This is a genomic window from Flavobacterium endophyticum (assembly GCF_003634455.1).
Classification (GTDB): Bacteria; Bacteroidota; Bacteroidia; order Flavobacteriales; family Flavobacteriaceae; genus Flavobacterium; species Flavobacterium endophyticum.
Map to the genome: position 1 here is coordinate 346,029 of NZ_RBLC01000001.1, position 834,166 is coordinate 1,180,194.

At 38.8% G+C, this 834,166-nt stretch carries 748 protein-coding genes, 16 tRNA genes and 1 pseudogene (1 of these 765 running past the window's edge); 370 read left to right on the forward strand and 395 right to left on the reverse strand.

What is annotated here, in order from left to right:
* A protein-coding gene (locus tag CLV94_RS01670) for a hypothetical protein (protein ID WP_211331172.1) crosses the window boundary here: on the forward strand, nucleotides 1-337 show its 3' end. It extends 1,463 nt beyond the left edge of the window; the window shows 337 of its 1,800 coding nt (coding positions 1,464-1,800); its start codon lies beyond the left edge, outside the window; the stop codon is at nucleotides 335-337.
* Nucleotides 338-379: 42 nt separating this feature from the next.
* Here CLV94_RS01670 and CLV94_RS01675 read toward each other — a convergent pair whose 3' ends face one another.
* Nucleotides 380-982 carry a hypothetical protein gene (locus CLV94_RS01675; RefSeq protein ID WP_121374729.1) on the reverse strand — a complete coding sequence of 201 codons (603 nt, stop codon included), beginning with the start codon at nucleotides 980-982 and terminating at the stop codon, nucleotides 380-382.
* Nucleotides 983-1,140: 158 nt separating this feature from the next.
* Nucleotides 1,141-2,037: a carboxypeptidase-like regulatory domain-containing protein gene (locus CLV94_RS01680; RefSeq protein WP_121374730.1), complete on the reverse strand. Its 897-nt coding sequence runs from the start codon at nucleotides 2,035-2,037 to the stop codon at nucleotides 1,141-1,143.
* 545 nt (nucleotides 2,038-2,582) lie between these two features.
* Between CLV94_RS01680 and CLV94_RS01685 the strand changes: the two genes are divergently transcribed.
* A complete protein-coding gene (locus tag CLV94_RS01685; RefSeq protein ID WP_147406553.1) occupies nucleotides 2,583-2,933 on the forward strand; it encodes a hypothetical protein in 351 nt (116 codons plus the stop codon).
* A gap of 1 nt (nucleotide 2,934) precedes the next feature.
* Here the strand turns inward: CLV94_RS01685 and CLV94_RS01690 are convergent, their stop codons facing one another.
* The 9 genes from CLV94_RS01690 to CLV94_RS01730 all read right to left on the reverse strand — a co-directional run bounded on the left by CLV94_RS01690 (nucleotide 2,935) and on the right by CLV94_RS01730 (nucleotide 13,362).
* Complete coding sequence (locus CLV94_RS01690; RefSeq protein ID WP_121374732.1) at nucleotides 2,935-3,384, reverse strand: response regulator; 450 nt, start codon at nucleotides 3,382-3,384, stop codon at nucleotides 2,935-2,937.
* Between the two features lie 583 nt (nucleotides 3,385-3,967).
* Nucleotides 3,968-4,390 (reverse strand): arsenate reductase ArsC, encoded by a 423-nt coding sequence (locus CLV94_RS01700; protein WP_121374734.1) that lies wholly within the window; start codon nucleotides 4,388-4,390, stop codon nucleotides 3,968-3,970.
* A gap of 6 nt (nucleotides 4,391-4,396) precedes the next feature.
* On the reverse strand, nucleotides 4,397-4,552 hold the full coding sequence (locus CLV94_RS16980; protein WP_170148727.1) for a hypothetical protein: 156 nt from the start codon (nucleotides 4,550-4,552) through the stop codon (nucleotides 4,397-4,399).
* The gene (locus tag CLV94_RS01705) at nucleotides 4,525-5,001 is read right to left on the reverse strand and encodes a DUF6428 family protein (protein WP_121374735.1); all 477 of its coding nucleotides are present in this window, start codon (nucleotides 4,999-5,001) and stop codon (nucleotides 4,525-4,527) included. The genes CLV94_RS16980 and CLV94_RS01705 overlap by 28 nt, the downstream gene beginning before the upstream one ends.
* Nucleotides 5,002-5,061: 60 nt before the next feature.
* Nucleotides 5,062-5,391 (reverse strand): ArsR/SmtB family transcription factor, encoded by a 330-nt coding sequence (locus tag CLV94_RS01710; RefSeq protein WP_121374736.1) that lies wholly within the window; start codon nucleotides 5,389-5,391, stop codon nucleotides 5,062-5,064.
* A gap of 76 nt (nucleotides 5,392-5,467) precedes the next feature.
* Nucleotides 5,468-7,303: an ABC transporter ATP-binding protein gene (locus CLV94_RS01715; protein WP_121374737.1), complete on the reverse strand. Its 1,836-nt coding sequence runs from the start codon at nucleotides 7,301-7,303 to the stop codon at nucleotides 5,468-5,470.
* Nucleotides 7,304-7,497: 194 nt separating this feature from the next.
* Entirely contained in the window at nucleotides 7,498-8,022 is a 525-nt protein-coding gene (locus CLV94_RS01720; RefSeq protein ID WP_147406554.1) for a hypothetical protein, read from the reverse strand.
* A gap of 170 nt (nucleotides 8,023-8,192) precedes the next feature.
* Nucleotides 8,193-11,633: a methylmalonyl-CoA mutase family protein gene (locus CLV94_RS01725; RefSeq protein WP_121374739.1), complete on the reverse strand. Its 3,441-nt coding sequence runs from the start codon at nucleotides 11,631-11,633 to the stop codon at nucleotides 8,193-8,195.
* A gap of 247 nt (nucleotides 11,634-11,880) precedes the next feature.
* Nucleotides 11,881-13,362, reverse strand: a complete 1,482-nt coding sequence (locus tag CLV94_RS01730; protein ID WP_121374740.1) for a catalase — start codon at nucleotides 13,360-13,362, stop codon at nucleotides 11,881-11,883.
* 166 nt (nucleotides 13,363-13,528) lie between these two features.
* On the opposite strand from CLV94_RS01730, the gene CLV94_RS01735 reads away from it, so the two are divergent.
* Both CLV94_RS01735 and CLV94_RS01740 read left to right on the forward strand, forming a co-directional pair.
* Nucleotides 13,529-14,287, forward strand: coding sequence for a DUF4197 domain-containing protein (locus tag CLV94_RS01735; protein WP_121374741.1), 759 nt, complete (start codon nucleotides 13,529-13,531; stop codon nucleotides 14,285-14,287).
* 28 nt (nucleotides 14,288-14,315) lie between these two features.
* On the forward strand, nucleotides 14,316-15,029 hold the full coding sequence (locus tag CLV94_RS01740; protein WP_121374742.1) for a DUF4197 domain-containing protein: 714 nt from the start codon (nucleotides 14,316-14,318) through the stop codon (nucleotides 15,027-15,029).
* A 182-nt stretch (nucleotides 15,030-15,211) separates the two neighbouring features.
* On the opposite strand, the gene CLV94_RS01745 is transcribed toward CLV94_RS01740, so the two are convergent.
* The 3 genes from CLV94_RS01745 to CLV94_RS01755 form a co-directional block, all read right to left on the reverse strand.
* Nucleotides 15,212-16,591, reverse strand: a complete 1,380-nt coding sequence (locus CLV94_RS01745) for a di-heme oxidoreductase family protein (protein ID WP_121374743.1) — start codon at nucleotides 16,589-16,591, stop codon at nucleotides 15,212-15,214.
* A gap of 86 nt (nucleotides 16,592-16,677) precedes the next feature.
* On the reverse strand, nucleotides 16,678-17,742 hold the full coding sequence (locus tag CLV94_RS01750; protein ID WP_121374744.1) for an imelysin family protein: 1,065 nt from the start codon (nucleotides 17,740-17,742) through the stop codon (nucleotides 16,678-16,680).
* A 35-nt stretch (nucleotides 17,743-17,777) separates the two neighbouring features.
* Entirely contained in the window at nucleotides 17,778-19,133 is a 1,356-nt protein-coding gene (locus CLV94_RS01755) for an autotransporter outer membrane beta-barrel domain-containing protein (RefSeq protein WP_121374745.1), read from the reverse strand.
* Nucleotides 19,134-19,339: 206 nt separating this feature from the next.
* Here CLV94_RS01755 and CLV94_RS01760 point away from each other — a divergent pair, with 206 nt between their 5' ends.
* From CLV94_RS01760 to CLV94_RS01795, 8 genes are read left to right on the forward strand one after another with little or no spacing between them, the layout of a single operon-like run.
* On the forward strand, nucleotides 19,340-20,665 hold the full coding sequence (locus CLV94_RS01760) for an HTTM domain-containing protein (RefSeq protein WP_121374746.1): 1,326 nt from the start codon (nucleotides 19,340-19,342) through the stop codon (nucleotides 20,663-20,665).
* A gap of 25 nt (nucleotides 20,666-20,690) precedes the next feature.
* Nucleotides 20,691-21,104 (forward strand): DoxX family membrane protein, encoded by a 414-nt coding sequence (locus CLV94_RS01765; protein ID WP_121374747.1) that lies wholly within the window; start codon nucleotides 20,691-20,693, stop codon nucleotides 21,102-21,104.
* A 19-nt stretch (nucleotides 21,105-21,123) separates the two neighbouring features.
* Complete coding sequence (locus CLV94_RS01770; protein WP_170148728.1) at nucleotides 21,124-21,984, forward strand: T9SS sorting signal type C domain-containing protein; 861 nt, start codon at nucleotides 21,124-21,126, stop codon at nucleotides 21,982-21,984.
* A 1-nt stretch (nucleotide 21,985) separates the two neighbouring features.
* Nucleotides 21,986-22,423, forward strand: a complete 438-nt coding sequence (locus CLV94_RS01775) for a thioredoxin family protein (protein WP_121374749.1) — start codon at nucleotides 21,986-21,988, stop codon at nucleotides 22,421-22,423.
* Entirely contained in the window at nucleotides 22,423-23,409 is a 987-nt protein-coding gene (locus CLV94_RS01780) for an FAD:protein FMN transferase (protein ID WP_121374750.1), read from the forward strand. Before CLV94_RS01775 ends, CLV94_RS01780 begins: the two co-directional genes overlap by 1 nt.
* On the forward strand, nucleotides 23,406-23,621 hold the full coding sequence (locus CLV94_RS01785; RefSeq protein WP_121374751.1) for a DUF4266 domain-containing protein: 216 nt from the start codon (nucleotides 23,406-23,408) through the stop codon (nucleotides 23,619-23,621). The genes CLV94_RS01780 and CLV94_RS01785 overlap by 4 nt, the downstream gene beginning before the upstream one ends.
* Nucleotides 23,621-25,120: a DUF3570 domain-containing protein gene (locus CLV94_RS01790; RefSeq protein WP_121374752.1), complete on the forward strand. Its 1,500-nt coding sequence runs from the start codon at nucleotides 23,621-23,623 to the stop codon at nucleotides 25,118-25,120. Before CLV94_RS01785 ends, CLV94_RS01790 begins: the two co-directional genes overlap by 1 nt.
* 33 nt (nucleotides 25,121-25,153) lie before the next feature.
* On the forward strand, nucleotides 25,154-25,759 hold the full coding sequence (locus CLV94_RS01795) for a hypothetical protein (RefSeq protein ID WP_121374753.1): 606 nt from the start codon (nucleotides 25,154-25,156) through the stop codon (nucleotides 25,757-25,759).
* A gap of 44 nt (nucleotides 25,760-25,803) precedes the next feature.
* On the opposite strand, the gene CLV94_RS01800 is transcribed toward CLV94_RS01795, so the two are convergent.
* Genes CLV94_RS01800 through prfA form a run of 4 tightly spaced genes read right to left on the reverse strand, consistent with a single transcriptional unit; the run spans nucleotide 25,804 to nucleotide 28,952 of the window.
* Nucleotides 25,804-26,610 carry an ABC transporter substrate-binding protein gene (locus tag CLV94_RS01800; RefSeq protein ID WP_121374754.1) on the reverse strand — a complete coding sequence of 269 codons (807 nt, stop codon included), beginning with the start codon at nucleotides 26,608-26,610 and terminating at the stop codon, nucleotides 25,804-25,806.
* 4 nt (nucleotides 26,611-26,614) lie between these two features.
* A complete protein-coding gene (locus tag CLV94_RS01805; RefSeq protein WP_121374755.1) occupies nucleotides 26,615-27,001 on the reverse strand; it encodes a DoxX family protein in 387 nt (128 codons plus the stop codon).
* 6 nt (nucleotides 27,002-27,007) lie between these two features.
* Nucleotides 27,008-27,820, reverse strand: a complete 813-nt coding sequence (gene pyrF, locus CLV94_RS01810) for an orotidine-5'-phosphate decarboxylase (RefSeq protein WP_121374756.1) — start codon at nucleotides 27,818-27,820, stop codon at nucleotides 27,008-27,010.
* A gap of 55 nt (nucleotides 27,821-27,875) precedes the next feature.
* Nucleotides 27,876-28,952 carry a peptide chain release factor 1 gene (gene prfA / locus CLV94_RS01815; RefSeq protein WP_121374757.1) on the reverse strand — a complete coding sequence of 359 codons (1,077 nt, stop codon included), beginning with the start codon at nucleotides 28,950-28,952 and terminating at the stop codon, nucleotides 27,876-27,878.
* 107 nt (nucleotides 28,953-29,059) lie between these two features.
* Between prfA and CLV94_RS01820 the strand changes: the two genes are divergently transcribed.
* From CLV94_RS01820 to CLV94_RS01840, 5 genes are all read left to right on the forward strand, one after another.
* Nucleotides 29,060-29,554: an SRPBCC family protein gene (locus CLV94_RS01820; RefSeq protein WP_121374758.1), complete on the forward strand. Its 495-nt coding sequence runs from the start codon at nucleotides 29,060-29,062 to the stop codon at nucleotides 29,552-29,554.
* Between the two features lie 2 nt (nucleotides 29,555-29,556).
* The gene (locus CLV94_RS01825; protein ID WP_121374759.1) at nucleotides 29,557-30,366 is read left to right on the forward strand and encodes a helix-turn-helix transcriptional regulator; all 810 of its coding nucleotides are present in this window, start codon (nucleotides 29,557-29,559) and stop codon (nucleotides 30,364-30,366) included.
* 74 nt (nucleotides 30,367-30,440) lie between these two features.
* Nucleotides 30,441-30,956: a DUF6265 family protein gene (locus CLV94_RS01830; RefSeq protein WP_121374760.1), complete on the forward strand. Its 516-nt coding sequence runs from the start codon at nucleotides 30,441-30,443 to the stop codon at nucleotides 30,954-30,956.
* A gap of 35 nt (nucleotides 30,957-30,991) precedes the next feature.
* Nucleotides 30,992-31,423, forward strand: a complete 432-nt coding sequence (locus CLV94_RS01835) for a VOC family protein (RefSeq protein ID WP_121374761.1) — start codon at nucleotides 30,992-30,994, stop codon at nucleotides 31,421-31,423.
* A gap of 92 nt (nucleotides 31,424-31,515) precedes the next feature.
* Nucleotides 31,516-32,064, forward strand: a complete 549-nt coding sequence (locus tag CLV94_RS01840) for a PepSY-associated TM helix domain-containing protein (RefSeq protein ID WP_121374762.1) — start codon at nucleotides 31,516-31,518, stop codon at nucleotides 32,062-32,064.
* Nucleotides 32,065-32,119: 55 nt separating this feature from the next.
* Here CLV94_RS01840 and CLV94_RS01845 read toward each other — a convergent pair whose 3' ends face one another.
* Both CLV94_RS01845 and def read right to left on the reverse strand, forming a co-directional pair.
* Complete coding sequence (locus CLV94_RS01845; protein WP_121374763.1) at nucleotides 32,120-32,557, reverse strand: DUF5606 family protein; 438 nt, start codon at nucleotides 32,555-32,557, stop codon at nucleotides 32,120-32,122.
* A 41-nt stretch (nucleotides 32,558-32,598) separates the two neighbouring features.
* Complete coding sequence (gene def / locus CLV94_RS01850) at nucleotides 32,599-33,186, reverse strand: peptide deformylase (RefSeq protein WP_121374764.1); 588 nt, start codon at nucleotides 33,184-33,186, stop codon at nucleotides 32,599-32,601.
* Nucleotides 33,187-33,362: 176 nt separating this feature from the next.
* Here def and CLV94_RS01855 point away from each other — a divergent pair, with 176 nt between their 5' ends.
* Nucleotides 33,363-35,585, forward strand: coding sequence for an FUSC family protein (locus CLV94_RS01855; RefSeq protein ID WP_121374765.1), 2,223 nt, complete (start codon nucleotides 33,363-33,365; stop codon nucleotides 35,583-35,585).
* A 53-nt stretch (nucleotides 35,586-35,638) separates the two neighbouring features.
* On the opposite strand, the gene CLV94_RS01860 is transcribed toward CLV94_RS01855, so the two are convergent.
* The 3 genes from CLV94_RS01860 to CLV94_RS01870 all read right to left on the reverse strand — a co-directional run bounded on the left by CLV94_RS01860 (nucleotide 35,639) and on the right by CLV94_RS01870 (nucleotide 38,252).
* Entirely contained in the window at nucleotides 35,639-37,138 is a 1,500-nt protein-coding gene (locus tag CLV94_RS01860; protein ID WP_121374766.1) for a malate:quinone oxidoreductase, read from the reverse strand.
* A 105-nt stretch (nucleotides 37,139-37,243) separates the two neighbouring features.
* Nucleotides 37,244-37,660 carry a Holliday junction resolvase RuvX gene (ruvX, locus tag CLV94_RS01865; RefSeq protein ID WP_121374767.1) on the reverse strand — a complete coding sequence of 139 codons (417 nt, stop codon included), beginning with the start codon at nucleotides 37,658-37,660 and terminating at the stop codon, nucleotides 37,244-37,246.
* A gap of 1 nt (nucleotide 37,661) precedes the next feature.
* Entirely contained in the window at nucleotides 37,662-38,252 is a 591-nt protein-coding gene (locus tag CLV94_RS01870; protein WP_121374768.1) for a hypothetical protein, read from the reverse strand.
* A gap of 205 nt (nucleotides 38,253-38,457) precedes the next feature.
* Between CLV94_RS01870 and CLV94_RS01875 the strand changes: the two genes are divergently transcribed.
* Both CLV94_RS01875 and CLV94_RS01880 read left to right on the forward strand, forming a co-directional pair.
* The gene (locus CLV94_RS01875; RefSeq protein ID WP_121374769.1) at nucleotides 38,458-39,273 is read left to right on the forward strand and encodes a 2,3,4,5-tetrahydropyridine-2,6-dicarboxylate N-succinyltransferase; all 816 of its coding nucleotides are present in this window, start codon (nucleotides 38,458-38,460) and stop codon (nucleotides 39,271-39,273) included.
* 87 nt (nucleotides 39,274-39,360) lie between these two features.
* Complete coding sequence (locus CLV94_RS01880; RefSeq protein WP_245982419.1) at nucleotides 39,361-40,422, forward strand: glycosyltransferase family 9 protein; 1,062 nt, start codon at nucleotides 39,361-39,363, stop codon at nucleotides 40,420-40,422.
* Here CLV94_RS01880 and CLV94_RS01885 read toward each other — a convergent pair.
* Nucleotides 40,419-41,231 (reverse strand): glycosyltransferase family 2 protein, encoded by an 813-nt coding sequence (locus CLV94_RS01885; RefSeq protein WP_121374770.1) that lies wholly within the window; start codon nucleotides 41,229-41,231, stop codon nucleotides 40,419-40,421. The genes CLV94_RS01880 and CLV94_RS01885 overlap by 4 nt on opposite strands.
* 21 nt (nucleotides 41,232-41,252) lie before the next feature.
* The gene (locus CLV94_RS01890; RefSeq protein WP_121374771.1) at nucleotides 41,253-42,011 is read right to left on the reverse strand and encodes a lipopolysaccharide kinase InaA family protein; all 759 of its coding nucleotides are present in this window, start codon (nucleotides 42,009-42,011) and stop codon (nucleotides 41,253-41,255) included.
* 110 nt (nucleotides 42,012-42,121) lie between these two features.
* Here CLV94_RS01890 and CLV94_RS01895 point away from each other — a divergent pair, with 110 nt between their 5' ends.
* Complete coding sequence (locus CLV94_RS01895; RefSeq protein WP_121374772.1) at nucleotides 42,122-42,973, forward strand: glycosyltransferase; 852 nt, start codon at nucleotides 42,122-42,124, stop codon at nucleotides 42,971-42,973.
* A 5-nt stretch (nucleotides 42,974-42,978) separates the two neighbouring features.
* The gene (locus CLV94_RS01900) at nucleotides 42,979-44,079 is read left to right on the forward strand and encodes a glycosyltransferase family 4 protein (RefSeq protein ID WP_121374773.1); all 1,101 of its coding nucleotides are present in this window, start codon (nucleotides 42,979-42,981) and stop codon (nucleotides 44,077-44,079) included.
* Here CLV94_RS01900 and CLV94_RS01905 read toward each other — a convergent pair.
* Entirely contained in the window at nucleotides 44,074-44,982 is a 909-nt protein-coding gene (locus CLV94_RS01905) for a hypothetical protein (RefSeq protein ID WP_121374774.1), read from the reverse strand. The genes CLV94_RS01900 and CLV94_RS01905 overlap by 6 nt on opposite strands.
* 100 nt (nucleotides 44,983-45,082) lie before the next feature.
* Here CLV94_RS01905 and CLV94_RS01910 point away from each other — a divergent pair, with 100 nt between their 5' ends.
* The 6 genes from CLV94_RS01910 (at nucleotide 45,083) to CLV94_RS01935 (ending at nucleotide 50,960) form a co-directional block, all read left to right on the forward strand.
* The gene (locus CLV94_RS01910; RefSeq protein ID WP_121374775.1) at nucleotides 45,083-45,874 is read left to right on the forward strand and encodes a glycosyltransferase family 2 protein; all 792 of its coding nucleotides are present in this window, start codon (nucleotides 45,083-45,085) and stop codon (nucleotides 45,872-45,874) included.
* 3 nt (nucleotides 45,875-45,877) lie between these two features.
* On the forward strand, nucleotides 45,878-46,438 hold the full coding sequence (locus CLV94_RS01915) for an L-threonylcarbamoyladenylate synthase (RefSeq protein WP_121374776.1): 561 nt from the start codon (nucleotides 45,878-45,880) through the stop codon (nucleotides 46,436-46,438).
* Nucleotides 46,439-46,495: 57 nt separating this feature from the next.
* On the forward strand, nucleotides 46,496-47,929 hold the full coding sequence (locus CLV94_RS01920; RefSeq protein WP_121374777.1) for a CCA tRNA nucleotidyltransferase: 1,434 nt from the start codon (nucleotides 46,496-46,498) through the stop codon (nucleotides 47,927-47,929).
* A 35-nt stretch (nucleotides 47,930-47,964) separates the two neighbouring features.
* Entirely contained in the window at nucleotides 47,965-48,987 is a 1,023-nt protein-coding gene (locus CLV94_RS01925) for a COX15/CtaA family protein (protein ID WP_121374778.1), read from the forward strand.
* 2 nt (nucleotides 48,988-48,989) lie between these two features.
* The gene (locus CLV94_RS01930; RefSeq protein WP_121374779.1) at nucleotides 48,990-50,690 is read left to right on the forward strand and encodes a S41 family peptidase; all 1,701 of its coding nucleotides are present in this window, start codon (nucleotides 48,990-48,992) and stop codon (nucleotides 50,688-50,690) included.
* A gap of 87 nt (nucleotides 50,691-50,777) precedes the next feature.
* Nucleotides 50,778-50,960, forward strand: coding sequence for a CsbD family protein (locus CLV94_RS01935; RefSeq protein WP_121374780.1), 183 nt, complete (start codon nucleotides 50,778-50,780; stop codon nucleotides 50,958-50,960).
* A 162-nt stretch (nucleotides 50,961-51,122) separates the two neighbouring features.
* Here CLV94_RS01935 and CLV94_RS01940 read toward each other — a convergent pair whose 3' ends face one another.
* From CLV94_RS01940 to CLV94_RS01965, 6 genes are all read right to left on the reverse strand, one after another.
* Entirely contained in the window at nucleotides 51,123-51,878 is a 756-nt protein-coding gene (locus tag CLV94_RS01940; protein WP_121374781.1) for a LytR/AlgR family response regulator transcription factor, read from the reverse strand.
* A gap of 79 nt (nucleotides 51,879-51,957) precedes the next feature.
* On the reverse strand, nucleotides 51,958-52,275 hold the full coding sequence (locus tag CLV94_RS01945; protein WP_121374782.1) for a 2TM domain-containing protein: 318 nt from the start codon (nucleotides 52,273-52,275) through the stop codon (nucleotides 51,958-51,960).
* 1 nt (nucleotide 52,276) lies between these two features.
* On the reverse strand, nucleotides 52,277-52,594 hold the full coding sequence (locus tag CLV94_RS01950) for a 2TM domain-containing protein (protein ID WP_121374783.1): 318 nt from the start codon (nucleotides 52,592-52,594) through the stop codon (nucleotides 52,277-52,279).
* A 15-nt stretch (nucleotides 52,595-52,609) separates the two neighbouring features.
* A complete protein-coding gene (locus CLV94_RS01955; RefSeq protein ID WP_245982421.1) occupies nucleotides 52,610-53,965 on the reverse strand; it encodes a 2TM domain-containing protein in 1,356 nt (451 codons plus the stop codon).
* Nucleotides 53,966-53,996: 31 nt separating this feature from the next.
* Nucleotides 53,997-54,623 (reverse strand): tetratricopeptide repeat protein, encoded by a 627-nt coding sequence (locus CLV94_RS01960; RefSeq protein WP_121374784.1) that lies wholly within the window; start codon nucleotides 54,621-54,623, stop codon nucleotides 53,997-53,999.
* Between the two features lie 223 nt (nucleotides 54,624-54,846).
* Nucleotides 54,847-57,000 carry a TonB-dependent receptor gene (locus CLV94_RS01965; RefSeq protein ID WP_121374785.1) on the reverse strand — a complete coding sequence of 718 codons (2,154 nt, stop codon included), beginning with the start codon at nucleotides 56,998-57,000 and terminating at the stop codon, nucleotides 54,847-54,849.
* Between the two features lie 164 nt (nucleotides 57,001-57,164).
* Here CLV94_RS01965 and CLV94_RS01970 point away from each other — a divergent pair, with 164 nt between their 5' ends.
* From CLV94_RS01970 to CLV94_RS02025, 12 genes are all read left to right on the forward strand, one after another.
* On the forward strand, nucleotides 57,165-57,542 hold the full coding sequence (locus CLV94_RS01970) for a VOC family protein (protein WP_121374786.1): 378 nt from the start codon (nucleotides 57,165-57,167) through the stop codon (nucleotides 57,540-57,542).
* Between the two features lie 5 nt (nucleotides 57,543-57,547).
* Nucleotides 57,548-57,937, forward strand: coding sequence for an SMU1112c/YaeR family gloxylase I-like metalloprotein (gloA2, locus tag CLV94_RS01975; RefSeq protein ID WP_121376200.1), 390 nt, complete (start codon nucleotides 57,548-57,550; stop codon nucleotides 57,935-57,937).
* A 105-nt stretch (nucleotides 57,938-58,042) separates the two neighbouring features.
* Nucleotides 58,043-58,579 (forward strand): IS1096 element passenger TnpR family protein, encoded by a 537-nt coding sequence (locus CLV94_RS01980; RefSeq protein WP_121374787.1) that lies wholly within the window; start codon nucleotides 58,043-58,045, stop codon nucleotides 58,577-58,579.
* Nucleotides 58,580-58,669: 90 nt separating this feature from the next.
* Nucleotides 58,670-59,029 (forward strand): four helix bundle protein, encoded by a 360-nt coding sequence (locus CLV94_RS01985; protein WP_121374788.1) that lies wholly within the window; start codon nucleotides 58,670-58,672, stop codon nucleotides 59,027-59,029.
* Between the two features lie 45 nt (nucleotides 59,030-59,074).
* Nucleotides 59,075-60,133, forward strand: coding sequence for a nucleoid-associated protein (locus CLV94_RS01990; protein ID WP_121374789.1), 1,059 nt, complete (start codon nucleotides 59,075-59,077; stop codon nucleotides 60,131-60,133).
* A gap of 136 nt (nucleotides 60,134-60,269) precedes the next feature.
* On the forward strand, nucleotides 60,270-60,710 hold the full coding sequence (locus tag CLV94_RS01995) for a hypothetical protein (protein WP_121374790.1): 441 nt from the start codon (nucleotides 60,270-60,272) through the stop codon (nucleotides 60,708-60,710).
* A 111-nt stretch (nucleotides 60,711-60,821) separates the two neighbouring features.
* Entirely contained in the window at nucleotides 60,822-61,061 is a 240-nt protein-coding gene (locus CLV94_RS02000; RefSeq protein ID WP_121374791.1) for a hypothetical protein, read from the forward strand.
* Nucleotides 61,062-61,157: 96 nt separating this feature from the next.
* Nucleotides 61,158-62,054: an ABC transporter ATP-binding protein gene (locus CLV94_RS02005; protein ID WP_121374792.1), complete on the forward strand. Its 897-nt coding sequence runs from the start codon at nucleotides 61,158-61,160 to the stop codon at nucleotides 62,052-62,054.
* 61 nt (nucleotides 62,055-62,115) lie between these two features.
* Nucleotides 62,116-62,955 carry an ABC transporter permease gene (locus CLV94_RS02010; RefSeq protein ID WP_121374793.1) on the forward strand — a complete coding sequence of 280 codons (840 nt, stop codon included), beginning with the start codon at nucleotides 62,116-62,118 and terminating at the stop codon, nucleotides 62,953-62,955.
* Between the two features lie 22 nt (nucleotides 62,956-62,977).
* Nucleotides 62,978-65,278: a T9SS type B sorting domain-containing protein gene (locus CLV94_RS02015; RefSeq protein ID WP_170148729.1), complete on the forward strand. Its 2,301-nt coding sequence runs from the start codon at nucleotides 62,978-62,980 to the stop codon at nucleotides 65,276-65,278.
* 31 nt (nucleotides 65,279-65,309) lie between these two features.
* Entirely contained in the window at nucleotides 65,310-68,081 is a 2,772-nt protein-coding gene (locus CLV94_RS02020; RefSeq protein WP_121374795.1) for a T9SS type B sorting domain-containing protein, read from the forward strand.
* Between the two features lie 198 nt (nucleotides 68,082-68,279).
* Nucleotides 68,280-70,682: a T9SS type B sorting domain-containing protein gene (locus tag CLV94_RS02025; protein WP_121374796.1), complete on the forward strand. Its 2,403-nt coding sequence runs from the start codon at nucleotides 68,280-68,282 to the stop codon at nucleotides 70,680-70,682.
* Between the two features lie 50 nt (nucleotides 70,683-70,732).
* Here CLV94_RS02025 and CLV94_RS02030 read toward each other — a convergent pair whose 3' ends face one another.
* Complete coding sequence (locus tag CLV94_RS02030; protein WP_121374797.1) at nucleotides 70,733-71,803, reverse strand: type I restriction endonuclease; 1,071 nt, start codon at nucleotides 71,801-71,803, stop codon at nucleotides 70,733-70,735.
* Nucleotides 71,804-71,952: 149 nt separating this feature from the next.
* Between CLV94_RS02030 and CLV94_RS02035 the strand changes: the two genes are divergently transcribed.
* From CLV94_RS02035 to CLV94_RS02095, 13 genes are all read left to right on the forward strand, one after another.
* Complete coding sequence (locus CLV94_RS02035) at nucleotides 71,953-72,405, forward strand: helix-turn-helix transcriptional regulator (protein WP_121374798.1); 453 nt, start codon at nucleotides 71,953-71,955, stop codon at nucleotides 72,403-72,405.
* Nucleotides 72,406-72,452: 47 nt separating this feature from the next.
* The gene (locus tag CLV94_RS02040; protein WP_121374799.1) at nucleotides 72,453-72,887 is read left to right on the forward strand and encodes a VOC family protein; all 435 of its coding nucleotides are present in this window, start codon (nucleotides 72,453-72,455) and stop codon (nucleotides 72,885-72,887) included.
* Nucleotides 72,871-73,323: a DUF1569 domain-containing protein gene (locus tag CLV94_RS02045; protein WP_121374800.1), complete on the forward strand. Its 453-nt coding sequence runs from the start codon at nucleotides 72,871-72,873 to the stop codon at nucleotides 73,321-73,323. The genes CLV94_RS02040 and CLV94_RS02045 overlap by 17 nt, the downstream gene beginning before the upstream one ends.
* Nucleotides 73,324-73,431: 108 nt before the next feature.
* On the forward strand, nucleotides 73,432-74,313 hold the full coding sequence (locus CLV94_RS02050; RefSeq protein ID WP_121374801.1) for a tetratricopeptide repeat protein: 882 nt from the start codon (nucleotides 73,432-73,434) through the stop codon (nucleotides 74,311-74,313).
* 65 nt (nucleotides 74,314-74,378) lie between these two features.
* Nucleotides 74,379-74,843: a hypothetical protein gene (locus CLV94_RS02055; RefSeq protein ID WP_121374802.1), complete on the forward strand. Its 465-nt coding sequence runs from the start codon at nucleotides 74,379-74,381 to the stop codon at nucleotides 74,841-74,843.
* A 107-nt stretch (nucleotides 74,844-74,950) separates the two neighbouring features.
* Complete coding sequence (locus CLV94_RS02060; RefSeq protein WP_121374803.1) at nucleotides 74,951-75,202, forward strand: hypothetical protein; 252 nt, start codon at nucleotides 74,951-74,953, stop codon at nucleotides 75,200-75,202.
* Between the two features lie 75 nt (nucleotides 75,203-75,277).
* Nucleotides 75,278-75,868: a TetR/AcrR family transcriptional regulator gene (locus tag CLV94_RS02065; protein ID WP_121374804.1), complete on the forward strand. Its 591-nt coding sequence runs from the start codon at nucleotides 75,278-75,280 to the stop codon at nucleotides 75,866-75,868.
* Nucleotides 75,869-75,949: 81 nt separating this feature from the next.
* Nucleotides 75,950-76,408, forward strand: a complete 459-nt coding sequence (locus tag CLV94_RS02070) for a hypothetical protein (protein ID WP_121374805.1) — start codon at nucleotides 75,950-75,952, stop codon at nucleotides 76,406-76,408.
* Nucleotide 76,409: 1 nt separating this feature from the next.
* The gene (locus CLV94_RS02075; protein ID WP_121374806.1) at nucleotides 76,410-76,712 is read left to right on the forward strand and encodes a DUF3817 domain-containing protein; all 303 of its coding nucleotides are present in this window, start codon (nucleotides 76,410-76,412) and stop codon (nucleotides 76,710-76,712) included.
* Nucleotides 76,709-77,068, forward strand: coding sequence for a rhodanese-like domain-containing protein (locus CLV94_RS02080; protein ID WP_121374807.1), 360 nt, complete (start codon nucleotides 76,709-76,711; stop codon nucleotides 77,066-77,068). The genes CLV94_RS02075 and CLV94_RS02080 overlap by 4 nt, the downstream gene beginning before the upstream one ends.
* 237 nt (nucleotides 77,069-77,305) lie before the next feature.
* Entirely contained in the window at nucleotides 77,306-77,692 is a 387-nt protein-coding gene (locus CLV94_RS02085) for a helix-turn-helix domain-containing protein (RefSeq protein ID WP_121374808.1), read from the forward strand.
* A gap of 81 nt (nucleotides 77,693-77,773) precedes the next feature.
* Nucleotides 77,774-78,529, forward strand: coding sequence for an SDR family oxidoreductase (locus tag CLV94_RS02090; protein WP_121376201.1), 756 nt, complete (start codon nucleotides 77,774-77,776; stop codon nucleotides 78,527-78,529).
* 168 nt (nucleotides 78,530-78,697) lie between these two features.
* Nucleotides 78,698-79,015, forward strand: a complete 318-nt coding sequence (locus CLV94_RS02095; RefSeq protein ID WP_121374809.1) for a hypothetical protein — start codon at nucleotides 78,698-78,700, stop codon at nucleotides 79,013-79,015.
* A 77-nt stretch (nucleotides 79,016-79,092) separates the two neighbouring features.
* Here CLV94_RS02095 and CLV94_RS02100 read toward each other — a convergent pair whose 3' ends face one another.
* Complete coding sequence (locus CLV94_RS02100; protein ID WP_121374810.1) at nucleotides 79,093-79,314, reverse strand: SymE family type I addiction module toxin; 222 nt, start codon at nucleotides 79,312-79,314, stop codon at nucleotides 79,093-79,095.
* Nucleotides 79,315-79,453: 139 nt separating this feature from the next.
* On the opposite strand from CLV94_RS02100, the gene CLV94_RS02105 reads away from it, so the two are divergent.
* The 8 genes from CLV94_RS02105 to CLV94_RS02140 all read left to right on the forward strand — a co-directional run bounded on the left by CLV94_RS02105 (nucleotide 79,454) and on the right by CLV94_RS02140 (nucleotide 88,249).
* Entirely contained in the window at nucleotides 79,454-79,864 is a 411-nt protein-coding gene (locus tag CLV94_RS02105; RefSeq protein ID WP_121376202.1) for a helix-turn-helix domain-containing protein, read from the forward strand.
* A 23-nt stretch (nucleotides 79,865-79,887) separates the two neighbouring features.
* The gene (locus CLV94_RS02110; RefSeq protein ID WP_121374811.1) at nucleotides 79,888-81,141 is read left to right on the forward strand and encodes a hypothetical protein; all 1,254 of its coding nucleotides are present in this window, start codon (nucleotides 79,888-79,890) and stop codon (nucleotides 81,139-81,141) included.
* Nucleotides 81,141-82,379, forward strand: a complete 1,239-nt coding sequence (locus CLV94_RS02115) for a hypothetical protein (protein ID WP_121374812.1) — start codon at nucleotides 81,141-81,143, stop codon at nucleotides 82,377-82,379. The genes CLV94_RS02110 and CLV94_RS02115 overlap by 1 nt, the downstream gene beginning before the upstream one ends.
* Nucleotides 82,380-82,390: 11 nt before the next feature.
* Entirely contained in the window at nucleotides 82,391-83,278 is an 888-nt protein-coding gene (locus CLV94_RS02120) for a hypothetical protein (protein ID WP_245982422.1), read from the forward strand.
* A gap of 8 nt (nucleotides 83,279-83,286) precedes the next feature.
* Nucleotides 83,287-84,483, forward strand: a complete 1,197-nt coding sequence (locus CLV94_RS02125) for an AAA family ATPase (RefSeq protein ID WP_121374813.1) — start codon at nucleotides 83,287-83,289, stop codon at nucleotides 84,481-84,483.
* Nucleotides 84,484-84,543: 60 nt separating this feature from the next.
* Entirely contained in the window at nucleotides 84,544-85,245 is a 702-nt protein-coding gene (locus tag CLV94_RS02130) for a hypothetical protein (RefSeq protein WP_147406557.1), read from the forward strand.
* 990 nt (nucleotides 85,246-86,235) lie between these two features.
* On the forward strand, nucleotides 86,236-86,940 hold the full coding sequence (locus tag CLV94_RS02135) for a hypothetical protein (protein ID WP_121374815.1): 705 nt from the start codon (nucleotides 86,236-86,238) through the stop codon (nucleotides 86,938-86,940).
* Nucleotides 86,941-87,175: 235 nt separating this feature from the next.
* Nucleotides 87,176-88,249 (forward strand): T9SS type A sorting domain-containing protein, encoded by a 1,074-nt coding sequence (locus tag CLV94_RS02140; RefSeq protein WP_121374816.1) that lies wholly within the window; start codon nucleotides 87,176-87,178, stop codon nucleotides 88,247-88,249.
* A 391-nt stretch (nucleotides 88,250-88,640) separates the two neighbouring features.
* Here the strand turns inward: CLV94_RS02140 and CLV94_RS02150 are convergent, their stop codons facing one another.
* The 3 genes from CLV94_RS02150 to CLV94_RS02160 all read right to left on the reverse strand — a co-directional run bounded on the left by CLV94_RS02150 (nucleotide 88,641) and on the right by CLV94_RS02160 (nucleotide 90,843).
* Complete coding sequence (locus CLV94_RS02150; protein WP_121374818.1) at nucleotides 88,641-89,195, reverse strand: cupin domain-containing protein; 555 nt, start codon at nucleotides 89,193-89,195, stop codon at nucleotides 88,641-88,643.
* An 18-nt stretch (nucleotides 89,196-89,213) separates the two neighbouring features.
* Nucleotides 89,214-89,903 carry a hypothetical protein gene (locus CLV94_RS02155; protein ID WP_121374819.1) on the reverse strand — a complete coding sequence of 230 codons (690 nt, stop codon included), beginning with the start codon at nucleotides 89,901-89,903 and terminating at the stop codon, nucleotides 89,214-89,216.
* Nucleotides 89,904-90,108: 205 nt separating this feature from the next.
* Nucleotides 90,109-90,843, reverse strand: a complete 735-nt coding sequence (locus tag CLV94_RS02160; RefSeq protein ID WP_121374820.1) for a hypothetical protein — start codon at nucleotides 90,841-90,843, stop codon at nucleotides 90,109-90,111.
* 325 nt (nucleotides 90,844-91,168) lie between these two features.
* Here CLV94_RS02160 and CLV94_RS02165 point away from each other — a divergent pair, with 325 nt between their 5' ends.
* The 4 genes from CLV94_RS02165 (at nucleotide 91,169) to CLV94_RS02180 (ending at nucleotide 94,528) form a co-directional block, all read left to right on the forward strand.
* Entirely contained in the window at nucleotides 91,169-91,354 is a 186-nt protein-coding gene (locus CLV94_RS02165; protein ID WP_121374821.1) for a hypothetical protein, read from the forward strand.
* A gap of 306 nt (nucleotides 91,355-91,660) precedes the next feature.
* Nucleotides 91,661-92,335, forward strand: a complete 675-nt coding sequence (locus tag CLV94_RS02170) for a hypothetical protein (RefSeq protein WP_121374822.1) — start codon at nucleotides 91,661-91,663, stop codon at nucleotides 92,333-92,335.
* A gap of 306 nt (nucleotides 92,336-92,641) precedes the next feature.
* A complete protein-coding gene (locus tag CLV94_RS02175) occupies nucleotides 92,642-93,187 on the forward strand; it encodes a dihydrofolate reductase family protein (protein ID WP_121374823.1) in 546 nt (181 codons plus the stop codon).
* A gap of 45 nt (nucleotides 93,188-93,232) precedes the next feature.
* Complete coding sequence (locus CLV94_RS02180; protein ID WP_121374824.1) at nucleotides 93,233-94,528, forward strand: Ig-like domain-containing protein; 1,296 nt, start codon at nucleotides 93,233-93,235, stop codon at nucleotides 94,526-94,528.
* A gap of 35 nt (nucleotides 94,529-94,563) precedes the next feature.
* Here the strand turns inward: CLV94_RS02180 and CLV94_RS02185 are convergent, their stop codons facing one another.
* Together CLV94_RS02185 and typA are read right to left on the reverse strand one after the other, a co-directional pair.
* On the reverse strand, nucleotides 94,564-95,016 hold the full coding sequence (locus CLV94_RS02185) for a hypothetical protein (protein ID WP_121374825.1): 453 nt from the start codon (nucleotides 95,014-95,016) through the stop codon (nucleotides 94,564-94,566).
* Nucleotides 95,017-95,221: 205 nt separating this feature from the next.
* Nucleotides 95,222-97,018 carry a translational GTPase TypA gene (gene typA / locus CLV94_RS02190; protein WP_121374826.1) on the reverse strand — a complete coding sequence of 599 codons (1,797 nt, stop codon included), beginning with the start codon at nucleotides 97,016-97,018 and terminating at the stop codon, nucleotides 95,222-95,224.
* A 187-nt stretch (nucleotides 97,019-97,205) separates the two neighbouring features.
* Between typA and CLV94_RS02195 the strand changes: the two genes are divergently transcribed.
* From CLV94_RS02195 to CLV94_RS02210, 4 genes are read left to right on the forward strand one after another with little or no spacing between them, the layout of a single operon-like run.
* On the forward strand, nucleotides 97,206-98,549 hold the full coding sequence (locus CLV94_RS02195) for a sensor histidine kinase (protein WP_121374827.1): 1,344 nt from the start codon (nucleotides 97,206-97,208) through the stop codon (nucleotides 98,547-98,549).
* Between the two features lie 36 nt (nucleotides 98,550-98,585).
* Nucleotides 98,586-99,017: a response regulator gene (locus tag CLV94_RS02200; RefSeq protein WP_121374828.1), complete on the forward strand. Its 432-nt coding sequence runs from the start codon at nucleotides 98,586-98,588 to the stop codon at nucleotides 99,015-99,017.
* 2 nt (nucleotides 99,018-99,019) lie between these two features.
* On the forward strand, nucleotides 99,020-102,517 hold the full coding sequence (locus CLV94_RS02205) for a PAS domain S-box protein (RefSeq protein ID WP_121374829.1): 3,498 nt from the start codon (nucleotides 99,020-99,022) through the stop codon (nucleotides 102,515-102,517).
* Between the two features lies 1 nt (nucleotide 102,518).
* Entirely contained in the window at nucleotides 102,519-102,917 is a 399-nt protein-coding gene (locus CLV94_RS02210) for a response regulator (RefSeq protein WP_121374830.1), read from the forward strand.
* Between the two features lie 47 nt (nucleotides 102,918-102,964).
* Here the strand turns inward: CLV94_RS02210 and CLV94_RS02215 are convergent, their stop codons facing one another.
* The 5 genes from CLV94_RS02215 to proS form a co-directional block, all read right to left on the reverse strand.
* Nucleotides 102,965-104,989, reverse strand: coding sequence for a zinc metalloprotease (locus CLV94_RS02215; RefSeq protein WP_211331173.1), 2,025 nt, complete (start codon nucleotides 104,987-104,989; stop codon nucleotides 102,965-102,967).
* A 321-nt stretch (nucleotides 104,990-105,310) separates the two neighbouring features.
* A complete protein-coding gene (rpsT, locus tag CLV94_RS02220) occupies nucleotides 105,311-105,562 on the reverse strand; it encodes a 30S ribosomal protein S20 (RefSeq protein ID WP_121374831.1) in 252 nt (83 codons plus the stop codon).
* Between the two features lie 32 nt (nucleotides 105,563-105,594).
* Nucleotides 105,595-105,666: transfer RNA gene (locus CLV94_RS02225), tRNA-Glu, on the reverse strand.
* 44 nt (nucleotides 105,667-105,710) lie between these two features.
* Nucleotides 105,711-105,782: transfer RNA gene (locus CLV94_RS02230), tRNA-Glu, on the reverse strand.
* A 78-nt stretch (nucleotides 105,783-105,860) separates the two neighbouring features.
* On the reverse strand, nucleotides 105,861-107,339 hold the full coding sequence (proS, locus tag CLV94_RS02235) for a proline--tRNA ligase (protein ID WP_121374832.1): 1,479 nt from the start codon (nucleotides 107,337-107,339) through the stop codon (nucleotides 105,861-105,863).
* Between the two features lie 100 nt (nucleotides 107,340-107,439).
* Between proS and CLV94_RS02240 the strand changes: the two genes are divergently transcribed.
* Together CLV94_RS02240 and CLV94_RS02245 are read left to right on the forward strand one after the other, a co-directional pair.
* A complete protein-coding gene (locus CLV94_RS02240; protein WP_121374833.1) occupies nucleotides 107,440-108,420 on the forward strand; it encodes a hypothetical protein in 981 nt (326 codons plus the stop codon).
* A 91-nt stretch (nucleotides 108,421-108,511) separates the two neighbouring features.
* Nucleotides 108,512-110,011 carry an OmpP1/FadL family transporter gene (locus CLV94_RS02245; protein ID WP_121374834.1) on the forward strand — a complete coding sequence of 500 codons (1,500 nt, stop codon included), beginning with the start codon at nucleotides 108,512-108,514 and terminating at the stop codon, nucleotides 110,009-110,011.
* A gap of 53 nt (nucleotides 110,012-110,064) precedes the next feature.
* On the opposite strand, the gene CLV94_RS02250 is transcribed toward CLV94_RS02245, so the two are convergent.
* On the reverse strand, nucleotides 110,065-110,973 hold the full coding sequence (locus tag CLV94_RS02250) for a M23 family metallopeptidase (RefSeq protein WP_121374835.1): 909 nt from the start codon (nucleotides 110,971-110,973) through the stop codon (nucleotides 110,065-110,067).
* 67 nt (nucleotides 110,974-111,040) lie between these two features.
* On the opposite strand from CLV94_RS02250, the gene rimO reads away from it, so the two are divergent.
* A complete protein-coding gene (gene rimO / locus CLV94_RS02255; RefSeq protein WP_121374836.1) occupies nucleotides 111,041-112,357 on the forward strand; it encodes a 30S ribosomal protein S12 methylthiotransferase RimO in 1,317 nt (438 codons plus the stop codon).
* A gap of 55 nt (nucleotides 112,358-112,412) precedes the next feature.
* Here the strand turns inward: rimO and CLV94_RS02260 are convergent, their stop codons facing one another.
* The 3 genes from CLV94_RS02260 to CLV94_RS02270 form a co-directional block, all read right to left on the reverse strand.
* On the reverse strand, nucleotides 112,413-113,189 hold the full coding sequence (locus CLV94_RS02260; RefSeq protein ID WP_121374837.1) for a tetratricopeptide repeat protein: 777 nt from the start codon (nucleotides 113,187-113,189) through the stop codon (nucleotides 112,413-112,415).
* A gap of 111 nt (nucleotides 113,190-113,300) precedes the next feature.
* A complete protein-coding gene (locus tag CLV94_RS02265; RefSeq protein WP_121374838.1) occupies nucleotides 113,301-113,510 on the reverse strand; it encodes a helix-turn-helix domain-containing protein in 210 nt (69 codons plus the stop codon).
* A 3-nt stretch (nucleotides 113,511-113,513) separates the two neighbouring features.
* Nucleotides 113,514-114,065, reverse strand: a complete 552-nt coding sequence (locus CLV94_RS02270) for a DUF2975 domain-containing protein (RefSeq protein ID WP_121374839.1) — start codon at nucleotides 114,063-114,065, stop codon at nucleotides 113,514-113,516.
* A gap of 206 nt (nucleotides 114,066-114,271) precedes the next feature.
* On the opposite strand from CLV94_RS02270, the gene CLV94_RS16985 reads away from it, so the two are divergent.
* Nucleotides 114,272-114,439, forward strand: coding sequence for a hypothetical protein (locus tag CLV94_RS16985; protein WP_170148730.1), 168 nt, complete (start codon nucleotides 114,272-114,274; stop codon nucleotides 114,437-114,439).
* Nucleotides 114,440-114,523: 84 nt separating this feature from the next.
* On the forward strand, nucleotides 114,524-114,958 hold the full coding sequence (locus CLV94_RS02275) for a hypothetical protein (RefSeq protein ID WP_121374840.1): 435 nt from the start codon (nucleotides 114,524-114,526) through the stop codon (nucleotides 114,956-114,958).
* A gap of 5 nt (nucleotides 114,959-114,963) precedes the next feature.
* Here the strand turns inward: CLV94_RS02275 and CLV94_RS02280 are convergent, their stop codons facing one another.
* The 5 genes from CLV94_RS02280 to CLV94_RS02300 all read right to left on the reverse strand — a co-directional run bounded on the left by CLV94_RS02280 (nucleotide 114,964) and on the right by CLV94_RS02300 (nucleotide 120,621).
* Entirely contained in the window at nucleotides 114,964-117,156 is a 2,193-nt protein-coding gene (locus CLV94_RS02280; RefSeq protein ID WP_121376205.1) for a B12-binding domain-containing radical SAM protein, read from the reverse strand.
* Nucleotides 117,157-117,250: 94 nt separating this feature from the next.
* Nucleotides 117,251-117,934 (reverse strand): hypothetical protein, encoded by a 684-nt coding sequence (locus tag CLV94_RS02285; protein WP_121374841.1) that lies wholly within the window; start codon nucleotides 117,932-117,934, stop codon nucleotides 117,251-117,253.
* 83 nt (nucleotides 117,935-118,017) lie between these two features.
* A complete protein-coding gene (locus CLV94_RS02290) occupies nucleotides 118,018-118,542 on the reverse strand; it encodes a tetratricopeptide repeat protein (protein ID WP_121374842.1) in 525 nt (174 codons plus the stop codon).
* On the reverse strand, nucleotides 118,529-119,218 hold the full coding sequence (gene prfH / locus CLV94_RS02295) for a peptide chain release factor H (RefSeq protein WP_121374843.1): 690 nt from the start codon (nucleotides 119,216-119,218) through the stop codon (nucleotides 118,529-118,531). Before prfH ends, CLV94_RS02290 begins: the two co-directional genes overlap by 14 nt.
* A gap of 11 nt (nucleotides 119,219-119,229) precedes the next feature.
* Nucleotides 119,230-120,621, reverse strand: coding sequence for an RtcB family protein (locus CLV94_RS02300; RefSeq protein ID WP_121376206.1), 1,392 nt, complete (start codon nucleotides 120,619-120,621; stop codon nucleotides 119,230-119,232).
* A 533-nt stretch (nucleotides 120,622-121,154) separates the two neighbouring features.
* Between CLV94_RS02300 and bshC the strand changes: the two genes are divergently transcribed.
* Nucleotides 121,155-122,753 carry a bacillithiol biosynthesis cysteine-adding enzyme BshC gene (gene bshC / locus CLV94_RS02305; RefSeq protein WP_121374844.1) on the forward strand — a complete coding sequence of 533 codons (1,599 nt, stop codon included), beginning with the start codon at nucleotides 121,155-121,157 and terminating at the stop codon, nucleotides 122,751-122,753.
* Nucleotides 122,754-122,860: 107 nt separating this feature from the next.
* Nucleotides 122,861-123,280: a nucleoside-diphosphate kinase gene (locus CLV94_RS02310; protein ID WP_121374845.1), complete on the forward strand. Its 420-nt coding sequence runs from the start codon at nucleotides 122,861-122,863 to the stop codon at nucleotides 123,278-123,280.
* Between the two features lie 76 nt (nucleotides 123,281-123,356).
* Here the strand turns inward: CLV94_RS02310 and CLV94_RS02315 are convergent, their stop codons facing one another.
* A complete protein-coding gene (locus tag CLV94_RS02315; RefSeq protein WP_121374846.1) occupies nucleotides 123,357-123,653 on the reverse strand; it encodes a DUF721 domain-containing protein in 297 nt (98 codons plus the stop codon).
* Nucleotides 123,634-124,074 carry a lipoprotein gene (locus CLV94_RS02320; RefSeq protein ID WP_121376207.1) on the reverse strand — a complete coding sequence of 147 codons (441 nt, stop codon included), beginning with the start codon at nucleotides 124,072-124,074 and terminating at the stop codon, nucleotides 123,634-123,636. The genes CLV94_RS02315 and CLV94_RS02320 overlap by 20 nt, the downstream gene beginning before the upstream one ends.
* A gap of 104 nt (nucleotides 124,075-124,178) precedes the next feature.
* Between CLV94_RS02320 and CLV94_RS02325 the strand changes: the two genes are divergently transcribed.
* On the forward strand, nucleotides 124,179-125,246 hold the full coding sequence (locus CLV94_RS02325; RefSeq protein ID WP_121374847.1) for a serine hydrolase domain-containing protein: 1,068 nt from the start codon (nucleotides 124,179-124,181) through the stop codon (nucleotides 125,244-125,246).
* Between the two features lie 10 nt (nucleotides 125,247-125,256).
* Here CLV94_RS02325 and CLV94_RS02330 read toward each other — a convergent pair whose 3' ends face one another.
* The 9 genes from CLV94_RS02330 to CLV94_RS02370 form a co-directional block, all read right to left on the reverse strand.
* Complete coding sequence (locus CLV94_RS02330; RefSeq protein ID WP_121374848.1) at nucleotides 125,257-125,466, reverse strand: hypothetical protein; 210 nt, start codon at nucleotides 125,464-125,466, stop codon at nucleotides 125,257-125,259.
* An 8-nt stretch (nucleotides 125,467-125,474) separates the two neighbouring features.
* Nucleotides 125,475-126,428 (reverse strand): signal recognition particle-docking protein FtsY, encoded by a 954-nt coding sequence (ftsY, locus tag CLV94_RS02335; RefSeq protein ID WP_121374849.1) that lies wholly within the window; start codon nucleotides 126,426-126,428, stop codon nucleotides 125,475-125,477.
* Nucleotides 126,429-126,593: 165 nt separating this feature from the next.
* Nucleotides 126,594-126,746, reverse strand: a complete 153-nt coding sequence (locus CLV94_RS02340) for a DUF4295 domain-containing protein (protein WP_113988621.1) — start codon at nucleotides 126,744-126,746, stop codon at nucleotides 126,594-126,596.
* Nucleotides 126,747-126,755: 9 nt separating this feature from the next.
* Nucleotides 126,756-126,938: a 50S ribosomal protein L33 gene (rpmG, locus tag CLV94_RS02345; protein WP_056069900.1), complete on the reverse strand. Its 183-nt coding sequence runs from the start codon at nucleotides 126,936-126,938 to the stop codon at nucleotides 126,756-126,758.
* Between the two features lie 25 nt (nucleotides 126,939-126,963).
* Nucleotides 126,964-127,200 carry a 50S ribosomal protein L28 gene (gene rpmB / locus CLV94_RS02350; protein ID WP_056069897.1) on the reverse strand — a complete coding sequence of 79 codons (237 nt, stop codon included), beginning with the start codon at nucleotides 127,198-127,200 and terminating at the stop codon, nucleotides 126,964-126,966.
* Nucleotides 127,201-127,271: 71 nt separating this feature from the next.
* Nucleotides 127,272-128,537, reverse strand: a complete 1,266-nt coding sequence (locus tag CLV94_RS02355; protein ID WP_121374850.1) for a competence/damage-inducible protein A — start codon at nucleotides 128,535-128,537, stop codon at nucleotides 127,272-127,274.
* A 45-nt stretch (nucleotides 128,538-128,582) separates the two neighbouring features.
* Nucleotides 128,583-128,927 carry an Hpt domain-containing protein gene (locus CLV94_RS02360; protein ID WP_121374851.1) on the reverse strand — a complete coding sequence of 115 codons (345 nt, stop codon included), beginning with the start codon at nucleotides 128,925-128,927 and terminating at the stop codon, nucleotides 128,583-128,585.
* Nucleotides 128,927-129,538 (reverse strand): fumarylacetoacetate hydrolase family protein, encoded by a 612-nt coding sequence (locus CLV94_RS02365; protein WP_121374852.1) that lies wholly within the window; start codon nucleotides 129,536-129,538, stop codon nucleotides 128,927-128,929. The genes CLV94_RS02360 and CLV94_RS02365 overlap by 1 nt, the downstream gene beginning before the upstream one ends.
* A 52-nt stretch (nucleotides 129,539-129,590) precedes the next feature.
* Nucleotides 129,591-130,367, reverse strand: a complete 777-nt coding sequence (locus tag CLV94_RS02370) for a 3'-5' exonuclease (protein WP_121374853.1) — start codon at nucleotides 130,365-130,367, stop codon at nucleotides 129,591-129,593.
* 209 nt (nucleotides 130,368-130,576) lie between these two features.
* Between CLV94_RS02370 and CLV94_RS02375 the strand changes: the two genes are divergently transcribed.
* Nucleotides 130,577-131,527 carry an erythromycin esterase family protein gene (locus CLV94_RS02375; protein ID WP_121374854.1) on the forward strand — a complete coding sequence of 317 codons (951 nt, stop codon included), beginning with the start codon at nucleotides 130,577-130,579 and terminating at the stop codon, nucleotides 131,525-131,527.
* Between the two features lie 63 nt (nucleotides 131,528-131,590).
* Here CLV94_RS02375 and CLV94_RS02380 read toward each other — a convergent pair whose 3' ends face one another.
* The 4 genes from CLV94_RS02380 to CLV94_RS02395 form a co-directional block, all read right to left on the reverse strand.
* Entirely contained in the window at nucleotides 131,591-132,898 is a 1,308-nt protein-coding gene (locus tag CLV94_RS02380; protein WP_121374855.1) for a dihydrolipoamide acetyltransferase family protein, read from the reverse strand.
* Nucleotides 132,899-133,057: 159 nt separating this feature from the next.
* Nucleotides 133,058-134,218 (reverse strand): glycosyltransferase family 2 protein, encoded by a 1,161-nt coding sequence (locus CLV94_RS02385; protein ID WP_121374856.1) that lies wholly within the window; start codon nucleotides 134,216-134,218, stop codon nucleotides 133,058-133,060.
* Nucleotides 134,219-134,273: 55 nt separating this feature from the next.
* Nucleotides 134,274-134,789, reverse strand: coding sequence for a DUF4833 domain-containing protein (locus CLV94_RS02390; protein ID WP_170148731.1), 516 nt, complete (start codon nucleotides 134,787-134,789; stop codon nucleotides 134,274-134,276).
* Between the two features lie 98 nt (nucleotides 134,790-134,887).
* Entirely contained in the window at nucleotides 134,888-135,262 is a 375-nt protein-coding gene (locus tag CLV94_RS02395; RefSeq protein WP_317125106.1) for a DUF1801 domain-containing protein, read from the reverse strand.
* Between the two features lie 144 nt (nucleotides 135,263-135,406).
* On the opposite strand from CLV94_RS02395, the gene CLV94_RS02400 reads away from it, so the two are divergent.
* Both CLV94_RS02400 and CLV94_RS02405 read left to right on the forward strand, forming a co-directional pair.
* On the forward strand, nucleotides 135,407-137,269 hold the full coding sequence (locus CLV94_RS02400) for an ABC-F family ATP-binding cassette domain-containing protein (RefSeq protein ID WP_121376209.1): 1,863 nt from the start codon (nucleotides 135,407-135,409) through the stop codon (nucleotides 137,267-137,269).
* A gap of 8 nt (nucleotides 137,270-137,277) precedes the next feature.
* Entirely contained in the window at nucleotides 137,278-138,111 is an 834-nt protein-coding gene (locus tag CLV94_RS02405; RefSeq protein ID WP_121374858.1) for an O-methyltransferase, read from the forward strand.
* 120 nt (nucleotides 138,112-138,231) lie between these two features.
* Here CLV94_RS02405 and CLV94_RS02410 read toward each other — a convergent pair whose 3' ends face one another.
* Nucleotides 138,232-138,921, reverse strand: coding sequence for a hypothetical protein (locus CLV94_RS02410; protein WP_121374859.1), 690 nt, complete (start codon nucleotides 138,919-138,921; stop codon nucleotides 138,232-138,234).
* Between the two features lie 184 nt (nucleotides 138,922-139,105).
* Here CLV94_RS02410 and CLV94_RS02415 point away from each other — a divergent pair, with 184 nt between their 5' ends.
* The 20 genes from CLV94_RS02415 (at nucleotide 139,106) to CLV94_RS02505 (ending at nucleotide 153,126) form a co-directional block, all read left to right on the forward strand.
* Entirely contained in the window at nucleotides 139,106-139,789 is a 684-nt protein-coding gene (locus CLV94_RS02415) for an ABC transporter ATP-binding protein (RefSeq protein WP_121374860.1), read from the forward strand.
* An 85-nt stretch (nucleotides 139,790-139,874) separates the two neighbouring features.
* Nucleotides 139,875-140,447, forward strand: coding sequence for a cob(I)yrinic acid a,c-diamide adenosyltransferase (locus CLV94_RS02420; RefSeq protein ID WP_121374861.1), 573 nt, complete (start codon nucleotides 139,875-139,877; stop codon nucleotides 140,445-140,447).
* A gap of 184 nt (nucleotides 140,448-140,631) precedes the next feature.
* Nucleotides 140,632-140,853, forward strand: a complete 222-nt coding sequence (locus CLV94_RS02425; RefSeq protein WP_022828503.1) for a DUF2795 domain-containing protein — start codon at nucleotides 140,632-140,634, stop codon at nucleotides 140,851-140,853.
* Nucleotides 140,854-140,941: 88 nt separating this feature from the next.
* Nucleotides 140,942-144,298 carry a preprotein translocase subunit SecA gene (secA, locus tag CLV94_RS02430; protein WP_121374862.1) on the forward strand — a complete coding sequence of 1,119 codons (3,357 nt, stop codon included), beginning with the start codon at nucleotides 140,942-140,944 and terminating at the stop codon, nucleotides 144,296-144,298.
* A 112-nt stretch (nucleotides 144,299-144,410) separates the two neighbouring features.
* Nucleotides 144,411-144,824 carry a nuclear transport factor 2 family protein gene (locus CLV94_RS02435; RefSeq protein WP_121374863.1) on the forward strand — a complete coding sequence of 138 codons (414 nt, stop codon included), beginning with the start codon at nucleotides 144,411-144,413 and terminating at the stop codon, nucleotides 144,822-144,824.
* 9 nt (nucleotides 144,825-144,833) lie between these two features.
* Nucleotides 144,834-145,190: a DUF4180 domain-containing protein gene (locus CLV94_RS02440; protein WP_121374864.1), complete on the forward strand. Its 357-nt coding sequence runs from the start codon at nucleotides 144,834-144,836 to the stop codon at nucleotides 145,188-145,190.
* 231 nt (nucleotides 145,191-145,421) lie between these two features.
* The gene (locus CLV94_RS02445) at nucleotides 145,422-145,682 is read left to right on the forward strand and encodes a VOC family protein (RefSeq protein WP_317125107.1); all 261 of its coding nucleotides are present in this window, start codon (nucleotides 145,422-145,424) and stop codon (nucleotides 145,680-145,682) included.
* Between the two features lie 133 nt (nucleotides 145,683-145,815).
* Nucleotides 145,816-146,136 carry an ArsR/SmtB family transcription factor gene (locus CLV94_RS02450; protein ID WP_121374866.1) on the forward strand — a complete coding sequence of 107 codons (321 nt, stop codon included), beginning with the start codon at nucleotides 145,816-145,818 and terminating at the stop codon, nucleotides 146,134-146,136.
* Nucleotides 146,133-146,636, forward strand: a complete 504-nt coding sequence (locus CLV94_RS02455) for an SRPBCC family protein (protein ID WP_121374867.1) — start codon at nucleotides 146,133-146,135, stop codon at nucleotides 146,634-146,636. Before CLV94_RS02450 ends, CLV94_RS02455 begins: the two co-directional genes overlap by 4 nt.
* A 6-nt stretch (nucleotides 146,637-146,642) precedes the next feature.
* Nucleotides 146,643-146,771 (forward strand): DUF1801 domain-containing protein, encoded by a 129-nt coding sequence (locus CLV94_RS17135; protein ID WP_245982424.1) that lies wholly within the window; start codon nucleotides 146,643-146,645, stop codon nucleotides 146,769-146,771.
* A 42-nt stretch (nucleotides 146,772-146,813) separates the two neighbouring features.
* Nucleotides 146,814-147,254 (forward strand): YdeI/OmpD-associated family protein, encoded by a 441-nt coding sequence (locus CLV94_RS02460; RefSeq protein WP_211331174.1) that lies wholly within the window; start codon nucleotides 146,814-146,816, stop codon nucleotides 147,252-147,254.
* Nucleotides 147,255-147,442: 188 nt separating this feature from the next.
* Nucleotides 147,443-148,021: a Crp/Fnr family transcriptional regulator gene (locus CLV94_RS02465; protein WP_121374868.1), complete on the forward strand. Its 579-nt coding sequence runs from the start codon at nucleotides 147,443-147,445 to the stop codon at nucleotides 148,019-148,021.
* A gap of 93 nt (nucleotides 148,022-148,114) precedes the next feature.
* Nucleotides 148,115-148,648: a YceI family protein gene (locus CLV94_RS02470; RefSeq protein ID WP_121374869.1), complete on the forward strand. Its 534-nt coding sequence runs from the start codon at nucleotides 148,115-148,117 to the stop codon at nucleotides 148,646-148,648.
* A gap of 24 nt (nucleotides 148,649-148,672) precedes the next feature.
* The gene (locus CLV94_RS02475) at nucleotides 148,673-148,891 is read left to right on the forward strand and encodes a tautomerase family protein (RefSeq protein WP_121374870.1); all 219 of its coding nucleotides are present in this window, start codon (nucleotides 148,673-148,675) and stop codon (nucleotides 148,889-148,891) included.
* A gap of 18 nt (nucleotides 148,892-148,909) precedes the next feature.
* On the forward strand, nucleotides 148,910-149,650 hold the full coding sequence (locus CLV94_RS02480; RefSeq protein WP_121374871.1) for an SDR family NAD(P)-dependent oxidoreductase: 741 nt from the start codon (nucleotides 148,910-148,912) through the stop codon (nucleotides 149,648-149,650).
* 26 nt (nucleotides 149,651-149,676) lie between these two features.
* Nucleotides 149,677-150,054 (forward strand): nuclear transport factor 2 family protein, encoded by a 378-nt coding sequence (locus CLV94_RS02485; RefSeq protein ID WP_121374872.1) that lies wholly within the window; start codon nucleotides 149,677-149,679, stop codon nucleotides 150,052-150,054.
* Between the two features lie 3 nt (nucleotides 150,055-150,057).
* Nucleotides 150,058-151,131: an NAD(P)H-dependent flavin oxidoreductase gene (locus CLV94_RS02490; protein WP_121374873.1), complete on the forward strand. Its 1,074-nt coding sequence runs from the start codon at nucleotides 150,058-150,060 to the stop codon at nucleotides 151,129-151,131.
* Nucleotides 151,132-151,252: 121 nt separating this feature from the next.
* Nucleotides 151,253-152,002 (forward strand): hypothetical protein, encoded by a 750-nt coding sequence (locus CLV94_RS02495; RefSeq protein ID WP_121374874.1) that lies wholly within the window; start codon nucleotides 151,253-151,255, stop codon nucleotides 152,000-152,002.
* A gap of 55 nt (nucleotides 152,003-152,057) precedes the next feature.
* Entirely contained in the window at nucleotides 152,058-152,306 is a 249-nt protein-coding gene (locus tag CLV94_RS02500; protein ID WP_121374875.1) for a hypothetical protein, read from the forward strand.
* A 25-nt stretch (nucleotides 152,307-152,331) separates the two neighbouring features.
* On the forward strand, nucleotides 152,332-153,126 hold the full coding sequence (locus tag CLV94_RS02505) for a DUF3667 domain-containing protein (protein WP_121374876.1): 795 nt from the start codon (nucleotides 152,332-152,334) through the stop codon (nucleotides 153,124-153,126).
* Between the two features lie 99 nt (nucleotides 153,127-153,225).
* Here the strand turns inward: CLV94_RS02505 and CLV94_RS02510 are convergent, their stop codons facing one another.
* The gene (locus tag CLV94_RS02510) at nucleotides 153,226-154,158 is read right to left on the reverse strand and encodes a fibronectin type III domain-containing protein (RefSeq protein ID WP_121374877.1); all 933 of its coding nucleotides are present in this window, start codon (nucleotides 154,156-154,158) and stop codon (nucleotides 153,226-153,228) included.
* A gap of 283 nt (nucleotides 154,159-154,441) precedes the next feature.
* On the opposite strand from CLV94_RS02510, the gene CLV94_RS02515 reads away from it, so the two are divergent.
* The 12 genes from CLV94_RS02515 (at nucleotide 154,442) to CLV94_RS02575 (ending at nucleotide 162,699) form a co-directional block, all read left to right on the forward strand.
* Entirely contained in the window at nucleotides 154,442-154,975 is a 534-nt protein-coding gene (locus tag CLV94_RS02515) for a hypothetical protein (RefSeq protein ID WP_147406558.1), read from the forward strand.
* Between the two features lie 17 nt (nucleotides 154,976-154,992).
* Nucleotides 154,993-155,451: a hypothetical protein gene (locus CLV94_RS02520; protein WP_121374879.1), complete on the forward strand. Its 459-nt coding sequence runs from the start codon at nucleotides 154,993-154,995 to the stop codon at nucleotides 155,449-155,451.
* Nucleotides 155,452-155,454: 3 nt separating this feature from the next.
* Complete coding sequence (locus tag CLV94_RS02525) at nucleotides 155,455-155,682, forward strand: hypothetical protein (protein ID WP_121374880.1); 228 nt, start codon at nucleotides 155,455-155,457, stop codon at nucleotides 155,680-155,682.
* Nucleotides 155,683-155,881: 199 nt separating this feature from the next.
* The gene (locus CLV94_RS02530; RefSeq protein WP_121374881.1) at nucleotides 155,882-156,094 is read left to right on the forward strand and encodes a hypothetical protein; all 213 of its coding nucleotides are present in this window, start codon (nucleotides 155,882-155,884) and stop codon (nucleotides 156,092-156,094) included.
* Nucleotides 156,095-156,223: 129 nt separating this feature from the next.
* A complete protein-coding gene (locus CLV94_RS02535) occupies nucleotides 156,224-156,766 on the forward strand; it encodes a hypothetical protein (RefSeq protein WP_121374882.1) in 543 nt (180 codons plus the stop codon).
* A gap of 500 nt (nucleotides 156,767-157,266) precedes the next feature.
* The gene (locus tag CLV94_RS02540; protein WP_121374883.1) at nucleotides 157,267-157,962 is read left to right on the forward strand and encodes a hypothetical protein; all 696 of its coding nucleotides are present in this window, start codon (nucleotides 157,267-157,269) and stop codon (nucleotides 157,960-157,962) included.
* Between the two features lie 430 nt (nucleotides 157,963-158,392).
* On the forward strand, nucleotides 158,393-158,884 hold the full coding sequence (locus tag CLV94_RS02545; RefSeq protein WP_121374884.1) for a hypothetical protein: 492 nt from the start codon (nucleotides 158,393-158,395) through the stop codon (nucleotides 158,882-158,884).
* Between the two features lie 28 nt (nucleotides 158,885-158,912).
* Entirely contained in the window at nucleotides 158,913-159,368 is a 456-nt protein-coding gene (locus tag CLV94_RS02550) for a GNAT family N-acetyltransferase (RefSeq protein WP_121374885.1), read from the forward strand.
* Nucleotides 159,365-159,817, forward strand: coding sequence for a GNAT family N-acetyltransferase (locus tag CLV94_RS02555; RefSeq protein WP_121374886.1), 453 nt, complete (start codon nucleotides 159,365-159,367; stop codon nucleotides 159,815-159,817). Before CLV94_RS02550 ends, CLV94_RS02555 begins: the two co-directional genes overlap by 4 nt.
* 79 nt (nucleotides 159,818-159,896) lie before the next feature.
* Entirely contained in the window at nucleotides 159,897-160,496 is a 600-nt protein-coding gene (locus CLV94_RS02560; protein WP_211331175.1) for an N-acetylmuramoyl-L-alanine amidase family protein, read from the forward strand.
* Between the two features lie 82 nt (nucleotides 160,497-160,578).
* Nucleotides 160,579-161,187 (forward strand): hypothetical protein, encoded by a 609-nt coding sequence (locus CLV94_RS02565; RefSeq protein WP_121374888.1) that lies wholly within the window; start codon nucleotides 160,579-160,581, stop codon nucleotides 161,185-161,187.
* A gap of 255 nt (nucleotides 161,188-161,442) precedes the next feature.
* Nucleotides 161,443-162,699 carry a cation:proton antiporter gene (locus CLV94_RS02575; RefSeq protein WP_121374890.1) on the forward strand — a complete coding sequence of 419 codons (1,257 nt, stop codon included), beginning with the start codon at nucleotides 161,443-161,445 and terminating at the stop codon, nucleotides 162,697-162,699.
* A 32-nt stretch (nucleotides 162,700-162,731) separates the two neighbouring features.
* On the opposite strand, the gene CLV94_RS02580 is transcribed toward CLV94_RS02575, so the two are convergent.
* The 4 genes from CLV94_RS02580 to CLV94_RS02595 form a co-directional block, all read right to left on the reverse strand.
* On the reverse strand, nucleotides 162,732-164,144 hold the full coding sequence (locus tag CLV94_RS02580) for an FAD-binding oxidoreductase (RefSeq protein ID WP_121374891.1): 1,413 nt from the start codon (nucleotides 164,142-164,144) through the stop codon (nucleotides 162,732-162,734).
* 91 nt (nucleotides 164,145-164,235) lie between these two features.
* Nucleotides 164,236-164,667, reverse strand: a complete 432-nt coding sequence (locus CLV94_RS02585) for a DoxX family protein (RefSeq protein WP_121374892.1) — start codon at nucleotides 164,665-164,667, stop codon at nucleotides 164,236-164,238.
* 72 nt (nucleotides 164,668-164,739) lie between these two features.
* Entirely contained in the window at nucleotides 164,740-165,957 is a 1,218-nt protein-coding gene (locus CLV94_RS02590) for an MFS transporter (protein ID WP_121374893.1), read from the reverse strand.
* A 44-nt stretch (nucleotides 165,958-166,001) separates the two neighbouring features.
* The gene (locus CLV94_RS02595) at nucleotides 166,002-167,207 is read right to left on the reverse strand and encodes a multidrug effflux MFS transporter (protein ID WP_121374894.1); all 1,206 of its coding nucleotides are present in this window, start codon (nucleotides 167,205-167,207) and stop codon (nucleotides 166,002-166,004) included.
* A 138-nt stretch (nucleotides 167,208-167,345) separates the two neighbouring features.
* On the opposite strand from CLV94_RS02595, the gene CLV94_RS02600 reads away from it, so the two are divergent.
* The 3 genes from CLV94_RS02600 to meaB all read left to right on the forward strand — a co-directional run bounded on the left by CLV94_RS02600 (nucleotide 167,346) and on the right by meaB (nucleotide 169,670).
* Nucleotides 167,346-167,753, forward strand: a complete 408-nt coding sequence (locus CLV94_RS02600; RefSeq protein WP_121374895.1) for an Rrf2 family transcriptional regulator — start codon at nucleotides 167,346-167,348, stop codon at nucleotides 167,751-167,753.
* 55 nt (nucleotides 167,754-167,808) lie between these two features.
* A complete protein-coding gene (locus CLV94_RS02605; protein WP_121374896.1) occupies nucleotides 167,809-168,456 on the forward strand; it encodes an NAD(P)-dependent oxidoreductase in 648 nt (215 codons plus the stop codon).
* A gap of 113 nt (nucleotides 168,457-168,569) precedes the next feature.
* Nucleotides 168,570-169,670, forward strand: coding sequence for a methylmalonyl Co-A mutase-associated GTPase MeaB (meaB, locus tag CLV94_RS02610; protein ID WP_121374897.1), 1,101 nt, complete (start codon nucleotides 168,570-168,572; stop codon nucleotides 169,668-169,670).
* 55 nt (nucleotides 169,671-169,725) lie between these two features.
* Here the strand turns inward: meaB and CLV94_RS02615 are convergent, their stop codons facing one another.
* The 3 genes from CLV94_RS02615 to CLV94_RS02625 all read right to left on the reverse strand — a co-directional run bounded on the left by CLV94_RS02615 (nucleotide 169,726) and on the right by CLV94_RS02625 (nucleotide 172,111).
* Nucleotides 169,726-170,280 (reverse strand): hypothetical protein, encoded by a 555-nt coding sequence (locus CLV94_RS02615; protein WP_245982426.1) that lies wholly within the window; start codon nucleotides 170,278-170,280, stop codon nucleotides 169,726-169,728.
* 188 nt (nucleotides 170,281-170,468) lie between these two features.
* Entirely contained in the window at nucleotides 170,469-170,699 is a 231-nt protein-coding gene (locus CLV94_RS02620) for a hypothetical protein (RefSeq protein ID WP_121374898.1), read from the reverse strand.
* 20 nt (nucleotides 170,700-170,719) lie between these two features.
* Entirely contained in the window at nucleotides 170,720-172,111 is a 1,392-nt protein-coding gene (locus CLV94_RS02625; RefSeq protein ID WP_121374899.1) for an MATE family efflux transporter, read from the reverse strand.
* 223 nt (nucleotides 172,112-172,334) lie between these two features.
* On the opposite strand from CLV94_RS02625, the gene CLV94_RS02630 reads away from it, so the two are divergent.
* The gene (locus CLV94_RS02630; protein ID WP_121374900.1) at nucleotides 172,335-172,880 is read left to right on the forward strand and encodes a hypothetical protein; all 546 of its coding nucleotides are present in this window, start codon (nucleotides 172,335-172,337) and stop codon (nucleotides 172,878-172,880) included.
* Nucleotides 172,881-172,926: 46 nt separating this feature from the next.
* Here the strand turns inward: CLV94_RS02630 and CLV94_RS02635 are convergent, their stop codons facing one another.
* Nucleotides 172,927-173,808, reverse strand: coding sequence for a PPK2 family polyphosphate kinase (locus tag CLV94_RS02635; protein ID WP_121374901.1), 882 nt, complete (start codon nucleotides 173,806-173,808; stop codon nucleotides 172,927-172,929).
* A gap of 129 nt (nucleotides 173,809-173,937) precedes the next feature.
* On the opposite strand from CLV94_RS02635, the gene CLV94_RS02640 reads away from it, so the two are divergent.
* The 4 genes from CLV94_RS02640 to CLV94_RS02655 all read left to right on the forward strand — a co-directional run bounded on the left by CLV94_RS02640 (nucleotide 173,938) and on the right by CLV94_RS02655 (nucleotide 178,563).
* Nucleotides 173,938-174,783, forward strand: coding sequence for a DUF6929 family protein (locus tag CLV94_RS02640; protein WP_121374902.1), 846 nt, complete (start codon nucleotides 173,938-173,940; stop codon nucleotides 174,781-174,783).
* Between the two features lie 158 nt (nucleotides 174,784-174,941).
* The gene (locus CLV94_RS02645) at nucleotides 174,942-175,442 is read left to right on the forward strand and encodes an RNA polymerase sigma factor (protein WP_121376211.1); all 501 of its coding nucleotides are present in this window, start codon (nucleotides 174,942-174,944) and stop codon (nucleotides 175,440-175,442) included.
* 2 nt (nucleotides 175,443-175,444) lie between these two features.
* On the forward strand, nucleotides 175,445-178,204 hold the full coding sequence (locus CLV94_RS02650) for a VWA domain-containing protein (RefSeq protein WP_245982427.1): 2,760 nt from the start codon (nucleotides 175,445-175,447) through the stop codon (nucleotides 178,202-178,204).
* Nucleotides 178,205-178,209: 5 nt separating this feature from the next.
* Complete coding sequence (locus CLV94_RS02655; RefSeq protein ID WP_121374903.1) at nucleotides 178,210-178,563, forward strand: FEKKY domain-containing protein; 354 nt, start codon at nucleotides 178,210-178,212, stop codon at nucleotides 178,561-178,563.
* 54 nt (nucleotides 178,564-178,617) lie between these two features.
* On the opposite strand, the gene CLV94_RS02660 is transcribed toward CLV94_RS02655, so the two are convergent.
* Nucleotides 178,618-179,700, reverse strand: a complete 1,083-nt coding sequence (locus tag CLV94_RS02660; RefSeq protein WP_121374904.1) for a PAS domain-containing sensor histidine kinase — start codon at nucleotides 179,698-179,700, stop codon at nucleotides 178,618-178,620.
* A 51-nt stretch (nucleotides 179,701-179,751) separates the two neighbouring features.
* A complete protein-coding gene (locus CLV94_RS02665) occupies nucleotides 179,752-181,386 on the reverse strand; it encodes an ABC-F family ATP-binding cassette domain-containing protein (protein ID WP_121374905.1) in 1,635 nt (544 codons plus the stop codon).
* A 163-nt stretch (nucleotides 181,387-181,549) separates the two neighbouring features.
* Here CLV94_RS02665 and CLV94_RS02670 point away from each other — a divergent pair, with 163 nt between their 5' ends.
* Nucleotides 181,550-182,662, forward strand: a complete 1,113-nt coding sequence (locus tag CLV94_RS02670) for an AI-2E family transporter (protein ID WP_121374906.1) — start codon at nucleotides 181,550-181,552, stop codon at nucleotides 182,660-182,662.
* Between the two features lie 4 nt (nucleotides 182,663-182,666).
* Here CLV94_RS02670 and CLV94_RS02675 read toward each other — a convergent pair whose 3' ends face one another.
* From CLV94_RS02675 to CLV94_RS02710, 8 genes are all read right to left on the reverse strand, one after another.
* Nucleotides 182,667-183,188 (reverse strand): GNAT family N-acetyltransferase, encoded by a 522-nt coding sequence (locus tag CLV94_RS02675; RefSeq protein WP_121374907.1) that lies wholly within the window; start codon nucleotides 183,186-183,188, stop codon nucleotides 182,667-182,669.
* A gap of 12 nt (nucleotides 183,189-183,200) precedes the next feature.
* Nucleotides 183,201-183,416 (reverse strand): putative signal transducing protein, encoded by a 216-nt coding sequence (locus CLV94_RS02680; RefSeq protein WP_121374908.1) that lies wholly within the window; start codon nucleotides 183,414-183,416, stop codon nucleotides 183,201-183,203.
* Nucleotides 183,417-183,439: 23 nt separating this feature from the next.
* On the reverse strand, nucleotides 183,440-184,078 hold the full coding sequence (locus tag CLV94_RS02685) for a DEAD/DEAH box helicase (RefSeq protein ID WP_121374909.1): 639 nt from the start codon (nucleotides 184,076-184,078) through the stop codon (nucleotides 183,440-183,442).
* 20 nt (nucleotides 184,079-184,098) lie between these two features.
* On the reverse strand, nucleotides 184,099-185,262 hold the full coding sequence (locus tag CLV94_RS02690; RefSeq protein WP_121374910.1) for a sigma-54-dependent transcriptional regulator: 1,164 nt from the start codon (nucleotides 185,260-185,262) through the stop codon (nucleotides 184,099-184,101).
* 20 nt (nucleotides 185,263-185,282) lie between these two features.
* Nucleotides 185,283-186,587: an ABC transporter permease gene (locus tag CLV94_RS02695; protein WP_121374911.1), complete on the reverse strand. Its 1,305-nt coding sequence runs from the start codon at nucleotides 186,585-186,587 to the stop codon at nucleotides 185,283-185,285.
* A 61-nt stretch (nucleotides 186,588-186,648) separates the two neighbouring features.
* Complete coding sequence (locus tag CLV94_RS02700) at nucleotides 186,649-187,572, reverse strand: ABC transporter ATP-binding protein (protein ID WP_121374912.1); 924 nt, start codon at nucleotides 187,570-187,572, stop codon at nucleotides 186,649-186,651.
* A gap of 193 nt (nucleotides 187,573-187,765) precedes the next feature.
* Entirely contained in the window at nucleotides 187,766-188,884 is a 1,119-nt protein-coding gene (dnaJ, locus tag CLV94_RS02705) for a molecular chaperone DnaJ (RefSeq protein ID WP_121374913.1), read from the reverse strand.
* A 66-nt stretch (nucleotides 188,885-188,950) separates the two neighbouring features.
* Nucleotides 188,951-189,529 (reverse strand): nucleotide exchange factor GrpE, encoded by a 579-nt coding sequence (locus CLV94_RS02710; protein WP_121374914.1) that lies wholly within the window; start codon nucleotides 189,527-189,529, stop codon nucleotides 188,951-188,953.
* A gap of 177 nt (nucleotides 189,530-189,706) precedes the next feature.
* On the opposite strand from CLV94_RS02710, the gene CLV94_RS02715 reads away from it, so the two are divergent.
* A complete protein-coding gene (locus tag CLV94_RS02715) occupies nucleotides 189,707-190,381 on the forward strand; it encodes a YceI family protein (protein ID WP_121374915.1) in 675 nt (224 codons plus the stop codon).
* A 55-nt stretch (nucleotides 190,382-190,436) separates the two neighbouring features.
* Here the strand turns inward: CLV94_RS02715 and CLV94_RS02720 are convergent, their stop codons facing one another.
* Together CLV94_RS02720 and CLV94_RS02725 are read right to left on the reverse strand one after the other, a co-directional pair.
* A complete protein-coding gene (locus tag CLV94_RS02720; protein WP_121374916.1) occupies nucleotides 190,437-191,348 on the reverse strand; it encodes a TIGR01777 family oxidoreductase in 912 nt (303 codons plus the stop codon).
* 94 nt (nucleotides 191,349-191,442) lie between these two features.
* Nucleotides 191,443-191,895, reverse strand: coding sequence for a DUF4442 domain-containing protein (locus tag CLV94_RS02725; protein WP_121374917.1), 453 nt, complete (start codon nucleotides 191,893-191,895; stop codon nucleotides 191,443-191,445).
* A gap of 242 nt (nucleotides 191,896-192,137) precedes the next feature.
* On the opposite strand from CLV94_RS02725, the gene CLV94_RS02730 reads away from it, so the two are divergent.
* From CLV94_RS02730 to CLV94_RS02755, 6 genes are all read left to right on the forward strand, one after another.
* Nucleotides 192,138-192,680 (forward strand): DUF4870 domain-containing protein, encoded by a 543-nt coding sequence (locus tag CLV94_RS02730; protein ID WP_121374918.1) that lies wholly within the window; start codon nucleotides 192,138-192,140, stop codon nucleotides 192,678-192,680.
* Between the two features lie 83 nt (nucleotides 192,681-192,763).
* Nucleotides 192,764-193,540 (forward strand): GIN domain-containing protein, encoded by a 777-nt coding sequence (locus CLV94_RS02735; protein WP_121374919.1) that lies wholly within the window; start codon nucleotides 192,764-192,766, stop codon nucleotides 193,538-193,540.
* 54 nt (nucleotides 193,541-193,594) lie between these two features.
* Nucleotides 193,595-193,924, forward strand: coding sequence for a PadR family transcriptional regulator (locus CLV94_RS02740; RefSeq protein ID WP_056069700.1), 330 nt, complete (start codon nucleotides 193,595-193,597; stop codon nucleotides 193,922-193,924).
* Nucleotides 193,925-193,929: 5 nt separating this feature from the next.
* Nucleotides 193,930-195,690 (forward strand): PspC domain-containing protein, encoded by a 1,761-nt coding sequence (locus CLV94_RS02745; protein ID WP_121374920.1) that lies wholly within the window; start codon nucleotides 193,930-193,932, stop codon nucleotides 195,688-195,690.
* 2 nt (nucleotides 195,691-195,692) lie between these two features.
* Nucleotides 195,693-196,430: a head GIN domain-containing protein gene (locus CLV94_RS02750; protein ID WP_121374921.1), complete on the forward strand. Its 738-nt coding sequence runs from the start codon at nucleotides 195,693-195,695 to the stop codon at nucleotides 196,428-196,430.
* Between the two features lie 87 nt (nucleotides 196,431-196,517).
* Nucleotides 196,518-197,351 carry a GIN domain-containing protein gene (locus CLV94_RS02755; RefSeq protein ID WP_121374922.1) on the forward strand — a complete coding sequence of 278 codons (834 nt, stop codon included), beginning with the start codon at nucleotides 196,518-196,520 and terminating at the stop codon, nucleotides 197,349-197,351.
* Nucleotides 197,352-197,418: 67 nt separating this feature from the next.
* Here CLV94_RS02755 and trxB read toward each other — a convergent pair whose 3' ends face one another.
* On the reverse strand, nucleotides 197,419-198,366 hold the full coding sequence (gene trxB, locus CLV94_RS02760; RefSeq protein ID WP_121376213.1) for a thioredoxin-disulfide reductase: 948 nt from the start codon (nucleotides 198,364-198,366) through the stop codon (nucleotides 197,419-197,421).
* 162 nt (nucleotides 198,367-198,528) lie between these two features.
* Between trxB and CLV94_RS02765 the strand changes: the two genes are divergently transcribed.
* Nucleotides 198,529-198,603: transfer RNA gene (locus CLV94_RS02765), tRNA-Pro, on the forward strand.
* Nucleotides 198,604-198,690: 87 nt separating this feature from the next.
* Here CLV94_RS02765 and CLV94_RS02770 read toward each other — a convergent pair.
* On the reverse strand, nucleotides 198,691-199,329 hold the full coding sequence (locus CLV94_RS02770) for a DUF6624 domain-containing protein (protein WP_121374923.1): 639 nt from the start codon (nucleotides 199,327-199,329) through the stop codon (nucleotides 198,691-198,693).
* 588 nt (nucleotides 199,330-199,917) lie between these two features.
* Between CLV94_RS02770 and CLV94_RS02775 the strand changes: the two genes are divergently transcribed.
* Complete coding sequence (locus CLV94_RS02775) at nucleotides 199,918-201,504, forward strand: ABC-F family ATP-binding cassette domain-containing protein (RefSeq protein WP_121374924.1); 1,587 nt, start codon at nucleotides 199,918-199,920, stop codon at nucleotides 201,502-201,504.
* 303 nt (nucleotides 201,505-201,807) lie between these two features.
* Here CLV94_RS02775 and CLV94_RS02780 read toward each other — a convergent pair whose 3' ends face one another.
* Nucleotides 201,808-202,353 carry a GNAT family N-acetyltransferase gene (locus tag CLV94_RS02780; RefSeq protein ID WP_121376214.1) on the reverse strand — a complete coding sequence of 182 codons (546 nt, stop codon included), beginning with the start codon at nucleotides 202,351-202,353 and terminating at the stop codon, nucleotides 201,808-201,810.
* 170 nt (nucleotides 202,354-202,523) lie between these two features.
* On the opposite strand from CLV94_RS02780, the gene udk reads away from it, so the two are divergent.
* From udk to CLV94_RS02850, 14 genes are all read left to right on the forward strand, one after another.
* The gene (gene udk, locus CLV94_RS02785) at nucleotides 202,524-203,132 is read left to right on the forward strand and encodes a uridine kinase (protein ID WP_121374925.1); all 609 of its coding nucleotides are present in this window, start codon (nucleotides 202,524-202,526) and stop codon (nucleotides 203,130-203,132) included.
* Between the two features lie 35 nt (nucleotides 203,133-203,167).
* The gene (locus CLV94_RS02790) at nucleotides 203,168-203,518 is read left to right on the forward strand and encodes an FtsB family cell division protein (protein ID WP_121374926.1); all 351 of its coding nucleotides are present in this window, start codon (nucleotides 203,168-203,170) and stop codon (nucleotides 203,516-203,518) included.
* A gap of 64 nt (nucleotides 203,519-203,582) precedes the next feature.
* On the forward strand, nucleotides 203,583-204,953 hold the full coding sequence (locus CLV94_RS02795; RefSeq protein WP_121374927.1) for a methylmalonyl-CoA mutase subunit beta: 1,371 nt from the start codon (nucleotides 203,583-203,585) through the stop codon (nucleotides 204,951-204,953).
* A 3-nt stretch (nucleotides 204,954-204,956) separates the two neighbouring features.
* The gene (gene scpA, locus CLV94_RS02800) at nucleotides 204,957-207,086 is read left to right on the forward strand and encodes a methylmalonyl-CoA mutase (RefSeq protein ID WP_121374928.1); all 2,130 of its coding nucleotides are present in this window, start codon (nucleotides 204,957-204,959) and stop codon (nucleotides 207,084-207,086) included.
* Between the two features lie 88 nt (nucleotides 207,087-207,174).
* Entirely contained in the window at nucleotides 207,175-207,630 is a 456-nt protein-coding gene (locus tag CLV94_RS02805) for a YciI family protein (RefSeq protein ID WP_121376215.1), read from the forward strand.
* Nucleotides 207,631-207,773: 143 nt separating this feature from the next.
* Nucleotides 207,774-208,427: a VOC family protein gene (locus CLV94_RS02810; protein ID WP_121374929.1), complete on the forward strand. Its 654-nt coding sequence runs from the start codon at nucleotides 207,774-207,776 to the stop codon at nucleotides 208,425-208,427.
* Between the two features lie 114 nt (nucleotides 208,428-208,541).
* Nucleotides 208,542-209,423, forward strand: a complete 882-nt coding sequence (locus CLV94_RS02815) for an SDR family oxidoreductase (protein WP_170148733.1) — start codon at nucleotides 208,542-208,544, stop codon at nucleotides 209,421-209,423.
* 125 nt (nucleotides 209,424-209,548) lie between these two features.
* Nucleotides 209,549-210,337 (forward strand): T9SS type A sorting domain-containing protein, encoded by a 789-nt coding sequence (locus tag CLV94_RS02820; protein WP_121374930.1) that lies wholly within the window; start codon nucleotides 209,549-209,551, stop codon nucleotides 210,335-210,337.
* A 154-nt stretch (nucleotides 210,338-210,491) separates the two neighbouring features.
* Nucleotides 210,492-211,259, forward strand: coding sequence for a ParA family protein (locus CLV94_RS02825; RefSeq protein ID WP_121374931.1), 768 nt, complete (start codon nucleotides 210,492-210,494; stop codon nucleotides 211,257-211,259).
* 4 nt (nucleotides 211,260-211,263) lie between these two features.
* Nucleotides 211,264-212,163 (forward strand): ParB/RepB/Spo0J family partition protein, encoded by a 900-nt coding sequence (locus CLV94_RS02830; RefSeq protein WP_121374932.1) that lies wholly within the window; start codon nucleotides 211,264-211,266, stop codon nucleotides 212,161-212,163.
* The gene (locus CLV94_RS02835; protein WP_121374933.1) at nucleotides 212,163-212,723 is read left to right on the forward strand and encodes a DUF5683 domain-containing protein; all 561 of its coding nucleotides are present in this window, start codon (nucleotides 212,163-212,165) and stop codon (nucleotides 212,721-212,723) included. Before CLV94_RS02830 ends, CLV94_RS02835 begins: the two co-directional genes overlap by 1 nt.
* 9 nt (nucleotides 212,724-212,732) lie before the next feature.
* Nucleotides 212,733-213,434, forward strand: a complete 702-nt coding sequence (gene dapB / locus CLV94_RS02840; protein ID WP_121374934.1) for a 4-hydroxy-tetrahydrodipicolinate reductase — start codon at nucleotides 212,733-212,735, stop codon at nucleotides 213,432-213,434.
* Between the two features lie 44 nt (nucleotides 213,435-213,478).
* Nucleotides 213,479-215,182 (forward strand): signal peptidase I, encoded by a 1,704-nt coding sequence (gene lepB / locus CLV94_RS02845; RefSeq protein ID WP_121374935.1) that lies wholly within the window; start codon nucleotides 213,479-213,481, stop codon nucleotides 215,180-215,182.
* A 1-nt stretch (nucleotide 215,183) separates the two neighbouring features.
* On the forward strand, nucleotides 215,184-215,798 hold the full coding sequence (locus CLV94_RS02850) for a WbqC family protein (protein ID WP_121374936.1): 615 nt from the start codon (nucleotides 215,184-215,186) through the stop codon (nucleotides 215,796-215,798).
* A gap of 6 nt (nucleotides 215,799-215,804) precedes the next feature.
* Here the strand turns inward: CLV94_RS02850 and CLV94_RS02855 are convergent, their stop codons facing one another.
* The 6 genes from CLV94_RS02855 to CLV94_RS02880 all read right to left on the reverse strand — a co-directional run bounded on the left by CLV94_RS02855 (nucleotide 215,805) and on the right by CLV94_RS02880 (nucleotide 221,909).
* Nucleotides 215,805-216,854: an endonuclease/exonuclease/phosphatase family protein gene (locus CLV94_RS02855; RefSeq protein ID WP_121374937.1), complete on the reverse strand. Its 1,050-nt coding sequence runs from the start codon at nucleotides 216,852-216,854 to the stop codon at nucleotides 215,805-215,807.
* 48 nt (nucleotides 216,855-216,902) lie between these two features.
* Nucleotides 216,903-217,766: a rhomboid family intramembrane serine protease gene (locus CLV94_RS02860; protein ID WP_121374938.1), complete on the reverse strand. Its 864-nt coding sequence runs from the start codon at nucleotides 217,764-217,766 to the stop codon at nucleotides 216,903-216,905.
* 10 nt (nucleotides 217,767-217,776) lie between these two features.
* Entirely contained in the window at nucleotides 217,777-218,529 is a 753-nt protein-coding gene (locus CLV94_RS02865) for a rhomboid family intramembrane serine protease (RefSeq protein ID WP_121374939.1), read from the reverse strand.
* Nucleotides 218,526-220,418: a DNA mismatch repair endonuclease MutL gene (mutL, locus tag CLV94_RS02870; RefSeq protein WP_121374940.1), complete on the reverse strand. Its 1,893-nt coding sequence runs from the start codon at nucleotides 220,416-220,418 to the stop codon at nucleotides 218,526-218,528. Before mutL ends, CLV94_RS02865 begins: the two co-directional genes overlap by 4 nt.
* Nucleotides 220,419-220,560: 142 nt before the next feature.
* Nucleotides 220,561-221,055: a 6,7-dimethyl-8-ribityllumazine synthase gene (gene ribH / locus CLV94_RS02875; protein WP_121374941.1), complete on the reverse strand. Its 495-nt coding sequence runs from the start codon at nucleotides 221,053-221,055 to the stop codon at nucleotides 220,561-220,563.
* A gap of 65 nt (nucleotides 221,056-221,120) precedes the next feature.
* The gene (locus CLV94_RS02880) at nucleotides 221,121-221,909 is read right to left on the reverse strand and encodes a tetratricopeptide repeat protein (protein ID WP_121374942.1); all 789 of its coding nucleotides are present in this window, start codon (nucleotides 221,907-221,909) and stop codon (nucleotides 221,121-221,123) included.
* A 145-nt stretch (nucleotides 221,910-222,054) separates the two neighbouring features.
* Here CLV94_RS02880 and recF point away from each other — a divergent pair, with 145 nt between their 5' ends.
* The 11 genes from recF (at nucleotide 222,055) to CLV94_RS02935 (ending at nucleotide 236,040) form a co-directional block, all read left to right on the forward strand.
* Nucleotides 222,055-223,134, forward strand: coding sequence for a DNA replication/repair protein RecF (recF, locus tag CLV94_RS02885; protein ID WP_121374943.1), 1,080 nt, complete (start codon nucleotides 222,055-222,057; stop codon nucleotides 223,132-223,134).
* A 177-nt stretch (nucleotides 223,135-223,311) separates the two neighbouring features.
* Nucleotides 223,312-225,423 (forward strand): ATP-binding response regulator, encoded by a 2,112-nt coding sequence (locus CLV94_RS02890; RefSeq protein ID WP_121374944.1) that lies wholly within the window; start codon nucleotides 223,312-223,314, stop codon nucleotides 225,421-225,423.
* Nucleotides 225,424-225,520: 97 nt separating this feature from the next.
* Nucleotides 225,521-226,192, forward strand: coding sequence for a DUF2461 domain-containing protein (locus tag CLV94_RS02895; protein WP_121374945.1), 672 nt, complete (start codon nucleotides 225,521-225,523; stop codon nucleotides 226,190-226,192).
* Nucleotides 226,193-226,253: 61 nt separating this feature from the next.
* The gene (murB, locus tag CLV94_RS02900; RefSeq protein ID WP_121374946.1) at nucleotides 226,254-227,267 is read left to right on the forward strand and encodes a UDP-N-acetylmuramate dehydrogenase; all 1,014 of its coding nucleotides are present in this window, start codon (nucleotides 226,254-226,256) and stop codon (nucleotides 227,265-227,267) included.
* A gap of 140 nt (nucleotides 227,268-227,407) precedes the next feature.
* Nucleotides 227,408-228,514: a glycosyltransferase gene (locus CLV94_RS02905; RefSeq protein ID WP_121374947.1), complete on the forward strand. Its 1,107-nt coding sequence runs from the start codon at nucleotides 227,408-227,410 to the stop codon at nucleotides 228,512-228,514.
* Nucleotides 228,505-229,056 carry an RNA polymerase sigma factor gene (locus CLV94_RS02910; protein ID WP_121374948.1) on the forward strand — a complete coding sequence of 184 codons (552 nt, stop codon included), beginning with the start codon at nucleotides 228,505-228,507 and terminating at the stop codon, nucleotides 229,054-229,056. Before CLV94_RS02905 ends, CLV94_RS02910 begins: the two co-directional genes overlap by 10 nt.
* Nucleotides 229,057-229,141: 85 nt before the next feature.
* The gene (locus tag CLV94_RS02915; protein ID WP_121374949.1) at nucleotides 229,142-230,620 is read left to right on the forward strand and encodes a T9SS type A sorting domain-containing protein; all 1,479 of its coding nucleotides are present in this window, start codon (nucleotides 229,142-229,144) and stop codon (nucleotides 230,618-230,620) included.
* 210 nt (nucleotides 230,621-230,830) lie between these two features.
* A complete protein-coding gene (locus CLV94_RS02920) occupies nucleotides 230,831-231,682 on the forward strand; it encodes an energy transducer TonB (protein ID WP_121374950.1) in 852 nt (283 codons plus the stop codon).
* 174 nt (nucleotides 231,683-231,856) lie between these two features.
* A complete protein-coding gene (lipA, locus tag CLV94_RS02925; RefSeq protein ID WP_121374951.1) occupies nucleotides 231,857-232,729 on the forward strand; it encodes a lipoyl synthase in 873 nt (290 codons plus the stop codon).
* Between the two features lie 89 nt (nucleotides 232,730-232,818).
* Nucleotides 232,819-233,823, forward strand: coding sequence for a type I glyceraldehyde-3-phosphate dehydrogenase (gap, locus tag CLV94_RS02930; RefSeq protein ID WP_121374952.1), 1,005 nt, complete (start codon nucleotides 232,819-232,821; stop codon nucleotides 233,821-233,823).
* A 30-nt stretch (nucleotides 233,824-233,853) separates the two neighbouring features.
* Complete coding sequence (locus CLV94_RS02935; protein WP_121374953.1) at nucleotides 233,854-236,040, forward strand: ATP-binding protein; 2,187 nt, start codon at nucleotides 233,854-233,856, stop codon at nucleotides 236,038-236,040.
* On the opposite strand, the gene CLV94_RS02940 is transcribed toward CLV94_RS02935, so the two are convergent.
* Entirely contained in the window at nucleotides 236,037-236,849 is an 813-nt protein-coding gene (locus CLV94_RS02940) for a purine-nucleoside phosphorylase (protein WP_121374954.1), read from the reverse strand. The genes CLV94_RS02935 and CLV94_RS02940 overlap by 4 nt on opposite strands.
* Nucleotides 236,821-237,843, reverse strand: a complete 1,023-nt coding sequence (gene lpxK, locus CLV94_RS02945; protein ID WP_121374955.1) for a tetraacyldisaccharide 4'-kinase — start codon at nucleotides 237,841-237,843, stop codon at nucleotides 236,821-236,823. The genes CLV94_RS02940 and lpxK overlap by 29 nt, the downstream gene beginning before the upstream one ends.
* 116 nt (nucleotides 237,844-237,959) lie before the next feature.
* On the opposite strand from lpxK, the gene CLV94_RS02950 reads away from it, so the two are divergent.
* From CLV94_RS02950 to CLV94_RS02960, 3 genes are read left to right on the forward strand one after another with little or no spacing between them, the layout of a single operon-like run.
* Nucleotides 237,960-239,054 (forward strand): Nif3-like dinuclear metal center hexameric protein, encoded by a 1,095-nt coding sequence (locus tag CLV94_RS02950; protein WP_121376217.1) that lies wholly within the window; start codon nucleotides 237,960-237,962, stop codon nucleotides 239,052-239,054.
* 3 nt (nucleotides 239,055-239,057) lie between these two features.
* Nucleotides 239,058-239,837, forward strand: a complete 780-nt coding sequence (locus tag CLV94_RS02955; RefSeq protein WP_121374956.1) for a zinc ribbon domain-containing protein — start codon at nucleotides 239,058-239,060, stop codon at nucleotides 239,835-239,837.
* A gap of 37 nt (nucleotides 239,838-239,874) precedes the next feature.
* Nucleotides 239,875-240,747 (forward strand): alpha/beta hydrolase, encoded by an 873-nt coding sequence (locus tag CLV94_RS02960; RefSeq protein ID WP_121374957.1) that lies wholly within the window; start codon nucleotides 239,875-239,877, stop codon nucleotides 240,745-240,747.
* 16 nt (nucleotides 240,748-240,763) lie between these two features.
* Here the strand turns inward: CLV94_RS02960 and CLV94_RS02965 are convergent, their stop codons facing one another.
* Complete coding sequence (locus CLV94_RS02965) at nucleotides 240,764-242,425, reverse strand: S8 family peptidase (protein WP_121374958.1); 1,662 nt, start codon at nucleotides 242,423-242,425, stop codon at nucleotides 240,764-240,766.
* 159 nt (nucleotides 242,426-242,584) lie between these two features.
* On the opposite strand from CLV94_RS02965, the gene rluF reads away from it, so the two are divergent.
* Nucleotides 242,585-243,412, forward strand: coding sequence for a 23S rRNA pseudouridine(2604) synthase RluF (gene rluF, locus CLV94_RS02970; protein ID WP_121374959.1), 828 nt, complete (start codon nucleotides 242,585-242,587; stop codon nucleotides 243,410-243,412).
* A gap of 40 nt (nucleotides 243,413-243,452) precedes the next feature.
* Here rluF and CLV94_RS02975 read toward each other — a convergent pair whose 3' ends face one another.
* The 3 genes from CLV94_RS02975 to CLV94_RS02985 all read right to left on the reverse strand — a co-directional run bounded on the left by CLV94_RS02975 (nucleotide 243,453) and on the right by CLV94_RS02985 (nucleotide 247,280).
* The gene (locus CLV94_RS02975; protein WP_121374960.1) at nucleotides 243,453-244,334 is read right to left on the reverse strand and encodes a bifunctional 5,10-methylenetetrahydrofolate dehydrogenase/5,10-methenyltetrahydrofolate cyclohydrolase; all 882 of its coding nucleotides are present in this window, start codon (nucleotides 244,332-244,334) and stop codon (nucleotides 243,453-243,455) included.
* Nucleotides 244,335-244,415: 81 nt separating this feature from the next.
* On the reverse strand, nucleotides 244,416-245,753 hold the full coding sequence (gene ffh / locus CLV94_RS02980) for a signal recognition particle protein (RefSeq protein ID WP_121374961.1): 1,338 nt from the start codon (nucleotides 245,751-245,753) through the stop codon (nucleotides 244,416-244,418).
* 147 nt (nucleotides 245,754-245,900) lie between these two features.
* Complete coding sequence (locus tag CLV94_RS02985; protein WP_121374962.1) at nucleotides 245,901-247,280, reverse strand: LamG domain-containing protein; 1,380 nt, start codon at nucleotides 247,278-247,280, stop codon at nucleotides 245,901-245,903.
* Between the two features lie 175 nt (nucleotides 247,281-247,455).
* On the opposite strand from CLV94_RS02985, the gene CLV94_RS02990 reads away from it, so the two are divergent.
* From CLV94_RS02990 to CLV94_RS03000, 3 genes are read left to right on the forward strand one after another with little or no spacing between them, the layout of a single operon-like run.
* Entirely contained in the window at nucleotides 247,456-247,980 is a 525-nt protein-coding gene (locus tag CLV94_RS02990) for an RNA polymerase sigma factor (protein WP_121374963.1), read from the forward strand.
* Between the two features lie 38 nt (nucleotides 247,981-248,018).
* Nucleotides 248,019-248,918: a FecR family protein gene (locus CLV94_RS02995; RefSeq protein ID WP_121374964.1), complete on the forward strand. Its 900-nt coding sequence runs from the start codon at nucleotides 248,019-248,021 to the stop codon at nucleotides 248,916-248,918.
* Nucleotides 248,915-251,269, forward strand: coding sequence for a TonB-dependent receptor plug domain-containing protein (locus CLV94_RS03000; protein ID WP_121374965.1), 2,355 nt, complete (start codon nucleotides 248,915-248,917; stop codon nucleotides 251,267-251,269). Before CLV94_RS02995 ends, CLV94_RS03000 begins: the two co-directional genes overlap by 4 nt.
* 40 nt (nucleotides 251,270-251,309) lie before the next feature.
* Here the strand turns inward: CLV94_RS03000 and CLV94_RS03005 are convergent, their stop codons facing one another.
* From CLV94_RS03005 to argS, 5 genes are all read right to left on the reverse strand, one after another.
* On the reverse strand, nucleotides 251,310-251,768 hold the full coding sequence (locus CLV94_RS03005) for a hypothetical protein (RefSeq protein ID WP_121374966.1): 459 nt from the start codon (nucleotides 251,766-251,768) through the stop codon (nucleotides 251,310-251,312).
* A gap of 85 nt (nucleotides 251,769-251,853) precedes the next feature.
* The gene (locus CLV94_RS03010) at nucleotides 251,854-253,542 is read right to left on the reverse strand and encodes an MBOAT family O-acyltransferase (RefSeq protein ID WP_121374967.1); all 1,689 of its coding nucleotides are present in this window, start codon (nucleotides 253,540-253,542) and stop codon (nucleotides 251,854-251,856) included.
* Nucleotides 253,542-254,972, reverse strand: a complete 1,431-nt coding sequence (locus CLV94_RS03015; RefSeq protein WP_121374968.1) for a LysM peptidoglycan-binding domain-containing protein — start codon at nucleotides 254,970-254,972, stop codon at nucleotides 253,542-253,544. The genes CLV94_RS03010 and CLV94_RS03015 overlap by 1 nt, the downstream gene beginning before the upstream one ends.
* The gene (locus CLV94_RS03020; protein WP_121374969.1) at nucleotides 254,965-256,413 is read right to left on the reverse strand and encodes an SGNH/GDSL hydrolase family protein; all 1,449 of its coding nucleotides are present in this window, start codon (nucleotides 256,411-256,413) and stop codon (nucleotides 254,965-254,967) included. The genes CLV94_RS03015 and CLV94_RS03020 overlap by 8 nt, the downstream gene beginning before the upstream one ends.
* Before the next feature lie 22 nt (nucleotides 256,414-256,435).
* Entirely contained in the window at nucleotides 256,436-258,214 is a 1,779-nt protein-coding gene (gene argS / locus CLV94_RS03025; protein WP_121374970.1) for an arginine--tRNA ligase, read from the reverse strand.
* 589 nt (nucleotides 258,215-258,803) lie between these two features.
* On the opposite strand from argS, the gene CLV94_RS03035 reads away from it, so the two are divergent.
* Both CLV94_RS03035 and CLV94_RS03040 read left to right on the forward strand, forming a co-directional pair.
* Nucleotides 258,804-262,973, forward strand: a complete 4,170-nt coding sequence (locus CLV94_RS03035; RefSeq protein ID WP_121374972.1) for a T9SS type B sorting domain-containing protein — start codon at nucleotides 258,804-258,806, stop codon at nucleotides 262,971-262,973.
* 246 nt (nucleotides 262,974-263,219) lie between these two features.
* Nucleotides 263,220-265,640 carry a TonB-dependent receptor gene (locus CLV94_RS03040; protein WP_121374973.1) on the forward strand — a complete coding sequence of 807 codons (2,421 nt, stop codon included), beginning with the start codon at nucleotides 263,220-263,222 and terminating at the stop codon, nucleotides 265,638-265,640.
* A gap of 89 nt (nucleotides 265,641-265,729) precedes the next feature.
* Here CLV94_RS03040 and CLV94_RS03045 read toward each other — a convergent pair whose 3' ends face one another.
* Together CLV94_RS03045 and CLV94_RS03050 are read right to left on the reverse strand one after the other, a co-directional pair.
* Nucleotides 265,730-266,227, reverse strand: coding sequence for a L,D-transpeptidase family protein (locus tag CLV94_RS03045; RefSeq protein ID WP_121374974.1), 498 nt, complete (start codon nucleotides 266,225-266,227; stop codon nucleotides 265,730-265,732).
* A 102-nt stretch (nucleotides 266,228-266,329) separates the two neighbouring features.
* A complete protein-coding gene (locus CLV94_RS03050) occupies nucleotides 266,330-267,340 on the reverse strand; it encodes a 3-oxoacyl-ACP synthase III family protein (RefSeq protein WP_121374975.1) in 1,011 nt (336 codons plus the stop codon).
* Nucleotides 267,341-267,553: 213 nt separating this feature from the next.
* Between CLV94_RS03050 and CLV94_RS03055 the strand changes: the two genes are divergently transcribed.
* Complete coding sequence (locus tag CLV94_RS03055) at nucleotides 267,554-269,962, forward strand: S9 family peptidase (RefSeq protein WP_121374976.1); 2,409 nt, start codon at nucleotides 267,554-267,556, stop codon at nucleotides 269,960-269,962.
* Between the two features lie 57 nt (nucleotides 269,963-270,019).
* Here CLV94_RS03055 and CLV94_RS03060 read toward each other — a convergent pair whose 3' ends face one another.
* The 3 genes from CLV94_RS03060 to CLV94_RS03070 all read right to left on the reverse strand — a co-directional run bounded on the left by CLV94_RS03060 (nucleotide 270,020) and on the right by CLV94_RS03070 (nucleotide 272,455).
* Nucleotides 270,020-270,967 (reverse strand): ABC transporter ATP-binding protein, encoded by a 948-nt coding sequence (locus tag CLV94_RS03060; protein ID WP_121374977.1) that lies wholly within the window; start codon nucleotides 270,965-270,967, stop codon nucleotides 270,020-270,022.
* Nucleotides 270,968-271,095: 128 nt separating this feature from the next.
* Entirely contained in the window at nucleotides 271,096-271,698 is a 603-nt protein-coding gene (locus CLV94_RS03065) for an OmpW family outer membrane protein (RefSeq protein ID WP_121374978.1), read from the reverse strand.
* Nucleotides 271,699-271,921: 223 nt separating this feature from the next.
* A complete protein-coding gene (locus tag CLV94_RS03070) occupies nucleotides 271,922-272,455 on the reverse strand; it encodes a hypothetical protein (RefSeq protein WP_121374979.1) in 534 nt (177 codons plus the stop codon).
* 199 nt (nucleotides 272,456-272,654) lie between these two features.
* Between CLV94_RS03070 and CLV94_RS03075 the strand changes: the two genes are divergently transcribed.
* The 3 genes from CLV94_RS03075 to CLV94_RS03085 all read left to right on the forward strand — a co-directional run bounded on the left by CLV94_RS03075 (nucleotide 272,655) and on the right by CLV94_RS03085 (nucleotide 276,275).
* Nucleotides 272,655-273,191, forward strand: a complete 537-nt coding sequence (locus CLV94_RS03075) for a porin family protein (protein WP_121374980.1) — start codon at nucleotides 272,655-272,657, stop codon at nucleotides 273,189-273,191.
* Between the two features lie 108 nt (nucleotides 273,192-273,299).
* On the forward strand, nucleotides 273,300-273,713 hold the full coding sequence (aroQ, locus tag CLV94_RS03080; protein ID WP_121374981.1) for a type II 3-dehydroquinate dehydratase: 414 nt from the start codon (nucleotides 273,300-273,302) through the stop codon (nucleotides 273,711-273,713).
* Nucleotides 273,714-273,806: 93 nt separating this feature from the next.
* Nucleotides 273,807-276,275, forward strand: a complete 2,469-nt coding sequence (locus CLV94_RS03085) for a DUF5686 and carboxypeptidase regulatory-like domain-containing protein (RefSeq protein WP_121374982.1) — start codon at nucleotides 273,807-273,809, stop codon at nucleotides 276,273-276,275.
* Between the two features lie 56 nt (nucleotides 276,276-276,331).
* Here the strand turns inward: CLV94_RS03085 and murA are convergent, their stop codons facing one another.
* The 3 genes from murA to CLV94_RS03100 all read right to left on the reverse strand — a co-directional run bounded on the left by murA (nucleotide 276,332) and on the right by CLV94_RS03100 (nucleotide 278,713).
* Nucleotides 276,332-277,639, reverse strand: coding sequence for a UDP-N-acetylglucosamine 1-carboxyvinyltransferase (murA, locus tag CLV94_RS03090; protein WP_121374983.1), 1,308 nt, complete (start codon nucleotides 277,637-277,639; stop codon nucleotides 276,332-276,334).
* 67 nt (nucleotides 277,640-277,706) lie between these two features.
* On the reverse strand, nucleotides 277,707-278,411 hold the full coding sequence (locus CLV94_RS03095; protein WP_121374984.1) for a DUF4290 domain-containing protein: 705 nt from the start codon (nucleotides 278,409-278,411) through the stop codon (nucleotides 277,707-277,709).
* A gap of 17 nt (nucleotides 278,412-278,428) precedes the next feature.
* Nucleotides 278,429-278,713 carry a DUF493 family protein gene (locus CLV94_RS03100; RefSeq protein WP_121374985.1) on the reverse strand — a complete coding sequence of 95 codons (285 nt, stop codon included), beginning with the start codon at nucleotides 278,711-278,713 and terminating at the stop codon, nucleotides 278,429-278,431.
* 195 nt (nucleotides 278,714-278,908) lie between these two features.
* On the opposite strand from CLV94_RS03100, the gene CLV94_RS03105 reads away from it, so the two are divergent.
* The 5 genes from CLV94_RS03105 to CLV94_RS03125 all read left to right on the forward strand — a co-directional run bounded on the left by CLV94_RS03105 (nucleotide 278,909) and on the right by CLV94_RS03125 (nucleotide 283,429).
* Nucleotides 278,909-279,448, forward strand: coding sequence for an AAA family ATPase (locus tag CLV94_RS03105; RefSeq protein ID WP_121374986.1), 540 nt, complete (start codon nucleotides 278,909-278,911; stop codon nucleotides 279,446-279,448).
* Nucleotides 279,449-279,452: 4 nt separating this feature from the next.
* Entirely contained in the window at nucleotides 279,453-281,345 is a 1,893-nt protein-coding gene (locus CLV94_RS03110; protein WP_121374987.1) for a RecQ family ATP-dependent DNA helicase, read from the forward strand.
* A gap of 1 nt (nucleotide 281,346) precedes the next feature.
* Entirely contained in the window at nucleotides 281,347-282,294 is a 948-nt protein-coding gene (fmt, locus tag CLV94_RS03115; RefSeq protein WP_121374988.1) for a methionyl-tRNA formyltransferase, read from the forward strand.
* Nucleotides 282,295-282,472: 178 nt separating this feature from the next.
* Nucleotides 282,473-282,751, forward strand: coding sequence for an HU family DNA-binding protein (locus CLV94_RS03120; RefSeq protein ID WP_056069491.1), 279 nt, complete (start codon nucleotides 282,473-282,475; stop codon nucleotides 282,749-282,751).
* A gap of 117 nt (nucleotides 282,752-282,868) precedes the next feature.
* The gene (locus CLV94_RS03125; protein ID WP_121376218.1) at nucleotides 282,869-283,429 is read left to right on the forward strand and encodes a YqgE/AlgH family protein; all 561 of its coding nucleotides are present in this window, start codon (nucleotides 282,869-282,871) and stop codon (nucleotides 283,427-283,429) included.
* On the opposite strand, the gene CLV94_RS03130 is transcribed toward CLV94_RS03125, so the two are convergent.
* Nucleotides 283,426-284,262, reverse strand: a complete 837-nt coding sequence (locus tag CLV94_RS03130; protein ID WP_121374989.1) for an aminotransferase class IV — start codon at nucleotides 284,260-284,262, stop codon at nucleotides 283,426-283,428. The two genes, CLV94_RS03125 and CLV94_RS03130, sit on opposite strands and share 4 nt — an antisense overlap.
* A gap of 56 nt (nucleotides 284,263-284,318) precedes the next feature.
* Entirely contained in the window at nucleotides 284,319-284,711 is a 393-nt protein-coding gene (locus CLV94_RS03135) for an START-like domain-containing protein (protein WP_121374990.1), read from the reverse strand.
* Between the two features lie 149 nt (nucleotides 284,712-284,860).
* Here CLV94_RS03135 and CLV94_RS03140 point away from each other — a divergent pair.
* From CLV94_RS03140 to CLV94_RS17250, 3 genes and pseudogenes are all read left to right on the forward strand, one after another.
* Nucleotides 284,861-284,934 (forward strand) — tRNA-Met (locus CLV94_RS03140).
* 882 nt (nucleotides 284,935-285,816) lie between these two features.
* A complete protein-coding gene (locus CLV94_RS03150; protein WP_121374992.1) occupies nucleotides 285,817-288,015 on the forward strand; it encodes a hypothetical protein in 2,199 nt (732 codons plus the stop codon).
* Between the two features lie 510 nt (nucleotides 288,016-288,525).
* A pseudogene (locus CLV94_RS17250) lies at nucleotides 288,526-288,576 on the forward strand (hypothetical protein); the annotation flags it as partial.
* A gap of 50 nt (nucleotides 288,577-288,626) precedes the next feature.
* Here CLV94_RS17250 and CLV94_RS03160 read toward each other — a convergent pair.
* The 4 genes from CLV94_RS03160 to CLV94_RS03170 form a co-directional block, all read right to left on the reverse strand.
* Entirely contained in the window at nucleotides 288,627-289,757 is a 1,131-nt protein-coding gene (locus CLV94_RS03160) for a Gfo/Idh/MocA family protein (RefSeq protein ID WP_121374994.1), read from the reverse strand.
* Between the two features lie 455 nt (nucleotides 289,758-290,212).
* Entirely contained in the window at nucleotides 290,213-290,968 is a 756-nt protein-coding gene (locus tag CLV94_RS03165; protein ID WP_121374995.1) for an SDR family oxidoreductase, read from the reverse strand.
* A gap of 50 nt (nucleotides 290,969-291,018) precedes the next feature.
* Nucleotides 291,019-291,237 (reverse strand): hypothetical protein, encoded by a 219-nt coding sequence (locus CLV94_RS16905; RefSeq protein WP_147406559.1) that lies wholly within the window; start codon nucleotides 291,235-291,237, stop codon nucleotides 291,019-291,021.
* 3 nt (nucleotides 291,238-291,240) lie between these two features.
* Nucleotides 291,241-291,834, reverse strand: coding sequence for a DUF4142 domain-containing protein (locus CLV94_RS03170; protein ID WP_121374996.1), 594 nt, complete (start codon nucleotides 291,832-291,834; stop codon nucleotides 291,241-291,243).
* 243 nt (nucleotides 291,835-292,077) lie between these two features.
* On the opposite strand from CLV94_RS03170, the gene CLV94_RS03180 reads away from it, so the two are divergent.
* On the forward strand, nucleotides 292,078-292,641 hold the full coding sequence (locus CLV94_RS03180; RefSeq protein ID WP_121374998.1) for a YciE/YciF ferroxidase family protein: 564 nt from the start codon (nucleotides 292,078-292,080) through the stop codon (nucleotides 292,639-292,641).
* A gap of 736 nt (nucleotides 292,642-293,377) precedes the next feature.
* Complete coding sequence (locus tag CLV94_RS03185; RefSeq protein WP_121374999.1) at nucleotides 293,378-293,815, forward strand: response regulator; 438 nt, start codon at nucleotides 293,378-293,380, stop codon at nucleotides 293,813-293,815.
* Nucleotides 293,816-293,882: 67 nt separating this feature from the next.
* On the opposite strand, the gene CLV94_RS03190 is transcribed toward CLV94_RS03185, so the two are convergent.
* From CLV94_RS03190 to CLV94_RS03205, 4 genes are all read right to left on the reverse strand, one after another.
* Nucleotides 293,883-294,125 (reverse strand): ATP-binding protein, encoded by a 243-nt coding sequence (locus tag CLV94_RS03190; protein ID WP_121375000.1) that lies wholly within the window; start codon nucleotides 294,123-294,125, stop codon nucleotides 293,883-293,885.
* Between the two features lie 117 nt (nucleotides 294,126-294,242).
* Nucleotides 294,243-294,497: a hypothetical protein gene (locus tag CLV94_RS03195; RefSeq protein WP_121375001.1), complete on the reverse strand. Its 255-nt coding sequence runs from the start codon at nucleotides 294,495-294,497 to the stop codon at nucleotides 294,243-294,245.
* 149 nt (nucleotides 294,498-294,646) lie between these two features.
* A complete protein-coding gene (locus CLV94_RS03200) occupies nucleotides 294,647-294,874 on the reverse strand; it encodes a hypothetical protein (protein ID WP_121375002.1) in 228 nt (75 codons plus the stop codon).
* A gap of 24 nt (nucleotides 294,875-294,898) precedes the next feature.
* Nucleotides 294,899-296,479, reverse strand: a complete 1,581-nt coding sequence (locus tag CLV94_RS03205; RefSeq protein ID WP_121375003.1) for an FAD-dependent oxidoreductase — start codon at nucleotides 296,477-296,479, stop codon at nucleotides 294,899-294,901.
* Nucleotides 296,480-296,839: 360 nt separating this feature from the next.
* Between CLV94_RS03205 and CLV94_RS03210 the strand changes: the two genes are divergently transcribed.
* A complete protein-coding gene (locus CLV94_RS03210) occupies nucleotides 296,840-297,082 on the forward strand; it encodes a hypothetical protein (RefSeq protein WP_147406561.1) in 243 nt (80 codons plus the stop codon).
* Nucleotides 297,083-297,100: 18 nt separating this feature from the next.
* Nucleotides 297,101-297,361, forward strand: coding sequence for a hypothetical protein (locus CLV94_RS03215; protein WP_121375005.1), 261 nt, complete (start codon nucleotides 297,101-297,103; stop codon nucleotides 297,359-297,361).
* 186 nt (nucleotides 297,362-297,547) lie between these two features.
* Here the strand turns inward: CLV94_RS03215 and CLV94_RS03220 are convergent, their stop codons facing one another.
* Entirely contained in the window at nucleotides 297,548-298,705 is a 1,158-nt protein-coding gene (locus tag CLV94_RS03220) for a zinc-dependent alcohol dehydrogenase (protein WP_121375006.1), read from the reverse strand.
* A gap of 346 nt (nucleotides 298,706-299,051) precedes the next feature.
* Here CLV94_RS03220 and CLV94_RS03225 point away from each other — a divergent pair, with 346 nt between their 5' ends.
* The 3 genes from CLV94_RS03225 to CLV94_RS03240 all read left to right on the forward strand — a co-directional run bounded on the left by CLV94_RS03225 (nucleotide 299,052) and on the right by CLV94_RS03240 (nucleotide 301,278).
* Nucleotides 299,052-299,501, forward strand: a complete 450-nt coding sequence (locus CLV94_RS03225) for an Hsp20/alpha crystallin family protein (RefSeq protein ID WP_121375007.1) — start codon at nucleotides 299,052-299,054, stop codon at nucleotides 299,499-299,501.
* 550 nt (nucleotides 299,502-300,051) lie between these two features.
* Nucleotides 300,052-300,804: a S1/P1 nuclease gene (locus CLV94_RS03235; RefSeq protein ID WP_121375009.1), complete on the forward strand. Its 753-nt coding sequence runs from the start codon at nucleotides 300,052-300,054 to the stop codon at nucleotides 300,802-300,804.
* A gap of 258 nt (nucleotides 300,805-301,062) precedes the next feature.
* Nucleotides 301,063-301,278 carry a hypothetical protein gene (locus CLV94_RS03240; RefSeq protein ID WP_121375010.1) on the forward strand — a complete coding sequence of 72 codons (216 nt, stop codon included), beginning with the start codon at nucleotides 301,063-301,065 and terminating at the stop codon, nucleotides 301,276-301,278.
* Between the two features lie 11 nt (nucleotides 301,279-301,289).
* Here the strand turns inward: CLV94_RS03240 and CLV94_RS03245 are convergent, their stop codons facing one another.
* A complete protein-coding gene (locus CLV94_RS03245) occupies nucleotides 301,290-301,676 on the reverse strand; it encodes a response regulator (RefSeq protein WP_121375011.1) in 387 nt (128 codons plus the stop codon).
* 252 nt (nucleotides 301,677-301,928) lie between these two features.
* Between CLV94_RS03245 and CLV94_RS03250 the strand changes: the two genes are divergently transcribed.
* Nucleotides 301,929-302,441: a low affinity iron permease family protein gene (locus tag CLV94_RS03250; protein WP_121375012.1), complete on the forward strand. Its 513-nt coding sequence runs from the start codon at nucleotides 301,929-301,931 to the stop codon at nucleotides 302,439-302,441.
* Nucleotides 302,442-302,451: 10 nt separating this feature from the next.
* A complete protein-coding gene (locus CLV94_RS03255; protein WP_121375013.1) occupies nucleotides 302,452-302,943 on the forward strand; it encodes a CinA family protein in 492 nt (163 codons plus the stop codon).
* 265 nt (nucleotides 302,944-303,208) lie between these two features.
* On the opposite strand, the gene CLV94_RS03260 is transcribed toward CLV94_RS03255, so the two are convergent.
* Nucleotides 303,209-304,768, reverse strand: a complete 1,560-nt coding sequence (locus CLV94_RS03260; protein ID WP_121375014.1) for a recombinase family protein — start codon at nucleotides 304,766-304,768, stop codon at nucleotides 303,209-303,211.
* Nucleotides 304,769-304,927: 159 nt separating this feature from the next.
* Complete coding sequence (locus tag CLV94_RS03265; RefSeq protein ID WP_121375015.1) at nucleotides 304,928-306,094, reverse strand: site-specific integrase; 1,167 nt, start codon at nucleotides 306,092-306,094, stop codon at nucleotides 304,928-304,930.
* An 82-nt stretch (nucleotides 306,095-306,176) separates the two neighbouring features.
* Between CLV94_RS03265 and CLV94_RS03270 the strand changes: the two genes are divergently transcribed.
* Nucleotides 306,177-307,277: a type IIL restriction-modification enzyme MmeI gene (locus tag CLV94_RS03270; protein ID WP_211331176.1), complete on the forward strand. Its 1,101-nt coding sequence runs from the start codon at nucleotides 306,177-306,179 to the stop codon at nucleotides 307,275-307,277.
* On the opposite strand, the gene CLV94_RS03275 is transcribed toward CLV94_RS03270, so the two are convergent.
* Genes CLV94_RS03275 through CLV94_RS03285 form a run of 3 tightly spaced genes read right to left on the reverse strand, consistent with a single transcriptional unit; the run spans nucleotide 307,274 to nucleotide 319,092 of the window.
* Nucleotides 307,274-310,972, reverse strand: coding sequence for an Eco57I restriction-modification methylase domain-containing protein (locus CLV94_RS03275; protein WP_170148734.1), 3,699 nt, complete (start codon nucleotides 310,970-310,972; stop codon nucleotides 307,274-307,276). The two genes, CLV94_RS03270 and CLV94_RS03275, sit on opposite strands and share 4 nt — an antisense overlap.
* Nucleotides 310,973-310,975: 3 nt before the next feature.
* On the reverse strand, nucleotides 310,976-313,813 hold the full coding sequence (locus tag CLV94_RS03280) for a helicase-related protein (protein WP_121375016.1): 2,838 nt from the start codon (nucleotides 313,811-313,813) through the stop codon (nucleotides 310,976-310,978).
* A 44-nt stretch (nucleotides 313,814-313,857) separates the two neighbouring features.
* Nucleotides 313,858-319,092 carry a DEAD/DEAH box helicase gene (locus CLV94_RS03285; RefSeq protein WP_121375017.1) on the reverse strand — a complete coding sequence of 1,745 codons (5,235 nt, stop codon included), beginning with the start codon at nucleotides 319,090-319,092 and terminating at the stop codon, nucleotides 313,858-313,860.
* Nucleotides 319,093-319,651: 559 nt separating this feature from the next.
* On the opposite strand from CLV94_RS03285, the gene CLV94_RS03290 reads away from it, so the two are divergent.
* From CLV94_RS03290 to CLV94_RS03305, 4 genes are all read left to right on the forward strand, one after another.
* The gene (locus tag CLV94_RS03290; protein WP_121375018.1) at nucleotides 319,652-320,200 is read left to right on the forward strand and encodes a hypothetical protein; all 549 of its coding nucleotides are present in this window, start codon (nucleotides 319,652-319,654) and stop codon (nucleotides 320,198-320,200) included.
* A gap of 384 nt (nucleotides 320,201-320,584) precedes the next feature.
* On the forward strand, nucleotides 320,585-324,631 hold the full coding sequence (locus CLV94_RS03295) for a M14 family zinc carboxypeptidase (RefSeq protein ID WP_121375019.1): 4,047 nt from the start codon (nucleotides 320,585-320,587) through the stop codon (nucleotides 324,629-324,631).
* Between the two features lie 17 nt (nucleotides 324,632-324,648).
* Nucleotides 324,649-324,855, forward strand: a complete 207-nt coding sequence (locus CLV94_RS03300) for a hypothetical protein (protein WP_121375020.1) — start codon at nucleotides 324,649-324,651, stop codon at nucleotides 324,853-324,855.
* Nucleotides 324,856-325,181: 326 nt separating this feature from the next.
* Entirely contained in the window at nucleotides 325,182-329,828 is a 4,647-nt protein-coding gene (locus tag CLV94_RS03305) for a LamG-like jellyroll fold domain-containing protein (RefSeq protein ID WP_121375021.1), read from the forward strand.
* A gap of 87 nt (nucleotides 329,829-329,915) precedes the next feature.
* Here the strand turns inward: CLV94_RS03305 and hisS are convergent, their stop codons facing one another.
* Complete coding sequence (gene hisS / locus CLV94_RS03310; RefSeq protein ID WP_121375022.1) at nucleotides 329,916-331,283, reverse strand: histidine--tRNA ligase; 1,368 nt, start codon at nucleotides 331,281-331,283, stop codon at nucleotides 329,916-329,918.
* 149 nt (nucleotides 331,284-331,432) lie between these two features.
* Here hisS and CLV94_RS03315 point away from each other — a divergent pair, with 149 nt between their 5' ends.
* Nucleotides 331,433-332,674: an ABC transporter permease gene (locus CLV94_RS03315; RefSeq protein WP_121375023.1), complete on the forward strand. Its 1,242-nt coding sequence runs from the start codon at nucleotides 331,433-331,435 to the stop codon at nucleotides 332,672-332,674.
* Between the two features lie 6 nt (nucleotides 332,675-332,680).
* Here CLV94_RS03315 and prmC read toward each other — a convergent pair whose 3' ends face one another.
* Genes prmC through CLV94_RS17100 form a run of 3 tightly spaced genes read right to left on the reverse strand, consistent with a single transcriptional unit; the run spans nucleotide 332,681 to nucleotide 334,522 of the window.
* Nucleotides 332,681-333,535, reverse strand: a complete 855-nt coding sequence (prmC, locus tag CLV94_RS03320) for a peptide chain release factor N(5)-glutamine methyltransferase (protein WP_121375024.1) — start codon at nucleotides 333,533-333,535, stop codon at nucleotides 332,681-332,683.
* A 24-nt stretch (nucleotides 333,536-333,559) separates the two neighbouring features.
* Nucleotides 333,560-334,372, reverse strand: a complete 813-nt coding sequence (locus CLV94_RS03325; protein WP_121375025.1) for a hypothetical protein — start codon at nucleotides 334,370-334,372, stop codon at nucleotides 333,560-333,562.
* Nucleotides 334,373-334,375: 3 nt separating this feature from the next.
* Nucleotides 334,376-334,522 carry a hypothetical protein gene (locus CLV94_RS17100; protein WP_211331177.1) on the reverse strand — a complete coding sequence of 49 codons (147 nt, stop codon included), beginning with the start codon at nucleotides 334,520-334,522 and terminating at the stop codon, nucleotides 334,376-334,378.
* A gap of 28 nt (nucleotides 334,523-334,550) precedes the next feature.
* Between CLV94_RS17100 and ribD the strand changes: the two genes are divergently transcribed.
* From ribD to CLV94_RS03345, 3 genes are read left to right on the forward strand one after another with little or no spacing between them, the layout of a single operon-like run.
* Nucleotides 334,551-335,594 carry a bifunctional diaminohydroxyphosphoribosylaminopyrimidine deaminase/5-amino-6-(5-phosphoribosylamino)uracil reductase RibD gene (gene ribD / locus CLV94_RS03335; RefSeq protein WP_121375026.1) on the forward strand — a complete coding sequence of 348 codons (1,044 nt, stop codon included), beginning with the start codon at nucleotides 334,551-334,553 and terminating at the stop codon, nucleotides 335,592-335,594.
* The gene (locus tag CLV94_RS03340) at nucleotides 335,587-336,195 is read left to right on the forward strand and encodes an HAD family hydrolase (protein WP_121375027.1); all 609 of its coding nucleotides are present in this window, start codon (nucleotides 335,587-335,589) and stop codon (nucleotides 336,193-336,195) included. Before ribD ends, CLV94_RS03340 begins: the two co-directional genes overlap by 8 nt.
* Nucleotides 336,196-336,197: 2 nt before the next feature.
* On the forward strand, nucleotides 336,198-336,809 hold the full coding sequence (locus CLV94_RS03345) for an IMPACT family protein (RefSeq protein WP_121375028.1): 612 nt from the start codon (nucleotides 336,198-336,200) through the stop codon (nucleotides 336,807-336,809).
* A gap of 23 nt (nucleotides 336,810-336,832) precedes the next feature.
* On the opposite strand, the gene CLV94_RS03350 is transcribed toward CLV94_RS03345, so the two are convergent.
* Complete coding sequence (locus tag CLV94_RS03350) at nucleotides 336,833-337,243, reverse strand: acyl-CoA thioesterase (RefSeq protein ID WP_121375029.1); 411 nt, start codon at nucleotides 337,241-337,243, stop codon at nucleotides 336,833-336,835.
* Nucleotides 337,244-337,443: 200 nt separating this feature from the next.
* Between CLV94_RS03350 and dnaA the strand changes: the two genes are divergently transcribed.
* The 3 genes from dnaA to CLV94_RS03365 are packed head-to-tail and all read left to right on the forward strand — an operon-like array spanning nucleotide 337,444 to nucleotide 340,103.
* The gene (gene dnaA, locus CLV94_RS03355; RefSeq protein ID WP_121375030.1) at nucleotides 337,444-338,871 is read left to right on the forward strand and encodes a chromosomal replication initiator protein DnaA; all 1,428 of its coding nucleotides are present in this window, start codon (nucleotides 337,444-337,446) and stop codon (nucleotides 338,869-338,871) included.
* 51 nt (nucleotides 338,872-338,922) lie between these two features.
* Entirely contained in the window at nucleotides 338,923-339,390 is a 468-nt protein-coding gene (locus tag CLV94_RS03360) for a low molecular weight protein-tyrosine-phosphatase (protein ID WP_121375031.1), read from the forward strand.
* The gene (locus tag CLV94_RS03365) at nucleotides 339,387-340,103 is read left to right on the forward strand and encodes an SAM-dependent methyltransferase (protein ID WP_121375032.1); all 717 of its coding nucleotides are present in this window, start codon (nucleotides 339,387-339,389) and stop codon (nucleotides 340,101-340,103) included. The genes CLV94_RS03360 and CLV94_RS03365 overlap by 4 nt, the downstream gene beginning before the upstream one ends.
* A 75-nt stretch (nucleotides 340,104-340,178) precedes the next feature.
* Here CLV94_RS03365 and CLV94_RS03370 read toward each other — a convergent pair whose 3' ends face one another.
* From CLV94_RS03370 to dapF, 5 genes are all read right to left on the reverse strand, one after another.
* Nucleotides 340,179-340,820, reverse strand: a complete 642-nt coding sequence (locus CLV94_RS03370; protein ID WP_121375033.1) for a peptidoglycan-binding protein LysM — start codon at nucleotides 340,818-340,820, stop codon at nucleotides 340,179-340,181.
* Nucleotides 340,821-340,917: 97 nt separating this feature from the next.
* Entirely contained in the window at nucleotides 340,918-341,778 is an 861-nt protein-coding gene (locus tag CLV94_RS03375; protein ID WP_245982434.1) for a DUF2279 domain-containing protein, read from the reverse strand.
* Nucleotides 341,779-341,834: 56 nt separating this feature from the next.
* Entirely contained in the window at nucleotides 341,835-342,875 is a 1,041-nt protein-coding gene (gene mltG / locus CLV94_RS03380) for an endolytic transglycosylase MltG (RefSeq protein WP_121375035.1), read from the reverse strand.
* 17 nt (nucleotides 342,876-342,892) lie between these two features.
* The gene (locus CLV94_RS03385; protein WP_121375036.1) at nucleotides 342,893-343,426 is read right to left on the reverse strand and encodes a GNAT family N-acetyltransferase; all 534 of its coding nucleotides are present in this window, start codon (nucleotides 343,424-343,426) and stop codon (nucleotides 342,893-342,895) included.
* 22 nt (nucleotides 343,427-343,448) lie between these two features.
* Nucleotides 343,449-344,231 (reverse strand): diaminopimelate epimerase, encoded by a 783-nt coding sequence (dapF, locus tag CLV94_RS03390; RefSeq protein ID WP_121375037.1) that lies wholly within the window; start codon nucleotides 344,229-344,231, stop codon nucleotides 343,449-343,451.
* A 181-nt stretch (nucleotides 344,232-344,412) separates the two neighbouring features.
* Between dapF and CLV94_RS03395 the strand changes: the two genes are divergently transcribed.
* From CLV94_RS03395 to CLV94_RS03420, 6 genes are all read left to right on the forward strand, one after another.
* Nucleotides 344,413-345,804: a S1C family serine protease gene (locus CLV94_RS03395; protein ID WP_121375038.1), complete on the forward strand. Its 1,392-nt coding sequence runs from the start codon at nucleotides 344,413-344,415 to the stop codon at nucleotides 345,802-345,804.
* 153 nt (nucleotides 345,805-345,957) lie between these two features.
* Entirely contained in the window at nucleotides 345,958-347,406 is a 1,449-nt protein-coding gene (locus CLV94_RS03400) for a glyceraldehyde-3-phosphate dehydrogenase (protein ID WP_121375039.1), read from the forward strand.
* Between the two features lie 165 nt (nucleotides 347,407-347,571).
* Nucleotides 347,572-348,249 carry a C1q-like domain-containing protein gene (locus tag CLV94_RS03405; protein ID WP_121375040.1) on the forward strand — a complete coding sequence of 226 codons (678 nt, stop codon included), beginning with the start codon at nucleotides 347,572-347,574 and terminating at the stop codon, nucleotides 348,247-348,249.
* A 77-nt stretch (nucleotides 348,250-348,326) separates the two neighbouring features.
* Entirely contained in the window at nucleotides 348,327-348,794 is a 468-nt protein-coding gene (locus CLV94_RS03410) for an OsmC family protein (protein ID WP_121375041.1), read from the forward strand.
* Nucleotides 348,795-348,807: 13 nt separating this feature from the next.
* Nucleotides 348,808-349,266, forward strand: a complete 459-nt coding sequence (locus CLV94_RS03415; protein ID WP_121375042.1) for a GNAT family N-acetyltransferase — start codon at nucleotides 348,808-348,810, stop codon at nucleotides 349,264-349,266.
* Entirely contained in the window at nucleotides 349,267-349,680 is a 414-nt protein-coding gene (locus CLV94_RS03420; protein WP_121375043.1) for a DUF1801 domain-containing protein, read from the forward strand.
* Nucleotides 349,681-349,730: 50 nt separating this feature from the next.
* Here CLV94_RS03420 and CLV94_RS03425 read toward each other — a convergent pair whose 3' ends face one another.
* The 6 genes from CLV94_RS03425 to CLV94_RS03450 all read right to left on the reverse strand — a co-directional run bounded on the left by CLV94_RS03425 (nucleotide 349,731) and on the right by CLV94_RS03450 (nucleotide 358,742).
* Nucleotides 349,731-351,998, reverse strand: coding sequence for an aconitate hydratase (locus CLV94_RS03425; protein WP_121375044.1), 2,268 nt, complete (start codon nucleotides 351,996-351,998; stop codon nucleotides 349,731-349,733).
* A 317-nt stretch (nucleotides 351,999-352,315) separates the two neighbouring features.
* Nucleotides 352,316-353,392 carry an acyltransferase family protein gene (locus tag CLV94_RS03430; RefSeq protein ID WP_121375045.1) on the reverse strand — a complete coding sequence of 359 codons (1,077 nt, stop codon included), beginning with the start codon at nucleotides 353,390-353,392 and terminating at the stop codon, nucleotides 352,316-352,318.
* A 131-nt stretch (nucleotides 353,393-353,523) separates the two neighbouring features.
* A complete protein-coding gene (locus CLV94_RS03435; protein ID WP_121375046.1) occupies nucleotides 353,524-354,477 on the reverse strand; it encodes an AAA family ATPase in 954 nt (317 codons plus the stop codon).
* Nucleotides 354,478-354,529: 52 nt separating this feature from the next.
* Nucleotides 354,530-355,960 (reverse strand): peptidylprolyl isomerase, encoded by a 1,431-nt coding sequence (locus CLV94_RS03440; RefSeq protein ID WP_121375047.1) that lies wholly within the window; start codon nucleotides 355,958-355,960, stop codon nucleotides 354,530-354,532.
* A complete protein-coding gene (locus CLV94_RS03445; RefSeq protein ID WP_121375048.1) occupies nucleotides 355,923-356,771 on the reverse strand; it encodes a hypothetical protein in 849 nt (282 codons plus the stop codon). The genes CLV94_RS03440 and CLV94_RS03445 overlap by 38 nt, the downstream gene beginning before the upstream one ends.
* A complete protein-coding gene (locus tag CLV94_RS03450) occupies nucleotides 356,772-358,742 on the reverse strand; it encodes a peptidylprolyl isomerase (protein ID WP_121375049.1) in 1,971 nt (656 codons plus the stop codon).
* Nucleotides 358,743-358,994: 252 nt separating this feature from the next.
* Between CLV94_RS03450 and CLV94_RS03455 the strand changes: the two genes are divergently transcribed.
* Nucleotides 358,995-360,584: a peptide chain release factor 3 gene (locus CLV94_RS03455; RefSeq protein WP_121375050.1), complete on the forward strand. Its 1,590-nt coding sequence runs from the start codon at nucleotides 358,995-358,997 to the stop codon at nucleotides 360,582-360,584.
* Between the two features lie 68 nt (nucleotides 360,585-360,652).
* On the opposite strand, the gene CLV94_RS03460 is transcribed toward CLV94_RS03455, so the two are convergent.
* The 24 genes from CLV94_RS03460 to CLV94_RS03575 form a co-directional block, all read right to left on the reverse strand.
* Complete coding sequence (locus CLV94_RS03460) at nucleotides 360,653-360,856, reverse strand: hypothetical protein (RefSeq protein WP_121375051.1); 204 nt, start codon at nucleotides 360,854-360,856, stop codon at nucleotides 360,653-360,655.
* Nucleotides 360,857-360,868: 12 nt separating this feature from the next.
* Entirely contained in the window at nucleotides 360,869-362,998 is a 2,130-nt protein-coding gene (locus CLV94_RS03465) for a T9SS sorting signal type C domain-containing protein (RefSeq protein ID WP_147406563.1), read from the reverse strand.
* Nucleotides 362,999-363,245: 247 nt separating this feature from the next.
* The gene (locus CLV94_RS03470) at nucleotides 363,246-370,190 is read right to left on the reverse strand and encodes an Ig-like domain-containing protein (RefSeq protein WP_170148735.1); all 6,945 of its coding nucleotides are present in this window, start codon (nucleotides 370,188-370,190) and stop codon (nucleotides 363,246-363,248) included.
* A 952-nt stretch (nucleotides 370,191-371,142) separates the two neighbouring features.
* On the reverse strand, nucleotides 371,143-371,454 hold the full coding sequence (locus CLV94_RS03475) for a DUF3467 domain-containing protein (RefSeq protein ID WP_121375054.1): 312 nt from the start codon (nucleotides 371,452-371,454) through the stop codon (nucleotides 371,143-371,145).
* Nucleotides 371,455-371,457: 3 nt separating this feature from the next.
* On the reverse strand, nucleotides 371,458-375,759 hold the full coding sequence (rpoC, locus tag CLV94_RS03480; RefSeq protein WP_121375055.1) for a DNA-directed RNA polymerase subunit beta': 4,302 nt from the start codon (nucleotides 375,757-375,759) through the stop codon (nucleotides 371,458-371,460).
* A gap of 96 nt (nucleotides 375,760-375,855) precedes the next feature.
* Complete coding sequence (gene rpoB, locus CLV94_RS03485; protein ID WP_121375056.1) at nucleotides 375,856-379,668, reverse strand: DNA-directed RNA polymerase subunit beta; 3,813 nt, start codon at nucleotides 379,666-379,668, stop codon at nucleotides 375,856-375,858.
* A 256-nt stretch (nucleotides 379,669-379,924) separates the two neighbouring features.
* Entirely contained in the window at nucleotides 379,925-380,296 is a 372-nt protein-coding gene (rplL, locus tag CLV94_RS03490) for a 50S ribosomal protein L7/L12 (RefSeq protein WP_121375057.1), read from the reverse strand.
* 53 nt (nucleotides 380,297-380,349) lie between these two features.
* The gene (gene rplJ, locus CLV94_RS03495; RefSeq protein ID WP_121375058.1) at nucleotides 380,350-380,853 is read right to left on the reverse strand and encodes a 50S ribosomal protein L10; all 504 of its coding nucleotides are present in this window, start codon (nucleotides 380,851-380,853) and stop codon (nucleotides 380,350-380,352) included.
* Between the two features lie 22 nt (nucleotides 380,854-380,875).
* Entirely contained in the window at nucleotides 380,876-381,565 is a 690-nt protein-coding gene (gene rplA, locus CLV94_RS03500; protein ID WP_121375059.1) for a 50S ribosomal protein L1, read from the reverse strand.
* Nucleotides 381,566-381,573: 8 nt separating this feature from the next.
* A complete protein-coding gene (rplK, locus tag CLV94_RS03505) occupies nucleotides 381,574-382,014 on the reverse strand; it encodes a 50S ribosomal protein L11 (RefSeq protein ID WP_056069304.1) in 441 nt (146 codons plus the stop codon).
* Between the two features lie 69 nt (nucleotides 382,015-382,083).
* Nucleotides 382,084-382,635: a transcription termination/antitermination protein NusG gene (gene nusG, locus CLV94_RS03510; RefSeq protein ID WP_121375060.1), complete on the reverse strand. Its 552-nt coding sequence runs from the start codon at nucleotides 382,633-382,635 to the stop codon at nucleotides 382,084-382,086.
* An 8-nt stretch (nucleotides 382,636-382,643) separates the two neighbouring features.
* Complete coding sequence (secE, locus tag CLV94_RS03515; RefSeq protein WP_056069298.1) at nucleotides 382,644-382,841, reverse strand: preprotein translocase subunit SecE; 198 nt, start codon at nucleotides 382,839-382,841, stop codon at nucleotides 382,644-382,646.
* Between the two features lie 15 nt (nucleotides 382,842-382,856).
* Nucleotides 382,857-382,927 (reverse strand) — tRNA-Trp (locus CLV94_RS03520).
* Nucleotides 382,928-382,986: 59 nt separating this feature from the next.
* Entirely contained in the window at nucleotides 382,987-384,180 is a 1,194-nt protein-coding gene (gene tuf / locus CLV94_RS03525) for an elongation factor Tu (protein WP_121375061.1), read from the reverse strand.
* A gap of 54 nt (nucleotides 384,181-384,234) precedes the next feature.
* A tRNA-Thr gene (locus CLV94_RS03530) sits at nucleotides 384,235-384,306 on the reverse strand.
* An 82-nt stretch (nucleotides 384,307-384,388) separates the two neighbouring features.
* A tRNA-Tyr gene (locus tag CLV94_RS03535) sits at nucleotides 384,389-384,469 on the reverse strand.
* A gap of 34 nt (nucleotides 384,470-384,503) precedes the next feature.
* Nucleotides 384,504-384,577 (reverse strand) — tRNA-Thr (locus CLV94_RS03540).
* A 91-nt stretch (nucleotides 384,578-384,668) separates the two neighbouring features.
* Nucleotides 384,669-384,971: a ribosome hibernation-promoting factor, HPF/YfiA family gene (hpf, locus tag CLV94_RS03545; protein ID WP_121375062.1), complete on the reverse strand. Its 303-nt coding sequence runs from the start codon at nucleotides 384,969-384,971 to the stop codon at nucleotides 384,669-384,671.
* Nucleotides 384,972-385,003: 32 nt separating this feature from the next.
* On the reverse strand, nucleotides 385,004-385,900 hold the full coding sequence (locus CLV94_RS03550; protein WP_121375063.1) for a tyrosine-type recombinase/integrase: 897 nt from the start codon (nucleotides 385,898-385,900) through the stop codon (nucleotides 385,004-385,006).
* A gap of 72 nt (nucleotides 385,901-385,972) precedes the next feature.
* Complete coding sequence (gene rpsU, locus CLV94_RS03555) at nucleotides 385,973-386,167, reverse strand: 30S ribosomal protein S21 (RefSeq protein ID WP_121375064.1); 195 nt, start codon at nucleotides 386,165-386,167, stop codon at nucleotides 385,973-385,975.
* 72 nt (nucleotides 386,168-386,239) lie between these two features.
* Nucleotides 386,240-387,409 (reverse strand): acyl-CoA dehydrogenase family protein, encoded by a 1,170-nt coding sequence (locus tag CLV94_RS03560; protein ID WP_121375065.1) that lies wholly within the window; start codon nucleotides 387,407-387,409, stop codon nucleotides 386,240-386,242.
* A 205-nt stretch (nucleotides 387,410-387,614) separates the two neighbouring features.
* The gene (locus CLV94_RS03565; protein ID WP_121375066.1) at nucleotides 387,615-388,484 is read right to left on the reverse strand and encodes a ComEA family DNA-binding protein; all 870 of its coding nucleotides are present in this window, start codon (nucleotides 388,482-388,484) and stop codon (nucleotides 387,615-387,617) included.
* 51 nt (nucleotides 388,485-388,535) lie between these two features.
* The gene (locus CLV94_RS03570; RefSeq protein ID WP_056071361.1) at nucleotides 388,536-388,763 is read right to left on the reverse strand and encodes a hypothetical protein; all 228 of its coding nucleotides are present in this window, start codon (nucleotides 388,761-388,763) and stop codon (nucleotides 388,536-388,538) included.
* 56 nt (nucleotides 388,764-388,819) lie between these two features.
* Nucleotides 388,820-390,088 carry a DUF2851 family protein gene (locus tag CLV94_RS03575; RefSeq protein ID WP_121375067.1) on the reverse strand — a complete coding sequence of 423 codons (1,269 nt, stop codon included), beginning with the start codon at nucleotides 390,086-390,088 and terminating at the stop codon, nucleotides 388,820-388,822.
* Between the two features lie 110 nt (nucleotides 390,089-390,198).
* On the opposite strand from CLV94_RS03575, the gene CLV94_RS03580 reads away from it, so the two are divergent.
* On the forward strand, nucleotides 390,199-391,872 hold the full coding sequence (locus tag CLV94_RS03580) for a PNGase F N-terminal domain-containing protein (protein ID WP_121375068.1): 1,674 nt from the start codon (nucleotides 390,199-390,201) through the stop codon (nucleotides 391,870-391,872).
* A gap of 62 nt (nucleotides 391,873-391,934) precedes the next feature.
* On the opposite strand, the gene CLV94_RS03585 is transcribed toward CLV94_RS03580, so the two are convergent.
* From CLV94_RS03585 to CLV94_RS03605, 5 genes are all read right to left on the reverse strand, one after another.
* Nucleotides 391,935-393,296 (reverse strand): pyridoxal-phosphate dependent enzyme, encoded by a 1,362-nt coding sequence (locus tag CLV94_RS03585; RefSeq protein WP_121375069.1) that lies wholly within the window; start codon nucleotides 393,294-393,296, stop codon nucleotides 391,935-391,937.
* Nucleotides 393,297-393,423: 127 nt separating this feature from the next.
* Nucleotides 393,424-395,394 (reverse strand): putative porin, encoded by a 1,971-nt coding sequence (locus tag CLV94_RS03590; protein WP_121375070.1) that lies wholly within the window; start codon nucleotides 395,392-395,394, stop codon nucleotides 393,424-393,426.
* 94 nt (nucleotides 395,395-395,488) lie between these two features.
* Nucleotides 395,489-397,345, reverse strand: coding sequence for a S8 family serine peptidase (locus tag CLV94_RS03595; protein WP_121375071.1), 1,857 nt, complete (start codon nucleotides 397,343-397,345; stop codon nucleotides 395,489-395,491).
* Between the two features lie 112 nt (nucleotides 397,346-397,457).
* The gene (locus CLV94_RS03600; protein ID WP_121375072.1) at nucleotides 397,458-398,987 is read right to left on the reverse strand and encodes a RagB/SusD family nutrient uptake outer membrane protein; all 1,530 of its coding nucleotides are present in this window, start codon (nucleotides 398,985-398,987) and stop codon (nucleotides 397,458-397,460) included.
* Nucleotides 398,988-399,001: 14 nt separating this feature from the next.
* Complete coding sequence (locus tag CLV94_RS03605) at nucleotides 399,002-402,142, reverse strand: SusC/RagA family TonB-linked outer membrane protein (protein WP_121375073.1); 3,141 nt, start codon at nucleotides 402,140-402,142, stop codon at nucleotides 399,002-399,004.
* A 194-nt stretch (nucleotides 402,143-402,336) separates the two neighbouring features.
* On the opposite strand from CLV94_RS03605, the gene CLV94_RS03610 reads away from it, so the two are divergent.
* On the forward strand, nucleotides 402,337-402,945 hold the full coding sequence (locus tag CLV94_RS03610) for a ribonuclease HII (RefSeq protein WP_121375074.1): 609 nt from the start codon (nucleotides 402,337-402,339) through the stop codon (nucleotides 402,943-402,945).
* Here the strand turns inward: CLV94_RS03610 and lipB are convergent.
* Nucleotides 402,942-403,661 carry a lipoyl(octanoyl) transferase LipB gene (gene lipB / locus CLV94_RS03615; protein ID WP_121375075.1) on the reverse strand — a complete coding sequence of 240 codons (720 nt, stop codon included), beginning with the start codon at nucleotides 403,659-403,661 and terminating at the stop codon, nucleotides 402,942-402,944. The genes CLV94_RS03610 and lipB overlap by 4 nt on opposite strands.
* A gap of 233 nt (nucleotides 403,662-403,894) precedes the next feature.
* On the opposite strand from lipB, the gene lysS reads away from it, so the two are divergent.
* From lysS to CLV94_RS03635, 4 genes are all read left to right on the forward strand, one after another.
* A complete protein-coding gene (gene lysS / locus CLV94_RS03620; RefSeq protein WP_121375076.1) occupies nucleotides 403,895-405,598 on the forward strand; it encodes a lysine--tRNA ligase in 1,704 nt (567 codons plus the stop codon).
* Nucleotides 405,599-405,907: 309 nt separating this feature from the next.
* Nucleotides 405,908-406,234, forward strand: coding sequence for a hypothetical protein (locus CLV94_RS03625; protein ID WP_121375077.1), 327 nt, complete (start codon nucleotides 405,908-405,910; stop codon nucleotides 406,232-406,234).
* Between the two features lie 153 nt (nucleotides 406,235-406,387).
* On the forward strand, nucleotides 406,388-406,810 hold the full coding sequence (locus CLV94_RS03630) for a hypothetical protein (protein ID WP_147406564.1): 423 nt from the start codon (nucleotides 406,388-406,390) through the stop codon (nucleotides 406,808-406,810).
* 79 nt (nucleotides 406,811-406,889) lie between these two features.
* A complete protein-coding gene (locus CLV94_RS03635) occupies nucleotides 406,890-407,207 on the forward strand; it encodes a hypothetical protein (protein WP_147406566.1) in 318 nt (105 codons plus the stop codon).
* Nucleotides 407,208-407,262: 55 nt separating this feature from the next.
* Here the strand turns inward: CLV94_RS03635 and hemL are convergent, their stop codons facing one another.
* The 4 genes from hemL to CLV94_RS03655 are packed head-to-tail and all read right to left on the reverse strand — an operon-like array spanning nucleotide 407,263 to nucleotide 410,729.
* Nucleotides 407,263-408,549 (reverse strand): glutamate-1-semialdehyde 2,1-aminomutase, encoded by a 1,287-nt coding sequence (gene hemL / locus CLV94_RS03640; RefSeq protein ID WP_121375080.1) that lies wholly within the window; start codon nucleotides 408,547-408,549, stop codon nucleotides 407,263-407,265.
* Between the two features lie 48 nt (nucleotides 408,550-408,597).
* Nucleotides 408,598-409,479, reverse strand: coding sequence for a glucosaminidase domain-containing protein (locus CLV94_RS03645; RefSeq protein WP_121375081.1), 882 nt, complete (start codon nucleotides 409,477-409,479; stop codon nucleotides 408,598-408,600).
* Entirely contained in the window at nucleotides 409,472-410,374 is a 903-nt protein-coding gene (locus CLV94_RS03650; RefSeq protein WP_245982436.1) for a 1-aminocyclopropane-1-carboxylate deaminase/D-cysteine desulfhydrase, read from the reverse strand. Before CLV94_RS03650 ends, CLV94_RS03645 begins: the two co-directional genes overlap by 8 nt.
* Before the next feature lie 13 nt (nucleotides 410,375-410,387).
* Nucleotides 410,388-410,729: a hypothetical protein gene (locus CLV94_RS03655; RefSeq protein ID WP_121375082.1), complete on the reverse strand. Its 342-nt coding sequence runs from the start codon at nucleotides 410,727-410,729 to the stop codon at nucleotides 410,388-410,390.
* Nucleotides 410,730-410,757: 28 nt separating this feature from the next.
* Between CLV94_RS03655 and CLV94_RS03660 the strand changes: the two genes are divergently transcribed.
* From CLV94_RS03660 to CLV94_RS03675, 5 genes are all read left to right on the forward strand, one after another.
* Nucleotides 410,758-410,937: a DUF5522 domain-containing protein gene (locus CLV94_RS03660; protein ID WP_121375083.1), complete on the forward strand. Its 180-nt coding sequence runs from the start codon at nucleotides 410,758-410,760 to the stop codon at nucleotides 410,935-410,937.
* Nucleotides 410,938-411,031: 94 nt separating this feature from the next.
* Nucleotides 411,032-413,014, forward strand: coding sequence for a urocanate hydratase (locus CLV94_RS03665; protein WP_121375084.1), 1,983 nt, complete (start codon nucleotides 411,032-411,034; stop codon nucleotides 413,012-413,014).
* A gap of 18 nt (nucleotides 413,015-413,032) precedes the next feature.
* Nucleotides 413,033-413,200, forward strand: a complete 168-nt coding sequence (locus tag CLV94_RS16995; RefSeq protein ID WP_170148736.1) for a hypothetical protein — start codon at nucleotides 413,033-413,035, stop codon at nucleotides 413,198-413,200.
* A 36-nt stretch (nucleotides 413,201-413,236) separates the two neighbouring features.
* Nucleotides 413,237-413,773, forward strand: a complete 537-nt coding sequence (locus CLV94_RS03670; RefSeq protein ID WP_121375085.1) for a DUF4136 domain-containing protein — start codon at nucleotides 413,237-413,239, stop codon at nucleotides 413,771-413,773.
* A gap of 150 nt (nucleotides 413,774-413,923) precedes the next feature.
* On the forward strand, nucleotides 413,924-415,681 hold the full coding sequence (locus CLV94_RS03675) for an aromatic amino acid hydroxylase (RefSeq protein ID WP_121375086.1): 1,758 nt from the start codon (nucleotides 413,924-413,926) through the stop codon (nucleotides 415,679-415,681).
* Nucleotides 415,682-415,713: 32 nt separating this feature from the next.
* On the opposite strand, the gene CLV94_RS03680 is transcribed toward CLV94_RS03675, so the two are convergent.
* The 5 genes from CLV94_RS03680 to CLV94_RS03700 all read right to left on the reverse strand — a co-directional run bounded on the left by CLV94_RS03680 (nucleotide 415,714) and on the right by CLV94_RS03700 (nucleotide 419,825).
* Nucleotides 415,714-416,325 (reverse strand): DUF4230 domain-containing protein, encoded by a 612-nt coding sequence (locus tag CLV94_RS03680; protein WP_121375087.1) that lies wholly within the window; start codon nucleotides 416,323-416,325, stop codon nucleotides 415,714-415,716.
* A 75-nt stretch (nucleotides 416,326-416,400) separates the two neighbouring features.
* Entirely contained in the window at nucleotides 416,401-417,351 is a 951-nt protein-coding gene (locus tag CLV94_RS03685; protein WP_121375088.1) for a GSCFA domain-containing protein, read from the reverse strand.
* Between the two features lie 105 nt (nucleotides 417,352-417,456).
* Entirely contained in the window at nucleotides 417,457-418,461 is a 1,005-nt protein-coding gene (locus tag CLV94_RS03690; protein ID WP_121375089.1) for an MvdC/MvdD family ATP grasp protein, read from the reverse strand.
* A 48-nt stretch (nucleotides 418,462-418,509) separates the two neighbouring features.
* A complete protein-coding gene (locus CLV94_RS03695) occupies nucleotides 418,510-419,484 on the reverse strand; it encodes an MvdC/MvdD family ATP grasp protein (RefSeq protein ID WP_121375090.1) in 975 nt (324 codons plus the stop codon).
* A gap of 113 nt (nucleotides 419,485-419,597) precedes the next feature.
* Nucleotides 419,598-419,825, reverse strand: a complete 228-nt coding sequence (locus CLV94_RS03700; RefSeq protein ID WP_121375091.1) for a microviridin/marinostatin family tricyclic proteinase inhibitor — start codon at nucleotides 419,823-419,825, stop codon at nucleotides 419,598-419,600.
* A gap of 266 nt (nucleotides 419,826-420,091) precedes the next feature.
* On the opposite strand from CLV94_RS03700, the gene CLV94_RS03705 reads away from it, so the two are divergent.
* The 3 genes from CLV94_RS03705 to CLV94_RS03715 all read left to right on the forward strand — a co-directional run bounded on the left by CLV94_RS03705 (nucleotide 420,092) and on the right by CLV94_RS03715 (nucleotide 421,432).
* A complete protein-coding gene (locus CLV94_RS03705) occupies nucleotides 420,092-420,451 on the forward strand; it encodes a hypothetical protein (protein ID WP_121375092.1) in 360 nt (119 codons plus the stop codon).
* 117 nt (nucleotides 420,452-420,568) lie between these two features.
* Entirely contained in the window at nucleotides 420,569-420,991 is a 423-nt protein-coding gene (locus tag CLV94_RS03710; RefSeq protein ID WP_121375093.1) for an SRPBCC family protein, read from the forward strand.
* Between the two features lie 24 nt (nucleotides 420,992-421,015).
* Entirely contained in the window at nucleotides 421,016-421,432 is a 417-nt protein-coding gene (locus CLV94_RS03715) for a VOC family protein (protein ID WP_121375094.1), read from the forward strand.
* Between the two features lie 64 nt (nucleotides 421,433-421,496).
* Here CLV94_RS03715 and alaS read toward each other — a convergent pair whose 3' ends face one another.
* Nucleotides 421,497-424,133 (reverse strand): alanine--tRNA ligase, encoded by a 2,637-nt coding sequence (gene alaS, locus CLV94_RS03720; RefSeq protein WP_121375095.1) that lies wholly within the window; start codon nucleotides 424,131-424,133, stop codon nucleotides 421,497-421,499.
* Between the two features lie 232 nt (nucleotides 424,134-424,365).
* Here alaS and CLV94_RS03725 point away from each other — a divergent pair, with 232 nt between their 5' ends.
* The 5 genes from CLV94_RS03725 (at nucleotide 424,366) to CLV94_RS03745 (ending at nucleotide 427,589) form a co-directional block, all read left to right on the forward strand.
* Entirely contained in the window at nucleotides 424,366-425,343 is a 978-nt protein-coding gene (locus CLV94_RS03725; RefSeq protein ID WP_121375096.1) for a M23 family metallopeptidase, read from the forward strand.
* The gene (locus CLV94_RS03730) at nucleotides 425,343-425,675 is read left to right on the forward strand and encodes a MerR family transcriptional regulator (protein WP_121375097.1); all 333 of its coding nucleotides are present in this window, start codon (nucleotides 425,343-425,345) and stop codon (nucleotides 425,673-425,675) included. The genes CLV94_RS03725 and CLV94_RS03730 overlap by 1 nt, the downstream gene beginning before the upstream one ends.
* A 62-nt stretch (nucleotides 425,676-425,737) precedes the next feature.
* On the forward strand, nucleotides 425,738-426,325 hold the full coding sequence (locus CLV94_RS03735; protein ID WP_121375098.1) for a LemA family protein: 588 nt from the start codon (nucleotides 425,738-425,740) through the stop codon (nucleotides 426,323-426,325).
* Nucleotides 426,326-426,338: 13 nt separating this feature from the next.
* Entirely contained in the window at nucleotides 426,339-426,776 is a 438-nt protein-coding gene (locus CLV94_RS03740; protein ID WP_121375099.1) for a TPM domain-containing protein, read from the forward strand.
* The gene (locus CLV94_RS03745) at nucleotides 426,777-427,589 is read left to right on the forward strand and encodes a TPM domain-containing protein (protein WP_121375100.1); all 813 of its coding nucleotides are present in this window, start codon (nucleotides 426,777-426,779) and stop codon (nucleotides 427,587-427,589) included.
* Between the two features lie 66 nt (nucleotides 427,590-427,655).
* On the opposite strand, the gene CLV94_RS03750 is transcribed toward CLV94_RS03745, so the two are convergent.
* From CLV94_RS03750 to der, 3 genes are all read right to left on the reverse strand, one after another.
* Nucleotides 427,656-429,110: a glycoside hydrolase family 30 protein gene (locus CLV94_RS03750; RefSeq protein WP_121375101.1), complete on the reverse strand. Its 1,455-nt coding sequence runs from the start codon at nucleotides 429,108-429,110 to the stop codon at nucleotides 427,656-427,658.
* Between the two features lie 65 nt (nucleotides 429,111-429,175).
* On the reverse strand, nucleotides 429,176-431,968 hold the full coding sequence (locus tag CLV94_RS03755) for an outer membrane beta-barrel protein (protein ID WP_121375102.1): 2,793 nt from the start codon (nucleotides 431,966-431,968) through the stop codon (nucleotides 429,176-429,178).
* Nucleotides 431,969-432,170: 202 nt separating this feature from the next.
* Nucleotides 432,171-433,481 carry a ribosome biogenesis GTPase Der gene (gene der / locus CLV94_RS03760; protein ID WP_121376221.1) on the reverse strand — a complete coding sequence of 437 codons (1,311 nt, stop codon included), beginning with the start codon at nucleotides 433,479-433,481 and terminating at the stop codon, nucleotides 432,171-432,173.
* A gap of 160 nt (nucleotides 433,482-433,641) precedes the next feature.
* Between der and CLV94_RS03765 the strand changes: the two genes are divergently transcribed.
* Nucleotides 433,642-434,136 carry a hypothetical protein gene (locus CLV94_RS03765; RefSeq protein ID WP_121375103.1) on the forward strand — a complete coding sequence of 165 codons (495 nt, stop codon included), beginning with the start codon at nucleotides 433,642-433,644 and terminating at the stop codon, nucleotides 434,134-434,136.
* Here the strand turns inward: CLV94_RS03765 and era are convergent, their stop codons facing one another.
* A complete protein-coding gene (era, locus tag CLV94_RS03770) occupies nucleotides 434,137-435,021 on the reverse strand; it encodes a GTPase Era (RefSeq protein ID WP_121375104.1) in 885 nt (294 codons plus the stop codon). It lies immediately after the preceding gene.
* Nucleotides 435,022-435,138: 117 nt separating this feature from the next.
* Between era and CLV94_RS03775 the strand changes: the two genes are divergently transcribed.
* Both CLV94_RS03775 and CLV94_RS03780 read left to right on the forward strand, forming a co-directional pair.
* Nucleotides 435,139-435,211: transfer RNA gene (locus CLV94_RS03775), tRNA-Met, on the forward strand.
* Between the two features lie 58 nt (nucleotides 435,212-435,269).
* A tRNA-Met gene (locus CLV94_RS03780) sits at nucleotides 435,270-435,342 on the forward strand.
* A 59-nt stretch (nucleotides 435,343-435,401) separates the two neighbouring features.
* On the opposite strand, the gene CLV94_RS03785 is transcribed toward CLV94_RS03780, so the two are convergent.
* Entirely contained in the window at nucleotides 435,402-436,343 is a 942-nt protein-coding gene (locus CLV94_RS03785) for an NADP-dependent oxidoreductase (protein ID WP_121375105.1), read from the reverse strand.
* Nucleotides 436,344-436,408: 65 nt separating this feature from the next.
* Between CLV94_RS03785 and CLV94_RS03790 the strand changes: the two genes are divergently transcribed.
* On the forward strand, nucleotides 436,409-437,266 hold the full coding sequence (locus CLV94_RS03790) for an AraC family transcriptional regulator (protein ID WP_245982438.1): 858 nt from the start codon (nucleotides 436,409-436,411) through the stop codon (nucleotides 437,264-437,266).
* A 350-nt stretch (nucleotides 437,267-437,616) separates the two neighbouring features.
* On the forward strand, nucleotides 437,617-440,733 hold the full coding sequence (locus tag CLV94_RS03795) for a choice-of-anchor D domain-containing protein (RefSeq protein WP_121375107.1): 3,117 nt from the start codon (nucleotides 437,617-437,619) through the stop codon (nucleotides 440,731-440,733).
* A gap of 69 nt (nucleotides 440,734-440,802) precedes the next feature.
* Here the strand turns inward: CLV94_RS03795 and CLV94_RS03800 are convergent, their stop codons facing one another.
* The 4 genes from CLV94_RS03800 to CLV94_RS03815 all read right to left on the reverse strand — a co-directional run bounded on the left by CLV94_RS03800 (nucleotide 440,803) and on the right by CLV94_RS03815 (nucleotide 448,760).
* On the reverse strand, nucleotides 440,803-442,704 hold the full coding sequence (locus CLV94_RS03800) for a heavy metal translocating P-type ATPase (protein ID WP_121375108.1): 1,902 nt from the start codon (nucleotides 442,702-442,704) through the stop codon (nucleotides 440,803-440,805).
* A gap of 15 nt (nucleotides 442,705-442,719) precedes the next feature.
* Complete coding sequence (locus CLV94_RS03805; RefSeq protein WP_121375109.1) at nucleotides 442,720-443,985, reverse strand: efflux RND transporter periplasmic adaptor subunit; 1,266 nt, start codon at nucleotides 443,983-443,985, stop codon at nucleotides 442,720-442,722.
* A 7-nt stretch (nucleotides 443,986-443,992) separates the two neighbouring features.
* Nucleotides 443,993-448,339, reverse strand: a complete 4,347-nt coding sequence (locus CLV94_RS03810; protein WP_121375110.1) for a CusA/CzcA family heavy metal efflux RND transporter — start codon at nucleotides 448,337-448,339, stop codon at nucleotides 443,993-443,995.
* A gap of 97 nt (nucleotides 448,340-448,436) precedes the next feature.
* Nucleotides 448,437-448,760, reverse strand: coding sequence for a DUF6660 family protein (locus CLV94_RS03815; RefSeq protein WP_121375111.1), 324 nt, complete (start codon nucleotides 448,758-448,760; stop codon nucleotides 448,437-448,439).
* Between the two features lie 341 nt (nucleotides 448,761-449,101).
* Here CLV94_RS03815 and CLV94_RS03820 point away from each other — a divergent pair, with 341 nt between their 5' ends.
* The 6 genes from CLV94_RS03820 to CLV94_RS03845 all read left to right on the forward strand — a co-directional run bounded on the left by CLV94_RS03820 (nucleotide 449,102) and on the right by CLV94_RS03845 (nucleotide 453,602).
* Nucleotides 449,102-450,079 (forward strand): hypothetical protein, encoded by a 978-nt coding sequence (locus CLV94_RS03820; RefSeq protein ID WP_121375112.1) that lies wholly within the window; start codon nucleotides 449,102-449,104, stop codon nucleotides 450,077-450,079.
* A gap of 6 nt (nucleotides 450,080-450,085) precedes the next feature.
* On the forward strand, nucleotides 450,086-450,637 hold the full coding sequence (locus tag CLV94_RS03825) for a T9SS type A sorting domain-containing protein (RefSeq protein ID WP_121375113.1): 552 nt from the start codon (nucleotides 450,086-450,088) through the stop codon (nucleotides 450,635-450,637).
* A 118-nt stretch (nucleotides 450,638-450,755) separates the two neighbouring features.
* Nucleotides 450,756-451,619 (forward strand): helix-turn-helix domain-containing protein, encoded by an 864-nt coding sequence (locus CLV94_RS03830; RefSeq protein ID WP_121375114.1) that lies wholly within the window; start codon nucleotides 450,756-450,758, stop codon nucleotides 451,617-451,619.
* Nucleotides 451,620-451,707: 88 nt separating this feature from the next.
* Complete coding sequence (locus tag CLV94_RS03835; protein ID WP_121375115.1) at nucleotides 451,708-451,941, forward strand: hypothetical protein; 234 nt, start codon at nucleotides 451,708-451,710, stop codon at nucleotides 451,939-451,941.
* Nucleotides 451,938-452,969 carry an NAD(P)/FAD-dependent oxidoreductase gene (locus CLV94_RS03840; RefSeq protein WP_170148737.1) on the forward strand — a complete coding sequence of 344 codons (1,032 nt, stop codon included), beginning with the start codon at nucleotides 451,938-451,940 and terminating at the stop codon, nucleotides 452,967-452,969. Before CLV94_RS03835 ends, CLV94_RS03840 begins: the two co-directional genes overlap by 4 nt.
* Before the next feature lie 36 nt (nucleotides 452,970-453,005).
* A complete protein-coding gene (locus CLV94_RS03845; RefSeq protein ID WP_121375116.1) occupies nucleotides 453,006-453,602 on the forward strand; it encodes a short chain dehydrogenase in 597 nt (198 codons plus the stop codon).
* 64 nt (nucleotides 453,603-453,666) lie between these two features.
* On the opposite strand, the gene CLV94_RS03850 is transcribed toward CLV94_RS03845, so the two are convergent.
* The 7 genes from CLV94_RS03850 to CLV94_RS03880 all read right to left on the reverse strand — a co-directional run bounded on the left by CLV94_RS03850 (nucleotide 453,667) and on the right by CLV94_RS03880 (nucleotide 459,869).
* Nucleotides 453,667-454,080: a DUF6157 family protein gene (locus tag CLV94_RS03850; protein WP_121375117.1), complete on the reverse strand. Its 414-nt coding sequence runs from the start codon at nucleotides 454,078-454,080 to the stop codon at nucleotides 453,667-453,669.
* An 81-nt stretch (nucleotides 454,081-454,161) separates the two neighbouring features.
* Nucleotides 454,162-455,124: a S41 family peptidase gene (locus tag CLV94_RS03855; protein ID WP_121375118.1), complete on the reverse strand. Its 963-nt coding sequence runs from the start codon at nucleotides 455,122-455,124 to the stop codon at nucleotides 454,162-454,164.
* A gap of 115 nt (nucleotides 455,125-455,239) precedes the next feature.
* Nucleotides 455,240-455,719: a DinB family protein gene (locus CLV94_RS03860; RefSeq protein WP_170148738.1), complete on the reverse strand. Its 480-nt coding sequence runs from the start codon at nucleotides 455,717-455,719 to the stop codon at nucleotides 455,240-455,242.
* A gap of 18 nt (nucleotides 455,720-455,737) precedes the next feature.
* The gene (locus tag CLV94_RS03865; protein ID WP_121375120.1) at nucleotides 455,738-457,045 is read right to left on the reverse strand and encodes an alpha/beta fold hydrolase; all 1,308 of its coding nucleotides are present in this window, start codon (nucleotides 457,043-457,045) and stop codon (nucleotides 455,738-455,740) included.
* A gap of 71 nt (nucleotides 457,046-457,116) precedes the next feature.
* The gene (locus tag CLV94_RS03870) at nucleotides 457,117-457,893 is read right to left on the reverse strand and encodes a hypothetical protein (RefSeq protein ID WP_147406567.1); all 777 of its coding nucleotides are present in this window, start codon (nucleotides 457,891-457,893) and stop codon (nucleotides 457,117-457,119) included.
* A 108-nt stretch (nucleotides 457,894-458,001) separates the two neighbouring features.
* Nucleotides 458,002-459,105 (reverse strand): tetratricopeptide repeat protein, encoded by a 1,104-nt coding sequence (locus CLV94_RS03875; protein WP_170148739.1) that lies wholly within the window; start codon nucleotides 459,103-459,105, stop codon nucleotides 458,002-458,004.
* Between the two features lie 413 nt (nucleotides 459,106-459,518).
* Complete coding sequence (locus CLV94_RS03880; protein WP_170148740.1) at nucleotides 459,519-459,869, reverse strand: DoxX family protein; 351 nt, start codon at nucleotides 459,867-459,869, stop codon at nucleotides 459,519-459,521.
* A gap of 119 nt (nucleotides 459,870-459,988) precedes the next feature.
* Between CLV94_RS03880 and CLV94_RS03885 the strand changes: the two genes are divergently transcribed.
* The gene (locus CLV94_RS03885) at nucleotides 459,989-460,342 is read left to right on the forward strand and encodes a winged helix-turn-helix transcriptional regulator (protein ID WP_121375124.1); all 354 of its coding nucleotides are present in this window, start codon (nucleotides 459,989-459,991) and stop codon (nucleotides 460,340-460,342) included.
* 46 nt (nucleotides 460,343-460,388) lie between these two features.
* Nucleotides 460,389-461,171, forward strand: a complete 783-nt coding sequence (locus CLV94_RS03890; RefSeq protein WP_121375125.1) for an alpha/beta fold hydrolase — start codon at nucleotides 460,389-460,391, stop codon at nucleotides 461,169-461,171.
* Nucleotides 461,172-461,245: 74 nt separating this feature from the next.
* On the opposite strand, the gene CLV94_RS03895 is transcribed toward CLV94_RS03890, so the two are convergent.
* From CLV94_RS03895 to CLV94_RS03920, 6 genes are all read right to left on the reverse strand, one after another.
* Entirely contained in the window at nucleotides 461,246-461,716 is a 471-nt protein-coding gene (locus CLV94_RS03895; RefSeq protein WP_121375126.1) for a hypothetical protein, read from the reverse strand.
* Between the two features lie 98 nt (nucleotides 461,717-461,814).
* On the reverse strand, nucleotides 461,815-462,657 hold the full coding sequence (locus CLV94_RS03900) for an FRG domain-containing protein (RefSeq protein ID WP_170148741.1): 843 nt from the start codon (nucleotides 462,655-462,657) through the stop codon (nucleotides 461,815-461,817).
* A gap of 177 nt (nucleotides 462,658-462,834) precedes the next feature.
* The gene (locus CLV94_RS03905; protein WP_121375128.1) at nucleotides 462,835-463,476 is read right to left on the reverse strand and encodes a DUF6266 family protein; all 642 of its coding nucleotides are present in this window, start codon (nucleotides 463,474-463,476) and stop codon (nucleotides 462,835-462,837) included.
* A gap of 62 nt (nucleotides 463,477-463,538) precedes the next feature.
* Nucleotides 463,539-463,976 (reverse strand): hypothetical protein, encoded by a 438-nt coding sequence (locus CLV94_RS03910; RefSeq protein WP_121375129.1) that lies wholly within the window; start codon nucleotides 463,974-463,976, stop codon nucleotides 463,539-463,541.
* 13 nt (nucleotides 463,977-463,989) lie between these two features.
* Nucleotides 463,990-464,289: a bZIP transcription factor gene (locus CLV94_RS03915; protein ID WP_121375130.1), complete on the reverse strand. Its 300-nt coding sequence runs from the start codon at nucleotides 464,287-464,289 to the stop codon at nucleotides 463,990-463,992.
* A 177-nt stretch (nucleotides 464,290-464,466) separates the two neighbouring features.
* Nucleotides 464,467-464,997: an HD domain-containing protein gene (locus tag CLV94_RS03920; RefSeq protein ID WP_121375131.1), complete on the reverse strand. Its 531-nt coding sequence runs from the start codon at nucleotides 464,995-464,997 to the stop codon at nucleotides 464,467-464,469.
* Between the two features lie 203 nt (nucleotides 464,998-465,200).
* Here CLV94_RS03920 and CLV94_RS03925 point away from each other — a divergent pair, with 203 nt between their 5' ends.
* Nucleotides 465,201-465,647, forward strand: a complete 447-nt coding sequence (locus tag CLV94_RS03925) for a KTSC domain-containing protein (RefSeq protein WP_121375132.1) — start codon at nucleotides 465,201-465,203, stop codon at nucleotides 465,645-465,647.
* A gap of 121 nt (nucleotides 465,648-465,768) precedes the next feature.
* Here CLV94_RS03925 and CLV94_RS03930 read toward each other — a convergent pair whose 3' ends face one another.
* Genes CLV94_RS03930 through CLV94_RS03945 form a run of 4 tightly spaced genes read right to left on the reverse strand, consistent with a single transcriptional unit; the run spans nucleotide 465,769 to nucleotide 470,747 of the window.
* Nucleotides 465,769-467,181, reverse strand: coding sequence for a sensor histidine kinase (locus CLV94_RS03930; protein ID WP_121375133.1), 1,413 nt, complete (start codon nucleotides 467,179-467,181; stop codon nucleotides 465,769-465,771).
* A gap of 6 nt (nucleotides 467,182-467,187) precedes the next feature.
* Nucleotides 467,188-467,856, reverse strand: a complete 669-nt coding sequence (locus CLV94_RS03935; protein WP_121375134.1) for a response regulator transcription factor — start codon at nucleotides 467,854-467,856, stop codon at nucleotides 467,188-467,190.
* 33 nt (nucleotides 467,857-467,889) lie between these two features.
* Nucleotides 467,890-468,771 carry a diacylglycerol/lipid kinase family protein gene (locus CLV94_RS03940; RefSeq protein ID WP_121375135.1) on the reverse strand — a complete coding sequence of 294 codons (882 nt, stop codon included), beginning with the start codon at nucleotides 468,769-468,771 and terminating at the stop codon, nucleotides 467,890-467,892.
* Nucleotides 468,768-470,747 carry an LTA synthase family protein gene (locus tag CLV94_RS03945; protein ID WP_121375136.1) on the reverse strand — a complete coding sequence of 660 codons (1,980 nt, stop codon included), beginning with the start codon at nucleotides 470,745-470,747 and terminating at the stop codon, nucleotides 468,768-468,770. Before CLV94_RS03945 ends, CLV94_RS03940 begins: the two co-directional genes overlap by 4 nt.
* A gap of 140 nt (nucleotides 470,748-470,887) precedes the next feature.
* Here CLV94_RS03945 and CLV94_RS03950 point away from each other — a divergent pair, with 140 nt between their 5' ends.
* Nucleotides 470,888-471,763, forward strand: coding sequence for an NHL repeat-containing protein (locus CLV94_RS03950; protein ID WP_121375137.1), 876 nt, complete (start codon nucleotides 470,888-470,890; stop codon nucleotides 471,761-471,763).
* Here the strand turns inward: CLV94_RS03950 and CLV94_RS03955 are convergent.
* Nucleotides 471,746-475,474, reverse strand: a complete 3,729-nt coding sequence (locus CLV94_RS03955) for a metallophosphoesterase (RefSeq protein WP_121375138.1) — start codon at nucleotides 475,472-475,474, stop codon at nucleotides 471,746-471,748. The two genes, CLV94_RS03950 and CLV94_RS03955, sit on opposite strands and share 18 nt — an antisense overlap.
* 36 nt (nucleotides 475,475-475,510) lie before the next feature.
* On the opposite strand from CLV94_RS03955, the gene CLV94_RS03960 reads away from it, so the two are divergent.
* On the forward strand, nucleotides 475,511-476,695 hold the full coding sequence (locus CLV94_RS03960; RefSeq protein WP_121375139.1) for a Pycsar system effector family protein: 1,185 nt from the start codon (nucleotides 475,511-475,513) through the stop codon (nucleotides 476,693-476,695).
* Here the strand turns inward: CLV94_RS03960 and CLV94_RS03965 are convergent.
* A complete protein-coding gene (locus CLV94_RS03965; protein ID WP_121375140.1) occupies nucleotides 476,692-479,067 on the reverse strand; it encodes a GAF domain-containing protein in 2,376 nt (791 codons plus the stop codon). The genes CLV94_RS03960 and CLV94_RS03965 overlap by 4 nt on opposite strands.
* 414 nt (nucleotides 479,068-479,481) lie before the next feature.
* Between CLV94_RS03965 and CLV94_RS03970 the strand changes: the two genes are divergently transcribed.
* The 5 genes from CLV94_RS03970 (at nucleotide 479,482) to CLV94_RS03990 (ending at nucleotide 486,732) form a co-directional block, all read left to right on the forward strand.
* On the forward strand, nucleotides 479,482-480,543 hold the full coding sequence (locus CLV94_RS03970) for an efflux RND transporter periplasmic adaptor subunit (protein ID WP_121375141.1): 1,062 nt from the start codon (nucleotides 479,482-479,484) through the stop codon (nucleotides 480,541-480,543).
* Between the two features lie 7 nt (nucleotides 480,544-480,550).
* Nucleotides 480,551-483,640 carry an efflux RND transporter permease subunit gene (locus CLV94_RS03975; RefSeq protein ID WP_121375142.1) on the forward strand — a complete coding sequence of 1,030 codons (3,090 nt, stop codon included), beginning with the start codon at nucleotides 480,551-480,553 and terminating at the stop codon, nucleotides 483,638-483,640.
* Nucleotides 483,641-483,644: 4 nt separating this feature from the next.
* Nucleotides 483,645-484,961, forward strand: a complete 1,317-nt coding sequence (locus tag CLV94_RS03980) for a TolC family protein (protein WP_121376223.1) — start codon at nucleotides 483,645-483,647, stop codon at nucleotides 484,959-484,961.
* Between the two features lie 80 nt (nucleotides 484,962-485,041).
* Entirely contained in the window at nucleotides 485,042-485,524 is a 483-nt protein-coding gene (locus CLV94_RS03985; RefSeq protein ID WP_121375143.1) for a DUF1761 domain-containing protein, read from the forward strand.
* Nucleotides 485,525-485,583: 59 nt separating this feature from the next.
* The gene (locus CLV94_RS03990) at nucleotides 485,584-486,732 is read left to right on the forward strand and encodes a peptidogalycan biosysnthesis protein (RefSeq protein WP_121375144.1); all 1,149 of its coding nucleotides are present in this window, start codon (nucleotides 485,584-485,586) and stop codon (nucleotides 486,730-486,732) included.
* A 5-nt stretch (nucleotides 486,733-486,737) separates the two neighbouring features.
* Here CLV94_RS03990 and CLV94_RS03995 read toward each other — a convergent pair whose 3' ends face one another.
* Complete coding sequence (locus CLV94_RS03995; RefSeq protein WP_121375145.1) at nucleotides 486,738-487,613, reverse strand: diacylglycerol/lipid kinase family protein; 876 nt, start codon at nucleotides 487,611-487,613, stop codon at nucleotides 486,738-486,740.
* A gap of 62 nt (nucleotides 487,614-487,675) precedes the next feature.
* On the opposite strand from CLV94_RS03995, the gene CLV94_RS04000 reads away from it, so the two are divergent.
* Complete coding sequence (locus CLV94_RS04000; RefSeq protein WP_121375146.1) at nucleotides 487,676-488,662, forward strand: App1 family protein; 987 nt, start codon at nucleotides 487,676-487,678, stop codon at nucleotides 488,660-488,662.
* 31 nt (nucleotides 488,663-488,693) lie between these two features.
* On the opposite strand, the gene CLV94_RS04005 is transcribed toward CLV94_RS04000, so the two are convergent.
* On the reverse strand, nucleotides 488,694-490,598 hold the full coding sequence (locus tag CLV94_RS04005) for an ABC-F family ATP-binding cassette domain-containing protein (RefSeq protein WP_121375147.1): 1,905 nt from the start codon (nucleotides 490,596-490,598) through the stop codon (nucleotides 488,694-488,696).
* Nucleotides 490,599-490,668: 70 nt separating this feature from the next.
* Here CLV94_RS04005 and CLV94_RS04010 point away from each other — a divergent pair, with 70 nt between their 5' ends.
* On the forward strand, nucleotides 490,669-491,052 hold the full coding sequence (locus CLV94_RS04010) for a DUF983 domain-containing protein (protein ID WP_121375148.1): 384 nt from the start codon (nucleotides 490,669-490,671) through the stop codon (nucleotides 491,050-491,052).
* Nucleotide 491,053: 1 nt separating this feature from the next.
* Here the strand turns inward: CLV94_RS04010 and CLV94_RS04015 are convergent, their stop codons facing one another.
* From CLV94_RS04015 to topA, 7 genes are all read right to left on the reverse strand, one after another.
* Nucleotides 491,054-492,103: an NAD(P)/FAD-dependent oxidoreductase gene (locus CLV94_RS04015; protein ID WP_121375149.1), complete on the reverse strand. Its 1,050-nt coding sequence runs from the start codon at nucleotides 492,101-492,103 to the stop codon at nucleotides 491,054-491,056.
* Between the two features lie 66 nt (nucleotides 492,104-492,169).
* Complete coding sequence (gene porN, locus CLV94_RS04020) at nucleotides 492,170-493,057, reverse strand: type IX secretion system ring subunit PorN/GldN (RefSeq protein ID WP_121375150.1); 888 nt, start codon at nucleotides 493,055-493,057, stop codon at nucleotides 492,170-492,172.
* Between the two features lie 49 nt (nucleotides 493,058-493,106).
* The gene (gene porM / locus CLV94_RS04025) at nucleotides 493,107-494,648 is read right to left on the reverse strand and encodes a type IX secretion system motor protein PorM/GldM (RefSeq protein WP_121375151.1); all 1,542 of its coding nucleotides are present in this window, start codon (nucleotides 494,646-494,648) and stop codon (nucleotides 493,107-493,109) included.
* Between the two features lie 54 nt (nucleotides 494,649-494,702).
* Nucleotides 494,703-495,350: a type IX secretion system motor protein PorL/GldL gene (gene porL / locus CLV94_RS04030; RefSeq protein WP_121375152.1), complete on the reverse strand. Its 648-nt coding sequence runs from the start codon at nucleotides 495,348-495,350 to the stop codon at nucleotides 494,703-494,705.
* A 67-nt stretch (nucleotides 495,351-495,417) separates the two neighbouring features.
* Nucleotides 495,418-496,788 carry a T9SS ring complex lipoprotein PorK/GldK gene (porK, locus tag CLV94_RS04035; RefSeq protein ID WP_121375153.1) on the reverse strand — a complete coding sequence of 457 codons (1,371 nt, stop codon included), beginning with the start codon at nucleotides 496,786-496,788 and terminating at the stop codon, nucleotides 495,418-495,420.
* Between the two features lie 146 nt (nucleotides 496,789-496,934).
* Nucleotides 496,935-498,086, reverse strand: a complete 1,152-nt coding sequence (locus CLV94_RS04040; RefSeq protein WP_121375154.1) for a formimidoylglutamase — start codon at nucleotides 498,084-498,086, stop codon at nucleotides 496,935-496,937.
* Between the two features lie 3 nt (nucleotides 498,087-498,089).
* The gene (gene topA / locus CLV94_RS04045; protein WP_121375155.1) at nucleotides 498,090-500,609 is read right to left on the reverse strand and encodes a type I DNA topoisomerase; all 2,520 of its coding nucleotides are present in this window, start codon (nucleotides 500,607-500,609) and stop codon (nucleotides 498,090-498,092) included.
* A gap of 396 nt (nucleotides 500,610-501,005) precedes the next feature.
* Here topA and CLV94_RS04050 point away from each other — a divergent pair, with 396 nt between their 5' ends.
* The 12 genes from CLV94_RS04050 (at nucleotide 501,006) to CLV94_RS04105 (ending at nucleotide 516,055) form a co-directional block, all read left to right on the forward strand.
* Nucleotides 501,006-502,556: a vitamin K epoxide reductase family protein gene (locus tag CLV94_RS04050; RefSeq protein WP_147406568.1), complete on the forward strand. Its 1,551-nt coding sequence runs from the start codon at nucleotides 501,006-501,008 to the stop codon at nucleotides 502,554-502,556.
* Nucleotides 502,557-502,802: 246 nt separating this feature from the next.
* Entirely contained in the window at nucleotides 502,803-503,024 is a 222-nt protein-coding gene (locus CLV94_RS04055) for a hypothetical protein (RefSeq protein ID WP_121375157.1), read from the forward strand.
* Between the two features lie 270 nt (nucleotides 503,025-503,294).
* A complete protein-coding gene (locus CLV94_RS04060; protein WP_121375158.1) occupies nucleotides 503,295-505,487 on the forward strand; it encodes a peptidase domain-containing ABC transporter in 2,193 nt (730 codons plus the stop codon).
* Between the two features lies 1 nt (nucleotide 505,488).
* The gene (locus CLV94_RS04065) at nucleotides 505,489-506,781 is read left to right on the forward strand and encodes an HlyD family secretion protein (protein ID WP_121375159.1); all 1,293 of its coding nucleotides are present in this window, start codon (nucleotides 505,489-505,491) and stop codon (nucleotides 506,779-506,781) included.
* Nucleotides 506,782-506,894: 113 nt separating this feature from the next.
* The gene (miaB, locus tag CLV94_RS04070) at nucleotides 506,895-508,343 is read left to right on the forward strand and encodes a tRNA (N6-isopentenyl adenosine(37)-C2)-methylthiotransferase MiaB (RefSeq protein ID WP_121375160.1); all 1,449 of its coding nucleotides are present in this window, start codon (nucleotides 506,895-506,897) and stop codon (nucleotides 508,341-508,343) included.
* 32 nt (nucleotides 508,344-508,375) lie between these two features.
* Nucleotides 508,376-509,632 (forward strand): sigma-54 interaction domain-containing protein, encoded by a 1,257-nt coding sequence (locus CLV94_RS04075; RefSeq protein ID WP_121375161.1) that lies wholly within the window; start codon nucleotides 508,376-508,378, stop codon nucleotides 509,630-509,632.
* A 27-nt stretch (nucleotides 509,633-509,659) separates the two neighbouring features.
* Entirely contained in the window at nucleotides 509,660-510,163 is a 504-nt protein-coding gene (locus CLV94_RS04080) for an LptE family protein (RefSeq protein WP_121375162.1), read from the forward strand.
* 29 nt (nucleotides 510,164-510,192) lie between these two features.
* Nucleotides 510,193-511,122 carry a tetratricopeptide repeat protein gene (locus tag CLV94_RS04085; RefSeq protein WP_121375163.1) on the forward strand — a complete coding sequence of 310 codons (930 nt, stop codon included), beginning with the start codon at nucleotides 510,193-510,195 and terminating at the stop codon, nucleotides 511,120-511,122.
* Between the two features lie 3 nt (nucleotides 511,123-511,125).
* Complete coding sequence (gene secG, locus CLV94_RS04090) at nucleotides 511,126-511,494, forward strand: preprotein translocase subunit SecG (RefSeq protein ID WP_121375164.1); 369 nt, start codon at nucleotides 511,126-511,128, stop codon at nucleotides 511,492-511,494.
* A gap of 139 nt (nucleotides 511,495-511,633) precedes the next feature.
* Entirely contained in the window at nucleotides 511,634-511,921 is a 288-nt protein-coding gene (locus tag CLV94_RS04095) for a co-chaperone GroES (protein WP_121375165.1), read from the forward strand.
* 9 nt (nucleotides 511,922-511,930) lie between these two features.
* A complete protein-coding gene (gene groL / locus CLV94_RS04100) occupies nucleotides 511,931-513,559 on the forward strand; it encodes a chaperonin GroEL (RefSeq protein ID WP_121375166.1) in 1,629 nt (542 codons plus the stop codon).
* A 120-nt stretch (nucleotides 513,560-513,679) separates the two neighbouring features.
* The gene (locus CLV94_RS04105) at nucleotides 513,680-516,055 is read left to right on the forward strand and encodes a P-loop NTPase family protein (RefSeq protein ID WP_121375167.1); all 2,376 of its coding nucleotides are present in this window, start codon (nucleotides 513,680-513,682) and stop codon (nucleotides 516,053-516,055) included.
* 57 nt (nucleotides 516,056-516,112) lie between these two features.
* On the opposite strand, the gene CLV94_RS04110 is transcribed toward CLV94_RS04105, so the two are convergent.
* The 6 genes from CLV94_RS04110 to xrtF all read right to left on the reverse strand — a co-directional run bounded on the left by CLV94_RS04110 (nucleotide 516,113) and on the right by xrtF (nucleotide 521,697).
* A complete protein-coding gene (locus CLV94_RS04110) occupies nucleotides 516,113-517,453 on the reverse strand; it encodes a hypothetical protein (RefSeq protein WP_121375168.1) in 1,341 nt (446 codons plus the stop codon).
* Between the two features lie 85 nt (nucleotides 517,454-517,538).
* Nucleotides 517,539-517,880, reverse strand: a complete 342-nt coding sequence (locus CLV94_RS04115) for a heavy-metal-associated domain-containing protein (RefSeq protein WP_121375169.1) — start codon at nucleotides 517,878-517,880, stop codon at nucleotides 517,539-517,541.
* Nucleotides 517,881-517,919: 39 nt separating this feature from the next.
* The gene (locus CLV94_RS04120) at nucleotides 517,920-520,166 is read right to left on the reverse strand and encodes a TonB-dependent receptor (RefSeq protein WP_121375170.1); all 2,247 of its coding nucleotides are present in this window, start codon (nucleotides 520,164-520,166) and stop codon (nucleotides 517,920-517,922) included.
* Nucleotides 520,167-520,230: 64 nt separating this feature from the next.
* Nucleotides 520,231-520,656: an HYC_CC_PP family protein gene (locus CLV94_RS04125; RefSeq protein ID WP_121375171.1), complete on the reverse strand. Its 426-nt coding sequence runs from the start codon at nucleotides 520,654-520,656 to the stop codon at nucleotides 520,231-520,233.
* Between the two features lie 53 nt (nucleotides 520,657-520,709).
* The gene (locus CLV94_RS04130; protein WP_121375172.1) at nucleotides 520,710-521,165 is read right to left on the reverse strand and encodes an exosortase F system-associated membrane protein; all 456 of its coding nucleotides are present in this window, start codon (nucleotides 521,163-521,165) and stop codon (nucleotides 520,710-520,712) included.
* On the reverse strand, nucleotides 521,149-521,697 hold the full coding sequence (xrtF, locus tag CLV94_RS04135) for an exosortase family protein XrtF (RefSeq protein ID WP_121376224.1): 549 nt from the start codon (nucleotides 521,695-521,697) through the stop codon (nucleotides 521,149-521,151). The genes CLV94_RS04130 and xrtF overlap by 17 nt, the downstream gene beginning before the upstream one ends.
* 74 nt (nucleotides 521,698-521,771) lie before the next feature.
* Here xrtF and CLV94_RS04140 point away from each other — a divergent pair, with 74 nt between their 5' ends.
* From CLV94_RS04140 to CLV94_RS04175, 8 genes are all read left to right on the forward strand, one after another.
* Nucleotides 521,772-522,227: a GAF domain-containing protein gene (locus tag CLV94_RS04140; RefSeq protein WP_121375173.1), complete on the forward strand. Its 456-nt coding sequence runs from the start codon at nucleotides 521,772-521,774 to the stop codon at nucleotides 522,225-522,227.
* 192 nt (nucleotides 522,228-522,419) lie between these two features.
* The gene (gene rpsO, locus CLV94_RS04145; protein ID WP_121375174.1) at nucleotides 522,420-522,689 is read left to right on the forward strand and encodes a 30S ribosomal protein S15; all 270 of its coding nucleotides are present in this window, start codon (nucleotides 522,420-522,422) and stop codon (nucleotides 522,687-522,689) included.
* 152 nt (nucleotides 522,690-522,841) lie between these two features.
* Entirely contained in the window at nucleotides 522,842-524,995 is a 2,154-nt protein-coding gene (locus CLV94_RS04150) for a polyribonucleotide nucleotidyltransferase (RefSeq protein WP_121375175.1), read from the forward strand.
* A 138-nt stretch (nucleotides 524,996-525,133) separates the two neighbouring features.
* Entirely contained in the window at nucleotides 525,134-525,976 is an 843-nt protein-coding gene (locus tag CLV94_RS04155; protein ID WP_121375176.1) for a hypothetical protein, read from the forward strand.
* Nucleotides 525,977-526,023: 47 nt separating this feature from the next.
* A complete protein-coding gene (locus tag CLV94_RS04160) occupies nucleotides 526,024-527,310 on the forward strand; it encodes a DUF1566 domain-containing protein (protein WP_121375177.1) in 1,287 nt (428 codons plus the stop codon).
* 30 nt (nucleotides 527,311-527,340) lie between these two features.
* Entirely contained in the window at nucleotides 527,341-527,892 is a 552-nt protein-coding gene (locus CLV94_RS04165; protein WP_121375178.1) for an RNA polymerase sigma factor, read from the forward strand.
* Nucleotides 527,882-529,297, forward strand: a complete 1,416-nt coding sequence (locus CLV94_RS04170) for a hypothetical protein (protein ID WP_121375179.1) — start codon at nucleotides 527,882-527,884, stop codon at nucleotides 529,295-529,297. Before CLV94_RS04165 ends, CLV94_RS04170 begins: the two co-directional genes overlap by 11 nt.
* Nucleotides 529,298-529,602: 305 nt before the next feature.
* Nucleotides 529,603-530,283 (forward strand): hypothetical protein, encoded by a 681-nt coding sequence (locus CLV94_RS04175; protein ID WP_147406570.1) that lies wholly within the window; start codon nucleotides 529,603-529,605, stop codon nucleotides 530,281-530,283.
* Nucleotides 530,284-530,381: 98 nt separating this feature from the next.
* On the opposite strand, the gene CLV94_RS04180 is transcribed toward CLV94_RS04175, so the two are convergent.
* Together CLV94_RS04180 and CLV94_RS04185 are read right to left on the reverse strand one after the other, a co-directional pair.
* Entirely contained in the window at nucleotides 530,382-530,996 is a 615-nt protein-coding gene (locus CLV94_RS04180; protein ID WP_121375181.1) for a hypothetical protein, read from the reverse strand.
* Nucleotides 530,989-531,567, reverse strand: coding sequence for a hypothetical protein (locus CLV94_RS04185; RefSeq protein ID WP_121375182.1), 579 nt, complete (start codon nucleotides 531,565-531,567; stop codon nucleotides 530,989-530,991). The genes CLV94_RS04180 and CLV94_RS04185 overlap by 8 nt, the downstream gene beginning before the upstream one ends.
* Before the next feature lie 101 nt (nucleotides 531,568-531,668).
* Between CLV94_RS04185 and CLV94_RS04190 the strand changes: the two genes are divergently transcribed.
* The 3 genes from CLV94_RS04190 (at nucleotide 531,669) to rpe (ending at nucleotide 534,616) form a co-directional block, all read left to right on the forward strand.
* Entirely contained in the window at nucleotides 531,669-532,625 is a 957-nt protein-coding gene (locus tag CLV94_RS04190) for a hypothetical protein (RefSeq protein WP_121375183.1), read from the forward strand.
* Between the two features lie 99 nt (nucleotides 532,626-532,724).
* The gene (locus tag CLV94_RS04195; RefSeq protein WP_026707723.1) at nucleotides 532,725-533,588 is read left to right on the forward strand and encodes a sigma-70 family RNA polymerase sigma factor; all 864 of its coding nucleotides are present in this window, start codon (nucleotides 532,725-532,727) and stop codon (nucleotides 533,586-533,588) included.
* A 365-nt stretch (nucleotides 533,589-533,953) separates the two neighbouring features.
* The gene (rpe, locus tag CLV94_RS04200; protein ID WP_121375184.1) at nucleotides 533,954-534,616 is read left to right on the forward strand and encodes a ribulose-phosphate 3-epimerase; all 663 of its coding nucleotides are present in this window, start codon (nucleotides 533,954-533,956) and stop codon (nucleotides 534,614-534,616) included.
* Between the two features lie 60 nt (nucleotides 534,617-534,676).
* Here the strand turns inward: rpe and CLV94_RS04205 are convergent, their stop codons facing one another.
* From CLV94_RS04205 to mraZ, 16 genes are all read right to left on the reverse strand, one after another.
* Nucleotides 534,677-535,471, reverse strand: coding sequence for a zinc-dependent peptidase (locus tag CLV94_RS04205; RefSeq protein ID WP_170148742.1), 795 nt, complete (start codon nucleotides 535,469-535,471; stop codon nucleotides 534,677-534,679).
* 92 nt (nucleotides 535,472-535,563) lie between these two features.
* A tRNA-Arg gene (locus CLV94_RS04210) sits at nucleotides 535,564-535,637 on the reverse strand.
* A gap of 31 nt (nucleotides 535,638-535,668) precedes the next feature.
* Entirely contained in the window at nucleotides 535,669-536,118 is a 450-nt protein-coding gene (locus CLV94_RS04215) for a GatB/YqeY domain-containing protein (RefSeq protein WP_121375186.1), read from the reverse strand.
* Between the two features lie 167 nt (nucleotides 536,119-536,285).
* Nucleotides 536,286-538,217 carry a cell division protein FtsZ gene (gene ftsZ / locus CLV94_RS04220; RefSeq protein WP_121375187.1) on the reverse strand — a complete coding sequence of 644 codons (1,932 nt, stop codon included), beginning with the start codon at nucleotides 538,215-538,217 and terminating at the stop codon, nucleotides 536,286-536,288.
* 60 nt (nucleotides 538,218-538,277) lie between these two features.
* Nucleotides 538,278-539,672, reverse strand: a complete 1,395-nt coding sequence (ftsA, locus tag CLV94_RS04225; protein WP_121375188.1) for a cell division protein FtsA — start codon at nucleotides 539,670-539,672, stop codon at nucleotides 538,278-538,280.
* A gap of 3 nt (nucleotides 539,673-539,675) precedes the next feature.
* Nucleotides 539,676-540,401 (reverse strand): cell division protein FtsQ/DivIB, encoded by a 726-nt coding sequence (locus tag CLV94_RS04230; protein WP_121375189.1) that lies wholly within the window; start codon nucleotides 540,399-540,401, stop codon nucleotides 539,676-539,678.
* Nucleotides 540,388-541,737, reverse strand: a complete 1,350-nt coding sequence (gene murC / locus CLV94_RS04235) for a UDP-N-acetylmuramate--L-alanine ligase (protein WP_121375190.1) — start codon at nucleotides 541,735-541,737, stop codon at nucleotides 540,388-540,390. The genes CLV94_RS04230 and murC overlap by 14 nt, the downstream gene beginning before the upstream one ends.
* A gap of 49 nt (nucleotides 541,738-541,786) precedes the next feature.
* Nucleotides 541,787-542,890 (reverse strand): undecaprenyldiphospho-muramoylpentapeptide beta-N-acetylglucosaminyltransferase, encoded by a 1,104-nt coding sequence (murG, locus tag CLV94_RS04240; RefSeq protein WP_121375191.1) that lies wholly within the window; start codon nucleotides 542,888-542,890, stop codon nucleotides 541,787-541,789.
* Nucleotides 542,891-542,960: 70 nt separating this feature from the next.
* A complete protein-coding gene (locus tag CLV94_RS04245; RefSeq protein ID WP_121375192.1) occupies nucleotides 542,961-544,274 on the reverse strand; it encodes an FtsW/RodA/SpoVE family cell cycle protein in 1,314 nt (437 codons plus the stop codon).
* Between the two features lie 50 nt (nucleotides 544,275-544,324).
* Nucleotides 544,325-545,662 carry a UDP-N-acetylmuramoyl-L-alanine--D-glutamate ligase gene (murD, locus tag CLV94_RS04250; protein ID WP_121375193.1) on the reverse strand — a complete coding sequence of 446 codons (1,338 nt, stop codon included), beginning with the start codon at nucleotides 545,660-545,662 and terminating at the stop codon, nucleotides 544,325-544,327.
* Nucleotides 545,663-546,886, reverse strand: a complete 1,224-nt coding sequence (mraY, locus tag CLV94_RS04255) for a phospho-N-acetylmuramoyl-pentapeptide-transferase (RefSeq protein WP_121375194.1) — start codon at nucleotides 546,884-546,886, stop codon at nucleotides 545,663-545,665. It lies immediately after the preceding gene.
* Between the two features lie 7 nt (nucleotides 546,887-546,893).
* The gene (locus CLV94_RS04260) at nucleotides 546,894-548,357 is read right to left on the reverse strand and encodes a UDP-N-acetylmuramoyl-L-alanyl-D-glutamate--2,6-diaminopimelate ligase (RefSeq protein WP_170148743.1); all 1,464 of its coding nucleotides are present in this window, start codon (nucleotides 548,355-548,357) and stop codon (nucleotides 546,894-546,896) included.
* A complete protein-coding gene (locus CLV94_RS04265) occupies nucleotides 548,354-550,351 on the reverse strand; it encodes a penicillin-binding protein (protein WP_121375195.1) in 1,998 nt (665 codons plus the stop codon). Before CLV94_RS04265 ends, CLV94_RS04260 begins: the two co-directional genes overlap by 4 nt.
* The gene (locus CLV94_RS04270; RefSeq protein WP_121375196.1) at nucleotides 550,342-550,689 is read right to left on the reverse strand and encodes an FtsL-like putative cell division protein; all 348 of its coding nucleotides are present in this window, start codon (nucleotides 550,687-550,689) and stop codon (nucleotides 550,342-550,344) included. Before CLV94_RS04270 ends, CLV94_RS04265 begins: the two co-directional genes overlap by 10 nt.
* Before the next feature lie 60 nt (nucleotides 550,690-550,749).
* The gene (gene rsmH, locus CLV94_RS04275) at nucleotides 550,750-551,658 is read right to left on the reverse strand and encodes a 16S rRNA (cytosine(1402)-N(4))-methyltransferase RsmH (protein ID WP_182492757.1); all 909 of its coding nucleotides are present in this window, start codon (nucleotides 551,656-551,658) and stop codon (nucleotides 550,750-550,752) included.
* Complete coding sequence (gene mraZ, locus CLV94_RS04280) at nucleotides 551,633-552,106, reverse strand: division/cell wall cluster transcriptional repressor MraZ (RefSeq protein WP_121375197.1); 474 nt, start codon at nucleotides 552,104-552,106, stop codon at nucleotides 551,633-551,635. The genes rsmH and mraZ overlap by 26 nt, the downstream gene beginning before the upstream one ends.
* Nucleotides 552,107-552,537: 431 nt before the next feature.
* Here mraZ and CLV94_RS04285 point away from each other — a divergent pair, with 431 nt between their 5' ends.
* Nucleotides 552,538-553,302, forward strand: a complete 765-nt coding sequence (locus CLV94_RS04285; protein ID WP_121375198.1) for an alpha/beta fold hydrolase — start codon at nucleotides 552,538-552,540, stop codon at nucleotides 553,300-553,302.
* A gap of 98 nt (nucleotides 553,303-553,400) precedes the next feature.
* Nucleotides 553,401-554,021 (forward strand): ribosome biogenesis GTP-binding protein YihA/YsxC, encoded by a 621-nt coding sequence (gene yihA, locus CLV94_RS04290; protein WP_121375199.1) that lies wholly within the window; start codon nucleotides 553,401-553,403, stop codon nucleotides 554,019-554,021.
* Nucleotides 554,022-554,077: 56 nt separating this feature from the next.
* Here yihA and gldC read toward each other — a convergent pair whose 3' ends face one another.
* Nucleotides 554,078-554,419 carry a gliding motility protein GldC gene (gene gldC / locus CLV94_RS04295; protein ID WP_170148744.1) on the reverse strand — a complete coding sequence of 114 codons (342 nt, stop codon included), beginning with the start codon at nucleotides 554,417-554,419 and terminating at the stop codon, nucleotides 554,078-554,080.
* Entirely contained in the window at nucleotides 554,419-555,378 is a 960-nt protein-coding gene (gene gldB, locus CLV94_RS04300; protein ID WP_121375200.1) for a gliding motility lipoprotein GldB, read from the reverse strand. The genes gldC and gldB overlap by 1 nt, the downstream gene beginning before the upstream one ends.
* A gap of 127 nt (nucleotides 555,379-555,505) precedes the next feature.
* Here gldB and nadE point away from each other — a divergent pair, with 127 nt between their 5' ends.
* A complete protein-coding gene (gene nadE / locus CLV94_RS04305; protein ID WP_121375201.1) occupies nucleotides 555,506-556,309 on the forward strand; it encodes an NAD(+) synthase in 804 nt (267 codons plus the stop codon).
* A gap of 83 nt (nucleotides 556,310-556,392) precedes the next feature.
* Entirely contained in the window at nucleotides 556,393-557,022 is a 630-nt protein-coding gene (locus CLV94_RS04310) for a response regulator transcription factor (protein WP_121375202.1), read from the forward strand.
* Nucleotides 557,023-557,024: 2 nt separating this feature from the next.
* Here CLV94_RS04310 and dnaG read toward each other — a convergent pair whose 3' ends face one another.
* The 7 genes from dnaG to rlmN form a co-directional block, all read right to left on the reverse strand.
* Complete coding sequence (gene dnaG, locus CLV94_RS04315; RefSeq protein ID WP_121375203.1) at nucleotides 557,025-559,001, reverse strand: DNA primase; 1,977 nt, start codon at nucleotides 558,999-559,001, stop codon at nucleotides 557,025-557,027.
* Nucleotides 559,002-559,130: 129 nt separating this feature from the next.
* The gene (locus CLV94_RS04320; protein ID WP_121375204.1) at nucleotides 559,131-560,189 is read right to left on the reverse strand and encodes a coiled-coil domain-containing protein; all 1,059 of its coding nucleotides are present in this window, start codon (nucleotides 560,187-560,189) and stop codon (nucleotides 559,131-559,133) included.
* Between the two features lie 34 nt (nucleotides 560,190-560,223).
* Entirely contained in the window at nucleotides 560,224-560,928 is a 705-nt protein-coding gene (locus tag CLV94_RS04325) for a hypothetical protein (protein WP_121375205.1), read from the reverse strand.
* Nucleotides 560,915-561,475, reverse strand: a complete 561-nt coding sequence (locus CLV94_RS04330) for an RNA polymerase sigma factor (protein ID WP_121375206.1) — start codon at nucleotides 561,473-561,475, stop codon at nucleotides 560,915-560,917. Before CLV94_RS04330 ends, CLV94_RS04325 begins: the two co-directional genes overlap by 14 nt.
* Nucleotides 561,476-561,623: 148 nt before the next feature.
* Nucleotides 561,624-562,814, reverse strand: coding sequence for an aspartyl protease family protein (locus CLV94_RS04335; protein ID WP_121375207.1), 1,191 nt, complete (start codon nucleotides 562,812-562,814; stop codon nucleotides 561,624-561,626).
* 109 nt (nucleotides 562,815-562,923) lie between these two features.
* Nucleotides 562,924-563,904: a polyprenyl synthetase family protein gene (locus tag CLV94_RS04340; protein WP_121375208.1), complete on the reverse strand. Its 981-nt coding sequence runs from the start codon at nucleotides 563,902-563,904 to the stop codon at nucleotides 562,924-562,926.
* Between the two features lie 131 nt (nucleotides 563,905-564,035).
* A complete protein-coding gene (gene rlmN / locus CLV94_RS04345) occupies nucleotides 564,036-565,079 on the reverse strand; it encodes a 23S rRNA (adenine(2503)-C(2))-methyltransferase RlmN (RefSeq protein ID WP_121375209.1) in 1,044 nt (347 codons plus the stop codon).
* 77 nt (nucleotides 565,080-565,156) lie between these two features.
* On the opposite strand from rlmN, the gene CLV94_RS04350 reads away from it, so the two are divergent.
* Nucleotides 565,157-565,798 (forward strand): O-methyltransferase, encoded by a 642-nt coding sequence (locus CLV94_RS04350; protein WP_121375210.1) that lies wholly within the window; start codon nucleotides 565,157-565,159, stop codon nucleotides 565,796-565,798.
* A gap of 1 nt (nucleotide 565,799) precedes the next feature.
* Here the strand turns inward: CLV94_RS04350 and CLV94_RS04355 are convergent, their stop codons facing one another.
* The 8 genes from CLV94_RS04355 to CLV94_RS04390 all read right to left on the reverse strand — a co-directional run bounded on the left by CLV94_RS04355 (nucleotide 565,800) and on the right by CLV94_RS04390 (nucleotide 572,646).
* On the reverse strand, nucleotides 565,800-566,405 hold the full coding sequence (locus CLV94_RS04355; RefSeq protein ID WP_121375211.1) for a phosphatase PAP2 family protein: 606 nt from the start codon (nucleotides 566,403-566,405) through the stop codon (nucleotides 565,800-565,802).
* Complete coding sequence (locus CLV94_RS04360) at nucleotides 566,406-566,780, reverse strand: Sec-independent protein translocase subunit TatA/TatB (RefSeq protein ID WP_121375212.1); 375 nt, start codon at nucleotides 566,778-566,780, stop codon at nucleotides 566,406-566,408.
* A gap of 91 nt (nucleotides 566,781-566,871) precedes the next feature.
* Nucleotides 566,872-569,130: a M1 family metallopeptidase gene (locus tag CLV94_RS04365; protein WP_121375213.1), complete on the reverse strand. Its 2,259-nt coding sequence runs from the start codon at nucleotides 569,128-569,130 to the stop codon at nucleotides 566,872-566,874.
* Nucleotides 569,131-569,195: 65 nt separating this feature from the next.
* On the reverse strand, nucleotides 569,196-569,696 hold the full coding sequence (locus CLV94_RS04370; protein ID WP_121375214.1) for a DUF6702 family protein: 501 nt from the start codon (nucleotides 569,694-569,696) through the stop codon (nucleotides 569,196-569,198).
* Nucleotides 569,697-569,709: 13 nt separating this feature from the next.
* The gene (locus CLV94_RS04375; protein ID WP_121375215.1) at nucleotides 569,710-570,429 is read right to left on the reverse strand and encodes a carboxypeptidase-like regulatory domain-containing protein; all 720 of its coding nucleotides are present in this window, start codon (nucleotides 570,427-570,429) and stop codon (nucleotides 569,710-569,712) included.
* Nucleotides 570,419-571,171 (reverse strand): carboxypeptidase-like regulatory domain-containing protein, encoded by a 753-nt coding sequence (locus CLV94_RS04380; RefSeq protein WP_121375216.1) that lies wholly within the window; start codon nucleotides 571,169-571,171, stop codon nucleotides 570,419-570,421. The genes CLV94_RS04375 and CLV94_RS04380 overlap by 11 nt, the downstream gene beginning before the upstream one ends.
* Entirely contained in the window at nucleotides 571,158-571,895 is a 738-nt protein-coding gene (locus CLV94_RS04385; protein ID WP_121375217.1) for a hypothetical protein, read from the reverse strand. Before CLV94_RS04385 ends, CLV94_RS04380 begins: the two co-directional genes overlap by 14 nt.
* On the reverse strand, nucleotides 571,885-572,646 hold the full coding sequence (locus CLV94_RS04390; protein WP_121375218.1) for a peptidase associated/transthyretin-like domain-containing protein: 762 nt from the start codon (nucleotides 572,644-572,646) through the stop codon (nucleotides 571,885-571,887). Before CLV94_RS04390 ends, CLV94_RS04385 begins: the two co-directional genes overlap by 11 nt.
* A gap of 152 nt (nucleotides 572,647-572,798) precedes the next feature.
* On the opposite strand from CLV94_RS04390, the gene pepE reads away from it, so the two are divergent.
* Nucleotides 572,799-573,506 (forward strand): dipeptidase PepE, encoded by a 708-nt coding sequence (gene pepE, locus CLV94_RS04395; protein WP_121375219.1) that lies wholly within the window; start codon nucleotides 572,799-572,801, stop codon nucleotides 573,504-573,506.
* Between the two features lie 57 nt (nucleotides 573,507-573,563).
* Here pepE and CLV94_RS04400 read toward each other — a convergent pair.
* A tRNA-Gly gene (locus tag CLV94_RS04400) sits at nucleotides 573,564-573,636 on the reverse strand.
* Between the two features lie 170 nt (nucleotides 573,637-573,806).
* On the opposite strand from CLV94_RS04400, the gene CLV94_RS04405 reads away from it, so the two are divergent.
* Both CLV94_RS04405 and CLV94_RS04410 read left to right on the forward strand, forming a co-directional pair.
* Nucleotides 573,807-574,253 (forward strand): GNAT family N-acetyltransferase, encoded by a 447-nt coding sequence (locus CLV94_RS04405; protein WP_121375220.1) that lies wholly within the window; start codon nucleotides 573,807-573,809, stop codon nucleotides 574,251-574,253.
* 77 nt (nucleotides 574,254-574,330) lie between these two features.
* On the forward strand, nucleotides 574,331-575,917 hold the full coding sequence (locus CLV94_RS04410; RefSeq protein ID WP_121375221.1) for a L,D-transpeptidase family protein: 1,587 nt from the start codon (nucleotides 574,331-574,333) through the stop codon (nucleotides 575,915-575,917).
* Here CLV94_RS04410 and CLV94_RS04415 read toward each other — a convergent pair.
* Entirely contained in the window at nucleotides 575,906-576,616 is a 711-nt protein-coding gene (locus CLV94_RS04415) for a murein L,D-transpeptidase catalytic domain family protein (protein ID WP_121375222.1), read from the reverse strand. The genes CLV94_RS04410 and CLV94_RS04415 overlap by 12 nt on opposite strands.
* Before the next feature lie 217 nt (nucleotides 576,617-576,833).
* Here CLV94_RS04415 and CLV94_RS04420 point away from each other — a divergent pair, with 217 nt between their 5' ends.
* The 5 genes from CLV94_RS04420 (at nucleotide 576,834) to CLV94_RS04440 (ending at nucleotide 586,209) form a co-directional block, all read left to right on the forward strand.
* Nucleotides 576,834-579,239, forward strand: coding sequence for a DUF5916 domain-containing protein (locus tag CLV94_RS04420; RefSeq protein ID WP_121375223.1), 2,406 nt, complete (start codon nucleotides 576,834-576,836; stop codon nucleotides 579,237-579,239).
* Nucleotides 579,240-580,757 carry a 2,3-bisphosphoglycerate-independent phosphoglycerate mutase gene (gpmI, locus tag CLV94_RS04425; protein WP_121375224.1) on the forward strand — a complete coding sequence of 506 codons (1,518 nt, stop codon included), beginning with the start codon at nucleotides 579,240-579,242 and terminating at the stop codon, nucleotides 580,755-580,757.
* Nucleotides 580,758-580,966: 209 nt separating this feature from the next.
* Nucleotides 580,967-584,530 carry a T9SS type B sorting domain-containing protein gene (locus CLV94_RS04430; protein ID WP_170148745.1) on the forward strand — a complete coding sequence of 1,188 codons (3,564 nt, stop codon included), beginning with the start codon at nucleotides 580,967-580,969 and terminating at the stop codon, nucleotides 584,528-584,530.
* Between the two features lie 93 nt (nucleotides 584,531-584,623).
* Entirely contained in the window at nucleotides 584,624-585,445 is an 822-nt protein-coding gene (gene map / locus CLV94_RS04435) for a type I methionyl aminopeptidase (RefSeq protein ID WP_121375226.1), read from the forward strand.
* A complete protein-coding gene (locus CLV94_RS04440) occupies nucleotides 585,445-586,209 on the forward strand; it encodes a class I SAM-dependent methyltransferase (protein WP_121375227.1) in 765 nt (254 codons plus the stop codon). Before map ends, CLV94_RS04440 begins: the two co-directional genes overlap by 1 nt.
* Nucleotides 586,210-586,274: 65 nt before the next feature.
* Here CLV94_RS04440 and CLV94_RS04445 read toward each other — a convergent pair whose 3' ends face one another.
* Entirely contained in the window at nucleotides 586,275-589,085 is a 2,811-nt protein-coding gene (locus tag CLV94_RS04445) for a M16 family metallopeptidase (RefSeq protein WP_121375228.1), read from the reverse strand.
* Between the two features lie 211 nt (nucleotides 589,086-589,296).
* On the opposite strand from CLV94_RS04445, the gene CLV94_RS04450 reads away from it, so the two are divergent.
* The 3 genes from CLV94_RS04450 to pruA all read left to right on the forward strand — a co-directional run bounded on the left by CLV94_RS04450 (nucleotide 589,297) and on the right by pruA (nucleotide 592,830).
* Nucleotides 589,297-590,547: a type IX secretion system plug protein gene (locus tag CLV94_RS04450; RefSeq protein WP_121376228.1), complete on the forward strand. Its 1,251-nt coding sequence runs from the start codon at nucleotides 589,297-589,299 to the stop codon at nucleotides 590,545-590,547.
* Between the two features lie 101 nt (nucleotides 590,548-590,648).
* Nucleotides 590,649-591,035, forward strand: a complete 387-nt coding sequence (gene apaG, locus CLV94_RS04455) for a Co2+/Mg2+ efflux protein ApaG (RefSeq protein ID WP_121375229.1) — start codon at nucleotides 590,649-590,651, stop codon at nucleotides 591,033-591,035.
* Nucleotides 591,036-591,201: 166 nt separating this feature from the next.
* Nucleotides 591,202-592,830 (forward strand): L-glutamate gamma-semialdehyde dehydrogenase, encoded by a 1,629-nt coding sequence (gene pruA / locus CLV94_RS04460; RefSeq protein ID WP_121375230.1) that lies wholly within the window; start codon nucleotides 591,202-591,204, stop codon nucleotides 592,828-592,830.
* Between the two features lie 107 nt (nucleotides 592,831-592,937).
* Here pruA and rsmG read toward each other — a convergent pair whose 3' ends face one another.
* Nucleotides 592,938-593,567, reverse strand: a complete 630-nt coding sequence (rsmG, locus tag CLV94_RS04465) for a 16S rRNA (guanine(527)-N(7))-methyltransferase RsmG (protein ID WP_121376229.1) — start codon at nucleotides 593,565-593,567, stop codon at nucleotides 592,938-592,940.
* 118 nt (nucleotides 593,568-593,685) lie between these two features.
* Between rsmG and CLV94_RS04470 the strand changes: the two genes are divergently transcribed.
* The 4 genes from CLV94_RS04470 to CLV94_RS04485 all read left to right on the forward strand — a co-directional run bounded on the left by CLV94_RS04470 (nucleotide 593,686) and on the right by CLV94_RS04485 (nucleotide 597,609).
* Nucleotides 593,686-594,780: a fatty acid desaturase family protein gene (locus CLV94_RS04470; protein ID WP_121375231.1), complete on the forward strand. Its 1,095-nt coding sequence runs from the start codon at nucleotides 593,686-593,688 to the stop codon at nucleotides 594,778-594,780.
* A gap of 34 nt (nucleotides 594,781-594,814) precedes the next feature.
* On the forward strand, nucleotides 594,815-595,999 hold the full coding sequence (locus CLV94_RS04475; protein ID WP_121375232.1) for a pyridoxal phosphate-dependent aminotransferase: 1,185 nt from the start codon (nucleotides 594,815-594,817) through the stop codon (nucleotides 595,997-595,999).
* A 97-nt stretch (nucleotides 596,000-596,096) separates the two neighbouring features.
* Nucleotides 596,097-597,257 (forward strand): formate-dependent phosphoribosylglycinamide formyltransferase, encoded by a 1,161-nt coding sequence (gene purT / locus CLV94_RS04480; protein WP_121375233.1) that lies wholly within the window; start codon nucleotides 596,097-596,099, stop codon nucleotides 597,255-597,257.
* Between the two features lie 7 nt (nucleotides 597,258-597,264).
* Complete coding sequence (locus CLV94_RS04485; protein WP_121375234.1) at nucleotides 597,265-597,609, forward strand: DUF6370 family protein; 345 nt, start codon at nucleotides 597,265-597,267, stop codon at nucleotides 597,607-597,609.
* Nucleotides 597,610-597,665: 56 nt separating this feature from the next.
* Here CLV94_RS04485 and CLV94_RS04490 read toward each other — a convergent pair whose 3' ends face one another.
* Entirely contained in the window at nucleotides 597,666-599,300 is a 1,635-nt protein-coding gene (locus CLV94_RS04490) for a hypothetical protein (RefSeq protein ID WP_121375235.1), read from the reverse strand.
* Between the two features lie 132 nt (nucleotides 599,301-599,432).
* Between CLV94_RS04490 and CLV94_RS04495 the strand changes: the two genes are divergently transcribed.
* The 8 genes from CLV94_RS04495 to fabD all read left to right on the forward strand — a co-directional run bounded on the left by CLV94_RS04495 (nucleotide 599,433) and on the right by fabD (nucleotide 605,900).
* The gene (locus tag CLV94_RS04495) at nucleotides 599,433-599,648 is read left to right on the forward strand and encodes a (4Fe-4S)-binding protein (protein WP_121375236.1); all 216 of its coding nucleotides are present in this window, start codon (nucleotides 599,433-599,435) and stop codon (nucleotides 599,646-599,648) included.
* A gap of 138 nt (nucleotides 599,649-599,786) precedes the next feature.
* Entirely contained in the window at nucleotides 599,787-600,461 is a 675-nt protein-coding gene (locus tag CLV94_RS04500; RefSeq protein WP_121375237.1) for a response regulator transcription factor, read from the forward strand.
* 6 nt (nucleotides 600,462-600,467) lie between these two features.
* Nucleotides 600,468-601,856 carry a HAMP domain-containing sensor histidine kinase gene (locus tag CLV94_RS04505; protein ID WP_121375238.1) on the forward strand — a complete coding sequence of 463 codons (1,389 nt, stop codon included), beginning with the start codon at nucleotides 600,468-600,470 and terminating at the stop codon, nucleotides 601,854-601,856.
* Between the two features lie 75 nt (nucleotides 601,857-601,931).
* Nucleotides 601,932-602,654: a hypothetical protein gene (locus CLV94_RS04510; RefSeq protein WP_121375239.1), complete on the forward strand. Its 723-nt coding sequence runs from the start codon at nucleotides 601,932-601,934 to the stop codon at nucleotides 602,652-602,654.
* A 37-nt stretch (nucleotides 602,655-602,691) separates the two neighbouring features.
* Nucleotides 602,692-603,642 carry a bestrophin family protein gene (locus CLV94_RS04515; protein ID WP_121375240.1) on the forward strand — a complete coding sequence of 317 codons (951 nt, stop codon included), beginning with the start codon at nucleotides 602,692-602,694 and terminating at the stop codon, nucleotides 603,640-603,642.
* Between the two features lie 132 nt (nucleotides 603,643-603,774).
* Nucleotides 603,775-604,290 carry an Rv0361 family membrane protein gene (locus CLV94_RS04520; RefSeq protein ID WP_121375241.1) on the forward strand — a complete coding sequence of 172 codons (516 nt, stop codon included), beginning with the start codon at nucleotides 603,775-603,777 and terminating at the stop codon, nucleotides 604,288-604,290.
* Nucleotides 604,291-604,324: 34 nt separating this feature from the next.
* Nucleotides 604,325-604,993 (forward strand): YiiX/YebB-like N1pC/P60 family cysteine hydrolase, encoded by a 669-nt coding sequence (locus tag CLV94_RS04525; protein WP_121375242.1) that lies wholly within the window; start codon nucleotides 604,325-604,327, stop codon nucleotides 604,991-604,993.
* 31 nt (nucleotides 604,994-605,024) lie between these two features.
* A complete protein-coding gene (fabD, locus tag CLV94_RS04530) occupies nucleotides 605,025-605,900 on the forward strand; it encodes an ACP S-malonyltransferase (RefSeq protein WP_121375243.1) in 876 nt (291 codons plus the stop codon).
* Nucleotides 605,901-605,963: 63 nt separating this feature from the next.
* On the opposite strand, the gene galE is transcribed toward fabD, so the two are convergent.
* Nucleotides 605,964-606,977 (reverse strand): UDP-glucose 4-epimerase GalE, encoded by a 1,014-nt coding sequence (gene galE / locus CLV94_RS04535; RefSeq protein ID WP_121375244.1) that lies wholly within the window; start codon nucleotides 606,975-606,977, stop codon nucleotides 605,964-605,966.
* 43 nt (nucleotides 606,978-607,020) lie between these two features.
* The gene (locus CLV94_RS04540; protein ID WP_121375245.1) at nucleotides 607,021-608,151 is read right to left on the reverse strand and encodes a DegT/DnrJ/EryC1/StrS family aminotransferase; all 1,131 of its coding nucleotides are present in this window, start codon (nucleotides 608,149-608,151) and stop codon (nucleotides 607,021-607,023) included.
* Nucleotides 608,152-608,250: 99 nt separating this feature from the next.
* Between CLV94_RS04540 and CLV94_RS04545 the strand changes: the two genes are divergently transcribed.
* The 4 genes from CLV94_RS04545 (at nucleotide 608,251) to CLV94_RS17000 (ending at nucleotide 612,658) form a co-directional block, all read left to right on the forward strand.
* On the forward strand, nucleotides 608,251-609,477 hold the full coding sequence (locus CLV94_RS04545) for a 3-deoxy-D-manno-octulosonic acid transferase (protein WP_121375246.1): 1,227 nt from the start codon (nucleotides 608,251-608,253) through the stop codon (nucleotides 609,475-609,477).
* 8 nt (nucleotides 609,478-609,485) lie between these two features.
* A complete protein-coding gene (locus tag CLV94_RS04550) occupies nucleotides 609,486-609,944 on the forward strand; it encodes a GNAT family N-acetyltransferase (protein WP_245982442.1) in 459 nt (152 codons plus the stop codon).
* 88 nt (nucleotides 609,945-610,032) lie between these two features.
* The gene (locus CLV94_RS04555; RefSeq protein WP_121375247.1) at nucleotides 610,033-612,171 is read left to right on the forward strand and encodes a S46 family peptidase; all 2,139 of its coding nucleotides are present in this window, start codon (nucleotides 610,033-610,035) and stop codon (nucleotides 612,169-612,171) included.
* 253 nt (nucleotides 612,172-612,424) lie between these two features.
* Nucleotides 612,425-612,658: a hypothetical protein gene (locus CLV94_RS17000; RefSeq protein ID WP_170148746.1), complete on the forward strand. Its 234-nt coding sequence runs from the start codon at nucleotides 612,425-612,427 to the stop codon at nucleotides 612,656-612,658.
* Between the two features lie 67 nt (nucleotides 612,659-612,725).
* On the opposite strand, the gene CLV94_RS04565 is transcribed toward CLV94_RS17000, so the two are convergent.
* From CLV94_RS04565 to mutS, 5 genes are all read right to left on the reverse strand, one after another.
* A complete protein-coding gene (locus CLV94_RS04565; RefSeq protein ID WP_121375248.1) occupies nucleotides 612,726-613,076 on the reverse strand; it encodes a DUF1508 domain-containing protein in 351 nt (116 codons plus the stop codon).
* A gap of 252 nt (nucleotides 613,077-613,328) precedes the next feature.
* Nucleotides 613,329-613,463 (reverse strand): hypothetical protein, encoded by a 135-nt coding sequence (locus CLV94_RS17225; protein WP_262671371.1) that lies wholly within the window; start codon nucleotides 613,461-613,463, stop codon nucleotides 613,329-613,331.
* A gap of 151 nt (nucleotides 613,464-613,614) precedes the next feature.
* Nucleotides 613,615-613,700 (reverse strand) — tRNA-Leu (locus CLV94_RS04570).
* Nucleotides 613,701-613,715: 15 nt separating this feature from the next.
* Nucleotides 613,716-613,788, reverse strand: a tRNA-Gly gene (locus CLV94_RS04575).
* Between the two features lie 141 nt (nucleotides 613,789-613,929).
* Nucleotides 613,930-616,536, reverse strand: a complete 2,607-nt coding sequence (gene mutS, locus CLV94_RS04580; RefSeq protein ID WP_121375249.1) for a DNA mismatch repair protein MutS — start codon at nucleotides 616,534-616,536, stop codon at nucleotides 613,930-613,932.
* Between the two features lie 65 nt (nucleotides 616,537-616,601).
* Between mutS and CLV94_RS04585 the strand changes: the two genes are divergently transcribed.
* Nucleotides 616,602-617,132, forward strand: a complete 531-nt coding sequence (locus tag CLV94_RS04585) for an RNA methyltransferase (protein WP_121375250.1) — start codon at nucleotides 616,602-616,604, stop codon at nucleotides 617,130-617,132.
* A gap of 4 nt (nucleotides 617,133-617,136) precedes the next feature.
* Here CLV94_RS04585 and folK read toward each other — a convergent pair whose 3' ends face one another.
* Nucleotides 617,137-618,282, reverse strand: coding sequence for a 2-amino-4-hydroxy-6-hydroxymethyldihydropteridine diphosphokinase (gene folK, locus CLV94_RS04590; RefSeq protein ID WP_121375251.1), 1,146 nt, complete (start codon nucleotides 618,280-618,282; stop codon nucleotides 617,137-617,139).
* Nucleotides 618,283-618,406: 124 nt separating this feature from the next.
* Between folK and sppA the strand changes: the two genes are divergently transcribed.
* On the forward strand, nucleotides 618,407-620,170 hold the full coding sequence (sppA, locus tag CLV94_RS04595) for a signal peptide peptidase SppA (protein ID WP_121375252.1): 1,764 nt from the start codon (nucleotides 618,407-618,409) through the stop codon (nucleotides 620,168-620,170).
* Nucleotides 620,171-620,346: 176 nt separating this feature from the next.
* Entirely contained in the window at nucleotides 620,347-622,929 is a 2,583-nt protein-coding gene (locus CLV94_RS04600; RefSeq protein ID WP_121375253.1) for an AsmA-like C-terminal region-containing protein, read from the forward strand.
* A 50-nt stretch (nucleotides 622,930-622,979) separates the two neighbouring features.
* On the opposite strand, the gene CLV94_RS04605 is transcribed toward CLV94_RS04600, so the two are convergent.
* Nucleotides 622,980-623,777 carry a DUF2797 domain-containing protein gene (locus CLV94_RS04605; protein WP_121375254.1) on the reverse strand — a complete coding sequence of 266 codons (798 nt, stop codon included), beginning with the start codon at nucleotides 623,775-623,777 and terminating at the stop codon, nucleotides 622,980-622,982.
* Between the two features lie 126 nt (nucleotides 623,778-623,903).
* Between CLV94_RS04605 and CLV94_RS04610 the strand changes: the two genes are divergently transcribed.
* Together CLV94_RS04610 and CLV94_RS04615 are read left to right on the forward strand one after the other, a co-directional pair.
* Entirely contained in the window at nucleotides 623,904-625,430 is a 1,527-nt protein-coding gene (locus CLV94_RS04610; RefSeq protein ID WP_121375255.1) for a GH3 auxin-responsive promoter family protein, read from the forward strand.
* Nucleotides 625,431-625,582: 152 nt separating this feature from the next.
* Nucleotides 625,583-628,042, forward strand: a complete 2,460-nt coding sequence (locus CLV94_RS04615; RefSeq protein ID WP_121375256.1) for an outer membrane beta-barrel family protein — start codon at nucleotides 625,583-625,585, stop codon at nucleotides 628,040-628,042.
* Nucleotides 628,043-628,109: 67 nt separating this feature from the next.
* Here the strand turns inward: CLV94_RS04615 and clpX are convergent, their stop codons facing one another.
* From clpX to CLV94_RS04635, 4 genes are all read right to left on the reverse strand, one after another.
* Nucleotides 628,110-629,345 carry an ATP-dependent Clp protease ATP-binding subunit ClpX gene (gene clpX, locus CLV94_RS04620; RefSeq protein WP_121375257.1) on the reverse strand — a complete coding sequence of 412 codons (1,236 nt, stop codon included), beginning with the start codon at nucleotides 629,343-629,345 and terminating at the stop codon, nucleotides 628,110-628,112.
* A gap of 75 nt (nucleotides 629,346-629,420) precedes the next feature.
* Entirely contained in the window at nucleotides 629,421-630,080 is a 660-nt protein-coding gene (clpP, locus tag CLV94_RS04625; protein ID WP_121375258.1) for an ATP-dependent Clp endopeptidase proteolytic subunit ClpP, read from the reverse strand.
* A 225-nt stretch (nucleotides 630,081-630,305) separates the two neighbouring features.
* Entirely contained in the window at nucleotides 630,306-631,631 is a 1,326-nt protein-coding gene (tig, locus tag CLV94_RS04630) for a trigger factor (protein WP_121375259.1), read from the reverse strand.
* A 123-nt stretch (nucleotides 631,632-631,754) separates the two neighbouring features.
* Nucleotides 631,755-632,123: a phage holin family protein gene (locus CLV94_RS04635; protein ID WP_121375260.1), complete on the reverse strand. Its 369-nt coding sequence runs from the start codon at nucleotides 632,121-632,123 to the stop codon at nucleotides 631,755-631,757.
* A 137-nt stretch (nucleotides 632,124-632,260) separates the two neighbouring features.
* Here CLV94_RS04635 and CLV94_RS04640 point away from each other — a divergent pair, with 137 nt between their 5' ends.
* Entirely contained in the window at nucleotides 632,261-633,607 is a 1,347-nt protein-coding gene (locus CLV94_RS04640) for a T9SS type A sorting domain-containing protein (protein ID WP_121375261.1), read from the forward strand.
* A 55-nt stretch (nucleotides 633,608-633,662) separates the two neighbouring features.
* Here CLV94_RS04640 and CLV94_RS04645 read toward each other — a convergent pair whose 3' ends face one another.
* Nucleotides 633,663-634,427 (reverse strand): alpha/beta fold hydrolase, encoded by a 765-nt coding sequence (locus CLV94_RS04645; RefSeq protein WP_121375262.1) that lies wholly within the window; start codon nucleotides 634,425-634,427, stop codon nucleotides 633,663-633,665.
* Between the two features lie 18 nt (nucleotides 634,428-634,445).
* Nucleotides 634,446-635,159, reverse strand: coding sequence for a pyridoxine 5'-phosphate synthase (locus CLV94_RS04650; RefSeq protein WP_121375263.1), 714 nt, complete (start codon nucleotides 635,157-635,159; stop codon nucleotides 634,446-634,448).
* 105 nt (nucleotides 635,160-635,264) lie between these two features.
* Between CLV94_RS04650 and CLV94_RS04655 the strand changes: the two genes are divergently transcribed.
* From CLV94_RS04655 to murI, 8 genes are all read left to right on the forward strand, one after another.
* The gene (locus CLV94_RS04655) at nucleotides 635,265-635,924 is read left to right on the forward strand and encodes a CBS domain-containing protein (protein WP_121375264.1); all 660 of its coding nucleotides are present in this window, start codon (nucleotides 635,265-635,267) and stop codon (nucleotides 635,922-635,924) included.
* A 22-nt stretch (nucleotides 635,925-635,946) separates the two neighbouring features.
* Nucleotides 635,947-636,831 carry an NAD kinase gene (locus CLV94_RS04660; RefSeq protein WP_121375265.1) on the forward strand — a complete coding sequence of 295 codons (885 nt, stop codon included), beginning with the start codon at nucleotides 635,947-635,949 and terminating at the stop codon, nucleotides 636,829-636,831.
* A 154-nt stretch (nucleotides 636,832-636,985) separates the two neighbouring features.
* Nucleotides 636,986-637,669, forward strand: coding sequence for a type IX secretion system protein PorG (porG, locus tag CLV94_RS04665; RefSeq protein WP_121375266.1), 684 nt, complete (start codon nucleotides 636,986-636,988; stop codon nucleotides 637,667-637,669).
* Between the two features lie 3 nt (nucleotides 637,670-637,672).
* The gene (locus CLV94_RS04670) at nucleotides 637,673-638,413 is read left to right on the forward strand and encodes an isoprenyl transferase (protein ID WP_121375267.1); all 741 of its coding nucleotides are present in this window, start codon (nucleotides 637,673-637,675) and stop codon (nucleotides 638,411-638,413) included.
* Nucleotides 638,346-640,973: an outer membrane protein assembly factor BamA gene (gene bamA / locus CLV94_RS04675; RefSeq protein ID WP_121375268.1), complete on the forward strand. Its 2,628-nt coding sequence runs from the start codon at nucleotides 638,346-638,348 to the stop codon at nucleotides 640,971-640,973. The genes CLV94_RS04670 and bamA overlap by 68 nt, the downstream gene beginning before the upstream one ends.
* 44 nt (nucleotides 640,974-641,017) lie before the next feature.
* On the forward strand, nucleotides 641,018-642,091 hold the full coding sequence (locus CLV94_RS04680; RefSeq protein ID WP_121375269.1) for an OmpH family outer membrane protein: 1,074 nt from the start codon (nucleotides 641,018-641,020) through the stop codon (nucleotides 642,089-642,091).
* Between the two features lie 30 nt (nucleotides 642,092-642,121).
* On the forward strand, nucleotides 642,122-642,622 hold the full coding sequence (locus tag CLV94_RS04685; RefSeq protein ID WP_170148775.1) for an OmpH family outer membrane protein: 501 nt from the start codon (nucleotides 642,122-642,124) through the stop codon (nucleotides 642,620-642,622).
* Between the two features lie 65 nt (nucleotides 642,623-642,687).
* Complete coding sequence (gene murI / locus CLV94_RS04690; RefSeq protein ID WP_121375271.1) at nucleotides 642,688-643,467, forward strand: glutamate racemase; 780 nt, start codon at nucleotides 642,688-642,690, stop codon at nucleotides 643,465-643,467.
* Between the two features lie 15 nt (nucleotides 643,468-643,482).
* Here murI and CLV94_RS04695 read toward each other — a convergent pair whose 3' ends face one another.
* Both CLV94_RS04695 and CLV94_RS04700 read right to left on the reverse strand, forming a co-directional pair.
* Nucleotides 643,483-644,001 carry a gamma carbonic anhydrase family protein gene (locus CLV94_RS04695; RefSeq protein ID WP_121375272.1) on the reverse strand — a complete coding sequence of 173 codons (519 nt, stop codon included), beginning with the start codon at nucleotides 643,999-644,001 and terminating at the stop codon, nucleotides 643,483-643,485.
* Nucleotides 644,002-644,073: 72 nt separating this feature from the next.
* Nucleotides 644,074-645,066, reverse strand: coding sequence for a PorP/SprF family type IX secretion system membrane protein (locus tag CLV94_RS04700; RefSeq protein ID WP_121375273.1), 993 nt, complete (start codon nucleotides 645,064-645,066; stop codon nucleotides 644,074-644,076).
* 342 nt (nucleotides 645,067-645,408) lie between these two features.
* On the opposite strand from CLV94_RS04700, the gene CLV94_RS04705 reads away from it, so the two are divergent.
* The 5 genes from CLV94_RS04705 to CLV94_RS04725 all read left to right on the forward strand — a co-directional run bounded on the left by CLV94_RS04705 (nucleotide 645,409) and on the right by CLV94_RS04725 (nucleotide 650,279).
* Entirely contained in the window at nucleotides 645,409-646,308 is a 900-nt protein-coding gene (locus tag CLV94_RS04705; RefSeq protein ID WP_121375274.1) for a NifU family protein, read from the forward strand.
* 57 nt (nucleotides 646,309-646,365) lie between these two features.
* Nucleotides 646,366-646,566 carry a dodecin family protein gene (locus CLV94_RS04710; protein WP_121375275.1) on the forward strand — a complete coding sequence of 67 codons (201 nt, stop codon included), beginning with the start codon at nucleotides 646,366-646,368 and terminating at the stop codon, nucleotides 646,564-646,566.
* 75 nt (nucleotides 646,567-646,641) lie between these two features.
* On the forward strand, nucleotides 646,642-648,660 hold the full coding sequence (locus CLV94_RS04715; protein ID WP_121375276.1) for a thioredoxin domain-containing protein: 2,019 nt from the start codon (nucleotides 646,642-646,644) through the stop codon (nucleotides 648,658-648,660).
* Nucleotides 648,661-648,768: 108 nt separating this feature from the next.
* Complete coding sequence (locus CLV94_RS04720) at nucleotides 648,769-649,578, forward strand: mechanosensitive ion channel family protein (protein WP_121375277.1); 810 nt, start codon at nucleotides 648,769-648,771, stop codon at nucleotides 649,576-649,578.
* A 26-nt stretch (nucleotides 649,579-649,604) separates the two neighbouring features.
* On the forward strand, nucleotides 649,605-650,279 hold the full coding sequence (locus CLV94_RS04725) for a hypothetical protein (RefSeq protein WP_121375278.1): 675 nt from the start codon (nucleotides 649,605-649,607) through the stop codon (nucleotides 650,277-650,279).
* Here the strand turns inward: CLV94_RS04725 and tsaB are convergent, their stop codons facing one another.
* Genes tsaB through CLV94_RS04740 form a run of 3 tightly spaced genes read right to left on the reverse strand, consistent with a single transcriptional unit; the run spans nucleotide 650,280 to nucleotide 653,704 of the window.
* The gene (tsaB, locus tag CLV94_RS04730) at nucleotides 650,280-650,936 is read right to left on the reverse strand and encodes a tRNA (adenosine(37)-N6)-threonylcarbamoyltransferase complex dimerization subunit type 1 TsaB (protein WP_121375279.1); all 657 of its coding nucleotides are present in this window, start codon (nucleotides 650,934-650,936) and stop codon (nucleotides 650,280-650,282) included.
* On the reverse strand, nucleotides 650,936-652,255 hold the full coding sequence (locus CLV94_RS04735; protein WP_121375280.1) for an efflux RND transporter periplasmic adaptor subunit: 1,320 nt from the start codon (nucleotides 652,253-652,255) through the stop codon (nucleotides 650,936-650,938). Before CLV94_RS04735 ends, tsaB begins: the two co-directional genes overlap by 1 nt.
* 3 nt (nucleotides 652,256-652,258) lie before the next feature.
* Nucleotides 652,259-653,704, reverse strand: a complete 1,446-nt coding sequence (locus CLV94_RS04740) for a TolC family protein (protein WP_121375281.1) — start codon at nucleotides 653,702-653,704, stop codon at nucleotides 652,259-652,261.
* A 166-nt stretch (nucleotides 653,705-653,870) separates the two neighbouring features.
* On the opposite strand from CLV94_RS04740, the gene CLV94_RS04745 reads away from it, so the two are divergent.
* The gene (locus tag CLV94_RS04745; RefSeq protein WP_121375282.1) at nucleotides 653,871-655,268 is read left to right on the forward strand and encodes a DUF4403 family protein; all 1,398 of its coding nucleotides are present in this window, start codon (nucleotides 653,871-653,873) and stop codon (nucleotides 655,266-655,268) included.
* 13 nt (nucleotides 655,269-655,281) lie between these two features.
* Here the strand turns inward: CLV94_RS04745 and CLV94_RS04750 are convergent, their stop codons facing one another.
* The 15 genes from CLV94_RS04750 to CLV94_RS04820 form a co-directional block, all read right to left on the reverse strand.
* Nucleotides 655,282-655,515 carry a thioredoxin domain-containing protein gene (locus CLV94_RS04750; RefSeq protein ID WP_211331179.1) on the reverse strand — a complete coding sequence of 78 codons (234 nt, stop codon included), beginning with the start codon at nucleotides 655,513-655,515 and terminating at the stop codon, nucleotides 655,282-655,284.
* On the reverse strand, nucleotides 655,505-656,053 hold the full coding sequence (locus CLV94_RS04755) for a DUF420 domain-containing protein (protein WP_121375283.1): 549 nt from the start codon (nucleotides 656,051-656,053) through the stop codon (nucleotides 655,505-655,507). The genes CLV94_RS04750 and CLV94_RS04755 overlap by 11 nt, the downstream gene beginning before the upstream one ends.
* A 2-nt stretch (nucleotides 656,054-656,055) precedes the next feature.
* Nucleotides 656,056-656,793 carry an SCO family protein gene (locus tag CLV94_RS04760; protein WP_121375284.1) on the reverse strand — a complete coding sequence of 246 codons (738 nt, stop codon included), beginning with the start codon at nucleotides 656,791-656,793 and terminating at the stop codon, nucleotides 656,056-656,058.
* Between the two features lie 8 nt (nucleotides 656,794-656,801).
* Entirely contained in the window at nucleotides 656,802-657,476 is a 675-nt protein-coding gene (locus CLV94_RS04765; RefSeq protein ID WP_121375285.1) for a hypothetical protein, read from the reverse strand.
* Nucleotides 657,477-657,554: 78 nt separating this feature from the next.
* Nucleotides 657,555-657,905, reverse strand: a complete 351-nt coding sequence (locus CLV94_RS04770) for a cytochrome C oxidase subunit IV family protein (RefSeq protein ID WP_121375286.1) — start codon at nucleotides 657,903-657,905, stop codon at nucleotides 657,555-657,557.
* Between the two features lie 19 nt (nucleotides 657,906-657,924).
* A complete protein-coding gene (locus CLV94_RS04775; protein ID WP_121375287.1) occupies nucleotides 657,925-658,959 on the reverse strand; it encodes a cytochrome c oxidase subunit 3 in 1,035 nt (344 codons plus the stop codon).
* A 42-nt stretch (nucleotides 658,960-659,001) separates the two neighbouring features.
* Nucleotides 659,002-659,598: a cytochrome c oxidase subunit 3 gene (locus tag CLV94_RS04780; protein WP_121375288.1), complete on the reverse strand. Its 597-nt coding sequence runs from the start codon at nucleotides 659,596-659,598 to the stop codon at nucleotides 659,002-659,004.
* On the reverse strand, nucleotides 659,598-660,527 hold the full coding sequence (cyoE, locus tag CLV94_RS04785; RefSeq protein ID WP_121375289.1) for a heme o synthase: 930 nt from the start codon (nucleotides 660,525-660,527) through the stop codon (nucleotides 659,598-659,600). Before cyoE ends, CLV94_RS04780 begins: the two co-directional genes overlap by 1 nt.
* A gap of 145 nt (nucleotides 660,528-660,672) precedes the next feature.
* A complete protein-coding gene (locus tag CLV94_RS04790; RefSeq protein ID WP_121375290.1) occupies nucleotides 660,673-662,781 on the reverse strand; it encodes an energy transducer TonB in 2,109 nt (702 codons plus the stop codon).
* A gap of 19 nt (nucleotides 662,782-662,800) precedes the next feature.
* Nucleotides 662,801-663,544, reverse strand: a complete 744-nt coding sequence (deoC, locus tag CLV94_RS04795) for a deoxyribose-phosphate aldolase (protein ID WP_121375291.1) — start codon at nucleotides 663,542-663,544, stop codon at nucleotides 662,801-662,803.
* A gap of 44 nt (nucleotides 663,545-663,588) precedes the next feature.
* Nucleotides 663,589-663,969, reverse strand: coding sequence for a VanZ family protein (locus CLV94_RS04800; RefSeq protein ID WP_170148747.1), 381 nt, complete (start codon nucleotides 663,967-663,969; stop codon nucleotides 663,589-663,591).
* The gene (gene gcvH, locus CLV94_RS04805) at nucleotides 663,959-664,339 is read right to left on the reverse strand and encodes a glycine cleavage system protein GcvH (RefSeq protein WP_121375292.1); all 381 of its coding nucleotides are present in this window, start codon (nucleotides 664,337-664,339) and stop codon (nucleotides 663,959-663,961) included. The genes CLV94_RS04800 and gcvH overlap by 11 nt, the downstream gene beginning before the upstream one ends.
* A gap of 59 nt (nucleotides 664,340-664,398) precedes the next feature.
* Entirely contained in the window at nucleotides 664,399-671,610 is a 7,212-nt protein-coding gene (gene sov / locus CLV94_RS04810) for a T9SS outer membrane translocon Sov/SprA (RefSeq protein WP_121375293.1), read from the reverse strand.
* 3 nt (nucleotides 671,611-671,613) lie between these two features.
* Entirely contained in the window at nucleotides 671,614-672,195 is a 582-nt protein-coding gene (gene ruvA, locus CLV94_RS04815) for a Holliday junction branch migration protein RuvA (protein ID WP_121375294.1), read from the reverse strand.
* A gap of 77 nt (nucleotides 672,196-672,272) precedes the next feature.
* Complete coding sequence (locus CLV94_RS04820; protein WP_121375295.1) at nucleotides 672,273-674,570, reverse strand: NADP-dependent malic enzyme; 2,298 nt, start codon at nucleotides 674,568-674,570, stop codon at nucleotides 672,273-672,275.
* Between the two features lie 144 nt (nucleotides 674,571-674,714).
* Here CLV94_RS04820 and CLV94_RS17005 point away from each other — a divergent pair, with 144 nt between their 5' ends.
* The 3 genes from CLV94_RS17005 (at nucleotide 674,715) to CLV94_RS04825 (ending at nucleotide 677,006) form a co-directional block, all read left to right on the forward strand.
* The gene (locus tag CLV94_RS17005) at nucleotides 674,715-674,879 is read left to right on the forward strand and encodes a hypothetical protein (RefSeq protein ID WP_170148748.1); all 165 of its coding nucleotides are present in this window, start codon (nucleotides 674,715-674,717) and stop codon (nucleotides 674,877-674,879) included.
* 116 nt (nucleotides 674,880-674,995) lie between these two features.
* Nucleotides 674,996-675,169 carry a hypothetical protein gene (locus CLV94_RS17010; RefSeq protein ID WP_170148749.1) on the forward strand — a complete coding sequence of 58 codons (174 nt, stop codon included), beginning with the start codon at nucleotides 674,996-674,998 and terminating at the stop codon, nucleotides 675,167-675,169.
* 61 nt (nucleotides 675,170-675,230) lie between these two features.
* Nucleotides 675,231-677,006, forward strand: a complete 1,776-nt coding sequence (locus tag CLV94_RS04825; RefSeq protein ID WP_121375296.1) for a DUF885 domain-containing protein — start codon at nucleotides 675,231-675,233, stop codon at nucleotides 677,004-677,006.
* Nucleotides 677,007-677,065: 59 nt separating this feature from the next.
* Here the strand turns inward: CLV94_RS04825 and CLV94_RS04830 are convergent, their stop codons facing one another.
* The 6 genes from CLV94_RS04830 to CLV94_RS04850 all read right to left on the reverse strand — a co-directional run bounded on the left by CLV94_RS04830 (nucleotide 677,066) and on the right by CLV94_RS04850 (nucleotide 680,315).
* Entirely contained in the window at nucleotides 677,066-677,521 is a 456-nt protein-coding gene (locus tag CLV94_RS04830) for a hypothetical protein (RefSeq protein WP_121375297.1), read from the reverse strand.
* Between the two features lie 38 nt (nucleotides 677,522-677,559).
* Nucleotides 677,560-678,483, reverse strand: a complete 924-nt coding sequence (queG, locus tag CLV94_RS04835) for a tRNA epoxyqueuosine(34) reductase QueG (RefSeq protein WP_121375298.1) — start codon at nucleotides 678,481-678,483, stop codon at nucleotides 677,560-677,562.
* Nucleotides 678,484-678,499: 16 nt separating this feature from the next.
* Complete coding sequence (locus CLV94_RS17140) at nucleotides 678,500-678,670, reverse strand: four helix bundle protein (RefSeq protein WP_245982445.1); 171 nt, start codon at nucleotides 678,668-678,670, stop codon at nucleotides 678,500-678,502.
* The gene (locus CLV94_RS17145; protein WP_245982448.1) at nucleotides 678,661-678,858 is read right to left on the reverse strand and encodes a hypothetical protein; all 198 of its coding nucleotides are present in this window, start codon (nucleotides 678,856-678,858) and stop codon (nucleotides 678,661-678,663) included. Before CLV94_RS17145 ends, CLV94_RS17140 begins: the two co-directional genes overlap by 10 nt.
* A gap of 81 nt (nucleotides 678,859-678,939) precedes the next feature.
* A complete protein-coding gene (ruvB, locus tag CLV94_RS04845) occupies nucleotides 678,940-679,962 on the reverse strand; it encodes a Holliday junction branch migration DNA helicase RuvB (protein WP_121375299.1) in 1,023 nt (340 codons plus the stop codon).
* 41 nt (nucleotides 679,963-680,003) lie between these two features.
* Nucleotides 680,004-680,315 (reverse strand): GNAT family N-acetyltransferase, encoded by a 312-nt coding sequence (locus CLV94_RS04850; RefSeq protein ID WP_121375300.1) that lies wholly within the window; start codon nucleotides 680,313-680,315, stop codon nucleotides 680,004-680,006.
* A 116-nt stretch (nucleotides 680,316-680,431) separates the two neighbouring features.
* On the opposite strand from CLV94_RS04850, the gene CLV94_RS04855 reads away from it, so the two are divergent.
* Complete coding sequence (locus CLV94_RS04855; RefSeq protein ID WP_121375301.1) at nucleotides 680,432-681,853, forward strand: APC family permease; 1,422 nt, start codon at nucleotides 680,432-680,434, stop codon at nucleotides 681,851-681,853.
* A gap of 6 nt (nucleotides 681,854-681,859) precedes the next feature.
* On the forward strand, nucleotides 681,860-682,582 hold the full coding sequence (locus CLV94_RS04860) for a YqjF family protein (protein WP_121375302.1): 723 nt from the start codon (nucleotides 681,860-681,862) through the stop codon (nucleotides 682,580-682,582).
* Between the two features lie 14 nt (nucleotides 682,583-682,596).
* On the opposite strand, the gene CLV94_RS04865 is transcribed toward CLV94_RS04860, so the two are convergent.
* From CLV94_RS04865 to CLV94_RS04915, 11 genes are all read right to left on the reverse strand, one after another.
* A complete protein-coding gene (locus CLV94_RS04865) occupies nucleotides 682,597-683,826 on the reverse strand; it encodes an RNA polymerase sigma factor (RefSeq protein ID WP_121375303.1) in 1,230 nt (409 codons plus the stop codon).
* A gap of 11 nt (nucleotides 683,827-683,837) precedes the next feature.
* Nucleotides 683,838-684,185 carry a YciI family protein gene (locus tag CLV94_RS04870; RefSeq protein ID WP_121375304.1) on the reverse strand — a complete coding sequence of 116 codons (348 nt, stop codon included), beginning with the start codon at nucleotides 684,183-684,185 and terminating at the stop codon, nucleotides 683,838-683,840.
* Between the two features lie 50 nt (nucleotides 684,186-684,235).
* Nucleotides 684,236-684,688, reverse strand: coding sequence for a carboxymuconolactone decarboxylase family protein (locus tag CLV94_RS04875; RefSeq protein ID WP_121375305.1), 453 nt, complete (start codon nucleotides 684,686-684,688; stop codon nucleotides 684,236-684,238).
* Nucleotides 684,689-684,863: 175 nt separating this feature from the next.
* On the reverse strand, nucleotides 684,864-686,669 hold the full coding sequence (locus tag CLV94_RS04880) for a cytochrome c oxidase subunit I (RefSeq protein WP_121375306.1): 1,806 nt from the start codon (nucleotides 686,667-686,669) through the stop codon (nucleotides 684,864-684,866).
* 40 nt (nucleotides 686,670-686,709) lie between these two features.
* Nucleotides 686,710-687,870 carry a cytochrome c oxidase subunit II gene (locus CLV94_RS04885; protein ID WP_121375307.1) on the reverse strand — a complete coding sequence of 387 codons (1,161 nt, stop codon included), beginning with the start codon at nucleotides 687,868-687,870 and terminating at the stop codon, nucleotides 686,710-686,712.
* Nucleotides 687,871-687,888: 18 nt separating this feature from the next.
* A complete protein-coding gene (locus CLV94_RS04890; RefSeq protein ID WP_121375308.1) occupies nucleotides 687,889-689,424 on the reverse strand; it encodes a quinol:cytochrome C oxidoreductase in 1,536 nt (511 codons plus the stop codon).
* A gap of 27 nt (nucleotides 689,425-689,451) precedes the next feature.
* Nucleotides 689,452-689,997 (reverse strand): c-type cytochrome, encoded by a 546-nt coding sequence (locus tag CLV94_RS04895; RefSeq protein ID WP_121375309.1) that lies wholly within the window; start codon nucleotides 689,995-689,997, stop codon nucleotides 689,452-689,454.
* Between the two features lie 8 nt (nucleotides 689,998-690,005).
* Nucleotides 690,006-690,530, reverse strand: a complete 525-nt coding sequence (locus tag CLV94_RS04900) for a DUF3341 domain-containing protein (protein WP_121375310.1) — start codon at nucleotides 690,528-690,530, stop codon at nucleotides 690,006-690,008.
* Nucleotides 690,523-691,926 carry an NrfD/PsrC family molybdoenzyme membrane anchor subunit gene (gene nrfD / locus CLV94_RS04905; protein ID WP_121375311.1) on the reverse strand — a complete coding sequence of 468 codons (1,404 nt, stop codon included), beginning with the start codon at nucleotides 691,924-691,926 and terminating at the stop codon, nucleotides 690,523-690,525. The genes CLV94_RS04900 and nrfD overlap by 8 nt, the downstream gene beginning before the upstream one ends.
* A 37-nt stretch (nucleotides 691,927-691,963) precedes the next feature.
* The gene (locus CLV94_RS04910) at nucleotides 691,964-695,023 is read right to left on the reverse strand and encodes a TAT-variant-translocated molybdopterin oxidoreductase (RefSeq protein ID WP_121375312.1); all 3,060 of its coding nucleotides are present in this window, start codon (nucleotides 695,021-695,023) and stop codon (nucleotides 691,964-691,966) included.
* Nucleotides 695,024-695,054: 31 nt separating this feature from the next.
* The gene (locus CLV94_RS04915) at nucleotides 695,055-696,380 is read right to left on the reverse strand and encodes a c-type cytochrome (RefSeq protein WP_121375313.1); all 1,326 of its coding nucleotides are present in this window, start codon (nucleotides 696,378-696,380) and stop codon (nucleotides 695,055-695,057) included.
* A gap of 218 nt (nucleotides 696,381-696,598) precedes the next feature.
* Here CLV94_RS04915 and CLV94_RS04920 point away from each other — a divergent pair, with 218 nt between their 5' ends.
* Nucleotides 696,599-696,988: an SPOR domain-containing protein gene (locus CLV94_RS04920; RefSeq protein ID WP_121375314.1), complete on the forward strand. Its 390-nt coding sequence runs from the start codon at nucleotides 696,599-696,601 to the stop codon at nucleotides 696,986-696,988.
* An 84-nt stretch (nucleotides 696,989-697,072) separates the two neighbouring features.
* Here CLV94_RS04920 and infB read toward each other — a convergent pair whose 3' ends face one another.
* The 3 genes from infB to rimP are packed head-to-tail and all read right to left on the reverse strand — an operon-like array spanning nucleotide 697,073 to nucleotide 701,722.
* The gene (gene infB / locus CLV94_RS04925) at nucleotides 697,073-699,955 is read right to left on the reverse strand and encodes a translation initiation factor IF-2 (protein WP_121375315.1); all 2,883 of its coding nucleotides are present in this window, start codon (nucleotides 699,953-699,955) and stop codon (nucleotides 697,073-697,075) included.
* A gap of 43 nt (nucleotides 699,956-699,998) precedes the next feature.
* Nucleotides 699,999-701,243: a transcription termination factor NusA gene (nusA, locus tag CLV94_RS04930; RefSeq protein ID WP_121375316.1), complete on the reverse strand. Its 1,245-nt coding sequence runs from the start codon at nucleotides 701,241-701,243 to the stop codon at nucleotides 699,999-700,001.
* A gap of 14 nt (nucleotides 701,244-701,257) precedes the next feature.
* Nucleotides 701,258-701,722: a ribosome assembly cofactor RimP gene (gene rimP, locus CLV94_RS04935; protein WP_170148750.1), complete on the reverse strand. Its 465-nt coding sequence runs from the start codon at nucleotides 701,720-701,722 to the stop codon at nucleotides 701,258-701,260.
* A gap of 184 nt (nucleotides 701,723-701,906) precedes the next feature.
* Here rimP and CLV94_RS04940 point away from each other — a divergent pair, with 184 nt between their 5' ends.
* Nucleotides 701,907-702,731, forward strand: a complete 825-nt coding sequence (locus CLV94_RS04940) for a universal stress protein (protein ID WP_121375318.1) — start codon at nucleotides 701,907-701,909, stop codon at nucleotides 702,729-702,731.
* A 52-nt stretch (nucleotides 702,732-702,783) separates the two neighbouring features.
* On the opposite strand, the gene CLV94_RS04945 is transcribed toward CLV94_RS04940, so the two are convergent.
* A tRNA-Gln gene (locus tag CLV94_RS04945) sits at nucleotides 702,784-702,854 on the reverse strand.
* Between the two features lie 143 nt (nucleotides 702,855-702,997).
* Here CLV94_RS04945 and CLV94_RS04950 point away from each other — a divergent pair.
* Together CLV94_RS04950 and CLV94_RS04955 are read left to right on the forward strand one after the other, a co-directional pair.
* The gene (locus CLV94_RS04950) at nucleotides 702,998-706,279 is read left to right on the forward strand and encodes a glycosyltransferase family 117 protein (RefSeq protein WP_121375319.1); all 3,282 of its coding nucleotides are present in this window, start codon (nucleotides 702,998-703,000) and stop codon (nucleotides 706,277-706,279) included.
* A 70-nt stretch (nucleotides 706,280-706,349) separates the two neighbouring features.
* Nucleotides 706,350-706,997: a polysaccharide deacetylase family protein gene (locus tag CLV94_RS04955; RefSeq protein ID WP_121376233.1), complete on the forward strand. Its 648-nt coding sequence runs from the start codon at nucleotides 706,350-706,352 to the stop codon at nucleotides 706,995-706,997.
* Here the strand turns inward: CLV94_RS04955 and CLV94_RS04960 are convergent.
* Together CLV94_RS04960 and CLV94_RS04965 are read right to left on the reverse strand one after the other, a co-directional pair.
* Entirely contained in the window at nucleotides 706,994-707,290 is a 297-nt protein-coding gene (locus CLV94_RS04960) for a thioredoxin family protein (RefSeq protein ID WP_121375320.1), read from the reverse strand. The genes CLV94_RS04955 and CLV94_RS04960 overlap by 4 nt on opposite strands.
* A gap of 72 nt (nucleotides 707,291-707,362) precedes the next feature.
* Entirely contained in the window at nucleotides 707,363-708,595 is a 1,233-nt protein-coding gene (locus CLV94_RS04965; protein ID WP_121375321.1) for a metallophosphoesterase, read from the reverse strand.
* Between the two features lie 268 nt (nucleotides 708,596-708,863).
* Here CLV94_RS04965 and CLV94_RS04970 point away from each other — a divergent pair, with 268 nt between their 5' ends.
* From CLV94_RS04970 to CLV94_RS04985, 4 genes are all read left to right on the forward strand, one after another.
* The gene (locus CLV94_RS04970) at nucleotides 708,864-711,431 is read left to right on the forward strand and encodes an FG-GAP-like repeat-containing protein (RefSeq protein ID WP_121375322.1); all 2,568 of its coding nucleotides are present in this window, start codon (nucleotides 708,864-708,866) and stop codon (nucleotides 711,429-711,431) included.
* A gap of 141 nt (nucleotides 711,432-711,572) precedes the next feature.
* Nucleotides 711,573-714,413, forward strand: coding sequence for a DNA polymerase I (polA, locus tag CLV94_RS04975; protein ID WP_121375323.1), 2,841 nt, complete (start codon nucleotides 711,573-711,575; stop codon nucleotides 714,411-714,413).
* A gap of 80 nt (nucleotides 714,414-714,493) precedes the next feature.
* A complete protein-coding gene (locus tag CLV94_RS04980) occupies nucleotides 714,494-715,372 on the forward strand; it encodes a retropepsin-like aspartic protease (RefSeq protein WP_121375324.1) in 879 nt (292 codons plus the stop codon).
* Nucleotides 715,373-715,401: 29 nt separating this feature from the next.
* A complete protein-coding gene (locus CLV94_RS04985) occupies nucleotides 715,402-716,709 on the forward strand; it encodes a serine hydrolase domain-containing protein (RefSeq protein WP_121375325.1) in 1,308 nt (435 codons plus the stop codon).
* Between the two features lie 32 nt (nucleotides 716,710-716,741).
* Here the strand turns inward: CLV94_RS04985 and CLV94_RS04990 are convergent, their stop codons facing one another.
* The gene (locus tag CLV94_RS04990) at nucleotides 716,742-717,764 is read right to left on the reverse strand and encodes a LacI family DNA-binding transcriptional regulator (RefSeq protein WP_121375326.1); all 1,023 of its coding nucleotides are present in this window, start codon (nucleotides 717,762-717,764) and stop codon (nucleotides 716,742-716,744) included.
* A gap of 365 nt (nucleotides 717,765-718,129) precedes the next feature.
* On the opposite strand from CLV94_RS04990, the gene CLV94_RS04995 reads away from it, so the two are divergent.
* From CLV94_RS04995 to CLV94_RS05025, 7 genes are all read left to right on the forward strand, one after another.
* On the forward strand, nucleotides 718,130-718,873 hold the full coding sequence (locus tag CLV94_RS04995) for a ferritin-like domain-containing protein (RefSeq protein ID WP_121375327.1): 744 nt from the start codon (nucleotides 718,130-718,132) through the stop codon (nucleotides 718,871-718,873).
* Between the two features lie 27 nt (nucleotides 718,874-718,900).
* Nucleotides 718,901-719,740 carry a ferritin-like domain-containing protein gene (locus CLV94_RS05000; protein WP_121375328.1) on the forward strand — a complete coding sequence of 280 codons (840 nt, stop codon included), beginning with the start codon at nucleotides 718,901-718,903 and terminating at the stop codon, nucleotides 719,738-719,740.
* Between the two features lie 254 nt (nucleotides 719,741-719,994).
* Complete coding sequence (rplM, locus tag CLV94_RS05005; protein ID WP_121375329.1) at nucleotides 719,995-720,450, forward strand: 50S ribosomal protein L13; 456 nt, start codon at nucleotides 719,995-719,997, stop codon at nucleotides 720,448-720,450.
* Nucleotides 720,450-720,836, forward strand: a complete 387-nt coding sequence (rpsI, locus tag CLV94_RS05010) for a 30S ribosomal protein S9 (protein ID WP_121375330.1) — start codon at nucleotides 720,450-720,452, stop codon at nucleotides 720,834-720,836. Before rplM ends, rpsI begins: the two co-directional genes overlap by 1 nt.
* A gap of 181 nt (nucleotides 720,837-721,017) precedes the next feature.
* On the forward strand, nucleotides 721,018-721,794 hold the full coding sequence (rpsB, locus tag CLV94_RS05015) for a 30S ribosomal protein S2 (protein ID WP_121375331.1): 777 nt from the start codon (nucleotides 721,018-721,020) through the stop codon (nucleotides 721,792-721,794).
* 131 nt (nucleotides 721,795-721,925) lie between these two features.
* The gene (gene tsf / locus CLV94_RS05020) at nucleotides 721,926-722,750 is read left to right on the forward strand and encodes a translation elongation factor Ts (protein ID WP_121375332.1); all 825 of its coding nucleotides are present in this window, start codon (nucleotides 721,926-721,928) and stop codon (nucleotides 722,748-722,750) included.
* Between the two features lie 82 nt (nucleotides 722,751-722,832).
* Nucleotides 722,833-723,393, forward strand: coding sequence for a DNA-3-methyladenine glycosylase I (locus tag CLV94_RS05025; RefSeq protein ID WP_121375333.1), 561 nt, complete (start codon nucleotides 722,833-722,835; stop codon nucleotides 723,391-723,393).
* A 4-nt stretch (nucleotides 723,394-723,397) separates the two neighbouring features.
* Here the strand turns inward: CLV94_RS05025 and aat are convergent, their stop codons facing one another.
* The 3 genes from aat to CLV94_RS05040 all read right to left on the reverse strand — a co-directional run bounded on the left by aat (nucleotide 723,398) and on the right by CLV94_RS05040 (nucleotide 725,411).
* Nucleotides 723,398-724,036, reverse strand: a complete 639-nt coding sequence (gene aat / locus CLV94_RS05030; protein WP_121375334.1) for a leucyl/phenylalanyl-tRNA--protein transferase — start codon at nucleotides 724,034-724,036, stop codon at nucleotides 723,398-723,400.
* 71 nt (nucleotides 724,037-724,107) lie between these two features.
* A complete protein-coding gene (locus CLV94_RS05035; protein WP_121375335.1) occupies nucleotides 724,108-724,482 on the reverse strand; it encodes a DUF3127 domain-containing protein in 375 nt (124 codons plus the stop codon).
* A gap of 50 nt (nucleotides 724,483-724,532) precedes the next feature.
* Nucleotides 724,533-725,411 (reverse strand): flavin reductase family protein, encoded by an 879-nt coding sequence (locus CLV94_RS05040; RefSeq protein WP_121375336.1) that lies wholly within the window; start codon nucleotides 725,409-725,411, stop codon nucleotides 724,533-724,535.
* 129 nt (nucleotides 725,412-725,540) lie between these two features.
* Here CLV94_RS05040 and CLV94_RS05045 point away from each other — a divergent pair, with 129 nt between their 5' ends.
* Nucleotides 725,541-726,692 (forward strand): sensor histidine kinase, encoded by a 1,152-nt coding sequence (locus CLV94_RS05045; protein WP_121375337.1) that lies wholly within the window; start codon nucleotides 725,541-725,543, stop codon nucleotides 726,690-726,692.
* A gap of 63 nt (nucleotides 726,693-726,755) precedes the next feature.
* Here the strand turns inward: CLV94_RS05045 and CLV94_RS05050 are convergent, their stop codons facing one another.
* Both CLV94_RS05050 and greA read right to left on the reverse strand, forming a co-directional pair.
* A complete protein-coding gene (locus tag CLV94_RS05050) occupies nucleotides 726,756-727,145 on the reverse strand; it encodes an HIT family protein (RefSeq protein WP_121375338.1) in 390 nt (129 codons plus the stop codon).
* Between the two features lie 23 nt (nucleotides 727,146-727,168).
* The gene (greA, locus tag CLV94_RS05055) at nucleotides 727,169-727,645 is read right to left on the reverse strand and encodes a transcription elongation factor GreA (RefSeq protein WP_121375339.1); all 477 of its coding nucleotides are present in this window, start codon (nucleotides 727,643-727,645) and stop codon (nucleotides 727,169-727,171) included.
* A 166-nt stretch (nucleotides 727,646-727,811) separates the two neighbouring features.
* Here greA and CLV94_RS05060 point away from each other — a divergent pair, with 166 nt between their 5' ends.
* Together CLV94_RS05060 and CLV94_RS05065 are read left to right on the forward strand one after the other, a co-directional pair.
* Nucleotides 727,812-728,240, forward strand: coding sequence for a Rieske (2Fe-2S) protein (locus CLV94_RS05060; protein WP_121375340.1), 429 nt, complete (start codon nucleotides 727,812-727,814; stop codon nucleotides 728,238-728,240).
* Nucleotides 728,241-728,723 (forward strand): SRPBCC family protein, encoded by a 483-nt coding sequence (locus tag CLV94_RS05065; protein WP_121375341.1) that lies wholly within the window; start codon nucleotides 728,241-728,243, stop codon nucleotides 728,721-728,723.
* Nucleotides 728,724-728,777: 54 nt separating this feature from the next.
* Here the strand turns inward: CLV94_RS05065 and CLV94_RS05070 are convergent, their stop codons facing one another.
* The 6 genes from CLV94_RS05070 to CLV94_RS05095 all read right to left on the reverse strand — a co-directional run bounded on the left by CLV94_RS05070 (nucleotide 728,778) and on the right by CLV94_RS05095 (nucleotide 735,826).
* Entirely contained in the window at nucleotides 728,778-731,033 is a 2,256-nt protein-coding gene (locus tag CLV94_RS05070) for a TonB-dependent receptor (RefSeq protein ID WP_121375342.1), read from the reverse strand.
* A 236-nt stretch (nucleotides 731,034-731,269) separates the two neighbouring features.
* Nucleotides 731,270-731,671: an alternative ribosome rescue aminoacyl-tRNA hydrolase ArfB gene (gene arfB / locus CLV94_RS05075; protein WP_121375343.1), complete on the reverse strand. Its 402-nt coding sequence runs from the start codon at nucleotides 731,669-731,671 to the stop codon at nucleotides 731,270-731,272.
* On the reverse strand, nucleotides 731,671-733,788 hold the full coding sequence (locus CLV94_RS05080) for a DUF4301 family protein (RefSeq protein WP_121375344.1): 2,118 nt from the start codon (nucleotides 733,786-733,788) through the stop codon (nucleotides 731,671-731,673). Before CLV94_RS05080 ends, arfB begins: the two co-directional genes overlap by 1 nt.
* Nucleotides 733,743-734,372: a nicotinamide riboside transporter PnuC gene (gene pnuC, locus CLV94_RS05085; protein ID WP_121375345.1), complete on the reverse strand. Its 630-nt coding sequence runs from the start codon at nucleotides 734,370-734,372 to the stop codon at nucleotides 733,743-733,745. Before pnuC ends, CLV94_RS05080 begins: the two co-directional genes overlap by 46 nt.
* Nucleotides 734,373-734,384: 12 nt before the next feature.
* A complete protein-coding gene (locus tag CLV94_RS05090) occupies nucleotides 734,385-735,104 on the reverse strand; it encodes a geranylgeranylglyceryl/heptaprenylglyceryl phosphate synthase (RefSeq protein WP_121375346.1) in 720 nt (239 codons plus the stop codon).
* 80 nt (nucleotides 735,105-735,184) lie between these two features.
* Nucleotides 735,185-735,826, reverse strand: coding sequence for a 4'-phosphopantetheinyl transferase family protein (locus tag CLV94_RS05095; RefSeq protein ID WP_121375347.1), 642 nt, complete (start codon nucleotides 735,824-735,826; stop codon nucleotides 735,185-735,187).
* 172 nt (nucleotides 735,827-735,998) lie between these two features.
* On the opposite strand from CLV94_RS05095, the gene ahcY reads away from it, so the two are divergent.
* A complete protein-coding gene (gene ahcY / locus CLV94_RS05100) occupies nucleotides 735,999-737,315 on the forward strand; it encodes an adenosylhomocysteinase (RefSeq protein ID WP_121375348.1) in 1,317 nt (438 codons plus the stop codon).
* Nucleotides 737,316-737,382: 67 nt separating this feature from the next.
* Here the strand turns inward: ahcY and CLV94_RS05105 are convergent, their stop codons facing one another.
* From CLV94_RS05105 to CLV94_RS05210, 22 genes are all read right to left on the reverse strand, one after another.
* Entirely contained in the window at nucleotides 737,383-738,039 is a 657-nt protein-coding gene (locus tag CLV94_RS05105; protein ID WP_121375349.1) for a hypothetical protein, read from the reverse strand.
* A gap of 1 nt (nucleotide 738,040) precedes the next feature.
* Nucleotides 738,041-739,567, reverse strand: coding sequence for a hypothetical protein (locus tag CLV94_RS05110; RefSeq protein ID WP_121375350.1), 1,527 nt, complete (start codon nucleotides 739,565-739,567; stop codon nucleotides 738,041-738,043).
* Nucleotides 739,551-740,444, reverse strand: a complete 894-nt coding sequence (locus CLV94_RS05115) for a hypothetical protein (protein WP_121375351.1) — start codon at nucleotides 740,442-740,444, stop codon at nucleotides 739,551-739,553. Before CLV94_RS05115 ends, CLV94_RS05110 begins: the two co-directional genes overlap by 17 nt.
* 43 nt (nucleotides 740,445-740,487) lie before the next feature.
* On the reverse strand, nucleotides 740,488-741,105 hold the full coding sequence (locus CLV94_RS05120) for a hypothetical protein (protein WP_147406572.1): 618 nt from the start codon (nucleotides 741,103-741,105) through the stop codon (nucleotides 740,488-740,490).
* Nucleotides 741,090-742,601, reverse strand: coding sequence for a hypothetical protein (locus CLV94_RS05125; RefSeq protein ID WP_121375353.1), 1,512 nt, complete (start codon nucleotides 742,599-742,601; stop codon nucleotides 741,090-741,092). Before CLV94_RS05125 ends, CLV94_RS05120 begins: the two co-directional genes overlap by 16 nt.
* Before the next feature lie 14 nt (nucleotides 742,602-742,615).
* Entirely contained in the window at nucleotides 742,616-743,056 is a 441-nt protein-coding gene (locus CLV94_RS05130) for a hypothetical protein (protein WP_147406574.1), read from the reverse strand.
* A gap of 100 nt (nucleotides 743,057-743,156) precedes the next feature.
* The gene (locus CLV94_RS05135) at nucleotides 743,157-744,743 is read right to left on the reverse strand and encodes a PAAR-like protein (RefSeq protein WP_121375355.1); all 1,587 of its coding nucleotides are present in this window, start codon (nucleotides 744,741-744,743) and stop codon (nucleotides 743,157-743,159) included.
* Between the two features lie 21 nt (nucleotides 744,744-744,764).
* Nucleotides 744,765-746,600, reverse strand: a complete 1,836-nt coding sequence (locus tag CLV94_RS05140; protein ID WP_121375356.1) for a type VI secretion system Vgr family protein — start codon at nucleotides 746,598-746,600, stop codon at nucleotides 744,765-744,767.
* 177 nt (nucleotides 746,601-746,777) lie between these two features.
* Nucleotides 746,778-747,479, reverse strand: a complete 702-nt coding sequence (locus CLV94_RS05145) for a hypothetical protein (RefSeq protein ID WP_147406575.1) — start codon at nucleotides 747,477-747,479, stop codon at nucleotides 746,778-746,780.
* Between the two features lie 3 nt (nucleotides 747,480-747,482).
* Nucleotides 747,483-749,108 carry a PAAR-like protein gene (locus CLV94_RS05150; RefSeq protein WP_121375358.1) on the reverse strand — a complete coding sequence of 542 codons (1,626 nt, stop codon included), beginning with the start codon at nucleotides 749,106-749,108 and terminating at the stop codon, nucleotides 747,483-747,485.
* 21 nt (nucleotides 749,109-749,129) lie between these two features.
* A complete protein-coding gene (locus tag CLV94_RS05155; RefSeq protein ID WP_121375359.1) occupies nucleotides 749,130-749,879 on the reverse strand; it encodes a hypothetical protein in 750 nt (249 codons plus the stop codon).
* A 14-nt stretch (nucleotides 749,880-749,893) separates the two neighbouring features.
* Nucleotides 749,894-751,804: a phospholipase effector Tle1 domain-containing protein gene (locus tag CLV94_RS05160; protein ID WP_170148752.1), complete on the reverse strand. Its 1,911-nt coding sequence runs from the start codon at nucleotides 751,802-751,804 to the stop codon at nucleotides 749,894-749,896.
* Nucleotides 751,805-751,842: 38 nt separating this feature from the next.
* Complete coding sequence (locus tag CLV94_RS05165) at nucleotides 751,843-752,955, reverse strand: DUF2931 family protein (RefSeq protein WP_121375361.1); 1,113 nt, start codon at nucleotides 752,953-752,955, stop codon at nucleotides 751,843-751,845.
* A gap of 11 nt (nucleotides 752,956-752,966) precedes the next feature.
* Nucleotides 752,967-754,775: a type VI secretion system Vgr family protein gene (locus CLV94_RS05170; RefSeq protein ID WP_121375362.1), complete on the reverse strand. Its 1,809-nt coding sequence runs from the start codon at nucleotides 754,773-754,775 to the stop codon at nucleotides 752,967-752,969.
* A gap of 23 nt (nucleotides 754,776-754,798) precedes the next feature.
* Entirely contained in the window at nucleotides 754,799-755,530 is a 732-nt protein-coding gene (locus CLV94_RS05175; RefSeq protein ID WP_121375363.1) for a tetratricopeptide repeat protein, read from the reverse strand.
* Nucleotides 755,531-755,543: 13 nt separating this feature from the next.
* Nucleotides 755,544-756,119, reverse strand: a complete 576-nt coding sequence (locus CLV94_RS05180; RefSeq protein ID WP_121375364.1) for a hypothetical protein — start codon at nucleotides 756,117-756,119, stop codon at nucleotides 755,544-755,546.
* Nucleotides 756,119-757,060, reverse strand: a complete 942-nt coding sequence (locus tag CLV94_RS05185; RefSeq protein WP_121375365.1) for a polymorphic toxin type 23 domain-containing protein — start codon at nucleotides 757,058-757,060, stop codon at nucleotides 756,119-756,121. The genes CLV94_RS05180 and CLV94_RS05185 overlap by 1 nt, the downstream gene beginning before the upstream one ends.
* Nucleotides 757,061-757,071: 11 nt before the next feature.
* A complete protein-coding gene (gene tssD / locus CLV94_RS05190) occupies nucleotides 757,072-757,467 on the reverse strand; it encodes a type VI secretion system tube protein TssD (protein WP_121375366.1) in 396 nt (131 codons plus the stop codon).
* 114 nt (nucleotides 757,468-757,581) lie between these two features.
* Entirely contained in the window at nucleotides 757,582-757,968 is a 387-nt protein-coding gene (gene tssD, locus CLV94_RS05195) for a type VI secretion system tube protein TssD (RefSeq protein ID WP_056067940.1), read from the reverse strand.
* Between the two features lie 202 nt (nucleotides 757,969-758,170).
* Complete coding sequence (locus CLV94_RS05200) at nucleotides 758,171-759,538, reverse strand: DUF5458 family protein (RefSeq protein WP_121375367.1); 1,368 nt, start codon at nucleotides 759,536-759,538, stop codon at nucleotides 758,171-758,173.
* Nucleotides 759,539-759,545: 7 nt separating this feature from the next.
* The gene (locus tag CLV94_RS05205) at nucleotides 759,546-760,010 is read right to left on the reverse strand and encodes a hypothetical protein (protein ID WP_121375368.1); all 465 of its coding nucleotides are present in this window, start codon (nucleotides 760,008-760,010) and stop codon (nucleotides 759,546-759,548) included.
* A gap of 43 nt (nucleotides 760,011-760,053) precedes the next feature.
* Nucleotides 760,054-761,046 (reverse strand): PKD domain-containing protein, encoded by a 993-nt coding sequence (locus CLV94_RS05210; RefSeq protein ID WP_121375369.1) that lies wholly within the window; start codon nucleotides 761,044-761,046, stop codon nucleotides 760,054-760,056.
* 406 nt (nucleotides 761,047-761,452) lie between these two features.
* On the opposite strand from CLV94_RS05210, the gene CLV94_RS05215 reads away from it, so the two are divergent.
* From CLV94_RS05215 to CLV94_RS05255, 9 genes are all read left to right on the forward strand, one after another.
* On the forward strand, nucleotides 761,453-762,046 hold the full coding sequence (locus tag CLV94_RS05215) for a C40 family peptidase (protein WP_121375370.1): 594 nt from the start codon (nucleotides 761,453-761,455) through the stop codon (nucleotides 762,044-762,046).
* Nucleotides 762,047-762,053: 7 nt separating this feature from the next.
* On the forward strand, nucleotides 762,054-762,980 hold the full coding sequence (locus CLV94_RS05220; protein ID WP_121375371.1) for a hypothetical protein: 927 nt from the start codon (nucleotides 762,054-762,056) through the stop codon (nucleotides 762,978-762,980).
* Nucleotides 762,977-763,840 carry a TssN family type VI secretion system protein gene (locus CLV94_RS05225; protein WP_121375372.1) on the forward strand — a complete coding sequence of 288 codons (864 nt, stop codon included), beginning with the start codon at nucleotides 762,977-762,979 and terminating at the stop codon, nucleotides 763,838-763,840. Before CLV94_RS05220 ends, CLV94_RS05225 begins: the two co-directional genes overlap by 4 nt.
* A 10-nt stretch (nucleotides 763,841-763,850) precedes the next feature.
* Nucleotides 763,851-765,035 carry a hypothetical protein gene (locus tag CLV94_RS05230; protein ID WP_121375373.1) on the forward strand — a complete coding sequence of 395 codons (1,185 nt, stop codon included), beginning with the start codon at nucleotides 763,851-763,853 and terminating at the stop codon, nucleotides 765,033-765,035.
* A 25-nt stretch (nucleotides 765,036-765,060) separates the two neighbouring features.
* Nucleotides 765,061-765,573: a type VI secretion system transmembrane protein TssO gene (locus tag CLV94_RS05235; protein ID WP_121375374.1), complete on the forward strand. Its 513-nt coding sequence runs from the start codon at nucleotides 765,061-765,063 to the stop codon at nucleotides 765,571-765,573.
* Between the two features lie 11 nt (nucleotides 765,574-765,584).
* On the forward strand, nucleotides 765,585-768,044 hold the full coding sequence (locus CLV94_RS05240; RefSeq protein WP_121375375.1) for an AAA family ATPase: 2,460 nt from the start codon (nucleotides 765,585-765,587) through the stop codon (nucleotides 768,042-768,044).
* Nucleotides 768,013-768,444, forward strand: a complete 432-nt coding sequence (locus CLV94_RS05245) for a GPW/gp25 family protein (protein WP_121375376.1) — start codon at nucleotides 768,013-768,015, stop codon at nucleotides 768,442-768,444. Before CLV94_RS05240 ends, CLV94_RS05245 begins: the two co-directional genes overlap by 32 nt.
* A gap of 9 nt (nucleotides 768,445-768,453) precedes the next feature.
* Nucleotides 768,454-770,304 (forward strand): type VI secretion system baseplate subunit TssF, encoded by a 1,851-nt coding sequence (locus CLV94_RS05250; RefSeq protein WP_121375377.1) that lies wholly within the window; start codon nucleotides 768,454-768,456, stop codon nucleotides 770,302-770,304.
* Nucleotides 770,305-770,381: 77 nt separating this feature from the next.
* A complete protein-coding gene (locus CLV94_RS05255; RefSeq protein WP_121375378.1) occupies nucleotides 770,382-770,771 on the forward strand; it encodes a hypothetical protein in 390 nt (129 codons plus the stop codon).
* A gap of 65 nt (nucleotides 770,772-770,836) precedes the next feature.
* On the opposite strand, the gene rpmA is transcribed toward CLV94_RS05255, so the two are convergent.
* Both rpmA and rplU read right to left on the reverse strand, forming a co-directional pair.
* Nucleotides 770,837-771,097, reverse strand: coding sequence for a 50S ribosomal protein L27 (rpmA, locus tag CLV94_RS05260; RefSeq protein WP_056067915.1), 261 nt, complete (start codon nucleotides 771,095-771,097; stop codon nucleotides 770,837-770,839).
* A gap of 23 nt (nucleotides 771,098-771,120) precedes the next feature.
* Nucleotides 771,121-771,543, reverse strand: a complete 423-nt coding sequence (gene rplU, locus CLV94_RS05265) for a 50S ribosomal protein L21 (protein ID WP_121375379.1) — start codon at nucleotides 771,541-771,543, stop codon at nucleotides 771,121-771,123.
* A gap of 272 nt (nucleotides 771,544-771,815) precedes the next feature.
* Between rplU and CLV94_RS05270 the strand changes: the two genes are divergently transcribed.
* Together CLV94_RS05270 and CLV94_RS05275 are read left to right on the forward strand one after the other, a co-directional pair.
* Nucleotides 771,816-773,144, forward strand: coding sequence for a M16 family metallopeptidase (locus tag CLV94_RS05270; RefSeq protein ID WP_121375380.1), 1,329 nt, complete (start codon nucleotides 771,816-771,818; stop codon nucleotides 773,142-773,144).
* A 10-nt stretch (nucleotides 773,145-773,154) separates the two neighbouring features.
* The gene (locus tag CLV94_RS05275) at nucleotides 773,155-775,197 is read left to right on the forward strand and encodes a M16 family metallopeptidase (protein WP_245982450.1); all 2,043 of its coding nucleotides are present in this window, start codon (nucleotides 773,155-773,157) and stop codon (nucleotides 775,195-775,197) included.
* Between the two features lie 57 nt (nucleotides 775,198-775,254).
* Here CLV94_RS05275 and CLV94_RS05280 read toward each other — a convergent pair whose 3' ends face one another.
* Complete coding sequence (locus tag CLV94_RS05280) at nucleotides 775,255-776,121, reverse strand: DMT family transporter (protein ID WP_121375382.1); 867 nt, start codon at nucleotides 776,119-776,121, stop codon at nucleotides 775,255-775,257.
* 121 nt (nucleotides 776,122-776,242) lie between these two features.
* Between CLV94_RS05280 and CLV94_RS05285 the strand changes: the two genes are divergently transcribed.
* The gene (locus tag CLV94_RS05285; protein WP_121375383.1) at nucleotides 776,243-776,791 is read left to right on the forward strand and encodes a heavy-metal-associated domain-containing protein; all 549 of its coding nucleotides are present in this window, start codon (nucleotides 776,243-776,245) and stop codon (nucleotides 776,789-776,791) included.
* A 49-nt stretch (nucleotides 776,792-776,840) separates the two neighbouring features.
* On the opposite strand, the gene gldD is transcribed toward CLV94_RS05285, so the two are convergent.
* The 3 genes from gldD to mutY are packed head-to-tail and all read right to left on the reverse strand — an operon-like array spanning nucleotide 776,841 to nucleotide 778,938.
* Nucleotides 776,841-777,407 (reverse strand): gliding motility lipoprotein GldD, encoded by a 567-nt coding sequence (gene gldD / locus CLV94_RS05290; protein ID WP_121375384.1) that lies wholly within the window; start codon nucleotides 777,405-777,407, stop codon nucleotides 776,841-776,843.
* A gap of 2 nt (nucleotides 777,408-777,409) precedes the next feature.
* Nucleotides 777,410-777,838: a single-stranded DNA-binding protein gene (locus tag CLV94_RS05295; protein WP_121375385.1), complete on the reverse strand. Its 429-nt coding sequence runs from the start codon at nucleotides 777,836-777,838 to the stop codon at nucleotides 777,410-777,412.
* 59 nt (nucleotides 777,839-777,897) lie between these two features.
* Entirely contained in the window at nucleotides 777,898-778,938 is a 1,041-nt protein-coding gene (gene mutY, locus CLV94_RS05300) for an A/G-specific adenine glycosylase (protein ID WP_121375386.1), read from the reverse strand.
* Between the two features lie 32 nt (nucleotides 778,939-778,970).
* On the opposite strand from mutY, the gene CLV94_RS05305 reads away from it, so the two are divergent.
* Together CLV94_RS05305 and CLV94_RS05310 are read left to right on the forward strand one after the other, a co-directional pair.
* Complete coding sequence (locus tag CLV94_RS05305) at nucleotides 778,971-779,369, forward strand: HU family DNA-binding protein (protein ID WP_262671438.1); 399 nt, start codon at nucleotides 778,971-778,973, stop codon at nucleotides 779,367-779,369.
* A gap of 396 nt (nucleotides 779,370-779,765) precedes the next feature.
* Entirely contained in the window at nucleotides 779,766-781,310 is a 1,545-nt protein-coding gene (locus CLV94_RS05310; protein WP_121375387.1) for an Rne/Rng family ribonuclease, read from the forward strand.
* 53 nt (nucleotides 781,311-781,363) lie between these two features.
* Here the strand turns inward: CLV94_RS05310 and pbpC are convergent, their stop codons facing one another.
* The 3 genes from pbpC to CLV94_RS05325 all read right to left on the reverse strand — a co-directional run bounded on the left by pbpC (nucleotide 781,364) and on the right by CLV94_RS05325 (nucleotide 789,888).
* Entirely contained in the window at nucleotides 781,364-783,739 is a 2,376-nt protein-coding gene (gene pbpC / locus CLV94_RS05315; RefSeq protein WP_121375388.1) for a penicillin-binding protein 1C, read from the reverse strand.
* A gap of 54 nt (nucleotides 783,740-783,793) precedes the next feature.
* Complete coding sequence (locus CLV94_RS05320; protein ID WP_121375389.1) at nucleotides 783,794-789,289, reverse strand: alpha-2-macroglobulin family protein; 5,496 nt, start codon at nucleotides 789,287-789,289, stop codon at nucleotides 783,794-783,796.
* A 155-nt stretch (nucleotides 789,290-789,444) separates the two neighbouring features.
* Entirely contained in the window at nucleotides 789,445-789,888 is a 444-nt protein-coding gene (locus CLV94_RS05325; RefSeq protein ID WP_121375390.1) for a nucleoside deaminase, read from the reverse strand.
* 48 nt (nucleotides 789,889-789,936) lie between these two features.
* On the opposite strand from CLV94_RS05325, the gene CLV94_RS05330 reads away from it, so the two are divergent.
* Together CLV94_RS05330 and CLV94_RS05335 are read left to right on the forward strand one after the other, a co-directional pair.
* On the forward strand, nucleotides 789,937-791,715 hold the full coding sequence (locus CLV94_RS05330) for a 1-deoxy-D-xylulose-5-phosphate synthase (RefSeq protein WP_121375391.1): 1,779 nt from the start codon (nucleotides 789,937-789,939) through the stop codon (nucleotides 791,713-791,715).
* 34 nt (nucleotides 791,716-791,749) lie between these two features.
* The gene (locus CLV94_RS05335; protein ID WP_121375392.1) at nucleotides 791,750-792,721 is read left to right on the forward strand and encodes a DUF3078 domain-containing protein; all 972 of its coding nucleotides are present in this window, start codon (nucleotides 791,750-791,752) and stop codon (nucleotides 792,719-792,721) included.
* 5 nt (nucleotides 792,722-792,726) lie between these two features.
* Here the strand turns inward: CLV94_RS05335 and CLV94_RS05340 are convergent, their stop codons facing one another.
* The 7 genes from CLV94_RS05340 to CLV94_RS05370 form a co-directional block, all read right to left on the reverse strand.
* Complete coding sequence (locus CLV94_RS05340; RefSeq protein WP_121376234.1) at nucleotides 792,727-794,073, reverse strand: deoxyguanosinetriphosphate triphosphohydrolase; 1,347 nt, start codon at nucleotides 794,071-794,073, stop codon at nucleotides 792,727-792,729.
* On the reverse strand, nucleotides 794,073-794,591 hold the full coding sequence (locus tag CLV94_RS05345) for an RDD family protein (protein WP_121375393.1): 519 nt from the start codon (nucleotides 794,589-794,591) through the stop codon (nucleotides 794,073-794,075). Before CLV94_RS05345 ends, CLV94_RS05340 begins: the two co-directional genes overlap by 1 nt.
* A 9-nt stretch (nucleotides 794,592-794,600) precedes the next feature.
* Nucleotides 794,601-794,825 carry a hypothetical protein gene (locus CLV94_RS05350; RefSeq protein ID WP_121375394.1) on the reverse strand — a complete coding sequence of 75 codons (225 nt, stop codon included), beginning with the start codon at nucleotides 794,823-794,825 and terminating at the stop codon, nucleotides 794,601-794,603.
* 34 nt (nucleotides 794,826-794,859) lie between these two features.
* Complete coding sequence (locus tag CLV94_RS05355; protein ID WP_121375395.1) at nucleotides 794,860-795,564, reverse strand: AAA family ATPase; 705 nt, start codon at nucleotides 795,562-795,564, stop codon at nucleotides 794,860-794,862.
* Between the two features lie 104 nt (nucleotides 795,565-795,668).
* Complete coding sequence (locus CLV94_RS05360; RefSeq protein ID WP_121375396.1) at nucleotides 795,669-798,062, reverse strand: ribonucleoside-diphosphate reductase subunit alpha; 2,394 nt, start codon at nucleotides 798,060-798,062, stop codon at nucleotides 795,669-795,671.
* Nucleotides 798,063-798,241: 179 nt separating this feature from the next.
* Nucleotides 798,242-799,231: a ribonucleotide-diphosphate reductase subunit beta gene (locus tag CLV94_RS05365; RefSeq protein WP_121375397.1), complete on the reverse strand. Its 990-nt coding sequence runs from the start codon at nucleotides 799,229-799,231 to the stop codon at nucleotides 798,242-798,244.
* Between the two features lie 262 nt (nucleotides 799,232-799,493).
* Nucleotides 799,494-800,063 carry a DUF3109 family protein gene (locus CLV94_RS05370; protein ID WP_121375398.1) on the reverse strand — a complete coding sequence of 190 codons (570 nt, stop codon included), beginning with the start codon at nucleotides 800,061-800,063 and terminating at the stop codon, nucleotides 799,494-799,496.
* Nucleotides 800,064-800,231: 168 nt separating this feature from the next.
* On the opposite strand from CLV94_RS05370, the gene CLV94_RS05375 reads away from it, so the two are divergent.
* From CLV94_RS05375 to CLV94_RS05385, 3 genes are read left to right on the forward strand one after another with little or no spacing between them, the layout of a single operon-like run.
* A complete protein-coding gene (locus CLV94_RS05375) occupies nucleotides 800,232-800,807 on the forward strand; it encodes a MarC family protein (RefSeq protein ID WP_121375399.1) in 576 nt (191 codons plus the stop codon).
* A gap of 50 nt (nucleotides 800,808-800,857) precedes the next feature.
* On the forward strand, nucleotides 800,858-801,058 hold the full coding sequence (locus CLV94_RS05380) for a hypothetical protein (RefSeq protein ID WP_056067874.1): 201 nt from the start codon (nucleotides 800,858-800,860) through the stop codon (nucleotides 801,056-801,058).
* Nucleotides 801,059-801,061: 3 nt separating this feature from the next.
* On the forward strand, nucleotides 801,062-801,670 hold the full coding sequence (locus CLV94_RS05385; protein WP_121375400.1) for an FAD-dependent oxidoreductase: 609 nt from the start codon (nucleotides 801,062-801,064) through the stop codon (nucleotides 801,668-801,670).
* A 65-nt stretch (nucleotides 801,671-801,735) separates the two neighbouring features.
* On the opposite strand, the gene CLV94_RS05390 is transcribed toward CLV94_RS05385, so the two are convergent.
* Genes CLV94_RS05390 through CLV94_RS05405 form a run of 4 tightly spaced genes read right to left on the reverse strand, consistent with a single transcriptional unit; the run spans nucleotide 801,736 to nucleotide 805,030 of the window.
* On the reverse strand, nucleotides 801,736-803,310 hold the full coding sequence (locus CLV94_RS05390; protein ID WP_121375401.1) for a S41 family peptidase: 1,575 nt from the start codon (nucleotides 803,308-803,310) through the stop codon (nucleotides 801,736-801,738).
* The gene (locus CLV94_RS05395; RefSeq protein WP_056067869.1) at nucleotides 803,297-803,740 is read right to left on the reverse strand and encodes a deoxycytidylate deaminase; all 444 of its coding nucleotides are present in this window, start codon (nucleotides 803,738-803,740) and stop codon (nucleotides 803,297-803,299) included. The genes CLV94_RS05390 and CLV94_RS05395 overlap by 14 nt, the downstream gene beginning before the upstream one ends.
* A 46-nt stretch (nucleotides 803,741-803,786) precedes the next feature.
* The gene (locus CLV94_RS05400) at nucleotides 803,787-804,236 is read right to left on the reverse strand and encodes a 6-pyruvoyl trahydropterin synthase family protein (RefSeq protein ID WP_121375402.1); all 450 of its coding nucleotides are present in this window, start codon (nucleotides 804,234-804,236) and stop codon (nucleotides 803,787-803,789) included.
* A 26-nt stretch (nucleotides 804,237-804,262) separates the two neighbouring features.
* On the reverse strand, nucleotides 804,263-805,030 hold the full coding sequence (locus CLV94_RS05405) for an enoyl-CoA hydratase/isomerase family protein (protein ID WP_121376235.1): 768 nt from the start codon (nucleotides 805,028-805,030) through the stop codon (nucleotides 804,263-804,265).
* Nucleotides 805,031-805,128: 98 nt separating this feature from the next.
* Here CLV94_RS05405 and CLV94_RS05410 point away from each other — a divergent pair.
* The 5 genes from CLV94_RS05410 to CLV94_RS05430 all read left to right on the forward strand — a co-directional run bounded on the left by CLV94_RS05410 (nucleotide 805,129) and on the right by CLV94_RS05430 (nucleotide 819,840).
* A tRNA-Ala gene (locus CLV94_RS05410) sits at nucleotides 805,129-805,205 on the forward strand.
* A 390-nt stretch (nucleotides 805,206-805,595) separates the two neighbouring features.
* Entirely contained in the window at nucleotides 805,596-809,774 is a 4,179-nt protein-coding gene (locus CLV94_RS05415; RefSeq protein WP_121375403.1) for a fibronectin type III domain-containing protein, read from the forward strand.
* 214 nt (nucleotides 809,775-809,988) lie between these two features.
* On the forward strand, nucleotides 809,989-813,027 hold the full coding sequence (locus CLV94_RS05420) for a sensor histidine kinase (RefSeq protein ID WP_121375404.1): 3,039 nt from the start codon (nucleotides 809,989-809,991) through the stop codon (nucleotides 813,025-813,027).
* Between the two features lie 83 nt (nucleotides 813,028-813,110).
* Nucleotides 813,111-813,875, forward strand: coding sequence for a LytR/AlgR family response regulator transcription factor (locus tag CLV94_RS05425; protein WP_121375405.1), 765 nt, complete (start codon nucleotides 813,111-813,113; stop codon nucleotides 813,873-813,875).
* Between the two features lie 871 nt (nucleotides 813,876-814,746).
* The gene (locus tag CLV94_RS05430) at nucleotides 814,747-819,840 is read left to right on the forward strand and encodes a GEVED domain-containing protein (protein ID WP_121375406.1); all 5,094 of its coding nucleotides are present in this window, start codon (nucleotides 814,747-814,749) and stop codon (nucleotides 819,838-819,840) included.
* 803 nt (nucleotides 819,841-820,643) lie between these two features.
* On the opposite strand, the gene CLV94_RS05435 is transcribed toward CLV94_RS05430, so the two are convergent.
* Nucleotides 820,644-821,618 (reverse strand): hypothetical protein, encoded by a 975-nt coding sequence (locus tag CLV94_RS05435; RefSeq protein ID WP_121375407.1) that lies wholly within the window; start codon nucleotides 821,616-821,618, stop codon nucleotides 820,644-820,646.
* 852 nt (nucleotides 821,619-822,470) lie between these two features.
* A complete protein-coding gene (locus CLV94_RS16910) occupies nucleotides 822,471-822,776 on the reverse strand; it encodes a hypothetical protein (RefSeq protein ID WP_147406576.1) in 306 nt (101 codons plus the stop codon).
* A 294-nt stretch (nucleotides 822,777-823,070) separates the two neighbouring features.
* Between CLV94_RS16910 and CLV94_RS05440 the strand changes: the two genes are divergently transcribed.
* Nucleotides 823,071-823,634, forward strand: a complete 564-nt coding sequence (locus CLV94_RS05440; RefSeq protein WP_147406578.1) for a hypothetical protein — start codon at nucleotides 823,071-823,073, stop codon at nucleotides 823,632-823,634.
* A gap of 287 nt (nucleotides 823,635-823,921) precedes the next feature.
* On the opposite strand, the gene CLV94_RS05445 is transcribed toward CLV94_RS05440, so the two are convergent.
* The 7 genes from CLV94_RS05445 to CLV94_RS05475 form a co-directional block, all read right to left on the reverse strand.
* Nucleotides 823,922-824,404 (reverse strand): lipocalin family protein, encoded by a 483-nt coding sequence (locus CLV94_RS05445; protein ID WP_121375409.1) that lies wholly within the window; start codon nucleotides 824,402-824,404, stop codon nucleotides 823,922-823,924.
* A 61-nt stretch (nucleotides 824,405-824,465) separates the two neighbouring features.
* Complete coding sequence (locus CLV94_RS05450) at nucleotides 824,466-824,843, reverse strand: hypothetical protein (protein ID WP_147406579.1); 378 nt, start codon at nucleotides 824,841-824,843, stop codon at nucleotides 824,466-824,468.
* A 112-nt stretch (nucleotides 824,844-824,955) separates the two neighbouring features.
* A complete protein-coding gene (locus CLV94_RS05455) occupies nucleotides 824,956-825,945 on the reverse strand; it encodes a hypothetical protein (protein ID WP_121375411.1) in 990 nt (329 codons plus the stop codon).
* 41 nt (nucleotides 825,946-825,986) lie between these two features.
* A complete protein-coding gene (locus CLV94_RS05460) occupies nucleotides 825,987-826,976 on the reverse strand; it encodes a hypothetical protein (protein WP_121375412.1) in 990 nt (329 codons plus the stop codon).
* Between the two features lie 95 nt (nucleotides 826,977-827,071).
* On the reverse strand, nucleotides 827,072-827,872 hold the full coding sequence (locus CLV94_RS05465) for a hypothetical protein (protein ID WP_121375413.1): 801 nt from the start codon (nucleotides 827,870-827,872) through the stop codon (nucleotides 827,072-827,074).
* Between the two features lie 80 nt (nucleotides 827,873-827,952).
* The gene (locus CLV94_RS05470) at nucleotides 827,953-828,738 is read right to left on the reverse strand and encodes a hypothetical protein (RefSeq protein ID WP_121375414.1); all 786 of its coding nucleotides are present in this window, start codon (nucleotides 828,736-828,738) and stop codon (nucleotides 827,953-827,955) included.
* A gap of 56 nt (nucleotides 828,739-828,794) precedes the next feature.
* Nucleotides 828,795-834,166, reverse strand: a 5,372-nt coding sequence (locus tag CLV94_RS05475) for a beta strand repeat-containing protein (RefSeq protein WP_121375415.1), incomplete at its 5' end; no start/stop codon positions are given.

Here is an 834,166-nt window from a genome sequence, read left to right on the forward strand (position 1 = left end):
TATGGCGTATTTTGACCGAGAGGTGTCGCTGTACGATATGGTGCGCCATATTTACGGCAACGGCTCGGTGATGGGTTTTCCGGATCGTCCGAATTTGTTTGTAAAAGAGGCGCGGCTGTATATCGATTACTTAAAAAAGGAGGTGCTGCAAAATGGCGCGGCAGCTACGGCAGGACAGCTAAAGAAATGGGCTACGTTTCAGAAGAACTTGCTTGGGGGGATTGCGTATTATAAGGAGTTGTTCGAGTCGGTTTCTGTAGTTTTGGGAATGGATGCTGATCCATGGAGCGTGTTACAGGAGGAGATTGAAAGAATAGAAATTGGAATACCCTGCTAACTAAAAACCGAAACAGTTATTGTTTCGGTTTTTTATGCGGTATTATCTTTCAAATCCGATTGATTTTTTATCGGGCTTATAAAGTGCCTGCAGTTCGGCATACTTTTCTTCTAGTTCTGCTTTGGTCACTACTTCAATATCATATAGCCATTTCAGATTATGGTAATTGTAGTCGTACTCAAGGTTTGAATCAATCTGAAAATAGGTTTCCTTTAAATAGGCATTTCTTTTTTCGTATAGCATATCCAAAAAAGTATTGGTCTCTAGTACGCTTGGCTTGTCTTTTTCGACGAGAAGAAAGGTGTTATTTGCTAGCTTGATCTTCCAGAAGCTTTTACGGTTCAGTAAATAAAAGCCTAGAAAACCGACAGCTACTGTTCCGAAAATAATAAACATTTCTAAACCTGACGACTCGCCTTCCGTCTCGGCAAATGAAAAACCGAGCAAAGCGATTACGAAAAATCCTATTGCGATAATAGCAAAAATAAGCTGCATGTCTTTATATGAGTTTTTTTCGCGTATATCTTCATATCGAATCTTGTATTCGTTCTCGTTACCGTATTTTAAGGTCTTATAATTAAGCTTTGCTTCTAGCAGCGTTATTTCGCGAGTAATAAAAAGTTTTCTTTGGCGTAGTGTTTCCATCGTTTCTTTGTGTATAATAGTGCAGCATTGCTTGTCATTCGTATCAATGCGACACGAATATATTAAAAAAGCTTGAGAGCTTATTGTTTTTTTTAGATAGTGTGTTTCTTATAAACAAGAGACCTTTCTGTTGAAAGGCCTCTTGTTCGCAAACCTACTTATTTGGAGAGTGTCATATCGAGGCTGTTGATCTGCCCTCTTTTGATTTGGAATGGCCTGGAGCTAAACGGCTGGTAGTCTCTGGCCTTGGCTGTCACAATGATCATTCCGTAAGGAATGCTTTTCATCTGGTAGTGTCCGTTGTCATCTGTAACAGCGGTAAAGGGCGTGCCGTTCAGGGCTACTACGGCATCGGGTATGGGTTTTCCTTGCGTATCGACAATCTTGCCCTTGAGCTGTGTGGAGGTTGAGGAAAGATTAATAATCACGCGGTTGGCTTTGTAGGCCAATACAAAATCGGGATAGTTCTTCTTAAAGCCTACAACGGTCTTGTCGAGGTGTTCTTTTAAAAGGAGGGCGTTCTTCGCAAATAGGTTTTTGATGTTCTCGCGTACTGCTTTTTTGATAGCCGCCGCATTCTTGGGATTCGGTACCTTCTGCTCATAGTCGTCAATCATGGCTTCTAAGGTATCGAGCGCAGACTGGTTGATTCCGTAGTGTGCCAGCCCCGACAGGTGTTCCTTTCCGATATCGCTAATGTTGCGGATACGCGAGCCTACCTGTCCATCCTTAGTGCGGAATAGGTCTGAAAATGAAAAACTAACTTTTTCCTTGAGTTCATTGTTGCCTGATTTGACGGCATAGGCAGAAATCGGCAGGGCGATGTCTATGGCCATCATGGCCAGTGCTTTTTTGGCTTCCACCTTGTCGGTCGTGATTCCTTTGGTGACCAGGTCTTCTTGCTGGAATGCTGCTACTATGGCTGCATTGTTGGCCTTGAGTAACAGAAACGATTCTTGAAAGGCGGGTACTGTGGCGATAATTACAGCGTTGCTGTCTCCATGGGCTTCTACGGCCCTGCTCATTCGCAGGCGTGCTTCTTGTGTCTTGTTCATCGTGAGCTGATTTTATGGTTTATACTTTTCCAAATTTAACGAAATTTGTTACATAATATTGTATTTTATAATAATTTATCTCAATTATCACAATTATTGATATAATTTATTGATTGTTATATTTAATTGAAAAGGTTGTAAAGTCGATTGTAAAGTGATTAAAGTGCGTTGTACACACTCTAAAGGCAATTGCTGAACTTGTAAAGGCGATTGCAAGCTCTAAAAGCGTATTGCACAGGATACAGAGTCGATTGCAGCACCTAATAAGCTACTTGTAGCGATAAAAAAGTGGATTTTTAAAGGTAAAAGATGGATTGCATGCTTTTATAAGTGAATTGCATGAAACAAAAAATAGGTTGTAATGATTTAAAAGTGGATTGTACCGCTATGAATTACCGTTGTTTGCTGCTTATTGGCTATAGCAGCCTGGTATTTTGGGATGGTACTCTTCCTAGCCTTATTTAATTTTGTGCCTGCCTTATTTTAACGTTCTTTTTGGGTACTGCCGAACTATTAATGACTAGCTTTACAATAAACACATCCAGATGCATGCTATATCCCACATTCTTACCCTGAGTTTTTCTAAGTGCAAGGTCTTGATTGAAGAAAAAGATATCAGGCAGTTTTTGACCGAGAGAATCGAGAGTGGCACGGGGCTGTCACGGTATTTTGGAAAAGAACTGGACGGAAGCATCGAATGCAACGAAGGGGAATTTCTTTCGGAACTCCAGAAGTCAGGCTATATGCATTTTTATTTTAACGGCGAAAAAACGGCCAGCATCAACTATAAGATCAGTGATGAAGACGTATTTGAATTAGTATTGTCTGCTCTTTCAGAAAACACGGTGCAGCAGATTGGGATTGATGATAAGGGTGTAAGCCTTTATATTGATTAGGTTATACCGAAAAAAGAAAGGTATCTTTATTAAAATCTGCACTGTCGAACTGAAATGAGATGTCTACGATGGACTTGATAATCTTCTTAAGTCCATCAAAGTCTTTTGGCTTTTTGACAAAGATATTTGCCCGGTTATTAAACGCCAGTTCTTGATTGCTTTCTGTAGTGGAATTGGAATAGATGGCAATTGTCAAGTCTTTAAGGGTATTGTGGGAACGGATTTCTTTAAGGCAGTCGATACCGCTCATGGTCGGGAAATGGATTTCTAAAAAAATAATACTCGGCAATTGTATATCGGTATCGTTCAGGTGCTCCATCACGTCTTCGCAGCTATGAAAACACAAGAGCTTTAGGTTGCGGTCGATTTCTTCGACCGCTTTGCGGAAATTACGGCATTCTTCTAAATCCTCATCCACCAAAACTATATTCGTAATAGCATACTCCTTCATTGACCTTCGATATTAATAATGTAATTTATACGTTTTTCGTAAAGGTAGTCAAAAAGCAGCCAAAAGATTTTTTTTGGCTTTTATTTAGGGTATTGTTGGCTTTGGCTTTAATTTATAAAGCTTTCTTTGGTGATTTCTACTTTGAGATCCTTCTTACTAAACAGCATCTCGTGACTTCCGTTTTCTTCTTATCACATAACGTAATGTTTTTTGCTTATTCGCTGGAGCGTTGCTAGAAAAAGCAGATTATTTTCCTTTTTTCAAAGAAAAACTATAAAACGATATAAATTCTGCGTGAAATCGTATAATTTTTAGCTACCTAAATGGAAGTATTTTAAATGCCTGAAAAAAGACCCTCCTTTTATGATTAAAAATGATCGCTTAGACGAAGTGCATGAAAACGCCGGATGCTTGTCCAGAAATATATTGCTTTTTATTACTGCCGTAGCACTTGTGGTTATTCTTGCAGCTTGCTGGATGTATCATATTCATTGCGTGAGGGAGAAAGCACTACGGGAAATTATTATAAAGGAATAAGAAAGCCGTATCTCTGAAGCAATGTTTCAGAAGTACGGCTTTTTCCTTATTGCAATTGCTCGGCTACAAATTTTCTGCTGTAGTCTTTTATGAGCTCTCTTGTGTGCCTAAACTGTTCCTTAATTTCATCCTCCGTGCCTATCGCTTTGGCAGGATCGGGGAAATTATGATGGAAACGCAATGCTTTGGTCGGGAAGAAAGGACAGTTTTCTTTGGCATTGTCGCATACCGTGATGACAAAGTCAAAATCAATATCGAGGTATTCGTCGAGATTGTTTGAGGTATGGTGCGCAATGTCGATACCATCTTCTTGCATGATAGCAATGGCCCTAGGGTTTACGCCATGGGTTTCAACTCCGGCGCTAACGATAACGGCTTTATCGCCCGCGAAGTGCCTAAGATAGCCTTCGGCCATCTGGCTTCTGCAGCTGTTGCCCGTGCAGAGCACTAAAATCTTTTTTGTTTTCATATATTCTTATACAAGCAGCCAGATCAGGTTGATGATGCAGAATTTAGGATCGAATCCGAAAATAAGCTGCAAGACGATAACCGATGTGGTGATAATTATTGGTTTTTTATATCGAATCCATTTTTCTTTCATGACTAGCAGCATCCTGAATTTGGCGCGCATCTGGAAGCGTCTGACGTTGCTTGTAGTCCTGATAGCGCTACTTTTTGTTTTTGGGACGGAATGCCGCACGCTTCTTGTGCCAGGCACGCGGTTGTCTTGTTTTTTAGTACAAATGTTTTTCCGTTAAAGTCTAGATCGTATTTGCCGATCGTGCCGCTCTGGTATTCTACTTCTATTTCTGAATCTTCTATGCCTAGTTTTTCTTCGGACAGCTGGATGATGTGCAGCAGCTTGTTTGGCTTTAGCCGGTGTTCAAAATCATCTGCATTCCAGAGCTGGAAGCTTACGGCTTTTTCATGGCGGACGGTACCGCCGCAGTCAATAAAGTGTTTTTGGATGATCCCTACTTCCGTAACGTGAAAGTGTTCGGGAACAAATGTCCCGTCTTCTAGCTGGAATTCGACATTTTCTAATGCCGGCAAAATTTGTTTTACGTCTGATAATTTCATGTGTTGTCTACTTTTAACGTGTTAATCGTAATATTGCGATACATAAATTCAAAAAAAAGCCTAGCAGCATTCTTCTGTTTTGATGGTATCTGAAAAAAAATGGTTCAATTCTATTTTTATCTGTTTCCAGGCTTTTTCGTCTATGCAATAGCAAACGCTGGTGCCTTCAATATTCCCTTTTATTATTCCTATGTTCTTGAGTTCTTTTAGATGCTGGGAGATGGTGGCTTGGGCCAGTCCGAGTTCCTGCACCAAGTCGTTGCAGATACAGGCATCTTGCTTGATGATGTATTGCAGTATGGCAATGCGGGCCGGATGCGCCAAAGCTTTTAAGACTGTTGCCAGCCTGTTCTGCTCTTCATTAAAGATATCTTTTTTTGTAGCGCCCATGTATTGTTTATTATATCGCAATATTACGATATATAGTTTATACAGCCAAATTATTCGTGAAATTAATTACAGCATCTTACTTATATCCCCTCGCTTGTAACAAAAATAACTCTGCATACCTTCCGTTTAGCGCGAGCAATTCTTCATGCGTCCCGATTTCGAGCAGCTGCCCTTTGTCTAACACCAGGATACGGTCGGCCAGGCGGGCTGTAGAAAAACGGTGCGAGATCAGCACGGCAGAACGTCCTTCGGTCATTTGGGCAAAACGCTGGAAGACTTCATATTCGGCACGGGCATCGAGCGCGGCCGTCGGTTCGTCGAGAATCAGCACGGGTGCTTCTTTCATATAGATACGGGCCAAGGCTACTTTCTGCCATTCGCCTCCCGAGAGTTCTACTCCATTATTAAAACGCTTGCCGAGTGCCTGTTCGTACTGATTGGGCAGCTTGTCGGCTATGGCATCTGCCATGCTGCCTTGGGCTGCTTTTTTGATTAGCGCTTGGTTGCCAAGCTGGGTAATGTCGCCTACGGCAATGTTGCTGGATAGGGTCATCTGGTAGCGAAGGTAGTCTTGAAAGATAACGCCGATATTGTGCTGCAGCTCTTTGGGGTCGTATTGCTTAAGGTCGATCCCGTCTAACAGGATGCGTCCTTCTGTCGGTTCGTAGAGGCGCGCCAGCAGCTTGACCAAGGTGGTCTTTCCGGCTCCGTTTTCGCCGACGAGCGCCAGCGTTTCGCCAGGATGTAGCGTGAAATTAAGATGGCGGTTGGCCCAGTTCTCGCTGTGGCGGTACTTGAAGCCGACGTTTTCAAAGGTGAATCCTTCGCGAATCGGATTCGGGAACGGTATCGGGTTCTTGGCAACGGCTATAGAGGGCTTGATCTGGAAAAAGTCAAGGAAGTCGTTAAGATAGATAGCGCCTTGCGAGATGACGGTGAAGCGCAGCAGTATGCCTTCGGTAAAGGTTCGCAATTGGCGGAAGGAACCTGCCAGAAAAGTCAGGTCGCCCACCGTAAGATGGCCTGTAATGGTGCGGGTAATGATATAAACGTAGGCGCCGTAGTATCCGGTACTGCCGAGCATGGAAAAGAGCGTGCCCCAGAACGACCTGCGTTTGGCGAGCTTGCTATTGTCGTAATAGAACTGGTCTGAAAGCTTCTTGAAGCGGGCGATGACAAAATCGGCCAGGTTGAATATCTTGATTTCTTTGGCCGTCTCGTCGCTGGCACCGAGGTAGCGGAGGTAATCGAGCTCGCGGCGCTCGGGGGTCTGGCTTCGGGTAAGGGAATAGTTCTGGCTGTTGAAATAGGATTCTCCGAGAAAGGACGGCAGTATGGTGATGATGAGCAGCAGTATGAGCAGCGGACTGAAAGTAACGAGCCCTGCGATAAGGAAGACCATAGAGATAATGTCTTGCAGCTGCGACATGACCTGCGAGAGCAGCATGGTACGGCCAAGGGTCTGCTGGCGGGCACGCTCGAGCTTGTCGTAGTATTCTGAGTCTTCGGTTTGTTCTAAATCTAGGTCGGCGGCATGCCGCATGATCTTGACTGATGTATGGTTGGAAAAGGTATCTCCGAGCAGGCTGTCGAGGAGCGCAATGGTACGGCTCAGGGCGTCTGAAGTAATGGCAAGGATAAACTCAAGGGCAACGAGTTCCCACAGGTAGGTGGTGTCGTGCGGCTGTGGGGTGGTGCTGAGCTGCACGACTTGATCTACGATGAGCTTGCCCACATAGAGCAGGGCTACGGGCATGGCGGAACGAAGGACGCGAAGGACGATGCTGAACAGTGTCTTTTTGGGACTGCTCTGCCAGACGAGCTTGAAAAAGGCAGGAAGGTTGCTCAGGGCGCTTATCTTTTCTTTGAAGGTAGGCTTTTTGGGAGCTATGGGCGGCTGTGGTTTTTTCATGCCTTAAATTTACAAATTTTTGCAAGGCCAATGGCAGGCGCCGGACTTGGTTTTCTGTACTCTGAAACGATAACCGCATTTGTTTGCAGTATAAAGGCTGTATTCTTATGGCTAGCCGCATAAAAAAAGACCTCCGTAACGAAGGTCTTTCTGCATTCACTTGAATTATAAAAACAGGCCGCACTTGTAATTGGTTATTCTGGAATACCAAACAGGGCACAGATTTCTTCGTAGCTCTTATTTCTATAATTTACTTGCCGTGCCGCAGGAGTGCCGCCTGGGATAATGATATAGCGGATGGTCACCAAGGAGCTTATAGGTACCGCTGGGGTTCCTCCATCGTGACGGAACCTGAAAACTTTGAGATTGCCTAGAGCGGGATAGGCTGCAATTGTATTTTCAGTGCCTCCTGCGCGCGAAGTATGAGGCAAGGGAACGGTTTCTGTGCTAAATCGAAGGTAGGCCAATACGGCACCTGTTTCTAAGATGCCTGTCGTAATCTCAGGCGCAGCAAAATTATAGAGGAGTCCAGAAGTACCGTCTATGGTTGCGGGTGCTCCCGTTGGAACGGCAAGCCATTCGCTATAGATTACGTTTGCTGTTCCTGGCTCGCCATTGAGTCCGTCTTCACCATCTTTTCCATCATCAGAACAAGAAATAGCCAAGGCGGCAAAAATCATCACTACTAGTAAGCGGGTTGGTTTTAGGGTTGGTTTCATAACAATTAGGTTTTCATTTATACCACGAAACTAAGCAACCCATGGCAAGCCCAAAAGCTAAAATATACGAACGGCGTTTTTAATCTATGAACAGCAGCTGTTTTGGATAGGAAACTAAAAAAGACCTTCTTTCGAAGGTCTTTTTGTTTTTATGAAGACGGCAAAGCCGATTACATATTTCTTCTGTACTGTCCGCCAACTTCAAATAGCGATGCGGTGATTTCGCCAAGAGAGCATACTTTCGTAGCTTCCATCAATTGTGCAAAGATATTTTGGTTGTTGATGGCCGCATCTTGAATGATGGCGAGCTGTTCTTTCATGTTTTCGCCATAGGCCTTGTGCAGGTTTTCTAGCGTGTGGATCTGGAACTGTTTTTCTTCTTCGCTGGCACGGATAACTTCAGCCGGAATGACCGTCGGCGATCCTTTAGAGCTCAAGAAGGTGTTGACCCCGATGATCGGGAATTCGCCTGTATGCTTCAGCATTTCGTAGTACATGCTTTCTTCTTGGATTTTAGAGCGTTGGTACATGGTTTCCATAGCACCTAATACGCCTCCTCTTTCGGTAATCCTGTCGAATTCTTGCAGTACGGCATCTTCTACCAAATCGGTCAGCTCTTCGATGATGAACGAGCCTTGTATAGGGTTCTCGTTTTTGGCAAGTCCCAGCTCTTTGTTGATAATCAGCTGGATGGCCATGGCACGGCGTACGGATTCTTCTGTAGGCGTCGTGATGGCTTCATCATAAGCATTGGTGTGCAGCGAGTTGCAGTTATCATAAATAGCATACAGTGCCTGCAGCGTGGTACGGATATCGTTGAAATCGATTTCCTGCGCGTGCAGCGAACGGCCTGATGTCTGGATATGGTATTTCAGCATTTGGGCTCTTTCGTTGGCGCCGTATTTGTTCTTTAAGGCTTTAGCCCAAATCTTTCTGGCAACGCGTCCGATTACGGCATATTCAGGGTCGATTCCGTTCGAGAAGAAGAACGAAAGGTTCGGACCGAAGTCGTTGATGTCCATGCCGCGGCTTAGGTAGTATTCTACATAAGTGAATCCGTTGGCAAGGGTGAACGCCAGCTGCGTGATCGGGTTGGCTCCTGCTTCTGCAATGTGGTATCCGGAGATTGAAACGGAATAGAAGTTGCGGACATTGTTCGTGATGAAGTACTCTTGTACGTCGCCCATCAATCGCAAGGCAAATTCGGTAGAGAAGATACAGGTGTTTTGTGCCTGGTCTTCTTTAAGGATATCGGCCTGAACAGTTCCGCGCACTTGCGATAGCGTTCTGACCTTGATTTGCTCGTAGACGTCTTTCGGCAGTACTTGGTCACCGGTTACTCCTAAGAGCATAAGACCCAGTCCGTCGTTTCCTTCTGGAAGCGCACCGTTGTAACGCGGCCTTTCTATTTTTTTCTTTTTGTAGATTTCGTTGATCGTTGCTTCTACTTCGTCTTCGAGATTGTTTTCTTTGATGTAGATTTCACACTGCTGGTCGATAGCGGCATTCATAAAGAAGCCCAACAGCATCGGCGCCGGACCGTTGATGGTCATACTCACCGACGTAAGCGGATGCGCCAGGTTAAAGCCTGAATATAATTTCTTGGCATCGTCTAAACAGCAGATAGATACTCCGGCATTACCGATCTTTCCGTAAATGTCTGGTCGAAGGTGCGGATCGTTTCCGTATAAGGTCACGCTGTCAAAAGCGGTAGACAGCCTTTTGGCAGGAAGTCCTGCGCTCACATAGTGGAAACGCTTGTTGGTTCTTTCTGGCCCTCCTTCTCCGGCAAACATTCTTGACGGGTCTTCGCCTTCGCGCTTGAACGGATACAGCCCAGAAGTGAACGGGAATTCTCCCGGCACGTTTTCTTGCAGGCACCATCTGAGGATATCGCCCCAAGCTTCGTACTTTGGCAGAGCTACTTTTGGTATCTGCGAGTGCGACAGCGATTCGGTGTGTGTGGCGATCTTGATTTCTTTGTCACGTACTTTAAACGTATAGACTGGATTTTTGTATTTGTTTACTTTTTCGTCCCACGTCAAGATGATTTCCCAGTTGTACGGGTCAAGGTCCATCTTTACTTTGTCGAACTGGTTGAGCAACAGGTTCAAGAAGATACGGGTCTCGTTTTGTTCTTCTAGAGCGCTTGGCAAAACAGAATCATCATTGATTCCGGCTTTGTTGATTTCTGGCGTCTTTCCGGAAACGGTCTCGATCGTCTTGAAAATTCCGTATAGTTTTTGGGCTACTTGCTGCTGTGTAAGCGCAGTAGCATCGTATTTGCGGTTATTTTCGGCAATTTCTGAAAGATAGCGCGTTCTGTGCGGCGGAATGACGAAGATTTTTTCGCTCATTTCGCGGGTAATTTCGAAAGTCGATTTTAGGTCGGCTTCGGTCTTTTCGTCAATCTTGTCCATGATGGCTTTGTAAAGCGTATTCATGCCCGGATCATTGAACTGCGAAGCGATGGTTCCGAAAACCGGAAGGTCATCTGGATTGGCATCCCAAAGGTTATGGTTTCTTTGGAATTGTTTTTTGACATCGCGAAGTGCATCAAGCGAACCTCTTTTGTCGAATTTGTTGATTGCGACAAGGTCGGCAAAATCAAGCATGTCGATTTTTTCAAGCTGGGTTGCCGCTCCAAATTCTGGAGTCATTACGTATAAGGACACATCGGAATGGTCCATGATTTCGGTATCCGATTGTCCGATACCTGAAGTTTCTAATATGATGATGTCGTATTTGGCGGCTTTCAAGACCTGAATGGCTTCGGCAACGTATTTAGACAATGCTAAATTGGACTGTCTTGTCGCCAACGAGCGCATATAGACACGCGGGTTGTTGATGGCGTTCATACGAATCCTGTCGCCCAAAAGTGCTCCGCCTGTTTTACGTTTTGACGGATCGACAGAGATAAGACCGATTGTTTTTTCTGGGAAATCAATCAGGAATCTTCGCACCAATTCGTCTACTAAAGAAGATTTTCCGGCACCGCCTGTTCCGGTAATACCCAATACAGGAATCTTGCTGGTTTCATTCTGCTTGTGGATCGTGTCTAAAGTTTCTTTTGCAATTTCCGGAAAGTTTTCTGCTGCGGAAATAACACGGGCAATTGCCGTAGGGTTCTTGTCTTCGAGGTGGCTGGCTTCTCCGTTCAGCTTGTCGCCGATAGGAAAGTCCGATTTCTGTACCAAGTCATTGATCATGCCTTGAAGGCCGAGCTCGCGCCCATCGTCTGGAGCATAAATTCTGGTGATACCGTAGTCTTGGAGTTCTTTTATCTCGTCTGGCAGGATTACGCCGCCTCCGCCTCCGAAGATTTTGATGTGCCCTGCTCCTTTTTGGTTGAGCAGGTCGTACATGTATTTGAAATATTCGTTGTGTCCTCCTTGGTAGGATGTCATGGCTATGGCATTGGCATCTTCTTGGATGGCAGTATTTACTACTTCTTCAACGCTTCTATCGTGTCCTAAATGGATTACCTCGACTCCCGTCGACTGGATGATACGTCGCATTATGTTGATTGCAGCATCGTGTCCGTCAAAAAGAGCTGCAGCGGTTACAATTCTTACTTTATTTTTAGGAATATAAGGTTTTGCTTGTTCCATTTTAAAATATATGTCAATTTTAGGTGTGCAATTTACGAAATTCCTAAAAATCTGGAAGGATTTATTTGGTATTTTAATTTAAGGTTAAGACCCTGTCAGGGTTTAAAACCCTGACAGGGTCTTAACGAATAACATCGTATAAAAAACCCTCCTAGCGCTTGGACGCTAGAAGGGTCGGGGATAAAAACTCTAAATATTGTTTATGGACACAACATTTACATAACTATTGGGTATTCTGTGGACTGCATTATTTCATCATCGCTGGGTCGATATCGACACCTAATCCTTGCGCTATTCCCATTCCTAGTCTAGGATCGGCCCTAAACCAGTGGCATAGCTGGCGATTGATGATTTCCATTCGCTTCGGCCCTTCAATACCAGACATGGCTCCAACGACATTGCTGATTAGGTTCTGCTGTTGCTCTGGCACTAAAAGCCTGAATAGGTTGCCCGGCTGGGTATAGTGGTCGTTTTCGCCTTCGGCATTGCGGTCGTACCATGCGGCCACATTGCTTTCTAATGCCCATGCTGGTTCTTTATAGGATTGGTCTACTACAATATCGTCAAAACTATTTGGGAAATAATTTGGTGCGCTGCCTCCGTTTCCGTCAACACGCATCTGCCCGTCTCTTTGGTAGTTGTTTGTGGCAAACGGACATCTATTCACAGGAATCTGCTCGTAGTTGGCTCCCAGCCTATAGCGGTGCGCATCAGGATAGGACAGTAATCTTCCTTGCAGCATTTTGTCTGGAGAATAGCCTATTCCATCTACGACATGTGCCGGAGCAAAAGCGGCCTGTTCTACATCTTGGAAATAGTTATCTGGATTTTTGTTGAGCTCGATGACGCCTACATCGATCAGCGGATAGTCACCGTGCGGCCAAACTTTGGTTAAGTCAAACGGATTGATGTGATACGTTCTTGATTCGGCTTCGGTCATTACTTGTATTTTCATGTCCCAACGCGGGAAGTTTCCTTTATCGATGTTTTCGATCAGGTCTCGCTGCGCAAAGTCCATGTCTTTTGATTTCATTTCGGCGGCTTCGGCATCGGTAAAGTTCTTGATGCCTTGTTTGGTCAGCATGTGGAATTTCACATAGAAGCGTTCGTTATCTTTATTGATAAAAGAAAAGGTGTGGCTTCCGAATCCGTGCATGTGGCGGTATCCGTAAGGCGTTCCTCTGTCTGACATGAGCGTCGTGACTTGATGAAGGCTTTCGGGATTCAGCGACCAGAAGTCCCACATCATCGTAGGCGATTTCATATTGGTATACGGATCGCGTTTTTGGGTGTGGATAAAGTCGCCGAACTTTTTCGGGTCTTTGATGAAGAACACAGGCGTGTTGTTTCCTACAAGGTCCCAGTTTCCGTCTTCGGTATAAAACTTCATTGCAAATCCTCTAGGATCTCTTTCGGTATCGGCTGATCCTCTTTCACCACCAACGGTAGAAAAACGCAGTAGCATTTTTGTTTCTTTACCAATGTGGGAGAAAATTTTTGCCTTGGTATACTTCGTAATGTCGTGCGTTACGGTAAAGGTTCCGAAGGCTGCGGAGCCTTTGGCGTGCACTACTCTTTCTGGAATACGCTCCCGGTTGAAGTGCGCCATCTTTTCGTGCAGGATAAAATCCTGTAGCAAAAGTGGTCCTCTTGGCCCTACGGATTGTGAGTCTTCATTTTCTACATAAGGTTTTCCGGAGGCCGTGGTGAGTTTGTTGTGTTCTTTCATAATTTAGTTGATTTATTGATAAATGCTTTATTTCTAGTTTGTTTTCTCAAATTTAGGAAATTGATTATTATAAACAAAATTGATTGTTTTTATCTTTTGATAGCTTTACATTATAGTAGCAAACGGTATGATGTTTGATTATCTTTGAAATCGAAAATTTAATCTTATGAAGAGACTATTCCTTTTAGCGTTATTTGTTGTGCCAATCGCCAGCTTTGGACAATTAGACGGATTCATTAAAAAGGCATCTGACAAGGTGCAATCTAAAACTGAAAAACTGCAATCTAAAACAGGTTCTAAAAGTTCTGGAGGTATTTTAGGCAGTACCGATATCAGTGCCGGCCTGAAAGAAGCGCTACAGAAAGGTATTACCGAACAGGTGACCAAACTGACAGCCGTAGACGGATTTTATAAAAACGAAGCGGTAAAAATTCTTTTTCCTGCTGAATTACAGAAAGTAGACAAGACTTTACGTTCTATGGGATTGTCGAGCCTAGCAGATGAGGGCATCAAAGTATTGAACCGCGCTGCTGAAGACGCTGTGAAGGAAGCTACTCCTATTTTTGTAAACGCTATTACGAGCATGAAGTTTTCGGATGCTAAAAACATCTTATTAGGGAATGAAAACGCGGCAACGACTTATCTTCAAGGTACTACTTCTACAGAATTATATTCTAAGTTCAGTCCGGTGGTAAAGACTTCGCTAAGCAATGTTGGAGCCGACAAGGTCTGGGAAGGCATTATCAAAAAGTACAATACGATTCCTTTGGTAACGAAAGTAAATCCGGACCTGAATGATTATGTAACCGACAAAGCGATGGAAGGCGTCTTTAAGATGATTTCTGTGGAAGAGAAAAAAATCCGTACGGATATAGGCGCACGCACTTCGCCGCTATTAAAAAAGGTGTTTGCAATGCAGGATTAATTCCGTACCTTTTAAAAAATTAAGAACTATGAAAAAGATTATTGTTTTTGCTTCCTTTATTTCTCTTTTCGGCTGTGCCGAACTGCAGCAGGTTGCCAGCCAATACCCGCAATTGGGAACGGCTCTCGGAAATCCGGATATTGCGGCGGGACTCAAGGAAGCCTTGAATAACGGAATCACGAAAGAGGTTTCTAAATTGACCGCAACGGATGGCTTTTTTAAAAACCAGATGGTAAAGATCTTGCTTCCGGCAGAATTGCAGAAGGTAGATAAAACGTTACGCAACATAGGCTTATCAAGCCTAGCCGACGAGGGTTTAAAGGTGTTGAACCGTGCCGCCGAGGATGCCGTAAAAGAAGCCACTCCTATTTTTGTGAATGCGGTCAAAAACATGACATTTACTGATGCCAAGAATATCTTGTTGGGAGCTGATAATGCAGCTACGACTTATCTGCAGAATTCTACTTCTCAAGCACTGTATTCTAAATTCAGCCCAGTTGTCCAAAATTCTTTAGGAAAAGTTGGAGCTGATAAAGTGTGGAGCACCATCATCACAAAATATAATGCTGTTCCGATGACTACCGATGTGAATCCTGACCTGACAGATTATGTTACCGACAAGGCTATGGAAGGCGTTTTTAAGATGATTGCCGTAGAGGAAAAAGACATACGCACGAACCTTTCTGCTAGAACGTCTGACTTGTTAAAAAGAGTGTTTGCAATGCAAGACAAGAAGAGTTAAAAAGGACTCGTAAAAAATTAGTAATCAATAACATATAAATAACATTGCCTTAACATATATGCTCCAAAAAAAATTGGACATTTGCAAAGAGATTAATGGTTTTCTCATTTGGTTAGGGTTAGTTAGAAAAAAAATGCCAGTGCTTTTAGGAGCTCTGGCTTTTTTATTTGATGCTGTTTTTTTTATAAGGAATTCAAGAAATCGAGCAACGCATTTCTTTTGGCTGCGGATAGTTGCTTGAATTTTTCTTTTGCTTTTTGGGCTTCTCCGCCATGCCAGAGAATGGCTTCTGTCAAGTTTTTGGCTCTTCCGTCATGTAAAAAAGTAGTGTGTCCGTTGACAAGTCCCGTAAGGCCAATTCCCCATAACGGACGTGTTTTCCATTCTCTTCCTGTGGCTAGGAAATCGGGCCTATCGTCTGCAAGGTCGTCGCCCATATCGTGCAAAAGCATATCGGAATAGGGATAAATAGTCTGATACGCTAAAGCCGAAATCGAGCTCGGCCCTGTCACTTGCTTCGGAATATGGCATTTGGAACATTCTAAGCTTTCAAACAGTCTTGCTCCTTCTTTCACGCTTTTGCTATTGATGTTTCTAGCTCCTGGAACGGCTAATGTCTTGCAGTATAAGACAACTTGATCTACGATAGCTTGCGGTATTTCGGGATCATCATCGCGTCCGTCCTGTCCATTAGACTGATTGTGTCCTGTTTCGTTCGGGAAGACATAATTGGTAATTCCCATATCTTCTACATACGCAGCAGTGCATTGTACTAATAATGTACCTGTATTGGCTTTCCATCCGAATCTTCCCAAAACAGTCTGTCTTAAATAAGGATCCCAGACATAGTTGGCTTTTCCTGAAATGCCGTCACCATTGGCATCATTGATGTCTTGGTTTGCTAAAATATCTTGCTCAGTAATGGCTTCTAGAAGTCCCAAACCGAAAACCGGTGTCGCAATTCGAGGCGACAACATGAGTCCGCCCGGAAGGTTGGTATAAGGATCGACCAGAGAAATGACCGGCTTCTGCAAAACAATTACAGTGCCGTCTGCCAATGTTTCTGTTTTTTCTATAAAAGCAGCCTGATAACGTGCTTCTGGAAGGAATCCAAAAACGGCTTGGTTCTGAATCTGCACGCCAAAACCAGGAATAGGATTCGGCCCGCCATGTTCGTCTTGCCCAAAAATACTGGCTCTCATTAGCAGTCCGCTCCTGCTGTTTAAGTTGGCTGGAAAATTAGGACGTCCGTCATTCGGATGGCACGAAATGCAGGAAGAATTGTTAAAGATTGATCCCAATCCAGAGTTTACAAGCGCGGGAGCTGTTACAAAAACAGCTTCGAATTGGGTATCTCCCATAAGATGCATCTGCAAGTCAGCTGCCGAAAGGTTGGGTGCCGGTGTCCTGAACGCAATGCTGGTGGCAGAGAATATGGTAGTCTCGCCTCCGGCATACATCCTTTCGGAAAGATCGATATCAATATAAGACTCGTCATCATTTTTATCGCAGGAAAGCAGCGTGAGTCCCAAACTTGCCAGTAAAAATCCTTTTCTGATCATTCTTTTTGTCTGATTTTTATAGAAATGCAAAAAGAATATCCATATCCTGAATATCCTTTTTGCTTTTGATTATGATTGAAATTTGCCTAGTTGTTAGCAATAAATGGTTTCAATTGTGACTGGATCAAAACTTGCAATTCTGCTACTTTGTCTCTTGCATTTTCTACTGCTGGGACATTGTTTGTAACGGCATCGGTGAAAGTTCCAGGAATGGCTTCGATTGCTGCAATAGCGCCGTCGATTTTCGCCTTGATGTTAGCATCCAAAGTGCTGTTTTTTGGAGCAACAATGTCAGTCAGTCCTGAGTTTGTACCTCCATTAAAATCACCTAAATAGATGTTTTTGATGCTTCTCATGTTGTCAGCAAAATCTTTTTTAGAGTTGTTGCTGAAACGTGATTCTTCTTGAGAAACGCCTTCGTCTAGCGGTGTTTGGATTTTCCCTGTAGAAACCTCATCAGCAATCGTGATCAATCCGTTGATGATTTCTTCTAAAGCTGCTTTTTGTGAAGCATATCCTTGGTTACCTGTATTTCCAGCATTGATAAAGTGTCTTGCAAAGTTACCTCCTGATTCTTTCCAGCCGTCATACAGAAGCTGTGTATTGTTTTGCAAATCGGCAGCAGCTGCTCTCAAATATTCCAATTCTCTAGCTGTCAAAGCGCTTGCTGCTTTGTTTCCGTTGATACCCCATACTAAATATTCGATCAAGTGGAAACCGCGCGCTTCTACGTTTGCTTCGATAGTCGCTGTCGTGATTGGGTTACCGCTGTTCAAGATGTCATTCATCGCGTTAACGTCAACTGGCCAAGTATCCATCGCAGGGTCGATTCCTCCTGTGTCTACTGGTCCGTATAAAAATCCTTCTGATTGTTCCCAAGGAGATCTTGTCGCTTTCCAAGCTTCTTTTACTGCTGTCAAAGCTGTTTCGTTTCCGATTGTCAGAGCATTTACAGCTGTTTTTAAAGCGATTGCTTTGTTATTCAAATCTTCGTACGTTTTGGTAATTACGTCTTTAGACAAATCTGTAAGTACTTCTGAATATAATCCTGCATTAGGGTCTGTTCCAGAAGAATCATCGTTATTACTGCAATTCACTAACATTACAGAAGACATTGCCAATAAGCTCAGGCTAAAAATTCTCTTTTTCATTATGTTCAAGTTTAAAATATTGGTTAGTAATTATTTTAGAATGAAAATCCGATTCCTGCTGAAAAGGTATTTTCTTGTTGTTTTTTCCCTGTGAAAGCCAGCGTATTTGGATCGAAGTTTTCTGAACCTAGCCTTCTGTTTTGGTAATGTGCTTTTAATACAATCTGTGGGTGAACGAACCAGTTGAAGCCTCCCATGATGGCACTTCTTTCCCATCTTGGCTTTTTAACTACGTTTCCTTCCACTTCATTCATCGTATCATAGTAGTCGTAGCGTACGAATGGATAGACTTTTTGTTTTGTCGTCTGGTTGAAGAAATGCAATACTTCGTAACCGCCTTCAAACGAGAATCCTAAAGCATTTTTTCCGACAGGCGTTCTCTTCACGCCCAAATTGTTAGAAAGCGAAGCATTTTTTGCCGTGACGATGTTTGAGTTTTCAAGATTTCCCCATAATACGATGGAATTGAATCGAAGGTAGTCTTCATCATACGTGATATGTCCTTCAAAAATCATCACATAAGCCGATTCTTTCATGTCATTCTTCGGACGGTTAGCCGCTGCATCGTTGATGTAAGCTGAAGCTCCGAAATAAGTGTATTTGTTTTTTCCGAATTTATAATCCAAACGCCCGGTGAAAGCCCAAGAATTTCCGTTTGACATTTCGAAACGAGTCTGGTAGCCTTCTTTAATCCAGCCTCTTGAACTGAATCCTGAAGCATCAAGACCGTTCGTGATTGAGAATTCATATTTTAGTCTTTTTAGGAAAGTTCCGTGAAATTGCACTCCGTTTTCGTACCAGCCCAACGGCAGGATTTCGTTTTCCATTTCCTGACGGTGCGTCGTGAAATAAGAAATAGGACGGTCTAAGTCTTGAGCCAATCCGAAGTGTATTTTCATCCTACCCGCCCTAATATTAAAATACGGACGGATGGCAAAATTGATATGGATCTGCTCGATTTTTACTTCTCCTCCTGCTTCGATTTCTTGTTCGTATTCACCGAATTCTTCTTGAGTATCCAGCTCTACTGTAGATCCGGTACCGCCATGCTCAAATTCGATTTCTGACTTGAAGCTGATCCAATCGTTAAAATTGTAGCCTAGATACAGGTTCAGACGTTCTGCATCGAACTTGTCTTTCATGTTGGGATCCGTATCGAATTTTGTGTAGTTATAGTAATTTACGACTCCATAGCCACTCAAGGTAAAGTTGCTCCAATTGAAAAGTGTTTTGTTTTCTTTGGCAAAATCTTTCTTGATTTCTGCTTTTAATTCTTCGCGAAGTTCTTGTTTTATTTCTGTTTTTATTTTTTCAATATCTAACGAATCCGTCTTTTGGGCAAACAAACAAACTGACGCAAATAAGAAGAAAAATAGTACTGCTTTTTTCATTGGAAAATAGAATTTGGCGCAAATCTATAAAATTATTTAAATACAGTCTAAATAAAAATAGAATATTTTTTAACTTAATTTTAAGAACTTGATTTTGAAATAATTAAAAAATATTTTCAAAAAAATCAATCTATTTTAAATCAGTCTAAATAAATATTAAATACATTTGTCCAAAATTTATTAAGAAATTACGCTCTCCAAACAAAATGGTACGCCAATTTATTTACAAGCAAATAGATAATAGCCAGCTAGTTGTATTTCGGATTTTATTCGGAGCTCTTCTTCTATGGCAAGTACTCGATTATACTTTATCTGGATGGGTGAAGAATAATTTTATAAAACCTTCTTTTACGTTTTCTCATATCGGCATGGAGTGGTTGCAACCGCTTCCTGGCAATGGCATGTATTATTATTTTGTTTTGATGGGAGTTTCGGCCTTATTGATTTTGATCGGGCTGCAATACCGTTTGAGCATTATAGTATTTACAATTTTATGGTCGGGTATCTATTTCATGCAAAAAACGACGTATAACAACCATCATTACCTTGTCATACTGATTTGTTTCTTGATGTGTTTGCTGCCTGCTAACGCCTATGCCTCTATCGATTCAAGAATAAATCCCAAAATTAAAAGGCTCATGATGCCTTCTTGGTGTTCGTGGACAATGGTACTGCAGATTGCCATTGTTTATTTTTATGCCTCAGTCGCCAAGCTGTATTCGGGCTGGCTGGACGGTTCTTTTACCAAAGGAATGCTGGCTAGGCATGCGCCTGATTTCCTAAAAGATTTTTATGCTCAAGAATGGTTTTATATTTTTATCGCTTATGCCGGGCTAGCCTTTGACTTCCTTGTCATTCCGCTACTTCTCTGGAAGAAAACACGCAATCTTGCTCTTGTGGCTTCTGTCCTCTTTCACATTTTCAACAAAGCACATTTGGGGATAGGAATTTTTCCTTTTTTAGCATTGAGCCTTATCGTGTTTTTTTATCCGCCAGAAACCATACGAAAATTATTTCTGTGGAGAAAGCATGAGGTAATAGTGAATGAAAATACTACGGAAGGAAAGAAAATCGTCCAATGGATACTCATCCCCTATTTCGTTCTCCAAATACTGCTGCCCATCAGGCATTACGCTATAAAAGGCGATGTCCTTTGGACCGAAGAAGGCCACAGATTAAGCTGGAGAATGATGCTTCGTTCCAGAAAAGGAACTACGAAATTCAAGGTCGTAAACAACCAGACTAAAGAAGTCAAATTCTATAAGCTCAAGAAAATCTTGACCAAAAAACAAATCAAGGGCATGCAGTCCAAACCTGATATGATCTGGCAGACAGCACAAAAGATTCGGGAAAAATATGCGCGAATTGGAAAAGACGTCAGCGTTTATGCAGATTCAAAAGTTTCGATAAATCACGGCGAAGCAAGAAGGCTGATCAATCCCAATGTGGATTTAGGCAGGGTCAAGTGGAATTATTTCTGGCATAACGACTGGATCTTATTGTACGACAAAAACGGAAATCTTATTCATTAATACAATCACTTTTAACACCAACCTTATGAAAAAAACAATACATTATTTAGTCGCCGGATTAGCAATCATCCTTGGAGCTTTCTTTGTCTACAAAGGCCTTGACAAGCATTTTCTTTCAGAATGCAAAGTATATGAACCGGACAGTCCGTTGCCATTAAACTATCGAAATCTGATAACAGCACTATGCACCTCTGGGTTCACCAAAGTAGTCGGAATTTTAGAAATCGCTTCGGGAATTCTCCTGATTATTTCAAGAACAAGATTGCTGGGCAGCATCATTTTACTTCCTGTAATCATTACTATTTTTCTCTTCCACTTGCTTATTGACAACCGTCCGCACGAGCTTGTAGAAACCGGAATTCCTCTTTTCGTAGCCATTGTGGTTTTTGCCTCTTATTATGACGTCTGGAAAGTCATTCTCACCGGAAGAAAAAATTAATCCAATCAAATCCCCCACAATGAAATCATTACTTTTTAGTGCTATCATGCTTGCCACAACGAGCATGATAGCACAAACAATCACTTTAGGAAACGGTACTTCATCAGGCACATCGGCTCCGGTCGCTTCTTGGTATAATTCTTCGGCAACTGAAAGTATCTATACGGGAACAGAAATTGGTACTACTGGAACTATCATTAAAATTTCCTATCAAAAAGCATCAGGTTCTTCCACCATAGAGCCGAATGTGAGAATCTATATGAAAACTACTGAATTGGCCGCAATCGGAACAGCGACATATTCTATTGGCGGTAGCAATTTTAGCAATTATACGCTGGTTTATGACGGAACAATTCCAAATGCTACACCTTCAGGTACTATGGAAATTAACTTGCAGTCTCCATTCTTTTTTTCTGATGGTTCAAAAAACCTATCCGTTTTAGTCGTTGGTTCAACATGCATTCCTTCCGGAAGACCACAATACAGATACACGACTACGCCTTCTAAAATGTCGGCAGGATTTACAGACGGAAGCATCGGTTGTGACGGCACCAATACTTGGAATTCTGCTTCGTCTATGTCGCCAGTTTGGGAATGTCCGAATTTGGTATTGACACTCCAATCTTCACTTTCTCTTGGAGAAACTATTTCAGCGAAAAACAATGTGCAGGTTCTTGCACAAAACGGACAATTACAAGTCTCTTCAGAAAAAACAATTATCTCAGAAATTACGGTGTTTGATCTTTCAGGCCGAAAACTTGCAGCAATCAAGAGCAATTCTGAAACTGCTACCATCGACCTAAACTTGACCAAACAGGTTCTGATTGTACAAATCAAGACTGCCGACAACCATATCATCAATAAAAAAATAATCTTCTAGAATGAAAAATATTTTGCTACTGTTTCTGCTTACTGTCAGCTTCCCTGCCCTTTCTCAAAAATGGAACACTTCAATTGCAGAAGCAAAATCAATCGCTTCTAAAGAAAGCAAACCAATCGTGCTCGTATTTTCTGGCTCTGATTGGTGTGCTCCCTGCATCAAGCTTGAAAAAAGTGTGTGGCAATCGGAAGAATTCAAAAAAGAAGCCAATGGCAATTGGGTCTTGGTGAAAGCCGATTTCCCTAAAAAGAAAAACAATACACAATCGGAAGAGCTGAAAGCACAAAACCGGGCCTTGGCCGAAAAGTACAACAAGGAAGGTTTTTTTCCACTGATAGTTGTACTTGACAAGACTGGAAAAGTCTTGGGCAAGACAGGCTTCAACAGCATCAAAGCCTCAGAATATATTTCTTTGATCAGATCTTTTCTTTCCAAATAATGAAAAAAGCGGTTTTACTGATTTTCCTCTTAAGCACAACAATTCTTCAAGCCCAAATCGTTCGAAAAAGGACAGTCAAGCTAATGGGAAGCCGTTTTGATATTACGATTTCCGCAAAATCAGCTCCTGATGCGGAAGCGTATATCGATACGGCGATTACAGAAATTGAGCGGATTGAAAACGTAATATCAGAATGGAGAGCAGAAACGTTAGTTTCAGAAATCAACCGAAACGCAGGAATCAAGCCCGTCAAGGTAACTCCAGAGCTTTTTGGCCTGACCGAAAGAGCTTTAGGTTTTTCAAAACTAACAGATGGCGCGTTTGACATCAGCTTTGCTTCTATGGACAAAATCTGGAAATACGATGGCTCGATGACCGAGTTGCCTTCAGAAGAATCGGTCAAGAAATCAGTGCAAAAAGTCGGCTACAAGAACATCATTCTCGACAAAAAAAACAGCACGATTTTCCTAAAATTGCCCGGAATGAAAATCGGTTTTGGTTCCATCGGAAAAGGCTATGCTGCCGACAAGACCAAAGAATTAATGGTTTCTAAAGGTGCAACAGCAGGGATAATCAATGCTTCCGGAGATATGAATACGTGGGGAAAACAGCCTGACGGAAAAGAATGGACTATCGGAATTACGAATCCGATGAACCAGAACAAAGTCTTTGCGACATTTCCTTTGTCTGGAAATGCTGTGGTCACTTCGGGTGATTATGAAAAATTCGTCATGCTGAATGGAAAAAAATACTCGCACATTATCGATCCTCGCACTGGTTATCCCGCACGTGGGATTTCAAGCGTAACGGTTTTTGCCTCTAGTGCTGAATTAGCCAACGGACTTTCGACTTCGATAATGGTCATGGGAAAAGATGAGGGTTTAAATTTAGTCAATCAGATTCCAGGCATGAGCTGCGTAATCGTTGACGAAAACGGCCAGATTTTTTACTCTGACGCGATTGACATAAAAAAATACCAAAGATGAAATATACGCTATTGATTTTCTTTTGCTTGTTGATCCTGCAATCTTGCAAGAGCACGCAAGTTAAAGAATATGAAAAACAACATATTAACGATCCCGAGATGAAGCTTTCTGCCAAAACAGCAGAACGGCACGAAACAAATTTTCAAGTCTATCGTGAAGGCGCTTCGGGTGCCAACGGAGGCAAGACAGGCGGAGGCTGTGGCTGTAACTAATGTATACTATACGAAAAATTATTCTTGTTTTTTTACTGAGTATCAGCGGACTTGCGCAAGAAAATGATTCTACAGAAGTGGTCTATAAAAGGCGTGTTCTTGAGGCATCCGAAATTGAATTTATTAGCAGTTATTACAAGCAAGACGGAAGCCATTCTGCTGTTTCGGGCGGCATCGGCACTGAAAAACTGACCGACGTAGCTTCAAACATTGTTCTTACGATACCTTTGAATGCAGATGATGTCTTGACAATCGACGCTGGGTTTTCTGCCTACACTTCGGCTTCTTCCAGCAATATAAATCCATTTTTTACGGACGGAAGTTACGTCGATAACGGCAACAATACTGGAGCATCCCGCGGTTATGTAAAAAACACAAAAGACCTGAATAGAGATAGCGACGATGATGACTACGGAACGACACAGCCCTTACCGTATGGCAGTCCTTGGATTGAATCGACTGGAGCTTCTAGAAAAGACGTTTTGACCACATTGTCTGCCAACTACAGCCACAGTTCGGATGGCAGGAACCTAATTTGGAACGGGAATCTGTCTGTTTCAAAAGAATACGATTACCAGTCCTTTGGTTTTGGCGGCGGAATTGCAAAATTGTTCAATGAAAAAAATTCTGAAATTTCAATAAAAGCCAGTGCTTATTTGGACAAATGGAAAGCTATCTATCCTACAGAACTTCATGAATATGCGAAGTATGGCTTCAATTTCCAAAACAACGGCTATTTTGAAAACGTAACGGTTTATGACCAGTACGGACTTGAAACTAGCAATTACCTTCCGTTCTATTTCTCTGAATTTGATAATGAAAAAAGAAATTCATACTCGCTATCGCTAGGGTTTTCACAAGTGCTTACGAAAGAACTGCAGGTTTCTATTTTCATGGATGTGCTGTATCAGGAAGGCTTGCTCTCGACTCCTTACCATAGGGTCTATTTTGCAGATAAAGCGAACTATTACATAGGCCAGAAACGCTATATTCCTCTTTATGATACGCCGCAAAACAAAGGTGTTTACAGGCTTGCCGATGATGTAGAACGGCTGCCTGATAATCGATTCAAATTGCCACTTGGAGCAAGGCTGAATTATTACATCAATGACTTGATGGTTTTGAGAACTTATTATCGTTTTTATTCGGATGACTGGGGGCTTGTGTCGCATACAGCCAGCATCGAGCTTCCAATAAAGATCTCAAATTCTTTTACGGCTTATCCGATGTATCGCTTTTATACCCAAAAGGCGTTGGATTATTTCGCACCATTTGAACAGCATTATTCCAGCGAAAAGTATTATACCTCAGATTATGATCTTTCTTCGTTTGACAGCCATCAATATGGTGCGGGATTCAGCTATTCGGCTGTATTCTCTCCGTTTAAAATTTTCAAGTTTGGACTGAAAAACGTCGATTTCAGATACAATCATTACAGTCGAAGCGACCAGCTAGAGGCAGATATTTTTACAATCGCCATCAAATTCGTAAACCAATAAACCAATTATATCACTCTTTTAAAAATCAAAACAATGAAAAAAATTACAGCTATTATTTTATTAATTCTTTCTGGACTCATCCTTTCCAATTGCAATAAGGATGACGACAATGCTCGTGATGGCGGAAATTCAATCATCGGGACATGGAAGCTTATTGAAGAATATACCGACGGAACTGCCGTGAGCCTAAACAGCTGCGTTTTGCAGGAAACTTATATTTTTGGAGCGGAGCAATTTACACATGAAATTTATTCGAATTCTTCCAGAAGGTCTGGAGCTTCTTCTGATGACGAGGGTGACGACGATGGCGGCGATGATAACAGCGACGATGAAGATGATGATTCTAGCGATGATCATGGGGATGATCATGGGGATGATGGAAGCGACGATACTTCAGATGATACCTCAGACGACGTGTCTGATGATAATGACGACAATCCGAGCGGAGAATGCTTGATGCAAGATCAAAAAATAGGTTTCTGGACGGCACAGAATAATAATTATGTCCTTACTGTAGATGGCGTTTCAGAAAACCTGACGATTCATTTTTCGGATGCCAATAACAGATTTTATTATGAAAAGACCATAACTGTTAGTGGAGTTCCAAAAGTAAAACGCTACGTCTTCCAAAGGCAATAAGACATTAACCAAACAAAAAAGCTGTTCTAAATGAACAGCTTTTTTTATAGATTTTCGTGTAATTTCTTAAAGTAGTCAAAGGCTTTAAACACACGGCTTCCATACCAAGAAAACATTTCGCCATCGACAAAAATCGTTTTGGCATGATGCGTATGTCTTCCCAATTCAAAAGCGTGCTCGTCTTTAAACGGGAAAGGTTCTGAAGAAAGCAAGACCAAATCGGGGTCGCCTTGGATTCGCATCTTCTGAACGACAACTTCAGGATACCTGCCTTCGTATTTTGGATTGTTATCGTAGATATTTTCAAACTTATTCAGTTTCAGCAATTCATTGATAAAAGTATCGCCGCCAGCAACCATATACGGATTTGCCCAGATGAAATAGGCTACTTTTTGGACTTCTTTATCTTTGATAAAATGCTGAAAATCGGCCAAAGCAAAATTGGTCTTGTCAATCCATTTTTGAGCTTCGGTACGTTTGTTGAATAACTGTCCGAAATCTGAAATCATCTGCAGATTGTCTTCAATAGTCACAATATTAGTCACCCAAACAGGGCAGATTTTCTGCAGTTCTTCAACAATTTCTAAGGTATTTTCTTCTTTATTCGCAATGATAATATCCGGCTGAAGAAGCCGTATTTTTTCATAATGGACTTTTTTTGTTCCTCCAATAATTTTCTTGGTCGACTTTAAATGATAAGGATGCACACAGAATTTGGTTATTCCGATAATACTTTCTTCTAAGCCTAAATCAAACAGCAATTCCGTTTGCGATGGCACTAATGAAATGATTCTTTTCGGCGCTGTCTCAAAGGCAAACTGATTTCCTAATTGGTCAGTATAGGTTTTCAATGGCTTATTCTTTTATCTTATTATTAATTCCGTTAGGAAACATAATCGCCAACAGTACAAAAATAAGCAGAAAGTTAAATTCCACTCCATTTCTTCCACCGCCGACAACGAACCAGCCTTCGCTAAAATGAACCATGACGATACCCATAACCAAAATAAAAATGGTAACAATCGATGCCAGCTTAACATATTTGTTCCAGAGCAACAGTACAGCCGCTGCCACATGCGACAATTTAATCAGCCATGCCAGAAAAACTCCATAAGGCGCAAAACCCACCATATTCAGATACAGATTACCAAAATCATTAATGCCATTGTTAAACATGCCCGGCACGCTGTGCATGATCAAAATTACGGCAACGGCAAAACGAAGAATAAAAGTTCTGTCCATAGAGATTTATTTGAGGATGTGTTCCATTTCTTGCTGTATTTTTAGAGCTTCTTCTCTAGCTTTTTCCGCAAAATCTTTTTCTTGCGAAGCATAAATAATTCCTCTTGAAGAATTGATCAGCAAGCCTACATTTTCAGACATTCCGTATTTGCATACTTCCGATAGGCTACCGCCTTGAGCACCGACACCTGGAACTAATAAGAAGCTATTTGGAATTATCTTTCGAATCTCAGTGAAAAATTCCGCTTTGGTCGCACCTACAACATACATTAGGTTTTCAGAATTTTTCCATGACTTAGACATTTCGATTACTTGTTTGTAAAGCTCTTTTCCGTCCACAGATTTGGTCTGAAAATCAAAAGCACCTTCATTAGAAGTCAGTGCCAAGAGTATCGTAAATTTATCTTCCACAGCTAAAAAAGGCTCAACCGAATCTTTTCCCATATAAGGCGCTACTGTTACCGAATCAAAAGCCATATCTTGTAGAAATGCTTTGGCATACATAGCCGAAGTATTTCCGATATCGCCACGTTTTGCATCCGCAATCGTAAAAATCTCCGGATGTTTCTGATTGATATAGGCAATAGTTTTTTCTAACGAAATCCAGCCTTTAATTCCATACGCTTCATAAAAAGCAGTATTCGGCTTATAAGCAACGGCAAGATCATGTGTAGCGTCGATTATGACTTTGTTGAATTCAAATATCGGGTCTTCTGTTGCTAGAAGATGTTGCGGAATTTTATTTAAATCCACATCAAGGCCGATGCAGAGAAATGATTTTTTTTGGCGAATTTGATTTGTTAGCTGTTGTGTTGTCATTGCTTGGAAAAGGTTAATTTTATAAAAAAAGCCCCAATAATGAGGCTTGTTTATTTTAGAATACTTCGCTGGCTTCTTTTAATTTTTCGGTATTGCTTACCAATTGAAGCTCGTCTACAATTTTATGGATATCTCCGTTCATGATATTTCCTAAATCGTATAACGTCAATCCGATTCTGTGATCCGTTACACGCCCTTGAGCGTAATTATAGGTACGGATTTTTGCAGAACGGTCACCCGAACTTACCTGCGAGCTACGTTTTTGAGCATCTTCTTCCTGTTTTTTAGCTAATTCTTGCTCATACAGACGAGAACGCAAAACGGTAAATGCTTTGTCTTTATTTTTGTGCTGTGATTTTTCATCTTGGCATTGCGCCACCAATCCTGTCGGAATGTGCGTCAAACGAACAGCAGATTTCGTCGTATTTACCGACTGTCCTCCAGGTCCTGATGAACAGAAAAAGTCAATACGGACATCATTCATATCAATCTGCACGTCAAATTCTTCCGCTTCTGGCAAAACCATTACCGTTGCTGCCGAAGTATGCACACGGCCTTGTGTTTCAGTCTGCGGAACACGTTGCACGCGGTGTACGCCAGCTTCGAATTTTAAAGTACCGTAAACATCATCGCCAGTTACTTCAAAAATAACCTCCTTGAAACCTCCAGAAGTTCCTTCGTTCATATCTACAACTGAAGTTCTCCAGCCTTTGCTTTCGCAATATTTAGTATACATACGGAACAAATCTCCGGCAAAGATACTCGCCTCATCACCACCCGTTCCGGCACGAATCTCAACCATTACGTTTTTAGCATCTTCCGGATCTTTTGGGATCAGCATGAATTTGATTTCTTCTTCTAGTTCTGGCAATCTTTGTTTGGCTTCATCCAACTGCATTTTTGCCATTTCAGTCATTTCTGGGTCGCTACCGTCAGCAATAATTTCGTTTGCTTCTTCGATGTTGCCCATTATATTCACGTACTCGTCACGCTTTTCAGCAAGCGCTTTCAAGTCTTTATATTCCTTGTTCAATTGAACATAACGCTTCTGGTCGGCAATCACATCCGGCTGGATGATCAGATCCGAAATCTCGTCAAAACGCTGTTTTACAATCTGCAATCTATCTAACATCTTTTTCTTTCCTTTGTTTGGAGTGCAAATTTACAAAAAAATTGTTTACGTTTTATGGAGCAAGGCCATGAGATTTTTTACTTACTTTTGAAATAAAAACGTTGATTATGGAAAATTTCGACTGGACAAAATTTACAAGAAAAATTGCAGTAAAATCAAGCATTTCAAAACTTTATGATGCCTGGACAAAAAGTTCTGAGATAGAAAAATGGTTTCTAAGCAACGCTTCTTTCTTTGATTTAGACGGAAAAAAGATTCATGCTGACAGCCCTGTAGCTAAAGGTTTTTCTTATGAATGGCGATGGTTTTTATATGAGGAGGTTGAAAAGGGAAAGATTACAGAAGCTAATGGTGCCGATTTCGTGCAATTTACGTTTGCCGGAAATTGTCTTGTCGACATAAAACTCTCTCAAGAAAATGATTATGTTATTGTGGAACTGACCCAGAAAAACATTCCGACCGATGAAGGCTCAAAAAAAGACATTCGCTTGGGCTGTCACACTGGCTGGAGCTTTTACCTAGTCAATCTAAAATCCGTTTATGAAGGCGGACTCGATTTAAGAAACAAAGATGAAAACACATTTCCTATGGTAAATAATTAGGGATGGACTATCAACTTTATTCGCCAAACGATAGGCTTTCGAAATACATTCGCTGTTATTGGAGTCTCGACAACTTGGAAGATTCTACGCCTCATTCTAGAGAACGGATTTTTCCTGATGGGTGTATCGAGCTGATTTTTAATCATGGCGACTTATTTGTTACCTATAATCCTAAAGGTGAGGCCGAAGTACAGCCGAAAAGCTTTATTCACGGACAGCTCAAAAAATTTATCGAAGTACAAGGAATAGGAAAAGTGGGGATTTTCAGCATCCGATTCCAGCCTGCTGGATTGCAGCCTTTTATTGATCTTCCTGTCAGCAACCTGACCGAAGTCTTCATGGAGGTTTCAAAAATCTGGAAAGAAGGAAGTCTTTTAGAAGAAGACATGAACCGTTGCCAAAGCAATGACGAGCGCATTACCGTAATCGAAAACTTTCTTGAAAGCAGACTCGAAAATGCTCCTAACAACGACGACATCGAACGCTGTGTTGAAGAAATCATCCAATCAGACGGAATGATTTCTATAGAAAAACTAACCGAAGACCTGAATACAGGAAAGCGACATCTGGAACGAAAATTCCTTTCTAACGTCGGGTTGAGTTTGAAATTATTTTCAAGAATCATCCGATTCAACAATGCCTTACAGCTGATTGAAAATAAAGATTTTAGAAATTTTACTAATGTCGCACACGACGGCGGTTTTTATGACCAGGCTCATTTCATCAAAGATTTCAAGTACTTTACGGGACTAAATCCGAAGCAATATTTCTCTGAAAATCTGGAAATGGCAAAATATTTCAACTTAGAATAAGTCCAAGTCGCTTTTTTACAATTTTTATCCGTGCCAATTTCCCCATATTTGCATACAAACAAAAACAGAACATTATGAAAAAAACTTTTTATGCAATAGCTGTCTTGGCAGCAATTTCTGCTGTTTCTTGTAAAGAAGCACACGATGCAAAACTACCTCCTGTTGAACCTACACCAAAAAGCTTTGCTGAAATCCAAAAGGCAGACTGGTTCTTGGGACGTTGGGAAAACAGTTCTAAAGAAGGCAATATGTCTGAAATCTGGACAAAAGAAAACGATTCTACTTTTCACGGAGAAAGCTACTTCGTCATCGGAAAAGACACTGTCTTTGCTGAAAGCGTACGATTGTGGCAGAAAGAAAACCAGCTGGTTTATGAAGTTTCGGTAAAAGGCCAAAACGATGAAAAGCCTGTCGATTTTGCCCTGACTTCTTCTTCAGACAAACAGCTAATTTTTGAAAACCCTAAACACGATTATCCAAATAAAATCACCTATAACAAGATTACAAATGACAGCCTTGTAGCAGAAATTTCTGGAATGAAAGACGGAAAAGCAAAAGCAGAGCAATTTGCTATGAAAAAAGTTCAATAGCTTTACAAACGAACAAAAACTATAAAACAATCAAAATGGCACAAGTAAATCCTTATCTTACTTTTAATGGAGACTGCGAAGCAGCGTTTCTATTTTACAAATCTGTATTTGGTGGCGAATTTTCATATATCGGAAAATTCAAAGACATGCCTTCAGAACAGACGCTTCCTGATGGCACAGGAGAATTAATCATGCACGTTTCACTGCCTATCAGCAAAGAAACTATATTGATGGGAAGCGACACAAGCGAAGCTTTCGGACAGCAAGCAGCTATTGCAGGAACCAATTTCTCAGTTTCTATCAATACAGAAAGCGAAGCAGAAGCTCAAAAACTTTTCGACGGACTTTCTAATGGCGGGAAAGTAACTATGCCGCTAGAAAAAACTTTCTGGGGTGCCTTTTTCGGCATGTTCATAGATAAATTTGGTATCCTTTGGATGGTGAATTATGATTATGAACAGAAATAAATAAGATACAGAGCCTCGTTTAAAACGGGGCTTTTTTTGCTTAGCACTTTAGAAAAGTAAAGTATATTTGCGGCATCTTTTTAAAAACTAACATGAAGCAACAAAAAATAAGAGGACTGCACCGCGACTTAGGCTATTTCTATATCGGATTGATTATTTCTTTTGCCTTTTCGGGCATCCTGATGAACCACCGAGAAAGCTGGCATCCTGAAAAATATACGATTGAAACAAAAGCGATTGAAGTAAAATTACCATCAGAAGAACTCATTAGTGAGAAATATGCGGAATCGTTAGGAAAAGAATTCGGAATCGACGACAAAATCAGGCGTCACTCCATAAAAAAAGGAACATTCAAGATTTCTTTCGAAAACCACGATGTAGAAATCGATATGGCTTCTGGAAAAGGAGAAATTGTCGCTTTCAAGAAAACGCCTATCATTAGCCAAGCCATGAAGCTGCATAAAAACACTTCGGAATGGTGGATCTACTATTCAGATATTTTTGGAATTTCATTAATCCTAATTGCAGTAACAGGAGCACTGATGATTCCGTATGGAAAATTTACGTTCAAGCAAAGAGGCTGGAAATTAGCCATTGCAGGCATCGTCTTTCCACTGCTCTTTTTGCTCCTACTGAGCTAAAAATAAAAAAACCTCGCTTATTACTAAACGAGGTTTTTTATGTTTTAGGAGAATATTACTTTGAATTTTCTTCTGCTGGAACTTCTTCTTTCGCTTTTGGAGCTGGGGCTTCTTTTGAAACCAAACCTTTAGCCTGAAGCATATTGTACCAGTTCAATACTTTTTTGATATCTGACGGATATACTCTGTCTTGATCATAATCTGGCAAAATTTCCAAGAAATAAGCGGCTAATTTTGCATTGTCTTCTTTGTGTGATATAGCAGGACCATTGTCTTCTTTTACCGCAATAGCTCTCATTACTTCAGCCAATGGTTTTTCTTGATCGTAGGTATACATAGAGATTTCTGAAAGAAGGCTCACATTACTTCTTAAACCGACAGTAATTTTCTTTCCGTCAAGCAAAGATTCTGCAACAAATCCCGTACGAGTTTGAAGCTTTAAAGCGTATAAACCTGGCTTGCCAGAAATGGCTAATATTTTTTCTAAATTCATTTTAAAGATATTTTTATAATTGAAATTAATTTATGTTCGTGTTATCTGCCTTTTTTGGCAACAAACTTCATTTTATAATCCGGACGCGTTTTTCCATCCATGATGTTTTGAAGTTTTTTCTTTATTAACTGTTTTTTTAGCGAAGATATTTTATCTGTGAATAAAATTCCTTCAATATGGTCGTACTCGTGTTGGATTACTCTGGCAATCAAACCATCGTATTCTTCTGTTCTTTTATTGAAATCATCATCAAAAAATTCAATTGTGATTTTTTCATTTCTGTACACGTCTTCACGTACTTCAGGAATACTTAGGCAGCCTTCGTTAAAGCCCCATTCTTCACCTTCTTCTTTCAACATTTTTGGATTGATGAAAGTCATCTTGAAGTTTTTTAGTTGTTCTTGTTCTTCAGCATCTAAATCCTCATCATCCGCAAACGGAGAAGTATCAATAACAAATAGACGTAAGCTAAGGCCTACCTGCGGCGCTGCAAGACCGACTCCATAAGCATTATACATCGTATCATACATATCAGCAACCACTTGCTTTAGGTTAGGATAATCGCTCGGCACTTCCTCTCCTACTTTCCTTAAAACCGGATCACCGTATCCTATAATTGGTAAAATCATTTCTTTTGTATTGAATTATAAAGAATTAGCAGGGTTTCTGCAAAATTCAGAGGGCAAAAATAGTGAAAAAAGATAATAGATGGTAATCTTTTAGTAACATCGAAAGCGTTAAATCTTTATTTTTTTAATTCCGAAAATGTTTATCAATTCCTATCTTTGCTAGTAACCGCTTCGCAATGATTCAGAAAGTCCGAAATTTTACCGACAGCACTAATTTTTCCAATGCCTTAAAAGTAACTTTGGCATCAGCTATTCCTGTACTTTTATTTTCTTATACCGGAAATTTCCAGATAGGATTCAATATTGCCCTCGGTGCTTTTTTGACCTATCCGAGCGATATTCCAAGTAACAGGAAACATCGAATAAACGGTATTTTGGTCGCTGCCTTAATCGTAGCCGGAAACAACCTGCTTGTCAATCTCCTGTATCCACTGCCGTGGATATTGTATCCTGCCATTGCGGTCATGATTTTCTTTTTCTCTATGATTTCGGTGTATGGCCAGCGTGCGACACAAGTTTCGTTTTCTGCGCTGCTGTCTATTTGTTTGGCTTTTGGGCACATACACGAAGGGTGGGAAATGCTACAATATTCAGGGTTGATGCTAGTAGGCGGCTTATTCTACCTTGCCATATCATTGACTTTTAATTACATCAGGCCACACCGTTATGCCGAATTGCAGATTGCGGAATGCATACGCCTCACTTCAAAATACATGAAGCTTCGCGGCGATTTATGGAAAGTAGATTCTCCACGCGAAAAGATTATCGAAAAACAATTGTATCTGCAGGTCGAATTGAATACCATTCATGAAAACTTGCGTGAGATTCTGATTCGTAACCGAAGTAATTCTAACGGTACGTCTGACCAAACGCGAAAGATGACCTTGGTTTTTATCTCTTTGATGGAGATTTTAGAGCTTGCTTTGTCAACCTCTTTCGACCACAATAAGCTGCATCAAAAATTTGCAGACCATCCGAAAGTATTGGCAACTTACCAGAATTTGGCCTATAATCTGGCCTCATCACTGAAAGCTATTTTCAAAAGCATAGAAAGCCATAAAAAATACATTCCGAAGCATTCGCTTCTCAAAGATCTGGAAGCACTCGAGAAAGTCATTTCTGATTATGAGCAGGAATTAGGAAAAGAAAAAGCTTCTGAAGGCGTGTGGATGCTTTCGAATATGCTCCATTATGCCGAAAAGCAGATCGAGAAAATCAAGATTGTTGAGCGTGCTTTTATGCCGAACTTCAACAGCAATGATTATAAAGGAAGGGACAAGAACCTTGACAAGCTCTTGACTCCGCAGTATTATCCGTGGAGTACACTTAGGGAGAACTTGAGTTTTTCGTCAACTATCTTCCGCCATTCGCTGCGACTGACATCCACAATCATGATTGCGTTCTTGATCGGAAGCTTGTTTCCGTTTCAAAATGTATACTGGATTTTGCTGACGATTGTCGTGATTATGCGTCCAGGCTACGGACTGACAAAAGAACGTTCTTTCCATAGAATTATTGGTACTGTAGCGGGCGGACTTATTGCTTTTGCCCTATTATTGTTTGTGCAGAATCACATTATCATTGGAGCCTTGGCCATCACAGCAATGATTTTAGGCTTTACGTTTACTTCTATCAATTATAAGATAGGCGCTACTTTCGTGACGATTTATGTGGTTTTTGTATACGGAATCATTACGCCGAACATCAACGATGTCATCCAATATCGAATTCTAGATACTGTTGTCGGAGCCGGACTGGCTTTCTTGGCGAATTATTTTTTCTGGCCTTCGTGGGAATTCATGAGCCAGCCGATTTACATCAAGAAGTCGATTGAAGCCAACCGCGATTACCTCAACGAAATTTCGCTTTTTTACAACAACAAAGGCGATGTGACGACATCTTACAGAATTGCCAGGAAAAATGCTTTTATCGAAATTGGAAACTTGATGGCTTCTTTCCAGCGTATGACGCAAGAGCCAAAATCGAAACAAAAACAAGTACAGCAGGTATATAAGCTTGCCGTGTTAAATCATACGTTACTTTCTTCTTTGGCTTCTTTGGGAACTTACATACAAACACACAAAACATCTAAAGCTTCCGAAGCATTTAATGTCGTGGTACAGACCGTAATAAAAAACCTGAATTATGCCATAACTTTTGCCGATTTGGAAATTACAGAAAAGATGGCAAACAGCGACACTAACGAGGACTTAGCCATGCGTTTCACGGAATTGAAGAATATGCGCGCCAAAGAATTAAAAGAAGCGCATCTTTCTGAAGATGACGAATTCCAGCTTAAAATGCAGGAAGCACAGCTGGTTATCGAGCAACTGGTATGGCTGACAAATCTTTCGGAAAGTATTGTAAAAGCGTCTAAGCAATTACATCAGACAAAATAGCAAAAGCCCGAAACTCGTAAGAATTTCGGGCTTTTTATATATTTTTTTACAATTTAAAGTGTATCCAGTTTTAAAACTTGCGCAGAATGCTCTCTTACCTGCTTAAGCAATGCCTCATTTTCATTGAGTGAAATTCCGTAAGAAGGAATCATTGCTTTTAGCTTGTCTTGCCATTCTGTTGTTTTTTCATGTTCTGTAAAACATCTCTGAATCAGGTCCAGCATAATTGAAACAGCAGTAGAAGCTCCCGGAGAAGCACCTAATAATACGGCTAAAGAACCATCGCCAGCCGTTACAACTTCTGTCCCGAATTCTAAAACACCACCGCCATTCTCTCCTTTTTTGATAACTTGGACTCGCTGTCCGGCAGTTTCCAAAACCCAGTCTTCCATCTTAGCATCCGGCAAGTATTCTTTTAAGGCTTGAAGCCTGTCTTCAGGAGATTGGCGTACTTGATCGATCAAATATTTGGTCAGTGGCAGATTATGAAATCCTGCAGAAAGCATTGGTATCAGATTATTTGTCTTGATCGAAAGCGGCAGATCTAGATAGGAACCGTTTTTTAAAAATTTAGTCGAAAATCCGGCATACGGACCAAACAATAATGCTTTTTTACCGTCAATCATTCTAGAATCGATGTGCGGTACCGACATTGGTGGCGCACCTACAGAAGCTTTGCCATATACTTTAGCGTTATGCTTCGCGATTATTTCTTCGTTTACGCACTTAAGCCATTGTCCGCTTACAGGGAAGCCGCCAAAACCATCTCCTTCCGGAATGCCTGCTTTTTCAAGCAATGGCAGTGATCCACCTCCGGCTCCGATAAAAACAAATCGGGTTTTTACTTTGGTCTTGTCGCTTTTTTCGAGATCTTTTATTTTCAATTCCCAACCTCCATTACTTCCTTTTTTCAAGCTTCTTACCTCATGATGGAAATGCATATTCACGCCATCGAGAGTTTTTAGATAATTAAAGATATTTCGGGTCAGCTCTCCAAAATTCACATCGGTTCCGATTTTCATCGAAGTTGCAGCGATTAAAGATTTTGGATTTCGACCTTCCATGACCAAAGGCATCCAAGACTGGATTACTTCTCGATCTTCAGAATACTCCATCCCTTTGAAAAGGCTGTATTGTTGCAAGGCATCGTATCGTTTCTTCAAGAAATCTACATTTTCTTCGCCCCATACAAAACTCATGTGCGGAATACTCTTGATAAAGTTTTCAGGATTTGAAATCAGATTTTTCTCTACCAGATAGGCCCAAAATTGTTTTGAAACTTCAAAAGATTCGGCAATTTTTACCGCTTTTTTAGTCTCGATCTCTCCATTAGGAAGTTGAGGCGTATAGTTTAACTCGCAAAAAGCAGAATGGCCCGTCCCGGCATTATTCCATGCGTCAGAGCTTTCGGCAGCAGCCATATCAAGCCTTTCGTAAATTTCAATTTTAATATTGGGATTCAGTTCTTTAAGCAGCAAGCCTAAAGTAGCGCTCATGATTCCGGCGCCGATTAAAACCACATCCGTTTCGGTTTGTAAAGTTGTAGTTGTCATCACAAAATTTTTGTCGTGCAAAGATACTTTGAAAGATGCAAAAATTCTGTTATTTATACTAAATTTAAATAGGAAATAGGATTTTTGACAAAATAAAAATAAAATCTAGATTTTTTTTCTAGATAAGTAATCTTGAAGCATTATTGTTGCCGAAATTTCATCAATTAGTGCTTTATTTTGCCGTTGCTTTTTTTTGAGCCCACTATCAATCATGGTCTGGAATGCCATTTTTGATGTAAACCGCTCATCGACCCTTTCGATTGGAAGGTCTGGAAAATTAGTTTTCAATTTTTCTACAAATGCTTCTATAATTTTTGTGCTTTCCGATGGCGTATAATCCATTTGTTTCGGCTCGCCAATTAGCACTCTTTCTACCTTTTCTTTTGCAAAATAATCTTTCAGAAAAGCGATGGCAGTTTCCGAAGGAACCGTCGTCAGTCCAGACGCGATAATCTGCATCTCGTCGGTCACAGCAATTCCTGTACGTTTTTGTCCGTAGTCTATAGCTAGAATTCTTGGCATTTTAGTTTTTCTTTTTATTTTTTAAAATTATTTTTTTAAGCCTACCCAATTCACCATTCATATTAAAACAATCTGTAACTGCCTCTTCATTTGAAAAACTAAACAATTGGCATTCGAAGCAAATTTTTGCCATTCCAGTTTCCATTTTATTTTTTTTAAAAATAAAAATATCTCTATAGAGAGGCGCACAAGCATAAGCCCAACTCTCCTTACATTTTTTTTCTGTAAAAATTTTATTTCTTAATTCATTATAATATTTGGGATTAATAACATTTTCCTGTTTATCTACAGATTTAATAGCTTTTTCAAATTTTACTTTCTCCTCTTGGGTTATAGGACAAGGATCTTCTAATAAACAGGAAAGTAGTTTACCTTCTTCTGAAACACTATCTACATGGACTAAATCTAAAAAGTCCTTCTCAGAAATCGAAATTTGATAATGCGTAACTTCATCAAAATCAAAAAAAGGCTTGTTCGGAGTTATTTTTTTATTTAATTCCAGCCTATAATTATTGTTTTCTTCATCAACAGATTGTTGTTTTTTACAAGAAATAACTGCAAAAGCAACTAGCAAAAGAATTGTATTCTTCATAAAATAAATTAATTGCTTCAAAATTACATTTTTATTTTCCCAATCTCAAAAGCATCGAAAAAACAATTGCTTTTTAGTAAGCTTACGCAAATCTTGACTAATCTTACCAAGCTTTTGTATTATTGCTGGACTTTAGAAAAATCTTACTTCTCAAATCGAAAATCATAAATCCAAAAAAACATATCTTTGTTGAAAATCAAATTTTATGAGCACTTTGCAGACTATTATAGAGCAGGCATGGGAAAACCGAGCGCTGCTGCAAGAAGAAAAAACAACAACAGCAATTCGTGAAGTTATCGAGCTTCTGGATAGCGGCAAGCTTCGTGTTGCCGAACCTATAGAAAACGGTTGGCAGGTTAACGAATGGGTAAAAAAAGCAGTAGTAATGTATTTTCCTATCCAAAAGATGGAAACTCTTGAGGCAGGAATTTTTGAATATCACGACAAGATGCCGTTAAAAAGAGGCTATGCTGAAAAAGGAATCCGTGTTGTTCCCAATGCAGTAGCCCGCCACGGAGCTTATATTTCCAGCGGCGTGATCTTGATGCCAAGCTATGTAAATATTGGTGCTTATGTTGATGAAGGAACTATGGTAGACACTTGGGCAACCGTTGGAAGTTGCGCACAAATAGGAAAGAATGTGCATTTGAGCGGCGGTGTTGGAATCGGCGGTGTTTTAGAACCTTTACAGGCCGCTCCTGTAATTATTGAAGATGGTGCTTTTATCGGTTCCAGATGCATCGTAGTAGAAGGCGTGCGTGTTGAAACGGAAGCAGTTCTTGGTGCCAACGTCTGTCTTACCGCCTCTACAAAAATTATCGATGTAACTGGTGACGAGCCTGTAGAAATGAAGGGTGTTGTTCCTGCCCGATCAGTTGTGATTCCGGGAAGCTATACTAAAAAATTTGCAGCAGGGGAATTTCAAGTTCCTTGTGCCTTGATTATCGGAAAAAGAAAGCCTTCGACCGACTTAAAAACTTCTCTAAACAATGCGTTAAGAGAATACGATGTTGCGGTATAATTATGAGTTTGGAATTACGAATTATGATTTACGAATTCGCATTGTGCTTTCGTAATTCTTAATTCGTAATTCATAATTTATGTAACGATGAAAAAGATACTTGTGATTCAGCAGAAAATGATCGGCGATGTTTTGGCCAGTTCAATCCTATGCAATAATTTGAAAACGGCCTATCCTGATGCGCAGATCGATTATCTGATTTATCCGTTTACAAAGCCCGTGGTAGAAAACAATCCGAATATCGACAATCTACTACTTTTCAAGGAGGAATTTCGCAAGAGCAAAAAGGCGTTGTTGCATTTTTTGGTTTCAATCAGAAAGACTAAGTATGATATTGTAATCGATGCTTACGGAAAGCTGGAAAGCAATCTGGTCGTAGGAATGTCTGGCGCCAAAAAGAAAATAGGCTTCCGGAAATCCTATACCAACTTTTTATATACAGATACTTTTAGAGCGCTTTCTAAGCCCAAAACTTCGGCAGGTCTGGCCATAGAAAACCGAATGTTATTGCTGGAACCTTTTTCTTCAAAAATTCCTTTCGATAACCATCCTAAAATCTTTTTGACAGAAGAAGAAATCAAAAATGGCAAAGAGATATTGACAAAAAATAATATCGATTTTTCAAAAAAAGTCTACATGATTGGAGCCTTGGGTAGCGGTAATAACAAAACGTATCCTTTCCCCTATATGGCAAAAATTCTAGATGCGATAGTGGCAAAAACTGATGCTACGCTCCTATTCAATTATATGCCATCACAATCTAAAGAGGCACAACAAATATTCGAGCTATGCCAACCGGAAACTCAAAAAAACATCAAGATTGATATTGTTCCGGGAAGCATCCGTGAGTTCTTATCGATTACCTATCATTGCAACGCTTTGATTGGCAACGAAGGCGGCGCTGTAAATATGGCAAAAGCACTTTACAAACCGACTTTTACGATTTTTTCTACGTGGATCAAAAAGGAAGCATGGAATGCTTTCGAAGATGGCTCAGATAATGTGTCCGTACATCTAAAAGATTTGAAACCAGAATTGTACGGAAAAAAATCGGCTAAAGAGATGAAAGACCAAGCTATGAAATTGTACGAGGCTTTTACTCCGGAACTGATTATTCCAGAGCTTGAGAGTTATTTAGAAAAAAATTAGTTGGAATCGATTCCGATTGGCGTTTTTACTACCTTGTTCTTTCTGGTATTTTCGCGGATTGCAAAATTTTTCTTCCAAGTAGCTTCATTTACGTAGCCACGCGCATGATCCAGATGAATGACAATAGCGCTATAGCGGATTTGTTTTGACTTCAACCCTTTATTAAAAAGCCGTTCGCCCAACTCGCGATCCTGTCCGCCATACTGCATTTCTTGGTTGAAGCCGTTAATGGCAACCAAATCATCTTTCCAGCCCGAAGCATTATGTCCGTTCCAAGTCGCTTTTGTAGGCGTAATAAAATTTAAGAATCGACCCCAGAAACCTGTAGCAGATAATTTTGTGTTCTTGAATGATTTTTTCAAGCCTCGCCCGACAAGCCATTTCACATCAAAACAGTTTTGGTGCAAGATATGATTCTTGGTGATGGCTTGCGAAATATTCATCGGGAGCATAAAGTAGCCTCCTGAAAGAAAATAGCCTCTTTCTCTGTAATGAAGATGGGTTTCTACAAAATCTTTACGCGGAATACAATCGCCATCGGTAAAAATAAGATAGTCAGAATTAGAAGCAACAATTGCTTTATTTAAGATTTGTGACTTTTGGAAACCGTTGTCTTCTTGCCATACATGGATAAGCGGCATCGAAATCTGCGGTCTCAAAGTATCAAGCAGTTCCTTAGTTTTTGGTTTGGATCCGTCATCGGCAATAATGATTTCAAAATCAAGTTCGGTCTGCACACTAAATCCCCATATGACTTTTTCAAGCCATTCTTCGGCATTATAGGTACTCATTATTACGGATGCTTTCATAGTCTCAATTGGTAAGAAATATTATTTCCAGAACAGCAGTCTTTTCTTGATGCGTTTTTTTCTGTAGAACCTGTTTCTGAAAGATTCTGTTTCCGAAATCATCATTTCCAGTATTTCTTCATAAGGCTTTCCATACAGCTTAGCGTATTCATCGCTCATCACTTCGACCAGTTCTCTTTTGGGCGTCAGTTTTGAAAGATTCACGATGCGCTGTTTCAAGGTCATCGATTTATGGAACTGCATTCTGTTTAGGTCTACCAAGAAGAAATCGTATTTTCCTTCGGTTCTTTTCTTAATCAATGTATTTCCTGGCGTATGATCTAAAAATTCGATTCCGTTTTCATGCAAGTTGAACGAAAACTGGGTGAATTGACGAAGAATCATTTCATGGTCAGGATAATTCAAATCAGTAGTCAGTTCTCTAAATGTCAGATCAGCTTCCAGTTGCTCGCTGATGTAATAGCTATCGTAAAGAACATTTTTAAAATTTTCAAAATAAGCGATTGGCTGCGGGGTACCAATTCCTTTTTCCAAAAGTATGTTTGCAAATTCAAAAGAACGGCGTGCTTTAGAACGTCTGAAGAATTTGTAAGCAACCTGATTGATGAAGTTAGGAATCTTGAAAGATTTCACATTCAGCGTGATACCCTCTATCTCAAAAAGCCTAATCTTATTGCGCTTTCCATCAACAAACAAAATACCTTTAGCCTCAAAATTAGCAATACAGTCTTTTATTGCTTCTTTCTGGTATAAGAATTTTGGATTGTAAACTTCGTGCATCTATGGTTTTCTTATTTTGTTCACAAAAGTAACCATTTTCGATTTTAGAGTTCAAATATTTAATTTAAATTTACAAAAAAATTGCTGAAAAGTAAATTAGAATCTGATAAATGTTTAAACACTATCTTATTACTAGGTTTAATCTGAAAAATCCAGAATGGGACGTTACTAAAAATAACGAAACCTTGCTGACGGATGAATGGATGGAAGACAGAATGTGGCTCTTTGAGAACTTTTGCTTTCCTTCTGTTGCGGCTCAAACCAACAAAAATTTTAATTGGCTTTTATTTTTTGATACTACTACGCCTGAAAAATACAAAAAGGCTATTGCTGACTTGATTTCGCATCATGCGAATATCAAGGCTTTTTATATTAACGGCATGCCTGAATTTTATCCGTCAATTCAACAATTTATTTCTGAAGATTCAAAAGGCATTCCTTTTCTGATTACTTCAAGAATTGACAACGACGACTGCATCCACAAAAATTTCATTAACGAAGTACAGCATAAATTCAAGTCGCAGGACTACGAAGCTGTCGATATTATAAAAGGCTATTCGCTTCAAGTAAAGCCTCGCTTTATATTAGGAAAAAAAGAACATATTTTCAATCCGTTCATCAGTCTGATTGAAAAAAATGAGGAACCAAAAACAGTTTGGTTCAACGACCACACTCTTTGGAAGAAAGAAACCAGAATTACCCAGATTACCAACAAACGCTTATGGATGTCAATCATTCACGAAAAAAATAAAGTGAATGAATTTGACGGCTATGACAATGTAAAGTGGACAAATATTAATAAAGATTTCATAGTCTCAGAAAAAATAAATACCTTAATCGAGAGAGAATTGATTCCGCATAAAAATTGGCTGTTTTTGAGCTTAAAAAACCGTCTATATGTAAAACTAGTTCTCTTAAGCAAAAAAATAAAGAAGGCATTGGGTATTTATAAAATAAAATAATCTGGATGAGGATATTAAATGTTACAACTATGGTTGGCATGAGAGGCGGTGACTTGCAGATGTACACCGTTTATAAGCTTCTGCAGGAAAAAAAAGACTTGAAACAATTTATTCTCTGTCCTCAAAATTCTGATTTGGCAAAAATGTGCGACATCGAAAAGATGGGATGCCGTACTTACAAAAAGAATAAATTCCGCTTTTTTAATACCATCAAGGCGATTATCAAAATCTGCAAACAGGAAAATATCGACGTTATTCACGTTCATGATTCTACTGCTCTGACCTATACATTGATTGCTATTAAATTTTTACCGAGCACAATCAAGATAGTCTTAAGCAGAAAGAGAAACAATCGTATCAAGGACAAATTCCTAAACCGATATAAATATTCCCATCCTCGAATCGTAAAAATAATTTCGGTTTCAAAAGCTGTAGAGGCAATTTTTGACCACATCATTCCAGATAAAGATCGTCTGGTCACCATTTATGATGCTATTGATGTTGCTTCCTTCGCAAATCGAAAAAGCCAAAATCTTCTTCATCAGAAATATGGAATGGACAATGCTACGAAAATTGTCGGAAATATTGCGGGATTATCGAACCAGAAAGACATTTTTACTTTTATCGATACAGCAAAAATCATTCTGGAAACCAAGCCCGAAAGCCTATCTATTAAATTTGTAATTATCGGAACTGGCGTTTTATGGAATGAACTTCATGAATATACTCGCTCAAAAGAATTGGAAGATTCGTTAATTTTTACTGGCTACCAGAATAACGTTCCGGATTTGCTTCCAGAGTTTGATGTCTTTCTTCTGACTTCTTTAACCGAAGGGCTTCCTTTGACGGTATATGAGGCATTTTCATGCAAAGTCCCAGTTGTCAGTACCGATGCAGGCGGCATCCGCGAAGTGGTTAAAAACAACGAAACGGGGTTTTTGACCGACATCAAAGATTCGAAAACTTTGGCAGAATACACTTTGAAAGTCTTGACAGATAGTGAAGTTGCAAAAAGAATTACCGAAAATGCATTCAGATTAGTGCAAGAAAATCACGATGTCCACGTCATCAAAGAGAACTATTATCAATTTTACAAAAGCCTATAAATTAGTATACAGCTTGTCGAAGTAGAACTCGAAATGTTCTTGAAAATAAAAATCATACGCTTTTTCTCCAATCGGATACACTACCGGAAATTCAGGATTGGCTTCGAGTAATCTTGGCACCTTTAGTCCGTCTGCCAACGCATAAGCAAAAGATTGGTTTCCTAAGAAAAACTTAGACGATTTGATAATCTGTGCCATTTCATAAAAATCTTTTACATCATAGAATTCGAGGTTAGGCACCATTTTTTTTAGCTCTTCATATTCTTCCTTGATTCCGATAAAAAGCAAGTTGTCATATTTAGAAAGAAAACTGTAATCTGCAAAATAGTTCTGGGCTCTTAAGCTTCTTACGATGACAACTTTATCTTTTATGGTGGCATGATCTGTAACTTCCAGATATTTTTGATTTAAGTCGGGTTGGACACCTGCGATATGAAAATACCATCGATGCGATAAGAAACTGAAATCAACCGGAAGATCTCTAAACAAGTCCAAATCAATATCTATTTCTTCGTCTTCCCAAAAAGCGACATGGCTCAAGTAGTTCTGTTGTTTTAGCAACGGCAAAAATTTAGAAATTATATTTTTTGAGAGCATCACGTTCCCAGACGGATGCTTATAATATTCAGAAGTCATTGGCTTGTCAGCTCTTATATATAAAGTACAGTTATGGGTTTTCGAAAGCTCTTTGATGACAGGCAAAGAATAGACAATATCGCCCAAATGTCCTGAATGCCTAAAACTTAAGTTTTTTTGATGTTGAATTTTATGAAGAATACCTTGAATAATAGAACTATAATCACGGTTATATCTTTTTATCCTTTTCTCCTGGTTCAGCTTATTTTTCAAGCTACGGTATTTCTTCTTGTTGGTGTATTTATACCAATATTTCGCTAAGCCCATGGATTTAAATAATTTTATAAGTTTATAATAAAAGAAAGACACAAATGTAAGGAATCGCTATATCATTTTTAATTGCTAATTTTGCCATAAAAAAGCCGCTATGAAAATTTGCTTAATTATCACAACTTACAATTGGCCTGAAGCATTGGAACTATCCTTGCAAAGCATTGTCAGGCAAAAGAAACAGCCGGATGAAGTAATTATTGCTGATGATGGTTCGAGACAAGAAACAAGAGATTTGATTAATTCGTACAAAAGCAAAATCAAAAATCTGAAACACGCTTGGCATGAAGATACTGGCTATCAAAGAGCCAAAATACTGAACAAATCCATCATGATGTCGGAGTCTGATTTTATTATAACAACAGACCAAGACTGCATTTTGGATAAAAATTTCATATTAGATTACAGCCTTCAAGCCGAAGAAGGTTTTTATATTTCGGGATACCGAATAAACCTGAGAGAAAGGCTTACAAAAAGATTGGTCAGAAGAAAAAGACTGCCTAATCTCCATGAAATTTTCGTAGAAACAAAATGGAATGTAAAGCACCAGATAAGAGCTCGATTCATGTGGAACAGAACGAACCGCTATATTTCAGGATCATCCAACGGAACATACGGTTGTAACATGGGATTCTTCAAAAAAGATGTCATGGCCATAAATGGATACAACGAAGATTTTGTCGGATGGGGACCTGAAGATTCCGAAATGACACAGCGATTGATGAACAATGGCATTGGCTGGAAAAGAGTCTATTATTCAGCAATTTTGTATCACATGTACCATCCTATCCTCTGTCGAAAAAATGCCGATTTCAACATAATGCTTTTAAGAAAGGCTTTTAAAGAAAAAATAATATTTGTACCGAATGGTATTCTAAAAACAGCTTAAAACATGAACGAAGAGGTTCACAAAGCCTACGAAGTTATCAAAGAAGGTGGTATCATTCTATATCCGACAGAAACTGTCTGGGGAATTGGATGTGATGCCACCAATCCTGAAGCCGTAGCAAAAATATATGCCCTAAAACAACGAGAAGAGACAAAATCGATGATCGTGCTGATGAATGGCGAGAAAATGATTTACAATGTTTTCAAGGATATCCCTGAAGTAGCTTGGCAGATTTTAGACTTGTCTGAAAAGCCTACTACGTTAATTTTAGACAATCCAAGAAACATCGCTCCTAATCTGATTGCTCCTGACAAAACACTAGGTATGCGAATCATAAAAGAGCCTTTCTGCTATAAGCTGCTGGAGCGCATGAAAAAACCTCTGGTATCGACTTCGGCTAATATTTCCGGAATGCCAACGCCTGTAAATTTCAAAGAAATCAGCCCTGAGATTATAAAGGGCGTCGACTATGTCGTAAATTTGCAACAGGAAAAGATGACCGGAAAACCTTCGGCTATTATCAAGCTGACAGCTGACAGCCAAGTAAAAGTAATCCGAAAATAATATTCCGTTCCCCGTTTATAGTTTCCAACTCTAAACCCTGAACTTTAAGCATAATTGATGAAAGACAAAACTTCATATAAAGAAGCAGTAGACAGTAAAATATTTCATGTAATCACGCAGGCTTCCAAAGAACTGAACATCGATAGTTATGTCATTGGCGGATTCGTTAGAGATCTGTTACTAAAAAGAAAATTCAAGAAAGATATTGATATTGTTGCCGTTGGAAGCGGTATCGAACTGGCATTGAAAGTTTCGGAAATGCTTCCAAAAAAACCAAAAGTCCAAGTTTTCAAGACCTATGGAACGGCAATGCTTCGTTTTGAAGATACCGAAATCGAGTTTGTCGGTGCCCGCAAAGAATCCTATAATTTCGACAGCAGAAATCCTATTGTTGAAAACGGAACGCTTGAAGATGATCAAAATCGCAGGGATTTCACGATCAATGCATTAGCTCTGTCACTCAATGAAGCTAATTTCGGAGAACTTATCGATCCGTTCGACGGCTTGTCTGACTTAGAAACCAAAACGATCAAGACACCGCTCAATCCAGATATTACTTTTTCTGATGATCCGCTTCGCATGATGCGCGCCATCCGCTTTGCAGCACAGCTCAATTTTGACATTGAAGAAGAATCGCTTAAGGCCATCGAAAGAAACAAGGAAAGAATAAAAATCATTTCAGGCGAAAGAATCGTTGATGAACTCAACAAGATTCTGATGACCGACAAACCTTCTCTTGGTTTTCTATTGCTGCACAAAACAAAACTGCTCGATATCATATTGCCAGAATTAACAGCCTTAGAAGGCGTTGACGAATCGGAAGGTCAAACCCATAAAGACAATTTTTACCATACGTTGGAAGTAGTAGACAACATTGCACCAAACACTGAAGATGTTTGGCTCCGCTGGTCTGCCCTGCTCCATGATATCGGAAAAGCACCTACGAAACGCCATCACAAAAAAAATGGCTGGTCGTTTCATGGACATGAATTTGTGGGCGGAAAAATGGTCAAGAAATTATTCGAAAGACTTCATATGCCGCTAAACCATAAGATGAAATACGTTTCAAAAATGGTCATGATGAGCTCGCGCCCTATCGTCTTGTCTCAAGATATTGTGACCGATTCGGCCGTACGCAGGCTTGTTTTCGATGCTGGCGAAGATATTGAAGACTTAATGACGTTGTGCGAAGCCGATATCACGACAAAAAACCCGAACAAGTTCAAGAAATACCATAATAATTTCAAGATTGTACGCCAAAAGATTGTAGAAGTTGAAGAACGCGACCATATCCGGCAATTCCAGCCTCCTATTTCTGGCGAAGAAATCATGGAAACATTTGGCCTGAAACCTGGGCGAGAAATAGGCATCCTCAAAGAAGCCATCAAAGAAGCTATTTTGGAAGGAGAAATTCCAAATGAATATCAGCCTGCCTATGAATTCATGCTGAAAAGAGCGGCAAAGCTAGGCTTACAAAAAACAACAAAATAGCGCTATCCTAAAATACGCAATCCAATAAACAAAAGATGAAAAAATATTTCCCCTCCATTACCAAAATCGCATTAGTCTTAGTCTATTTGGTAATTATTGCAGGCGCCTTGGTCCGAATGACCGGTTCCGGAATGGGCTGTCCCGATTGGCCAAAATGTTTCGGTTATTATATCCCTCCGACAGATATTTCAGAACTGACTTGGTCTCCGGGCCGTGAATTTGAAAAAGGACAAGTAATTATCAGAGGTGAAAAACTACTGGTTGCCCAAGACGATTTCAAATCGGGAAGCGAATTCGATGAAAATCATTGGCAAGTCTATACAAAACACGATTACGCACTGTTTAACCCGACACATACTTGGGTAGAATATATCAACCGTTTGGTCGGAGCCTTGGCAGGATTAGCCTGTTTTGTCATGGCTATTTTTTCTTTTAGCCTTTGGAAAAACAATAAAAAAATCACTCTGCTTTCATGGCTTGTGGTCTTCTTGATGGGCTTTCAAGGCTGGCTAGGTGCAACGGTAGTGTATTCTGTGCTCAATCCTGTAAAAATTACGATTCACATGGTGATGGCACTGCTCATTGTCTGTGTTATATTGTATATCTTAAATTTAGCCAAGCCAAAAGTTACCTCGTTGAAATTTGACAAAGTGTTTGACAGTGTCCTGATTATTTCACTAATCTTGACCTTAACTCAGATAATATTAGGAACACAAGTACGCCAATTCGTAGACGAGCAAGTAAAAATTTATGGCTATGATGCCATGCACAAAATTCTTGAAGATCCAATTATCGGGTTTTATTTCCACAGGACTTTTTCCTTTATAGTCCTGCTGATTAACGTAATTCTGATTACCCGAAATAACAAATTAAAGTTAGGCTTCAAAAAAATGAATTGGGTAATGTGGCTGCTGGCTATTGAGATTTTTTCAGGAATTTTGATGTATTGGTACGATTTCCCTTTCGGTTCGCAATCCGTTCATCTTGTCATCGCCTCGCTTTTGTTCGGAACGCAATTTTATCTAATTTTAGAAAGCAAAAACAGAGAAATAAAATAAACATGAAGCAATCCTTTTACGTTATTTGCAGTTGTCTTTTGGTGACGGCGCTGGCTTTCGGCCAAAAGAAAAGTTCTATTTCAGATAAAGATTTGGTTACAATCTGCAAAACTTGGGGTTTGCTGAAATATTACGATCCTATTGTTTCCAACGGAAAAATAGATGCTGATTCCTTATTGATAACGGCTTTAGATCAAAAACTGCCAGCCGAAAAAACGATAGCAGTTTGGATGGATCTTTTGAAAAGTAAAACTCCTGTAAAAACTTCTGAGTTGATTTCTTGCAAAGACCAAGATAACAGAAATGTTTCTACCGCATGGATCCAAAAAGATAAAAATCTTAATGCTGCACAAAAAAATTACCTTTCAGGCTTAGTCTCGTCCAATAAAATTCCTGGAGGCTACTATTGCCAGAAGGCAGATAATATCCGTTATAATGGCCAGAACGAAAAAGAATACAAAGAAAAAGCACTGGAAGAAAATTACCGCATCCTAAACCTATTCAGAGCTTGGAATGTCATTGAATATTTTTATCCTTATAAATATGGAATTTCCAAAGATTGGGACACCGTCTTGAAAGAATTTATTCCTTTGGTTAAAAATGCGACAGATAAGCTTTCTTATAAAAAGACAATGATGGCTTTTTCGGGTGCTATCGAAGATACGCATTCGAGAATCGAACCAAAAAAATACACCGAAATTTTCGGAAACTACGGTGCGCCTTTTACGTATCAGATTGCCGAAAATAAAATTGTAGTCACAAAACCCGTAAATATCGAAACCTGCCAAGCTTTAGGCATCGAATATGGCGATGTCATCGAAACGGTTAATGGTGAATCGATTGATAAAATTATCCAACGAAATTCAAAATATATTTCGGCTTCAAACAATTCCGTAAAACTTAGGGATTCTTACCATTATATGTTTTCTGGTGAAAAAGGAAGCAGTTTTACCATCAAAGGTTATGACAAAAACAAAAAAACGTTTGAGAAGAAGATAGAAAGAATCGACAGAAGCAATGGCGTTTGGTTTGAAGATGGCCTTCCAGATAACAACTTATTACGTTATGACGAAGTCGCACAGAAAGCAATCTACTCGGTCATAAACAAAGACAATGTAGGCTTTATAGACTTTTCTTTACTTGAAACTTCTGAGATTGACAGCATCATGAAAGCCATGAAAAACACCAAGGGAATTGTATTTGACCTAAGAGGATACAATCCAAACGGCGGCGTCATAAAAACTTTCAACTATCTTTTTCCCGAACCAAAATGGTTTGGTATTGTGACCAAGCCTGATTTCGGCAAGCCTGGAAGATTTTGCTGGCAAGACTATATCATTACAGAAGATTACAAATATATAGGCAAGACAAATCCTGATTATTATAAAGGAAAAATCGTCATTCTTGTAAATGAAAATACACAAAGTCTTTCTGAAATGTGGTCGATGATTTTCCAAATGGCTCCTAATATTACAATCGTAGGAAGCCAGACTTCTGGTGCTGATGGAAATGAGACTCCAATTCCATTGGTGAACGGCGAAAAGATGATTTTTTCTGGTGTCGGAATTTTTTATACAGATAAAAAAGAAACGCAACGAATCGGAATTGTTCCTGATGTTGTAGTCAAACCGACCATTTCTGATTTGCAGAATAAAATCGATCCGCTTATCAACAAAGGCTTTGAAGTGATTCTGAAAAAATAAAGATGTAACTCTTTCCAGAAATGATGTAATACCTTTTTGATGTGATACGAGTAACTTTACAATACTATTAATCGCAAAACAAAGTGTATGCCGAATTCAAGAGAAATAAAAGGAAACTGGAACGAGCTTAAAGGAAAACTTAAGCAAAAATTTGCCGAACTCACAGACGACGATTTGTTGTACGAAGAAGGAAAAGAAGACGAAATGTGGGGCAAGCTTCAAAAAAAGCTAGGCAAGACTGAAAAAGAAATCAAATCATTATTTGATTAATACGAATCCATTTTTTTTGACCCTTGCAGCCGAAAATGATTTCATCTAATTCATGTTCATGAATTCAAAATAATCAAATGCTGTTGCAAAATTTAGATTAAGATGCATTCAAGACTGTTTCATTAGCCCGATCAATTTGATTGGCTTTTGAAACAGTTTTTTTTATCCTATCCAGCTTTTAAAATCGTTGACACGCTCCCGGCTCACGATTACCTCATCTTCCTTATAGGTCGGCAGTATGAGTTTTAGCCTGGAATTACTGTACACTACAATATCTTTTATGGTTTTCATAGGAACAATGAATTTTCGACTTACTCGAAAGAAATCTTTCGGGTCCAATTCTGTTTCCAGCTGCTCTAAAGTTCCTTCCAAAAGATAGTCACGATTATCAATCGTATGCAGATAAGTGCCTTTATTTTCGCTATAAAAACATTCAACTTCTTCAATATTGATCATTTTCAGATGCTGTCCTGTTTTGATGGTAAAACGTTTCTTATAGCTTTTTACATCCGGACTAACCAGCATCTTCTTTATCATTTCCAAATCAAGCGACATGGGTTCTGACTTTGGCTGGCGTGCCTTAAATTTATTTATAGCAATCTCAAGATCTTCTTCATCTATCGGCTTTAAAAGATAATCGATGCTGTTCAACTTAAAAGCTCTCAAGGCATATTCATCATAGGCTGTCGTAAAAATAATAGCACTCTTGATGTCGATGACGTCAAAAATCTCAAAAGACAGGCCGTCAGAAAGCTGAATATCCAAAAATATCAAATCCGGATGCGGATTATTCTGAAACCAATTAATCGCTTCTTCCACAGAATGCAGCATGGTATCCGTTTCTATGGCTAATTTCTGTAGCTTTCGCTGTAACAATCTTGCAGAAGGCTTTTCATCTTCAATAATTATGGTGGTCATCTTTGGTTGATGGTTTAAAGTTTAAGGGAAAAATAATTCATAATTCATAATTCATAATTCATAATTCATAATTACAAAACTATTCCCATTTAGCCGTTTTTTCTTTTTCCATGATTTCATTGATTTTCTTTTCTTCCCAGTTTTGTCCCCAAAAGGCATTTCTACCAAAGACTCCTGCGGCATTAAAAGCCAATCCGATGCCCCAGAAAAAAGCTACTGAAAAATTAGAAAATTCAAAAAATTCTTCGCCTGGCTTGAGATTAAAATAGGCTCTCGAAATTAAAAACAGATTGACCAAGATGTACGCAATCAAATGTTTATAAAAACCCGAAATTGCTTTTACGCGTTTTTGCGCTCTTTCTAGCTTTTGTTGCTCTATGGCTGTCAGATTTTCCATTTTATTTATATTTTTGATTATAATAATGTTGTTTTTGCTTTTCTTCTTCCATAAACTGCTTCAGCTTTTTTTCTTCCCAGTTTCTTCCTAAAAACGGATTGTAACCGAAAGCTGCCATTCCGTGACATAAAAGTCCTGTTCCCCAACCTAGCATCGAAAACCAAAACCAGTGAAATTGAGGAACAAAAACCAAATTAATCACAATTAAAATCGGTATAACGACGCAGTAGCACGTAAGGTTAAAATAGAAGGATCTGATTTCCTTGGCCTTTTTTTTGGCTTTATCATACGCCATTTTTTCAGAATCAAAATTTTCCATGATTTCCAACTTAAATTACTGCCATTTATCCGACTTATCCTTTTCCATCAGTTCCCTGATTTTCTTTTCTTCCCAATCCCTTCCTAAGAACGGCATGTAGTTAAAAACCGACATTCCGTGAACGGCCACTCCGATTCCCCAGCCAATTGCTGGATAAAGAAACCACAGGTGGCTTGGAGAACTGATCAGGTTTAAGATGGCCAATCCGGTAATAACGACAATATAGGAGGTAAGGTTGCCGTAAAATCCTTTGATATCCTCTACTCTTTTTTGAGCCTTGAGATACATGCTTTCTTGTGTATTATAATTTGTTTCCATAATTGCTATTTGTTTGGTGAGCATCGGCAGTTCGACTTTAAAATGTTTTTCTGTCTGCTCAATTCTTACTTTTCTATTGGTTATGATGGAATAGCGGTCGACAATATTTTGCAATCCTACTCCTTTTCTGTCTTGTAATACTTCCTTTTTTTGGTAATCGTTTTCGATAATCAGATAATCATCTTTTTCATAAATCCGGATATGAAGCGGCTTCATTTCGCTTGCGATATTGTGCTTGACCGTATTTTCGAGAATCAGCTGTAATGACAAGGGAACTACTTTTGCATCAGGATTATTTAAAGTTTCTGGCAATTCATAAAAAACGCTATTTTCGAATCGCATTTTTAGAAGATTCATATAGGTTTTCGCAAATGAAAGTTCTTCTTCTACACTTACTAATTCTTTGTCTTTTTGTTCTAAAACATACCGGTAGATTTTAGAAAGCGATGTGGTGAATTTCTGCGCATTATCCGGATTTTCCTCAATGAGCGATGTCAGTACATTCAAGCTGTTAAAGAGAAAATGAGGGTCGATCTGGTTTTTAAGCGTCTCGAATTTTGCCGAAGCCGTTCCTGCGATAATCTTTTGCTCCTTAACTTTATTTTCCTGTGATTTTTTATAAAAATAAATCAGATGGAAAAACAAGGTCACAATCATCGTTATAATCAGACAGACAACATAAAACCTGAAATTTTCCTTTTCTAAAAATTCAGAATAAGTCCTATTGTTTATGACCAGCGCGATAATCATCCTTACGATAAAAATACCTACAAGTGTCAATACAATACTTCCAAGGATGCTTATAGCTATTCTGTACTTTTTATATTTTCCCCAAACAATTTCGTTGTTTAGGTAGTCAAAATACGTGGAGTTTATAAAGGTCAGTACAATTCCATAAAGCGAGTAATAGCCCATTTCTTTGAATAACGAAGCATTCACGATAAAATCCCTTCCAAACATAGCTTCGATCACGAACATGATTGCCATGATTGCCAAGCTGACAATAACGCCTGTTATAATTGTCTTAAAAATGTATCGGATTATTTCTCGCATGTGGAATAGTATTATTGCTTAGTATTGTAGCTTATTTTTTATTGCACTCTTTTTGTGCTTCAAGCGCTCTGTCCAATCCCCAATTTGGGTGAAAAGGTGTTTCCGGTTTAAATTTAGCAAAAAGTTCTATTGCTTTGTCAATCTGTGCACACATTGGCTTCGTGTCGTTTCCGAAATACCTAGCGCCTCCGATTTCAAATTCGGCTTTCGAAAACAACGCTCTTGGGTTTTCTGGCGCAATTTTAAGTGCCTTGTCATAAATTTCAATTGTTTTTGCCGAAAGCTTCATTCCATTGGTCATCGGGTCGGCAACAATCCAGGCCGTGTTGATCATCGCCTGCATTACTAACAATTCAGGATTTTCCGGATTTTTGTCCAATTCCGTATTTAATGCCTCTTGCGCTTTTCCCAATAATGCTGCAATCTGGTTTTTGTCTTTGGTCTGGAAAGCCGTCGTCGTATTAACCAAAGCCACATAATAATTAGGAAGCCAGTTGTTTTTTTCAGCTGAAGCGATTCTTTCAAACAAAGCCGAAGCTTCTGTAGTTTTTCCTTCGCCCCAAAGCGCAAATGCTTTTTGCATTCCTTGTTCATACTGTGTTTGGGCGCCAGCTAGCGTAGTGATAAAAAAAGCGATGGTAAGAATAAATTTTGTCATGATCGTGATGTTTTTAAGTTGATAATATTTTTGATGATTAAAACTCTTTGTTGTTTCTGGTACAAATTTGCTTCAGAATCTGCTCTTATAAAAAAGAGACTTTCTGAACTGTCGATTTTTGAGGATGAATTGTTTTTTGGAGGTGCTAAGGTTCTGAGAAGCTAAGTTTGAATTGTCTTCGCAAACCCTTAGTACCTCAAAACCTTAGCATCTTAGCACCTTTTTAAAGATTCTTCAACTGATTCTCCTTCTTATTCTCACTTATCGTCCAAAAGAAGCCTACAAAGAAGAAGCGGTCGGCTGGCTGTCTGATAGCCTGGCGTTGGAATTCGCCATTCATATTTGGATTGTCAGCATACTGATAGCCAAAGACATTGTCCGTACCAAGCACATTGGAAACTGAGAAATAAAGAATCTTTTGCTGTGAAACCAAGTAAGCCCAGCTAAAACTCAAATTGTTATACGCTTTTGTCTTGCCGTTCATGAAAGCCGATTCATTAGGATTGTTGTAAGGTCTTCCTGTATTAAAGCTGTTCGTAAAACCGACTTGAGACCTCAAATCGCTGATCCAATATTTGGTTACGATAGACAACGAATGGTCGGCCACAAAACTTGGAGTTACCTGTTTCGGATAATTTTTATAGTCTCTTTCTGTATCGATATACGAATACGAAATCCAATATTCCAAGTTCTTAAAAGAATTGTTGTCTCTCCAGAACAAATCAATTCCTTTTGCGAAACCTTTTCCGTTGTTATTGAACTGCGAATCGAATTGAGAAATCTCTGTATCATATTTTACCAAATCTCTATATTGCTTGAAATAGGCTTCAGCTCGGAATGTTTTTCCTGTCTTATTGTATTGGAAGTTCAAAATATAATGTGCTGTCTTTTCGCTTTCAAATTGGCTAGAATATTTCAAGTATTCTTGCCTTGGCGACTGCACAAAATCTCCATAAGCGAGAGAAAACTGTCCGTTTTTACTCACCTTATAAGCTAGTGAAAGTCTTGGCGAAAGATTTGATTCTTGTAATAAATCAGAATGAGAGAATCGGAAACCGGCTTTTGCGGCAAAGTTTTTTGAAAAAAAGATATCTGTTTCAGCATACGCCGCGGCAATGTTATTGTCGTATCCAGAAGAAAAAGCATTCCCTGCATTTTCTTTAAAATCCTCATCAAATTTTGTCGTGAAATAATCGGCTCCTGCAGTAACTCTTATTCGTTCAGAAAGATTTTTTCCGATTTTTATTTTCATGTGCGTTGCATGTTCTGCATTCTTTACATCGTCCAAACCAATACCAATCTTGTTATGCGAATAGCCATAGCTGATTCCTGTCGTAAGCTGATAATTGCTTCCAAAATAACCTTTATACGAAGAATTGAGATAGAGATTATTATTTCGTACATCCACTCGAATTTTCTCAGGCTGGTTAATGTTCTCTTGATTTAGGTCAAAATCTGCAGCATCAAAAGCTATATACGTTTTCAACAAACCGCTATTAAACTGATACCTGTAAACCATCTCACCAGAAATAGATTGATAAGCCCTGTTCCAATCCACAGCTTGAGGGATAGCTACCTGATAAGGCGCCAGATTCACGTAAGAAGTATTTACGCTCAAGGAACTTTTTTCCCACTTCTGCGTATTGCCTATTCCCAAACCGACAGACATTAAAGAAATATCCGTCTTTTCATTATCTGGCTCGTCAATCGTATTCAGCAACAGAACGCTTGAAAGTGCTTCTCCATATTCTGCACTATAGCCTCCCGTTGAAAATGCAATACCGCTGAAAAGAAAAGGCGAAAATCTTCCGCGAGTTGGCAGATTGTTTGTCGTTGCTCCATACGGTTGCGAAACACGAAGTCCGTCTACATACGTCTGTGCTTCATCAGCCTCTCCTCCTCTTACAAAAAGTCGCCCGTCTTCACCGACAGTCTGCGTTCCTGGCAACGTAAGAAGCGCTCCAATAATGTCACCAGAAGCTCCGGCAGTTGTTACGATATCCATCGGCTTCAATACTGATACTCTTGCTTTGTCGCCCGATTCAAAAGTTCCCGCCGTGATTACGACTGCATCGAGTGTATTGACCGATTCTTTTAATTTTACCGTCCTGCCTTTAAAATCTTCAACAGCAATTTCCTGATTCAAAGTTTCGTAAGTCAAAAAAGTAATGACAAGATTTTGTTTTCCTGCTGCTGTCGTTTGGAAACTGAAATTTCCTTGTTCATCAGAAGAATCTCCATCATACGTTCCTTCTATAAAAATATTGGCTCCTGCAATGGGATGCCCTTTTTCATCTGTAACTTTTCCAGAAATAGTCTGTTGCGCAAAAGCAGCAATCGAAAAAGCAAGAAATAAAAATGTAAAGATAGTTTTCATGGTCTGTTAGTTTTGATGAGGCAAAGTTGCATTCCCGAAATCGTGTTTCATAATAAAGATTGCCGAATTGTATTTTTTTAGGGATGAATTGCAATCCAAATCATAAAACCCTTCGCCATGTGGTTTTGTTTTTATAATTTTAATCTATCGTTAAAACCGCTATCATGAGAATCCCGCAACAATACCTTCCGGTCATGCCCTACCTTATCTTGAATAAGGCGAATGATTTTTTTGAATTTTCAAAAGCAGTCTTCGGAGCCAAAGAACAGCTGATTGTTCCCGGAGAAAACAATTCGATAATGCACGGAGAAATTAAAATCAAGGATGCTGTCATTATGTTTGCCCAAGCGACAGACAACTGGCATCAAAAAACAGCTGGTATGTTTCTCTATATAGAAAAGGTAGACGATGTTTTTAATCTTGCCATGCAAAAAGGCTCTAAAAGCCTAAAAAATCCTGGCCAGCAAGACTACGGATATACTGCAGGTTTTGAAGATCCCTTCGGAAACCAATGGTGGATTACAGAACCTTTAAGCGAATAATCTTTATGCTGAAACTAAAAAAAGTACATCACATTGCCATAATCTGTTCCGATTATGAAGTATCAAAACATTTTTACACCAAACTATTAGGCTTCGAAATCATGGCCGAAACCTACCGCAGGGAAAGAGATTCTTATAAATTGGATCTTGCCTTGAATGGAAATTATTCTATCGAACTCTTTTCGTTTCCCAATCCTCCAAGCCGTGTTTCACAGCCGGAAGCCTGCGGACTGCGCCATCTCGCATTTGAAGTCGACGATATCAAGCAGACGCTGCATTATCTTGTCGATAATAATTTAAACCCAGAACCCGTCAGGACAGACGAATTCACGAACAAAAGATTCACATTTATAGCAGACCCTGATAATCTGCCGATTGAATTCTATGAAGCTTAAGAATTGAGTCTTTTTTAGGGCCGTATATTAAAAATTCCAAGAACGCAAAATCTAAAAATCAGAATTTAAATTTTACCTTTGGCGTTTCAACAATACATTTATATTATGGTTTATAAATTCAGGGTAATTCTCGATGCGGAAGAAGATGTTTTCAGAGATATTGCCATTCTAGACGATGACAGCCTAGAGGATCTGCACAATGCTATTGTCAATGCTTTTGGCTTTGACGGAATGGAAGTTGCCTCATTCTACACAAGCGATGATCAATGGAATCAAGACGAAGAAATTCCGATGTTTGATACGGGTGACGTTCCTGGCGAGCAAAAAGTAATGTCGGATTTTATGCTTTCCGAAGTCCTAGACGAAGAAAGAACAAAAATCATTTATGTGTATGATTTCATCAATATGTGGACTTTCTTTGTTGAATTGGCAGCAGTCGAAGAACACGTTCCTGGACAAATTTATCCAGACGTATTGTTCTCTCATGGTGAAGTGCCACTTGAAGCTCCAGATAAGGATTTTAGCGATTCAGCCGTTAATGATTTTGACTACGACGAAGACGATTTTGACGAAGACGACCTAGACATGCTAGACGGAGGCGACAATTTTGAAGACTACGGCTTCGAGGAAAACTGGAATTAATTTTCCTGAGCCAAAAAGGCAAAAGCTACTAAGATTCAAAGGTTTTATTCTAGATTTAAATTATATTTGAGGAGATCTTAAATATACACCATGAACAATTTTAGAAACTTACTTATTTGGCAAAAGTCCATGGCTTTGGTAACCGGCATTTACAATTCCACAAAAGCATTTCCAAAAGAAGAAGCATTTGGCCTTACATCACAAATTAGAAAATGCGCCATTTCAATTCCAAGCAATATTGCTGAGGGATTTGGCAGAGACAGCAACAAAGAATATCTCCGTTTTCTAAATATTTCAGTGGGTTCTCTTTTTGAATTGCAAACACAATTAGAAATAGCCAAAAATATTAGCTACCTTACAACAGAACAATTTAATAAACAATATGAAGACAGCCGAGAGGTTGAGAGAATGCTTATCTCTTTTGTAAACAAAATAAAAGAACGCAAATAACCTCAGCGCCTTAGTCCCTATTACCTTAGCAACTTATTTTTAAACATGATCAACTTATTTAACACCCACATCGAGACTCTTTCCATTCATAGAGTCGGAAACAAAAGCCGTAACGAAGCCTTCTTTTTGTCTGAATCCCCATACGGGCTGAACGACGAGATCATGCCTTTGCTTAAAGAATTTTTCTTGAAATCATTTAGAGAAAAAGAAGAAAACTATTTCCAATTCGCACACGATGTAGATTTGGATTATAACGAAATGTACAATCTGGCCAGCGAGATTTTTACCAACCCGAGCAGCGTTCACGAAGTTTCAAAAAAGATAACCAAACATTTGTTTGAGCAGTCCAACCATCCGCACATCAAAAACGGAGAAGTGTATGTAGCGTATCTGACCAACTTGAGTATCGATAACAATGTAGTTGACGCCGTTGGTATTTTTAAAAGCGAACTGCAGTCCGATTTCCTTCAATTTGAAGAAAAAGAAAGCAATCTAGAGATGATCCTGCAGCAAGGAATCAACCTTAACAAGCTCGACAAAGGTTGCCTTATCTTCAACCACAAAAAAGAAGAAGGCTACAAAATATTGACTGTTGACAGCAACAGATATGACGCACGTTATTGGCTGGAGCATTTCCTTTCGGTAGATGCTTTCCAAGACGAGAACTTCATCACTAAAAAATATTTGAAATTCTGCCAAGACTTTGCAAAAGATGTGGTCTTGCCTGCCGAAGACAAAAAAGAAGAAGTCATGTTCATGAACCGTTCTGTGAACTATTTTGCGAAAAATGACGATTTCGAAGAGCAAAATTTCTTAAACGAAGTTCTTGACAATCCAGACCTGATGTCGGAATTCAAAAACTATAAAGTTGACAAAGGAGAAAAATACAGCATCGAAGATGTGACAAGCTTCCCGATTGCCAACGCTGCTGTTTCTGATGCCCGAAAAAAAATCAAGAACGTGATCAATTTGGATACCAACATCCAGATCAAGCTCGATTTCATCAATCCAGAAAGCGCAGAAAAATTTGTAGAAAAAGGCTGGGACGAAGAAAAACAGATGTACTATTATCTAGTTTATTTCAACAAAGAGCAAAAATCTTAATTTTCTAAAATAATCTAAGCGTCCCTAATTGGCAACAGTTGGGGATTTTTATTTGCTTATAATTATATAAAAAAAATCTTCTTTCATAGTTGTAATTTTAGGAACTAATCTATTACAAATCAAAACCCTACTAGCTATGAAAACAAAAAACAAAGACATAGAAACTTTTTTCAATCACTACGAAAAAAGAGTCAACGATGCGCTGATAGGCAAAAAAATAGATGCTGATGAAGCAACCGATTCCTTTGCCGACTGCTTTATAGAATCAAGTCCGCTGGGAGTGATTTGTGGAAAAAACGATGCCGAATTCAAAAAGCAGATGCTGAAAGGCTATGAATTCTATAAGAAAATAGGCATTACTTCAATGGACATACTTTCAAAAGAAATCACCGTTCTCGACGAATACCATGTCATGGCGAAAATTTACTGGAGATCGAATTACCAAAAAGACAAAGCAACAGGAAAAATAGACTTTGAAGTCACTTATTTCCTGAATTTCAAGGATGGCAACCACAAGATTTTTGCTTTTATAATAGGTGATGAAGAAAAGGCCTTAAAAGAACATGGTTTAGTATAAAATCCATAACGTTTTGTTTACAAATCAGTTACATTATGCATTTCATCGATTATTTTTGCCTTTAATCGGATAAAGTAGTATGTTTATAATCCCAAAACAAACATAACCTACATGAATCCACTAACCTCCCGCCACAATGTGCTTTTTGAAAAAGCATTTTGTCGATTTTTTGGACACAAGTTCAAGACTGTCAGAAAAGTAACCGACCACTTCAAGGAATTTGAATGCAAAGTATGCCACTGCCATGCAACAAACGATGTGAAAGGCAACAAGATTCATCTCTCTGATGAATTAAAAGACATCAACAAGACGTTAAATCAACTATATCAGAAAAGGCAGGTTGCCCTATAAATCTTTTCAAAATTCGGTTCCAAAAAAGAGTTTTTAATTCCTTGTAACAAATTGTTGCCTGAAACGTCCTATCTTTAAACCAAACCTCTATATATTTTGGAAACTATACTTAAAATTGAAAATCTTTATAAAAATTTCGGGCTGGTCAAAGCCGTCAAAAACGTTTCTTTAGAAATCAAAAAAGGAAATGTCTACGGTATTTTAGGACCAAACGGAAGCGGAAAATCCACTACCCTCGGAATAGTCCTCAACGTTGTCAATAAAACCTCAGGAAGCTACAGCTGGTTTGGAGGACAGATGGAAACTCATGAAGCTCTGAAAAAAGTAGGCGCAATCATCGAAAGACCTAACTTTTATCCCTACATGACTGCTGAGCAGAACCTACAGCTAGTCTGCAAGATTAAAGGAACCAACTATTCCAAGATTCAAGAAAAACTAGAAATTGTCGGGCTTCTCGATAGGAAAGACAGCAAGTTCAGGACCTTTTCGCTCGGAATGAAACAAAGACTTGCCATTGCTTCTGCACTTCTTAACGATCCTGAAATCCTGATTCTCGATGAGCCTACAAATGGCCTTGATCCGCAAGGAATCCGTCAGATCCGCGACATCATTAAGACCATCGCTTCTCACGGAACTACAATCCTTTTAGCATCACACCTTCTTGACGAAGTAGAAAAAGTGTGCAGCCATGTACTCGTTTTAAGAAAAGGAGAAATTTTATACTCTGGTACTGTCGACGGAATGAACTCCCAGGATGGCTTCTTCGAATTACAGGCAGAAAACCTGCAAGAATTAAAAAATGCTTTGGCACAACATCCTTCCATAGACAAGATTGAGGAAGAAGAAGGGCGTCTTATTGCCTATCCAAAAGGCAGCGTGAATGCTTCCGAGCTGAATAAGTTCCTCATCGAAAGAAACATCTTCTTAAGCCATTTGGTGAAACGCAAGCACAGCCTAGAGGAACAATTCCTGCAATTGACCAACAACAAATAACAAACCGAAACAATCCAAAACCCGATACCTTTCATAGTATATCAGGATAAAACTAGCAACCATGAAACGATTACTATCCATCGAACTTCAAAAAATATGGCAGAACAAGGCAAGCAGAGTACTTACCCTTACCTATTTCGTCCTGCTTTCCTTCATCGCCCTGATAGCCTCCATCAATTTTAGCTTTCTAGGCATCAACTTTAGGATTGCCGACCAAGGAATTTTCAATTTCCCTTACATCTGGCATTTCAATACCTATGTGGCCTCGATACTTAAATTCTTTTTGGCCGTAGTAATTGTTTCGATGATGGCAAACGAATACACCTATGGTACTCTCAAACAAAACCTTATCGACGGTCTTAGCAAAAACGAATTCATCAAGTCCAAGCTTATAACTGTAATTCTGTTCGCCCTAGGTTCTACCATTTTTGTTTTTATAATGTCAATGATATTAGGCCTGTGCTTCTCATCCTATGACGAGGCAGGCATTATCTTTTCAGACCTCGAATACCTTTTAGCCTATTTCGTAAAACTCGTGGCTTTCTTTTCTTTCTGCCTTTTCTTAGGAATATTAGTAAAACGTTCCGCATTTGCACTTGGATTCCTTCTCGTATGGTTTTTCTTCGAAGGAATTATTTTCGGCCTTTTGAGATGGCTTGTTTTTTCAAGCACAGAGCAAGTTCAGAAAGTAACGGCTTTTTTACCATTGGAATCCATGTCAAATCTGATAAAAGAACCTATAACCCGATTCCAAGCCTATAAAGCCATCGAAAACCAAGTCTCTGGCGGCGTGGCACCAAAAGACTACAGCGTCCACTGGTATGAAATTCTCATTGTGGTCGTTTGGACGGTTATTTTTATGTTAATGTCGTATAAAATTCTAAAAAAACGAGATTTATAGTATCTTTGCCGATACTATGAAAATGACAAAACCCCACATTTTTATTTTATTTGTTCTTTGCCTTCCGTTTCTGGCCAAAGCTCAATATATAACAGTCAACGACACCTATACAAAGGAACAGCTGGTCAGAGATGTACTCATCAACAATACCTGCGCCAGCGTTTCAAATATTTCGGTGCTTGGAGGAAATTTTGCTTCAGGACAGCAAAGCTACGGCTACTTTAATGCCGGGAGTAGTACCTTTCCTTTTGCAGACGGAATCGTATTAAGTACCGGAAGAGCCGTCGCAGCACAAGGCCCGAACAGCAGCTTGCTCGATGACGGCCAAGGAATGGACTGGCCGGGCGATACCGATCTCGAAGCTGCCTTGGAAATAAACAATTCTATTAACGCTACCATACTCGAATTCGACTTTATTCCGCTCGGAAACAAAATCAGTTTCGACTATATCCTCTCTTCAGAAGAATACCATGACAATGCTCCATGCCGCTATTCAGACGGATTTGCGTTCCTTCTAAAAGAAGTTGGTGGCACGGGAGGTTATAAAAATCTTGCCGTAGTACCAGGAACTACCATACCCGTAAAAGTAACATCCGTTCACCCAGAGATTGGAGGAAACGGCGGCTGTGAAGCCCAAAACGAAGAGTACTTCGGAGCTTTCAACGGCTTTGAGCATCCGACCAATTTTAACGGACAGACCGTAGCCCTGACTGCTCTTTCAGACGTAACACCAGGAGTACTTTACCACATAAAATTAGTCGTAGCAGACGAAGGCAACTACCGATACGACTCGGCCATCTTCTTAGGAGGCGGAAGCTTCAAGATAGAAACCGATCTTGGTGACGACAGGCTATTAGCCACAGGAAATCCGCTTTGCAAAGACGAAACCTTGACCCTAAATGCTACGAATGCCAATGCCATCCGATACGAATGGTACAAAGACACAGTGCTACAGCCCGAAATCACGCCTACCTACCCAGTTACTGTAGCAGGCACTTATGCAGTTCGCGTTGAGCTGACAGGCGGTTGTTTTTCTACAGGAGAAATCAAGGTAGAATATGCTGGAGCACCCACAGTTTCCAATGCTGTTCTAGTACAATGCGACGAAGACAATAACGGCCTTGCCCTGTTCAACCTCAACCAAGCAGATGCTCAAGTCATCGCGGCAGACCCGACTTTGAGCGATCCTGTGTATTTTAGGACAAACGGCGAAGCAGCTTCAAATACCAATCCAATTACCAACGTTACAAATTTCGAAAATACCCAGCCGGTTGTTTATGCCCGTGCAGAAAACCAATACGGATGTTACGCTATTTCAGAAGTAACGCTGAACGTTTCCAATAATAATATTGCCGATCCGCAAGACTTGAAAAAGTGTGATACCGATATCAATCCTACAGATGGCAAGTCGGTTTTTAACCTGCGTGACAGAGAGGCTGCTATACTCGCCAACCTGCCATCAGGAAACATTAACTATTATACTTCATACGAAGACGCCCTATCCGGATTAAATCCGATTCCGGCTCCTGATGTCTTCCCAAATACCATTCCTTTCCAACAGCGTATCTATGCCAAGCTAAGTTCGGGAATCGATTGCTACGGAATTGCTGAATTTAACGTCATAGTCAATTCTTTCGGCAGCAGCCTAAACGACGTACAGGCAATTGTCTGCAGAGGCGGCGATGTATTGCTTAATGCAGGAAGCGGCTTTTCAAGCTACAAATGGAATACTCCAAACAACGAAACGACGCAGACCATCCGAGTAACCGCAGCAGGAACCTATACCGTTACCGTCACCAATTCAGATGGTTGTGAAGGCACTAAAAAATTCATCGTCACGGCTTCCAGCATTGCCACGGTAGCATCCATGAGCATAAGAGATTTCCAAGGAGGCAATAACTCCGCGACGGTAGTCTTGACATCAGACAGCATCGGAACTTACCAATATTCTCTAGACGGCATCACTTTCCAAGACTCACCTACCTTTACAAATCTAGATCCAGGCCGATACACAGTCATCATAAAAGAAGCCAACTGCGGTATCATTACCCATGTATTTTACATCATGGATTACCCTAAATTCTTCACCCCAAATAACGACGGCACTAACGATATGTGGAGGATTCCGTACCTGCAGTTCCAGCACAATGCTACCGTTGCTATTTTTGACCGCTACGGCAAGTTACTCTACTTTTTTAAAGGAGGACAGCCTGGTTGGGACGGCAAGCTGAACGGCTACGACCTCCCTGCAAACGACTACTGGTTTAGGATTATACTTCAAGACAAAAGAGAAATAAGAGGGCACTTCTCACTCTTAAGATAATTCTATATCTTTGAGAGCTAATCGGCTCGTTATGAGAATAAAACTACTTGTCTTTTTTCTATGCTTGTCCCTACAATCCTTCTCGCAAGGAGAAGCCTCCAATTGGTTTTTTGGCAACAGGGCTGGCATTAAGTTCAATAGCGACAATACGATAACCACGCTTTCCAACTTCCCGAATCCTATTCGAATCGTTACCGACGAAGGATGCAGCTCTTTCTCAGATGCTAACGGCAATCTTCTCTTATATACCGACGGAAGAACCGTTTGGGACAGGAACCATATCATCATGCCCAACGGAAACTATAATGCGGGAACAGGACTGCTAGGCGACCCTTCCAGCACACAGTCTGGAATAATCGTACCGAACCCCGCCAATCCAAACCTCTATTATATTTTTACGGTTGATGAACCGCACCATCAAAACGCATCGGTCTATCCCAACCCATTTTTAGGAGACTATGACGGAGGCGGAGGGCGCGTTCCCGCAGCAGACGATGGCTTCAACAACGGACTCAATTATTCTGTAGTCGATATGTCTATTACAGGAGCCAACGGAAGCATCGGCAACATAACCGTTCGCAACACCCATCTCGTTACTTATAATCCCGACCCAGCAGGAGAAGAAATCAAATACAAATGCTCCGAAAAAATTACGGCCGTCAGAATTCGCAATGGCGGCGGCTATTGGGTCATAACCCATTTTATAGACAAATTCTACGCCTTCAAGATTGATCCGAGCGGCGTAAGTACCACGCCCGTAATTTCGCAGCTGAATCCTGTAGTTCCCGTTTCTGGTTATAGAAGAAATGCCATCGGACAGATCAAAGTTTCTCCAAACGGAAAAAAGATTGCCATCGCCCACGTTCAGAACGGACAGATCGCGGGCGGAACTTCTTCAGGAGGAGCTATGTATCTCTATGACTTTGACAACAGTACTGGAATTGTATCAAATGGCCAAGCCATAATAACAGACAGCGGCTGCTACGGAGTTGAATTTTCTGCCGAAACCAAAAAGCTCTACGTCTCTACAGAAAGTGGTGTCGTACAATTCAATCTCGAAGCACCGTCGATACCCAATTCAGGACAGCTCATTTCAAGCCGCAGCTATTCCTCATTGCAGCTCGGTCCCGACAAAAAAATCTACAAGGCCAACATCAATACCGGACTAGACGATGGCTTCCTCGATGCCATCAACAATCCCGAACTAGACGGCTCTGCCTGCGGTTATCAAAATGCCGCAGTCAATCTAGGAGCAGGTACATCCCGCTTTGGACTGCCTCCGTTCATCACCTCCGTCTTCAACACCAATATTATTGCAAAAAACCTATGCGCCGGACAGGCTACTACCTTTGAGATAAGCGCCAACGGATTTGTGCAAAGCGCCATTTGGAATTTTGGCGACGGCAGTGTCTTCAGCAATTCTCTATTGCCTTCCCATGTCTTTCCTGGCCCAGGCACCTATACCGTCACAGCAACCGTAGTCGTTGAAGGAACAACCATCAGAAGCACCAAAAATCTCCAGATTAATGCCCTGCCCGTAGCCACGCCTGCAACCCTCGTGCAATGCAGCCCTACAGCAGCCGACACCAATATTCCGTTTAAGCTGTCAGAAGCCACACAGTCCATCATAGGAAACGACCCCAATCTGAGTCTTACTTTCTTTCGCTCGTTGCCAGAAGCCATCAACGACACGAATGCTTTGCCAATAAACTATCCAAACGCAGCCAATCCGCAACAACTTTTCGTCAGAGTAACCGACAACACTACGGGCTGCTTTTCCACTACTACGCTCGACCTCTCTGTAAACGCAATGGCCAACACCCCATTGCAAATTAAAAAATGCGACGAGCTGAATAGCGAAGACGGAATATCCGACTTCACCCTAACCGATGCCCAGATATCAGGACTCCCTCCGACTGCAACTACGCTATATTATGCCAATATTGACGATGCGCTGTTAGAGCAGCATCCCATAGCCGAAAACTATACCAACACAGTTCCTCACCAGCAGACAATCTATGCAAGAGTTGAAGACAACAACCAATGCTGGGGCATCTATCCCATCAGCCTCATCGTCAATCCGCTGCCACAGCTCAAGACCGAGGACACCTATTATGTATGTACGAACCTGCCGAACCGCTACACGACACTTACACCTGGCTTATTGCAAGGAATTCCTTCCGACTATACGTATGAATGGTCTACCGGAGAGCACACTTCGACCATACAAGTCAATCAAGCTGGAACCTATACCGTCAAGGTAACCAATATCCATGGATGCTCAAAAATCCGCACCCTGACCGTATTGCCTTCTAATAATGCCACCATCCAAAAAATTGTCATCGTCGATCTTGTTGCTAACAATACGGTTACTGTGCTGTTGGCGCCGGAAAGTATCGGAAGCTACCAATACAGCCTCGACTTACCGGGCGGACCTTTTCAAGACTCGAACCATTTCGAAAATGTCTCGCCTGGATTTCATACAGTCTATATCTATGACATTCATGGCTGCGGCATCGTGAAAAAAGACATTTCTGTCTTGCAGATACCTAATTATTTCACCCCGAACGGCGACGGCTATAACGACACTTGGAACATCATCGGAATCAATTCCATATTCTATTCCGATGCAAAAATTTATGTTTTTGACCGTTTCGGAAAGCTTCTGTCCGATGTAGATCCTAGAGGCGCTGGATGGGACGGAATCTACAACAATCATCCCGCTATCGCGACAGATTATTGGTATCTTGTTATTTTGAACAACGAAAGAACCGTAAGAGGTCATTTTTCGCTAAAAAGATAATAGCCCATATCCTAGCTACTAGCAAGTCAAATCTATCGAATCCTCATTCACAATAGCCATTTGCTATTTAGATATTGCCTTACTGCTATTAAAAAACTAATTTTTAGCGGATTAAAACGATTGAAACTCTTAATTTTCAGAAGGAATTAAATTTCAAATACTAAAAATATAATAAATTTGAGCAAACATACGTAACGAATGACTTTAAAAAAATCCCTCATTGCCCTCCTCCTTTTTTTTACAATCACCAAGACTTTTTCGCAGAATGACTGCACCAATGCCATCATTGTATGCGGAAATACTGGATTTGAAGGATTGAGCGCAACAGGAATTGGCATTCAAGAACTCGGATTCAACAACTGCAGCAGCCAAGAAAACAACAGTATTTGGCTTATGCTCTCTATAGACACGGGCGGTACGCTCGGATTTACACTTACTCCTGAAAGCAGCGATATAGATGTCGATTTCGACTTTTTTATATTCGGACCCAATGCCGACTGTACTAACTTAGGGCAAGCTATCCGCTGTTCGACCACCAACCCAATAGCGGCAAATGCTTCAGACAATCTTACAGGCCTGAACCAAGACGAAACCGATACTTCCGAAGGCCCGGGGGCAGACGGAAACAGCTTCGTGCAATGGCTCACCGTCAACAATGGCGAAAGCTACTTTTTAGTCATCGACAGGCCGGTAGGCTCGAGCAATTTTTCGCTCACGTGGACGGGGACGGCTACCTTCAACCAGCCACCTACATTCCAGAATCCAACAGGCACGGCACTCAATATTACAAATTGCGACAACGACGGCTTTATCGACAACAGTACCACTTTTGACCTCGAGCAAAACACCAGCACCATTATCGGCAGCCAGACCTCGGTAGCCGTTACCTATCACCTCAACACCAATGATGTGCTGACGGGAGAAAATGCTATAACACCATCAGGCAGCTTCCCGAATACTATAAACCCACAGCCTATTTTTGCACGAATCACCAATACTATTACCGGATGCTTTTCGACTGCCGAATTTTCTATAGAAGTAATCAACTCAGTCGATATCCCAAACGACCAATTTGCAATCTGTGACGACAATATCGACGGCGACGACCAGAATGGCCAGGCCACCTTTAACATGAGCGATGTTACCATTGGTATTCTATCAGGCACCAACCAATCTGGAATTACCGTAGGCTACTACCCCACTTTTGGAGATGCTATGAATAATACTGCAGCTTACGGAGCCACACATTACAATATGACTCCGAATGAAGAAAACGCCTTTATCAAAGTCACTAATTCAGACGGATGTTTCAAGATAAAAGAAATCAAGCTCGTCGTTAATCCCTTACCAGCAAAAACGACAGCCACTTTGGTACAGTGCGATTCGGGGCTTACTCCAGACGGACTTACTTTATTCAACCTCAATGAATCCATTCCTTCCCTTACGGGCGGAGACCCCAACTTGGGCGTAGAGTTTTTTAAGAGCAACATTCTGTTACCGACAGCCTATACCAATACTTCAAACCCTGAAACCATCGATGTAAAGATTACCGACCTTACGACCGGATGTTCCAGTAGGAGCACCCTAGACCTTAACGTAAACGTAATCAACAGGACTGTGACCATCGCACCGCAATGCGACACCGCCGAAACCGGCATCATGCCGTTTGACCTAAGTACCACAGACCTTGTCCTAGCACCGACTGAAACAGCCCATTTTTACGCCAACCTAAACGATGCTTTGCTAGAGCAAAACGAAATTACAAATACCGCCAACTATCCGAATGCTACGCCTTATAACGCGACTATCTATGTACGTGTTGAAGAAGCCAATAGCTGTTCCGTAATAGCCCCAATCCAGCTAACAGTAAACCGCCTCCCACAGATTGAAGTACAAGACACCGGTTATGTCTGCACCAACTTGCCCAACCGTTATATTACCCTCGATGCAGGACTGCTGCAAGGCAATCCGACGAATTATACTTACGAATGGTCGACTACGCCCGTACAGACAACTCGCACCATCCGCGTAAACGAAGTAGGAACCTATATTGTAAAAGTCACGAACGCCAACGGATGCCTCCAGACCAGAACCATAACTGTCTCCCCGTCTAACAATGCCACGATAGCCGAAGTCGTAATTGTAGATTTGGCACAAAACAATACCGTAACCGTTCTCCTAGACCCTGCCAGCATTGGCAGCTACCAATACAGCCTTGACCTGCCGAACGGCCCGTTTCAAGATTCCAATCATTTTGAAAACGTAGCCGCAGGAGTCCATACCGTCTATGTCTATGATACCCATGGCTGCGGCATCGTATCCCAAAAAATATCCGTGCTAAAGATTCCTGCTTTTTTTACGCCTAACGCAGATGGCGCTAACGACACTTGGGATATTATCGGCATCAACCCGCTATTTTTCGCCAGCTCAAAAATCTATATCTTTGACCGCTTCGGAAAGCTACTTGCAGATATCGATCCTAAAGGCACAGGCTGGGACGGAAATTACAACGGACGCCCTTTGCCAGCCAATGATTATTGGTACTTAGTCAAACTAGAAAGCGGCAGGACCATTCGAGGGCATTTTAGTTTGTTGCGATAATAAAAAGAGCCATGAATTATCATGGCTCTTTTTATATATAATTATGTTGACTATTTCTCATACCAGTCAACAACCTTAAGTAAAGAATCTGCAAAGCCAAAAATATCATCAATTGAAACAATCTCATGACGAATTTCCTTTTTCTGTTCATCAAGTAGGACAAAATATTTCTTAGCTCCTGCCAAATATAGCCTACATATTGTTTTACGATTATTATCATCTAGGAGTATTGCAAAATAAGATTGGGCATCTCTATATGCAATTCTAGTTATAGGTATTTTTTGTCTCAAAATAGTTTTTACAATCATAAAAGCTTCAAGTTCTTCTTGAGTAGTTTCTACTTTGTTAGCCTCTTCTTTTGTTATCTCAGAATTTAATTCTGCTTCTTGCTCTTTTGTCACTTCATCTTCTTTAGTCAAGGCAGATTTTAAACGATCCGTAATCATATCGCTGATATACTGTTGCAATGACTTCTTAGTAAGATTGGTAAACTGTTCCAATACTTTGGCTGTAATAACACTTGGATAAACTTGTTTAGCAAAATGTTTTACAAATTCTGGGCTTGGATTGGTAAATTCTGAATTAATAAGTTTCTTTAATTCAAAAGTATATTTCAAATCACTGGCTGTGGTTACTATGTTTTCAAAATCATAATATGCCTTATGAAACTTTTTCAATTCTTCTATTTGATTATCCTTTATATCAGTAATATTGAAAGCAAAAAATGGTTTTTCATCCATCTTATTCGTCTCTACCAAATCAGTGTAGAACTTGTATTCAATACCATTAGTTAAAATAGAAAATTTTGCTTTCGTTGTATGAAAATAACGAAACAGTTGAGAAGCATTGTTCACGTTTAAAGGGGAAGCATGATGTTTGCATTCAATCAAAATAATAGGTTCTCCATCTTGCATGATTGCATAATCAATTTTCTCTCCCTGTTTGATGCCTATGTCGGCTACTAATTCTGGAGTCACTTCAAACGGATTAAAAACATCATACCCCAATTCTTTAATAAAAGGCATAATAAAAGCATTTTTGGTCGCTTCCTCAGTATTTACCTGACTCTTTAATTTTAAAACTCTTTCTCCAAGTATTCTAATTTGATCTTTAAAATCCATAATATCAATAAGTTTGTTTGTACCAAACATATAACTATTGATTACCACTTTTTTACGGTTTTCCTCATTTCTCGAATAAATGCTAAAAAGCGCTAAAAAAATTAAATAATAATTTAAATTTATAATTCAAAACTGTAGAAGACAACACGATGACAGCAGACCAATATCCAAAGATCTACCTCTACCGCAGGATTGTTCAGGCAAAAGTCTTCATTGATAAATGCTATGCTGAAAAAATCGACCTCAACAATATCTCAGACGAAGCTTATTTTTCTAAATTCCATTTCATACGGCTGTTCAAATCCATCTACGGAAAGACGCCCCACCAATACCTCACGAGCGTACGCATCGAAAAAGCCCAGCAATTTCTACAGCAGGGCAAGCCCGTAACCGAAGCCTGTTCCTTAGTAGGTTTTGAAAGTCCAAGTACCTTTAGCGGCCTCTTTACCAAACTCGTCGGCAAGACACCCTCCCAATACCTCGATAGTCATAAAGAAAGACAATCCCAGATACAGCAGACGCCTTTGGCCTTTGTACCCGGCTGCTATGCCTATATGCACGGCTGGAAAGAAAATAGCAATTTTGAAGAAGCCGAAAAATAAATCATTGCCCATCTTTGTAATGTGTTCAACATTAAAAAAGAAAAGCCATGATTACAAAAATGACCATTACCAACATCCATGTCCTAGACCAAGACAGCGCCTATGACTTCTACATCAACAAATTAGGCTTCAAGCTCGTAGACGATATTCCAATGGGACCCGAAACCCGATGGCTCACCGTTTCTCCACCAGAACAGCCCGATCTGCAATTAGTCCTCTTCCCCGTTACCGTAAGCAAGATGTTTCCTAAAGAAGTCGCAGAAACATTAATCGACCTGATCAAAAGAGGAATATTCGGCTGTGGAGTATTAACCTGCAACGACATCTTTGCCACCTATGAAGAACTAAAATCAAAAGGCGTAGAATTCATAAAGCCGCCCACAAAAGAATTTTATGGCACAGAAGCCTTGTTCAAAGACGATTCCGGCAACTATTTTTCATTACAGCCGCTTAACAATTTCGACAATGAAAACAATATTTGATCCAGCAGCACGAGAGGAATTGATCAACAGGATCAATTCCCTCGATGAAAAAAGCACAAGACAATGGGGAAAAATGAACGCCTATCAAATGGCCAAGCACTGCACGATATGGAACGAGTGGGTTTTAGGCAAGGAGAATCATGTCTATAAGCAAGAATTTCTAGGCAAGATATTTGGCAAGATGGCTCTTAAGAGCAATACCAAAGACGACCGTCCTTTAGGCAAAAAGATGCCCGCCGGAACAGCATTTACAGTAAAAGAAAAAGAAGGCGACCTAAAAGCTCAAAAAAACATCTGGGCAGAACAGATTGCAGGCTACGGACACTTCTCCAATCCTGACTTCGTCCATGACTTTTTCGGCAAAATGACAAAAGAAGAAATCGGCATATTCGCCTACAAACACAACGACCACCACCTACGGCAGTTTAGCGTTTAGGGCAACAGCTTGTTTCCATGTGTTAAAAAATACCCTTGTTCCAATTATACAAGTTTGTCATCCTTTAAGGAAATATTTTTATCTTTAAAAAAATCATCAATCAAACACATGAAAAAAAGAATCCCTTTTCAAATCCTCTTATTGCTGCTTTTCACATTGCAAGCATTTTCACAGACAGACAATCCCGAATTGCAGAAAATGGCCGACGACGACCAAAGTGCAAGAATGGCTTCAGACATCAACTGGATGATCCTCAACAAAGAAGACAGCCTTAGGCGCGTGAGGATTTTCGAACTGATAAAAGAAGACAAAGTCAAGACCGCCAAAGACCACTTCAATTCCGGAATCGTCTTCCAACACGGCAACGACACCATCGATTCGCGAATAGCAGTACAAAGCTTCAAAAAAGCCATAGAACTCGATGCAACCCTCAACAAATGGTGGTATGCCGCAGCAGTCGACAGAGACCTGATGCGAAGAGGACAGCCCCAGATTTACGGAACCCAGTTCGTAAAAAACCAAGCCACAAACAACAAATGGGCGCGATACAAAATCGATACCACAAAAGTAACCGACGAAGACCGCAGCTATTACAGCGTAGAATCCCTTGCCGAGCAAGTAAAAAAAGAAAGATTCATGAACCTAAAATCGGTTTCTTCCTACTATGAAAGCAACAATTCTATTGACAAGATCATCAAGTTTATCGAGCAAGAATTCAAAAAAGGAACCGAATCCGAATACAACAGTAGCGAAGAAGAAATCAATAATTTTGGCTATAGCCTGCTGAATGCCAATAAAAACGAAGACGCCCTAAAAATCTTCAAGCTAAACACAAAACTCTATCCAAACGGCTTCAATACTTTTGACAGTTACGGCGAATGCCTGATGAAGCTTGGCCAAAAGAAAGAAGCTCTAAAAGCCTATAAAAAATCATTAGCACTCAATCCTCAAAATGACAATGCTAGAAAAATAATAGAAGAGAATAAATAACCTTTATTAAATTGTATTTTTGAGGTGATGCTAACTTGTTCTGTAACAAAACCTAACCAAAAACCATGAGACTAACAGGAATTATTATTATTTTATTCTTAACAACCATAGGATGTAAAAACCCTGACGCTATTACCAAAACGGAGGAAATAAATCATTTATCACGTAAGATTTCTGAACTTCAAAGGCAAAATAAGATTTTAAGAGATTCATTATCTGAATATGAAGAAAATTTTTTATACTCGCAGACATTAGTTGGTGTTCCAGACAAACCTTTTTTAAAAGTCGGCAAAAACAATAATATAGTTATGCTATTTCAAACTTTTGATAAAAAATTACCCAAATACGATATCTATAAACTTGAAGGCGATAAACAAATAAAAATAGGCAGTAACACTAGTACTAGATTTGACTACAATTTTACTCCAAAATCCATTGACGATAAAGAATTAAAACTTTTAGTAAAAATACCATATAATAAAAAGACAATTGAAATTCCAGGTCTTATGATTTTCGATGTCAAGGAATAAAATATTGGCTGCCAAAACAATAAATGAGCACAATACAAAATCAATGTAAAGAAGCCATGAGACATATAAAAAGGTTTAGTATATTCCTTATTTTAACCCCCATCGCTTTGACACTATCCTGCAGCAACACGAACGACAAACTAAAAGAAGGATTCTGGAAACATGCCGGAGGATTTTACATAGGTGATATTATCGATTTCAAAAACAAGTCCATCCAAATAAAAAACGACACCATTTTCAAGAACGATACTGCAATAGCTAGAATCGAAAAGCTTGAAAGCCGATGGCTTGCAGGAGACAAAGTACTCCATATCAAAGCAATTCCGAGCGGAAAAAGCGCAAGATATGTAGAGAAATAATCCCTGCACTGCCAAGACATCGTTTGCAGGAATTACAAATTATCTCTTTCTTTGTTTAAAAGAAGACCAACCCACATGAAAAAAGCGGCAATCACTCGGCTGAATATCCTCCAGAAAGCCTTTGAACTGATTTACAGCAAAGGCTACCTGACTACCAGTATCGACGAGATTTTGGCCACTACTCATGTCACAAAAGGAGCCTTCTATTACCATTTCAAGAACAAAGACGAGATGGGCATTGCTATCATCAACGAACTATTAAAGCCTACGTTCGAGGCCACATTCCTCAAGCCCCTTGCGTCCGGCGGCGATCCTGTTCAGATTATCTACGACATGATGCAGGAGATACTCATGGACAACGAATTCCTCAAAGTAGAATACGGCTGTCCCGCGGCCAATTTCACACAAGAAATGGCTCCTTGGAATACCGATTTCACAAAAGCACTAAACGACCTTTCCGCAGCATGGAAAGACGCCATCATTGCCTGCATCGAAAACGGCAAAAAAGACAAAAACATTCGCCCAGACGTAAAAGCAGACCAAGTCGCCATCTTTATCATGTCAGGCTACTGGGGCATCCGAAACATAGGCAAATTAAGCAACAGCAAAACCGTCTACCTCGTGTTTTTAAAACAGCTAAAAGAATACCTCCAAACACTGCGATAATTTTTTTATCCAAAAACATACTAATTAGTATGTTTTTTATTTACTTTTGTTCCCGTAACAAACAAATAGTCGTTTTTCGATATGTATCAAGCCCTTACCTTCCTCCATTCCACACTGCGCTGGCTTGTTTTGGTCAGCCTGATTGTTTCACTATACAGAGCCTATAGTGGCTATTTCCGCAAAGCAGCATTCACAAAAACAGACAATGCCGTTAGGCATTGGACAGCCACCATAGCCCACACACAATTGATGGTCGGCATGACCCTATACTTCCACAGTCCCATCATCAAATACTTTCTCAACAATTTCAGCACCGCCAAAGAAAGCTTCGACCTGCTTTTTTTCGGAATCATCCACAGCCTGCTCATGCTAGTTGCCATAATCATCATTACCATCGGTTCCTCCTTGGCAAAAAGAAAAGCCACAAGTCCCGAAAAATTCAAGACGATGCTCATCTGGTATGCCTTGGCCCTGCTCATCATTTTCATTGCCATACCCTGGCCGTTCTCCCCTTTCGCAAACAGACCCTATTTCAGATAATATGCAGACACTTTTAAAAACACCCATCGGACGCCTCCGCCTCATCGGATACATCGAAGGACTTTCCCTCCTCGTCCTCCTCTTCTTTGCCGTACCCCTTAAATATGCAGCCGGCGATCCTTCACTCTCAAAAATTATGGGCCCGCTTCACGGAGCCCTATTCCTGCTCTTTATCTTCAACACCCTGAGCGTTGGAGTCGAACAGCAATGGAAGTTCAGGCAAACCACCTACAAGGTCATGCTGGCCTGTATCATTCCGTTCGGAACCTTTTATATCGACCGAAAAATTTTAAGCAAAATATGAAAAAAGCAATCCTCATCATCGGCATCCTTTTGCTTGCCTATATCGGATACCGTATCTACAAGATCTACACCCTAGACAAAGGACTAGGCCAGCTCATTTCAGAAGGAGCCATCATCCTCGACGTCCGTACAGAAAAAGAATTCGAGATGGGCCATATCCAAGGCGCCCTCAACATTTCTTTAGGCGAAATCCGCCACCGCTATACAGAACTCGATACCTCAAAAACCTACATCACCGTATGTTCCCACGGACTCCGCAGCGTCAAGGTCGAAAACATCCTAAAAGAAAAAGGATTTAAAAAAGTATACAACGGAGGCGCTTGGAACGATCTGCAGCAAAGCCTTAAAAAACACTAATTCTTTTTTACTCCCCGCTAATCCTCACTCATACAGCCTCTTTGCAGTTTTAGGGTATAGAATAGCAAAAATAATTGCCATCTTTGAATAATACTACATTATAAAGATAAGAGCGGAGTATAAAAGTTTAAGAGGCATTGTTGTTAATAGTACTCCGCCTATCTTTATTCCGAAAAGTTCACCACGCCCCTCTGCATCCAGATGCCGACTTTTGTGAGTTACTAAAGAATATGCGACATGGCCAATAAACAAAAAAGCGACCAAAAAAGAAGTGCCGAAATAACCAGGCGCTATTTCGATTTCATAGACAAGCATACAAACGATGTCAGCAGTGGCCGTGTTTCCGAATTCATGGAACTCAACCAAATAGCGCGCGAATTGGCTGTTTCACACAAGCACCTCACAGACAGTGTCCAAAAAGAAACACAGCACCACCCCTGTCATTTTTACGACACAAAAATTATCGAAAAAGCAAAACAGCTCATGGCAGACCCGCAGCTCTCTATTGCGCAAATAGCACTAGCGCTTACCTACGACCCTTCTAATTTTTCTAAATTCTTCAAAAAGTTTACAGGAGAGACACCCGGCGCATTCAGAAAAAAGCAAAAAACAAACAACACCTAAAGTTCCGAAAAGTTCACCACATTTCAGTCATCGATTTTCCGCTCCTTTACAGTAGTAATAATCGTAAAACAATCAATGACCATGACAAGAAATGATCTAAACGGAAAAGTAGTTTTAATTGCCGGAGGCGCTAAAAACTTAGGAGGCCTATTAAGCCGCGGTTTTGCCGAAAAAGGCGCAAAAGTAGCCATACACTACAATAGCAGCAGCACCCAAGCAGATGCCGAAAAAACACTGGCAGCCATTCAAAAAGCAGGAGGCGAAGCCTTTTTGTTTCAGGCCGATTTGACAAAAGTCGAAAACATCAAAAAACTTTTCGAAGCAACCAAAGCCAAGTTCGGCAGTATCGACATTGCCATAAACACCGTAGGCATGGTATTAAAAAAGCCTTTTTTAGACACTACCGAAAAAGAATACGACACCATGTTCGACATCAATTCAAAAGTAGCCTATTTCTTTATCCAAGAAGCAGGCAGAACGCTCAACGACAACGGCAAGATCTGCACCATTGTCACCTCGTTATTGGCAGCCTACACCGGACTGTACTCTACCTACGCCGGAGCCAAAGCTCCCGTAGAGCATTTTACCAGAATGGCATCAAAAGAATTCGGACAGAGAGGCATTTCCGTTACAGCCGTAGCCCCAGGCCCAATGGACACGCCTTTCTTTTACGGACAAGAAGCCCCAGACGCAGTAGCCTATCACAAATCAGCCTCAGCCCTAGGCGGCCTGACCGACATTAAAGACATAGCCCCATTAGTCGAATTTCTAGTAAGCGATGGCTGGTGGATCACAGGCCAGACCATTTTTGCAAACGGAGGATATACTACGAGATAGCAACAAAAAACCAGCAGTAGTACTGCTGGTTTTTTTATTAAATCATTAAACATCCCTTCACTTTCAACTTTCAACTTTCAACTTTCAACTTTCAACTTTCAACTTTCGACTATCAACTATCAACTTTTACAATAATTCCCTAGCTTTACTACAAATTAAATTACACAAATGAAAAACCTTTGGTGTTGGCGTTGCCAGATGGAAGTACCTATGCTCGATGAAGAAGAATATGCAATAGCAGCAAAGCTATATTCTCAAGGCTTCGAAAAAATAGAATCAGGCAAGTCAAGAGAAGAACGGTTTAAGCCGATGCTCGACTACTACAATAACCTTACGGGATTTGAAGAAACAGAACCAAATGCAATAATGCATCATCGCATCGAACAATATGGTCCACCCTGCGAAAACTGCAGCAAGCCCTACCGCACGCCTCTAGCTTCTTTTTGTGCGGCCTGCGGAAATAAAAGAGTACTCCAAACAAATTAAAATTACTCACCACAAACTATCAACTTCCAACTATCAATTATCAACTTTTCGACTTTCGACTTTACAACTTTCAACTCTTAACTCTTAACCTTCCTAATCACAATCTTTCCCCTGCCTACGCTCACCTTCACGCTGTCGCCTTCATAAAAGCCGCAGTCTTGGAGCCATTTCCCCTGAATCCTGATTTCCGGAAAAAAAGCGATGCGTCGATACGCCCTTGCAAAACCTTTACTAAAAACCGTAAGGTAACGTTCTTTCCCTTTTTTATTTTTGTTGCTGTTTGGTGTAGAATTTTCCATATCGTTATCATTTAATATGCCAAAGCAACAAAAGCCCAAAAGCATAATCAAGTGGGCAAAAGCATACATTATTCTAAAGCAAAGAATATTTCAGAAACAATATTTGTTTATATTTAACAAAATTTTTATACATACAATCATGACAGACAACAACATGCCAAACAAAAAAATACACCAAGGCCGAAACATCAAACGCTTTCGCGAAATGCTCGGCATCAAGCAGGATGCCCTAGCCTACGAATTGGGTGAAGACTGGAACCAAAAGAAAATCTCTCTCCTGGAACAAAAAGAATCCGTAGAAAAGGATATTTTAGAACAAGTGGCTAAAATTTTAAAATTGCCAGTGGAAGCCATTGAGAATTTTGACGAGGAACAGGCGGTAAATATTATCTCAAATACATTCAATACACACGACCAATCAAATGGTATGAACGTCCACCCTACTTTTAATTTTAATCCACTTGATAAAATGGTTGAGCTTTACGAGCGTATGATTCAACAGCAAAAGGAAATGATTGAGAAGTTGGAGAGGTTGATTGAGAGGAAATAAAATATAAAACAGAATCTATAAATATGAACTTTACCATTTTAAGACATAAAGATTTTTCTAACGGTAAATATTGGCTACTTACGGAATTAAATCTTTTTGAGTATGTTGAATCTCTTAGTGAAGAAAATTTTAATTTCGAAGTTCAGAGAAAAATAGTCAAAAATAAATATTTAGATGATTTATTAACTACAATAGATCTTGAGGAGCCACTACCTAACATTACACTTGCCTACAAAGACGGCATAAAACTTACAAATACAGGTAGTATCGTACTTGATGATAGCAAATTAGATATTCTTGATGGGCTTCAAAGGACTTATAGACTTTGGGCATTTTGGAAAATATATACTCTTATAAAAAAAGAAGAGTTTACCAATATAAAAGATTTGATTTTAAAAGTTAAAACTACACATCCCGAATTTTTTGAACAAGGTGTAGTTGATTCAAAGTTCTTTAAAGATAATTTTCCAGAAGGAAAAAGCAAAATCGATTTTGAAGATAAGTATAAAAGATTTCAACTTTATTTTACAATTTGGACTAACCTATCTGAATATGAAATGGTTAGAAAAATGTTGATTTTAAATGCCGGACATAAAACAGTATCTACTCAGCATCAATTTGAGATTTTATTCTTAAGTCTATGGAAATCAATAGATAAGAAAGTAAATAATGTAAAAATTATTCGTGAAAAAGAAACTGAGTTTAATATTGTCAAAAAAGGCGAAAGAAAACCAGGTGAATATATTTTTTCATCCATAATAACATCTTTGATGTCATTGGTTTTATCAAAACCACAGAGAATTAGTAGCGATTTAATTTACAAATATGACCTGCTTAATGAAAATGAAACCAATAGTCCATTACAATATGCTGAAAATATTTTTAAAGCTCAATTTATTACAGACCTATTACTAGAACTTTACAATATTGACATTGAGATTCAAAAACAAGTTGGTAAAGAAGGAACTATATGGTTTGGAAAAGACACTACTTTAAATGGAATTTTTGCTGGTATTGGACTATACTTAAAAATATCTGATAATTCTAAAATTGAGAATATTGAACAAGAAATATTAGATGCTTTTAATAAACTAAAAAGTGTTATTACTGTTGATTTAAATCTCAAAGGATTTAATACTCAATATGATAATGTAACGGGTAGGTCTGTTAATATTGGAACATTAATAAGGACTGTAATAATGAAATATGTATATCACAGACTTGAAAACGAGCCCTTAAGTTGGAATCAATTATTTAATCAAGAAATGAAAAAATAATGGATATAGAACGAGGAATTAAAGAGTTTCTAAAAAAACTTGCAATTTATTTAGGGCATTATGATGTTGATATGGAACTATCATACGATACAGACACTTTAGAAGCTTTTTTCAGTAATTTAAACGATTTAGTCCATAATAGTCATCCGGCGAAAGTAATCTTAGATGTAACAGAAAGATTTATCTTAGATAATTCAGTAACTTTCACTGACCTCATATCTTCATATTCGAATATTACAAAAATGGAAGTAGTTCATTTGTCAAGAAGAAATGATACTAAACATCGAGTACGAAATTTTGTTTGTAATACAACATCAGGAAGTATAATCCCTATTAAATATTTTAATAATAGCTCAATTTATCCAATTTCGGATAGTGATAAATTAATAATAGAAAGAAAAATTCGTGAATTATTTTTGTACTTAAGTGGTGTAAGTATAACTCAAGCAGATTTTAAAACATATTTAGATAAAATAAATAATAATGAAAAAAATACTGTCTTAGCTATATATTCTTCAAATATTTCATTTTCTAAGCTGTATACAAAATGTTATTTAAAATATCTCTTAACTGGAAATAAAACAATTTTCCCAAGTGAAGTAATGCATTCTTTTACCAATGACTCTACTACTTTAGGCTTATTGGAAGCTTCTACCAATGATTTTACTCAATTTTTTGAAATCTGCGATGTTATAGATGAGTATCATCATTCTAGTGATCTTTTGGTTAAATACTTAAAACTATATCAAATAATAGAATATTTTATTACTAGAGCTGTTTTGGTAAAAATCCAAGAAAATAATTCAAACCAAAATTTATTCTTACGAGAAATGACCGGGCTTTCAAAATTTGATGATTTTGATAAAAATAATTTCAATTTAGTATTTAAATCAAATGAAGTTGATTTAGGAAATTGGTTTATGAATTTTTTATCTGGAAATTCTAATTCTAAGCTAATGGTTGAAAAGCTTTTGTATAATAATACTAAAACAATTGACATCACACAAAGGAATAACTGTTACAATGCGCTATTAAATACTATCTATAAACTAAGAAATTCTATTGTTCATAATAAAGAGAGTGAAGTCCATTTTACTATTCATAATATTTTATTAAAGAAAGAAATAATAAAACTTGTCAAAGAAATAATGAAAAAATTTGAAAAAATACTTTTCGAAAAAATGATTGGCTTTGAGGCTGTAATATCATATAGACGTAAAACGTTGGAACTTTATTAAAGGCAAAATAAATGATTGAAAAGTTAATTAATGAACAAATGATATTTAATATTTACTACATAAATTTTGCTAAGGTCTATGAAATTAAAATGATGCTTAGTAATGTTATTACCTTAGGAGGAGAACTACAATCTGATAGTGCTAATGAAAAAGAGATAGATTATAGAGGCAAACTCGGTGTCAAATTTTTAAGCATATTTAATGTCGACACGGAAGCAGGTAGAAAAACTTCAAAATCTGATTCACAAAAAGTTCTAGAAACGTTTGAAATAAAAACGACCAAGTCAATAATTTTAAGTGAGATTATTGACAAAAGTCATCAAATTAAAGACTTTTCGAACGTTCAAGAAGGACAGCTTATAAAAATTGATAATGCATATCTTTCTTTAGAAAATGAAGCAGAATTAAGAACCGTAAAACTATTTAATAGTGGTTCATTCAAGGGTATGAATATTCCTGGTGCAAATGGTTTTGATATTAATAATCTTTTTAACTCAATGTTTAAAGATTATGCATACAAAATGAAAGGGAAAATAGAAGGTATTGAGGATGAAATTTTGGTCAAAATACCTCTAACTTTTGAAAGTGAATTTGAAAGTTCCTACAGTGTTGATGATCTTTTTATAGGTAAAGTTTCATTAGTTGGCTTATATAAAGGTAAGATTAAATTAGACTCTCTTCGAAACTCATTTGAATTTTTTCAAGAGTTGGGATCAGTTCAAAACATAAACGCTAATGTAATCAATAATACAGACTATCAAGAAATTCAAGATAGCCAATATTCAGAACAGGAACAAAATCAGAATTTTATTTTTGCAAGCTCCAGGAATGGAAACAATGAAGAATATCATTACATAGATTTATTGGCAATTATTCAGAACGTAAATATTCCTTCTTAAAGTTAATAATGAAAAAAGAAATACTTTTTTTTGACAAGAATCAATTTGCTCGTTACAAGAAAGCAAAAGCTGATGAAGGATATGACATAATAAGCCTCACAAAATATCTACAAAACTTTGAAGATATTTCAGAGGTTAATGAATACACTCAAATTGTAGATATCACTTCTTTAGGAAGTATTAATGATTTACAATATAATGCTGAACGTATTTTCCTTTTCTTTTCTGATGAAACCATATTTATAGCAGATAAAAAGCACATAGAGCTGTTTTCACATGAACTTAGATATTGTTTTGAAGAGTTCAATGAGATTGGATATTTAGAAGAAGAAACATCCTCTGATAGTCACTTAGTGACCACAGAAAATAATAATGAAAAACTCGTTCATCGAAAAATTACAGATTTAACCGAAGAGGAAATAATTGAGTTTACCAATGAATTTTCAAAGCAATTGTATGGACATGAAAAATTTAAAGATGATTTTACTGAGCTAGTACGAAACTTTAGGGTATTCAATAAAATAGGAGAACATAAAATTTTATCACTCTTCTTAATGGGAGATTCCGGCGTTGGAAAAACGGAAGTAGCTAGAGCACTTCATAAGTGTTTAGGAGGAAAAAGGAAACTTGCAAAAATAAATTTCGGAAATTATAGTAGTGATAATTCTTTAAACTCTTTAATTGGAAGCCCTAGAGGATATATTGGAAGTGAAGAAGGAGAAATTTTTATTAGAGTAAAAGATTCTGATACAGGGTTAATATTGATTGACGAATTTGAAAAATCCAATTCTACATTATTTAATTATTTTTTGGATGTTTTAGAAAACGGAAAAATGGTTTCTTCTTTAGCTGAAGAAATAGATTTAAATGGTTTTATTATCATTTTTACTTCAAATATAAGTAAAGAAGATTTCACACAAATAATATCTCCAGAGCTTAGATCAAGATTTGATTATAAAGGATATTTCACTTTACTATATTCAAGAGATAAACTAAAATTTGTTGAGTTTAGGATTAATAGTATAATTCATAAGTTCAACAAAAATTTCCCTACTCAATTAGCCAGTGAAATAAAGGAAGAATTAGTTCATCAGATAGATGTTGATAAATTTAGTAATATGCGAGATTTAAATAACGAAATTAAAAAGAAATTTGTTGATTATATAGTTGCAAAAGCTACATCAATAAAAACATTACCAGATTAAAAAAATAAGTTCTCAATTATTTATAAATTAAGTATACATAATCTTTAAAATAAAAATTTATTGAAATTAGAATTATTATCAAATAGTAGTGGAAACTGGGATATTTATAGAATGATTGAAGAAAAAACATCTGCTGCTTTTATCATTCGTTTTCCAAAAATGAACATTGGAGAAACAAAAATTAATTCCTATATTAATAACTATAAAATCATTCATGATTTAGGACTTCCCACATTGGTTATTGTCGAAAAAGTTACCTGCTGTTGTGGAAAATTAGGAATAAAAACAGAAGATCTAAACTATTCAAAAGATACCATATACGTAACTCATAACAGTGTATATAGCGATTCAAGAAAAAAAGTAGATGAGTTGAGTCAAAGTTTTAATAAAATAACCCTAGATAAGAAAATTTCAGAATATGAAGAATTTAGGTATAGAAACAAATTAAAGGAAATTACAAATTTCTATGAGTTTATAAAAAGTACAAAAGAAAAATTGAAAGTTGCTTCTGAACATAGTATTCATATTGACTATGATTCATATTTTTTTGGAACATCTAACAAATCCAAATCTTCTGAGATTGACTACAAAATTGTTGATCTAGACAACATTTTTGCAAATAAAGATCAATCCTTTAATGAAATTCATAACTATAATATTAATGAGTTTCATGATGCCATAAATGGTTTTATAAAGTACTTTGTAGAAAGTAAAAATCAATCATTGTACTATGAGAATGCTACTACTTTCTTAAAAAAATAATAGCTAATAGACGCTCCATTGCTAATTTTGCTACTCAAACCTATATGATGCTTTTCATTTGGTTATCTTCCTACTCTATTTTATACAAAATTTACGCAAGGGATAAAAGCGACAAGCCCGCAGCAAGGTACAAGCGAGGACTTGTAGCGGAGAGCTAAACCCGACGGTATGCCCTAAAGAAACCTTTTTTAAAGTTGGCAGTTTTTGTTGCTTCACGACTTATTATACTGCTTTCGGCTATGCTGTCTCTAGATTATTTTGTGAGGCATATTTTGGTCCTTATCAAAATCCAACATCATACTTCACACACACAATCAAAAAACTTGCGATTAATGGCACAAAAAGAGTCCATTTATAACTTCAAAATCGCATTTTACACCCCCTTTTACGGTTCCCGTTTTCCCACTTACACCAAAAAAACGACCACTTACGCCCAAAATCGACCACTTATTACTTCTTGCTAGGACTTCTCAAAAAAAAATAAAAAATTAGCATCACAAAACTTGGTTCTATAATTAATCCCATCTTCCAAGTTTTTAAGAAGGCGGCGGAGTATCATTTTTAGATTTTTGAAGGCATAAATTTTCTCAATAGCTCCGTCGTCGTCTTTTTGAAGACATAACAAGACAGCAATCTAGCACACAAGTGCCAAAAGTTTATAAATAGATCTAGCGAAGCAAGGGAGGCCATCCACTAGATACTAAGATGTCGGCGGAAGAAATAAGGTTCTGGGCAATGAATAGTATGTAATTCCGTCGCATCTTTTTTAAGATAACATAAATAAGATACACACCATGAAAACAAAAAAAATAATACTCTATATAGTCTTGATTTTACTCGCCATCTACTTAGCCTTTGCCATACCAAACGCAATAGAAAAATATGATTCGACCCGATTAACACCAGACGAATTTTTCAAAAAACACAAAGACTAGACAAAATCCAAACCCTCCAAAAAAGAAAAAGTAATTTTTTAAAAACTGAGATAGTATGGAAAAACTAACTAGAAACTACAGCGTAAAAGACGTAGACATGATCATCACGGCGTCTACAATCATCAAAAATGCCATCAGCCAAAAAAACTTCCTGCAGTCCAAACGTTCCAGCTGGAGCGGCACCTATTTTGAAGACCTCGAAAACAGGATAGATACAATAGCCGCAGACTACCTTGGGGCAGACAATGCCCGAGAGCTCCGCATCTCGACCGCTGCCATCTACGAAGCCCGCGACAAGGCCCACAAGCTCGCCTCCGAAATCAAGGTACAGATAGAAGAAGACTTCCCCGCAGAAAAAACCGAGATGCTCCGCACCCTGGGCTACACCAGCTATTTTGCAAAAGCACGCCAAAAAGACCAAGAAGCACTCATCAACCTGCTCTTTCAGTTCAAGGCCAACCTTACGCCCGCCCTCAAGGCACAAATGACAGCCAATGGCATCCTGCCGGCAGACCTCGATGCCTTGGCAGCTATGGGAGAAGAACTCAAGGCCCTCGACACCGTGCAGGAAACCAAAAAGGGCGCCCGTCCTATCAATACCGAAGAAGCCGTAAGAGCCTTTAACGACATCTACGAACAAGTCATGGCAGTCGCCCGTATCGCCTCCCGATTTTATAAAGACGACAGGCCCCGCCAAGACCTCTTCAGCTTCTCCAAGATCGCAAAAGCCATCAATACCCATAATAACACGCCTAAATAAAAACCATAAATCCCGCTTTTGGCGGGATTTTTTTTGTCCCAAACCCACGCCTGTCAGAAATTATTGGATAAGAATTACAACAGCTATAAGATTAAGCACCACAAACCAATTGCTTTATTCTAAAGCAAATAGAGCAAAAAAGAACCGCACCCCATGCAGAGTAATGAGTAAAATTTTGTAAGTTAGCACTACCAAACCAGCGCAGCTTAAAAGCAGCCCGACCAAAATACCCCCTATGAAAAAAACACTACTCCTATTTTCTTTTTTAGTGATTTCTGCCGCCGAGGCCCAAACCATGTCCACCGTACTTGCAGGTACAAATACAGGTATAGGTCAATCGCTACACCCTTCCGGAATAGCCATACACGACAATTTTTTATATGCGGGAACGGGTATGAATGCGAACATCATTTATAAAGTAGATCTTTCCCAGTCCAATACTTCCCCGTCAATATTTATATCCGGACTAGGAAAAATTACCGACATTTGTTTCAGAGGTAATTATTTGTATGCATCAGAATACAACCATCCCAATCCAAATCGAATCATAAGAATAGATGTCAGCCAGCCCAATCCTGTAGTTGAAAATGTAGTAGAAATGTATTTGCCAACAGGCCTCACAATCTATAACCAATACCTCTATGCAAGGTCAAAAAACAACATTTTCAGAATTAACCTCGACATGCCCGGCCAAGAACCCGAAGTAATTGCAAGCGACTTAATTGGCTCGGGAACAGTTGGATTGGCAGTCATTGGCAATTATCTTTTTGTTTCAGAACGCGAGCAAGGCAAGCTAGTCAAATACAGCTTAGTGACGCCAAATCCAACAAAAATTGTTGTTGCTACTGGTTTGAGTTCCATAAGCGGAATAGTTAAAGGAGAAACAAATAACATTATTTATGCAGCAATAGGAAGTTCTTCTGGCGAGATCTATAGAGTCAACACAACTAATGGAACCTATACCCTCTTTGTTACAACTCCATTAACAATGAACTGGGATATGCTTTATACAGACAACAAGCTGTATGTTTCAGACGTTGAAGGAAATGAAGTAATAAAAATAGGCGTAAATGCGCTCTCTGTCGATGATGTAGAGGCTAGCAAAATCAAAGCCTACCCAGTGCCTTCGTCAGACATCGTAAACTTTGAAAACTGTACCTTTTTAGGATTGACAGACGTTAGAGGCAAACAGATCGACATCAAAAGCAACAACGCTCAAATTGACATAGCGCCCTTGCCAAGCGGAATATACATTGCAAAAATAGAAGCCGAAGGCAAGACATCCTATAAAAAAATAGTAAAGAACTAATCAAAACCTGCGGTATTCTTTGTGATTCAGCAATCTGATAAACAAGCAGAACAGGCAAAACAATATTAAAAAAATCCCGCTTTTGGCGGGATTTTATTTTGCTAGAAATTCTTTTCAAGTCTCTAGCAACTATTTTACTGTCCTGATACTAAAACATTCCTTCCAAAATGAATCGGCTAGGCATTGTTCCTAATTTTACCATCCGTCAGGTACTATATCTTTTGGGATTTTTCCGTTTTCACTGATGAAATTAAAAAAGTCTTCAACCTTTTTGGGAGCAGGTTGAAATACCGTTATCAAAGTTCCCAGATTATTTTCAATACGATTAATCACGGTATGCAAAGTTCCTCTTGGGAGAAACGCCGTATCTCCCGATTTCACACTAAAATCCTCACTCTATTTTTATAGGTTCACCGACTACCGGAGAGTCTGGGTCTATTTCATAATCTGGTAGTTTTTCATAAGTACATAAATAGTTAAAAAACGCTTCATTTTTACCTGCCGGCTGATGTATTGAAATGAGGATGCCTGGATTGTTTTCGATCGGATTTGCATAGGTATGCGGAATACCTCGAGGAATAAAAACAGTATCACCTGTTTTTACAGTAACTATTTCTTTGTCTATCTGAACAATGAACTCGCCATTGGCAACAAAGAATATTTCATCCTGATTTTTATGAATATGCAGCGGCGGGCCTCCCTTAAAAGCAAAAGTTTTTTTACTCGGAGCAACAATCAGTAAATCTCCATCAGTATATGCCGAAGAAACAATACACCTGCCGAGTACATTCTCTACCGTTTTTTGTTTCCCGTCAAAGCGGCTTTCATTGGCACGGACTACAAAGCCCTTTTTGGGCCTTTTGCCAAATTTAAAATTTCCAATTTTTGCAAACGAAAGTGCCGGTATGGCCAGCAATAGTACGGATATAAATCTTTGCCTTTTCATATAATTAAGGTTTTTTAGTTAAAAAATGTTGGCCACAAAATCCCTCCAAAATTCTAGGTTCGGAATCGTCATTAATAACACGATCTCTAAGGTCCAGCAGCAAAGAAAAAGAAAATAAGGACTTTTTAAAACAGGAGCTTTGTATCTGATCTTTTCAACACATAGCACTGTTATTGAAACAATAAAAGGCAGGAGAACCGCAAGCAGCAACCCCAAGCCCGGTTGTATGTGATTTGCCAATCGTGACATTCCAGGATTCAGGACAACCAATGTGGCGGCAACTAAAAAAGCAACATGCCATCGTAAATTCCGCTTGTTGACCATGGCTATGAGGTAATAGACAGAAAACGAAACAGCATCCAACACCCCTATAAAAGCCGTTAAGGCAGCTTTGTTTTCGGAAGCACTTATTTCTCTTTGCGTTTGATTTTTGACCAAACTAAGTATGGTGATTACCAATACAGGCGCTATGAAGTAAGAAACCTTGCCGATTTTTCGGTGTAATTCGTATTTTTTTTGACGGATGAGAATGGGCTGTACGATAATAAGCGTAAACCATAAAATAAAGGCCGTAAAATGGACATGGATAATTACAGGAAACCGATCTGTATTGGGCAAAAACCGGATATACGAATTAAAAAATCCTGCAAGAGACAGGACTGCCACCGCAATAAAAAACAAAATAAAGATATTGGTTTTCCTTTCCATGCCTGTTCATTTAGAAACAATTGCTAGAACATCCCAAAGAAAGCCGTAATAAAAAATACGGCTTTCTGGTTGAGATGAATTTCTATCTTTTGATAGTGTGGGCTTTTTGTTTTTATAATCTGAATCTGATTGCCCGCTGTATTATAATTTAGATAAAACCTAAAATTCATCCGAGCAAGCAGTGATTTTAAAAGCCGATAATCATTTACTCTGGAAGTTTTGTCCCCGTAATTTCAAAAGGCATGCTTACCGTTTGTCCTCCATCTACCAAATTATCCCAAGTAGAATTAGCAACAACAAATTGTTTTGCATTATTCACTCGGCTCGGGTCGTGTGGAAACTGCGGATAAAAATGACCGCCGCTAGAAGTTTTAGATCCCCATTTTATCCAGTAAGTCCCTGAGCTAAGAGTAAGATCACTTGCCTGGATCTTCATCTTATAGATTTTTCTAGTAAGGTCATCACTCTGCCCTTGCATAATTCTGTACATTTTAGCATCTTCCGCAGATACATATCGATTGGTAGTAAGATCGCCATACACCTTTACGGCACCTGCAACAGACGGATCTGAAGAGTAAATCTCAAAATAAAACTCACTAACCGGAAATGTAGCACCCGAAAAACCAGTCTGGTAGGCATAAAAATAAAAATTCTCGATCGTCCATTTTTCACCCGAAGGAATCTGAAAATCGTCGGTAAGCATTCGGTCATTTATCGTTCCATTTAAACCCCAGCTGGTTTGAGGCGTTTTTACTTGGCTCCAAGTATAACCGGCAGGTGAAGTCGTTCCTGCTATAGAAACGGTTCCCGTACTCATCCCCGAAACAGCTCCATAACTAAAAGGTTCGGGTTGCGGGCTGTCGTCATCCTTGCTGCACGAAGCAAAAAACAAGACCATAACTGCTACTGACAATAATTTCATACTTAATTTAGTGTTCATAATATTCTGGTTTTAAAATTTCTATTTGCAAAAAATAACTGCTGTCATCACCGCTACAGAAATTGTACAAATGGAATACAATCCCTGCCTGATAGGGTTTTGATGGTGTGCATATAAAAACAAAGATGTACACATTGTTCTCCCGAAAAAAACACCAATAGACGAACAACATTTTAAATAGACCAATTGCAAATCCGTCTCCAAATTTTTATGGACAGCTTTAGTATGCAAAAAAGAGCTTACTCCTTTAGAAACTCTTTTCACCTTTTTAGAAATTCATTTCACGCCTTTAGAAACTTCTTTCACGCCATTAGAAATTGATTTCATGCTTTTAGAAACTCTTTTCACGGCTTTAGAAATTCATTTCATGTCTTTAGAAATTCATTTCATGCCTTTAGAAACTTCTTTCACGCCTTTAGAAATTCATTTCATGCCTTTAGAAATTCTTTTCACGCCTTTAGAAACTCCTTTCACGTCTTTAGAAACTCTTTTCATGCCTTTAGAAATATAATCCTTCGCTAAAAAAATAACGCCTCCTATTATCATAAATCACTATATAAATGTAAGTTAGACTCTCATTTCGCAAGCCCCAGAAAAAAGACATAAATACTTCACAACTACAGTGAGCTGCGTCCAATACGATACTATAATTGGTAAAAAAAATGTTAAAACTAGCCGGAAGTAAAAAAAATTATACTACAAAATAAATTTTAACGTTAGAATTCCCTCTAAAAAGTTAGAAAAAATAAAAAACAATCCATTTATTTGCAAAACAAATTATCCAAGACATCAATCAAATCAAAAATTAATTAAAAACATGAAAGTAAAATTTTTAGTAAGCACTTCTATTGTTGCTTTATTTTCAAATTTCGCGTTAGCACAATCAGCTGCCAATACCACATCAGTTAGCGAAATTAAGTTCCTCCCTAAAAAAGTTGTCCAAGACAACACGCCAGGTTCCCAATATTTTAATGAGACTTTCCAGCCTGCAAAAATTGGAAATTCAAATGAAATCGTTTTTATACGACACAATGCCTATACAGACGAAATAGAAATTAATATTGACAATGTAACCAAGATTGTCCCTTCTGAATACAGCCCTATCAACCTAACAAACGGTGCTGCATCTTATGAATACGTAGAATATACGACTGAAAAAGAAGCAAGAAAACAAGGCTATTTAAAAACCATAAGCAACAATCAAAAAATAAAAATTTACAAATCAGAAGCTATCTATCGTAAAGCTCCAGTAGAAGCCGATTTAGGATATGGCACCTCTAAGCCAGCTACTTATGCAAAATTAAAAGATGAGTACTTTATAAAAATAGGCGATTCAGAAATAAAACCATTGCCTCTAAAGAAAAAGAACATCATTGCTATCTTGCCAGAAAAAGAAAAAGAAATTGCAGCTTTCATTAAAGACAATGATCTTTCGATTTCAGAAGAAGCATCCCTTGTAATGTTAGGCCGTTACATTAATTCACTTATGTAAGACAAATAATGGTTTGCAAACCATAGAACATGTATAAATACTACTATAATCCCGTCTTTTGGCGGGATTATTTTTTGTAAAAAATCATCTTTCTGCCTTTTAGAAGTTCCACTAGTGCCAAAAGAATAAGACTGCTTTTTAACAAAGCAGGAGCCCTCTATAAAAATAATTTGTCCTAAATAACCTCAACCCCTTTAAATTGTTTTAGTAAGTTTGTTAAGCAACCCAAAGAAATAAAAGCAAGTACCCAAAAGCCTGTAAACAAGGGCTATAGTTTACAAACAACCACAAAAAATAGCATAAACATTGAAAAAAGTAATTTTAGACCTAGCCGTAACCCTAGACGGTTTTATCGAAGGCTCTAACGGAGAAATCGATTGGTGCATCCTAGACGACGATATGAATTTTGACGGCTTCTTAGCCAGCATTGATACCATTTTCTATGGCCGCGCAAGCTACGACGCTTGGGGCAACTATCAGCCCGAAGCCGAAGCCCGCCCTGCAGAACAGCAACTATGGCAAGCCGTACATTCAAAAAATAAATTCGTTTTTTCCAGCCAGGAAAGACAAGACGATAAAGCCACATTTATAAGTTCCGACATAGCCGACAAAGTAGCAGAAATTAAAAAGCAAGGAGGCAAAGACATATGGCTCTATGGCGGGGCAGGATTGATCAAGACATTCCTACAATTAGGCCTTATTGACATCTACAGAATATCTGTGCACCCAATAGCTTTAGGCAGCGGCAAGCCTTTATTTGAAGATCTCAAGCAACGCGTACCTCTACGACTGATAAAAACCAATACCTTCAAGTCAGGTGTCGTGCAATTGATTTACGAACAAGCCACATAACCTAAAAGCGCTACAAACACAAAAAATCATCATCAAAAATAGCAAATGAAACAAGCCATTACAATCATCGTAGCCTTTATTATCACGAACGCCTATTCTCAAAGCCCAAGCAAAATTTTTACCACAGACATCGATAACTTTTGGACAGCTTACGACAGTATCCAAAAGACAAACGACTTTTCTAAAAAGATACACTTTATAGACAAGCTTTATATCGACAAAGGTACCGAAGGACTCAAAGCCTTTATGAAAGCCCGAGACTTCAACGACACCCTTTGGGTAAATCTTATAAACGAATACCCAAAATTTTGGAATTCCATAAGACCTAGTACGCTGACGGCCAAAACCAAAATCCAAGAATTCGACAACGCCATCAGCTCCTTAAGAAAACTCTATCCCGAATTAAAAGACGCTGAAATGTATTTCACAATCGGCGGACTTCGCTCCGGAGGAACCGTAAAAGGAAATATGGTACTTGTGGGTGCCGAAATAGCAACCGGAAATCCTGCAACCGATGTTTCAGAGTTTCAAAACAACTGGCTCAAGAATGTTTTTGCAGAACAGTCGCTAGACAATATCGTTACCCTAAACATCCACGAATACATCCACACACAGCAAATAGGCGATAGGAACAGAGTACTGAGCCAATCCATAAAAGAAGGTGCCTGCGACTTTATTGCAGAATTAACCATGCAACAGCCCCTACAAAGAAAATATTTCACCTATGGAAGAGCCAACGCCGAAAAGATAAAAGAACATTTCAAAAAAGAAATGTTCTCCAGCAACTTTTCAAACTGGCTGTACAATGGTGGCAGAAAAGGAGAAAGCGCCGATTTAGGCTATTATGTAGGATATGAAATCTGCAAATCCTACTACAACCTTGCAAAAGACAAAAAACAAGCCATCAAAGACATCATTGAACTAAATTACGACAACGATAAAGCAGTCGAAGATTTCCTTTCAAAGTCTGAGTTCTTCAAAGAAAAGATCAACAAATCGAAACTCATAAAAGAATACAACAAGAACCTGCCTTACATAACAGAAATAAGCCCTTTTAAAAATAATTCCAAAGAAGTCGACCCAAGTTTGACAGCATTGCGAGTGACATTTTCCAAAGAAATGGAACCCGACAGCTATTCCATAAACTATTCTAAAAAAGGAAAAGACTTCTTCCCGATAAAAAAAGTAAAAGGTTTTGAAAACAACAACCATACGCTGGTGCTATTAGTTGAACTACAAGCCAACAAAGACTATGAATTCATACTGACCAACAGAAGCTTCAAATCAAAAGACGGATACCCGCTAAAAGAAGAATATCTAGTAAAATTCAAGACAAAATAAATACACAATCTCATTATATTGCCTCAACAAAAAAATTACCTTATAATCAACTTCATGACCTTCTCCTCATTATACTCAGTTTCATTATAATCTTTAATCGGGAATGACCTTGTCGTTTTATATTTCTTTCCGTCGATATTAATTACGGTAAAATCAACAATAAAATACTGGACATTTAAAGCTTTGAAAGTAGGATAAAAACCAAACTCAAACAAGTATTCTATTTCTTCAGCAATATTTTCATCATCTAACTTAGCCCTAAAAGCAGGATCCATATCAGCCCCATTATAATCAATAGTATGAACAACAATCTGTTTTATATTTGAATTGCCATCCTTTTTGGCTTTTACAGTTTGAAAATCTCTATCTCCAAACTCCTCTTGCAATTTGGCATTATAAGCTTTGGCCAGTTTATTAATATCGGTAGCTTTTAGCTGTGCAAAAGAACTTGCAGAAACCATAAACAATAAAAATAGTAGTTTTTTCATCTTTGATTTTTTTTGTAAACATACTAGAAATTTATAAATTATCAATGCCTATTCCTTTCAACATGACCGAAACTAATTTCGACATGATAGTTGCTACATTCTACTTGTTATATCACCAACCGAATCTGATGAAAAAGAAGGATTTACATTAAAACAAAAAAGCCATTCCTTTCAGAATGGCTTTTCAATTATATAGAAAAACGAATTAGAATTTAAAACGTTTTCTGTCTGTTTCAGATAAATAAATCTTTCTCAAACGTAAAGATTTAGGCGTAACCTCAACATACTCATCTTTTTGGATGTATTCTAAAGCTTCCTCAAGAGAGAATTTGATTGCAGGAATAATTCTTGCTTTATCATCAGCTCCAGAAGAACGAACGTTAGAAAGTTTTTTAGTTTTAGTTACGTTAACAGTCATATCATCGCTACGAGTGTTTTCACCAATTACTTGGCCTTCATAGATATCCTCATTTGGATCAACGAAGAATTTACCACGATCTTGCAATTTATCAATAGAATAAGGAATTGCTTTTCCGTTCTCCATAGAGATTAATGAACCGTTGTTTCTTCCAGGAATTTCTCCTTTGTATGGTTCATATCCAATGAAACGGTGCGCCATGATAGCTTCACCAGCAGTAGCAGTCAAAAGTTGGTTTCTCAATCCGATGATTCCACGAGATGGAATATTGAATTTCACAATCATTCTTTCTCCTTTACCTTCCATTGAAAGCATTTCACCTTTACGGATAGAAACGAATTCAACAGCTCTACCAGAAAGACTTTCTGGCAAATCGATTGTCAATTCTTCAATTGGCTCACATTTCACACCATCAATTTCTTTGATGATAACTTGCGGCTGCCCAATTTGAAGCTCATACCCCTCTCTTCTCATTGTTTCAATAAGAACAGATAAGTGAAGTACGCCACGACCAAAAACCATGAATTTATCAGCAGAATCAGTTTCACCAACTTTCATTGCCAAGTTTTTCTCTAATTCTTTAGTCAAACGCTCTCTAATATGTCTAGAGGTAACGAATTTACCTTCTTTACCAAAGAAAGGAGAATCGTTAATTGTAAACAACATGCTCATTGTTGGCTCATCAATTGCAATAGTCTGCAATGCTTCTGGGTTTTCAAAATCAGCAACAGTATCGCCAATTTCAAAACCTTCAATCCCAACAATCGCACAGATGTCACCAGCGATAACTTCTTCTACTTTCTTACGTCCAAGACCTTCGAAAGTATGCAATTCTTTGATTCTTGATTTTATGATTTTACCGTCTCTTTTTACTAATGAGATTGGCATTCCTTCTTTTAAAACACCTCTTTCCAAACGACCAATAGCGATACGACCTGTGAAAGAAGAGAAATCTAAAGAGGTAATCAGCATTTGTGGAGTTCCCTCAGAAACTTTAGGAGCTGGTACATTTTTGATTACCATATCTAATAATGGCTCAATGTTTTCAGTTTGGTTTTTCCAATCATCAGACATCCAGTTGTTTTTTGCAGAACCGTAAACCGTTGGGAAATCCAATTGCTCTTCAGTTGCACCCAATTCAAACATCAAGTCGAAAACTTTCTCATGAACTTCTTCTGGAGTACAGTTTTCTTTATCTACTTTATTGATAACAACACAAGGCTTCAATCCCAAATCAATCGCTTTTTGCAAAACGAAACGAGTTTGTGGCATTGGTCCCTCAAAAGCATCTACCAAAAGGCAAACACCATCCGCCATATTTAATACACGCTCTACTTCTCCACCGAAATCCGCGTGACCAGGAGTATCGATAATGTTGATTTTTGTTCCTTTATAAACAACAGAAACGTTTTTAGAAGTAATAGTAATACCTCTTTCACGCTCCAAGTCGTTATTGTCTAGAATCAGATCCCCCGTATTTTCATTTTCGCGGAAAAGCTGACAATGGTACATAATTTTATCAACCAAAGTAGTTTTACCGTGATCGACGTGGGCAATAATTGCAATGTTTCTGATAGATTCCATCTGATTTTTTTAGAAGGTGCAAATGTACGCATTATTTTGATATAAAAAATGTTTTTTTCACAGGGCTTAACTTATTCATAATAAGCAATTAACTTATCAATTCAGAATCGATTGAAACGTATTTTTTTTAACATAAATAATCTGAATAAATACTTTTCATTATATTTACATTGAAGACCATTTCCCCATGTACAAACCTTCAAGCAAAATAATCTCCATCTATCTTGCGGTTGGAATCCTTTGGATTTTAATCAGCGACCGGTCGTTCGCCTATTTTGGCTTTACTGGCGACTCGATTCTCTTTCAAACTTTGAAAGGCTCAGCTTTCATTGTCATATCCGGCTTTGTCTTCTGGATTATGCTAAGGCGCTATGAAAATAAGAACCAAAAATACCTCAACAAGCTGAAAAGCACAGCCGAAGAGCTCATGCTCTCCAACAAACGTTATACAGTAGTTACGAAAGCCACCAACAATATCATCTGGGACTGGGACTTTAAAAAAGACAAAGTCATCTGGGGCGAATCACTAAAAAGGATTCTTGGCTATCCCGATCTTGAGAACCATAGCAGTTGGTGGACGGATAAAATCCATCCGGAAGACAAAGCGAGAGTCGCCCAAAAGTTCGATAAATTTCTTGAAACAGCCAATAAGGAAAAGTGGTCTGATGAATATCGCATCATCACTGAAACTGGTACAATAAAGCATGTATACGACAGAGGATACCTGTTGTTCAATAAAAAAAGAAAAGCCATCCGCATGATCGGATCGCTGGAAGACATTACCGAAAGAAAAGTAAATGAACAGCGGTTAAAGGAACTCAACATACAAATCAACAAAAGAGTTGAAGAACTGGCACTTTCAAATGCAGAATTGGAACAATTTGCCTATATAGCATCGCATGATCTTCAAGAACCTTTACGAATGATTACCCGATTCTTGTCGGAAATCCAAAGAAAATATGACGATAAGCTGGACGACAAAGGCAAAGAATACATCCATTATGCAGTAGATGGCGCACATCGGATGCGGAACCTAATTCTTGACTTGCTTGAATATTCAAAAGTTGGAAAATTTGACCAAGAAATCGAGGAAATCGATCTCAATACGCTCATCGAAGAAGTCACTACTTATAACGAAGCTTTTATAAAAGAGAGCAAGGCAGTCATAAAATGGGACAATCTTCCAATAATTAATAACCGAAAAACTCCATTGCAGCTCGTTTTTCAGAATCTTATTGGCAACGCCTTAAAATATCATAAAACCGCTATTGCCCCAGAGATAATGATTACGCATGAAGACATGGGAAATCAATGGCTATTTTCAGTAAGCGATAACGGTATCGGAATCGATCCTATGTTCAACGAGAAAATTTTTGTGATTTTCCAAAGGCTCCATGCCAAAAACGAATACTCTGGAACCGGTATAGGTCTTGCCATGTGTAAGAAGATTATTGAAGGACAAGGAGGCAGAATCTGGCTGAAATCGGAGGAAGGACAAGGAAGCACATTTTATTTCACAGTAAGTAAATAGTTTTCTTATATTTGTTAAATTCTAATCTGTGCCCCCATGGAATCAATTGCTATTTTACTGATTGAAGACAACGAAGGCGATATCCTGCTTACAAAAGAGGCATTGGGCCACGGCAGGATAAAAAAAGAAGTTTCAGTCGCAAAAGACGGATGGGAAGCTGTACAGTTCTTGGAAAAGAAGGGAGCCTATGAAAATGCCACAATGCCAGATCTTATTCTTCTGGATGTGAATCTCCCAAAATTAAACGGCCATGAAGTTTTGGCCAGAATAAAATCGAATCCCCAAATTCAACATATTCCAGTAATTATGCTAACCACATCGTCATCAGAAAGCGACATCCTGAAAAGCTATCAAAACCACGTCAATTGCTTTATAACAAAACCTGTCGAAGCGAACAACTTTCTAGATACCATAGCTGCAATTGAAGATTTTTGGATATCAATAGTTCAATTGCCTAAAAAAGACTAACGATGACGTTTCAAAAAGAAGGTATTCATTTTTTAATAATCGAAGACAATCAGGGCGATTTGGTCCTGATCAAAGATTATATAAAAGAAGAATTCCCTGACCCTGTTTTTTATGAGGCGCGAAATCTCAAAGAAGCCAAAAACTTCCTGAATTCCGCAAAAAAAATAGATATTATTCTTTTGGACCTGGTTCTTCCCGATGCAGAAGGTGAAAAGCTTTTTGACGAAATAATTCCGATATCTAGAAATATCCCGATTATCATATTGACTGGTTTTTCAGATAAAGAATTCGGCATTAAGTCGCTTTCCTACGGAGTCTCAGACTATCTTCAAAAAGAATATCTCAATGCACCGTTGCTATTCAAGAGCGTGCTTTACAATATCGAACGCAAAAAAATTGCGCAAAAGCTCAGCGATTCTGAAAAGAAATACAAAGACATCTTCCAGCATAGTCCGCTTCCAAAAGCAGTCTACGACATCGAAACATTAGATTTTCTGGATGCCAACGATGCTGCCTTGAGAAAATACGGTTACACCAAAGAGGAATTCCTAAGTCTAAAAGCCTATGCCGTTGTCGCCAAGAAAGATTCTGAAAAAGCTTTCAATTTGGTTAAAGAAATAAGAGAAGGCAGCAAATTCATGGAAACCTCCTTCAAGCACATCAAGAAGGATGGAGAGATGATCGATGTCATCACTCAAAGTAATGAGATCAATTTCAACGGAAGAAGAGCCAGACTTGTGTTAGTTACAGATGTCACGGAAAAATTAAAGTCCGAAAAAGAGAATGAACTGACAGAACAGCGCTTTCGGGCATTAGTTCAAGACGGATCCGAACTTATCGCTATTCTCGATACGGACGGAGTTTTTACCTACATAAGCCCGAATGTCGAAACAAACTACGGACTGAATCCTAACGACTATATCGGCATTAATGCTTTCGAACGACTTCATCCGGATGAAATGGAATTTTTCCAGCAAGAGTTTTCCCGTCTGAAAACAGAAAAGCGCGTCGCAACACGGCCCTTCCGATATATAGAAATCGACGGTAAATGGCGGTGGCTCGAAGCTAATATCGTCGACATGACCGACAATGCCGCCGTCAACGGAATCGTTCTCAATGCCCGCGATGTTACCGAAAGAATCGAAAATGAGCTAAAAATAAAGGAGAGCAACCTTCGCTACGAAGCCATTGCCAAGGCTACTAGTGATGCTATTTATGAATTTGATACCGTTTCCAAAAAAATCTATATTACAGGATCGAATTACAAAAAGTTATTTGGATTTAATTTTGTAGACCAGCAGTATCTCGATCTGGATTTCTGGGTCTCGCGACTGCATCCCGACGAAAGAGAAGAAGTAAGAGCCAAAATAGCAGCTATCAAGGAAGACGCCTCAGGATCACATTATGAAATTGAGTACCGATTCAGAAAACAAGATGATACCTATGCTCATGTTCTTGATCGTTTTGACCTTATATGGGAAGACGGCAAGCAGATTAAAAAAATAGGAGCGCTTCAAGACATCACGACTCGAAAATTTCAAGAGACCATACTTGCTTTTGAAAAAGATACATATAAGCTCAATGCAGAGCCTAATAAGTCGCTGAAAGAAGTTTTGGAAAAAGTAATCCAAAATATCGAAATTCTCATACCAGGAGCCATATGTTCCATCATTGAGATTAAAAACCATAAGATAAAACACTTTGTAGGCAATTCGCTTCCAAAAGGATATATCGAGTCTGTAAGTGAATTCGATATGAAAAAAAGTATTTTCAAAAATGAGAATATTTTTATTTATGATATCGAAAAAGAGCCGCTCTGCAAAAATTTTGCTCCCGCTGCAACTGCCCATGGCTTAAAATCTTGCTGGTCAATTCCGATTAAGAAGACAGACGGTACCAATCTGGCCAATTTCGTAACGTATTACAAAACCAACAGAGAACCGAATCAAAACGAAATTTATCTTCTTGACAGGATAGCAAACCTAGTAGGCGTGCTGATAGAAAACAGAAGAGCTGGCGAAGAGCTAAAACAGGCGATAGACCGCTATGATATTGTTGCTAAAGCAACCAGCGATACTATTTGGGACTGGAAAATTCAAGAAGATGATTTCCAATGGAATAAAGGAATTCGCAGTGTTTTTGGGTATAGAAAAGACGAAGTCGGTGATACCTCAAAATGGTGGTTCGACCGAATCCATCCCGAAGACAGCCTCAGGGTATCCGTGAAACTTTATAATTTTCTAGAGAAAAAAGTTGAAAAATGGCAAGACGAATACCGTTTCAAATGCTCAGACGGCACTTATAAATACGTCTTCGATCGAGGATTCCTTATAAAAGACAACGATGGAAAACCGATTCGGATGATCGGTTCCATGCAGGATGTCACCAAACAGAAAGAAGAAGAACAGCGCCTAAAACTTCTTGAAACCGTAATCACCCAAGCCAAAGATGCCGTAATAATCACGGAAAACGATACTTCGGAAACTCCGATACCGAAAATCATCTTTGCAAACCAGGCATTCACAGAAATGTCAGGATACAAGGCATCTGAAGTTATTGGAAAATCGCCGTTGATATTTAGAGGGAAAAACTCTGATGAATCGGAGTTTAAAAAACTCATCAATGCAATCAAGAATGAAGAGGAAACTCAGGTAGAAACTATCAGTTACAGAAAAAATAATGAAGAATATTGGGTCAGTTTTTCAATGATCCCAATCGCAAATAAGGAAGGCCAGCTTTCGCACTGGATTTCAATACAAAGAGACATAACTTTACAGAAAAAGCAAGAAAAAGAGCGCGAGCAACTAATCCGCGAATTGACGCAAAACAACAAAGATTTAAAGCAGTTTTCTTATATCACGTCGCATAATCTTAGGGCGCCGCTGTCAAATCTGACTGGGCTTCTTAACCTGATAGAAGACATTCCGATTGAAAATGACGACTTAAAGCTCATACTGAATGGCTTTACAAAATCAACGCATCTTCTCAACGAGACCATAAACGATTTGGTTAAGGTTGTCATTATCAAGGACAATCCTTCCATCCAAAAAGAAGAAGTTTTGTTCAGCGAGGTCTTTGAAAGTGTTTTTGACCAGCTAAGCTATCTTATAAATCTGCATCAGCCGATCTTAAAAATCAATCTCGAAAAAGATTCGCTTTCCTTTATAAACAAAGCTTATCTGGAGAGCATTATGCTGAACTTGCTCACGAATGCCATAAAATATAGAAATCCAGCAAAAAAATTAAAAATAACTATAGCGACAAAGGAGAAACATGATAAGACAATTCTTACCTTTGAAGACAATGGAATAGGAATCGATATTGAGAGAAACAAAGACAAGATATTTGGCCTCTATCAAAGATTTCACAACTATCCGGACAGTAAAGGACTCGGATTGTATCTCGTCAAATCTCAGGTAGAAACAATGGGCGGAACAATAGAGGTCCAAAGCCAAGTGAATAAAGGAACTAAATTTACATTAACATTCAAAAAAGAATAAAATGCTACATAAAATCTTATGTGTGGATGATGATCCAATTACTTTAATGCTCTACAAGATGGTAATTGCCAAGGCATCTTTTACAGAAGAAATAATTACTGCAAAAAACGGACAAGAAGCCTTGGATTATTATAACAACTTAAGAGCGGAAGGCGAATCACAATCTCCAGAACTTATTTTCCTAGATTTGAACATGCCTGTCATGGGAGGATGGGAATTTCTGGACAATTTCACCAAATCCGAATATCAAGAATTCAATGCCAAGACAAAAGTAATCGTGCTTTCGTCTACTATCGATCCGACTGACATTGAAAAATCGAAGACGTATTCGATTGTGATTGATTTCTTGTCAAAGCCCATCACTAAAGAAATGCTGGAAGACCTAAAAGATAGATTATAAAAAAAGCTCTCAATCGAGAGCTTTTTTATTTGAATCAGTGAAATGGGCTAATTATTGATTTTTATTTTTATCAACTGTCCTCCTATCAGCTCGCCATTTTCTGAATATTGTTCCACTAAAAACTGGTTTACATTTCGCCTAAACAATGGTTGCTTATCATTTTTTCTTGGATTTCTTTTCTGCTCGGCAAGGTTAAATATGATTGATACTATTTCGCCTCTGTCCATCTTTACACCCTTTATTTCTACGCCATTTTCTGCAACTACATACTCTCTTTCTGTAGGCTCAAGACCTTTAGTGCCACGTATGTCTTCAACATTTTTCAAGAAGGTACTTCTTTTATCGATTCCCACTTTGGTATTTCCAAAAGTCTTGCCTTGATAAGGTTTTATTTTGATTGTATATTTCTGGGCCGTTCTTCCATAATTTGCTAGAAGTACAGAATTTTTATGACTGGCTCCATCAGCATCGGTAACCGACACATTCTTCCATACAATATTATTGTTATTTTTCACATTGTTTAAAAGATTAGAGGTTTCGGCAACAGCCATCCCAAAAGGAGCTGTTGTAGCAGTTTCTATTCTAGACAAAAGACAGAAGTGGTTTTGATCGGCTCCGAAAGCAGAGTATTCGCTTGGATCAGGTGCCGTCCATGGAAATTCTAAAATCACGAATCCATTTCCAGCTACCGCTCCGGTAGGCTTGCTCCCTATTGAATTACCCATTAATGCAGGCGATGTTACGCTGCCGTCCCAAGGAGAAGGCCATGCTAATCCTGAAGAGGCTTTTGCCCAATATAACTTCACATTTGCAGCAGTAGACGGCGAGCATCCTTTATTTCTCACTCGTACATATACATAGTTTATCTGCTCTCCTATTGGGTTTTGATGCTCTTGATTCGTAAGTCCGTCGTTAGTATTTCGTATCCAGATATCATCCGTCAGATAGAATACTGGAGATTCGTTATTCGCTTCATTACCTACGTCTTCATCGGTATCTTTGCTGAATAAATCTGCCGAGGCAGCAGCCGGAGGAGGCAAAGCGCCCAAAGAGGAAGCCAAAGACGCTCTTGTCGTCCAGAATGTCGCATCCATTCTTTCGGACTGTCCATTTGTAAATAGGTACATACAGGCATCATCGGTATAATCCATAAAATTCATAAACATATCACCATTAGGCCCGTTCGAACAAGAAACATGAGGAAAAGACGGACAGCCATAGTTTTCTATTGCTTGAACTGGAGTATCTGTAACAGCATCGTCTGCGGAGCATTCATCTGGATCACCTGTATCATCACCCCAAATATGCCTTAAATTTAGCCAATGTCCTATTTCGTGCGTAGCAGTTCTTCCTAAATTGTAAGGAGCAGCCACTGTCCCAGTCGATCCAAAACAAGTAAAATCCATCACAACACCATCTTCAAGAGGACGAGTAGCCATATCTGCCGGAAAACTAGCATATCCCAATAATGTACCGCTCAGATTGCATACCCAAATGTTCAGGTATCTGTCGCTCGGCCAAGCATCATCACCTCCGGAAGAATTAAATTTTACAGGATTTCTTACGGTTGCAACACTAGAATTTGTATGAGTGAAAGAGGCGGTTGTTGTGCTTTTTCTGATAATACCTGTTGTAGGATTACAATTCGGATCTCTTCTCGCCAAAGCAAACTGGAAATGCGTATCGGAGGCCATCCCTGTAAAGACCGCATGGCCACCTGGAATTTCAGTACTCAATCTTCTATAATCTCTATTCAGCACATCTATCTGGCTTTGGATCTGAGCATCCGAAACATTTTGCGCAGCATTATTATACACTACATGCACAACTACTGGAATGGTCACATTGGTACTTCTAAAATCAAATTTATTGCCTCTCATTTTTCGAGTATATTCTAAAATGAGGCTTTCAAGTTTTTTTTCTTCCCTAGCAAAAACATTGTCCTTGCTGAGTCTTTCTTTATAAAAATCTTCGGTACCACAATCTCTCTTGGTTGTGACAGGCTTTACTGGATCGCATGCCGACAGAATACAAAGCCCCATCAGCGTTGCCATTAAAAACATTTTTTTCATACTACACTATTTTATATTCCCTACTCTATAAGCTTTTCGGTTAACGCTTTTTACATAATTCCTTACCGGTAATGCTTTAAGAAACAGGAAATAATCCTATCTCAACTAGCTGTTACAAAGTTGAAGAATCGGGAAATAGTGAGAAGAAGGCAAAAAGCCCATATTTAAAAGTAAATACCCTGTTTTTTAATGGTGCCAAAACCTGCAGAAAGAAAGGGCGTAAAACAAAAAAATCCCGAATGAACACATCGGGAATGAAGGGTGTAAAATAAAAAAGCCCTCAAGAGAGGGCTTTCAATATAAAGTAGATTCAGTATCTAATTAAAGAGCTGAAACGTGTTTAGTCAATTTAGATTTTAAATTGGAAGCTTTATTATTGTGGATAATATTTTTCTTAGCCAATTTGTCAATCATAGAGATTACACCAGATAATTTTGCAGAAGCATCTGATTTATCTGTAGCTAGACGTAAAGCTTTAATAGCGTTACGAGTAGTTTTGTGTTGGTATCTGTTTAATACTCTTCTCTTTTCGTTGCTTCTGATTCTTTTTAGAGCTGACTTATGATTTGCCATTTTCTTTCCTTTTTTTCTTTAATGTTTTTTTGTAGTCCGTAGGGGAATCGAACCCCTGTTACCAGGATGAAAACCTGGCGTCCTAACCCCTAGACGAACGGACCTTGAATCCTTCTAAGTTAGTTTATTCCAATAAACTTTGAACTTGTAGCCCGTGGGGGAATCGAACCCCCCTTACCAGGATGAAAACCTGGCGTCCTAACCGATAGACGAACGGGCCTTGCTTCTCTAATGCGGATGCAAAAATACAACTATTTTTTATTCGCACAATAGCTACCGTAATTTTTTTTTATTTTTTTTAGTACGCCTTAGCAAAAAGTACTCTTCCGACAGAAGGTTTTCCAGTAAACACACAGCTTCCAGCCTCTTCTACTCTGTCTAAAGCAATACATCTGATGGTTGCTTTAGTCAAGTCTTTTATTTTTTCTTCTGTATCTGGAGTTCCGTCCCAATGTGCTGCTACAAAGCCTCCTTTGTTTTCTAAAACATCTTTGAACTCGTCGAAAGAATTTACTTCTGTGATATGTGTGTTTCTGTAATCCAATGCTTTATTGAATAAATCTTCTTGGATTTTTTCTAATAAATCGCTTACATAGTTTACGATACCGTCTTTCAAGACAACTTCTTTCGACAATGTATCTCGTCTTGCTACCTCAAATGTCCCGTTTTCTAAATCTTTCGGACCGATTGCAACACGAACAGGAACGCCTTTCAATTCCCACTCAGCAAATTTGAAACCTGGCTTTTGAGTAGTCCTGTCGTCAAACTTCACAGAAATTCTTAGCTTTCGGAATTGCGACACCAACGTATGAGCAGCTTCCGTTATCGCGGCAAATTCTTCCTCTGTCTTATATATAGGAACGATAACTACTTGAATCGGAGCTAAATTCGGAGGCAAAACCAATCCGTTATCATCAGAATGCGTCATAACCAAAGCACCCATCAGACGCGTTGAAACACCCCAAGATGTACCCCACACGTGCTCTTGCTTTCCTTCTGCATTTGCGAATTTAACGTCGAAAGCTTTAGCAAAGTTTTGTCCTAAAAAGTGAGAAGTTCCTGCCTGTAGCGCTTTCCCATCCTGCATCAAGGCTTCAATGCAATAGGTTTCTTCTGCTCCAGCAAAACGTTCCGTTTCCGTTTTCAATCCTTTTATAACCGGGATGGCCATAAAATTCTGCACAAAATCAGCATACACATTCATCATTTGTTCTGATTCTGCTATGGCTTCGCTTCGAGTAGCATGAGCGGTATGCCCTTCTTGCCACAAGAATTCAGCAGTTCTCAAAAACAAACGCGTTCTCATTTCCCAGCGGACAACATTGGCCCATTGGTTAATAAGCAATGGCAAGTCTCTATAGGACTGCACCCAGCCTTTATAGGTAGACCAAATGATTGCTTCACTGGTCGGACGAACAATCAGTTCTTCTTCCAGCTTGGCATTAGGATCTACCATCAATTTTCCAGGCTTGTCTGGGTCATTTTTTAATCTATAATGAGTGACGATCGCACATTCTTTAGCAAAACCTTCGGCATTTTTTTCTTCGGCCTCAAACATGCTCTTGGGCACAAACAATGGGAAATAGGCGTTCTGATGTCCAGTCTCTTTGAACATCCTGTCTAATTCTGCCTGCATCTTTTCCCAGATTGCATAACCGTATGGTTTGATGACCATACAGCCTCTAACCCCAGAATTTTCGGCTAAATCTGCTTTTACTACCAGCTCATTATACCACTTGGAATAATCTTCTGATCTTTTTGTAAGGTTCTTACTCATATTGAATAGTTTGGCACAAATATTGTTTAACTTTATTTAACTATATAATTCAGCAAAACTAACTATTTTTGTATTGTCCAACAATAAAATTGCTCTAGATATGAAAACTTATTATTTTTCTCAAAAATCAGCCTCCATTTATTCATTGATTGGACTGCTGACAATTCTGATGACTTCTTGCGGGTCTTATCAGAATTCATCTTATTATGATTCCGACGGAGTGTATAACAACAACGAAAGAAGATCAAACAACAATACTGCCAGCAACGAGCAAAGCAGCAATGGATATCAGGAATATTTCAGGTCTTTGCAAGACGATCCTCAAGTTTTCACAGAACCAGACAACTATCAATCTCCTTCTTATAACGGCCAAGTAAACGATTCTACTTATGTAGCCACAACAGGATATCCTGCTTGGGGCAGTAGCTCAGAAAACGTGACCGTAAATATCTATGATAACAGCTGGGGCTGGAACAACTGGTATGGACCAGGCTGGGGCTGGGGTCTTGGATGGGGCGGTTGGTATGGCGGCTGGGGATGGAATAGTTGGTATGGTCCAAGCTGGGGACTTGGCTGGGGCTGGGGAGGCTGGTACGGAGGTCCGTATTATGGAGGCTGGAACCACTGGCACAACCACGGATACTACAACAACTACGCGTATTCTAACGGCAGAAGAAGCAATTACGCTAACAGCAGCTTCGGAAGAAACAACTATTACAGAGGAAATGCAGCTAGAAGTAGTAGAAGCAACAGCGCTTACAATACTTCTTCAAGAAGAACTGATGCAAATTATTCGACTAGAAATTCTACAAGATACAACACGAATACGAGCACGCGTAACAGCAATGCAACCACAAGAGATTATAACACGACAAGAAACAGCTATAATACTACAAGAAATAGCGGCAGCAACAATTACAGCACTCCGACTCGAAGCAACAACTCTACGAGAAGTCAAAATGTAGCACCATCAAGATCGTACAGCAGCCCAAGCTCAAGTGGCGGCGGAAGATCGTCAGGAGGAGGTTCCTATGGCGGCGGCGGAAGATCTGGCGGCGGTGGCGGCGGACGAAGAGGATAACTACAAAATTTAATGATGCAAAATGCCTATGTCTAGACGTAAAAGTTATAGCATAGGTATTTTTTTGAACCCCTAAGAAAAAATTAATCCTATGAAAAAGTACTTTTTATTTATGATCACGGGACTTGCTTTAAGTTCTGCTCAGGCTCAAGAAGTTTCTGATGCCATGAGGTATGCTCAAGATAATCTGACAGGAACTGCTCGCTTTAGAGGAATGAGTGGCGCCTTTGGAGCTCTTGGTGGCGATTTTTCATCTATCGGTGTCAATCCTGCCGGAGGTGCCGTATTCACGACCAACCAAATTGCAATCACGCTCAGCAATTACAGCACAAGCAACAAATCGAACTATTTTGGAACCACTACAAAAGAAAACGATAATACTTTCGACCTGAATCAAATAGGCGCCATTTGGGTTTTTCAAAACGAAAATACATCAAGCAATTGGAAAAAATTTACTGTTGCAGCCAATTATGAAAACCAATCTAATTTCGATAACCAGTTCCATGCGGCAGGCTACAACCCGACAAATTCGGTATCGCAATATTTTTTAAGCCATGCTAATGGAATTCCGTTAGCTGATATTACAGGCCAGCCTTTTGGAGCAATGACCTACAGACAGCAACAAGCTTTCTTTGGTTATGATGGCTATCTAATCAATCCGGCCGCTAACACTGGAAACAACACGGCTTACACCTCGAATACTCCTGCAGGCGGCAATTATTTTCAAGAAAATTTCATTGAAACTACAGGCTATAACGGAAAGCTTTCCTTCAATGGGGGCGTGCAATATATGGACCGCTTTTATTTCGGACTTAGCTTGAATTCGCATTTTACAGATTATACACGCGTGAGCAATTTCTATGAAGATTATTTGGACACACCAGATAATAATCCAAATTCTGGACCTCAGGCGTTACGTTTCCGCAATGAATTGTACACCTATGGAAACGGCTTTTCTTTTCAAGTCGGAGCAATTGCAAAAGTCACATCGGAACTCCGAATCGGACTTGCTTATGAATCGCCAACATGGTTCCGTCTGAACGAAGAATTATATCAAAATTTAGTTGTGGATTGTCCAGACTGCGGAACAGGAAATCCCGTAATTGTTGACCCGAATCTTACGATTATCTATCCGTCATACAGATTACAGACTCCTGGGAAATATACAGGAAGTTTAGCTTATGTTTTCGGACAATACGGACTAATTAGCATTGATTATGCCATGAAAGATTACAGCAATACCCGATTCAAGCCAAGCAGCGACTTCCGTGGAACCAATGCACAGCTCGAATCATTATTAGATGTAACTTCAGAAGTGCGTGTTGGTGCTGAAGCCCGAGCCAAACAATGGAGTTTTAGAGGCGGATATCGCTTTGAACAAAGCCCTTATAAAAACGGAAAAACAGTTGGTGACCTTCAAGGGTTTTCTGCAGGGCTTGGTTATAATTTTGGAGGAACTAGATTAGATGCCGCTTATTCTTACTCTAAAAGAGATATGCAACAGACCTTTTTCTCGCAAGGGCTTATTGACCCTACAACAGTCAAATCGGTCAATAATAACGTAACGCTTACTTTGCTATTTGATCTATAAATCAATTTTACTTGATAAAAAAAGCATCCTTTGTGGGATGCTTTTTTTTTGGATTAAAACTCATAATCTTTCTTATAAAATTTCTTTTCTTGCAGAAATTCTAGCCTATTCCCTTCTGTCCTGAATTTGGTACGAATAGACCTTCTCCCTTTTTCGATATCAGACACAAAACTAAAAAAATGCAAGTGCGGCCCTGAAGACCATCCAACATTGCCACTGAGCGCAATTTTATCGCCCCGCTTGATAATATCGCCTTTCTTGACAAAAGAGCCATTGGTATCTATATGCGTATATTCGGCTAAAGTGCCATCTTCGTGATAGACGACGATATAATTATTAAACTCAGCACAGTCTTTTTTCATACAATTTTCCGTATTGCTATCTTGCACATCAACTACAATTGCGTCTCTAACGGCCGTGATTTCAGTACCAATCGGCATGATAAAGTCAAGCGCAAATTCGCCTTGGTGCGAAATCTTTCCGTTGTAGCCTTGCCCTATCATATATTCTTCACCCTGCTTGTACGGCAGACTATACGGAAAATCAATATCATATTTCTTAAGGTTGATATCGCCTAACAGAAAAGAGTTCTGGTATTTAAAATTGAATTCTTTTTTCAAATCAACCACAGATATTTCGGCAATTACGAATCTTTTAGTCCTTGCCGGAACCAGCACATAAGGCGCTTTAAGGCTACTTCTCATGTTTACTAATTCGGCACGCATCAAGACCGATACTGGACAAAATTCGTTATTGTCTGCAAATACGACTGTTTTTCCTTCTATAAATTCCCTATAAACCTTAACATCGCGCTGTTGCGAAAAAAGCATCAGAGGAGCGAGCAATAAAAAAAGGGCAATGATTTTCTTCATAACTACTATCATAAAACGTAAGGGTTGCAATATATCAAAAGTAATGTCGATATAAAAACGGCTTTCCTTCAAATCTATTTTACGCTTCATAAAATTTACCAAACGATGATGCTACTATTCATAAAAAGCTTAATTTTGCACTCCAATTTACAATTCTATGAGAACCAAGACGTTAAAGAAAAACAAGATTAATGTAATCACTTTAGGATGTTCTAAAAACGTGTATGACAGTGAAGTGCTAATGGGACAATTGCGTGCCAGCGGCAAAGATGTTGAGCATGAGGCACCAGCTGAAAGAGAAGGAAACATTATCGTGATCAACACTTGCGGTTTTATTGATAATGCGAAGGAAGAATCTGTAAATATGATCCTGAATTATGTCGATAAAAAAGAGCAAGGTTTAGTAGACAAAGTATTCGTAACCGGATGTTTATCTGAAAGATACAAGCCAGACTTAATCAAGGAAATTCCTAACGTAGATCAATATTTCGGAACAACAGAATTGCCTGGATTATTGAAAGCGCTTGGCGCCGATTACCGACATGAATTGCTTGGCGAGCGTTTGACAACCACTCCAAAAAATTATGCTTACCTTAAAATAGCCGAAGGATGTGACCGTCCTTGTAGTTTTTGTGCGATTCCATTAATGCGCGGCAAGCACGTTTCTCAGCCAATAGAAAAATTGGTAAACGAGGCAAAAGGATTGGCCAAGAACGGCGTAAAAGAACTTATATTAATCGCACAAGACCTGACGTATTACGGACTCGACTTATACAAAAAAAGAAATCTGGCCGAATTGCTAGAAAATCTAGCCGCAGTAGAAGGCATTGAATGGATCCGTCTGCATTATGCTTTCCCTACAGGATTTCCGATGGATGTGCTGGAACTGATGAAACGCGAACCTAAAATCTGCAACTATCTTGATATTCCGTTACAGCACATTTCTGACAAGATCTTAAAATCGATGCGTCGCGGAACAACACAAGCTAAGACAACAAAACTTATCAACGACTTCCGTGAAGCTGTTCCAGGAATGACTATCAGGACAACTTTGATTGTCGGTTATCCAGGTGAAACCGAAGAAGATTTCCAAATCCTAAAAAATTGGGTGGAAGAAATGCGTTTTGAAAGATTAGGCTGTTTTGCCTATTCACATGAAGAAAATACGCATGCTTACTTGCTTGAGGATGATGTTCCTGCTGAAGTGAAACAGCAGCGCGCTAACGAAATCATGGAAATACAGTCACAAATTTCATGGGAATTGAACCAAGAAAAAATCGGGCAGACTTTCCGTTGTATTATAGACCGAAAAGAAGGAGCTCACTTTATTGGCAGAACGGAATTTGACAGCCCTGATGTCGATAATGAAGTCTTAATCGACGCTTCAAAAGCATACTTAAAAACAGGCGAATTTGTAGATGTTAAGATTACAGATGCAGCCGAATTTGATTTATACGGCGAGGCTATTCTATAAAAAAAGCTGCCTCCCAAAATAAAAAAAGCCTTGACTCGGTCAAGGCTTTTTTATGTTACCACAATTTCAAAAAATAGGCTTGATAGGGATAGCGTTCGTAAATTGCGTTATCTTCATTGATAGTAAATCCATTCTTATAATCTGCAATAGCCTTGCGTAGCAATACATCGGCTTCCTTGCTCCTTCCTAGCTTGTGCAGGCACAAAAACTTGTAATATTCTGCATCTGAAAATTCTGGATAGGTTTGAAGCGCCTTATCAAATTCCGTCACTGCAGCCTCAAACTTCCCCAATTCATATTTCGCGATTCCTAAATAAAATACATCTAAAAAATGTGCTTCCACTCCACCTCTAGCCTGAAGCGCCTCTCGATCGATTTCCAATATCTTTTCTGCTTCACTGAATTTTCCCAACTGCAAACAACAAAGCGCAATGTAGAAATCATAGGTATGATCCATCACGTACGAATTGCCGCTAATTGCTTTGGCAGCCTCAAAATCTTTGATTGCTTCTGTATAATTCTTGGAAAAAATACATTTCATAAAAGCCCTATAATCCATATATTGCTTCGGATCTAAATGCACAGCTTTGTCGAGTATCGGCATTGCTATTTCATATTTGCCTTGTTTGAAAAGCGGCATTGCTTTTTGTTGCCAAGCATAAGCCGAACGTGGATGATCTTTCAATATGGCGTCGAGAGCTAATTGATAATCTTGCGAAAACAGGAATAATTTACTTGCTTCTGAAATGCGTTTTTCTACTATTTCTTTTTCAGTCTGTCCTTTAACATTAAAGCCGATTAGAAAGACAAGAATTGCAATTATTATTTTCATTGACAAAAATTTAATCATTGTCTTACAAATGTATCATTATTACGGAAAGACTTTGTTAATGGAAGCTACTTCTTGGTTAATGGCTTGTTAACTCCATACAAATGCCATCTTCTATATAGTATGCCTATATTCTAAGATATCGGCTGGTTGGCAATCCAATGCCTTGCAAATTGCCTCCAAGGTGCTAAACCGAACGGCTTTTGCTTTTCCTGTTTTTAAGATGGAAAGGTTAGACAATGTTATATCAACCTTTTCTGAAAGCTCATTTAACGACATCTTGCGCCTTGCCATCATTACGTCTAAGTTTACTATTATGGGCATGGGCTATATGGTTAAATCATTTTCGGACTGGATTTCTATACCTCTTTTGAAAATCTGCGCTATTATTAGAAGAATAATGCCCATGAATATCCATACATCTTCGCCACCTAAACGCAAATACAGTATATCAGGCATTTCTACACCTTGCTTGACCAACCATTCACTATAGTTAACTCCGCAATGCGAAAATAAACCTACTCCTAAAGCCAAGTAAGATAATCCTGAAATAAAGCGTTGCATCTCTTTATTAAAAGGTTGCGATATGCTTAGTTTTTTATTGTGTAAAATCCTTATAATCAGATAAAACATGATCGCTCGCATTACTGACACAATAATCATCACTGATATCATTATGACAAAATATCCAGGATCATATTTATAAAGACTTGACAGGTCAATTTCTTTCCAAAAAAATCCAGCTTCGGGTTTCAGTGCAAATGTAAAAATAGCATTGAAAATAAAACCACCTGCTTCAATACCGACACCAATAAATAATAGCCAGCAAATGATGTACAATACCTTAAGCATCTCTTTACTACCAATTTTAATTTCCATAATTGTTCGATTTTAAATTTCTAAGGGACAAATATATTTATTTTTATTGAAAAACAATAAATATATAATGAAAAATAAAAATTATTTCTTGATTACAGGTTAAATTATATTGATAAAAGGCATATTATATGAATAAAAACAAGTGTAATTTTATTCCGTATGTCCGATTTTCAAAGGGTATTGCTTAACTTTATAGAAAAAAGATAATGAAAACAGATTGGATTATTATCGGCATAGTAGTTCTGTTCGCAGGTGTTTTGATCATTCTCTTGGTTAAGCGAAATCTGAAAGACAAAAAAGAAATCGAAAAATATCTTAACGAAGATCATAAAGCAAACCCAAAAGAAGAATCTGAGATGAACGACAACCGCTAAACAGCACAACATGATGTTAAAAAACAGCACATTTTTATTATTAGCCCAAAAATGAGTAAGTTTGGGTCTTGAAATTTTCAACTTATGAAGACTAAATTATTTTTTATCGCGGCAATAGTATTCATGCTCCTACCTGACACAGCTTCTGCTCAATATTACGGTAGCAGTACCGGTGGTGTTGATAGGTCTATCGGCAGAGAAGTAAGAGGAAACGGTCCTAGAAACAAGAATAAAAAAGCAACTAACGATTTTGGAGAGGTTTGGGCTAAGTACTTAGGCCAAGAACTAAACTTGGACGGACTGCAATACGCGGGAGTAAAGTCTATCATGAATGAGAATAGAGAAAGTCTTGAACAAATTTCAAAAGACGAAACACTGCACCCGCAAGAAAAAAAGAACAAAATGCTCGAGATCATGAATAAAATTGATATTCAGATCTTAAAGTTTCTTTCTAAAGAACAGGGAGAAAAATATACCAAACTTAAAGAAGAGCGGGAAAGAAGAGCGATGACGCAATAAAAGCATCAAAGTACTAACAGGCCTTGCTCTCGCAAAGAATTCACTGGCCTGCTCTGCCAAAACAATTCAAAATCGTCTAATCCTGCATTTTCATAATCTGTCTTCATTTCTTGGTAAGTATAGATTTTTGAATTAGAAACAGCTATCTTAGCGAGCATATCAGCTAGCCAAATTCCTTGTTCCTTGCTTGCCGTAATACTGAAAGCTTCTTTTTTGGTATGAAAATCCAACGAAGCCATTTCCCAAGAATTTCCTTTTTTAGACTTGTTATAGGTTGAAATAGAAGGCTTGCTACCTATCCAGACTATTTTTGCCGAAGGTTTTACCAACGAATCTTCTTCTTCATGTATTGCATTATAAATGTAATCGCTTGGTATTTTGGTACGCGGTACTTTGAATTCAAACCAATTCTGAAGCGGAAAGTCAAAACAGATTCCATGCATATAGTTAAAAAGCGATTTTTTTAGTCCGAAACTGAACGCATCATGGTCGGTTCCAGTTTTGTCAATATGAATGATATCGTTATTTGCAAAAGCTCCAACGACTTCCGTTTCTTTCAAGACTCCAAATTTTTCAGGATACATCCCCACCGGACTATGTGCCGTCATGGCAAATTGATGCCAAAAACCGGACTGCAGAATTCCGATTTCGAATAACTGACGTACCATTTCTAACGAATCAATAGTCTCCTGAGCTGTTTGGGTCGGAAAACCGTACATCAAATAAGCATGCACCATAATTCCTGCTTCAGTAAAATTCCTCGTCACGCGAGCTACCTGTGCCACAGTCACGCCTTTTTGGATGAGTTCCAACAGCCTGTCAGATGCGACTTCCAATCCTCCAGAGATTGCAATACAGCCGGAGGCCTTAAGCAACAGGCATAAATCTCGGGTAAAACTTTTTTCAAAACGAATATTTGTCCACCAAGTAACCGTCAGTTTTCTTCGGAGAATCTCCAACGCCAAAGCCCTCATTAATGCAGGAGGTGCCGCTTCATCAACAAAATGGAAACCGTTTTGTCCCGTTTGTGCAATCAGTTCCTCCATTCTATCGCAGAGTAACTTGGCGGCAACCGGCTCGTATATTTTTATATAGTCTAATGAAATATCACAGAAGGTACATTTTCCCCAATAGCAGCCATGGGCCATAGTAAGTTTGTTCCATCTTCCGTCGCTCCACATTCTATGCATCGGATTGACGATTTCTATGACAGAAATATAGTGGTCCAGAAGCAGGTCGGAATAGTCCGGCGTTCCTACTTCGGACTGTTTATAGTCTTTTTTAGGAGAATTATTTTTATAGACAACCTTTCCGTTCTCTAAAAGAAAAGTTCGCTTATAGGAATCATATTCTGAATTCTGCATGCTCAAGATCAGCTCTTCAAGCGGCACTTCACCGTCATCCAATGTAATAAAATCAAAGAACTCCATCACTCTGACATCCGCCAGTGAACGCAGTTCCGTATTTGGAAAGCCGCCTCCCATCGCAATCTTTGTCTCGGAAAAATGCTTTTTAATAAATTGGGCACTTTTAAAAGCACTGTATAAATTACCTGGAAAAGGAACTGAAAAGCAAACCAATTGCGGTTGCAGCTTTTTCATTTTCTTATCTAGATTTTCAAGCAATAGCCTATCTATATAAGTCGGCTCTTTTTGCAACATTTCGTAAAGCGAATCAAAAGAATTGGCAGAACGTCCCATTCTTTCTGCATAGCGACTGAATCCGAAATTTTCATCGACACACTCGATAATCAGGTCTGAAATATCTTCAAGATATAAAGTCGCCAAATGCTTGGCTTTATCTTGCGTCCCCATTGTTCCAAATGCCCAATCCAATTCTTCCAATTGTGAAAACCGTGAGGCTTCCGGCAGAAAATCTTCTTGACAAATCAGATGAGAAAGCGTAGGATTTTTGCCTTGCAGAAACAGCATGACCGAATCAATCGTTTTGATATACTCTTCTTGAAGTGCAAGAATCCTCTTTGCATTTTCTGATTTTTCTTTCGCTTTTTCGGCTTCAATAAACAAATCAGTTAATCCTTGCTTTGAAAATAATTCCAATATGATTTCAATCCCAAGGTCAGCTTGAAAGGATGAAATGTTTTTCGTGTTCAAAAATCCTTTTATATAAGCCGTAGCCGGATAGGGAGTATTCAGCTGGGTAAAAGGTGGCGTGATTAGAAAAACGGTAGGATTCAAAACATACAAATTGAATTGCAAAAATATTGCTTATTTATGAAAATGCCTGTATAAAAAGAAAAAACTCCCGATTGGGAGTTTTTGAATTCTAAATTTAATCTTTAGTCAGGAATTCATCGAGTGCTTCTTCCCGAATTTCTTGCTCTTCTTTATAGAGATTTTTTAGGTATTTTTCCATCCCAAAAAACATGATTATAAGTAAGAACAGAATGGTTGCCATATAATAAGACGTTCCCATTCCAATAGAAATCATTCCACCTCCCATACCATCAGCCATTGATGAAACGGCGTTCAGTTCGCTCGAACTTTTGATGATGATACCGAAAATCAGCAACACCACAAATCCGATGGCTGAAAAAATGATATGCAGCAAACCTTTACGTTTGATTCTTATAAAACTGAATATGAGTCCGGCTATAGCCATCAGAAACGGAATCCCCATCATAATCATCATCGCGATTCTTGAATTTTTCTCATCAGCAGTTTCTGCTGGCAACGGAAGCCCTTCTGTTTTCTTCGGATTTCCATCTTCATCAACTGAAGAATCTTGAGTCGTATCAAACAAATCTTTTCCTAGTTTTTCCTGCATTTTTTTTGAAAATTCATTGCTTTTCATTTTTTCTTTCATGTCTGTTCCTACAACATAGTCAAAACCAGTTACAGAAACCAATTCTGTCGTACCACATTTGATGGTTATAAACGGAAAGAAAAAACAGATTAAGATTACCGTATAACTTGGAATCGGAAGTAAATCTGAAATAATTTTGAGTGCTCTCATAAAAGGTTTGTCTTTTTTATATTCATTTCAAACATAACACATATATCTTAAATTTCAGACAAAACCGATTCCATTTTATAAAATTATTTTTTTCCTGATTTCTTTTTAGGCTTTACTTTTTTCTTTTTAACCAACTCCATCTTATTCTTAATCCTCTTTTCAACTTCGCTGATTTCAGATTCTGAAGCATAGCAAATAGAATGCAACTTCGCATTCCTGATTTCTTTCTTTGCTTTCTTGAATTCATGCTGCGCCTCAAACAGAATGGCTTTCTTTATAAAAATCTCGGCTTTACTTATACCTTTAATAGTAAGTGCAAAATCGATTAGTTTCTGCGCTTCTTCATAATCTTCATTTAGGATAAGCGTTTGGATATAATGCGGATAGACTTCAAGCGCATGGATATTGATCGTAAAGGCTTCTTCAAAGTAATTTTTAGCAGCTTCATAATTCAATAGCTGTTCTGCTTGAATTCTTCCGTAAAGACAAAGCACCATGGTATTTTTAGCATCATAGGAAAAAGCGTAATCTAAAGACTCTATGGTTTCTTCAAGCGAATATGGATAGCTATCCAATGCTTGGAATACATATTTATCAATTGTTTTCATTTCTTAAATCTGTTTTTAATTTCTGGCGTATTCCTTTGTAGCTTTTCTCAATTTTATTCTTCTTGAAATCTGTGCCGGTAAATGTTCTTGTGGGATTACCACGCTGAATATTCAACTGGTTTTCCCATTGCTTACCGACATGATTCTTGAGTTCTTGCAAGGTTTCGCCTTCTAATTTTTTTAATAATCGTTCTGTTGCCAGTTTTTTGTTTTGGTGCTGCGAACGACTGTCCATTGCCACGACAGCAATTCCTGTCGGCAGATGTGTCGCTCTGACAGCAGAACTCACTTTGTTGACGTGCTGACCTCCTGCTCCTGAACTTCGCATTGCTTGGTACTGGATATCGTTTTCTGAAACTGTCCAATTCTTTTGTGGCTCTATTTCAAAAATTCCGATAAACCAATTCTTGCGTTTGTGCATCTTTCTGAATTGGCTTTGCCCGATCCATTGAATCGTTCCCAACCAAGAATTTGCAAAGGTTGTAGCATTTTTTCCTTTCAAGGAAACTGTAGCTGTTTCGACCGTTCCATTTTCAGAACCTGCTTGTCGCTGCAACACTATAGCTTCGAGTTGCTGTTCTTGTGCTTCTTCCAAAACTTTTTTAAGCACTTGGGCAACTACCCAAGTGCATTCTGCAGGTCCGCGACCCGCTGTTATCTGAATTATTTTTTCCATTTTTTTACTTTTTAACGGTCCATCCTGACAATTTTCGGAGTAAAAGTTCCAAGTACTTCTACCAATTCGCTCTGGTTCGCCATTACCTTCGTAATGTCTTTGTATGCCATGGGTGCTTCATCAATATTGCCTCCAATCAGAGTGACATCATTGGCCTGCAGCACTTTTTTAATTTCGCTTTGCGTAAAAGTACTTTTGCACTTTGCTCTTGAAAATAATCTTCCGGCACCATGAGAAGCCGAATTCAAGCTTTCTGTATTTCCTTTTCCTCTAACAATATAGCCTGGCGCAGTCATCGAACCTGGAATGATTCCCAATTGTCCTTCTGCCGCTGGAGTCGCTCCTTTTCTATGAACGATACATTCCTTGCCATTGACCATTTCCTTCCATGCAAAATTGTGATGGTTTTCGATGGTCACTACTACTCTTTTTCCAAGCGCTTTGGCTATTCTCCGATGGATATCGTCATGGCAAGCCTTGGCATAATCACCAGCCAGATTCATTGCCAGCCAATATTCCTTTCCGTCATGCGTGTTCAGATCGAGCCAAGCCAAATGCTGTACATTTTTTGGCAACGGACATTGTTTTGTTGCCAGATAGGTATAATGCTTCGCAATATTAGCTCCTAATCCTCGCGATCCGCTGTGCGAAAGAACAGCGAAATACTCCCCTGCTCCTATCTTCCACTCGTCAAGCGGATTATCGATTTTGACTATTCCAAACTCCACAAAATGATTTCCTCCTCCAGACGTACCTAACTGTTTATAAGCTTTGTCCAAAAGGCGTTTCAACAGCAGAATGTCTTGAAATTCTTGTCTGTAAAATACCTCATGATCCGCCTTTATTGCATGCGTTTCATTCATTCCAAACTTGGTATGGTCTTTCAAGATACCCTGCAGCTGATGATCTTTCCCTTTCAGGAAGGATGCCGGCAGATCAAAAATCGAAAGGCTCATGCGGCAACCAATATCGACACCAACTCCATACGGAATCACCGCATTGTCTGTTGCTAAAACACCCCCAATCGGCAGACCATATCCTGAGTGCGCATCGGGCATCAAAGCCCCTACTATCGAAATCGGCAGTTTCAATGAGTCATACAATTGAAACTTGGCCTGTTCATCGATTTCATTTTCTCCAAAAATCGTAAATGGAACTCGCGTCGTTTTCAATTGGTGCATTCTCACTTGCACAGGATTTATCAAACCTTCGGCAACTTTCCCCCAAGTTCCATGTCCGCTGAATTTATCCGGATAGAGCAAAACTTCTTTTGCTTCTGCTAGGATAGATTCTTTTTTTTCTCTTTTTCTATATCTATTTATCTGCCCTAAGGCGATATTTATTGAATTGTTTTTTGGAAAGCCTAATTTGATAAGGTCTTTTCCAGATAATTTATTTCCCATAAATTTTGTTGATTCATAATTTCTTTGCGCACAGCCTTGAATCAATTTCTAAATAATTTAAAAATGAGACATAAGCGTGCTAAACCTTTTATCCCTTCGGATAAATAATGGAACTGATTTTCGGGAAAATTTTGAAGTGTCTAGAATAAAAAAGCCCGAAACTAAATGGCTTCGGGCTTTTTCATATATCTAAAAATGTATTTCTAAGATTGAAATAAGCCACGAAGTCGCACCGCACCAAATCCTGTTGGTGAGTAGCTTTGAAATGATGATGTTGATACAAACATTTTTCTTCGTTTTAAAAGTGTTACTAATTTTTTCGTGTGCAAATATTTAGAATAGTTTTCGGATTATCCAAATTTAATTGTAAAAAAGTCGAAAGTTTTTAAAGTTGGAAGTCATAAAGTCCCCTGTTTATCGTATTTATCGTAATTAAAAAGCCATTTATCTTTCGACTTTTTGACTTTCGACTTTAAGACTTATTTAATTATTTATGCCTTAATTTTATTTATTTTTACAAAAATTTCTAAACTATGCCAACCGACTGTATCAGTTATCAAGAATCTGGTTATTTCACATCGCTCATCAACGATTATCTAAATCAAAAACCAGACGTACAGTCGCTTTACCATCGATTTCCTACTTTAGAAAATTTTGAAAAGCAATTGCTTGAAAAAGAAAAGAATTTCAATTCAAGTGATAATTTGAAGCGAAAAACGTTGGTTTCTGCTTTAGAAAAACAATATTCAAAACTCAATGTTTCTGACTTGACAAAATTGAACATTCAAGCATTGGGAAGTTCTAAAACATTTACGATTACGACCGGGCATCAGCTAAACTTGTTTACTGGACCATTGTATTTTTTATATAAAATCGTTTCGACGATCAATCTTACGAAGCAATTAAAATTAAAATATCCTGAGTATAATTTCGTGCCAGTATATTGGATGGCAACGGAAGATCATGATTTTGAAGAAATCAACTATTTCAATCTCCATGGAAAAAAAGTACGTTGGAATACAGAAAGCGGCGGACCAGTAGGAAGATTGTCTACTCAAGGATTAGAAGAGGTCTTTGAAATTTTTTCTTTGGAACTAGGCATCGGAAAAAATGCGGAATATCTTAAAAAACTGTTTCATGAATCCTATGTAAATCATACTAATTTGGCGGATGCGACTCGCTTTCTTGCGAACGAATTATTTGGAAAAACGGGCTTAGTGATTTTGGATGCTGATACTCCTGAACTAAAAAAGATATTTATTCCCCATGCAAAGGAAGAGCTTCTGAAACAGACCTCGTATCAAAAGGTAATGGAAACTTCCGAAAAGCTAAAAGATTATAATATCCAAGTAAATCCACGCGAAATCAACCTTTTTTATATCGAAGACGATTTCCGTGAGCGAATTATTCTGCAAAACGGATACTACTATATCAACAACAGAGAACTAAAATTTACGCAATCAGAAATAGTACAACTGCTAGAAAACCATCCTGAAAAGTTCAGCCCTAATGTTATCATGCGACCTCTATATCAAGAAGTCATCTTGCCGAATCTTTGCTATATCGGCGGCGGCGGCGAATTAGCCTATTGGTTGGAATTAAAATCATATTTTGAAGCTTCTGACGTTACTTTTCCTATTTTGCTTTTGCGAAATTCGGTTCTTTTAGCTACAGAAAAATTAGCAAAAAAAGCAGACAAATTAAATCTAACGTGGAAAGACCTATTTTCAAAACAACAAGATTTGATGAATGCTAAAGTGAAAACGTTTTCAGAATTCCCAATTGATTTTACAGAGCAGAAAGCATTTTTAAGAAAACAATTTGATGATCTAAACGAAATGGCAAATCAAACCGATAAGTCTTTTATCGGAGCTGTTAAAGCACAAGAAGTCAAACAGATCAAAGGTTTAGATAATCTGGAGAAACGGCTGCTAAAAGCTGAAAAGAAAAAGCATCAAGAAGAATTGGAACGCATAGCTGATCTTCAGAATGAGCTATTCCCGAACAAAAGCTTGCAGGAAAGGATTGTGAACTTTTCTGAGTTTTATCTCGGATATGGCGATGTGCTGCTCGATAAATTGTTTGAAGAATTGAATCCTTTGGAGCAAGAATTTAAAGTCGTAGTTCTTTAGTGACTGTCAGTTCAGACAATACTTAAATTTATACTCCTAATTCTTGCAATTGTTTTTCGTGTTCTGTTAAAAAACACTACTTTTGCGCCAAATCTAAAAAAAATACAATGGCAACGAATAGAACATTCACAATGATTAAGCCTGATGCAGTTGAAAACGGACACATCGGCGGAATTTTAAACATGATTACAGAAGGTGGTTTTAAAATTGTTTCTTTGAAACTGACACAGCTTACTGTAGCTGATGCTCAAAAATTTTATGCTGTTCACAGCGCAAGACCATTCTACGGAGAATTGGTTGAATTCATGTCTAGAGGTCCAATCGTAGCGGCAATCTTAGAAAAAGATAACGCTGTTGAAGATTTCAGAACTTTAATCGGGGCTACAAATCCTGCTGATGCTGCTGAAGGAACTATCCGTAAAAAATATGCAAAATCAATCGGAGAGAACGCTGTTCACGGTTCTGATAGCGATGAAAATGCAGCTATCGAAGGTGCTTTCCACTTCGCTGGAAGAGAGCAATTCTAATTCGAGGCAAACTAAATAAAAAAATCCGTTTCAAATGAAACGGATTTTTTTATGTTTAATATTTACTCTTTTGAATCTATCTAAAAATTATTTCCTTGACAATATCCCGACGAAATTCTTCGTTGATCATTCGTATAATTTTCTCTTTTCCGTAACTCAATTCTTGTCGTAATACCGCTGAAGTAAGTTCTACATATAGCGTATTTTTACGTAACGTGACTTCTTTGGTATAACTATTTACGCCATTGCCCATCAAGGAAATCCAAGCTTCTTTTACCGCAATTTGATCAATTCCAGGCTGGAGTTTATTGGCTTCGATGATATGCTTCAAAACATCTCCAACCGAACTGTCATTATTTAGTCTCTTCGCCATCTAGCAGGTTTATCGGGGTTGCTTTTTTATATTGGTATTCTATTTTTTGCTGGTTAACAATGGTCATCTTATCTTCAGAAATCGATTTTAATTCTTCTTCCCATTTCGCATATTCTGTTTTGTAATCCAGATATATCTTTCCATCTTTTTCTACAATTTCAACTGCTTCGGAAGAATCATCTGCAAGAAATTTTCCGTTCAACTGTGGACTTACTTTTTTACGAAAGCCTCTATAATTACTGCCAATTTCAAAGAAATCATATGTCGTATTGATTTTATAATCTTTTTCCGATCCATCGGCCAAAATTACTTTTTCGATTTCCCAATAGCCATTCAGTTTTTTAGCATCTTCTTTTGATACTTTCTGGCCGCAGGCCGTAAGCATCAGCGTTGTAAACAGTAACAGAACTCCTTTTTTCATCTTAAAATTTAAAAAAATAAAATTACCACTATTTGTCATGATAAAAAAGCTTCTAGGTTAAACTATTTGGTATTTTTAAAGTCTATATAAGAAACCCTACCACCATGAGAAAAATATACTACCCTTTGTTTCTTATCCTTGCTTTGGCCGGATGCAGTTCTGAAAGCAATGAATCCAGTCCGTCTGAATCCTTATACTTTCCACCTTTGGAAGAAAATGCATTATGGGAAACAAAATCATTGAGTTCATTAGGATGGAATGAAAATGCTACAACACCGCTCCTTTCTTATTTGGAAGAAAAACACACCAAAGGCTTTATCATTTTAGTTGATGGAAAGATTGTGATGGAAAACTATTTCAACGGGCATTCTGCTTCGTCCAACTGGTATTGGGCAAGTGCAGGAAAAACGTTGACAGCGACAATGGTTGGAATTGCTGAACAGGAAAACCATCTGAACATTAACGACAAGGTTTCAGATTATCTAGGCCATGGATGGACAAGCCTTCCCTTGGCAAAAGAAAACCTGATAACGAATAAGCATTTGCTTACCATGACTTCTGGGCTTGAAGATATTGATAATGGTGATTGTGTAGAGCCTGAATGCCTTACTTATAAAGCTGATGCAGGAACACGCTGGGCCTATCATAATGTCTATGTCAAGCTTCAAGATGTCGTGGCAGCTGCCGTCTCAACAACGTACAGCAGTTATTTCAATACAAAATTAAGAGACAAGATAGGAATGAATGGCGCTTGGATTCAGTCTGGAAACAACAGCGTTTATTGGAGTACCACCCGAAGCATGGCCCGTTTTGGCCTGCTCATGCTCAACAAAGGGAAGTGGAATAATGAAGCGATACTGAATGAAAATTACCTTAATGCCGCGACAAACACGTCTCAAAATATCAATCTAGGGTATGGGTATTTATGGTGGCTAAACGGAAAATCCAGTTATCATCTGCCTCAGACGCAGCTACAATTTTCTGGGAGCATAATTCCGGACGGCCCAAATGACATGTTTATGGCGTTAGGCAAAAATGACCAGAAAATCTACGTAATTCCTAGTCGGAAGATGGTCGTAATTCGAATGGGCGATGCGGCCGACAACGTCAATCTGGCCTTATCTGATTTTGATGAAGTCTTGTGGCAAAAAATAAATGCGCTAATTAATTAGCGCATTTATTTTATTTCTTTTTTGCATTGACGTGTTTCTTATTTCCAAAGCCTCCTTTGATAAGGTTCCGAGCTGCCATAAAAAATGCGGCCCATCCTAAAAACACAAATAAATAATAGAGCGCCTGTATCTTGCCTTCAAAAAATCTCGATATAAAAATCAAGAGCACGAACAAGATATAAAGGTGTAGCGGTTTTACATTTTTTATTGAAAAGGCCATAGTAGTCTTTATTTAAAAAACGAATCTACAAATTCTATTTTATTAAAAACTTGCAAATCTTCAATCCCTTCTCCTACGCCTATATACTTCACAGGTATTTGGAACTGGTCTGAAATTCCGATTACAACACCGCCTTTTGCAGTTCCATCTAATTTAGTTACAGCAAGAGCTGAAACTTCAGTGGCAGCCGTAAATTGTTTGGCTTGTTCAAAAGCATTTTGGCCAGTAGATCCGTCAAGAACTAATAAAACATCGTGGGGAGCATCGGCTACGACTTTCTGCATCACGCGTTTTACTTTTGTCAATTCGTTCATTAGGTTTACTTTGTTGTGCAAACGCCCGGCTGTATCAATGATTACGACATCAGCGTTTTGAGAAACTGCGGACTGAAGGGTATCGAAAGCTACAGAAGCGGGATCGCTTCCCATTTGCTGTTTTACGATAGGAACGCCAACTCTGTCTGCCCAAATCTGCAATTGATCGATAGCTGCAGCACGAAAAGTATCGGCAGCACCAAGAACAACTTTGTATCCAGCTTTATTGAATTGATGAGCCAGCTTTCCAATGGTAGTTGTTTTCCCAACTCCATTGACTCCGACAACCATCAAGACATAAGGTTTTTTATCTTTTGGTATTTCAAACTCTGTGGCTTCGCCAGAATTTGTTTCTGATAATAATCCTGCAATTTCTTCACGAAGGATTTGATTCAGCTCGTCAGTCCCGAGGTATTTATCATTGGCAACACGCTCTTCAATTCTAGTGATGATTTTCAGGGTCGTATTTACACCTACATCTGATGAAACTAAGATTTCTTCTAGATTATCAAGAACTTCATCATCAACTTTTGATTTCCCCGCTACGGCTTTGGTAAGCTTTGAAAAGAAAGAGGTTTTTGTTTTTTCTAGGCCTTTATCAAGGCTTTCTTTTTTTTCTGATGAAAATATTTTCTTAAAAAAACTCATTTTTTTGATTGGTTAGATTTTGCGGCTATCAGATTTTATAGATTCTAATATTCCTAAAATTTAAGGAAAACAACATGATTCGTCTTCTCTAAATTTCAAGACAAATATAAAAATAAAAAAGCTACTTCCGAATGAAAGTAGCTTTTCTATATAATGTCTGAATGATTATTTCTTTTTCAAGAACTCGTCAACTAATTCAGGAGCCATAACGCTTTCAACGAAAGTGTAAGCACCAGTCTTAGGAGATTTTACCATTTTGATAGCTTTTGTTAATCTCTTAGAAGCTGTCTGTAAGGTTGCTACGGTTTTCTTTGCCATGACTAATAATTATTTAATTTCTTTATGAACAGTTACTCTTTTCAAGATTGGATTAAATTTTTTAATCTCTAATCTGTCTGGAGTATTTTTTTTGTTCTTTGTTGTTATGTATCTTGATGTACCTGGTTGACCACTAGTTTTGTGCTCAGTACATTCTAAAATTACCTGGATTCTATTACCTTTCTTTGCCATCTTGCTATATATTATTTAGGAAGGATTATTTAATAAATCCGTTAGCTTTAGCTTCTTTCAAAACTGCAGCAATTCCGTTTTTGTTGATAGTTTTTATTGTAGATGCAGCTACTCTAAGAGTAATCCATCTGTCTTCTTCAGGAAGATAAAAACGTTTTTTAACTAAGTTTACAGAAAATTTTCTCTTAGTCTTGTTCATCGCGTGGGAAACATTGTTTCCAACCATCGCTCTTTTACCCGTAAGGTCACAAACTCTTGACATTATGCTTATCTTTTATCGTTATTCAAAATCAGGGTGCAAAGAAACAAAAAAGAAACCTTTATACAAAATAATTAAAGTAGATTTTTTAAAATTTCTTTCTGAAGCATTTCAAAAGCCGTATTTACCGCTCTATCAATGACTTTTTCGCGCGGTTGGCCAAAGTGGAATTCTTCGCATATTATATTATTTGGAGCCGGATTTGGCGTTGCCAAAGCAATAAAAACCGTTCCTACTTCCGCCGGCGAATCTCCTTTTTCTGGCCCTGCATTTCCTGTAGTAGCAATGACATAATCGGTTTGAAGCAATTTTTGAGCTCCAAGCGCCATCTCAATAGCTACTTCTCGGCTTACAACAGAATACTTTTCAATCAGCTCTTGCGGAACTTTTAAAATTTCGGTCTTTACTTCGGTTGCATAACTCACTACGCCTCCTTTAAAATAAACTGAAGAACCTGGAATCGAAGTAAGCAATTGGGCTATTTTGCCTCCTGTACAGCTTTCGGCCGTAGAAACTGTCATTTTATTTTTCGTTAGCAATCTGCCAAGAATCACTTCTAAGGTTTCGTTTTCATCGTAGCCTACGATAATATCGCCTATAATCTTTGAAAGCGAATCTACATTTTCTTCAATAGCATTTTGCAGAACTTGCTCGTCTGTTCCTCGCGCAGAAAGACGGAGCCTCACTCTTCCTGGGCTTGGTAAATAGGCCAGCTTTATAAACTCAGGAAGATTGTTCTCCCAGGCTTCAATTCTTTCGGCCACAAGACTTTCTCCTTGTCCGTAGGTAAGTACGGTTTTATGAATAATAAACGGACGTTTATATTCTCTTACCACTTTTGGCACAACTTCATTTTCGATGAGATATTTCATCTCGTAAGGAACGCCTGGAAGAGAAACAAATACTGTATTTTCTTTTTTGAGCCACATTCCTGGCGCCGTGCCAACTTTATTGTGCAACACAGTCGCTTTTGACGGAACAAGTGCTTGGTCTTTGTTTATTTGGGAAATTGGACGCTTGTAAAATCCTTCGATTAATTCTGTCACATGAGCAAGGACTTGTTCATTTACAACCAATTCATCTTCAAAATAATCGCAAAGCGTTTTTTTGGTGATATCATCTTTCGTCGGACCTAAACCGCCGGTAATAACAACCAGTTCTACTTGGTTTTGAAGGTATTTCAACGTTGCTAAAATATGATCTCGGCTGTCGCTGATAGAAATTACTTCGTGGATATCAATCCCTATTTTGTCTAGAGATTTTGCTATAAAAGCAGAATTGGTATCGATAATCTGCCCGATCAGGATTTCATCTCCTATGGTTACAATAGTTGCTTTCACAGATATTTTTGATTTTGGATTGCAGACCTGAGAATTTTAAACGAACTAAATATTAAAATCCTTACGGATTTCTTTGACCGCTTTCTCAACCCTATCTGCTATACTTTTGTAGGTTTCTTTGATTTCTTTCTTTTTTCCCTCGCGTTTTGTCCAATCTTCAATCAAAAGAATTTCTTCGAAAGCTACGGTCATGCCAAGCAAATCTAAAGTTGGCTTGATCTTATGGGCATGGCCATAAGCCAGCTTATAGTCTTTCTCTTTTATTCCTTTTTTGACATTTTTCAAGTCAGCCGGAACCTCAGTTACGAAAAGATTTATGATGTCTTGGACAAACTCGCTATCGTTATCCGAAATCTCATAGACTTTTGCTAGATTGTAATGTATAGCCATTATTTTACTTGTATTCTAAATAATTTATGTCCTTCTAAAAATCCTTCCAGAATATCATCTGGATTGACTCTTTCAACTCCTTCTGGCGTTCCAGTGAATATAATATCGCCGATTTTCAGCGTAAAATATTGCGAAACATAAGAAATAAGTTCGTCAATCTTCCAGAGCATGTGGCTTGTATTTCCAATCTGGACTGGTTTTCCGTTGTTGGTCAATTCAAATGTAAGATTTTCTAGAGAATTGAATTGCGATTTTGGCAAAAATTCTCCAATGACCGCCGAACCGTCAAATGCTTTGGCTTTTTCCCACGGAAGTCCTTTTTCTTTTAGGGTTGCTTGTACATCGCGTGCCGTAAAATCGATCCCTAAGCCGATCTCATCATAATATTTGTGAGCGAATTTAGGCTCTATATGTTTTCCTACCCTATTTATTTTGACCAAAATTTCGACCTCATGATGAATGTCGTTACTGAATTCTGGAATAAAAAAAGGAAAATTTTTAGGAAGTATTGCAGTATCCGGTTTTAAGAAAATTACAGGCTCCGAAGGCTTCTCGTTTTGCAACTCTTCGATATGCTTGGTATAATTTCTTCCGATGCAGATTATTTTCATAAACTCAATGTTATGTTTTCACATTCTAGTAAAAAATCACAGATGGATATTACTAGCTTAGTTTGTTATTCAGTTTTCTCAGCTTGATTGCCGTCAATACTTTTTTAGTATATAGCGGAAAGTCTGCATTTTGTATCCATCCAAAATAGCCCGGCTCGGCCTCAAGGACTTTTTCAACCTTGGCGCCTTTGTGTTTTCCGAAAGTAAAGATTTCTTCGTTGTCTTTATCTAAAGCGATAAAACCTGCAAAATCAACTGATTTTTTTCGTGTTGTATATTCCGAAAGCGATTTCATATCATGAGGAAGATCTTCATAACGAGTCAACTGCGCTTTTAATATTTCATAAGTCGCCATAGTGTCAGCTTCGGCAGAATGCGCATTTTCAAGGCTCTGTCCGCAATAGAATTTATAAGCAGCACTTAAGGTTCTTTCTTCTTTTTTATGGAAAATTGTCTGGATATCTACCGCAACTCGGTTTTTCATATCAAAATCAACTCCGGCACGCAATAGTTCCTCTGCTAATAGCGGAATATCGAATCGATCTGAATTGAATCCGGCCAAATCTGAATCTTTTACCATAGTGTGAATCGTAACGGCCAATTCTTTAAAAGTCGGCTCATTCGCTACTTTTTCGTTGGTAATTCCATGAACAGCAGTAGTCTGCGGTGGTATAGGCATTTCTGGATTTACAAGCCAGGTCCTGCTTTCTTTATTTCCGTTTGGGAAAACTTTAAATATTGATATTTCTACAATCCTGTCTTTACAGATATCGATTCCTGTGGTTTCGAGGTCGAAAAAACAGATTGGTTTTGTCAGTTTAAGTTCCATTTTCTTGTTTTTATGGACTGCAAAGATAACGGTTTTTGTATTGAATTTCTGTTCAAAAGTTTACTGTTTATGCTATAGACAAACATCAAAACCTTTTATTGTCAGCTTCTTATTTTCTAGAGTCTTCAAGAATTTATGAAGAAAAAAACTACTCCTTCTAAGTTTTTCATTAGATTTACTTTTTGCCTCGGGCAATTAACAACTCTGATATGAAAATAAAAACAATCGTCGCATTTACTCTTATCTTCTCTAGCCTTTCAGCCTATTCACAAGACAAAAACTTGCAATGGATTAATGAGAATGCAGTTTCTTTAGCTGAAAATCATTCCTCTGATACCACTTTTTCATTTTTGGATTCGGAATTAAAAGAAAATACTATTCTAGGATTAGGAGAGGCTTCGCATGGAACGCACGAATTTTATACCCAAAAAGCAGACATCATTCAATATTTAATCACGAATAGCAATTATAATCTAATTGGCCTTGAACTCACGCAAGCCTACCTCAAGCCTATTAATGACTATATCCAAAATGGAAACGGAGACCTGAAAGGACTTATGAAAGACCTCATGCTGTACAATACTCAGGAAATTTTCGAACTTTTTCAATGGATAAAAGAATACAACCAAAAACAGACGGCTTCTAAAAAAGTAGTTCTTTTTGGATTTGACAGCGAAGATTTTTGGCACGACCCTCTTACACGAGACAAAAACATGGCCGAAACAATTATTAAGACACAAAAAGTCGATAAGCTGAAAACAATTATCTGGAGCCATAACGTACACATAGCAAAAGACAAAACCATGGCAGAAGTTGAGGCAATGGGCGGTTATCTAAAGCAAGAATTCGGTTCTAAATACTATGCTTTGGGTTTTGACACTTATAAGGGAAGCGTAAATGTAATCGCGGAAGGAAAAATTGCAAAACATAGTTTTGATTCCGATCCGAATACATTTTCTGGATTGTTTTCTAAAGCAAAAGCAGGCAACTTTTTTCTTTCTTTTCACAAAAAATCAAATCCTTTTTTGCAGAATAAAAACAAAATCACCAACATCTATTCGGTATGGACAGAGAGCAGAGCCTTGCCGATACAGCCAGGTTTAGATTTTGATGCTATTGTATTCGTTCGCGAAACTACTGCATCTTTTATCCTTGAATAGAACACAGTTTAGGGCATAAAAAAACCTCTCGCTTGAGAGGTTTTTTATTTATAATGGATTCGATTAGAAATCTCTATTGACATCAAAAGCTTCAAGATAATCGGCAACGCGTTTCACAAAGCTTCCTCCTAATGCGCCGTCTACAACACGATGATCGTAGCTGTGAGAAAGGAACATTTTTTGACGGATTCCGATAAAATCGCCTTCAGGAGTTTCAATAACCGCTGGTACTTTTCGGATAGCTCCTAAAGCCAAGATTCCTACTTGCGGCTGGTTGATAATTGGCGTTCCGAAAACACTGCCGAAAGTTCCTACGTTTGTAACCGTGTAGGTTCCTCCTTGCGTATCGTCTGGTTTTAGTTTTCCTGCTTTTGCACGGTTTCCTAAATCATTCACCGCTTTTGCCATACCTACAAGATTTAGCTGGTCAGCATTTTTGATTACAGGAACAATCAGGTTTCCGTTTGGCAACGCTGCCGCCATTCCAAGATTGATATTTTTTCTTTTGATGATATAATCTCCATCAACAGAAATATTCATTCCAGGGAAATCTTTCAAAGCTTTCGCCACAGCTTCCATAAAGATTGGCGTAAAAGTTAGCTTCTCACCTTCTCTTTTTTCAAAAGCATTTTTCACTTTATCTCTCCATTTCACAATGTTAGTCACATCAACTTCGATAAACGACTGAACGTGAGCCGAAGTCTGAACTGAAGCGACCATATAGCCTGAAATCAGCTTGCGCATTCTGTCCATCTCCACAATTTCATCGCCTCCGTTTACTGAAACCGGAACCGCCGCTGTAGCTTTAGGTGCAGGACTGCTTGGTGCAGAAACTACCGGAGCTGGAGCCTCTTGGCTTGTTCCTTTAGTTTCTTTTCTTTTTGCTACATAGCCTAATATATCGTCTTTTGTTACTCTCCCGTCTTTCCCAGAACCATTGATTGATTCTAATTCAGCTACAGAAACTCCTTCTTCTTTTGCAATGTTTTTTACTAAAGGTGAAAAGAATTTTTCTGAATTGGAGAAATCTTGCGGTGTCGAAACAGCTTGCTGTGCCGCTTCTACCGTTTTTTCGATTACGGCTGCTGAAGCTGGCGCTTCTTCTTTTGGTGCTTCTACAACAACACCTCCTGATACTTCGATATAAGCGATTGTCTGACCGACTTTTACAACGTCGTCAACATTGAAAAGGATTTCAGATAAAACTCCTGATACTTCAGAAGGCACTTCAGAATCTACTTTGTCGGTAGCAATTTCAAGTACTGCTTCGTCGGCTTCAATTGGGTCGCCTACTTTTTTTAGCCAGTTGGTAATGGTTGCTTCTGCAACGCTCTCTCCCATTTTTGGAAGTTTCAATTCAAATTTTGCCATATTGTTAACCTAATGGTGAATTTTTATTTTCTGCTTGCAAAATTAGTGATAATTTTTAGGCTACGCCAAGAATTATATAATTTTACGATACTTTTTTTAAACACAAACTGCACAAATTTATTCTAAATTTGAAGCATTAAGAACTTAATTTTCATCATTTTAAAATCGAACGACTTCTCCTCTGTCGTTATTGCTATTGCTTCCAATAATGAAATCGGATTTTTTAGGCAGTATTTTAAAAGTCATATTTTTGTTTTTGTGTGCTTCCAAAACGGAGATGCACTCCTTGAACGTAAGGTGATTGTTATCAAGAATCACTTCTACAGGCTCCTTATCCGAAAACGTTTGCGAAAATACTGCTTTTTGGTTTTCAAATTTCTGGATTTGGATATTTTTTTTCAGCGCAACTTGCAATTTTTCTTTAAGAACTTGGTCATCTGACACAAAAATATAACTTTCTGGATTAATTTTAGGTTTCGATTTTCCTTGAAACATTTTTATGAAAGAGAAGAAAAGCATTCCAAATTTCATAAAAATCGAGAAGAAAATCGAGGACTTCATATTCTTCTCATAAAACAACTCCATTCCTCGCTGAAAACGCTTCATGTAAGTTCCGTCTTTTACGGTACTTTCTCCTTTATAGTGAATGATGCTGGTTTCGTGAAAATAATAATTTGACAACCCTTTCTTTAGTACCGAAAACGAAAAATCAATATCTTCTCCGTACATAAAATACCGTTCGTCAAAGCCTCCTACTTCTTTGTAAAGTTCTCGTTTCAGCACCATAAAAGCACCGACTAAAACGGCAACCTTTCCCGTCTGATTTTCTGTAAGATGTCCCGCGTAATAACGTCCGAATACATTTGACGAAGATGCCATTTTATAAAGTCCGGATATTTTTGTGAAGGCTACCCAAGGCGATGGAATTCCTCTTTTTGATTCTGGAAGAAAGTTTCCTGTCCCATCAATCAGCTTGCAGCCAATGATACCTAAATCGGTTTTGGTTCGGGCAAAGGCTAGGATTTTTTCAAATGTATCTTCGGCGACAATAGTATCTGGATTTAATATGCAGATGTATTCTCCTTTTGCTTTTTCAACTCCTATGTTATTGCCTTTGGGGAAGCCAACATTTTCCTTGTTTTCAATCAAGATTACGCCCGGAAAACGTTCTTTTATCATCTGACAGCTATCGTCTGGCGAATTGTTGTCGACAACGATAATCTCCGCCTCAAGTCCGCGAATAGCTTCTTGGACGCTCAGAATGCACTGCTCGAGAAAATAACGGACATTGTAGTTGAGAATGATAACGGATAACTGCATTGAGCAAATATAAATAGATTTTTAGATTGCTCCATTAGGAATAGCGAGATTCGTCTCACTTCATATAAAATCGCTCTTTTATCTCTTTCTTGGATTCGGGATCGATGCCATAAAAATCGATATATTCTACTTTAGGCTTTAGGCTTTTTGACTCTTCCATCGAAAGAAACATCTTGTTGAGAATCATTTTCTTGCCATTGACAGTGGTTTTCACGTGCGGCTTGTCTTTAGGGCCAAGTTCCATGTAGAGCTTTTTGCCCGGATAGGAAACTAGCGAAAACTCATAGTGGTTCTCTTTTATTTTTTGGATTTCTATACCATAAGCCAGCTTTCGCTGTAATTTAGTGAGTTCTTCCTTAACACCCCCTTTTGTATAGGCAATCCTATGAATTTTTATAGGCTCAACGTCATCGAATCTTTTATTTGTAAAATTAGCCTCATAAACAAAGGTGTTATGATTCTGGCTGTGCTGTATATAAAATAAGTGATTGTCAGCCATTGCAGGCGTTGGATAGCCTTTTTGCGCTTGCATACTGATTGAAATAAAAAGCAGTAGGTATATTTTTTTCATTGTATTGCAATTAGTTAGCATCACGAATATACTAAATAGTTAATAATGTAAGTTTTTTTCTATTGTTAAAACTTAATTAGCCTCTCTCAATTAAAACATCATTTCTGCTTTATTTCTCCAGAAGTATACAAATTGATTGCTTTTTTCAAAAGAACTTCAATAGTTTCTATCGGCAAGTCTTCATTTGGATCAAACAGCATGATTTTCATCCTTGAGCGTTTTTCGATAATCAATTTGGGATGATCCAAGCGTGTGCCTTCTACCATTCCCAAATAAGGCTGCTTGTATTTTTTATGGTTCCATAAATAGCAGAACATTTTTTGTTTGTAGCAGAAGAAAGGCATGCCATATTTCAGCACATTCGTAATTTCAGCATCCTGCGAAAGGATAATATCCTTCAAGGCAAGAAGGCAGCTCCTAAAGGGCTCCTCTTGTTTTAGGTAGAAATTATCTATGTCCTTTATTTCGTTCATATCCACGTTTTCAGCATAACCTGCAATCAAATATATCAATTTATAAATAACCTTTTAGAGTAGATTCTTTTAAGAGACGCCAGTTTTAAATCGACAATAACTTATTTTGGTTTTAAAAAGTTACTTTTGCAAAAAATTTCTACCGTGAATTACTTATCTGTTGAGAATATTTCGAAATCTTTTGGGGAGCGCACGCTTTTCAAGGACATTTCGTTTGGAATTAATAAGGACCAGAAAATTGCTTTTATCGCGAAAAACGGTTCGGGCAAGACATCGATCATGAAAATTATCAATGGTGATGACGAACCAGATACAGGCCAAGTGGTAATCCGCAAAGATATCAAGATGGCCTTCTTGTCGCAAGACCATAACCTCCAAGACGAATTGACGATTGAAGAAAGTATTTTTGCTTCCGACAATGAAACTCTTGACGTAATCCACCAATATGAAAAAGCATTGGAAAATCCAGAAGATGAAGAAGCCTACCAAAAAGCTTTTGACCGCATGGACCAATTCAACGCATGGGATTTTGAGACGCAGTTCAAACAGATCCTATTCAAGCTAAAGCTGGAAGATTTCAAGCTCAAAGTAAAAAATCTCTCCGGTGGACAAAAAAAGCGTTTGTCTCTGGCTATTATTTTGATCAACCGTCCCGACTTATTGATTCTCGATGAGCCTACCAACCATTTAGATTTAGAAATGATCGAATGGTTAGAAAGCTATTTTGCTAAAGAAAATATCACGTTGTTTATGGTAACCCACGACCGTTTCTTCCTAGAGCGCGTCTGCAATGAGATTATCGAACTTGACAATGGAAAACTATACCAATACAAAGGCAATTATTCCTATTATCTAGAAAAGAAAGAAGAGCGAATTGCTTCTGAAAATTCAAGTGTCGACAAGGCACAGAATCTTTTCAAAAAAGAATTAGAATGGATGCGCAGGCAGCCAAAAGCGAGAACTACCAAATCCAAATCGCGCCAAGATGACTTTTATGTAATCAAGCAAAAAGCAGAAAGCCGACGTAAGGAAAACAAGGTAGAGCTTGAAATCAACATGGAACGTATGGGAAGCAAAATTATTGAGCTTCACAAGATTTCAAAACGTTTCGGCGACAAGATCATCTTAGATAACTTCAGTTTCGATTTTCAGCGCGCAGAACGCATCGGTATTATCGGAAAAAACGGTACTGGAAAATCTTCTTTCCTAAATTTATTGACCGGGACCATTCCTCTTGACAGCGGAAAAGTGATTGTTGGAGATACGATAAAAGTCGGATATTATACCCAAAGTGGTATCAATCCAAAACCTGGCCAGCGTGTTATTGATGTCATAAAAGAATACGGAGAATATATTCCACTGACGAAAGGAAAGATTATTTCGGCTTCGCAGTTGCTGGAGCGTTTCCTTTTTGACAGCAAGAAACAATATGATTATGTAGAAAAATTAAGCGGAGGCGAATTAAAACGATTGTATTTATGTACCGTTTTGATTCAAAATCCAAACTTCCTGATTCTCGATGAGCCTACGAATGATTTGGATATCGTAACTCTAAATGTATTGGAAAGTTTCCTTTTGGATTATCCTGGATGTCTGCTTGTAGTTTCACATGACCGTTACTTCATGGACAAAATCGTAGACCATTTATTCGTATTTCGTGGTGAAGGCGTGATAGAAGATTTCCCTGGAAACTATTCTGACTTTAGGGCGTATGAAGACAGTGCCGACGTACAGCAAAAAGAAGACAACAAGACCGAGAAAAAAGCCTGGAAGCAAAACAATCCGACAGGAAACCTGACTTTTAACGAGCAGAAAGAATTCCAAAAAATCGAACGCGAAATCAAAGACCTGGAAATCGAGAAAGCCAAAATCGAACAGCTATTTTCTGATGGAAAAGTTGCTGATGCCGATATTGAGAAAAAAGCCAATGAGCTCCAATCCATAATTTCAAAAATCGAGAACAAAGAAGAACGATGGTTTGAGCTTTCCGCCAAAATGGAAGGCTGATTAAAAGCATGCATATCCTAACTTCATATTTAAAATTTCTATGGAATTCAAGCAATGCGCACGGAGTTCATTCTCCGTTTGTATTTGATTTGGTTCGGAAATGCTTTTATGACACAAAAAAATATGGTGAATACAAAACCTTAAAAAAATACCGCGATTCACTTTTAGAAAATAAAAAAACGATTGAAGTAACCGATTTTGGATCTGGCTCAAGAGTCTTCAAATCCAATATTCGGGCTATAAACCAGATTGCTAAAAATGCAGGAGTTTCTTCTAAAAATGCTCGGCTTTTATTTCGAATCGTACGCTATTTTCAGCCTGAAAACGTCTTAGAAATAGGAACTTCGCTCGGATTAGCCACTTCTGCGCTAACTTTAGGAAACTCCAAAGCAAAAATTACGACTTTAGAAGGGTGTCCCCATACGGCGAAAGTAGCTCAGCAGCAATTTCAAGACTTCAACTTTAGTGTGACTTCTGTCGTAACTAAATTTGAAGCGTATTTGGAATCTGAAAACATCCAATCCGCAACCTACGATCTTATCTATTTTGACGGAAACCATTCAAAAGAAGCCACATTACACTATTTTGAAGCCTTGCTTCCAACAATTGCGAATAATACCGTCTGGATTTTCGATGACATCCATTGGTCTTCTGGAATGCAGGAAGCCTGGGAAACTATAAAAAAGCATCCGAAAGTAACCGTTACGATTGACACGTTCCAATGGGGATTGGTCTTTTTCCGAAAAGAACAAGAAAAAGAACATTTCATATTGCGTACTTCAAACTATTTTGTAGTGAACAGCATTTTAGGTATCCGAAAGCTCTGGGGACTATTGCCTTGATTATTTCGCAACACCTTGATCAGTTCTTTGGTCATATTAGAATGCCGAACAGTCAAAGGCATTACAAATAAAAAAGACTGCCTTTTACAGCAGTCTTTTTCCAAACTCAAATAACTATTTTTATTCTTTTGCTTTCTGGTTTTCTTCAGCTTTCGCTCCCATTCTTTCCCATTTGAATTTTGGAGCAAATTTAAATTTCAGTTCCGCTATTTTCGCGTTGTCTTTAGAAGAAAGACCTTCTTTTTCAACTTTATTTTTATGCGCATCTAAAGCTTCATACATTGCCTTGATTTCGTCAAAATCTTCTCTTGAATAAGTATCTTTATTTTTATCAAACTCATTATAGAAATCATTATAGACTCTCAAGATGTTATCCTTGTTCACCCAAGAGAAATTCATGTCTTCTCCAATTTTTCCAGCGCCAAAATAAGCATCTCTCAATAATTGTTTTTTATTTGCTGGCTGGCTCGCTGCCGCCGCTTTCGCTGCTTCTGCATCTTTGGCCGCTTCAGCATCTAATTTTGCTTTTAGCTCTGCATATTTTGCTTTTGATTTTTCAAGCCTTGCTTCGGCAGCTGCTTTATCCTTTAGCTCGGCTAGGGCCGCTTCTGCTTCGGCAGTTCTTTCATTATAAGAAACTTCAATAGTTTGCCAATTTGCTTTTGCATCGGCTACCGCAACATTGGTGACAGAGTCTACATATTTTTCATATGACCCTACAGTCATTTCGGCTTGTTTTTCGCTTTCACTCTTGCAAGAAACAAAAGCAATCGCAATGATTGCTCCTAAAAATAAATTAATCTTTTTCATAAGTTAATGGTTTTAATTAAAATTGTTCTTATAAATTTAGCTATAAAAAAAATAAAGCTAGTATTTGAGTTAATTTTTTATGAATAATTTAATATAAAAATTTCTCATTACCTTCTTTTCTTTAACGATCTGACGACTAAACCATTTTATAAAAATTCATTACTTTTAGACTCAAATTAAAATTATGTCATTAATCAAAATCACCAATATAAAAAGAGACTTTGTCCTCGGAAACGAAATTATCAACGTCCTCAAAGGAATCGACCTTAATATCTCGAAAGGAGAATATGTTGCGTTGATGGGACCTTCGGGCTCTGGAAAGTCTACGTTGATGAATCTTCTCGGCTGTCTTGACACGCCAACATCAGGGCAATACATCTTAAATGGAAATGACGTAAGTCAGATGAGCGATGACAATCTGGCTGAAATACGCAATAAAGAAATCGGATTTGTCTTTCAGACCTTTAACTTATTGCCAAGAACGACTGCCTTGAACAATGTGGCACTGCCTATGATTTATGCCGGCTACTCAAAATCCGAACGTCTTGCAAGAGCAGAACAAGTATTAAAGCAGGTAGGTCTCGGTGACCGAATGGACCATGAGCCCAACCAGCTTTCTGGAGGACAGCGTCAGCGTGTTGCTGTTGCCAGAGCTTTAGTCAACAAGCCTTCAATCATTTTGGCAGATGAGCCGACTGGAAACCTTGACAGTAAAACTTCTGTTGAAATCATGAACCTTTTTAATGAAATCCATGCCAACGGAAACACTGTAATCTTGGTGACCCACGAAGAAGATATTGCGGCCTATGCCCATAGAATCATAAGACTTCGCGATGGATTAGTAGAAAGCGACAAGCCAAACAAATAAATGGCACTAGCAAAAACTCATTATTTAAGCTACATTTCCTTTTGGAAACAATAGTTTTTGTCTGACACCCAAAATCAAAAACACAATGAAAGTATATACAAAAACAGGAGACAAAGGAACTACCGCCTTGTTTGGAGGCGACAGGGTTCCTAAGCATCACATCCGAATTGAAAGCTATGGAACTGTCGATGAGCTTAATTCCCATATCGGGCTTATTCGCGACCAAGAAATAAATACACATTATAAGGACATTTTAATCCGAATTCAAGACCGGCTCTTTACTGTCGGTGCCATTTTGGCTACACCGCCCGAAAAAGAAATCTTGAAAAATGGAAAACCAAGATTAAATATTCCCAAAATAATCGAAGGCGACATACAATTACTTGAAAATGAAATTGATGATATGGAAAACACCTTGCCGCCCATGACACATTTTGTGCTTCCCGGCGGACATACCACTGTGTCATATTGTCACATTGCGCGCTGCGTATGCCGTCGTGCAGAACGCCTTTCGGTACATTTAAATGAGCTTGAGCCTACCGACGAGCTCGTAATTAAGTACTTAAACCGACTTTCTGACTACCTTTTTGTACTGGCACGAAAGTTGTCCTACGACCTTAAGGCAGATGAAGTGAAATGGATTCCTGAAAAACAGTAATCCTAGTGCAGACGGAGGTTCCGGACGACAGATTAAGATTAGCAGACAATATGAAATCTGAAATCGCATATCTAAAATCAGGCAACTCGAAAAAACGTTCTTGACTTTTTTAAAATAAATACAATTTTACTTGACTATTTCAGTAAAAAAATTATTTTTGCATAAATTATTAAATCGATATCAGATGTATTGGACATTAGAATTGGCATCCTATTTAAGTGATGCGCCGTGGCCTGCAACCAAAGACGAACTTATCGACTATGCTATTAGAGCTGGAGCACCATTGGAAGTAGTGGAAAATCTTCAGTCTATTGAAGACGAAGGTGAAATCTACGAATCAATGGAAGAGATTTGGCCAGATTATCCAACTGACGAAGATTATCTTTGGAATGAGGATGAATATTAAAAAATAATAAACACAACGAAAAAGTCTCACTTGAGGCTTTTTTTTTGCTTAAATTTGCAACATTTTATAAATAGAAATACAACAAACCATGAGTTTCATCAACAGCATATTAAAAGCTTTTGTGGGCGACAAATCGGAGAAGGATGTAAAATCCATCATGCCGATCATCAACAAGATAAAAGCATACGAAGAAACATTAGCTTCCCTTTCGCACGACGAACTGAGAGCCAAAACAATCTACTTCAAAGAAAGAATTAAAGAAGCAAGAGCAGATAAAGACGCTAAAATCGCTTCCTATAAATTAGAAGTAGAAAAGACGCAAGATATCGATGCCAGAGAAGACATCTACGCTTCTATCGATGCTCTTGAAAAAGAAGCTTACGATATTTCTGAAAAAACTTTGATGGAAATTCTTCCTGAAGCGTTTGCCGTTGTAAAAGAAACTGCCAAAAGGTTTAAAGACAATACTCAGATTACAGTAAAGGCAACTCCAAAAGATTTGGAACTTTCTGCTACAAAAACATACATTACTATTGAAGGCGACAATGCAATCTGGGCCAACACTTGGAATGCCGCTGGAAAACAGATTACTTGGGACATGATCCACTACGACGTGCAGTTGATTGGTGGTATGGTGTTGCACCAAGGTAAAATTGCCGAGATGCAGACGGGTGAAGGTAAAACGTTAGTCGCTACCCTTCCCTTATATTTAAATGCCTTGACAGGAAACGGAGTACACCTGGTAACCGTGAACGACTACTTGGCAAAACGTGATAGCACATGGAAAGCACCTCTATTCGAATTCCACGGCTTGACAGTTGAATGTATCGACAATTACCAGCCAAATACCGAAGGCAGAAGAAAAGCGTACAACGCCGATATTACTTACGGAACAAATAACGAATTCGGTTTCGATTACCTAAGAGATAACATGGCACACACGCCAGAAGAGTTGGTTCAAAGAAAACACAACTTCGCAATTGTCGATGAGGTCGATTCGGTTTTGGTTGATGATGCTAGAACGCCGTTGATCATATCTGGTCCAGTTCCACAAGGTGACCGTCATGAATTTAATGAATTGAAGCCAAAAGTTGACAATCTTGTAAACTTGCAAAGACAATTGGCAAACGGTTTCTTGGCCGAATCTAAAAAACAATTAAAAGAAGGCAATACTAAAGAAGCAGGATTCTTATTGTTGAGAGCTTACAGAAGCTTGCCTAAAAATAAAGCATTAATCAAATTTCTGAGTGAAGAAGGCGTTAAGCAATTGCTTCAAAAAACAGAAAACCAATACATGCAAGACAACAACCGCGACATGCACAAGATCGATGAGGCCTTGTATTTCGTGATTGAAGAAAAAAACAACCAAGTTGAGTTGACAGACAACGGAATCAAGTTCCTTTCTGGAGATACTGACAGTGATTTCTTTATCCTTCCAGATATCGGAACCGAAATTGCAAGAATCGAAAAATTGAATCTTGACAAAGATGCCGAAGCAGAAGAAAAAGAAAAACTATTCCAAGATTTCAGCATCAAAAGCGAGCGTATCCACACGTTGACGCAGCTATTAAAAGCGTACACTTTATTCGAAAAAGATACAGAATATGTTATCATGGACAACAAAGTATTGATTGTTGATGAGCAAACAGGACGTATCATGGACGGCCGTCGTTATTCTGACGGATTGCACCAAGCGATTGAAGCTAAAGAAAACGTAAAAATCGAAGCCGCTACGCAAACATTCGCGACAGTTACTTTACAAAATTACTTCAGAATGTACAGCAAATTAGCGGGTATGACTGGTACTGCTGTTACAGAAGCTGGCGAGCTATGGGAAATCTACAAATTAGACGTAGTTGAAATCCCTACCAACAAGCCAATCGCAAGAAAAGATAAAGAAGACTTGATCTACAGAAGTACGCGTGAAAAATTCAACGCAGTAATCGAAGACGTTACAGCCCTTGCTGAATCAGGAAGACCTGTATTGATCGGTACCACTTCTGTCGATATTTCAGAATTATTAAGCCGAATGCTTAAGATGAGAAATATTCCTCACAACGTATTGAACGCCAAAATGCACAAGCAAGAAGCACAGATCGTTGAAGAAGCAGGAAAAGCCGGAGTCGTGACTATCGCAACAAACATGGCAGGTCGTGGAACGGATATCAAGCTTTCTCCAGAAGTTAAAGCTGCCGGAGGTTTAGCTATCGTTGGTACAGAACGTCACGATTCACGTCGTGTTGACCGTCAGTTGAGAGGTCGTGCCGGACGTCAAGGAGACCCAGGAAGCTCACAGTTCTATGTATCTTTAGAAGACAACTTGATGCGTTTGTTCGGTTCAGAAAGAGTCGCAAAAGTAATGGACCGTTTAGGCTTGAAAGAAGGCGAAGTGATCCAGCACTCGATGATGACAAAATCAATCGAAAGAGCACAGAAAAAAGTAGAAGAAAATAACTTCGGAGTGCGTAAGCGTCTTTTGGAATATGATGACGTTATGAACGCACAACGTGAGGTAGTCTACAAACGTCGCCGTCATGCTTTGCACGGAGAACGTCTGAAAGTAGATATCGCCAACATGATGTACGACACTTGCGAAGTTATCGTTGAAGCGAACAAAGCATCTAACGATTTCAAAAATTTCGAATTCGAATTGATCCGTTACTTCTCTATCACTTCCCCAGTAAATGAAGCTGATTTTGCAAAAATCACGCCTATGGAATTGACCGGAAAAGTATACAAATCAGCTTTAGAATTCTATACTGAAAAAACAGCAAGAAGCGCAAGAGAAGCGTTCCCGATCATCAAAAATGTTTTTGAAAACGAAAACAACCAATTCGAAAGAATTGTAGTTCCGTTTACAGACGGCATCAAGACCTTAAACGTAGTAACCGACTTGAAAAAGGCTTACGAAACAGAAGGTACGCAGTTGATTGGCGATTTCGAGAAAAACATCACTCTGGCAATCGTTGACGAAGCTTGGAAAAAGCACTTGCGCAAGATGGACGAATTGAAACAATCTGTACAATTGGCTGTTCACGAACAAAAAGACCCGTTGCTTATCTATAAATTCGAAGCATTCAATCTGTTCAAAAACATGATCGACAATGTGAACAAAGAAGTAATTTCTTTCTTGTTCAAAGGCGATCTGCCACAACAGAATACTCCGAATATCCAAGAAGCAAGAGAAATAGCACGTCCGAAAGAAAACTACAAGACTTCAAAAGACGAAATTCCAAATTCAGATGAAGCTACAGCAGCAAATCGCGAAGCAGGACAAACTCAAAGACCACAGGTGACAGAAACTATCGTACGTGACATGCCAAAAATCAACCGTAACGACAACGTTACCGTGAAGCATGTCATGAGCGGCAAGACCGAAACCATGAAGTATAAAAAAGCCGAAAGCCTTTTAACTTCTGGCGAATGGGTTATAGTCAATGAATAAGATTTCAAGTTTGAGATTTTAGATTTCAGATTTAGAATAAATATAAATCCCCGATTGCAATTTGCGGTCGGGGATTTTTTATATTTGAAGTATATAAAATTGCTAGACCACTATGAATTCTGACACGACACAACAGACACTAAATACAATTCAAAACTATCTTGGAGCGCTCGCCCAAAGAGATTTAGAAAAGCTACTCACTTTCTTTCCTGAAAATGTAGATTGGTTCGTTCCCGGAAATGAAGATGCAGCCCCTTGGCTCGGAAAGAAAAGTACAAAAGAAGAAATAAAAACATTCTTTGAACTATTGTGGGCAAACACAGAGCCTTTGGGTGCAAAAATTGACTCTATTTTTGCAGAAGACAATCATGCCGCAGTAATAGGAGAATTTTCTTCCCGAATGACCAAAACTGGCAAAACGTATGAATCTTTATTTTCCATACATTTCACCTTAGAAAACAACTTAATTGTTCGGTATCGCCTGTTGGAAGACAGCTATGCACTTGTGAATTCTTTGAGTAATTAAACTTTAAACATGAAAATCGAAACTCATATAATAAACGAGACCAGAATTGCCGAAATAATTTCAGACACAACAGTAATCGAAACTGCCGAAGACGGATTGGATTTGTTGGGCAATCTTTATTATCAAGATTTTGGCACAATTATACTCCATGAAAAGAATATTACTCCGAGCTTTTTTGACTTAAAGACAGGCATCGCTGGCGAAATACTCCAAAAGTTTTCAAATTACCGTGTTCGTTTGGCAATTGTTGGTGATTTTAGCAACTACCAAAGTAAAAGTATCAAAGACTTTATTTTTGAAAGCAATAAGACAGGGCAGATTCATTTTGTATCTTCTACTTCGGAAGCTTTAGGGAAACTTTCATAAGATTGATAAATGAATCGACACCAGTATAAAAATATGACAATTGAAGTATCCGACTATCCTTCATACAAATACGATTCGGCAGATAACATTTTCAATTAAACGTACTGTAAAAAGAAAACTATAAAAACTAAAAACATCTCAATCCGCGCTTTTATTGGAGCCGAAAACTTTGAAGTATCGCGCAGTTTTAACCGAGACTTGGGATTTGAAGAAGTAGTCCTATTTCCTAATATGTCTTTCTTTAAGACCCAAGAAGGACTAGGATTCTATCTGCAGGATGCCTATGTCAAAGATTGGGTAGACAATACTATGCTTTTTTTAGAAGTTGAAAACGTAGCAACCTGCTGGAAAGATATTTTGGCTTTAGACCTGCCTGCTAAATATAAAAACGTAAGGCTCACTCCTATCCGTCACAACGATTGGGGTAGCGAATGCTTCTTACACGATCCTTCTGGCGTACTGTGGCATTTTGGAGAATTTTCAAAACCATAATTTCAATACAACTCCCCGATTATAACATTCGGGGAGTTTTTATTTTAAAAAAACACGAAAAAAAATTTGCGAAACCAAAAAGTTGCACATATATTTGCAACCAATTAGTTGCTTTAATTAAACAAACAAAACAATGAGGAGAGATGTTTTTCAAGCCATAGCAGACCCAACAAGACGAGCAATTATCGCTCTGATCGCATTGCAGCCCATGACACCCAATGCCCTTGCAGAGCATTTTGACACAACCCGCCAAGCCGTTTCAAAACACCTAAAGATATTAAACGAATGTGAACTGGTAAAGCAAGAACAGCAAGGCCGGGAAATCTATTACCAGCTCGAAATAGACAAAATGAAAGAGATAGACAAATGGCTCGAACAATTCAAGAAAATCTGGGAAAGCCGCTTCAGCCAACTTGACGACCTATTATTAACAATCAAAAAACAAGAAAAATGAAACCAAACCTGCAATTTGACTTCATCGTCGACAAACAAAACAATACCCTAACCGTAAAACGCGAATTTGCTGCAAACCGACAGTTGGTTTGGGACTGCTACACCAAAAGCGAATTATTAGACCAATGGTTTGCGCCAAAGCCATTATCAACTAAAACCAAGTCTATGGATTTTAGCAAAGGCGGCCACTGGCATTATGCCATGATGGAACCAAACTGTACAGAATACTGGGGACTGACGGAATATACCGAAATACACCCGATCGACTACTACAAAGCGCTTGATGCTTTTTCTGATCCTGATGGCAATATCAATACTGAACTGCCACGCGCCAAATGGAATGTTTCCTTTCAAGATTTTGGCGAAAATGCTATCGTCGAGACTATCGTGACGTATAAATCACTTTCCGATTTAGAAACCGTTATCAATATGGGAATGGAAGAAGGAATGCTTTCGACACTAGAAAGACTTGACGATCTATTAGCAACCTTAGCAAAATAGCATACAATGGCACAATTTGATTCCAAAGTACAAGACTATATCGCAAAATCTGCTGATTTTGCCCAGCCTATATTAAACCGCTGGCGACAGCTGGTTCATGCTACCTGTCCAGAGGTTGTAGAAGCCATCAAATAGGGCATTCCCCACTTCGATTACAAAGGCGACTTTATGGTGGTCATGGCTTCCTATAAAAACCATTGCTCCTTTACATTTATAAAAGCTGAATTATTGAGCGACCCTCGCCTAAAAGACAAGGCAAAACTAAAACCTGTCGAAAGATACTTAGGCAAAATTACCAGTCTGTCTGATCTGCCAGACGATGTCGAGTTTGTCGCTCTGCTTAGAGAAGCGATGGCACTCAATGAAAAAGGCATAAAAGTTTCAATGAAGAAAAATGACACGCCAAAAGTTGTCGAAACGCCCGATTATTTTATCAAAAAACTAGAATCCAACCCAAAAGCAAAAGAAGTCTTCGACAGCAAATCGCCAGCCTTTAGGAAAGAGTACAACATTTGGATAACCGATGCCAAAACCGATGCCACGCGCGAAAAAAGAATGGAAGAAGCCATAGAGTGGATTGCCGAAGGCAAAGGCCGGTTCTGGAAATACGCAAAATAAGCCCAACATAATTTTAGTTTTTACCTAATAGTCCCCGGTTGTACCCTACAGCTGGGGATTATTAATTTCTAAAATTCATAATTCATAATTCATAATTCATAATTCATAATTCATAATTCATAATTCATAATTCATAAATACACTTCTATCTCTTTTAATACTAATTTTGTTAAACTAAACTTTTAGAAATGGACGGCAAAGATCTATTACGACAGCACATAGCAAAAACAGCTTCATTAACAGACGATGAGTTTGACTATTTCTTTTCGCATTTCAAATCCGAAACTTTCAAAAAAGGACAAGTCATTATTAGCGAGGGTGACGTGGTCGAAAAAGAATATTTTGTCCTTTCAGGATGCCTAAAAGCTTTTTTTGTCAACGACAACATAAAGATGCACATCCTCCAATTCACAATGCCTACTTGGTGGACGTCTGATTATGCCGCTTTATACAACAACACCAAAGCCACCATCTGCATCGACTGTATTTCAGATGCCGAAGTCCTTTCAATTTCTAACGAAGACAGAGAGAAAATCTGCAACGAATTGCATCAAGTCGAGCATTTTTTCCGATGGCGTACCAACAAAGGCTATGTAGCGGCTCAAAAAAGATTGCTTTCTTTCATGAACAATGATGCCAAGACACGTTATGAAGAACTTCTGGCGCTCTATCCTGCCCTTTATAACATGGTCCCGAAACACCTGATTGCTGCCTATTTAGGGGTTTCAAGAGAAACACTAAGCCGATTATACACTTCTTCAAAATAGTCCTCTGCAGAATGTGACCTATGTCACCTAGCTCCCCTATATTTCCTTCCGTCCTTTGTACTATAAATTAATAACAATTTAAAGTACAGAAAAATGAAAACACAAAATTTTAAAATTGAAGCACAACAAAGCAGAGTCGAATGGATAGGAAAAAAAGTAACCGGAGCACATAACGGTACAATTGCTATCAAAGAGGGAAATTTTATTTTTAACGACGGCAAGCTTTCAGGCGGAAACGTTAGCATCGACACTACCTCAATTATCATTCTAGATGTTACCGATCCGGCAACCAACGCACAATTTGCAGGCCATTTAGCATCAGACGACTTTTTCTCTAGCGAAAGTTTCCCGACAGCTTCTCTAGAAATCACTTCAGTTAGGCAACATTCAGAAACTAGCTATCATGTAGAAGGCAACCTGACCATAAAAGGAATTACCCATTCTATTGGGTTTGACTTGAAAACAACTGTTACAGGAGAAACGCTCACAGCTTCCGGCAAGATCATCATCGACCGTACCAAATACGATATGAAATTCCGTTCTGGTAATTTCTTTACCAATCTGGGTGACACTTTAATCTACAATGAGTTTGAATTGAATGTAAATCTCGTGGCAAAAGCCATCTGATCTTAATCTTAACAATTAGAAATCATGCCTTACGTAAAAATTGAAGTAACCCGTGAAGGTGTTACAAGAGCACAAAAACAACAGCTGATTGCAGGCATCACAAACCTCATCACCGACGTATTAGACAAAGACCCTAGTCTTACCCAAGTGGTCATACAAGAAATAGAACTTGACGATTGGGGCTTTGCAGGAGAACAAGTTTCCGTCCTTCGTGAAAAAGGGATAACTGCACAGAAAAAATAATTCGTAAAACTTACAACAATGAAAACAGCAATAATAACAGGCGCATCTACCGGAATAGGAAAATCCATCGCAAAATTATTTTTAGACAAAGGATATAATGTAGTAATCAACTCGGCCAACGCGAGCAACCTCGAAAGCACCCAAAAAGAACTCGGTCATGCAGACCGTTTGGCTTCCGTAGCCGGAGATATAAGCCATGCTTCCGTAGGAAAACAATTGGTCGAAACTGCCGTTAGCCGTTTTGGCAAAGTAGATGTAGTAATCAACAACGCTGGCATATTTCAGCCTAAGCCCTTTCTAGAGGTAGAAGAAAAAGACCTTGACCGCTTTTTGGAAATCAACCTCAAAGGTACCTTTTTTAACAGTCAGGCTGCTGTAAGGCAGATGCTGCAACAAGGCGGCGGAGCCATCATCAATATCGGCACGGTACTGGTTGATCATGCCATAGACGGCTTTCCTGCTACTGCTCCAATTTCGAGCAAAGGGGGCGTTCATGCACTTACAAGACAACTTGCCGCTGAATTCGGAAGAAACAATATCCGTGTCAACGCTATCGCGCCAGGCATCATAAGAAGTCCGTTGCAAGCCAAAACTGGCGTAGCTGATGCCGACAGCTTGGCCGGATTGCATCTGCTCAACCGTATCGGCGAAACCCAAGACGTAGCCGAACTGGCTCTTTATCTTGCCGAAAGCAATTTTGTAACCGGAGAGATTATCAATCTGGATGGCGGACATGTAGCAGGCCACCGCATTTCGTGATAACCGTTTCACTAAAAAACAAGACGATGAAAAATACGAATGAAAACAGAAAGCGCATAACTTCTGTACTAGAAGATTATTTTAATGGTATTTTTGTAGGTGACGTCGATTTGCTAAAAAGCGTTTTTCACCCGCAGGCATTTTTATCGGGCGACATTAAAGGAGAGCCTTATTTCAAAACACTCGACCAATACCTAGAAGGCGTAAAAAACCGTACAAGTCCGAGCGAACTAGGAGCTGCATTTGGCATGGAAACCCTGTCGATAGAGATTATCAACACCATTGCTATTGCCAAAACACGCGTTCCTATCTTTGAATACAATTATTATGACCTGCTCAGCCTGTCACTAATTGACGGACAGTGGGTCATCACAAACAAGCTATTAACACACGTAAACGAGTAAGTGATGTGGAATAAAACCAAAATAACAGAACTGCTGGGCATTCAATATCCTATTCTGCAAGGACCTATGGGCGGTGGGTTTTCAACTGCCGAACTCTTGGCTGCCGTATCTAATAATGGCGGACTAGGAAGCTATGGAGCGTATACAATCACTCCCGAAGAAATACTGGAAGCAGCCAAAATCATAAAAACAAAGACGGACAAGCCCTACAACATTAACTTATGGGTATCAGACGTAGACAAAAGCTTAGCCAGTTATCCTCCAGAATCGTTAGAAAAAGTAAAAACTCTGTTCAAGCCTTATTTTGATGAGCTTGGAATTCCCTTGCCGGAACTGTCAACGGATATTCCTTCCAAATTTGAAAAACAGGTAGAAGCTTTATTCGAAATCCGCCCAGCTGTGTTCAGTTTTATATTTGGCATTCCCTCCAAAGAAATCCTTGCAGAAGCCCGAAGGCTCGGGATAAAAACGGTCGGTGCGGCAACAACCCTCGACGAAGCATTGGCATTAGAAGAAGCCAAAGTAGATGCTATCGTAGCTGCTGGATTTGAAGCTGGAGGCCACCGTCCTTCTTTCCTTAGGCCCGCCCAAGATTCACAAACCGGACTCTTCACTCTGATACAGCAGTTAAAAGCAAAAACAGCTACGCCTATTATTGCGGCTGGCGGCATTGCAGATGCCAAAGGCATAGCCGCCGCGCTGACGCTAGGTGCCGATGCCGTACAGCTAGGCACGGCTTTTCTTGCCACAGACGAATCGGGCGCTACGCCTTTACACAAAGACCTGCTGTTTTCAGACGGCTCAAAACATACGACCCTAACAAAATCTCTTACCGGACGAATGGGCCGAATGATTGCCAACAAAATATCTGACGAAATAAAATTTGAGACCGAAGTACTTCCTTTTCCGTTGCAGACTAGGCTGATAGCTCCCCTAAAAGTAGCAGCCCTAGAACAAGGAAGAACAGATATGGTCAGCTTTTGGTCCGGACAAAACACGGCTACCTTAAAACATCATAAAGCAGGAGAACTGATGCAGGCGTTGATTAAGGAAACAAGCCAACTGCTTGCTCTATAGACAATCTTTAATTGAGAAATAATAATCCTCGGTTGCAATTGCAGTCGGGGATTTATTATATTTGGCAAGTGTTTAATCCCGAAAATTATGTTATTGCTAATATTTAAATAGAAAATTCTATATGAAGAAATATATTTTAACAATCTTATTAATCTTTAATTTGACATACACTTTCGGTCAGGATTATGATGAAAAATACGGAGATCCTCAAATTGTACTTATTGAGACCGACCCATGGCTTATGGTCATTGGATCAGATGTTCCCACTTTTACCTTATATGAAAACGGACAAATCATTTACAAGAAAGTTGTCGACAAGAAACTGAAATATTTTGAAGTTCAGAATGACCCAGAAACGATACAAAAAATCATTAAATCGTTTGAGATAACTGATAATTTAATAAAGCAAGAAGATTACACTGAAGCTTCAACATCGACAGATCAACCAACTAATATTCTAATTTTAAATTTTTTTGGCGCCGTTAAAGAAATTAGTGTATATGGCAACTTAAGAGATCCAAAAAACGAAACACGCCAAAAAACACCAAAAGATTTTCTAACTGTTTACGATAACATTATTAAATACGAAAACAGTACGGCTAAAGAATGGCTACCTGATACATTTGAAGTAATGGCAACAAAATATAGCTATTCGCCAGAAACGCCTTTAAAATGGAACAAGGATTGGAATGATATAAACAGTAGTACAACCGTAAAAAGAAGCGATGACTTATATAGCATATATTTAGATAAAAAATATTTTCAAGAGTTTATCAAACTATTACGCAGTATGAAGGAAAAGCAAGCGGTTGAGATTAATGGTGAAAAATATTCTTTAACCTATCGACTCCCTTTCCCTAATTTAAAATAAAAGATACTTATCAAATCTGTATCTCAAAAAACTAAATCTTACTACCAACAGCATTATGAAAACAAATAAATTATCCGAATTAACTCTCGAAGAACTCCATAAAGAAAAAAACAAATTAAAAGGAGTCGTGATTGGGTTTGGCATTGTAATGCTCCTAGCCTGCGGCGGACTCTTATTTCTGATTATAAAGAACCAAAACTTTGCGCTTTTTGCGGTTATTCCGGGCTGTATGCTGACATTGCTGCCAAGCTTTATCCGATTGGGACAGCTGAATACCGAAATCAAATCGCGAAACTCTAACTAACAACCTCCTGCCAAACTTTTACAAAATGGAAAACACTTGCCTTAACTGCAACCATCTTATAACTGAAAATTTTTGCACCTACTGCGGACAGAAAAAATACAAAAGGATTGACCGAAAATACCTGACCGACGAGGTACAGTACATGGTCATCCATACCAACAAAGGCTTTTTTTATTCGTTAAAAAATATCATTAAGGCTCCGGGAAAGACCGCAAGAGATTTTATCGACGGCAACAGGGTCAACCATTACAAACCCCTTTTGATGGCCTTTGTATTGAGCGGTATTTCAGCCTTCATATCCTTTAAGATTATCGATATGAATTCTGTAATGGAGCGGTACTTTGCAGCGCATACAGAGCAAAAAATAGCTGTCTCATGGATGAATGACCTAACATCCGTAATGTCTAGCTACAGTTCTGCCCTAATGCTGTTATTGATTCCGATAGTTTCAATTGTCACGGTCTTAGTGTTCCGCAAATGGGGCCAGAATTATTACGAGCATATAATCATGAATACCTATATTCAGATTTTATATACTATTATCTCGATAGTCCTCTTGTCGCCCATAATGTATTTTTTAAAAGACAGTCCCGATACGTTCATGCTTGTAGTAATAGGCTCTACATTCATCATCTATCCGATTATCATGACATGGTTTTATAAGCAATTCTATTCCCAAAAAAGCATAAGCGACGTCATTATAAAGGTGCTCCTGCTTATGGCAGTAGGTATTATATTGTACATAGGGCTTATATTCGCTGTAGCTATTTATATGATTATAACCAATCCTGCAATGTTCCAACAGATGCAGCCTAAGTAATACAATTGTTTTAGATACACAATATCGCTATCGGCTATTTATAACAAACGCGGGCTTCCAATGGAAGCCCGCGCTATATTTAGAATTTCCTATACTTTCTTAAAAGTAATAAGGACCAGCCCATTCGCTTCTGTCAGAACCTGTACAGTTGGCTCTTACATAAAAAGCATTCCATAAGCAGTACATGTTCGAAATAGAAATAGAAGTGTTAGAAGTTTCAAAAGTATTTCCATTTGCTGGATTATCAGTAGCCTCTTGAACGATAGAAATCGTATAGCTCTGAGGATTGCCCCCCAGATAGCTCCATGAAAAAGCCCTTGTCTCTCCCATTCCTGCATTGCAAGCGCCAGAAATATTCCAGCTGTTTAAGTTAACCGGTTTTGGGCAAGAGCCCATCGTAGTATACGTATATTTGACAAAAGCAGTCGTTTCGCCCGAAGAACAATACGAACGCACATAAAAATCATAAGCCGTAGAAGCTTGGATACCCGAAATTGTTTTTGAAGAACTTCCAAAAGAAGTAGTCTCACGAGTTCCGGTTCCTAAAACAAATCCCGCAAGGCCATATTCTACCTCAAAGTGATCTGCAGACCCGCCCGTAAAAGCAAATTGAAGATCGACTGCATCTGGATAAAACTGTCCTATCTGCACCGTGGTGGTACCCACGCACTGGCTCACTTGGGTCGTCACGCTCGAAAGCTTATAAGGAGCGCTGTTTTCGGTAGCGCTGCAGATGCCCGTGATATAAAAATCATAAGTTGTAGAAGGCGTTAGGCCCGTAATTTCTTGTTGCGAGTTAGAAGTCACCACAACCGTTCCGGATCCTGGCGTAAAGCCGGTCGCGCCATACTCTATCCTAAAAGAGTTGGCATTGCTGCCTGGCATAAAGCTGAGTGTAGCGCTGACAGGTGAGGTATAAAAAGAAACCGATTCTACCTTGCCGCAGTTCGATCCGCCGTCATCGCCGCCAGAACATCCCATGAAGAGGACAAAAATAAAAAGAGAAGCGAGGGTCTTGATTTTTGTGTTCATTCTTTAATTTTATGAGTTAGTTTGCTAAAATATTTGGCGCGGCAAGATAGCAACATTTTAATTCTGGCAAAAATTTTTATAAAACTTTATTAAAACCACTGCCGCATTGCTTATATAGCAAGACTTTTACTATTTATATTGAAGAATTATTATCTTTGATAGCAGGCTGTGCCGGTTGGCTGTTAGTGTTGGTTGGCACCGTTTTTATAGTTATCAGTATAAGCTCTCTTAGGCTATATAAAAATACGTCCCTAATATTAACAACAGCAAACCAACCGAAACCATGCCTAAACCAGTTCCCCTATTTCTCCTCCTTGGCTGGCTCATGTTGGCTGGCTGTTCTGGCAGCACTACAGACCCGACAGCACTTTACAATAAAAAAGCCAATGAATTAATGGCCAAAGTTATCGAAGACTCAAATTGCTCGTGCTTGTTGCCAATCCCTAAAAAATCTTTAATCGCGATGGCTTATGCTGAAAGCCTTTCTCCAAAAATTGAAAATATCGTCATAGAAAAGCTAAAGCTGCGCAACAATGCAGAATTGGACAGTCTGGCCAATTGGTCTCGAGAATTTAAACTAGATCCGCAAACGCTCAAGAAAAACGGCGTCAAAATCATTAGCCTAGAAGACTTTAACTATAAAAATGATTCTATTATTAAGATTTGTCCAAACGGTATACTATCGCTCCAAAAGCCTATTTTTGACCGCCACTTTAAGAGAGCCGTCATAGATTATAAGTGGGCATTTTCTTGCATGAGTGGACCAATAAGCACTTTTGAATTTAAAAATAACAAATGGACTCCAATTGAAGATTAAAAAACAGCGCACAAACCATGAAATTAAAAAAGCCCACTATCATAATCATCATAGTAGCCAACACACTTTTTCTTCTAGTGCTATTTTATAACTTCTATTATAAAAAAGCATCATTCAATAGTTCTATAAAAGCAGAAGTACCCGCTACGAGAATCACTAAAGCCTATAGCGAAGCTGGCAGATGGTATTGGGGCAATAAAGAAATTGATTTTTACGATGAGCATGCTATCAACCTCAACAAAAAAGAGATTGCCGAATTTTGCACTATCATCAATGCTTCGCATGCAAAATATATTGACAACATACGCCCAGATTATTGGGTTGACATTAACTTAGAAACAATTGATAAAAAAGCTATTCTCATCACCCTAAATCAAAATAAGACCGATGGATTTTTTTTCGAGATAAACCATGATGGTACTTTTGAAGGCAAAGCTTTGGCAAATTTTATTGTAAAACACATATATAAGCAGTAATATATGGAAACAATCTACAACTTATTTCCTTCACTTGCCCTTATAGCATTTTGTATTCTGATGATTTGGCTAGCAACATATCTAAGAACTAAGAAAATTAAAAAACTTGAAGAAAAAGGGCTAGAAATAGATTTTGCAACAAAAATAAATCCGTGGAAAACGTATATTATTAGCAGTGTTGGCATAGCTATACTAGTTTTTGATATCATCAAAAGATTGTTTTTTAATTAAGCTACTCTTATTAAAGTAGAGAACCTCAATAGTAAAATAGAGATCTTATGCACGAGCAAGGTCAGACTGTCTCCAACCCTTTTGAGTTCTAAGTTTAACTATATTTTGACCACTTTTTTTACTAAAACACTCTGTGTCAACTTTCTATATGACAACATTCTCAAAATAATCTCTCACCTTTGTTTTCAAATATTTACACATGAAAACACAAGACCCAACCCACGCCACACTCTTCGAATTCACCACACCACACAGCCTGCAAAAAAGCCTGCACTATGTGCTGTTTAATTACCTCAACCAAAAAGATCTAGTACTGCCCGATAATTTCCAGACCATTATCGAAGACTTTTATTTTCTCTTGGCCTATCTGCAAGAAGCGCAAGAACAGCAGTTGTCTTCGGGCAATTGCTAAGATAAAATTTCACAAGAAGCAATCATTTTTAACATTACAAGGCTTGCATGTTACAAAATAAGTTCGTAAAATTGAATTGATTTTTACCCCTAAACGCCACAATAGAGTAGTAATTTAAAATGATTAATAATGAGAAAGTTTATTTCTACAATTCCGCCACAAGAAGTAACCCACAACTTCACTACGGCAATCAATGCTGCCTTGGTTCCATTGTCAGGCTTTAGAGTCTACATGACAGACAGCGAAAAAGCAGGCCGTTCTATGGCCGAAGACCGCGAAGGCTATGTACGCCTAATTTCAAGAATCGCCAACCAGTTTCCAGATGCCCTGAGCCGTTCTGATGCTCCCGATGATCTCGTAACGCACCTAGACTATTATGACAGGCTCGAAGCCAATCGCTTGGCGCTGCTGCAGGCACTAGAAGTCATACAAGAAATTAGCCTGGGCACTGCTACCGACATTATGACCTTTGCAGACCGCTACCATGCCAATCTCAAGATTGCCCGAAACCACGATGCTTCTATTGATCTGGCCATGAGAGAAGTTGACGACTGGAACGCCCGTTTTGGCAACAGGACTCCGCAAGAACCAGAAAATCCCGAACCCACAAAAGAAGAAAAGAAACCTACAAAAGATGGAGAGCCACCGCTAGATTCGCCTCCTATAGAATAATACCTTGTTATCTTTCCCATATTTAATTTTAAGGTTGCCTGTCGTAGCAAATGCTGCGGCAGGTTTTTTTTATGTCTGCCTAAGAAAAACGGAGAAGCATTTAGCCCATCCCCTAAGCAGACCTTACTATTGGGCTAGGTATAGCTTGGGGCTAGGTAGGCATGCCTTGCCCAGCATCTAAGTATACCTTGCCTGCCATCTAAGTCGGCCTAGCTCATAGGCAAGCTATGCCTAGGGGTATAGGTAAGAGCACCTAGCCCTACACCTAGGTTGGCCTAGCCTTTTATGTAGGTAGACCTTGAGGTTGGGCAAGGTAGGCCTGGGGTGGTGTGTAGGTGTGCTTTGCCGTTTAGATAGCTGGAGTTTTGACAACCCTAAAAAACACTTATCGGCTAAAACCGACCACTTACGCCGATATTCGACCACTTATTACTTCTCGCTATGAAATTAAGAGGATAAATGAAACATTTGCTGCACTATTAATTTAAACAAATAACATTATGCTAAGATTCAATCTTTTCCAAAAATTCATGCTTGTTTATTGTGTTTCAATTGCAATTGCATCCTGCTCTGCAGACGAAAGCCTTACAACAGAAGTATCACCCCAAAACCAAGTGTTAAGCCGTACAAGCGAAGAAGAAGACCTATTAAAAGAAACTAATGCAGTATTTGAAAAACACAAGCATTTAAAAGGCATAAATATCAAATCAACAATAACCCAGATCGACAATCAAAGGCCAGTTCATTTTCGATATTATCTGTCAAAAATGAACAAGAGAATCCAATCTGTAGAAGAAACCACGCGCGTATCATTTTCTGCCGAGAATGAATTAGAACAATTTGACGTTTTTGTTATAAAATATAAAGAAGCTGACCAGGCCCGATCGATGGTAATTATAGAAAATAAATACTTTGACAATACCCTAATTTATGATGGCGGACTTGTAGATTATGCCGTTACAAAGCCTGAAATTCAAATTCATGAAATAGAAAGTCCGATCTATGTAGCCAACAAAGTCCGCTTTTCTTCAGCCTGCTATAAAAGATGTATTGGCGCAATCCAAGACGACATTACTATTTGGCATTTTGGACTATTGGCTGTATGCACTCCATGCGCTGCAGCGGGGGCGGCCTATGTAGCCGCAGCCGTACTCGGATGTGCCGGAGGTTGTTTTGTAACCGTTTGGGAAAAATAAGATGAACCATTTTACCAGAATAGTACTATTTATATTTATGTGCTCTGTGGCATTTAGTCTCAATAAATCACCTAATGCGGGTCCATTCTATCTAGCAATAGGTATCGTGGGCACAGCTTATCTTATCTATAGAATCAAATCAGATAAAGAAAAATAAAAGCAGGCTTTATTAAATCTCAATTCAATAAAAACCACTTCTCTAGTGGTTTTTTTTATGACTTTACAGATTGCTTTATAAAAAGCAAGTACATTTAGACCAATTCAATGCAAGCCATGACATACTTTTTTGGGCTTGACCATTAGGCGGGCCTATCTAAAAAGAATACCGAATAGCAATCTGCAAGCGAGGATTCTTTATATTTGGTGAAGTATTAGAAATGCTTATTCAGAATTAATTTCTGGACAAACCCTCAAACATGATAACATACCAATGGAAAAAATAAAAGAACTCATCGGCCTGCTTTTGGCCGATTTTGAACTCGAAAACGAAGACGATATGTGGACGTCTCTGCAATTGGCAGTCGACAACCCAAAGCAGTATCTCGATGATAACGAGGCCGAGTGGCTGCTGGAAGCCGATCCCGAAGGCATTGTGCAGTATGCGGTTTCTAACGAAGTTGGCGAATTTATGATTATCGGCGACAAGATCGACGAGATTCATGAGCTGATTGTCGATGAGCTGGAAGGCGACCTTCCGTCCTATCCGTATGAAAAAAAGCTCAATGCGGCCGACTATATCCAGTGGGTCACGGCCGAGATCAAAAAAGAATATCCCGAGCTGGAACTTATCGAGATCGGCGACAGCTATGGCGACAACATCCAGATGATGCTTGTATATGCCGAAGACGTGCCCCGCATTAAAGAACTGTGCGAAGCGCTCAACATTCGATGCAACAGGGCCGACGAAATTCTGAAATTTTAGAAGTCCGGCTCAAAAAAGAACAAACAAAATGCCCCTAAGTTATACGCTACAAAACGTCACAGAGCAGGAATACGACAGGCTCGTACAAGTCTGGGAATCGGCCGTTAAGGCCACGCACCATTTTTTGAAAGAAGAAGATTTTGAATTTTATAAGAACCTGATGCCGCAGTTCTTGAACGCTGTGGCCCTAAAAAGCCTTAAGGATGAAAATGGACTGATACTCGGTTTTATAGGCACCGCAGACGGAAACCTCGAAATGCTTTTTGTGCATGCCGACACCCGCGGAAAAGGCATCGGCAAGACGCTGTTGCTGTATGCCCTGCAGGAACTCAAGATTACCAAAGTAGACGTAAACCAAGACAATGCGCAGGCCGTAGGCTTTTATGAACGCTTCGGTTTCCAGACCTATAAGATCTCAGAAACAGACGGATTCGGCAAGCCTTATCCTATCCTGCACATGAACTTGATAAAAAATACGATATGAAACAATTTAGAGAAGCAAAGCTAGAAGACATCCCACAAATACAAAAAGTCAGGAATTCGGTCAAAGAAAATACCTTGTCCGATCCTGCCCTCGTCACCGACCAAGACTGCGAAGAATTTCTCTTTTCGAGAGGAAAAGGTTGGGTGTGCGAAATCGACGGAGCTATCGTAGGCTTTGCCATTGCCGACCTGCAGGATAATAACATCTGGGCGCTGTTCCTGCATCCGGATTACGAACAGCAAGGCATCGGAAAAAAATTGCACGACGATATGCTCGACTGGTATTTCTCGCAGACAAGCCAAAAGGTCTGGCTCGGTACCTCCCCCAATACCCGCGCCGAAACTTTTTATAGAAAACGCGGCTGGAAAGAAATTGGCTTGCACGGAAAAGGCGAAATCAAATTTGAGATGACAGCCGCCGATTGGAGAAAACGCAAAGACACGGCATGACTTTTTCGACGATTATTTCCGTTTTGGCAAATATTTTCATACATTCATCGTTTTAGACTACAACCCTAAACTTAAAATGATGAAAAACACCTTTAGAATTTTAGGAATCGCCCTGCTCGCCTTTACAATGTCTTTTACGACTCCTGGCAGTAAAAAATTAATCGTGATTGATGCCGGACATGGCGGGCACGACATCGGCTCTACCTACGGTTTCCACTCCGAAAAAGAAATCGTCTCTAAAATTGCCAAAAAGATTGCCTCCCTAAACCGAAACAGCGAGATCGAAATCGTGCTGACCCGCGACAATGACGAGTTTAGCTCACTACAGGATAGGATTGACAAGATCAACCAGCTGCAGCCCGATCTGGTACTTTCGTTACATGTAAACCAAAGCAAAAACGAAACAGCCAGCGGCATTGAAGCTTTTGTATGCGACGCTAACGAAAAGTTTGAAGATTCTAAAGCCAAAGCAGAAGAATTGGTCGCACTATTGTCTACCGACAAGCTGAAAAGCAGGGGCGTAAAGAACGCACCGTTTGCCGTATTAAAAAAGGCCAAGACTGCCGCCATAACCTTAGAATTAGGCTTTTTGTCTAATGCAGAAGATCGAGGTTATCTTACCAGTGACAGCGGACAGAAAGAAATTGCAGAAAAGATTGTAGGCTATCTGAACCGATAAGCAAAAATTATAAATAAAACATAAAATCCTCTTGCCAGCCTGCCGCCAGAGGATTTTTAATTTATATTTGAAATAAAAAAACATGAAAAAGCTACTTTATATCGTCGCAGTGCTGTTCGTCTCCTTTCAAGGATTCTCTCAAGATGCAGCCTCGCTAAAGGCAAATGCGCAAAAGTATTACGATATTACCGTCAAGCTCGACTATACCATGATGATGGAGATGATCTATCCGAAACTATTTGACATCGTTCCTAAAGAAACCATGCTCACTACCTTGAAGAAGACATTTGAGGAAAATGAAGGTTTTAAAGTCAAGCTGATGCCCGTAGCTCCGAATTTTGTTTTTGGCGACATCAAGAAAATCGGCAACCAGTCGTTTTCTGTAATCAACCACGACACTGCATTTAAGATCATTTGGGACGAGCCTATTCCAGCAGAAGAAATACAATCCTACATCGATTCGTTCAAGGCTACCATGAATACGCAAGATGTTGTTTATGATGCGCCAAACAAAACGATGGACATTAAGGCAAGATCAAAACTAATTGCCGTTGCCGACGAAACAACAAACAAAGAATGGAAGTACCTGACGTATAGCGACCAAATCTTTCCGATGATCTTTAATGAAAAAATAAAAACCGAGCTGGGGCTTGGGCCTGCAACAGGAGAAGCTGTGATACAAAAAAATTAACCTCTAAAACTAAAAATTATGGCAAAGAGTCAAGACGCAAAGAAAAACGTAAAAAAAGAACCTCTAAAGACCGCTAAGGAAAAAAAAGAGGAAAAAAGAGAAAAGAAAAACAATCCAAAAAGAGATTAGTTAGCCATCCCCAATTCGTTGGGGATTTTTTTTGCCAAAATTTTCTAAAAAAGAACCAATCCCTGCCCGTTTTAACCCTCGTTTTTTATATTTGTAAGAATGCCAAAATCATCAATATAATCAACTATGGAATTATACTACTCGTTCTCGGTACTTATCGTACTGGCCTCTTTTTTTGCCTACCTCAACATTCGGTTTCTCAAGCTTCCGGCCACCATCGGAATCATGATTATTGCCATGATCAGCTCGATATTGCTGGTAGTGACCGGTACTATTTTTCCAAAAACATTCATGAATTTCTCCAAACTCATTGCCGAGTTTGATTTTACGGAAGTATTGATGGGCGCCATGCTAAACTTTCTGCTTTTTGCCGGCGCCATCCACGTTAACCTTAAAGACCTGCGCGAGCAGCGAGGCCCTATCATGGTCTTTTCTACCATCAGCGTACTGATCTCTACGTTTGCTATCGGGCTTATTCTTGACTTTGCTACCGACCTGCTCCATATCAACCTGCCATTTATCTATTGCTTGCTGTTTGGAGCCCTAATTTCGCCTACCGACCCGATTGCGGTACTGAGCATCCTAAAAGATGCCAAAGTACCGAAATCATTAGAAACAAAAATTGCCGGAGAATCGCTGTTTAATGACGGTGTAGCGGTCGTAATTTTTGCCGTAATCCTCAAGCTGGCACAAGACCCGGCGAGCGACTTTTCGCTGCCGCACGTTTCTTGGCTGCTCATACGCGAAGCCTTGGGCGGATTCTTGCTCGGAACTGTTCTGGGCGTACAGTCTAGCAAAGCCATGCGAAAAGTAGACGATTATAAAGTATCAGTATTGATTACGCTGTCTGTCGTAATGGGCGGTTATCTGATTGCCCAAGCCATGCACATTTCAGGTCCGCTGACGATGGTGGCTGCGGGAATCATTATCGGAAACTACGGAAAAAAGACAGCCATGTCGGCCACTACAAAAGATTATCTGAACAAGTTTTGGGAATTGATTGACGAGATTCTCAACGCCATCCTTTTCCTTTTTATCGGCTTTGAACTATTGCTTATCCCGAACATCTTGAGTTTTTGGTCTATCGGGCTTATCTGTATCTTTATCGTGCTGTTTTGCCGTTTCGTATCGCTTTGGATTCCGACCAAGATTATTCCTTTTAAAAAGAAATTTGAGTCGTCTACCATAAAAATATTAGTCTGGGGAGGATTGCGCGGCGGCGTTTCTATTGCCTTGGCCCTTTCGATTGAAGAAGGCCCGCACAAAAAGATTATTTTGGCGATTACCTATTTCGTAGTCGTATTTTCGATCATCGTACAAGGACTCACCATCGGCAAGCTGGCCAACAAGCTGCTGCCAAAAGCCAAGTCGGCCACACTATAAAAAAAAGGAGCTTCGTTGGAAGCTCCTTATTTTTATAATGAATCCGGCAATACTTTGCCCGGATTTAAGATGCCGTTAGGGTCAAAAATAGTCTTTATGCCTTTCATCAGCTGTAATTGTACAGGCGAAAAAGCAATGTCCATATAATTTTTCTGTACATAACCGATACCGTGTTCGCCAGACAAGGTGCCTTTTAGCGAAACCGTCAATTCAAAAATCTCTCGGATGCCTTTTGGTATTTCGGTCTTCCAGTCTTCGTCAGACATGGTGCCTTTGACGATATTTACGTGAAGGTTTCCGTCGCCCGCATGTCCGTAGCACACCGATTTAAAACCGTATTTGTTTCCTATACTCTTGATGCCTTCAAGCAGTTTCGGCAGTTCGTAGCGCGGCACGACCGTGTCTTCTTCTTTATAGATTGAATTCGACTTGACAGCTTCGCCTACCGCTCTTCTCAGCTTCCACAACGCATTTTTCTGGTCTTCAGAATCGGCAAAAAGAATTTCATCGATAGCAAACTGCTCCAACACTTCTGTGATTTTTTCAGCCTCAGAAAACAATACGTCGGGATAATTGCCGTCAACCTCAATTAGCAGGTGCGCCTGTACTTCGTCTTTTATATTCAGGCTGACACCATCCACAAAACGCAGTGTCCAGTCGATCGCATCGCGTTCCATAAATTCTAAGGCACTTGGTGTTATGCCTGCCTTAAAGATTTGGGCAACCGCTTCGCAAGCCTGTCCCGAATTAAAGAAAGGAACAAGCATCAGTATATTATGAGAATTCTTTGGTAGCAGCTTCATGACGATTTTGGTAATGATTCCCAAAGTGCCTTCGCTACCTACCATCAACTGCGTCAGATTATAACCTGTAGAATTTTTCAGCGTATTGGCTCCGGTCCAGATAATTTCGCCTGTCGGCAGAACGACTTCCAGATTCAGTACATAATCTTTGGTCACGCCATATTTTACGGCTCTTGCCCCTCCTGCATTTTCAGCCACATTGCCGCCAATAAAACAGCTGCCGCGACTGCTCGGGTCTGGCGGATAAAATAATCCTTTTTCAAGAACGGCTTCCTGCAGCGTCTGGGTTACCACACCAGGCTCAACAATAACCTGAAGATTCTGTTCGTCGATATGAAGGATTTTATTAAAACGTTCCATCGAAAGCCCTATACCTTGGTAGATGCTCAGGGCACCGCCGCTCAGGCCAGTCTTTCCTCCGATAGGCGTTACGGGAATAGCATGCTGATTGGCCAGCTTTAGTATCGCCGCAATTTCTTCGGCAGAAGCAGGCTTTAAGACTACGCTGGGCGGAAAAACATAATCTTCCGTTTCGTCGTGCCCATAATTATTTCGGGTTTCTTCATCTAGAAAAAGAAAGGACTCGCCTACAATTTCTTGCAGCTGGCTGATCATTTCTTTAGAAAGCAGTTCGGTCTTCATGATAGCAGTTTCAAAAATCAATAAATGATTTTCAAAAATACTATTTATTTGATTGCGGCATTACGCCAGAAAAGGTTTTGTTTTAAATAAATCAAGGTTTTGCGGGCCTTGTATTTTTATAGATGAAATGGTCGACAGAATATTTGCCGCTACCTGTGACCAACAAGAGCACATAAATCAAGAGGTAGAGTCCTCCTAATTCTTGGTTGTCAAATCCGTCAGCTCCATGAATCACGAAGACTGCAAAAAACATGGTGATGATGAGCGGAATGGTAACCAATCGTGTCGCGAATCCTACAAAAAGCAGACCCGAACATAAAACTTCTGCAAAAACGGCCAGCGATAAGGATGCCGTGGTTCCTACTCCCAAAGGATCGGGAAACTCAAAAGGCGCGCCGGCATAAAGCGTATCGAATTTTTCCACGCCATGAACCAGCATAAAACTGCTGACCGTAGCCCTCACAATAAAAAGCATGATGTTGGAAAGATTCTTGTTCTGTGCGGTACTAAAAATTTTCATCATAATAGCTGTAATTTATGGGTTCTACACCCTATAAATTTACAAAAATTAACAAGATAAAAATGGCAGCCGGAACTAAATTTTCTTCTTCTTGAGATTTGGAAGGAACAAGGCAATGATTCCGATCAATGGCAGATAGGCGCATATCTTGTATACTGCTTCGATGCCAATATGATCTGCCGTATAGCCTAGCAAAGCCGAGCCAAGGCCTCCCATACCGAAAGCAAAGCCGTAGAAAAGCCCAGAAACCATTCCGAGTTTTTTAGGCAACAGCTCTTGCGCATATACTAAGATGGCCGGGAAAGCCGAAGAAATGATAATACCGATAACTACAGACAAAATTCCAGTCCAGAACAAGTCGGCATACGGCAGGAACAAGGCAAAAGGCGCCGCTCCGAGAACCGAGAACCAGATGACGTATTTTCTTCCGAATTTATCGCCCAAAGGACCGCCCAGCAATGTTCCTAAAGCACAAGAAGCCAGAAACAAGAATAGGTGGAATTGTGCGTCTTGAACGGAAAGATTGAACTTTTCAATCAGATAGAACGTAAAATAGCTAGACATGCTTGCCATATAGAAAAACTTCGAGAAGATCAGCACCAATAAGATGATTACTGAAATGACAATCCTTTTTTGCGACAGGTCCGGCAAGACGACTTCTACTTTCTTTTTGGATCTTAGCGTAAGATGATTGTCATACCAGCGAGCGATGCTGCCCAAAACAAACAAAGCGATGACGGCAACGATTACAAAAGACAGGATGTATTTTTGCGAATTCGGCACTACAATCAAAGCGACCAATAAGGGTCCGATTGCCGTTCCTGCATTTCCTCCTAATTGAAATACCGATTGGGCCAATCCGCGCTTGCCGCCGGAGGCCAAGAAAGAAATCCTTGAGGCTTCGGGATGAAAGATAGACGAACCGATTCCGACCAAGATTACCGATAGAATGATGATATAAAAATTAGCGGCATACGATAGCAGGATAATGCCCGACAAGGTAAAAAGCATACCGTATATCTGCGAATACGGCTGTGGTTTCTTATCGGTATAAAAGCCGACAAAGGGCTGCAAGATAGAAGCCGCCATTTGGTAGGCAAAAGTAATCAGTCCGATTTGCGTAAACGTCAGGCTATAGCTGTCTTTTAAGATTGGGTAGACAGAGGGTATGACGGCCTGCAGCATGTCGTTTAACAAATGCGCAAAGGCTATTGAAAAAAGAATCGGATAGACTGTTTTTTGAGTAAGGTCTCTTTTTTCTTGAGCTTCAAAATCTAGTTTTGTTGTATTCATGATTTTTTAAAATAATTAAATCAACTAATCAGACCCGCTTCCCTTTAAGCAAGTTCTGTCCTCCATTTCTTGACTTTCACGTTCAGCACCATGATGATAAAAAAGCACATCGTGCCGCAGAAAAACATTCCGAAGGCCATCGGAAACCTAGTGCCATCATGCAAGACGCTCACCAAAGCAGAAACTCCCGCGCCTGTAATCATTTGAATAAATCCTATCAATGCTGAAGCGCTTCCTGCGTTGTATGTAAACGGTGCCAGAGCCAAAGCGGTGCAGTTTGGAACCAGCAGCCCGAGTGAAAACAAAAAGGTAAAAATCATCGCAATCAGTAGTGCCGGGGTCAAAAGGTCTAGGCCTAGTAGTATCATTAAAAGTATTGAAACCGTCAATAAAGTAAGACTTGAGATCGTGATAACTTGCAGGGAAGTAAACTTATTTAGTAACACCCTATTGAGCTGACTGCCGATGATGAATCCCATGGCATTTGTACCAAAAACCCAGCCGTACTGTGCTTCGGTAAAATCATGGAATTTCATGAACACAAAAGGCGATCCGCTGATATAAGCAAACATGCCCGCCATGGCAATACTGCTGCCAAAAGCGTAAAACAAAAAGGTTTTTTCTTGCAGTACGTCTCTATAATCCTTTAAGATATCGCCCGCTCTAAGCGATTTGGCGCGATCGGGATTTTTGCTTTCTGGCAGGTAAAAGATTACAGCTAAGATTAATATCAAGCTAAAAGCTGTCAAGAAATAGAAGATGGTTCTCCAGGTCGAAACAGTCAGTACCCAGCCGCCGATAGTCGGTGCCAAGATGGGTGCCACACCTACAATCAGCATCAGGATTGAAAATATTTTTGCGATTTCGGAAACTGGAAATAAGTCACGAACTACTGCCCTGCTTACGACCATTCCTACACACCCGCCTAATGCTAAAACAACACGCATGGCAATCAGCCAATTGATTGTTGGTGACAAAGCACAACCGATAGAAGCCAAAAGAAAAATCGTAAGACCAAAAACAAGCGGTTTCTTTCTGCCAAACTTATCGGTTATCGGACCGTAAAAAAGCTGTCCGATACTGATTCCGACGAAATAGCTTGTCAGCGAAAGCGCAACTTGAGAAATGTCAGTATCCAGTCCTTTTGCTATGGCAGGGAAAGCAGGCAGGTACATGTCGATGCTGAATGGTGCTAAAGCTGATAATCCTCCGAGTATAAAAAGTATGGAGTATTTTTGTCTTGTGGTCATTAAGTAGGAGGAATAATTGAAGTGCAAATTTACGGCATTACCTACAATTAATTGGCAACTGCATTATCATAAAAAAAAGCCAAAATATTTTTTTTGCAATCCATACCGCCATACATTTGTAATGTATTTTATTACAGTATGATTTCAGGCAAGTTTGCAATAACACTTCATATCTTGACACTCCTTTCTAAATTTCCGGATGAATTTTTATCGTCTGATTTTTTAGCAGGAAGCATGAACCTGCATCCGGTATTGATTCGCAAAGAGATCGCCAACCTGAAAAAGCATCATATTGTAGAAAGTAAAGAAGGAAAAAACGGTGGTACAAAATTGTTGAGACCGGCAGAAAACATCAGCTTAGATGATATTTTCAAGCTTACTTTTGAAAGAGTGACCTTGGGCTATTCTAAAAACGATCCAAATCCAGATTGTCCGGTCGGAAAAAACATCAATAAAAAGCTGGACGAATTATACATCGACATCAATGACAAAATCAGCAAAGAACTGAGAGGCATTTCCCTTACAGAATTCTCTAACAAGTTCTAGCTATTTTTTTACTTAAAACTGTAACATTTTTTATTACTTTTAAATTTATATATTTATGAAAATCGCAATTATCGGAGCTACAGGATTTGTTGGCTCAAATATTACAAACGAATTGGTAAATCGCGACCACGAGGTGACAGCAATTTCTAGAAATGCAAAAGATTCAGGGAAAGAAAACTTGAAATCTATTTCGGCTGACATTTTTAACACAAAAGAATTGGCTACGATTTTAAAAGGTCATGATGCTGTTGTCAACGCTTATAATCCTGGCTGGACCAATCCGAACATTTATGATGATTTTATTGCGGGTTCCAAAGCAATCCAAGAAGCGGTCAAGCTTTCAGGCGTTAAAAGATTTATCACTATTGGAGGAGCGGGAAGCCTATTTGTAGCGCCGGGACTTCAAGCAGTGGATACGCCCGATTTCCCAAAAGAATATCATGCCGGAGCTACAGCCGCAAGAGATTATCTCAACTTGATAAAAGAAGAAAAAGAATTGGATTGGGCTTTTTTTAGCCCTGCATTTGAAATGCACCAAGGCATCACGACCGGACGAACAGGTAACTATCGCCTTGGATTAGACAATCCCGTTTTTGACACTAACCAAAGAAGCATCCTTTCGGCAGAAGATCTTGCTGTTGTCATCGCTGATGAAGTTGAAAACCCAAAACACCACCAAGTTCGCTTCACAGCTGCTTATTAATTTGCTTAAGGCAAAAATTCATAATTCATAATTCCCAAAAAACAGTTTCTTTAAGCATCGCCTTTTTGAAACTGTTTTTGTTTTCCTTACTTTTACTTCTCAAAACCGCTACTGTGTCCAAATCAAGCCCACATAAATCAGCCTTACAGGAAAAAGAAGGAATCAACCAGCCCGAAAGTATCGGCAAGGCTTCTGTTGCCCAGATTATACAATCGCGAAAGCGACAGCCTTCAGCCCAAGAACTGATTTCAGGAATTTTGAAAGGTGATAAAACGGCTTTGAGTCGAGCTATTACTTTGGTGGAAAGTACGAATCCAAAACATCTGGAAAAAGCCAATGAGATTATCCAAGCCTGCCTTCCGTATGCGAATAATTCTGTAAGGATTGGCATTACCGGAGTTCCCGGTGTCGGAAAAAGTACTTTTATAGAAGCTTTTGGAAAATTCTTGACTTCATCAGGCAAACAAGTAGCCGTATTGGCCGTCGATCCGAGCAGTACCATCTCTCATGGCAGTATCTTGGGCGACAAGACCCGTATGGAAGAATTGGTCAAAGATGAAAAGGCTTATATCCGACCGTCGGCTTCGGGAGAAACGCTTGGAGGCGTTGCCAGAAAAACCCGCGAAACCATTATCTTGTGCGAAGCTTGTGGATTTGATACGATTATCATCGAAACGGTCGGAGTCGGACAAAGCGAGACTGCAGTTCATAGCATGGTTGATTTTTTCTTGCTTTTGAAAATATCAGGAGCTGGAGATGAATTGCAAGGTATCAAAAGAGGCATTATGGAAATGGCGGATGCTATCGTCATCAATAAAGCTGACGGCGATAATATCAAGAAAGCTAATATGGCTAAAACTGAATTTAATCGTGCCTTGCATTTATTTCCTGCAAAGAGTTCAGGCTGGCAGCCTAAAGTCACGACCTGTAGCGCTATTACGCATGACGGAATTTCCGACGTTTGGACTATGATTTCAGACTATCTTGAGCTTACGAAAGGCAACGATTATTTTTACGAAAGAAGAAAAAACCAGAACCAGCATTGGCTTCTGGAAACAATCAACGAACAGCTCAAGCTCAATTTCTTTGAGCATCCTCAAATAAAAAATCTATTAGAAGAAAATAAAAAAGCGGTACAAAATAGCGAAGTCTCTCCGTTTGCTGCTGCTCAAAATCTATTACAAATCTATCAAAACAGTAAAAATCTTAAGTAAAAAACCGCTTCAAAATAAATTGAAACGGCTTTCTTTGTTTGGGGTAAAAAATAATTTAGTTTTCGGCTACCGGTATTGCAATGGTATAGAATTCACCGCTTTCCTTAATCCTATATTTTCCTTCACGTAACCTATCTGATCTAAAACCTAAAGACCTCGCTACTTCCTGAGGGATGGTTTGTCCTTTAGGAATGTCATAGTATTCACCATTCCTTAACAGTATACTAGCATGTTCTTCAGTCAGAGCGCTTTTGTAAATCTTCATAACAAATAATCCGTTAACATTTTGTACTCCTACTGGAGTATCACCATTTGGTAATGGCATAGTAAAATTACGCCAAGTAATTCTCCAAATTTCATGGCAAAATCCGCCTGGCTGACTACAATCTACGTTATGAGCTCCCCAAGCTCGCACAACAATATATTCGTAGTAAATTCTGGCTGCTGTATCAGGCGTATTTTCAGTTTCCTGCTGATCATCCTTGCTACAGCTCACCATAAAAGCTGTTAATAATAGTGTTACCACTATCGTTTTTACCCCCATCAACAATACAAATCTGTTTGTTTTTTGTTCGGATTTTTTTAAATCCATGTTTTGAAAATTCTCCATAATTTGTAATTTAATTGTCCCTACTCTTGGATTGGCTTTTCGGGTTACGCCGACTTTTAGCGTATATCAATTAAATTATTTTTTTGTTACCCTTTAATTTTACATTTTCAAAAAAAAAGTTGCAAAACAGTATAATTAACCGTCTTGCAACCTTTGTGTATTTGGATTTAGTGCTTACGCCAGAATTCTTATTCTTTCTCGTAACGCTCCATTTCCCTATCGTAAAACTCATTGGCTTCAGCAATCAAGCTTTCCATAACTTGATTCAATTCGCCTTCATCAAGATCTTCTGCTTCTTCGAGAAACTCGACCTCGTCATCTTTTAGATTGATTATAAATCTTGGATAATCCATGTGAATGATAAAAATATCGTCTGGAAAATCGGTATTGTCACCTAGTAAAAATTTTGGTAGTTCCATTTTATTTTAGATTTATGATTTTAGATTGCAACTGCTGGAGCTGCCTCTTTTATTGATTTTTTTGTCAAATAATTAAAGCGAATATACAAAAATACTGCGGCAACTGTCAATCCAGCTAAAAGGCCGATCCAGATTCCGGTAGCTTTGAGCTCTGTATGTTTTCCTAAATAATACGAAACTGGAAAGCCGACCACCCAATAGGCGGCAAACGTAATGTACATGGGTATCTTTACATCTTGAAGGCCTCTTAAAGCTCCTAACACAACGACTTGTATTCCGTCCGAAATTTGAAAAACGGCAGCTACAAGCAGTAATTGTGCCGCTATCGCGATTACTTCTTCATTATCTATAACCAGTGCATTCTTCTCCATATTAAGGAACAGGTGCGGCAGATATTGGTGGAAAAGCACGAAGCAGATCGCAAAAATAATCTCAATAATAATGGCTAAAAGAAAAATAGATCGGGCAACCACCACAAGCTTCTTATAATCTTTAAGTCCTTTTTGGTTGCTTACGCGTATCATGGCGGTAACGCTCAAACCCATGGCAAACATAAAAGTAGCCGATGCTAAACTCAAGGCGATCTGGTTGGCCGCTTGGCTGTTTTTTCCCAAAGAACCAGAAAGCCAGATTGCCGATGTAAAAAGTGCAACTTCGAAAAACATCTGCAAAGCCGATGGCAGTCCCAAGCTTACAATCTTATTGAGCATCGTCTTTTTGATATCTTGGAAACTGAAATTCTGAAAATAAGCAGTCAGTTTTTTATTTCTGGATAAGATCAGGTGCATAAAAGCAAGCATCATGAACCTTGAAATTACCGTTCCTAAAGCAGCACCTATAATGCCCATTTTTGGGAAAATCCAAATTCCGTAGATCAGAAAATAATTTAAGATCACGTGCACTACATTGGCCATGATAATTGCATACATGGAATATTTTGTCATCGAAAGTCCATCGGCAAATTGCTTATATCCCTGATACACAACTAGCGGAATCAAAGAAAAAGCGACCCAATCAATATAAGGCTTGGCCAAGACGATTACCTCTTCGGGCTGTCCCATATAATACATCAGCGGTTTGGCCAATACGATAACACCAAACAAGGTGAGGCCCAATATCCCGCATAAAAAGAGTCCATGATGGAAAGCCCACCTGATTTTCTGAGTATCTTTTTCCGCATCGGCCTGAGCAATGATTGGAGTTATGGCTGTGGAGAAGCCAATCCCGAGCGAAATAGCGACATAGATAAAACTATTTCCTAATGAAACAGCTGCCAATTCGGTAGCACCCAGTTTGCCGACCATAATATTGTCGACAATTCCGATTAATGTATGCCCTAGCATTCCTAGTATGATAGGATACGCTAATTTTAAATTATAAGAAAACTCTTTGGTGTATTGATGTAAGCTCACGATATGTAGAAAAATGTGGGGCAAAGATAGCATCATATCCTACAATTCCACACTTTTAAAGATATTTAAATATTTTAAGCAAAAATTGAAACATAAAGCAAATCACTTGCTTTCAAAGCCTTATCATGCTACTAACCTTTTAACAATACTTTAAAAATTAACATTTGGAAGAGTGGCTTTATTATTGTTAATTTTATAGTACTAACTTTTAAAATCCTAATCTATGAAAAATTTGAAATCAATTACAGGCTTATTTGCAGTTTGCATGACGGTTTTAATGACATCGAGCATGTCAGCACAAGAAACCACCTCCGCTATTGGCGCAACCGAAAATTATGACCAAGGGTTTCGTTTAGGGTTTGGAATAAACGGAGGTTTTATATTTGACGATCCTTATGATTTTGCGCTAGGAGCCGATGCGCGTATCCAGTATGACTTAAACCAAAGGTATTCGATTACGTTCACTACTGGGTTCACTAATCTATTTGTGGGCGATGATATTCCTGATTTAGGATTCATTCCGGCAAAGGCTGGTTTTAAGGCTTTTGTATGGGAAGATCGTTTTTATGTGCTTGGCGAGCTTGGAGCTGCTATTCCTGTCACCAATGACTATAACGACACGAGTTTGTTATTAGCGCCAGGAATTGGATATGCCAATAAATATTTTGATGCCAGCATCCGCTACGAATATTACAACGATTTTCCGAGAGAAAATGGCGAAGGAGTCGGACAGCTTGCTTTACGTCTGGCTTACGGATTTAGACTCTAATCTGAAAAATATAAAAGAAAATGCCTTGAATTATCAAGGCATTTTTTTATTTCTCATTGCTCAGTTCCTTCTTGTAAAATGATATATTTTCCTGTACTTTCTCCTCCAACTCAGGAAATTTTATGTCTTTATATTGCGAAAGCACATCCAAAATTGCCTTTGCCAAAAGAAAACGGCAGGCATTTTTGTCATCGGCTGGAATCACATACCATGGCGCTTTTTCTTTAGACGTCGTGTTAATCGCTTCTTCATAATGGTGTTGGTACTCTTTCCAAAAGCTTCTTTCTTTTAGATCGCCAGGCGAGAATTTCCAGTTGTGTTTTTCTTTTTCAAGGCGTCTCAAAAGTCGCTGCCTTTGCTCTTCTTTACTTAGATGTAGAAAAAACTTCAAGACTATCACACCGTTTTCGACTATATGCTTTTCGAAATTAACAATCTGTTCCATGCGTTTCTTCCAGAAATCTTTGGGAATGTCCTTTACTTCCTCTATTCCTGGCAAGCTTTCGTTCAAGATATATTCTGGGTGTACTCTTGTGACTAATACATTTTCATAATGTGTCCTGTTGAAAACTGAAAATTTTCCTTTTTCGGGTAGTGCTAGATAATGCCTCCACAGATAATCATGCTCCAGTTCGGTTGAATTTGGCGTTTTAAAACTATGAACTACAACTCCCCTAGCATTAAACTCTTTGAAAACCTCACGTATAAGGCTGTCTTTCCCCGAAGTATCCATACCTTGCAGGCAAATCAGCACGCCATAGCGGTTATGAGCATACATCTTATCTTGCAAGTCGCTTAAAGCTTCACGGGTTTCATTTAGGGCTTCTTTTAATTCCTGTTTGGTAGCCTTCAAATCAACTAATGTCGGCAAATCTGAAAGCTTTTTAGGGCTCGTAATTTTAAAATCATCCGTATTTATCGTTTTCATAAGAATATTATTTTACATAAATGTATATATTTATCTCAGAAATTACGTTCTAAAAATTATATTTATTTTTTTCAGGAAAACGAATCCCTTTCGCCCGAATTATTCCATCAGGAACCTAAAACAGAAACTATGCAAAAATTTCAGCTCGAATTATTATTTCAGATTATCGGCATTGGCTCTGCCTCAGGATTGGTTTTTAAAGACAATTCTCTTTTTATAATTTCCGACAATAGTAGTGTCCTTTATGAATACAATATCGAAAGCAAAAATCTGGAATCGCATACGATTCTAGAAACAGCATCGGGGGCGCCAACAGAAAACATTCCAAAAGCAAAAAAGCCCGACTTTGAAGCTATTGCCAATTTCGGTGAAGACTGTTATATTTTTGGCTCCGGTTCTACCGAAAACCGAAATAAAATGGTTCATTTTGACACAAACCAAAAACAAAAAATAAAGGAAACGGATGTCACCGACCTTTATTTGGTGATGCAGAATTTCGGGAATACAAAACCTGAAGATTTCAATATCGAAGGCGCTGTTTATAATGGAGAAAATTGGTTTCTTTTCAACCGCGGCAATGGCAAGTCGGGCAAAAACGGAATTTTCACTATCGGTGGAAATAACTTGATTGATGATTTCTCTGTTTTGTATAACTCTTACAAACTTCCTAAAATAAAAGGAATCCAAAGTTCTTTTACAGACGCCGTGCGAGTGGATGGAAAGATTTATTTTCTGGCAACTGTTGAAGATACTAAATCTACTTATGACGACGGTACCGTTCTCGGAACCTTCATCGGAAGGCTGGATATCGAAAAGATGAAAATCGATTTTACCGAAAAGATTACAGCTACGCATAAATTCGAAGGACTTACGGTTTACAAAGAAAACAACAAGACCATTGAATTTCTTCTTTGCGAAGACAAAGACAACGACGACTTAAAGTCAGACATTTACAAGCTTACGCTTGATAAATAATTTATGATTTTGGATTTTAGATTTAGGATTTCTGCTTTGGCATAAATCTAAAATCATAAATTTTCACATCGCTTTCCAACCTTTTTATCCTTTTCTCTCTCTATATAGGAAAGACATTCATTGTGATAGACGAAAAACTAATTACAGCCTGCAGAAAGATGCAACGAGACGCACAGCGTCAGGTGTATGAGCTTTTGGCTCCAAAGCTGTATCGAACTTGCAAGCGATACCTAAAGAAAGAGGAAGAAATAGAAGAAGCGCTGGCCGATGCTTTCTATACTATTTTTACGAAAATCGAACAATTGAAAGAAGTCCGGGCTTTTGAAGCCTGGGCCAGAAAGATTGCGGTCAATCAATGCTTACTGTCACTCAAGAAAAACGTCAACTTCAACATGTATCTTGATGACGTGAAAATCATTTCACAGCCGATTACAAATCACGTGACCGATCTAGAGGAAGAAGATCTGCTGAACCTGCTGAATTTTATTCCCGAAGGATGCCGAACCATTTTCAACCTTTTTGCTATTGAGGGCTATTCTCACAAAGAAATTGCCAAGATGCTTGATATTTCAGAAGGAACATCTAAATCACAACTGAATATCTCAAAGACCAAACTGAAAGAATTGGTTAATAATTTGTATTATCAAAAAGCAAAGTAGCGATGGAAAATCAAGATAAAATATTCGAACAATTCAAAGATGCCTCGAAAAAGGCAGAAGCGAAAGACTTCCCAGCTATGGAAAAAGTCTGGGCTCGCGTAGAAGAAAAACTAGATAAAAAAGAAGACAAAAAAACAATTGCAATCTGGAAGAAAATCGGGATTGCGGCATCACTCTTATTGTTCTTTTCTTTAGGATATCAATTTCTGAAAACAGATGACAGCATAGAGACTCCTAAAAACCCGGTTGTAATTGAGGAAAATACGCCGACAATTTCTGAGTCTGAAAAAGAAGCTGTCGTTCAAAAAACGGAAACTGCTAAAGAACCCGAAGAATCTAAAAGTAAAAAAGCTACAATCATAAAAAGTAAGCCAGTAACGGTACAGGCAGAGAGTGCTGTTGCTGTTACCGATAAAACGAACGATGATTATGCTAAAGAAGAAGTAGAATTAATCCAAATTGAGGCTAAAGATTTGGCAATCAAAGATGCAAAAATCATTGCTGCAGAGGTAAAAATAAATCCAATCACCAAAGAAAGGACAGTTACCGGGACTGTTGTTGACAATCAAAATTTGCCTTTGCCTGGCGCGGTTGTGGCCGTAAAAGGAACATCTCGCGCAACTCAAACAGATTTCGACGGAAAATATACTATTGCTGTAGAAACTGGAGAAAAATTGGAATTTAGTTATATTGGCATGAAATCTTCAGTTGCTTCAGTTGACAATAATGCAAAACTGGATATCGCTTTACAAGATGACTCTAATACGCTTGAGGAAGTAGTGGTGACAGCGTACCAAACTACGAAGAACCAATCATCTATGGCTTCTGTAGCAATAATTGATAAGGAATCCATCCAATCCAAACGCAAATCTAAAAAAGAAAAGATATCAAATTCTATAGGCTATGTAGGTCAAGACATTAGAGCAAAGAAACAGAATTATAGAGATGGAGATATTAATAGCAATTCTGTTATTCAATCTTTGCAAGGAAAAGTTTCTGGACTAAACATTACTGAAGCAAAAAAAGAATACAGTGGTGACCAATCAATTGTTTTGAGAGGAACTGGATCAATTAAAGAACAAGCTAAACCTCTTTATATAGTAGATGGACTTCCTGTTGATGAAAAAACTTTTAAGACGATCAACCAAAATGAAATCGAGGAAATCAATGTTTTAAAAGATGCTACAGCAACTTCAATATATGGAAATAGAGGCTCAAACGGCGTGATTGTAGTTAAAACTAAAAAAGGGACAACTAAAAACCTTTCCAAAAGAGAAATTAGAAAAAAACTCAGAGAACTGAAAAGAAAGAAAAATACCGAAACTTACAGAATGGATGTCCAGCCGAAAGTGGAAACTTCCCAAGAAGACTACGATCCTTTTATCGAAAATCCTTTTGAAAGCCCAAAGAACGAACCGCTTTCTACTTTTTCGATTGATGTGGATAATGCTTCATATACGAATGTTCGCCGATTCATAAACAACGGTCAAACGGTTCCGAAAGATGCTGTTCGAGTAGAAGAAATGGTCAATTTCTTTAAATACAACTATCCACAGCCGAAAGGAGATCATCCGTTTTCTATCAATACAGAATACAGCGATGCGCCATGGAATCCAAAACACAAGCTAGTAAAAATTGGATTGCAGGGAAAAATAATTCCGACAGAAAAATTGCCTGCTTCTAATCTTGTCTTTTTGATCGATGTTTCTGGCTCGATGAGCGATTCCAATAAATTGCCCTTACTGAAACAATCCATGAAAATTTTAGTCAATGAGCTGAGAAAAGAAGATAAGGTTTCCATCGTCGTATACGCCGGAGCTGCAGGAATGGTCTTGCCGCCAACCTCTGGAGACAATAAAAAAACAATTATAGATGCTCTAGAAAAACTAGATGCTGGAGGCAGCACGGCCGGCGGAGCTGGAATTGAATTGGCGTACAAGACAGCGCAAGAAAACTTTATCAAAAAAGGAAACAATCGTGTGATATTGGCAACTGATGGTGATTTTAACGTAGGAAGCTCATCGAATACCGACATGGAAACGTTGATAGAAGAAAAAAGAAAATCGGGCGTTTTCTTGACTTGTCTTGGCTATGGCATGGGCAATTATAAAGACAGCAAAATGCAAATTCTTGCCGATAAAGGAAATGGAAATTATGTGTATATCGATAATATACAGGAAGCAAATCGCTTTTTAGGCAAAGAATTCAAAGGCTCTATGTTTGCGATTGCCAAAGACGTGAAAATCCAAATTGAATTCAATCCAAAACATGTCCAGTCATATCGATTGATCGGCTATGAAAACAGAAAATTGCGTCCGGAAGATTTTACAAATGATGCTATTGATGCTGGCGAATTAGGAAGTGGCCATACGGTTACGGCTTTGTATGAAATTATTCCGACAGGAGTCGAAAGTGAGTTTCTCAACAAAACACCTGATTTGAAATACACGAAAGTGCAAGAAAACGGAACTGTTTATAATGAAGAATTGGCAACCATAAAATTCCGATATAAAAAACCTGATGGCGACAAAAGCATTGAGATGACAAGTATAATCGAAAACCAGTCGGTTCCTTTAAACGCTGCGTCTGATGATTTCAAATTTTCTGCCGCAGTAGCGTGGTTCGGATTAAAACTGAGAGATTCAAAACTAATTCCGAACAAATCATCTGAAGACATCAAAAAACTAGCAAAAGAAGGATTGTCTAATGACGAGGATGGTTATAAAGCTGAATTTGTTCGATTGGTAGAAAGCGTAAAATAAAAAAGATGAAAAAGTATATTTTCTTTATGTTCTTGATCTCTTCTCTTTCTTTTGGTCAAACGGAAGATAGAATTGGATGCACTAAACATTTAGCAATTTCAGCCAAAATGAATTTTGAAGACGATTTAAAAAACAATCATATTACGATTTATCTCCGAGGCGGAATTGTTTCTGTAATCAAGGATGCAGATTTGCTATTTCAAAAGAAATACGACGTCAATTACCATGATTCTGGCTGTGTAGCGATGGGAGAGTTTGATTATTACAAAATGTATAATCATCTGGTGTTTGCTTATCTGTCTAAAAAATTTGGCGAAGATTGGAAGAAGGAACTAAACACCAATGCTTTTGGCATATAATAACTCAAGAATTACAAAACAAAAAACCGATAGTTTTTAAGCTATCGGTTTTGTTTATTTAAATGTCAGGCGTATTTCTGTCCCTTTCGATTCTTCACTGGCTATAGCTAGGCTACAATTTATTTTTTCGGCCAAATTCACGACCAATTGCAATCCTACGCCTGTTCCCTGCTCGTTGTTTGTTCCTCTTCTTGACGAATTAGTGTTCCGTAGGATATCTTCAATCATTTCTTGAGACATTCCAATTCCATTATCTTTGATGCTTAATTCGTTTCCAAAAGATTCAATAACAATCGCTCCATTTTGAGGTGTAAATTTGATCGCGTTAGAAATCAAGTTCCTGATAATTATGGTCACAATTTCAATATCAGAATTTATTTTGAAATTTTTAATCGCCACCTTGACACTGATGTTTTTACTTTCGCAAGGAGTTTTATAGATTTCAAGAATATTGGCTATAAGTACCCGGAAATCAATTTCAACGAGATTTAGCTTGATGGTATTAAAGTTCAGTTTTGCCCAATTGAGTGTATTGTCTAATAATTCCAATACTTGTTTGGACTGCTCATTGATCATTTTTATTAGGGAAGCAAACTCGTCCGGCGAAATTTCTGTATTGGCCGCCATTGACGATATCGACATTAGATTGGCAACAGGGCTTCGCAAATCATGTCCTAAAATCGACAGCATTCTGTCATTATTCTTATTGATGTTTTTCAGTTCTTCCTGAAAACGAATTTCTTTATCGAGATCAATAAAAGCGACAATATGAATTTTATTGATGACACAAGCTTTTACTTCGTACCATCGGATCGTACCGTTTTTACAAGTAACATGCGACTTGCTTTTAACGAAAACCTTGCCTTCTTGCTGGGATAAAGTTTCTTCATCATCCCAAGTAGTAATTACATTATTTCTATAGTCGTAATCGGGATAAGCCTTGCCGTACCAAGCTTCTATGGTTGGGATTTCATCAAGAGTGTAGCCAATTTCTTCGAGAAACTTTTCGTTTAGATAGGTATTAAGATGTTGCCCATCTATAACTTCTGCAATAATAAACGGATACGGCAGAAAGTCTGCAACGCCTTGCAATTCTATCCTCGAATTTCTTAAACTGCTAATTTCTTCAGGAATCATATAGTTCTGATTTTGAAGGCAATTTAATCATTAAATATGTCAAATCAGAAATTATTTCTCAATCTCACGAAGACTTTCCATCTTTTTATGAGCAAGGAAACCAGCTATATCTTCGAAGTGTTCTTTGACTCTTTTGTTGCCAAACTCAAAAACTTTTGTTGCCAAGCCATCTAAGAAATCACGGTCGTGGGAAACCAAAATCAAGGTTCCGTCAAAATCACGAAGTGCATCTTTGATGATGTCTTTTGTTTTCATGTCTAAGTGGTTGGAAGGCTCATCCAGAATCAGCAAGTTTACAGGCTCAAGCAACAGTTTGATCATTGCCAAACGTGTTTTCTCACCACCCGAAAGTACTTTTACTTTTTTTGTAGTATCATCTCCGTGAAACATAAATGCTCCCAAGATGTTTTTAATCTGAGTTCTGACTTCTCCAACTGCAATGTTATCAATAGTCTCAAAAATCGTAGCATTTTCATCTAATAAAGAGGCTTGATTTTGAGCAAAATAACCAATTTGTGCATTGTGACCTATTTCTACAGAACCGCTGTCGATTCCAATTTCTTTCATAATAGCCTTGATCATCGTAGATTTTCCTTCTCCATTCTTTCCAACGAAAGCTACTTTCTGTCCTCTTTCAATTACGATATTGGCATCTTTAAAAACTACGTGGTCACCATACGATTTCGATAAATCTTTTACAATTACAGGATAATTTCCAGAACGAGCTGCTGGTGGAAATTTCAGTTTTAATGCAGATGTATCTACCTCATCAACTTGTACAATAACTAGTTTTTCAAGCATTTTAACACGTGATTGTACGGCATCTGTTTTAGAAAAAGTCCCTCTAAAACGATCAATAAAAGCTTGGTTGTCAGCAATCATTTTTTGCTGTTCGTCATAGGCTTTTTGCTGGTGCACTCTTCGGTCTTTTCTCAATTCCAGATAATGCGAATATTTGGCCTTATAATCATAAATCCTGCCCATCGTTACTTCAATCGTACGGTTGGTGATGTTATCGACAAAAGCTCTATCGTGGGAAATAACGACAACGGCTTTCGCAGAATTAATCAAGAAATCTTCAAGCCATTGGATCGATTCGATGTCCATGTGGTTGGTTGGCTCATCCAGAAGAATCAAGTCTGGCTTCTGCAAAAGGATTTTGGCCAATTCAATACGCATTCTCCATCCTCCAGAAAACTCAGACGTTTGGCGCGTGAAATCTTCTCTTACAAAACCTAGTCCCATCAAAATTTTCTCGACTTCCGCTTCGTAATTTACTTCTTCAATCGCATAATACTTCTCGCTCAAATCAGAAACTCTTTCAATCAATTTCATATAATCGTCTGATTCATAATCTGTACGGACGGTCAATTGTTCGTTCAGTTCATCAATCTCAGCCTTCATCTTAAAAATTTCGCTAAATGCTTTTGAAGCTTCTTCCATTACCGTAGCTCCATCTTTCGTCAATAAATGCTGAGGCAGATACGCGATTACGGCTTCTTTTGGTGCTGAAATATTTCCTCCAGAGGGCTTGCTTTGCCCAGCAATTATCTTTAGGAGCGTTGATTTTCCGGCTCCATTCTTGCCCATGAGGGCAATCTTGTCATTTTCATTTATGGCAAAAGAAACTTCGCTGAAAAGCGTCGTGCCTCCAAACTGGACTGAAATATCGTTTACTGTAATCATCTAGATTATTCGATTAATTGGATTGTGATTCTTCGACTGCTCGAATTTTTGAAGGTGCAAAGATAGCGTAATTAAGGGATTAGGCAATCTGAAAAAATCTATATTAAACGCGATGGTGGAAAATAAAATTATTGACTTATATTTATAGTAAAGATTTTCAATAATGGTTAAAACTACGCCTTTTTATACCCGGCTTGCCCACGTGCTAATTTCCATCATTTGCTTGTTTTATCTCGCAATTATCGGAGAAACCTTGCTGGCACCGCTTATTTTTGCTTTCTTATTTTCGTTGCTTCTGCTTCCGTTTGCGAATTTCTTAGAAAGACGCTGGAAGTTTCCTCGTTCTTTGTCTTCCGCAACAGTACTCATGACATTAGTGCTTGGAATTACGGCTATTACCTACCTTCTTTTAAACCAATTGAGCGACCTTACGAACGACTTGCCGGCGTTTAAAGAACAGCTTTTGGCTACGTCTACAATTATTCAGGATTGGATTTCGGATACTTTTCATATTGACAATCATGAGCAGATAAGCTATATCAATTCGGCTACTAGCGAAGCTTTAAGCCAAGGGACATCTTTATTGGGACAGACGTTATTATCAGTTTCTTCTGTGATGCTTTTTTTGGTCTTTATCTTTTTATATACCTTTTTTATATTGCTGCATCGCCGCCTGTTGCTTTCTTTTTTAGTATCGCTATTTAGGGAAGAACATTCTGCCGTTGTGTACGATGTTGTTTTTAATATTCAATATATTGTCAAAAAATATATTGCAGGGCTTTTTCTCCAGATGCTAATCGTATCGGTATTAGCTTGCACTGCATTTGAAATTATCGGCATAAAATATGCTTTTCTTTTGGGGCTGATTACGGGAATTTTTAATGTAATTCCTTATATCGGAATTCTGACTTCATTAATACTTACCGTCTTGCTGACTTTTTCGACCATGGATTCTACAGCCGTGCTATTGGTCATTTTTACTGTTTTCGTAATCCATTTGATTGACAGTAATTATATCATGCCGAAAATTGTCGGTTCGAAAGTAAAAATCAATACTTTGACAGCGCTTTTAGGATTGGTCTTAGGAGAATTGGTTTGGGGCATCAAAGGAATGTTCTTGTCCATTCCGATTATTGCAATCTTTAAGGTAGTTTTTGACCGTGTCGATGGATTAAAACCATGGGGCTATGTTTTAGGAGAAGATGAAGAAATTTCAAAAACTGTTATTCCCGAAGTTGAGAAAGCAGAAATTGAACAAAAAGAAAAATCCGAATAATTAACTATTCGGATTTTTTTATTTCATACCAGGCTTCTTGAGTTCCTTCATCATCAAATGCATTCACAAAATGCATTCCTACTTTTTCCAGAACTCTTCTTGACGCAAGATTGTCAAAATCGGCATAGGCATTGATTTTTTCAAGTTTCATATCGTTAAAACCAAAATCAACAAAAGCTTTTGCAGTTTCATAAGCATAGCCTTTTCCCCAATGCTTTTGGATGAATCGATAACCTAAATCATAGAACGTTTCATATCCGTTGACATTTTTTTCTAATTTCAATCCGGACCAGCCGATGAATTCGTTGGTTTCTTTTAAGATTACTGCCCAACGACCAATTCCGTTTTCAAGATATTGCTGTCGGATATTAGCAATGGCTTCACGGACTTGTTCAATAGAAGTAACCGGTTTATTGCCTAGATAAATATGCACTTGCGGATTAGAGTCGAGCTCAAACATCCCGACATCATCAGTTGGCAGGAGTTCTCGCAATAGTAATCTTTCCGTTTCTAAAGAAGTTCTCATACACAAAATCTTTTAAAGGCTCATCTTAAAATCGGTAATGACCGGATCGGCTTTCCCGTATTTCGATTCATCGATAAAAAGCTCGACAGCAATGCTTCCATTCGATCCAAGAATAATATTGGACTGATTGTTATTCTTCATAAGCGTCTCGATGCCTGCTTCTTCTAGTTTAGCTTTCAAAGCTGTTGCTAAGATCTCACTTCCCGAAAATACTTTCATTAGTCCCATTTTATTATTTTTTTAGTTTTTAATTATTCTGTTTCTTCTTCCTCTTCGCTATCGTCCATTTCAAAAAACAGCGGTTCAATCATAATCCTATCGGCAAAATTGTCTATTCTTTCCGTAATGTTTTCAGAAAAGAAAATCCTTTGCGTCTTGCCCATCGCTTCCGAAATTCGTGCCAATTTGGTATCAAAACGCAATCTCAATAATTCATCGGTATTTTCGATAATAAACATTTTCAGTCGGTTCACGTCATATCCTGCCGATGCAAACATATCGCTCAATCGGTTTGGAGTTCCAATCAGCACATCAATTCCAAGGGAAATATGGTTTTTGTCGAAATCAATATCGCCTTTATCATGAACTCCGTACACTCTGAGATTCGTATAATTTCCTAGCTTTTCGAAAAGTTGTTTCATTTCAATCATTTTCTCCTTGCTTTCTACAACAATTAATGCCCTAGGAGATTCTTCAAATTCTTTTTCAAGTCTTTGGATTACGTTCATCACCAAAGTAGTCGTTTTGCCTGATTTGGCAGGAGCAATAATCACGCAATCCGCGCCACTTTTTATGGTCGAAAACGTTTCGCGTTGCAATTCATTGGCTTCTGTAAGTCCATTTTCGGCTAAAGCTCTTTGAAGATTTTCGTTTATTTTTTTTAGTTTCATTTTAAATGCTGTAAGCTTTATTATTTGCTGGCGAAAAGCTTGACGTCTGTTTCAGAAATTTCATTTCCGCCTAAGATAATCAAGCGTTCAATTACGTTTCTTAATTCGCGTATGTTTCCGGTCCAGTCATATTCTTTCAAAAGTGCAATGGCTTCTTTAGAAAATTGTTTTGGCACATTTCCGTGCTCGGATGCTATTTTTTCGGTAAAATGGTTGATCAATAACGGAATATCATCTCGCCTGTCATTTAACGCCGGTACTTTAATTAAAATAACCGCAAGCCTATGATACAAATCTTCTCTAAAACGGCCTTCTTCGATTTCCTTTTTTAAGTCTTTGTTTGTAGCGGCTACCACTCGAACATCGACTTTTATGTCTTTGTCGGCACCTACTCTTGTGATTATATTTTCCTGCAAGGCACGCAATACTTTGGCTTGGGCTGAAAGACTCATGTCGCCAATTTCATCTAGAAAAATAGTTCCTTTGTCGGCAGCTTCAAATTTTCCAGCTCTGTCTTTTACGGCAGAAGTAAACGCGCCTTTCACATGTCCGAACAGTTCGCTCTCAATCAATTCTGATGGAATCGCAGCACAATTTACTTCAATTAAAGATGCGCCCGAACGTTCGCTTCTTTCATGAAGTTGGTGTGCGACTAATTCTTTTCCAGTTCCGTTAGGTCCGGTGATTAAAACTCGTGCATCTGTCTGTGCTACTTTTTCGATAATCTGCTTGATATGGTTGATAGCTTCGCTTTCGCCAATCATTTCATAGTTTTTGCTGACTTTTTTCTTGAGTATCTTATTTTCAACAACAAGCTGTTTTTTATCTAAAGCATTTCGAACTGTATTCAGAAGCCTATTCAAATCGGGCGGCTTGGAGATATAATCGAAAGCACCAAGTCGCATGGTATTAATAGCTGTTTCTAAATCGCCATGGCCCGAAATCATGACCATTGGAATTTCCGGCTTGATTTTTTTAACGGCTTCAAGTACTTCGACACCGTCCATTTTTGGCATTTTGATATCGCAAAGAACCAAGTCGTAATCGTCGTTCTTGATTTTCTCGAGACCTTGTTGCCCATCTTCGGCTTCTTCTACTGTATACGAATCATTTTCTTCAGAAAGAATCTTTGTTAGGACTCTTCTGATTGCTGCTTCATCTTCTATGATTAATATTTTAGGCATATTTTATCTTTTTTGCGCTATTAGTATTTAAGCCATTTGTAAAGTTCTTTCCATGTCGGTTTTTTGCCATACATTAAGATTCCGATTCTGTATATTTTTGAAGCGAACCACACTACTAAAAAGAAAGTTCCGAACAATAAAACTAGCGAAAGTACAATCTGCCACCACGGCACTCCAAAAGGAATACGCATCAGCATCACGATTGGCGATGTTAGCGGAATCATTGAAAAAACAGTGGCTACCGTTCCGTGAGGGTCATTCAAAACGCTGAAGAAACCTACATAAACGCCAAGCATCAGCGGCAGAATAATCGGCAATAGGAATTGTTGAGAATCGGTTTCATTATCAACAGCTGCGCCAATTGCCGCATAAATCGAGCTGTATAAAAAGTAGCCTCCAATAAAATACACTATGAATGAAACCAATAAAGTCGCTATCGGAAGGTTTTTAAATTCATTGACATAAAGCTGGATATTTGCTGCAACTCCATGGTTTGCTGTTGCCATCATTTCAGATGAAACCCCTGAAGATGGACCAACATTAATTCCTAAAAAGGCAGAACCGATGAATAATAAAATACCTCCCAACAATGCCCAAATAACAAATTGAAGCACACCTGCTAAAGAGGTCCCTATGATTTTCCCCATCATCAACTGAAAAGGTTTTACGGAGGAAATAATGATTTCGATAATTCGGTTTGTTTTTTCTTCGATGACGCTTCTCATGACCATATTTCCGTAGATAATGATGAACATCATGATAAGGTATCCGAAAGCCGCTCCAATAAAAATCTTGATTTCGTTCAGGCCTTTTACGGTTTCTTCGCCGGAAGCTTTAGCCAAATTAATATCAACTTTTGCTTCTGCATTCTTAATAGCAAGCGTGTCAAGGTTGGCTTTTTCAAAATTTGATTTTGTAAGTTTTTGTCCAATTATAGTTTCCAAATCGTCTATATACGAAAGACTCGGGCTATCATTTGAAATGTACTGGATTTTCTTGGCCAGTTCTTTATTATCTTCAATTTTAGGGATATAAAGTATGGCTTCGTATTTTTCTGAAATAATACTGTCTTTCAACACCTTCAAATCTACATCAGACTTATTGAGGTAATGGTATTCGTCGGAATTCTTAAATTCTTTGACAAAAAGATTCGATTCGTCGTGAACTGCAATTTCCTTCACATCTGATTTCATTGTGCTCAGATAGCCCACAAAAGCGGCCAAGCCAACCATCAGCAACGGACTCAAGAAAGTCATGACTATAAATGATTTGTTGCGGACTTTTGCAACGAATTCTCTTTTTATGATTAATTTTAGTATGCTCATTTAGATTTTCAATTTATGATTTATGATTCTGGATTTTCCCTCCAGAACAGATAATCTATACTTATTTGTCGCTTACTGTCTTGATAAAAATATCATTAACACTTGGAATTTTTTCTACAAAATGGGTTACTTGTCCCATTTGAGTTAAAATACTCAAAAGTTCATTTGGAGAAGAATCGCCAATCTGCACTTCCAGTTTCAGGTCATCATTAAGCGTCTTGAAATTAGTCTGCCCGACAGTAAACTTCTGCGTCAGCTGATACATTAGCCCTTCGACATTAGATGTCATAATTCCGACTTCAAAGCTATTGGTTCTGTATTCTTTTTTGACGTCGTTGAGTTTTCCTTCTATCAGTTTATTGGATTTGTGAATCAAAGCAATATCGTCACAAAGTTCTTCAACGCTTTCCATCCTATGGGTAGAAAAGATGATTGTAGCGCCTTGTTTTTTTAATTCTAGAATCTCGTCTTTTATCAAATTTGCATTTACAGGATCAAAACCGCTGAAAGGTTCATCAAAAATCAAAAGCTTCGGCTTGTGCAATACAGTAACTACAAACTGTATCTTTTGGGCCATTCCTTTTGAAAGTTCTTGAATTTTTTTATTCCACCAGCCTTGGATTTCCAACCTATCGAACCAATAATCCAATTGTTTTTTTGCTTCGGCTTTTGAAAGTCCTTTCAACTGGGCAAGATAAAGTGCCTGCTCACCGACTTTCATGGTTTTATACAAGCCTCTTTCTTCCGGCATGTAGCCGATGTGCTGTACATGTTCCGGCTGCAGCTTTTCTCCATCAAGAAGGACAGTACCGCTATCGGGCATCGTTATTTGGTTGATAATTCTGATTAGCGAGGTTTTGCCTGCGCCATTTGGACCGAGAAGTCCGTAGATGCTCCCTTTTGGAACTTGTAGCGAAACATTATTCAAAGCAGTATAATCGCCATATTGTTTGACTACATTTTTAACTTCAAGTATGTTGTTCATTATGCTTTTTGATTTATTTCATCAGCTGGACTATCGTAGCCACGAGTCTGTAAAAGTAAGGAATTGAGAGGTGAAATTTGTCAGAATTTCAAAAAAAACCCACCCCTATTTGCACAAGGATGGGAAAAATTGCTATGAAAAAGAAAATTACTAGTTGCCTAGTAATCTTCAAATATATAAAAAATTTAAATTACTACGAAAACATATCCTTAACTTTTTCAAAAAAAGATTTTTCACTCTTTTCAGGGTTTGGGATAAAGTTCTCTTCCGTAATTGATTTTTCAAAAAATTGCTTTTGTTCTTTGTTTAGATTTTTTGGTGTCCAAACATTGACATGTACCAGCAAATCGCCATTTCCGTAGCCATTGATGCTTGGTATTCCTTTGCCTTTTAAGCGGAGAATTTTTCCAGATTGGATTCCTTCTTCTAGCTTGATTCTTACTTTTCCGTTTACTGCTTCGATATCTTTTGAGATTCCTAGAACCGCTTCTGGAAAACTTATATAAAGGTCTAAATGAAGATTTTCGCCTTCACGTTTTAAAAATTCGTGCTCGATTTCTTCAATCGCAACAATCAAATCTCCTGGGATACTGTTGTTTCCTGGCGCATCGTTTCCTTTGTTTGAAACTTTTAGCTGCATTCCGTCCACTACACCTGCAGGAATTTTGATAGAAACAGTTTCATCAACCATTACCATTCCATGAGCATCTGCATCTTTTGGCTTGCTTTCAAGTACTTGCCCTGAACCGCCGCAAGTATGACAAGTGGTTGCCGACTGCATTCTTCCCAAAATGGTATTGGTTATCTTCATTACTTGGCCTTGACCATTACAAGTAGGACAGGTTTTATAATGAACACCTTGGGCCTGGACTTTTCTTTTGACTTTTACTTTTTTCTCAACACCATTGGCAATCTCTTCTAAAGTTAGTTTGACTTTGATTCTAAGATTACTTCCTTTTACTCTACGCGGACCGGAATTTCCGCCACCGAATCCACCAAATCCGCCACCAAAAGCACCTCCGAAGATATCACCGAATTGGCTGAAAATATCATCCATATTCATGCTTCCGCCTCCAAATCCTCCAGCTCCGTCAAAAGCTTGATGACCGTATTGATCGTACTTTGCTTTCTTTTGAGGGTCGCTCAAAATCTCATAGGCTTCAGCAGCCTTCTTAAAGTTCTCTTCAGCTTCCTTATTACCCGGATTTTTGTCAGGATGAAATTCTATCGCTTTCTTTCGGTATGCTTTTTTAATCGCAGCTGCGTCAGCAGATTTTGAAATTCCTAATATTTCGTAAAAATCTTGTTTCATTTTTTCATTTTTAACATTGAAATGTTGCAAAGGCATCATTCATGCCACTACATTCTCATCGAATAATTACTGTCCGATTACCACTTTTGGGAAACGGATAATTTTGTCGCCCAATTTATATCCTTTTTCTAAAACATCAACAATCTTGCCTTTTAGCTTGTCAGAAGGCGCTGGAATTTGCGTAATAGCTTCGGCAAAATCGGCATCAAAAGCATCACCTGCTTTAGCGTCAACTTCTTCAAGTCCTTTTGACGCAAGAGTATTTTTTAGTTTTTCATGGATTAATTCCACGCCTTTTAAAAGGCTTTGGTCTTCTGATTTTGAAATTTCAATCTTAGCCCTGTCAAAATCATCCAAAACTGGCAATAATGCCAAAAGAACTTCTTGGTTTGCTGTCTTGAACAGATCAATTCGCTCTTTTGCCGTTCTTCTTTTATAGTTTTCGAATTCTGCGAAAAGACGAATAAATTTGTCTTTTTCGGCTGCCAAATCTTGGGTCAGTTGCTCTTCAACGCTTAACTCTTCTACGATTATTTGTTCTGCATTTGCATTTGCCTCTAAAGTTGCGTCATCGATTTCCTGCTCTTTGTCTTGGTTTTCAGCATTCATAGTATTTTTACTTTTAAATATATTCTTAAATTTCATTTTCTGCTTTTCGAAAGATTGCAAAAGTACTGCCAATTGTTTCAAAATGTCAAATTGTCACGCTTTTTTTCAGGTAATTTTCAATGTTAACAATCACAAACATTTTGATTTTAATATAATTTTAAGAGATTTTTAGCTTTGATTTGATATGTTTGCTAAGCTAAAAATTTAAGTCTTATGAAGAATCGTATTGCATCTCTACTAGTTTTGTCAGCTTTAACGCTGACAGTTTCATGTAAAAATGACAAAGCTGCTGAAGCTGAAACAACAGAAGCCGGAACTGTAAAAGAAGTTTCTGGCGAAGCAGCAACTTATACTATCGATAAAGAAAATTCTAAAATTGAATGGACTGGATCTAAGCCTACCGGAAAGCATACTGGAACCATCAATCTTGCTGAGGGGACTGTTTCTGTTAAAGACAACGCTTTGGATACAGGAAAATTTACGATTGATATGAATACGATTACCGTGACCGATCTTAAAGCTGGCGACGGCAAAGAAGATTTGGAAGGGCACTTAAAAGGTACTGGCGGTACAGAAGCGGATTTTGACCACTTTTTCAATGTGAAAAAATACCCTCAAGCCAATTTTGAAATTACGAAAGCAGTTACTGAAAACGGAAAAACCTCTGTAGAAGGAAACCTGACCATGAAAGGCATCACAAAAAATGTAAAATTCCCTGCAACTGTAACGGTTAACGGCAATACGGTAACAGTAGTTAGCGATCTGTTTACTATAAACAGAACGCTTTGGAACGTCAACTACGGATCAAAATCTGTATTTGACAACCTGGGAGACAAATTTATTAATGACGATATTGAACTGAAGGTTAGCGTTACAGCTAAAAAATAATTGTTAATTCACCTCCAAAAAGAGCTCCATTTGTAGAAATGGAGCTCTTTTTATTTTAACGACCACCTAAAAGGTCATCTAGTGCTTTATCTAAAGTCCTGAATTTAAAAACAAATCCGTTATCCTGTGCTTTCTGGGAACTAACATTCTGGCTAGCGACCAACAATATATGCATTTCTCCTAACATGAGCTTCAGCAAGAATTCAGGCACATTAGGCATAAAAGAAGGCTTTTCTATAGTCTTTGCTATTTTCTTTATCAACTCATGATTATCGACAGGATTGGGAGCTGTGGCATTATAGACACCTTCCCATTGATGTTGTATCGCGAAATAATATAGATGCACTAAATCATGTAAATGTACCCAAGACTGCCATTGTTTCCCTGAGCCAAAAGCAGAACCAGCGCCTAATTTTATTGGTTTGAGCAGTTCTTTAAGCATACCGCCTTTTTTTGACAGCACAAGCCCTGTTCGGATTTTGCAAACTTTAATATTCAGCCTTTTGAAATTATCAACGGCCTCTTCCCATTTTACAACGACTTGTCCTAAAAAGGAATTGTCAACTGATTTATTTTCTTCGGTATAGACGTCCGAAAGACTGTCCGGATAAATTCCTATAGCCGATGCAGACACAATCTGCTTGACTTGATTCGGCCGCGACTTCACTATTCTGTAAAGCAGGTTGGTAGATAAAGTTCTACTTTCTATAATTTCTTGTTTGTTTTTTGATGTCCAGCGCATTGAAATTGACGCACCAGCAAGATGAATAATCGCGTCAACTCCGAGAATGCAATTTTCGTCAATAATTCCCTGTTGTGGATTCCAGTAAAAGCCTTGATAGTTGGGTTCGCTTTTAATTTCTTTTTTTGAAGTCGTAAGATAATGTATTGAAACACCGTTTTGCAATAACAGGGAAACCAATTCTGTTCCTACCAGACCCGTCGCTCCTGTAATCAAAATTTTCATAGCATATAAATTTTCTGTATTTCAAATTTACGAGCGGATCAGTGTAATAAAATGTTAATTAAGTTAGGTTTAACGGCCTAGTTGGGTTCGGAATTTACTTTACTCTTATGCTCCATTCAAAATCCATCTCAGAAACCTGCTCTCCTTTTTCGTTTATTCCGATCGATTTCATCCAGAAAGTCTGCCCTTCGCCTGTTGCTATGGTTTGCTTGATGGCTTCTTCGATAAGATGTCCGTCTTGGCAAGTAAAAAGAATGCGTCCCGTGGCCTTTTTCGTAAAATTTCCTTTATTGTTGGCAACAAGCATAGAAATCTTCCTGTTGCTTTTCTTTATATGATACATTACCAATGCTCCTGTAGTCAATTCTGCCGCCATTGCCTGAACCGCAAAATACATCGAATTAAAAGGATTCTGGTTGATCCAGCGGTGCCTTACAGCAACCACGCATCGCATGCCATCAATTTCCTTGACTCTTACACCACACAAAAATGCTGAAGGCAATTTAAAAAAAAGAAACTTATTGAGTTTTCCGGCCGTAAATTCCATGATTATATTTTTCCGAAATATAGTAAATATAATGGAATGGGGTAAATAATTAAAAAAGCGACTCCAGTAAATCCTACACCAAAAAGCCTTAAAAACTATATTAACCACTAGAAAACAATACTTTAGTTTATTTTCTAATATTTTACGCTTGTTAATTTTTTGTTAAATATTAGTACTATGTAAAACAAGATACTGTTTTTTAGCCATATATTTGCATAGGATATTATTATATACTTTTAATCATGGAAACATCAAATCAAAAAACAACAGCCGCATTAGTGCATTTAAGTACGTTAACACAATACTTTATTCCCTTTGGAAATTACATATTTCCGATCATCATTTGGGGAGCAAGTAAAAAAGATTCCGACTATATAGATCATCATGGAAAGCAAGCCATCAACTTTCAGTTAAGCCTGCTTTTATATACCTTGATCCTAAGTCTAATCGCCATACCCATCTTCGTCTTTACCATTTTTAAAAACATTCCTATGAATGCTATCATCGATGGAGACGATTTTATTATCGAGAATTTCAGCCTTGAACATATTACAGGAATCGTAGTCGTTGCCATAACAGCAGTAGTTTTGTTCTTTACCTTAAAAGTGGCCGAATTCTTCTTAATCATTTATGCCACAGTAAAGGCGGCAAACGGAGAACGATACAAATATCCGCTGACAATCAACTTTATCAAAACCACAGACGAAAAACAAAACGTAAAAACAGAAGCTCCACAGGAACCAGAATCATCAATCAATCATCAATCAGAAAACGAAACAGTTTAATTATTGAAAAGCCATGAGAAAATTATAATACCAGGACTAATCACCCTAAACAATCATCAATCATCAATCAAAAAACGGACATTATGTTAAAAATCATCATCACAGCAGCCATGACCTTGGCAACGCTAGTAAGCAGTGCTCAGGTTTCAGAAAGCAGAAAAATCAATGATTTTTCTAAAATAGAAGTAGAATCGGGAATTGAAATGACCTATATGGAAAGCGACGAAAATTCAGTAAAAATTGAGACAGACAGTAAAATTGATCTCGCTAATGTTATTACTGAAACAAACGGAAAAACGTTAAGAGTTTATTATTCCAAAAAGAACAAAGCAAATGCAGAAGAAACCATTTTGAAAGTTTTTATCGCTGGAAAAAATGTAAATTCATTCAAGGCATCGTCAAAATCAAAAATTATTTTTGATAGACCAATCACCGCCGACGATATACACATTGACATTGCATCGGGTTCTTATTTTAGAGGAACTGTTTTAGCGAATTCAAAGACAACAGTATATGTTAGCTCTGGTTCTGTTTTTAGCGGTAAATTTGAAACGGATTATTTTAAGGGAAGCTTTAAGAGTGGCGCCACTGTAAGCCTTACAGGATCAGCCAAAAAAGCAACGATCAACACAAGTTCTGGAGCTTATTGTAATGCCAAAAATTTCTTTGTAGACAACATGGAAGCCACAGCAAGAACCAAGTCTTCAGCTTTGCTGAACGCAAAAAAAATAGACGCGAATGCAACGGATGCCTCCTCAATAACCTTTTTCGGAGAACCGGAAAATTTAAAAACAGGAAAAGATTCTTTTGCAATCGTTACTAAAAAACCTGCAAAACCTGTACAAATAGCAATGGAGTAGATCATGAATAGAAATCAAAAAAACACAGTTTATTAAAAATTTAAACGCACATATATGAACATTGAAAACACTAAAGCCCAGATGCGCAAAGGAGTGTTGGAGTTCTGTATCTTATCGGTCTTAAAAGAAAAAGATGCTTACACTTCTGAAATACTAGACACTTTAAAAAACGCTAAATTGCTTGTCGTAGAAGGAACTGTTTATCCGCTACTAACAAGACTGAAAAATGACGGATTGCTCAACTATCGTTGGGAAGAATCAACCTCGGGACCGCCAAGAAAATATTACGGCCTGACAGAATTAGGAAAACAATTTTTAAAAGAATTAAATGGCACATGGACAGAATTGTCTGATGCCGTAAACATAATAACCAGCCAAAAATAATCATCATGAACAAAACAGTAAATATTAACTTAGGAGGTATGTTCTTTCACATCGATGAAGATGCATATCAAAAATTAAATCGCTACTTCGATGCTGTAAAGCGATCCTTATCAAACTCTACTGGAAAAGACGAGATAATGAAGGATATCGAAATGCGAATTGCTGAATTGCTGACCGAAAAAAACCGTGGCGATAAACAAGTCGTGGGAATCAAGGATGTTGAAGAAGTAATTACGGTAATGGGACAACCTGAAGATTACAGAATCGATGATGATGGAGCTCCAGAACCTTCTTATAACTACAGCACATCTGCGAAAAAAAGCAGAAAACTATATCGCGACAAAGACAATGCGATGGTTGGAGGTGTTTTATCCGGATTTGGTCATTACCTGGGAATTGATGCTTTATGGCTAAGAATCATCATGGTTATTCTTCTATTAGGTTTTGGTACAGGTTTTTTAATCTATGTCATCCTATGGATCTTGATGCCAGCGGCAAACACTACAACTGAAAAATTAGAAATGACCGGCGAGCCTGTTACGATTTCCAATATCGAAAGAAAAGTTCGTGAAGAATTCGAAAATATTTCAGACAAGTTCAAGAATGTCGACTATGACAAAATGGGAAACCAAGTTAGAAGCACAGGCGAAAAAATCGGAAGCAGCCTGAGCGATGTCATCCTAAAGATATTTTCAATCTTAGGAAAAGTTATCGGTGCATTCCTTGTTGTTTTTGCATCCGCAACGCTTGGATCCTTAATCATAGGAGTAATCACGGCAGGATCCATCTCAATGGTAGACTTCCCTTGGCAAAGCTATATCGATAACTTTACAGATGTGCCACTTTGGATAGTAGGAATGTTGATTCTAGCTGCTATCGGTATCCCATTTTTCTTCCTTCTGATTTTAGGTCTGAAATTGCTGATTACAAACATGAAGTCTATCGGAAATCCTGCAAAATATACGTTGCTTGCACTTTGGATCATCTCAATAGGAGCTTTGACAGCATTAGGATTGCAGCAAGCCACAGAAGTAGCTTTTGATGCTAAAGTGGTCCAGAAACAAAAAATTGACCTTAATCCGAATGATACGTTAAAAATCAAATTCACCTACAATGATTATTATGCAAAAAGCATCTATGACACAGAAGATTTTGAGTTTGTGCAAGATTCAACAAACACATTATTGATCTATTCTAATAATGTAAGTCTTCGTATCATGAAAACGGATGAAAAAACACCATACCTCCAAATCGAGAAAAAAGCAGAAGGCAAATCATTCGCAGTAGCAAGACAAAGAGCAGAAAAGATAAAATATAATTTCAAGATTGAAGGAAATCAACTAATTTTAGACAATTATCTGCTGACAGACATCAAGAATAAATACCGCAATCAAGAAGTAGAAATCTTCTTATACCTTCCAGAAGGAACGTATTTTAAGCCAGACATGTCCGTTCAAAATTATGACCACACCGACGACGGTTTCTTTAACCTATGGTTTGATTCTGATATCTATGTCTACAAAATGGAAGCTTCGCAAGTAAAATGCTTGAATTGTCCTCCTGAGGCGGGTGAAGGAGCAGGTGAAGAGGTAGCGTATGGAGTAGGTGCTGAAGACATGAATATAGAAGCAAATGATTCTACTAGTACAACTGTAACAATTAACGAAAAAGGTGTACAAATAAAAGAAGGAGCAAACGCTCAACAAAATAAAAAAGTAAAAGGCTTAAAAATAGATAAAGACGGAGTAATCATTAAAACCAACTAATTATGATTCGAATTATAATTTATTTTATGAAATTAATCGTAGCTCTCTTAGTTTCGTTATTCTTTACATCGTGCCAATTCACGACTGGAAAATCGGTAACCGGAAGCGGCAATATCACTACTGAAACTCGAAACGTCGGCGAATTCAAAGGCATCAGCGTAAACAATGCTTTAGAAGTAGAACTAGAACAATCCGATTCTTTTGGAGTAACTGTAGAAGCAGATGACAACCTGCAGCAGTACATCACTACAAGAGTAGAAAATGGAATACTCATCATAGAAACAGATGTCAACAATTTTAAAAATGTAGAAGCAAAAAGAATAAAGGTAAAAATGCCTATCATTTCGAGCCTTGAAGCTTCAAGCGCTTCATCAATCAAAAGCGTCAATACTTTAAAGACCGAAAAGCTTTTGGCAGACGCGAGCAGTGCTGCAGAAATCAACATCGACGTAGAAGCTGATGACTTGATCTGCAACAGCAGCAGCGCCAGTTCTGTCAATGTTAAAGGGAAAGCCCTAAAATTCAAGACAGAATCATCAAGCGGAAGCGACATAGAAGCCCAAGGATTATTGGCGAATGACATTACTGCAGAGGCTTCAAGCGGCAGTACTATCAGCCTCCATCCGATCCTGACACTAAATGCAGATGCTTCGAGCGGTGGTTCGATTACCTACAATACAGTTCCTCGAGATAATCTGACTCAAAAGGCAGACTCTGGCGGTAGTATTAGCAAAAATTAATAATCAAAAATCCCGATAGTTTTATCGGGATTTTTTTTAATCCACATTGCAATCTTTATTTATATTTGTGAAACAATCCTGACACAAATGAAAAGAGTAATCCTACTTGCCGTTATCCTCACAACTGCTTTTTCTTTTGCACAGAGCAAGGAAAAAATAAAAGGCACCAAAACAGTAACTATCGCGCCACGAGAAATCCAAAATTTCGAAAATCTTGAAGTCGAAGACAACATTGAGATTTTTTTAGTCAAAGGCGACAACAATGCATTAGAAATTGAAGCCGATGAAAATCTCCACGAAGTAATCGAATCCAGCCTTAACGGTGGAACATTACGACTAACGACAACAAAAAACGTGACCAGCTTTAAGAAATTGAGCGTAAAAGTAACGTATACCGATGATTTCAAAATGGTTACTGCCAAAAATGAAGCGACAATTAATGCACTTTCTGATATCGAATTAGACAATATCACTTTCAAGACATTTGATTATACCAAACTTTTCCTGAATGTAAAATCAAGGCTGTTTACCATTTTTGCCAACGACAAGTCGAAAGTAGAATTGAATGTCAAATCAGAAACTGCTGCAGTTGAATTGAGCAAAAGCGCAAACATGAAAGCGTTGATTTCTTCCGAATCGTTGAAATTCGATATGTACCAAAAATCTACTGCCGCTATCGAAGGCGATATCTTTGACCTGAAATTAAGATTAGACAACAATGCTAGTTTTACAGGAAAAAACCTTAATGCTAAAAATGCTGAAATCACAACTGAAGCCTATGCAACCGGAAGTATCTTGGTCAGTGTAAAAGCACTTATAGATGCTGGAGGAAAATCAGAACTGCAACTGTATGGCGACCAAAAAATTGAGATCAAGAATTTTTCAGACAGTGCTGTCATCATGAAAAAGCCCACAAAGTAATTCCTTTTATAAACTAAAAATCCCAAGCTTTTACTTGGGATTTTTTATATCTATTATTTGCAGAAATTTATTCTAATGTTGCCAAATAACGTTCTGCGTCCAAAGCCGCCATACAACCGGTTCCAGCCGCTGTAATTGCTTGACGATACTCTTTATCTTGAACATCACCGGCAGCAAAAACACCTGGTAAATTGGTTTTAGTAGTTTTACCGGCAGTTATCAAATAGCCCGTATCATCCATATCCAACTGTCCTTTAAAAATATCTGTATTTGGCTTGTGCCCGATTGCTATAAACAATCCAGTAATGGCAATTTCAGATTTTTCGCCAGTAAAATTATTTACCATTCTCAAACCTTCAACGACTTGATCACCGATAACCTCATCAACTTCTGTATTAAAAAGCACTTTTAAGTTTGGCGTATTTTCAACACGATGCTGCATGGCTTTAGAAGCTCTCATAGCATCTTTTCTGACTAGCATGGTTACACTTTTGCAGATATTTGCTAAATACGTCGCTTCTTCTGCAGCTGTATCCCCTGCTCCAACAATAGCCACGTCTTGATTTTTATAGAAAAAACCATCGCAAACTGCACAAGCCGAAACACCGCCTCCACGCAATTTTTGCTCGCTTGGCAATCCAAGATATTTTGCAGTGGCACCTGTAGAAATAATGACAGTCTGTGCGTGAATTTCTTTATTCCCGTCAACAGTAACTTTATGCCATCCTCCTTTTTCCTTTGAAAACTCAACAGCCGTTGCCATTCCGATTCTTACTTCTGTACCGAAACGCTCCGCTTGTTGTTGCAATTGCACCATCATTGTCGGTCCATCAATACCTTCTGGATAGCCTGGGAAATTATCAACTTCTGTCGTGGTAGTTAACTGTCCTCCAGGTTCCATACCCGTATACATGACAGGTTTCATATCCGCACGAGCGGCATAAATTGCAGCAGTATATCCAGCAGGCCCAGAGCCTATGATCAAGCATTTTATTTTTTCAATTGTATCAGACATAATATATAGTGAGTTTGTTTTTTTTCCACCGCAAAAGTACATTTTTATTGAAAGATTAAATGCAAAAACAGATTAGTTTTAACTATTCAAAAATAATATTCTCCTATTTCATTTTTACTGTTGCAAAATAAAAATATAGTCTTATATTTGCACTCACATTTTCGGGGTGTAGCGTAGCCCGGTTATCGCGCCTGCTTTGGGAGCAGGAGGCCGCAGGTTCGAATCCTGCCACCCCGACTTAAGAGGACAAAGTGAATTTAGTTTCATTTTGTCCTTTTTTATTTTCTTGTAATTCGCAATAGCTGCAGGTGTGTCTATGTGAGTTTAGTTTTGTTTTGTTTTTGTCCTGGGCCTGCCCAGCATCTGCAGAATGGATTCATAATATTCTTCAATCGGTTCTAGTCCGACTTCCTTTCTTCTTTTGTCTACTTGTTCTGGATCGGCAAGATCAACTGGATAGATGATGTTGTTTTTGTCATCAAACAGGTTGCCTTGTTCGTTATAGGTAGGCTGGGTGCCATAAAGTTGCTTTCCTCCAGTGTTCCGCTGTACGCGGTCATACAGGTAGGCATAATCCTTTCTTGATATATCTCCTTTTTTGGAAAGTTTGTCCAATATCGGAAGCATGGCAAGCTGAAAAGACGTATCCATATCGGCGTGCTGTATGAGTACGAAAAAATGATGGGAAGCATCTTCGCCTACCATTTTTTTGGTCGGATAGCCGAATTTTCCATAGATATCCTTTGAGAATTGTGCGCCCCTGAGATAGATTGCCTTTTTTAGGGAATCCTGCTGCTTCAGGCTATCCTGAGGTGCATTCCTTTCATACATTGCCTTTAGCTTGAGCTGAACGGACTGATCTTGTTCATATAGGCTGTCAATGGTTTTGGCGAGCTTGTAATCCTCCTGTGCAGCTGCACGGATAGAAAACAAGCAGAAAATTAGCAAGCAGATTTCTTTCATGGTACAAACATAATCGTTCACCACCCTTTGATAATTGTATAAATGGAAACTACACAATCTTTTTTGGAATCTGATACCTTATTCGTTTATTTGCATATTGACAGAAATCACAGAAAACTCCTTAAACAATTAGTATGTCAGGAAACAGAAAACTCACGGAATTAACAATAGAAGACCTAAAGATAAAGCAAAAAAAGATTTAGAAGCTTTGTAAGCATCCTAAGTGTTGTGACGTTACTTGCGTTAATCACTTTCGTCTATTTCGCGATTAAAAGCAATAACTATAATTTTCTTGTGCTTTTAGGCTATTGCTCCATTGCCCTTTTGCTTTGTATAACAATCTTAAAGCAAGTCGAAACTGAAATAAAATCACGAAATTCAGACTAATATTTTTTGTTTTGTTCAATTGGACAAGGCTGAAAATTACTGTTTTGGCAACTAAAATCGTTGATTATTTAGCAGATGATTTGTATTTTTGCATTAATAATTAAAATTATTTCCTCAGTGTGAAAATTAATTTCTTCCGGATACGATAAACTGCAAGTTGCAATAGCGACTGCATAGTTATTAACTTCTAAGAAAGAAATTATGCTTATTTTACACAATATCTCCTACTTACATCCCAGTAAGAATTTGCTTTTTGCTGGCATTAACCTAAACATAAACAATCACGATAAAGTAGCCTTAATTGGCAATAATGGATCTGGAAAATCGACACTTCTTAAAATTATAGGAGGAGAATTAGAATTTTCTAGCGGACAATTGCATCTTAATTCCAAGATTTATCATATATCCCAGATTTATGGGCAATATGATGAACTTTCTGTAGCCCAAGCATTGAAAATAGAGGACAAACTAAATGCTTTAAAAAACATTCTCAATGGCAATGTTACAGAAGAAAATCTGACGCTACTCGATGACGACTGGACAATCGAGGAACGTTGTGCTGAAGCACTTCAATATTGGGATCTTAAATTAGAATTAACTCAAAAAATGAGCACTTTAAGTGGCGGCCAGAAAACAAAAGTCATGCTCGCTGGCATTTCAATCCACCAGCCTGACTTGGTATTGATGGATGAGCCCAGCAATCATCTTGATGCAGCAGGAAGAGAATTATTATACCATTTTATCCGCACTACATCTGCCAGCCTGCTTATCGTAAGCCACGACAGAAAACTTTTAAATCTTGTCAACACTATTTGCGAGTTACAAAAAGACGGAATTACAATATATGGAGGCAATTATGATTTCTATTCTGAACAAAAAATAATAGAAAACAATGTCCTAAATAACGATATTCGAGCTAAAGAAAAAGAACTGCGAAAGGCCCGTGAAAAAGAAAGAGAAGTAATGGAGCGCAAACAAAAACTAGATGCTCGAGGAAAAAAGAAGCAGGAAAAATCAGGTGTTGCTCGCATAGTGCTGAATACTTTAAAGAATAATGCTGAAAACAGCACGTCGAAAATCAAAGGAGTTCATAGTGAAAAAATTGGCGAAATAAGCCAAAACTTAAAAGAGCTGCGTTTCTCACTTCCTGCCATCGACAAAATAAAAATGGGATTTACTGATTCGCCTCTGCATAAAGGCAAAATATTATTTTCTGCCAAAAGCATTAATTTTAGTTATGATGATCATCTGATCTGGAAGGCAAATCTAAATTTTGAAATTCTAAGCGGTGAACGGATTGCAATAAAGGGATCAAATGGTTCAGGAAAGACTGCGCTTGTTAAAATAATTTTAGGCAAGCTGGAAGCGACTTTAGGAACTGTTTATCATGCCGACAAAAAATCAATTTATATTGATCAGGATTATTCGTTAATAGACAATTCTTTAAGTGTTTATTTACAGGCGCAGCAATTCAATACTTCAGGTCTACAGGAACATGATATCAAAACCAAGCTTAACAGCTTTCTGTTTACAAGAGAAGATTGGAACAAGCCTTGTAATGCCTTAAGTGGCGGCGAAAGAATGCGGTTGTTGCTTTGTTGTCTTACGATAGACAATCAGCCTCCTGATCTTATCGTACTTGACGAGCCTACCAATAACCTTGACATTCAGAATATCGAGATACTCATAAACGCAATTAATCAATACCAAGGAACATTACTGGTAATCTCACATGACAATTCTTTTTTAGAACAGATCAATGCTGGAACTATTCTTTCGTTAGATTAAATAGGCTGCTGCCTAAAAATTATAGAGCCGGAAATTCTCCGGCTCTTTAATACTTGAATGTTTTGACAAAATACTTAATTTTCTTTCTGACAGTGATTGGAAACAGATATCAAATTCTGGAAACTTCCACTCTATTTCTTTTCTTTCTTCCATCCTTCCGGAACCTTCAGAAATAAACTAATTCAACATTTTTTTGGGTCAACAATAGCTTCGAATACTTCATCTACCGGTTTCAGTACCTAAATTGAAGCCTTGCTTTCAAACTCGCTTGTTTTCATATTCTTTTGATTGCTATTTCACTTATTATTGGACATCCCAGTTTCTCTTTAAAGAAAAAATGACGTTATTCTCATTATCTTCATCTTTCCTGTCTTTTTCAAGAACAAAGAAATGTTTTTTTAAAAGTTTTTTGGAACGCTCATTTTCTTTATGCGTATACGCCTCGATTTTTTTAAGTCCGAGCGTCACAAAACCATATTCCAAAACAGATTTTACCGCCTCGCTCATCAATCCTTTTCCTTGAAAAATAGGATTCATTTCATAACCCAATTCTCCTATTATTTTATCTTGAGTTAAATTCCAAAGACAAATCGTGCCAATCAGATTGGAACTGTCTTTTAACGAAATGGCCCAAAATACCGAACTCCCGTTTTCAACATTCTGCTGTATCCTTTTTATAAATGCATTAGCATCTCTGTTATTCGCAGGCCTCTCTCTTTCAATATATTGATTTACGCTATCATTACTTCGGAGCAAGAAAATAGCCAGCTCATCCGTTTCTTCTAGCGGACGTAAGCGCAGTCGTTCTGTTGCTAATATGGGGAAAGTGGGCAAATTACTTTTTTTCATGTTTCCGTTTTTCTTCCTTGAAATATAAAGCTTATTTACAACAAAGAATGCTCTTATCAAAGAATTTCGATTTATGCTTTGAAATAGGCTCTTAAACATTTCCAGAAAAAACAAAAACCACTCTCAATATAATTTCTATTTTTGCCAAAAGAAAACATAACACAACCCATATGCTCATTATTGGAATTGCCGGTGGAACCGGAAGCGGAAAAACAACTGTAGTTCAACAAATTATGAACGAGTTGCCTCAGACTGAAGTTGGAATCATCTCTCAAGACTCATATTACAGAGAAAACCACAATCTTAGTTTTGACGAACGAGCCCTTATCAATTTTGACCATCCAAGAGCTATCGACTTCGAATTGTTAGTGGCACAGCTGAAAGACCTAAAAGCAGGAAAGAATGTTGAGCAACCTGTCTATTCTTTCGTAACGCACAACAGGACAGAAGATACGATCAACACGCATCCTAGAAAAGTAATGATTGTGGAAGGTATCTTAATCCTTGCTAATCCTGAACTTCGCGACATGTTTGACATCAAAATATACGTACATGCCGATTCAGACGAGCGCTTGATCCGACGACTCAAACGAGACATTGCCGAACGAGGCCGCGATATGGAAGAAGTCCTAAACCGTTACCAGACCACACTAAAGCCGATGCACGAACAATTCATAGAACCGACCAAAGCTTTTGCTGATATCATTATTCCAAATGACAAATACAATACCGTAGCAATTGATGTAGTCCGGGCTGTTATTAATCAGCGTATTTTATAATTTAATTGCCTAATTTTATAGAATAGAAATTGCAGATGAAAAACCCATTCAAAAATATTACCAACCGCTATCCTTTTCTGAGATTCCTCGGAAACAGATATGTATTGGTATTGGCGCTTTTTATCGCCTGGATGGTTTTTCTGGACAATTATTCTTTTCTTGACCACCGAATCCTTAACAAGGAAATAAAAGAACTCGAAGACAACAAAAAATACTATCAGGACGAAATAAAGCTGGATGAAGAAAAAATAAAGCTTCTTAAAAATCCGGATCAGATTGAAAAATATGCTCGCGAAAAATACTATATGAAACGCGACAGCGAAGACATCTATATTATTGAATTTGAAGAAGATTTGCCCGAAGACGAACAAAGCAAATCATTATAATATTTTTTGAAGCTGAAAATACTCCAACCGATTATTTTAGCCCAAAACAACATAACCTAAAAAAATGGCTGACCATCTATTTGACGACTTCAATCCCGTAACTTCCAAACAATGGAAACAGCAGATCCAGTACGAACTCAAAGGAGCAGATTATAACGAGACCTTAGTCTGGGAAAGTCCCGAAGGCATAAAAGTAAAGCCTTTTTACCACATTGACGAATTTGAAAACCTGATTACTGTTTCAGAAAAGACAGCGCCTTTTAAGATTACGCAGGATATCTTCGTACACGATTTAGAAAAATCTGTAAATCGTGCTTTAGAAACGCTAAACAGAGGTGCAGAAAGCATCCGTTTTACTATAGAAGACGAAAATCTTGATGTTGCCAAGCTATTGGAAAAACTGCCTCTCGAAATGACAACGGTTTATTTTCATTTATCGTTTCTTTCAATCGATTTCGTAAAAAACATTGACACCATTGCAAAAAATAGGAACGCACAGATTTTTGTCCAAATCGATCCGATCGGAAAATTAGCAAAAGAAGGCAATTGGCATTCCAATCTCGATTCAGATTTCGACACCTTAAATACGATTTCTATTTCCTGTCAAAACATTAATTTCCTAAGTATTGATGGAAGCCTTTATCAAAATGCTGGAGCCACTATCGTGCAACAGATTGCGTATTCTTTAGCTCATGCTAATGAATACTTTAACCGACTGGCAACCATTTCGAAACCAATCGTATTTCAAATCGCTGTTGGAACCAATTATTTTTTTGAAATCGCAAAACTACGTGCCTTGCGAGTACTTTTCAACCTACTGGCAAAAGAATACGACCATAATCTAGGTTGCCATATTCTTGCCATCCCGACAAAAAGGAATAAAACGCTTTACGATTATAACGTAAATATGCTTCGTACAACAACCGAGTGCATGAGCGCTATTTTAGGCGGAGCCGATACTGTTTCAAATTTGGCTTACGATGCACTCTACCATAAAGATAATGAATTTGGAGACCGAATTTCGAGAAACCAGCTGCTCGTCTTAAAACACGAAAGTTATTTTGACAAAGTAGGAAATCCAGCCGACGGAAGCTACTATATCGAAAACCTTACACAGCAATTAGCCGAAAAGGCCCTTGCTCTTTTTAAAGATATTGAAGCTAACGGAGGACTTATCACACAATTAATAGAAGGAACCATCCAAAGAAAAATTCAGGAAAGTGCCGCGAAAGAACAAGAATTGTTCGATTCTGGCAAAGAAATTCTTTTGGGAACTAATAAATATCCTAACAAAAACGACAGGATGAGCCACGATCTGGAATTATTTCCTTTTGTAAAATCAAAACCGAGAAAAACATTAGTGACGCCAATTATTGAAAAACGATTGGCCGAGAAAATGGAACAGGAACGTTTGGAAAGCGAGAAAGAAAAATAAGCCATGAAAAGAAAAGACATCCAACATATAAAAGTAAGCTCAGAATCCAACAACGAAAAAGCAATAGAAAGCACAGAAAACTTCCTGACTGCTGAAGGAATCGAGCTAAAGAAAATTTATTCTGAAAAAGACATTCAAGGATTGGAACATCTTGATTTTGGAGCAGGATTTGCACCAAATCTTCGTGGTCCTTATTCCACTATGTATGTCCGCCGTCCGTGGACTGTCCGCCAATATGCCGGATTTTCTACTGCCGAAGAAAGCAACGCTTTTTACAGAAGAAATCTTGCAGCAGGACAAAAGGGACTTTCGATTGCGTTCGATCTCCCAACCCACAGAGGCTATGACAGCGACCATGAAAGAGTTGTGGGCGATGTTGGAAAAGCCGGAGTAGCCATCGATTCTGTCGAAGACATGAAAGTGCTTTTCGACCAGATTCCGTTAGATGAAATGTCGGTTTCGATGACAATGAATGGTGCCGTGCTTCCAATCATGGCCTTTTATATCGTTGCCGCAGAAGAACAAGGCGTAAAACCAGAATTGCTTTCGGGTACTATCCAAAATGATATCCTAAAAGAATTCATGGTTAGGAATACCTATATCTATCCGCCTACTCCATCGATGAAAATTATTGCTGATATTTTTGATTTCACGAGCAAAAAGATGCCCAAATTCAATTCGATCTCAATTTCTGGCTATCACATGCAAGAAGCTGGAGCCACCGCCGACATTGAGCTGGCCTATACTTTAGCCGACGGACTCGAATACATCCGAACTGGTTTGGCTGCGGGAATGAAAATTGATGAATTTGCCCCTCGCCTTTCTTTCTTCTGGGCCATTGGGATGAATCATTTTATGGAGATTGCAAAAATGCGTGCCGGTAGAATGCTTTGGGCCAAATTGCTAAAACAATTCCATCCAAAAGATGAAAAATCCTTAGCCTTAAGAACACATTGCCAGACTTCTGGTTGGAGCTTGACCGAACAAGACCCTTTCAATAATGTAGCGCGAACTTGTATTGAGGCCGCAGCTGCCGCTTTTGGAGGAACACAGTCATTACATACCAACGCTTTGGACGAAGCGATAGCCTTACCAACCGATTTCTCAGCAAGAATTGCTAGAAATACGCAAATTTTCCTTCAAGAAGAAACAAAGATTACTAAAACAGTAGATCCTTGGGCCGGAAGTTATTATGTTGAAAAATTGACAGACGAAATTGCCCATAAAGCATGGCAACTCATTCAAGAAGTAGAAGAATTAGGCGGTATGACCAAAGCCATCGAAGCTGGAATTCCTAAATTAAGAATCGAAGAAGCCGCCGCAAGAAAACAAGCTCGAATTGATTCTAGCCAAGACATTATTGTAGGCGTAAACAAATACCGTTTAGAAAAAGAAGATCCGTTGCATATTTTAGATGTCGACAACCAAATGGTGCGCAGGCAGCAATTAGAGCAATTAGAAAGAATAAAAGCAACCCGAAATACAGAAAAAGTAAAAGAGACATTGCATAAGTTGACCGAAGCCGCTAAATCTGGCGAAGGCAATTTATTAGAACTGGCAGTCGATGCCGCAAGAAATAGAGCCACATTAGGCGAAATCAGCGATGCATTAGAAACTGTCTTTGGAAGATATAAAGCGCAAATCAAATCTTTTAGTGGCGTGTATAGCAAAGAAATAAAAAATGACGAAAGCTTTGAAAAAGCAAAGCAAAAAGCCGACGAGTTTGCAAAATCTGAAGGCCGTCGTCCAAGGATAATGATTGCAAAAATGGGACAAGACGGACATGATCGTGGCGCTAAAGTTGTCGCAACAGGTTATGCCGATGTTGGCTTTGACGTGGATATTGGTCCGTTATTCCAAACTCCTGCCGAAGCTGCAAAACAGGCCGTAGAAAACGACGTGCATATCTTAGGCGTTTCCTCTCTAGCTGCTGGACATAAGACTTTAGTTCCACAAGTTATTGAAGAATTAAAGAAATATGGTCGTGAAGACATTATGGTAATTGTTGGAGGCGTGATTCCGGCACAAGATTATCAGTATCTTTTTGATGCGGGAGCAGTTGCTGTTTTTGGCCCTGGAACTAAAATCAGTGAAGCGGCAATTACTATTTTAGATATCTTATTGCAAGAATAAAATTTCAAAAAGCGGAACATTGTGTTCTGCTTTTTTGCTTATCAGAATTATGTGTCCCAAAATAAGTTACACTCAAATAAAAAGCAATATGAAAAGAATCATACTCATACTATTCTTGGCATTCTTTTTCAAGACAAATGCGCAAACAGAAAACCCTAAATACGACAGCACATTGGCTGAATCTTTGGGCGGTGATGACTACGGAATGAAAATGTATATCTTGGCCATTCTTAAGACGGGAACCAATAAAACCGAAGACAAGGAGAAACTAAACGAACTTTTCAAAGGCCACATGGACAATATAAACCGTTTGGCTAAAGACGGAAAGCTCATTGTCGCAGGACCATTAAAGAAGAATGATAAAAATTATCGAGGGATTTTTATTTTAAACGTAAAAACAACAGAAGAAGCAAATGCTTTATTACTGACGGATCCTGCCGTAAAAGAAAAGCTTTTTGATGTCGAAATATTCGAATGGTATGGCTCAGCTGCATTGCCGGAATATTTAAAATCCCATGAGAAAATAGAAAAAAAGAAACATTAGTTCGCTCTTTTTCTACATAATTAAAAAAGGAAAAACTAGATTTTCCTATAGAAAATTAAAATAATAGCATCAATATTTTGACAAGTTCTTCACCTATTTTTATACACAAAGAGTTCTAACTTAGCTAAAAATTAAGTTTGATTATGAAAATTAAAGAACTGCATCTATTGTCCAACGACTTGATAGAAACCGAAAAATTTTACAATACAATTCTAGATATTCCGACCTATAAAAAAGCAGAGAATGAAATAGTTTTCGCTTTTGGAGAAACCTTGCTTTTTTTCAAAAAAACAGAAGCTAATTCCCAATATCACATCGCTTTTGACATTCCAAATAATCAACTTGAAGAAGCCTATACATGGCTAAAATCAAGAATAGAAATCTTACCAGTCTTAGAAAAAAGCCCATTTGCAGATTTTGAATCATGGAATGCCAAATCGTTTTATTTTTACGATAACAACTCTAACCTTTTAGAATTTATTGTTCGCTATGACCTAGACAATCGTTCTGAAAATACCTTTAATAGTTCTTCCATATTATACGCAAGTGAAATCGGTATCGTTACGGATGATGTTCCCTCATTAGCAAAAAAGCTTCAGGAAAACTATTCGCTTTCTGTTTATTATAAACAACCTCCACAAGAAAATTTCATCGCTTTAGGAGACGAGACAGGCTTATTAATTATAGTAAATCAAAACAGGAATTGGTTTCCTACGGATAAAAAAGCTATCCCTTTTCCATCAAGAATAATTTTTGACACTGAAAACAGGCAAAATTTGGAACTCACGATTGAGTAAATTCCCCTTTAAGCCGCGGTGAGTTTACAATCTTTATGATATTTTAAATCTGAAAAGATATTTTTGGGAACGAAATGCGTATTTTTAGTGCTGCGAAAAATAAAACAACACAAAATGGATTTTACAAAAAAAATGCTACGCGACGATGCACTCCAAGGGAAAGTAATCGTGGTTACAGGAGGTGGAAGCGGTCTTGGAAAGGCAATGACAAAATATTTTCTAGAACTAGGGGCCAAAGTAGCGATAACTTCACGTGATTTGGATAAACTTAAGGCTACAGCTTCTGAACTTGAAAAAGAAACTGGTGGCGAATGCCTGCCGCTGGCTTGCGATGTCCGTCATTACGACCAAGTTGAGGCCATGCTTGCAGAAGTCCTAAATAAATTTGGAAAAGCAGATGTACTGCTTAACAATGCCGCAGGAAATTTTATCTCTCCTACCGAAAGACTGTCGGCTAATGCTTTCGACACTATTATCGATATCGTCCTTAAAGGTTCGAAAAACTGCACGCTCGCCTTCGGAAAGCATTGGATTGACACGAAACAAGAAAATTCTACAATATTAAATATCGTGACCACGTATGCTTGGACGGGTTCTGCTTACGTAGTACCATCGGCAACAGCCAAAGCAGGTGTTTTAGCCATGACACGCAGCCTTGCCGTGGAATGGGCCAAATACGGAATCCGTTCCAATGCAATAGCACCGGGACCATTTCCAACCAAAGGAGCATGGGACAGACTATTGCCTGGAGACTTGAAAGACAAATTCGACTTGGCTAAAAAAGTACCTTTAAAAAGAGTTGGTGACCATCAAGAATTAGCCAACCTTGCCGCTTATCTTGTTTCTGATTTTTCCGCGTATGTCAATGGCGAAGTCGTAACAATTGATGGTGGCGAATGGCTGAAAGGTGCCGGACAATTTAATCTTTTGGAGGCTATTCCGGAAGAAATGTGGGACATGCTAGAAGCTATGATTAAAGCAAAGAAAGACAAATAAACATAACTAACTTCTATTTAAAGGGTTATAACAAAAAATATTTTTTTGTTATAACCCTTTAACTTTATTTAGACTTGATATAAATTGTATATATTTGCGCAAATTTTAAGTCCAAATAAAACACCATGAAAAAAACTCTACTTACTGGAGCAATATGCTTCCTATCATTAATCAGCAATGCTCAATGCGATCCTGTTATGGCATTCACCCAAAATTTTGAAACTTTTACAGACGGTGTGCTTCCACAAAATTGCTGGACCGGAAATACTGGAAATCCAAAATTGACAGTTGCGACAGTTTCAGGAAACAGGGTGCTTCAAGCATATAGCTTCTTTTCACCAACGGCACCTATTTATATCGTAAGTCCAGAATTGACAAGCATCGATGGCAACCAAGCAATTTCTTTTACAGCCCAGCCAGCAACAGGATCTGCACCAGGAAATATGACAATTCAGATTGGAACGATGACCACTGCTACCGATTTTGGTTCATTCCAAGAAGTCGGGACTCCAATTACAGTTTCTGCTTCTCAAACCAATTTTGCCCGTACCATACCAGCTTCAAATGCTCATAAATTTATTGCGCTTAAAATCGTAGCAGATACGCAACACATGGCGACTTTGATTGATAATATTAACTATCAGCCTGATTTGGGTATCGATACGCCGCAAGCAAACACTTTCAAGCTATATCCAAACCCTTCAGATAACAAAAGAGTCACTATCTCTTATGACAGCAATGAGGCCAGCTCAGTAGCGATTTACAGTGTAACGGGAGCAAAAGTTTTCGAAACACAAATTGATAGCAATTCAGAAGAAAAAACACTAGATCTTTCTGTTTTATCAGGCGGTGTTTATATCTTGAAATTACAATCAGGAGATTTCACTTCAACTAAAAAATTGGTATTGAAATAATAAACCGATTAATAAAAGTAAAAGCAGTTGCATAAAGCCGGAAGAATACTTCTGGCTTTTTTTATTACATATTCTATTTCACATTTGTTAACAAAATAGATTTTCAAAACCCATAAATAATTGTATTTTTACGGTTCAAAATTTTAGAAATTAAATGGGCAAAATCATTGCTATTGCAAATCAAAAAGGCGGTGTTGGAAAAACAACAACGTCTGTAAATTTAGCAGCTTCCTTGGGAGTTTTAGAAAAAAAAGTCTTACTGATCGACGCTGATCCTCAAGCCAATGCAAGTTCTGGACTGGGAATTGACGTAGAATCAGTAGAAATTGGAACCTACCAAATCTTAGAACACAGCAACACGCCAGAGGAAGCAACTATCCAATGTTCTTCACCAAACGTTTCTGTGATCCCTGCCCATATCGATTTGGTGGCCATTGAAATTGAATTGGTCGACAAAGAAAATCGAGAATATATGCTTAAAAAAGCGCTCGAAAGCGTGAAAGACAAGTACGATTATATTTTGATCGACTGTGCTCCTTCGCTCGGGTTGCTGACATTAAACGCGCTGACCGCTGCAGATTCTGTGGTAATTCCAATCCAATGCGAATATTTTGCGTTAGAAGGATTGGGGAAATTATTAAACACAATCAAAAGCGTCCAAAAAATACACAATCCTGATTTGGATATTGAAGGCTTGCTATTGACGATGTATGATTCCCGCCTTCGCCTATCCAATCAAGTCGTAGAAGAAGTCCAGAAACATTTCCACGATATGGTTTTCGAAACCATCATCCAAAGAAATGTAAAATTGAGCGAGGCACCTAGCTTTGGAGAAAGTATCATCAACTATGATGCAACAAGCAAAGGAGCAACCAATTACATCAATCTGGCAGAAGAAATCATTAAGAAAAATACGAAATAGTTTTATGACAAAAGCGATTAAGAAACAAGCATTAGGAAGAGGTTTATCAGCATTGCTAAAAGATCCTGAAAACGACATCAAGTCGGTTGAGGACAAAAATGCAGATAAAGTTGTAGGCAATATTATTGAGCTTGAAATTGATGCTATTGAAATAAATCCGTTTCAGCCGAGAACTAATTTCAATGAAGAATCGCTTCAGGAATTGGCTACTTCTATTAAAGAATTAGGCGTTATTCAGCCCATAACCGTACGTAAATTAGACTTTAATAAATTCCAGCTGATATCTGGAGAAAGAAGGCTCCGCGCTTCTAAATTAGCCGGACTGACTTCTGTTCCTGCTTATATCAGAATTGCCAACGACAATGAATCTTTGGTAATGGCATTGGTAGAAAATATCCAGCGCCACGACCTTGATCCGATTGAGATTGCGTTGTCTTACCAACGATTGATTGACGAAATTCAATTGACTCAAGAGCAGATGAGCGACCGTGTTGGAAAAAAACGTTCGACAATTGCAAACTACCTTAGACTATTAAAATTGGATCCGATTATCCAAACCGGAATTCGCGATGGCTTTATATCTATGGGTCATGGCCGTGCTATCATCAATATCGAAGATCAGGACATCCAGGCCGATATCTACCAAAAAATCGTAAGTCAAAATCTTTCTGTAAGGGAAACTGAGACGTTAGTTAAAAATTATCAGGAAAGCCTAAAACCGGCTGCACCTAAACCAGCTAAAGGAACAGCTTTCACAATCGATGAATCTGAAAAGAAAGTAATCGGAAACTATTTCGGCACAAAAGTAGATGTGAAAGTGGCCGGAAATGGCAAAGGAAAAATCACTATTCCGTTCCATTCAGAAGAAGATTTCAACCGAATTATCAAATTAATCAAAGGTTAGTGAACAAGTTAATTTCCATATTTTTTTTCTTTTTCCTAATCGGAAGTACTCCAGCAATAGCGCAGGAAGAATTGAATATTGTCGTACAAGACAGCATCAAGGGAGAAGAAATCAATCCCTTAGCACCTTCAAAGGCGGCTTTTTATTCCGCTATACTTCCAGGACTTGGACAGGCCTACAATAAAAAATATTGGAAAATCCCTATCGTATATGCGGCATTGGGAACCGGAATTGGAATCTACGCCTACAACAACAAGAACTATCATAAGTATAGAGACGAGTACAAAAGGCGTCTAAATGGCACAGAAGATCCAAACGGAAAATTATCCAATTTAACCGATTCGCAGCTGATTTCTGCGCAAAAGCAATTTCAAAAAAACAGAGATCTTTCGCTGATTGTTACCGTAGGCCTTTACATCTTGAATATTGTCGAAGCCAATGTTGATGCGCATCTTTTGCAATTCAACGTCAGCGAAAAGCTAACACTTAAGCCAGACATCTACCAAAACGATTTGAATTACAAAAAAAATGTCGGGCTGACATTAAACTACAATTTTTAATTTCACAGCATGAAAATAGCACTTTTGGGATACGGCAAAATGGGAAAAGTGATCGAAAGAATAGCTTTAGAAAGAGGCCATGAAATTGTCCTGAGAAAATCCGGAAAAGACACATTTGAAGGATTGGAACATGCCGATGTTGCCATAGATTTCAGTATTCCTGATGCAGCAGTAAGTAATATTTCAACTTGCCTTGACAACAATATACCCGTAATTTCCGGAACCACAGGCTGGCTTGAAAATTATGATAAAATGGTCGCTTTATGCCAAGAAAAAAATGGCGCTTTCATATATGGTTCTAATTTTAGCTTGGGCGTAAATATATTCTTCCAGCTAAACGATTATCTGGCCAAAATCATGTCAAACATCGGACAGTATAAAGTAGCCATGGAAGAGGTACACCATACTCAAAAACTAGATGCTCCAAGCGGTACCGCAATTACTTTGGCCAAAGGAATCATTGATAATTCGGACTATTCAAGCTGGGCTTTGGAAAATGCCAAAGACGATGAAATTTTGATTGATGCCAAAAGAATCGAAAATGTTCCTGGAACCCATAGCGTTTTTTACAACTCGGATGTCGACACTATAGAAATCAAGCATATTGCGCACAATCGCGAAGGTTTCGCTTTGGGCGCCGTGGTTGCCGCAGAATGGATTCAAGGAAAAAAAGGAGTTTTTACGATGAAAGATGTTCTTGATTTAAAGTAACAAATCTTCCTCACAACAGACATATACATTAAAAATATTCAAAGATGACACTAACACAATGGTTTATATTTTTCCTCATCCTGCAAGTCGTGCATTTCTTAGGAACATGGAAATTGTATCAAAAAGCAGGAAGACAAGCTTGGGAAGCTGCAATTCCGATTTATAACGCTATCATCTTGATGAAAATCATAAACCGCCCGAAATGGTGGGTTATCTTGCTTTTCGTTCCGATTGTAAACTTGATTATGTTTCCGGTAGTATGGGTTGAAACATTGAGAAGTTTCGGAAAAAACACAACTCTAGATACAGCTTTAGGAGTACTTACATTAGGACTTTACATTTATTACATCAACTATACACAAGATGTAAAATACATCGAAAACAGAAGCCTGCACCCGAAAAACAAGACTGCTGATACGGTCAGCTCTTTGTTATTTGCCGTTGTAGTGGCAACTCTAGTCCATACTTACGTAATGCAGCCTTTTACGATTCCGACAGGATCTTTAGAAAAAACACTTTTGGTTGGCGACTTCTTATTCGTAAGCAAAAATCACTATGGAGCGAGAACGCCAATGACAACAGTTGCCATGCCGATGGTTCATGATACGATTCCTGTTATTCATACAAAATCGTATTTGAACAAGCCACAGCTTCCGTATTTTAGATTTCCAGGATTTGAACCTATAGAAAAGAACGATATCGTGGTCTTTAACTGGCCGACCGATACTGTAGTGGATTTTAAAGGAACATATTCCTCAGGAATCAGAAAACCGATTGACAAAAAATCAAACTATGTGAAACGTTGTGTGGGTACGCCTGGCGATATATTTTCAATAAAAGATGGCTTTGTATATATTAATGGAAAAGAACTGAAACTTTCCGATAGAGCAAAACCACAATACATGCATACTGTATATTCATCCAAAGGAGTTTCAGCTGAGATTATAAAAACCACAGGTTCTACTGAATTTACACGATCGTTTAATATAAAGCCTAGTAGCCAGCAACAAATTGATGCAATGCAACCATATGTTCTAAACGCATCACAAAATCCTGATGGCTCATATGATGTAATAACAGGGTTTCTAGGCTTTCCTGACAGTGTACTTAGAACAGGTTTGTATGCTCAAGAAATCTATCAACCTGTACTGAATGTTAATTTAACTCTAGAAGCAGCATCTACATTAAGAAAAAATAAATCTATTGATTCAGTTGTTAGACGTATAGAAAGAAAACCTCAAGGAACAGATGTTTTTCCGCATGATACAAGATGGACAGCGGATAACTTTGGTCCATTAACCATTCCAAAAGCTGGAACAACAATAAAACTGTATAAAGAAAATCTCCCTTTATACAAAATGATTATAGATACGTATGAAGGAAATGATTTAAAGGTAACTGGTGATGAAATTAGAATCAACCATCAAGTTGTCGACTCATATACTTTCAAACAAAACTATTATTGGATGATGGGCGACAACCGTCATAATTCACTAGATAGTAGATTTTGGGGATTTGTTCCTGAAGATCATATAGTCGGAAAGCCAGTTTTTATTTGGATGAGTCTAGACCCAAATATTCCAATATCTAAACTTTTCGATAAAATCCGTTGGGAAAGAATGTTCACGACGGTTGGCGGAAGCGGCGAACCCGTTTCTTACTTTGGAATATTCATGATATTGCTTGTAGGCTATTTTGTTGCTGATTTTTTTATCAGAAGAAAAAAGAAAAGATCAGAAAAGTATTAAGATGAATGCCCTTTTGCTTCCCACTTATTTCCCGTCCATTAGCCAGTTTGCGGCAATGGTTCAGGCCGATACGATTACGTTTGAGATGGAAGACAACTTCCAGAAACAGACGAACAGGAACCGAATGTACATTTACAGTCCGAACGGTATTCAATTGCTTAATATTCCTGTAAAACATTCGAAAAGCGACAAGCATCAAAAGACAAAAGATGTGCGGATTGAAGATGCCTTCGATTGGCAAAAACAACATTTCAAATCGCTAGAAGCCGCTTACAGAACATCACCTTTTTTTGAATATTTTGAGGATGACTTATCGCCTATTTTTCAAAAAAAACATACTTTTTTGATGGATTTGAATTTTGAGGCAATGGAAATTGTTTCAGACTGTCTTGGCTTTGATTTTAACTATGGAAAAACCGAAGAATATTTCCATGAAGTTTCAGAATTTTCAGATTTCAGGCCTTTGGCAAATGGCAAAAAAGATACTTTAGAATTTGAACCATACACCCAAGTTTTTGAAGAAAAGCATGGCTATCTGAACAATTTGAGTATTTTGGACTTACTGTTCAATGAAGGAAGATATGCCTTAGAATATCTGAAAAAACAATCTCTTTAGCCTTTATTACGGGTTTTCGATTGCAAGCCTTGTCATGATCGGAAAGTGATCGGAATTGACAAAATCGGGATAGCTTTCAAAATTTTTGACCTGCATTTTTTTGTCCGCAAAAATATAATCGATTCTTGCTGGATAATATTTAAAGTTATATGATTTTCCGAAACCGCTTCCGGCTTCTTCAAAAGTATCGTTCAGCTTCCCGCGGATATTTCTGTACACAAATGAAAAAGCACTATTGTTCATATCCCCGCAGATGATTTCAGGAAGCTTACTGTTCTTCTTGTGGTTCATGATGATTTCGGCTTGCTCCTGTTGCTCCTTGAAAGCCTCGCTCATCCTTTTGATCATCTTTTTGGATTTCTGCTCGTTTATGCCATTTATGTCTTCATTGATTTCATGCACATCTGGCGTAATCTTGATAGACTGCAGGTGCATATTATAAACGCGAATCGTATCCTTCCCTCTTTTGATATCGGCATAAATTGCATTATTGCTGGAGTTCGGAAATACAATATCGCCTTTGCCAATTATCGGAAATTTAGAGAAAATAGCCTGTCCGGTTAACGTCTTTTCACCTTTCATCAAGATATATTTGTGCTTGTAGGCTCTCAAATTAATCTTCCCTTCAGAATATTCTTGAATACATAAAATATCCGGATTCTTATCGTTGATAAAATTGGCAATCAATTCAGGCACATCGTCTCTTTCAATCCATTTGTAAAGATTAAAAAGACGTACGTTATAACTCATTACCGTAAAATCATTATCAGAAGCCGGCAAGTCTGTAGTCGAAAATTTATAAAATTTATTGATAAATGTAATACCCATGAGTAGTACCAACGAAGAGAGCAGAATCTGCCTTTTCATCTGAATACCCCAATATATAAAAAAGAGCAGGTTTAATATCAGCATGAATGGCAGCATCAAGGTCAATACTGATAAAATAGGAAATAGTTTAGGAGCCAAAAAAGGTAAAATATAAGCAACAAACGTCAATACAGTCAGCACTATATTAAAGAAAAACATTGCTTTATTAAACCATGAAAGGTTCTTCATTTTTGGATAAACTATTTTGGGTTTCTAACAAAGATTAAAAAACTTTCTTTATTTTCCTGCCTTGAAAAGAAATTCTTTTTCTTCTTTCGTAAGGCTGTCATAACCAGACTGGCTTATCTTATCCAAAATTTCATCTATCTGCTGCTGGGTTTTATCCTTAACAACAATCTTGCTGGCTGTTTTCGGCTTAGGCTGGCTGACATTTCTGTGTACTTTTTTGAAAGGCGTTCCTTTTCTAGGCTTGAATAGATTGGCAAAAAAGTCGATGATTTTAGTCACGATAAGACTTAAGTCTGTTCCATTCTGCAATATCTTTATGTAAGCAAATCCAAATAAGGCTCCACCTAAATGTGCAATATGTCCGCCCATGTTATCTGTTGGAAGCTGAATCAAGTCTAAAATCAAAAAGACAAAAGCGATATGCCATAACTTGACAGTTCCAATCAGCAATAGTCTAATTTGATATAAAGGGGCATATGTTGCCGAACCGATAAGAACCGCCATAATAGCACCAGAAGCTCCAATAATAGGTGCTTTTACATTAAAAAGAAAAAAAGAACCGACAAAGACTAATCCTGCAAAAATAGCCCCAAGAATATAAACTCCTAAAAATTGCTTCTGGGTAAAAAAAGTCAAAAACAACCTGCCTGCAAAATTGAGCATGATCATGTTGAAAAGCAGGTGCAGTATACCGACATGAAGAAATCCATAGGTCAATATAGTCCAAGGCTTAACAATAAACTCTGAAGGATCGGATATTAACTGTAACCATGACATTATAGATAAATAAGTATCACTTGAAAAAGAATACAGCAAAAACAAAGGTATAGCAATGCCTATATTCCAGAAGATCAGCTGCTGTGTAATCCCTCCTGTTTTGTATTGCATTTTTAGATCATCAATAATTCCCATATACAAAAGATTAACTCCAGCGATTGTTATGAAATTGATTTTTCTTCCAATACCACATCATAAGAAAACCTACAACAGCTCCACCAACATGTGCAAAGTGAGCAATATTTCCTCCACCAAAGATGGACACTCCGGTTACACCAGAAAATAAATCTAAGGCAATAATAGCTGGAACAAAGTATTTGGCCTTTATCGGGATCGGAAGAAACAACATCATCAATTCAGCATTTGGAAACATAAATGCAAAAGCAACCAATAATCCATAAATTGCTCCTGAAGCACCGACCGCAGGAGTAAGATACGAACTTGCAAAATTATCCATGCCTGATTGTCCTAAAACCTGAACCCATTGTTGATTAAACATGCCTTTATTTAATAATTCTAAGATATCTTTTTCAGAAAACCCTGCATTCACAAGTTCTGTCAAGCCGCTATGAAAGAAATAATAATTAACGCCCGTATGAAGCAACGCAGCACCAAGACCGCAAGAAATATAGAAAAACAAGAATTTTTTTCCGCCCCAAAAGTGTTCTAAAGCGCTTCCAAAAGAATATAAAGCAAACATATTGAAGAAAATATGCATAATGCCCCCGTGCATAAACATATGCGTCAAAGGCTGCCAAGCATAAAATTGTGGATTTTCAAAAAAGTAAAGCGCCAAATAATGGTAAGCGATTTCGCTATTTCCAATTAACTGCGATCCAATAAAAAATATAATATTTATAATCAGTAGCTGCTTGACTATAGGCGTGATATTCATCATATTGCAAATTTTTTGTCTAAATCTTCAACACGCATCGTGATAAAGGTAGGTTTATGAAAAGGCGAAACATTCGGCTCTTTGCAGGCAAAAAGCCCGTTCACGAGATTTTCTTGTTCTTTCTCGGTCAAATACGTTCCTGTCTTGACAGCAAGGCTTTTCGCCATCGATTTTGCAATCGTGTCATTTTGGCTAAAGCTGCTTTCAGGAATGCCGTCTTGCAAGTCACTCAATAACTGTTCCAGCAGGATCGAGACTTCACTTTCTGTCACATTGACTGGCAAACCAGAAATAACAACGCTGTCCTCATTAACTTCTTCAAATACAAATCCGGTATTAACCAATGATTGCTCCAATTCAGAAATAAGGCTTATCTCCGAAGAAGAAAAATAAAGATTCAGCGGAAACAGCAATTGCTGGCTTGAAGCTTGATTGACAGTCATATTCGTCAAAAATTGTTCATACAGAACTCTTTGATGCGCTCGCTGCTGATCGATAATTACCATCCCCGATTTAATCGGACTGACGATATATTTCTTGTGAATCTGGTACGTCCTATAAACTGCTTCTTCTACTTCCTTTTCCTCAAAAAGAGAACCTGTCACTTCTTCCGACTCAAACTGAATATCTTGGATTTCGGTAATAGTTTCTGTGTCTTGTTTCAACCCTACATACAAACTTTCCCAGTTTGAAGGTTCCGGTTTTCTATAAGAACTTCCTCCTCCGCTATGACTGCTACTGTGGCTACCACTTCCGCTTGTATACGATTTTGTAGGCGCAGGATCTCCAAAAGGATTAAAATTAGCATCCACCTGAATTAACGGCATTGAAGCTTCTTTATTTTGGTAATCGTATGGCGTGTCAAGGTTTGAATCTCTGTCAAAATCCAAAACCGGTGCCACATTAAATTGCCCGAGACTATGTTTTATAGACGAACGCAAAATAGCATACAGCGCATGCTCATCGTCAAATTTTATTTCCGTTTTTGTTGGATGGATATTGATATCGATTGTATTCGGAGGCACATCTAAATAGATGAAATAACTCGGCTGGCAACCGTCTTTCAGCAACCCTTCATACGCTGCCATGATTGCATGATGCAAATAGCCGCTTTTAATGAAACGGTCGTTGACGAAGAAAAATTGCTCTCCCCTATTCTTCTTTGCAAATTCGGGTTTGCTGACAAAACCTTGTATGCCTACTATTTCAGTGCTTTCTTGTACCGGAACTAATTTTTCATTTGTCTTTCCTGAAAAAATATTTACGATACGCTGACGGAAATTCGACGCTGGAAGGTTAAAAAGCTCGCTCCCGTTATGATACATCGTAAAATGGATGTTAGGATGCGCTAAGGCAACTCTTTGGAATTCATCGACAATATGACGGTGTTCTACCGTATCCGATTTCAAGAAATTTCTCCTTGCCGGAATATTAAAGAAAAGATTTTTTACAGAAAAAGACGTCCCTTTTGGCAAAACGGCCACATCTTGGGAAACAAATTTGCTTCCTTCAATAATCAGGTGCGTTCCCAATTCATCTTGTTCTTGCCTGGTTTTCATTTCCACATGGGCAATTGCAGCAATAGAAGCCAAAGCTTCACCGCGGAAACCCTTCGTATGCAACGAGAACAGATCTTCTGCCACGCGGATTTTTGAAGTAGCGTGGCGCTCAAAGCACAAACGAGAATCGGTAACGCTCATTCCTAGTCCGTTATCGATGACCTGCACCAGTGATTTTCCGGCATCCTTAATAATCAGCTTGATATCTGTGGCTTTTGCATCGACCGCATTTTCAAGAAGCTCTTTTACTACGGATGCAGGTCTTTGGACGACCTCTCCAGCAGCAATCTGATTGGCGACATGATCGGGAAGCAATTGAATTATACTCGACATTCTGTAAATTTGTTGACTTCCAAAGTTACATAATTAATATAACAATTGAAAAATTAGAAAATAGGAAAACCCGAAAGTTTTTCACATAAAAAAGCCTATTTCTGATAACGGAAATAGGCTTCATCTATTGGGTTAATTCCTTTTATTTTGAAGACTGCTGTCTCAAATAAGCCATTTTTATAGCCGCAATTGCCGCTTCAGTTCCTTTGTTTCCATGAACACCGCCGCTTCTATCAATCGATTGTTGTTCGTTATTGTCTGTTAGTACACAGAAAATAACAGGAACATCCGTCTGAACATTCAGGTCTTTAATGCCTTGAGTAACACCTTCGCAGACAAAATCGAAATGTTTGGTCTCGCCTTGAATTACGCACCCGATAACAATAACCGTATCGACGTTTTGGGTGTCTATCATTCGTTTTGCGCCATAAACAAGCTCAAAGCTTCCCGGAACATTCCAACGAACAATATTTGCTGGTAAAGCATCACAATCTAAAAGCGCTTTCTCTGCACCCGAAAAAAGGCCTTCGGTTATTTTGTCGTTCCATTCCGAAACAACAATCCCAAACCGAAAATCTTTCGCGCTTGAGATCGTATTTTTATCGTATTCTGATAAGTTTTTATTAGCTGTAGCCATTGTAATTAGGTTGCGACTCGGTTTTTACAGATTCCCAAAAACGAAATCTGAAAACTGAAATCCAATTATTGTGCCAATCCAATCATTGCATCAATATTCATCGCTTCAGGAGCAGTTTCGTATTTCTCTTTGATTTCAGTGAAATATTTCAACGCTGCTTCTTTTTGCTTCAATACCAAAGCAGTCTGACCCGCTTTCAATAAGAAACGTGGCGTAGTCACATCATTTTGGTTCATTTCAGAAGCTTTGATGTAATACTCTAACGCTTCTTTTGGCTGATTCAATTGAGAAAAAGCATCACCGATAGCACCTTTTGCCACTACTGACAAAATCATATCGTCTGAGCTGAATTTTTCAAGATAGTCAATTGCTTCTTTATATTTTTTAGTATTCAAGTAAGCCATACCTGCATAATAGTTTGCCAAGTTTGCTGCATCTGTTCCTGAGTAATCTTCAGCGATTTGAATAAATCCTGGCTGTCCTTCAGAAACTTTAAGCGAAAGCGCATACAGAGAATCGCTCACCTTTGGGTCTTGAGAATCTGTTGCTTCTTGAAAATGTTTTTGAGCTTGGAACATTACGTTTGTAGCTTCCTCTTCTTTAGGCTCTACAATAAATTTCTTGTATAAAAGGTATCCAGCAGCCAAAAGCGCAACAGCACCAATAACGATGAAAATTCCTTTTTGATTTTTAGCAACCCATTCTTCGGTTCTAGAAGCACCTTCATCTAAAGAATTGAATACTCCTGCAGTCGTGCTATCTTTTTCTGATATTGCATCAATTGGGTCTGGTTCGAATTCGTTTTCTTCTTTTGGTTTAGGAGCCTTATATCCTCTTTTGTTATATGTTGCCATTAATTTTTAATTTAGTGAGGTGCAAAAATAAAATTTTTATTCAAATGTAAAAGATGTTTTTGTCGTTATTTTTCAATAATTTGCACGCTCTTAAAAAAATGATGGTAAAAATTACAAAGTTCTCACTATCAGCTGGCGTTTGCAGATGTATTTAAAAAAAATATCCTTATTCAATTATAAAAACTTTTCGGAAGCAAATTTCGAGTTTGACAGCAAGATAAACTGCTTTGTTGGCAAAAACGGCATCGGCAAGACGAATGTGCTCGATGCTATCTATCATTTGTCTTATGGCAAAAGCTATTTCAATCCGTTGGCGGTGCAAAACATAAAACATGATGAGGAATTTTTCGTAATCGACGGCGAGTTTGAAAAAGATGAAAGGAATGAACAAATTGTCTGCAGCCTAAAAAAAGGACAGAAAAAAATCCTGAAAAGAAACGGAAAACAATATGAAAAGTTTTCTGACCACATCGGATTTATTCCCTTGGTCATTATTTCTCCTGCCGATCGCGACTTGATTGTTGAAGGAAGCGAAACCCGAAGAAAGTTTATTGATTCTGTCATTTCGCAATTGGACGCTACTTACTTACAACAGCTGATTCAATACCAAAAGGTAATCATCCAGCGAAATGCTTTGTTGAAATATTTCGCCTTGAATCATGTTTTCGAAAGCACAACCTTGAGCATCTATAACGAACAGCTTCATGAGTTAGGACATTCTATTTTTGAAAAGAGAAAACAATTCTTAGAAGATTTTATACCAATTTTCAACAAGCACCATCAAGCTATAACTGGGAATGCTGAAACAGTACAGCTGGTTTACGAAAGTCAGTTGCATGAAAAAAAACTGCTGGCCTTATTTGAAGAAAGTCTGGCAAAAGATCGCGTCTTGCATTATACCACAGTAGGAATCCACAAAGATGATTTGTCTTTTGAAATCGACCACCATCCTATAAAAAAATTCGGTTCACAAGGTCAGCAGAAATCCTTTTTGATTGCCCTGAAATTGGCTCAGTTTGAATTTGTCAAAAAGCAAAGCAAGCAAAATCCAATATTGTTGTTTGACGATATCTTTGATAAACTAGATGAAACTCGCGTTGGAAAAATAATCGAAATGGTCAATAATGATGATTTTGGACAGTTATTTATATCGGATACACATCCTGAACGCACGGAAACTGTCATAAAATCAATGCACCAAAGCTATAAGATTTTTAATCTTTAATTCCGAAAAATCTGTTATCTCCTAGATTTTATGTTTAAAATTCTTAGAACTTATTCTGCCATTTAACATAAGTTTTCTTAATTTTATATACCTTTTTTAACCTACAAACTTCCCCGGTTTGTTTTTGAATGCGAAAAACGTTCTGACTATTGGCTTTCTTAACTTAAACCTGCACAAATGTTAGCTTCACTAAAACACAGAAAAGCAATCCACAGCGGACTTTTTATTTTTGTTATTTTATTGCAAGTGCTGATTTTTTCTTTATGGTACAATCAAAATACCAACGAAAACGAACTTGCGGATTCTTTCCAAAAAGCCAGCAAACAAAGCTTGGTGATGACTTATTCTGGCGAAGTGACAAAAAATTATTTCGATGCAGAAAATTCTTTCATGGAATACTTGTACAATTACGACCTGAACTCGCTGCATAAATACCGTAATTCGCTCGTAAAAATGACTTCTTATCTGGACAGCCTTAATCATGTCATGAATAAAGATGAGGAAGCGCTTCCCAACATCCAAAGCAAAAAAGAAAAAGAAAAAAAGATTATCGTGCTCCGAAAAGAATTGGACTCATTGATAAAATACAGAGTCGATCTTTTTTCTGAAGAAAAGCTGGAGCAATTTAATCTGAAGCCTTATAACCACAAGAAAGTCCTGAATTCGATTTCGTATGACACAATACGTTCCACAGATGGCGTGGAGAGAAAAGGCTTTTTCACGAGAATCGGCAACGCTATCGCTGGAAAATATGATGTAGAAAAAGAGGAACTTCATTATTATATGACCATGATGTACGGCTCGGTCGAAAAGACTGGAACGCCCGAAGAACAGATGGCTATGATTTTCAATACCACACAAAAGCATTACGAAAAAGAATTTGGGCGATTGAAAAATACCTATTCTAAATTAAGAGAAATTGACCGCGAGCTCATGATTGTTAATAAAAAAATCTTGAAAAACAGTCAAGACATTATCCTTTTATATGACAAATCGGTGCAAGAATCCAACAAGCTGCAATTCGAGAAAGCATTAGAAAATCTACGGAACAAACGAAGCCTAATTACCATCTTAATCATAGTAATGGCAATATGCACGGGACTGCTGCTGCTCTACTCTATTTTTGCCTACCATTTCGAAAAGAAATTAGCTGCTGCCAAAATAGAAGCCGAGAAAAATCTGGAATTCAAAAATCGTATCATCGGCATGTTGAGTCATGAAATGCGTTCTCCGCTGAGCATTATTTCGAATCTGACTCACAAACTGAAAGCTACAAAAATGAACAGCTCACAAAGCGAAATGGCCAAATCGTTGAATTTTACGTCAAATTCGCTACAGATTACCGTGAACCAGATTTTGGATTTCTTCAAAAATGAAAACGGAAAGCTGGTTTTATACAATTCCAAAATCATCCTTAAAGATGAAGTTTCAGCAATACTGGAATCGTTGCGATCGTTAGCAGATGCCAAAAAAATAGAACTGATCTCACACGTTGATGATTCCTTAGAAAATGAAGTCTGGGTTGACAGCGGAAAAATACATCAGCTGTTTTATAACATGATCGGAAACGCCATAAAATTTACCTCAAAAGGAAATATCACAGTGTATTGTCAATTTACTGATATAGGAGAAAAATTCAGGTTTGACGTAAAAATTCAAGATACCGGAGCAGGAATTCCAAAAGAGGATTTAGAAAAAATATTTGACAAATATTACCAAAGCAAGCACCATACCGAACAAGTCGGTTTTGGCGCTGGACTAGGCCTTAGCCTATGTAAAGAAATCGTGGAATTATACAACGGAGAAATTGCGGTAGAAAGCGAGCTCGGCAAAGGAACCGAGATCTCTTTCCATCTGTTTTTAGAAAAATCAGATGCTGCTCAGGAAACAAGCCAAACAAAATTGATTAACACTTATGGAAACGCCAAAATCAAAGTTGCAGTAGTAGACGATGACGCTATGGTGATGGCAGTATTAAAAAAAATATTGTCCGATATCAATTTCACCATGATAGGCTTCAGTTCTGAAAATACGATAAAAGAATACCTGCAAAAAGAAACCGTCGACATCATAATGACCGACCTTCAGATTGCCAATGCTTCTGGAATTGACCTTATAAAAGACATCAAAAACATGAGTAACAAAAATACCATGACACCTATTATAGCCATAACGGGCGACAGTTACATGAATTCGATTGAGCTGTCCAGCATACAAGCCGACGAGCTAATAATCAAACCCATAAATCGAGAAGAATTGTATTCAAAATTGCTGAAAGTACTACAATAAAAGCTTTTAAAATTACCCAATTTCACAAAAACTAATCCAATAAATTTTCTTAATATTGTTAGGCTGAAAACAGTCCATAATTTAAATTCTGATCAAAATGCTTTCACCAAAAACGCTTCAATTTTTAGAAGACCTCAAAGAAAACAACAACCGCGAATGGTTTTTGGCTAACAAATCATATTACGAAGAATACAAAAAAGAATACCATCAGCTGATTTCTGATTTTTTGGAAGAAATGGTTCCTTTTGACGATTCACTCCGAAATCTAGAACCTAAAAAATGTGCTTTCAGGATCAATCGCGACATTCGTTTTTCGAAAGACAAATCGCCATATAAAACCCACATGGGCATCTGGATGACAACCGACCAAAATCGCAGCAATTCTCCTGGTTATTATGTCCATATCGAAAAAGGAGGTAGTTTTATCGCCGTAGGATTGCATGTGCCAGAAGCAGCTGATTTAAAAAAGGTACGTAAAGAGATTGCCTATTTCTATGAAGATTTAGAAGAAATCGTAAACGACAAAGATTTTAAAAAGATATATCCAGAATTAGACAGAACCGAAGCCAATTCCTTAAAAACAGCTCCAAAAGATTATGAAAAAGACCATCCGGCAATTGAATTCTTAAAGCTCAAGAGCTTTACTGTATCTCAAAAACTGGACGACAAGTCGTTATTTGAAAAAGATTTTGTCAAAAAAACCGCAAAAAAATTGATTACCGCCAAGCCTTTGAACGATTTTTTAACTCGAGGTCTAAATACCGAGTAGTTCATTATGAATTACAAATCGTTTAAAGTACTTTTGCCGTTCATTTTTATTCCTCATCATAATGGAAATTCTCGCTAATTTTTCCCTTAAAAACTACAATACTTTTGGCATCGAGGCCAAAGCAAAGCAATTCGTTTCGGTGCATTCTGTTGAAGAACTCAAAACAGTTCTGCAGGAAAACCCAACACAAAAAAAATTCATTCTGGGCGGCGGCAGCAATATGCTGCTGACCCAAGACATAGACGCACTGACAATCCACGTTGACCTAAAAGGAAAGAAAATCATTGAGCAGACAGAAGATGCTGTCTGGGTTGAAGCCAAAGCCGGCGAAAACTGGCATGAATTTGTCTTGTGGACCATCGGCCAAGATTTTGGCGGATTAGAAAACATGTCGCTGATTCCCGGTAATGTAGGAACAACGCCTATACAGAATATTGGCGCGTACGGAACCGAGATCAAGGACACTTTTGTCTTCTGCGAGGCAATGAACATTGAAACCTTTGAAATTAAGAAATTCACGAAAGAAGAATGCAAATTCGGATACCGCGAAAGCATTTTCAAGAATGAAGCCAAAGGCCAATATATCATCGTTTCTGTTGTTTTCAAGCTTACAAAGCAAAAACACAAAATCAATATTTCGTATGGAGATATCGCAGCCGAGCTTACCAAAAAAGATATCGTGACACCAACGCTAAAAGACGTCAGCAATGCAATTATCACAATCCGCCAAAGCAAACTGCCTGACCCTAAAGAACTAGGCAACAGTGGAAGTTTTTTCAAAAACCCCATCATTCCGAAAAGTGATTTCGAAAGAATCCATCTTTTACATCCTGAAATGCCGAGCTATAGCGTTTCCGAAACCCAAGTAAAAGTTCCTGCCGGATGGCTCATCGAGAAAGCTGGATTTAAAGGAAAGCGTTTTGGCGATGCAGGTATACATAAAAACCAAGCTTTAGTCTTAGTCAATTACGGAAACGCTACCGGACAAGAGATCTTGAATGTTTCAAAGGATATCCAAAAAACGGTAAAAGAGCTTTTCGATATTGAAATTGAAGCGGAAGTGAACGTGATTTAATCAAAAATAAGCTTTCGAAATTCAGAGAAAAATATAAAAATCGTAATGGATAATTTTCTTAATTTTAATTAAGATTCAGAATTGAAATTCCGCATTTCAATTGTACCTTTGCACACATTTTTTAAAGACACCAAGCTTATATGTTGAACATTATTTTTTATGCATTTATCGGGGTTGTAGCTGTACAATTATTCTACTATATCATTGTTTTTGGAAAATTTTCTTTTGCAAAGCCTCAGAAAAGCACTCCGAAAAGAATTCCTATTTCAGTCATTGTCTGCGCTAAAAATGAAGAAGAAAATGTAAAAAAATTCATCCCGCTTCTGGCAGAGCAAAATTATCCCGACTACGAGATTATCTTGATTGACGATGCTTCAAGCGATTCGACTTTAGATATTTTCGAGGAATTTGAAAAACAATATCCTAACATACGCTTAGTAAAAGTGCAGAATAACGAAGCCTTCTGGGGCAATAAAAAATTCGCGCTTACCTTAGGAATAAAAGCGGCCAAAAACGAATATCTTTTGTTTACCGATGCCGATTGCTATCCGTCAACAAAAGAGTGGATCAAAGAAATGAGCTCGCAATTCACCATGAGCAAGACAATTGTCCTAGGTTATGGGGCTTATGAGAAAATTGCAGGTTCCTTCCTAAATAAAATCATACGTTTTGAAACGATGCTTACTGCCGTACAATATTTTTCATGGGCAAAAATGAAGCATCCGTATATGGGTGTTGGACGAAATCTGGCTTACAAAAAAGAAGAATTCTTTAATGTAAACGGATTTATCGACCATATGAAAATCCGATCTGGCGACGATGATTTATTCATCAATCAAGCTTCAAGCGGAAAAAATACGACTATCTGCTTTACGCCCGAAAGCTTCACTTTTTCTGAACCGAAAAAATCATTCAAGGAATGGTTTGATCAAAAAAGAAGGCACGTTTCAACCGCAACCTTCTACAAACCATTTGACAGGATGCAGCTTGCTATTTTCTTCTTGTCGCAGTTTCTTTTTCTCGTTATGGCAATACTCCTGCTTGCATTCCAATACAACTGGATGATTATAACACCTATCGTAGCCGGAAGATATATCTTTTCTTGGGTTTCTTTAGGCTATGGCGCAAATAAATTAAGAGAAAAAGACGTTATGTATTGGTATCCTGTTATAGAAATTGCGCTTATATTCACGCAATTGAATATCTTTATAACAAATATCTTTTCAAAGCCGGTACATTGGAAATAAAAAAACAAATAGAGAAAGCTAAAATCGGAGACCAAGTTGCCTTCACTTCTCTATTGGATTATTATTGGAACGAGGTGTACGGATTCATGCTCCAAAGAACCCAAAACGAAACGGACGCGGAAGACATTACAATCGAGACTTTCGCAAAAGCTTTTGACAAAATCTCCACCTATAACCCTGATTTTCAATTCAACACTTGGCTTATTTCTATCGCAAAAAATGTCCATATCGACATGCTCCGCAAGAAAAGATCCACGCTTTTCGTTGATATTACTGATGAAGAAGACAATCAGGCCTATAATATTGCCGATAGTTCTCCTTCCGCAGAAGATAAATTGATTACGGAGCAAAATTTGTCACGTCTTCTGCAATTCATCAAAGAACTCAAACCTCACTATCAAGAAGTCATCCAACTCCGCTATTTCCAAGAATTAAGCTATCAGGAAATCTCCGAAGAACTACAAGAACCCTTGAGCAATGTAAAGATAAAACTGCTCCGTGCCAAAAAACTCTTGGCTGAAATTATCAAAAACAAAAGATAATACTTCTTTTTAATCCTATCTTTTTTAACAGCCACTATTACAAAAAATCGTAATTTTATGTGGTTAACCAATTGATATACTTAAAATGAAACAAAAATTATTTTTTATGCTGTTCGTGATTTTTTCTGTCACGGCAGCAAAAGCACAATTTACGACTCCGAATACCGGAGTAAGCTGGAGCCTTGATGATTTGATGGCCAATGCTCCTTCGGCAGTAAGTCTCACGGGAGGAATTTACACCTTATCACAAAACCTTACGATTGCTCCTACTGACAGTATCATAATCGATACTGATGTAACATTACACATCAACGCAGATGTACAGATTACCGTGCAGGGAAATTTTACGTCTGATTCTGATGCTATCACGATTACAGCAACAAACACCGCCACACCCTACAATACCATTACTTTTGAATCAGGTTCCAGCGGTTATTTCAGGAATACGACGATCAATTACGGAAAAGGAATACGGGTGGCTACGCCTGACTTCGAAATGCAGTCCTGCGTAATGGCATATCATATGAACGGAACAACGACAAGCGGAGCCATTACCTTTTCGACTGGAGGAAATGCGCTGATCAACAATTCCAGGTTCTTATTCAATTTTTATCCAGCTTTCAATTCAGGAGCTAATCAATCAGTTGCTCCAAGACTGACCAACAATTATCTAGAAGGAAACAACCAATCCAATGGAAACCGTCCGCAAATCAATATGGGTCCAAGTGGTGCAGATACGCTACGAATCGTTGGAAACACCATAAAAGGCGATCGTACTAAAATCATGACTGGCGGTATTGGAGCGTCGAACCTATTGGGAGGAGGTCAGCTTAAAGTCATCATCGACAACAATATTATTACAGACAACCGTTACGGCATTACTGTTATTGGAGCTGCTTCATCAGGATACATCAGAGGAAATATTATTGAAAATAATAATACACAAAATATCCCTGCTCAAGGAGGAAGTGGTATTTCACTTAGCGCTTCAGGAGCGACCACCATGAATATTATTGCCAGCCGTAACCAAATCCGAAGAAATCTTTGGGGAATTACGGTTATCGGAACGGCAAGAATCAATCTTGGCGATACAAATACAGCTACTTTAAACGAAGGAGGCAATGTCTTTTCCGAGAACGCAAATGGCGGAGCAACATACGCATTATTCAACAATACGGCGCTGCCAATCATGGCCATGGACAATTGCTGGATTGAAGGGGCTGAACCAACTGCAGCCGATGTCGAAAATGTAATCAGCCATCAGGTTGATGACAACACTTTAGGACCGGTGACTTTTACTCCTTTTGGCTGTGATGCCTTATCAGTTCCAGGATTCGCTACTTCAAAACCTATTATTTATCCGAATCCGAGCAAGGGAAAAATCAATATCGAGATGGCTGAAAGCGGCACAATAAGCATATTCGCTATCAATGGCATGTTTATCCAAAATTTCGATTTAAATGAAGGAAGAAATACTATTGATGTAGATCTTCCAGCTGGGATTTATATTACAAAAACCGAAACACAAGGTAAAAATTTCAGTAATAAATTAGTTATTCAATAACAAAATCAGATTCAAAATCTCAAGGCAAGTCTAGCTAGGCTTGCCTTCTTTTTATGGATAACAAAGTATATTAACGCATTACAAATTATAAACATAAAAAACCTACAAAAACTTTAAAAAAAGTACAATAAAAAAGTTAACAATTTCGTTATACTACTAAACAATTCCAGCTTATGGCAAACATCTACGCTAACTTTAAATTATGCAATCATGTCAAACCTCAACATTTTTAAACAAAGCTGGAATGAAATTGTTTTTGAAGGCAGAAACAAGGAATATGGCGCGTACCAGCTACGCCAAGAGAATCCAAGAACTACTTTAAAAGCATTGTTCTTTGGAATACTCGCTTGTGCTTCTTTACTTAGCATACCTGTAATTTCTGGACTATTAAAAAAAGAAGTGCCCAACGTCACTGATGCTCCTTATGTCCTTCCAGATGCCATTCTTGTAAATACAGAAATTTTCAAAAAGACGAAACCTGAGGCACCTGCTAAAAAATCAGAACCTGAGAAATCTTCAGAAAAACAAATCAAAAATGTAACTCCTACTGTAACTGATGCGAAAGACACTCCCAACGAAGTACAAGAGATAGATCCTACCAAAAATATCAAAACAGGAGATTCTGATAATCCAGGAGACAATAAGGGCAACATTGCACTCGGAAACAGTTCATCTGATGGAAAAGGAAACGAAACAACGTATGACTCTGGTACAACAAAGGGCAACGATACTGGAAACGAAATACTTAATATTGGAGTGCTTCAAGCAAACCCAGAATTCCCAGGAGGCATTAAGAACTTTTTGGCTTTAGTAGGGAAAAAATTCAAGACTCCCGAAATCGACGAGCAAGGAATAATGAAAATCTTTGTCTATTTTGTTGTTGAAAAAGACGGAACGTTGAGCAACATCAAAGTGTTGAGAGATCCAGGATACGGATTAGGCGAAGAAGCCATACGTGTCTTGAAATCTATAAAAACAAAATGGAAACCTGGCATACAAAATGACAAACCTGTTAGAACGGCTTACAATCTGCCTATCAGTGTCGATATCAAAAATAATTAATTTGAGTAGTTAACTATTTTTATTTTCAAAAAACCCTGCGAACTGTGCCTGCAGGGTTTTTTATTTAAGAACGATTCACTTTTTCATGCCGGCTAAAAACCCGTATTTCGCTAACATCACATTAACGTATTAAATAAAAACATTCGTTATCTTTGTGCTTTCAAAATAGAGTTTATGGAAACCGTTTTAGATACTGCCGTTTTACCTACAGGAAAACCAAAATGGCTAAAGGTAAAACTACCTATTGGCCAAAAATATACAGAACTTAGAGGATTAGTAGACAAATACAAGCTGAATACGATCTGTACCTCAGGAAGTTGCCCGAATATGGGTGAATGCTGGGGCGAAGGAACTGCTACCTTTATGATTTTAGGGAATGTATGTACGCGTTCTTGCGGTTTTTGCGGTGTAAAAACAGGAAGACCAGAAACAGTTGATTGGGACGAACCTGAAAAAGTGGCACGCTCTATCAAGATTATGAACATCAAGCATGCAGTAGTAACAAGCGTTGACAGAGACGACTTGAAAGACGGAGGCTCGATTATCTGGATTGAAACTGTAAAAGCCATCCGAAGAATGAATCCCAACACTACGCTAGAAACACTAATTCCTGATTTCCAAGGAATTGAAAGAAATATCGACCGAATCGTAGAAGCTAATCCAGAAGTAGTTTCGCACAACATGGAAACCGTTAGAAGATTAACTCGCGAGGTTCGAATTCAAGCAAAATACGACAGGAGCTTGGCCGTTTTAAAATACCTAAAAGAAAAAGGAATCAATAGAACCAAATCAGGTATCATGCTAGGTCTTGGAGAGACTGAAGAAGAAGTAATCCAAACATTACATGACTTGCGCGATGCTAATGTTGATGTAGTAACCATAGGACAATATTTGCAGCCAAGCAAAAAACACTTGCCGGTAAAAGAATTTATCACGCCAGACCAATTCGCGAAATATGAAAAAATCGGTTTGGAGCTAGGTTTCCGCCATGTAGAAAGCGGTGCTTTGGTGAGATCTTCTTACAAAGCCCAAAAACACATTTTATAAGTCATAAATCCAAAGACGAAAGTCTTAAAGCCGTTTTTATAAATGCTTTTGTTTTTCTGACTTTAAAAACTTGTTGACTTTAAAACTTTATGACTTTAAAAACTAGAATTGCTATTAATGGATTCGGCAGAATCGGAAGAAACTTATTCCGCCTTTTGCTTAACCACCCGACTATCGAAGTCGTAGCCATCAATGATATTGCAGACAACAGAACAATGTCGCATTTAGTGAAATACGACAGTATTCATGGCGTTTTGCCCTTCGAATGTTCTTCTGATCAAGAGAATATTATCATCGATGGAAAACCCTATCCCTTCTTCCATGAAAAAAGCATCTCGAATCTCGATTGGAAATCGCTCGATATTGATGTCGTAATCGAATCGACAGGAAAATATAAGACCTTTGAAGAAATCAACCTTCATATCCTGGCGGGTGCAAAAAAAGTAATTCTTTCTGCCCCTTCAGAAACCGACAAGATTAAGACGGTTGTTCTGGGCGTAAACGAACATATCCTTGATGGTACGGAGAAAATCATTTCTAACGCCAGCTGTACGACAAACAACGCTGCACCGATGATCAAAGTCATCAATGATTTATGCGGTATCGAACAAGCTTATATTACCACTGTACATTCTTACACTACAGACCAGAGTCTTCACGATCAGCCTCATAAGGATCTTCGAAGAGCTAGAGGCGCGGCACAATCTATCGTTCCCACAACAACGGGCGCGGCAAAAGCACTTACAAAAATTTTCCCTGAATTGGATGGCAAAATTGGAGGAAGCGGTATTCGTGTTCCTGTACCCGATGGATCTTTGACAGACATCACTTGTTATGTAAAACGAGAAGTTTCTATCGAAGAAATCAACAAAGCTTTTCAACATGCCTGCAGCAACGAATTCAAAGGATTCATGGCCTATACAGAAGACCCTATCGTTTCGGTAGATATTTTAGGCAATAGAAATTCCTGTCTTTTTGACTCACAGCTAACCTCTGTAATTGACAAAATGGTAAAGGTTGTTGGCTGGTATGATAATGAAATCGGATATTCTTCGCGCATTATCGATTTAATTTCATTAACAAATAAGAAATAGCTACTTTTATCCCTTATCAAGGGCTTTAAAATGAAGTATTTACCACCACTACTCTTTATTCTCTTATTTAATTCCCTGCTGTATTCACAGCAAAAAAAAACCGCGTCTACAAAAGTCGACAGCGTTGATTACTACATTCAGCTGGCAAGTTTCAATCTAAAGATCAATAATTATCAAAATGCTTTAGAAAGTTCTCAAAATGCCATTGAGTTTTCACAAAAAAAAGGCGACAAGGCACAGGAAGCAAATGCTTATACTTTTTTAGGAAGTATTTATTTTGAACTTAAAAAATACGATGATGCTATTGAGACGTATGTACGCAGCATCTCGTTATATAATGACCTAGAACCTTCTACAGAGCAGGCTTACTGCTATTACAATCTCGGATTGTGTTACATGGAAAAGGGAAAATACGGTGTGGCAGAAATCTATTTTGACAAAGCCAATGCGATTTATGAAATCATTGAAATTCCTGATGCTAAAGAACTCCTGAACCTCCAGAAAGGAATTCTTTATAAGGCCAAAGGAAAAACACAGTTAGCATCGTCCATCTTCAATACGATTATTGCCAAACCCGACAACGATGACAGTTTTAAGACCAAGGCAGAAGCCTTGTACCAGATGGGCACAATTGAGTTCGAAGCTGGCCGGAGCCATCTTGCCTTAAATTATCTCAACCGGGCCTTAGAGTTAAACTCGAGAAGCGATAATTTCGAACAAAAATCCAAAATCCTGAAGCTAATCAGTGAGGTTTATGAAATGATGATGGACATCGATAATTCGTTTCTTTACTTGAAAAAACACTTGGTCTTAAAAGATTCCATCATACAGTTAAACAGCAAAAAAATTGGGGCAGAAGCTTTCGAAAAATTCAAAGAAAGCGAGCAAATGAAAACCATAAAACAAAAAGACAAAGAAAATCGCGAGCAGAAAAAATTGATCAAAGTTTCCAAGCTTACCAGCGTATTGAGCATTGCCTTGATTACGATTCTCTCACTACTAAGCTTGTCGTTATATAAAAACAACATCATCCGGAACAGAACGAACAAACAGCTACAGGAAAAAAATACGGAACTTGAAATCGCAAAAGACAAGGCAGAAAAAGCCTCTCAAGCAAGAGCCGAGTTCTTATCAACCGTAAGCCATGAGCTTCGAACGCCTCTAAATGCCATTAACGGAATCACACACCTTCTGATTGAAGAAAACCCGAAAAAATCCCAAATTGATTACCTTAAGTCACTGAAGTTCTCCGGAAATTACCTGCTGACTTTTATAAATGAAATCCTAGAAATCAACCGAATCGAGTCAAATAATATTGAAATTGAAAAAATCTGCTTCAACCTTAGGCAGCTTCTAATTGACATACAGAATTCGCTAAAAGAAATCGCAAGCCAAAATAACATCAATTTCGGATTAGAAATAGATCCTGAAATTTGCAAGACATTTTCTGGTGACCCGACAAAACTTTCCCAGATTTTCATGAATCTGATCAATAATGCCTTAAAATTTACGGAAAACGGAACTGTAATTGTCCGCGCAAAACTTCTGGACGAAACAGAAACCAAGCAGAACATTTATTTTGAAATCGTAGACACGGGCATTGGAATTCCAGAAGAAAAGCAAGAAATTATCTTTGAAAGCTTTTCGCAAGGCTCTGTTGAAATCAACAGAAAATACGGCGGAACTGGCTTAGGACTGGCTATTGTAAAACGATTGGTCACAATGCTAGGCGGCACCATCAAATTAGAAAGTACTATTAAAAAAGGATCTAACTTTAATTTCAGCCTAGAATTAGATAAAGGAATTGAAAACCATGAAATCTTAAAACTCTATACAAACGATAGTGATTTTATCGATAAAAAAGTGCTTCTTGTTGAGGACAACAAAATCAACCAGATGGTGACCAAAAAAATGCTAGAAAAGAAGCAGATTGAATGTGAAATTGTCGAAAATGGAGAAGACGCCATAGAAGCTGTCAGAAACAACAAATACGATTTGGTACTGATGGATGTGCATCTTCCAGGCATAAACGGAACCATTGCTACTCAAAGCATTCGAAAATTCGACAAGAAGACTCCGATTATTGCACTCACCGCCATTTCCTTAAACGAAAACAGAGAAATGTTGCTTTCCTTCGGAATGACAGATGTTATCACCAAGCCATTCAATCCAGAAGCCTTCTACAGGGTTATTGCAGAAACGATGAACAGCAATTAGTTTCTAGAAATCAGCTCTTTGATAAGCGTCCTAACTTTTGGCTCAGCCTTTTTAGCCGCTTCCAATACTTCCTGATGAGAAACCGTATCGATGTTGTGCTCGTCGCCCATATCCGTAATCACAGAAATACCAAAACACTGCATGTCCATATGGCGGGCAACAATAACTTCAGGAACCGTTGACATTCCAACGCAATCCGCACCAAGAATTTTCACCATTCTGTATTCCGAAAGTGTTTCAAATGTCGGCCCTTGTAGTCCGTAATAAATACCATCCTTCACTTCGATGTTCAGTTCAATAGCAATCGCTTTGGCTTTGTTGATCAATTCTCTAGAATAAGGCTCGCTCATGTTGACGAATCTCGGACCAAATCTTTCATCATTTTTTCCTCGAAGCGGATGTTCGGGCATCATGTTGATATGATCGTAAATGATGACGATATCTCCCACTTTATAAAAAGGATTCACGCCTCCAGAAGCATTAGAAACAACCAACTTCTGCACGCCAAGATATTTCATTACTCTTACCGGGAAAGTCACTTCTTTCATGTCATATCCTTCATAAAAATGGAAACGGCCTTGCATGGCCACCACCTTTTTAGTTCCGATAGTTCCAAACACTAAAGCGCCTTTATGGCCTTGCACCGTTGAAACCGGAAAATTAGGAATTTCGTTGTATGGCAACGTAAATTCAATCTGAATATCCTCGGTAAAACCTCCCAATCCAGAACCAAGGATTACTCCATATTCTGGCGAAAAATTAGTTTTTGATTGTATATAATTAACTGTTTCTTGAACTTTTTCCCACATAATTTAAAATAGTTTTGTCAAAATCATTACCGCCAGAAATAAAATGGCTTTTTATCGGAAGATAGAAAAGCTGGCTGTCTGGAAGCCTTCCTCTTAATCTGACGAAATCTTTTTCGGTCGTGATTATTTTTTTATCCTGCGCTTTATTTTTTATCTCTGCAATGTCTTTTTCCGTAAAATGATGATGGTCCGGAAATGTCAGGATTACATCGTTTTCGCTTTGCAAATATGCAAAAAACGGTTCGGGTTTGGCTATTCCTGCCAAAAGTAATTTATCAACAGGCTTGATTTCGGAAACAGAAAGCTGCTTTTCTTCCGAAAACACAAATTCATCATAGGCTATCGAGGTAAAACATAACTTTTGGTCAGAATCAATTTTTAGCTTTTTCTGAATTCTATCCTGCTCTTTGGCAGATAAATCAGGCGGGCATTTTGTGACTATGATAATTTTTGCACGTTCCGCCCCATTTCTGCTTTCGCGAAGGTTTCCTGCTGGCAAAATAAGATCATCTGAATACAAATCCCCGTAAGAAGTCAGCAAAACATAGAGCCCTGCTTTTACTTTTCTGTGCTGAAAAGCATCATCTAGCAAAATGATATCAGGCTGTGAAATCTTCAATAACTGCTCAATTCCGTTCCTCCGATCTGCATCCACAGCAACTTGGATGTTGGGAAACTTTTTATAAAACTGGAAAGGCTCATCTCCTAAAATTGATGCATCTGAATTTTCATCGGCTAAGACAAAACCTTCTGAATTTCGTTTGTAACCGCGACTCAATGTCGCTATCTTGTAATTAGGAGAAAGCAGACGGATCAAATATTCAATCTGCGGTGTTTTACCCGTTCCTCCAACGCTCAGGTTGCCGACAGCTATTATGGGAAGATCAAAAGAATACGATTTTAAAATTCCTTTGTCAAAAAGAAAATTCCTAATGCTGGCAATAAGACCGTATAAAATAGAAAAAGGGAAAAGTATTTTTCGCAATAACATCATAGTACGAAAGTATAATATTTTATCTTTGAAACATAAAGCTAGGGCATATTTGCGACTATTGAATTCTACTTTGCCTATTCATGCTTTTTGGCAATTTAAGCCTAATTTTTAAAATTATGAAGATAAAAGAAATTATTTCGGTCCTAGAAACTATGGCGCCTTTAGCTTATGCAGAGGATTTTGACAATGTTGGATTACTTGTCGGAAATCAAGACGATAAAGCCACGGGAGTTTTGGTTTGCCATGATGCTTTAGAAAACGTAATCGAAGAAGCTATTTCAAAAAAATGCAATTTCGTTGTCTGTTTTCATCCGATTTTATTTTCGGGGCTGAAAAAAATTACCGGAAAAAATTATGTAGAACGTGCCGTCTTGAAAGCCATCAAAAATGATATTGCAATTTATGCCGTACATACAGCTTTAGACAATCACCAAAATGGCGTGAATAAGATTTTTTGTGATGCTTTAGGACTGAAAAACACAAAGATATTAGTTCCTAAAGAAAATTTTATCCAAAAATTAATCACTTATACGATTCCAGAAAATCACCAGAAATTACGAAATGCCTTATTTGACGCAGGCGCTGGAAATATCGGCAATTATGAAAACTGCAGCTTTAATTCGCAGGGAATTGGCAGCTATCAAGGCAACGAGAATAGCAATCCCGAAATTGGTGAAAGAGGCGAATTTGTAGAAAATACAGAAATAAAAATAGAAGTCACTTTTGAAAAACACCTGCAAAGCAAGATTTTAAAAGCTTTATTTTCAAATCACGTTTATGAAGAAGTTGCCTACGAAATTTATGACTTGCAGAATTCCCATCAGAATATAGGCTTAGGAATGGTCGGCGAACTAGAAATCGAAATGCCTGAGAAAGAGTTTTTAGAATTTGTAAAAACCAAGATGAAAGCCGAAGGAATCCGTCATTCCGAATACCTTGGAAAACCGATAAAAAAAGTAGCCGTGCTTGGCGGTTCGGGAAGTTTTGCAATTAAAAAGGCAATTCAGGCCGGAGCAGATGCTTTTTTGACCGCAGATTTGAAATATCATCAGTTTTATGAGTCTGAAAATCAGCTACTTTTAGCAGATATAGGGCATTACGAAAGTGAACGCTATACAAAAAATTATATAGTTGATTATCTTACGAAAAAAATTCCTAATTTTGCAATCATTTTATCAGAAGAAAATACAAATCCAGTTAAGTACTTATAGAATATGGCGACTACAAAAGAATTGAGTGTTGAAGACAAGTTAAGAGCGATTTATGATCTACAGTTAATCGACTCAAGAATTGACGAAATCAGAAATGTTAGAGGTGAATTGCCTTTGGAGGTGGAAGATTTGGAAGATGAAGTGGCTGGCTTGAGCACACGTCTTGACAAATTGAAAAACGATTTGGAAGTTATCGAAGAGCAGATTAAAGTAAAAAAGAATGCTATCGACGAACATAAAGAAGCCATCAAAAAATATACAAAACAGCAAGAAACTGTTCGTAACAACAGAGAATTCAACTCTTTGACTAAAGAAGTTGAGTTCCAAGAGCTAGAAATTCAATTGGCTGAAAAGCAGATTAAAGAAATGAAAGCTTCTATCGAGCACAAAAAGCAAGTGATTTCAGATTCTAAAGAAAAATTAGAAGCAAAATCGTCTCACTTAAAGCATAAAAAATCTGAATTAGACGCTATCATGTCTGAAACAGAAAAAGAAGAAACTTTCCTTTCTGAAAAATCAGCAGAATATGAAGCGCTGATTGAGGTAAGATTATTGCAAGCTTACAAAAGAATCAGAAGCAGTGTTCGCAACGGACTAGCTGTCGTTTCAATTGAAAGAGGTGCATCAGCAGGTTCTTTCTTTACGATTCCGCCACAAACACAAATGGAAATCGCTTCTCGTAAAAAAGTAATTACCGACGAGCATTCCGGAAGAATCTTAGTCGACGCAGCATTAGCTGATGAAGAAAAAGAAAAAATGGAGAAATTATTTTCAAAATTCTAGATATATTTAGTCCCGATAATCATCGGGACTTTTTTTTATGAAAAAAATCAGCAACCTGCTTCTCGCTAAATCTATCGGATTATATATTAATCTCCTTAGCTATGTGTCGCCAAAAAAAGCGTCGCAATTGGCCTATAAGTTTTTTAGCGAACCGAGAACAGGAAAGCTTTTTTCAGACCAGATGCCCGAAGTCTTAAAAAATGCCAAGACTGAAATTCTGGAGATGAGAGAACATCAATTCCCTGTCTATATCTGGGAAGGCAATGACACATATGTCCTTTTAGTCCATGGCTGGGAAAGCAATGCTTCTCGTTGGGAAAATTTCCTTCCCTACCTAAAACAATCAGGATGTTCCATTATTGCGTTAGATGCTCCAGCTCACGGCTTATCTTCGGGAAGGGAGTTCAACGTTCCGAGATATGCTGAATTTGTAGATGTCGTTGTCGAAAAATACAAGCCGCAGTTTTTAATCGGCCATTCTATGGGAGGCGCCACTTCTTTATACTACCAGCATCTTTACCAAAATAAGGCAATTGAAAAGATGGTCCTCTTAGGCGCTCCGTCTGACTTACAGACTTTAGTCCTAAATTATGCAAAGCTATTAAGCTTGAATATGAAAACTATCAGCATGATCGAAAATCATTTTCTAGAGCATTTCAAAATCAAGGTAGAAGAATTTTCTGGAAAGATATTTGGTTCCAGAATAAAAGTAAAAGGCTTGATCGCCCATGATATCGATGATGATGTAGTTTCTTTTGAAGAAGCTAAAAAGATAGTAAGTTCATGGAAAGAAGCTACCTTTATTGAAACCCGCGGCTTAGGCCATAGCATGCACGACGATATCTTATACAAGAAGATTTGTTCCTTTTTATTCGAAGGAAATTATATGGATAACAAAAGAGCATCGTAATCGATGCTCTTTTTAGTTATTTCTTAATGATCTTTTTGGTTTCTGACCTATTTCCGTCTACGACCTTCACAAAGTACAATCCTTGAGAAAAAGAACTCAAATCGATTGCATTATCTTCAGAGATTGCAGCTCCATAAATGCGTTGCCCTACAGCATTACAAATCTCAACTCTTGCGTCTGCAGATAAGTCTTTTGTCTTGATCGTCAGCCTATCTGTTGCTGGATTCGGATATACAATAAACTCCAACCCGCTAACCTCATCCACACTTAAAAACTCACTCTGCACTTGAAGAATAGCTGCCTGCATGTTAGGAATTGGTCCGATATTACCACCTGTTCCTTGTGGTATTCCAGTAGATTGAAGAAGATTCCTCATTTGTATAGGCGTCATGTAGTTGCCCGTGAGGCTATGGTAATACGATTGCAACACGATTGCGCAAGAAGCGACTATTGGCGTTGCCGAACTCGTCCCAGAAAAATTAGTATAGTATTGGTTGAAATCGCCACCAATCTGTTGGGCGTCTCCATAACCAGATGCAAAAACGCCAGTTCCCCAAGCATGCACATCTACCCTAGCACCATAGGTACTAAAAGAAAGCTTGTTATGATTGATGGTATTATCACCAGCTCCGACCATAATGGCACCGCTGTTTCCTCTGTTTCTATAATTCAGGTAAGGTGCCGAATCTAAATTTTCCGCTCCGTTTCCTGCTGCTGCTACAATTATTATCCCTGCATCGGTTGCCGCTTTGGTTAGATCCCAAACTGCACCCACATATTCGGCTGGACCGTAGTTTCCTTGAGCTCCGGTTGCCTGCATTTCATAAATCAAAATATCCCCAGCGGCTGAATTAGCGATAGCCTGAGTAACTGCTGCAACGCGATTGTAGCCTGATGTCTGCCACTCAGGAGCCAACATCATTTGTGCTGCTCCATAAGCCATTCCAGAAATACCATAAGCACCTTTGTCGCCATAAACAATTCCAAAAACGGCGGTACCATGTTCTGAATAACTTGTCGTCACACTAGATGAAATGTTCATTCCTGGTGCTAATATTACATTTCTTTCGTTAAGATCTTCGTGCTCACTATTAAAACCGTATTCGACATCACGAATTCTGATACCAGCACCAGTCAGGTTTAATCCCCATGCATATGTCATGTTTACTCCCGGATTAGGCTGGATATAAGTCTGGTTTACTTCAAAATTAGGAGTTGTTGGCGGAATATCAGCAGGCGGCTGTATAGGCTCCAAGGAACTCAACGAGCAATATTCAACTTCCGGAAATTCTTCTAATTTTTTTGCTAGCGTAAGCAACCTATCGTTTGTAGGATTATTAATTTTTATCTTAAGTATGTTTCGCAGTTTTGCAACCGAATGCCCTTTGCCTGTCAATTCGATAGCTTTCTGTTCTAATTCATCAAGCTTTTCATCAGAAATTTCTATTCCTTTTTCTAGAACTAGGCCATATTCTTGCTGCAGCGCCTTAAAACCTGGGATTGATTGCGCTACCGAATTATATGATGCTTCATCAAAATGCAATGATGTATCAAACGAAACATACAGCTCGTGCGCATTACTGCCTTTTTCTAAGGCAAAATCTCCTTTCCTGTTTTGTCCGTAGGAAGCTACTATCGAAAGCAGGATCAAATGTATAATCAAGGTAATTTTTTTCAAAATAATAAGCTTAATTGATTAGTACTCTAAATTTGGTGCAAGATATATAATTTTAAGACACGCAGTTTTGGCTCGCGTTAATATTTAGTTGTTTTAAAGCAGCTTATATAAATTTTCTTGATGTTTTTCTAAAATACAAATTAACCCTACCTTTGCCCTATGGAAGAAAATCTCAAGCGACTCAATAAATTCATAGGCGAAACGGGCTATTGTTCCCGCCGTGAAGCCGACAAGCTTATCGACGAAGGCCGTGTTAGCATCAATGGAAATGTAGCAGAAATGGGAACAAAGGTTTCTACAGAAGATGAAATTCGTATTGATGGCAAGCTGATTGTCAAAAAAAGAGACAAGCCGGTATATCTTGCTTTTAACAAGCCTGTAGGTATAGAATGTACGACCAACTTGGAAGTCAAAAACAATATTGTCGACTATATCAATTATCCGAAAAGAATTTTCCCTATCGGACGTCTGGACAAAGCCAGCGAAGGCTTGATTTTCATGACAAATGATGGCGATATCGTCAATAAAATTCTGAGAGCCCGCAACAACCACGAGAAAGAATATACGGTAACCGTCAACAGACCCATCACCGACCGCTTTATCGAAAGAATGAGCAACGGTGTTCCTATCTTAGATACAGTGACTCGAAAATGCAAGGTCGAACAAGTCAGCAAATATATTTTCAAGATTATCCTAATGCAGGGACTGAACCGACAGATTCGAAGAATGTGCGAATATTTAGGTTATGAGGTTACCGCCCTGAAGCGTATCCGAATCATCAACATTTCTTTAGATGTTCCAGTAGGCCGATACCGAGATTTGACCGATAGCGAAATCAAAGAACTGAATCAGTTAATAGAACCTTCAAGCAAGACAGAGGAAGCCAGCCTTCCAAAACCGGAACCGAGGCGTCCGCAGCAGCAAAGGGTTATCCGAAAAATTCCGCCAAGAAATAACGATAATAGGAATTTTAGAAATGACAAATAAAACAAAACCCAAGACTTTCATCTTGGGTTTCTTTTTAAATTTAGTTTTTTAAACGTTTCTGTTCGCGTGCCAGAAGCGTATTTTTAAGCAACATGGCAATCGTCATCGGACCGACACCGCCTGGAACAGGCGTTATAAAAGAGGCTTTTTTGCTTACGAATTCAAAATCAACATCGCCTGTGATTCGGTATCCTTTTTCACTTTCGTCAGCAACTCGGGTAATTCCGACATCGATAACAACTGCATCATCTTTCACCATTTCTGCTTTCAGGTAATTCGGTACACCTAGCGCTGTGATGATGATATCTGCCTGAGTCGTAATCTGAGCAATATTTTTGGTATAGCTGTGCGTTAATGTAACTGTTGAATTTCCAGGAAAACCTTTACGTCCCATCAAAATACTCATCGGTCTGCCGACAATGTGGCTTCTTCCGATAACAACCGTATGTTTTCCTTTGGTTTCTACACCGTATCTTTCTAATAATTCTAGGATTCCGAAAGGCGTCGCAGGAATAAACGTTGTCATATCCAAGGCCATCTTTCCGAAATTCTCTGGATGGAATCCGTCTACATCTTTGCTAGGATCAATCGCCATCAATACTTTCTGCGTATCAATCTGTTCTGGCAAAGGCAATTGGACAATAAATCCGTCGATGTTATCGTCTTCATTCAATTGCTTGATTTTTTTAAGCAGTTCGGTTTCAGAAGTCGTGCTTGGCATCTTCACCAATGTCGACTCGAAGCCTACTCTTTCGCAAGCTTTTACTTTGCTTCCAACATACGTCAAGCTCGCACCATCGTTCCCCACGATAACCGCGGCCAGATGAGGCACTTTCTCGCCGTTGTCTTTCATCTTTTGGACTTCGGCAGTGATTTCGTTCTTGATGTCGTCAGAAATTTTTTTTCCGTCTAGTAGTTGCATTCTTTTGTAGTTAGTGTTGTTTATGAAAATTTTTAGGGCTTAAAATTTCAGCTTGAAACTTTAAGCCCTAACAGTATTTTATTATCTCATTCCTTTCATGCCGCCCATCATTCTCATGAGGTTCTTGCCGCCACCGCCTTGCATCATCTTCATCATCTTGCTCATCTGGTCAAACTGCTTCATAAGCTGGTTGACTTGCTGGATATCGGTTCCAGAGCCTTTTGCAATACGGTTTTTTCTTTTGAGATCGATAATCGCAGGCTTGCTTCTTTCTGTTGGAGTCATCGAGTGGATGATGGCTTCGATATGCTTAAAGGCATCGTCTTCGATCTCAACATCTTTTAATGCTTTTCCTGCACCGGGAATCATCCCGACCAAGTCTTTCATATTACCCATCTTTTTCACTTGCTGGATCTGCGTCAAGAAATCGTCGAAACCAAATTCGTTTTTGGCAATCTTCTTTTGCAGCTTTCTTGCTTCTTCTTCGTCGAATTGCTCTTGGGCTCTTTCTACCAAAGACACAACGTCTCCCATTCCCAAGATTCTTTCGGCCATACGATTTGGATAGAATACATCGATAGCATCCATCTTTTCGCCAGTACCGATAAACTTGATCGGCTTGTTTACGACCGATTTAATAGAAATTGCTGCTCCACCGCGCGTATCACCGTCTAATTTGGTAAGGATAACTCCGTCAAAATTCAATCTGTCGTTGAAGGCTTTTGCTGTGTTGACAGCATCCTGTCCCGTCATCGAATCGACAACGAACAGTGTTTCTTGTGGCTGAATCGCTTTATGGACATTGGCGATTTCGGCCATCATTTCTTCATCGACAGCCAAACGACCCGCTGTATCGACAATGACTACGTTAAATCCATTTGATTTTGCATGCTTAATGGCATTTTGCGCAATTTCGACCGGATTTTTATTTTCTGGCTCAGAATATACTTCTACGCCAATCTGTTCGCCGACAACGTGCAACTGATTAATCGCCGCAGGACGGTAGATATCACAGGCAACCAACAAAGGTTTTTTATTTTTCTTTGTCTTAAGATAATTTGCTAATTTTCCAGAGAAAGTCGTTTTTCCAGAACCTTGAAGACCAGACATCAAGATTACGGTCGGGTTTCCAGAAAGATTGACTCCAGCTGCATCGCCACCCATCAATTCGGTCAATTCATCCTTAACCAACTTTACCAAAAGCTGTCCCGGTTGTAACGTTGTCAAAACGTCCTGACCAATTGCTTTTTCTTTTACTTTGGTCGTAAATTCTTTAGCAATCTTAAAGTTGACATCGGCATCCAGCAAAGCGCGGCGTACTTCTTTTAAAGTATCGGCAACGTTAACTTCGGTGATTTTTCCGTGTCCTTTTAGTATATGAAAGGCTTTGTCTAATTTATCGCTTAAATTATCAAACATAATGATTTTCTTTATTGAGGTGCAAAGATAAGAGAAAGACGGTAAGTATCAAAGAGCCAAAGAGGCAAAGTTATAGCACAGCAACTTCTATAGCCAAAATAAGAAAACCAGGCATTGCTGCCTGGCCTTTCACTTAACTAAACTAAACTAATTTTCGAAGCATGTATTGGTATCGCCTTCAAGTTGAAAAAGCGTTGTGACTTGCTGCGGGGTCAGTACTTTTTTATAGACACGTAAGTCATCAAGATATCCTTCGAAATTCTTTCCTATTATATAATCAAGAGCCTGCGTATTTAAGAATATATTGGATACATCTTCTGAGTTTCTTAAGACGCCATCTCTGTACATTTTAACATGATCAATATTATTAGGAGTATCATGCTGTACGGTAACCACTAGATGGTGCCAATTTGTAGTATCATTCCACAAATTTTGATCTACGTTCCATGACATATCCCAAAGTCCGCCCTGAGGCCAAAAAACTAGAGGCGTATTTCCATCATAAACACCTACACCAAAAGTTGTTGGATATGGCATGCTTCCGTTTGATTTTTCAAACATGCGCTCAAAATCTCCTGCTTCTGTATTCTGCATTCGGAACCATAGGCTGACAGTTACAGAACTACCTACTTCTATATTACGAGCTGTAGTCGTATTGAGCGTTAAGAAGTTTGTACGAGTAAATGAAATCGCGCTATTTGCATTGCCGCTTCTATCTGTAACAAATGTTGGAGCCGCAGCAGGAACAGCCAAATCTCGACTAACCAAATCTCGAACTTCATTGGCAAAAGGCATGTAAATAATCAGATCGTTGGTCAAAATATTCGGGTTCGGACATATATTATCGACACAGTCCTGAATCGCTCCCAACATTTCTATATTGTTGCGGATCGTGACCTCAATGCCGTTTCTATTTGTTATTGTAATCGGATAATCGACTGCGTAAAATTCGTTGTTGCCCAAATTGAAAAGCAACAGAAAAAATTCCAAGTCATTATGAACTGTATAGGTATGCGCGAGCTGGAAGTTGCTGTTATACCCAAAAACGCGTATCGGATAATGGATTGAAACGCATGCAATGTTTCGCTCTCCTGGTTCTGGCTCCTGGCAGTCGTCTCTCAAGGCATTGAATTGTGTTTCATTTTGCACGACAACTTCTCTGTAGTCTGGATAAACAATCGTAATAGGAAATACAAAATCTACATAATCGTGATCAGCATCTGTTACCTCAAAAATGTCGTTTACCAAATGATAATCATTTTCTGTATTGATGGTTACTGCCTGGCTGTTTACAATCAGGCTGACTGGCAATTTCACGCTAAAGCAGCTTGTGCTGTCAATTATATTGTCGTCTGCCGTTGCATTCATCGCTACTCTTTCGAAAAGCCCTGTCAATGGTGCCGTCTTACTCAGAGTTTCCTCATTCTGCTTGGTTTCGTTTTCTTCATCCTGGCAGGACACTGTAAAAGCGGCAATACAAATACAGCCCAGTACTAAAAATGATTGTAGAATTTTCTTCCTATTCATGATTACTAAATTTATTGGTTTGGTACTAAAACAAGCATTATGGAAAATACCCTACCCGACAAAACTTCTTTTTTTAATTAAAAGCTATATTTGATACAACTAAAAAAAAACTGAATATAAAAGTAGGGTTTTTATCAACTTGGCTGTTATACAGAAGGACTGTCTTTTAAACTGTATGAAAGAAATAAAAAAAATTGCGGGCGTCTGCGAAGAAATCGTCTTTTCAGATTTCTTCCGTTCCAACGCAAAAACCTTGCGGAATTATTTATTTTATAAGTTCGGCAATGAGGAACAAGCGAATGATATTTCTCAAGAAGCTTTTGTAAAGCTGTGGGAAAATTGCGCCGATGTTCCGTTAGAGAAAGCAAAATCTTTTATTTTTAAAGTGGCGAATAATGCTACTCTGAATCAGATCGCACATCAAAAGGTAGTTTTGGGATATGCCAAAAAAGAAAATCCGGCGCAGCATACTAACGAAAGCCCCGAATTTATCCTAGAAGAAGAACAGTTCAAGAAAAAACTCGACCAAGCAATACAGAATCTGACGGAAGGACAGAGAACGGCTTTTCTTTTAAACAGAATTGATGGCAAAAAATATAGCGAGATTGCGGCAATACTAGACATCAGCGTCAAGGCCGTAGAAAAAAGAATCCACGGAGCGCTGGTTTCACTACGTCAAGAAATCGAAGCGATAAAGTAGGGTTTTTGAGCGCTGATATGTTTTAACAAAAAAAAGTGATGGAAAATAATTTTGACTTAGCAAAATGGCTGGCTGGAGAAATGACCGCAGATGAATTGGAAGCTTTCGAGAAGTCGCCCGAATTCAATACGTATAAAAAGATAAAAGAACTTTCAGGCCAAATGGAAGCGCCTGCTTTTGATGCCGAAAGTTCCTATCAAAACATAATGGGCCAAGCTAAAGAGAAACCTGTCGTTAGATTGCGCAACAATTGGTTTTTGAAAGCTGCGGCTATCCTAGTCATTGCTTTGGGCACGTTATTTATTTTGAAGTACCAGATTACGAGCACAGAATATGCCAATGCTGGAGAAAAAACCACTTTTCTTTTACCTGATGATTCCGAAATTGTGCTGAATTCTGATTCTGAAATCCGATACAAAAAATGGAACTGGAGCAGCAACCGAAGCTTGGATTTAAAAGGGGAAGCGTTTTTTAAGGTTGCCAAAGGCGAAAAATTCGATGTAAACACCAGCTTAGGAAAAGTAACGGTAGTCGGTACTCAATTTAATGTAAGAGTTAGGAATACTAATTTTGAAGTAGAATGTTATGAAGGCAAAGTAAAAGTAGCTTTCAACAATAAAATACTATTTTTAGAAAAAGGAAGCAGTGTTATTGTCCGAAGCGGAAAACAGCTACAGTCCTTGCCGCTAACTACCGATAGGCCAAGCTGGCTTTTAAACGAACTAAAGCTCAATGTTGCTTCTTTGAACGAAGCAATTAGTGAAATCAAACGCCACTATGCTGTTGAAATTGAACATTCTAAAATTAGTTCCGATCAGTATTTTACCGGAATATTGCCTTTAGACAATATCGATACTGCCCTTGAAATCTTATGCAAGACCTATCATTTGGATTATATAAAAACCTCTGATAAAAAGATTACCTTGATAAAAGAATGACGAGACTCATCCCCCGGCTGCTGTTATTTTTTTTCTTTTTCTTAGCTTTCCAATCAATCTGGGCGCAAGAAAAGAGCACGGCCGTACCTTTAAAAGAGATTCTTGTCAGCCTATCCAAACAGCACAAAGTACAGTTTAATTTTATTGAGGAAGAAGTAGCGCCTCTTTTTCTGATTCCGCCAGCATCTGAACTGAAATTGCCCGAAAAACTAAGCTATTTACACAATCAAACAGCTTTGGATTTTGAAATCATAAACGACCGCTACATTGTTGTCGCTTCAAGAAAAAAACAAAAAAGTGCTACTAATATTGCCTTAAAGCCAAGCGACAGCATTCCGATCGCTCTCGAAGAAACGATTATAGAGAAATACCTAACTAGTGGAATTTCTAAGACCGTAGAAGGGAGCCTTATCATAAGGCCAAAACGATTTGGGATTCTTCCGGGACTGACAGAGGCTGATGTCCTGCAAACCCTTCAGCAGGTTCCAGGAATTTATAGTGCCGACGAGACGATTTCTAATATCAATGTCAGGAGCGGCACACACGACCAAAATTTATTTTTATGGAACGGAATTCGGATGTTCCAGACTGGACATTTCTTCGGCTTGATTTCTGCTTTCAATCCGTCGCTTTCGCAAAAGATTTCCATTTCAAAAAATGGAACTTCTGCGTTTTATGGAGAAAGCGTCTCGAGCGTCATCGATATTTCTTCTATCCCTGGAACTATCGGAACTACCGCGTCAAGCCTAAGTTCTAACTTGATCAGCGCGCAATTTAATTCCAAGATAAGGCTTTCAGAAAATTCAAGCTTCCAGATTTCAGGAAGACGTTCTTTTACCGACTGGGCTACTTCCCCAACCTACAAGAACTATTACAATCGAATCTTCCAGAATACCATCGTTACGAATCTCGAATCCAACGAAGTGTCGAATTACCATACCGATGAAAAGTTTTATTTTTATGACTTTACGGCCCAATACCAGCAGAAAATAGGTACTGCTACTCAAATAACCGCCGCTTTTATCGGAATCAATAATTCTTTAAATCTTGACCAGAAAATAACTTTTGACGGTATTTTAAGATCCCGAAACAGCGATTTAGAACAGCAAAATTTTGGCGGTGCCCTTTCTTTGAAAACAGGTTGGAATGAAAAAAATTACAGTACAATTAGTGGCTACCTTTCCTATTATAATCTAAATTCAAGGAACGAGGCTGTCGAAAACACCCAGACGCTAGTACAGCAGAATACCGTTATCGATATGGGATTTCGATTGGAAAATAAACACATCCTTAATTCAAATCTGGCTTTGAATACGGGATATCAGTACAATGAAATTGGAGTCAGGAATTTTGAAAACATCGATAATCCAGGATTTTCGAGAATCATCAAGGAAGTCTTGAGAACCCATTCGTTGATTGCAGAAGCAGAAATACATTCCAATGACAAGCGTCTTTTCTTGAAACCAGGTTTACGCTTCAACTATATTGAGGAATTGGAAACGTATCTTTTTGAACCGAGACTGCAATTCAATTACAAATTTAATGAAGAACTAAGTATTGAGGTTTTAGGTGAGCAGAAAAGCCAGACGGCTTCACAGGTTATCGATCAGCAACAAGATTTTTTAGGTATTGAAAAAAGGCGCTGGATTTTGTCTGACGACGATCAGATTCCAATTCAAAAAAGCCATCAGATTTCCATCGGACTGACTTACAAGACTGGGCAATGGTTGGTTTCGTTAGATAATTTTTATAAAAAGGTTACTGGAATCTCAACGCCAAGCCAGGCTTTCCAGAATCAATTAGAATTTATAAAGATTAATGGCGATTATAAGGTGTTGGGATCCGAGCTTTTGGTACAGAAAAACTTTAACCGCTTTTATTCTTGGGTCAGCTATAGCTTGAGCAACAGTGACTATAAATTCGATTCGCTTATACCTTCGGAATTTGCCAATAATTTCCAGATTATCCATAGTATCAATTGGGCCGCCATCTATGACTGGCAAAATATTAAAGTGGCTTTAGGCGCAAAATGGAATTCTGGAAGGCCCGAAACAACTCCGGCGACAAATCTTTTGGATTTCAGCAATCCAGCAAAGCCCGAAATCAATTATAGTTTTCCAAACAATAAAGACCTGAGTGATTATTTTCAAGTGAATTTTTCGGCTTCTTATAGCTGGAAATGGAATTCAAAAAATCAATTAGAATTAGGCATTTCTGTCCTCAATATACTAAACAAAAAAAACACAATTAGTCGTTATTATAGAGTAAATGGCAGCAACAATACCATTGAAAGTGTCAATACATATTCTTTAGAAAGAACGCCTAATGCTTCGTTGAAATTCAATTTTTAGCAAAAAAAAAGCCAGTCTAACGACTGGCTTACTTAATTTATTATGGATTCTTCTCAAAGGTCAGATAATCCGTGCCTCCGTTTCCTCCGCTGTCATCAACAAGCCTGATTTTCGTCGAAGTCCTTTCCACAACATCCCAGTCATCACTCAACTCAACAAAAGCTGTTGGAGCAGAAAAAAGGATATTAAAGTCGATGTCGTCGCTAGGGCTGTCGTCATTGTCGTCAGTTACGGACCAGGTGCCTTCGTAAGTATTGGTACCATTGGTAGCGGTCAGTAAACTGGTGCTTCCAAAAGTAAAATTATAGCCCGTAAAATCCGCTGTTTCGTTATTCCCGCTATCAATATAGCTGGTAATTCTCCATGTTCCTGAAGTTACCGTATTGACAACTTCTTCTACTGTGGTGTTTGATGGCGAACTACTATCGTCATCTGAACTGCATGCCGTCGTAAAAAGGAACGCTCCGGCACATACTGCAAAAATTAATTTCTTTTTCATGGTTTGGTTTTTTATTGTCAAAAAACAATTGGTTAACAATAATATAACGGCACCAAACCTTTTTTTAGTATAAAAAACGTTTATTTTAGAATTGGAAGTAGATAAATGGCTGCGGTCCTGCGGTTGCGGTCGCGTAGACAATCCAGTAGACAAAACCTAGAATCAAGGCCTTTCCAATTAATGGTGTCTTGTCAAAAGCCAGCTTCATGTTCTTAGTAATTCCTTCTGGAAGGAAATGCCATACATAACCCAACAGCATCAAAAGGAATACATTCTTGTAGCCGGAAATAATGATCTGCCATTGCTTCGGATCGAAAGTCAGCTGTCCTATATTATTGATGATCTGCAATGCCGTATCAAAATCTTTCGCCCTGAAAAACAGCCAGCAGAATACGACAAAATGGAATGTCAGCAGGATGGAGAAAAACCTCCAGATGTAGTCAAAAACATTCTTTTTGGCGTCTTTTTTGGAAGGAAAAAATTCAAGGAAAATTTTGTGCACAGCCAAGGCAACGCCATGCAGGGCACCCCAAATGATAAAACGAAGGCTGGCACCGTGCCATAAGCCTCCCAAAAGCATCGTCGTTAAAAGATTCACATTCGTGAACATTGTTCTTTCTCTGTCTTTAGACAAGATGAAAGTCAAGCTGAAAAGGACTAAAGAAGAAACCGCAATAATCAGCGGAATATGGCTTATGGTAGAATAGCTGATTCCCCAAATAACCAACCCGAAAAAGAACAAGGCTGGAAATAAAAATCCTGCAAAAGAACCATGACGGTTTCCTCCAATCGAAATATAAAGGAAGTCTTTTAGCCAAGTTGATAGCGAAATGTGCCATCTTCTCCAGAATTCTGTTATCGAAGCTGATTTATAGGGCGTCCTAAAGTTGGTCGGCAATTTAAATCCGAGCAATAATGCTACTCCGATTGCCATATCCGAATATCCGGAAAAGTCGCAATAAATCTGTATCGCATAGCCATAAGAAGCCATTAGATTTTCAAAAGCTGTATAGCTTGTCGGCGCATCAAAAACACGGTCGACAAAGTTTATGGAAATATAATCTGAAATAACTGTTTTCTTGAGAAGACCTCCAATTATAAGGAACAAAGCATTGTTTACGTCTTCTTTGGTAAGATTTAATTTTTGGTAAATCTGCGGCAAGAAATCTTTTGCTCGTACAATCGGTCCTGCAACCAACTGCGGAAAAAAGGAAACGAAAAATAGGTATTCTATATAATTGTTCGTCGGTACGATTTCTTTCCTGTAGATTTCAATAATGTAGCTTATCGACTGAAATGTGTAGAAGGAGATTCCGACAGGCAATAGTATCTTATGCAGTTCGAAATGTCCTTGAAACATATCGTTATAGGTACCAATCAGGAAATTGGTGTATTTAAAATAACCTAAAAGTCCGAGATTCAAGATAACGCTGAGCCAGATGTAAAACTTACGCCAGCCTTCGCGGTTTTCCCGATAAATCACGCCACTCAGATTGTAATCGACGACAGATGACAGGATGAGTAACAGAAAATAGACGCCGCTCGACTTATAATAAAAGAAAAGCGAAAATAGGATGACATACACCAGTCTCAAGTAAAAAGTCTTGCGCATAAAGGCATATACCAGATAAAAAATCAGGAACATTCCTAAAAACAGTCCTGTATTGAACAGCAAAGGTTCTTTCGGATTGTATATAAACCAGCCTTTCACTTGTTCTAAAGTGAGTACTCCAAAGGTCTGCGTAAACCAGTCATTTATGCTGTTGATTGTCATTAATTCTCTATGCCCGATTTAAAATTACTGTATGCTTTTAGAAGTGCTTCTGATAATAAATTCCCTTGCTTTTCATATCCTGCTTTAGAATAATGAACTCTGTCACCCGACATTAATCCTTTGGCCGCATTTCTGCTGACGCCGTATAATCCTCCAAACTGAGAATACAAGTCCCAGACAGCAAAGCCTTTTGTTTCAGCTGATTTTAGGATATTTTCTGAATAATCGGCTGCAAATGTATTTGGAAATTTTCGTTTAAACAAGGATGGCGGCGGTGTCGATATAAGAACAGGAACATTTAGCTGCTGTGCTTTCAGATTTTCTAGAAACAGGTTAAGCTGCACCATATATTCCGAAGAGACCATCTTGTCAAAAGTTTCGTTTGTTCCTAAAGAAAGTACGATCATGTCAGGTTGTAATGCTTTTAACTGCTCAAAAAACAACGGATATTTGTTGTAATCAGAAAATTTTGCTCCATTTACACCGATACTGCTATAAATTACCCCTGGGTTATTATTTTCAAGCACTAATCCGTTTAAGGCAAATTCCGAAGTTTCGGGATTCGGAATAAGATAAATCTTGCTCAAGACAGTTTCGCTTTTATAATAATGCGAAAGTGCATCGGATTGTACTTCCAGCGGAATAAACTCTGACCGTGAAATGGATTTCTGCTGCATTTCATTCGTCGGAATCTTTAGTGTTTTTCCAGCTCGGATATTATTTGACTTTAAGTTGTTTGCTTTTTTCAACTGCGAAACCGAAATGCCATACTTTTCGGCAATAATCGATACCGCCTCTCCTCTTTTGATTTTGTGCGTGATCTTTTTCGGAACCGAAGACTCCATCACTATTGTTTTTGAAGCTGTAGCCACATCAAACAAATCTTTATTTTTTGGAGTGATAATCTTGATCGTGTTGAAGCCATACGAACTGTCTTTTACATTGATCTCGATAGCAAAATCTTTGTTCTTTGTCCACAAACCGATACCGCTCAAGCCAACAGGATTTCCGATTACCGGATAGATATTTCGGTAGCTTTCCCAGCTCCTGTTTGATGAAAATCGTTCATTATAGGAACCATTCGTTTTTGCCAAGCTGTACGGAAAAATAAATCCTCTGCCACCATTTCCGAATTCTCCTTGTAGTTTCTTTCGAATGACATTCGTCATCAGGTCGGCTTGGATATGAGAGTCTCCGATATGCACAATGTTGATCTTGCCTGATTTATTTTGCTGGCTAAAGCTTAATTTTTCAAAAAAAGGCTTCAGCGTTTTAGCATTGTGAATGTGATTGTCTGGAATTACGATGATTTCCGTCGTATCAATTGCCGCGACAGTATCGATTTCCACAAACAGAGAATCCGTTTGTGCATACGACTTGACAGCTGTTACGAGGCATATCAGATAAAAAAATAATTTTAGCTTATGCATCTACACTGTCTTTTTTAATTCCTGTTGAATCAGAAGGCTTCTTTTCAGCAGGCTTTCTTTTCTTTCTTAAAGCTTTATATTTTTCATAACCTTGGTTGAGCTGTTCATACAGCAAGCCGGCTATTTTTTTAGCACCGCGGTGGTTAAAATGCGTATAATCTTTATTGGCTTTTGCTGGTTCTTCTTCTACCCATTTTACCATAGAGCCATCGCCGCCCATCAAAGTATATAGGTTTACGAATCCAGATTGCGTTTTCAAAGCATATCTTTTTTGCGCTGTTGTCAATGGAACTACGGCAGAATCGGTTTTCATTTCCAAGTCGTATTTTGTAGACTTATCGGCTGTCGAAACAATCAAGATGGCAACTCCAGGAAAGCATTCTTTCAGGTGATTTACCGTTTTTGTCATGCTTCTGTCGTACCAAGTATAGTCTTTAGTTCCGTAATTCAAGACGTTTGTCCCGTAGTGCAACACGATTAAATCGTAGCCTAATTTACTGTTGAAAGCTTGCATTACAGCTGGATTAAAGGTTGAAATCGGCAATCCAGAGTTTCCTCTTTGTGAAAAATTATCCACGTGGACACCTTTTCCGTCATCAAAATTGAAACCGAAAATCGGAATAGAATCCGCTTTTATAAAATCAGCCTTAAAGCTTTTGACACTGTTTGAAGATATCTTTAATGTATTGACCAAACTGTTTGGTGTCAAGCTTTTTACGATAGTATCTTTTCCGATGATAACATCTACTTTTCCGTTAAGATTGGATGACCTTCCGTAGAAAAGCGTCGGATTGTCAAGCATGGTCGCAAACTTTGCGTTATTCGCCTTGAAGCGTATCCATTCTACATGAGCCGTATCATTTGCAAAAAAGACATGCCCGTTGACTCCAAACGGACTTCTAGGCCTTTTGACATTCAAATAGGATTGGGTTTTCCAGTTTCCTGAATATTGGTGCGTGATCGAACTTCTGGAAGCCGCAGATTCTGATGTTATGGAAACAAAACCAACGCCGTGACCTCCAAACTTTGTCTGGTAATCGGCTCTTAAATCTTGAACAATCATATCGCCATCGGTCATCGAATCTCCGAAATAGGCGATTCTTACACTTTCTGATTCTGGATTTGTTTCTAGCTGGTACAATTTCTCATAAAAAGAAATCAGGTACTGATAGCCTTTGTAGTCTTCAAATTTTTCGGCAGGGAAAGTAATCCCTAAAGTCGGATCAAAGACAATTTTTTCATTAATCAGCGTATCTTTTGCAGTAGCCTTGACATCTTTGGCAACAGCATCCAAAAGCATGCTGTCGATCAGGACGTTCTTTGAATTTGGAGCACCTTCGGAAAAAATTTTCTTTGGCAGAAACTGCTTGAATCCAATAAAAGCGCCAGCGGCCAAAAGCACGATTGCAAAAGATTGAAAGAAATAAGAATTCGTTTTCACTACGATAATTATGAGTTAGGAATTACATTCTTTCAGGAACATCAATTCCCAAAAGGCTAAATGCTGAAGCGATGATATCGGCTACTTTTTTTGACAGCTGGACACGGAAAACCTTTTCATCAAAGTTGTCAGAGCCTAGAATCGGAACGGCTTGATAAAACGAATTGTATTCTCTTACGAGTTCGTAAGTATAATTCGCAATCAATGCCGGGCTGAAATTCTGTGCCGCATTTTGAATAATCTCTGGGAAAGTTTCCATCTGCTTTAGCAGTTCTTTTTCTTTTTCGTGCAAAGAAATAGAAGTCATGGTGCTGAAATAGTCAAAATCTGCTTTTCGTATAATCGACTGGATTCTAGCGTAGGTATATTGAATAAACGGACCTGTATTTCCAGCAAAATCGACAGATTCTTCGGGATTGAACAGAATACGTTTTTTAGGATCTACTTTTAAGATATAATATTTCAAAGCACCTAATCCGATGGTTTTATAAAGCTTGGCTTTTTCTTCTTCGGAATAATGATCGAGCTTGCCCAGTTCTTCTGAAATTGATTTGGCCGTTTCTGTCATATCTTCCATCAAATCATCGGCATCCACAACGGTTCCTTCACGGCTTTTCATTTTTCCTGAAGGCAAGTCAACCATTCCATACGATAAATGGAAAAGATTTTGGGCCCAATCGTATCCGAGTTTTTTTAAGATCAGAAACAACACTTTAAAATGATAATCTTGCTCATTTCCAACAGTATACACCATACCTCCAACATCTGAAAGGTCTTTCACACGCTGGATTGCAGTTCCGATATCTTGCGTCATATAAACAGAAGTACCGTCAGAACGCAAAACTAATTTTTCGTCCAAACCATCTTCTGTCAGGTCAATCCAAACCGAACCGTCAGTTTTTTTGTAAAAAACGCCTTTTTCCAAACCTTGTTCCACGACATCTTTTCCTAATAAATAGGTATTGCTTTCGTAATAATACGAATCAAAATCAACGCCTAGGTTTTTATAGGTTTCGGCAAATCCGGCATACACCCATTGGTTCATCATTCTCCAAAGGTTCATGACTTGTTCATCACCGGCTTCCCACTTTTGCAGCATTTCCTGAGCTTCTACAATAATTGGCGCTTGCTTTTTGGCTTCATCTTCTGATTTGCCTTGCTGCATTAATTCATTGATCTGGCTTTTGTAGGCTTTATCAAATTCGACATAATATTTTCCGACCAACTTATCGCCTTTCATCTTAGAAGTTTCCGGCGTTTCATTGTTGCCAAATTTCTCCCAGGCCAACATCGACTTGCAGATATGGATTCCTCTGTCGTTGATGATTTGCGTTTTATATACTTTTTTGCCCGAAGCCTTGATAATTTCGGCTACCGAATAACCCAAAAGATTATTACGAACATGGCCTAAATGTAATGGTTTATTGGTATTTGGAGAAGAATATTCTACCAAAATCGCTTTTTCATTTTCTTTTGGAGACACAAAACCGAAGTTTTCTATGCCTCTGGTGTTGGCGAAGAAATCCAGATAATATTTATCAGAAATCACGATATTCAAAAATCCAGAAACAACATTGAATTTTTCGACTTCTGCAACATTTTCAACAAGATAGGTTCCGATTTTATTTCCAAGCTCCACAGGATTACTTTTGATAAGCTTCAGCAACGGGAAAATCACCATGGTGATATCACCTTCGAATTCTCTCCGTGTTGCCTGAAATTCTATTTTGTCAATAGTAACTCCAAACAAAGCGGAAACAGCTTTTTCAATCTGCGGTGTAAGAATTTGAGATAATGTCATTTTAAGTAATTTTTAAGCGTGCAAAGATACTAATTCTGTCTGAATTTAGGCAATAGGAAATTCCATTTATCAAAGATAGATTTTCTTTTTGCTTTGGCTGAAAAACCAGTTCTATTTTTAGCAGGCAAGTAACAAAACTTAAAACCGCTCGTCTCAAATAAACAGGCCTGTTGACGGCTAAAAAAGTCATGTTAACCAACAAATTTAGCTAGTTGGAAAGATGTTATAAGTGGAGTAAGCACAAAATTCAAATTTCCTGTATGGGCGTACTTAGTGCTTCCTATTTTTGCCATCTGTTTAAAAATAATGGGAGCGTTGCCTAGAGCACTATTTAACATTATAAGAAATTTATCTAGATCATAATTTGTTTTTGAAAAATCAAAACAATACAAATTCGATTGAATTTTCTTTCTTATAAATGTAAATCTGTAAGATTTATAATATAGAAAGCCCTAAAACATTACATTTCATCGTATTAATTTGCATTTCGTCGATGCTTATCTTTATCTTTGCTAAGAACTTTCAAATAAAAGCCCCAATTTTTATTAAGTAAGTATCAAAAAATTGATTTGCCCTGATTAATTTTGATATGAAAAAAAACCTATTGATTCTATTGGCTCTATTGCCAATACTCGGCTATTCGCAGGCAATAACTGTCGATACCTCAACTCGCACGGTGCCACAACTTGTAACAGACGTTCTAATCAATTCCCCTTGCACAGAAGTAACGAATATCTCTTGGCGAACCGGAACTAATTTTGGCTCCAGCAATGGAATCGGTTATTTCCAAAATACCAATCCAAATTTTCCAATCAGCAGCGGCGTTGTCTTGACAACAGGAGATGCCAATAATGCTCCTGGACCTAATACTTCGATTCTTAATGACGGAAATACTCCTGCGTGGGTAGGCGATACGGATTTAGAGAATGTGCTTGCTGCGGCAGGAATTACAATGAATTCTGTCAATGCTACTGTTCTTGAGTTTGATTTTGTTCCTATTTCGTCAAATTTTAGCGTAGATTTTCTTTTTGCGTCTGAAGAATATGGCAACTCACAATGTAGCTTTTCGGATGCGTTTGCTTTCCTGCTCACGAATCAAAATACGGGCGTGACCGAAAATCTCGCCGTGATTCCAAATACGACTACACCTATTTCGGTTTTGACCATACGTGATTTTTTATATAATTCGAGCTGTGCTTCCGCAAATGCTGAATATTTTGGAAAGTTCAATGGAGGTTCTGAAGCTTCTGGCGCTGCCATCAATTTTAACGGACAGACGGTTCTTTTCCAAGCCGCATCAGTCTTAATCCCAAATACACCTTATCACATAAAACTGGTTATTGCTGATCGATCCGACTATAAATCTGATTCTGCGATTTTTCTTTCTTCAGACAGTTTCAATATCGGACAAGACGTCTTAGGTCCAGACCTGACCATTGCAAACAATACCGCAATCTGTCAAGGCGGAACGCATATCCTAACAACAGGATTGAGCACAGACACCTATTCTTTTGCTTGGACACAAGACGGAGCGCCAGTTGGAGGAAATGTTGCCGAACTTAGCATCAGCGATCCAGGCACTTATACCGTTACGTATAATAATATATTGTTTCCGTGTGAAGCTCCTGTAACAGATTCGATTATCGTAGAATATTATCGACAATTAATTACTCCTGACCCTGTTCCGCTATACAAATGCAACACAGGACAGCCTACTTATAATTTCGACCTGTCTTATAACACTCCGATTATTTTATCTGGGATCGATCCGGGCGTGACGGTTTCGTATCATGCGAACCGAATAGACGCTGGTAGTGGAGAAAACATCCTGCCAGCTATCCGCCAGAGCGCTGGAAACGAAAGCATCTACGTAAGAATCACAGACACAAACGGATGTGTAACCCTAAAATCATTTGACCTGCTTTTGATTACGCCACCAACCGCTACAGAGCCAGATGATATTATAGAATGTGCCATTTCTTTAAATTCTACAGACGGAAATTTCACCTTTGCATCGCAAGATACAGCCGTGTTAGGTGCACTACCTTCTTCTGTTTATAATGTTTTGTATTACACTTCTTTAGAAAACGCACAAGCAGGCACAAATCCGCTACCTTCTGCAGATTATATTACAGGAGGGAATCAAACGATTTATGTGAGAATCGAAAACAAGACCGATACCGATTGTTACGACACTACAAGTTTTGAGATTTTTGTCAAAAATTTGCCTGTAGTTGATATTCTTCAAAACATAATCGTTTGTGACCAGCACGAATTGATTGCTTTGACAAATGGTAATTATTTTTCAGGGCCTGATGGCACAGGAACGCCATTGCTTCCGGGTGATATTATTACAGAAACACAAACCATTTATATCTATAACCAATCTGGCGGGATTCCAAATTGTTCTAACCAGAGCAGCTTTAGAATCACGATTATTGATCCAGAATCACTTACTCCTCCAGACGGAAGGCATTGTACAAGTTATGTTTTGCCAGGTTTGGAATTCGGAAACTATTTTACTCAACCCGGCGGAAACGGCACGCAGATACCTTTCGGGACTGAAATTACAAGCACGCAGACAGTTTATGTATATTACAGATTTCCAGAAGAACCATTCTGTATCGTCGACAGCAGTTTTGAAGTAGAAATAATTCCTTTCCAAAAACTTCCTGAGATCGTTTCGGTATTTGACTGCGATTCGTATATCTTACCTACTCTAGCCTTTGGAAATTATTATACTCAGCCGGGAGGAACCGGAACGATAATTCCAGGAGGAGCTACAATTACTACTACGCAGGCTATTTATGCGTATGTGCAAAATGATATCTGTGTAGATGAAAAGCCATTTACCGTATTCATTGGAATAGATACGCCTCCCAACGCTGAAAATTGTTCCAGCTATACGCTTCCACCATTGCCAATCGGAAATTATTACACCGGACCAGCGGGTTCAGGCACACAAATTCCAGCCGGAACAGTAATCACTACAACCCAGACCATTTATGTGTATGTGGCAACAACTGAAGTGCCAAATTGTACAGACAATATACATTTTGAAGTCACCATTACAGATCCATTCCCAGCAATACCAAACGATGTTACTATTTGTGGCAGTTATGTATTACCTGCAATTACCGTTGGAAATTATTACACAGCACCGGGAGGAACAGGAACAATGCTTTTAGCTGGACAGACCATAACTTCAACCCAAAGAATCTATATTTACAAGCCGATTACACCAGGACAGAACTGTACGAATGAGATAAGCTATATGGTGACCATCAATCCTATTCCTCAGATTAGTTCCAGATCCGACATCGGTCCAACTTGTACTCCTTATACTCTGACACCTTTGGCTGTAGGCAACTATTATACCGCACCTGGTGGAAACGGAACCATGCTTTCTGCTGGCGATGTGATTTCTGAAACCCAGACTATCTATATTTATGCCACGACAACCACAGAACCGCCATGTAGCGCCGAAAACAGCTTTACGATTACGATTGTAGGAATCGAAGCCGATTCTCCAGATCCTGTAATCAGCTGCGACAGTTATTTACTTCCAGCTTTGACTGTAGGTGACTATTTTACTGAAGCTAATGGCCAAGGAACCATGCTAAACGCTGGTGATGTAATCTCTACAACCACAACCTTACATATTTATGCAGAAATAGACAATCGCGGCGAAATTTGTTCTGATGACAATTTATTCGAAATTACGATTGCTACGACTCCTGTCGTGAATCCTATTCCAGAAGACTTAAAAATTGCTTGCGACAATGATGCCGTCAATGACGGTTTTACCTCGGTTGACTTGACTGTTTTTTCAGATTTTGCATTAGGAAGCCAGCTGCCGGAAGATTATATCGTCGAATATTTTGAATCCGAAAATAATGCGCTCACTAGGACAAATCCAGTTACAGCATCGGCAATAAAAAACATTTATGTGCGAATTTCAAGCAGGATTTCAGATCGCTGTTATGCCATAATGCCGATTCGCATAACCGTGCACCGTGTACCAGAGCCGCGTCCGCGAGGAGGAACAGTTTGTATAAACAGCGAAACCAATCAGCTTGTAAGCTCGCATACCATCCAAACCGGACTCAGCACATCGTTGCATACTTTCCAATGGTTTAATAATAATGTACTGATTGCTGGCGCTACAGGCAGTTCCTACACAGCGACAGCTCCTGGTTCGTATTCGGTAATTGCAATGAGCAATGCAACGGGATGTTCTTCCAATCTGATTACGGTTGAAGTCATACGCTCAGAAAAACCGACTGTAACCTATACCGTTAACAATAACTTTGGAGACAATCAGAGCATCACGGTCATAGCAACCGGAGTCGGCGGCAATTACGTCTACCAACTTGACGGAGGGCCTTTCCAAGAAAGCAATGTGTTTGAGGATGTTGCTTCGGGCGAACATACGATTACAGTAAATGACCTCAACGGATGTGAAAGCACTACCATCGTGGCTCTTGTCATAAACTATCCGAAATATTTCACTCCAAACGGCGACGGCTATAATGATTATTGGAATATCTGGGACTTATCGCACCAGCCAGAAGCCGTGATTTATATTTTTGACCGTTACGGCAAGCTCCTGAAACAGATAAAACCTTCTCAACCGGGAGGCTGGGATGGCTTCTACAACAATGCTCCAATGCCATCGACCGATTATTGGTTTAAGGTTATCTATTTAGAAAATGGTACTACAAAAGAATTCAGGGCACATTTTGCCATGAAGCGATAAATACCAGTAACAGCTAACATTCAGTTAATCAGAAGGCTTCTATTTTAGAAGCCTTTTTATTGTTTGGAATGATTTTAAATATCAAAAAAAGTGTAACATATTTTAAATTTAATAGTCTAGTAAGCAACAAAAAAATTGTCCAATTTATAAAAAGATGTTAATTTTTGTATAAAATAGTACTATGCATTACATATTACAAGAAAAAGAAATACATTTGCAACATCAAAATCAATCAAAAAAAGCTAAATGAAACTAAAATTATTCTTTCTGTGCCTTATTATGCCAATGCTTTCGTTGCATGCGCAAAATAATCTTACAATCTCAGGGAAAGTAACCGACAAGGCAGGACAGCCGATTTCTTATGCAACCGTAACGGTCAAAGAAGGCGAAACTGTCATCACCGGAAGCATCACGGATGACAATGGTGACTTTGAAGTAAAAGGACTTGCTCCTAAAAACTACAATGTAGAAATACAATTTATCGGCTACAAGCCGTATAACGGAAAAGCGGATCTTACCTCTGGGCAAAAAGGTTTCTCACTGAACAAAATTACTCTTGCCGATGAAGCAACACAGCTTGAAGGCGTAGAAGTGATTGCGGAACGTTCTACTATCGAGCAAAAAATCGACCGAAAAGTAATCAACGTTGGACGTGATTTGACAACAGCTGGAGCAACAGCTTCAGAAATTATGAACAATATTCCATCGGTGAATGTAGACCAAGACGGAAAAATTTCCTTGAGAGGAAATCAAAACGTTAGAGTCTTAGTTGACGGAAGACCGACCAACATGGATCCGGCTCAATTGCTAAAGCAGATTCCTTCAACTTCTATCAAAAAGATTGAGCTGATTACGAATCCAAGTGCGAAATACAATCCAGAAGGTATGTCTGGGATTATCAACATCGTATTGCATAAAAATTCAAATGACGGTTTTAACGGAAGCTTGAATGCCGGAATTACGTTTGCCAAAGAGCCAAAATTCAACAACTCTTTGGATATGAACTACAGAACTGGAAAAGTAAATTTCTTCGGAAACGTGGGTAGCAATTTCGGAAAATACTACAATGACGGTTTTATCCAAAGATTCGACAACAACTCACAGCAAATTCTGGATATTGTAAACGACAATGAATCGTACTTGTATAAAATTGGTATGGATTATTATATCGACGATAACAATACGCTTTCTTTCTACACCAACCAAAACGGAACTGACGGAACAGGACATGTAAATACCGACATCCGATACTTGAACGGTGATCAGCCAAATGTATTGCAATTAGGAGAATATCTTACAGACAACAATAGCGGTGCTTATAATTTAGCGTACAAACATAAATTCGCAAAAGAAGGCCATACTTTAGATTTTGAAGGAAACTACAATGATTACAAGCAGACACAGCATGCTAATTTTGACACGACTACTTTTGAAACTCCAATTGAGTCTCTAATTTATTCGGACAAAATTGTAGACAAGAGAGAAAACACGACTTTGAACTTGGATTATGTAAATCCATTAAATGAAAAATCGACTTTAGAGTTAGGTGCTGAGGCAAGAATAATCAGAACTACAAACGATTACAATACTCAAAATCCGATCTCTCCTTTTACGATTAGCCATTATGATTATGACGTAGATATTTATTCAGCCTATGCTACTTTTGGTCAGAAGTTCGAAAAATTCAGCTACCAAATCGGAGCTCGTTTTGAAAGCTATAAAGTAAAAGCAAATCTGGAAAGCAACAACGTAGATCCAGATCAAAGATTGAAAAAATTTGATGATGATTACATGACTGTATATCCGTCAGCTTATTTCACATACAATCTAGATGAGAAAAACATGTTCCAATTGAGCTACAGCCGTCGTGTTGACAGACCAAGTTTGGAACAAACAAAACCAATCAGGGAGTTTTCTACGCCATTGGTTACCGGTTTAGGAAATCAAGAACTAGAGCCTCAATTCACAAATTCTGTTGAATTGAACTATACAAAAATGTTTGGAAAAGGTTCTTTCACCGGAGGTGTTTACTACCGATTGATCAATGATGAAATCAGCAGAGTTTTGTATTCTGATGAGACTACAGACAATCCAAACGACTTGATCATGAGCTGGGCGAACTTCGATAACAATTCAGCGTATGGATTTGAATTGTCTGCGAACTATAAAATTACAAAATGGTGGGATGTTCAGCCTTCGATAGATTTCTCAAACATTTCGCAAAAAGGTTTGGTTTCTGTATTACGACCTGGAACAACCGATGTATTTGATTTCGTTAGAAGAGAAATTGATGCCTCTGCTTTCAACGCAAGAATGAATAGCAATTTCAAAGCAACAAAAAGCTTGAGCTTCCTTTTATTCGGTTTCTACAGAGGCGGCGTAAACGGAATCCAAAACGACAGCAGGGAAATGTACAAAATTGATATGGGTGCCCGTTATGCGATGCTAAACAACAAATTGTCTTTCAGCGCTCGTTTCAATGACGTTTTCAATATGATGGAATATGGTTTTGACAGCCGTAATCCGTATCCAAGCACAGGTGTTTTCAGATGGGAAAGCCAAAGTCTTTACTTCGGAATCAACTATATGTTTGGAGGTGGTAAAAACAGAGCTTTGCAAAGAAAGTATCGTGAAGACAACACGAAACAAGGCGGCGGAATGTTCTAAAAATGAATTTTTAGGTTTTTATATATTGGGTTAGAAATGAAAAACTCGGAAGTGATGCCTCCGAGTTTTTCTATTTTATAAAGTCTTGTTTATGGATAAACCTGTATCTCTGCTCCAATTTTTACGGCATCGTACAATTCATCAACTTCAGCATCTGTCACAGCTATACAGCCAGCCGTCCAGTCTCTCCATCGGTGGAATTTTGAAATATAGCCCCTTCCGTTTCTAAGTCCATGGATTTTTATATCGCCTCCAGCTGGTTTCCCTAGCCTTTTTGCCTTCTCTAAATCATTTTCATTGGGATAAGAAATGCCTAGGTTTTTATGAAAAGCGCTATTCGGATTCCTTCCGTCAATACTATAAATTCCTTCGGGCGTCTTGTAATCGCCTTCAAATTGTTTATGTCCGACAGGATTCTTTCCTAAAGATATTCTATACGTTTTCAAAAGCACGCCTTCGGAATAAACCTTCATTCTTCTTTTCGATTTGAAGACTTCAATCCGATCAATTTCTTTTCCTTTTGGCAGCTTGCTTTCGGGATAGAAATAATAGGCGGCGATAATAAGAAGGATTATTATGAAAATCATGGTGGAGGTGCTAAGGTTTTGAGGCTCTGAGAAGCTAAGAACTATGGCTTTAAAGCTTTTCAAACTTAGAACCTTAGCGCCTTAACTTCTCAGCACCTTATTCTACCATTTAATCACAGCGCTTCCCCATGTAAAGCCACTTCCGAAAGCGGCCAAAACAACAGTATCGCCAGATTTAATTTTTCCTTGCTCCCACGCTTCCGTAAGTGCAATCGGAATAGAAGCTGCAGTAGTATTTCCGTATTTCTGGATGTTATTATAAACTTGATCGTCAGTCAGCTTAAACTTTTGCTGAATGAATTGAGAAATTCGAAGATTTGCTTGATGCGGAATCAGCATATCGATATCAGAAACTTCTAGATTGCTTGCTTTTAGGCCTTCCATGATTACTTCGCTAAAACGAACTACAGCATTTTTGAATACAAATTGTCCGTTCATGTATGGAAAATAACTTTCGTCATTCGGATCATTATCTGCAATAATATCAGTAACCCAGCGACCGCCCATTCCTGGTGCCTTTACGATCAGTTCTTCGGCGTATTGGCCTTCAGAATGCAAATGCGTAGATAAAATTCCTTTGCTCAAATCTTCTTCTCTTGATAGGACCGCTGCTCCTGCCCCATCGCCAAAAATTACGGAAACACCTCGACCTCGGGTTGTCATGTCCAATCCTGTAGAATGTACTTCCGAACCGATAATTAGTATGTTTTTATACATTCCGGTCTTGATGTATTGGTCGGCAATCGACAATGCATATACAAATCCAGAACATTGATTTCTGACATCTAACGCGCCAACAGTATTCAGTCCTAAATCTCGCTGTACTAAAACGCCAGGCCCAGGAAAATAATAATCAGGACTTAGGGTCGCAAAAATTACAAAATCGATATCTTCTTTTGCTACTCCAGAACGCTCGATCGCAATCTTAGCGGCTTTTACGCCCATGGTCGTAGTCGTATTTCCGTCGCCTTTTGTGATGTGGCGTCTTTCTTGAATTCCAGTACGTTCTTGAATCCACTCATCATTCGTGTCAATTATTTTTGACAAATCATCATTAGTAACTCTATTTTCAGGAACATAATATCCTAAACCTGCAATTTTTGAATGATACATATTTTATTATTTCGTTAAAAATCAGACCGCAAATTTACGCATCTGCGAATTATCTATTGCACAAGTTAGTAAATATTTCGATATCAGCAATCCAACCATTTTTATTGAAAGGTATTTCAACAAGATTAACCGCATTATTAACGAAATATTTTAGCGTATGTAACAACCTTGACTTATTTTAGACAAATATTCATCAACTATAACACATAATCTATGAAATTAAAGTTATCCTTGCTTTTCTTGCTTGTCGGGCTGTCCGGATTTTCGCAGGAAGAGCTTACTTACCAAAAGCCTTCCAAAGAAATTTTGGAGCTGGCAGATTACGAAAGAGCTCCATCGGTTACTATGGATACCAAAAAAGAATATATGCTTCTTTCGTACCGAAACACCTATAAGACTCTGGACGAACTAAATCAGGAGGAATTACGATTGGGCGGCTTGAGAATCAATCCGATTACCAATATTTCAAGCACTGTTACTTACATCAATAATATCAAAGTCCGTAAAATTAAGGATAAGAATGAGATCCAAGTGACGGGCTTGCCGCAAAATCCAAAAATCAGTAATATCGCATGGTCGCCAGACGAAAAGAAAATTGCTTTTTCACATACGACAGCTACGGGCGTAGAATTATGGGTTTTGGATATTGCTTCAGCGAAAGCAACACGATTGACAGACGCGACTGTAAATGCGAACATGGGCGGACCATTCAGCTGGTACAGAGACAACCAAAGCTTATTGGTTAAAATGCTTCCGAAAAATCGTCCTGCCTTGATCGATTCAAAAAAAGACCTTCCAAAAGGGCCTACGGTTTCTACAAGCGACGGTTCGAAATCACAAAACAGAACCTACCAAGATTTATTAAAAAACAAGACCGACGAAACGAATTTCGAAACTTTGGTAACTTCAGAATTATACAAAGTCGATCTTAACGGAAAGGCATCGTTGTTCAAAAAAGCCGATTTGTACGCTGGAGAAGGCTTTTCTCCTGACGGAAATTACATCTTGATCACAACTATTCAAAAACCATTCTCTTATATCGTTCCTTTGAGCCGTTTCCCTATGAAATCCATAGTTTACGACCAAACCGGAAAAGAAATAAAAGTAGTCAACGAAGTGCCTCTTTCTGAAATTATGCCAAAAGGATTTATGGCTACGAGAAAAGGAAAAAGAAGCATGAGCTGGAGAAGTGATGCGCCTGCAACACTTTATTTCGTAGAAGCATTAGACGGCGGAGATCCTGCAAACAAAGTAGATTTTAGAGATGAAGTTTTCTTATGGGAAGCTCCTTTTACTTCAAATCCGACTTCTTTAGCAAAGACTGCACAACGTTATGGAGGAATTGTTTGGGGAAATAACACAACTGCTATTTTATATGACCAATGGTATGATACTAGAAACGAGAAGACCTATCTAATCAATCCGTCGAATCCAAATCAGGCACCAAAAGTAATTTTCGACAGAAATTCTCAAGATATTTATTCTGATCCGGGAAGTTTTGAAACTGTAAAGAATCAATACGGAAGACAAGTACTGGCGTTAGAAAACGACAATGCTTTCTTAATTGGAGAAGGTCATACAAAAGACGGACAGTTCCCTTTTATCGACGAATTCAACATCAAGACATTCAAACCGAAACGTTTGTATCAATCAAATTATAAAGATAAAGTCGAAAGCATTTTTTCTATTGAAGATTTCAAAAAAGGCGACGTTTTGGTTCAAATTCAGTCAAAAAGCGAATATCCGAACTATTACTTCAGAAATATCAAAAAGAAAAATCAACTGACACAGATTACGGATTTCAAAAATCCATTTGAAAGCATCAAGAATGTTCACAAAGAAGTCATCAAATACAAAAGAAAAGATGGCGTTGAACTTTCTGGAACCTTATACCTTCCTGTCGGATATGATATGAAGAAGAAAGAAAAGCTTCCTTTGTTGATCTGGGCATATCCAGAAGAATACAAAGACAAAAACAGTGCGGGACAAAGCGCTCAGAATTCAAACGAATTTACGTTCCCGAATTACGGTTCTTTTGTATACTGGGTAACAAAAGGCTATGTTGTCTTGGATGATGCTTCTTTCCCGATTGTAGGAGAAGGAACAACTGAACCAAACGATACGTTCATTACTCAATTGGTAGACAATGCCGCTGCAGCTATCGACGCCGTAGATAAATTGGGCTACATTAACCGCAAGAAAGTTGCTGTTGGAGGTCATTCATACGGTGCGTTTATGACCGCAAACTTATTGACGCATTCTGACTTATTTGCGTGCGGTATTGCACGTAGTGGTGCTTACAACAGAACACTTACGCCATTCGGATTCCAAAGCGAGCAACGTAACTATTGGGAAGTTCCTGAGGTTTACAATACGATGTCGCCTTTCATGAATGCTGAAAAGATGAAAACACCATTGATGTTAGTTCACGGAGATGCTGACAACAACCCTGGAACATTTACGTTGCAGACAGAACGCTATTTCCAAGCATTAAAAGGACTTGGAGCACCTGTTAGAATGGTATTATTGCCAAAAGAAAGCCACGGATATGCTGCCAAAGAAAATATCCTGCACCTACTTTGGGAGCAAGACCAATTCTTAGAGAAACACTTGAAAAACTAATACTGTTCTTAGGAACTACATTAAAAAATCCCGAAATCTGATTTCGGGATTTTTATTTTAAAGCACTTTATTGTTTACTTCTAAGAAAACCAATGTTTCGTTTTCTAAAGCAGTATTGTGTTCGAAAAAAATGACTTGTTTTTCAAGAACAGCCTTAATAAGATACCTATTTCCTTTAAAAAAAGATTGCTTTACTTGAACTTGAATAAAACCGGATTGGGCTACCTTCAACTGATGCGGATACAAAAGCAACGTAGTCGTCGTTCCCTCTTCATCATCGACAGCAATCTCGTTGACCTCTCCAAAAAGCGAGGCCACATATTTATTAATAGGATTAAAATATAATTCTTTTGAAGGTGCCTTTTCAAGCATTTTTCCTTTTTGCATCACGATAGTCTCATCGGCAAAAGAAAGCGCATCAGCGCTATCGTGTGTGGCAACAATACAGATTATGCCCTTTCTCTTCAAGTAGGCAAAAAGATTTCTTCTGAGCGCATTTTTTCTAAAATTATCAATATGGCTGAAAGGTTCGTCCAATAACAGAACTTCCGGCTCTAATGCTAAAACGCGTGCCAGCGCTACCCTCTGTTGCTGGCCTCCGCTTAAATATTTTGCTTTTACCTTAGCATAATCAGACATTTCAACCATGGCGAGCAGGTCTGCGACGCGCTGCGCCTTTTCTTCCTTATGGACGTTGGAGAGGTATTTGCCGACATTCTCTTCTACCGTTATATAAGGCATGAGATCGAAATCTTGTGCTAAGTATTTTATATAATCTTCTCCTGGAATCAGATTAAATTTTGGGCCTAAAATTTGGGTCTCATTATAAAAAATCTCGCCTTCATCTAAATCATAAAGACCGTAGATTAATTTCAAAAGCGTGCTCTTTCCGCAACCGCTTTCGCCGATTACTGCAATGTTTTGTCCTTTTGGGATTGTAAAACTGATATTCTGTATGACTTGTTTCTCGGAATAACCGAAAGAAATATTTTGAACTGATAACATGTATGGTCTTGATTGAAGAATGCAAAGTTACAAAGTTTGACTGCAACAGAAATGGAAACTTTTAAAGATATTGAGAAAAGAAAAAGCCTCCCAATGGGAGGCCTTTTTTATGTAATCTAATTTTTTAATTAGAATTTGTAAACCAATCCTAATCTGATGTCTCTTGTGTCAAGACCGAAATCAAAAGAATTCGTTTTTTCAGCACCGTCAGCATCTGGTTTAGTAGTTTCGAAACCTAAGATTCCGAAAGTAGCTTCTAATGACAAGTTTTTAGTGATGAAATAGTTAACACCTGGAGCTAGAGCAACGCCAAAACCGTCACCTTTGAATTCTCCAAGCTCTTCTGCTTCAAGATCAAACTCATTATCGTAGCTGTTGTAGTTTACACCCAACTGTCCGAAGAAAGAAAATTTAGAAGCTGGTGTAAAATAGTATCTACCAAAAGCACCTACAGAAAATGTGTTGTTTTTAGCATCATCTCCACCAAATTCAATTTTTGATGACTCATACCCTAATGCAACACCAATAGCGATGTTTTCAGTTACGAAATAACCAGCGCTTGGAGCGATGATGAAATCACTAGTTTTGAAATCTCCAGTTTTAGTTGAACCAAAACCTACAGCTCCTGAGATGAATACATCACCTTTTTTAAACCCTTCAGTAGTTTCTTCTTGAGCGTTAGCAAATCCGAAAGCGAATACTGCAGCTACTGTTAAAATAATTTTCTTCATGTTTGTTTAGTTTTAAATAACGGCGCAAATGTATAAAAAAAATAACACGAAACAACTTACGTGTTATTTTTTTCATTGGCATTAAATTCGCTCGCAACACCCTTATTTTACTTTATTTTCTGATAATCAACATCGTAACTAAAAAAGCACCAAGAATAAATAATTGTAAAACTAAAAAAGCTTCCCAATAGGAAGCCTTTTTTTTATGTAATCTAATTTATTCTTAGAAGTGCAAAGCAAAACCAATTCTTACTTGGAAAACATCATCAAAGAAATCTTCGTTTAAGCTTTTGTTGAATCTCAAACCTGGCTCGATAGATACGTTTTGACCTAAGAAGATTGCATAACCACCTTGGATTCCTAGGTAAGATGGATTTTCATCTGCATCTTTAACAGAAGCACCAGAGTAATCAAGTTGTACTGGGATTTGGCTAATGATATAGTATTTAGCGCCAATTTTGTAAGAGAATGCAGAAACATCGTCTCCTAAATCAACATAACCTAAACCAGCTTTGATAGCCAAATCATCCATGATGAAATAACCACCTTCAGCACCCAAAGACCATGTAGTCTCACCGTCCACAGAGTTTAAACCAAAAGAAGTATCAGCAGAATGAGCAGCACCAAATCCAGTGTTTGCTTCAATCAACCATTTTCCTTTTGCAGTTTGTCCAGCGTTAGCTGTACTTTTAGCGTCTTGAGCATTTGCGAATCCGAAAGCAAATACTGCCGCTACTGTTAAAATAATTTTTTTCATGTTTGTTTAGTTTTAAAATTATGAACAAATGTAAAAAAAAAATAATACGAATCAACTTACGTTCATTTTTTTAATTAACTTAATTTTAAGAAAAAAAATATTAATAATTTCCTAAATTTAAATTTATCTCAAAAAAACATGGCTAAATTTGTCCATAGAAGCAAGTAGAAAAACTTTAAACCACCTTAAAAAATTTATTATGAAAAAACTTATCGTAGCTGCAATTTTAATCATTGCAGGAGCAACAAATGCTGATGCACAACTTTTAAAATTTGGTATTAAAGGAGGCGTTAACTTTGCCAACTTTAACGGAGGCGTCGACGGTATCGACTACAGCGGCAGAACAAGCTTTCATGCTGGTGCAGCTGCAGAAATAAAACTTTTTCAAAATTTTTCACTGCAACCTGAGCTTTTATACACTTCTCAAGGTGCGGATGTAGATGGAGTTGGCGATTTCAATTTAGATTATGTGGCTGTTCCTGTTTTGGCAAAGTTTTACATTATTTCTGAAAAATTAAGCCTTGAAGTAGGTCCTCAGTTCTCTTTCTTGATTGACGAAGCAGAAGAAGCTTTTGACAACAAAAGTTTTGATTTCGCAGCAGCGGGAGGTTTAGGGCTTAACATTACAGACAACTTCTTTGCTCAGGCAAGATATACTATCGGGCTTTCGGAAGCTTCAAAAGATGCCGAAGTTAAAAATGCTGTATTCCAATTATCTCTTGGATACTTCTTTTAAAAAATAGTTCTCAATAAAAAGAAACCGTTTTGTTTAGGCAGAACGGTTTTTTTATTATTTATCATTTCACAAACACTGGAAATTCCTATTTTTACAAAAACATCTTCCATGAGAATCATTATCATCAATGGCCCTAACTTAAATCTGCTCGGAAAACGCGAACCCGAAGTCTATGGACATACTACCTTTGAGGAATACTTCGCATCGCTTCAAGCTGAATTTCCTTCGCTTGAGCTTCATTATTTCCAAAGCAATATTGAAGGAGAGATTATTGATAAGCTTCATCAGACAGGCTTCTCTTTTGATGGAATCATTCTCAACGCGGCTGCATACACGCATACCTCTGTAGGAATTGGAGATGCTGTAAAGGCGATTAGCACTCCTACAGTCGAAGTACATATTTCCAATACCTTTTCAAGAGAATCCTTCAGACACCAATCGTATATTTCGCCAAATGCAAAAGGCATCATTATCGGCTTCGGACTTGAAAGCTACAAACTGGCCATAAACTCTTTTCTCTAAAAAAATTTTGGCCATGCAACCATGTTGTAAATAAATTCGTCTATTTATTTACACGTATGATTGTATATTAACTTAAACTATTACATCCTCCGCATGAAAAAATTTTTTACGCTACTTCTACTTGCCTTTTCTATTTGTGGATTTTCGCAGATCAAGGGAAAAATTACTGACGAATCTGGAAAAGAACTTCCGGCCGTAAACGTATATATCGAAAACACTTATAACGGAACATCTTCTAACGAGCTCGGGTTTTATGAACTAAATATAAAATCACCAGGGAAATATATTGTCGTTTTCCAATACTTAGGTTACAAGACGCAAAAGACAACGGTTAATGCAGAAAAATTTCCTCATGTTTTGAACGTTACTCTTGCCGAAGAAAACATCTCGATTCCCGAAATTGTTATTGATTCAAAAGAAAACCCTGCCAATGCTATTATCCGAAGCGCGATAGCTTCTAAAAAGCAAAATTCGGAAATGACGGCAAAATTCAATGCTGATTTTTATTCTCGCGGTATTTTTAGAGTAAAGGATGCACCGAAAAAGATTTTAGGCCAGAAAGTAGACGAAGATGGCATCTTGGATTCTACAGGAACAGGAATTATTTATTTATCTGAAACTGTGTCCAGAATTACCTACCAAAAGCCAGACAAGCTAAAGGAAAACATCATCGCTTCTAAAATAAGCGGAAACGACAAAGGATTCAGCTACAATACGGCCAGAAATACCGATTATGATTTTTATGAAAACTATATCGATTTCAATATTAATATGGTCTCTCCGATTGCTAACAATGCTTTTAACTATTACAAGTTCAAAATGGAGGGTACTTTTATCGACGAAAACAACAATACCATCAACAAGATTAAGGTAACTCCTAGAAGAGACAGCGAGCCTGTTTTTGAAGGCTACATTTATATTGTTGAAGATTCATGGGCTATTTATGCCGTCGATCTTGATATCAAAGGCTATAGAATGCAGGAGCCTATTATAGATGTGATGAATCTTACGCAAAACTTCAGCTACAATTCCAATTCAAAAATATGGGCAAAAAGCTTGCAGACCTTAGAGTTTAATGCCGGGCTTTTCGGAATCACGTTCACAGGAAAGTTTACGCATGCTTTCAGCAACTATGAGTTCAAGCAAGAATTTGAAAAGAAAACTTTTACCAAAGAAATTGTTTCTATCGATAAAGAAGCGAATAAAAAAGATGATACCTTTTGGGATGCGATGCGTCCGGTTCCTTTAACAGACGAAGAAACAAAAGACTATGTCAAAAAAGACAGCATACAAACGATACGCAAATCGAAAACCTATCTTGATTCGATCGACAGAAAGGATAATAAATTTAAGATTCCCGACCTAATTACCGGTTATACTTACAAAAACTCCTATAAAAATTGGTCTTTGAAATACGACGGAATTCTAGAGTTCCCTACTTTTAATACAGTTCAAGGCTGGAATCTGAATTCTGGTTTTTCATTCATGAAAAGAAATCCAGACGAAAATACATATACGACATTTGGCGTAAAAATGAATTATGGGTTTGCTGAGGAAAAGCTAAGAGCTGTTGGTTATTTCTCAACCCGACTGAACAACCAGACCAATTCCTATCTCTACGCTGCTGCGGGTAATGAAGTTGCTCAATTCAATCCTACTGCAATTAGCGGTATCGTGAATACCGTAAGCACTTTATTCTTTAAGGACAACTACATGAAGTTATACGACAAGACTTTCGGGCGAATCGGATACCAGCAAGAAGTCGTAAATGGTCTTACGCTAACCGGAAACGCAGAATATTCTAGAAGAAAATCGCTTTTCAACAATACGGATTATGTAATGATAAAAAGAGATAAAGAATATACTTCAAACAATCCTCTTGCTCCCGATGCGCATACGCTGCCTATTTTCGAAACGCACAACTTGGCAAAAGCTTCTATCACGGCACGAATTAATTTCGGACAGGAATATATTTCTAGGCCTGACGGAAAATTAAACCTTAGAAACGACAAATATCCTGTGCTTTCGGCAACTTATGAAAAAGCTTTTGCAGGAAGCGAAAAAGAATACGAATACGATGCTGTCCATGCGCGCCTAGTATATGATGTTACTTTAGGAAATAAAGGAGAATTTTGCATTAACCTGAAAGCAGGGAAGTTCTTTAATGCTGAGAATATTTCTTTTGCAGATTACAAACACTTTAACGGAAACCAGACTCATATCGGGCAATCTGACAGATATTTGAATGTATTCAATCTTCTTCCTTATTATACGCATAGCACGAATGATTCCTATATTGAGTTGCATGCCGAGCACAACTTTAAAGGCTATATCATGAATAAGATTCCATTACTAAACAAGCTGAAATCAAATCTTGTGGTCGGATATCATGCTATTGCAATTCCAGACGTAAAACCTTATTCAGAGTTTACAGTTGGATTAGACAATCTTGGTTTTGGAAAATTCAGGATGCTTCGTGTGGATTATGTACGTTCTTACCAAAACGGATTCCAAGGCGACGGTGTCATCTTCGGACTGAAATTCTTGAACATTCTAGAATAACAACAAACAAAAAGGCGTTTCGATTGAAACGCCTTTTTTAATAGTATTTAGAGAAATTATTCGGTTACGATTTTGGCTCCTAGAGCTTTCAATCGTTCCTCTATATTTTCGTATCCTCTGTGGATTTGTTCGATGTTTTGGATTTTGCTTACTCCTTTTGCAGAAAGCGCAGCGATCAATAAAGAGATTCCGGCACGGATATCTGGAGATGACATAGTCGTCGCTTTTAATTGCGATTTGAAATCATGTCCGATAACAACAGCTCTATGTGGGTCGCAAAGAATGATTTTTGCTCCCATATCAATTAATTTATCTACGAAGAACAGACGGCTTTCAAACATTTTTTGGTGAATCAGAACACTTCCTCTCGCTTGTGTCGCCACAACCAAAACAATACTCAACAAGTCAGGAGTAAAACCTGGCCATGGAGCATCTGAAATTGTCAAGATAGAACCATCGATATAATTTTGTATTTCATAACCTTCTGTATGAGCCGGAATATAAATATCATCGCCTCTTTTTTCTAGCGTAATTCCAAGCTTTCTGAAAGTTCCAGGAATCACTCCAAGATTTTCCCAGCTTACATTCTTAATGGTGATTTCGCTACGCGTCATCGCTGCCAATCCAATCCAAGAACCAATTTCGATCATGTCTGGAAGAATTGTGTGCGTACAACCTTTTAACGATTCAACACCTTCAATTTCTAACAAGTTCGAGCCAACTCCGGTAATTTTAGCCCCCATAGAGTTCAGCATTTTGCAGAGCTGCTGTAAATAAGGCTCGCAAGCGGCATTGTAAATCGACGTTTTTCCTTCTGCCAAAACAGCTGCCATAACGATATTGGCAGTTCCTGTAACAGAAGCCTCGTCAAGAAGCATTGTAGTTCCTATTAATTTAGTCGCTTCAACGCCATAGAAATGGTCTTCTCTATTATAACGAAATGAGGCTCCAAGATTGATAAAGCCTTCGAAATGTGTATCTAGTCTTCTTCTTCCGATTTTGTCTCCTCCTGGTTTTGGAATGTATCCTTTTCCGAAACGAGCTAAAAGCGGACCGACAATCATAATGGAACCACGAAGCGAGCTTCCTTCTTTTTTGAAAGCTTCCGACTCTAAATAAGCCATGTTCACTTCATCAGAAAGGAAAGTATAAGATCCTTTTCCGATCTTTTCGATTTTGACTCCAAGATTTTTCAATAAAGTAATCAGTTTATTGACATCGATAATATCCGGAATATTGTTTATCGTTACTTTTTCCGGAGTCAGCAATACAGCGCATAAAATCTGTAATGCTTCGTTTTTCGCTCCTTGTGGCGTAATTTCTCCTTTTAAAGGAACGCCACCTTCAATCTTGAAAGTTTCCATTTTTTAAAATTATGAGTTTATCGATTATGAGTATAAGTGTATATTTTACAATTTATAACTCAAAACGTTAAGGTTTCCTATTGTTGTTTTTGTTCTGATTGTTTTGCTTGCCGTTGTTGTTCTTAGGCTTTGCTTTTTGCGGTAGCGGCTGGTTTTTATTCGACATTTTTTTGTTCGTGCGCATCAAATCTGTAGAATTGAGCAATTCTTCCGAACTTGCCTTCAAATTGATTCTGCCGTTTGACAGCTCGTATAAATGTTCAAAAATAACGTCATCTTTCACCGTATCCTTGTTCCAGCTCAGGTAAGACTTTTTCATGTGATTGGCAATAACCTTGATCAGCGCGCTTTTCAATTCGCCTTCTTCCCATTTGTTGGCGACATCAATCATGTATTTGATGTTGTTTCCGTAGAATCTATATTTCGGGAAATTTTGCGGATATTTCAAGCGATCCGGCTTCTGCTGCAGCATTTCTCTCGACGGTACCGGATACGGAGAATCGACATCTAATTTAAAATCAGACATGATAAAAATCTGGTCCCAAAGCTTGTGCTGGAAATCTGGAACATCCCGCAAATGCGGATTCAAGCTTCCCATCACGGCAATAATATATTTTGCGGCTTTGTTTCGCTCATTCTTGTCTTCGATTACAGTGGCCTGGTCGATCAGTTTCTGCAAATGGCGTCCGTATTCCGGAATAATCAAATGCGGTCTTTCGGCATTGTACTCCAAATGATGAACGATGTCGTGCGGGTTTTCTTTTATGTACATAAAATTGTCGTGAAGCTTTAAAGCGAGATAATCCCTTCTATAGTGGAAACCTCTAAATATTTATCAATGATGCTCTGTGAGCTTTTCATTCTTACATTTACAGAAATACTTGTAAATTTTCCTGTTTTCGACTGCGTGGTATTGATTACGGCACCCATAGCATTAAAAGCATTTTCTACCGCATCAACCTTTTCTTTATCTGTAGGCACTATGAATTTAAAAAGATATTCTGCCGGCCAGACATTTGCATCATCCAATTCTACTTTCAGCCTTTCATAAAATTCCTGGGTCTTCTTATCCATCTTCAAAATTAAAATAAAAGCAAATATACGGTATTGATTTTAGATTTAAGAATTATGAAATTAATTTAATATGAAATGAGAACATTCGCCATTCGCATAAAACATCAAGCCATCCAAACCAAGCGCTTTTAAAAAAACTAAATTCGCTTTAGTATCTAAAAATCTTTAAGTAAATTTGCGCCTTATTTTCAAAAAGTGCAAAAAGATATTGTTGTAATTATCGGCGGCCCGGGAACTGGCAAGACGACCATCATCGATGGTTTGCTGGAACGCGGACACTGCTGTTTTCCTGAAATTTCACGAGAAATAACGCTGGAAGCCAAAAAACAAGGAATTGAGCAATTGTTCCTCGAAAATCCATTGCTTTTCAGCGAATTGCTTTTGGAAGGAAGAAAAAAACAATACCACCAGGCCTTAAAAGAAAAAAGCCCTGTAGTTTTTATCGACCGCGGCATTCCAGATGTATTGGCCTACATGCACTATATCGGCGATGCCTATCCTGCTTTTTTCGACGAAGCCTGTCGTGAGCACAAATACACAAAAATCTTTATCCTGCCGCCATGGGAAGCCATTTATGAAAGCGACGATGCGCGGTATGAAAATTACGAACAAGCTACTTTGATCTACAAACACTTGAAGGAAACCTACGAAAGTTATGGCTATTCCTTGATTGAAGTTCCAAAAGACACGGTAGATAACAGAATTCTTTTTATCTTAGGGCATCTTTCGAACTAGAAATATGCAAGAAGCGCTATCGATTCTTCAAAAATATTGGAAACACGATTCGTTCAGAACGCCACAGGCTGAAATCATAGCTTCGGTCTTGAGCGGATGCGATACGTTTGCCCTAATGCCTACTGGCGGTGGAAAATCCATCTGCTTCCAGATTCCTGCCATGATGCGTAATGGAATCTGCCTCGTAATTTCACCGTTGATTGCCTTAATGAAAGACCAGACGGCCAATCTTCAAAAGATAGGCATCAAAGCAATTGCTTTGACTGGAGGCATTTCTACTGATGAAATCAGCGATCTTTTAGACAATTGCCTCTACGGAAATTATAAATTCTTATACCTGTCGCCAGAGCGATTGCAGGCGGATTGGATTATGGACCGCATCAAAAATCTGCCGATTAATCTTATCGCAATAGATGAGGCGCATTGCGTTTCGCAATGGGGACATGATTTTCGTCCAGCCTATCTTAAAATCGCTTCTCTAAAGACCCATTTTCCAAAGATTCCTTTCTTGGCCTTGACAGCAACGGCAACCGAGCGCGTAAAAGAAGATGTTATTATCCAGCTGGGATTAGAAAATCCTGCTATTTTCAAGAAGTCTTTTGCGAGAGAAAATTTGGCGTATATGGTTTTTAATGTGGAAGACAAGCTTTACCGACTAGAACAAATACTGAAAAAGAATCCGCAGCCTTCTATTATTTATGTCAGAAATAGAAAAGCCTGCCTTGATACGGCTTCGCAGCTAGAAGCTTTAGGAATCAAAGCTACGTTTTATCACGGCGGCCTCCATAGCAGGGAAAAAGAAAAAAACATGAGGCTCTGGATGGACGAAGATGTCCAAGCTATTGTTGCGACAAATGCTTTCGGCATGGGAATCGACAAGGCAAATGTAAAAACAGTAGTCCACATCCAATTGCCAGAAAATCTTGAAAATTATTATCAAGAAGCAGGACGCGGCGGCAGAAACGGAGAAAAGGCTTTTGCCGTTTTGCTGAACAGCCCTTCTGACGTGCAATATTCCGAAAACCAGATCTTGAATAATCTTCCCGACAAGAAATTCTTGAATGAGATGTATGTAAAATTGTGCAACTTTTTCCAAATTGCCTATGGCGAAGGAATTGACGAGCAATTTTCTTTCAACATCAACCAGTTCTGCGTCCAATACGGATTTCCAATCTTGAAAACCTTTAACGGCTTGCAATTTTTGGACAGGCAAGGAATTATTACGCTTTCACAGGAATTTTCAGAAAAAGTAACCGTACAATTTATCATAGAATCCAAAGAAGTAATCCGTTACACAAGCCTGAATCCGCAAGACGAAGAAATCATTCTGGCGATGTTGCGCACCTATCCTGGCATTTACGAAGTTGTTACTCCTATAAACATTTCCCTAATCGCAAAAAAATCAGGCAGCAAAGAAAACCAAGTCGCCGCTGTATTGCAGAAATTGCAAGAAAGACAAATCATCGAGTACCACGCCAAAAGCAATGATTCTACGATTACCTTCAATGAAGTTCGCGAAGACGATAGGACGATCAACCGCGTCTCAAAATACCTGGAAAATCAAAATAATTTGAAAAAAGCCCAGCTGGAGGCAGTTTTAGACTATGTAACTAATGACAAATCCTGCAAAAGCCGTCAGCTCTTGAGTTATTTCGGCGAAAAAGACAGCCAAAACTGCGGTATCTGTTCCTTCTGTATCAAACAAGACAAAACACCGAGTCCTCTTTCTTCTATTGCAGAAAAAATCTTGGGATTGTTGCAAACCAGTCCGATGAGTTCAAGAGAAATCCAAATGTATTCTAAATTTCCCGACGATGCCATTATCTTTGCACTGAAACAACTATTAGAAACGAACAAGATCGAACTCTTGCCAAACAATAAATACACCTTGAAATAGAATGGAAAAATTACGCATCATTTTTATGGGAACACCAGAATTTGCAGTTGGAATTCTGGACACAATACTTAAAAATAATTTTGAAGTCGTTGGAGTAATCACTGCTGCCGATAAGCCAGCGGGCCGCGGCCAGAAGCTAAAATATTCGGCTGTAAAAGAATATGCACTAGAAAAAAACTTAAAATTATTACAGCCGACAAATCTAAAAGACGAAACTTTCCTTGAAGAATTAAAAAACTTAAATGCGAATCTTCAGGTTGTGGTTGCCTTTCGAATGCTCCCGAAAGTGGTTTGGGAAATGCCTAAATTAGGAACATTCAACCTTCATGCTTCGCTCTTGCCTAATTATCGTGGTGCAGCTCCTATAAATTGGGCCATCATAAACGGAGAAACCAAAACTGGCGTAACTACATTCTTCATCGATGATAAAATTGATACCGGAGCAATGATTTTGAGCACGGAAATAGAAATTACTCCAGACGAAAATGCAGGAATTCTCCATGATAAGTTGATGGATTTGGGTAGCAAGACCGTAATTGATACTTTACATCTGATTGAAAATGACAAAGCAGCAACTACCATACAAAAAGATACAGATGATATCAAAACAGCTTACAAATTAAATAAAGACAATTGCAAAATTGACTGGACCAAATCTGGAAAAGAAATTCACAATCTAATTCGTGGCCTTTCTCCCTATCCTGCAGCATGGAGCTTTTTTAGCGACAAGGACCAAGAATGGAATGTAAAAATATACGAAGCACGTTTTTCACAACAAGATCACACAGAAACTATCGGAAAAATCATTACGACTAAAAAAGAAATGAAAGTTGCAGTTAGTGACGGTTATATTGAAATACTACAATTGCAATTTCCGGGAAAGAAAAATCTAAAAACAGCCGAACTATTAAACGGTATTAGTTTTGGAGGCGAGGCAAAAGCTTTCTAATCCCGCATAAACACTGATTTGACAGCGATTTCGAGAAAAACAAGTCGGTTTTATTAACAAAAGCCCCAAGTTATCAACAAATCGGTGAAAAACACTCGAAATGTCTTGCCCAGTAAGGAAATCCTATTAAATTTGTTATAATTAACATAATGTTTAACCAACAATTAAAACTATTATTATGAACAAATCAGAATTAATCGATGCTATCGCTGCTGACGCAGGAATTTCTAAAGCAGCTGCAAAACTAGCTTTAGAGTCTTTTTTAAATAACGTAGGTGGTACTTTGAAAAAAGGTGGCAGAGTATCTTTAGTAGGATTTGGATCTTGGTCAGTATCTTCTAGAGCTGCAAGAGAAGGAAGAAATCCTCAAACTGGAAAAACTATCAAAATTGCTGCAAAAAATGTAGTAAAATTCAAAGCTGGTGCTGAATTAGAAGGATCAGTTAACTCTAAATAGTTTTTTGTCCCGATATAAATCAAAGCCTTCCATTTGGAGGGCTTTTTTTATGCAATTCATCGAATTAATTTGGAACAAAAAAAATTTATTGTTAAATTTAGTAAAAATTGCAAGAAAATGATTTCAGAAAAACTCAAAAAAGGAATCTTACTGATTGCGGAACCATCCATAATCGGAGACCTATCATTCAATCGCTCAGTTATTTTGCTTGCCGATCATAATGAAGAAGGTTCTGTAGGATTTATCCTTAACAAGCCTTTAGAGTACAGCATCCAAGATTTGATTCCTGAAATTAATGCAAAATTTAAAATTTATAACGGAGGGCCTGTCGAACAAGACAATCTTTATTTTATCCATAATATTCCAGATTTGATTCCCAACAGCATTGAAATTTCAAATGGAATTTATTGGGGCGGTGATTTTGAATCTACGAAAGACCTCATCAATGAAGGAAAAATCAAGAAAAACAACATCCGTTTCTTCTTAGGATATACAGGCTGGGATGCACAGCAATTAGACAAAGAGATGCAGGCCAATTCGTGGATAATTACAAAAAACATCTACGAAAATAAAATTATCGGAAAATCAACTACTGACTTCTGGAAGCAAAAGATTTTAGAATTAGGAGGCGATTATGTAATCTGGTCTAATGCTCCGGAAAACCCTATCCTAAATTAGCTTAAACGAATCTGAGCATTTAATCGAAGTAATAAATCTTTAGCCGTTTTTGTCTCGTATTCTTTCTTGCGATATTTTGTTATTGGCTGAATTCCTCTAATTACATTCGTAATAAACAATTCATCCGCTTTTTGCAAGTCAAAAGGAGAAATTGGCGTTTCTTCCACCTCAATTGTTTCTATCTTTTTTGCGAGTGTCAAAATTTGTTTGCGCATCACGCCATTCAGGCAGCCTTCAGAAATTGGAGGCGTAATCAATTTATTACCCATGAGCATAAAAAGATTTCCGTTTAATGCTTCGATTACGTTTTTATCATCATTGATTAGAAGACAGTTGTCATAGCCATTTTCATCAGCAAAAATACTTCCCGTCACGTTTATCATCCTATTTGACGACTTTGTGGTTGAAAGCAAGTGTTTTGCCACAACAAAATCTTTATAAAGCTCTACTTCATACTCCTCTTTTTCAATACGATAAACGGAATTTTCGAGAGGCTGTACGGTAACCAAAAAGGAAACATTATTATCTTTTGGAAGATAAAATCCTCCTTCGTTTCTATATACAGAAATTCTAGCTCTTGAAGAAGCTGAAAGATTTTCAGCAGTTGCCAGCGAAAGAAGCTGTTCCTCAAAATATTCCATCGTAAAATTCATCGGAATTTCCATCCTAACGATACGCATGGCAGACATCAGCCTAAAATAATGATCTTCAAGGAAAAGAATTTTTCCATCTAAAATTTTTACCGTTTCAAAAACAGAGTCCCCATATAAGAATCCTCTGTTACCTATCAATAAATTTGCTTCTGACGTAATGTTTCCGTTGAAATTGATCATAAAAAAAGCCCTGAAATTAAATCAGGGCAAATATAAGTCTTAAAAACAGAATTACACTATACAGATCCTATTACGTGCTTCAAATCCGAAATTTGGTTTTCCCACAATTGTGTAGATTCTTCTACTTCGTCTTTTTCGGCAAAATCAACTACCATCAGAGAAACATCTTTAGTGATTTCATCAACAAGGATTCGCAATTCAAAAAAATACTCCCCATCTTGGCCATTTTCGTCAATCCAACGAAATTTCACTTTCTCTCCTGTTTTTTTTGAAGCCAATCTGGCTTTCTCTTCTGCATCATCCCATATGAACGTAAAAAACTCCCCTCGAGAATTAACATTATCAGCAAACCATTCTGACAATCCAGAAGGTGTTGATATATACTGATATAGCAATTGCGGTGAAGAATTTAGAGGAAATTCTAATTCATATCGTACTTTATTTTCCATAGGGCATCGTTATTTTTTTGGAAATATATAGAATAAAATCAAATTAACGATGATTTAAAAATTATTTTTTTTTGCTGATTTATATTTGCAACCTGTAAATTTAATTTTATATTTGCACCCGCATTCGACAAGGATGCATGACCTAAAATGGCGAGGTAGCTCAGTTGGTTAGAGCGCAGGATTCATAACCCTGAGGTCACGGGTTCAACTCCCGTCCTCGCTACTTAGTAAAAATGCTATATTTTTCAGCATTAAAAACATGTTCAAGCCCACTTAAAAAGTGGGCTTTTTTATTGATTAACAACAATTTACCGTGTTCAAAAAAAAATTAAGGTTCTCAATAGGCAAAAAAGTCATCTTTTTTTAAAAATATCATAAAGCACTGATTATCTGATAATTAAAAGTGTTCAAACTCTCATTCAGGCCTAAAAAACGCAAATAACTAAATATCAATAAGTTAAGGTGTTCAAAATCTCGTTCCCATATTAAAAATTACAAATCGAGCGTCTGAGAGTTGAACTTTTTTTAAAATCACATAAATTATTGATTATCAGAGCCAATACTAACTAAATGTTCGGCTATAAAACCACAGAAGCGCTTTTTCTTCGCTGATGAATCAATTTCTGAGTATATAGAAAATTTTTACAATGTCCGGAGAAGGCATTCCGTCCTTGGAAATCTGACAATAAAAGAATTTCAAAATCAGTGCAAACTCGCATGACGCGAAAAGGAGATATGGGCAACAAAACCGATTTGCAAAGCAAATATCAATACTATGAATACTGATTGAGATCGATAAAGTAATGCCAAAGTTGCATTTCCACTAAAGGTTTATTTCGGATAGTAACTGAAACTAATTTTTCTATTCATTAGTGAGCTTACAGAGACTAAATTTTCTTTTGCTCCCTTTTTTGCCTCAAAAAGGGAGAAACTGATTACCAAAACTACCCCATACTCATCCTGCATGGAATTGAAACTGCTAATCTTGTAAATATTGCGGATTATTTCGTAAAACATTAAAACTTTTGGCCTCTTAACTTGGTACAGTTTAGAAAGCAGGCCAATAGCAATGATTGGACGCATAATAACCTTTATAATAGAAACTATGACAATTCCTGTTACAGCATGGACTGCAACGGTCCAGGAAGATATAGAAGCCAGCGAATCCATTTTTGAGATGGTCCTGCAAGAATATAGTCTTAGGATATATAATACTGGCGATACCTTATGGCTGGTAGCGGCATGGCCAGAAGCAGGGAGCATTGCCTTCAGGCTTGCCTTCGGCATGAACAGCAATTTTGACAAGGCGACTGTAAGCGAGGCAGACGGCGCAGTGCTGATAACCGCCTCGACAAGATTGGGAGATTACAGGATAGTCCTCTCGCTGCCCGAAAGCCCTGACGCCATCTTTCGGTACACCACTACATTCCGTGCTAGACTGCAGCTTCTTATCCCTTTCTGGCCGCGGGATATTGTGCCGCTCACAAAGTACGGGCGTACGGAAAATACCGCCGGCATAATCCATGCCCACCAGGCAGGAACAAGATCGGGACAGATATTCTTTAGCATGACTTGGCCAAAGGCAGGCTCCGTCCTCTATTTCCAGAACCTGACCGCAATGTCGCCATACTGCGAAGCGACGGAGGTATCCCTGGCTGAAACCGTCGGCGGAAGCTGGCCAGAAATAGGCTTCCAGTTCCCGGTTAATCCTGAAAAGGCGCTTCCCGCGGATAAAGAATTTGTTATCTCCGATGCATTCGTGCTGCTTGGAAAAAACATTCCATCCAAGGACTGCGATATCGCCGCACAATTTCTAGACTATCTCGCAGCGATCTACCTATTGCTGCCGAAGCCCGATACCGAATATCACGACTGGCCCTCTATTGCGGAAAAAGTCTTGGATGACCTTCATATCAATAAGGGCTGCTGGACACAGACTAATGGCAGTCCATACCTGAATGCGTACGTCGGAGATTATGCCACGCCTTCTGAAATAATGGTACAGCTTGCCGTGCTGCTGCCGCTCCAGGAGTATCTGGCATGGTCAGGAACCCGTCACCAGGCTTTTGATGATCTCAACAGCGGGCTGAAAGATTTCTATAACGATAAGATCGGTACGATCGTAAGGTGGCATCCCGCCCTTGAAGATGATCTTGACAAATCAGAGGAACAGAAGCGTGAGATGGTGATGGACTCCTGGTACCTCCACCATCCGCTATTAAATCTTTCCAGAATGGCACTCCGAGGAAGCAAGACAGCAAAGGCTATATTCCTTGATTCGATAGATTATGCAATTAAGGTGGCCCGCCATTTCAATTATGAATGGCCTGTCTTCTATAAGATGACGACCCTGGAGGTCCTGAAAGCCGAAACATCGCCCGGAAATGGCGGTGAGAAGGACGTACCCGGATCCTATGCCCATATCATGCTGATGGCATATAAGCTGACCGGCGAAAAGCGGTTTCTCAGGGAGGCGGACAAAGCGCTCAAGAGCTTGGAAGGGCTCACGTTTGACATCTTTTATCAGGCAAACAATACGGCCTTTGCAGCAGGTGCGCTAGCAGAGCTGTATAAGGAAACCGGCAAGCCAAGATATCTTGAGCTGAGCTACTGCTGTCTTGCCGGCATATTCAAGAACTGCCAGATATGGGACTGTAATTATGGCCATGCAAAAAACTTTCCGAACTTTTTTTCCGTTTTTCCACTAAACGACGCGCCCTACACGGCTGCTTATGAAGAATTGGAGGTCTTCGCAGCACTCCACCATTATCTGGAGGTCATTGCGGGAATAGATATCCTGCCCTCGCTAAAAATACTGATCCCAGAATTTATCAAGTATGCTTCAGGCAGGCTCGCATTTTATTATCCGCCCCTGCTCCCCGAAGAAATGATTGCGGAAGAAATAAAGACCGGGGAGATCAAGAAGGACCTGTGGATTCCTTTGGAAGACATCCACGACGGCTGGGAAAAAAGCGGCGAGGTCGGCCAGGAGGTATATGGCGCGGGACTAGCATTCGGAATCATACCTAGGCACTACTTCAGGCTTGAAAGTGTCGATGCACTCATTTTTGTAGATTATCCGGTTACTGATTTCAGGTCGGGCAAAAAGTCGGCCACATTCCATATCGAAGGATCACCTCAGCTCAGGGCACACATGAAGCTTTTGGGCATCCCCAAATCAGTTCTGGCAAAAATAAAGGTTGAGCAAAAAGACAAGGGCATATACAGAAACGTGAAATTATCATCGGGCCAATTTGATTTGGCAGGAAGCGGAATGGTAAGGATAACTTGGGCCGCCTATTAGGGAAATTATATCGATACTGCAAAAGGTCTCTCTTTATCCAACGGTCATAGGGATAATTTGAACTAAATCATACTGCTGATTGTTCTCCTAAGTAGGTTGATCAATTAAATACGCGAATCTTAAATATTACAACATGAAAAGCCAAACCAATGAAAAAATGCCGAACGGGCATTTACACTAGCTTTTCGTAGACGAGCTGAAAGATATTTAGATGCAGAAAAGCAATTGCTTAAGGACTCAAAAAATGGCCGATAGTGCTATTAGCCCTACTTAAAAGACACTTCTTGATGCACCGAACTGAAACTAGGGAACAGATCGAGCGATTGAAACAATTGTTTGAAGGGCTGTGACTGACTGCTAGAAGCAAAAAATGCATGGCCATGGAAGGACTATTGTTGGAAGCTGAGGAAACCACCGAAGAATTTGAGGGCGACCTGCTCTCGATGCCACCCTGATTTTAGCAGCGCAGAAGGTAAGGTCGATTATTACGAGATTGCAAGTCATGGCTGCTTGACCACCTATCCGTCGCTTATGGAGTATACTAAAGCAAAAGAACTGCTAGGAATGACTCTTGAATATGAAAAGGAGACAGATCTGAAACTTACCGGTCATTATCCCTTATCAGCTAAGACAGCTACTTTCAGGCTTTCATATGCATCTCGGGCAGTTACAGTGAGCTTATGGTCAGGGTTTTCTATTTTTGAAATTAAATCTTTAAGAATTCCCTGCAAGCATTTGCCATACACTTCAGATTTTGTCTGCTTGATCTCGAAACTGCCTGTTACCATTTCATCGACATTGTATTCGATGCCTCCTATACTTGTTACTATTTTCTTTTCGGCAAAATAGGTGCCCCAGCCTTCCGGACGCGACACATCATTGAGATCGCTAATTGGAACCGCTTTTTCTATTACAAACCCTGGAAGTGTGCCTAGTGCATCTTTACTATTTTTATTAACTAGCGCCTCAATGCGTCCCTTCATCGGTATCCATCCCTCGATTTCCACCTTTGCGAGGTCATAGACAAGGCGCATGGTAGTTCTTTCAAAAAATCCAGGACCGGAAAACGAGTGATAGTGGCTGGCTATAAGCCCCCCATCATATAAGACCAGAGCAGAAACCTGATCTTCCTGCCCTCCATTTCTATTGTGCGAGCATCCGTAAACCTTGCTGAATTTCTGATCGGTCAGGGCGTTGATAATGTCGAAAAAATGGACGCCATGCTCAATAAAGATTCCGCCTGAAAGCTCTTTTTCCCAGAACCAGTGGTCTGCAGGCAAAGATTCGTCCTGCGCATAATTGCTTATTTCCGCATGCCTAAGCTTGCCGAGCGCCTTCTTGCCATTTAGCGCGACCAGAGCCCTAATTATCGGATTGTAGCGAAGCATGTGGTTAACCATGATTATCTTTCCAGTTTCCTCCTGTACCTGCAGCAGCTTCGCTGCGCTTTCGATATTTAACGCAATTGGTTTTTCAAGCAGCACATGCTTTCCTGCCCGCATGGACTCGCAAGCCATCTCAACATGAAATGCGGGCACAGTAGCAATGCTGACAATATCAATCTCACGATCTGCTATAAGGTCTTTCCAGTTTTCATAGTGGGTCACACCGTCTGATTCTTCGTCTGCAAAATTTCGATCGGAAATTGCCGATACTTCTATACGTTGCTGCATGCGCCACCAATGGTGCAGAAATTTACCAAAGCCCCCGTATCCAATAATCCCGATCTTATATGTCTTCATTTTTATAGCGCTATTTAGTTTAAAGCCATGTAATGGTGTTGCCTGCCCTTTTGCAAACCAGCAGAGCCGAGGCCGCGTCTGAATCGTTTTTCGCTTCTGGTTCCTGTCTGCAAGAAGATAAGAAGCCGCTGCCGATCGCTGCCGTCAGCTAGAAGATGTAGATCAAACGCCATAGTTGTTTTTTAGTATATAAAAATAGTCCTTTCCTTTTATGGCATATTACAAAATAACGCGCACAATTTACATGTCAGGCCTTTTTTCTCGCTAGAGATCCATCCATAATTTTTGCTAGATTCGATAAGCTTGCCATTGCTATTTAATTAAGGTTAGACGAGATAAAACATAACCCCTAACGAAAAGCATGGTCATGGTCATGAATTTTCACATAAGTAGATTTGCTCTTGGTAGCTTTATTTTCCTAAAGGAACTGAAAACTATGCTAAATGATGCTTTTGCTAGATAAACTGTTTAAGTGGACGTACTTGCATACTGACAACATCACATCCTTTTGATCTTGTCAAGCAGAAGAGAATGGACTCCGCAATATCTGAAGCATTTAGCATTTCCTTCGCGGCTACTTTGTCCTGCTTTTCTATACTGGTGCCGGGCTGCATATCGGTATTTACTGCACCTGGTTCGATTAGCGTGACTTTGATATCATGTGGGTTGACTTCTTTTCGCAGTGCGGCTGTAAATCCCTGTATTCCTGATTTAGTCGCTACATAGACACTGCTGCCCGTCTCGCGGATTTCTGCACTCATGGATCCTACATTGACTATATGCCCGTTTTTTTTTGCCTTCATTCTTTTGATGGCGGCATTAGTACAGGCAATGTAGGACAGAAGGTTGGTATTTACTATATAGCTCCATTTTTCATAATTTCCCTCTCCGGCACTTTCTGCCGCCAGGCCAGCATTATTTATCAATATATCTATGTCTCCGAATTCGGATTCTAGTGCCCGAAAGACTTCTTCTACGCCCTGCTCTGAAGAAAGGTCAGAAGTGATGCCCGAGAGCAATGCATCGGGATACTTGGTCTTTGCATCCCCTATCGTCTCGTCAAGCTGCTCTTGGTGGCGGCCTGTGATAAAAATTTTTGCTCCTAGCCCCGCAAGAAGATGGGCAGTAGACCTGCCTATTCCTGTAGTTCCACCGGTTATCAGGATAATCCTGCCTGCAATCGTTCCGTTAAAGTTATTTTTCTCGTCCATAAATTTATTTTATCTACAATCCACATGCTGAGGATCTACTATCCAGCCTTTTACTCTGACGCAGCAGAATCGGCCTGTTTCATAGTATTTGTATGTTGGTTCATGGTATCCTGCGTACCGCTGCTGAGAGTTCCCTCGCGGGTAGGAGTTTTTTCGGTAGCTGAGGCGTCCACTGCATCGCGATTGGTATTATTGTCCCTGCATGAAAATATCATGAACATGCAGGCAGCTAAAATCACTATGAAAATATAAGTGTCGATCTTTTTCATGTCCTATTTTTTAGCACCTATTATGGCTTTCAGGCTTTTTGCATGTTCCAGATGTCCTGTCAACGTAGGTATTTTGCCAGAAGCCCATGCCCTTATTTCTTCGTCGGATGCACCTTCCGCCGCTTTTTCCATCTTGTCGATCGCCTTTTGATGTCCATCAACCATCATTTCTGCAAATTTCCTGTCAAAATCTAAACCAGCTTTCTCATCGAGCTCCTCATACATTTTTTGTCCGTCTTCTGTCAGGGTACCGGGCAAAGAGATATTCTTTAGCTGGGCGAGCTTTTTTACTTCAGCTGAAGATTTCATATGGTCTTCTTCCAACATCTTGCCAAACGCCTTGACATCTGGATCGCTGCTTTTTTGCTGGGCAAGCTTTCCAATCTCAATTTCTTGAAGGTCTGTCGCTGCTGCCTCAACCAAGTACTGCGCATCGTCTTCCGCGTTTTTGATACCATCAGATTTACTTCCATTTTCTTCTTGGGCTACTTCTTCCATTTCTGCCGACTTGTTTTCATTTTTGCATGACATAGCTGCAAGAACGAGTAGCAGGATCAGGCTTCCAAATAGCTTTTTGATAACGATGTTATTTTTCATAACCTTTTTTTTAGTTAGTAATTATATCTGGTTAAAATTACAGATTAATAGAGCACAGGATTTTACAAGATATGGTCCTAATATTATAATATTGTTTAGGATGATGCTGCTAAAACAAGCTCGGATATGTAAAGATCTGCAAGCGATGTCACGACCGAAAAATGTAATAATTCCGTAAAATACTATAATAAGGGTGCCAGAATAAAAAACTAGCTTTGATTGCCTAACACAAAAAAATATACTATGGACACACCTAACAAAAAGGACACGCAGCGCGGCAACAAGACCGTCAGCGCAAAATCTTCCGCAGCAGCAGACCTTCGCGAACTTTTCATCGATGAGCTAAAAGACATCATATATGCAGAGCGCGCTCTTGTAAAAGCGCTTCCAAAGATGGCCAATAATGCTTCCGATCCGAACCTGAAGGCAGCAATAGGCGAACATGTAGCAGTTACGGAAGGGCAAGTCGACCGACTGGTACAGGTCTTCGAGCTTTTGGGTGAATCGGATCGCGGAAAAAAATGTGATGCGATGGAAGGGCTCATCATGGAAGGAGAAAATATTCTGGAAGAGACAAAGCCAGGTCCTGTAAGGGACGCGGCTATTATTTCGGCCTCCCAAAAAATAGAACACTACGAGATTGCCTCATACGGCACGCTTGTTGCATTTGCCTCACTGCTGGGAGAAGATGAGGTATCTGAGCTGTTAAAAATAACGCTTGATGAAGAAAAGTATGCCGATGTCAAGCTGACCGAAGCGGCGTATGGATCGATAAATCTCGAAGCTTTGGAAGAAGGAGAAGAATAATAAGTGGTTTGCTGAATTTGTTTGGAAAGCATAATCTAAAGATTATGCTTTTTCTTTGCTTAACCACAGGCCAAAGAAGATGCCAGATGTGTATTTATTTATGCCTCATGCATTTGCGACCTCCCTAAAGCACTCGCATTCGCTATTTATGCTAAGTTCCCTCATTACCTGTCCGTCCCCTCTTCCCATCTCATCAGGCTCTCCATTTTGCAATATTCTGCGCAAAAAACGTATAAAACCTTTTTTCTAATAGCATAGTAATTTTAAAATATGCACAGAAAAGCAGGCTGAAAGCATTGGAAGAAACTTGTCAAACAAGGTAACTGACCTTGAAACGTATAAACCACATTTTTCCGTCAGGCGTAATGGATAGTAATCGATCAATTGCTTTTATCTTGCGTATTGAAATATATAAATTAAGAAGGTTAATATATAAATTGTGCCGTTAAATAATTAATAGATTTGCCCTGTTCGGATGAGGGTCCGATATATTAAGCTTGTTTAGAACAGAATAGGATAGCGCTTGCTATCCTATTTTATTTTATACGATCCAGATATGAATTATTTTACTTTTATTGAATTTTATATCCCATTATGAGATATTTATTACTGTTAAATTTCTTAATTTCAAGGACTATTGTTAATTAATCACGTATATTAGCTCCTCACCTCTGATTTAGTTGAAGTACTTCAACCTTTCTCCCTCTATCCCATAAGCGACCCAAAACTACAGCCTATGAAAAATCTAAAGATTTGTCTAGTCGATGACGACAATGACGACAGGGAAATATTCGAAGAAGCATTTAAAGAACTGAATTCAGAAAACAGCTTGATTATTTTCAAGAACGGACTTGAAATAATCGACTATCTCGATAAAGTCGAAGAAATTCCACACATCATATTTCTTGACTTAAATATGCCGATTATGGGCGGTCTTGAAACATTAAAGGAAATAAGAAAAAATACACGCTACAAATTGTTATCTGTAGCAATATATTCCACTTCTTCATCAGAGAAGGATATAGAAGAGACGCTTGCAGCGGGAGCCAACATCTATATCACGAAGCCTGCGAATTTCGAAAGGCTTAAAGATACGCTCAGAAAGGTAATCAAGATCAACTGGCAGTATCATGCTGCAGAGTTGGACAAGGAGACGTTTGTGCTTGTTGTGTAAAATATCTGAAGTAGATTCTTCAGTAAATGTATTGCGCAAATTAATGCTGCCGATATTTTCATATGGCCTATTCAGCAGCAAGCAGTATTTTAAATGTCATACCCTCCCCAACCAGGCCGTTTACCGTCATGTAGCCGCCGTGATTCTCGACAATTCTTTTACACAGCGACAACCCAATTCCTGTTCCCGTCTTGGTTACCGTGAGCCGCTGGAACATCTTGAAAGCCTCTTCTGCATATTTCTGGTCAAATCCTGTACCGTTGTCTCTGAAAGAAAACCAAAAGAAGTTCCTGGTTTCCTTGCCTCCGATATATTGTCAGATATCTTTATAAGATGCGTTCTCACAGCTGATTTCGATCAGCAGGAGCTTGGTAGTAAATTGCGTATAAAACACTTAACAAACATTTCTCTCTTAATCGCCCATCCTTCAGACTCCAGCAGCGAGCTGTTCTGTCATCTCTTCGATACAGAGGAAAGCTTCTTCTCGCTGTGCCGGGGAGAAGCCGTACACGTTAAAAAATTCTCCTGCCAGTGACTGGGCTTTTTCTTCAAATTCTTGAAGGAAATTCTGGACATACAAAAAATGCTCTATCCTGTTGCTCACGTTAATCTTTTTTTCTGCTGAATATCTTGACTTGTAATCGGATAGCAGGATCAATGCGCTATTCTTGAATTCTTCCATGTACTAGCTTCTGTTATTGTTATCTGTAAGTCTTTTCGAAATAATTCCAGACATGTGTATCAGCGGTCCCGCACATAATTATCATGCTAAAATTCTGGATATCAATCGACCTGGATATTATATAGTTTTGGGAAAAGCTTATATTGATTCTAATCCAGCTTGTCGGCAAATCTGTCTTTGACGTTCTGGGATATATATGCTGACAGCCCTCTTCCCGCCACGGCCAGCCTTTTCATCTGTTCGACGGCATCTTTTCCAGTACTTTCATTGGTATACAGGTAGGTCTCCCCGTCAGCAAATCTAATCTTGATGCTGTCGTTGGAAAGCTCATAGGCTGCGATTCCCGATTTTTTGCTTTTGTTTTTATATGGAACCATAAAATAGGAGCGTTGGACGAAATCTTATTTATTCTCACTGCTTAAGCGGATCTTTCTCAGGTCTGTCTGCGATGGGCCGTTTACGACTACGCCGTCGCATGTGAACCTGGAGCCGTGGCAGGGACAGTCGAATGTCTTTTCATCATTATTCCATTGGACTATGCAGCCAAGATGCGGACAGACTGCGCTGAAAGCTTTGAGGCTGTTGTCATGATCCCTATATACGGCAATTTTCTGCATTCCGTGGGAAAGGACGCTGCCATGCCCAGGCTCAAGATCCGCCGTGTTCTGCAAGTCTGGAGGTGCCAGCCAGTCGGCATACTGGGCCGCCATGTTGCCTGCTTCCCTTAGGAAATCTTTCGCCGTGCTGAAGGTAATGCGGGAAGGGCTGTATAAGTCCTTCCATTTGTTTTCTGTACCCTTTATCAGATCCCTGATAATGATCGCTCCCAATGTCGCATGCGTCATTCCGTTTCCCGAGTCTCCTGTTATGATATAGATATTCTCATCGCCCGGATTCTTGCCCATGAAGCCGAGGGAATCGACCGGCTCCATGATCTGCCCGGACCATCGGTATGACAGGTCTTCCAGCATGGGAAAAAATTCGCGGGTCCAGGCCTCGAGCCTCCCGTAGCGCTCCTGCTCGGAAATGCCTTCATCATCTCCCTGCCCTGTCTTGTGGTCCTCGCCTCCTGCTATAAGCAGGTCGTATTCCGAATCATAGCTTTCGGTCCTTGCATAGTGGTAGGGCTGGGAAACCCATCGTGAATCGGCATCGCCGGTATCCCACCACAATGCATGCGGAAGCGCTCCCTTCTTGATCTTTCCCGCGATAACATAGCTTCTGTACGCATGCTGTTTCATATGCATCGTCAGCGTATCGTTTATAGGCGAATTTGTCGCGACGACGATGTGTTCGGCTGAAAAAGCAAGGCCGTTCACCAGCGCGCCTTCTTTTGTAATCTTCTCTGCCCGCGCCTCGGTAAATATGGTGCCCCCGTTCCTTACTATCGCTTGTGCCAGCCCATCGAGGTAGCGCATGATATGAAACTGTGCCTGGTTATGGAAAGCTATGCTTCTCTTGTTCGAGCCCCCGGCAACTGCAGGTATTTCATCCAGCATTGCAGTATCAAGGCCTGCCCTTTTTGTAGCATCAAATTCCTTATCGAGGTTCTCATCCCTGTCTGACGGATGCAGGAAGAGGTAGCCGTCGACTCTTCGGAAAGCGCATTCGATCTTCTCTTCCGCAATAATCCTCTCGATCTCATCAATAGCCGAAACGTGGCTCTCAGCAGCCAGGGCAGCGGCATCCTGCCCGAATACCGACTCGAGATAATAATAGCGGTCGTCTAAAGCGCAGCTCAGGTGCGCCGTAGTCCTGCCGCTTTCCCCGCTTCCTATAAATCCGTCTTCCGCCACGATAACCTTTCTGCCTGCTTTTAGCAGCAGATAGGCAGCCGTAAGCCCTGCGATGCCGCCGCCGATCACAAGAACATCCGTTGCGGCCGGCTGGCTCGGTTTCTCAAAAGAAAGAATCGGAGTGCTGTCAATCCAAAAAGACACATTTTTTCCCGAAGTAATCGATCCTGTTTTGAAATTATCCATGTTATATAGTTTATTACCCTCGTTTCCGAACCAGGGTGTTAGTATCAAATAATCATCCAATTAAAATTCTAAATAAAAATTCATCCCTTCGTTATACAATTCAGCACTAAACTTATATGACACGGCTACGCTCTAGCTGGATCATTTAATGTTTGGTTCTATACATCCTAACAGAAAAGTATAAGATACTGTTTACTAAAAAGTTAACCATGCGCCATCTTGCAACATTCTGCTAAAATCATATAAGGCCTTTTCTTTGCAAGTATGGTAAATTTGACCTGTTGCGTTCTATTTAAACCCATGCAGGAGCTACCATCTCAGCAAAACAAATGCCTGCTGATAATAAATAAACCATTAATTATGAAAAAATTATTCCGCTTGCTGCCGATAATGCTTTTTGCAATATCATGCCTTCTCCTGTCATGCAGGGACAATAAATCGACGAATCGTGACAAGGAATCCTATCCTGAGACAGGATCGGACGATACAGATGAAGGAATACCCAAAGGGGAAGAAAAAGCCCTGCCTGATTCTGATAGAGAAAGCCAGTCCGATTCCGTTACGGTAGGGCCGGCATCGCCAAAAAAATCAGTAGATTATTAAAGATATTCCAATAAAATCATGAAAGACAAGAACCAAACTCCAGTCCCAAAAGTCAGAAGCGGGGAAGCACCTGACAAAAAAAGCAAGAGCGGGCCGGCAATCGAGCATCTTGAATCAGGCATTGAAAGCGACATCAGCCCGGACAACAAGAAAGCATCCGATACGATAAAGACCACCACGCAGGCACAGGAAGAGCGCGAAAGAAAACTGGAAAACGGAAGCGGCAGCCTAGATATCAAATCTGGCAAAGAGGGACAGGCAGCCAAAAAAAAGAAATAGGGCTACGGGCTTACTGCAGTAGGCTACGGTAACAAGTGGAATGGTAAAAAAAAGCATAGTCTATCGACTATGCTTTTTTTGTGTGTCCCGGTGTGAATGGATAGTGCATTACTCCTGGCCGGGCCGAAGCTTGCTTTTCAGATTATATCTGATCCGCTTTTTGATCTTTATCCCGTCGATGGAAATTTATGGCTTCAGCACAACCTTTACGCAGTTGTCCTCCCGCTTGTTAAAGATGTCGTACATCTTGCTTGCTTCGGACAGAGGTACATTGTGGGTTATAATATCTTCGAGAACCACCTTTCCTCCGGCAACAAGATCGATCAGGTGGTCTATGTAGTTGTGTACCGGTGCCTGGCCTCCCCTGAGCTTGATTCCTTTGTCGAACCATTGGTGAAGAGGAAAATTGTCATAGGGCGATCCGTATACGCCCACTACGGTCACGGTACCGCCCCGCCTTACCGCATCAAGGCAGTAGCTGAGTACTTTCATTGTGCCTACCTCGCCCTGGATCAGGTTTTTGGCCTTGCTCAAAAATCCATGGTCGGCTTCCATCCCTACCGCATCGACGCATACATCCGCTCCATATCCTCCGGTCATGTCTCGGATCATCTCTACGGCATCAACTTCCTTTGCATTGATGGTTTCGACACCGGCTGCCCTGCCTGCCATGTCCAGGCGGTACTGTCTGGTATCGATACCGATCACTCTTCCTGCTCCGCGAAGCCATGCGGACTTCATTGCCATGATCCCTACAGGACCGCATCCAAAGACAGCCACGGTCTCGCCTCCTTTGAGTCCTGCCCAGTCGATGGCAGACCATCCCGTCGGAAAGATATCCGTAAGGAAAAGGACCTGCTCGTCGGTCAGGTTATCGGGCACCGCACGCGGGCCATGATCCGCATAGGGAACCCTGACATATTCCGCCTGCCCCCCGTTGTAGCCGCCATACAGGTCGGTATATCCGAACAGGGCGCCTCCCTTGCCTTTCACCAATCCGCCTTCGGGGCCGTAGTTTTCCGGGTTTGAATTCTCGCAGTGGGTCGGCAGATTGCTGCTGCAGAAGTGGCAGGTTCCGCAAGAGATGGGAAAGGGAACTACTACCCGATCGCCTTTTTTCAGGTTTCTTACGCCTGCGCCGACTTCCTCGACTATGCCCATAAATTCATGACCAAGGACCATGTTTCTTGGCTGGGGGAATACCCCGTTGTAGATATGCAGATCCGATCCGCAGATTGCCGTAGAAGTAACTTTCAGGATGACATCCCTGCTATCTTCGATAGCGGGATCAGGGACAGTATCTACGCTTACGTGTTTGGGCTTGTGGAATACTAGTGCTTTCATATCAGTTGGTTTTAAGGTTTATGCGAGTGAGAGACGGCGATTCGCCTATAGCTTTCATGGCACGCGCGATATCAGCGTAAAATAAAAGTACTGAATCCCATAAGGCCCTGCATTACAGAATTTAACGCATTGTTTGCATGCTGGCTCACATATTCACGGACAGTCTTCTGTCTGCAAAAATTTCAGTCGCTGACATTTTTTCTCTTAAAAAACGTTAAGGATTAGGTCTTTAAAGTGAAAAAATGTCATTTTCTAGGTCTGGCATTTATCTTGCAATTATCTCTGCAAATGCCGGCCGGCAATAATCTATAGCAATTTATTGTATAACTATTAAAAAGTAAGAATCATGACTAGTTTAAGAAGAAACGGGTTACAGTACCCGTCGTTTCCGGCACTATTTGACGACGCATTAAGCCGCGAGCTTTTTAACTGGGGAAACAATAACTATTCCTCTACCCGTACGACAGTGCCTTCGGTAAATATCAGCGAAAATGCGGAAAACTTCGAAGTCGAGGTAGCAGCACCCGGAATGGAGAAGACTGATTTCAATATCAGGCTGGACAACAACATCCTTACGATATCTTCGGCCAAAGAGCGCCAGGAGGAAACAAAGCAGGATAATTATACTCGCAGGGAATTCAGCTACCAGTCATTCCAGCGAAGCTTCGAGCTTCCAAAAAATGTAGTGGATGACGAAGGGATCAATGCGCGCTATGAAAACGGGCTGCTCCGCCTTACCATTCCGAAGAAGGAAGAAGCCAAGCAGAAAGCGCCTCGCATGATCGAGATTTCCTGATAGGTTTATGCTATTTTGCGGCTGCCCCTAGGGGGCAGCTTTTTTTTGCATCATCCCGACGGTCCCGATATTTTCATTTGCATCATGGCGAATACAGAATGGCGTAGTTTCTGATTTCTTTTAGGCTTTTTATTAAAAATATAAATCTGGGCTAAAATCTTGTAACCCATAAAACCCCAGACAATATTAACTTTAAACAAAAAGTGCCATTAGAAACTAATATAAACAGTATCATCCAGTTTTTTCTGTCTATAGAATCTGCTGCCCAGCGGCAGGCTATGGCAGGACAGATAATCGAATCGCTTAATGACATGAGGGTGCGTTTAGGCAACACCCGGCTGGATATCAAAGCATTAGAGATACTCACCAATAACATAAGACAGTACAGCGGAGACGTATCCGAGATGGAGAGGGAAATACTGAAATTTGAGATTTCTCTTTTAGCTGATATGATATCATGATATATTGCACCCGAAGCGTAAACATGAAGTTTTCTCCTGATCGGACCCAGTCAATTATTATTGCTAACTTTGTGTCAAATCCCTAACCTATGAAAAAAATAACTTCATTTGTCTTTCTTCTGATTACTGTCAACAGTTTTTCCTGGGGGAACAGGGGCCATGCCATGGTAGCGCAGGTAGCATTCAGCTATCTGGATGAAAATACCAAAAAATATGTCCTTTCCTATCTAGACGGAATGACGATCGAAGAGGCTGCAAACTGGATGGACGACATCAAAGGCGACAAAAATCTCGATCACATGAGGGCCTACCACTATGCAAATTTTCCCAAGGGAACTAAAGCCGCTGACAGGGAAGGCAGCAATATTGTCCATGTATTGAATAATACGATTATAGAACTGGGAGCAAAGGACCAGCTGACTAGGGAAGAGATCAAGACCAGGATACTCTTCCTGTTCCATCTTATCGGCGACCTGCACCAGCCGCTGCATGTGGGCTACAGTACCGACAAGGGAGGGAACACGGTACAGCTGAACTATAGGAATCAGGGAACTAATCTGCATTCCCTTTGGGATAGCGGTATTATCTCAAGCCTGAACATTACGCTTGCCGATTGCCTCAATTCACAGATATACACATCTGAAGAATTAAAGTCAATCCGGGCTGTCAATGTTGTCAGCTGGAGCCAAGAATCTCGAGAGCTTCTAGGCCAGGTTTATGATTATGGACATCCTAAGGTAAAGGATAAGTATGCTGAAGAAAGTGCAACAATAATTAAACGACAGCTCCAGAAAGCAGGGATACGGCTTGCTGCTGTATTACAGCTGTTTTTTAAGGAATAAAATCATCAATCTGCTACTTCTGAAGTATGGTCAAAAGAAAAAAGTATTGGTGTAGCATGGCAGATTCAATAATTTTAGAACTGAATATTGCTGGCGCAGGCTTAGAATTTAATAAACTAATAGAATGTTTTAGGAATGAACCCTATAATAATGAAATGGTTTATGATTAATTCTGCCAGATTTTAAAAAAGGATAAAAGATTTGGACTAATAAAAATATAAAATGATTATCTTGCAATGACTTTTATTTTAGCAGGTTATGTTTGCAGAGGATATATTAGCGCTAGATTTTGACAACAGTTCGGTAAGAAAAAAGCTGGAGGTTTATAATTACGGGCTCAATACAGCGAGGAAGGGAGAAGTAATAAACTTTAACCAATTAAAAAAAGTTTTGGACAAGATAGCCCACGACAAGGAGGAAAACGATGATCTACAGGTGGAGTTTATCAGGGGATTTTCAGACAGCTATGAATAAAGGCAGGAAATCTAGCTCATCTTGATAACTTTGGCAATCCCGCTTTTTAAAGCCTGGAAGCTCCTATGCTTGACCACATAGCTATTAGCTCCAGCAATCAGGCAGTCATGAATGTCCTTTCCTGCCGCAGATGTAGAATAAATCGCTACATGAATGTATTTGTACTCTGGTTTTTTCCTTAATTCCTTTAGCGTCTCAAGCCCTCCCATGATCGGCATATTTAAGTCAAGAAAGATAATATCTGGCATTTCTTCTATGCTATTCAGATAGTCAATCACCTCTAATCCATCCTTGAATACCATCAAGTCGGTCTCTGGATTTAACTCACTAAACGCGTCTTGGAATAACTCCCTGTCATCATTGTCGTCATCGACTAGACAAATCTTTAGATTTTTCATAGGCTGTGTTTTATTTTTCGCCTATGGGATAGTGGGAGGAGCTGGTTGAAAATTTTCAACTAAAGCAGAGGTGAGCAGCTAATGTACGACATTAAATCGACAAACGGTCATAAATACGCTATTAACAGCAATATCATATCGTCAGTTGCCGGAGTAGACTGACAACATATAAAGCTTTGTGAAAACTATATAACATCATTATGCCTGCTTTTCTGAACTTTATAACTAGAACAGAATCTTAATCTAAGACATATGAAGACAGAAAATACAAGGAAAAAAAGCTTTTTCGAGAACTTTGCATCAAGGGTCACTCAGATTACGGGTTCCACGCCTGCTATTCTCGTCGCTTTCGGTATAGTCGTGGGATGGGCGGTATGCGGTCCGATCTTTGGCTATTCTGAAACCTGGCAGCTTGTAATCAACACCGGGACGACCATTATTACTTTCCTCATGGTTTTCCTGATCCAAAAATCCCAGAACAAGGATTCGCTTGCCCTGCAGCTGAAGCTTAACGAATTATTGGCTTCCAGTAGGCTGGCAAGCAACAGGCTCGTGGATATTGAGGACCTGACCAAAGAAGAGATGCTGGTCATCAGCACGTATTACAGCAAGCTTAATGAACTCGCAAAGAAGGAAAAGGCCCTTCATGAGTCGCATTCGCTCGATGAGGCAAAAGAAGGCCATGAATACAAAGTACGTCTGGGCAAGCCCAAAAAGAATAAGTCTATTCCGAAAAAAAGTACACGCAAACCAAAAAATATATAATCTCGAAACCATGGCAGTACAAAGTATTCTTGAAAGCAGCAGGCTTATTGCGGAGAACAGACTAAAGATAGCTTTTGCTGAAAGCGCAACAGCCGGATGGCTCGCTTCGGAATTTTCTTTTGTTCCCGAATCGGGGAAATTTTTTTTAGGAGGCATCGTTTGTTATGATGTCTGCGTAAAAGAAGAACTTTTTGACATTCCTAAAGAAACTATCGATAGGTATACGGCTGAATCGGCAGAGGTAACGCAGCTGCTTGCCGAAAGGCTGCCGAAATTTTTCAAAAGCGATATTTCAGTAGCCGTTACCGGATTGACATCGCCAGGCGGCAGCGAAACACCAGAAAAGCCTGTAGGCACCATGTTTATTCATATCAAGATGCAGGACAAAAGATATGTTTCACATAGGGAGGTATTTGCAGGCAGCCCGAAAGAAATCATCAATCAGGCGGTGGATAAGGTTGGGGTCTTGCTTTTGGAGCTGCTGAAGTCGTATCATTTATAGAAACCGGCATTCCTTATCAAAATTAAGTAGGCTCTTTTATTGGCTATCAAATACTTGTATAGTTTTAAAAATTTCCATATCGAAATTTACCATAATATTTAGCTTTTTCACATTAAACATAACTTATTAATTTTTACACATTTAAGGTGATCTATTCTCATTCAGGCACAAAAAATCACAAATCATTTATTTCTAGATAATTATAGACAAAATCTAAAAGCAGGACATCTGAGAGTTGAACCTCATAAGAAACCTGCATATATTACTAATAATCAGATAAAAAATCAACTATTTGTTGAACCATAAAGTTCACAAAACGTTCTTCTTCAGGTATGGAAGCAGCTTGGGGCACTTCTATTTTCAGCAAATCGAATTCAGTAAACTTAATTGTATTATGAGACAACGCAGGGCAGATTTTATAGGTTACTAAACCACTATCTTGATAAAAAATACCATATCGGAAAACAAACTTTAAGATCATCAGCCTAACCAATGGTGAAGTATTTCGATCAATTATATCTTTAAAAGAATGAATTTTGCTCATAAATTTTTCCGTTACATCAATCCGCTCTTCAATATATTTTTCTGTAGAATTAATAAGTCCTAATATATTTCCATATTCGATTGCATGTCGCTCAGACCATTTCCTGAACGTAACCGCATCTATGGTTTTGTTAATCAGATGTTCCTCGAGCGATTCCATTTTTACATCCAGCTCCTTAAGCATTTTCTTGCGGCCTGTGAGCTGCTCCCTTTCGCTCACCAAAGATTTTTCAATTCCTTCTCTTACTTTTCCATTTAGAACAACCATTTGTTCTGCCGTCAGTTTTAGGTTTTCCAATACTTGGTTAAATTGCTCATGGATTTTCTTGCCTGGAATATTTACTGAGACGTGCTCGGTACATCTATAGTACAAATAATACTGCTTTTTCCCCTTGCTCCATCCGGCAGTCATGTATTTTCCGCAATTACATTTCAACAGGCCTTTTAGCAAATAGTCTTTGCGTGTCTTTATTTTTAAAGGCTTTTTGGAACTTTTCATTTCTTGAACGAGCCAAAAATCGGCTTCGGAAACAATAGCTTCATGCAGGGCCTTTATATATTTTACCGATCCGTTCTCACTATTCAACTTGACAAGTCCAGCATATACATAATTATCCAATATGCGACCTACTGCATTATGTCCCTTGAGCGGGAAACCATTCTCACAGACGTTGGCAGCTATATCTGCTATAGATATCCCCGACAGATAATAGTTGAAGATTTTTCTAATAATCTCAGCCTCTCCCATATTTTGAATAAGCATACTTTTTCCCAAAAAATCCCTGCTATTGATGTAGCCAAATGGAGCCTTATTGATAAACCTGCCTTCTAATCGCGCTCTTTGTATTCCCCTTTTTGTCCTAGCCCTTATATTCAAGAGTTCTGCATTTGCGGTAGCATATCGGAATGCTCGGTTAATAAATACCGCTGGATCTTCCGTATCGATATCCAGCGGTTCATCTACAGAAACAACCTTAATGCCGTATATGCTTTCGAATTTCTTGATTTTTGAAAGGGCTTCCGAAAGGTCCCTGCTGAAACGATCATGTTCCATAACGACCATATAGTTCACTAATCCTTTATGCTTCTTTACATACATCTCTAGAGCCTTAAAGTCTAACCTGTCGAAAGAGGAACTTTGCTGTCCATTATCTTTAAAAAGTGCAACGAGTTCGAGCCCATATTTAGCACAATAGTCATTGATGGCTGCTTCCTGGGCATCCAAAGAGTATTTCGACTGGTCCTTGAAACTTAAACGCATATATCCAACAGCATTATTCATAACCGTGCGCTTTTAGGACAGCAATTTAATGTTATAAAATTATCTGTAATTTAAGCTATTATCATCTTTGTAACCTCTGAGTAAAAAACAAACCTTATTATTAAGTTTGAATAGTATTTTATATAGGAAATATTTTTTTTTCATTAGACATTTTAAGTCTTATGTTTCTAAATCATCCCATTTTTGCATTTCTTTTATTTTAACTGTATCGACAATTTTTGCATAAACCTGAGTTGTCCGTATATTAGTATGCCCTAATAATTTACTTACCACTTCTATTGGAATTCCTAATGAAATTGAGGTAGTGGCAAATGTATGCCTAGCTACATGGCAAGTAAGTTTTTTATTGAATGAAAGCTCTATTCCTATCTTTTTTAATATTCTATTTGTTACTTTATTACAATATATTCTAAATACACAATTGTTATTAAAAGGTGTAACGGGAATAAACTTTTTTGCCTTCTTGCTAAGAGGAATATTTACTAAATATCCTGTTTTATGCATTTTGAGGTGTATAGAATTATCAATTATAGAGTCCGTTGAGAAGGTTTTTAGATCTGAATATCGAAGTCCAGTGTAACAAGCAAATAAAAAATACCCAAGAATATCTTTCTCTATTGATTTGTTGAAATTATCCTTTAAATAATAATCAATAAGTTTATTCAACTCTTCGATTGAGAGAAAATCTCTTTTACCGTCCACTTTTTTAATGGAAGTATATTGAAATGGGTTCGTTTTTATATGGCCGAAACGCATACAGATATTGACAAACGTTCGGAGGACTCGCAGACTTTTACTTGCTGTATTTTCATTATTGCTTAAAGTATTTAACATATACTGTCTGTAATCATTTATAAATCTTTCATTAATATCTGAAAAAAGTATTTCTTTCTTGAATTTAAGAATCTTAGAAATCTGAGATTTATATCCGAACCAGGTTTCTATCTTGAATTTTGTTTTATTTTCTTCTAAATAACCAAGAATATAATCTGTAAAACTTTGTTTTACTGAATAATGATTTAAGGCAAGTAAACGGTCTTTGAACTGTGCTAATGAAAGAGGATATTCTTCGTTTAAAAAATTATCTACCAACAGTTTGATGGATTTTTTATCTATTGCATCTAGTACCATATTGTATCTTTCATGGTGTTTATTTTGAAATTTCACCCGTTGATTTCTCAATGACCAGTCACGCAAAGGAATCGTTACTGGCGTAGCAGTTTCTATTTTTTTTCCTTTTAAAAATGCTCTTAAATAAATTGGATATAGCCCCTGTTTGTTCTTTTCTTTTTTTATTACAAAGCGATAGCTTATTTGTATGCTCATAGTTACTGAAGTATTTGTGAAGTGAATTTATTCATAATCTGCAAACTGACAGATTTAAAGCAGTAAAAACCAGCAACTATATTTGGAATTCGGAGAGATGGGAAAACCTATGCCTTTAGCCGCTAATAAGGGCAAGAGTTTTCAAGGCAGTATTGTATTAGGAAAAGGGTTTGTTTTATCAATTGAAGAAGCAGAAAAGTTAATTCGAAAAAATCCAAGAAATAAGGATGTATTATTTCCTTATCTGAATGGAGATGACCTTAATAACAGTTCTAACCAAGAGCCCTCCAGATGGGTGATTAACTTTTTCGACTGGAATGAAGAAAAAGCTAGAACATATCCTGACTGTTTTCAAATTATAGAACAATTTGTAAAACCTGAACGGCAAAGATGGAAATTAGATAGCCAGGGTAATGAGATTGTTGGAACGTATGCACTTAGAAAGCCACTACCTGAAAAATGGTGGATTTATGGAGAGAAAAGACCTTCACTTTATAATTCTATATCTGAGTTAGACCAGGTAATGGTATTAAACCGTCATGCCAAATATTTACTAATTTCTATTTGCAAAAATAATATAGTCTTTTCTGATGCAACCATTGTATTTGCTCTTAATACATTTTCAGAATTAGCAATATTAAACTCTTCTTTCCATGATGTCTGGGCTTGGAAAAATAGTTCAACAATGGGAGTTTCTACATTACGGTATTCTGGAACGAACGCTTTTGAGACATTCACCTTTCCGACAGTTATGTCGGAAGAGTTAAATGGTTTGGGAAACGAACTTCATCTAACTCGTTTGAGAATAATGAAGCATTATCAATTAGGTTTAACAGATTTACAAAATATATTCCATGATATTCAACTTAACAATAAAGCTGAAATATATGATGATATAATTCAACTGAGAGAGCTATACAAGCTTATTGATTTCGAAATCATTAAATTATATAAATGGAATGATATAGATTTAAAGCATAGTTTTTATGAATTAGATCATCTTCCTGAAAAAGATCGCATAAGATTTACAATACACCCCACTGTCACGAAAGAAATTCTAAAGCGGTTGTTATTATTAAATCTTGAACAATCTAAATCTGATACTTTGGATAAGAATATGGTTAAGAAAAGACCGAAAGTTATTTCAAAAATTTCAACAAACACTTTATTTCCCGAAGATTAAAATAACTTCGGGAAATTGTCTTCTTTCTTTTTATTATCTATTTTTTTATGTTTAGCCTTGATGTTTTTTAAATCTTCGGACACTTCCTTTTTGTAACTTTGATGATTGAGCATCAATAAACGTTTTAAAATCTCCTTACGCGCATCTGGATGAATAGAAAAACGGATTCTGTCATTCTCAGGAAGAAAATCAATCTCGTAAAATTCATGCTTAAGGAGTATGTCATTCCAACCATAAGAAGTTAATACTGCTTCATCTAATTCACAATGTAATTCACGCACTTGATTTAAATCGTTAACAATTGATCCTGAAATGGATACATTTCTTGTATTTATAAGATTATATAGCTCTGTAAGCCCTATTTGCTGACGCAATGTTATTGATTTTCGTAAATTATTCAATTTTGATGCGATAGCCTTTATATTATCGATATTACTTTTATCTGGAAAAGGAAACCCTTCAAATGCAATACCTGCAGAATATCTAAGAGTTGCAGACCCTTTTGTAGAACTATTTTTCCAAGCCCAGACATCATGTATTGAAGATGACAAAATGCCAAAGTCATAAAATGTTGAAAGTGAAAAGATAATTATAGAATCTGTAAATACTATATTTCGACTGTTTTGAAAATCAAAGACAAGATATTTAGTATTTCTATTGATCGCCATTACCTGGTCTAACTCAGATATGGTAGCGTACAGTTCTTTTCTAGATCTTAAAAACTGCCACCATTTTTCTTTGCCCCCTATATCTTTCTGGATAAGCCGCTCTGGTTTGACTAAACGTTCAACTATATCAAAGCAGTCTGGATAATTTCGAGCTTTCTCTTCCGGCCAATCGAAAAAGTTAATCACCCAACGAGAAGGCTCTTGGTTAGAACTGTTATTAAGATCATCTCCATTCAGGTAAGGAAACAATACTTCTTTGTTTCGAGGATCCTTATCAATCAAAGTTAAAGCCTCTTCCTGTGTTAATATAAACCCCTTCCCCAGTACAATACTCCCTTGAAAACTCTTTCCTTTATTTGATAATAAAGGCATAGGTTTTCCCATCACTTCGGAATCATCCAAATAAGATGTAATTCTTTCTACAGATTTATTATCTAAAATAAACTGATTTTTCCATTCGCCTTTATGTATAGTAATTAAAGAAACCTCAACGGCAGCTTGTCCCGGCCACTTCATCGAACGAATGGCATGATTAATAACTCCCTCATTTGAACATATAACATCTAAGCCTCCTTCACGGGCAGAACCTTGAGCAATAGTATTTGTGGATATTAAAGATTGAAATCCATTTATTTTAATTACATCAAAAATTCTTCTGAAAAAATAGGTTACTAAATCTACTGCTCCAATTGGTCTGTATATATATTTTAGATACTCAAGAAAATTCGTTCCATAATTTCCACTTAACTTTTGTCCTCCCAAGAATGGTGGATTACCTAATATACAATCAAACCCCCCTTGCTTGAAAACTTCCGGGAACTCCAGAAACCAATGGAAGAATTTTTTATTTTCTGCAATAGCCATACTTGCTCCATGATCAAAGATCTGAGTACCAGAATTCAGATAAGTCTTGTATTTACTATGCGTAGTTAGCTTTTCTTTGTTTTCTGTGGTTTTGGGGATAAAGAACTGTGCTACTTGTAAATCTGCCAGTTGTTTGAGTCTGAACCATTTTTTGCCATTGGTTAAATCGTAATAAACTTTAGCTTTCTTTTCGATCTGTTCAGAAGTTTTTTCCGGCATTTGGTTAAACTGAGTTATTGACTTTTGTACATCTACAAAATCTCCATCTACTGCATTCAAATCAAACAGTTCACTCATTTGCAATTTACGTTCCTCATCATTACGTTTCTTAAAGGCAGAAACTATTGCTTTTTCATCGCCAGACAAGAACTTAAAAGCCTCGCTAGCAATTCCATTTTGTAGTTCTTCATAATTTGCTAATCCTACAATGGCATTACCATTTTTAATATGGTGATCTAAAAAATTCAAGGGTTCACCAGGATCATGTGCTTCCAGCCACAAAGCTACTTTACACAGTTCTACAGCTAAAGGATTTAAGTCGACTCCGTAAATGCAGTTTTTAATTACATCACGAATTGCTATACGCAAAACAGATGGTGTAGGCTGATCTTCGCTACTTCTTATTCTTGCGAGTTCAAATCCAATTCTTCGAGCGGCGGAAAGTAAAATATGCCCACTTCCACAAGCCACATCACATACCGTAATACTCAAAAGTCCCTTTTCGGGATCTTCTTCTTTTAATTTGTCAACAATCACATGATCCAAAGAATGAATAATCAATGGCTTTACTAACTCTTCAGGAGTATAGTGTGAACCTGATGAGGATCGATCATCCCCTTGTTTAAATCTAAATTCGGCATTTTCTACTACTGGCTCAAATTCTAATAATCCTTCATACACCGAGCCAAACTCTTCTACATCTAAATCGGCATAGTTGACCCGAATGGTCTGTTTATTTTCATTTTCAAATGTGACTAAAGATTTAAATACATTCAATACATCTTTATTATTTAATGTAGTGGATTCGATACTTACAATAGCATTTCGATTAAAAATTCCAGAGCTTAGCGCATCAATTCCCAATTCTTTACCATAATGTCTATCTTCAAATAGTCTGAATGTTGTCATTAACGATTGCCAAAGATCTGTTTTCTTCGGATCGATATAAACGGCTTTATTCACCAGAAAAGTCAGACGTTGAATGCTGTAATACTGATAGTAGATATCTTTAAACTTCTTTTCATCGTCGGTTAAATTTTCTTTATAAATCAGATTACGTTCTTCGATTACCAATAAAAACAGTATCCGATATACAGATCTTAGGATATGTAAGTAGTAATCTTTTACCGAAAGCGTTTCTTCTTCAAAAGCAGTTCTTAATTCCGTATTTTCCTGTTGAGAAAGTAACCCATTTGCTAACGTTAGGATTGAATGCTCAACAGCCAAACTTAATCGCTCGCGAATACGTGATCCCGAAGCTAAAGCTTCGTTATGATAATATTCAAGAACGGCATCTTTCCCGTCTTCCTTTTTATCGTTGATACGGGAAACGTGTAGTAATCGGTAAAAAATAGCAAACTCGGCATAGTGACCTTCTTCCATCATTTGTTCTAGATTGAACTCTAGATAGCTTAGTCTTGAAAGTCGTGTAGCATCACGCAATACACGGAAATGATTACCATTGGTAACAAATCCATAAATGTATTCTGTAGAATTAATATATTCCTGCACCAATGAATGAGGAGACAGTCTGGGTCCGCTCTCTGCCTTTTTATCCATTGATTGTTCACTACCTACAATATGTATGGGAAAACCATCTTTATTGGAAGCTCTGTGAGAGATCGCATAAGATTTTCCGTTAACAATTTCAGCATTGGAAAGAGCAACCTGATAGCCTAAGAGATTGAGAAGCGGGACAATCCAATATTTACGGGTTTCAGAAATTCCTTTATCAATTTCTGAAAACGAGCTTCGCTTCTGTTTAAAGATTTGCCAATGTGTATTGAGCAGGCTCCAGGCGTTACTTATCTCATCGCGAACTTGTTCACTGGGCTTTAAGCCAAAGTCTTGCGGTTTTTGGAAACTAATATCATCCTGACGAATTTTTTCAAGAATTTCGCTGGTAAAAATGTTTCCCTGTATATTAATTGTTGTTAATTTCATGGTTTAAAAAAGGTCTTTAGGTTTTGGCAATAAGATATAAACCCCCATTACATCTGGCGGAAGCACCGGAGTTGACTTTTCATAACTCCGCCCCCCAATTAACGTTTTAAATCGTCCATGAGCCTCAACCAATTTATCAGCACGCTCTGTGGCAATTTCTATAAAAGCATCCTTTTTCTTTTCAAAAGAATTTAGTTCTATTGCTAAAAGCTGCTGTTGTTGTTCAATAGACATATTACTTAAAGGAATAGCCTCGTTCAATAATTCTTGAGCCTCTTCAAAATTAATAGGTTGTAAGCCATTCTCATTTTCCATATATCCCCACAGATACATTTCTTCTGCCACGGATTCATTTCGGGAGCGTACTTCTTTGACTACATTTCTAACCCTGAACATTACCAAAGTCGTCTTATTTTGAACGCTTTCTGTTTGTATCACACTGGTTCTTGCCAAACCATAAGAATTACCTTTTTCTTCAAACGCATTACTTACTATGTAGTGACAAAGTTGCTCTACAAAGCGGTGATTTCTTCCAATATATTGATAGCCTTTAGGTGTAGGTGAAATGAAAGCAATTTTAGTTTCTGCTTTTCCTTTCAGTTGTTCTGTTTTTGAAAGCAACGCGACTTGTAAATGTTTAGGAAGATTCGTTGTCTGGATTTTATACCCTTCAAAATCAGGTGTGAATGAGGATCCTAATAATTGTAAAGCAAATACAGTAAAACTTTCCACCACTTTTGGATCACCAATAGCTTCATCTACTTCTTGCAGATCTTTTTTAATTGTTTCCGCATCTACGGATTCCTGAGCAAAAATAGAGCGCAAGTTTTCTCCTTTTTTACGAGCCATTTCCAACTCGTTATCAATTCTTATTTTGTCTTCGGCAAAAAGGGTCAATTGTTCTGTCTCTGATGCAGTTTTCAAAATTTTCTGGGTAAGTTCTGCCATCAGCGATTTATTATTTTCACCGATAGGAATGGTAACTCCGATACTTTTTTGAATTTCACGTACCTTACGAATTAGTACCTCCAGAATAAACTTATCCATAGGATTATTTTCTCCATAAAGCATATATGTTTTAATATTCTTTGAAGCTTGCCCGAAACGGTCAACTCTACCTTCCCGTTGTTCTATCCTGTTCGGATTCCAAGGAAGATCGTAATGCAAAACCGCATTAAAGTGATCCTGTAAATTGATTCCTTCACTTAAACAATCTGTAGCTACAAGCACTCTTTTTTCCTGTTCCCCCATTCTTTCAATTTCTTCTTTACGCTGCTCATCTGCCAGTTCAGAAGTAATAGCCTGGACTAATACGTTTTTAGGAAGAGCTTCTTTTAGCTTCTCTTCCATATATTTTGCTGTAGCAATGTAGTGACAGAAAATGATCGGCTGAAAGCCTTCTTTTACCCATTTTCGAATCAGATCAATGGTATGTTTTATCTTAAGATCTGTTTCCTCACGTTCATTTAGAAACTCTGCTCGTTTTAATAATTTCGTAAGCCCCTCCAATTCTGCTGTTTTATAATCAACAGCATTCAACAGATCAGATCTCGAAAAATCCACACCAAATTCATTTTCTTCAAACAATGTATCTTCAACAGCGTCTGTACCAATTTCTGCCATTTCTTCTTCTACAGTCAATTTTGCATGGCGTTTTTCTAACATTTCTTTAGCCATAGCAGGACTTGACATGGCTCCTTTAATTAAAGCAATTGCAGCCCAGGAACGCAAAAGTCTTGTATTTTCATTATCTGTCTCAACATCAGAAATTCCTCGTGCAAATGCCACTAATTCATTATAAAAGGCTTTAGTCTCCTCTGACAATGTGAAACCTACTTCTTTAGAATCTCTCTTAGGAAACAATGTATCTTCATTTAACCACCTACGGATGTTCTCACGCTTACGCTGGATAAAATATTGTGCAATTTTTCGTCTGTCAGCCTGTTCCAATTTCTCAAAATTCAATCGTTCGAAAGCTGGATTTAATAAGCCTAAAAGAGAAAGAAACTCTTCATCTTTACCACTATGCGGTGTTGCGGTAAGCAATATCAAATGTCGATTTTTATTTAAAGCAATATCGTGAATTAGGTTATATCGTTGTTGTTGATTTTTTGAAGATGCTCCTTTAGGTAAAGTACAGGTATGTGCTTCATCCACCACAACTAGTTCAGGGCAATCATTCAGAAAGATACCTCTACGTTTATCTGTTTTTATATAATCAACCGAAATTACCTGATATGGGATATGATAAAAAACAGAGCGATCATCAGGTACCATACGATCCAAACGGGATGCTGTACTGGAACGGATAATCTCTGCATCAATATCTAATTTGTCTTTTAATTCCTGCTGCCATTGTTCGCACAAGTGAGGAGGACAAATCACCGCAAATCTTTTGATCTCACCTCTTTCAATCAGCTCTTTGATAATGAGTAAGGCCTCTATCGTTTTTCCAACACCAACATCATCAGCAATTAATATTTTGGTAACGTCCTGCTTTAGTGCCATTACTAATGGAACAACTTGGTACGATCTAGGTCTAAAGGACAGCTTCCCCATACTTCTAAATGGGCCTGCGGCATTTCTTAAAGAAAGACGGGAGGCATTATACAGAAGTTTTGCCGTTTCAAAGTTCCCGATCTGATTTGGTGTCGGTTCTTTGAAGGTGGCTTTTTCTACAGCTTCGACATCTTTTGCTAAAGGCATAAAAATACCAGTAATTTCCTCATCAGAACCACCAAGTGGTTTTACTAAAATAACCTGATCTTCATTAGATGGGAGTACCATCCAATCTCGATTTCTATATCGTACTAAGTTTCCTGGAGTATATTTATTGCTCATTATTTATCCCTACTTTTTTATTGACCTGTGAATTTACTGACAGGTTATCTTATTTTTCTAAAAATGTCTTTTCGTCTTTCTGTCAATTGCTCCAAAGACTCCATATAATGCCAACGTATTACATCATAAGCGCCTTCTTTTAATATCTGATCAATAATTTGATCACGTTTTTTAACTTCTTCCAAGTCATGTACGGAACCATCACAGAAGATTAATGTAAATCCAGAACTGTTTTTATAGACAAAATCTGCATTGATGTAATAGCTATCCAGATTTACTTGTGCCCGATCAGGAAGTGCATATCCATTTTCATACAGGTGCTTTATCAATCCCAATTCTGTACCACTGTTTTTATCGTATGCGTTTAGCAAATAATGATATTGTTCTTCCCGGTCATTTTCACCTCCTTGAACAATTTCAATATCACAATCCATCAAATATTCTAAAACTTCTTTGATTATGTGACGGTTCAGTTGCTGATGATGAATCTGGTTATAATAACTCAACAAATCCTGATAAGTAGCGTGAGGTAGTTCTCTACCTTGTTCCGTTTCTTCTCTGGTTTCTGAGTCAAAATGAAGGATTTCATAGCTCATTTTAAACCATTCCTTCATTTTTACAGGATCAGAAATTAATTGTGAGAGTATACCTAAAGAACCTTCTGATGCTTCGTGAATAAGAATATTAGGCTTTTCTTTATCTCCCATTACGCTTACCGCAATTTCACTTTCTTCTACAAGAAATAATTTTTCTATACCTCTTTTTAAAGCATAACTTAATGAGACAACCTGATCAGGGACGGTGCCGATATTGCCCAAAGGTTGAATATACAATACATCAGCTGTATCCTTGATATAAAGCATTATTTCTCTGCTATTCTGTTGCAATTCCGCGTTATCTTTCAGGCTTCTTTCCTGCACCCAAACACCATTTCTTTGGTCAATTTTGAAACCATCATTTTGTGATCTTCTTGCTTTTTTATTGACTTTTATCAGATTAGCCGTTTTGCTAAAATATAATTGGAGTAATTTTTCGCCACTTTTTTTTAAAACAACCGATTCTGCATTCTCAATTCCATGAGGAAAATTAAAATAAGATGAAACTTCATAACCGGATCGGCTTCTTTCCTCTTCAATACAAGAGATTTTTTGTAAAGGAATACCTTCGCATTCAGAAAATTCTACGACGTTCGAAAACATCTCAATAGTATCTCCTTTCAACTGACTTTTACTAATAGGATCAATGTTCGCTATCTTGATTTCATCATTAAAATAGGCATATCCTGTTTTGTTAGATACGAGAATTTTTTCTGTAGCATTTTCGAGATCCGGAACCATCATTCGGTTGATCCTGAATTTACTTCCTGAATGATAAACCGTATTGGCCGGTCCAAATTCAGATAAAGCTAAAGCGCGAGGTCGTGAAAGAACTTCTACATCATCGCGATAACTTTTACCCAATACAGCCCGAACGGGAAGACGTGTAAAATTATAGCCTGGTAAAAATCCTTCAGCTGCCAGATAACGGAATACATAAAACTCGGAATTGCTAGAACTCTGCTGCTCTTCGTTTTTCAACAAAGCTATTTGTTTTCTGGCAAATCGTTCTTGTTTAGCAGCCTCTTTTCTTTCCATACTATCTGCCTTGTAAGTATGATTATCCAAAATTGCCTGAGCTTTATTTCTAAGTGTACAAGCATTTTGAAACATCCTGATCCAACGTTTAAATGATGAAGCAAAATGGTTTGGAAATTTCTCAATTTTATCTAATACCCATAATTGAGTAAACCAACTGGTTTTATTAAGCTCTGGTAATAAGGAATAAGCTATCTTTTCAAATTCGATTAGCAAATCATTTTTTGAGATAGAAACTAGATGTTCTATTCTTTTTAATATATCATTTTTTATGAAGACATTTTTTTCATCAGATAAATCTAAAACATCCGCCACGGAAGTTTTTAATTCACTAATCTCTAATTTCATCAATAAAAAGGCATTCAGATGAGTGATAATAAGTTCTTCATTTATCAAATCAATTCTAGGTGGCTGTACAACCCCTGCAACCATTTCCGCGGAATTCTTAAAATAATTCACATCATGCGGAGACATTGTAGAGCAGTAGGTAAAAACTAAGGCCGTTTGCCCACCTCGTCCCGCACGTCCACTTCTTTGGGCATAATTCGCTGCATTTGGAGGTACATTTCGCATATGTACGATATTTAGATTCGCTATGTCAATACCTAATTCCATTGTAGGCGAACAGTAGAGAGTGGAGATATCTCCTTGTCTGAATTGATCCTCTCTTTCAATTCTTTGTGATGCGCTAATTTGCCCTGTGTGTTCTTTTGCTATCAGTTCTTTTTTGAATTTATTAAAATCTGTTTTATACAAATTTTGAAAATAATGATTGGGAGTTAGTTCAGGTAGCTCTGCTTGAAAATTAAAGCGTGTATGATCCAGTTTTAATGTTTTTCCGTCTCCTTTTTTCCATAATAATTGATCCGCTCTTAATTTATAATACCGTAGATCGGAATTTCTTTTATCTTGCTCGATTGTGAGAAGATTTGCTTTTTCAAGTAGGGTAAGTAGTTCTTGAATAAACTCAATATAGGCATCCTTATTCAATTTTACATCGCTGGCTTCAACTACGCAACGATTAATGTACTTTCCTAAATTAGACCGAAGCCCCATTGACACTACATATCTTCCTTTTGGTCTGGGAGAGGGAATGGTTATAATCATTTCAGCAGGTTTATCCAACTTTTCATTATAATCAAGAGACCATAAAGATTCAGGATGCAGTCTGTCTCTCATCAATTCTTCAATATTGGCTATATCTTTAAAAAATTTATGATCAAGTGCAAAGTTGGTTCTGAAATAGTCTAAAATATTACCTAAAAATTCCTTTCTAGCTTCTTTTGTAGCATGTTCTAAAAAGCCAAGATTTTTAAAGCGATCATCTAATTCCGAAAGTTTGTTCAGGTTTTTATAATCTATATCTAAAAGTGCTACTTGTTCTAAGTTAGGCAATGTATATCGCCAACCTCTTTTCAAATCTTGAAATATTCTATATTTCAAATAATCCTTAAGTGCCTCAATATTTCTTTCATCGGGAAAATCTTCATCTCGCGATGGATATAACGCATAATCTTTTTCTTTTAATCCCAGAATTTGAAATAGAGATTCTGCTATTTCGTGTATTTCGAGAGAGTTCTCACTTTCTTTTAAAGCTTTATAGAGTGCTGCTCTTAAGCGAACCGTTGTATAGAAGTCATTAAAGTGTCCCGATTGCAAAGAAGCGTCTTGTCTATTATCTGTAAAACTTAATAGTTTTTGATCCTGCAATTTTTCTCCCTGTTCTGCAAGGCTGTTAATCACGGCATAAGAAATTACAGAAGTTGCAGTACTTCTACCTTCTGAACCTAATCTAGAAAGCTTGGTAAAATCACTTGTTTTACTGTCTTCATAAATAATTTGTGCTGTTGGATCAATTCTTAATTTTGCAGGAATGAAATAACCTTTAATAGGGAACTTGGGTTCAAAAGAAAACTGTCCGTCACTATTAAAATATATTTCATGGGGCATCAACATTTGATAATACGGAAGCAGTGCATTTCCTTGCTTGTTAAACCATTCGGCAGGCACTAAATCACGAAAATCTGTATTCCAGAAATCTTCTCCTTCGTCTAATATTATATATCCAAACTTAAAATCATCTATGTCTGGATTTTTCTGGTTGACTTCTACTTTCTTGTTATTTACAAATTCTTTATTCGGGATCACCGGTAAAAGTTGGCTTTCGTGGGTATCTAATTCAACGCAAAGAAATTCATAACCAGAATATCGAGAAAAAAGCAACGGGTAAAGTTTCCTTTCTTTTCCTTCGATTTTGATGAAAGGTTCGTCAGATGAAGTTATATATCGTATATTTCTTGGTTCAAGCGTTACAGAAATCGATCCTGTCTGGGAGATGAATTGATGAAAACGAAAAGGAAGAAAGGATTTACGAGTTTCTTTTAATCTATTATTTTCATTGATGCGTTCTGCCCATTTTAAAAGATCAGAAAGTGTACTTCGTATTTCATCTTTCGATAAGGAAGTTTCAGTGCGTATTTTTTCTGCAATCTGGTCAATACTTAAAGGTTTTCCTCTTTCTAATATATTGTGGTTAGACTTTAACGCAATATTCATCTCCAACCAATTAGCTAGATCATTATTAATAAAATCTCCTTCAGTTCCTTCAGGATCAATACCATTTCGTATAGCATTCGCTAACTGAAAAGGATTAATCTGTTTAGCGATAGTGCAAGGTTCAAGATATTCATTAATAACATTGTCAACCGGAAATTCTTTACCGAATATCTGTGTTGCTACCTCTGCTACTTTTTTCTTTTTTTCGTCAGGAGATCCGTGAGAAGCCATAGTGGCTGAAGTACCTATAAAAATTAGATCATTTTCCGAAAGAGCTTGAATTCTTCGGTTTAATAAACTTACATCAGCACCTTGTCTCCCCCTGTAGGTGTGGAGTTCGTCATAAACTATATATTTGAGGTTTTTAGCCATAGAATACCTTAACCAATTCTCAGACTGTCTGGTCATTATTAATTCCAGCATCATATAATTGGTTAAAAGAATATCCGGTTCGTCATTTCTTATCTGATCTCTGTCGTTTCCAGATTCCTGCCCTGTATATTTAGCAAATGATATGGGAAATTTTTCTGTTGTAAGACTCTCCAACTGCTTAATAATCTCATCTAAGGTTTTATGAGATTTGTCAATCTCCGGAAGAGTAACATATTTCTCTAAATAATTAATTTTATATTTCTTAATTTCCTCTTCTTGAGAATTTATTAAGGCATTCATTGGATAAACTAATATAGCTTTTACGCCCTTTTCCTTATTAGCTCCCCTTTTAAAAAGGTCATTGAAAATAGTAGCCAAGAAAGTTAAAGACTTACCCGAACCTGTACCGGAAGTTACTACAAATCCTTTATCTCGAATACCTATTTGAATTGCTTCGACTTGATGTTTATATAGCCTATAAGAACCTAAAGCCTTCGATAAATTCGAATGTATTGTATTTTCCTGAATTAGTTCGTCTAAAGAATTTCCTCTTTCAAACGAAGGATTAAATTGTATAAGTGGTTCAGGTAGAATGTTTTTAATTAAAGTAGAATTATTAACAAAATCCAATATTCTTTCATCATTGATATTGATGAAAGATTGTAAATATGATTTGTAATCAGATATTACATTTTCGTGAGTTTTAAAGGCATCCATTCTTAATAGCGTTTGTAGTAAAAGTAATAAATTGTTACATGCTGAAAGGATTATTTTTCACCTGTTATTTCGTAGCACGATTTTAATTGGAGTTGCCACTTTATTTGCCATAAAGAGCTAACGCAATTTCATAAGCATGTTAATGCAGTTGCTACCATTTTTGTCATAAAAGATAAAGGTATTAGCTCCTCCCCGTAAAGGCAAAACCAGCAGAATTGCCTGATCGGCATTACCTAAGTTTTTATTTCAAAATCTGATTTAAAACTTGTAAAAATTGGATCAAGAGTTCAAAGTAATTCTCGTTCTCCCTACGGAAAGCAGTAATCTCATGATTGCTGCTTTTTTTTATAGCCCTTTTTTTTGATCCTCAATTAATACAGCGCAGTATATTACACTTAGTACGAGAATAGCTCTTCGTCCTCATATCCGCCTGAGACCGCATCAAACGTACTATTTACAATCATTTACAAAGTTTTACATTTTTATTTACAATCCAAATCGCTCAAATTGAAAAATACCAAAGTAAATTCGGTGAATCAATTTTGAAAGGATAAAAAATATGAAAAAAGTCACCTATGTGCTGATCTTACTGCTGGTTGTGGTAAGCGGACTAGTATTTGCTAATCGTGAAATTAAAAATGCAACTAAGCCATCCCCAAAGCCATCTTCTATTGCTGACAGAAAAGTCGTCCTGGATAACAGGAAAAAATGGGAGGCTTCTCCTGACGGCATAAAGTACAAAGAATGGGAGGTTTCTCCTGAAGGTAAAAAAGTGCATGCCAGTCATGATAAAATAAGGAAGTATATAAAAGATTTTACCGATATGGAGGCCGTGGTAACCTCAGTTACTTTTAAGCGCGCAAACGCGAAATCGCCAGGACCAAAATGGCTTATCGTCAGGATTGATGGCGAAGAATACATGATGCAATTTATTCCTAAGGATTTTCAGCAGTTAAATAGCCTGAAAGTTAACGACAAAATAATCGTAAGAAGTCGCAGCGCAGGGTATTCGCCTAATCATCCCTATTTGATTCTATCGGGCGACTATATTGAGCGAAATAATAAGATACTTTTTAAGCGTGACTTTAGCAAAAATAAGGGTTGCTGAGTATTACCAACTCTAATATCTCCATAAACGCTAGCAAAGTATTCAAAGAATCTCACTTTTGAACTATTTGTAAAACAAAGGGTTGACATTTCTGTCAGCCCTTTCTATTTTACTTAAACAATACAAATAGGAATATTTATTCTCCGCATCAGAACGGTTCAATTAACTAACTATTAGGGGTAAAAAATATGTATTAAATATTAAGCTTAAAATCCTAATAAGATTTATAGATAACTTAATATTTACTCCTCATTTTTCTTTTTTCATCTGTCTTATTTCATGCAATCTGAGTAACATTTTTGATCAAAATCAAATAATTTACAACAATTTAACATTATTTAAAACTTTTTTCCTACGTTTGTAGTCCCAAATCTAATATTAATTATGAACAAAACTACCTTCCTAGGAATGTTGTGCCTATTCGTTATGGGCATAACTCAAGGTCAAGTGATGTCTGACAGCAAGTCCCCACTTGAAAAAGCTCAGCACTATCTACAAGAAAAAGGCGAAGTTGTCTTCACTTTTCGAGCTCAAAACCAAAAACAATTTAAAGAACTGGCCGATTTCTTATCCATCAGCCATAAAAGAGTCGATCCGGTCGAATTGAAGGTCGAGGCGTATGCCAATCCGGAGCAATTCAAAAAATTCCAGACGTATGGAATTCCGTTTGAAGTAAGCGTTTCAGAAAATGAATTTGCTGTAGATGAATACACTACCTTCAGCACAGCCGCTTGGGATGATACTTGGAATGCGTATCCAAAGTATTCTGAGTATGTTGCAAAAATGCAATATTGGGCAACAACATACCCTAGCTTGTGTAAGCTCCAAAGCATTGGAACAACTCCAAACGGCAGGACATTATATGTTCTGAAAATTTCAGACAATGCGCAAGTTGATGAGGCTGAGCCTGAATTTCTGTATACCTCATCCATGCACGGAGACGAGATTACCGGATACCCTACGATGCTGCGCCTTATTGATTATCTCTTGACAGGATACGCTACAAATAGCGAAATCAGCAGTATCGTTAATAATACAGAAATTTTCATCTGTCCGTTAGCAAATCCTGATGGTTCTTATAAAAGAGCTGGAAACGACACCATGAATTCCACAGGAAATACAGCAACAAGAGCAAATGCGGCAGGAGTCGATCTAAACAGAAACTATCCTGACCCAATTGACGGTATCCATCCTGATGGCAATTCATTTCAAGCTGAAACTCTTGCTTTTATCGAATTTGAAAAAACAAGAAATTTTGTCTTGGCAGCCAACTATCACGGAGGTGCTGAAGTCGTAAACTTTCCTTGGGATACTTCGAATACGCCGAGTACTGCTAATTTTAGCTACCATCCACACGATAACTATTTCAAATTTGTCTCTAAAGAATATGCTCAATTGTGCCAGACTGCCGATGGAAATGCAAATTACATGGACGATGTTTACAATTCTGGACAATTTGCAGGCACAACAAATGGCGCGGCTTGGTATTCGGTTTACGGAGGAAGACAAGACTGGAACAACTTTTTTAACCATAATAAAGAAGTTACCATTGAGATTTCAGCCACAAAGTTTCCAGCTGCTTCCAACCTGCCTTTTTATTGGGAAAGAAACAGACAGGCACTTCTAAATTACATGAAACAAGCCAGTTATGGTCTGAAAGGAACCGTAAAAAATGCCGCTGGCGAAGCTGTTGAAGCAAAAGTATACATCAGCAATTATGACTTGATGGGTTCTTGGGTAAAGACAGGTCCATTAGGTGATTATTACAAAGTACTTATTGCAGGAACATATAATGTTACTTTTGAAGCACCAGGCTATGTAAGCCAGACGCAAAGCGTGACCGTTGCTAACAATGCAGCAACAAGCTTGAATATAACTATGGTGGCCAGCACAGCTATTCCTACTGCAGCCGACAAGACCATCTGCGAAGGCCAGACTGCTGCCTTGACAGCTACAGGAACCGGAACTATCAGATGGTATGCTAATAATACGACTCCAACGGTTTTGGCTACAGGAAGTTCTTACACGACTCCAGAGCTAAGCACAACTACATCTTATTTTGTAGAACGCGAAACGCCACAGACAGTTGGCCCGGCTACAATTACTGGAGGTGCTACTGTAGACAATGCAACTGCTAGAAACAGATATTCTATTTTCAGCTCTACTGCTCCTGCAAGGCTAAAAAGTGTCTTGATCAACACAAGCGCTACAGGAGAAGTAATGGTCGAACTGCAAAATAGCGCTGGAGCAATGCTAGAATCTAAAGTAATAAAATTGGCTGCTTCAGGGACGCAAGAGATTGATTTGAATTTCTTTGTTCCGGCAGAAAACAACTTGAGATTAGTCTTAAGAGAAATTTCTGGAGCGAGTATTTATAGAGCAGATTCGGGAATTACTTATCCCTACACGAATGGAATCATATCAATAACCGCTAATAGCGGAAGTGGAACATTCCTGACTTTCTTCAACTGGAAATTACAGACATTCAAAAGTACCAGAGACGAAGTTGTTGTGACCGTAAAACCAAACCCTGCGATAACTACAATTACTCCGACTACCAAAATTGCAGGTGATGCAGGCTTTACATTGACCGTAAACGGAACTAATTTTGTAAGCGGAGAATCTATAATCAGCTGGAACGGCGTAAACAAAACTACGACTTTTGTAAGCGCGACTCAATTAACAGCTCCAATCCTAGCCTCTGAAATTACGAGCAGCGGTACCATTGATGTAAAAATCAACAACACTTGCAATAATTTTTCGACAGCAGCAACTGCTTTCACGATTACAGCACCAACCTCAACTACATGGAACGGTACTTCTTGGTCGTACGGAGCACCAACAGCAAGTGTTGATGCGATCATAAACGGAAATTTCTCAACAAGCACTAATGGTTCTTTCACTACAAAAAGCCTAACCGTAAACTCTGGCTATACAATAATTGTAACTACAGGAACAAGCCTTACCGTTAGCAATGGCATTACAAACAATGCAAGCGCTGCAAACTTTATAGTAGAAAACAATGCCAATTTAATCCAGACGAATAACGCTACAAATACCGGACTAATTACTGTCAAAAGAAACAGTGCGCCATTGTATCGTTTTGATTATACCTTATGGTCATCGCCAGTTAGCGGACAAAACCTTCGCATTTTTTCGCCTTCAACTCTAACAAACAGGTTTTATATTTACAATCCTGTGCTTGGAAATAATGGCAGTTACGAAGCCATCTATCCTGCCCAAAACGAAGCAACGTATACTTTTGCACAAGCAAAAGGTTATCTGATACGAGTTCCTGACAATCATGCTTCTTATGTAAGCTCTTCAATTCCTGGAGTTTCTTATAACGGAGTTTTTGTCGGAATTCCATACAACGGAAGCTATAGCTTTGCACTTTCCAATACTAACAACGGATTTAATCTTGTAGGAAATCCATATCCATCAGCAATTTCGATTTCGGGATTATTTTCTTCCAATTCTAACGCAATTGACGGAACAATTTGGTTTTGGAGAAAAAGAAATGGTGTGGCTGGAAGCGGTTATGCAACAACTACAGGACTTGGAATGACAAGCGCTCAACCTGAAGTTGCTGCCATGAATCCGAATGGTATCATCAGCACCGGACAAGGATTTTTCGTGAAAGTAAAAAATGGCGCAACGCAATCAACGCTAAATTTCAACAACAGCATACGTTCTACTAATACAGGCATCTTTTTGAGAAACGGTAGCCTAGAAAACCATTCCGATTCTGATGAAGCTGAAAAACACCGTATTTGGTTGAATTTATCAAATGAAACTGATGTTGTAAGCCAGACTTTGCTTGGCTATATGGCCGGAGCTACCGAAGGAATAGATTATGGAATTGAAGGAAAATATTTCAACGATAGTCCAATTGCCTTGACCTCTTATATCGATAACTCGGAATATACCATACAAGGAAGAAGCTTGCCATTCTCTCCAGACGATATCGTTCCGTTAAGCTTTAAAACGAATACGCCAGGAAATTATAGTATTGCTATCGATCATGTCGACGGTCTTTTTGAAACCGACCAAGACATCTTGTTAAAAGACAATCTGACGACACAAATCCATAATCTGAAAACGTCAAGCTATAGCTTTTCAACAGAATCTGGAAGCTTTACCAATCGATTTGAAATCGTATACAGAAGCTTGCTAGGTGTAGAAATTCCTACCGTAAACACCAACAGCATCGTGATTTATAAAAAGAACGAAGCCCTTCACATCAATTCCGGAAACTATATCATGGACAAGATTGAGCTATATGACGTAAGCGGCAGGCTTATTTACACAAAGCTAGGTGTGGATGACAACGAAGCGACTATTTCAAATCTTTTAATTGCAAACCAAGTACTGCTTGTAAAAATTACTACTGCAGAGAATGGCGTTGCCATCAAAAAAGCAGTTTACTAATTAATAAAAAGGAAACCATGAGAAATATAGTAATAAAAACTTGCAGCTTGATTTTCTTCTTATTTACGACACTATCTGCGTTTGCAGATAATCCTGAAGAAGTTCCTGAAGATTTAGACGGCCCAACCGCTCCAATCAGCGATCATATTTGGCTATTAGCCTTAGTAGGATTTGGTTATATATTCTTAAAATACAGATCAAAAAGAGTTGCAGAAAACTTGTAAAATTCTAAGACTGATATTTTAACAATAAATTCCATGACAAAAATTATGCTTTTGTAGGTATAAAACCCTAATCAAAACCATAACTCTCTATTAACTAAAGGCTTGCAAAACCAGTATTTGTAAGCCTTTACGTTTTTTTACAATATATTTTTGACCTTTTTATGTTAAAATTCGAAAAAAGTTTTTATATTTGACTACCCAAATCTAATATTAATCTTTAAAACCTATAAAATAGCCGCTCAAGTTACTAAGCCCCTGTAACCCGGAGCAAAAAAATCCCAAATCTATTTTATCGTATTTATCATTAATCTAAACCCCATAAGATTATGAAAAAAACCTACCTACTAGGCTGTAAGCTAGCGCTTACACTATTTCTTGTATTGCTTACTTCCGTGAGCTATTCGCAAAATCAAACATTTACATCTTCTGGAACTTTCACTGTACCTGTAGGCGTCACCAGTATTACTGTTGAAGCATGGGGCGGCGGCGGAAAAGGCGGAACACGAACCAATAACAGCGGTGGCGCTGGTGGCGGTGGCGGTGGCGCTTATGTTCGAAGCGTACTAACTGTAGTACCCACAACTTCTTATACCGTAACTGTCGGAGGAGGAAGCACAAGCACTGCCGCGGGAGGCGACTCTTGGTTCGGATCAAACACATTATTACTTGCCAAAGGAGGAGAAAGCGTTGCCAATAACACAACCGGAGGAGGCAATGGAGGCGCTGCAGGTGCCAGTATAGGCGACTTCAAACGCTCTGGCGGAAATGGTGCCAACGGTTCAGCCCTTATAACACTTTATGGCGGCGGCGGTGGTTCATCCGCTGGAACAGCACTTGACGGAGTCAGTGGAAATACAGCTAATGGCGGTACAGCTCCTGCAGGCGGAGGAAATGGAGGTGCCGGAGTTGGATCAGGTACTCAAAATGCTGGCGGGACAGACGGCTCCAACCCTGGCGGTGGCGGTGGCGGTGCCAAGAAAACAAGCGGTTCCTCTAATAGAAATGGAGGTGATGGCGCAAACGGACAGGTAATCATTACTTACACGTTGCCAAACGGTCCGGGTGGCGTTACTTCTGCCTTACAATTATGGCTACGTGCTGACTTAGTAAACGGTACTTCAACAGTTACAGACAATACCAATGTAACCTCATGGCAGACACAAGCTATGGGAAGCAATGCAACAGTACATACAGCAGGACAGGAGCCTAAATACAAAAACAATCAAACTGATAACGTCAATTTTAACGCTGTTATTGATTTTGACAATATCTCGACAGAAGCATCGAGCAGCTATAATTATGCTTTAGCAGGCCAGCAATATCTTGGCGGCAGTACAGGATACTATACCCAAGACGTGTTTGTAGTTGTCATTCCGAATGTCACCGTAAACAGTTCTTTCGGAAGTATGGATATATTCTGTGCAGATTCTGATACTTCAACGCAAACAAATGACGCTACCGGCGTTGGCTTTGGAGCTTATTCACAACGATTCAACAACGAAGTCCTTTCTTATGCCTACAATACATCTTCAGGATTAGGAAATGGATATGGAGTTGCAGAAACAAGTACCTCAAAAACATATTCTAATGTCGGTATAATCAATACTAGAAATAATTCTGGTTCGACAGCGCAAGAACTTTTTTATAACGGATTGAATGTCGTAAATACAACCTCAACAGGAACTTTCATGAACTTATCCAATGGAAAATACTGGATTGGACGAAGCGAAGGCTGGAAAGCTACCCTTGACGGAAGAGTTGCAGAAATCATTACGTTCAGTTCTCGTAAAAATGATGCTTCCGAAAGAATCAAAATCGAAAGTTATCTGGCTATCAAATACGGTATCACCATGGGCGTTAATGGTACGTCGCAAAACTACGTAAATTCAGACGGAACAGTAATCTGGAACACGACTGCCAATACAGGATTCAACTGGAATATTGCCGGAATCGGAAGAGACGATCTTTCAAAATTAAATCAAAAACAATCCCGAAGTGTCAATTTAGCTACTGATGTAGCCATAGGATTAGGAGAAGTTGCGGCCACAAATACAGCAAATGCAACAACTTTTTCAACCAATAAAGATTATTTGGTATGGGGATGCAACAACGGCTCTTTTGCTTCTTCAGGAACAACAACCAACGTAAACTTAGGAGGTCTTACCACTTCTTTTATTTCTGGAAACAGAAAATGGAAAATCGTAGAGACTGGTACAGACGTCGGACAAACCGTCGTTTCTCTTCCTAAATCATCTTTAACTTCGAACTTTACCAAAACCGCAACACAAGAATATGTATTGATCGTTTCGTCAAGCAGTGCTTTCGGCAGCAATGACATTGTGGATATTATTCCGCTGACCGATACAGGCAGCAACTATGAGGCATGGTATGACTTTGACAGTACGAAATACTTTAGCTTTGGTGTTGCCAACCAATTCGACAGCAAATACAGATTAGACAACCAAGCTGGAGATTTTGTATTGGGAGAAAAAAACATCAATCTAAATTCAAGCTTTACCGTTTCTGGATGGATCAGACACACAAGCGGCGGCGGTGCAGTTCTTGCAAAAAATGGTGCCTATCAGTTCTACATCAACGCTTCTAATAAGTTAGTTGGAAACTGGAACGGTGCTGACAGGATTACGAGCACTACTTCTATTAATAATGGAAAATGGCATTATGTAGCAGTCTCTTTCGCTAGCGGAACCGCAAATCTTTATATCGACGGTGTTTTAGATGCAACAGCTTCTAGCCTTCCTACTCCTGTTTCAAACACAGCTAACTTTTCTATTGGTGCGGTTTGGCAAGGAAAATCAACTATTACAAGTACTTTCTCTGGCGATATTGATGAAATCAGAATCTGGAACAATGCGCTGACAAGCACTCAAATCCGCTTTGTGATGAATCAGGAAATAGAAAAAACCGGAACCGCCACTAACGGAAGAACCATTCCGAGCACAATTACAAAAAATGATATTTCCATAATTCCCTGGAACAATCTTCAAGCTTATTACGATTTGAATACTTTTTACGGAACATCTATAAAAGATAAATCCGACAACAATCGTTGGGCAAGAATCAAATACCTTACGGTTGACAAAAACATCGTAGGCACGCAAACAGCGCCGATGCCTTATGTATCTACGACAGACGGAGCCTGGGCTACAATCGCAACATGGACAAACGGTACATTGCAAGAGCTTCCGAACAATGTATCTATCGTAAACAGCAGCATTCCTGTAGATTGGAATATCGTGCAAACTTCGCATAATGTTACTTCGGTAGGAAACAAGACGGTCTTAGGATTAATCGTTAGCAACAATACGCTCAGTGCCCAAAACGATACCAAACTAGAGGTTTCTCATTACTTGAAAGTAAACGGAAAAATCGACTTGGTAGGAAAATCACAGCTGCTACAGACATTAAATAGCGATCTAGACCCGACAAGTTCAGGTTCTTTAGAAAGAGATCAACAAGGAACTAGTAACAAATACAATTACAACTATTGGTGCTCTCCTGTAGGTAATCCAAATAGCACTACCAACAACAATAATTATACTGTAAATAGCGTGCTCAGAGATGGAACAACGACAACACCGCAAACCATATTATGGACATCGGCCAATGATGCAATTGCTGGTTCGCCTATAACATTAAGCAACAAATGGATTTATAAATTCCAAAGCTCTTCTAATAATTATGCCAACTGGATTTATGTCGGACATACCGGAGCTTTGAAGGCCGCTCAAGGTTTTACGATGAAAGGAAGTGCCGCTGCAACGCCAAACCAAAATTATACTTTTGTCGGCAAGCCAAACAATGGAAAAATCCAATACAGTATCGGTCCGAACTTATTGAATCTGGCAGGAAATCCGTATGCTTCTGCTTTAGACGCAACTGCCTTTATCAATGACAACTTGACTTCGACAACAGGAACTTTATATTTCTGGGATCATTTTGGCGGCGAAACTCACGTATTGCTATCATATCTAGGGGGTTATGCGGCAAGAAATCTTGTCGGAGGAGTCGTTGCCATGTCACAGCCAGAGCTTGAAGACATTGGACCTGGATCAAAAGCTCCAAACCGATATGTGCCAGTAGGACAAGGATTCTTTGTGACATCAAGCAATATCGGAGGCGATATGATTTTCAATAACAACCAAAGACAGTTTGCAAAAGAGAATCACGCTGATTCAAATGCGATGTTCAGAAACGGAAACCGAACAATTCCTCATGCTAATCATTTCGAGAATAATTCGGAAAATTTGGGAGAAGATCCTGATAATTTCATCAAAATAAGGCTTGGATTTGATTCAAGAAATAATTACCACAGGCAAATATTATTGGGCTTCATGAACGAAAATGCAAGCAGAGAGATTGAGCCAGGCTATGATGCAATCCACATCGACAGCCAAGTCAACGACATGTATTTTATCCACAACGGAACCAAATTGGTAATCCAAGGCGATGGTTATTTCAACACAGACAATATCTATCCTTTGGCCGTAAAAGCGGACGCTGCCGGAAATGTAAAATTCATGCTTGACAAAGTAGAAAACCTAGATGAAGATCAAGAAGTCTACATTTTTGATAACATGACCGGAATCTACCACAGCATTAAAAACAACGTTTTTCAGGTAAATCTTGACGCTGGATTACACGACAGAAGATTCTCTTTGAGATTCTCTACAACTGAAAATCTAGGCACTGTCGACCATGGACTTGAAGAAGGCATTGACATCGCTTTTACAAGCAACAACAATACATTACACATCAAAAATAAATTGCTAGACACGACCATAACTTCAATTGAGGCATATACACTTTTAGGCCAAAATTTACGTTCGTGGAATGTTGAAAACGAAATACAACAAAATATCCAAATTCCGATTTCTAACTTAAGTACAGGAGCTTATATCGTTAAGGTAAAAACAACAAAAGGCGACTTGAGTACAAAAATCATTGTAAGATAATTATAATTTATGGGGATTATAATTTAGGTTTGTTTAATAAAAAAGTCCCGATTTCTCGGGACTTTTTACTTTTATAGTATTCAAAAATTATTGCAATAATGTTTTTAGACCGTTAAAATCTAGCGTATGTTTTTCGCCTGTAATCAGATCTTTTACACTAAAACTTTCCGTTGCAATTTCATTAGAGCCTGCCATGACCACAAAAGGAATCTGGCGCTTTTCTGCATGTTTGAACTGCTTGTCTAGTTTCGCTTTGTCTGGATATAATTCTACTTTTATTCCTTCATTTCTTAATCGGGTAATGGCCTGCATGGCATAAAAAGCTTCTTCATTTCCATAATTGAAAAAGATAGCTTTTGAAGAAACCGTTACCGTTTCCGGGAAAAGACCTAGTTCGTCCAAAACCAAGTAAATTCGGTCAAGTCCAAAAGAAATTCCTACCCCGCTCATGTTTTTCAGTCCAAAAATTCCTGTCAGGTCATCATACCTGCCTCCGCCTCCGATAGAACCCATGGCTACAGTTTTTGGGGCAGCCACTTCAAAAATAGCTCCCGTATAATAATTCAGTCCGCGAGCCAAAGTGACATCCAAATCAAAATTCGATTTTTTCAAGCCCAATTTAGCAATCGTATCGCAGATGAACTGCAACTCCTCTACTCCTTTTCTGCCTTCTTCAGATGATGACAAAAGTTCGGAAAGCTGGCTGATTTTTTCAGAAATCGTTCCTGTAAAATGAAACAGCGGCTGGACTTTTTCTATGGCTTCTGCTGAAATTCCTTTTTCTAGCATTTCTTTTTTTACGCCGTCCTCACCTATTTTATCTAGCTTGTCCAATGCTACTGTAAAATCAATCAGCTTGTCGCTTGCGCCGATAACTTCTGCAATTCCAGATAGTATTTTTCGGTTGTTGATTTTTATAGTAACGCCTTCCAGACCTAATTCTGCAAAAACCGAATCGTACAATTGCACTAATTCTACTTCTTGCCACAAAGATGTCGAACCTACAACATCGGCATCGCATTGATAAAACTCACGGAAGCGGCCCTTCTGCGGATTATCGGCTCTCCATACCGGCTGAATTTGGTACCTCTTGAAAGGAAATTCCAATTCTCCTTGGCGCTGCACGACATATCGGGCAAAAGGCACAGTCAGGTCATAACGCAATGCTTTTTCTGACAAAGAATTGGAAAATTTAGCCAGATTATTTGCTTCCAAAGCCGCCAAATCAGCTTTTTTGACTTTATCGCCAGAATTCAAGATTTTAAAAATCAAGCGGTCTCCTTCCTCTCCATACTTCCCCATGAGGGTTTCTGAATTTTCAAAAGACGGCGTTTCAATAGGCTGATAGCCAAATTTTTCAAAATTAGTTTTTATGATTTGGATGATATACTGTCGTTTCGAAACCTCGATCGGAGAAAAATCTCTGGTCCCTTTTGGAATTCCTGGTTTGGCCATTTTTTGACTTCTTAGATTGTACTTTAAACTTATGCAAATATCTTATTTTTATTTGGGATTTGGGAAAATAGAATCGGGTTTCAACTTTTGACTTTCGGCTTGCCACTTTTGTTCTAAAAATTCATACTTTAGAGCCATAAAACAGAAACATGTTCAAACTGCTGAAAGAAAATGTGCATATCGCAATGGGTTCCATTCGGACACAGTTATTGCGTACTATCCTTACGGTACTTATCATTGCAATCGGAATCACGGCATTGGTCGGAATCCTTACTTTGGTATCAGCTTTAGAAAATACCATCAGCGGCAACTTTTCGTCTATGGGCGCCAACACGTTTTCGATGGGCCAATATGACGCTTCAGCCCAAATCAACCGAAATAACAATGTCGAAAAGATAAATCCGATTATCAGTTATCCGCAGGCAAAGGCTTTCCAAGAGAAATACTCCTATCCTTTTACTTCGACTTCTTTATCATTTACAGCGACTTCAACAGCCGAAATTAAGTTTGAAAACAAAAAGACCGATCCAGATATTTCAGTTTTAGGAGTCGATGAAAACTTCCTCATCAATTCGGGTCTGGAAACTCAAATGGGACGAAATTTTACCGGATTTGATATCCAAAATAATAATTATGTCTGCGTAGTAGGTTCTGATTTTTTAAAAGGACTTTTAAAAGATATAAACCCGATTGACAAAGTGCTGTCTATACGAGGTGCCAAATTTAGGGTAATTGGCGTATTAAAAGAGAAAGGCTCCACTTTTGGAAACAGCCAAGATTTGCGAGTCCTCATCCCGACACAGATTGCACGTTCCTTATTTACTGCTCCCAACATCAATTATGACTTAAAAGTACTTGTTGGGAAAGAAGAATTATTGGATGCTGCTGTAGATGATGCCATTATCACGATGCGAAAAGTTCGAAAACTAAACCCTGTTGAAGAAAATAATTTCGGAATCACCAGAAGCGATGAGCTATTGGAAATGCTCCGATCTCAAACGGAATTTATGGGTTATGCCGCTTGGATAATTGGTATTATAACAGTCTTCGGGTCATCGATTGCTTTAATGAACATCATGATTGTTTCGGTGACGGAAAGAACACGCGAAATTGGAGTCCGAAAAGCACTTGGCGCTAAACGTTCGACCATTGCTTTCCAATTTTTTACAGAAAGTCTTGTTATTGGACAGCTGGGCGGTTTTGTGGGAATTATTCTCGGCGTATTGATTGGCTATGGAATTTCTACAGGACTGGATTTCGAATTTGTCGCTCCTTGGAAAGCTATTATTGCTGCTGTAATTATCAGTTTTATCGTAGCTTTATTTTCAGGGCTTTATCCCGCTATAAAAGCCGCTTACCTAGATCCTATCGAGGCTTTGAGATATGAATAAATCAATTTAACCGTCTGATTTTAAGCCAAAAATCATCCGGTCATTGTCGTAAATATCTTTTCTCAATTCTATATCCTTAAAGTTTTTTGCTTGCAACAAATCCATCATTTCTGTTCCTAGATACTGATTGATTTCAAAATAAAGCTGTCCGTTTTGGACAAGGTTTTTTTGTCCTAATTCAGCAATTTTTCGATAGAAAATTAGGGCATCGTCATCTTCAACAAACAATGCCAAATGCGGCTCGTAGTCCAAAACATTCTTTTTGATTTCTTCTTTTTCAAGATTTCTCACATACGGCGGATTGGAAACGATAATGTCAAAATTTTGTCCTAGATCTTCAGTTTCTAAAATATTTTTTAATAGAAAAGTCAAATCTACTTCATTTTTCACCGCATTTCTTTTTGCAGTTTCCAGCGCTTTTTCAGAAACATCAATAGCAAAAACTGTTGCATCTTGAAGATTTTTGGCCAGCGAAATAGCAATACAGCCGCTTCCTGTCCCGATATCAAGAATTTTTATTTTTCCTTTAAATTCATTTTTCTTGACAATCCATTCTACCAACTCTTCTGTTTCTTGACGCGGAATCAGCGTATTTTCATTGACTTCAAATTCCAATCCATAAAAATGGGCCTTACCTAAAATATATTGTATTGGAATTTCTTTTTGCAACTTTTCTGTAATCGAATTCCACTTTTCAAGTTCTTCATCAGAAAAAGAAAATCCTGGATTCAAAGCTAAGTCAATCCTTTTCATCTGGTGCAAATCTTCTAAAATGATATAAAAGAAACTTTCTGTTTCAAGTAAATCATATAGCGGAGTGAGTTTTTCGATAAAAAGAGTTTTGTAGTCTTTAGCAAGCATTCTTTCGTAATTTATGATTCAAGATTAGCAGTCAAAAGTCCTGACTATTTCAGACACTTTTTTGACTAAATTTTCTTTTGCTTTTGAAGAAAGGAACAAAATTACCCTTTCTTCTTCGTAATGTCTATTCGCGCTAAAGACAAAGTCTAGTTTTCCATCGCGGTCGATATCCCCGACAAAAATTAGTTCTACGAAAGTATCATTAAAAGAATCTTCTTTTAAAAGCAATTTTTCAGGAGTATCTTTTGTAGAAATAAAAAGCTTGTAGTTTTCCACTTTATGCCAAGGTACAGGATTTTCACTGCCATCTTCCATCGTCTCTCCTTTTTCGATGATATCTCCCTCGCCTCTCAAAAAGTATTCAACATTGTTGAAAGTAAACGCTATTTTCTCTTTTGGCCAGATTCGTTTTTGAGAAATTTTCAACGACTTCACTTCTCCTAATTTTAACTCCGGATAATCCATGAAAAGAACCGTTTTATTTCGAGATTCAATTGTCTTTGTAGAATCGCCGCTGCATTCTGAAAAACCACTTTCAAGGCCAAAATCGGCTTTCCCTAAATAATATTTTCCATTCTTTTCATATAATTCAATCCAATCTTTGGTAAGCAAATTTGCTGGATTATTACCTTCCCAATCTCTAAAAGTAGAAGCTAATAAAATAGCAAAATCATTTTTGAACTCTTCATCTGCGACTGTTTCAACGGATTTTGTCTCTATCGAAGAAACTTCTTTTTTAACAGACAAAGTATCGTTCGCTTCCTCAGTTTTTGTCTTGGCTTTTGTACAGGAAACTAAAATTGAGAACAAAAACACTAATGCAAATAGCTTCTTCATAGATTATAATATTTTTAGCATCCAAACCGGACAAGAGGTATGGCCTGTATTGCCCATCGGCGCATTATGTTCAATCAAAACCTCGCGAATCACTTTGGCAATCGCAACGTTGTCAGCCTTTTGGATTTCTCTTATTATAATCGTGCTCATTCTTGGCGGAAAAACTTATTTTTGTGACGTGAAGATACACGAAAAATACATAAAACGATGCATCGAGCTTGCCAAAAATGGACTGGGAACAACCTATCCGAATCCTTTGGTAGGAAGTGTTATCGTGCATGAAAATAAAATTATCGGCGAAGGTTGGCATAAAAAAGCGGGCGAGCCGCATGCCGAAGTCAATGCCGTCAATTCTGTAAAAAACAAATCTTTGCTTGCTGAATCGACAATTTATGTCAGTTTGGAACCTTGCAGTCATTTTGGAAAAACACCTCCTTGCTGCGACTTGATTATCCAGCAAAAAATCCCCAATATTGTTATCGGCACCATCGATCCCTTTGCTAAAGTTTCTGGAAACGGAATCAAAAAACTGATTGAAGCGGACAGAAATGTGACAGTCGGAATTTTAGAAAAAGAATGCAATGAACTAAACAAACGCTTTTTTACGTTTCACCAGAAAAAAAGACCTTATATAATCTTGAAATGGGCAGAAAGTGCTAACGGCTTTTTGAGTCCAGATACTAAAGAAGAACAAAAACCAGTTTGGATTACGAATACGTATTCACGTCAATTGGTTCACAAATGGAGGACTGAAGAACAAGCAATTTTAGTAGGAACACAAACGGTTTTAGATGATAATCCAAGACTGGATTCCCGCGACTGGAAAGGAAATAACCCGATACGAATCGTACTAGACAGGACTGGAAAAATCTCTAATGACTATTTTGTAAAAGACAATACAACCAAAACTATTATCATTACCGAGGAGGAAAAATTAACGAATTCTGAAAATATTATTTTTGAAAATGTTATCTTTGATAGTAGCCTTCCTGATTCCATTTTGGAAATTTTATATAAAAATGATATCCAATCGGTCATCATCGAAGGTGGCAAAAAAACGTTGCAGACTTTCATTGACGCAGGTCTTTGGGATGAAGCGAGGATTTTTAAAGGGATACATTTTTTTCAATCCGGAACAGCAGCCCCTAAGCTTAAAGGAGAATTAATCGAAAGGAAAAACATCTTGAATGACGAACTTTTAATTTTCAAAAGCCATGGTTAATACGATAATTTTTGATTTTGGAGATATTTTCATAAACCTGGATTTCAATGCTATGGAAAACGCCATGAAATCACTAGGGCTTAAAGAATGGAATGAAGATCTAGACAAGCTGAATTATAAATTTGAGAAAGGAAAGATCAAGGAAGAAGATTTTTTGAAAGGAATCCAAAATTATATTCCGAAAGCTTCTTTGGAGCAGATAAAAAATGCTTGGAGCAAAGTCCTACTAGATTTTCCTTTGTATCGATTAGAATTCTTGCAAAAGCTTTCACACAATTACCAGCTGTTTTTATTGAGCAATACTGACGCTATCCATGTAGAACAATTCGAAAATATGGTAGGCGAATCTTTCAGTCGTGATTTTTATCAATGTTTTGAAAAGGTTTATTTTTCTTTCGAAATAGGACAGCGAAAGCCAGAACCGGAAGCCTTTAACTATATTATCAACAAGCACGAATTATCACCTAAGCGCACTTTATTTGTAGACGACAGGAAAACCAATACGGATGTTGCGGAAAGCCTTGGCTTCCAAGTTTGGAATCTACAGGTCGGCGAAGAAGATGTGGTAGACTTGTTCGATAAAAAAATCATTTCTTTATAGGTTTGGAAATAAAAGACACTTATAGGACGCTTGACTTTCCTTCGGAAGAAGTTTTATACAAAGAAAAAAACAGCAAGTTTTTCGGCTATGCCTTCCCGATTTCTTCAGAAGAACAAGCAAAAGATTTTCTTGACGACTTACGCAAACAACACCATTCCGCAAGACATTGGTGTTATGCCTTCCAACTCGGAACAGAAAAAATTCATTTAAGGGCCAATGATGACGGCGAACCTAGTAATAGTGCCGGAATGCCTATTTACGGACAGATTCAATCTTTTGAAATCACGAATGTTTTAGTTGTAGTTGTACGCTATTTTGGAGGCGTAAAATTGGGAGTTGGAGGCTTGATTTCAGCCTATAGAACTGCCGCCCAAATGGCTTTGGAAGCTTCTGAAATCATAGAAAAAACTATCGACATCCACTATTTAGTTTCTTTTGACTACAAAAACATGAACAAGGTGATGCGGGTCATCAAAGAAAAAAACCTTGACATTGTTTCCCAAAAAATGGAAATGAGCTGTGAAATTGAACTAAAAACTCGAAAAAAAAATGCCGAAATGGTATTCGACATTTTTTCAAATTTATATGAAATCAGCATTAAATTGAAAGAATAAATTACAAAAATGCGAATTCAATATTATTCTTCAATAAACGCTAAAAGTTTCTCAACAACATAACTTGGAGGAAGGGTCGGACGCCCTGTTTTCATGTCCACAAATACTAACACAGAATTGCCGATTGTTAATAACTCATTTTCTTCGTTATAGATTTCGTAGTCAAATTCTATCTTGACAGAAGTCTGGCTTTTAAAGATTGTCTTTACCCGAATCAAATCGTCATAACGCGCCGGTTTTTTGTAATTCATGGAAAGTGAAACTACTGGAAGCATGATTCCGTTCTCTTCCATCCATTTATAAGAAAGGCCAAGGTTTCTGAGCCATTCCACGCGACCCATCTCAAAATATTGGGCATAATTGCCATGATAAACAACTCCCATTTGGTCCGTTTCGGCATAGCGAACCCGTACTTTAAATTCATATTCTCGCATGTCTTTTTTCAGTTTAAATTTAAGGTTAAGACAATGTTTTTATACTGTGTACTTACAACAATATTTTTACAAAATCAACATGTAATTAATTTTTTTTTACAGATTTTTGTCACATATTTGTTCTCCCGAAGAAGTTACGAAAGATGCACTTTTTCTTTTGTAGGATTTACTTTAAAAAACATAATAATTTATCTTAATATATGAACAAAACTGCGCAATCGGTATGGGAAAATTGTCTCTCATTTATAAAGGACAACATTCAAGATCAAGCCTACAAAACTTGGTTTGAACCAATTAAATCGGTTGAGCTAACAGACAATGCTTTATATATTCAAGTTCCTAGTAAATTTTTCTATGAATGGCTAGAAGAACACTACGTTAAATTATTAAAAGTTGCGTTGACAAAAGAACTTGGAAAAAACGCAAAGTTACTGTATAAAATCAAAATGGAAAACACTTATGGCAACAAACAGCCGTTTACGGAACAATTGCCAAGTGCTCATCGTTCTCCTGTAAAAGCTCAGGATGTCGACGTTCCATTGCAAAATAAAAATCCAGAGTTAAAAAATCCTTTTATCATTCCTGGAATCAGAAACGTAAAAATTGAATCACAACTAAATGCGAATTACAGTTTTGATAATTTTCTTGAAGGTGATTCGAACCGATTAGCGCGTTCTGCGGGTATGGCTGTTGCCAACAAGCCGGGCGGAACTTCCTTTAATCCGTTGTTGATTTTTGGAGGCGTTGGTTTAGGAAAAACGCATTTAGCGCACGCTATTGGTGTTGAGATCAAAGACAAATATCCTGAAAAGACCGTACTTTATATTTCTGCCGAAATTTTCACGCAGCAATATATCGACTCGGTAAAGAAAAATACACGTAACGACTTTATTCATTTTTATCAATTAATTGATGTCTTGATTATAGACGACGTGCAATTCTTATCTGGAAAGACAGGAACGCAAGACGTATTTTTCCACATTTTCAACTACCTGCACCAAAACGGAAAACAAGTCATCCTTACTTCCGACAAGGCTCCGGTAGACATGCAAGATATCGAGCAGCGATTGCTTTCGCGTTTCAAGTGGGGACTTTCAGCCGAATTGCACCAGCCTGATTACGAAACAAGGATTTCTATCTTAAAAAATATCCTGTACCGTGATGGCGTTGAAGTTCCGGAAGAAATCATTGAATATGTAGCTAGAAATATCAAATCGAATGTCCGTGAATTAGAAGGAGCTATTATTTCCTTGATTGCACAGTCTTCTTTCAACAAAAAAGAAGTGACTTTAGATTTGGCAAAACAGGTTGTAGAAAAATTCGTAAAAAACGTAAAGCGCGAAATTTCAATCGATTATATCCAAAAAGTAGTTTCAGATTATTTCCAATTGGATTTGGACATGCTTCAATCAAAAACAAGAAAGCGCCATGTGGTACAAGCCAGACAGCTAGCCATGTTTTTCGCTAAAAAATACACAAAAGCCTCTTTAGCCAATATCGGATCTCAAATTGGAGACCGCGATCACGCAACCGTATTACATGCCTGCAAGACCGTTGACAATCTAGTTTCGACAGACAAACAGTTTAAGAAATTTGTTGACGATATCAATAAGAAATTATCTTTATAAGAATTCAGAACCTTCTGAAATCTAAAATCTGATAACCTACATTTTACAATTATGCCTGTAAAAATCTTGATGGTCTGCCTCGGAAACATCTGCCGTTCGCCTTTGGCAGAAGGAATTTTACAATCAAAACTCCCTCGAGACAAATTCCTCGTAGATTCAGCCGGAACTGGCAATTGGCATGTGGGCAAGCAACCCGACTCTCGTTCTATAGCCATTGCAAAACTAAAAGGACTTGATATCTCAAGGCAGAAAGGGAGATTATTTACAACAAAAGATTTTGAAACCAACGATTATATTTTTGTAATGGACAATTCCAATTATAAAGATGTGATCCGATTGGCTCCAAACGCAGAAGCAAAATCAAAAGTCAGCTTGATTCTCAACGAACTTTTTCCTGACGAAAATGTAGACGTCCCTGATCCGTATTTTGGATTGGAAGACGGATTCGCAAATGTATATGGAATGCTGGACGAAGTCTGCGACATCATAGCTGAAAAACTTATAGCAAAACATCAATGAAAATCCTAGGAAAATTATACCTGATCCCAACCACTCTTGGCGAAAGCGATCCGATGGACGTATTGCCTCAGACCGTTAAAAGAGCCATAGACTTCATTGATTATTATATTGTAGAAAACGAAAAAACAGCCAGAAAATCTATCAAAGCTGTCCATCCTGAAAAGAAACAGCCCGATTTAAAAATCAGCTTGCTAAACAAACATACGGAAGTCAAAGAACACGCCCAAATGATTGCTCCTTGCCTTCAAGGAATCAATGTCGGGCTAATGTCAGAAGCCGGATGTCCGGGTGTTGCCGATCCAGGTGCTGCCATCGTCAAAATTGCGCATGAAAAAGGAATTCAGGTTGTTCCGCTTGTAGGCCCTTCTTCTATCTTATTAGCTCTTATGGGTTCAGGGATGAACGGACAGAGCTTTGCCTTTAACGGTTATCTTCCGATTGATAAATCGGAGAAGAAATCCGCCTTAAAAAATTTAGAAAAACTATCGCACGACAAAAACCAGTCGCAGCTTTTTATAGAAACACCTTATAGAAACAACAAACTTTTAGAAGACATTCTTCAGACTTTACAGCCGAACACACATTTGTGCATCGCATGTGATATTACCCTACCGACTGAGTACATCAAGACTTTAAGAGTAGCGGATTGGAAAAAAACAAAAGTCGATTTGCACAACCGACCTTGTATTTTTATCATTCATAAAATGTATTAGGCTAAAATAGATCTAAATAAAAAAGGAAGACTGACAAAATCAATCTTCCTTTTTTATTTTAAGCAAATCTGACGATTAGTTCAGCTTCACCTTTGCGTTCATATTGGCAATGATATGCGAAGTATCATACCCTCCAAATAGTTTAAAATAACTTTTCATTGAAGTACCAAAACCATCTTTGAATTTGCGTCTTCCGTTGCTATTCAGATAGCTTTTTACAGAACCTGCGCCGCCCAAATGTGCTGCAGCCAAGATTCCAGATTCAGTAATTTTTACGCCGTTGATAATCTTTCCTTCAAATTTTTCAATTTCTGCCGCAAGCTGTGCTTTGTTGATAGAAAGCAATGCTTTGAAAGCTTTTTCTTGAAGTCTTGGACTATTCAGGAATTCTACTTTGCTTTTAATTCCTATAGAACGCAAGGCAGACATACCAAATTGGTATTTTCCCATGTATCCGAAAGAATTAACTAACTTGTATTGGCCTTGAGATTCTCTGATGGCGATTGCCTGTTTAAAGCCGGTGTACGATTTCCCTGTGTAAGGAAGTTCTAGATTAACATATTGGCTTTCATCTTGTGTGGGAACGGTGCAAATGATTTCTTCATCTTCTCCTACATAAAACCAAGAGTTTTTTTCTGATTCTTTAGATGTAAAACCTAAAGTAATGAATGCGACTGAGACTATCAGACCCGCAAAAAAGTAACATTTTTTTATCATAAATTTGATTTCTCAAGCCCTGTCACCATCTTGAAATTTCTACGGAGCAAATATACGACAAATAATATGAATCTGAAAATCAGGCTGTTAATGTTTTCTAAAAATAGACGAAGTGCCATTTTATACCGCCTAACTCCCTGAATTCTAAAGTCGGGGCAGGAACTTTCACAGAATTAAAAATGGAGAAAAGTGTCTTTAAAAAGTGAGAATTGGTGTTAATTTTAGTCAAGTCAACATCCAAACTCAGGTAAAATTGTCTTGTTCTTTCCTTTTCAGGAAGAAAAATAGTGTTTACTAGCTCATCGTTTGCGGTAATCATTCCTTCACCTCCATAACCAACGGCAACATTCAGCCATTTCGGAATTTTTGACTCTTTAAAAAAGGAATGGATATTTGCCGAAAGCCAATACGTCTGTCCATTATAATCTTTCAAGATTTCTTCAGAAAAAGAAGCACCCAAAACATCAGGCCTTGCTTTAGCATACGGAGTCTGATGAAACGAGAATTTGGGAACAATGCGCTGCTCTTTCCATAGCAATTCTTGAGAAACGTATAATGCGGTTCCAGAAGCATTTGCTGCAACATCACCCCAAGAAAATCCCCATTCAGAAGAATAACCATCTAGGATTTCAACAGCTGTCAGAAACACGAAACCTGTCGTGGCGCCATAAATGAGCTGGTCTTTTTTAGAAACGCCGCTCCAATCCAAAAGCTCGGCTCCAAAACGGCCAATATGATAAGACGAATAGACATGCCCGGCTTTGTCCATCTGCAGCCAATGGGCATTGTCATTTTTAAAATGGAAGCTTGATTTTTCGTAATCGCTATACCAAAGCTGATTCAATCCGACTAAAGCCCCGCCAATTGCTATGCTTTCTGAGATTACGACGGCATTTCTTCGGGGAATATTTAAACTATCAGATGGCTTGAGAAAATCCTGAAATTGATTTTGCGCCAAGCCATCTGAGACTATTAGAAAAAATAAAAAATATACTACTTTAGAGAATCTCAAAACTATCTCTTGATTCCTTGTTTGTTAACCCAAGCCACATATTTCTGGCGATTTACTTCATGCTGTGCAGGAGTTACCGCAAACTCATGGTATCCAAAATTAGTAACACTGGCACAGAAATAAATATAATTGTGTTTTTCTGGGTTCAAGACCGCATCGATTGCCGTCACGTCGGGCATTGCAATCGGCCCAGGAGGCAATCCAGTGTTTCGATAGGTATTATAAGGAGAAACTGTCTCCAAGTCTTTGTACAAAACTCTTTTGATAACTCGGTCGAAATCATTGGCTTCTTTTTTAACAGCATAGATAACCGTCGGATCCGCTTCCAGCTTCATTCCGGACTGCAGTCTGTTTAAATAGACACCTGCAACTCTAGGTCTTTCATCTGTTTTTACTGTTTCTTTATGCACGATTGAAGCCAAAGCTGAAACTTCAAGCGGCGTAAGATGTAATGCTTCAGCTTTTGCCTTTCTGTCAGCATTCCAAAAATTTCGGTATTCTTTTGCCATTCTATCGCGGAATTTTTCAGCAGATGTATTCCAGAAAAATTCATAGGAATTGGGAATAAACATGCTCAATACATTTTCTTCCGTAAATCCGTTTTCTTCTAAAAATGTCTTGTCTGTAAACGCTTTCATCAAAGACGTGCTGTCGGCTTCAATCTGAGAACCAATTCTTCCCGCAAAATCTTCTAATCTTTCTTGATTATTGAAAGCAATTTTTGTTTCTAAAGGTTGACGTAAAGAGTTGATAATATCGTTATTATTCATTCCTTTTTTCAAAAGAAATTTTCCTGCTTTTACATTGGTTACATACGATTTTTTCTCGGCAACCATTTTAAAGTTGTCCATGTTATCAATGTATGGCGCCACGATTTTCTCTACAGAGGCATAATCAGAATCGGTAGGAATATATACGAAAACTTCTTTTTCATCAAATTTTGTATTGGCAGAAAAAATCTTTCTGTAAAGCATATAGCCGTAAATAGACAAGGCAAGCACTAAAAGCACTGAAAATATGACAAGGATTTTTTTGATTTTCACTTTGTAAATGTTTTTTTTTAAGATTGCTGATTGATTAACTGAAACATCGCTTCGTCTTTATAAACGCCGTCGATGAGATTCCATTGTTTTTTTATTCCGATTTTTTGAAAGCCAAAATTAGTAAAAAGCGTGATACTTGCTTCATTCTCGGGATTGATATTTGCAAACAACTGTTTTACGTTTAATTGCTTGAAAGAATAATCTATTAGGAGTTCAAGTGCTTGTGAACCGATACCTTGATTTCTATTTCCTTCATCTTTGATAATAATTCCGATACCCGCACGATTATTTCTCGGATCGTATTCGAATAAATCAATCAACCCTACCGCTTGAAAAGTATCATTTTTACAAATTGCCAAACGCAATTGTTTTGCCTCATAAATGTCTTGATGTGCATTTTCGAGATATTGCCGGATGAGAAAACGACTGTATGGCGTCTGCGTATTGCTGAATTCCCATATCGATTCATCATTTTCAATCGCAAAGATAAACTCAAGATCTTCAGGTTCTAGAGCACGCAGGTAGATGTTTTTTCCTTGCAGGGTTATCATTCAGATTAAATTAGACGTTAGATTAGACTGAAATATTTCCTTCAAAGACAAAGGTAGCTGGGCCTTTCAAGAAAACATCAACGTATTTCCCTTCAGTTGGAGTAAAAGAAACTTCGAGTTTTCCGCCTTCTACATTCAGGTTGACTTTATTAGATTCCGTCTTTCCCAAAGCTTTCATGGCTATGGCTACAGCTGTAGCGCCAGTTCCGCAAGAAAGCGTCTCATCTTCAACACCTCTTTCATAGGTTCTTAGTGAAAAAGTGTCAGCTGATTTTTGACTTACAAAATTAACGTTGCTTCCTGCCTTGCCATATAATTCGCCATATCGGATTGCCGCGCCTTTTTCTTTTACTTTGAAATGCTCAAGATCTTCTACCAATTGCACATGATGCGGCGAACCTGTATCTAAAAATACGTAATCATCTTCGATTCTGACTTCATCAACATCTTTCATCTGCAAGGAAACAATTCCATCATCAGAAATAGTAGCATGATGCAGTCCGTCTGTGGCTATAAAAGTTGCTTTATTTTCGATAATCCCTAAGCTTTTTGCAAAAGCAACCAAGCATCGTCCTCCGTTACCGCACATGGAACTTTGATTACCATCAGAATTGTAATAGACCATTTTGAAGTCTGTCGAATTGTCATTTTCTAAAAGAATCAATCCGTCAGCGCCTATTCCGAAACGTCTGTCGCAGAGGCTTTCTACCAGTTTGGTATTATTTTTGGAAAATACATCTTGACGATTATCAATCATTATAAAGTCGTTCCCGGTTCCTTGATATTTATAGAAATTGATTTGCATTTCGAAATTTTATTTTATTCAACCCTGTCAGAGTTAAGAACTCTGACAGGGTTGAATTAATTACAACAAAAGTACGAATATTAATGAAAAGTTAATCATTGTTAATCGTGAGTTAAACTCAAAATCACGATACAATTTTCAATCTATATTTACGATTAAATAACTTAATTATTAACATACTATGAAAAGATTTTCCGGTTTATTCTTAGTGTCCCTATTAAGTGGCGCGACCACTTTGGGCGCTTACAAGCTGTTTATCGAAAATGACGGCTTATTATCTAACAACAAAAAATCAATCGTAACCTCGGCCCCCGCCAATTATACCAAAAATGTCGGACTGGGTGCTGAAGCAGTTGATTTCACTGCCGCCGCAGACAATGCGGTCCATACGGTAGTGCATGTCAAGAATCTTTCTTACAGGACTGTGACCAATCCGATGCTTGAATATTTTTACGGTTATAAAGGAGGCCAGCAGCAAGCGCAAGTCGGGACTGGATCTGGAGTCATTATTTCTGAGGATGGCTACATTGTGACCAATAATCACGTAATCCAAGATGCTTCAGAACTTGAAGTAACCCTAAACAATAGCGACACCTACAAAGCAAAGCTGATTGGAACTGATTCTAAAATGGACATCGCCTTACTCAAAATTGATACAGGCAAAAAAATGCCTTATGCTGTTTTTGGAGATTCTGACAACGTAAAAGTTGGAGAATGGGTGCTTGCTGTAGGAAATCCTTATAATCTGACTTCAACAGTTACGGCTGGAATCGTTTCTGCTAAAGCTAGAAATCTGGACCAAAGAGGAATTCAATCTTTTATCCAAACTGACGCGGCTGTAAACCCAGGAAATAGCGGAGGTGCTTTGGTAAATACAAGAGGAGAGCTTATCGGAATCAATACCATGATTTCTTCGATGACAGGTTCCTATGTAGGGTATTCTTTTGCCGTTCCGTCAAACATTACTCGAAAAATTATCGAGGACATTATGGAATATGGAAATGTCCAAAGGGGAATTTTAGGTGTTCAAGGAGGCGAATTGAACAGTGCCGCTTCTAAAGAATTAGGAGTTTCTGAAACCAAGGGTTTTTATGTAAATGATGTTACCGAAGATTCGGGAGCCCAAAAAGCGGGTCTTAAAAAAGGTGATATCATCATTAAACTTGACAACCAGAATATTGCTACGTATGCAGAGCTTTCAGCATTTGTAAATACAAAAAGGCCGGATGATATTGTCAAAGTTACGTATTTGAGAAATGGAAAAGCTTTTGAAGTTCCTGTAAAACTTTCTAAAAACGAGTTTTTCAGCTATGATTACAACGGATTACAGTTAGAAAATATCAGCTCTGATGACAAGAAAAGGATGAACTTGTCGTATGGAGTCAAAATCAAGGATGTTGCTAGCGAATATTACAGAGGCTTAGAAGGAAGTATTATCCTAAAAATTGATGATATAAAAATTGAGGATGTTAAAAAAGCATCGAGCGTGTTGTCCAGAAAACAGCAAAATGAGCCGACAAAAATCGAAATGCTGAACAGAAATGGGCAAATCGAGCGCTATATTTTCAGATAAAAAAACAAAAATTTCTTTTGCAAAAAGCCAGTTGACAAAGCTGGCTTTTTTTATGCAAAATTTTTAGCAAAATACTTTACGAAAACGTTTGAAATCTATACTTTTGCGCCATCGAAATATATTACAACACAACTAAACTACATTTTTTACATTATGACAAAGAACGCGTTATACGAAAAAGAGCTTTCTTTTCAGGCAGACCGAAGAAGAGCTGGCGTAGAATTCATCAAAATCATCAGCGATTTATGGTATGATAAATCTATCGAATTGGTTCTTTTCAAAAACCAGCTGATCAACACAAACGTGAGCGATATTATCAATCTTCACGAATATGCTGGAGAATTTGTCGGGAAGCCGATTAATGTTTTTGATTCTGTCGAAATTGCTCGTGCTATCTTATCACTAGACTTGCCGCCTGCAAAATTGGACATCGGAAAGCTGACGTATGAATATCACTTGGAAGACAACAAGTACAACGACGCAAAGGCTTTTGTAATCGACAAATTAAGAAATGCAAAAGATTTCAAAAACAACAAGCCGAAAGATGTCGTATTGTATGGTTTTGGACGTATCGGAAGATTATTGGCTCGCGAGCTGATGTCTAAAACCGGAAAAGGAACACAGTTACGATTGAGAGCTATCGTAGTTCGTGAAAAAAATGATGCTACAAGCTTAGAAAAAAGAGCCTCTCTTTTGAGATACGATTCTATCCATGGAGATTTCCAAGGTTCTGTTGCTGCCGATCCAGAGAACAATGCTTTGATTATCAATGGAACAACCGTTCATATCATCACAGCAGGAAGCCCTGAAGAAATTGATTACACGACTTACGGAATTTCTGATGCTTTAGTAATTGACAACACAGGTGCTTTCACGACTCAGGAAGCTTTGGCAAGACACTTGAAATCTCAAGGCGTGGACAAAGTTTTGCTAACTGCTCCAGGAAAAGGCGTTCCAAATATCGTACATGGCGTGAACCACACAGAATACAATCCGGATGAAGTTAATATCTTCTCTGCGGCATCTTGTACTACCAATGCCATTACTCCTATTCTAAAAGCTGTAGAAGATACTTTGGGCGTGGTAAAAGGACATTTAGAAACGATTCATGCCTATACTAACGACCAAAACTTGGTCGATAACATGCACAAGAAATACCGTCGTGGAAGAGCTGCTGCTTTGAATATGGTTATTACAGAAACAGGTGCTGGAAGTGCCGTTGCAAAAGCATTGCCAAGCCTTGCTGGAAAACTAACTTCAAATGCTATCCGTGTTCCTGTTCCAAACGGATCATTGGTCGTGCTAAATCTTGAAGTAAGCAAAGAAACTTCTGTTTCAGAAATCAACGAAATCATGAAACGTTATGCTCTTGAAGGCGAATTGGTGGAACAAATCAAATATTCGCTTAACAACGAGCTTGTTTCTTCAGACATTGTAGGAACTTCTGCTCCATCGATTTATGACAGCAATGCAACGATTGTTTCTGGCGACGGAAAAAATATTGTACTATACATTTGGTATGACAACGAATATGGTTACAGCCACCAGGTAATTCGCCTTGCGAAATACATTTCTAAAGTAAGAAGGTATTCTTACTACTAGTGGTTTTTTGAATTTTAATTTTGGTAAAAATCCGTCGTAGCAATATGGCGGATTTTTTTATCTTCAAAACATTCTCAAAATGAAACTTTAAAAACATTTATGTTCTCATTTTGAGATTTTATAGATTTATTTCGTAACTTTGATTTGCCACCAAATCTAAAATTTATGAAATCACTAGTGCTCAGCCTTATGATCCTACTTCCTATTCTTGGCTTTTCCCAAATAGGAATCGGCACGACAACTCCAACAGCAACTTTGGATGTAAATGGAGATTTTAGGATACGCACCACTACCAGCAATACCCGTGAAACTGCCGCGAAAGATTCTATAATGGTGGTAGATGCCTTGGGAAATGTGCAACGAATTTCTGCTAAGAAAGTCATCGAAAGCCATCTTAAGACTTTTATCAAAGGAGGATTTGTTTCTGGAAGTCCGGCCACAATTAGCTTGAGCATTCTAGCCAATTCCTACACCACTATACCTTTCAATACTATAGAATTTGACACCAATAGCGAATACAACACAACAACCAATACTTTTACCGCAAAACAGCCCGGAATCTATTCTGTCTATGTTGCGATTAAGGCAAATCCAGGCCTTGTTGCAGCAAGTGATTTTGGTGTAGCGGTATTCAAAAACGGCGTTATTAATGCTAAAGAAAGTTATATCAATGTCCAGCTTTTAGGAATTAATATTAATCCGCCCAATCGGTCTATCCAAACTTTGATGCAACTGAATACGGGCGATACTATAAGCTTTAAAGGCTATAGCGGCGGAGTTATTACCGTAGGCATATTAACTAGTGGAGACGAATCTTATTTTACCATTCATCAGGTACGGTAAATTTTCTCTCATAAAAAGGCAATGAGACTTTACCGAAATTAGCTAAATTTGTGAAGCAACCAATTCATCTTCACAACATGCATCCAGAACACAATTACCAACTTACAGTCCGATGGACAGGAAACAACGGAACAGGCACTTCAAGCTATAGGGCTTATGAAAGGAGCCATACAATCCAAATTGACAATAAAGTTGACATCAAAGGTTCGTCAGATCCTGTATTCCATGGAGACAAAACCGTCCATAACCCAGAAGATCTTCTGCTCGCTTCGCTTTCGGCTTGCCACATGATGTCGTATCTTCATGTATGTGTCAAAGCCGGGATAGTCGTAACCGATTACATTGACAATGCTACAGGAAAGATGGCCGTCAGCGATGACGGATCGGGTCATTTTACAGAAGTCATCTTAAACCCTATCGTAACAGTAAGCGATTCTTCCATGCTTGAAAAGGCGAATGAACTGCATAAAACGGCCAATCAATTATGTTTTATCGCCAACTCTGTAAATTTTCCGGTAAAACATATTCCGAAAAGCAAAGTTTAATCACCTTATTTCTATGTCAATTAAAAGAACAAATTCTGAAGACAGCGACTTTCAAAAGCTTGTTATTCTTCTCGACCAAGACCTTAAGATCAAAGACGGCGATGAACATTCCTTCTTCTCACAATACAACAAGCTCGACCATATAAAAAACGTTGTCCTCTATTATCACGAAGGTATTCCCACAGGATGTGGAGCTTTTAAACATTATGCTGATACTACTGTAGAAATCAAAAGGATGTTTGTGCTTCCTGAAACCAGAGGAAAAGGAATCGCTTACAAAGTCTTAGAGGAATTGGAAACGTGGGCAAAAGAACTAGGCTATTCCGCCTATATACTTGAAACTGGACAAAAGATGGTCGAAGCTATCAAGCTGTATGAAAAAGCAGGATACCATCGAATTCCTAACTATGGACAGTATGAAAATATTGAAAGCAGCGTATGTATGGCGAAAAGTCAAGTAAAAACAATATAGATGGCAAAATCAAAAGGTACTAACGAAGAGCAGGTAACAGAATATATCCAACAACTTAATCCGACACTTGCGAAAACAATAACATTTCTAAGACAGACTGTCTTAGCTGTAGATAAAGAAATTGGCGAGCACATCAAATGGAATTCTCCAAGTTTTTATTACTCTGGAGAAATGAAGCCTTTTGACCCAAAGGAATATAAAAGGGACATCTTGGTACTTAACATTCATCGCAAGGGAACCATTTTGCTTGTCTTTCCGACAGGGGCAAAAATCAACGACTCATCCGGATTTCTTGAAGGGAATTATACTGACGGAAGAAAAATTGCTCAAATAAAGGATTTAGAAGATGCAAAAAGCAGGCAAAAAGATTTAGAAAATGTACTAAAGGATTGGCTGAGCCAAGTTGAAAAATAAAAAAACTCCCGATTTCTCGGGAGTTTTTTTATTTATAAAAGAAATATCAATTAAGCATTTCCTGCAGCCGCGATCAAGTTCAATGCAGAACCTGCAACGAACCAGCCGATCTGACCTTCATTATAGGTATGGTTTGCCAAGATAGTTTCTGTTGTTCCATTATCGTGGAAAAGCTCGATTGTAAGAGGCTTTCCTGGAGCAAACTCTTTCAAATCTACAAAATTGAAAGTATCATTTTCTTGGATTTTATCATAATCTGCTTCATTAGCAAAAGTAAGTGCTAACATTCCTTGTTTTTTCAAGTTTGTCTCGTGAATACGCGCGAATGATTTCACCAATACCGCTTTTACGCCAAGGAAACGTGGCTCCATTGCCGCATGCTCTCTAGACGAACCTTCACCATAGTTATGGTCACCCACAACAATTGTCGGAACTCCAGCTGCTTTGTATTCTCTTTGAACCGCAGGAACCGAATCGTATTTTCCGTTCAATTGGTTTTTCACAGAATTTGCTTTTTGGTTGAAAGCATTGATTGCTCCGATAAGCATATTGTTAGAAATATTATCTAAATGTCCACGGAAACGCAACCAAGGTCCAGCCATAGAAATATGGTCAGTTGTACATTTTCCGAAAGCTTTGATAAGCAATTTAGCTCCGATAATGTTTTCACCGTTCCAAGGCTCGAAAGGTGCTAATAGTTGCAATCTTTCAGAAGTCGGGCTCACAACAACCTGAACACCAGAACCATCTTCAGACGGCGCTTGGAAACCAGGATCTTCAGCATCAAATCCTTTTGGAGGCAATTCATTACCGGTCGGCTCATCAAGCATTACTTCTTGTCCATCTTCGTTGATCAATTTATCAGTAAGCGGGTTGAATCCTAAATCACCTGCAATCGCCAAAGCTGTAACTAATTCCGGAGAACCTACGAATGCCAAAGTATTCGGGTTACCATCGGCACGTTTTGAGAAGTTACGGTTGAACGAGTGAACGATTGTATTTCGTTCTTCTTTTTCAGCTCCTTCTCTATCCCACATTCCGATACATGGTCCGCAAGCATTTGCGAAAACGGTAGCACCAATCTTATCAAATGTGTCGATAAATCCGTCTCTTTCGATAGTATAACGAACAACTTCAGAACCTGGAGTGATTGTGAATTGTGCTTTTGTTTTTAAATTTTTGTCAGCTACTTGCTTAGCCAATGAAGCGGCACGAGAAATATCTTCGTATGAAGAGTTTGTACAAGAACCGATCAAACCTACTTGGATTTGCAATGGCCAGTTATTTTTTTCAGCTTCTTCTCTCATTTTAGAAATTGGCGTAGCCAAATCCGGCGTGAAAGGACCGTTCAAATGCGGCTCTAATTCAGAAAGATTGATTTCGATAACTTGGTCAAAATATTGTTCAGGATTTGCATAAACTTCAGCATCTCCAGTCAAGTAAGGAGCAACTGCATCAGCAGCTTCCGCTACATCAGCTCTTCCTGTAGATTTTAAGTAACGACGCATTGAATCGTCATAACCGAAAGTAGAAGTAGTAGCACCAATTTCTGCCCCCATGTTACAGATAGTACCTTTTCCAGTACAAGACATTGCTGTTGCACCTTCGCCAAAATATTCTACTATGGCACCCGTTCCACCTTTAACGGTAAGAATTCCTGCTACTTTCAAGATAACATCTTTTGGAGCTGTCCATCCAGACAGTTTTCCTGTCAATTTGATTCCGATTAATTTAGGGAATTTTAATTCCCACGCCATACCCGACATTACGTCAACAGCATCAGCACCACCAACACCGATAGCTAGCATTCCCAATCCACCAGCATTTACTGTATGTGAATCGGTACCAATCATCATTCCTCCAGGGAAAGCATAATTTTCAAGAACTACTTGGTGGATGATTCCTGCACCTGGTTTCCAGAAACCGATTCCGTATTTATCTGAAACTGATGAAAGGAAATCAAAAACTTCATTACTTTGTGTTTTTGCTCTCGCCAAATCGGTTGCAGCATCAACTTTTGCTTGGATCAAGTGATCGCAATGAACTGTAGTAGGCACAGCAACTTTATTTTTTCCGGCGTGCATAAATTGCAATAGCGCCATCTGTGCCGTTGCATCTTGGCACGCTACTCTATCTGGAGCAAAATCAACATAATCTTTTCCTCTTGTAAAAGCTTGGGTTGGGTTTCCTTCCCAAAGATGTGAGTACAAAATCTTTTCTGAAAGCGTTAACGGGCGACCCACCAACTGACGTGCTTTATCAACACGTTCTGCCATTGTCCCGTATGCTTTTTTAATCATTTCAATATCAAAAGCCATAATGTGTAATTAGTCTATTTTGTTTATATTTTAGTTTGTTTCTTTGCACTGCAAATTTACTGAATTCCACTCACATTTGAACTATTTTTAATAAAAGCGGGGTTTCAAAAGATTATTATTCCTAAAATCTAATTTTTAGTGATTATTATTAAATTATAATTAAAATTGAATTAATTTTTTCCGTTTTTGTTAATTTAAAAAGTTTTTTTTGTCAAATTCGAAATTGAAATGGACTGAAATAGGAGCTTTAAAATTAAGAATGTTTCTAAATTACAGGCACTAGGCAGAAAACTGTAAAAAAAGCGCAATTTGGGGCATTATTTTTTTGATTTCTCTCTCAAATCCATAATAGGTTTTTCATAAAAGACATAGAGTCCAAAACTGAAAATTATTGTCAATAGAAGATATATAATTGTAAAAATATGCAATTGAATTTCCGAAAAATCATTAACAGGAAAAAAGTTTTTCATCAGCTGAAGTATTACGCTATAATGCAGTAAATAAATCGAATAGGAAATCAGACTGATAAAAATGATTGGTTTCTTTACTATTGAGTTTTCAGATTTCCATCTTGACAAAAAAGGAAGAAATAGCGCTATACATGCAGAAACTGCCGGAAGATATATTGTATACAAAATCATGTTCTGGCTTTCGTCAGTCACGGCCATTTTTCCAAACCCGAAAAATATAAACAAGAGCCCAATGATTCCAATCAGCAAGAAGACTGCTTTATTTTTCTTCCAGAAATCATAGTATTGACAATATATCCAGCTTGATAGTACACCATAAAGGATAGCATCTAGTCGATAGACAACTACAGCTTTTAATGAAACATTCCAATCGTTTAGGTTTACAACCGCAGTATTTGCATACAAATATATCTTTGCTATTAAAGACAGGATCAGCAACAAACATAAAAGGATTATAAAAAAGAGTGATTTGTTTTTTGGCTTTGCGATATAGGCCGCAGAGAGCAGCAACAATGGCAATAGCATATAAGCCCATTCTTCGACGGATAAGCTCCAAGATTCAGGAAAAAAGGCCGGCATAGGACCTGAGAAATTTTGGAGGAAAAAGAAATATTTCCACAACGACTCAATCTTATAGCCTATGATTCCTGCTATTATTATATTGGCAAGTAGAATAAGAAAATAATTAGGAAGTGTTCTAAACCATCTTCTCTTTAGAAATTTCATTATATGGGAAAACGAAAAATCGTGTTTCAGAAAAGATTGTAACAGTATCTTACCAATAAGAAACCCGCTTAAGACAAAGAAAATTTCTACTCCTAAAAAACCGAATAACTTCAGCAATTGCGCAAAAAAACTATTGCTTTCAGGATAGATCCAAAGGCAATGCGAACTCAAAACCATTAAGATGGCTACGGCTCTCATAAGATCCAAACCGAAAATGCGACGGGAATCGTTTAGTTGTTTTTTCAGCAATTGTATTTGTATTTCTACTCAAATATAAATACAAATTGTGAATTAATCTGATGCTATAGAATTTGTTATTACAAACAAACTTACATTAGCTTTTGGATAATCATTTCTTCTGTAATTCCTTCGGCATCTGCCTTGTAATTCTTGATGATTCTATGACGAAGAATTCCAGTTGCGACTGCTTTCACGTCTTCGATATCTGGAGAAAATTTCCCATTGAATGCGGCATGAGCTTTTGCGGCCAATATTAAGTTTTGCGAAGCTCTTGGCCCTGCACCCCAATCTAGGTAATTTTTGATATATTCATTAGACAGCGGATTGTCTGGACGTGTTTTGCTTACTAAAGTCACGGCATACTCAATCACATTATCTGCTACAGGAATACGGCGTATGAGTTGCTGAAAGTCGATAATTTCTTGTGCAGAAAAAAGCGGGTTTATTTTTTCGGTAAAATCTGTCGTCGTGCTTTTTACTACTTGGACTTCTTCAGAGAATGATGGATAATCTAATTTAATCGCAAACATAAAACGGTCAAGTTGGGCTTCCGGAAGCGGATAAGTTCCTTCCTGCTCGATTGGGTTCTGTGTCGCTAAAACAAAATAGGGTAATGATAATTTATAGTGCTGACCAGCAATGGTAACTGCTCTTTCTTGCATTGCTTCTAAAAGCGCTGCTTGCGTTTTAGGAGGCGTTCTGTTAATTTCGTCCGCTAAGATTATGTTGGAAAAAATCGGTCCCTTTATAAATTTAAACTGTCTGTTTTCATCAAGGATTTCGCTTCCGAGAATATCAGAAGGCATTAAGTCTGGCGTAAACTGTATACGTTTGAAATCTAGTCCTAGTGCTTGAGAAATAGTATTGACCATCAAGGTTTTCGCTAATCCGGGAACCCCTACCAAAAGGGCGTGTCCTCCAGAAAAAATACTTAACAAGATTTGGTCAACAACGACTTCTTGTCCTACAATTATTTTTGAGATTTCTTTCTTTAGCTCTATTCTTTTCTGAACTAGATTCTGTATTGCAGCGACGTCTGACATCCTATGAATTGTGTTAGTTAAAATTTCGGTTTTACTATTGCAGTACGCTAAATTATTTTTTAACCCAGTTGTTTACAAAAGCACAGTCTCTGTATTCACCGTTGATTTTGATATAGGTTTCCTTGATTTTTTCTTCAGTCCAATCACCAATTGCCTTAATCTGTTTTTCTTTTAAAGCCAAGTCTTTTATTTTCAAATAATCCAAGGCATAATCGGCAGTATGTGCATCATAGCGCTTTGTAACTGTAATTAGCTTATAGGTTTTACGACCCAATCTATCTTCATCAACAATAGGCTGTGACACCTGTCCTTCTTGCAGATCAGAAACTTGAACATACAGAGATGGATCCATTTTTGTCAAATCAAAACGCGGATCTAATGTCTGAGGATTTGTAAGAACCCCGCCATTTGCTCTAGTTTCTTTTTCATCAGATGAGCTTCTCGCTGCGTCGGCAAATGTAATGTCTCCATTCACTATTTTATTCCTGATTCCTACGATTTCGTCTTTAGCCTCTTGCATTGCTTCTTCAGAGATTTTCGGGATTAATAAGATGTGTCTCAAATCGACATCCTGACCACGAATTTTTTCGACCATGATGATGTGCCAGCCATATTCTGTTTCAAAAGGTTCAGAAATCTGGCCTTCTTCAAGACTGAACGCTCTTTCTTTAAATTCTTTAACCAAATTATTTTTCCTGTTGACCCTCATGAAACCACCGTTGGATTTCGTCCCTTCATCTTTACTGTACAATACAGCCTTACTAAAAAAGCTACCATTTCCTGAAAGCACATCGGTCCTGAATTCATTGAGCTTGTCAATGACTTTTTGCTTTTCTGCTTTTGTAACTTCAGGGTTTATGACTATTTGAGAAACCTCAATCTCAGCTCCAATTTGCGGCAAGTCTTCTTTTGGAAACTTTTTGAAAAAAGTTCTTACTTCTTCTGGAGTGATTTCTACAGCTTCAATAATCTTATTTCTCATTTCGGAGGTAAGCTTGCCCATTTTTAAGATATCGAAGAAATAGGTTCTAAAATCTTCTTCAGTAGGTCTTTTGTAAATCTTAAGCAATTTTTCCATTGATCCTGCTCGTTCTACGAAAGCATCAATCCTTTCTTCCATCATATTATTGATTTCGGCATCGGTCACAACGATACTGTCTTGGATTGCTTGGTGAGCATATAATTTATCTTCCAGCAATTTGCCAAGAATCTGGCAACGAGTAATATCTTTTGTCGGATTTCCTTGACTTGTAATTTCTATATAGGCAATATCAATATCAGAATCTAAAATCACATAATCACCTACCACGCCAATAACGCCATCGATTTTCTGTTTTTGGCTCACAGGCTTCGGAGCAACAGTTTTTACTGTATCGCTCTGAATAATTTCCTGTGCACTTGCGGCATTGAAAAACGCAGCAACACCAAAAACCAGGCAGGCATTTTTAATTATAGATTTCATACTTCTCATTTTTAATGGCATCATCGGTAATATCTTTTTCAAATTTTTTTATTAATTCTAATTTTCTTTTGTTTAAAATCACTTGCTCCAATGTGGGCTTTATATATTCGTACGGGCTTACTTGATTTTTATCTAAAACATTCGTGACTTTTACAAGATAGACGTCTAGAGAATCTTGCTTTTCAATAGATTTCCCGCTTGAAATATATTGTGCTCTGTTGTCTGGAGTGATAAAAGGCAATTTTCTATAGACCTGATTCATTTCTACCCAAACGGAGTCATTTAATACAAAGCTTTTGAACTGCATCCCATACGTATCCCAAAATTTCTTGTCTGATTTTCTATAATCAAAGAATTTGCTTTTTATGGTCTGGAATTTCGGATGATCTTTCGGCAAATGAATATAACGTAGTTTGACCAAAGTTCCGTCTGTCTTGAAATTCTCTTTATTTTCTTTATAATATTCTTTTAATTCTGCTTCCGAAATTATCGTATCAACTGTTGTTTTTACGATTTCTTCTAGATAGCCTTTTGTATATAAATCGATTTTATACTGCCTGATCAGCTCATTGTATTCTGCTTGTTTTTCAGAACTCAAGTTAATCTCTGCCGCGTTCATCATCAGTTTTTGTGATGCCCAGCGGTCGATAAAACTTCTTACGATAACAATACTGTCTTCCTTGGAAGTTCCAGGCGGCACCAGATCCTTGATTTCATCTTTGAACAAGTAGGAGTCATTTACTCTTGCAATTGCCTGTGGCTTTGCTTCTGGCTTAAAATAGCTGCATGAAACAAAAAGCAATAGCAAAACTATGACTGCGTACCTTATCATTTATGATTTGATCTGCTTTTTCACTTTTTCAAAAGCAGGCTGGTTTACGTTTACCTTAAATTCCTGTTTTAAATCTCCTACCCATTTCTCTTCGAGATACTGCTGATAATCGTTGATTACCTTTCCTCTTGCTTCGTCCAGCGTTTTTGGTCCGGCTTCCAGATGCTTGTTTATTTTCACGATAAAATAGTATTCCCCATCTTTTATGATGTCAGAAACTCCGTCTTTTTTCACCAATCCTTTTGGCAATGCGTCGCTATTTTCTTCGAAAATTCCAGCATTTGACATTACATCTACTTTGCCATTCAGGTTCAATTTTTCTTTTATAAAGTCAGCTGTTTTTCCTTGTTTTAATAATTTCTGTGCTTTTTTGGCAACATCCATTTTTGTAGAAGTCAGCACTACAGCATCTAACCTATTTCCCCAACGGTAATTGTTTATACGAGATTCATAAAAATTCTGCAATCCGATAGTATCTGTTTTTGCTTTTTCCCAAATCTCTTTTTCCATCAGGTCAAAAAGCAACAGACCATCACGATATTCTTCCATTACGGCAGCAAAATCAGGAAACTCGTTCTCTAAATTATTATTATACAATTCATTGACTTTTACATCAACAAATTCTTGGTATTTTTTATCCACCAATTTACCAATTGGTTTAATCGTATTTTCGCCTCGCTGTTGGGTTGCCAAAAACTTAAGAAACTCTTCTCCTGTAATTGCTTTTTTGTCGATTGTAACTAAATCTCCGGCAAAAGGTTTTGTGTTTTCAGGAAGTTTCCACTCTCCCATGTAGAATTTATCAGTTACTGTTTTTGAAAGCGCAGCGTAAAGCTTGTCGTTTCTTTTTACAGCATATTTCTTTTTCAGCTTTTCTGTCAAAGAATTGGTAATCAACCTTGAACGCTCGTCTTTTCTGATCTTGTTATCTAACTCTGCTTGCATTTCCTCCAACGTCTTAACTGGATGCCTTTCAATCAACTTTATGATATGCCAGCCAAAGTTACTTTCTATTGGAGCCGAATAATCATTGGGATTTTTCAAGGCAAACGCAGCGTCTTCAAACTCTTCAGAACTTAGCTGTCCAGAGCCAAAACGGTTTAATAAACCACCTTTAGAAGCAGAAGATTTGTCTTGAGAGAATTGTTTTGCAAGGCTTTCGAAGTTCTCGCCTTGCTGTAATTTAGTATAAATTTCTTGTATTGTGTTTTTTGCTTTTTCAGATTCTTCAGGATTCTGATTCTGCGGCTTCAAGATCATGATGTGTGCAACCGTAAGTTCGCCACGGTTGTCTCTCACGTCTTCCACTTTAATTATATGATATCCGAAACGCGTTCTTGTGATTTTAGAAACTTGTCCTTTTGGAGTTTTATATGCTGCAGACTCAAAAGGATAAACCATTCTGAAAGCAGAAAAATAACCTAGTTCGCCTTTGTTTTCTTTAGCAGATGGATCTTCAGAATATTTAACCGCTAGCTCTCCAAAATCTTCTCCTTTTAAAGCTTTCTCTCTTACCTCAACTGCTTTTTTATAGCCTTTCAAAGTATCTTCTGGAGAAGCATTTTCATCGACCATAAACAAAATATGAGCGGCCTTGATTTCTTTTAAGGATCTTTTGTAGCTTTCTTCAATAAGTTCTTGAGTCACTTTTGAATCGGTCAGATAATTTTTAGAAAGCTGATTTCTGTAAGATTTCAATTCAGCTTGGTAAGCCTGTCCATTTTGAAGACCAAGTTTGTTTGCTTTGTTAATCTTCAGTTTGTAACCAACGAATAAATCGAGATATTGATTCAAATCTTTTTGAGATTCATCTTTTACCAAATCAATATTCTTGTTATAAACCCTTGCAAACTCGTCAGTATAATAAGGCTTATCATCAATTGTAAATAAAACTTCCTTATTGGCATTTTGAGCAAAACTCGTAAAATTCGCAGAAAGCAGTACTCCGAAGAACAATTGTTTTAAATTCATTATGTAAATTCTATAAGTTGGAAAAAAATTAATTTAACGCCTAGATAGCAATCAACAAAAGTAACAATTCAATTGCATTAAACAAGTACGGCCCTTACTATTAACAAAAATTTATTAACAAATTATTAGAGATATTTTCATCAATTAAGAAGCTGTATTTGCAAAAAAGCATAACTCCGATTTTCTCTTATTATTATACACTGATTATTTGTTTAATAAATAGTATTTTTGCAATCCATTTTTATACAGGATATGAGTTTTCAAAAAGAAATAGAAAGAAGAAGAACTTTTGGGATTATTTCGCATCCCGATGCCGGAAAAACGACACTGACAGAAAAATTGCTTTTGTTTGGAGGCGCGATACAGGAAGCTGGTGCCGTAAAAAACAACAAGATCAAAAAAGGGGCTACTTCCGACTTTATGGAAATCGAGCGCCAGAGAGGAATTTCGGTTTCTACGTCTGTTTTGGCATTCAATTACAAGGATAAAAAAATCAATATTCTCGATACTCCCGGCCACAAGGATTTTGCTGAGGATACTTATAGAACACTTACAGCAGTCGATAGCGTTATCGTTGTAATCGACGTTGCAAAAGGGGTTGAGGAACAGACGGAAAAATTAGTCGCTGTCTGCCGTATGAGAAATATTCCGATGATTGTTTTCATCAACAAATTAGACCGCGAAGGAAAAGATGCTTTTGACTTGATGGACGAAGTGGAACAAAAATTAGGCTTGACTGTAACGCCATTGAGCTTTCCGATCGGAATGGGATATGATTTCCAAGGAATTTACAATCTTTGGGAGAAAAATATCAACCTTTTCAGCGGAGACAGCCGTAAGAACATCGAAGAAACGATTGCTTTTTCTGATGTTCAAAGCCCTGAATTGGAAAAAATCATCGGTCAAAAACCAGCTGATAAACTTCGTGAAGAATTAGAACTAATCGATGAAGTCTATCCTAAATTTGACAGAGGAGCTTACCTGGAAGGAAAATTACAGCCTGTGTTTTTTGGTTCTGCGTTAAACAATTTCGGGGTACGAGAACTTTTGGACTGTTTCGTAGAAATAGCGCCATCGCCAAGACCAAAAGAATCAGAAACAAGATTGGTCGATCCTTATGAAAATAAGATGTCAGGATTCGTATTTAAGATCCACGCCAACATGGATCCAAAACACCGCGACAGATTAGCCTTCGTAAAAATCGTATCTGGAACTTTTGAAAGAAACAAGCCGTACTTGCACGTACGTCAAAATAAAAACCTGAAGTTTTCAAGCCCGAATGCTTTCTTCGCAGAAAAAAAGGAGATTGTCGACATTTCATATCCAGGCGATATCGTTGGATTGCACGATACAGGAAATTTCAAAATCGGTGATACGCTGACAGAAGGTGAATTGATGAGCTTTAAGGGAATACCAAGCTTTTCACCAGAGCATTTCCGTTATATCAACAATGCAGACCCGATGAAATCCAAGCAGCTTGACAAGGGAATCGACCAATTGATGGATGAAGGCGTTGCGCAGCTTTTCACGTTAGAAATGAATAACAGAAAAATAATCGGTACCGTTGGGGCTTTACAATATGAAGTTATCCAATACCGACTAGAACACGAATATGGCGCTAAATGTTCTTATGAGAATTTCCCTGTACACAAAGCTTGTTGGGTAAAACCTGATGATGCCAAAAATGAAGAATTCAAAGAGTTTAAGCGTATAAAGCAAAAGTTTTTAGCTCATGATAAATACGGACAGTTGGTATTTTTAGCGGATTCTGATTTTACCATCCAAATGACACAGAGTAAATATCCTACAGTGAAATTATTCTTTACTTCGGAATTTGAATAAAGATAAGATTACAAATAAAAAAGGCTGTACGATTTGTACAGCCTTTTTTGTGAACCTTAATATAAAGCTTATGCTTTTTTGGTTTTTCCTTTGATGAAAGAATAGCCCAAGATTACGCCTGCTAAAAGCATAGGAACGACATAATCATTAATTGGCGCTTGCGGTCCATCTTCGTCATCTGGTGCTTCAGAAGGATTTTGTGCAAAAGCGGCAGTACTTAAGAATAATAGAAATAATAAGCTTGCTATTTTTATTGTAATTGAGTTTTTCATATTCCCTATATATTAGTAAACGATTTTTTTGTTAGCCGTTCCATTTTCGGCAGTAGTAATTTTTACAACCAATACTTGGTTTGCGATAGCAAGATTTGAAATCACGGCAGAAGCAGCATCAACATTATTTCTTGAATAAACTAGACGGCCGCTGATATCATAAAGCTCAATTTTGTTCATGATATAAGCTCCTGAATTGATAACAAGGTTTCCATTTTGCTTGTAAACAACGATATTATTTGCAGCAATAGTTGGAACATCAACACCAAGCAAAGATCTGTATGCAATTTCGAAACGGTTATTGAAAACGCCTGCTTCAGTTGCAAAAGAATATCCTGATGCTTTAATATTATGGATTTGTCCTGTGAAATTATCTTTCAAGAATATATCTTGGCTTCCCGCAAAAAGACCGTCAACATGATCAAGCGTTATAGAATAATTTCCTGCTACGTCTGTCTTAAAGCTCATTGGAACAACATCTTCAGTCGTAAACGGAAGGCTTCTTCCTTGGATGGCAAATTCTTGATTTTCTAGGTATGAAGTAAATGCAATTGGACTATCGTTAAAATATTTTCCTTCAATTCCATAATCAACTCCAGCAGTCGCACCAGTCATATATCCTAATAAAGTCTGCCCGATAACTTCTGAACCATTTGAAAGGTTTAGCCAGATTCTGTGTCTTTCCACTTCATCTGAAGAGGCATTAGAATTTCTAAAGAAAGAACCTCCTGTTACACTAGAACGAAGTGTATTGTCAAAATTCAAGGTAGTTTGAGTAGGTGCAGATTTTACTTTTACGAAAAATCCTTGGCCAGCACCGATTACTCCATTTGGATTGAGTGCAGCAGCTTCTGGCTGAGCACTTGTCACTCCCATTCCTGTTGAAGTAGCATAACCGCTTCCTGACGCTCCATTTCTTTTTCTCCAGAACCAGATTGTTCCGTCAATAGCGTTAGAGTTTAGAGTAAACAATTGTGAGATAGAGATTGCTGATGGATATGGATTACCAACAAGATTAAATCCAGTGTTTACAGCTGAAAGTGCTACGTTAACGTTTTGGTTGTATGGCGTTCCTGTAAATTCTGCATTAATTGCTGTTCCAAGATTTCCTTCAACATAGGCCGGATGCGAATCTGGAGTTCTGATTAGGTATCCTTTTCCTGCTTCAAAACTATAAGTTCCTTCGCTTTGTGTTGGGAAAACAGCCACATAATCGCCATTAGCTCCTGTTGCAGTATTGTAAGTATAAAACCTGTTTGAAAGCGTTGCTGAAGAGAAAGCCTTAAGGTTTTGCCCAACTACAGGAGAAGACCATAATGTATAATCAAAACGGTACAGTGGATTGCTAGTCCTTTTTACTTTAATTGCTCCAGTATTTGTCGCAGCAGTATTTTGAATCAAGTTAGCATTGTTCTCAACAATAAAATTGTTTGAGTCTGCATTATTGACAATCGCATTTTCAACAGTAACGGATGTTGCTGATGCTACTGTAAAAATTCCTGAATTTACTGTTAGAGATTTTGCAGTAAACGGCCCTTGTGGAGACGCTGTTCCAGTTGAATAATTTCCTGCTATGATTGCATCAAGAGAAACCGTTGGCGTTCCGTTTGACCAGGCCGTTCCATTCCATGTTGTGGAAGTAACGATACCTTTAGTTATAATAAAATCATCAATCGTACCATTTGAACTACCTTTTGTAAAAGAAATTTTAACAAATCTGGTAGAATTAGCTAATTGATAAGGTCCTTTTGTTGAGCAGGCTGTACCAATCTGTGAATTTCCTGTAAGACTTACGATAGTTGTATATGAATTTGCTACGCCAGTCGCTGATTCTTGAACCAAGACTACCGAAGTCGAATTCGTATTATTAGATTTGAATTCGAAAGACAATTTATCTGGGGCACTATCCAAATTAACAACGTAAGTATCACCTGTAGTATCGAATCTTCCCCCATTGTTTCCACTGCAAGCAAAATTTGTTAGATAAGACCCTCCTGCATTATCTGTCCAACCAGCAGGAGTCGAATTCCATATAGTTCTATTAATAGGTAAAATAGCTTGCCCCCAAGCACCATTAAAAAACAAACCAAGCACCATTATAATCAATGCTTTAAAAAATCGTAATCGTAAAGTTGTTTTCATTCGTTATAGATAAAAGTTGAATCGCAAAGTTAACAATTCATTAATAAAAAATTAAACATTTATATTACCTTTCTGTTAAGAAATAACATTTTACGCTTTTTATCGAACTATTTAAACTTTAATCGATTATAACGCTTTTTTTTAACAATAAAATTCTTCCCTTAACTCTGATATTTTTACTTTTCATAACCTTTTCTAAATAAAAAAGCCTCCCGAAGGAGGCTTTTAATACTATCTATAAAGCTAATTATTGATTTTTTATCAATTTAACCATTTTAGATTTACTACCTACAGATACTTCTAATAGGTAAGATCCAGCTGGCAAATGAGACATATCAATTTGAGTTTCATTTGAATTTACAGATTTTGTGATAAGCTGCTGTCCAACCATGTTATACAATTTAAGACCTGTGATAGCCTCAGTATAAGACACAGTCAAAATATTGTTGACAGGGTTTGGATAATACTTAAAGTTAGCATTATCAAATCCATCAACTTTAAGCATCGTACCTGCTTGTACAGGCAATCTTAGCACACTCTCGCAACCACCAACAGTTTGAGAAGCATAGTATGTAGTTCCGGCAACGATTGGAGTCGAAGCTGGCAACACTGTACCTAATGAACTTGCAGTATACCAAATGATTCCAGTACCATTAACTGTAAAGCTAGCCAACGTTGCTCCTGCAGGGAAATCTTGAGGAGAAGTACCGGTCGGAGCTGGAGTTGTTGTTACGGTTACATTTAATGTTTGAGTTGTTGCACATTGACCTGTAGTTGGTGTAAACACATACGTACCATTTGCAGTATTGCTTACTACAGCTGGCGCCCAAGTTCCTGTAACTCCATTTGGAGAAGTTGTCGCAAGGGTTGGAGCTGTAGATCCTTGGCAAATAGATCCTATTTCAGCGAAATTAGGAACTGTAGCAGGAGTAACGACAACATTCAATGTTTGAGTTGTTGCACATTGACCTGTTGCAGGCGTAAATACGTATGTACCATTTGCACTATTGCTTACTACAGCTGGTGCCCAAGTTCCTGTAACTCCATTTGGAGAAGTCGTTGCTAGAGTTGGAGCTGTAGATCCTTGGCAAATTGTTCCAATTTCAGCAAAGTTAGGAGTCGTGCTAGGCGTAACAGTAATCAAAGTACTGTCTGTTGACGAGCAAGTTCCAATTGCAACAGTAGCCGAATAAGTCGTGTTACCTACTGGCTTAGCATAAACTTTCGCCGCACCATTTCCTGAAACATAAGGAATTGTACCCGCTGCATCTGAAAATAAATCTCCTGAACCTGTTGAACTCCAAGTTACTTTAGGCAATACGTCAAAGGTAACGTCAGTTCTAGCACTATAAGTATAGCTTGCAGCACCAACATAAGCATCAACAGTTGCTGCAGTTTGGGTATCTACTCTGTAATAAATTGTACTTACGAAAGTTGTAGGACTATGCTTAGCTGTGTTATAACCTACCGTACTACCACCATTATTATTACTATAATTCATCTCAATGATTAAATTATCAGTACCATTCCATGCAAAAGGAGTATCTAACACAAAGTTATTTACACCAACAGATGGAGTATGAGAAGCTGCTGCTTTAACAATTACCATACCTGACTCCCATGAAGTTGTTGTAGCAAAACTTGCTGTAGGTGAGTTTTTCATTTTCACAACAACATTATTAAGTACATTGGCTGGATTTGCAGTAACTAAGTTTAGTTTTATAGCACTAATTTGTGCGTTTGCTTCAAAGCCTAAAGCCGTCAGCTCAGCAGCAGTATAAATCCACTGTTGTTTTGTACCTCCGTAATAAGCTTGTAATGGATTTGGCCCTAGAGTTGCTCCAGTAGCATTAGTACCTGATGTATCTGTTCCTGCTCCCGACACAATAGGTCGTGTAACAGTATTTCCTGACACAGTCAACTCTTGAATACTTCCTTGACAGATTGTTGGCAAATCTGGCACAACTGTAATTGCTGGCGGAGTTGTATTAATTGTAACAGCAACAGTCGCAGTTGCAGCACAGCCAGACACAGTATTAGTTGCAGCAAGAGTATAAGTAGTCGTTGTCGCTGGATTAAATGTCCAACCTGTAACAGCATTTCCAGAAATACCTGTAGATGGTGTCCATACATAAGTATCATAATCTGCAGCACCCGCAGTAATAGTTACCGCTGCAGTTGAAGCTCCTCCACAAACAGAAGCTGGATTTCCACTCAATGTAAAGGCCGGTGCTGTAGTTACAGTAGCAACTACAGGAACTCTTGGAGAAGAACAGATAGATTGTCCGTTGATTGTAAATCTCGGTCTGAAACTGTCAGTAGTATTTACACTAGTTTCAGCTAACATAGCTGCTGGAGTAGCACTATCTCTTTGTCTGTAAGCCGAAGCCACGAATCCTACATTGTCAACCTTCATAGAAGTACTTGTAGCCGTCGTAGCACTTGGAACACTGCTCCAAGAGATAGAAACAACAACATTTGAAGTACCATCCCAGTTGAATACTGACGATGAGCCTGCGCCTGTTCCAAAAGCTAACGTATTAACAGTATTAGCCACAGGCGTAATACCACCATTAGTTCCAGTTCCTGCATACACTTGAGTCAGTCCATCACTAATAAAAGTAGTTGTAGGAGCTGTTGTAGCTGTCGTATGCGCAAGATGTACTGTAAAACCTTGATATGATTGACCCGAATTTGTAGGCTCAAATCCTAAGCTACTCAAATTAGTTGTACCATTAAATCCTGCAGCAGTAAGCTCAGATGCTCTGATAATATATTGAGTCTTAGTTCCACCCCAGCTTCCTGGGAAGAATGTTTGGGCTACAGTCGATGAAGTTGTTGCTCCTGCACCTAAAGCAGATGTTACTGGAGGAGTAGAAACTTCAGCAGCAGCATAATAAGTAGTCGTTGCAGAAATCGAAGGAGTTGTAAAAGTATTTCCTGTTCCAACTGGAAGACCTCCAGTTGCTGCAGCATACCAATTGATAGTAGCACCTGCACTTGGCGTAGCCGCTAACTGAACCGTTCCAACACCACAACGTGTGTTTGGTGTGTTTGTAGCAACTTCATTAGCAAAAACAATATGTACTGGAGCTGAAGTTCCTGTAGCTGGTCCAGCTGAACAAGTAACCACACATTGGTAGTAGGTAGAAACAGTTGGCACTACAGTTAGCGTAGGTCCAGTAGCTCCTGAAATATCATTATACGTTGTTCCGTTTGTAGAACTTTTCCATTGGTAAGAAACACCAGAACCAGAAACTGCATTTTGCAAGCTTAATGCTACTGAAGCGCCTGCACAAATTGAAGTACTAGAAGCTATTGTGTTTCCTGGGTTTGGAGTACCGCTACAAGAATTCGAATCAGCAAAAGATACATATCCTGTGAAATTTGCTGCCGATATTGGTGTATTAGACTGCGTCGTATTAGGAGTTCCTGCAACATAAGTAGCCACACTTCCAAAAGCATTTGAATAAACACCAGCAGGAGTAAGTCCTTGAACCGGAATACTAGTGCTTACAATTGAAGCATCTCCTACTCTTACATTCATATCAGTAATTGTACCTGACATTAAAGGAATTTCCCATCTTCTTGTCGCAGACAAGTTAATCAAGCTTACATCTGCAGTACCTGAATTTGAGTCAAAAGCCTCTGCTTTAAAATTTGAAACCGCTGTAGTAGTAGGAGCTAACCAAACTGGTGCATAAGCTGCTTTTCCTACAGGGAAATATTGGTACGTCGTATTAGAATTTCCGCTTATGATTGTTCTTGCAAGTGGTCCGTTTACATAAGCTGTAGCACTTCCTCCAGAAATAGTTCCAGAAGCCGTAGCTGTACCCATTGTCAATAAATTAACATTGGTCGTATTAACTTTTCCACTTGTAAGAGTTAATGTTCCGCTAAGTGATAAAGGAACATCTAAAGTTAATCCAGTTGCATTAGTGTTGTTAACCGTTAACGATGTCAAATTAGCTGTTGGGCTAGTCGCAAGATTTCTAAAAACACCAGCACCAGAAATAGTCTGAGGGTTTGTAGATGCAACTGCAGCACCATTATAGTCATTAATGTTTAATGTACTTCCAGCAGTTAATATTCCATTATTAGTAAGGTTACCTCCTAAATGCGTTGTACTACCCAATTGGTATTCTCCTGATATAATGTTCAAGTTATTTTTGATTGGCACAGTAGAAGTTGTTCTTACAAATCTATTAGTACCAATAGTTCCTGCATCCACAACAACATTTCCTAAACCATAAAGGAAGCTTCCTGGGAAAAGATAAACGTAAAATCCGTTACTTCCCGTTGTACTGCTATCGTTAGATACCCCATCTCCAAATTTAATTGTATGGTTAACACCTGCCGAGTTGAATGCTCCACCTTGAGAAACTCTCAAAGCATAAGTTGAAGTACTTGAACTTTGAGGAGGATCGACAATAGTAATTGTACCGCCTGTCAAGCTCAAGTTAGACACTGCTGTTGCAGTAATATTCATTAAGTGTGTTCCTGAAGCAACAGAGCTTGCCGCATTACCAGCGTCATTTCCATCTATATTGATGTTACCACCACTTTGATTAAAAGTAGAACCGCCATTATGAGCCATATTACCAAAAACATTCACTGTTCCAGACGTAACCGTCATGATTCCGTTGTTTGCGAAAGTACGGTTGTTTGCTCCCGCAGTAGATAAGTTGATTACACCACCGCCAACAGTAATTGTACCAGCTGCTGCGTTTGTAATACCTGTAGTACTTGCACCTGTAACATTTAAGCTACCACCAGTAACATTTAATATGCTATTATTTGTAACTGTACCAGAAGCACTCAAGTTAGCACCAGAGATGTTTACTGTACCACTGTTTGTAAGTGAAGTAAAATTAAGAGCTCCAGTTGCAGCTGTCAAAGTACCTCCTGTTGCTACAGTTAAGCTTGTGATAGTATTAGTACCATCTAAAGTTACGTTAGTAGCATTAGCGATAGTAACCGTATCTGTTGCACCAGGCACTGCATTTTTATTCCATGTGGCCGGAGTAGTCCAGTTTCCGTTACCAACAGAAATAAATGGAATATCAGAAGATGAAACTCCTACATATAAAGGGCCTGAAAGCAAATCTGTTTGGGATACCGTTATTCTTTGCGCACCAGGAGTTGTCGTACCATTTTGGTGTGCTCCTCCGATTGCAGCATTAGCAAACATAACTCTTGCATTTCCATTCGATAATCCTGAGAATGCGTTTTGTGCCAATAGAACAACTGTATATGAACTTGAAGCGATAGGAGTTCCTTCATTTGAAACTACCCAATTTCCATCATATCTTTCATTTACTGTATAAGCACCATCAGCCACAGACAATCCAGAAGTAACTCCAGCAGCATCGTTATACACAACCGCTAACTCACCAGCGACACCGCCTGTAGCATTGGTTCTTGTAATATACATTGCTCTGTTTGCGCCAGCAGCATTAATAAACGGATATCTGCTCGTTGCATTTGTTGGATCTGTTCCAGCTGTAACTGACGTTCCTGTTGCAGCTGCCGTCCACCATCTAGAGAATTTACCTCCTGACAAGAAACCAGTACCTACAGGAGCCGTAAGAGTACCACCTGCAGCACCAGCACCAAAAGTCATTTTATTTGTTCCTAAATTGACTCTTGCTCCAGTAAGGTTTAAGTTATTAGCTATTTTAACATCATTAATAAGCCAATTAATATTTGGAGTAGCCGTATTCGTATTGCTGAAGGTTAAGTTTCGGATTACACCTGTATTAAACGTTCCCGAACCACTTACTGTTTGTACAGCTGTTCCAGTCAATGTCAGTGTTGCTGCAGTTGTAGTACCTACAGAAAAATCAAGTATACCATTGTTTTGGATATTTCCTGCAACCGTAAGCGTTTTACCTGTTGTTCCATTAAAGGCATTAATGATTCCACCATTCGCTACAGTCAAGTTATTGTTAACCGTGAAATTTGTAGGTGTGGTCGCATAGGCTAAAGTTCCTTGAACAGAAAGATTATTTATAGACAAACCAGTCGCATCGATTGTAACTGTATTCCCTGCAGATATTACTGCATTATCAAAAGAATTTGGAACACTTCCTGCATCCCAAGTTGTTGGAGAATTCCAGTTTCCTGTTGCGACTGAAGTATAAGTCCCAGGAGGATTTGTTGCCTGAACACCATCTAAATTAGTACTTAAACCTCCTTCACTAATAGCATATACACGCCATGAATAAGAAGTACTTGGCGTTAAACCTGTAGCATTATATGTAGTAGTTCCTACATTTACACTACCTGCTAGCGTATAAGTAGCGCCACCGTCTGAAGATCTCAAAATAATGTATTTTAACACATCTATGTTTGGAGAAGATTCTGCCCAATTTAATGTCATACTACCTCCTGCAACACTTGAAAACGATAGAAATGTTGGCGGAGGGATAACCGTAGCCAATGCATTACCTGGGTTTCCAGGAGGTATCAATTGGTATACTCTTCTGCTTCCATCGGCAGAAGAACTTAAATTAGCAATAGCTCCCAAAGCAGCAACAGCTGGATTGGCAGCATAAGGTGTATTTACTGAAACTGTATTACCTGCATATAGAATTGAAGCAAAAGCTCCTGAAGCCGATCCTGTATAGAAACCAACAGAAGGAGATCTATTTGCTGCGCCATTTCCAATGTCAACAGCAGAAACAGTTCCATAAGCATATTCTATGTTTCCTTTTTCATAAAGACGCATTTGCCAAGTAGAAGTTCCTGCCATTGCCGCACTCGTATAGAAAAGCTGCATATTAAAAAATTCTACAACCAACACACGGTTTGGCGCAGTTCCTACGACTTTGTAGTGGATTTTTCCTGTAGTCGAACCTGTTCTGAAATCAGCATTCAAAGCTGATAGCCTTGGAGATGTAGCTGAACCTCCACTTATTGTATAAGTATTAGTTGGAGCTGCTGTAGCGCCTAACTGCAAGATACCATCTTCCTGTACAGAAAATTGCGTAAATCTTGTACCCATAAAGTGGAAATCGAATCCGATGTTAGTGACAGCAGATGCAGCTGCATCAAGGCCAGGGCCTACTAATTGTGTAGTACCTGTACTCATATCAATGGCCGTACCATTCATATCAAGGGCTAGTGATCCAGTCGTATTCGTGGCAAAAGTATAATTTGCCGAAGACTGGGCCCAAACTGAATGATTCATAGCCATTAGCATGACTATAAAAAACAAGCTAATCCACGAGGGCCTAGCTAAGCGAGAAATAGAATCAGGCCGAGGGGCAGCCGAATTCGCAATCTCTTTTTTGAGCCTAGACGGTTGTCTAAGACCCGAAGGATTGTAATAATTCATCATAGTTTAAGTAAATTGATTAAAAATAAGGTAAGAACGTTTTGTTAACTAAAGGCATTAATTTACAATAATAAGTGTCGAAACAAATCAAATGATTCATTCAGACATCCTTTAATATTTATATAAAAAAATGCGATTCAATCAACACGGAAAATTAATATAAAATTTAACACAAAATTATAGTTTTGATAAAAAACTTATGAACAAAGGAAAAATCACCTGCAATTAGCCACGAAACATCCTTTTTTAAACACTTTTAGTAACAATAATTTATTCTAAATTGCATAAACAAATCCATAACTTTTAAACAGATTCTAGTGATTTTACTGATTCCCGTATTCAATGGGAAAATCTAGGCACAAAAAAACTCTCCATCTCTAATTTGGCACAAATAGGAAGAAGAGTGTTTTTTTACTTAACTAAAAACCTTTATAATTATTTAAGCAGTTATCCGAAAAGACCAGCACTACTCAATATAAACAAGACCATAAAGACAAAAAACCTAATAATAGTATTGTTTGATATTGCCGAACCATTTTCTCGGTTTGCAACTTGCGATTCTCTATACAAAATTTTCATTACAAATAATTAAATACATTAACGCTAGTCTTAGGAATAACACATTGACATGTGGCAGTATCAACAGTATTTGTTATGAAATTTTAATTCTTAGATAAACTTAGGCAAAACCCTGTCTATAAAAAAATAAATCCGATGAAGTTCAATAAAAAACGTTTAAGGTAGTTAATGGAACATAATGGAATGGAAATAAAAAAGCCTCCTAAAATTAGGAGGCTTTTTTTATCTATGCTTGCCCAGCCGGACCAAAATTCAAAGGAATCGGAGGCTGTTCGGTGTCTTTTATTTCGCCATGGGCGCTTTCAAAACGGTGAATGTTTTCTCCTATCGCCTTTAGTAGTCTTTTGGCGTGCTGCGGCGTCAAAACGATTCTAGATTTCACTTTTGCCTTTGGAATTCCTGGCATTATGCTTACGAAATCTAATACAAATTCTGATGCTGAATGGTTGATGATTGCCAAATTAGAATAAATTCCTTCGGCTGTTTTTTCATCCAATTCAATATTAATCTGACCTTGTGGTTGTTTTGAATCGCTCATATCTTAATAATTATATTCTTCTTTTGCGGCCATTAGCTCATTGTATTCTTCTTTAGAACCTACAATCACGTTATCATAGTCTCTCATACCTGTACCAGCAGGAATTCTGTGACCAACGATAACATTTTCTTTCAATCCTTCAAGTAAGTCTACTTTTCCAGCAACAGCAGCTTCGTTCAATACTTTAGTTGTTTCCTGGAACGATGCCGCAGAGATGAATGATTTAGTCTGCAACGAAGCTCTAGTGATACCTTGTAATACCGGAGTTGCAGTAGCCGTGATAACGTCTCTTGCTACAACTTGATTTTTATCCGTACGCTTCAATAGTGAGTTTTCATCACGCAATTGGCGAGGAGAAATAATCTGACCTGGTTTCAAGTTTTCAGAATCACCAGCATCTTCAACTACTTTCATTCCGTAAAGCTTATCATTTTCAACGATAAAGTCTTTGGTATGGATCAATTGATCTTCTAAGAATAGCGTATCTCCTGGATCTTCAACTTTAACTTTACGCATCATCTGGCGGATTACAACTTCGAAGTGCTTGTCGTTGATTTTTACCCCTTGCAGACGGTAAACTTCTTGAATTTCATTAACCAAATATTGCTGAACAGCTGATGGTCCTTGGATTCTCAAGATATCATCTGGAGTGATAGCACCGTCAGACAATGGAACACCTGCTCTTACGAAGTCATTTTCTTGTACAAGAATCTGGCTTGAAAGTTTCACAAGATATTTCTTGATTTCACCAAATTTAGATTCGATAACAATCTCACGGTTACCTCTTTTGATCTTACCAAAAGAAACAACACCATCAATTTCAGAAACAACAGCTGGGTTCGAAGGATTACGAGCTTCTAACAACTCTGTAATTCTTGGAAGACCTCCCGTGATATCTCCTGCTTTTGAAGAACGACGTGGTATTTTTACCAAAACTTTACCTGCTTTAATCTTCTCACCATTTTCAACCATCAAGTGGGCACCCACTGGCAAGTTGTAAGAACGGATCAATTCGCCATCTTTACCATAAATCAATAAAGTCGGGATTAATTTTTTGTTTCTTCCCTCAGAAATTACTTTTTCTTGGAAACCAGTCTGCTCATCGATTTCAACTTGGAACGATTGTCCTTGTTCTAAATCTTCGTAAGCTACCTTACCCGTAAATTCAGAGATAATTACACCGTTATATGGATCCCATTTACAGATAGTCGTTCCTTTTTCAACTACATCTCCGTCTTTAACGAAGATACTAGAACCGTAAGGAATGTTATGTGTATTAAGGATAATTCCTGTTTTAACGTCAACTAATTTCAATTCTGTAGAACGAGAAATTACGATATCTGTGGTGTTTCCTTCAAGATCTTCACCTTTTACAGTTTTAAGATCTTCGATTTCAAGACGACCACTGAATTTCGTAGTGATGCTTGATTCTTCAGAAAGTCCTCCCGCAACCCCACCGACGTGGAATGTACGAAGTGTCAACTGTGTTCCTGGCTCACCGATTGACTGTGCAGCAATTACACCGACAGCTTCTCCTTTTTGAGTCATTTTTCCAGTTGCTAGGTTTCTTCCGTAACATTTAGCACAGATACCTTTAGTAGCCTCGCAAGTCAATGGTGAACGAACTTCCACTTTTTCGATTGGAGATTCGTCGATCAATTTAACGATAGCTTCTGTAATCTGCTCTCCAGCTGAAATTAAAACTTCGCTAGTAAGTGGGTTGATTACGTCTTGTAATGCCACACGTCCTAAGATTCTTTCACCTAGAGTTTCTACGATTTCTTCGTTCTTTTTCAATGCTCCTACTTCAACACCTCTCAATGTACCGCAATCAACTGTGTTTACGATAACGTCTTGAGAAACGTCGTGCAATCTTCTTGTCAAGTAACCCGCATCGGCCGTTTTCAAAGCCGTATCCGCAAGACCTTTACGAGCACCGTGAGTAGAGATAAAATACTCAAGGATCGAAAGACCTTCTTTAAAGTTCGACAAGATCGGGTTCTCGATAATTTCACCACCGCCGGCAGTTGATTTTTTAGGCTTAGCCATCAAACCACGCATACCTGTCAGCTGACGAATCTGTTCTTTAGAACCCCTTGCTCCAGAGTCAAGCATCATATACACAGAGTTGAAACCTTGCTGGTCTTCTCTAATGTTTTTCATCGCTAATTCTGTAAGCAAAGCATTGGTTGAAGTCCACACGTCAATAACTTGGTTGTAACGCTCGTTATTGGTGATAAGACCCATGTTATAGTTCATTGAGATACCATCTACTTGTTCGTTGGCATCATCAATCAATGATTGTTTTTGTTCTGGAATCTTGATATCTCCTAAACTGAATGACAGACCACCACGGAAGGCGAATCGGTAACCCATATCTTTCATATTATCAAGGAAGGCAGCTGTTGTAGGAACATCAGTCACGCTCAAAATTCCACCGATAATATCTCTTAACGATTTTTTAGTCAATACCTGGTTGATAAATCCAGCTGCTTCTGGCACTACTTCGTTGAAAAGTACACGTCCTGCAGTTGTTTGGATGATTTTATAAACCAATTCTCCATTTTCATTGAAATCTTTAGCTCTGATTCTTACTCTTGCGTTCAATTCCAATCTTCCTTCGTTCAAGGCGATATTTACCTCTTCAGCAGAATAAAAAGTCAAACCTTCTCCTAAAATTTTGTGCTCAGGAGTTGACAAGCGCTCTTTGGTCATGTAGTACAGACCCAAAACCATGTCTTGAGAAGGTACCGTGATTGGAGCACCGTTTGCAGGATTCAAGATATTGTGAGAAGCCAACATTAATAATTGAGCTTCCAAAATAGCTTCTGGTCCTAATGGCAAGTGAACCGCCATCTGGTCACCATCGAAATCCGCGTTGAACGCCGTACAAACCAATGGGTGAAGCTGAATCGCTTTTCCTTCGATCAATTTTGGCTGGAACGCTTGGATACCCAATCTGTGCAACGTAGGAGCACGGTTAAGCAATACTGGATGTCCTTTGATTACGTTTTCAAGGATATCCCAAACTACAGGCTCTTTTTTGTCAATGATTTTTTTAGCAGACTTCACTGTCTTTACAATTCCTCTTTCGATCAATTTACGGATCACGAAAGGTTTGTAAAGTTCAGCCGCCATATCTTTTGGCAAACCACATTCGAACAATTTCAATTCAGGTCCAACGACGATTACCGAACGAGCAGAATAATCCACACGTTTACCCAAAAGGTTTTGACGGAAACGTCCTTGCTTACCTTTTAACGAATCAGAAAGCGATTTTAATGGTCTGTTTGATTCTGTTTTTACTGCAGATGCTTTTCTTGTATTATCGAATAACGAGTCAACAGATTCCTGCAACATACGTTTTTCGTTTCTCAAGATTACTTCTGGAGCTTTGATTTCCATCAATCTTTTCAAACGATTGTTACGGATGATTACTCTTCTGTACAAATCATTCAAATCGGATGTAGCGAAACGACCACCATCAAGCGGCACCAATGGACGCAATTCTGGCGGGATAACTGGAACCACTTTCATAATCATCCATTCTGGACGATTTTCGCGGTTTTCGTTAGACTCACGGAATGACTCCACAACTTGAAGTCTTTTTAGGGCTTCAGTCTTACGTTGTTTAGACGTTTCGTTGTTTGCAGAGTGACGCAATTCGTATGACAATTCATCCAAATCGATTCTTGCCAACAAGTCCATGATACATTCAGCACCCATTTTGGCGATGAATTTATTTGGATCGCTATCATCAAGATATTGATTTTCCATTGGAAGCGTATCTAAAATATTTAGGTACTCTTCTTCTGTCAAAAAGTCTAGCCTTTGCAATGATTCTCCGTCAGGATTTTTAGCAATACCTGCCTGGATTACTACGTATCTTTCGTAGTAGATGATCATATCTAATTTTTTAGACGGAAGCCCAAGGATATAACCAATTTTGTTTGGAAGTGAACGGAAGTACCAGATATGAGCGATTGGCACAACAAGGTTGATGTGACCTACTCTGTCTCTACGTACTTTCTTTTCTGTAACTTCCACACCACAACGGTCACAAACGATACCTTTGTAGCGAATTCTTTTATATTTACCACAAGCACATTCGAAATCTTTAACCGGACCGAAAATTCGCTCGCAGAAAAGACCATCACGCTCTGGTTTGTGTGTTCTATAGTTGATAGTTTCTGGCTTCAAAACCTCACCTCTTGACTCGGCCAAGATAGATTCTGGAGAAGCTAATCCTATCGAAATTTTGTCAAACCTTTTCACTTGGTTTTTATCTTTATTTCTGTTCATCATAGTCTTTACTATTGATATTGTGATAATTGAAAACCTTTTATTTGTTTAAAGCCTAAAGTTTAAGGCTATACAACCTTAAACTTTAGGACTAAAAAACTATTCCTCTAATCTGATGTCTAATCCAAGACCTTTCAATTCGTGCATCAATACGTTGAACGATTCTGGTAATCCTGGTTCTGGCATAGTTTCACCCTTAACGATTGCTTCGTAAGTTTTCGCTCTACCGATAACGTCATCTGATTTAACAGTCAAAATTTCTCTAAGCGTGCTTGATGCACCATAAGCTTCAAGAGCCCAAACCTCCATCTCTCCGAAACGCTGACCTCCAAATTGAGCTTTACCTCCAAGTGGCTGTTGCGTAATCAATGAGTATGGTCCGATAGAACGTGCGTGCATCTTATCGTCAACCATATGTCCTAGTTTTAACATATAGATAACTCCAACGGTTGCAGGCTGGTGGAAACGCTCTCCAGTTCCTCCATCATAAAGATAAGTATGTCCGAATCTTGGAATTCCAGCTTCGTCAGTCAATTCATTAATTTGGTCAAGCGAAGCACCGTCAAAGATTGGCGTAGCGAATTTTCTACCCAAGTTTTGTCCAGCCCATCCAAGAACCGTTTCATAAATCTGACCGATGTTCATACGTGAAGGTACCCCAAGCGGATTCAACACGATATCAACAGGTGTTCCGTCTTCTAAGAAAGGCATATCTTCGTGACGAACGATTCTAGCAACAATACCTTTGTTACCGTGACGTCCTGCCATCTTATCTCCTACTTTCAACTTACGTTTCTTAGCGATATATACTTTCGCTAGTTTCAAGATTCCAGCTGGAAGTTCATCTCCAACAGTAATCGTGAATTTTTCTCTACGCAAAGCACCTTGTAAATCGTTCAGCTTAATTTTGTAGTTGTGGATTAGATCGTTCACCATTTTATTGGTTTCATCATCTGCAACCCACTGACCTTTGCTTAAGTGAGCGAAGTCTTCAACAGCATTTAGCATTTTTTGAGTGTATTTTTTACCTTTTGGCAACACTTCTTCACCCAAATCATTCATAACTCCTTGCGAAGTTTTTCCGTTTACGATGTTGAAAAGCTTGTCAACCAATTTGTCTTTTAATTCTACAAATTTGGTTTCGAACTCCATTTCAAGCGCAGCCAAATCATCTTTGTCTTTGCCTCTCTTGCGTTTATCTTTTACCGCTCTCGCGAATAATTTTTTATCTAAAACCACACCATGCAATGAAGGAGAAGCTTTCAATGAAGCATCTTTCACGTCACCTGCTTTATCACCGAAGATTGCTCTTAACAATTTTTCTTCAGGAGTAGGATCTGATTCTCCTTTTGGAGTGATTTTCCCGATCAAGATGTCGCCAGGTTTTACTTCGGCTCCAATTCTGATCATACCATTTTCATCTAAATCTTTGGTAGCTTCTTCAGAAACGTTCGGAATATCATTCGTTAATTCTTCGTTACCTAATTTAGTATCTCTAACCTCTAATGAATAGTCATCAACGTGGATAGACGTAAAAATGTCATCACGAACCACTTTTTCAGAGATTACGATTGCATCCTCGAAGTTGTACCCTTTCCAAGGCATGAACGCTACTTTAAGGTTTCTACCTAAAGCAAGCTCTCCGTTTTGAGTTGCATAACCTTCTGAAAGTACTTGTCCTTTTACCACTCTGTCACCTTTTCTAACGATAGGCTTCAGGTTGATAGACGTACTCTGGTTAGTTTTTCTGAATTTGATCAAATTATAAGTCTTATCATCAGAGTCAAAACTTACCATTCTTTCTTCTTCAGATCTGTCATATTTAATAGTAATGATATTAGCATCAACATATTCAACAACTCCAGGACCTTCAGCATTGATCAATACTCTAGAATCAGACGCTACTTGTCTTTCAAGACCTGTTCCAACGATTGGAGCTTCAGGTCTTAACAAAGGTACCGCCTGACGCATCATGTTCGATCCCATCAACGCACGGTTCGCATCATCATGTTCCAAGAAAGGAATCAAAGATGCCGAAATCGAAGCGATCTGGTTTGGAGCAACGTCAGTATAATGAACAACAGTTGGGTCAACAACTGGGAAGTCACCTTCTTCACGGGCAATTACTTTATCAGCAGTAATTTGTCCGTTATTGTCCATTTCGATATTTGCTTGGGCAATCATCTTGCCTTCTTCTTCTTCAGCACTTAAGTAAACTGGCGTGGATTCTAAATCCACTTTTCCGTTAGTTACTTTACGGTAAGGTGTCTCGATGAATCCCATTCCGTTTACTTTAGCATACACTCCAAGAGATGAAATCAAACCAATGTTTGGTCCCTCTGGTGTTTCAATCGGACATAAACGTCCGTAGTGCGTATAGTGAACGTCACGTACCTCGAAACCAGCTCTTTCTCTCGAAAGACCTCCAGGTCCAAGGGCAGACAATCTTCTTTTGTGCGTGATCTCAGCTAATGGATTCGTTTGGTCCATGAATTGAGATAACTGGTTCGTTCCAAAGAAAGAGTTGATAACTGACGATAATGTTTTAGCATTAATCAAGTCAATTGGTGTAAACACCTCGTTATCTCTAACGTTCATTCTCTCGCGAATGGTTCTTGCCATACGAGCCAAACCAACACCGAATTGAGCAGAAAGTTGTTCACCAACTGTTCTAACACGACGGTTTGACAAGTGATCGATATCATCAATCTCTGCTTTAGAGTTGATCAATTCGATTAAGTATTTAACGATAGTAATGATATCTTCTTTGGTCAAGACTTGCTTTTCCATTGGGATATCCAAACCAAGTTTTTTGTTCATTCTGTAACGACCTACTTCACCTAAGTTGTAACGTTGGTCAGAGAAGAACAATTTATCGATAATACCACGAGCGGTTTCTTCATCAGGCGGTTCTGCATTACGCAACTGACGGTAGATATGCTCAACGGCTTCTTTTTCAGAGTTCGTCGGGTCTTTTTGAAGCGTATTGTGAATGATAGCATAATCACCTTGATTTGCATCTTCTTTATGCAACAAAATAGTTTTTACGTTCGCATCAATGATTTCTTCTACGTTATCTTTATCGATAATTGTATCACGGTCAAGGATGATCTCGTTACGCTCGATAGAAACTACCTCACCAGTATCCTCGTCCACGAAATCTTCGTGCCACGTATTCAAAACACGCGCAGCCAATCTTCTGCCTACGTATTTTTTAAGACCTGTTTTTGAAACTTTGATTTCTTCTGCAAGGTCAAAAATTTCAAGAATATCTTTATCTCTTTCAAAACCAATTGCTCTAAATAGAGTTGTAACTGGTAATTTTTTCTTTCTATCGATATACGCATACATTACGCTGTTGATATCGGTAGCAAATTCTATCCAAGAACCTTTGAAAGGAATTACTCTGGCAGAATATAATTTGGTTCCATTTGCGTGGAATGATTGTCCAAAGAAAACACCTGGTGATCTGTGCAATTGCGAAACAACAACACGTTCAGCACCATTGATAACAAATGTACCACTTGGCGTCATATAAGGAATTGTACCAAGATAAACATCTTGAACAATCGTTTCAAAATCTTCGTGCTCTGGATCTGTACAGTATAATTTTAGCCTAGCTTTTAAGGGAACACTATATGTAAGTCCTCTTTCTATACATTCTTGAATTGTATAACGTGGTGGATCAACAAAGTAATCTAGGAATTCCAACACAAATTGATTTCTTGTATCTGTGATTGGAAAATTTTCCATGAAGGTGTTATAAAGTCCTTCGTTGCCTCTTTCGTCAGATTTGGTTTCCAATTGGAAAAAATCCTTAAAAGATTTAACCTGAATGTCCAAGAAATCTGGGTAGTCAGGAATATTTTTTGTTGAGGCAAAATTCAATCTTTCAGTCTGATTTGTTATCATCAATGGACAAAATTTTGATTAAAAAAAAGTGATTTTTTGTGTGTAAACACTAAGTAATCCTTACTTTCTTTTATAATCTGTACATCTTTAAAAATAAACCAAGTTGGAGTTTATTTCTTTCTTCGTACGGATTAAAAGCTTTTCGTATTCAACTCAATGACTAATAAAACCGGATATAATTTTATTATACGAAAAATGGTTTAGGCCATTGAGCATCAACTCAAGACCTAAACCTAGTTCTTAAAACCGAGTAAACTTATTTAAGTTCAACTACAGCTCCAGCTTCTTCTAAAGATTTTTTAAGACCTTCTGCTTCGTCTTTAGAAACACCTTCTTTAACGTTTGCAGGAGCTCCGTCAACTAAGTCTTTTGCTTCTTTAAGACCTAAACCTGTAAGTTCTTTTACAGCTTTAACTACAGCTAATTTAGAAGCACCAGCATCTTTCAATACTACAGTGAATTCTGTTTGCTCTTCAGCAGCTGCACCAGCATCACCACCACCAGAAACTACAACAGCAGCTGCAGCTGGTTCGATACCATACTCGTCTTTTAATATTGTTGCTAAATCGTTAACTTCTTTTACAGTTAAGTTAACTAATTGTTCTGCGAATTGTTTCAAATCTGCCATTTTTTCTATCGTTTAAATGATTTTGTAAAATATAATTTATTTGTGCGTACTGATTAAGATTCAGCTCCTTCTTCTTCGTTTGCGAATTGGTTCTTAAGAGCAGAAATAACTCTTTGAGCCGGAGACTGAAGTAATCCGATGATTTCTCCGATAACTTCTTCCTTAGATTTAAGTGAAGCAAGAGAATCTAAAAGGTTATCACCAATGTAGATTTCACTGTTGATATAAGCCCCTTTAAAAACTGGTTTATCAGATTTTTTACGGAATTCTTTGATAATTTTTGCAGGAGCGTTCGCCACGTCTGCAATGAATATAGAAGTGTTTCCTTTCAAAACTTCTGGTAGTTCACCGTAGTTGTTTTCAGAAGCTTCCATTGCTTTTGTAAGCAACGTGTTCTTAACAACTTCTAATTTGATACCAGCTTTGAAGCAAGCTCTTCTTAAGCTTGAAGTAGTTTCTGCATTTAGTCCAGAAATATCTGCTACATAAACAATATTTGTACCAGCTAACTGTGCAGTTAAATCTTCAATCGCGATTGATTTTTCTTCTCTAGTCATACTAAAAATTTTTAACTACCAATTATACAGCTTTAGGATCTAAAGCTATAGCAGGGCTCATTGTTGATGAGATGTGGATACTTTTAATATAAGTACCTTTCGCTGCAGTTGGTTTCATTTTGATTAATGTTTGAATAATTTCATGCGCATTTTCGGTAATCATATCAGCTCCAAATGAAACTCTTCCGATTCCTGCATGAACGATACCAGTCTTATCAACTTTAAAGTCGATTTTACCAGCTTTTACTTCTTGAACTGCTTTCGCAACATCCATAGTAACTGTTCCTGTTTTAGGGTTTGGCATAAGACCTCTTGGCCCTAAGATTCTTCCTAATGGACCTAATTTACCCATAACAGCTGGCATAGTGATGATAACATCAACATCTGTCCAACCATCTTTGATTTTTTGTAAATAGTCATCCAATCCAACGTGGTCAGCACCAGCTGCTTTAGCTTCAGCTTCCTTATCTGGAGTAACCAATGCTAAAACTCTAACGTCTTTACCAGTTCCGTGAGGCAATGTTACTACACCTCTTACCATTTGATTTGCTTTTCTTGGATCTACACCCAATTTAACAGCGATATCAACAGACTCATCAAATTTTGCAGAAGCAACAGTCTTGATTAATGCAGAAGCATCTTTCAAAGAATATAGCTTGTTTTTTTCAATTTTAGATGCAGCCTCTTTTTGTTTTTTTGTCAATTTTGCCATGTCTTTTCTTAATTAGAAGGAGCGTCTCCAGTTACAGTTATACCCATAGATCTAGCTGTTCCAGCAATCATGCTCATAGCAGACTCAATTGTGAATGCATTCAAATCAGCCATCTTGTCTTCAGCGATAGCTCTAATCTGATCCATAGTAACTTTAGCTACTTTTTTACGATTAGGCTCTCCAGAACCAGATTTCAATTTTGCAGCTTCTAATAGTTGAATAGCAGCAGGTGGTGTTTTTACAACGAAGTCGAAAGACTTATCTTTGTATACAGTAATTTGTACTGGTAACACTTTGCCAGGTTTATCTTGTGTTCTAGCATTGAACTGCTTACAGAACTCCATGATATTAACACCAGCAGCACCCAGAGCAGGTCCAACCGGTGGCGACGGGTTCGCAGCACCTCCCTTAACTTGTAGTTTAACTACTTTACTAATCTCTTTAGCCATTGTTTAAAAAATTTAACGCATCTTCATTGGAAGCGATAGATGCGGTTCTATTATGTGTGTAACAAAAAATTATACTTTTTCAACTTGCATAAAGCTTAACTCTAATGGTGTTTTTCTTCCGAAAATTTTCACCATTACTTCAAGCTTACGCTTTTCTTCATTGATTTTCTCAACAGTTCCATTGAAACCATTGAAAGGCCCATCAACCACCTTAATTGTCTCGCCAATAGTGAAAGGAATAGAATGATTGTCTGTTTTCACAGCAAGCTCATCTACTTTTCCTAACATTCTATTTACTTCCGACTGTCTTAAAGGCACAGGATCTCCTCCTTTTACTTCACCTAGAAAACCGATAACGCTAGTTATAGACTTAATAATATGAGGTATTTCGCCAACAAGATTAGCCTCAATCATTACATAACCAGGAAAATAGACTTTGTCTTTGCTGATTTTTTTCCCATCTCTTACTTGCACTACTTTTTCAGTAGGCACAAGTACTTGAGAAATATAATCCGCCATTCCCAATCTGTTGATCTCAGTTTCGATATAAGCTTTGACTTTATTTTCTTGTCCGCTTACCGCTCTGACCACATACCATTTTTTCACATTATTATCCGCCATCTCAAAAATTAACCTTTTATCAAATTAAAGAAACCAGCTAATGCTTTTGCGAAAACAACGTCTACTCCCCATGTTGCCAAGGCGAATATTACAGAGAAAACAGCAACTACAATTGTCAAGCGCTGTACTTCTGCCCATTCTGGCCAAGTAACATTATTTTTTAATTCACCGAAAGCTTCGGTTATGTAATTAACAACTTTTGTCATTGTAATTTATTTTTGCACGGGCGGAGGGATTCGAACCCCCATCAACGGTTTTGGAGACCGCTATTCTACCCTTGAACTACGCCCGTTTATTAAAAACCAGCAGCATCCGATAGGCGCTGCTGGTTCTTTAAATATAGTATTCTAATTATTCTACGATTTCAGTCACCTGACCAGCTCCAACCGTTCTACCACCTTCACGGATAGCGAAACGAAGACCTACGTTCATAGCGATTGGGCTTAACAAAGCCACATCGATAGTTAAGTTATCACCTGGCATTACCATCTCTACACCTGCTGGCAAAGAGATAACTCCTGTTACGTCAGTTGTACGTACGTAGAACTGTGGACGGTAGTTATTGTGGAATGGCGTGTGACGACCACCTTCTTCTTTTTTCAAGATATAAACCTCTGCTTTGAATTTAGCGTGTGGTTTTACCGAACCTGGCTTAATAATAACCATACCTCTTTTGATATCAGCTTTATCAATACCTCTTAACAACAAACCTACGTTATCTCCAGCTTCACCTCTGTCAAGGATTTTACGGAACATTTCAACTCCTGTAATTGTAGAAGTCAATTTGTCAGCTCCCATACCGATGATTTCAACAGCATCTCCTGTATTAGCAACTCCAGTTTCGATACGACCTGTAGCAACAGTTCCACGACCTGTAATTGTAAATACGTCCTCAACTGGCATCAAGAATGGTTTAGCAACGTCACGAACTGGCTCTTCGATCCAGTTGTCAACAGCTTCCATCAATTCCATAATTTTAGGAACCCATGTAGCATCTCCGTTCAATCCACCCAAAGCAGAACCTTGGATAACTGGACCGTTATCTCCATCATATTCATAGAAAGACAACAAGTCTCTGATTTCCATTTCAACAAGCTCTAACAACTCAGCATCATCAACCATATCCACTTTGTTCATGAATACAACGATTCTAGGAATACCTACCTGGCGACCTAAAAGGATGTGCTCACGAGTTTGTGGCATTGGTCCGTCTGTAGCAGCTACAACCAAGATAGCACCGTCCATTTGAGCAGCACCAGTAACCATGTTTTTCACGTAATCCGCGTGACCTGGACAGTCAACGTGAGCATAGTGACGGTTAGCTGTTTCGTACTCAACGTGAGATGTATTAATTGTAATACCTCTTTCTTTTTCTTCTGGAGCATTATCAATCTGATCGAAAGATTTTGCAGCTGTTTTAGAAAAACCTGCTTCTGCCATTACTTTAGTAATTGCAGCAGTCAATGTAGTTTTTCCGTGATCCACGTGTCCAATTGTACCTATATTTAAGTGCGGTTTGGAACGGTTAAAATTCTCCTTTGCCATTTTACTTAATTTTAATCTTAGTTATATATTAGTGTTCAAATTCTTTCTTACTTGAGCCAATGACGGGATTTGAACCCGTGACCTCTTCCTTACCAAGGAAGCACTCTACCCCTGAGCTACACCGGCAGGGAATCCTGATTAAAGGATTTATGATTTCAGATTTAAGACTTAGATAAATCAAAAATCTTAATTCACAAATCTTTTTTTGTGGGGAGAGCAGGATTCGAACCTGCGAAGTTTTCACAGCAGATTTACAGTCTGCCCTCGTTGGCCGCTTGAGTATCTCCCCTTAACCATTTTATTGTCAATCTAATAAAGAACTGAGCCGATAGAGGGACTCGAACCCACGACCTGCTGATTACAAATCAGCTGCTCTAGCCAACTGAGCTACACCGGCAAACTCAATAAAAAAAGTCCGCTATTTCTAACGGACTGCAAATGTATATCTTTTTGTTTCTTAATCAAAATATTTTTGAAAAAAAATTATATTATATATGTGTTCTTATCTTTTCTTTTCGTTTCAGCAACACTCTCTCTAAGGCTTCTGACGAAAGCTCAACACCTTCCTCAAATGTTTTACACTGCTTTTTAACAATAAACTCATCTCCAGGAACATGAATTTTCACCTCTACTATCTTATTTTCCTTATCGCTCGTCTTTTCTACCTTCAAAAAAACGTCTGACGAAACCACTCTGTCATAGTACTTTTCCAACTTATCCATTCTGTCTTGAATGAATCCTACAAGTTTTCCGTCAACATTAAAGTTAACTGCATGAACGTTTACCTTCATAATAAAATTTTTATACGGTTGAACATTTTGAATTATTTCCGGTTCCTCGGATGCGCATCTCCGTAAACTTTTTTCAGCTCAGCTAAACTGCTATGCGTATAAATCTGCGTAGATGCCAAACTAGAATGCCCTAATAATTCTTTTACTGAATTTAAATCCGCTCCATTGTTTAGCATATGAGTCGCAAAGGTATGTCTTAAGATATGCGGACTCTTTTTTACTTTCTCGGAGACATTACTAAAGTACATATTTATTAGTCGATACACAAGGGAATCATTTAATTTAACGCCTTTTAACGTAAGAAAGAAAAACGACTCATCCTTAACCTCCTTCAAGCTAGCTCTTTCCGAAAAACAAAGCCTAAACTGATCTTGTATTATTGGTAACAACGGAAGGATTCTTTCCTTATTTCTCTTCCCGAGCACTTTCAACACTCCTTTTGAAAGGTCTATATTTGATACTTTTAGATTAATAAGCTCCGCTCTTCGAATTCCTGTCGTGTAAAATAAATCGATAATAAGCTTGTCACGGACACCTTCGTAGCCTTTTGGATACGTTATAGTATTCAGTACATTGTCTAATTCCTTTTCAGAAAAAGGAATCTGTAGTTTTTTTGGTGTTTTTAAAGCTTTATGCTTCAGCAACGGACTCGCATCTACTTGCTTTATTTTTAGAAGAAATTTATAGAATGACTTTAGCGAAGAAATTTTTCGGTTTACAGAAGTATTTGAAATTCCAGCATCGACCAGCGAAACAATCCAGCTTCTGATCTGGCTGTAATTTACTTCGTTCAGTTCATCTTGGTCAAAATTCTGTTTTAGGAAAAACTCAAAATCAGACAAATCGTTACAATAAGCCGTAACGGTATGAAGCGAATAGTTTTTCTCTTTCTGAAGATAATCTTTGAATGATTCTTTGGTAGTAAGCATAAAAAAACCGTTAGCATCAAAGGTATTAAACTTTCATGACTAACGGTTTTGTATCCTGAAGAAAATTAATTCTTAATTTTCTAATTGATCTCTTAGGTTTTGGATATAACCAGCTTTTTGAATTTGAGCTCTCTTAATTACAGATGGCTTAATAAAAGCTTGACGTGCTCTTAATTGACGAACTGTTCCAGTTTTATCAAATTTTCTCTTATAGCGCTTTAATGCTCTATCGATATTTTCTCCGTCTTTAATTGGTATAATTAACATAATATGACACCTCCTCTCGTTAAGGGTGCAAACTTATAAAATTATTACGAATTATGAATCACGAATTACAAATTATTTTACAGCAGGTTTATAATTCTGCTTGTCAATTATCATTTTCGATAAAATTTCTTTCAAAATTTCTGAAGTTCCGCCACCGATTGGCCCTAAACGGCTGTCTCTAAACAAACGTGCCAAAGGATATTCTTCCATGTAACCATACCCTCCTAGCATTTGCAGACAACTGTAAATTGTTTCGTCGGCCACTTTTGTAGATTTCAATTTTGCCATTGTGGCTTCTTTAACTACATATTCTTTCTGATTTAGTCGTGCAACTGCTGCATAATTAAACAGCTTGCAGTGCTCCACATCGGTTGCATGCTCTACAATAGTGTGTCGTAAAGCCTGAAATTTATCTATTGTTTTTCCGAACGCTTCACGTTCTGACATATATCCGATAGTGTATTCAATTGCATACTCTGCTCTAGCGTGGGCATTTATTGCCATGATTAGTCGTTCTAGCGCAAAATGCTGCATAATATAAGGGAAGCCTTTTCCTTCTTCGCCCATTAAATTTTCTTCAGGAATTTCAACATTGTCGAATGCAATTTCGGCAGTATCAGAAGCTCTCCATCCTAATTTATCTAATTTTGTAGCCGCTATTCCTTTCAGGTTTGCATCCACCAAAAACATACTGATCCCTTTATTACCGGATTCTGGATTTGTTTTGGCTGCAACTACATAATAATCGGCATAAACTCCGTTTGTGATAAAAGTTTTCGAACCATTAATAATGTATTTATTGCCTTGTTTGATCGCTGTCGTACGCATTCCTGCAACATCACTGCCGCCGAAAGGCTCTGTAATACACAACGCCCCTATTTTGTCTCCTAAAATACTTAGCGCTAAATACTCTTGTTTGATTCTCTCGCTGCCTTCTGCATTTAAATGGGTCATTGCTAAGTAAGCATGTGCCCACATTGCTGCGGCAAAGCCAGAAGATTTAATTTTTTGAAGTTCTTCTAAAAAGACTACCGTATAGAATAAATCCAAGTTCATCCCTCCATAGGCTTCAGGATAATTGATTCCGAAAAAACCCATTTCGCCAAATTTTTTCCAAATAAAACGCTCGATTGTTCCTGTTTTTTCCCATTTTTCAATGTGCGGGACTACTTCTTTTTGCAAAAAATCCTGTAAGCTCTTCCTAAATAATTCGTGCTCTTCAGTAAAATATATTGAATTCATATTTATAACAAGGGTATTTTTATATCTTATTTTTTTTAGAAATCCAAATATAAGGCAATTGTTTTTTTCTTTTCAACAGAAAAGCTATTATTTTTTATCAAATCCGCAATTTAACAAATCATTTAGTACTTATTTAAACAAAATTCACAATTAGAGTTTCTTTTACTGCTTGCATTTCAAGTGAGGTATTACATTATTCCAATAATTAATACTCTAGATATTTTTCGATTATTTTCACTTTCTCTACAGGAAAGCCTTTTATCTTTATTAGATCTTCACTACCAGAAATCCCTCCATTCATACTTCTATAGATGACAATCTCTTTACTGATTGGATATCTGAAATAAGGAAATTGGGAAAGTTCTTTTACGGAAGCATCGTTGATTTTTATTTTCTTGACGTTTGGAATAACTCCTATCTTAAATTGGGCGTTTAGTTTTTCTATAACTTCAGGTGAAAGCCCCCAGATATCATTCATTTGTTCCATGCTTACAAAACCTCCCAAAATTTCTTTCTGCTTCAAAATTCTTTCTGACAAGCCATGTCCGATGCCATATATCTTTATCAAATCTTCTTGTGCCGCTTTATTAATATCGATCAGGATAATCTTTTCATTTTTTACAAATGATTGTTTTTCATAGGAAGCAAAACTGCTTTTTTTATTTTTAACCCAATCGGGAAATTTAAAATAAGGCGCAATTGCATTTAGCAACGAATCTGAAACTTTTGTCACTGCTTGGAATTCCTCGGCCGAATTGACATATTTATTGCCTTCTCGGAATTTTAAAAGCCTATCTATTTCAACTGTAGACATCCCTAATTTGTAGCCTTTAAAATCGGTTATGAAATTCGGATTGAAAGGATAAATTTTGGGCTTGAAATCAATCTTGGCTTTTTTCATCTTGTCAATTTCGGGCTGTAGCGAAAGCCATTCTTGCTTTTCGACAGAATTATCTTCTTCGATTTCTACATCGATACAATAATAGGCTAACTGTATTCCTGCGATAATAAGGATCAGTATAAAAATGCCGGTACGTTGTTGGGAATCAAACTTAAAGAATGAATTGGTTGGCATGGAATAAAAATTTTAAGTGGCGGAGAGATAACATAAGGAAAATATATAAAATTACAAATCAAAGACGGAACTTCGCTTCGTATAGACTAGATCTTTTAATCTGACGAGAAAGGCAAGCGTCAGGTACACACCAAACCAGAGACCGACAGTAAAAAAAGAAATATAGATGAAAAACAAACGTACGCTCGATGCTCTCATCCCCAAGCGGTCAGCCAAACGGGACGAAACTTCAAAGCCGTGCTTTTCAAAAAAGTGCCTGATGTTGGTTATAAATGACATACTAAAAAAGTCAAAATTCAAATTTAAGAATTTCTGATTTCAACAGCTAATAAATTTTAGCTTTTCATCAGCTCTAGTCCAATAGCGCATTCGAGGCAACGTTTCTTATTGCAATATTCGTTCTTGAGTTGCAATAAGGACTGTGTTTCATAAGCGTTTTTAGCCGTTATTCTAAAGCTATGAAATTTATCAATGATGCTATTCTTCTCGGCAGGAATACCTGCAAGCAATCGTATCATGTGTTCCGAAACGTCATTTCCCTGAGAACTGGCATAAGCAAACTTCAACGGGACAACCGTATTGATAAGCAATAGATCGATAAAAGAATTCGTGAGTTTCTTTTTCTTTTTAGGGCTTCGTTTGTCAAACTGATAATGATCATCCCAATAGTCAGAAGCGGCAATATTGAATATTTCATAGAACTCCAAGAGCGTTTCCGCTTCCATCATATCTGAAAATAAATTTTGTCTCGAATGATACAGATTTGCCAACTGAGAAAGTCTTATTGTCGGAAAATTATCAGGACGGTGCTTAAAAAACTGCATCGGCTCGACATAGACTTTTTTCAAGTCGTGCTTTTGCAAAAGATATTCCCAGCGTTCTTTCAGTTCTGTAAAGTAAAAATCTTCGCATTCTTTCATAAACAGGCCTGCCCTGCCATAGAACATAGCTTCGAGATTCTGGACATCGAAACTTTCTTTTCTGATTTTCTGAAACGGAATAGAATTGGCAATTTTAAAAAAAGTCTCTCCGTTTGTATTCAATCCAAAATTTTTAGCCAGCAGGCAAAACAGTACAGCCTCCCAATCCTTTATAGTTGCTGAAAATAGTTTCTCAATAGGTTGATATTTCTTTTCAAGTCTTTCAAAAAACAGACGCTCCAGCCAATTTTTAAAGACAAAATCATCAATAGAGTCAATCTCATTCTCACAAAAAATCCATGTCTTTGATGCAATAAGAGATTGATAATTTTCAAGCACTTTCTTAGAAACGTATTCCTTGAGTTCCAAAACCGCAATCTCCGTATTGTCTTTTCTGAAAACCTCGGTATCATGTTCCCAGACTACATGCAGAATGACATTTTCATAATTGGGATCGGTTTCATGGTGATGGACATACCAATCGGAAGACTTGAGATGTATTTCTATGTTTCCGGCCCATTTCTGAGTGCCAATTACAATCTGAGCATTAAAGAAATCAGGCCCGGCTTTTTGAAGGTACTGCCCGGAATTAATAATCAGGAGTTTTTCACCTTGTGTAGTATGCAGTTTTGTAAAATCAAAGTTTTTAAACTGCCAGATATAATGCAGAAAGTCTTCTTTCATTTTGTATGGATTTTAAAAAATTCTAGGCGTTTATCATTCAAAAGATTAACTAATGTAGCAAAATTTATTTAACAAACATATATTTGCTATTCTAACTATCATAATCACCCATGAGATACTACATTTTATTGCTCTTTGCTTTTTTTACAATTGCTTCTACAGCCCAAAAGAATAACAAGGCTTATAAAATAAGCTACTCCAGATCCTCAAACGGAAAAACAATCGAAAGCCAAGATCCGATTTTGGTTTTTTCTGATTCGAAGGAAACGATTATCACTTCAGAAAATAATATTACGGGCAAAGCAGATTTTCCATTTGAAGAAACTTTTATTGCTCAAGATTCAAATGCTATAGTCCAGTCCGCACAACTTTCAGCTTCGAAAAAAATAGTTACGATTGACAGCTTATCTTTAGGAAAACAGACATTTGAAATCAGCAATGAAACAAAGACCATTTTAGGCTACAAATGCAAGAAGGCAAAAACAATCGTAAATTCAAACACCATCGAACTATGGTATACCAATGACCTAAACGTAAAAGGCGCCCCATCAGTTTTAGGCCAAAAATTAGGTTTGGTATTAGAGATGATTCGCAACAACAATTATGTGATTACGGCTACCGAAATCGAAAAGATCAAAGCGATCCCTGCCAATTTATCGCCTTTAAAAACAAAATTTACGGCTATTGACTTGCTAACGTTTAGAGACTTGTTATGGAAAAGCCGATTTACGACTATTCCTGTTTTTGAAAACGAGGTTATCAATTTTTCGCAAGAGTCAAAATCAAACGACAGTATTTTTCGATTTGCGAATGGAACCATCATCCTAAAGAAAATAAAATTCCCCGAAATCACACCTGGAAGCCAAGTATTTGTTGACCTGAAAGAACAATCTAATGGCGATGCATATGACAGGACAGGTTCGGTTTTTGTAATTCCAGCAAAAGAGAAATTCTCTTTCCTGAACGGATTGCAAGAAGGAGCCAAAACGCTTCCTATTTATGAAAATGGAAACGGAAAGCAATATCAAGGTGTCGTAAAAACAGATAATTATCTTCCGCTCTTGGAATTGATGCGTTTTTTCACGCCTTTCGGTATAAAACAATACGGACACATTCAATTGAAAGACAAAACTTGGCATGAAAGCGTTCCGTATCGTCAAGATATTTCCGAGCTGCAATCAGCGTTGAGCAATCAAGAAATATATGTTGGTGCTTTTATCGGCAACTACGACAAAGGCGGGCATAAAATAAGCTTGAATATTACAATCCATAGCGAAGAAAAGCAGAATCCGAAAAACACTTTCTTACTGCCGCTTTTCAACACGACAAATATCATGGAAATGGCAGGCCAAGAATATGCTACGATGTTCAATAACGAGAAAGGAATCGAAGTCAGCTTTACTTTGGAGAAAGACATAAAAAACGCAAAGCTTCGCTACATTGCGACCGGACATGGCGGCTGGGAAAACGGTGATGAATTTGTCCCAAAGAAAAACACGATTCTTTTAGATGGCAATGAAGCTTTTAGTTTTGTGCCTTGGCGAATGGATTGTGGTTCTTACCGTCTTTTTAATCCTGCTTCTGGTAATTTTGGCAACGGATTGTCATCATCAGACTACAGCCGTTCGAATTGGTGCCCAGGAACGGTAACCAATCCTAACTTAATCGACTTAGGGGATTTGAAAGCAGGAAAGCATACGATTCAGGTGAAAATACCGCAAGGAGAAAATGAAGGCGGAAGCTTTAGTTCTTGGAATGTTTCTGGCGTTTTGATTGGAGAATAATTTAGTTGATATAACTAAAAAAGCCTAGCAATGTGCTAGGCTTTTTTTATATGATAGGATTGTTATTTTATAGAACCAATAATATCGTATTTGGTAATGATATGATGTTTGCCATTTCCTAAATCAACCAACACCGCTTGATTGTCTTTGCTGAACAATTTGGAAACTTCTTCGATCGAAGTTCCAGTTTTTACAATCGGGTAAGGTTTTCCCATGACTTCTTTGATTGGCTTTTCAGCCACATTTTTATCCGAAACATAACTTTGGAACAAATCGGTCTCATCGACAGAACCTACAAAACCATTAATATCGATTACTGGAATCTGAGAAATTTTATACTTGCGCATTCTTTCAATTGCGTGAGAAACCAATTCTTCGGTACGAACAACTACAAGCGGCTTATCGATATGGTCTTTGATCACATCTTCTGCTTTTGTAATCTCTTCGTCTAAGAATCCCCTTTCGCGCATCCAGTCGTCGTTGAACATCTTGCCTACATAACGGCTTCCTGAATCGTGAAAAAGAACAACGACTACGTCTTCTGGTTTGAAATGCTCTTTTAATTGCAACAGTCCTTTTATAGCCGACCCTGCAGAGTTTCCGACAAATATTCCTTCTTCCAAAGCAATCTTTCTGGTATAAACGGCCGCATCTTTATCGGTTACTTTCGTAAAACCATCAATTAGCGAAAAATCAACATTTTTTGGAAGGATATCTTCACCGATTCCCTCAGTGATATACGAATAGATTTCGTTTTCATCAAAGATTCCTGTCTCATGATATTTTTTGAATACTGAACCGTAGGTATCTACTCCCCAAATCTTGATGTTTGGATTTTTTTCTTTTAAGAATTTTGCAACTCCAGAAATTGTTCCTCCAGTTCCAACACCTACTACAAAATGCGTGATCTTGCCTTCGGTTTGTTCCCAAATTTCAGGTCCAGTCTGCTCATAATGTGCTAATGAATTTGACGGGTTGTCGTATTGGTTTACATACCAAGAGTTTGGAGTTTCTTCTGCCAGCCTTTTCGAAACTGAATAGTAAGAACGTGGATCTGTAGGCTCAACGTCAGTCGGACAAACCACGACTCTTGCGCCAACGGCACGAAGAATATCCATCTTTTCTTTTGACTGCTTGTCTGAAATTACGCAAATCAGCTTATATCCTTTTACTATTGCACCTAAAGCCAATCCCATTCCGGTATTTCCTGAAGTCCCTTCAATGATGGTTCCTCCTGGTTTTAGACGTCCGTCTGCTTCAGCATCTTCTATCATTTTCACGGCCATCCTATCTTTTACAGAATTGCCAGGATTGAAGGTTTCTACTTTTGCCAAGACCAAAGCATCGACCTCTTTAGTTACCTTGTTTAATTTTACTAGAGGCGTATTTCCAATAGTTTCTAATATATTATTTGCGTATTTCATTTATAATTCGTGATTATTTAAGTCGCAAAGATAGGAACTACAAAATTAATTACGAATTATGAAGCATAAATTATACATTCCGTAATTTCATTAAATTACAGTTTCGCAATAAATGGCTTGAAAAAAATTATGAGAAGAAGTTCCATACCAATCCAAAACGTACGATAAAGTCACGGTAAGGATAATTAGGTGCCGAATAGAAATCATTGCCCGTAAAACTAGAGTTGAAATGTTCCGCTTTTAGATAGACTCTTGTCTGGCGGATTTTAGCATTGATAAAAAAATCAAATGTTGGAAAGCCACCGATTTCTCTTTGATTTTGTATATAAAAATCGCCAATAACCGGATTATAATCATTTGCATAGAATTTCGAAAAATAGCTAAATGTAATTCCGGTCTGCAAAAACAAAGCTTTTTTGAAAAGATGGTCTGAATAGTAAAGCGTATTTCTCGTAACCAACTGTGGAACGTTCAAGATATCATCTTCTTGATCTGCTTTTTGGTAAAGAACAGTATTATCAAGTGCCCATTTCCTGAATTTAAACTCTTTAGAAACTTTTAAAGAGACATAGTTAATCGTTTTAGAATATTGGCCTGGTTTTACGGTAAGCGTGTCTGCAACGGTACTTTCATTAAAGAAATACAAATGGTTCTTTAAGCTTGAAACCTGCAATGAAGCGCTTGCCCATTGTGTATTCGCGTTAACTGTCAGGCTGTTTATCTTTTCGTTTTTGAAATTATTAGACCAGTTATAATCTACGTAGCTGCTTTGAAAAAGATTAAACAAATGGTCTGGCACTTTGCTTAAATTTTGGTATTGGAAATGCACATTGTTTCTGTCATCAAATTTATACGACAGATTGGCGTCAAGAGTAGACATTTTTTGGTCGGAAATGGAACTTGAAAACAAGAATCTTCCATTCCAATTGTTCTTCTGATAAGTATATTGGCCGCCGACTACATTAAATTCATCCGAGAGAAGGTTTTGTACCGTATTTGTAGGATTCACAATGATGCGATTGTAAAAATAATTATACCTGAAATCTTCTATAAAAAACTGGAACTGTCCGAGCGTGCTGTTCTCATACGTTGCTCCGACTTTATTGTACATACGGTTGTATCTGGTCTTATCGTTTATATTACTAGATCTATAGGATGTTCCAAATCTTGATAACCTAATAGTCCCTTGTGCAGGAGTAGTTATCGTAGTAATAATTGTCGGCTGAGTATATTCGAAAAATTTATTTTCGTAATTAAACTGATGATTTATGTAAAGATTGTTTCCTCCTTTTTCTTTATTAATCCTAAAATAATGATCTAAAAAATAGCGGTTCCCTTTTAGGATCGAAGTAGCATCAAGCGAATATACATCCAATCTGGCTCTATCGTCAAACTCACTATCGCCTCCTTCAAAATCTTCCAAACTTACGATTCCGCCATTTTCGCCATTAGTCAAATCCTGACCCGTAAAATGGGCTTTCAAGAAATACCGTTCGTTTGAAGTATTATAGCTTGTCATGAATTTAAAATTCCCATTACTCGAAAGCTGATTTACGTACTTTCCGAGCGAACGAAGTCCACGATAGCCTATTGAAAAATTTAATCTTTCGGAAGTATTCAGCGTAATAAAAGCATCAATCATCTGGCCTTGTTCCATAACCGTCTTGAAATATAATTCAGTCATCGGAGTGGCAACGTTATAGTATTTTATGTCATCGACTTCCAAGTAATTGAAATGTTTTCCAGCAAAACCAAAACTTGGATAGGCAGTACTTTTATTAAGTCCGTATTGAAGCGTATTGAATGTCTGTCCTTCATTTGAAAAAGGAAGCAACCCAAAATTATCTTTTCTCAGATAATTAAACTTATATTCTTTTTGAATGGTCAGCGATGTATCTACATACGTAGTATCATGTTGCAAGGTGATTATCTTATACAGATCAATCGTAGCAATCGAGTCATTTTTAGACGGTTCGGCTAATTTAGATTTTTTGGTCTTATTTGCAACAGCGACATTTTCTTTTGTCGGCAAATCTTTCTCTTGTGCAAGCGCAAACAGAGGTAATAAAAATATCGCTACATAAAAAAACTTTGCCATCTAAAAAACAATTTGAGCAAAGATACTTTTTTTAAGTAAAATAAAAACATAAAAAAACCCGCTTTAAAAGCGGGCTTTAGAACATCATATAGAATTATTGTTTGATGAATTTTCTTGTAACAGTTTTATCTTGGCTAGAGAACTTAGCAAAATAAACTCCTGATTGAAGATTAGAAACATTAACAGAATTCGATGAAAAGTCTTTACTTGAAATAACTAATTTTCCTGTAATATCAAAAATAGAGATATCCGACAACACAATATCATTAGCTATTGAGAAATTAAGATTGTTTGCAACAGGATTCGGATATACAACGATAGAATTATCAGCAATAAAATTATCTCTGTTTAAAGTCAACCCATTATCACTATTTGCAATCAATGCAAATTCTTGCGAACCATTTACTAAAGTTCCTTTGTGAGTAACTTGAATCGTATAAGTTCCAGGTTGCGCTACATCGATTTCAACTTTTTCCACATTGTCAACTTCGTTATCTGAGTTGCGAGTAGCACCAGAGAATTGATCATCTGGATTCATTTTCCATGGATAGTAAGTAGTACCGTCTTTTAATATTTTCAAATCTAGATTATTTCTAAGTCTTGGAACTCTATTATTTAAGGTACCTGCAGTATTTAATGCTCCAACAGGATCTGTCCAACAAATTGTAACTTGTAATTTTTGCGGACCGCTTATGCTAATATTCTTAGTAAAAGTCTGTGCATTTGCCAAAGTATTTTCTTCTAAGATTGTTGTCGTACCTTTACCAGAAATAATTCTAGCTGCTGCTTCAGCATTCGCTAATCCCCATCCAAATTCATAATCAGGACCTGGATTTGCACCTGCCTCACTCGCAGAATGGCAAATTAAACCCCTAACAGTTGCCGCTTTCATGTAAGCTGCATTAATGTTGTTATAGTGTTTTTGTAAAAGCACAACCATCCCTGTAATTGCAGGAGCTGCCATAGAAGTCCCGTTTAAATCCCCATAAGCCGTATCAGAGCTACTCACTGATGACGATACAGCAACACCTTTAGCAGCAATATCTGGCTTAATACGGCCATCATCTGTAGGGCCATAATTACTGAAATCACTCATCACAACACTTCCAGCCCCTGTATAATTTAATACTTCATTTACAGCCGCAACAGTAATTCCGTTTTTTGAAGTTCCAGTTCCAGATAATAAATCATATCCTCCATTCTGAACAACGTGAGCAAAAGACTGATCTCTATCATTACCGGCAGCAATAACAATCTGATAGTAAGGATAAGCATTAGCTAACATATCAATTTCTCTTGAAGAAGTATCATATTGTCCAAAAAGCCAAACGGGTAATGAGGCAGAAGCATATCCATAGGAATGATTAGAAACCAAGAAACCTTGGCTACCAAAACTAACCATTTCATCATAATCATTATCCCAATCATGAGTAAGTGCTTGAGCTTGATAGGCAATACCTCTACGTGCTCCTAATCCCGCTCCTCTTGCTATAATTGTTCCAGTAACGTGAGTCGCATGCAAGCTTAATGCAGTTGCAGCATCGTTTAATAGTACTCGGCCTGTTTGAAATTCGGTATGTGTATTTCTAACTTTACCGCCATCCCAAACACCAGCAGTCATACCAGAACCAGTAACATTAAGACCCAATGATCCTCCTGGATATAGTGTATTCGTTTTTATGGTCTGAGAAGAACCTGCATTGGAAGTAGTAAAGAATATTGGAATGCCATTAAAAATTCGTTGCAAAGAATGTGTTTCACTTTCGACAAATAGATTTTTTGCCTTATAGTCATCAATCAGTTTCTTTTGCTCTAAGCTACGTGCTTTTGAATATTCTTTCAGTTGTTCCACTTCTTTCTTGTCGTAAGAAGTTATAATCTTCTGCCTTTCTTCTGCATTTTGAGAAAAAACATAGACAGGCATTAATAAAAATAGTAGTAATCCCTTCATTTTTAATAGTATTGAATATTTTTAGATTTAACAAATGTAAAATAATAACGAAAGCAATAAAAAAAAAAGCTGTTAAAAAATAACAGCTTTTTAAAATTTTAATTACTAAAAACTAGTAATCTGTATTTTGTTGGATATTTCTATTACCTAACATCTCATCAAGAGGAATAGGCAATGTAAATCTGTGATCAGTAAGAGGCAAACTACAAACAGGAACGTTGTTTTCTTCGCAATCTCTAAAGTATCTGTCGATTGTTACGTTAGCCAAACCACCTAACCTTTTCAAGTCAATGTAACGGTGACCTTCAAAACAAAGTTCGATACGTCTTTCTTTTAGGATATCAGCCCAAGCCTCAGTAGCAGAAGCATAATTTGGAAGAGGCTGAACAAGACCTAGATAGTTTCTTCTATCTCTTATTTGTTTCAAGATAGCAGCTACTGAATTTGTAGCTCCATTTATATTACCAGTTGAAGCTAAAGCCTCAGCTTTGATGAAGTACATTTCAGACAATCTGAAAACTTTCAAATCATTTGTTAAATCACCTCCGGCTTTACCAGGATATTTATCAATCAATAAAACGTCTGCTCCTTTATAATTTGCAACAGTTGCAGGATCAGCAGCAATAACAGAAGTTGGATCAATATAAGCTCTTCTTCTGATATCTCCTTGCTCAAATGTTCCTAACAAGTTGAAAAGATTTCTTCCCATATCGTGGAAAGGACCTCCAGACAAGTTCGTTCTATTGAAATAGAATGTACCAGCAATACCACCTTGAGCAGCAGGTCTAGCCAAGCTTAAGATAATCTCACCTTGATTAACGTCTGCAAACATTTGACGGTATGGGTTAGTAGTAGTCGCAGTGTAGAAGTTACCTGCTACATAAGGAGTAGCAGCAGTCAAATTCAATCCTGAAGTATTGATTACGATATCAGCATATTGTGCAGCAAGAGTATAGTTACCTCTGTAAGCATACATTCTAGCTCTGAAAGCGTTCAAGAAATTTTTAGACACAAACTTAAAGCTATTAGCTCCAGCTTGGTCAACTAAGTTAGCATCAGCATAAGTCAAATCAGATTCGATTAATGCGAAAACTTCACCGTTTGTATTTCTAGGTAACTCTTCAGTTAATGCAGGAACTCTATCCATCAAGATTACACCCAATGCATTGTCATCTTTGATATTCTCAGAGAAGAAAGAAAGCAATTGGAAGTGACCGAAAGCTCTTAAAGCTCTTGCTTGAGCAACCATAGAATTATACGCAGCTACTTCATCAGCTTCTGGAGTAATTCTAGCAGCACCTCTTAAAAATCTATTTGTATAGTTAATCAAAGTGTAATGTGATAACCACATAGCAGCAGGCTCAGCTGTTGCACTATTCAATGTATATTTATACAAATCAAGATTTTGACCCGCATTTTGAGAACCTATACCTAATTCATCTGTAAATACAGCACTGAATGCAATCTCATTAGTAATTGTTGCTCTATTGTAAACTTGGTTAAGATACAACTGCATGTCATCTAGAGACTGAAAAGTAACGTTTTCACCGAATTCACCGTCTTGTTCAATACGATAAGCATCCTCGCAAGAAAAAAGCGACAAGCCTATGGCAAACAAAAGTATTAATCTTATTTTTTTCATAATTATCTTTTTTTTTAAAATTGTAAGTCTACACCGAAAGAAATAACTTTAGGAGATGGATATCCTCCTTGGTTGCTAGAGTTTAATCCTTCAACATCAAATCCTCTCCATTTAGACCAAGTCAAATAGTTTTCTAACTGAGTATAGAATTTTACTCCTGAGAATAATGTCTTATCAAGCAATTTAGCAGGGAACTCATATCCAAAAGATAAGTTTCTCATTCTGATATAATCAGCATCAACTAAGTATCTGTCAGAGAAAGTCTCAGCAGCATTAATATTTGTAGCTGTTAATGAAGGAACATTAGAACCAGTGTTTGTTGGCGTCCAAGCATTTAAAAGCTCAGAAACTACAGGACCTGTTCCGATTCCACTAGCTGGATTAGACAAGTTCAAAAGGTCAAAATCAAATCTGTAAATATCAGCTACGAAAGAGAAGTTTGCGTTAACAAAGAATCCTTTGTAAGATGTATTGAAACCAAATCCACCTTGGTATTTTGGGATCATTGATTTTCCAGAATTTCTTCTATCTTCGTTTGTTGGAGTTTCTGTAAGATTATTGTTTCTATCTAAGAACAATAAGTTACCATTATCAGGATTAACTCCTACGTAAGGAACAACAAAATAAGTATTGATTTGGCTACCATTTTGTTGAACAAAATTGTCAGCTACTTGGATAAAATCATTTGCTGGGTTTGGATATACTAAATCAGCCCATTCGTTTTTGTTATAAGAACCGTTTACGAATAAATCTAATTTAAAGTCACCTTCTTTGAAAACATCATATCTCAATAACAACTCCACACCACTGTTAATAATACTAGATTGAGTATTAGCAGCGATAGTATAAAGCTGGTTAACAGCTGATACGTAGTTGTCATCAAATAAGTCTATAGTCTTTTTTCTATACACATCTAACGAACCAGATAAACGTTTCCACATTGTGAAATCAATACCCACGTTAGCTTGTTTAGTAGTTTCCCATTGAAGGTCAACGTTTGCAATAGTTGCTACACCAAGTGAAGCTGCGTTGTTATAACCTGCTTGAGAAGAGTTCAAATCTCTTACGTTGTTGTTAGCCAAGTATAGAGGGTTAGCTCCATAAGCCGCTGCCAATACGTTTTGGTTACCTGTAGTACCGTAAGATGCTCTTAATTTTAAAACATCAAAGATTGAGTTTTCCATGAAAGCTTCTTGATCGATGTTCCATCTTGCAGAAACAGACCAGAAAGTACCCCAAGTATTGTCTTGGATAAATTTGTAAGAAGCATCTCTACGAACAGTTGCCTCAACACCATATTTAGAATCATAATCATAACTTGCAGTAGCAAAGTAAGAGAACAATCCAGCATCTCTTTTCAAACCACCAATAATTCTATTATATAATGTAGGTGTTGCTGGGTTGAAAGGAACAAAACCAGTACCTGCTCCTAAAGACCAAGTTCTTGGATCAAGACCTTGTTGTGTCCAGTTTTCAGCTCTTCTGTGAGCTTTAATATACTCATTAAACACAGATACTTCAACAGTATGTTTATCGTTGAAAGTTTTGTTATAGCTCAACTTGTTAACAAGATTGAAAGAGAAATCTCTATCTGTTTGTTGTTGCTCAATACCACCAAACTGTGCACCTGCTGGTGTTGCAACGATTGCCAAATAAGATTGTGGCGCTCTTGCAAAAAGTCTTTGGTTTAGTACATAATCAATACCCATTGTAGTAGTGAAGCTTAACGCATCAGTAAAATTATATGTAGCTGTAGCATTAGCTAAAATTTTAGTCTCTTCGAATGAGCTTGGGATATTTTCAGGATTTAAATAATCCATCAACATGAAAGGATTGATTTCGAAACTTGGCGCTCCAAATTCATCAAACAATTGTTGACCATTTACATACTGCGCTGGGTTTAAATATGGCTGAGAAGCTAAAAGACCTTGTAATGGATTCTGAAGTGTATTCGCATTAATGTCAGTTCTTGTTTCTTGCTCTAACTGAACCCTTTTAGAGTAAGCAGCAGTTAAATTAGTACCATATGTAAATTTACCATCTGCAGACTTACCTGTAAAGTTAGTTCTGAAAGTAAATCTTTTGAAACCTGTATTTGGAACAATACCATCTTGATCGAAATAGCTCAATGACGTAAAGTTTGTCATGTTCTCACTACCTTGAGTAAAGCTAAGGTTATGATTTTTTGAGATTCCAGTTCTAAAGAAAACCTTTTGCCAATCTGTATTTGTACCCCAATATTTAATTTGGTTTTCAGTCAATCCTACTGACAATTCAGGAGTTAATGGAGAATTCCAGCCCGCAACTTGCTCTGGAGTTAACGTTGCACCCATACCAGCACCCACTATGTTCTCCAATGTAAGAAGCTGTTGAGCGTTTGTAAGCTTATAATCGTGATCTTGCAAATTTGTAAAACCTGTTGTAGCAGTGTATCTTACTTTCAATTTTGAATTATAAGAACCTCTCTTAGTTTTTACAACAATAACCCCGTTTGCTCCTCTATTACCATAAATAGAAGTTGCACCGGCATCTTTAAGAACGTCAATACGCTCGATATCCTCAGAGTTGAAACTTCTGAATACGTTTTGGTTAGCAGCAACTCCGTCAATAATGAACAAAGGCTCTGTGTTACCATTTACAGAAGAAAGTCCTCTCAAGATTACGTCGATTTTTGCAGAACCTGGCGAACCAGATGATGTTGCAATGTTCAAACCTGCAACCTGAGACTGAAGTGTTTGCAAAAATGAAACGTTAGGTCTTCCTTCCATAGTCTCTGAAGTAATTGTAGCAACAGCATTCGCTGATCTTTTCTTACTTGTAGTTCTATAGCTATCCACAACCACAGTTTCCAAAGAAGTCGCTTCTTCTTGCAAAGCCACATTTACTGAGCTAGAAGCTCCAACAGTTACTGTAGAAGTTTTATGACCTACATACGTAAACACCAAAACCTCTCCCTGACTTGCAGCGATGGAATACTTACCATCAAAATCAGTTTGTGTTCCACGAGTTGTCCCTTTAACTACAACTGCAACGCCAGGCAATGGTAGGCCTTGGCTATCGGTAATTGTACCAGAAATAGTTTTCTCCTGTGCGAACGAAAACTGCATTGAAAACGCTAGTAAAAGCGCAAAAATCCATTTGAACTTCGATCTCATATTTAAATTTATTTGAGTTAGTTATCCTGCAAACTTCTTAATAATTTCTTAAATAAACAAATATTACTCCGGAATAATATTTTTACGAATGTTAAAAAAGACCATTACTTCAGATTTTTGCACATAATCTACCTATTAGATACACAAAAATCAAAAGGTTGCGTTATTTTTTATAGTTTTGCTAAAACGCAGATATGTTACTTACTAGTTATTCCAATTCAACATTTGAATGTGGCACCGACGAAGCCGGCCGAGGATGCCTTGCAGGCCCTGTGACTGCCGCTGCCCTAATACTTCCGGAAAACTTTATCAATGAATTACTGAATGATTCCAAACAGCTTTCAGAAAAAAATAGAGACCTTTTAAGACCTATAATAGAAGAAAACGCGCTTTGCTTCTCGGTAACGCATATTGAGCCTACAATTATTGACGAAATTAACATCTTGAACGCTTCGATACATGCCATGCAATGCTGCATAAAAAAATTAAGCCCTACACCTAATTATATAATAGTAGACGGAAATCGCTTCAAACCTATAGAAAACATCCCACACAGCTGTATCATCAAAGGTGACAGCAAGTACTTAAGCATTGCCGCCGCTTCTGTTTTAGCAAAAACATATAGGGACGAATACATGAATCAAATTCATGAAGAATTTCCAATGTATAATTGGAAACAAAACAAAGGCTACCCGACAAAAGAACATCGCGAAGCCATACGGAACTATGGCACCACAAAATACCATAGGATGTCGTTCCGACTGTTGCCAGAACAATTAGAAATCGATTTTCAAGAATTTTAGACCGTTTCTTTTTGGAAAGCCACAAACTGTGATTCGAAAAGCTCGGTAAAATGCTTCTTGATCTTTTCTTTCACTTCGGCCACATCTACTTCTTCAATACCAAGTTCGACATTTAAAGAAGTTACCGCCTTTCCTCTTATTCCGCACGGAATAATATTATCAAAATAGCCAAGATCAGAATTTACATTCAAGGCAAACCCATGCATCGTAACCCAGCGGGAAGCACGAACGCCCAAAGCACATATTTTTCTAGCAAATGGTGTCCCGACACCCAACCAGACTCCTGTCTCGCCTTCACTCCTAGTTCCTGTCAAGCCATAATCGGCAAGAACACGAATAAACACTTCTTCTAAAAAGCGCAGGTATTTATGGATGTCTGTGAAAAAATTTTCTAAATCCAATATAGGATAGCCCACGATCTGCCCAGGCCCATGATAGGTAATATCGCCACCCCGGTTGATTTTATAAAAAGTAGCTCCTTTGTCTTCCAGCTGCTTTTCGCTCAACAGCAGATTGCTCAAATCGCCACTCTTTCCTAATGTATACACATGCGGATGTTCTACAAAAAGAAAATAATTTGGAGTTTCCAGTTCCAACTCTTCTCTTCTGTTCCTGATTTTTAGATCCAGTATGTCCTTGAACAAATCTTCTTGATATTCCCAAGTTTCTTTATAATCTTTCTGACCTAAGTCTAGAAGTTGAATTTTTTTGTTCATTTCAATTTAACCTTTTAAGGATACAAAGTTACAAACTAAAATGCCATGATTTATAAAAGCTAGTTTTCTCTTTAAAATGCATATCAAAAAAATAGCAAACTAACCCTTGCTCAATCCAAAATCATAAAGGCTGTCGCTTAAACGTGACGGCCTTTTTATTTTATCTTTTCAACTTTTTGATTTTCTGACTTTCCAACTTTTAACTATCTTTGCACGCTTAAAATTAATACGATATGCAACTTTCAGAACAAGAAATCATCAGAAGAGAAAAATTGGGCAAGTTGAGAGAACTCGGCATCAACCCATATCCGGCTAATTTGTTTCCAGTGGACCACACTTCGAAACAGGTCAAGGACGCTTTTGAAGAAGGAAAGAAAGTGATTGTTGCAGGCCGCGTGATGAGTACCCGTATTCAAGGAAAAGCTTCTTTTGCTTCCTTGCAAGACAGCGAAGGACGCGTACAGATTTACATCAATCGTGATGAGCTTTGCCCTGGTGAAGACAAGACCTTATACAACGAGGTATTCAAAAAATTGGTAGACTTAGGCGATTTCATTGGAGTTGAAGGTGAATTGTTCACTACGCAGGTAGGCGAAAAATCAATCCGCGCTACGAATTTCACCCTATTGAGCAAAACCCTTCGTCCGTTGCCTTTACCAAAAACAGATGCTGAAGGCAACCTGCACGATGGTTTTACGGATCCAGAATTGCGTTACCGCCAGCGTTATGTAGACCTAGTCGTGAATCCGCAGGTAAAAGAAGTTTTCGTAAAAAGAACAAAATTGTTCAATGCGATGCGCAACTTCTTCAATACGGCCGGATACATGGAAGTCGAAACTCCTGTATTGCAATCTATCCCTGGAGGTGCTGCCGCTAGGCCGTTTATCACACACCATAACTCTTTGGATATTCCTTTATACATGAGAATTGCCAACGAATTGTATCTGAAAAGATTGATCGTAGGTGGTTTTGACGGCGTATACGAATTCTCCAAAAACTTCAGAAATGAAGGAATGGACAGGACGCATAATCCTGAATTCACCGCTATGGAAATCTATGTAGCCTATAAAGACTACAACTGGATGATGGAGTTTACTGAAAATCTTTTGGAACATTGCGCTATTGCCGTAAACGGAACTGCCGATGCTACCTTTGGAGAGCACCACGTAAGCTTCAAGGCGCCTTACGCAAGAGTTACAATGACCGACGCCATCATAAAATATACTGGTTTTGATATTTCCGGAAAATCCGAAAAAGAAATATTCGAAGCTGCAAAATCTATGGGAATTGCTGTAGATGAAACTATGGGTAAAGGAAAGCTGATCGACGAAATTTTCGGAGAAAAATGCGAAGGAAACTTTATCCAGCCGACTTTCATTACCGATTATCCAAAAGAAATGAGTCCGCTTTGCAAAGAACACCGCGACAACCCAGATCTTACAGAGCGTTTTGAATTGATGGTCTGCGGAAAAGAAGTAGCAAATGCGTATTCCGAGCTAAACGACCCGATCGACCAAAGAGAACGTTTTGAAGCACAGTTGAAATTGTCGGAAAGAGGCGATGACGAAGCGACCCAATTCATCGACAATGATTTCCTTCGAGCTTTAGAATACGGAATGCCTCCTACATCAGGCTTGGGAATCGGCATGGATCGCTTAATTATGTTCTTGACCAATAACGCTTCGATTCAAGAAGTCTTATTCTTCCCTCAAATGCGTCCTGAGAAAAAAGCAGTAGAGGTAGAATTATCTGCTGAAGAAAAAGGAATCATTGAAATCTTGAAAGCCAATGAAAATGTCATGCCTTTGAACTTATTAAAAGTCAAAGCAGACTTAAGCGGTAAAAAATGGGACGCTGCCATGAAATCTTTGTCCAAACATGCCTTGGTAAAAGTAGCCGTAAACGGCGAGGACAAAATAGTAGAACATATAGGATAATTTTCCTGACGCTAACCAAAAGGACCGTTTTAATGAACGGTCTTTTTTAGTATAATCAATTGCCAAACAGCAAAATCTTTAATGCACACTAAAACCCTTAACCAAATCAAGAAAGTCTTCAATCCAAATAAAAAGCTTCAACCCACACCATATAATGCTATTTTAGCATAAACTTTCGAAACTCATCCTACTCAAAGAGAGCAATCCTGTTAAAAAAATTTACAAGTCATAATTTTACCATTATATTTCTTTGATTTTATTTTTAAATGATTTAGATTTGGTTTCTTAAACCTATTCAAATCAACAATTATGAAAAAAATATTCGCTATTCTTGCTCTTTTCTTAGCATTCTCAATCAGCGCAGTAGCTCAGGAAGGACAAAAAAATCCTGATACGGCAGCAGCGGCAGATCTTGCAGCCTTAAACAAGGTAGTTCCAATATCAAAAGCATCAGAAAGAGAAATCAAAGAAGCGTTTTATGCGAAACATAAATTCTTAACGCAGACAGATCTTACTGCAGAGCAAAAAGCACAAATTTCTACAGAAACAGAGGCAAAACTAGCAGAACTATTGTCGCCAGAGCAGCTTAAAAAACTAAAAGCAAACAGAGAACTTTACAAAAAATTAGTTCAATAATATATAAAACCAAAAGCCCGCTTATAAGCGGGCTTTTTTTAGCTCCTTTTTTTCTGAAAATCTTAAATAAATCAGAAAAAACACCTTCTCATTAAACCTTTTATTTTTATCAAGGTCTTACCATCAAACTAAAAATTAATAAAAGGAAAAATTATGAAAAAAATGTTTGCACTTGCAGTATTGATGATCGGAATGACGTCGTTTGCACAAGAAAAGCCAGCAGAAGGCAAAAGAGCAGAAAAAGCTAGAATGGAAAAATTGACTCCAGAACAGCGTAATGAAAAACACTTAAAAAAGCTGACTACCGATTTAAACCTAAGCGAATCACAACAAAAGCAGATGGCAGCAGTACTTTCTGAACAATCTGCAAAAAGAGAAGCTAAAAGAGCCGAAAGAGAAAAAGTAATGGAAGCGAAACGTTCTGAAAGAAAGGCGGAAATGGAAGCCACAGACGCAAAAATCAAAGCCATTTTAACTCCAGAACAGACTAAAAAATGGGAAGCCATGAAGACGGAAAGACGCGAAAAAGCCAAAGAAAAACTGCAAGACAGAAAAAAAAGAGCTGAAAAAAAGTAAGCAAAAGTTGACTCTTTTTTGAAATTATCTTAAATTGGCTTCAAATTTGATATACTATATCAAAACAAATTCATTTATTATGAAAAAATTTATTGCTATTCTATCTGTATTTTTTGCCTTCACGATTGCTTCTTTTGCACAAGCAAATCCAGCCGAACAAGCAAAAAAAGATGTTGCTTCCTTATCCGAGGCGGTAACGCTGAGCGAGCAGAATAAAGCCACATTCTTGGAGCTTTTCAAAAAGAAGCATGAAGCGCTGTCAAAACCAGGGCTTTCAGATGACAAGAAAAAAGTCATTTACAAATCGATCGATGCTAAATTGAGAGGTACTTTAAATGCCGACCAGATGGCTAAAATCGACAGTAATCCTGCATTATTAAAACAATTGACTCAATAATAACAATTGAGCATGTAATAGAAAAAAGGCTTTCCGATCGGAAAGCCTTTTTATTTTAGAACTGTTTTGTTACTTTATCTACAGCCTTTATAGTAAAATCTAAGTCTTCGTAAGTCAAAGCATCGGTTATGAACCACGTTTCATAAGCAGAAGGAGCAATATAAATACCTTCTTGCAGCAATCCGTGGAAGAATTTCTTGAAATATTCATTATCGCCTTTTGAAGCCGATTGCAAATCGGTTACTGGGCTTTCGTCAAAATGAACCGAAATCATCGAGCCTACCCTATTGATGGTAAACTTGATGTTATTTGCCGTCAATTTTTCTCGTATTCCTTTTTCAAGATAAGCCGTCTTTTCTTCCAAACGCTGGAAAACTCCAGCATCTGTGTGTAAAGCTTTCAACATTTCCAGACCTGCCGCCATCGCCAGAGGATTCCCAGATAATGTTCCTGCTTGATACACAGGCCCAAGCGGCGCCAGATAATTCATGATTTCGTTTCTTGCCGCAAAAGCTCCAACCGGGAGTCCGCCGCCAATTACCTTTCCAAAAGTTACGATATCTGCTTTAACACCAAACAATTCTTGCGCTCCTCCTTTTGCCAAGCGAAATCCGGTCATTACTTCATCAAAGATAAGCAATGTGCCGTTTTTATCGCAAAGTTCTCGTAAAGCCTGCAAAAACCCTTTTTGAGGAGGAATACAGCCCATGTTTCCAGCTACTGGCTCTATGATGATAGCCGCAATTTCATTTGGATTAGCCGCAAACAATTCGGCTACATTCTCAAGATCATTGTATTTCGCTAACAACGTATCTTTTGCCGTGCCTTGGGTCACGCCTGGACTGTTCGGCGCTCCGAAAGTAATTGCTCCGCTTCCAGCTTGTATCAAAAACGAATCCGAATGTCCGTGATAGCAGCCTGCAAATTTGATAATCTTATCTCTTTTGGTATAGCCTCTTGCCAAGCGGATCGCACTCATGCAAGCTTCTGTCCCTGAATTTACAAAACGAATCTTGTCGATATTAGGCACCATCGAAACGGCCAATTCTGCAATTTCTGTTTCTAAAGCTGTCGGCATCCCGAAAGAAGTCCCGAGCTTGGCCCTTTCGATTACGGCATTCACAACCGGATCAAAAGCATGGCCCAAAATCATCGGTCCCCAAGAGTTGATGTAATCGATGAGCTTGTTTCCGTCTTCGTCGAACAGATACGCCCCTTTAGCAGATTTGACAAAAATCGGCGTACCGCCAACGGCTTTAAACGCACGGACTGGAGAATTGACTCCGCCAGGAATTACTTTTTCAGCTTCAGCAAAAAGCTGGCTGCTTCTTTGGTATAGCATATTTTTCTATGAAAGAACTCGGAAAGGATTTAAAAACTCCGAGTTGAATTATTTTACTTTTATGAATTGTCCGATCGAAATAGCATTATCCGAAAGATTGTTCAATCTTTTCAGATCATCGACCGTAGTGTTGAATTTTTTAGAAATCGAATACAAAGTATCTCCCTTGGTTACTTCATAAAAACCTTCTGAATTATTCGGAATTGTTGTGTTTGAAGCTATCGGCTGGCTTTTTTGGATCGGCGTAAACGTGGTACCCAAAACTTCAGAATCGTATTGGTGCAGGTTATAGCGCTCGATATAGCTGATTAGTTTGTCTGGATATTTTGGATCGGTGGCATATCCTGCTGCTTTCAGTCCTTTTGCCCACGCTTCATAATCGCCTTTCTCTAATTTGAAAAGACTTGCGTAACGGCTACGTCCAGTCAAAAATTCAGCATGGTCTTTATAGGATTCTGCTGGGTCATTGTATTTCCTGAAACATTCTTGGTCCGAATCATCATCATGACGCACGCTTTCTCCTGTCCAGCCCGTATGGCATTTAATTCCAAAGTGGTTGTTTGCCGTTTTGCTTAAGGTTCCTGAGCCAGCACCCGATTCCAAGATACCTTGCGCTAAAATAATACTCGCAGGAATTCCGTACTGTCTCATGTTGCTTTTTGCGATTTCCTTGTATTGGGAAACATAATTGTTTATCACTTCGCTATAAACGACTGTTCGTGAAGTAGATTCGATGACTTCAGTAGAGCGATTGTTAGAAGCAGAACTCGATTTTGTAGTTGCCACTGGCTTTCCAGTGTGAGATTTCCTAGTAACCACTTCCCTTTTCGGCTTATAAGCCGTTTTTTTAGTCGTTGCTACTTTTGACTTTGAAGAACCGCAGCTTGCCAGTGTTACGATTGCCAATAGAAATAAGATTTTTTTAAACATTGATTTTTATTTTGGGTAATTGTTTCTTCTCTAATACCTTGTTCATCCCCTCGATTCCTTGCAATCCGCCTGTATGGATAATTAAGATTTTTGAATTCGCCGGAAAATAATCTTTCTCAATCTTATCCAAAATTCCGAAGGTCAGTTTACTAGTATAAACGGGGTCTAGCGGAATATTATTATTTTGATTGAAATTATTTATAAAATCGATCAGTTCTGCATTCACCTTTCCGTAACCGCCGAAATGATATTCCGTAACCAGCTCCCAATTTTCATTTGTGGCAAATTTACGAATTTCTTCTTTTAGGAAATCCCCTTTTAACGCTGGAAAACCTAAAACCTTTTGGTGCGGCAAGGCCGAATTACTAATTCCCGAAATCGTCCCTCCTGTTCCAACAGCGCAGCAGATATAGTCAAATTGCGAATCTTCCTCTGTCACTATTTCTTCACAACCTTTTACTGCTAACGCATTTGTGCCTCCTTCTGGAATCAGATAAAAATCGCCAAACTTATGTCTCAATTTTTCGATGAATTCAGGATTTTCCTTGTCCGAATACTGCGTTCGCGAAACAAACTCAAATTCCATACCGTTTTCCTGGGCAAATTTTAAGGTCGGATTTTCCACAATCTTATCCCTTAATTCGTCTCCTCGGATAATTCCTATCGTTTTAAAACCATTCTCCTTTCCTGCAAAAGCAACAGCAGCGATATGATTCGAAAAAGCACCGCCGAAAGTCAATAAAGCAGCATGACCTTCTTCTTTTGCTTTTAGCAGATTGTATTTTAGCTTCCTGAATTTATTTCCCGAAACAAAAGGATGAATAAGGTCTTCTCGGCGAATTGCGACCGAAATTCCATTTTTTGTTATGGGCAGATAGTGTGTTGGGATTTTCAAAATTGTTATTTGCTTAAATCGGTTTTGCTTTTAGATATTTAAAGGAACTCCAGAATTTTCGCGACGGCAGATACTCTAAATTTCTTTCGTTGCCATACGCTTCTCTTTCAAAACTGATATTCCTGTAAGCTTCATTTTTGTTTTTATACTGCATCAACCTGACCAAGTACTCCAAAAAATACCACACAAAAAACGGAACAATCAAGAGTTCCAACTGCTGGCGGATGTGGATACTTTCATGATTTACCAATACTTTATTTTCCTTGTCAAAAAGATTTTTGAGAATCACAAAAGGAAACACCGTCAGGCCTCGATATCCTTTAGGAATTAAATATTTGGAAACGATTAGAAACATTCATTATAAAGTTTATAAATTTGTATTTATGAATGAGCAAAATAATGAAAATAAATTAAAAGAAGGCGAAGATTTTTATTATACACCCGAAGGTTACAAGTGCTTTACTGAAAAATTTCACCTAAAACGCGGCTACTGCTGCAAAAGCGGCTGCCGCCATTGTCCGTATGGCTTCGACAAAAAGACGGGCACAAACAAAAAACCTTGACGTTTAATTTAATTATATAAAACTAAATTTGCTGAGCCTTCAAAAATAAAACCTTTGAAAATCAGCAACTAAAAAACCTAGCAACTACAAAAAAATGACTTTCCAAGAACAAATACAGCAAGGAATTCCTTCCGTTTTGCCACAGCCGAAACCTTACGAAACCACTATCAACCATGCTCCAAAGCGAAAAGAAATTCTTTCTGCCGAAGAAAAAAAACTAGCCGTCCGTAATGCCTTGCGTTATTTTGACGCTAAAGACCATGCGGTTTTGGCAAAAGAGTTTTTAGAAGAATTGGATACGTACGGCAGAATCTACATGTACCGCCTTCGTCCGGAGTATAAGATGTATGCCCGTCCGATTTCAGAATATCCTGGAAAATCAGAACAAGCAAAAGCCATCATGCTGATGATCCAAAACAACTTGGATTATGCCGTAGCACAGCATCCGCACGAATTGATTACCTATGGTGGAAACGGTGCTGTTTTTCAAAACTGGGCACAATACCTGCTGACCATGAAATACCTTTCGGAAATGACTGAAGAACAAACGTTGGTCATGTATTCCGGACACCCTATGGGATTATTCCCTTCGCACAAAGAAGCACCAAGAGTTGTCGTTACCAACGGAATGGTCATTCCAAACTATTCTAAGCCTGACGATTGGGAAAAATTCAATGCCCTAGGCGTTTCACAATACGGACAAATGACAGCAGGCAGCTATATGTACATCGGACCGCAAGGAATTGTCCACGGAACCACGATTACCGTCCTAAACGGATTTCGAAAAATAAAAAAATCCCCAAGCGGCAGCTTATTTGTCACTTCTGGATTAGGAGGAATGTCTGGAGCACAGCCAAAAGCCGGAAACATTGCCGGATGCGTTACCGTTTGCGCCGAAGTCAATCCTAAAATCACCCACATACGCCATTCGCAAGGTTGGATCAACGAAATTATCGAAAATATAAAAGAACTTGTTCCAAGAGTCAAAAAAGCATTAGAAAACAAAGAAATCGTTTCTATTGCTTATTTAGGAAACATAGTAGATGTTTGGGAGCGCTTTGACCAAGAAAACCTGCATATCGATTTAGGTTCCGACCAAACATCATTACACAATCCTTGGGCCGGAGGCTATTATCCGATGGGCTACTCTTTTGAAGAATCTAACGAATTGATGGCCAACGATCCTGAAAAATTCAAGACCGAAGTACAGAAAACATTGCGCCGTCACGCAGCAGCTATTAACAAACACACCGCAAAAGGAACTTATTTCTTCGATTACGGAAATGCCTTTTTATTAGAAGCTTCCCGTGCCGGAGCAGACGTGATGGCCGAAAATAATATCGATTTCAAATACCCGAGCTACGTACAAGATATCATGGGACCTATGTGTTTTGACTACGGATTCGGCCCTTTCCGTTGGGTTTGTGCTTCCGGAAAACCCGAAGACTTAGCTAAGACAGACGAAATTGCCTCAAAAGTCCTAGAAGAAATGTCGAAAACAGCGCCGATCGAAATCCAGCAACAGATGCAAGACAACATCCAATGGATTAAAGGCGCACAAGAAAACAAACTAGTCGTAGGCTCACAAGCAAGAATTCTCTATGCCGATGCTGAAGGAAGAACCAAGATTGCAGAAGCCTTCAACCAAGCCATTGCCAGAGGCGAAATTGGATACGTCGTTTTAGGCCGTGACCACCATGATGTTTCTGGCACGGATTCTCCTTACCGAGAAACCTCAAACATCTATGACGGCTCTAAATTCACGGCAGACATGGCCATCCATAATGTTATTGGCGACAGCTTTAGAGGCGCTACCTGGGTTTCGATTCACAATGGCGGCGGCGTGGGCTGGGGCGAGGTTATAAACGGTGGTTTTGGTATGGTTCTTGATGGCTCTAAAGAAGCTTCAAGACGCTTGGAATCAATGCTTTTCTGGGATGTAAACAATGGTATTTCCAGAAGAAGCTGGGCCAGAAACGACGGAGCTATATTTGCTATAAAAAGAGCCATGGAAGCGCAACCTTTATTAAAAGTTACCATCCCTAATAAAGTTGATGATGCGCTTTTAGACTTTTAATATTTTCATCAAGCAATTATGAAGAAGCTGAATAGTATTTCATTAATGTTTATGAGCCTCGGATTTTTTATTCTAGGTCTGCTTTTTGAAAATATACGATTAAAAATTGTAGTCTTATCGGCTGCCGCAATCCTAAGTATTGTTGCCGCCATAAGAAGCTTTCAAGAAAAGAAAAAGAACAAATAACACATTCATCAACACTAGGTATTAAAATAAACTGCTATGAAAACTATTAAATTATTACCCCTGCTTTTTCTATTTGCTGTCGCCTCCTGCTCCTCTGTTAGAGTTGCTACTGATTTTGACAAAAACGTCGATTTTACAAAATACAAATCATTTGCCTTTTTCAAATCCGGAGTCGATAAAGTAGAAATTTCTGATCTGGACAAAAGAAGAATCCTAAATGCTATTGATGCAGAATTGACCGCAAAAGGCTTTACAAAAAGCGAAAGTCCAGATCTATTGGTAAACATTTTTACCAAATCGCGCGAACAAGTCGATATCAACCAATTTAACGCCGGATGGGGTTACGGTTGGGGATGGGGATGGAGCCCTTGGATGTGGGGCGGACGAAGCACTACTGTTTCAACTTCTACAGAAGGAACACTATACATCGATTTGATCGATGCTAGAAAAAAAGAACTCATCTGGCAAGGTGAAGGTGTCGGCGTGCTGACACAGAACATGAACAAAAAAGACGAGCGTATCCAAGAATTCGTCAAAAAAATCTTGGCAAAATACCCGCCTGAAAAAAAATAAGCTAGAAATAACACAAAACCAAATCAAGACCGCAATCCTGTTGCGGTTTTTTTATGCCGATAACAAGACCGAGAAGCATTTTTTATGTTTTTTTAAGACTTATTTCTGCTAAAGATTTGTAATTTTACCAAAACTACAACGTTTGAAAATATGAATGCAGCATTTGAAAGCAACCCTTTGATTGATAGACTTCCTGAACATTTAAAGCAATTTATTAAACCACAGGATTATGCAGACTATACGCCTATAAACCAAGCGGTTTGGCGCTATGTGATGCGCAAAAATGTAGATTACCTTTCAAAAGTAGCACACCATTCGTATCTCGACGGACTGAAAAAAACAGGCCTAGAGATTGAAAATATCCCTAACATGTACGGAATGAACCGCATCCTAAAAGAAATAGGATGGGCTGCCGTTGCAGTCGACGGATTTATTCCCCCGAATGCTTTTATGGAGTTCCAAGCCTATAATGTCTTGGTAATCGCTTCAGACATCCGACAGTTAGAACACATCGAATATACTCCCGCTCCAGACATTATCCACGAAGGAGCCGGCCACGCCCCTATTATTGCCAATCCGGAATATGCTGAATATTTAAGACGTTTTGGTGAAATCGGCTGCAAGGCGATTTCCTCTTCTAGAGATTATGAAATGTATGAAGCCATTCGTCTCCTTTCTATCTTGAAAGAAGCCGAAGGAACACCTCAAAATGAAATCGACGCTATCGAGAAAAAAGTAGACGACCTGCAAAATGACATGGGCGAATTATCCGAAATGGCTCTTATCCGAAACTTGCATTGGTGGACTGTGGAATATGGCCTGATTGGCGATATTGACAATCCTAAAATCTACGGTGCCGGATTGCTTTCTTCTATCGGAGAAAGTGCTTGGTGCATGACCGATAACGTAAAGAAAATACCTTACGATATCAATGCAGCTTACCAAAGTTTCGACATTACGAAACCGCAGCCGCAACTATTCGTCACCCCTGATTTTGCACAATTAAGTTTGGTCTTGGAAGAATTTGCCAATAAAATGGCACTCCGAACCGGAGGTCTTTCAGGCGTCCAAAAACTCATCCAGTCAAAAGCATTGGGCACGATCGAATTGAGCACGGGAATTCAGATTTCTGGTGTTTTTACGAATGTAATCGAAAGCGACGGCAAGCCTGTCTATGTACAAACTACGGGAAAAACTGCGCTATCTTACAGAGAAAAAGAATTAGTAGGCCATTCGACATCGTATCATACTGAAGGTTTCGGCAGTCCTATAGGAAAACTGAAAGGAATCAACCTGGCGATAGAAGACATGAGTCCTAGAGACCTGCAGGCTTACGGCATTTACGAAGGCGAGCGCGTTTCGTTAGAATTCCAAGGCGATATTACCGTTACAGGAGAAATTATTACCGGAACCCGAAACATTCAAGGAAAAATCATCCTGATCAGCTTTAAAAACTGTACAGTAACCCACAATGATACCGTATTGTTCCAGCCAGAATGGGGCATCTATGACATGGCAGTAGGCAAAAAAGTAATTTCTGCTTTTTCCGGCCCGGCCGATGTCAGAAGTTTTGACCTCATCAGCCATGTGCCTTCAAGCCATACCATAAAAGCTAAAAAAAGTACAGAAAGAGAAGAACTCGAAAGCCTCTACCTGAACATTCGAAACATACGCGAAGGAAAAACCTCCTTCATGACTATCGAGAAAACATTTGAAACCCTAAAAGAAAACCACCCCAAAGACTGGCTTTTAGCTGTTGAAATTGCTGAACTTTTAGACAAAAATCACCAGACCGATTTCTTGCAGAAAGTCATCATCTATCTGGAAAAACAAAAACAAAACCGTCCAGAAGTAGCACACCTGATTTCAGGAGGACTCGAACTGATTTTTGAAAACGAAAGCGTTTAAAAAGAAATAACAAAAGAACAAGAATCGATTGGCTAAAGCAACACTTTGTCAATCGATTCTTCATTTATAGTCTTTCCGTCATATCGCAAGGTCCAGCCCATTGAATTGGTCGTAATCAGAATCTTCGAAAGCTCGCTAATCAAGCGATTTTGAGCATTCGTTTTTAAAGTCGATTTTTCAATCTTTTTCGCCAGATTAGCCTTCACCGATTTGCTGATTTTATTATAATCATCGCCCGTAAACGGATTCATTCGGCTCTGATTCACATCATAAAACTTGATATCCGGATTAATCTTGATCTCTTCCTTTGGAATATACGTAATCGTAATCGTCTTATCCTTCTCATCAATATCATATTTCATCTGGCGCAGGTCGTACGCCACCGTAACTTCAGCATTAACGATAACCAACGCCTTTTTCTCAAAAGAAATCAAGTCCATCAAATACTTGTCCTGATCTTTATACGTCAGCACTTCGGCAAAATGCCCTTCTGTCACGACCAATTTGCCAACATTTACGATACGTTCCTGAATCAGATTCGTATCATATTCTATCGTAGCGCTATCCCCTTTCTTGAATTCGCAAAAGCGAAAAGCCAAAATAATAACTACCACAATTCCCACAAAAATGAGGATTCTTCGCATCGCTTTTTTTTATAAAGTTAGAAAAATAAAATCAAGAAGCTAAAAAGAAACAAACATATCGTCCCAAAAAAGAAGTTAAAACCGAATAAAAGGAAACTGATATTGCACCGCCTGTATGCTGTTCTGCAAACCTTCCAGAAACTTCCGGTGCTGTTCAGAATCGGGATGAAAAGAACGATGCGCCAATCCCCTCTGAATCCTTTCCACTTCCTGCATCATTGAAAAAGCCGATTCTGCTACCCACGTTTCCGCAAATCGCTTCCAAATATAATCAATAGCAGTCGCGCTCGGATGAATCATGTCCTCCGCATAAAAACGATAATCGCGAAGCTCGTCCATCATGATTTCATAACTCGGGAAATAATATGCGATTTCAGGTTGCTGCGTTCTGACTTGATGGACAGCCGAAATCAAATTTGCTTTGCTCCACTGGTTTTCCACAAAACCATCCTTGATATGGCGGACCGGAGAAATCGTAAAGATTATTTTTACCTCCGGATTGATAGAAGAAACAGATTTGATCATTTCCTCAAGTCCCTGCGTAATCTCTTCTACTGAAAGAAGTATCTTTTTAAACTCCTTTTGAGGCACTTTGTGGCAATTGGCAACCAATTGTCCGTTTTCGACCCTGCGGTATACCCAAGAAGTCCCGAGCGTAATTATTAAATGCGAACAGCCCACTATAGCCTCATGAAGAAGCTTCACGTTCGAATTGAGCAGTTCTAGAAATTCGTCTTTAGAAGCCCGACTCAAATCAGAATGAACGTCAAAACAATGCCATCTTTCGTTGTGGAAGAAAACAGCACTTTCGGTAAACTGCTCCTGCAAGACAGCCTTCTGGATCATCTTATTCAACGCTAGAGGATGAAACAAGATGCCAAACGGATTAACTGCATTCTGGAATTTAAAATAATCTAGCTTTTCAGCCATATTCACCGCAAAACATGAACCCAAAGAAACCATCTTAGAATGATAATCTATCGGATGATTGCTTTTTAATATCGGAATTGGAGTAGTGAAATGCATGGGTTGAAAAATTTTAACTCAAAGATACGAAGTTGAAAAATGTAATGACTAAAAAAAATCCCCAGCTACTAAAGCTAGGGATTATAATGATTCTGATGCAGAAGCCTATTGCAATACCGGCACATAACGTCGAGGCGCTTCTCCTGCCAGCACTTTAGCTATCTGGTCTGATATGGCTCCATCAATCAAGCGATCCAGCCAGAAGAACTCTCCAGCCGAATTGATTTCCAGAAAATAATGCTCATTCTCCGGAGTAACGATAATATCTACCGCTCCGTAATTGATCTGATAGATATCCATCATCTTTAATAATTTTTCCTGTACCGATTCCGGCAGCTCATAAGGCTCCCATTGATCTAGCAGTTCTACACCTTCCCTGCGCCAGTCTACTTTGGCATTCTCCAGTTTTTGAGAATCCACGACAAACGAAAAAACAGCGTCACCTACAATCGTAATGCGCAATTCCTTCTGTTTCTCGAGCTTCTCCTGAAACTGCATCGGGCAATACTGCAAGCTATCTATCGAATCCAGATTATCTTCCGTGATAACATTCGTAAAAACCACATGTTCTACTCCTTCCTTATCGATAGCAAAAGAACTTTGCATTTTCGTAATCGCGCCCTTAGGATGCGAGCGAACAAACCTTTTCGCCTCTTCTGGATTATTTGTAATGCACGTTTCCGGAATTTTCAATCCCAAAAAAGAAGCAATTTTCATCTGCTCCTCTTTGCTGTCCAGCCTTCGGTATTGGCTGAATTTGCCAATCTGAAAACAATTCATGCTTTCCAGCATGCCAAAAAGCGTAGCCCTCACCTCTCCGTGCACAGAAGCCAAATATTCTCCTTCAAGCACGCTGCCGAGGCCGCTGCCCAAATTATGGCTCCTTCTGTACCATACTGCTGCAATATCATGCAGCGATTCCCTTTCTCCGTTATAATCAAGATAGACCTTCCATTGGCCGTCTTCATAACAGCTTGACAAGCCGTAATACAGCGGATATTGGTCTACATTAAAACGTATTCCCCTTGCATTGTATTTTTTTAGCTGTTCAGAAACAGTCGCTATAGATTCGTTATCGTTGCTATGTGTAATGATTAATATTTTCTTCATAATTTGATTCAGGGGAAAAATTTAAATAAATATAAGCCCTATTTCTTATCAGGACAATTTTGAAACTAATTTTTCAGCGATAGTCTCGCCAATAGGATACCCAAGATCCCTTTGCAGCATGCCCCACTCGCCTTGAGGATTCACTTCTAAAAAAACATAACGCCCATCCTGATGACGGATCATGTCGATAGCCCCAAAAAAGAGACCCAGCTCGCGCATCATTTTCGTGAGCGAAGCCGCAATCCCATCAGGCAATACATACGGTTCCCATCCCAAATAAATATCAGTCGCAATGCGCCAGTCCGTCTTGCCCCGTTCCGATTGGCCCGCGTTGATTTTTCCGGCAAAAAACGCACCATCCACATACACAATCCGAAGCTCGTATGCTTTAGGAATCATCTCCTGAAAAATCATCGGACAATAAATCAAGGTAGCAAGATCATCCAAATTAGATTCTTTAATCAGCGTAGTAGGAAAAAAAGGCGTATCGCCCAACATGCTGCGGGACAAAGCACCATGCAGCTTGCCGATCATCTGGCTGTTGCATTCTTCATAAAAAAAAGCCTTCACCTTTTTCTGGTCGTTCGTAAAAAGACTTTTGGGCACCTCAATACCATTACGAGCCGCTACCGACAATTGTTCGAATTTATTGTTGCTGACTTCATGATCGCGCGCCATCGGATTAAACCAAGGCACTTCTTTCAAAGACTCAAAAAAGATATTCCGCATCGTAAAATACTCTTGGAAATAAATCTCTTTAAAATCATCGTCAAGCTCTTCAGGAATCTCTGCCGTCCATAATTTGCGATACCAAACCGCTTCAATATCGGCAACGGCAATACTTTGCTCCCCTATTTGTATATGGACATTGCTTTTGGCAGTGTCAAGCGAATAGTCAAAAGATAATTTAGAAGAAAAAAGGTCTGTATTCATTCTATACGCCTCTTTCCCTAACTCTTTCAGCCTTTTCATTACTATATCTATCGTATAGTGATCATTGCTGTGTGTAAGACAAAGTATCATCAAAAAATCTGGAATTATTAAATAAAAAAAAAGCCCAAGACATTCAAATCCCGGAGCTTAAAAAAAGAAGCAACAGCATTCCTTATCAAGAACACTGTTGCTATCAATGCATTTTAAGACTTAACTCCATCCTCATCATTATCCGATGGATACTTCATCGTCTGATAAAGATCTTTGATTCTGCTAGTGATGATTTGGCCTGGACCATCTTCACCATCAGATGGAAATTTTAAAGTTACGGCGTCAGTACCACCGTTAATTTTTTCTAGCTCCTTCTCAGGCACTTGGCTTTCCAAGAAATTAGCAAAGAAAGGCTTCTTTAATTTTTTTTCATTTTCCATAGTAATACTAATTTGGGATTAATAATATGTTTATTTTTCAGTCCTAAGATAAAAAAAATTACACTACAAAAACTACCTGAATACAGGTAAATTAAAAATTTAACATATTTATTGACAATTAGTTAGTAGCACACAAGTAAGAAATAGCCCACAATCCCTTTATTTAGTCAACTCCCATAAAATTCTTCTGTTGTAAAAAATAATTACAACCTACGGAAATTATTTTTCCTCTTGAGGAAACCTTTTTGCTCCCTTTCCAAACTAATTTGCCGCTTTCCGAAATCAACTATCCTCCATCCGAAATTCCTTTGCCACTTTCCAAAGCTCATTTTACGCCTTCCGAAACTAGTTTTCAACTTACGGAAATTGCTTTGTCGTATTCCGAAGCCTATTTTTCGCCTTTCGAAACTAGTTTTACCCTTACGGAAATTACTTTGTCGCTTTCCGAAGCTTATTTTCCGCCTTCCGAAACTAGTTTTACCCTTACGGAAATTACTTTGTCGCTTTCCGAAGCTCATTTTCCGCCTTCCGAAACTAGTTTTACCCTTACGGAAATTACTTTGTCGCTTTCCGAAGCCTATTTTCCGCCTTCCGAAACTTCCAAAATCAAAAATCTTCCCTCCTAAATCCCCCCCTGTCCTATTTTGCCCCCAACATTGTCTAATATGCAACCTTTCGGTTTACTTAATTGCAGCTACATTTGTCATAACAAAAACAAAATCAATCATTAAAAAAAGTAAGCAATGGAAAATCCAAAACAACCTATTACAGTAGCTGCAACCGTAAAAGCACCGATTCAAAAAGTATGGCAAAGCTTTACGGCACCAGAACATTCCGTAAACTGGAGCTTTGCCTCAGACGACTGGCATGCGCCAGAAGCCGAAAATGATTTAAGAACCGGCGGAAAGTTCAGAACCAAGATGGCCGCAAAAGACGGCAGTATGAGCTTCGATTTTGTAGGAGTGTACACCAATGTAGAAAACCACAAAAAAATCGAATACAAGCTAGGAGACGGCCGTTTCGTAAGCATTTCCTTTGAAGACCTCGGAGACAGCGTAACCGTAACCGAGACTTTCGATCCAGAAAACACGCATCCTGTCGAATTTCAAAAAGCAGGCTGGCAAGCTATCATGGACAATTTCAAAAAATATACAGAAACATTATAACCTTACTAATCAAAAAATAAAGACATGGCAAAAGAATTTTGGGTCAATCTTCCCGTAAAAGAGATAAGCAAGTCAAGAGCATTTTTCAAAGCAATTGGCTTTACAGAGAACGCGCAGTTTAGTGAAAATCCTACTATGGCCTCCTTTTTTTTAGGAGACAAGAACGTAGTCGTTAACTTCTTTCCTGAAGACCTTTTTAAGAGCTTTAGCAATACTGAAATTGCAGACACAACAAAAGGCACCGAAGCCCTCTTTTCTATCGATGCACAGTCTCCTGCCGAAGTAGACGAAGTCGCAAATAAAGCAGTAGCAGCCGGAGCAAAATTATACGCAAACCCAGGCGAGAAAGACGGCTGGATGTACGGCTGCGGTTTCAGCGACCTCGACGGCCACCGCTGGAACGTACTCTATATGGATTTTAGCAAAATGCCAAAACAATAAACCTATTACCAATAAAAAAGCCACAACGTAACTGTTGTGGCTTTTTTTATATTCAGACGAACTTCTATTTCACAAAATCTTTCGCTTTCTCTAAAGCCTCTGGAATACCTCCAGCGTTCTTTCCTCCCGCAGTCGCAAAGAAAGGCTGTCCGCCCCCGCCGCCTTGGATATATTTGCCCAACTCCCGTACGACCTGTCCAGCGTTCAAGTTCTTTTCGGCTACCAGCTCTTTCGAGATATAGCATGTCAGCATTGGTTTTCCTTCCTCTGCCGTAGCCAGTACCAAGAAAAGGTTGTTTCCAAGAGTTCCCAATTCATAAGCCAGATCTTTAGCCCCTTCCGGATTCAGATCGACCTGTTTTGCTAAGAATTTAATACCATTGATTTCCTCTATTTCTGAAGCCAATTCCCCTTTCAGGTTTTTCGCTTTTTCTTTCAATAAAGCTTCAAGCTGTTTTTTCAGCCTAGCATTCTCTTCCTGCAACGAAACCACTGCCTTGATAGAATCCTGCGGATTTTTCAATGCCTCTTTTATCTCTTTCAGCGTATTTTCCTGCGAAGCAAAAAATTCTTTTACGCCTTCATTCGTAATCGCTTCGATACGGCGTATTCCTGCCGCAACAGCACCTTCGCTCACGATCTTGAAGTACCAGATGTCTGCCGTGTTTTTCACGTGGATACCGCCGCAAAGCTCCATGCTTTCTCCGAATTTTATCGCTCTTACGTTATCGCCATACTTCTCTCCAAACAAAGCCATAGCGCCTTCTTCCACAGCTTGTTTAAACGGAATGCTTCTTCTTTCAATCAGCGGCAATTGTTCTTGGATTCGTGCATTGACAAAATCCTCCACTTCCTTTAATTCCTCATCCGTCACTTTAGCAAAATGCGAAAAGTCAAAACGAAGATGGTTTGGCGCCACCAAAGAACCTTTTTGTTCTACATGCGTTCCTAACACATGTCGCAAAGCTTGGTGCAATAAGTGAGTAGCCGAGTGATTGCTCGCCGATTCGCTTCGTAATTTTGTATTGACCAGCGCCATGAATTTCCCTTCTGGATTCTCCGGAAGTTCTTTTGCAAAGTGCAAGATCAGGTTATTTTCTTTTTTCGTATCGATGATTTCGATTGCCTGATTAGGCGTAAACAATGTTCCTTTATCGCCAACCTGACCTCCGCCTTCTGGATAAAAAGGTGTAGCATCTAAAACAATCTGGTAAAGCTTACCGTCTTTTTTAGAATCTACTTTTCTATATCTCGTAATTTTGACTTCCTTTTCCACTTCGTCATATCCTACGAAAGTTTCCGTATTTCCATCTACCAAAATCGTCCAGTCGTCTGTAGAAGTTTCTGATGCAGCGCGCGAACGATCTTTCTGCTTTTGCAATTCGGCATCGAACTCTTTTTCGTTATACGACATTCCTTTCTCTTTCAAGATCAAGGCTGTCAAGTCTTTCGGGAAACCAAACGTATCATACAATTCAAATGCCTTAGCACCTGAAACCTCTTGTACTTTAGTTTCTTTCACTACGTTTTCAAGCAACTGTAATCCCTGGTCTAACGTTCTCAAGAAAGAGTTCTCTTCTTCTTTGATGACATTCGTAACCAAATTCTGCTGTGTCTTGATTTCCGGAAAGAATTCGCCCATCTGGTTGGCTAAAACAGCCACCAATTTATAAATGAACGGCTCTTTCGTATTCAAGAAAGTAAATCCGTAACGGATAGCACGACGCAAAATTCTTCGGATGACATAACCCGCCCCGGTATTCGAAGGTAACTGTCCGTCAGCAATTGCAAAAGCAACGGCACGAACGTGATCTACAATAACGCGGATTGCAATATTCGTCTTGTTTTGCTCTTCGCTTATATCCTTAACTTCGTTGGAAGTATACTTGTAACCTGTAATTTTCTCAACTTCTTCAATCAATGGTGTAAAGACATCCGTATCATAATTAGACGTTACGCCTTGCAAAGCCATACACAAGCGCTCAAATCCCATACCCGTATCCACGTGCTGCGCTGGCAATTTCTCAAGAGAACCATCCGCTTTACGGTTGAATTCCATAAAAACGTTATTCCAGATCTCCACTACTTGCGGGTGATCGTTATTGACCAAGCTTTTTCCTGAAACCTGTGCTTTCTCTGCCTCGCTTCGCAAATCCACATGAATTTCTGAACACGGACCACAAGGACCTTGCTCACCCATTTCCCAAAAGTTGTCTTTCTTATTTCCAAGAATGATGCGGTCTTCATCAATCAATGTTTTCCAGATGTCCCAGGCCTCTTGGTCAAATGGCACGTTCTCGGCAGGATTACCTTCAAAAACAGAAACGTACAAATTCTCTTTCGGAATTTTATAAACTTCTGTCAGCAATTGCCAAGCCCAGTTGATGGCTTCTTTTTTGAAATAATCGCCAAAGCTCCAGTTCCCCAACATTTCGAACATCGTATGGTGGTAGGTATCAAAACCAACATCCTCCAAATCATTGTGTTTTCCAGAAACACGAAGACATTTTTGGGTATCCGCAATTCTTTTGCTTTTCGGAACGGCATTCCCCAAAAAGTATTCCTTGAACTGGGCCATCCCAGAATTGTTAAACATCAAGGTCGGGTCGTCTTTGAGCACGATTGGCGCAGAAGGCACGATCAAATGGCCGCGTTCTTCGAAAAATTGTAAAAATTGCTTTCTGATATCCTGTGATTTCATCTGAAATTGGGTTTTATGATCTTTAAGTTAGGATTCAACGCTTTAGGAAGCCATCGTACCCTTCACTATTTTAAAATTGCTTTTCTAAAAAATAAATAAGGCGAACCAATGAAACATTTATTAAATTTGTTCGTCTAACATTGTAACTGTTTGTAATTTATTCTACGTACAACTGGTTATAAAGTTATAACTTTAGTTATACAAAAAGTGCAAAAGTAGCATATTTTAAAATATGAAGAAGGTAAAATATTATTACGATACCGAAAATTTAGCCTACCGAAAAATCAAGCCGAAGAAAGGACAAAAACTAGGCGTAATTGCCTTATTTTTATTAGCTTCCGGATTGTTTGGGTTCTTGTGTTTCGTAATCTTGATTAATACCCCGTTCTTTGAAACGCCTAAAGACCGATTGCAAGCGCGCGAAATCGAAAACATGAAAATCAACTACGCCATCCTGAACAAAAAGATGGATCAGATTGACGAGGTTTTAGAAAATGTTGCCGAACGCGATAACAATTTATACCGTGTCTATTTCAACTCTTCGCCTATTCCTGAAGAACAGCGAAAAGCAGGCTTTGGCGGTGTCAATCGCTATAAAGCTCTTGAAGGATATGACAATTCCGAACTCGTTGTCAGTACGACAAAACGCGTCGATGTCATATCAAAAGAATTAGTAATCCAGTCCAAATCTTTAGATGAAATCTTGAAATTAGCGAAAGAAAAAGAAAAATTATTATCTGCAATTCCAGCCATACAGCCTGTCAAGAATGAACAGCTAAAGCAGATGGCTTCTGGGTTTGGATATAGAAGCGACCCGTTTACGAAAATTAGGAAGTTTCATGCCGGGATGGATTTTTCGGCTAAAACAGGAACTCCGATTTATGCTACAGGAGATGGCGTTGTGGAACGTGCTGATAACACCGCGTCAGGTTATGGAAACCATATCGTAATTCGGCACGGATTTGGATATGAAACTTTATACGGACATTTGAGCAAATACAAAGTAAGGGCCGGACAGCATGTGAAACGAGGCGACATCATCGGATATGTAGGAAGCACCGGACGTTCCGAAGCGCCACACTTGCATTATGAAGTCCATAAAAACGGAGAAGTCGTAAACCCTTTGAATTTTTATTACGGAAATATTTCGGCGGCAGAATTTGCAGCCATATCAAAATTAGCGAACCAAGAAAACCAATCTTTAGATTAATGCATTTAGACTTATCGCCAGACAAAAGATATTACAGCATTGGAGAATTAGCCAAGGCATTTGACGTGAACGCTTCGCTTATCCGCTTTTGGGACAAAGAATTCGACATCCTTAAACCCAAAAAAAATGCAAAAGGAAACCGTATGTTTACGCCCGAAGACGTAAAAAACCTCCAGCTGATTTATCACTTGGTTAAAGAACGCGGCTTTACGCTCGACGGTGCCAAAACGCATTTAAAAGAAGGCCAGAAAAAGACATTGGACAAGTTTGAGATTATCAGCAAATTGGAATCGATAAAAATGCAGCTGACCAACATTAAAAACGAATTATAGCGTTACGCTTTAGTAAATAGAAAACAAATCAATAAATAAATAAACTCTAAAAACAAAAACAAATGAGAAAATGGCTAATACCTGTAGGAATTATTATTGTAATAATAGTAATTATTGGATTCTGGGTTGTCGGAATTAAAAATACGGCATTGAAACACAATCAGGCTGTTTCAAAAGAATGGGGAAATGTAGAAACTACCTACCAAAGAAGAAATGACCTTATTGGCAACTTAGTAAATACCGTAAAAGGAGCTGCTGATTTTGAAAAAGGAACTTTGACGGCTGTTGTTGAAGCTCGTGCAAAAGCAACTTCTATAACTATTGACCCAAGCAACGTTACTCCTGAGCAAATGGCACAATTCCAACAAGCTCAGTCTAATGTTTCTTCAAGTCTTTCTAGATTGTTGGTTTCTGTTGAGGCATATCCGCAATTGAAAGCAAACGAAAATTTCTTGAAATTACAAGATGAATTGGCTAGCACAGAAAACCAAATCCTGACTGCTAGAACTCGCTTCAATGAGCAAGTTCAGATTTACAACGGTTATGTTCTTAGCTTCCCAAACAGCATGTTCCTAGGTGGTTCATACCCTGAAAAACCATATTTTAAATCAGTTGAAGGCGCTGAAAAACCTGTAGAAGTAAAATTCTAAAAACAAAAACTCAATGTCAAAAGTAGAAGATTTCCTAACTCCAGAAGAGGAGAGCGAGATTGTGAAAGCCATTTCGCAAGCCGAAAAAAACACTTCGGGAGAAATAAGAGTCCACATTGAAAATCATAATGAAAAACCTCCGCTCGAAAGGGCCCAGGAGGTTTTTAATTTTTTGGGTATGGACAATACGCTGATGCGAAACGGCGTGCTGTTTTATGTAGGCGTTTCAGACCATACCTTTGCTATTATAGGCGACGAAGGGATTCACAAGGTAGTTGAAGAGGATTTCTGGGACTGTACGAAAGACACCGTTATTTCTCATTTCAAAGAAAAGAAATACAAAGACGGATTGGTTGCCGGAATTTTAAGAGCCGGTGAAAGATTACAGCAGTATTTTCCTTTTAGCAATGACGACTCTAATGAATTATCTAACGAAATATCTAAAGGATAAATGAAACTTTTCTCTATAAAAAAAAACTATTCCTTATCCTTTTTTTTAGTACTGCTCATTCAGGCTGTCGGATATTCGCAGTTTAATATTCCGCCCAAACCTGATTTCCAGACTAGCGTATATGATTATGCTAAAATTCTGAGCAACTCTGAAAAAACCGATTTGGAAGCAAAGCTTATTCGCTATTCCGATTCGACTACTACGCAGATTGTAGTCGTTACCGTTGAAACTATAAATGGTGAAGATATCGGCCTGCTGGCTCCTAAATGGGGGCACGCTTGGGGCGTTGGACAAGCAAAAGAAGATAATGGTATTTTTATCCTTTTGGCAGTAAAAGAAAGAAAAATTCAGATTGCGCCAGGCTATGGCGTTGAAGACCGTCTGACAGCAGGAATTACTGGAGAATTGACCCGAAATATAATCATTCCCGAATTTAAAGCGGGAAGTTATTATAGAGGGCTGGACAAAGGTGCCGATGCTATTTTTGATGTCTTAAAAGGAAAATACAAAGGAACGCGGAAACAAGACAAAGAAGAATCTAACCCAGGAGGACTGATCTTTTTTATAATTATTTTTATCGTTATCATCGTTATCATTTCTAAAAATAAAAATAACAGAAACGGAGGCAATCGCGGAGGCGGATTAGACCTATCCGACATCATTATCTTGAGCAGCTTGGGCCGTGGCTTTGGAGGAGGTTCTTCCGGAGGAGGCTTTGGCAGCGGCGGTGGTTTTGGTGGCGGAGGCGGTGGCTTCGGTGGAGGTTTCGGCGGCGGCGGCTTTAGTGGCGGCGGCGCTGGAGGAAGCTGGTAACAGCTAAACATAAAACAAAAAAGACTGCAAATTGCAGTCTTTTTTTTATAGCTAAATCGTTCTAAATTAATACAACAACGTTTGGATGGCATGAGCTGGAATCACGACTTCTGATTCTGATTCGTTTACAAACAATTTATATTTTATTTCATTGTCTGATTGGTTCATCACGACAGTTACCATTTCTCCGTTAGCATTCTGGAATGAAGTGCTCAACAATTGGCTTCTGCTGGCTGCCGTACTTACTCTTTTTGCCTCTGGGCGGATAAATTTTGAGAAATGCCCGATGTAATAATACGATGGCGTATAAATCAATTTTCCAGCCGCTATATCCCCGTGGATTGGCGCAAAACAGAAATTAGAAACATGGTTAGGCCCTCCTTTTTCATCTAAAAGAATATTCCAATCAGTCCAAGCAACTGTTCCATTGTTGAAATCATTGATCATATTGATTCCGTAACGCTCAGCATTCGCCCAAAATTGATAACGCGCTGGATTAAAAGCTTCGATACAACCTTCGGTAAACATTAGTTTTTTATCCGGAAATGAGTCGGCAACTAGTTTTACATTATCAAACATCGGCTTGCCGCCATTCCAAGTTTCATACCAGTGAAAACCCATTCCCCATGCATATTTCGATGCTTCAGGATCTGAATAAATAGTATTGGCACGCTGTACCATCAAATCTCTGTTGTGGTCCCAAACGACTATTTTTTTATTTTCGAAGCCATTTTTTTCCATGGTAGGGCCAAGATACTTTTTCAAGAAATCTCTTTCTTCTTCTGCCGTAAAAATACAAGATTCCCATGTCTGGGTTGCCATTGGCTCATTTTGCACGGTTATTCCCCAAATCGGAATCCCTTCCTTTTCATAAGCTTTGATGAATTTCACATAATAATTTGCCCAAGCCTGATAAAATTCTGGAGCCAACTTGCCGCCTTTCAGCATGCTTTTCGAATCTTTCATAAAAGCTGGCGGGCTCCAAGGACTTGCATACAGCGTCATCTCTTTTCCGGCTGCTTTCAGTGCTTCCTTGATTAAAGGAATCCTGAACTTTTTATCGTGATCGATCGAAAACGACTTTAATTCTTTGTCATTTTCATCGACATAGGTATAGCTCGCACTGCTAAAATCAGAACTGTGGATGGTCGTCCTGATTAAAGAATAGCCAATACCTTTTTCCTTGCTGTAATAGGCGTTCAAGAATTCTTTCTGCTGCTCTTTTGTAAGCTTTGCATACACTTCGGCGCTGGCATCTGTAATAGCCCCGCCAATTCCCATAAAAGTCTGGAATTGCTTGTTCGGATTTACAAAAACCGAAACTTCGTTTTCTAAAGGTTGTTTTGAAGGCCTGAATTCAAGATTTGTTGCTGATGGTGACAGCCTCAACTCGGTATTTTCTGCCGTGGTATACACCTTGATTTTTTTTCCGCTTGCTGAAAATGGCTTGTTCTTCGAATTCTGGCTGAATCCGGCAAAACAAGTCAGCGCCAACAAGACACTTACTACTTTTTTTCTCATTTGAATATTTAATTTTGGTTTGCTAATTTACCAAATTGAATATTAAAATTTCTTAAAAGCTGTCCTTAAAAACCAAAACCGCCTTCCTCTTTTTTCTTTCCTCCAAATTTTTCAATCTTATACGTCAGCGAGAACATGGCATACCTTTTCAAAACCGTATTTTGGATATCTTGAATTGATTCTGGATTGATATATCTTACGGCACTTTGATTCTGATTCAGCACATCATATACTTTTACTTTAAACAGCAGCTTGTCGTCCATAAAATTATAGCCAAGGCTAGTATTCAGCAGGTAGAAGTCTTTTTTGTAGCCATCCGAAATATTTGAATTGTAAGTATACCCGAAGTCATTCCCGAAAACAAAATGCTTTGGCCAATGGCTCGTTGTCTGTACCTTGAAGTTATGAGTAAAATTAGAAGAGCTTTTTACCGAATAATTCGTGTAATCTGTCATATTTAAAGAATAGGTGTACGACGGCTCGATTGTCAGCAATTCGCCATAATCCCATCCTACGCTAACTTGTTGTTCGAGGGTAACACCTCTTGCTTCGTACAAGGCATTATTTGTCAATCCTTTGTTTAGATTAAAGTTTGTGTTGGCGCCTAAACTAAACCTAAATGTATTTTGTTCTTTTTTTATAGACTTGCTCCAATTCAAACCTCCATAGCTATAATACGTATCATTTATGTTCTGGTAGTCCGCTCGATTTATCAAATCAGTAGGATTAAAAACTCTTGAAAAAACAATCTGCTGTTCGTAATAATTAAATCCTGCGTACAGATAAAAACCTGATTTCGAAGCGTAGTCGTAGTTGTTGAAATTCAAATGAAAATTATGGTTTTTTGTCGGCTTCAAATTCGGATTACCCGTAACTTGATACAACGGATCTGTCAAATCGACAACTGGAAGGATCTGCGCTGCTGTAGGCAATTGAACATCAAAATTATAGTTTATATACAACGATTTTGATTTGGAAATCCTATAATTGAACCAAGCATTTGCAGACGGATATACATAATTTTTATCTATGTTGCTTGTCGTTCCATTATACAGCGACGTATTTTCCATAGTGATGACTTTCGTACCGAGCGTAATTCCTCCTGCATATTTGTTCTTTCTTAGGCTCAAGGAAGCATTCGGATTCAGCGTGCGTGTCTTTGACATGAGATTATAAGAAAGCAGGTTATTAAACTCTGAATACTGACCAGAGGCTTCATTCAGATTGAAGGTCGACTTGCCATTGTCATAGTCTTTCCACTCATAGGAGGTCCTGACTGTCAACGTCAAAGAATCCGTTATCGGTTCTGAATATCCTATTCGAGTATAATAGGTATTGTCTTTTATATCATCGAATACTCTTTGGCGGCGAATATCCTCTGTCCTGTCGGGATCTTGAAAGAAATACGTTTCAGAGTTTGTGATATTGTCCCTGTCATTACTTTTGTTGGTATTGTTAAACGTAAAACCAAAGTTTCTTCCTTTCTTCTTGAACCTTTTGTGAAGGTACATTTCGTTTCCGAAACTAGACGACGCGTTGTTAGTCTTTGCAGAGTTGGTGCTTTCGTTCACCAAACCTAAATTATTAGTTGAAGATTGTTCCGAGAAATCTTTCGAAATCGAATTGCTTTTCACCAAACTTGGACGTACAGACAGCGTCAATAATGAGTCGATTTTATACTCAAATTCAAGATTAAAATTATGTCCGTCGCTTGTTCTTCGTGTCGTACCTTTTGATTCTGTTATAAAAGTGCTGTTCGTTCCGTCTTCAGATGTTAGAAGATTTTCCGTCCTGCTTCGAGTATCGTTATCGGTTTTAGAATTGGTGTAAAAATAACTTCCGTTAGGCTCCAATTTCTTGAACCATTCATCGACAAAATTAAGGCCTATCATGCTCGACTGCGTAATTCCTTCATTGCCGCCGCCGAAATTCATCCCGTCTATTCCAAACGAACCATTGCCGTTTACATATGTATTTCGCCCGCCGCCCATGGCATCGAAAATTTCGTCCATAGAAAAGCCTACTGAATTGATATTATTTGAAGAAGCCAATACGCTGATTTTCTGCTTGTCCTTGAAATAATTTACAAGACCGCTGGATTCGTATCTTTTATCCGTTCCATAACCGCCCGTAAATTTCCCAAACAAACCTTTATTCTTGTCTTCTTGGATTGTAATGTTGATACTTTTGTTATTGGAACTTGCGCCATCGCCGGACAATTTTTCTTCTTTAGTCTTTGTATCCGAAACTTGGATTTTGTCAATGATTTCCGAAGGAAGATTTTTTATGGCTACTTTTCCATCTTTCCCGAAAAACGATTTTCCATTCACGAGAAATTCGTTTACCTCTTTTCCGTTTACCTTGATCTTTCCGTCCTTGTCAATTTCTACTCCTGGAAGCTCTTTCAGCAAAGCTTCTACATTGGAATCGGGACGAACCTTAAATGAGGAAGCATTGAATTCTAACGTATCGTTCTTGATTCGGATTGGCGGTGCTTCGCTTACGATAACAACTTCTCCCAAGTTTGTGACAGCGTCAGAAACAAAAACGTCGCCCAAGTCGATATCCGATGTCAATTTTGGATATTCCTTTTCCCAAGTCTGATAGCCTAAAGAGGCTACCTTCACTACAAAAGGCTGATTGATTTTTTTGACTGTAATTAAAAAGTTACCGTTCTTGTTTGTAATCGTATAATCAATTACTGTGGAGTCTTTTGCAGAAGTAATATAGACCGTTGCTGATTCAATCGGCTTATTCACTTCTTTACTGATTGCTTTTCCTTTGATTGTAAAAGAATTTTGCCCAAATGCTGCATACGAAAGCAGGGCAAAGAGAACATGGAGGATGATTCTTGGCATTAAGTTAGTTTTTTGATTGATGATTGTAAGAAAATAAAACTGCGAATTACAACTTTTATTGTCAAAAGAAATAATTTCTTACATAATTTTTAACAAACTGTATAAAAAACCTCACATTCAAAAATAACTCAAAGATTTTTTGTATGACAAAAAAAGGGACTGCTAGAAAGCAATCCCTTAGTTCGTTTAAAATTTTAAACTATTATTTTTCTCTGATGTAAATATCAATTGGCACTCCTGAGAAATCCCAGTTTTCACGGATTTTATTTTCTAAAAATCGTTTGTAGGGTTCTTTTACATATTGCGGCAGGTTGGCAAAAAACACAAACTGCGGCGTAGGCGTTGGCAATTGCATGCAGAATTTGATTTTCACATACTTCCCTTTTAAAGCTGGCGGTGGATAATTTTCTATGATTTTCAGCATGTGGTCATTGAATTTCGAAGTTGCGATTCGCTGCTTTCTGCTTTCAAAAACTTTTACCGTTTCTTCCAACGCCTTCAACAAACGTTGTTTTGTCAAAGCCGAAGTAAAGATAATCGGCACGTCTGTAAACGGCATTAATTCTTTACGGATTTTTGCTTCGTATTCTTTTGTCGACATGGTATCTTTTTCAACCAAGTCCCATTTATTGACCAAAATAACGACGCCTTTTCTATTTTTCTCGGCCAGCCAGAAGATATTCTGATCTTGTCCTTCAAATCCTCTTGTAGCATCGATTATCAAGATACAGACATCAGAATGCTCAATCGCACGAACAGAACGCATTACAGAATAAAATTCTAAATCTTCTTTTACTTTTGCCTTGCGTCGGATTCCCGCCGTATCGACTAAATTGAATTCAAATCCAAAACGGTCAAATTTGGTATCGATTGCATCACGAGTAGTTCCTGCAATATCAGTCACGATATATCTGTCTTTCCCAATCAAGGCATTGATAAAGCTTGATTTTCCTGCGTTCGGACGTCCAACAACTGCAAAACGAGGCAATTCTAGCTCTTCTTTTGTAGGCTCTGGTTTTTCAGGAAATGCTTCAATCAATGCATCTAACAATTCTCCTGTTCCACTGCCCGAAATACTGGCAAACGTATAATAATCTCCCAATCCGAGGTTATAGAACTCAACTGCATCTTTTTCGCGCATGGCGTTATCCACCTTATTTACGGCGAGCAAGACAGGTTTTGTTACTTTACGAAGCAATTTTGCAACAGCATCATCCATCGGCGTAATGCCTTCTTCGACATCAACAACAAAAATAATAACGTCGGCCTCATCGATTGCCAATTCGACCTGCTTTCTAATTTCGCCTTCAAAAACGTCTTCAGAACCGCGAACATAACCGCCAGTGTCAATAACAGAAAACTCTTTTCCATTCCATTCGCTTTTCCCGTAATTTCTGTCACGGGTAACACCCGATACAGAATCTACGATAGCTTCTCTTCTTTGAATCAACCTATTAAAAAGTGTTGACTTTCCTACATTTGGCCTTCCAACAATGGCAACGATATTGTTCATATTATTTTTTGAAATATTTTGCAAAGGTACGTTTTTTGTTTCAAGTAAAAAGTGTAAAGTTAAAGGTTGTTGTTTTGGCCTCATTTCTAGACAGAGCTTTAACGACAATTTAGCATTTTCATCAAAATAAAAACAGTAATTTGGTGTTATAGATTTCAAGATGGATTTTGATAAAAACATAAAGCTTCGCCCTAAATTTGAGCAGTTTTCACCAAAGACAATTGATGAAATCAAGTTGTCGTATGAAAAAGTGAAAACGTTCGAATCGGAAGATTTTAAATTCAAAGATGCTGGAAACCACATCTGGCTGGGCGTTGGATTGTTCCGAAGAGAATACTGGTCGCCATCACTTCACATCGAATTAGATATGTATGAAGACGGCAGAACCTACGTAAAAGGAATGTTTGGACCTGACCCGGTCTTATGGTTTATCTTTTTGGCGATGCACTTTATTGTCGGAGGATTATTTATCCTTTTCGGAATTATTGCTTATTCGAAATGGACATTTTCACAGTCGAATGAATTTGACTTAGTCGTGATGTTCGCGCTTTTGAATGCGTGGCTCCTGCTCTATTTTATCGCACGACTAAACAGAAAAAAAGGAGCTACCCAAATGCGGGAACTCCTTTCGCTAGCCAATAAAATTATTGCCTGATTATCTATTGTTGTAGCCGAATCGTTTTAGCTGATACGCGCTATTTCTCCAATCTTTGTTGACTTTCACATACAATTCAATATGAATCTGCTTTCCGAAGAACTTTTCTAAATCTTCTCGCGACTGCATTCCAACTTTTTTCAACGCAAGGCCTTTGTGTCCGATAATAATTCCTTTCTGCGTATCGCGTTCGACCATGATTACCGAACGGATTCGGATAATATTTTCATCTTCTAAAAATTCTTCTGTCTCTATTTCTACAGAATACGGAATTTCTTTTTCGTAATTGATCAAGATTTTCTCACGAATGGTTTCATTCACAAAGAAACGTTCGGGCTTATCTGTCAATGCATCTTTTGGATAAAAAGGTGGCGATTCTGGCAAAAGATCAATAATTCGCGCAAATACTTCTTTTACATTAAAGTTTTCTAAAGCGGAAATAGGGTGGATTTCTGCATTAGGCACTTTTTCTTTCCAAAGCGCAATCTGTTCTTCTAACTGGTCTTGGTTCGATTTGTCAATCTTATTTAAAAGCAATAATACCGGAATCTTCGCATGGATGATCTTATTAAAAAAAGCTTCATCCTTTAGTTCCTTCTCGCCTATTTCGACCATGTAGATTAAAATATCGGCATCTTCAAAAGCAGATTTTACGAAATCCATCATCGAAGACTGCAATTCATAAGCTGGCTTGATGATTCCTGGCGTATCCGAAAGCACGACTTGAAAATCTTCTCCATTTACGATTCCTAAAATCCTATGGCGTGTTGTTTGTGCTTTTGACGTAATTATGGACAGCCTTTCTCCAACAAACGCATTCATTAAGGTCGATTTTCCAACGTTAGGATTACCAATAATATTTACAAAACCTGCTTTATGTGACATCTCAAAAATAATTTATGCTGCAAAGGTAATCATATCAGTCCAATAGAAGAAATAAAACATTTTTCATAAAAACGCTTGTTTTTCAAGATAATCGTTGTAAATTTGCACCCGAAACATCGCGGGATAGAGCAGTAGGTAGCTCGTCGGGCTCATAACCCGAAGGTCACTGGTTCGAGTCCAGTTCCCGCTACTAAGTTTATTGAGGTTTTGCCCAATAACAAAGACATATTGAGAATACAAACGCACATCGCGGGATAGAGCAGTAGGTAGCTCGTCGGGCTCATAACCCGAAGGTCACTGGTTCGAGTCCAGTTCCCGCTACTAAGAAAGCCACTAATAAAAATTAGTGGCTTTTTTTATTTCGATACTTTCTAGTTTTCTTATTCTGAAACCTTCACGATTACTTTTCCAACACTTCTGGCCGTTTCAACATACACATGGGCATCTGCTAATTTCTCAAAAGGAAACGTTTTTGAAACATGTGCTTTAAGGATTCCTTTTTCTAAAAGAGAAGCAACTGTCTTCATGTCTTCACCGCTAGAATGTACCATAATAAAATAGCCATCTACTTTTTTTGCTTTTGCTTTTTCAACCAGCTGTTCGTTTAATCCAGACGGAATGCTAATCAAGGTGCCGCCTGGCTTGATTACTTCTAAAGAGCGGTCGATATTGTCTCCTCCGATAGTATCCAATACAAAATCGATATCTTTTACGACATCTTCAAAAGGCTGTGCTTTATAATCCAAATGTTCATCAGCGCCAAGCGATAGCACAAAATCTTTGTTGCTTGCAGAAGACGTACCGATGACATACGCTCCAAAATGTTTCGCAATCTGCACTGCAAAATGTCCTACTCCTCCAGAAGCCGCATGAATCAGTACTCGGTCGCCTGCTTTTATCTTTGCATTCGTAATTAGTGCCTGCCAAGCCGTAAGAACCGTAAGTGTTGCTGCTGCCGCTTCGTCAAAAGAGATGTTATTTGGCTTTAGTGCCAATTGTGATGCCGGAGCTGCCACATATTCGGCATACGCTTTTCCGTGTCCGGGAAAATTAACCATTCCGAAAACCTCATCTCCCTTTTTAAAAAGTTCAGATTTAGACTCGACCACAACCCCTGAAACATCCCAACCGAGAATTATCGGACTTTCATCTTTTATTTTTCCATAAGTCCCATTTCCCTTTCGCGTCTTGATATCTACCGGATTGATACTGATTGATTTTGTTTGTATTAAAACTTCACCCTCTGTAATAGTAGGGATAGGTACTTCTGAAACGATCAAATTTTCAACTGCTCCAGGCTCTTTTAAAATTATTGCTTTCATTGTTACTGTATTTTAAAGCAAATTTATACTGATAAATTTAATACTATTGGTATAATATTTCCAAAATGCAGTACATTTGCATCATGAGAAAAGAAAATCTACATCAGCCGTTTTCCATTACTTATATGTCTTTGGATGTATGTCCGAAACAAGAACACACGCATACTTTCTTTGAACTCGTGTATGTTATTTCCGGAACTGGTAAACAGTGCATCAACCAGAATAAATTTAGCTATTTCGCCGGACATATGTTTTTGATTACTCCAGAAGATTGCCATTCTTTTGAAATTGAAACGACTACTGAATTTTTATTCCTCCGCTTCAATGATATCTACATCCAAAATGGCGGCTTGCCTACCGAAAACATCAAGCGGCTTGAATATATCTTGCAGAATGCCAACCATCAGCCTGGGTGTATCTTAAAAAACCAAATCGACAAAAGCTTGGTAAAGCCAATGGTAGATGCAATCGTAAGAGAATCCATAAACGCCGATCTTTTCAACAAGGAGCTTATTCATCAATTGGTAAATACGCTTATTATTATTGTTGCCCGAAATATCGCCAAATACCTTCCGGAACAAGTAAATACCAGCACCGAAGAAAAAGCAATGGACATTCTGCAATACATCCAGAGCAATATTTACCATCCTGAAAAACTCAAAGCAGAAAACATCAGTACGAAATTCGGCATCTCAAATGCCTATCTGGGCAAATATTTCAAACGCCATACGAACGAAACCATGCAACAGTATATTGCTACATACAAAACCAAGCTCATCGAGCACCGATTACAGTTTAGCGACAAACGCATCAACGAGATAGCAGATGAATTCGGATTTACTGACGAAAGCCATCTCAGTAAGTTTTTTAGGAAACAAAAAGGAAGCAGTCCGAAAGCCTACCGAAAGGCAATCAGAATGTAATTGTTAGGTAATTTACGATTTGTAAAATTTAGGATAACTAAAAAGATAGTCACAAATTGAGATTCGTTTCGCCTTTTCTATTCGCAAGCCAGTGCCCGCCTTAAATTCTCGTTTTTTGCCCTAATAAATATAAGCAAGAAATCAGAAAATCGCATCCTTCATTTGTTATCAATACGTAATTTAAACACTTAAATACTAGATAGTTAATAACCATTTTTTAATAAATCCTTATTCTAAAAATCCGTTCTTCAAAAATTATTAAAATTAAATTTGGAATGTTAAAGCGATAAACCCTGCAGGTATAATATCCTTTATAAAACGATTTCCTTCCAATCTTAAATTTTATAATTATGTTTAAAAAACGATTTTTATTAGCTTTAGTATTCGCAAGCATGTCGGGGCTTTCCTTTGGGAAATCGTCTTCTGCCAACAGCCTGCAAACCACGAATGTTTCTACAGCTTCTACTGCAGCAATGCTTGCAAATCCATTCCAAGGATTCAACCTTTTTAATCCTTCTGCTTCTTTTGCTTGGAATTTCTTCGAATGTACAGGCGGTGGTTCTGAAACCTTTTCAAACCTAGGTGCTGCTTCTAGTACTTATGCAACCAGAACATGGACAGGCGACAACGGTGTAGCTTGGTCTGCAACAGACGCAAGAACTGACCAAGATCTTACAGGCGATGCTATCGCTTTAAGAACAAGTACTTTAAAAAACACTAGTACTGTAGCGAACGGTATCGGTACGCTTTCTTTCAAATACAAAAGAGTTTTCTCTGGAAATTCCACTTTAAAAGTATTTGTTAATGGAGTTCAGTACGGTGGTGACATCGCTGTTACTTCTGATGTTACTGCAACTACATTCTCACAAGCCATCAATGTTTCTGGAAACGTAGTTATCGAAATCAGAAACAGCGGTAACAGAACTATTGTTGACGATTTATCATGGAACTGCTACTCAGCTGTTGCTGGTCCAGAACTTCAATTAGCAGATGCAGCTGGGACAAACCGTGAGTGCGGAAGCTTAGCTGTTGATTTTGGTTCTCACGCTGTAGGCCAATATCACGATGCAGTTTTCTCTGTTAAAAACCTTGGCACTTCTGCCTTGAACGTGACTGCTTTGACATTAAGCAACACTACAGATTTCACTATTATTTCACCATCAGTACCTTTTACGGTTGCTCCTTCAGGTTCAGGATTGGTTTTGGTTCGTTTCCAAGGCGCTGCTGCTGGAAACAAGATTTCTACACTGACTATTGCAAGCAATGACGCTGATGAAGCTTCTTGCGTAGTTAATTTGACTGGAACTGCTCTTCAGCCATGTGTTGCGCCAGTTATTACAGGTGCCGACGTTACTGTTTCGAATATCGCTTACGCTTCTGCTGACGCAGCGGTAACTAGCGCGACAGCTGACAAATATCTTGCTGTTCTTTCTACTTCAAGTACTTTATCTGCTGCTCCAGCTAACGCTACAAGCTACAACGTAGGTGACAGCCTTGGAGGCGGAACAGTAGCGTATAACGGAACTAGTGCCAACTTCTCTCTTACTGGCCTTACAGAAAACACGCCATACTACCTTTTCGTATTCCCTTACAACAATACAGATTGTACTGGAGGTCCATTATACTACACAGAAGCTTCGATTAACGAAACTTTCACAACTACTGCTGCTCCATGTATCGGTGGAAACGAAACGTTCTCAAACTTAGGAACTGCTTCTAGCACATACACATCAAGAACTTGGACAGGTGATAATGGCGTGACATGGTCTGCAACTGACTCTAGAAACGACCAAGATCTAACTGGAGACGCTATCGCTTTGAGAACTGGAATTCTTACCAACACGACTCCTGTTGCTGGAGGTATCGGAACGTTGAACTTCAACTACAAAAGAGTTTTCAGCGGTGATTCTGTATTAAAAGTATTCGTAAACGGAACACAATACGGTGCTGATATCAATGTTACTTCTGACGTAACTACTGCTTACTCTCAAGTTATCGATCTTTCTGGTCCGATTACTATCGAAATCAGAAACAGCGGAAACAGAACAATTATCGACGATTTGTCTTGGAATTGCTACACGACACCTGATGGTCCAGAATTGCAGTTATCAGACAGCGAATTGATCTTGAAATCATGTGGCGACTTTACAATTGATTTTGGTGCGGTATTGCCTAGCACAGACAAAGTAATCATCTTTACTATTGAAAACTTAGGTACTCAAGATCTAGAAGTTAGCGCTCTTACGTTAAGCGATGCTGTTAACTATTCTATCGTTAATCCATCGGTTCCTTTCACATTAGTGCCTTCAAGCGCAATTGAGGTTGAAGTAAAATTCAACAGTGCTACTTTAGGAAACAAACTTGGAACACTTACTGTAGTAAGCAATGATGCAAACGAAGGTTCTTGCGTAATCGACCTTAAGGCTAGCGCTCAAGAAAACTGTGTGGCTCCAGTTGGAACTGCTGTTATCGCTTCTTCTAACATTACTGATACTACCGCTTCTGTTGCAGTTTCTGGTGTTACAGCTACTGGATATCTTGCCATGATTAGTACAACTGGTGTAGTTACTGCTCCAGTTAACGGAACAGCTTACCAAGTAAATGATATGTTAGGTGCAGGAAAAGTAGTTTATGTAGGTACAAATGCAAACTTTGCCCTTTCTGGATTGACTGCTAATACTAACTATTCTATCACTGTATATCCATACAATGCTGAATGTATCGGAGGTCCTCTATATGCTGCAACGCCTGCAAACGACGAGATCTTGACTACTGGCGCTCCATGTGTTGGAGGTACAGAAACTTTCTCTAACTTAGGAAGCAGCGCTAGTTCTTATGCTACTAGAACTTGGACAGGAAACAATGGTATCAATTGGTCTGCAACTGACGCTAGAACTGACCAAGATTTAAACGGTGACGCTATTGCCTTAAGAGTAGGTACTTTGACAAATACGACTTTTATCACAACAGGTATCGGTACATTGTCTTTCAACTACCAAAGAGTTTTTACAGGTGATTCTGTATTGAAAGTTTTCGTTAACGGTGTACAATACGGTGCTGATATCAATGTTACTTCAACTGCTACAGCTACTTATTCTCAAGCTATCAACGTATCTGGAAACGCTACAATCGAAATCAGAAACAGCGGTAACCGTGTAATCATTGACGACGTAGCTTGGACTTGCTACGGTACTTCTCCAAGAGCAGCTGCAGAAGTTAAAAAAGGTACTGCAGCCTTGAACAACGAAGTAAAATTATATCCAAACCCTAGCAATGGCCAATTCCAATTGGATTTTGCAGGTGAAAATGCAGATATCACTGTATTCGATTCTTTAGGAAAAAACATCCTTTCTAAAAAAGTAGCTTCTCAAGAAGTTATCGATTTAGGAACTTCTCAAAAAGGAATCTACATCGTTGTTATCAAATCTGGGAACACTACAACTACTAAAAAAGTAGCTATAAAATAAGACCGCTCTTATTGAACTTGCCCAGCAAGCATAAAAAGAAACCATCAATTAAATTGATGGTTTCTCTATTTAATATATTCTCATCCTTTGGATCCTGACTGCATTTAATATAGCCAGCAGTGCCACGCCTACATCGGCAAAAACCGCTTCCCATAACGTAGCCAGTCCGCCGGCTCCTAAAATAAGCACGACCACTTTTACGCCAAAAGCCAGCGTAATATTCTGCATGACGATTCTTCTTGTCACCTTGCCTATTTGTATCGAAGAAGCAATCTTGCTCGGCTGGTCGTTCTGGATTACGATGTCTGCGGTTTCAATCGTAGCATCGCTTCCCAGTCCACCCATGGCAATTCCAGCATCGGCAAGCGCTATCACGGGAGCATCATTTACGCCATCGCCGACAAAAGCTATCGTCCTTCCTTTATCCTTCAATTCCTGTACTTTTTCAACTTTGTTCTCCGGAAGCAAGTCGCCATAAGCCGCATCAATCTGCAACGCTTGCGCTACCTTATCTACGATGCTCTGCTTGTCGCCGCTCAGCATGACAGTTTTGATACCCAGCTCATGCAGTCTCGAAATAGCAACGTGAGCATCTTCTTTCAGCTCGTCTGCAATCGTAAAATAGCCTACATATTCATCATTAACGGCTATGACAACTATAGTTTCCACTTTCGATTCGATAGCCTTGTCGTACGCAATACCATATTTTTTAAGCAATTTCAGGTTTCCGGCCAGTACTTTTCTGCCTTCGACTGTACCTGACAGTCCGTGCCCCGCAATTTCTTCCACATCTGAAACCGAAACGGATTTATAACTGTCTTTTGAATAACGGACAATCGCATGTGCAATAGGATGCGTCGACTTGCTTTCCAAAGCCGCCGTCAAAACTACCAGCTTGTCTTTATCAATCGTATGAGCTATCACTTCCTGCACTTCAAAAACACCTTTCGTCAACGTTCCCGTCTTGTCCATGACCACCGTGTCTACTTTTGTCATTACGTCGAGATAATTGCTTCCCTTAAACAAGATGCCGTTTCGCGAAGCCAGTCCGATACCTCCAAAATAACCCAGCGGAATCGAAATGACCAAGGCACACGGACAAGAAATCACCAAGAAAACCAACCCGCGGTACAGCCAGTCGTTAAAAACATAGTTTGCTACAAAAAGATACGGCAGTGAGACAATCGCAATAGCCAAGAAGACCACAATCGGCGTATAGACCTTGGCGAACCTTGAAATAAAAAGCTGTGTTTTTGATTTCCGGGCCGTCGCCTCCTGCACCATCTGCAATATTCGAGAAAGCTTGCTGTCTTTGAATAAAGCTGTGACTTTTACATCCGCTAAAGTCTGCAGATTGATCATGCCCGCCAAGACCGCCTCCCCTTTTGTTTTGGTATCCGGCTTGCTTTCTCCTGTCAGGGCAGCCGTATTAAAAGCGGCCGTTTCGGATAACAATTCCCCATCCAAAGCGACCTTCTCACCCGGCTTTATCTGGATAATCTCACCTAGGTTTACTTCTGACGGATTGACTACTACAGGCTCATTATTGCGAATTACAGTCACCTCATCAGGACGGATGTCCAGCAAGGCCTTGATGCTCCGCTGTGCCCTTTCGACTGCAGCATCTTGAAACAGCTCCCCTATCGCATAAAAAAGCATGACAGCGACACCTTCTGAATATTCTCCAATCAAGAAGGCACCTATCGTGGCAATGGACATTAGGAAAAACTCTGAAAAGATATTGCCGTTCCGGATTTCCTTTACCGCTTGATAATTGACTTTCAATCCCACCAAAAGGTAAGCAGCAATATACCAGACAAGCGTAACCGGATAGCTGAAAAATGCCGCTTCGGTTTGTTCCAGCAAGATTCCCGACACCAAAAGCAAGAAGCTGGCTGCAGCCGGAAAATACGTTTTCCATTGGCTGTCGTGGCTGTGCGAATGCCCTATTTCGCTATGATCGTGTGCCATAGTTGTATTTTTAGGTTAATGTTGGTGGCCTCCGCCCCCCTCGCTTTTCAGCAGGTGGCTCTGGATATAATATGCTCCTTTCAAGACGATTTTGGCGTCGGCATCAATTTTCTGCAAGACCGAAACCTGTACGAATCCCAATTGCGAAGTGCCCGTTTTTACTTCGATACGCTGAAAATGGAACATCTTTCCCGCCTCTTCATGGGCATGCCCATCCTCATGCGAATGCCCCTCTTCTTTATCATGCGAGGCTTCTTCATGTCCCTCTTCCAGTATAAAGATAAATTCCCTTCCTTCCGCCTTTATCACGGCCTCTACCGGAAGCGCCTGCACGTCTTTGGCACCCACATCAATCAAGGCATTGACATACATTCCCGGAATCAGCGTCTGGCTCTTGTTCGCAATATCGGCATGAACTGCCACCGATTTGGTCTCGTTCTCAAAAGCCTTGCCGACATTAAAGACCTTCCCGCTAATCTCCGTATTGTCCTGATTGGTCAGTACGAATCGGATGTTCTGCCCCGGCTTTACCTTCTGCAAGTCCTTTTCATACACCAGCAGGTCGACATGCAATTGCGAATTATCCACAATGCTCAACAGCGGCTTGCCCACTTCCGCATTGCTTCCTATCTTGATGTTGATTTCGGTGATATAACCTGAAATCGGAGCCAGGATAGGCATTACCGAGCTCGGGCTGTTGCTTCCGCTCAAGTTGAGCACCGCCAATTGCTGTCTCAAAGAACTGAGCCTTGCCTTTTCCATCTCAAATTCCGCCTTCGTCTTCTGGAAGACTTTCTTCGAATTCACGTTTTCTTCGCTCAGCGTCTTCTGCCTTTCATACTCCAGCGTCAGGAATTCCAGATTGCTTTTCGAAGTCAGGTAGGCTTCCTGCAATTTAGCAAATTCCGGGCTTTCTATAGTCGCCAGCACCTGTCCTTTTTTAACGGACTGCCCTTCGATGACGTTTATAGACTTCACGATTCCGGTTATGTGTACCGAAACATCAGCCTGGTTCTGAGGCGGCAGCTTGGTATAGCCGTTTGCATTCACGACCTCGCTTAAGTTTTTCATCGCAAAAGTCCCCAGTTCGATTCCTGAGGCTTTGTATTGCGCTTCGTTCAGCTCTACTTCTTTAACAGGAGCCTGTTCTTTTGGTTTCGCTTCTGTTGTCGCTTCTCCATGACTATGCCCGTCATTTTCGGCAGGACGGAGCGAAAAATAGAGAATCAGGGCAATCGCAATCGCCGCAAGGCTTCCGTATACTATAGTTCTTCTGTTCATCTTGATATTATTGATTCGCCAGAAACTGCAAGTTGATTACAGTCTGGTTAAAGTTATTTACTGCATTGATATAATTCGTTCGGATACCCAAAGCCGTCTCCAGCCCCTGCACATATTCCACATAAGAAATGTCCCCATTCATATACGCCTTTCCAGCATTTTTAGTAATCAGGTCGGCATTAGGCAAGGCTGTGGTTTTATAATAATCGACCAGCGACTGAAACGTATGCAGCTGCTGCAGCTGCTGTTCGTGTTGATTGATCAGCTGCGACTGCATATAGTCGGCATTTTTCTGCTGCATTTCAATGTTGGTCTTAGAAGCCTGTATCTTAGCAATACTGCTTCCTGCAAAAATCGGCAGCGAGATGCCTACTGAAAATCCTTGAAAACGCAGCGAGCCGTCATACGAAACCGTTTCGCCGTTCACCTCCTGGCTTCCCTTGAAAGATTGTATAAAATAGCCTGCCGTAAGGTCTGGCAATAGAGCCGCCTTCTCCACTTTCCGGCTTGCTTCGGCCACATTCACTTGTGCCGCGGCGAGCTTAAGGTTCGGATTCTGCTTCACCAAAGCACTGTCTAAAACAGTTAACGAGGGCAAGGCTGCAAAGACAGTATCGCTCACGGCAAAATCCTCTTTCCGATTCAAAAAAGTCTTGATTTTGGATTTTTCGACCCAGATCATGGCTTCGTTCTGCTTGATGCGTTGTTCCAGTTCCTGCTGCTTTGCCACGGCCGTCGTTTTCTCCAGCGAGTTCGCCTCGCCCGTATCAAAACGGAGCGAAGCCGAACGCACGAACTTTTGCATAAGGCTGTTCTGCCTAGAAAGCATCTTGTTCAATTCAGAATAATACAATATCGCATTCCATGACTGACGGATGTTGAACGTAATTTCCTGTCGGGTCACTCCCGCTTTCAGCTGGCTCAGGTTGCTGTTCTCGATCAGCAGTTTTCTTCTTGCGCCATATTGAAACGGACTGAACGTTTGGGATATGCTGAAATTCTTATCCTGTGCATTCGAATTGATCTGTCCGAACGTTCCCGTCACTTCCGTCTTCGGCAGGTCAAACGCAGTACCTTTTAGCTGCGACTGCATCTTGCTCTCCAGCTCAGACGATTGGATCAGCGAATTGTTCTTTATTCCCGACTCGATGGCTTGTTTTAAATCGAGGCTTTTCGGAACTTCTTGGGCGTTGGCGTTGGCCGTAAAAAGCGCCAAGATTACGATTGAGAGCAATGTCGTGTTTTTGTTCCTTTTAAAACCTTTTTCAAAATAATAATACAAGATCGGCAGTACAATCAGCGTCAAGATCGTTGCAGTCAGCAAGCCGCCGATTACTACGGTAGCTAACGGCTTTTGTACTTCTGCTCCGGCACTGCTGCTGATCGCCATCGGCAAAAAGCCCAGCGACGCTACCAAGGCTGTCAAGATTACTGGCCTCAGCCTTACTTTGGTTCCCTCTTTGATACGTTCATAAATATCGTTCATTCCTTCTTTTTTTAATTGATTGAAATAGGCTATCAGTACGATTCCGTTTAATACCGAAACCCCGAATAATGCGATGAATCCGACTCCCGCCGAAATGCTGAACGGCATGCCCCGAATCCACAAGGCAAAAATGCCTCCGATGGCCGATAACGGAATTGCCGTAAAAATCAAGAGCGACTGTTTTACGGAATTGAAAGTAAAATACAGCAAGATAAAAATCAGTCCCAATGCGATCGGAACCGCCACCATCAAACGCTTGTTCGCGTCGATCAGGTTTTCAAACTGTCCGCCATACGTAGTATAATAACCCTCTGGAAGCACGAGGCTCTTGTCTAGCTTAGCCTGGATTTCTTCAACAACGCCCTTCACGTCCTTGCCTCTCACGTTAAAGCCGACAACAATCCTGCGCTTTCCATCCTCGCGGCTGATCTGCATCGGGCCATCTTCATACTTAATATCGGCCACCTGCTCCAGCGGAATCTGGTTGCCAGACGGCAGCGTAATAAACAACGATTTCAAGTTGGAGATATCCTGTCGGCTGTCGGCTTCCAGCCGCACCACCAGATCAAACCTTTTTTCTTTTTCATAAATCACCCCTGCCGCCTCTCCGGCAAAGCCGATGCGGATGACTCTGTTCAGGTCGCCGATATTCAATCCGTAAAGCGCCAGCTTGTCTTTGTTATAGCGTACCGTGATCTGCGGCAGTCCTGCAACCCGTTCGAGCTTGGCATCAGAAACACCTTCTACGCCTTGAATCAGCTGCAGCGCCTCATCGCCCTTGCTCACGAGCATGTCGATATCGTCTCCGAATATCTTGACGGCCACATCGCTCCGCACGCCTGTCATCAGCTCGTTAAAACGCATCTGTATCGGCTGCGAGAATTCGGTCGTAGCGCCCGGAATATCCTGCAGGGCTTTTTCCATCTTCTCCATCAATTCCTCCTTGGTCTTGGCCGATGTCCATTCTTTTCGGTCTTTCAGCAAGATAATCATGTCTCCTGCCTCAATCGGCATCGGGTCGGTCGGAATTTCGGCGCTCCCTATCTTGGTCACCACCATCTTGATTTCCGGAAACTTGGCCTTGAGCAGCTGCTCCGCTTTGGTTGTCGCCTCGATTTCCTGCGAAAGCGAACTGCCAGAGGCAATGATCAAATGGGTTGCAATGTCCCCTTCGTCTAACGTAGGGATAAACTCTCCCCCTAACGAACTGAACACGAACAACGATACGGCAAACAATCCTACAGCCGCAGCAATGACAATTCCTTTGATTTGTAGCGCCTTCTGCAGTATTGGACTGTAGAATCGCGTAATCGCCTCAATAATCCTGTCGCTTATATTTTTAGTATGACCTGTCTCTTTTTTCAAGACCAGCGCGCTCATCATCGGCACATAGGTAAGCGAAAGTATAAAGGCTCCCAAGATGGCAAACGAAACCGTCTGTGCCATCGGGCTGAACATCTTTCCTTCAATGCCGACCAGCGCCAAGATCGGCAGGTAGACAATCAAGATGATAATCTCGCCAAAGGCCGCACTGCTTCTTATTTTTACGGAGGCTTGGTATACCTCATTGTCCATCTGTTCTGCAGTAAGCACCTCCTTTTTTCGGACCTGCAGCCTGTGGATGATGGCTTCTACGATAATCACCGCCCCGTCGACGATAATTCCGAAATCGATCGCTCCCAAGCTCATCAGGTTGCCGCTTACGCCGAAAAGCCGCATCATGGCGATTGCGAACAGCAAGGCCAGCGGAATCACGGAAGCCACGACCAGTCCGGCACGCCAGTTTCCGAGCAGTAAGACCAATATAAAAATGACGATAAGCGCTCCCTCAATCAAGTTGGTCTGTACCGTATGGATGGCCTTGTTGACCAATTTCGTACGGTCCATAAAAGGCTCGATAGAAACTCCTTCTGGGAGCGATTTCTTGATCTGCTCCATCTTCTCCTTTACTCTCTTGACGACTTCGCCGCTGTTCTCGCCCTTGAGCATCATGACCATGCCGCTCACCTCTTCGCCTTTGCCATCTTTGGTCACGGCGCCATAGCGGATGCTGCTGCCTATCTGTACCTTTGCGATGTCGCGTATCAGGATCGGAATCCCGTTCTGGTTTTTTACTACAATCTTGCTGATGTCGTCGATATTGCTCACCATCCCGATGCCGCGTATAAAATAAGCGTACGGCTTTTTGTCGATATAAGCGCCGCCCGTATTCTCATTGTTCGATTCCAACGCCTCAAATATCTCAGGAATGGTCACATCCATGCTCTTTAACTTGTCGGGCTGCACAGCAATCTCATACTGCTTGAGGTTGCCGCCCAGGGTATTCACTTCCGCTACGCCCGGCGTTCCGATCAGCTGCGGCTTGATGATCCAGTCTTGGATGGTACGCAAGTCGGTCGCATTGTATTGGTCTTCGTAGCCCTTTTTAGGAAATACGACATACTGATAAATCTCCCCAAGTCCCGTGCTCACAGGTGCCATTTCGGGCGTGCCTACATTTTTCGGAATGGCATTCTCTGCCTCCTTGATGCGTTCCGATATCTGGGCTCGGGCCCAATAGATGTCTACATCCTCTTCAAAAACGACGGTCACGACGCTCAGCCCGAAACGGCTGATGGAACGCAATTCGACGATTTTGGGAATTGGCTTTACGGCCTGTTCGATAGGATAGGTGATAAACTGCTCTACTTCTTGCGTAGCCAAAGTAGGTGAGCTCGTAATGACTTGTACTTGGTTGTTGGTAATGTCTGGCAGGGCATCGATCGGAAGGTTGTAAAGCGAATAGCCTCCCACAACGACCAGTGCCAGCGTAAACAGTCCGATAATAAATTTATTATGGATGCTGAAATGGATAATCTTGTCTAACATAGATTATAAATTACTATAATGTTGATTCTATCCGAAAGTATCCGGATTCGTTTGCGGAAATCCCGCGAAAAATCAGCCGACTCTCATCGGCAAAACATTATACTAATTGCGGCGGCTGCCAGATCGACCCGAAGAAGCTGGATGCGATCGATTTGTAAAAACTTGGCGTTTTTGTATAGGAATTTTCAAAATAAGGCACTTCAAAAACAGCAACCGACTGCATGATAATCGGGGTAGTACAGCAGGCGCAGATGCAAAACGGCGTACAGAAATCTTCATGGTGCTGTTCGTTCTGCAATTGCGAAACATGAGACAAGACCGCCGATTCCGGATGCGCATGCGCATCATTGCACGGCAAGACCATCAATACCAGCAGGTACACTGATAAAATAGACGTTAGTATATGCCTTGCTTGTTTCATGGAGTAAATGTAGGAAAAAATAATTTACAGACAACCAAATCAATGCTATAGAATCATCTAGCTACCCTATAGCGGGTAGGGTTTGCCTAAGCAGCCCTAAAACAATACCATTTTGCTGCGGATAGCTCACACAACCCAATACTACAGCCAAAACCACTACAATATGCGACAGCCACTATAAAAACCAACACATTGAAGAACAGAACACTACAAACAAAAAACTAACTTTTTTCTTACTTTATTATTCGCAAAACGAGAATTTGTTACATTTCCTATCTTTCGATTAACGGTACTTCTTATTATTTAAATTTACAGTATTAACCTATTAAATTTTATGTAAAATGAAATCCAAATCACTATTCATTGGCCTGTTTGGCCTAAGCGTTTTATTTGCGAATGCGCAAAATGTTCAATCCAACAGCCTCTTAACGAGCGGCGGGCTCAATGCGGGAAGCGGCGGTGCCGGACAAAACACCTATTACGGATATGAAGCCGGTATGACCAACACATTGGGCAACCACAATACCTTTATCGGTAACTTCAGCGGAAAGTATAATGCCAACTGGGGAAATACCTTCCTAGGGTCTTATGCCGGACAAAGCAACAGTTCCGGATTTGCAAATACCTTTGTCGGTATTGCTGCCGGAGATGAAACCAACGGGCACTCCAATACCTACGTGGGCGCCTATTCGGGTTATTTAAACAACGACACGCACAGCACGTTCCTAGGCCTTGAATCTGGAAACAACAGCTCAGGAGGCTACAATGTCTATGTGGGCGCTGGTGCAGGAGAAGGAGCCATAGGCGAAGGAAACGTTTTCTTGGGCATCCGATCCGGATTCAGCCAGACTATAGACGGCGCTTTTATCGTAGAAAATTACAACTATTCCCAGCCTAATCCGCTTATCAAAGGAGAATTCGCAACTGGAAAAGTCGGAATCAACGTTACAGATTTCCCTTCAACAGCAGGCTCTGTAGATGTATCAGGCTATAAATTCTTCGTCAAAGGAGGGCTTCTTGCAGAAGAAATCCGCGTAGCCACTACCTGGGCCGACTATGTTTTTGAAGAAAGCTACAAGCTTCCATCCCTAAAAGAAGTAGAGCAGCACATTGCCGAAAAAGGACATCTTATGAATGTGCCGTCTGCAAAACAAGTCGAGCAAGACGGTATTTCTGTAGGCGAGATGGCAAAAATCCAGCAAGAGAAAATAGAAGAACTGACGCTTTATATCATCGAGCAGAACAAAATCAATGAAAAACAAGCCGAAGAGCTGAAAGAATTGAGAGAAATGGTACAAAGCCTAGCCGCTAAAAAATAAGATGCTATGAGAAAATGTATACTCTTTCTGACCTTCATTCTTGGGGCAGTACAGCTGCAGGCCCAAGGATGCGTGCCCGACATCACCCTCACTACCTATGAAACAACCACACCTGTCTTGCATCAGGCTTCCAATACCGTAGTGGGTTCCTCCGGCTATGGAGTGAGTCCGGGCTACGACAGCACGCTTCGTGCAGGAGTCTTGGTAGAGCTCAAAGACGATGTCTATATCAAATCGGGTGCCTTGTTTCTGGCTCATATTGCGCCATGCGGCAAGCCAAAAGCAAGACAGCAGGGACTCTCTGACAAGTCTGCCGCTATCTCAGCCCTTATGGCCTACCCGAATCCGGTACAATCGACACTGAACCTTTCTGTAGACCATGCAGAGTTATCAAAAATAACGCTGGCCACGCTCGACGGAAAAGTGATCGCAACGCACGAAGCCAAAAACGAAACGTCGTTGCAATTAGAACTCGGCAACTATTCCTCTGGAATCTACCTGATTACGGTAGAGACCGCTGACGGACAAGTCTTCCGAGACAAAATAGTCAAGAACTAAAAACAGAAGCCCTGTCCATGCAGGGCTTTTTTATTGGCCCGTTAAGCCCGACACGCCAACCCATTTTTTTGCTATATTTGAATCTCATAAAAGCAACCCTGTAGCACTATCTGGTAATATGGATAAAATTCCGGTACGGCATATCCCCGAAACCCAAAAAGAACCCGGCCTGTCCGGCGGCTTCAGCATACGGGATATCCAAGAGCTGCTGGCAGAAAAAGACATGGTGCAAGAACTCCACAGGCACGATTTCTTCTTTATCCTGGTCCTTAAAAACGGCACGGGCTTCCATGAAATCGACTTTACGCCGTATGAAGTCTGCAACCATTCCGTGTTCCTGATGCGTCCGAGGCAGGTGCATAAGCTCACCTTAAAGGCAGGCAGCACCGGATACCTCATCCAATTCCGCAATGATTTTTTCTATTCCCAAAACAAGCTCTCGCAAAGGCTGTTGGGCAAGGCAAGCAACAAGAACTTCTGCTCGCTCGATTCCGAAACTTTCCAAAAGCTAGATTCCATCCTTGCAGCTATCCTAAAAGAGTATACCGACAAGCAAGAAGGCTATGACGAAGTCATCAAATCCAACCTCAGCATTTTCTTTATCGAGCTCGTCCGGCACCGCAAAAACAGAGAGACCGGCGCTGCTGCTATCAATCCCTATGTACAAGAACAGCTTGATAAGTTCCTAGACCTTCTCGAAGCCAACAGCACCCAGCACAAGCAGGTTTCTTATTATGCCGACCTGCTGCACCTTTCGGCCTACCAGCTCAATTCCATCACAAAAGCAGTAATGGACAAGACGCCTTCCGAATTGATCAACGAACACCTCCTGTTAGAATCCAAAAGGCAGCTGCTCGCTACCTCCAACCAAGTAAACCAGATTGCCTACAATCTTGGCTATGAAGACGTTTCCTATTTTATCCGTTTCTTTAAAAAACATATCGGCCTCTCGCCAGAAGCCTTCCGCCATAATTTCAAATAAGTCCTATTCAACTTTATTTTTGTCCTATCCTTCCCCTTGCATCCAGAAGTAACTTTGCACCTGTACTAACACTTCAAACGCAAGCTGTATGAAAACAAGAATGAAACTACTGGCTTCTCTCAAGATATGGATAGTCATCTATCCCTCTATCACGCTGTTTCTCTACCTGTTCGGAAAGCCCTTATCCGTATTGCCCTTATACCAGCGAACCCTGTTGCTCACGCTGGCTTTGGTTCCGTGGATCATTTTTATCGGCGTTCCCTTGGTCGATTTTATCCTCCGAAGGCTTTTGCCCAAAGATTCTAAAAACAGTCCGAGATGAAGGCAAGAAAGAAACTCCCGGCTTCTCCCTCCCGACGCGAATTTATCAAGCAGGGCGGGCTCGCCATGACAGCACTGGCCCTCCCATTTTCAATAACTCCATTTTCAAAATACGACGACATGAAAGACAACAGCACATTTGATGTAATCATCATCGGCGGCAGCTACTCCGGACTTGCTGCAGGCATGGCTCTAGGAAGAGCCTTGAAAAAAGTCCTGATCATCGACAGCGCCAAGCCCTGCAATGCGCAGACGCCCCATTCCCATAACTTCCTTACCCAAGACGGAAACACGCCTGCTGCCATCGCAACCCTGGCCAAACTGCAGGTACAATTCTATGATACCGTTTCTTTTTTCATCGGGCTTGCTATTGGGGGCAAGAAGACGAGCAGCGGTTTTGAAATCCAGACCGCATCAGGCGAGACCTTCCATGCCGGGCAATTGATTTTTGCTACGGGTGTACGCGATATCATGCCCGAAATAAGCGGATTTTCCGACTGCTGGGGAATTTCTGCCATCCACTGCCCCTATTGCCACGGCTACGAAGTGCGCAATGAAACCACCGGAATACTCGGCAACGGAGAACACGGCTATGAAGTATCCCATCTTATCTCCAATTGGACCAAAGACCTGACCCTATACACCAACGGCCCTTCCATACTGACTCCCGAACAGGCAGAAGCCATCCAGAAGAACCGTATAAAAATAGTCGAAAAAGAAATCGAAAGACTAGAGCACGTGAATGGCTACCTCCACCATATCGCCTTCAAGGACGGCACAAGAGCACCGCTAAAAGCCCTCTATGCTCCCAGACCCTTTGAACAGCACTGCACTATTCCCGAAGCCCTCGGATGCGAGCTGACCGAAGAAGGCTATATCAAGGTCGATGCCCTTCAGGCGACAACCGTAGACGGCATTTTTGCCTGCGGCGACAACACTACCCGCATGCGTGCCGTAGCCATGGCCGTTTCGGCAGGAACAATGGCGGGCGTAGCCGCAAGCAAAAAACTAATTTTCGAGGCGTTTTAAGACGCTCATCCTACCCACTTTAAAAAATCACAAGACATGAAAATCATAATCGTAGGCGCAACCGGAACCATGGGAAGACACCTGGCAGCCGCATTTGAAAAAGAACACGAAATCATAAGAGTAGCTTCCAAAGGCGGCGACATACCAACCGATATCACCTCTGCCGCATCCATAGAAAATATGTTCAAGCAGGCAGGCCCTTTTGATGCGCTCATCTCTACCGCAGGACCTTCGTATGTAGGCCCATGGAAGACCATGACCGGAAAAGAATTCCAAAAAGGAATCGACGGCAAGCTGATGGGACAAGTCAACCTGGTGCTCATAGGCCAACACTACATCAACCCGAAAGGCTCCTTCACCCTGATTACCGGAGCGCTGGCACAAGAGCCAGTACTGAACTTTGCCAGCGCGTCGGCCGCCAACGGAGGCGTCGAGGCTTTTGTACGCGCCGCTGCCATCGAATTGGAAAACGGCATCCGAATCAATGCCGTAAGCCCTACCGTCATCGAAGATTCGCCCCAGTATTTCCCTTTCTTTCCCGGCGATATTCCCGTGACCATGAAACAGCTGGAATACGGCTTCCGCAAAAGCGTCTTTGGCGCGAATACCGGACAGGTCATAAAACCCTATTGATGTCTTAGGCCATAAAAAAGCCCTGCTGTTGCAGGGCTTTTTTATTATATCTATCACAGATAGGCTATTTGCGCGACCTTACGGCCTTTACTATCTTAAGATTCTTGTCGTTTCGAAACGCCTCATAAGTGTCCGTTTCGCGTCCGTACAGCGCTACCTTTCCGTTGCTGTCGTTGTGGATGCCCCAGCCGTAGCGTTTTGTCAGCGGCGAAGTCCGGAGACACGCCTGCCCTTTAGAAAAGAACTGTTCCCTTGCCGCCGCGAGCTCGCTTGGAGACAGGTCGTTCCGCAGTGCATATACCTGAAAGAGTATATCGTCTGACGTAAATTGATACGGGTTCTTGCTCAAGAGGTCAAACTGGATATTCGCTATCGTTTTAGCGTCTCCCTTTACAGGCGGCAGTTCTCCTTTTGTGGCCGGACAGTCTTCTGCCGCCTCGATAAAAGTATCTTTGTAGTTGGTGGTATGCGTTTTCATCGGGTATTGGGTCTGCTGTTTTTTTATAAAGCATCCTGTACCAAATATAACCAAAAAGCCATTTCTTGGTAAGGTGCTCTCCTATTTTTTGGCCTTGAGATACGTCTCGATTTCATTTACATACTCCTGCAGCTCGTTGCCCTTCACCAGAATATCCGGCGTTATCCCTTCACCAATGACCTTATATTCTTTCTTGTTTCGGTCTACCAGATTCCCTACCGTCAATATCAGCATGGCGCCGTCAGAAAGCTTGTACTCCGTATTGGCAGATGTCAGCCCCTGCGTATTCTTCCCTACCAGCCTTACGTTTTTCTGTCCCACAAAACTTACCGCGGTAAACTCTCCCGAACTCGACGTTTTTTTGCTTGTCAGTATAAAAATAGGCCTAGAAGCCGTTTTTAATTTCACTAGCCTGTTTTCGAACACATGATCCAGCTTGCCGTCATAAAACACCTTGCCGCCCGAATACGAAAAGTACCTTGTCTTGCCCTGCGGGTCGATATCGCCCACGACCTTTTTCTTGTCCAGAAACGGCTGTATGGCCGCATACATCGGATGGAACATGCCGCCGTCGTTATCCCTCAGGTCGATAATCCATGCCTCGGGGTCGGCCTTGTCGAGCCTTGCTGCTTTTTCATACACCAATCCTACGTACTCTTTCCAATCTTCCTTGTTGAAGTTTCCTATTGGCGGAATCGTAATATAGGCATACTTGCCCGCTATCAGGCTGTCTTTTGCTTTCGGAAAATCGTAGCGTTGGGAATACTGCGCTACCATTTCGGGAACCGCAAAATTAGAATGGCTGTCTTCCAGACTGTGAAGCGCCTGTACAAGCGACGGATAGGTCTCGCGTAGGGTCTTGCATTTTTTTACAGAATCATACGCCGTGCGGTACAGCTTGTCCCAATCGAGCCGGTGCTTGTTTACAGAATACTGCTTCATCACGCCTAAAGCTTCGGTAACATAATTCTTGATGCTGTCGGCTTGTGAATAGCCATCAAGCGAGACAAGAAGCAACAGGGACAGGGCAATCATTTTTTTCATTATCGGTAAGTGTTGTTTATTGGATTGAGTTTGAACAAGGCAAATGCTGCCATTGCCCAGACAGCAAGCCGTATCCTTGGCGCTGCCAGCAAAAAGACAAGCCTGCGCTGCAGGCCTATTCCATTAATTTTAAAGTTATCGCAATCTGACCCAGATGGTAGATATCGTGCTGTATAAGCCCCTCCAGGAGCCTTCTCCAATCGTGGCCGTTCCCGTTATAGGTTTCCTCCAGAAAAGCATCCTCGCGTTTTTCCAAAAGGCCGACCAAGGTTTCAGCGCTTTCATAAAACTCCCTTTTGAGCCGTTCCCAGCCCTCCTGCTTGAGCAGCTCATTGTCTTTCCAGTTCTCCGGACTCTCCATTGTCAGTCCCGTAGGCTGGCCTTTCAGCTTTCCGATAATCGAATCCCTCCATACCGTGATGTGCGAGATCAACTCTGCCACGGTATGCACTCTGGCAACCGGACGTTCAAAAGCCTGCGCTTCCGTAAGTCCGTCGATCTTATTCTTGAAATTCTCTCCATACCAATTCTCCCCTCCGATCACGTTTCTTTGGGTCTTGACGATATGGCTCATGTCTTTACTCTTGTCTTTCATAAACATATGCATCTCTTGTTATTTCTTTAAAAATTCGAGTACTTCCTTGTTAAACAGCTCCGGATTATCGGCCACCACGTTGTGCGTCTGCCCTTTGAGCAGCAGCAGCTGTGCGCCCGGAATGCTGGCGGCTATAAGCCTCGTATGCTCTTCCAGTATCAGGTCATGCTCTCCCGCCATCACCAGCGTCTGGGCCGTGGTAGTGCCGAGGCTCTCCGGACTGATATTCGGTTCCTTCAGCAGCATTTCCATCAGGCGGATAACCACAGGATCTGCGTCTTTTTGGGCCTTCATCTCTTTCAGGTCCTTGGCCACCTGCTTGAGTATCTTTTTATCCAGCGCCTTGTCCGAAGGGTTGAGGTTGGCCCCCATAGTAACCAGCTTCTTGACATAGTCTGGATATTTGCTTGCCAGCAGCAGCCCCGTATTGCCCCCGTCGCTCCAGCCCACGAGGCTTACCTGTTTCAGATGCAGCGAGTCCAACAGCACCTTCATATCGTCGGCAAACTGATTGTATGAAAAATAGCTTGTTGTCGTATCTAGGCTCTTGCCCTGCCCCCGGGTATCTACCGCTATGACCTTATAATTTTTAGAAAAGGCTTCAATCTGTCCCGCAAAACTGCTGATCGAACCGCCGTTGCCATGCAGCAGCAGCAAAGGTTCGCCCTGGCCATAGATTTCATAATAGATTTTTGTGCCTGCGCTCGTGACATAGCTGCCCGCTTCGGCATTGTTGCCGTATAGTACACTGTTGACGATCATGCCGCCCTCAGCATGGATGTGCAAGAACTGCCCTCGGCCGCGCTCCTTCTCCAAAGAAGCAGTGACCCCTTTCTTCGTGGCCGACTCGGTATTCTTGAATCCCTTGAGCGGATTTTGGGCAGGCGATTTTTCGAAATCGCCGTTCTCTACCGGTATGTCGGTCCACCCCTCGCCTTCTTTGATCTTGAACCGGACCGCATCAAACCAAAAGTCGCCATTGCCGTAGGTAACCAGCATCGCCCATATCTTATGCGCTTCGGCATCAATGGTACCGCTGACGGTATAGGTATTCCATCCTGCAGTACCGCTCGGTACCATGGCTCCTTGGCGGGCGCTGTTGATATAGTCCCAATCCTGTTTTTTTGTCTGCAGGCTCATGATTGCGCTGCCGCTGATGGAATCGGCGGGCTGGCTTTTGATATCGACCACAAGCTGGAATTGCTTTCCTGCATATTTCTTGGCCTCGATAAGCTTGACGAGCCCGACATTGGTCGTTGTATATTTCAGCTGTGAATGTACCTGCAGCTGGCACATCAGAAAAAAGCCTGCGAGTAGGTAGTTCATCTTCTTGTCGTGTTTGTTCCTACAAAACTAAAGAGGCTGGCGCAGTAAAAATTGTAAAAATGGAAAGAGGCTTAGCCGCCAAACGCTTTTTCGGTCTCATACGGACTCTTGAAGGTCATCCATTGGGTGATGGGGCCTTGCTTTCCGTCAATGCTGGTCGGCGTAAACCGGACCTTGTAGGTTCCTTTACGGGCATACGAAAACGGTCCACCGCACATGTCAAATCCGACCCACAGCTTGCCTTCTTCCGAAGGAATATAAAAAACAGTCTTTTCGCCCGTCTTGTTTTCTACCAATTCGGCCTTGTACCAGATTTCGTTTTTCCCGCCTGCCTTGCTCTTGAAGACGGCGTTTGCGGCATCGCCGCACCCAAATACCTGCCATTTATTGCTTACATAGGTTATCTTGGTGGCAGGGTCGGGCGCTGGCTGCTCGCTCGCGGTTCCCGTCTGCCAATAGACCCGTTCCCTTTTTCCGGTCGACGGATCGTTTCGCTGCATCTCCGCTGCCTCTGCTTCCGTCTCCCCTTCAAAGTGCAAGGTATAGCGCCTGTCGGGCAACAAGGTTCCCGACACTTTGAAAAGAGCCTGCGATACGCCCCTGCGTCCTTTCAGAACCTCAACGAGCTGCAGTTCGGTAATCTGTCCCTCAGCATCCTTCAAGTAGGCCTTTCTGCTGCCAAAACTTTCGATGGTCTTCTGGCTGCGGGAATAGCCTTGGACAATAAACATCGGATTCAGAGAGATTTCTTTCTGCCTCGGAAAAAAATCCATGCCGCTCATCGCGCAGTCTGCCTGCACGCTGCCGACTCCGATAAAAAGGAAAAGAAATGCCACTATATTTTTCATCTTGTTCTGGTTTTTTGCAGGCTGCGAAATGCTTCTGCTTTACAGCTTAAACGCTACGCCTGTGTTTTTTATTTTAACTGGATAGGTTGGAATCCCTTCCTATCTGTCCTAGACAAAATAAGATCCCGGCACCGGGCTCTCGATCATAAAAACATACCTGCTGCTGCCTGCCTCCGAGCCTATTCCCTTCAGGTAGTCCCTTCGGGAGGCATAAAACTCAAGATGCGGGTCTGCTTCAGGCTCTTCGGATTCCGCGTTAAAAATATCGGCTGCGATTTCTTCGGGCTGGCGGCTGTCTGGCTGCGTTTCTTCTAAAGTCCCTTGCTCTGGATCTGTCAACTTAAAGCCGCCCCCGTTCCACGGAAAGACATACGTCTGCGTCATAAAACCGATAATATCCGGCGTCACGGCCGCAGCATCCAGCCAGCTATGGTTCAGCGAAAAGACAATCTGGCCGTTGCGTATGGTGACCAGCTCTTGGTACTCCATCAGCAGCGAGCTGTCTGCGGCAACGATAAGGCTGCCCTCGTGTTCGCTTTCCGGACTGTAGGTGCCGAAGCCTATGCCGAGCTGCCTGGCCAGCAGCCTTCCGATAATCTCAGAATCCCGATCCGGAAGTGCCGCAATGTCTCGGAAAGAAACCGAAAGCCTGTCCGCCAGTCGTGCCAGCTTTTCGGCTGCCGCCTTTATCGATTCGTTAGAACCCCAGCTTGCCACATACCTGCCGCCTGCCACATAATCGTCGCTGTCTTCCCTTTCAAAAAAGTCCAGCATCACGCCGCCGTATTGTATGTACTGCCAGTCGCGTATGTGCGTCTGCGCTTCGGCTACCGTATTGTAGCGCTGCAGCGTTTCCTCCAGTTCTACAATCTTCATTCTTGGTATTTCAATTTCTTCTTCGTTGGGATACGTATCGATAACAGCCCTCAGGCCCGCCACAGCTTCTGCCACTCCGTCTAATTGCCCATCCAGCAGCTTGCACTTGTTCAAAAAATACATATTCCAGAAGTCGCCAAGGTCTGATTTCTTTAGCACTTCAACGGCCTTCCCTACCTCAAACTGCCTTGCATAACAGATGGCAAGGTTGTGCCGCGCCTCTTCGTTATCGGGCTGCAGCTCGACCGCTTTTTCATAAAAGGCCTGTGCCATGTCATAATACTGCTGTTCAAAATAAAAGCTGCCCAAGACATCGAATCCTTCGGCATTGCGCATGTCGCGATAGACGGCTTCAAGGAGTTCCTGTTCGTCATAACCGCCCAGCTGCTTGAGGCTGTCCGCTGCCAGCCTATAGAGCGGCTTATGGCCCGCGTCTTTTTTAAAACCCCAAGACAAGGCCCGCAGGCTTTCCTGAAACTCGCCCTTGTCAAAATATTCTTTTGCCTTGTCCAGATCTTCCTTGGCAGGCGAATCGTTTTCTTTCTTGTCAAAAAAACCAAATAATCCCATTGCTGCTGTTCTAATAATTGGTATAGCGGCCGACAGCCCGTGCTGCCCTGATGCCCGATGACCAAATATAGCAGCTTTCTTTATATGCCTGTATTTTTACCACTAAAAAAAGGCTGCCGTCAAGAAACGGCAGCCCCATAAAAATAGGTCTATCCTATCGCGTCCAGCAGCCGGATCGCTTATAGCGTAATCTTAAACTGCTTGTCGGTATACAATAACACGACGGTCAAGACGCACATCGCCAAGGAATCAAAGTAATGATGGTATTCTTGATGCGCCATATGGGCCGTAAATGCACCTGCCGCAAACGGAGCCAAAAACAGGATGCCGGCGTTCTTGAGCTTGGGCTTCCACAGTCCGGCCACGACTATCAAGACGCCTATCAGCTCAAAGATGCCGATGGCGATCGTCCAGGCCGTATTAAAGCCCAGCGATTGCATGCTGGACATCATGGATTCTTTCTGAAATACTTTAAAAAGCGAGGCATAGCCGAAAACATAGACATAATAGGCATAACTCAGCCAATGCACGAGGGTGTTGATTTTTTTCATGATACTACTGTGATTTTGTTATTGCAAATATCTTTATTAGCTTGCAGGAATAACAGAACCTACAAAATTGTTGGGTACTAACAAATAAGTAAGTACGTATGCGCAAAGAGAATTCTACCAACAGCATCAACGAAAAGCACCTCAACCAAAATTGCGGTATTTCGGCCACGCTCTCGCTCATCGGCGGGCGCTGGAAGATCAACATCCTTAGCTACCTGCTCAACGAAGACAGGCTCCGCTACAGCGCGCTCCGCGCCCGCCTCGAAGGCATCTCGGAACGCATGCTGATTTCAAAACTGAAAGAACTGGAGCAGGACGGACTCGTAAACCGTATCGTCTACCCGCAGGTACCGCCCAAGGTAGAATACGAGCTGACGGAACTGGGCCATTCGCTTCGGGAAATCTTGGAATTGATGGACGAATGGGGAGAGCAGAAAGAGCCTTCTCACTAAAATCCCTACCCGAAAAACCGCCAACAACCTAACTCGTATGCCCTTGATGACACCACAAAATAACGGCAGGCTGATTACTATAAACGGACAAGAACTTTATATTGAATTCCAGAATACGCGCAAAAACCGCCCTACCTTGGTCTTTCTGCACGACTCTTTGGGCTGCACGGCGCTATGGCGCAATTTTCCGCAAAAGCTGGCCGAAGCCGCCCAATGCAATGTTTTGGTGTATGACCGATTGGGCTATGGCAAGTCGGCCGCAATGCTCACCCATGAAAGGCCCGTGCGCTATCTGGAAACGGAAGCGGCAGTATTGGACGGACTGCTAGCCGCGCTAGACATTCATGAGGCCCTCTTATTCGGACACAGCGACGGCGGTTCTATCGCCTTGATTACCGCAAGCCGTTACGGACAAAGAATCAGAGCCGTAATCTGCGAAGCCGCTCATATTTTTGTAGAAGAAGTCACCTTGCAGGGCATCCGCGAAGCGATGGAAGCCTATAAGACCACCAGCCTGCCGGAACGCCTGCAGAAATACCACGGCGACAAGGTCGATACGCTATTTAAGGCCTGGACCGAAACATGGACGCGGGATGATTTTAGGGAATGGAATATCGAATCTTTTTTATCTGGAATCACCTGTCCACTTTTGTTTGTACAGGGCGAAGCCGATGAATACGGCACTATGGAACAGGCAGAAAAAACGGTCAGCCAAGTGAGCGGGAAGGCTTTGTTGTATAGTATTCCGGAGGTCGGGCATACACCACATAAAGAAGCTCCTGAGTTGACACTTCGAGCGGCAAAGAATTTTATAGACAATTTAGGATAGTATCTGTTTTTTATTGACAAGACTCCTTAAGAGCTTCCTAAAAATAGTCTCGTAGAATTTGTATCCTAGCAGGATTATTTATTTAAAAGCCGTTGTGTTTCTTCATTGACTATCTCCATAAACCGACTTAGTATATCTGATGACAAACAATCACCCACACTGATATAAACCATGCCATTATTATCACCCATATTCATATTCTCTTTTTGAGCTCTGTCGTAACTATCCAAACCATTAATCAGATATACGTGATGCTGCTCTCTATGCAATAGAGCTACAATTTCAGTCGCTCTGTTAAAAACAATGCTTTGTACCCTTTTATCATCTTTGAAATACTCAGCTACCCACCTACATTCAATCAAACTACATAACTTTATCTTCTTAACGGATACATATTGGTGTAGTTCAGCAACAGGCTTTAGATTTTCAAAACATTTGGTATACAGCTCCTGCTGTATGCTGTTTTCACTCTCCTGCTCGATTTCTGTCTGGGCTACAATCTGATTTCCACAAAAAAATAAAAATATCAAGACAATGGTTTTCATTTATAATCAGTTATATTGTTTTATACATTCTAACAGCACCGTCAAATATACAGAAGCTCATCAACCAGAACAGCCAGCCAATTACTTTTATATTGTTTTTAACGCTTCCCGCTCAACAACTCAAATATCTTATCCTTCGGTTGGTATAATTTCTTAGAAGGAATGCGCCCAAAACCGTCGCCCCAAAAGCTCGGGTCTATCGGAATCTCAAACTTGGCAATCAGCCTGCGCGCAAAATCAAACTGAGGCACGCGCCTCGGGTTGTCTAGCTGGTAGTTTGGGAAAGGGCCCGCAAGGTAGCCTTCTTGAAAAAACGGACGCTGTGCCTGCGGCGGACATACGCCCAGCAGCTTCACATTCAGCAGTTCCTCATACGTATTGTATCCTATGCCGTCGGTCTGCCAAGGCATGCCGAGTACATAAACAATGCCCGTCTCTCCTTTGTTCCGGTCAAAAGCAAACGAACAGGCCACGTGCAGGGAATGGGTGATGTCTAACAGCGGCGTCTCGCAGATCTCATAATGCTGCAACAGCGACCAGGCAATCTCGGGATATTTTTTCAGCATCGATATGCCTTCATACCGTACCTCGCTTTCAGAAAACAGCCGCTTGATATCGCCGACCTTCTCCTCCAGCAGGGCAAACTTTTCCTTGAGCATCAGCCTTTCGCCTTCCTTTTTTCTGTAGATGGTAGGCAGCAGCGTTGTCATGCCGTTCTTTTTATAGTCCTTCGACTGCCCCCTGTAATACAAGGCAAGGTTCCGATTGTAGAACATGATCTGGGCAACATCGGTCACCAAGTCGTCATACGTCTGTACCTTTCGGGCCTCAGACCTGGCTATGGCATCCCAAGGCGTGGCAGCCGCCCACCTCCTGTCGTCAGGATGGTTGCTTTTTTCGTCAAGATTGGTATGGGAAAAAGAAGAGGAAATTAGTTTCATACAAAAGAAATGATTGTGCCCTATAAAGATATAAAAACTATGATACGCGCCTCCTACTAAATGCATCCGCACCTAAAAATAATGCTTCCCTCCCCGTGCAGAACCCGTTGCGCGCGCCTATAAAAAAAGCCTCGGAGAAAAATCCTCCAAGGCCCCTTTCCTGCACTGCTGCCAGCGCTACAGAACCTCAACCATGCCCAAATAGACGCTGGTCGAATTGAGCTTGCCATTTTCAGAAGCAAAAGCCATCCAGCAGTGCACCTGCGCTCCCGCATAATAGTCCGGAAGCGTGATTTCGGCGGCCGCCTGGTCGCGTGTTCCCACGGCCAGAAAAAAATCCGAGAAGCCGCTTTCGGCATCGTGCACGCCTATCATTAAGCGGTCGGTCGGCTTGGCCGTTGCCTGTCCCGAATTGTCTGCCCACGAAAAGCGCAGCAGGTTGCCAGCACTGGCAGTAACAACCGTCTGCGTCGTGCCCTGCAGATCGCCGCGGCTCAGCAGTACTTTGGCATAATTCATAGACAGCACGCTGCCGTTTAGCACCACCGCTTCCCTAAGGTGGTAGCTCGTAGCCTGATTGGTTCGCGAACGGCCGCCGCTCGGCTGGCCAAAATAGCTCGCCAGCATCGGCTTGAACGGCAGCAGGAAGCGCGCGACAAGCGCAAACTTTTCGCGCTGCTGCAGCTGGTTTTCTGTCGGCGCACTAGTGCCCGCTCTCGGAAGGCTGCGCAGCACATCCATGCCGCGCCAGCTGGCACCTACCACGTTTCCGACCTTGCCGGAAAAAGCGCCCAGGATGCCTTTGTTGTACTTGCCCATAATCTTAAAAAATTAATGGTTAATAAATCGACTTGCAGGCCCTAGTATCGCCTGCGGTGACACTAAGGTAAGCCGCTTTGTGTCAGACTGTAACGGCACGAAAGAAGACAATAGGAAAAGGCCGTATTCAATGCCTCTTGAAGCTTTTTTTCGCCTTTTGGGCAGATTATGCGTTCCGATTCGGGTTTTTTATGCTTTTGGAGACTTTCAAAAACAGGTACCGAAAGGCTAATTTTTGGCCTGTTTTTGGCACCGAATCGGTAGGGGTTTTGTTCGGGTTTCGTTCGGGTCTCGTTCGGGAAAATGACCCAAAAAAAGTTTCCTGCCGAACCACTCCCGAACCACTCCCGAAGGAAGCCCGAACAGAGGGCTGCAGAACGGCTTTGCCGATTGCTCAAAATAAGGCATCGGAACGTAACGACAGGACAAGAAATAGCCTGCCTGAGCAGCAGCTCGGCAGCCGTTACGGCATAAAAAAGAGGGTGATTTTCAGACTCCAAAAAGCAGGAACGCCTATAAGCCCAGGTCTTTTAGCAAAGACGGCGGGTAATGGCTTAGGTCTGAGGTCTTGAAGTTTTTGTAGCTCTTGAGCACCAGCATGTGCGTAAAATGGATCTTGGGATAGATAAAGGTTCCGCCAAAATGCTCGTAAGGAATCTGCTGCTGCTTCCGCATCTTGGCAATCTTGGTGTCGCTGCATTTGAATATCCTCATCAGGTCTGAGGTGTCAAACCAGCATTCGTTTTCGAGGCGCTGTATCTTGGCCTTGAGTTCTTCGTTTTCTTTGCGCAGTCGGTCGAGTTCTTCTTTCATTTGGCGTGTAGTTTAATAGGTTTGTATCGGTTCGTATGTTTCTCCCATAACGGCAAAAACTTCGGAAAAGTATGCCTAAAATGTATTTTTTTTGGCGGGTGCAGGGGTCCTGAAGCGGGCCGCCGCCGTGATAAACAAAACAGTTTACCTGCCTAGCCGTGACGTTGCTTTTTGGAGTTATTTCTTGAACATGGGCAGCGGATTAAGCGGATGGCGCAGCAGGTTCTTGAACGTGCCTTTGGCCAAAAAAAGATGGAAGCCTAAGTTGGGCCATCTTTTGCGGTTATCGCGGAGGCGCCTGCCGTCGGTCCCGAACCGCATCAGTCCCAATGACACATCAATCCAGTCGGCCTTGCGGAACGTTTCTACCGTGTGCTGATTTTCGCCCTTATAGGGCGTCATCTTGTGGTGCCAGTGGATCATCTGCGCAATCTCGGCTGCCCAGTCTGCCTTTCCGGCTTTGCTGAGGTAGGCTGCTGCCTGCTCGGCAGAAGGGCCGAGGTAGTCGAGCGTATGGTGCGTCCAGATGCCGATATCGTGAAAGGCGGCGGCTATGGCATACTTCTCGCTATTCTCCGCGGCACTGTCGAGCAGCATACAGGCGGCCAGTACGCGGCACGTATGGTTCTTGTATTTTTCGTAGTCGCCGCCAAGCTGCTGCCGGAAGGGCTGTAGCAGTGTTTCGATGGCCTGTTCCTGATGTTCCATAAGCTGTCTGTTGGTTTGTTAAGCTCGCTGTGCGACCTATAGTGCTCGCTGGATGCAAGATACGTATAAAAAGCGAATAGCGGCAGACGGTTTTGCGTCGATTCGGGCCAATTTTGAAGCCAAAATAAATTAATACTGAACGGGTTAGGATTTTTTATTTTTATTTGCCTACTTTTGCGCCCGATTAAAAGAAAGTAGTATTTATGAAAAGAATTGTTGAGCACAGGAAGCTTTTGGGAGTCGACAAGACCGTTACGCTAAAAGAATTGAAAACGATCTACAGGAATGTGATGAAAGATTCGCACCCTGACAAGTTCGTAGATGATGAGGCTGGAAAGCTTGAGGCAGAAGAAAGAAGCAAGTCGGTGATCGAGGCCTACCACTTTTTGGTAAGCATCAATCCGGAAACACAAGAGCGTTTCCGCGACGAGTATACCGAGACTACGGCAAAATCGAACATCCATGATTTCTACTACGAAAAGCAGATCTTGGTCATCCAGCACCTGAACGGGAATTCGTATGAGTATATCGGGGTTCCGAGAAACACCTACATCAAGATGGTGAATGCAGAATCGCCAAGCCGTTTTGCCAGAAGACATATCTATGGCAGCTTTATCTACAGAAAATCAGGCGTTGCAGCCGAAGATTAATTGCTGCACGTTTTATAATAAGCAAGGCTCTTGGGAAACCGAGGGCCTTTTTTTATGCCCGGCTATCCTGTGCCTACTCTTGGGATTCGGAAACCTATTCGCAGCCTGCATGCCTTGCCGATTACGGCTGGTGCACTATTGTTTCGAGATCAGGTGCGGCGGCAAGAATGACTTCGGCCCTTGTGCCCTTGCCTAAGTCGCTATATATTTTCAGCTCGGCATGCAGCAGCGTACACAGCCTCTTTGCGATAGATAGCCCAAGACCTGTTCCTTTTACGGCTCGTCTCTGGCTTTCGGCCCTAAAAAATTCGTTATAGATTTTCTGAAGGTCGTCTGGCGCAATGCCTACACCATTGTCGGCAATCGAGCAGACAATCCTGTCTTCCTGCCTTGCAAGGGCGATATCGATCCTGCCATTTTCTCCTGTATATTTCACGGCATTAGAAATCAGGTTATCGAGAATGACCGAGAAGAGGTAAGCGTCTGAGCGGATCCAGAAGTGCTGGCCTGATTCAAAGCCCAGCGCAATGTTCTTGGCCGCAATCTTAGAGGAGTAGCGTTCCAATACCTGCAGGATGACCTCATCGACTGCCACGTCTTCAATATGCACGGCCGCCTTCTGGTTTTCGAACCGGGCAAGCAGCAGCAGCTGGTCTGCCAGGTCGTTAAGGCGGTTGACTTCGCTGATGCAGTAGCGTATCTTTTCTTCATATTCGGCGCTTTCGCGGGGCTTGCGGATCAGCACCTCAAGCGTTCCTTGAATGACGGCCAGCGGTGTCCGCAGCTCGTGGGAGGCATCTGACGTAAATTGGCGTTCCCTGACAACCGCATCTTCGATACGGTCCAGCAGCTGATTTATGGAAGCAGAGAGCTCAAATAGCTCGTCTTTGTTTTTTGGGAGTTCGATACGTTCGCTCAGGTTGCTGTTGGTGATCTTGCTCGCTGTATTGATAATGTCTACGGCGGGCCTTATGCTTCTTCCGGCAATAAAGCGCGTGACAAAGAACAGCGCTAGCAGCACAATAGGAAAGGCAATAAACAGCACGCGGCTCAGGTTGCCCAAGACCCGCACTTCTTCTTCTACCGACATGGCTATGATGACATAGCCTACCTTTTTGCCGTGGTTGAGGAGCGGCGCCTGTACCTGCCTGACAGGAATATCGACGAGATATGTATCTTGGGAATGGATGTTTGTTTCCTCGTAGCGGAGCTTGAGGTTTTCGCCTTTGAGGTTGTTGGATTTCTCGTAAAAACGCCCCATGCTGTCAAAAATCTGGACAAATATGGGATTGACATCAATCTCGTTGTGCTCGGTCTCATCCCATTCGCCAGGCTCAACCAGCATGGGATGGCTCGACGGCTGGTTTGCTACATATTCTTGATGGTAGCGGATCTCGGTACCGAGGTTCTGGTTGATATCGTAATTGACAGAAAGGGAGACTATAACATATACGACCGCAAATACTATTGCGATCAGCGTGGCCGCACTGATGAGGTTGTAGACGGCAATCCTGTTTTTAAAAGACAGTGGCATGGGCTGCTAGATTTCATTTGCAATGTAGCCAATTCCGCGGATAGTCTTGATGTAGTCTTCTTCTTTTTTCAGCCCCAGCTTTTTGCGTATCGAATTGATAAACACATCAATTACTCCAGACTCGTAATCAAAATGGATGTTCCAGACTTCCTTGATGATCTGGTTGCGGGTACAGACCGCGCCCTTGTTCTTGATCAGGTATTCGAGCAGGGAAAATTCTTTATGGGTAAGATAGACTTCCTTGTCATGCGTAAAGACTTGGTGCTTTTCGATGTCTAATCGGATAGGTCCGAGCGTATAGGTCTTGTTTTCTGAGGCGGCCGAGCGGAACTGTACTTTGATGCGTTCCAGCAGTTCTTCAAAGCTGAAAGGCTTCTTGATATAGTCGTTGGCGCCTGCCTTGAGGCCCTCGATGGTTTCCTGCACGGTATCTTTGGCCGTAAGAAATACGATAGGCGTTGACTGGTTGGCCTTGCGAAAGGACCTGCAGACTTCGATACCGGACAATTTGGGCAGCATCCAGTCAAGCAGCAGCAGGTCAAAATGCTGTGCCAGAGCCAGCCGGAGCGCAAGTTCTCCGTCGGAAGCCAGGGTCACTGTATAATGTTCTTCTTCGAGTCCTTGTTTCAGGAAGTTTGAAATTCCGATCTCGTCTTCGGCTACTAGTATGTTCATAGGCGGCAATTTTAGATAAATAGGGTCAAAATATCAGGATACGAGCACGTTTAGCGACTTGGGCAATATGTCTACCTGCACCTTGTTGGTCTCTAGCCTGTGGTATTCGCCATCGATCTGCACGTCTGTAAAAATCCTATCGGGCAGCTCGGCGTTGAGGCTCTGGATCATGGCGTGTTCTGCCTTTTTGAATTTTTCTGACTGTTTGGTTACTACCAGGCCTCCAAAAAGCATTTTTTGCAGAAAGCTTATCTTGGGCACATAGAGCAGGTCTAAAAAGCCGTCTGACAGGCTGGCTTTTGGGGTAAGGCTCATGTTATAGCCCATTTCGTTAGAGTTGGAGATAAACAGCAGGAACGGATCTGCTTCTTGCTCTTTTCCGTTGTAGCGCAGTATGGCCTTTTGGGGCTTGTATTGCGAGCTGGCCTTGAGTGACGCGTTCACATAGGCAGACAGCGTACGCTTGTTGGCGTTTTCGTATTTCTTGATGATCATGGCATCGATACCGAGCCCCATGTTGCTGAAAAAGCAGTACTGGTTGACCTTTCCGGAATCGATGGCAACTGACTTTTGCTTTTTGATGATGGCTATGGATTTTGTGACGCACCTCGGGATATCGAGATTAGATGCCAGGCCATTGCCTGAACCGACCGGGATGATACCCAGCTTTATATTGGTATTGACAAGCTGCGAAGCGATCTCGCTGATAGTGCCATCGCCCCCACAGGCTACGATGATATCGGGCTGCTGCGCTATGGCTTTTTCCGTCAGCGCTATGGCGTGTTTTTTATATCGGGAATAGTCGATTTCTATCTTATAGGATGCAACAGGAAAATGTCCTTCCAAAAATTCTCTGGTAATCTGGTGTTTTCCTTTTCCAGAGATAGGATTGACGATAAAATGGATATAGGTCATTCTTTAAGCAATTTGTTCGTAAATAAATAATCTGCCGCCTGATAGCCGGATATGGCTTCTTCCAGGAATGCATTGTCCATCGGGACAGGCATGAGCTCGTTGGTTTTCTTGTTCCAGTCATAAAGGGCCTGCTGCTTCTGGTCAGACAATATCAGGGCCTTGTTCTTTTTCATATAGGCAAGCTTCCTGTAGGTGCCTACATAGGCTCTTTCTGTGTAGGTTCTTCCTAAAGCATTCTTCCCAAAGAAGTTAGAACGGTAATTCCAGCGTAACATTGCAAACAAGGTAGGAAATAGATCAATTTGCGAGCATTGCTGCAGTACCTTTTCCGGCGCTTGGGCCGGCAAATTATAAATAAATGCTGGAATATGATAATTTGCGACATCTATTTCGTCTTTTCCTGCACTGCTGGCACAGTGGTCTGCAATAATCACAAAGACCGTATTCTTAAACCAAGGCTTTGTTTTTGCCTTTTCGAGCATCTGGCCAAGCGCATAGTCGGCATATTTCACCGCTCCATCCCTGTTCTTGCCAGAAGGTATGTCGATCTTGCCCTCTGGATAGGTATAGGGCCTGTGGTTGGAAGTCGTCATCACGAAATTAAAGAAGGGCTTTTTTGAGGCGAAATGCTCGTCGGCCACTTGGAGCATCTTGTCGTAGATGTTCTCGTCGCAGATGCCCCAGGCGTTCTCGAAAGTCACTTCGCTGTCTTCTATATTGTGGCGCTCGGTCTTGATCTTATCACTCAGCACGCTTCCTCTCCCTCGGTCGTATATCGTAAAGCCGTTGCCGCCAAAATAGCAGTTCATATTATCGAAGTAGCCATCGCCTCCATAAAAGAAGCTATTCTGGTAGCCCTTCTCCTGAAAGACATTGGAAACTGTATATAGGTTCTGGTTGTCGGGACGCTTCACGATGCTCTGTCCCGGAGTGGGCAAGATGCATAGGGTAACGGCTTCCATGCCGCGCACGGTTCGGGTTCCGGTAGCGTAGAGATTGGTAAAGAAAAGGCTCTGCTGGGCCAGCTTGTCCATGTTGGGCGTGATGCCTTTTTCATTCCCGAATTCTTTCATAAAGCTGGCGCTCATGCTTTCCATCAATATGAAAACAACATTGGGTCTTGCTTCTGAAGGCAGCGAATCAGTGATTTCTCGTCGGATAGACGTTCCGCCTTTGATAAAGCGGCTGTCGGGTTCTGCTATTTCGTTTCTTACGGTCTCGAAGGCCTTTTTGGTATCGATTGCCGTATAGAACTGCGTGTATTTCATCTGGTTGTTTCGGAATTCGGCAAAAAACGAATAGATTCCGGCTTTGGAAATTTCATTATTATAGCGGTTGGAAGACCATTCTGCTTGGTTGTTTTTTATAAATCCGACATAGAAAGACAATATCAGGAAGGCGGAAATAAACAGGGACAGCTTCTGCTTCACGGAAGCTTTTCCAGCAAATGTGGCCGCAAAAATGCCTCTTTTTTTAAACAGGAACACAATCAGCAAGGTGATGGCAGCAACGCCTAGGATAAGATACGGAAGCGGATAGGATTCTTGTATGTTGCGGACTACTTCATGGGTATAGATAAGATAGTCGACCGCGATAAAGTTAAAGCGGGTTCTAAATTCTTCCCAAAAGGTTATTTCGGCAAAAAACACAAATACTAAGACAAGTACCGTAAGCGAAAAGAAAAAATAAACAACTATCTTATCTAGCAGGGAGCCGCTGTATCGATTTGGCAACAGCAGCAGGTAGAGGATTCCTGGAAAGGCTGCAAAGCCGGCAACCGCACTATCGAAAAAGGCTCCGGTTGCCAATGTCCTTAGCACCGTGATCAGGTTCCAAGAAACCTCATCTTTCTGCCAGAGCATAAAGACGATGCGGAGCACCATTGACAGGAACAAGAATCCTTTGAAGAAATTCCATAGCAGCGAGAACCGCTGAGGCAGGGAAATTTCAAATTGAAATGATGATTTTAATTTCATGTCTGTTACTTTGTTTTGCAAATGTAACGGCACGAATTGCCTTAAATTGGATGCGCCAAGCAGTCTTAAGTGAATCTTAAGAATAGGCAGGCTATGTTTCTTGCGGGCGATTACTTATATTTACCTATTAAAAATTGCTTATGAAACTACTTACGCTATCGCCACTATTATCGGTCCTACTCCTTTCCTGTTCTGGAAAATCGCAAGAGCTGCCGACGAATACAAAGAAACTGTCATTAAAAGAGGCTTCTGCCGTAGCGGTCTCGAAGGCTTCGCCTTATATCTGGGTGGCCGAAGACAGTGGCAATAAAAACCGAATCTATGGCCTGGATGCCGACGGAAAGATCGCGCATACGGTTACCGTAACCAATGCGGCAAACGTAGACTGGGAGGATCTTGCTACCGACGAGGAGGGCAATGTGTATGTAGGGGATTTTGGCAATAACGATAACCTGCGCAAAGACCTGTGCATCTATAAGGTGAATGCGGGCGACCTGCAGCACGAGACGGCGGTATCGCCTGCCAAGATTTCGTTCTACTATCCGGAGCAACAGCAGTTTCCGCCGAAGAAGTCTGAACTTTTTTATGATGCAGAATCGTTCTTTTTCTACAAGGGCAACTTTTACATCTTTACCAAAAATAGAAGCAAGGGCTTTGACGGAACCGTCATGTTGTACAGGGTGCCAAACCAAAGCGGCAACCATAAGGCCCAGCTCTTGGGTACATTCAAGGCGTGCGACAGCTACCACAAATGTGCTATTACCAGCGCCGACATCAGCCCTGACGGGAAGAAGGTCGTGCTGTTGAGCGCGAGCAAGGTGTGGCTGCTTTCGGGTTTTTCGGGAACTGATTTTCTGGGCGGAACGACCGAAATGTTCGAGCTGAATGACGTGACCCAAAAAGAAGGCGTCTGTTTTAAAGACAACGAGACGCTTCTTATCGTGGATGAAAAAAGCAAAAAGACGGGCGGCAATCTTTATGAGATCAAGCTGGCCGACCTAAAATCCAAATCCTAGTCCTGCCGAAATCCTGACACCATCTGTTGAGTTGAACAGGGAGACTTTACCTGTAACTAGATTCACGCCGTTGATCCAGATACCGCCACCATAAGCTTGGTGCCATTTGTCTGACTCTTCGCCCGGAACCCAAACGCGTCCGTAGTCGAATCCTCCAAAAACACCATAGCGCAAAGGCGCAAAGCCGTTGTCTACCTTGCCGAGGTTCCAGCGCAGGTCGGTGCTTTGGTAAAAGGACTGCTTGCCGGAAAAACGCTGGTTTCTAAAACCGCGCAGGTCGAAATCTCCGCCTACGGTAGCCGCTTGGTAGAACTCGTATTCGTCGTCAAACAAGACTTTTCCTTTGAGCAGGGTAGCCAATACCCAGTTGCCGCTGGTCGAAATCTTATAGGTGAAGCCTAACGAGCTTTCCGCATACGGGAATTTCTTGCCGGTTTCATTGATGTTTATGGTATAGCCGCCTAGCATTGAGAAGACCATTCCCAGCGTAGCATTCGATGGGTTGTCGTAATTTTCAAACGTATATTTGGCGCTCAGGTCTACAAAGTTCTTGTAGTCGAAAACATCAGGGTTCACGACACCCGGCAGGGTAATAAAGCGTCCGGCGGTCTTGTCTACCTGTACGCGCTCAAAGCTGGCCTGCACCACGGCCGAACCGCCCATTTCTCCAGTCCATTGCAAAGAAGGAGTGGCTTTCAGCCTACGTATCTTCACGCGGTTGTAATCCATGTCGATATCATCGTCTGGATTTTCGGTCTCGTTGCCGAAACCAAAGTAGTTGATACTAAAATTAGGACTGGTATAGAGGGCATCAACTACAAAATTCCATTTCCCGACTTGGTGCGGAAAAATAGCTTTGTAGTACAATTCGAAGCCGCTGGTCGCGAAATAGTAGTTGGCGCCTACGACGTGTCTTTGTGAATACGGGAACCTGTTGAAGCCGTTTACGGTATAGTTGACCCTGGCTCCTACCTTGACACCGTCATCAGGGTTGAATCCTAATAAGGGATATCCTGCCAAGACGTTGTATTTCGGCTTTTCGTAATCGTAGGTATTGATCTGGTAGGAATCGGAAAGCATCTTTTCTCCTTTTCCTGTGCTGGTGATCGTATTGTCTTTGGTAGACGAGTCATAGATTCGCACTTTCTTGCCGCTTTCTACGTCATAGGTATCGTGATTCTGTCCGCCAAGGAGACGGATCTTGAGTCTTTTTCGGCCTTCGCCTTTTACTTCAAAGATATCATCGTCGTCTAATCCGTATACCCACAGTTCTTTGGTTTCCGGACAGTGGTAGGTTCGTTCGTGGATGAGCTCTTCTTTGTCTTTTTTGATACGGTAGACTTCTACTTTGGTAGCATCTCCAGATCGGGTAATGACAAAACGGTCTTTTTTGTCGGTACCGACAACGAGCACTGTTTTCTGCAGCACTTCATAGTATTCTTGTCCGTATTTTTCCAGGTATTTCTTTCTGGCTTTCAGGTCGGATTTGATCTTGTCTATCGAGGCGTCCTTTACTTCGTTCGGCAGCTTTTCGAATGCCTTGTCGATTTCGGCGTTGGAAAGGTTGTCGGTAATGTATTTGGCTTCTTGCTTCCAGACGTTTCCGTCTGATTTGGTAATAAAGGCAAGGTCTAGCGCATAGGCTTCGCGGTTGAACCATTTGACGTTGTCGAGCTTGTCGTCAAAAGAGCGCATGTGGCGCAGCGCCGGAATGTTCATCAGTATCGACAGCAGCGTGCCGTCGTATCTGGAGAAGGCTTGGTCTCTGTCTCGTGGAATCGGACGGTAGATTACCTTTCCGTTTTCTTTGTATTCGCCCCATCTCCATTGGTCAGAATGCCTGTCCCAGTCGCCGATAAGCATGTCGAACAGCCTTGCTCGGATATAGCTCTGCTCGTCTACTTCGTATTTTTCATCGGAGCGGACATTGGCCAGTACGTCATCTGTACCCACGATCTTGCCCGGCTTGCCAAAACTTTTCAGGTCCTTGAATTCGTCCATCGGGCGTTCTTCGATCATATAAAGCTCGTCGCCGTAGTCCTCATTGAACAGGGTCAGCCTGTTTTGTTTTGGCACATAGAACAGCTTAGGGTTGGAATGGCTTATGCCTACCCTGTCGGCCAATTCGGCCACTACAAAAGGCGTATACGGATGGGCCGTCGTGTAAAAGTCCATGATAAAGTCTTCTGCATAGGTGTCACGGAAGTCTTTCTCTACGGCTTGGTCTTTGAAAGCTACGGATTGCAGGAAGCGCGTAGCGCTTTTTCTCAGGGCCCTCATCACATATTCTTTTCCGTTTTTGTCTACCAGCCTGAGCGATTTAGACTGGTGTCCGCCGCCAGAAATGGTAGGCGTCAGCCCGCCGTATAGCGTATCGAGGCTTACGGCTCTTGCTTTTATCGGGGTACTGTAGATCTTTCGGTAGTGCTTGCCCCAAAGGAAACGGTAGGCGCCGCCTTTGGTGGTCATTTTTGAAGTATAGATGGTCGTATCCTTATGGGTAGGAAAAGTATTCGGGAATTCTCTCAGGTTCGGTTTTGGCCTTGGGAACGTAGGCTGCTGTTTGTATAGCAAGCCTTCTTTTCCTTTGGAGTCGGCACCATAATACGACACTTTTGAGGCGCCGTTATTGAGCACTTCGAGCACGGCATAGCCGTTGTTTCCGAAAGAGAAGTCGTTTTCATTGATCGCCCTGGCGGCCTCGTGTTTTGATCCAGCGCCGCTGATGATCTGCTTGACGTTATCTTTGTCTATGTATTGCAGGTTGTGGTCATGCCCCGAAACTACGACCACGTTGCTACGGGTCTGTATCAGGGTCTTGATTCTTTTTACGAAGGCATTGTATTTTTTATTCTGCAAGTCCTGCGGGCTGATACCTGAGGTCTTGCGCAGCAGGTTGACAACCGTTCCCAAGACCGGCAGCGGTATTTTTTTGCTGAACGGAAAAAGGTGCTTTTCTAGCGAAAACTCGCCGCCATGCGTGCCGTTGCTCATCAGCGGATGGTGGATGGCAATGATGGTGGTCTTTTTTTGGTAGTCGTTCAGCTTGTTTTCTAATTCTTCAAAAAACTGCTCGCGTGTCTTGATGTCGCAGTCGTTGTTGATGGTAGGATGCTGGTCCCAGTCTTCCAGATACCACTGGCTATCGATTACGATCAGTCCTAGGTTGTCGTTGATATTGATATGGTCGATCCCGCAGTTCTTTCTCGGAAGGAAGGATTTTTTCTGCTTGAGGTACTCGTTGACCAGCCTTTCTTGCTCTTTTAGTCCTTCTACTCCGTTATACCAGTCGTGGTTGCCGGGTATGAATATGGTCTTTCCTTTGAAACTCTTGGAGAGCGCCAGCTGTATGTCGAGCTTTTCTTCTGCCGTCTTTCTGTCGGGGCTGTCTTTTGGCGGCATGCCCAGCGGGTAGATGTTGTCTCCCAGAAAAAGCAGGGTGCTGTTGGTATCGGCTTTTTTGAGCCTTTCTTCAAACAGCTTTAATAGCTGCTGCGATCTCACCTCATCGGCATTGCCTGCATCGCCTACAAGATAAAAGGTATGTGAAATGGCTTTGGGGTTATCAAAGTTGTCTTTGATCGTAACGGGGGCCTTGCTTCCAAACTGCGAGTGGTTCGTGGCGCAGGACTGTAAAAAAATTATCAAGCAGGCATACTTGAATAGCGTTATATTTCGTTTACTAGTTACATTAAGCCAAAATAATTTCATAATTTGGTAGTGGATTTAATTCAATTGATATTTGATATGAATATTCTTCAAAAAGCCGAAAATTTTATATTCCAATTATTCAAAGATAGCTTATCTTCTGATTATATTTACCATAATTTTAATCATACTTTACGAGTTGTTAACAGCGTGCAGATACTGATCAAAGGCGAAAATGTGTCTGCAGAAGAAGCTGAAATGCTGGAAATCGCGGCTTGGTTTCACGACGCGGGATATATTGAGGGCGGCGAGAAGCACGAGGAACGGGGCGCTTTGATTGCGGCCGACTTTTTGAAAGAAAATGCGTATGCTGAGGAAAAGATAGACAAAATCAAGTCGCTTATCATGGCGACGGAACTGAAAAGTACTCCTGTAGGCCATCTGGAGACAATCATACGCGATGCCGACTGCTCTCACTTTGGGCATAAGGAATATCCTAATTTTTCGGAACTGCTGCGCCAGGAGTGGAAAATCATCTGCGACAAGCAATATACTGACTTGGAATGGGCAAAAGAAAACCGTACTGTTTTCTTGAAATACCATCGTTTTTATACGGATTTTGCCAAGCAAAACTGGCAGCCGCAGAAAGACCTGAACCTTTCTGACATACAGGACAAGATTACTTCGCTTGAGAAAGGCAAAAAGGAAAAGCCGAAAGACATCTTGAATAAGAAAAAGCTGGAAAAACTGGAAAGTCCGGAACGGGGCATCGATACTATGTTTCGGGTGACGCTGAACAACCATACCAAACTCAGCCAGATTGCCGATAGCAAGGCAAACATACTGCTTTCTGTCAACGCGATTATTATTTCGATTGCGTTATCGACCTTGATTCCTAAGCTGGACAGCCCGACGAATGCGCACTTAATCGTGCCTACGTTCGTAATGTTGCTGTTTAGTGTGATCTCTATTATTTTTGCGATACTTTCTACGCGCCCAAAAGTCACCAGCGGGCTTTTTACGCGAAAGGATATCGAGGACAAAAACGTAAACCTTTTGTTTTTCGGGAATTTCCACAAGATGCCGCTGGACGAGTACCAGTGGGCCATGAATGTGCTGATGAAAGACCGCGAGTATCTTTATAATTCGATGATCAAGGATCTTTATTTTCTTGGGCTGGTCTTGAACCGAAAATACAAATTGCTGCGCATTACCTACACGGTATTTATGTTCGGCATCATTATTTCGGTGATTGCCTTTGTATGGGCATTCAAGTCGGTTTAGTTCTTAAGGGCTAATTCTTTCAGCAGGTCTTGGTAGGTATAGCTTTTCTCTGATTTTTCAGGCTGCGTATACAAGATTTCCACACGCAGTGCTTTTAGTCCGGTAACGCCCTGCAAGTCTTCTACTTCAAAAGTCTCTATAGCGCCCAGCTTGTTCTTGTGCTGCAACAGGCTGATGTATCTTCTGTATTCTGCTTCTTCTTGATGCTGTGAATAGACGATGGTAATCTTGCCTTTTTCTGTAATCCTTTCGTTGGTGCCTTTGATATTCGACTTGTCGATTCGTTTTTTCACGACTTCATAACGGGCATTATAGGTACCGTCTACATCAAAGCGTTTTTCGTCCATACGGAATCGGATGGATATCGGCGTGCTGAACACGAGAATCAGCGAAGTCACATCGAGGTCATACGGCAAGGAAGGACGCAGGTGGTAGTATTCGTTTTCTAATTCGCATAGGGCCTGAAGCTGCCACAAGCGCAGGTTGCTCAGATAGACAGGACTAAAGGACAATTGCGGGGCTATAGAGGCTCCGATATAAAGATTGTGCTCTACACCGTCTGTCTTGAAGCGTTCGTAATAGTGCGGAAAGAACGATTGGGCTTCTTCTTGTTTCTTGTCTAAGATAAAGGCCATTTTTTTATTGATCAGCGAAAGTGTCTGGTCAAAATCTTTCCTTGCATCATAGACCATCATAATCTTAGGGTCGAGCGATTTGAAATAGGCTTCTATTTTCTCGCGTACCTTGTCATTGGAGGTCTCGAAATGGTGCAGCATCGGATGGATCTCATTCAGAACATAGCTTTGGATAAGGGACTCGGTATCGGCTTTAAGGGTTTCTTTCAGCTGTTTTTCGAGGTCTTCAAGCTCGTAGATGTTCTGGTAGATGACCGGCAGTTTTAGGTTGTCGCTTATGAAACGGAGCAACTGGAGCAGCAATTCGATCTGGGCCGTCAGGTCTTTTTCGATGGACTCGTTTCGGGCAACGGAGGAACCTTTGATGTCGATCTGCCCGTATAGCGGATAGACTTCTTTAAACACGATTTCTTTGAATGGCAGGTCTCTTGTATTTTTATCTGTAGTATGCAACGAGGCTTCTTCCCTGAACTTCCAATAGACGCTCGGATGGATCGCAGTGTATTCTTTTTGGATAATGGCATCGATCTGATTCTGCATGTCGGAGAAATACCTGTCGATCGTATCTACCAAGAAAGGCATGACCAGATCGAGCTTGTTGGCATTGATACTGTTTAGCTGTTTTGGCTCGGAGGAAACTAATTCTACGATGCCCAACAGCCTATCGTCTTTAACGACAGGTGCAAAAATACAGCTTTGTACGTTTTGCGCGAGCAGGTGTTCTGCCAGCTCTTTTTCTTCTGGATTTGTGACTAGAAATTCTTTTACGTCAGAAATAATAAAGTATTTCTTCTCTCCTACAAGGGTATCTAGCGGGCATTGTCCTAGGGCGTTCAGGCATTCTTCTTCGTAATCTTTTGTCAAGATGAAGCTGTGCATCTCGTCTTCAAAATCGGCTTTTTTCAATCGGGTACCGTCACTGCTGAAAGCGGTAAAGCCCGTCCTGAGGTCTGCAATTTTGTAGATGGAACGGAATATGGTTTCAATGGTCTCTTTCTTGAATTCGGAATCTTCGTTGTTGCTCAGCAGGTTGCTTTTTAGATTAGAAATGGCACTTTCGACGGAATTGTCATAAAGCGTCATGATTCCGAAGCCCTTGAGTATCCAGCTTTCTGGCGGAAATTTTTCTTTCCACAGGTAGAGGTCGTCGTAATTATCAATCAGCTGGTTAATATCTTCTTGCGTAAGCGCCACCGATTTTTCTGTCGGGAACACCTCAAGGAAGTCGGCATTGTAAAGAATCCTGTAGTGTTTTACGATACCTTCTGCATTGGGAATATCATAAAAGATAGGACTGCTGAAATCAATCTTGCAGCCGTAGTAATAGTTCAGTATGATGGAACAGTTCATGACATAGAACCGATGCTCGTCGAAATCTCTGATGATGATCTCAAAATCGTCGCCGGCTTCCGTAAGAATCTTGTTCAGCCTTTCTGTCGTATTAAAAATATAATTGTCAAACGGAACAGTTACGGCTTTGATTTCGTTATGCGTTAGGGCCGTAGGAAACAAATCGGCCAAAAGGTATTTGATTCTGTTGTAGTGCTTTTCGATCTGCTGGTACGATTCGATACCGTCTCTCAGTTCCGGAAAGGGCTCTATTTCCTTCAAGAGTCCCTTGGCATAAGCCGCCCGATAATCAACATCAGAATCAGCTATTTGCTCTAAAACCTCAATGACTTTCTGAAAAGAAATCTTGATTTTAAACGGACTGGGATTCTCGTGAAGGGGATTCATATTTTGAGGATTCAAATTGTAGGCAAATTTACGAAATAAATAGATTCGCAATTGTAAAAGAAAACAAAAAAGCCGTCGAAGGAATGACGGCTTTTTCAAATAAAAATCTAAAAACTAAATACTATTTATTTTGAAAAACAGAAAGCTGTTTTTGTGGGTTCGGTTTTAAATTTATTACTCTCGCTAATGTAGGAAACAAATCTGCTCGAAACAAATAAAATCGACGAAAAGCATGATTATTTAACGTTCGTATTTTAAGAGTTGGCAGGTCAAAAAAAGCTAATTGCTTGTGTATATGCTAAAAAATGTTAAATTATAGCAAAGGAGAACTTGGGTTTGAAGAATAAAATTTAGTTTTGTTTGGTGCCAAAATGCGGCTTTTCTTAACTTAAAATTATAATTACCTCGTTCCTCATGAAAATAAAACATCTAGTTTATGCACTGCTCATCCTTGGGATTGGGGGCATGATTGCCTACCGAATCTCCAGCAATAAAAAATCAGATTCAGAAAACGGAAAAGGACAGGGAAATAAAAAACCATCACGAGTAAGCGGCATCGTCGTACAGCCTCAAAACTTTGCAGACAATCTTTCGCTCTCGGGCTCTATCGAAGCAAATGAGCAGATTGATGTTAGAAGCGAGGTTTCGGGAATTGTTGAAAGCATCAATTTTAGCGAAGGTACTATGGTCGCCAAAGGACAAGTGCTTTTTAAAGTAAACGACATTGAGTTAAGAGCACAGCTGGCACAAGCAAAAACGGCACAAGGACTGGCTTCTGAAAACGAGCGCAGGGCCAAGCTTTTATTGCAGAAAGAAGCCATCAGCCAAGAAGAATACGATATTGCCAGCGCCGATTTTAAATCTGCTAAAGCACAATCACAGCTGATCAGCGCCCAGATAGCGAAGACAACAGTACGCGCGCCTTTTGCCGGAAAAATAGGATTACGTTCAATTTCTGAAGGAACCTATGTCACGCCCACTACCATGATTGCAAAACTGGTAAACACAAGCCGACTGAAAATTACGTTTTCGATTCCAGAAAAATATGCGTCGCAAATGAAGGTCAACGGAACGCTTTCGTTCACGACAGCTGGTTCTACTGAAAAGTTTACTGCCAAGATTTATGCCATCGAACCTGAAATTGAAGTGGCTACCAGAACTCTTAGGCTGCGCGCTATTGCAGAGAATCCTGACGGCAAGCTTTATCCGGGAACTTTTGCGAACGTAACGCTTCCTTTAGACAACATCAAGGATGCTTTGCTGGTTCCTACGCAGGCATTGATTCCGATCCAAAACGGAAAGAAATTGTTTGTTTCTCAAGGCGGAAAAGCGAAAGAGGTAATCGTGAAAACGGGAGCCAGAACGGATAAAGATATCTTGATCACCTCTGGACTGAAAGTTGGAGATACGGTACTGACTACCGGCGTAATGACCTTGAAAGACGGAATGCCAGTGAGCGTCCAAATCCTTAAATAGCCACCAGATGAGCTTATCAACTACAAGCATAAAAAGACCGGTACTGACAATTGTCTTGAACCTGATGCTGATTCTTTTTGGAATAATCGGGTATACCTATCTGGGCGTGCGAGAATTTCCATCCATCGACCCTGCGCAGATTTCGGTAAGAACGAGCTATGCAGGAGCCAACGCCGACATTATCGAATCGCAGATTACCGAGCCTCTTGAAAAAGCCATCAACTCTATTGACGGTATCCGAAACATCACGTCTTCGAGCAACCAGGGAAGCAGTAACATCACGATCGAATTCAACTTAGATAAAAATTTAGAGGAAGCTGCCAACGACGTGCGTGACAAAGTTTCGCAAGCTGTGCGAAGCCTCCCGCAAGATATTGATGCGCCGCCTGTAGTTTCTAAGGCGGATGCGGATTCTGAGCCAATCATCACGATGACAGTTCAGAGCGACAACAAGAATGTCTTGGAGCTTTCTGATTATGCGGATAACGTCATCGCGCAAAGATTGCAGACCATTCCGGGCGTCAGTAGCGTGCAAATCTGGGGACAGCGCAAATATGCAATGCGTCTGTGGATTGATCCGGTCAAGATGGCTTCTTATGGCGTGACCGTTTCGGATGTAAGAAATGCCTTGGAAAGCCAAAACGTGGAGCTGCCTTCAGGAAAACTGACAGGTGCCAATACGGAATTGACAGTAAAAACCATCGGAAACCTTTCTACAGAAGAAGAATTCAACAATATCATCCTTCTTGCCGAAGGAGAAAAAATAGTCCGTTTTAGCGATGTCGGGAATGCCTCGCTGGAAGCGGAGAATTTAGAGACTAAAATGAGCGATTCAGGTCAGGAAATGGTCGGGATGGCTATCATTCCTCAGCCAGGAACGAATTATCTTGACATTGCAGAGGCTTTTTATATACAGTACGATCAGTTAAAAAGAGACTTGCCGAAAGACTTCAAATTAAACGTGGCTATCGACAATACGGTTTTTGTTAAAAAAGCGGTTGTAGAAGTTGCTGAAACTTTATTGATTGCTATCGTGTTAGTAGTCTTGATTATTTATTTGTTTTTTAGGAATTGGGCGATTGCCTTCCGTCCACTGATCGATATTCCGGTTTCCTTGATTGCGACCTTTTTTATCATGTGGCTTTTTGGCTTCTCTGTAAACGTACTGACATTATTGGCTATCGTTCTCGCAACCGGATTGGTTGTGGATGACGGTATCGTTGTAACCGAAAATATCTTCAAGAAAGTCGAAGAAGGAATGACGCCTATAGAAGCGGCAATAAAAGGCTCGAATGAAATTTTCTTTGCCGTGATCTCGATTTCGATAACGCTTGCCGCAGTATTCCTTCCGGTTATATTTTTAGAAGGTTTTGTGGGAAGGCTGTTTCGGGAATTTGGTGTCGTGATTGGCGCCGCGGTATTAATTTCTGCTTTTGTTTCCTTGACCTTGACGCCTATGCTGAACGCTTACCTGATGAAGGGAGGCGAGCAGAAAAAGTCTAAATTCTATAATTGGAGCGAGCCTTACTTTTTGAAAATGAATTCGGGATATGCTGGAGCATTGGCAAAATTCATGAAACGAAAATGGCTGAGTTTCCCTATTCTGGTTATCTGTATCGGGCTGATTGCCTTATTTTTTAGCACGCTGCAGAAAGAAACCGCGCCCTATGACGACAGGAGTTTTATTGGGGTAAACGTAACTGCTCCAGAAGGCGCTTCGTATGATTATATGGATCGCTTTATGACCGAGTTATCTGACCTGATTAATGATTCGATTCCTGAGAAAAAAGTAAGCTTGATAATTACCTCGCCAGGCTTTGGTTCTGCATCCGTAAACAGCGGTCGTGCCAGGATTGCTTTGGTTGAGCCGGGAGAAAGAGAACGTTCGCAGAAAGAAATAGCGGAAGACCTTACTAAATGGACAAAGAGGTATTCGGAAGCCAAAGTTTCTGTTTCTGAACAGCCTACTATTGCCGTAAACCGACGTGGAGGCTTGCCAATACAATACATCATCCAAGCACAGAATTTTGAAAAGCTGCGAGAGAAGATTCCAGAGTTTATGGACGAAGCGGCACAAGACCCGACTTTTGCCATTACCGACGTAAACTTGAAATTCAACAAGCCAGAAATCTATGTAACCATCGACAGGGAAAAAGCGCAGAGTCTTGGTGTTTCTGTTATTGATATTGCCCAAACACTTCAGTTGTCTTTGAGTGGCCAGCGTTTCGGTTATTATATGATGAACGGAAAACAGTATCAAGTGATGGGCCAGTTTGACAAAAAAGACCGCGAGGCTCCTATCGACCTGACCTCTATTTTTGTGAAAAACACTTCGGGTGAGCTTATACAGTTGGATAATCTTGTGACTATCGAAGAACAAAGCAGTCCGCCGCAATTGTACCACAACAACCGATATATGTCGGCTACGGTTTCTGCCGGACTTGCTCCAGGGAAAAGTATCAGCGACGGTATCGATGCTATGGAAAGAATCAAAGAGAAAGTGCTGGACGAAACGTTTACGACTGATTTGGGCGGCGAATCGCGAGATTTCGTAGAAAGTAATTCCAATACGGCTTTTGCTTTCGGATTGGCATTACTGCTTATCTATCTGATTCTTGCGGCGCAGTTTGAAAGTTTTATCGATCCGTTTATCATCATCTTGACCGTTCCAATGGCAGTAGCGGGGGCCTTATTTTCGCTTTGGCTTTTTGGCCAGACTTGGAATATTTTCAGCCAGATCGGAACCATCATGCTGATCGGGCTGGTGACGAAGAACGGAATCTTGATCGTAGAGTTTGCCAACCAGCTCCGAGAACAGGGCAAAGACAAAATGGAAGCCATTATGGAAGCTGCCGAATCGCGCCTTCGCCCTATCTTGATGACCAGTTTGGCGATTGCACTGGGCGCCTTGCCGATTGCACTGTCTCTGGGCGCTGCTTCTACCAGCCGTATCGGGATGGGAGTCGTGATTGTTGGAGGAACTTTATTTTCGTTAATCCTTACGCTTTTCGTAATTCCGGCAATTTATTTTATGTGGTCTAGACAAAAGAAACACAGGCCGGAATTTGACAACATAAAAGAATATGAAAAAGAATAATTGCATGAAACTTAAGATATTTTTCCAGATTGTATTCCTTTTCACAGCTTCGCTTATGGCAGAGGCTCAAGAACTGCTGACTGTCGAAGACGCGGTAAAGATTGCTTTAGAGAATAATTATGAAATAAAAATTGCCAGCAACGACCTGAGGATCGACCAGCAGAACGTAAGTCTTGCCAACGCGGGCGTGCTTCCGCAATTGAACGCTACGGTTACTGACAACAATAGTATATTGGACACCAAACAGACACAGTCTGATGGTTCTGAAAGAGAGCTCAACGGAGCCCGTAACATGAACTTAGCCTATGGTGTTGCGCTAAATTGGACAATTTTTGACGGACTACGTATGTTTGCCCGTTATGACCAGCTGAAAGAATTAGAAAAATTAGGCGATGCCGAATTAAAGCTTGCCATCTTTACTAAGGTTTCTGACGTCATCACGACCTACTATGATCTTGTACAACAGCAACAGCAATTGAAAGCGCTTGATACGGCTATTGTAATTTCAAACCTAAGAATCAGTACTGCCGATAACCGTTATAAGATCGGGAAAGCTTCGAAACTGGAAGTCTTAAACGCACAGGTCGATTTAAATACAGATACCACTGCCCTGCTCCGCCAGAAAGAATTATACGCTAATACCAAAATCTTTTTGAATGAAATTTTGGCAAGAGACGTAAAAACAGACTTTTCGGTAGTCGACGAAGTTACTATAGATGAAACGCTTCTGCTTCCGGAATTGATGACCTTAGCGGAGAAACAAAATCCGCAACTGCAGTCGCAGATTATCAACAAACGGATTAGCGAATTGCAGCTGAAGCAGGTCAAAGCGAACCGTTATCCGACTGTCAATATCACATCTGGGTATAATTTTACGCGCACGGAAGCTTCTCTTGGGTTTACGACACAGTCTACCGGGCAGGGATTTACGTACGGCATCAACGCGACCATGAATATCTTTAACGGGGGACTTCAGAATCGCAACGAGAGAGTAGCTAAAATTCAAGTCGAAAATTCAAAAATCGTTATTGAACAGCAGCTCAAGATGCTTGAATCACAGCTATCTTCTGCTTACCAAACGTATCTGACCAATTTGCAGCTGACAAAACTGGAAGCTAAAAACGAGGATATCGCAAAAGAAAACTTAGATATTACGCTGGCCAAATTTAAAATAGGAACTATCGCTCCGTTAGAATTTCGTGAGGCACAGCTCAATTATGTCAATGCGAAAGTACGAAACAGCAACGCTCAATACGCCGCAAAAGTTTCTGAGATTAATCTGAAAGAATTGGCAGGAAATTTATCGCTTTCTCAAAATTAAGCTTCCAAATTGCTATATCCTTAATTTAATGTTAAAATTTTAATTATCTTTGAATGAGAAACCCTTAAAACAAATCAATCATGGAAGTAAATTTTTTAGCATTGGTAGTAGCAGCACTGTCAACTTTGGTTGTTGGCTTTATCTGGTACAATCCTAAAGTTTTTGGAACCGCTTGGATGAACGCAGCCGGACTTACAGAAGAGAAATTAAAAGGAGCCAATATGGCTGTTATTTACGGACTAGCTGTCTTATTTGCCTTTTTTATGGCTTTTATCCTCCAGTTTTTAGTTATCCACCAATGGGGCGCTCTTGCCGCTACTGGCGGAGATCCACATAAGGTTAGTCCAGTATATGAAGCTTATATGGCAGAGTACGGAACGGCTTTTAGAACGTTCAAGCATGGTGCTTTGCATGGTTTTATGACCGGCTTGCTTTTCACATTTCCGCTGATTGCCATCAATTCGATGTTTGAAAGAAAAAGCTGGAAGTTTATTTTTATCAATGCAGGCTACTGGCTTGTGAACCTGACCATTATGGGCGGTATTATTTGCGCTTGGATTTAATCTTTATATCACCAAAAAAAATCTCGCCTTAACGGGCGAGATTTATTATTTTTCACTCTTTGAAAACTACCTTACGCTTTACCATTTTTACGACCACAACAGCGCTTCCCGAAAATTGGGACAGCCTTGCTTCGACTAACATATTTCTTTCAAAATCGTATCTAAAACTATTAGAGACGGCAGCACCCGAAAACATGACCTGTCATTTTATTGGTCTTTTTAATGCCGAAAAACTGGTCGGGATCGCGCTTTCGCAATTTCTAGACCTGAGTCAGGTGAATTCGTATGGCGAAAGAGACAATTGCGCAAAAACGTCTATCCGGAAATTTATTTTTAAGAATTTCAGCTCTAAAGTATTGATTATTGGAAACAACATGCTTACAGGCCAAAATGCATTCGAATTTGACTCCAGCTTGGAATATTCTCAAGGATTAAAATTGCTAAGAAAAGCATCGATTGAAATCGAGAGAAAATTAAGCCTGAAAGGGATGAAAACTCACATCACGGTTTTTAAGGATTTTGAGAAAGACGAAGCCAGCCATTTTGAGATTCCAGAGTTTCAGGACTTTTACCAATTCAGCACCCAGCCAAATATGGTCTTTACTATCCCAAAGAATTGGAACGAGGCTGAAGATTATGTAAGCGCATTGAACAAAAAATACCGCGACCAATACAAAAGGGCACGGAAAAAATCGGAAGGACTTGTCAAAAAGAAACTGTCTTTGGCTGAAATTCAAGAGCAGGAAAAACTGATTTATGATTTGTATTATTGCGTAGCCAAAAATGCTCCTTTTAATACTTTTTATCTTCCGGAGAAGCATTTTTCTAATTTCAAGCTGCAGCTGCAAGACAATTTTTTGTTCTACGGTTATTTTGAAAACAACAAAATGATCGGCTTCAACACGCTTATCAAAAATGGCGATGTAATCGATACGTATTTTTTGGGCTATGACGAAAACTGCCAAAAAGAAAAAATGTTGTACCTGAACATGCTGTACGACATGATCAGCCATTCTATAAACAAAGGTTTCAAGCAGATTATTTTTGCGCGAACAGCCTTAGAGATCAAAAGCTCTGTAGGAGCCATTCCTGAAAAGATGTATGGTTTTATCAAACACCATAATTATTTCCTGAACCTTTTTATCTCAAGGCTTTTTGGCTATCTAGAACCTGAAACGGTATGGAAAGAGCGCAATCCTTTTAAATAAGATTTTTAAGGAATCGCTACCTTCATCTGGTTGGGCAGAATCTTGACTTCTAATTTGCTGACTTCATCGCAATATTCGCCATCAATCTGAAAGCTTACGGGCGAATCGGTAGTAATTATCGCTTGGTCGGTAGAGATAATTTCCACATCGCCGTTTTCAATAGGCATATTTCCAGAAAGTATCTTGCTGAAAACAATCAGGTCTAAGTTTTTAAGAATTACGATTTCAAATTTTCCGTCGTTCATAACCCCATGAGGATTGATCGTTACGCCGGTACCATATTTCTGGGAATTGGCCACAACTACCATTCTCGCTTCTGTTTCTATTCTCCCTTTACTCGTTTCTATTACAGCATGAAAAGGATCTTTGAGTCCAGTAAGCGTGTTGATAGCTTGCAATGCGTAGCCTAATTTGCCACGTATGTTGCTGTTTTCATAATTCTTGATCAGTTCGGCATTGATACCAATGTCGCTCAAATGCAGGCTTTTTTTGCCATTGATAGCAATCATGTCCATTTCCATATAATTGCTATGAAAGGCAATTTCTAGGTTTTCTTCAAGATTGTCTGGAAGGTTTAAGTCAACCGAAAGCCCGTTGGCAGAACCGGCAGGTAATATTCCTAAAATCACATCGTGATTTTCGACAGCTTCGGCGACCATTTTTATCGTACCGTCGCCACCGGCAACTATTATTCTTTCGGCCTTATTTTCTTCAAGCAATTTTTGGATTTTGGCTTCATCATTTTTTCCAGTTGTTTCAAAAATTGCCAGATTTATGTTTTCCTTTGTTGCAAAATTTTTAGCTGTTTCTATAATTTCAGTCTTGTCAACGTCGCCTGATATCGGATTAACTACCAGAATATAATTCTTTTGCGTGCTCATAATTTCTTTTGTGCTATAAATTTTGTAATTTGTTATATCGTAATATAAATATAAGACATTTTATGAAGCCAATCCTAAAGTTATACCGAGGTTATGCAAATGATCAGGAACTGATTGTGATGGGGCATATTTTTAAGCCTACTACAAAGGAAGATTACGATTTTCAAAAGAAAAATTTCAAGAATGCAAAATCTGTCATTCGTATGTTTCGGATTAAGACGCAGAAAAATGCTTCTGTCTATTTGGAGCATAACGGCATGAAAATCCACACTAAAAGTCTAGACGATGGTTATTTTAAATTCTGCATTCCGCTGACAAACGATTTGGCTTATGGCTGGAACGAATATAAAGTCAGCATTTATCACAACGACAGAGAAATTACGAGCAAAGGCAGCTACATACGTCCGCATGACGGAAATTGGGGCTTTATATCGGATATTGATGATACTTTTTTAGTATCGCATACTCGAAATCCTTTCAAAAAGCTCTACATCTTGCTTTTCCGAAACGTAAACGACCGCAAGATTTTTGAAGATGTCGTGCCTCATTACCAAGCCTTGAGTTCGGCAGGCAGGAATAGTGATACGGAAAAGAATGCTTTTTTTTATGTTTCTAGCAGCGAATGGAATCTCTATCGGTTTATCACACAGTTTACTGAACTGCATGAACTGCCAAAAGCCGTGCTTCTCTTAAAGGATATCAAGACGAGCCTTACTGATTTTTTTCTTACCGGACGAGGCGACCACAATCATAAGTTTGAGAAGATAAAACACATCTTGGAGTTTTATCCGCATCTGAAATATGTGCTTCTTGGCGACGATTCACAGCATGATCCTTTTTTATATGAGGACATTTGTAAAATATTTCCGGTTACGGTAAAGGCAGTTTATATCCGTCAGACTGGAAAGCATAAAAAACAAAAAGCAATAGATGCTTTAGCTAATATGGAAACGATGGGCGTTGATACTTGTTATTTTAAAAATAGCAGTGAAGCTATCGAACATTCAGAACGAATTGGGATAACGGCAAATTCACTGTATACTTTATAAAAAAAGCCAGACGATTGGTCTGGCTTCTTTTTTATGCATTTTCTATTTCCATCTGAATAGTTTCCCATTCTTCTAAAAGATTGTCGAGGTCTTTTTTCTTTTTGTTATAGGCCATAAAAAAAGAAGCATCTTCGATATGCTTGTCGTAATTAGAAGCCAATAACTTGTCATCTTTTTGAATATCCATTTCGAGCTGCTTGATCTGGCTTTCGACTTTGCTCAATTTATTTTGAAGTGCTTTGCCTTTTTTCTGTTCTTCGTAAGAAAGTGATTTGTCTTTTGGCACTTCTTTTTTGACCGCATCTTTCTTTTCAACTTCGCGCATATTTTCTAGATTACGCTGTTCCAAGAAGAAATTAATGTCGCCAAGATATTCTTTTATTTTCTGGTCTTTGAATTCATAAACAATATTGGACATACCTTGAAGAAAATCCCTGTCGTGAGAAACTAGAAGCAGTGTTCCTTCGTATTGTTGCAATGCTGCTTTCAAGACATTTTTAGATTTAATATCTAAGTGGTTGGTCGGCTCATCCATTACCAATACGTTAATCGGTTGTAATAATAATTTACAAAGCGCCAGACGGTTTCTTTCGCCTCCTGAAAGGACTTTTACCTTTTTCTCTACATCATCTCCTCTAAAAAGGAAAGAACCCAGCATATCGCGTACTTTTGAGCGGTTGGTGTCATTGGCAGCGTCTTGCATGGTTTGCAATAGCGTAATTTCGCCATCCAAATACTCCGCTTGATTTTGGGCGAAATAACCTAACTGTACGTTATGTCCTAATTTTATAGTTCCGCTATAGTCAATATCTTTTACGATTGCTTTGATAAAGGTAGATTTTCCTTGTCCGTTTTGTCCAACAAAAGCAATTTTGCTTCCTCTTTCTACTAAAAGAGAAATGTCTTTCAAGATGGTCTTTTCGCCATATTTTTTAGTAACATTTTCGGCTTCGATTACGACTTTACCAGGCGTTATAGAAACGGGAAACGAAATATTCATGACAGAATTGTCGTCTTCGTCAACTTCAATTCTTTCTACTTTATCTAGTTTTTTAATCAGCGACTGTGCCATTGAAGCTTTAGATGCTTTCGCTCTAAATTTTTCAATCAGCTTTTCAGTTTCTTCAATTTTTTTGGCTTGGTTTTTCTGCGTTGCCAATTGCTTCTCGCGAATTTCATGGCGTAATTCTAAATATTGGGAATACGGCTTATTGAAATCATAGGCTTTTCCAAGAGAAATTTCAATAGTTCGGTTGGTCACATTATCCAAGAACATCTTATCGTGCGATACGATTACTACAACGCCAGGGTAATTACGCAGGAAATTTTCGAGCCAAATAATCGATTCGATATCCAAGTGATTGGTCGGCTCATCCAGAAGCAAAATATCATTCGATTGTAGCAACAATTTTGCTAATTCGATACGCATTCTCCAACCGCCTGAAAAAGTTTCGGTCTGATTGTTGAAATCTTCTCTTTTGAAACCAAGTCCTAAAAGGATTTTCTCTGTGTCACCGACATAATTATATCCTCCAAGCAAATCAAAGCGATGTGTATAATCTGCTAAATCTTCAATAATCTGGCTGTATTCTTCGCTTTCGTAATCGGTTCTTGTAACCAATTGGTGGTTTATTTCCTCAAGCTTTTTCTCAACGATTTTAATATCTGTAAATGCTTCATAAGCTTCTTCCAAAACAGTTCTTCCTTGCTCAAAATCGATATCCTGACGCAAGAAGCCGATTTTGACTTCTTTTTCGGTAGCTATGCTTCCTGTGTCGGGAGCGATATCTCTGGCAAGAATCTTCAGCATTGTTGATTTTCCCGCTCCATTTTTGCCGACAAGTCCCACTCGATCACCAGCTCCTAACCTGAAAGTAATTTCTTCAAAAAGATAGGTTCCTCCGAAAGAAACTGATAAATTATGTATATTAAGCATTTATTGTATTTTTTGTAAATTGTATGTGTAAATTTGCACTGCCGAACTTGGCAAACTAAATTTTTTGCAAATGTTAAAAAAAGGATCCAAATTATATAGCATTTTAACAGGAACTTGTCCTAAATGTCAGAACGAGAGTATGTATGTAGACAAAAATCCTTATAATCTGTCCCGAATTTTTCAAATGCATGAAAGATGCAGTCATTGCGAGCAAAAATACAAGATTGAGCCTTCTTTTTTTTATGGAGCCATGTATGTGAGTTATGGTGTCGGGATTGCGTTTGGCGTTGCCGCTTTTATCATCTCGTATATTTTTCTAGGCACTAATCTCAAGATTGCTTTTATAGCAATTATTACTACGCTAGTTGCCTTTATGCCGGTTATCATGAGATTGTCAAGGAATATCTGGATCAATATGTTTGTAGACTACGATAAAGACTGGAACAAGAAATAAACTACCATTGTACCTTTCTGAACCTTTTGATATCGACTGAGCTGTCTAGAGGTTTTCCAAATTCTATGTTTTCGAACAATTCTTTGGCCATAGCCGGTCCAAGCATAACACCGCGAGTTCCAAGTCCGTTTAGCATATGAACATTTTTATGGTTCGGATGAGTTCCAACCATTGGCCTTCTGTCTTTAACCGTTGGCCTTACACCAGCCAAATGCTGAACGATTTCAAAATCACAATGAAGTATTTCTTTTATATTTTCAAGAAGTTCTTGTTTGCCTTCTTCAGTCGGCTGATTGGTTTTATCTTTCCAATCATAAGTCGCACCAACTTTGTATAAATCATTTCCAAGAGGTAATACAAAAACAGATGTCTTGATAACAGCATCTAAATTTAAGTCAGGAGCTCTAATTATTAGCAACTCGCCCTTTGTCCCATCTAAAGGAAGATGTCCAAAATATGGGTTTGAAATCATCCCGTAGCCTTCTGCAAAAATTATATTCTTAGCTTGGATATCTTTATATTGGACATATTCTTCTTTTAACTCAAGAGCTGCATAATCAAAAGTATCATTTGCAAGCCACTCTTTTTCTTTAAGATACTTATGATAGCTTATTAGCAAAGATTCCGTATCCACATAACCCGTTTGCAGGACTTCACCAAAATTAAAAGGAGAATCAATTCCGTTATACTTTTTAGAGACGAGCTTAGATGAAAGAAAAGGTGCTAGACCAATTTTATCTGTAGCCAGAAACCAGTTGTTCTGTTCTTCTACAGAAAACAATTTTCTATAAATAGGAATTTCAAAATTAAATTTTGAGCTTAATTTCGTTTCCAAATTCCCATAGAAGGAATGTAGCAAATCCAGTTGATCTTGTGCTTTCCATACTTCGCTGAATCTTTTGAGTATTACTGGATTATACAATCCGCCAGCAACTTTTGAAGATTGCTGAGAATTATTATCAAAGACTCGGATGGATTTGTTCTCCAGCAATGCAGTTTCTGCAAATGCAATACCTGCTAATCCGCAACCAACAATCAAGTAATCTACCATAGTGCAAAAATAAAAAAACTCTTGCCGATTAAAGCAAGAGTTTTATTTGTATTGGAGAAATTTTTATTAATAATTCCACATATCTTGTTCGAAGTTGCGGATCTTATCTTTAACTCTTTCAGATTCTAATAATTGCATCTGAGCATTGTCTTTCATGTATTCATCGATTTTTCTATCGCCCATAACGTTTTCTTCTTGGTAAATCACACCGTTAAAACGACGCGAATTTAAAAGATGGTCGAATGTGATTGGAAGCGCAGAATTCTTATCGTTGAAAGCTTTTGCTTCATGAAGAACGTCACGAACAGAAGGGAAATATACCCAGAACAATTCGATCGGATCTTCTTCTTCAGTTCCCATTGTGTAAACATCGGGAACAACAGGGCAGATTCCTTGCAAACGATATTTCAACTCACCTTGACGTTTGTCAAAGTACCAATATCCTTTAATCTTGTATCCCATAACATTCGCTGGCGTGATATCAGTCTTTACGATATACTCTTCAGAGATTTTCTCACCTGCGTTATATTGCTCTCTACCTGCATCGGCCGTATCAATTTTTGATAGCGATGTTTCAATGTCTTTAAGTGATTTTTTAGTAGTAAAATAACTGTCATCATATACTTCAGTTATTTTTCCTTCTTTCATGTTATCAACAAGAACAGCGTAAAGAGACTTTCTGTCTGGACCAAGATTTCCGTCTACTGGAAAATACATTGGAAAATTGATTCTTTCATCAAGGTCAATAAATTCCCATACCATTTTTCCCATAAGTACATCACGATCGTGAACATAACCATATGGAAGTGGCTTGTCGTTATCAGATTTAAGCTGTGCTTCAGTTTTTTTCCCGATTTCCTCAGGAGTCTTAGCATTTAAAAGATTAGACTGTGCAAAAGAAACACTAGAAACTAAGCTTAATGTTACTATCAATGAAAAATTTCTCCAATTCATTTTTTGTAATTTATTAGTTCGTTTAAGTAAAAACTCAAACTTTGAATAATTATTGTGTTATCTCGTAAGCAACAGGAGCAGTTTTAGGAAGCATGATTGCGCTACCTTCTAACTTAGTCTTGATTTCAGAAATAATGACTACATCACCTCTAGTTGCTTTTTGGATTGCTGCTTTCGCTCTTCCATCCATTTTGTTACCAGAAACTACGATTGTTGGTTGTCCAGGAACTTTAATGTTAAATCCAACAACATTTAATTTTACGTCGAAATCAAAGTCTTCAAGAACAGCATTTACAGTTTGAACTTCTAGGTTAGATTTAGGACCTTTAACAGTACCAGTTTCTTTTCCTCTCAAAGCTCCTGTTGGTCCAGGAATATTTTTGATTCTGAATACTTTTTTAGAGTTTACAGCTTTACCGTCAGGTAATTTTCCAGTTACATTGATAACTACTTCACGACCTGCACCTGGGCTCATGTTATAAGCACCAGCTTTACCAGCTTTAGTCAAACCTGGAGCAGAAGCTGTCACATTGTTATCAGATACACCAGCAAATGAAATTGTCATTGGGTTAACAACACCACGGTAAACCACATTCATTTTATCCGCAGAAATAGTAGCTTCGTTTGGTCTTGGAACTACAACGTATTTTCCTTCAAATTTCAAAGGAATAGTTTTTCCGTCCTCTAAGAAAGTAAATTCTCCATTGATTGATTGCTCACCAACACCACCAGCAGTTAACGAAATAACAGCTTGACCGTTATCTAATTTACCAGGACCTTTAAATGAAGTTGGTTTCGTATTTTCGTCATAACGACCCAATACTACTTTACCTTTTACGTTCTCTCCTTGGAAATAAGCATTTTTCTCTAAAACTACGATTGCTTGATAGTTGCTGTATGAAGCAGCTTGTACCGCAGCTTTTCCTAAAGCAGCACTGATTACATCAGATTCCGCTTTTTTAACATCACTTTGCCAAGCAGACAATTTAGCTAAAGAAGCAATTGCTGGAAATCCTTTGAAGTGATAGTTTAAGAATTTATCTTTTAGACCATCTTTCGTAGTAACATCAGAAACGTCGAAAGATTTATTAACTTGGTTTAGGATAGCTGAATATTTTTTCTCGTTACCAAGAGCATTTTTCATTTCGGCTTTGTATGCTTCGATAGCACTCATAACTTCGTTACCTCTCTTCGTATATCCGTCACCAATGAACCAGCTGTTATCAAGGTTATCACCTTTATCCATTGATTCGTATGGTAATTTACCATTTTCTGGCTCGATACCTTTTACAGTTTCTGCTTTTAAAGTTCCAATGAAATCATAAAACTTTTTTGTGGCCGCCTGAACTTTATGAGCTGTTTCTGCCGCAACAGCAAATTCACCTTTAGCTTCAGCAGCTTTGGTATCTAATGCCTGCATCATCTGCTCATTAGTAGATTTCGCAGCTTCGTTTGCTACTTCAAATTTTTCATTCATTAGTCCAAAAGCAGATAAAACTTCTTTGGACATATTTAGTGCCAACATCGCGATGAAAACCAAGTACATCAGGTTAATCATCTTCTGTCTAGGGGTTAATTTTCCTCCTGCCATTTTTTCTAATTAGTTTAGTTTATTTTGTTTAATGAAAATATAGTCTTAAACTAATTATCCTTTGTTACTCATTGCAGAAAGCATACCACCATAAACATTGTTTAATGAAGCAATGTTTGCAGTCATAGATTGCATTTGTTCTTTTAATTTAGATGCATTGTCAGCGATTTCTTTGTTAGCTTCAGCATTTCTAGAAGCACTTTCCAATTGTACTTTGTACAAGCTGTTTAATGATTCCATTTGAGCAGCAGCCATAGATAATTCTTCGCTGTATTTTTTAGTAGCAGCAATTCCGTCAGCAGCTGGAGAGATTCCTTTTGCAGCAGATTCGAAATTTTTGATGCTGTTTCCTAAGCTAGCCATCAATTCGCCATCGATTTTAGCTTCTTTTAATAAGTTGTCTAATTTTTGAGACAATAAACCTTGAGCTTCAGCTGGGTTTTCTTTTTTAGCGTCTTTCTTTTTAGCCTCACCTCCTGCTAATTCAGGATATACCAGAGTCCAATCAATTTCGTTATCAACAGGTTCGAATGCAGATAAAGCAAAGATGATCGCTTCTGTCACAAGACCAATAGTCAACATCACGTTTCCTGTTAATGGTCCGATTTCAAAGTGAATAATCTTAAATAATGCCCCTACGATTACAACTGCCGCTCCCATACCGTAAGCGAAATTCATTGCTTTTTTGCTTAAAATTGCCATAATAATAAATAGTTTTTAGTTAGTTAAGTAAATAGTAAATATAAATAATATAAAGTTGGTTAAATTCTTATTTTGGTGTGTTTCCTGTATTCTGAACACCCATGTAATCTTGTACGGTTCTGAAACCGATAAAGCTTCTTGCTGAATCAGCATATTCGAAATCTCTTGTACTTACTTGCAAGAAATAAGCAACATCTTTCCAAGAACCTCCACGAGTTACTTTACGCTCATTTTTAGCATCCGGCACGTTAGGGTTCATTGTAGATACATACTCATATGATGATGCATCATAAGAAGAGTTAGTCCACTCCGCTACGTTACCTGACATATTATACAAGTTATAATCGTTAGGATCGTAAGATTTTGCTTCTACAGTATATAAAGCGCCATCTGCTGCATAATCTCCTCTGTTTGGTTTGAAGTTTGCCAAGAAACAACCTCTGTCATTTTTAGCATAAGGACCACCCCATGGGAAAGTTCCTGACTCTAGACCACCTCTGGCAGCATATTCCCATTCTGCTTCTGTAGGAAGACGGAAAGAGTTGATTTGGTTTCTTCCTTTTTTCTTTGCTTTGATAAATGCATTTTTGTATAATGTTCTCCAAGCACAGAAAGCTTTCGCTTGTTTCCAGCTAACTCCAACTACAGGATAGTCATCATAAGCTTGGTGCCAGAAATAATCATTATGCATTGGCTCATTGTATGAATAAGCAAAATCTTTAATCCATACCGTAGTATCAGGATAAATTTCGATTGGTTCTGTTTTTTTGTAGAAATCTTTTCTTCCTTTTTTCTTAACAGCCTCGTTTAGGTTTGCTTCAGAATAACGGAATTTTAATTTTGAAACATCAATAGTTCTTAAACCATTGTATGATTCAGCAGCTGGCAAGTACATTGAATCCATTACCTCAACATAATATTCATCTGGATATTTTTGAGGATCTGTAATCAATTTTACTTTTTTATTCAGCTTTCTTCCTGCAAATTGATCATCATCTGTACCTAAACTATAGTAGTTCTCATACATATATTTATCATAAGGAGACATAGTTGCTGGATCCGTATCATCAAATGCGAATTCGCCGATACCACCGCTTCCTTTAGCCTGCCCCATCTCTTCTGCCAAGATAGCTAAACGCATTCTGATTGTTGAGTCTTTTACCCAATTCACAAATTGTTTGTATTCGCTGTTCGTAATTTCTGTTTCATCCATATAAAAGGATCGAACGGTAACAGTTTTTGTCGGAGCGTCCTGTACGTTGGCTAAATCATCATCTGATTTACCCATGATAAAAGCACCACCTGGAACCAGAGTCATACCATACGGTTTCTCTGGATGCCATTTTCTGCCTTTAACACCTACTAACTCCCCTTTATCGCTCGAACCACAGCTAGACAATACTGATGCTAATGCTGCTAATGCAATGAACTTCTTCATATAAATTTGGGTTATGATATATTCTTATTTTTTAAGGGCGTAAACCTATTTATTATTTTTCTAAAAAACAATTTTTTTATTAAAAATCCTTAAATAAAGTATAACATTAATCTAAGGATGTGTTAAAAAAAATATAGGCTCGCCTGTTATATTATGTTTTTCCTTTGTGCCTTCCACCATCTTTCCGGGATTTCGTTGGCACAAGCACCTAGATAATCCTCATAAGTGCAAGGTAATAACGTATTTCTTTTTAATTTATTATTAACATTTGAAATAAAAGGTATTTCTATCCACCAACGCTCTGTTTTGTGGCTTTTAAAGAAAACCAATTCTTCCTCTTCTAAAGGAACAATGTATTTTAAATAATTATCTCTACTTCCGAACGGATATTCATTCGAACGATAATGGAAACCTTCAATAAAATACCATATGATTTGTGCTATCAGGACTGCTTCTTGTTTCGAATTATTATGATTAAAAATGCCAAATATTGAAACTTTATCGCTTATTCCTGCATATCTTGATAAAGAACATATCTCTTTACCATTAAAACCGTTGGGTGTAAAAGTAATAAAATTACCGGAATCAGAAGATTTTACGGATGTTAAATCTACGCTCACAATATCTGCATCTCTAAAAACGGGTTCTGCAATCGAAATAGTATTGGAAACTTCGCCTAAACGGTAGGCATCGAAAAATAATTTTTCGACCAAATCAATTTCTTCTTGAGAGTTATAATAAGTCTGGAAGCCCAGATTGCTATAATTAAAAAGATTATTTGGCTCTTCAACAATCATCTTCGTAAGATAAGAATTTGCAGAAAGAGGCTTGTCGGCCGCTCCAAAATCAAATTTGCTGTCAATCGAAACGACATTCACCATCTGCTCCAATTCATCGTACGCTCTATACAAAGAATACGTCAGGTCTTGGGAACCTCCGATTACTATCGGGATAATCTTATTTTTAAGCAATGAAGCACCAACTTTTTTAAGAGCGAAATAGGTATCTTCTACTTCGTTACCTGCCAAGATATTTCCTAAATCAGCAATTGATGCTTCCCAGTTTCCAGGGAATAGCCCATACAATTCTTTACGGATATGGGATAGCTTAGTATTTTCAATTTCAATATGGGCACCGCGATTTTCTTTTACACCTATGATCGCCAGCCTGATTTTGCTCAAATCCGGAAAATCTTCACTCGTATGCAACACGACCTTGCTCCCTAGATTTTGGGAAGACAATCCGTTTATAAACTCCAGGATTTCATCATCTAAGGGCGATAGAAAATCAAATTCCATATATTATTTCTTTTTTACTGTAGTTTTTTTGGCCGCTGGCTTTTTAGCTGCCGTAGTTTTCTTTGCCGCTGTTTTCTTCGCAGGTGCTTTTTTCTCAATCATCTCTTGAACATCAGCAAGTGTCAATTTCGTCGCATCGACATCTTTGCTCAATTCAATCTTGATTTTTCCTTTGGTGACAACTGAACGTCCCCAGCGTGCTTTTTCAACTCGGATTCCTTCTTCTTCCCAATTGTGAATGACTTTGTCAATTTCTTTCTGAAGTTTGTCTTCAATCAATTCTGTAATATCAGATTGTGAAAGGTTGTCGAAATTATACTTTTTACTGACATTGATAAACATTCCGTTCCATTTGATAAACGGACCAAAACGACCGACTCCTTTTTGTACCGGCTCATTTTTATAAGTCCCGATCGGAGCATCGGCTTGTTCTTTTTCGGCAATCAATTCTTTAGCACGATCAAAAGTGACATCCAACGGATCTTCACCTTTTGGAAGGGAAATAAACATTTTTCCGAAACGAACATACGGTCCAAAACGCCCATTGTTCACCTCTACTTCTTCTCCTTTGTGCGTTCCTAAGTTTTTAGGAAGCAAGAACAGATTCAACGCTTCTTCTAGAGTAATATTTCCGATATTTTGGTCTGCCATTAGACTTGCAAATTGCTTGTCTTCGTCATCTGGCTCGCCAATCTGCGCCATCGGCCCAAATTTGCCCAAACGAACGCTTACTGGCTTTCCAGTTTTTGGATCTTTTCCTAAAATTCTTTCTCCGGATTCTCTTTCTGCATTGGCCTCGACGTCTTTTACATTAGGATGAAATTGGTCGTAGAACTCTTGCATCATTTTAGCCCAGTTCACGTTTCCTTCGGCAATTTCGTCAAAATCTTGCTCGACTTTTGCCGTGAAGTTATAGTCTAATATTCGTTCGAAATTTTTTACCAAAAAGTCTGTTACGATTACACCAATATCGGTAGGAACTAATTTTCCTTTATCGGAACCTGTATTTTCTTTAAGCAATTTCTCGTCTAGCTTTCCAGATTTCAGAGTTAATTGCGTATAGTTTCTTTCTTGTCCGTCAAGATTTCCTTTCTCGACATAATTTCTATTGATGATAGTAGAAATTGTCGGAGCATACGTCGACGGACGGCCGATTCCTAATTCTTCTAATTTTTTCACCAAAGAAGCTTCGGTATATCTCGCCGGCGGTCTTGAATAGCGTTCGGTTGCCGTGATATAATTATTTTGAAGCTTTTCATTCACTTTCAATGCTGGCAACATTCCTTCTTGTTCTTCATCTTCATCATCATGTCCTTCCAAATATACTTTCAAGAAACCTTCAAAAAGCAAGACTTCTCCTGTTGCCGTAAATAATTCCTGGTGATTGTTGGCTTCAATTTTCACATTGGTTCTTTCCAATTCTGCATCGCTCATCTGAGAAGCCAGAGTCCTTTTCCAAATCAAATCATAAAGACGGGCCTGGTCTCTGTCGATATTTACAGTATGTCGTGACATGTCTGTCGGACGGATAGCTTCGTGGGCTTCTTGCGCTCCCTTGCTCTTGTTGGCAAAAGTTCTAGGTTTTGAGAATTCCTTCCCGTATGATTTTATAATTTCTGCCTGAGCCGCATTCATAGCTTCATTTGAAAGATTTACGCTGTCGGTTCTCATATAAGTAATAAGTCCCGCTTCGTATAATCTTTGCGCCAATTGCATCGTGATTCCAACCGGAAGGTATAATTTTCTTGCCGCTTCTTGTTGCAACGTTGAAGTTGTAAAAGGCGCTGCTGGTGTTTTTTTCGTAGGCTTGGTTTCTAAATCCGATACCTTATATATAGAACCGATATTTTTGCTTAAAAAATCTTCGGCTTCTTTTTTTGTATTGAAGTTTTTTGGAAGTTTCGCTTTAAATGTCTTTCCAGCTTCGTTAGAAAATTCTGCAACCACAGAATAAGAAGCAACAGCTTTAAAGTTTTGTATTTCTCTTTCTCTTTCCACAATCAGCCTTACTGAAACCGACTGGACTCTTCCGGCAGAAAGGCCTCCTTTAATTTTTCTCCATAAAACTGGCGAAAGTTCATAACCTACCAATCTGTCTAAAACTCTCCTCGCCTGTTGTGCGTTTACCAAATCGTAATTGATTCCTCTTGGATTGTCAATCGCTTTTAATATAGCCGTTTTTGTAATTTCATGGAAAACGATTCTTTTTGTCTTGGCAGGCTCTAACTTTAATTCTTCGGACAAATGCCACGAAATTGCTTCTCCTTCGCGGTCCTCATCACTCGCCAGCCAAACCATATCGGCTTTTTTAGAAAGATCTTTGAGCTTTTTAACCAACGCTTTTTTATCTGGAGAAACTTCATATTTTGGCTTGAAGCCGTTTTCTACATCTACTCCTATTTCTTTGGAAGGTAAGTCTGCAATGTGTCCATAACTGGATTCTACTTGATAGTCACTTCCTAAAAATTTTTCTATGGTTTTTGCCTTTGCAGGCGACTCAACGATCACTAAATTCTTTGCCATAATGCTTTTGTTTGTGTCGCAAAAGTATATGAATTTTTTAAATATTGCGTTTCAGAAAAATTTAAAAGTAAATTCACATCATAGAAAAACCTATTTCAAAAAAAATAAATAACTGATTTTAAACCATTTATTTACATAAAAAAGTACTTTATAATTATTTTAGGTCTAAATATCAAAAGCTTTTCGATTCCTATTACACTACCTATTCTTAATCATTTTGTAAGAAATGCTTTTTAAGTTAATTCGTTAAACAATCTTTTATTTTTTTTCTTTATTGTGTTAAACATTACAACTTGATAGCAGACTTTCATTTCTTATTTATAAATTTAGACCTGTATAAGACAAGATTTTTCCTACTCAAAATCTAAAATAATTTAATAAAAAAAGAAAAATAGCGTGATTTCAGTCCTCAAAAAATACCTAGAACGCAATCGGCATGGCCATGTAGTGGAGGAATTTAAAGACCTCCATCTTTCTCATCCGAATTACCCAAGCTTGTATTCAATAACCGACACCTTAGATGTTTTGGGAATTGAAAACATGGCGGCTAATGTGCCAAAAAATCAGCTTGAAAATCTGCCGGATTCCTTTATTGCTTCCGTAAAAAGCGAGACGATGGAAGGTTTTGTATTTGTCAGCAAAAGCAGCGATATCATTACCTATGAAACAGAAAGCGACGAAAAGCACTCGCTTCCTATCGATGAATTCAGGGGTTTGTGGGATGGCTTGATCTTGGCGGTCGAAAAAAACGAAAAAGCAGCCGAGCTCAAAAAATCGAATTTGATACTGCCTATTTCGTTTGGCTTATTGATTTTGATTTTTCTAGTTTCAATTTTTGCTTATGGCTTCGAAATCTATGGTTTGATTTTCCGAGCCTTGTCCTTAGTCGGATTGTTTGTTAGTATTTTTATACTTCAAGAAAAGAATGAGGAAGCTAACGAACTCGTATCCAAAATATGCAGCTTTAGTGTGAATACTTCTTGCGATTCGGTCATAAAGTCAAAAAATAGCCAGATTACAAAATGGCTGAGCTTTACAGACCTGCCGATTTTATTGTTCTCTATAAATTTCATGGCAGTTTCATTGGGCAATTCTTCTTTCGGAACCATCGGACTGCTTAGCATTTTGTCTGTGCCTGTCTGTCTCTATTCTATTTACCTTCAAAAAGCCACGCTCAAAAAATGGTGCATTCTCTGTTTGGTTATTTCTTCTGTGGTTATTGGGCAGTCGGTATTATACGCACTCAATATGGATTTCTTAGATATCCATTTAACTGCAGTCATTCAATATTCTATTATAGCTGCAATCTGCACAGCTATTTGGTTCTACACAAAAAAAATCATGGAAGAGCGAAAAGATTTAGCCAATAGAAATAAAGACCTTTTCCGCTTTAAGAGAAATTTCAGCCTATTTGATTTTCTTTCCCCAGAAGTCAAAGAAAAGGATGAATTGATAGCATTAAAGCCAATCAGTATAGGAAATCCTAATGCAGCTTTGACCTTGCGATTATTTCTCAGCCCTAGCTGCGGACATTGCCATACCGCTTATAAAAAAGGAAAAGAATTTGCCGAGATGTATCCAGAAAAAGTAAAATTGGCTGTCTATTTTAATCTGAATATCGAGAATTCGGACAATCCTTATTTGGAAGTTGCCAGGAATTTGTTGGAGATCCATTTTAGCGGAAGCAACATTCTTGAGGCTATCGAAGACTGGCATGTATTGAATCTGGGACTTGAGAATTGGCTAAAAAAATGGAAACAGCAAACCATCAGCACGGAAGCCGAAATGGAACTAAACAATCAATATCAGTGGTGTGTAAAAAACGAATTTAATTATACTCCTGTAAAAATAATGGACCATAAATTATTGCCTAGAGAATATGAAATTGACGAGATAAAATATTTTCTGTCTGAACTAGAAGACCAAAAATCAGAAAAAAGCCATTAGAAAAGTGAAACAATACTCTGGCGCAAAACGCGCATAGGCACGATTAATTAAAATACTGATTTCCAAAAACAAATAAGTTAATTCATCCAAGATAAGTTTGTAATCCATTTTTTAATTGTAATTTAACACGATAAATATTACTTATTACATTCTAGATTCAGAGTACTAAAAATATTGTTGCAACGATAGTCAGATCCTCAACTGACTTTAAATGCTTGAGCCAATCAATTTTTAATCTTTATTTTTATGTTAAAAGACATTTTAAATCTAAATAGTGTTCAAAAATTAGACAAACAACAACAAAAAGACACCGTAGGTGGGGATTTAGGCCCTTTTTTCGAGCGTTGCTCATATGATAACGCCAGTGCAGCCCAATACGGATGCCCTGTACAACCGATGGACGGTTCTTGGCAACAGGCTACCTGCCACTATGTTTGCGTTCCTGGCGGTCGTTGGGTAAGACAATAATTATTCCTAATCATTAAAACTTAAGATTGGATAAAACCGATCTTAAGTTTTTTTTTCGTTTAACCTTGCTTCTTTATCATACATCTAATATCATATATCTAAAATACCCCAATAGAGTCACCTCAGTCTTATCAAAGCTCTCTGCAAATTAAATACAACACTCGCACAGATATGATTTATTAAGAAAAAAGTATATCTTGTAAATAATTTATCCCACGCTACATATCCTAAAAAAATAAGAAATATATTTGACTAATATTCTGAAAATTAATGCAGAAATTTCCATTTTTTAAACAAGCAGACCAAAAAGACTGCGGCCCGACCTGCTTAAAAATTATTGCCAAATACCATGGCAAAAACATCAACATACAAAAGCTACGAAGCCTTAGCGAAACCACGCGCGAAGGAAGCAATCTGCTATCGTTGAGCGAAGCAGCCGAAAAAATTGGATTCCGGACATTAGGCGTAAAACTCAGCTTAGAAAAACTGGAAGAAGCGCCGCTTCCTTGCATTCTGCATTGGAACAACAACCATTATATCGTACTCTATAAAATCAAAAGAGGAACTTATTACGTGTCAGATCCTGCTTTTGGGCTACTTCAATACGGCAAAGAAGAATTCTTAAAATTATGGATCGGAAACAATGCGACCGAAGCCACAGAAGAAGGCATTGCCCTTCTTTTTGACACGACGCCAAAATTCTACCAGAACGAATTTGAGAAAGACACCAAGAATGTTTTTGGTTTTGGATTGCTTACCAGATACATACTGCGGTACAAATCTTTTATCATTCAGCTAAGTATCGGGCTTTTAGCGAGCAGCTTGCTGCAACTGATTTTTCCTTTTCTTACGCAAAGTATTGTAGATATTGGGATACAGAATCAGAATATTCATTTCGTATACTTAATTCTTTTTGCCCAATTATTTCTATTTGTAGGGAAAACTGCTCTCGAACTTATCAGAAGCTGGATATTGCTCCATCTTTCAGTGAGAATCAATATTTCGCTGATTTCGGATTTCTTTATCAAGCTTATGAATCTCCCTATTTCCTTTTTTGATGTGCGAATGACAGGAGATATCATGCAACGCATCAACGATCATCACAGAATTGAGAGGATACTTACGACTTCTTCGCTAGACGTGCTGTTTTCTATGATCAATATGATTATCATGGGAGGCGTCCTAGCCTATTATAACCTGAAAATATTTCTTGTCTTTTTTGCAGGAAGCTTGCTTTATTTCCTTTGGATCATCTTATTTCTTAAACGAAGAGAAGCCTTAGATTACAAACGCTTTTCCGAAGTAAGCCAAGAACAAAGCAAAGTCATCGAGCTTATCAATGGCATGCAGGAGATCAAGCTTCACAATGCCGAAAAACAAAAACGTTGGGGCTGGGAGTATATTCAGGCTCGTCTTTTCAAAGTTTCCATGAAAGGATTGGTACTCGAGCAGACCCAAAATATTGGATCGTCGACTATCAACCAACTTAAAAATATTTTCATTATTTTCTTGTCAGCCAAGCTAGTAATCGACGGCGAACTGACACTAGGTATGATGATGGCAATTACGAGTATCGTCGGAAGCCTAGATGGCCCTATAACGCAACTGATTGGGTTTATTCGCGAAGTGCAAGACGCTAAAATATCGCTATCTCGACTGTCTGAAATTCATGAGAAAGAAGACGAAAGCCAGCAGGAAGAAAATCAGACACACGATTTCCCTCTAGATTCGGACATCGTAATAAAAGACATAAGTTTCAGGTATGTCGGTTCGGATGTACTGGTCCTTGAAGATCTCAATCTTATCATTCCCGCAAATAAAGTAACGGCAATTGTCGGCACCAGCGGAAGTGGCAAAACAACACTTATGAAATTGCTGTTGAAATTTTACGAAAGCAATAAAGGAGAAATTTCTATCGGAAACACCTTGCTTAAAAATATTGCCCAGAAAACATGGAGAGCGAATATCGGAGCTGTCATGCAAGAAGGCTATATTTTCAACGATACCATTGCAAATAATATCGCCATTGGAGCAGACATTATTGACAAAGACCGCCTTGTCTATGCCGCTGATGTGGCAAACATCAAAGAATATATTTCCGGATTACCTTTGGGATACAATACAAAAATCGGAATGGAAGGCATCGGAATGAGCACCGGACAAAAACAGCGTCTTTTGATAGCAAGAGCTGTCTATAAAAATCCTGAAATGCTATTTTTTGACGAAGCTACGTCAGCTCTTGACGCCAATAACGAAAAGGAAATCATGGAAAAATTGGACGTTTTCTTTAAAAACAAGACTGTCGTTGTTATCGCACACCGCTTGAGCACTGTCATGAACGCCGACCAAATCGTAGTACTCGATAACGGAAAAATTATCGAGCAAGGCAATCACGAAGCATTAGTAAAACTAAAAGGAAGCTATTATCAGCTTGTCAAGAACCAACTGCAACTCGGAAAATAATATGCCAGACAACAAACACATAGAGCTAAGAAGCGAAGAAGTTCAAGATATTTTGACGAAAGTGCCGCATTGGATGATCCGATGGGGAAATGTAGTCGTATTAACTGTGCTTTTGTCCCTATTTCTCATGTCATGGATTATAAAATATCCAGATATCGTTACGACAGAAATCACAATAACTACACAAATTCCGCCGCAAAAACTAATTACCAAAAGCTCAGGAAGGATCGAAAAGATTTTTGTCAAGAATAGAGAAAATGTTTCTGAAAATACAGCATTGGCCGTTATTGAAAATTCGGCAAGATATCAAGACGTTTTCAAGCTCAAAAGTATAATCGACACTTTAAAAATCGACAAAAACTTCATCAAATTTCCTTTTGAAGCGCTTCCTACCATGCAATTAGGAGAAGTCGAAGGCCCTTTCGCCCTATTTGAAAAAGATTTCATTGCTTACAGCCTTAATCGCGACTTGCAGCCTTATAAAGTGGAAGGTGCTGCGCAAAGCTATGAAGTAATCGAAATAAAGGAACGATTGAACTTATTACAGCAACAGAAGCAAATAAGCGAAACCGAAATACAGCTCAAGAAAAAAGAACTTGAGCGTTATAAAAAACTACACGAAAAAGGCATCATTTCTACTCAAGAATGGGAAACCAAAAGCTTGAATTATCTTCAAACCGAAAAAGAATTAAGAAGCCTAAGCTCTTCCATTTCACAGATGAAGTCTTCTTTAAACGACCTAAACAAAAGCAGCAAGTCGACAAAAATCAACGAGACTAAAGACGATGTGAGCCTTTTCCGAAATGCCATACAATCCTACAACCAGCTGAAAAAAGCAATTGCCGACTGGGAATTGGCGTATGTACTCCGATCTTCAATCGCAGGCGAAGTTTCTTTCATGCAAATATGGACCGAAAACCAAACCATCACGACGGGCGATAATGTTTTCTCGATCATTCCAAAAGAAGTTGACAATTATATCGGAAAAATCAAAGCCAAAGCTCAAAATTCAGGAAAAATCAAAGTCGGGCAAAACGTAAATATCCGCTTGGCAAATTATCCCGATAGAGAATTTGGAGTCATCAGAGGAAAAATTCAATCCATTTCACTAACTCCTGACAAAGACGGCAACTTGCTTATCGATGTTTCCTTGCCTAACAAGCTGGAAACTTCCTATCAGAAAAAAATTGCTTTCCAGCAAGAAATGAGCGGAACTGCCGACATTGTAACTCAAGATTTGAGGCTGATTGAAAGGTTACTCTATCAATTCAGAGACATATTTAAAAGATCCTGACAAATAGCAAGAAAAGATTCCAAAAACATTGTTAAATCTAAGTCTGACATCTTGTCATATTGCTTCAAATAATTGTATCTTTGCAAACTGATTAAATTCCTCTTTGGGAGACTATGGAAAAGATAATAGAAGAAAGCAAACAGGGCGAAAGTCTTGTTTTAGAACATAAAACGGAAAACACAAAAAAACTTTTTATCGAAAGTTATGGCTGTGCAATGAATTTCTCAGATAGTGAAATTGTCGCTTCCATTCTTTCAGAAAATGGCTTTAATACTACCCAGATTTTAGAAGAAGCCGATTTGGTTTTGGTAAACACTTGCTCTATCCGAGATAAAGCCGAACAAACCGTACGCAAAAGACTCGAAAAATACAATGCCGTAAAACGCACCGTCAATCCAAAGATGAAAGTAGGCGTGTTGGGCTGTATGGCAGAACGCCTAAAAAGCCAGTTCCTTGAAGAAGAAAAAATCGTGGATTTGGTTGTTGGTCCAGATGCCTACAAAGATTTGCCAAACCTATTGCAAGAAGTAGAGGCTGGAAATGATGCCATCAACGTTATCCTTTCTAAAGACGAAACCTATGGGGATATTTCCCCTGTCCGTCTTCAAAGTAATGGTGTTACGGCGTTTGTTTCCATAACACGCGGGTGCGACAACATGTGTACTTTCTGCGTAGTTCCTTTTACACGCGGCCGCGAAAGAAGCCGTGAACCACAAAGTATTATGGAAGAAATCACCGATTTGTCAAATAAAGGCTTTAAGGAAATTACGCTTTTAGGACAAAATGTTGATAGTTATTTGTGGTATGGCGGAGGGCTGAAAAAAGATTTTGAAAAAGCCAGCGAATTCCAAAAAGCAACAGCCGTAGATTTTGCCCAGCTATTAGAAATGGTGGCGTCAGGTTTTCCAAAAATGCGAATCCGTTTTTCAACATCGAACCCGCAAGACATGCACGAAAGTGCTTTGCATATAATTGCCAAGTATCCAAATATTTGCAAGCATATCCATTTGCCGGTACAATCAGGAAGCGACAGGATTTTGGCCGCGATGAACCGTCTTCACACCAGAGAAGAATATTTCAGATTGATTGACACTATCAGAAAAACAATACCAGGCTGTAGCATAACCCAAGACATGATTTCTGGATTTCCTACAGAAACCGAACAAGACCATCAAGATACGTTAAGCCTGATGGAATATGTACAATATAGTTTCGGATATATGTATGCGTATTCGGAACGTCCAGGGACACTCGCAGGAAGAAAAATGGAAGATGATGTACCCGAAGAAACAAAAATGAGAAGGCTTCAGGAAATCGTTGATCTTCAAAGAAAACACAGTGCTTTCAGGACTCAAGAATTTGTTGGAAAAACAGTGGAAGTTTTAATCGAAAAAACATCTAAAAAATCTGAAGAGCAATTTTCAGGAAGAAATTCACAAAGCATTACCGTAGTTTTTCCAAGAGAGAACTATAAAATCGGTGATTTCGTAAATGTAAAAATCAACAGCTGTACGAGCGGCACCTTGATTGGTGAAGCCGTGGGATATAGCGACATGAATTAAAAATATAAAATTCATCATTTAAAATAATTTAAATGGAATCAGTTCAAGCCATAAAACAACGATTTGAAATCATCGGAAATGATCCGAAACTCAATCGTGCGATAGAAAAAGCAATTCAAGTTGCACCGACAGACATTTCTGTTTTAGTTGCAGGAGAAAGCGGTGTCGGAAAAGAAAGCATCCCAAAAATAATCCACTCGCTTTCACACAGAAAGCATGGAAAATATATTGCCGTAAACTGCGGCGCCATTCCAGAAGGAACCATTGACAGTGAACTATTCGGGCACGAAAAAGGCGCATTTACGGGAGCGACATCTACCCGTGAAGGTTATTTTGAAGTAGCCGACGGCGGTACCATCTTTTTGGATGAAGTCGGAGAATTGCCTTTAACAACACAAGTACGACTGCTTCGTGTGCTAGAAAACGGCGAATTCATAAAAGTAGGTTCTTCTCAAGTCCAAAAAACGGATGTTCGAATTGTAGCTGCAACCAACGTCAACATGTTCGATGCTATTGAAAAAGGAAAATTCAGAGAAGATCTTTATTATAGGCTGAGTACTGTCGATATCACGCTTCCTCCATTAAGAGAAAGAAAAGACGACATCCACTTGCTATTCAGAAAGTTCGCTTCTGATTTTGCCCATAAATACAAAATGCCTCCGATCAAGCTAGACGACAATGCGGTTCATTTCTTGTTGCAATTCCGCTGGAGCGGAAACATCCGACAGCTTCGAAACGTGGCAGAACAGATTTCGGTTTTGGAAACCAATAGAGATATTTCTGCCGCAACCTTGCAATCGTATCTTCCGGCCGAAGGAAGCCAGCTTCCCTCAGTGATAAAAGACAAAAAAAGCGAAAGCGATTTCAGCAACGAAAGAGAAATTCTGTACAAGGTGCTTTTTGACATGAAAAGCGACCTCAATGATTTAAAAAAGCTGACCTTAGAATTAATGCAGAACGGAAATGCTAAAGTTCAGGAAAACAATAAGAATCTGATTCAGAAAATTTACGGAAGCAATCCGTCTGACAGCGAAATTTCTTTTGAAGAACAGCCTAATGTAGCGCTGATTACCAAGCCTAAAGTTGAAGAACATTTTGAAGAAAACGACGACAACTTTACATTTGCAGAAACCGTCGAAGAAGAAGAAATCTTAAAACTCGAAGAAAAAGAAATCGAGCTTATCAAAAAATCTTTAGAAAAAAACAAAGGAAAAAGAAAGGCAGCGGCTGACGAACTTGGGATTTCAGAAAGAACGTTATACAGAAAAATCAAACAGTTCGATTTGTAAAAACTGCTATATTTGACAAAATAAATTATGAAATACATTAAATATATAATTCTTCCGGTCTTGTTTTTTGCCTTCAATAGCTGTTCGGTATATAATTTTACAGGGACTGGAAAAATTGACGCCAAAACCTTTCAAGTAAATTATTTCCAGAATAATGCAGAGCTTATCGAACCTGGAATAGAACGTACTTTTACGCAAGCGTTACAAAATCTTATTCAAAATCAGACCAACCTCAGTTTGACAAATTCAGGCGGAGATTTAGTCTATGAAGGTGAAATTGTAGATTATAGAGTTTCGCCGATGACTGCAACAGCAGACCAAAAAGCGGCCCAAAACAGATTAACAATTTCTGTAATGGTGCGTTTCACCAATAAAAACAAAGAAGAAGACGATTTTGAAAAACGATTTTCTTTCTTCTATGATTACCCAGGAACCAACCAGCTAGTTGGATCGCAGCTGACAACCGCCTTGGATGTGATTTTTGAAAGAATTACGCAAGACATATTCAATGCGTCTTTAGCAAAATGGTAAGCAAAAACCGTTTCTAAAACATTTAAAAATTGAACCTAACGGAATTTACATCTTTGTTGAGCAATCCAAATGCTGTCAGTGAACGGCAGGTATTTGCTTTGGAAAAAATAGTGGAAGAATTTCCCTATTTCCAAAGCGCTCGGGCATTACGCCTAAAAGGATTGTACAACCAGGACAGTTTTAAATACAACGGAGAGCTAAAAGTCACTGCTGCCCATACGACAGACAGAAGTGTCTTATTCGAATTTATCACTTCTGAAAATTTCATGGCTATCAATAAAGCCTTTTTTGAAGAAAAAGAAGCTCGCATTAATGAAATCAAGGTGAATGAAATTGAGATTCTTCGTCCAGAAATTGAAATAGAAGAACCGATCGCAAAAATCGACCCGCTAGAACAATCGATGCTTGCCTCAATTCGCGAAGCCGCTGCCTCTCAGCCGCAACGCGAAGAAGAAAATATCCTTGAAACCCAGCAAGAAGAATTAAAAACGGAAATAGAAATTCCAGCAGAAACAATCGAAGAAAAACTAGAAATAGGAAAACCGCTAGATTTTTCAAAGGAAGAAAAACATTCTTTCCAAGAGTGGCTCCAGCTGTCAAGTTTCAAGCCTATTGAAAGAGAAGAAATAACTGCTGCTACAGAAAAACCAGAAGAAATTTCAGAAATCGATCAAGAGAAAAAGAAGAAATTAGAAATTATCGACAAATTTATTGAGGCAAATCCGAAAATTTCTCCTGTCAAGAACACCTCTCCTATTTCATTGGTTTCGGAGCGAAATTCACAAGATAATTCCTATCTGATGACCGAAACTTTGGCCAAGGTTTATCTCGAACAGAAAAAATATCAGAAAGCAATTCAAGCTTATGAAATATTAATTTTGAAATATCCAGAAAAAAGTCATTTCTTTGCAGACCGAATTTTGGATATTAAGACATTACAACAAAATAACAATAATTAAACAATGAGCACATTTACAATTTTTTTGGTTTTAATCACAATCGTTTGCTTTCTACTAATCGTAGTTATTATGGTACAAAACCCTAAGGGTGGCGGTTTGTCATCTACACTAGGTGGTGGCGGACAAATGGGCGGAGTTCAAAAAACTACAGATTTCCTAGATAAAAGTACTTGGACGTTGGCAACTTTGCTAATCGTTTTGATTTTATTGTCAAGCTTAAGTTTTACAGGAACTTTTGGTGACAGTTCATTAAAAACAATCGACCAAAATGCTGCTCCAGCTCCAAAAACAGCTCCTGCAGCAAAAACGCCTGCGACTGAAGCTCCTGCAGCTACAACAGCACAGCCTGCAGCACAAGACACAGCAAAATAATTTCTTTTGAAAATAGATTCAAAATGCCAACATCTGACGTGTTGGCATTTTTTTTTATATAAACTGACATTTTATTAATTGGCATAATTTCTGTCTATTTGAAGCAAATCATAATAAACATTAATCAAATTTAACTAATATGGCTTTTAACATTAAACCTATTGGCGGAACTCAAAATAGAATTATTATTGAGCCAGCTCCTGCTGAAACAAGAACAGCTGCAGGAATCATTATTCCTGATACAGCAAAAGAAAAACCTCAAAAAGGGATAGTTGTTGCAGTTGGTGATGATATCAAAGATGAAACTCCTACAGTAAATGTAGGCGATACTGTAATATTTGGAAAATTTGCCGGAACAGAGTTAAAATGGGAAGGCAAAGACTATTTAATTATGAAAGAAAATGAAATTTTCGGAATACTACAATAACTTAAACTTATGGCAAAAGAGATAAAATTTGATATTGAAGCACGTGACGGTTTAAAACGTGGTGTTGATGCATTAGCTAATGCAGTAAAAGTAACTTTAGGACCTAAGGGTCGTAACGTAATTATTGGAAAATCTTTCGGCGGACCAACAGTTACAAAAGATGGTGTTTCTGTAGCTAAAGAAATTGAGCTTCAAGATACATTGGAAAATATGGGCGCACAAATGGTAAAAGAAGTCGCTTCAAAAACCAACGACTTGGCTGGTGACGGAACTACGACTGCAACTGTTTTAGCCCAAGCTATCGTAAAAGAAGGCTTGAAAAACGTTGCCGCTGGAGCGAATCCGATGGACCTGAAAAGAGGTATTGACAAAGCAGTTGTAGCAATTGTAGCTGATTTAGCTAAACAGGCTACAGAAGTAGGTGCAAATACTGAGAAAATAAAACAAATTGCCTCAATTTCAGCAAATAATGATGAAACAATTGGAGATTTAATTGCTAAAGCATTTGACAAAGTTGGCACATCAGGAGTTATAACTGTTGAAGAAGCCAAAGGAACAGAAACAACTGTAGATGTAGTTCGTGGAATGCAATTTGACAGAGGCTACCTTTCCCCTTATTTCGTTACCAATTCTGAGAAAATGGAAGCGGAATTAGAAAATCCTTATATCTTATTATACGATAAAAAAGTTTCTTCATTGAAAGAACTGCTTCCAATTTTGGAACCAGTAGCGCAATCAGGAAAACCATTATTGATTATTGCTGAAGACGTTGATGGAGAAGCTTTATCCACTTTGGTAGTAAACAAATTAAGAGGTGCTTTGAAAATTGCTGCCGTGAAAGCTCCAGGTTTTGGAGACAGAAGAAAAGCAATGCTAGAAGATATTGCAATCTTGACAGGAGGAACTGTAATCGCTGAAGAGCAAGGATACACTTTAGAAAATGCAACGCTTGAAATGCTTGGAACTGCAAAAAAAGTAAACATCAATAAAGACAATACAACTATTGTAAGCGGTGAAAGCGACACAGAATTATTAAAAAACAGAGTAAATCAGATAAAAAGTCAGATGGAAACTACAACTTCTGACTATGACAGAGAAAAATTGCAAGAGCGTTTGGCTAAATTAGCTGGCGGTGTTGCTGTTCTTTATGTTGGAGCCGCTTCAGAAGTAGAGATGAAAGAGAAAAAAGACAGAGTTGACGATGCTTTGCATGCGACTCGTGCTGCTGTTGAAGAAGGAATCGTTGCCGGTGGTGGCGTTGCTCTTTTGAGAGCTAAAAACGTATTGAAAGACATTAAAGCAGACAATGCAGACGAAGCTACTGGAATCCAAATCGTTTCTCGTGCAGTAGAATCTCCATTAAGAACAATTGTAGAAAATGCAGGTCTTGAAGGTTCTGTTGTGGTGGCTAAAGTTGCCGAAGGTTCTGGAGATTTTGGCTATAATGCTAAAACAGATGAATATGTTGACATGCTAAAAGCCGGAATCATCGACCCTAAAAAAGTAACTCGTGTTGCTTTAGAAAATGCAGCTTCTGTGGCGGGAATGATCTTGACTACAGAATGTGCTTTGGTAGAAATCAAAGAAGAAAATGCAGGTGGAAGCCCTATGGGCGGCGGTATGCCAGGAATGATGTAAGATTCATTTTCATAAAATTTTATTTTAGAGGACGTTCAATTGAACGTCCTTTTTTATTTTTATATAATTAACAAAATGTACGATTTTATACATATATTGCAATAAATTATATTACTTATTATGCAGCACACATTACTTCGCCTCTATATAGTATTGTTTTTTTCATTAGCCATATCTATTTCTTATTCACAGGAAACTAGTCCTCAAAAAGATTCTATTTCAAAAAAAATTGAAGATTATTTCTTTCTAGAGCGAGAAAATATTCACCTCCACTTTAGCAAAACTACTTTTTTTACAGGAGAAAAAATCTGGCTTAAAGGCTATGTGTATCATCGAAAAAAAAGCGCTCCTTTTTTTACTACAACAAATGTAAATGCCTCTCTTTATAATGAAAAGGGAGACAAAATCGAAGACAAGCTTTTTTATTCCAAAAACGGAAGTTTCATTGGGAATTTCGAACTGGATGACGAGCTGCCGTCTGGAAAATATTATGTGCATGTCTTCACAAACTGGATGAAAAATTTCAAAGAAGATGAATCCTCAATCTATAAGATCAATATCATTAATAAAAATGATTCTTCCTATAGTAGAGACATAGCCGATTATTCTCAGGTAAATATCACCTTTTATCCCGAAGGCAGTAGCATAATAGAAGGTATAAAAAACAATATCGGCATCAAAGTTAGAGACTGTAATGGCAATATTTTATCAATCTCTGAAGGTGAATTAGTAAGCCCAACTGGCCAAATTCTACAAAAAATAAGTCTTAATAAATTTGGCTTAGGAAAATTTGAACTGGTACCTGATCTAAAAACATACAAAGTGCGATTCGTTATAGACGACAAAAAAGTTGAAGGAATCATTCCTGCAGCAAGTACTAAAGGAATCTCCTTAGATGCCAATAGTTATGCTCTTAAAGACAAGACCATCATAAAAATCAGGACTAATGCAGCCAGCATTGAAAACTATATCGGAAAACCCGTACTCATGGTCGTGCATCAAGATGACAAATCGGCTATTTTTGATGTGGACTTCAAGAATAAAAATCTAGAGCAGACTATTGCATTTACGAACGACATCCTTTTTCCTGGCGTCAATACAATCAGAATAATTGATTCAGAAAACAATCAGATTGCAGAAAGACTGGTGTTCAAATATCCGAAAGAAAATCTTAAGTTAGATTTTGAGAGCATCAAAAAGGAAAAAGATACCGCAGTAATCAAAAGCAGATTTAATTTTATAAATACAAACATCAGCATTTCTGTACTTCCTCAAGAATCGCTTGCCATTGATGAAGAAAATGATATCTATGGCGACTTTTTGTTAAACCCTTATTTTAATGAGAAGTCTGCTTATTCTAAATATTATTTTAACGAAATCACGCCAAAAAAAGCTTACGAACTAGACATATTGCTTCTAACGCAAGAATCAAGCAAATACAAATGGCAGGATATCAAAAATTCGGCACCGAAAACAGAATTTGATTTTGATTTTGGATTGACTCTCAAGGGAACGGTAAATCAAACTTTAAGTAATCCTAAAAATTTCAAGGTCAATATGCTTGCGTTGCAATACGGAATTAATGAGTCTACTACTATCAACGAGAAAAACGAATTTTATTTCAATAATCTAGTCTTAGAGGAGTCAGCATTCATAAACTTCAATTTGATAGATGAAAAAAACAGGTCAACGGCCTTTAAAGTTTATCCTCAGTTAGTAAATGGAAGAAGAGCTTTTAACAAAACACTGCAAATCAAAAACAAATTTTGCCCAGTAAAATCAGAATCAGTTGCAATAGAAATGCCAGAATTTGCTATCGGCTCGATTACGTTAGATGATGTGGAAATAAACAAAACCGTCAAAAAGAAGTTAAAACGAGGCTCCTCGCTTGCAAATAGCCACTTGATCGGATTCCAATTCACAGAAAAAAACAATCAGATGGATCTCTTGCAATTTATCCAGATACATGGTTTTGAGCTTGTGAACGATGTTATGGCTAGCACTATTCAAATTCTGTCTAGAACAAGAAACTCCTTTCGTGCGCAAAAACTTTCAGCATTAATATATGTTGATGACGTACAATTATTATCAAATGATATGCTATTAGGACTAAGAATGTCAGAAATCGATGAAATATATCTTAATCCGCATGCTATTGTTCCTTCAATGAAAGGCAATATGGGTGTGATAAAAATATACAGAAAAAACATCATGGATAGCACTGAGCCTTCAAAAAGCAAAGCGGTACCTTATATTGTCAAGCAAGGATTCTCTAAAAATGAAGCTTTTAAAAACATTTCATATACATCCACAGAAAGTGCGGGATTCCGCAATTTCGGATTAATGGATTGGATTCCGAATACCATTACCAATGAAACGAATAATTTTACATTCAAATTTCCGACATACGGACAAAAGAAGGCAAGGCTTCTTATTGAAGGGTTTTCGGCCGATGGAAAATTAATTTCAGAAATCAGGACAATTGATTTAGAATAAAAAAGAAAATCCGGAGCTTGCGTTCCGGATTTTCAGCTATAAAACCAACCAACTAGGTTAAATAGAAACTTGATATTGAGCAATAAATGCTCCTTTATGATCGATCAGATTGCCTGAAGTAGTGTATATCGGTCGGTTTTGGTAGGACACAGTAAACTTTGAAGTCTGACCATTCAACAGCCAGTTCACTCCAATATCATAAAAACTCATATCCTTATTTAGCCTTTCATAATGAGCATGCTGGATAGCAACATACGGCATCAAAGTCGTAGTCCCGATTAAATTATCTTTGAGTTTATAGCCCAATTGAGCATATAGGACATTTCCAGTTCCATAAGCTGGGAAGCCGTTGCCGCTTCCATTCAAAATACTAGAATCATTGCTTCCGTTCGCTGGATTCATAGGAGCTGCATTTCGGATATAATTTGGACCAAAATCATAGTGCGTGAAATTTCCGTAGAAACTAATCGCCTCGCCTCTTGAACCTATTGGAGCATCATAAAAAACATCAGCCGCCAAGTGAAGCATATCGGTGTGGATAGTATCATTTGCAATATTCTTATGCCACATCGCATCTTGTTGGTACACAATTCCAGCTCCAATATTCAGCACCTTCTTTTTGCCTAGATAACTTCCAGTAGCATAAGGCGTCAGATTAGATTCTTGATCCTTAAACTGGTATTGGAAATAACCATTGTATTGCATCTGTGGCGGTTTTGGAGAAAAATTTGACCTTTCGCTTATTGCCGCAACATAACTAGAACTTTTCTGTATGGCTAATGGCTGTGCAAACGCAACACGATAGTCCAATTTCCCTAACTTACCTTTGGCATAAAACGAAAGCTTTCTTACGAATTGATCTGTCACGTCGTTTGTCGATTCCAAAAACAACGGTATATCAATCCCCATAATGGAACCTACAGAAGAAGCTGAAAACCGCGACAACCCTGTCCAAGAAGACAATCCAGCTCCTAAAGACAATCTGCCTTTATCGATTTCATATTCTCCTAGCGCATCGTGGATAAAAAATCCTTGCTTTCTGTCAGAAACATTATTGAAGTTATTCTGTCCGATTTGTCCATAAATAAAAACACGATCCGCTACTTGCCCATACATCTGGATTCTGAATCTTCGGATGCCGATATCCGTTCCGCTTGATTTTGGAGAATCAAAAATTGTAGTTCCGGGATTGTACTCTTGATTTCTGATCCACACTTGAGAAAGAAGCGCAAATTTTAAATAATTAGAACCGTCTTCATTCAAATATAATTTTTTGTCATGCCAAAACTCATGTTTTGTTTTTTCTGGTGCTGGCTGTTGTTCTTGTGCTTTGGCTTCAAGCGATAAAAAGAGAGCGGATAGCCCGCAAAAGGCTACTGCATATTTTAATGCTTTCATTCTAATTATTTATTAAACAGATTGTAATTCATTGTTATGTATTTCTAACAGAAAAAATGCCCTAAAATTTAGGGCATTCTAACCTTTAGTTCCTATCATACGCGCAGCAGGTATGAAGCTTTTTGTAATCTTCATCTGTTGCTTTTACTTTTTCAGTATCATGCCCAACTTTTGCAATGGCTTTTTGGACTTCTAAATCGGATGTTTTCTCTTCATTTAAAATCAAATGCAATTGTTTATCATCTGGGCTCCAAGTAGCCGATTTGACACCTGAAACCGAAAAAGCAGCTTTCTCGATTCGTTTTTTACACATCTCACAATTGCCTTGTACTTCGACTGTGTGTTTAGCATTTTTGCTCTTTTTTTCTTGTGCCTGGGATGTAAATCCTAATAAGGAAATAAAAAGCACTATCAGTATTTTTTTCATATTTCTCTATTTTAATATTATTGAAATCGTTTTTTGTGATTATTTTATTTTAAATCGTAATCCTGCATAATACATCTGTCCGAAAACCGGTGCATAAATTATAGAAGTATCAAAATTGGGTCCAAACGGATTATCGCTTCCCAAAATTGCTTTGTCTTGTCTATAATTTCCGATGTTCTCGCCTCCGACATATACTTCAAATGTAGAAGAAAAAGTTCTCGTGATTTGCGCGTTCATTAAAGAAAATGCTGGCGAATAATCAGGAAGCCTATCGGCCGCCGGATTAGAAGCTGTGTTAGGCAATTGCTGTTTTCCAAGCCAGTTGTAGGTAAAATCAAATTTCCATTGTTTTCCTTTTTCTCCAATGTGAGTCGCATACTCTAAATTAGCAAAAAAACGATGCTTTGCCTGAAGCGGCCTTTGTTCGCTGCCGCTTAGATAATCAGTTTCGATTTCATAGAACTTATACGCTGTCCTAAGATTGAAATGTGTCGCCAATTCATAGTTGAAATCAATCTGTAGACTGTTTGCATACGATTTGCCGTCGAGATTATAAAACAAAGCCTGTTGTGGGCTAGTATACAAATCGACAACTGCTTGATTTTGGAAGTCGGTTCTGTAAAAATCAAGAGTTACATCGGCAGGCCTGTTGAAAAGCGTAAAACCTTGCATAAAGCTCAGCCCGTAATTCCAAGCGATTTCTGCATCCAAACCATAGATTTTACCATTTGTATTGAGAATATCGAAAACTCTAGAACTGGCAAAAAGCTGCTGGTTTTCGGCAAAAATATTAGCCGAACGTTTTCCTCTTCCGACAGAAGCTCTCAAAACAGCTTTTTCCCAAGGATTATATCTAGCGTGAAGTCTTGGTGTGATAAAAGTACCTAATCGATTATGATTGTCTACTCTTGCTCCTGCTACCAGACTGAAATTTGTGGTATTGTCATACGTGTATTCAAAAAAGGCTCCGACAGAATTATCAATCCTGTTGAAATCTCTCGAAATATTCGGAACGCCAACAAACTCATCGTATTTGTCGTAAGTAAAATTCAAACCAGCTGCAAATTTATTCAGCGTATTGTTGATAATCGAATTAAAAATCAGGTTGGAATAAAAGCTTTTTTGGTTGATATCATACTGATTCAATCCAAAATATGATTCTTGATCGTGACCGTTAAAAGCTGCCTGAAGGCCGATACTTTGGTATGGCATATCTGGAAAAACATAACCGAGCTTTGCCGAAACATCATAACGTTCGGTCTTAATTTCTGAACCCCAATAATTGGTAGTCAGTTTGTCACGGTCTTTATCGAAATCCATCTCGCCAGTCTGTTTGGCATCGTTCATATACCTAAAATTCAAAAAGCTGACCCAGCCTTTTTCCATATCGGTATATTGCCAGCGATTCAAGACGTTAATTTGTTTCGCCAGCGGATTGTCCAAGAAACCATCATCGTTCATGTCGTTTTTTGCGACTCTGGCATTTCCATGCAAAAACAAGCTCGTGCTCCATTTGTCGGAAACTTTTTTATTGAAATGGGTATTTAGCTCAAAACGACTGTCGGTCGAACCATAAGCATTTAAAAAGAACGGAATATCGTTAACAGGCTTGATGAGCTCAGTATTGATCTGCCCTGAAATGCTTTCGAAACCGTTCACGACAGAACCTGCCCCTTTTGTAATCTGGATGCTTTCGACCCAAGTTCCAGGCGTGAAAGAAAGTCCATACGCTTGAGAAGCGCCTCTAACTGAAGGGATATTTTCTTCGGTAATCATCAAATAAGGACTGGTCAAGCCCAGCATCTTGATCTGTTTTGTTCCTGTTAGAGCATCAGAAAAATTCACATCGATAGAAGGATTTGTCTCGAAGCTTTCTGCCAAATTACAGCAAGCTGCCTTTAGCAATTCCTTACTGGACATGGTCGTGACATTTGCCGTCTTCATATAGGATTTTTGAAGACTTTTTCGTTCTTTGTTAATCGTAACTACCTCCAAATCATTGTTCTGAGAAAGAGCATGATTGATGAAATTCGAAGAATTTACCGAAATCGTATCTGTCGTAAATCCGACATAGCTGATGACTAATTTTGTAAATTCAGGCTTATACGAAATGGAAAAGTTTCCATTTTCGTCTGAGGTTGTGCCTATTTGGGTGTCGAGCCATTGTATATTGGCTCCTATAATGGGCTGTTCTGTAGCAGCTTCGGTTATTTTTCCTTTTAACTCTTGTGAGAAAGAAACTGTGGAAGCCATGAAACACAACAGCAGAATGAATTGCTTTTGCATAAAAAAGATTTAATAGTGTAAATGAAAATTTGCCATGCAAATGGCTCGGTCATTACCTATCAAATCACGCGTAGAAAATATATTGGGAATACAGCTTGAATAGTGGCGGCGCATTGGCATCGCAGTAGTATTCAATAGTGTCTTGTTTTGTAGATTGTAACGGATTTTCAAACACTACAGGTTTCCAGTCTTGAACAATAAAAGGAAGCGCAACATGGAAAGAAAATGTTTTTACGACAACTTCTTCTGATTTTTTCTTAAGGTCTACTTTTTTATCAGAACAGCATTTTTTGCCTTCTTCCGCTTTTGCAGCACAGCATTTTTTCTGCGCACTTGCTTTTTTAGGAATCGCACAGGCTTCTGAAATTTTATAGTTTGTTGAAATCGAAGACACTTCGCCTCCGCAGAAATGCACGTTGAAAGCCAATCCCATGTTGGAAACCAACAGGAAAAATGCTAAAATCAAACTGGTGCTCTTTCTTAAATTCATTGATTATGAAATTATCTGATGCAAAACTATTAAAATTGCGGACACAAAACTATTTAAGAATTGTTATTTTTTTTCGAAATCTTATCTTGATAATAAAACGCCGGCACGAAGAGTAATAAGAAAAGTGGCTGGATTAAAAATCTTCTCACATAAAAAAGCATCAGATTGTTGTCCTCATCAGAAAAATTAAGAATTGAAAAAAAGACAAGTATCAAAATTAGGAAAAAGATAAGATATAAGATTCCTGCAAATTTTGTCAGTGTAAAATCTTTAAACAGTACTTGAATAATGGCAAGCGAAATCAGGCTATTTAATGCATACCTTAAAAAAAGGCTGAAAAACAACTTTAGGGAATCGTACTCTGGAAAAGCCAATTTCATGTAATCGCTTTTGAAATATTCCAAAAATGGATCATAAAACAACTCTTCAAAGCTTCTAACCAAAGCCAGCAAAAAAACCAACAAGATCGAAAATCCGATTTCTTTTTTATAATTAAGAAGCTCTTGCATGCAATGAAAATTTTTGGACCCACAAAACCCACAAGCCAAATACGACTCCATAAATGAAGAGCGGAAAAATGACACCGTGTAAAACATGTTCATATTTCGGATAATGATACAAAGCAATTGCCAGAAGCGCGATTCTAAGAATATTTAATACGTGAATAATTAAAATTCCTGCCAAGACAAATAAGACAGTATGTTTCCATTTTCCTTTAAAAGCAATAACAAAAGCCACAAAAAGAATCATGACGCTCATCGCATTACAACCTTCTACGACCCTTGCAATAAATTTTTCATTCAAGAAAAGCTTAACAGAAGGTTGCGATGGATGTGGCAGCGTATAAGCATCTTGCCCGAAAAGCAAAAGAGCATCATTGGTCTGAGTTGCTACAAACTTTGTAAAACCGTCTGTTTCAAAACGTGCGGCATCAAAACTATTTAAGTACAATTGGTAAAAAAAAGTCAGCACTCCATAAGTCACGAAGAACTTCAGCAGGAAAATAAAAAAAGGCCGATATTGGACGAAGTAGCTTTTCAAAAAAATATTTTTAACAAAACTATACAATTTTAGCTTTACGCAATTAAATACCTTTGTATATAAATAATTAAATTATGACTTTCGAAGAATTAAAACCTAAGGTTCAAGATATAATTCACCATAAAGACATTTTGAGAGATGACAAACTGATGCAAATTTGCCACCTCTTGAAAGATAATATTGACTACTACGACTGGGTTGGGTTTTATTTTAGGAATGGAGAAAAAGAAGAACTGATTTTAGGACCTTATGCTGGAGAACCGACAGACCATACTGTCATTCCGTTCGGAAAAGGAATCTGCGGACAGGTTGCTGTTTCTAATCAAAATTTCGTCGTTCCAGACGTAAAAGCCCAAGACAACTACATAGCCTGCAGCTTTACTGTAAAATCTGAAATCGTGATTCCGCTTTTCGTTGAAGGAAAAAACATCGGACAAATAGATATCGATTCTAATGTCCTAGATCCGTTTACAGAAATGGACGAACGATTTTTGGAATTTGTAAATGCAGAAATAGCTAAATTATTTTAGTTATCTAAAAATCCCTGAAAGCAAAGGCTTGAAAGATTCTATTGACTAAGCCATTAGTCTAGAATTGTATAGAAGATTTTATTTTTTTTAATCTTTCAATCTGAAAATTATTTTTTCTAAAAATAAATATTACCTTTGCACACGAATAAGAAAAACTTATTCATACATAATAATCATTTAAATAATATTAGCATGTACTTAACTAATGAAGTTAAAGCAGAAATCTTCGCTAAACACGGAGGAAAAGCTGAAAATACAGGTTCAGCAGAAGGTCAAATCGCGTTGTTCACATTCAGAATCAGCCACTTGACAGAGCATTTGAAAAAAAATCGTCACGATTACAATACAGAGCGTTCGCTTGTCCTACTAGTAGGTAAAAGAAGAAGCTTGCTTGATTATCTTAAAAAGAAAGATATCAACAGATATCGTGAGATTATCAAAGAATTGAATATTAGAAAATAATTTCAATAGAAAAGAGGTGCTCACGCGCCTCTTTTTGTTTTTACACATATTGCAAGAAAAGTTTGGTTTTTCATTGGGTTTTAGACAACTACACACAACAACAACTACAACACAACTAAAACCCATTGTTTAATCAATTAGAGAATTAATTTATGATTCCACAATTATTTGTAGAAAGCATCGATTTAGGTGATGGAAGAAGCATCACAATCGAGACAGGGCGTTTGGCAAAACAAGCTGACGGTTCTGTAGTAGTAAGAATTGGAAAAACTGTTATTTTAGGTACAGTTGTTTCCGCAAGAAAAGCAAGTCCAGGTATCGATTTTTTACCATTAACGGTAGATTATCGTGAAAAATTTGCTGCAGCAGGTCGTTTTCCTGGCGGTTTCTTCAAAAGAGAAGCTCGTCCAAGTGATAGCGAAGTATTAACAATGAGATTAGTTGACCGTGTTTTACGTCCACTTTTCCCAAGCGATTACCATGCAGAGGTTCAAGTTATGATTCAATTAATGTCTCATGACGAAGACGTTATGCCTGATGCATTAGCAGGTTTGGCCGCTTCGGCTGCGCTTGCTTTGTCTGACATTCCTTTTGAAACTTTAATTTCTGAAGCAAGAGTTGGAAGAATTGATGGAAAATTCATCATCAACCCATCACGCGCACAATTAGAATTGTCTGATATTGACATGATGATTGGAGCTTCAAGAGATTCTATCGCAATGGTAGAAGGTGAAATGAAAGAAATTTCAGAAAAAGAAATGGTGGAAGCCATTAAATTTGCTCACGAACATATCAAAGTACAAATCGATGCTCAAGAAAGATTAGCAGCGGCTTTTGGAAAAAAAGAAATTCGTGAATACGAAAAAGAAAAATCTGACGACGCTATTTACGCAAAAGTAAAAGAAGCGGCTTATGATAAAATTTACGCAATTGCAAGCAAAGGTTCGGCAAAACACGAACGTTCTGATGCATTTGATGCCGTAAAAGAAGAAGTAAAAGCATTATTTACAGAAGAAGAATTGTTAGAAAATGGAGATTTAGTTTCTAAATATTTCTACAAAACTAACAAAGAAGCTGTCCGTAATGTGACTTTAGATTTAGGAACTCGTCTTGACGGAAGAAAAACTACAGAAATCAGACCTATCTGGAGCGAAGTAGATTATCTGCCATCAGTTCACGGTTCTGCATTGTTTACGCGTGGAGAAACTCAAGCTTTGGCAACTGCAACTTTAGGAACTTCTAGAGAAGCAAACCAAATTGATTCGCCATCAGAACAAGGAGAAGAAAAATTCTACTTGCACTATAACTTCCCTCCATTTTCAACAGGAGAAGCTCGTCCTTTAAGAGGAACTTCAAGAAGAGAAGTGGGTCACGGAAACTTGGCGCAAAGAGCCTTGAAAAATATGATTCCTGCTGATTGTCCTTATACAATCCGTGTGGTTTCTGAAGTTTTAGAATCTAACGGATCTTCTTCAATGGCTACCGTTTGTGCTGGAACATTATCTTTGATGGATGCCGGTATTCAAATGATTCGTCCAGTTTCTGGAATTGCGATGGGATTGATTACTGATGGAGATCGTTTTGCTGTTTTATCTGATATCTTAGGTGACGAAGATCACTTGGGAGATATGGATTTCAAGGTAACTGGAACTTCTGAAGGAATTACAGCTTGTCAAATGGACATCAAAATTGACGGATTGAAATATGAAATCATGGAGCAAGCTTTGGCTCAAGCTCGTGAAGGACGTCTGCATATCTTAGGAAAATTGATGGAAACTTTAGATCGCCCAAGAGCGGATGTTAAAGTTCACGCTCCTAAAATCATCATGCGTACAATCCCTGGTGCTTTCATTGGTGCATTGATCGGACCTGGCGGAAAAGTAATCCAAGAATTACAAAAAGCTACTGGAACGACAATCGTTATCAATGAAGTGGACGAACAAGGTGTTGTTGAAATCCTTGGAACAGATCCTGATGGAATCGCAGCTGTATTGGCAAAAATCGATTCTATCATCTTCAAACCACAAATGGGAGAAGCTTACGAAGTAAAAGTTATTAAAATGCTTGACTTTGGTGCTGTTGTAGAATATACTGCTGCTCCAGGAAACGAAGTATTGCTTCACGTATCAGAGTTGGCTTGGGAAAGAACTGAAAATGTTTCTGATGTTGTAAAAATGGGCGATGTTTTCCAAGTGAAATACTTGGGCGTTGATCCAAAAACAAGAAAAGAAAAAGTTTCAAGAAAAGCATTGCTTCCTAGACCTCCAAGAGAAGAATCAAAACCTCCAAGAGAGGAGAAAAAATAATTAATTTTTATATAAAGGTTAATTCAACTGAAGCCCCGTTTCATTAATTTGAAATGGGGCTTTTAAGTTTTTATGATTTTTTACGCAACCTTTTCATCTTTCTAAGTCTTTTTTATAGAAAACCTTAAAAGATTAATTATGAAAAAGCTTGCGATTTATTTTGTTTTGGGAATAAGCATCAGCTTAATTTCTTGTTCCAATGATGAGAGCAACGATTCTCCAGAAAACGGAAACTTAATGACTCTTAAAAAAGCGGTAATCATTTCTTCGAATACGGCTGGGCATTATAGCAAAAGAATAGTATATTATTCAGACAATAAGGCATTTGCCGACACTACTTTTGATGCTCAGAATCAATGGTACACAAGACGTGTCATTTCTACAGAAGGAAATATAAAAAAGTACACAAGCTACACTACTGACGGCTCTAGCGATGTAAGTCAAATCGAAGGCTATGACACTCAAGGCAAATTAATTTCCCGCCACACATCACCTGCTAACAATGCAATCAGTTTTACATATGTCTATAATCCGGATAACACGATTACTTCCGTCATGCATAATGACATCAATAACCAGACCTCCAATTACAGGAAGTATTACAAAAACAGCAATGGAATAATTTATAAAGAATTAGATATCCTTACCAATAAAGAAAGGATTATTACATTTCAAGGTGACAAGCCGATTTCAATCTCTGACGGCACTACATCAATTACATTCAATTACTTCCCAAATCCGAAACCGAGCAATCTCTTAAGGACCCCTACCGAACTAAACAATAGTATCTTGATTGCGAACGATCTTCAAAAATTAGGGCGCGAAGGTAATTTTTATCCGCAGGAAATTAATAATTCTGAGAACACCTACGAGACCATTTTTAACGGATTCAATTATAAGATGTCTGAAAAACATACTTACGTCAATCAGAATTCTCCGAATGTCACATCCACATACGAAACCACTTATTTCTATAATTAAACAATCTATGATTATGTAAATTATTATTTTCTTCAAAAAAATTAGCTATGAAAAAAAACAAACTTATTTTATTCGGCCTTTTCTTTATTCTTCTTGGAATAAATGGCTGTGGCAATGATTGGGATGACAATGAATCGGTTAACGTGGTAAGAAACGTAATCACTAAAGATTCCGAACTGTTCAAGCTTATTGAAGGCGTAACTTCCGAAGGAAACAATCCTACAGAGCATGTAGTCTGCCTTGATTTTATCTACCCAATAAACGTTTTGGTTTATGACTCAGATTTGCACCAAATCGGCATCCATAACCTGATCGGCGACAACCAATTCAGCGCATTTTTAGGGCAATTGCCTAGCGATCATTCTATCAGTATTAGCTATCCCATCAGCACGACTTTGGCAGATGGTACGATCTTTAGGATAAACAACAATCAGGAACTGAAACTGGCAATCGATAGCTGTTCCAAAGAAGACATCATAAGCTATTGTAGCGGTTTATTCGGCGATAATTCTCCATGCGTTTGGAAAATCCAATACACCGATGGAGAAGACAATAAATATACGAGCGGCTTTTTCGAAGCAAATGGCGATGGTTCTCTAACTTTTCGATTTGACGGAACAAGTTATGTTGGGACATGGGTGTTTTTATTTGTCGATGACAAACTTCACATGAATATTCATCTCGGAGGAACTTCACAAATGGCGCAAGACTTGAGTATTGACAGAGAAGTAGAAGTCACCGAAACCGAAATGCGAATACTGAACGGCCAAAAAGATATTATTTTAAGAAAATCTTGCCAAACCTTAACAGAATACCATGTTGGCGAAACAGGTCCAGCAGGAGGAATTGTTTTTTACGATAAAGGAAGCTATAGCGAAGGCTGGCGGTATATCGAAACTTCCTTAATTGATTTAGGTCCATTTGAATGGGGATGCTCTGGTTCGCAAACCCAAAGCATCAGCAAGCCTGAAATTGGAAGCGGGCTGTTTAATTCTGCTGTAATAGCCAATTATCATGATGATTTGACGAACTATTATGCAGTGCCTGCAATTTGCAATGCTTTGAACAATGGTACCGTTGCCGCCAAGAAAGCCTTACAATACAACTTAAACAGCTATAAAGACTGGTTTTTACCTTCTGAAAATGAATTGCAATTAATATATCAAAACCTACATATGCAAAACTTGGGCAATTATACAAATTCATTATATTGGAGTTCTACAGAAATAGATGGTACTACAGCAAAAGCAATTGACTTTAGCAATGGCACTTCAGTTTCTGTAGCAAAAATCCCGTCATTTGTTATAAATACTAGAGCTGTCAGATATTTTTAAAGTCAACTAATTTAAAGTACGTACTATCCATTGAACTTAGAAAGCCTCATAAAGGACTGCATCAGGCAAAAAAGCAAGGCACAAGAAGAATTATACAACAGGTATAAAGATATTCTTTTTGTGCTGAGCTTAAAGTATTGCAGCAATGAGGCCGAAGCCGAAGATAACCTGCACAATGCTTTCATTGAAATATTCACCAATATTAAAAAATACAATGGCTCGGGATCTTTTGAAGGTTGGATAAAACGAATTACCATAAACAAAGCCATCGACAGTTATAAAAAAAGCTACCAGATGGTTCCGATCAAAGATGATTTTCAAGACACTTTGATTGAAGAAAAAGAAATCGATTTTTCTTTAGATACGATTTTATCATTGATTCAAGAGCTTCCAACGCAATACCGATTGGTTTTCAGCTTGTATGAACTGGATGATTATTCACATAAAGAAATAGCGCAAATGCTGGAAATTTCAGAAAATACGTCCAAATCGAATTTGCATAGGGCCAAAACCATCTTGAAAGAAAAAATAAAGCAGAAAAATTCATTCCAGAACAATTACAATATTAGCAATGGAGAATAAAAAAGACATAGGAAAAGCATTTAGGGACAAAATTGACGGTTTGGATAAATCTCCAAGCCCTAAAGTTTGGGACTCAATAAATGCCGAGCTGAAAAAAAAGAAAAAAAGAAGACTGTTGCCATTCTGGATAAAAACTACCGGAATCGCGATCTTATTTCTATTCTTATTGCTACCTTTTTCAACATTGGAATGGAGCAGAAATTTTCCGTTTTACAATAATAATAAGACAGATGCTACTGAGAAAAACAACACTAGCAATGGTACCAATGACAATAACAGTTCTACTACAAACTCTACCGATACTTCAAATTCTGGTAATTCTAAAATAGGTCATGAGAAAATCAATTCTCCAACTTCACAAGACAACGCTAATAGTTCCGACAATGCTTCAGCACGTAACAGCATAAGTTCATCTGAAAAATCAAAAATCACCAAATTCAAATCAAGCAATGCATTTCAAAAAAAATCAAAAATTAAAGCTTTAGCGCAAAATTCTTCCAAAGCAGCAAAAAGTAAAAGTAAAAAATCACGTCTTGGGAATAGGTCTTCAGAAAAAGCTCCATTTGAAAAAGATGTCTTATCTCAAACCACAAATACAACTATTGCCGAGAATCAAAGGAACTACATTCCAAATACAGAAACTGATTTAACTCCGGCAGAAAAAAAGAAGGACAGCCTAAAAGAGAAAAAGAAAGAAAAAAAGCCTGAAGTAAAAGACGAGAAAAAAACCGTAAAAGACAGTGTCAAACCTTTTAGCAAATTCTATGTTTTTGGATATGTTGCTCCTACTTACTATGGTCTGTTTTCAAACAAATCTTCTTTAGACAGCCGCCTTGAAAACAATAAATCTAGTGCTGAATTTACGTTCAATTTTGGCGGTTATATTGGCGTAAATATAACTGAAAGACTAAATCTTCGATTAGGTGCCAGCCTTTCCAAGTTTAATACTACAACTCAAAATGTGAACTTTAATACAAGTAACTTTGAAAATATAGAATATAAGCCAGGCATTACAAACAGTTCGATTGTGGCGCAATTTAACAATGAAAATCTTGATATCCGAGAAGAATATTCTTTTTTAGAGATTCCGTTTGAACTCAAGTATACTTTGTTAGATAAAAAAATCGGAATGGAGGTCATCGGCGGCATCAGCACCTTGTACCTGAATAAAAATACCATAGAGGTCGAAAAAAACAACCAAAGCCTCATCATTGGTAAAAGAAGTGATCTTCTAAAAGTACATTTCACAACGAATTTTGGAGCAGGATTCTATTATAAAATATCCAAAAATTTACGTTTCAACGCTGAGCCTATTTTTAAATATCATTTCAATCCTTCGGAAGGCTCACCTAAAAAAATATCCTTTGGACTCCAGACTGGACTCCAGTATAATTTAAACAATTAGTTAGTTAGATAAGTTGGTTAGTTATCTTAGCCCTGTTTCATTAATTTGGAATGGGGCTTTTAAGTTGTATGTGGATTTTGTCGCAAAATATCATTTACAGCAAAAACTGGTATTCTTAATTGTCAGGTTTATTCTCATTAATAGTTCATGTCTCTTTTTCTTCTTTCCGTGACATCTATTTTCCAGTTCGTAGCATTTTCTTCCATAAAAAACCGAATTGCCTTTACTTTTACTAAGCAAAACAAGCAATCTTGGCGGATACCGAAAAGCCATATGAGTAGGAACAACCACAAAAATCTAGAATCATGTCACAACAATTCAATTTAAAAACAGTATTTACAAACGAGCAATTACAAATCATGTATGCAACAGGAACAAACGTCGTTGTTGGAAAACCTTCTGACGGACGTTCAACAAATGTTGCATGGCAAGTTTTCAAGCCCTTGCAAACAAACCTATTTTCATGGAAAGAAGAATATGGAATTTACGCATCGGCTGCTGACATCAGAAATGGTGCGACCTTATCTCAATTATCAAACACTCCAATTGGATCAGAAATGGGTAAACAATATGTATTACAAGACTCTGGAAGAATCGTTGGACCTATGGGTGGAGGATATCCAAACGCATTTTTATTATTAAACCAATTTGGAATGAAACCTTATATGACAGTTGGTCTTCATCAAAATGCCACCGTGAATGGAATTGAAAGAATTGGAAATGCCGTTTCTGCAATTCCAGCTTTAATGCAAAGTACTGCGGTAATGTCCCCAAACACCACTCTTCATATCTGGTTGCAATCTCAAGTTGTTAGCAATTCAGTTGTTACTACTATAACCTCTCCTATTACTGAATTAAAATTTGGAGGCAATGTAACTGAAATTTCAATTACGTATGACTCTGCGACTGGAAAATTTGTTCCAGTAAAAAGCGGCGCGTTAAAAAGCGCTTCAGAACCATTAAATTATATTGAGCCTTCTCTATAATTATAAAGAATAAAAGTGGCTACCTATACCTAGTAGCCACTTTTATTATTCTTAAATCTATGTAAGCTTGGATATTTTTAGCATTTTTTTATCTCTATCTAAAAATTCCAGCTTCCAGATAAACCGAGATTTATAGAAGAATCTCCAAAATTTTTCCCTGCTCTTGAATTGAACAAATCATAAGGAGAATAATGGTAATTGCAATGAACTCCAAATCCATAAAACATAATTTTAATTCCTTGTGAGAAAGCGATCGTGTGAAGCGTCGGCTTCAAATCCATTTTATCAAAACGTTCTCCATCGGGCTTGCTATAATGCAAATATTTCCAACCGATTCCAGAATTTGACTCAATATGGAAATTTTCATTAGGAGATTGATATAAAAATCTCGTGTACCTTAAGCCTAATAAAAAAGAAGATTTACTTCCTTCCAATAGTATATTTTCATTATCTACTTTATAAGAAATGCTTTTCCCTTTTACAATACCGCTAAGTTCAGCACCAAAATCTATAAATTGACGCTTTGCAATTTTTGTCCTCATGTAAAAAGCCGTGTTAATCGAACTTTCATATTTGTCGGCCAAAGCACCAAGCGGAATCCCATAACTCTCTTCTATAATATTTCTTTTATATAAATCGATTTTCGGAAAAACAATAGTGTCTTGCGCATTCATCTCAAATGCAATCAAAACCAAAAAAAGCATTTTATTCATTTGGCAAAAGTTTAAATTTATTATCTGATTTGTGAGAGTTTCCAGCCCCAAAAAGTAATAGCATCCCTTCGTTCACATTATGTTCTTCAAAGACTATTTCTTTTTCGCTAGGTAAGTAAATTGAATATTTGGTCATGCTCTTGGTTACAAAAACAATCGGAAAGGAAACCGTTTCATAATTGGTATGAAAAACAAATTTGTTTTTATAATGCTTTCCATAAAATTTCAAGACATAGCGTTTTGCACGAGTATCCTCAAAACTTAAAAACAGTTCCTTATTTTCTATATCTATTTGAATAGGCTTTGAATAATTGATATTATCTACATTGGAAATCTGCTTCATAAAACTCCTGGTAAAAATCTTATTATCATACTGAACATGCACCGTATCCAATTGATCATAAAATTTACCCGAAAATTTTTTAGGAATGTTTTTAAAATCTTCCCGATTAATTTGATTGTGAACCGTACACGAAGCGATACAAAACACAAATAAAAGTGGCCAGTTTCGTTTCAAAGAACGACCAATGCACTTTTGAAAGCTGTCAAAATTCTCAATGATTGTTTTCATAATTACTTATTTTTAGTAATCCAAAATTCTTTTATTTATCGCAAATAATATTGTGCTAAATAATATTTTGTACTTTAGCATTTGTGATAATCGCAAAAAAAATGAGTAATCAAGACCTTTTACTAGGGAATATCAGAAAACATTTGCCTAAGAATTCTTCTTTAATTGAAGAAATAGCTTCCGTCTTACACATAAGTTATGATGCTTCTCATCGAAGAGTCTCTTGCAAAAGCAAGTTTTCGATTGAAGAAACCGTAAAGCTCTGCCAGCACTATTCCATTTCGATGGATAATATTTTCAAAGGAGATAGCAATAAAGTAATTGCAGAAAAGACAAAAGAAATACGTTCACTAGAAGATTTAGCGCTCTATTTCAAACAGTCAGCACAAAATCTGAAACCTTATGCTTCCAACTCGAAAATGTATTATTCTTCAAAAGATATTCCTCTTTTTTATACTATTGGAGGAACATTGCTTTCAAAATTCAAATTATATGTATGGCTGAATCTTTTGGTAGGAACAGAAAATCAGGAAAACTTTGAAAAATTCACTCTAGATCAGTCACTTTTAGAATATAGCTCACAGCTGCAAAGTGTTTATGAAAATGCTGAAGTCCATGAAATCTGGAACGATACCACCATCAACAGTACATTACAGCAAATCTTATATTTTTTTGAATCCGGATTACTATCGCATTCCAATGCCGTACTTCTCTATGAAGATTTAAAAAAACTTTTACAGAAAGCTGAAGAAAAATCAAGCAAGAACTCGACAGGATATCATTTATATTATAATGAGTTGCTGATCTTGAACAACAATGTGCTTATGTCTAGCCCAGAAAAGAAATCTTTATTTATCCCATACACCATGCTTGGTTATTTTATTACAGAAGATGAATCGACTTGTCGAAACGCTTCGGAATATTTCATCCATCAAATTAAAAATTCGAAGTCGTTAAACTTGTCAGGAACACGCGATCGAAAAATTTTCTTTGGCAGAGGTCATCAAAAAATTGATTTTTATTTACAGAAAATCAACAAGTTAGACTTCGAAATATAACAAAAGACTAAAAATAGAAATATTTTTTTTACCTTTTTGTAACTTTTTGGCAACTCATTACGTATAACAACCTGAATACTTAAATTAAGGAGAAACTAAATGAGACAACTCAAAATTACCAAGCAGGTAACTAACCGTGAAACTGCTTCCTTAGACAAATACCTACAAGAAATTGGAAAAGTTGACCTTATTACAGCTGATGAAGAGGTAGAACTAGCACAAAAAATAAAAGCCGGAGACCAAAGAGCGTTAGAAAAATTGACAAAAGCCAATTTACGTTTCGTAGTTTCGGTAGCAAAACAATATCAAAATCAAGGACTTACACTTCCTGATTTAATTAACGAAGGAAATTTAGGTCTTATAAAAGCTGCGCAACGTTTCGATGAAACGCGTGGTTTCAAATTTATCTCCTATGCTGTATGGTGGATTCGTCAATCTATCTTGCAGGCTTTGGCAGAACAATCTCGTATTGTTCGTCTGCCTTTGAACAAAATCGGTTCTATCAATAAAATCAACAAGATGTATGCGTTGCTTGAGCAATCAAACGAGCGTCCGCCATCTGCTGAAGAAATTGCAAAAGAATTGGATATGACGGTGAACGACGTAAAAGAATCTATGAAAAATTCTGGACGTCACCTTTCTATGGATGCTCCTCTTGTGGAAGGAGAAGATTCAAACCTTTACGACGTTTTACGTTCAGGAGAATCTCCTAATCCAGATAGAGAGCTAATTCACGAATCTCTGCGTACAGAAATCGAGCGTTCTTTGGAAACATTGACTCCAAGAGAAGCAGATGTTGTCCGTTTATACTTCGGTTTAGGCGACCAGCATCCGATGACTTTGGAAGAAATAGGCGAAACTTTCGATTTGACTCGCGAGCGTGTGCGTCAGATTAAAGAAAAAGCAATCCGCAGACTGAAACACACTTCAAGAAGCAAGATCTTAAAAACCTATTTAGGATAAACAATCGCAAAGTTTTCTATAATCATTTTGATTGTTAGAATTTATTTGTATATTGGTTTTCCAAAAAATTGACATTCATTTACTACAATATTTAACGCAACAACAGTTCAAAACTGTTCGTTTTTTGATTGATGATTGAAACTCCGGCTGATTACCGGAGTTTTGTTTTTTTATCAAACAAACCTCGGTCTGTTCGCTTCGCTCGTGTTTCCGGAGTTTTGTTTTTTAGTTTAAAATTCTTTATTCCAAATTGAATATTCAACATTCAAAATATTTTGAAAATAGTATCTTTGCCACACAACTGAAAAAAGTTTGAATATTGATTAATGAATTTTCAATTTTGAACTTTATACAACACAACACAAATGAAAAATACTTTAATCGCACCTTCTGTGCTTGCTGCGGATTTTGGAAACTTGCAACGCGACCTGGAAATGATCAATACTAGTGAGGCTGACTGGTTTCATATTGATATCATGGATGGTGTTTTTGTTCCGAACATCTCTTATGGGATGCCTGTTTTGGAAACCATACAAAAACATGCAAAGAAAACAATCGACGTACATTTGATGATTATCGATCCTGATCGTTATATCAAGACTTTTGCATCGCTTGGAGCAAATGTACTAAGCGTCCATTATGAAGCTTGTACGCATCTCCATAGAACGTTACAGGCCATAAAAGCAGAAAGCATGAAAGCTGGAGTTGCTTTGAATCCGCACACAAGCGTTACCCTTCTTGAAGACATTATCAACGATATTGACGTAGTATGTGTAATGAGCGTTAATCCTGGTTTTGGTGGTCAATCATTTATTGAATCAACTTATAAAAAAGTAAGACAGCTAAAAGAAATCATATCTCGAAACAAAGCGACCACTTTAATTGAAGTAGACGGCGGCGTTACTAACAAAAATGCAAGACAATTAGCTGAAGCAGGAGCCGATGTTTTAGTTGCTGGCAGCTATGTATTCAAAGCAGAAAATCAACTAGAGACTATTGCTGATTTAAAGAAAATCACGGCAATTTAATATCTCTGTTATCCATAAAAAAGACCTGTCAACATTTGTTTGCAGGTCTTTTTATTTGGTTTATTCTTCGTTAAAATTAATCATTGCCTTTACTCTTTCGTATAGTTCAGGAAATTCTTTTTTAAAAGTCTCCGGAGATTCAAAAAAATGCTCTAGAAGCACTGATAGAAATTCAAATTGGTTCTCATAAGCATAATCCCGGAAATACCCTCTCTCCGTCAATTCAGAAGACATTCTAGCATCATTATAGTATTTTACAATCTCATTGAATTCGTCGTAGAATATAGAAGCGCTAGCATCTTTCCCTTTTATGGCATGAAAATGTAGTACATGTGTAAATTCATGAAGTCCTAAATTTACATTGTCATTAGTCGTCTGATGTCCTAAAAGAAAATCTTCCCATGAAAAAACGACGGCTTTCAGCCTCGGATTGTATTCCCCTTTATGATTCTGCTCTGTTATCGTTGAAAAATACTGGCTCGGATAGATAATAATCTTTTGAAACAAAGGAGTAAGATAATACCGCATTCCGAATGTTAGCATAACATAGGTTCCGGCTATAATGATCTTCATTTCTTCAGAAACATGGACGTCTTTGCCGAGAAATTGATAATACTCAATAAACGATTTTACACGATGCTCAAAATAGGCTTTCCGTTTATTAGAAAGTTTTCTGTAGAAAGAAAACTCCTTTTCCAACATCAATCTTTGAGAAGATTTTAATTTCTTAGGAATTGGATACCAATGCAGATATAACGGCTTGTTGAATGCCAACACATAAGCTGGTTCAACAACAAGTCTTAAAAAGCCCATAATCATGCATAAAGACACGATTACAACAAGTATGTATGTCAAAAAAACTAAAATTGTTTCGCCCATATTCAATATCCAAGCATTACGTTTTGGAAAATAAAAAAGGGACTAAGCCTAGTCCCTTTAAAAATCTGTGACCCTGGAGGGGTTCGAACCCCCAACCCTCAGAGCCGAAATCTGATATTCTATCCAGTTGAACTACAGGGTCATTTTTTAGAGTTTAGTCTAAAATATATTATTTATGATAATAATTTCTTTACGATTGTAGAGATAGTCTTGCCATCTGCTTTTCCAGCTAATTCAGCAGAAGCCTCGCCCATTACTTTCCCCATCGAAGCCATTCCAGAAGCTCCTGTGTCGGCAATAATTTTTGCCACAACAGCTTCTACTTCTTCTTCGCTTAATTGAGCCGGAAGGAACTTTTCGATGATAGAGGCTTGTAGCAATTCAGGTTCAGCCAAATCTGGTCTTCCTTGCTGTGTATAAATATTGGCGCTGTCTTTTCGTTGCTTCACTAATCGTTGTAAAAGCTTAATTTCTTCATCTTGAGAAATCTCTTCTTTTGCTCCAGATTCGCTCTGTAACAGCAATAAAGCCGACTTTACAGCTCTTAAAGATTCAAGGCTGACAGTATCTTTGGCTCTCATAGCCGTTTTGATTTCTTCGTTGATTTGGTTTTGCAGGCTCATTTAGTATGACTCTTTTTTTAGGTTCTTCTCAAAATGCTTAAAAATCAAGGAGGCATTTTTCAAATTTATTGCCAATGCCTTATTTTTTTAAACTTGATGCGAAGATAAAAAAAATAACCCGAAAATCACATTCAATTTTCGGGTTATCGGGTTTTGGTTTGAGTTAGTTAATCTACGTTGTCGTGAAGAAACGAATTGTTTGAACGTAATTGTAAATCATCGTTACTGTCCGTTCCTAGTGACATCCTAGATTTGCTATTGTCAGCTTGGGCACTGTTTAAATCAATTCCCATTCTTTTGTATGCTGGTTCTTTTTCAAATTCATCAACTCTTGAAGGATTGTTATGGAATTTATAATTAAATTCTTTCATCTTCATCCTTCTTTCGTCAGCTCTTTTTTTCAAGGTCTGCTCGATGGTCATTTCAAGAGGCGAAATTTCTTCAAAAGCTGGATTGTTGAATTTTGGAGTTTCAACTTTCATCGTCAAATCCAATTCTTTGTCAACTGGCTCCTCTACTTTTGCAACTGGCTTCGATTGAAGCAATTCGTTTTCAACTTCCATATATTCTTCTAAAGAATATTTGATGATGCCTTTTTCGTTCAATTCAGTCATCGGAACTACTTGAACAGGCTGATTTACCTTGATTTCTTTAGTTTCGTTTGACAATTCGAAAAGAATTCGGTCTTCTTTTGGCGCTTCTGTTTTTGCAATCGGCAAGTCAAAAGAAAAAGTAATCTGCTCTTCTTCTTTGTAAGCTACAAATTCTGGCTCGCGTACTTCCATTTCTCTAACTTCTGGAGTCGTGATGTAAAATTCGTGCTCGCTGATAGGAGAAACAATCTGGAATTCCACATCAATATTCTTGATGAATTCTGTCGTTTTTACCAAATCAGAAACGATTTCCGGTTCTTCTACTTTTGCTTCAAATACGTCGAAATCTTCCAAAGCAAAAACAATTTTTTCATCATTTACTGTTTCTTTTTTTTCTTCTGAAGGTGTAAGATCAAAAGACGGGATCGTTTGCTTTTGCATCAAGTCACGACCCATTTTTTGCTCATCCTCCAATGCGTGGATAATTTTTTTTGGCTCGGTATTGACGATTTCGTTTTGCTGTTCTACGTTAAATCCCGTAGCAATAATCGTTACAGCGATTGAGTCGCCAAGCGTATCATCTTCGCCAACTCCCATGATGATGTTGGCATTAAAGCCCGCTTCAGCTTGGATATGGTCATTGATTTCTCCGATTTCATCAATCGTAATTTCGTTGGTTCCAGAAACGATAAGCAACAATACGTTTTTGGCGCCTGTAATTTTATTATCATTTAGCAAAGGCGAATCTAATGCTGAAACGATAGCTTCTTTAGCACGGTTTTCTCCGATTGCCGTAGCTGAACCCATAATAGCCGTTCCGCTGTTTGACAATACGGTCTTTGCGTCTTTTAAGTCGATATTTTGAGTATAGTGGTGCGTAATTACTTCAGCAATACCTCTTGAGGCTGTTGCCAAAACTTCATCCGCTTTTGAGAATCCGGCCTTGAAGCCAAGATTTCCGTATACTTCTCTTAATTTATTATTGTTGATTACGATAAGCGAATCTACTTGCTTTCTCAATCTTTCTACACCCAATAAAGCTTGGTCAGAACGAACTTTTCCTTCAAATTGGAATGGAATAGTCACAATCCCTACTGTAAGGATGTCTCTTTCTTTAGCCAATTGAGCAATTACCGGCGCAGCACCAGTTCCAGTACCACCGCCCATTCCAGCCGTGATAAAAACCATCTTGGTATTGCTGTCAAGCATCTTCTCGATATCAGCAATGCTTTCGATAGCCGACTGTTGTCCAACTTCAGGGTTTGCTCCAGCCCCCAGACCTTCTGTAAGGTTAACCCCTAGCTGAATCTTGTTTGGAACTGCACTATTCTGCAAAGCTTGAGAATCTGTATTGCAGACAATAAAATCCACTCCTTTAATTCCCTGCTGAAACATGTGGTTGATCGCGTTGCTTCCGCCTCCTCCAACACCAATTACTTTAATCACATTTGATTGATTTTTTGGTAAATCAAATGAAATGCTTCCAAAATCTGAGTTGCTCATCATAATATTTGGTTTTAATTTCTTTTCCTTTTCTTTTTAATTTTTCTGTCTGGCTATTAGGCCCTATTCCGCATTGTCTAAAAACTCCTTAATCTTGTCGATATATTTGTCAAAAAACGACTTTTTCATTCTTCCTTCTGTAGAAACCGTCTTGGCCTGCTCTACTTTTTTAGGAACTTCTTCTTCAATAATTTCTTCTTCATAATGATTCATTTCTGCAACAGCTTCTTTTTGCTGCATCTGAACCGGAACGACCTTTTCAACTTCTGTTTGGTTGAATGGAACAGCGCTTCTGGTATTATTTCGGATGCTGTTCATCACTAATCCGACAGCTGTTGCATAGAGCGGGCTTGAAATTTCTTCATCGGAATTTCCAGCGAGATGTTCGTTCGGATAACCAATTCTCGTATCCATTCCTGTGATGTATTCTACCAATTGCTTGATATGCTTCAATTGTGCTCCACCACCTGTCAGAACAATACCTGCAATCAGTTTTTTACGCGGATCTTCGTGTCCGTATGATTTGATTTCTGTAAAAACTTGATCGATAATCTCTACTACACGAGCATGAATTATTTTTGACAAGTTTTTCAACGAAATTTCTTTAGGCTCTCTTCCTCTCAAACCTGGAATAGAAACAATCTCATTGTCTTTATTTTCTCCTGGCCATGCAGAACCGAATTTCACTTTCAATAGCTCGGCTTGTTTTTCAATAATCGAACAGCCTTCTTTGATATCATCGGTAATGACATTTCCGCCGAAAGGAATCACTGCCGTATGGCGGATAATCCCATCTTTAAAAATTGCCAAGTCTGTTGTTCCACCACCGATATCGATTAACGCAACACCAGCTTCTTTTTCTTCTTGGCTCAATACTGCATCTGCTGAAGCTAAGGGCTCTAATGTCAATCCGGATAAATCCAAGCCTGAGCTTTTGATACATCTTCCTACATTTCTGATTGAAGAAGCTTGGCCTACAACAACATGAAAACTAGACTCTAGTCTTCCGCCGTACATTCCGATTGGCTCTTTGATTTCGGCTTGGCCGTCAATCTTAAATTCTTGTGGCAACACATGGATAATTTCTTCTCCAGGCAGCATTGCTAATTTGTGCACCTGATTGATCAACAGGTCGATATCATTTTCACTGATTACTTCTTCAGGATTGCTTCTGCTGATATAATCGCTGTGCTGTATGCTTCTGATGTGCTGTCCGGCAATGCCGACAACAACGTCTTTTATTTTATAACCTGAATCTACTTCTGCTTCGTGTACTGCCTGCTGGATAGATTGAATTGTTTGCGTGATATTGTTTACAACGCCTCTTGCCACACCAAGGCTTTTGGATTTTCCAACGCCCAAAATCTCAAGCTTCCCGTATTCATTCTTCTTGCCAATCATAGCGACAATCTTGGTTGTCCCAATGTCTAAACCTACTGCAATGCTCTCTTTTTCCATATCCTAATTTTTGGTGCACACTACCTGTTGCGTAAACTTCAGATTTACTGTCTTGTATTTATTTATCAAACTGTCTCGAATTGCCTTCTGAAAAAAGGCTTTATAATTCTTGAACTTTTTATCAACATTGATGGTTCTGCCAAAATCGATGACATAATTAAAATTTCTGTTCATCATTTTTAGGCTACCATTTGGCAAAACTTGTATACCGATGATGTTTTTATGCAAAAACTCATCGTCATAGATGTAACGAAAAACCTCGTTTAGATTTTCATTATTTTTACCGTTAATCCCCCCCGAAACAATTGGAACTCTAGCTGTGAAATTGTCTGACAACGGCATCTTATGTCCTTCGTAATCAATATAAAAAGAACCGTTATCCTCAAACACTCTGGCAACAGGTGTTTTCTGTTTCACGACAGCTTTTAAGACGCCATCAATACTCACAAATACTTCACACTTTTCGATCATATTGTGATTATTGAGAGTTTTCTCCAATTTATTCAAATCTAACTCATCTTTTTGAATGCTCGTAGGGGCTGCATTATTTTCTATTAACAATTTATTAACCGCTTCTTGTGTAATAAATGGGCTATTTTCATTGACAAATTCGACTACGGATTTTTTCAATTTTCGCTGTTCATTTCTCTTCGAAGTAAAAGAATACAGGAAAATCACAAGCGCAAACATGAACGCTAATTTGATATTTGTCCAGTTAAACTTTTTCATACAAAGCTTCTTTAATCGGTTTCACCAATTCACCTATATCGCCTGCTCCAATTGTAACAACAACTTTAGCATTGCTTTTTAAAATCTCCGAAATCAGGTCGGTTTTTGACACTAATTTTTTATTCGGATTGTCTATCTTGCTTAAAAGCCATTCAGAATTCACTCCTTCGACTGGCAACTCTCTAGCCGGATAAATATCCAACAAAATCACTTCGTCAAAAGCAGACAAACTTGACGCAAATCCGTCGATAAAATCTTTTGTCCTGCTGAACAGATGGGGCTGAAAAATAGCCAAAACTTTTTCTTCAGGATATAACTCCGTAACCGCTTGATGTACCGCATTTATTTCAGTCGGATGATGCGCATAATCATCGATATACACTACATTTTCTTCTTTAATCTGATAGGAAAATCTGCGTTTTACACCTTTGAATGTAAATAATGCTTTGGCAATGCTTTCGGTCGGGGTGCCGTAGGTATTTGCCATTGCCAAAGCGATTAAGGCATTTGTCAAATTGTGTTTTCCTGGTAAATTAAATCGTATGTCTTTTATGATTTCTGAAGGCGTCTGCACGTCAAAAACATAAGCACTATTTTCGATTCTGACATTAAAAGCCTTGTAATCGGCTTCTTCATTAACTGCAACAGAAATTCCGTCTAAAGGCAGTCCTTTTGCAACAAACAAATTATTTTTATCTTCTACTTTGCCTGCAAATTCAACAAAGGAAGCTTCGATGGAAGCTGTATCTCCATAAATATCCAAATGATCAGCATCCATCGATGTGACGCAGGCAATATTTGGATATAAATGCAAGAAGGAACGGTCAAACTCATCAGCTTCAACAACGGTTACGGTCTTACCACTTCCGATTAGGTTGGAATTGTAATTTTCTACGATGCCACCTAAAAATGCCGTAACATCGGCTCCGCTTTCATATAAAATATGTCCTAAAATGCTCGAAGTCGTCGTTTTTCCATGTGTTCCTGCTACGGCAAAACAGAAGGTATCTTTTGTGATTATGCCTAATACTTCTGCTCTCTTTTTAACTTGGTATTCTCTTTCTAAGAAATAATTCCATTCCGAGTGCGTTTTAGGCACAGCCGGAGTAATGATTACTAAAGTATTTTCAGAATAATAGTCTTTCGGGATCAGGGAAATACTGTCTTCAAAATGAATTTCGATTCCTAAAGCTTCTAATTCTTTCGTAAGCTCTGTTTCGGTCTTATCATATCCACATACGTTTTTGCCGATGGCTTTGAAATAACGCGCCAGTGCGCTCATTCCGATGCCTCCGATTCCGATGAAATAAACGTTATGTATCTGATTCAAATTCATTTTTTAGTCTTAATGTCGTAAAGTTTCAAGTCATAAAGTCGTCAGACTTTTACGATTTTTGGCTTTCAACTAATTTTATTATTTCGTCGACAATGTCTTTTGTTGCATTAGGCATTGCCATTTTTTTTATGTTTTCACTCAAGTTTTCTTGCAGATTCTTGTCGCTTAAGAGATTGTTGAAAATTGAGGTGAATTTTGTATCCAACTCGTTTTCTTTTATCATCAGGGCTCCATTTTTATCTACGATTGCTTTTGCATTTTTTGTCTGATGGTCTTCGGCAACATTTGGCGAAGGGATAAAAATCACTGGCTTACCCACCAAACATAATTCCGAAACTGAAGAAGCTCCAGCTCTAGAAATGATGACATCTGCCGCTGCATACACCAAATCCATTCTATCAATAAACGCTGTCACCTGAACATTTTCTTTTTCATTAAAATGCTTGTACTCTTCGATATAAAACTTGCCGCACTGCCAAATAACTTGTACCTCTTGCGAAGAAAAATTTACTAACTCTTTCGCAATCAGTTGGTTTATTCTTCTTGAACCCAAACTTCCACCAAGCACCAACAACACTTTTTTATCTGGATTCAGCTTGAAATAGTCTCGTGCTTCTTTTTTCTTCCCTTTTATATCGATCAAATCTTGGCGAACTGGATTTCCCGTGAAGACAATCTTATCTTTTGGAAAAAATCGGTCCAGATTTTCATAGGCGACGCAAATCTTGCTTGCTTTGCTACTCAACCATTTATTTGTGATGCCTGGATACGAATTTTGCTCTTGGATTACCGTTGGAATTCCTGCAAAGCCAGCTACTCTTAATAGCGGTCCACTTGCAAAACCTCCAGTTCCGATAGCCACATTTGGCTTGAATTTGTTGATAATCGTCCTTGATTTCAACAAACTGTCAAAAAGCTTGAAAGGGAAAAGCGAGTTATCTAGCGTAAGCCTTCTTTGCAATCCTGAAATCCAAAGTCCTTTTATCGGGTAGCCGGCTTGTGGCACTTTCTGCATCTCCATTTTGTCTTTGGCCCCTACAAATAGGATTTCACAATCCGGGAAACGTTCTTTTAATTCATTTGCAATAGCAATTGCTGGGTAGATATGTCCACCAGTACCACCACCGCTTAATATGAATTTTAATTTTTGCATTTTTTTAAATCTTTTTTCACTGATTTCATCTGCAAACTGCCATCTGAAATCTTATATCTGCCATCATGAATTATTTCCCCATCACTGCTTTCATTGGATTGTCGCTTACATCCTCGATTGCATATTGTGGTTCTTTTTCATTTGTGATTTCTTCTTCCTCTTCGACATTTTCACCGTTCATTTCTCTTTCGATCAATCGTTGCAATGCTTCTTCTCTTTGGGCTTTTTCAAGATTTTCTTGAGCAATTTCCTCATCTTTTTTGGTCACGCTGAGAATAATCCCAAGCGACACACAAGTCATCCAAATAGAGCTACCTCCACTACTTATTAACGGCAAAGTCTGTCCTGTTACGGGCAATAATTCAACGGCAACAGCCATATTAATTAGCGCCTGAAATACTATAGGAAATCCTAAGCCGACAACTAGTAGTTTTCCAAATAAGGTATTGGCTTTGTGCGATGCAATCAAGAATCGGATGAAAAGCATGATGTAGAGGAACATGACGACAACGGCACCAATGAGCCCGTTTTCTTCTACGATAATAGCGTAGATAAAATCGGAAGACGATTGGGGCAGGAAGTTTTTCTGAACGCTTTTTCCTGGACCTAAGCCACGTATTCCACCAGTAGCTATTGCTATTTTTGCTTTTTCAATCTGATAATTATCTTCGTCTGGTTTGTCGCTCGTAAAGTTTTCAATACGGCTGACCCAAGTGTCTACACGGTTAGGAAAAGCATCTGGAAAAGCTTTTGCCACCAAGATGAAAAAAGTCAATCCTACAACTCCAGCTCCGATTACGATTCCGAGGTATTTCAAAGGATATTTGCCCACAAATACCAGCATTACGACCATTGAGAAAATCAGGGCCGCGGTAGAAAAGTTAGCCGGCAGAATCAGCAGTATTATTCCGAATACTGGAAGCCATAATTCGATTATCGATTTTTGGAACGTGTCTTCGACTTCTCGCTTTTTTGCCAGATATCTTGCTACATAAATCATCAGCACCATTGCGGCGAGTGTTGAAGTCTGGAAGCTGATTCCGACAAAAGGAATCTGGATCCAACGGCTGGCATTCGCACCACCTATTGTTTTTCCTTGGAAAAGCGTGTACAACAAGAGCAATCCTACAATCGGAAGGGCAATCATTGAAATCGCCTTGAAATAATGGTATGGAATTTTATGCACCATATAAACAATCAGAAATCCAATTCCTACGTGCGCAAAATGCTTGATCAAAAAGCTGACTGTGTTTCCAGAACCATTTGCACTATACGCCAAATTACTACTTGCGCTGTAAACAGGCATAAACGAAATCAATGCCAATAGAGCGATGAACGCCCAGATGACCTTGTCTCCTTTAAGATTGTTTATAAACTCTTTCATAATTCCCTTTCTTTTACTTGTAATTTACTTTCCTGCAAACAGGTTGGCAACTATAGATTTTGAACGGCTTGCTTAAACTGCCTTCCTCTGTCTTCGTAATTTTCGAACAAATCGAAACTTGCACAGGCAGGCGAAAGCAAAACGGTATCGCCTTTTTCTGCCATTCTTTGTGCATATTTTACGGCGTCTCTCATATTTTGAGCCTCAATCATTTCATCCACGACATCACCGAAGGCATCAATAATTTTTTTATTGTCAATACCAAGGCAGATGATTGCCTTTACCTTTTCGCGAACCAACGGCATCAATTCTGAATAATCATTTCCTTTGTCAACACCTCCAACAATCCATACCGTTGGCGTGTTCATACTATCTAAAGCATAGAATGCGGCATTCACATTGGTTGCTTTTGAATCGTTCACATATTGCACGTTTTGAATTTTAAGCACTTTTTCCAAACGATGCTCCACACCTTGAAAATCAGAAAGGCTTTCACGGATTGTGGATTTTCTGATTCGCAGCAATTGCGCAACTGTTGAAGCTGCCATTGCATTTTTCACGTTGTGTTTTCCTTCTAGGGCTAGTTTGTCTTGTGGCATAACAAATTCTTCGTTATTGATGTTTATATTGATTGTATCTTCTTTTGCATAAGCTCCGTTTTCAATTGTCTTTGTCATTGAAAAGGGTAGCAGCTGCGCTTTTGTCTTGTTCATTTTGAGCCAATTTCCTATGGCTTCGTCGTCGGCGTCATAAATCAGGTAATCTTCTTCTGTCTGGTTTTCGGTAATTCTGAATTTTGAGGCGATGTATTTTCCGTAATCATAATCGTATCGGTCTAAATGATCTGGGCTGATATTTGTGATTATGGCAATGTGCGGCTTATAGTCTATAATCCCATCCAATTGGAAGCTGCTTAATTCTAAAACATACACATCGTGTTTGTCATCGGCCACCTGCCAGGCAAAGCTTTTTCCGATATTCCCCGCTAATCCTACGTTTATGCCTCCTTGTTTCAGCAGATGATAGGTAAGCATCGTCGTGGTGGTCTTTCCGTTGCTTCCAGTAATCCCAACGGTTATTGCTTTTGTGTACTGGACGGCAAATTCAATTTCGGAAATCACTTTTATTCCTCGTTCCAAAAGTTTTTTTACGATTGGCGATTTATCAGGAATTCCGGGGCTTTTCATCACTACATCTGCATTGAGAATCAAATCTTCTGTATGCTTTTCTTCTTCCCACTTTATACCATGAAGGCCAAGAACTTCTTTATAATTGTTTTTTATTTTTCCGAAATCAGATACAAAAACATCGTATCCTTTTTTCTTTCCGAGAATTGCGGTTCCTACGCCGCTTTCTCCTCCGCCTAAAATGACCAATCGTTGTTCCATTTATCTTAATTTTAGGGTTACGATTGACAGAATGGCCAGCAAGATTCCCACGATCCAGAAGCGGGTCACGATTTTACTTTCGTGATAACCCTTCTTCTGGTAATGGTGATGCAATGGCGACATCAAAAAGATTCTCCGGCCTTCGCCGAAACGTTTTTTCGTATATTTAAAATAAGAGACCTGCAGCACGACGGAAAGATTTTCTGCCAAGAAAATACCGCACAATACAGGAATCATTAATTCTTTTCTAACTGCAATAGCCAAAACGGCGATGATTCCGCCAATGGTCAAACTACCTGTATCTCCCATGAATACGGTCGCAGGATAGGTGTTGTACCAAAGGAATCCGACGAGCGCTCCGACAAATGAGGCGATATAAACCGTCATCTCTCCTGAATTAGGGATATACATTATGTTCAGGTAGTTCGAGAAAATAATGTTACCCGAAACAAAGGTGAAAATACCAAGTGCTATTACGGAAATCGCAGAAGTTCCTGCGGCTAAGCCATCAATTCCATCGGTAAGATTGGCTCCGTTGGAAACAGCGGTGATGATAAAAATCACAACTGGAATAAAAATCAGCCAAGCGTAATCTTTATAGTCGTCTCCAGCCCATGAAAGCAATTCTGCGTAATCAAATTCGTTGTCTTTGAAGAAAGGAATTGTTGTTGCTGTCGATTTTTCTTCTAATGGAACTGCAGAAACAGTCGTCTGGTTTGTCGCAAAAACATTGGTGTTTCCAGTATCTGTCCTCACGGTTACGCTTGGATGGAAATACAGTACTGTTCCGACAATCAGTCCAAGTCCGACTTGACCAATAACTTTGAACCTTCCTTTTAATCCTTCTTTATCTTTTTTGAAAATCTTGATATAATCGTCTATGAATCCGATAGTTCCCATCCAAAGCGTGGTTACAATCAGCAAAAGAATATAGATATTGTTCAATTTGGCCAGCAAGAAAACCGGTACCAAAGTGGCAACGATAATAATCAGACCGCCCATCGTAGGTGTTCCCGCTTTTTCGTTTTGTCCAGCAAGACCGAGCTCACGAACGGTTTCCCCTACTTGCTGTCTTCTTAAAAAGTTGATGATCTTTTTACCAAAAACAGTCGAAATCAACAAAGAAAGTATGATAGCCAAACCGGAACGGAAAGTAATATATTGGAAGACCCCAGTTCCTGGGACGTCCATTCGGTCTAAATAATCAAATAGATAGTATAGCATAGTTCCTCTATTTATTCAGTTGTTCTAATAGTTCAGTTACAATTTTCATATCGTCAAAATCATGACGGACTCCGTTGATTTCTTGATAGGTTTCGTGTCCTTTTCCTGCAATCAGGATAATATCGTTTGGCTGTGCCAGCTGACAGGCTGTTTTAATGGCTTGCTTTCTGTCGACAATCGCTATTGTCTTTTTATAATTTTGAGGCTCTACGCCTTGTTCCATTTCTAAAATAATGGCTTCTGGATCTTCGGTTCTTGGGTTGTCTGACGTTAGAATGGCTTTGTCACTTAATGTTGAAGCAATATTCGCCATAATCGGACGCTTAGTCTTATCTCTATCGCCGCCACAGCCTACAACCGTAATAAGTTGTTCGTTTTTTGTACGGATATCATCGATTGTTTTCAATACGTTTTCCAAAGCATCTGGCGTGTGGGCATAATCTACAACAGCGGTAATGTTTTCTTTGGAAACAATAAATTGAAATCGTCCAGAAACGCTTTCAAGTTCAGAAAGCAATCGTAACACTTCTAAATTGTCAAGCCCTAATTCGATCGCAGTTCCATATATTGCAAGCAGGTTATAGGCATTGAATGTTCCGATTAGCCTTACCCAAACTTCTTGCTCATTTACTTTCAGCAACAATCCTGACAATTGGTTTTCTAGAATCTGCGCTCTGTAATCGGCGTATGATTTTAAAGCGTAAGTCAGTTTTTTAGCTATCGTATTCTGCAACATGACCATTCCGTTTTTATCATCAGAATTCACTAAAGCAAAGGCTGATTTTGGCAACTGGTCGAAAAACATCTTTTTGACATCTCTGTATTCTGCAAATGTTTTATGGTAATCCAAATGGTCGTGCGAAAGGTTGGTAAAAACGCCTCCTGCAAACTGTAAACCTTCGGTTCTTTTTTGGGCGATTCCGTGAGAGCTGACTTCCATAAAGCAAAATTCTACGCCTACATCGTTCATTTCTTTCAAGAACTTATTGATCGTAATTGAATCTGAAGTTGTCAGCATTGACTTGTATTCTACATCATCTACCACATTTTTTACGGTCGAAAGCAATCCTACTTTATATCCTGCTTTTTTAAATAGCTGAAAAAGCAACGATGCTATGGTTGTCTTACCATTTGTACCTGTAATTCCGACCAATTTTAAATTTGCGGAAGGATTTCCATAATAGTTAGAAGCAATAAAAGCCAGCGCTCGATTGGTATCTTTTACTTGGATATACGTCACGCCTTGTGCTATATTTTCTGGAAAAGTATCGCAAATAATAGCCACTGCTCCTTTGCTGATAGCGGTTTCGATATATTCATGTCCGTCTGCTACTGCACCACGGATTGCAATAAAAACGTCGTTCGCTTCGATTTTTCTTGAATCGAAGTCGATCGCGTTAATAGCAATTTCCGTTGAACCTTTTACAGCTTCAATGGCGACTTTGTATAATATGTCTTTTAGAATAATCACGATAATTCTAATATTATGGTTCTGTTTTTTACTATTGCTTCTCCAGGCTGTATGGATTGTCTTTTTACTTTACCTATTCCGATGACTTTTACTTTCATCTTTAGGTTTTCAAAAAGCGCTACTGCGTCCATTCCTGCCATTCCGTGAACATTTGGAATCGTTTCTTTTGATACTAAATCAGAATATCTCCCGTAATCTTTGTCTTGGTTGATGCTCTTTTTGTTCAGGTTTTTAATTTCGTTGGTCGACGGAACATCGGTAAAAATCTTCTGTGCGATTCTCTTGAAAACCGGACCGGAAACATCTCCTCCATAAAAGCCTTTGCTTTTACTTGGCTTATGAATGATCACGATACAGGAATATTTTGGCTTGTCGGCTGGAAAATATCCGGCAAAAGACGATGCATAATACATGGCGTCGGTATGTTTTCCTTTAGCATAATCCACCTGCGCTGTTCCTGTTTTTCCTGCCATTGAGAAATCTTTGGAATATAATTTTGAGCCTGTTCCTTTTTTTACCGTATTCTCCAAAACTTTCCTTACTTTTTTAAGCGTTTCATCGGAGCAGATTTTCGGATTGATTACTTCTTTGTCAAATTTCTTGATGGTTTTGTTCCATTCTTTGATTTCTTTTACGAAAATCGGCTTTACCATTTCTCCGTCGTTAGCAACAGCGTTGTAGATGGCCAAACTTTGCAAAGGCGTCATGGAAACTCCATATCCGAAAGCCATCCAAGGCAGTGATGTTCCGTTCCATCTTTTGGTTCCTGGCTGCGGAATAAATGGCACTCCTTCGCCTTCAAAAGGCAATCCTAATGGTTTGTTTAGTCCCATTCTGTTGATTCGGTCTACGAATTCTCTCGGATTGTCCTTATAATTTTCATACACGGCCTGAACCATAATCGTGTTGGAAGACAGCTCAAAACCTCTTGCTAAAGAGACTTTTCCGTAACCTCCTTTTTTCGAATCTCTTACGTGTCTATTGTGGTAGGTAATATCTCCGCCTCGGCTGTCATACACTTTGCTTGTATCAACTTTTTTATCATCTAAAAGAGCAATCAGGTCAATCAACTTAAATGTTGAGCCAGGCTCGTGCGATTCGGCAACAGCATAATTCAATGTTTCGGAATAGCTGCCGTCTTCTACTCTGCCTAGATTTGAAATGGCTTTAACTTCCCCGGTTTTTGTTTCCATTACGACCACACAACCGTGTTCTGCTTCGTAATATTCTAATTGCTTAAGCAACGCATGATGGGCAATATCTTGTATGTAGACATCAATCGTAGAGATAATATCATAACCGTCTTGAGGCTCTACCTGATTGTTATCGCTGATCGGCTTCCACTGTCCTTTTGCAATTTTTTGTTTCAGTACTTTTCCGTCCTTACCATTGATATAGTTTTTGAACGCCCATTCGATTCCTTTTCCATCTACACCGCCGTCTACATACTCTCTTTCGTATCCGATAGTTCTATTGGCAATCATCCCGATTGGATGTTCTCTTACCGTTTTTTGTTCTGAAATCAATCCACCTTTATTAGCGCCTAAGTTGAATAATGGAAATGTCTTGATTCTCATATATTCTGTGTAGCTCAAGCCTCTTGCCAAAAGCATATACCTGTTTTTATTGGCTTTTGCTTTACGGAACTCGTTCAAATAATGTGAACTTGGCTTGCCTAATAAGACTGAAAGCGAATCGGAAAGCGCTTCAACATTTTTATTAAAATCTTCTTTTTTTGGAGCCACGGCATCAAATCGGATCGTATAATTCGGAATTGATGTCGCTAAAAGACTTCCGTCGGCAGAATACACATTTCCTTTATTAGCAGGAATCACAAAATTTTTCACAGTACGGTCTTTCGCCAGCTTCCTGTAATAATCGCCTTCCACCCACTGAATGTTTGTGAGCTTTACGAGTATTCCAGTAGCCATTATCACGACTGCAAATGCAACGAGATAAATTCTGTAAGAAATATTTTTTTCTTCTACTGCCATAACTTTTCAAAAAAGCCTTTTTCTTTTTCTTTTAATACTTTAATTTTTTTTGGAGGAACGGAAGAAGGAAAAATTCCCTTGACTTCCATTTTTTCTGAAATCGTCGACTCCATCTTTAATTTCATCAATTCCGAGCGCCTGTCGACAAATTCGGAACGGAGTTCTTTTACCTCTTTATCTAATTCTGTAATCCTATATGTTTTTTGCTCGTAATTGTGCGAATTTGCAATCATGATTAAAGCCAAGATGATCAGGAAAATGATGAACTGCCAGTTTTTTGCCGCATCATCATTGATCAGAAATTTTGCTTTTAATATGCTGTAAATTCCGCCTTTCATGTTTTTAGATTTTAGATTTTAGATTTCTGTTGTTTGCAACCGAAACCTGCCATCTGAATACTATATCTTTTCTGCAATTCTTAGTTTCGCACTTCTAGCCCTGTTGTTGATTCTGATTTCTGCATCGTCAGGAACGATTAGTTTTCCAATTGTCTTGAACGGAACAGAAAAATTTCCAAAGAAATCACGTTCCGGCTCGCCTTCAAACATTCCGTTTTTGATGTATCTTTTTACCAATCGGTCTTCTAAAGAATGATAAGAAATCACGCTTAATCTTCCGCCAGGCTTTAATATTTCTAGGGATTGTTCCAAAAATTCTTTCAAGACATCCATTTCTTGATTCACTTCAATGCGGATCGCCTGATAGATCTGGGCCAAAATCTTATTGCTTTTATGAGCCGGCAAAAATCGGCTCAAGACCGCTTTTAGTTGTTCTGTATTTTTAATTGGCTCATGTTCTCTAGCTTCCAAAATGACTCTTGCAATTGCAGGGGCATTTTTTAACTCGCCATAGTCATAAAACACGCGACGCAGGTTTGCTTCGTCATATTCGTTCACTACTCCGTAAGCGCTCAAATCATTTTTTTGACTCATTCTCATATCCAATTCAGCATCGAAACGTGTCGAAAAACCTCTTTCTGCCACATCAAACTGATGCGAAGAAACCCCTAAATCAGCCAAAATTCCATCAACGCTTTTCACGTTGTGGAATCTTAAGAATCTTTTTATGAATCTGAAATTTTCATTAATCAGCGTAAATCTTTCATCATCCAAGGCATTTGCCAGAGCATCTTCGTCTTGGTCAAATCCAAACAGCCTACCGTTTGGACCTAGACGCTTTAAAATTTCTTTTGAATGACCGCCACCGCCGAACGTCACATCCACATAAACTCCATCTGGCTTGATATCCAAACCATCTACAGTTTCTTTCAACAAAACCGGATTATGATATTCCATTGTCGTCATCATTTATATTTCCCATTACGTCTTCCGCCAAATCTGCAAAATCTACATCATCGCCAGAAATTGATTTTTCATACAAATCCTTATCCCAGACTTCCACAATATTCACTGCCGAAGACAACACTAAATCTTTTGAGATATTTCCGAAAGCCACTAAATCTTTCGGAATCAGAAGCCTTCCCAAGTTATCGATCTCCACGACTTTTACGCCAGCCGTAAAACGCCTGATAAAGTCGTTGTTTTTCTTTACAAATCGATTCAGCTTGTTTATTTTCTGCATCATTAAATTCCACTCCGCCATCGGATACAGCTCCAAGCAAGGCTGAAAAACAGAACGTTTTAACACGAAACCATCGTTCAAAGAATCAGTCAATTGCTTCTTCAAAGGAGCTGGCAAAAGCACCCTTCCTTTAGCATCGACCTTACATTCATATGTTCCAATGATGGTATTCAATGAGTTACGTTTTTTACTGTTTCATAGCAAATGTAGAAAAATAATTACCACAATCTACCACATTTTACCACTTTGTTGATAAGTTTTACCACTTTAGAATCAAAACAGATAATTAATAGCTTGCCAGAGCTTTAGGATTTGTTGTAGATATTTTAACTAAATTTAACTTTAGCCAAAAATTCGATAAGAGTTTTATGATTTTTGATGGAAATTTTAAAGATTTCAGAAAAAAGAAATTTTAAATATCCATATCAAAAGAGCTGACCGATAACACTTTAGAAGACGAGAAATCCAAAAAAATATTTTCAGACGAAAATCCTTACAGCATAATAAATTCCATTTAAAATTTAAAGGTAAATTATCAAGTCAAAAATTCGTTTTTATCTATAAAATCATATATTTGTGTGAATTTGAAACGTCCAAAAAGATCAATGGAAGAACACTTAAAAAAAGAAGGTAAATACAAATATTTTGAAACTGGCGAAGGAACTCCAATCATTATTCTTCACGGACTGATGGGAGGCCTAAGCAATTTTGACGGAGTTGCAGAATATTTTCCAAAGCATGGCTACAAAGTCGTTATTCCTGAATTGCCGATTTACACACAAAACATACTGAAAACCAACGTTAAGGCTTTTGCAAAGTATGTGAAGGATTTCATCACTTACAAAGGTTTTGACCGAGTTATCCTTTTAGGAAATTCTCTTGGAGGACATATTGCCTTATACCATACAAAAATGTATCCTGAAAAAATGCTGGGATTAGTAATCACAGGCAGTTCAGGACTTTACGAAAGCGCTATGGGCGATAGCTATCCACGCCGCGGTGATTATGACTATATTCAGAAAAAAGCAGAAGATGTTTTTTACGACCCGAAAATAGCCACAAAAGAAATCGTTGACGAAGTATATGCGATGGCCAATGACAGAATCAAGCTGATCAAGACCTTGACTATCGCCAAGAGCGCCATTCGTCATAATATGGCGAAGGACCTTCCAAAGATGCACGTTCCTACTTGTATTATCTGGGGGAAAAACGACAAAGTTACGCCTCCCGAAGTCGCTGAAGAATTTGACCAATTGCTGCCTAACTCCAGCCTTTATTGGATTGACAAATGCGGGCATGCAGCCATGATGGAGCATCCGGATGAGTTTAACCGACTGATGCACGACTGGCTTCAGAAAACACACTTATAAATTTTAGCACAGTATACTCTAACCGTTGTTTGAAGGATTTTTCCAGAAAAACAGCGGTTATTTTTTTTGACTACCTTTGCAGAAATCGAACATCCGTTATGAAAATCAATTCCGCTGAATTTGTTATCAGCAATTCCGAAGTAAGCAAATGTCCGCAAGAGCGTCTGCCTGAATACGCATTTATTGGAAGATCAAATGTAGGAAAGTCTTCTTTGATCAATATGCTGACCAACCACAAGAGCTTGGCTAAAACTTCGGGAAGACCTGGAAAAACACAGCTTATCAACCATTTTAAGATCAACAACAATTGGTTTTTGGTCGATTTGCCAGGCTATGGTTATGCCCGCGTTTCTAAAAAGACAAAAGAAGTATTCCAGCAATTCATTACGGATTATTTTGAAAAAAGAGAACAGCTGGTTTGCGCTTTTATATTGATTGACATCCGTCTGGAGGCACAAGCAATTGATTTGGAATTCATAACTTATTTAGGAGAAATAGAAGTTCCGTTTTGTATCATATTTACCAAAGCGGATAAAATCAGCAAGACCAAAATAGATTCAAACGTAGCTGCTTACCGCAAGAAGCTGCTGGCAAGCAATTGGGAAGAGATGCCTCCTTATTTCGTCACCTCATCTACCGAAGGCACCGGAAAAGAAAAAGTCTTGGCATATATAGACGAAATCAACACCGAGGTTTTTAAAGACTTGAATAGTTTTTAGTTATAAATAAAAAAGCGGACTTTATAGGTCCGCTTTTTTATTACGCTCAAAAGGCATTATTCTCCTTTTTTTAATTCCATTTTTTCTGCAAAGTAGTCACAGAAATCTCTCATTGTATCCGACATCTTCTCATCGTCTGTCGCTCTCTGAAAAGTATCTGCCATCGCGACAAGGCTCTGGTGAAAGAATTTTTTCATTTCATCAACCGGCATGTCTTTAGTCCAAAGGTCGATTCTCATTGTTTCTTGAGCATTGCTGTCCCAAAATGAAAGCATCATGGCTTTTGACTCCTCTTGAACAACGCCTCCATCTTGAGCGGCCCAGAAAAGCTTTTCTGGCACTCTGTTATCATCAAGCTCAACGGTTATTTTTATTTCGGAAGTTATTTTTTTAGGCATTACTTTTTAGGTTTGTATTTAGAATTATCAAAAATTTCTTTTGCATCGGCCTGCAATAATTGCTGCAAAGATACATCATTGTTTTTCATGTAGGAACGCACAATTTGCCATCCAATCCACATTCCGATCTGTCCGGGTGACTCATTATCGATTTCAAGATAAAACTTGGAAAACGGGGCTGGATTTATAAATCTTCCGGGCAATTTAGGATCAGAATCGTATAATAACTTCTCATCTACGAAATAGCGCCAGATATATCCTTCGTTTTCTTGGCTCCAAGTAATCTGCTCTGGCGTATAGCCTATCTTGTCTGCATCGGAAACTTGAGGAATCAGCACATCTTTCAAATATAGTTCTTTCCCGAAATAGATCATTTGAGAAAGCAGCGCTCTGTCTGTTGGAGGCGCTATTTTTCTAAGCGAAAAATCAGAGACAACATCTGGAAGGATTTGTGATTTTTCAAAAGTCCTTCTTTGGTATTCTGGAAAGCCTGAGTAGAATTTATGGTCTTTTCCTAAATAAACATCCAATGAGATTAACAGCAAACTGTCCGCATAAATCACTTTGCTTTGCGTATCGACTTCTGAAATCAGCGTTATAACTTTTGGAAGGTTGGTCTCTGGAAAATAATATTTGATATGGCGAAACAACTCTTCTAAATCACCTCTTTCTTTTTGAAAATTGCCAAATGTTTTTTGAACTTCTGCATGCAATTCTCTCAAAAGCGGATTTTTCATCTTGTTTGTCCAAACCGTATCTTCATTTCCGGCTGGAAAAAAGTAAGGATACTGTCGTTTTATCTTGGAAAGATCTTCAGGAGGCGTTTCATAAAAAACCTTATCAAAACGCTCTACATCAAGCTCAACTGGCACTTCTTCTATTGCTTTTTCGACCTTGTCTTTTTTATCACAAGAAATAAAAAAAACAGTAAAAATCAATAATACAGTAAGTTTTCTCATTTATATTTTTGTTAGTATTTTTGTATTAAATCTTAACCTTAAATTATGAATTGTTTTTTTAACTTTAATAGGCAAAAAAAATAAAGTGCAAATATACACTTCACGTATTTAAATTAATAAAATTGTAATGCAAAAAAACAATACGCTCCAAGCCGATAAGATCACAACCCATATTGCAAATTGGCTAAAGGACTACGCAATAAACGCAAAAGTAAGTGGTTTTGTTGTAGGAATCTCTGGAGGAGTCGATTCTGCAGTCACTTCAACGCTGTGTGCGCTTACAGGACTACCGACTCTTTGTGTAGAAATGCCAATCCACCAAGCGCCAAGCCATGTTTCAAGGGGACGGGAGCATATTGAGCAGTTAAAAAAAAGGTTTTCTAACGTAGACAGCATCGAAACGAATCTAACTTCTGTTTTTGAGATGTTTAAAAGTATAGTCCCGGCTGGCGACGACGAAAAAAAACTACATCTTTCCTTAGCAAATACTAGAGCACGCTTACGAATGACCACTTTATATTACCATGCAGGAATACACAGTCGCTTGGTGGTCGGAACCGGAAACAAAGTCGAAGATTTTGGCGTAGGCTTTTATACCAAATATGGCGATGGCGGTGTAGATGTGAGTCCGATAGCCGATTTGATGAAATCGGAAGTATTTCAGCTAGCTGCTTTTCTAGGAGTTCCGACTTCTATTCTGAATGCCGCTCCTACCGATGGGCTTTTTGGAGACGACAGAAGCGATGAGGACCAGCTTGGTGCCAGCTATGACGAATTAGAGTGGGCAATGAATGCTGCAGAGGACGGAAAAGCAAAAGATTTTTCCGGAAGAGAAGCTGAAGTCTTTTCAATCTATAAAAGACTTAATTACGTAAATCAACATAAAATGATTCCGATACCGATTTGCAAAATTTCGGAAGATTTGAAATGATTTTCATACAAACCTTATTTATTTTAAAAAAATTTAACTAAATTTACTAAAGGTTTATCAGTTTAAATTTAAAAAAATGCATTATGATTAAAATATGTTTAGCCGATAATCACCCTATCGTCCATTATGGAATAAAATCCTATTTTAAAGACAATTCAGAAATCAGTATCGTTGGACATGCTGAAGACTATAATACTCTGGAGGACATCCTGAGTAAAAAGTCTGTAGACATCGTTATCCTTGATCTTGATTTGGAAGGACTTTCGAGTATTAATCTTATAAAAGGAATGGTCAAAGACTATCCTTCCACTAAGATTGTGATTTTCACAAACCTTTCGGAGCAAATGTACGCCCCAAACGCTCTGAAAGCTGGTGTTTCTGCCTACATTCATAAGACTTCAAAATTAGAAGGACTTGCATCTGCATTGACTAAAGTATACGGCGGAGCTGTCGTATTTAGCGAGACTGTGAAGAAAAATCTTGCGCTGATTGGAAAAAGAAATAAATCGGAACGTCTGTATAGAAAACTTTCAACCCGCGAGATTGAAGTATTACGTTACCTCAGCGACGGAAAAAAGAACAAAGAAATTGCAAAGATTCTTGACTTAAACGAAAAAACAGTAAGTACTTACAAATTGAGGCTTCTTACAAAACTAAACGTGACAAACCTCGTAGATCTTGTCAACAAAGCTAAAACTCTTGAGATAGTCTAGGCTTAGCTATAACGCGACATTACCCTGCCTAGTTTAGACGAAAAAGAATTGATTAGTTTATAATAATCCATTGCCATAGACAGTGTTTCTGTATTGTCTGAATCTGGGCCAGATGTAATGCTGCCTTTCAACTCCTCTATAATTCTGTCTACGAGATACCACCTCAATGTCAGAATTGTCTCTGAAACATATTGGCCTATAGTCTGGTCTTTTTGTTTTACTATAATATTTTGTCCTTCCCAGTTATGAAGAAGCTCTCTTTCCTCATACATTAATATGTCCGTAACTTCTTGAGCCAGTTCTGGCGCAAGATGCATCAGGTAATGTTCCATATTGAAAGATTCGTTTTGATGGAAATAATTCACCAAATCGTTATAGATATCTCTGAATAGCGGATTTGCGAGTTCTACTTCGTCTTCTTGAAGGCTCAAATATATTCTTTGGTATACTTTGTATTCTTTTTTTTCGATTGCTTCTTCAATTTCGCCTTCGTCGTTGGTCTTGAGCAGTACATCTTCGAATTCTTCTTCCTTATTTCCATACAACAGAAGAATTTCGATTATTTTTCTCTCTAATTCATAAAGGACATCGATTTTTGGAGCCGTTTCTGAGTTTTCGTTCTTTACGACCTCAAAAGCTTTCTGCTCTTGTTTTTGCTTTTTACCGGTATCCGTAACTTCTTTCTGGACAAGCTGTGCCAATGTATTCACTAAGACTTGTTCTGAGATGTCCATTATTCTTGCCGTTTCCTGAAGATAGATTTCTCTTTGTATGCGGTCTGGAATTTTTGAAATACTGGCCACCATATCGCGAATCAGTCCCGCTTTTTTGACAGGGTCATTCTTGGCTTCATCCATAAGCAACGAAGCCTTGAACTGAATAAAATCTTTTGAATTGGCTTCCAAATATCGAACAACCTCATCGTGAGAATTTTTTCTGGCGAAACTATCCGGATCTTCACCGTCAGGGAACGTGCACACTTTGACATTCATCCCTTCTTCAAGAATAAGGTCGATTCCTCTAATTGAAGCTCTTAAACCGGCCGCATCGCCGTCAAAAAGCACCGTGATGTTTTTTGTCAGACGGTTGACCAAACGAATCTGGTCGGGCGTCAGTGCCGTTCCGGAGGAAGCTACAACATTTTCTATTCCGGCTTGATGAAATTGGATTACATCTGTATATCCTTCAACTAAATAGCAATTATCAAGTTTTGCGATGGCCTGCTTGGCATGAAATATACCATAAAGGACTTTACTCTTGTAGTAAATATCGCTTTCAGGCGAGTTCATATATTTTGCGGCCTTCTTGTCGTTGCCGAGAATCCTTCCTCCAAAACCAAGCGTCCGTCCCGACATGCTTTGTATCGGAAACATCACGCGTCCTTTAAATCGGTCAAATTGCTTATCCTCTTTAACGATGGTCAATCCTGTCTTATCAAGATAGTCGAGCTTATATCCTTTGCCTAAAGCCTCTTTGGTCAAGGCATCCCATGATTCTGGCGAATAGCCTAATTCGAACTTTCGTATCGTTTCGTTGGTAAAGCCTCTTTCCTTGAAATACGAATAACCAATCGCCTGGCCCTCTTCGTTATTGAGCAATATGTCGTGAAAGTACTTTTTGGCAAATTCAGAAACCAGATACATGCTTTCCTTTTCATTTGCTTCTGCTTTTTCTTCCTGCGACTGCTCTGTCTCTTCTATTTCTATATTGTATTTCTTGGCCAAATAGCGAATCGCTTCTGGATAGGTAAAATGTTCGTGCTCCATCAAAAAAGCGACGACATTTCCTCCTTTTCCCGAGCTAAAATCTTTCCATATCTGCTTTACGGGCGAAACCATAAACGAGGGAGAGCGTTCGTCAGAAAAAGGACTCAGTCCCTTGAAGTTGCTCCCTGCTCTTTTGAGCTGCACGAAATCGCCTATGACCTCCTCGACTCGGGCGGTTTCAAAAACAGTATCTATGGTTGTCTTGGCTATCAATTATAAAGAAGTATTCGGTTTTAAGAGTTCAAAGATACGAAGATTTTCGGCTTGCATAAATACAAAAAGCGCTCACACCTTTTTGTCGGCATGAGCACTTTTCTACGTATTCACTAACTTAAACACTCTTTAATTTAAATCAAATCTAATTCCTACGGAAATATTATTTTGGTCTACTGGATTATCTCGAAAAATCGTATTCAGATCGTATTTGGCATACAAACTTATTTCGCCGTATCCGATATAGGCACTAAGTCCATAAATAAAATCGTTTACATTGAAGTCGCCTTTGCTTCTTTCTTTTACGTTATGATTGTCAATTTCATAGCGCAAGATTTGTTTGGATTTTACATTTACTCCTCCATAACCTCCGATACCGAATCGGAAGCTTTCATGCGAATGGAAGTAGGTTCTTTTTTCGGTAACGCGTTTTTTTGTGAAATCGAATTCAAGATGTACCGGAACTACCAAATAGACATTTCTAAAACGTGAATCCTTCAGATTGATTGGATTTGTCACCAAATTTGTCTGGTCGCCGTTTACCACAAAATTACGATTGTCTGTAGGGCGAAGATTGTTATACATCAACGACAGTCCGTATTTGGCATGCAAAAGGTTGTGGTTTTTCGCTAATCTCGTATTAAACGTGATTCCCCATTCGTAAAAATGTGATCCCCACACTCTATAATCAGAGCCTTCCACAGAACTCAGGTCGCCTTCTGTCAGGGCATTGTTAAGACCAAAAGCAAAAACAAATTGTGATGTTGTCCTGGATTCGCTTCTAGTTCTTACGATAGAGTCTCTTTTTTTCGAATCCTTGTCCCAACTATCCCAATAAATGCTAAAAGCTGTTTTTCTTCGTTCCGGAGGCAATTTGCCATCTACTTTTTCTTTCACTAACGCGGTCAGTTTTGCTTCTTCGGTTCCGACTCTTTCTTCAATATTTTTTGCTCTGATGTCGGCAAGCGTGGCTTTTTGGCTATCCGCTTCTTCTTGCGAAATTTCCCCATTGTCTAGTTGTTTGTTTACGGCTTCGACCTCTTCTTTTAGGGCATCTTTTTCTTCTTTTGTGATAGCTTCAATGCGCTGTGCGATTGCTTTGGCTCTTTGCTCAAAGGTTTCTTGTGCAAATGCTTTGGATGCAAAAAGGCATAGCAATGCCGCTGCGTAAAAAATAATTTTTTGCATGATATTTGGTTTTAGTTTGTAAAGTCAGATTGATTTATTCGTTATTTCTATTTGCAAGAGACGTCTTTACATTTTCGTAATTCTTGCCGATGGATTTGACCACCTTGTCTCTAAAAGTTTCGTTCAATTCTCCTTCTACAGAAGAAAGCAAGCCTTTGGAATCTACTTTCACGCTCGATTTTGCAACGTATTTTTTGATAGACTGCGATTGAATTCTCGTTTCAGCTTCAGCCAAAAGCTGTTCTGATTCGATATACTTATTGGCTTTTGTCATCTCGTTTTGCCCAGCAGAAGCTATCATTTCTGTCTTTTCTTGCGTCGGTTGCAGCGCTTGGTCTTCTTTCTTCAAAGAAGTGGAAGACCCAGCTTTTTGATTCTTTTTTTGCACCGGCAACCTTGAAGCGATGGCTTCTGAATTAACTATCGTGATTTGATTTGATGATTTTGTATTTTGTTCTTCTGGGATATTGTTTTCAACTGTTTTTTCAGTTTTTTCTTCAGTTACAACCACATCATTCCCTTTCTCTATTACCGCTTCTGATTGGTTGAAGAAGATTGTCCCGACCAATAAAAATCCCAAAAAACTTGCTGCGATATAGAGCCATGTTCTTTTTTTAGGTTTTTTCTTTTCGGCTACCGAAAGCATGGCATCCAATCTATCCCAGGCCATTTCAGAAGGCTGAATGGTCCTTTCGTCTAGTTTCTTTTTGAAATCCTTTTCTAGTTTATTCGGTTCCATTTTGAAAATTCTTTAGTTTGTTAATTTGTTCCTGCAACATTTTTCGAGCATGTGACAATTGCGATTTGGATGTCCCTTCGTTTATTCCGAGCATTTTCGCAATTTCCTGATGTTTGAATCCTTCAATAGCATAGAGGTTGAAAACCATCCTGTAGCCGTCTGGCAGACTGTCGATCAAAAATTGAATATCTTCAACATTGAATTGGCTGTCTGTATTATTATGAGTCTCTTCGAAATAAGCCTCATCTTCAATATATTTTACTTTTTTCTGAACCCTGATGAACGAAATGCATTCGTTGATCATTATTCTTCTGATCCAGCCTTCAAAGCTTCCTTTGTGTTCAAAGTTTTTAAGGTTGGCAAAAACTTTCATGAAAGCGGTAATCATCACATCTTCTGCTTGGTGTATATCTTTTATATATTGCCTGCAGACACTCAGCATCTTCGGGGCATGGCCGGCATAAATCTTTTGCTGGGCATGGCGGTTGTTTGCGACAGCCTGGCTGATTATGTCTTTTTCCTCTTGATGTAAAGCGATTACTTTCATTTAGTGTTTTTGATCTTTGACTTGAACATTTCAATCAGTGTTCTATTAGCATAGACGAGATTCGTTCGAAAAGGGTTGCATGGGGTGTAAAAAAAAATTCAAATTAATTGCTTAAAGGTAGCAACCTCTTATAAAACAAGGGTTAAAGTTAAAATATTTTTTGCTTCTTGAGGATTATCTTTTGTGTCTGCCCATTTTTATTTACGTCTAATATAATTTCGTTCTTGTTTTCTAAAAGCCTGCTGTATATTTTTTTGCATTGACAATAATCAAGACAGTCTGCTTTTTGTCCGTCAACAGCCACTATTTCATCATTGACCTGAAGTCCTGCTTTTGCTGCTTCGGAATCTTTGAGCAACGTGGCTACTTTTGATTTCCCGTCGTTATATTCTATTGTGAAGCCAAATGTACTCCAGCCATCATTCACAGCAGATTCATTTATAGGAAGAAAATAGATCTCATCGTCCTTGAAATTCATTGTGACGATATAATCTTTTATGATTGGGTTGCCAATTAGCGGTTCGTTGTTTGTCGAAGTATAATAAATCGGCTTGTTCAGATAAAGGAGGTTTTTAATTTCGACCTTACCAGAGTTTATGATATAAATCGGCTCTTTGATAACACCGTTTCCGCCTTCAGTTCCGCCGCCTGTTAAAGTAATCGCATTTTCTATTCCGTGCTTTTTGGCTATTTTTTCAGTCATGCTGAATAACGTAGCGCTTCCCAAGTCAAACATCATTTTTTCTTTCTTGCCATTTATCTTTACTTCGATATAAGGCATGAGCCTGCTATTAAACGTAACAGGAACTTTCACAGCTTGTTTTAGATTCACTATCCTACTAATCTGGTCTGTTACTATTATTTTCTTATTTGGGTAATCAATCTGCCAGATATAATTTTTGATAATACTGGCTCCAATCAATCCGCCATCAATCGTACATTTTATAGTTGGCGATTCCTCAAAATTCATCTGGAGCGCAGCTATATCATGAAATATAAGTTTTCCGATATGCAGGCTGTCCACTTTTACGATGTTGATTTCTTTTTTGATTTTGTTGCTACTTCCGACCGTTTGTTTTGTCAGTATCGGAAAGTTGTTTTTTGCCTGAATAGCATCGGTTATGTTATTATAGCCACCGGTATCAAAAATATAATCATACGTCTGGCCTCCTATCCGAACTTGAATCACGATTTCGTTATTGCGATATTCAAAAGGAATTTCATAATAAAAATCTTTGTTTTCTGACTTTGCGGTGTTGATCCAATTCAGAACTTCTTTAGGTTTCTGGGCATGGACATACGCTGAAAAAAGGAAAAAAAACACATATAAGAATCTCATAGCAAAAGTATTAGGTTAGACATGCTATAGTCTAAGACGATACTGCTACAAAAAAGGTTGCATGAAGGATAAAATAATAATTGTCAACGGATTAACGGATTGAAAGAAATTATTTTTTTCTTTCGATAACGTAATTTACCATCAAGGTAAGCGCGTCTTTATAAGGAGAGCTTGGAAAATCTTGTATCAGAAGAAGGGCTTCTTCTTGAAATTGGATCATTTTTTCTTCGGCGTACGCCAAGCCATTGTTGTTTTTGACAAACGCGATTACTTCCTTGACGCGTTTTTTGTCTTTATTATGGTTTTTGATGGAATTGATTACCCAGCTTTTTTCTTTTGGCGAACAGTGATTCAAGACATAAATCAACGGAAGCGTCATTTTTTGCTCTTTTATATCAATTCCAGTCGGCTTTCCGATAGCGTCATCTGTATAATCAAACAAATCATCTTTTATCTGAAAAGCCATACCGATAAGTTCTCCGAATTTGCGCATCCTTTCAATAACCTCACTGTTTTCCGGAAGCACAGAACAGGCTCCAAGCGAGCAGCAAGCAGCAATCAGAGTCGCTGTTTTCTGGCGTATGATTTCGTAATAAATATCTTCAGTAATATCAAGCCTTCTTGCTTTTTCGATCTGGAGTAGTTCGCCTTCGCTCATTTCGCGAACGGCTACTGAAATGATTCTCAGTAAATCAAAATCGCCATTATCAATAGAGAGCAGCAATCCTTTCGACAACAAGTAATCGCCTACAAGAACGGCAATTTTATTTTTCCATAAGGCATTGATGGAGAAAAAACCACGGCGCCTGTTACTATCGTCTACGACATCATCATGAACTAAGGTTGCGGTATGGATTAATTCGATGACTGAAGCACCACGATACGTCCTTTCATTGACTATGCCTTCAGAAACCATCTTGGCTGTCAGAAAAACAAACATCGGACGCATTTGTTTTCCTTTGCGGTTGACGATATAATAAGTTATCCTGTTGAGCAAAGCTACTTTTGAAGACATTGCTTCGTGAAACTTTTTTTCAAAAAGCTCCATTTCGGCAAGAATCGGCTGTTTTATTTGCTCGGTGATTTTCATTGGAAACAAAGATACTATTTAAGTGTTAAAGTGCAAGAAGTGTCATAAGATTATAAAGTTCTCTTTTTTTAAAAAAGACGCTGTCTGGATTTGAAACCCTGACAGCGTCTTTATATATTCTTTACTCTAAATTATGCTTCTTTATTAGCCAATTGTCCGCAAGCAGCATCGATATCTTTTCCTCTACTCCTTCTCACTTTAACTACAATATCATTTTTTTCTAAAGCTTTAATGTATTCGTTTATAGATTCTTCTGAAGCTTGCTGAAACTCACCGTCATCAATCGGATTGTATTCGATCAGATTGACTTTACAAGGAACGTATTTGCAGAATTTCACCAGAGCATCGACTGAAGCTTTATTATCGTTTATGCCTTTCCAGACAACATATTCATAGGTAATCTTACTTCTGGTTTTGTTATACCAATATTCCAATGACTCGCGCAAGTCTGATAACGGAAAGTTTTGGCTGAACGGCATGATTCGAGAACGAATTTCGTCTATTGCGGAATGGAGCGAAACAGCCAGCCTGAATTTTACTTCATCGTCGGCAAGTTTTTTAATCATCTTCGGAATCCCCGAAGTAGAAACAGTTATTCTTTTTGGAGACATTCCGAGTCCTTCCGGAGAAACAATCTTGTCAATCGCCTTGATAACATTATTGTAGTTCATGAGCGGCTCGCCCATGCCCATAAAAACAATATTGGAAAGCGGACGATTATGATAGAGCTTGCTTTCGTTATCGATAGCTAAAACTTGGTCATAGATTTCATCTGGATTGAGGTTCCGCATTCTTTTGAGTCTTGCGGTAGCACAAAAATTACAATCGAGACTGCAGCCAACTTGAGAAGAAACACAGGCTGTTGTTCTTGTATTTGTTGGAATCAAGACAGATTCTACTACTAAGCCATCGTGAAGACGCACTGCATTTTTTACAGTCCCATCTTCGCTTTTCTGCATCTGGTCTACCCTGATGTGATTGATAACAAAGTTTTCCTCCAGCATTTGGCGCGTTGTTTTTGCAACATTTGTCATGTCGTCAAAATTATGGGCGCCCTTGCTCCAGAGCCATTCATAGACTTGGTTACCACGAAAGGCTTTGTCTCCATTGGATACAAAAAACTCGCGAAGCTGGTCTTTGGATAATGCCCTGATGTCTTTTTTCTCGATTTGCATGGCGCAAAGTTATATATTAGAAGTGATAAGTACCTAATGAGTGTTAATATTTTATAATTTTGCAAAAACTTTTTACCATGCATTTTATTTCTCCCGAACTAGAACTTTATGTCGAAAGGCATTCCGAAAACGAGCCTACGCTTTTAGCAGCACTGCATAGAGAAACGTATCAAAAAATCATGCAGCCGAGAATGCTGAGCGGTCATTTTCAAGGGAGAGTCTTGAGCATGCTATCTAAATTGATCCGTCCAGCAACTATTCTTGAAATCGGAACGTATACTGGTTATGCGACTTTGTGTTTAGCAGAGGGAATGCAGGAAAATGGCTCAATCGACACGATTGATATCAATGAGGAATTATCTAGCATTCAAAAAAAGTATTTTGACTTATCGCCATGGAAGGATCAAATCTCACAGCATTTGGGCGATGCTTTAGAAATCATCCCAACTTTGGGAAAGACCTATGATTTAGTTTTTATTGATGCCGATAAAGATAACTACCTGAGGTATTTCGATATGATTCTTCCCTTGATGAACAAAGGCGGAATTATTCTTTCCGATAACGTGCTATGGAGCGGAAAAATACTCGAAACGCCAGATCCAAGGGACTTAAGTACGAATGTTTTATTAGAATACAATAAAAAACTTAAGGAAGATCCGAGAGTCGAAACAGTATTGTTGCCTATTCGAGACGGACTAACCGTGAGCAGAGTTCTGTAACTTAATTTCGGATTGGCTCGTCGTTCGTCGGATTATCGACATATTCTTTTTGTGGAAAATACTTATCTCTTAAATAAGCATATAATTTCAGCATAATCAAAGCCATCAGGATTCCCCAGATGTAACCGCAAAGTATATCGCCAGGGTAATGTAGTCCAAGGTAGATTCTGCTATATGCAAAAATCAAAGGCCAAAGGAAAATGAATCCCATGTATTTCAGATAAGGCTTTAGTACCTTATACAGAAAGAAGGCTGCCGCCATCGAATTTGAGGCATGGCCAGAAATAAAGCTAAAGGATTTTCTTTTTTGTACGGCTCTAATCAAGTCCGCCAGATCAGGATTGCTACCTGGCCGCAGCCTTTGAAAGCCATTTTTGAAAAGATTTGTAGTTTGATCTGTCAATGCAATCAGCAAAGCCATGACCACTATTATCATCATGGCATGTTTCCAGCCAAGGTGCTTAAACACAAGATACATGATAATCGCAAAGATTGGAATCCAATTTATCTGTTTTGTAATGAATAGCCAAAAACCGTCGAATTGTTCCGAACCAAGGCTATTAAGATAAATAAACAGATTTTTATCAAGTTCCAATATTGTTTCCATCTATCTGTCTTGTCTTTTTATTGGCCCCTCTCCTATGGTTTCGATATCTTCTTTGACTTTATTAATTTCGGCATCTACATCTTGAGTGATTTTATCTAAGCCAAAACTATTGTCGTTGGAATTTTCAATAATCTTGTTGAAGTTTTCCTTTACTTTATTGATTTCATCAGAAAAACCGCCTGTCAAAGATTTTGTATCTAGACCGCTATCTGAGGCTGTTTTGTGAATTTCCGACTTAATATCTTCAGTCGCATTTTTAAGCTGTTGCATTCCTTTACCGAGTGCTCTTGCAACTTCCGGGATTTTGTCTGCTCCGAAAAGCATGATTGCGATGAATATGATGAATATAAATTCTGATCCTCCTATGCCAAACATAATCTTGTATTTTATATCACAAAGATACGGTAAAAAACCAGCTGCAGTTTCAGCTTTATCTTTTTACTAATCTATTTTAATATGATTTTAACTAACCTCCTAATTCGTCAAACTTTGATTTTATCTTCTCTTTCGGCCATGAATTATTCTCAAGATCGATATCGGCAGTCTGTAATTTTGGATCCAGTTTTATCTTAGCAACTTTCTTTTCAGTAGCAAAAACACGGGATACCGTCTGATTTCCTTTTCTCCAGATTTGTACCGGAAAATTATAATCTTCTGTAGATCCGTCATCGTAAGTCAGCTGTACCAAAATAGGCATCAACATGCCGCCTGGCTTATCAAAAGCGACTTCATAAAAATATTTCGGAGATTTAAGCTTGCTTCTTTCTTCTTGCGTATATTTTTCTTGGATGAAATCGGCCAAAACTTTTATATCATTTATATCAAAAGACTTCATGTTCTTTTTATTGAGATCTTTTGAATCCCCAGAAACCATATACACAAATGGCCCATCTTCTTTATTAAAACGGCCTCTTCGTATTGTTACGTCTTTAGTTTCTTTAGGAGCTTCAGACGACACATAATATTCTTTCACTTCTTGGATTCCGATATCTACATAATCTGTCGAATAGAACCATCCTCTCCAAAACCAGTCCAAATCAACTGCAGACGCATCTTCCATCGTTCTGAAAAAATCTTCTGGCGTAGGATGCTTGAATTTCCATCGATTCGCATAAGTCTTAAATGCATAATCAAACAACTCTCTTCCCATAATAGTTTCACGAAGTATATTCAAACCCGTTGCTGGCTTGGCATACGCATTTGCTCCAAATTGTTGAAGGCTTTCTGAATTGGACATGATAGGCTCCAGAAAATCCTGAGGACCGCTCATATACGGAACAATTTTTGCCGCCGGTCCTCTTTGTGAAGGATAGCTTGAACTCAATTCTTGTTCGGCCATATATTGCATGAATGTGTTCAAACCTTCGTCCATCCAGGTCCATTGGCGTTCGTCTGAATTGACAATCATCGGGAAGAAATTATGCCCTACTTCATGGATGATTACGCTTTGCATTCCGTATTTTATTCTTTCGCTGATGAAACCATTTTCGTCCGGACGTCCGTAATTCCAACAAATCATCGGATATTCCATACCTTGATCTTCGGCAGAAATCGAAATCGCTTTTGGATACGGGTAATCAAAAGTGTGCGACGAATAGCTTCTTAAAGTGTGCGCAACCGTTTTTGTCGAATATTCGCCCCATAGCGGATTGGCTTCTGGCGGATATAAGGAAATTGCCATCACTGATTTTTCGGAAAGCTTTACAGCCATAGCATCGTAGATGAATTTTCTGGATGTCGAAATTCCGAAATCGCGTACGTTTTTAGCGCTGAATTTCCATGTTTTCTTTTTATTCGAAAATCCTTTTGATGCGGCTTCTGCTTCTTCTTGGGTAACTACCACAACAGGCTTGTCATACGTCTTTTCGGCTAATTGGTATCTTTTTAATTGTTCTGCTGTAAAAACTTCTTTTCTATTCATCAAGTCGCCTGTAGCTTCTAAAACATGATCGGCAGGAACCGTAATATTCACATCAAAATTTCCAAAAGGAAGCGCAAATTCACCAGCTCCCCAAAATTGCATGTTCTGCCAACCTTCTACATCATTATATACAGCCATTCTTGGATAAAACTGAGCGATTACATAGAGATTATTGCCATCTTTTTCGAAATGCTCATATCCAGAACGTCCTCCGTCTACTCTATAATTGCTTATGTTGTACCACCATTTTATGGAAAATGAGATTTTTTCTTTTGATTTTAGCGGCGTGTCCAAATCAATACGCATCATGGTTTGGTTGATGGTATATTTCATCGGTTTTCCTTTGGCGTCTTTTACGTATTCGATTACAAAACCTCCGTCAAAGCTTTCTTCCATGAATTTCTTTGAAAATCCAGCAGGAGTCATGGCTTTCTCCATTTTTTGATTTTCTACCAATGTAGATTTAGAGTTTCTCTCTTTTTGATTTTGATCCAGCTGCACCCACAAATATTCAAGATTTTCAGGCGAATTATTATGATACGTTATCGTTTCCGTCCCATACACTTTCGTGTTCTTGTCATCCAATTCGATGTCCATTTTATAATCGGCTTGCTGCTGATAATAGGCCGGTCCTGGAGCTCCAGAAGCCGTTCTGAACATATTAGGTGTCGCCAAAAGATCATACATCTGGCTGAATTTATTGGTATCGTATTTTCCAGGCTCGCGCTTCTTATCGGTGTTTTTTGTTTCCTGTGCGAAAACTACGGCAGGAAGCATTGCTAGTAGAAAAATTATTCTTTTCATTGAAAATCGATGATTTTGTTTAAGGATTGAAATTTAGTCAATTTGGCGTAATGCAAAAAAAATTGCTAATAATTTAACACTCCGCGCATTTTTCCCGACGTAAGCAGCAAGCTTTGCTTATTCCCTGCAATATTGGTATGAAAAATATGCTGCTGGTCGTACAATTCCATAAGGATGGCGTCTTTTATTTCTAACGAACTGACTTTTTCGATGTTTTTGATAGTGAAGTAGCAAATCAGCACGTTGTCTTCGACTTCCTTTCCTAAAAAATGGATTTTTTTTTCTTGGCCATCTACCTTGATACTGAATTTTTCTTGAAAATATTTCTGAAGATACTCTTTGCTTTCTTTTAATTCTTTAGAGGTTCCGAGGTATATTTTTTTATTAAATTTTTTCTCGAGAGCCAAATCTATATCATCAATAAATAGTCTGGAAGTAATTTCTATCGCTTTTTTTTGGGGAACATAATCCAGCTGATTTACAGACACATAAAATTTATGCAGCGACACGGAAGTCAGTGTCACAAAAAGAAATAGAAGAGAAGCTATCTGGATTATTTTTTTCATTTTCCAAAAATACTTAATCTTTCGGAACTTCTGAATTTTGCAGCTTATTGTATTCCACTGCAAGCTCATTAATCAAAAAAGTAGCCAGCGTTTTGTTTTTGGCCCTGACTGCGGTTGCGAATTTCAAATCTTCGATACAAAAATACTTGAATGCTCTTATATAATCGGGATGGATTTTGAGCGTTTCGGTGTAGAAAGCATCGTCATACAGATTGTCTACTTTCTCTAAAAGCATTTCTTTTTTTTCTACAGACACTTGTTGTTTGAGTCTTTTTGTCCTTCCTGACATGAAATTTAGCAACGGATCAAGAAGTCCTGTCGTCGCCGTTCGTACCTTTCTTTCTGCTGGCGTATATACTTTTGCAGGCTTGGATAAGATACCTAGCGAAACAGCATTGATGTTATTATATTTGGTAATTTCGACCTCATCTAGTTGCGTCGCTTTGGGTATCATAGTGATGAAAACGGTTTCAGATTTCAAATCGTCAGCCTCTATAATTTTTCTTTTGTATTCTAGGCTGAGGGCTGACAACACCAAAAGATCATCTTCTTTAGCAAGAATTCGGAATTCGCCTTTTGCATCAGTTTGTGCCGATTTTTCATTGACAAGATTGACCACGTTGATTCCTTCCACATTATTGCCGTCGGCCGTGACTTTTCCGTGGATCATCTTTTCTTGTGAAAAAAGAAACTGCACGACAAACAAGCCTATTAAAAGGAAGCTATTTTTCATCTGAAAGAATGTGGATGTATTTTGTTGCCAATTGGCCTAGCAAAAAATTCATCATTTGTTTGTTTTTATTGTTAAGTTCTTTTATAAACTGCGCGTTTTCAATAGCATAATATTGAAAGCCTTTTACATTTTCTGATGGAATTTTCAACGTACTTATGAGATAATCATCTTCATACAACTCTTGAAATCTTTTTATCAAAAGCTCTTTTCGCTCTACTTTTAATTGGTTTTTTAAATTTTTTGTACGTCCCGAGATTGCATTAATAATAGGGTCAAGGCTAAATATAGCTCCAAAACCTATCGAAAGATTTAAATCGGTAGCGGTCTTGAGCTTTCTTTCTGCTGGCGTATATACTTTTGCTGGCTTTGACAAAATCCCTAAATCAACCGCATTGATATTGGAATATTCTGTAATTACGACTTCGTCGAGCTGATTCGTTTTTGGAACCATCTGGATTGTGATTATTTCTGCCTTCAAATCTTCTGAAGCTATAATCTTTCTTTTATATTCAAAATTTATCGCCGAGAGCACGAGCAGATCGTCTTCTTTTGCCAAAATATAGAATTCTCCATCAGCATCCGTAATAGCTGATTTTTCATTAACAAGATTGACTACATTGATTCCTTGCACATAATTACCATCGGCTAGAACCTTTCCGTGGAGTAACTTTTCCTGAGATTGCGAAAACGCAATCCCTGTCAGCAGTAGAAAAAATAGGGTAAAATAATTATTTTTTCTCATCGGCTAGCAAGGCTTTATATTTTTCTGCTAACTTGATTATGGAAGCTTCCATGGCTATCTTATTATTTCCGTCCATAGCCTTCGCGAATTCTTCATCGCCGACAATGTAGTATTTGAAACCATTAACGTAGTCTTTTGGAATATCCAAACTTTCAGTATAATAGCTTTCATCAAAATAATTATCGATTTTTTCGAGCCTGGCTATTTCTTTTTCAACTTGGACGCCTTTTTTCAGTGTTTTTGTCCTTCCAGATAAAAAATTAAGTATGGCATCGTTGCTGATGCCCAGACCTTGAATCAGCTCTACAGGTTTTGAAGCTGTTCTTAGTTTTCTTTCCGCAGGCGTATAGACTTTAGCTGGCTTCACTACCGAAAAACCATCACTGTCTTTATTGACAACGACTTCATCAAGTACCGTAACTTTAGGCTGCATGACTATTTCAAGGGTCCCAGCAGTGAATTCGTCTCGGGTAATGGTTTTTCTTTTATGCTCTAAATTTGTTCCTGATAATATCAATACGTCACCTGTTTTTGCATAAATGACGAATTCGCCTTTGGCATTAGAACGCGCCATAGTAGCATTCGAAAAATTAACAACTTCAACATCTTCGACCAAAGCTTTGCCAGCCGTTATTTTTCCTTGCATCTTCTTGTTGTCGTTTTTTTGAGAAAAGACGACTTGAGAAAGCATCATCAGCATTATAAAAAAGTAGTTATTTTTCATCGGTTATGGTTTGAATGTATTTTTTAGCTATCTCTCCTAATAAAAATGTCGTCATCGCTTTATTTTTACTGCTCAAGATTTTCACGAATCGTTCGTTTTCCACCGCATAATACAAAAATCCTCTTACATGGTCGGAAGGAATCTTTAGTTTTTGCGTGTAATAGTCTTCATCAAACATATCCTCGAGCTGGCTCATCCATTTTTCTTTCCGCTCAGCTTCTAATTCTTTTTTCAGCATGGCTGTCCTTCCCGAAAGCATATTAAAGAGCGGATCGATCGTAAGCGAAGAATTCAGTCCTACTTTTGGATCTAAACCAGTGGCCGTTCTTAATTTTCTTTCGGCTGGCGTATAGACTTTGGCAGGTTTCGGAATAATTCCCAAATCATAGGCATTGATACTCTTATATTGGACGACCATAACTTCATCCAGCTGGTTTACCATGGTTTCCAATTTTACAAAAAGCAATTCCTTTTCAAAATCACCGAGATCGACAACAACGGTCTTTCCTCTAAACTGTATGGACGAAAACATTATAGAATCGCCTTCTTTAGCCATAATCGAAAAGTAACCGCCTTCTTTGGTTACTGTTTCTTTTCTAGAAGACAGATTCAGAACGTAAATCCCGTCAAGACTCGGCGTATACGCAGTTATTTTTCCTTTCAGCGTTTTCCTTTCAGAAGCTTGGGCAAGCACCGAAGGAGAAATGGCAATAAAAAAGGAGCATAAAAATAACTTTTTAAGCATAATCATGTGGGGGATAGGTTTGTCTGGTAAAAATATCCTATCTGCCTCCAAATATATTGCCAAAGACGTACTAAAATTATGTTAATAATAAACTTTTGCAAACCAGCACTCAATAATTTATAAACCTTGCTAACTTTACGGCTATTAAATCTAACGAAATGAAAAACCTGATTATCGCCAGCACTTCAACACTTCATGGCGGTGGCTACCTCGACTATCTGCTGCCTGAGCTTTCGGCACATTTTAAAAATATCACCACGTTGCTCTTTATACCTTATGCAAGACCCAGCGGCATTACCCATGACGAATATACTGAAAAAGTACGACAGGCTTTTTCCAAAATCGGCATCAAAGTCAAAGGATTGCATGAATTTGAAAACCCGAAAGAAGCTATAAAACAGGCAGAGGGAATTTTTACGGGCGGCGGAAATACCTTCTTATTGGTTTCGCAATTATACCGTTATGACCTGATGACCTTGCTATCGGAAACTTTAAAAAAAGGAACGCCATATTTAGGAACCAGTGCAGGCAGTAATATCACGGGACTGACGATGCAAACTACGAACGATATGCCTATCATTTATCCGCCCAGCTTCCAGACTTTGGGAATGATTCCTTTTAACTTGAATCCACATTATTTGGATCCTGATACAAATTCAACACATATGGGCGAAACCAGAGAAACGAGAATCAAAGAATTCCACCAATTCAACACTTTGCCTGTTTTAGGATTGCGAGAAGGAAGCTGGCTCGAAGTAAGAAACGAAACCATCACTTTGAAAGGGAATTTAAAAGCCCGGCTTTTTAGACAAAACCAAGAACCCGAAGAATTAGAAAGCGGAAGCGATCTGAGTTTTCTTAAATAATTTACAGAAATACTAAAAACAAAAAACCTCAAGCTTTCACTTGAGGTTTGATTTTAGAGCGGAAGACGAGGCTCGAACTCGCGACAACCAGCTTGGAAGGCTGGAGCTCTACCAACTGAGCTACTTCCGCATTACTACGGTGCAAATATAAGTAATAAGTTTTTTCAGTTGCAAGTTTTTTTTCAAAAAAAATGCAATCTTTTTTTCGCAAACTTTGCAGTGATGCGCTTTTTAACCTCTAAAAGTTTTAGTATTAAAATGTTATATTTTCAATTCAATTAAAAAAATTTCAAAATAAAAATGCAAACGATAAAAGAAATACCCGCGCTAGAAACATTTTCGGTCCGACTTCCTGTTTTGAGGCCGGGTAAATCCATAGAAACTTGCCACTTTGAAGGTGATAATTTAGAAACAACGAAGCATTTCGGGTATTTTAATGATGAAAAATTAGCAGGCATCGCTTCATTATTTAAACACCCTACTCCTTTTTTCAAAGAAGAACAGCAATTTCAGCTGAGAGGTATGGCTGTATTGTCGGAATATCAAAAAAAAGGAATAGGAGAAATTTTGGTCAAGCATGCCGAAAAAGATGCTATCGAAAGAGGCGGAAAACTCATGTGGTTTAATGCTCGAGAAATAGCCGTACCCTTCTATAAAAAGTTAGGCTATGAAATTATCGGCAATCCGTTCGACATTGAAGATATCGGAAAGCATTACGTCATGTATAAAAATCTGGATACGATATAAAGTTTATCCAAATTAGTTCGCAACTTGAAACTTTTTAAGTAATTTCACCAAAGAAGTTCCCTAAAGCTATTTTGGCCATGTATCGATTTGTTCTCATAACGACATTATTCTTGCTGCTAGTTTCCTGCAAAGATAAAGAAATTGCATACGCTGAGCCTTCAAAAAAGGATGTTGCAAAAACAGCTGAGAATGCAATCAAGCGTTATGCAGTCGATTCTACCTATGTCGCAACTTTTGAAAACGATTCGCTTACTTCGTTTTATAAAATGAATGGCTTCCAGACTGTATGGAACACTCCAAAAAACAGGACGGTAATTATTGATGCGCTTTTAAGAGCCGATCAGGAAGGATTAGACCCTACAGAGTATAATGTCAAAGATTTGAATCGTTATGGAGAAAACATCACTGCATTAACCGACAAAGAAATTGCCGGCTATGATGTTTTGATGACGCTTTCTATCCAAAAATACCTCCGGCATTTAACACAAGGAAAACTAAATCCTCGAGAATTATACACCGATTGGGATCTCGCACAGAACAAGGCAGACATCAACCAGATGCTGACAACCGCAGCTAATGGAGATTCTCTGCAAATCATTATCGAAAAGGCCAAGCCGACTCATATCGTTTACAAGAAACTGAAAGACGCTCTGATTCTCATCAATACTTTCCCTACAGATACCTTAAAAAAAATTGAAATTGCGGTAAAATTAAAGGTCAACGACACCAGCTCTTCTTTGATAAACATCAAAAAAAGACTGATGTATTGGAGGGATTTAAAAGCCCCCGATTCTCTTACTTCGCTTTATGATCCGGAAACAGCAAAGGCTATAAAACGATTCCAGCTTAGGCATGGACTAGCGGCAGACGGAGTAATTGGAAGCGGTACCGTTATGGCTTTGAATACTACAAAAAACACAAGGAAAGAACAGATTATTGCAAATCTTGAGCGCTGGAGATGGTTTCCGCGAGAAATGGGAGAACATTATATCATTGCCAATATTCCTGATTATAAGCTTCATACCATTTTCAAGAAAGATACGACGCGAACACACAATATCATTGTCGGGACTTCTAAAAGGAAGACGCCCATATTAAGTTCTAAGTTAAGCTATGCCGTTTTTAATCCAACATGGACTGTACCGCCGACAATTCTCAAAGAAGATATTATTCCTGCAACGACCAAAAACCGAAATTATCTGGCTAGCAAAAACATTACAGTCTATGACAAAAACGGAAAAGAAATTAGCGCTTCCAGCTGGAATCCAGAAAAAGCCTTGAATTACCGATATGTCCAAAGTCCTGGAACTTATAATTCGTTAGGAATGGTAAAAATAATATTCCCTAACAATTTCACAGTTTACCTACATGATACAAATCATCGGGAATATTTCGACAAGACAAACCGCTCGCTAAGTTCCGGATGCGTCCGCGTTCAAAATCCGTTAGAACTGACCGAATATCTACTAGATGACAAAGCCAACTGGAGTCTTGAAAAAATTACGGAAACTCTAAAAAGAGAAAAAACACAAAGTGCTAAGATCAAAAATGAAATCTACATTTATCAGCTCTATTGGACCGCTTGGAGCCATGATAATATACTCCAGTTCAGGCCAGATATCTATACTTTAGACAGTGAACTGTATTCTAAATTACGAAATTAATTTGGTAGCTGTTTTGTAATTTGCCGTAGGATGGTAAATAAAAAGGCAAGACTTATCTTTGATCACATTGATAACTTCTTTCGTAATTCCGACTGGCAATGCAGGACAACCTTGGCTTCTTCCTAATCTTCCATGACTTTTTATAAAAGATTCTGCCACATAATCAGCACCGTGAATTACGACCGCTCTATTTCTAGCATTATCGTTGATTCCTTTTTCCAGTCCGTCAAGACGAAGCGAAAGTCCATGTTTTCCTTGATATACTTCTCCTGTTGCATAAAATCCAAGACTGCTTTTGTTTGAAGAAGATGCATTTGAAAATTCTTTTGCAAACTCTTCACCAGTATTTCTTCCGTGAGCAACAAGCGAATTGTAAAGGATTGTATTTGTAGACATGTCAATAATCCAAAGCCTTTTCGCATTGGATGACAAGCTAAAATCAACAATCGTCAGGATATTTTTTGTAATCAGTCCTTTTTCTTTCAGCTGGTAAAAGCCTTGAAGCGCTTTAGAAAAGCTCTCCATTTTTGGCAAAGGAAGATTATTAGAATGCAGCGTGCTGTATATTTTTTCGGCTTTCATCGAAAAACTTGCTTCTGAAGTGGCTGCGATTAATTTTTCAGGTTCTGTAGGCTTGCTCACATTTGTTGAAAATGAAGCAATAAACAACATAAAGACGGGTAAAAACTTATAAATCATTGAAATTCTGATGGGTTAAATTGACTTGGGGAGCGCCAAAAGTATTAAAAAAAATTTACTCACAAAATTTATTATTCTTAAAATGAGGTATTTAACAAAAATAACCGTTTCTTAAAATTAATGTAACAGAGATACTAACGGAAAAAATTCAAAAATATTGTAAAGTAATTGTGTATCTATATTTTATGGCTATTTTTGTTACTCCAAACAAGCACTAATGGGCAAGCCGCTTTTATTGATTTTATTCTTTTTCTCAATCATTTTTACTTTTGATGCTTACGGTCAAAGAAAAAATTTGCAGACAAAATCAATTTCTGAAAGCATTACCATTGATGGAAAATTAAACGAATCCATCTGGAATAGTGCCACTGTTGCTACCGATTTCTTAATGCTCGAGCCTGACAATGGAAGGCCAATAAGCTCCGAAAAAAAAACCGACGTCCGTATACTTTACAACAATGATGCCATTTATGTAGCCGCATTGCTCTATGACGACGACCCTAAAAAAATCCTGAAAGAAATGACCCAAAGAGATAATTTTGGGACAGCAGATCATTTTGGAATCTTTATCAACGGATTTAATGACGGCCAGCAAGATTTTCGATTTTTTGTAAGTGCTTCAGGCGTACAGATGGACTGCCTTGCCACCGAAGGCAACGAGGACTACAGCTGGGATGCTATTTGGGACAGTGAAGTTTCGATAACCGAATTCGGCTGGGTCGTTGAAATGAAAATTCCTTATGCCGCCTTGCGTTTCTCTAATGCCGAAAAGCAGACTTGGGGCGTTAACTTTTACAGAGAAATCAAAAGAGACCGCCAAAAATATACTTGGAACTTGATTGACATGAAAATAGGGGCGACACTTCCGCAAACCGGACAGCTGGAAGGTATTGAAAATATAAAACCTCCTACTCGCCTTTTCTTTATCCCTTATTCTTCTTTTTATGTGGAAAACAGCGAAGAAGGAACCGACAACAAATTCAAAGCTGGAATGGACATCAAATACGGCATCAACGATTCGTTTACGCTGGATGCTATCTTGGTTCCCGACTTCGGTCAGACCAAGTACGACAATGTAGTATTAAATCTTGGTCCTTTTGAACAGCAATTCAATGAAAATCGACCTTTTTTTACAGAAGGAACCGACCTTTTTAACAAAGGAGAATTATTGTACTCTAGAAGAATTGGCGGAAGCCCTTCGGTATACTTATCTTCAACCGACGAAAATATTATTGCCAGTAATCCGTCTTCTGTAAACCTCATCAACGCCGTAAAAGTCTCTGGAAGGACCTCAAAAGGATTAGGAATTGGAGTACTCAATGCTGTTACCGAAAAAACCTATGGCAACTTCAGAAATACCCAAACAAACGAGACAACAAAAGTAGTCGTAGAACCGCTAACCAATTATAATATCCTGGTTTTAGACCAACGGTTCAACCAAAATTCGTCGGTTGCGCTTGTCAACACGAATGTAACACGCAATGGAGAATTCCGCGATGCGAACGTATCTGCCATAGTTTACGACCTAAATACTAAGAACAACAAATTCAACCTTACGGGTGATTTCAAATACAGTTACATCAACGAATATGGAGATAATGACAATCAAGAAGGCATCAATACAGCAATACAGATTGGAAAAAAAGGCGGCAAATGGAGGTATAATGCAGGAGGATCGTATGTTTCAAAAAAATACGATGCAAATGATTTGGGAATTACGTTCATAAACAATTTTCATGGTGTTTATACAAACATTGGATACCGAATCTTGAATCCAAATTCTATTTTTAACACTTTCAAGATCAACACAAATTATTATGCCGAGTTTCAAAATACAACAGGCCGATTGCAGAAAGGAGAAATAAACATTGATTTTAACTCAACCAGCAGAAAAAACGACTATTATGCATTAGCAGTCTATATCAATCCGCTAGAAACCTATGATTTCTACGAGTCGAGGGTAGACGGACGATATGTAAATATCCCGAAGAACATTTATTCTTCAATTTATTTCTCGTCGAATTACAACCGAAAATTTGCTCTAGACATAACACCTTATTGCACGATAACAAGCGAAAAAAATCGTGCTTCTTACGGCTTAAAAATAGCCCCGCGATACCGATTCAGCAACAGACTGCTGATGAATTACATGATTGAGATTTACAACCAAAACAGTGACAGAGGCTGGGTTGCCTTTGACAATGACGACATTATTTTTGCAGAACGAGACCGAAGAACACTGACCAATGAGCTTGGGTTGAAATACGCAATGAATCCGAAAATGACTTTAAACCTAGCGGCTAGGCATTACTGGTCTTATGCAGAAAATAACCAATATTTAACACTTCAAAACGACGGAACGTTAGCATCAAATAGTACATTTACAGTAAATAAAAATTCGAATTTCAGCACTTGGAATTTTGACCTTTCCTATTCGTGGTGGTTTGCTCCCGGAAGCCAGATTTCTGTACTTTACAGAAACAACGCAACCGACTTTAGGACAGAAATCGACAGAAGGCTAGGAAATAATTTCAAGAATCTTTTTGACAACAACCTGAACAATATCTTCTCGATCAGCATCAGATATTTTATTGACTACAATTCGATTAAAAATAAATTTTAGATGAACAAGAAAGTAATCCTAATGATTTTGGATGGCTGGGGCAAATCTCCAGATCCGAAAGTTTCTGCAATTGACAATGCGAACACGCCTTTTATAGACAGCTTATATACACGATATGCAAACGCTCAACTACGAACGGACGGACTGAATGTAGGTCTACCAGAAGGCCAAATGGGAAATTCAGAAGTTGGACACATGAATCTTGGAGCAGGAAGAATTATCTATCAAGATTTGGCAAAAATAAATCTTGCTGTTGAAAATAAAACACTGGAACAAGAAAAAACATTGGTTGAAGCTTTCCAATACGCAAAACAAAACAACAAAAAAATACATCTTTTGGGCCTAGTTTCTGATGGCGGCGTTCACTCCCACATCAATCACCTAAAAGGTCTGATTGATGCTACGCAAGATTTCGGGCTAGAAAATGTTTTTGTACATGCCTTTACCGATGGAAGAGATGTCGATCCAAAATCTGGAATATTCTTCATTTCGGCTTTAGAGAAACATATCGAAAATACGTCTGTAAAATTGGCCTCGATAATCGGACGCTATTACGCTATGGACCGCGACAGGCGTTGGGAAAGAGTAAAACGCGCTTACGACTTATTGGTCAACGGAATTGGAACTCATTCTCAAAATGCTGTCAGCAGCCTCCATAACAATTATGAAAAAAATATAACCGACGAGTTTATCGAGCCTATAGTAATGGTCGATCAAAACGATAATCCTGTCGCAACAATCCAAAATGATGATGTCGTGATATTTTTCAATTTCAGGACAGACCGTGGAAGACAGTTGACTGAAGTTCTTACGCAGTTTGACTGTCATGAGCAAAACATGCACAAGCTGAACTTGTATTATGTTACGATGACCAACTATGATGATAGTTTTGTCGGAATGCATGTCATTTACGACAAAGATAATATCACCGAAACGCTTGGCGAAGTTTTAGAAAAGAACCATAAAAAACAGATCCGAATTGCGGAGACCGAAAAATATCCTCATGTGACATTTTTCTTCTCAGGAGGAAGAGAAGCTCCTTTTGTTGGTGAGACTCGAATCTTAAAAAATTCTCCAAAAGTTGCGACTTACGACTTGAAACCCGAAATGAGTGCTTATGAACTAGCAGATGCATTGGTTCCAGAATTAGAAAAAGAAGAAGTAGATTTTGTATGCCTAAATTTTGCCAACGGTGATATGGTCGGCCACACAGGTGTTATGGAAGCAGCTATAAAAGCTTGTGAAGCCGTTGACAAATGTGCTGAAAAAGTAATTACTGCCGCTTTGGAGCACAATTACACGACCATTGTTATAGCTGATCATGGAAATTGCGAGACGATGATTAACCCAGATGGAAGTCCAAATACGGCACATACGACAAATCCGGTTCCGATTATTTTAGTCGATAAAGAATTAAAACATATCAGCAATGGTGTTTTGGGAGACATTGCCCCAACCATCCTTGATCTGATGGGCATCAAAAAGCCAGAAGCAATGACACAGCACTCCTTGCTCTAATCAATTGCAAATAAGACATCTATACTAAAACAGCAAAATTTCATCTAAAAAATGAAGTTCTTGCTGTTTTTCTTTTGACATCAATTGTTAATTAACAGATTTACAGCAGAATATTGTTACATATTATTATCAATTAAAAATAAACTGACTATTTTCGCGTTGAAAACATTTAAATTTCACAACGTTGTTTCTTTTTTAATATGACATCATTGAACAGAACACTACTCTTCATTTTTCTTATTTTAGCAGAAATCGCCTATTCACAAGGCGGAGCTTCTTCTTGCGCAGAACTGCAAGCTAATTTTGAGCAATACCAATCTTGCGCAACAAGCATTCCTTTTGAAAACTCGACCAATAATATTAGTGGTGAGGTTTTTAATACCACCTGTATCGGGGAACCTTTTCAAGGTCCGACTTGGTTTTTCATGAAAATTAAGACGAGCGGTGATATCTTTTTACAAATTTCTCAAGTTGACAATTTCGGAATTCCTTCCGATGTAGATTTTGTCTTATGGGGACCGTTCAATAATTTGAATAATATCTGCAGCCAATTGGACTTATCGAAAGAAGTCGATTGTAGCTGGCTGCCAGATGGAACCGAAAATGTAGCCTTACCGAATGCAGTTGCCGGGCAATTATACATCCTTTTAGTAGACAATTATTCTAACACGCCAGGCCAGATAACCATTACCCAAACTGGAGGCGACGGAAGTTCTGACTGCAGCTTTCTTTCTTCGGTCAAGATAAAAGACAATGCCGGAAATGATATCACGCAGTTCAATTATTGCCAGCCTGCGACTAAAGACCTTGTTGCTACTATCGATGTCACAGATTTTCCTGGAAATGTCGCTGATTTACGATTTAACTACAAATGGTATAAAGACGGAATCTTGATTTCGACCTTAGCAAATTCGCTTTCTAGCACTAATATCTTAACCGTTTCGGAAAGCGGCACCTATAAAGTCGAAACAACAGCTTACGACAGCACAGATCCAACAGTAGACCTCAATACGCTAGAAGTAAGCGATGCCGAAATTACGCTGAAATTCTTTATTGCTCCAAACATGACATTGCAAAACACCAATACGCAATGCTTGAGCAGTACACCCGTTTTGCAAACGGTTGACAATAATACGGTTGTTCAGACTTATACCTATGAATGGTTCCGAAATGGAGCTTCTATTACTGGAGCTATCGGCTCTACCTTTACTCCTACTTTGGCAGGAAATTATTTTGTGAGAATTTCAAATGACGGCTGTTCTCCTGTTGATTCAAATGTGATTACTATTTATGAATCCCCTCAAGTTTCGATATCAGACAATCAGACCATCTGTGAGAATACTACTTACCAAATAACATCGGTTATTGCAAACAGCGCCAATCTTACAAGTATGACGTATCAGTGGTACAAAGACGGCAATCCGATTGCTGGGGCTACTTCAGCAACCTATACTGTTTCTGTTGCAAATCAAAATCCGAATACGACTTCTGCCTATGTTTTAGAAGTTACGGAACAAGGATTATGCATGACCGCTTCGAATTCAGTATCCATAACAATGAATGCGAAGCCAAGCTTAAGCACGACTCCTGTTCTGCTCCAGCAATGCGATTATATTTCACCAAATAATGACGGAATCGCTACCGTAAACCTGACTCAAGCCTACAACAGCATCACGAACGGAGCTACTGGATTGACCTTAAGCTACTTTTTAGATGCAGGACTGACACAGCCTATAACCAATCCTAATGTATTTACAAATACACTTCCATTTGCCCAAAATATTTACGTTACAGGAGTATATCCTGCTCAAACGCCAATATGCACATCGAATGTAGCAATTATCAATCTGGTCATAAACCCGACAAGCGTTGCGGCCTATACCAATAGGGCTCCTGTATGTCCTGAATTAAACACGAACTACGGGCTGATTGATTTTGATTCGCAAAGAACTATCATAAAAAATACGTTCTTCCCTACAACCAATGTTAATATTGCTTTTTACAGTAATGAAATTGATGCCTCTATCGAAGCAAATGAGCTGACAAATTCATCGCAACTACCAATAGGAATTTCAACCATCTATACCAGAGTAGAAACAAATAACAATTGCGCAGGAATCGGGACTTTTACGCTTGAAGTATATAGCACCCCTGCTCGAAATGTAATAACACCTATCAATGCTTGCCAAACAGAAACCATAGTTTTGTCTAGCAAAGACATTGAAATACTGACAGGACAGAATCCTACAGTAAGCGTTACCTATTTCAACACATTTGATAATGCTCGAGACAATGTCAGCGCTATAAACAAAAACACGCCTCTGCCATTAACTGTAGGAACCAAAACAATCTTTGTGAGATTATTTGATACAGCAACACAATGTTTCTCCATAGCCGATTTCAATATAAACGTATTTGCAAATCCAGTAATAACTGCTCCTGATCCGATTACAATGTGCGGTACAACAACAGCCGATTTCAATCTTGACGGAAGAATTACACAGATTACTTCGGGCAATACTAACTATCAGGTATTCTTTTATGAAACACTAGCCGACTTAGCAACAGATACTCGTATACCTGTCACAAACGCCTACAATTCGGCCTCAAAAACAATCTATATAAAAGTTATTGATCCTACAAACAATGGCTGTTCATCAACAACTTCATTGCAATTGAGAGTTGTGGGAAGTCCTGGCAATACTGTCAATCCTGATATCCTTCAAGCGTGTGATGATAGCGGATTTTATAGTTTCGACTTGACCCAAAGACAAGGCCAGATGGCAGGAACGACTCCTTTGAATACGATTCAATTCCGATACTATACGGATGAGACGGAAGCCTTGGCCAACTCCAATACTACTATTTCTGTGCCTAGTGCTTTCACTAACAGAACAGCAGGCTATCAAAAAATTTATGTGCGATTGAACAGCACCGTAAACATTGACAGCGAGAGCGGAATCGCTTGTTTCAGGATATTCGAATTAGAATTGTTCGTAAGGCCGTTACCTGCAAATAATCTTCAGCCGCAACCCTACAGAATCTGTATCGACATTCAGAACAATGTGATCAATCCGGCATTTATCGATACGCAACTATCAGAAACCGACTATGATTTTGTCTGGTATAATGGATCAGACGCGAATCCATCAAACGAAATTTCGTCTGAAACAACAAGCACTTTTTCTACATCAATACCCGGAAATTATTCTGTTAAAATCACGAATACAACCAACACGGCGCTCTGCTCTAGAATAATAAATTTCACGGTAAGGAACACATTAATTCCTTTTTCAATCCTAGGAGATCCAGCGGAGCAGATTACTTTCGAATCGGATAGTAAGGTGACTGCAATTGTTACGCCGCAATCGCCCGATTTTCAATACATGATCGATGACAACGGCTGGCAAGACAGCAATGTATTCCATAATATCAAAGAAGGCATCCATATTCTGAAAGTCAGAAACCGTTTTGGCTGTGGTGAAATCAGCACACGAATCGTAATCGTCGATTACCCTAAATACTTTACACCAAATGGTGACGGATTTAACGATACCTGGAACATCGGCGGAAGGACTTCGCTAGACATTTCCAACATCTATATTTTTGACCGTTATGGTAAAATCTTGACAGACCTTCGCGTAAATGGCATCGGCTGGGACGGTATGCATAACGGACATCCGCTTCCATCAGATGATTACTGGTTCAAAATACTTTACGAAAAAGACGGAGTAAAAAAAGAATTCAAGAGCCACTTTACCTTGAAAAGATAAAACCACAAAAAGCTGTCTCTTATAGAGGCAGCTTTTTTATTTGGCCTAATTCGCATAAAAATAGTACTTTTGCAAACTGATAAATTCCAATTTATGATTATCCAAAAAACTAGAGAAGAAATTGAATTGATGCGTGAAAGTGCTCTTTTAGTTTCAAAGACATTAGGCATGATTGCCGCAGAAATCAAGCCCGGAATCACGACTTTGCATCTGGACAAATTAGCAGAAGAATTTATTCGCGACCATGATGCTGTTCCAGGTTTTTTGGGTCTTTATGGCTGTCCGTCTTCCATCTTGACTAGCGTTAACGATCAAGTTGTTCACGGCTTGCCGACAAATACTATAATTGAAGAAGGCGATATTGTTTCTGTGGATTGTGGTGTTTTAAAGAATGAATATTATGGCGACCATGCCTATACTTTTGAAATTGGTGACGTGGCTCCAGAAACTAAAAAACTGCTTCAAGTTACCAAAGAATCACTGTATGTAGGAATAAGAGAATTCAAGATGGGAAACCGTGTTGAAGACGTAGGAAATGCTATCCAAAAATATACCGAAGCTCATGGTTATGGAGTAGTTCGCGAATTGGTAGGACACGGTCTTGGCAAAAAAATGCACGAAGATCCAGAAATGCCGAATTACGGAAAACGCGGACGCGGAAAATTATTTGTAGAAGGAATGGTCGTGGCTATCGAGCCAATGATCAATCTGGGCACAAAAAATATCAAACAGCTAAAAGACGGCTGGACAATCGTTACTGCCGATAGAAAACCGAGTGCCCATTTCGAGCATGACGTGGCTTTGGTCAACGGAAAACCAGAACTACTTTCGACCTTTTCTTATATCTACAAAGCATTAGGAATTGAAAGCAATGAAGAAAACGAATTCAGAAGTCAGCCTTTGGTACTTTCCTAATGAAAAAAATTTTCAGATTTGTCTTAAATACGATTCCGAGGCCGATATTAATTCGCCTCAGCTATGTTATACGCCCTGTCCTTGCCTTTGCTTTAAAAGGAAAAAAATATACGGATCCGATTGACGGACGAAGCTTCAAAAAGTTTCTACCGTATGGCTATGGGACGCAGCGAAACAATGTACTTTCCCCAAGCACTTTATCTTTAGAAAGGCATCGTCTGCTTTGGCTATATTTAAAAAACGAAACTGATTTTTTTACGGCTCCGAAAAAAGTACTGCATTTTGCTCCAGAACAGGCATTTTATAAAATCTTCAGAAATCAAAAAAATCTGGATTATACGACAACCGACTTGCTGTCGCCATTGGCCGATGTAAAAGCAGACATCTGTAATTTGCCTTTTGAAGATAATTCATACGATGTCATTTTGTGCAACCACGTTTTGGAACATATCCCAGACGACACCAAAGCCATACAAGAATTATACAGGGTATTAAAACCTGGCGGAATGGGGATTTTTCAAATTCCGCAAGACCTAAAAAGAGAAACTACTTTTGAAGACAATTCGATTACTGATCAAAAAGAGCGTGCTAAAATTTTCGGACAATACGACCACGTTCGCGTGTACGGAAGGGATTATTTCGATAAACTAAGAAGCATTGGCTTTACCGTTGTCGAAGAAGATTATACTAAAAAATTAGGCTCCGAGCTCGTAGAACAGTATTGTTTAGCCAACGGAGAAATCATTCCGGTCTGCTATAAATAACGAAATTTAAAATAAAAAAGCCTGATGAAATTCATCAGGCTTTTTACATTCTTGCTTATTTCTGATTAGCTTTTTTCTGGCATCAAGATACCTACTACCTTATCTTTTGTAAGATACTTTTTAGCTACGTCTTGGATGTCTTTCGCCGTGATAGCATTGATTTTCTCCTCCACTTTCAAGATATCTTCTGGACTTGTCCCATTCGTGTAAGAACGGTTGAAATTTGTCAGCCAATACCTATTTTCTTTGATGTCTTTTTTATAATCCAACAATTCGGCTTCTTTGAATTTCGTAACATCAGCAGCTTGAGGACCGTTGTCGATTATTTTCTGCAACTCTCTCAAAGCCGAAGCTGTCAATTTCTCTGCATTGTCTGGACCGCAAGGGAAACCAATCGTAAAGTTATAAGCTCCGTTTGGCACTTTGCTCATGCTTCCTCTAGCGCTGATTCCATAAACACCGCTTTCGTTTTCTCTTAGCTCTTCAATCAGTTTGATTGTCAACACTTCGCCAAGAGCCTGCATTGCCAAGGCTTCTTTTGGGCTGTATTGCGCATCGCCATAGAACATAATCGAAACTGTACTTTTGGGATCTGTACCTTTGTTTACGATTTTCTTATGTTCACCTTTAAGCATTCTGTAGCCTAAGTCGATTGCTTTTTCTTTCTTGTCGCTAGATGGCAAAGCCGCTAAATATTTAGCTGAATATTCTTCGATTTTTTTATCATCGATGTTTCCTACAAAGAAAAATTCGAAATCGGCTGCATTCGCAAAACGCTCTTTATATTTATTGTACGCTACTTGATAATCTGTAAATTCCCATGCTTTTTCATCAGGAATCATTCCAAAGAATCTAGGATTTTCTTTAAGCAAATAGCCATATAATTCTTGCTGGAAATAGAATCCTGGCTGCGATGCCATGTTTTTGAAAAAACCTGATTGTTTTTGCTTGTAACCTTCAAAAGCATCTTTGTCAAAATTCAAGTCGGTGATATACCCAACCGTCATCTGGAATAGGTATTCCAAATCTTTTGGCGTAGCGCTTCCTCTAAGACCTTCTGTGGTATTACCGATGTATGGATTTACGCTGGCTACTTTCCCAGACATGAATTTGTTGATATCATTCTCTTTTAATCCAGAGAAACCAGCCTGAGTCAAGCCTCCGTTGGCAAACTGTACTTTTTTAAGCTCTTCATTCGAATACAAGTTCGTACCTCCAAAGCTGATAGCTTCCATCAAGATTTCGTCGTTTTTGAAGTCGGTTTTCTTATAAGTCACTTTTGCTCCGTTAGAAAGGAATAAAGTTGTCGTTCCTATTTTGTCGTTTTTCTCTTTTTTTACGATGCTTCCCGGTTTTAGTTCCTTTCTCAAAAGGCTAGAAGCAATTTCTGTATCTTTATAAGGAGTAATGTCAGCGTCGTTTACTTTTAAAGTATTTAACACTTCTTGTTCCGTCGGTTTTTTCAATCCGTCTTTTTCAGGACCTGTAAGGATTACGACTCTATTGTCTTCTTTGATATAATCTTTAACCAGACCATTTACATCTTTCAGTTCAATCCCTGGCAATATTTTTTTCATGGCATTAAATGTCCACTCAATTCCAGGTGTCGGTTCTTTTTCTAGGAAATGCGACTGATATTCTCCTACAAATTCTCTAGAATCTGTTTTATCTCTGTCGTTATACGCAGACTCTGTATTCGCTAAAAATTCAGATTTTGCTCTATCTAGCTCGCCTTGCGTAAAACCGTATTTTTTTGCTCTTTCGTTTTCTGTAACCAACACTTTTAAAGCTTCCAATTGCTTGTCTTCTTGCGACATTGCAAATGATTGGTATGCTTCTTTTGTTCGGGCCCACGTGCCTCCATGATACGAATAGCCATAGGTAAATGGCGGAGTTGGTGAGTTGGTAAGCTCGTTCAATCTGTTGTTGATCATTGTAGAATACAATCCTTCAACTAAAGATTTTCTAAAATCATTGACATTTACAATAGGTTTTGGCGTATCGTAGTCTTTATAAACCAACTGAACTTGCGCTGCCGAAGCTTCTTTATCGCTTTCAACGGCTACAAAAGTTTCTTTGTGATTAGGAACGTCATACACTTTTCTAGGTCTTTCGTTTTTAGGATTTTTATACGAAGCGAAATGCTCCTTAATTTTTTTCTCCATAGCCGCCACATCGATGTCTCCAACCACGATAACGCTCATCAAGTTTGGACGGTACCAATCTTTATAGAAACTTACCAGCTTATCATACTTGAAGTTTTCAAGGATTTCTTTCTTACCGATTGGAAGACGTTCCGCATAATGCGAGTTGTACATCATTTTCGGCATATAGCGTCCCATCATTCTTTTACCCGCTCCTAAACCGATACGGTATTCTTCTAAAACAACACCACGTTCTTTGTCAATTTCTTCTGGAGTAAGAACAGCATTGAAAGCCCAATCTTCGATAATTTGGAACCCTTTTTCTAGTTTTTCAGGATCATCAGATGGAATCGGAAGAAAATAAACGGTTTCGTCAAAACTGGTGTAAGCATTTAAATGCTGTCCGAACTTAACGCCGATACTCTGCAGATAGTCTACCAATTTATTTTTTGGGAAACGCTTTGTTCCGTTAAAACACATATGTTCCATGAAATGCGCAAGACCTTGCTGGTCGTCGTTTTCAAGGATAGAACCGGCATTAATGACAAGCCTTAAATCTACTTTGTTTTCAGGCTTTGCATTTTTTTTGATGTAGTACGTCAATCCGTTCTCCAATTTTCCTGTTTTCACAGTGGAGTCAAAAGGAACGGGACTGTCGCCTTTAAGTTCTTGTGCAAAAATCGACATCGGAAATGCCAGTAAAAGCACAAATAGTTTGTTGTAATGTTTCATTTGGTTGCTATTTTTGTTGTTATAAAACTAAAGTTATAACTACAAATAAAACTATTTATTATAAAACATTTAACAGAAAATACGCACCTTTTTCTTATCTTATTAAAATTATTTTAATTATTCCTTAACACCCTCAATGTTTGGCATAATTCTCGTACAATTTATTATCATTATATTTGTTATTATAAATCCGATAAAATCTACTTTAAAGATGAATAAGAATTATTTTATTGTTTTGCTGGCCTGCTTATTTTGTAGCGTAAGTAAAGCACAAGTCCAAACAGAAATTGCTCCTCCTTTCAATATAAAAACAGTTTCATTTGTTCAAAACGGACAAAATGTAATTCCAATATTCAGTCTTCAAGATGGATTTCAGCTTCAATTTGATGATTTATACGGCAATGAGGCCAACTATTATTATGAGATCGTTCACTGTGACTATAATTGGACGCCTTCTCAACTTGTAAAAAGCGAGTATATCCAAGGATTCGACAACCAAAGAATTCAAGATTATGAAAATTCTTTTAATACGTTGCAACTTTACTCTCACTACAGATTGTCCTTCCCAAATAAATTCACGCAGTTTAGAGTGAGCGGCAATTACATGATCAAAATTTTAAACGAAGACAAAGATGTCGTCTTTTCCAGAAAACTCATTTTATATGAAGATCTGGTTTCTGTTCCATTACAGATCAAAAGAGCCAGAGATGTCCGCGATATCAATTATATGCACAATTTAGATTTCGCAGTAAAGTCGAATGCCATCACTTTTGTCAATCCGTTGCAAAGCGTAAAAGTCATGCTTTTGCAGAACGGGCAGTTTAACGAGGCTACCTACAATATCAAACCGCAATACACAATCGGTAATGACCTGATTTATAAATACGATAAAGAGACCCAGTTTTGGGGAGGTAACGAATTTTTATATTTTGACAATAAGGAAATCCGATCGCCGGTAAACAACATCAGTTATGTACAAGCAAAAGATTTGTACGAGCCGCACCTTTATGTCAACAAAGCAAGAGCGAGCCAAGTGTATACTTTCAATCCTGACGTAAACGGAAACTTCGTGGTCCGTAATCTGAACGCACAAAACAATGAAGTAGAAGCTGATTACGCTTGGGTATTTTTCACGTTAGACGCACCTAATTATTTCGGAAAGAACAGTATATACATCAATGGCATGTTTAACAATTATGCCTTGAATGATGAAAATCGTATGGATTTTAATACAAAAACAGGATTGTATGAAAAAGCAATTGTTATCAAGCAAGGCTTTACGAACTTCCAGTATGTCATTGCAGACAAAACTGGCAAGATTGATCATGCCAATGCAATTGACGGAAATTTTTACCAAACGGAGAACAACTATCAGGTAATTGTTTATTACAGAGGCATGAATGAAAGGTATGATAAAGTAATCGGAAGAGGAATCGCTAATTCTGAAAACATTATCAACTAAAATGCTAAAAAACTGTTTTTAAAACCATTAAGCAAAATTTAATAGCAAAAGCAGCCATCCAATAGTATAAATTTGTAATTTTGAAACATTATTAGCAATTTATGGTTACGCAAATAACTCGAGGCATTAAAATTTCTGTCCTGACTAGTTTTGAAGGAACGTACTTCAAGAACTACAAAATTCACTTTGCCTTTAGTTATGAAATCACGATTGAAAACCATAGCAAAGATTCTGTACAGCTCATGTCCCGCCACTGGGAAATTTTTGATTCTTTAAATAACAAAGAATTTGTCGATGGCGAAGGTGTGATCGGCAAAAAGCCTGTATTAAAACCAGGAGAATCCCATACGTATAGCTCTGGCTGTCTTCTTTCATCGCCTTTTGGCGCTATGAAAGGCTATTTCAACATGATCAATTTTACATCGACAAGAAACTTTAGAGTGATTGTTCCTACTTTCAGATTAAGCGCTCCTTTTGCGTTGAATTAATCTTAAAAATTCTAGCCATTTCATCTTGCTTAGTCGGCATAAGCTGTTTCATTCAATAAGAATTACATTATTGTTATTGAAATGGTAATTCTTTCTATAATCCCTATTCATTTCGTATCTTTGCCACGCAAAAATTTGATATTATTAAATATAAAAACAAATCAGTATGCCAAAAGGAATTTACAATGTTCCGAGAGCTATTAACGAACCTGTTAAGTCGTATGCTCCAGGAAGTCCAGAAAGAGAACAAGTTTTAAAAACGTATAAAGAATTATATAATTCAACTGTCGATATCCCTTTATTTATCGGTGATGAAGAAATCAAAACGGGAGATACAAAAAGATTATTTCCGCCGTTTGACCATCAGCATAATTTAGGTCAATACCATCAAGCGGACAAGCCTTTGGTAGAAAAAGCGATTTCATCTGCTTTGAAAGCTCGTGAAAAATGGGCTACCATGCCATGGGAACATAGAGCGGCGATATTTTTAAAAGCAGCTGAATTATTAGCTGGACCTTATCGCGCTAAGATCAATGCTGCAACTATGATTGCTCAAGGAAAAACGGTTCACCAAGCAGAAATTGATTCGGCTTGCGAATTTATCGATTTCTTGCGTTTCAACGTACAGTTCATGACGGAAATCTATGCACAACAGCCTGTTTCTTCTGAAGGAATCTGGAACCGCTTAGAGCACCGTCCGTTAGAAGGTTTTGTGTATGCAGTTACTCCTTTTAACTTTACTGCTATTGCCGGAAACTTGCCATCTTGCGTTGCCTTGATGGGTAATGTTGTGGTTTGGAAACCTTCTGCAACTCAAGTATATTCTGCGAATGTGATTATGGAAGTTTTCCAAAAAGCGGGATTGCCAAAAGGCGTTATCAATATGGTCAATGGAGATTCTGCCATGATTACAGATACGTTATTGGAAAGCCCAGATTTTGCCGGAATCCACTTTACAGGCTCAACTGGAGTTTTCAACAGTATGTGGGCAAAAATCGGACAGAACATCAGCAAATACAAAACCTACCCAAGAATCGTCGGAGAAACTGGAGGAAAAGATTTCGTTTGGGCACATCCGTCATCCAATCCGATTGAAGTAGCTACTGCCCTGTCTCGCGGTGCTTTTGAATACCAAGGACAAAAATGTTCAGCAGCTTCAAGAGCCTATATTCCTGCTTCTATCTGGGGTCCTGTAAAAGAACGCGTTGTAGCCGACATCAAATCGTTTAAAATGGGTTCACCAGAAGATACTTCAAACTTTGTTTCTGCCGTAATTACAGAAGCATCATTTGATAAATTAGCGAAAGCAATTGACGATGCAAAAGCCTCTTCAGAAGCAGAAGTTATTGTGGGCGGCGGTTATGACAAATTAAAAGGATGGTTTATCGAGCCTACGATTATCGTTACTACAAATCCGAAATACGACACAATGTCGACCGAATTATTCGGTCCTGTCTTGACAATATATGTTTACGAAGATGCCAAATGGGAAGAATCGTTAAAATTAGTTGACGAGACTTCAATTTATGCTTTGACAGGTGCCATCTTCTCTCAAGACCGCTACGCTATTGACTTTGCTGCAAAAGCTTTGGTTAATGCTGCCGGAAACTTCTACATCAACGACAAGCCGACTGGAGCTGTAGTTGGCCAACAGCCATTTGGTGGCGCAAGAGCTTCGGGAACGAATGATAAAGCAGGCTCTATCCTGAATTTGCTTCGTTGGGTTTCTCCAAGAACCATCAAAGAAACTTTTATTCCTGCAACGGATTATAGATATCCTTTTCTTGGAGAATAAATAAGTCATAAAGTTTGAAAGTCGAAAGCTGTAAAGACTTTTGATTGTAAATAAAAAAAGCCGAATCTAGATTTAGATTCGGCTTTTTACTTTATGAATTTAAACTTTTACACTTTAAACTTCAACGGTAAATGAACCACCTTTTTAGTCTCGAAAAATTCATTATCGAAAAAATCGGCAATGTTGTATTCTGTGGCTTTTGGAAAATCTTTCAACTCTTCGGTCAGGTCGCCTCCTTTGAGGTATAAGATTCCATTTTTGAGTTCGTGTTTTTGCTGTTTTTTGATTTTTGATTTTACCCAAGACACGAAATCAGGCATATTAGTCACGGCGCGGCTTACGATGAAATCAAAATCGCCTTTGACATTTTCGGCACGAATCTGTTCGGCTTTTACATTTTTCAGCTCTAAAGCCTCGGCAACAGCCTGAACCACTTTTATCTTTTTTGCAATAACATCAATCAGGTAAAATCGAGTTTCAGGAAACAAAATAGCGAGCGGAATTCCAGGAAAGCCACCGCCAGTCCCTACATCCAAGACATAAGTCCCAGGCTCAAATCCTTGAATTTTTGCAATTGCCAGTGAATGAAGCACATGTTTCGTATATAATTCATCGATATCCTTGCGAGAAATAACGTTGATTTTAGCGTTCCAATCATGATATAATTCCTCTAATTTCTGAAACTGTTGCTTCTGAATATCAGACAGATTAGGGAAATATTTTAGAATTTCTTCCATTTTAAAAATTTTCACAAAAGTAATCATTTTCAAATTGAAATTTTTTAGGTTTTTATCCGTTTACATTATTAAGAATATTTACCTTTGAAAACTTATTTTGATTAATTATAAATTATATATGAATACCACAATTCCAACATTTTCCAAACAAGACAGCCTGAAATTCTTCAGGACTCTAAATACGCGTGTCAATAATTATTTCAAGGAAAATAATATCAAGAAGACAGGGAACTGGAAATTGCATCTAAAAGCAGTCGTAATGTTTACGATTTTCCTGACGCCTTATTTCTTGATCCTGACTTTAGACATGCCGTTTTGGGTAATGTTACTTTTGTCTATCGTAATCGGCATTGGAATGGCAGGCGTCGGAATGAATGTAATGCATGACGGAAACCATGGTTCTTACTCCAACAAATCATGGCTGAATAAGTTCATGGGAGGCAGCATTTATATCTTGGCCGGAAATGTTTACAACTGGCAAGTACAGCATAATGTACTTCACCACACCTACACTAACATTCACGGACATGATGAAGATTTAGATGCTGGACGAATTATCCGATTTACACAAGAAGCAAAATGGCACAAATTCCATAAATTCCAACACTATTACTCCGTTTTTCTTTACGGATTATTGACTTTCAACTGGGCAATCACAACCGATTTCAAACAGATGAAAAGCTACCTAAAAAGAAAACTTTCTTACGGAGAACCGCAAAGTCCGGCTAAATTATGGACCGTTTTAGTTATTACGAAAATCATCTACGTTTCGATCTGGCTGGTACTTCCTATGATTTTAGGAATTACATGGTGGAAAGTAGTCCTAGGATTTTTGGTAATGCACTACACTGCAGGTTTGATATTGAGCATCGTTTTCCAATTGGCGCACGTTGTTGATGAAACGACAAACCCTGTTCCGAATGAAGAAGGAGAAATAGAAAATACTTGGGCCATTCACCAATTGTATACTACAGCGAATTTCGCTCCAAAAAATAAGATTGTCAACTGGTTTACTGGAGGATTGAATCATCAGATCGAGCATCATATTTTTCCTCACATCAGCCATGTCCATTATGGAAAAATTGCTGAAATCGTAAAACAGACAGCAAAAGAGTGCAATCTTCCTTATCATGAATTTAAGACAATGCGCAGCGCAGTTGTAGCTCATTTCAAGCATCTGAAAGAATTAGGGCAAAATCCTGCCATCGCATAATTAACTACAATACACACAAACAACAAGTTTTTCCATGAATCATTTATCGGATAGAATTAACAAATTATCAACTTCACAAACCTTGGCAATGGCGGCATTGGCAAGAGAACTAAAAGCACAAGGAAAAGACATTATCAGCTTAAGCTTAGGAGAACCGGATTTCAACACGCCGGATTTTATCAAAGAAGCCGCAAAAAAAGCAATCGACGAAAACTACAGCACTTATTCACCTGTAGACGGTTATGTAGAGCTAAAAGAAGCCATCTGCAGAAAATTCAAAAGAGACAATAATCTTGACTATACGCCAGCAAACATTGTTGTTTCCACTGGTGCCAAGCAATCTTTATACAATGTCGCACAAGTAATGCTTAATGAGGGCGATGAAGTAATTCTTCCGGCTCCATATTGGGTAAGTTATTACGAAATCATAAAAATGTCAGGTGGTATTCCGGTTGAAGTACCGACTTCTGTAGAAAGCGATTTTAAGATTACGCCAGAACAGTTAGAAAAAGCCATTACGCCAAAAACAAAAATGATCTGGTACAGCTCGCCTTGCAATCCGAGCGGTTCTGTTTACAGCCGTGAAGAATTGACAGCATTGGCGAAAGTATTAGAAAAATATCCCAATATTTTTGTAGTCGCTGACGAAATTTACGAGCATATCAACTTTTCAGGAACATTCTGCAGCGTTGCTTCTATCCCAGGAATGTTTGACAGAACTGTAACGGTAAACGGTGTTGCTAAAGCTTTCGCCATGACAGGTTGGAGAATCGGTTACATCGGCGCTCCAGAATTCATCGCAAAAGCCTGTACAAAAATGCAAGGACAAGTAACCAGCGGTGCCAATTCAATCGCGCAAAGAGCTACAATTACTGCTGTTGATGCCGACCCAAGCGTATTAAACGATATGGTGGCTGCTTTTAAAGGCCGTAGAGATTTAGTTGTTGGATTGATTAAAGACATTCCTGGATTGAAACTCAATGTTCCAGAAGGTGCTTTTTATGTTTTCCCTGATGTTTCTTCCTATTTCGGAAAAACATTAAGAGGAACTGAAATCAAAAATGCAGATGACTTTTCTATGTATCTTTTGGCAGAAGCAAATGTTGCTACTGTAACAGGAGATGCTTTCGGAAATCCGAACTGTATTCGCTTCTCTTACGCAACAAGTGAAGAATTGCTGACAGAAGCCTTACGAAGAATCAAAGAAGCTTTAGCTTAAAACAAATACGCCTCAAGGAAACTTGGGGCTTTTTTAATCTACAACTCCAACCCTGTCAGAATTTAAAACTCTGACAGGGGTATATAAAAAGATACGAATGTCAAAAATACTATTACTCGGTTCCGGAGAATTAGGAAAAGAATTTACAATCGCCGCACAACGCATCGGACAGACCATAATTGCTGTCGATAGTTATGAAAATGCTCCTGCCATGCAGGTTGCTCATAGTTTTGAAGTCATCAACATGCTGGATGGCGACGCTTTAGACAAAATCGTCGCAAAGCACCAACCCGACTTTATTGTTCCTGAAATTGAAGCCATCCGTACCGAACGTTTTTACGAGTATGAAAAGCAAGGTATTACCGTGGTTCCTTCTGCGAAAGCGGCGAATTTTACAATGAACCGAAAAGCAATACGCGACTTGGCAGCAAAAGAACTAGGATTAAAAACAGCCAATTACAGATATGCAACCTCATCCGAAGAATTACAAAAAGCAGTAAAAGAAGTCGGAATTCCTTGTGTTGTAAAACCATTAATGTCGTCTTCGGGCAAAGGGCAATCCACAATCAAGATTCCGGATGATATTGAAAAAGCGTGGAATTATGCTGTAGAAGGCTCACGTGGCGATGTCGTGGAAGTCATCGTGGAAGCTTTTGTAAAATTCAATTCCGAAATCACCTTACTAACCATAACCCAAAATAACAATCCGACGCTTTTTTGCGCTCCAATCGGACATAGACAAGAACGCGGCGATTACCAAGAAAGTTGGCAACCGGCACGAATTTCGGACAAAGATTTATTTGAAGCGCAAGACATGGCTGAAAAAGTAACCGAAGCTTTAGGCGGCGCCGGGCTTTTTGGTGTAGAATTTTTCTTGGCTGATGACGGCGTCTACTTCTCGGAACTATCTCCAAGACCACACGATACTGGAATGGTAACTTTGGCTGGAACGCAAAATTTCAACGAATTCGAATTGCATCTGCGTGCCATCTTAAGCTTGCCTATTTTTGAAATAAAACTCGAAAAGGCAGGTGCTAGTGCCGTAATTCTGGCTTCAAAAGAAGGTTCTAATCCGAATTATGAAGGTTTGGAAAAAATTGCTGGTCTTGCTAAAACAGATTTCAGAATCTTTGGCAAGCCGACAACAAGACCGTATCGCAGAATGGCTGTCGCACTGACCAACGACACTTTAGACACTCCTATTGAAGAAATAGTTGAAAGAGCACAAAATGCTGCTAGATTAGTAACCATAAAATAATCGAGATATGAAAAACATAATTGCAATTGCCTTCTTGTTTTTGGCTTTCTCAGCGAATGCACAAGACTCAAAATCAAAACAGAAAAAAACAGGGCCAAAACCACAAATAGTTGAAGCTTCATGCGGCCAATGCCAATTCGGAATGAAAGGACATGGCTGTGATTTGGCGGTACGAATTGACGGAAAGCCTTATTTTGTAGACGGCACTGGCATTGACGACCATGGCGATTCTCATGCTGGCGATGGATTTTGCTCCAAAATCAGAAAAACCGAAGTTGTGGGCGAAGTTAAAAATAATCGTTTTGTAGCTACTTCTTTCAAATTACTTCCTGAAAAACCTAAAGGGAAATAGTCCTAAATTATTACATAAAAAAAGCGCTTGAAATTCAAGCGCTTTTTAGTTACATCTTATTTTTTATTTCCGATATTCTTGTTGTCGAAACTCGAGACATCTATTACTTCTTCCAAATCTACATCGAAAGAAATACTGATGGAATCTCCAATTGCCGTTACAGGCAATTCGTTAGACAATTGTGATGATCCTACAAAAATATTCGGATAATCTTTTACGGTAAAATAGTAGAAACTGTTGCCGTTTTTGACATCATTTTCAATTCTTGTCACTATAGTTTTTAAACTTTTCTTGCTAGTTACACTTTCCGGATTGATACCATTATCCGCCATGTTATATACATTTTTATAAGCCATAAGCGTTTCCCGCATTGTATTACCAACGCCAACAATCGTGTAATCGTTTATGGAAACCATGGCAAACATTTTTACCAGACCGCCATCGTCTTTCAAAGTCATTACATAAGTCGGTATGTTGTTAATCACATATGGAATAGGCAACGAAGCATGATATCCTTTTTCTTGGACTTTTCCTTCGGCAGAACTTTGGGCCGCATATTCAGTGGCACCACTTTGCTTGTAATAAGTAGTTTCTTTGGTTCTTGTATCTACCAAAACAAATCCTACAGTCGATTCTTCTTTACCAACAGAAGACAATCCTGTGTACCAATATGATTTATGGTTTTCGCCATACACAAGCGTCAATCCTTCGGTGGTTTGGAGTTTATTTTCATTCGAAAAATTCCAAAATCCATGAACATATTCGCCCCAATCGTTAAGCTGTTCTTCAATAAAACTTATCGGCTGGATTCTATCTACCCAGAGCGGCGTATTATTGATATCGTATTCTTTAATTTCTCCGGTCTGGGCATCAACTGTTAGAACACCTGTCGCGTCATTTCCGGCAAAGCCTATTCTTTTTTTGTATTTGGTAACAATCCAATACGGATTTCCTTTGTCGTCAATCTCAAAATTAAAATCTTCCAATCCGACGGTTGCATAGCCATTAAAATAAACATGTCTATCAATCCTAGACCCAAAATAGGCCGCTGGCTGGTATTTTATAGAAAGGCGTTTTCCATTTATATCCTGAATCAACTTGACATCTCTTTCGTTTGTAGCAGAAACCATAACATAACCAGGAGTACCTTCAGAATTATTATACCATTTAAAGAAACCTGTATGCAGCAATGGTGCAACCCAATACAATTCATCATTTACCTTTTGAATGGTAAACTCCCCTATTTCTGCTTGGCTCCCTAAAGACGGCTGCGAACCGATTATCTTTTCACCTAAAAGCATGGCAAGTTCTTCATCGACTACTCTAATTTTATCTAGAGAAATCGGAGCGATGTGATTTTTGAGGTCTTCTCCATTTTCGACTTCCCCGATTAATTTTTGATAAGCACTGCTTCTAAACATCGGCAACGATGTCGCTAACGGCACCACCACAAGATAAACTAGGAGTCCAAAAGACAAAAAGAACAAAATTTTGTTCGTTTTGGAAAACATATTCAATTTTCTTGTTGTTGATGTCACTTCGATTTTAGAAAAAAGAACAATTGCAATAAGTAACAGTAATAACAGTAAAAGCGGCAAGCCCACAAAGCCATAATTGATTACGGGCAAGACGTTATAAAACAATAAGAATCCAATTAAAAGCAAGGCTAAAATCAGGATAATTTTTTTCATGGTTGTTTTTCTATTTTGGTTTTATAATAAGTCTGTGAATGAGAAAAATGTTACAATTTTTGAACAGCAGATTTCTTTTAGAAAATTATGGATAATTTTTTATCTTTATAAGTAGCTAAAAAAAAGAACGCCATGGAAGAGAAAAAAGAATATTCAAATGGTGAAGTAACAGTTGTATGGCAGGCCGAAAAATGTATTCATTCGACAAATTGTGTAAAAAACAATCCGGATGTTTTTCAGCCTAAAATGAGGCCTTGGATTAAAATTGACGGTTCAACTACAGAGAAAATCATTGATACGGTAAACAAATGCCCGTCGGGAGCTTTGAGCTTTTACAAAAACATCTGACACTTCATTCAAGATACCCTAGCAAATAACTTTTATTTTTATGATTTTCATAAAAGCGACGGTTAACATTTTTATTTTACAAAATTTTAAGAACTCAATCTCTATTTTTGTTTTTGAGCACCCTAAATCTACCCATTCATGAAACTACTCATTGTTGAAGACGAACCTAATCTTTTATCGATTATTCGAAAAGGACTTTCTGAAAAAAACAATGAGGTAAGCGTTGCTCTTGATGGAACCACCGCTCTTGAAATGATCCATAATCATAATTTCGACGTGGTCATTTTAGACATCATGCTGCCAGACATTAACGGTATTGAAATCTGTCGACGGTTAAGAGCCTCAAAGAATTTTGTACCGATTTTACTGTTGACCGCATTAGGAACGACAGAAAACATCGTAACTGGACTAAATGCAGGAGCCGACGATTATCTTGCAAAGCCTTTTAAATTTTCCGAACTAGAAGCCCGAATCAGCGCTCTTGCCAGACGATCCAACCAAGATCATAAGCCAAACGACACTATAGTCATTGACGATCTGGAAATTGATTCTCGGTCAAAAACCGTAAAAAGAAATGGCGAAAAGATTCAGCTAACAGCAAAAGAATTTAAGCTATTACAGTATTTAGCACGAAATGCCGAAGTTATTCTTTCGCGAGAAAAGATTTTGGATAATGTGTGGGATATCAACTTTGACATGAACACGAATGTTGTCGATGTGTATATCAATTATGTGCGAAACAAAATCGACAAGCCTTATCAAAACAAACTCATCCATACCATCAAAGGTCTTGGATATGTCATAAAACCATAAATCCGGATGCAAATACGAAAAAAAATTACGGTTACTTATATTGCGCTTTCCTGTTTCAGCACGCTGCTTTTGAGTGCCGTTATTTTTTTTCTGTTTAAGCAAAATAACGAGTATTATTTCCTAAAAAGATTACAGGACCGGGCAAAAATCGCTTCTTCCATTTATTATCAGAATGACCCGCTTAAAACGCGTTATTTTCAAGAATTTAAAAAAGAAGGCTTAGAAGAACTAGTCGAAGAAAAAGATTATGTACTGAAAGTAAATGGCGAAAACACTTTTGAATACAATACCGACTTACATCTCCCGCCTGATTTCTATGCGGAAATAATGAAGACCGGCTCTAGCTGGATTGAAGAAGATTACCGTTACTATTACGGACAAATTTTCAAAGAATCGGGACAAAAATATATGGTAATCGTTACGGCGAAAGACCGCCGCGGCAATACCAGCGCTATTTATATTGTACAGATTTTAGTTTTCGGAGGCATGGGATTCCTAATCCTAGCTTACTTTTTCGGAAGATTTCTGGCCCGCCGCGTTATCGATCCTATGGCACGGATTACGAAAGATGTCAAAAGAATCAGTGCCTCAAATCTTCATAACCGACTGCCGGACGTTGAAGGAAATGACGAGATTTCGGATCTTACGAAAACTTTTAATGACATGCTCGACCGATTGGAAACTTCATTCGAAATACAAGCCAATTTCATCAACAATGCTTCGCATGAGTTGAAAACGCCAATAACTACAATCATTGCCGAAACCGAAATCATGCTCCTGAAAGAAAGAGAGATTGAAGAATATGTCAATTCTCTTGAAAACATAAACAGGCAGGCTTCCAAACTTGGCAACTTGACTGAAAGCTTGCTGAAATTAACTCAAACTGGCTACGATGGTACGAAACAAGTATTAGATGTTGCCCGAATGGACGAATTGCTCTTGGAAGCCAAAGCTTCAATCGATACTTTGTTTCCAGACAATCGTGTCAATATCAAATTGCACAACATTCCTGAAGACGAATCACTGCTGACTATTCCTTGCAATAGGCCTTTGCTGGAACTTGCCTTGAACAATATCATTTCTAACGGCGTAAAATATTCCGATAATGACGAAGTATTCGTGACACTTTCGGCCGACAAATCGAAGATTAAAATTGCCATTACCGACATCGGTATCGGTATCCCGCCCGAAGACATTCCTTATTTATACGAGCCTTTCTTTAGGGGAAAGATTGCGTCTAAATACAACGGCTATGGCTTGGGACTTCCGTTGGCAATGAAAATCATACGCATGCACAATGGCGAATTGCAAATTCAGTCTGAAACTGGAAAAGGAACCGTCGTAAATATCACCTTCCATAAAAACAACATTAGAAATTCTAATCTAAAATCTTAAGAAATTCTAATTTTAATCTAAGTCCGTTCTAATCTCGAGCCCTTTATTTTGCATGTATAATTAAAAACTATACATATGAAAAATCTATTAATACCATCGACATTAGAACAAGACACTATCAATGCTGTTAAGATTGCTATCCAGCAATCGAGAGGAAAAAGCTGTACCATCTTTTTAGCATTAGTTAGCGAAATTCCGGATACTTTTTCTTCTGCTTCTTTTCTAAGAAACATAAAAAGCGACATGAGCGTTTCGCAAAAAAGCATCTTAACGACTTGCCGTGAGCTAACTGCGGCTTCAGGAAACTGTTCTTTAAAAATTCATAATCAATACGGAATTTCTGCACCGGTGATGAAGAATCTCATGGAGCACCTCAACATTGAGCTGGCCATCTTGACGCCTTCTTATAAAAATACCGAAAAGCGAATCCACAGTCAATTTCTACAGATTCTGTCCAATTGCAAATGCCCGATCCTTCATTTATGTCCAAATTTTGAAGAACAAGATTTAAGCAAAGCAATGTATCTGGAACAGACAAAATCAAGATTACAGATTGAAGACTTACAAGAATTAATTCAAGATCATTTTGATTTCAGGATAGTGAGCCAAGCCAAAATTTTCAGCGATCAAAAACCAGAAGAAATCCAACCATTGCTGACAGAAGCCATCACAAAAAACAACATCAATCTTTTGATCGAAACCCGAAAACCTAAAAAGATCAAGATGAAAAATAAAGAAATCAACATTAATGAAAGCTTTGGACTACCGGTGTTGTCTTTATATGAAGAAATCGTCTAAAGCCATGAAAAATTAATAAGAAATAAAACAATATTATATGCTACTAAAAAAGAAAATACCCATGAAATATGTCTTAGGAAAAATCAAGATCGAGCTTTTCCTAGTTATCCTATATGTTATCTCGTTTGAAATCTTTTTGAATTATTACGGAGCTAATGCCATTAATATACCGATTGCTATTCCAACAATTATCGGAACTATTATTTCTCTTTTGCTGGCTTTTAAATCCAACCAAGCCTATGACCGTTGGTGGGAAGCTCGAATTATTTGGGGCGCGATCGTGAACGATTCCAGAACGTTGATAAGACAAGTTATCGCCTTTTACAAAGACCCTGACTTTTCTGTAGAAGCTAATGACTTCAAAGAAAATTTTGCCAAAAGGCAAGCAGCATGGTGTTATAGCTTGAGCCAGTCGCTTCGTGGAAAAGACCCTTTAAAATCTGTAAAGCAAATCTTGAGTGATGAAGATTTTAAATATGTCAAAAAGCACAAGCATGTTCCCAATGCGATACTGCTTTTGCATTCCAAAGACTTGAAAAAAGCCAACGAGCAAGGAAAGATAAACACTTACCAGCAAGTTGAAATAGACAATACGCTGACACGTTTATGCGATTCTATGGGGAAATGCGAAAGAATCAAGAATACGATTTTCCCAACAACCTATAGTATGTACATCCGATTCACGCTCTGCTTGTTCATTATCTTATTGCCTTTTGGATTGACTGATTTAATAGGCTGGTTGCAGATTCCTTTGGTAACTACTATCGGCGCCGCTTTCTTCTTGATTGAAAAAATGGCTATCCATCTGCAAGATCCATTCGAAAACAGGCCGACTGATACGCCAATGACTGCTATCTCTAGTACGATCGAAAAGAATTTAGTGCAGATGGTAAACGAATTCCGCGACGAATTTGAAGACCACATTAAAAAACCCGAAACGGAACTCCATCATATCCAGCCCGTTAAAAACGCTTACTTTGTACTGTAAATTTCGGGCTTCTGTTTACAAACTGACCTTCATACAAGGTCAGTTTTTTATTTTGTACAAAACATTTTGAGTCCGTCACTTTGTAATATCTGAAAAAATTCTACTTTTACATAAATCTAAACAAATCAATTTATGAAGACAAACACTTTCAGAAGTATCGCTGGCAAAGCATTTTTAATCTTAGGATTTTTATCATTCAGTTTTTTCGTTTCATGTTCTAACGACAGCAACCCAGAAGCGGTAGCAGAAAAATTCCTAAATCACGTAAATAAAGGAGAATTCGCAGAAGCAAAAGAATATTGCGACGAGCAAACAGCTTCTTTAATCGGAATGATGGAATCTATGGTAGCTGGTAAAAAAGACGAAATGAAGAAACTTGATGCAAAAGTAGAAATCATTTCTTCTGAAGTAACTGATGATAAAGCAACAGTAAAATATAAAACAACGAGTACAAAAGAGCCTACCGGAACTGAGCAAACACTTAACTTGGTGAAAGTTGACGGAAAATGGAAAGTAACTATCGACAAAGAAAACGCAAATAAAGAAGGTGGCGCAAAAGCTCCAGCTGGCGAAGTTGAAGCTACTGATTCATTAGCTGCTCCTGTTGATTCTCTTGCTACTCCTGCTGATTCTACAGTAGCAGAATAATAAAACACATTAATTAATTTAAAGCATTGTCGCAATGAAGAAACTTATCTTTTATTCGGCAATGCTTTTTATTTTGGCTGTTGTCGCCTATAAGCTGTTTTTCTATTTTGACCGAAAATCGGAACAGGAAGCCATCCTAAAAAATGAAGCTGTGACGCGTCTTTCCAATGAAGAACTTGCCAAAATTGAGGAAGGCGATTTTATCTTGCGTAGAGGTTTCGGCTTTTTCAGCGACTATATTTCCAAAGAACTCAACTCAGGAACTATAGACGTAACTCATGCCGGCATAATTATAAAACACAATGATTCCCTATATGTAGTCCATTCCTTGTCTTCAGATGTGACGAATATTGATGGGTTGCAAGCACAGCCAATCGGTGATTTCTTGAAATATTCTTTTCCAAATAAAATCATCATCACCCGCGCTAAAAACTGCGACAAAGACATGGGCGCTAAAATTTCCCAATTAGCGCAAAAGTATTTGGCCATGCATATTCCTTTCGACCATAAAGGAAATTTTGACGATGACGAAAAATTCTTCTGTACCGAAATGATATGGAAAATTTTAGAAAAAGACCTGCACTGCGTATCGCTTCCGACCGAAGCAGAGGCTCGAAAAAAATTCTTTTTTTCGATGAGCCCTATGTATGACACCAAATATTTTGACATTAAGATAAATCAATACGATATTGAGAATAAATAGTATTTTTGCGACATAACAAAACCGAGAACAAATGAAGGCATACGTATTTCCAGGTCAAGGCGCCCAATTCACAGGAATGGGAAAAGACCTTTACGAACAATCAGAATTAGCAAGAGAGTTATTTGAAAGAGCCAATGCCATTTTAGGCTTTAGGATTACCGATATCATGTTCGAAGGAACAGCAGAACAACTAAAAGAAACCAAGGTAACACAACCTGCTGTTTTCCTACATTCTGTTATTCTTGCAAAAACACTTGGCGATAATTTCAAGCCAGAAATGGTGGCAGGACATTCTTTAGGTGAATTTTCTGCTTTGGTTGCCAACGGCACACTGTCTTTTGAAGATGGACTGAAATTGGTTTCGCAAAGAGCGCTGGCAATGCAAAAAGCCTGCGAAATTACTCCTTCAACTATGGCTGCCGTTTTAGGACTAGAAGATCATATTGTTGAAGAAGTCTGTGCTTCTATTGACGGTATTGTGGTTGCTGCAAATTACAACTGTCCTGGACAGCTAGTCATTTCAGGCGAGACAAAAGCTGTTGAAAAAGCTTGCGAAGCTATGAAAGAAGCTGGTGCAAAACGTGCCCTGATTCTTCCTGTCGGAGGTGCTTTCCATTCACCGATGATGGAACCTGCTAGAGAAGAATTGGCTGCTGCTATTGAAAACACTACTTTTTCAGAACCAATCTGTCCGGTATATCAAAACGTTCCAGCAAGTGCCGTTTCTAATGCGGCTGAAATCAAGAAAAACCTCATCACGCAGCTAACAGCCCCAGTAAAATGGACCCAGTCTGTTCAGCAGATGATTGCCGATGGCGCTACTTCTTTCACAGAGGTTGGTCCAGGAAAAGTCTTGATCGGATTAGTCAATAAGATTGATAAAAACGCAGCTACTTTTTCTGCTTAGTATTTATCGTTACATCATAAAAAAACCCGCAAGTGACTTGCGGGTTTTTATTTTTAGTATTTTTTAGCTTCGGATTTTCTTTTCCCATTTCCAAGCGCTTTCTATTGCTTGGTCTAAAGTAGATTCAGCTTTCCAGCCTAATATTTTATTAGCTTTCTGCGTATCAGCATACGCTTCAATCACATCACCTTCTCTCCTATCGACTAATTTATAAGGCAATTTCTGTCCGCTGACTTTTTCAAAAGATTGAATAACTTCTAAAACTGTGCTGCCTGTTCCTGTACCAACATTAAAAACTTCGACTTTGGCTTCGTTTTTATTCTCGATAAGCCTTTTCAAAGCAATAACATGCGCTTTCGCCAAATCGACCACATAAATATAATCCCTGACACAAGTACCGTCAGAAGTCGGATAATCAGATCCAAACACAGACAGTTCTTTTCTCAATCCCATACCAGTTTGGGTAATAAAAGGCACTAAATTCTGCGGCACACCAATAGGCAGTTCACCTATTTCTGCTGACGGATGCGCTCCTATCGGATTAAAATAACGCAACAAGATTGCCTTTATATTTGATACTTTAGCAACATCTTGGATTATTTCTTCTCCAATCTGCTTGGTATTTCCATAAGGCGAAATTGCTGGCTGTACAGAAGCATCTTCGGTAATAGGCATTTTTTCTGCCTGACCATAAACGGTACAAGACGAACTGAAAATAAAGCTGGCATCTGTTTTTTGCTGCAATTCCTGCAATAGATACACTAGCGCATTAATATTGTTTTCGTAATAAAGTAGCGGATTTTCAACCGATTCACCTACTGCTTTTGACGCTGCAAAATGAATTACTCCGGCTACATCGGCATGCTTTGTGAAAAATTCCTTTACTGAGTTTTTTTCTCTTAAATCCAGTTTTTCAAAAATTGGCTTTTTACCGGTGATTGCTATAATGCCTTCCAAAACTTTTTCTTCGGCATTGGAAAGATTATCGATGATCACGACTTCAAAGCTTTCATTTTGCAATTCTACAACTGTGTGAGAACCGATAAAGCCCAATCCTCCCGTAACTAGTATTTTCATTCTAATTTATTTTTATGGCTCGAAAGTGCACGGTTTGTATCAATTATTGCAAAAATTCTAAAATCGAATCTGTTATGAATTTGATCTGCTCGTCATCCAGCTCTGTATGCATCGGCAATGAGATTACTTCTTTTACCAATTGGTTGGTTATCGGAAAGTCTTCTTCTTTATAGCGGACATCCAAATACGCTTTCTGGCTGTGCAACGGAATCGGATAATAAATTGCACATGGAATTCCTTTGTCTAACAAATGTTGCATTAGGCCATCTCTATCGGCATCCAAAACACGCAACGTATATTGGTGAAAAACATGCGAATCTCTTTCACCCGCAACATACGGCGTAACGATATTTTTATGATTTGCCAAAGCCTGGCTGTATTTTTGTGCCGCCAATTGCCTTGCCGCATTGTACTCATCTAGTTTCGGGAGCTTTACGTTTAAGACTGCTGCCTGAATACTATCCAAACGTGAATTTACGCCAACCACATCATGATGATAGCGTACATACATTCCATGGTTTACGATACCGCGAAGCTTGTGGGCCAAGTCATCATCGTTTGTAAAAATAGCGCCGCCATCTCCATAACAGCCTAAGTTTTTAGACGGAAAGAACGATGTTGAAGCGACATGGCCTATAACTCCTACTTTTTCTTTTTTGCCGTCGAAATATCTGTAATTGGCGCCAATTGCCTGAGCGTTATCTTCGATTACATACAAATTATGCTCTTGAGCTAACTGCATGATAGCTTCCATGTTGGCAGCCTGTCCGAAAAGATGCACTGGAACAATTGCTTTTGTCTTTGGCGTGATTGCTTTTTTAATTGCTTCAACAGAAATATTAAACGTGTCGATTTCTACATCGACTAAAACTGGAGTCAGTTGCAAAAGCGCAATAACTTCAACGGTTGCTGCAAAAGTAAAATCAGCGGTGATTACTTCATCGCCAGGTTTTAAATCCAGCCCCATCATGGCAATCTGCAAAGCATCTGTACCGTTTGCACACGGAATCACGTGTTTTGCGCCAAGATATTCTTCTAGATTTTTCTGGAATTTATGAACTTCCGGACCGTTAATGTAAGTATTGGTGTCTAGAACTTCCTGAATAGAATTGTTTACTGTTTCTTTTATATTTTCATATTGACCTTTTAGGTCAACCATTTGAATTTTTTTCATCTAAATTAAATTTAAAACAAGCAAAACTACTAATAAAATGATGGACAACCAATGAAATTTCTAGAAACTAGCGTATTTTAGCGATTCAAAATCAGACTTATGTTTTTTCTATATAATCTACTGGTAATCATCACTGGATTTGCCTTAAAGGCGGTTGCTTTTTTTAATCCGAAAATGAAGCTTTTTGTTGAGGGAAGAAAAAATGTTTTTAAGACTTTAGGCAATAAAATACAACCAAAAGACAAGACCATCTGGTTTCATTCGGCTTCTCTCGGCGAGTTTGAGCAGGGTCTTCCTGTGATGGAAAAAATTCGAACACTGTACCCAGACCATAAAATCGTACTGACTTTCTTTTCGCCTTCGGGTTATGAAGTCAGGAAAAACTCAACAGTTGCCGATGTGATTGTTTATCTTCCTTTGGACACAAAAAGCAACGCAGAAAAATTCCTGAAATTAGTCCATCCCGAAATGGCCTTTTTTATCAAATACGAATATTGGCCCAATTATCTGAACGGCTTAAAAGAAAGAAGCATTCCTACCTATCTGTTCTCTGGAATTTTTAGGAAAGACCAAGTTTTCTTCAAATGGTATGGCGGATTTTACCGAAAAGCACTTACTGCTTTCAAACAGTTTTTCGTGCAGAATGAAAGTTCCAAGCTATTGTTGCAAGAGATTGGATTTAACAATGTAAAAGTAAGCGGCGATACGCGTTTTGACCGAGTTTTAAAAATTTTGGAAAGAGACAATTCGCTAGATTTCATAGAAAAATTCAAAAACAATCAATTGACGATTGTCTGCGGAAGCACTTGGCCAAAAGACGAAGTACAACTGCTAGATTTTATAAACACCAATTCTTTTGGCGTAAAATTTATCATCGCTCCGCACAATGTCAAGCCAGAACAGATTAGCGAACTGAAAAACAGTATTTCAAAAAAAACTATCCTATTTTCAGAACTAAAAAACAAAAATCTAGCCGATTACGATGTCTTCATCATTGACACCATCGGCATCTTGACTAAAATTTACAGTTATGCTGATATTGCGTATGTTGGAGGTGGCTTCGGAACTTCAGGCCTGCACAACATCTTAGAACCTGCTACTTTTGGGATTCCGATTGTTATCGGCCCTAATTACCAAAAGTTTTCAGAAGCTGTCGCTTTAGTCAATATGGGCGGCTGTATTTCTGTGAAAAACAAAAAAGAATTGGAAGAAACGCTTTCTCTTCTAATCCAAAACGAAGATGAACGCTTTGAAAAAGGCCATATCTCGAGCACTTTCGTGCAGATGAATAAAAATGCAACAGAAATTATCTTGAAAAATCTGTAAACAAAACCATGACAACCTTCAAACCTTTACACACTTCAGACATCGATACTATTGTTCCGATGATGCAGGAATTTTATGCCATCGACAATTACCCGATCGACATTGCAATTTCAAAAGCCTTATTTCTGGAGTTTTTAGAAAATCCACATTTAGGAAGAGCATGGCTGATTTATTCGGATGATGAAATCGTGGGCTATGTAATCCTGACTTTCGTTTTTAGCTTTGAATACAAAGGAACGATCGCCTTCCTAGATGAATTGTATATTTCCGGAAAAGCACGCGGAAAAGGAATCGGAAAAAAAGCCTTAGATTTTATCCATCAGGAAGCCATTACGCTTTCGCTGAAAATTATTTATCTCGAAGTTGAAGGTCATAATGAGATTGCTCAGAAACTCTATTTATCCAAAGATTTTGCAATTCACAACCGCAAGTTGATGAAACTGACGGTAAAAAACAGTCTTGTTTAAAAACAACTAAAAATTCGAGAATCGTTAAATAATTCGGCTTTTTACACAAAAATTGTAACTTGCAACCACTAAACTTCAATCGTTATCTATGAAATTTTTAAGACTTCTTGTCCTTTTACTGGTTCTTCCTGCCTATTCACAGCAAGGCGGAATGTGGATTCCATCGCTTTTGAAAGGGATGAATGAAACAGAAATGAAAAATCTGGGAATGAAAATGTCGGCCTCCGATATTTATGATGTAAACAAATCAAGCCTCAAGGATGCAGTACCGCAATTTAACGGCGGCTGTACTTCGGAAGTTATCTCTTCTAAAGGGCTTCTTTTGACAAATCACCATTGCGGTTTCGGAGAAATCCAAGCTCATTCTACCGTAGAACACGATTATCTGACCGATGGTTTTTGGGCGATGAGCTTAGAAGAAGAACTGCCAAATCCTGATTTAGAAGTAACTTTTATCGTAAAAATTGAAGACGTAACTTCTCAAATCTTAAATGGTGTTTCTGACATTTCTTCAGAAGCAGAAAAGCAGAAAAAAGTCCAAGAAAACATTGCATCGCTGACAAAATCGTCTCCAAAAGAAGCATGGCAGGAAAATAGGATTCGTACCTTTTATGAAGGAAACCAATATATTTTATTTGTTGTAGAAAGTTATAAAGATGTACGTTTGGTAGGCGCTCCGCCTTCTTCTATAGGCAAATTCGGTTCCGATACAGACAACTGGGTTTGGCCAAGACATACAGGCGATTTTTCATTATTCAGAATTTATGCTGATAAAAACAACCGACCTGCTGCTTACTCAAAAGATAACGTTCCTTATACGCCGAAACACTTTTTGCCTGTTTCTATAAAAGGCGTGGAAGAAGATGATTTCACATTAGTATTCGGCTACCCTGGAAGAACTACAGAATACCTTCCGTCTGTTGCGGTTGAGCAAATCGTGAACAATTTGAATCCAGCGAAGATTGAAATCCGCGACAAAGCCCTAAAAGTGGCCGACGGATTCATGAGAAAAGACAAAGCTATCAAGATTCAATATGCTTCAAAATATGCAAGTATTGCCAATTATTGGAAAAAATGGATCGGCGAGACTCAAGGCTTGAAAAAATCAAATGCTATTGAGATCAAGAAAAAATTTGAAAAAGAGTTCTTGGAAAAAGTAAACAAAGCGGGAAAACAAGCGGAATACGGCAACTTGTTTGCTGACTTCGAAAAAAACTATGCCGAGATCGCTCCTTATGCCTTAAGCAGGGATTATTTTACAGAAGTTGTATTGCGAAATACGGAATTGCTAACAATCGGCTACCGACTTTATCAATTAGAGCAGGTTTACAATTCGAGAGGAGAGCAATCGTTTAAAGATCGAAAAGAAGCGACTATCAAGGCTCTAGAAGAAACTTATAAAGATTTTAATGCTACTGTAGACGAAAAAGTCTTTGAGCAATTGATCGAATTGTATGCGACCAAAGCGCCTAAGCAATTTTTGCCAGCTACCTTGAAAAATGCAGATTACAAAAAATTGACCGATAGAGTTTACGATTCAAAACTCACAAGCTACAAAGGACTAAAAGAATTACTTTCTGGCGATGCAAAAGCTGTTATGGCAAAAATCAACGCGGATAAAGGCTACCAGTTCGTAAAATCATTGGCTGACACCTATCTTAAAGAAGTAAGTCCGAAATACGATGAAATCAACCTAAAGATTGCGGCATTGCAACGCACTTACATGAAAGGTATTTTAGAATTGAGTCCGAAAGAGGCTAGAATTTTCCCAGATGCCAACAGTACGCTGCGTGTTACTTACGGAAAAGTAAAAGGCTATTCGCCAAGCGATGCAGTGACTTATAGCCATACGACTTATTTAGACGGTGTGATGGAAAAATACATTCCTGGCGATTATGAATTTGATGTTCCAGCCAAGCTGATTGACTTGTACAACAAAAAAGATTACGGCCAGTACGGCAAAAAAGGAAAAATGCCAGTCTGTTTTATTGGGACCAATCACACGACAGGAGGAAATTCAGGTAGTCCTGCGATAGATGCAAAAGGAAATCTGATAGGACTCAACTTTGACCGCGTTTGGGAAGGAACAATGAGCGATATTTATTATGATCCTGCCATCTGCAGAAATATAATGGTCGACATGAGATATGTTCTTTTTATTATTGACAAATATGCTGGAGCGAAACACCTGATCAACGAGATGAAAATCGTTGGAGGAAAGAAATAATTCACAGTTTTTCGCCATAAAATTTAAGAATTACCGAAAATAGAGCTCTTAAATTTCAGAATTTGGCGAATTATTGTAGTCGTTGTCATTTTTAACAAGTTTTAAATCACAAAGACATCACTTAAACCCTTGTAATTCAAGGAATTTATTTTTAAAAAAAATCTTTTAAAAAAAATTACAATAAATATTTTAAGATATTAAAAAATTTATATCTTTGCTCCGAATTAATAATTAACCTTTATAATTTAGTAAGATGAAAAAAGTTGTATTAAGCTTAGCATTAGTTGCTACTATGGCATTTGTTTCTTGTAAAGAAACTGAAAAACCAGCTGAAGAGGCTGCTGTTGAAGCTACAGAAGTTGAAGCTACTCAAGCTGTTGAAGCTGCTGAAGTAAACGCTGAAGCTACTGTTGATAGCACTAAAGTTGCTGAAGAAGCTAAAGTTGAAGCTGCTAAAGCTGAAACTGCTGCTCCTGCTAAACAATAATTAGCAAACAGTAAAAAAAATAACCCTGCTTTTAGCGGGGTTTTTTTATGCTTATTATTTAGCAACCTTAGTCTATATCGGCAAAGATATCGGCTCCCGTAAAATCAAGCGTTTCTGCTTTTGAAACATAAAGCGCCACTTCTGAAATTCCTTTCGCCAATCGCAGCTCGGTGTTAAACTTCCTACTTATAGCATATATCTTGCTGTTAATGATCAGCTTATAAAAATATTTACCGCTTGAAGCCCTGAATTTCAAGCAGAGTGCTGTTTCAGCATTCGCTTTAATGATTTCAATATCGCTTTCGCAATCCATTTTTAATTCATAAGTCATGCTCGTAAAGACGATTTTTCCTTTTCGAGAAGTATACACAAACTTGTAATGATCTTCGTCTTTCTTGCTAATAACAAATGCGCCCATAAAATAATTAAATAGAGTGTTTAAGACAAAAAAGCCTCCCGAAAGAGAGGCTTTCCCACTAAGTGATTAAAAGTAACTAATTCTTACCCGCTTAATGATTGATGCGCCAAATGTAAGAATAAATACTAAATTGTTTCACAGAAATGACCTTCATTTCCAAAGTAAAAATAAATCAATAATAAAAATAAAAAAAAACCACAAAGAGGCTATCATTTTTTTCTATTACAAAACTTATTAGCCCGTAATCCATCCTCAGATTCCTTGAAAAGCTTTTCCTGCCGAACCTTCCAAGTCACCACTCAATGCGCCGCCATATGCTCCAGCTACAACCCCATGAATACCGCCAAATAAGCCCTCTCCAGAATCCATCCCTCTTGACTGCAACATGGATTCATCAAAGTCAGTATTAAGCTTTAGCCAATCAAACCTCTTCCAACAAGGCTCGGCATTTTTTTTAAAAATTCAAGATTTAAATTCCTAGAAGCAAGGAATATTTAATTTGTAAAAATAAAAAAGCCCCTAAGTTAGGGGCTTTTTGTACTCAGAGCGGGACTTGAACCCGCACGAACATTACTGTTCACTGGATTTTAAGTCCAGCGTGTCTACCAATTTCACCATCCGAGCATGGACTTTAATTTGAGCGAAAAACGGGGCTCGAACCCGCGACCTCGACCTTGGCAAGGTCGCGCTCTACCAACTGAGCTATTTTCGCATTTCTGATTTGTAAGAACAGCAACACTTGAACCGTATTGCGGATGCAAATTTAATACATTAATTCAATTATACAAGAACTTTTTTCAAAAAAAGAAGATAAAAAATATAACTTTCTGATAACGTATTCTTTAAATCCAAATCATTTTTTTACTAGCATCCTCTTGATTTCATTCAGCTTCATCAAAGCTTCCACTGGCGTAAGGGTATTGATGTCTAAATTCAATATTTCTTCTTTTATTTCTTCCAAAAGCGGGTCGTCTAAATTGAAAATACTCAGTTGCATTTCGTCCTTAGACGGCTTTATACCGTTCAAGGCTTCTCCCGAATGGTCTTTTTCAAGTTTTTTCAGCAGTTTCTGTGCTTTTTGGATTACCGTTTGAGGCATTCCGGCCATCTTAGCCACATGAATACCAAAACTATGGGCACTCCCTCCTTTTACTAATTTACGGATAAAAAGCACATTATCTTTTAATTCTTTTACCGAAACATTATAATTCTGGATTCTTTCCAAAATTTCGGTCATTTCGTTGAGCTCGTGATAATGCGTCGCAAATAATGTTTTCGGCCTTCCAGGATGCTCGTGCAGGTATTCGGCAATTGCCCAAGCGATAGAAATTCCGTCATAGGTGCTCGTTCCTCTTCCAATCTCATCCAAAAGCACCAGGCTTCTGTCGGAAAGGTTGTTCAAGATTGAAGCTGTCTCGTTCATCTCGACCATAAAAGTAGATTCTCCCATCGAAATGTTGTCCGATGCACCTACCCTTGTAAAAATCTTGTCTATGACACCCATCCTTACGCTTTCGGCCGGGACAAAACTTCCCATCTGTGCCAACAATACAATCAATGCTGTTTGACGCAGGATAGCCGATTTACCCGACATATTAGGCCCTGTAATCATAATGATTTGCTGGGTATCTCTGTCTAAATAGACATCATTAGCAATATAAGGAACTCCAACAGGAAGCTGTTTTTCGATTACCGGATGACGTCCATTTTTTATTTCCAATTCAAAAGTATCATCTAGAACAGGACATACATAATTATTTTCGATGGCCAATTGCGTAAAAGACGTAAGGCAGTCTAACTGGGCAATTAAGTTAGCATTGAGCTGTACAGGCTTTATATACGTCGAAATCCAATTGACCAATTGTTCAAAAAGCTGGCTTTCCAATTGGTGGATTTTCTCTTCGGCTCCAAGAATTTTGGTTTCATATTCTTTTAGTTCTTCCGTAATATAACGCTCTGCATTTACCAAGGTCTGCTTACGGATCCATTCGGCCGGCACTTTATCTTTGTGTGTATTTCTGACTTCGATATAATATCCGAAAACATTATTGAAAGAAATTTTAAGAGAAGAAATGCCTGTTCTTTCTGATTCTCTTGTCTCGATTCCTTCTAGATATTCTTTTCCAGAAGTCGAAATGCTTCTCAATTCGTCTAATTCAGCATGAATGCCTTTAGCAATTGCATTTCCTTTATTGATGGAAACCGGAGCCTCTGGATTCAGTGTCGTCTTGATTTTTTCTCGCAACAAGTCGCAACTGTGCAAGCTGTCTCCTATCGTCTTGACCGCAACATTTTGGCTTTCGAGAGCCAATGCTTTTATCGGAATGATAGCATCTAACGAATCTTTTAGATACACAACTTCTCTAGGCGACACTTTTCCTGTGGCAATTTTTGAAATCAGACGTTCCAAATCGGAAATCTGTTTTATTTGATATTGGATGCTTTTCAGCACCTCATTATTTTCTTTTAAATAAGAAACTACCTCATGGCGCCCTTTTATTTTATCCGCATCTTTTAGCGGCAGCGCCAGCCAACGCTTCAAAAGACGGCCTCCCATTGGCGAAAGCGTCCTGTCGATAACATCTAACAATGTTACTGCGTTTGGATTATAGCTGTGATACAATTCTAAATTTCGGATCGTAAATCGGTCCATCCAAACATAAGCGTCTTCTGCAATTCGTTGAATTGACGTAATGTGCTGGACTTTGTTATGTTGTGTTTCTGACAAATAATATAAAATCGCTCCCGAAGCAATAATTCCTTCCGGCAATTCTTCAATTCCAAATCCTTTTAAAGAATTTGTCTGAAAATGACCTGTCAGCGTCTCGAAGGCATAATCTTCTTTATACACCCAGTCTTCAAGATAAAAGTTATGATAGTCTTCGCCGAACAATTCTTTGAAATCGTTCTTATTCTGTTTTGGAATAAGTACTTCACTCGGATTAAAATTCTGCAACAGCTTGTCAATATATTCTTCGTTGCCTTGTGCAGCTAAAAATTCACCCGTAGAAACATCTAAGAAAGAAACTCCTATAATTCTCTTTCCGAAATAAATTGAAGCCAAAAAGTTGTTTGATTTTGACTGAAGCACCTCATCGTTCATAGAAACGCCAGGAGTCACCAATTCGGTAACACCCCGCTTTACGATAGTCTTTGTCATTTTTGGATCTTCGAGCTGGTCGCAAATCGCAACTCGCAGCCCGGCTTTTACTAATTTAGGCAGGTAAGTATTCAAGGAATGATGCGGAAATCCTGCCAGAGCCGTTTCGGTTTCGGAACCAGCGCCTCTTTTTGTGAGCACGATTCCTAAAATTTTCGAAGCACGGATCGCATCTTCTCCAAAAGTTTCATAAAAATCTCCCACTCTAAACAACAAGCAAGCATCAGGATATTTCCTTTTGATCTCGTTGTATTGCTTCATTAATGGAGTTTCTTTCGGAGTTTTATCTTTCGTGGCCAAGAGTATTCGGATTTTTAAATTATTTTTGCTAAAATAGAAAAACTAATAGTATTGCATCTGCATTTATGAGAAAACTTGCCAACAGCGAATTAGAAAGAAAAAGTATCGAAGATTTCAAGCAGGCCGAAAAAACACCGCTAATTATCGTATTAGACGATATTCGAAGCCTGCATAATATCGGCTCTGTTTTCAGGACGGCCGATGCTTTTTTAATTGAAAAAATTTATCTCTGCGGCATTACGGCTACGCCTCCAAACAAAGAAATTCACAAAACGGCTCTTGGCGCAACGGAAACTGTTTCTTGGGAATATGCCAAAGATGTTTTGGAAGTCATTGACAGCCTCCAAAAAGAAAATATTACTGTAATGGCAATCGAACAAGTAGAAAATTCCATTTCTCTGCAAGAATTTATTCCGGAAAATGATCAAAAATATGCTTTGGTTTTTGGAAACGAAGTAAAAGGCGTTTCTCAAGAAGCGATTAAAAAATGCCAAGGCACTATAGAAATTCCGCAATTAGGCACAAAACATTCATTAAATATTTCGGTAAGTGCCGGAATTGTGGTTTGGGATTTGTTTCAAAAATTGAATTTTTAAAACCTTATCGTTTTCCCGAAAAAGCTTTGCTTTCGATTTCATCTAAAATGTGAAGATAATCATCTTGGTTCTTCACAAAATCTTTATCGGAAACATCAATAACCAAGACATTCAGGTCGGTTTGAGATTTTATATAATCAAGATAGCCTCTATTGATCTTGTCCAGATATTCTGCCGGAATTTCTTGTTCATAAGAACGGCCTCTCAGCCTTATATTCTCTAGCAGACGTTCTGTATTTTGATACAAGTAGACATACAAATCCGGCTTTTTCATTTCTTTATAAATTATATCAAAAAGCGTCTTGTACAATCGGTATTCGTCTTCACCTAAAGTGACTTTCGCAAAAATCAAGGATTTAAAGATATGGTAATCGGCAACGATAAAATCCTTAAACAAATCAAACTGCGCCAAATCATGCGACAGTTGCTGGTATCTATCAGCCAAAAAAGACATTTCTAACGGAAAAGCGTATCGGGCTTGGTCTTTATAAAATTTTGGAAGGAAAGGATTGTCCGCAAAACCTTCCAAGACAATCTTAGCATTAAAATCCTCTGCAATTTTGTGGGCAAGCGTTGTTTTTCCAGCACCAATATTTCCTTCGATAGCAATATAATTAAAATGGTCGAAATGATATTTTGCTACGGGAGATTCTAAATCGGAAACAATCTTGTAAACTGATTCGTCTTTACAATCTCTCAACAGCTCGACGGTATTTTTATTAAATTTAGGATGGACAAAATCAGATTTCAAATCGTTCATCGGCAGCAAGACAAATTTTCGGTCTTGCATATGCGGATGCGGTACTTTTAAATTTTCAGTATCAATAATTTCTTCGTCAAAGCTTATAATATCAATATCGATTGTCCTAGATTGATACCGTGCCCCTGCCTTCCTGATTCTCCCTAAATCCAATTCGGCCTCAAGAACTTCTTCCAAAATTGAAGAAGCCGTCTTGCAAGTGTGCACCAATATAGCACAGTTGAAAAAGGCGTCGCCCTCAAAACCCCAAGAAGGCGTTTCGTAAAGCTTTGAAACCTTAACAACGGTAGCAATCTCTTTGTGAATCAAATCAATAGCTTGCTGAATTATTTGAAGCCTGTCGCCTTCGTTGCTTCCGATAGATAGTATAACTTGGTGCTGCATTTTCATAGACTACAAATTAAGGAAAAGTATTTCAGACAAAAGCACATTTTTAAGTTGCAATCCGAAATTATTAGGCCGAAATTTGTAACTTTTTCGATATTTATGTGACCTATAAAGAAATAACAATACTATGAATTTTTTAAAAAATGTACTTTCAACCGTAATCGGATTATTTGTTTTCCTATTCGTCCTATTTTTTGGATTTATAATCATTGCCGCATTATTTGGCGGTAACGATTCTAAGACCGTTGTGGTAAAAGACAATTCAGTAATAGAACTGAATTTAGAAGAAGTCACAAACGACTATGCTGGGAAATTTTTATACGAAGATTTCAGCTTTTTAAATGAAGAAAAAACAAACGGTCTTTCTGATGTGCTAAACGCGATTGATGCCGCTAAAACCGATGATAAGATCAAAGGAATCTCCATCCTAAACAATATGTCATTATTAGGAATGGCGCAAAGCAAAGCGCTTCGAGACAAGTTAGAAGATTTCAAAAAATCAGGAAAATTTGTCGTGGCTTATGCCAATTCGTATACCCAAAAAGAATACTATCTTAATTCTGTTGCCGACACAATCTATCTTAATCCTGTTGGAGAAATGGACTTTAAAGGACTTTCTTCTGAAGTCATGTTCTACAAAGACTTTCAAGAGAAAACTGGCGTTAAGATGGAAGTTATCCGTCATGGAAAATACAAAAGTGCCGTAGAGCCTTATCTTGCCAATGAAATGAGCGAAGCCAACCGCGAGCAGATTTCGGCCTTATTAAATTCGGTTTGGAATTCGGTTGCCGCTGATATTTCAAAAAGCAGAAAAATTCCGGTTGAAAAACTGAATGAAATTGCAAACGGACTTTTGGCAAGAACGCCAGAAATGGCAAAAGCAGAAAAATTGATTGACAAGATTGCTTATGAAGACGAATACCACAACGGTATCAGAAAAGCGCTTAAAGTCAAAAAAGACGAAGAGTATAACACGGTAAGCATTATCGATTATGCGCATAAAAACTCGACCGTAGGAAAAAAACCAAGCAGTGAAAACACTATTGCCATCATCTATGCGCAAGGAACCATTCTTGGTGGCGAAGGCGATGTCAATATTATCGGCGAAGGCTCGATGAGACGTTCTTTACAAGAAGCTAGAAACGACAAAAAAGTTAAAGCAATCGTCTTGAGAATAGATAGTCCGGGTGGAAGCGCCTTGACTTCCGACTTGATCTGGAGAGAAATTGAGCTAACTAAAAAGGTAAAACCTGTCGTAGTTTCTATGGGCAATCTGGCCGCTTCTGGAGGTTATTATATCGCTTGTAACGCCAACAAGATTTTTGCAGAAGAAACCACTATTACAGGTTCAATCGGAGTCTTCGGTACGCTGCCAAACATTACAAAACTGACGAACAACATCGGAATTCATACAGAACAGGTAAAAACGCACCAGAATGCTGCAGGATATAGCATCTTCACTCCTTTAGACGATAACACCAGAAGTGTGGTTCAAGAAAGCGTAGAAAACATCTACAAAGTTTTCGTTGACCGTGTGGCCAAAGGAAGAAACATGAAATTTGAAGAAGTTGACTCTATTGCCCAAGGAAGAGTCTGGACTGGAGCTGATGCGATTAAAATTGGCTTGGTTGATAAAATTGGAGGCATGGGCGACGCTATAAAAGAAGCCGCAAAATTGGCTAAAATCAAAGACTACAAGACTGCCGATTATCCAGAATACGAGAAGAAATTTGCAGATATTTTTGGTGGCATGCCATTCATGCAATCGAAAGAAAGCTTTATCAAAGAAGAGGTAGGCGAAGAAAACTACCAAATGATCGAGCAGATTCGAAGAATGAGCGCTCAAAAAGGAATGCAGGCCTTAATGCCTTATGAGATAAATATCAAATAATTTCTTTTAAGCAATAAACTAAATATCAGGGCCAAAAATCCTGATATTTTTTTATTTATATATTTCGAAAACATTAAGTTTTAGATTTCACTTCTTTAAAATTTTTCTTATTTATACTTTTATTAAGGATATTGGTTTAATTTTTGTTATAATTTCGCTAAATAAATAAATTTATTATGTTAAAAAAGATTTTAAAAGCCGTCGGTATATTTCTATTAGTAATAATCATTGCATTAGCTGCAGCGCCATTTTTATTCAAAGACAAGATCAAACAACTGGTCTTGAAATCAATTAATGAAAATGTAGACGCGAAAGTCGCATTTAACGATGTAGACTTAAGCTTGTTCAAGAGCTTTCCGCGCGCGAACGTTACCATTGATAAATTAAGCATCATCAACAAGGCTCCGTTTGAAGGCGATACTTTGGTATATGCTGGAGAAGTAAACCTAAAAATGTCTATTAAAGAACTTTTTAAAAGCGAAGGAGAGCCGATGAATATCGAATCCTTTTCTTCGAAAAACGGCGTGATTAATATTCTTTTTGACAAAAACGGCGTCGGGAATTTTGATATCGCCATAAAAGACAAGAAAGATAAAAAGGAAGATTCTAAAAGCAAGCCTTTTGCCATGAACGTCCAAAATTACGAAATAGAAAACCTTCGTTTTACTTACTTCGACGAACGTTCCAAAGTCAAAATGGTCATCGATAGCTTGAATCACCAAGGAAAAGGAAATTTTGCGGCTTCAAAATTGGATTTGACAACCAAAACTACTGCAAAGGTTTCTTTGGATATGGACAAGACCAATTATATGAAAAACATCAAATTGGATTTAGACGCCGTATTAGGGATTGATCTGGAAAACAGCAAATATACGTTCAAGGACAATAAAGCTTTGATTAATCAACTACCGTTAGAATTTGATGGTTTTATTCAGATTGTTGATGCCGGACAAGAATACGACTTGACTTTCAAGACACCGACTTCCTCATTCAAAAATTTCTTAGGAGTCATTCCTGAAGCGTATGCCGGAAACCTGAGTACCGTTAAAACAACTGGCGATTTTAAAGTTTCTGGATTTGCAAAAGGGTTGTATAGTGACAAGACCGTTCCAAAATTCAATCTGGCCATTGCTTCTAACAATGCGTCGTTCAAATATCCTGACCTTCCAAAATCGGTTGAAAATATCGTAATCGACACAAAAATCATCAACGAAACAGGAATATTGAACGATACGTACGTAAACCTTGACAAGCTTTCTTTCCGAATCGATCAGGATGTGTTCAATGTACAGGCGAATGTAAAAAACATCGTCGAAAATCCGTTGGTAGATGCCAAATTAAAAGGAACCGTGAATCTTGCAAATGTCTCCAAAGCGTATCCTGTAAAATTAGATACGCCGCTTTCAGGAATTCTGAAAGCTGATGTTGAGACTAAATTCGATATGAAGTCGGTAGAAACAAATCAATACCAAAACATTCAAGCTGCCGGAAACGCAAGTATTTCAGGCTTCAAATATGTCGATGCCGATAAAAAAGCCTACACCATCAATACTGCTGTCGCTCAATTTTCAAACCAGAAAATCAATTTGCAGCAATTGGATATGACGACTGGAAAAACCGACTTAAAAGTAAATGGTGTTTTAGAAAACTTCTTAGGTTATGCATTCAAAAACCAAGAGCTGAGAGGGAATTTTACGATGAAATCCAACCAATTTTTGGTATCTGATTTTATGTCAAAAACCGAAACTACGGTAAACAATAAGACTGTAACTACAGAAGCTGTCAAGATTCCAAAGCTTTTAAATGTAACCTTGAATGCGTCTGCGAATACTGTAGTGTATGACAACTTAAACCTTAAAAACGTTTCTGGGAAAATTATCGTAAAAGACGAAGCAGTTTCACTCCAAAATTTAAAAACTTCAATTTTCAATGGATTAATCACTGCCACGGGAGATGTTTCTACAAAAGGCAAAGTTCCTACATTTAATATGGACCTAGGCTTATCTACGGTAGACATTAACCAGACGTTTACCCAATTGGACATGTTGAAGAAAATTGCTCCGATTGCCGATGCAATTAACGGAAAACTGAATTCGACCATCAAGCTTTCTGGTAATTTGGATGCAAAAACAATGTCGCCAGACCTCAATACGCTTTCAGGCGATTTGTTCGGGCAATTGCTTTCGACTACAATAAACTCAAAAAATTCTGCCGTTTTGAACAAGCTTGATGAAAAAGTAAAATTCATCGACCTGCAGAAATTAAACTTGAACGACCTAAAAGCAAATCTTACGTTCAAAGATGGAAAAGTAAACGTGAAGCCTTTCGACATCAAATACCAAGACATCAAGATAAATGTTGGCGGACAACACGGTTTTGACCAGTCTATGAATTACAACCTGAAATTTGATGTTCCTGCAAAATACCTGGGAACAGAAGCAAATAAATTAATCGCAAAACTGAGCCCTGCCGAAGCTAACAAATTAGAAAACATTCCTGTAACGGCTATACTTACGGGTAATTTTAAAAATCCAAAAGTCTCGACAGATATAGAACAGGCTGTTACCAAACTAGCGACGCAATTAGTCAAAACCCAAAAAGACAAATTGGTTACTCAAGGAACCAACGCTTTAGGAAATCTGCTAGGCGGTACTAAAAAAGATACAACTAAAACGCAGACGAATCCTACCAAGGAAGATGTAAAAACTAAAGTTTCGGAAGGAATCAAAGGTCTTTTTAATAAAAAGAAAAAAGAATAAACTTATAACTTGAAACAAAAAAGCCTGCAATGTTTAATTGCAGGCTTTTTTTATAGAATATTCATCCCAATGACGTAGCCTTCAAAGCTTCGGACATTAAAAACTGTCCCATCTTCAAAAATCAAATATTGTCCTTTTATTCCTATCAATCGGCCTGTAAAATTAGGGGTTTTGTCTAGGTTCAATCCCGTTACTTTTTTAGGATATCTCAAGACTGGATATTTCAACACAAAGTGCTCGTCTAAGTCAGGATTAAAATAAGGCTTCACTTCTTCTGGAAGCTTATCAAAAATATTAGTTTTTTCAGCTATCAAATCCAAAGTCAACACTTCGTTCTGAAGCATTTTCCTCCAATTGGTCTTGTCTACAAAATGATTTTTCAAAGCCACCTCCGTAATTCCAGCCAAATACCGATTCGGAACTTCCACAATAGAAACCGCCTCACATGCGCCTTGATCGATCCATCGCGTCGGAATCTGTGTTTTTCGCGTCACGCCTACTTTTATTTCGCTTGATAAAGCTAGATATACCACATGTGGTTGCAACTGTACTCTGGTTTCATAATCCAAATCTCGGTCTGCAATCCCTAAATGTGCTGTACTCAATTCGGGTCTCATAATCCAATCTCCAACCGCCGGACTGCTGTAGAAACAATCATAGCAGAATCCCTGGCGAAAAATCTTTTTCTTTTTGGAACAGTTAAGGCATTGGTAACCGAGAAAACTGATTTCAATATTTTTATCAAGAGCTTGGTTTACGTTCAAGAAACTGTTTTCAAAAGTCAGATAGTATTGAATCTGAGCCGCAAATTCCGTTTCCATTTTTGAAAGAACACCTTCGTATTGCATTGTTTTTTTGAGTTTATGATTTAGACGATCGCTTTATGGCTTTTGGCACTTGACTTTCGACAATTTTTGTTATTTTTGGTAAAGTTAGAAATTCGTAACTCATAAATCATAACTCAAACCTAAAAAATGGCGTTACCCATAATCAATTCGGTGGCAACGTGGATTTTAAAAAAAAGAATCCATCAAATTGAATTGTTCCTGAAATACCCAAATGAAGTTCAGGAAGAGTTGCTTTTGAACTTGATCCGCACTGCCGAATACACTGTTATCGGCAAACAGTATGATTTTTCTTCGATAAAATCGTATCAAGAATTCACCGAAAGGGTTCCTGTTTCTACTTATGAAGACTTGGAGCCGCTGATTGAAAGGACGCGAACAGGCGAGCAGAATGTTTTTTGGAACACGCCGATAAAATGGTTTGCAAAGTCAAGCGGAACTACCAACGCGAAAAGTAAATTCATCCCCGTTAGCACAGAAGCGCTTGAAAACTGCCATTATAAAGCGAGTAAAGATTTACTGAGCCTTTATCTTAACAACAACGAAGAATCGCAATTATTTACCGGAAAAAGCCTTCGCCTTGGCGGAAGCAAACAACTGTACGAAGACAATAACACTTTCTTCGGTGATTTATCTGCGATATTGATTGACAACATGCCGATTTGGGCCGAATTCAGCAGTACGCCGAGCAATAAAGTATCGCTGATGAGCGAATGGGAAGCCAAGATTCCGGCAATCATCAACGAAACAATTCACGAAAATGTAACGAGTTTTGCGGGAGTTCCATCTTGGATGTTAGTCCTGATGAACAAAACTTTAGAAGTTACTGGAAAGACAAACCTGCTTGAAATCTGGCCAAACCTGGAAGTGTATTTCCACGGTGGTGTCAGTTTTGAGCCCTATCGAGAACAATACAAAAAAATTCTTCCGAACTCTGGTTTCCAATATTATGAAATCTACAATGCCTCTGAAGGATTTTTCGCCATACAAGACCTCAACAATTCCAGCGATTTATTGCTGATGTTAGACTACGGTATCTTTTATGAATTTATCCCGATGGATACTTTTGGGACACCGGAACAGAAAGTCATCCGATTATCAGAAGTTGAACTTGACAAAAATTACGCAATCGTAATTACCACAAATGCTGGATTATGGCGCTATATGATCGGCGACACTATTCGATTTACGTCTTTAAATCCGTATCGGATACGCGTAAGCGGCAGGACAAAGCACCATATTAACGTATTTGGAGAAGAACTGATTGTTGAAAATACAGACAGAGCTATAGCCAAAGCCTGCAAACTGACCAACACCGAAGTCATTGACTATACAGTGGCGCCAGTTTTTATGGAAGGAAAGGAAAAAGGCGCTCACGAATGGATGATTGAATTTAAAAATATGCCTGAGAACATCACAGATTTTAGGCAGATTTTAGACGATACCTTGCAGTCTCTGAATTCCGACTATGAAGCAAAGCGCCATAACAACATGACCTTAAATCCGTTGATTATCAATGTAGCAAGAACAAACTTGTTTTATGACTGGCTGAAAGAGCAAGATAAATTAGGAGGACAGCATAAAATCCCAAGATTATCCAACCAAAGGAATTATCTGGAAGAACTAAAATCCATGCAATTTTCTATTACTACTTAATTCTATGACAAACACGATAAGTAGGCATAATCAAAGACTTACTTCTTCTGAATGTTAAAGTTGCTTGTGGTTATCAAAAAAATAAGCTTTTTCTGTAACAATTTTCATTTTGAAAAGTCTGATAAACATCATCATCAATCAAACTAATCAAAATGAAATCATTAATTGTCGCCTTTGCTTTATGCGTTGGTCAACTTGTATTTGCACAACAGCCTCCTACTTATCTTGAGCTAAACAGTCCAAAAAGCGGAATTCCTTGCGAAAACGACTCTTCGGAAAGAGAAATTCTTTTAGAAAAAATTGAAGAAAACAGCAAGACCAAAATCGGAGCTTACCGAGGAAATGGCTGCAAATTTACGCTTACAAAAAAGCTAGAATTAGGGAACTATTCGTTTACCATTTCTGGACTGAACATTCAGCAAGCGAAAATTGAATTTGAAGTTACCGCAGAAAATCGCGAGAAAATCATCCAAAATATTGAACTGACAGATAAAACGAATGAACTCAGCGAAGTTACGGTGTATGGAAACCAGCGCCAATACATGAAAGTCGAGTCTGACAAGACCACAATCAACATTAAAGAAAACGGATTGCTTAACAGCGGCACTACGCTTGAAGCTGTCAAAAAGCTTCCTGGAGTGATTACATCTCCTTCTGGTTCGCTTACCTTAAACGGAAAAGGCGTTACGATTTATATCGACGGCGCTCCAAGCAACTTGACCGGAACTGACCTTCAGAATTACCTGAACAGCCTTCCTGCCAATTCAATCGAAAAAATAGAACTCATCTATGACCCAGGAGCTTCGTATGATGCCAATGCCAGCGGTTCCATCATTAATATCGTGACGAATGGCAAGAAAATGAAAGGCGTAAATGCCAGCTTTAATATCAATTATAACTTCAACAAATATCAAAAGCCAAGTCCGCAGATTCTTTTGAATGGCAAAGAAAACAACTTGAGTTGGCAGACCATGTTTGGTGTGAATTACGTCGAAAGAGAAAACAGGAATCGTAACGCGCAAGAATTTACTTATTTTAATCCGCCGGTACGTCTCGAGCAGGAAAGCTTTGACCTTATCACATACAGAAATCTTTATTGGAGAACGGGTATCAATTACAAATTGTCGAACCAATCCAATCTTCTTTTCAATTATAATATGAGTCTTGCCAATGACAGGAATGACAACAAAAGTTCTGCTTTGAGCAACACTATTGATTTCACGAATAATGGAATATCCAAAACAAAGGCCAACAATCAAGAATTGAGCTTACAATTCAAAACAAAACTAGACACCTTGGGAAGAACACTTGACATCACTGCCTATACCAATCTTTTTGATAGGAATCCATTGAACCAATCGACTTCTTTTGAAAACAATGTTTATACGTATAACAATTCTGATATTGATTTTGCCCTGACCAATTACTATCTAAAATATGACTTTTCATTCCCTTTTGAAAAGTATGCTTTTACAATAAATACTGGCGGTAAATACAACACTACAAAAGTGAAAGATTTTGGACGATATAATTTCGAAGAACCTAGCGATGCTATTTTCAATTCTAATCACTACGAGTCAGAAATTGATTTCGACTATTCGGAACGCAATTTGGCGTTTTATGTAGAAGCGAGAAAAAAATATAAAAAGTTCAATCTTACGGCTGGTGTGCGTTTTGAAAATTTTGAAGTGGAGCGAGAAGCCAGCTCGGTTGCAGATAAGATAAAATTCAACAATACTCGTTTTTTTCCGAATGCCAGTATTATGTTTGAAGCGACTGAAAACATCAATTTTAGCACTTCTTATTCTAAAAAAGTTTCCCAGCCAGGCTATTATACTATTGACCCTAACAACAGTTCGAATTTTAACCGATACAATACATCGGTCGGAAATATGGCATTACAGCCTATCTTTTATGACAATTACGGATTTAAGATTTCGGCTTTCCAATACGTCAATTTGGGAGCCAATTATACGATAGCCAAAAACGACACACAGTTTCTCTTTAGCGCTGAGGACGGCGAATTGGTAAGCAACAGAACGTTTGCTTCTTTTGACCGAATCAAGACTTTCAGTGCTTATTTGTCTTTCCCTATTCCGTTGGATTATTTCTTCAAGAGCAAGGAAGAGTTTGCGAAACGAATGAACGAGATTGATAAGATGAATTATATCTATGCCAATATCAACTATGTAAAAACAGATATTGAAGGTTATGATTTTACGTTTAAAAATACGGGAATCGTAAACTTTGGCGCGGAATCACAAATTCATCTTCCTTGGGGTATCATCAATAATATGTCTTACTTTTTCCTTCCAAAAGGAAACTGGGAAATCTACCGAATCGAAAGGCCAATTCAACAGTTTGATATTTCGTTCAACAAAACTTTTATGGACAAGAAATTAAAAATCGGCGTTCATTGTTTTGATGTATTCAATGCCAACGAAGTAAATGCTTTGGTAGAAGGAAAAAACCTTAGGACATTATTTTATGAAAAACAAGATTCCAGAACGTTTCGAATTTCATTGACTTACAATTTTGGAAACTTGAAATTGCAGACGGAAAACACCAACATTGAAGTAGAAAAAGCAAAAGAAGGAGGCAAAGGGCTTTAATTTTCTAAACAGCGTATAACAAAAAATCCCGATGAGAATCGGGATTTTTTATTTCTATTTAATCAACTTAAGAAGCTGTTTTCAGACGCTGCAATAAGTTTTTGTCTAAAGCATTTTCAGCATAGGATTTATCGATTACTAACGATTTATCGTCAGAACTTGGCAAATCGTACATCGCATCGGTCAATATTGCCTCACACAATGAACGAAGGCCACGAGCACCTAATTTATACTCTAACGCTTTATCCACCACATAATCTAAAGCCTCATCAGAAATAGAGAACTCTACATCGTCCATAGCAAAAAGCTTTTGGTATTGCTTGATTAGAGCATTTTTAGGCTCCGTCAGGATGGCTCTCAATGTTTCTCTATCCAAAGGATCCATGTGTGTCAAAACCGGAAGGCGGCCAATTATTTCAGGAATCAATCCGAAGTCTTTAATGTCTTTCGGGATGATATACTGCAACAGATTGTCTTTGTCTACATTATCTGCTTTTTTAGAAGAGCTGTATCCGACAGCCTGACGATTCAGACGTTTCGAAATGATTCTTTCTACGCCGTCAAAAGCACCACCAGCAATAAATAAAATGTTCTGAGTGTTTACCTCAACAAATTTTTGGTCCGGATGTTTCCTTCCTCCTTTTGGCGGTACGTTTACTACCGTTCCTTCAAGCAATTTCAATAAAGCCTGCTGAACGCCTTCTCCAGAAACGTCTCTCGTAATCGACGGATTGTCGCTTTTGCGTGCAATCTTGTCAATCTCATCGATAAAAACAATTCCTCTTTCGGCTTTCGCGACATCATAATCTGCAGCCTGAAGCAATCTTGTCAGGATGCTTTCCACATCTTCTCCAACATAACCTGCTTCGGTCAATACGGTCGCATCGACAATTGCCAATGGAACATCCAACATTTTGGCGATGGTTTTTGCCACCAATGTTTTTCCAGTTCCAGTCTGGCCTACCATGATAATATTACTTTTCTCGATTTCGACCTCATCGTCTAATTGCTGTTGCATCAAACGTTTGTAGTGGTTGTAAACCGCAACCGACATTACCTTTTTAGTTTGGTCTTGCCCGATTACGTATTTATCAAGAAAAGCCCTGATTTCTTTTGGTTTTTGCAAAACAAGATCCGAAGCCATGGCTCCATTTCTTTTATTCTGCCTTAGTTCTTCAATAACAATTCCATGAGCCTGCTCAATGCATTTGTCGCATATGTGCGCGTCAATCCCTGCAATCAGCAGATTTGTTTCTGGCTTTTTCCTTCCACAAAAAGAACACTCTAATACTTCTTTAGCCATATTTAATTTTAGATTTCAGATTTTAGATTTCAGATTCCAGTCCCTGACTGAAATCTGATTTCTGCCATCTGATTTTTAACTTCTTCTCAAAACTTCATCAATCATTCCGTACTCTTTTGCTTCATCCGCTTTCATCCAGTAATCTCTTTCGCTGTCTTTGTGAACTCTCTCGAAGGTCTGTCCTGAATGTTTCGAAATGATTTCATACAATTCGTCTTTCAATTTCAGCATCTCGCGTAAGTTGATTTCCATATCGGTTGCAACTCCTTGAGCGCCTCCAGATGGCTGGTGAATCATTACTCTTGAATGTGGCAATGCAGAACGTTTTCCTTCTGCCCCAGCACAAAGCAAGACTGCTCCCATAGAAGCGGCCATTCCGGTACAGATTGTCGCAACGTCTGGCTTGATGTATTGCATTGTGTCATAAATTCCAAGACCAGCATAAACGCTTCCGCCTGGAGAATTGATATAAATCTGGACGTCTTTAGAAGAATCAACGCTTTCTAAGAACAATAGCTGCGCCTGTATGATGTTAGCAACATGGTCGTCTACTCCTGTTCCAAGAAAGATAATTCTGTCCATCATCAAGCGAGAGAATACATCCAGCTGCGATACGTTCAATTGTCTTTCTTCAATAATATATGGTGTCATGCTGTTTACGATTTTATCGTAGTACATGCTATTGACACCTTGGTGCTTTGTAGCAAACTTTTTAAATTCTTTACCGTAATCCATTTTTAGTTATAAGTTAAATGTTATGAGTCATAAATAACTCTAATTTATTCTTTTCTGTTGATTATTGCAAAGTTCGTGCAAATATTAAATCAGAACTTGTTGACATGAAAAGAACTTGAATAATCGGACAATCCGTCAGTAAGGGACAAAAAACCGAAAGGCTTCAAATAAAAAGAGCGCCAAAAAATATTTTGGCGCCTTAAAGATAACTATTTTTTCAAGAAATTATTCTTCGTACATTTCTTTGATGAACTGCTCGTAAGAAACTTCTTTGGTTTTTGCTTTTACTTTTTCTTTAAACAAGCTAAGCATTTTTTCGCTCATTACTTGTTCTGAAAGTCTTTTCACTTCTTCTTGATTTGAAAGCACACGTGCTACGATTCCTTCTACATCTTCTTCGGTAGGATTCATCTGTCCGAATTGTGCCATTTGTTTTTTGATTACTTCAGAAGTATAGGATTTCAAATCTTCAAAAGTGATTTGAAGGTTATTTTGCGCCAAAACTTTTCCTTCAATCAATTGGTAGCGAAGTCCATTTTCTGATCTTGCATATTCTTCTTCAGCTTGCTCAGGAGTCAAAGGCGTTTCGCCAACAGTTTGAATCCATTTTTTCAAGAATGTCGCTGGCAATTCGAATTTTGTATTTTCTAATAAAGAAGCCGTAACATCGTTCAAGAATTTCTGGTCTGCTTGAGAAGCAAATTGTTTTTCAGCGTCTTCTTTGATTTTTTCTTTTAACTGCTCAACAGAAGTAACATTTCCTTCTCCGAACAATTTGTCGAATAATTCTTGATTCAATTCTGCCAATTCAGTAGCATTGATTTCTTCAATCTTGAAATCAACATCAATATCAAGACCATGAACATTATCGTGATCTACTTTTAGGTAATCCATTAATTTGTGATCGTCATCAAAAAGACCTTTAGTTTTTAACGTAACGACATCACCTACTTTTTTGCCAATGAATTTTTTGGCTGTCTTTTTGTCTTTGAAAACATCAAGAGAAATTGTTGCAGTATTATTGATTCCGTTTTCCTCGTTAGTAAAAGTTCCTGTCAAATCGAATCCTTCTTCAACAGTATCTTTAGAAATCAGTTTTCCGTATTGTTTTTGGATGCGTTCTACTTGATCGTTAAGCATTTTATCGTCAGCAGTAATTTTATAGAACGTCACTTTATTTTTAGCCTCTAAGTCAACTGTAAACTCAGGAGCAAGACCCAATTCAAAGTCAAAAGAATAATCATCAGCATCCCAATCGAAGTTTTCATTCATTTTAGGAAGCGGATTACCAAGTATGTCTAATTTTTCTGAAGCTAAGTATTTGTTCAGATTTTCTTGCAACACTTTATTTACTTCTTCCAGCAAAACCGCTTTTCCGTATTGTTTCTGGATCAGGCTCATTGGAACAGCGCCTTTTCTAAAACCAGGAATGCTGGCGTTTTTCAAATAATTTTTTAAAACCTTATCCACTTGAGGAGCATAATCTGCTTTTGAGATTTCAACCGTTACAATCGCATTTAAAGCGTCAACATTATTTCTTGTAATATTCATTTTTTTACATACTAAAATTGGGTTGCAAAATTATAACATTTTTACAACCCAACCAAGTTTTACATTAATGTATTAATATAGGATTAACAAATACGATAACTATCTGCTATCAAATCTACTGTATTATTTATCACCTCCTGTCAAGGAGAACAGGACAGACTGCAAAACAGACAAAATCAAGCTAAACAAAAGTGCCGTCCAAAAACTAGAAACAGCAAAGCCATCTACCAAATTGGCACAAAGCATAATAATCAAGGCATTGATGACAAGGAGAAATAATCCAAAAGTGATAAACGTCACCGGTAGTGTCAGTAGGACTAGAATAGGCTTCACAAATAAATTCAGCAGTCCCAAAACTACGGCTACGATAATCGCCGTTACAAAATTATCGGACGAAAGACCATGTGCTCCTTTAAGGGCTACACCCGGCATAAAATGTGCTATTACCATTACTAAAACAGCCGTAAGAAGGATTCTGATAATTAAATTCATAATAACTTGATTTATATTTACCCAAATATAGCAATTTTTATGATGTGTTAATTTATGCATAAAAAATATCATACAAATCTTATATGTAAACATTTTTTTTATCTTTGGAATTCATATAATTCAATCAAATACACATTATGAAAAAAACATTACTATTTTTATCGTTGTTCGCTGCAGCGGGTATGAACGCCCAATGGACAGAACAAAACACAGGTTTCGCAGAGGCTTCAAGAGGAGTTCAGAATATCGAAATCATCAATGCAAATGTAGTTTGGGCATTAGGATATGATGGAACTCCAGCTGATGCTATTGTACAAGAATTCACAAGAACTACTGATGGTGGAGCAAACTGGGTTCCAGGAACTATCGAAATTTTCGATCCGAGCTTAACAATAACAAACTTATCAGCTGTAAGCGCTACTACTGCATTTGCTGGAGCCGTAGATGCTACTCTTGGTGGCGGAGGCGTATACAAAACTACTGACGGAGGAGCAACTTGGACAAATTCAAACCCTGGTGGATATGTAACATCAGGAACATTATCTTCTTATTTCAACGTTGTACATTTCTTTGATGAAAATAATGGTGTTACTCAAGGAGATCCTATCGGTGCAGGTAATGGAGAGTTTGAAGTTTACAGAACAACAAACGGAGGAACAACATGGACATTGGCACCAGCTGCATCATTACCAGACCCTGCTGCAGGCGAATATGGATATAATGGAGGAAACGTAGCTGCAGGAAATACTTTCTGGTTTGTTACCAACAAAGGTAAATTATACAGAACAACAGACATGGGAGCAACTTGGACAAAATTAAACACTCCTATTACAGACTTCTCTGGAACCAATACTGGAGGACAAATTTTCTTTAGTGATAACAACAATGGTATCCTTATAGCTAGGACTGGACCTCAAGCAACAGCAACTTATACTCTTTACAAAACTACTGACGGTGGAACTACATGGGGTACAGGCGCTAGCTATACAGCTCCTTACAGAAACGTAGCCTACATTAAAGGAACTACAGTTCTTGTTGGAACTGGAACAGCTGGAACAGTTCAATCTACAGCTTACAGCAATGACAATGGAACTACATGGACACAAATAGACAGCGGAACACAAAGAACTTCAATCGCATTCTTAGACGGATCTACAGGATGGGCTGGAGGTTTCACTGATGGTGTTACTGGCTTAGGTGGAATTTACAAATACAGCGGTGCAGCTCTAGGAATAGAAGATATCGCATCTAACAAAACTTTCAAAGTTTATCCAAACCCAACTAACAGCCAATTAAACTTAAGCGGTGCTTCTATCAACGAAGTTGCAGTTTATGATTTATTAGGAAAACAAGTGATGACTCAAAAATTCTCAGCTCAAGACCAAGTTAGCTTAAACGTTTCTGGACTTGAAACTGGAATGTATGTTTTGACAGCTACAAATGATAGCGGAGCTAAAGAAACTGTTAAATTTGCAAAACAATAATTAATAATAGTTTTTAATTACAAAAATCCCTTTCTGAAACAGAAAGGGATTTTTTTTATTTTAATAAGTACTGAATTGATTCGCTGTAAAAATCTTTAGGGTTTTCGGCATGGAGCCAATGCCCAGCATTAGGTATCGTTTTTATTTCAGAATTTGGGAAATGATGCTTGATTGTTTCGAAATCTTCATCCTTAATATAATTTGAATTTCCTCCTCTTAAAAACAATGTCGGTTTTTCGAAAACTGCATTTTCAGGAAGCGCCTTTCCTATATTATCAATTTGTTCATTAAAAACAGGAAGATTGAAACGGAAAGCCAACTGACCTAGCTCTATCCAATAAAGGCTTTTCATTAAAAATTGGCGTGTACCAAAATCCGAAACATATCCTTTCAAAATCTCTTCGACTTGAGAGCGATCTGGCTTCTGGGTTAAATCAACTGCATTTAATCCGGCCATGATATCTTGATGATGCGGCCTGTAGTATTTTGGACCAATATCTGCCACAATTAGCTTTTCTACTTTTTCCGGATAAGTGGTTGCAAAAAACATGGCTACTTTCCCTCCCATAGAATGTCCTAAAATTGAAACCTTATCCAAATTATTTGTTTGGCAGTACTCCAAAACATCTTCAACCATCACTTCATACGTAAACTCATCGGAATGAAAACTTCTTCCGTGATTACGCAAGTCTAAAATATGCAACTGAAAACCTTCAGAAGCCATTTGTCCAGCCAAAGTTTTCCAATTGTCCGACATCCCTAAAAAACCATGAAGAATAAGCAACGGCTTTCCTTCGCCTTCTATTTTTGAGTACAACATAAATCGCTTTTTAAATTTTTATTTCAACTTCTGAAGATACATATTGACTACGTTTTCAAGCCCTAGATATATAGATTCAGAAATCAAGGCATGTCCTATAGAAACTTCGAGCAGGTTTGGAATATGTTGTTGAAAAAACTGAATATTATCGAGACTCAAATCATGGCCGGCATTGATTCCGAGGTCGAGTTCGTTTGCCAGTTTTGCCGATTCATCATACGGCTGTATGCCATCTTTATTTCCTAAACCATACTGATGCGCAAAGGCCTCGGTATACAACTCAATTCTTTCAGTCCCTGTTTTTTTGGCGCCCTCAATCATTTCAAGAACTGGATCTACAAAAATGGAAGTCCTGATTCCGTTGCGCTGAAACTCTTGGATAATTTCCGTCAAATAATCTTGGTTTTTTATTGTATTCCATCCTGCGTTAGACGTAATTGCATCGTCTGCATCCGGAACCAAAGTCACCTGTGTAGGCTTGACTTCTAAAACTAAATCTATAAATTTTCGCTCTGGATTTCCTTCTATATTGTATTCTGTATATACGACAGACTTCAAATCACGAGCATCTTGGTAGCGAATGTGGCGTTCGTCAGGTCTTGGATGGATGGTAATTCCTTGTCCGCCAAAACGCTGAATATCATTGGCAACTTGCAATAAATCAGGAACATTGCCACCTCTCGCATTTCGTAAAGTTGCTATTTTATTTATGTTTACGCTTAATTTTGTCATTGGAATACTTTTTGAGAATAATTATTTAATACAAAAATACAAAGTTAAACAAGGCGTTTTGTGCTATTTTTTGATTATTTTGCAACGGATTATCGACAGTAGGCTATGACAGAAATTACAGACTATATCAACAACGACATCAAGGCGATAGCCATTGGCGACACGATTGAATCAGTTCAGGATTTTTTCGCCGACCTGTCATTTTCACATTTTCCAGTTTTGGAAGAAGGAATATACATCGGAAGCATTTCGGGAGATGATGTAGAAACTTTCGATTCTGATAAAAAAGTTAACGACTATCGTTACACTTTGGAAGGTTTTTTTGCCAGAAAAAACATGATTTGGCTAGATGTCTTGGAAGTTTTTGCTAGAAACCATACGAGCGTTGTTCCTGTTCTAGATGACAAGAATAACTATATCGGTTATTACGACATCACAGACATCATCAAATTTTTCCACGAAACTCCTTTCCTGAAAGAAATGGGAGGAATTATTATTGTTGAAAAAAACATTAATGACTATTCTATGAGCCAGATCACACAGATCGTAGAAAGCAATAACGGAAAATTGCTCGGCTTGTTTGTCTCTAATGTGGAAGCTGACAAAGTTCAGATTACTATAAAAATTACTTTGGGCGCGATGAATGAAATCATTCAGACTTTCAGGCGCTATAACTATGAAATTATTTCAGAACATCAAGAAGACAATTATCTGAATGCCTTAAAAGAGCGCTCGGACTATTTGGATAAATATTTAAACATATAAATCAGATCTTAGATTATCAGAAATGAAAGTAGCCATTTACGGTCAATATTATCAAAATAGCACGGAGCCAATTATCAGAGATATTTTTGTTTTTTTTAACAAAAACAATGTCGAATTGGTCATTCAGGATGATTTTCTAGCCATGCTCTACGAAAAGCAAATCATCCAGAAAGAGTACAGCACTTTTCATGATTTTAACGATCTTGACAGCAACGTAGAAATTCTGGTAAGCATAGGCGGAGACGGAACTATTTTGCGTGCGGCTACATTGGTGAGGGACTCTGGCATTCCTATTTTGGGAATAAACGCAGGGAGACTAGGCTTTTTGGCAACCGTCCAAAAAGAAAATATCGATGAGCTGATGCAATATATTATCGATAAAAATTATTCCCTTTCGCCAAGAACATTGCTTAGCTTGGAAAGTTCCGAGAATATTCCAGAAATCGAAAATCTGAATTTTGCCATGAACGAAATTTCAGTAAGCAGAAAAGACACTACGTCGATGATTACTATCGAAACATACTTAAATGACGAATATTTAAATTCGTATTGGGCAGATGGCTTGATTATTTCGACACCTACAGGTTCTACCGGATATTCGTTAAGTTGTGGCGGGCCGATACTCACACCTGCGGTCGAAAGTTTTGTAATTACTCCCATAGCACCACACAATTTAAACGCAAGACCTTTGGTCATTCCCGACAACGTCGAGATAAAGCTAAAAGTTTCCGGCCGTGAAGAACATTATCTCGTTTCGTTGGATTCTAGGATAGCTTCAATCAGCAATGATACTGTGCTGACCATCAAAAAAACACCTTTCCAGATCAACATGGTCGAGCTTCCAGAGAAAAGCTTCTTGAAAACTTTACGCACCAAATTACTTTGGGGAGAAGACAAGAGAAACTAAAGAAAATCCCTTACATTTTATACTATCGACACTTAAGTTTCGTTTACTTTAAATCGAAAGAGCCTAGCATTTGCCTAAAATTAAGGATATTTAATTATTAGACAGTTGATAAGTGCTCATAATTGTTATATTTGCACCCTTATTTTTTCATTAAATGAATCGAATAATAATTACATTTTTCTGCATTTTAAGTTTTGCCGTTTCTAACGCCCAGATTCACGAAATCGGAATTTTTGCCGGAGGAAACAACTACATTGGAGACGTTGGTCCGACCAATTATGTCAAGCCAAATGAATTTGCTTTCGGAGTGTTATACAAGTGGAATAAAAGTCCGAGACATTCTTGGAGAGTTTCTTATACGCAAGGAAAAATAACATCAGACGATAAGGATTCTGACATGCCCGCCAGAAAACAAAGAGGATTAAACTTTGAAAATAGTGTAAAAGAATTATCTTTAGGCCTTGAATTCAATTTTTTTGACTTTAATTTGCATGAATCGGGATTTTTGCTAACTCCATATGTATATTCAGGAATAAGTTATTTTCGCTATACCGAATTATATTACCTGAACAATCAGTATGAAGAAGATGATAAAAAAAATAGTTTTGCAATCCCAATGACTGTTGGCGTGAAAACCAGAATTGCAGAAAAGCTTATATTAGGATTTGAAGTCGGAGCTAGATATACCTTTACTGATAATCTTGATGGAAGCAACCCGAAAAATGACAGTTTTGATACATTGCGATTTGGAAATTTAAACAGCAAAGATTGGTATGTTTTTTCAGGTTTCACACTAACCTATACCTTTGGAAACAAACCATGCTACTGTGCAGAATAAAGAATGAACTTACTAGAAACAATAAACAAAGACAACCTCCCAAAGCACTTGGCCATCATCATGGATGGAAATGGCCGTTGGGCTAAACAAAAAGGCCTGCTAAGAGCCTTTGGCCATGAAAATGGCACAAAAGCGGTAAGAGAAACCGTAGAAACTTGTGCCCGACTTGGCATTGAAAATCTTACGCTCTATGCTTTCTCTACTGAAAATTGGAACCGTCCGAAATTAGAAGTAGACACCTTGATGAAACTTCTCATAAATTCATTGAAAAACGAGCTTAAAACCCTTACAGAAAACAACATAAAACTTAATACAATCGGCAATTTTGAAAAGTTGCCTTCCTCTGCTCAAAAAGAATTATCCCAAGTCATTTCTAAAACAAAAGACAACAACAGGATGACCCTGACTCTTGCGCTAAGCTACGGTTCACGGGAGGAAATTGTCTCTGCCATAAAGAATATAAGCAGTAAAGTTAAAAATAATATAATTTCAATAGACGCTATTGACGAATCAATTATTAATCAGCATCTTTACACGCAAAATTTACCTGACGTAGATTTATTAATAAGAACCAGTGGCGAACATAGGATCAGCAATTTCTTACTTTGGCAGATAGCTTATGCAGAATTGTACTTTACAGATGTATTGTGGCCTGACTTTAGAGAAAAAGATTTATATGAGGCTATCATTAGTTATCAAAAAAGAGAACGTAGATTTGGAAAAACAAGTGAACAAATTAAATAAACTTTTAATGTTAGACAAAAGCATTAAACTATTCTTAACCGTATTAGTTTTAGGAAATATTTTTCAAGCAAAAGCCCAAGACAGAGTCCCATTTGATCAAGGAAGAGAATATATTCTAGCCGATATAAAAGTTATCGGAAAAATCAGCTATAACGAACAAACAGTTGTTACATTTGCCGGCCTTGAAAAAGGACAAAAAATCACAGTTCCTGGTGAAGAAATCAGTAGTGCCATCAAAAAATTATGGAAACTAGGATTGTTCAATGAAATTGACACCTATATCAATCGAATTGATGGCGACAGTATTTTTATCGACATGCATATCAGCGAATTGCCGAAATTAAGCGAAGTAAAAATACAAGGCGTTAAAAAGTCGAAAGTAGAGGGCCTTATTAAGGACAACTCACTGACAAAAGGCAAAATCGTTAACGAAAATCTTATCACTACGACAAAAAACTACATTGAAAATAAATACAAAAAAGACGGTTTCTACAACACCAAAGTAGTTATCACCACTATTCCAGATACAACAGCTGGTAATGAAGTCAAAATGCTTGTGAACATTGACAAGGGCAGCAAAGTAAAAGTTAGCTCAATAGAGGTCAATGGTAACGAAAAACTTTCTGATAGCAGAATCAGAAAGGCAATGAAAAATACAAAGACAAGATTTCCGCTCCGCTTCTGGAAAGGCTCAAAATACATCAAGGAAAAATATGCTGAAGATTTAGAGAACATCGTATCTGTCTATAAAGAAAAAGGATATCGCGATGCTCGAATCGTATCTGATTCTATCAACTACAACAAAGAAAAAAATACCGTTGCTATAAAACTGAATGTTGAAGAAGGGAATAAATACTATTTCGGAAACATTAAGTTCTTAGGAAACTCGGTCTATACAGATCAAGGACTACAAAAAATGCTAGGCATCAAAAAAGGCGATGTGTACAATGGCGTATTGTTGCAAAAAAGAATCGAGGACAAGACAAAACCTGACGGAAACGACATTAAAAACTTATACCAAAATAGCGGTTATTTATTCTCGACCGTAAATGCGGTTGAGGTCAAAACTGCTAATGATACGATCGATTTCGAGATCAGAATTATGGAAGGGCCATTAGCCTACTTCAATAAAATTACTGTAGTCGGAAATGACAAAACAAACGACAAAGTTATCTATCGTGAACTAAGAACACTTCCAGGACAGAAATACAGCAAGGAACTTTTGATGAGAACGCTTCGAGAGCTTGGACAATTAGGATTCTTTGACCCTCAAGCTTTAGAACCAAAATTCAAAAACGTAGACCCTGCTGCAGGAACAGTTGATATCGAATACAATGTTGTAGAAAAAGGATCGAGCCAGATCGAACTCCAAGGAGGTTACGGCGGCGGCGGATTCATTGGAACATTAGGTCTTTCTTTCAACAACTTCTCCATAAAAAATATTTTCAAGAAAGACGCCTATACTCCGCTTCCGATGGGTGATGGACAAAAATTGGCTCTTAGACTTCAAGGAAGTTCTTACTTCCAGACGTATAGCCTTTCTTTCACAGAACCATGGCTTGGCGGAAAGAAACCAGTTCAATTCTCAGGTTCTATCTCTCATAGTAAGCAGTTCTTATACACAGGAAATAACGATGTAAATAGAGACAAGAGTTTCAACATCACATCCCTTTCCCTTGGTATTGCAAAAAAACTTAACGTTCCAGATGATTACTTTGTATTATCACAGGCAGTAAGTTTCCAATACTATGATTTGAACAACTATAACACCGGATTATTTACTTTTGGTGATGGTAATTCTAGAAACTTAGCCTACACTATAGGATTGCGAAGAGACAGTAGAGGTTTGGACCCAATTTTCCCAACTTTCGGATCTGAATTTAGCATAAGCGCCAAATTCACATTACCCTATTCTCTTTTCAATGGTGTTGACTACAAAGACCTTGAAAACAATCCAGAATATCAAAATGAAGATGGCACTCCAAACCGAGCAAAAATTGACCAGAAGAAGTTTAATTGGCTGGAATATTATAAAATTAAATTCAAAGCTGATTGGTATACAAAAATTTATGGTAAATTCGTACTTCGTTCTTTAGGTGAATTCGGTTTCCTTGGAGCTTATAACAATGATAGAGGCCTTGTTCCTTTTGAAAGATTTTTCCTTGGTGGAGATGGTTTAGCGAATTATTCGTTAGATGGCCGTGAGGTAATACAGTTGAGAGGATATCCAAATCAATCGTTGACACCGCTGGATGCTTTAGGAAACCAAAATGGAGCTACTATCTATAATAAGTTTTCATTAGAGTTGAGATATCCGATTACATTGAAAGGTGCGGCATCGATTTATGCCTTAACTTTCCTTGAAGCAGGTGCGGCGTATGACAATTTTAAAGATTATAATCCGTTTGTATTGCAACGTTCAGCAGGTTTTGGTCTAAGAGTATTCATGCCAGCCTTTGGATTATTAGGTATCGACTTCGGACATGGATTCGATCCAATCCCTGGAGGTACACAGAAAAATGGATGGGAAACCCATTTCATCATAGGACAACAATTTTAACAATATAAATTTGGCACGATATTTTCTAATATAACATCAAGAATATGAGAAAACATTTTTTTATACTATTTCTATTAGCCGCTCTTCCAGCTACAGTTGGGGCACAGACTCGCGGTATTCGTATTGGATACATAGACATGGAATACATTTTGGAAAAAGTTCCTGACTATGCTGAAGCCAAAAACCAGCTAGAGCTAAAAGCTCAAAAGTGGAAACAAGAAGCAGAAGTAAAAAGAAATGAAATCAATAAGCTGAAAGAAAATCTGAAAACAGAAAGAGTCTTATTGACCAAAGAACTTATTGAAGAAAGAGAAGAAGAAATCTCTTTCCTTGAAACTGAATTATTAGATTTTCAGCAAAAAAGATTTGGATCTACAGGTGATCTAATCACGCAAAAAGCGGTATTAGTAAAACCAATTCAAGACCAAGTCTTCACTATCGTGCAAGATATAGCTGAAAGTAAAAAATATGATTTTATTTTTGACAAATCATCAGATCTTACGATGCTATTTGGAGCTGAAAGACATAACATCAGTGACCTAGTTGTAAGACAACTTACAAGAGCAGAAAAAAGAGAGCAGCTTAGCAACAAGCAGCTGAAAGAAGAAGCCGAAAAAGAACGCAAGCAAGACATGATTGATTCAAACCCAGATTTGGCAGAAAGACAAAAATTACTTGAAGACAAAAAAGCGGCGAGAGAAAAAATAATCGAGGACAGAAAACTTGCAGCTGAAGAAAAGAAAAGAGCATTTGAAGAAAAACGAGCTAAACTTATGGAAGAAAGGGAAGCGAAAAGAAATGCTGCTAAAACAAAAACAGAAGACGTTAAAAAGACAAGTTCTGAACCTGAAAAAGCGACTACAGAAACTGTAAAAGAAGAAACTAAAGACGGAAACGTCGTAGAAGAAAAAAATACCGCCGCAGCACAAGCAATAGCAGATAAAAAAGCTCAAGCAGAGCAAGCTAAAAAAGACGCCGCTGAAGAAAGACAAAAAAAATTAGACGAGCGTAAAAAAGCTTTGGAAGAAAAAAGAAAGAAAATTTTAGAAGAACGAGAAGCCGCTAAAAAAGAAAAAGAAGAGAAAAAAACTTCTGGAGAAAACAATAACGGGAACTAAAACTAAATTAATATTTAATACTTTAAAATGATGAAACAATTGAAAACTTTACTAATCGCCGCAGCTCTTTTCATTGGTGCAAGCCAGACTATGAATGCTCAAGCAAAGACTGCACATGTTGACGTTAGTGAAATTATGGCTAAGATGCCTGCTATGTTGGAAGGGCAAAAGCAACTTGAAAAATTGAACCAGACTTACAATGCTGATTACAAAACAATGGTTGATGAATATCAAGCCAAACTAAAAAAATACGATTCTGAATCTACAACTGTTTCTGAAAAAATAAACCAAGACAGAGCCGTTGAAATCCAAGACATGCAAAAAAGAATCAGAGATTACGGCGAAAATGCTCAAAAAGAATTACAGCAAAAAGAACAAGATTTGTTCAAGCCTATCCAAGACAAAATCAAAGCTGCTATTCAAAAAGTAGGTAAAGCTAAAGGATACCAATATGTTTTAGATTCAAACATGGTTCTACTTGCAGATGGTCCAAACATCACTGCTGACGTAAAAAAAGAACTTGGTTTCTAATCAATCCAAAATATTTTTAAAAACTGCTCAAACTAATTGAGCAGTTTTTTTTTACTTTTGTTTCTATGATAAACTCAAACCCAATCGGACTATTTGACTCTGGAATAGGCGGAACTTCCATCTGGAAAGAAATCCATCAATTGATGCCTCACGAGAATACTATTTATTTGGCTGACAGCAAAAATGCACCCTATGGACAAAAATCTAAGGATGAAATTATTGCACTCAGCATAAAAAATACTGAGTATCTTTTAGACCAGAATGCAAAAATAATCGTGGTAGCTTGCAATACGGCAACCACAAATGCCATAAAGGAATTGAGAGCTAAATATGACGTTCCGTTCATTGGAATTGAGCCTGCTATAAAACCCGCTGCAAACAACTCAAAAACCCAGACTATAGGAATCCTGGCTACAAAAGGAACGCTTAACAGCGAACTTTTCAACAAGGCAGCAGAACAATTCCAAGACACAAATATTATCGAGCAGGTGGGTTATAATCTCGTAAAGCTCATCGAAGATGGGGAAATGCATTCGGAAGAAATGACATCGCTCTTAAAAACATACCTAACGCCTATGATTGAAGCCAACATAGATTACTTGGTATTAGGATGCAGCCATTACCCTTATCTGATTCCACAAATAAAAGAAATCTTGCCGTCTCATATCAAAATCATTGATTCAGGTGAAGCTGTAGCAAAGCAGACGCAAAAAGTACTGGAAGAAAAAATTGGACTTAATACAGAGCAAGGTAACCCAAGTACTATATTCTATACCAATTCAAATCCAAAGGTATTAGAAACAATCTTAGAAAATAAATATACCGTACTTCAAAAGGATTTTTAAGCAAGTCTAAGACACTTATTTTTCTTCTTTTAGCCAACTTGAATACATCACATAATTATTCGAGATACGCTCTATTTCGCCAGCAAAATCCGATTTGTTTATATCCTTTACCTTCTTAGCCGGAACACCGGCATAGATTGCTCCCGATTCAACAATAGTATTCTGCGTAACTACCGCACCAGCTGCTATAATCGAATTGCTTTCAATTACGCAATTATCCATTACGATAGCACCCATGCCTATCAAAACATTGTCCTGCACCGTGCAACCGTGCACAATGGCATTATGCCCTATTGAAACGTTATTTCCAATTACAGTTGGGTGTTTTTGGTAAGTACAATGAATAACCGCTCCATCCTGGATATTTACTTTGTTTCCAATCTTGATGTAATGCACGTCACCTCGGATTACAGCATTAAACCAAACACTGCAGGAAGAACCAAATGTTACATCGCCGATAATAGTTGCGTTTTCAGCCACATAGCAATCGTTCGGAATTAAAGGACTCTTGCCATTCACAGTTTTTATTAGCATAGGAATATAAAAAAGAATCCCGATAAAATTATTACAATTATCGGGACAGAATTAATATCAACTTTAAAATAATTAATTAACAGCAGGACAATTACAATCCCATTTTTCTCTCTTGCAGAATAAGTTCAGACCTAAAGTGATTTGGTGGAAACCTCCGTCATCAAACTTCACATCTCCTGTCAAATGGGAGTATGTATAGGCAACCATAAAGTTTTTATAATTCAAGCCCACGATTGGGGTAATGTATTGAAGTTTTTGATCAGAAACACTGTTTCCGTCAAGATATTGGGCTCCGTCGAAGCTTCTTCTATAAGACAAACCGCCCCAAAGCTTTCCGAAATCTAAATCTTTGTAGACTTTTAAGTTTACGTCGATAGATTTTTCTTTAGTCTCGTCAACAAGTTGGAATAAGAAAGAAGGCTCCCACTGTAATCTGTCTGGATCTCCGAAAACATAACCAGCACTAAACAAATATTTTCTTAAGTTATCAGACTCATAATCAGTATAGATTTCTCTTCTGATGTTTGAAACAGCATTTTTTACTGTGAAGTGAGCATAAAAATCTAAGTAGTTGTATGAAGCACCAAAATCTACGTTGAAATAAGAATCTTTTTGGTAAATTCCACCTACAACAATTGGATCAAATCCTTCAAACTCAGATTCATCTAATTTACTTTGCACCAATCCTGCACTCATACCGAATGACAATTGGTTCAAATCGTAATCTCCTCTTGAAAATTGGATATGGTGGGCATACGTAAGTTTTGCTCCTACTTGTGAATGGTAACCATTTTTATCATTAAAAAGTATAATACCCACACCCGATTGTTCCCCTACTCTGCCGTTAAAGCTCAACGTCTGTAGAGCTGGAGCATCATCCTGCCCAAACCATTGCTGACGAGCAGTTAAACGTAATTTAGCACAATTTGCAGCACCAGCCATTGAAGGGTGGATCAAATAATAATTATCGGATAAATAATCTGAATAAACGGCAATTCCTTCTTGTGAAAACGATATTTGTGACAATAACAATAATAATGCTAAATACCTCTTTTTAAAATTCATGGGGTCTATCTTTTTAATGAAAATGCTCTTAAAACAACCTATCAAAAACCTGCTACCCTTAGATTACCTATTAAACAGGCAGGCCGATTTGATCTAGTAATTTTTCGTAGCGGTCAAATATATAAATTTTTGTGTTAGGTTGGTATACTAATTCGTTAATATTACACACTCTTTTTATATAAACTTTAAGAAAAAAATTAAAAAGCTCTTAAATAATTATTCCACCACTATTCACTTAGACTGTTAAACAAAAACGAAAGAACTGTTAATTTATTCTATAAAAAATCAAATATAATATTTCACGGAAAATTTCTTTGTTAAATTTGCTAAAAATAAAATCTAATGATAAATATTATAATAAAAGAAACTCAAAATCCGACAATATTAAAGTTCGAATTGCCTGATTTTATTACACAAAATGAAAATTTTGAGTTCAAAAATATAGACGAAGCCAAAGATTCTCCCCTTGCCCAACAATTGTTCTATCTTCCGTTCGTAAAATCCGTTTATATCTCCGGAAATTTCATCGCCATCCAAAGATATAATATCGTAGAATGGGATGATGTAAAAGACGCCGTTGCGGAGCAGATTGAAAGTTTTATCAATAAAGGTGGAAAAATTCTAACTATTACGGAGAAAAAAGTCCAAAAACAACCATTGACAGTTTATGCTGAAAGCACGCCAAACCCATCGGTTCAGAAATTTGTCGGCAGCAAGATGATGACAAAAACGGCAATGGAATTTAAAAACATCGACGAAGCAGCATCATCTCCTTTAGCTTTAGAGCTTTTCAAATTCCCTTACGTAAAAGAAGTTTTTATTGATGAGAATTATATCTCAGTTACGAAATATGCCGTAAAAGAATGGCAGGACATCACCTACGAGCTAAGAACTTTTATCAAAGAGTTCATTGAAAACGGAGGAACAGTTATCGACGAAGACGTAGCTGCGATGAATCCGAAAATAGAAAAACAGAAAATTGAGAATTTCGACAACCTAGATACAACTTCACAGCAAATCATAAACATTCTGGAAGAATATGTAAAACCAGCTGTAGCAGCAGACGGCGGCAATATTCTTTTTGATTCGTATGACGAAAAAGAAAAACGAGTAAAAGTTGTATTGCAAGGAGCGTGCAGTGGATGCCCTTCTTCCACATTTACCCTTAAAAGCGGCATCGAAAACATGCTGAAAGACATGCTGAACGACGAAGAAATAAAAGTGGAAGCAATAAATAGCTAGCAAAAGACACATTTATTTGCTATTTTTATAAGATAAACAATTTAAAACTAGCAAATTATGTCTGTACTAAAAGTAATCGAGGTTCTTTCTAGCTCTGAGACAAGTTGGGAAGACGCTACAAAAAAAGCTATTTCTAAGGCATCCAAAACCTTAAAAAATATCAAATCGGTGTATGTCCAAGATCAAAGCGCTACTGTAGAAAATGGAACAGTTAAGGAATTTAGAGTAAATTTAAAACTTACTTTCGAACTAGAATAAAGAAACATAAATCACCTGAATCAAGCGTTTCGAATATCGGAGCGCTTTTTTTATAAAAGAAAGCAGTCTTTCCAAATGAACGATTTACATAACGAAACCAGTCCGTATCTTCTTCAACACGCCAACAATCCAGTACACTGGAAAGCTTGGAACCAAAAATCTTTGGATTTTGCCAAAGAAAATGACAAACTAATAATTGTCAGCGTAGGCTATTCGGCTTGCCACTGGTGCCATGTAATGGAACATGAAACTTTCGAGGATTCTGAAGCTGCCGCTGTCATGAACCAAAACTTTGTCAGTATAAAAGTTGACCGAGAAGAAAGGCCAGACATAGACGCTGTTTACATGAAAGCCGTTCAAATTATGACAGGTAGAGGCGGATGGCCCATGAATGTCGTATGCCTTCCAGATGGCAGGCCTGTCTGGGGAGGAACCTATTTCAGAAAAGGTGAATGGATGGACACTTTGCAGCAATTACAGCAACTCTATCGGTCTAATCCTGAAAAAATGATTGACTACGCCGAAAAATTGCATCACGGAATCAACTCCATAAGCCTAGTACATAAACAAGAAGATGCCGAACAATTTGATTCGAGCACTCTTGCCAACCTTGTTGAAAAATGGAAAAAAAGTTTTGATTGGGAATTCGGAGGCTATAGCCGAGCTCCGAAATTCATGATGCCGAGCAATTACTCTTTTCTACTGCGCTATGCCTACCAGAAAAAAGATAACCAACTATTGGAATTCGTCAACCTGACGCTCACAAAAATGGCTTACGGAGGTTTATTCGACACTATTGACGGGGGCTTCTCGCGATATTCTGTCGATATGAAATGGCATGTACCTCATTTTGAAAAAATGCTATATGACAATGGGCAATTGGTGTCGCTCTATTCAGATGCCTATAAACTCACAAAAAATCCATTATATAAAGAAGTGATTGAAAAAACACTAACCTTTATATCAAAAGAACTCACCAATCGCGATGGAGGATTTTATTCTGCCCTAGATGCAGACAGCTTGACCGTAGATAATCATCTAGAAGAAGGTGCTTTCTATGTTTGGACAAAAGAAGAACTGAAAGCTATATTGAAAGAAGATTTCGAACTATTCAGCATCATCTTCAATATTAATGAATTCGGATTTTGGGAAGAAGGAAACTATGTCTTGATCCAGACAGAATCTTTAGAAGAAATTGCTTCACAATATAAAAAAGATAGTTCTGAGCTTCATAGAAAGAAACATGAATGGGAAAACCTGCTCTATACCGAAAGAGAAAAAAGAAAGAAACCAAGATTGGACGACAAATGTCTTACTTCGTGGAATGCGTTGATGTTAAAAGGATTTGTCGATGCCTATAAAGCTTTAGGAAATAAAGACTATTTAAACAAAGCGTTGCAAAATGCTTCTTTTATAACTGAAAACCTTTGGGCTCCTGAAGGAAACTTGTTGCACAGCCATAATGACGGCAAAAATACGATAAACGCCTATCTTGAAGATTATTGTTTTGTGATTGATGCGTTTATTTCCTTATATGAAGCTACGCTTGACGAGAAATGGCTTCATCACTCAAAACAGCTTGCCGATTATTGCTTCGATCATTTCTATGATACTACAACTGATTTCTTTTCCTTTACTTCCGATATTGATGCCGAGTTGATTACAAAGCATTACGAATTAGAAGACAATGTAATTCCTGCTTCCAACTCTGTCATGGCAAATAACCTTTATAAACTTGCTATTTATTTTGACAATCCTTATTATGAATCGACGGCGCAAAAAATGCTGGGCCATATTCTTCCTAACATCGATTATCCTTCAGCTTTTTCCAACTGGCTGCATGCTTTTCTGAATTTCTCGGATGAAAATAGAGAGCTTGCCGTTTGTGGAGAGCAAGCATTAGCAAATATTTTAATCTTGCAAAAAGACTACCTTCCCAACATTGTCTTTTCTGGAAATGACAAGCCTTCCGAACTACCATTCTTAAAATCTCGATTTGAAGAAGGAAAAAATTTATATTATGTATGCCAAAATAAGACTTGTGATTTGCCTTCTGAAAATCTAGAATTAACTTTGCAAAGCTTAAAGTTTTAAAACAAACAGGACATCCATCGCATTAAAATTATTATAATTTAAGAAAAATTTATTTTTTTAATCAGTAGATTTGATACTTAAATACGAAAACACTTTTTACCATCCAGCATGTTGATTGACACTCAAAAAATAGAAACGTATACAGATCGTTTTATCGCGGTTTTAGTCGATTATTCACCTCGATTAATCGGTGCCTTTTTAATACTCTTTCTTGGATTATGGGGAATCAGACTTTTGAACCGTCTTGCCACCAAGATCATGATCAGCCGAAATTTAGAACCTACGCTGACTACGTTCCTAGCAAATATCTTGATTTGGGTCTTGAGAGTATTGCTATTTGTAATTTTTATCTCCAAACTGGGAGTTGAGACCTCCTCGTTTGTAGCCATTCTTGGAGCTGCCGGTTTGGCCGTTGGTCTGTCATTGCAAGGATCTCTTTCTAATTTTGCAGGCGGTGTTTTGATTATCCTTTTCAAACCTTTTAAAGTCGGTGATACGATTGAAGCTCAAGCCGAAACTGCAAAAGTTTTAGAAATTCAGATTTTTACAACAAAATTACTGACTGCGTCTAATCAGGTTGTTTATATTCCGAATGGCATACTTTCGAACAATAAAATCAAGAATTTTTCGCAAAACAACAGCAGGAGAGCCGATCTTGTTTTCAAGATAAATTATGAGACCGACATAAAGCAGGTAAAAGATATGCTGATAGAAATCATGAAAAAACACCCTCAAGTGTTAAAAAACCCCGCTCCAGCAGTAATTGTCAGCGATTTGACAGATACTGGCATAAATTTAGTGGCTAGACCATGGTCCAAGAACGAAAATTTTGGAAACATGAGCTCTGATATTTTAGAACAGAGCCTGGCAGAATTAGAAAAAATGGAGAAGAGTCCATTTGTAAAAGCAAGCACATAAAATATTTAACCTTAAAACCTTAAAAAATGAATTTTAAAAGCATCTTATTCCTATCACTTTCATTTGCAAGCCAGATTGGCTTCGCACAGACTGTAAATTATGAGTCAAACAATAGGCGCGTTGAGTCAAATATAGTAACATACGATACAAAACCACAAGGAAGCCAATATATAGATGAGACATTTCTTCCTGGAAGTTACCAAAACAATAGTCAGATTATATTATTAAGATATAATGCTTTTACTGACCAGATAGAGTTTAAAGACTCTGATGACGCAACCAAAAACCTTATCCCTAATAAAGGTGTGCCTATAGTTACTACTAGCAAGAAAAATACTTATGTGTATGAGGACTATACAACTCAAAAAGAAGGAAACAAAACAGGTTATCTGAATCTGATTAGCGAAAACGGACAGGTAAAGATTTATTCAAGAACTAAAGTTTTCTTGAAAGAAGCGGTAGCGGCTTCTAGCGGTTATCAGACAGCTAAACCTGCTATGTATAAAAAAGCAGCGACAGAATATTATATCAAAGTAAAAGAACAACCTATCGTTTTTATTCCATCTAATAAAAAAGAACTGTACAAGCTCTTCCCTGGAAAAGAAAAAGAAGTTACAGAGTACATAAAATCAAATAAAATTTCTTTGGATAAAGAGGAAGATTTAAAAAGCTTAGGTTCGTTTTTAAACACTATTTTATAATCATTTGATCATAAAATCTTTCAAATAAAAAGGCTCAAAATAAGCGACATCTACGGTGTCGCTTTTTTTATGCTTTTCAAATGAAAGAAGACTCATTTCTTTGGCAGAAGGATACGTATTTTCTGGATAGTAAACAAATCTCGCATCTTTCAATATATCTGCACACTTTAAAGCACCATCGCCGATTAAATGGATAGTACCTTCTATCTCTGAAAAAGATTCTTCGGTGATGATTTCTGCTTTGGTATCTCGTATTTTTTGATGATTCTTCTCAAAAACAGCATTATAGACTTCCATCCTTCTGGCATCAATCATCGGAACAATCAATCCTTCAGAAACTGAAAGCTGAGCAGCCAACACCTCTAGCGTATCAATCGCTATCAATGGAATATCCAAGGCATAACACAAACCTTTTGCAGCCGAAACGCCAATCCTAAGCCCTGTATAAGAACCGGGGCCTTGGCTTACCGCAATCGCGCTTAAATTGGAAAAATCTATTTGTAGTTCCTGCAATGCTTCTGCTATAAAAACATGTAGTTTTTCGGCATGTGAATAACCTTGTTCAGCCATTTCCTTGCAAAGAAGTGTTTCTCCTTGCTTGGCAATGCTTATCGAGCAGTTTTTCGTAGCCGTTTCAATATTGAGAATATAGGACATTATTTTTTTGTCTTGCTGTCTTTTTTAACTTCGCCTTCAGATTTGACATGTACCATATCGCCTGAATTTAAATCTTTTGTAACTGTAGCATAAGGGCCAATAATTACGACATCGCCTTTTTTCAAACCTGAAGAAACTTCAATATTGGTGTCATCTTGGATTCCAGTTTTTATGACTCTTATCTTTGCCTTATCGCCTACTTTCACAAACACACATTCAAATTTCTTGTCTGATTTTGGCGCTTTTTGATTGTTATTTTCGTCTTCTTTCGCGCTTATCACCACAGGTTTCGCAGTAGCAGAAGTATCCGATTTGACGACCACAGAACTGATCGGAATAGACAGCACGTTATCTTTTCTTTTGGTCATGATATCGACTGTCGCTGTCATACCTGGCCTAAAAGGCGAATAACTTTCCGGCTTGCCTTCAAGCAAATCAGCATACGATTCTTTCAATATCCTTACTTTTACTTTAAAGTTTGTCACCTGATCTGCTGTCAATGCTGTACTGGCAGAATTTGAAATGCTGGTAACGATTCCTTTGAATTCTTTTTTAAGGTAAGCGTCAACTTCAACTTTTGCAGAATCGCCAACATTAATCTTAACAATATCATTTTCATTTACATCAACTTCAACTTCCATGTTGTTAAGGTTCGCTACTCGCAAAAGTTCGGTACCCGTCATCTGTTGTGTACCAAGTACTCTTTCGCCCAACTCTACGCCTAATGAAGAAATCGTTCCGTCGGCTGGAGCATAAATTGTAGTTCGTCCTAAGTTGTCTTTTGCTTCGTTCACGGTTGCTGAAGCACTTTGAACGTTATAATACGCCGATTGTTTTGTCGCTTGAGCAACTTCATATGAGGAAATTGCCTTGTCCCAATCTGATTTTGAAATTATTCCTTTTTCAAAAAGCGTTTTGTTTCTTTCATAATTTGCTTTTGCTTCTTTAAATTGAGCATCCGCTTGACTTAATCCTGCTTTGGTTCCAGAAAGGCTTGCTACAGAGCGATTCAGTCCAGAAGTATACAAATCAGGATTGATGCGAACTAGCAGATCGCCTTTTTTAACGACCTGTCCTTCTTTTACAGGCAGTTCTATAATTTCACCCGAAACCTCAGATGAAATTTTTACTTCAATTTCTGGCTGAATCTTACCAGTGGCAGAAACCGTTTCGATAATCGTCATGGCCTCTACTTTTGATATTTCTACCTCTTTCCCTTTTTCTTTACTACCAATAGCACCTGTCTTGGAGAGTACCAATAAAATAATTATCAGAAGTATTGCACCTCCTAGTATATAATAAACTGTCTTCTTTTTCATAATTTATTGTTTTTGGATAATAGGAATGCCGAAATAGAATTCTAAAACTTTCACCCTAAAGATATAATCGAATTTTGTCCTTAATACTTCAGATTGCGCGTTTACATACAATGTCTGTGCTTGATTGAGCTCAAAGGCATTCATCAATCCTACTTCAAATTTTTCCTTAGCATAATTAAAGGCTTCTGTTCTCGCATCCAATGCTACCAAAGCCGATTCATAGGATTTCAAAGCTCCTTTGGCATCAGTAAAAGCTGTATAGACATTTCGTTCGAGATCCAGTTCTTGTTGGCTATATACGGTTCTTGAACGTTCTAAAGCTATTTTTGAACGCTCTACATTGTTTCTGGCTGACAATCCGTTTAGGATAGGAATGTTCAACTGAACACCGAAAGAGTGTCCTTTGTTATCACTGAATTGATCAAAAACTGGTGCTGGACTTCCTAATAATGGAGACGTATTTGGTGTTACTACATTTTGGTTCGTCCCTTCGACAACTCCTATCACTCTAGTAGGGTTTTGAGGATTCAGTTCAAAACCAGTTACTCTATCCGAATAGGAAGCTCTGGTGCTAAAACTATAAAATCCTTGTAAGCTAGGTTGGTATGCTCCTCTCGCTATTCTTACATCTTTTTCTGCTATCTCTAGGTTTGTCTTGGCAATTTTCAATTCTGCTCTTTCTTCTTTTGCTTTTTCAAATATGGCAGAAGGTGACTGAAGCATTACTTCGCTTTCTCTTACTTCATAATCATTATCTGCGATATCAAAGTCCTGGAAGTCTTCTAGCTGTAACAATTGTGCCAAGCTTAATTTTGAAATTAATAGCGTATTTTCTGCAACGATTACTGCCTGTTGGCTGCTTGCTACGGTAGCATTCATATCCAACAGGTCGCCTCTTGGTACAGAACCGGCATCGACCAAGGCTTCAGTTCGCTGTTTCTGTTTTTCATTATTCTGTAACTGTTCTTTTTGAACTTTCAGGTTTTCTTTATTAAAAAGAATTTGCAGGAAAGCATTGGCTACATTCAAAGAAACATCATCTTTCATCTTTGACAGCTGATATTGTGCTGCAATTACTGAAAGTCGGGCTCTTTTAAGCCTGTTCATGTTTTGCAATCCTTTGTAGATATCGATATTAGCATTTAGGCCTGCAGAAGTAAATTGGACCGTCTGATTCTCCAAAAGACCCGTAGTGATATTCTGGTTCAGACCGATATTCCACGAATGCGAGGCGCTTGCGTTAATCGACGGCAAGAAATTGCCAAAAGCGTCTTTTTTATCAACAGCTGCAACTTGGCTGTCCAAATCCGCCTGTCGTATAGAAATATTATTATCTAACGCATACTGCACGCACTCTTGCAAGGTCCATTTTTTTGCCTGGGCATTTGATGCAAGCCCGAAGAAAAGGGCAAAAATTAAAACTAGTTTACTGACCAACGTTTTTTTCATAGATAATTACGTACAAAATATGTAATCGATTGCAATACAAATTTAGTTTTTTTACTTACTTAATAAAACTAATTAGACTTTTAAATCGGGAATCTGTTACAGATTTTTTTTAGAAAGATATTAAAAAATAAATTTACATTTACTTCAAAATTAAAACATTAAAGATATGGGTAAATTCCTAGGCCTATCAATCTCATTACTAACACTCTTTCTCATCAGCGGCTGTTCTACTTCAAAACAAATCGAAGCCTTAAAACCTGAACCGGATGATGCTTCGCCTTTGGTATATGAAAATTCGACATCATTCATCAACCTGCCCGTAAAAATAAAACTCAAGGATATCGAAAATCAGACTAACAGGCTCTTGAACGACGTGATTTATGAGGACAAAAACATAGAAGATGATGATATACAGATGAAAGTCTGGAAACTTTCTGCCATAAAAATTTCTGAAGAAAAAGGAAAAATAAAAACGGTACTTCCTTTAAAAATCAACATCCATTACAGATACGGAATCAACAAGCTCGGAATAGAACTTTATGACACCCGAGAAATAAACATGAACGGCGTTGTCACATTGCTAAGCGATGTAGGACTGACCAATTGGAAGATGAACACCAACACGACCATAAAATCACTGGAATGGAATGAAAGCCCGACTATAGTCATTGGCGGAAAAAATGTTGCGATTACGTATCTGATCAATCCAGCCATTCGTATTTTTAAGTCGAAAATCGAGAACAATCTGGACGAAGCCATCAAAAAATCAATGGACTTCAAGCCTAATGTGCTGGACGCTCTAGAAAAAATATGTACGCCATTTCAGATGAGCGAGACATATGATTCATGGCTTCGAATTGTGCCAATCGAACTTTATACGACTGATGCCAAGCTTCAAAAAGAAATCATTTCTTTTGAGATGGGCTTGAAATGCATCATGGAAACAGTCGTTGGACAGCAACCAAAAAACAAGCTCGACAGAGACAAGATGGTCTTAAAGCCGGTAACCAAAATGCCGGATCATATTTCTGCCAATATTGCAGCTGTTTCTACCTATCAGGACGCTTCGAAATTAATGACTAAAAACTTTCAGGGACAAGAATTTGGTTCTGGAAAGAAAAAAGTGACTGTCCAAAAAGTAGACATCTGGCAAAAAAACAACAAGATGATTATCGCGCTGGACCTTTTGGGCTCTATCAACGGAACTATCTATCTTTCCGGATTTCCACAGTATAATGATGCTACGAAAGAAATTTATTTCGACCAGCTTGATTATGTGTTGGACACTAAAAATAAGTTGATCAAGACCGCAAACTGGCTGGCTTCGGGAATCATATTGAGAAAGATGCAGGAAAGCTGTCGTTATTCGATCAAGCCTAATTTAGAAGAAGGCAAGAAAAACATGATGGGCTATTTAAAAAACTACTCTCCAATGCCGGGCGTTTTTGTAAATGGCACCATTGATGATATCGAATTCAAAAGGATACAGCTTACTAACAGGGCCATTATTGCTTTTATCAGCGTTAACGGAAAAGTAGACGTCAGTATCGATGGATTGAAATAAAAAAAAGCCTGAATTATTCTTCAGGCTTTTTTTTTGTTTTCATTTTATAGATTGCATATCCCAAGATTCCGACTAATATATAGGGAATAACCATGAGATAGACGATTCCGTCATTGACTGCTTCTGCTTTTATGCCGCCTTCTTCTGTTTCTAAAACCGCACGGCACATGGCACATTGGGCATTTGAGTCCAATGAAAAGAACAGTAAAGCCAGAAACAGGAATATAGATCTTTTTTTAGTGTGCATAATATGGCGAAATCATCAAGTAAACAATAACTCCGGTAACTGCCACATAAAGCCACATAGGATAGGTTATCCTTGCCAGCTTTCTGTGCTTGTCAAATCGTTCTGCCAACGCTCTTACATACGTTATAAGAACAAAAGGAATGATAATGATTGACAAAAGAATGTGCGTCAACAGTATGAAAAAATACACATATCTCAGAGCTCCTTCTCCTCCATACGGAGTACTATCGGCCGTCATGTGATACGCCACATACATCGCTAGAAAAGCTACAGAGCATCCGATAGCTGTTTTCATTAAATTTTCGTGCAATTGTCTTTTGCCGTTCTTGATTGCCCACACAGCCGTAACTAGAAGCACCGCAGTGATTCCATTTATCGTTGCATAGATCGGCGGCAGAAATGATAAAGGTTCTACATCATACCCAAAATCTTTCAGCTTTACGCCAAAAAGAATAGCTACTACGACAGGAATGGCTACAGACAATACAATAATCCATTTTCTATATTTCAATTCGACAGCATTCAAATTATTCTCCATACTTATTCTTCTAATAAAATTGCTATATCTTCCTTGATGGCATGAATGCCTGGCTTGTATTTTCCTTGCAAGTCATCTTGGAAGCCTTCTTTGTCTTTATAATTTAAGCCGGTATAAAAAATAATTGGGTTTCCTGATTTATCTTTTCGGCTTCGGATATTGCCTTTTTTATCGACTAAAGCAAAATAGCCTGAATGTTCAAATCCAGCATCACCTTCTTTCTTGCTTTCGCCAGCATAAATATTAAATCCTTTATTTGCGATGTTGTAAATATATTCTTGGTCGCCAGTGAGGAAATGCCAATTTGGAGAACTCACTCCTAATTGCTCCGCATGTTTTTTTAAGACTTCAGGCGTATCATTTTCTGGATTGATGGTAAAAGAAGCGATTCCAAAATCAGCATTCTTTCCAAATTCGTCTTCAATCAACAGCATATTCTGGTTCATCACCGGACAGATGGATGGACAGGTTGAGAAGAAAAATTCTACAACATATACTTTACCTTCAAAATCTTTGTTTGAAATTGTTTTTCCGTTCTGATCTGTCAGACTGAATTTTGGCGCCGCACCAATCTTGACGATGTTTTTAGCTTCGTCAGATTTTTTTCCTTTTACAGGAACATTCAACCTGTCTTGTACCGAAATGTCGTGGTTTTTTATTCTGTCGATGATTTTTGGAATCGCATAAATTCCGAAAACCAAAATAATAAACGAAATGCCGATGTATGATTTATTTTTCATCTTGTTAGTTATATCTTCCTTTTCATTTCTGTTTTTGGATTGTTCTTTTTCAATGCAGCGCGATATTCGTAAAGAATAATCTTGACATCGTCGCTCATCTCATTATGCAAATCGGCAGCAGAAATAGTATTATAGCCTTCTTTGTATTCGTTTTTACCTTCAAGGTTTTTTCCTTTTCTTCCTCTCAAGTTTCTTTCCTTGTCAACTATATAGACATTGGCAGTTCCTGAATTCGCATCAAGCTGCCCGACCAAATTTAATTTCGAATAGTAGTCTTTTATTTCGTCTGGAGCGCCAAAAACAAAAATCCATTTAGAAATATCTTTGTCTTCTGCAATCGGCTTTAGCTTATCCATTAATTCCTGAACCTGGCCTTCGCTTCCTTTTGGAGCAACCATTACAAATTGGAAGTCCTTAAAGTTTTTATTTTTATTGTAAATCTTCTGGTTTAGGTTAAAAAAGTTTCCTTCGTTATAGATAATCTTGCTTCCTGTAAAGCCTAAAATCGTAATCTTATCGTTAAGGGTTACGGTTTTCCCATCAGCCGTTTTCCATTGCGAAATGTCAGGAATTTTTTCAGTTATAGTCGGAAGTTTTGCAAAACTATTGATACCGGAAGCAAAAAAAAGATAAGCAACAATTGGAAGTATAAACAGCGTGAAAAGGACTATATTTTTTTTCATTGGAATGAAGAGGTTATTGCAGTGCAAAAATAAAAAAAGACGGTGTAATACCGTCTTTTTTTGTGATTTAATATGCTGTTAAAAATTCCATTTTATCTGAGAACTCTTGAACACATCAAAAATATAATTACCTTCAACTAGTAAGATGAACACTAAATAGATAATTAAGAAAACTAAAGGTGCCACAATACTCCACCTAAGATTACTTTTCTCGCCTTCAAGGTGCATAAATGCCCAAACGATATAATATGCTTTATATATTGTCAACGTGATGAAAAGCCAGTTCAGCAAATTCATTTGAAGAAACAATGTGTCGTGCAAAATAGCTGGCTTGAATATACCAAATGCGACCTCTACGATGGTTACAACAGACAATATTGCAAAAACCAACCAAATTCTTTTCGTATTAGAAACGTGCTCGTGTGCCATAATAATAATTCTAAAAAAATTAAACTAAGTAGAAGAATGTAAATACAAATACCCAAACTAAATCGACAAAGTGCCAGTAAAGTCCAACTTTCTCAACCATTTCGTAGCTTCTTCTTTTTTCATACGTTCCAAGAACGACATTTAAGAAAATCAAAACATTAATCAAGACTCCTGTGAAAACGTGGAATCCGTGGAAACCTGTAATAAAGAAAAAGAAGTTGGCAAATAATTTTTGGCCGTATTCATTTCTGATCAAGTTAGCGCCTTCAACAACATAGTGAGCATCTGCAAGTCTTTTTATAGATTCTTCTCTAGTCAAGATCGTCTTGTGCTTGTGAGTTGATTTATTTAATTCTGGATGTAATCTTGTATCTTTTAAATTGGCTTGCGTTGGGTGATAGATAATTTCAGTTCTAACCAAAAGATCTGGATGCGCTTTGAATCCTTCTACTACTTCATTAACAGAATACCTAGGCAATGAACTTTCGCTTGAAAACCAAACACCTTTATTTCTTGTCAATTGCTCTCTATCTTCGTGAAGCGTTGCTGCAAAATCTTCTAATTTTACCCTTTCGCCTTTTGCATTTACGAATTGAAGGATGCTTCCTCCTTTGGTCTCGATAGCGCCATATTCGCCTTTGATGAAGTTTTTCCACTCCCAAGCTTGCGAGCCCAAGAAAATCCCACCACCTATAATGGTAAGGAACATATAGATTGCCACTTTCTGTTTTTTCATTTGGTGTCCGGCATCAACAGCCAAAACCATCGTTACAGAAGAGAAAATCAAGATGAATGTCATCAAGGCCACATAGTACATCGGAGCGTTCACACCGTGCATAAATGGAAAGTGGTTGAAAACCTCGTCCGCCAAAGGCCAAGTTTCAATGAATTTATATCTTGAAAAACCATACGCAGCAAGAAATCCAGAGAATGTTAAGGCATCGGAAACGATGAAAAACCACATCATCATTTTGCCATAATTAATTCCCATCGGCTCATTGCCGCCTCCCCAAGTTTTACCTTCACTATTTGCAGTAGTAACAGTCGCTCCCATAAAAGTTATTAGTTAAAAAGTTCCCAAATTTACGTTTTTTTCTTATTTAAAGAAATATAAAAATAAAAACAAATACAGCCACAAGAAGTCGAGAAAGTGCCAAAACATCGCACCTAGCTCTATTCCAAGGGTTTGACCTGAATTGTATTTTTGTTTAAAATGATTATAAATTATGATTAAAAGCGATATCAAGCCCCCGAAAAGGTGGGCAAAGTGAACCAGCACTACAACATAGATAAAAGAAGTAGTCACGGTACTTGTCGGACCTGTAGGATTCAAGCCCATTGCGATCATCTGATTAAAGCCTTCAAATTGCAAGAAGACGAAAAGCAATCCCAATGCAAAAGTCACCAGCAACAGCGAAGTCGTCAAGCTTCTATTGTCTTTTTGGATGGCTTTCTTTGCAAAATGAAACGTCAGACTGCTCACAATGATTACGACTGTACTAGCAATAAATGCGCTTGGCAAATCAAAATCTTTAAGCCAATCGGGTCTTGAAGCACTAACGACATACGCACTGGTCAAACCAGCAAACATCATCGTCATGCTAATCATAGCAAACCACAAAATCAGTTTATATGATCTTGCCTTTCTTTCTTTATGCTCCGTAGCAGTCATTCCTTTAATTGCCATTTCCATTATCGTAAAAATTTATCTGCTATATAAACAATCTGTAGCAGGGTGATATATGAAACGCTCACAAGCATTAATGTTCGCGCCGCTTTTGTTTCTCTAGACTTGTATAATTTTACTGCGTAAACCAACATCCATATTCCTAATAGAAGTACAATTACCGCAGCAACCGGACTCAATTGCAGCTTACTTCCTACCAATCCGATGAGCGGAAAGAAGGCCGGAAAAAGAGAAGCAACAATAAGCCAAATCGTATACAATATAATTTGAGTCGCAGTAGTCTTGTCTTTCTTTCCTGTCGGAAGCATAAAGAAGCCTGCTTTTTTATAATCGTCGAATAAAAACCAGCCTATGGCCCAAAAATGCGGGAACTGCCAGAAAAATTGAATCAAGAAAAGCGTTCCAGCTTCAATTCCGAAATCATCTGTCGCAGCAACCCAGCCCAACATAAACGGAATGGCTCCGGGAAAAGCACCTACAAAAACAGACAAAGGTGTCTTTGTTTTTAAAGGCGTATAGACACTGGTATATAGAAAAATTGAGATAGCCCCGAACATTGCTGTCTTAGGGTTGATATTGTAAAGAATCACCAAACCAAGAATAGTCAAGGCACAGGCAATGATAAAAGCTGTATTCACCGACATTCTTCCTGAAGGAACAGGACGGTTTTTAGTCCTATCCATCAAAGCATCTAAGTCTTTTTCGATGATTTGATTGAATGCATTAGAAGCACCAACCATGCAATAGCCTCCTATCGAAAGCATGATCAAAAGCGACCATTGAAATGGATGGTTTTCATCAAAACCAAGCAGGTATCCGGCAATAGAAGAAAAAACTACGCTAACTGCCAATCTTGCCTTCGTGATTTCTCTGAAATCTATATAGAGGGATTTTAAGGAAAAGTTATTTGCTGTAGTGCTCAATGCTGCTTTCATTTGGATTTTGAAATCTTGCGCAAAGATACTGGTTCAGAAAGAAAATCACAAAAAACTAATCACAAAAAACAAAGGTTTTATAAAAACAGATTTTTTAATGAAAAACTATTTTTCTTTAAGACGCTTTAGAAACTCTAAAAATCAATTAATAATCAAAATACCAGTTAAAGATATCGGCTCTCAAACCAACAGAAAACCAGGTCGTATTTTCTTTAAAAGTAGTTTCCGTGTCCATCTTCGGGTTAAAGTTCCGATACACCAAACCAGCAAAAAGCTTCAGGTTTGTTGATGGATTGATGAGATAACCGGCCTGCAAGTCTGCAATAAGAATCGTTGTCTCGTTTCCTTGGCCCGTCTTGACTCCGGTATCAAAAGGCCTTCCGATTTCATAGTCCTTATAAATATTCCCTCCGTAATTGAAATTGTTGTCTTCGGTGTCGAAATCCAAGCCTCTTTTACCGTATGTCAATTTTGCATCGGCAAACCATCTTCCTTTGAAATATCTAGCCACTGCGATAAACTCCTTGAAATTGCCTCCCCATTGATGTCCCATGCTTTGGTTGCTATGCGCATAATTCGTCAAAGGATCGCTATGGGCATACACGTACGGACGCACGTGATTGTATTCTAACTGCAGCAATAGGTTATCAATATTAAAAGCATCGAAATATTTTGCACCTAATTGGTAGCCAAACTTATTTTTCCAGCTTTTTTCTCCTGCTTTCATATCTGAAACTGAAAATTCATCCAGCAAGAACTGTCCATAGAACTGAACTTGATTGCTGAATTTGTATTTTGACGTCAGCCCCAAAAGTGCATTACCGCTTTTTGACGACGATGAAAACTCAACCGCTCTGTAAAAAATTATCGGGTTTATAAAACTAGCATCAAAACCACGGTCATTTTGATTCGACCATACTACGGATTCAAAGAAACCAAGATTCCACCTTTTTGTTATGTTCCAGCTCAGGTAGTGGTTTGCCATAAATTTTGTGGCGTAGGTATTGTCTTCCGTAGCTTCTTGGCGCACGTCCTTCAGCCACATATACGTATTTGTGTATTTTATCTTCCAAAAACGGGTATTGATTTTAAAGAAAGGATATGGACTAGTTCCATCGCCTTGCAATAGCGAACGGTATCCGTCGCCTAAAAAATTCCTGCCATAACCCAGCTGCAGATTAATGAATTCGCTCGGAGTATATGTAATGTTGGCTTCCGCCATTGGAAAATCATACGCATCTTCCTTGAATCGCTTGGCTATTCCAATTCCAGGAATAACGGCTGGATTTCCTCCAGAAGGCTTTATAGATTCGACATATCGATTATAGTAATCGGCAAAACGGCCTTGACTTTCGTAGATTGTTGTCGTAAAGCTTAACTCTTTCCCTATTTCTCCCTGAACTTGAATACCGCGGGTGTTCTGATAGGTGTAATTTGCTTGGCTTGGATCGCTTTTTCCTACTCTCAAATCCAAGATAGGATTCATCGTAAACCAATAGCCTTCGCCTTGGATGGCTACGAGGTTTTCATTCCACAATTTTCTTCCCCACCAGCCTTGCTTGTTTTTTTGGATGGCTTGATTGGCCTGATTCAGATCATAATATTTTGAAACATCAGCATACGTATATGGTTTAGACGTCGTATGGTTATTCGCTCCTACTTGATTCAAAGCCCTGTCGAATTGCGCATACAAGCTATGCGAAAAAGGAATATTCAGATGGCTTTCCAACTGCGGATTGTTGAATTTCTTATAGATGATGCTATCAAATTCCGTAAGCTCCTTGCTTCTGTCTTTGATAATAGAATTTGTTTTTTCTTTTTCAGCAGCAAACACAACCGCTTCTTGCTTTTCTAATGGAATAGCAATCTTGATCGTATATTTTGCATACGTAGGATTTCCGTTATACGTAGCCGGCTTTATCTTGGGCAGCTGACCAAAAACTCTTTTGCTTTCGTCTGCCAATGAAGCATGGACTGCATCTACATATTGTACTTTAAAAACTCCTGCCGTATCTACTTCAAAAAGCACGATGACTTTACCGACATACTTTTTATCTGTAACTTCTTGTGGTAGCTTGAAATTGTTAAACACAAAATCTTGCAGCTCGTTGTAAAAGCAAGCTTCTAGATCTTTAGACTGCTGTCCTTCACACTTTGGAAAAACAGGAAACTGCTCTCTTTCTCCAATTCTATTTTGAGCCAATAGGGAATGGCCGCATAAAAGCAAGATGGCAATCTTTAGGATGTTTTTCATGTCTCGTCTGGCTTGTCGTTTAATAATCGCTATCTGCGGCTTCTCCGTTTGCAATCGCTTTCGCAGAGGAAGTTCCGATTCTTTTCACGCCCAATCGAATCATTTCTTTGGCTTCTTCATAGGTCCTTACGCCTCCTGCTGCTTTTACCGGAAGCGGCGACGCATTTTCCAGCATCATGATGATTCCAGAAACTGTGGCTCCGTTCGGAAGGTTGTTTTCTGTCTTATAAAATCCTGTCGATGACTTGACAAAAACAGAAGCATAGTTGTCTTCTGAGAAATTGGATATCACTACATTTTTCACCAAGCAGGAAAGATGCATAATCTGCTGGCTGTTCAAGGCCGCGATCTCAATAATCCATTTTACGACTTTATGATTGGAAAGTCCCAATTGGGTTCCTTTTAGCACTTCTTCTTTTACCAGATCAATTTCTCCTTTTTTAAAGGCTTCATAATTGCATACAAAATCCAGCTCGTCGGCACCATCATCCAGTGCTTTTTGGGCTTCTTCCAACTTATGCTCTAAAGAATAATTCCCTTCTGGAAAACCGATAACCGTTCCGACCAAAACTTTTGATCCGGCATCAACAATCATTTTTTTTGCCAGCTTGACCTGATCAGGGCGAATCATGATCAGCTTAAAGCCTTCATCAATTGCTTCTTGCACAAAGCCTTTGACAATCACTTCGTTTTCTGCTTCGCTGATTCCTGCCTGTTCAGGCGTCTTTAGGTAGGTTGAATCTAAATATTGCTTGATATCCATATGATAAAAATAAAAAAATCCCACCGAAGCGGGACATTTTCAGATTAATTTTTAAATCTTTTATTGTAAAGCGCCATTATTGCTAGTCCTAGTAACGCGCCAATCGTATTCGCAATAGCATCTTTCAAATCTGCCTGCCTGTTTTCGGTAAAAAGAGACTGGCATACTTCGATCAATATCCCGAAAGAAACAGAAAGAAAAAACACGGAAAGAAAAAGCGTCCTTGTATTTTGTATGCTTGATTTCAGGTACTGGAACCATAAGATTGAAAAAACGGCATAAAAGCAGAGATGTACAATCTTGTCGGCTTGGTCGACGTTAACTACTGGAACTTCTGTCATGCTCACCAAGCAGGCTACTGTAATGGAAATAGTCCAAAAAAGTGCCAAGATGAGAAACAGCGTTCTTTTTTTATTAGGCTCCAATTAGGCTTTTATATGCTTCGCTATCCAACAAACCTTCTACTTCAGAAGCGTCAGAAATTTTCACTTTTACCATCCAACCGTCTCCATAAGGATCTGTGTTTACTTTTTCAGGAGAAGTTTCAAGCGTTTCGTTAAATTCAACGATTTCGCCAGAAAGCGGCAAGAATAAATCCGATACGGTCTTTACGGCTTCTACTGTACCAAAAACCTCATCTTTATCTAATGTCTGGTCAAGAGTCTCAACCTCTACATAAACGATATCTCCTAATTCTTTTTGTGCAAAATCTGTAATTCCTACAGTTGCGATATCGCCTTCAATACTTACCCACTCGTGGTCTTTTGTGTACTTTAAATTTGCTGGTATATTCATTGTTTGTTGTTTTGGGCAAATGTATTATTAACTTATAAATTTTTAAAATGTTTTCGACATTAATTTCCAAAGTTATATCGCAATGTGAAACCAGAGCGGATATTGGTCAATGGGAAAGAAGTCGAGATTACTGCTTTTGAGAACGAATGGTCGTAATAGAATATCGCCGTCAGGTTTTTGCTGAATGCGTAATCTGCTGTCAGTTTCAGCGACCAGATGTTCTGTCCTCCAGCAAGCTGGTTGTTATCATAGTCTAGATATCTTACGATTGTATTTGCTTTTCTTAAAGAGAAATCGGCTTTGATGTTGATATCGCTTCGAATCGTATTGGTAGGGTTGTCTGCCAATTGCGACGTAATCACGACATCCTTGAATCGATACCCTAGACCGATAATGTACTCCATTCCTTTTACTTCCGTCAAAAGGTTGTTGTCAAAACTCATGGAAAGCGTTCTGTCTTTTTTAACCTCAGCCAATACTTTGAACGAATTCTTCATCTCGAAATCGACTCTTACCAGTGGGTTGAATTGCTCTACAAGGTTGACATTCGAAATGATTGTCTTGCTTAACAAGTTCCCGCTTGCATCAACCGCATCACGGTTTTGGTCGTACTCAAAATTAGAACGGAACGAGTTGATCGTATACGATGCTCTATAGCCGTGCTGTAAAGAGAAACGCTTGAATCGGTCTTTGAAGAACTTATAACGCATCAATCCGTTGTATTTCACATTCCAGTTTGGAATTGGCACATTTCTGAAAGCCCCTAACGAAATTCCGCCAGCATCTGCTCCTGTATAGGCTGCCAAGAACGAAGGCAATAATACTGACTGGCTGTTTTTTCCGAAACCGACAGGGAAACCGTCTGTTGTTCTAGGGAAATCAGAAGTTCCGTAATAGTTGGTTGCCAAACGATCTGCTACAACAAGTCGATTGGTTCTGAAATCATCAAAAGCCGCTGATGAATTCTCATCGCTTTTTCCGAACGACGTCTTGATCATTACTGTCGAGATCGAGAAGTTACCATAGTTGTAAGGCGATCTCGAATGGTAGTTGCCGTCAGCCGCATCAAATTGCTCCGAGAAGTTTTCTGTATACGAACGGTCTGCTGTCAAGTCGATCTTAAAGTCAGGGAACAAATCTACATTTGCAGTCATGTTCAATACTTTAGAAGAAACCTGCGTAAAGTTCTGGTTGAATTCTTCATAATTCGTCAACCAGCCTCTTTTTGCTGCTTCGTATCGAATGTCAGCCTGGCTACCTAAAACGAATCCTAGCGAAGGCTTGGTCGTTCCTAAGAAACCTACGCCTGGCGTAAATCCTGGCAGTACTGTACCTTCATTTTGCGTATAGTTGATCTGTACGTTTTTAACGCTGGTCAAGACGCCAATCAATCCATCCATGAATACGCTATTACCAGATGTAGGTGGCTTATTCGTATTCGTGATTTTTTCTCCTGGTTTTGGAGGCGCTTGTGTTGCTGGCCTTGTTGCTGTTTTCGGCTTTTTAGTCAGTCCGATATATTTATACAATACATCCATATTCAAGGCTGTATTCAATCGGTGCGCTCCTGCATTTTGAATGGTATTTCCTAAACTAAAGATTTCGCCACCAACCTCAATATTTGCCATCGCATCGGTTGCACGCTGCCAGCTGTAATCACCTGTATACGAATACGTCGATTTTATAAATCCAAGAGCTGGGATTTTGTTCAACGGCAGGTCATAATTAACAACCAACTGCTGCATGTGCTGGTTGGCCTCACCAATATTCCAGAAATCATCCCAGATGGTAAAGTCTTCCATCGGAACTCCGTTCTCATCTAAATAATTACGGACAATATTATTAGTAGAAGCTGTGTAGTTAATCTTCAGTGCTCTGGTCAGGTTATAGTTGAAACCGTACTGGTAGTTGAACATATAATTTCTTCTGTACAAAGGCGTCAATCCAATTCCTTGAATATCTACGTCTCTATATTCTTGCTTGTTGTATTGTCTGATAATATTCGAGCTGAACGAAATCGTAGAAGGCAGGTAATTAAAGTTGAAATCGCTCAACAGTTTCCAATACTGACTTTTCTTCATGAATTTTGTCTTCTTGAACGGCTCGACTGCTTTTGGCTGGAAGGCAAAAGTATAATCGACAGACGTTCTTACTTGCTGGTCTAGCAAGTTCTCGATTTCATAATCATGGTGCTCTGTTTCGTTGAATGAATACGACAACGTCAAGTTTTCAGGGTCATAGAAGTGCGGCTTTTGCTCTGCTCCTCTTTCTTTTTTGACGCCGATAAAGTTGATACTTTTTCGCTTCGTATAATCAATCGCTCTGCTTTCGATGTTGCTTCTTTCTGCAGCATCGGCAGTATTATCTAATAACTGATCCAAACGAATATCTTGGTTGAACGGATCGTATTCTGGAGTAATCTTTTCTTCACCGATCGCATAGTTGAACGGAAGGTTGATGCCCCATTTTTTAGGAAGCAACTTGCCTAAATTCACATTCGTCACGATATCGTATTGCTTGATGTCTTCACGGCTTCTTTCGTTCGGGCCTTGCTCTAAGGAACCGAAACCTTGCGTACTCATTCTACCTGTTGCAGAAATGGTTGCAAAATCGGCCAAGTTACTATCCAAACTTGCGATAGCTGCCATTCCGCCTTTGTTGTCCATATCTGCCAGACGAAGCTCGTTGAACCACACTTCTCCGCGAATATCATCGGTATGGCGGTTTTTCAAACCAACCATCAAGGTTCTTACCAATCCGAAGTTAGGATTTCCTTTGATACCTAATCGCAATGGGTTCACTCTTCCTGCCAATGAAGGATCTAATGCAAAATCGTCTACGTATTTAACTCCCAAGGCATCTTCAACCAACAAGGTGTTGTTCGGATCCATGGCTAAAATTTTCAGCTTGGTCAATAATGACAACGCCAAGTCAATCTCATTCGCTTCTGGCCAGACTTGCTCTGCTGAGAGCGATTGGCTTTGCGGCGTTACTTTCAACGGAATCTCTACTTGGTAGAAGTTCTGCGTAAAGTCATTACCAAAACGGATGAAAGCCACCATCTGGTCATCAATCAAAGGCTGTACGTCTGTAGGCACAGGAAGTGCTTCTGCGTGCAAGAACATTTTTAATTTCTTGAACTGACGCATGTCAACGCTTACGTTTTTAAATACACCTCTAGAATCTCCTGGCTCCAAACCTCCCAATCCTGGAAGACCTGGGTTTGCTTTGGTCACTCGTAGAGAAAGCGACTGCTCGTTTTGGTTTATGATGGTGTTGCTGTTATACAACTGCTCTCTCACAACTCCCGGAGGCGTTACATATTTGATTGGAGAACGGTCTCCATTTTCTTGAATGTTTACGGCCAATACATCCAAAGCGGTATCATCAGCATTGTTGATGTCGTCGTCTTGTTCGTTTGGATCTAATGTTTTCACATATCGTCTCCATTCCCCACGAACTAAGTCTAAAGCTCCGAAACGCAACGTCACTTGGTCGTTAAATCCGGTCACGAACATTCTCATAAAACGGATCGACCTGAAGTCTGAAATGCTTCCGACTGTATTTTCCGGCTGCGATACTGGAATCTTGAACTGAATCCAACGCGCTCCCGTAGTTTCTTGTCCAGGGATGCTTGCAGTAGTTTCTCTAATATCGGTAATGTATGGATTAGAACCTACAACCATGTTAGGCTGTACGTCAATGCTGTATTCGTAATACGCATTGATTTCGTTCATCGTATTGTCTCTGTTGATATCTTCTGTATCTGGCAAAGTCGTAGAACCTCTGTTCGTATCGCTCAAATCTACAGGCGAGTTTCCTTGAACACCGTTGTAGTTTTTGTAACGCTGGATAACATCACCCGTAGCGCTTAAGAAATACTGGTAGTTATCTGCCGCTGGATCGGGATTAGAGGCAAAAGCAGGAAATTGTGCTGCTTCTTCTGCATCGTTCAAACCGTCGAAACCGACATCTTGAAATTGTCTGTTACCGTTGTTGGTATCAAATGCATAAATCAAAGATTGCGAAATCGGAATCTTACCCCAGATGGTTGAAAACGTTTGCTGTGTTGAGCCAGCACCTGGAAGTCCGTTCTCATATTGCTTTCTTCCGTCTTTTAAAACGTCTTCCGAAATCTCTCCAAGGTTGAAATATACTTTTCCTGTATTGGCCGGATTGGCAGAACCTCTCTGGTCATTATAATACGGATCCAGAAGCCAGAATTGGATATACTCCACATTCGACTGTTCAAAGTTCGTAGAGTTGATCGCTCTCATGATACCTCCAAAGTTATCGACTGCCTGTTCTGGCGTGAAACTGTTGGTGGCTTGCGCTTGAGGGTTAAAGTTATAAGGACCTCTTTCGCGAGGGAAATACGTCAAGTCTAATGTATTGATAACGGTCTGTTGTCCTACGGCAATATCCGTTACAGGAAATAGCTCTCGGCTGTAAATCCTTCTTGTGCTGTACAGTTTCAGGTCGTCTTCAGTAACGCCGCCCGGTCTTTGTACGTAGAAAGTCGGATCGATAGAATACCAAGCCAGTTTTGCTCTTTTGAAACCGTAGTTTATTGTCGTCAAAGAACCTCCAAAATCATTATAGTCGCTTATCGTAGGTTTTTCTGGTACGCTCGAAAGGCTCCATGCAAACGGAGAACGCATATCGATTGTAGTCTGCGATCCCTCAAAATCGTCTACATATATAGTAGATTCTCCTTGGAATTGATCTGCTTTCGGGGTATCTGGCTTTAAGTAAGCAATCTCTCCCCTAAACGAGATATTCGAAGGGACATCGGTATCGACATTCGGCAGCTTGTTTACCAATCGCGTCAAGAACGGAACTTCTGTAGAGAAGTTGGTATTTAAGCCTATGATTGTATTGTTTACAGATTCTTGTCCGTAGTTTGATTTTTGCGTAAACGGCCTTTCGCTCATTTTCAGCAAGGTCGCACCAACAATAAATTTATCATTGAATTTATGCTCTACGTTAACCCCGAAGAATCTTCGTGTCTGCTGTCCGAAAACCGAGTTGTTCTCTAATGAGATTTCAATCGGTGTTGATTGTAGTGACGCATCTAGGATGTTTACTCTACCCAACTGGTAGTTTACGGTATAGTCAACGCCTTCTACCAAAACTCTTCCTCCTGCAGTTACGGTAACCGAACCTTGCGGTACGTTGAACGCACCAATCGCAATACCGTCGCCGCTTGTCGATTTGAATTTTCCTTTTAATTGGAACTTGTTCTTGTCGCTATCTTGAAGCGCGGCAGCCTGCGTGCTGCGGTACATTGTTCTGTAAACGTATTTGTTTTGGTTGCCGTTGTAGTTTCCTAAAGCGGGCGCGTCGTAATCTTCCGTCGGGCTTGTTCTCAATTTGTTGAAAAGGTGCTCCCCGAAAGGCTCAACCGTGGTAAAGATGATCCTACCGTTTTGTTGGTCGACCGTAAGTCCTGGCACGAAATCGAAGAATCCATCACCGTTAGGCTGCGGGTCATTCGTGTAATTCAGCCTGTCGACGTTGAAAACACGCAATAAAGGTGTTTGTTCTACATCGGGTGGCAATGGGTTAGACGCTGCTGGAGAAGCTGGCGTAATATAGTTCAACGGAGAAGGATCCGTGTACATGATGTTCAGTTTGAAATCTTCCTGCTCTAATTGGTAAGCACCCGGCAGCGAATAGATGTTTTTCATCATCAAGTTCCACACCGGCTTGTTTACGTTGGTCAGGTTACTTTTCAGCATCTTTAAGATCAAGCTTTGCGTTGTCGGAATTCCGTCGCTTACTTGCGTAGCATCTACTCCATCCGTACCAAATTCACCGACTTGATACACTTGGTCTCCTATCGTATATTGGTAGGCAACTGCCAAGACCTCATCGTTTGAGAGTCGCTGCGAAAGGGAGATATAACCCAATTGCGGATGGAACGTAAATTCGTTTGCTGCTAATTTTCTGGCATTCTCTAATTTGGAGTAGTCTGTTCCTTCACTTACCGTAACGCCTGTAAATCCAGAACTCGCTGTAGAAATCTCACGAATGTTAGGATTTAAGACTCCCGTCGTTCCAATTTTTGCCGGATCGAATCGGTTGTTCGAGTTTTTTGACGGCGTATTCGCAGCGGCAGTAAAGAAGCCTGCAGGAACTGGCGTAACCGATACCACTTCGTTATCGTTTTGCCCTGTCAATTGTGCTTCTCCTAAATCTTGAAGCGCGATAATGTTTCTTAAGTTGTTGTCTGTAGTGCTGACTCTGTTTTGGCGGTTGGTCACCCAAACCTCAATTCTTGTAATCTGCACACGGCTGTCGATCAAAGGATAATTTCGAAGCGACCTGTCGTATTGGTTTCTAAAATATTGGGATAAGAAGAAGTGTCTGTCGGCATCATAGTCCAAAGCAAACAATTCATATTCTTGTACCGTTCCTCCGCCTTGGGCCGTAACCGTTTTGGTTTGGGATTTTTGCTCAGAGAAAATTCCGGTAATCGTAGTCTTTCCAAACTGGAATTGCGCCTTAACCCCGAAAAGGCTTTGCGCACCACGAATCAACGTACTGTTTAACGGCAAGCTTACGTTACCGACTTCGATTTTCTGTATGATATCGTCTTCTGTCGGAGTATATTCTAATTTGATTAAGTTCTGGAAGGCAAAGGTCGATTCGGTATCGTAATTCGCATTCACATTCAGCCTTGTTCCGACTTTACCGGTAAGGCTCATGCTGATTCTTTGGTCGAAGTCAAAAGTGGTTGTCGATCTGTTTCTTGGTGACAAGGAAGGATTGTCTTGTTTGGTGTGGCGGATTCCTAGATCCATCTCCACAGAACCCGTCGGTTTTACGTCGATCGTGTTTCCTCCAAAAATAGTCTCAAAGAAACTGGAATTGACATAGTACCGGGGCAATAGGTCTTTTTTCTTGGCATCGCTGCCATCTTTCTTACCATCTATGGCATCTGATTTTTCCTTGAAATACTTGCGCATCGATTCTCTCAGCACCAATTCTTCATACTCTTCTGGCGTAAGTACTACAGGATAATTTATATTAAAACCGTTTACGGTATTGGTATAAATATAACGATTGGTAATCGGGTCATAGGTGTATGCCTCAATAATACTAGGTGGGTTTTTAAGTTCGACTTTTCCTACCGAATATCCAGTTTTAGTAGTATCCTGAACTTCCTCATCTTCTTGTGCTTGTATGGTTACACTAAAAAATAACGAAATCAGCCATAGGCTAATTTTCAAGTTACAGGTAATGCCTTTAGTATAGTTTGTTTTCAAGTATTATAAGTTTTTTAAGGCTTGTTTAATAATGTTTTCAATGCTTGCATTTGGATTTTCCTTAACAATCTTTTCTACAGTTTTTTCCGCCAATTTTCTGTTAAATCCAAGAACTTCCAAAGCAGATAACGCTTCGTCTTTGTTTGTATTGTACTCTGAAATAGAAACTTCATCTAAATCGTACACTTTTAACACTTTGTCCTTCAAATCCAATATGGCTCGCTGTGCTGTTTTGCTTCCGATGCCTTTAATAGACTGTATGGTCGCTACGTCGCCCGAAGCTATGGATTGAATGATCTGTTTCGGCTCTAAAGAAGAAAGCATCGTTCTGGCAATGCTGGCTCCGATGCCGGAAACAGACAAAAGCATCTTAAAGATTTCTCTTTCTGATTTTTCGGCAAATCCAAACAGTGTATGCGCGTCTTCTTTGATCTGAAGATACGTGTAAAGCTTGATGTTTTCTGTGTCGGGAAGTAAAGAATAGGTATGAAGCGAAATATTGATATGATAACCCACTCCGCCGCAGTCAATAACTACGTCTGTTGGATTTTTTTCCACTAATTTTCCTTGTAAATGCGCTATCATCAATTGTTAAATAAATCCAAATGTAACGAAAAAGTTTTATTGTGCGGCATCTAATTGCTTATCAGCAGAAAAATACGCTAAAAATTCACTTTTATAGATTTGTGCTTTTTTTCTTTCTCTTGTGCATCCACGACGGCAACGGCTGCCATGTTCACCATTTCTTCCACGCTGGCTCCCAATTGGAAAATATGCACCGGCTTGTCCATTCCCATCATGATGGGCCCGATAGACACAACTTTATCTAATTCTTTCAGCATTTTGTAATTGATGTTAGCCGATTCTAAATTAGGAAAAATCAGGGTGTTGACTTTTTTGCCTGCTAATTTAGAAAACGGGAATTTTTTCTGCAACATCTCCGGATTCAATGCAAAGTCGGCTTGGATTTCTCCGTCTACGGTCAAATCTGGATAGTATTTGTGAAGGTACGAAACGGCTTCGGACACTTTTTGGGCGCTCTTGTCGTTAGACGAGCCAAAATTAGAGAACGACACCATCGCAATTACGGGCTCCATACCAAACAGGCGTACCGTTTTTGCCGTCATCAGGGCAATCTTTGCCAAATCGTCGGCGGTAGGGTTCGGATTGATGGCGGTATCCGAAAGAAAGATAGGGCCTCTCTTAGTCATCATCATGTTGGTGGTCGCAATTCTGGAAACGCCAGGCGCTTTGTCGATAAGCTGCATCATCGGCTTCACGACAGACGGATAGCTTCGCGAATAGCCGGTAACCAACGCATCGGCTTCGCCTTCATTGACCATCATTGCCGCAAAATAATTTCTTTCGCGCATCCACTTTTGGGCATCGAGCAAGCTCGTGCCTTTGCGTCTTCTGGATTCCCAGAACGAATTGGCATAGCGCAATCTTCTTTCGTCTTCTTCTGAAGTCTTTGGATCGATAATCACGACATCGGCATCAAAGCCCAATTCGTCTTTTAGTTCTAGGATGATCTCTCGGTTTCCGAGAAGAATCGGGATTCCTATTTTTTCTTCCAAAACAATCTGAGCCGCTTTTAATACGTCCAGATGATCTGCTTCTGCAAAAACCACGCGTTTTGGATCGGTCTTGGCACGGTTGGCCAACAGACGCACCATCTTGTTATCAGAACCCAGACGTTCCATCAATTCTTCTTCGTATTTCGCCCAGTCGTGTATCGGATTAAGAGCAACACCTGATTCCATCGCTGCTTTAGCAACAGCAGGCGCTACAACCGAAATCAATCTCGGGTCAAATGGTTTTGGAATGATGTAATCTCTTCCGAAAATCAGCTTGGTTTCTCCGTAAGCAATGTTTACCTGCTCCGGAACGGATTCTTTTGCCAATAAGGCTAATGCTTTTACCGCAGCCATTTTCATGGCTTCGTTGATTTTTGTAGCACGAACGTCAAGCGCTCCTCTAAATATATACGGGAAACCTAATACGTTATTCACCTGGTTAGGATGGTCAGAACGTCCTGTAGCCATGATGATATCTTCGCGCGTATCGATAGCCACGTTATAATCGATTTCTGGAATCGGGTTGGCCATTGCAAACACGATCGGGTTGGCTGCCATTCCTAATAACATTTCTGGCGACATGATGTTTCCGGCAGAAAGTCCAAGAAACACATCGGCACCTACCAAGGCTTCTTGCAAGGTGATGTTTTTAGGTCCTTTTGAATATCTTTTCTGTAGGTCAGACAAGTCGGTTCTGTCAGAAGAAAGCACGCCGTCTTTGTCAAACATGATGATATGGTCTGGGTTGATGCCCAACAACACATATAAGTTGGCGCAAGCCAAAGCAGCCGAACCGGCTCCTGAGACTACGATCTTTACGTCTTCTATTTTTTTGTCGGCTAATTCTAGGGCATTCAGCAATGCCGCAGAAGAAATGATTGCAGTTCCGTGCTGGTCGTCGTGCATTACCGGAATGTTCAATTCTTCTACCAGCCTTTTTTCGATTTCAAAGGATTCTGGCGCTTTGATGTCTTCCAGATTGATTCCTCCAAAAGTCGGCGCTATATTTTTTACGGTTTCGATAAACTTTTCGATATCTTTTGTATCTACTTCAATGTCAAAAACATCAATATCGGCAAAAATCTTAAACAGCAATGCTTTTCCTTCCATTACTGGTTTTGAGGCTTCCGGACCGATATCTCCTAAACCTAAAACGGCTGTCCCGTTTGAGATTACGGCTACCAGATTTCCTTTGGCTGTATATTTATAAACGTTGTTTACGTCTTTTACGATTTCTAGGCAAGGTTCGGCAACGCCAGGCGAATAGGCCAATGACAGATCTCTTTGAGTTGCGTATGCTTTTGTAGGAACCACCTCGATTTTCCCCGGCGATGGCTTTGCATGATATAATAACGCTTCTCTTCTTTTGCTGTACTTGTTCATCTTTGTATATTTTATTCGGACTTACAAAGGTAAAAGTCTGAATGAAACTGAGAAACTTTTAATGCTATTCTTTTATAAAGTTTATTGTTCCTGCTTATTAGGATTTTTTTTATAAAACTATAGCGGCTTCAAAAAGACTTTTGTTTGACAGCAGCCTTTACTTGCTTTCCGAAAAGCGACCTGTCTCTTTATGCTTTTTGCGGAAAGATGGGCATGAAAAAGCGAAAAACCCTGCCTGGAACCGATGCGGTGCACTATAGCATCTTATCCAATGCATACAACATCAGTGGGGTTCTGTATAGCATTTAGTAGGATGCCGTATGATAACGGCTACATTCCGTACAGTATTCTATAAAATGCTATACGGAGTCAGTGCGATGCTATATAGCATGATGCTGGTGCTATACAGCATTTGGTAAAATACCATGCTGAACCGTAGTGATGTCATGCTGAAAGGAGTTGTTGCAGTACTCTATCTGCAAGATGTCTTACAGCACCTGCGCTATATAGTACTATACCGACGGAGTGTTATAAAGATCCGCACGCCTGCTACAGTACAAGCATCAGATATAGACGTCTTATGTAGGAATTATGATTAATATTTTCTAACATTGTGTCTAGAATAGGCCTTTGCCGATCGTCCACAAATTCGTTATCATTATGAAAAAACTGCTTTTAGTATTATGTGTCCTTGCTTCCAGTCTCCAGTCTTGCCAGAAAGAAAAGGGGGAAGCTTCTAAAAAAGAAGATGAAAAATTGAAAACAGTAGTAGAAAATTATTATGAGGAAAGGCTAAAGCTTTTTCCTTTGGAAGCGACGAGTGCGGGCGACAACCGCTACAACAATTTGCTCCCGAATGATATCAGCGACGATTATCTTGCCAAGGTGAAAGCCTTTTTCACGAAATACAAAGAGGAAATCGCGGCATTTGATGAGGCAGATTTGTCTGAAAACGACAAGCTGAGCAAAGCCATCTTGGCGTGGGAATGTGATGTGAATCTAGAAGCCTTGACTTTCAGAAAAGACCTGATGCCGATCAACCAGTTTGAAGGCATTCCGTTAACCATCGGCCAATATGCCAGCGGATCGAGCGCCCAGCCTTTTAAGACGGTGGAAGATTATAATAATTGGCTGGAACGACTAAAGGGCTTTAATGACTGGGTGATTACGGCCGAGGCAAAAATGAAGGAAGGCATTTCAAAAGGATATGTACTGCCGAAAGCGCTGACGTTAAAAGTAATCCCGCAGTTGAAGGATCTGGCTAAAGAGGACAAGACGCATATCTTTTATGCACCGCTGAATGCTTTTCCGAAAACATTTACCGAAGCAGAGAAAAAGACAATTACGGATAACTATACGCAGTTGATTGCTGAAAAATTGGTGCCGTCGCTTAAAAATCTTTATGCGTATGTCAGCACTGATTATCTGGCAAAAAGCAGAACGACAAGCGGTATTGCCGCTATTCCGCAAGGCGATGCGTATTACAAGCATTTGATCAAACGTTATACGACCACCGACTTGACTGCTGATGAAATCCACAAGTTAGGATTGAGCGAAGTGGCGCGAATTTCGGCTGAAATGGAAAAGGTGAAAAATCAGGTAGGATTTAAAGGGCCGCTGAAAGACTTTTTCAATTATGTCCGCGAGAAAAAAGAGCTGATGCCGTTTACGGAGCCGCAGCAGGTGATCGACAACTTTAATGCGATACACGAAAAGATGAAGCCGAACTTGGAAAAGCTTTTCGACCTAAAGCCCAAAACGCCTTTTGTCGTAAAAAGAACGGAAGCTTTCCGCGAAAACTCGGCCAGTGCCGAATACAATCCGGGTTCTGTTGACGGAACAAGGCCGGGCGTTTTTTATGTGCCGATTCCGGATGTAAAAAAATATAATTTCTATGCCGATGAGGATTTGTTCCTGCACGAAGCCATTCCGGGGCATCATTACCAGATTTCTTTACAGCAGGAAAACACAAGCCTGCCGGAATTCAGGAAAACCATCTGGTTTAATGCCTATGGCGAAGGCTGGGCGTTGTATACCGAATCGCTTGGAAAAGAATTGGGCTTGTACCAAGATCCTTACCAATATTTTGGGATGCTGAGCGCCGAGATGCACCGCGCCATCCGCCTTGTCGTAGATACGGGCATGCACACCAAAGGCTGGACGCGCGAACAGGCGATACAATACTCTATGGAAAACGAAGCGGAACCTGCCGAAAGTATTGTGGCAGAGATCGAGCGTTATATGGCGATACCGGGCCAAGCCTTGTCGTATAAAATCGGACAATTGAAGATTAGAGAATTGCGAGCGAAGGCGGAAAAAGAATTGGGCGCTGCATTCTCTATCAAAGAATTCCACAATCAGGTGTTGGATTCGGGCTGTCTTCCTTTAAAGGTTTTGGAGGATAAAATCAACGCTTGGATTGCGAGTAAGAAATAAAAACGGGAAGGCCTTTTCTATTCTATTGTTCGTACAAAACACGAAATGACCTAAGTACCTTATTGGTCTTTAAACCAATACATCTCTAGGAAGGATTTCAAATATTCTTCTTCAGGATCATTTGTTCTTATATGGATAGAATAGGTATTGTCTCCAAATTCTAGATTATAATTTATGCCATCCATTACATTGAAATTGGTATGATTTAGTCTTTCAGCATCCAAGAGTTTTAGCTTGCTTACAAACCTATCGAAAACTGAACTGGAAATTGACGACTCTTCATCGTTGGTTTCATTGTTTACTGTATAGTGTCTATGTACGTAACTAATCGTATCGTTTATCTTATAGAATACGACTTCCGTCAGTCTTTTTTCTTTATTGGGATATAAGTTACCACGATTGATTTCAAGCCTGATAAAGCTGATTTCCAGTTTTTTATTCAATTCATAGGTATTGTCTTGCGAAACTGCAATATGGGCAAAGAAGATGGTTAGAATCAAAAAGAATGCTTTCATGACTTATTTTTTGGTTATACGAATTAGTATAATAACGTCTATTTCAAGAAATTAATATTGCGTTTCAAGCCATCGTATTTAGTGCGTTTGACTGCAGAGTTTTTAAAAACGGCACGAAACGTATCTTCTGTGATTTCTTCCCAGTCTTTTTTGGTCATGGAAAGCAATTCCGGATTCGGGTTAAACAGGGGTTCACTGTGCGGCTTTGAAAATCGGTTCCACGGACAGACGTCTTGGCAGACATCACAGCCGAAAGCCCAGTCGTCAAATTTCCCTTTCATCTCTTGCGGAATGTTTTCTTTTAGTTCTATCGTAAAATAGGATATGCACTTGCTTCCGTCTACGACATAGGGTGCTACGATGGCTTCTGTCGGGCAGGCATCGATACATTTGGTACAGGAGCCGCAATGGTCGGTTACGGCAGTGTCGTATTCTAGTTCTAAGTCGACAATCAATTCGGCAATAAAGAAAAAGGAACCGACTTGCTTGCTCAGCAGATTGCTGTTTTTTCCGATCCAACCCAAGCCGCTTTTGGCCGCCCACGCTTTATCTAAGACGGGTGCCGAATCGACAAAGGCACGTCCTGAAACTTCGCCTATGTTTTCTTGGATGGAAAAGAGGAATTCTTTTAGCTTTTCTTTGATGACAAAATGATAGTCTTGTCCGTAAGCGTATTTGGAGATTTTATAGGTGTCAGAAACTTGAGTCTGCTCTGGATAATAATTGAGCAATAAGGAAATCACGCTTTTGGAATCATCTACCAGCAAAGTAGGATTAAGTCTTTTGTCAAAATGATTTTCCATGTAGGACATTTGGCCGTGTGCATTATTTTTGAGCCAAGTTTCCAAACGAGGCGCTTCTTCTTCAAGAAATCCAGCTTGAGATATACCACAAGAAATAAATCCGAGGCGGTGGGCTTCGGATTTTATGAATTGCGTGTATTTTGATTTAGGATTTATGATTTTAGATTTAGGATTATCATTCGTTTAGACGAGATTTTATCTTTTTTATTGTGCTGACGAAGATTGCGGTTAGTTCGTTGCCTTCTTTCCAGAGTACATTTAGTTCGGAGTCATCCATCCATTTTTTCTCTTGCATGATTTCCAGCCAAAATAACGTTTCGTCGACTTCTTCAATAACTATAGCCATTTTAGAAATAAACTCCCTATCGCTTCTTGCCCTGCATACGGCTCTATAATTAGCTCCTCCGAAGTACCGCTTCTGACAATCTGGTTAGCAACAGTTCTTCCTGATATTGAGTTTGGTAATTTTTCTACCACATCAATTATCCGCAAAGAAAATTTCTTTGTTTTTGTTTTTAATTCTTCCGAGGTCATGTACATTCTTTTTAAATGGCTTATATCGTATCTCTTCAAACAAACAGCTTCAACATCAATCCTAAATCCTAAATCCTAAATTCAAAAAAGACCACCTTGAATATTCGTCCTGATTTTCCCTAAATGCTTATAGGCTTTCTCCGTTACTTCTCTTCCTCTCGGCGTTCTCATGATAAAACCTTCTTGAATCAAGAACGGTTCGTACACTTCTTCTATGGTTTCGCCGCTTTCGGAAACAGCGGTTGCCAAAGTAGACAGTCCAACCGGACCTCCTTTGAATTTATCAATAATAGTCGTCAGGATTTTATTGTCCATTTCGTCAAGGCCGTGGGCATCGACATGGAGTGCTTTTAAGGAAAAGCGAGCTATTTCGATATCGATCTTTCCGTTGCCTTTGATCTGTGCAAAATCTCGGACCCTACGCAGTAATGCGTTGGCAATACGCGGAGTACCTCGGCTACGGCCCGCAATTTCGATGGCGGCTTCCATGGTAATCGGCATTTTTAGGATGGCCGAGCTTCTTTCGACAATAGCGGTCAGAAGTTCTGTCGTATAATATTGCAGTCGGCTTTGGATTCCGAAACGGGCACGCATCGGTGCGGTTAGCAATCCGGAACGTGTTGTAGCTCCGACAAGCGTAAATGGATTCAGATTCAACTGAACGGTCCTTGCATTCGGACCTGACTCAATCATGATATCAATCTTGAAGTCTTCCATAGCCGAATAGAGATATTCTTCGACAATCGGGCTCAGACGGTGAATCTCATCAATAAAAAGCACATCGCGTTCTTCTAGATTGGTAAGCAATCCTGCCAAGTCGCCCGGCTTGTCCAACACAGGGCCTGACGTAATCTTGATGCCCACCCCTAATTCATTGGCCAAGATATTCGCCAATGTAGTTTTTCCCAAACCCGGAGGTCCGTGAAAAAGTGTATGGTCAAGTGCTTCGCTTCTAAGATTGGCGGCCTGTACAAATACTTTCAGGTTTTCCAATACCTGTTCCTGTCCTGTGAAATCATCAAAGGAGAGCGGCCTTAATTTTTTCTCTAAATCAAGTTCTTCGGGATTGTAGTTGCTGTTTGTTGGATCTAGATTCGTATTCATCTGGCAAAGATAGAGAAAATGTTGATTTGAGAATTTGCTTATTAGCCGACATTATAGCCTTTGGCTAAAATAGATTGCCATTCTGGATGTCTTTTTAGGTAAGCGGCTACAAACGGACAAAGGGGTGCTAAAGTATAGCCGTTGTCTTTGATGTAGTTCAGGGCTTTTTCGACCATGCTTCCTCCTACTCCCTTGCCTTCTAAAGATTTTGGGACTTCGGTATGGGTAAGGTACATGATGTTGTCTTTGTTGATGATGTATTCAATAAAGGCGGTATGATTTTCGACTTCCATCTCAAATCTTCTTTTGTCTGGATTTTTCACTAATTCTATAGCAGCATATTTATCGCTCATGGTAAAAATTTTAAGTTTATAGGTATGAGGAAAGGTACACAAAAAATGACTTCTATCAAAATAAGGATTTTTTAATATCTTTAACAGAAATTAACAAGCTAACCTTAAACTTTTATATGGAAAACCCGCAAGAAGACAATCATTTAAAACGAGAATTAGGATTATTGGATGGAACCATGCTGGTCGTTGGTTCGATGATCGGTTCGGGAATCTTTATCGTAAGTGCAGATATCGCCAGACAGGTGGGTTCGGCCGGATGGCTGACCTTGATCTGGGTCATTTCTGGATTGATAACCGTCATCGCTGCCGTAAGCTACGGAGAGTTGAGCTCGATGTTTCCGAAAGCTGGCGGACAATATGTCTATCTAAAAGAGGCTTACAACAAGCTGATCGCGTTTTTATATGGCTGGAGTTTCTTTGCGGTAATCCAAACGGGTACCATTGCGGCTGTTGGTGTTGCCTTTTCTAAATTTGCGGCGTATCTGTATGAGCCTTTGAGCGATGAGAATATCTTGTTGTCTATCGGTTCCTTTCAATTGAATGCGGCACAGATTGTTTCTATTATTACTATTATTATTCTAACGTATATCAACAGCCGAGGCGTAAAAAACAGCAAGACGTTGCAGACCGTCTTGACCATTATCAAAATCTTGTCTTTACTGGGGCTGGTTGTCTTTGGACTGCTACTTGCTGCCAAAGCAGATATCTGGAACGCGAATTGGGCGGATGCATGGAATACGAAATCATTTGATGCGAAATCGGGTTCTTGGCTGCCGATTAGCGGTACTGCCTTGATTACTGGAATTTCGGCCGCTATGGTGGGTTCTTTGTTTTCGAGCGATGCCTGGAATGGCGTGACGTTTATTGCGGGAGAGATGAAAAATCCGAAACGCAATGTAGGATTGAGCTTGTTCTTGGGCACTTTTATCGTGACGATTCTGTATATCTTGGCGAACCTGATGTATCTTGCCGTGGTTCCGTTTGAAGAGATTGCTTTTGCTAAGTCGGACAGGGTTGCGGTAGTGGCTTCTACTTATATTTTTGGAAACATCGGTACCTTGATTATCGCGATCATGATCATGATTTCGACTTTTGCTTGTAATAATGGCTTGATTATGGCTGGCGCAAGGGTTTATTATACAATGGCAAAAGATGGATTGTTTTTCAAGAAAGCGGCTGTGTTGAATATGGCCAGTGTTCCGGCTTGGGCTTTATGGGCACAATGCATTTGGGCTTCGGCTTTATGCTTGACAGGGAAATATGGCGCCTTGTTAGACTTCGTGATGATTATCGTCATCATCTTTTATATCTTGACGATTTACGGAATCTTTATTCTTAGAAAGAAAATGCCGGATGCCGAAAGGCCTTATAAAGCTTTTGGCTATCCGTTCTTGCCGATGCTTTATATCATCGCGGCTTCTGCTTTATGTATTTCGCTTTTGATTACGAGGTTTGAGACTTGCGGCTGGGGCGTATTGATTATGCTGGCAGGGATTCCTGTTTATTATTTTACAAAGCCAAAGACGGAAGAAGATTAATCTGGGATGAAACTAAAGGAAATTTTAGAACAGACTTCGCATCGGCCTTGGGAAATTCCAAAAGGCGGCTGGCGATTTTATCAAGAATGGAATGATGTTTTATTTTTACATTGGCAAGTAGATTTAGAAGAGCTAAAAAGGTTTGTGCCAAAAGAATTGGAAATCGATTTGTTTGAAGGCAAGCCTTGGGTTTCTATAGTTGCTTTTGCAATGGAAGATATTCGCCCCAGATATATGCCTGCTTTTACGCCAATTTCAAACTTTTTAGAAATCAATGTTCGCACATATATCAAGACAAAAGACAAATCGGGAGTTTATTTTCTCAGTATGGAAGGCGGGAAAATCTTATCTTGTAAAGTAGCAAAGCTTATCTCTAGGCTTCCTTATCGCTATTCAAAAATAAAACGAGAAAAGGAATTTTACCGTTCTATGAATAGCGAATTTGGTGATGAATTAGACATCTTGTTTAAAATAGGAAAGCCTCTCTACAAAACAGATCTAGATCGATGGCTGACAGAACGGTATGCTCTTTTTCAAAACGACGGAGGCTACATCAACGAATATGAAATTCATCATCAAGAATGGCCTATGAATGAGTCAGTGATTGAAAACATCACATTATCTTATCCGAGATTCGAAAAACTGATTGGAAGAAAACCTGATTTAGCTAATTATTCTAAAGGTGTAGAGGTTATCGCTTGGGGAAAGAAAAAAACACCTAAAAATTAACTTGCTACTACACACTATACTTTAAATCGATCAATACTTTTAGCTATTGTTGTTTTATCTGCTTCCGAGATGGCCAATTTCAATGCATTTTGAAAATGAGCTAAGGCTTTCTTGTTATCAAGACCAGTATGCAGGTGGCCTAACAGAGAATGATAAAAATGATTGTCTGTTAGCTGTAGTTTTTCTGCTTCTTGTATCGCTTGCTGCTTGCCATGCACTTTTGCCAGCGCAAAGGTTCGGTTGAGTGCGGCTATGGGCGAATATTCTAAAATAAGCAGGCTGTTGTATAGCTGCAAGATGTTGTCCCACTTTTCAAGTGTATCTTCTTTCTGCGTATGCCAATAGGCAATTCCTGCTTCGAGATGGTATTTTGTTACGCTGTTTCCGGTGGAAGCTTGGTTTAGGAAATGGGCTCCTTGAAAGATCAGGTCTTGGTTCCAGCGGGTTTCATCTTGGTCTTCGTATAAAATGGTTTCGCCATTTTCGTTAGTTCGTGCATCAAATCGGGACGAATGGAAACTCATCAGCGAAAGCAGCGCATTTACGGATGGCCTGTTGGTTGTTTTGTTTTCGATAAGAAGGAAAGTCAGCCGCATCGCTTCGGCACATAAGTCTTTGCGCAAGATGGTATTTTGGGAAGTCGAATAATAACCTTCGGAAAACAACAGATATAAGGTCGTCAGCACCGGCTCTAGTCTTTCGTTAATTTCTGCTATTGTAGGCTGTTCGATCTTGATGTTCTCTGCTTTCAGTTTTTCTTTGGCCCTGTTGATTCTTTTGTAGATTACTTCTTTATTGGTCAGGAACGCATCGGCAATTTCTTGGATTCCAAAACCGCAAAGCAGGTTCAAGGCCAAGGCTATTTGTGATTCTGCAGAGATATTAGGATTGCATACGGCAAAAATCATGGCCAGCTGGCTGTCGCTGATATTTTTGGCGGACAGGTCGACAACGAGTTCTTCAGACTTTTCAGAAGCATACTTTACTTCGGGCGAAAGCTTTTGGTCGAAAAAAGCATCCCTCTTGAGGTAGTTTTTGGTCTTATTTTTTGCAACGGTATAGAGCCAAGCGGTCGGGTTTTCTGGAATACCTTTTAAGCTCCAGGTTTCGGTTGCTGCCAAAAACGTATCGCTGACAATGTCTTCAGCAATTTCGATATGCTTGATTCCAAACAAATAACAGAGTACCGAAACTATCTTTCGGTACTCTGTCCTGAATAAATTGTGCAAGAGCTGGTCTTCCATTTATTCTGCTATTACTCTGTCGGAATTGCCATTCGTACTTCTACAGTGGCTCCCCATTTTAAGATCGGACATCCTTTCGCGATTTCAACTGCTTCGTCATAATCTTTAGCTCTAATAAGAAACAAGCCTCCGACAGATTCTTTTATTTCGGCATAAGGTCCGTTGGTTACTAGATTGTCTTGCTTTACGACTCTTCCGTCAGCATCCCATCGCTTTGGAGGGCTCACCAATTTGTTTTGGGCGGCAATACCTCCAATCCAGTCTTGAAAAGGCTTGATAGCAGCTTGCATTTGCTCTGGGGACGGCACAGCGTCTTTGCTGACCATATCTCTTCTGATAATTAATACAAATTCGTTCATCTTGTTATTTTTTGTGGTTCTTAAAAGTAATAAATGTTTCTAACTTGGAATCACCCAAATTGACCGACTTTGTAAGTTCCTACGCCGTGAGGGAATGCAATGTTGATTCGGTTCCAAGTATTGATTGTTGTAATCGCCAGCGTCAGGTCGATGAATTCTTGTTCTGAAAATTGCGCCGCTGCCTCAGCATACACGGCATCGGTCACCTCGCATTTTGTTACGGCTTCGGCCCAAGCAAATGCGGCTCTTTCACGCTCGGTGTAATAGGGTGCTTCTCTCCAAGCACTCAAACCGTATAAGCGTTGTTCTGTTTCGCCTTTGGCACGGGCATCTTTTGAATGCATGTCTAAGCAATAGGCACAGCCGTTGATTTGTGATACTCTGAAGTACACCAATTCTAAAAGCTGTAGCTCTACAGGAGATTTTTTCAGATAAGCTCCGATACCGAAAAGCGTTTTCATTGCGTCTTGTCCTTTTACATGGACGTTGATTCTTTGTTCCATTTTATGTAAAGTTTTAATTGTTATATACTGTAATGACAATCGAGATTTTAAAATTGGACAAAACTTCAGAAAAAAAATACTCTTTTTTTTGAATTGTCCTGAATACGGGCGTTGGCGTCAAAAAAAAATCCGCTTCAATTGCTTGAAACGGATTTTTATAGTCTTTTTATATTGCTTATGAATGGTGAAGTTCTTCTTCGCCATCTTTCATCGGCACGGTTTGAGGAACAAAGTCATCATCAAAACCTGGCTTGCTGTAATCATAAGGCCATCTGTGAACTTCTGGAAGTTCTCCTGGCCAGTTTCCGTGGATGTGTTCTACTGGCGCAGTCCATTCCAACGTATTTGATCTCCAAGGGTTTTGAGGTGCTCTTTTTCCGTAGAAAATGCTTGAGAAGAAGTTCCAAAGGAAAACCAATTGGAAAGCTCCACCTACTAAAGCGAAAACAGTAATCAATACGTTTACGTTTTGCAAGTCATCAAACAACGGGAATGCAGTATTAGTATAGTAACGTCTTGGAAGACCTGCCATACCGATAAAGTGCATTGGGAAGAATACTCCGTAAGCACAGATTGCAGTTACCCAGAAGTGAATATATCCTAAGTTTTTGTTTAGCATTCTACCGAACATTCTTGGGAACCAGTGGTAGATTCCAGCAAACATTCCGTAAAGTGCAGAGATACCCATTACTAAGTGGAAATGCGCTACAACGAAATACGTATCGTGAACGTTGATGTCCAAAGTACTATCTCCAAGGATGATACCTGTCAAACCACCTGTGATGAACGTAGAAACCAATCCGATAGAGAAAAGCATTGCAGGGTTCATCTGCAGATTACCTTTCCAGAGTGTCGTGATGTAGTTAAATGCTTTTACAGCAGAAGGAATTGCAATCAACAAGGTCGTGAATGTAAACACAGATCCTAAGAATGGGTTCATTCCTGAGATAAACATGTGGTGACCCCAAACGATAGTCGAAAGGAAAGCAATTGCTAATATAGAGGCAATCATCGCTCTGTAACCAAAGATTGGCTTACGAGAGTTGGTTGCAATAATTTCAGATGTGATACCAAGAGCTGGCAATAATACGATATATACCTCAGGGTGACCTAAGAACCAGAACAAGTGCTCGAACAATACTGGCGAACCACCTTGGTAGTGCAATACTTCTCCAGCGATATAGATATCAGAAAGGAAGAAAGAAGTACCGAAGCTTCTATCGAAAATCAATAATAATGCAGCAGATAATAATACTGGGAACGATACGATACCGATTACAGCAGTAATGAAGAAAGCCCAAATTGTAAGCGGCAATCTTGTCATAGACATACCTTTTGTTCTCAAGTTGATTACGGTTACTACGTAGTTCAATGATCCCATCAAAGAAGATGCGATGAAGATAGCCATAGAAACCAACCAAAGTGTCATACCTGTTCCTGATCCAGGGATTGCTTGTGGCAATGCCGAAAGCGGAGGATAGATTGTCCATCCTGCAGAAGCTGGTCCAGATTCAACGAAAAGAGAAATAACCATGATTACACTCGAAAGGAAGAATAACCAGTACGATATCATATTCATAAATCCAGAAGCCATATCACGTGCTCCAATTTGCAACGGAATCAAGAGGTTACTAAACGTACCACTCAAACCGGCTGTCAAAACAAAGAAGACCATGATCGTTCCGTGAATCGTAACCAAGGCAAGATATGCGTCGTTTCTCATAACTCCTCCTGGAGCGAATTTTTCACCAAGGAAAAATTTGAACACGCCAAAAGATTCTTCTGGCCAAGCCAATTGCATTCTGAAAAGCATTGACATTCCCACACCGATAACTCCCATGATGATACCAGTAATCAAATACTGTTTTGCAATCATCTTGTGATCGATACTAAAGATATACTTCGTGATAAAGGTATCTTTATGGTGGTGTTCGTGTTCCTGATCGTGTCCGTGATCGTTATCGTGACCTACTGCTGACATATATTATAATTTAAATTTTATTTAAAAGATATACTTATTATTAATTGGCTGCTACAACTTTAGTCGTGTCTGCTGCTGCTTTTGTTGTATCAAGTGGCGCTGTTGGCCCAACTGTTTCTGGTTTAGGCTCTTTTTCAGCTTTTACAGCAGAAACCAATGTTGGCTTGTCGCTTAACCATTTTTTGAAATCAGCTTCGCTTTCAACAACGATTTTCATCTGCATGTTGTAGTGAGAAGGTCCGCAAATTTTATTACAAAGCAAAAGGAAATCAAAGTTATAAGGATCCAATCCTGGCTCGCCTTTTTTCACTAAATCAACGCTTTTCTTCGCTCTAAGTTCATTGATGTGCGCAACTTTTTCAACGATATCTGGATGCTGACGCATTTCAACTGTAGTCTTGTTTGGCGTGAAGGCAAACTGAGTCACCATACCTGGAACACAGTTCATCTGCGCTCTAAAGTGAGGCATGTAAGCAGAGTGCAATACGTCTTGAGAACGCATCTTGAACAAGATTTTCTTACCTTTTGGCAAATGCAGCTCGTTCACTACTTTATCATCTTGCGCATTTGGATCTGAAACGTCAACACCTAAAGTATTTACACCTTCAATGTATCTTACGTTTGCTTTTCCAAGCACATTGTCTTCACCAGAATATCTAGCTTCCCAAGAGAATTGTTTTGCATAAAGCTCCACAACAATTACATCTTCGTCTTCGTCAACAAACATGATGTTTGTCCAAGCGTATAGTCCATATAAAATCAAACCTGCCAAAACGATTACCGGGATGATAGTCCAGATAAACTCTAATTTATCGTTATCAGCAAAGTATAATGCTTTTTTTCCTTGTTTTCCTCTGTATTTGAATGCAAAGTAGTGCAAAAGAGCCTGAGTAATGAATTGAACTATGAAAATCAAAATCATCGAAATCCACATCAAGTTATCTACATCTTGTCCGTGCTCTGAAGCCGAATTGCTCATTAACGGGAAGTGTCCAAACTCAATTATGCAATAAATTGTTGTAACATATATGAAACCTAAGAAGGCAAACATCATATATCCATTAATATTATTGTCTCTATCATTGGCAACTTGTGAGTTATCACTTAGACCGCCAATTTGAGTCAAATCGAAAATTTTAGTTAATTGCCAAATTGCAACAGCTAATAAAACTAAAACTATAATTACCAACAAACTTGTCATCTGTTTTTTCTTTAAATATTAATAATGAAAATGTTTACTTTCTTCGATAAATGGATTTCTTTTCGCCAATAGAGGTGATTTTGTAAGTGCTGTAAAGACTACAAAGATAAATAACCCAAGGAAGAAAAATACCGCTCCGATTTCGCCTGCTCCGATGAACCAACGGTCACCAACAGTTGCCGGCATGATCATGTTATAGAAATCAATATAGTGACCTGCCAAGATTACGATACCTGCCATAACAACAATCCAAGTCAGACGTTTGAAATCTGTGTTGATCAAGATCAATACTGGGAAAAGGAAGTTCATAGCAACCATTCCGAAGAAAGGCAAGTTATATTGCTCGATTCTTGTGATGAAGTATGTTACCTCTTCAGGGATATTTGCATACCAGATCAACATGAATTGTGAGAACCATAAGTACGTCCAGAATACACTGATACCGAACATGAATTTCGCTAAGTCGTGGATGTGGCTTGTGTTTACATATTCTAAGTATCCTCTTGATTTTAAGTACAAAGTAACCATTGCGATTACTGTGATACCGCTTACGAAGAAACTTGCGAAAACGTACCAACCGAACAATGTACTGAACCAGTGAGGGTCAACAGACATAATCCAGTCCCAAGACATGATTGATTCTGTAACGATAAAGAATACTAAGAATGCCGCAGACATCTTGAAGTTCTTTTTGTAGAAAGCATTGTCGCTTGCTTCGTCTTGAGCCAAACAGTTTTTTCTAGAGAAATATCTGTAAAGGTTCCATCCGATGATGAAAACTGCCGCTCTGATTAACCAGAAGTATTCGTTAAGATAACCTGATTTGTTAGCGATTAGTTTATCGTATTTTGGATTTGCAGGATCTAATAAGTCAGCATCCATCCAAACATATAAGTGGTGAACGTGGAAAGCCCCTAATGCTAAAAGAATAAATACGATAATAGAACCCCATGGCAAATAAGCCGTGATTCCTTGCATTACTCTAAACAAAACTGGAGACCAGCCTGCTTGAGCTACTTGCTGGATTGCATAGAATGCTAAAGCACCCAATGAAATCAGCATGAAAAACAATGCCGCAACGAAAACTGCTGCCCATGGCTTGTTTTTTAATTGGTGAAAAACGTGCTCTACGTGTTTTGCATGCTCTGCATGTGCCACATCGTGTCCGCCTTCAGCTTTGTCATGACCGTGAGCCGCAACAGCAGCGTGGTCTTTATCTGAATGATGTTCTTCAGTTGCAGCAACTGCATGTGCTGTATCTTTTGAAATTGAAATTGTATCAACGTGCACTGAATCTGCCATACTAGCTTCAGGCTTTACTTCAGCAGTTGCAACTGGTGTTTCATGAACCTCAGTAGCAGCTGCATGAGTGTCATGCGTTTCATGGCCTGCCGCTTGATGATGCCCACCGTGCTCTTCTGCTTCTTTCTTAAGGATTTCCTCTACTTCAGCTGTATTTTTTGGTGCAGTTAAAAAACTATATCCTACCCCAAGGATACCTAACACCATAAGGATAATAGAAAGAGTTTTTAATTTGCTTGAAAATGTGTACATATCTATTAAGATCAGTTTGTTCTACAATTATAATTCGCTTTTTAGTTTCATCACATAAGCTGCAACCATCCAACGCTCTTCTTTAGTAAGTTGGTTAGCATGAGAACCCATTGCATTTAATCCGTAAGTTTCTACGTGAAAAACACTACCTTCAGTGATAACTCTATCGGCATAGCTAGGAACTCCTAAGAATTTCTCTCTCTTCACCAAATTTCCTTTTCCATCGCCTTTTTCACCGTGACAGATTGCACAATAAATTGCGAAGAGCTTTGCTCCTTTATCAGAATTTCTAGCAATAGAATCTAAAGGAGATTTCAAATTCGCTTTAGCCAATTCATAACCAGCAGTCGTATTTTCATATTCATAAGGTTCGAAGCCTCTTGGAATAGATCCTTTTGCAGGCAACTGTCCTTCTTTGCCGTTTTTAAAAGCATTAGATTCAGAATAGGTTTCATAACCTACTGATTCATACATATTAGGAAAGTATTGATAATTTGGCTTTTTCTTGTTGTGACAAGAAACGGCCGTTATCGCAATTCCTACCAAAAGTGTTATTTTATATAAACTTTTCATATCTCCTATTAATGCTTTTCTATTACTTTAACTTCTACTGCTCCAGTATTTTGGAAGAATGTAACTAATTCATTCTCGTCTCCGTGAACTGCAACTTCCATCAAGAAATGGTCATCTGTAGTTCTAACATCTGGATTTTCTGCTTTTTTGAATGGCCATAATTTACTTCTCATGTAGAAAGTAATAACCATTAAGTGGGCAGCAAAGAATACTGTCATCTCGAACATAACCGGAACGAAAGCTGGCATGTTTTCGATGTAGCTGAAACTTGGTTTTCCACCGATATCTTGCGGCCAGTCAGAAATCATGATGTAGTTCATCATTGTTGTTGCCACAGACAGACCTACTAATCCGTATAAGAAGGCGCAGATTGCCAATCGAGTTGGAGCTATTCCCATTGCTTTGTCCAATCCGTGAACTGGAAAAGGCGTGAAAACTTCTTCAATATGGTGATGAGCAGCACGTGTTTTCTTAACGGCATCCATAAGCACATCATCATCATTATAAATAGCGTATATAACTTTATTACTCATGGTGTGAATGTTTATTTTCTTCTCTTTGTTTTTTATAGTTTTCTCCAGAAGATTTCAAGATTGTTTTAACCTCTGCTTGAGCAATCACAGGGAAAGATCTAGCATATAGAAGGAATAATACAAAGAAGAAACCGATTGTTCCGACAAATATTCCAATATCAACGAAGGTTGGCGAGAACATTGTCCAAGAAGATGGAAGGTAATCTCTGTGCAATGATGTTACGATAATTACGAAACGCTCAAACCACATACCGATGTTTACCACAATCGAGATAACGAAAGAGAACATGATACTTGTTCTTAATTTTTTGAACCACATGAACTGAGGAGAGAACACGTTGCAAGTCATCATTGCCCAGTAAGCCCAAGCATAAGGACCTGTTGCTCTGTTCAAGAAGGCATATTGTTCGTATTCAACACCTGAATACCATGCAACGAACAACTCAGTGATATAAGCCACACCAACGATAGAACCTGTAATCATGATTACGATGTTCATCAATTCGATATGTTGTAGTGTAATGTAAGCTTCTAGGTTAGAAACTTTTCTCATGATGATCAGCAAGGTGTTTACCATCGCGAATCCTGAGAATACCGCTCCAGCAACGAAGTATGGAGGGAAGATTGTTGTATGCCATCCTGGAATTACGGATGTTGCGAAGTCAAAAGATACGATCGTGTGTACAGAAAGTACAAGTGGCGTTGCCAAACCTGCAAGAACCAAAGATACTTCTTCGAAACGTTGCCAGTCTTTTGCTCTTCCGCTCCAACCGAAGCTCAAGATAGAATAAATTCTTTTTGTAAAAGGAGTGATTGCTCTGTCTCTTAGCATTGCGAAATCCGGAAGCAAACCTGTCCACCAGAAAACTAGCGATACGGAAAGGTAAGTAGAAATCGCAAATACGTCCCAAAGCAACGGCGAGTTAAAGTTAACCCAAAGGGATCCGAATTGGTTTGGAATCGGCAATACCCAGTATCCTAACCATGGGCGACCCATGTGGATAATCGGGAACAAACCTGCTTGAACAACCGAGAAAATGGTCATTGCTTCTGCAGAACGGTTAATCGCCATTCTCCATTTTTGACGGAATAATAAAAGTACTGCGGAAATCAGAGTTCCTGCGTGACCGATACCAACCCACCAAACGAAGTTCGTGATATCCCAAGCCCAGCCAACTGTTTTATTTAATCCCCATGAACCGATACCAGTAGATATGGTGTATATGATACAGCCGAGTCCCCAAAGGAAAGCGACTAGTGCGATTGAAAATACAATCCACCATTGTTTGTTCGCTCTACCTTCAACAGGTGCAGCTACATCTACTGTTACGTCGTGATAAGATTTATCACCTATAACTAAAGGTTTTCTAATGGGTGCTTCGTAGTGAGACGACATAATCCTTTATCTTGTTTCTTAATTAATTATTTATTGACTAGGTATTTCTAACTTTTACATGATAGAATACGTTCGGTTTTGTTCCAACGTGCTCTAACAAATGATACATTCTGTTATCTTGCTCTAAATCTGCAATTTTACTTTCTTTATCATTTACATCACCAAACATCATAGATCCTGATGTACATGCAGCAGAACAAGCAGTTTGGAATTCGCCATCCTTAATTGCTCTACCATCACGTTTTGCTTTCAAGATTGTTGCCTGAGTCATTTGAATACACATAGAACATTTTTCCATAACCCCTCTTGAACGAACTACAACATCTGGATTCAATACCATACGACCTAAATCGTCATTCATGTGGTAATCGAACTCTGAATTTTTGTTGTACAAGAACCAGTTGAAACGACGTACTTTATAAGGACAGTTGTTTGCACAGTAACGAGTTCCAACACATCTGTTGTAAGCCATGTGGTTTTGACCTTGACGTCCGTGTGAAGTTGCCGCAACTGGACAAACAGTTTCACATGGCGCGTGGTTACAGTGCTGACACATTACAGGCTGGAATGCAACTTGCGGGTTATCTGATGGATGTTCCATTTCGCCAAAACCTCCTAAAGAGCCTTTGTCACCGAACAATCCTTCGAATCCTTCTTTTTTCTCGTTGTCTTGTTCGAAAGTATCCTCAGAAGAATAATATCTGTCGATACGCAACCAGTGCATATCACGGCTTCTTCTAACTTCAGCTTTTCCAACAACAGGAACGTTATTTTCTGCATGACAAGCGATAACGCAAGCGCCACAACCTGTACATGAATTTAAGTCAATCGATAATTTAAAATGGTGTCCAACTGAACGATCAAATGAATCCCATAAGTCGACAGTGTTTGCTTTAACAGGGTTGTGATCTAGAGAAACCATCGGTGCTGGATTCCAAACAGAAGCATCTTCTTTTTCGAAAACATCAAGTGTTGTTTCTTTAATGATATCACCTCTACCCATCAAGGTTCTTTGCAACTGAACACAAGCAAATTCGTGATCGCCGCTTACTTTCGTAACTTTTGCAGCTTGATTTGCATTTGAATTTGCATATAATGTATAGGCGTTAACACCTATTTGCATTTCTTCTTTCAAAGATTCTTTACGGCCGTAACCAAGAGCTACACCGATTGTTCCGACAGCTTGACCTGGCTGGATAATTACCGGAACTTTTTCCAATTTCACACCGCCAACTTCGATGTCAACATAGCTACCATTCAAACCACCGTTAGCAACATTATAGTTTTCTAAACTTAATCTTGTAGCATCAGCTTTTGAAATTGTAACGTAGTTATCCCAAGAAACACGCGTGATTGGATCAGGGAACTCTTGCAACCAAGGATTGTTGGCTTGCTGACCGTCTCCCATTCCTGTTTTAGTGTACAATACCAATTCGAAATCGCCTGCCTTTTTAGCTTGCGCTAAAGTTGAAGCAGCACCTCCGAAATCAGCTGAACCAGCAGTCGCACCAGTTATAGGTGTAGAATAAATTCCGTCATGGACTAATTTATTCCAAGTTGTTCCTGTAGCGATTGAAGTCGCAACCGCTTTAAGGTAATCGTAATATGCGGTACTGTTATCAGACCAAAGCAATAAAGCTTCCTGAAACTGTCTTGTATCGAATAAAGGACGAATCGTTGGCTGCGTGATGCTATAATTTCCTTTAGAAATTGTTACGTCACCCCAAGATTCTAAGTAGTGAGGCGCTGGAGCAGCAATTGAAGAAAGTACCGCTGTTTCATCTTCTTTTAAAGAAAATGCTACAGACAAGCTTACTTTTTTCAAGCCTTCAGCGAAATCTTTTGAAGCAGCTAATGTATACACTGGATTCACACCGCTCATGATCAACGTGTGAACGCTTCCAGCTTTCATGTCAGCCACTAATTGCGCAACAGCTTTAGCATTTCCTTTTCTAGTCAATCTAGCACCAGAAGGATTGAATGCTTCTGATTTTAATGCATTGTTAATTGCAAATACAAGCAATTGTGCATTCAAATCATCTAAACCAGAAACCAAAACTCCTTTTGATCCTGCTGATTTAAGTTGCTGTGCCGCTTTCATTACTTCTTCTTCTCTTGCTACTTTTTGAGTTCCAACAGAAAATCCTGTAATGATATTATAAATTTTAACCAAAGCATGCTTTTGGTCAGTAATTGTCAATGGAATACGTTTATCAGCATTTGCTCCTGATAAAGACATGTTTGATTCCAATTGGATGTGCTTCGACATTTTTCCGTTTTTCGGAACACGTCCTTTTGCATATCCAGAATCAAATCCGCCACCTTGCCAGTCTCCTAAGAAATCAGCTCCTACAGAAACGATAACCTCTGATTTAGAGAAATCGTAATCTGCCAAAGCTCTTTCCCCGTATACCATTTGGAAAGCATCCAAGGCATTTGATTCAGAAACAGCATCGTATACGATATGTTTTGCAGATGGGTTTTTTGCGATAAATTCAGCAATCAATTTATCTGTAGATGGGCTTGCCATAGTATTCGTAAGCAATACTACTTGACCGCCTTTTGCTTTAGCATCGTTTAAGCTCGCTTTTACTTTTGCATCAACATCAGACCAAGAAGCTGATTTTTTTGCAATTTTTGGCTGTTTTAAACGAGTATTATCATATAAAGAAAGAACAGAAGCATGAACTCTGGCGTTTGCGCTAAGTTTTACTCCGTCGATTGTATTATTTTCAACTTTGATCGGACGACCTTCGCGTGTCTTGATTAAGATATTAGCAAAATCAAATCCGTCAGCCATAGTTGTTGCGTAGAAATCTGCAACTCCAGGAATAATTTCTTCTGGCTGTACCACGTAAGGAATCGACTTAATTACCGGACCTTCGCAAGCTGCTAAAGAGGCTGCTGCTGTACTAAATCCTACATATTTTAAGAAATCACGACGTGATGTTGATGATGCTGATAATGATTCTTTGTCTCCTAAAAACTCTTCGACAGGAATTGGTTCTGCGAATTCGTTATTTCTGAGCGTCTCAACAATAGAACTATTATCGTTTAGTTCTTCAACACTTTTCCAGTATTTTTTGTTTGATGACATCGTATATATATATTAGCTACTTAATAATTGATTAATAGTGACACTTACCGCATTCCAATCCGCCCATTTCAGCGGCAGTAAGTTTGTCTTTGCCATATTTCTTAGCAAGTTCTGCGTGGATTTTGTCATAGTAAGCATTACCTTCCATTTTCACATCAGTCTTACGGTGGCAATCAACACACCATCCCATTGTCAATGGAGAATGTTGTTCCATGATTTCTAATGTTTCAACTGGACCGTGGCAAGTTTGGCACTCAACACCAGCAACAGAAACGTGCTGAGAGTGATTGAAGTACACAAAGTCAGGAAGATTATGAATTCTAACCCATTTCACAGGTTGTGTTTTTCCAGTATATTTTTGAGTCGCTTTATCCCAGCCTACTGCATCGTATAATTTTTGGATTTCTCCATCATAGAATGCTTTGCTGTGTTCTGGAGTCCCAGTAGTTTCAGCAACTTCAGAGATATTTTTGTGGCAGTTCATACAAACATTCAAAGAAGGAATACCTGCATTTTTACTAACACGAGCAGAAGAGTGACAGTATTTACAATCGATACCGTTATCTCCAGCGTGGATTTTGTGAGAATAGTGGATTGGCTGGATTGGCTGATATCCTTGATCAACACCAACCTGCATCAAATAACCATACACAAAGTATCCGCTAGCCAGCAACAAGAAGATTGCAGTTACCAAAACCAAGAATTGGTTTCTAGCAAAAGCTACCCAAATTGGAGTTGTAGGCTCTTTTTTAACTGGCTCTACTCCGTTTGCTTTAGCAATCTTGCCAAGAACATTGTTCACCAAGAACAACATTACAACCAACATCACCATAACAAGAGCTAAAGCACCAAGTATAACGTTATTAGAAACACCTACACCGCCTTGCTCCATTCCTCCGGTTTCAGACCCACCTGCTACAGCAGGCTTTTCAGCTTTTGGCTCAGATGTATAAGCTAAAATATTATCAATATCCGCATCAGACAATTGAGGAAATGCAGTCATTACAGACTTGTTATTCTCATTAAAGACTTTTACCGCAGCAGCATCTCCTGATTTGATCATAGCCTGGCTATCTTTAATCCAAGCATGAAGCCATTTTTTATCATGTCTTTCAGTCACGCCTCTCAAAGCAGGACCTGTCATCTTCGCGTCTAATTTATGACACGCAGCACAGTTGGCATTGAAAAGAGCTTTACCCGCAGCAGCATCGCCGGCACCCGCAGCAGGAGCTGCAGCTTCGGCAGCTGGAGCAGCAGCTGGTTCTTGAGCAAAAGATGAAACGGAAAATGTTAGCATTAGCGCTAAACTGAACAGTAATATTCTTGAAATCGAATTATGGTTACCCACCTTTTTCATATTTAAAATGATTATCGACTAAATTTGGTATGGTTTTTTCTCTACAGAAAAATGAGAAAATTCAATACGTTCTTTAAAACTTTGCACAAAAATACGACTTATGAACTATTCTCAAAACCTTAAATAAGTCTTAAATATCAATTTATATTAATTCTAAATAATTTTTTTAGATTTGGTTAAAAGCAGAAATATTACATTTGTATAAAATTAACTTCATTATGAGAATTTTAAGTCAAAAATCCCTATTCATAAATGTTTCTTTCATAGCGTTTTTAACAATTTCTGCTCATTCACAAGAAAGAAATATTAAGGTCACACAAGACCCAAAATTCGAGCAATTGTTGAATGAAAAGCGCAAAATCAACTCTTCTTTAACAGTTAACGAGCGTTATAAAATCCAAATTTTTAATGGCGACAGCGAGAATGCAAAAAAAATGCTTCAGGAATTCAAAAAGGAGTTTAAAAATCTCGACGGAACGATCGTTTTCAACACTCCAACTTATAAAGTTTGGATCGGAAATTTTAAGACAAAAATCGAAGCGGAACGCAATCTTATGGACCTGAAAAGGAAATACCCAAACGCATTGGTTATAAAGCCAAGTAAGTAATGTAGTAGATTTCTAAAGCCTATAAAACAAAAAAAATCCCGATGTTTCCATCGGGATTTTTTATTGGTTGCTTAACAACCTAAATTATTTCAGTTTTTTCTTAACGGCTACTTCTTGGAAGGCTTCGATAATATCATACTGTTCAATGTCATTGTAACCTTTGATTTGGATACCACAGTCATAACCCTTAGCTACTTCTTTCACATCGTCTTTGAAACGTTTCAGCGTTGCTAATTCACCTGTGTAAATTACGACACCTTCACGGATCAAGCGGATTCTAGAGCTTCTGAAGATTTTACCATCTGTAACCATACATCCAGCAATTGTTCCAACTTTAGAAATCTTGAATGTTTCACGGATTTCGGCAGTTCCTGTAATCTCTTCTTTCATCTCTGGAGACAACATTCCTTCCATTGCATCTTTCAAGTCATCGATTGCATCATAGATGATCGAGTAGTTACGGATATCGATTTCTTCTTTGTCAGCTAATTGTTTCGCATTACCAGCTGGCCTTACGTTAAATCCGATAATGATCGCATCTGAAGCAGACGCCAACATAACATCGGTTTCTGTAATCGCACCAACTCCTTTATGGATGATATTGATTTGTATTTCTTCTGTCGATAATTTAGAGAACGAGTCAGACAATGCTTCTACAGAACCATCCACGTCACCTTTCAAGATAATGTTCAACTCTTTGAATTGGCCAAGTGCGATACGACGTCCGATTTCGGCCAACGTAATGTGTCTTTGCGTACGTACAGACTGCTCACGCATCAACTGCGTACGTTTTGCGGCGATTTGTTTCGCTTCTTTTTCGTCTTCAAAAACGTTGAACTTATCACCTGCTGTTGCCGCTCCATCCAAACCTAAAACAGATATTGGAGTCGAAGGTCCAGCTTCTTTGATTACGTTTCCACGTTCATCATGCATTGCTTTTACTTTACCGTGATGTTTACCGGCAAGCATATAATCACCTACTTTTAAAGTTCCGTCTTGAACTAAAACTGTAGAGATATAACCTCTACCTTTATCAAGGAAGGCTTCAACAACAGTTCCAGTTGCAGGCTTGTTCGGATTTGCCTTCAAATCTAAAAGTTCTGCCTCAAGCAATACTTTTTCTAGCAATTCTTTTACACCTAAACCTGTTTTTGCAGAAATATCATGAGATTGGATTTTTCCTCCCCAGTCTTCTACAAGCAAGTTCATCCCTGCTAATCTTTCTTTTATCTTTTCAGGATTTGCCGTAGGCTTATCCACTTTATTGATTGCGAAAATAATCGGCACATTAGCTGCTTGCGCATGGCTAATCGCTTCTTTTGTTTGTGGCATGATATCATCATCCGCTGCAATTACGATAATTGCAACGTCGGTTACCTGAGCACCACGGGCACGCATCGCGGTAAACGCCTCGTGACCTGGAGTATCAAGGAAAGCGATTTTTTGTCCGTTTTCTAAAGTAACACCGTAAGCACCAATATGCTGCGTGATTCCACCAGACTCGCCAGCGATTACGTTTTCTTCACGGATATAATCCAGCAAAGATGTCTTACCGTGATCGACGTGACCCATTACGGTTACGATAGGCGCTCTATAAACTAAGTCTTCTGGCTTGTCTTCAACAGTTTGGATTGCTTCTTCAAGTTCTGTCGTGATGAATTCAACATCATAACCAAACTCATCGGCAACAATTGTCAGAGTTTCCGCATCTAGACGCTGGTTCATGGTTACCATGATTCCAAGTGCCATACACGTTCCAATTACTTTTGTAATCGGCACATCCATCATGATAGCAACTTCTCCTACAGTAACGAATTCTGTTACCTTGATTGTTTTGCTTCCTTCTTCGAATGCTCTTTGTTCGTCATCCGATTTTTGACGGTGCGTATCTCTTTTATCTCTTCTATATTTAGCCGCTTTAGATTTGCTTCCTTTTCCTTGAAGTTTCTCTAAAGTCTCTCTAATTTGGTTTTTAACTTCTTCTTCCGTAGGCTCAACTTTTGCTACAATAGCCGGTCTGTTACCTTTTACGAAACCTGGCCTAGCGCTTCTGTTTGCATTGTTTCCGCCAGCATTATTATTGCTGTTCGGACGAATAGCATTTCCGCCGCCTTGACCTGGCTGTCCGCCTGTTTGTGGCGCGCCTGGCTTTCCTGGAATTCTTTTTCTCTTGTTTTTATTATTATTGTTCGCATTGGCACCTGCTGCTCCTGGAGCACCTGGCTTGTTTGGAACAATTTTCGGCTCTTCTTTTTTCTTTTTAGGCTTATTGAATTGAGATAAGTCAATAGTCTGTCCAGTAAAAGTAGTACCCGATAATTTTTGGTATTGTGTAGCGATTGCTTCTTCAGCAGGCTGATCACCTTCTGGTGTTGCTTTTGCTTCAGGAGTTTCTTTTTTGTCCTCTTTTTTGGCAACAGGAGCAACTTCAGGTTTCGCTTCTTCTTTTACGGTTTCAGCTTTTGGAGCAACAACTGGTTTTGGCTCAACCGGTTTTGAAACTTCTTGTTTTTCAACAGGAGCTTCTTTGACTGGTTCAGCAGGTTTTTCTGGAGCTGGAGTCGGTTCAGTGGCTTTTGGTGCTGGCTCTACCGCAGGAGATTTTGGCTCCAAATCGATTTTTCCAACTTGCTTCGGACCAGACAAAACAGCCTTAGCTTTGATAACTTCTTGACGTTGGCGCTCTTCCTCTTGCTTGCGTTTCTCCTCTATTTCGCGCTCTCTTTCTACACGCAATGCTTCTTTCTCTTTCCTTTTTTCTTCTCCAACTTCTTTAGAAGCCTCTTTTTTCCCTTTATCGCCAGCAAATTGACTTTGCAGAATATCGTATTCCTTGTCAGATATTTTCGCGTTTGGGTTTGCATCAATAGCAATTCCCTTATCTTTTAGATAATCAACGGCCCTATCTAACGAAATATTCAATTCCCTTAAAACCTTGTTAATTCTTATTACTCTCTCTTCAGACATAAAACCTTTTTATTATTACCTTTTTTGTTGTGTTGTTGTGAATTTAGTCTTCGAACTCTTCTTTCAAAATCCTTATCACATCAAGGATCGTCTCTTCTTCTAAATCGGTTCTTCTGACTAAATCATTCACATCTTGTTTTAAGATGCTTCTTGCGGTATCCAATCCGATTTTCGCGAATTCTTCGATTACCCAAGCTTCAATTTCGTCAGAGAATTCAGTTAATTCAACATCGTCCTCTTCTTCTGCGATATTACCTTCACGGATAACATCTAATTCATATCCTGTCAAAAGTCCAGCCAATTTGATATTATGACCTCCTCTACCGATGGCTTTCGACACTTCTTCTAACTTCAAGAAAACATCAGCTCTTTTGGTTTCTTCGTTGATTTTGATTGAAGAAACTTTTGCAGGGCTTAATGCTCTTGTTATAAACAGCTGCGTGTTTGTTGTATAATTGATAACGTCGATATTTTCGTTTCCAAGTTCACGAACAATGCCGTGGATTCTTGAACCTTTCATACCTACGCAGGCTCCAACTGGATCAATTCTGTCATCATACGAATCAACAGCTACTTTTGCTTTTTCACCTGGAATTCTAACCACGCCTTTGATCGTAATCAAACCGTCGAAAACCTCAGGAATTTCTTGCTCAAACAATTTTTCTAAAAACTTCTCCGAAGTTCTAGACATGATAATTTGAGGCTTGTTCCCTTTTAATTCCACATTTTCAATGATTCCTCTAACATTATCTCCTTTTCTGAAAAAGTCAGATGGAATTTGTTTTTCTTTTGGAAGTACGATTTCGTTCCCTTCATCATCCACCAAAATTACAGCTCTTGGACGAACGTGATGTACTTCGGCAGTATAAATATCGCCAATTAAATCTTTAAATTGCTTATAAAGATTCGTATTATCGTGTTCGTGTATTTTTGAAATCAGATTTTGGCGTAACGCTAAGATAGCTCTTCTTCCTAAATCGATTAATTTTACTTCTTCAGAAACTTCTTCTCCAATCTCGAAATCCGGCTCAATCTTTCTTGCTTCGGTTAATGTAATCTCTTCATTTTCGAAATCTAGATCTTCGTCTGCAACAATAACTCTTCTTCTCCAAATTTCCATATCGCCTTTATCAGGATTGATAATGATATCGAAATTATCATCAGAACCATACTTCTTTTTCAATGCATTTCTAAACACATCTTCCAAAATCGCCATAAGCGTTACACGATCAATTAGCTTGTCGTCTTTGAACTCTGAAAATGACTCGATTAATGCAATATTCTCCATGCCTATTCTTTAAATTAAAATGTTATTGTAACAATTGCTTCTTTTATGTCGGTATACGGAAGTTCTTGTCTTTTTTCAACAGTTTCTTTTCCTTTACCTATTTTTTTTGGTTCTCTGGCAGTCCATGTCAATGTGATAAATTCATCATTCGCATCAACAAGTTCTGCAGTTATGATTTCAGTTGCAGTCTTCACTTGTAAAGTCCTGCCGATATTTTTCTTATACTGCCTTACTAATTTCAATGGAGCTGAAACACCTCCTGAGGCTACCTCCAAAGAAAAATCTTGTTCTTCTCTATCGAGATTATGTTCAATAGCACGGCTGATATCAATACAGTCTTGCAAAGTTACGCCATTATCTCCATCTAAAGTAACAATAATTTTGAAAGCATCTGTAATTGAAAGATCAATAAGAAAGATCGACGGCTTTTCTTCAAGACCTGCATTTAATAACTCGCTAACTTTTTCTTTAAATGTCATATTTTTATAAAAAGAGGGGACAATTAGTCCCCTCATTATTTAAGTTTTAATAAATAACGGTGCAAATATAGTGTTTTTTTTCTATATTGAAAATCATTGTAGTATATTGTGCCATGTTAAATTAAATTCTTACCTTTATGTAAGAAAAACAAACTATCTTTCATACAACCTTACACTCAAAATTATGAAAAAAATTTTAGTTCCAACCGATTTTTCTGATCATGCAGAATATGCTTTAAAAGTTGCGGCACAGATAGCAAAAAACAACAATGGCGAGATCGTTCTCCTTCACATGCTGGAGCTTCCAGGACAAGGAAGCGATGCAATTGGGTCTGGTAGCGACATCCCTGAAATCATGTTTTTCAAAAACAAGGCTATTGAAAAATTAGAAAGCCTGATGGACATCAGCTATCTTGAAGGAATCTCTGTTTCTGAAATCATACAGTTTGAAAAAACATTCGAAGGAATCATCAATATCAGCAAAAAAAATAACGTAGATTTAATCGTGATGGGTTCTCATGGAGCGAGTGGCTTCCAAGAAATGTTCATCGGATCCAACACTGAAAAAGTAGTGCGCTCTTCTGACATCCCTGTTTTGGTCATCAAAAAAGAAGAAGGCGAATTCAGTGTAGAAAAATTCGTATTTGCTTCTGATTTTTCTGAAGAAATAAAAGGTTCTTTTTCAAAAGTCGTAGAGTTTGCCAATAAATTCAATGCACATCTTAATTTGGTAATGATCAACACTCCGAACAGCTTTAAGCCAACCGATGTGGCTAAGAAAATAATGCACGATTTTGTATCAAGCTTTAATGTCAGCAATTTTACGACTCATATCTATAACGACACGAATATCGAAAAAGGAATCCTCAATTTCGCAAAAAGCATCGATGCCGATTTGATTGGAATGAGTACTCACGGAAGAAAAGGTCTTTCTCACTTTTTCAACGGCAGTATCAGTGAAGATTTGGTGAATCATGCACAAAGACCGGTTGTCACTTTTAAGATCTAAAAAATACCGATTATAAACAAAAAAACCTCTCAATTTCTTGAGAGGTTTTTTGTTGGCTTACTAGGACTCGAACCTAGAACGACTGGACCAAAACCAGCTGTGTTACCATTACACCATAAGCCAATACTGCTTGATTGCGGGTGCAAATTTAGTACAAAAAATATATTGCGCAAATTTTTCTTCAATTTTTATTGAATATTTTTTTTTTGGCTTTTCGTTAAATAAAAAAGCATTTTCTTTGCAAGTATAAATTTTATTAGTTCTCTATGGTATCTTTCAACTTTAAAAAATGGAATACAATTTTGGGATGGTCGGTTTTTGCGATTGCATTAGTGACTTACTCCCTGACTGTTGAACCCACATTAAGTTTCTGGGATTGCGGCGAATACATCTCTACAGCAGCAAAACTTGAGGTAGGACACCCTCCTGGAGCTCCTCTTTATCAAATGATGGGCGCCTTCTTTGCCATGTTTGCTACAGATGCTTCAAAAGTCGCATTAATGGTCAATATGATGTCCGTTTTTTCAAGTGCATTTACCATTCTTTTTATGTTTTGGTCATTGACCATGTTATTAAAAAAGCTTGTTTCTAGATTTTCAGAAATCGATACTAACACTGCTATTGCCATTTTAGGAAGTGCTTTTGTAGGTTCTTTAGCCTATACTTTCTCTGATAGTTTCTGGTTTAATGCTGTAGAAGCTGAAGTTTATGCCATGGCAAGTTTGCTGATAGCCGTATTATTCTGGCTTGGATTGCGTTGGGAACAAGATATGGATACGCCACGCGGAAACCGATGGCTATTGCTGATTTCATTAATCGTAGGACTTTCTTTCGGTGTCCATTTCATGGCCTTGCTTACGATTCCTTCTATTGGATTTTTATACTACTTTAAACACTATAAGACGGTTACGGTCAAAAATTTCATCATTGCAAATATCGTAGTAGTTTCTATCTTGCTTTTCATATTCAAGTTGCTTTTACCATTGACGATGGGATTCTTCGGAAAAACCGAAGTTTTTATGGTCAACAGCCTAGGAATGCCATTTGATTCAGGGACTATTTTTGTAGCGCTTTTATTCGTAGCCGCTTTCTATTTCGGATTAAAATACACGAAGCAAAAAGGTTATGTACAATACAACACGATGATTTTGTGCATCCTGTTTATTTTAATCGGATTTTCAACATGGATGATGCTTCCGATTCGCGCCAACGCAAACACCGTTATCAACGAGAACAAGCCTTCGGATGCTAGAGAGGTTTTGGCTTACTATAACAGGGAACAATACGGAGTAAATCCATTATTCTACGGACCACAGTTTTCTGATACGTATGCTGGATTGGACAAGAAAAACCCGTATTTAGACAAAGCGCCTAACTACGAAAGAGATTACAAAACCGGAAAATATGTGATTGTAAACAATTACAAAAATGCCGAGCAGAATACAGACGACAATCATAAGACATTCCTTCCAAGAATGTGGAGCCCGGAACATGCCGAAAACTATATGACATTCACGCATGTCTTGAATTTCAGAATGGATCCTAACTATGCTTACGAAGAAGAATTGCCAAGATATGGCATCAATCCTAATGATTTGTCTGAAGAAGAATTGGCACACTATACGTCACAATTGCGTGCCGAAATGGAGAAAAATGTAGCAGAATTCAGAAGAGCCTATGCTTCTGGACAAATTGATACGGAAGGATACCACAAATTCCTGAAATCTTATGGCGATTATCTGATTATTGACAAGCCGACAACTGCGGACAATATCAAATTCATGTTTGAATACCAATTCGGCTATATGTATTGGAGATATTTGATGTGGAATTTCACAGGAAGGCAAAACGACAACCAAGGAAAATATGACAATCTAGATGGAAACTGGATGAGTGGTGTCAAATTTATTGACGAAGCTCGCTTAGGCTCTCAGGAGAATCTTCCTGCAGATGTCTTAAACAACAAAGGACGAAATTTATACTTTTTCTTGCCTTTTATACTTGGAATCATTGGATTAATCTATCACGCCAACAAAGACCTTAAAGGCTTTTATGTATTGCTAGCCTTGTTTTTATTCACTGGACTGGCATTGAAAATTTATCTTAACGAAAGGCCGTTTGAACCTCGCGAAAGAGATTACGCCTTGGTAGGATCGTTCTATGTTTTTGCAATCTGGATCGGATTTGGTGTCTATGCAATATTCGATTTTATCAAAAAATGGCTCAATCCAAAGATTGCAGGACCAGTTGTTATCGCCACCACGCTATTGGCAGCTCCAGTCCTAATGGCTTCTCAAAACTGGGACGACCATGACCGTTCTGGAAAATATACCGCAATTGCCATGGCAAAAGCCTATCTGAATTCTTGCGAACCTAATGCGATTCTATTCACCATTGGTGATAACGATACGTTCCCGTTATGGTATGCTCAAGAAATTGAAAAAGTACGTACAGATATCCGTATCGTAAACACCAGCCTTTTCATGACAGATTGGTATATCGACCAAATGAAGGCTAAAGCATATGAATCGGAACCATTGCCGATAACTTTCAAGCACGAACAATATGTCGGCGACAAGCTGGATTATTCCATCCACAGGCCGCAGACGGAGAAGAGATGGAACATCAACGACTTTATGAACTTCCTTTCTCTTAATGACCCTAGAGCATTGTATGAGATTCCTAATGGTCAAAAAATCCATTATTTCCCAACAAACAAAATCAGGATTCCTATCAACAAGGAAGAAATTATAGCCAACAAAGTAGTTTCTCCTAAATATTATGATTCGATCGTGCCGTATATCGACATTGACATTAAAGATAATGCTTTGTACAAAAACCGATTGATGATGTTGAATGTCGTAGCCAACAATAACTGGAAACGTCCAATCTATTTCACAGGCGGAAGCTTTGGAGACGACGATTACCTTTGGATGAAAAACTACCTCCAATTAGACGGAATGGTTTACAAGCTAGTACCGGTAAAAACATCTATGGAAAAAGCACCAAGTCCGATGGACATGGGACAGATTGATTCTGACAAAATGTATGATATCGTAATGAAATGGGACTGGGGCAATGGCGGAAGCACAAAAATCTACCACGACCCAGAAACACGCAAGAACAGCATCAGCTACAGAACGAACCTAGCGCGATTGATGGAACAGCTTATCAACGAAGGCAAACCTAAAAAAGCAAAAGACATTATTGATCTGGCTATGAAAGAAATGCCAATCGACCAATATGGTTATTATGCTTTTGTAGAACCATTCGCTGGCGGCTATTATGAAATAGGCGAAAAAGAAAAAGCCAGAGACATCTTGAAAAAACTGATAAAGAAATATCAAGAAAATCTGACGTATTTCAAAACGTTCTCAGCAACCGAACAGAATGATTATTACGTAGACATCGTTACCGATATCGAACGCTATAGAGGACTGTTAGAAGTCATGAAAGATCGTGGCGATAAAGAGTTTTATGAAGCAAGCCGAAAAGACTTCAACTCTTATAACACCATGTTCAAGCGTTTTGAACGAGACAATGAATAAAAATTAAAATCCTAAAATGTGCCAATTTGAAATTACAAATTGGCACATTTTTTCTTTAAAAAGATTTGATATGGATTTACTCTGGGTAAAAACAAATCGATTGATCAAGTGGCTTTTTCCAAAATATACTTGGGACATTCCAAACAATGCAAATAAGATCTATCTTACTTTTGATGACGGGCCTACTCCCGAAATCACAGAATGGGTTTTAAAACTATTGAAAGAGCAGGATATAAAAGCGACATTCTTCTGCATAGGGAATAATATAGAAAAGTATCCCGACATCTTTCAAAAAGTGCTTCAAGAGGGACATGCTATTGGAAACCACACATACAATCATCTTAAAGGCTGGAAAACAGCTAAGGAAGATTATATTGAAAACACCAAGTCGTGCGAGCGAATTATAAAAGAGTACACCAAAGATAGTGACCGAAGATCAAAGCTTTTTCGTCCGCCTTATGGGAAGATAAAATTCTCGCAGGCCAAAATATTGCGACAATTAGGATACAAGATTGTAATGTGGGATGTAATAAGCGTAGATTATGATAAAAACATCTCGCCGAAAAAATGTCTGAAGAATGTTACAAAAAACACTGCTTCTGGGAGCGTGATTGTTTTCCATGACAGCATAAAGGCGTTTGACAACCTTAAATTTGCATTACCCGAAGCAATACGCTATCTAAAAAATAAAGGATTTGTTTTTGACAGGATTGATTAAAGCTGTTCTTGAACCAAGCCGATAATGGTGTTCGCATCAAGTTCTCCAGATTGCCTCCAGATCATCTGTCCTTCTTTGTATATCATAAGCGTAGGGAGCCCTTTAATACGCAAAGCGTCTGCCAACTCTTGATTTTTGTCCACATCAATCTTAATCACTTTTGCCTTGTCACCCAAAGCAGCAGCTACGTCTCTGATAACAGGATGCATCGATACAGACTGTTCATTCCAATCTGTATAAAAATCAATTAAGACTGGTACTGAGGCGTTGATAAGTTCTCCAAATTTTGACATAATTGAAAATTTACTTTGACTTTATTCCTAAATTACAACAATTTTTAATACAAATGTAGCATATTTACTGAATTATGCTACATTTTCACCTTTTTTTAGCGTGATGACCGTAATTTCGGGTAAAATACCAACCCTGCCAGGATAAGCGTGAAACCCAAAGCCCCTATTTACATAAATATAGCGCCCTGCATTTTCGTATAAACCAGCCCATTGCTTATAGACATATTGAACTGGACTCCATTTGAAAAATCCTGGAATTTCAATCCCAAACTGAAGGCCATGCGTATGTCCGCTCAACGTCAGATGGTATTTTGTCTGGTGGTTTTTTATCTCATATTCCCAATGTGAAGGATCATGGCTCATCAAAATCTTGAAATCAGAATCTTTCAAGCCTTCCGATGCTTTGGTCAAATCGCCTGCTTTTTTGAAATTATGTCCCCAGTTTTCTACTCCAACCAAAGCAATTTCATCTGTCCCGTTGTTGATTTTTACGTTTTCATTAAGGAGCAATTTAAAATCAATTTGACGGTGTAAGTCCTTAATCGCTTCAAAGTTGTCGTTTTTATCTTTTTCAGAAGGCCAAGTAACATATTCTCCATAATCATGGTTTCCTAAAACGGAATACTTGCCCAGCTTAGGAGTATGAATCTTCTTGAAAGTCTTAATCCACGGATCCATTTCCACAGCATGCGTATTTACGATATCGCCTGTAAAAAGAACAATGTCCGATTGCTGTTCATTAATCAAATCAATCGCATATTGGATTTTTTCAGGATTATCAAAACTGCCGCTGTGCACATCTGAAATTTGAGTGACCGTAGTTCCGTCAAAACTATCCGGAAGATCTGGAAAAAACAAGGTCTGTTTGATAACCTTAAAATTATATTTTCCGACCGTCATTCCATACAAAAGTGAAATAAAGGGAACAGCCGCAGCGCCTAGTGCCACTTGGCTCAAGAACTTCCTTCTGTCTGGGAGGAAATGCCCTTTGTCGTTATTGCCTAGAAAATGAGTAATAATTCCCGAAAAAACACGGTAGATATCTTCCCCAAACAGGAAGAATGTCACGACAAGTTTCGGTAAAAACGTCAACAAAACTAAACCTAACGTAATTAATGACTGTTTATTTTGGCCTACGCTCCTGTCAAATTGCGTAAAAGAATAGATGACAAAGATGATTACGGCCAGCGAAATAAGTTGATACGGAATCAGAATCCACTTTGCTTTTGTAATGGTCTTAAAAGCCTGAAAAGCATAAAGCTCAACCAATACCACAAAAGCAATAAAAAATATCCAACGAAGCATAGTATGATTTAGAATTTAAGCAAAGTAAATAAATAATGAAGCTGTTGGTAATTTAATTGGATAAATTTTAACTATAACACCATATGACCAACAGAATCCACAGCAAATTTTATAATTGAATTATCACATAATAAAATTTGTATGTTAAAATATTTAGAAATAGCAAATACGGAAAGCCGTGAAAAGAAAATTCAGCAAAACTAAACTACTACTTATTTTTATTTAATCTAAATAAATAACTTTGCGAGCGTATTACAAATATCTCATTATGAAAAAAACATACTTTATACTAATCGCTATCCTAACCAGTGGCTTGATGCACGGCCAAATTTTCCAAGAAGTCAGCAATCAGACTTTTCAAGGCGTATTTTATGGCGACTGCGCTGTAGCGGATTTTGACAATAACGGAAGAACAGATTTTATTATTTCAGGAGCCAAACCAGGATATACAGGATATTCAGGGCTTTTCAAAAATAACAATGGTGCCTTTACAGAAAATGTAGGCGCTTCCTTAAGCCAGATCATGTACTCTTCGATTGCTGTTGGCGACCTTAACGGCGATAATAAAAAAGATATCATCATTACTGGGACAAAAACTGGAGAAAATTCGTCTGTCGTTTTTGAAATTTATTATAACAATGGGGACGGCACATTTACAAAGAATGAAAATTCTGGAATTCCTGGCGTGAACTTCGGTTCTGTCCAAATTGCCGACATGACAAATGACGGAGTTGCCGACATCATCGTTAATGGAAATCTAGGATCAGAATATATTACAAAAGTCTATCAACAAAACGAGGGCGGTACATTTACGGACCTAAACGCTGGGTTGATGGGAACTTATTTTAGCGCCATCAAAGCTTTTGATGCCAATAGCGACGGAATTAACGATCTTCTTGTGACTGGATTCAGTACAAATTTCACTCCTGAAACCAAGCTTTATATCAATTCAGGAACTGGAACTTTTACCGAAAAGCCGATTACAATTCCGGGCATTTATTTTTCGTCTATTGATGCTCTGGACATCAATAACGACAGCCACTTAGATTTGCTGATTTCTGGGACAGACTACACTCCTACTGCCAGCCTTACGATTTATACTAATGATGGTTTCGGAAATTTTACAGCGCAAGCAAACAACTTCGCAGGAATCTATAACGGCAACACAAAATTCGTCGACTACAACAAAGACGGCCTGATTGATATATTTGCTATCGGAAGCAATGCCGCTGGAGATAATACTGTCCTATTATACAAAAACAATCTTGATGGAACCTATACGGAAGATACCGTAAACAGCGCCTCTATTGTTGGCGTAAATATGTCTAAAGGCGAATGGCTTGATTTTGATAATGACGGCGATTTAGACCTACTTACTATAGGTTTTGAAGGAGCTGATGTAGCTCAAACAAGGCTTTACAGAAATAGCACCATCAACCAAGAAACTTGTGGAGAACCTGGAAACAATACTGGCGATTTAGGCTGTGTGACTTTTAATTATGAAGGAACAAGCGTGACCTATATTACTGTCCGCGGAAGTGACGGAAATGTATGGTTACAACAAAACTTGGGCAGCGCCAGTGTAGCAACTTCTCAAAACGATGAAGCTTCTTACGGAGATTTATTCCAATGGGGACGATGGGACGATGGTCACCAAAAAAGAAACTCTGCTCTAGGCACAGCGCCTACACCAAACAATCCGGCCGGACTTGCTACAGGAATTGATACTTTCTATACCGGCTGGTGGTCGCCAAATGCTTTATCTGACACATGGGAAGCAGCTACTCCAGCAGCAGCAACAGATATAAACGGCTGTGATCCATGCAAGGCATTAGGAAATGGCTGGAAACTTCCGACGGAAGCAGAATGGACCGCTATAAAAGATTCGCAAAACATCTCAAATCCGGCTACTGCTTTTCAAAGCGTCCTAAAATTGCCCACTTCGGGATACAGAGCAGCATCGGGATCATTTAGCTTTGTTGGAACTAGAGGTTATTTCTGGAGCTCGACAACAAGCTCATCTGGCGCAAAATATTTTTATGTAGGCACGACCATCGCAAATCCATCAGCAGGAGCACCAAGAAGCCAATCTGCTGCAATCCGATGCTTAAAATACCCACAGGCATCAAGCTACTGTAATATATCTGTAGATTTTGACGTTGAGCCGATTACGATGGTAAATTTTTCAGACATCAACAACCTGACTTCAGAAACGTTAAATGGCACTCCTGCTTATGAAGACTTTACGGCAATAGTCGGAAATGTAGTAAGAGGAAACACCTACCAATTAACCGTAAAAGGAAATACTGTTGGACAGTTTGAGCACGATATAAGAGCTTTCTTTGACTGGAACAAAGACGGAGTTTTTGACATGCAGACAGAATACTATCCATCTGTACTGACTCCATCTACAGGAATTGATGCTGTAGAAGCAACTGTAAGCATTACTATTCCAGCGACAGCGACAATCGGTGATACAAGAATGAGGGTCATCAAAGACCAATGGAATATATACGAAGAAGGAGAATTCGACGCCTGCTTAAATGCTTATTACGGACAAATAGAAGATTACACTATAAACATTCAAGAAAGCTTGGGCACGATTGATTTCAACAAAAATGACTTCAGGTTGTATCCAAACCCGACAGAAGGCATCATCAACATCCAAGCAAACCAAGAAATCAAAAACGTCACTATTTATAACCATTTAGGACAGCTTATCGCTACACAAAAAGCTCCTCAAATAAACATAGCAAACCTTTCAAGCGGAATCTATATGATTCGCGTAGATTTTGAAAACGGACAGGCAGCCAAACAAAAAGTAGTCAAAAAATAAACCAACCATTTGCTTATATCCATATCCTTTTTTAGTTAGTTTTTTGTTTTTTTGAGAAACCGATGCCGATTTATTTAGCATCGGTTTTTCTGTTTTACATCTTAAGTTTTGTATTTTTGGAAGCTATACAAACAAATTCTTATGTCACAACAAAAACGCCTATTTCTTCTTGATGCCTATGCTTTAATCTTTAGAGGCTATTATGCATTTATAAAAAACCCAAGAATCAACTCCAAAGGAATGGATACTTCCGCAATCATGGGATTTATGAACTCCCTCTTGGATGTAATCAAAAGAGAAAAACCGGATCATCTTGCTGTGGCATTTGACAAAGAAGGCAGTCATGTAAGAACCGAAATGTTTGCCGAGTATAAAGCAAATCGCGACGCTACTCCCGAAGCCATAAAAATAGCCATTCCTTATATCCATGACTTGTTAAGAGCCATGCACATTCCTATCATAGAAGTAGCAGGTTGCGAAGCCGACGACTTAATTGGAACCATTGCCAAACAAGCAGAAAAGCAAAACTATCAAGTATTTATGGTCACTCCTGATAAAGATTTTGCCCAATTAGTTTCGGAAAATATCTTCATGTACAAACCGGCTCGAATGGGTAACGGAATTGAAATTTGGGGAATTCCTGAAGTATTGGCAAAATTCGAAATCGAAAGGCCAGAGCAAGTAATTGATTTCTTAGGAATGATGGGCGACGCTGTCGATAATATTCCAGGTCTTCCTGGTGTTGGAGAAGTAACTGCCAAAAAACTGCTGAAGGAATTCGGCACCATGGAAAATCTTCTCGAAAATACGCACCAGCTGAAAGGCAAGATGAAAGAGAATATCGAAGCCAACAGAGAAAAAGGAATCTTATCTAAAAAACTGGCGACAATTATTACCGATTGTAACGTGACTTTCAATGAAACGGATTATGAACTTACACGTCCCGATATTGAAAAAACCGAAGCGATTTTCCAAGAATTAGAATTCAGGAGAATGGCAGAGCAGTTCGACAATCTGTTCAGAATCGACCATAATGCTCCAGTCGCCAACAACCCGGCAGAAGCAAGGCTATACAAAAAACCGCAGGCAAAAAACGAAGACCAATTTGACCTTTTTGCTTCTGCATCTTCTGATGAGAACACAGGAGAAACCAAAACCAGTTTTTACAAAACACTAAAAGACACCGAGCATTTCTACCAATTGGTCGAAGGTGACATGGCAATCAAATTCCTATTGCAGAATTTATTAAAGCAGCCAAGCGTAAGCTTTGATACCGAAACTACAGGAATCGACCCTTTGACCGCAGAATTAGTCGGAATGTCTTTTTCATGGGAAAAAGGAAAAGGATTTTATGTTCCAGTTCCACAAAACCAAACCGAAGCACAGGCAATCGTCGACAAATTCATTCCATTTTTTGAAGCAGAAGGAATTGAGAAAGTCGGCCAAAATCTAAAATACGACCTAAAAGTCTTAGCCAATTATAACATCGAAGTCAAAGGAAAAATTTTCGACACGATGATCGCGCATTATCTCATCAATCCAGATATGCGACACAACATGGATATTTTATCCGAAACCTACCTCCAATATTCGCCACAGTCTATCGAAGAATTAATCGGCAAGAAAGGAAAGAATCAAAAAACAATGAGAGAAGTTGCTGTCGAAGACGTCAAGGAATATGCTGTAGAAGATGCCGACGTGACGTTGCAACTTAAAGATTTTTTCAGTAAAGAATTAGACACCACCAATACGAAAAAGCTATTCGAAGAAATTGAAGTTCCATTGGTTCCTGTTCTTGCCGACATGGAAAAAGAAGGCGTAAACCTCGATGTACCTTTTCTTCATAATTTATCTCAAGAACTAAAAGGCGATATCCAGAAGCTGGAAAACCAAATTTATGAGAATGCCGGAGAAAAATTCAACTTGGCTTCTCCAAAACAATTAGGAGAAATCTTATTTGACAAGCTGAAAATTGGAGGCGCAAAACAAAAGAAAACCAAGACAGGACAATATGCAACTGGCGAAGAAGTGCTTTCCTATTTAGCATTATCGAGCCCATTCGTCCAAGACATTTTAGACTGGCGCCAATTGGTAAAACTGCAAAACACCTATGTGGAAGCCTTGCCGTTGCAGGTTTCTTCAAAAACAGGAAGAGTCCATACAGATTACATGCAGACCGTTGCCGCAACCGGACGTTTGAGTTCCAACAATCCTAACTTGCAGAATATCCCAATTCGTACAGAAAGAGGCCGTCTGATTCGAAAAGCATTTATTGCTCGAGACGAAAATTATACTCTAGTTTCTGCCGATTACTCTCAAATAGAATTGCGCATCATAGCCGCGTTGAGCGGAGACCCAGAAATGGTCAAATCGTTCCAGAAAGGTGAAGACATTCACGCTTCAACTGCTTCAAAAGTTTTCAACGTAGCATTAGAAGAAGTAACGCGCGAGCAAAGAAGCCACGCCAAAACCGTAAACTTCGGGATTATCTATGGCGTATCGGCCTTCGGGTTGAGCAACCAGACATCACTATCGCGTTCTGAATCTAAAGATTTGATCGATGCCTACTATCTGACTTATCCAAGACTGAAAGCTTATATCCAAGAACAGATCGAATTTGCCAGAGAAAATGGTTACGTACAGACAATTTTAGGAAGAAGACGTTACCTTAAAGACATCAACTCGCAAAATGCAGTCGTGCGTGGCGGTGCCGAACGAAATGCCGTGAATGCGCCAATCCAAGGAAGTGCTGCCGACATCATCAAAATCGCGATGATAAACATCCACAAACGCCTGAATGCCGAAAATTGGAAAAGCAAAATGTTGCTTCAAGTACACGATGAGCTTGTTTTTGACGTTCATAATAGTGAGCTAGAAAAAATCCAGCCTATGATCAAACACGAAATGGAAAATGCGTTCAAGCTGGATGTGCCTTTAATTGTTGACTTAGGAAAAGGACACGATTGGCTTGAAGCCCATTAAAAGAGTCGTAACACAAACAGAAAATTACGTCAAATAAGCAACAATCAAAAGTCCATTATCCAGATAGGACACCATTCACTATGAAAAAGTTAATTCTATTCTTATGCATCAGTTTTTGCCTAAATTCTTTCGGGCAAAATAAAATTTCAAAAACAATAACGATTCCGTTTACTTTACTGGAAAGCGGACATATTTTAGTCAAGGCCAAAATAAACAATCTAGAAGGGAATTTCATTTTTGATACTGGCGCCGGACTCAATTTAATGACCAAGAAATTTGCTGACAAAATAGAAAATCTAAAAAAAACGGATGGTTTTTATACAGGCCATAGAGCAACTGGCGAACAAATAATAGCAGATCTTTGGGATACTGAAAATTTTGAAATTGGTACTCTAAAATTAAACCACGAAAAATTTACCATAATTGATTTAGATTTTCCTGTGGATGGCTTGATTTCATTACTCCCGTTTAGACACATTCCTATTACGATCGATTATAAGAATAAAATACTGACCTTAGAAACAGATAAGTCTTTACAGCAATTAATCAAGACTGGCGCTTCAATTCCGATTCAAATTTCTGACGATTTAGAAAAGACATTGGGAATTGCTACTTACGTCAGGCTCAATGACCAGCTTACGGTACAAATGAATCTCGACAGCGGTGCTGGCTTCAACATCTTCCGATTCAATTCGAGATACATGAAACCACTTGCCATTGATTCTTCGCAGGTAAAAACAAAATACCAAAAAAGTGATTTTAAGCCTACAGAAGGAAATACATATTATTTCACTACCCTTTCCAAAATAAACACACAAACAAACGACAAAATCAAAGCTACAGATTTCAACGCTACTTTTATTGACGGATTGATTTACGAAGCCATAGGAAGCATCAACTGGCTGGGAAACAAAATCACGATCGATATCCAGAAAAAAAATATGATTATCAATAATTAGGATTCTATTTTTAAACAAAAAATAATTTCATGAAAAAAATATTCTTATTTCTATTCTTTTCCTTATCCCTACATTCATTCGGGCAAAGTGAGACAAGGTTCGACAAGATCGACAGCCTTTTAAATTATCTGGCTTCGAACAATAAATTTATGGGAAGCCTGGCCATCCAAGAAAACAACCAGATCGTTTTTGAAAAGAATTATGGCTTTGCCGACGTAAAAAACAAAATAAAAGCTGGTGCAGATACCCGATACAAGATTGGCTCTATTACCAAAACATTTACCTCGGTTGTCATCTTGCAATTGGTTGAAGAAAAAAAGCTGACGCTTGACACCAAGCTTTCACGGTTTTTCCCGACGATAAAAAATTCAGAGAACATCACGATCGAAAACCTGTTGAACCATTCAAGCGGTATTTACAGTTTTACGAACGATGCTGATTATGCTGTATATGCAAAGCTGCCAAAAACCCGAAGCGAGCTGATGAAAAAGATAAAAGCAGGAAAGCCTGTTTTTGAGCCTGGAGAAAAAGCAGAATACAGCAATTCTAATTTTGTGATTCTGGGTTGGATTATTGAAGATATTACGAAAAAAAGTTATGCCGAAAACATCGACAGCCGTATCGTAAAGAAGCTGGGACTTAAAAATACCGGATTTGCTTCAGGCGCTAAAAACGAAGCCATTTCGTATGCTTGGGATGGAAAAACTTGGCAGGAAGCTCAAAAAGAAGACATGTCAATTCCGGGTGGCGCCGGAGCTATCCTTTCCTCTGCTTCAGACTTGACCAATTTTATCAATAGCTTGTTTTCAGGAAAATTGTTAAAACAAGCTTCCTTAGACATCATGACAACTATGGACAAAGGTTACGGCAAGGGAATTTTTGCCATGCCTTTCGCAGAAAGAAAATTTTACGGACACGAAGGAGGAATCGAAAACTTCACGTCTTCCTTGACGCACTACCCAAAAGAAAAACTGAGCATCGCCTTGCTTGATAACGGACAAGGCTACGAAATGGACGGAATAATGATTGGAATCTTAAGCATCTATTACAAGATGCCGTACCGTTTTCCGAACCTAAAAACTGCGGTCGTAGAACTCTCGATCTTAAAAAAATATGAAGGCATTTATTCTGACCCTAATTTCCCGATGAAAATCTCAATCAAGGAAGAAAAAGGCGTGCTTATCTGCCAGGCAACTGGGCAAAGCTCTTTTCCGCTGAATCCGCTAAGTGATACGAATTTTAATTTCGAACCAGCTGGATTAGAATTGGTTTTCTCACCAAATGCCATGACAATACTGCAAGGCGGCAACGAGTTTAAACTCACGAAAGAAAAATAAAAAAAAGCCCATTCGATTGAATGGGCTTTTTTTTATAATTTTCGAGTAGAATCCCTCTGGCGGAGTTCCGTCTTGATGACCGTAGTCCTATAAGCATATTCTTCGTCTTTGCTTTCCAGTTTTTCGATAAGCATTTTAGCTGCTTCTTCTCCAATCTCAATACCATGCTGGCTGATTGTAGAAAGACTCGGTGTCAATCTTCGAGACCAGACTCCATCCGCAAATCCAATTACAGAAAGTTCTTCGGGAATCTTGATTCCTTTTTTGATAGCCATCTTCATAGCCATGGTCGAAGCGTGTTCGTCTAAGCCAAAAATTCCGTCAATCTCCTGATTGTCGATTAGGTCTTTCAGCCTGAAATCAAACTCATCTGGATTATCGGTTCGTATAATCAAATCCTTATTTATAGCAATATCATTATCATTTAATGCTTTCACATAGCCTTGCGCTCTCAATTTGGCCACGCTTAGATTATCGATAGAAGTAAGCAATGCGATTTTTCTACATCCTAAGGTTATCAGATGGTTCACGGCATTTACCGAAGAATCGAAATCATCAACGATTACCTTGTCACAATTTACTTCGTCAGAGATCCTGTCGAACATTACGATCGGGATGCCTTCGGAAATAATCTCTTTAAAGTGCTTAAACTCCTGCTGTTTCTGAGTTTCTTCCGAAATAGACAAAATAAAACCGTCAATCGTTCCATTGCTGAGCATGTCCATCGTATGGATCTCTTTCTTTAGCGACTCGTTAGAAATGCAGGTAATCACATTATAGCCTTTTTCATTTGCCATCTTTTCGATACCGCTGAAAACCTTCGCAAAAAACGGATTCAGAATATTAGGAATAATAACTCCGATAGTTTTGGTACTGCGATTTTTCAGATTGATGGCGATGTTATTCGGCTTGTAATTTTTAAGCTTCGCAAATTCCTGAATTTTAATTTTTGTAGGCTCGCTAATTTCCGGGCTGTTGCTCAACGCTTTAGAAACTGTCGAAACAGATACATTTAATTCTTTGGCTATTTGCTTTAAAGTTGCTTTTGGTTTCATCATTTTCAGTATAAAAGAAATGTAAAGTAAGTGAAAAAATAGAAAATATTCTTAAAATTTACAGTAAACTTAAAAATAGAAAGACAAAAACTACGGCACATTATTCGGGATTTTTAAATACTTAACACTAGTTTTATTTCATGCCAAGTACTGCTGGCATTCTTCGCACGCCTGTGCAAATTAAAAAATTAGCAACAAAAAACACCTTCATACAAACAATTACATAGCAAAAACAATTTTCACATTGTAATTATATAAAATTTTATCAAAACCGCTAACATAATTTCAACGTAAGTAGTCTACATAGATTCCCAACGGGAACCTAAATCAACCCGATTAATTATTAACCTTTTAAATGTCTACTTATGAAAAATGCAGTAACTGTAAAAGAACAGCTTACTTCGGGAACGAACCGAAGAAGCTTCTTAAAAATCAGCGGACTCACGATGGCGGCTACAGGACTACTCCTCACGGGCTGCAGCAACGATGATGATTCTGAAAACAACGGCCCGTATGCTCCAGGAATACGCAATGGCGTATTCGATCTAGGAAGCGGCGATTTGGGAGTCTTGACGTACGCGTATGCGTTGGAACAACTTGAAGCTGATTTTTATACGCGAGTTGTCAACCTCAATAATTTTGGAGCACTGTTCAATTCCGAAGAACAACAAGTACTTTCTGATTTATATGCCCACGAGGTAATCCACAGAGAATTCTTCAAGACGGCTTTGACAGGAGCCTTGAGCAATCCTTCCACACAATTACTGCCAACACTGGAATTTGATTTCAGCACCGTAAACTTTGGCAGCAGAGATTCTATCCTAGGAACGGCAAAAGCTTTAGAAGACACAGGTGTTGCCGCTTATAATGGAGCAGGAAAACTAATTACAAGCGCTGACTATTTATTATTAGCGGGGAAAATTGTTTCTGTCGAAGCACGACATGCATCCGCCATAAGAAGCTTAATCAATCCAAACTCAGACGATTTTGCTGGCGATGATATCGTAAGTGCATCAAACGGACTGGATGACGCGAAAAATCCATCACAAATACTCCCTGTAGCGGGTAGCTTTATTACGACAGAATTTTCAGCCGTCTACCTACCTTAAATACTAACCAACAAAAATTTAGAAATTATGAATCTATTAAAATTTATAGAGTCCTTCACTGATGAAAACTTCATGAAAAGCACGGGCTCCAGAAGAGATAGTTTTGGGCAGTTCGGACAATTGGGCAAAAATTTAGCCCTTGCCTCTATTCCATTAGGACTGGCAGCATTCACTAACAAAGCCTTTGCTTCAGATATAGGTCCGACACCAAGCACGCCAATCGGAGCGCTCCAGCTTGCCCTGACGCTAGAATATCTTGAAGATGAATTTTATCGCTTAGGATTAGAATCTGGCGTTATCCCGACAGGAGGAAGAGATGAAAAAGTATTCATGCAGATTGCACAACACGAAGCCGACCATGTGGAATTTCTGATTGCCGGACTCGGAGCCAATGCTGTTGCCAAACCAACATTTGACTTTACGGTCGGAGGCGCGTTTGATCCTTTCAATGCGACAGGAATAGGAAATGCCGCCGCATACCAACAATTTTTGATATTGGCACAAGCATTTGAAGACACTGGAGTAAGAGCCTACAAAGGCCAGGCTGCCAATCTGATATCGACACCTGATTTACTGACAGCCGCTTTGCAGATTCATTCCGTTGAAGCGCGCCATGCATCAGAAGTAAGAAGACTACGAGGACTTAAAGGATGGATTACCGGAAACCAAAGAGGAACTGGAATGCCGTCTGCAACTCAAGCCGTTTATGATGGAGAAGAAAATGTAATGCAGGCTGGATTTAATACGAGCACAGTAAGTAATGGCTCGTTAGGGCCTGCTATTCCAGGAACGGCAGGATCAGAATCTTATGATGAACCTTTGACTACACAACAGTCTGTCAATATTGCCAATTTGTTTATTGTATAAACCATTTACCCCTAAAATCTAGCAAACCATCTAAGCGTATTTTTAGATGGTTTTTTTGTTTTTAAATAAGCCGACACTCCTACCGAGCCATTAAACCAAAAATAATCCGTAGATTTGCCTTCTCCATTTATAGATTTTCAATCTGATAATCAGCCTCTAAAATAATCTTTTATAGGTGTTTGCATTTAAAATAAATTATTGTACTTTTGCAACCCCTTTATTGGGGATGGAATGTTTAATTAAAATAAATTATTGTGAACACATTAAGCTACAAGACAATTTCAGCTAACAAAGCCACTGTAACGAAAGAGTGGATTGTTGTTGACGCTGAAGGTCATAACTTGGGCCGTCTTGCTTCAAAGGTCGCTATGATCCTTAGAGGTAAATACAAACCAAGTTATACACCGCACGTGGACTGTGGAGATAACGTAATTGTTATCAATGCAGAAAAAATCAACCTTACAGGTAACAAAATGGATGACAAAATCTATATGCGTCATACAGGATACCCAGGAGGACAAAGAACTTTAACTGCTAAAGTATTACAGACAAAAAATCCAGCTACTTTAGTGGAAAAAGCAGTAAAAGGAATGTTGCCTAAAAACAAATTAGGAGCACAACTTTTCAGAAATTTAAATGTTGTTGTAGGTCCAGAGCACAAACAAGAAGCTCAAAAACCTAAAACTGTTAACCTTAACGATCTTAAGTAATGGCTACAATTCACAAAATCGGTAGAAGAAAAACCGCTGTTGCTCGTGTTTATGTTACAGAAGGAACTGGAAACATCACGGTAAACAAAAAAGAATTTACAACTTACTTCCCAACTGCAACTTTACAGTACAAAGTATTGCAACCTCTTTCTATGACAGAGAACGCATCTAACTTTGACGTAAAAGTAAACGTTTATGGTGGTGGTTCAACTGGTCAAGCAGAAGCTGTAAGAATGGCATTAGCACGCGTAATGTGTGAAGTAAATGCTGAAAACAGAGCAATCTTGAAACCAGAAGGTTTATTAACTAGAGACCCAAGAATGGTTGAACGTAAAAAATTCGGTCAGAAGAAAGCTCGTAAGAGATTCCAATTCTCTAAACGTTAATATTACCGTCTTTTCTGTATTGGAAAAGACCTCGTTCATTTATTATTTAAAAACAATGTTGTTATTCCCTGCCGAGGCAGGAAATTAGTTTAGCATCTAAATGAAGCCTAAAGCCTAAAGCTCAGCTTAAAGCCAAAAAGGAACATTGCTAATTCAACAGAACGTAAACTATTACATTAAAATGGCAAACAAAGTAGAAGTTAAAGAATTACTAGAAGCAGGTGTTCACTTCGGACACATGACTAGAAAATGGGATCCAAACATGGCTCCTTACATCTATATGGAGCGTAATGGAATTCACATTATCAATCTATATAAAACTGCAGCTAAAATCGAAGAAGCTAATGAAGCTTTGAAAAAAATCGCTGCATCTGGTAGAAAAATATTATTCGTTGCTACCAAAAAACAAGCAAAAGATATCGTAGCTGAAAAAGCAGCTGCTGCAAACATGCCTTACATCACTGAAAGATGGCCAGGTGGTATGCTGACTAACTTCGTAACTATCAGAAAAGCGGTTAAAAAAATGGCTTCTATCGATAGAATGAAGAAAGACGGTACTTTCATGACATTATCTAAAAAAGAACGTTTACAGGTTGATCGTCTTCGTGCAAAATTAGAGAAGAACTTAGGTTCTATCGCTGATATGTCAAGACTTCCTGCTGCATTGTTCGTTGTAGACATTAAAGCTGAACACATCGCAATTAAAGAAGCTCAAAAATTAAACATTCCAGTTTTCGCAATGGTGGATACAAACTCTGACCCAAGAGAGGTTGATTATGTAATCCCTGCAAATGATGATGCTTCTAAATCAATCGATAAAATTTTATCTTTAGTAACTACTGCTGTTATCGAAGGTCTTTCTGACAGAAACACAACTTCTGAAAAAGAGACTGAGCAGCCAGTTGGCGAAGTTGCAGACGCTCCAAGCGAAACTGTAGAAACTTCAACAGAAGAATAAATTAAATTAGAGTTCCAATTTTTAAATTCCAATTCCAAATAAATTACAATACGTTGATAATTTAATAAACTTGGGATTTGGAATTTAAATCTTGGGATTTTTTATTTTTAACCCTTAAAAAAAATACTAAAATGGCAACTATAACTGCTGCAGATGTAAATAAATTAAGAACCTTGACCGGTGCAGGAATGATGGACTGCAAGAAAGCTCTTGTTGAAGCTGACGGAGATTTCGATCTAGCTATCGAAAACCTACGTAAAAAAGGTCAAAAAGTAGCTGCTAACAGATCAGATAGAGAATCTACTGAAGGTGCTGCTATCGCTGTTGTAAATGCAGACAAAACTGCTGGCGTTGTGATCTCATTGAACTGTGAGACTGACTTCGTTGGAAAAAATGAAGGTTTCGTAAAGTTGGCTACAGATTTGGCTAACCTTGCTTTAAACTTCCAAACTAAAGAAGATTTTTTAGCTGCTGATTTCAACGGAATCACTGTTGCTGACAAATTGATCGAGCAAACTGGAGTTATCGGAGAAAAAATCGAAATCGGTTCTTTCGAAAGATTAGAAGGTGCTTTCGTTGGATCTTACATCCACGCTGGTAACAAAATCGCTACTTTAGTTTCTCTTTCTGCTAATGTTCCTGGTGCTGAAGAAGCAGCTAGAAACGTTGCAATGCAAGCTGCTGCCATGAACCCAATCGCGTTAGACGAGGCTGGTGTTGATGCATCTATCATCGAAAAAGAAGTAGAAATCGCTAAAGACCAATTGCGTCAAGAAGGAAAACCAGAAGCTATGCTAGATAACATCGCTAAAGGTAAAATCCAACGTTTCTACAAAGACAATACTTTAGTAAACCAAGACTACATTAAAGACGGCGCTGTTAGCGTTTCTGGATATGTAAAATCTGTTGACGCAAACTTGACAGTTACTGGTTTCAAAAGAGCTGCTTTAGGATAATCTTCTAAAATAGTTCCACATATACAATCCCGCTTCTAACCGAAGCGGGATTTTTATTTATATTTGGATTAAAATCTGAGCAATGGAAGAAAAGATAAGATGTAGATGGTGTATTGGCGATGCGTTATACGAAAAATACCATGATGAAGAATGGGGCGTTCCTGTATATGACGACCAAAAACTATTCGAATTCTTAATCCTAGAAACATTCCAAGCAGGATTAAGCTGGATTACCATACTCAGAAAAAGAGAGAACTTTAAAAAGGCTTTTGACAATTTCGATTATAAAAAAGTCGCTAACTATGATGAAGAAAAAATCCAAGATCTTCTCCAAGACATCGGAATCATTCGCAACCAGCTAAAAATCCGTTCTGCCGTTACCAATGCAAAAGCCTTTATGGAAACCCAAAAAGAATTTGGAAGCTTCTCTAATTACATTTGGAAATTCACTGATGGCAATCCCATCATAAACCGTCCGAAATCACTATCTGAAGTTCCAGCCACAACATCGCTTTCTGACAAAATCAGCAAAGATTTAAAAAAGAGAGGATTTAAATTTGTAGGTTCGACGGTAATTTATGCACACATGCAAGCCACAGGAATGGTCAATGACCACATTGAGGCATGCTGGACAATGAAGTAATTCATTATTTGGATTTTAAAATCGCAATAAAATCTTCCCTAGGAATCACGCTTGCTCCCAAGCTTTCTAGATGATTATTATGAACTTGGCAATCCAAAAGCTTATAATTTTCTTCCTTTAGCTTTTTTACTAAAGAAATGAAGGCTACTTTCGAAGCATTAGAAACTTTAGAAAACATACTTTCTCCGCAAAAAATATGGCCTAAATCGATTCCATAAAGTCCGCCAACAAGAATATCTTCTTGCCACACTTCGACAGATTTTGCAATTCCCATTTCATTTAGCTTTGAGTATGCCTCAATCATTCCGTCAGTAATCCAAGTTCCACGTTGTCCATCTCTTTTGATAGAACTGCAATTTGAAATTACTTCTTTAAAATTCTGATTGAATGTTACTTTAAAGATGCCTCTGTTCAGTATATTTCTCATGCTTTTTGAAACCGAAAATTCATTCGGAAACAAAACCATTCGTTCTTCAGGCGACCACCAAAGAATTGGCTCGTCTTCATCAAACCATGGAAAAATACCGCTCTTGTAGGCCAAAAGCAGGCGTTCTGGTGACAAATCTCCGCCAATAGCTAAGATACCATCCTCATCCGTTTCATTTACTGGAGGAAAAAATAATTCTTTGGTAAGGAAATACATTTATAACTTATTTTACTTCATAAAAAAACCGCAAGAATTTCTGCGGTTTTTTGATACTTCTGCTTTATTTATTAGAAAGGCAAATCGTCGTGCTCTTCTTCTTTAAAATTATTTGCTGGTTCAAAAGCTTCTCTTGCCGGCATTGGAGGAACTTGAGCAGAAGGAGCCTCGGCTTGCAGTTTTTCGATTCTCCAGCCTTGAATGCTGTTGAAATATTTAGTTTCTCCTTGAGGATTTACCCACTCTCTGCCTCTTAGGTTGATTGAAACCTTCACAGGCTCACCTACTGAATAGTTATTCAATAGATCGCATTTGTCTTGCGTGAATTCAATCATGATATGTTGCGGGTATTGCTCCTCAGTAGTAACAACCAATTCTCTTTTTTTAAATGACGCACTAACTTGCTGTTCGGCATTTATTACTTTAACTTTTCCAGTAACTTCCATAATCTCTATTGTTTTTGTTTATTTATATGGCTTGTAATTCAGCCTTTTCATTATATTTTTTCAGAGAGCAACACTTTCCATGCCGCAATCACTTCATTATTATCCAAGTATTCTTTTGCTTTCAAATGCACTTTTTCCTGATCATCGGAACTCAAAACGCCTTTGACGGCAAAATTCTGATTTACAAATATAGCAACTTCTTCGCTTGTAGGCAATGCTTCAACGTTGCCTAATTTACCTAAATCATTGCCGTCGAAAATCGGACTATTTTTTATAAAATCTGGTATTTGGTCAACACCGATTCCTAATGTGGTCAATGGCTTTTCAACTTCAAACAATCCCATATTTGAACGCGAATACCAATTACCGCCTAGCCTCGAGACCAAGTCAATTTTATGTTGATCGATAGCACCATTTTCATCCAAAATCTTCTCATCAATATGCATTTTTACAATCTCACAGATAATTAGATTCCCTGCACCGCCTTCGCTTCCAAGACTGATGATTTCTTGTATCTTACATTCAAATTGAACGGGAGATTCTTTTACACGGAAAGGCTTTACCAAATCAGATGGAATTGGCCTAAATCCAGCTTTTAAAAATTCATTTACACCATTGCCATATTCTGTACTCGACAGGGAAGCCTGCTGTACCATATCAAAATTAACTACATTAATTACAACTTCTCGAGTAGCTTCGGCATTGATTAAGGTATGTTTTATCGTATTGTCGCGGACACGTCGAGATGGCGAAAAAACCAAAATTGGCGGGTTAGCGCTAAAAAGGTTAAAAAAACTAAAGGGCGATAAATTCGGATTTCCGTTACGGTCAACGGTACTTGCAAAAGCAATCGGCCTAGGGCCTACTGATCCTTGAAGATAACCCTGTAATTTTGCTGTCGAAATTTCTTTCGGCTCTATACTAATCATAAAATTCTCCGTTTAAACAAAAGTAATAAATTGAATCATAAGGAAAGAATGAAGTATTTAAGACTTATAAACAGTTTAAGATTTTGACTTTGTTTCTTTTGCTTATATTTATACCTCAAAATAAGATTTATGCAGTTTTCTGAAAAAAGAAATGTCACACGATGGATTATCATCATGATCTCTTTCATCATAATTTCTCTCATCCTTTGGAATACCTATACTTTTTTCCAAATCTTTAAAAATGAAGAGCATCTAAAAATGCAGATTTGGGCGACTTCATTAAAGACAATCAATAAGGCCGATTTAGAAAATGACGACATTGAATTACCTAGGCAGATTGTAGACAAAAACACTACCATTCCTATCGTGCTTACTGATCAAGCAGGAAATATTATGGGAATGCGGAATATCGATGAAAAAATCGCGAATGATTCTATCAAAGCCAAAGCCTTTTTCAAGAATTTTAAAAATGAAAATGAGCCAATTCCGATAGAATACCTGCCAGGAGAAATTCAGTATATTTATTATGGGAATTCTTCGCTTTTGAATAACTTGAAATATTATCCGATTGCACTATTTCTTATTTTAGTCTTGTTTGGATTACTTATCTTCAACTTTTACCGTGCCAGCAGAATGGCTACCCAAAACAAGCTTTGGGCGGGTATGGCGAAAGAAACCGCGCATCAGATAGGCACGCCGCTTTCTTCATTGCTTGGCTGGATTGAAATCATGAAAGCTGATAATGTCGACGAAACAACGGTAACCGAAGTCGAAAAAGACATTTTCAGATTGCAGACCATCGCCGATCGTTTTTCAAAAATTGGTTCAGAACCTGTTTTAGAAGAAAAGGATATTATTGCGGAGACAGAACAGTCGTATGATTATCTAAAATCCAGATTTTCGAATCAGATTAATTTTTCTTTCAAAGCTCCAGACCACGCGATCATGACTTCCATCAACCCAATATTACACAGCTGGACGATCGAAAATCTTGTCAAGAATGCGATTGATGCCATGAAAGGAAGAGGAAATCTATCTATTGTCATTGAAGAAGATTCTCGTTTTGTAAAAATAAAAGTAACCGATACTGGAAAAGGAATTCCAAAAAAACAATTCAAGAGGATTTTCGAGCCTGGATTTACAACTAAAAAGCGTGGTTGGGGATTAGGACTTTCGTTAACCAAAAGAATCGTAGAGGAGTATCATGACGGAAAAATAAAGGTCTTTTCGTCAGAAACAGGAAAAGGCACCTGCATGTTGGTAAGTCTGAGGAAAGTCTAAAAAGAAACAGCCGCAAATTCAATATTTACTGAATCTGCGGCTGCAAATATTTTTAAAAAAAGATTATAAGTTGGCTGCTATCTCTTTTGCCAATACTTCAAATTCTTCTTGGGTTAATTTTACTTTATTCTGGAAACGCATTTCGTCCATTTCATTTAACGGAATCAAATGTACGTGCGTATGCGGAACTTCCAAACCAATAACGGCTACACCTACTCTTTTGCAAGGAACTGTCTTCTCTATGGCCTTGGCTACTTTTCTAGAAAATTTCATCAATCCCAAATAATGCTCTTCGTCCATATCAAAAATCTTATCGATTTCTTTTTTTGGAATGCAAAGCGTATGTCCTTTTGCATTTGGATTTACATCCAGAAAGGCAAGATAATTTTCGTCCTCGGTAATTTTATAAGCTGGAATTTCTCCGTTGATTATTTTTGTGAAAATTGAGCTCATTGGTTCAGAATTCTGGGTTAAACTTAGTCTCTTGATATTTCTAAAATTTCAAATTTCAAGATACCGTTCGGCACTGTAATTTCGGCTATTTCGCCTACTGATTTTCCTAGCAATCCTTTTCCAATTGGAGAAGTAACAGATATCTTTCCTGTCTTAAGGTCGGCTTCACTTTCAGCTACCAATGTATATTTCATTTCCATGCCATTCGATTGGTTTTTGATTTTCACATTTGACAGCACCAATACTTTGGAAACGTCAAGTTGCGATTCGTCAATCAGACGGGCATTTGCGTAAACTTCTTCTAATTTTGAAATTCTCATTTCGAGCAAACCTTGGGCCTCTTTAGCCGCATCGTATTCTGCATTTTCAGACAAATCCCCTTTATCTCTAGCCTCAGCAATTGCTTGAGACGCTTTTGGGCGCTCAATACTTTTTAGCTGTTCTAGTTCCTCTTTCAATTTTTTTAAGCCTTCTGCTGTATAATAAGATACGTTACTCATAATTTCATCGTTATATATAAAATAGAAAAAATCCCATCACGACGGGATTTCTTTCCACAAAGATAGTATTTTTAATTCAAATCGATATTTATATACTATTCGTATACAAAACCAAAGTTAATTAAATTAAATTTGTTTCTACAAATTATACAATGGAATTTTTAAGATGAAAAAGATTATTGCCCTTTTATTTATCAGTATCGCAATTGCAGCATGTTCTGACAGCAATTTCAACAATAGAAACCCTTATATTCCGAATTATTCTTTTACCGTTGAGATCAATACCAATCTTCCTTTGTATAGTGATCTTCAATACACCGGAAATGGCAAGCTGATTACGCTAAATGGCGCAGGTGCAAACGGCATCATCGTTTTTAATGCCGGATCAGGAAATTTTAGGGCTTATGATGCCAGTTGTCCTAATCAGTATCCTAGCAGTTGTTCCCGTTTAGAAGTAGAAGGCATCAATGCTGTCTGCCCATGTGATGACGTTGCGTACAGCTTGTTTACAGGCCTTGCGGATGCCGATGTGGAATACCCGATGAAACCTTACCGCGTTGAAGTAAACGGAAACGTCATCCGAGTTTATAACTAAATGCCTCGAATTTATCTTGAAACAAGAATTTCTGCACCTGTAGAGACTGTATTTGATTTGTCAAGAAGCATCGATTTGCATAAACTTTCAACTGAGCATACCAAAGAACAAGCGATTGCCGGCAAAACTTCCGGATTGATTGCATTAGGTGAAACAGTGACTTGGCGCGCAAAACATCTAGGATTTACTCAAAATCTTACCTCTAAAATAACAGACCATAACTATCCGCTTTTCTTTGCAGATGAGATGATCCCAGGAGCTTTCAAAGAATTCCGCCATGAACATCGTTTCGAGCGTCATGAAAATACGACTTTGATGATTGATGTTTTTACGTATCAATCTCCTCTTGGATTCTTCGGAAAATTAGCCGACTTCGTTTTCTTAAAAAAATACCTCAGCAATCTGTTAGAAAGAAGGAATCTTATCATAAAGGATTTTGCAGAGACAGAAAAATGGCAACAAGTATTGAAAGAAAAAGCCTGACAAGTCATGATAGACTTGCCAGGCTTTGGGAAAAATAATTAAAAAACTTCTCTTTTAAAACTTCAAGGTCATTCCGGCCAAGAAATTAATTCCGGCTTGCGGATAATATCCAGCGCCTTCCATTGTTGTTATAGTACCTGGATTTGAAAAATCATCATCATACGTATAGAAATAACCATTAGACTCGTATTTGTAGTCAAAAACGTTGTTTACTAAACCTGAAAAAATGATTGATTTGAAAACAGAATTGGTTTTGATTTCGTAAGAAATATTAAAATCGCTCACAGAATAACTTTCTAATTTTGATCCTTTAGAATCAATATTTCCCATATACTGATCTCCAACAAATTTCGTCAGAAGAGAAACCTGCATGTTCTTGATTGGTAAAAATGTAATTGCGTTCCCAACGATCACGTTAGGCGAAAAGGCAATGTTCGTATTTCCTAGTTTCTCTAATGTGCCATCTCTTTGGAAGACAAAATCTTCATTTTTGTTTGTGCTTACAGTTACATTCGGGCGGAAAATCCATTTGTCTGCCACAAAAAGAGTCGCATCAATTTCCAATCCAAGTCTATAACTTTCACCGCTATTTTGGCGAATAGGCGCTCCTACATCGTTCAAAGCTCCAGTCAATACCAGCTGGTCTTGGTATCGCATATAATAGCCGTTTACATTCAGTTTTGTTTTTGGCGCATTGTACCTCCATCCTAGCTCAAAATCGTTGAGCTTTTCAGGTTTTGGATTTCCAGACTCGTAATCGCTTCTGTTGGGTTCTCTGTTTGCTCTTGCGTATGAGAAATAGATATTATTTTCATCGTTAACGATGTAGGTAATTCCTGCTTTCGGATTGAAGAAATTAAAATTATCATCTACAGAACCTGTATCTGCTCCTTTGGTCTTATAGCCTACATTTCTGTATTGCAAGTCTCCGAAAAGGCTCCAATTTTCATTGAATTTGTAATTTACTTTTGCAAAGACATTGAAATCGGTTTTTGTAGAAAAGTCATCATAATATTTGAAATTGTATTCTGGCAAAATGAAGCTTCTTGTCCAAAGAATATTCCCGAAATGCTTGCCTTCATATTTGTTCCAGCCGCCTCCAAGTATGAAATCCAGCTTCTCATTTTTATAATTGGCAGAAAATGTCGTTCCATAAAAATCGTTATCAAGCCATTTTCTACGAATCAAGTCGCTTGACTCGATCAATTCCCCTTCAACAACTTGCGGCTGAATTCCATATTCGGATAAATCTTCGTCTACTTTATAGTTTTCATAATAACCTTTTCCTTTGGTATAGTGAAAAGCCAGATTTGTACTCCAGTTGTCTGAAAAACGCTCATTCCAATGCAATTGGTAGTGATCTTGGTTGTAATTATCCGTTTCATTATCATAGAAACGCGTCACGCCATTGTCATCGACATATTCTCCGGAAGTATTATAAGTCCTGTCATTTTTAAGCTTATCTGGATCTTCCAGCCCATTCCAAGCTTGATATGTTTTTTCTTTTCCTCCAAAAACCAATGCCTTTATCAGGGTTGTGTTTCCTATGTACGTTCCTTGAAAAAAGTATGACTTCAGGTCTGACGACGCCCTATCGATATAACCATCTGATTTGATATTAGAAACGCGCCCAGCCAGTTCAAAATGATCCTTTATCAATCCGGTGCTGAACTTCAAGGTATGTTTTCTAGAATTAAAGCTTCCGAAAGAATTGGAAATTTCGCCATTTGCTTCTGTCGCATAGGAATCTGTCAGCAAGTTTAAACTGGCACCAAAGGCTCCGGCTCCATTTGTAGAAGTTCCGACACCACGCTGCAGCTGTATGTTCTGGACTGACGAGGCAAAATCAGGCATATTTACCCAAAAAGTACCTTGCGACTCAGAATCATTATATGGAATTCCGTTAAGCGTCACGTTAACCCTTCGGGAATCGGAACCTCTGACGCTGATGGCAGAATATCCGATGCCGTTACCTGCATCCGACGTAATTACTACGGATGGCAGATAGTTTAGCAAGGCTGGAATATCCTGACCTAAATTCCTAGATTCTAATTCTTTTTTGCTGATGTTGCTGAAAGTAACTGGCGTTTGTGCCGTAACTCGGACAGCGGAAACTAAAACCTCATCGAGATTATTGGTTTTTGTGGTGTCAATAACCACTTTTTCTTGAGCAAAAAGAGATCCGGATGTAAAAAATGCAAGTCCTAAAAGGGTTCTTGCATGAAGAAGGGATCCAGACGTATAATTTTGACTACGGTTTTTATGCCTGTCTTTCTGTCTGGACTCATTTTTTTTGAATAAAGTTTTCATTCGTAAATTTTCTTACGAATAAAAGGGGCAATTATTCTATTGTTTAAATTAATTGATTGTACTTAACGACAAATTTTAAGCGTGCACTCGAAAAAAATGTCGTTTCATCCCTTGGCAGCATTACCCGCCCAGGTTCCTTGGGTATAATCTCAGCTCGTTATTTGGAGCACCCCTTTGAGACGGGGCAAAGATAGAAAAGTATTGAGACAATAGTCTCTATAATTCATCTTTTTTAATCAAAAGTCAGGTTTTCTTCTGGATTGCTTCTTCTCGGAAAGATTTCTTTTATTTTGGATGCGTTTTTTGATTACAGATTTTGGTACTTTCGTGGCTTTGCGTTCTTTTGGAATGATTAAATTCTCTCGAAGCAGTTGGAGGAATCTCTTAACGACAATCTCCTTGTTTTTTAATTGACTTCTGTCTTCATCGCAATTCAAAATTAGTATCTTATCGTTAGTCAGTCTTGGCGCTAGTTTATCTTCCAGAAGGGCTATTTCTTCCTCTGAAAGCGCTTTTGAGTTCGGCAGATCGAAAGACAGCACCACTTTTGAAGAAACCTTATTGACATTCTGTCCTCCTGCACCGCTACTTCTGACTGCTTTAAATTTTAATTCTGATATGATTTTTTCGGTATCCACTAGTATTGTGGCTGATGCGCCGGTTTCAATAAGTCGTTAACTGTTTTTACCGGATTGAAAGTAATCAAAGGCACTTCTACAAAAATAGTAGTCCATTTTGCCATAGCGCCATTCCATAATCCTGGCAGTTCATACGCTTTGATCGGCTTACCATTTTTATTTTTTTCTACGATAAAACCGCTATCAATATCAACAAATTCTTTGAGGTCAAATTTTTCGCCTCTATAATTTTTTGTACCGCAGACTAAGTCAACTGGATTAAAATGCGTCGAACTGGCCAGCAATTTGGCTTGTGTCGGGTTTTGAGTATCAATCTGCGATGATTCGACAATCTGCAAAGAAACATTTCCTTTTTTATCTCTTACCCAAAACGGCCCGCCTCCTGGCTCTCCTTCATTTTTTACCATACCGCAAACACGAATCGGCTTGTTGAGAATTTCTTGAAGATACACAACCTTATTCTCCCTAGTATATTTCTGAAAATCTGCAGTTATAGAAATCTGTAGTTTGGTCTTTACAAATTCTACGATCTCATCAATCATTTCCTTTTGGATATTTTCAGCAGACAAGATTTTAAGAGAGGCGAAAATTTTCTCCTGAAATTCCAGCAAAATACCCGCCAAAGCTTTCTTGTACAAACCAATAGTCTGTATATGATTCTGGATTACGTTATCAATGTTTTTTATGAAAATAATATCGGCATAAAGCTGATTTAAGTTTTCAATCAAAGCGCCATGTCCTCCCGGTCTAAAAAACAATCTTCCATCGTCTTGACGAAAAGGATTATTCTCTAAGTCCACCGCTAGCGTGTCTGTCGTTTTATGCTGATAAGAATAATCGACATGAATCTTTATATTTGAATTTGCTTCAACTTTAGGCTTGACCTCGTTTATAATCCGATCGAAAGAGTCTTGATGTTCTTCTGAAATGGTAAAATGCAGGTTGGAAATATCATTAGAAGAAGCGTAAAAACCGCTCTCATTTAAATGTTCTTCAATAGGCGTTGCAATATAATCTCCATATTGATGAAAAGGCAATACGGCTTTTGGTTTTGAAGCAAAATCAAAATGGCCTAATGACAGGAGGGATTTTATAAAATAAAAAACTCTGGTGTCTTTGTCCCATTGCTTGTATTCTAGATATTTGGACTGGGTGTATTCTAAGACTGCTTTATGAAAGGGAAATTTTTCTATCCCAATTAAAAAAATAGAAATGGAACTGCAATGTTTTCTGTTGATATACGCATTGATTGTTTCGCTTCCGAGCTTAAACTCATTAATAAATTCGCTTAAAAACTTGAACATTCTACTAGCAGCGCCCGATGCTGGAACAAATTTCTGAAGCTTGAGATTGTTCTTTTTAGAATCGAATAGATTAGAATAATATATCGCTTCACTTTCAGACAAAGGCATTATTCCGTTAGCAATGGAAGCCGGCTTTTCCAATATCGCTTTTGGAATTCCGACATTAAACGTCTGGAGTTGTGCCGCTACATCATCAACACTTATTCCTTGATTATAAATCTGAATGAAATCATAGGGAGTAAAGCCTAAAGCTTTTATTTTTGCTAAATCTTTAAGAATCGTAATCGCTTTTTCAAATCTTTCTTCCTTACTTCCTGTAAGCAAAATGTAAGGCTTTTTATTTTCAATTAGCGCTTCTTCAAATTTCTGCAATAGCATTTCACGTCCGTCTGGCTTATCGCGCAAATCGTCTTTTTCGAAAGGAACATCGATATCTGTGAGAAAAAACAGTTCGTATTTATGTTTTCGTGCAGCCTTATCCAAAGCAGGATTGCAAAAACCGTAATAGATTTCCGAAAACACTTTAGTGCACATCAAATTGGTATCTGCAAAAAGATAATTGCCTGCATTGGCTAAAGCTTGATTCTCGAGCTTCATTTGGCCTATTGCAATCGGAAGCAAGTCTTCTGGTTCACAAATTTTTTGCGAGCGGTCCCATTTTTCTTGTAGGTACTCGCGAGCGAACTCTGGAATCCAAGCGGATTGAAAGTGCTCTGCTAATTGTTTTGCTAATGTAGTTTTCCCGGTAGATTCCGGTCCGTACAATGCTATTCTGATTTTATCTGTTGCCTGCTGTTTAAGATTTTCCTCCATTCTATGTAAGCTAAAATAGCCAAAATTGTAAAAATTACATATTGCAATGCCAACATTCCCAAATCCCTATAGGCATACAATGGGACGGCGATAATATCTGCTATGATCCACAGCGTCCAATTTTCAATCTTTTTCATTGCCATATACCACATGCCCGTAAAAAACAATCCTGAAGTAAAAATATCGATATAGTTTTCAGGCTTGATTTCTTTGCCAAACAAATGGTACACAAAATATGTTACAACAATAGTAAGAAAAAATAATAATACTCCAATAGCTTTTTGCTTCCTATTCGTTCTCGAAATTTTTATGACATAATCGTTTTCCTTCATTCTTGACCAGTTAATCCAGCCATATACACTCATTATCGAAAAATAGATATTAAGCGTCATATCGGCAAAATAACCTGCTTTATAAAGAAGATAAACAGTGATGACCGTGGCTATAATTCCTGTTGGATATACCAAAATGTTTTCTTTCTTGGCATAATAGACGCTCAATATGCCAAAGACAAAAACAATGGCTTCGAGAATAATATCGAGGGTCGGTTTGTCTTTATAGGCTTCGAGAAAAAAATCAATCATTATATTTTGAGATTAGGAATTTGTAAAAAAATCAGGATCATTTTCAAAAGCTGTTCCTATTACCACCAAATCAGCACCAGCTGTATAAGCATCCTTAATGCCTTGCATATTTTTAATGCCGCCGCCGACAATCAAAGGAATCTTTATATTTTTTGAGACTAAAGAAATCGTATCCAAAGGAACAGGCAGTTCTGCACCACTCCCCGCTTCCAAATAAATCAGCTTGTTTCCTAAAAATTCTCCTGCCAGCGATGTTGCTACGGCAATCTCTGTATTATGTCTTGGCAAGGGTATTGTTTTGCTGACCGAAGCCACAGCAGTCTGATTGCCACTTTCAATCAAAATATAGCCCGTAGAAATAATTTCGAGATTGGATTTTTTTAAGATTGGCGCTGCTTTGACCTGATGTTCGATCAAGAAATCTGGATTCCGTCCTGATAATAAAGTCAAAAACAAGATACCGTGGGCTTCTATTGAAATCTGAGACGGATTTCCTGGAAACAGCACTATCGGAAGTTTTGTCTTTTCTTTTAGTTCGCGAATAATTACATCAATCGTATTTGTAAGCACAAGGCTTCCGCCAATGAAAATATGTGTAGCTGGAGATTGGTTTATTTTCGGGATGATATTTTCTAGTGAATCTAAAGCAACTTTATCGGGATCGAGAAGAATTGCCAGAAGCTTTTTGCCTTGAATTTTCGACTGGAGTATTTCGTTGTAGATATTCTGCATTTTTGTTTAGGGAAATTCGCAAAGATTTTCACAAAGCTACATTAAAGAAATAAACTTGAACGATTTTAGGATATAGATTCTCATCGATTTCCTTTTTGGAAGGCATAGACAAGGGTGTAGTTTTCAATTTCTTCAAAACAGATATCAAATTCTATGTTTAGGTTTCCAAAAGTCAGAAGCGCTTTTGTTTTCTGATCTTTCATCTCGAATGGAGCGACAAAAATATGATCCTTGAAACTGATTCCTTTTTCATTCCTGATTTTAAAAATTGCTTCTTTTACGCCCCAGATTACGGTTAATCTTGAAACGTAATCTTCTTCCTTTTTTTTATCTAAAAAGCCAAATTCGCTATTATCGACAAACTTATTGGCAATCAATATTATTTTTTCACGTCGGAGTTCGATATCGATTCCCACGTTTTCATCACTCAAAATTATGGCAGAAAAATCAAAAGAATGCGTTATCGAAATATGGGTCTCGTTTTCAAGGTGGGGCTTCCCAAACTGATCATAGTGAAGCTGCAAATCATTATGTCTAGATTCTTGAAGCAATTTCCTGACGCTCAAAAAAGCTCTTTTGTGCACTTCCGATTTCATCGATTGAAGCCTGTCCAGCGTTTTTTCTTTTAGAATTACCTGTGAAAAAAGCTCATCAAAACTTTCCGTGATTTTCCAGATCAGGATTTTAGTAGTCGGATTATATTGGGTGATTTTGTAGAGCATTCTTTTTTTAGATGACCGATTTCGCTAATATTGAGTATCAAAAAAAGGATTTGCTTCTTATTCAAACAATTACCATTATTAAACAAACCTTAAATAATTTTTTGGATTATTTTAATAAAAAGTAATTCCGTAAATTTGCAAAAATTTTGATAATACAAATATATACAAATAGATGAGTACAACGACATTACCTTTTGTAGCTTATAAAGTGAAAGATATTTCTCTTGCGGCTTGGGGAAGAAAAGAAATTGAATTGGCGGAAGCTGAAATGCCAGGCTTGATGGCACTTCGCAGAGAATATAAAGATGAGCAGCCTTTAAAAGGTGCTAGAATTGCAGGTTGTCTTCATATGACGATCCAGACTGCAGTTTTGATTGAGACGTTGATTGCTCTTGGAGCTGAAGTGACTTGGTCATCTTGCAATATTTTCTCTACACAAGATCAGGCTGCTGCTGCTATTGCTGCTGCTGGAATCCAAGTGTATGCTTGGAAAGGTTTGAATGAAGAGGAATTTGACTGGTGTATTGAGCAAACTTTATTCTTTGGAGAAGACAGAAAACCATTGAACATGATCTTAGATGATGGTGGTGATTTGACAAACATGGTTATTGATCGTTACCCAGAATTAGTTGCTGGAATCAAAGGTCTTTCTGAAGAAACAACTACAGGTGTTCACAGACTTTATGAGAGAGTAAAAGCTGGAACTCTACCAATGCCTGCAATCAACGTGAATGATTCTGTTACTAAATCTAAATTTGATAACAAATATGGCTGTAAAGAGTCTGCTGTTGATGCAATCCGTCGTGCAACTGACTTGATGTTGGCTGGAAAAAGAGTAATCGTTTGCGGTTATGGTGATGTTGGAAAAGGAACTGCTGCTTCTTTCAGAGGTGCTGGTTCTATCGTAACTGTTACTGAAATTGATCCAATCTGTGCATTGCAAGCTGCTATGGACGGATATGAAGTGAAACGATTAGATACTGTTATTGCTACAGCTGATATTATCATCACGACTACTGGAAACAAAGATATCGTTGTGGGAAGCCACTTCGAAAAAATGAAAGACAAGACTGTTGTTTGTAACATCGGTCACTTCGATAACGAAATCGATATGGCTTGGTTAAACAAAAACCACGGTGCTTCAAAAATCGAAATCAAGCCTCAGGTTGATAAATATACTATCAACGGAAAAGATATTATCATCTTGGCGGAAGGTCGTTTAGTAAACCTTGGCTGTGCTACTGGCCACCCAAGTTTTGTAATGAGCAACTCTTTCACTAATCAAACTTTGGCTCAAATCGAATTGTGGAAAAACAGTGCCGCATACAAAAACGAAGTATACATGCTACCAAAACATTTAGATGAAAAAGTAGCTGCTTTGCACTTGGCTAAATTAGGCGTTGAATTGGAAACATTGAGAGAAGACCAAGCCGCTTATATTGGTGTTGAAGTTCAAGGCCCGTTTAAACCTGAATATTACAGATATTAATCTATTTCAGATTTCTGAATTTAGATTTAAGATAAAAACCTCGCTTTCGGCGAGGTTTTTTATTTTATTAGAGTTTGGCAAATTTGCCGTCAGGAGTAATTTTATATTTGAGATATTGTGCAAAAGTAACGCCTGATTCATCCGACTTAAAGTCTTTGAGATGAATAATCTTGTCTGAATCAATATAGAAATATCGTGATGATTGTCCTAAATCGCTTCCGTTAAGATAGGATATAGGCAATTTGTCTATCACTTTCCCATCTTTGATACTCAACAATACGTTTTGGGTTTGACTTTCGGGATATTCGCAGGTCTTGCAATCTATTTTTCCTTCGTATAGCACAGATATTATCTTGAAGTTTTTGCCGTCAAAAACCTGAGCGCTTTTTAATTCTATTTTTGATTTTTTATTCTTCATGTCTCCAGAAGGAACAAATTCTTTGGCTATAAAAGTTTTTGCTTCCGGATGATCGACTTTGAAAGTATTTCTGGCAGGATTATCTCTATCCTGAAATAAAAACAGACTCAATTTGTTGTATAAAGAATCTTGGAGAGAATTCTCCTTTGACCAATCTGCAGGAAATTCATGAAGCACGTCTTTATCGCCATACGGCAGGCTTACTTTAGAAGATTCGCTTATTCCTTTAACAGTACTTACTTGGCTGATGCTTTTACTGCAAGAAAGCGTGGCTAGAAAAACGAGTATGGGAATTATTTTTTTCATTCTATTGGTATATGTTATGAATCGAGTTACCGTCAAAATCTCCAGAATGCAAATGGTCGTTGTGATCTGTAGCATACCTGTGCGCATTTCGCAACCAGGCTTGCTGCGTTGTTCCGGCTATTACTTGGGCAAAATTCCAATCTACAAAAGCATTTAATAAATTCTGTTCGTTTTGTCGATTAGCCAGATAGCTCGTGTCAACACTATCTCCGTTCGGGTGTGCCAAACTCGGGTAGCTGGTCGCATCGCCAAAACACATTCCTGTTGAGTTGACTCCTGCTAATCCGTATTGCGATAAAACGCCGACAAATGCTGCAAAACAGTCCGGGTTGCAGAATCGCCTTTGGGTATTGGAAAATCCATAAGCAATAACACGGCCATTTACGGCAACATTTAGCGTGTCCGGCATTCTGACCAAAGGCACATTAGTTCCGGATGCTGTATAGCGGACAATTCTCAAGGCGCCTGGAAAAGCTCTGGCATTTCTATCATTTCTGTGTGTTCCAGTCGTTACGATAGCATTTGCAAAAATATGATTGGTTTGTGCCGCTCCACCGGCAGGAGCATTTTCTGTACGGAGCGCTCCTTGAGGCACTGCTCCAAGCTGCTGTCCATTATTCCTGCCCATGACAGAGGTTTTATTGCATGTTGCAATAAATATTTCATTACCATAAATATCGTAATGATAATAGGTTACTTGTGTAGAACTTGGATTTTCAAGTTTGCTGATTTTCCTTCTGACGGTACCATTCATAGGGAGGAAATTATACGTTCCGTCTGTATAGGCAGTTCCCGATTGAACCCTAGCATAGATTTCATAAAAATTCCTGTTCCCTACCCTAAATCTTCCTTGTGCATCACTATTCAGGAAAACGCCTGCTTCTTTGACTTCTTCTGTGCTATCTGGACCATAAGCACAAGGCTCATTATCTGTTCTTTCTACCACTACTTCCAAATTGGCAGTATGCGTTGCCGCCGCCGCTATATTGGTCGCCCAAGTATTGAAGTCGGTTCTTAAAGATGGCCTAAGTTGTAGTTTTATAATCGCTTTATTTTCATGGTCGGCAAGATTCGTATAATGGTCGTGTGTTCCCGTTGGGTTTTCGGTTGTTCCTTTATTATTTAAGGCATCGAAATTACCGACAATAGCAGTCATTTTTCTCCTGACTTCAAAATTCTGAGTTTCTGGATTAAACCACATCAGATTCAGGGTTTCTGTATTTCCAGTTAATGTATTGTCGCTTGGCCTGATGACAGCGTCAATGGACAAAGTTGCCATATTTTCCGTTTCGATAACCAGATAAACGGTCTTGCCTAAAACAGAATCAAATGGCGTGTTTTGTCCGCCTTCCTGCTGTGCATGAAGGGAATCTATCCGAGTAAATGCCACATTCGCTCCTTGTTGGGTAACGGTCTTTTTTGCAAAATAAACACGGGTTATCTTTTGCAAGCTATCATCTGGCGTAACCGGAGAATAAGGCGGATTGAGCGTTACTGTTTGTCCTGTATCATCAATTGTTATCGGCATCGTTTAATTCATTTAATTGATAACTTATTGTTTTTTTATAATTCTCTCCGAATGAAAATTCAATCGAAATACTTGCTTTTTTAACCGTTCCTGTATTCATATCAAAAATAAAACTGCCATCATATTTGTCCAGATTAGGCCTATCTTTTGCTGAATCAAATAAAATTCCTTTATTTTTTATTGATTTAAAAATCATGTCGTTGTAAAATGGCGCAATCATTTTTCCCTTTACTACAACTTCAAGTTCTCGTTCTTTTAATTTTATTTTTTTTACCCGAGCTTCTTCTCCGATATTAACAACAGCATTTTCAACAAAATTCAAATATCTCACGCTTCTTTTTTTAATTGACAGAGGCGTATAGCTATCATAAAACGGATTCAGAAACAGGCCATGCTGTCTGTAATTTTTTATATCTAAAAGAATTCTCATATCGTTACTATAGAAATCCCTGAGATATTGAAACATTTCTTCTACTTTCGGCCCGACATTACTTTTTGCTAATCTTTCTATTTTTTCTTCTAGCCTTTTTTGAATCTGATGTTGATTTACTAATTTATTGATGTTTAAATGTCGGTCTGTTTCTAAAATTATATCATCATTTACCTCAGCAATTCGTGCTAAAAAATCTTTTTCTGCCAAAGAAACGGTTCTGTTTTTATACTCAATATCAAAGACTTCTAATTGGATCAAATACGTTTCAAAATCTTTTTTTAATACTGTTGAATGTATTGTTTTATTAACTTCGCTTTTTAAAACACTGCCGTTTTCTGTTGTTATTTCCATCATCGAAAATTCATAAAACTGCAAATGTTCTTCAAGGTATAAGCAGATATCTAACTCTTTTATGCCTTCAATTGTATCGGTAATATTTCGCATAGTAAGACTTTTGCTTTTGAATTAGATTGAATTTAAAAATCAATTACTGCCAATCCATTTTAACACCTTTCTTTTTGTTGGCTATGCATTCTTCAATTGTATATTTTACTGGGCAATCAAAACAATCTTCTTTTGCAAAAGCATAGCCGTCATTTAATGTAATTGTATCTTTAATTTTAATTTTCTTTTCACTTTGACATATAGCATTGGCTTGAAATGATTCATAATCATTTTCTCCAATTTTTATGTCTTTCGATCCATAGCTGTAAGTAAGTAACTTAACAATATAACCGTCTTTATTATTCACTACCATCTCATACGCTTTGGAAGATGAAGTGCTTGAATATTTAATTACAGTATTGTTTTTATCCGTCACAATTTTATCAATTGCAAAATCATACTGTAATAGGGGCTGATTATTTATCACTCTATTTGAAACTGGAACTTTAATTTTTATAGTTCCACTATTGCTGATCGTATAGCATGCCTTGCAATTGTATTCTGTTGGCTGAGAAATTTTGCCAATAACTTTATTGTTTTCATAGACCAAAGTTGAATCTGCAGCAAGACTATTTTTCTCTGTCATGCTGTGATTCTGGGCTTTGCATGAAAGCAAAATCATACAAGTAATTAATAAGCTGCTCGTTATCTTCTTACGCATTCGGTATCGTATTTAAAAAATTCTTTGGTCCATTTCGTATAATTCTGTCTTTCTGCTAAATTAGTTTCGCCACCATTAATCGCTACTGTAACTAATCTTATATTTTCGTTTTCAAGTCCTTTATCCATTTCAGCTAGAGTGGTTGGCTTGTAGACCGTTGAAAACCATCCTGCCGAATTAAAAGCATGAAATAATTCTTGAGATATTTTTTTCGCAAACGTTTTTAAACCATCATAAAAAGCCGTGTCTAATCCGGCAGTATTGGCAGCCGGTCTATTAGCAACACATTCGCCAACGCTCTCATAACCGCTTCTTGTGGTCATATACGTTTGAGAAAAGGTTGTTGTGTTTATATAATCATAATAGGCCAAATAATTGTAATCGTGCGTTATTTGCTTCATACCTCTACCTTGGAAATCTACTCCTCCTTTATAATTGCTCGGCACGCTGGATCTACTTTCATACGTATAGGTAAAGCTTATTGTTTCTAAATACATTTGACCGATAAAGTGAATTTTTCTTTTGCATGTATTTATGCCAAACTTTTTAAACATGGCATTCATTTCGTTGACGAATAATTGGATTTTATCTCTATTGTCTGAAATCTTGCCGGTAGAAATTGAAATTTCGGTTATTTTTTCGCCTCCGCTATTAAAGAAATGATCTCTCTTGCTGACATAATTCTGCTTGTCTCTAAGATGATAAATCAGGTCTATCATTTCATCAACAGTAATATCTCTATTGCAATAACATGGCGTACCCAAAACTTCAAATTGTTGCTGTTGTTGATTTAAAAACTCTTGTGTTTCATCAGGAAATTTTATTTCGTCTGTGGTTTCTGTTACTTCGCCTTTTAAATATACAAAAGCATTTTTATCGGTTCTTTTTTCAAATTTTTCTACTAGCTTTTTTAAATCTGCATCTGCTTTCGGTCGTAACGTAATTTCTTGCTCGTATTCATTTTTGTCTTTTGTAATTGAAAATTCAACTTTGTCTTTTTCTTGATCTCCAATCAGAAATTTTACTGGGGCGTCATAAACTGCTTCAGGATTTGCCAATTTGTTTTCATTGATTTGGACAGTCAATTTTGCCTTATCTCCATTGCATCTTACCACGATATAAACCTTATTGCCGATTGTTGCTTTTGGAATTTTCACCATTTCAAATCCATCTTCCTCTTGTTCTTCCCAAGTTACTTTTATTTGATCATTGGGTTTTAAGGCGGCAGTATGATCGGGATCGGTTGCTAAATTTCGGATGGTCTTTTTTTCGGTCTTAAAGCTATCTGTGTATTTTTTTTTAACATCCGCAATTTTTCCGCCACTCTTTACCGTATAGGTTTCTTCCTTTGGCGTCCATTTATATTTTTTCTTTTTCTCGGCAAAATAAATAGCAATAACGTCCACTAAATGATCAACAACATGTGGCGTATCATATACTTTTTGATTCGGATTTGCTGAATACGATTCGTTATTTTGTTCTTCACTTTGTGCCATTGCAATTTGGTTTTTTAGTTGAAGTCACTTCCTTTTTTATAGTGAGATTGGATTTTTTTTATGAGCTCCGTCTTTATTTTAGGATTCAAATCGCTCATGGACTTATTTAAATCTTCGTTCAAAACACAATCATCGTCTTCGGTGCATTTAAAAGGAATGTGATACAAATATTTTTTGTCGTTATATAAAATAATATACGAAAGCTTTTTTTCTGAATCTGAATTACTACAATACGTGAACGGAATAAAAACTACCTGAGTTTTTTTTAAGTTATAAAACCAAATATTTTTTTCGCTAAAAGCAATCATTTCCATTTGGTAATCGGGATCATCAAATTGTACATTTAATGAATGTTTTTTGTTTTTTAGACTTACATCAATCATTGTCTTATGGCCATCAAAAGGAGGCTCGTTAGGATTACATAAGGCATTTACGTTTACCGTTAGCCTATTCATTCCATTGCAATCTTTCCATCCTTTAGAAATTGAAATCGAATCCACTTTTACAACTTGTGATTCAACTTTATTTGGAAAAAAAGCAATAAGAAAGAAGAATCTAAGTAACACTTTCACTTGTAAGTTCTCTATAATAGATTGGTAATTCATAATCTTCCTCGTTTATTGTATATTCGATCGGATAAACACTTGAAACTCTGGCACTGTAAGCACTGATCTTAACGGCATCTCCTTGATTCCCGCCTAATCCAAATAAGTGCGTCCCTTCCTTATTTTTTGCTACAGCAAAAGTGACGTGCTTTCTGTTATTTACCACACATATTGAGCCTAATGCTAGTTTGTTAGCATCTGTATTTTTCGCCCAAACGGGATCATCAAAATGGTCTGGTAATGTGACTGTCTTTCCGTCTCTTACAACTCTTTTATTTCTATATCTTGTATTAATGTGTCCATAAGTATAGGCTCCAGGATCACATTGAGCCGAAAAATTGTTTTGAGTCAAACACCAGCCTATAAATGAAGCGCACCATGCATTTGTAATCGTTGCACATCCAGAAGGCTTGTGCTCTCGATTTACTTGATGATAATCATTAATAATAGTATTACAATGCGTAGCTTCGGTTACTCCTTTTTCCATTTCTCCTCTCGCCGTGGTCAGCCAAACTTGTTCTTTATTTTTTATTTTGAAATACTTGCCTTCTTCTTTTAAAAAGGCATTTTTGGTACCTGAACCATTATCAATTCCCATATATTCTACATCCGGTTCTGAACAATTGATTTCTACATACACCAACGCTTCTTTACTAGTATCATTTGCAATGAGTTTTGCCAAATCAAACGACAAATTATCAGGCTTTTGGTTTAGCATTAATTTTAAAACCGCTTTATCTTTAAAACTGTCTTTATTAGATAATGAAGCATCAGACGCTAATTTTCCTACCTCAACTTCAAATTCCTCTTTTGCGGTTACATTTTTATAATTCGCAGGATTTGTAACCGCGTCAATGTCTTTTAAGTCAATAAAACTGATTGCGGCATCCACATCTGAAAGTACTTTTCTTACGCCGCTTTTTATTTTTACTTTTAATTTTTTTCCTTCCAATCCAACGGTTTCAATAACCAATGCAACACCGTAACTTAATCCGCGTTCTTCTACTTTTGTTAAGTCTAAAGTGGTAACATTTCGAGCCGTCGTTAGATTAAATTTTGCGAAATATGCATTTATAATTAGTGGAGCGGCCTTAATCGCAATGCTTTCAACATTGGGTATTGGACTAGCTACTGCCGTATTAAAATCAGGATTGCAAGTAATAGTAGATTCTTTGACTAAAACTTTCTGTTCTTGAACAATTGATGTTCCCAAGTTTTCCCAAGGGCTCAATTTTATGACGCTCATGCAAGGTGGAGGCTGCATGTTCTGGGCAGGCCATTTAGGATGACCGCAGGTTCCTTTAAACTGAAGGTTGACCATATTGTTTCCATCGCCTTGAGTTGCCCAAAGCTTGTCTTGCAGCATAAGTTCATTTGAAGTAACTTTTAACTCGCCGAGTTGTTGCGCGTATTCGCACTTTAGCTTGGCGCCATGCATGACTACTTCTCTCTTCTCTGATGGAGAGTCTTCGGAATCTTTCTTTTCTCGTTCCGCTCTTTTTTGGTTGAGTCTAGCATTATGTTGTTGGGTAGCCATAACTTCTAATATAAAACAAGATTATCCTTTACTTACTTTCACATCTTTGCCTCCCTGTATTACGGTAAGCGTAGTTCCCCTCAGTTTTAGATCTCCTTTAGAAGTCTGGATATCGGAATTTCCTGTAATCTGTCTATAGCTTTCTCCAACATTGTCGGTCTTGTCGTTTTTAACCGTGACATTTTTATTTTCAGAAGATTGGACATAATTTTTTCCGATGGTTTCTGTCTTATTATTTCCAATAGAAATATCTTCGTTAGCTCCTATTTTGGTAGCCATATTTTCTCCTACGTTGATGTCCAAATTTTTACCAACAGTTATTTTCATATTGTTCGGAGCGTTCACGCTAATATTACCTTGCCCGTCCATGAGCCAAGTATTGCCGCTTGGGTCTTCGATAAAAACACTTCCGGCCGCATCGTCCATGATTACTTTGGTACCGGATCGAGTCTGGATTACTTTTTTATCGTTGCCCGAGGTACTATAGCCGCTAGAAGCACTTCCATTGTACATCGCTCCGAGCACGAAAGGTTTTTCAGCATTTCCTCCTTCAAACGCCACTAATACTTCTTCACCGACTTCTGGAACAAAATAAAAACCTTTGCCGCCGCCCGAATGTGAATTCACCATCCTGATCCACGGCGTATTTTTTCCTGCATCTTTCTGCCATGCAAAAGCTACTTGAACACGACCCAATCCTGCTGGATCGCTATTTGAAATTACAGTAGCAGGCTGTGATTCTGCCGTAGGAAAGCTGTGAACATTTCCATAAGGTGGCGAAAGGACAGTATCTGGCACAGCATCAAAAGTATTGTGATAGGTACCTGATTCGTCGCAAACATGCATGATGTCAGTAATGATATAATTTCCGAAATTTTGTTCTTGAAGCCCGTCTAAAATATTCCCAGTTAATGAAAAAGATGGTTCTTTGATAGAAATTACATCGCCAATTCTCAAGCCCGTTTCGTCCGAATCGCCTTTGGCCGTAACCATATCGGCAGTTCGTGACTGAAGCTGAGTAGTTACTCGGTCAATAAGATGCGTTCTTGAATTCCCTTCTTCTAAAGAGTGCGAATAAAGCATCGTAGAATTCGTTGGGAAAAGTTTTTTTGAAGATTCGAAAATGGCCTTTGAGTAGGCATCTTCTGGCTGGTAATTTACTTCCATCGAATTGGCTTTCTGGGTTTCGCCATTGGAAGGATCATAACCCAGATATTCGAATCCGAGAGATTTCGCCCTCATTTCGATATTAAAAGAATGGAGGCTTCTGCCGTATTCCAATGTAAAATTTTTAGATTTTGGCTTTCCGAATAACAGTTCTTCGCCATTATAGTAAAACCATTGTCCTTTTTTCTGCGCTATCCTGCAAAGGAACGCAAAATCGCTCTCGCCATATTGTACCGTATAAGGCAAGGAAGTATCTTTTTGAACCTCAACAGCAGGCTTTAAGCTATCACCAGAATAGTCTTTCAGGACTTCGTTGACAATGCTTGACAGCGTCTGGTCGTTAAATGAGCGGATATTTGGAGGTCCTTCCATTAAAATTGTTGGACTGAAGCCATTGATGATTATGCCACCCGAAGCTCCAGACGTTCGGACCATTTGTGCTTCTGTAATAATTCCGTTGAAAACTAATGGAGAATCAGTCATCATATTGGTAGGATTGATGCTGATCTTGACTGATTGTCCTACATATTTTTGCGCTTTGTCAATTGCTTGGCTGACAAATTCTTTAGGCAGCGGCTGCAAAATTGAAAAACGATGGTGCGAATGTACCTTTTGGTTGATGACCAGTTTTGAAAATCGGGTAAGGTTTTCTCCCGCAATTTCTATTTTAATCTGCGTACTTATTGGCATGGCACTAGGATTTAAAAGTTAAAATAGATCTCGGGGGAAGATGCTGAATATGTTATAGTGAATTTAGTATTTTTCTTGTTTCAAAAGCCTTTCTTTAACATTAAATTAAGTTAAAATAATTTTTAATATTCTGATTTTAAAATCGATACTAAAATCACAATTAAAAATCTATTTTGTTCAGATTATACGTTTTTTAAAAGAAGGTGCTATGTATTTTTGAATTTCTTTCCATGTAAAAACAACTTCAAATTGTTCATAGCCACTGTTTCTATAATTTTCTAAATCTGCTACCATAAAAGAAATTCCTGTGATCTTATTTTTAGAATCGGTTGTTATCTTAAAATCTTGAAGTGCTTTTAGGGTTGGCTGTAATTTTCCATTTTGCTTTTTAAGTCTTGACTTGATGCATTTCAAAAGTGCAGTTTGGTTTATGAACAGTTGCGAACCTATATTTTTTCCTGTATTTAAATCGAAGCAGTAATAACGAGTGGCTTCAAAAGGAGAACCATAGGATTGCAAATGAACAGAGAGGTTCAACAGCTGATTTTTATCGTAAAAAATATTGTACTGTTCAAATCCATAGTTGGCTTGGCGTAGCTCGTTATTGGATATGAGTTCCAAAAGCATGTCTTTTTTTGCCTGAATTCTTTTTTCAGGAGCCTCAAAAGAAGGCTTATTGAATATATCAAACGCATTTTGAATTTCACCATAAATAGCAACAGTATGCTGATTCCCTGTATTAAATTTCACCTCTTCCAAAACATAATAGTTCGATTCAAAAAGTACCGAATCTTTTAAAATCTGGACTGTCTGGCTTTTAAGACTGCCGGATAAAAGCAATAGAAATAGGGTTGCTATTTTAAGCATTTTATTTTTCATCAATTACTTCTTTTGTGGTGGGTTTTTCTTTTCGTATTCTTCCAGAATTTTTGTCGCTTCTGGGTCTTTTGCTGCTTTTTGTTTTTCTAGATAGGCTTTCGCTTCAATCTTTTGAGCCTCGTTTCCGTTCTGAAGCATTAGATCAAAGTGCCTGATGATATCAAACACGCCTTTGGCTTTTCCTCTTGCGTAATTGCTTTTACGATTTTTCTTTCCGCTGGCCCCGTCATATTGGTTGACACAGTTGATTACCATATCAATGTTGTCATCTTGAGCGTGATCTTTGGCATATTTTTTATTCTTCTTTGTACCGTCATTCCAAAAGTAAAGGGCCGACTGTGTAGCATACATGGCATTGCTTGAAAGCAACAGATATTTTCCTTGCAGTGCCACTCCTGGTTTTTCTTCTGTAAAATCGATAGCGCCAGAAGTATCTCCTGTAAATGTGTTTTTATTTCTATAGTTCGTAAATGAAACATAGTTGCCGCGACCGGTCAATTGTTTGAGGCCTCTTCCTTTGAATTTCCAACCATCCCTTGTCAGCTCGTCTCCGTTTCCTAAACCACGCTTGTCTCCCGGATAAGGAGCATAGGCTCTGGACATCAGCGGAACTCCAAAATTAGAATGTGGTTTTAAATAGATATGATAGTCTACTGTTTTATCTGCCTTCAGAACTGTTTTAAGCAACTTATCATTTCGTTTCTTTTTATCTTTTGGATCAGCTTCACCAGAATATTTTGCATACAACTGAATATCTACTACCGTTGGTTTTTCGCTAAGTAATAATGTACTGAGCTGATCGTTGGTTTTTGCAACTTCAGCACCTTTAGCATCTACAATCTTAAAAATAGAAGTCAGATTATCTTTTAATGATTTTACTATGGTTTCGTCAATAGTAATACCTTTTGAACTGAAGACTCCTGGCGGATTTGAATAGTCTTCGTATTCTGAAAATGTTTTAAAATTAGCACTCTCAACACCAATCTGAGCAATGAAATGTGCCTTTCTCAAACAAGTATCTAGACCAAAGTCTTTTCGGTATTGGTTCAAATATGGAAGAATAGAATCTATAATCTCTGTCTGTTTTGCAGTAGGTTTTTTTAATCCTATAGTATCTAAAATCAAGGCTGATGTAAATTCTTCCTCACAATGCTTGCATTTATACGGTTCGTCTTTTTTAGGCAGCGGTGCAGCAGGTGGGACTTGGGCAGGCTCGCTTTTTTGACCACTATCTGTAATTTCAATCGTGCTTCCGCCATAATTGCACGGAATGGTACTTTTCTTTAATAACGGAAATTGATCCTGCACTTTGAGCGTTCCGACATCTTTCCATTCTCCCAACTGCATTACGGAAGCGCACGGAGCAGCACTATTCGGGCTTTTGGTACAGGTTCCTGTAAAGATCAAGCTTCTGAAATCTTTTTCGACAACCGTAGCTGTCAATTTATCTTGGGTTGTGGGCGTGTCGAAGTTGACCTTCAAGATTCCTTGAGGATTCGTGCAAAGTTTGCATTCAATTTTAGCCATATCGATGACAAGTTTTAGGTCTTCAGAGACTTTGTCTTCTTTTTCGCGTTCTTCTCGCTTTTCGGCTATTTCTTTCTTATTATTTTCTTTGACATCTTCCATGGCTGCATGTTTTTTGCTTTTTTACCCTAAAAAAAGCGTGGCATATTTGATAGATTGCATACTGTCTTCAAGCTCAATTAAAGCCTCTTTCAATTGATACTCTTTGTATACTAATTCGCCTTCATATTTATACAAGGCATTTGATCTGCCGTTTATTTTATATCTTACAAAATCTTTCTTTTCTGGATGGATCTGCTCTGTGACTTCGCTATTTTTAAAATCTTCGGCTATTTTTTTTCTGACAATTGGCATTTCCCATAAAAGATAATTCCCGAATAAACCATGAAAATAAAGTCCGAACATTTTATAGCTTGACAAAAATTCAATCAGCTTGGTCTCGTCTTTTAGAATCATAGCAATCTCACTAAAATAGCTTTGTATAAAGCTTCCTTCGTATTCTTTTTCGAGCTCACGGCTGGTCTTTTGCCATCGCGAACTTAGTTCTGCCTTATTAAAAATACGAACAATCTTTCCAGTATAATCAACGCCGGCTTCAATTTCGTCGAAAGCGTATCCAATCTGTTTTATCAAATATTCATCGGCTACGGCTACATTGCTTTTTATCGAGATTTTAGCTGTAAAAATCTGATAAACATCCAAATATTCTGCTTTTCCAATCGGCATAATCTTTACGTCCCTGATATACGATTTTTGTATAGGACGTTTTTCAATCGAAAAATCATCTACTATGGTTTCAAATCGGTAACTATATCGAGCTCCAACCTTTGGCTGAAGGTGGTATTCTTTTAATCCGTGGACTATAGAAATCATTGACTTTAAATCTTTTAATGTTCTCTTCGCTTTCTGTCGTTATTGGGCTCCATTCCAAACCAATCTCTGGATGCCGACCAATGGAAATATTCATTTCGCAATTTTCTCAAAAGCGTCTGAGGATGATAGGCTGTTACTACAACTTCTTCTAAAGTGGTTGTCCGTATATTTTCGTCTTGTTCTAGTTGTGGCTGTGGATCTTTTCCTAATCCTGGAGGCATTGTAGGCCAATACTGTCTTTGTCCATCAAATCCAGACGAATTTTGCTCTTGATAGATTTTGTTCTTTTCCATTTCTTCGAGCATCTTCTCGAGATTTTCTCTATTGATTCTGTCCTGCTTTCTTTTTGCCAGTTCTTCATCGCTTACGAAATCCCATTCTGGAATTTCATCCTTCATATAGCCTTCCATATAGGATTTTGCGCTTACTAACAACGGATGGCCTTCCACACTATATTGAATTGTCAAATCATCGATCAAGGCATTGCTTTTTTCTTTCGTCTTCATTATCTCCTTGCCGAATTCTTCCATAAAATGCAACGGCAAGTAGCTGTATTCTTTTTTAAGATAGCGCGTTCCGCTTAGCTTTCTATATACAAGGCCGCTCGTCATGAAATTCCAAAACTTATTGTTTATCTCTATCTGATCATCCTTAAACCAACCTCCGGCAATCAGCTCGTTCATATAACTCTTGAGCTGCCAAAGCGGCTTGTGATTGGACGTTTCTATTTCGTCTTTATATTCCGTTTCCGTTTCATAAGCGCCACCGATATCGCAATGCACGCCTGGAAGGTTCTTTTCAATCGCTCTGTCTTTAATCTGGCGGATTCTTGTCAGAGAGAAATTTTTTCGATGTTCGTCTTTTGCCGTAAAATGCACCATTTTTTGAAAATAGCCCAAGTTATTCAATTGCAGTTCTTCTACATCGTCATCGAAATGAGTTGAAACCACCTCTGTGGCCGCTTTCTTAAAAAAACCGTCGTCTTTTAGTTCGCCATTTACGTCGTATTCGCCTAGCCTTCCTCCAGATTCTCCGTAGGATGAAACCGTGTCATAAATACCTACAAATCTTACGACGAGTATAATGTCTTCAAGTTCTTCGGGGGTTATGTCGGTATTTTTAAGAATACTGTATCCCAAATGTCCCATTCTTGGAAGTTTTCCTTCCACCAGAATTTCAGAATTTATTTCCAAACCGTCTGCATCGCCTATAGTTCTTCTGTATTTTCTGACCGGCATTCCTTCTGAATACGGGTTAATTGGATAATAGCCATCAGGCATACTAAACGGTTTTGGCTCGTATTCTTTTTTTACATTTACTTCATGGACAAAATTTCGGGCAGAAGCTGCACCACGGCTGAAACCAAACGCATCTATAGTAATTTTGGTCAGTACTTTATTTCGGTTATTTCCTTTTCTTTTTTCTTCATTAATCTTGTTGGACATGATTTCGCAGGCCTTTCTTACTTTGGCTCTGACTCCCGTCAATCCAGCTCCGAACGCAAAACCATCCTGGCTGTCTTTCTGCTTGTCATCTGTCCCCATACCTTCGACATAAATACGATATTCCTTGTCGCAATATTTCCACATTCGGGCTACGTTGGTGTAATCGTTGCTATAGCTGTTATCAGTTCCCATCTTATCCATGTAGGTTCTATGGGAGCCAATCAAATATTGTTCGTATTCGGTAGGGTTTGCAGGAACACCTCTTTTCATTAGCTTTTTGTAGGCTTCTTCGTCTCTTTTTACGGACTCAGAAATCTGGTCGTCGGTTAAATTTTCAACACCGCCATTCCTATATTTTCTTCTAAGCTCTGTGTTTGTCTTGTTGTTCAATGTTCCATCGATAAAGACACCAAAAGTCAGTTCCAGCTCTTCTTCAGGAGCTTTTGATTCGCCAGTGTTATATACAAAACTTTTACCCATGGTCATTCTATTAATTGTCGCAGTCCAAAATTTTCAATCTATTTTTTACGAGATTTAAAAATATTGATGTTATTTTCTTTTAACGGTATTGTCTTATCATCAGTTTTTAACGCTACAGTTACATACGTATTTGTCTTATTTACGGTAAGCACCAAGGTTGCTTTTGCATTCGGGTCGCTTTCATAAATAGATGCAAATGCATTGAAAATTTCTTTTTCATTAAAATCGAGAGAACCGCCGTAAAGCTGTCCGGCTTGATCGTGCCAGCCAAGACTTAACTGTTTTGGAATGGCTCTTTTTGCAACTGATTTTTCAGGAAGGTTTTCAGGAAAAATTTCATCGCGTTCACCATTAAACAACATATAGCTAAAATCGGCTACCTTTCCTCCGTTATCGACAACAAAATCAATTTTCCAATCGTATGTTTTTCTGTAGGTGTCCCATAACCCAAAAGGGATCGGTTTATTTTGGTTTGCTTTTTGGACTTCCAATGGCACGAAGCTTTCTTTCGACATAATCCTTTTGACATTGGCTTCATCAAAAAGAAGCTTATCATGGTCGTCAAGCTTGCTTATTTCTTCTTGAGAAATTTTGATTTTAGACGCTTGATATCGGCCAATTTCTACTTGTTTTGCAGCGCCAGCCAGCCAAATGACAGCAACTCCGCCAGGAGCAAAACCTACGATTATGGTTCTATAATTTTCTTTTCTCCTGCCCCACTTTTTATTATTTTCTTCATAACCTTCTTTGAATAACTTCACCATTTTGTCATGGTCAATTTCAGTATCGATATCGTAAAAAACGTTTTCTGCGTAAGAAATCCAAGTCACATTAAGTCGATTAGGAACTGGTTTTTCTCCAGAGCTCATACCGCTTCCGAGTTCGCCCCAATTGCCTGCGTCTGGACCAAGACTTAGGCTTACGTAGCTTCCGTCTTCTGCTTCGAGGCCGCCTTTGTAGACTTCAATCGGATACCCTAATGGACTATTGATGTTTTCTTCCCAGTAAAATTTTTCTGTATCCATTATTTTTGTGCTATAATCTTTATTTGCGTTAGCTGTATTTGTGTTTTTTGCATTATTTTCTTTGCAGGAACTACTGCAGGCCAATAGCAGCAGTAAAACGAAAAAAGAGGGTCGTATTAGTTTCATTTTTTGCTGAATTAGCCTTTGTTTACTTTGGCATCTATAGCTCCGAGCACTTTAGCAACACCCGCGCTTTGGAAAAATATATCTCCTTGTTCTGCCTTGTGTGTTGTCGTTCCGGTATTTTCTTTCAGATCGCCGTTTACTTTGACCGTCTTGTTTTCGTTGATTGTCTCGAAAGCTTCTTGGGCTTGCAGTCGGTCTTTCATCGTAACGTTGGTCGTCCTGTTTTCGCCAATATTCGTAATCATATCTTTTCCTACGGAAATATTAAAGTTCTCTCCGATGGTAAATGTCATATTTTTGGGAGCATTCACATTGATGTTGCCTTTGCCATCCATCAGCCACGTATTGCCACTCGGATCTTCAATAAAAATACTTCCTTCGGCATCGTTCATGATTACTTTTGTGCCCGATCGGGTCTGAATTACTTTTTTATCATTTCCAGAGGTATGGTATTCGCTCAAAGCGGCTCCATTATACATTGCTCCTAATACAAAAGGCTTTTCAGCATTGCCGCTTTCAAAAGCCACGAGTACTTCTTCTCCGACTTCAGGGATAAAATAAAATCCCTTTCCTCCGCCAGAATGCGGATTTGTCATTCGAATCCAAGGCGTATTTGTACCTGAAATTTTCTGCCATGCAAAAGCGACTTGTACTCGTCCAAGACCAGCAGGATCATCGTTTGAAATTACCGTTGCAGGTTGTGATTCGGCGACCGGAAAACTGTGTACGTTCCCATAAGGCGGCGAAGCAACAGAATCTGGAACGGCATCAAAGCTATTATGGTAATTGCCCGATTCATCGCAAATGTGCATGATATCGGTAATAATATAGCTTCCGAAATTTTGCTCCTGCAATCCGTCAGACAGGTTACCCGTCAATGAAAAAGCAGGTTCTTTGATATTAATGACATCGCCTATTCGAAGTCCAGTTTCATCAGAATCTCCTTTAGCAGTCACTAAGTCTGCAGAGCGAGATTGCAATTGGGTTGTGACACGGTCGGTCAGATGTGTTTTAGAATTTCCTTCTTCCAGCGAATGCGAATACAGCATCGTTGAAGTATTTGGGAATAGTTTTTTTGAGGATTCAAATACAGATTTCGAGTAGCCGTTTGGCTCATAGTTGACTTCGGACGAGCTTGCGGTTTGGACTTCCCCATTTGAAGGATCATAACCCAAATATTCGAATCCAAGCGACTTTGCCCGCATTTCGATATTGAACGAATGCAAAGTCCTTCCGTATTCTAAAGTAAAATCTTTGGATTTCGGCTTGCCAAAAACCAGTTCTTCGCCATTGAAATAGAACCATTGTCCTTTTTTCTGTGCAATCCTGCATAAAAACGAAAAGTCACTTTCAGAATATTGGACAGTGTACGGCAAAGTAGCGTCTTTTTGAACAGAAACAGCAGGTTTCAAGCTATCTGCAGAATAACCGCTCAATACCTCTTGAACGATATCAGAAAGTGATTTATCTGTATACGATTTGATATTTGGTGTTCCTTCTAATAAAATAGTCGGGCTGTATCCGTTGATAATTATGCCTCCCGAAGCTCCAGCTGTTCTGACCATCTGTGCTTCTGTGATAATACCGTTGAAGGTCAATGGCGAAGCTGTCATCATATTTGACGGACTAATCATGATCTTTATAGATTGCCCAATATAGTTTTGGGCTTTGTCGATGGCTTCGCCTACAAATTCCTTAGGCAACGGTTGCAATAGCGAAAACCTGTGGTGCGTATGTACTTTTTGGTCAATCACTAATTTTGAAAAACGGGTAAGAGTTTCTCCTGCAATTTCTATTTTTATCTGGGTACTGATTGGCATGATGCTACTTTTTTAAACTTGTGTTATTTCTTTTCAGAAACTGTCTTTGAAATCGATTTCAGCTTCTCTTGGGCTCTGGCATAATCGGGCTGGATTTCTAATGCTTTTTTATAATCGGCAATTGCTTGTTCTTCTTTGCTTAGTTCTAACAAAAAGTCACCTCTATTTGTAAATATCTGGGCGCTTTTGGGTTCTGAAATTATGGCAAGATCGTATGCTTTTAAGGCTTCATTTTGCTGATTCATATCGCGAAATAGAGAGGCTTTGAAATTATAGCCAATGCTCCAGTTCGGGAATTTAGAATTCAACTTTTCGATGGTTTTCATGGCTTCTTGGCTTTTATTATTTTCTGCCAAGGCTGTGGCTTTGTTTATATAAAACCATTTATTGTCTGGATTTATCAGTAAAGCTTCGTCAAAAAAGACTAAGGCTTCATCATATTTCAGTGCTTTGGCTTGCAGCTTGCCAATGAAATTTTTTATATCGGCATTTTTTGGAAATTTTTTATCCATCTCGATTGCGAGCTCTAAGGCTTTGGCGTCATCATTATTTCGGATGGCCTGCGCTACTTTTTTATTTAGGTCTTGAATTTCTTGGGGAAAGGTTTTGATTCTCGCAGAGAGTTCTGAATTTTCCGCTTTTATTTCTTGAAGATAAGCATTATCAAAATCAGAAACGACATATTTTTTTTCTTGACCATACGATTGCATAATCAACAAAAAAAATAGGAGTGCATATATTTTTCTAATCTTCATAATTTATAATTTTTTACCAGCCTGGCTTCAAATTTTCAAGCTCTGATTTTTCCAATGGAAGAAATACATACGTTGCCTTATAAAAATCTGTAAAATATTTATCATTCAGCTTTCCTTTACCTTCGATGGTTTCGGTAACAATTACCAGCTTTCCATTTTCTACATAACCGTAACTATAAACAGCCACATCTCTAGGAACTGTGATGCGTTCGATTACAATTTTATTTCCTTCTAAATGATAATATCCTTCCAAATGTGTCTTGAATCCACCTTTATTTGTAGAAGCAATATGCTTCTTAATGCTTTCAAGATATTCTTGACTTGTATTTATCGACTTATCCAAGTCAACCGTAAGATTTGCTTGTCCTGTATTATAAAATTTATAGAAAATATGTTCGTCAGCTTTTCGCTCTCCTGTGTCTTTATTCCAAACAGATTCTAAAACGTAAACCCCATCAGTCCGTAGGGGCGTATTTGGGGAAAGAAGAAAATTTTCTTCAAACAAACGGTAGTCTTGTTTGGTATACATGCTTTTTGAACAAGAGAAAAATGCGACTGCCAGTAACATGATTCCTATTTTTTTTTTCATCAAAATCCTGTGTTTATATTTGGTCCGGTCTGTACTTCCCAATAATTTGGCCTTTCGGATGGAATCAGATGAAAGTTAATAAATCGGTGGATCAAGTCTTGCGAATACATATGGCTTTGTCCAAGACCATTGATTCCAAAACTACCTTGCGGCGTTCTGGCATGAAAAGAAGTCCTTCCTTGGTTTAAATCAAAAGAATGGGCATTCGGATTCCAAGCGACCCCGCCTCTTTTTGCATTTAAAAATTCCTGACCCACTTCTGAAGCCGAGGTCGGAGTATAATTGAATGCTTTATCAGAGAATTTTTCAAATCCGCTGCTTCCGATATGTCTTTGCTCAAATTCTTTAAGGCTACGATCTGCAGCTTCAGAATCCAGAACATTTTCAGAATCGGTATCAGCCGTAAAAACGTCGCTAGCTACTATCATTTGGTAGCTGCTTCTGTTGTTTCCGACAATGACTTTTCCGCCTCCTGTCCACCAACGATCATGTCCGTCTGCAATGCCTATTTTTTTGAAGCCTCCAAAATCATTATAAAATTGGAATCCAAAATCACTGGCTCTTAATTGCAAAAAACCGACCTGCTGGTTTCTGTTATTATTGTTTAGTATCAAGCTGGTTCCGAGTGTCGCCGAATATCTATAGGTATCTTCCATTCCGGTTCCGCTCTCCATATGCAAAGGATACACAGACATTGGGTTTGCATGTCCTCCACCAGCCGTAATCTTGCCTGTCAAGACAGTGTCAAAATTCATGGCATTGCTGTCGGAGCGCGTACCAATACCTCCATTATAGGCATTGATAGCAATATTGATACCTGGTTCAACCGGGCCAAATCTTCGACTAACGCCAACGCCGGCCGTACCGCTGAAATAAGATTTTGGACCTCCGCCGAAATGCCAACTCAACCCTATAAAAAATTTAGTATTAAGTTCGTCCATAAAACTTTATTTTAGAATTTCAATGGCCAGTTTCTGGCAAATTGTGAACCGTTCATGTTTATTTCTTTAGCCGAAATTACGATCTCGATTTTCATAGACATCGTATTATAGGCAATGAAAAGTTCATCATATCGGATGCAATAGGCTTCTTTGAATTGGAGCTCGCGCATTTTTGAAATAGCATCTCGCCTGTAAAAGGTCAATTTTCCATTTTTGGTCTGCGAATTACTAACCATCCAATCAAACAGCATTGTGCTTTTTGTAGATTCTACAACAATTCGGATCTTTCCACCGGCCGGATCGGCAGATGGCTTACCGCTTTTATCAGTATCTTGACCAAGAGTGCATTGAAATTCTAAGACATTCAACACCTCTCCGTCAATTTCAAGCTTTGCTAAAAATGACATAAGTAGATAGATTTAAATAATTAAAAAAACTGCAAATAGTAAGATATAATGATAAAGGGAATGCAGTATTACAAACCCTTCATCATTAAAAACTTTAAAGTAATTCTAATTGAATTAAACCCATTCATTAATGTGCTCACCGCCGCCCATTGAAATTTCTTTTGCAGAAATTGTGAAAGTCTCGGTCAATGGATTACCATCTTGAGCATCGAAAGATTCTCTGTATTTTACCAGATATCCTTCCTTGAAGTTCATTTCTTTAAGTTTAGCGTCTGTATCACGCTTCACATACTGGATTGATCCGTCTTTTCTTTCGAAGTTGTTGGTCATCCATTCAAAAAAGAATGAATCTCCAGTTGATTCGACAGTTAAATTGATTGTTCCCCCTCTGGTAACAGATGATGGGCGACCACTAGCATCTACTTCTTGATGCAAATCATACGAAGCGTTCAAAATGTTTAATTCCTTTCCGCCAACTTTTAGTTTTGATTTGAATGACATAATAAAAAAATTTAAAGATTAAAATTTATTAATTGTGATAGAAGTTGGGGGGATTTTCTATTCTATTTTACTTTTATATTTTGGTATTCTAAGATAGCATTTTTTTGATACAAATACAATTAATTCGACGTTAAATTATCAAAAATTAATCTGCAATACCCTGTATATTAATATTATAAAATTGTTATTTGAAATTTGCTATTTATTTTGATTCTGCATATTCAGTATCCCAATCGTTTCCGTCATCGCCTTTTTGGCCGTCCATTTTAATAAGGAAATTTTTAGCTGGGAAATACGGTTTCAATCGGATATCCAAAAAGATTCTGTCTTTTTGATTTGGGTCTTGCTCAAACCTTTTGATTTCAAAATCTTCAATCAGCTTATCTGGTCCTGCAACGTTGTCTAAGAATTTTACGATCTGATTTAAGATTTCTTTTCTGGTTTTTGCATTGAAGTTTTCAAAAGCTCTACGGTTTAAGAAATCCATCAAAACTTTCGTCACATAGTCAAAAACACGCACTACAGAATACGTCTGAAGTCCAAGGTTGTCTCCGTTAAAAAGCGTCTTTCCAGAAAAAGCCATTACTTTTCCGTATTCGTTTACCATCGGAATCAATCCCAAGTTTTCAAGATTGGCAATTTCGCTTTTCTTCAAGTCAAACTTAACACCGTCAACTTCGTTGATTCCTCCGTATTTTTTACCGGCCGTTACTTGCGACATCAAAGTATTATAAACTTTTCCTGCCAAAGCCGTGGAAGGTGGAATGTATAAGTGATCGGCTTCTTCAATCTCATCATGTTTGCCACGACCCACAAGCCAGTTGCACGCCATCATAACATTGGAACGGTAGGTATCACCTCCTGTTAGGTTTGCCGATTCGAACATTTCCATTACATCATCCGGTTCGTCTAAATGTTGGAAATCTGTAATCAACATTACTTTATTGTCATAGGCAATTTTGGCCCATTTTTCAATCACTTTGTTGGATCCCAAATAACCTGGAATAACCAAAAGCGAGTAATTCTGACGCAAATCTAAACGGTCAAAGCCATTTACCAATTCTTCTTGGATGTTATCGATGAAACGCGAATTGTCAAGATCTTTTAACTGATCCAGCTCAGCGTTCATGATGGAAATATTTTTGACTTTGCTTTCTTCTGTATTTTTATAGAAAAGAGAGATTGTTCTGTAGTTTTCTTCTAATTCTTTGGATTCAGCAACAGCGATAGAAAGATTTTTCTTTAAGGCTTGTTCTGCAAGTTCTGATTTTTTAGTGCTTTCAGAAACCAAGTCTAATAAATTGTCTGTCGTTTTTAAAGAATCAGCCCAAAGTTTCAAGACTGTTTTCAACGCTTGGCGCTCGGCTTTTTTGCTGCTTTCGCTTAAGAAAATATTTTTACGTGCCTTTCTTTCTGGATTTAAGTTTTGTACGCCTTCGATGGCGCCCTCCAGAAGGTCAAAGCCTCCGTACTGTATAAAAGATTCAACATTTTGCTCCAGAGTTCTCGTTGAACGTTCCTGACTCGCCAATGTATTATTCGTTGCTTTAGTGTTTTCTTGATTTGCCATGGCTTACTTATTTATCAGTTTGTTCGATTTCTTTTATTAATGCTTCGATTGTTTCGATGATTGATTGTCTAGCTTCAGGATCTTGAAGCGCCAGCTTTAGAACTTTGTTGGTCTTAAGCTGTTTGATCATTTTTTGATATTGCTCATTTTTAGTTTTTAAGTCTGCCAAAAACGGACTTTGTGCAATGAGCCCATTGATCGAAAAATCGCCAATATTTTTAAATCCTAATTCTTCGCGGGTAATTCTTCCCTCGTCATCTTCAAAAGCCACATTGATTTTTGGGTCAAAGTGTTCGAAAACTTCGTCCATATTTTTTAATCCTGTAACAATTTCTGGCCGTACAGGCGTATTAGGTGTTAATTTCTGAGCGATTAAAGTTTTATTTTGAGGGATTTCAAGGATACTTTCCTGACCTTCTTGTCTGACTTCGTTACCCCCAATTCCATAACTGTTTGAAAATGAATTCGCCATGCTGTCTAGTATTAAATGTTAATGTTAGTATAGAAAAAGAGCTTTAAAAAATAGTCTTATATCTGTAGTTCAAGTTGATTATAGTGACACAACCATCTTGGTCTTTTTGCAATTCGATTTTTTTAATATTGATATTCCTGTCTCTGATTGCTTCATCTAAATCTTTTAAAGAAATCGTCTTGCCATTGCGTAGCTTGACTAGCGGCAGGTCGTCTTCACAGAAATATCTTTTTACGTTTTCAAAAGAAAGCTTGTCTTCGCTGATGCCTAAAAGTATTGCTTTAAACTTTTCTTCATTCAACCCGGCAAGTTCCGGACTGCGTTTTGGAGCATCGGGCAATTGCTTGAAATAATCGCCAACGATATCTGCTCTAGAATTGCTTCTTCTTTCTAATCTTTCAGAAACGACATCTTTTACTTCTTTTTTGGCAGGCAGTACTGTTATTTTTACCTGCTTTACATATTTTATGTCGCCATTAACGACTAACGAAACTATTTTTTCGCCTGGAATTCTATATACATAGGTAGGATTCTGGTCAATCGCATCAATTTTGATTCCGTCTCCAAATCTCCATTCCCACGATTTAGCATGCGAAGTAGAGTCTTTGAATTGCACTTTTTCTCCTTCATACACCACTTTTGGGGCATAAAATTTAGGCAATAGACTTTCATCAATCACATCATTTTTCGGAAGAATTGTGATTGTTTTTTCAATAGTACAGTTGTTATTGATTAAAAGCTTTACAGTATATTTTCCGGGTTTGGAAAAGGAATGCGCGACTTTTGAGCGGTACGAGATTTTACTTCCGTCGCCAAAATACCATCTCCACTCATACGAGTTAGGCGTATTATCTGAAAAGGTAATGAGCTCCCCTGCTTTAAAGGTTGGAGCATCAATCTTAAACTCTTTAACAGTACAAATCGCTTTGTTGTTTATTTTGAAGGCCAGTAAGCCACAAGAAATGACAAAAATTATAATGAAGAACAATATAATTTTTCCATCAAAGTGGGTTTTTATTTGATTACTCTTATTCATTTTATAATATTGGTAAATTATAAACTGCTGGGGGCGATAAATAAGCGAAATTTGTCTTATTCCAAATTTATAAAAATTTCCTTTCGTTTTTCATGTTAAAATACTTTATCAAAAAAATTATTGTTAAAGTGACAATGAATTAACATATATTTAAACCGTCAATGCTTGATTTTACTACCTTCATAATTAATGATAATATTTTGTTAAATTCGCTTTATCCAAATGTTAATTGTGAGTTTTGTGGGTAAAAAGTATTAATTTAACATCATAGAAAAGGATTTTAAATCCTAAATGTATAAATTAGTTCCCAAAATTTTTAGGTTTAAATAATCAGCTTCCCCCTTCAAAAGCACAAAAGATTATTTAGCTATTTTAGTAAAGTTTCTGAACTAAACCGCCGTTAATTATGTTTAAAAAGATTGTTTTTTTAAGCCTTATGCCTATATGTTTTGTTTCTTGTCTGCCTAAAAAAGACTTTGCTATCACCGATGATTTTGTGGCTTCGCAAGCTGGAAGCACAAAAAAAGGAGCTGGCAACAAACACACTTACAATACTGTTTTGAGCGATGAGGACAAAAAATATTTCGCAAAAAAATTAGAAGTCAGCGAAACAGAAATATTAAATGAGAAACTATATAATTTTATAAAAAGCTGGGAAGGCACAAAATATGTTTATGGGGGAGAAACGCGAAACGGAATCGATTGCTCAGCCTTAATGCAAGAGCTTTATACGTATGTGTATAAAAAAGACCTTCCGAGAACCGCTTCAGAAATGAGCATGGACAATAGGATTGAATTGTTTAAGTCTAACGAAAAATTGCGCGAAGGAGATCTGGTTTTCTTCAGAATTACTGAAGAAAAAATAATCTCTCATGTTGGAATTTATCTTAAAAACAACAAGTTTTTTGCGGCAAATCAAGTTGGAGGAGTTGAAATCTCAAGCTTAAAAAAAGCTTTTTGGAAAAAAAATTTCGTAGCCGCCGGCAGATTTAAACAATAATTGGGGTATGATAAAAAATCGCTTTTTTGTTGAAAATTACAGAAACTTGACGCCTTTTGACTTAAGGGTCGAGCTGTTATTTGATACGCTTTTAAAAAACAGGACCGACGACCTAGATGTGGTTCTTAAGCCGAATGGTGTTTTTTACAGGAAATTCAGCAAGGACACGATGAACATTACTACTGATGTAAATGATTCAGACATCTTGAACATCGATATCAGTCGTGATGGATTCTATGATATCTTGCCTGAAAGCATCACGCACAATTACAGAAATCGCGATCAAAGAAATGATGCTTCGCAAGAATTTAAAATCCGTAAAAAGGAAGAAAAAGAAGCTCGCCATTTCTATAATCCTTTAGAAAATGAGCTATTCCGATTCCGACACCAGATTGAACGATACGAGTCCGATTTCTTTTCAAAACTAAGCACGAACGGAATTGCCGATATCATCAGGATGATTCTAGGCGTAGAAAAAAACATTCCCGATCTCTTGACCGTAAAGATGTTTTACGCTTTGATGAAGCTCAAAGGAAATTCTGGACAGAATATTTCTGACATTACTGCAATTCTTGAAAAAATATTGGGCGAAAAGATTTCGTATACATCTAAAAACATCCAACTGGAAAACGGCCATGATGTCGTAGAAGATTCGGGAGAAATGATTATGGGAATCACGACAACCTTGCAGAGCAATCAGGAAATTTTTCTAAAGAAATATAATTTCACTATTGGACCTTTGACGAATCCCGACAACCTCCCTAATTATTTCAACGATCAAGTTCTAGAAAATTTTTTAACCACGTTCTTTAACCTTTTTCTTCCGTTTCAAGTACAATATTCTTTTGAAATCCAATTAAATTCAGAAGACGAGCTATTTGCAATGGATGACACAATTTATAAATCAAGACTAGGAATATCAACAGTAATATGAGAAAATATCTAAATCAAATTGGCGGGGGCGAAACGCTTGTCTATATCTTTTTAGCCATTGCAATAGCGATGATTATCAGCATGTTTATTGGCATGAAAACGCCAAAATTCAGACAAGAGAAAAAAAGCTTCTTCATCTATATTATTTGCCAAGGATTAATGCTGTTGATTTTCGGCGCGATTTTATTCAATTTAAAAGACACGACAGTTAATATCCGATTCATCTCATTTCAAGTATACCTGCTCATTGCCGGAGCCGTACATTTAACTTTTTTCTATTTGTATTTCAAGCAATTTGAAGCCAAAGAACTCTATAAAGAAATCTTCATAGCCATTGTTTCTGGAATTTTCTTGGAAGCCTTTGTAATCATGCTTATCGGACATTTCCAAGAGTTAGTTTATATGTACTATTATCTTGGGACGATGTTGTTCTTTTTGGTTCCAACATTTTGTTTTACGCTTTTCAAAACCGCTATTTCGATTCCGGCAAAGCTTCACAAAAGATGGTTCTATCCCGTAAATACGAAATATCCTGCGCCGCAAATTTCTGAAATGCGAAATATAATTATCGTAAATTTAGTATTCACGAAAAAAGCAAATGATTCAACAATCATAAATTTCAAAGTAAAAGCGCCACGTGCTTTCGACTTTGGAAAACTGTTTTATTATTTCATAAACGATTACAACGAGAAGAATCCTAACAGCCAAGTCCGTTATCTGGACGACAAAAACCAGCCGTATGGATGGTATTTCTACACCAAGCCAAAATGGTTCAGCTCATCCGATTACATCGATCCTGATTTAGCAATAGACACCAATAACATCAAAGACGGAGCAACGATAATTTGTCAACGAATATAATTTTTTAATTATGGCTGAAAATATAAAACACTTTCCAGTAAACTGGATTGATGGAATGAAAATAAACAAAAATCACTTCATCACCTTGCAGGACAATATTGAAGATTTGGTTCGCGATGCGCGAAATTTAGGCGTAAACGAACTGAATTATGGCTTGATGTCTACTAACCTGACACGGCCTTTCCAATATTCAATCTCTATAGATGCGCATAATGAACTGAGCGTAAGCATCAAGCTTATCAAAGCGGTAACACCTGGCGGCGGAAGAATTGAAATCACCGATTATACAGGCGAGTTCAATGAGAAAATCGAATTGAAAGATTTTGACCTAAAAGAAAACAATTACTTTCTTTTGCTGAATGTTGATCCGTTTCAAAGAATACCGACCGGCGAGCAGAACATGGAGGAAGTACCGCCACGTTTTCCGAATGCGATGTCGCGCTATTTCCTGACAAGCGTTATCGAAAGCGAAGTAAACCAAAATAATATCGGCGCTTTGCAATTTCCGCTGGCGAAATTCAAAACTTCGGCCAACAGTTATGAAATCTTGACGGATTATATTCCGCCTAGCTTGACGGTCAACAGCCATCCGACATTGATTACCTTGTTTGAAAATTACGAATCGTTCTTCAAACAGATGGAGTTCAATGCCGTTCAGATTTCTCAAAAAATCAGATTCAGGAACAGTACCGAAGACGAAAACTTAATCGCGAACATGGTTTTTGAAGCTTGTGAAAAAATCCTGAGCTACGTAGCGCAGAATATCACCAGAAGCAAATGGGAAAACTTCTCCATGAAACCGATGGAAGTTCTAGAAAATACCGTAAGCTTGGCACGAATCATCAAGAATAGCTTTGACTCTTTTTCTGGAGATGGAAAAGAAATGCTTTTCAACTATTTTTCAGAATGGACAGAAATTTCCAGCGGGGATTATGAAAGGCTTTTTTCAGAAACCATCAACACCAAATACAAAGCGTATGATATTGAGCCAACCGTACACCAAGTCAATAATTTTATTTCAAAAATAGATTACCTGTTCAATATCTTAAACCAGCTAGATTATATCGGCAAAAAACGCGATGCCGGAATTTTTGTTAATGAAAATATCGTCAGAAACGAAAGAGTTAGCTTTTTCGGCAACGACGACAAAGACAACAATCCGCCAAACTCAGCGCCAACTTTTTTAGCAGAATAAACCAACCCAAAAATCTACACCAACAATGGATATCTTAAATAGAAAAGAACGAGCTTCCGCATTCCTACTGTTCCTGCTGATGTTTATCATCACGACCGGAGTATTGTTTTTTGCGATATTTTTTAACTACAAATTGCCTCTAAAAGAAAATGAGGTCTTAAAAAGCGAAAACGACCGAATCCTGACCGAGTTTAACTTCCAAAAACAATTTTCCGACAAGATCGAGCATATCGGAGTATTGATTGATTCGCTGGACAAAGCTCCTGAAAGCTTTCAGTTTATCGAGCAGAACATCAGCTTTGAGCTGGTAGACCTAAAGGAAAAAATTCCTGCTGATTCTGACCAAAGCTTGAAGCTATACGACAATGTAATCATAACCATCAATGATTTGGTAAAAACCAAAAAGTTGCTGCTGCAAGTCAACGATTCTAAAAAAGAAATCGATTTGCTGAACAAACAGCTGAAAGAATACGAAGAAGAAAACAAGGAATTACTCCGTGATCTGCGATTGACACAACAATTGAGAAGAACTAACTAAATTCGAGAATTATGATCACAGAAGACATCTTGCAGGCAATCCACATTGCAAAGCAATACGCTAAAGACAATTTCAATCAAAAATATTCTCCGGCACATTTGCTAAAGGCGCTTTTGAATCCTCAGTTCAACTTTATGAGAGAGCTTGATTCTAAAGGAATTGATGTTTTCTATCTTGACGAATGGGCTGATATCCGAATCAGTGAATATGCAAAAGCTTCAAAGCCAAGCGATGATCCGGCTCCAGACAGTGGCATGAATGCCATCCTTGCCGAAGCAGAAGAAATTGCAAAAAAATCAGGCGATGAAATCAGTTTTGTGCCTATTCTAAAAGCATTGGTGACTCCAGGCGTTGGCTTTTCGCACGACCAGCTAAAATCCTTGCCGTTGACTCCAACTGATTTATCATCACTTTATGGTTCCGGAACCGCAAGCACGCAGTCTAATTCTGAAAAAACAAAAATCAATCCAACAGGAAATTCGTCCACATTAGACAAATATTGTACGGACAAAATAAAACATTATAAGTCGAAAGAATCAATTCCGATGATTGGCCGCGATGAAGAATTGAAAACAATTACAGAAATCCTGAACCGAAAATTGAAGCCACACGTAATCGTAATTGGCGAATCTGGTGTAGGAAAATCAACGCTTATTGAAGGTTTCTGCGGAAAAATTGCCGATAAAACTATATTGGCCGCCTTTAATAACGCCAATGTTTTTGAAATCAACATCGGTCCTTTATTTGCTGGCGCTTCCTACAAAGGAGAAGTCGAAGACCGTCTTCAGAAGATTTTCAATGAAGTAAAAAACTACGAAAAGCCGATACTTTTCATCGATGACATTCACGAATTATTCGACTCCAATCAAGGAAATGGAATCGGGAGCATTATCAAATCAGAACTTTCCAAAGGCGACATTACGTTTATCGGAGCTACAACTACAGAAAAATTCAGAAAATCGTTAGGCAAGGATGATGCACTTTCCAGAAGATTTGAAACGCTGGAAGTCCATGAACCGAATCAAGATCTGGCTTTGAGAATGATTAAGAACGTGATTTCCCATTATCAGACACATCACGATTTCAGCATAGACGAAGAAGGCTTGAAAGAATCCATTCGACTTTCAAAACGCTATCTAAAAGAAAAATCATTGCCGGATTCGGCATTGGATTTAATCGACAGGACCATGTCTTCTTTGAAAGTAGCCAAAGAAACTATTAAAAAAGAACTTCCAGAACTCAAAAAACAGCTTACGGAAATCAATGATATCATTGAAGAATTAGAGAGAGAAGAAAAAATCGTCTGGCTCCATTCCGATATCCAAAATAAGACTGGAAAGCTTTTCAGCGACAGCGAAGAAAACTTTTCATCAGTTGCAAACGAACAAAAAATCGCGCACCTAGAAGGGCTTTTGGCCAATATGGAACGATTGAATGACGAAGAAAATATTGTTTCTTCTTCTCACCTGTCGCACGTCGTATCAGGCATTACAGGAATTCCAGCAGGAAAAGTAAAATCCGACGAACGTGAACGCTTGCTTGACATAGAAAACACGTTAAAAAAGAGAGTTATCGGCCAAGACCATGCCGTAAAAGTAGTTTCAGATGCCATATTAGAATCCCGTTCAGGATTGACTAAACCTGGACAACCTATCGGCTCCTTTTTCTTCCTTGGACCAACAGGGACAGGAAAAACAGAATTGGCAAAATCGCTGGCTGATTTCCTTTTCGGAGATGAAAATGCGATCATTCGTTTGGACATGTCAGAGTTCAAAGAAGAACATTCTGCTGCACTTTTATATGGTGCGCCTCCTGGCTATGTAGGCTATGAAGAAGGCGGACTTTTGGTTAATAAAATCAGACAAAAGCCATATTCTATTGTACTTTTTGACGAAATTGAAAAAGCACATAAGTCTGTTTTTGACGTCTTTCTTCAAATTTTGGATGAGGGAAAATTGCACGACAGATTGGGCAAAGAAGGTGATTTTTCGAATTCGGTGATTCTTTTCACGTCAAATATCGGTTCTGATTTTATCGTCAAATCGTTTGAAAAAGAGATCATTCCAAAATCAAATGATCTGATTCAATTGATGACCGGGTATTTCAGGCCTGAATTTTTAGGACGTCTAACCGAAATCATTCCGTTTGCGCCAATCAGCAGAAAAAGCGTTTCGAGGATTTTTGACATTCACTTAAAGAAAGAATTGTTGCAATTACTAGAAAAATTGGACATCACGCTGCATATCGACGAAAAAGACAAAGAACAGATTGCCTTGATGGGCTTCACGCCAGAATACGGCGCACGACCAATCAAAGGAACAATCCGAAATCAGCTGAAAAGACCGCTTTCACGCATGATTATTTCCAACGAAATCAAAAAAGGCGATACGCTCAAAGTCACATTGAATGAAGAAGGAGAAATTAAATTTACGATAGAAAATGAAAGACCTATTCTACAAGATTCCAATTGATTTCAAGCGATTATCAAGCGGCGAAGATTTGAGAAAAGTCACTATCGAAGAATCTCTGGCGCAATATATTTCCCTGATCATCACAACGATTTTCGGAGAATACAAATACGATGACGAGTTTGGAACTGTTATCTGGGAAACCGATTTTAATCTTTTGGCGAATGCCAATCAGCTAAAAGACATGATCAAAGAATCTGTTCATGAAAAAGTAAAAAAATACGAAAAGCGCCTGATTGTTACCGACGTAACTTTAGGCGTAAGCGAAGACACCGTAAGCTATGAAGCCAATATCCGCGTAAAAAAACGCTTGGACATTGTAGTTTATGGCGTAATCAAAAAAACAAACCAGCCGTACTATTATAAAAGCTCCTATTTTTTAGCGCCGTTTTCATTTAAATAAAAAGCATCGATGAACCAATTATCAAAAGACCAAATTAAGGACCGATTACTCAAGCGCGCCGCCAAACAATGGGGCTATTCCGATGTGGAGCTGGAAAACGTCTTTGACCCGATCGTTAACCTGCTTTTTGATGTCTGCGCCAAAGAATTGGAGAAAATTTCCAATGAAGTTTTTTCTAGCCGAAGAAGAATTACCGAGCGTTTGGTAGACATCTTGACTCCGACAGCTTCGGCAAAAGCCACTCCGGCACGCGCCATTGTAAGAGCCTATCCTGTCGAAAATGAAGTAACTTTAAACGATTACCATCAGTTTTATTTCCAAAAAAAGGAAGCAAATCCTTATAATCCTACCGAAAATATAATCAAGAATTATTTTTTCGGCCCTACAAAACCTGTAAAATTAAATCGCAATAAGCTCAATTACGTAATACTTCCAAACGGCGTACAACAGGTCGTAAAGGAGCAATTCAGGGAAACTGTAAGCAGTAATAATTATATAAAGCCTGCTCCTCACGGAACCATCTGGCTTGGACTGAAACATCAAGGCGACGGTATAATCAAAGATCTGATGTTTTATTTTTATTTGAAAAACATTCATGACCGCAATACTTTTTTCCACTTCCTGCCAAGAGCAAAATGGTATTTGGGCGACCATCAGCTAATGACGGTCCAAGGATACAATAATGACGAAAAATATGACAACAATTATGGTGAATTAATCCAGGAAGAATTTTATCATATTGAAAGGACTCAAGAACACACGAATGATTATTACAGAAAGAATTTCATCACGATAAAAGACATCATCAATATCGGCGACAGTCATTACTCCATACCACCGGAACTCAGCAGTTTTATCCCTGCAGAAGATTTGAAAGTTATGGCCGATGAAAAGCTGATCTGGATTCGTGTCGAGTTTCCTAACGTAATCGGAAAAGACATACTTTCTGAAGTTTTTTGTGCCAATAACTGCTTTCCGGTCATCAATAAAAAACTAAATGAAGTTCAAGGAAACATCAAAAGCCTGCTGAACATTTATCCTTTACATCTGAATGAGGAGTTTTTTCTAGAACTTTTTTCAGTGGCAGACGACAAGAACAAGGAATTCGATGTAATCAAAAACGATGACGAAAAAGGCGACAATGATTATGCGTATCTCAGATTTGGCGGAATAGCTCGTTTTGACGAAAGAAATGCAACTGAAGAAATCAACTATTTAATTGATTTGATTCGCGATGAAGCGGCAGCTTTTTCTAGGCTTGGCCATGATTTTACGGATAATAACCTGAAAGAGATCAATCAAATCATTTCGCGTTTTAGGAATAAGATGTCGCAGGTTGGCATGCAGAATATCAACAATCCTTACTTAATCCTGAATACAGCGAGCAATACGAACAAAGGCACCTTATTTGCCAAATATTGGACGACAAACGGAGAAAGTGCTAATAAAATCAATACGTTTTCAAGATTGGTTTCGCATAAAGGTTCTGATTTTGAAAGAGACAACATTATGTTCTTATCCACTACTCAAGGCGGAAAAGACGAACTTTCGAATTCGGAGAAAATCTATGCGTACCGAGAAAATCTGGTTTCCAATCAAAGAGTCGTAACGCGTCAAGATATCATCATTCTTTGCAAGAATCATTTTGGCGATGCCATTACTAGAGTCGATGTAAAAAACGGCATACAGACGAGCTTAGACAGCAACGTGGGCTACACGCCTACCATCGACATATATCTTGAACGAAAAGACAAGGAATATTATAATGAAGAAGAATGGTATTTCTTGAGCGAAGATTTAAAGTTGATGATTGAAAACCGAGCAATAAACATAGTTCCTTTCAGGATTATCTATTCTTAGACCAATAAGAATTTCGTGAAATTTATTTCATCTTGTCGTTTTTTTGTTATTTTTATAAAAAACTAAATTATAACCTTATGAAAAAACTAATTTTTACGGTAGCGATAGGCAGTATGTTACTCGCTACATCCTGCAAAAAAGAAGAAACTGTTACAACTACAGATGGTGATGGCAATACAACCGTAACAACAACGACAACCAAAAGCAATCTGGATCTCGAATTGAGTGAAAAAGCAAAAGCGAATCTGGATGAAGCCGAAAAGAAATTAGCCGAAGCAAAAGCAAAAGGCGATAAAGAAGCCGAAAGAATAGCTCAAGCGGCTGTAGACAAAGCGAAAAGTGCTTGGGAAGCTACAAAAGACGGCATAAAAGAAACTTCTGAAGATATTAAAGAAGGAGCAAAAAAAGCCAAAGAAGATATGAAGGAAGGCTATAACAATACTTTAGAGAAAGCTAAAGTCGAATAAAAAAGAACAACAAAACAAAAAGCCCATTCTTTCGAATGGGCTTTTTAATATCAAAAATCTTGTTCTTATGCTTCAAATGGAACAACAGAAACGAAAGATTTGTTATCTGATTTCTTTTGGAACTTAACAACTCCATCAACTTTTGCATGTAAAGTATGATCTTTACCCATGTAAACGTTTTCTCCTGGATTGTGTTTAGAACCTCTTTGTCTAACGATGATGTTCCCAGCGATTGCAGCTTGACCACCATAAATCTTAACACCTAAACGTTTCGATTCTGATTCTCTACCATTCTTGGAACTACCGACACCTTTCTTATGAGCCATGACGTATTAGTTTTAAATGTTAATTATTCTTGAGTTTCTTCTTTTTTAGCCTTAGCAACTTTTTTCTTTGGAGCTTCTACTGTTTCTTCAGTTGCAGGAGCAGCTTCTTTTTTAGCAGCAGCTTTTTTTGCACCTGGAGCAGTAATTCCAGAGATTTGGATTTGAGTCAAATACTGACGGTGTCCGTTTCTCTTTTTGTAACCTTTTCTTCTTTTCTTTTTGAAAACGATTACTTTATCTCCTTTTAAGTGTTGTAACACTTTGGCTTCTACAGAAGCACCTTCTACAGCCGGGGCGCCTAAAGTGATTGTTCCGTTATCATCCAACAAAAGAACTTTTGCAAAAGAAATTGCATCTCCTTCTTTGTCAGCCAAACGGTGAACATAAACCTTTAAGTCTTTGCTTACTTTAAATTGTTGCCCTGCTATCTCTACGATTGCGTACATAACAATGATGTTTAGTTAATTTTTAAGGATGCAAATATACAATTAAATATTAATCCTGCAATTCTCACGGAGAAAAAAATTTCAACCTTCAAAAAGACAGCCTTTTAGCCTCAAAAGAAGCGCTTTTGAAGGATAATCCTGAAAAGTATGGATTTAGTCCCATTAAAAAGTTATCTTTTCTTAAAAAAATCTTGAAAAAAAGTTACATTTGGCGTAACAAAACACACATTTGACATACAAATGTCAAAATCAATAACAAATTATTAATCGTTATGAAAAAATCATTAATGGCTTTGGGTTCAGTTCTCATGCTCGGAAGTGTCGCTTCAGCTCAAAAAGTAGCTTTTGAAGAATATACACTAGAAAATGGTCTTCATGTTATCTTGCATCAAGACAAATCAGCTCCAGTTGTAATTACGTCTGTAATGTATCACGTGGGTGCAAAAGATGAAAACCCTGAAAGAACTGGTTTTGCTCACTTTTTTGAACACCTTTTATTTGAAGGAACAAAAAATATCGGTCGTGGAGAATGGTTCAAAATCGTTTCAGGAAACGGTGGTACCAATAACGCAAATACTTCTGACGACAGAACGTACTACTATGAAATTTTCCCTTCAAACAGCCTTGAACTAGGATTGTGGATGGAATCTGAAAGATTAATGCACCCTGTAATCAACCAGATTGGTGTTGACACTCAGAATGAAGTTGTTAAGGAAGAAAAAAGACTTCGTGTTGACAATCAGCCATACGGAAATCTTTTTACAGCTGTAAAACAAAACATGTTCAAGAAACACCCTTACCGTTGGGCTCCAATCGGTTCTATGGAACACCTTGATGCAGCTACTTTAGAAGAATTCCAAGCGTTCAACAAAAAATTCTACGTTCCTAATAACGCAGTTCTTGTCGTGGCAGGTGATATTGATTATGCTCAAACAATTAAATGGGTAAAACAATATTTCGGTTCAATTCCAAAAGGAAAAACTGATCTTACAAAACAAACTTTTACGGAAGACCCGATCACTCAACCTATCAAAGCAACTTACGAAGACCCGAACATTCAGCTTCCGATGTTAGTAACTGCTTACAGAACGCCATCAATGAAAACTCGTGATGCGAAAGTTTTGGATATGATTTCTTCTATCTTGAGCGATGGAAAAAGCTCTAGATTGTACAAAAAAATCGTTGACCAAAAGAAAATGGCTCTAGAAATTGGCGCATTCAACTACAGCCAAGAAGACTACGGCGTTTACTTCATCTACGGTTTGCCAATGGGAGATGCTACGCTTGAAAGTCTTACTAAAGAAATTGATGAGGAAGTTACAAAACTTCAGACTGAATTGATTTCTGAGAAAGATTTCCAAAAACTGCAAAACAAATTTGAGAATCAATATGTAAACAGCAACTCTTCTGTTGAAGGAATTGCCGAAAATCTAGCTACATACTATTTGCTTTATGGCGACATCAACTTGATCAACACAGAGAACGAAATCTACCGTTCTATCACTCGTGAAGAAATCAGAGACGTTGCAAAAAAATACTTGAACCCAAACCAAAGATTGATTTTGGATTACGTACCAGCAAAAGACAAAGCTCAAAACTAAGATATACATCATGAAAAAAACAATATTCATTTTATCAAGCTTGTTTTTAACAGTAATTATGCAAGCACAAGACAGACCACAGCCAAAACCAGGTCCAGCTCCAGTTATCAATATCGGGAAACCTGAGACTTTTGAATTGAAAAACGGATTGAAAGTAATGGTTGTCGAAAACAACAAGCTTCCAAGAGTTTCTTATAACCTGACATTAGACAATGCTCCTTATGCAGAAGGCGACAAAAAAGGAGTTGCTGACATTACAAGCGCATTGATCGGAAGCGGTACTAAAAAAATGTCTAAAGACGTTTTCAACGAAGAAGTTGACTTTTTAGGAGCGAACATCGGATTCAACTCTAACGGAGCTTATGCTTCTGGGCTTTCTAAATATTCTGACAGAATCCTTGAATTGATGGCCGACGGAGCCCTAAACTCTGTTTTCACTCAAGAAGAATTCGACAAAGAAAAAGCAAAACTTATTGAAGGTCTTAAAACGCAAGAGAAAAGTGTTCAAGCTGTAGCTTCAAGAGTTGAGGACGTTTTGGTATACGGAAAAAACCATCCAAACGGAGAATACCTTACAGAAGAAGTAATCAACAAAGTAACTTTAAATGATGCCATCTTAAACTACAATACCTATTACGTGCCTGCAAATGCATACCTAGTTGTTATTGGAGATGTAAAATTCAAAGACGTTAAGAAAGCAGTTGAGAAATATTTCGGTTCATGGAAAAAAGCAAGCGCTCCTGCAGTGACTTACTCAGATCCAAAAGACGTTCAATACACTCAAATCAACTTTGTAGACATGCCTAATGCAGTTCAATCAGAAATTGCTTTGGTAAATGTTTCTAACCTTAAAATGACTGATAAAGATTATTTCGCAGTTCTTTTGGCAAACCAAGTTATCGGAGGAGATTTCAACAGCTACCTTAACATGAACTTGAGAGAGGCTCACGGATGGACTTACGGCGCTCGCTCTAGCATCCGCGGTGACAAATATGTTGGAAAATTCAAATCGAATACTCAAGTTAGAAATGCTGTAACAGACAGTGCCGTAGTTGAATTCTTCAAAGAATTGAAAAGAATCAGAACGGAGAAAGTAGCTCCAGATATGTTGAAAAACGTAAAAGCGGGTTATGTTGGAAATTTTGTAATGCAAATCCAAAAACCTGGAACTGTAGCACGTTATGCTTTATTGACTAAAACACAAGGTCTTCCAGCTGATTTCTACGAAAACTATATCAAAAACATCAATGCTGTAACTGCAGATGATATCATGAGAGTAGCAAATAAATACTTCCTTGCCGACAACACAAGAGTTGTAATTACAGGAAAAGGAAGCGAAGTATTGCCAGGTCTTGAAAAATTAGGAATCCCAATGTTCTATTTTGATAAATTCGGAAACCCGATAGAAAAACCAGTTGCTAAAAAAGAAGTTCCTGCTGGAGTAACTGCTAAAACAGTTTTTGAAAACTATATCAAAGCTATCGGTGGTGATAAAAACGCAAAAGCGGTAAAAACTGTATTCTCTACTTTAACTGGAAATGTTCAAGGGATTGCAGTAACTATGACTAGAAAATCTTCTGCTAGCGGTAAAAAAGCTGACGAAGTTACAGGCATGGGACAAACATTAAGCAAAGAAGTTTTTGACGGAACAAAAGGATACGAGTCTGCTCAAGGTCAAAAACAAGACTACGATGCGGCTAAAATTGCTGATGCTAAATTCTACGCTGCTCCTTTCCCAGAATTGACTTTGGCTTCAAAACCAGGAATCACATTATCTGGAATCGAATCAATTGATGGAAAAGACGCTTATGCAATCAAAGACGGTAAAAAGACGCTTTTCTACGATGTAAAAACAGGATTGAAAATTGCAGAATCAAACGTTGAAGAAGCACAAGGACAGCAAATGACACAATTAGTTACATTCTCTGACTACAAAGATGTAAAAGGCGTGAAAGTTCCTTTCAAAACAGTTTTGAACGTTGGTATCGAAATCGAATTAACAGCTTCTGATGTAAAAATCAACGAAGGTGTTTCTGAAACAGATTTCAAATAATCAAACTCAAGCATAAAAAGTAAAGGCTGTCAGAAATGACAGCCTTTTTTCATTTAGCTATTTCCTAGCCGACAGATAAACTCCAATCAAGACAATAAAAGCACCCAAAGCTTGAACCAAAGTCAGGCTCTCGCCATCTAAAATTCCCCAAACGCAAGCCACTACAGGCAGCATATACGTAACTGAAGAAGCAAAAATTGGCGATGAAATGTGTATCAGCTTAAAATAAATCACATTCGCAACACAGGTCCCAAAAACAGCCAAGACTCCGACAAAAAGCATTGATGTTTTTACGTTCGGAAGATGTGCCACTTCAAAGAAATTCGAACAGCACAAAATAATAAAAGCCGGAATCAGCAGAACCGTAAAATTGCCGACTGTAATACTTAACGGATTCAGATCTGAAAGATATTTTTTAATCAAGTTTACATTAATAGCATAGCAGATTGCGCCGCAAATTGCCAAAGTAGCAAACCAATAATTCTGTCCGGGATGATTGACGGCACCGTTTAAGATCAGCAAAGCGCTTCCAAGCAAACCAATTATAACGCCGAAAACCTGCCTCCTTTGAAAACTCAGTCCAAAAACCAAGGCACCTAAAACAAGAGTCCCCAATGGTGTCAACGAATTTAAGATAGCACTGATCGAACTGTCAATCTGCGTCTGAGCGATGGAAAAAAGATAAGCTGGAAAAAATGTCCCCATCATGGCAGTCAAAGCGATATATTTCCATTGATGCTGTTTGATATTCTTTAGGCTTCTAAAGCCAACAGACAGCAAAAAAACAGCAGCAAAAATCATACGCAGCGACCCCAATTGAAAAGGCGTCAATCCAACCAAACCTCTTTTTATAAGGATAAAAGAACTTCCCCAAATCAAGGAAAGAAAAATCAAGAAAAACCATTTGGACTGGATTGCTTTCATAGCTATTATTTTGTTGCCCAAAATTCTGCTATTTTAATGAATTTCAGGTTTCTTTTTTTATTAATTTTGTAAACCTTTATAAGTCAAAGGAATTGTTAATTCAAATTTTAAACACAATACTATGAATTTCTCAAAATCATTATTAGTCCTTGCACTATCTGGAATCATGTTCGTTAGCTGCAAGAACGAGCCAAAAGCAACAGAAGCTGGAGAGCCAACAGAAACTGCAAAAGATTCAACAGCTGAAAAAACAACTGCTGCCAATCTTCAGACAGCAAGCTTCCAAATTGATGGCATGTCTTGTGCTGTAGGATGCGCAAAAACAATCGAGAAAAAACTGGCCAGCCTTGACGGAGTGCAAGAGGCTAAAGTTGACTTCGAGAAAAAAACAGCAACCGTAGCTTATGACGCGGCAAAACAGACTCCTGAAACATTAGTAGAAACAGTAGAAGCTGTTGCTGGCGGCGAAACCTATAAAGTTTCAAATGTAAAATCGTCTGGAGACAAAGCAATGCTTTACAAAGAGAAAGAAAAGGAAAAAGAGAAAAAGAAAAAAGACGACAAAAAAGCTTCTTGCCACGATGAGAAATCAAAAGATGCAAAAGCTGGCGGATGCTGCTCAGGAAAAAAATCTTGCTCAGCTGATGAGAAAAAAGCAAAAAGCGCTTAGGTCTTGGCCCATATACAAATAAAAAGAGAACCGATTTGGTTCTCTTTTTTTATTGTTTCCATCGTAAGGTTTCCATTAAGACCTGCATGTCATTCTTGACATAACTCGAAGCAGGCATTATCGAATCAAAGTTGGGCTTTGCATAAAAATATACCGAACCCGTCACAAAATGCCTAGTACTGTCAGTAGCATAAAACAGTGCATTAGTAGCCGCATTGCCTCCTACCTTATAAAACATACCATACACTTTATTCTTTTCATTTATGAAAGGCTGCTCCATAATATCATCTGCCTTAATTGTATGCTTGTAAGTCAGAGTCTGGGCATCTCTTAAATGCGCTTCGATATCATTTTTTACCGGCTTGTACGTCAGATAAATGGTAGCTTTCATTTTAGGATAGCTGATCGTAAAATTACAAGTTCCTTTATCTGAAATAACAGCATCCTCGTTCATATCAAATGTAAAAGGGCAATTATTTTCAAAATGCACGTATTCAGCCATAGGATATTCCAGCCTTAACTGGCCAGCAGGTTTTGGAACTGTATCATTTTGGCAGCTAAATACCGAAACGACAATAAATCCAGAAATTAAAAGTGCTATACTTTTCCTAAACATTATTAGTATTGAAGATCTTCTTCTTGGGAGCTTGAATCAAAATTAGCAGATTTTACATCAACTGAGGATCCTTGTTTTCCAGCATCAATATCTTTCTTTGTGGTCAAGAAAGTAAATTCAGTTACCTGAATTTCTGTGGTGTATTTTGTAATGCCTTCTTCAGTCTGCCATTGACGGGATTTTATTCTTCCTTCAACGTATATCTTGTCTCCTTTGGACAGATATTTTTCGCAGATTTCGGCGGCTTTGTTACGAACAACGAGATTATGCCATTCGGTAGAAGCAATCTTTTCATTAGTTTGCTTGTTTATGTAAATCTCATTTGTTGCAAGGGGAAATCTGCCGATGCAGTTACCGCCTTCAAAATAGTGCATTTTGACATCATCGCCTAAATGTCCTATCAAAATCACTTTATTTAACGTACCATTCATTTTTCGTGGGGAGTTAGTAGAAACCTTCAAATATAATAATTTCTATCAAATTTGGCTTATCAAAGCAAATCTTTTTCAATAAAATTGTGAATTACTATCGGAAATGGAAAAGAAATCATTGATTCATAAGATATTGCATTTTCAGCCACACCTTGAATTTTCACCCTTAAAAAACGTATATACAAATGCTGATGTGATAATTTATGTAAGATACTCTCATTATTTAACGACTTTATTGACAAGATTTCAAATTTTGAGCCATATTCCTCAGAAATCAATTTTGAAATTTCATCAAAATCTACTTCAGATTCAGTTTCGATAAGAGGAAACTCATATAAATTATGCCATATCCCTTTTTCGGTCCTTTTTCTTAAAAGATACTGCTCGTTATCGTCAGAAAAAACCAAATAATTAAAATAGCGATTTCTCACTTTGGTCTTCTTCAGTTTAACCGGAAGCTGGTTTACTTTATGCTTCTGCAAAGCCAAGCAGCCTGAATTCAAGACACATATTTCGCAGTCTGGATTTTTCGGAACACATTGCAATGCACCAAATTCCATAATCGCTTGGTTAAATAGCGCCGGCTTGTCTTTTGGAATCAATGCAGCGGCCAATTCCGTAAATTCTTTTTTCGCGCCGCTGGAAGCGATATCTGTTTCAATATCAAAATATCTTGACAAGACCCTGAAAACATTACCATCAACTACAGGAACTACTTCATTATACGAAAAAGAAGCGATAGCCGCGGCCGTATACTCTCCTACTCCTTTTAACTGTAGCAAATCCTTATAGTTATCCGGAAAAATTCCGCCCAATTCAAAAGCCACATATTTTGCGGTATTATGAAGGTTTCTGGCTCTAGAATAGTAGCCTAATCCTTGCCAAAGTTTTAACACCTGCTCTTCATCAGCATTGGCCAAATCAAAAACAGTTGGAAATGAAGCGGTAAATGATAAAAAATAAGGCAAACCTTGTGCAACACGGGTCTGCTGGAGCATAATTTCCGACAGCCAAATATGATATGGATTGACCGTGTTTCGCCAAGGCAAATCACGCTTATTTTGTAAATACCATTGGATTAACGAGTTAGAAAAATTCATCAGATAAAATTGGTTAGCAAAAGTAAAAGTTTATGTTATTAAATTTTAATCGTTTATGGTTGAAATATTGTTTTTTTAATTCATATATTTGCAACCTCAAAATTTTACACAATAAATTTAAAATAAGAAAGAAAATGACGAAAGCAGATATCGTTGCGAAAATTTCAGAAAAATTAGGTCTTGAAAAAGGAGACGTTCAAGCAACAGTTGAGTCTTTTATGGACGAAGTAAAAAACTCTTTGGAAACTGGTGATAATGTTTACTTAAGAGGTTTTGGTAGTTTCATCATCAAAACAAGAGCTGAAAAAACAGGTAGAAATATCTCAAAAAACACTACAATTAAAATTCCTGCACACAATATTCCTGCATTCAAACCAGCAAAGGTTTTTGTTGAAGGAGTTAAAACGAATACTGAAGCAAAAGTAAACTAATTTATTAATCACTAAATTTTCAAAATATGCCAAGTGGTAAAAAGAGAAAAAGACATAAGGTAGCGACTCACAAACGTAAAAAGAGAGCGAGAGCTAACCGTCACAAGAAGAAAAAGTAGTCTGACTACTTTTTTCTTTTTTAAGAATATTTACAATAGTTCATTGAAATTTGAAAATAGACTGATTAAGAGAATAGAACAAAAACAAGGGCTAAGCTTCTTAACCCTTGGTTTTTTCTTCTCAAGACTATTTTCTCCGGGTACAATACCTGTTAAATAATTGTTTAATCCATCTGTAAATAAGATTTTAGATTTTGGATTTTAGATTTTAGGTTTTTAAATCTACACTCTTCTCTCTATATTCTATTTTCTGAAAAAACAGATAAAAATTTACAGTGTGAATAAAGAACTGATCATCCGATCTGGTTCGGAAGCCGTAGATTTTGCCTTATTAAAAGATGGAAAACTAGTTGAATTGCACAAGGAAGAAGAAAAAAGCAACTTTCAGGTCGGCGATATTTTTATTGCCAAAATCAGAAAGCCCGTTGCGGGATTAAACGCTGCTTTTGTAAATGTAGGCTTCGAAAAAGATGCCTTTTTGCATTATCACGATTTAGGGCCAAATTTAGCTTCCCAATTGAAATTCATCAAACTTGTAAGCGCAGGTAAAATAAAAGATTTCTCCCTAAAAAGCTTTCCTTTTGAAAAAGAGATTGACAAAGATGGCGTTATCACTGATGTAATTAGTGCCAACCAGTCCATTTTAGTACAAGTCGTCAAAGAACCTATATCGACAAAAGGCCCAAGAATCAGCTCTGAGCTTTCTCTTGCCGGTCGATTTATTGTTCTCGTTCCTTTTTCTGATAGAGTTTCTATATCACAAAAAATAGAATCCAAAGAAGAAAAAGATCGTCTTAAACGCTTAGTACAATCAATCCGACCAAAAGGATTCGGTGTTATTGTGAGAACAGTAGCAGAAGGCAAAAAAGTAGCCGAACTAGACAAAGATTTGCAGAATCTGCTCAGCAGATGGACTGCAATGTGTAAAAAATTACCAACTGCTCATCATCCGTCAAAAATATTAGGAGAGCTCAACAGAGCTTCTTCAATTTTAAGAGACGTATTTAATGATACCTTTACCGGTATTCACATTGATGATGAAGAGTTGTACAACGAAACGAAGGATTATCTGCAAGAAATTGCACCTTCAAAACAATCAATAGTGAAGTTTTATCAATCAAAAGACACGCCTATCTTCGAAAAATATAACATAGAGAGACAGATCAAGACTTCCTTCGGAAAAACAGTATCGATGAGCAAAGGAGCTTATTTGATTATTGAGCATACTGAAGCATTGCACGTCATCGACGTCAATAGCGGAAACCGTTCAAACAAAGCTTCAAATCAAGAAGATACTGCCTTGGAAGTAAACCTCATCGCCGCTGCAGAAGTGGCAAGACAACTCCGCCTGAGAGATATGGGCGGCATCATTGTTGTCGATTTTATTGATATGTCCAATCCAGAAAACCGTAAAGTCCTTTACGATTTCTTGAGAGAAGAAATGAGCGATGATAAAGCCAAACACAAAATCTTGCCACCAAGCAAATTTGGATTGATCCAGATTACGCGGCAAAGAGTACGACCTGAAGTAAACATCAAGACCAGAGAAGAAGATCCCAACAATGAAAATGGGGAAATTGAAGCTCCGATTCTGATTGTCGATAAGATTTCTTCAGATGTTGAACGACTATTGAAAGCCCATAAAAAAGTAGTGCTTAATGCACATCCTTTTGTGGCAGCATACCTTACTAAAGGTTTTCCATCATTACGTTCAAAATGGTTTTTTGAACATAAAAAATGGGTGAAAATAATACCTCGTGACGCTTACACGTTTTTAGAATACCATTTCTATGACAAACATGGAAATGAAATTAGAGATTAAATAAAAAACCGCCTTTCGTGAGATTGGCGGTTTTTTTGTTTCTTTTAAGTAGATTATTCTTTTACAATCTCGATTCTTCTGCTGATTTCATTGCCTGATTCATCTGTCACTGTAATATAATATTTTCCTGTTTTTGCTTCTACAGACATCTCGTGAAACGTTTGCGTGGTTCCTAAAAACGTATCATTCAGATACCAGAATAGTTTTGCTCTTTCGTCGGAATGGGCCACTTTCAATACAAACGGTTGTATTTCTCCATTAAAGTTTTTGGTCAGATAGACCTTTCCGTTTTCCTTCGGATAAATAAAATCCATCGAATAAGATGATACTCCTAAGCAATCTGCTCGAAACGGTGGTAATGAAACATAATCGATATGTTTGGTCTTGTAATACAGTTCCATTACGGGAGGCAAAACAAACCAAGGCTTCGTCACCATTTTGTCTACATCCTCGCAATTGCTATTCACCTGAAACTGTTGCGAAGCATCCAAATGTATCATTTTATGATACGGACAAACGGTAGTCTGCTTGCTTTTTAGCGGAATCGATTGTTTGATTTTTGGACAGTTTTCTCCACCTATATGGCCGCTCAATTGGCAGACTTCGGCTTCTTCCAAATCATCATACGGAGTTGCGAACCATTTTTTTCGTGGTAATAGATTAAATACGTCAAACAAAATAGGCGCCGCACTTCCAACACCTGTTAAAGAAGGTCTTCCTTCTCCAGAAGCATTTCCAACCCACACGCCTACGACATATCTCGAATTAGTGCCGATGGCCCAGCCGTCACGATTTCCGAAACTTGTACCTGTTTTCCATGCGATTTCTAGCGAAGAATCGTAGAACTTCCAAGCTTCGTCTCCTTCTGGTCTATTGACTTCTTTCATGGCATTATAAGTCAGCCAAATCGATCCTGCTCCTAAATTTTTCTTGTCATACGATTCTTTTCCGAAATCCATTTCCTTACCAAGCGTCCAATTCAATTCTGTAAATTCATTGGTACGATATTTTGCAGAATGTGTCGTAAAATAATTCATTGTAGAAGTCAGTCCTGCGTAGGTTTTTGTCAAATCCCAAAGATTGCTTTCTGCTCCGCCGAGAATCAGCGAAAGCCCGTAATGGTTCGGGTGTTTGTTAATATCCCGCAATTTAAACTGCTGCAATTGGTCATAAAATCGATAAACGCCATGGTCTCTCAGCATCAAAACCGACGGAATATTCAGCGATCGCGACAAGGCGCGATGGGCTGGAACAGCTCCGTCATACGTCAAGTCGAAATTTTTTGGGCTATAACCCGCAATCTGCGTCGGAATATCCGGAACCAATGTATTCGGCAATATTTCGCCAGCATCGAGCATAGAAGCGTATAAAAACGGCTTTAAGATGCTTCCCGTACTTCTTGGCGCCGTTATAATATCGACATCTTTTTGATGGTCTTTATCTGTCGGCGAATTCCCAACATAGCTGATAATATTTCTTGTTTCTACATCTACAATAATAATCGCAAGATTGTAAATTTCTGACTGTCGGTATTGATTGTAATATTGTCCTGCGATTTGATTCACCCTATTTTGCAATGCAAATTTGACCGTTGTCTTGATTCGTTGTCCTTCTTCCTTCTTGGCAACATTCTGCAGCAAATGCGGTGCAATTTGTGGCAAATCATAGGGTTTTTGTGGCAAGTCTTCCAATATAGAAAGCTCATAGGTCGTCTTATCAATTACTTTTTCCTCATATAGTTTTTTGAGCAGCCCATTGCGCTTATTCAAAAGCCGTTGCTGATTTTTACCAGGATAAATCAAACTTGGAGCATTTGGAAGTACCGCCAAAGTTGCGGTTTCAGCCCAAGATAATTGGTGTGGCTGTACGCCAAAATAACGCCAAGAAGCCATTTCTAAACCCACGACATTACCACCATAAGGAGCATGCGCGGCATACAATTCAATGATTTTTTCTTTAGAATAGCGAAATTCCAAACGCGTCGCCAAAACCAATTCGATGAGTTTTTCAAAATAGCTTCGTTTTTTTCCGTCTCTGGAAAGTCGGATGACTTGTTGTGTCAGCGTACTTCCACCACGGACTACTTTTCCTGCTTCGTGATTTTGCTTTACGGCTTTTACCATCGCGACAGGATTGAATCCGGGATGCTGGTAAAAATGTTCGTCTTCAAAATAGACAATACATTTTTTGAATTTTTCAGGTATGGAATCTTGGGCTGGAAATCGCCATTGTCCGTCACGAGCTATTTTAGCACCTAAGAGCTCGCCTTCTTCGCTTTCGATAACCGTTGAATAAGGTTGCTCGAAAAGCGTTCTTGGCAGGCAGAAATAATAGGCCATTAAAAGCAATCCGAAAAAAATGGATTTTTTCGGATTGCGTTTTATTTTATCAATAATGCGTTTCAGAAACGCTTTTATTTTACTCTTCAATTCTTACTTCATTATATAATTTCCCTTCTAAAAATCATTTTATTGAGCGGAAATTTATTTCACGACATTGACCCATTGCCCTCTCGTTCTTGCATAATAAGAGTTGTCATACATGGCTTCGCATTGTACGCCTGGAAGATAATATTTCCCGAGATATGAGGCATTCAGAAGAATCTTGAACGTTTTGGTTTCATTCGATTTCAACGTAAAATAGAAATTCGTACGGTCATCGCGAATGTCTGTATAATCCACCTTGTTGTCGGCAAAACTTCCATAATCGGTGAAACGCGTATTGACGATTTCCCAGCCTGACGGAATAATCTGCGTCAATGCAACATTCTCGACAGATTCGCCTTTGGTATTGGAAACCGTGACTTCAGCAACAAATTCAGTGCCTTGCGCCAAAGAAGCTACGTTAATTGCATTTCCTTTTCTATCGCGGAAAACAATATCGGTAGCAAGACCTCTTTGTTCGGTTTGTTCCTGTCCGATTGGAAGAATACCACTGGTAATCACTTTTACATAAAGCGTCGTGTTCTTGTTATTCTTAACCGTTACGGAATTTCCGCTGCCTGAAACCTGTAATGTTCTGTCGGCAAATGTTTTTGCGGTCTTAATAGCTTGTGATTTGCCTTTGCTTGTGAAGCTTACGTCAATACCTTTCGTTCCATTTTGCTGTGCGAATTTCGACATAGCATACAAGCAATAGGCCGTAGTCTGTGTTGACATCCATTGGTTTGATGACATTTGTTTTGCCAATTTGTTCGCCATCGTAAATGCTTCGCCTTTTCGTCCAAGTAACAATAATGTTTCTAATGCCATCGCGCGGTTTCTTTCGCTCGAGCCATAATAATAGTAATAACCGTATTGTGTTTCTTCGTCTATGCTGCTTTGGCTTAGCAATGTCATTCCAACATTTTTCTGTCCAGCCAATGCATAAGTAGCTGCCAGCCTTAATTTGGTTTCATTTGAAATTCCAGACGTTTCTCTCAATCGGTTCATCGAAGACAAATCTGGAGAACCTGCCAATGCCAAGGCATACAATCGATACGACTGTGGGAAATCATTGTGATACCCTTCGTTATAACGCCATTGTTTGGCTGTTTTCGACTGATAGGCAATCCATTGTTTTTTTAGATTTGCCGGAAGTGCATAGCCTTTTCTTTCGGCTTCAATCAAAAAGTGTCCCACATAAGTCGTGCTCCAATCGTCTGGCGTTTGGTTTCCTTGCCAATACGCAAAGCCTCCATTTGCCAACTGAAATTGTGCTAATTTTTGAATTCCTGCTGTTATATTCTTTTGGATTTTGGCTTTACGTGTGGCATCAACATCGGCAATATCGGCCAAATACAATTGTGGAAAAACGCTAGACGTTGTCTGTTCCAGACATCCGTGCGGATATTGAATCAAATAATCCAGACGCTTGTTGAAATCCATAGATGGGAATGCGGAAACTTCAAGCTTAGCTGTATTTGTTCCTGCAACTCCAAAAGCACTCCAATTGATCGTACCTGAGCTATTCGGTTCCAATACCAATTCTTTATAGTCTTGCGTTACCGGATTTGGGTTCAAGATATCCAATTCGACATCAAAACTTGCTTTTTCTTTTCCAGAAGTGGCAACAACAGTTACTTTTCCGATACCCGTCAGATCTCCTACTTCCAAATCAAAGTAGGCTATTTTTTCATCAGGCTGCGCAAAAGACATCGCTTGTTTTGAAGCTCCGATTACACGAAAACCGTTATTCGTTTTCAACTGCAAGGAAACATTTTTGACATGTTTTTCCATCGCAAATACCGTCACCGGCAAGGTTACTTTTTCTCCTGGAGAAACCTTTCTTGGCAATGATGCCAAAATCATCAAAGGATTTCTGACTGGAGTTGCTTTCTCAACGCTACCATAAGCGCTGGTTTTGGCATCACCAGCTACTACCATCGTCCTAACAGATCCGACATATTTTGGAAGGGTAATTTCATGGGCTTTTGTCTGTCCTTTAGCTAACGCAAATGGTCCGAGGTAAATCACGACTGGCTTAAATCGGTTGGCTTTTTTAGCTGCTCCACCGCCTAAATCTTCATCACCACCAATACTAAAAATCTGGTTTACTTTACCACCGTAGGCTCCAATTATATCATCATAAATATCCCACGTTTTTACGCCCAAGGCTTCGCGAGAATAGAAACTATTCCACGCATTCGGCGTCTTGAATCGCGTCAGATCTAGCAAGCCTTCATCGACAATCGCAATCGTATAGGTCATGGCCTTGCCGTTTTTCTCGCTTACTTTTATTGTTGTTTTCTGTTCTGGTTTTAGAACATTCGGCATGGCTATCAGCGGTTCTAGAACCGTATTTTTATCGACTACTTCTATCGGAATAATTCCGTACAAGCGAATCGGCGAATCATTTTTGGTTGAGGCATGTGGTTGCAATAATGTGATGTGAATGTATACATTCGGAGCCATTTTAGCGGTAATCGGAATTTCCACCTGCGTTTCTCCTTTTTTAGTTTCTGCCCATAACGTTTCAACTACTTGCGAACCATTTTCAAGAGAAATCAAAGCACGGCCGCCTTCGCTTGACGGAAAGGAAACGGTTGCTTTTTCACCTACATTGTATTTTTCCTTATTCGAAGAAAAAACAAGCATTTTTGCCTCAGCCCCAGTTGAATTTCTTGTTTTTCCAGACCAGATTGGCCAGTCTATCATTACTGTTTCTCCAGCAGAATGTCCGCCGTTCGGATCTGTTACCCTAACGAGATAACGTCCCCATTCGTCTTCGTCTGTCTTGAATTGAAAACGGGCTTTTCCTAAACCGTCGGTATTTACTACTTGAGAATAAAAAGGCGTGTTGGTTGTCGAACTGCTGTAGTTTGACAAATCATCAGTAGCATCCCACCACCAGCGCCATTCTACTTTATAGACTCTTACTTCTAAATTTCTGACCGATTTCGGCCTTCCGTTTTCATCTACCGTAACCACATCAAAAGCATTGCTTTTTCCTGTTTCCAGCATGCCATATTTGTTTGGTTCTGGAGCTTTTACTCCAACATAGGTTTGAAACGGAGAATACGTCGCTGTAATTACATCGGTACTAAAATCCCCTCCGTTTTCATAGACTTTTGTGATGAAAGCAGCTTTCAACATTCCCGGTGCTTGTGATTGCAATCTTGGCTGGATGCTTACGTTGGCTTTTCCTGTTTCATCAATTTTTCCAGAATAGATATTTACTTCTTCTGTAGAAAATTTACGGGAAGGGTCGTCAAAAATATACTTGCTGTAGTTTTTGAATGTTGTTGGTTGTTGCGTAAATTTCGCCTGCATTTCTAATTTCAAGTCTTTTGCAATGGCACCGTGCAACCAGGCTACATCTACCCTAGCATCATTTTTATGAAAAGCTGAGAGTACTTTCCCTTCAAAACCATTTTTGATTCTCAATCGGTTTGGCTTGATGGTTTCAATCTTTACAGATTTATAGAAACGAGCACCTCCAACAGAAATAACTGCTTCATAATTGCCTGTCGGTGCATTTGGCTGCGTCTTGAAAGCAAATTTATAGTGGTTCTTATCCGAATATTTTTGGACTTTTTGATATACTACTTTTCCATTCGGATCGGACAATTTCAGCTTGATCGGATGCGTATTTGGTAATCGGCTAGAATTATCATTCAGGAGGAACGATAAATAGATCGTATCACCCGGACGCCAAACGCCGCGTTCTCCATAAATAAAACCTTTCAGTCCTTTTTGAAGTGCTTCGCCATCGACATTAAAATTGCTGACCGACTGTGAATTTCCATCGTCTAGCTTGACATAGGTTGTATTTTTATCTTTTTTGATAATGGCAAAAAAGGCTTTTTTATCGATACTGAAGTTGACAACACCTTCACCATTCGTACTGTAAGAAGCTAATTTTTGCTTCTGGTAATTGTATAAGTCTACCGTTGCTCCTGAAACCGGCTCTGTCGTTACAATATTATTCACTGCAAAGAAATAGGAACCGTTTTCGCCTCGTTTTACGATGACACCCAAATCGGTAGCCAATATGTTTGTAGCTACTTTATTGTTAGAATAGTAGGACTTATGGCACGGATTTTCTCTTTCGTTCCAGTCATAATCATAGTCATAATAGTCATAATCATAAGAATCATACGTAGAAAAATCTTCTGGTTCTTGGTCTTCTTCTTCCGCTGGTTCTTCTTCCGTAGGAGTATCGCAAGTATATAGAGAATAGGCTTTTTTGATGGAAAACTCTACGCGATAAATAGCACCCTGCTCTGGCTTGATTAACGTAGACAAGTCCAAAGAATAGGTATTCCATTTTTTATAATTGGCTAGTTTGTTGGTCGTTAATTCCAATGTTTTTTTAGCGACTGGAAGAGCTACTTTTCTTAAATCGTAATTGCCATTCAATTCGTTGTCTTGCAAGAACTGAAGTACGTTATTTTCAAAAATGCGGAATACTTTTACATCTACTTTTTTCAAGTTCGCGGCTTCAAAATTTACTTTTAAGTTATTGGAACTTGGCAGAATCGTACCGCTTTTTACGAATCGCACTTCTGGCTTGATTTGTTCAAAGGTGATTTTTGCGGCATAACTTTTCTTCATCTTAAAGCCGTCCGTATTTTCAATTCCTTGGAAAACCTCTAGCAGTAATTTGCCATCTAACGCAACATCTGAAAAAACTTTCAAGACATTGCCATCGACAGCATAACGCAGGTTATTGGCTGTTTCGAGCGCCACAAGACCGCTAAAATCTTGGCTTTTCTTTAAAGGATCTGAAAAATTAATATGAACCGACTGATTGTTTTCATCGCCAATTTTTACGTCAACAATCGTAAAGTTATTTTTGCCTGGAATTGCAAATTCTTTCTCTCCTTTTTGGTTTATATCAGCATTGCTTCCATCCCATTTGATGATAATCTTGCTGTCTTCAATTCCTCTTTGAATCTGATCCACGACAAAAGAAAACTCCGTTGCCGATTTGACCGATTCATTAAATTTTATCGGAAGTTCTTTTCCGTTCTGCTGTGCTGAAACAAGTTTTTTGGCTGTAGACAAATCCATGTTATCGGCAGTTTTCAGAAGTACATTTAAGAATTGCGTGTCTTTTGTATAGGATTGCAAGTCTTGGGTTTCTATTTTAAAATCCTGCTCGATAGTCTTCACCGTAAATTTAAAGTCAGCAAGTTCTTTTGGGACTTCAATAAGCTTATCAAGATGTAGGGTTACTTGGTATTGCTCGTTCTGCTTAAGCTTTTTCTTCGGCTGAAAAGCCAAAATATTATTCGGCAGTACGACAACTTTTCCGTCGACACTAGGAGAAATATCAAAGATATCCTCGTCCAATTCTTGATTTGGTTTCCATTCTGCTTTCGAGAATGCCAGTCCGACCTGAATATCAGAATTGGCGGAAATCATTCCCGATGAAAAACTGGTAACATAATCACGATAAAGCGAAAAATCAGAATCAAAATCTTCAGGCGAAGATTTTTTACATGCATTTAACAAAAAAAATACTGAAACCAACAGCATTAATTTTCCAGTTTTCATAAAATGATTGATTAGAAGTTGAACGTAGGTTTTGTCCTTAGTGACATTTCACCATAACTGAATATGGCTCGTCTTTATTGTAATAAATATAGGATTAATTTTTTAAATTTTTAGTAAGAAAAATTACGTTTTGATTTTCTTCTTAAAACAGAGGACTATTTACGTTTTTCCAGAAAAAAACGCTTCATCAAACTAGAAGCTTCTGCTTCTAAAACGCCATATTCTACGATTGTTTTTGGATGTAGTTTTGTGCCCAAAGCCATGAATCCTCTTTGTTCGTCTCTGGCACCGAAAACAATTTTTGAAATCTGGCTCCAATACAAGGCTCCAGCACACATCTGGCAAGGTTCCAAGGTAACATAGAGCGTACAGTTTTTAAGGTATTTCCCTCCCAAAAAATTGGCAGCGGCTGTAATCGACTGCATTTCTGCATGAGCCGTAACATCGTTCAGCATTTCTGTAAGATTATGGCTCCTCGCAATGACACGATTCTCAACGACAATAATCGCTCCAACAGGGATTTCGCCTTTTTCAAAAGCAATCTCCGCTTCTTGTAGCGCTTTTTTCATGAAATATTCGTCGGTGTAGGTATTTTCCATAGCCCAAAAATAGAAAACAATATCGTAAATTTGATTTTTAATCTAGAAATGAGCAAAACCATCCTTCAAAATATAAATTCTCCTGAAGATCTAAGAAAGCTGGCAGAATCGGAATTACCTACTCTCGGCAGAGAACTACGTGATTTTATAATTGATATCGTTTCTGTCAAGGAAGGACATCTTGGCGCTAGTCTCGGCGTTATTGAATTGACGATTGCGCTTCATTATGTTTTTAATACGCCTGACGATTTATTGGTATGGGATGTCGGACATCAAGCGTACGGGCATAAAATCCTTACTGGCAGAAAAGATAATTTTGATACAAACAGGCAATGGGGAGGCATTTCTGGCTTTCCAAAAAGGAGCGAAAGTATTTATGATACTTTTGGTGTAGGGCATTCTTCTACGGCAATCTCTGCCGCCTTAGGAATGGCGATTGCTTCCAATCTAAATGGTGATGTTGAAAAAAACCATATTGCTGTTGTAGGCGATGCGTCGATTGCTTCAGGAATGGCGTTTGAAGGATTAAATCATGCCGGGGTAACCGATGCAAATTTATTAGTCATCTTAAACGATAACGCCATCGGAATTGACCCGAGCGTAGGTGCTTTAAAAAACTACCTGACAGCTGTAAAACAAGGAAAAAATCCCCGTGAAAACAACATGATAAAGTCGTTGAATTTTGATTATTCAGGACCCATCGACGGACATGATATTTTTGCTGTTATTAAAGAATTAAAAAGGCTTAAAAGTATAAAAGGCCCTAAATTCCTACATATCATTACTACTAAAGGCAAGGGCTTGGAACAGGCCGAAAAAGATCAGGTAAAATACCATGCTCCTGGCAAATTTGACAAACTGACGGGAGAGATTATCTTAAAATCAGAAGAAAACCTGCCTCCTAAATTTCAAGATGTCTTTGGACTGACTTTATTGGAATTGGCGGAAAAGAATCAGAAAATTGTTGGTATTACGCCTGCCATGCCTTCGGGAAGTTCGCTTAAGTTTATGATGGATGCTTTTCCGAAGCGCGCGTTTGATGTAGGAATTGCAGAACAGCATGCCGTGACTTTGGCAGCAGGAATGGCAACACAGGGAATGATTGTTTATTGCAATATTTATTCAACGTTTTTGCAGCGAGCTTATGATCAGGTCATCCACGATGTGGCACTTCAAAATCTTCCTGTCATTTTTTGCTTGGACCGAGCGGGATTAGTTGGTGAAGACGGAGCCACACATCATGGTGTTTTTGACTTGGCTTACCTACGCTGTATTCCGAACCTGATTATCTATTCGCCAATGAATGAAATCGGCTTGCGAAATATTTTATATACGGCGCAGTTAGGATTGAATCACCCGATTGCTATTCGATATCCAAGAGGCCGTGGCGTCATCGTAGATTGGAAAAGACCTTTTGAAAAAATTGCCATCGGAAAAGGTAGATTATTGAAAGAAGGAAAGAGAATCGCCATACTTTCTAACGGATTCATCGGCAATAACGTTATACCTGCTTTGGCTGGCATAGCGAATCCTGAAGATTTTTCTCATTATGATTTCCCTTTTGTCAAGCCTTTAGATAAGGAGCTTCTGCATACTATCTTTAAGAAATATGAAACTATTATCACTCTTGAAGATGGAGTGGCAAAAGGCGGTTTCGGAAGTGCTATAACAGAATTTGCCGCATTCCACAACTACACAAAAAGGATACAAATTTTAGGAATTCCTGATGAATTTATCGAGCATGGAACGATTGACCAACTACAACGTTTTAGTAAAATAGATTCAAAAAACCTGCAAATAATTTTTGAAAACTGCCAAAATTACTGATTTTTGCATATTCCTTAAATTTAATACGCCTGTTATGAGATTATCTTCACTGACCCTAGGGTTATTCTTACTTTTTTCTATCAATTCTATCGCTCAATCGGTAGATACTATTCAATCCAAAAAGCTAGATTCGGCAATAGTCAAAAAAGTAACGCACTGGGAAAAGAAAAATGTCATAGGATTTGACTTAAACGAAATTGCTTTTGTCAATTGGAGTGCGGGTGGAAACAGCGCTATTTCAGGACTTTTAAAAGGTACGTTTACCCGAAAATATGAAAACGGAAATGTAAAATGGCTTAACGAATTGATTGTCCGTTATGGCGTTAGCAAGCAAGATGGTGTCGAATTGAGAAAAACTGACGATGCTTTCCAATTCAATTCCACTTTTGGTTACAGAAGAGATACTACTTCGAATTGGTTTCATAGTGCGAAATTCAATTTCAACACGCAATTCACAAGTGGTTATGCCTATCCAAATACAGATCTGGCGATTTCGAAACCTTTTGCTCCAGCCTACACTTTCCTTGGGGTCGGAGCCGAATATAATAATAAAAAGAAAAACCTGCAATTGTATATTTCACCACTCACTTTAAAAAACACTTTGGTTTTGGATCAAAGATTGGCTGACCAAGGAGCATTCGGGGTTGATAAAGCCGTTTATGATGAAGTGACGGGGGCAATGATTTCCGAAGGAAAAAACTCCCGAACAGAGCTTGGTTTCCTTTTTACAAGCGGTTATAAAAAAGAGCTTTTCAAGAATATAAATTTTGAAAACAAGCTGAATCTTTATACTGATTACATCAATAATTTCGGAAATATTGACGTGGACTGGCAAGTACAGCTGGATTTTATCGTCAACAAATACGTACGTGCAAACATCAATACCCACTTAATTTACGATCACGACATCAAGGCCAAAGAAGAAATCAATGGCGAGCAGGTTATTGTTGGGCCAAAAGTACAATTCAAACAGATGCTTGGCGTCGGGTTGATTTACAGCTTCTAGGCTTATTACAGCTTCTTTCTTCCGTTTATCGTATTGAACAATTCGAGCGCATTTCCATCCGTTAGAAGCGAGACGTAGTGGCAGATATGCAATAGCCTTTTGTAGAGGTTGTCCTTTTCGTTGTGGAATTTTTCCGGAAGCATCTTTAACAGCAATTTGTCGTAATTCGAGGCTTGATCATGGAATTTGTTGTTAAAAGCTGTGATGAATTTGTCCAATAACGTCTGGATAATTTGATATCCGACTAATTCTTTCTCAATGACTTCCCTACTTTGATAAATGTTTTTCACGCTCAAGCTGATAATATCATTCATCTGGGCCGTATACTTGCTTTTTTCTGTTAAAGCATAATGGAATTTTCCTTGCAAGATCTGTTCTTCATTTTCGATAAAAACTTGCACGACATCATTGATCAAACTGCCTATTGCCAAAGCTCTCAAATAGCTTATTCTGTCTTCTTTAGTAATTAGTGCATTGAATTTTTTGGTATCGATACTGTCTTTGACTAATTTGATAAGATATTCTAGCGCAAAATCTTCCGAAACCAATCCGAGGTTAATTCCGTCTTCAAAATCAATAATCGTGTAGCATATATCATCGGCTGCTTCGACCAAAAAGGCCAACGGATGTCTTTCGAAACCAATATCGTTTCCTGATTTATTAGGAATCAATCCCAACTCATTGGCGACTTCAGAGAAGAATTCCTTATCAGTCTGGAAGAAGCCGTATTTTTTATCAGAAATATGACTTGTCGGCTTTTTAGGCAAAGATTCTTTTGGGTATTTCATAAAAGCTCCCAAAGTAGCATACGAAATTCTAAGCCCGCCTTCAATACCTGGGCGAGATGCCGTCAATAGTGAAAAACCGTTGGCATTTCCTTCAAAATCAATCAGATCCTGCCATTCTTTTTCAGAAAGCTGGTCTTTGAATTGCTTTCCGTTTCCAATCTTGAAATATTCGCCGATTGCTTTTTCACCCGAATGACCAAATGGCGGATTGCCAATATCATGAGCCAAGGAAGCCGCAGCAACTATAGCTCCGAAATCATTCGGCTGATAGCCATGAACTTCTCGCAGATGCGGGTATTTTTCGATAATTTTTTTTCCGACAAGCCTGCCGATAGAACGTCCGACCACAGACACTTCCAGACTGTGCGTCAGTCGTGTATGCACGAAATCTGTTTTTGAAAGCGGAATTACCTGCGTCTTATCTTGAAGGCTTCTGAATGCTGAAGAAAATATAATCCTATCGTAATCAACTTCAAAGCCCAAACGCGTATCGTCTTGCTCTTTGCGCAATCTTTTTCCTTTATCGCCTTGTCTTTTCAGGGATAAAAGCTGTTCCCAGTTCATCATAATTCGTTGGTATTATTTCCTATTTCATCTAAAGAATAAAACAGTTCTTTTTTCTTTTCTAATAGTTCTTTGTTTACTACATAGGTTTTGGAAATACTGTCGTGCCAGCCTTTGTTTGGAGCTCCCAAAAAAGAAAAAGCGTCAAAAGGAATCAGCCTGCAGAGCGAGCGTACTAATATTTCTTGGCTGTCTGGCTTTTCGCCGTAAATATCAACAACAACTGTTTTTGTGATAAATTTTCCTATCGTTCTTGAAAAAAAGATTTCGAATATATTATAGTAGATTAGTGCAGTCACAGCTCCTAAAGCATATTCTTCGATCATATTCATGCTTTCAATTCGCGCAAGGATACCATCGTTTCCAGTAATAAGAGCGATAATCGTCAGCACTATCACAAGGCCGAACAGCAATACCAGCTGACAAACATAGTCTATAACATAATTTGCTAGACGAGTACCTTGGCTTGCATACAAATCATTATCCAACGTAAATTGCCTTGAAGTTCTATAGTCCATCTTTTGAAATTATTCTTTTAAGTTCGACAAAAAGAAATTCTTAGATTTCTTTGGATATTGCTGATAGGTCTTATCGCTAGGATTTTCAATTATCGACTTGATATTTACTTCGTCTCCAATCTTAAAATTGGCTTCGGTGTATTGGTAATCTAGAAGGTACGGTCCGCAGAAATAATTTCCGTTTTCATCTTTTTCTATGATTCCGGTATAAACTCCTTTTTTTTCTTTTGACATTTTGTTTGAGATTAAAGTAAATAATTTGTTTTGATTAGGAAAGCTTCGACATTTCGTCTAGAATAATATTGTTTTTCACCTGACTAAAGAGGAAATCTTTAGCTTCGGAAAAAGAAATAGCATACTTTCTTTCTACATTTTGGTATTTTATTGGAAACTTCGACAATAGCTTGTCGTAATAGCCGTCTAAAACTTGGTCTGATGGCGATATGAACTCCAGCTTGAGCTCAAATCTTCGAAGCAGTGCTTCGTCAATCATTTGGATTTGATTGGTTGCCGCAATCAATATCGAATTCTTTGGAAAATTATCAATCAATTGCAATAGAGCATTCACAACACGTTTCATTTCGCTGCTGTCTTTGTTATCATAATCCCTGATCTGTCCTAAGGAATCAAATTCATCAAAAAACAGCACTGAGCTTTCGTGATTGGATTCTTTGAAGATATTATGAATGTTCTTTGCCGTCTCTCCTAGCTTTGAAGATACGATAGTCGACAGGTTCACTATAAAAATCTTCTTATCCAATTCTTTTGCTATAGCCTTTGCTGTCATGGTCTTGCCACATCCGGTCTTTCCGTACAGGAATATTTTATTGGCAACAGGAAGCTCATAATGGTGCAAAATTTCAGAAAACTGTTGTTCTTTTAGAAACTGACTGATCTGTTCAGACACAGATGCTTCGAAAACCACATCTTCTAAATTTACATTTTCCCGATCTCTGAAATATAAAGTACTCAAGCGCTCTTAATTTTGCAAGCAAATATACTAAGACTAAAACTATTGCTATAAAAAACAGCCATCAAATGACGGCTGTTTTCTTGAAATGGTATTTTATACTATTATTATGAACCGCACATTTCACAATCGTCTGGTTCTGCATTTTTAGAACGTTCTAGCATTGCTCTGAATTCATCAACAGCAATTGCTGGTTCTGCAACAGCTTCAACTGCTACAGGCTCTGCTTTTTTATCATTATTCAATGTAAACTTAATTGCGTCTACTGCAGATTTAGTTCTCAAATAATACATTCCGGTTTTTAATCCAGATTGCCAAGCATAGAAATGCATCGAAGTCAGTTTTGCATAATTAGCATCTTGCATAAACAAGTTCAACGACTGTGATTGGTCAATGAAATAACCTCTTTGGCGTGACATGTCGATGATGTCTTTCATAGACATTTCCCAAACTGTTTTGTAAAGTTCTTTCAAATCTTGTGGGATCGCATCAATATTTTGAACGGATCCATTATGACGCATGATTTCTTGTTTCAAGTCTTCGTTCCAAAGTCCTAGTTTCACTAAATCTTCCAACAAGTGTTTGTTCACGACGATAAACTCGCCAGAAAGAACACGTCTGGTGTAGATGTTTGAAGTATAAGGTTCGAAAGCTTCATTATTCCCAAGAATTTGAGACGTTGAAGCTGTCGGCATCGGAGCTACTAATAAAGAGTTTCTCACACCGTTTTCCATCACTTCTTTTCTCAAAGAAGCCCAATCCCAACGACCAGATAATTCTTCGTCTTTTAATCCCCAAAGATTGTATTGGAATTCTCCTTGAGAAATTGGAGAACCTTCAAAAGTAGAATATGGACCTTCTTCTTTCGCCATTTCCATCGAAGCAGTTACTGCAGCGAAATAAAGCGTTTCGAAGATTTCTTGGTTTAGTTTTTTAGCCTCATCCGACGTGAAAGGCATTCTCAACAAGATGAAAGCATCTGCCAAACCTTGAACTCCCAATCCAACCGGACGGTGGCGTAGGTTTGAATTTTCTGCTTCTTGAACTGGGTAATAGTTTCTATCGATTACTTTGTTCAAGTTTCTTGTCACGCGTTTTGTTACGCTGTAAAGCAAGTCATGATTGAATTTTCCGTTTTCAACGAACATTGGCAATGATAAGGATGCCAAGTTACAAACTGCAATTTCGTCTTTTGAAGTGTACTCCATAATTTCGGTACACAAGTTAGACGAACGAATCGTTCCAAGATTTTTTTGGTTCGATTTGCGGTTTGCGGCGTCTTTATAAAGCATGTATGGTGTTCCGGTCTCGATTTGAGATTCCAAGATTTTCTCCCATAATTCTCTTGCTTTGATGGTTTTTCTTCCTTTTCCTTGTGCTTCGTAAGATGTATATAGTGCTTCGAATTCGTCACCATAAATATCGTACAATCCTGGGCATTCATTTGGACACATCAATGTCCAAGTAGAATCTTCCTGAACACGTTTCATGAACAAATCTGATGTCCACATAGCGAAAAACAAGTCACGCGCACGCATTTCTTCTTTTCCTGTATTCTTTTTCAGATCTAGGAATTCAAAGATATCGGCATGCCAAGTTTCGATATAAATCGCAAAGCTTCCTTTGCGTTTTCCGCCGCCTTGGTCTACATAACGAGCCGTGTCATTGAACACACGCAACATCGGAACGATTCCGTTTGATGTTCCGTTAGTACCACGAATATATGATCCTGTCGCACGAACGTTATGAATTGACAAACCAATTCCGCCTGCCGATTGCGAGATTTTTGCAGTTTGTTTCAACGTATCGTAGATTCCGTCGATACTGTCGTCCTGCATTGCCAAAAGGAAACAAGAAGACATTTGCGGTTTTGGAGTTCCAGCATTGAATAATGTCGGAGTCGCGTGCGTAAAGAATTTTTTCGACATCAAATCGTAGGTTTCTAACACCGCGTCTAGGTCATTTAAGTGAATTCCTACAGCAACACGCATTAGCATGTGCTGTGGTCTTTCTACGATTTTTCCGTTTATTTTCAACAGATACGAGCGCTCCAAAGTCTTGAATCCAAAATAATCGTAGTTGAAATCTCTATTGTAAATCACGTGAGAATCAAGGAAAGCCGCATTTTCTTGGATTACGTTATACACTTCTTCCGAAAGCAGAGGCGCTTCTTGATTGGTTCTTGGATTTACATAGAAAAACATTTCTTTCATCGTTTCTGAGAACGATTTTGTGGTGTTTTTGTGCAGGTTCGAAATTGCAATCCTTGCTGCCAATTGGGCATAATCTGGATGGGCAATCGTCATAGAAGCTGCTGTTTCTGCTGCAAGATTATCTAATTCTGAAGTTGTAACACCATCATACAACCCTTCGATAACGCGCATTGCTACTTTTACCGGATCAACAAGATCGTTCAAGCCATAGCATAATTTTTTAATTCTATCCGTAATCTTATCAAACATTACCGGCTCTCTGTGGCCATCTCTTTTTACTACATACATAAGTTTACAAATTTGGTTAGGGAATGGAAGACCATTCGGGATTATTAAAAAGGTTAAGAAAATCCATCGAAATGGATTCTTGGTCTTGATGAAAGAAGAATTATTTTCTCAAAAAGAAAATAGTCTGCATCATCCAGAAAATGGTTTAAAGGACAAAAGGGTGTCTGGCTTCTAAGTATCTAGAAATCGGCGTCGAAACTAATTTTTTGCGATTCGCTGTCGTTCCCTGTTCCGCTGTTTAAAACTCCAGCTTTTTGGTATTCTGACACTTTCTTTTCAAAGAAGTTAGTTTTTCCTTGAAGCGAAATCATGTCCATGAAATCGAAAGGATTTGCCGTTCCGTATTCTCTTTCACATCCTAATTCTACTAATAATCTGTCGGTTACAAACTCCAGATATTGTGTCATTAGTCCCGCATTCATTCCGATCAAACTTACAGGAAGCGATTCGGTAATGAATTCTCTTTCAATGTTTAATGCCTCAACAATTATCTCTCTGATTCTGGCTTTTGAAACTTTATTGACCAAGTGGTGGTTGTGCAAATGCACTGCAAAGTCACAGTGAACGCCTTCATCACGAGAAATTAATTCGTTTGAGAATGTCAAACCTGGCATTAAACCGCGTTTTTTCAACCAGTAAATCGAGCAAAAAGCGCCTGAGAAAAAGATTCCTTCAACAGCTGCAAAAGCGATTAACCTTTCGGCAAATGAGTCAGATTCAATCCATTTTAGAGCCCAATCTGCTTTTTTTCGTATGGCTGGAAAAACTTCCAAAGCATTGAATAATTCGTCTTTTTCGGCTTCATCTTTAACGTAAGTATCAATCAGAAGCGAATAGGTTTCGCTATGAATGTTCTCCATCATAATCTGAAAACCGTAGAAAAATTTTGCTTCTGCATATTGCACTTCGTTCACGAAGTTTTCGGCAAGATTTTCGTTTACAATCCCGTCAGATGCGGCAAAAAAAGCTAGAATATGCTTGATGAAATATTTCTCTTCATTATTAAGCTTGTTATTCCAGTCATTTAAATCTTGTGACAAATCAATTTCTTCAGCTGTCCAAAAACTAGCTTCCATTTTTTTATACCATTCCCAAATATCGTGGTGTTTGATAGGAAAAATGACAAATCTATTCTTGTTTTCTTGTAAAATTGGTTCTATCGCTGCCATACTATCTTGACGTTTATTGTTTTATAGGAAATTATTCTTTGATTTCTTTACACTACAAAGATTGTCATTTGTATCGGTAAATGAAAGCCAAACTTATCCACAATTGGACATAGTTTTTAACAAGAGGTAATTTAATTCTTACTTTTTTACATTTTTCCAATTAACTGAAAAACAAGCAATTAGAAAGTAAAAAACGCTGTAAACTCCTATAAAATATAGGAACTGACACATCCGAAAATTTAAAATTTGAGATTAAAAAAACTTATTGATTTTTAAGTTCTTGAGCGACCTTTTCGAGCTCCATATACCAGTCTTCTCCAAAGCGGCGAATCAACGCTTCTTTCACGAATTTGTAAACGGGCACTTCTAATTCTTTACCCAAAGAGCAAGCATCGTCACAGATTTCCCATTTATCATAATTGACAGCGGCAAACTCGGTGAAATCCTTAATCCTTATCGGATATAAGTGGCAAGAAACTGGTTTTTTCCAATCTACAATACCTTGATTATAGGCTTGTTCGATACCGCAAAGCGCGGTTTTTCCGTCAAAGATTACATAGGCGCAATCTTTATTATCAATTAGCGGCGTTTCCAAATCGCCATCGGTACCTTTTACCCAAGTGCCTTGCGCTTCGATTGCTGCAATTCCTTCTTTGCGAAGAAACGGCTTTACTTTAGGGTAAATAGCTTCTAAAATTTTTGTCTCTTCTTCATTTAAAGGTGCACCGGCATCGCCATCAACACAGCAAGCCCCTTTGCAAGCCGAAAGGTTGCACACAAATTCTTTTTCTAGTATGTCTTCAGAGACAATGGTTTTTCCTAATTGAAACATGTTGCAAAGATACAATTTGGATTTCAGATTTCAGATTTTAGACTTTAGATTTGATGTTAAACTTTTAAGTGTCTAATTTTCAGAATATAATACCAACAAAAAATTAACTTATCGTTAGCGTATTTCCATTTTAAATAAAATAATTTTGCAGCTTCAAAAAGCATCGTTATGGGATTCGATTGGAAAGAGATTTTTACTGTTAGCATGGTTTTGTTCGCTGTTATCGATATTGTCGGAAGCATTCCGATTATTGTCGATTTGCGTTCCAAAGTAGGGCATATTCAATCTGAAAAAGCTTCAATCGTAGCCTGTGTTATCATGATCGCTTTTCTTTTTGTAGGCGAGGAAATCTTGAAACTGATCGGCATCAACGCAAGTTCATTTGCTGTGGCGGGTTCTTTCGTATTGTTTTTCCTGGCTTTAGAAATGATTTTAGGAATCCGTCTTTATAAAGAAGACAATCCCAGCACCGCTTCTATCGTTCCGATTGCCTTTCCCTTGATTGCCGGAGCTGGAACGATGACTACTATTCTTTCCTTGAGAGCGGAGTATGAAAAAATAAACATAATTGTTGCCATAATCATAAATATAATCGTAGTTTTCGCCGTCTTAAAGTCGTCTTCAAAAATCGAGAAACTGCTTGGCGAAAATGGCCTTGGCGTTATCCGAAAAATTTTCGGCGTGATTTTGCTGGCTATTGCTGTTAAATTATTTGGCGCCAATGTTAAAGGACTTTTCATCTAAAATAGATTTTATTAATTTCACAATTCATAATTAGACAACCCCTTCTTATAATGAAAATTTTTACTTATATATTAATATTTTTAGCGTTAGCATTAATCATTTTCAACATCACGATCCTAGATTTCGACCACTTATTCGAAGGAGACAGCGTGGTTGGATTGATTGGAATTGCAGCTTCTTTCTGCGCTATCTTTATCCTTTTGATATTTAGGATGTCAAAAATGATTGAAGAAAAAACAAAAGACAAATAGTTTATGTTTGACGTTTTAATCATTGGAGGCGGTGTTTCAGGAATGTCATGCGCCTTGGTTTTGGGTTCTGCAGGAAACAAAGCTTTTGCTGCAGATAAAAAAATCGGAATTTTTACGCACCAGAAAGCATCGAATCTTCAAGATGCTGTTTTTAATAATGCTTACGGAATTCCGGCAGGGAAATTAGGCTCGGAATTATTGGAAGAAAGCAAAGCGCAACTGGCATCGCTTTATCCTCATGTGGCGCAGATTGAAAATGAAAAGGTCATGAGCGTGGAAGGCGAATATCCAAACTTTACGGTTACGACCAACAAAAATTCTTACCAGACAAAAATCATCGTAGTCGCGATTAACGCTACCAATACTTTTGCGATTGAAGGCTTAATGGATTATGTAATACCGCACAAAAAAGCGATTGTAGAAAAGAACCGAATCCAGTTAAAAAACGAAGATCATCTAGTTGCAGAAGGAATTTATGTGGCTGGGACCTTGGCAGGACTCAGAAGCCAATTGTCTATTGCGGCAGGAAGCGGAGCTTCAGTAGCTACCGATATCTTGACATTGTGGAATAACGGCAATCATTCGCAAGTACACGACAGTATTCGAAAATAAATTTATGATTTATATAAACAGAAAAAGCATCCATAACGGATGCTTTTTTATTTTGTTTGATGAAATTATTTTCTTTCCAAAACGGCCTTAATCATGGCATCTTCCTTCAAGACGATTTCATAATATTTATCGTCGCCATACAATTGTCGTGCAAACTCGGCAGCCAGGTAGCGTTTTACAAGATTTTTGGTATGTTTCAAGTCCAAAAGCACGCCGTTTTTAATCAAATATTTCTGAAATGTATTGAAATAGGCATCGGAATTATGCATTTTTGCTTGGAATTGCTCAAAGCTCAAGCCTTTAAAATCATCGCGCTTTTTATCCAATTCTTCGAAGGCAAAATAACCTACCAGACCCGACTGCATCATATAAGCGATGCTCTCTTCGCCATGTTCTACTTCTAAAGGCACAAAAATATCCGGAACGATTCCGCCGCCGCCATATACAATGCGTCCTTTTGGTGTTTTGAATTTTAGGGTATCGGCTACCTTAATGCTATCCGACTTATATAATTCTCCGGATTCGAAGCGTTTTTCAAATTCCTTAAAGTATTCTTCGCTTCCTTTTTCGTAGGATTTTTGGATCGAGCGTCCGGTTGGAGTATAGTATCTCGCCACAGTCAAACGTACGGCAGATCCGTCGCCCAAAGGCATTTCGCGCTGCACAAGTCCTTTTCCGAAAGAACGTCTTCCAACAATCAGTCCGCGGTCATTATCTTGTATGGCGCCTGCAAGAATTTCGCTGGCAGAAGCACTGTTTTCGTTGATCAGTATATATACTTTTCCGTTTTCAAAACTGCCATCGCTTGTAGCATAGGTCTTGTCGATTCTTCCTTTTTTATTTTTGGTGAATACGATCAAGGCATCGTCTTTCAAAAAGTCATCCGCAATATCGATTGCCTTGTCTAAATAGCCGCCTCCATTATCGCGTACATCCACAATAAGCGTCTTGGCTCCTTGTCTTTTGAGATTTAAAAGTCCTGTCTCGAACTCATCGTAAGTAGTTTCGGCAAAACGATTCACTTTTATATAACCGACCGCAGGATTTACCATTACAGCAATATCAACGCTTTTTATCGGAACGATATCGCGCTTCACTTTTACCTTCAGCTTTTTGTTTTCGTTTTTCCTGTAAATCGTCAGCTCTACATCAGAACCCACGCTTCCTTTTAGTTTGGAAAAGAGCGTATCATTGGTGATTTTTCTTCCAAAGAGCTTATAATTGTTGGCAAAAAGAATCCTGTCGCCCGATTTGATTCCGGCCCTTTCAGAAGGTCCACCTTCCACAGGTTTTATTACGGCAACGGTATCATTGTACATATAGAAATTGACGCCAATGCCTACAAAATCGCCTTTCATGCTTTGAGAAACCTGCTCAAATTCGTTTTTCGCTATGTAGACAGAGTGCGGATCCAGCCTGTCCAATATGCCTGTTACCGTCAAATCGACAATCGAATCGGTATTGACATTATCGACATATTCTCGATCAATAAAATCAAGGAGCTTGTTGAGTTTATTTTTAGGATTGGCTTTAGAAAACGCTACGCCTTGGGACGGAAAATTGAGCATTCCTCCCAAGACCACTCCAATCGCCAGAGCGGCAAAAATGATAAAAGGCAAATATATCTTATTGTTTTTCATTCATTTCGGTTTCGGAGATATGAACTACCTCAACGCCTGCATCTTTTAAAAATTGTATTCCTGAATCGTCTTTATAGCCTTCTTGATAAACGACGCGTTTTATTCCCGATTGGTGGATCAATTTGCTGCATTCCTTGCAAGGCGACAACGTAATATATAATGTGGCACCTTCGCAAGATTGTGTTGAACCAGCCACTTTCAGAATCGCATTGGCTTCGGCATGAAGCACATACCATAATGTCAGGCCATCGGCACCTTCACAAGAATTTTCAAATCCAGATGGCGTTCCATTGTATCCGTCAGAAATAATCATCCTGTCTTTCACAATAATTGCGCCAACTTGTTTTCTTTTGCAATACGACAGCCGGCTCCATTCTTTTGCAATACGAAGATAGGCCTTATCGTATTTATTTAACTTATTCAGATTCATACGTTTGAAGAAGATTTATTACAGTGATTTTGTTTCCAGCGTACAATTAATTATCGCTTTGGAACCATTCTGCAAATGAGGTTTCGGTTTCCTGAAGCCTCAAGGAATGCAATGTAATGTTTTCGGGCAGCCTGCTTTTGATTTTTGCGGCGAAATCAATCACCATATTTTCGCTTGTCGGCTGATAGTTTACTAAAATGACGTGGTGGTCGCGGCTTTTGAGTTCCTCAGCCAGTTCGATATGGGGCGTATTTTTATTAAAGACAGTAGCGTGGTCAAAAACATCTACAACTTCTTCGCGGACAATCTTTTTCAAGTCTGAAAAATCAATCACCATTCCAAATTTCACGTTTGTATTGTCTGAAATTGGAGTTCCGATAACGGTTACCGATAATTTATAGCTATGTCCGTGCACGTTTTTACATTTTCCGTCGTAGCCATAAAGCGCATGTCCCGTTTCGAAACTGAATTGCTTGGTAATTCTGATTTTGCTCATTCTATTTTATTTAGATGCAAATTTAGTTACTTTTTGAATTGGTTCAGGGCATTTCTGCTAAAATCTGACAAAACCAACTTGCCTGAAATTGAAGCTCTTTCATAGAGAAGCGTTTCCCAATTTTCAGTTCCTTCCCAAAGTACTTTTTTCATTTCTGATAATGCTTCAGGATTGTAGGATGCTAATTTTGAAGCAAAAATTTCGAGTTCCTTATCCAGTTCTTCTCTAGTCTCAAAAACGTTGGCATACAAACCTTTTTCTTGAGCCCAATAGGCGTTTTTCCATTCATGAGCGGCTAAAGTCATTTCGCCCAAAGCACTTTTGCCTATCCTTCTAGAAACGGCTGGCTCGATGACGAATGGGCCGATACCTATTGCCAATTCTGAAAGTTTTATGGCGCTGTCTACTGTGGCAAATGCATAATCGCATGCAGCAGCCAGTCCTACTCCCCCTCCTACAGCTTTACCATGGATACGTCCGACAATCAGCTTGGAACATTTTCGCATCGCATTGATTACGTTGGCAAAGCCTGAAAAAAAGCTCGTTCCTTCAATTAAATTGGAAACAGCCAGCAGCTCGTCAAAAGAAGCTCCGGCACAAAAAGCGCCTTCGCCTTCGCTTTTAAGAATTATCAGGTTGACTTCTTGATTGTTGCTTAAATCATTGAGTTCTTTTGTCAGTCGCTGCAGCAGCTCGCTAGGAAAAGAATTGCTGGCCGGATGTCCAAATTCAACGGTTGCTATTTTATTTTCGATAGTGGTATAGAGCGAACCGTTTTGCCTTTCTGTTGTCATAAAAAAATATTTGTCCGTAAAGTTACGGTTTTGAGAAATAAATTCACTCCAAGGCATTTGCTTTTTGAAAATTAATTGCCTTAATTTGCCTCAGCTTTGGGGATGTAGCTCACTTGGCTAGAGCGCTTGGCTGGCAGCCAAGAGGTAGTGGGTTCGAATCCCATCTTCTCCACCACAAGAGACGATCTAGTTTGATCAAACTAAATCGTCTTTTTTTATGTTGTATTTTTTCGAGTTCTATCGTAAAAAATCCTTTGAAATAATATCCAAATCAAGCATTGATGAATGTTTGAAAACCATAATCTGTATCTACTCAATGCGAAAATAATACTTGTACCTCCAAAATTGTAAAATTCTTTTTCTCATAAAAACGATTTTACTCTAATTCGCTACGCTTATATCCAAAAAAGCTTCGCTTATTCATTAGCTGAAATTATATTTTTTCTTTGATTTATTATTGCATGCGATTAAACTGTAAATAATGAAATTAGATTGCCTCGCCATCAAAATCATGTCGGTTTACTTTAGCATTTAAAAATTAAAAAGCAAACCTTAAATACAAACTATGAGAACAAAAATTACTTTTCTGTACCTTCTGGCACTTATATGCTTTATCCAGAAGGTCAGTGCGCAATGCACTAACGGAGGTCCATCTTCGTCACAAGCATACACCCCCATTCATGACAACAATGAACGCATCATCAGTGGCAATACCCATCCGGGTGAATACTTCCGGGTGAATACATTTTCAACGGCTACCCGTTACACTTTCAAAAGTGACCGTCCTACAGAGTATATTACGATTACCGATGCTAACGGTTCACAGATATTTGCAAGCGGATTAAATGGTTCGAATGGAGTAAGCTTTACACCACCTTATCCTCAAACGATTCGTTTTTACGTTCACACCAATGCACAGTGCGAAACTAATCCGTTTATAACAACGGATCTAGTTTTAAAGACTACAACAATAGACAATTCTTGTGATTCTCCTAATACACTTTCGGTTTCGAATATCACGTCGAACTCTTGTAAAGTAAGTTGGAACGCTCAAATTATAGGGCAGATTACATCCTATGATGTTTATGTGAACACTACGGGAGTTGCTCCTGTTGAAAATACAACTCCAACTGTGCAGGCAGCAGGTTCTAGAGAAGCTCAAGTGTCGGGATTAGCCGCCAATACAACACATTATTATTGGGTACGAACTAGATGTGTTGCCAATGGTGGAATTTGGGTTCCTGGCGGTTCTTTCAGGACCAATCCTGCTGGTGCTGGCTGTAACGGCGCTCCTTACGGACTGTATCCTCAAGCTACTGTCAATGTAACCTGTAACGGAACTGTGCAGCAAATCGCTACCGATGCTCATGCAGGAGAATATACAAATGTTTCTGTAAGCAGCAATCAGCAATACACATTTAGCAGTTCTGTATCGACAGACTTTATTACTATTACCGATCCTACCGGAGCTACCATTTATGCTTCCGGACAAACACCATTTGTATGGGTTAACAACTCCAATTGGGCAAGCATCAGATATTATCTGCATAGTAATTCTTCTTGCGGAACTGAGGCTTCACCAAGAATCAAATCAATTAAATGCGGTGGTGTTGTAGGAGGATGTACCAGTGGGGATCTTCATCCACAAGCCACATTTACTCCAGCGTGCACCGGATCTACTGAATTGGTTGTTAACGACGCCTATGCGGGTGAATATTCCAATATCAATGTAACGGCTAACAAAGACTATACTTTTTCAAGTTCGAAAGTAGGTGATTTTATCACTATTTCGAATCCGGTTGGAAATGTAGCGATGGCTACCGGTCCTTCTCCACTGGTTTGGAATTCAGGTTCAACATCTGGTGTCATCAGATATTACATACATACTAATTCAAGCTGTGGTACACAGAACATCAACAGACAGCGTTATATCCAATGTGCCGCTACTCCAACTTGTGGTGCACCTAGCGCTTTATCGGTTACTAACATAACCTCAAATTCTAGCCGATTGAACTGGACGGCACCTGCAACTGCGCCTGCTTCATACGATATTTACATCGTTACTGCAAATACCGCTCCGAATGACAATACTGCTGCTACTGTTACAAGTACTACTGCAGGCGTGGGCACTCTTAACGGATTGGCAGCTGCTACAACTTACTATTATTGGATCAGATCTAATTGCGGTACTGCAAAAAGTGCATGGGTGTCTGGTGGGAATTTTACGACCCTTGCTGCCCTAAATTGTAACGGTGCTATCAACGGGTTGTATCCTGATGCGACTTTCACGCCAGCGTGTACAGGAGCTACTGAACAAATAGCTAATGACTCGTGGGCAGGAGAATATTCAAATGTAAACGTAGTGGCAAATAAGCTATATACATTTACGAGTTCAATTGCTACCGATTATATTACGATTACAAATGCTACAGGAACGGTAGTTTTGGCAAGCGGAGTAACTCCTTTAAACTGGACATCGGGTTCTACTACGGGAGTTGTGAGATACCACTTGAATACTAATACAAGCTGTGGAACTGTAAACGCAGTAAGAACACGTTCTATTAAGTGTGTTGATGCTCCGGCAGGAAATTGTGGTGTACCAACAGCATTATCGGTTACAAACATAACATCAAATTCAAGCCGATTGAATTGGACTGCTCCAGCAACTGCGCCTTCTACATACGATATTTACATCATTACTACAAATACCGCTCCGAATGCCAATACCACTGCTACTGTTGTAAGTAATAATGCAGGTGTGGGTGTTCTAAACGGATTGGCAGCTGCTACAACTTACTATTATTGGATCAGATCCAATTGCGGTACTACAAAAAGTGCATGGGTATCTGGTGGGAATTTTACGACCATTGCGGCTCTAAACTGTAATGGCGCTACCAACGGATTGTATCCTAATGCGACTTTCACGCCAGCGTGTACAGGAGCTAATGAACAAATAGTTGCTGATGCGTGGGCAGGAGAATATTCTAATGTCAATGTAATGGACAACAAGCAGTACACGTTTACAAGTTCGGTTGCCACAGATTACATTACGATTACAAATGCTACAGGAACAGTAGTTTTGGCAAGCGGAGTAACGCCTTTAAACTGGAGTTCAGGCTCTACTTCAGGTATTATAAGGTACCACTTGAATACCAATGCAAACTGTGGAACTGCGAACGCAGATAGAATACGTTCTATTAAGTGTGTCGCTGCTCCTGCAGGTTGCGGTGTACCAAGCGACCTTTCAGTAACTGACATAACATCAAATTCAGCTCGAATTAACTGGGCGGGGCCTTTTCCTGCACCTATGGGATATGACTTGTATGTTGTACAAAGTAATACTGCTCCTACTGCAAATACTGCTCCTACGCATCTATCTTCTGACATTACAAGACTGATTACCGGATTGAGTCCTGCAACAAATTACAACTATTGGGTACGTACAAATTGCGGTTCAACAAGAGGAAACTGGGTGTATGGCGGAAGTTTTGATGTTATTCCTGTTGTTGGTTGTAATGGTGCTATATTCGGATCTTATCCTACAGAAACCCTTCAGATCGCTTGTACTGGAAGCCCTGAGATAGTTGCTGAAGGTCTTGCCGGTCAGTTTACAAAGATTTACATCAATTTCAGTCAGTATTATGTCTTTTCAAGTTCAATAGCAACGGATTATATCACTATCACGGATGCCTCTGGAATGACAGTGTATGCAAGTGGAACTACGCCACTAAGCTGGGCATCAGGAACCAATTTGGGGTCTATCCGTTTTTATGTACATAGCAATGCAAACTGCGGGGCTCAAGATGCTATCAGAGTAAAATCGGTTACGTGCAGCAGCACTCCGATTGGAGGCTGTGGTCTACCAACCAATGTTTCGGCATCTAACGTAACGTCAAACTCTGCTCTAATCAGCTGGACACCTCCAGTTCCAACACCTTCTGCAGGATATGATTTGTATGTTGTAAACAGCAATACTGTTCCTAATTACAATACCACTCCTACGCATACCGTTTCTAACAACTACACTTCAACGGTTGTGAGCGGACTGAGCCCTGCAACGAATTATGCTTATTGGGTACGCGCTAATTGTGGTTCTACAAAAGGAGACTGGGTTTATGGCGGAAGTTTTGATGCGATTCCTGCTGTTGGTTGTAACGGTGCTGTATACGGTCCTCATCCTGTAGAAGCTGTGCAGATTGGCTGTATGGGAACTGCTGAGATCATTTCTGAAGGCTATGCTGGAGAGTATGCAAAAGTCTATATCAATTTTGGTCAGCAATATACCTTCTCAAGCTCAGTAGCAACGGATTATATTACTATCACAGATGATAATGGAATGACAATTTTAGCTAGCGGACCTACTCCACTGAACTGGTCATCTGGAAGCAATGTAGGTGTTATCCGTTATTATGTACACACCAATGCAAACTGTGGTTCTCAAAATTCTGTCAGACTAAAATCGATTACATGCAGAAACCCTCTTGGTATTGATGAGCAATTTGCTCAAAATAACGTTACCATTTATCCGAATCCAAGTTACGGACAATTTACTGTCGAAACCGGAAGTGTAACGGCTGATACTATCACAATTACAGATAATCTTGGAAGGGTCATCACTACTTTCAAACCTTCTTTATCAAAATCGGATTTATCAATTGATAGTTTTGCAGAAGGTATTTATTATGTAAAAATAGATTATCAGAATAAGACAGTTACTAAAAAACTAGCTCTTAAAAAGAACTAAATTTTGATAGATTACTATAGTTTTTAACCTTAAAACCCCGCCTTTAGCGGGGTTTTTTTATGTTCTATCGGTACTATATCAGCTGGTACCTTTTTTACCAATTATGGAATAGATCAGAAAAAAATTATAGGACCGAATCCTTTTTTATCTCTCAAACCTTCCAAATGTATTTATTTACCTAAAAATAACTATTTTGGCTTCATAATTTATATTTATGCGCGTCCGAATCTTAATAGTAGCGTTGCTGTACTTTATCCAAGGTTTTGGACAGGAACTTGCTTTAAAGGAAGCGCAGATCAGAGACAAAGACAACACCTATCTTTTAAGCAGCGCCCCATTTGTTGATAACAACCGATTTGTCTGGTATGCTACCAATCGTGATGGCGATTTCTATAGGTTTGACGGAAAGAATAAGCTTCGGTATCGCTTTCATAAAGACAAAGACAACTACTATGACAGCTTTTATATCTCGAGCCATGCCTGGATACAAGATTCCAATAATACGATTTGGGCTGCCGAACTGAACAAAGCCTATCTCATAACGCCAGACAAGCTTCAAGTAGAATGCATCCAATATCCTACAGAGGGCTTACGAATCAAATCTGCTATTGCCAAAGACAAAGCAAACAACCTATGGATCAGCAATGGATCGCGTTTTTTAATCAAAATCACTCCTGACCGACAGGTGACTCAGGTTACCCATCCCATACTAGAAAATAAAAAAGAAAGCTTTGATATAATGAAGACCCTAGAGGATGGCAGGATCATCGCCAAATCAGGATTTCGTCTTTTTTACATCGATGCCAAAGGATTGCACTTTTTTGGCGACCTTAAAGCCATAGACAAAGATATCAATTATGATTTTGCCCTCTTTGAGAATGGTAAAATTGTTGCAAAAAACACCAGTGGCTACTATAAATACAATGCTACTGCCTACAAGTATATTTACTTAAAAGGATTAGACCTGCAGCTGTTCAACTATTCGTATGGCGACGGAGACTGTTATCTGGGCAATTGCGATTGGAGCAACAATACGCTCATTGCCGATTCCAAGCTTTTTATTGCAGACGACTCCAATCTCTTCGTCAACGAGATTGATAAGAATACGAATGAGATTCGCACTATCGATACCCTGCACTTCAAAAAGCCCATTTCCATAGCTTCCAACAAGCACCATCCTAATTTTATATGGATATCGACTTATGATGAGCTATACAAGCTATTGGTAACACCGAGCCATTTCGAAAGAATCTTACAATTCAACAACAGGCAGCTCAGTACCAGAGGCATTGTGGCGGACTCAAAAAACAACCTCTACATCGGAACCTACGAAGGTCTTTATACGCAAGAGAACGGACACAAAAAAGCTAAAGAAGTTGTAGTCAAGGGCGAAAAAAACGGAGTCTATGACATTTTGTTTTTAGAAAAAAATGATTCTATCTTATGGGCTACAGAAGGATACAACTGGATCAAAAGAGTGAATCTGAATACGCATACAAAAAAAGAATTTGAACAGACAGATGGCTTGGCGATTCAGTGCCTAAAAGAAAAATCATCCGATGCTTTTTGGCTAGGAACAGATCAGGGCCTATTTGTTTTCGATAAAAAGACCGGAAAAACAAGTCCTTATGTAGAAGATGGCTATTTCTTGGGGAACACTTCCGTATTCGGCTTTATAGAAGCCAGAAACGGGAAAAAATGGATAGCGACCCGACAAGGGCTGTTCGTGAAAGAAAAAGGCAAGGATTTTATCAACTACCATACCCTAAATCCATCTTTTGATTATAAAAACCTGCTGGTACTGCACGAAGACGAGAAAGGCAATTTATGGATGGGTACTGATGGCAAAGGGATTGTTTTCTTAGATCCTAAAACCAACCGATTCAAAAACCTGACCCAATCCAACGGGCTTTCCAACAACATCGTCTGCGGCATAATAGAAAGCAAGGACGCGCTGTGGTTTTCTACCTATTACGGATTGTCACGATTCGACAAGCAGAAAGCCTTTTTTACAGTATATTATAAAGAAGACGGACTCAGTGAGAATGAATTTAATGTAAGATCTTCCTATAAGAAAAACAATAATTCCTTTTATTTCGGAGGCCTCAATGGTATTGTAGAATTCAATCCCGAAAAAATAGAAATCAGTTCCAAACACCCCCATACTCTTTTCTTATACAGCTCCTCTTATTTTTCAAAAGACAAAAATAAAAACATAACAGATTATCTAAATCTTGACCAACAGACCATCAGCCTTCCTTATAACAAGAATTACTTTTCGGCCATCTTTTCTATTAACGAACTGTTTTTTATTGAAAAGAACAGCTATTTATATAAGATCGAAGGGCTCAGGGAGGAATGGATCGATGCCGGAACTTCAGGCTCTATAGAACTTCCCAGCTTGCCGCCTGGCAATTATGTGCTGCGGGTAAAAGGAAAAGATGCCAAAGGAATAGAAACTGCCAACGAAATCAAAATCCGCCTGCATGTAGAACAGCTATTTTACAAGACCCCTCTTTTTATGGGCTTGGCCCTGCTTTCTGTGTTGGCTCTTGTTATCTATCTGTTTATCAGGCGCAGCAAGAAGCAGAAAAGAATTTTCGAAAGAGAAAAAGAAATCATCGAGCTCAAAGCGAGCGCGCTAAAAGCCCAGATGAATCCTCACTTTGTCTTTAACATTCTCAACAATATGCAGAGCGTCTTGATATTAAAAGGCGAAAGAGAAGTCAACAAATACTTTGGTGCTTTTTCCAAGCTGCTCAGGCTGACATTAGACATGTCAAAACAAGAGCTGGTAACGCTGAATGACGAAATAGACTACATCACCAATTACCTGCTGCTTAATAAAATGCAATTGAATGACGAATTAGACTATTCGATAGTCGTTGAAGACAGCATCAAGAATACTTCCGACATAGCATTGGCTGGGATGTTGATACAGCCTTTTGTCGAAAACGCAATCCTCCACGGATTATCCCGAAAAAAAGACCGCAAGCTGGTTCTTCATTTTACGATTCAAGACCATTACCTTATAGTAACCATAGAAGACAATGGTATCGGCAGGGCAGCGGCAGCGCTGCTGTCTAAAAACAAAACAGAAACGCACAAGTCTTGGGCAACTACTATTGTAAATGAACGCATCAAGATAATGAACGATTCTTATAAAGACTCCGTAAGCCTAGAAATCATCGACCTAGAAAAAGAAGGAGTGCCGTCAGGAACCAAGGTTGTTATACGCTTGAAAATAAATTGATTTAATGTTTGACATCTGTTAAATTTTTTTAATTTTAAAAAAACAATTGCCCAGCTTTTTAGTAGAACCTAATTTCGCACGACATGAACATTTATAGAGCGCTGATAGTAGATGACGAGGTCAATAATAGTGCTATACTGCAACATTTTGTTACTACCTATTGCCGAAATGTCGAGGTCATCGGCCAGGCAACTACTGTAGCCCAAGCCGTTTCAGAAATTAACAGCAAGCAGCCCGACATTATCTTTTTAGACATCCGGCTTAATGAAGGCGACGCTTTTGATATTCTTGACAAAATAGAAAACATCAAGGCGCAGGTCATTTTTGTCACCTCTTATGACGAATATGCCATAAAAGCATTTAAGTACAATGCTGTTGACTATATCCTAAAGCCGATATTGATCGAAGATGTTGTCCTATCCGTAAACAAAGCCATAAAAAACATCGAGCAGAAACAGTATTTCGATTTCCAAAAAAACATATCCAGCGATTTTCAATCGCTCGTGCCAGAAAACAAAGACTATTTAGCCATACCCTCTATGGATGCTGTCGATCTAGTACGAAACAGCCATATCATATATATCGAAGCCGATAACAAATATACCATCCTGCATACCACCACAGAAGGAAAGAAATACATATCAAGCAAAAACCTGCAGTATTTTGAGACTGTTGCAGATCCCTTGTCTTTTTTCAGAATACACCATTCCTATATCGTCAATATCCAGCACCTGCTCCGAATAGTAAAAAGAGACGGAAGCTACTGCGAAATGGCAGGCGGCGTATTATTGCCTATCTCCAAAAGAAAGCAAGACGACTTTAACGTCTTTCTCAAGATCAAAAATTAGCAAAAAGAATCATTTTCTTGTTTTTATGACAAAAAAAGCAGCCATCAGACACCAAATCTGATGGCTTTTTTAGTATCCAAAAAAACAGTTACACCAAAAAAGTGACCAGTTACGCCCGTATTTGACCACTTATTACTTTTGGGTTGCTAAATAATTTACAATCTCCAACCTTTGTCATAAGTAAATTGATTAAAAAAAGCATCTCCATCCTCTTCATGTGGTTAGTTTGGTACAAAGAAACTTCGGAGATGCTTTTACACTAAATGAGGTAAGGTCTATCGCTACCGTTTTGAGACCTCCTTGCCGTTTATTCAGTCAAAAATTTGAGGGACCGTTAGGAACCGAAAACAAGATATAAAATTGAAAAGGTTAATTGTGATAAGAATGTAAGAAAGGAAGCGTGTCTAAGTATTTTTTTCATTTAGAGTATTTTGATTAACAGCTAATTATTATTTGAAAATAAGACCGCTTCCTCTTCTTCATCTTTTTACCTCAACAGTGCCTCTCGTAATTATTGCCCAATGGATGTGAGGTTCAGTTTCATATGCATTATAGGTTTGGGGAAATTCTGTGGTGCAAGATTATAGGGGCACTTATATTTTTTAGGCGGCTCTCTGGCTTTCCTCTTTGGTAGTAAAATTATCAATATTTAGTTTATATGGAAAACATTTGCATCGTTATACAACTCGCAAATCAGAGAGCTCCTATTTTAAGAAACATCCTTTGCAAGCTGCCTGAGCCGAAAATGGCTGTTATGCCATGGCAGACACGACCCTCCGTATTTTGTCTGTCATGGCTTTTTATTAGTAACGAATCAAACCCATAGCGCTGTGAGAGCGCCTATTCACTTTAATCAATATATAACTTAATTATGGAAAACATTACATTTTCGCATCGGGCACGATCCCGAATGAAATGGTGGATGGCGCTGCTGTCCTTCATTGGCATGAGTCCATGGCTACATGCAAATCCGAATCCAAACACAGGCAGGGGCTCCCTCGCCTATTGTACGCCTGCTGCTACTTCAACTAGCAGTTTTATCAAAGACTTTAGTACAACGGGCGGCAGCACCAACATCAGCAACCTGAATACAGGACAAGGTACGGGCGGCTATGCCAACCATACTACCATGACAGTCGGCCAATACGAAGGCGCCCCGGTCAGCTTTAGCGCGGTCTACAACACTGGAACCTTTGGCCTTGCCATTTGGGTCGATTGGAACAATAACGAAACCTTTGAGACTTCAGAAAGGATGTTCCAAACTTCAGCGTACAGCTCATCGCAGACCGGAACCATCACGGTTCCTGCAGGAACGGCACAGGGCAGCTATCGCATGAGGGTGCTGGCCGATTTCAACAGCACCAACCCAAACAATCCGTGTGCTTTCTCAAGCGGAAGAGGAGAGGCAGAAGATTATACGTTTGTAGTAACTGCCCCTCCTGCCTGTCTACCTCCGACAAATCTAGCCGTAGGAAACATGACGCCTACCACAGCTCGGCTGACCTGGACGAGCACAAGAACATTGTTTGATGTAGAATACGGCCCTGCCGGATTCACGCAAGGCACAGGAACCATGACAACAGGAACAGCCAACCCGCTGAATATTTCAGGGCTTACTGCACAGACTGCCTACCAGTTCTATGTACGTACAGACTGCGGTCCTGATGGCAAGAGCGCCTGGGCAGGACCGTTCCGTTTCTTTACCGGGTATTGTACGCCTGCTGCAACTTCTACAAGCTATTTTATCAACAGCTTCACTACGACTGGAGGATTTGCCAACATTAACAATACGGGCACGACTATAGGAACTGGGGGCTACTCCAACTATACCGCCCAAAAGGTAAGCCATTTTGAAGGCGGAACAATCAACTTTAGTGCTGCCTATAGCAGCGGTTCTGGATTTGCCGTCTGGGTAGACTGGAACAACAACATGACATTCGAGACTGGCGAAAGAATGTTCGCTACTACAGCTTATGGGGCCTCTTCAACAGGAAACTTTACCGTTCCTGCCGGGACTCCTGTCGGAAACTACCGCATGAGAATCCGTATGGATTATAACAACAACAGCCCTTCTAACCCTTGTACCTTTAACTCAGGCAACGGAGAGGCAGAAGACTACACGGTTGAAGTAGTCACTCCTCCATCCTGCCTTCCTCCAACGGAACTAGGTGTCGGAAACCTGACCTTTACAGGAGCACAGCTCTCTTGGCTGGGCGAAGGAACCGTATTTGACGTAGAATACGGACCTGCCGGATTCACGCAAGGAACGGGAACCATGGCTTCTTCTGTAGCCAATCCTTATGACGCTACAGGGCTGACTCCGAATACATCGTACCAATTCTATGTACGCAGGATCTGCAGTGCCACAAACAAGAGCCCGTGGGCAGGTCCGTTCCGTTTCTTTACCGGATATTGTACGCCTGCTGCAACTTCTACAAGCTATTTTATCAACAGCTTCACCACGACTGGAGGATTTGCCAACATTAACAATACGGGCACGACTATAGGAACTGGGGGCTACTCCAACTATACCGCCCAAAAGGTGAGCCACCACGAAAACGGATCGGTAAGCTTCAGCGCTGCCTATAGCAGCGGTTCTGGATTTTCGATCTGGATCGACTGGAACCGAAACATGGCTTTCGATACGGATGAAAGAGTATTCACTACTACAGCTTATGGGTCCTCTTCAACAGGAAACTTTAACGTTCCTGCCGGAACTCCTGTCGGAAACTACCGCATGAGAATTCGTATGGATTATAACAACAGCAGCCCTTCTGATGCTTGTACCTTTAACTCAGGCAATGGGGAAGCGGAAGACTATACTTTTGAGGTAGTTACTCCTCCTACTTGCATGCCTCCAACAGAACTAGGAGCCGGCAACGTAACCTTTACGACAGCACAGTTTTCTTGGCTGGGCGAAGGAACCGTGTTTGACGTAGAATACGGCCCTGCCGGATTCACGCAAGGTACAGGAACCATGGCTTCCTCTGTAGCCAATCCTTATGATGCCACAGGACTGACTGCTGATACATCGTACCAATTTTATGTGCGCAGGGTCTGCAGTGCCACAGACAAAAGCCCGTGGGCAGGTCCATTCCGTTTCTATACGGGTCCTTGCCGTTTTGCAGCGACTTCTACAAGCTACTTTATCAGAGACTTTACTACGACCGGAGGATTCCTGAACATCAGCAATACTGCTACAGGCATCGGAACCGGAGGCTATTCTAACTTTGCTGCCATGAGGGTACAGCAGGCTGTAGGCGGCACAATCAACTTCAGCGCTGCCTACGTCGGCAATTCCGGATTTGCCATCTGGGTAGACTGGAACAAGAACATGGTATTTGATACCGACGAAAGAGTATTCAATACGACTGCCTATGGTGTGGCAGCAACCGGAAGCTTTGCGGTTCCAGCCGGAACTGCCTTGGGCAGCTACCGCATGAGAATCATGCTGGACTACAACAGTACGAGTCCGACTACGCCTTGCGCGCCAAGCTCTGGCAACGGAGAAGCAGAAGACTATACGGTTGAAGTAGTGACGCCTCCGTCTTGCCTGCCTCCGACCAATCTAGCAGTAGGAAACATGACGCCTACAGCAGCACAATTGACTTGGACAAGCACAGGAACGTTGTTTGACGTAGAATACGGCCCTGCCGGATTCACGCCAGGTACTGGAACCATGACAACAGGAACAGCCAATCCTTTGAACATTTCAGGACTTACGGCAGAGACCGCGTACCAGTTCTATGTACGTAGAGACTGCGGTACCGACGGCAAGAGCGCCTGGGCAGGACCGTTCCGTTTCTTTACCGGATACTGCACGCCTGCTGCAACTTCTACAAGCTATTTTATCAGCAGCTTCACCACTACGGGCGGATCTGCAAACATCAGCAATACCGGCACGACCATCGGAACCGGAGGCTACTCTAACTTTACGGCCATGAAAGTGCAGCAATACGAAGGCGCTTCTGTCGGCTTCAGCGCTGCCTATAGCAGCGGCTCTGGATTTGCAATCTGGGTAGACTGGAACAACAACATGGTTTTTGATACTAACGAAAGAGTATTCAGTACGACAGCCTACGGTGCTGCTGCAACTGGAAGCATTACCGTTCCGGCTACGACTCCTGTAGGAAACTATAGGATGAGAATCCGTATGGACTACAACAACACCAGCCCGTCTGATGCCTGCGGGTTTAACTCAGGCAACGGAGAAGCGGAAGACTATACCTTTGAGGTAGTTACTCCTCCTGCATGTCCTGCACCGACAGGCGGAGCAGCCGGAAACCTTACTTTTACGACGGCACAGCTGACATGGGTAAGCAGCGGAACGTCGTTCGACGTAGAATACGGCCCTGCCGGATTCACGCAAGGCACGGGAACTATGGCAACTGCTGTAGCCAATCCTTATGATGTCACAGGACTTACTTCTGATACCGCTTACCAGTTCTACGTACGCAGGGCCTGCAGTACCACAGACAAGAGCACTTGGGCAGGACCGTTCCGTTTCTATACCGGATACTGTCTTCCTGCTGCCACGGGAACTTCCAATTACATCAAGGATTTTTCTACTACGGGAGGGTATACCAACATCAGCAACCTGAATACGGGACAAGGTGCGGGAGGCTATGCCAACCATACGAGCATGGCAGTCAGCCAGCACGAAGGTGCACCAGTCAATTTCAGCGCAGTCTATAATGGCGGAACCTTTGGCCTTGCCATCTGGGTCGACTGGAACCGAAACATGGTGTTTGAGACTTCAGAAAGGATGTTCCAAACTACGGCGTACAGCTCATCGCAGATCGGAACCATTACCGTTCCTTCAGGAACGCCAGTGGGCAGCTACCGCATGAGGGTGCTGGCCGATTTTAACCTCACTACCCCAAACAATCCGTGCGGCTTCAATACTGGAAACGGAGAGGTAGAAGACTATACTTTTCAGGTAGCGACACCTCCGTCTTGCCTGCCGCCTGCCGCATTAGCCGCAAGCGCAACGTCTACAACAGCACAGCTGTCATGGACCAGCAACGGAACGTCGTTTGACGTAGAATATGGCCCTAGAGGATTTACGCAAGGCACAGGAACAATGGCAACTGCTCTAACACAGCCGCAGCATGGCATTTCTGGACTTACTTCCAATACAGCGTACCAGTTCTACGTACGCAGAAACTGCGGTGCCGGAGACCTAAGTGCTTGGGCTGGACCGTTCTCTTTCACGACAGCTTGCGGAGCACAGACCGTTCCTTACTTGCTTGACTTTAACGAGGTAACAATTCCTGCATTGCCAGTATGTACGTCTATCCAAAATGCGGGAACTGGAAATAACTGGAAAACCGACAACGTAAACGGATGGGGCTTTGCTTCTAAACTTTTGAACTATAGCTACAATTCTTCAAACCCGGCTAATGCTTGGTTCTATACCAACGGAATCCAATTAGAAGCAGGAACAAACTATACGCTGAAATTCCAGTACGGAAACAGCGGCAATACAAATTATGTAGAAAGACTAAAAGTCAACATTGCTGCTTCTGCGGATTATAATGCGATGACAAGAAACATCGTAGACTATCCGGCCATCACAAACAACACGCCGCTAGAATCGTCTACTACCTTCACGGTAGAAACAAGCGGTGTGTATTATCTAGGATTCAACGCCTACTCTATCACAGACAGGGCTCAGATTTATGTAGATAATATTGCGGTTGACGTAGCGCTTTCTAATCCAGATTTTGAAACGACAGCTTTCAAAGCGTATCCGAACCCGGTAAAAGACCTGCTGCATCTTTCGTACAGCCAGGAGATTACGGAGATTGCGGTGTTCAACATGGTAGGACAGCAGGTACTCGCTACATCGATACGCGATAGCAAAGGCCAGATAGACCTATCGGCATTGCCATCGGGCACCTATGTGGTAAAAGCGAGAACAGCTGATAGCAGCATGAAGACGATAAAAGTCATCAAGCAATAAACAAAATAGTTGTTTTTTTAAAAGCCAGCCGGGTAATTAGATTATCTGGCTGGTTTTTTTATTTGGAGATTTTGGATTTCAGATTTTAGATTGTGGATTTTAGATTTTGGATTTTTTTCATGTTGTTTTTGAGGAAAAAAGTGTGCTTTTTGGAGCGCCTAAAAAACAGTTACACCAAAAAAGTGACCACTTACGCCTGTATTTGACCACTTATTACTTTTGGGTTGTCTTTTTAAACTCAAATAGCAACCTTTGTCTTGTCTTTGTTTTTAAATGTTATTAATAAAGGTTTGAAAAAAGTGTCTCTCAACGTTTTGTTCATAAAAGAAACTGGTTTAGGTAAACAAAAAAACCGAGAGAGACACTCCTTTTAAAAACAAGGCAGTCCAGATAGGAATTTTAAATTCTCATCGGCGGTAAAGTAAAAATAGGCCAGGCATAGATTAGGCTATACAACAAAGAAAGCAAGCTCTTTTATTTTTCATTTTTAGTGAGTTTTGATTGACATCCCTAAAGAAAGAGAGCTACTTTCTTTTTCTAACAAGAACGTTCAAAGCATAAGTGCCTCTTAGTTGTTTATCAGGTTAAGTTTGGTAGTAAAGTTACAAACAGGAACAGTAGGGGTATTAGTTCATAGGGTACTGATAAGCGTCTAGAGGCATTTTTAATTCCATTTATAAGGAACGCTCTTCATCTTATTTTCATAAAATTTTGTCCTCATAGTTTAAATATGTGAAAATTAAAAGTTAAAAGTTCAATTATAGAGATGGAGAGCTCCTTATTTTTTTATTAAGTTTTGGCAATTACGGTCTAGGAATATCTCCATCATTAAAATCATCATCCCTGAGGTATAGCTCTCCCGTAGTAGCAATATCTGAATTGAAATAAAAATCAGGACTTATAATTGTATCGGTAGAGAAGTTAAAAGCCATTCTAACTTTTACAAAAAAGTCTATCGGTTCTGTAAGCTGAATTTGGATCCTAAAAAGAGCTTTAGGATATGCATATATTGGGTCCTCCAATTCAATTGTGTTTTTCCCTTCTTGAGCAAGATCACATACTAATTTTGCGTTAAACTTCTTGGTAACCTTTAGAATTCCTGTTGGTTTATTTAGTCTTCCAGCAAACGCGACAGGAAGTAGCTGGGCTAATATATCTATTGAATTCAACAGTATTGTATTCTCTGAATTATTGATAAAAGATATGTCAAAAACAGGAAGTATGTTTTTGCTTCTGTCGTCGTGAAATTCGTATACCATCTTATTGGTCTCATATTGACGGTATATTTTTTTACTTAACACTTCAATCCTGGCTATTTCTATGAAATTATTCCTAAAAGGATAGTATTTGTTAACCAAATGACTAAACAAGAACAAATTATTGCTGATGTAGTCCCAACTCCAATATTCGATGCTAAAAGGTAAATTGTGCTTGTATGCTAAAGTATTTAAGAGATTTTGTATGTGAACATCATTTTCTAATGAGGTCGCAATAATAAGCTTACGAGGAAAAGTTCCCGTCTTTAAAATGGCATTTATATCATCAATAATTTCATTTATGAAATTGACCTTTTGAGCATTACTATTAAGATTAAGATTTCTGAGCTTGCATTGGGAAGCAATCTTTTTTTCAGGCGAAATAATATCTATCCCATTTTGGCTCTGCCCCCGGCGACCGTATAGCGAAAAACTTGTAGTATTATGCACAGCATTTAGCAAATCGCATACGAGGCTTTCAAATACTTCTGGGCTTTTTGGAATGGGTAATTGGTAATGCATACTTAAATCATTTTTAATTAAATGCTTACATACTCCAAATTTAAGTTATTTGAATGTCTTAATTCTGCAAATTGTTTTTTGTAGATGCCTTCAGAGTGTAGCGTAAAAAAATATATTTCAAGCCATCTTTTTTAGTAAAAATATCACTTTTAGGATTGCCTAAAAAAACAGTTACACCAAAAAAGTGACCAGTTACGCCCGTATTTGACCACTTATTACTTTTGGGTTGCCTTTTTAAACTCAAATAGCAACCTTTGTCTTGTCACAGTTTTAAAAGTTACTAATAAGAGGATTAAAAAGTGTCTCTCAAAAGTTTCTTCATAAGAATCTAGGTTTAGTTAATACAAAAAAAACCGAGAGACACTCCTTTTAAAACAAGACCATTTGTTCATTGGCATGTTATGGCTTTTTTAGGCTTTGCAGTCGGTTATAAAAATAAAGAAAGTGTGCCTTGCTATTTTTTAAAGTAATGATTTTGATTAGCAGAATAACAAAAACGGGCCACTTTCTTTTCTTTATTTTATAACAAGGCAGGCCAACTATCTTGCCTAATGGTGTACTGTAAAAAAAGTTCAAAAATAAGTGCCTCGTAAGGCGTATCAGGTGATTTTGGTAGTAAATAGCGCACACTTGGAACAGATTGGTGGAATAGGTTTCATTGGTTACTGATAGCATTATTGGGGCACTTTTTCTTAAAACTATAAGGAACGCTCTTCATCTTATTTTCATAAAATATTTAGTCATCATAGTTTAAAATATGAAAATTATCACGTTATACAAACCCGATGGAGAGCTCCTTATTGTTTTACACAAGCTCCTACAGCAGCGCCAAACCTGTAGCTGCTATATAAATTAGGTCTGCAGCTGCCTAAACGGCAAGAATCTTTTCTTCGCTGTGTCCCTGCTTTCCTTATACGGACAGCTTATGTTCTTATTGCGACTCTTGAAGTTCTTATTGGCACTCCTCAAGTTCTTATAGGCTCTGCTCATGTTCTTATATGCACTCCTCAAGTTCTTATAGGCTCTGCTCATGTTCTTATACGCACTCCTCAAGTTCTTATAGGCTCTGCTCATGTTCTTATACGCACTCCTCAAGTTCTTATAGGCTCTGCTCATGTTCTTATACGCACTCCTCAAGTTCTTATAGGCACTGCTCATGTTCTTATACGCACTCCTCAAGTTCTTATACGCACTTTATAGAAGACAAGAAGTACGTCGCAACCCTTAAAAAGTCCTTATTATGATAAATTTTGGATAGAAAATCATTCTTCCAATACAAACAACGTAGTATTAATTTAAAAATGTAACCTTATGGCCTCCCAATCGCAAGCCTCTTTTGCAGCCCGCCTCTCGAAAGGCAAGAAGCTGTACCAATTACTCAATTCATTTCCGGGGTATGCACCAGATGTGCCGGAATTTGCTCCCCAGACCTTTAAGGCGATGCTGGAAGCAATGACCGTCGCGCAAGCGCAGCATACAGAAGCCCATCATTCTTTTGCCGAAGCGGCTAAGCAGCGCAGGATCGTATTTAGCGAAAACCCCAATTCGCTATTAAAGACCATCACCTTGATTAATGCGTATATCAGGGGTAAATTCCAGAAAGATTCGCAGATTTATGCGGATGTGAATTCGCTCGTCAAAAAGATAAGGGGCGAAAAGCCCGTACGGATCACTCGGGATGCGGATACAGAAATGATAAGCCGCTCTGAAAAGTCTTATGGAAGCCAGGCAGAGTATTTGGGCGACCTGATTACGCTGGCGACACAGCTAGGAGCCGACTATACGCCCACCAATAGCGCTATCAAGCTGGCAAAACTAAAAGAGCTGCATGCGCAAATCTTGCAACTTAACGATCAGGCCTCGGTCAAGCTGGCCGCTTTTAAGCCCAAGGTAGTCGAGCGTCAAAATAATTTTGAGCAGCTTAACACTACCGCCAAACGCATCAAGGATATGGTCAAGGCGCAATACGGTGTCGACTCTATAGAACATAAGCTAGTCAAGGGACTCAGTTTCTAACAGCTAAAAAGCAAAAGCCGCCCTTAATTAAAGAGCGGCTTTTTCGATTACGATTTTAAAGAGGGGTAAAAAAAGAAGTTATTCTAACTATTGCTTATCATAGAAATCTTAGGATGTTTTCACAAAGATAAGAATTTCTTGGTCTGAAACAGCATCATCATTGTAATCGGAATCATCGTTTTTTATGACCCGTATCCTGTCTGCCGCTACCGATTCTAACCGCCATGATAGTATAACAACACCGGCGCGGTTACATTTTATGGTTTTGGTACGGAGCAGCAACACTTCTAGGGCACTCTTGCTAAAACCGAGATTTCTTTATCTAAAATGCCGTCATTATTATAATCGCGGTCGTCATTTTCTATGATTCGAAGCCTGTCTGCCGTCACCGATTGCAGGCGCCAAGATTCTACAACAGTACCATTGCGGCTAAAAGCAATGATTTTGGTGCCGGCATCATACGAATAGGTACCGGTTGTTTCCTGTCTTATGATGCAGTCTTGATCTTCATCACTAGCATCATTTTCATAAAACACAAAATGAAAGGTTTGGTCTGCTGCCATTTCAAACCGATTCTCTGCCGAGCATCCTGTTATAATTTCTGTCAAAATAACGGTAGTATCGCTGCCCGATACTGCCTCGGCAGTGGTATACTGCCACATTCCGACAACACTGCCGCTTTCAATTGCTTTGGCATTGTCATCGTCTTTGTTACAGGAAACAATAGCCAATGGCAGCACTACTAAGCACCATACAGATCTTTTTTTCATCGTCTTACATTTTTAAAGGTTATTACATCATATCTAAAAAAGCCCTGGACCTGAGATTGTATTATCGGAAAGGATACTCTTCTAAAAAACAAGTAACTTCTTCAATAAAATCTTTTTTTTCGCACCTCCGTATCCGTATCCTTGTCCTTTTCCCGTCTTTAGTAAACACACACAGCCTATAAGACCGCAAATCATGTGCTGAATAGAGAAGGCAATAGGCTGCTGCACAAGAGCCCGTAACATAAAGTGAATCGGCTCTCAAGCAATATGCAAGTAGCGGACCAAGCGACAGCAATAGGACGGCACGGATGATACCGTGATAGGGAATATTCTTTCTAGACACAAAAATCCGATCGATATTCGCAATATCAAATTCATGCACAGCCCCTTTATAATTGAGGGTCATTTTTGACTCGACTATGTTGATGTATTTTGACATTGACGTTTCGTATAGAATTAGTTTTAGTATTCGTATTTCCTCCACAAAACAATCTTTTATATCCTCATCCTCTTTCTCATTATATCCTGCTTTCAACTTTCAGCCCTACACCTTAATTCAGCCTTTTGGCCGTAAAATAAAAATAATAGTTAGAGGCATCTCCGGTGGCATGCCAAGTACAATTGTACCACTCGCCATTGGTAAAGGTGACCATAACATTTATATATTCGGAGTCATAGTTAATTGAATTTGTTCCAAGATCATCATCTCCGTCAATATAATAACTATAATAACCGGGATTAATAGTTGTACCAGCCCCGTTAACATATGCATTGATAGTTGAAAAAGCGGAAATGTTATAAGTAATAGCTGTACCAGTAGTATTGAAAAATTTAGGCGCCGTATCACCATTAAAATCAGCTTCAATAAAATCCATTCTTAAACCATTAATTACAATAAATTTTGCCTGTTCTGTTGCATTAGACAGCTCATAAGCCGAACGTCTATTGGTAGTGGTTATATTGCCCGCGTTTTTCCCATTCATCATATTTCTTGATCCTCCATTTGCTGTAAAGGTGGCAGCAGGTACAACTGCCCTAAACGACTTAATGCCATTCACCTCAAAATTATTATTGTTGGTGATAACCGTAGATTGCAGAAAAACGTCCCATAAAGCAGCCGATATTATATTATTTGTGTTTTTAACTACTACTACCGACTGCCCCGGTTTGATAACAATAGTATTTGCAATAGAAGCAGCGTTGGTTTGTATCAGCTGTGTGCTGTTTCCTTTGATGGTCACATCAAATGCCGAAGTATTTTTGATGCGGTACACCCTTCCGTAAAATGCATCTTTAGCGGCATCTGCCACCACGGCATTGGGCAGCGTAAGGGTAATTGCCGCTGTATTTCCCAGTACATTTACAAATTGATCGGTATTGGTGAGGGCAGCATCTGCTGCTATAACTTTATAGCTCCCTGCATAAGAACCGTTTACGGTAAGGCTGCTGTTAGGATTTTTGGTGTTGATGCCCGTGTTTTGGGCATACAGGCTACCAACAGCCAACGCAGCTAATAGTAGGGTAACGAGTATTTTTTTCATTCCCTGATTTTTAAATTATTAATTACTACTTTGTGCACTTCCTAATTCAGCCTTTGGGCTGTAAAATAAAAATAATAGTTAGTGGCATCTCTGGTAGCGTGCCAAGTACAGTTGTACCACTCGCCATTGGTAAAGGTTAGCATAGCGTTCACATATTCTATATCTCCTTGGTCTACTGTCGAAAAATCATCATTCCCATCAACATTAAAACTATAATAACCGGGAGCAATAGTTGTATTAGCCCCGTTAACATATCTATCGCCAGTTGAAAGAGAGGAAATATTATAGGTTATTGCTCCGGCAGTAGTATTGAAAAGTTTGGGAGATGTAGATGGGTTACCCCTCCAGCTTTGAAGAAAATCCATTCTTAAACCATTAATTACAATAAATTTTGCTTGTTCTGCTGCAGTAGACAGCTCATAAGCCGAACGTCTATTGGAATTGATTGTATTGTTCACATTTTTTCCATTCATCATTTTGTTTGATGCACTATAGTCTGTAAAGGTGGAAGCAGGTACAACTGCCTTAAACGACTTAATGGCATGCACCTCAAAATTATTATTGTTGGTGATGGCAGTAGACTGCAGAAAAACATCCCATAAGGCAACTGCTACTGTATTATTTGTGTTTTTAACAACCATTACCGATAGTCCCGGTTTAAGAACAAAAGTATTTACAATGGAAGCAGCATCGATTTGCAGCAACTGTGTGCCGTTTCCTTTGATGGTCACATCAAATGCCGAAGTATTTTTGATGTGATACACCCTTCCGTAAAATGCATCTTTAGCGGCATCTGCCACCACGGCATTGGGCAGCGTAAGGGTAACTGCCGCTGCACTGCCCAGTACATTTACAAATTGATCGGTATTGGTGAGGGTAGCATCTGCGGCTATAGTTTTGTAGCTCCCGGCATAAGAACCGTTTACGGTAAGACTGCTGTTAGGATTTTTGGTGTTAATCCCCGTGTTCTGGGCCTGCAGTTTACCAACGACGAACGTACCTAATAATAGGGTAACGAGTATTTTTTTCATCATTCTAATTTTTTAATTATGATATTCGTATAAAGCAATCTTATCCCTCTCTACTTTTCACTTTAGATTTGCACTTCCAACCTTGTTTGTCCTCTTTATTGTATAGGAAGAGCATAAAAATAATTTTCGGGACTATTGGTGTTATAGCTAAAAATAGTAGTGCTCCATTTTTGAAAAACTAAATATATAGTAACACCAGCTGGTGCAGTTACCTCAATTACTGAGCTTCCTGATATGAAGCCTGTTCCAGTAACATCCGCAGGCAAGGCTTTGGCCGCTTTAAGTAATATCCCTGCATAAGTGGTGCTAGTGCCAGCTGGCCCCAAGTGCGTAAAACCTGCTTGTGCTACACTGGCAGTATTTGATGACAAATAGCAATGCTGCCAAATATCGGTAGTGATATTATTAAAGGTCATTCCAGCATTTACTGCCCACTTCCCTGGGGCAAGCGTTATAGACACGCCAGAATAGACAATTGTTCCTGAACCAGCGTTAGCATTTACAGTGGCTGGAACGGGCGGAAATGCACCTAATATGGTAGGGCGGAATGCCGGGACTGCAGCCCAGGCACCTACTCCATTGGCATCACTGGTAAGCACATAGCCATTGGCTTGTGTACCATCCATAATTTTAATCGCCGCTCCGGCAGTTCCATTATTTATCACCAGTTTTGCGTTTGGCACAACAGTACCAATGCCTACATTGCCTGCTTGAGTCACTACAAAATCATTAGCCTGCTGTGGCGCAGTCGGATCGCCGCTGGCATTATTATCCCTAGCCCCATCCACATGCAAGGTGCCTTTCGGGTTTTTGGTATTTACTCCCGATTGTTGCGCATAAGCGGAAGCAGATAGGGATAAAATAAGTACTGCGGCTATAATTTTATTCTGTTTCATGTTAATTAATTATCATATTGTATCCTCTGTACTATGCAACGGTATTCATCTTCGTGTCTATTTGAAAACTAATCCCTTCATCAATCTACTGGTTTTGCAAAAAAATAATTTTCGAGATAGGTTTTTGGATTAAACTTGTATGCGCCAACGGGCTGATTCTGCAACAATAAATAAATAACAACCGATGGCGCTGTCACCTCTATCAGTGTACTACCGGTAACAAAGCCAAATTGCATTAATGGCGTCGGGTTAGTGTCCATAAGCCCTTGTACCAATACTCCGCCATAGCTTGTTTGTACGCCAGCAGGTCCCAAAAAATTAAAACCAGTCTGCTGAAGCGCATTAGTAGCTGACGACAGGTAACAGCGTTGAAAGAGGGTTGAATTTCCATTTGTAAAAGTAACACCTGCATGTACCATCCACTTTCCCCTACTCAGCGTAATCGATATCTTTGAATCTATTGGAGCCATACCACCATTAGGCACTATGAGGCCTGGATCGGTTGTTGGAAAAGTTCCATTAACCAAGGGCTTCACTACCGAAGGGCTGATCCATCTTGCAAGACCAGTGGCATCGGTAGTTAAAATACTGCCCGCCCTTTCTCCACCATCTTTAATTTGAATTTTTCCCCTAAGGTCCAACTTATGGCTAGGGCTTAAGGTGCCAATACCTACATTACCTGCATTGGTTACTATAAAATCGTTAGCTTGCTGTGCCGCATCAGGATCGCCGCTAGCATTATTATCTTTACCGGCATCAACATGCAAAGGGCTTTTAGGGTTTTTAGTATTCACCCCGGTGTTTTGAGCATAAACACTACCAGTGGCCAGTGCGCCTAATAGTATTGTAACGAGCCTATTTTTCATCCCTTTGCTTTTTTAATTGTTGGTATGGATATCGGGTAGCAAGACCTTTCTGTTTTTTACTTCCCGCTTTTGTTGGTGTCTTTTTTCTGGTTTTCCAGCATGATTTTTTCCAATTTTTCTAACCTGGCCTTGGTGGCTTCGGCATCTTCTTTCAGGGCTTTTATTTCGGCCTGCTGTTGGTCTATCAGCTTTTGCTGCTCAATAGTATGCAGGTATAGCTCTTCTACTTTTTCAAGCATTTGTATGCTCAGTTCGGAGATATTGAATACGTAATCGCCTTTTTCGTTTTTGCGGAGGCCTTTGATACTGGTTACGCCAGGCAAATGTTTGTTCTTGTTGATAAATGCTTCTACTTCTTTCAGCGATTTAAAAGAATAATCGCTTTTCAGTTCAGAGAAGCCATTAAAATAATCTTCAAACACATAATCGGGAAAGACAGAGTTGACCGTTTCAATGCCCCCGTTAACAGCAAGCAAGGTATTGGGATTGGCGGCGGTGGCGGGGCTGCCCAGCATCATATTGGTGGTACCTATGCCTACTTTACCAGCACTGTTAACATGGATTCTTGTAGTAGCAGCCGTTTGCAATTGTAAATTTCCTGTTGATGAACTACCAGTACCTAGGACAAGCCCAGTGGTATTAGCTGCAAGTACACCTGTCGTTACATAAGCATCGCCATTATAACGCTGTCCTATATTTACCAAACTATTGGCAGCCTGTAATTGTATAACCGCATCGCCAGTTGATGTTCCGTGATACAAGGTATTGTTTGCGCCGCTGTGATTAATTTTTGTTTCTCTGGTATTTGGCCCAAATGATTTAAAATTAAGAGTCTTCCCTGTCATAGTTACAACCCTGGTGTTAGAGGCATCGGTAGCAAGTGTACCATCTGTGGTATAAATGTTATTTGCTGGCAATGCCGATTGGTCTATCCATGTTGGTGCATTGCTGCCATTTGAAGTCAACACCTGATTTGCCAATGGCGAATTGGCCATTTGCGTAGTAGTTACCGCACCGTTTTGTATCTTATTAGTTGTTACCGCATTATCTTGTATCTGGTTTGTTCCTACCGCATTGGCTTGTATATGGGTATTGCCAATTCCGCCAGGTGCCACGCTTACAGTTGTTGCCACCAAAACAGCATTAGCAACGCTTCCGGCGGCTCCCCCGTTTAGCGCTATAGAAGCATCAGCGGTAAGGTTTTTACCAATCCCCGTAGCCGCAGTGTTTACCGAAAGCGTACCATCGGCAGCTATATTAAGGCCTGCCCCCGCTTTTACCGCACCTGGAATAACAGTGGTAGCGGTAGGTACGCTAACGGTGTATGCTGTATTTCCAATAGGACTTGGTGTTGTTGGTGTTACGCTAACATTTGTACCCGCTACAACTGAACTTGTTGTTTGGTTGGCGGTAATGGCTGGTGCTAAGTTTAATGGTGCACTAGGCTGCCCATTTACAGTGCTTATCAATTGGTTGCTTGCATTTAACGACAGCCCATTGCTGTTGATGATGTTAACAGCTGTTCCCGTTACACTGTTTACGGTAGTGGTTAGGCTGTTATTGTTAGAAAGATTAGACACCGAAATAGCAGGTACCAAAGTAGATTGGTTGACCCAGGTTGGTGCACCTGCTCCATTAGTGGTTAATACTTGGTTGATGCCGGCAGTGGCCATTTTAGCCGGAGTTACCGCACCGTTCTTGATGTTGGCTGTTACGTTAGCAAGGGTTGCTCCCAAACCACCAGTTATGTCAAGGTCAGCTGAAGTAAAGTCCTTCCCTATACCCGAAGTGCCGGTGTTTACCGAAAGTGTACCATCAGTAGCTACATTAAGACCTGCTCCTGCTTTTACCGCACCTGCAATAGCAGTGGTAGCGGTAGGTACGTTAACGGTGTATGCGGTATTGTTGCTGCCTCCTGGTGTATTTGCTTGCACCGTAGTGTTAGTTCCCGCTACAACTGAACTTGTTTTTTCGAGGGAAGAAATATCTTTCCATGAAAGCGTGCTACTTGCCATTCCATTGGTAACCAATACCTGGTTATCCGAACCACCATCTCTTGGAAAAACATAATTGGATGTAGGTGTGCCAGCAGGATTATAAAATGCAAAATTAACGCCAGCTCCAGGGGTTATTTCTATATGAGAACTTCCTGTTGTTGGATCATAACTACTCATCGTTAAACTGCTCATGCCTAAGGCATCATTGTTGTATGAGCCAATACCATTCCAATAACCAGAAGTGTTTGAGCGCAAAGCGAAGCCACTTGGATCAATATATGCCCTTGCATCAATAACAGGACTTTTACTAAGTTTCACCTCAAAATTGTCCTTAGTTAAAAGGAGCTTAGAAAATTCGGTGGCCAAACCTAGTAGCTGATTATTAGCTACAGACATCAGCATATTACCATCAGTATCTTTACTATCAAAATGGTTATAAAAACCTGGGCTACCTACACCTAAAACTTTCATATCTCCTTTTACCTCAAACTTTTTGGTTGATTCCCCATCAGTAGCTGTAAAGCCTACGGCTACGTTGCCCTGTTGGTAGATTTTATCGGTATTATGGTCAGCTATAGCCGTTGTTCCTTGTACATTCCAAGGCTCAGTAGGTGGTGAAAGAGTAGGAATCCTAAACGTTACTGGTGTTCCGGCTTCGTTAGTATATGTATAGTCATTACCAATTTGAGTAAGGGTGGTTACTGTTTCGTTCCTCGCTATGATCTGTGCCATGTCGAGGGTAGTGGTATTCCCATCCTCATCCTTGTAGGTCAGCTCCTTGGTGGCTGTATCGTAGCCCAGTATGGTCAGCGTCTCGTTAGCCTGCACAAGTTCCTCGATATTGATCGTCTGCGTCGTGCCCGTGGCGTCTACATAGGTAAAGTTCGTGCCGTTATAGGACACGTTCCCGCCTACCGTAGTATTCGTAAGGTTTTCGATAAGCTGGTTCAGCACCTCCGTGTTGCTGATGATCTCCTCAAAGTTGTTCATCACGTCGGCAGGAACATTGATGGTCACCTCGGCGCCAGCCTCGTTTTTATAGGTATACGTGCCATCGCCATTGTTGGCAAGGGTCGTAACCGTCTCGTTCGCCTGCACAAGCTCCTCGAGGTTGATCGTCTGCGTCGTGCCCGTGGCGTCTACATAGGTGAAGTTCGTGCCGTTATAGGACACGTTCCCGCCTACGGTAGTATTCGTAAGGTTTTCGATAAGCTGGTTCAATACTTCCGTGTTGCTGATGATCTGCTCAAAGTTGTTCATCACATCGGCAGGAACATTGATGGTCACCTCGGCGCCAGCCTCGTTTTTATAGGTATACGTGCCGTCGCCATTGTTGGCAAGGGTCGTAACCGTCTCGTTGCCCGTAACAAGCTGCGCCATGTCAAGGATAGTGGTATTCCCGTCCTCGTCCTTGTAGGTCAGCTTCTTGGTAGCCGAATCGTAGCCCAGTATGGTCAGCGTCTCGTTCGCGTCGATGATGTTCTTGATCGTCGTGGACACGCTGGTGTCGCCCATGATCGTAGTGAAGTTTTCGATAACATCGGCAGGAACGTCGATAAGCGTCGTGGTACCGTCCTCAGAGGTGTAGGTGTATTTTCCATCGCCGTCGCTCACAAGGGTCGTAACCGTCTCGTTCGCCTGCACAAGCTCCTCGAGGTTGATCGTCTGCGTCGTGCCCGTGGCGTCTACATAGGTGAAGTTCGTGCCGTTATAGGACACGTTCCCGCCTACCATAGTATTCGTAAGATTTTCGATAAGCTGGTTCAGCACTTCCGTGTTGTTGATGATCTGCTCGAAGTTGTTCATCACATCGGCAGGAACATTGATGGTCACCACGGCGCCGGCCTCGTTCTTATAGGTATACGTTCCGTCGCCGTTGTTGGTCAAGGTAGTAACCGTCTCGTTGCCGCGCACGATTTCCTGTATGTTGATGGTCTGCGTCGTGCCCGTGGCATCTACGTAGGTAAAGTTCGTGCCGTTGTAGGACACGTTTCCGCCTACAGTAGTATTCGTAAGGTTTTCGATAAGCTGGTTTAGCACTTCCGTATTGTTGATGATCTCCTCAAAATTGTTCATCACATCGGCAGGAACATTGATGGTCACCTCGGCGCCGGCCTCGTTTTTATAGGTATACGTGCCGTCGCCATTGTTGGCAAGGGTCGTAACCGTCTCGTTGCCTGCAACAAGCTGCGCCATGTCAAGGATAGTGGTATTCCCGTCCTCGTCTTTGTAGGTCAGCTTTTTGGTAGCCGCATCGTAGCCCAGTATGGTCAGCGTCTCGTTGGCGTCGATGATGTTTTTTATCGTGGTGGACACGCTGGTGTCGCCCATGATCGTAGTAAAGTTGCTTATGACATCGGCAGGCACGTCGATCAGCGTTGTTGTCCCGTCCTCGGAGGTATAGGTATATTTTCCACTGCCATTACTTACAAGAGTAGTCACCGTCTCGTTCGCCTGCACGAGGTCTTCGATGTTGATGGTCTGCGTCGTGCCGGTAGCATCGACATAAGTGAAGCTCGTGCCGTTATAGGACACGTTTCCGCCTACCGTAGTATTCGTAAGGTTTTCGATAAGCTGGTTCAGCACTTCCGTGTTGCTGATGATCTCCTCAAAGTTGTTCATCACATCGGCAGGAACATTAATCGTCACCTCCGCACCGGCCTCGTTTTTATAGGTATACGTACCGTCGCCATTGTTGGCAAGGGTCGTAACCGTCTCGTTGCCCGCAACAAGCTGAGCCATGTCTAGGGTAGTGGTATTCCCGTCCTCGTCCTTGTAGGTCAGCTTCTTGGTAACCGAATCATAGCCCAGTATGGTCAACGTCTCGTTCGCGTCGATGATGTTTTTTATCGTCGTGGACACACTGGTGTCGCCCATGATCGCAGTAAAGTTTTCGATAACATCGGCAGGAACGTCGATAAGCGTCGTGGTACCGTCCTCAGAAGTATAGGTGTATTTTCCATCGCCGTCGCTCACAAGTGTGGTAACCGTCTCGTTTGCCTGCACAAGTTCCTCGAAGTTGATCGTCTGCGTCGTGCCGGTAGCATCGACATAGGTAAAGTTCGTGCCGTTATAGGACACGTTGCCGCCTACCGTAGTATTCGTAAGGTTTTCGATAAGCTGGTTCAGCACTTCCGTGTTGTTGATGATCTCCTCAAAGTTGTTCATCACATCGACAGGAACATTGATCGTCACCTCGGCGCCGGCCTCGTTTTTATAGGTATACGTGCCGTCGCCATTGTTGGTCAAGGTAGTAACCGTCTCGTTCGCCTGCACAAGCTCCTCGAGGTTGATTGTCTGCGTCGTGCCCGTGGCATCCACGTAGGTAAAGTTCGTGCCGTTATAGGACACGTTCCCGCCTACCGTAGTATTCGTAAGATTTTCGATAAGCTGGTTCAGCACCTGCGTGTTGTTGATGATCTCCTCAAAAT

Bases quoted from the DNA above. Each gene is read 5' to 3' on its own strand.
- CLV94_RS01675 (WP_121374729.1), bottom strand. From the start codon at position 982: ATGGAAACACTACGCCAAAGAAAACTTTTTATTACTCGCGAAATAACG.
- CLV94_RS01680 (WP_121374730.1), bottom strand. From the start codon at position 2,037: ATGAACAAGACACAAGAAGCACGCCTGCGAATGAGCAGGGCCGTAGAA.
- CLV94_RS01685 (WP_147406553.1), top strand. From the start codon at position 2,583: ATGCATGCTATATCCCACATTCTTACCCTGAGTTTTTCTAAGTGCAAG.
- CLV94_RS01690 (WP_121374732.1), bottom strand. From the start codon at position 3,384: ATGAAGGAGTATGCTATTACGAATATAGTTTTGGTGGATGAGGATTTA.
- CLV94_RS01700 (WP_121374734.1), bottom strand. From the start codon at position 4,390: ATGAAAACAAAAAAGATTTTAGTGCTCTGCACGGGCAACAGCTGCAGA.
- CLV94_RS16980 (WP_170148727.1), bottom strand. From the start codon at position 4,552: ATGCGCGCCAAATTCAGGATGCTGCTAGTCATGAAAGAAAAATGGATT.
- CLV94_RS01705 (WP_121374735.1), bottom strand. From the start codon at position 5,001: ATGAAATTATCAGACGTAAAACAAATTTTGCCGGCATTAGAAAATGTC.
- CLV94_RS01710 (WP_121374736.1), bottom strand. From the start codon at position 5,391: ATGGGCGCTACAAAAAAAGATATCTTTAATGAAGAGCAGAACAGGCTG.
- CLV94_RS01715 (WP_121374737.1), bottom strand. From the start codon at position 7,303: ATGAAAAAACCACAGCCGCCCATAGCTCCCAAAAAGCCTACCTTCAAA.
- CLV94_RS01720 (WP_147406554.1), bottom strand. From the start codon at position 8,022: ATGAAACCAACCCTAAAACCAACCCGCTTACTAGTAGTGATGATTTTT.
- CLV94_RS01725 (WP_121374739.1), bottom strand. From the start codon at position 11,633: ATGGAACAAGCAAAACCTTATATTCCTAAAAATAAAGTAAGAATTGTA.
- CLV94_RS01730 (WP_121374740.1), bottom strand. From the start codon at position 13,362: ATGAAAGAACACAACAAACTCACCACGGCCTCCGGAAAACCTTATGTA.
- CLV94_RS01735 (WP_121374741.1), top strand. From the start codon at position 13,529: ATGAAGAGACTATTCCTTTTAGCGTTATTTGTTGTGCCAATCGCCAGC.
- CLV94_RS01740 (WP_121374742.1), top strand. From the start codon at position 14,316: ATGAAAAAGATTATTGTTTTTGCTTCCTTTATTTCTCTTTTCGGCTGT.
- CLV94_RS01745 (WP_121374743.1), bottom strand. From the start codon at position 16,591: ATGATCAGAAAAGGATTTTTACTGGCAAGTTTGGGACTCACGCTGCTT.
- CLV94_RS01750 (WP_121374744.1), bottom strand. From the start codon at position 17,742: ATGAAAAAGAGAATTTTTAGCCTGAGCTTATTGGCAATGTCTTCTGTA.
- CLV94_RS01755 (WP_121374745.1), bottom strand. From the start codon at position 19,133: ATGAAAAAAGCAGTACTATTTTTCTTCTTATTTGCGTCAGTTTGTTTG.
- CLV94_RS01760 (WP_121374746.1), top strand. From the start codon at position 19,340: ATGGTACGCCAATTTATTTACAAGCAAATAGATAATAGCCAGCTAGTT.
- CLV94_RS01765 (WP_121374747.1), top strand. From the start codon at position 20,691: ATGAAAAAAACAATACATTATTTAGTCGCCGGATTAGCAATCATCCTT.
- CLV94_RS01770 (WP_170148728.1), top strand. From the start codon at position 21,124: ATGAAATCATTACTTTTTAGTGCTATCATGCTTGCCACAACGAGCATG.
- CLV94_RS01775 (WP_121374749.1), top strand. From the start codon at position 21,986: ATGAAAAATATTTTGCTACTGTTTCTGCTTACTGTCAGCTTCCCTGCC.
- CLV94_RS01780 (WP_121374750.1), top strand. From the start codon at position 22,423: ATGAAAAAAGCGGTTTTACTGATTTTCCTCTTAAGCACAACAATTCTT.
- CLV94_RS01785 (WP_121374751.1), top strand. From the start codon at position 23,406: ATGAAATATACGCTATTGATTTTCTTTTGCTTGTTGATCCTGCAATCT.
- CLV94_RS01790 (WP_121374752.1), top strand. From the start codon at position 23,621: ATGTATACTATACGAAAAATTATTCTTGTTTTTTTACTGAGTATCAGC.
- CLV94_RS01795 (WP_121374753.1), top strand. From the start codon at position 25,154: ATGAAAAAAATTACAGCTATTATTTTATTAATTCTTTCTGGACTCATC.
- CLV94_RS01805 (WP_121374755.1), bottom strand. From the start codon at position 27,001: ATGGACAGAACTTTTATTCTTCGTTTTGCCGTTGCCGTAATTTTGATC.
- pyrF (WP_121374756.1), bottom strand. From the start codon at position 27,820: ATGACAACACAACAGCTAACAAATCAAATTCGCCAAAAAAAATCATTT.
- prfA (WP_121374757.1), bottom strand. From the start codon at position 28,952: ATGTTAGATAGATTGCAGATTGTAAAACAGCGTTTTGACGAGATTTCG.
- CLV94_RS01820 (WP_121374758.1), top strand. From the start codon at position 29,060: ATGGAAAATTTCGACTGGACAAAATTTACAAGAAAAATTGCAGTAAAA.
- CLV94_RS01825 (WP_121374759.1), top strand. From the start codon at position 29,557: ATGGACTATCAACTTTATTCGCCAAACGATAGGCTTTCGAAATACATT.
- CLV94_RS01830 (WP_121374760.1), top strand. From the start codon at position 30,441: ATGAAAAAAACTTTTTATGCAATAGCTGTCTTGGCAGCAATTTCTGCT.
- CLV94_RS01835 (WP_121374761.1), top strand. From the start codon at position 30,992: ATGGCACAAGTAAATCCTTATCTTACTTTTAATGGAGACTGCGAAGCA.
- CLV94_RS01840 (WP_121374762.1), top strand. From the start codon at position 31,516: ATGAAGCAACAAAAAATAAGAGGACTGCACCGCGACTTAGGCTATTTC.
- CLV94_RS01845 (WP_121374763.1), bottom strand. From the start codon at position 32,557: ATGAATTTAGAAAAAATATTAGCCATTTCTGGCAAGCCAGGTTTATAC.
- def (WP_121374764.1), bottom strand. From the start codon at position 33,186: ATGATTTTACCAATTATAGGATACGGTGATCCGGTTTTAAGGAAAGTA.
- CLV94_RS01855 (WP_121374765.1), top strand. From the start codon at position 33,363: ATGATTCAGAAAGTCCGAAATTTTACCGACAGCACTAATTTTTCCAAT.
- CLV94_RS01860 (WP_121374766.1), bottom strand. From the start codon at position 37,138: ATGACAACTACAACTTTACAAACCGAAACGGATGTGGTTTTAATCGGC.
- ruvX (WP_121374767.1), bottom strand. From the start codon at position 37,660: ATGCCAAGAATTCTAGCTATAGACTACGGACAAAAACGTACAGGAATT.
- CLV94_RS01870 (WP_121374768.1), bottom strand. From the start codon at position 38,252: ATGAAGAATACAATTCTTTTGCTAGTTGCTTTTGCAGTTATTTCTTGT.
- CLV94_RS01875 (WP_121374769.1), top strand. From the start codon at position 38,458: ATGAGCACTTTGCAGACTATTATAGAGCAGGCATGGGAAAACCGAGCG.
- CLV94_RS01880 (WP_245982419.1), top strand. From the start codon at position 39,361: ATGAAAAAGATACTTGTGATTCAGCAGAAAATGATCGGCGATGTTTTG.
- CLV94_RS01885 (WP_121374770.1), bottom strand. From the start codon at position 41,231: ATGAAAGCATCCGTAATAATGAGTACCTATAATGCCGAAGAATGGCTT.
- CLV94_RS01890 (WP_121374771.1), bottom strand. From the start codon at position 42,011: ATGCACGAAGTTTACAATCCAAAATTCTTATACCAGAAAGAAGCAATA.
- CLV94_RS01895 (WP_121374772.1), top strand. From the start codon at position 42,122: ATGTTTAAACACTATCTTATTACTAGGTTTAATCTGAAAAATCCAGAA.
- CLV94_RS01900 (WP_121374773.1), top strand. From the start codon at position 42,979: ATGAGGATATTAAATGTTACAACTATGGTTGGCATGAGAGGCGGTGAC.
- CLV94_RS01905 (WP_121374774.1), bottom strand. From the start codon at position 44,982: ATGGGCTTAGCGAAATATTGGTATAAATACACCAACAAGAAGAAATAC.
- CLV94_RS01910 (WP_121374775.1), top strand. From the start codon at position 45,083: ATGAAAATTTGCTTAATTATCACAACTTACAATTGGCCTGAAGCATTG.
- CLV94_RS01915 (WP_121374776.1), top strand. From the start codon at position 45,878: ATGAACGAAGAGGTTCACAAAGCCTACGAAGTTATCAAAGAAGGTGGT.
- CLV94_RS01920 (WP_121374777.1), top strand. From the start codon at position 46,496: ATGAAAGACAAAACTTCATATAAAGAAGCAGTAGACAGTAAAATATTT.
- CLV94_RS01925 (WP_121374778.1), top strand. From the start codon at position 47,965: ATGAAAAAATATTTCCCCTCCATTACCAAAATCGCATTAGTCTTAGTC.
- CLV94_RS01930 (WP_121374779.1), top strand. From the start codon at position 48,990: ATGAAGCAATCCTTTTACGTTATTTGCAGTTGTCTTTTGGTGACGGCG.
- CLV94_RS01935 (WP_121374780.1), top strand. From the start codon at position 50,778: ATGCCGAATTCAAGAGAAATAAAAGGAAACTGGAACGAGCTTAAAGGA.
- CLV94_RS01940 (WP_121374781.1), bottom strand. From the start codon at position 51,878: ATGACCACCATAATTATTGAAGATGAAAAGCCTTCTGCAAGATTGTTA.
- CLV94_RS01945 (WP_121374782.1), bottom strand. From the start codon at position 52,275: ATGGAAAATCTGACAGCCATAGAGCAACAAAAGCTAGAAAGAGCGCAA.
- CLV94_RS01950 (WP_121374783.1), bottom strand. From the start codon at position 52,594: ATGGAAAATTTTGATTCTGAAAAAATGGCGTATGATAAAGCCAAAAAA.
- CLV94_RS01955 (WP_245982421.1), bottom strand. From the start codon at position 53,965: ATGCGAGAAATAATCCGATACATTTTTAAGACAATTATAACAGGCGTT.
- CLV94_RS01960 (WP_121374784.1), bottom strand. From the start codon at position 54,623: ATGACAAAATTTATTCTTACCATCGCTTTTTTTATCACTACGCTAGCT.
- CLV94_RS01965 (WP_121374785.1), bottom strand. From the start codon at position 57,000: ATGAAAACTATCTTTACATTTTTATTTCTTGCTTTTTCGATTGCTGCT.
- CLV94_RS01970 (WP_121374786.1), top strand. From the start codon at position 57,165: ATGAGAATCCCGCAACAATACCTTCCGGTCATGCCCTACCTTATCTTG.
- gloA2 (WP_121376200.1), top strand. From the start codon at position 57,548: ATGCTGAAACTAAAAAAAGTACATCACATTGCCATAATCTGTTCCGAT.
- CLV94_RS01980 (WP_121374787.1), top strand. From the start codon at position 58,043: ATGGTTTATAAATTCAGGGTAATTCTCGATGCGGAAGAAGATGTTTTC.
- CLV94_RS01985 (WP_121374788.1), top strand. From the start codon at position 58,670: ATGAACAATTTTAGAAACTTACTTATTTGGCAAAAGTCCATGGCTTTG.
- CLV94_RS01990 (WP_121374789.1), top strand. From the start codon at position 59,075: ATGATCAACTTATTTAACACCCACATCGAGACTCTTTCCATTCATAGA.
- CLV94_RS01995 (WP_121374790.1), top strand. From the start codon at position 60,270: ATGAAAACAAAAAACAAAGACATAGAAACTTTTTTCAATCACTACGAA.
- CLV94_RS02000 (WP_121374791.1), top strand. From the start codon at position 60,822: ATGAATCCACTAACCTCCCGCCACAATGTGCTTTTTGAAAAAGCATTT.
- CLV94_RS02010 (WP_121374793.1), top strand. From the start codon at position 62,116: ATGAAACGATTACTATCCATCGAACTTCAAAAAATATGGCAGAACAAG.
- CLV94_RS02015 (WP_170148729.1), top strand. From the start codon at position 62,978: ATGACAAAACCCCACATTTTTATTTTATTTGTTCTTTGCCTTCCGTTT.
- CLV94_RS02020 (WP_121374795.1), top strand. From the start codon at position 65,310: ATGAGAATAAAACTACTTGTCTTTTTTCTATGCTTGTCCCTACAATCC.
- CLV94_RS02025 (WP_121374796.1), top strand. From the start codon at position 68,280: ATGACTTTAAAAAAATCCCTCATTGCCCTCCTCCTTTTTTTTACAATC.
- CLV94_RS02030 (WP_121374797.1), bottom strand. From the start codon at position 71,803: ATGGATTTTAAAGATCAAATTAGAATACTTGGAGAAAGAGTTTTAAAA.
- CLV94_RS02035 (WP_121374798.1), top strand. From the start codon at position 71,953: ATGACAGCAGACCAATATCCAAAGATCTACCTCTACCGCAGGATTGTT.
- CLV94_RS02040 (WP_121374799.1), top strand. From the start codon at position 72,453: ATGATTACAAAAATGACCATTACCAACATCCATGTCCTAGACCAAGAC.
- CLV94_RS02045 (WP_121374800.1), top strand. From the start codon at position 72,871: ATGAAAACAATATTTGATCCAGCAGCACGAGAGGAATTGATCAACAGG.
- CLV94_RS02050 (WP_121374801.1), top strand. From the start codon at position 73,432: ATGAAAAAAAGAATCCCTTTTCAAATCCTCTTATTGCTGCTTTTCACA.
- CLV94_RS02055 (WP_121374802.1), top strand. From the start codon at position 74,379: ATGAGACTAACAGGAATTATTATTATTTTATTCTTAACAACCATAGGA.
- CLV94_RS02065 (WP_121374804.1), top strand. From the start codon at position 75,278: ATGAAAAAAGCGGCAATCACTCGGCTGAATATCCTCCAGAAAGCCTTT.
- CLV94_RS02070 (WP_121374805.1), top strand. From the start codon at position 75,950: ATGTATCAAGCCCTTACCTTCCTCCATTCCACACTGCGCTGGCTTGTT.
- CLV94_RS02075 (WP_121374806.1), top strand. From the start codon at position 76,410: ATGCAGACACTTTTAAAAACACCCATCGGACGCCTCCGCCTCATCGGA.
- CLV94_RS02080 (WP_121374807.1), top strand. From the start codon at position 76,709: ATGAAAAAAGCAATCCTCATCATCGGCATCCTTTTGCTTGCCTATATC.
- CLV94_RS02085 (WP_121374808.1), top strand. From the start codon at position 77,306: ATGGCCAATAAACAAAAAAGCGACCAAAAAAGAAGTGCCGAAATAACC.
- CLV94_RS02090 (WP_121376201.1), top strand. From the start codon at position 77,774: ATGACAAGAAATGATCTAAACGGAAAAGTAGTTTTAATTGCCGGAGGC.
- CLV94_RS02095 (WP_121374809.1), top strand. From the start codon at position 78,698: ATGAAAAACCTTTGGTGTTGGCGTTGCCAGATGGAAGTACCTATGCTC.
- CLV94_RS02100 (WP_121374810.1), bottom strand. From the start codon at position 79,314: ATGGAAAATTCTACACCAAACAGCAACAAAAATAAAAAAGGGAAAGAA.
- CLV94_RS02105 (WP_121376202.1), top strand. From the start codon at position 79,454: ATGACAGACAACAACATGCCAAACAAAAAAATACACCAAGGCCGAAAC.
- CLV94_RS02110 (WP_121374811.1), top strand. From the start codon at position 79,888: ATGAACTTTACCATTTTAAGACATAAAGATTTTTCTAACGGTAAATAT.
- CLV94_RS02115 (WP_121374812.1), top strand. From the start codon at position 81,141: ATGGATATAGAACGAGGAATTAAAGAGTTTCTAAAAAAACTTGCAATT.
- CLV94_RS02120 (WP_245982422.1), top strand. From the start codon at position 82,391: ATGATTGAAAAGTTAATTAATGAACAAATGATATTTAATATTTACTAC.
- CLV94_RS02125 (WP_121374813.1), top strand. From the start codon at position 83,287: ATGAAAAAAGAAATACTTTTTTTTGACAAGAATCAATTTGCTCGTTAC.
- CLV94_RS02135 (WP_121374815.1), top strand. From the start codon at position 86,236: ATGGAAAAACTAACTAGAAACTACAGCGTAAAAGACGTAGACATGATC.
- CLV94_RS02140 (WP_121374816.1), top strand. From the start codon at position 87,176: ATGAAAAAAACACTACTCCTATTTTCTTTTTTAGTGATTTCTGCCGCC.
- CLV94_RS02150 (WP_121374818.1), bottom strand. From the start codon at position 89,195: ATGAAAAGGCAAAGATTTATATCCGTACTATTGCTGGCCATACCGGCA.
- CLV94_RS02155 (WP_121374819.1), bottom strand. From the start codon at position 89,903: ATGGAAAGGAAAACCAATATCTTTATTTTGTTTTTTATTGCGGTGGCA.
- CLV94_RS02160 (WP_121374820.1), bottom strand. From the start codon at position 90,843: ATGAACACTAAATTAAGTATGAAATTATTGTCAGTAGCAGTTATGGTC.
- CLV94_RS02165 (WP_121374821.1), top strand. From the start codon at position 91,169: ATGCTTTTAGAAACTCTTTTCACGGCTTTAGAAATTCATTTCATGTCT.
- CLV94_RS02170 (WP_121374822.1), top strand. From the start codon at position 91,661: ATGAAAGTAAAATTTTTAGTAAGCACTTCTATTGTTGCTTTATTTTCA.
- CLV94_RS02180 (WP_121374824.1), top strand. From the start codon at position 93,233: ATGAAACAAGCCATTACAATCATCGTAGCCTTTATTATCACGAACGCC.
- CLV94_RS02185 (WP_121374825.1), bottom strand. From the start codon at position 95,016: ATGAAAAAACTACTATTTTTATTGTTTATGGTTTCTGCAAGTTCTTTT.
- typA (WP_121374826.1), bottom strand. From the start codon at position 97,018: ATGGAATCTATCAGAAACATTGCAATTATTGCCCACGTCGATCACGGT.
- CLV94_RS02195 (WP_121374827.1), top strand. From the start codon at position 97,206: ATGTACAAACCTTCAAGCAAAATAATCTCCATCTATCTTGCGGTTGGA.
- CLV94_RS02200 (WP_121374828.1), top strand. From the start codon at position 98,586: ATGGAATCAATTGCTATTTTACTGATTGAAGACAACGAAGGCGATATC.
- CLV94_RS02205 (WP_121374829.1), top strand. From the start codon at position 99,020: ATGACGTTTCAAAAAGAAGGTATTCATTTTTTAATAATCGAAGACAAT.
- CLV94_RS02210 (WP_121374830.1), top strand. From the start codon at position 102,519: ATGCTACATAAAATCTTATGTGTGGATGATGATCCAATTACTTTAATG.
- CLV94_RS02215 (WP_211331173.1), bottom strand. From the start codon at position 104,989: ATGAAAAAAATGTTTTTAATGGCAACGCTGATGGGGCTTTGTATTCTG.
- rpsT (WP_121374831.1), bottom strand. From the start codon at position 105,562: ATGGCAAATCATAAGTCAGCTCTAAAAAGAATCAGAAGCAACGAAAAG.
- proS (WP_121374832.1), bottom strand. From the start codon at position 107,339: ATGAGTAAGAACCTTACAAAAAGATCAGAAGATTATTCCAAGTGGTAT.
- CLV94_RS02240 (WP_121374833.1), top strand. From the start codon at position 107,440: ATGAAAACTTATTATTTTTCTCAAAAATCAGCCTCCATTTATTCATTG.
- CLV94_RS02245 (WP_121374834.1), top strand. From the start codon at position 108,512: ATGAAAAAGTACTTTTTATTTATGATCACGGGACTTGCTTTAAGTTCT.
- CLV94_RS02250 (WP_121374835.1), bottom strand. From the start codon at position 110,973: ATGAAGCGTAAAATAGATTTGAAGGAAAGCCGTTTTTATATCGACATT.
- rimO (WP_121374836.1), top strand. From the start codon at position 111,041: ATGAGAACCAAGACGTTAAAGAAAAACAAGATTAATGTAATCACTTTA.
- CLV94_RS02260 (WP_121374837.1), bottom strand. From the start codon at position 113,189: ATGAAAATAATAATTGCAATTCTTGTCTTTCTAATCGGCTTTAATGTT.
- CLV94_RS02265 (WP_121374838.1), bottom strand. From the start codon at position 113,510: ATGCCCATAATAGTAAACTTAGACGTAATGATGGCAAGGCGCAAGATG.
- CLV94_RS02270 (WP_121374839.1), bottom strand. From the start codon at position 114,065: ATGGAAATTAAAATTGGTAGTAAAGAGATGCTTAAGGTATTGTACATC.
- CLV94_RS16985 (WP_170148730.1), top strand. From the start codon at position 114,272: ATGAAAACAGATTGGATTATTATCGGCATAGTAGTTCTGTTCGCAGGT.
- CLV94_RS02275 (WP_121374840.1), top strand. From the start codon at position 114,524: ATGAAGACTAAATTATTTTTTATCGCGGCAATAGTATTCATGCTCCTA.
- CLV94_RS02285 (WP_121374841.1), bottom strand. From the start codon at position 117,934: ATGAGAGCACTCAAAATTATTTCAGATTTACTTCCGATTCCAAGTTAT.
- CLV94_RS02290 (WP_121374842.1), bottom strand. From the start codon at position 118,542: ATGAAAACAATTGATAAATATGTATTCCAAGCATTGGATAGCTATCCA.
- prfH (WP_121374843.1), bottom strand. From the start codon at position 119,218: ATGGAAAAAATAATTCAGATAACAGCGGGTCGCGGACCTGCAGAATGC.
- CLV94_RS02300 (WP_121376206.1), bottom strand. From the start codon at position 120,621: ATGGGAAATAAATTATCTGGAAAAGACCTTATCAAATTAGGCTTTCCA.
- bshC (WP_121374844.1), top strand. From the start codon at position 121,155: ATGCCAACCGACTGTATCAGTTATCAAGAATCTGGTTATTTCACATCG.
- CLV94_RS02310 (WP_121374845.1), top strand. From the start codon at position 122,861: ATGGCAACGAATAGAACATTCACAATGATTAAGCCTGATGCAGTTGAA.
- CLV94_RS02315 (WP_121374846.1), bottom strand. From the start codon at position 123,653: ATGGCGAAGAGACTAAATAATGACAGTTCGGTTGGAGATGTTTTGAAG.
- CLV94_RS02320 (WP_121376207.1), bottom strand. From the start codon at position 124,074: ATGAAAAAAGGAGTTCTGTTACTGTTTACAACGCTGATGCTTACGGCC.
- CLV94_RS02325 (WP_121374847.1), top strand. From the start codon at position 124,179: ATGAGAAAAATATACTACCCTTTGTTTCTTATCCTTGCTTTGGCCGGA.
- CLV94_RS02330 (WP_121374848.1), bottom strand. From the start codon at position 125,466: ATGGCCTTTTCAATAAAAAATGTAAAACCGCTACACCTTTATATCTTG.
- ftsY (WP_121374849.1), bottom strand. From the start codon at position 126,428: ATGAGTTTTTTTAAGAAAATATTTTCATCAGAAAAAAAAGAAAGCCTT.
- CLV94_RS02340 (WP_113988621.1), bottom strand. From the start codon at position 126,746: ATGGCAAAGAAAACCGTAGCAACCTTACAGACAGCTTCTAAGAGATTA.
- rpmG (WP_056069900.1), bottom strand. From the start codon at position 126,938: ATGGCAAAGAAAGGTAATAGAATCCAGGTAATTTTAGAATGTACTGAG.
- rpmB (WP_056069897.1), bottom strand. From the start codon at position 127,200: ATGTCAAGAGTTTGTGACCTTACGGGTAAAAGAGCGATGGTTGGAAAC.
- CLV94_RS02360 (WP_121374851.1), bottom strand. From the start codon at position 128,927: ATGGCTATACATTACAATCTAGCAAAAGTCTATGAGATTTCGGATAAC.
- CLV94_RS02365 (WP_121374852.1), bottom strand. From the start codon at position 129,538: ATGAAAATAATCTGCATCGGAAGAAATTATACCAAGCATATCGAAGAG.
- CLV94_RS02370 (WP_121374853.1), bottom strand. From the start codon at position 130,367: ATGGAACTTAAACTGACAAAACCAATCTGTTTTTTCGACCTCGAAACC.
- CLV94_RS02375 (WP_121374854.1), top strand. From the start codon at position 130,577: ATGAAAATAAAAACAATCGTCGCATTTACTCTTATCTTCTCTAGCCTT.
- CLV94_RS02380 (WP_121374855.1), bottom strand. From the start codon at position 132,898: ATGGCAAAATTTGAATTGAAACTTCCAAAAATGGGAGAGAGCGTTGCA.
- CLV94_RS02385 (WP_121374856.1), bottom strand. From the start codon at position 134,218: ATGCAGTTATCCGTTATCATTCTCAACTACAATGTCCGTTATTTTCTC.
- CLV94_RS02390 (WP_170148731.1), bottom strand. From the start codon at position 134,789: ATGAAAAAAATATACCTACTGCTTTTTATTTCAATCAGTATGCAAGCG.
- CLV94_RS02395 (WP_317125106.1), bottom strand. From the start codon at position 135,262: ATGAACGAAATAAAGGACATAGATAATTTCTACCTAAAACAAGAGGAG.
- CLV94_RS02405 (WP_121374858.1), top strand. From the start codon at position 137,278: ATGCATATCCTAACTTCATATTTAAAATTTCTATGGAATTCAAGCAAT.
- CLV94_RS02410 (WP_121374859.1), bottom strand. From the start codon at position 138,921: ATGAAAAAGATTAATTTATTTTTAGGAGCAATCATTGCGATTGCTTTT.
- CLV94_RS02415 (WP_121374860.1), top strand. From the start codon at position 139,106: ATGTCATTAATCAAAATCACCAATATAAAAAGAGACTTTGTCCTCGGA.
- CLV94_RS02420 (WP_121374861.1), top strand. From the start codon at position 139,875: ATGAAAGTATATACAAAAACAGGAGACAAAGGAACTACCGCCTTGTTT.
- CLV94_RS02425 (WP_022828503.1), top strand. From the start codon at position 140,632: ATGTATTGGACATTAGAATTGGCATCCTATTTAAGTGATGCGCCGTGG.
- secA (WP_121374862.1), top strand. From the start codon at position 140,942: ATGAGTTTCATCAACAGCATATTAAAAGCTTTTGTGGGCGACAAATCG.
- CLV94_RS02435 (WP_121374863.1), top strand. From the start codon at position 144,411: ATGAATTCTGACACGACACAACAGACACTAAATACAATTCAAAACTAT.
- CLV94_RS02440 (WP_121374864.1), top strand. From the start codon at position 144,834: ATGAAAATCGAAACTCATATAATAAACGAGACCAGAATTGCCGAAATA.
- CLV94_RS02445 (WP_317125107.1), top strand. From the start codon at position 145,422: ATGTCTTTCTTTAAGACCCAAGAAGGACTAGGATTCTATCTGCAGGAT.
- CLV94_RS02450 (WP_121374866.1), top strand. From the start codon at position 145,816: ATGAGGAGAGATGTTTTTCAAGCCATAGCAGACCCAACAAGACGAGCA.
- CLV94_RS02455 (WP_121374867.1), top strand. From the start codon at position 146,133: ATGAAACCAAACCTGCAATTTGACTTCATCGTCGACAAACAAAACAAT.
- CLV94_RS17135 (WP_245982424.1), top strand. From the start codon at position 146,643: ATGGCACAATTTGATTCCAAAGTACAAGACTATATCGCAAAATCTGCT.
- CLV94_RS02460 (WP_211331174.1), top strand. From the start codon at position 146,814: ATGGCTTCCTATAAAAACCATTGCTCCTTTACATTTATAAAAGCTGAA.
- CLV94_RS02465 (WP_121374868.1), top strand. From the start codon at position 147,443: ATGGACGGCAAAGATCTATTACGACAGCACATAGCAAAAACAGCTTCA.
- CLV94_RS02470 (WP_121374869.1), top strand. From the start codon at position 148,115: ATGAAAACACAAAATTTTAAAATTGAAGCACAACAAAGCAGAGTCGAA.
- CLV94_RS02475 (WP_121374870.1), top strand. From the start codon at position 148,673: ATGCCTTACGTAAAAATTGAAGTAACCCGTGAAGGTGTTACAAGAGCA.
- CLV94_RS02480 (WP_121374871.1), top strand. From the start codon at position 148,910: ATGAAAACAGCAATAATAACAGGCGCATCTACCGGAATAGGAAAATCC.
- CLV94_RS02485 (WP_121374872.1), top strand. From the start codon at position 149,677: ATGAAAAATACGAATGAAAACAGAAAGCGCATAACTTCTGTACTAGAA.
- CLV94_RS02490 (WP_121374873.1), top strand. From the start codon at position 150,058: ATGTGGAATAAAACCAAAATAACAGAACTGCTGGGCATTCAATATCCT.
- CLV94_RS02495 (WP_121374874.1), top strand. From the start codon at position 151,253: ATGAAGAAATATATTTTAACAATCTTATTAATCTTTAATTTGACATAC.
- CLV94_RS02500 (WP_121374875.1), top strand. From the start codon at position 152,058: ATGAAAACAAATAAATTATCCGAATTAACTCTCGAAGAACTCCATAAA.
- CLV94_RS02505 (WP_121374876.1), top strand. From the start codon at position 152,332: ATGGAAAACACTTGCCTTAACTGCAACCATCTTATAACTGAAAATTTT.
- CLV94_RS02510 (WP_121374877.1), bottom strand. From the start codon at position 154,158: ATGAACACAAAAATCAAGACCCTCGCTTCTCTTTTTATTTTTGTCCTC.
- CLV94_RS02515 (WP_147406558.1), top strand. From the start codon at position 154,442: ATGCCTAAACCAGTTCCCCTATTTCTCCTCCTTGGCTGGCTCATGTTG.
- CLV94_RS02520 (WP_121374879.1), top strand. From the start codon at position 154,993: ATGAAATTAAAAAAGCCCACTATCATAATCATCATAGTAGCCAACACA.
- CLV94_RS02525 (WP_121374880.1), top strand. From the start codon at position 155,455: ATGGAAACAATCTACAACTTATTTCCTTCACTTGCCCTTATAGCATTT.
- CLV94_RS02530 (WP_121374881.1), top strand. From the start codon at position 155,882: ATGAAAACACAAGACCCAACCCACGCCACACTCTTCGAATTCACCACA.
- CLV94_RS02535 (WP_121374882.1), top strand. From the start codon at position 156,224: ATGAGAAAGTTTATTTCTACAATTCCGCCACAAGAAGTAACCCACAAC.
- CLV94_RS02540 (WP_121374883.1), top strand. From the start codon at position 157,267: ATGCTAAGATTCAATCTTTTCCAAAAATTCATGCTTGTTTATTGTGTT.
- CLV94_RS02545 (WP_121374884.1), top strand. From the start codon at position 158,393: ATGGAAAAAATAAAAGAACTCATCGGCCTGCTTTTGGCCGATTTTGAA.
- CLV94_RS02550 (WP_121374885.1), top strand. From the start codon at position 158,913: ATGCCCCTAAGTTATACGCTACAAAACGTCACAGAGCAGGAATACGAC.
- CLV94_RS02555 (WP_121374886.1), top strand. From the start codon at position 159,365: ATGAAACAATTTAGAGAAGCAAAGCTAGAAGACATCCCACAAATACAA.
- CLV94_RS02560 (WP_211331175.1), top strand. From the start codon at position 159,897: ATGAAAAACACCTTTAGAATTTTAGGAATCGCCCTGCTCGCCTTTACA.
- CLV94_RS02565 (WP_121374888.1), top strand. From the start codon at position 160,579: ATGAAAAAGCTACTTTATATCGTCGCAGTGCTGTTCGTCTCCTTTCAA.
- CLV94_RS02575 (WP_121374890.1), top strand. From the start codon at position 161,443: ATGGAATTATACTACTCGTTCTCGGTACTTATCGTACTGGCCTCTTTT.
- CLV94_RS02580 (WP_121374891.1), bottom strand. From the start codon at position 164,144: ATGAAGACCGAACTGCTTTCTAAAGAAATGATCAGCCAGCTGCAAGAA.
- CLV94_RS02585 (WP_121374892.1), bottom strand. From the start codon at position 164,667: ATGATGAAAATTTTTAGTACCGCACAGAACAAGAATCTTTCCAACATC.
- CLV94_RS02590 (WP_121374893.1), bottom strand. From the start codon at position 165,957: ATGAATACAACAAAACTAGATTTTGAAGCTCAAGAAAAAAGAGACCTT.
- CLV94_RS02595 (WP_121374894.1), bottom strand. From the start codon at position 167,207: ATGACCACAAGACAAAAATACTCCATACTTTTTATACTCGGAGGATTA.
- CLV94_RS02600 (WP_121374895.1), top strand. From the start codon at position 167,346: ATGATTTCAGGCAAGTTTGCAATAACACTTCATATCTTGACACTCCTT.
- CLV94_RS02605 (WP_121374896.1), top strand. From the start codon at position 167,809: ATGAAAATCGCAATTATCGGAGCTACAGGATTTGTTGGCTCAAATATT.
- CLV94_RS02615 (WP_245982426.1), bottom strand. From the start codon at position 170,280: ATGGAGAATTTTCAAAACATGGATTTAAAAAAATCCGAACAAAAAACA.
- CLV94_RS02620 (WP_121374898.1), bottom strand. From the start codon at position 170,699: ATGGAACTACCAAAATTTTTACTAGGTGACAATACCGATTTTCCAGAC.
- CLV94_RS02630 (WP_121374900.1), top strand. From the start codon at position 172,335: ATGAAAAATTTGAAATCAATTACAGGCTTATTTGCAGTTTGCATGACG.
- CLV94_RS02635 (WP_121374901.1), bottom strand. From the start codon at position 173,808: ATGAAAACGATAAATACGGATGATTTTAAAATTACGAGCCCTAAAAAG.
- CLV94_RS02640 (WP_121374902.1), top strand. From the start codon at position 173,938: ATGCAAAAATTTCAGCTCGAATTATTATTTCAGATTATCGGCATTGGC.
- CLV94_RS02645 (WP_121376211.1), top strand. From the start codon at position 174,942: ATGCAACGAGACGCACAGCGTCAGGTGTATGAGCTTTTGGCTCCAAAG.
- CLV94_RS02650 (WP_245982427.1), top strand. From the start codon at position 175,445: ATGGAAAATCAAGATAAAATATTCGAACAATTCAAAGATGCCTCGAAA.
- CLV94_RS02655 (WP_121374903.1), top strand. From the start codon at position 178,210: ATGAAAAAGTATATTTTCTTTATGTTCTTGATCTCTTCTCTTTCTTTT.
- CLV94_RS02660 (WP_121374904.1), bottom strand. From the start codon at position 179,700: ATGATTCCTGAAGAAATTAGCAGTTTAAGAAATTCGAGGATAGAATTG.
- CLV94_RS02665 (WP_121374905.1), bottom strand. From the start codon at position 181,386: ATGATTACAGTAAACGATATTTCAGTCCAGTTTGGAGGCACGACGCTT.
- CLV94_RS02670 (WP_121374906.1), top strand. From the start codon at position 181,550: ATGGTTAAAACTACGCCTTTTTATACCCGGCTTGCCCACGTGCTAATT.
- CLV94_RS02675 (WP_121374907.1), bottom strand. From the start codon at position 183,188: ATGAGAACTTCTTTAGAAACGGAAAGATTACTATTGCGAGAACTCCTG.
- CLV94_RS02680 (WP_121374908.1), bottom strand. From the start codon at position 183,416: ATGGGACTAATGAAAGTATTTTCGGGAAGTGAGATCTTAGCAACAGCT.
- CLV94_RS02685 (WP_121374909.1), bottom strand. From the start codon at position 184,078: ATGAAACTAAAAAAAATAAACGAAAATCTTCAAAGAGCTTTAGCCGAA.
- CLV94_RS02690 (WP_121374910.1), bottom strand. From the start codon at position 185,262: ATGCCTAAAATATTAATCATAGAAGATGAAGCAGCAATCAGAAGAGTC.
- CLV94_RS02695 (WP_121374911.1), bottom strand. From the start codon at position 186,587: ATGAGCATACTAAAATTAATCATAAAAAGAGAATTCGTTGCAAAAGTC.
- CLV94_RS02700 (WP_121374912.1), bottom strand. From the start codon at position 187,572: ATGAACAACATACTTGAAGTTAAAAATGTAGTCAAACAATATGGCGAT.
- dnaJ (WP_121374913.1), bottom strand. From the start codon at position 188,884: ATGAAACAAGATTTTTACGAAATATTAGGAATTTCAAAATCTGCTGAC.
- CLV94_RS02710 (WP_121374914.1), bottom strand. From the start codon at position 189,529: ATGAAATTTAAGAATATATTTAAAAGTAAAAATACTATGAATGCTGAA.
- CLV94_RS02715 (WP_121374915.1), top strand. From the start codon at position 189,707: ATGAAGAATCGTATTGCATCTCTACTAGTTTTGTCAGCTTTAACGCTG.
- CLV94_RS02720 (WP_121374916.1), bottom strand. From the start codon at position 191,348: ATGAAAATTTTGATTACAGGAGCGACGGGTCTGGTAGGAACAGAATTG.
- CLV94_RS02725 (WP_121374917.1), bottom strand. From the start codon at position 191,895: ATGGAATTTACGGCCGGAAAACTCAATAAGTTTCTTTTTTTTAAATTG.
- CLV94_RS02730 (WP_121374918.1), top strand. From the start codon at position 192,138: ATGGAAACATCAAATCAAAAAACAACAGCCGCATTAGTGCATTTAAGT.
- CLV94_RS02735 (WP_121374919.1), top strand. From the start codon at position 192,764: ATGTTAAAAATCATCATCACAGCAGCCATGACCTTGGCAACGCTAGTA.
- CLV94_RS02740 (WP_056069700.1), top strand. From the start codon at position 193,595: ATGAACATTGAAAACACTAAAGCCCAGATGCGCAAAGGAGTGTTGGAG.
- CLV94_RS02745 (WP_121374920.1), top strand. From the start codon at position 193,930: ATGAACAAAACAGTAAATATTAACTTAGGAGGTATGTTCTTTCACATC.
- CLV94_RS02750 (WP_121374921.1), top strand. From the start codon at position 195,693: ATGATTCGAATTATAATTTATTTTATGAAATTAATCGTAGCTCTCTTA.
- CLV94_RS02755 (WP_121374922.1), top strand. From the start codon at position 196,518: ATGAAAAGAGTAATCCTACTTGCCGTTATCCTCACAACTGCTTTTTCT.
- trxB (WP_121376213.1), bottom strand. From the start codon at position 198,366: ATGTCTGATACAATTGAAAAAATAAAATGCTTGATCATAGGCTCTGGG.
- CLV94_RS02770 (WP_121374923.1), bottom strand. From the start codon at position 199,329: ATGAAAGAAATCTGCTTGCTAATTTTCTGCTTGTTTTCTATCCGTGCA.
- CLV94_RS02775 (WP_121374924.1), top strand. From the start codon at position 199,918: ATGCTTATTTTACACAATATCTCCTACTTACATCCCAGTAAGAATTTG.
- CLV94_RS02780 (WP_121376214.1), bottom strand. From the start codon at position 202,353: ATGAAAAAAAGTAATTTGCCCACTTTCCCCATATTAGCAACAGAACGA.
- udk (WP_121374925.1), top strand. From the start codon at position 202,524: ATGCTCATTATTGGAATTGCCGGTGGAACCGGAAGCGGAAAAACAACT.
- CLV94_RS02790 (WP_121374926.1), top strand. From the start codon at position 203,168: ATGAAAAACCCATTCAAAAATATTACCAACCGCTATCCTTTTCTGAGA.
- CLV94_RS02795 (WP_121374927.1), top strand. From the start codon at position 203,583: ATGGCTGACCATCTATTTGACGACTTCAATCCCGTAACTTCCAAACAA.
- scpA (WP_121374928.1), top strand. From the start codon at position 204,957: ATGAAAAGAAAAGACATCCAACATATAAAAGTAAGCTCAGAATCCAAC.
- CLV94_RS02805 (WP_121376215.1), top strand. From the start codon at position 207,175: ATGAAAAGAATCATACTCATACTATTCTTGGCATTCTTTTTCAAGACA.
- CLV94_RS02810 (WP_121374929.1), top strand. From the start codon at position 207,774: ATGAAAATTAAAGAACTGCATCTATTGTCCAACGACTTGATAGAAACC.
- CLV94_RS02815 (WP_170148733.1), top strand. From the start codon at position 208,542: ATGGATTTTACAAAAAAAATGCTACGCGACGATGCACTCCAAGGGAAA.
- CLV94_RS02820 (WP_121374930.1), top strand. From the start codon at position 209,549: ATGAAAAAAACTCTACTTACTGGAGCAATATGCTTCCTATCATTAATC.
- CLV94_RS02825 (WP_121374931.1), top strand. From the start codon at position 210,492: ATGGGCAAAATCATTGCTATTGCAAATCAAAAAGGCGGTGTTGGAAAA.
- CLV94_RS02830 (WP_121374932.1), top strand. From the start codon at position 211,264: ATGACAAAAGCGATTAAGAAACAAGCATTAGGAAGAGGTTTATCAGCA.
- dapB (WP_121374934.1), top strand. From the start codon at position 212,733: ATGAAAATAGCACTTTTGGGATACGGCAAAATGGGAAAAGTGATCGAA.
- lepB (WP_121374935.1), top strand. From the start codon at position 213,479: ATGACACTAACACAATGGTTTATATTTTTCCTCATCCTGCAAGTCGTG.
- CLV94_RS02850 (WP_121374936.1), top strand. From the start codon at position 215,184: ATGAATGCCCTTTTGCTTCCCACTTATTTCCCGTCCATTAGCCAGTTT.
- CLV94_RS02855 (WP_121374937.1), bottom strand. From the start codon at position 216,854: ATGAAGAACCTTTCATGGTTTAATAAAGCAATGTTTTTCTTTAATATA.
- CLV94_RS02860 (WP_121374938.1), bottom strand. From the start codon at position 217,766: ATGGGAATTATTGATGATCTAAAAATGCAATACAAAACAGGAGGGATT.
- CLV94_RS02865 (WP_121374939.1), bottom strand. From the start codon at position 218,529: ATGATGAATATCACGCCTATAGTCAAGCAGCTACTGATTATAAATATT.
- mutL (WP_121374940.1), bottom strand. From the start codon at position 220,418: ATGTCGAGTATAATTCAATTGCTTCCCGATCATGTCGCCAATCAGATT.
- ribH (WP_121374941.1), bottom strand. From the start codon at position 221,055: ATGGCTACAGCTAATAAAAACTTATCAGAATACGATAAAAATACGATC.
- CLV94_RS02880 (WP_121374942.1), bottom strand. From the start codon at position 221,909: ATGGCAACATATAACAAAAGAGGATATAAGGCTCCTAAACCAAAAGAA.
- recF (WP_121374943.1), top strand. From the start codon at position 222,055: ATGTATTTAAAAAAAATATCCTTATTCAATTATAAAAACTTTTCGGAA.
- CLV94_RS02890 (WP_121374944.1), top strand. From the start codon at position 223,312: ATGTTAGCTTCACTAAAACACAGAAAAGCAATCCACAGCGGACTTTTT.
- CLV94_RS02895 (WP_121374945.1), top strand. From the start codon at position 225,521: ATGCTTTCACCAAAAACGCTTCAATTTTTAGAAGACCTCAAAGAAAAC.
- murB (WP_121374946.1), top strand. From the start codon at position 226,254: ATGGAAATTCTCGCTAATTTTTCCCTTAAAAACTACAATACTTTTGGC.
- CLV94_RS02905 (WP_121374947.1), top strand. From the start codon at position 227,408: ATGTTGAACATTATTTTTTATGCATTTATCGGGGTTGTAGCTGTACAA.
- CLV94_RS02915 (WP_121374949.1), top strand. From the start codon at position 229,142: ATGAAACAAAAATTATTTTTTATGCTGTTCGTGATTTTTTCTGTCACG.
- CLV94_RS02920 (WP_121374950.1), top strand. From the start codon at position 230,831: ATGTCAAACCTCAACATTTTTAAACAAAGCTGGAATGAAATTGTTTTT.
- lipA (WP_121374951.1), top strand. From the start codon at position 231,857: ATGGAAACCGTTTTAGATACTGCCGTTTTACCTACAGGAAAACCAAAA.
- gap (WP_121374952.1), top strand. From the start codon at position 232,819: ATGACTTTAAAAACTAGAATTGCTATTAATGGATTCGGCAGAATCGGA.
- CLV94_RS02935 (WP_121374953.1), top strand. From the start codon at position 233,854: ATGAAGTATTTACCACCACTACTCTTTATTCTCTTATTTAATTCCCTG.
- CLV94_RS02940 (WP_121374954.1), bottom strand. From the start codon at position 236,849: ATGTGGGAAAAAGTTCAAGAAACAGTTAATTATATACAATCAAAAACT.
- lpxK (WP_121374955.1), bottom strand. From the start codon at position 237,843: ATGATGTTATTGCGAAAAATACTTTTCCCTTTTTCTATTTTATACGGT.
- CLV94_RS02950 (WP_121376217.1), top strand. From the start codon at position 237,960: ATGAAGATAAAAGAAATTATTTCGGTCCTAGAAACTATGGCGCCTTTA.
- CLV94_RS02955 (WP_121374956.1), top strand. From the start codon at position 239,058: ATGGCGACTACAAAAGAATTGAGTGTTGAAGACAAGTTAAGAGCGATT.
- CLV94_RS02960 (WP_121374957.1), top strand. From the start codon at position 239,875: ATGAAAAAAATCAGCAACCTGCTTCTCGCTAAATCTATCGGATTATAT.
- rluF (WP_121374959.1), top strand. From the start codon at position 242,585: ATGGAAGAAAATCTCAAGCGACTCAATAAATTCATAGGCGAAACGGGC.
- CLV94_RS02975 (WP_121374960.1), bottom strand. From the start codon at position 244,334: ATGCAACTACTAGACGGAAAAAAAATTTCTGACGACATCAAGAACGAA.
- ffh (WP_121374961.1), bottom strand. From the start codon at position 245,753: ATGTTTGATAATTTAAGCGATAAATTAGACAAAGCCTTTCATATACTA.
- CLV94_RS02985 (WP_121374962.1), bottom strand. From the start codon at position 247,280: ATGAATAGGAAGAAAATTCTACAATCATTTTTAGTACTGGGCTGTATT.
- CLV94_RS02990 (WP_121374963.1), top strand. From the start codon at position 247,456: ATGAAAGAAATAAAAAAAATTGCGGGCGTCTGCGAAGAAATCGTCTTT.
- CLV94_RS02995 (WP_121374964.1), top strand. From the start codon at position 248,019: ATGGAAAATAATTTTGACTTAGCAAAATGGCTGGCTGGAGAAATGACC.
- CLV94_RS03000 (WP_121374965.1), top strand. From the start codon at position 248,915: ATGACGAGACTCATCCCCCGGCTGCTGTTATTTTTTTTCTTTTTCTTA.
- CLV94_RS03005 (WP_121374966.1), bottom strand. From the start codon at position 251,768: ATGAAAAAGAAATTAATTTTTGCAGTATGTGCCGGAGCGTTCCTTTTT.
- CLV94_RS03010 (WP_121374967.1), bottom strand. From the start codon at position 253,542: ATGACAATCAACAGCATAAATGACTGGTTTACGCAGACCTTTGGAGTA.
- CLV94_RS03015 (WP_121374968.1), bottom strand. From the start codon at position 254,972: ATGCATAAGCTAAAATTATTTTTTTATCTGATATGCCTCGTAACAGCT.
- argS (WP_121374970.1), bottom strand. From the start codon at position 258,214: ATGACATTATCTCAAATTCTTACACCGCAGATTGAAAAAGCTGTTTCC.
- CLV94_RS03035 (WP_121374972.1), top strand. From the start codon at position 258,804: ATGAAAAAAAACCTATTGATTCTATTGGCTCTATTGCCAATACTCGGC.
- CLV94_RS03040 (WP_121374973.1), top strand. From the start codon at position 263,220: ATGAAACTAAAATTATTCTTTCTGTGCCTTATTATGCCAATGCTTTCG.
- CLV94_RS03045 (WP_121374974.1), bottom strand. From the start codon at position 266,227: ATGATTTTCATAATAATCCTTCTTATTATCGCCGCCTATTATTTCTAT.
- CLV94_RS03050 (WP_121374975.1), bottom strand. From the start codon at position 267,340: ATGTATCATTCAAAAATTGCAGGTTTAGGATATTATGTTCCTGAAAAT.
- CLV94_RS03055 (WP_121374976.1), top strand. From the start codon at position 267,554: ATGAAATTAAAGTTATCCTTGCTTTTCTTGCTTGTCGGGCTGTCCGGA.
- CLV94_RS03060 (WP_121374977.1), bottom strand. From the start codon at position 270,967: ATGTTATCAGTTCAAAATATTTCTTTCGGTTATTCCGAGAAACAAGTC.
- CLV94_RS03065 (WP_121374978.1), bottom strand. From the start codon at position 271,698: ATGAAGAAAATTATTTTAACAGTAGCTGCAGTATTCGCTTTCGGATTT.
- CLV94_RS03070 (WP_121374979.1), bottom strand. From the start codon at position 272,455: ATGAAAAAAATTATTTTAACAGTAGCGGCAGTATTTGCTTTCGGATTC.
- CLV94_RS03075 (WP_121374980.1), top strand. From the start codon at position 272,655: ATGAAAAAACTTATCGTAGCTGCAATTTTAATCATTGCAGGAGCAACA.
- aroQ (WP_121374981.1), top strand. From the start codon at position 273,300: ATGAGAATCATTATCATCAATGGCCCTAACTTAAATCTGCTCGGAAAA.
- CLV94_RS03085 (WP_121374982.1), top strand. From the start codon at position 273,807: ATGAAAAAATTTTTTACGCTACTTCTACTTGCCTTTTCTATTTGTGGA.
- murA (WP_121374983.1), bottom strand. From the start codon at position 277,639: ATGGAAACTTTCAAGATTGAAGGTGGCGTTCCTTTAAAAGGAGAAATT.
- CLV94_RS03095 (WP_121374984.1), bottom strand. From the start codon at position 278,411: ATGTACATAAAAGAAAACCCGCACGACATCGTTCATCATTTGGAGTAC.
- CLV94_RS03100 (WP_121374985.1), bottom strand. From the start codon at position 278,713: ATGGATAAGAAGACCCAGGAATTTTATGAAAGGCTGAAAGTAGAATTG.
- CLV94_RS03110 (WP_121374987.1), top strand. From the start codon at position 279,453: ATGCAAGAAGCGCTATCGATTCTTCAAAAATATTGGAAACACGATTCG.
- fmt (WP_121374988.1), top strand. From the start codon at position 281,347: ATGGAAAAATTACGCATCATTTTTATGGGAACACCAGAATTTGCAGTT.
- CLV94_RS03120 (WP_056069491.1), top strand. From the start codon at position 282,473: ATGAACAAATCAGAATTAATCGATGCTATCGCTGCTGACGCAGGAATT.
- CLV94_RS03125 (WP_121376218.1), top strand. From the start codon at position 282,869: ATGATTTCAGAAAAACTCAAAAAAGGAATCTTACTGATTGCGGAACCA.
- CLV94_RS03130 (WP_121374989.1), bottom strand. From the start codon at position 284,262: ATGATCAATTTCAACGGAAACATTACGTCAGAAGCAAATTTATTGATA.
- CLV94_RS03135 (WP_121374990.1), bottom strand. From the start codon at position 284,711: ATGGAAAATAAAGTACGATATGAATTAGAATTTCCTCTAAATTCTTCA.
- CLV94_RS03150 (WP_121374992.1), top strand. From the start codon at position 285,817: ATGACAATTCCTGTTACAGCATGGACTGCAACGGTCCAGGAAGATATA.
- CLV94_RS03160 (WP_121374994.1), bottom strand. From the start codon at position 289,757: ATGAAGACATATAAGATCGGGATTATTGGATACGGGGGCTTTGGTAAA.
- CLV94_RS03165 (WP_121374995.1), bottom strand. From the start codon at position 290,968: ATGGACGAGAAAAATAACTTTAACGGAACGATTGCAGGCAGGATTATC.
- CLV94_RS16905 (WP_147406559.1), bottom strand. From the start codon at position 291,237: ATGAAAAAGATCGACACTTATATTTTCATAGTGATTTTAGCTGCCTGC.
- CLV94_RS03170 (WP_121374996.1), bottom strand. From the start codon at position 291,834: ATGAAAAATAACATCGTTATCAAAAAGCTATTTGGAAGCCTGATCCTG.
- CLV94_RS03180 (WP_121374998.1), top strand. From the start codon at position 292,078: ATGGACACACCTAACAAAAAGGACACGCAGCGCGGCAACAAGACCGTC.
- CLV94_RS03185 (WP_121374999.1), top strand. From the start codon at position 293,378: ATGAAAAATCTAAAGATTTGTCTAGTCGATGACGACAATGACGACAGG.
- CLV94_RS03195 (WP_121375001.1), bottom strand. From the start codon at position 294,497: ATGGAAGAATTCAAGAATAGCGCATTGATCCTGCTATCCGATTACAAG.
- CLV94_RS03200 (WP_121375002.1), bottom strand. From the start codon at position 294,874: ATGGTTCCATATAAAAACAAAAGCAAAAAATCGGGAATCGCAGCCTAT.
- CLV94_RS03205 (WP_121375003.1), bottom strand. From the start codon at position 296,479: ATGGATAATTTCAAAACAGGATCGATTACTTCGGGAAAAAATGTGTCT.
- CLV94_RS03210 (WP_147406561.1), top strand. From the start codon at position 296,840: ATGAAAAAATTATTCCGCTTGCTGCCGATAATGCTTTTTGCAATATCA.
- CLV94_RS03215 (WP_121375005.1), top strand. From the start codon at position 297,101: ATGAAAGACAAGAACCAAACTCCAGTCCCAAAAGTCAGAAGCGGGGAA.
- CLV94_RS03220 (WP_121375006.1), bottom strand. From the start codon at position 298,705: ATGAAAGCACTAGTATTCCACAAGCCCAAACACGTAAGCGTAGATACT.
- CLV94_RS03225 (WP_121375007.1), top strand. From the start codon at position 299,052: ATGACTAGTTTAAGAAGAAACGGGTTACAGTACCCGTCGTTTCCGGCA.
- CLV94_RS03235 (WP_121375009.1), top strand. From the start codon at position 300,052: ATGAAAAAAATAACTTCATTTGTCTTTCTTCTGATTACTGTCAACAGT.
- CLV94_RS03240 (WP_121375010.1), top strand. From the start codon at position 301,063: ATGTTTGCAGAGGATATATTAGCGCTAGATTTTGACAACAGTTCGGTA.
- CLV94_RS03245 (WP_121375011.1), bottom strand. From the start codon at position 301,676: ATGAAAAATCTAAAGATTTGTCTAGTCGATGACGACAATGATGACAGG.
- CLV94_RS03250 (WP_121375012.1), top strand. From the start codon at position 301,929: ATGAAGACAGAAAATACAAGGAAAAAAAGCTTTTTCGAGAACTTTGCA.
- CLV94_RS03255 (WP_121375013.1), top strand. From the start codon at position 302,452: ATGGCAGTACAAAGTATTCTTGAAAGCAGCAGGCTTATTGCGGAGAAC.
- CLV94_RS03260 (WP_121375014.1), bottom strand. From the start codon at position 304,768: ATGAATAATGCTGTTGGATATATGCGTTTAAGTTTCAAGGACCAGTCG.
- CLV94_RS03265 (WP_121375015.1), bottom strand. From the start codon at position 306,094: ATGAGCATACAAATAAGCTATCGCTTTGTAATAAAAAAAGAAAAGAAC.
- CLV94_RS03275 (WP_170148734.1), bottom strand. From the start codon at position 310,972: ATGAAATTAACAACAATTAATATACAGGGAAACATTTTTACCAGCGAA.
- CLV94_RS03280 (WP_121375016.1), bottom strand. From the start codon at position 313,813: ATGAGCAATAAATATACTCCAGGAAACTTAGTACGATATAGAAATCGA.
- CLV94_RS03285 (WP_121375017.1), bottom strand. From the start codon at position 319,092: ATGGATGCCTTTAAAACTCACGAAAATGTAATATCTGATTACAAATCA.
- CLV94_RS03290 (WP_121375018.1), top strand. From the start codon at position 319,652: ATGAAAAAAGTCACCTATGTGCTGATCTTACTGCTGGTTGTGGTAAGC.
- CLV94_RS03295 (WP_121375019.1), top strand. From the start codon at position 320,585: ATGAACAAAACTACCTTCCTAGGAATGTTGTGCCTATTCGTTATGGGC.
- CLV94_RS03300 (WP_121375020.1), top strand. From the start codon at position 324,649: ATGAGAAATATAGTAATAAAAACTTGCAGCTTGATTTTCTTCTTATTT.
- CLV94_RS03305 (WP_121375021.1), top strand. From the start codon at position 325,182: ATGAAAAAAACCTACCTACTAGGCTGTAAGCTAGCGCTTACACTATTT.
- hisS (WP_121375022.1), bottom strand. From the start codon at position 331,283: ATGGCCAAACCAGGAATTCCAAAAGGGACCAGAGATTTTTCTCCGATC.
- CLV94_RS03315 (WP_121375023.1), top strand. From the start codon at position 331,433: ATGTTCAAACTGCTGAAAGAAAATGTGCATATCGCAATGGGTTCCATT.
- prmC (WP_121375024.1), bottom strand. From the start codon at position 333,535: ATGCTTGCTAAAGACTACAAAACTCTTTTTATCGAAAAACTCACTCCG.
- CLV94_RS03325 (WP_121375025.1), bottom strand. From the start codon at position 334,372: ATGAAGAAGCTATTTGCATTAGTGTTTTTGTTCTCAATTTTAGTTTCC.
- CLV94_RS17100 (WP_211331177.1), bottom strand. From the start codon at position 334,522: ATGAGCACGATTATAATAAGAGAAATCCAAAAGGCTGACAACGTTGCG.
- CLV94_RS03340 (WP_121375027.1), top strand. From the start codon at position 335,587: ATGGTTAATACGATAATTTTTGATTTTGGAGATATTTTCATAAACCTG.
- CLV94_RS03350 (WP_121375029.1), bottom strand. From the start codon at position 337,243: ATGCGAGAATATGAATTTAAAGTACGGGTTCGCTATGCCGAAACGGAC.
- dnaA (WP_121375030.1), top strand. From the start codon at position 337,444: ATGAACAAAACTGCGCAATCGGTATGGGAAAATTGTCTCTCATTTATA.
- CLV94_RS03360 (WP_121375031.1), top strand. From the start codon at position 338,923: ATGCCTGTAAAAATCTTGATGGTCTGCCTCGGAAACATCTGCCGTTCG.
- CLV94_RS03365 (WP_121375032.1), top strand. From the start codon at position 339,387: ATGAAAATCCTAGGAAAATTATACCTGATCCCAACCACTCTTGGCGAA.
- CLV94_RS03370 (WP_121375033.1), bottom strand. From the start codon at position 340,820: ATGATAAAAAAATGTTACTTTTTTGCGGGTCTGATAGTCTCAGTCGCA.
- CLV94_RS03385 (WP_121375036.1), bottom strand. From the start codon at position 343,426: ATGATAACCCTGCAAGGAAAAAACATCTACCTGCGTGCTCTAGAACCT.
- dapF (WP_121375037.1), bottom strand. From the start codon at position 344,231: ATGCAAATCAATTTCTATAAATATCAAGGAACCGGGAACGACTTTATA.
- CLV94_RS03395 (WP_121375038.1), top strand. From the start codon at position 344,413: ATGAAAAGATTTTCCGGTTTATTCTTAGTGTCCCTATTAAGTGGCGCG.
- CLV94_RS03400 (WP_121375039.1), top strand. From the start codon at position 345,958: ATGACAAAGAACGCGTTATACGAAAAAGAGCTTTCTTTTCAGGCAGAC.
- CLV94_RS03405 (WP_121375040.1), top strand. From the start codon at position 347,572: ATGAAATCACTAGTGCTCAGCCTTATGATCCTACTTCCTATTCTTGGC.
- CLV94_RS03410 (WP_121375041.1), top strand. From the start codon at position 348,327: ATGCATCCAGAACACAATTACCAACTTACAGTCCGATGGACAGGAAAC.
- CLV94_RS03415 (WP_121375042.1), top strand. From the start codon at position 348,808: ATGTCAATTAAAAGAACAAATTCTGAAGACAGCGACTTTCAAAAGCTT.
- CLV94_RS03420 (WP_121375043.1), top strand. From the start codon at position 349,267: ATGGCAAAATCAAAAGGTACTAACGAAGAGCAGGTAACAGAATATATC.
- CLV94_RS03425 (WP_121375044.1), bottom strand. From the start codon at position 351,998: ATGGCTTTTGATATTGAAATGATTAAAAAAGCATACGGGACAATGGCA.
- CLV94_RS03430 (WP_121375045.1), bottom strand. From the start codon at position 353,392: ATGAGAGCCGTAGCCATCTTAATGGTTTTGAGTTCGCATTGCCTTTGG.
- CLV94_RS03435 (WP_121375046.1), bottom strand. From the start codon at position 354,477: ATGTCAGACGTCGCTGCAATACAGAATCTAGTTCAGAAAAGAATAGAG.
- CLV94_RS03440 (WP_121375047.1), bottom strand. From the start codon at position 355,960: ATGCCATTAAAAATGAGAAGTATGAAATCTATAATTAAAAATGCCTGC.
- CLV94_RS03445 (WP_121375048.1), bottom strand. From the start codon at position 356,771: ATGATAAGGTACGCAGTCATAGTTTTGCTATTGCTTTTTGTTTCATGC.
- CLV94_RS03450 (WP_121375049.1), bottom strand. From the start codon at position 358,742: ATGAATTTAAAACAATTGTTCTTCGGAGTACTGCTTTCTGCGAATTTT.
- CLV94_RS03455 (WP_121375050.1), top strand. From the start codon at position 358,995: ATGAGTTTTCAAAAAGAAATAGAAAGAAGAAGAACTTTTGGGATTATT.
- CLV94_RS03460 (WP_121375051.1), bottom strand. From the start codon at position 360,856: ATGAAAAACTCAATTACAATAAAAATAGCAAGCTTATTATTTCTATTA.
- CLV94_RS03465 (WP_147406563.1), bottom strand. From the start codon at position 362,998: ATGAAAACAACTTTACGATTACGATTTTTTAAAGCATTGATTATAATG.
- CLV94_RS03470 (WP_170148735.1), bottom strand. From the start codon at position 370,190: ATGAATCATTCAGTTTGGGCCCAGTCTTCGGCAAATTATACTTTTGCC.
- CLV94_RS03475 (WP_121375054.1), bottom strand. From the start codon at position 371,454: ATGAGCGATTCAAAACAACCACAAGGTCAGATTAATATTGAATTGGAT.
- rpoC (WP_121375055.1), bottom strand. From the start codon at position 375,759: ATGATGAACAGAAATAAAGATAAAAACCAAGTGAAAAGGTTTGACAAA.
- rpoB (WP_121375056.1), bottom strand. From the start codon at position 379,668: ATGATAACAAATCAGACTGAAAGATTGAATTTTGCCTCAACAAAAAAT.
- rplL (WP_121375057.1), bottom strand. From the start codon at position 380,296: ATGGCAGATTTGAAACAATTCGCAGAACAATTAGTTAACTTAACTGTA.
- rplJ (WP_121375058.1), bottom strand. From the start codon at position 380,853: ATGACTAGAGAAGAAAAATCAATCGCGATTGAAGATTTAACTGCACAG.
- rplA (WP_121375059.1), bottom strand. From the start codon at position 381,565: ATGGCAAAATTGACAAAAAAACAAAAAGAGGCTGCATCTAAAATTGAA.
- rplK (WP_056069304.1), bottom strand. From the start codon at position 382,014: ATGGCTAAAGAGATTAGTAAAGTAGTTAAACTACAAGTTAAGGGAGGT.
- nusG (WP_121375060.1), bottom strand. From the start codon at position 382,635: ATGGCGGATAATAATGTGAAAAAATGGTATGTGGTCAGAGCGGTAAGC.
- secE (WP_056069298.1), bottom strand. From the start codon at position 382,841: ATGACAAAAGTTGTTAATTACATAACCGAAGCTTTCGGTGAATTAAAA.
- tuf (WP_121375061.1), bottom strand. From the start codon at position 384,180: ATGGCAAAGGAGAATTTTAACCGTTCCAAACCGCACTTAAATATAGGT.
- hpf (WP_121375062.1), bottom strand. From the start codon at position 384,971: ATGAAGGTAAACGTTCATGCAGTTAACTTTAATGTTGACGGAAAACTT.
- CLV94_RS03550 (WP_121375063.1), bottom strand. From the start codon at position 385,900: ATGCTTACTACCAAAGAATCATTCAAAGATTATCTTCAGAAAGAGAAA.
- rpsU (WP_121375064.1), bottom strand. From the start codon at position 386,167: ATGTTAATTATACCAATTAAAGACGGAGAAAATATCGATAGAGCATTA.
- CLV94_RS03560 (WP_121375065.1), bottom strand. From the start codon at position 387,409: ATGAATTCAATATATTTTACTGAAGAGCACGAATTATTTAGGAAGAGC.
- CLV94_RS03565 (WP_121375066.1), bottom strand. From the start codon at position 388,484: ATGCCAACCAATTCATTCTTTAAGTTTGATTCCCAACAACGTACCGGC.
- CLV94_RS03570 (WP_056071361.1), bottom strand. From the start codon at position 388,763: ATGTCATTTATAACCAACATCAGGCACTTTTTTGAAAAGCACGGCTTT.
- CLV94_RS03575 (WP_121375067.1), bottom strand. From the start codon at position 390,088: ATGAAAGAAGACTTTCTGCATTATATCTGGCAGTTTAAAAACTTTGAT.
- CLV94_RS03580 (WP_121375068.1), top strand. From the start codon at position 390,199: ATGAGATACTACATTTTATTGCTCTTTGCTTTTTTTACAATTGCTTCT.
- CLV94_RS03585 (WP_121375069.1), bottom strand. From the start codon at position 393,296: ATGAAATACGCAAATAATATATTAGAAACTATTGGAAATACGCCTCTA.
- CLV94_RS03590 (WP_121375070.1), bottom strand. From the start codon at position 395,394: ATGGCAAAGTTTTTTTATGTAGCGATATTTTTATTACCTCTGTTTGCG.
- CLV94_RS03595 (WP_121375071.1), bottom strand. From the start codon at position 397,345: ATGAAGGGATTACTACTATTTTTATTAATGCCTGTCTATGTTTTTTCT.
- CLV94_RS03600 (WP_121375072.1), bottom strand. From the start codon at position 398,987: ATGAAAAAAATAAGATTAATACTTTTGTTTGCCATAGGCTTGTCGCTT.
- CLV94_RS03605 (WP_121375073.1), bottom strand. From the start codon at position 402,142: ATGAGATCGAAGTTCAAATGGATTTTTGCGCTTTTACTAGCGTTTTCA.
- CLV94_RS03610 (WP_121375074.1), top strand. From the start codon at position 402,337: ATGTTACTTACTAGTTATTCCAATTCAACATTTGAATGTGGCACCGAC.
- lipB (WP_121375075.1), bottom strand. From the start codon at position 403,661: ATGAACAAAAAAATTCAACTTCTAGACTTAGGTCAGAAAGATTATAAA.
- lysS (WP_121375076.1), top strand. From the start codon at position 403,895: ATGCAACTTTCAGAACAAGAAATCATCAGAAGAGAAAAATTGGGCAAG.
- CLV94_RS03625 (WP_121375077.1), top strand. From the start codon at position 405,908: ATGAAAAAAATATTCGCTATTCTTGCTCTTTTCTTAGCATTCTCAATC.
- CLV94_RS03630 (WP_147406564.1), top strand. From the start codon at position 406,388: ATGAAAAAAATGTTTGCACTTGCAGTATTGATGATCGGAATGACGTCG.
- CLV94_RS03635 (WP_147406566.1), top strand. From the start codon at position 406,890: ATGAAAAAATTTATTGCTATTCTATCTGTATTTTTTGCCTTCACGATT.
- hemL (WP_121375080.1), bottom strand. From the start codon at position 408,549: ATGCTATACCAAAGAAGCAGCCAGCTTTTTGCTGAAGCTGAAAAAGTA.
- CLV94_RS03645 (WP_121375081.1), bottom strand. From the start codon at position 409,479: ATGTTTAAAAAAATCTTATTTCTATTGGCAATCGTAACACTGGCAAGC.
- CLV94_RS03655 (WP_121375082.1), bottom strand. From the start codon at position 410,729: ATGTTTCTAATCGTTTCCAAATATTTAATTCCTAAAGGATATCGAGGC.
- CLV94_RS03660 (WP_121375083.1), top strand. From the start codon at position 410,758: ATGAATGAGCAAAATAATGAAAATAAATTAAAAGAAGGCGAAGATTTT.
- CLV94_RS03665 (WP_121375084.1), top strand. From the start codon at position 411,032: ATGACTTTCCAAGAACAAATACAGCAAGGAATTCCTTCCGTTTTGCCA.
- CLV94_RS16995 (WP_170148736.1), top strand. From the start codon at position 413,033: ATGAAGAAGCTGAATAGTATTTCATTAATGTTTATGAGCCTCGGATTT.
- CLV94_RS03670 (WP_121375085.1), top strand. From the start codon at position 413,237: ATGAAAACTATTAAATTATTACCCCTGCTTTTTCTATTTGCTGTCGCC.
- CLV94_RS03675 (WP_121375086.1), top strand. From the start codon at position 413,924: ATGAATGCAGCATTTGAAAGCAACCCTTTGATTGATAGACTTCCTGAA.
- CLV94_RS03680 (WP_121375087.1), bottom strand. From the start codon at position 416,325: ATGCGAAGAATCCTCATTTTTGTGGGAATTGTGGTAGTTATTATTTTG.
- CLV94_RS03685 (WP_121375088.1), bottom strand. From the start codon at position 417,351: ATGCATTTCACTACTCCAATTCCGATATTAAAAAGCAATCATCCGATA.
- CLV94_RS03690 (WP_121375089.1), bottom strand. From the start codon at position 418,461: ATGAAGAAAATATTAATCATTACACATAGCAACGATAACGAATCTATA.
- CLV94_RS03695 (WP_121375090.1), bottom strand. From the start codon at position 419,484: ATGATACTTTGTCTTACACACAGCAATGATCACTATACGATAGATATA.
- CLV94_RS03700 (WP_121375091.1), bottom strand. From the start codon at position 419,825: ATGGAAAATGAAAAAAAATTAAAGAAGCCTTTCTTTGCTAATTTCTTG.
- CLV94_RS03710 (WP_121375093.1), top strand. From the start codon at position 420,569: ATGGAAAATCCAAAACAACCTATTACAGTAGCTGCAACCGTAAAAGCA.
- CLV94_RS03715 (WP_121375094.1), top strand. From the start codon at position 421,016: ATGGCAAAAGAATTTTGGGTCAATCTTCCCGTAAAAGAGATAAGCAAG.
- alaS (WP_121375095.1), bottom strand. From the start codon at position 424,133: ATGAAATCACAGGATATCAGAAAGCAATTTTTACAATTTTTCGAAGAA.
- CLV94_RS03725 (WP_121375096.1), top strand. From the start codon at position 424,366: ATGAAGAAGGTAAAATATTATTACGATACCGAAAATTTAGCCTACCGA.
- CLV94_RS03730 (WP_121375097.1), top strand. From the start codon at position 425,343: ATGCATTTAGACTTATCGCCAGACAAAAGATATTACAGCATTGGAGAA.
- CLV94_RS03735 (WP_121375098.1), top strand. From the start codon at position 425,738: ATGAGAAAATGGCTAATACCTGTAGGAATTATTATTGTAATAATAGTA.
- CLV94_RS03740 (WP_121375099.1), top strand. From the start codon at position 426,339: ATGTCAAAAGTAGAAGATTTCCTAACTCCAGAAGAGGAGAGCGAGATT.
- CLV94_RS03745 (WP_121375100.1), top strand. From the start codon at position 426,777: ATGAAACTTTTCTCTATAAAAAAAAACTATTCCTTATCCTTTTTTTTA.
- CLV94_RS03750 (WP_121375101.1), bottom strand. From the start codon at position 429,110: ATGAGAAAAAAAGTAGTAAGTGTCTTGTTGGCGCTGACTTGTTTTGCC.
- CLV94_RS03755 (WP_121375102.1), bottom strand. From the start codon at position 431,968: ATGCCAAGAATCATCCTCCATGTTCTCTTTGCCCTGCTTTCGTATGCA.
- der (WP_121376221.1), bottom strand. From the start codon at position 433,481: ATGAACAATATCGTTGCCATTGTTGGAAGGCCAAATGTAGGAAAGTCA.
- CLV94_RS03765 (WP_121375103.1), top strand. From the start codon at position 433,642: ATGGATTTTGATAAAAACATAAAGCTTCGCCCTAAATTTGAGCAGTTT.
- era (WP_121375104.1), bottom strand. From the start codon at position 435,021: ATGTCACATAAAGCAGGTTTTGTAAATATTATTGGTAATCCTAACGTT.
- CLV94_RS03785 (WP_121375105.1), bottom strand. From the start codon at position 436,343: ATGAAAGCAATAATTTTAAAAGAGCCTGGAGCAGTTGAAAATTTGATC.
- CLV94_RS03790 (WP_245982438.1), top strand. From the start codon at position 436,409: ATGCAGTACATTTGCATCATGAGAAAAGAAAATCTACATCAGCCGTTT.
- CLV94_RS03795 (WP_121375107.1), top strand. From the start codon at position 437,617: ATGTTTAAAAAACGATTTTTATTAGCTTTAGTATTCGCAAGCATGTCG.
- CLV94_RS03800 (WP_121375108.1), bottom strand. From the start codon at position 442,704: ATGGCACACGATCATAGCGAAATAGGGCATTCGCACAGCCACGACAGC.
- CLV94_RS03805 (WP_121375109.1), bottom strand. From the start codon at position 443,985: ATGAACAGAAGAACTATAGTATACGGAAGCCTTGCGGCGATTGCGATT.
- CLV94_RS03810 (WP_121375110.1), bottom strand. From the start codon at position 448,339: ATGTTAGACAAGATTATCCATTTCAGCATCCATAATAAATTTATTATC.
- CLV94_RS03815 (WP_121375111.1), bottom strand. From the start codon at position 448,760: ATGAAACAAGCAAGGCATATACTAACGTCTATTTTATCAGTGTACCTG.
- CLV94_RS03820 (WP_121375112.1), top strand. From the start codon at position 449,102: ATGAAATCCAAATCACTATTCATTGGCCTGTTTGGCCTAAGCGTTTTA.
- CLV94_RS03825 (WP_121375113.1), top strand. From the start codon at position 450,086: ATGAGAAAATGTATACTCTTTCTGACCTTCATTCTTGGGGCAGTACAG.
- CLV94_RS03830 (WP_121375114.1), top strand. From the start codon at position 450,756: ATGGATAAAATTCCGGTACGGCATATCCCCGAAACCCAAAAAGAACCC.
- CLV94_RS03835 (WP_121375115.1), top strand. From the start codon at position 451,708: ATGAAAACAAGAATGAAACTACTGGCTTCTCTCAAGATATGGATAGTC.
- CLV94_RS03840 (WP_170148737.1), top strand. From the start codon at position 451,938: ATGAAGGCAAGAAAGAAACTCCCGGCTTCTCCCTCCCGACGCGAATTT.
- CLV94_RS03845 (WP_121375116.1), top strand. From the start codon at position 453,006: ATGAAAATCATAATCGTAGGCGCAACCGGAACCATGGGAAGACACCTG.
- CLV94_RS03850 (WP_121375117.1), bottom strand. From the start codon at position 454,080: ATGAAAACGCATACCACCAACTACAAAGATACTTTTATCGAGGCGGCA.
- CLV94_RS03855 (WP_121375118.1), bottom strand. From the start codon at position 455,124: ATGAAAAAAATGATTGCCCTGTCCCTGTTGCTTCTTGTCTCGCTTGAT.
- CLV94_RS03860 (WP_170148738.1), bottom strand. From the start codon at position 455,719: ATGAAAGACAAGAGTAAAGACATGAGCCATATCGTCAAGACCCAAAGA.
- CLV94_RS03865 (WP_121375120.1), bottom strand. From the start codon at position 457,045: ATGAACTACCTACTCGCAGGCTTTTTTCTGATGTGCCAGCTGCAGGTA.
- CLV94_RS03870 (WP_147406567.1), bottom strand. From the start codon at position 457,893: ATGAAAAATATAGTGGCATTTCTTTTCCTTTTTATCGGAGTCGGCAGC.
- CLV94_RS03875 (WP_170148739.1), bottom strand. From the start codon at position 459,105: ATGCGCAATGCCGAAGGATTCGATGTCTTGGGCAGCTTTTATTTTGAA.
- CLV94_RS03885 (WP_121375124.1), top strand. From the start codon at position 459,989: ATGCGCAAAGAGAATTCTACCAACAGCATCAACGAAAAGCACCTCAAC.
- CLV94_RS03890 (WP_121375125.1), top strand. From the start codon at position 460,389: ATGACACCACAAAATAACGGCAGGCTGATTACTATAAACGGACAAGAA.
- CLV94_RS03895 (WP_121375126.1), bottom strand. From the start codon at position 461,716: ATGAAAACCATTGTCTTGATATTTTTATTTTTTTGTGGAAATCAGATT.
- CLV94_RS03900 (WP_170148741.1), bottom strand. From the start codon at position 462,657: ATGAAACTAATTTCCTCTTCTTTTTCCCATACCAATCTTGACGAAAAA.
- CLV94_RS03905 (WP_121375128.1), bottom strand. From the start codon at position 463,476: ATGGGCAAGTACAACAAAGGCATCCTGGGCGCTTTTTCCGGCAAGGTC.
- CLV94_RS03915 (WP_121375130.1), bottom strand. From the start codon at position 464,289: ATGAAAGAAGAACTCGACCGACTGCGCAAAGAAAACGAAGAACTCAAG.
- CLV94_RS03920 (WP_121375131.1), bottom strand. From the start codon at position 464,997: ATGGAACATCAGGAACAGGCCATCGAAACACTGCTACAGCCCTTCCGG.
- CLV94_RS03925 (WP_121375132.1), top strand. From the start codon at position 465,201: ATGAAAAGAATTGTTGAGCACAGGAAGCTTTTGGGAGTCGACAAGACC.
- CLV94_RS03930 (WP_121375133.1), bottom strand. From the start codon at position 467,181: ATGCCACTGTCTTTTAAAAACAGGATTGCCGTCTACAACCTCATCAGT.
- CLV94_RS03935 (WP_121375134.1), bottom strand. From the start codon at position 467,856: ATGAACATACTAGTAGCCGAAGACGAGATCGGAATTTCAAACTTCCTG.
- CLV94_RS03940 (WP_121375135.1), bottom strand. From the start codon at position 468,771: ATGACCTATATCCATTTTATCGTCAATCCTATCTCTGGAAAAGGAAAA.
- CLV94_RS03945 (WP_121375136.1), bottom strand. From the start codon at position 470,747: ATGAAATTAAAATCATCATTTCAATTTGAAATTTCCCTGCCTCAGCGG.
- CLV94_RS03950 (WP_121375137.1), top strand. From the start codon at position 470,888: ATGAAACTACTTACGCTATCGCCACTATTATCGGTCCTACTCCTTTCC.
- CLV94_RS03955 (WP_121375138.1), bottom strand. From the start codon at position 475,474: ATGAAATTATTTTGGCTTAATGTAACTAGTAAACGAAATATAACGCTA.
- CLV94_RS03960 (WP_121375139.1), top strand. From the start codon at position 475,511: ATGAATATTCTTCAAAAAGCCGAAAATTTTATATTCCAATTATTCAAA.
- CLV94_RS03965 (WP_121375140.1), bottom strand. From the start codon at position 479,067: ATGAATCCCCTTCACGAGAATCCCAGTCCGTTTAAAATCAAGATTTCT.
- CLV94_RS03970 (WP_121375141.1), top strand. From the start codon at position 479,482: ATGAAAATAAAACATCTAGTTTATGCACTGCTCATCCTTGGGATTGGG.
- CLV94_RS03975 (WP_121375142.1), top strand. From the start codon at position 480,551: ATGAGCTTATCAACTACAAGCATAAAAAGACCGGTACTGACAATTGTC.
- CLV94_RS03980 (WP_121376223.1), top strand. From the start codon at position 483,645: ATGAAACTTAAGATATTTTTCCAGATTGTATTCCTTTTCACAGCTTCG.
- CLV94_RS03985 (WP_121375143.1), top strand. From the start codon at position 485,042: ATGGAAGTAAATTTTTTAGCATTGGTAGTAGCAGCACTGTCAACTTTG.
- CLV94_RS03995 (WP_121375145.1), bottom strand. From the start codon at position 487,613: ATGAGCACGCAAAAGAATTATATTCTGGTAGTTAATCCGATATCAGGC.
- CLV94_RS04000 (WP_121375146.1), top strand. From the start codon at position 487,676: ATGAAGCCAATCCTAAAGTTATACCGAGGTTATGCAAATGATCAGGAA.
- CLV94_RS04005 (WP_121375147.1), bottom strand. From the start codon at position 490,598: ATGCTTAATATACATAATTTATCAGTTTCTTTCGGAGGAACCTATCTT.
- CLV94_RS04010 (WP_121375148.1), top strand. From the start codon at position 490,669: ATGTTAAAAAAAGGATCCAAATTATATAGCATTTTAACAGGAACTTGT.
- CLV94_RS04015 (WP_121375149.1), bottom strand. From the start codon at position 492,103: ATGGTAGATTACTTGATTGTTGGTTGCGGATTAGCAGGTATTGCATTT.
- porN (WP_121375150.1), bottom strand. From the start codon at position 493,057: ATGAATTGGAGAAATTTTTCATTGATAGTAACATTAAGCTTAGTTTCT.
- porM (WP_121375151.1), bottom strand. From the start codon at position 494,648: ATGGCAGGAGGAAAATTAACCCCTAGACAGAAGATGATTAACCTGATG.
- porL (WP_121375152.1), bottom strand. From the start codon at position 495,350: ATGGCAATTTTAAGCAAAAAAGCAATGAATTTCGCTTACGGTATGGGA.
- porK (WP_121375153.1), bottom strand. From the start codon at position 496,788: ATGAAGAAGTTCATTGCATTAGCAGCATTAGCATCAGTATTGTCTAGC.
- CLV94_RS04040 (WP_121375154.1), bottom strand. From the start codon at position 498,086: ATGGAATTTGATTTTCTATCGCCCTTAGATGATGAAATCCTGGAGTTT.
- topA (WP_121375155.1), bottom strand. From the start codon at position 500,609: ATGGCAAAGAATTTAGTGATCGTTGAGTCGCCTGCAAAGGCAAAAACC.
- CLV94_RS04055 (WP_121375157.1), top strand. From the start codon at position 502,803: ATGTTAAAAGACATTTTAAATCTAAATAGTGTTCAAAAATTAGACAAA.
- CLV94_RS04060 (WP_121375158.1), top strand. From the start codon at position 503,295: ATGCAGAAATTTCCATTTTTTAAACAAGCAGACCAAAAAGACTGCGGC.
- CLV94_RS04065 (WP_121375159.1), top strand. From the start codon at position 505,489: ATGCCAGACAACAAACACATAGAGCTAAGAAGCGAAGAAGTTCAAGAT.
- miaB (WP_121375160.1), top strand. From the start codon at position 506,895: ATGGAAAAGATAATAGAAGAAAGCAAACAGGGCGAAAGTCTTGTTTTA.
- CLV94_RS04075 (WP_121375161.1), top strand. From the start codon at position 508,376: ATGGAATCAGTTCAAGCCATAAAACAACGATTTGAAATCATCGGAAAT.
- CLV94_RS04080 (WP_121375162.1), top strand. From the start codon at position 509,660: ATGAAATACATTAAATATATAATTCTTCCGGTCTTGTTTTTTGCCTTC.
- secG (WP_121375164.1), top strand. From the start codon at position 511,126: ATGAGCACATTTACAATTTTTTTGGTTTTAATCACAATCGTTTGCTTT.
- CLV94_RS04095 (WP_121375165.1), top strand. From the start codon at position 511,634: ATGGCTTTTAACATTAAACCTATTGGCGGAACTCAAAATAGAATTATT.
- groL (WP_121375166.1), top strand. From the start codon at position 511,931: ATGGCAAAAGAGATAAAATTTGATATTGAAGCACGTGACGGTTTAAAA.
- CLV94_RS04105 (WP_121375167.1), top strand. From the start codon at position 513,680: ATGCAGCACACATTACTTCGCCTCTATATAGTATTGTTTTTTTCATTA.
- CLV94_RS04110 (WP_121375168.1), bottom strand. From the start codon at position 517,453: ATGAAAGCATTAAAATATGCAGTAGCCTTTTGCGGGCTATCCGCTCTC.
- CLV94_RS04115 (WP_121375169.1), bottom strand. From the start codon at position 517,880: ATGAAAAAAATACTGATAGTGCTTTTTATTTCCTTATTAGGATTTACA.
- CLV94_RS04120 (WP_121375170.1), bottom strand. From the start codon at position 520,166: ATGCAAAAGCAATTCATTCTGCTGTTGTGTTTCATGGCTTCCACAGTT.
- CLV94_RS04125 (WP_121375171.1), bottom strand. From the start codon at position 520,656: ATGAATTTAAGAAAGAGCACCAGTTTGATTTTAGCATTTTTCCTGTTG.
- CLV94_RS04130 (WP_121375172.1), bottom strand. From the start codon at position 521,165: ATGCAAGAGCTTCTTAATTATAAAAAAGAAATCGGATTTTCGATCTTG.
- CLV94_RS04140 (WP_121375173.1), top strand. From the start codon at position 521,772: ATGACTTTCGAAGAATTAAAACCTAAGGTTCAAGATATAATTCACCAT.
- rpsO (WP_121375174.1), top strand. From the start codon at position 522,420: ATGTACTTAACTAATGAAGTTAAAGCAGAAATCTTCGCTAAACACGGA.
- CLV94_RS04150 (WP_121375175.1), top strand. From the start codon at position 522,842: ATGATTCCACAATTATTTGTAGAAAGCATCGATTTAGGTGATGGAAGA.
- CLV94_RS04155 (WP_121375176.1), top strand. From the start codon at position 525,134: ATGAAAAAGCTTGCGATTTATTTTGTTTTGGGAATAAGCATCAGCTTA.
- CLV94_RS04160 (WP_121375177.1), top strand. From the start codon at position 526,024: ATGAAAAAAAACAAACTTATTTTATTCGGCCTTTTCTTTATTCTTCTT.
- CLV94_RS04170 (WP_121375179.1), top strand. From the start codon at position 527,882: ATGGAGAATAAAAAAGACATAGGAAAAGCATTTAGGGACAAAATTGAC.
- CLV94_RS04175 (WP_147406570.1), top strand. From the start codon at position 529,603: ATGTCACAACAATTCAATTTAAAAACAGTATTTACAAACGAGCAATTA.
- CLV94_RS04180 (WP_121375181.1), bottom strand. From the start codon at position 530,996: ATGAATAAAATGCTTTTTTTGGTTTTGATTGCATTTGAGATGAATGCG.
- CLV94_RS04185 (WP_121375182.1), bottom strand. From the start codon at position 531,567: ATGAAAACAATCATTGAGAATTTTGACAGCTTTCAAAAGTGCATTGGT.
- CLV94_RS04190 (WP_121375183.1), top strand. From the start codon at position 531,669: ATGAGTAATCAAGACCTTTTACTAGGGAATATCAGAAAACATTTGCCT.
- CLV94_RS04195 (WP_026707723.1), top strand. From the start codon at position 532,725: ATGAGACAACTCAAAATTACCAAGCAGGTAACTAACCGTGAAACTGCT.
- rpe (WP_121375184.1), top strand. From the start codon at position 533,954: ATGAAAAATACTTTAATCGCACCTTCTGTGCTTGCTGCGGATTTTGGA.
- CLV94_RS04215 (WP_121375186.1), bottom strand. From the start codon at position 536,118: ATGAGCCTGCAAAACCAAATCAACGAAGAAATCAAAACGGCTATGAGA.
- ftsZ (WP_121375187.1), bottom strand. From the start codon at position 538,217: ATGATGAGCAACTCAGATTTTGGAAGCATTTCATTTGATTTACCAAAA.
- ftsA (WP_121375188.1), bottom strand. From the start codon at position 539,672: ATGGAAAAAGAGAGCATTGCAGTAGGTTTAGACATTGGGACAACCAAG.
- CLV94_RS04230 (WP_121375189.1), bottom strand. From the start codon at position 540,401: ATGAAAAAGTTTAACTGGACAAATATCAAATTAGCGTTCATGTTTGCG.
- murC (WP_121375190.1), bottom strand. From the start codon at position 541,737: ATGAATTTGAATCAGATACATAACGTTTATTTCATCGGAATCGGAGGC.
- murG (WP_121375191.1), bottom strand. From the start codon at position 542,890: ATGCAAAAATTAAAATTCATATTAAGCGGTGGTGGTACTGGTGGACAT.
- CLV94_RS04245 (WP_121375192.1), bottom strand. From the start codon at position 544,274: ATGAAAGAGTTTATAAACAATCTTAAAGGAGACAAGGTCATCTGGGCG.
- murD (WP_121375193.1), bottom strand. From the start codon at position 545,662: ATGGAACAACGATTGGTCATTTTAGGCGGAGGAGAAAGCGGCGTAGGA.
- mraY (WP_121375194.1), bottom strand. From the start codon at position 546,886: ATGCTATACTATCTATTTGATTATTTAGACCGAATGGACGTCCCAGGA.
- CLV94_RS04265 (WP_121375195.1), bottom strand. From the start codon at position 550,351: ATGGCAGTAGAAGAAAAAAATATTTCTTACAGAATTTATCTCGTTGCA.
- CLV94_RS04270 (WP_121375196.1), bottom strand. From the start codon at position 550,689: ATGAAAGGCGGAATTTACAGCATATTAAAAGCAAAATTTCTGATCAAT.
- rsmH (WP_182492757.1), bottom strand. From the start codon at position 551,658: ATGATGACGACAATGGAATATCATAATCCGGTTTTGTTGAAAGAAACT.
- CLV94_RS04285 (WP_121375198.1), top strand. From the start codon at position 552,538: ATGGAAGAACACTTAAAAAAAGAAGGTAAATACAAATATTTTGAAACT.
- yihA (WP_121375199.1), top strand. From the start codon at position 553,401: ATGAAAATCAATTCCGCTGAATTTGTTATCAGCAATTCCGAAGTAAGC.
- gldC (WP_170148744.1), bottom strand. From the start codon at position 554,419: ATGCCTAAAAAAATAACTTCCGAAATAAAAATAACCGTTGAGCTTGAT.
- gldB (WP_121375200.1), bottom strand. From the start codon at position 555,378: ATGAGAAAACTTACTGTATTATTGATTTTTACTGTTTTTTTTATTTCT.
- nadE (WP_121375201.1), top strand. From the start codon at position 555,506: ATGCAAAAAAACAATACGCTCCAAGCCGATAAGATCACAACCCATATT.
- CLV94_RS04310 (WP_121375202.1), top strand. From the start codon at position 556,393: ATGATTAAAATATGTTTAGCCGATAATCACCCTATCGTCCATTATGGA.
- CLV94_RS04320 (WP_121375204.1), bottom strand. From the start codon at position 560,189: ATGCAAAAAATTATTTTTTACGCAGCGGCATTGCTATGCCTTTTTGCA.
- CLV94_RS04325 (WP_121375205.1), bottom strand. From the start codon at position 560,928: ATGGAACCGAATAAACTAGAAAAGGATTTCAAAAAGAAACTAGACGAA.
- CLV94_RS04330 (WP_121375206.1), bottom strand. From the start codon at position 561,475: ATGAAAGTAATCGCTTTACATCAAGAGGAAAAAGACATAATCAGCCAG.
- CLV94_RS04335 (WP_121375207.1), bottom strand. From the start codon at position 562,814: ATGAGATTCTTATATGTGTTTTTTTTCCTTTTTTCAGCGTATGTCCAT.
- CLV94_RS04340 (WP_121375208.1), bottom strand. From the start codon at position 563,904: ATGAAAATCACCGAGCAAATAAAACAGCCGATTCTTGCCGAAATGGAG.
- rlmN (WP_121375209.1), bottom strand. From the start codon at position 565,079: ATGCAAATCGAGAAAAAAGACATCAGGGCATTATCCAAAGACCAGCTT.
- CLV94_RS04350 (WP_121375210.1), top strand. From the start codon at position 565,157: ATGCATTTTATTTCTCCCGAACTAGAACTTTATGTCGAAAGGCATTCC.
- CLV94_RS04355 (WP_121375211.1), bottom strand. From the start codon at position 566,405: ATGGAAACAATATTGGAACTTGATAAAAATCTGTTTATTTATCTTAAT.
- CLV94_RS04360 (WP_121375212.1), bottom strand. From the start codon at position 566,780: ATGTTTGGCATAGGAGGATCAGAATTTATATTCATCATATTCATCGCA.
- CLV94_RS04365 (WP_121375213.1), bottom strand. From the start codon at position 569,130: ATGAAAAGAATAATTTTTCTACTAGCAATGCTTCCTGCCGTAGTTTTC.
- CLV94_RS04370 (WP_121375214.1), bottom strand. From the start codon at position 569,696: ATGAAAAAAATAATCCAGATAGCTTCTCTTCTATTTCTTTTTGTGACA.
- CLV94_RS04375 (WP_121375215.1), bottom strand. From the start codon at position 570,429: ATGAAAAATAGCTTCCTTTTAATAGGCTTGTTTGTCGTGCAGTTTCTT.
- CLV94_RS04380 (WP_121375216.1), bottom strand. From the start codon at position 571,171: ATGAGAAAAAATAATTATTTTACCCTATTTTTTCTACTGCTGACAGGG.
- CLV94_RS04385 (WP_121375217.1), bottom strand. From the start codon at position 571,895: ATGAAAAATAACTACTTTTTTATAATGCTGATGATGCTTTCTCAAGTC.
- CLV94_RS04390 (WP_121375218.1), bottom strand. From the start codon at position 572,646: ATGATTATGCTTAAAAAGTTATTTTTATGCTCCTTTTTTATTGCCATT.
- pepE (WP_121375219.1), top strand. From the start codon at position 572,799: ATGAAAAACCTGATTATCGCCAGCACTTCAACACTTCATGGCGGTGGC.
- CLV94_RS04405 (WP_121375220.1), top strand. From the start codon at position 573,807: ATGCAAACGATAAAAGAAATACCCGCGCTAGAAACATTTTCGGTCCGA.
- CLV94_RS04410 (WP_121375221.1), top strand. From the start codon at position 574,331: ATGTATCGATTTGTTCTCATAACGACATTATTCTTGCTGCTAGTTTCC.
- CLV94_RS04415 (WP_121375222.1), bottom strand. From the start codon at position 576,616: ATGATTTATAAGTTTTTACCCGTCTTTATGTTGTTTATTGCTTCATTT.
- CLV94_RS04420 (WP_121375223.1), top strand. From the start codon at position 576,834: ATGGGCAAGCCGCTTTTATTGATTTTATTCTTTTTCTCAATCATTTTT.
- gpmI (WP_121375224.1), top strand. From the start codon at position 579,240: ATGAACAAGAAAGTAATCCTAATGATTTTGGATGGCTGGGGCAAATCT.
- map (WP_121375226.1), top strand. From the start codon at position 584,624: ATGATTATCCAAAAAACTAGAGAAGAAATTGAATTGATGCGTGAAAGT.
- CLV94_RS04440 (WP_121375227.1), top strand. From the start codon at position 585,445: ATGAAAAAAATTTTCAGATTTGTCTTAAATACGATTCCGAGGCCGATA.
- CLV94_RS04445 (WP_121375228.1), bottom strand. From the start codon at position 589,085: ATGAAACATTACAACAAACTATTTGTGCTTTTACTGGCATTTCCGATG.
- CLV94_RS04450 (WP_121376228.1), top strand. From the start codon at position 589,297: ATGAATAAGAATTATTTTATTGTTTTGCTGGCCTGCTTATTTTGTAGC.
- apaG (WP_121375229.1), top strand. From the start codon at position 590,649: ATGGTTACGCAAATAACTCGAGGCATTAAAATTTCTGTCCTGACTAGT.
- pruA (WP_121375230.1), top strand. From the start codon at position 591,202: ATGCCAAAAGGAATTTACAATGTTCCGAGAGCTATTAACGAACCTGTT.
- rsmG (WP_121376229.1), bottom strand. From the start codon at position 593,567: ATGGAAGAAATTCTAAAATATTTCCCTAATCTGTCTGATATTCAGAAG.
- CLV94_RS04470 (WP_121375231.1), top strand. From the start codon at position 593,686: ATGAATACCACAATTCCAACATTTTCCAAACAAGACAGCCTGAAATTC.
- CLV94_RS04475 (WP_121375232.1), top strand. From the start codon at position 594,815: ATGAATCATTTATCGGATAGAATTAACAAATTATCAACTTCACAAACC.
- purT (WP_121375233.1), top strand. From the start codon at position 596,097: ATGTCAAAAATACTATTACTCGGTTCCGGAGAATTAGGAAAAGAATTT.
- CLV94_RS04485 (WP_121375234.1), top strand. From the start codon at position 597,265: ATGAAAAACATAATTGCAATTGCCTTCTTGTTTTTGGCTTTCTCAGCG.
- CLV94_RS04490 (WP_121375235.1), bottom strand. From the start codon at position 599,300: ATGAAAAAAATTATCCTGATTTTAGCCTTGCTTTTAATTGGATTCTTA.
- CLV94_RS04495 (WP_121375236.1), top strand. From the start codon at position 599,433: ATGGAAGAGAAAAAAGAATATTCAAATGGTGAAGTAACAGTTGTATGG.
- CLV94_RS04500 (WP_121375237.1), top strand. From the start codon at position 599,787: ATGAAACTACTCATTGTTGAAGACGAACCTAATCTTTTATCGATTATT.
- CLV94_RS04505 (WP_121375238.1), top strand. From the start codon at position 600,468: ATGCAAATACGAAAAAAAATTACGGTTACTTATATTGCGCTTTCCTGT.
- CLV94_RS04510 (WP_121375239.1), top strand. From the start codon at position 601,932: ATGAAAAATCTATTAATACCATCGACATTAGAACAAGACACTATCAAT.
- CLV94_RS04515 (WP_121375240.1), top strand. From the start codon at position 602,692: ATGCTACTAAAAAAGAAAATACCCATGAAATATGTCTTAGGAAAAATC.
- CLV94_RS04520 (WP_121375241.1), top strand. From the start codon at position 603,775: ATGAAGACAAACACTTTCAGAAGTATCGCTGGCAAAGCATTTTTAATC.
- CLV94_RS04525 (WP_121375242.1), top strand. From the start codon at position 604,325: ATGAAGAAACTTATCTTTTATTCGGCAATGCTTTTTATTTTGGCTGTT.
- fabD (WP_121375243.1), top strand. From the start codon at position 605,025: ATGAAGGCATACGTATTTCCAGGTCAAGGCGCCCAATTCACAGGAATG.
- galE (WP_121375244.1), bottom strand. From the start codon at position 606,977: ATGAAAATACTAGTTACGGGAGGATTGGGCTTTATCGGTTCTCACACA.
- CLV94_RS04540 (WP_121375245.1), bottom strand. From the start codon at position 608,151: ATGAAAAAAATTCAAATGGTTGACCTAAAAGGTCAATATGAAAATATA.
- CLV94_RS04545 (WP_121375246.1), top strand. From the start codon at position 608,251: ATGTTTTTTCTATATAATCTACTGGTAATCATCACTGGATTTGCCTTA.
- CLV94_RS04550 (WP_245982442.1), top strand. From the start codon at position 609,486: ATGACAACCTTCAAACCTTTACACACTTCAGACATCGATACTATTGTT.
- CLV94_RS04555 (WP_121375247.1), top strand. From the start codon at position 610,033: ATGAAATTTTTAAGACTTCTTGTCCTTTTACTGGTTCTTCCTGCCTAT.
- CLV94_RS17000 (WP_170148746.1), top strand. From the start codon at position 612,425: ATGAAAAAAGTTGTATTAAGCTTAGCATTAGTTGCTACTATGGCATTT.
- CLV94_RS04565 (WP_121375248.1), bottom strand. From the start codon at position 613,076: ATGGGCGCATTTGTTATTAGCAAGAAAGACGAAGATCATTACAAGTTT.
- CLV94_RS17225 (WP_262671371.1), bottom strand. From the start codon at position 613,463: ATGTTGCAGTCAAGAGGGATGGATTCTGGAGAGGGCTTATTTGGCGGT.
- CLV94_RS04585 (WP_121375250.1), top strand. From the start codon at position 616,602: ATGAGAAAACTTGCCAACAGCGAATTAGAAAGAAAAAGTATCGAAGAT.
- folK (WP_121375251.1), bottom strand. From the start codon at position 618,282: ATGAAAATGCAGCACCAAGTTATACTATCTATCGGAAGCAACGAAGGC.
- sppA (WP_121375252.1), top strand. From the start codon at position 618,407: ATGAATTTTTTAAAAAATGTACTTTCAACCGTAATCGGATTATTTGTT.
- CLV94_RS04600 (WP_121375253.1), top strand. From the start codon at position 620,347: ATGTTAAAAAAGATTTTAAAAGCCGTCGGTATATTTCTATTAGTAATA.
- CLV94_RS04605 (WP_121375254.1), bottom strand. From the start codon at position 623,777: ATGCAATACGAAGGTGTTCTTTCAAAAATGGAAACGGAATTTGCGGCT.
- CLV94_RS04610 (WP_121375255.1), top strand. From the start codon at position 623,904: ATGGCGTTACCCATAATCAATTCGGTGGCAACGTGGATTTTAAAAAAA.
- CLV94_RS04615 (WP_121375256.1), top strand. From the start codon at position 625,583: ATGAAATCATTAATTGTCGCCTTTGCTTTATGCGTTGGTCAACTTGTA.
- clpX (WP_121375257.1), bottom strand. From the start codon at position 629,345: ATGGCTAAAGAAGTATTAGAGTGTTCTTTTTGTGGAAGGAAAAAGCCA.
- clpP (WP_121375258.1), bottom strand. From the start codon at position 630,080: ATGGATTACGGTAAAGAATTTAAAAAGTTTGCTACAAAGCACCAAGGT.
- tig (WP_121375259.1), bottom strand. From the start codon at position 631,631: ATGAATATTACAAGAAATAATGTTGACGCTTTAAATGCGATTGTAACG.
- CLV94_RS04635 (WP_121375260.1), bottom strand. From the start codon at position 632,123: ATGAATTTAATTATCAGAATCCTTCTTACGGCTGTTTTAGTAATGGTA.
- CLV94_RS04640 (WP_121375261.1), top strand. From the start codon at position 632,261: ATGAAAAAAACATTACTATTTTTATCGTTGTTCGCTGCAGCGGGTATG.
- CLV94_RS04645 (WP_121375262.1), bottom strand. From the start codon at position 634,427: ATGTTGTACTCAAAAATAGAAGGCGAAGGAAAGCCGTTGCTTATTCTT.
- CLV94_RS04650 (WP_121375263.1), bottom strand. From the start codon at position 635,159: ATGACAAAATTAAGCGTAAACATAAATAAAATAGCAACTTTACGAAAT.
- CLV94_RS04655 (WP_121375264.1), top strand. From the start codon at position 635,265: ATGACAGAAATTACAGACTATATCAACAACGACATCAAGGCGATAGCC.
- CLV94_RS04660 (WP_121375265.1), top strand. From the start codon at position 635,947: ATGAAAGTAGCCATTTACGGTCAATATTATCAAAATAGCACGGAGCCA.
- porG (WP_121375266.1), top strand. From the start codon at position 636,986: ATGAATCGAATAATAATTACATTTTTCTGCATTTTAAGTTTTGCCGTT.
- CLV94_RS04670 (WP_121375267.1), top strand. From the start codon at position 637,673: ATGAACTTACTAGAAACAATAAACAAAGACAACCTCCCAAAGCACTTG.
- bamA (WP_121375268.1), top strand. From the start codon at position 638,346: ATGAGGCTATCATTAGTTATCAAAAAAGAGAACGTAGATTTGGAAAAA.
- CLV94_RS04680 (WP_121375269.1), top strand. From the start codon at position 641,018: ATGAGAAAACATTTTTTTATACTATTTCTATTAGCCGCTCTTCCAGCT.
- CLV94_RS04685 (WP_170148775.1), top strand. From the start codon at position 642,122: ATGAAACAATTGAAAACTTTACTAATCGCCGCAGCTCTTTTCATTGGT.
- murI (WP_121375271.1), top strand. From the start codon at position 642,688: ATGATAAACTCAAACCCAATCGGACTATTTGACTCTGGAATAGGCGGA.
- CLV94_RS04695 (WP_121375272.1), bottom strand. From the start codon at position 644,001: ATGCTAATAAAAACTGTGAATGGCAAGAGTCCTTTAATTCCGAACGAT.
- CLV94_RS04700 (WP_121375273.1), bottom strand. From the start codon at position 645,066: ATGAATTTTAAAAAGAGGTATTTAGCATTATTATTGTTATTGTCACAA.
- CLV94_RS04705 (WP_121375274.1), top strand. From the start codon at position 645,409: ATGATAAATATTATAATAAAAGAAACTCAAAATCCGACAATATTAAAG.
- CLV94_RS04710 (WP_121375275.1), top strand. From the start codon at position 646,366: ATGTCTGTACTAAAAGTAATCGAGGTTCTTTCTAGCTCTGAGACAAGT.
- CLV94_RS04715 (WP_121375276.1), top strand. From the start codon at position 646,642: ATGAACGATTTACATAACGAAACCAGTCCGTATCTTCTTCAACACGCC.
- CLV94_RS04720 (WP_121375277.1), top strand. From the start codon at position 648,769: ATGTTGATTGACACTCAAAAAATAGAAACGTATACAGATCGTTTTATC.
- CLV94_RS04725 (WP_121375278.1), top strand. From the start codon at position 649,605: ATGAATTTTAAAAGCATCTTATTCCTATCACTTTCATTTGCAAGCCAG.
- tsaB (WP_121375279.1), bottom strand. From the start codon at position 650,936: ATGTCCTATATTCTCAATATTGAAACGGCTACGAAAAACTGCTCGATA.
- CLV94_RS04735 (WP_121375280.1), bottom strand. From the start codon at position 652,255: ATGAAAAAGAAGACAGTTTATTATATACTAGGAGGTGCAATACTTCTG.
- CLV94_RS04740 (WP_121375281.1), bottom strand. From the start codon at position 653,704: ATGAAAAAAACGTTGGTCAGTAAACTAGTTTTAATTTTTGCCCTTTTC.
- CLV94_RS04745 (WP_121375282.1), top strand. From the start codon at position 653,871: ATGGGTAAATTCCTAGGCCTATCAATCTCATTACTAACACTCTTTCTC.
- CLV94_RS04750 (WP_211331179.1), bottom strand. From the start codon at position 655,515: ATGCACACTAAAAAAAGATCTATATTCCTGTTTCTGGCTTTACTGTTC.
- CLV94_RS04755 (WP_121375283.1), bottom strand. From the start codon at position 656,053: ATGGAGAATAATTTGAATGCTGTCGAATTGAAATATAGAAAATGGATT.
- CLV94_RS04760 (WP_121375284.1), bottom strand. From the start codon at position 656,793: ATGAAAAATAAATCATACATCGGCATTTCGTTTATTATTTTGGTTTTC.
- CLV94_RS04765 (WP_121375285.1), bottom strand. From the start codon at position 657,476: ATGAAAAAAAATATAGTCCTTTTCACGCTGTTTATACTTCCAATTGTT.
- CLV94_RS04770 (WP_121375286.1), bottom strand. From the start codon at position 657,905: ATGGCACACGAGCACGTTTCTAATACGAAAAGAATTTGGTTGGTTTTT.
- CLV94_RS04775 (WP_121375287.1), bottom strand. From the start codon at position 658,959: ATGGGAGCGACTGTTACTACTGCAAATAGTGAAGGTAAAACTTGGGGA.
- CLV94_RS04780 (WP_121375288.1), bottom strand. From the start codon at position 659,598: ATGGAAATGGCAATTAAAGGAATGACTGCTACGGAGCATAAAGAAAGA.
- cyoE (WP_121375289.1), bottom strand. From the start codon at position 660,527: ATGAAAGCAGCATTGAGCACTACAGCAAATAACTTTTCCTTAAAATCC.
- CLV94_RS04790 (WP_121375290.1), bottom strand. From the start codon at position 662,781: ATGAAAAACATCCTAAAGATTGCCATCTTGCTTTTATGCGGCCATTCC.
- deoC (WP_121375291.1), bottom strand. From the start codon at position 663,544: ATGGATATCAAGCAATATTTAGATTCAACCTACCTAAAGACGCCTGAA.
- gcvH (WP_121375292.1), bottom strand. From the start codon at position 664,339: ATGAATATACCAGCAAATTTAAAGTACACAAAAGACCACGAGTGGGTA.
- ruvA (WP_121375294.1), bottom strand. From the start codon at position 672,195: ATGATAGCGCATTTACAAGGAAAATTAGTGGAAAAAAATCCAACAGAC.
- CLV94_RS04820 (WP_121375295.1), bottom strand. From the start codon at position 674,570: ATGAACAAGTACAGCAAAAGAAGAGAAGCGTTATTATATCATGCAAAG.
- CLV94_RS17010 (WP_170148749.1), top strand. From the start codon at position 674,996: ATGCTGAACCGTAGTGATGTCATGCTGAAAGGAGTTGTTGCAGTACTC.
- CLV94_RS04825 (WP_121375296.1), top strand. From the start codon at position 675,231: ATGAAAAAACTGCTTTTAGTATTATGTGTCCTTGCTTCCAGTCTCCAG.
- CLV94_RS04830 (WP_121375297.1), bottom strand. From the start codon at position 677,521: ATGAAAGCATTCTTTTTGATTCTAACCATCTTCTTTGCCCATATTGCA.
- CLV94_RS17140 (WP_245982445.1), bottom strand. From the start codon at position 678,670: ATGGCTATAGTTATTGAAGAAGTCGACGAAACGTTATTTTGGCTGGAA.
- CLV94_RS17145 (WP_245982448.1), bottom strand. From the start codon at position 678,858: ATGACCTCGGAAGAATTAAAAACAAAAACAAAGAAATTTTCTTTGCGG.
- ruvB (WP_121375299.1), bottom strand. From the start codon at position 679,962: ATGAATACGAATCTAGATCCAACAAACAGCAACTACAATCCCGAAGAA.
- CLV94_RS04850 (WP_121375300.1), bottom strand. From the start codon at position 680,315: ATGAGCGATAAATATGCTGCTATAGAATTAGTGAAAAATCCAGACAAA.
- CLV94_RS04855 (WP_121375301.1), top strand. From the start codon at position 680,432: ATGGAAAACCCGCAAGAAGACAATCATTTAAAACGAGAATTAGGATTA.
- CLV94_RS04860 (WP_121375302.1), top strand. From the start codon at position 681,860: ATGAAACTAAAGGAAATTTTAGAACAGACTTCGCATCGGCCTTGGGAA.
- CLV94_RS04865 (WP_121375303.1), bottom strand. From the start codon at position 683,826: ATGGAAGACCAGCTCTTGCACAATTTATTCAGGACAGAGTACCGAAAG.
- CLV94_RS04870 (WP_121375304.1), bottom strand. From the start codon at position 684,185: ATGAACGAATTTGTATTAATTATCAGAAGAGATATGGTCAGCAAAGAC.
- CLV94_RS04875 (WP_121375305.1), bottom strand. From the start codon at position 684,688: ATGGAACAAAGAATCAACGTCCATGTAAAAGGACAAGACGCAATGAAA.
- CLV94_RS04880 (WP_121375306.1), bottom strand. From the start codon at position 686,669: ATGTCAGCAGTAGGTCACGATAACGATCACGGACACGATCAGGAACAC.
- CLV94_RS04885 (WP_121375307.1), bottom strand. From the start codon at position 687,870: ATGACAAGTTTGTTGGTAATTATAGTTTTAGTTTTATTAGCTGTTGCA.
- CLV94_RS04890 (WP_121375308.1), bottom strand. From the start codon at position 689,424: ATGTACACATTTTCAAGCAAATTAAAAACTCTTTCTATTATCCTTATG.
- CLV94_RS04895 (WP_121375309.1), bottom strand. From the start codon at position 689,997: ATGAAAAGTTTATATAAAATAACACTTTTGGTAGGAATTGCGATAACG.
- CLV94_RS04900 (WP_121375310.1), bottom strand. From the start codon at position 690,530: ATGAGTAATAAAGTTATATACGCTATTTATAATGATGATGATGTGCTT.
- nrfD (WP_121375311.1), bottom strand. From the start codon at position 691,926: ATGTCGTCTCACTACGAAGCACCCATTAGAAAACCTTTAGTTATAGGT.
- CLV94_RS04910 (WP_121375312.1), bottom strand. From the start codon at position 695,023: ATGTCATCAAACAAAAAATACTGGAAAAGTGTTGAAGAACTAAACGAT.
- CLV94_RS04915 (WP_121375313.1), bottom strand. From the start codon at position 696,380: ATGAAAAAGGTGGGTAACCATAATTCGATTTCAAGAATATTACTGTTC.
- CLV94_RS04920 (WP_121375314.1), top strand. From the start codon at position 696,599: ATGAGAATTTTAAGTCAAAAATCCCTATTCATAAATGTTTCTTTCATA.
- infB (WP_121375315.1), bottom strand. From the start codon at position 699,955: ATGTCTGAAGAGAGAGTAATAAGAATTAACAAGGTTTTAAGGGAATTG.
- nusA (WP_121375316.1), bottom strand. From the start codon at position 701,243: ATGGAGAATATTGCATTAATCGAGTCATTTTCAGAGTTCAAAGACGAC.
- rimP (WP_170148750.1), bottom strand. From the start codon at position 701,722: ATGACATTTAAAGAAAAAGTTAGCGAGTTATTAAATGCAGGTCTTGAA.
- CLV94_RS04940 (WP_121375318.1), top strand. From the start codon at position 701,907: ATGAAAAAAATTTTAGTTCCAACCGATTTTTCTGATCATGCAGAATAT.
- CLV94_RS04950 (WP_121375319.1), top strand. From the start codon at position 702,998: ATGGTATCTTTCAACTTTAAAAAATGGAATACAATTTTGGGATGGTCG.
- CLV94_RS04955 (WP_121376233.1), top strand. From the start codon at position 706,350: ATGGATTTACTCTGGGTAAAAACAAATCGATTGATCAAGTGGCTTTTT.
- CLV94_RS04960 (WP_121375320.1), bottom strand. From the start codon at position 707,290: ATGTCAAAATTTGGAGAACTTATCAACGCCTCAGTACCAGTCTTAATT.
- CLV94_RS04965 (WP_121375321.1), bottom strand. From the start codon at position 708,595: ATGCTTCGTTGGATATTTTTTATTGCTTTTGTGGTATTGGTTGAGCTT.
- CLV94_RS04970 (WP_121375322.1), top strand. From the start codon at position 708,864: ATGAAAAAAACATACTTTATACTAATCGCTATCCTAACCAGTGGCTTG.
- polA (WP_121375323.1), top strand. From the start codon at position 711,573: ATGTCACAACAAAAACGCCTATTTCTTCTTGATGCCTATGCTTTAATC.
- CLV94_RS04980 (WP_121375324.1), top strand. From the start codon at position 714,494: ATGAAAAAGTTAATTCTATTCTTATGCATCAGTTTTTGCCTAAATTCT.
- CLV94_RS04985 (WP_121375325.1), top strand. From the start codon at position 715,402: ATGAAAAAAATATTCTTATTTCTATTCTTTTCCTTATCCCTACATTCA.
- CLV94_RS04990 (WP_121375326.1), bottom strand. From the start codon at position 717,764: ATGAAACCAAAAGCAACTTTAAAGCAAATAGCCAAAGAATTAAATGTA.
- CLV94_RS04995 (WP_121375327.1), top strand. From the start codon at position 718,130: ATGAAAAATGCAGTAACTGTAAAAGAACAGCTTACTTCGGGAACGAAC.
- CLV94_RS05000 (WP_121375328.1), top strand. From the start codon at position 718,901: ATGAATCTATTAAAATTTATAGAGTCCTTCACTGATGAAAACTTCATG.
- rpsI (WP_121375330.1), top strand. From the start codon at position 720,450: ATGGCTACAATTCACAAAATCGGTAGAAGAAAAACCGCTGTTGCTCGT.
- rpsB (WP_121375331.1), top strand. From the start codon at position 721,018: ATGGCAAACAAAGTAGAAGTTAAAGAATTACTAGAAGCAGGTGTTCAC.
- tsf (WP_121375332.1), top strand. From the start codon at position 721,926: ATGGCAACTATAACTGCTGCAGATGTAAATAAATTAAGAACCTTGACC.
- CLV94_RS05025 (WP_121375333.1), top strand. From the start codon at position 722,833: ATGGAAGAAAAGATAAGATGTAGATGGTGTATTGGCGATGCGTTATAC.
- aat (WP_121375334.1), bottom strand. From the start codon at position 724,036: ATGTATTTCCTTACCAAAGAATTATTTTTTCCTCCAGTAAATGAAACG.
- CLV94_RS05035 (WP_121375335.1), bottom strand. From the start codon at position 724,482: ATGGAAGTTACTGGAAAAGTTAAAGTAATAAATGCCGAACAGCAAGTT.
- CLV94_RS05040 (WP_121375336.1), bottom strand. From the start codon at position 725,411: ATGATTAGTATAGAGCCGAAAGAAATTTCGACAGCAAAATTACAGGGT.
- CLV94_RS05045 (WP_121375337.1), top strand. From the start codon at position 725,541: ATGCAGTTTTCTGAAAAAAGAAATGTCACACGATGGATTATCATCATG.
- CLV94_RS05050 (WP_121375338.1), bottom strand. From the start codon at position 727,145: ATGAGCTCAATTTTCACAAAAATAATCAACGGAGAAATTCCAGCTTAT.
- greA (WP_121375339.1), bottom strand. From the start codon at position 727,645: ATGAGTAACGTATCTTATTATACAGCAGAAGGCTTAAAAAAATTGAAA.
- CLV94_RS05060 (WP_121375340.1), top strand. From the start codon at position 727,812: ATGAAAAAGATTATTGCCCTTTTATTTATCAGTATCGCAATTGCAGCA.
- CLV94_RS05065 (WP_121375341.1), top strand. From the start codon at position 728,241: ATGCCTCGAATTTATCTTGAAACAAGAATTTCTGCACCTGTAGAGACT.
- CLV94_RS05070 (WP_121375342.1), bottom strand. From the start codon at position 731,033: ATGAAAACTTTATTCAAAAAAAATGAGTCCAGACAGAAAGACAGGCAT.
- CLV94_RS05080 (WP_121375344.1), bottom strand. From the start codon at position 733,788: ATGGAGGAAAATCTTAAACAGCAGGCAACAGATAAAATCAGAATAGCA.
- pnuC (WP_121375345.1), bottom strand. From the start codon at position 734,372: ATGATTGATTTTTTTCTCGAAGCCTATAAAGACAAACCGACCCTCGAT.
- CLV94_RS05090 (WP_121375346.1), bottom strand. From the start codon at position 735,104: ATGCAGAATATCTACAACGAAATACTCCAGTCGAAAATTCAAGGCAAA.
- CLV94_RS05095 (WP_121375347.1), bottom strand. From the start codon at position 735,826: ATGCTCTACAAAATCACCCAATATAATCCGACTACTAAAATCCTGATC.
- ahcY (WP_121375348.1), top strand. From the start codon at position 735,999: ATGAGTACAACGACATTACCTTTTGTAGCTTATAAAGTGAAAGATATT.
- CLV94_RS05105 (WP_121375349.1), bottom strand. From the start codon at position 738,039: ATGAAAAAAATAATTCCCATACTCGTTTTTCTAGCCACGCTTTCTTGC.
- CLV94_RS05110 (WP_121375350.1), bottom strand. From the start codon at position 739,567: ATGCCGATAACAATTGATGATACAGGACAAACAGTAACGCTCAATCCG.
- CLV94_RS05115 (WP_121375351.1), bottom strand. From the start codon at position 740,444: ATGCGAAATATTACCGATACAATTGAAGGCATAAAAGAGTTAGATATC.
- CLV94_RS05120 (WP_147406572.1), bottom strand. From the start codon at position 741,105: ATGCGTAAGAAGATAACGAGCAGCTTATTAATTACTTGTATGATTTTG.
- CLV94_RS05125 (WP_121375353.1), bottom strand. From the start codon at position 742,601: ATGGCACAAAGTGAAGAACAAAATAACGAATCGTATTCAGCAAATCCG.
- CLV94_RS05130 (WP_147406574.1), bottom strand. From the start codon at position 743,056: ATGAATAGGCTAACGGTAAACGTAAATGCCTTATGTAATCCTAACGAG.
- CLV94_RS05135 (WP_121375355.1), bottom strand. From the start codon at position 744,743: ATGGCTACCCAACAACATAATGCTAGACTCAACCAAAAAAGAGCGGAA.
- CLV94_RS05140 (WP_121375356.1), bottom strand. From the start codon at position 746,600: ATGCCAATAAGTACGCAGATTAAAATAGAAATTGCGGGAGAAAACCTT.
- CLV94_RS05145 (WP_147406575.1), bottom strand. From the start codon at position 747,479: ATGAAAAATAAAATGCTTAAAATAGCAACCCTATTTCTATTGCTTTTA.
- CLV94_RS05150 (WP_121375358.1), bottom strand. From the start codon at position 749,108: ATGGAAGATGTCAAAGAAAATAATAAGAAAGAAATAGCCGAAAAGCGA.
- CLV94_RS05155 (WP_121375359.1), bottom strand. From the start codon at position 749,879: ATGATTTCTATAGTCCACGGATTAAAAGAATACCACCTTCAGCCAAAG.
- CLV94_RS05160 (WP_170148752.1), bottom strand. From the start codon at position 751,804: ATGGGTAAAAGTTTTGTATATAACACTGGCGAATCAAAAGCTCCTGAA.
- CLV94_RS05165 (WP_121375361.1), bottom strand. From the start codon at position 752,955: ATGAAACTAATACGACCCTCTTTTTTCGTTTTACTGCTGCTATTGGCC.
- CLV94_RS05170 (WP_121375362.1), bottom strand. From the start codon at position 754,775: ATGCCAATCAGTACCCAGATAAAAATAGAAATTGCAGGAGAAACTCTT.
- CLV94_RS05175 (WP_121375363.1), bottom strand. From the start codon at position 755,530: ATGAAGATTAGAAAAATATATGCACTCCTATTTTTTTTGTTGATTATG.
- CLV94_RS05180 (WP_121375364.1), bottom strand. From the start codon at position 756,119: ATGAAAAAAAAAATAGGAATCATGTTACTGGCAGTCGCATTTTTCTCT.
- CLV94_RS05185 (WP_121375365.1), bottom strand. From the start codon at position 757,060: ATGGACGAACTTAATACTAAATTTTTTATAGGGTTGAGTTGGCATTTC.
- tssD (WP_121375366.1), bottom strand. From the start codon at position 757,467: ATGTCATTTTTAGCAAAGCTTGAAATTGACGGAGAGGTGTTGAATGTC.
- tssD (WP_056067940.1), bottom strand. From the start codon at position 757,968: ATGTCATTCAAATCAAAACTAAAAGTTGGCGGAAAGGAATTAAACATT.
- CLV94_RS05200 (WP_121375367.1), bottom strand. From the start codon at position 759,538: ATGGCAAATCAAGAAAACACTAAAGCAACGAATAATACATTGGCGAGT.
- CLV94_RS05205 (WP_121375368.1), bottom strand. From the start codon at position 760,010: ATGGCGAATTCATTTTCAAACAGTTATGGAATTGGGGGTAACGAAGTC.
- CLV94_RS05210 (WP_121375369.1), bottom strand. From the start codon at position 761,046: ATGAATAAGAGTAATCAAATAAAAACCCACTTTGATGGAAAAATTATA.
- CLV94_RS05215 (WP_121375370.1), top strand. From the start codon at position 761,453: ATGTTTAAAAAGATTGTTTTTTTAAGCCTTATGCCTATATGTTTTGTT.
- CLV94_RS05220 (WP_121375371.1), top strand. From the start codon at position 762,054: ATGATAAAAAATCGCTTTTTTGTTGAAAATTACAGAAACTTGACGCCT.
- CLV94_RS05225 (WP_121375372.1), top strand. From the start codon at position 762,977: ATGAGAAAATATCTAAATCAAATTGGCGGGGGCGAAACGCTTGTCTAT.
- CLV94_RS05230 (WP_121375373.1), top strand. From the start codon at position 763,851: ATGGCTGAAAATATAAAACACTTTCCAGTAAACTGGATTGATGGAATG.
- CLV94_RS05235 (WP_121375374.1), top strand. From the start codon at position 765,061: ATGGATATCTTAAATAGAAAAGAACGAGCTTCCGCATTCCTACTGTTC.
- CLV94_RS05240 (WP_121375375.1), top strand. From the start codon at position 765,585: ATGATCACAGAAGACATCTTGCAGGCAATCCACATTGCAAAGCAATAC.
- CLV94_RS05245 (WP_121375376.1), top strand. From the start codon at position 768,013: ATGAAAGACCTATTCTACAAGATTCCAATTGATTTCAAGCGATTATCA.
- CLV94_RS05250 (WP_121375377.1), top strand. From the start codon at position 768,454: ATGAACCAATTATCAAAAGACCAAATTAAGGACCGATTACTCAAGCGC.
- CLV94_RS05255 (WP_121375378.1), top strand. From the start codon at position 770,382: ATGAAAAAACTAATTTTTACGGTAGCGATAGGCAGTATGTTACTCGCT.
- rpmA (WP_056067915.1), bottom strand. From the start codon at position 771,097: ATGGCTCATAAGAAAGGTGTCGGTAGTTCCAAGAATGGTAGAGAATCA.
- rplU (WP_121375379.1), bottom strand. From the start codon at position 771,543: ATGTACGCAATCGTAGAGATAGCAGGGCAACAATTTAAAGTAAGCAAA.
- CLV94_RS05270 (WP_121375380.1), top strand. From the start codon at position 771,816: ATGAAAAAATCATTAATGGCTTTGGGTTCAGTTCTCATGCTCGGAAGT.
- CLV94_RS05275 (WP_245982450.1), top strand. From the start codon at position 773,155: ATGAAAAAAACAATATTCATTTTATCAAGCTTGTTTTTAACAGTAATT.
- CLV94_RS05280 (WP_121375382.1), bottom strand. From the start codon at position 776,121: ATGAAAGCAATCCAGTCCAAATGGTTTTTCTTGATTTTTCTTTCCTTG.
- CLV94_RS05285 (WP_121375383.1), top strand. From the start codon at position 776,243: ATGAATTTCTCAAAATCATTATTAGTCCTTGCACTATCTGGAATCATG.
- gldD (WP_121375384.1), bottom strand. From the start codon at position 777,407: ATGTTTAGGAAAAGTATAGCACTTTTAATTTCTGGATTTATTGTCGTT.
- CLV94_RS05295 (WP_121375385.1), bottom strand. From the start codon at position 777,838: ATGAATGGTACGTTAAATAAAGTGATTTTGATAGGACATTTAGGCGAT.
- mutY (WP_121375386.1), bottom strand. From the start codon at position 778,938: ATGAATTTTTCTAACTCGTTAATCCAATGGTATTTACAAAATAAGCGT.
- CLV94_RS05305 (WP_262671438.1), top strand. From the start codon at position 778,971: ATGTTATTAAATTTTAATCGTTTATGGTTGAAATATTGTTTTTTTAAT.
- CLV94_RS05320 (WP_121375389.1), bottom strand. From the start codon at position 789,289: ATGAAAACTGGAAAATTAATGCTGTTGGTTTCAGTATTTTTTTTGTTA.
- CLV94_RS05325 (WP_121375390.1), bottom strand. From the start codon at position 789,888: ATGGAAAATACCTACACCGACGAATATTTCATGAAAAAAGCGCTACAA.
- CLV94_RS05330 (WP_121375391.1), top strand. From the start codon at position 789,937: ATGAGCAAAACCATCCTTCAAAATATAAATTCTCCTGAAGATCTAAGA.
- CLV94_RS05335 (WP_121375392.1), top strand. From the start codon at position 791,750: ATGAGATTATCTTCACTGACCCTAGGGTTATTCTTACTTTTTTCTATC.
- CLV94_RS05340 (WP_121376234.1), bottom strand. From the start codon at position 794,073: ATGAACTGGGAACAGCTTTTATCCCTGAAAAGACAAGGCGATAAAGGA.
- CLV94_RS05345 (WP_121375393.1), bottom strand. From the start codon at position 794,591: ATGGACTATAGAACTTCAAGGCAATTTACGTTGGATAATGATTTGTAT.
- CLV94_RS05350 (WP_121375394.1), bottom strand. From the start codon at position 794,825: ATGTCAAAAGAAAAAAAAGGAGTTTATACCGGAATCATAGAAAAAGAT.
- CLV94_RS05360 (WP_121375396.1), bottom strand. From the start codon at position 798,062: ATGTATGTAGTAAAAAGAGATGGCCACAGAGAGCCGGTAATGTTTGAT.
- CLV94_RS05365 (WP_121375397.1), bottom strand. From the start codon at position 799,231: ATGGCAGCGATAGAACCAATTTTACAAGAAAACAAGAATAGATTTGTC.
- CLV94_RS05370 (WP_121375398.1), bottom strand. From the start codon at position 800,063: ATGTTTCAATTAGGAAAAACCATTGTCTCTGAAGACATACTAGAAAAA.
- CLV94_RS05375 (WP_121375399.1), top strand. From the start codon at position 800,232: ATGGGATTCGATTGGAAAGAGATTTTTACTGTTAGCATGGTTTTGTTC.
- CLV94_RS05380 (WP_056067874.1), top strand. From the start codon at position 800,858: ATGAAAATTTTTACTTATATATTAATATTTTTAGCGTTAGCATTAATC.
- CLV94_RS05385 (WP_121375400.1), top strand. From the start codon at position 801,062: ATGTTTGACGTTTTAATCATTGGAGGCGGTGTTTCAGGAATGTCATGC.
- CLV94_RS05390 (WP_121375401.1), bottom strand. From the start codon at position 803,310: ATGAAAAACAATAAGATATATTTGCCTTTTATCATTTTTGCCGCTCTG.
- CLV94_RS05395 (WP_056067869.1), bottom strand. From the start codon at position 803,740: ATGAATCTGAATAAGTTAAATAAATACGATAAGGCCTATCTTCGTATT.
- CLV94_RS05400 (WP_121375402.1), bottom strand. From the start codon at position 804,236: ATGAGCAAAATCAGAATTACCAAGCAATTCAGTTTCGAAACGGGACAT.
- CLV94_RS05405 (WP_121376235.1), bottom strand. From the start codon at position 805,030: ATGACAACAGAAAGGCAAAACGGTTCGCTCTATACCACTATCGAAAAT.
- CLV94_RS05415 (WP_121375403.1), top strand. From the start codon at position 805,596: ATGAGAACAAAAATTACTTTTCTGTACCTTCTGGCACTTATATGCTTT.
- CLV94_RS05420 (WP_121375404.1), top strand. From the start codon at position 809,989: ATGCGCGTCCGAATCTTAATAGTAGCGTTGCTGTACTTTATCCAAGGT.
- CLV94_RS05425 (WP_121375405.1), top strand. From the start codon at position 813,111: ATGAACATTTATAGAGCGCTGATAGTAGATGACGAGGTCAATAATAGT.
- CLV94_RS05430 (WP_121375406.1), top strand. From the start codon at position 814,747: ATGGAAAACATTACATTTTCGCATCGGGCACGATCCCGAATGAAATGG.
- CLV94_RS05435 (WP_121375407.1), bottom strand. From the start codon at position 821,618: ATGCATTACCAATTACCCATTCCAAAAAGCCCAGAAGTATTTGAAAGC.
- CLV94_RS16910 (WP_147406576.1), bottom strand. From the start codon at position 822,776: ATGAGCAGTGCCTATAAGAACTTGAGGAGTGCGTATAAGAACATGAGC.
- CLV94_RS05440 (WP_147406578.1), top strand. From the start codon at position 823,071: ATGACCGTCGCGCAAGCGCAGCATACAGAAGCCCATCATTCTTTTGCC.
- CLV94_RS05445 (WP_121375409.1), bottom strand. From the start codon at position 824,404: ATGAAAAAAAGATCTGTATGGTGCTTAGTAGTGCTGCCATTGGCTATT.
- CLV94_RS05450 (WP_147406579.1), bottom strand. From the start codon at position 824,843: ATGTCAAAATACATCAACATAGTCGAGTCAAAAATGACCCTCAATTAT.
- CLV94_RS05455 (WP_121375411.1), bottom strand. From the start codon at position 825,945: ATGAAAAAAATACTCGTTACCCTACTATTAGCTGCGTTGGCTGTTGGT.
- CLV94_RS05460 (WP_121375412.1), bottom strand. From the start codon at position 826,976: ATGAAAAAAATACTCGTTACCCTATTATTAGGTACGTTCGTCGTTGGT.
- CLV94_RS05465 (WP_121375413.1), bottom strand. From the start codon at position 827,872: ATGAAACAGAATAAAATTATAGCCGCAGTACTTATTTTATCCCTATCT.
- CLV94_RS05470 (WP_121375414.1), bottom strand. From the start codon at position 828,738: ATGAAAAATAGGCTCGTTACAATACTATTAGGCGCACTGGCCACTGGT.